We start from the raw sequence: 680,900 nt of genomic DNA, 5'->3' as shown, positions 1-680,900 counted from the left end.
ATGCCGTTGCCGATGCGCAGGGAATGCCCGATCCGGCATGGTTTGTCACCGCTGACCCCGTGCGGCGATTAATTACCACCGGAGGCCTGCTGCCATGCTGAGCAGCTTGCCGCAGGCCGAGTGGATGCTGGCCGATCGGGGCTACGATGCCGACTGGTTCAGAGAGGCGTTGAAAAACAAGGGACAAGGGCATGCATCTCCGGCCGGAAGGGCAGGAAGAAAGCGGCTCGATACAACAAGCGTCGCTACAAACGCCGCAATCGCATCGAGATCATGTTCGGAAGGCTCAAGGATTGGAGGCGGGTTGGCCGCTCAGCGCCGACGACTGGGACAACCAGATGCTGTTCTTCCTGGCCCAGGGCTATCGCGTCGTCGCGCATGACCGGCGCGGGCACGGTCGCTCGGCCCAGGTCGGCGAGGGCCATGACATGGACCATTACGCCGCCGACGCCTCGGCCGTGGCCGAGCATCTGGACCTGAGGAACGCCATCCATATCGGCCATTCCACCGGCGGCGGCCAGGTCGCGCGCTATGTCGCGCAATATAGCCAGCCGCAGGGCCGCGTGGCCAAGGCGGTGCTGGTCAGCGCGGTGCCGCCGCTGATGGTCAGGACGCCCGACAATCCCGAAGGCACACCCATCGAGGTCTTCGACGGTTTCCGCGCCCAGCTTGCCGCCAACCGCGCGCAATTCTTCCTCGACGTGCCGTCGGGGCCGTTCTACGGCTATAACCGCGACGGTGCGGAGGTCTCGCAGGGCGTGATCGATAACTGGTGGCGCCAGGGCATGATGGGCAGCGCCAAGGCGCATTACGAGGGCATCAAGGCCTTCTCGGAAACCGACCAGACCGAGGATCTGAAGGCGATCACCGTGCCCACGCTGGTGATGCAGGGCGACGACGACCAGGTGGTGCCCTACAAGGCGGCGGCGATCATGCAGGACAAGCTTTTGTCAAACAGCCAGTTGATCATCTATCCCGGCTTCTCGCATGGCATGCTGACGGTGAATGCCGATGTGGTCAACGCCGATATCCTGAAGTTCATCAGGTCCTGATACCCCGCGCGCCGGGCCGGTCCCGGCGCGCCCCTGCCAGACGGAAAAGACCATGCCAGATCCCGAGATGACCGCCGTGCTGGAACGCCAGCGTCGCGCCTTCCTGACCGAGGCCGCGCCTGACATCGGCATGCGCCGGGACAGGCTGGCCCGGTTGCGCAAGGCGACGCTGGCGCATCGCGCCGACCTGGCCCGCGCCATCAGCGCCGATTTCAGCCACCGCTCGGCGCATGAGAGCGACATTCTCGAACTGATGGTGGTCGTTCAGGCCATCGACTATCTGCACCGCAAGCTGCCCCGCCTCATGCGGCCACAAAGGCGGCACGTCGCCCCGACCTATCGCGCCGGCCGCGCCTGGGTCGAATACCAGCCCAAGGGCATGATCGGCATCATGGCGCCCTGGAACTACCCGGTCTCGCTGACACTGATCCCGCTGGCCACGGCGCTGGCGGCCGGCAACCGCGCCATGCTGAAGCCCTCGGAACTGACGCCGCGCACCAGCGCATTGCTGCGCGACTTGCTGGCCGAAGCCTTCGCCGAGGAGGAGGTCGCGGTGATCCTCGGCGGTCCCGAGGTGGGTGCCGCCTTCAGCCGCCTGCCCTTCGACCATCTGCTGTTCACCGGCAGCACCCCGGTCGGGCGCAAAGTCATGCAGGCGGCCAGTGCCAATCTGGTGCCGCTGACGCTGGAACTGGGCGGCAAAAGCCCTGTCATCATTGCGCGCGGCCAAATCAACCGCCGCAGCCTCGAGGGACTGACTTTCGGAAAACTGTCGAACGGCGGCCAGACCTGCGTGGCGCCGGATTACGCGCTGGTGCATCGGGACGACCTCGACGCCTTCCGGGCGGGTTATGACCAGACGGTCAGGCGCTTCTATCCCACCGGTCCGACCAGCCCCGATTATACCGCGATCATCAGTGACCGGCATGTCGCGCGCCTGAACGGCTTGCTGGAGGATGCCAGGCAAAAGGGCGCCGAGATCATCCCCGTGGGCCACAGCCCCGACAGCGCCGCGACCCGCCCCCAGACCATTGCGCCCACGCTGGTGCTGAATGCCGGCGACGATTGCGCGGTCATGCAGGACGAGATCTTCGGCCCGATCCTGCCGGTGCGGAGCTACGAGACCATGGACGAGGTCATCGCTTTCGTGAACGCCCGCCCCCGGCCGCTGGCGCTTTACTATTTCGGGGAACGCGACGCGGATTGCGCGAAGCTGCTGGCGCAGACCACCTCGGGCAATGTCTGCATCAATGCGACGATGATGCATGTGGCGCAGGATGACCTGCCCTTTGGCGGCATCGGCCCGAGCGGCATGGGCGCTTATCACGGCCCCGAGGGTTTCCGCGCCATGAGCCATGCCAAGGGCATCTATGCACAGGGCCGCTGGAATCCGGCAAGGCTGCTGCACGCGCCCTTCGGCCGGTTCGCAAAGCTCGCCGCCCGCCTGAACCTGCGTTAAATGGTGCGGGGGAAGGCCGCCGTGCCTTCCCCCGTTGTTACGCCCCTTTCGCGGCGGCTCTGGCCTCCAGCCGTCGCCGGTCATCCGGCGAAAGCGCCCCCAGCAGCGTGACCGGCGTGCGCTGGAAGCGCAGCGCCTCGCGCGCGCCGCGATCCAGATCCTCGGGCGCGACCGCGCCTTCCGCCAGAGCCTCGGCCGCCGGGCGGCACAGTGCCATGGTCAGGCGCCGGGCGACCTCCTGCCGCGCGGCATCGGGCAAGGCGGGCGGATCACCGTCGATCAGCCAATCCGCGCCCTCGCCGCCTGCTCGCAGCAAGCCCTGCGCCGGACGATAAAAGACGCCCAGCCGTTCCAGCCCCTGCATCGCCCGCAGCATGATGACCGGCTTGGTCAGGTTCATCACCCGGAACGGCCCCGCCGGAACGCCGAAACTGGCGCAGGCCACGGCGTCGATCTGGCCCGGCGTGGCGATGCCCTCGTCCAGAAGCTGCACCGCCTCGTTGCAATAGGGGCAGAAGAAGCGGTTCAAGGCAAAGCCGGGGCTGTCCTTGCAGGGCAAGGGCGATTTTCCCGTCCGTGCCAGGAAATCCAGCGCGCACCGGCGGATCGCCGCACGGGTCTCGGAGGTCGAGATCACCTCGACCATAGGGCAGATCTCGGCCGGGCTGAAGTAATGCAGGCCCAGCAGCCGCCCGGGATCGTCCAGCGCCCGGGCAATGTCGGCGACCAGCAGGCAGGAGGTATTGGTGGCGATCACCGCCTCGGGTTGCAGCAGACCCTGCACCCGCGACAGCAGCTCGTGCTTGACCGCCAGATCCTCGAACACCGCCTCGATCAGCAACGCGCTGCCCGACACCGCGCCAAGCTCGGTGGACACCGTCAGGCAGCGGCGGGCCGCATCGGCCCCGGCGGCGTCCATGCGGCCCTTTTCGACCTCGCGCGCCAGATGCCGGCCGATGCGGTCGCGCAGCCGGTCCAACGCGGCGTCGGTGGTATCGACGACCGTGGTCGGGATGCCGGCCTTGAGGCTGGTGATGGCGATGCCACCGCCCATGGTGCCGGCGCCGATGATGGAAAGCCTCATGCCGCGCCCCCCAGGGCCTCGACGATCACGGCGATGCCCTGGCCGCCGCCGATGCACATGGTGGCCAGGCCGTAGCGGCCGCCGGTCCGGTTCAGCTCATGGATCAGCTTGGTCAGGATGATCGCGCCCGAGGCGCCGATGGGATGGCCAAGCGCCACCGCGCCGCCATTGGGATTGACCCGCGCCGGGTCGAAGCCAAGCGCGTCGCTGACGGCGCAGGCCTGCGCGGCAAAAGCCTCGTTGCTTTCGATCACGTCGAGATCCTGCACACCCAGCCCCGCGCGTTCCAGGGCCTGCCGCGAGGCCGGGATCGGACCCAGCCCCATCACATCGGGCGCGACCCCGCCCAAACCATAGGCGACGATCCGGGCCAGCGGCCGCACGCCGGCGGCACCGGCGGCCGCCTCGCTCATCAGCACCAGCGCCGCCGCGCCGTCGTTGAGACCGCTGGCATTGCCCGCCGTCACGCTGCCCTCCTTGCTGAAGGCGGGGCGCAGCTTGGCAAGGTCACCCGCCGTCACGCCGGGTCGCACATGCTCGTCACGGTCGAAGGTGACCTCCTTGCGGCCCTGCCGGACGGTGACCGGCAGGATCTGGTCGCGGAAATGCCCGGCCGCGATGGCGGCCGCGGCGCGGCGATGCGATTCCAGCGCAAAGGCGTCCTGCGCGGCACGGTCGATGCCGCAACGCGCGGCGACATTTTCGGCGGTCATGCCCATGTGGACCCCGCTGAAGGGGTCGGTCAGCGCGCCGACCATCATGTCCACGGCCCGGACATCACCCATCTTCTGACCGGCGCGGACAGACAGCAGGTGGCCGGCACGGCTCATGCTTTCGGCACCGCCGGCAAGGGCGATGCCGGCGACACGGAAGGTATTACCCTACGGTCCTGGTCTGCACCTTCCCGGCCGAGTCGCGGTAGAACTTGGCGCCTGTCGGCCTGACGTCCAGGAAGAGACCGGCATCCTTGGCAAGGTAGGGCTTTGATTCCGGCTTCAATTCCCGGATCAGCTTGTCGTTCAGCATTGTTGTAACTCGCCCCTCTGGAGTTACAGCAAGTTACAACAAAAGAAGATGGATTGTGCTCAAACTTCCCACGCGGCAGCTGCGCTACAATTGATTTTCTTGGGATTTTTTGCCGAAGATGCGCTGAAATCAATCTTCTGGAGAAGGCTGGTACCCGAGGTCGGACTCGAACCGACATGCCTTGCGGCGGCGGATTTTGAATCCGCTGCGTCTACCATTCCGCCACTCGGGCCTTCCACGCCACCGCCTAAGGCGGCCGGCGCGCTTTTGCAAGAGGCCGCGTCAGGCGCGGCCCAGCTTCTCCATCCGCGCCGTGCGCATCCGCGCGAAATCGTCGCCGGCGTGGTACGAGGACCGCGTCAAGGGCGTCGCCGAGACCATCAGGAAGCCCTTGCCATAGGCGGCCTTCTCATAGCTCTTGAACTCCTCGGGCGTCACGAAGCGGTCGACGCGGTGATGCTTGGGCGTCGGCTGCAGATACTGGCCGATGGTCATGAAGTCGATGTCGGCGGCGCGCATGTCGTCCATGACCTGCAAAACGCCCTGCCGGTCCTCGCCCAGGCCGACCATGATGCCCGACTTGGTGAACATGCCGGGGTCCAGTTCCTTCACCCGCTGCAAGAGCCGCAGCGAGTGGAAATAGCGTGCCCCGGGCCGCACGGTCGGGTAAAGCCCCGGCACGGTCTCGAGGTTGTGGTTGAACACGTCGGGACGCGCCTCGACCACGGTCTCCAGTGCCTCGGGGCCGCATTTCAGGAAGTCCGGGGTCAGCACCTCGATGGTCGACTTGGGCGAGCGGTGGCGGATGGCGCGGATGGTCTGGGCGAAATGCTCGGCCCCGCCGTCGTCCAGGTCGTCGCGGTCGACCGAGGTCAGCACGACATGGTTCAGCCCCAGCTTCTGCACGGCATGGGCGACGCGGCCCGGCTCGAAGGCGTCCAGCGCATTGGGCTTGCCGGTCTGCACGTTGCAGAAGGAACAGCCGCGGGTGCAGATCTCGCCCATGATCATCATGGTGGCGTGGCCCTGGCTCCAGCATTCGCCGACGTTCGGGCAGCCCGCCTCTTCGCAGACGGTGGACAGGCGATGCTCGCGGAGCAGATCGCGCGTATCCTTGTAGCCCTGGCTGGTCGGCGCCTTGACCCGGATCCAGTCCGGCTTCTTGGGCTGGGCCTGGTCGGGGCGATGAGCCTTCTCGGGGTGGCGCAGAACCGGGGGCATGTCCGCCATATCGGCATCCTTTGCTGATTTCCGGCATAACTAAGGGTTTTTCGCCCCTTGATCAACGGTCCTGCAGGGTGCATCTAAAGCCCGTCGATGCCGCGCCGCAGCATCGGCCTGAGGGAGGAGCGGATGTTGAAAGGACCAGAGATGAAAAAAGGCGATCTGCTTCCCGACGTGACCTTCCAGACCCGCGTGCGCGACGAATCCGTGGGCGGCCCGAACCCCTATCGCTGGCAGGCGATGACAACGGCCGACTATTTCGCCGGCAAGCGCGTGGTGCTGTTCTCGCTGCCCGGCGCCTTCACGCCGACCTGCTCGACCTACCAGCTGCCCGGCTTCGAAAAGGCGGCGGGTGAAATGGCGACCCTGGGCATCGACGCGATCTATTGCATGTCGGTCAACGACAGCTTCGTGATGAACCAGTGGGCCAAGGGCCAGAACCTGGAAAACGTGAAGGTCATCCCCGACGGCTCGGGCGCGTTCACCGACAAGGTCGGCATGCTGGTGCGCAAGGACAACCTGGGCTTCGGCGCCCGCAGCTGGCGCTATGCCGCCATCGTCAACGACGGCCGCATCGAGGCCTGGTTCGAAGAGCCCGGCCGCTGCGACGACTGCCCCGAGGATCCCTATGGCGCCAGCTCGCCCGAATCGGTGCTGGAATGGCTGCGCGCCAACCCGGCGCAGGCCGCCGCCTGATCCGATCCTGCGGACACACGAAAGGGCGCCACCGGGGCGCCCTTTTTCATGGCCGGATCATGGGGCCGGGACAGGCTCAGCCGATCAGCGGCGCGCCCGAGCCATAGGTTTCGCGGTAGTGGCGTTCCAGCCGCATCAGTGCCAGGCGCAGCACGATCTTGCCCGAGCGCGCCGACCAGCCCAGCCGGCGTTCGGTCATCTCGACCCCTTCGAGGAAGCAGCAGACCCGCAGGCACATATCGCCCATGCCCGGCCCCAACTCGCGCAGCGCGGCGGCAACGCGGTTGCGCGCCCCTTCGGAACCGCCGCCCATCCCGGCCGAAACCCGCGAGACATCGACGCCCGAAGTCAGGAAGCGGTCCCAGTTCTGCGTGACGCGCGGCCCCATCTGCGCCAGTTCGAAATCCTCGCGCAGACGCTCGCCGGCGGCGACCAGGTCGGGGGCAAGGAACGGCCGGCCGTCCGGTTCGCGCCGCCGCGCCAGCATCAGAAGCGGGCTTTCCGCGATATTGATCCGGGTGCGGCGGCGGCGGCCGTCCTCGGGATCGGTGATCTCGCGCTCTTCCCACTGGCGATGCTGGTCGGCATGGCTGAAGGCGGCGGCCTCTTCGGCGCAGCCCGCCAGCTCGGGCGCGACCGGCGCGGCCAGGCTGAAATCGGCGCCCTGCGGCATGGCATTGCCGCGCCGCGCCGCCAGCATCGCGCGCAGCGCCTCGCGGCCCTGGCCCGAGATCGCATAGCGGCTGACCCGGCCCTGTCCCAGCAGCTGCACCCAGGCGCGGATCGCCATATGCTCGGCCAACTCGCGGTCGAGGATCGCGGTGCGGATGTCGTCGCGCACGACGATGGCCTTGTCCATGCCGTCGGCCACCACCATCTGCGCACCGGGCTCGGCCAGCCGGCGCAGGATGCGGGCGATCTGGCGCATGCCGGTGCGGCCCGGCGCCACCGGCGCGGCGCCGCGGTCGCGATCCGCGGCGCGCTCGACCGCCTGGTCGACCAGCGGATCGTCGCGGCGCGCCTCGAAGCGGCGGATGCGGCGCAGGATCGTCGAGGCATGGCAACCCGCCTCGCGCGCCAGCGAGCGGATGGTCTCGCCGCCCTCGACATGGCGCAGATACAGTTTCAGGTCACCGTCCCGGGTCTGGGAGTCCGCCCCCGCATCGGGCCCTTCGCAGGCCGAGACCCCGAAGCCGGCAGGCAGGGCGGCGATCGGGGCTTCCGGGGCAAAGTCTCCCGTCAAAATCGTCATGGTCATTCCTTCGCTTCCTGCAGACGAGCGGCCAGACGCTCGCCCATGGGTTGTGTCACCTCCCGCCTCACCAAAGACAGGATCAGGCCGAGATGGGGCAATATTTGCTAAGAATTCCTAAAGATTCCTTGCCGCGCCGCGCGCAGCACGGCAACGGGACGCAACACAAGCATCGGTTGTGCAAATTTTCCCCGGTTCCACTCGGAAACGGAGAAAGCGCCATGACGATGATGAGCAATGTGATCGCCTTCCAGCCCCGGCTGGGCCAGCCGCAGATGCGCCGGCCGCGGCTCTTGGTGCGGGCCGCGCGGGCGGGGCTGGCGGGCTGGAACCGGCGGCGCGACCTGCGCCGGCTGCTGAAATGCGACGAGACGCCGCTGGCCGGCGCCGCCCTGGCCCGGCTGCGGGCCGAGGAAGAACAACTCGACACTATCCGCCGCGAGGGCCGCGCCGATTACGACGTGCACCGCCATATCATGCTGCTGATCGCCATCCTGGCCGAGACGGCCGAGGCCGCGCCGCGCCCGCTGCCGGCTACCTGCCTCTGAACAGCGAACCCAGCACGCCGCGCACCAGCGCCTGGCCGGTCTTGGTCCCCAGCTGCCGCGCCAGGCTCTTGCCGAATGTCGTGGCGATGGAATCGCTGGTCGAGGCGCGGCCGCTGCGTTTCGCCGGCGCCTCGTCGGGGATCTGGATCCGGGGATCATAGCGCCGGCCGCGGCTGTGCGGCTTTTCCATCGTCCACAGATCGTCGTCGCCCCGGGCCTCGGGCCGCGCGGCCTGCGCCGCCGCCTGCTCGGCGCGGCCGGCCAGGATCTCGGCCGCCGATTCGCGGTCCAGCGCCTTGCCATATTTCAGCGCCATCGGGCATGCCGCGTTCAGCGCCGCACGCTCGGCATCGGCAATCGGGCCAAGCTGCGACAGCGGCGGGCGGATCAGCGTGCGCTGCGCCACGCCCGGCACGCCCTTGGCTTCCAGAAGCGAGGTCACGGCCTCGCCGGTGCCGACGGCCTGGATCGCCTCGGCGATGTCGAAATCGGGATTGGCGCGATAGTTCTGCGCGGCAAGCTTCAGCGCCTTCTGGTCCTTGGCGGTAAAGGCGCGCAGCGCGTGCTGGACGCGGTTGCCCAGCTGCCCCAGCACCGATTCCGGCAGGTCGGCCGGGTTCTGGCTGATGAACCACAGGCTGACGCCCTTGGACCGGATCAGCCGCGCCACCTGCTCGATCTTGTCGACCAGCGCCGGCGGGGCATCGTCGAACAGAAGATGCGCCTCGTCGAAGAAGAAGGCGACGCGCGGCTTTTCCGGGTCGCCGACCTCGGGCAACTGTTCGAAAAGCTCGCTCATCAGCCATAGAAGGAAGGTGGCGTAAAGCCGCGGCGCGTTCATCAGCCGCTCGGCCGACAGGATGTTGATCATCCCCTTGCCCGAGGCATCCAGCCGCATGATGTCGGAAAGCTCCAGGGCCGGCTCGCCGAAGAGCCGGTCGCCGCCCTCGCCCTCCAGCACCAGCAGCGCGCGCTGGATGGCGCCGACCGAGGCGGTCGAGACATTGCCGTATTTCAGCGACAGCTCCTTGGCGTTCTGCCCGACCCAGACCAGCATGGCCTGCAGGTCCTTCATGTCCAGAAGCGCCAGCCCCTCTTCGTCGGCGACGCGGAAGGCGATGTTCAGCACCCCCTCCTGCGCATCGGTCAGGCCCATCAGCCGCGACAGCAGCAGCGGCCCCATCTCGGCCGGCGTGGTGCGGACCGGATGGCCTCGTCCGCCCCAAATATCCCAGAAGGTGACCGGAAAACCCTCGTATTCCAGCGTCATGCCGATCTGCGCCGCCCGCGTCTGGAAGGGCTCGTTCAGCTTGCCGGCCGGGTCGCCGGGCTTCGCGATGCCGGCCAGGTCGCCCTTCACATCGGCCATGAACACCGGCACGCCCGCCTTGGAGAACGATTCGGCCAGCACCTGCAGCGTCACCGTCTTGCCGGTCCCGGTCGCGCCGGCGATCAGCCCGTGCCGGTTGGCGTATTTCAGCAGCAGGTTCTGCGGCTGGGCATGATCGGCGCCGCCGCCGCCCAGAAAGACCGTTCCCGCGGCCAGATCGACGATTTCTGTCATGTTTTCTCCTCGGATCGGCAAAAAAACGCGGGTTGCGACGAAAGAACAATACAACCGTAACGGTTTTGTGCCAGTCTGTTCCTGTCGGGCCATCGCATCGGCGGCGGGCCGGCTTTCCTCCCTGTTGGACTGCCGCGCCTCTGGCGCGGCTTTTTTTTGCATCGTCCGTGCCGATCACATCGCGGTCATCACAATGTAACAATCTGTCGAATAGGATAGTTGACGGACCCTCGTTCCGGCTCTAGCTTTCCGGGCAATGATGACCGGCCAGTCCGGCAGGGAAGGTAAGCTGGGGATCCGGGGCGGCTGTCTTACGCTTCGGATCCCTCGCCTTCGGCAAGGCCGATGCAGCAGGTTTTCGCCCATATCCCATTGGCACGCAAAGGTGACGCCCCGCGATGCGATCCGCCCTGACAAGGCGCGGCGCGCATGTTAGGAGCAGGGCCGATGCATGGACCAAAGGAAAGCACCATGGCAAATAGGACGTCCGCGGCATTGATCGCCGCCCTCTTCACCCTGACCGGCAGCGCCGCCAGCGTGATGGCGCAGGAAGCGGCCACCCCGGCCCAGCCTGCCGCCGAGGCCCCCGCCAGCGAAGCCCCTGCCAGCGAAACGCCCGCCGCCACCACGCCGGCCCCCGCCGCCGCGCCTGCAACCGAGGCCCCCGCAGCCGAAGCCCCCGCTGCCGATGGCGCGCCCAAGGTCGGCCAGCCCTATGCCAAGTCGACGCATGGCGACTGGACCCTGCGCTGCATGAAGACCGAGACCGGCAAGGATCCCTGCGAGCTTTACCAGTTGCTCAAGGACAAGAACGATTCGCCGGTGGCCGAGGCCTCGGTGATCCCGATGACCGGCAATGTGCAGGCCGTCGTCACCTTCGTCGCGCCGCTGGAAACCGACCTGCAGGCCGGCCTGGGCCTGCAAGTCGACGCCGCCAAGGAAGGCCGCTATCCGTTCATGCTCTGCGCGCAGGTCGGCTGCATCTCGCGCATCGGCCTGGCCGATGCCGAGCTCGCCCCGCTGAAAAAGGGCAACAAGGCGACCGTTTCGGTCCTGCCCTTCGGCGCCCCGAAAGAGCAGATGGTCAAGCTGGACCTGTCGCTGAAAGGCTTCACCGCCGGCATGACCGCATTGGTCGAGGCGAACAAGGACCTGGCCGCCGCGCCGGCCACCCCGGCCCCGGCGGCACCGGCCCCGGCTGCCGCGCCCGCCGCTACCCCGGCCGAGGCGCCCCAGCAGTAAGGCGCCCCGCATGGGAAATCGGGCCGGGGAAACCTGGCCCTTTTTCATGGCCCGCGCCCGCGCGACAGCCTGGCCTTCACCGTTTCACAAATACCCACGGCTCTCCGCGCCACCACCTCCGGCGGCCGGCATGGCAAAGGGGCGCCCGCCAAGGCGCCCCCCTGAAAATACGCCCCGGCTTACTCGACCGGCAGGGCGACGAAGCGCGGCTCGCCGGCGCGGCGCACCATGACCAGGATCGACTTGCGACCGGCCTCGCGCGCCTCCTTCACTCGTCCCTCGAGGTCGGCCAGCGTGGTCACCGGCTGCTGGCCGGCCTCGGTGATGACGTCGCCGGCGGTCAGGCCCTTGTCGGCGGCGGCGCCGGTCGGGTCGACCGATTGCACCACCAGCCCCTGCATGTCGCGCGACACGCCCAGTTCGGCCGCGATCTCGGGCGTCAGCGGCGCCAGCGTCATGCCCATCAGGTCGCTGGCCGTCTCGCTGGCACTGTCCACCTTGCCCGAACCCGAACCCTCGGCCAGCTCGCGCCGGCCCAGCGTCACCTTCAGCTCGACCGGCTTGCCGTCGCGCTGCACGGTCACCTCCACCGCCTTGCCCACCGGCGCATCGGCCACCCGGCGCACCAGGTCGCGCGGATCCTTGACCTCGCCCCCGGCGAAGCTGGTGATCACGTCGCCCGACTTCATCCCGGCATCGGCGGCAGGCCCCGAGGGCACGTCCGTGACCATGGCGCCGCTCGCTTCGGCCAGGCCCAGCGAATCGGCGATGTCCTGCGTCACCGGCTGGATCTTCACCCCCAGCCAGCCGCGCCGGGTCTCGCCAAATTCCTCGAGCTGCTCGACCACCTTCGAGACCACGTTCGAGGCCATCGAGAAGCCGATGCCGATCGAGCCGCCGTTCGGAGACAGGATCGCGGTGTTCACCCCGATCACCTCGCCGTCCATGTTGAACAAGGGCCCGCCCGAATTGCCGCGGTTGATCGCCGCGTCGGTCTGGATGAAATCGTCATAGCTGCCCGACAGCGCGCGGTTGCGGGCCGAGATGATCCCGGTCGAGGCCGAGAAGCCCTGCCCCAGCGGGTTGCCGAGCGCCAGCACCCAGTCGCCCACGCGGCCCTTGTCGCTGTCGCCGAACTTGACGAAGGGCAAGGGCTCGTCGCTTTCGACCTTCAGCACGGCGATGTCGGTCTTGTCGTCGCGGCCCACCACCTTGGCCGGCAGCGTCTTGCCCGAGAAGAACTCGACCTCGATCTCGTCGGCGCCTTCGATCACGTGGTTGTTGGTGACGATCAGCCCCTCGGGCGAGACCACGAAGCCCGAGCCGAGCGCGTTCGAGCGTTGCTGCTCCATCGGCCCGCCGCCGAACGGGTTGCCGTCCTCGCCCTGCGGGAAGCCGGGAAAGCCGAATTCGCGGAACAGGTCGCTGAACGGGCTGCCCTCGGGCAATTGCGGACCGCGCACCAGCGGCGTCGAGACGGTCGAGGTCGTGGTGATGTTCACCACCGCCGGGCTGACCTGCTCGACCAGGTCGGCAAAGCTCTCCGGCATGACGTTTTCCTTGCGCGCCTTGCTTTCGGGGGCGGCAAGCGGCTGGTTGTCATTGGCGGCGGCCTGCGGCGACTGGGCGGCGGGCGCCTGGGCCAGCGCCGGCGACAGTGCCAGCAGCAGCGCCAGCCCCGAGGCGGTCAGAAGAGGACGAAAAGAGGGTCTGTTCATCTGGATGGTCTCCTTCCATGCCGGGGCCGCGCGAACCGGGCCCGTGGCAATCTGCTCATGTTCAAGGGGATTTTCGGTCCCGTTGCAAATGAACCACGCTCGCAAAGAATGAACTGATCGTGACTTGCAGGCAATGCCCGGGATCAAGCCGCCACGGCAAAAAGGTTCCGTTGCCGGGAGATGCCCGGGCCACGGAACCCTCGCCCTGACGGTTTCAGTTCAGCTGTGCCGCCTCGCCCGCGCAAAGCAGCGTGACCAGCGTGCTCGCGCCGCGCATCTCGATGCCGGCGACATCCACCGGGCGGCGATTCAACGCCCCGCCCAGGATCTCGATCGAGCCGGTGCCGTGAAAGGTCGCGTCCAGCAGCCGCAGAACCGCCTCGCCGCGCAGCTCGGCCTCGATGCCGCCCGGGATCGCCAGCACCCGCTCGGGCGTGATGCGGCGTGCGCCGACCAGAAGCTCCATCCCCACCTCCATCAGCTGCACCCGCTGGTGCCGCCGCAGGTGTTGCATTTCATGCAGGTGCCATTGCGGACCAGCGTGTAATTGCCACATTCGCCGCAGGGATCGCCCTCATAGCCCTGCATGCGTGCCTTGACCCGCGCATCCATCGCCACCGGATCGGCCGTCGCCACCGCCAGCGTCGAAACCTGCGATTGCAGCACCATCAGGTCCTGCGGCAGCCGCTTCCGCAGGTAGCCGGTCGAGCTGATCTGCTTCAGCATCTCCAGCGAGCGCGAGGCCTTCTCGCCCACCGGCGCGACATTCGGCTGGCCCTCGGCCTCGCCGCCGCCCATGTCGTCGAAGCGCGCACCCTGCGGCTGGACATGCGCAAGATCCGTGCGGTCCAGATAGCTGACCGCCAGTTCGCGGAAGACATAGTCCAGGATCGAGGTCGCGTTCTTGATGCTGTCATTGCCCTGCACCATGCCCGCCGGCTCGAAGCGGGTGAAGGTGAAGGCATCGACGAATTCCTCCAGCGGCACGCCGTATTGCAGGCCGACCGACACGGCGATGGCGAAATTGTTCATCATCGCCCGGAAGCCCGCGCCTTCCTTGTGCATGTCGATGAAGATCTCGCCCAGGGATCCGTCGTCATATTCGCCGGTGCGCAGATAGACCTTGTGGCCGCCGATCACCGCCTTCTGGGTATAGCCCTTGCGGCGATGCGGCAGCTTCTCGCGGTGGCTGCGCACGGCCTCCTTGACGATGATCTTCTCGACGATCTTCTCGGCGATTACCGCGGCCTTTTCCTGCGGATTGCCCGAGGCGAGGATCTCTTCGGCTTCCTCGTCATCCTCGACCAAGGCCGAGGCCAGCGGCTGCGACAGTTTCGAGCCGTCGCGGTACAGCGCATTGGCCTTGACGCCCAGCGACCAGCTCAGCTCATAGGCGGCCAGCGCATCGGCGATGCTGGCGCTGTTCGGCATGTTGATGGTCTTGGAAATCGCGCCCGAGATGAAGCTCTGCGCCGCCGCCATCATGCGGATATGGCTTTCGACCGACAGATAGCGGCTGCCCTTCTTGCCGCAGGCATTGGCGCAGTCAAAGACCGGATAATGTTCGGGGCGCAGATGCGGCGCGCCCTCCAGGGTCATGGTGCCGCAGACATGGTCGTTCGCGGCCTCGATCTGCGCGCGGGTAAAGCCCAGGTGCCGCAGCAGGTCGAACCCCGGATCGGCCAGTTTCGCGGCCGGGATGCCCAGCGTGTCGCGGCAGAAATCCTCACCCAGGGTCCACTGGTTGAAGACGAAGCGGATGTCGAAGGCCGAGGCCAGCGCCGCCTCGATCTTTTCCAGTTCGCGCGGGCCGAAGCCGTGGCCGACCAGGCTGGTGTGGTTGATGCCGGGGCAATTCCCGAGGCTGGCGTGGCCGACGGCATGGGCCACGATCTCCTCGATCTGCGCCGGGCCGTAGCCCAGCGATTCCAAGGCCGCGGGGACCGAGCGGTTGATGATCTTGAAATAGCCGCCGCCGGCCAGTTTCTTGAACTTCACCAAGGCGAAATCCGGCTCGATGCCGGTGGTGTCGCAATCCATCACCAGCCCGATGGTGCCGGTGGGTGCGATCACCGTGGCCTGGGCGTTGCGATAGCCGTGCTCCTCGCCCAGGGTCAGCGCCTCGTCCCAGGCGCCCTGCGCCAGCGCCACCAGGCGCGGGTCGGGGCAGTTCTCGGCATCCAGCTCGACCGGGCGGACGTTCAGCCCGTGATAGGCGCCGGTGCCATGGGCGGCGGCGCGGTGGTTGCGGATCACCCGCAGCATGTGCGAGGCGTTCTTCTTGTAGCCCGGGAAGGGCCCCAGCTCGCCCGCCATCTCGGCCGAGGTGGCATAGGCGACGCCGGTCATCAGCGCGGTCAGCGCGCCGCACAGCGCCCGACCCTCGGCCGAGTCGTAGCCCAGGCCCATGGTCATCAGCAGCCCGCCGATATTGGCATAGCCCAGGCCCAGCGTGCGGAAGTCATAGCTGCGCTGCGCGATCTCGCGCGAGGGGAACTGCGCCATCAGCACCGAGATCTCCAGCGTCAGCGTCCAGAGCCGCGTGGCATGGATATAGCCCTCGGCATCGAAGCCCTGCCCGTCCCAGAAGGTCAGCAGGTTCATCGAGGCCAGGTTGCAGGCCGTGTCGTCCAGGAACATATATTCGCTGCACGGATTGCTGGCGCGGATCGGCCCGTGCTCGGGGCAGGTGTGCCAGGCGTTGATCGTGTCGTGGAACTGGATGCCCGGATCGGCGCAGGCCCAGGCGGCATGGCCGATCTGGCTCCACAGTTCGCGCGCCGAGACGGTCTTGGCCAGCTTGCCGTCGGTGCGGCGCACCAGCTCCCACGGCTGATCCTCACGGACCGCGCGCAGGAAGGCATCCGTCACCCGCACCGAATTGTTGGAATTCTGCCCGGAAACCGAGGCATAGGCTTCGGAATCCCAATCGGTATCGTAGCTGGGGAATTCAATCGAATCAAAGCCCTGGCGGGCATATTGCAGAACCCGGTTCACATAGGTTTCCGGGATCATGCTGCGTTTCGCGCTTCGGATCGCCGATTTCAACGCCGCGTTCCGGGCCGGGTCGGTGGCATCCTCGACGCTGCCGTCCCAGCCGCGGATCGCGGCGAAGATCTCGTTCAGCTTCCGTTCGTGCATCTTGGACCCGGCCACCAGGGCGGCGACCTTCTGTTCCTCGATGACCTTCCAGTTGATGAACTGCTCGATGTCGGGGTGATCCATGTCGCAGATCACCATCTTTGCGGCGCGTCGGGTCGTCCCGCCCGATTTGATCGCCCCCGCTGCGCGGTCTCCGATCTTCAGGAAGCCCATGAGCCCCGAAGACTTGCCGCCGCCCGACAGTTTCTCGCCCTCCCCTCGAAGGGACGAAAAATTGGTGCCCGTGCCCGAGCCATATTTGAAAAGCCGTGCCTCGCGGACCCACAGGTCCATGATGCCGCCCTCGTTCACCAGGTCGTCGCTGACCGACTGGATGAAACAGGCATGCGGCTGCGGATGCTCATAGGCGCTGTCGGACTTGACTAGCGCGCCGGTCTTGAAATCGACGTAGAAATGCCCCTGCGACGGGCCGTCGATGCCATAGGCCCAATGCAGCCCGGTGTTGAACCATTGCGGCGAATTCGGCGCCCCCATCTGCGCCGCCAGCATGAAGCGCATCTCGTCGTAATAGGCGCGGGCGTCTTCTTCGTTGGAAAAATACCCACCCTTCCAGCCCCAATAGGCCCAGGCGCCGGCCAGCCGGTCGAAGACCTGGCAAGCCGAGGTCTCGCCCACGCTGCGCTGGTCCTCGGGCAGGTCCGCCAGCGCGGCCTCGTCCGGGACCGAGCGCCACAGGAATGCGGGCACGCCCTTTTCCTTGACCCGCTTCAGCCGCGCCGGCACCCCGGCCTTGCGGAAATATTTCTGCGCGATCACGTCCGAGGCGACCTGGCTCCAGCCCTGCGGCACCTCGACGGATTCGTTGCGGAACACGATGCGGCCGTCCGGATCGCGGATCTCGCTCAGGGTTTTCGCAAATTCCATCCCGCCATAGGCGCCGCCCTCGGCCGTGGTGAAACGCCGCTCGATCCGCATGCCCGTCATCCCCTCGTTGCCCCGCACCGCCGCCCAGACGCCAGCGTCGCCTGCACCGATCGGTGCAGCCCGACCTGCCCGCCAAGCGGCATCGGTAGCCTTTCGTTGAACTCTCGCCCGGCCCACCATGGCCAGATCCGGTGCAGAATGACCACAAGATCTGGTGGTAGCGTCGGCTTGGGCTACAAATTGGCGCGAGCCTTCGCGCATTTCAATCAATTTTTTCGCTTTACAGCCCGGCCGCGACATCCTGTCAGCCGCGGCACAGATTCGCCATCAATCCGTTGTTAACAACTGGGCTTTTGCGTCCCGCTGCAAAAAGCCGAATGTTCAGGCCGGGTTCGGGGCCGCCGTTCAGGTGTTTTCCACAGGCTTGTCCCCATGAAGCTCGCGCCGGGGTTGCAGCTTCGTTCCGGTGCTCACGCCACAGGATTTTTTCGCTCCGGCAGGATCAGATCCCGGTCGGTGACGATCATGTCCAGCGGCTGGTCGGTCGGCTCGCAGGGAATCGCCCGAATCTCCTGCACCGCATAAGCCAGGCCGATGGCGACGGTCGGGCCCTCGGCGCGCAGCATCTCCAGCGTGCGGTCATAGAAGCCGCCGCCATAGCCCAGCCGGTTGCCGGCGCGGTCGAAGCCGGCCAGCGGCACGATCAGCACCTGGGGGCGCAGTTCGGGCGAATCGGCCGGCGGATGGCTGGTGCCGAAGCCGCCGGGCTCGAGCCGGCCGTCATAGGCGCGAAACAGCAGCGGCCGGGCTCGGCCAGGCACCACCGGCAGGCAGACCGGGCCGTCATGCGCCGCCATGGCCGGGCGCGGGTCGGCCTCGTCCCGCATCGGCCAATAGCCGGCCAGCACCTTGCCGGCATGCGGCGCCAGCACGGCGATCAGCCGCTCGGCCATGGCGGCATCGTCGCCGCCCGCGGCGCGCGCCGCCAAAGCCTGCACGCGAAGCGCGGATTTCAGATCAGTATCCATGAGGCCAACCCCAGAAATGCAAAGAATCCCATCATATCCGTCATGGTGGTGACGAATGTTCCCGAAGCCAGCGCCGGGTCCAGCCCCAGCCGGCTGAGCCCCAGCGGCACCAGCACGCCCCCGGTCGCGGCGACGATCTGGTTCGCGATCATCGCCATGCCCAGCACCGCCCCGATCATCGGCGCGCCCAGGATCAGGCTGCCGGCCAGGAACAGGATCACCGCCAGCCCCAGCCCGTTCAGCATCCCCGCCGCCAGTTCGCGCAGGATGACGCGGCGGGCGTTGGCGCTGGTCAGCTCGCGCGTGGCCAGCGCGCGCACGGCGACGGCCAGCGACTGCGTGCCGGCGATGCCGCCGGTCGAGGCGACGATGGGCATCAGCGCCGCCAGGATCACCAGCTGCGCCAGCGTCGATTCGAAGCGCGAGATGACCAGCGCCGACAGCGAGGCGGTGAACAGGTTCGTCACCAGCCAGGGCAGCCGCTGCCGCGCGGTCTGGAACGGCCCGTCCGAGACGTGGCTGTCGTCCGAGACCCGGGCCATGCGCAGGAAGTCCTCCTCGTGCTCTTCGTCCAGCACCGACATGGCGTCGTCGATGGTGATGACGCCGACCAGCCGGTCGTCCTCGTCCACCACGGGGGCCGAGATCAGGTGATACTTGTTGAAGACATAGGCCACGTCGCCTTCCTCGGCCCGGGCGCTGATGGTGCGGAAACTGTCCTCGGTGATGGCGCGCAGGGCCACGTCGCGGCGCGAGGCCAGAAGCTTGCCCAGCGTGACATAGCCGACCGGATGGCGGCGCGGATCGACCAGGATGACGTGATAGAACTGGTCGGGCAGCCATTCCTCGGTGCGCAGGAAATCGATGGTCTCGCCCACGGTCCAGTGCTCGGGCGCGGTCACCACCTCGGACTGCATCAACCGGCCGGCCGAATATTCGGGATAGTTCAGCGAGCGCTCGACCGCCGCCCGGTCGCTGTCGTCAAGCGCGGCCAGGATCTCCTGCTGCTCCGGCGCGTCCATGTCCTCGATCAGGTCGACGACATCGTCGCTGTCCATCTCGCGCACGGCCTCGGCCAGCACCTCGCGCGGCAGCTGCTCGACCACCTCGTCGCGGATCGATTCGTCGATCTCGGACAGGATCTCGCCGTCGATCTCGCCGGAATACAGGTGCAGGAACTCGCGCCGCCGCGCGGGGGTCAGCTGCTCGATCAGGTCGGCGATATCGGCGGCATGCATCGGCTCCAAGAGCCCGTCCAGCGCCGGGCCGTCGCCGGCATCGATGGCGGTGTTGATCGCCTCCTGCCCGGCGCGGCTCAGCTGGAAATCGTCCTCGGGGATCTCGGTCTCGGCTTCGCGGGGCTCGGTCATCGGCTGGCTCCTCGGAACTCGGGGGCTGGGGCGAGGATTTCGGTCGGCGCCACCATAGGGGCGCGGCGCGCGGGGCTCAATCGCGGTTCAGAAGCGCCAGCGCCTCGGCATGCAACTCGGCCGAACCGGCGGCGAGGATGGTGCCGCCATGATGCGCCGGGCCGCCCTGCCAGTCGGTGACGGTGCCGCCTGCCGCCCGCACCAGCGCGATGGGGGCGGCCACGTCATAGGGCTGCAACCCGGCCTCGATCACCAGGTCGACATGGCCGGCCGCCAAAAGCGCATAGGCATAGCAGTCGAGGCCATAGCGGATCAGCTGCACCCGGTCCGCGACGCGGCGGAAGGCGGTATGCTCGGTCGGGTTGCCGACCTCGGGATAGGTGGTCAGCAGCGTGGCCTGCGCCAGCGCCACGCCCCGGCGCGTGGCCAGCGCCTGCTCGCCCGCGCGCGAGATCAGCCGGGCGCGGCCGAAGCCGCCCTCGAAACGCTCGTCCAGATGCGGCTGGTCGACGATGCCATAGATCGGCCCCCCGACATCCGAGAGACCGATCAGCACGCCCCAGCTGGGCGCGCCGCAGATGAAGGCGCGGGTGCCGTCGATCGGGTCCAGAACCCAGGTCAGGCCGCTCTGTCCGTTCTGGACGCCGTATTCCTCGCCCAGGATCGCATCCTCGGGGCGCTCGGCGGCCAGGATCGCGCGCATGGCGCGCTCGCTGGCCCGGTCGGCCTCGGTCACCGGGTCGAAGCCGGTGCCCGCCTTGTTGTCGGGATGCAGCCCGGGACTGCGGAACAGGCCCAGGGTCTCGATCCGGGCCGCGTCGGCCAGGCGATGCGCCACGGCCATGATCCGCTCGGCCCCTTCGACAGGGATGTCTTCGTTCGCGCTTGTCATCGCCTGCCCCCGTGCTTGCCTGGGCGCAGGTTTAGCCGCTCGGCTTCGGAAGCGGAAGCCTGTGCGGGCCGGCCGTCATTCAGGCCGCGTCGGACAGCACCCGGGCCAGTTCGAAGATCTGGCGGCGCTGCGCCTCGGGCATGGCGTAATAGGCCCGGACCAGCTGCAGCGCTTCCTTGTCGGCCAGGATGTCGCCCTCGACCGCGTCGTGCAGATGCGCGTCCTCGAGCCCTTCGAAGAAGAAGCTGACCGGCACGTCCACCGCCTGGGCGATGTCCCACAGCCGCGACGCCGAGACGCGATTCATCCCGGTCTCGTATTTCTGGATCTGCTGGAACTTGATCCCGACCTTCTCGGCCAGCTGCTGCTGGGTCATGCCGATCATCCACCGCCGGTGGCGGATGCGCTTGCCGACATGGACGTCCACATTGTGCTTCATGGTAACACCTCACTCAATCTAAACGGGCGCTACACCAGTTTGACGCAATTTTCGAGTTCGATAATGTGGACCTGTCCAAAAAGACAATCGCGGACACACCCGCAGGCGGACTATCCGAAGCCTCGGGAAACACAAGAAAAACCGGCGCGGGATTCGCGTTTTCAGCCAGGAGTGTGAATCATGGGCGACGAGTGGAACATGATGCAAATCAAGGAAATGGCGGGACTTCCCGTGCCGGGCGTGCTGCGCCTGCCGGAACCCGGGCCCGGTCAGGTGCTGGTGCGGCTGCGCGCCGCTGCGCTGAATTTCGCCGACCTGCTGATGACCACCGGCCGCTACCAGGAGACGCCGCCCCTGCCCTTCATCCCCGGGCTCGAGGGCGCGGGCGAGGTGCTGGCCGCCGGCCCGGGCGTGGACCTGACGCCGGGCACTCGCGTCGCCGTGCAGGCCCAGGGCACCATGGCCGAGGCCAATCTCTTTGCCGCCGCGGACTGCTACCCGATCCCCGACGGCATGGGCTACGATCAGGCAGCGGGCTTCCTGATCGCCTATGGCACCAGCCATTTCGTCCTGACCCAGCGCGCCGGCCTGCGGGCGGGCGAGACGCTGGCCGTGCTGGGCGCCGCCGGCGGCGTCGGGCTGACCGCGGTCGAGATCGGCGCGGCGCTTGGCGCCCGCGTCATCGCCGTGGCGCGCGGCGCCGACAGGCTCGACATCGCCCGCGCGGCCGGTGCCGCCGAGACCATCGACAGCGCCACCTGCCCCGACCTGCGCGCGGCGCTGCGCGATCTGGGCGGCGTCGATGTGGTCTATGACCCGGTCGGCGACGCCCCGGGCGAGGCCGCCTTCGGTGCGCTGCGCCCCGGCGGGCGCTTCCTGGTCATCGGCTTTGCCGGCGGCAAGCCGCCCGCCCTGCCCCTGAACCACGCGCTGGTCAAGAACATCGCCATCCACGGCTTCTATTGGGGCGGCTATCGCAAGCTCGACCCCGCCGCCCTGCGCCAGGACATCGCGGCGCTGTTTTCGCTTTACGCGCAGGGCCGGCTGCGCCCGCATGTCGGCGCCTCCCTGCCGCTGGCGCAGCTTGCCGAGGGCTATGCCTTGCTCGAGTCGCGGCGCTCGACCGGAAAGGTGATCGTTAGCCTATGAAATTTTCGTCAAATGCCCCGCATTCCGGCGGGATTGCATTGAAATCCCGGGTCGCGTGACCGATATTTGCGGGGATGGTGGGCCGTAGCGGCCGCACCGCGATTTTCGACCGGGGAGAACCTATGCAAGATTACAATTCGATCCGCACGGCCGGGACCGCGACGCGCTCGGCTGCCGTGGATGAAGGCCTTCGCGCCTATATGAACAAGGTCTATGGCCTGATGGCCGTGGCCATGCTGGTGACCGCCGGCGCCGCCTGGGGCATCTCGGGCCTGGCCATGAACCCGGACGGCACGCTGACCTCGCTTGGCGCCGCGATCTATACGTCGCCGCTGCGCTGGGTCATCATGTTCGCGCCGCTGCTGGTGGTCTTCGGCTTCGGCGCCGCGCTGAACCGGCTTTCGGTCTCGGCCGCGACGACGGTGTTCTATGTCTTCGCCGCGCTGATGGGCCTGTCGATCAGCTGGATCTTCATGGTCTACACCAGCTTCTCGATCATCCAGACCTTCCTGATCACGGCCATCGCCTTTGCCGGCCTGTCGCTTTACGGCTACACGACCAAGCGCGACCTGTCGGGCATGGGCACCTTCCTGATGATGGGCCTGATCGGGCTGATCGTCGCCTCGATCGTGAACATCTTCCTGAAATCGGGCGCCATGCAATTCGCCATCTCGGCGATCGGCGTGCTGATCTTTGCCGGCCTGACCGCCTTCGACACGCAGAACATCAAGAACACCTATCTGCAGCTGGCGAATTCGGACCGGGATTTCCTGGGCAAGGCCGCGATCATGGGCGCCCTGCAGCTCTACCTGGACTTCCTGAACCTGTTCATGTTCCTGCTGCAATTCATGGGCAACCGCGAGTGATCGCGACCCCGGACTGACGCCATCGAACCGCCGGGCATCCCCCGGCGGTTTTTTCATGCCCGCAGCCAGTCCGCAGCCAGGCGGATGTCCCGGGCCCCGGCCAGCGGCAGCAGGCGCTGCAATTCGGCCAGCAGCCCGGCCAGCCGCGCCTTGCCCATGCGCTGCCCCGGCTCGGGCCAGAAGGCGCGCACGGCCAGCGCCTCGCCGTCGCGCCGGGCATCCAGCCGGCCGATCAGCCGGTCGCCCTGCATCACGGGAAAGACGTAATAGCCGTATTGCCGCCGCGCCGCCGGCACGAAGATCTCGATGCGATAGCGAAAGCCGAACAGCCGCTCGGCCCGCGCCCGGTCCCGCAGCGCCGGATCGAAGGGCGAGAGCAGCCGCACCCGCCCCGAAGGCTCGGGCAGCGCCGCGACCCGGTCGGCCAGGTCCGGCAGGGCATAGCTGCGCCGGCGCGGACCGTCGGCGGTCTGGACCTCGATCTCGGCGATGCGGCCCGCCGCCAAGGCCCGGGCGCACCAGGCCTTCGCCTCGTCGGGCGTGGCGATCTGGAAGAACGCGGCCAGCTCGCCCGAGGTGGCGAAGCCCAGCCGCTCCAGCGCCGCCGACAGCGCCCAGTCGAGGATCTCGGCATCGTCGAGCCGGGCCGCCCGTTGTGCCTCGGGGATCACCCGCTCGGCCAGGTCATAGACCTTGCGAAAGCCGCTGCGATGCCGGATCGCCAGCCGGCCCGAGCGCCACAGGTATTCCAGCGCCGTCTTGGAGGGATGCCAGTCCCACCAGCCGCCCGAGCCGCGCGGCGCGTCCCCGCCCAGGTCCGAAGTCGAGGCCGGGCCGTGATCGGCGATATGGCGCAGCACGCTGTCGAATTCCGCGTCCCAGCCCGCGCGCCGCCATTTCGGCCAGCGGCGCTGCATATGCGCCTCGTCCCGGGCGAATTTCAGCCGCCACATCGGATAGAAGCGCATCGGGATCACCGCGGCGTCATGGGTCCAGTGCTCGAAGGCGGCACGCTGCCGGGCGATCAGCGATTCCAGCGCCGCCGGCCGATACTGCCCGCGCCGCGACCACAGGATCAGGTCATGCGCCCGCGCCAGCGTGTTGACGCTGTCGACCTGCACGAAGCCCAGCCCGGTCAGCACCCCCTCCAGATCGGCGCCGCGCCCCGGGCCCGAACCGGGCCGCAACAACAGGTGGCGGTCCAGGAACAGACGGCGGGCGTCGCGGTTCGTCAGCAGGGGCAGCGTCATGGCGTCCGTTCGAATGATGCGCGGGGAGGCGACCTTGCGGGGCGCCCGGGCTTGGCCTACATCATGCAGAACAAGGAAAGGATCCGCCATGGCAATGGAAGCCCATGACATCGAAGCCCTGATCCGCGCCGCCTTCCCGCAGGCCAGGATCACGATCACCGACCTGGCCGGCGACGGCAACCATTACGCGGCCGAGGTGATCGACGAGAGTTTCCGTGGCCTGAACCGGGTCCAGCAACAACGCGCGGTCTATGCCGCGCTGCAAGGCAAGATGGACGGGCCGAGCGGCGCGCTGCATGCGCTGGCGCTGACCACCAAGGCCCCCGAGTAAATCGCAAGCACGCCGTGCTTCAGCAAGGAACCGCAGATATGACCGACGCACGCCAGCAGATCCAGCAGACCATCGACGGCCATGACGTCGTCCTGTTCATGAAGGGCACCAAGGAAATGCCGCAATGCGGCTTCTCCAGCCGGGTGGCCGGGGTTTTGAACTACATGAACGTGGATTACCGCGACGTGAACGTGCTGGCCGATGCCGACATCCGCCAAGGCATCAAGGATTTCTCGGACTGGCCGACCATCCCGCAGCTCTATGTCAAGGGCGAGTTCGTCGGCGGCTGCGACATCGTGACCGAGATGACGCTCTCGGGCGAGCTCGACCAGCTCTTCGACAAGGCCGGCGTCGCCTATGACAAGGACGCCGCGAACAAGATCCGCGAAGCGAACGCCTGAGCACGCACCGCAGCGAAAAAGCCCGCCTTTCGGCGGGCTTTTTGCTGTTTTCACCAGCGCTCGTCACCGTCCCAATCGTCCTCGGATCGGCGGCCGCCCAGGCGCGAGGCCAAGGTCATGCCGATCGCGAAGGCGCCGATCAGCGGCACGAAGGGCGCGGCGCGGGACTGAGTGGCGCCTTGCGCGACGCGCTCGGCCGCATCGGCGGGCAGGCCCAGCTTGCGCGAGGCACTTTCGCCCGCCTTGCGCACCGCGCCGACGACGCGGGCCTCGGTCCGGTCGGCGAAGCGATCGGCGCGATAGGCCAGGGTGTCGGCCACGGAATGCACCCGCTGGCTGGCCCGATCGACCATCTCGCCAGCCTTTTCCGAGGCGCGGTCCAGGGTGCGGTCCGCAAGCCCGCTGACCTTCTCGACCGCCGCATCGGCGGCAAGGTGCAGCTGCTCCTCGATCTCGGCCTTCAGCTGGTCGGTGCTGGGCGTCGGATGACGCTCCTTGCCGCCGGCCAGCATCAGGATGATCCCGATCAGCAGGAACCCGGCGCCGATCGCCAGCGAGGCCCAGAGCGGACCCCAGTGCAGGTGATAGGCCAGCCAGGTCCACAGCGCCGCCAGCAGGAACCCCGCCGCCACCAGCAGCGCCACCCCTGCCCCGGCCATCAGCCCGGCACGGCGCAGCTTGTCCGTCAGGGCAAGCTGCAAGTTCCTGGTATAGGCGAACATGGCGGCGCGCTCAGCGACGGGCGATGATCAGGCCCAGCAGGAAGCCGACGCCGGCGGCGATGCCAAGCGCCTGCGCCGGGTTGCGGCGCACCATGGTCGAAACCTCGTCGTAATATTCCTCGGCATGCTCGGCCACCTCGCTGGCACGGCGCTCACCCTCGCGATACAGGCGGCGGGCCTCGCCGCGGGCGCGGTCGGCATAGTCGTGACCGCGCTCGCGCGCCGCCTCGACATATTCCTCGCCGCGCTTGCGGGCGGTCTCGACGAATTCCTGGCCCTTTTCCCGCACCGTCTCGTAAAGCTCGGCACCACGCTCGCGGGCGCTGTCCAGCGCCGCGCTGGCGTCGTCGGCCGCATTGCGGGCATGCCGGCCCATGTCGTCGGCGGCGTCGCGGGCATGTTGACCGAGATCGTCCGCCGCCTTGCGGGCTTCGTTCTTCATGTCATCGGCGGTGGATTGAGGATTGGCCATGGCAATCTCCTTTCACAAGGCTGTATCGGTTTCGCAGACAGAACCGCGACACCCCGCCGATTGTTCCACCGCCGGGCGCGATTTAGGACGCCTCGGGCAACACCGCGTCGAAAGCCGGCAGCAGCCGCGCCAGGGTGCCATCCACGTCCTTGAGCTTGTCGAGCCCGAAAAGCCCGATGCGGAAGCTGCGGAAGCCCTCGCCCTCGCCGACCTGCAGGGGCACGCCGGCGGCGATCTGATAGCCTTCGGCCAGGAATTTCCTGCCGTTCTGCACCTCGGGGTCGTCGGTATAGCAGACCACCACGCCCGGCGCCGCGAAGCCATCGGCCGCGACCGAGCGCAGCCCGCGCCGCGCCAGGTCGGCGCGCACCGCCTCGCCCAGCCGCCATTGCGCCTCGCGCGCGGCCTCGAAGCCCAGCGCCCGGGTCTCGGCCATGGCGTCGCGCAGCCCGATCAGCGCGTCGGTCGGCATGGTGGCATGATAGGCATGGCCGCCGTCCTCATAGGCCTTCATGATCGCGCGCCATTTCTTCAGGTCCAGCGCGAAGCTGTCGCTGGTGGTCTGCTCCAGCCGCTCCAGCGCCCGGGCCGAGAACATCACCATCCCGGCCGAGGGCGAGGCCGACCAGCCCTTCTGCGGGGCCGAGATCAGCACGTCGACGCCGGTCGCGGCCATGTCGACCCAGATCGCGCCCGAGGCGATGCAGTCGAGCACCAGGATCGCGCCCACCTCATGCGCGGCATCGGCCAGCGCCTTGATATAATCATCGGGCAGGATCATCCCCGCCGCCGTCTCGACATGCGGGGCGAAGATCGCCTCGGGGCGGGTCTCGCGGATCCGGGCCACCACCTCGTCGATGGGCGCGGGGGCGAAGGGCGCGCGCGGCTCGTTCCCGGCCGGGCGGGCCATCATCACCGTGGTCTCGCGCGCGAAGCCGCCGGCCTCGAAGATCTGGCTCCAGCGGAAGCTGAAGAAGCCGTTGCGGATGATCAGCGCATGGGCATCGCGGCCGAACTGGCGCGCCACTGCTTCCATCGCGCAGGTGCCGCCGCCGGGGACCAGCGCCACCGCCTGGGCCGCGTAGACGTCGCGCAGGTTGGCCGAAATCTCGCGCATGGCGGCCTGGAACCGCTGCGACATATGGTTGAGCGAGCGGTCGGTGAAGACGACCGAGAATTCCTGAAGCCCCTCGGGGTCCACGTCTGGGCGAAGTCCGGGCATGGTCTGTCCTTCATTGCTGGTCCTGCGGGTCGCAGCCTAGCGCGGGGCGCGCGCGCGAGCCAGCCCCGCCATAAGTCGCAGCCCCTTGCCCGCGGCGGGCGGCGCGACTAGCTTTGCACCTGGACAATCAACAGGCCAATCATGCGCATCGGCATCCTGAAATGCGGCCAGTCGCCCGAGGTCATTCGCGGCGAACTGGGCGATTACGACACCCTGTTCGAGCGGCTGCTCGCGGGGCGCGGCTTCGAATTCACCAGCTATCACGTCGAGGCGATGGCGTTTCCCGCCTCGGTCCACGACGCCGAGGGCTGGCTGCTGACCGGCTCGCGCCACGGCGTCTATGAAGACCACGCCTTCATCCCGCCGCTCGAGGATTTCATCCGCCGCGCCTATGCCGAGCATGTGCCAATGGTCGGCATCTGCTTCGGCCACCAGATCATCGCCCAGGCCTTGGGCGGCAAGGTCGCGAAGCATCCCGGCGGCTGGGCCATCGGCCCGCAGGACTATGATTTCGAAGGCGAGCTTGTCACCATGAACGCCTGGCACCAGGACCAGGTGCAGGAGAGGCCGCCGGGCGCGACGGTGCTGGCCAGCAATGATTTCTGCGAGAATGCCGTGCTGGCCTATGACGATCGTGCCCTGACCGTGCAGGCGCATCCCGAATTCGGCGACGATTTCATCCATGGGCTACTCGACCACCGCGCCAAGGGGGTGGTGCCCGAGCCCTTGCAGGACGCCGCGCGGGCGCGCATGGGCGGGCCGTTGCATTCCGCCGGCATCGCCGACCGCATCGAGCATTTCCTGAAACAGCCCCGCGCCAGCATGGCCGAAGCCCGGCGGGGTGTCGCATGAGATCGCACTGGATCGACGAGACCCCGCAGGCCGCACAGGATTACGTCGCCGGCCGCCGGCTGGACGAGGTCGAATGCATCGTCGCCGACATCGCCGGGGTGGCGCGCGGCAAGGCCATGCCGGCCTCGAAATTCGCGCATCAGGAACGGTTCTACCTGCCGAACTCGATCTTTTTGCAGACCATCACCGGGGACTGGGCCGACAACCCCTCGGGCGCCTTCACCGAACCGGACATGATCCTGACGCCGGATTTTTCCACCGCGACGGCGGCGCCCTGGACGGCGGACGTGACCTTGCAGGTGATCCACGACGTCTCGGACCAGTCCGGCAGGCCGGTGCCCATTGCGCCGCGCAATGTGCTGAAGCGCGTGCTCGAACTCTATCGGCAGAAGGGCTGGAAGCCCATCGTCGCGCCCGAGATGGAATTCTTTCTGGTCGCGCGCAACATCGACCCGAACCAGCCGATCATGCCGCCCATGGGCCGCTCGGGCCGGCGGGCGGCGGCGAAGCAGGCCTATTCCATGTCGGCGGTGGACGAATACGGCAAGGTCATCGACGACATCTACGACTTCGCCGAGGCGCAGGGTTTCGAGATCGACGGCATCCTGCAGGAGGGCGGCGCCGGCCAGGTCGAGATCAACCTGAACCACGGCGACCCGGTGCATCTGGCCGACCAGATCTTCTATTTCAAGCGGCTGATCCGCGAGGCGGCGCTGCGCCACGACTGTTTCGCCACCTTCATGGCCAAGCCCATCGAGGGCGAGCCCGGCAGCGCCATGCACATCCACCATTCGGTGGTCGGGCTGGAGGATGGCCGCAACATCTTTTCCGACCCGCAGGGCCGCGAGACGCCGGCCTTCCTGCATTTCATCGCCGGGATGCAGAAGCACCTGCCGGCGGCGGTGGCGCTGCTCGCGCCCTATGTCAACAGCTATCGCCGCTATGTCCCTGATTTCGCGGCACCGATCAACCTAGAATGGGGCCGCGACAACCGCACCACCGGGCTGCGCGTGCCGATCTCCGGCCCCGAGGCGCGGCGGCTGGAAAACCGCCTGGCGGGAATGGATTGCAACCCCTATCTGGGTCTCGCCGCCAGCCTTGCCTGCGGCTATCTGGGGCTCTGCGAACAGGAAAACCCGCGCGCGGAATGCCTGGGCGACGCCTATATGTCCGAGGACGAGCTGCCCTATAACCTAGGCGACGCGCTGGACCTGATGGCCGAGAGCGCGCCGATGCGCGAGGTGCTGGGATCCGAGTTCGTTGCGGTCTATCAGGCGGTGAAGCGCAACGAATACAAGGAGTTCCTGCAAGTCATCAGCCCGTGGGAGCGTGAGCATCTGCTGCTGAACGTGTGAGATCGGCGCGGGTCGGTCCCGGCCGCGCGCGTCGCATGGGTATTTGTGGAGCAAAGAAGCGCCGGCATGAACCTGCTGTTTTCCAACGACCGGCTGGGGGAATATCCGCCGAGCCTTTACGCCGCGACGCGCGCGCCGCTGCCGGCCTTTCCGCAGCAGCGCGGCGAGGCGCGGGCCGATGTCGTCGTGGTGGGCGCGGGCTACACCGGGCTTTCGGCGGCGCTGCATCTGGCCGAGGCGGGACTCGACGTCATGGTGCTGGAGGCGCATCGCGTCGGCTTCGGCGCCTCGGGGCGCAATGGCGGCCAGCTCGGCTCGGGGCAGCGGCTGGAGGTCGATGAGCTGGAGCGGCTGGCCGGCGTTCCGGCCGCGCATCGGCTGTGGGACATGGCCGAAGAGGCCAAGGCCCTGACCCGCGATCTGGCCGCGCGCTCGGGCGTGCCGGTCGCCGATGGCATCGCCCATGCCTTTCGCAAGCCGGCCGAGTTCGACCATGCCCGCGGCATGATCGAGAAGCTGGCGCGCGATTACGCTTACGCGCGCATCGAGGCGCTGGACCGGGATGCGTTCCGGGCGCTGGTGCCCTCGGCGGCCTATATCGCCGGCGAGCTCGATCATGGCGCCGGGCATCTCGATCCGCTGGGCCTGGCACTTGGCATGGCGCGGCTGGCCGATGCGGCCGGGGCGCAGATCCGCGAACTGAGCCATGTCCATCACATCCGCCACGGCCGGGCGGGCGAGAAGAGCATCGTGCAGACCGGCAAGGGCCGGGTCATCTGCGACCATGTCATCCTGGCCGCGAATGGCTATCTGGGCCATCTGGACATGCGGATCGCCGCGCGGGTGATGCCGATCAACAATTTCATCGTCGCGACCGAGCCGCTGGGCGCGCGGGCGGCCGAGGTTCTGACCCGGCCCATCGGCGTGCATGACACGAAATTCGTGGTGAATTACTGGCGGCTGGACCCCGAGGGCCGGCTGATCTTTGGCGGCGGCGAGAATGTCAGCTATCGCTTCCCGAAGGACATCGCCGCCAAGGTGCGAAAGCCGCTCTTGGAGATCTATCCCGGGCTGGCCGACATCAGGCTGACCCATGCCTGGGGCGGCACGCTGGCGATCACCATGAACCGGATGCCCTGTTTTGCCCGGCCGGCGCCGAACTGCCTGTCGGCCAGCGGCTATTCCGGGCATGGGCTGGCGCTGGCGACGCTGGCCGGCAAGCTGATGGCGCAGGCGGTGGCGGGTCAGGCGCAGGGTTTCGACACCATGGCCGCCCTGCCCTCACGCCCCTTTCCCGGCGGAGCCGCCCTGCGCTGGCCGCTGCTGGTCGCCGGCATGGGCTGGTATTCCCTGCGCGACCGGCTGGGTTTTTGAGGGCTGGGCCCTTGAGGCCAGCTCGGCGGCGCGGCGGGCCTTGGCGCGGGCGATGCGCTCGGCCATCTGCTTTTCGCGGTGGCGGTGATAGGCCTTGATGACCGGCACCGTCAGATAGTGGATGGCGATGCAGATCGGCAGGCCCTCGATCACGCCGCCGACCATATAGGGCGTGAAGATCTGCTCGTTGAACTGCAAGAGCTGGTCCCAATGCGCGACGCGATCGGTCACCGGCGCCAGCAGGTTGTTCCACAGTTCGCTGCCGGCGCGGGTGAATTCCTCGAAGATCAGATGCGGGGTGAACTTGCCCTCGACCCCCAGGATCCAGCGGCCCAGCCCGGTCGCGGTCAGCGCCACGAAGGGCGTGGTCAGCGGATTGCCGACGAAAGTGCCCAAAAGCGCCGCGAGGATATTGCCGCGGATGATCCAGGCGATCAGCGCCGCCCCCATCAGGTGAAAGCCGAAGAAGGGCGTGAACGAGACGAAGATCCCCGCCGCCCAGCCCCGCGCCACGCGATGCGGCCGGTCGGGCAGCCGCCGCAGCCGGTGCAGCACGTATTTCGACGCCCGCTTCCAGCCCGAGCGGGGATAGAACATCTCGGTCCACATCTGAGCGTAGCTCAGCGGTTTCCTGCGCTTGAACATCGCCCCGCCCTCAGGCCAGATGCGCGGAGGGATCGCGGATGCGCGAGACCTGGGCCACGTCGCTTTCCGCCTCGAGCGCGGTCAGCAGCGCATGCAGATGCTCGCGGCCGCGCAGCTCGACCTCGATCCGCAGGCGATAGAAATCCGGCTTGCGGTCGATGAATTCCAGGTCCGAGATATTCGCCCCCTGCGCGCCGATCAGCGTGCAGATCCGGCCCAGCACGCCGGCGTCATGGCGGATGGTCAGCGACAGCATGGTCGAATAGGCGGCCGGGTGCTGGCCCTCGCGCCAATGCAGGTCGACCCAGCGTTCCGGGCTGTCCTCGAATTCGGCCAGCACCGGGCAGTCGATGGCATGGATCACCACGCCCTTGCCGCGATAGGTGATGCCGACGATGCGCTCGCCCGGCAGCGGGTTGCAGCAGGGCGCACGGGTGAATTCCTGGTCGGCCTCGAGCCCGGCGACGGCGCGGCGGGCGTCGATCTCGCTCCGGGCCGAGGCGAGTTCGGGGTAAAGCGTCGAGAGCACGTCATGGGCCGAGATCTCGGCGCTGCCGATCCGGGCCAGCAGCTCGTCGGTATCGGGCAGCGCCATGGTGCGCGCGGCGGTGCGCAGCGCCTTGTCGCTGACCTTGCGGCCGACATGCTCGAAGGCCACCCGCACCAGTTCCGAGCCGAGGCGGATGAAGCGCGTCCGGTCCTCCTGCCGCAGGCTGCGGCGGATGGCGGCCTTGGCGCGGCCGGTGACGACGATGTCGAGCCAGGTCGCCTGCGGGCGCTGGCCCGAGGCAGCGATGATCTCGACCGATTGCCCGTTCTTGAGCCGCGTCCACAAGGGCACGCGGATGCCGTCGACCTTGGCGCCGACGCAGGACGAGCCCAGCCGGGTATGGATCGCATAGGCGAAATCCAGCGGCGTCGCCCCTTTCGGCAGCGGGATCACGTCGCCCTTGGGCGAGAAGCAGAACACCTGGTCGGAATACATCTCGAGCTTCACATGCTCGAGGAATTCGTCGTGGTCCTCTTCGCCGAAACGCTCGGTCAGGCTGGCGATCCATTCGCCCGGATCGACGGCGAAGGGGTTCTCGGTGCGGGCGCCGTCGCGATAGGCCCAATGCGCCGCCACGCCCGATTCCGCGACCTCGTGCATCTGGCGGGTGCGGATCTGCACCTCGACCCGCTTGCCGTCGCGGCCCGAAACCGTGGTGTGGATCGAGCGATAGCCGTTGGCCTTGGGCTGGCTGATATAGTCCTTGAACCGGCCCGGCACCGCGCGCCAGCGATGGTGGATCACGCCCAGCGTGCGATAGCAGTCGGGCTCGGTCCGGGTGATGATGCGGAAGCCGTAGATGTCCGACAGGCGCGAGAAGGACAGCTGCTTTTCCTGCATCTTGCGCCAGATGCTGAACGGGCGCTTGGCGCGGCCATAGACATCGGCCTCGATGCCCTCGCGTTCCAGCTCGGCACGGATGTCGGCGGTGATCTTGGGGATCACGTCACCGGATTCGCGTTGCAGGCTGACGAAGCGGCGGATGATCGAATTGCGCGCCTCGGGGTTGATGACCTTGAAGGCGAGGTCCTCAAGCTCTTCGCGCATCCATTGCATGCCCATCCGGCCTGCCAGCGGCGCGAAGATGTCCATGGTCTCGCGCGCCTTCTGCTGCTGCTTGTCGGGGCGCATGGACTTGATGGTGCGCATATTGTGCAGCCGGTCGGCCAGCTTGACCAGGATCACGCGAAGATCGCGCGACATCGCCATGAAAAGCTTGCGGAAATTCTCGGCCTGCTTGCTGTGCGCGCCGCTGAGTTGCAAATTGGTCAGCTTGGTGACGCCATCGACCAGATCGGCGATCTCGCGGCCGAACATCTGCGCCACCTCGGCCCAGGTCGAGCGCGTGTCCTCGATCGTGTCGTGCAGAAGCGCGGTGACGATGGTCGCATCGTCCAGCCGCATCTCGGTCAGGATGGCGGCGACGGCGACGGGATGGGTGAAATAGGCCTCGCCCGAGTGGCGGAACTGGCCCTCGTGCATGCGACGCCCGTATTCATAGGCGTCGCGGATCAACTCGGCATTGGTGCGCGGGTTGTAGTTGCGAATGAGCGCGATCAGGTCTTCGACGTCGATCATGTTCAGCCGAAGACCTTATGCTCAGTTCCTGCCTTGCGCGTCCAGCATCATGCGCAGCATGCGCTCCTCCGACTCTTCGTCGGCGGGTTTCGGGCGGTCGATCTCGGCGCCCAGCAGCAGCGCCATCGCATCCTCTTCCGGCTCGTCGACCTCGATCTGGGTCTGGCTGGATTCGATCATGCGCTCGCGCAGCTCATCGACGGGCTGGGTCTCGTCGGCGATCTCGCGCAGCGAGACCACGGGATTCTTGTCATTGTCGCGGTCGACGGTCAGCGGGCTGCCCGCGGCGATTTCACGCGCACGATGGGCGGCCAGCATCACCAGGTCAAAGCGGTTCGGAACCTTGTCGACGCAATCTTCGACTGTCACGCGGGCCATCGGTCACCTTATCAGCTGGAATCGGGGTGCAGGGCGAAGCCGGATAAATGGCGTCGCACCCCGGAAATGTCAAGCGGTCAGGGGCTTCATACCCGCCAGCGCGCCCGCTGGCAAGGCCGCCAGCATCTGCGCCACCGTCAGCCCCAGGCGCGGATGGCGCCAGTCCGGCGCGATCTCGGCCAGGGGCGCCAGCACGAAGCCGCGGTCCTGCATCCGCGGATGCGGCAGGATCAATTCAGGCGGCGCATGCCGCGGCTGTTCCTCGGGCGGCAAGCCGCGCCAATGATCCTGGGTCGCGGCATCGGGCAGCACCAGCCCGTCCAGCGCCAGCAGGTCCAGGTCCAGGCCGCGCGCCTGCCAGCGCGCGCCTCCGCGGGTGCGGCCGAATTCTGCCTCAATTTCGTGCAATACCGCCAGAATCCGGGCCGGCGGCAGGTCGCAGGCGAAGGAAACCGCTCCGTTCACGTAATCGGGACCGGAACCGGCCGGAAAAGCCGGGGTGATCCAGAAACGGCTGATTGCACATGGCTGGACCTGGGGTATTTTCAGCAGCTTATCCAGCGCGAATCGGATTGTTTCCGCCGGGACACCTGCCGAACTAGGCAGGTTTGCACCCAGCGCCACCAAGGCTAGTTTCGCGTTCTGGTTTGGGTTTCGGGACATCTTGGGGGAATCGTGTTTTACAAGGATGATCGGCTGGCGTTGTTCATCGACGGGTCGAACCTTTACGCCGCGGCGAAGTCGCTGGGCTTCGACATCGACTACAAGCTGCTGCGGCAGGAATTCGAGCGGCGCGGCAAGCTGATCCGCGCCTATTACTACACGGCCCTGCTGGAAAACGAGGATTATTCACCGATCCGCCCGCTGGTCGACTGGCTGCATTACAACGGCTATTCCATGGTGACGAAGCCTGCCCGCGAATACACCGATGCGCTTGGCCGTCGCAAGGTCAAGGGCAACATGGACGTGGAGCTGGTCATCAACGCCATGGAACTGGCGCCGCGGCTGGACCATGCGGTGCTGTTTTCCGGCGACGGCGACTTCCGCCCGCTGGTCGAGGCGTTGCAGCGCCAGGGCGTGCGGGTCTCGGTGGTCTCGACCATGCGTTCGCAGCCGCCGATGATCGCGGACGAGCTGCGCCGCCAGGCCGACAATTTCATCGAGCTGGACGCGCTGCGCGACATCATCGGCCGGCCGCCGCGCGAAGCCGCGCCGGCGCAGGACGCCTGAGACCGGACACCTGGGATCGGGCGCGCCTAGCGCTCGGTCAGCTTCAGTTCGATGCGGCGGTTCTGGGCCCGGGCCTCGGGCGTGTCGCCCTGGGCCACCGGCCGCGTATCGGCAAAGCCCGCCGGCAGCAGCCGGTCGGCCGGAAAGCCCAGATCGTCCACCATATAGCGCACCACGGCCAGCGCCCGCGCCTGGCTGAGTTCGCGGTTGTCGCGATAGCGCCCCTGCCCCGACAGGGGCTGGCTGTCGGTATGGCCGTCGACGCGGATGATCCAGTCGATCTCGGGCGGGATCTCGGCCGAGATCTGCTTCAGAAGATCGCTGACCCGGGCGATCTGCGCCCGGCCCTCGGGCGAGAGCGTCGCCTCGCCCGCCGGGAACAGCACCTCCGAGGAAAAGGCGAAGCGGTCGCCGACGACGCGCACGCCCTCGCGGCCCTCCAGGATCTGCGACAGCCGGCCGAAGAATTCCGAGCGGTAGCGCGCCAGATCCTTGGCCTCGGCCTCGGCCTTGCTGCGGGCCTCCGCCTCCAGCGCGCGGCGCTTCTTCTCTTCTTCGGCGGCGCGCAGCAGCGCCAGGTTCAGCCGCTGGCCCAGGTCCTCGACCTTCAGATCGGCGGCCTTGCGCTCCTCTCCGGCGGCATCCAACACGGCGCGCAGGCTGCCGAGCTGGTCGTTCAGCTGCAGGACCTGCTGGTTCAGCAACGCCAGCCGGCGCTGGTCCTCGGTCGAAAGCGCCTGCTGCTCGGAGAGCTTCTGCTGCGCCACGGCCAGCAGCGCGGCCTGCTTCTCGGCCTCGGTCGCGCTGGCCTGCGCCTGGTCGCCCAGATCCTTCTTCGCAGCCTCGGCGGCGGCGAGCAGGGTCAGCGTCTCTTCGGCCTGCTTGCGGGCGGCTTCCAGTTCCATCGTCATGGCGGTCAGCTCGGCATCGGATTGCGCGAGCTTGTCCTGCAAGGCCCTGGCCGCCTCGGCATCGGCGCTGCGGGCGGCCTGGGTCCGGGTCAGTTCCTGCGCCGCATCGGCATTGCGGCGACGCAGGTCGGCAACCAGCGCCTCCAACGCCGCGCGCCGGGCGGCGGCCAATCGCGCCGCCTCGGTCTGTTCGTCGATCCTGCCCTGCGCCTCGGCCAGCTGGCCGCGCGCGGCACCCAGGTCGCGGTCCAGCCCCTGGGCCCGGCTTTGCGAGGTCGAGAGCGCCGCCGTCAACTGCGCCAGCTGCGCGCCCAGCTGGTCCAGCTCGCTGTCCTGGGTGGTGATCTGGTCGCGCAGCACCGATTGCACCAGGAGGAAGATGGTCAGCACGAACATCATGACCATCAGAAGCGCGGTCATGGCATCGACGAATCCCGGCCAGATCGTGGCCGAGAACCGATTGCCGCCGCCCCGGCTAAGCCCCATCGCCGCGCTCCAGGTTGCGGATGGCGCGGGTCAGCGCCGCCATGTCCTCGCGCAGCTCCGAGATCAGCCCGTCGCGGCCGCTGGCGGCTTCCTCGACCAGCCGGCCCAGCTGCACGTCGATCGAGCGCAGCCGCATCCGCGCCTCGGGGTCGTCGCCCGAGGGCGCGCGCGCCGGCGCCTGCTCCAGGATGCGGTCCTGCCCCTCGGCCAGCCGTTCCAGCGCCCGGATCAGCAGGCCGTTGTCGGGCGCCGGGTGCTCGGACAGGGCGGCGAGGCGCGTCAGCGTCTCGGCCAGGGCCGGATCGCGGGCCGGCGACTCGGCCAGCGCCGCCAGCCGGTCCTGACCCGCCGCCAGCCGCTCCAGCGCCTGCGTCAGCGCGTCAAAGGCGGGCTGGCCGGCCAGCAGACGCTCCTGCCCCGCGGCCAGCCGGTCCAGTGCAGCCAGCACTGCCGGATCCTGGCGCGGCGCGGCGGCAAGACCCGCCAGCCCCTGCTCGACCCCGGACAGCGCCCGCGCCGTCGCCTCGCGCTCGGCGGTAAGCGTCGCGCCCAGCCGGTCGCGGTCCTCGCCCAGAAGCCCCGCCAGCTGCTCGACGCCCTGCGCCAGGGCCAGCGCGCGCTGGTCGGCGGCCGCCGCCTCCTGGTCGCGCAATTCGTCGCGCTGCGCATAGAATTCCTGCAAGCCGGCCAGCTGCGCCTCGACCCGTTCGGCGAAATCGACCAGCGCCGCCTCGCCCAGGCCGTGCCCCTCGCCGCCGGCAAGGCCGACGCGGGTAAAGCCCGACATCCATTCTTCCAGCTCGCGATAGAAGCGGTTCTGGCCATGGGTCACGAACAGCTCCAGCAGGCCGACGACCAGCGAGCCGGCCAGGCCCAGGAGCGAGCTGGAAAAGGCCGTGGCCATGCCGCCCAGCTGCGATTCGAGCCCGGTCATCAGCTTGTTGAAGACCTCGATGCCGGTCTCGCCATCCTTGGGCGCCAGCGCCCGGATGGTGTCCACCACCGCCGGCACCGTGGTCGCAAGGCCATAGAAGGTGCCCAGAAGGCCCAGGAAAATCAAAAGGTTGGCAAGGTAGCGGGTGATGTCGCGCGCCTCGTCGATCCGGGTCGCCACCGACTCCAGGATCGAGCGCGACGATTCGGTCGAGATCACGCCTCCGACCGGCCCGCGCTGGCCCAGCAGCGCCGAAAGCGGCGCCAGCAGGCGCGGCGCCTGGTCGGCATCGGCGGGCTCGGCCGTGCTGACGCCGCGACCGGCGGCATTGCGGCGCCGGGCGGCGAATCGCTCGATCCAGCTGACCGACTTCACCAGTTCGGCCACCTGCCAGAAGCAGCCCAGCACCCCCATCACGAAGACGGCGAGGATCAGCCCGTTCAGCGCCTCGTTCGAGGAAAAGATGCGCAGGATGCGGCCATAGGCGAACCAGGCCCCGGCCACGACCAGCGCTAGCGCGATCAGCATCAGCACGATCTGGCGCACGGGTTGCGAGAATTGCGGCTGGCTCGGGCCGGTCAGCCCCGGCTCGCCCCGGCGCGTGGCCGCAAGGCGGGCAGCGCGGGTCTTGCGGCCTTCGGCGGCGGCTTGCGGCGGCGCATCGGCATCGGACGGGGACAAGCGGCAACTCCATTCCCTGCTTCGCGGGCGACTGTAGTGGCCGGATCGCCCGCTGCCAAGCGATGCGGCGGGGCGCCGCCGGTCAATCCGGCTTTGGTCGCACCAGCAGCCGGACGCGGCGCGCCAGCTCGTCCATCTCCAGATCCTCGACGCCCATCTCGGCCAGGTGCATGGCGGTGTTGAACAGATAATCGGCGTTCGGCCCGCGGCCGCCATGGGCGCGGGCGATGATCTCGGCCTGCTGGGCCATGTCCAGATGCGCCCAATACTGGTCGTGGTCGCGGCGGATGACATAGGCGACGGCCTCGACCCGGCGCCCGTCGGCCAGAAGCAGCGGCAGTTGCAGCTCGGCATAGGCCTCGGTGGTCAGCTCGCGCTCGCGCAGCCCGGCCAGCGTGTTCGGCCAGTCGGTATCCTCGACCCGCAGCGCCAGCCCCACGCAATGCGCCTGCGCGTCGATGTCGAGGCCCAGGACCAGCCCCGGCGCCTCGACCGTGCCGCGATAGACCACCGAGCGCAGGCAGAAGCGGCGGGCAAAGCCCTCGACCCGCGCCTGCACCGTCTCGGCCACCGGAAAGCCGGGATCCCACATCAGCGAGCCATAGGCAAAGACCCAATGCTCTGGCCGCTCACCCATTCCTGACCCCATCCCGCTTTGCTTTCGCTTGCGAAAAACTTAGGACAGCATGGCCGCCGTTCCAAGACGGCTCGACCAGACGAGGAAACCCATGCGCCGATTGCTTCTGTGGCTGACCGTGCTTGCCTTGGCTCTGGGCGGCTTGTGGCTGGGGGCCGAGGGGCTGCTGGTGCGCGAACTGCGCCGATTCGCCGCCGAGACCCCGGGCGTCGGGATCGGCACCCTGCACGAGCTGCGCCGGCCCGGACGCATCGGCGTTTCGGCCGTCGCCGTCGAGCTGGAGACGCCCTCGGGCCGGCTGGCGCTGCCGCAGGCCCAGGCCTGGGTCGGTCCGCTGCACCCGACCGAGCTGCGGCTGGACCTGCCGCCGCAAGCGGTGCTGGACGCCGGCGCCGGAGCGATGGTGCTGGGTCTGACCGATGCCGAGGCCGGCCTTGGGGTGCGTCCCCTGGCCGGCGCCGAATTCCGCAGCGTCTTCGCCCGTTCCGGCCCGCTGACGCTGGAGGGGGCACCGCTGGCGCAGGGTCTCGATGCCCGGGCCCGGCTGGCCGACGACGGCGGCTATGACGTTGCGCTGTCGCTGCACGACCTTGCGCCCGAGGCACTGTCGAACCCCCTGCCCCTGCCCGGCAAGCTGAGCCTTAAGGCGACCGGCCGGCTGTGGCTCGACCGGCCGCCGTCGCCGCAGACGCTGACGCCCGAGACCATGCCGCTGCCGACCGGGCTGCGGCTCGACGGGTCCGAATTGCGGCTGGGCAAGCTCGGCGCCCGCATCCTGGGCGAGGTCCATGCCGATGCCCAGGGCCGGGCGCAGGGGCTGCTTGCGGTCTATACGCCCGATGCGCGGCCGATGCTGGAGGCGGCGGCGGCGGCCGGGCTGATCCCGCAAAAGGTGGTGATGCTGGCCGGCGCGATGCTGAAGAACATCTCGGAACTGCCGCTGCCCGAGGGCGCGGATTTCCCGGCCCCCGCCAGCGGCGAATTGCGCCTGCCGCTGATTCTGGCCGATGGCAAGGTCAGCCTGGGGCCGGTCACGCTGGGCCCGGCGCCGGTATTCCCGCGCCGCTAGGCGTCCTTGGCGGGCGACTGGCTGCGGCCGAAGTCGGGCGCCGCGGTATCCTGCCCGGCCTCGATGATGCCGCGCCGGATCGCCCGGGTGCGGGTGAAATAATCGTGCAGATGCGCGCCGTCTCCCATGCGGATGGCGCGCTGCAGGACGAACAGCTCCTCGGTGAAGCGCCCGAGGATATCCAGCACCGCATCCTTGTTCTGCAGGAACACGTCGCGCCACATCGTCGGGTCCGAGGCCGCGATCCGGGTGAAATCCCGAAAGCCGGCGGCGGAATACTTGATGACCTCGCTTTCCGTCACCCGCTTCAGGTGATCGGCGACGCCGACCATGGTATAGGCGATCAGGTGCGGCGTGTGGCTGGTCACCGCCAGCACCAGGTCGTGATGCGCCGCGTCCATCTCCTCGACATTGGCGCCCATGCCGCGGATCAGCCCGGCCAGCCGCGCCACCGCCGCGGGGTCGCTGCCCTCGACCGGGGTCAGCAACCACCAGCGGTTGCGAAACAGGCTGGCAAAGCCCGAGCGCGGCCCGGAATGCTCGGTTCCGGCCAGCGGGTGGCCGGGCACGAAATGCACGCCCGCGGGGATATGCGGCGCCACCGCCTCGACCACGGCGCGCTTGACCGAGCCCACGTCGGTCACCGTCGCGCCGGGCTTGAGGAAGGGCGCGATCTCGGCCGCGACCTCGCCCATGGCGCCGACCGGCACCGCCAGTACGATCAGATCGGCGCCCTCGGCGGCCTCGGCCGGGGTCTCGACCACGCGGTCCACCAGCCCGATCTCGCGCGCGGTGGCCCGGGTCTCGGGGCTGCGGGCATAGCCGACGATCTCGCCGGCCAGCCCGGCCTCGCGCATGGCCAGCGACATCGAGCCGGCGATCAGCCCCAGCCCGATCAGGGCGACGCGGTCATAGATCCGACCCATCAGCGCCGCTCCGCCCGTTCGGCCATGAACTGGCCGATGACATGGGCGACACGCCGGCACGAGGCCTCGTCGCCCACGGTGATGCGCAGGCAGTTCGGCAGGCCATAGCCGCCGACCCGGCGCACGATCAGCCCCTGGGCCTTCAGATAATCGTCGCAGGCCTCGGCCACGGCCTGGTCCTCGAACCGGGCCAGGATGAAATTGGCGCAGGAGGTGTCCGAGGGCACGCCCTTCTCGGCCAGGGCCTCGGCCAGCCAGGCGCGCATGCGGGCGTTCTCGGCCTGGCAGCGGGCGATATGTTCGCGGTCGCGCACGGCAGCCTCGGCGGCATCGAGCGCGGCCGAGGACAGGTTGAACGGCCCCCGGATGCGGTTCAGCACGTCGATGATCTCGCGCGATCCGTAACCCCAGCCGATGCGCAGGCCGCCAAGGCCGTAGATCTTGGAAAAGGTCCGGGTCATGAACACGTTCGGCAGCCGGGTCGCCAGTTCCGCCCCGCCGTCGTAATCCTCGACATATTCGGCATAGGCGGCATCCACGACGACGATGGCCTGCGGCAGGGCGCGGGCCAGCCGCTCGATCTCGGGCAGGCCGACCATGGTGCCGGTCGGGTTGTTCGGATTGGCCAGGAACACCAGGCGGGTGTGCTCGCTCGCCCCGGCGATCAGCGCGTCGATGTCGGTGACACGATCACGCTCGCGCACGGCGACCGGGGTCGCCCCGGCGGCAAGGGCGCTGATGCGATACATCAGGAAGCCGTGCTCGGTGAACAGAACCTCGGTCCCCGGCCCGGCATAGGCCTGGCACAGGAAATGGATGATCTCGTCGGAACCGACGCCGCAGATGATGCGCTCGGGGTCCAGCCCATGCACCTCGCCGATGGCGGCGCGCAGGCTGGCATGGTCGGTGTTCGGATAGCGATGCAGGGCATGCGCCGCCCGCACCACCGCCTCGCGCGCCTTTTCGGACGGCCCGAACGGGTTCTCGTTCGAGGACAGCTTCACCACGTTCTCGACCCCGGCCACCTTGGCGGCGCCGCCCTGGTAGAGCGCGATCTCCATGATCCCGGGTTGCGGAGCGATGACGGTCTGGTTCTGCGACATGACGGGCCTCTTGCAAGCCCGGCCCTCTTACCGCCCGGCGCCCGCCTTGGAAAGGCTCGACCACCGGCAGGCTTCTTCGTTCCTCAAATACCCATGCAACGGCGCGCCCGGAAAACCCCCGCGCGCGTTTTCACCGTTTTCCAAATACCCCGACAAGGCTGCTCACTGGCCCGCCAGGGCCTTTTCAAGCTCCGGCAGGAAGCGCGCCGTGTAATCCTCGCGCACCAGGGGCCCGGCATGGCGATAAAGGATGCGGCCCGCGCCATCGACGATGAAGGTTTCGGGCGGCGCGGTCACGCCCCAGTCGATCGCCACCCGGCCGCGCGGATCGGTCGCCAGGGCATGAAAGGGATCGCCATGTTCGGACAGGAAGCCCGAGGCCGCCGCCTCGGGGTCCTTCAGATCGACGCCGTAGACCGGCAGGCGCTTCGAAAGCTCGGTCAGGGTCGGATGCTCGGCCCGGCAGGGCGGGCACCAGCTGGCCCAGAAATTCACCAGCTTCACGCCCGGCTGGCGCAGCATCGCATCGGTCAGCTGCACCTTGCCGGGCAGCGTCTGGTCCCCCACCGCCGGCGCCTCGCGCCCGACGAAGGCCGAGGGCACCGCCTCGGGGTCGGGCCGCATCAGCGCCCAGCCGGCCAGGCCGGCAAAACCCAGGAACACCGCCACCGGCAGCACCATCAGGGGCGAGACCTTAGCCACGGCGTTCGTGCTCCTGCAAGTCGCGGCGGGCGCGGGCATTGACCAGCACGCTCTGGACGATCACGCCCACGAGCAGCGCCAGGCTGATGCCATAGGCGGCCAGCACGGTCGCGGCATATTTGCCAAGCTCGATCATGCGCGCATCTCCCTTGCCAGCAGCGCGGCCAAGCGGCGGCGGCGGATCTCGGTCCGGGTGCGGACCAGCAAAAGCGCCAGGAACAACAGGAAAAAGCCCAGCATCGACAGATACAGCGGATATTTGTAGACCGCCGACATCCGCTCGCCCGGCGCCAGCGACAGCGAGGCGCCCTGATGCAGGCCCTGGTTCCAGAAATTCACCGCATAGCGCGACAGAAGCGCGAAGACCGAACCGACGAGGCACAAGACGCCGGTCAGGTCGGCGGCACTGTCCGGGTTCTCGACCGAGGCCCAAAGCGCGATATAGCCGAGGTAGAACAGGAACAGGATCAGGAACGAGGTCAGCCGCGGATCCCATTCCCACCAGGTGCCCCACATCGGCTGGCCCCAGATCGCCCCGGTGATCAGTGCGATCAGCGTCATTACCGCACCGACCGGCGCCGCCGCCTTGGCGGCCAGCGCGCTGACGTGGTGGCGCCGGATCAGCCAGATCAGCGAGGTGACCAGCATCATAAGCCAGATGTTGATCGCCATCAGCGCCGCCGGCACATGCAGGAAGATGATCTTGACCGTGGCGCCCTGCTTGTAGTCCTGCGGCGTCAGAAAGCCCCAGACCAGCCCCGAGACGGTGCAAAGCGCCGCCCCTGCCACCGCATAGGGCAGGATCGCGCCCGAGGTGCGCATGAACTTGACGGGGTTGGCATATTCCCAGATCGACATGGCTCCTCCCTAGCCCGTGCCCGGATCTCGCTCAAGTGCGCTTAGGTCGCACCCGGGCCCGATCACCGCAGATTGACCCGCAGCGCCGCCGCGGCCGCAAAGGGCACCAGCGCCAGCACCCCGAGCGTGATCGCGGCCAGGAAGATCAGCGCCGGCAGCGGATCGCCGCCTGCGGCGCCGCGCCGCACCGCCTCGGCGCCGAAGATCAGCGTCGGCACGTAAAGCGGCAGCACCAGGAGCGACATCAGCAGGCCGCCGCGGCGCAGCCCGACCGTCACCGCCGCACCGAAGGCCCCCAGCATCGACAGCGCCGGCGTGCCGATCAGCAGCGAGACCACCAGCCAGGGATAGGCCGGCCCGGGCAGGTGCAGAAGCAGCGCGAAGACCGGCGCCGCCAGGGCCAGCGGCAGGCCGGTCACCAGCCAATGCGCCAGGGCCTTGGCCGCGACCGCGCCCTCCAGCGGCAGCGGCGCGGTGGCGAGCAGATCGAGGCTGCCGTCCTCGAAATCCAGCGCGAAGATGCGGTCGAGCGACAAGAGGCACGAGAGCAGCGCGCCCACCCACAGGATGCCCGGCGCGATGCGCGCAAGCGTGCCGCCCTCGGGGCCGACGCCGAAGGGCACCAGCGTGCAGGTGATCAGGAAGAACGCCAGCGCCAGGCCGAAGCCGCCGCCGGCGCGGGTCGCCAGACGCAGGTCGCGCAGCAGCAGCGCCTTCATGCGAAGGCCTCGTTGAAGCCGGCGGGCCGGGCGTCGCGTTGCGCCGGCCCGGCGCGGAACGGGGTCAGGTCCAGCGCCACGGCCTCGGGCAGGCCCAGGTCGATATGGGTGGCGATCAGCGCCGCGCCGCCCTGCCCCAGATGGGTGCGCAGCATGGCCGCGAACAGCGCGACCGAGTCGCGGTCCAGCGACACCGTGGGCTCGTCCAGCAGCCAGACCGGCCGGCCGGTGACCAGCAGCCGCGCCAGCCCCAGCCGCCGCTTCTGCCCGGCCGAAAGCGCATGCGCCGGCCGCGCCGCCAGGTCGCGCAGGTTCATCGCCGCCAGCGCCGGGGCGATGTCATGGCCGCCAAAGACCTCGGCCCAGAACGCCAGGTTCTCGGAGACGGTCAGCGCCGGCTTCAGCCCGTCGGCATGGCCGGCATAAGCCATGGCATCGGGCGCGGCCTCGACCGTGCCGGCCACGGCCGGTTGCAGCCCGGCCAGCGTGCGCAGAAGCGTGGTCTTGCCGATGCCGTTCGGGCCGCGCAGCACCAGCACCTGCCCCGCCTCGACGGCAAAGGACAGGTTCTCGACGGCGCGCAGCCCGCCCCGCGCCACGGCAAACGCGCGGACGGCGATCAGGCTCATAGCGGGATCAGCGCGCAGGCGACGCGCCGGCCCTCGGCCAGCGTCACGTTGTAGCTGCGCGCGGCCGAGGGCGAGTTCATCGGCTCGGCCATCACCCCCGCCGCCTCGAGCGCCTGGGTCAGCGCCCGCGGCGGAAAGGCGATCTCGGCCCCCATGCCCAGGAACAGCACATCGACCGAACCGGCCAGCGCCAGCAGCGCCGCGGCGTCCCCGAGCCCGCCCCAGGGCCGCACGCCCTCGGGCGTGACGATGATGGCGCCGCGATGCACCGTGCCGCCGACCCGGAAGAAGCCGGGGCCGTAGCCGTCCACCGGCACGGCCCCCAGGAATTCGGTCGGTGTCATCACCGCCATCAGGGCGCGTCCCGGAAGGCGGCCGGAATGTCCTCGCCCGGGGCCTGTTCCTTCTTCGCGCCGGGCTTGGTCCAGTCGCGCTTGACGCCCAGCCACAGCACGATGTTCTTGGCGACATAGACCGTGGAATAGGCGCCGACGAACACGCCCCAGAGCATGGCGAAGACGAAGCCGCGGATCACGTCGCCGCCGAAGATCATCATCGCGCCAAGCGCCAGCGCCGTGGTCATCGCCGTCATCACCGTGCGCGACAGCGTCTCGTTGACGGTCAGGTTCATCACGTCGATCAGCGGCATGGACTTGAACTTGATCAGGTTCTCGCGCAGCCGGTCGAAGACGACGACCGTGTCGTTGACCGAATAGCCCAGCGTGGTCAGCAGCGCCGCGATGGTGGTCAGGTCGAACTTCAGCTGGAACAGCGAGAAGATGCCGACCGTCAGCAGCACGTCATGCAGGATCGAGACCACGGCCCCCAGCGCGAACTGCCATTCGAAGCGCAGCCAGATATAGGCCATGATCGCCAGGGTCGCCGCGCCCACGGCATAGAACGCCGTCTTGATGAGCTCGCCCGAGACCTTGGGCCCAACCGATTCCACCGCGGCAAAGCGGACCTGCGGATCGACGGTCTTCAGCGCCGCCTCGACCTGGTTCAGCTGCTCGGGCGTGACCGAGCCGGTGGCGTCGGTCGTGCCGATGCGGATCATCGCGACATGCTTCTCGGTGCCGAAGCTCGGATCGAAGACCTCGGTGATGGCGATCTCGCCCAGGTCGAGCCCGCCAAGCGCCTGGCGATAGTCGCCGACCTCGAAGGCGGTGCTGCTTTCGGTGCGGATGGTGGTGCCGCCCTTGAAGTCGATGCCGAAGTTCAGCCCCATGACCAGCACGACGACCACCGAGGCCACCATGGCCACGGCCGAGATGCCGAAGGTCAGCCACTGCCAGCGGAAGAAGTTGAAGTTCGTGACTTCGGGGACCAGTTTCAGACGGAATGCCATGTTTCTGCCCCCTTACAGAACCAGTTGCTTCGGTTTGCGCCATTCCAACCAGAACAGGATCATCAGCCGCGTCAGGTAGATGGCGGTAAAGACCGAGGTCACCAGGCCGATGGTCAGCGTCACGGCAAAGCCCTTGACCGGGCCGGAGCCCAGGAAGAACATCACCATGGCCGCAATGAACGAGGTGACGTTCGCGTCGATGATCGCCGACATCGCCTCGCCGAAGCCGTCGTCGATGGCCTTCACGATGCGCTTGCCGGCGCGCAATTCCTCGCGGATGCGCTCGTAGATGATGACATTGGCGTCCACGGCCGTGCCGACGGTCAGCACGATGCCGGCGATGCCGGGCAGCGTCAGCGTGGCGCCCATCATCGACATGACCGCCAGGATCAGGATGACGTTGACGATGACCGCGACCGAGGCGAAGACCCCGAAGAGCCCGTAGCTCGCGATCATGTAGGCCACCACCGCGGCCGTCGCGATGACCGAGCTGAGCCGGCCGGCGTCGATCGAATCCTGGCCCAGTTCCGGGCCGATGGTGCGCTCTTCCAGGAAGCTCATCTTCGCCGGCAAGGCGCCCGCGCGCAGCAGCACGGCCAGCCGGGTCGAGGCGTCCACGTCCATCGAGCCCGAGATCTGGCCCGAGCCGGTGGTGATCGCCTGCCGGATCACCGGCGCCGAGATCACCTGGTTGTCCAGCACGATGGCGAAAGGCTGGCCGATATTGGCCGAGGTATAGGCCCCGAAGCGCTTGGCGCCCGAGGGGCCGAAGCGGAAATCGACCGCCGGCTGGCCGTTCTGGTCGAAGCTCGGCTGCGCGTTGGTCAGATCCTCGCCGCTGACGACGGGGCTGTCCTCGATGACGTAGAACACCCCCGGCTCGTCCATCGAGGGCAGCAGCACATTGCCGGGCCCGGGCCGGGCATTGGCATCGGCGGTGCGGCTGACCACCGGGTTGAAGGTCAGCTTGGCGGTGGTGCCGATCAGCTGCTTCAGCTCCTCGGCCGAGCCGATGCCGGGCACCTGGATCAGGATACGATCCTTGCCCTGGCGGGCGATGGTCGGCTCGCGGGTGCCGACCTCGTCGATGCGGCGCCGGATGATCTCCAGCGACTGCTGCACGGTGCGGTCGTCGGTCGCGGCCCTTTCGGCATCCGACAACTGCACGATCAGCCGGTTGCCCTGGGCCGAGACCGCGATGTCGCTCTGCCCGGCACCGGTCAGCGAGGTGACGGGGGTGGCGAGGCCGCGCGCGATCTCGACCGCCTTGGCCATCTGGTCGGCATTGCCGATCTCGACCGCAAGCTGGCCGTCCTCGGCCTGCACGCGGCGCACGGCGCCGACGGTGTCGCGCTGCGCCACCAGCGCATCGCGCAGTTCCGGCCAGATGCCGTCCATGCGCGCCTTGTAAACGTCCTGGACATGCACTTCGCCCAAGAGATGGGCACCGCCGCGCAGGTCGAGACCGAGGTTGACCAGGCCCGAGGGCAGGATGCCCGGCCAGCCGGCCCGGGCCTGGGCCTCCTCGGGGCTTTCGAACCCGTTGCGTTCGGCGGCGGCGATGGCGTCGTTATGCTGCTCGACCCGGTTGTAGAACAGGTTCGGCGCGGCATAGAGCAGACCGACGGCGACCAGGCCGAGGATCAGCAGACGCTTCCAGAAGGGGATGTCCAGCATGGCGGTGCTTGCGGCCTTCAGCTGTTGGCGGCGGCGGGCTGGGTGCGGTTCACCAGCCCGGTCACGGTCGAGCGGATGACGCGGACCTTGACGCCCGGCGCGATCTCGACCTCGAGCTCGTTGTCGCGCACGGCGGTGACCTTGCCGACCAGACCGCCCTGGGTCACGACCTCGTCGCCCTTCTTCAGCGCCTCGACCATGGCGCGATGTTCCTTCATGCGCTTCTGCTGCGGGCGGATCATCAGGAAATACATGATGACGAAGATCAGGATCAGCGGCGCGAAAGAGGCGATGCTGGCACCGGCTGAAGGGGCGCCGGCGGCCTGGGCGAATGCGGGGGTCACGAACATCGAGTCTTTCCCTGTTCTGAAGTTCTCCGGGCACTCCCCCGGCGGAATTGGCGCGCACCCTATCCGCGCCCTGTCGGGATGGCAAGAAAGCGGGACATGACAAAGCCGCCATTCCTCGCGCGAAAGGGGGGCTTCGCCCCCGCGCGTTCCGCGCTCTCCCAGGATATTTGGACAAGAAAGAAATCGCGCCGTTCATCCGGCTTCTTTCTTGTGGAAATATCCCGGGGGTGAGGAGCGCCAGCGACGAGGGGGCAGAGCCCCCTGCCAACGCTTGCGGTCGCCGCTTGCGTGGACATGGGGCCGCGCCTGTGGCAGGGCAGGACAGGATGTTCTGCGAGAGGTGGCGACAATGGCTGAGGACAAGGCGCCGGTGATCCATCCGGCCCTGCTGCAAGAGGCAAATGACAGGACCGGGATCGACCGGCTGCTTGCCATCATGGCGGCGCTGCGCGACCCACAGACCGGCTGCCCCTGGGACATCGAGCAGGATTTCGCCTCGATCGCGCCCTATACGATCGAAGAGGCGCATGAGGTCGCCGATGCCATCGCCCGCGAAGCCTGGGACGAATTGCCGGGCGAGCTGGGCGATCTGCTCTTGCAGGTGGTGTTTCACGCCCGCATGGCCGAGGAAGCGGGGCTGTTCGCATTTGCCGACGTGGTCGACAAGGTCACCGCCAAGATGATCGACCGCCATCCGCATATCTTCGGCGACGAATCCCGCGACAAATCCGCCGAGCAGCAGATCCGCGACTGGGAGGCGATCAAGGCCAGGGAGCGTGCCGCCAAGGCCGAAAAAGGCGTGCTGGACGGGGTAGCGCTGGGGCTTCCCGGCCTGACCCGCGCGGTGAAATTGCAAAACCGCGCCGCCCGCGTCGGTTTCGACTGGCTCGGTCCCGAGGATGTGCTGGCGAAGCTTGCCGAGGAGACGCGCGAACTGGTCGAGGCCCGGGACAGCGCCGATCACGCGCATTTGACGGAGGAGTTCGGCGACCTGATGTTCGTGATGGCGAATCTGGCCCGGCACCTGAAGATCGACCCCGAGGAGGCGCTGCGCGGCGCCAATGCCAAGTTCACCCGCCGCTTCCAGTCCGTCGAGGCCGCGCTGGCCGCCGAGGGCCGCCGCCCCGAGGACAGCGACCTGGCCGAGATGGATGCGCTCTGGGATCGGGCGAAAGCCGCCGAGCGGGCCTAGGCGGCCGGTGCGGCAACCTCGGACAAGGCAGTGTCATAGACCGCCAGCGCCTCGGCCGGGTTGCGGGCGCGCGAGGCGCCCTCCGAGAGTTGCCGGCGCCAGCCGCGCGCGCCGGGCCGGCCGTGAAACAGGCCCAGCATGTGCCGCGTGACCTGGTGCAGCCGCCCGCCCGCGGCCAGATGCGCCTCGACCAGTTCGCGCAGCGCGGCGGCTGCTTCCAGCGGGTCGGCGAAGGGCGGCGTCTCGCCCCAAAGCCGGTCGGCCTGCCCCAGCATGTCCCAGGGCTGGTGATAGGCGGCGCGGCCGACCATCACCCCGTCCATGACCCGAAGCTGCCCGCGCACGGTGTCGAGGCTGGCAATGCCGCCGTTGATCGACAGGTGCAGTTCGGGAAACGCCTGCTTCATGCGCTGCACCAGCGCATAGTCCAGCGGCGGAATCTCGCGGTTCTCGCGCGGGGACAGGCCCTGCAGCCAGGCCTTGCGGGCGTGGATGGTCAGCCGGCGCACACCGGCGTCGCGCATGCGGGCGATGAAGGCCGGCAGCACCTCCTCGGGGATCTGGTCGTCGACGCCGATGCGGCATTTCACCGTCACCTCGACCGGGCTCGCGGCGATCATCGCCGCGGCGCATTCGGCGACCAGTTCGGGCCGGGTCATCAGCACGGCGCCGAAACAGCCCGATTGCACGCGGTCGCTGGGGCAGCCGACGTTCAGGTTGATCTCGTCATAGCCCCAGTCGGCGCCGATGCGCGCGGCCTCGGCCAGTTGGCCCGGGTCCGAGCCGCCAAGCTGCAGCGCCAGCGGATGCTCGGCCGCGTCGAAATCCAGGAGTTTCGCCCGGTCGCCGAAGACCAGCGCCGGGGCGGTCACCATCTCGGTGTAAAGCAGCGCGCGGCGCGACAGCAGGCGGTGAACGCGCCGGCACAGGCTGTCGGTCCAGTCCATCATCGGGGCGACGGAAAGCCGGGCCGCCTCCACGATGCCATGTTTCTGGACCGGGACCATGATATGTGCGCTGCTTTCGGGGTGATTTTTCGGTGGTACCGCCTCCCCGGCTCGAACGGGGGACCTCTAGATCCACAATCTAGCGCTCTAACCAGCTGAGCTAAGGCGGCACAGGCGCGTATCTATCGCCAGCGACCCGGCTGCGCAAGCCCGACTTGCCGGTTTTTGACAGGCGCGCTAAGGAAAAATTCCGCACCCAAGCGCCAGCCGGCAGGAGAGCAGCATGAGCATCAACAGCGAAAGCGAAATCGCGGCGAATCTTCAGATCGGCCCCACCGACCGCGGCATGGTCCGCATCTATGTCGAGGCCGAGGGCGTGGACCTGCCGCTGGATTTCGACCCCGAGGAAGCCGAGGAGATCGCCGAGGAACTGCTGGCCGCCGCCGAGGCCGCGCGCAGCATGGGCCAACCCTCGCCGGGCGCCGGCAAGGGCGAGAAGCCTAGAAAGCCGCGCCGCTGATCCCCATCGGGTCGGTCAGCGACAAGAGCCGGCCGGCCGAGACCCGGGCGATATCGCGCAAGAGCCGCGTCCGCCGCGCCGCCGCCAGCCGCGATTCGGGCGCCATGCGCAGCAGCTCCGCCCCCCAGCTGTCGGCGCGGATCAGCCCCGAGCCCTGCGGCAGCAATTCGTCGGGGAAATCGGCGTCCACCGCCCAGAAGAAGCGGTCGCAGAACTCCAGATAGCCCTGCCACTTGCGGTCGCCGGTGAAATCGGCCCGGCAGCTCTTGCATTCCACCACCCAGATCTCGCCCTTGGGCGAGATCGAGATCACGTCGACCCGCAGCCCGCCCACGGGCACGAATTCGCAAAGCGCGGCATGGCCCAGCCCGGTCAGCATCCGCGCCACGCCGCGCTGCAGGCGCTGGCCGGGTTTGGCGGGCAGGATCTCGGTCGGGGCGTCGCTGGGCTGCTGTGACATGGCCGAACCATGAACGAAACGGCAACATCTTGCAAGCCCACCCCTGCCGGCCCTTGCGATGCGGCGCCCGGAGGCTTATTTTCGACGCAGGCGGGTTTCTGCTCTTCTCGTGTGTGGCCTCTTTTTCCACTGGCCTATAATTTCACCGAGGGGGCTGGCTCTGTCGGGGCCTTGGTCCCGTTATCCGGCTCCCACCTGGACATCCAGGCTTTCGGGGAAACTAGCGCTGCCACGGTTGCTGCGGTTCCCGCCGCTCTTCCCCCCTCGAAAACGAAAAAGGGACGGCCCGAAGGCCGCCCCTGTTGTCACGAGAGAGAGGGAAAGACTTAGAAGCCGTAGACCAGCGACACGCCCAGCGTGTTGTCGGTGCGGATGTTGCGGTCCGAGACGTATTCGGTCTTGTAGGACACGCGAGTCGCGAAGGCTTCGGTCATCTTGAAGTTCAGACCCAGTTCGTTCGTGATCGTGTCGTTCGCGTCCGAGGTCAGGTAGTCGGTGTCATTGGTCACGAAGAAGTTGTCGTTGATGCGGTGGTAGAACCGCGACGACAGCAGGTAACCGACATCGGTATCCGAGTCGTAGTCGATGGTGCCGTCCAGCGGGTCCAGCGGATCCTCGGTCGCGACTACGGCCTTGGTGTAGCGCACGCCGACAGCGGCCTGCACGCGCCAGGCGGTGGTGTCGGTGTTGATGATCCGGTAGCCGGGGCCGACGCCGAAATAGGCGTCACGCTTCAGCCGGCCGTCGAGCGAGTCGAAGGTCTCGCCGTCGGACAGGCTGATCGGGTCGCCGGCCAGCGCGTCGGTGGCCAGGCGGCCCAGGGCGAAGCCATAGAAGCGATCGTTGAAGTTATACATGCCTTCATAGATCACATAGGTCTTTTCGGTGTCCTTGTTGCCGGCGTTGTTATCGCCGTATTCCAGCAGGATACCGACCGACTGCGAGAACTGGCCCTGGTTGTGCGACAGGCGGCCCGACAGGTTGAAGTCCTGGTTTTCGCTGTTGCCGGTCGAGCCGGTATAGCTCAGCGCGACCGAACCGAAGGTGCCTTGGCGCTGGTCGGGATTGCCGAAGCGATAGGCGTCTTCCGAACGGGCGAAATCGTCGCGGACGTCGCGCTCGACATCGCGCATGTCTTCGTTGACTTGGGTGATGCCAACGGCATTGGCCCCGGCCGAGGTTTCCGACTGCGCAAAGGCAGGAGCCGCGAAGGAGGCAGCCAGGGCGGTGGCGCCGGCGAGGTAGGCAAGGGTTTTCATCGTGATCAGTCCTTTTCCCGAACCGTGTTCCGTGTCCGTGGCCCCGGCCTTCCGGCACCACGAGCATCTCTGCTGCATCAGAGGTAGAACCAGCCGCCCGGTGGATAAAGAGGGACCCGAAACGTGAACCGATCTCCCAAAAACGTGAAAATCGCAGGGAACCCGAGCATCGGCGGAATTTGGACCAGAGGAAATCGTGATGAAACCAAATCGCCATTTGGTTGTAGCGAAGTTTATCCACGAGTTTCAGAAGGTAGGAGGACACCGTCGCGCTCACGAAAGGTTAACGGGCGGTAACATGGTGGTCTGCGCGGTCGATTGCACAAAAAAAAGGCAGCGAATTCACGCTGCCCTGGTGCGGGAAATGTTGCGCCAGGTCCACAGTCCTGGCGCAAAAATGTCATCCCGGCGTGTGGGCGCCTAGCGTTTGCCGGGCGCGGCGGATGGAACCAGCACCAGGATGCGGCTGCGCAGGGGCCGCTGCATGCCGCCATGCGGCCCGTCGCCGCCCGCCATCAGCATGATGCGGATGCCGAACTGCACGCCGGAAAACAGGATGGTGTGGAAGACGACCAGCATCAGCACGGCGATCCAGCCGCCGCGCGTGGCGAAGACCAGGTGACGCAGCGATGCCACGTCCAGCGCCAGAAGCAGCCCGGTAAAGGCGAGCGCCAGCACGAAGCCGATGGCGATACTGAGGATATAGAGCCGGACCAGCCTGGGCATACCGTATCTCCGCGCGGGGTTGGACGGCCCATCCTAGCGCCAAGGCCGGCGTTTCCGAAGCCGAAAATGCGCGGCGCGTCACAATGTCCCTGGCGGGCGGTCGTCAGAAGGCGTCCGGGCGCGCCTCGCGGGCCATGTGGTCGAGCACGGCGTTGACGAATTTCGACTCGCGCCCTTCGGCAAAGAAAGCCTGCGCCAGGCGGACGTATTCGGTGATGACCACCTTGGGCGGCGTCTTCGGCGTCACCAGCTCGGCCCCGGCGGCGCGGAAGACCGAGCGCAGCACCGGGTCGATGCGGTCGATCGGCCATTTCGCCACCAGCGCGCGGTCGGTCATCTGGTCGATCTTCGCCTGCCAGGCGACGGCGTCGTCGACGATGCGGGCAAACAGCGCGTCATCGGCCTCGGCCGAGACGATGTCGTCGTCCTCGCCCTCGCGGCCGATGCGCCAGTTCAGGAATTCGCGCTGGACGCGGTCGGCGGAGGTGCCGGCAGCCTCCATCTGGAACAGCGCCTGCACGGCATAAAGTCGCGCGGCGGCGGCACGCGCCTGGCGGTTGGCGCGCTCGGCATTGCGGTCGGCGGGGGTTTTCTTGTCGGTCATGGTCAGGCGCCCCTCGGTCCGTCGATCTCGCCGGCCAGGCGGATCACGTCGCGGGCGCCGCCGGGGGTGTCGCCACGCGGCGATTGCCGGTCCCAGCCGCGTTTCAGCGCGATCAGATGCAGCGCCGCCGCCGCCGCACCGCCGCCCTTGTTCTGCGTCGCCGGATCGGCGCGGACCGCGGCTTGCTCGTAATTCTCGACGGTCAGGATGCCGTTGCCGATGCAATGGCCCTGCAGCCCCAGCAGCGTGATGCCGCGCGAGCTGTCGTTGCAGACCGTGTCGTAATGCGTCGTCTCGCCCCGGATCACGCAGCCCAGTGCGACATAGCCGTCATAGAGCCCGCGCGCGGCGGCCAGGCCGATGGCGGTCGGCACCTCGAGCGCGCCCGGCACCTCGACCAGGTCCACCGTGGCGCCAGCATCGGCCGCCACCTGCCGCGCCCCGGCGATCAGCGCCTCGGCGATCTGCCGGTAATAGGGCGCGACCACGATCAGCAGCCGCGCGCCGTCCAGGCGGGGCAGCGGCAGTTGGTAATGTTCGATGCTGGCGGCCATTGCGTCACTCTTTCGGAATCGAGCGCGTGGAATGGATCGAAAGACCGTAGGCGTCAAGCCCGACGACCTTGACCGGCGCCGAATTCGTCAACAGCACCAGTTCCGACAGCCCCAGCGCCGACAGGATCTGCGCGCCGAGCCCGTATTGGCGCAGCACATGCGAGCTGACCTCGTCCTGGCGCGGCAGGCGCGGCTCGAGGTCGCGGAACAGCACCACGACGCCCCTGCCCTCGCCGGCGATGGCCGACATGGCGGCGCCCAGCGTGCCCGCTTCGACCCGGCCGATGCCCAGCACGTCGTGCAGCGGGTCCAGCACATGCATGCGCACCAGCACCGGGCCGGGCGCGGTCAGGTCGCCCTTGGTCAGCACGATATGCTCGGCGCCCGAGGTCTCGTCGGCAAAGATGCGCATCATCCAGTCGCCGCCATGGAGCGAGCTCACCGCCCGCTGGCCGCGTTCCGCGATGAGGTTGTCGTAGCGGCGGCGATAGGCGATCAGGTCGCTGATGGTGCCGATCTTCAGCCCGTGCTTCTGCGCGAATGCCACCAGGTCCGGCAGCCGGGCCATGGTGCCGTCCTCGTTCATGATCTCGCAGATCACGCCCGCCGGGTTCAGCCCGGCCAGGCGCGAGATGTCGACCGCGGCCTCGGTATGGCCGGCGCGGACCAGCACGCCGCCCTCGCGGGCGCGCAGCGGGAAGATATGGCCGGGCGTGGCGATGTCGGCCGCGCCCTTGGTCGGGTCGATGGCGACCGCGATGGTATGGGCGCGGTCATGGGCCGAGATGCCGGTGGTCACGCCCTCGCGCGCCTCGATGGACATGGTGAAGGCGGTCTCGTGCCGGCTGGAGTTCTTGGAGCTCATCAGCGGCAGCCCCAGCGCGTCGATGCGCGCACCGGGCATGGACAGGCAGATCAGCCCGCGGCCGTGGGTGGCCATGAAGTTGACCGCGTCGGGCGTCGCCATCTGCGCCGGGATCACCAGGTCGCCCTCGTTCTCGCGGTCCTCGTGGTCGACCAGGATGAACATGCGGCCGTTGCGGGCCTCGTTGATGATCTCCTCGGTCGGCGAGATCGCCACCGACCAGTCCCGCTCGACCTCACCCGGCTTGTCATACTGCATCCGCAACTCCTGCAAAGAACCCTTGTCCGGTGACGAAGCCCGCCAGCCCGCCCGCCGCCATCATCTCACGCTCATGCTCGGTCTCGCCGATCATCAGCACCGCATCCCCGGGCAGGCCCTGCGCCCGCAGCCAGGTCTTCATCCTGTCGCGCATCGCCGGCCAGCTGGCGCCGAAATGCGGCAGTTCCTGCACCGAATGCGCCCCGATCTGCACCCGCAGCGCCTCGGGCACAAGGCCCGGGCCGCAGCCCAGGTGCGGCACGGCGCCGCTGGCCGCGATGCGGGCGCGCTCGCGCGTGCCGACCGGCTGGCCGGGGCGGAACACCCCCAGCGCATTGCTGGAATAGAGAAAGGCCACCAGATCCCGCCCGGTCGTCGCCCGCACCCCGGCATAGGTCTTGTAATCGAGGCCCAGTTCGCGCGCGCGCCGCACCCGCATGCGTACCACCTCGACCGGCAGGCGCTCGCCCAGAAGTTCGCGCCGGGCCACGCTCCAGCAATGGGTGCGAAAGCCGCTGGCCTGACCCGGGCCGCGGTTATGGCCGATGCCGGCCATCAGCCCGCCTCGGCCAGCCGCGCGACATAGCGCGCCAGCGTGTCGATCTCGAGGTTCACCGCATCGCCGACCTGCGCCCGGCCCCAGGTGGTCACCGCTTGGGTATGCGGGATCAGGTTGACGCCGAAGGCGGTGCCCTCGACCTCGTTTACCGTCAGCGAGGTGCCGTTCAGCGCCACCGAGCCCTTGGGGGCGATGAAGCGCGCCAGCGCCTCCGGGGCGCGAAAGCGGATGCGGGTGCTGTCGCCTTCGTCATGCATCTCTTCGATGACCGCGACGCCATCGACATGGCCCGAGACGATGTGCCCGCCCAGCTCGTCGCCCACCCGCAGCGCACGTTCCAGGTTCAGCCGCTTGCCGGCCTCCCAGCCGTTGGCGCCGATATTGGTCCTGGACAGCGTCTCGGCCGAGATGTCGACGTCGAACCAGTCGGGGCCCTTCTCGACCACGGTCAGGCAGACGCCGTCGCAGGCGATCGAGGCGCCCAGATCGACGCCCTCCATGGCGTAATGGCAGGCGATCCGCGCCCGCATGTCGCCGCGCATCTCGACGCGCGAAACTTCGCCGATATCGGTGATGATGCCGGTAAACATCGGCGCCTCCTTGTTTTCCGCTGCCCGAGAACTAGAGCCTTGGCGCACGATCTTCAAGCAAAGCCGCAACAGCGGTTAACCGGCGTTAAGCGAGAATCGGGAAAGCCCGTGACAAGAGCGGGTTTTTGGTGCAATCGGGGAATGCAGGTCCCGGTGGCGCGTCCGCCTGAAACAACCAGTTCAACCCCGTTTCGTTCGCAACCCCTAGCCTGACCGGCTGGAGACCATGACCGCAAGCCGCACCGTGCGCGACCCCGCGCCACAACCCCGCCCGCAGGGCAGCAAATCCCCGGATGCCGCCGGGCGGTTGCTGTCGGCGGTGCCCTCGACCGCCGCCTTGCCCGCCGCAAGGCGGGTGTTCCTGATGCTGCAAGGCCCGCATGGCCCGTTCTTCGACCGCGTCGGCGCGCTCTTGCGCGACACCGGCGCCCAGGTCTGGCGCGTCAGCTTCAACGCCGGCGACGAATTCTTCTGGTCGGACCCCGCGCATCTGATCCGCCACCACGGCGCGCCCGAGGAATGGGCCGACCACCTGGACCGGATCATCGCCGAAAAGGGCGTGACCGACATCGTGCTCTATGGCGACGTGCGGCCGATCCATGCCGCCGCGCGCGCCGCGGCGCAGCGCCACGACCTGGTGATGCATGTCTTCGAAGAGGGTTATCTGCGCCCCTTCTGGATCACCTACGAACGCGGCGGCTCGAACGGCCATTCCGCGCTGATGCGCATCCCCCTGCGCGAAATGCGCAATGCGCTGCGCAACCGCATCGGGGAAATGAACCGCCCGCCCGCGCATTGGGGCGACATGCGCCAGCACAAGTTCTATGGCGCGCTCTACCATTTCTTCGTGCTGGCGGCGAACCAGCGCTATCCCGGCTATCGCACGCATCGCCAGATCGGCGTGTTCCAGGAATTCCGGCTGAACCTGCGCCGCTTCCTGCTGACGCCCTTCGACGCGCTGGCGCGGATGCGCGAGGCCGGGGCCGTGCGGCGTGGCGGCTTTCCCTATGTGCTGGTGCTGATGCAGCTCGAGCATGATTCGAACTTCGTCGCCCATTCGCCCTATGGCCGCATGGCGGAGTTCACCGACGAGCTTCTGACCGAATTCGCCCGCTCGGCACCGCGCCACCACCATATCGTCTTCAAGGCCCATCCGCTCGAGGACGGCCGCGGCGGCATCCGCCAAGCCATCGAGGACCGCGCGCTGGCGCTGGGGATCGCCGAAAGGGTGCATTTCGTGCGCGGCGGCAAGCTGGCGCGGCTTCTGAACCAGGCGCGCTCGGCGGTCACGGTGAATTCGACCGCGGCGCAGCAGGCGCTGTGGCGCGGCCTGCCGGTCAAGGCCATGGGCCGCGCGGTCTTCGACAAGCCCGGCCTCGTCTCGGACCAGAGCCTCGGGGAATTCCTGCACGATCCGCGCCCGCCCAAGGCCGTGGCCTATCGCCGCTATCGCGACTTCCTGCTGGAAAGCAGCCAGGTGCCGGGGGGCTATTACGCCGCCCGCTCGCGCGCCCATGCGCTGCGCATCGTGGTCGACATGATGCTGGCGCCCGAGGATCCCTATCAGGCGCTTTTCGCCGGACGTGGCAAATATCGGCAACAGATGGGCGACAAGGACGAGTGACGCGCCCAAAGACATGGAAAACCCGGACCCGCTAGGCTAACGTGCCGCAAAAGACCGTGTCGATCCGGGAATCGCGCGAGTGGACAGGAGTGACAGTTTGATCGAAGTCAGTTTTTCAGCCCATCAGGGTGGTCCGGCCGCGCTTCGGTCCGGCTTTCTGGCCTCGCGCGTGGCGCGGATGGCGGTTCTTGGCGCGGTGCTGCTGGTTTCCGCCTGCGGCCTGCCGCGTTCGGGCCCGACCAAGAACGAGATCATCTCGGGCTCGGTGGAAAAGGGCGGCAGCACCCATATCGTGAATGTGGACGACCGGGTGAACCGCGCCGCGAACTATTCGCCCGCCTATGGCTTCTCGTCGGATTTCCGCGCCGCCGGCCAGGTCGGCGCCGACGAGGTGCGTCCGGGCGACGTGCTGGGCCTGCAGATCTGGGAAAACGTCGATGACGGGCTGCTGGCCTCGATGGGGCAAAGCTCGACCGCGCTGACCGAGCTTCAGGTGGACAGCCAGGGCTATATCTTCGTGCCCTATGCCGGCCGCATCCGCGCCGCCGGCAACAGCCCGGACGAATTGCGCCGCATCATCACGCAGAAGCTGGAAAGCCAGACCCCCGACCCGCAGGTCATGGTGACCCGCGTCGCCGGCGACGGCGCCACGGTCTCGGTCATGGGCAAGGTGAACGCGCAGGGCGTCTTCCCGATCGAGCGTCCGACCCGGACGCTGTCCTCGATGCTGTCCAAGGCCGGCGGCGTGTCGATCGAGCCCGAGATCGCGGTGGTGACCGTGAAGCGCGGCAATTCCAGCGGCAAGGTCTGGCTGCGCGACCTTTACTCCAACGCCCGCAACGACATCGCGCTGCGCCCCGGCGACGTGATCCTGGTCGAAGAGGACGAGCGCAGCTTCACCGCGCTCGGCGCGCTCGGCGGCCAGACCAAGGTGCCGCTGGGCAATGAGCAGATCAACGCCATCGAGGCGGTGGCCATGGTCGGCGGTCTCAGCACCACCCTGGCCGATCCCAAGGGCGTGTTCATCCTGCGCGACGAACCGCAGGCGGTCGCCCGCGCCGTGCTGGGCCGCAACGACATCTACGGCAACCAGCGCGTCGCCTATGTGCTGGACCTGACCAGGCCGGACGGCATGTTCCTGGCCCGCGACTTCATCATCCGCGACAGCGACACCGTCTATGTGACCGAGGCGCCCTTCGTGCAGTGGCAGAAGACGCTGAACTCGATCCTGACGCCGGTCGGCCAGGTCGGGTCCGTGGACAGCTCGTTCCGGTAAGCGGATGGATCCTGACGACAAGGCCGCCGGGGATACCCGGCGGCTTTTCATATTCAACGGCGGTTTCCTGACCCGGCCGCGCCTGCGCCGCATCCTGAAGCTGGCCGGCTGGGCGCCGCGGCTGGGGCTGCCCGGCCCCGGCGATGCGGTGGGCATCTGGGGCAACAGCCCGACCGCCTGGCGCGGCCGCGCCGTCGCCGCCCGGCGCGGCGCCCGGCTGGTGCATGTCGAGGATGCCTTCCTGCGCTCGGTCCTGCCCGGGCGGGCGCACGGGCCGGTCGCCCGACGCGGTCCCATCGGCCTGCTGATCGACCCGGTCGGGCTGCATTTCGACCCCGGCGCGCCGTCGCTGATCGAGACGCTGGTGCAGGACCCGGCCACCGCCGCGCTGCACGATGCCGCCGGCGCCGCCATCGCCCGGCTGATCGCGGCCGATCTCTCGAAATACAATGCGCATCTGCCAGAGCTGGCGCCGCCCCCGCCGGGCTATGTGCTGGTGATCGACCAGACCCGCGGCGACGCCTCGCTGCTGGGGGCGGGACGGGCCGATTTCCTGGCCATGCTGGCCGCGGCGCGGGATGAAAACCCCGGCCTGCCGCTGCTGATCCGCACCCACCCCGAGACCAGCGCCGGCCTGCGCCCCGGCCATTTCAGCGCCACCGACCTGCGCCCGGGCGAGGCGATCTGCGACGCAGCCGTGTCGCCTTGGCGCCTGCTGCAGGGCGCGGCGCGGGTCTATGCCTGGTCCTCGCAGCTCGGGTATGAGGCGATGCTGGCTGGCCAGCGGCCGCGCATCTTCGGCCAGCCCTTCTATGCCGGCTGGGGCCTCTCGGACGACCAGCACCGCTTTGCGCGCCGCAGCCCGGCGCCGCTCCAGGCGCTGTTCGCGGCCAGCCACCTGCGGGCACCGGCCTGGTATGATCCCTGCCTGGACCGGCTGACCGACTTCGATGGTGCGCTGCGCCAGATCGAAGCCGAGGCCCGCGCCTGGCGCCAGGACCGCGACGGCCACCTGGCGCTTGGCATCCGGCTGTGGAAGCGCCCCTTCGTCGCGCGCTTCTTCGGCAGCGGCAAGGGCGTGCGCTTCACTGCGGCGCCCGGTCCGCGGGTGACGATGGCCTGGGCCAACCGCGCCGCCGCCGTGCCCGCCGCGCTACGGATCGAGGACGGCTTCATCCGCTCGCGCGGCCTTGGCGCGGCCTTGGTGCCGCCGCTGTCGCTGGTCGCGGACGATCTGGGCATCTACTACGACCCGACCCGCGTGAGCCGATTCGAGCGGCTGATGGCCGAGCCGCTGCCGCCGGGCGGGCGCGAGCGGGCGCTGGCCTTGGCCGAACAGCTGCGGCACGCCGGGGTGACGAAATACAACCTTACGGGCGCGCTGCCGCTGCTGCCCACCGGGCGACGCATCCTGGTCCCCGGCCAGGTCGAGGACGACGCCTCGATCCGCCTCGGCGCCGGGGCCGAGCGCACGAACCTCGCGCTGCTCGCGCGGGTGCGCGCCGAAAATCCCGATGCGGTGCTGATCTACAAGCCGCATCCCGATGTCGAGGCCGGGCTTCGTCCCGGCCTGATCCCCGAGGCCGAGCTGCGCCGGCTGGCCGATGTCGTGGCCCATAACGCCGGGGCCGACGCGCTGATGGCGCAGGTGGACGAGGTATGGACCATGACCTCGACCCTGGGCTTCGAGGCGCTGCTGCGCGGCCTTGCCGTCACGACGCTGGGCGCGCCCTTCTATGCCGGCTGGGGGCTGACGCGCGACCTGGGCCCGGTGCCGGCGCGGCGCCAGGCGCGGGTGGATCTGACCGGGCTGATCCACGCCGCGCTGATCGCCTATCCGCGCTACTTCGATCCGCCGAGCCGCCTGCCCTGCCCGCCCGAAACCGCCGTGGCGCGCCTGACCGACCCCGGTTTCGCCGGCAAGGCGGGGCCCTCGATCCGGTTTCTGGCCAAGGCGCAGGGGGCGCTCAGCACCCACGCCTGGCTGTGGCGGCGCTAGCCGATGGGCATTTTGCCAGCAGATGCCCATGAGCGGCGGAACCGCGGGTGCTTGCCTCCTACGTCGCTCTGCATGCGGCTTTATCCGTGACAACCAGCCGGCTTGCGGCGTCTGGCAGGACGAACAGGTCGTCGAGAGGTCGAGCCGGCCCGAGCGGTAAGATCGCAGCCGAAGAATGGCGGCATTCAACCGCACAATCCGCTCTGATGGGCCAATGCGCTGGTGAGGACCGCGCCTCGCTCGGGCCAGCAACTCGCAAGCAGCTTCCCGGCAAGGCCCGCCCGCACGAGATCGAGCAATTCCAATCGCCTCGCAGACGATTGCAGCCGTATCTGAGAAGCATCGGCCCGCCGGCAGTGTCATGCCGCATGCCGTTTGCACCGAGCGGTCTTCCGTCCATGACAATCCTCTGGACCGGCCGAAACCGGGCGGAAAGTTCTCAAGCGCCGATCATGTCTAAGGAGCGACCTGCGGCCTGATTTACAGCCCGTCATCCTCGGCGCGCAGCCAGCGATGCAGGATGTCGTCGCCCAGCCGGCGCGTCTCGACCAGCCGAAAGCGCGGCGCGTCGGCCAGCCGCTCCAGCCCCAGCGCCGCGACGCCGGCGCGACCGTCGCCGCCCAGCACCAGGCCGGCGGTATAGCCGACCAGCTGGTCGACCAGCCCGGCGCGCAAGAGGCTCGCAGCCAGCACGCCGCCGCCCTCGCAGAACACCCGGGTCAGCCCGCGCGCACCGAGTTCGGCCATGAAATCCACCGGCGCGCCCGAGACCTGCCACAGCGGACCATGCGCGGCGTCCTTGGCCGGCAGGTCCGGCAGCGCCTTGCCCGAGACCACGATGCGCACCGGCTGCCGGACCGGGCCGAAGCCGCGCACGTTCAGGCCGGGGCGGTCGGCCCGCGCCGTCTCGCCGCCGACCATCACCGCGTCATGGCTCAGCCGCAGGGCATGGACGTGGCGGCGCGCCTGCGCGCCGGTGATCCACTGGCTTTCGCCCGAGCCGGTGGCGATGCGGCCGTCGAAGCTGCCGGCCAGTTTCAGCGTCAGCATCGGCCGGCCGGCGGTGATGCGGGTCAGGAAGCCGCGCTGCGCTTCGCGCGCCTCGGCGGCGCAGACACCTTCCGTCACCGCGATGCCCGCGGCACGCAGGATGGCATGGCCGCGCCCGGCGACGCGCGGGTCGGGATCGGTCAGGGCGCTGACCACGCGGGTGACGCCGGCGCGGACCAGCGCCTCGGCGCAGGGCGGGGTCTTGCCGTGATGGGCGCAGGGCTCCAGCGTGACATAGGCGGTGGCGCCGCGCGCCGCCGCGCCGGCCTGGGCCAGCGCCATGACCTCGGCATGCGGCCGGCCGCCGGGCTGGGTCCAGCCGCGCCCGACCACCCGGCCGTCCCGCACCAGCACGCAGCCCACGGCCGGATTGGGCCAGGTATTGCCCAGACCGCGCCGGCCCAGCGCCAGCGCGTGCCGCATGGGACGGGCGTCGTTCACCCCTCGGCGCCGCCGGGGCGCAACTCGCTGACGAACTTGTCGAAATCGTCGGCGGCCTGGAAGTTCTTGTAGACGCTGGCGAAACGCACATAGGCCACGGTGTCGATCCGGGCCAGCGTCTCCATCACGATCTCGCCGATCACCTTCGAGGGGATGTCGGTGTCGCCGAGGCTCTCGAGCCGGCGCACGATGCCCGAGATCATCTGGTCGATGCGCTCGGGGTCGATCGGGCGCTTCTGCATGGCGATGCGGATCGAGCGTTCCAGCTTGGTGCGGTCGAAATCCTCGCGCCGGCCGCTGGACTTGACCACCACCAGGTCGCGCAGCTGCACGCGCTCGTAGGTGGTGAAGCGCCCGCCGCAGGCCGGGCAGAACCGCCGCCGCCGGATCGCCACGTTATCCTCGGCCGGACGCGAATCCTTGACCTGGGTATCCACATTTCCGCAGAACGGACAGCGCATCCCTTGTTTCCCTGAAGCCCCAAACCCCCGCCACTATAGGCGGCCCCGAACCGCTTGGGTAGTGCGATGATGCATCCACAAGATCGGGGATCGCGACGCGGGCCCGGCGCCGCCACTCGCGTCTCGACAGGCCGCGGCGGGCGGTGCAACATGCGCCGCAATCGGCCGAGAGACCGGCCGAGCCAAGCGGAGGAAACCATGAAGAACAAGAACCAGTTCGACCGGCGCGGCTTTCTGACCCGGGCCACGGTCGGCGGCGCGGCGGCGGCGGCCGGGACCGCGCTGGCCGCCCCGGCCATCGCCCAGGAGATGCCCGAGATCAAGTGGCGCCTGACCTCGTCCTTTCCGAAGTCGCTCGACACGATCTATGGCGCCGCCGACGAGCTGTCGCGCCGGCTGAAGGAGGCGACGGGGGGCAAGTTCGTCATCCAGCCCTTTGCCGCGGGCGAGTTGGTTCCGGCCTTGCAGGCCGCCGATGCGGTCAGCGAGGGCTCGGTCGAGGTCTGCCACACGGTCGGCTATTACTATTTCGGCAAGGATCCGACCTGGGCGCTGGGATCGGCGGTGCCGTTCTCGCTGTCGGCGCGGGGCATGAATGCCTGGGCCTATCATGGCGGCGGCACCGATCTGTACAACGAATTCCTGGCCGACAAGAACATCCATGCCCTGCCCGGCGGCAATACCGGGGTGCAGATGGGCGGCTGGTTCCGCAAGGAAATCAAGACGGTTGACGATCTCAAGGGGCTCAAGTTCCGGGTCGGCGGCTTTGCCGGCAGCATTCTCGAGCGGCTGGGCGTGGTGCCGCAGCAGCTGGCCGGCGGCGACATCTATCCGGCGCTGGAAAAGGGCACGCTGGATGCGACCGAATTCGTCGGACCCTATGACGACCAGAAACTGGGCTTCGTCAAGGTCGCGCCCTATTACTATTATCCCGGCTGGTGGGAGGGCGGCCCGACCGTCCATTTCATGTTCAACAAGACGGCCTGGGAGAGCCTGCCCGAGAACTACAAGTCGCTGGTGACGTCGATCTGCCAGGGCGTCGATGCCGACATGCTGCAGAAATACGACTACAAGAACCCCACCGCGATCAAGCAGCTGGTGGCCGAGGGCGCGCAGCTGCGGCCCTTCTCGCCCGAGATCCTGGAAGCCTGTTTCGAGGCCGCGAACGCGGTCTATACCGAGCTGGACGGCTCGAATCCGGGGTTCAAGAAGATCTGGGATTCGATCAAGGCGTTCCGGCACGATTACTATACCTGGACGCAGATCGCCGAGTACAATTACGACACGTTCATGATGCGCCAGCGCAATGCGGACAAGATCTAACCACTTGAAAGACAACGGCTGAGCTGGGGCGCGTCAGGCGCTCCCCCCGGGATATTTCCGCAAGAGAGATTATGCGGGCCAGCCGGGTCAGAACCGCAGGCCGACCGAGATGCTGGCGCCGTCGGTGCCGATGCCGAAGCTGGCGGCGCCGAAGCCGAGGCCGATCAGGGCGCCGGTCCAGACCTGTTCGGGCGTGTGTTCGCCGGCATGGAGACGGCTCCAGCCGGTCAGCCCGGCGGCGCCATAGGCGGCGGCTCCGGCCAAGGGCTTGTCCTCGAAGCATTTTCCGGCCAGGTCGGAGGCGCCGAAGAAGGCGGCCGCGGTATGGCCGGAGGGGAAGCCCCTGCCTTCGCCCGAGGGGCGGCGCGCGATGGGCTGGCCGTCGAAATAGGCCTTCATGCCCCAGACCAGCGCGGCTTGCAGCAGGCCGCGGACGGCGAAATCTTCCAGCCGGTCCTGGTCGGCGGCGCAGGCGGCGGCGGCGAGCGGCAGGCCGTATTTCATCGCCGTGCCGAATTGCTCGAACGGGTCGGCCGCAGCGGGCGCGGCAGCCAGGGCAACGGCCAGCAGGGCCGCGCAACGGCTGCGCGCGTTGCGTGACGCAACAGCGCGGGACGAACCGGCGCCAGGCCCGGCAATTGCTGGGGTTTTCGCTGTGACGGCCGTGCAGCACCCGTGCACCGCGCGTACACCGGGCGTGCACCGACGGGGCGTCATGCGTGCTCCTCGCCCAAGCGGATCACCCGGTCCATGCGCGACGCCAGTTCGAGGTTATGCGTCGCGATCAGCGCCGAGAGGCCGGTGTCGCGCACCAGCGCCATCAGCACGTCGAAGACCTTGTCCGAGGTTGCCGGGTCGAGGTTGCCGGTCGGCTCGTCCGCGAGCAGCAGCGCCGGGCCGTTGGCCAGCGCCCGGCAGAAGGCCACCCGCTGCTGTTCGCCGCCCGAGAGTTGCGCCGGGCGGTGGTCCGCGCGATGTGCGAGGCCCACGCGCGCCAGCAGGTCGGCGGCCCGCGCCCGCGCCGCGCGGTCAGCGCTGCCGTTCGCGAGCTGCGGCAGGATGATGTTCTCGGCCGCCGAGAATTCCGGCAGCAGGTGGTGGAACTGATAGACGAAGCCCAGCGAGACCCGGCGTGCCTCGGTCCGGGCGCGGTCGCCCTGCCCGCTGAACTCGCGGCCGTCGATCAGCACCCGGCCCGAGTCGGCGGTATCGAGGAGCCCGGCGATATGCAGAAGCGTCGATTTGCCGGCGCCGGAGGGGGCGACCAGCGCCACCACCTCGCCCCGCGCCACCGAAAGCGACAGGTCCGAGAGCACCGGCACCGGCGCCGGGCCGCCCTTGCCATAGGTCTTGCAGATGCGCTCGAGGGTCAGCACGTCAGTCATGGCGCGGCGGCTCCTGCGGGTTCGTGCGGCGGGGAAGGCGGGGCGCGCGGGCGAGGCCGCCCCTGCCCCGGGTCTTGCAGATGCGCTGGAGGGTCGGCACGTCATTCATAGCGCAGCGCCTCCACCGGGTTCATGCGGGCGGCGCGGCGGGCCGGGAAGATGGTCACGACGAAGGACAGCACCAGCGACAGCGCCACGGCGCGGAAGATGTCCCAGGCGCGCAGCTCGCCATGCAGCGCATAGATGCCGCGCACCTCGGGCTGCCAGGCATTGCCGCCGGTCAGCCAGTTCAGCGCCGCCATGATGTGATCGACGTTCAGCGACAGCGCCACGCCCAGGGCGACGCCCGCCGCCGTGCCGATGATGCCGGTGAAGGCGCCGCAGAGGAAGAACACCCGCAGCACCGCGCCCTGCGTCAGCCCCATGGTGCGCAGGATGCCGATGTCGCGGCCCTTGTTCTTGACCAGCATGATCAGCCCCGAGGTGATGTTCATCGCCGCGATCAGAACCAGGATCGACAGGATCAGGAACATCACGTCATCCTCCATGTCGAGCGCCGAGAGGAAGCTCGAGGAGGCGTCGCGCCAGCTCCAGACCTGGGCGCGCTCGCCCGCCGCGGCCAGCAGTTCCGGGGTCCAGCGGTCGACCTGTTCGGGGTCCGAGACATAGACCTGGATCTCGTCGGCGAGGCCGTCGCGGTTGAAATAGCTCTGCGCCTCGGCGAAGGGCATGTAGATGCGGGTCTCGTCGATGTCCCAGCGCCCGGCCGAGAAGATATAGGTCACCGGATAGGTCTCGACCCGCGGCGTGGTGCCGACGGCGGTCTGCGCCCCCTCGGGCGAGACCAGCTGGATGCTGTCGCCGACCGCGACGCCCAGGGTGCGGGCCAGGCCGATGCCGATGGCGACGCCCTTGTCGTAATCCGCGATGTCGCCCATGGCGCGGTCGGGATCGACCACGCCCGGCAGCGCCTTCAGCGCCTCGGCGCCGAGGCCGTAGACGTCGCCCAGGCCGCTGGCGCCGCCCTGCGCCGCCATGACCTTGCCGCGCACCGCCGGGTCGGCCCGGGTCACGCCGGGAAGCGCCGCGATCTTTTGCGCCAGCGCGTCGTAATCCTGGATGGTGCCGGGGGTGACATAGGTTTCCTCGGTCAGCTCGTTATAGACCTGGCTCGGGTAATACATCACCGTGGTATGCGGGTTGGCGCCCAGGAGCGTGTCGATGAAATCGGCGCGGAAGCCCGCGCGCACCGAGAGCGTGGCGATCAGCGCCATGACGCCCAGAGCGATGCCGATCAGGCTGATCCAGGTCATCACGCTGACCCCGCCCTCGGCCCGGCGGGCGCGCAGGTAGCGCCAGGCGATCAGGAATTCGTAACGGGAAAACGGGCGCGGACTGGCCATCTGTCACCTTGGTTCTGCTTGCGCCTGATTGGCGGCTCTGGCGCGGCAATGCAAGCCAACAAACCCGTGACGGCGGGCTTGCGGCGGCTGGGCGCCGTGCTAGCCTGGAGGCGAGAGAGGAGAGGCGATGCGCGATCCCGAGATCCGGCCGGCCGGGCCGGGCGACGTGGCGCCGGCGGCGCGCATCGTCGCCGCGGCCTATGCCGGCTATGTGGCGATGAACGGGCTGGTGCCCGGGCCGATGCGCGACGATTACGCCGCCCGGCAGCGCGAGGGCGTGCTGTGGGTGCTGGACGATGGCGCGGTGCGCGGGGTGCTGGTGCTGATCGCGGGCGCGGACCATCTGCTGCTGGACAATGTCGCCGTCGATCCGGCGGCGCAGGGCATGGGCTATGGCCGGCTGCTGATGGATTTCGCCGAAAGCCATGCCCGGCGGGCGGGGCTGCCGGTGGTGCGGCTTTATACGCAGGAGATCATGGCCCGGAACATCGCGATCTATGCCGCGCGCGGCTATGCCGAGACGCATCGCGCCACCGAGCTGGGCTTGCGGCGGGTCTATATGGAAAAGCGGCTATAGGGGCCCCGATTACAAAGGGCCTGGGCGGCGTTCCTCGGACAGCATGACATTCGCCTCGACCTGGCCGACGCCGGGCAGGGTCATGATGCGGCGGCGCAGGATGCGTTCGAAATCGGCGATGTCGCGGGCGGTGATGCGCAGGCGATAGTCGAACTGGCCCAGGACGTGCTGGACCACCTGCACCTCGGGGATGGCGGTCACGGCGCGCTCGAAATCCTCGAGGCTGGTGCGGCCCTTGGCGGCGAGGCGGATGCCCAGGAAGACGGTGACGCCGAAGCCGAGCGCGGCGGTATCGACCACGATGCGGCGGCCGGCGAGGATGCCGGCATCGCGCAGGCGCTTGATGCGGCGCCAGGCGGCGGGCTGGGTTAGGCCCAGGGCGCGCCCGATCTCGGCCGCGCCCAGCGTGGCATCGGCGGCCAGCAGGCGCAGGATGGCGAGATCGGTGGCATCGGGACCATTCGGGAGCGTCACAGCGGCAGCTCCTGGCGGTCCTTGATGTTGCTGACCAGCATCAGCGCGTCGCTGTCCTGGACATGCGGCAGGGTCAGGATGCTTTCGCGGTAGATCTGCTGCCAATGCGCCATGTCGCGGGCGATGACCGACAGCCGCAGGTCGACCGAGCCGAGGAAGGTCTGGATCTCGGTCACCTCGGGGACGCGGCGGGCGGCGGCCTGGAATTCGTCGAAGGCGCGGGGGTGGGTCTTGTCCAGGGTGAAGCGCAGGCTGACCTGGACCTCGTAGCCGAGCTTGCGCCAGTCGATGCGGGTCTCGGTGGCGCGGATCACCCCGGTCTGGCGCAGCTTTTCCAGCCGGCGCCACAGGCTCGCCGGGGTGACGCCGGCGCGACTCGCCAACTCGGCATTGCCGAGGTCGGGGTCGGCGAGCAGCTGGCGCAGGATGCGGCGGTCGGTGGCGTCGGGCATGATTTTTTCACTTTGGCGGGCATTCGGTTATTATCCTCGCCGCATCGGGAAAGAAAGCGCGAAGATTGCACGGAATGCGCTGGCCGGCTTTGCTACAACCCCCTCAGCGAAATGGAGGGAGTTTCCGATGCGCGTTTACTATGATCGCGATTGCGACGTGAACCTGATCAAGGACAAGAAGATCGCCATGCTGGGTTACGGCTCGCAAGGCCACGCCCATGCGCTGAACCTGCGCGATTCGGGTGCCAAGAATGTGGTCGTCGCGCTGCGCGAAGGCTCGGCCTCGGCCAAGAAGGCGGAAGCCGAGGGGCTGAAGGTCATGGGCATCGCCGAGGCCGCCGCCTGGGCCGACCTGATCATGTTCACCATGCCCGACGAGCTGCAGGCCGAGACCTACAAGAAATACGTGCATGACAACATCCGCGAAGGCGCCGCCATCGCCTTTGCGCATGGCCTGAACATCCATTTCGGCCTGATCGAGCCGAAGCCCGGCGTCGATGTCATCATGATGGCGCCGAAGGGCCCCGGCCATACCGTGCGCGGCGAATACACCAAGGGCGGCGGCGTGCCCTGCCTGTTCGCGGTCCACAACGACGCCACCGGCAAGGCGCAGGACCTGGCGCTGAGCTATTGCTCGGCCATCGGCGGCGGCCGCTCGGGCATCATCGAGACCAATTTCCGCCAGGAATGCGAAACCGACCTGTTCGGCGAGCAGGCCGTGCTGTGCGGCGGCCTGGTCGAGCTGATCCGCATGGGCTTCGAAACCCTGGTCGAGGCCGGCTACGAGCCGGAAATGGCCTATTTCGAGTGCCTGCACGAGGTGAAGCTCATCGTGGACCTGATCTATGAAGGCGGCATCGCCAACATGAACTACTCGATCTCGAACACCGCCGAATATGGCGAGTATGTGTCGGGCCCGCGCGTGCTGCCCTATGAGGAAACCAAGGCCCGCATGAAAGCCGTGCTGACCGACATCCAGACCGGCAAGTTCGTGCGCGACTTCATGCAGGAGAACGCCGTCGGCCAGCCCTTCTTCAAGGCGACCCGCCGTCTGAACGACGAACACCAGATCGAACAGGTCGGCGAGAAGCTGCGCGCCATGATGCCCTGGATTTCCAAAGGCAAGATGGTGGACAAGGAGCGCAACTGAGCGCCCTGCCCCGGAAATGGAAAGCCCCGCCGTCTGGCGGGGCTTTTTCATGTCACGAGACGCCTTGCGCCGCTTGCAGCCGGTCGATGGCGCGCTGTTCGTCCGCCGCGGTATAGCCGGCCTGCAAGAGCCGGACCAGCTGGGCGACGAAAGCCGGGTCGGTGGTGTGCAGCGCCGCGATCTGCTGGTCGGTGAGCAGCCGCACATATTCCAGCGCCACGTCGTCGCTGTCGGTGAAATGCGCCTTTTCCAGCCGGTCGAAGATCGCGCGCAGCCGGCGGGTGTTGGTGCCGAGCCCGGCGCAGAACTTCGCCAGCCCCTTTTCGTCCATGTTCACCGTCATGCCCCAGCCGCCGGTGCGGAAGCGGTTGACGACGAATTCGCCGTCCTGCTCGACGTAATTGCTGAAGCCATGCGCGACCTTGAAGCCGACCTTGGAACTGGACCAGTCCATGGTCAGGTCGAGGAAGCTGACCGGATCGAAAGTATAGGCGTTGTTCACCCGGTTCAGCCCAACCGGCCAGCCGCGCGCCGGCGAGCCGAAGCTGTTCACCTCGAGGCCCCGCACCGAGCCGGCGCCGCGGACGAGCGTCACCGCGGATAGCGCGTTCGAGGTCACCAGATTGCCCTGGCTGTGGCAATAGATCGGCGCGCCGAGCATGCCGCCGGGCTGGCCGATCAGAAGCGCAAACAGCGATTGCGCCGCCGGGTTGCCGGCCAGCATCTCATGCGCGAAGGTTTCCTTGGTCAGCATCGGCCGCTTTTCGCGTTGCTTCTGCCAGACCTGCTCGAAGAAGGCGATCCAGTTGGTGTTGTGGTTCAGGTTCGAGGTCTGCACCTGCGTCAGCTTCGCCTTGTCGGTGAGGCATTGGAACAGGTCGGTCCAGAAGCCGTCCTTCTTGTTGTAGACGCCGAAGACCGGGCAGCCCAGCATCAGGGACAGCGCCTCGGCGCTGGCGCGATGGTCGGCGCCGCTGTTCATCATGCCATTGACGAAGATCACCGGCCGGGTCGGGTTGAACCAGCTTTTATTCTGCACCTCGGGCGAGACATAGCGCGTCACCGCCCCGTCCGCATTGGGCGTGCCGCCCTGCGCGATGGTGGGAAATTGCATTCTGAACCTCCTGAACGAATCGGCCCTGGGCCAGCTGAAAAATCATTCCTCGAGCACCTCCAGCACCCCCGGCACCACCCGCAGCGCCTGGCGCGCGGGCGTGGTCAGGGGGGCATCGGCGGCGATCTCGATATCGACCAGATCGTCGCCGTCCTTGAGCCGCAGCGCGATCGGGCCGCGCGCCCGGGCCGGCGCGTTCACCTCGGCCAGGATGCGGGCCAGGGCGTCGGCGATGCCGGGGACAGCATCGACGCCGGCGATCTCGACCGCAAGCCGGTTCGCGCCGGCATCGGCGACATATTGGTCCAGGGGCGTGACGCCGCGCGCCAGCAGCTTGACCTGCTCGCCCGAGGGCTCGACCTGCACCTGCAGGACGACGTTCTCGCCCGGCTCGAGATGCTGGCGATGGGCATCGAGCGTGTCGGAAAACACCGTCACCTCGTAAAGCCCGGTCGGGTCCGACAGGCCGACGAAGGCGAAGCGGGTGCCGCGGGCGGATTTCTTTTCCTGGCGGAAGGCCACGGTGCCGGCCATCGAGGCGACCAGCGCGCCATCCGCCGCCGCCTGCGTCACCTCGGCGAGCGTCTGCACGTTCTTGCGGCGCAGCGCCGGCTGATAGTCGTCGAGCGGGTGGCCCGAGAGATAGAAGCCGATGGCGGCATGCTCCTCGCCCAGCTTCTCGGCCGGCATCCAGATCGGCGCCGGAACCGGGCGCGGCGGCGGCAGATCCTCGCCCCCGCCGAAGAGCGAGCTTTGCTGCGAGGCCGCGGCCTCCTGCACCGCCGCCGACCAGGCGACCAGCCCGTCGAGCGACTTCAGCACCCGGGCCCGGTTCGACTCGAGAAGGTCGAAGGCGCCGGCGCGGGCCAGCATTTCCAGCGGGCGCTTGCCCAGGCGCTTCATGTCGACGCGGCGGGCGAAATCATGCAGGTCGCGGAAGGGGATCGGCCCGCGCGCCTGGGTGATGAGCCGCATCGCCTCGACGCCGACGCCCTTCAGCGCGCCGAGCGCATAGTGGATGCGGCCGTCGCGGACGCTGAAACCGGCTTCGGAGCGGTTGACGCAGGGCGGCACGGTCTCGATCCCCATCCGGTCGGCCTCGCGCTTGTAGATCGCCAGCTTGTCGGTCAGATGGATATCGCAGTTCATCACCGCAGCCATGAATTCGACCGGGTGGTTCGCCTTGAGCCAGGCGGTCTGGTAGCTGACCACGGCATAGGCGGCGGCGTGGGATTTGTTGAAGCCGTAGTTTGCAAATTTCTCAAGGAGGTCAAAGACCTCGCCGGCCTTCTTCTTGTCGATTCCCTGCGCGGCGCAGCCGTCGACGAATTTCGGCCGCTCCTTGGCCATTTCCTCGGCGATCTTCTTGCCCATGGCGCGGCGCAGCAGGTCGGCGCCGCCCAGGGAATAGCCGGCCATGACCTGGGCGATTTGCATCACCTGTTCCTGATAGACGATGATGCCCTGGGTCTCGGCCAGGATGTGGTCGATGGTTGGGTGAATGGATTCAAGGGGTTTGAGGCCGTTCTTCACCTCGCAATAGGTCGGGATGTTCTCCATCGGGCCGGGGCGATAGAGGGCGACCAGCGCGACGATGTCCTCGATGCAGGTCGGCTTCATGCGCCGCAGCGCGTCCATCATGCCCGAGCTTTCGACCTGGAACACCGCCACGGTGCGGGCGCTGGCGAAAAGCTCGTAGCTGGGCTTGTCGTCCAGCGGGATCAGGTTGATCTGGTTCTCGGCCCCCGGCGCGGGCTGGTAAAGCTGGCGCCCGTCGGCGGCGACATGCAGCGGCCGGCCGGTGCCGTTGATCAGGTCGACGGCATTCTGGATCACCGTCAGGGTTTTCAGGCCGAGGAAGTCGAACTTCACCAGCCCGGCCTGTTCGACCCATTTCATGTTGAACTGCGTTGCCGGCATGTCCGAGGCCGGGTCGCGGTAAAGCGGCACCAGCCGGTCCAGCGGCCGGTCGCCGATCACCACGCCGGCGGCATGGGTCGAGGCGTTGCGCAGAAGCCCCTCCAGCTTGGCGGCGTAATCCAGCAGGCGGGCGACGACCTCTTCCTTGGCGGCTTCGCGCAGTCGAGGTTCATCGGCCAAGGCCTTGGTGACGCTGACGGGCTTCACGCCCTCGACCGGGATCATCTTCGACAGCCGGTCAACCTGGCCGAAGGGCATTTGCAGCACGCGGCCGACGTCGCGCACCGCCGCCTTGGACAAGAGCGCGCCGAAGGTGATGATCTGGCCGACCTTGTCGCGGCCGTATTTCTCTTGCACGTACTGGATCACCTCCTCGCGGCGATCCATGCAGAAGTCGATGTCGAAGTCGGGCATCGAGACCCGTTCCGGGTTCAGGAAACGCTCGAACAAGAGGCTGTAACGGATTGGATCCAGGTCGGTAATCGTCAGTGCATAGGCGACGAGGCTGCCCGCGCCCGAGCCGCGGCCCGGCCCGACCGGGATGCCGTGGTCCTTGGCCCATTTGATGAAATCGGCCACGATCAGGAAATAGCCCGGAAAGCCCATCTGCTCGATGATGCCAAGCTCGAAGCGCAGGCGTTCCTCGTATTCCGCGACGGGCACGGCATGGGGAATGACCGCGAGCCGGGCGCGCAATCCCTCCCAGGCCTGGCGGCGCAGCTCCTCGACCTCGTCATCCGCGAAGCGCGGCAGGATCGGCTTGTGCTTCTTGACCGCGAAGGCGCAGCGGCGGGCGATCTCGACGGTATTCTCCAGAGCCTCGGGCAGATCGGCGAACAGCGTCGCCATCTCGGCCTGGGACTTGAAGTAATGCTGCGGCGTCAGCCGGCGGCGCGGCGCGGTCTGATCGACATAGGCGCGTTCCGAGATGCAGATCAGCGCGTCATGCGCGGCATAGAGCTCGGGCTTGGGGAAATAGACGTCGTTCGTCGCCACCAGCGGCAGGTCGAGCGCATAGGCGAGCTCGATCAGACCCGGCTCGGCGGCCTGCTCCTCGGGGACCGGGCGGCCCTCGGCGTCGTGGTGGCGCTGGAGCTCGACGTAAACCCGGGTCGGGAAGGCGGCGGCGAGGCGTTGGGCCAGCGCGCGGGCCTCGGGGACGCGGCCCTGGGCTGTCAGCAGGCCCAGCGGACCCAGCGCGCCGCCGGTCAGGCAGATCAGCCCTTCGGCATGGGCTTCCAGCTCGTCCAGGGTGACATGGGGCAGCGCGGCATCCTCGCGCAGGTAGAGGCAGCTCGACAACTGCATCAGATTGAGCCAGCCTGCCTCATTCTGCGCCAGCAGCACCACCGGCGCCGTCACCTCGGCGGCAAGCGTCACCTGGCAGCCGATGATGGGCTGCACGCCGTATTCCTGGGCCTTGACCGAGAATTCCAGCGCCGCGAACAACGCGTTCGTATCGGTCAGCGCCACCGCGGGCATGCCGTTTTGTGCTGCAAGATCAGCAAGTTTCTTGACGGGCACCGCGCCTTCCAGCAGGGAGTGTTCGGAATGGGTGCGCAGGTGGATGAATCGCGGCAGGTTTTCGGTCATGGCGGCAATCTAGGGCCGACCTGCCCGATTGTGCAATTGCCACTCGGCGGAAAGCCGCTAAGACTGGACGAAAAACGACAGGGGCGCATCGTGACCGATGTTTTCCGGGCCGAGGGCCTGGGCAAGACCTATCCCGGCGTGCGCGCCAATGACGATGTCAGCTTTGCCGTCGGCCCGGGCGAGATCCACGCCCTGCTGGGCGAGAACGGCGCCGGCAAGTCCACGCTGGTCAAGATGATCTATGGCCTGGTGCGGCCCGACGACGGCGCGATGACCCTTTCGGGTGCGCCGCACGCGCCGGCCGATCCGCGCGCTGCCCGCGCCGCCGGCGTCGCCATGGTATTTCAGCATTTTTCGCTGTTCGAGGCGCTGAGCGTGGCCGAGAACGTGGCGCTGGGGATGGAGAACCCGCCGCCGCGCGCCGACCTGGCCCGCCGCATCGCCGAGGTCAGCCAGGCCTATGGCCTGCCGCTGAACCCCGCGCGCCGCATCGCCAGCCTGTCGGCGGGCGAGCGGCAGCGGGTCGAGATCATCCGCTGCCTGTTGCAGGATCCGCGCCTGCTGATCATGGACGAGCCGACCTCGGTCCTGACCCCGCAGGAGGCCGAGATCCTGTTCGCCACCCTGCGCCAACTGGCCGCGCAGGGCACGGCGATCCTGTATATCAGCCACAAGCTGGACGAGATCCGCACGCATTGCGACCGCGCCACCATCCTGCGCCATGGCAGACTCGTGGGCACCGTCGATCCGCGCGCCCATTCCGCGCGCGAACTGGCGGCGATGATGGTCGGGGCCGAGATGCGGGTCGTCGACCGCTCGGGCCGGGTGCCGGGGGCCGAGATCCTGACGGTCTCGGGCCTATCCGCCGCAGGGCTGCGCGCCGTGGGGCTGACCCTGCGCGCGGGCGAGATCCTGGGCATCGGCGGCGTCGCCGGCAACGGGCAGGAGGCGCTGCTGGCCGCGCTTTCGGGCGAGGAGCCGACGGCGCCGGGCACCGTGGTCATGGACGGCACCGACCTTTCCGCCATGGGCCCCGAGGCGCGGCGCCGGCTGGGCCTGCTGGCGGCGCCCGAGGACCGGCTGGGCCATGCCGCCGTGCCCGAATTCTCGCTGGCCGAGAACACGCTCTTGACCGCCGGCGCGCGGCAGGGCCTGGTGCGGCACGGGCTGATCGACCACGGCGCGGCCCGGCGCTTTGCCGAATCCGTCATCAAGGCCTTCGACGTGCGCACCCCCGGCCCCGGCACCGCCGCCGGGGCGCTGTCGGGCGGGAACCTGCAGAAATTCGTCATCGGCCGCGAGGTCTTGGGCAAGCCGCGCGTGCTGGTGGTCAACCAGCCGACCTGGGGCGTCGATGCCGGCGCGGCGGCGCAGGTCCGGCAGGCGCTCTTGGACCTGGCCAGCAACGAGGCCGGGGTGATCGTCATCTCGCAGGACCTGGATGAGCTCTTGGAACTGTCGGACCGCTTCTGCGCCCTGAACGAGGGCCGGCTGTCGGCGCCGCGCCCGACCGAGGGGCTGAGCCTCGAGGAAATCGGCCTGATGCTGGGCGGCGCGCATGGCATGGAGGTAGCGCATGTTCCGGCTTGAGCCGCGCGCGAGCGCGCCCCTGGGCTGGCAGATCGCCACGCCCGTTCTGGCCGTGCTGGCCACCATGCTGGTCGGCGGGCTTCTGTTCGCCGCCATGGGCTTCGACCCGCTGGCCGCGATCCGCACCATCTTTTGGGACCCGCTGTTCGGCCCCGCGAGCGGCTATTCGCGGCCGCAGCTGCTGGTCAAGGCCGGGCCGCTGATCCTGATCGCCTGCGGGCTGGCCCTGGGCTTCCGCGCCGGGATCTGGAACATCGGCGCCGAGGGGCAATACATCATCGGCGCGATCTGCGGCGCGGCGGTGGCGCTGGCCGCCTATCCGCTGGATGCGTTCTGGATCTTTCCGGCGATGATCGTCGCCGGCGCGGCGGGCGGCTGGGCCTGGGGCATGATCCCGGCGCTGCTGCGGAACTGGTTCGGCGCCTCGGAAATCCTCGTCTCGCTGATGCTGGTCTATGTCGCGCAGAAGATCGCCGCCTGGATGGCCTTCGGGCCGATGAAGAACCCCGAGGGCTTCAATTTTCCCGGCTCGCGCAACCTGCAGCAATACGAGGCGGCCGCGAATCCCGAGCTGGTCGCCGGCACCGGCCTGCATTGGGGCGTGGTCGCGGCCGGGGTGGCGCTGGCGCTGACCTGGTTCGTGATGTCGCGCCATGTCCTGGGCTTCCAGATCCGCACCGCCGGCGCCGCGCCGCGCGCCGCGCGCTTCGCCGGCGTGCGCCCCGAGCGGCTGGTGGCGCTGTGCCTGGGCGTCTCGGGCGCGCTGGCGGGCCTGGCGGGTCTGTTCGAGGTCGCGGGGCCTGCCGGCCAGATCACCGAAAGCTTCGGCTCGGGCTATGGTTTCACCGCGATCATCGTGGCCTTCCTGGGCCGGCTGCATCCCTTGGGCATCCTGCTGGCGGGACTGCTGATGGCGCTGACCTATATCGGCGGCGAGCTGGCACAGATGATGCTGAACCTGCCCGCCGCCACGGTGCAGGTGTTCCAGGGCATGCTGCTGTTCTTCCTGCTCGGTTTCGACATCCTGACCCGCTATCGCATCCGGAGGCGCGCATGATGACCGTCCTGATTCTGCTGATGGGCGCCGCGACGCCGATCCTGTTCGCGGCCCTGGGCGAGCTGGTCGTCGAGCGCGCCGGCGTGCTGAACCTGGGCGTCGAGGGCATGATGATCGGCGGCGCGCTGGCCGGTTTCGCCGCCGCCCATGCCAGCGGCAGTCCGGCGGTCGGCTTTGCCGTGGCGGCGCTGGCGGGGGCGGCGCTGTCGATGCTGTTCGCGGTGATGACGCAATACCTGCTGTCGAACCAGGTCGCGACCGGCCTGGCGCTGGTGCTGTTCGGCCTGGGGCTGACCGCGATGTTCGGCAAGCCCTACGAGGGCGTCAAGGCGCCGGCGATGATGGCCGGGCCGCTGGGACTGAACGGCATGATCTGGCTGGGCCTGGCGCTGGTGCCGGCGGTCTGGTGGTTCCTGGTCCGCACCCGCCCCGGCCTGATCCTGCGCGCAGTGGGCGAGAACCACGACGCCGCCCATGCGCTTGGCTATCCGGTGCGCACCGTGCGCATCGCCGCCATCGGTTTCGGCGGCGCCATGGCGGGCATGGGCGGGGCCTATGTCTCGATCGCCACGGTGCTGCAATGGACCGAGGGCATGACCGCCGGCGCCGGCTGGATCGCGCTCGCCATCGTGGTCTTTGCGCAATGGAACCCCTGGGGCGTCCTGGCCGGGGCCTGGCTCTTCGGTGGCGTCACCGTGCTGCAGCTGCGCCTGCAGGCGGCCGGGGTCGCGGTGCCGGTGCAGCTGCTCAGCATGGCGCCCTATCTCGCCACGATCCTCGTGCTGGTGCTGATCTCGGCCCGGCAGAAATTCGGCCGCTCGGGCGGGGGATCTGCCCCTGGCTCGCTCGGGCGGTCCTTCCACGCGCTGCGCTAGCGCCTTATTCAGGAGACCCGGATGAAACGCAGAACCCTTCTTGGCAGCGCCGCCGCGCTGGTCGCCGTCTCGGCCCTGCCCGGCTTTGCCCAAGGTGAAAAGCTGAAGGTCGGCTTCATCTATGTCGGCCCGGTCGGCGACGGCGGCTGGACCTTCCAGCACGACCTGGCCCGCAAGGCGGTGGTGGAAAAATACGGCGACCGCGTCGAGACCACCTTCATCGAGTCGGTCCCCGAGGGCGCCGATGCCGAGCGCGCCATCACCCAGCTGGCGCTGTCGGGCCACAAGCTGATCTTCACCACCAGCTTCGGCTTCATGGACGCGACCGTGAACGTGGCGAAGAAATTCCCCGACGTGAAGTTCGAGCACGCCACCGGCTACAAGACCGCCGAGAACCTGGCGACCTATGACGCCCGCTTCTACGAGGGCCGCGCCGTCATGGGCACCATCGCCGGGCGCATGACCAAGTCGAACAAGATCGGCTATATCGGCTCGTTCCCGATCCCCGAGGTGGTGCAGGGCATCAACAGCTCCTACCTGCACGCCAAGAAGGTGAACCCGGATGTCGAGATGAAGGTGGTCTGGGCCTATACCTGGTTCGACCCCGCGAAAGAGGCCGACGCCGCCGCCGCGCTGATCGCCGAGGGCGTGGACGTGATCCTGCAGCACACCGACTCGACCGCGCCGCTCGCCAAGGCGCAGGAGGCCGGCGCCATCGGCTTCGGCCAGGCCAGCGACATGGCGGCCTTCAAGCCGACGCCGCGCGTCTCGTCGATCATCGACAACTGGGCGCCCTATTACATCAAGCGCGTCGGCGAAGTGCTGGACGGGACCTGGACATCGCATTCGGTCTGGCTGGGCATCGGCGAGGGCGAGGTCGAGATCGGCGAGATCACCGAGGCCGTGCCCGCCGAGGTCAAGGCCGAGGCCGAGGCGCTGAAGGCGAAGATCGCCTCGGGCGAATACCACCCCTTCACCGGACCGCTGAAGAAGCAGGACGGCAGCGACTGGCTGGCCGAGGGCCAGACGGCCAGCGACGAGGAGCTGCGCGGCATGAATTTCTATGTCGAGGGCATCACCGCGCCGATGCCGAAGTGAAAACGGAAACGGGGCCGCGACCGGCCCCGTCTTTCCGCCTCTGGCGCGCCGCCTATTCCAGGTGGCTTTCCATGAACCACAGGTCCTTGTCGGCGGTGCGCGAGGCGGCGGTGAACAGGTCGGCGGTATCGGCGTCGCCGGCCTCGTCGGTGGTGTCGATGGCCTCGCGCACCTTCTTGCCGTAATCGCGCATCCGCTCGCAGACCGCCTTGATATGGTCCTCGGCCTTGGTCAGGTCGGTCGGGTATTCCTTCAGCGTGCTGGCCTTGGCCACCTTCTCGACCGTGCCGACGGCCACGCCGTCCAGCACCTGCACGCGCTCGGCCATGGTATCGACATGCACCTGAAGGTTGGCAAAGACGGTATCGAACAGCTCGTGCACGGCGATGAAGTTGCGGCCCTTGACGTTCCAATGCGCCTGCTTGATCGCGGCCGACAGCGCCACGGCATCGGCGAGGCGCGCGTTCAGTTCGGCGATGGCGGTCTTGCGGGCATTGTCGCTGAGACCCTGGACGTTGACTGCCATAAGGCATTCTCCTTTCTACAGGTTCGCCGCCTAAACGGGCGGAAGATGCCGGCAGTTCCGCGAAAACAAAAAGAAAAGGGCGGCGCTTCCGCATCGGAAGCACCGCCCCTGGAAACAGTCCCCGGAAGGGATCAGACCGCGCCCTGAATGAACTTCACGGCATCGCCGAAGGTCTGGATGGTCTCGGCGGCATCATCCGGGATCTCGATGCCGAATTCCTCTTCGAACGCCATGACCAGTTCCACGGTGTCCAGCGAGTCGGCGCCGAGATCGTCGATGAACGAGGCGGTCTCGGTCACCTTGTCCTCATCGACACCCAGGTGCTCGACGACGATTTTCTTCACGCGATCAGCGATATCGCTCATGTCTCTTCCTCGTTTTCGCGGGCATCCGCCCAGAATGGTCCGGCCCAAGGCCGGGCGCAGCCCAGGGCGGTTCCCCTGCAGCCTTGTGTGCGGGATATAGCACGGAGACGTGATCTTGCAACCCGCATAAACCACGATCAAAGCATCGCCATGCCGCCGTTGACATGCAGGGTCGCGCCGGTGACATAGCCCGCCTCGGGGCTGGCCAGATACAGCACCGCCGCGGCGATCTCCTGCGCGGAACCCATGCGGCCGGCCGGGATCTGCGTCAGGAGGCGGCCCTTCTGCTCGTCGTTCAGCTTGTCGGTCATCGCCGTCTCGATGAAGCCGGGCGCGACGCAATTCACCGTGATCCCGCGCGAGGCGACCTCATAGGCCAGGCTCTTCGACATGCCCACGAGGCCGGCCTTGGCGGCGGCGTAATTGCCCTGCCCCGGGTTGCCGGTGGCGCCGACGACCGAGCCGATGTTCACGATCCGGCCCCAGCGCGCCTTCATCATGCCGCGCAGCACCGCCCGGCACAGCCGGAAGCTCGAGGTCAGGTTCACCTCGATCACCTGCGCCCATTCCTCGTCCGACATGCGCATGAACAGGTTGTCGCGGGTGATGCCGGCATTGTTGACCAGCACATCGACCGAGCCCATGGCCTCGGCCGCCGCCCTGGGCAGCGCCTCGACGGCGGCGGCATCCGCCAGGTTCGCGGTCACGACATGCGCCCGCGCGCCCAGCTTCTCGGCCAGCTCGCGCAGCGGCGCCTCGCGCGTGCCCGACAGCGCCACCGTGGCGCCGGCGGCATGCAGCGCCTCGGCCACCGCGCCGCCGATCCCGCCCGAGGCCCCGGTCACCAGCGCATTCCTGCCCGTCAGATCAAACATCAAGCTCTTCTCCGTTTTCCAAATACCCCGGGGGAATCCCGCAGGGATGGGGGCGGAGCCCCCTTATGCCTTCAGCGCCGCGATATCCGCCGGCACGCCGATATGCCGCGTCACCGCCTCTTTCGAGATGCGCTTGATCATCCCCGACAGCGCCTTGCCGGCGCCGATCTCCCAGAACTCCGTCACGCCGGCCTCGGCCAGGAACGCGACCGACTCGCGCCAGCGCACCGAGCCCGTCACCTGCTCGACCAGCAGCCGGCGGATCGCGCCGGGCTCGGTCACCGGCTCGGCGCGGACATTGGCGACCAGCGGCACGGCGGGGGCGGCGATCTCGACCGCCGCCAGCGCCTCGGCCATCACCGCCGCCGCCGGCTGCATCAGCGCCGAATGGAACGGCGCCGAGACCGGCAGCATCAGCGCCCGCTTGGCGCCGCGCTCCTTGGCCAGCGCCGCCGCGCGCTCGACCGCTTCCTTGTGCCCCGAGATCACCACCTGCGCCGGGTCGTTGTCATTGGCGGCCTGGCAGACCTCGCCCTCGGCCGCGTCGCGCGCGATCTGGTCCACCGCGGCGAAATCGAGGCCCAGGATCGCCGCCATGGCGCCCTGCCCGACCGGCACCGCTTCCTGCATGGCCTGGCCGCGCAGGCGCAACAGCCGCGCGGTATCCGCGAGGCTCAGGGCGCCTGCCGCGCAAAGCGCCGAATATTCGCCAAGCGAGTGGCCGGCGACGAAATCCGCGTCCGCAATGCCGAAACCCTCGGCTTCCAGCGCCCGGAAGGCGGCCAGCGAGGTCGCCATCAGCGCCGGCTGGGCGTTCTGGGTCAGGGTCAGGGTCTCGATGTCGCCGTTCCAGATCTGTTCCGACAGGTTCTCTCCCAGCGCCTCGTCCACCTCGTCGAAGACCGCGCGCGCCGCCGGCCAGGCCTCGGCCAGTTCGCGCCCCATGCCGACGACCTGGGCGCCCTGCCCCGGAAATACGAATGCCCGCATCGCGGAATCCCTTCTGTCTTATGTCTTTGTGACAGGCTTAGCCCGCGGCGGGGCATCCCGCAACCGCGCCGCTCAGCGCGGAATGACGATCTCGGCCCGCAAGCCGCCCAGCCGCTCGCCCTCGCCCAGCCGCAACTGGCCGCCATGGGCGCGGGCGATGTCGGCGGCGATGGCCAGGCCCAGACCGACGCCCTGGCCCTGGTTCTGGTTCCTCGCCGGATCGAGCCGGGTAAAGGGCCGCAGCGCCTCCTCGCGCCGCTCGGGCGGGATGCCGGGGCCGTCGTCCTCGACCGAGATGCGGAAATAGCTCGGCCCCAGCGCGGCATCGACCTCGGCCCGCTCGCCATAGCGCACGGCATTGCCGATCAGGTTCTCGATGGCGCGGCGCAGGCTGTCGCGGCTGAAGGTGGCGCGGCCGGATTCGTCGCCGGTCAGCGCGTGCAGCCGCACGTCCTGGCCGCCGCGCTGCGCATCCGCCACGATGCCGCGCAGGAAATCCAGCGCCGGTTCCGATCGCGGCGGCGCGTCCTGGGCCGCGTCGCGGGCATGGTCCAGGAAGGCATCGACCATGGTGCCCATCGCCGCCACGTCGCTTTCCAGCGCCGCGATCTCGTCCGGCTCGGGCGGGTAATCGGGCGAGAGCATCGACAGGCCCAGCCGCAGCCGGGTCAGCGGCGTGCGCAGGTCGTGGCTGACGCCCGAGAGCATCTGCTTGCGCTGCTCGTTCTGGCGCTCGATGCGGGCGCGCATCTCCAGGAAGGCGGTACCGGCGCTGCGGATCTCGCTGGCCCCGGCCGGGCGATAGGGGATGATGCGGCCCTTGCCATATTCCTCGGCGGCGCGCGCCAGGCGCCGGATCGGCCGCAGCTGGTTGCGCAGGAAGATCGTCGCGATGGCGGTCATCAACAGCGAGGTGCCGACCATCAGCACCAGCAGCTGGTGCGGGTTCGAGGCGCTGACCCGGGCGCGCGGAAACACCAGCAGGTAATCGCCATGCCGGCTGCGCAGCGTGACCCGCACCTCGCGGCGCTGGCCCAGGTCCACCGCCCCGACCGCGGGCACGCGCGCGTGCAGCTCGGCGATGACGATGCGCCCCGAGAGGTCATAGAAGGCATGCCGGTCGCCCCGCGCGGTCGGCGCCGGCAGGGTCAGCGCCAGCCCCAGCGGCCCGGCCACCGCATCGGCCGAGGCCCGCGCCGCCGCCAGGTCCGGCGCCGCCTCGATCCGCGCCGCGACTAGGCCGATCTCGCCGGTCATGCCGCTGGTCATCTGCCGGGTCACGTCCTCGAAATGGCGCTGCAGGAACATGACGGTGACGACGACGGTCACCACGACCACCGGCAGGAACAGAATCAGCGCGGCGCGGCCATAGAGCCCGCGCGGCATGAAACGCTTCAGCCAGTCGAAATTCATCGCCCTTCGCCTCATTGCGGCCTTGGAAAGCCGGCCGACCCGCGTCTAGGTTAGCGGCATGACACATGCCACGAAAGACCTGCGGATCATTGCCGCCGACAATCCCTCGCCGCTGACCGGGCCGGGCACCAATACCTTCCTGCTGGGCCACGACCAGGTCGCGGTGATCGACCCCGGCCCCGACCTGCCCGCGCATCGCGCGGCGATCCTGGCCGCAGCCGGCGGGCGGATCAGCCATATCTTCGTGACCCACGCGCATCTGGACCATTCCGGCGGTGCGCGCGCCCTGGCGCAGGCGACCGGCGCGCCGATCCTGGGCTTCGGCCCGGCCGAGGCCGGACGCTCGGCCGTGATGCAGCGCCTGGCGGCCGAGGGCGGCATCGCCGGCGGCGAGGGGCTGGACCGCGACTTTGCCCCCGACGTGGCGCTGGCCGATGGCGCGGTGGTGGAAAGCGACGAATGGCGGCTGGTGGCGCTGCACACGCCCGGCCATTTCGCCGGCCACCTGAGCTTTCAGGACGGCGCCCGGGTGTTCTGCGGCGACGTGGTGATGGGCTGGTCCTCGACGCTGATCTCGCCGCCGGACGGCGATCTGGGCGACTATTTCCGCACCCTGTCGCGGCTGGACCGGCTGGGCGCGGCCGAGCTTCTGCCCGCGCATGGCACAGCGGTCGCCGACCCTGCCGCGCGCCTCTCCGAGCTTGCGGCGCACCGGCGCCTGCGCACGGCGCAGATCCTCGCCGCCCTGCGCGAGGGCCCGGCCGATGCGACGGCGCTGGCGCGGCGAATCTACGACGTGGCGCCGGCGCTGATTCCGGCGGCGACGCGCAACGTCCTGGCGCATCTGATCGCGCTCTCCGAGCTTGGCGCGGTCTCGACCACCGGTCAAATCGCAGCGAATTCAGTGTTTTCCGCGCATTGACTTCCTTGGTGGCGCGGGCGCTGGAGGATTTTTCGCGAAGATGCAAAAAATCCGCGAATGCCTCTGGACGCCTCCGAGAGGCGAGGCTATACACCGCCCCGTGTTCCGGCGTAGCTCAGCGGTAGAGCAGTTGACTGTTAATCAATTGGTCGTAGGTTCGATCCCTACCGCCGGAGCCAAGTAAAATCAAAGACTTGGCAGCATATTACCCCACCCCAAAAATCGGCTAGTAGCAGCAAATAGCAGACTTCCCGTCTATCGCTGTGGCAGGAATGACTCACCCGTCAGACAAGATCGCGGGGGCCACATCCCCGGCCAGCGGCTCACGACATGCAAATGTTTGCACGAAGCCCATGGCATCGCCCCGCTCCTTGTCATGGCAAGGGATACCTCGGGCGTTGGATCACCGGGCCAGCGAGTTGAGCGTCACCGGATCGGGCAGGATGCTTATCTCGAGCGTGCCCGAGTACTCGCCCGTAGCGCCCGCCCATTCGTCGGGCCGGCCGAAGGCATAGACGGCGTGAGCATGACAGAGCTTGGCCCATTCATAGGAGTCATCTTCGCCGACGATTTCTTGGCCGTTCGAGTCGCGGGCCACTTGCCAGATTGAGACATGGCGGCAAGCCGGGTGCAGCTTCGCCGCGCGTTGCAGGTTCTGGAAAAGGTGTTTCGGGTTCATCACTCGCCCCCCGCCGCAATCGGCTTGCTGGCGCCCTCGGGCAGGCTCACATTGTCCTAGCCCACGCGCCATGGCTGTGTTGAGGGGGAACACCAGACTGCACCAGCGAGCCGACAGCACGGGCACGGCCCGCCACGTCAGCCGACATGAGGTCTTGAAGGCCAAGACGGGATACGCCGATCTTGCGCGACAGTTCGGGCGTGATCATGCGGGCGAGAGGGTCCAGCGTGGTCAGCGCAAAGGCCCGCATCTGTTCCCGGATCGCACCCGCGTTCCCCGAGGCCGTCAGCATACCGGGCGGGATTCCACATGCAGCAAGCACCCGGTCGTAAAGGTCGCGTGCCGTCTCGCCCAGCCCCGCCTTTGCCATGTCGGGCGTCAGGTCAATGCGCTTGAATTCAGGACGGGACCGCCCGTGTGGTGGCCGTAATCCTTTTTCGAGGTCACCACGGCCAAAGAGCGGTGCGCAGCCCTTGGATTGCTTTCGTTTGCTGTTCCTAGGGAATGGTGGCCGGGATCGGCAGACAGCGGCCCGCATCCCTGCCAAGGCGTCTCGGGACTGGCCCCAATGGTCAGCGAAAGCACTTCATCGCCTAGAGCCTTGATCGTATCCGTGCCGGTCGGGCGCGGCAAGGTCAGGCTCCAGCGGTCGCGTTCCACCATGTCCCAAAAGGCCGCGCGGCGCAGTTGGATCGCAGAGCCATTCAGCGAGATATGCCAGACGGATTGCCCGCGAAAGAACAGGTCCAGTCCCACGGCCCCCAGAATGTCGAGCGTCAGCACGTCCGAGGGTTCGGGCACCAAGCATGGCAAAGGAACGTGACCAGAGGCCAGCCGCCCCGCCGATGGTGGCCGACAGCGTAGCAGAGCCTTCCGAGATCGCAGCACGTCGCTTGGTCTTTATCAATCGCAATGGTTTGCGATGGTGCGACGCGCCTCGGGAATACCGCCGGACCAAGACGCTCGGCAACAGATGGAAGCGAGTGGGTAAGTGGCAAACGCCACCGTTCGAGTGCAGCCCCGAACGGGGCGTCTTCGCCCGGATGATGGTGGGGCTGGCTTCGGAAGGCGGCAAGGAGAAGGTTGTCATGATCGACGCGATCTACCGCAAGACGCAGCGCACGGCCTGGAGCCTGCGGGCGAAAGGGACGCCCAATGACTCTGGACCGCCCGAATTACATCGTTGCCTGCCAGATGACCACGCGCCCCCGGCCCGAAGCCTTGGCCCGATAAAGCGCACTGTCCGCGCGTTCGAACAGGTCGGCCTCCCCAATCGCGGGGTCCGGCGGGCAGACCGCGATGCCGATACTGGCCGAGATCCGCTGATCGTGCTCGGCGCCCTCGAGGGTTTCGAGGCGAGAGATGATCCGGCCGCAGGCCTTCTGGAGCGCCTCGGGGCGGGTGGTCGAGAAAATCAGCACCAGAAATTCGTCCCCGCCGGCGCGGCAGACCTTGTCGCTGGCGCGCAGTTCCGAGCGGATGGCCTCTGCCGCCAGCTGCAGCAGGCGATCCCCGGCCGCATGGCCGAAACGGTCGTTCACCTGCTTGAAATGGTCCAGATCCAAGTGGACCAGGGCAAAGGGCATGTGCTCGCGCTGCTCCATGGCCCTCTGGAAGGCAATGTCGAAACCCCGGCGGTTCAGCACACCCGTCAGCGGATCGGTCACGGACATGATCTGCGCATGCTCGCGCGCGGTCTTCAGGCTCTTGTTGACGCGCGACAATTCGGCCAGCGCCGCCTTGTTCGCCTCGTGCAGGAACAGGAACTCGATCGCCTGGTCCGAGGGCGAGAAATCCGAATCCCTCAGGTCGAAAGCCCGGATCGCCGGATAGAGCGAGGCACCGAAGCCGAGGTTCAACAGCACCAGCCCGTCGGAGGTCTGCACGCCATGGCCACGCAGATAGATGTCGTGATGCGCGCGCAGGTTCAGAAACACCCGTTTGCCGGACGAGATCCGCGCCAGCATGTCCTCCAGCGTCGTCTCCTGACCGTCGCGGCCGATGTGGATGAAAGCCTGGTCGATGCGGTCCCGGCCGTGCAGGAGCCGGGCCATGGTGCGTCCGCAAGAGACGATCCCGCCCGAGCCGTCCAGGCAAAGATGCATCGGCATCAGTTCGAAAAGATCACGGGCGTCGACGCGCATCGGCGGAATCCTGGGCATCGGGGGCAAGGCTGAAGCGACGCTGCGCGGCAAAATCGGTCAGCGCCACGGTGACGGAGATGCGGCCCGCCTGCACCGAGATCAGCGCCAGGGCGCCGTAATCGTCGGCCATGCCCCGGATGACGCCGGCGGTGACGCGCAGGAAACCCGGCCAATGCCAGGCGGGATGGATGACATAGCTGCCCTCGCTTTCGCAGGTGACCGTCAACTCGGGGATCGCCAGGTCGGGGATCACCAGCGCGATGCGGCCGGGAAGCTCGTGCAGCGATTCCAGGAACTCGGGATAGTCCGAGCCGCTGAAGCGCAGCAGGCGGCGGATCTCTTCCTGCCGGGTCAGCCAGGCGCCGATGTCCTCGAGGCATTCTCCGACCGATTTCCGCAACTGCATCGCGGTGGCCCGCAGCACCGCGGTCGTCACCTCGTCGGCGGTGGGGGTCCAGGTCAGGAACCCCTCGGGATCGACGCCGGCGTTGCGGGCCACGACATCCCAGACCTCGGCGCCATAGGAGGTGCGCAGGAAGCCCTCGATCGACCTGTTCACCAGACCATGCATGGCGCGCTCGGCTCCTGTTTCTCGCTTAGGGTCATTGCCAGATCCGGCCTGGACCCGGGCTTTGCGCCGGTCTCAGCAGGGGCTGGCCCCGTTCGATGCCGATCGCCACCGCCCCGGTTCTGCGCAGGCGCGCGGCATCCAGCACGATGCAGTCGGGATCGCCAGAGGCCGTCAGCTTGCGATCGGCGACGACGATGGTCGGGCCCTGGCAGTCCAGCCGGTCCAGCGCCTCGGCGGTCTTGCCGGTCAGATGGCGCAGCCGCAACGATCCGTCGCCGGCCCCCAGCATGGCCTGGCGGTCCGCGTTCGGACCCGTCCACAAGGCGCGCGCCGCCGCCGTGCGCTGGTCGGCGGAATCGCCGTCGGCCTCGAGCCAGTTCTGGATCGCGAAGCCGCCGCCCCGGGGTTTCGAGGGCACGCGCCCTGCCCGGGTCAGCACGGCGACCGCATCGCCCTCGGCCGAGACCAGAACCAGCGGGCGCTCGGACCAGAACCAGGTCAGCGCCGAGGCGGCGAGAAGGCCCGCGCCCAGAATGCGGCGCAGCAGCAGGAAAAGACGCCCCGCCTCGGTCAGCGGGCCGAGAAAAAGCAGCGCCGCGCCTAGGGCCAGCAGCGGCAGCACGGCGGGCGGCGGCGCCTCCACCAGCGTGACCGCGCCGTTCAGCCCCGCGACCCAGGCCGCGACCCAGAGCATCCATTTGGTGCCCAGCCCCATGAGCCACAGCGCCGGCTGCGCCAGTCCCAGCGGCGCCAGCACCGCGGCAAAGACCGCGCCAGGCATGACCAGCATGCCCACCACCGGCACCACCAGCAGGTTGGCCAGCATGCCGTATTGCGTCATCCGCACGAAATGGATCGCGGCAATGGGCGATGTGGCCAGCCCCGCCACGGCCGAGGACAGCACCAACATGGCCACCGGACGCGCCCACCAGGGCAGATAGGGCGACAGCTTCAGCCAGGGCTCCTGCACCAGGATCAGCGCCACGGTGGCGGCAAAGCTCATCTGGAAGCCGGGCTCGGTCAGCGCCTCGGGCGCAAGGACCAGCACCAGCACGGCCGCGACCGCCACGGTGCGCAGGGACACCGCCCTGCGGTCGACGATGATCGCGACCAGCATGACCGCGACCATGACGAAGGACCGCTCGGTCGCGACGCCGCCGCCCGAGAGCCACAGGTAAAGCGCCGCGACCACCAGCGCGCCGGCGGCCGCGAGCTTGTGGACGGCGATGCCGCGCGCCCCGGCCAGCCCCTGCGCCGCCGCCCCGGCGATGCGCAAGGCGGCGTAGACGAATCCCGCCAGCATGCTCATGTGCAGGCCCGAGATCGAGATGATGTGGTAAAGGTTCGAGGCGCGCATGATCTCGTTCGTCTGCTCGGAGATACCCGAGCGGTCGCCGGTGACCAGCGCCGCCGAGACCGCGCCCTCTTGCCCACCGATGCGCTCGCGCATGGTCTCGGCCAGCGACATGCGCAGCCGGTGCAGCGCCAGCGCGCCGTCGTCGCGGGGCATGGCGACGGTCAGGACCGGGGTGCGGGCATAGCCGATGGCGCCCAGCCGCTCGAACCAGGCCATGCGGCGGAAATCGAAGCCGCCCGGCTCCGACGCCCCGCCCGGAGGGCCGAGATGCGCCGTCATCATCACCCGCTGCCCCGGCACCGGCAGGTCCTGGGCGTTCATCAGCGAGATTCGCACCCGCTGCGGCACCCGGCCCGGCGGCACGTCGCGCAGGTTCACCTGGTCCAGCAGCAACCGCATGCGGTCGCTCGACGACCGGTCGATGCCGATCACCCGCCCCTCGACCGGGCCGTAATAGCGAAAGCCCAGCACCGGGGCCGCGACCAGATGCGCACGAAAGCCGCTGAGCCCGGCACCAAGCGCCATCAGCAGCAGCGCGAGCCCCGCAAGCCGGCCGCGATCGGCCCAGATCCAGCCGCAGCGCCCGCGTTCGGCCAGCCGCAGCACCAGCGCCGGTCCGATCAGGCCGGCGCAGGCGCAAAGCAGCAGCGCGGCATAGAAACCCCGCCCCGGCTCATCGCGCAGCAGGAACCAGCCGCCGATGCCTAGGGCCAGCCAGAACGGCGCCCAGGGCAGCATGCCCGCCCGGATCGCCACCGGAGCGCGGCGCGGGACAGCCGGCGCCGCCCGCGGCGGGGCCGGCGCCAGCAGCCCCCCGCCAAGGCGCGCATTTACCGATTCCATCGCCGAAACTTGTCCTTGTCACGCCAGTTGCTTATCACTGCGCCAAGATTGGCATGCCGACTCTTTCAAAAGGATTAACGGCAGCGCACGAAACCCCGATTTCTGGACCGACCTGACCCGATGACCGATTCCCGCCCCGTCGTGACCCGCTTTGCCCCCTCGCCCACCGGCTATCTGCATATCGGCGGCGCGCGCACCGCGCTTTTCAACTGGCTCTATGCCCGCGGCCGGAACGGCAGATTCCTGCTGCGCATCGAGGACACCGACCGCGCCCGCTCGACCCCCGAGGCGACCGAGGCGATCCTGCAAGGGCTGCGCTGGCTGGGCCTCGACTGGGATGGCGCGCCCGTCAGCCAGTTCGCCGGCCGCGAGCGCCATGCCGAGGTCGCCCGCGAGATGCTGGCGAACGGCACTGCCTACAAATGCTTCTCGACCGCCGAAGAGATCGAGGCGTTCCGCGACAAGGCCAAAGCCGAGGGCCGCTCGACCCTGTTCCTGTCGCCCTGGCGCGACGCCGATCCGGCGACCCATCCCGATGCACCCCATGTCATCCGCCTGAAGGCGCCGCGCGACGGCGAGACCGTGGTGCATGACGCGGTGCAGGGCGACGTCACCTTCGGCAATGCGCAGCTCGACGACATGGTGCTGCTGCGCTCGGACGGCACGCCGACCTATATGCATGCGGTGGTGGTCGACGACCACGACATGGGCGTGACCCATGTCATCCGCGGCGACGACCACCTGACCAATGCCGCGCGGCAGATCCAGATCTATCAGGCCATGGGCTGGGACTTGCCCGTCTTTGCCCATATCCCGCTGATCCATGGCGAGGACGGCAAGAAGCTGTCCAAGCGCCATGGCGCCGTCGGGCTGCACGAATTCGCCGCCATGGGCTATCCGGCCGCGGCGATGCGCAACTATCTGGCCCGGCTGGGCTGGAGCCATGGCGACGACGAGCTTTTCGACGATGCCCAGGCCCGCGACTGGTTCGACCTGAACGGAATCGGCAAGGCGCCGGCACGGCTGGACTTCAAGAAGCTCGAGCATGTCAGCGGTTGGCACATCGCCCGCATGGACGCGCAGGCGCTGATGGCCGAGATCGCCGGTTTCCGCGCCGCGCGGGCCGAGCCGGCGCTGGACGCCACCCAGGCGGCGCGGTTGGCGGCGGCGCTGCCCGCCTTGCAGGCCAAGGCGAAAACCCTGCCGGCGCTGCTGGAACAGGGCCATTTCGCGCTGGTCTCGCGCCCGCTCGCCCTCGAGGACAAGGCCGCGGCCGCGCTGGATTCTGTATCCCGTGGTATACTGGGCGAATTGACTGCCGCAATGCAGCATGCTAGCTGGGAGCGCAACGAACTCGAGGCGATCGCCAAGTCGGTTGGCGAGTCGCACGGACTGGGACTGGGCAAGGTCGCGGCGCCGCTTCGCGCCGCGCTCGCCGGCCGCAGTTCGACCCCCAGCGTGTTCGACATGATGATGGCACTGGGCCGCGACGAGACGCTGGCCCGGCTGCAGGATCAGGCGGGCTGAGGCCCGCCGCCCATCACCCGGCGGCTTGCCGGAGACAGGTGAAAGGAACAGGGAATGGCAGAAAGCAAATCCGCAAAGCTGCTCGTCGAAGGAAAGGAGCTCGAGCTTCCGATCCTCTCGCCCACGGCCGGGCCGGATGTCCTGGACATTCGCAAGCTCTATGGCCAGGCGGATGTCTTTACCTATGACCCGGGCTTCACGTCCACCGCGTCCTGCGATTCGACCATCACCTATATCGATGGCGACAAGGGCGAGCTGTGGTATCGCGGCTATCCGATCGAGCAGCTGGCGGCGCAGTCGCATTACCTGGAAGTCTGCTACCTGCTGCTTTACGGCGAACTGCCGAACAAGGACCAGCTGACGGATTTCGAGAATCGCATCACGCGCCACACCATGGTGCATGAACAGATGCACTATTTCTTCCGCGGCTTCCGTCGCGACAGCCACCCGATGGCGACCATGGTGGGCGTGGTCGGGGCGATGTCGGCCTTCTATCACGACTCGATCGACATCAACGACCCGATGCAGCGCGAGATCGCCTCGATCCGGCTGATCGCCAAGGTGCCGACCATCGCCGCCATGGCCTATAAATATTCGCTGGGCCAGCCCTTCGTCTATCCGCGGAACGAGCTGGATTATGCCAGCAATTTCCTGCATATGTGCTTCTCGGTCCCGGCCGAGACCTATCATGTCGATCCGGCGCTGTCGCGCGCCATGGACCGCATCTTCACCCTGCATGCCGATCACGAGCAGAACGCCTCGACCTCGACCGTGCGGCTGGCCGGTTCCTCGGGCGCCAATCCCTTCGCCTGCATCGCGGCCGGCATCGCCTGCCTCTGGGGGCCGGCGCATGGCGGCGCCAACCAGGCCTGCCTGGAGATGCTGCGCGAGATCGGCAGCGTCGAGCGCATCCCGGAATTCATCGCCCGCGCCAAGGACAAGGACGATCCGTTCCGCCTGATGGGCTTCGGCCACCGGGTCTACAAGAACTTCGACCCGCGCGCCAAGGTGATGAAGGAATCGGCCGACGAGGTGCTGGACCTTCTGGGCGTGCACAACAACCCGACGCTGCAAGTCGCCAAGGAGCTGGAGCGCATCGCGCTGGAGGACGAGTATTTCGTCTCGAAGAAGCTCTATCCGAACGTGGACTTCTATTCCGGCATCATCCTGGAAGCGATGGGTTTCCCGACCTCGATGTTCACGCCGATCTTCGCGCTGTCGCGCACCGTCGGCTGGATCTCGCAGTGGAAGGAGATGATCGCCGATCCGCAGAACAAGATCGGCCGGCCGCGCCAGCTCTACATCGGCTCCCCCCGCCGCGACTACAAGCCGCTCGACGCGCGCTGAAGCCGCCACCGCCATCATCGACGGCCCCGGGAGCGATCCGGGGCCGTTTTTCGTGGGAAGAAAGGGGCTCTGCCCCTCGCCCCTTCGGGCCTCACCCCGGGATATTTTTCCACAAAAGAGAGGCTAGGCTACCTGCGACACGGCAGGGGCTTGCGCATGGCCTGCGGCGATGCGACATCACCGGCATGAGCGAGCATGACAAGATCGCGCTGGTCACCGGCGCTTCGCGCGGCCTGGGGGCCGCTTTGGCGGAAAGCCTGGCCGGGCGCGGCTGGCATGTGCTGGCCGTGGCCCGCACCACCGGGGCGCTGGAAGAGCTGGACGACCGCATCCGCAAGGCCGGCGGCGCGGCCACGCTGGCGCCGATGGACGTCGGCCAGCCACAGGCCATGGTGCAGCTGGCCCAGGCCGTGCTGGGCCGCTGGGGCGGCCTGGATCTCTGGGCGCATTGCGCGATCCATGCCGCGCCGCTGTCGCCGGCCGGGCATATCGACGCCAAGGATTTCCAGAAATCGGTCGATCTGAACGTGGTCGCGACGCGCGGGCTGATCCAGCTTTTCGAGCCCCTGCTGCGGGCGCGCAAGGGCGGCGCGCTGTTCTTCGACGATCCGCGGGCCGGGCAGAAATTCTTCGGCAGCTACGGCGCCACCAAGGCGGCGCAGATCGCCCTGGCGAAAAGCTGGCAGGCCGAGAACGAGAGCATCGGTCCCCGCGTCGCCATCGCCGAACCCGCGCCGATGCCCACCGCGCTGCGCGCCCGCTTCTTTCCCGGCGAGGATCGTGCCCGGCTGACCCCGTGCAAGGCCGAGGCCGAGCGGATCCTGGCCGCGCTGCTCTAGCGCGCCAGCGCCAGCAGCCGGTCGATGGCAAGATGGGTTTCTAGATGGTCGGCGAGACGGTCGAGCACCGTCTCGACGCCCGCGCCGTAATCCAGCGCCGATTGCCGGCCGAAACGGCCGAGCCAGGCGGCGCGGAAGCCGTCCTCGGCAAAGAGCCCGTGCAGATAGGTGCCGGCGATGCGGCCGTCCGGGCTGGCGGCGCCGTCGGGCTGCGGGATATGCGCGAAGGGCCGGGCGCAGTCCGGGCCCGCGCTGCGGCCCATATGGATTTCATATCCCGCGATGGGCTGGCCGAGCGCGTGGCCCTCGACCCGGGTCAGGCGCTTGTCGGGCGCCATGCGGGTCTCGACCTGCAAGAGCCCCAGCCCCTCGGTGCTGCCGGGCGCGCCGTCATGACCCTCGGGGTCGTGGATCCATTGCCCGAGCATCTGGTAGCCGCCGCAGATCCCCAGCACATGGCCACCGCGCCGGACATGCGCCGCTAGGTCCACGTCCCAGCCCTGTTCGCGCAGAAAGGCCAGGTCGCCCCGTGTCGATTTCGAGCCGGGCAGGATCACCACATTGGCATCGCCGGGCAGCGGCCGGCCCGGCGCCACCATGGTCAGGCGCACCTCGGGCTCGGCCGCGAGCGGGTCGAGATCGTCGAAATTCGCGATCCGGGACAGCATCGGACAGGCGACATGCAAGCCGCCTATCCCCGAGGCGCGTCGCAGGTCCACCGCATCCTCGGCCGGCAGCCGCGCGGCATCGGCGAACCAGGGCACCAGCCCCAGGTCGGGCCAGCCGGTGCGCTGCGCGATGAAGGCGCGGCCGGCGTCGAACAGCGCCGGATCGCCGCGGAAGCGGTTGATGATGAAGCCGCGGATCATGGCCGCATCCTGTGCGTCGATCACCGCCTGCGTGCCGACGATCTGCGCGATCACCCCGCCGCGGTCGATGTCGCCGGCCAGCACCACCGGCACCCCGGCCGCGCGGGCAAAGCCCATGTTGGCGATGTCGCGGGCGCGCAGGTTGACCTCGGCCGGCGAACCCGCGCCCTCGACCAGCACCAGGTCGTGGCTGGCCCGCAGCCGACCATAGCTGTCCAGCACCGCGCCCATCAGCTGCGCCTTCAGCGCGCCATAGTCGGCGGCCGCCGCCCGGGCCACGGCGCGGCCCTGCACCACCACCTGCGCGGCGCGATCGGTCTCGGGCTTCAACAGCACCGGGTTCATGTGCACCGAGGGCTCCAGCCCAGCCGCGCGCGCCTGCAAGGCCTGGGCACGGCCGATCTCGCCGCCATCCGCCGTGACCGCGGCATTGTTCGACATATTCTGCGGCTTGAAGGGCGCCACGCTGATGCCGCGCCGCCGCGCCGCCCGGCACAGCCCCGCCACCAGAAGCGACTTGCCGACGTTCGAGCCGGTCCCCTGGATCATCAGCGCGCCCATGCCCGCCCCCGCTTGCCAATCCCGACCTTGGTGACTAGATAGGCGCGTCGCTGAATGAAAGGCCCCGTGGTGGAAAACATCATCCTGACCGTGCATCTGATCCTTGCCGTGCTGCTGATCGGCGTGGTGCTTTTGCAGCGGTCCGAGGGCGGCGGCCTTGGCATGGGCGGCGGCGGAGGCGGGGTCATGACCGGCCGGCAGGCAGCGAACGCGCTGTCGCGGGCGACCTGGATCTTTGCCATCGGCTTTCTCATCACCTCGATGACGCTGACCATCATCGCGGCGCGCAACGCCTCCAGCGGCTCGATCGTCGACCAGCTGGACCTGGGCGGCGCGAGCCAGGAACAGCCCGCGACCAATATCCCCGGCATCGGCGACTATGCGCCGCCGCCCGGCGCCGGCCAGCCCGTGGTGCCCGGCTCGGGCCAGCCGGTGACGCCGCCCGCGCCCGCGACGCAGGCCCCGGCGACGGAAGTGCCGGCAGCCCCGGCCGACACCCCGGCCGCGCCGGCCCCGGCCGAAAGCGGCAGCGCGCCCGCGACCCAGCCGGCGGCCGAGACCCCGGCCGAGCCGGCCGGCCCGACGGCACCGGCCCCGGGCCAGAACTGACACCAGACCTTGGGGCGCTCTCGGCGCCCCTTACAACACATGGCGGTCCGTTGCGGCTGCGGGACAATCCGGTTATATCTCGAGTCCCGTGATGCCGCCCAGATTCGGGCCGCGATTTTCTATTTGAATTCACTCACGGGGGCCCCTCCATGGCGCGCTACATCTTCATCACCGGCGGCGTTGTTTCTTCGCTGGGCAAGGGGCTTGCCTCGGCGGCGCTGGGGGCCTTGCTGCAGGCGCGCGGCTATACCGTCCGGCTGCGCAAGCTGGACCCCTATCTGAACGTCGACCCCGGCACGATGAGCCCCTTCGAACATGGCGAGGTCTTCGTCACCGACGACGGCGCGGAAACCGACCTGGACCTGGGCCATTACGAACGCTTCACCGGCGTCTCGGCCCGCAAGACCGACAGCGTTTCCTCGGGCCGGATCTATTCCAACGTGCTGGAGAAGGAGCGCCGCGGCGCCTATCTGGGCAAGACCATCCAGGTCATCCCGCACGTCACCAACGAGATCAAGGACTTCCTGGCCGTGGGCGAGGACGAGGTCGATTTCATGCTCTGCGAGATCGGCGGCACCGTCGGCGACATCGAGGGCCTGCCCTTCTTCGAGGCGATCCGGCAATTCGCGCAGGACCGCCCGCGCGGGCGCTGCATCTTCATGCACCTGACCTTGCTGCCTTATCTGGCCGCCTCGGGCGAGCTCAAGACCAAGCCGACGCAGCACTCGGTCAAGGAGCTGCGGTCCATCGGCTTGCAGCCTGACGTTCTGGTCTGCCGCAGCGAGCATCCGATCCCGGAAAAGGAACGTGCCAAGATCGCGCTGTTCTGCAACGTCCGCCCCGATGCGGTGATCCCGGCCTATGACCTGAAGTCGATCTACGAGGCGCCGCTGGCCTATCACCGCGCCGGCCTCGACCAGGCGGTGCTCGACGCCTTCCAGATCAGCCCCGCGCCCCGCCCCGATATGTCGCGCTGGGAGGATGTGATGGACCGGCTGGAGAATGCCGAGGGCCAGGTCAAGATCGCCGTGGTCGGCAAGTATACCCAGCTCGAGGACGCCTATAAGTCCATCGCCGAGGCGCTGACCCATGGCGGCATGGCGAACCGCGTCCGCGTCAAGGCCGACTGGGTGGACAGCGAGAAACTGGAAGGCGAAGGCGCGCATCTGCTGGACGGCTACAACGGCATCATCGTGCCCGGCGGCTTCGGCGAGCGCGGCACCGAGGGCATGGTCGCCGCCGCCCGCTATGCGCGCGAAAAGAAGGTGCCCTATCTGGGCATCTGCCTGGGCATGCAGATGGCGGTGATCGAGGCGGCAAGGAACCTTGCCGACATGCCCGACGCCGGTTCCGAGGAATTCGACCACGAGGCCGGCGAGACCCGCTTTACCCCGGTGGTCTATCACCTCAAGGAATGGGTGCAGGGCAATTACACCGTGCAACGCAAGCTGACGGACGACAAGGGCGGCACCATGCGGCTCGGGGCCTATACCGCCGTGCTGGCGCCGGGGTCGCGCATTTCCGAGGTCTATGGCGGCGCGCTGGAGATCGAGGACCGCCACCGCCACCGCTACGAGGTCGATGCCAAGTATCGCGACCAGCTGGAATCGGCGGGCCTGTCGTTTTCGGGCATGTCGCCGGACGGCCGGCTGCCCGAGGTGGTGGAATACCGCGACCATCCCTGGTTCATCGGCGTGCAATCGCATCCCGAACTGAAGTCCAAGCCCTTCGAGCCGGCGCCGCTGTTCGCGGGCTTCGTCCGCGCCGCGATGGAAAACGAGCGGCTGGTTTAAGGAGAAAGGGGCGCACTTGCCGCCATGCGGAGGCAAGGCGGACGGTCGGCCCTTGAGGCCGCTGTCCGATACCGGCTAGGATCACGACATCGACCGAGTGGCAACTAGGGTTCCGGGCGATCCGCCGCAGGACCGAGCGTTGCAGAGACCGGGGCGTTCCCGGCTGCACCCAAGGGACAAAAGCCCAGGGGAGGAGACGTCGAGATCAACCGCGCCATCCCGGCGCACAAGGGGGTCTCCATGACGCTTGCCTCGGCTCTGCTCGTCGTTCTCGCATCCTTCATCCACGCCAGCTGGAACCTGCTGGCCAAGCGCGCCGCCCCGGCCGGGCCGGCCTTCATCCTGGCCTACAGCATCATCTCCTGCATCACCTATGCGCCCTGGGTGGTCTGGCTGCTGGCGCAGGGCGGCATGGGCTGGGGCCGGATCGAGCTGGGCTTCGTCCTGCTCAGCGGGCTGATCCACCTGGGCTACAGCCTGTGCCTGCAACACGGCTATCGGGTGGCCGACCTGTCGGTGGTCTATCCGGTGGCGCGGGGAACCGGGCCGATGCTGTCCTCGATCGGGGCCTTCCTGATCCTGGGCGAGACGCCGACCGGCATGGGCCTGCTTGGCCTGGCGCTGGTCGTCGCCGGCATCCTGCTGATCGCGACCCAGGGCAAGCTGGCTGCCTTCACCCGGCCCGGGGGCCAGGCCGGCGTCCGCTGGGGCGTGACGACCGGCGGGCTGATCGCCAGCTACACCGTGGTCGATGCCTATGCGGTCAAGGCGCTTGGCATCGCGCCGGTGGTGCTGGACTGGTTCACCAACCTGCTGCGCATCTTCCTGCTGCTGCCGCTGGTCCTTGCCGACCGCCGCCGCGCCGTCGCGGCGATGCGGGGCCATTGGCGCACCGCGATCGGCGTGGGCGTGCTGCAACCGCTGTCCTACATCCTCGTGCTGGCGGCCCTGACGGGCGGCGCACCGCTGAGCCTGGTGGCTCCGATGCGCGAAATGTCCATGATGGTGGGCGCGCTGATGGGAATGCTGATCCTGCGCGAGGCGGTGGGCCCGTGGCGTCTGGCCGGTTGCGGGGTGCTGGTCGCGGGGGTGATCCTGCTGTCGTCGTCCTGACAGCCATCGGCTCAAGGCGACATTCCCACCGGCCGGCAACGTCACGCGCATCCCCCCTGTCCTTCCGTCCGCCCCTGTCGCACAATCGGCGCAGCAGACGGAGCCGACCATGCGCCTGATCCAGAAACCCCTTGCCCTGATCCTGACCCTCGCCGCCGGGCCCGCCCTGGCCGATGCGCCGCTGTTCCTGCTGGACCAGACCAGGCTGCCCTTCGACCTGGGCCCCGGCGCGCCGCAGAACCAGCCCTCGCGCCAGGCGAATTCGCCCCATGCGGCAGCGAACTCGGCCGCAAGCTCGGCCAACAGCGGCGCCAGCTTCGCCAATTCGCCGCGGAACCCGGAAAACGAAAAGCGGGTGATCTTCACCGCGGACGGCACGGCGGTCGGCTATTACGCCCCGAACGGCGCCGGCACGCTGAACCTCTTCACCCTGACCGGCAAGCGCGTCGCCTATCGCCCCAGGGGCAGCAAGAGCCTGTTTTCCGGCGACGGGCGCTGGTGCGGCACCGTGGCCGAGGCCAGCGGCGGCGGCTTCGCCTTCGGCGTGATCCGGGCCTGCGCCGGGCTGTTCTGAAACAAGACACCGGACTGTCACATTCCGCGGCTACACCGCGCCCAAGGCAGCAGGAGAATGCGATGCAGGACGATTCCCCCAAGGACTGGCTCGAGGCCGAGCTTCAGGACACGCTCGACGAGGATTACGAGATCGAGCTGGAAGACGCGGTCCTGTCGCAGGAAATCGCCCGCATCTACCGCGAGACGCATCCCGAGCAGATGCCGCGCGCCGACTACTTCCGCGAGCTCCTGCGGCTGCAATCGGAGCTGATCCGGCTGCAGGACTGGGTCGCCTATCACAAGGAGAAGGTCGTGGTCCTGTTCGAGGGCCGCGACAGCGCCGGCAAGGGCGGCGCGATCAAGCGCATCACCCAGCGGCTGAACCCGCGCGTGGCCCGGGTCGTGGCGCTGCCCGCGCCCTCGGACCGCGAAAAGACGCAATGGTATTTCCAGCGCTACGTGCCGCACCTGCCGGCCGGGGGCGAGATCGTGCTCTTCGACCGCAGCTGGTACAACCGCGCCGGGGTCGAGCGGGTCATGGGCTTTGCCACCGAGGACCAGGTCGAACAGTTCTTCAACGACGTGCCCGAATTCGAGCGCATGCTGGTGCGCTCGGGCATCCGGCTGGTGAAATACTGGTTCTCGATCACCGACGAGGAACAGCAGATGCGCTTCCTGATGCGCATCCACGACCCGCTGAAACAGTGGAAGCTGTCGCCGATGGACCTGCAATCCCGCGTGCGCTGGGAGGATTACACCAAGGCCAAGGAGGACATGCTGGAGCGCACCAACATCCCCGAGGCGCCTTGGTATATCGTGCCCGGCAACGACAAGAAGCGGGCCCGGCTGAACTGCATGGCGCATCTGCTGAGCCAGATCCCCTATGGCGACGTGCCCCATGAAGAGGTCCACCTGCCGGACCGGGTCTTCAATCCCGATTACGAACGCGATGTTCTGCCGCACGAACTTTACGTGCCGCAGCGGTATTGAACCAAGAAACCCCCTTGCGGTCGCGGCCCTGCGGCGCAACATCGCGCCATGGGCAACGCAAGGGGAAGTCGCATGCCGAAAGCCTATTGGATCGGTCACGTCACGGTCGACGACCCGCTGGCCTATGAGGCCTATCGCCAGGCCAATGCCGCGGCCTTCGCGGCGCATGGCGGCCGCTTCCTGGTGCGCGGCGGCGCCCAGGACGTGGTCGAGGGCAGCCTGCGCCCGCGCAGCGTGGTGATCGAGTTCCCCGATCTCGCTGCCGCCCGCGCCTGCTATGACAGTCCGGAATACCGCGCCGCCCTGGCTCTGCGCCTGCCCTGCGCCCTGGCGGACCTCGCCATCGTCGAGGGCTGGGAAGCTGCCTGACAATTTCCTTCAAACTTGTTGTTCTTCATAAAAAATGCCCTATCATCGTCCCATGTTTCGCAATCTTCTCAGCAGACTTTTCACCGATGACCTCGATGGCAGCCGCCTGAACGGCCATGACGCCGAGGTGGCGGTCGCGGCGCTTCTGGTCCGGCTCGCCCGCGCCGACGACCGCTATGGCGCGGCCGAACAGCAGCGCATCGACCAGATCCTGGCCCGCCGCCACGGCCTGTCGGCCGCCCAAGCCGTCGAACGCCGCGCCGCCGCCGAGATGATCGAGGCCGAGGCCCCGGACACCGTGCGCTTCACTCGCACGATCAAGGACCGCATCGACCTCGACGACCGCCATGCCATCATCGGCGCCATGTGGGAGGTGGCCTATGCCGACGGCCGGCGCAGCCCGGACGAGGAATCGCTGGTGCGGCTGGTCGCGGGCCTTCTGGGCATCAACGACCGCGATTCGGCCATGGCGCGCCAGGCGGCGCTGGAGGCGCTTGGCCTTGGCGCCGCGGATGGCGCGGAGGACGGCTCCGGCCTCGCGGAATCCTGAGCGCGCGCTCTCTTCGGCAGGCTTCGGCGATCTGCCGCAAAAGCCGTCAAAGCCCGGCGATCTGCCAGAAAAGCCAAGCATGAAAACATTGCAATCCCGCGGCAAATATCGCCTCATACCGGCATGAGCGACGCAGAACAGACCCGTCCGGCCCCGGCCGAAACCGCCCGCGGTCCCGTGATCGAGATCCGCGGGCTGCACAAGGCCTATGGCCAGCTCGAGGTGCTCAGGGGCGTCAGCCTGACCGCGCCGCGCGGCCATGTCATCAGCCTGATCGGCTCGTCGGGCTCGGGCAAATCCACGCTCTTGCGCTGCTGCAACCTGCTCGAGGACAGCCAGCAGGGCGACATCCTGTTCGAGGGCGAGCCGGTGAAATGGCGCGGCACCGGCATGGGCCGCGTGCCGGCCGACCGCGCCCAGGTCACGCGGCTGCGCACCAACCTGTCGATGGTGTTCCAGCAGTTCAACCTGTGGTCGCACCTGACCATCCTGCAAAACGTCATGGAGGCGCCGGTCCAGGTGCTGCGCCGCAACCCGGCCGAGGTCGAGGCCCGCGCCCGCGCCCTGCTCGCCAAGGTCGGCATCGGCGACAAGGCCGATGCCTGGCCGGCGCAGCTGTCGGGCGGCCAGCAGCAGCGCGCCGCCATCGCCCGCGCGCTTTGCATGGAGCCCAAGGCCCTGCTTCTGGACGAGCCGACCAGCGCGCTCGACCCCGAACTGCAGCAAGAGGTCGTCAAGGTCATCAAGGATCTCGCCGCCGAACATCGCACCATGCTGCTCGTCACCCATGACATGCGGCTGGCCGCCGATGTCAGCGATCACGTGGTTTTCCTCCATCAAGGCCGGATCGAGGAAGAGGGCGCGCCCGCGCAGCTGTTCGGCGCCCCGCGCTCGGACCGGCTGCGGCAGTTCCTCAGCGCCACCATGGCCGAATAAAAATCCAACAGGAGAAGTTCGAATGAAAAAGATCATGCTTGCAGCCGCCGCATTGGCCCTGACGGCGGGCATGGGCATGGCCCAGAACGTGCGCATCGGCACCGAGGGCGCCTATCCTCCCTACAACTTCGTCAACGACAAGGGCGAGCTCGACGGGTTCGAGATCGAGCTCGGCAATGAGCTGTGCAAGCGCGCCGCGCTGCAATGCACCTTCGTCAAGAACGACTGGGATTCGATCATCCCGAACCTGGTCAGCTCGAACTACGACGCGATCATGGCCGGCATGAACATCTCGGACGAACGCAAGAAGGCGATCCAGTTCAGCGAGGCATACACCCCGCCGCCGCTGTCGGCCTATGCCGCCCTGACCCCGGAGGCCGACATCAAGGGCGTGGTCGCCGCCCAGACCAACACCATCCAGGCCGGCTATATCGCCGAAAGCGGCGCCACCCTGGTCGAATTCCCGACGGGCGAGGAAACCATCGCCGCCGTCCGCAACGGCGAGGCCGAGGCGGTCTTTGCCGACCGCGATTTCCTGGCAGCCTCGGTCAACGAATCGAATGGCGAGCTGGTCTGGATCGAAGGTCAGGACAAGGTGGTCGTCGGCGAGGGCATCGCCATCGGCCTGCGCAAGTCGGATACCGAGCTGAAGGGCAAGTTCGACAAGGCCATCGAATCGATGAAGGCCGACGGCAGCCTGAACGCCATGATCAGGAAATGGTATGGCGACGAGGCGCTGATCTTCTGATCCAGCCCCCGCAACCTTCCTGCCGCCCGAGGCCCGGCCCGGGCGGCGCCACAGGTGATCCATGTTCGCGTCCTGCGCCGATCCGAAAACGCTCGAAGGGCTGGCCTGGCTGATGTGCTATCTCAGCTCGGGCAAGCACCTGCTGTTCTACCTGTCCTTCGGGACGGTGATCCTGCTCTTGCTCATCACGGCGCCGGTGGCGCTGCTCTTCGGCTTCGGCGGCGCGCTGGCGGCGCGCTCGCGCATCGCGCCGCTGCGATGGTTCGGCAAGGTCTATACCTCGATGGTGCGCGGCGTGCCCGACATCATCTTCTTCCTCTTCGTGCCCATCGCGCTGGACCAGGGCTTCGAATGGCTGCGCGCCAAGGTCTTCTGCGACCCCTCGATACCGATCCGGCAGGGCAATGAATTCCTGGTCTGCGCCGCGGCCAAGCTGCCGCTGTCCACCTCGCCGGCCTGGGTGCACCAGCTCTATGGCATCGCCCTGGCGATCATCGCCTTTTCCATCGTCTTCGGCGCCTTCGCCGCCAACGTGCTGCGCGGCGCCATGGATGCCGTGCCCCGCGCCCAGCTGGAAACCGCCGAGGCCTATGGCATGAGCCCGCGCCAGGTCAGCCGGCGCATCCTGATCCCGCAGATGTGGACCTATGCCCTGCCGGGCCTTGGCAATCTGTGGATGATCCTGGTCAAGGCCACGCCGCTTCTGTTCATCCTCGGCGTCGAGGACATCGTCTATTGGGCCCGTGAACTGGGCGGGTCCAAGACCAGCGCCTATGCCTATCCGCATCCCGACTGGCGCATCTACTACTTCCTCGCCATCCTGGTGTTCTACCTGCTGATGACCTGGGGGTCCGAGCGGATCTTCGACCGCATCCGGTCGCGGCTGTCGCGCGGCCAGGCCACCGCCGCCGGCGAGGCGATGCGAAAGGCCGCGACATGAGCCAGTGCCCGCAAACCATCCAGGACTATGCCCTGCGCGCGATCGGCATCGGCGAGAAGCTGCTGCCGCGTTCGGATTTCACGCTTTGCCAGCAGGTGACGCTGATCGGCTCGGGCCTGATCTGGAATCTGTATTTCGGCCTCCTGGCGCTGTTCTTCGGCTTCTTCCTGGCCAATGCGCTGGCGGTGGCCAAGTTCAGCCGCAACCCCTGGCTCCGCAAGCCGGCCGAATGGTTCATCTTCGTCTTTCGCGGCAGTCCGCTCTTCATCCAGTTCTTCGTCGCCTATGAGGCGCTGGTGCAGCTGCCCCGCGCCGGCATCGACGTGCTGGGCATCACCGTCGCGACCAGCTGGATGACCAAGGCCTGGGCCGGGGCGCTCTTGGTGCTGATGCTCAACACCGCCGCCTATTCGGCCGAGATCTTCTACGGCGCGCTGCGCAACGTCCCCAAGGGCGAGCTCGAAGCCGCCGACGCCTATGGCATGACCGGCTGGCGCCGCTATCGCCGCATCGTCTGGCCGACCGCCATGCGCCTGGCGTGGCCCGCCTATACCAACGAGGCGATCTTCCTCGTCCATGCCACGACGCTGGTGTTCTTCTCGGGCTTCCCGGCCTTCCGGCAACAGGGCGACGCGCTCTATTACGCCAGCTATTTCGCCGACAAGACCTTCAACCCCTTCCTGGCCTATCCCATCGTCGCGGGCTATTTCATCCTTCTGACCCTGTGCCTGATCGGGCTGTTCGGGGTCGTCAACCGGCGGCTGAACCGCCATCTGCCGGGCGCGGCCAGGCGGCTGCGCTACCGGCCCAATCTCATCAGGTGATCCATGGACTGGCTGCGCGAGCATCCCGAGGTCAAGACCATCCGCGTGGCCGCGGCCGATCTGAACGGCCAGCCGCGCGGCAAGCGCATGCCCGCCCGCTTTGCCGACAAGATCCTGACCGAGGGCACGAAATTCCCCTTCTCGGTCCTGAACATGGACATCTGGGGCGAGGATATCGAGGACAGCCCGCTGGTCTTTCAGGCCGGCGACCCGGACGGGCTGTTGCTGCCGACCGAGCGCGGCTTCATGCCGATGCCCTGGCTCGAGGCGCCGACCGGCCTGCTGCCGCTCTGGATGTTCCACCTGGACGGCCGGCCCTATGACGGCGATCCCCGCCAGGCGCTGGCGCGGGTGGTGGATCGCTACAGGGCCGCGGGCCTGACCCCGGTGGTGGCGACGGAACTCGAATTCTTCCTGATCGACGATTCCGGCGGCCAGTTGCGCGTGCCGCCCAGCCCGCGTTCCGGCAAGCGCCGCACCGGGGCGGAAACCCTGTCGCTGCGCGCGCTGGACGCCTTCGACCGCTTCTTCACCGCCCTCTACGAGGCCTGCGAGGCGATGGACATCCCGGCCGACACGGCGATTTCCGAAGCCGCACCCGGGCAGTTCGAGATCAACCTGATGCACCAGCCCGACCCGCTGAAGGCGGCGGACGATGCCTGGCTCTTCAAGCTGCTGGTGAAGGGGCTGGCGCGGCAATACGGCTTTGCCGGCTCCTTCATGGCCAAGCCCTACGAAATGTGGAACGGCTCGGGCATGCATATGCATTTCTCGGTGCTGGACGCGCAGGGCCGCAATGTCTTCGACGACGGCAGCGAGGCCGGCTCGGACATGCTGCGCCATGCCGTCGCCGGCTGCCTTGCCGCCATGCCCGGCTCGACCCTGGTCTTCGCCCCGCATGAGAACAGCTATGACCGGCTGGTGCCGAACGCCCATGCGCCCACCGGCATCGGCTGGGCCTATGAGAACCGCACCTCGGCGATCCGCATCCCCTCCTCCGGCCCCAAGGCGCGCCGGATCGAGCATCGCGTGGCCGGCGGCGACGTGAACCCCTATCTCAGCGTCGCGGCGGTGCTGGGCGCGGCGCTGAACGGCATCGAGGACCGCATCGACCCGCCGCCGCCGATCCAGGGCAATGCCTATGAGCAGGGCCTGGCGCAACTGCCGGCGACCTGGGGCGCCGCCATCGACGCCTTCGCCGCCTGCCCGCAGATCCGGCGCATCTTCCCGGCGCATCTGATCGAGAATTTCGTGATGACCAAGCGCCAGGAGCTGCATTACATGGCCGAGCTCTCGGACGACGAGACCGTCGAGCTTTACCTCGACACCGTCTGAACCAGTCGGGCAGCGGGCTGGCTAAAATCGGCAGCATCGGCCCGGATAGACATCCGGCAAAACCCCGCAGCGGAGCGCCGCCGGGCACCGGCAGGTTTCGGGTATTTGTGAAACGGTGAACAGCGGTCGGGCTCGCCCGGTCTTCTTTGCTCTGCAAATACCCCGCCTGCCGCGCCGCTCGCGGGGGGGAGGCGCGCGCAAGCGCCTGACACAATTTGCGACATTCTATTCGTCCCGCCACCCGCTTCGGAAATTGACAAAGCCGGCCGGATGTCGCCCGATGGACCGGCGCGCATCCGCGATTGCAACGGGGCGCGACGTGGTGCCTCGGGGCGCGCGCGCGGCGTCTGGCCGCCGAACCGACCGGCGCCGCGCCCCTCGTGTATCTGGATCAGGAACCCGCCATGAGTTGCGCCTGCGGACATGACCACAAGCATTCGCCCCCCTCGCTGCCCACGGGCGAGCCGATCCCGCTGGAGCCGGCCCTGGTCCGGCTGACCGGGCGGCTGATCTGCGCCGATACCGCGCAGATGCTGCTGGCGCTGGACCTGCTGACCGAGCATGTCGCGCTGAGCCGGGCCGAGCCGGGCAACCTGCGCTTCGACCTCGCCCAGGCCGACGACCCGCTGGTCTGGGAACTGGACGAGCTTTACGCCGACGAGGACGCCTTCCAGGCGCATCGTGCCCGGCTGACGGGCAGCCGCTGGGGCCGCGAGAGCCACGGCATCGAACGCGATTTCACCCGCAGCGCGCCGCTGCCGCGGCTGCGGGCCGAGGTGCCGCAGGATCATGCCGGCATCGCGGAACTGCTGCGCCGCAGCTTCGGCGGCGAGGACGAAGCCCGGCTGGTCGCCGGATTGCGCGCGGCCGGGGACCTGTCGCTGTCGCTGGTGGCCGAATCCGGCGGCACCATCATCGGCCATGTCGCCCTGTCGCCCTTGGCCGCCGACGGGCCGGCCTTCGCGCTGGCGCCGCTGGCGGTGCATCCGGCGCTGCGCGGGCGCGGCATCGGCAGCGCCCTGGTCGGCGCGGCGCTGCGCGGCTTGCAGGATCACAGCATCGTCGTGCAGGGCGACCCGGCCTATTACGCCCGCTTCGGCTTTCGCCCGGTCGAGCTGGCCTCGCCCTATGCCGGGCCCTATCTGATGGCGCGGGGGCCGGCGCTGCCCAGCGGCAGCCGCATCGGCCATGCCCCGGCCTTCGCCGCGCTCTAGGGCGCGTCGGGCGCGGGCTCAGCCGGCGCCTCGCCCTGCGGCAGGCGCAGCCGCACCCGCTTGATGCGGCGCGGATCGGCGTCGACGATCTCGAACTCGGCGCCGCTTTCGTGCGGGATCACCTCGCCGCGCACCGGCACCCGGCCGGTCAGCATGAAGATCAGCCCGCCCAGCGTGTCGATCTCGTCCTCTTCCTCGTCGGCAAGGCGCAGCCCGGTCTCGGCCTCGACATCCTCCAGCGCGGCGCGGGCCTGGACCAGCCATTGCCCGGGCTTTTCCTCGATGGCGAGGCCGCCCTCGATCTCGTCATGCTCGTCCTCGATCTCGCCGATGACCTGCTCGATCAGGTCCTCGATGGTGACGAGCCCGTCCACCCCGCCATATTCGTCGATCACCACGGCCATGTGGATGCGCTTCTGCTGCATCTGCTGCAACAGCACCCCGATCGGCATCGAGGGCGGCACGTAGAGCAGCGGCCGCAGCATCGGCCGCAGCGCGAACTTGACCGGAACCTGCGCGCCGAAGCCGTATTTCAGCGCCAGGTCCTTCAGGTGGATCATGCCCAGCGGGCTGTCCAGCGTGCCGCGAAACACCGGGATGCGGGAAAAGCCGTGCTCGCGGAACATCTCGACCAGGTCCGGCAGGGTTGCGGTCACCGGCGCGGCCACGATCTCGGCCTTGGGCACCGCCACGTCGTCGACCCGCATCCGCCGCAGGTTCAACAGGCCCGGCGCGCCGGCCGGACCGGCGGGGGCGGCTTCGGCACGCTCGGCCGCCTCGCCCTCGTCGCCCCCTGAAAACGCACCCAGAATGCGCCCCAGAATGCCGCGCGATTGCGGCAGGTCACGCCCCTCCCCGCCTATGCCATCCGCCCACGAGGCGGGGTCGGCGGAAACGGGCGTGTCGGGACTTCGGTCGTTGGTCATGTCTCATGTTCCAGATAGGGATCGGGGATGCCGAGCTTGCCCAGGATCTGGCGCTCGGCGCTTTCCATCGTATCGGCGTCCTGGTCGTCGATATGGTCATAGCCGGCCAGGTGCAGGATGGCATGCACCAGAAGATGCGTGGCATGGTCGGCAAAGGGCTTGCCCTGGGCCTCGGCCTCGCGCTGGCAGGTGTCGTAGGAGATGGCGATGTCGCCCAGTTCCTCGACCTCGGGGATCTCGGGATGCTCGCCCGGCGGGCGCGGATCGAATTCGACGGCGGGCCAGCTGAGGACATTGGTGGGCTTGGGCTTGCCGCGGAACTCGGCGTTCAGCGTCGCGATGCGGGCATCGTCGCAGCCCAGCACCACGACCTGGAACTCGCCCAGCTCCAGCCAGTCGCCGACGGCGCGGGCGGCACGCTCGGCCATGGCGGGCAGGCCCGCGTCCTCCCAGCGGTCGTCCTCCAGCACGATGTCGACCACCTCGGGCGCGGGCTCGGCGGACGCAGGGTCAGCCATCGCCGCCTCCGCTGGCCAGGCGCGGCTCGCGCCGGGGGATGCGCTGGCCGCGCTCGTCGAAGACCTCGCCGCGGGCCAGCGCCGCCTCGGCCTCGGCGTCATAGGCCTCGATGATGCGGGCGACCAGGTAGTGGCGCACCACGTCCTTGGCGGTGAAATAGCTGAAGCTGATGCCCTTGATGTCCTTGAGGATCTTCTCGGCGTCGGTCAGGCCGGAATGCACGCCGCGCGGCAGGTCGATCTGGGTGCGGTCGCCGGTCACGACCATGCGCGAGCCCTCGCCCAGGCGGGTCAGGAACATCTTCATCTGCATGGTGGTGGCGTTCTGCGCCTCGTCCAGCACCACGAAGGCATTGGCGAGCGTGCGGCCGCGCATGAAGGCCAGGGGCGCGATCTCGATGCGCTTTTCCTCCATCAGCTTCTGCAGCTGCTTGGCCGGCAGGAAATCGTTCAGCGCGTCATAGAGCGGCTGCATGTAGGGGTCGACCTTCTCCTTCATGTCGCCGGGCAGGAAGCCCAGGCGCTCGCCCGCTTCGACGGCGGGACGCGACAGGATGATCTTGTCGACATGGCCGCCGATCAGCATGGTGACGCCCACCGCGACGGCCAGATAGGTCTTGCCGGTGCCCGCCGGGCCGATGCCGAAGGCCAGCTCATTGGCGAAAAGGTTGCGGACATAGTCCTTTTGCGCGTCGGTGCGCGGCTCGACGGTCTTCTTGCGGGTGCGCAGCTCGATGGGGCCGGTCTGGAACATTTCCAGCTGCTCGGCCGGGCTCGGGCCTTCGGGCGCGGTCTCGACGCCCATGCGCAGCGCGGCCTCGACCTCGGCCGCCTCGACCGGGCGGCCCTGCTCCAGCCGCGCGTAAAGCCCGCGCAGCACCTGCGCCGCCTCGGCCTGGGCATCGGTGGGGCCGACGATGGACAGAAGGTTGCCGCGGCGCAGGATATGCACCTTCAGCGCCTCCTCGATGCGGGCAAGATGGCGGTCATGCGGGCCGCACAGATCGATCAGCAGCCTGTTGTCGTGGAATTCCAGCAGGGTTTCGCCGGGAGTCGCGGTCGCGGGGGGCGGTGGGTTCAGACCCAAATCTTACTCCGGGTTCGGGGTTGTCGTAACCCATGGTTGCAACTGCGCGGGATTCGCACAAGGGGGGCCGTCCCGATAACCGCCATTTGCCCGGAGTTCGGCGGAAAAAGGGCCGTCACGGCTGCGGCGCCCGCGCCATGGGCCGGGGCCGGCCGGCGATGAAGTCGCGCAGGTAGTCGTCGCGGGCCGCGTCCATCTCGGCCACGCTGCCCTGCCAGCGCAACCGGCCCTGGTCCAAGAGCGCAACCCGGTCGGCGATGGCGCGGACCGAGCTCATGTCATGGGTGATGGTGATCGCCGTCGCCCCGGTCTCGTCCACGATGTCGCGGATCAGCGCGTTGATGGTGGCGGCGCGGATCGGGTCGAGGCCGGTCGTCGGTTCGTCGAAGAAGATCACCCGCGGGTCGGCGGCGATGGCGCGCGCCAGCCCCGCGCGCTTCCTCATGCCGCCCGATAGCGCGGCGGGGTAAAGGTCGGCGACCTCGGCGCCCAAGCCGACGCGGGCGAGCTTTTCGAGGGCGACGGCGCGGGCCCGGGCTTTCGGCATCACCCGCAGCAGCCGAAAGGCGACGTTGCGCCAGACCGGCAGACTGTCGAACAGCGCCGCATTCTGGAACAGCATGCCGAACTGGTCCATGAAACTGGGGCCGATCGGCGCGCCATTCCACATGATGGACCCCGCATCCGGCGTCTCGAGCCCCAGGATGCAGCGCAAGAGCACCGATTTCCCGGTGCCCGAGCCGCCGATCACCACCAGGCTTTCGCCGGCGCCCAGGTCAAGGTCCACGCGGTCCAGCACCCGCTTGGCACCGAAACTCTTGCAAAGGCCGCGCACCGCCAGCATCAGAAGAACAGCCCCGTCAGCGCGAAATTCGCGGCCAGGATCCCGACCGAGGCCGCGACCACGGCGCTGGTCGTCGCCCGGCCCACGCCCGCCGCGCCGCCGCCGGCGGTCATGCCGAACCAGCAGCCCGACAGCGCCACGATCAGCCCGAAAACCGCGCCTTTCAGCAGCCCCGAGACCACGTCCCAGCTTTCCAGATAGGCCCAGGAATTCGCCAGATAGGTGCTCGAATTGAACCCCAGCGCGTTCACCCCGATCAGCCAGCCGCCCATGATGCCGATGACGTCGCCCACGCCCACCAGCAGGGGCACGCACAGCACCCCCGCCCAAAGCCGGGGCGAGACCAGCCAGGCCACGGGATCGGTCGAGAGCGTGACCAGCGCGTCGATCTGCTCGGTCACGCGCATGGTGCCGAGTTCCGCCGCGATGGCGCTGGCGACGCGGGCCGCGACCATCAGCCCGCCCAGCACCGGGCCAAGCTCGCGCGCCATGCCGATGGCGACGATGGCCGGGACCACGTCTCCGGCCTGGAACCGCTCGCCGCCGGAATGGATCTGCAAGGCCAGCGCCGCGCCGGTGAAGAGCGCGGTCAGCCCGACGACCGGCAGCGACAGCCAGCCCAGATGCAGCAATTGCCGCGCCAGTTCCGCCGGGTGCCGGGCGCCGCGGGCCAGGCCGCGCGCCGCGAACAGCGTGACCCGGCCGATGGCGCGGGTCAGGCCAAGGGCGGCACGGCCGGTCAGCCGGACTGGGTTCACCGATACGTCCGCGCGTAGCGCCGACCCAGCGAGGTCAGGATCTCGTAGCCGATGGTGCCCGACAGCGCCGCCAGCGCATCGACGCCCTGGCGGGCGTTCAGGATCTCCAGCGCCTCGGGAACGAAGGGCAGCCCGGTCACGTCGGCGGTGATCAGGTCCATCGAGATGCGGCCCACGACCGGCACGGCATGCTCGCCCGCCCAGAGCGTCAGCTTGCCCTCGCGCGCCAGCGCCCGGGCCAGCCCGTCGGCATAGCCCGCCGCCAGCGTGGCGATGCGGGCGGGCCGCTCGGCGGTCCAGCTGTAGCCATAGCCGACCGACTCGGCCGGCTTGACCTCGCGGGTCTGGATCACCGGCAGCGCCAGCGTCACCACCGGCTGCGCGTCGCGGAAGGGCTCGCCGCCGTAAAGCCCGATGCCGGGCCGCACCAGGTCGAAGTGATAGTCCGGCCCCAGCAGGATGCCGCCCGTCGCCGCCAGCGAGCGCGGCACGCCGCAGCCCTCGGTCATGGCGCGGAAGGCCGCGAGTTGCTGGGCATTGGCCGGGTGAGCCGGCTCGTCGGCGCAGGCCAGGTGCGACATGATGAGCTGCGGACCGGCGGCCAGCGCCTCGGCGCGCACGGCGGCCCATTCGCCGGGCTCGAAGCCCAGCCGGTTCATGCCGCTGTCGAGCTGGATGCCGAAAGGCCCGCCGGGCCGCAGCGCACGGTCGCGGAAGAATTGCTCGGGGCTGTTCAGCAGCGGGATCAGGCCCGCCAGATCCTCGCCCTCCATATGGCCCGAGAGCACGAAGATGCGCGCATCGTCGGGCAGGAGCGGCCGGATCTCGCGGCCCTCGCCGGCCAGCGCGACGAAGAAATCCCGCGCCCCCGCCCGATACAGCGCCGGCGCGACCTGCGCCGCGCCCAGACCATAGGCATCCGCCTTGACGACGGCCGCAGCTATCGCGCCGGGGGCCTTGGCCGCCAGCGCCTTCCAGTTGGCCACGATGGCCGGAATGTCGATCACGAGTCCCATGGCAGCGGCATGGCCCCTGCCCCGCGCGGCGTCAAGAGATTTGGCGGCTGCGGCGCTGTTTTGCAACTTAATCCATTTGCAGCGAAGTTTGCTAGCATAGTTTGCAAATATTCGGCTTTCTGCTTTCTTGGCCGGCAGCAAGCCGATAGTCTGCCGCAAACCGAAAGGGAGACGGCTGATGAAGGACATCCTTGGCGAGCTGGAATCGCGCCGCCGCGACGCGCGGCTGGGCGGCGGGCAGCGGCGCATCGACGCCCAGCACGCCCGCGGCAAGCTGACCGCGCGCGAGCGGCTGGAGCTGCTTCTGGACGAGGGTTCCTTCGAGGAATTCGATATGTTCGTCCGCCACCGCTCGACCGATTTCGGCATGGAGGACGACCGGCCCTATGGCGACGGCGTCGTCACCGGCTGGGGCACGATCAACGGCCGCATGGTCTATGTCTTTTCGCAGGACTTCACCGTCTTCGGCGGCTCGCTGTCGGAAACCCATGCGCAGAAGATCTGCAAGATCATGGACATGGCGGTGCAGAACGGCGCCCCGGTGATCGGGCTGAACGATTCCGGCGGCGCACGGATTCAAGAGGGCGTCGCCTCGTTGGCCGGTTACGCGGACGTGTTCCAGCGCAACATCATGGCCTCGGGCGTGGTGCCGCAGATCAGCGTCATCATGGGCCCCTGCGCCGGCGGCGCGGTCTATTCCCCGGCGATGACCGACTTCATCTTCATGGTCAAGGACACCTCCTATATGTTCGTGACCGGCCCCGACGTGGTCAAGACGGTGACGAACGAGGTGGTGACGGCCGAGCAGCTGGGCGGCGCCTCGACCCATACGAAGAAAAGCTCGGTCGCCGACGGCGCCTTTGAAAACGACGTCGAGGCGATGACCGAGATCCGCCGGCTGGTGGACCTGCTGCCCTTGAACAACCGCGAAAAGGCGCCGACCCGGCCCTTCTTCGACGACCCGAACCGCATCGAGCCCAGCCTCGACACGCTGATCCCCGACAACCCGAACCAGCCCTACGACATGAAGGAGCTGATCCTGAAGGTCGCGGACGAGGGCGATTTCTACGAGATCCAGAAGGATTTCGCCGCCAATATCATCACCGGCTTCATCCGCATCGAGGGCCAGACCGTCGGCGTGGTCGCCAACCAGCCGATGGTGCTGGCCGGCTGCCTCGACATCGACTCGAGCCGCAAGGCGGCGCGTTTCGTGCGCTTCTGCGACGCCTTCGAGATCCCGATCCTGACCTTCGTCGACGTGCCGGGCTTCCTGCCGGGCACCGGCCAGGAATATGGCGGCGTCATCAAGCATGGCGCGAAGCTGCTGTTCGCCTATGGCGAGGCCACCGTGCCGAAGGTCACCGTCATCACCCGCAAGGCCTATGGCGGCGCCTATGACGTCATGGCCTCGAAGCACCTGCGCGGCGATTTCAACTATGCCTGGCCCACGGCCGAGATCGCGGTGATGGGCGCCAAGGGCGCGGTCGAGATCCTGTATCGCAGCGAGCTTGGCGATGCCGGGAAGATCGGCGCCCGCACCAAGGATTACGAGGACCGCTTCGCCAATCCCTTCGTCGCCGCCGAAAAGGGCTTCATCGACGAGGTGATCCAGCCGCGCTCGACCCGGCGCCGCGTGGCGCGGGCCTTCGCCAGCCTGCGCGGCAAGAAGCTGTCGAACCCCTGGAAGAAGCACGACAATATCCCGCTTTAACCGGCGGACCCGAGGGAGGAATCATGTCGAGACTGGCGGCGACCTGCCTGGCGCTGATCCCCCCTGCCCTGGTGGCGGGCGGGACGGCGGCGGCTGGCGCGCCGGTCGAGATCGTGCTGCCCTCGGGCGCCAAGGTGACCTGGCAGGAGACGCGGCATGACAGTTCCGGCGGGCTGGGCCTGACCTATCGCTTTCGCTTCGTGATGCCGGATCTGGCGCAGCGCGTGCCGGCGACCAGCGGTCCGGCCTCGGATTTCGAGGATGCCGAGGGGCGCGGGCCGATCGACATCGACACCGAAAGCGGCGAGGTCACCGGGGAAACCGCCACGCTGGAGGCCGAGGCCGAGATGGCCGCCGGAGCCGGGGCCGAAACGGGGGCCGAAACCGGAGCCGGGATCGGGGCCGAGGAGGATGCCGACGCCCTGCTGGAGCAGCCGGTGCTGCCGGCCGCCCCCGATGTCCTGGCCGAGGACCCGATCCATCTCGACATCGTCTGGCTGTGCGAGAACTGGGCCCTGCCCCGCATCGCCAGCCCGGCCCCGCGTCCCGAGCAGATCGTCATCAGCCTGGCCAGCAAGGAAACCACCTTCGGCGCCTACGACCCCGAGGTGGTGCAGCTCTTCGAGGCCTTCCGCCTGCCCAAGGACCGCGACGCCTGCGAATGGGAGCCGTGGTGATGCGCCATTTCAAGCCCTTGCGCCCTGATGCACGCGGGCCACAGCCCGCCCTGCCCGCACCCGCGGCGCGCGGCCGCGCCTGTCGGGCCGCGCAGCCGCTGGCTATCATGCCGGCACGGCCGTGCCATGCGGCCGAATCTCAACCGAGCAGTCGGGACTTCCGCGTCCCGCCCTACAGGAGCACGACACCATGTCGAAGAAACTTGCACTGGCCCTCGTCCTCGTCGGCCTGGCCGCCGCTTGCGCCAAGAAAGAGCCGGAAGTCATCACCCCGGTCGCCGTTCAGCCCGAGCCGGTGTATCAAGGCAAATACGGCGCCAACTAAGCCATTCGCCGCGCGCGGGCTGCCAGGCGGCCCGCGCCAACCGCGCCCCTGCCCGCCCCCGCGCGTCACCACCGACAAAGGGGGCAAGACATGCTGAAGCATCGCGGCTTTCCGGGCCGTCTTCCGGGCACCGATTTCCAGTTCATCATCCGCCGTGCCAACAAGAAGGGCGCAACGCCCTTGGTCCGGCGCGAGCGGTTCCGCGACCGCAAACCCGTCGACAAGCGCGCCGACACCGCCTTCCTGGCGGCGCTGATCGCGCATTTCGGCGACGAGCCCTTTCAGCGCGGCAACCTGGACGCCGGCCGGCTGTCCTGGCTGCTGGGCCGCGAGGTCGTGGCCGTCGGCAAGCTGGACCCGACCGATTACGAGCAATTGCTGCGCGTCGACATGAAGCGCGCCGAGGCCGGTTTCCCCGAGCTTTTCGCCGCCGAGGCGCCGGAATTCGACTGGGACGACGAGGCCGATTGGGATGAGGACGACAGCGACGAGGACGGTGCCTGATGCCGGCCGGAGCGATGGGCGGATTGCCGCGTAGCCTAGTGTTTTCACACCGTTGTCAGTTTCTTCCGAAACGGGCGCGTGCAATATTGGCCGCACCCCTATCGCAAACGGCCCGTCCGCGGGTCCATAATACAGGCAAAGAACTATGCAAAAATCCGTCATCCTCCGTCTTTCGGGCGCCCTTCTGCTGGTCGGCGGCCTGGCCGCCTGCGACCAGGGCTATGGCAGCGGCATCTCGCCCGACGCGCAGCGCGCGGCCGGCGGCGCCCTGGCCGGTGCGGCGGTCGCCAAGATCATCGACGGCGACGTGGGCACCGGCGCGCTCATCGGCGCGGCGGGCGGCGCGCTTTGCGACGACGCCGGCGTCTGCCAGTCGCGCGGCTACTGATTCCATCGGGGCCGCCCGCGCGGGTGACAGCCCGCGCGCGGCCCGCATCCCGGAGAATTTCGCATGTCGAAAAAACTCGCTCTCGTCGTCGGTCTGGGCCTGCTGGGCCTGGCCGGCTGCACCCAGAACATCAATCCGACCGACATGGACCGCGGCCTCATCGGCGCGGGCGTCGGCGCGACCGTCGCCCATGTCGGCGGCCATGACGTCGCCAAGGGCGCGGCCATCGGCGCCGTCGCCGGCGCGCTGTGCGACGACGTGCGTCTCTGCCAGCCGACCCAGCCGCGCTATCGCAGCTACTGATACGCCGCCGCATCGCGGCGACGCCTTCCTTTCTGGCCGTCCCGGCATCGTGCCGGGGCGGCCTTCTTACGTTCGGCACCTGCCCCAGGGGAAACCAGCATGTTCAAGAAAATCCTGATCGCCAACCGGGGCGAGATCGCCTGCCGGGTCATCAAGACCGCGAAGAAGATGGGCATCCAGACCGTCGCGGTCTATTCCGATGCCGACCGCAACGCGCTGCATGTCAAGATGGCGGACGAGGCCGTCCACATCGGCCCGCCGCCGGCGAACCAGTCCTATATCGTCATCGACAGGATCATGGACGCGATCCGCCAGACCGGCGCCGAGGCGGTGCATCCTGGCTATGGCTTCCTGTCCGAGAACATGAAATTCGCCGAGGCGCTGGAGAAAGAAGGCGTCACCTTCGTCGGCCCGCCCAGCCCCGCCATCGAGGCCATGGGCGACAAGATCACCTCGAAGAAGCTGGCGCAGGAGGCCGGGGTCAGCACGGTTCCGGGCTATATGGGCCTGATCGCCGATGCCGAAGAGGCGGTGAACATCTCGAACGAGATCGGCTATCCGGTGATGATCAAGGCCAGCGCCGGCGGCGGCGGCAAGGGCATGCGCATCGCCTGGAACGACCAAGAGGCGCGCGAGGGCTTCGAGAGCTCGAAGAACGAGGCCGCGAACAGCTTCGGCGACGACCGCATCTTCATCGAGAAATTCGTCACCCAGCCGCGCCATATCGAGATCCAGGTGCTGGCCGACAAGCATGGCAATTGCGTCTATCTGCACGAGCGCGAATGCTCGATCCAGCGCCGCAACCAGAAGGTCATCGAAGAGGCGCCCTCGCCCTTCCTGGACGAAGCGACGCGCAAGGCCATGGGCGAGCAGGCCTGCGCGCTGGCGAAGGCCGTGGGCTATACCAGCGCCGGCACGGTCGAATTCATCGTCGATGCCGACAAGAACTTCTATTTCCTGGAAATGAACACCCGGTTGCAGGTCGAGCATCCGGTGACTGAACTGATCACCGGCGTCGATCTGGTCGAGCAGATGATCCGCGTCGCGAATGGCGAGCCGCTGCCCTTTACGCAGGACGACCTGACGATCAACGGCTGGGCCATCGAAAGCCGGCTTTACGCCGAGGACCCCTATCGCAACTTCCTGCCCTCGATCGGCCGGCTGACCCGCTATCGCCCGCCGGCCGAGACGGCGGCCGGGCCGCTGCTCGACGCCGACCGCTGGGTGCCGGCGCGGCCGGGCGACCATCCGCCGGCCGCCGCTGCGGGGGTCAGGAACGATACCGGCGTCTATGAAGGCGGCGAGATCAGCATGTATTACGACCCGATGATCGCCAAGCTCTGCACCTGGGCGCCGACCCGCGAGGCCGCCATCGAGCAGATGCGGCTGGCGCTGGACGAATTCGAGGTCGAGGGCATCGGCCACAACCTGCCGTTCCTCTCGGCGGTGATGGACCATCCGAAATTCGTCTCGGGCGATATTTCCACCGCCTTCATCGCCGAGGAATATCCCGAGGGCTTCCTGGGCGCGACCCTGCCCGAGGCCGAGATCCGGCGCGTCGCCGCCTCGGTCGCGGCCATGCATCGGGTGGCCGAGATCCGGCGCACCCGCATTTCGGGCCGGCTCGACAATCACGAACGCCATGTCGGCGAACATTGGGTGGTGACGGTCGCGGGCCAGGAATTCCCGGTGCGCATCACCGCCGACAAGCAGGGCTCGACGGTCGAGATCGCCGGCCGCAAGCTGCGCGTCGAAAGCGACTGGCTGCCCGGGCAATCGCTGGCACGGCTGTCGGTTGACGGCAGCCCCCTGGTGCTGAAGGTGGATCGCCTGCCCTCGGGCTTCCGGCTGCGGGTGCGCGGCGCGGATCTGAAAACCTATGTCCGCCGTCCGCGCGCCGCCGAACTGGCGCGTCTGATGCCCGAGAAGCTGCCGCCGGATACCTCGAAATTCCTGCTCTGCCCGATGCCCGGCCTGGTGGTCAAGGTGAACGTGGCCGCCGGCGACGAGGTGCAGGAGGGCCAAGCGCTGGCCACCGTCGAGGCGATGAAGATGGAGAACATCCTGCGCGCCGAGCGGCGCGGCGTGGTGAAATCCGTCAACGCCTCGGCCGGCGAAAGCCTGAAGGTCGATGACGTGATCATGGAATTCGAGTGATCCATGTTCCAGGGCACGGGCAGCATCCTCAATCCCACGGTGGTGGCGGCGCTGGTCGCCGCCGTCGTGGCGCTGCTGGCCCGGCCCGTCGATGACTGGCTGAACCGCCGCCGCGCCCGCACCCTGCGGGCCGAGCGGGTCAGTGACGTGCAGCGCGCCCTGCTGGCCGAGATCCGCGCCCATGTCGTGGCGCTGGAAAGCCAGCGGCTGGATGCCGAGGGCGCCGCCGCCCTGCTGGCCCGGCTGCGCGAAAGCGGCCGGTTCCCCTTCATCCCGACCCAGGCGAACGACCGCATCTTCACCGCGATCATCGAGGAGGTGCATATCCTGCCGGCCGATGTCATCGACCCGGTGGTGACCTATTACCGGCAGCTGTCGATCATGGCCTCATTCGCCGAAGCGATGCGGGACGAGGCCGAAAAGGATCAGGCGCGCGCCGTCGAGATGTTCGCGGATTACCTGGAGTTGACCGAATCGGCGCTGGAAAGCGGGCAAGAGGCCGTGCGCCTGCTGATGACCAGCGTGTTCTTCGGCGAGGCTGCCTTGCGGCAGATGCTGGAGCGGGAAAGCGCCGCGGCCCTGGCCGCGCGTCAGGCCCAGATCGCCGGTCTGGCCGGCAGCCTTCCGGGCGAGCTGGCCGAGTTGCGCCAGCGGCTCAATAAGCGATCTTCGGACCGGAGCGACCTTTGATGGGCTTCAATCCGACGATCTCGGCCATTTCATTCGCGGTGCGGGCGCTGCGCAGCCGTTCGACCAGCTGTTCGGTGGCCGTGTCCAGCCGGGGCGGTTTGGGCGCGGCGGGGCGTTCCGTCACGCGCGGCAGGGGCGAATTCGACATGGCGGGCCTCCTTGGCAGCGGGCAGCGCGGCTGCCCTGTTTCCAAGATAATGGCTCGGGGGCCGGCCCGCAACGAAGTCGTTGCGATTTTCGCGCAAAGAAACGCGGCGATTTTCGCAATATCTCAGGGCATCGCCGCACGGCCGATCTCGCGCCGGCGCAGCGGGAACTTGTCGATGGCGCGGGAAATCTCGCGCACGGACCAGGGCGCGGGCTTGCGCTGCTTGACCTGGCCGTCCTTGTCCAGCAGCACCAACGAGAAACCTTCCGGGCGCAGCTGCCGGCGCCAGGGGCTGGCCGCCGCCGGGTCGGTGTCGGTCACGACCACCACGTCGCGCGCGAGCAGCGGCGCCGGATCGGCCTGCAGGTCGGCCAGCTGCCGGATGAAGGCCGGGTCGGCCGCGGTATCGGCAAAGATCACCACCGGCCGGGCCTGCCACAGGAATTCCGCCGGGTCGGCCTCGGAGGCCGGCAGCACGGTCAAGGCCTGCGCGGCGATGCCGGTCAACGGCCCGCCGGGCGCGGGCGCGCCGTCGCGCGCCGCCGGCACCTCGCCGCGCACATATGGCCGGTGGCCGTCGGCATCGCCCTCGGGTTTCGGTCCCATCGCCGCCAGAAGCGGCACCACAGACAGAATTATCAACCGGTTCAGTTTCATCGCGCCCCCGTTCCCCCTTTCATATAGGGCGCGGCGGGCCATGGGAAAGGATGCAAGATGAGCGAAAGCAGCAAAGCCGACCTGGAGACATGGCGCAAGCTCGCCAGCAAGGAGTTGAAGGGCGCCGACCCCGACAGCCTGAACTGGCACACGCTGGAGGGGATCGAGGTCAAGCCGCTCTATACCGAGGCCGACACCGAGGGCCTGGCGCACCTGGGCAGCCTGCCCGGGCTCGAGCCCTTCACCCGCGGCCCGCGCGCGACCATGTATGCCGGCCGGCCCTGGACGATCCGGCAATATGCCGGTTTCTCGACCGCCGAGGAATCGAACGCCTTCTATCGCCGCAACCTGGCGGCCGGGCAGCAGGGCGTCTCGGTGGCCTTCGACCTGGCCACGCATCGCGGCTATGACAGCGACCATCCCCGCGTCGAAGGCGATGTGGGCAAGGCCGGCGTCGCCATCGATTCGGTCGAGGACATGAAGATCCTGTTCGACGGCATTCCGCTGGACAAGGTCTCGGTCTCGATGACGATGAACGGCGCGGTGATCCCGATCCTGGCGAATTTCATCGTCGCGGGCGAGGAACAGGGCCACTCGCGCGCCGTGCTGTCGGGCACGATCCAGAACGACATCCTGAAAGAGTTCATGGTGCGGAACACCTATATCTATCCGCCCGAACCCTCGATGCGCATCATCGCCGACATCATCGAATACACCTCGAAAGAGATGCCGCGCTTCAACTCGATCTCGATCTCCGGCTATCACATGCAAGAGGCGGGTGCGAACCTGGTGCAGGAGCTGGCCTATACGCTGGCCGACGGGCGCGAATATGTCCGCGCCGCGCTGAAGACCGGCATGAATGTCGACGATTTCGCCGGGCGGCTGTCGTTCTTCTTTGCCATCGGCATGAACTTCTTCATGGAGGTCGCGAAGCTGCGCGCCGCGCGGCTGCTCTGGACCCGGATCATGAAGGAATTCGAGCCGAAGAAGGCATCCTCCCTGATGCTGCGCACGCATTGCCAGACATCGGGCGTGTCCTTGCAGGAGCAGGATCCTTATAACAACGTGATCCGCACGGCTTACGAGGCCATGGCAGCGGTGCTGGGCGGCACGCAGTCGCTGCACACCAACGCGCTGGACGAGGCGATCGCGCTGCCGACCGAATTCAGCGCCCGCATCGCTAGGAACACCCAGCTGATCCTGCAGGAGGAAACCGGCATCACCCATGTCGTCGATCCGCTGGCGGGCAGCTATTACATCGAGAGCCTGACCGCGCGGCTGGCCGAGGAAGCCTGGGCGCTGATCGAGGAGGTCGAGGCCATGGGCGGCATGACCAAGGCGGTGGCCTCGGGCATGCCGAAGCTGCGCATCGAGGAATCGGCGGCGCGGCGCCAGGCGATGATCGACCGCGGCGAAGAGGTGGTCGTCGGCGTGAACAAGTATCGCCTCGCCAAGGAAGAGCCGCTCGACATCCTCGACATCGACAACATGAAGGTGCGCGAGGCGCAGATCGCCCGGCTGGAGCGCATCCGCGCCACCCGCGACCAGGCGGCCTGCGATGCGGCGCTGCTGGAGCTGGGCCGGCGCACGGTCGAGGGCGGCAACCTGCTGGAGGCGGCGGTGGAATGCGCCCGCGCGCGGGCCAGCGTGGGCGAGATCAGTCTGGCGATGGAGGGCACCTTCGGGCGCCACAGGGCGGAGGTGAAGACTTTGGCAGGGGTTTACGGAGCGGCCTATGAGGGCGATGCGGATTTCGCGCAGATCCAGCGCGACGTCGAGGCTTTCGCCGAGGAAGAGGGCCGGCGGCCCCGCATGCTGGTGGTGAAGATGGGCCAGGACGGCCATGACCGCGGCGCCAAGGTCATCGCCACCGCCTTTGCCGACATCGGCTTCGACGTGGACGTGGGGCCGCTGTTCCAGACCCCCGAGGAAGCCGCGCAGGACGCCATCGACAATGACGTGCATGTGATCGGCATCTCCAGCCAGGCGGCCGGCCACAAGACCCTGGCGCCGAAGCTGATCGCGGCGCTGAAGGACCAGGGCGCCGGCGACATCCTGGTGATCTGCGGCGGCGTCATCCCGCAGCAGGATTACGATTTCCTGAAGAAGGCCGGGGTGAAGGCGATCTTCGGGCCGGGGACCAACATCCCGGCGGCGGCGAAGGACATCCTGTCGCTGATCCGGGCGGCGCGGGCAGCCTAGGGCAGCGCACGGCGGCCCTTGCGGTCGCCGTCGCATGGGTATTTGTAAAACAAAGAAGGCCGGCCGCCGCGCGTGATTTGCGGCCGGTTCCCCGATGGAGCCCGCATGATCATCCGTCCCGCCGAAACCCGCGACCTTCCCGCCATCCTGGATTTCTGGAACCCGATCATCCGCGAGACCACGACGATCTTTTCCAGCGAGGAGCGCACGGTCGAGAGCCTGGGGGCGATGATCGCCACCCGCCGCGCTGCGGGGCGCGAGATGCTGGTGGCCGAGGAGGCGGGCGCGGTGCTGGGCATCGCCACCTATGACCAGTTCCGCGGCGGGCTCGGCTATGTCCATGCCATGGAGCATACCGTTCTGCTGGCGCCCGGGGCGCGCGGGCGCGGCGTCGGCCGGGCGCTGATGACGGCGATCGAGGATCACGCCCGGGCGCGCGGCGCCCATACCATGGTCGCGGCCGTCGATGCCGCCAATGCCGGCGGCATCGGCTTTCACGAAGCCATCGGCTTCCGGCGCGTGGGCTATCTGCCCGAATCCGGGCGCAAGTTCGGGCGCTGGCTGGACCTGGTGCTGCTGCAGAAGATCCTGTGAGGCTTGCCGCCGTGCGGGCCGCGTGCGAATGTCGCGGGCAAAACGCGAGGCGGGCATGGACGACGGGCGCAACGGCACGGTCAAGCAGGTCATCTGCATCAAATGGGGCACGAAATTCGGGCCCGAGTTCGTGAACCGGCTGCATGCCATGGTGGCGCACAACATCACGCCGCCGTTCCGGCTTTACTGCTTTACCGACGACGGCGCCGGCCTGCATCCCGACATCGCCGTGCGGCCCCTGCCCGAGTTCGAATACCAGGCTCCGGTCAATACCAAGGGCAAATGGCCGAAATCCCGGCTGTGGGGCGACCTGGGCGACGTGCAGGGCGTGGTGCTGTTCCTGGACCTCGACGTGATCGTGACCGGCAGCCTTGACGATTTCTTCGCCTTTGGCGATCCCGACGATACCGTGCTGGGGCTGAACCCGAACACGCCCTTCGAGAAGATGGGCCAGACCTCGGTCTATCGCATGCGCGTGGGCAAGCTGAAGCCCTTGCAGGACATCTTCCGTGCCGATCCGCAGGCCGCCGCCGACAAGTTCCGCTATGAGCAGCGCTTCGTCACCCGCAATGCGCCGGGCGGGGTGAAGTTCTGGCCGAAAGGCTGGCTCGCGCATTTCCGCATGCATTGCGTGCCGAATTTCCCGCTGAACTATTTCCGCGAGGCACGGGTGCCGGCGGGGACGCGCATCGTGATCTTTCCGGGCGACCTGAACCCGCCCGACGCCATCCTGGGCCGCTGGAGCGACAAGGACCAGCACCGCGCGCCCCTGGACCATCTGCGCGCCGCCTTCGACGGCCGCCGGCGCGAGAGCCTGGGCAAGCACCTGCGCCATTACCTGCGCCCGGTCGGCTGGGTTTCGGCATTATGGCGGGAATAGGCGCCGCGCCCGAGACGCATTACACGCTGCCCGCCGATTTCGCCGCGGGCCTCGGGCAATGCGTGGCGAGCTTCGGCTGGCTCGAGGAGATCATCAAGCGCACCATCTATGCGCTGGACCGCGCCCGGCTGGCCGACGACCTGACGCCCGAGGAATTGCAGGCCTGGCTTGGCCGCATGGGCAGCTTGGCCGACGATTCCATGGGCACGCTGATCGAGCAGCTGGACGCCGCCATGCGCCGCCATCCCGGATTGCGCGACCGCAACAGGATCACCGACCGGCTGGGCGAGATCCGGCTTTACCGCAACCTGCTCTGCCATGCCTCGTGGCGGCCGACCGAGCGCAAGACGCATTGGCATCCGGCCTTTGTCAGCGCCAAGGGCGAGGTGCGGCCAGTGCCGATGGCGCTCGATGATCTGGAGCGCATCCGCGCGCAGACCGTCGAGACCGGCGGCCGCGTGCTGCGTGTCATGCGCGCCGCCGGCGAGCCGGGCTGCTGGGCCGGCGACGATCAGGCGTGAAGCCTTGCGTTGCAAGCCCGCGCCGCATCCGCTAACACCGCAACGTCCATAGATAAGAGTTTCGCATGTCCGCCCAGAACCAGGGGCAAAACGCCTCTCCGCTCCGTCTTGGTATCGCAGGTCTGGGGACCGTCGGCATCGGCACCGTCAAGATCATCCAGAAACACGCCGCGCTGCTGTCCCAGCGCGCCGGCCGGCCCATCGCCATCACCGCGGTCTGCGCCCGCGACCGGATGAAGAACCGCGACGCGGACCTGTCCGCCTATGGCTGGGAGGAGGACGCCCGGGCGCTGGCGCTGCGCGAGGATGTGGACGTTTTCGTCGAGCTGATCGGCGGCGACGAGGGCGTCGCGCGCGAGGCGGTGACGGCGGCGCTGAAGGCCGGCAAGGACGTGGTGACCGCCAACAAGGCACTGCTGGCGATCCACGGCCAGGAGCTGGCGGAACTGGCCGAGGCGCATGGCCGGGTGATCCGCTTCGAGGCCGCCGTCGCCGGCGGCATCCCGGTCATCAAGGCGATGACCGAGTCTCTGGCCGGCAACGAGATCCGCCGCGTCATGGGGGTGATGAACGGCACCTGCAACTATATCCTGACCCGGATGGAAAGCGCCGGCCTGCCCTATGAGACGGTGTTCGAGGAGGCGCGGCAGCTCGGCTATCTCGAGGCCGATCCGACGCTGGACGTGGGCGGCATCGACGCCAGCCACAAGCTGGCGATCCTGGCCGCCATCGCCTTCGGCACCCGCCCCAGCTTCGACGCGGTCGAGATCGAGGGCATCGAGCGGGTCAGCATCGACGACATCCGCCGCGCCGCCGACATGGGCTATCGCATCAAGCTTCTGGGCGTGGCGCAGATGACCGGGCGCGGGCTCGAGCAGCGCATGTCGCCCTGCCTGGTGCCCGCCGACAGCCCGCTGGGCCAGTTGCAGGGCGGCACCAACATGGTGGTGATCGAGGGCGACTCGGTCGGCCAGATCGTGCTGCGCGGCGCCGGCGCCGGCGAGGGCCCGACCGCCAGCGCGGTCATGTCCGACGTGGTCGAGATCGCGCGCGGCGTGCGCATGCCGAGCTTCGGCCAGCCGGCCTCGGCGCTGGCCCGGCCGCAACCGGCGCGGACTGCCGTGCCCGCCGCCTATTACATCCGGCTGGCGCTGACCGACAAGCCGGGGGCGCTGGCCAAGGTCGCCTCGGTGCTGGGGGATAGCGGCATCTCGATCGACCGGATGCGGCAATACGGCCATCAGCAGACCGCCGGCGTCGCCCCGGTGCTGATCGTGACCCACAAGACCACGCCCGAGGCCATCGACCATGCCATCGGGGCGCTGCCGAAGACCGGCGTCATCGCCGGCGAGCCGGTGGAGCTGCGCATCGAGGAGGTCTGAGCCGCGGGTCTGGGTATCTGGAAAACGGAAACGTGACCGGCGCCGTGCCCCCTGGGTGCGGCGTCTGTCTTTTCAGGCGAGAGATCGGCAGCAGCGGTGGCCTTCGGTCACGGCCGGTTCGGGTATTTGGGAAACAGAGAAAGCCGCAGGTCAGCTGGCCGAGAGGTGACGCAGCCCGTGGGTCACGTCGGCACGCACGGCAAGCCGCAGGCCGGGTTCGTCGCCGGCGCGCAGCGAGGCCAGGATCATGCGGTGGTGGCGCGGCGGCTCGTGGCGCTTGACCCGGCCATAGAGCGCCCGCATCGTCGGGCCGAGCTGCAGCCAGACCGTCTCGACGATGGCCAGCATCGCCGGCGCCTGCGCGCGCAGGTAGAGGATGCGGTGGAATTCCAGGTTGGTGCGGATATAGGTGACGCCGTCATGGCTTTCGGCCGCCTCGCCGATGGCGGCGTTGATCACCGCCATGCGCTCGATCAGCGCCTGGTGGGCGCGGGGCAGCGCCCGGGCGGCAAGTTCGGGCTCGATGAGGCCGCGCAGGGCGGCGAGTTCCTCGATGCGCTCGACCGAGAGCTCCGGCGTGGTGATCCGGCCCGAGGAGGAAAGCGTCAGCGCCCCCTCGGCGACCAGGCGCCGCACCGCCTCGCGCGCGGGGGTCATCGAGACACGATGTTCGGCCGCGATGCCGCGCAGCGTCATCGGCAGGCCGGGCGGCAGTTCGCCCAGCATGATGCGCTGGCGAAGGTTGCGATAAAGCCGCTCATGCGCGGCGGTTTCCGAATTGCGCGTCACTGTCATGCCATCTCTGTGATCACAAATGCGCGCGGCGTCAATCCGTCAGATGCGGAAACGCCAGGCCAGCAGTTCGTGGCCGTGGCGGCGCAGCCAGGCGCGGTGGCGGGCATGGCCGGGCAGCAGCCGTTCCGTCGCGGCCCAGAAGGCGGGCGAGTGGTCCATATGCGCCAGATGCGCGACCTCATGCGCGGCGACATAGTCCAGCACCTCGGGCGGCGCCATGGCCAGGCGCCAGGAAAACATCAGCCGGCCGTCATGGGTGCAGCTGCCCCAGCGCGAGCGGGTGTCGCGCAGCGCCAGCGCCCGGAACGGCCGCCCCAGCCGGGCGGCGTGGCGGTCGCAGGCGGCGATCAGCCGCATCTGCGCGAGATGCTTGAGCCAGGCCTCGACGACCACCCCGGGCGGGCGGCCCTGCGGCACCAGCAGCAGGTCGGCGGTCAGTTCGACGCGGCGGGTCTCGGCCGGGCGGATCAGGCGCGGCACGCCCTCGACGGGCAGCTGGACGCCATGCGCGACCGGTTGCAGCGCCGGCATGTCGGCACGGACCTGGCGCAGCCATTCGGCCCGCGACTCGGCAAAGGCCTGGCCGTCGCGCAGGCTGGCGCGGCTGGGCAGGGTCAGCACTACCTCGCCCCCCGCCCGCGCCACGCGCAGCGTCATGCGCCGCGCCCGGGACGAGCGGCGCAGCGTCACCGGGATGTCGCCGCCGACCCAAATCCTGTCCTTGCCTGCCTGCATCTTGCGGTGCCCTGCCTTTCGGCCCATATCTCCACCGCGCCGCCGTCCCGACGCAAGGGGAAAAGCCTTTGACAGCCCCGCGCGGCTATGGCAGGGGACAGCGGATTTACCTGAACGCGGCAGAAAGAGAATACCATGCCCAAAGAGGAATGGGGCACGAAACGCCTTTGCCCCCATTGCGCCACGCGCTTCTACGACCTGACGAACGACCCGATGACCTGCCCGGCCTGCGGCGCCTCTTTCACGGCGGAAAGCCTGACGAATGGCCGCTCGCGCTCGCTGATCTCGGAAAAGACCGCCGCGCGCGACGAGGATCAGACCGATCTCGTCGATGACGAGGATCTGGACGACGACGCCGATTCCGGGGATCTGGACGACGATCTGCTGGACGACGACGATGACGACGGCGACGTGTCGCTGGACGACATCGCCGACGTGGCCGACACGGACGACGAATAGGCCGCGGCCTGCGGTGATCGCCCCGGCCGGCCCCTTGCCGCGCCGGGGCTTTTTCGTGAACGGGAGGAGGCCATGCGCATCATCGACCGCCAGGCCATGCGGGCCATCCTGCTGACGCCCGAGGACCGGGTGCTGCTGATGCGCGTCGATTACGGCACCGGCGACTGGTGGATCACCCCGGGCGGCGGCGCCGAGCCCGGCGAGACGCCCGAGACGACGCTGCGCCGCGAATTGCGCGAGGAGCTGGGCTTCGCCCTGCCCGCCTTCGGCCCGCTGGTCTGGCGCCGCCGCTTTACCCTGCCCTTGCCGCAGGCGCGCTGGCGCCAGTCCGAGCATTACTTCCTGATCGAGACGCCCGAGTTCCGGCCCGCGGTGCAGGACGCGCCCGAGGCCGGCCTGATCCGCGAATTCCGCTGGTGGAGCCTGCCCGAGCTGCGCCACAGCCGCGAGAACCTGGCGCCGGCCGCGCTGGCGCGCATCGTGCTGGACTATCGCGAGGGCGGCCCGCCGCGCGAGCCGCCGGAGTTCGAAATCATCGAGGATTAGGCGTCAAGCCCCTGTAGGTGTCGTCGAAAAATTCCACCTCCAGCCGGGTGGCGCGGTGGAAGAAATCGCGCACCTGCTTGGCCTCGGCCGGGCCGGTGCGGTCCAGCTCGGCGCGCAGGAAACCCACGAAATCGCGGAAGAACGGATTGTCGTGCAGCGTGATCCATTCGGCATGGACGAAGTTTTCCGGCAGGGTTTCGGCCTGCATGGCCCAGTCGAGATAAAGCCCCTCGGCCACGTTCAGCACCGCCAGCACCGCCGGATAGGAGCGGGTCGCGGCGGCCTCGCGCATGATGGCCTGGAAGCCCTGCGTGGGCGCGCTGTCGGGAATGGCGGCGCGCTCGGCCTCCGAGACGCCCAGGGCGGCGAAGGCGCGCAGGAAATAGTCGTTCTCGTCGCCCGAGACCATGCCGGCGAAGCGGCCGAAGCGCAGCCGCGATTCGAAGCGGTCGGCGCTGGCGATGGCGGCGCCGAGCAGCGTCAGGAAAGCGTCGAGGAAACGGTGATCCTGCACGAGGTAGCGCGCCATGACCGCATCCTCGATGCGGCCGGCCAGCAGCTCGTGCACGAAGCGATGGCCGGTCGCGGCCTGCCAATCGGCGGCGCATTCGTCGCGCAGGGTTTCAAAGAAGGTCTGGGGCATCCTGCCCTCCTGGCTTGGGCGGGGCCGGGATGGCCCCGGGGTGGGGCCGGCATCAGGCAGGCGCACGGACTGGCCATCCCTTCGCCGGCATGATCCGGATCAGGTTCGAAGGGTCACCGCGCCGCGCGGGCCTTGGCCCTTGCCAGCGATCTCTCAGCCCCTTGCCGGGACTCCCCTTGGTCGGGACCACCCTAGCCGTCCCTGCCCCGGCTGTCACGTCCCCGACATGCCCGCGCGGCAGGCTTGGCCCGGCCGGGACGGCATTCCGGCTTGCAGCGGCGGGCGTTCTGTTATCTCGTTGCGCCAAGATGCGTCCGCGCGGCGCCGGACAGGACCGGAGACGATGACCACAGGCCCAGAGCCAAGCCCCCAGACCCCACCGCACCCCAGCCACGCGCCGCGCCAGACCGGGCTGCGCCTGCACAGGCCGCCGCTGGTGACCAATATCTCGGCCGCGCGCTGGCTCTTGCTGGCGATCGTCGCGGCCTCGATCTATTTCTTCCACGGCTTCCTGGTGCCGGTGCTGGCAGCGATGGTGATCGCGCTGGCCAGCTGGCCGCTGCGCGAGCGGGCGGTGGCGCGGGTCGGGCGCACCTGGGCCGCGACGGCGCTGGTGCTGGTGCTGGTCTGCTTCCTGGTCGTGCCCATCGCCATGGCGCTGATCTATGCCTTCCGCGAGCTGCGCGACTGGATCAGCTGGGCGATCATGGTCAATTCCACCGGCGCGCCGACGCCGGGCTGGATGGTCGAGCTGCCGCAGGTCGGCGACTGGCTGGACGAGAACTGGCGCACCTATATCGGCCGGCCCGGCGGCATTTCCGAGATCGTGCAGCTGGTCTCGGGCTCGAACATCGGCGCGATCTATCGCGGCGCGGTGACGGCGGGCTCGCTGGCGTTCCATCTGGCGCTGACGCTGCTCTTCATGCTGATCACGCTTTTCGTACTGTATCGCGACGGCGACAAGTTCGTGGCCCAGGTCGACCATATCGGCCGCCGCATCCTGCCCGACCGCTGGAGCCGGCTGTCGCGGGTGGTGCCGGCGACCATCAGCTCGACCGTGACCGGCATGACACTGATCGCCATCGGCGAGGGGGTGATCCTGGGCACGGCCTATTGGCTGGCCGGCGTGCCCTCGCCGGTGACCTTCGGGGTCATCACCGGCTTCATGGCGCTGATTCCGGGGGGCGCGCCTTTGTGCTTCACGCTGGTCTCGGCCTATCTGGTCGCCAGCGGCTCGCCCGTGCAGGGCGCGGCGCTGTTCATCTGGGGCACCTGCGAGCTGTTCGTCGTGGACAAGACCATCCGGCCGGTGCTGGTCGGCGGGCCGGTGAAGCTGCCCTTCCTGCCGACGTTCTTCGGCCTCGTCGGCGGGGTCAAGACCATGGGCATCGTCGGGCTGTTCGTCGGGCCGGTGCTGATGGCGCTGCTGGTCTCGATCTGGCGCGAATGGCAGCGCGAGGTGACCGAGGACGAGGCTCGCCGCGCCGGATTGCTGGCCGAGACCCGCTAGGCGCAGGTGACGGCACATGAAAAAAGGCGGGGCGCGCAGCGATGCGCGCCCCGCCTTTTTTCGTTTCGTCGTGCGCCGCTCAGTTCGCCGGCACGGCCGGTTCCTGCTGCGGCGGGCTCGACAGCGCCTCGGGCATCGGCGTCAGCGTGACGCCGGAGCTCGCGCCCAGCGGCTCGCCCTCGCGCGTGGTCTCGGTCGGGGCGACCGTGTCCTCGGCGGCGGTGTCGGTCTCCGGCTCGGCCGAGGCCGAGGGCACGGCCGGGGCCGGGGTCGGCACCGGGTTGGCGCGGTCGGCCCCGTCGTTGCGCAGATAGTCGAAGAACTCGCCCTCGGGCTTGATCACCAGCGAGCTGTTCTCGCCCTTCAGCGCCCGCTCATAGGAGGTCATGGAGCGGGTGAAGGCAAAGAACTCGGGATCGCGGCCGAAGGCATCGGCATAGATGGCGTTGCGGCGGGCGTCGGCCTCGCCGCGGACCACCTCGGCCCGCTTGCGCGCCTCCGAGGTCAGCTCGACCACGGTGCGGTCGGCGGCGGCACGGACGCGCTGCGCGGCCTCGCCGCCGCGGGCGATCTCGTCGGCGGCCTCGCGCTCGCGCTCGGCCCGCATCCGGGCATAGGTCGCGGTCAGGTTCTGCTCGGGCAGGTCGGTGCGGGTCAGGCGCACGTCGATGACGCGGATCCCCAGCGCCTCGGCCTCGCCGCGCGCGCCGTCGCGGATGCGGTTCATCAGCGCGGTGCGGTCGTCCGACAGAACCGTGGTCGAAGGCACCGAGCCCAGCACGCGGCGGATCACGTCGTTGATGATCGAATCCAGCCGTTCCTGCGCGCGGGGCAGGCCGCGTCCCTCGGTCGCCTGATAGAGCTTCTGCGCGTCGAGCACCTGCCAGCGGGCAAAGGCATCGACCACCAGCCGGCGGTCGTCCAGCGGCGTGACCTCCATCGGCCGGGTCGGCAGGCCGAGGATGCGGGCGTCATAGCGCACCACGCTGTCGATGAAGGGCACCTTGATGCCGAGGCCGGGGTTCTCGCGCACCTCGACCACCTCGCCAAAGCGCAGCACCAGGGCCTTTTCGCGCACGTCGACGATATAGACCGAGGCCGCCACGATCACCGCGATGACGACCAGGAACGGCAGGACCAGGACAGAGATTGCACGGTTCATCACTGGTTCCCCCCGTTGTTGGTGCCGTTGTTGCTGCCGGCATTGCCGGTGGCGCCGCTGCGCAGCTGGTCGAGCGGCAGATAGGGCACGACGCCCTGCCCGGCCTCGCCGTCGATGATGACCTTGTTCGCCTGGCCCAGAACTTTCTCCATGGTTTCCAGATACATCCGGCGCCGCGTCACCTCGGGCGCCTTGACATATTCGTCATAGACCGAGTTGAAGCGCGCGGCCTCGCCCTCGGCATTGTTCACGGCCTCGGCGCGATAGGCCTCGGCGCGTTCGACCACGGCGGCGGCTTCGCCGCGCGCATTGGCCAGCACCCGGTTGGCATAGGCGTCGGCCTCTTTCTCCAGCCGGTCGCGTTCCTGCTGGGCGGCCTGCACCTCGCGGAAGCTGTCGATCACCTCGCGCGGCGGGTCGGCGCGGGCCAGGTTCACCCGGACGATGTTGACGCCGGAGTCATAGGAATCCAGCGTGCCCTGCGCAGCGCGCTCCAGCTCGGCCCGGATCTGCTCGCGGTCGCGGTTCAGGATCGGCGCCAGTTCCGAGCGCGCCACGATGTCGCGCATGGCCGATTCCGCCACGGCGCGGATGGTGTCGTCGGGATCGGCGAGGTTGAACAGGAATTTCTCGGGGTCCGAGACGTTCCAGACCACCTGGTATTGCATGTCGACGATGTTCTGGTCGCGGGTCAGCATCAGCCCGCTGTCGTTCGGCCCGGCCTGGCCGGTGCCGATTTCCGTCACCCGCTCGCCCGAGACCTGGACCAGTTCCTTGGTCACCACCGGCCAGGGCGCGAAGTTCAGGCCCGGATCACCCAGCGCATAGGGCCGGCCGAACAGCAGCTCGACCGAGCGCTGGCCCTCGTCCACGGTGTAGAAGCTGGTGAAGGCCCAAAGCGCGGCCACGGCCAGCGCACCGATGCCCCAGGTGCCGCGGCTCATCTGGAACTGCGGGCCGGGACGGCGCGGCCCGGTGCCGCGCGGGCTACCGCCGCCGCCCTTGCCGCCCATCAGCACGCGCAGCTTGTCCTGCCCCTTGCGGACCAGCTCCTCGATCTCGGGGATCTGCTCGCCCCGGCGCGGACCCTGCGGGCGGTCGTCGCGGCCGCCTTGGTTGTTGCCTCCGGCATTGCCCCAGGGGCGCGGACCGCCCTTCTGGTCGTCCCCCTGCGGCGGCTGCCTGCCGCCCTTGCCGTCATCTCCGCCGCCGCCGCCCCAGGGGCCTTGTCCCGCCATCCGTCTCGTGCCTCGCTCTTTTGTGTCTTCCCGTTGGAAACTGGTGCCTTCGGTCGAAAAATCAAGCCGATGCGTCGGCTTTGTCGGAATTGTCATCGCCCACGCGCCGCGTGGGCTTGCGCATGGTCACCAGCTCCTCGGCCAGGGTCGGGTGCACGGCGATCGCCGCGTCGAAATCGGCCTTGGTGGCGCCCATGCCCATGGGGATCGCGACCATCTGGATCATCTCGCCGGCCTCGGGCCCGAAGATGTGGCAGCCCAGCACCTTGTCGGTCTCGGCATCGACGATCAGCTTCATCGTTGCCCGCGCGTCCGAGCCCGCGAAAAGCGAGCGCATCGGCCGGAAGCTGGCGACATAGACCAGCGCCGGGCCGCGCTCGGCGGCTTCCTCTTCGGTCAGCCCGATCGTCGCCAGCTCATGCGGGCGGGTATAGACGGCGCTGGCGACCAGGCCGTGATCGACCTTGCGGGGCTTGGCGCCAAAGACGGTGTCGGCGAAGCTGTGGCCCTCGCGGATCGCGACCGGGGTCAGGTTTACCCGGTCCGTCACATCGCCCACGGCATAGATCGAGGGCACCGCGCTTTGCGACCATTCGTCCACGACGATCTCGCCCTTGCGGCCCAGCTTGACGCCGGCCTCTTCCAGCCCCAGGCCCTTGGTATAGGGCGCGCGGCCGGTGGCGAAGATCACCGCGTCGAAGACTGCGCTGCTGCCATCGGCGAAATCGACCCGGCGCGCCTCGCCCTCGGCCGTCAGCCGGACCGGGTTGCTTTCCAGCCGCAGGTCGACGCCGATCATGCGCAGCTGCTCGGTGGCATGGCGGCGCATCTCGCCGTCGAAGCCGCGCAGCACCGCGTCGCCGCGATAGGAGAGCGTGGTCTGGCAGCCCAGGCCCTGCAGGATGGTGGCGAATTCGCAGGCGATGAAGCCGCCGCCCACCACCAGCACCCGGCCCGGCAGCTGCTCCAGCAGGAACAGGTCGTCCGAGATCAGCCCCAGCTCTTCGCCCTCGATGCCGGGCAGCGAGGGCCGGCCGCCGACCGCGATCAGGATATGCTTGGCGGTCAGGCGCTGGCCGTCGGCCAGTTCCACGGTATGCGCATCGGCCAGCCGGGCGCGGCTCTTGTGGATGTCCACGTTCGCGGCCGCCAGCCCGCCGGTATAGGCGCCTTCCAGCCGGGTCAGCTCGGCATCCAGCTTGTGGCGGAACATGGTCCAGTCGAAGGGGCCGGCGCCGGCGGTCTGCCAGCCATAGCCGCGCGCCTCGGCGGCATGGGCCTCGGCCTGGCTGGCGAAGATCATCAGCTTCTTCGGCACGCAGCCGCGGATGACGCAGGTGCCGCCCATGCGGCTTTCCTCGGCCAGGCCGACGCGGGCGCCGTATTCGCTGGCCGCGATGCGCGCCGCGCGCACCCCGCCCGAGCCGCCGCCGATGACGAACAGGTCATAGTCGAAAGTCATTCGATATCCTCACGCAGCAGTTCCACGACCGAGCCGTCGGGACAGCCGATGATCGCAAGCTGGCAGATATTCAGGAACAGCCCGTGTTCAACCACCCCGGCGATGGCCGAGAGCCGCCGCGCCAGCGCCTGCGGGTCCGGGATCGCTTCCAGCGCGAGATCGAGGATGTAATTGCCCTCGTCCGTCAGCAGGGTTTCACCGTCGCGCTTGCGCAGCAGGATCGGGCGATGCGTCAGCCCCAGGTCGTCCAGCGCGCGCTGGATCTGCGTCCGGGTGGTCTGCCAGCCGAAGGGAATCACCTCGACCGGCAGGTGGAAGGCGCCGAGCCGGTCCACGACCTTGCCCTGGTCCGCGATCACCACCATGCGGTCCGAGGCGGTGGCGACGATCTTTTCGCGCAGATGCGCGGCGCCGCCGCCCTTGATCAGGTTCAGGTCCGGGTCCACCTCGTCGGCGCCGTCGATGGTCAGGTCGAGCCAGCCGATGTCGTTCAGATCCTCGACCTTCAGGCCCAGCGAGGTCGCAAGCTCGGCCGTGGCCTTCGAGGTCGCGGCGCAGCGCAGTTCGAACCCCTCTTCGGCGACCCGCTGCGCCAGGCGACGCACGAAGATCGCGGCGGTCGAGCCGGTGCCCAGGCCCAGCCGCATGCCGGGCTGGACCAGCGCCACGGCGGCGCGCGCGGCGGCGTCCTTGGAAAGATCGGTCTGGGCGGGGTCGGTCATGGCGAAATCCTTGGCAGAGGCCCGTCGCGGGCGGTCGCGAACCTTATAGGACGAAAGCGCCTGCCTGGGCCATGGCCGGCGTCGATTTTCGCCCGCGACGAAACGCCGGGGCACGGGCGATTGCCTCGCGCGCGGGGCTGACCTAAACCTGCCCGCCATGAGGATACCCGACACATATGCCGTCATCATCACCGCCGCCGGCCGCGGCACCCGCGCGGGCCAGGGGCTGCCGAAGCAATGGCGCACGCTCTCCGGCCCCACGGTGCTGGCGCGCAGCATCGCCGCCTTCGCGGATTTCCCGCGCATCGTGGTGACGCTGGCGCCCGAGGACATGGCCCGCGGCGTGGCCGAGCTTTCCGGCCCGGTGACGCTGGTCGCCGGCGGTGCCACCCGCGCCGAAAGCGTGCGCGCGGCGCTGGAAAGCCTGTCCGGCAGCGGCATCACCCATGTGCTGATCCATGACGGCGCCCGGCCGCTGGTTTCCCCCGCGGTGATCGAGGCCGTGGTGCAGGCGCTGGCACAAGGCGCGCCCGCCGCCGCGCCCGCCCTGCCCGTCACCGATGCGCTGTGGCGGGCCGAGGGCGGCTTCGTGCAGGCCACCGCCCCGCGCGACGGGCTGATGCTCGCCCAGACCCCGCAGGGATTCGCGCTGGCGCCGATCCTGGCCGCGCATCGCGCCGGTCCGACCGACGCCGCCGACGACGTGGAACTGGCGATCCGCGCCGGCATCCCGGTCACGGTGACGCCCGGCGACGAGGACAATCTGAAACTGACCTATGGCGCCGATTTCAAGCGCGCGCGCCGGATTCTGGAGGGGACAATGGACATCCGCCTGGGCAACGGCTTCGACGTGCACGCCTTTACGACCGGCGATCATGTCTGGCTTTGCGGCGTGAAGATCGCGCATGACAAGGCGCTCCTGGGCCATTCCGACGCCGATGTGGGCATGCACGCGCTGACCGACGCGATCTATGGCGCGCTGGCGCAGGGCGACATCGGCCGGCATTTCCCGCCCTCGGACCCGCAGTGGAAGGGGGCCGAGAGCCATATCTTCCTGCGCCACGCCGCGGAACTGGCGCGGCAGATGGGCTATGAGATCTCGAATGCCGACGTGACGCTGATCTGCGAGCGGCCCAAGGTCGGCCCCCATGCCGGTGCCATGGCGCTGCGCCTGTCCGAGATCACCGGCGTCGAGTTCGACCGCATCAGCGTCAAGGCCACCACCTCGGAACGGCTGGGCTTCACCGGGCGCGAGGAAGGCATCGCCGCCATCGCCACCGCAACCCTGATCCGCAGGTGACGCCATGGAAAGACTGATCGCCACCGTCTTCGGCATCGGCCGGCTGAAGCCCGCGCCCGGCACCTGGGGCTCGGCCGCCGCCGTGGTGCTGGGGGTCGCGGCTTACGAATGGCTCTCGCCCTGGCTGGTGCCGGCGGGCTTCGTGCTGGCGACCGTGCTGGGCTTCTGGGCGGTGCCGAAGGTGCTGGCGGTCAGCGCCGACAAGGATCCGTCCTGGGTGGTGATCGACGAGGTCGCCGGGCAATGGCTGGCGATGAGCTTCACGGTGATTCCGCTGGCGCGGCACGGGGCCTCGATCCTCGACGCCTGGCCGGGCTATGTCGCGCCCTTCCTGCTGTTCCGGCTGTTCGACATCTGGAAACCCTGGCTGGTCGGACGCGCCGACCGAAGGGGCGACGCGACCGGGCTGATGCTGGACGACCTGTGGGCGGGCTTGTTCGCCGGCGTGGTCTCGGTCATCCTGGCCGGGCTTTACCATGCCGTGCTGGAGCCGATGCTGTGACCGATCCCGCCCTTGTCCTCGACCTGGCGCGCCGGCGCGGCGTGATGATCGCCACCGCCGAAAGCTGCACCGGCGGGCTGATCGCGGGGCGGCTGACCGATGTGCCGGGCTCGTCGGATGCGGTCGATCGCGGCTTTGTCACCTATTCCAACGCCGCCAAACTCGAGATGCTGGGCATCCGTCCCGAAACGCTGGAAGCCCATGGCGCCGTCAGCGAGGAAATCGCCGCCGAGATGGCTGCGGGCGCGCTGGCGCGGTCCCGCGCCGGCATCGCGGTCGCGGTGACGGGCATCGCCGGGCCGGGCGGGTCCGAGCACAAGCCCGAGGGCCGGGTCTGTTTCGGCATCGCCGATGCGGCAGGCGTCAGGACCGAGACGGTCGAGTTCGGCCCACGCGGCCGGGCCGAGGTGCGGGCCGCGACCGTCGCGCATGCGCTGGAACTGCTCGCGGCGGCGCTGCGCTAGGAGAGCGCCCGCAGCGCGCCCTCGACATCCTCCAGCCGCGTGTCCCAGCCGCAGACCAGCCGGATGCTGACCGGATCCTCGCCCGCCTCGTCCTGGGTATGCGGCCAGAGATGATAGCAGATGCCGCTGGCGCAGGCCCGGCGATGCAACTCGCGCGGGATGGTGGCAAAGACCGAATTGGTCTCGACTCGCTGGTCGATGCGCACGCCCGGCAGCCGCGACAGCCCCAGCGCCAGCTCATGCGCCATGGCGTTGGCGTGGCGCGCCAGTTGCAGCCACAGATCGCCCTCGAGCCAGCCCAGAACCTGCGCCGACAGGAAACGATGCTTCGAGACCAGCCCGCCGCCGCGCTTGCGGCGAAAACCGAATTCCTCGGATCTGGCCGGGTCGAAGATCACCACCGCCTCGACCGCCATGCAGCCGTTCTTGGTCGCGCCCAGGGACAGAATGTCGATGCCGGCGCGCCAGGTCAGGTCGGCCGGGGCCACGTCGAGCCCGGCCAGCGCATTGGCGAAACGCGCGCCGTCCATGTGGACGCCCAGCCCGGCCACGCGCGCCAGCCCGGCCAGCGCCGCGACCTCGTCGGGGCTGTAGGCGGTGCCCCATTCGGTGGCATTGGTCAGGGACAGCGCGGCATTGACCCCGGCATGCACGCCCTCGCGGCCATGCGCGACCAGGGTCTCGGCCAGCGCCTCGGGGGTGATCTTGCCGCCGATGCCGGGAATGCCCACCAGCTTCGCGCCGCCGGTGAAGAACTCGGGCGCGCCGGTCTCGCTGGTCTGGATATGCGCGGTTTCGTGGCAGAAGACCTTGCCCCAGCCCGGCGCCAGCAGCGACAGCGCCAGCGCATTGGCCGCCGTGCCCGAGGTCACGAAATGCACCGCCGCCTCGGGCGCATCGAACAGTTCCCGCACCCGGTCCTGCGCCGCCTGGGTGATGCGATCCGCGCCGTATGAGGGCACATGGCCCTCGTTCGCCGCCGCCAGGGCCGCCATGATCCGGGGATGCACGCCGCCGGCATTGTCCGAGGCAAAATTCATGACAGATCCTCGATGATATACTCGTCCCAGTCGTCCTCGGTCACCGAGGTTTCGCTGACGGTCCAGCCGCGCACCGAGGCGCCGGCACGATGGATCGATTCGCGGTCCCCCGAGATCAGATAGTGCCAGTCGTAGAGCGGCTTGCCCTCGGCACGCAACCTGTAGGCGCAGGTCGCGGGCAGCCACCAGGCGATCTCGCGCAGCTTCTTGGGGGTCAGGACGACGCAATCGGGAACGAAATCATGGCGGTTCGGGTAGCTGGAGCATTGGCAGGTCTCGCCGTCCAGCAACCGGCAGGCGACGCGGGTAAAGGCCAGCTCGCCGGTATCCTCGAATTCGATCTTGTTGAGGCAGCATTTGCCGCAGCCGTCGCAAAGCGCCTCCCATTCGTCGCGGGCCAGCGACTTCAGCGGCAGTTCCCAGAACCGGGGGCGCATCAGCGGGTCGCCAGGATCTCGCGCGCGCCCTGGCTGTCGCGGTTCATCTGCGCGACCAGCGCGTCGAGGCTGTCGAACCTGGCCTCGGGCCGCAGATATTCGACCAGCGCCACCGACAGGTGCTGGCCATAGAGATCGGCGTTGAAGTCGAAGATATGCACTTCCAGGTTCGGGCGGTTCTGGCCGAACATCGGCCGCACGCCCAGGCTGGCCACGCCCTTGTAGCTGCCGCGGTCCGGGCCGGTCAGCACGTCGACCAGCACGGCATAGACCCCGAGCTGCGGCAGGTGCAGCCCCTCGACCGCCATGTTGGCGGTGGGAAAGCCCAGGTCGCGGCCGCGCTTGTCGCCATGCAGCACCTCGCCGTCGATGCGGTGCCAGTGGCCCAGCATGCGCTCGGCGTCGCGGGTGCGGCCCTGGGCCAGCGCCTGGCGGATCGCGGTCGAGCTGTATTCGACCGCGCCGTCGCCGATCAGCGGCGTGACGGTGACGCCGAAGCCCAGCTCGGCCCCAAGCTGGCTCAGCGTCTGCGCGCTGCCCGAGCGCTGGCGGCCGAAGCAGAAATCGGCGCCGACGGTGACATGGCGGATGCCAAGGCCGCCGACCAGCACCTCGCGGGCGAAATCCTCGGGCGACAGCCCCGCCAGCACCGCGTCGAAGGGCAGTTCATACAGGTGATCGACCCCCAGCCGCGCCAGCCGGTTCGCGCGCGATTCCGCGTTCATCAGCCGGAAGGCCGGCGCGTCGCCGGCGAAGAACTGGCGCGGATGCGGCTCGAAGGTGATGACGCCCAGGGGCGCGTCGCAGGCGGCGCGGGCGGCGTCGATGACGGAGCGGTGCCCCAGATGCACGCCGTCGAAATTCCCCATGGCAACGCTCGCGCCACGGGCATCGAGCGGCAAGGCTTTCCAGTCGTGATGGATGCGCAAGCGGCCCCCCGGTGGGCCGCAGACCGGCCCGGTCAGTCGAATTTGCGGCTTGGCGCCAGAACGACCGCCTCGCCTTTCAGGACGACCGTATCACCGACTAGGCAGCGGGTTGCAAGGGTCACGCGGCGTTTCGCATGGTCGATGGCATCGACCGTCACCTCGGCCCGCACCAGGTCGCCCGGGCGCACGGGCGCCATGAATTTCAGCGTCTGGCCCAGGTAGACCGTGCCATGGCCGGGCAGCTGTTCGCCGATCACCGCCGAGATCAGCCCGGCGGTCAGCATGCCATGGGCGATGCGGCCCTCGAAGATGGTGTCGCGGGCATAATCCTCATCGAGATGCACCGGATTGCGGTCGGTCGAGACGGCCGCGAACATCTCGATATCCTCGTCGGTCACCACCTTTTGCAGGTAGCGCATCATCCCGACTTCCAGATCCTCGATGACGATGGTGCCGCGCGGAAGATTGTCCAGCATCATTCAATGCCCCCGGTGAGTAGCTTCATGCTGCATAGCAGCACCGGGGGCGTCGCGCAATAAAATAATGTGTCTTGGCAAAAAACGGACCGATTATTACCGGCCCGCTTTCCAGATCAGCGCAGCCGGCCGATGCTGTAGCGCGGCGCCTCGGCCCGCATCGCCAGCCATTCCTCGAGCATGGCCGGGTCGGGGTTTTCCACGTCGGGGCCGAACTCGGCCGCGGCCAGCCCGCCGGTGACGAACAGCGCGTCGATCCCCTCGCCCGCGGCGCCGGGAATGTCGGTGGCGATGCCGTCGCCCACGGCAAGGATGCGGGCATTGTCGTCGATGCCCAGCCGGCGGCGCGCCAGGTCATAGATCGGCGGATGCGGCTTGCCGAAATACAGCGCCTCGCCGCCCAGGTTCTGATACATCTCGGCCAGGGCGCCGGCGCAATAGACCCGCTTCTCGCCCAGGTCCACCACCACGTCGGGGTTGGCGCACAGAAGCTTCAGCCCGCGCTCGCGCGACAGGATCAGCCGGGTGCGGTAATCCTCGGGCACTTCGGTCAGGTCGTCGAAGAGGCCGCAGCAGACGATGCCCTCGGCCTCGGTCATGGGCACGCGCTGGATCGGGGGGGCGTCCTGCCATTCCTCGGGGATGTCGGTGAAGAAGCCCTCGTCCTTGTCCTGGGCGATGGCCCAGACCCGGCGGCCGACGGCACCGGCGAACATCGCGTCCTGCGCGGCGTCGCCGGAGCTGACCACCAGATCCCAGGCGTCGCGCGGCACGCCCATGCGGTCCAGCTGCTCGGCGACGTATTTCCACGGCCGCGGCGCATTGGTCATCAGCACCACGCGGCCGCCGCCGGCACGGAAAGCCTGCAGCGCCGCGATCGCCGCGGGCCAGGGCGCCTTGCCATTGTGCAGGCAGCCCCAGAGATCGCAGAACAGGACGTCGTAATGGGTGCCGACCTCGGCCAGCGAGCGGATGATCTGCGTCATGGAGATGCCTTCTTTTCGTTCAGACCGCGAGCGCGGGGATGATCTGCTTCTTGCGCGACATGATGCCGGGCAGGACGACCGTGTCGCTGCTGACGGTGGCGTTGAAGCTCTTTTCCGCCACGGCCTTGACGAAGTCGTTCGGCACCAGCAGCGTCGCTTCCTCGTTCAGGATGTCGACGATGAACAGCAGCACCTCGTCGGCGCCATCGGCGGCGGCGACGCCCGGCATGGCCGCCATCAGCGCGCCCTTGCGGTCCAGCAGCACCTGCGGCGCCGTGGTTTCCAGCACCGAGACGCGCAGCTGCTTGCCGGCGAGCTCGTATTCCTTGCTGTCCATGCGCAGCAGCGCCTCTTCGGTAAAGGCCGAGACGTCGGACTTCGCCGCGAACATCTCGGCCGCGTATTCGGGGATCGAGATGCCCAGGTCGCGCGCGATTTTCTCGGCCACCCAGCGGTCATGCGGCATGGTGGTCGGGCTGCGGAACTCCAGCGTGTCGGACAGGATGCAGGTCAGCATGGCGCCCTTGACGCCGCGGGGCGCGCGGGCGAGGGCCTCGTCGCCGATCAGGTCGTGCATGATCGTCGCGGTGCAGGCCAGCGGGCGGATGGTGATGCTGATCGGCAGCCGGGTCTTGATGCCGCCGGCCAGCAGGTGGTGGTCGATGATCTCGATCACCTCGGCCGAGGCCAGCGATTCGGGCAGCTCGGCGGGGTTGTTGGTGTCCACGATCACGCAGCGGTCGCCGGCGGCCACGTCGGCGATGATCGCGGGCTTGTCGAGGTTCCACTTGGCCAGCATCCAGGCGGCCTCGGTGTTCGGCTCGCCCTGCAACACGGCGACGGCGGGCTCCTTGCGGATCTCGGACAGATACCAGGCCCAGATGATGGGCGAGCCGGTCGAGTCGGTGTCGGGGGCCTTGTGGCCGAAAACCTTGATCATGCTGATCCCCTGAGATTGGGCGGAAAATTCGCGCGGGTTATAGGGCGCGGGGCCGGGAATGTCTATCAACCCAAGGCTAGCGCCGCATTCAGCGCCAGGGCCAGCAGCACGGTGTTGTAGTAGAACGAGAAGGCCGAATGCAGCAGCGTGATCCGCCGCGCCTGGCTGTCCAGCGCGGTGACGTCGGCGGTCTGCGCCGCCATGCCCAGCGTGAAGCTGTAATAGAGGAAATCCCAGATCGTCGCGTCCTGGCCCTGAGGCAGGCCGGGAAAGCCGAGGTTGCGCTTTTCGCGCCCGTCCGGGCGGCGGGCATACCAGAGGCTCGCGTAGTGAAAGGCCATGACCGTGTGGATCATCGCCCAGCCCAGCGGCACCGATGCCAGCGCAAGGGCCGGCCGCAGCCAGAAGCCGGAATGCGGGTCGCGGATGGTCAGCAGGATCGCCACCAGGCTGATCGCGACCGAGCCGAAGGCGATGGGGACGATGACGCTCATGCCCTCGTCGTCGAGATCGGCATGGCCGCGCATGATCTCGACGGTCATGCGCCGGATCAGAAGCCCGGTCAGCAGCAGGTAGCCCAGGCAGAAGGTGACGGAGAACAGCAAGAGCCGGTCCAGCGCCTGCATCCGCCAGGCGCCCAGGCCCACCGCCAGCCCCAGTGCGAAGCTCAGCAGGAAGCGCAGGTGGCGCCGCAGGTCGGAAAGCATCAGGCGGGGGTCTGCTGGTGCTGGACGATGCGCCAGTCGCCGTCGCGGCGGATCCAGGTGGTGGTGCAGAGCGCGCGATAGGTCTCGGCCCCGGCGCGGCGGGCGGCGGCGTGATAGGCGAGCACGCAGAGAACGTCGGTCTCGATGGCGGCGCGGTCGCTCATGGTGACCTCCTGCCAGCGCGGGGCCGCGGACAGGGCTTCGACCACCCGGCGCCGGGTCAGGATGCCTGTGGGCGCAAAGGCCATCAGGCAGGCGTCATCGAGCTTCCTCGCCGCCTCGGCCGCGCCCGAGAGCCAGAATTCGCGTTCCTCGCGCCACAGATCATCCGCCATCGCCTATCCCCTCCACCGTGACCGGGCTGATGGTCCAGCCGCGGTCCTGCAACAGTTGCAGCACGCCATGCCGGCCCGGCAGGTGCAGCGCGCCAAAGCCCGCGACCACGCCCTTGCCCTGGCGGGCGGCGTCGGCCGCTGCCTGTTCAATGGGTTGGATCCAGCTTTCGTTCCGCTGGTCCATCAGCTTTTCCTGCGCCAGCCGCATCTGCCGGTCCACCTCGGCCCGGCTGAGGCCCGAGTTCTCATAGGCGTCGAAGCGGCCGAATTCCCAGATCAGCCAGCTGTCGCCGGCGAAATAGCTGTCGCTGAGCGTGGTCGCGTAATCGTCGGCATAGGCGGCGGCGGGCATGGCGGCGCGGATCATGTCCTCTTCTTCCTTGGGGGTCATGTCCCGGAACAGGGTGAAGACGGTGTCCCAGGGCTCCAGCGCCCGCACCGGCACCTGCGCCGCCTCGGCCCGGGCGATCAGCAGGTGGTCGAGCCCGCCGGCATCGCCCCGCGCCTCGACCATCCGCTTCATGCAGGGCGAGATGCCGAGCATGACCGCGACATACCAGGGCCGCAGCTTGCTGGCGATCAGCGCGGGCAGGCCGCGATCCTCGAGCGCGGCCGAGAGCGCCTGCCAATCCGCCTCGCCCAACCGCTCGGGCAGGGTCGGGCCGGTGGTATCGACGACCAGGGTCGGGTCGGCGGCCATGGCCTCGGCCAGCTTCGCTTCCTCGGCCGGGCCGGCCTCGACCAGCAGGGCGGCGGCGCGGTCAATCTCGGGGCCGAAGCGGGCCATGGTCCGCTCGTGGCGCGGATCGGCGAAGTGATAGGTGCCGAGCAGCAGCACATGGCTGTCGCCTTTGCCCGCGCGCCAGAACAGGCCCTTGTGATGGGGCACGGCAGCGGTCGCGGCGCGCAGCTGGGCCAGCCGCTCGGGCGCCATGGTGTCGAACAGATTGCGCCCGACGCATTCCTGCGCCGCCGCGGGCCAGGCCAGGGTCGCGGCGGCGATAAGGGCGGTCAGCAGGGATTTCAGGCGCATCGCGGGCTCCGGGCAGGTTCCGCGCCAGCATGGCACGGCGCCCCCCAAGGCACCAGAGCGGGCGCGCGCCAGCCTAGCGCGGCAGCGGCAGCTCCTGCGGCGGCGCCTGTCCCGCCAGCAGCGCGTGCCAGATCCGGTTGACCTGCGCGGCCTTGGCGGGCCAGGTGAAATCGCGCATCACCCGCGCCTGCCCCGCCGCCGCCATGCCCGGCAGCACGGCAGGATCGGCCGCGATGGCCTCCAGCCGCGCGCGCAGCCCGGCGACGATCTGCGCGCGGCTGCCCATGGCGATGCGGAAGCCTGTCGCGTCATCGACCAGCTCGCCCGGCCCGGCGTAATCGGCGATGACCGGCACCACGCCCAGGGCCATCGCCTCGAGCACCACGCCGCCGCCGAATTCCCGCACCGAGGGGAACACCAGCAGTTGCGACCGCGCCGCGATGGCCTGCACCTGCGCATGTTCCACCCAGCCGAGCAGGTTCACCGCATCGCCGACGCCTTCGCGCGCCACCAGATCGCGCAGCTGCGCCATTTGCGGACCGTCGCCGATGATGTCGAGGACCAGCGCGCCCGAGCGCAGCAGCGGCAGCGCCGCCTCGATCGCCATGTCGGCGCCCTTGTAGGGCACCAGCCGGCCGATGAAGCAGCCGCGCAGCGGCAGCGTGCCCGGCTGCGGCGCGGTCAGGCTGAAGCGCGCGGGGTCGATGGCGTTCTCGGGCAGCCAGACCGTCTTGCCGCGATATTTCGCCGAGATCTCGCCCAGGGTATGCATCGAGCCGCAGATGACGGCGCTGGCGTCGCGCAGCATCGCGCCCCGGCCCGGCAGCGCCTTGTAGGCACCGCGCACATAGGACAGCCATTCCCTTTCGCGCCGCCGCTCGCTGTCGAAGCCCTTGGGCCAGGGCACGCCGCCGTTCAGCGGCCCAAGGACAAAGGGCACCCCTGCCCGCTTGCAGCGCGGCGCAAGCAGGCTGTTCGCGGTCGGCGTCAGCGGCGTGACGCGATGCACGATGTCGAATTCGCCGGCACGGATGCGGGCGCCGAAGGCGCGCCAGACCAGCCGCTCGAAATAGCCGTAGCCCAGGGTCGAGACGGCGGTCTTGATCGTCCAGCCGACGCCCTTGCCCATGCTGAGCCGCTCGGCCAGCCGCCACATCGGCGCCGCCAGCGCCTCGCTATCGATGGCGGTGAAATCGCGACCCTCGACCAGGCCGGCGCGCAGGATCGCCTCGCGGTTGCGGACCTGGGTGACGATATGGACATCGGCCAGATCGCGCAGCGCATGGGCCAGCGACCAGCCGACCAGCGGCACCGAGACCCATTCCGGGTTTGCCGCCTCGGCGATGACCAGAGCCTTGATACGCCTGTCCAAGATGCCGTCCCCCGCCGCTTTGTCCCTTTCCCGCGTAGCCGCGGCGCAGAAACCGCGTCAAGCGGATTTCGCGGCGAATTTTTCTGGCAGCCGGGCGTTGACAGGTGCCGGGGCTCTGCCTAGATGGGCGTCACTGGCACTCACCAAGACCGAGTGCCAACACCTTAAACCAACCTGTAACACCGGAGTGTTCACATGGCTTTCAAACCGCTGCACGACCGCGTTCTGGTCCGCCGCGTCCAGTCGGACGAAAAGACCAAGGGCGGCCTGATCATCCCCGACAGCGCCAAGGAAAAACCCGCCGAGGGCGAGATCGTCTCGGTCGGCGAAGGCGCGCGCAAGGATTCGGGCGAACTGATCGCCCCGGCCGTGAAGGCCGGCGACCGCGTGCTGTTCGGCAAATGGTCGGGCACCGAGGTCACCGTCGACGGTGAAGAACTGCTGATCATGAAGGAAAGCGACATCCTGGGCATCATCGCCTGATCTCGCCTTTCCCGCATAACCCATTACAGGAGTAGATAGAATGGCTGCGAAAGAAGTCCGGTTCAACACCGACGCCCGCGACCGCATGCTGAAAGGCGTGAACATCCTCGCCGATGCCGTGAAGGTCACGCTGGGCCCGAAAGGCCGCAACGTGGTGATCGACAAGTCCTTCGGCGCCCCGCGCATCACCAAGGACGGTGTCTCGGTCGCCAAGGAGATCGAACTGTCCGACAAGTTCGAGAACATGGGCGCGCAGATGGTCCGCGAAGTCGCGTCGCGCACCAATGACGAGGCCGGCGACGGCACCACCACCGCCACCGTGCTGGCCCAGGCCATCGTGAAAGAGGGCATGAAGGCCGTTGCCGCCGGCATGAACCCGATGGACCTGAAGCGCGGCATCGACGTCGCCACCGCGAAAGTGGTCGAGGCCATCAAGGCCGCCGCCCGCCCGGTCAACGACTCGTCCGAAGTGGCGCAGGTCGGCACCATCTCGGCCAATGGCGAGGCCTTCATCGGCCAGCAGATCGCCGAGGCCATGCAGCGCGTCGGCAACGAGGGTGTGATCACCGTCGAAGAAAACAAGGGCATGGAGACCGAAGTCGAAGTCGTCGAAGGCATGCAGTTCGACCGCGGCTATCTCTCGCCCTATTTCGTGACCAATGCTGACAAGATGGTCGCGGACCTGGAAGACGCCTACATCCTGCTGCACGAGAAGAAGCTGTCGTCGCTGCAGCCGATGGTGCCGCTGCTGGAGGCCGTGATCCAGTCGCAAAAGCCGCTGCTGATCGTCGCCGAGGACGTCGAGGGCGAGGCCCTGGCCACGCTGGTCGTCAACAAGCTGCGCGGCGGGTTGAAGATCGCTGCGGTGAAGGCTCCGGGCTTCGGTGATCGCCGCAAGGCCATGCTGCAGGACATCGCGATCCTGACCGGCGGCCAGGTGATCTCGGAAGACCTGGGCATGAAGCTGGAGAATGTCACCATCGACATGCTCGGCCGCGCCAAGAAGATCTCGATCAACAAGGACAACACCACCATCGTCGATGGCGCCGGTGAGAAGGCCGAGATCGAGGCCCGCGTCAGCCAGATCCGCCAGCAGATCGAGGAAACCACCTCGGACTACGACCGCGAGAAGCTGCAGGAGCGTGTTGCCAAGCTGGCCGGCGGTGTTGCCGTCATCCGCGTCGGCGGCATGACCGAGATCGAAGTGAAAGAGCGCAAGGACCGCGTCGATGACGCGCTGAACGCCACCCGTGCGGCGGTTCAGGAAGGCATCGTCGTCGGTGGCGGCGTGGCCCTGGTCCAGGGCGGCAAGGCGCTGGAAGGCCTGACGGGTGTGAACTCGGACCAGGATGCCGGCATCGCCATCGTCCGCCGCGCACTGGAAGCCCCGATGCGCCAGATCGCCGAGAACGCCGGCGTCGACGGCGCCGTGGTGGCCGGCAAGGTCCGCGAGTCGAACGACAAGGCCTATGGCTTCAACGCCCAGACCGAAGAATATGGCGACATGTTCAAGTTCGGCGTGATCGACCCGGCGAAAGTCGTCCGCACCGCTCTGGAAGACGCGGCGTCGGTGGCCGGCCTGCTGATCACCACCGAGGCGATGATCGCCGAGAAGCCCGAGCCGAAGGCTCCGGCCGGTGGCATGCCCGACATGGGCGGCATGGGCGGCATGATGTAATCAGCCCCGCCTTTGGCGAAGGATCGGCCGTCCCGAAAGGGGCGGCCTTTTCGATTCAGGCCGAGGCCCGGCGCTGCTGCGCGAGCCGGCGCAGCAAGGCCAGCACGAAGATCCCGGTCAGGATCAGCACGATGGTCGGCGCCGGCGCGCTGTCGAGCCAGAAGCTGGCATAGACCCCGGCCAGCATCGCCGCCATGCAGACCGCGACCGCCACCGCCAGCATGCGGCCGAAGCTGCGCACCAGCAGGAAGGCGATGGCCCCCGGCGCGATCAGGAGCCCGACCGCCAGGATCAGCCCGGTTGCCGACATGGTGGCGACGATGGTCAGCGACAGCACCGCCAGCAGCCCGTAATGCAGCAGCCCGACCGGCAGCCCCGAAGCCCGCGCCTGCGCCGGATCGAAGGCATGCAGCATCAGATCCTTCCATTTCACGAGCAGCACCGCCGCGACCGGCAGCGCGATCCCCAGCGCCAGTTGCAGGTCCTGCGGGCCGACGCCCAGCATGTTGCCGAACAGGATATGGTCCAGATGCACGTCCGAGGTGATCGCGGTATAGATCACGATGCCCAGCCCGAACATGCCCGAGAAGACCACGCCCATCACCGTGTCCTGCTTGACCCGGCTGTTGCCCGACAGATAGCCGGTGGCCAGCGCCGTCACCATGCCGGCGGTGAAGGCGCCCAGGATCAGCGGAAAGCCCCAGAGATAGGCTAGCACCACGCCCGGCAGCACGGCATGGCTGACCGCATCGCCCATCAGCGCCCAGCCCTTGAGCACCAGGAAGCACGACAGCAGCGCCGTCGGCACCGAGACGATCACCGCGATCAGAAAGGCGTTCTGCATGAAGCCGAACTGAAAGGGCGCCAGAAGCGCGCTCATGGCGTGGCCTCCAGCGCGGCGCGGGCCTTGGCGCGGGCAGCGAGCAGCCCGTGCTTCGGCGCCCAGACGAAGGCCGCAAGGAAGATCAGCGTCTGCAGCACCACGATGATGCCGCCGGTGGCGCCGTCGAGGAAATAGGACAGATAGGCGCCGGTGAAGCTGGTGACCGTGCCGATGGCGACCGAGAGCCCGATCAGCCGCGGGAAGCGGTCGCAGATCAGATAGGCCGTCGCGCCCGGCGTCACCACCATGGCGATGACCAGGAAGGCGCCGACCGTCTGCATCGCCGCCACCACCGAGGCCGAGAGCAGCACGAAGAACACGGCCTTCAAGAGCCCCGGCCGCAGCCCGACCGAACGCGCGTGGCTTTCGTCGAAGAAGACCACCATCAGGTCCCTCCACTTCGCCAGCAGCACCGCCAGCGAGACGAAGCCGATGATCGCCAGTTGCAGCGTGTCGGCGGGGGTGATCGACAGGATATTGCCCATGGTGATGGTCTGGACCGAGATCGCCATCGGGTTGATCGAGACCATGAACAGCCCGAGCCCGAAGAAGCTGGTGAAGATCAGCCCGATCACCACATCGGCTTTCAGCCCCGAGCGGTCCGACAGGAACAGCATCGCCGCCGCCGCCAGCCCGCCCGAGAGAAAGGCCACCAGCGCGAAGGGCAGGCCCAGCATATAGGCGCCGGCGACGCCCGGAACCACGGAATGCGACAGCGCGTCGCCGATCAGCGACCAGCCCTTGAGCATCAGATAGGCGGACAGGAACGCGCAGACCCCGCCGACCAGCGCCGAGACCCACATGGCATTGGTCATGTAGAGATAGTCGAAGGGCTCCAGCAGCAGGCTCATTCCCGGCCCTCCGCCGGTTCCCCGGCCGTATGGGTGCGGTCGCCGTATTGCACCAGCGGGCGCTCGTCATCGGTCAGGATGGTGACGCGGCGCGGGTCGTCGTCGTCATGGAGCGCGCCGCCGCCCAGGGTAAAGCGGCGCAGCACGCCGCCAAAGGCGGTCTCCAGGTTCTCGCGGGTGAAGGTGGTCTCGGTCGGGCCGTAAGCCAGCACCGTGCCCTTGACCAGCACCACCCGGTCGCAGAATTCCGGCACCGAGCCCAGGTTGTGGGTCGAGACCAGCATCACCCGCCCCTCGTCGCGCAGCTCGCGCAACAGCGCGATGATCTGGTCCTCGGTCTTGACGTCGACGCCGGTAAAGGGCTCGTCCAGCAGGATGACGCGGCCGTCCTGCGCCAGGGCACGGGCCAGGAAGACGCGCTTCTTCTGACCGCCCGAAAGCTCGCCGATCTGGCGGTGGCGGTAGTCCTGCATATCCACCCGCGCCAACGCCGCATCCACGGCGTCGCGGTCGGCCTGACGCGGGATGCGCAGGAAACCCATGTGGCCATAGCGGCCCATCATCACCACATCCTCGACCAGCACGGGGAATGACCAGTCCACCTCCTCGGCCTGCGGCACATAGGCGACCAGGTTGCGCTTCAGCGCCTCGCGCACCGTCATGCCCAACAGGCGGATCTCGCCCGCGGCGGCCGGCACGAACCCCATGATCGCCTTGAAAAGCGTCGATTTTCCGGCGCCATTCACCCCCACCAGCGCGGTGACCGTGCCGCGCGGGATCTGGAAACTGGCATGGCGCAGCGCGGTCAGCCCGTTGCGATAGGTCACGGTCACGTCGCGGGCGTCGATGCCGCCGCCGGGGTCGGCCCGGTCGCTTTCCCCAAGCTGGGTCCTGATGTCGTCGCGCATCCCTGCTCCCTTGCTCAGTTGCCGGCGGCCAGGCCCCTGGCCACGGTTTCGGTGGTGGCCTTCAACAGGTCGAGGTAACTCGGCACCGGCCCGTCCGGCTCGGACAGGCTGTCGACATAGAGCACGCCGCCGTAATGCGCCCCGGTCTCGCGCGCGACCTGCTCGGCCGGGGCCGTGTTCACCGTGCTTTCGCAGAACACCACCGGGATCCGATGCTCGCGCACGCCGTCGATGACCGTGCGGACCTGGCGCGGCGTGCCCATCTGGTCCGAGTTCATCGGCCAGAGGTAAAGCTCCTTCAGCCCCAGGTCGCGCGCCAGATAGGGAAAGGCGCCCTCGCAGGTCACCAGCCAGCGCCGCTCCTCGGGGATGGCGGCGATCTCGGCCCGCAGCGGTTCCAGCGCCGCGCGCAGCTGTTCCTTGTAGGTTCCGGCATTGGCGGCATAGGTCGCGGCATTGGCGGGATCCTGCTGCGAAAAGGCCCTGGCGATATTGTCAACATAGGCTTCGGCATTGGTCAGGCCCATCCAGGCATGCGGGTTCGGCTTGCCCTCATAGCCGCCGGCGGCGATCGGGATCGGGTCGATGCCTTCGGTCAGCGTGACCGAGGGCACCTCGCCCAGGTTAGCCAGGAACTGCTGGAACCAACGTTCCAGGTTCATGCCGTTCCACAGGATCAGGTCGGCGCCCTGGGCCCGGACGATATCCTGCGGCGTCGGCTCATAGCCGTGGATCTCGGCGCCGGGCTTGGTGATCGAGACCACCTCGGCCGCGTCCCCCGCCACATGCCGGGCCATGTCGGCCAGCACGGTGAAGGTGGTGACCACCTTCATCTTCTCCGCGGCCGCAGCAGGGCCCGCCACGAGCGCCATCGCCGCCACCGCGCCAATCAGGCGCGCGCCTGTCCGAGCCATGCTCATCCCTTCCGGTTTCGCGGCGCGCAGCCTTTTGCGGCGCCGACTCAGTTGCGAGTTGGTCGCATATAGACATAGCGTCTTGCGAGCGTATCGCAAGTGCAAATCAATCGCAACTGGCTGTGAAATCGGGCCGTGCCGCGGGTGCACCGGGCATGCACGCCGCGTACACCGCGCGTACACCGGCAACGCGCGCCGCGTTAAGGCGCGGTTAACCCGTTGCGCGGAGGCTGGGGGCGGTTTGGCACGGGCGTCGGAGGTCGGGATGGTCAGCAGGGCGGAAGAGCAGCGGCGGGTGAATTACCACTACATGGCCGATGCCATGCGGATGCTGGAATGGGATCTGCACCAGCGGCTGATGGAGGAGCTGCGCATCCCCGCCGAATGGCACGAGATCGCGCGCGAGAAGGGGCAGTCGAAGAAGACCCGCGTGACGATCCGGCTGGACGAGGAGGTGGTAAAATTCTTTCGCTCGACCGGGGCGGACTGGCAGCCGCGGCTGAACCGGGTGCTGTCGGTCTGGATGCATGCCCGGCTGGCGGGGATGATCCGCGGGGCGGAGACGATGGATTACATGCAGCGGCGGGTCGAGGAAGGCTTCGACGGGGCGCGGCCGCGCTGGGGGGATTTGCAGCGGATGGAGGATGAGGCGCTTGGGGATGAGGCGACTCGGTTTGGTGAGGTGGGGGTGCCGATGGGAAAGGAACGGATGCCGAGCGCGGTGGTAAGGGTGGAGTCGGAGGGGAAGAGGGGGTGAGGGAGGCAAAGGGGAATGCCAAAATACCAACCCGGGACTACTAGAACTCAAACACACGTCGTGCTTAAAAGAGGAACTCCTTCGGCACTTAAGGATAACTGCCAATGCCTTACGATCCCCAGCAGCCAAACTTGAAAAGACTTAAAAAGAGCTATTCTGAGGCATCACGAAGAACGGTGTTTTTTGTGGGAGCAGGATCGAGCTCGGAGGTCGGCCTGCCGAGTTGGCAGTCGCTAGCAAAAGGCCTACTCTCCAGCCTAGATGCCTCCACTCCATCCTCGGCACTAAGCGGCGAGCTACTCGACCATTTTAATTCAGCGCAGCAATTTTATGAAAACGGTCAGTTTTGGGAGCTTTTTGGCTGCGTAGGAAGCAACTGGAAGCAGCTCTATGAGGATTATTTAGAAGACATATTTTCCCACGACCGGATAACACAGTGCGAAATCCCAAGCGTTTACAGACGAATCTGGCGCATGAGAAACGTCGGTCAGGCATTAACCTTAAATATCGACGGGCTCTTGAGCAGAGCTTACAACGAAGTTTTCGGCCAAAACGCGCCCCAACTCTTCGAGTTTCCTGGAACTAGCGTTGTTGACAGCAGATCATATTTTTCCCGCAACTACCCCGTAGTATTAAACTTGCACGGTATTTACAATCAAAGAACAACTTGGGTAATGAACTTGGGCGAGCGTCAGCGACTTTTTACAAGTATGCGCGGCGGGGCTTACTCGACTTTTCTCAGACATATTTTCGAGAACTACATTATCGTATTTGTAGGGGTAAATATTAGAGACGCTGCCATATCTCCAGTCATCGAAGAAATTTCAAAATCCGGCTTACTTCAAGACCACTACTGGCTAACCCCCAATATTAATTCAGATAACTACGCGTGGGCTCAACGAATGGGCGTCCGCACAATAAGCTACTCCCCAGAAATGTCCGGATCAGGCAATTACGCACACAGCACCGTTATCTGTTCGATCCTAGACGAAATAGAATCTTTCAAATCCCTTGACCAGCCGGCAATTCTTCCAAGTCGAAAAGAGTTTTCAGAGCGCGATTTCCCTAGCGCCCACGAAATCATCCACCTAGCGACCACCGATCCGCTCGGCGCCAGAGCAAAACTTGATCAGCGCATAGAGTATCTCGGCCAGCAGCATGGCTTCAACGGAAATCAAATAGCCGGGTTCGTACGCGAGTATGCCATTCCAATCGAACTGACATCTATCGTTGGGAACACCGCCCCCTATAGCAAACTAGATCGCGTATCAATCAGCACTGGCGTTAGCTCATCAAACTCATCAAACGTTTGGTTAGCATTGGAGGAAGACGGCTCTACAATGTGCGCCGTGAAAACTCTTAGCGCACAAGCCTACAAAGACCCTATTGAAAGAGAAAGCTTTCGGCGCGGAATTGAGTCTCTTTACCAGCTAAATAAGACAAATCAATCTATAGCGCCGAAGTTCCTATTCCACACCAATATTCCGCTCTCTGTGGGAATGGAGAATATTAATGGAACATCTCTATCTGAGATGGTATCCTCCTCACCCAACATCATAAGGGAATGCTGGTTAGAAACGTTCATTAAAATCTCTCGCTCGCTAATGGTATGCCACAGCTCCGAGGCCACAGTTCTTCACAGAGACCTAAAGCCCAAGAACATCTTACTTGAGGGCGCTTATGCTGGATGTGATGCTATTGATTTTCAAAACGCCGCCATCCGGTTTATCAATTTCGACATGTCATGGCATAAACTTAGCGTTGGAAACACCAAGTCCGTTTCTGCGGATGAGGTGGGATATTATGCACCAGAGCAGCGCAGTTTTCAGAATTCCGACACTCCACGCTCAACAAAAACTGACATTTACATGTTAGGAATGGTTCTTCTTTATCTTATTTCTGAGGCCCCGCCACCCGAAGGCGGTGCCAAACTACAGGGGTGGGAAGAGTATCTGAGAAGAAAAGTCGGATCGCGACTTCATGACGAACTCATCCGCTCAAGAATAGCTCGACTCCTGCTCAGAATGACGAAGGTCGACCCAGAGCACAGGCCGGACCTTAGGAGTGTAGTCACAGATCTAGAGGTGATTGTACTTGCGGAAAAAGAGCAGTGGGGCGCTGTTGATCCGGACATTCTAGTAGAAAAATCTCTAGCAATGATCGGGTATGATTACTCTTGGGACGAAAGAGATCTCAAAGGGATCGTTAAGACGCCGCGCCAAATAGAGTTGTCGTTATCCTATCAACACAGGGGACAGCAAATCTGCCTGAACTGGATGAGACAGCGAGATGATGGCATTGACAGGAAGAATTTTGGCGGAAAGCTCGGAGACCTTTCATCCAACGTTAAGCAGCAACTGCGAGACTTTGGGTGGGAAGTGGAGGAGGGTGGCGGTCACCACAGCAGGTCCATTGCCGCTCGCATAAAACATAAGCTTATCGTCGATGACGCAAATGGCTTCTTTAACCATACCAAAGATATCGTAACGCGCCTGATGGGCGACATTTAGCACTATTTAGAGGGACGAAGGGCTACTCGACGAGTAGCCCTTCAATAGATATAATTTGGGTGTCAAGCCTGCAAGGCCCGCACCCCGACCTCGCCTTCCCCCCGCGACTTGATCGCCGCCACGGCTGCGATGCTCCCCGCGGCCGTGGTGTAATACGGGATCTTGTCGTTCAGCGCGACGGCGCGGATCTCGCGCGAGTCGGCGATGGCTTGCGCGCCTTCGGTCGTGTTCAGCACCATCACGATCTCGCCGTTTTTCAGCCGGTCCACGATGTTCGGGCGGCCTTCGTAAACCTTGTTGACCAGCTCGGTCTGGACACCGGCCTCGCGCAGGAAACGCGCCGTGCCATTGGTCGCAACCAGCGCAAAACCCATCGCGGTCAGGTCGCGGGCGGCCTGGGCCAGGGCCTCGGACTTGTCGGCGTCGCGGACCGAGATGAAGACCAGGCCCTCGGAGGGCAGCGTGGTCCCTGCCCCCATCTGCGCCTTGAGGAAGGCGCGGGCGAAGTTGCGGTCCCAGCCCATGACCTCGCCGGTCGAGCGCATCTCGGGGCCCAGGAGCGTGTCGACGCCGGGGAAGCGGGCGAAGGGCAGCACCGCCTCCTTGACCGAGAACCAGGGCGTGTTCGGGTCCGCGAGCGTCAGCGGGTCGGCGAAGGGCAGGCTGTCCTCGGGGCCGACGCCCTCGGGATAGGCGGCCCGCGCCGGGAAGTTCGCCATCGGCTCGCCCGCCATCAGCCTGGCTGCGATCGAGGCGATGGCGCTGTCGGTGGCCTTGGCGACGAAGGGCACGGTGCGGCTGGCGCGCGGGTTGACCTCGAGCACGTAGATCGCGCCGTCCTTCAACGCGAATTGCACGTTCATCAGCCCGACGACGTTCAGGGCGCGGGCCATGGCGACGGTCTGGACCTTCAGCTCGGCGATGGTGGCGGGGTCGAGCGTGTGCGGCGGCAGCGAACAGGCGCTGTCGCCGGAATGGACGCCGGCTTCCTCGATATGCTCCATGATGCCGGCGACGTGGACGGTCATGCCGTCGGAAAGCGCGTCGACATCGACCTCGATGGCGCCCGAGAGGTAGCTGTCGAGCAGCACCGGGCTGTCGCCCGAGACCTTGACCGCCTCGCGGATGTAGCGGTTGAGCTGGTCCATGTCGCGCACGATCTCCATGGCGCGGCCGCCCAGCACATAGGAGGGGCGGATGACCAGCGGGAAGCCGATCCGCTCGGCGATCTCGATGGCCTCGGCGTCGGAATGGGCGATGCCGTTGATCGGCTGCTTCAGGCCCAGGTCATTGAGCAGCTTCTGGAAGCGCTCGCGGTCCTCGGCCAGGTCGATGGCGTCGGGCGTGGTGCCGAGGATCGGGATGCCCTCCTCCTCCAGCGCGTTCGCCAGCTTCAAGGGCGTCTGGCCGCCGAACTGGACGATGACGCCGTGCAGCGTGCCGTTTTCCTGCTCGATGCGCAGGATCTCCAGCACGTGCTCCAGGGTCAGCGGCTCGAAATAGAGGCGATCCGAGGTGTCGTAATCGGTCGAGACCGTCTCGGGGTTGCAGTTGACCATGATCGTTTCATAGCCGGCCTTGGTCAGCGCGAAACAGGCGTGGCAGCAGCAATAGTCGAACTCGATGCCCTGGCCGATGCGGTTCGGGCCGCCGCCCAGGATCACCACCTTCTTGCGGTCGCTGGGCCGGGCCTCGTTTTCGACATCGCCCATCGCCGGGGCTTCGTAGGTCGAATACATATAGGGCGTCTGGGCCTCGAACTCGGCGGCGCAGGTGTCGATGCGCTTGAAGACCGGGTGCAAGTCATGGGCGCGGCGCGCCTCGCGCACGACTTTCTCGCCGGCGCCGGTCAGGGCCGCCAGCCGGGCGTCGGTGAAGCCCATCATCTTCAGCCGGCGCAGGCCCTCGGCATCCTGGGGCAGCCCGCCCGCGCGCACGGCATTCTCGGCCTCGACGATCTCGCGCAGACGCGCCAGGAACCAGGGGTCGAAGGCGGTGGCGTGCTGGATCTCGTCGTCGCTCAGGCCGTGGCGCATGGCCTGGGCGATCAGGCGCAGCCGGTCGGGGGTCTGGGCGCTGATCGCCTTGACCACGGCGGCCTTGTCCGGCGCACCGGGGATCTCGATGTCGTCAAGCCCGGTCAGCCCGTTCTCCATCGAGGCCAGGGCCTTTTGCAGCGATTCGTGGAAGCTGCGGCCGATGGCCATGACCTCGCCCACGGATTTCATCGCCGTGGTCAGCTCGGGCTTGCTGCCCGGAAACTTCTCGAAGGCAAAGCGCGGGATCTTGGTCACGACATAGTCGATGGAAGGCTCGAACGAGGCCGGCGTCACCTTGGTGATGTCGTTGTCCAACTCGTCCAGCGTATAGCCCACCGCCAGCTTGGCCGCGATCTTGGCGATGGGGAAGCCGGTCGCCTTCGAGGCCAGCGCCGAGCTCCGCGACACGCGCGGGTTCATCTCGATCACCACCATGCGGCCGTCCTTGGGATTGACCGCCCATTGCACGTTCGAGCCGCCGGTCTCCACCCCGATCTCGCGCAAGACGGCAATCGAGCCGTTGCGCATGCGCTGATATTCGCGGTCGGTCAGGGTCAGCGCCGGGGCGACGGTGATGGAATCGCCGGTATGCACGCCCATCGGATCGACGTTCTCGATCGAGCAGACGATGATGGCATTGTCGGCGCGGTCGCGCACCACCTCGAACTCGTATTCCTTCCAGCCCAGCAGGCTCTCGTCCACCAGCACCTGCGCCACCGGCGAGGCCTCCAGCCCCGAGCGCACGATGCGCTCGTAATCGTCGCGGTTATAGGCGACGCCGCCGCCGGTGCCGCCCAGGGTGAAGGCCGGGCGGATGATCGCCGGCAGGCCGATCTCCTCCAGGTCGACCATGGCCTGGGCGATCCCCGCGGCGATGTCATACTTGCCGCTCGCCAGCTTCGGCGCCGCGACGATGGTGGCGCGCGGGTTTTCCAACCCGATGCGGTCCATGGCCTCGCGGAACAGCTTGCGGTCCTCGGCCATCTCGATGGCGGCGCGCTGCGCGCCGATCAGCTCGACGCCATAGCGGTTCAGCACGCCCATGTCGGCCAGCGCCAAGGCCGTGTTCAGGCCGGTCTGCCCGCCCATGGTCGGCAGCAGCGCGTCGGGCCGTTCCTTGGCGATGATCTTTTCCACCACCTCGGGCGTGATCGGCTCGATATAGGTGGCATCGGCCATCTCGGGATCGGTCATGATCGTGGCGGGGTTCGAGTTCACCAGGATGACCCGATAACCCTCTTCGCGCAGCGCCTTGCAGGCCTGGGCGCCGGAATAGTCGAATTCGCAGGCCTGGCCGATGACGATGGGCCCGGCGCCGATGATCAGGATGGACTTGATATCGGTTCTCTTCGGCATGGCGGTCCCTCGGGCTTGCGGCTGATAAATCGTCCGGGGTTATAGCCGTGGCGGGCCAAGGCGCAAGGGTCCGCACCGCCGCCCGGCCAAAAATCCGCGGCAGGCGAAAGGGGCGCCGCCCCGACGCGCCGCCCCTGGCCTTCTCTGTTGTCCAAATACCCCTGCGGCCGGGCCACCGGGCGGATGCGTCACGCCTTGGGCGCGCGCTTCTTCAGCCCCTTGCCATGGTTCGAGATCCAGTCCATCGCCGCCAGCAGCACGCCCGAGACGACGAAGACCAGGTGGATCACCACCATCCAGCGGATCTGGTCGGGGGCATATTTGCCGACATCCATGAACACCTTCAGCAGGTGGATGCCGGAGATCGCCACGATCGAGGCCACCAGCTTCAGCTTCAGCCCCGAGAAATCGACCTCGCCCTGCCATTCCGGCCGGTCCTCGTGTTCGCTCAGGTTCATGCGGCTGACGAAATTCTCGTAGCCGGAAAAGATCACGATCAGCAGCAGGTTCGCCGCCAGGCTCAGGTCGATCAGCGCCAGCACCCCCAGCACCGCGTCGTTCACGGTCATCACCGGCAGGATCTGCACGAGATGCCAGAACTCCAGGCCAAAGACCCAGAGCAGCAACAGAAGCGACAGCGACAGGCCGACATACATCGGCGCCATCAGCCAGCGGCTGGCGAAAAGACTGCGTTCGATCAGGTGTTCCATGTCATCCCTCGTCATGCGTTGCAGCCGATCTAGTCACGCCGCAGCGCGGCGAAAACCCCCTGCCTGCATCCGCGCGGCCGGAATGGCTTCTTCGCTTCGCAAATACCCTTGCGGCCGGGCCGGTGCCGCAGGTCAGTCCAGGCTGTCGTAATGGCGCAATATCCACAGCAGGTCATAGACCAGCCAGGCCAGCCCCACCGCCATGACCTGCCGCGGCCCGCGGGCCCGCAGCGCCAGGGCGGCGGCCAGCACGCCCAGCACCAGCCGCAGCGGGTATTCCCAGCCCAGGGCCGCCAGATAGTCGCGGCCCTTCAGCGCGGTATCGAAGAGATCGAAGGCGAAGGACAGCGCGAACAGCCCGTAGAAGCCGCGCCGGCGGCGCATGAAGAAGGCCTCGGTCTCGGCATGGTCGGTATTGCCGTCGGGAAAGATCAGCGTCGCCATCAGGAAGAAGAGCGAGGTATAGGCCAGCACGAAGACATAGATGCCGAAATGCCAGCTTTCGACCCGGCGCAGGGCGAATTCCCACCACCAGAAATGCACCGCCCCGGTCAGCAGCACGAAGGCCCAGACGATCTGCGCCGCCATGCCCTCGGTCCGGGCCGGCTGCTGGATGCGGCGCGACAGGCCCGAAAGCACGCGGGTGATGGCCAGCCCCAGGATCATGCTGACCAGAACCCGCAGATGGCCATAGGCTTCCATCGACCCGTCCCTTGCTGCCGCGCCTGGCCGGATGCTAACCGGCAAGGCACGGAGGGGAAAGGCCGATGCGCGTCACGCCGCGATGAACTCGCGCACGAAGGGCGTCGCCGGGCGGGCGCGGATGTCATGCGGCCGGCCGATCTGCTCGATCCGGCCCATGGACATCACCACCACCAGGTCGGCCAGCTCCATGGCCTCGTCCTGGTCATGGGTGACGAAGACCGTGGTCAGGCCGGTGGTGTCGTGGATCTCGCGCAACCCCTGGCGCAGTTCCTTGCGCACGCGGGCGTCGAGCGCGCCGAAGGGCTCGTCCAAGAGCAGCATGCGCGGCTCGATGGCCAGCGCGCGCGCCAGGGCGACGCGCTGGCGCTGGCCGCCCGACAGCTGGCTCGGGAAGCGCCTGGCGATCTGCGGCAGCTGGATCAGGTCCAGAAGCTTCGACACCCGGCGCTGGATCTCGGCCTCGGGCGGGCGCGAGGCGCGCGGGCGGGCGCGCAGCCCATAGGCGATGTTCTCGAACACCGTCATGTGCTTGAACAGCGCATAGCTCTGGAACACGAAGCCTGCGCGCCGTTCCTGCACGGTCATGCCGGTCGCGTCCTGGCCGTCGAACAGCACCCGGCCGGAACTCGGGAACTCCAGCCCGCCCAGGATGCGCAGAAGCGTGGTCTTGCCCGAGCCCGAGGGCCCCAGAAGCGCCACCAGCGCCCCCGAGGGGATGGCCAGGCTGACCGGCCTCAGCGCCGTGGTGGCGCCGAATTCCTTGGCGATCTCGTCGATCTCGATATGCATCGGAACACCTCAATATCTGCGGGTTGCGGCAAGCTGGTCGGCGTGGCGCCATTCCAGCACGGACTTCAGCGCCAGCGTCAGCAGGCCCAGCGCCGCCAGCACGGCAGCCAGCGAAAAGGCCGCCACCGAAAGATATTCGTTATACATCATCTCGATGGTGATCGGCATGGTGGCGGTGACGCCGCGGATCTTGCCCGAGACCACGGCCACGGCGCCGAACTCGCCCATGGCGCGGGCGTTGCACAAGAGCACTCCGTAAAGCAGCGCCCATTTGATGTTGGGCAGCGTCACGGTCAGGAACACCCGCCAGCCCGAGGCGCCCAGCGTCAGCGCCGCCTCCTCCTCGGCCCGGCCCTGCTCGATCATCACCGGGATCAGCTCGCGCGCGACGAAGGGGAAGGTGACGAAGACCGAGGCCAGGACGATCCCCGGCAGCGCGAAGATGATCGGAAAGCCCTGCGCGACCAGCCAGCCGCCGATCAGGCTGTTCGTGCCGAACAGCAGCACCAGCGCCAGCCCCGCCACCACCGGCGAGATGGAAAACGGCAGGTCGATCAGCGTGATCAGGAAGGCCTTGCCGCGAAAGTCGAACTTGGTGATGGTCCAGGCGGCGGCGATGCCGAAGACCGCGTTCAGCGGCACGGCGATGGCCGCGACCAGGAGCGTCAGCCGGATCGCCGATTGCGCGTCGCGGTTCCCCAGCGAGGCGAGGGCGGCGCCCGCACCCTTGGCCAGGGCCTCGGCAAAGACCACGGCCAGCGGCGCCAGCACCAGGATGCCAAGGCCGACCAGGGCCACGGCGATCAGCGCGACGCGGGCCGGGCGGCTTTCCTCGGTCACCGGGCGCCAGCGGGCGGGGGCTTGCGTGTCAGACATGGCCAATCCTCCGGCGGCTCCAGATCTGGATCAGGTTGATGGCCAGAAGCATGGTGAACGAGATCAGCAGCATGGCGATGCCGATGGCCGCCGCACCGTTGTAATCGAATTCCTCCAGCTTGATGACGATCAGCAGCGGCGCGATCTCGGTCTTCAGCGGCAGGTTGCCGGCGATGAAGATGACCGAGCCGTATTCGCCGACCGCGCGGGCCAGCGACAGCGCGAAGCCGGTCAGCGCGGCCGGCATCAGCATCGGCAGGATCACCCGATGCAGCGTGCAGAACCGGCTGGCGCCCAGGGTGGCGCTGGCCTCCTCGACCTCGCGCTCGATCTCGGCGATCACCGGCTGCACGGTGCGGGTGACGAAGGGCAGGCCGACGAAGACCAGCGCGATCAGGATACCCCATTGCGTATAGGCGACCTTGCCGCCCAGCGCCTTGGCGAGGCTGCCGAAGACGCCGTTCGGGGCGTAAAGCGCGGTCAGCGCGATGCCCGCCACCGCCGTCGGCAGGGCAAAGGGCAGGTCCACCATCGCATCGACCAGCCGCCGGCCGGGAAACTCATAGCGCGCCAGCACCCAGGCCAGCAGCGTGCCGAAGACCAGGTTGAACAGCGCGGCGAAAAACGCCAGCCGGAACGACAGGTAAAGCGCCGCCCAGACCCGCGGCGTATTCACCGTTTTCCAAATACCCTCTGCGCCATAGCTCGCGCCCTGGGCCAGCAGCGCGCCGACCGGCAGGATGACGATCAGCGACAGCATGGTCAGCGTGATCCCCATGCCCAGCGCAAAGCCGGGCATGGGGGATTTCTGGATGCGCAGCGCCTGCATCGCCTATTTCCCGGAATAGATCTGGTCGAAGGTGCCGCCGTCGCCGAAATGCTCGGGCTGGGCCTGCTTCCAGCCGCCGAAATCGGCGATGGTCACCAGGTCGAGCTTGGGGAAACGCGCCACATCCTCGGGATTGGCGGCGCTGGCATCCCAGGCGCGGTAATAGTGCTTGAAGGCCAGCGCCTGCCCCTCGGGCGAATAGAGGAAGCCCAGATAGGCATCGGCCAGCGCCTTCTGCTCGTCGCCGCCGATGTTGCCGTCCACCACCGCGACCGGCGGCTCGGCCAGGATCGAGACCGAGGGCACGACGATGTCGAACTGATCCTCGCCCAGTTCGCTCAGCGCCAGATAGGCCTCGTTCTCCCAGGCCAGCAGCACGTCGCCGATCTCGCGCTGGGTGAAGGTCGTGGTCGAGCCGCGCGCGCCGCTGTCCAGCACCGGGACGTGCTTGAACAGTTCGGTCACGAAAGCCTTGGGATCCTGGCCGTTCTTCTGCGCCCAGGCCCAGGCGGCGAGATAGTTCCAGCGCGCCCCGCCCGAGGTCTTGGGGTTCGGGGTGATCACCTCGACCCCCTCCTTGACCAGGTCGCCCCAATCCTGGATGCCCTTCGGATTGCCCTCGCGCACCAGGAAGACGATGGTCGAGGTATAGGGCGAACTGTTATGCGGCAGGCGCGACTGCCAGTCCTCGGGCAGCAGCCCCTTTTCGGCGATCTTGTCGATGTCCGAGGCCAGCGCCAGCGTCACCACCTGCGCCCTGAGCCCGTCGATGACCGAGCGCGCCTGCGCGCCCGAGCCGCCATGCGAGGTCTCGATCTGCGCCGCCGGATGGCCGTCGGCCTGCCATTTCGCGGCGAAGGCGGCGTTCACCTCGCGATACAGCTCGCGCGTCGGGTCGTAGCTGACGTTGAGCAGGCTTTCGGCCTGGACCTGGCCGGAAAGGCCCAGCGCGGTCACGGTCAGCGCCACCGACATCACGCGGCGCAAGGGCAGGCTCAGGCAACGATCCCAGAAGCCGGCCTGCAGCGGATAGCCGGTCATGCGCTTGGTGCCGTCCTCGACCGTCAGGCGGCCGTCCAGGTGGCGACGGATCACCCGGCCATGGGCCAGCTGGCTGTCGGTCACGCGAATGGTGCGGATCATGATGCCTTCCCTCCTTCGATGCCCCGCCGGGGCCTTCATGCCCCGTAATAACGACAGGGTTTGTCGTTTATTTCAAGAAAAAAGACGTGTTCACCCATCGTTTTTTATTATTATTATAAATCAAATGATTATGTTGACATGCGCCGGGATCCGCCGATATTTCTCGATCAGGACGGATCGGCGCCAAAGCGGAATCGGCGGCTTTTCCGCAGCGCCTCGCGGCCGGACAGAAACGACCAAGGCCGGACCCAGGGGCCCGGCCTCAGCTGCTTTCCGTTCTCCAGATACCCCCCGGCACCCGCGCCGCTGGCGGGCCGCCTGAACGCCGGCATCGGCTTTCTCTGTTGTTCAAATACCTCTGCGACCGCGACGCCCGCGGTCAGCCCGGAAGCTGGTCCTCGGCCTTCTGCGCCAGGGCCTCGGCGCGGGCGGCAAGCTCGGCCATGCCCTCGCGCAGGCTTTCGGGCACCACCGGCACCTCGACCCGCTGCGGATTGGCCTTCAGCCGCGCCAGCTCGCGCTCGGCCGAGGCGGCGCGATCCTCCAGCGCCGTCATGCGGTCGGCGAGCATCAGCCCGGCCAGCAGCAAGAGCCGCGGCTCGGGCATGCGGCCGGCCTGGGTCAGGATCACCTGCGCCTCGCCGTCCAGCAGCGCGGCGGCACGCTTCAGCAGCCGCTCCTCGCCCTCCTGGCAGGACAGCGTGTAACTCTTGTGCCCGATCGAGAATTCGACTTCGGCCATGGCTCAGCCCCTTTCCCCGTCCAGGTCCGCGGTCTCCGGCGCGGCGGCTTCCCCGGCCATGCGGTCCAGCGTGTCGATGATGTCGCCCATCTGCGCCATCTCGGCGGCGCGGGCGGCGCGCAGCGCCTCGACCTCGGCCTCCAGCGCCGCAAGCGCCTCGTCCCGGGGCAGGCCGGCGGCCTCGATCAGCGCGCGATTGGCCGCGGCCAGCGCCTCGTTGGCGGCCGAGAGCCGCGCCGCCTCCTGCCCGGCCGCCACCAGGCGCTGATGCGCCTCGGCCAGCCGCGCCTCGCAGGCAGAGAGCGTCGCGGCCTGGCGCTCGTGCAGCGCCGCCAGTTCCTGCGACAGGCGCTGGTTCTCGGCGCGGGTATCGGCCGAGGGCGCCTCGCCACCGGCGGCAGCGGCGCGGTCGATCAACCGGTCGATGCGGTCCAGGGCGGCGGTCAGCCGCTTCTCGCTGGCAGTCAGCTCGTCTCTCATCGGCCAGGATCCTTTCAGGCGCTTGTCCGCTTGCCCCGTTTTGGCACCCCGCCGCCGATATGACAAGAACGCCGGCCCGGGGCCGCGCGGCGACCCGCCCAAAGCCCCGGCTTTTCAGCCGCCCCCGCCCGCCCTATAAGGCGGCGAGCCTTTCATGAGGAGAGAAGATGCGCCGCGCAAAGATCACCCGCGACACGGCCGAGACCCGGATCGAGGTCGAGATCGACCTGGACGGCAGCGGCCGCTACGACAACCAGACCGGCGTCGGCTTCTTCGACCACATGCTCGACCAGCTGTCGCGGCATTCGCTGATCGACCTGACGGTGCGGGCCAAGGGCGACCTGCATATCGACGACCACCACACGGTCGAGGATACCGGCATCGCCCTGGGCCAGGCTCTGGTGCGCGCCTTGGGCGACAAGACGGGCATCCGCCGCTATGGCCGCTTCCACCTGGCGATGGACGACGCCCAGGTCGCGGCGGCGCTGGATCTGTCGGGCCGGGCCTATCTGGTCTGGAACGTCGCCTTCCCGACCGAAAAGATCGGCACCTTCGATTGCGAGCTGGTGCGCGAATTCTTCCAGGCGCTGTCTACCCATGGCGGGATCACCCTGCATGTCGACCGCATCCACGGGCTGAATTCGCATCACATCGCCGAGGCCGCCTTCAAGGCCGTGGCCCGCGCCCTGCGCGAGGCGGTCGAGCCCGATCCGCGCATGGCGGGCGTGCTGCCCTCGACCAAGGGCGCGCTGTGATGCGCGTCGCCCTGGTCGATTACGACAGCGGCAACCTGCATTCCGCCGAAAAGGCCTTCGCGCTGATGGGCCGCGAGGCCGGGGCCGAGGTGGTGGTGACCTCCGACCCGGCGGTCGTGCGCGCGGCCGACCGCATCGTGCTGCCGGGCGACGGGGCCTTCCCGGCCTGCAAGGCGGCGCTCGAGGCCGTGCCTGGCATGGTCGAGGCGCTGACCGAGGCGGTGCTGACCCGCGCCGTGCCCTTCATGGGCATCTGCGTCGGCATGCAGATGCTGGCCGAGATCGGCCACGAATATCGCGACACCCCCGGCCTGGGCTGGATCGGCGGCCAGATCGACGCCATCGACGCGCCGGGACTGAAGGTGCCGCATATGGGCTGGAACGACCTGACGGTGCTGCGCCCGCATCCGCTGCTCGACGGCATCCGCTCGGGCGATCACGCCTATTTCGTGCACAGCTGGCAGTTCCGCGTCGCGGATCCCGCGCATCTGCTGGCGACGGCGGATTACGGCGGGCCGGTGACGGCGGTGGTCGGCAAGGGCAATATCGTCGGCACCCAGTTCCACCCCGAGAAATCGCAGGACGTGGGCCTGCGCATCATCGCCAATTTCCTGCGCTGGCAGCCCTGAAGGGTCAGGCCCTGGCCCGACCCTCCTTGATCTTGGCGGCCAGGTCCTTGGCGATGGCAAAGGCGCCCTTGATGCGGTCGGCGTCGCCCGACCAGTCGCGCAGCACCACGATCCTGTTGTCGGTGACCTTGGCCTGGCCGCGCTGGTCGTGGATGAATTCGACCAGCCCGGCCGGGTTCGGGAACTTGTCGCCGTGGAACTGGATCGTCACCCCCTTGGGCCCGGCGTCCAGTTTCGAGATATTCGCCCGCTTCGCCATCGCCTTGATGCGGATGACCAGCAAAAGCGTGTTCACCTCGCGCGGCAGCGGGCCGAAACGGTCGATCAGCTCGGCGGCGAAGCCCTCGAGCTCGACCTTGGTCGTCAGTTCGGCCAGCCGACGATAAAGCCCCAGCCGCACGTCCAGATCCGGCACATAGCTTTCGGGAATCGTCACCGGCACGCCCAGGTTCAGCTGCGGCGCCCATTCGTCCTCGGGCGTGCCCTCGATCTCGCCGGATTTCAGCTTGGCGATCGTCTCCTCCAGCATCTGCTGGTAAAGCTCGAAGCCGACCTCCTTGATATGGCCGGACTGCTCCTCGCCCAGAAGGTTGCCCGCCCCGCGCAGGTCGAGGTCCTGCGAGGCCAGGTTGAAGCCGGCGCCCAGGCTGTCGATGGCGCCCAGGAACTTCAGCCGCCGCATCGCCTGCGGCGTCAGCGGCACCCGCGGCTTGGTGGTGAGGTAGCAATAGGCCCGCGTCTTGGACCGGCCCACCCTGCCCCTGATCTGATAGAGCTGCGCCAGGCCGAACATATCGGCGCGCCAGACCACCATGGTGTTCGCGGTAGGAATATCCAGGCCGGATTCGACGATGGTCGTCGCCAGCAGCACATCGGCGCCACGGTCGTAGAAGGCATTCATGCGGCTATCCAGATCGCCCGCCGCGAGCTGGCCATGGGCGACGATGGTCGAGACCTCGGGGACGTGTTCCTTCAGCCATTCCTCGACCTCGGGCAGGTCCGACAGGCGCGGCACGACGAAGAAGCTCTGCCCGCCGCGATATTTCTCGCGCAAAAGCGCCTCGCGGATGGTCACGCTGTCGAACTCGCTGACATAGGTGCGGATCGAGAGCCGGTCCACCGGCGGCGTGCCGATGATCGACAGGTCCCGCACCCCGGTCAGCGACAGTTGCAGCGTGCGCGGGATCGGCGTCGCGGTCAGGGTCAGGACATGGATGTCGCTGCGCAGTTCCTTCAGCCGCTCCTTGTGGCCGACGCCGAAATGCTGCTCTTCATCGACGATCAGCAGGCCGAGGGTCTTGAAGCGCACCTGTTTCGCCAGCACCGCATGGGTGCCGACGACGATGTCCACGGTGCCCTCGGCCAGGCCCTTGCGGGTCTCGGCCGCGTCCTTGGCCGAGACGAAGCGCGACAGCGGCCGGACGTTGATCGCCGTGCCGCGGAAGCGCTCGGCAAAGGTGCGGAAATGCTGCCGCGCCAGCAGCGTGGTCGGCGCCACCACCGCGACCTGACGGCCCTGGCTGGCGGCGATGAAGGCCGCGCGCATGGCGACCTCGGTCTTGCCGAAGCCCACGTCGCCCACCACCAGCCGGTCCATGGGGCGGCCGGCGGCCAGGTCCTCGGCCACGTCCGAGATCGCCGCCGCCTGGTCCTCGGTTTCGGTATAGGGGAAGCGGGCGGCGAAACTTTCGACCTCGTGATGCTCGGGCTCCAGCACCGGGGCGGGACGCAGCAGGCGTTCGGCCGCGACGCGCATCAGCTTGTCGGCGATCAGCTTGATGCGTTCCTTGAGCCGCGCTTTCCGCGCCTGCCAGGCCCCGCCGCCCAGCTTGTCGAGCAAGCCTTCCTCATGGCCATAGCGGCTGAGCAGCTCGATGTTTTCCACCGGCAGATACAGCCGGTCGCCGCCGGCATATTCGATGGCGACGCAGTCATGCGGCACCTTCAGCGCCATCACGGTCTCGAGGCCGGTATAGCGGCCAATGCCATGCTCGACATGCACCACCAGGTCGCCGGGGGTCAGGGTCGTGGTGTCGCGCAGGAAATTCTCGGCCTTGCGCCTGCGCCTGGCACCCCGGATCAGCCGGTCGCCCAGCACGTCCTGTTCCGAGATCACCGCCAGCGGCCCGGTCGCCGCGCCGTCCGAGACAAAGCCCTCTTCCAGCGGCCAGACCGCCAGCCCCAGCGCGCCGGGCGCAGCCGGCAGGTCGCGCAGATCGGCGATGGGCTTTGCGCCCTGCACCCCCTCGTCGGCGATCAGCCCGGCCAGGCGTTCGCGGGCACCTTCGGAGAAGCTGGCGACCACGACGCGATGCGTGGCTTGAAGTTTTCGAATATGCTCCGACAGGGACTTGAATAAGTTTCCCTTTTCGGCCTGCCGCTCGGGCGCGAAATTGCGCCCGACCCGGCCGCCCGCATCCAGCACACCCGGCCCGGGCGGCTGCGGCAGCACCGAGAGCCGCAGCAGGCGATGCGCGGCAAGCCAGCGCTTCCACTCGGCCTCGTCGGGGAACATCTCGGACGGCGGCACCGGGCGATAGACCGTATCGGTGCCCCCCTTGCGGGCCAGCGCCTCGCGCCGGGCCTCGAATTGCTCGGCAATGGTATGCGCGCGCGCGTCGCGGACCTGGTCCAGGTGGTCGTCCGCCACCACAGAGGCGCCGGGCAGATAGTCGAAGAGGCTCTCCAGCCCGGCGTGGAACCAGGGCAGCCAATGCTCCATCCCGGCCATCTTGCGCCCGGCGCTGATGCCCTCATAGAGCGGGTCGTTCGCGGCGGCGCCATATTCGGCACGGTAGTTCTGGCGGAAGCGGGTGATCGCGGCTTCGTCCAGGATCACCTCGGACATGGGCGCCAGCTCGACGTGATCGAGCTTTTCGGTGGAACGCTGTGATTCCACGTCGAAACGCCGCGCGCCCTCCAGCACGTCGCCGAACATATCCAGCCGGATCGGCCCCGAATCGCCCGGCGGATAGATGTCGATGATGCCGCCGCGCACGGCGAAATCGCCGGGCTCGGTCACGGTGGGCGATTGCGAAAAGCCCATGCGGGCCAGATAGGCGCGCAAGGCCCCCTCGTCCATGCGGTTGCCCACGGTGGCCGAGAAACTGGCCCCGCGCAGCGCCGCGCGCGGCGGCACCCGCTGCATGGCGGCCGAAAGCGTGGTCAGCAGGATAAAGGGCCCCTTCAGCGCGCCATGCGCCAGGGCCGTCAGCACCGCCATGCGCGCGGCCATCACGCCCCCGGCGGGCGAGACGCGGTCATAGGGCGTGGTGTCCCAGGCCGGGAATTCCAGCACCACGGCCTGCGGGGCGAAGAACCCCAGCGCGGCGCGCATCGCCGCCATGCGGCGGTCGTCGCGGGCGATGTGGATGACGGGCTGGCCGCGCGACAGTTCGCGCGCGACCAGGGCGGCGTCCATGCCCTCGGGCGCGCCGGAAAGGATCAGGTGTTCGGGATGCGCTGACATGGCCCGTGAGGTAAAGCCGGCGCGGGCAGAGTCAAGCCCGGCTAGAAGCCGAAGGGATGCGCGATCATCCAGACCGCGCCGTAAAACGCCGTCGCCGCCACCGACAGGACCGAGATCGCCAGCCCGACCCGGCGGTGGTGGCGCAGAAGCCGCGCCGCCTCGGCCCCGGCCTCGTTCACCGGCTGGCCGACCTCGGCCCGGGCCAGCACCGCACCCAGCCGGCGCGCCAGCCGCAGGTCCAGCGCGAACAGACCGGCAAAGGGCAGGATCAGCAGCACCAGCGCCTGCGCCATCTCCAGCCCATAGCCGAAGCCCAGCACCATGAGCGTGCTGGTCAGAAAGGCGCCGGCACCCAGCAGCACCGCCCCCTCGCGCGGGCCAAGCTGCCAGCGCGGCAGGGTCAGGGACAGCCAGTCCAGCAGCGCCAGCGCCGCCGGATCGTCCTCGGGCCCCGGTGCGGTGCGGCCGGCCGCCGCGATTACGTCCGAGGGCACGCCCAGGCTGCGGCGGCCGGCCAGGGTCCAGGCCAGCGTCAGGATCACCCAGAACCAGATCGAGCCGAAGGACCGGCTGTCCAGCAGGGCGAGGATGGCCTCGGCTCCGGGCACGCAAATCTCCCTCGTGCAAACTGCGCGAGGGGCAAACTAACCGCGCGCAACCGAAAGGGAAACCGGGATTTTCCGCACCGCCCGGCCCTGCCCGCACATGCTCACCGTTTTCCAAATACCCGAAATCCCGACCGCGCCCAGGGCCACGGGGGTTGCACAGCGGGCGCCCCGGGTGCAGTTTCCCGCCCGAGCCAAGCCATGCGAGAGGCCGCCATGTCCCCGACCCCGATCGTCGCCCCCTTCCCGATGACCCGCCTGCGCCGCCTGCGCCGCACCCCGGCGCTGCGCGCGCTGACCACCGAGGTCAACCTGACGCCGGCGAACCTGATCTGGCCGATCTTCGTGACCGAGATCGAGGGCGGCGCGGGCGAGATCCCCTCGATGCCCGGGGTCGAGCGGCTGACGCTGGACGGCGCGAAGCGCGCGGCCGAAACCGCGTTGCGGCTGAACATCCCGGCGATCTGCATCTTTCCGCATTCCGACCCGGACCAGAAGACCGAGAGTTGCGAGCGCGCCTGGGACCCGGAAAACATTGGCAACCGCGCCATCCGCGCCATCAAGGAGGTGGCACCGGACCTGGCGGTGATGACCGACATCGCGCTCGATCCCTATAACGCCAACGGCCATGACGGGATCGTGCGGGACGGCGTGATCCTGAACGACGAGACGGTCGAGGCGCTTGGCCGCATGGCGCTGGTCCAGGCCGAGGCGGGGGCGGATATCCTCGGCCCCTCGGACATGATGGACGGGCGCATCGGCGCGCTGCGCGGGCTGCTCGAGTCGCACGGCCACAAGGACGTGGCGATCCTGTCCTATGCGGCGAAATATGCCTCGGGCTTCTACGGGCCGTTCCGCGATGCCGTCGGCGCCTCGGGACGGCTGGTCGGCGACAAGAAGACCTATCAGATCAACCCGGCCAACCGCGACGAGGCCATGCGCTGCGTCGCCCGCGACCTTTCCGAGGGCGCCGACATGGTCATGGTCAAGCCCGGCATGCCCTATCTGGACATCTGCCGCATGGTGCGCGACCAGTTCGCGGCGCCGACCTTCGCCTATCAGGTCAGCGGCGAATACGCGATGCTCGAGGGCGCGATCCGCAACGGCTGGCTGTCGCGCGACGTGGTCGTCGAAAGCCTGCTCGCCTTCCGCCGCGCCGGCTGCGACGGCATCCTGACCTATTACGCGCCGCAGGTCGCCGAAAGGCTGGCATGAGGCGGCATTCGCCTTTATCATCGCGGGCTTAACGGGCGGCGCAACCGCCGTTCAGGAACGAGGGCGAAACATGACCAATCCCAACCCCATCAGCCGGCGGTTCCTTGTGCTGGGCGGCGCGCTGGCCGGTGCGGCGGCCGTGGCGGGCTGCTCGAACGCGGTCGGGCAGGACGCGCCCTCGCGGCTGGATGCGCGGGTGGACGCGACGCGCAACTACCTGTTGCAGACCTATCCCGCCACCGCGCCGATGGTGCAGAACGCCAAGGGCGTGCTCTACATGCCGCTGATGACCGAGGCTGGCTTCGGCGTCGGCGGCGCTTACGGCCAGGGCGCGCTGCGCATCAACAACGTGACGGTGGATTACTATTCCGCGGCGCAGGCCAGCGTCGGCTTCCAGATCGGCGCGCAGCAATACGCCCATGTGCTGATCTTCCAGACCGATGCCGCGCTGGCCGATTTCCGCCGCGCCCCGGGCTGGGTGGCCGAGGCCGGGGCCTATTACGCCCTGCCCGCCCGCGGCGTCTCGATGGGCACCGACACGATCACCGCGCAGCAGCCGGTGGTGGCCATGGTCTTCGGCCAGTCGGGACTGATGGCCGGGGCCTCGATCGCCGGGACGAAATACACGCGGATCATCCCCTCGACCTTCTGAGGGGCGAATGGAAAAGGCCGGGCGCCCTGCCCGGCCTTTGCGTCTTAGCTGCCGTGGATGATGCGGACGTAGTTCTTGGTCTCGCGATAGGGCGGCACGCCGCCGTATTTCGCCACCGCCGCCGGCCCGGCGTTATAGGCGGCCAGCGCCAGCCGCCAGCTGCCGAAGGTGTTGTACATCATGCGCAGGTAGCGCGCGCCGCCTTCCAGGTTCTGGATCGGATCGCCGGGATCGACACCCAGCTTCGCCGCCGTGCCGGGCATCAGCTGCGCCAGGCCTCGCGCCCCCTTGTGCGAACGCGCCGAGGGGTTCCAGCCCGATTCCTGCTGCACCAGGCGCAGGAACAGATCCTCGGGCACGCCATGCTTGCGCGCCATCGCCCGGGCATGCGGCAGATACTGGCTGCGGCGGTTGCCGCGATAGGCCGGGATCGCGGTCGGCAGGTCCAGCTCGACCACGCTTTTCGTCGAGGTGCCGCCGGGCCGCAGCCGCGCCGATTGCTGGTATTGCCCGGCCAGCCGCGAATCCATCAGCCGGGTCTGGCGCTCGAACTGGGCGATGCGCGACTTGCCGCTTTTCGTCTGAAGCCGCAGCCCCTCGGCCGCGGCGGGCGCGGCAAGCCCGGCCGAAATCGTCAGCATCATCGCCGTGCGGCCGATGTTGCGCAGCAATGCCCGATGGCTTGAAAGCATCTCTGGTCCCTCATGCACGCCGTATTCTTTTTGCCGGCACTATAGCGCAAAGCCGGGGGAACGCCGCAACAGCTTTGTTGCCGCGGCTCACCCGCGCCGGCATCGGCGGATTTCCGCGCAAGGCGGGTGCCGTGCCCGCCCCCTTGGCCGCCCTTGCATTCCGCTTGCCCCGAGGCGCCGGGACGCGCTAAACCCGCGCGAGGCACGAACAGAACGAAAGGGCCGGCAGCATGGCGGGCAGCGTCAACAAGGTCATCCTGGTCGGCAACCTGGGCCAAGACCCCGAGGTCCGCAGCTTCCCGAGCGGCGGCAAGGTCGCGAACCTGCGCATCGCCACCTCGGAGACCTGGAAGGACCGCAACACCGGCGAGCGCAAGGAGCGCACGGAATGGCACACCGTCGCCATCTATTCCGAGCCCCTGGTCCGCGTCGCCGAGCAATATCTGAAAAAGGGCAGCAAGGTCTATGTCGAGGGCCAGCTGGAAACCCGCAAATGGCAGGACCAGAGCGGCAATGACCGCTACACGACCGAGGTCGCCCTGCGCCCCTTCCGCAGCGAGCTGCACATGCTCGACGGCCGCGGCGGCCCGGGCGGCGGCGGTGGTCGCGGCGACGACAATTACGGCGGCGGCAGCTATGGCGGTGGCGGCGGCTATGGCGGCGGCAGCTCGGGCGGCGGCTATGGCGGCGGCCAGGGTGGCGGCCAGGGCGGCGGGCAGTCGTCCTCGGGCCGGCCGGATTTCGACGACGACATCCCGTTCTAGGGCCGGGCCGAAGGGCCGTCGCTTTCGGACCCCGCTTCTTGTCCCGCTCCGCCTCGGCCCCGAGGCGGAGCGTTCGTTTCCGCGCCCGCCCGCCCTGCATCCGCACCGGCCTTGCGGCGGTTTGCCCCCCTTTGCTGGAACATCTGCCTTTCCCGAGGGTTGAGGGCCGGACAGCAGAGGAGACCCGGCGATGAAGGCACTGACCTGGCACGGCAAGGGCGACATCCGGCACGAGACCGTGCCCGACCCCGGCATCGAGGACGGGCGCGACATCATCATCAAGGTCTGCGCCTGCGCCATCTGCGGCTCGGACCTGCACCTGATGGACGGCTACATGCCGACGATGGAAAGCGGCGACGTGCTGGGCCATGAGGCGATGGGCGAAGTGGTCGAGGTCGGGCGCGACCACAGCAAGTTCCAGGTCGGCGACCGCGTCGTCGTTCCCTTCAACATCGCCTGCGGCGACTGCTTCTTCTGCCGCAAGCAGCTGTATTCCCTGTGCGACCGCACCAATCGCAATGCGGAAAAGGCGGCCAAGCTGATGGGCCACGCGCCCGCCGGCCTGTTCGGCTATTCGCATCTGACCGGCGGCTATGCGGGCGGACAGGCGGAATATCTGCGCGTGCCCTATGGCGACGTCGGCCCGATCCGGGTGCCGGACGGGCTGCCGGACGAGCAGGTGCTGTTTCTCTCGGATATCTTTCCCACCGGCTACATGGCGGCCGAGAATGCCGGGATCGAGCCCGGCGATACCGTCGCGATCTGGGGCTGCGGCCCGGTCGGGCAATTCGCCATCCAATGCGCCTGGATGCTGGGCGCGGGCCGCGTGATCGCCATCGACAAGGTGCCCGAGCGGCTGGCCATGGCCGAGACCCATGGCAAGGCCGAGGTGCTGGATTTCTCGGCGGTCAAGATCTACGACGCGCTGATGGAGATGACCGCAGGCCGCGGCCCCGACCGCTGCATCGATTGCGTCGGCACCGAGGCCGACGCCACAGCCAGCCTGGATTCCCTGCTCGACAAGGCCAAGGCCAGCCTGATGCTGGGCACCGACCGGCCGCATGTGCTGCGCGAGATGATCTATTGCTGCCGCAAGGGCGGCACGATCTCGGTCCCTGGGGTCTATGTCGGCATGGTCGACAAGATCCCCTTCGGCGCGGCGATGAACAAGGGGCTGACCTTCCGCATGGGCCAGACCCATACGCACCGCTATCTGGAACCGCTGCTGGAGAAGGTCCAGAAGGGCGAGATCGACCCCTCCTTCGTCATCACCGACCGCGCGCCGCTGGCCGAGGGGCCGGAGCTTTATAAGAAGTTCCGCGACAAGAAGGACGGCTGCATCAAGGTCGTCATGACGCCGGGTTGAGCCATGGCCAGGATCGACGACGTCCCTCCGGTCCGCGCGGACGGGCTGCAACTGGTCGAGAGCCGCGCCTTCCAGGAACGCTTCTGGCGGGCGCAGCGCCTGGTCTGGATCGCCTTCGGCGCGCTGATGCTGGCGGCCCTGCTGGGCCTGACCGGCAGCGGCGGCCCGCTGCACAGCCGCGTGCTGCAATTCCCCGGCGCCAGCGTCGAGATGCCCCGCATCGCGCGCTGGGAGGGCAATGACGAGATCACCGTCACCCTGCGCGACGCCGACACGCTGGCCATCGGCAATGACTTCTTCGACGGCGTCGGCCTTCAGCGCATCCAGCCCGAGCCGGAAACCGTGCTGCATGGCGATCGGCAGGAGATGCGCTTTTCCGGGCCGGGCAAGGTCGTCCTGCAAATCCGCCCCGAGCATTTCGGGCTGGTGCGCTTCGACCTCGGGATCGGCGGGCACAGCCGGCCGGTCCGCCTTCTGGTGCTGCCATAGGAGGGCATGATGGATTCCGTCATTCGCGGCGTTGCGATCTATGCCTTCCTGCTGGCGGTCACCCGGTTTTCGGGCCGGCGCACCATGGCGCAGGCGACGCCCTTCGATTTCGTCTTGGTGCTCATCATCGCCGAGACGACGCAGCAGGCGCTTCTGGGCGACGACTTCTCGCTGATCAATGCGGTGGTGCTGATCGTCACGCTGTTCGCCGTCGATGTGGCGCTGTCCTATGCCAAGCGCGCCTCGAGCCGGCTGGCGCTGTGGCTGGACGGCGCGCCGACCGTGCTGATCAGCGACGGCCGTGTCGACTTCCACGCCCTGGCGCGCGCGCGGGTCAGCGTGAACGATCTTCTGGAGGCCGCGCGAATCCAGCACGGGCTGAAGACGCTGGCCGATATCGACGCCGCCGTGCTGGAGATCAGCGGCGGGATCAGCATCATTCCGAAGCAACAGGAATAGCCCTCGCCCGCGCGAAAACCCGCAAAAGCTGTCGGCGGCCGGCTGAATTCGGCCGAGAGTTGACCAATGCCTCGCGATGCTACGACTTTTGGTTGATATTCTTGACCGAGGGCAGGTGCAGGAGGGGGCAATGGCACGGGAACCCATTTCGGTCATGGTGGTCGAGGAGGACTATTTCCTGGCCAGCAAGCTCGCATCGGAAATCCGGCAAGGCGGGGATCACGTCATCGGCCCCTTCGACGACATCCACGACGCGATCAATTGCACCCCGCTGGCCCAGGTCGCGATCCTGAACATCGGATCGAGCGATGACTTCGCGGTGGCGGATTCCCTGCTTCACAACGAGATTCCCTTCGTGTTCCTGACCGGCCGCGGCTGCGAAGTCATGCCCCGGCAGTTTCGCGACCAGCACATCTATACCAAGCCGACCACGACGCCGCTTATCCTGGCGGACCTGCATGCGCAGCACGCGGCGGCCGAGGCGCAGCGGCTGCCCAGCATCGAAACGGTGGTCATCGAGCTGCTCGGCGAGGCGCGCGCGCTGATCCGCGATCCGGGCGCGGCCGAGCGGCTTGTCGAATCGGTGCTGAAGCAGGCCATCGCCCATCCCCGCGCCGGCCTGCCGGGCGGCAGCCGGCGGCAGCATCTGCAAGACCTGCTGCGCGAGGAATACCGGCTGCATCGGCGGCGCCATCTGTCGTAGCGCCCGCGGCGCGCCGGCGATGATTGCCGCCCGGGCCTGCTGCGCGATCCCCGGGGTGGCGATCCGCGCCGATTCGTCCGCTGATGTATCGTCCCTGCCGGTGAAAGGCCCGCGCGGCCTTCGCGCCGCGCCACGCTGCGGCGGTGTTTCCGTCGCGTCGGGGGCATCGGATCGGGCGACAAGCCGCCGGGATATCGCCCTGCGCGGGAACAAAGCAGCCTCCCGCAGGTTCGCCTTGCATGGAAAAGGAGAGCTCACCATGACACGTCCTGTCTCCATGGCGCGCTTCGACCTGGCCTGGCCATGGGCCGGAGTTCTGGCCTCGGTGCTCTCGGGGCTGGTGCTCTTCGCGCTCAGCCTGCAGCGCGGCCTGCCGGGGTGGATGCCGCTGAATGCCACCACCCAGGCCTTTTACGGCCCCGAGGTGGCCGGCATCCAGGCGCTGGACCTGGCGCATACCGGGCTTGGCGCGGCGATCCACGTCATTGCCTGCTTCTTCTGGTCCGGGGTCGCGGTGCTGCTGCTTCGCAAGGCGGCGCGCGGCGGCTACCGCCTGGCCTGGCTGGCCGGGCTGGTCACCGCCACCATCGCCGGCATCGTGGATTACGGGCTGTTGCCCGAGCGGCTCAGCCCGGGCTGGCACCTGGTCCTGCCGCCGCTTGGCGTGGCCCTGGGCTTTGCCGCCATGGGCGCGGGAATCGCCCTGGGGCTTTGCCTGGCGCATGCGCGCGGAGAGCCCGAGACAGCGGCCATGCCCGTGACCCCGCCGCGCCGGGCACCGCCGCCGCTTGCGACGGCGCCGGCCGCGCCGGACTCGGCCTTGGAGGAAATGCGCCATCCGGCGCCGCATGTGCTGGACCAGCGCCAGCAGCGCATCGATCCCGCCGATGCCGTGACCGACGATCCCAACCGCCAGGGCAATGGCATGAAGCAGCCCGGCAATCCCGAAATCGACGAAAGGCCCGACCGATGACCGATTATCCGAAGCCCCCCTTTCCGAAACAGCAGCAATCCCTGCCCGGCAGCTTTCGCAAGATGGACCCGGTGCCCGACCATGGCGAGGAAAGCTGGCGCGGCGCCGGTCGGTTGCAGGGCAAGGTCGCGCTGATCACCGGCGGCGACAGCGGCATCGGCCGCGCCGTCGCCATCGCCTATGCCCGCGAGGGCGCCGACGTGGCGCTGTCCTGGCTGGACGAGACCGAGGATGCCGCGAGCACCGCGGAACTGGTGCGCGAGGCGGGGCGCGAGTGCCTGTCGATCGCCGGCGACATCGCCGACCCCGAGCATTGCCGCCGGATCGTCGCCCAGGTGGTTGAGCGCTTCGGCCGCCTCGACATCCTGGTCAACAATGCCGCGCATCAGCGGCTGTTCGACAGCATCGAGGAGATCACCGACGAGGAGTGGCGCCACACCTTCGCCGTCAACATCGACGCGATGTTCCACCTGACCAAGGCGGCGGTGCCGCATATGCCCAAGGGCAGCGCGATCATCAACACCGCCTCGATCAATGCCGACAAGCCGAACCCCGGCCTGCTGGCCTATGCCACGACCAAGGGCGCGATCCAGAACTTCACCGCCGGCCTGGCGCAGATGCTGGCCGAACAGGGCATCCGCGTGAACGCGGTCGCGCCCGGCCCGGTCTGGACGCCGCTGATCCCGGCCAGCATGCCGCCCGAGGACGTGGCCAATTTCGGCAAGAGCTATCCGATGAAACGCCCGGCCCAGCCGGTCGAGCTGGCCTCGGCCTATGTCATGCTGGCCGAGCCGATGTCGAGCTATGTCTCCGGCGCCACCATCGCCGTCACCGGCGGCGCGCCGATGATCTGAGAAGGAGCACCAGGATGAACAACCGGCTTCTGCTGCTGTTCTGCGGCCTCGGCCTGGGTCTTGCCTGCGCGGCAGCCTGGAACGCCCCGCGCCGGCCCGCGCCCTATCCCCGCATCCGCGCGGCCGGCCGGCGCGAGATGGACGATCCGCCCCGGCACTGGGACCAGGTCGACGAACAGGGCGACGAATCCTTTCCCGCCAGCGACCCGCCCGGGAATTACTGACCGTGACGCGCGACGACCGAAAACCCCTGCCGCGCCGGGTCGCCCGGCGCGGACGGCGCTTGCCCGCCCGGCCGCATGGCGTCCCGCCGCCAGGCAGGAAAGCGGGAACATTCCGGGCCCTTGCCGGTTCAGCCCTCCCGCAGCACGAACAGCAAGGAGAAAGAGATGAGACAGCTACTGCTCAGCACCGCCGTCCTCGCGGCGGCTCTTGGCCTGGGGGCCGCGCAGGCCCAGGATGCCCCCGCCCAACCCACGCCCGCGCCCGCGACGCAGGAGAATGCACCGGCCGCCACCGCTGCCCCCACCATCGCGCCGCCCGAAGGCTATGTTAACAGCGACGCCGTCCTGACCACGGACAACCTGCAAGGCGCAACGGTCTATGATGCCGCCGGCGACGATATCGGCGAGGTGCATGGACTGGTCTTTGCCGACGGCAGCACCTCGCTGGGCGAGGCCGACGCAGCGGCACCGGCCGCGACCGACGCGACCTCCGCAACGACCCCCACCCCTGCAACGACCCCCGACCCCGCGATGACCTCCGACCCCGCGACCGGCGCCACCGGCTCGGAAAGCACCGGCATGGCAGGGGCGCAGACGTCGGACGTGGCCAAGGACAACGACTCGACCAACATGGCCAGCGGCACGGACTCCGGCGACAATGACCGGATCGAGAACGTCGGCTCGGACAGCAGCACGGTGACGCCGACCGATGCCACCACCCCTCCGGCGCAAGAAGCCGCCGGGAGCACGCCGGCCGGCGGGACCTCGGTCGAGATCAGCCATGCCATCATCGACGTGGGCGGCTTCCTGGGCATGGGCGAGCACCGCGTCGCCGTGCCGGTCGATGACCTGGTGGCCTACAGCAAGGATGACGACCTGCGCATCTACCTGCCCTGGACCCGCGAGCAGCTGGAAGCCCTGCCCGAGTTCGACGAGGACGGCCCCGCCCCCGTAAGCCAGTGATCGCGCGCATTCCCCCGCCGGCCGCCTGCGACAGGCGCCACGCCAGAAAGCGGCTGACCGGCGCGGGCCTTGGCTGGAACATTTCGCCCCTTGGCAGGTTCCATCTGCGCGAAACCGTCCGGTCCCGCGCCGGGCTTCACCAAGAAGGAAATCCCGATGGCTGAGAAGCTTCTTGACGATCTGTTCCACGACACCCTGAAAGACATCTACTATGCCGAGCGCCAGATTCTGAAGGCGCTTCCGAAGATGGCGCGCGGGGCCCAGTCCGAGCGGCTGCGCGAGGCTTTCGAGACGCACCGCGAGCAGACCCAGACCCATGTCGAGCGTTTGCAGCAGGTGTTCGAGATCCTGGGCAAATCGCCGCGCGGCAAGACCTGCCCGGCCATCGACGGCATCATCGAGGAAGGCGAGGAGGTCATGTCCGCCTTCAAGGGCGCCCCGGCGCTGGATGCCGGCCTGATCGCCGCCGCGCAGGCGGTCGAGCATTACGAGATCGCCCGCTATGGCACGCTGCGGCAATGGGCGCAGCAGCTGGGCCTGAAGGACGCGGCCGCCCTGCTGTCCCAGACGCTGGACGAGGAATCGCAGACCGACGAGCTGCTGACCGAGATCGCCGAAAGCGAGGCCAATCGCGAAGCGGCCTGACCGCCCGGCTTTCCGCAAGGAAACGGCCCCGCCTGCCAGGCGGGGCCGTTTCGCCAGCGCCTCCGTCAGCGCGTCGTCACAGCGTCGGTTCCAGCGCCTTTCGCAGGATCCCGCGCGCGCGGTTCACCCGGCTTTTGATGGTGCCGATGTCGCAGTCCAGGATGCGTGCCGCGTCGATATAGGTTTCGCCCAGGGCGCCGACCAGGATGATCGCCTCGCGGTAATGCACCGGCATCTTGTTCAGGGCGTCATGCAACTCGGTCGCCTGCATGTGCCATTCCTGGTCGGGCTTGACCTGCGGCACCAGCGAGGCGCAATCAGCGGCCCCGGTGCGCTCGCGGGCGGATTTCTTGCAATTGGTGAAAAAGCGGTTGCGCATGATGGTGAAAAGCCAGGCGCGCATGTTGGTGCCCGGCTGATACTGCCGCGCATGCTCGATGGCACGCAACAAGGTCTCTTGCACCAGATCGTCGCCGTCGAGCGATGACCTGCAGAGCGCGCGCGCATAGGCTCGCAGCGCCGGAATATAGACAAGTATGTCGTCTGACATTGCAGCCTTCGCGATCATCGGGTGATAGCCGGGACTCAATGCCTCAGACGGAGGATAGTTCCGTCGCCTCTGGCCGACAACCGGCCGGCGCGGCGGCGCTCAGCCTTCCTTGATCTCGCGACTCAGGCGCGCGTTCTTCAGCGCCTCCTCAAGACGCTTCGCCAACTCGCGCAGACGCGGGGAAATCGGCTCTTTTTCCGTCTGCACCAGCAGTTCGGAAAGCGCCTTCTCGAGTTCGGGGTCCACGCGCTGCCCGCCGTCGCCATTGGCCATCTGAGATTCCATTACTCCTCGAAACTTAGCTTATTTTAATCTGCTTGCGCGCAATGGCGAGCCTTTCGAATCGATTTTCCGCAACTGTTGCAGTTCGGGTCGGCCATTTCCCGCGACAGCCGGCAGGCAAGGCCGAAGGCGGGCGTTTTCAGGCGCTTGCCCTGCGGCCCGAAACGCCCGCCGCGGCATCGCCCGCCCCGCCCGGCAAGAACGCATTTTTGCGCGGGAACATTCGCGCCGCGCCCCGGTTCAACCGCCCCACAAGCATGGAGGCGATGACATGGCGCGTGAGACCGAGACCCCCAGCAATACCCCGGACCCGTCCGTGGACGCGACGCCCCAGGACGCCCCGTCCGAGTCGCCGGCCGGCGCACAGGATCAGCAGGCCGGCGACGACGGCTTCGCCCTGCTGCGCGAACATCACAAGACGCTTCGCGCGTTGCTTGGCGAGGCTGCCGAGGTCAGCGATGCCGCGACGGCCGAGGGCGTGCTGCCGAAACTGGCGACGGCCTGGGCCGATCATGCCCGGGCGCATGGCTGGCTCTACGACGCCGGGATCGAGGCCGGATTGCAGGAATTTCCCCTGCTGACCGATCTTGCCGTCGAGACGGACCTGGTTTCCTTCCTGCTCGGCCGGGCCGGGCAGGATCTGGACGAGGCGCTGCAACCGGCGGCGTTGCGGGTCTCCACCCGGATGATCCGCGAAATCATCGAACGCGAGGAGAAGCCGCGCAGCGGACTTCTCGCCAAGGCCAAGGCGGCCGGGGTCGAACCCGCCGCCCTGGGCAGGCGCATCGGCGCCCGCACGAAGACGCCGTCCCGCGCGGACGGCGATACCAGGCCGCAACTGCGGCACCTTACGGCAAATCAGGAGGACATCATGCCGAGGAACTCGAACATGCCGGAACGCGACGAACGCGGACGCTTTGTCAGCGACGACGATTATGGTGGCCGTGGCGGTTCCGGCGGCCGGGGCCGTGATGACGACGACCGCGATCGCGACAGCCGGGGCCGCTTCACCAGCGACCGCGACGATGACCGCTATTCCTCGCGCGGGCGCTCCTCGCGCCGGGATGACGACGACCGTGACCGTGACAGCCGGGGCCGCTTCACCAGCGACCGCGACGACGACCGCTATTCCTCGCGCGGGCGCTCCAGCCGCGACGACGACGACCGCGACCGCGACAGCCGGGGCCGCTTCACCAGCGACCGCGACGACGACCGCCGTTACGCGGCCTCGCGGCGCGATGACGACGACCGCCGCAGCTATTCGCGCGGACGCGACGACGACTATTCGCGCGACCGCGGCCAGGGCGGCTGGTTCGGCGATTCCGAAGGCCATGCCGAGGCGGCCCGCCGCGGCTGGGACCATCGCCGCGACGATGACGACGACCGCTATTCCTCGCGCGGGCGCTCCAGCCGCGACGACGACCGCGACCGCGACAGCCGGGGCCGCTTCACCAGCGACCGCGACGACGACCGCCGCAGCTATTCGCGCGGCCGCGACGACGACTATTCGCGTGATCGCGGCCAGGGCGGCTGGTTCGGCGATTCGCGCGGCCATGCCGAGGCGGCCCGCCGCGGCTGGGACCATCGCCGCGACGATGACGACGACGACCGCCGCTCTTCCTCGCGCGGGCGCCGCTGACCACGGCAAGAGAGGGGGCCGCAAGGCCCCCTTTCCATGTCCGGCCGGACGGCGCGCGCCTTATGCGCCTTGCCGTCACTCCGGCCGCCAGGCCTCCAGCGCCTCTTCCAGGCAGACGGTCTCGATCTGATGCGAAAAGCGTTGGCGATAAAGCGTCATCCCCGCGTCATGGCCCGCGTTCGTGGACGAGCAGAGCGCATCGGCGACCAGCACCACCCGATACCCCAGATCGACCGCACCCAGCACGGTCGCAAGCACGCAGACATCGGTCTCGCCGCCGCTGACCAGCAGGGCCGAGATCCCGGCACCGCGCAGGAACCGATGCAGGCTGCCATCGTGCCAGGGCGAATAGACCGCCTTGTCGACGACCCGCGCCGGAGGCGTATGCCGCGCCAGTTCCGGCAGCAGGTCTAGCCAGGACCGGTCGAGGTTTTCGCGCAGCATCCCCGGCCAGCCGGCGTAATAGCGCGCCCAGGTGCCCGGCGCGTGATCCAGCCGCACCGGCGGGATGAAACGGGTGAAGACCGTGCGCGCCGGCTGGGCCTCGACCAGGGTGGCGACGGCCGGGCGGGTCTTTTCGATCCACGGCACCGCCCAGGGCGAGCCGGGCGCGAACAGCTTCTGCATGTCGACGCAAAGATGCAGCGTCTCGGGCCCCAGCGGGCCGAACCGAAGGTCTTTCGCCATCACACCACCTGACCGGAGAGATCTCGAGGCGAAACAACGCAGCCGCCGATTGGTTCCGGCGCGTGGTCGGGACCGCCCGGCTGCGGGGCTTGCGAAGCCGTCACGGCGCGGGCCGCGCATGACCGACCGCGTGCAGATCATCGTCGCCGATGACCCCCGGCTGCCGCGCGAAGGCGCCGCTTTCCGGCGGTCGGCATCGTCATTCTGACCGTATCGGAATCCGACGCGAGCACCCGATGGCGGCGCTGAAAGCGAGCCCGGCCGCAGCGGCCGCAAGCGAGGATCCGGCCCGCGCGAGATCGCCATCTGGAATTGCTGGAAAGACCATCGAGCACTCCATGACCAACCCGGGAACCGGGTCGAGACGGCGCTGGAGACGCGCGACCCGGGGTCCGAACCCGCTCAGGCGTCCAGGTCGACCCAGACCGGGACATGGTCGCTGGGCTTGTCCTTGGCGCGTTCGTCGCGATCGATGCCCAGGTCGATCAGCAGGTCGGCGGCCTGCGGCGACAGCAGCACATGGTCGATGCGGATGCCGTCGTCCCTTTGCCAGGCGCCGGCTTGGTAGTCCCAGAAGGTAAAGGGCCCGCGCGTCGCGTCCGGGTCGCGCAGGCGCACCGCATCGGTCCAGCCGTCGAACAGGATGCGGCGCAGCGCGGCGCGGCTTTCGGGCTGGAACAGCGCGTCATTCTGCCATTTCTCGGGCCGGGCGGCATCGCGCGCCTCGGGGATGACGTTATAGTCGCCCAGCATCACCGCCGGCATCTCGCTGTCCAGCAGCCGCCGCGCCTGCGCCTGCAACCGCGCCATCCAGGCCAGCTTGTAGTCGAATTTCGGCCCCGGCTGCGGATTGCCGTTCGGCAGGTAGAGCCCGGCGACGCGCACGGCGCGGGTGCCCACCACCGTCGCCTCGATATAGCGGGACTGCGCGTCGGCATCGTCACCCGGCAAGCCGCGCGTCACATCCTCCAGCGGCAGCTTCGACAGGATGGCGACGCCGTTGAAGCCCTTTTGCCCATGCGTCTCGATATTGTAGCCGAGGTCGGCGATGGGCTCGCGCGGGAAGCCCTCGTCCTGGCACTTGATCTCTTGCAGGACCACCACGTCGGGCTGGGCCTCGGAAAGCCAGCCGATCAGGGTCTCGATCCGGGCGCGGACGCCGTTGATGTTGAATGTCGCGATCTTCATGCGCGCGAGACTAGCGGCGCGCGCCGGCCCGCGCCAGATCAGATCGAAAACGAGGTGCCGCAGCCGCAGGACGAACTGGCGTTCGGGTTGTCGATGGTGAAGCGCGCCCCGATCAGCTCATCGGCAAAGTCGATGGTGGCGCCGGCCAGGAAAGGCAGCGACACCGGATCGACCACCACGGTCTGGCCGTCCCTTTGCAAGAGCAGGTCGTCCTCGGCCGCCTCGTCCAGCCTGATGTCGTATTGAAAGCCCGAGCAGCCGCCGCCCGCCACCGCGACCCGCAAGGGCCGCGCCGGGCCGCCCTCATTGATCTCGGCCAGGCGCTGGAAGGCGCGCTCGGTCACCCTGGGGGGCAGGTTCAATTCCACGTTCATGGGGCGTTCCCGTTTCCGTCGTCAGGTCTGGAATATAGGGTTCGCCGCAAACGCCTGCAAGGAACGGACGAGATGACGGCACCCTATGCCTGCCAGCCCGAAGAAAGCCGCGGCCGCCGCTGGCCCGAGCGCATGTCCACCTTCCGCAGCCCCTGGCAGCGCGACCGCGACCGCATCATCCATTCCTCGGCCTTCCGCCGGCTGAAGCACAAGACCCAGGTCTTCGTCGAGCATGAGGGTGATTATTACCGCACCCGCCTGACCCATACGATCGAGGTGGCGCAGGTCGCCCGCACCATCGCCGGCACGCTGGGCCTGAACACCGACCTGGCCGAGACGGTGGCCCTGGCCCATGACCTGGGCCACCCGCCCTTCGGCCATACCGGCGAGGATGCGCTGGCGGCGCTGATGGCGCCCTATGGCGGCTTCGACCACAATGCCCAGGCGCTGCGCATCGTGACCAGGCTGGAACGCCATTACGCGGATTTCGACGGGCTGAACCTGACCTGGGAAAGCCTCGAGGGCATCGCCAAGCATAATGGTCCTGTCACCGGCCCCCTGCCCTATGCCCTGGCCGAGGTGAACGCCGAATGGGATCTGGAACTCCACACCAATGCCAGCGCCGAGGCACAGGTGGCGGCGGTCGCCGACGACGTGGCCTATAACCACCACGACCTGCACGACGGGCTGCGCGCCGGCCTCTTCTCCGAGGCCGACCTGGCCGAACTGCCGGTGGTGGGCGAGGCCTTCGCGCAGGTCGATGCGCTGCACCCGGGCCTCGAGCCGATGCGGCGCCGGCACGAGGCGCTGCGCCGGGTCTTCGGCGTCATGGTCGAGGACGTGATCGCCGTCGCCCAGAACCGCCTCGCCAGCCTGCAGCCGCAAAGCGTGGACGACATCCGCGCCATGGAGGGGCCGATCATCCGCTTCTCGAAGCCGCTCTACCAGAACCTCAAGGCGATCAAGCTGTTCCTGTTCCAACGCATGTATCGCGCCCCCACCGTGGTGGTCGAGCGCCGGCGCGTGACCGAGATGCTGAACGGCCTCTTCCCGCTGTTCCTGAACGACCCCGCGAAAATGCCCGAGCACTGGTTCCGGGCCGCCGAGGCGGCGGCGGACGAAACGCAGCGCGCGCGAATCGTCCTCGATTATGTCGCAGGCATGACCGACCGTTTCGCGATTCAAGAAGCCGAGCGGCTGCTCTGACCCTTGCATCGCGCGCGCTGTGCTGGCATCAAGGCCGGGTTCTCAGGGCGGGGCGGAATTCCCCACCGGCGGTAAGCAGCGATGCAAGCCCGCGAGCGCCTTGCCCCGGCTGGTCTGGCCGGATCAGGGGTCAGCAGACCAGGTGCGATTCCTGGGCCGACGGTCACAGTCCGGATGGAAGAGAGCGTGCGAGCCGGCCCCGAAGGGCCGGCCCTCATGTGATCGCCTTGGGTGACGTGTCACTTGGAAAGGAGATCACGCATGACACACACCCGCTATGCCTTCATCAAGGCGAACTGGCATTCCGACATCGTCGATCAGGCGCTGGAAGGCTTCTGCGAAATCGTGCCGCGCGACCAGGTCGATGTCTTCGACGTCCCCGGCGCCTTCGAGATGCCGCTGCTGGCCCGCGACCTGGCGCAGACCGGCCGCTATGGCGCCGTGGCCTGCGCCGCGCTGGTGGTGGACGGCGGCATCTATCGTCACGATTTCGTCGCCCAGGCCGTGGTCGACGGGCTGATGCGCGCCGGCATGGACAGCGGCGTCCCGGTGCTTTCGGTGTCTCTGACCCCGCATCACTACCAGGAAACCGAGCATCACACCGCCATCTTCCGCGAGCATTTCGTGAAGAAGGGCCGCGAGGCCGCCCAGGCCGCGACCCGGATCGTTGCGGTCCGGGCGGCGCTCAAGGCCTGACCGGGCGCGACCGCGCAGCCCCCCGCCTTCACTGTTTCGAAAATACCCACGGGGGCGTGGGGGCAGTCAGCCCCCACCGCCGACCGGGCCGGAACCGCGGCTATTCCGCCTTGTCCTGCGCCTTCAGCCATTCCTGCATCTGCGCGATCTCGGCGCTCTGGGCCTCGATGACCTCCTCGGCCAGCTTGCGCACCTGCGGATCCTTGCCGTGCTCCAGCGCCACCCTGGCCATGTCGATGGCGGCCTGGTGATGCGGGATCATGCCGCGCATGAAATCGACATCGGCATCGCCGCTGTAGTCGATCATCATGTCTTCATGCATCTTCTCCATGACCTGCTCATAGGCCGCGTCCGAAGCCGAGCCGCCGTCATGGCCGGCATGCGCCGCCGGCTCCTGTGCCAGGGCGGGCGCGGCCAGCAGGGCGGCCAGGGCGAAGGGGATGATACGCATGGGATTCTCCTTGTGTCTGCGCCGCCATGCAAGCGCGGCGCGCGCGTCCGGGCAAGTGACAAAGCCGTCAGCGCAGGAAGATCAGCGCCATACCGGCGACCGCCAGCGCCGCCCCCGCCCATGACGTGGCCGAGGGCCGCGCCCCGGTCATCGCCCAGAGCACCGGCAGGATCAGCACCGGCGACAGCGCCGACAGGGTCGAGACGATGCCGACCTTGCCGCCCTGCAGCGCGAACATCAGCAGCGTCATGCCGGTGACCATGGCGATCAGCCCCGACAGCGCCGTCAGCAGCAGCACGCGCGGCGAAGGCCGGCCCAGCGGCTTCACGGCGCGGATCGGCAGCGCCATCAGCAGCATCAGGCAGGCGACCGCGACCGCCACCCGGATCAGCGAGGCGACATAGGGGTCGAAGCCCCCGGCCATGACCGGCCGCGCGATCAGCGACCCCAGCGCCTGTCCCGCCGCCGCCAGCAGGCCGAAGCCGGCCCCGACCCAGACCGAGCCCGCGACCGCCTCGAAACGATGCCCGCCGGCGCGGCCCGGCCGGCCCAGCACCGCCATGGCGACGCCCAGCGTGGACAGCACCACGCCCAGCACGGCGGCCGGGGACAGCGCCTCGCCCAGGGCAAGCCAGCCCATCAGCGCCGCCATCGGCGCGTTCATGGCGAACAGCGCACCCGAGCGGCGCGGACCCAGCCGGATCAGCGCCACGTAAAGCAGCGTATCGCCCAAAAAGATGCCGACGATGCCCGACAGCGACAGCCGCCACAGGTCGGCCGCGTCGATGCCGTGCCAGCGCCCCATCGCCAGCACGATCGCGGCCAGCATGGCCGCCACCATGGCCTGGCGCAGCCGGTTGAAGCCAAAGGGCCCCAGCGCCTGCGCCGCCGCTTGCGACAGGATCCCGGTGATGGCCCAGCAGGCGGCCGCACCCAGCGCCGCCAGTTCGTGCAGCGGCATGCGTCTCCCCTTCCCCTGCTTGCCGGCCGGCATAGGCCGGCGGGTGAAACCGCGCAAGCCGTCGCGCGTTGTGCCCCCGACCATCGCAGCAAACCGGAGGACGGATCATGATCGTGAACTATGGCTCGGCGAAATGGCAGGGCGGGCTCAAGGACGGCAAGGGCGTGATCTCGACCCGCTCGGGCGCGCTTTCGGACCAGCCCTATGGCTTCAACACCCGGTTCGAGGGCAAGCCCGGCACCAATCCCGAAGAGCTGATCGGCGCCGCCCATGCCGCCTGCTTCAGCATGGCGCTGTCCAAGATCCTGGCCGAGGCCGGGGTGACGGATGTGACCATCCAGACCACCTCGAAGATCGGCCTCGACCAGGAAGGCGACGGCTTTGCGATCAAGACCGCGCATCTGAGCACCACCATCACCGGCCAGGGCGACAGGGCGGTGATCGAGGACGCCGCCCGCCAGGCCGAAAAGGGCTGCCCGGTCAGCAAGCTGCTGAATGCCGAGATCACCCTGGAGGTGACGGTCGCCTGATGCTGATCCGTTACGGCTATCGCATCACGCTGGAATCCGATGCGCCGCTGCCGCTCATCGCGCAGTTGACGGCGCGGCCGGAGCGCCGGCTGGACCTGCGCGCGCCCGAGGCGTTCCGCACCGATCCCGCCGTGCCGCATGCGACCCATATCGACATGTTCGGCAACCTGCGCACCCGGCTGACCGCCCCCGGCGGGCGCTTCACCCTGGAAAGCGATGCGGTGATCGCCGACAGCGGCCTGCCCGATCCGGTGTTTCCCGCGGCCGAGGAAAGCCCGGTCGAAGCCCTGCCCGACGCGGTGCTGCCCTATCTCGCCGCCAGCCGCTATTGCGAGACCGATCTCTTGGGCGAACTGGCCTGGGATCTGTTCGGCCAGGTGGCGCCGGGCTGGGCGCGGGTGCAGGCGATCTGCGACTTCGCCCATGCGCATCTGGCCTTCAGCTATGGCGATGCGGACCAGTTCCGCACCGCCCACAGCGCCTATGCCGAGCGCAAGGGCGTGTGCCGCGACTTCGCGCATCTGGCCATCGCGCTGTGCCGCTGCCTGAACATCCCGGCGCGCTATGCCTTCGGCCACCTGGGCGACATCGGCGTGCCGAAAAGCCCCGATCCGATGGATTTTGCCGCCTGGATGCATGTCTGGCTGTCGGGTCGCTGGTGGACCTTCGACCCGCGCAACAACGCGCCGCGCATCGGCCGCATCACCATCGGCCACGGCAGGGATGCCGCGGATGCCGCCCTGATCTCAAGCTTCGGCACGCATGAACTGCGCGAGTTCACGGTCTGGACGGATGAGGTGACGGGTTAACGCCCCGCGCTGGCGGGTTGCGGCACCTGTATAGGGTCGGTAGCTAGGGAAAAGGGTCAGGATGCGAAGTGGGAGCTTGACGTTCTGCAGTGCAGTGAAAAACGGGGCTTTGCGAAACACAGCAATCTCTAAAAGATTTTGCCCATCCAGCACGCAGATCAGAACTCTACACCGATAGACGGATAAACGATCCGCCGGGGCATGATCCCCCCGAATCGGAAACCCTTGTTTACAATTACCCAAGGCATCATTGCGCGTGGCTGACTTTTTCTAAATCCAGGCAAACTCTCAAAGCCCTGTTTATTTTCCAGCCAATTATAAACGCAAAACTTCACGATATCCTCAATCTCTAGATAGTATCCCTTGTTTGACTGAACGCGTTCAAAGGATATGCGCCCGCAGGACACAGAAGTATCACCCCGGCGCTGAATTATGTCGAAGTGATTATGGTTTTTTGTGAGGCGCTTATTAAAGTTTAGAGCTTTGCCGATGTAAGCAAGGCGGACGCTCTCGCTTTGGCGCCAATGCGATCTGATAAAAGCGTAGATTCCTCCATGCCCTCTCCAGCCCGGAGGAACGTCGAACTCGTTTTCGTCAGGCTCCCACTTTTTAGGGCGTGACCAGCTGATCGTTGCTCTCCGATAATATTTTCGACCACTATTCCCTGATATATCATCAGGATCATCCCATAGCTCACTGATCAACAAGGCATCACTCCAGAATAACCGATATCGCAAAGAACATAACGTAAGATTCACGAAGGAAACATCGTGCTATCTGAGACCGCTCAGCAAGAGCTTAAGCACCCCAGTCCTTAAACCATCATCTCCTTCGTCGCCGTCAGCTTCAGCTCGGGATGGTCGCGCGCCACCCGGTCGATGTCCCATTGCAGCCGGGTCAGATAGACCAGGTCGCCGTCATGGTCCTGCGCCATATGGCCCTTGTTCGCCTGGGCGAAGGCCTCGACCTTGTCCTTGGGCCCGGCCACCCAGCGCGCGCTGGTGAATTGCGACGATTCAAAACGCACCGGCAGGCCGTATTCGATCTCGATCCGGCTCGCTAGCACCTCGAATTGCAGCGCGCCGACCACGCCAACGATGAAGCCCGAGCCGATCATCGGCTTGAAGACCTTGGCCGCGCCTTCCTCGGCGAATTGCATCAGCGCCTTTTCCAGGTGCTTGGCCTTCATCGGGTCGCCCGCGCGCACGGTCTGCAAAAGCTCGGGCGCGAAGCTCGGGATGCCGGTGAAGCGCAGCGCCTCGCCCTCGGTCAGCGCGTCGCCGATGCGCAGCTGCCCGTGGTTCGGGATGCCGATGATGTCGCCGGCCCAGGCCTCCTCGGCCAGTTCGCGGTCGGCGGCCAGGAACAGCACCGGGTTCGACACCGCCATCGGCTTCTTCGAGCGCACATGCAGCAGCTTCATGCCGCGCTCGAAATGTCCCGAGGCCAGCCGCACGAAGGCCACCCGGTCGCGGTGCTTGGGATCCATGTTCGCCTGCACCTTGAAGACGAAGCCGGTCACGGCCTGCTCTTCGGGCGAGATCTGGCGCTCGGCGGCGTTCTGCGGCTGCGGCGCCGGGCCGAATTCGCCGATGCCGGTCATCAGTTCCTTGACGCCGAAGCTGTTGATCGCCGAGCCGAACCAGATCGGCGTCATATGCCCCTCCAGGAAGGACTGGCGGTCGAAGGCCGGCAGCAGCTCGCGCGCCATCTCCAGCTCCTCGCGCAGCTTCGCCAACTGCTCGGCCGGCACATGCTCGGCCAGCTTGGGGTCGTCGAGCCCGGTGATCTGCACCGTCTCCGCGACCTTGTTGCGGTCGGCGCGGTCCATGATCTCCAGCCGGTCGTGCAGCAGATCATAGGCGCCGATGAAGTCGCGGCCCATGCCGATGGGCCAGCTGACCGGCGCCACGTCGATGGCCAGGTTCTCCTGGATCTCGTCGATGATCTCGAACGTGTCGCGGCTTTCGCGGTCCATCTTGTTGCAGAAGGTCAGGATCGGCAGGTCGCGCAGCCGGCAAACCTCGAACAGCTTGCGGGTCTGGCTCTCGACCCCCTTGGCGCCGTCGATGACCATGATCGCCGCGTCCACGGCGGTCAGCGTGCGATAGGTATCTTCCGAGAAATCGCTGTGGCCGGGCGTGTCCACCAGGTTGAAGCGATAGTCGCCGAACTCGAAGCTCATGGCCGAGGCCGAGACCGAGATGCCGCGATCCTGCTCCATCTTCATGAAGTCCGAGCGGGTGCGCCGCGCCTCGCCCTTGGCACGGACCTGGCCGGCCATCTGGATCGCGCCGCCGAACAGCAGGAACTTCTCGGTCAGCGTGGTCTTGCCGGCGTCCGGGTGCGAGATGATCGCGAAGGTCCGGCGGCGGGCGATTTCGGGGGGCAGGATCGGGGCGTTGCTCATGCCCGGCCCTTTACCCTGCCCCGGTCACGGCCTCAAACGAATTGTTCGCGCATCAGCCGTTCCTCCAGCCCGTGGCCGGGGTCGAACAGCAGCCGGTGGCTGACCGAGGTTTCCGAGCGCACCTCGACCCACAGCACCGAATCGACGCCGCGCGAATCGGCATCGGCCATGACCGGGCGCTTGTCGGGTTCCAGCACGTCGAAGCGCAGCGTCGCGGCGCTGGGCAGGATGGCGCCGCGCCAGCGCCGGGGCCGGAAGGCGGCGATGGCGGTCAGCGCCAGCACGTCGCTGCCCAGGGGCAGGATCGGCCCGTTCGCCGAGTAATTATAGGCGGTCGAGCCCGCCGGGGTCGACAGCAGCGCCCCGTCGCAGACCAGCTCCGGCATGCGCACCGTGCCGTTCACGCTGATCTGCAGCCGCGCCGCCTGCGGCCCGGCGCGCAGCATGCTGACCTCGTTGATCGCCAGCGCGCAATGCTCGTGCCCGTCGGTGGTGCCGGCGGTCATCGCCAGCGGGTGGATCACCGTCTCCTCGGCCTCGGCGATGCGCGCCGGCAGGTCATGGACCGAATAGTTGTTCATCAGGAAGCCGATGGTGCCGCGGTTCATGCCATAGACCGGCAGCCCGCGATTCTGGTGCATGACCGACAGCATCAGCCCGTCGCCGCCCAGCGCGACGATCACCTCGGCCTCGCGCAGCGGCACATGGCCATAGCGCTCGGACAGCGTCTCGGCGGCGGTGACGGCGGTTTCGGTGCTCGAGGCGATGAAATGCAGCTTCATGGCCGCCATCATGGCGCCGGGCGGCGCGGGCGCAAGACCCTTTGGCATATGGGATAATCTACCGCAGCCGCGTCGCATCCGTCCTAGCGGGACGCGGCAAAAGCCGCTAGAACCCGGCCGAGCCGTCTTTTTTGCATGAGGGACAGATGACCGACACCGGATTTTTCACCGAAACACTCGACAGCCGCGACCCTGCGGTCTTCGGGGCGATCCGTCAGGAGCTTGGCCGCCAGCGCGACGAGATCGAGCTGATCGCGTCCGAGAACATCGTCTCGAAGGCGGTGCTCGAGGCGCAGGGCTCGGTCCTGACCAACAAATATGCCGAGGGCTATCCGGGCAAGCGCTATTACGGCGGCTGCCAATATGTCGACATCGTCGAGGAGCTGGCGATCGAGCGCGCCAAGCAGCTCTTCGGCTGCGGCTTCGCCAATGTCCAGCCGAACTCGGGGTCGCAGATGAACCAGGCCGTGTTCCTGGCGCTGCTCAGCCCGGGCGACACCTTCATGGGCCTCGACCTGAATTCGGGCGGCCACCTGACGCATGGCTCGCCGGTCAATATGTCCGGCAAATGGTTCAACGTCGTCAGCTACGGCGTGCGCCAGCAGGACCAGCTTCTGGACATGGAGGACGTGCGCAAGAAGGCGCATGAGCACAAGCCCAAGCTGATCGTCGCCGGCGGCACCGCCTATTCCCGCATCTGGGACTGGGCCGAGTTCCGCAAGATCGCCGACGAGGTCGGGGCCTATCTGATGGTCGACATGGCCCATATCGCCGGTCTCGTCGCGGGCGGCCAGCATCCCTCGCCCTTGCCGCATGCCCATGTCGTGACCACGACGACGCATAAATCCCTGCGCGGCCCGCGCGGCGGCATGGTGCTGACCAACGATGCCGAGATCGCCAAGAAGATCAACTCGGCGGTGTTCCCCGGCCTGCAGGGCGGCCCGCTGATGCATGTCATCGCCGCCAAGGCGGTGGCCTTCGGCGAGGCGCTGCGCCCGGGCTTCAAGGATTACGCGGCCCAGGTGGTGAAGAACGCCCAGGCCATGGCCGACGAGCTGATGAAGGGCGGCATCGACATCGTCTCGGGCGGCACCGACAACCACCTGTGCCTGGCGGACCTGCGCCCCAAGGGCGTGACCGGCAAGGCGACCGAGGCGGCGCTGGGTCGGGCGCATATCACCTGCAACAAGAACGGCGTGCCCTTCGACCCCGAAAAGCCCTTCGTGACCTCGGGCGTGCGCCTGGGCGCGCCGGCCGGCACCACGCGCGGCTTCGGCGAGGCGGAGTTCCGCCAGATCGCGCGCTGGATCGTCGAGGTGGTGGACGGGCTGGCCTCGAACGGCGAGGCCGGCAATGCCGAGGTCGAGGCCCGCGTCAAGGCCGAGGTCGAGGCGCTTTGCGCGAAATTCCCGCTCTACAAGGGCATGTGAGGACATCGCGCGGGGACCGTCCCCCGCGCGGGCCAGCACCGGCGCGGCGGCAGGGCAAACGGCCCGGCCGCCGCGTTTGCGTTTCGGGGTTTTCCCTGCCAGGCGGCCGCGACCGCCTTGCGAAAAGCCGCGCCCGCCCGGCACGGACGGATCGCAACCCGCCTTCCGCCGCGCGCCTTACCGGCAGAGCGTCGCGACCCAGTCCGGCACGACCCGCGTCGCGGGGCCGGTCAGCCGCTCGCCGAAATCGCCGGCGACGGCCGAGGCGGCCAGGTTCAGCTCGACCGTGCGCGCGCCGGCGCGGCGCGCGTGCTGCGCCAACCCCGCCGCCGGATAGACCTGGCCCGAGGTGCCGATGGCGGCAAAGATCTCGGCCGCCTCGACCGCCTCCCAGATCCGTTCCATGTGATAGGGAATCTCGCCGAACCAGACGATGTCGGGCCGGGTCTGCGGCGCGCCGCAACCCGGGCAGGCATCCGACATGCGCATGACCAGCGCGGCCGGCCAGCGATGGCCGCAAGCCGCGCAAAGCGCGCCGAGCAGGCTGCCGTGCATGTGGATGACCTCGGGCGAGCCGCCGCGTTCGTGCAGGTCGTCGACGTTCTGGGTGATCAGCGTGACCTGGTGATGCCGGGCCAGTTCCGCCAGCGCCCGATGCGCCGCATTGGGCTGGGCGCGGGCGGCATCGGCCCGGCGGGTGTTGTAGAAGCGATGCACCAGCCCCGGGTCGCGGCGAAAGCCCTCGGGCGTCGCCACGTCCTCGATGCGGTGCTCTTCCCACAGCCCGTCGGTGGCGCGGAACGTCCTGATCCCGCTTTCGGCCGAGATCCCGGCCCCGGTCAGCACCGCGATGCGCATCGGATCATCCTCAGCGCGCGCAATAGGCCTCGGCCGCCGACGCGAAATTCTTGTAGCGCGCCCAGAAGGCGTTGTCGGAATCGCTTTTCGACATGCGCACCTTCTGCGCCTCGTCCGCGTCGCGGAAGAAGCGCGCGGCGCGGCGCTGGTCGGCGCGCGACAACGTCTGGTCGGCGACCTGCTGGATGCAGCCGCAGGTCCGGCGGTTGCTGGCGCCGCGATCCGAACGCATGCAGGCGGAATCGATGGGACCGGCGACGGCAAGCGGCGCGGTCAGGACCACCGCGGCGGCGGCGATCATCAGGCGGTTCATCATCTCTGTCTCCTCGGCTCCTGCCACGGCGATGGGGTTCATGCCCCTTTGAGGCCGCAGATCTTATCCGCAGGACTCTAGCAGAAGCCCGCTCTCGGCTCAATCGCGCGGCCGTGACCACGGATCGCGGCAGCGCGAGGCGAGAGACGCAAGATATGCACCAGGCCCACCGCCCGCCCTGGCCGCCCGCTCAAGCCGGCTGCGGCGTATAGCCGGCGTCGCGAATCACCTGCGCGGCGCGCCCGGCTTCCAGCCCCTCGACGCTGACGCTGCGGGCAGCGAGGTCGGTCACCGCCCTGCCGCCGGCCTCGGCCACGGCCTTTTCGATGGCGGCGGTGCAATGGCCGCAGCTCATGTCCTCGACGCGGAATTTCATTCGCCCATCCTTTCGCCCATCCTTTCGCTTGCCCGCCGATCTGCCTATGATCGCGGCAAGGCGCCACCGGCGCAATTCCCCCCTAGCACGAAGGCTGCGGCTGATGGTCACCGAAAATTTCCGCGGCGCGATCCTGATGGTCGTCTCGATGGTGCTGTTCGCCTTCGAGGATATGTTCATCAAGCTGCTCTCGGCCCAGCTGCCCTTTGCGCAGGTGCTGGGCCTGATCGGGCTTCTGGGCTTCCTGGTCTTCGCCGCCATGCTGAAGCTCAAGGGCGGGCGGCTGTTCACCCGCGACCTGATCCGCCCCATCGTGCTGTTCCGCGGGTTGATGGAGGCGGTGGGCTCGATCGGCATCGTGGTGGCGCTGGCGCTGACGGAACTTTCCTCGACCTCGGCGATCATGCAGGCGCTGCCCCTGGCCATCGTGCTGGGCGCGGCGCTGTTTCTGGGCGAGCCGGTCGGCTGGCGGCGCTGGAGCGCGATCATCGCGGGCTTTCTCGGCGTGCTCTTGGTGATCCGGCCGGGGCTGGCGGGGTTCCAGCCGGTGTCGCTGATGGCGCTGCTGGCGGTGCTGGGGCTGGCGGCGCGCGACATCGCCACCCGCCGCGTGCCGGCACATATCCATTCCGACCAGCTGGCCGCCTCGGCCTTCTTCGCCATCCTGATCGCCTCGGTGCTGATGGGGCTGGCGCTGGGGCAGGACTTCGTCATGCCCGGCCCGCGGCAAGGGCTGCTGTTCCTGGCCTGCATGACCGTCGGCGTCGGCGGCTATGCGCTGCTGGTCGCCGCCACCCGGCTGGGCGAGGCCTCGGCGCTCGCGCCCTATCGCTATGCCCGGCTGGTCTTCGCCCTGATCCTCGCCTTGCTGGTCTTTGGCGAGCGTCCCGATGCGCTGACCCTGACCGGCGCCGCGATCATCGTCGCCTCGGGCTGCTACATGATGTGGCGCGAGGCGGCGCTGCGCCGGCGACAGCTGCGCGAGACCGGCTTCGCGACGCTCTGAAACCCCCTTTCCGCAACGCCAAAGCCCCTGTATAGCCCGGCCATGACCGACCTTGACCTCATCCGCAATTTCTCGATCGTGGCCCATATCGACCACGGCAAATCCACCCTGGCCGACCGCCTGATCCAGTTGACGGGGACGGTGGCCGAACGCGACATGAAGGCCCAGCTGCTCGACAGCATGGACATCGAGCGCGAGCGGGGCATCACCATCAAGGCCAACACCGTGCGCATCGAATATCCCGCGCGCGACGGGCGCACCTATGTGCTGAACCTGATCGACACCCCCGGCCATGTCGATTTCGCCTATGAGGTCAGCCGCTCGATGCGCGCGGTCGAGGGCTCGCTCCTGGTCGTCGATGCCAGCCAGGGCGTCGAGGCGCAGACGCTCGCCAATGTCTACCAGGCCATCGACGCCGGGCACGAGATCGTGCCGGTGCTGAACAAGATCGACCTGCCCGCCGCGGAACCCGAGCGGGTCAAGGAAAACATCGAGGAAGTCATCGGCATCGACGCCTCGGACGCGATCCCGATCTCGGCCAAGACCGGCCTCGGCATCCCCGACGTGCTGGAGGCCATCGTCACCCGCCTGCCCGCCCCCAAGGGCGACCGCAACGCGCCCTTGAAGGCGATGCTGGTCGATTCGTGGTATGACGCCTATCTGGGCGTGGTGGTGATGATCCGCGTCATGGACGGGGTCATCAAGAAGGGCGACCGCATCCGCATGATGCAGACCAATGCGGTCTACGGCATCGACAAGCTCGCCGTGCTGCGCCCGCAGATGCAGGACATCGCCGAGCTGGGCCCGGGCGAGATCGGCGTCCTGACCGCCTCGATCAAGCAGGTGCGCGACACCCGCGTCGGCGACACCATCACCCACGAAAGGAAGGGCACCGACACCCCGCTGCCGGGCTTCAAGCCGGCGCAGCCGGTGGTGTTCTGCGGCCTCTTCCCGGTCGATGCCAACGACTTCGAGGCCCTGCGCGACGCCATCGAGAAGCTGGCGCTGAACGACGCGAGCTTCAGCTACGAGATGGAGACCTCGGCCGCCTTGGGCTTCGGCTTCCGCTGCGGCTTCCTGGGCCTTCTGCACCTCGAGGTGATCCGCGACCGGCTGGAGCGCGAATACGACCTCGACCTCATCACCACCGCGCCCTCGGTGGTGTTCAAGCTGCACATGAAGGACGGCGAGGTGCGCGACCTGCACAACCCCGCCGACATGCCCGACCTGACCTATGTCGACCATATCGAGGAGCCGCGCATCAAGGCCACGATCATGGTGCCCGACGAATACCTGGGCGACGTGCTGAAGCTGTGCCAGGACCGCCGCGGCATCCAGATGGACCTGACCTATGCCGGCAACCGCGCCATGGTGGTCTATGACCTGCCGCTGGCCGAGGTGGTGTTCGACTTCTACGACCGGCTGAAATCGGTGACCAAGGGCTATGCCAGCTTCGACTACCAGCTTTCGGAATACCGCGAGGATTTCCTGGTCAAGATGTCGATCCTGGTCAATGACGAGCCGGTGGATGCGCTGTCGATCATGGTGCACCGCGACCGGGCGGAATCGCGCGGCCGGGTCATGGTGGAAAAGCTCAAGGAGCTGATCCCGCGCCATATGTTCAAGATCCCGATCCAGGCGGCCATCGGCTCGCGCGTGATCGCCCGCGAGACGCTGTCGGCCATGCGCAAGGACGTGACCGCGAAATGCTATGGCGGGGATGCCACGCGCAAGAAGAAGCTCTTGGAGAAGCAGAAGGCCGGCAAGAAGAAGATGCGCCAGTTCGGCAAGGTCGAGATCCCGCAGACGGCGTTCATCCAGGCGCTGAAGATGGACGGCTGACTGGTTCGACTCACGTTTCCGTGATATGAACTGGCTGCGGGGCCATGGCATCTGGCCGGCCCACCGGGGGACCAGCGATCCCGTGCTGTGCGGGCCGGTCGTTGGAACCGCTGCCGAGCCTTCAACGGGAAGGGTCGGCGATATGTCCCGGCGTGTGGTCTTGCAAGCGCAACGCAGGGAAGTCGCGGTTCATCTCAAGGCTGATCTCGGCCCGGTGAACTCCTGGTCGACCGAGATGCGAACGCATGGGGCGCCACCTCCGGCTTCTTTACGAACACGACCGGTTCGGTTCACGCCAAGGGCTGCGGGCTGGGCGATTGCCGGGTTCTGGACGGTCTCGACATCGACCGTGTCGAGGTCGGATCCAGCGGCAGCGGCACGAACAATGACGCCGGCGGCGATTTTCCGGTCGGCGCCTTGGCCTGGCGCGTCACCGGCCGGCTTTGACCGGATCCGGCGGCCCGGCCGGATGGCGCAGAAGGGACAGGCCGGCTGGCCGCTGCTTCGTCGGCCGCTTCCCGCTGGCCGTCGCGGGAACCCTGCCGCGCCCTGTTTCGTTTCTCCTCGGAAAACCAATCAGGGAGGGCAGGAACATGGTTCCCATGCTGCGACTGTTTCTGGTTCACATCTGGGTCGGCTGTGTGGCTGGCGCCGTTGTCATCGCCGGCCTGTCCATGGGTTACGACAATTGGGCGACTTTCATCTGGGCGGCTGTCATCGGCCTTGCGCTGGGTGTCCCGGCCGGATTGCTGAACTGGGCCTATCTGAGACCGAACCGCTCGCGCCAGATCGGCTGGACCTGGCGCATCGCCGACTGGGTGCGCAGCTTCTCTTGGCCGCGCCAGACCCGGCATTGACGCGCCGCCATTGCGCCCCGCATAGGCGCGGGGCGCTTTACCGCCATTTCGGCTGTCTGTGGCCTTGTCGCAGCAGGTGGCCAAACGGTGGCTGTTCGGCTTGACGCCCCCTGTCCGGCAACGGCCGTCGATCGCTTGTTCCAATGCTTTGACGGCGAAACCCGCATGCGCCGAAGCGCCAGCTGACGATCCCTTGGGCAGAGCACATTGGCAAGCCCCGCCCAAGTGGCGACATAAGCGAATGCGCTGAAACCCAACGTCACTCCGGCTGAACTCCGCCATCGCAAAATGCGCGCCGGCCTGGCGAATGATTTTGTTGGCTTGGCGCAACGCGCGGTTCTCGCGTTCAGGCACCTTCAACGTCTCGGCCAGATCGCTCGGAATGCCGCCGCCCTGCTGATCCGGTGCCAACGGCTCCGCGGCAACAGACATGATCACCTGCCAGCGTGACCCGGACTGCCCTTCGCTGCCCAAGACCAGCCACACCGCGCGTTCGTCGGGGAAAAACCTGTTCGGACGCTCCCGAACGACCAAGGGCCTCTTTCGGAGTCCCTTTGCGCCCGCCGCACCAGGATGGCCGCAGGACCGGCCAAGGGCCGGAACTGGACTGACGACGGTCGAGCCCTTCCGACGGTCCCGCCATGGCACAGGCCGGTCCGCGCTCCCGAAGCATTCCCTTTCAGGGCAATCCGTCGATCAAACGGTTGCGCTCGTTCGCATGCCGACCGGCACGGGACCAGGTTGCATGCCAAGATCGTCGCCCGCGCAGAGATGCATCTTGCGCCACAGGCAAAAGAGAAACCCCTTTTGCCCGTGCGACCTAGCGTTTTCCCCGCCCGCCGGGAAACCACAGCGCCATGCAGCTCTCGATCCACAGCCTCTGCCATTCCAGCATCATCTGGCGCTGGCTCTTCTGCATCTCGGCCATGATCTGGCCGCGCGCCGGGGCCATCAGGCCGTTGGCTGCAGACAGCCAGGCGCTCATCCAGGGGTTCTTCATCGGGTCTCCATCCTCTTGCGGCAGGGCTCACGCAATCAATCCCCGCCGCCGGCCGGAGTTCCCGGCTCAATACGGCGTCGGCGTCACCGCTGGTCCCGGCGGCGCATAGCTGCCGACCTGGGTCTGGCTTTCCGCCGCCTGCTGCGTCAGCAGCGCGCCGGCGGTCTGCATGTCGCGCCCGGCGCCCTGCATGGTCTCGCAGCCGGCAACCGCGGTGACGGCCACGAACGCGGCCAGTGGGAAAATCCTGCTCATCTCGCCCCTCGGGTCTTTGTTGCTTATGACCGCGCAGCCTAATGCAACAGCCGCCGCGCGACAGCACACGGAAACGCGAGGCCGCCCAAAGCCCCCCGCATCGGCAACTTGTCGCCAAGGGAACGGTGCACGAACGGTGCACGCGCGGTGCATGGCCCGTGCATCGCCGGTGACACGAAAAAGGCGGCCCGAAAGGCCGCCTCCGGGGTCGTCCGAGCCGCGACCTACAGCCCCTGCGACTGGACCTCGTGGCTTTCGCGCGACACCGCCTGTCCGGCGGCCTGCATGTCGCGGCCAGCGCCCTGCACGGTCTCGCAGGCGGCCAGCGCCAGCAGGGCAAGGATCGGGGTCAGCTTCATCATCCGGCGCATCTGTCACTCCTGAGAAAAGATGGTGTGTTCAAAGCCATAACGCCCCCTGTCCCACATTGTTCCCGGCCCGTTAACCTCTTGTTAAGGCTTGGCGTGCAATCTGGCGTGCATGCGTATCCTGATGATTCTGCCGCTTTTCCTGCTCGCCGCCTGCGCCTCGCCGGCCCCGCAATTCATCGGCGCGCAGCGCCATGACATCACTCTGGAGGGCATCCGCTTCGCCGTCTTCCAGAAAGCGACCGAGGCCGAGGTGATCCGCCTGGGCTACCTGACCCGCAGCCAGCGCGCCCCGGTGCCCGAGCTGATGGTCGCGGCGGTCGAGCGCACCACGGGCTGCCGGGTGATCCCGAACAGCCTGCGCAGCCGCATTCCCGGCGACACCGGCGAGGCGCGGGTCGCGCTGCGCTGCGACGGCGGCTGAGGCGCTCAGGCCAGGAAAGCCTCGACCGCGGCGGCGACCTCCGCCGGCCGGTCGGCGTGCAGCCAATGCCCGGCGCCTTCGACGACCCGGATCTCGGCCTGTGGAAAATGGCGCCGGATCGCCTCGGCCTGCGGCGCGCGGCAATAATCCGATTCGGCGCCGGCCAGGAACAGCGCCGGACCATCGAAGCCGCCAGGCGCGACCTCGGGCCAGCCGACCAGCAGGGGCATCTGCTCGCGCAGGGCGTCCAGATTGAACTTCCAGCGCGGCGGATCGGTCTTCAGGTCCAGCGATTGCAGCAGAAAGGCGCGCACGCCCGGGTCCGAAACATGCGCGGCCAGCCGGGCGTCGGCGTCCGAGCGCAGCCGCAATCCGCTCAGGTCCACTGCCTGCATGGCATCGACAAGGCCGGTCTGGCTGTGACCATAGGCATAGGGGGCGATGTCCATCACCACCAGCCGCCGCACCCGTTCGGGCCGGGTCAGAGCCAGCATCATCGCGGCCTTGCCGCCCATGGAATGGCCCAGAACGTCGGCCTTGCCGCCATGCGCCTCGATCACCCGGGCCAGATCCTTGGCCAGCGCCGGATAGCTGTGGTCGGCATCGTGGAAACTGTCGCCATGATTGCGCATGTCGACCGAGATCACCCGCCGCGTCTCGGCCAAGCGACGGGCGAGCCCGCCGAGATTGCGCCCGGATCCGAACAGCCCATGCGCCAGAAGCACCGGCGGCAGGCTCGAATCCACCCCTGTCTCGATCATGTTCAGCATCATGGCGGCACCCTAACGCCACTGGCGAAGCGGCGCCAGAGGCGCTAGCCTTGCATCAAAGAGGGACGTGCGATGGGGATCGAGGATATCCGGCCGATGGCGGACGAGGTGGCGAGCCTGCTGGCGGCCCGCTTCGGCGGCCTGCGGCGCGGCCAGCAGGCGGAACTGGGCGACATGCTGCGCAAGCGCGGCGGCGCGCTGCCGCGCCGGCTGCGGCGCGAGGCGCGCTTCCTGCATCAGGCCGACCGCATGGCGGGCCAGCCGAAGCTGGCGCGGCAGGTGGATTTCGCCCGGCTGGACCATGCGCACCGGGCACTGACCGGCTATCTGCGGCCGCTGGGCCAGGGCCGGCGGCTGCAGGGCGGCGCGGTCAGCGCGGCGGCGAGCGTGCTGCTGGGCCTGCTGGTGCTGGGCGGCGTGGCGGTGTGGATCCTGCTGCAGCGCGGGTTGATCTGAAGGGTTTCCGACACCCTGCCCGGCTCCGATGGCATCGCGGCCTCCGCCTGAGGCGCCGTGGCTGAATGCGACCGCAGCCATCGCATCCGGGCGATGTGACATGCCGCGACGACCGGCCAGTCCAAGGCGCGCAATGCATTGCGGCACTGCGGGCAGTCGCGTGGTGGCAGGCTCCCCTTCGCGCCTGAAATGCCCGAGGGCATGAAACCGGGGGAGCAATAGCTACGCCGAGTTGCTCCGGCTATGTCGCCCCAGCGAGGATAAAGTCTTGCTGCCACAAGGCAGGCTCGGCAAGTGCCATGGCTGGCATAGAGCCAGTGGGGTCAGCGCTTCCGGGAGCGCGTCTGCACGCGGCGCTGCCCCCGGGCGTCTCGCGCAAATCACAGCCCCAGCCGCCGCCAGACGTGCTGGCCGTCAGGCCCTTGGCGTTACGCGCCGACAGACCCGCGAGCCGCCCGCTCGCAGGCCCAGCACGCGGCTGATCGGGAACCCTTGCACATGCCGGACCGCGAGCCCACGACGTCCGCCGACGAACAGCAGGGCGCACCCGCAACCTCCAGGCCGTCGCCATGCAGCCGACGGCTTGACCCGCCCGCGCCGATCGGCCACCCCTTGCAGACCGCAGCCTCGAAGGTCCGCATGACCCGCACCATCCTTGCCAATGCCCGCCTGATCCTGCCCGACGCCGTGATGCCAGGCGCCGTGACCCTGCAGGGCGGCACCATTGCCGCGATCACCCCGGGCCAGGGCGTCCCGCCCGGTGCCATCGACCTGGCCGGCGATTTCCTGGCCCCCGGCATGGTCGAGCTGCATACCGACAACCTCGAGCGCCACATGCGGCCCCGCCCGGGCGTCGACTGGCCGCATGCCGGCGCCATCCTGGCCCATGACGCCGAGCTGGCGGCCTGCGGCATCACCACGGTCTTCGACGCCATGCGCGTCGGCTCGATCCCGAACGAGGCGCCGGATGCCGATTACGACAAATACGCCCGCGCGCTGGCGCATGAACTGGCCGAGATCCGCACGCGCGGCGTCCTGCGCATCAGTCACCTCCTGCACCTGCGCGCCGAAATCTGTTCCGAGACCCTGCTGGCCGAGCTTGACGAATTCGGCCCCGGCGACCGGGTCGGCATCATCAGCCTGATGGACCATACCCCCGGCCAGCGCCAGTTCCGCGACATCTCGAAACTGGCGCAATACGTGCAGGGCAAATACAAGCTCGGCGATGCGGAATTCGCTGCGCATGTCGCCCGGCTCAAGGCGTTGCGCGCCCGCCATGGCGACGCCCATGAAGCCGCGGCAGTCCAGATCGCGCATCGGCTGGGCGCGGTGCTGGCCAGCCATGACGACACCACAGCCGAGCATGTCGCGACCTCGGCCAGCCGTGGCGTGCGGCTGGCGGAATTCCCCACCACGCCCGAGGCCGCGGCCGCCTGCCACGCCCATGGCCTCATGGTGATGATGGGCGCGCCGAACCTGATCCGGGGCGGCAGCCATTCCGGCAATGTCTCGGCGGCCGAACTGGCGCGCAGCGGGCATCTGGATATTCTCAGCTCGGATTACGTGCCCTCGGCCCTGCTTGCCGGGGCGCTGATCCTGGCGCGGATCTGGGACGACCTGCCGCGCGCCATGGCGACGGTGACGGCCAATCCGGCCGCCGCCTCGGGACTGTCCGACCGCGGGCGGCTGGAGGCGGGGCTGCGCGCCGACCTGATCCGGTTTTCCATGATGGATGACATTCCGGTCATGCGCGAAACCTGGGTGCGCGGCCGCAGGGTTTGACTGCATATCTTCGTTAATTCGCAGATTTCTTGACCTGAATCATGCCGCAGGCCTTGCCGCCGGCCTAGCCTGCCGTGGCAACAAAGGAGAGCAAGCATGGTCTACCAGGCCAAAATCGACGATATGCGCGCCGAATTGCGGGTGATGAACAAGGCGATTCCCGATGCCATGAAGGGCTTCGGCGCCCTGTCGAAAGCCGTCCACGACAGCGGCGCGCTGGAGGTCAAGGTCAAGGAGATGATCGCGGTCGGCATGGCCGTGGTGCAGCGCTGCGAACCCTGCATCCTGTTCCATGTCGAGGCGCTGATGAAGGCCGGCGCCACGCGCGAGGAGTTTTCCGACGTGATCGCCATGGCCGTGCAGATGAGCGGCGGGCCGGGCGTCATGTATGCCGCCCATGCCCTGGCCTGCTGGGACGAGCTGGCGGCGGGGTGATGCGGCCCGCCGCCGCCGGTCTCAGGTGATGACGTCGGGCTCGGCCCGGCCGGTGCGGGCGCGGATGCCTGCAATCTCGTCGGCCAGCCGGATGATCGCCGCCAGCGCCTGCTGCGGGTCGTCCTGCATCCGGGCCGGGTCGGTCTCGACCCGCTCCAGATAGACGCGCAGGGTCGCGCCCTCGGTGCCGGTGCCGGACAGGCGCAGCACGATGCGGCCACCGCCCTCGGTCATGATGCGCAGGCCCTGGCGCTCGGTGCGCGAGCCATCGACCGGGTCGTCATAGGCGAATTCGTCCGCCGCCTCGATGCGCAGGCCCGCGACGGTCCGGCCGGGCAGATCGGCCAGGCGCGCGCGCAAGGCATCGACCAGCCCGTTCGCGGCCGCCGCATCCACTGCCTCGTAATCGTGGCGGGAATAGTAGTTGCGGCCGAATTTCGCCCAATGGTCGGCCATGATCTCGGCCACCGGCTGCTTGCGCTCGGCCAGCAGGTTCAGCCAGAACAGCACCGCCCAGAGCCCGTCCTTTTCCCGCACATGGTCCGAGCCGGTGCCGGCGCTTTCCTCGCCGCAGAGCGTCGCCTTGCCGGCATCCAGCAGGTTGCCGAAGAACTTCCAGCCGGTCGGCGTCTCGTAGCAGGCGATGCCCAGGGATTCGGCCACCCGGTCCAGCGCGCGCGAGGTCGGCATCGACCGCGCCACGCCCTTCAGCCCGCCGGCATAGGCCGGGACCAGCGTCGCATTCGCCGCCAGCACCGCCAGGCTGTCCGAGGGCGTGACATAGCAGTTCCGGCCAACGATCATGTTGCGGTCGCCATCGCCGTCCGAGGCAGCGCCGAAATCGGGCGCGCCCGGCCCGAACATCTCGTCCATCAGCGGCTTGGCCCAGATCGGGTTCGGGTCGGGATGGCCGCCGCCGAAATCGGGCTGCGGCACCGCATTCACCACCGAGCCCGGCGCCGCGCCCAGTTCCCCCTCCAGGATCGCCTTGGCATAGGGGCCGGTCACGGCATGCATGGCGTCGAACCGCAGCCGGAAGCCGCCGGCGAACAGCGCCCGGATCTTGGCGAAGTCGAAGATCTCGCGCATCAGCGCGGCGTAATCGGCGACCGGGTCGACCACCTCGATCTCCATCCCGCCCAGCGCGGTCGTGCCGGGTTGCGACAGGTCCACGTCCTGCGCCTCGAAGATCTTGTATTCGCTCAGCGTCTTCGTCGCCTCGAAGATCTTCTCGGTCACGCCCTCGGGCGCGGGGCCGCCGTTCGCCATGTTGTATTTGACGCCGAAATCCTCGTCCGGGCCGCCGGGGTTGTGGCTGGCCGACATGATGATGCCGCCGTCCGCTCCACGCTGGCGGATCAGGTTCGAGGCGGCCGGGGTCGAAAGCAGCGCGCCCTGCCCGACGATCACCTTTTTCGCCCCCGAGGCCGCCGCCATGCGCAGGATCACCTGCGCGGCGCGGTCGTTGAAATAGCGGCCGTCGCCGCCCAGCACATAGGTCTTGCCCTCGGCACCGCCGGTGCCGTTCCAGATCGCCTGGACGAAATTCTCCAGGTAATGCGGCTGCATGAAGACCGGGGTCTTCTTGCGCAGGCCCGAGGTGCCCGGCTTCTGGCCCTCGATGGGCTTGGTCGGCACTGTCTGAACGCTCATGATCCCTCCTGACGTCCGTTGTCGCGCATGATGCTGGCAGTTCGGGCGACGGCCGGCAAGGCGGCGAAATCCGCCGCCGCCACCGGCAGGCGCAATTGCCAGTTCGGATATTCCGTCGTGGTGCCGGGCAGGTTCGGCTGCGCGGTCAGGTCCAGCAGCACCTCGGCCTGCACCGCCACCAGCCGCGATGGCGTGCGGGCCAGGAAGCCGTGCAGCGCATCCATGTCCGGCGCGGGCAGCAGCGCGTCGAAGCCCGCCACCTCTTCGGCACGCTCGGCCAGTTGCGGCGCCGGGTCGGCGTCCGAAAGCCGGGCGCGGGCGGCGATGTCGCAGCCCTGGCGCCAACCGCGCCAGGTCGGCAGGTCATGGGTCGAGAAGCTGGCGATGGCGTCGCGGTCATAGGCTTCGGCCGGGCGGAAGCGGGGCGGCTGCCAACCCTCGCGCTCGAACATCGCCACGCGGCAGCCAAGCACGCCCGAGCCGGCCAGCGCGGCGCGCAGCCCCTCGGGGATATTGCCCAGGTCCTCGCCGACGATGACGGCCCCGGCGCGGGCGGCCTCGATGCGCACCACCGCCAGCATGGCGTCGCGCGGCATGGCGACATAGGCGCCGGGCGCGGCCTCGGGCACCCAATAGGCGCGCTCGAAGCCCAGGATATGGTCGATGCGCAGGGCGCCGGCGAATTGCAACTGGCGCCGCAGCGTCTGGGCCAGCGGCGCATAGGCCTGCGCGCGCAGCCCCAGCGGGCTGAAGGGCGCCAGCCCCCAGTTCTGGCCATCGGCCGAAAACGCATCCGGCGGCGCGCCGAGCGAGGCGCCGAAGGCGAAGCTGGCGCGATCCTCCCAGGTCTCGGCGCCGAAGGGATGCGTGCCGACGGCGAGGTCCAGATAAAGCCCATGCGCCATGCCCGCGTCCCGCGCCGCCCGGCCCGCCGCCGCGAGGGCGGTCTCGGCGCGCCATTGCAGCCAGGCGTGAAAGCGCATCTCGCCGGCCAGTTCCGCCCGCGCCGCCAGCGAGGCCGGCGTGTCGGGCGAGACATGCGCCGCCGGCCAGTCACTCCAGAAGGCGCCGAAGCGCTCGGACAGCGCCTGGTGCAGGGCAAAGCGGTGCAGGCTTTCGCCCTCGGCCGCCTGCCAGGCGTCGAAGCCGGGATCGCCCGGGAAGGCCGCGAACTCGGCCCGCAGCGCCGCCATGCGGGCGGGAATGTCGCGGGCGTAATCGACCAACGGACCGGGCGTGCCCTGCCCCGCCGCGATATGGATCACGTTCAGCCGCCGGCGATGCGAGGGCGTATAGGGGCTGAATAGCCAGGGCACGGTCGGGAAACCGGCATGGACCGGGTTGATGCCCAGGAAAGCCGCGCCCTGCCCCGCCATGCCGGCCGCCAGCCGGCCGAGGTCGTCATAGCTGCCGATGCCGCTGGCCGAGAGCCCGTAAAGCGGCGCGACCAGCCCCCAGCGCCGCGCCGGTTCCGGCAGGCGCGGCGGCGCCGCCAGCAGGGTGAAGGCGCGGCCCTCCGCCTGGAGGCGGTGGATGCCCAGCGGCAGCGCGGGCAAGGCGCCGCCGCCTTCAAGCTGGGCGCCGTCCTCGAAGGTCAGCTGCCATGCGGCGGGGGCGAGGTCGGGCGCCGCCCCGGCCTCGCAGATCACGTCCTGCGGCAGCAGGTCGGCATGGGCCTCCAGCGCCGCCTGCGCCTCGGGCGCGCTGGGGACCGACAGGCCCATGGCGGCCAGCAGCGCGACGGCGCTTTCGACCGAGGTCTCGCGCCATTGGCCGGTCAGGTCGTGAAAGCCCGGCAGCACGCCCATGCGGGCCGCGAGTTGCAGCCGCGCGTCAGTCATCGTCGCGCTCGAGGTCGAAGGCCAGCACGCAATGCCCGTCGATGCGCATCGGCCCGCGCCCGGCCACCTGCGGCACCAGGCCGGGGCGGCTGCTGTCCAGATGCAGCCGCCAGCGCCAGCCCGTCGGGGGATCGGGCGGCACCAGGTCCAGCGCCTCGCCATTGTTGAAGACCAGGAAGATCGCCTCTTCGCGTTGCGCATATTCCGGGGTGCCGGCGGCGATGCGCAGCTCGGCGCAAAGCACGCGCAGCTCGGGGTTGCCCCAGTCGGCGGGGGTCATCTCCTCGCCATCGGGGCGCAGCCAGAACAGGTCGGGCAGGCCGTCGACCAGCCGGGTGCGCGAATGCAGGAAGCGCTTCTGCCGCAGGATCGGATGGGCGCGGCGAAAGGCGATCAGCCGGGCGGTGAAGTCCAGGAAACCCTGGTCCGCCGCGTCCCAGTCGACCCAGCCGATTGCATTGTCCTGGCAATAGGCGTTGTTGTTGCCCTGCTGGCTGTTGCCGAGCTCGTCGCCGGCCAGCAGCATCGGCGTGCCCTGCGACAAGAGCAGCGTCGCCAGCATGGCGCGCCGCCGCCGGGCGCGGGCCTCCAGGATGGCGGGATCGTCGCTCGCGCCCTCGACGCCCATATTGTCCGAGAAATTCTCGGAATGGCCGTCGCGGTTCTCCTCGCCATTGGCCTCGTTGTGCTTGGCGGCGTAGCTGACCACATCCATCAGCGTGAAGCCGTCATGCGCGGTCAGGAAGTTCACCGAACTGGTCGCCGGCCGCCCGGAATGGTCGAACTGCACCGCCGAGCCCGCCATGCGGTCGGCCAGCTCGGGCACCTGCCGCGCATCGCCGCGCCAGAAGCGGCGGATGCCGTCGCGATACTTGTCATTCCACTCCAGGAAGGGCGGCGGGAAGCCGCCCAGCTGATAGCCGCCCGGCCCGATGTCCCAGGGCTCGGCGATCAGCTTTACCCGCGTCAGCACCGGATCCTGCCGGATCGCGTCGAAGAACGAGGCGCTGCGGTCGAAGCCGCCCCGCGCCCGCCGGCCCAGCGTCGCGCAAAGGTCGAAGCGGAAGCCGTCCACATGCATGACCTCGACCCAATAGCGCAAGGAATCCATGACCATGCGCAAGACCATCGGGTGGTTGACGTTCAGCGTGTTGCCGGTGCCGGTGTCGTCGATGTAATAGCGCGGATCTTCTTGCAGCCGGTAATAGCTGCGGTTGTCGAGGCCGCGGAAGCTCAGCGTCGGGCCCATCTCGTTGCCCTCGCCGGTGTGGTTATAGACCACATCCATGATGACCTCGATGCCGGCGGCATGCATCCGGGCGACCATGTGCTGGAACTCGGCGATCTGGCCCTTGGCCAGATAGCGCGGATCGGGGGCGAAGAAGCCCAGCGTCTGGTAGCCCCAATAGTTCACCAGCCCCTTTTCCACCAGGAAGCGGTCGTTCAGGAAGGCCTGCGCCGGCAGAAGCTCCAGCGCGGTGATGCCCAGGCGTTGCAGATGCTCGATCACCGGGTCCGAGGCGAGGCCCAGGAAGCTGCCGCGATGGGGCACGTCGGGATGCGCCTGGGTCAAGCCCTTGACATGCGCCTCGTAGATCACGGTGTCGGCGATGTCGTGGCGCGGCGGCTGGTCGGTGCCCCAGGAAAACGCCGGATCCTCGACCACGCAGCGCGGCATGTGGCGGGCGCTATCGCGCTTGTCGAAGCTGAGGTCGCTTTCCGCCGCGCCGACCGTGTAGCCCATCAGCGCGTCGTGCCAAACCGGGTGCCGGGTCAGCCGCTTGGCATAGGGGTCGATCAGCAGCTTGTGATAGTTGAAGCGGTGCCCCTCGGCCGGCGCATAGGGGCCGTCGGCGCGCAGCCCGTAAAGCTGGCCGGGGCGCAGGCCCGGGACATAGCCGTGCCAGACGTCGCCGTCGCGTTCCGGCAGGTCCAGCCGATGCGCCTCGGTCCGGCCGTCGGCGCCGAACAGGCACAGCGTCACCCGCGTGGCATGTTGCGAAAAGACGGCGAAGTTCACGCCCTCGCCGTCGAAGGTCGCGCCCAAGGGGTCGGCGCGTCCGGCCAGGATCCGCAGGTTCGGCATCAGCGGATCATGGTCCTGAAGAGTTCGGCATAGGCGGCGGCCGAGGCGTCCCAGCCCACCGGCTGCGCCATGGCGGCATTCGCCATGCGGCTCCAGACCCGGGGCTGGCGCCACAATTCGCACAGCCGGCGCAGCGCGCGGGACAGGGCGGCGGCTTCGACGGGATGGAATTGCAGCCCGGTCGCCACCCCCGCCGCCAGCCCGGCGGCCGAGGCGTTGATGACCGTATCGGCCAGCCCGCCGGTCAGCGACACCACCGGCAGCGTGCCGAAGCGCAGGCCGTAAAGCTGGGTCAGCCCGCAGGGCTCGAACCGCGAGGGCACCAGGATCGCGTCGCCGCCGGCGATCATGCGATGGGCCAGCGCCTCGTCATAGCCCAGCCGCAGGCCGACGCCGGGATAGCGCTCGGCCGCGGCGCGAAAGGCCGATTCCAGCGCCGAGTCGCCCGAGCCCAGCACCGCGAGCTGCCCGCCGCAGTCCAGCAGCGTCGGCAGCGCCTCCAGCAGCAGGTCCAGCCCCTTCTGCCCGGTCAGGCGCGAGATCACCACGCAAAGCGGCCCGTCCGCCTCGGGCAGGCCGAATTCCTTGCGCAGCGCCCGGCGCAGCGGCGCCTTGGCCGAAGGATCGTCATAGGGCGGCTTCCAGGCCTCCAGGTCGATGCCGTTCAGGATGCCGGTGAAATCGCCGGCCCGATCCGCCAGCACGCCCTCCAGCCCCATGCCGAAGGAGGGCGTCAGCAGTTCCTCGGCATAGGTCGGGCTGACGGTCGAGACCTTGTCGGCAAAGACGATCCCCGCCTTCAGCGCCGAGATCTTGCCCCAGTATTCGAAGCCCTGCGGGTTGAACAGATGCGCCGGCAGTTGCAGCGCGCCCAAGAGATGCGCCGGCGCGATGCCCTGGAAGGCGATGTTGTGGATGGTCAGCAGCGTCTTCACCTCGGCCGCGCCCAGCTGGCGCAGATAGACCGGGGTCAGCCCGGCCTGCCAGTCGTGCAGGTGCAGGATCTGCGGGCGCCAGCCCTCGACCCCCTCGGCGGCGATCAGCGCGGCGGCGCGGTCCAGCGCCGCAAAGCGCTGCGGGTTGTCGGACCAGTCCTTGCCGTCGGGGCCAAGGTAGATCGTGCCGTCGCGGGCATAGAGATGCGGCGCATCCAGCAGGTAAAGCACCGTCTTGCCCAAGGTGCCGCGCAGGATGCGCGCCGGGCCGCCGAACAGGTCCGGGATCTGGCGCAGAGGCTCGGCTGCGGCTTGCGCCGCCAGCACGGCCGGATAGCCGGGCAGGATCGTCCGCATCTCGACGCCCTGCCCGGCCAGAGCGGCCGGCAGCGCGCCGGCAACATCGGCCAGCCCGCCGGTCTTGACCAGCGGCACGCATTCCGAGGCGACGGACAGAACCCTCATGAAGACGCTTCCCTTCGATCCAGCATATCCTGCGTGATCAGCGTGACGCCGCCTTCGGACACGCGGAACCATTTCGCGTCTTCCTCGGGGTCTTCGCCGACGATCAGGCCTTCGGGGATTCTGACGCCGCGGTCAATGACCACATTGGTCAGCCGCGCATGCCGCGCGACATTGGCATAGGGCAGCACCACCGCGCCTTCCAGGCTGGCATAGGAATTGGTGTGGACCTGCGTGAACAGCAGCGACTGCCGGATCTCGGTTCCCGAGATGATGCAGCCGCCCGAGACCAGCGAGCTGACGGCGCTGCCGCGGCGGTCGGGCTCGTCATGGATGAACTTCGCCGGCGGCACCACCTCGGAATAGGTCCAGATCGGCCAGTCGCGGTCCCACAGGTTCAGTTCCGGGTTGAAGTCGGTCAGGTCGATATTGGCGCGCCAGAAGGCATCGACCGTGCCCACGTCGCGCCAATAGACCGGCTCGCCCGGCGACCGCACGCAGCTGTCCGAAAAGCGATGCGCCTGCGCCTTGCCGCCCTTGACGATGGCCGGGATCAGGTCGTTGCCGAAATCGTGGCTGGAGTTTTCATCCTGCATGTCGCGGATCAGGAGGTCGCGCAGGAAGTCCCAGCGGAAGACATAGATCCCCATCGAGGCCAGCGTCACATTCGGATCGTCGGGCGTGCCCGGAGGATCGGCGGGCTTTTCCAGGAAGCTGGTGACGACGTCGTTTTCGTCGATCGCCATGACGCCAAAGGCCGAGGCTTCGGCCCGCGGCACGGTCAGGCAGCCGATGGTGACATCCGCCCGCGCCTGGACGTGGTGGCGGATCATCAGCTCGTAATCCATCTTGTAGATATGGTCGCCGGCCAGGATCAGCACGTAATCGACGCCGTAGCTGTCGATGATGTCGATGTTCTGCGCCACCGCATCGGCCGTGCCGCGATACCACATCGATTCGTCATAGCGCTGCGAGGCGGGCAGGATGTCGAGGAATTCGTTGCGCTCGGCGCGAAAGAAGTTCCAGCCGCGCTGGACATGGCGGATCAGGCTGTGGGCCTTGTATTGCGTGGCCAGCGCCATCTTGCGGATGCCCGAGTTCAGCGCGTTCGACAGCGCGAAGTCGATGATGCGCGACTTGCCGCCGAAATAGACGGCGGGCTTGACGCGGCGGTCGGTCAATTCCCGCAGGCGCGAGCCGCGCCCTCCGGCCAGCACGAAGGCCATGGTCCTTCTGGAAAGCCTTTCCTCACGCGGTGCCATATCAATCCCTCCCTGATGCCCGGCCAGGACCGGGCGTGAAATCGTCAATCGCTCGTCTGGTCGTCCTTGATGAAGATCACGGTGGAAAGCGGCGGCAGCACCACCGCGGCATGGGCCGGCTGGCCATGGCTGTCGCCGGGTCGCGCGATGATGCGGCCCAGGTTGCCGCGACCGCCGCCGCCATAGCTTTCGCCGTCGCTGTTCAGCGCCTCGCGCCAGGCCCCGGGCTGCGGAAAGCCCAAGACATAGGCCGGGCGCTCGATCGGGGTGAAGTTGCAGGCGACCACCACCTCGGGATCGCCCGGGTTGCCGCGCCGGATCCAGGCATAGACGGAATGGTCGGCGTCATTCGCCTCGATCCACTGGAAGCCGGCGCCGTCGCAATCCCGGGCATAAAGCGCCGGCGTCGCGGCATAAAGCCGGTTCAGGTCGCGGACGAAGCCCTGCATGCCGTAATGCAGCGGATTGCCCAGGCAGGCCCAGTCGATTTCGGCATCGTGGTTCCATTCCGCGCCCTGGGCGAATTCCTGGCCCATGAACAAGAGCTTCTTGCCCGGATGGCCCCACATGAAGCCGTAATAGGCGCGCAGGTTGGCGAATTTCTCCCATGCGCTGCCGGGCATCTTGGCCAGCATCGAGCCCTTGCCATGCACCACCTCGTCATGGCTGATCGGCAGGATGAAATTCTCGGAAAAGGCGTAATGCAGGCCGAAGGTCATCTGGTGGTGATGGTGCCGGCGATGGACCGGATCGCGGCCCATGTAGTCCAGCGTGTCGTTCATCCAGCCCATGTTCCACTTGAAGCCGAAGCCCAGGCCGCCGTCATGCACCGGCGCCGAGACCTTGGGATAGGAGGTCGATTCCTCGGCCACCGTCATGATGCCCGGCGCCTCGCCATAGGTCAGGCGGTTCATCTCTTGCAGCATGGCGATGGCTTCGTAATTCTCGCGCCCGCCGTGCTTGTTCGGAACCCACTCGCCCTCGGCGCGGGAATAGTCGCGATAGAGCATCGAGGCGACCGCATCGACCCGCAGCCCGTCGACGTGATATTCCTGCAGCCAATACAAGGCATTGGCGGTCAGGTAATTCATCACCTCGGCGCGGCCGTAATTGTAGATCAGCGTGTTCCAGTCCTGGTGAAAGCCCTCGCGCGGGTCGGCGTGCTCGTAAAGCGCGGTGCCGTCGAACCGCGCCAGCCCGTGCGGATCGGTCGGGAAATGCCCGGGCACCCAGTCGAGGATCACGCCCAGCCCCGCCTTGTGCGCCGCGTTCACCAGGTCGCGGAACTCGTGCGGCGGGCCGAAGCGGATCGTCGGCGCGAACAGCCCCACCGGCTGATAGCCCCAGGAACCGTCAAAGGGATATTCGCTGATCGGCAGCAACTCGATATGGGTGAAGCCCATGTCGCGGGCGTATTCGACCAGTTCGACCGCCGCCTCGCGATACGAGATCGGCCGGCCGCCGTCCTTGCGCCGCCAACTGCCCAGATGCACCTCATAGATGCTGATCGGCCGGTCGCGGCGCTGCGCCTCGGCCCGCGTGCCCATCCAGCCGCCATCCGACCAGCCATAGCCCGAGATGTCGCGCACGACCGAGGCCGTGGCCGGCGGGTGCTGCGCGCCGAAGCCGACCGGATCGGCCTTTTGCGCCAACCCGCCATAGGCGCCCATGATCTCGTATTTATAGGCGGTGCCCTCGCCCAGGTGCGGCATGAAAATTTCCCAGACGCCGGTGGCGCCGCGCCGACGCATGACATGGCGCCGGCCGTCCCAGGCGTTGAAGTCCCCGATCAGCGAGACGCGGCGCGCATTCGGCGCCCAGACCGCGAAATGCGTGCCGGCCACGCCCTCATGCGTGATCACATGCGCGCCAAGCACGGTCCAGAGCCGGTGATGCGTGCCCTCGCCCAGCAGATATTCGTCCATCTCGCCCAGCACCGGGCCGAAGCGATAGGCATCCTCGACCAGCCATTCCTGGCCCGGGCTGCGGCCGCGCAGCAGATAGGGCTTGGCGCCGGGCACCTTGCCGGAAAACAGCCCCGGCCAGCCTTCAAGCGGCGGCAGCGGATGCGCCTTGCCCTCGACCATGGCGGCCATCTCGGTGGCGCCGGGGTCGAAGGCGGTGACATGCCGGACGCGGCCGCGCTGGTGCGGGCCGAGCACGGCGAAGGGGTCGTCAAAGCGGCCCTGCACGATCCGGTCCAGGACCGCCCTGTCCGCCACAATCTCCGGGTCGCTCGCTGCCATGGTATCCCCCTTCGCGTGGCGCCGCCGATGTCAGTCCTGGCCGAGCAGGCTTCGCGCGCCCCAGATGTCCTGCATGTAGCCCCGGATCGTGCGGTCGGACGAGAACCAGCCCGAGCGCGTCATGTTCCAGGCCGCCATCCGCGCCCAGCCCTCGCGGTCGGCATAGGCGAAATCGACCTCGCGCTGCGCCCGCCAGTAATCGGCGAAATCCGAGGCGACGAGGAAATAGTCCGATTGCGTCAGGTTCTGCACGATCCCGGCATAGCGGTCGGGCTCGCCCGGGCTGAAGGTGCCGCTGCGGATCGCCTCGATGGCGCGCGACAGGCGCGGATCGCCCGCCACCGCCTTGGCGGCATGGTCGGGGACGGTGCGGCGCGCCTCGGCCTCTTCGGCGGTCAGGCCGAACAGGAAGAAATTCCGCGCCCCGACCCGCTCGCGGATCTCGACATTGGCGCCGTCCAGCGTGCCGATGGTCACCGCGCCGTTCAGCGCCAGCTTCATGTTGCCGGTGCCCGAGGCCTCTTTCCCGGCGGTCGAGATCTGTTCCGACAGGTCCGCCGTCGGGATCAGCCGCTCGGCCAGGGTGACGTTGTAGTTCGGCAGATAGATCACCTGCAACTTGCCGTTCGTCGCCGCATCGGCGTTGATGACGGCGGCCACGTCGTTGATCAGCCGGATGATGTCCTTGGCGAAGAAATAGCCCGGCGCCGCCTTGCCGCCAAAGATCTTGACCCGCGGCGTCCAGTCCGAGGACGGGTTCTCGCGCATTTCCTGCCACAGCGCGATGGCTTCCAGGATGTTCAGGTGCTGGCGCTTGTATTCATGGATGCGCTTGATCTGGATGTCGAAGATCGCCTCGGGGTTCAGCATCAGCCCGTGCTCGCGCGCCACCCAGTCGCAAAGATCGGCCTTGTTGTCGGCCTTGACCCGGGCGAAGCGCGCCAGCCAGTCGGCATCCTCGACCAGCGGCTCCAGCCGCGACAGCTGCTCGAGATCGGCGATCCAGCCCTCGCCGATGCTTTGGGTGATCAGCCGCGACAGGCGCGGGTTGCAGCTGTGCAGCCAGCGGCGCGGGGTGACGCCGTTCGTCTCGTTCACGATGCGGTCGGGCCAGATCCGGTTCTGGTCGGCAAAGACCGTGGTCTTCATCAGCCCGGTATGCAGCGCGGAAACCCCGTTCACCCGGTTCGACATGATGAAGGACAGCTCGCCCATCCGCACCTTGCCGTCGCTGCGCGCGGCATTCCTGCGGTCGGGATGGGCCTTGGCGTCCGCCTCGTCGATGCGGTCGATGATCTGCAGGTGGCGCGGCAGCAGGCTGGCGAACAGCGCCTCGCCCCAGCTTTCCAGCGCCTCGGGCAGCAGGGTGTGGTTGGTATAGTTGACGCAGCCGCGGGTGATCGCGACCGCCTCGTCGAAGGGCAGGCCGCGTTCGTCATGCAGGATGCGCACCAGTTCCGGCGCGGCGACCGCCGGATGGGTGTCGTTCATCTGGATCGCCACGCGCTGCGGCAGCAGGCGCAGGTCGGTATGGTCCTGTTCGAACCGGCGCAGGATGTCGCGGATCGAGGCGGCCGAGAAGAAATATTCCTGCGTCAGCCGCAGCCGCTTGCCCTTTTCGGTCGAATCCTCGGGGTAGAGCACGCGCGAGATGGTGCGGGCCAGCGCCTCGGCCTCGGCCGCAGCCGCGAAATCGCCGGCGTTGAAGCGCGCCAGGTCGAAGGGATCGACCGCCCGCCCGGCCCAGAGCCGCAGCGTATTGGCCCAGTCGCCCTTCCAGCCGACGACCGGCGTGTCGAAGGCCTCGGCCTGGACGAAATCCTCGGGCTGCCACAGCGCCTTGCCGTCGCGGGTCACGACCTCGCCGCCGAAGCCCAGGGTAAAGCGGGATTCGGGACGCTCGAACTCCCAGACGTTCGGCTGGCGCAGCCAGTCCTCGGGCGCCTCGTGCTGGCGGCCGTCGACGAAGCTTTGCCGGAACAGCCCGTTCTCGTAGCGGATGCCATAGCCATAGGCCGGGCAGCCCAGCGTCGCGAGCGATTCCATGAAGCAGGCGGCCAGCCGGCCCAACCCGCCGTTCCCCAGCGCCGCGTCGGGCTCGTCGCGCAGGACCTCGTCCCAGTTCAGCCCGAAGCCCTCGATCGCGGCCCGGGCCTGGTCGGCCAGTTGCAGGTTGGCGATATTGTCCTCGAGCAGCCGGCCGATCAGGAATTCCATCGACAGGTAATAGACCCGCTTCGGATCGGCGCGATAGGTGCGGCGGGTCGATGCCATCCAGCGGTCGACGATGCGGTCGCGCACCGCATGGCTCAGCGCCAGCCGCCAGTCGAAGACCTGCGCATGCTCGGGATCCTTGCCCAGCGTATAGGTCAGATGCCGCAGGATCGCATCGCGGAATTCGGTGGTGGGCATATCCTTGGCCATTCGCTACCTGTCAAAAATCACGACGCCGGCACGCGCCGGCGCCCCAAGCCAAGTCTGCTTAAAGCACCGGCGAGCGCAACCCGCGCAAGGAAAAATGTTAGCGTTAACCGGATTTCTGGCCGGCGTGACATGGCTGCGTCAGCGGATTTTCCGCCGCCGGATTGGCCGCCGCAGCGAAATCACCCGAGGTTTGTCCGGTAAACAAAAGGCAATGCAGGAAATTCCCGGCGCGCCGGATTTCCGGTCAGAAATCCAGCCCCAGGTCCAGCGTGCGGGCAGAATGCGTCAGCGCCCCGACCGAGATGTAATCCACCCCGGTCGCCGCCACCTCGGCCACCCGGCCGAGTCGCATATTGCCCGAGGCCTCCAGCACCAGCCGGCCCGCATTCATCGCCACCGCCTCGGCCAGCGTCGGCGTGTCCATGTTGTCCAAGAGCACGACATCGGCGCCGCCCTCGGCCAGCACCTCGGCCAGCTGGTCGAGGCGGTCGACCTCGATCTCGACCCGCATCATATGCGAGGCGCGAGCCTTGACCGCCGCCAGCACCGGCCGGATGCCGCCCGCCGCCGCGATGTGGTTGTCCTTGATGAGGATGGCGTCCGACAGGCTGAAACGGTGGTTGAAGCCGCCGCCATGCAGCACCGCCTGCTTTTCCACCAGCCGCAGGCCCGGCGTGGTCTTGCGGGTGCAGGTGATGCGGGCTTTCGTGCCCCTGGTCGCGGCCACGAACTCGGCCGTCATCGTGGCGATGCCGGTCAGCCGACCGGCAAAGTTCAGCGCCACCCGCTCGCCCGACAGGATCGAGGCCGCCTCGCCCGCGATCTCGGCCAGCACGGCGCCCTTGTCGAAACGCGCGCCATCCGCGACCAGGGCGCGGAATTGCAGGGACGGATCGACCAGCCGGAAGGCGATGGCCGCCAGCTGCATCCCCGAGGCGACGCCCGGCTCGCGCGCGACGATGCGGGCGGTGTAGTTGGTGCCGGCGGGGATCACGGTGCGGGTGGTGATGTCGCCATAGGTGCCCAGATCCTCGGCCAAGGCGGCGCGGATCAGCGGTTCCAGGACCAGGTCGGGCAGCGGGGGCATCGCGGTCATGTCGTCTCCGGTTCAAGGCGGGCGCGGATCGCCAGCGCCTCGGAAAGCGTCAGGCGCGAGCGGCGGGGCGTGGCGTCGGTCTGCGGAAAGTCGCTGCGGCAATGCGCGCCCCGGCTTTCGCGCCGCATCAGCGCGGCAGCGGCGATCAGGGTCGCCGTCGCCGTCATGTTGAGCAGAGCCGGGCAATCGGGCTGGGCGGCCTCGATGGCGGCGATCTCGCGCAGGCAGCGGCTCAGGCCCTCGGCATCGCGAACGACGCCGGCGCCCGCCGTCATGGCCTGGCGCAGCCGGGCGACCAGCACCGGGTCGGGCACCGGCGCGGGGGCGAGGTCGGGCAGCACCACCAGCGCGGCATCCTGGGCCTCGGGCAGCACCGCCTCGATCGCCAGCGCGCAGCGGCGGGCATAGACCAGCGCCTCCAGCAGCCCGTTCGAGGCCAGCCGGTTCGCGCCATGCAGCCCGGTCGAGGAGGCCTCGCCGCAGACCCACAGGCCCGGCAGGCTGGCCCGGCCATCCGCGTCCACCGCCACCCCGCCCATGTGGTAATGCGCGGCGGCCGCCACCGGGATCTGGGACCGGGTGGGGTCGATCCCCGCCCGGGCGCAGGCCCCCGCCACGGCCGGAAACTCGGTCAGGATGCGGTCCCCCAGACAGGTGCGCGTGTCCAGCGCCGGCCGCAGCCCGGCTTGCGTCTGGGCATAGATGGCGCGCGCCACCACGTCGCGCGGCGCCAGTTCCGCATCGGGATGCAGCGCCAGCATGAAGCGTTCGCCCAAGCGGTTGACCAGATGCGCACCTTCGCCCCGCAAGGCTTCGGTCGCCAGCGGCGCCGGATCCTCGCCGCAGTCGATGGCGGTCGGGTGGAACTGCACGAATTCCGCATCGGCGATCACCGCGCCCGCCCGCGCCGCCATGCCGATCACCTGGCCGCGGATGCGCGGCGGGTTGGTGGTCAGCGCGTAAAGCCCGCCCGAGCCGCCGCCGGCCAGCAGCACCGCCGGCGCCCGGATCAGCACCGGCGCCGAGCCCTGCGGCCCGGCCTGCGTCACCTCGACCCCCGCCACGCGGCCCGCCTCGACCCGCAACCCGGTGGCCATCACCCCCTCCAGCACCTGCACCGAGGGCGTCTCGCGCACCTGGGCGACCAGCGCCCGCATGATCTCGGCCCCGGCCTGGTCGCCGCGCACCCGGACCACGCGGGCAAAGCTGTGCGCCGCCTCGCGCGACATGACATAGCCGCCATCCGGCTTGCGGTCGAAGGGCGTGCCGAGCCGGGTCAGGTCCAGGATATGCGCGCGCGCCTCTTCGGTGACGAGCCGCGCGACATGCGCATCCACGGTGCCCGCACCGGCGCGCAAGGTGTCGCGGGCATGGGCCTCGGCCGAGTCGGCCGGGTCCATCGCCGCCGCCACACCGCCCTGCGCCCAGGCCGAGCTTGCGCCCTGCCCCAGCACCTCGGGCGAGATCATCAGCACCGGCCGCGGCGCCAGCTTCAGCGCCGCGTAAAGCGCGCCGAGCCCCGCGCCGACGATGACCACGCGCCCCGTGGCAAGCGTGGGGATGCTCACGCGGCCAGCCTGCGCGACAGGTCGATCATGCGCTGCACGGCGCGGCGGGCCGGTTCGGCGACGGCCGGGTCAACCTCGACCACGCCACTCATGGAATGCAGCGACCACAGCACCTTTTCCAGGGTGATCTTCTGCATATAGGGACACATATTGCACGGCCCCAGGAACTCGACCCCCGGATTCGCGTCCGAGATGTTCGAGGCCATCGAGCATTCCGTCACCAGCATGACCTGCTTCGGCTGCTCGGCCGTCACCCAGTCCTGGATATTCGCGGTCGAGCCGGCGTAATCCGCCTCGGCCACCACCTCGGGCGGGCATTCGGGATGGGCGATGATCTTCAGCCCCGGGTTCCAGTCGCGGAAATCGCGCAGGTCCTGCGCCGTGAACTGCTCATGCACGATGCAGGCGCCGTCCCACCAGACCACGCGCTTGTTCTTGACCTTGTTCGCCACGTTCTGCGCCAGCCACTTGTCGGGCGTCATGATGACCGTATCGCCCTCCAGCGCCGAAACGATCTGCACCGCATTCGCGCTGGTGCAGCAGATGTCGGAGGCGGCCTTCACCTCGGCGGTGGTGTTGACGTAGCTCACCACCGGCGCGCCCGGATAGCGCGCGCGCATCTCGGCGATGCCCGCGGCGGTGATGCTTTCGGCCAGCGAGCAGCCCGCCTCCATGTCCGGCATCAGCACGGTCTTTTCCGGGTTCAGGATCTTCGAGGTCTCGGCCATGAAATGCACGCCGCATTGCACGATGATGTCGGCCTCGACCTCGGTCGCCTTGATCGCCAGGTGCAGGCTGTCGCCCACCACGTCGGAAATCCCGTGATAGATCTGCGGCGTCATGTAGTTATGCGCCAGAACCACGGCATTGCGCTGCTTCTTCAGCGCATTGATGGCGCGGACATAGGGGGCGTGGATCGCCCAGTCCGGCCAGGGCATAACCCGGCCCATGCGGGCATGGATGTCGGCCATCGACTGCGCGAGCTCCAGCGAGGGCTCGAGGTCGTAACAGGCGGCAAGCTCGCCCCGAATGGTCGTCAGATCGAGCATGATGGTCCCCCCGGCTCTGCCCGCGTCGCAACGCTCCCCCGATATAGTGCTGCCGGACCCTGATGCCAGAGCCCCGGGGGCCGTGATTCGGGGTTCCTAAAGGAAGCATGACGCTGGGGCAACGGCATTGCCGGCCGCCCCGGCCCGGCCGGCACGATTTTCCCGGACGCATTGCCCGGAAAACCGACAGGCGGTCAGCCGGCCCAGGTGGCCGGCTTCAGCCCGCGCAGCGCATTGCCGACCCACAGCCGCACACGCGGCAGGTCGTCGCCCGCCAGCAGCTCCTCGCGGCAGGCGCCTTGCCCCAGCATCTCGGCCCGCAGCACGCCGTCGAGCAGGCCCGAGGCCAGCGGCGGCGTGCAGAGCCCCTCGCCCCGATCGAAGAAGACCGTGGTGATGGTGCCGTCGCAGACCTCGCCGCGCTGGTTCAGGAAGATCGCCTCATGGATGCCCGGCGGCAGCGCCGCGCGGGCGGCGTCGTAATGCGCCCGCCGCGTGGTCTTGAGCCGTAGCCAGGGATCCTCCGCGTCCAGCCGTGCCCCCGCCAGCGCCAGGCGCCACAGCGGCGGCGAAGGCGGCAGCGCGGCCTGCGTCACCGCGACGCGGCCCGCGCGGTCCAGCGTCAGCCGCAGCCGGGCGGGCTGGCCCTCCGGGCCGGTCAGCGCCGCGCGGGCGGCCTCGGCATCGCAGGGCCAACCCAGCGCCCGTGCACCCCGCGCCAGCCGTGCCAGGTGCCCGGCCAGCCGGGGACAGCCGGCGCCGTCCCACAGCGCGGTCTCGATCAGCCTCAGCTCCGGGTCGTCAGATCCTGCGCGTAACGGGCTTTCCACAGCGCCTCCTCCCATTCGCCATCGGCGGTCGAATCCTGCACCACGCCGCCGCCCACGTTCAGCGTCACCGCGCCGTCGGGCCAAACCGACAGCGTGCGGATCGCGACCGAGAAGCCGGCCGCGCCATCGGGCGCCATCCAGCCGATCGCGCCGCAATAGACGCCGCGCGGGAAAGGCTCGACCTCGCGGATGATCTGCATGGCACGGATCTTGGGCGCGCCGGTGATCGAGCCGCAGGGAAACAGCGCCCGCATCATCGCGCCCAGATCGGCCGGCTGCGCAAGCTGGCCCACCACGCGCGAACTCATCTGATGCACGGTGGCGAAGCTGTCCACGGCGAAAAGCTCGGGCACCCGGACCGAGCCCACGCGCGAGATCCGGGCGATGTCGTTGCGCAGCAGGTCCACGATCATCAGGTTCTCGGCCCGGTTCTTTTCCGAACCCGCGAGCCCCGCCGCCAGCGCCGCATCGCGCGCCGGGTCGGGGTCGCGCGGCGCCGTGCCCTTCATCGGCCGCGCCTCGATCCGGCCCTGCGCGTCGAGGGCGAAGAACAGCTCGGGCGAGCGCGAGACCACGACCGGCCCGCTGCCCATGTCCAGATAGGCGCCATAGCCGACCGGCTGGCGCGCCGCCAGCGCCGCGTGCAGCTGCCAGGCCGAGCCATGCCGCAGCTGCGCCTGCAAGGGAAAGGTCAGGTTGATCTGATAGCAGTCGCCGGCCGCGATATAGTCCAGCGTGCGCGCAAAGGCCTTGCGGTAATCCTGCCGGGAAATCATCGGGCTTATCGACGAAAGCTCGACGCCGTCGAATTCGGGCGCGGCCGGCGCCGGCTCGGGCCCGTCATAGGCGGCAAAGGCCATCAGCGGCGTGCGCCGCGCGGGCGGCATGGCCTCGGCCAGCACCGGCTCCAGCGCATAGCCCAGCTCATAGGACAGATAGCCCGCGATCCAGGCGCCCTGCCGGCGCAGCGCCTCGAGCCGGGCGAGCGCCGGCGCCACCGCCTCGGGCCGCTCGACCAGCACCAGTTCGCGCGGCTGCCGGAACAGCGCCGGCTGACCGCCGGGTCCGAATTCGCAAAGGATCACACCCGCCTCCGTTCTCGCGGCGCGGATTAGCACGGCGGCCGGCCCGCGAACAATGGGCATCAGCCGGAGGCGAGCGGCATCGAGAAGGTGAAGCGCGTCTCGGCCTCGGACGACTGCACGCTCAGCGACCCGCCATGCGCCTGCGCGATCTGCGCGGCGATATAGAGCCCCAGCCCCAGCCCGCCATGCGCCGCGCCGGCCTGGCGGAAATAGGGCTGGAACAGCCGCTCCTGCGCCTCGGCCGGGATCGGCTGGCCGCCATTCGCGACCGAAAGCTCGAACCGGCCGGCCCGGCTGGCGGCGCTGACCCGGATCGGCGCGTCGGGGCAGCCATGCGTCACCGCATTGCCGAGCAGGTTGGAAAACATCTGCGCAAAGCGCAGGGGGTCGACCGCGGGCTCGGCCGCAATGTGCAGGTCGGTCTCGATCCGGCGCTCGGGATGGGCGCGGGCGATCTCGTCCAGCACCGCGCCCAGCGTCCGGGTCAGCGGCACGTCGCTGGCCGGATCGATGCGGATGCCGTCGGCCAGCCGGCCGCGCGCCAGGTCCAGCAGATTCTCGACCAGTTGGGCCATGCGCTCGGTGGTCTGGCGCATGGCATCGACCAGCTCGCGCTGCTCGTCCTCCAGCTCGCCACGGCCCAGGATATTGGTGCCGGCCCGCAACGCCGCCAGCGGATTGCGCAGGTCGTGGCCCAGCACGGCCAGGAATTGCTCGCGCAGCCGGGCGGTCTCGCGCGTTTCGGCCAGCTCCTGCCGGCTGGCCCGCAGCGCGCGGCGATCCTCGATATGGCGAGCGATGAGCTGGGCGAAGAGCCCGAACAGGCCGGGCACGGCGCTGTCGCGCAGCCGGTTGGGCCGGGCGTCGAAGCCGCAGAGCGTGCCGAAGACGACGCCGTCCGGCAGGGTGATCGGCACCGAGATATAGCTGACGATGCCGTATTGCCCCGGCAGCGGGTGCGTGGAATAGACCGGGTCGTTCGGCGCATCGTCGAAGATCACCGCATCGCCGGTCGCGCAGACGCCCTGGCAAAAGGTCTGCGCCAGCGGCAGCTCGGTGCCGGACGCCAGGCCGAAGCCGATCCGGTCGCGGGCATTGCAGGCCATCCAGCGTTCGCGGGTCACATGCGCCACCGCGACGACGCCCAGCCCGGTGATCTGGCAGATGACCTCGAGAATCTCGTCGATGGCGGCGATGTCCGCGACCTCGGCCGCCCAATCCTCAACACGCACCGGCACGTCATCTCTCCTGACCCAACAGGCGGAGGCTAGAGCGCCGGCAAGGCGCCGTCACGCGAAATCGGCAGGATCGGCGCCGGGGCAGCCCCGGCGCCGAGACTCAGCCCTTGAGCAGCGCGCGCAGGCTAGCCATGGCGCGCTCGGGATCCTCGCGATAGCCGATCAGCCCGGCATATTCGCCCTGATCATCGAAGAGCAGCATGGTCGAGGAATGGTCCATGCTGTAGCCGCCGCCCTCTTGTGGCACCTTGCGGGCATAGATGCGGAAGGCCTTGACCGCCTTGGCGACCTCCTCCGGGCTGCCCGAGACGCCGATCACCCCCGGCGCCCAGGAGACATAGTCGCGCAGCGTCTCGACCGAGTCGCGCTCGGGGTCGACGGTGACGAAGAACACCCGCAGCTTGTCGGCGTCCGCACCCAGCTCCTCGCGCCAGCCGGTGACATCGCCCAGGGTGGTCGGGCAGACATCCGGGCAATGGGTGAAGCCGAAGAACACCGCCGAAGCTTTGCCCTTCAGCGCCGCCTGGCTGAATTCGCTGCCGTCGGTCGCCTGCAGGCGATAGTCACCGCGCCCCAGGGCGGCGGTGCCGGTGTCCGAGAGCTGCGTCAGCCGGGGCGAGACGACCTGCGTCCAGCCCACGATCCCCAGCGCCACCACCACCAGCGCCCAGAGCGCATAGCGCAGCTTGCGCAGCGATCCGCCGCGATCAGTGTCCGCCATGTCCGCCTCCTTTCGCATCATGCTTGCCCGAGCCCATTGGACCCACCGTCATCGGCAGTTCGACCGGACCGGCCTTTTCGAATTCCAGCGTGACCGCCAGGGTCGCGCCCTCGGCCAGCGGCTTCTTCAGATCCATGAACATGATGTGATAGCCGCCGGGTTTCAACTCGACCGTGCCGCCGGCGGGGATGGTCAGCCCGTCGGGCAGCGCGCGCATCTGCATCACCTCGCCCTGCATCGCCATTTCGTGGATCTGGGCATCGTCGCTGATCTCGGGGGCGCGGACGGCGACCAGCCGGTCCTCGGCACCGCTGTTGGCGATGGTCAGGAATGCGCCGCCGACGGGCGCGCCGGGCGGCGTCGCGCGGGCATAGGCGCCGCTGATCTCCAGCGTGCCCAGCACCACGGGCGCGGGGGCCGGGGCATGACCGTGGCCGCCGGCCTTGGCCTTGGTCACCGTGACCGCGGGCGCGGGGTTGGGCAGTTCCTCGTTGCCCGAGACATCGGTCCAGTCCGCCTTGGCCGAGGCGCATTCCTGCACGGTCGGGAAATACAGCACCGTGCCCGGTGCCACGTCCTTGCCGACGGTGCCGCGGATGACGAATTCGTCATACCAGTCGTCCTGCAGGTCGCCGCCCGACCAGACCACCTGGCGCGTGCCCTCGGCCATCGGCGTGCCGTGGTTGTCGAAGGGCTGGGCATAGGCGCCCTTGACGGTTTCCAGCGTCCAGCCGGCCTTGGGCATCGGCTTGGCGTTGTAGAAGCCTTCGGGCAGGTCCACCCGCAGCGTCTGGGTGGCTTGGCCGTCGCAGCCATGGCCGATGCGGATGACCGCGCGATAGGCGGCGCCGGCCGGAGTCTCGGCGGCTTCCAGCGTGGCATGGGCCAGGGCCGGCGCGGCGGCAAGGCCCAGGGTCGCGGCACAAAGGGCGCCAAGGATATGGTTTTGCATGATGATTCTCGTCTGACAGGGTTGGCCGCGCCGCATGGGCGGCGGCAGGTCGGTCTGCGGTGTCGGTCAGACGAGGCGAGGCGGCGCCCGGGCCGGGGCGGCGCGCACCGCCGCGTGATGCAGATGCCCGGGCCGTTCCGCCGCCCGCGCCATGCGATGCGGCGGCGGCATTGGCGGCAGGGCGCCTGTCGGCGCGGCCTGCAACAGCGGCTGGTTGTGCGGCGCCCAGTGGCAGGGATGCTGGTCGCTGTCCGGGGATTGCGCCGGCTTGACGCTGCCATCGGCGGCCATGACCATCTCGACCATGTCGCCGCCCGCGCAGAGCACGACGGTCACGCCGCCGGCGGCATCGCGGGCAAGCATGTTGCCCGGCACGATCAGCGAGGCCAGCAGGAACGGCAGCACGGCCAGCCAGACCGTCAGTCGGCGGGTGATGCTGCCTTGGCGATGCCGGGCCCTGGGGATCATGGTTCCTGTGCGAAAGCGGTCCTGTCCCCTGGGGATGGCAGAAAACCCCGCGCCGGGAAAGGGACAATATGCCACAGCCCCCCGCCCGGCTTGAGCCTGCCGCGCCTTGCGCTAATCTGGCCGCATCCAAGCGAAAGGCACGCGCCATGGCCGAGATCACCCTGCTTGTCGGCAAGGCCGCCCCCCTGCCCGGCTCCGACCAGAGCAGCGGCATCGACAAGCATCCCGTCGACCGGCCGCTGCGGCTTGGTCCGCAGGGATTCGAAGGCGACGAGCAGGCCGACCGCCGCGTGCATGGCGGCCCCGAGAAGGCGGTGCATCACTACCCTTTCGATCACTATGCGGGCTGGGCGCAGGAGCTGGCAGCCTTGGCGCTGGGGGATTTACACCCCCGGACCCGCGAGATACCGGGGGTTTCACACCCCCGGACCCCCGTGGGATATTTCTCCAAGAAAGAATTGCTCGGGGCGCCCGGGGCCTTCGGCGAGAATATCTCGACGCGGGGGCTGACCGAGGCGGATGTGGCGGTGGGCGACGTCTTCCGGCTGGGCTCGGCCCTGGTCCAGGTCAGCCAGGGGCGGCAGCCGTGCTGGAAGCTGTCGCGGCGCTTCGGCGTGGCGGACATGGCGCGCCGGGTGCAGGACAGCGGCCGCACCGGCTGGTATTACCGGGTGCTGGAGCCGGGGGTCGTCGCGCCCGGCGACCGCATCGAACGGATCGACCGCATGGCGCCCGAGTGGTCCTTGGCCCGGCTGTGGCGCGCGCTTTACGTCGACCGGATGAACCTGGCCGAACTGCAGGGCATCGCCGCGCTCGACGTGCTGGCCGAGGGCTGGCGCCGCTATGCTGTCCGCCGGCTGGAGAGCGGCCGGGTCGAGGACTGGTCGCGCCGGCTCGAGGGCGGCGCATGAGCCTGGTGATCTCGATCCAGAGCCAGGTGGTCATGGGCCATGTCGGCAATTCCGCCGCCGTATTCCCGATGCTGGCGGCGGGGCTCGAGGTCGCGCCGGTGCCGACGGTGATCTTTTCCAACACGCCGGATTATCCGACTTTGCGCGGCCGGCCGCTGCCGGCGGATTTCTTCGCGGAGCTGCTGCAGGGCCTGTGGGACCGCGCCCTGCCGCAGCGCGCCGATTTCCTGCTTTCGGGTTATATCGGCTCGGTCGAGGTGGCGGGGCTGCTGGCCGATTTCGTCGCCCGCGCCAAGGCGGCGAACCCGCGCCTGCGCTATTATTGCGATCCGGTCATGGGGGACGAGCTGCCGGGCCTGTATGTCCCGCGCGCCATCGCCGATACCTTTCGGGACCGGCTGCTGCCCCTGGCCGACATCGCTTCTCCGAACCCGTTCGAGGTCGCGCATCTGACCGGGCAGCCCGTCGCCGAACTGGCCGATATTCCCCGCCTGGCCGAAGCCTTGCGCATGGCGCCCGGCGCAGAGCTGATCGTGACCGGCTGCCGGCTGCGCGAAACGGTCGAAGGCATGCTGGAAAGCGTCATCCACGGCCGCTCGGGCCTCAGCCGCCACCCGACGGCGCATCTGCCGCTGGCAATGGCCGGGACGGGCGACCTGTTCGCCGGCCTCGTCACCGCCGCCCTGGGCCGCGGCCGGTCCCTGCCCCAGGCGGTGGACTTTGCCCAGGTCCAGACCACCCGCGCCCTCAAGCGCGCCGCCGAACTCGGCACCAAAGAGGTCGTCCTGACCGACCCCGATTTCCGCGCCGCGCTTCTGACGCTCTAGCCCTTCTCCGTTTTCCAAATACCCCGGGGGAGGCGCGCGGAACGCGCGACGGGGGCAGAGCCCCCTAGCTCTTCTTCAGCGCATTCATCAGCGCCGCTCCCAGCGCGCCCGGCGCGCCGCCGGCGGGGCCGGCCGATTTCGGGCCTCGCCCGGGCTGCGCCTTGGGCGCGCGCTCGGCCTGCGCATCGCGCGCGCTGGCGCCGCCGTCCTTGCGCATGGTCAGGCCGATGCGTTTGCGGGCCACGTCCACCTCGGTCACGCGCACCTTGACCACGTCGCCGACCTTCACCACCTCGTTGGGATCCTTGATGAAACGGTCGGCAAGCTGGCTGATGTGCACAAGCCCGTCCTGGTGCACGCCGATATCGACGAAGGCGCCGAAGGCCGCGACATTGGTCACCGTCCCCTCCAGGCTCATGCCGGGTTTCAGGTGCTTGATGTCCTCGACCCCCTCGGCAAAGCTCGCGGTGACGAAGCTCGGGCGCGGGTCGCGGCCGGGCTTTTCCAGCTCGGCCAGAATGTCGCGCACCGTCGGCAGGCCGAAGCTGTCATCGACGAAGGCTTCGGCGTGCAGGCCCGCCAGCGCCTGCGGCTGGCCCATGATCTGGCGGATGTCGCGGCCGCAGGCGGCGACGATCCGACGCGCGAGGCCGTAAGCCTCGGGGTGGACCGAGGAGGCGTCGAGCGGCTCTTTCCCGTCGCGGATGCGCAGGAAGCCGGCCGATTGCTCAAAGGCGCGCGGCCCGAGCCCCGTCACCTTCTTCAGCGCCGCGCGTGAGGGGAAGGCGCCGTTCTGGTCGCGCCAGGCGACGATGTTCTGCGCCAGCGACGGGCCCAGCCCCGCGACATGCGCCAGCAGCGGCGCCGAGGCGGTGTTCAGGTCGACGCCCACCGCGTTCACCGCATCCTCGACCACCGCCTCCAGCGTGCGGGCCAGCTGGCGCTGGTCGACGTCGTGCTGGTACTGGCCGACGCCGATCGATTCCGGCGGCACCTTGACCAGCTCGGCCAGCGGATCCTGCAGCCGCCGCGCGATGGAAACCGCGCCGCGCAAGGACACGTCCAGGTCGGGGAATTCGCGCGCCGCCAGTTCGGAGGCCGAATAGACCGAGGCGCCGGCCTCGCTGACGATGACCTTGACCGGCGCCTTGACGCCCTGGGGCAGACGCTTCAGCACGTCGGCGACCATGCGCTCGGTCTCGCGGCTGGCGGTGCCGTTGCCGATGGCGATCAGCTCGATCTTGTGGCGCAGGATGGCGGCGGCCAGCGCGGCCTCGGCGCCGCGCAGGTCGGATTTCGGCGGAAAGGGATACAGCGTCGCCGTCTCGACCAGTTTGCCGGTCGCATCGACGGCGGCCAGCTTGACGCCGGTGCGGATGCCGGGGTCAAGGCCGATGGTCGGGCGCGGCCCCGCGGGCGAGGCCAGCAGCAGATCCTTGAGATTGCGGGCGAAAACCCGGATCGCCTCGGCATGGGCGCGGCTGCGCAGCTCGGTCAGCAGGTCGATGTACATGGTGTTCGACAGCCGCACCCGCCAGCACCAGCCGGCCATCTTGCGCAGCCAGGCATCGCCCGGCAGGTCGCCCAGCCGCCCCAGCGCCTGGGCGACGATGCCCTCGGCCCGCGCCACGCCGGTCTCGGGCTCGGGGGCGATCTCGACCGTCAGCACCTCTTCCTTGACGCCGCGCAGGATCGCCAGGGCGCGATGCGCGGGAATGGCGGACCATTTCTCGGCATGGGCGAAATAGTCGCTGAACTTGGCGCCGGCCTGCTCCTTGCCCGGCACCACACGCGCCGAGACGATGGCCTCGGCCTGCATGAATTCGCGCAGCCGGCCCAGCAGGACGGCGTTTTCGGACAGTTCCTCGACCAGGATGTCGCGGGCGCCGTCCAACGCCGATTTCACGTCTGGCACCGCCTCGGTCAGATAGGCGGCGGCCAGCGCCTCGGGCGCCGACGCACGGTCGGCCTGGATGGCGCGCAGCAGCGGCTCCAGCCCGTTTTCGCGCGCGATCATCGCCTTGGTGCGGCGCTTGGGCTTGAAGGGCAGATAGATGTCCTCGAGCGCGGCCTTGGTCTCGGCCCCGGCGATGGCGCGGGCCAGATCCTCGGTCAGCTTGCCCTGGGAGCGGATCTGGTCGCGGATCGCCAGGCGCCGCGCCTCGAGTTCGCGCAGATAGGCCAGCCGTTCCGACAGGTTGCGCAGCTGGGTATCGTCAAGACCGCCCGTCACCTCCTTGCGGTAGCGGGCGACGAAGGGCACCGTGGCGCCACCGTCCAGCAGCCCGGTCGCGGCGACGACCTGCGCGGGGCTGGCGTTGATTTCCTGGGCGATGATGCGGGCGATGCGGTCGGCTGCGTCCAATTCCGGCGTCCTTTCCTGCTGGACCGCCAGTCTTACCCAAAGCCGCCGCGCCCGCCAAGCGCCGCGGCTCAGCTCAGCCGCAAGGCCGAGCGCAGCTGGGCTTCGAAACCGGCGTCCAGACGCGGCAGGCGCATGTCGCCCTGCGTCGTCTCCATCGCGCGCCACAGGTTGGCGAGCGCTTGCCAGTTCAGGTCCGGCTCGACCTCGGTTTCGACCAGATGCAGCTGGCCGGCCAGCCAGCGGAAGGCCACGCCCGCCAGCAGCGCGTTGGCATGGGCCAGCGCCTGATCGGCCAGATCGTCGTCCAGCTGGGCCTCGGCGATCGACAGGAAGCCGCCGAGATCCTGTTCAAGGAAAAGATTCTGCGCCTCGATCAGATAGCTTTCGCAGATCGAGAAGCCCAGTTCGCACCATTCCGGCACCGAGCCCGTGAAGCCCAGCCCGGCGATTTCGATGCCCGAACCATGCAGATGGTCGAAAACCCATTCGCCAGCCGCTTGCGCCGCGCCTGCAACATGCAGGGACTTACCATTCACCACCATCACCCACCAACCGAAAATTGAGACCATTCAATGAAATACAATTAAAGCGATCTCGGGCCCCAGAGGCCAGTTAACCTTTGGGACAGGTGTGGTCGGCGTCCTGACGGTGAGTCAGGCCACTGAAAAGGCGAAATTTTCCCGCGCCTCGCCCGATCAGGCACTGGGCTTCCCGGTTGTGCGAACCAAGGGAAAATCCAACCCCAACCTGCAAGGGCACGATTCGACGCGCGGCCGGACGTCCCGGCCGCGCACCCGCGTCAGTTGAAGTCGAAGACGTTCGACAGCAGGATCGTGTCGCCGGTGTTGAAGGTCAGCAGCGTGCCCCGCGCCACCTCCGAGACCGAATAGCTCATCCCGCGGTCGAATTGCAGGATGTCCAGGCCCTCGTCGAAGGCCAGCACGGTATCGTGGCCGAAGCCGGCGTGGAAGACCAGCGTGTCGACGTCGCCGTCGCCCGGGGCCTGCCAGCTGGTGAAGTCGCCATTGGCCGAGATCAGGTCGTTGCCGCGCCCGCCCTCGATGGTGTCGCGATCCTCGCCGCCCTCCAGCGTGTCGCGGCCATTGGTACCGATCAGCAGGTCATTGTCCCAGCGGGTGTTGAACTGGATGCCGGTCGCGTTGACGCCGACGCTGGCATTGGCGCCGGTCACCGTGTCGCGGCCCTGATGGGTCCAGCCCTGCTCCATGCTCTGGAAGTGCAGCACGTTGTGGACATTGCCCATGTCGGTATAGGCGCGACCCTTGGAGCTGGTGATATATTCGACATAAGCGCCGGTGTGATCCGGCTCGACCGCCCAGATGTTGATCAGGTCGTGGCCACCGCCGCCGTAGATCGTGTCGTTGCCCGGCGCCACGTCGTCGCCCAGGCCCCAACGGATGTTTTCATCGCCGATGCCGCCATAGATCAGGTCGTGGCCGGTCGAGGACTGGATGAAGTCGTTGCCTGCCCCGCCCCAGATCGAGTCGTTGCCCGCGCCGCCGTCCAGCACGTCGTCGGTCGCGGTGCCGGTGATGATGTCATGGCCGGCGCCGGCATAGATGGTGACGCCATGCACCGGCGTGCCGGAATGCGCCTCGTTCAGGCTCGAGCCGGCGGCGCGGATCGTGTCATTGCCGCTGGTGCCGTAGAAACGCTCGATTCCCTCGAATTTCAGGCTGTGGCCGCCGACCTTGATCAGCCCGTCTTCGGTGGTGGCGAAGCGGACGTTGGCCCCGGCGCTGCCCTGGATGTGCAGCTGATCGCCGCCCGAGCGGTCCAGATAAGGGTTCGCATCGTAGCGTTCGCCCTGGTCGCCGCCAATGAACGTATCCTGGCCGCTGGGGGTCCAGTAGAAGGTATCCGCGCCGGTCAGACCCTGGATGCGGTCGTTCACAGACGTGCTGTAGATGAGATCGTCGTTGTTTGTTGGCATGTGGTGTCCTTTCTCGGGGCTTGGCTAAGCACGCGAGGCTTCCGCCGGTAAAGCTGGCCGATTCGGCTGCGGCGCCATCGCGCCGAAAGCCCGTGACCCGCTTGGCAAGAAGCTGCTGGCCTGTCCGCCTCCATGCTTGCGCAGGCTAAATTGGACATATTAAGGACGGATGAACTGCGGGAGAATTCGCTCTGGGCGTGCAAAAATCGTGCGATACCCACAGGATGGGTCATGCCTGCAGGATGGCCCGATGCACGGAAAACCCGCGCAAGACGCGAATCGGCCGTGGCTGATCGCCCTGCGGATGTATCCGATGCTGTTTCGATGGTGCGGGTAGAGGGACTTGAACCCCCACGCCTTGCGGCGCCAGGACCTAAACCTGGTGCGTCTGCCAATTCCGCCATACCCGCGGCGCGATCCGGGCGGCCGGGGCCAGCGGATCGCGGACGTCATAGCAAAGCCCCTCGGCGCGTGCGAGCGGAAAAGTCAGCCCGCCAGTCGGCGCAGCACCGCCGGAAGGCGCTCGGGCAGATCCTCGGCGATCAGGCCGGGACCGAAATCGCGCGCCGCCTCGGCATGCAGCCAGGCTCCGGTCCCGGCGGCGGGCAGCGGCGCGAAGCCGCGCGCCAGCAGGCCGGCGACGATCCCGGTCAGCACGTCGCCCGCCCCCGCCGTCGCCAGCCAGGGCGCCGCGTCGGGGCCCAGGGCGGCCGCGATGCAGGCGCTGCCGTCCGGCGCCGCGACCACCGTGTCGGGCCCCTTCAGCAGCACCGCGCAGCCGGCCCGCGCCGCCGCCAGCCGCGCCGCGTCCAGCCGCGAGAAGGCCGGTCCCGCCTCGGCCGGCGCCGCGAGCCGGGCGGCAAGATCGGGAAACAGCCGGGCGAACTCGCCGCCATGCGGCGTCAGCAGGGCGCGGGGATGCAGGGCCGCAAACAGGGCCTCGGGCCGGTCGGCAAAGGCGGTCAGCGCATCGGCGTCGAGCACCGCGGCGCGGCCCGAAGCCAGCGCCTCGGGCACCAGCGCCCGGGCGCGCTCGAGCCCCAGCCCCGGTCCCAGCGCCAGGGCGCCGAGCCGGGTATCGCGCAGCAGGGCGCGCAGCCCGGCGGCATCGGCCAGCGGCGCCAGCATCACCGCATCCAGCCGCGCGGCATTTTCCGCCAGCGCCTCGGGCGGGCAGGCCAGCGTCACCAGCCCGGCGCCGACCCGCAGCGCCGCCCGGGCCGAAAGCCGCGCCGCGCCGCCATGGCCGGGGCCGCCGCCCAGCACCAGCGCATGGCCGTGGTCGTATTTGTGCCCGGCCCGCTTCAGCAGGCCCGGCAGCGGCCCGGCCAGGCGGACGCAGGGGCCGGCGCGGTCCTGCCATGCGTCCAGGCCGATGTCGGCGACAACCAGCGCACCGCAGAACTCTGGCCCTTCCTCCATCAGGTGGCCGAGCTTGGGCCTGTGAAACGTGACCGTCAGATCGGATCTCGGGATCGGCAGATCATCGTCGGCAAGCATCCGGCCGCTATCGGCACAAAGCCCGCTGGGAACATCCACCGCCACGATTCGGTCGAGAGACGGGCTGCGCGGGCCGCCGAACACGTTATGCAGGGCTTCGCAAATACTGTCGAAGAGGTCGCAGAGAGCGGAGTCGAGCCGCCGCGATAGGCCGATGCCGAATAGCGCGTCCACCAGGATTTCCGCCTGCCATACCGGCTCGCGATCGACGGGTGCCGGCGAAACGGAGCCGATCTCGCGCCAGCGGTCATAGTTGCGACGGGCATCGGGCGGCAGATGATCGGGATCGCCCAGAAGCGACACCCTGACCTGCCAGCCCCGCTCGGCCAGCAGCCGCGCCACGACGAACCCGTCGCCGCCGTTGTTGCCTGGACCGCACAGAACGATGGCGCGATGGCGCGCTCGGGCGGGATGCTCGCGATATTCGGGCCAACGGTTCAAGATCGCCTCGACCACGGCGGCTCCGGCCCGCTCCATCAACGCATCACCGCTGACCCGGCCCGAGCCGATGGCCGCATCCTCGACCGCGCGCATCTGTCGAGTCGTCAGGATCTCGGGCCAGCCGGCCAAATCGTCGCTCATAATTTAGGCATTCCGCACAATATTAAGGCAGCCATTCGGGATTTGCCGGTTTCATGCCGCATTCCCCGCCAAGCCGCATGGACTGGCCCCATCAAACCCGCCAATCAGGGCGCAGGCAAGTCGCGAGAGAAGGATCAGGCGATGAAGAAAGTCGAAGCCATCATCAAGCCCTTCAAGCTGGACGATGTGAAAGAGGCCCTTCAGGAAGTCGGCGTGCAGGGGCTTTCGGTCACCGAGGTCAAGGGCTTCGGCCGGCAAAAGGGCCATACCGAGCTTTATCGCGGCGCGGAATATGTCGTGGATTTCCTGCCCAAGGTGAAGATCGAGATGGTGCTGCCCGACGACCTGGTCGAGGCCGCCGTGGATGCCATCATCTCGGCCGCGCGCACCGAAAAGATCGGCGACGGCAAGATCTTCATCCTGCCCGTCGAACAGGCGATCCGCATCCGCACCGGCGAGACCGGCGACGACGCCGTCTGATCCACCCGCACAGTTTTTCGAAGACACTCGCCCGGCGGCGGCGCCGGGCTGACTGATGGAGGAAGGAACCCCAATGCAAGTCAAGGATGTTCTGGATCTGATGAAGACGGAAGAGGTCGAATATGTCGACGTCCGCTTCACCGATCCCAAGGGCAAGCTGCAGCACGTCACGCTGGTCGCCGACCTGGTCGACGAGGACTTCTTCGAGGAAGGCTTCATGTTCGACGGCTCGTCGATCGCCGGCTGGAAGTCCATCGACCAGTCCGACATGAAGCTGATGCTCGACCCGTCCTCGGTCTATATCGACCCGTTCTATGCCGAAAAGACGCTCTGCGTGCATTGCAACGTGGTCGAGCCCGACACCGGCGAGGCCTATCCCCGCGACCCGCGCGGCACTGCGGTCAAGGCCGAGGCCTATTTGAAATCCAGCGGCATCGGCGACACCGCCTATTTCGGGCCCGAGGCCGAATTCTTCCTGTTCGACGACGTGAAATACCAGATCTCGCCGCAGAAGGTCTCGTTCGAGATCGACTCGGTCGATGCCGCCTGGAACACCGACACCGCCTATGAGGACGGCAACCTCGGCCACCGCGCGCCCCACAAGGGCGGCTATTTCCCGGTGAACCCGATCGACGCGGCGCAGGACATCCGCGGCGAGATGCTGTCCACGATGAAGCGCATGGGCATCAAGGTCGACAAGCACCACCACGAGGTCGCCTCGGGCCAGCACGAGCTGGGCATGATCTTCGGCGGGCTGGTCCAGCAGGCCGACAACATCCAGAAATACAAATACGTCATCCACAACGTGGCGGCGGCCTATGGCAAGTCGGCGACCTTCATGCCGAAGCCGATGAAGGGCGACAACGGCTCGGGCATGCATGTCAATATGTCGATCTGGAAGGACGGCAAGCCGCTGTTCGCCGGCGACAAATATGCCGACCTGAGCCAGGAGGCGCTGTGGTTCATCGGCGGCATCCTGAAGCACGCCAAGGCGCTGAACGCGCTGACCAACCCGGCGACCAACAGCTACAAGCGGCTGATCCCCGGCTTCGAGGCCCCGGTGCTGCGCGCCTATTCGGCCCGCAACCGTTCGGGCTGCGTGCGCATTCCGTGGACCGAATCGCCGAAGGCCAAGCGCGTCGAGGCCCGCTTCCCCGATCCGGCCGCGAACCCCTACCTGGCCTTCGCGGCGCTGCTGATGGCCGGCCTCGACGGCATCAAGAACAAGATCGACCCGGGCCCGGCCTCGGACAAGGACCTCTACGACCTGCCGCCGGAAGAGCTGGCCGAGATCCCGACCGTCTGCGGCTCGCTGCGCGAGGCGCTGGAGGAGCTCGAGAAGGACATGGACTTCCTGCTGGCGGGCGATGTCTTCACCCGCGACCAGCTGGAAGCCTATATCAAGCTGAAATGGGAAGAGGTCTATGCCTATGAGCATACCCCCCACCCCATCGAATACGCGATGTATTACAGCTGCTGAGCCAGTTTCAGAACGATCCGGAAAGCCGCCCTTCGGGGCGGCTTTTTCGTGCGCATTTCAGGCAGACAAAAGCAGACAATTGAAATAGATGAAAAATTTTGCGCGGAAAACCGCTTAGGGCTTGCTATCTTGGTCGGTTTCGCCTTCTGATTGAGCGGCATCCTTCGGCTTCTCTGCCGGCGGTTGCTGCCTTCCAGCCTTCGGCAAGGGTCCTCCCTGCCTGTCACAGGAGCTAAGAATGCCATATTACACACAGATTCCCGACGCGACCATCGATCTGAACGCCGAAACCCCGGTGCTCGGCCTCGGCAACAACCTGCTGCTCAACGAACTCTATACTTCGAACGAATTCTCGCAATATGACGTCGAGGCTACCGAAGCCACGACGCTCGACCGAGGCGACGCGATGTCGCTGGTCGATGCCAATGGCGATTCGCTGGCTGAAGGCACCTTTGCCGGCACGGGCACGCTGTCGACGGCGGCGGTGGGGTTGGACCTTGGCCTCGCCTCGCTTTCGATCCAGCTCAATCCGATCAGCGGCTCCTTCATGACGGCCAGCGATGGCACCGTCAGTTTCGTCAGCGACGAGCCGCTGGATGCGGACCACCTCGGGTTGACAATCACCGGCACCATCGGCTTGCCGCCCTTGGGAACGTCCATCAACCTGGCCGACATCAATATCTCGGAACTCGCGGACAATGAGCTGCTGGCACCCTTCGCGGGTGCGATCCAGGACCTGCTCGACACTGTCGTGGTCAATGTCGCCTATGACGCGGAAGGCACGCTGGACCTCGACGACGCCGAGGTCTTCCCCTGCTTCACCGCCGGCACGCTGATCGACACGCCGCGGGGCGCCGTCGCGGTCGAGACGCTGACGGTCGGCGACCTGGTGCTGACCGCCGACCATGGCGCCCAGCCGATCCGCTGGATCGGCCGCCGGCGCTTCGATGCCGGCAAGCTTGCCGCCAATCCGGCGCTGGTGCCGGTGCGGATCAAGGCCGGCGCGCTGGGGCCGAACCAGCCGGCCGCCGATCTGCTGGTCTCGCCGCAGCACCGCATCCTGCTGCGCTCGCGCATCGCCCGGCGCATGTTCGGCACGGACGAGATCCTGGTCGCGGCCAAGCAGCTGCTGCTGATCGAGGGCGTCGACCTGGCGCATGACCTCGAGGCGGTGGAATATGTCCACCTGCTGTTCGACCGCCACGAGGTCGTGCAGGCCAACGGCGCCGCGACCGAGTCGCTCTATCTGGGTCCGCAGGCCTTGGAATCGCTGCCCGCCAAGGCGGTGGCCGAGATCACGGCGATCTTCCCGGAACTGGCCGAGCGGCTGCACGAGCCCCTGGGCGCCCGGCTGCTGGCCTCGGGCCGGCAGGCGCGCAAGCTCGCGCATCGCCACGCGCAGAACGGCCAGCCGCTGATCGCCTGAAAACCCAAGGCCGCGCCCGTCCGGCGCGGCCTTTTCGTCAGGGCGCGAAGCTTTCCACCCAGTCGATCAGCCGCGGCAGGCTGTGCCGCTTGAGGTCATAGCCGTCCAGGATCGCCTGCCGCGCCGCCGCCTTCAGCCGCGCCGCCTCGGGGTCGCCGGCCAGGCCCTTGACCAAGGCCGCCTCCAGCGCCGGCTGGTCGAAGAACGGCACCAGCCGGCCATTCTCGCCGTCCCGGACCAGCTCGCGCACCGGCTCGGTGTCCGAGGCGACGATATGGCAGCCCGCCGCCATCGCCTCGGTCAGCGACCAGCTCAGCACGAAGGGATAGGTCAGGTAGCAATGCACCTTCGCGACCTGCAGCAGCGCCAGGTATTGCGGATAGGGCACCCGGCCCATGAAATGGATGCGCGTGAGGTCGAGCTGGCCGTCAAGCTCGGCCAGCATCTTCTCTTTCCAGCCGGCGGCGTCCCGCGGCGGGCTGCCGTAGCTGACGCCGTCGCCGCCGACCAGCACCACCTGCGCATCCGGCCGCGCCCGCAGCACCGCGGGCAGCGCGCGCATGAAGCGGTGAAAGCCGCGATAGGGCTCCAGCGAGCGCGAGACATAGGTCAGCACCTCGTCGCCCGGCCGCAGCACCCGCCCATCCGGCAGGGTGAATTCCGCCGCCGGATTCGGGCAGACCTTGTCGGTGTCGATGCCGTCATGGATCACCGTCAGCTTCTGGCGCAACTCGGGCGGAAAGCTTTCGGCCTGATAGCGCGTCGGCGCCAGGCCGGCGTCGGCCTGCACCAGCCCCTGGATCAGATGCGCCGAGCGGGCAACGGTGGCGACCCGCCCCTCGTCGCTGTCCGGGTTGATTTCGGGGTCGAAGCCGACGTCATGGCCGCGGGTGCGATACAGAAGCTCGGCATAGACCAGCAGCTTCGCCTGGGGCCAGATCTCGTGCAGGAACAGCGTCTCGCCCCAGCCGGAATGGCCGAAGATCACGTCGGGCGTATAATTGTGGCGGTCGCGCAGCGCCCGGCAGCCGCGCGCGGTCAGCCAGCCGCGCTCGGCATGTTCGCTGTAGGTGCGGCCCAGGATGCCGGGCAGCTTCATGTCCTCGGGCGCCTTGTAGCGCACCACCCGCACCGGGCTGGGGCGCGGGTTCTTTTCGTCCGTCAGCCCCATGACGTGATGGCCGCGCGCCGCCAGCGCCGGGGCCAGGTGCAGGAACTGGGCGGGAAAATTCTGGTGGACGAACAGGATCTTCATGCGATGGCCGTCAGAAAGGCCGCCTCGATCAGGCGGCGGGTGTAATCGCTTTGCGGATGCTCGAACACCGCCTCGGTCGTGCCCTGCTCGACCACCTCGCCGGCGCGCATGACCATGATCTGATGCGACATGGCGCGCACCACGCGCAGGTCGTGGCTGATGAACAGGAAGGCCAGCCCGTGCTTCTTCTGCAAGCGCCGCAGCAGTTCCACGATCTGGACCTGCACGGTCATGTCCAGCGCGCTGGTCGGCTCGTCCAGCACCACCAGCTTGGGGTTCAGGATCATCGCCCGGGCGATGGCGATGCGCTGGCGCTGGCCGCCCGAGAACTCATGCGGATAGCGGTGCATGGTCGCGGGGTCGAGGCCGACCTCGCGCATGATCTCATCGACCATCTGCCGGCGGTCGCGGCCGGGTTCGACGCCGTGGACGCCCAGGCCCTCGGCTATGATCTGCTCGACCGTCATGCGCGGGGACAGGCTGCCGTAAGGGTCCTGGAACACGATCTGCATGTCGCGCCGCAAGCCGCGCAGCGCCCGCCCGCCCAGGCCGGCGATGTCGCGGCCCATATAGACCACCGGCCCGTCGCTTTCGATCAGCCGCATGATCGCCAGCGCCAGCGTGGTCTTTCCGCTGCCGGATTCGCCGACGATGCCCAGCGTCTCGCCCGCCCGCACCGACAGCGTGGCGCCGTTCACCGCCTTGACGTGACCGACGGTGCGGCGCAGGAAACCGCGCTGGATCGGGAACCAGACCTTGAGGTCGCGGGTCGAGACCACCTCGGGCGGATCGCCCACCAGCGGCTCGGCCCGGCCCTTGGGCTCGGCGGCCAGCAGCATGCGGGTATATTCGTGCTGCGGATCGGCGAAGATGCGTTCGACCGGGCCCTGCTCGACGACCTCGCCGCCCTTCATCACGCAGACCCGGTCGGCGATGCGGCGCACCAACCCGAGGTCGTGGCTGATGAACAGCATCGACAGGCCCTCGGCGGCCTTGAGCTCGGCCAGCAGCTGCATGATCTGGGCCTGGATGGTCACGTCCAGCGCCGTCGTCGGCTCGTCGGCAATCAGCAGCTCGGGGCCGTTCGCCAGCGCCATGGCGATCATGATGCGCTGGCGCTGCCCGCCGGAAAACTGGTGCGGGTAATCGGCCAGCCGGCTCTCCGGGTCGCGGATGCCGACGCGGGTCAAAAGCTCGATGATCCGCGCCCGCGCCGCCTGCCCGCGCAGGCCCTGGTGCAGCGCCAGGCTTTCGCCCAGTTGGCGTTCCAGCGTGTGCAGCGGGTTCAGCGAGGTCATCGGCTCTTGGAAGATGAAGCTGATGTCGTTGCCGCGCACCTTGCGCAATTCCGCCTCGGAGGCGCCGACCAGCTCGCGCCCGGCGTATCTGACCGAGCCGGACAGCTCGGCACTGTCGCCCAGCAGACCGACGGTCGACAGCGCCGTGACCGACTTGCCGGAACCGGATTCGCCGACCAGCGCCACCGTCTCGCCCTTGCCGACGCCAAAGCTGACGCCTTTCACGGCGGGCACCACCTGCCCGTCCTGACGAAAACCGATGCGCAGGTCGCGCACATCCAGAACCGGCGTCATCGGAAGGTCTTTCTTGGGTCGAAGGCATCGCGCACGCCCTCGAAGATGAACACCAGCAGCGACAGCATGATGGCGAAGGTGAAGAAGGCGGTGAAGCCCAGCCAGGGCGCCTGCAGGTTCTGCTTGGCCTGCAAGGCCAGTTCGCCCAGCGAGGGCGCCGAGGTCGGCAGGCCGTAGCCCAGATAATCCAGCGCCGCCAAGGACGAGATCACCCCGGTCACGACAAAGGGCAGCATGGTCAGCGTCGCGACCATGGCATTGGGCAGGATGTGGCGGAACATGATGGTGCGGTCGCTGACCCCCAGCGCCCGCGCGGCGCGGACATATTCGAAGTTTCGCGCCCGCAGGAACTCGGCCCGGACCACGCCGACCAGCGCCGGCCAACCGAACAGGATCGAGACGAAGACCAGCAGCCAGAAGCTGCGCCCCAAGATCGCGAACAGGATGATGATGACGTAAAGCGAGGGCGTCGAGCCCCAGATTTCCAGCATCCGTTGCAGGAACAGGTCGGTGCGGCCGCCGAAATAGCCCTGCACGGCGCCGGCGGCGATGCCGATGACCGAACTGATGGCGGTCACGATCAGCGTGAACAGGACCGACAGCCGAAAGCCATAGATCACTCGCGCCAGCACGTCGCGCGAGGTGTCGTCGGTGCCGAGCCAATGCGCGCGGTCTGGCGCGCTTGGCGCGGTGCCGACATTGTTGATGGTGCGGTAATGATAGGGGATCGCCGGCCAGATCATCCAGCCCTTCTCGACCGCCTCGCCGCCGACTTCGCCGGTGTCGCGGGCCAGTTTCTCGGTGCCCTCGGGATCGTCCCAGCATTCCTGCCGGCCGCCGGTGACGATCAGGCATTGCACGCCGGGGTCGGTATAGATCGCCTCGGTGCCGAAATCGCCGCCGAAGGCGGTCTCGGGGTAGAACTTGTAGACCGGGAAATACAGCCCGCCCCGGTAGCTGACCACGATCGGCTTGTCGTTGGCGATAAGCTCCGCGAACAGCGAGGCCACGAACAGCAGCGTGAACAGGATCAGCGACCAGAAGGCGCGCGTGTTGCGGCGGAAATTGCGCAGCCGGCGGCGGTTCAGTTCCGACATCGCCATCAGCCGGCCCTCCGCTCGAAGTCGATGCGGGGGTCGACCAGCACATACATCAGGTCCGATAGGATCCCGACCAGCAGGCCCAGCAGGCCGAAGACATAGAGCGTGCCGAAGATCACCGGATAGTCGCGCTGCACCGCCGCCTCGAAGCCCAGCCGGCCAAGGCCGTCGAGCGAGAAGATGGTCTCGATCAGGATCGAGGAGCCGAAGAACACGCCCAGGAACATGGCCGGAAAGCCCGCGATCACGATCAGCATGGCATTGCGGAAGACGTGGCCGTAAAGCACGCGGCGCTCGGTCAGGCCCTTGGCGCGGGCGGTCATGACATATTGCTTGTTGATCTCGTCCAGGAAGCTGTTCTTGGTCAGCAGCGTCAGCGTGGCGAAGCTGGAGATCGTCGTCGCCAGCACCGGCAGGGTGATGTGCCAGAGATAGTCCTTGACCTTGCCCCACAGGCTGAGGTCGGCGAAATTGTCCGAGGTCAGCCCGCGCAGCGGAAAGATCTGCCAATAGCTGCCGCCGGCGAAGAGCACCATCAAGAGCACCGCGAACAGGAAGGCCGGGATGGCATAGCCGACGATGATGATGCCGCTGGTCCAGGTGTCGAAGGCGGTCCCGGCGCGCACCGCCTTGCGGATGCCCAGCGGGATCGAGATCAGATAGGCGATCAGCGTCGACCACAGCCCCAGCGTGATCGAGACCGGCATCTTTTCCAGCACCAGGTCGATGACCGAGATCGAGCGGAAGAAGCTGGTGCCGAAATCGAAGCGCAGGTAATTGCCCAGCATGATCAGGAAGCGCTGCGCGGCGCCGATCTTTTCCTTGTGGCAATCGGGCGATCTCAGGTCGGGCTCGCCCTGATGTGCGGGCGTGCAGGCGATCCTGGCAAAGCCCATCTGCACTTCCAGCTGGTCCAGCAGCTCGGGCGGGATGCCGCGGGCGCCGGCATATTCGGTCGATTGCGCCGCCTGCGCATCGCCGCCGCCGGTGATGTTGCGCAGGGCGTCGCCCTCGCCCTGGACGCGGGCGATGATCTGCTCGATCGGGCCGCCGGGGACGAATTGCGTCAGCGTGAAATTGACCAGCATGATGCCGATCAGCGTGGGTATGATCAGCAGCAAACGCCGCAGGATATAGGCTGCCATCCGCCCCTTTGCTCCGCCTTGCTCCGCGCCCGGGCCCGGGGGGCCTAGCGCAGCGCGCCGGATTGTTTCAGCTTTTCGGCCTTATCGGCGTCATACCACCAGAAATCAAGTTCACCCAGCAGATAGGGCGGCAGCTTCTCGGGGTGGGCATAGATATCGTAATAGGCCAGGGTGTAATCGGCCTTGTACCATTGCGGCACCCAGAAGCGCAGCGCGCGCAGGCTGCGGTCCAGCGCATGGACGATGGCGTCCATCTCGACCTGGGTCTTGGCCTCGATCCCCTTCTCGATCAGCGCGTCGATGGCCGGGTTCGCCAGCCCCATGGGGTTGAACACGTCGCCCACGTTTTCCGAACCGAAGACCTGTTCGGTGCCGCCGCCGACATAGAAGCCAAGCTGGGCGAAATTGTCGGTAATCATGTCGAAATCATGGCCGCGGGTGCGGTTGGTCATCTCGGCATCGTCGACCCGCGCGTTCACCGCATCGACGCCAAGCGCGCGCAGGTTCTGCACGAAGGGGTTGATGATGCGGTCGAAGCTCTGGTTGTCGTTCAGGATTTCCAGCTTCAGCCGCTGGCCCTTCTGGTTCACGCGCATCCCGTCCGGCCCCGGCTTCCAGCCCGCCTGATCCAAGAGCGCCGAGGCCGCGCGCAGGTTCTTGCGGTCGAGCTGGGTCTTGCCCGAGACCGGCTGCATCACCGCATCCTCGGTCAGGATGCCCTCGGGCAGGTCTTTCGCCAAGGGTTCCAGCAGCGCCAGTTCCTCGGGCGAGGGCTTGCCGGTCGCGGCCAGTTCGCTGTTGTCCCAGAAGCTGTTGACGCGGGTGTTGAGCCCATAGAACAGCGTCTCGTTCGACCATTCGAAGTTGAACATCAGCCCGATGGCCTGGCGCACGCGGATGTCCTGCCAGGTCTCGCGCCGCAGGTTGAAGATCCAGCTTTGCCCGGTGGCGAGGTCGCCGTTCGGCAGCACCTCCTGCTTGACCGCGCCGGATTTCAGCGCCGGGAAGTCATAGCGCGTCGCCCAGTGGATCGAGGAGGATTCGTTGCGGAAGGTATAGACCCCGGCCTTGAACGCCTCGAAGGCGGCGTCGTAATCCGAGAAATACTCCATGCGGATCTTGTCGAAATTGTGCCGGCCCTTGTTGATCGGCAGGTCCTTGCCCCAGTAATCCGGGTTGCGCCTGACGCTGAGCGAACGCCCCATCTCGGCGCTGTCGAAGACATAGGGGCCCGAGCCCAGGAAGGGGATATTGCTCGACTGTTCGATGTCGCGCTTGTTCTTGCGGAAATCCTCGCGCGAGAACACGATCTGGCTGCCGACCTGCTGGATCACGTCGCGGCGCGGATAGCCGGGCTGGAAGATGAACTTGATCGTATGCTCGTCGATCACTTCGGCCTTGGCGACCATCTTGGCGATGCCGGTGCGATAGGACGACAGGCCCTTGTCGCGCAGAAGCTCGAAGGAAAACAGCACGTCATGCGCGGTCAGCGGCGTGCCGTCCGAGAATTTCGCCTCGGGCCGCAGATGGAAGATCACCCAATCGCGGCTTTCGGGATATTCGATGGTCTCGCAGAGCAGGCAATAGGATGAGCCGCGCTCATCCGCCGGATCCTCCATCAGCCGCTCCAGCATGATGACGGACAGCGCGGTGGCGCGGCCGCGATGGGTAAAGGGGTTGTAGCTGTCGAAGCCGCCGATTCCCCATTCCGAGATCTCGCCGCCCTTGGGCGCATCCGGGTTCACGTAACGCAGATGCGGGTAATCCGCCGGCAGTTCGGGCGTGCCGAAGACCGCGATGCCATGCGACACGATGGTCCCGGGCTTGGGCTCTTGCGCGGGGGCGGTGACGGGCAGCAGCGCCAGCAGCAGGGCCATCGGGGCATGTCGCAAAAAGGGCATCGTCATCGGGTGTTGCTCGTCCTTGCATGTCGGGGCCTGATCCGGCCCGCTTGTTGCCCGCAGGCTAGCAGCCGGGCCGGGCGGTTCAACATGCAATTGCGTGATGGGACGACCCCGCCCTGCCCTCGCGCCATGAAAAAGGGCGCCCGCAAGGGACGCCCCGTCATGATCTGCCGCGCGGAAGACTTATTTCAGCGTTTCCAGATAGGCGATCAGGTTCGCGCGATCCTCGACCTTGGGCAGGCCGGCAAAGGCCATCTTGGTGCCTTTGACCACGGTCTTGGGGTTGGTCAGGAAATGCTCCAGCGCCTCGGGGGTCCAGTCCGGAGCCTCGGCGGCATGGGCCTTCATGGCGTCGGAATAGTTGAAGCCGGCGGCAGAGGCGACCGCGCGGCCGACCACGCCGTTCAGATGCGGGCCGGTGCTGTCCGAACCGTCGATCTTGTGGCAGGCCTTGCACTTGCCGAAGACCTTCTCGCCCGCCGCGGCATCGGCCGAGGCCATGACGGTGGCGAAATCGGGGCCTTCCTCGGCCGCTTCCTCGCCGCCGCCGGCGCCGGCGTCCTCGACGGGAATCGTATAGGCCTGGGCGTGCTCTTCCTCGCCGCCATGGCCTGCGGGGCCGACGTGATAAATGCCCGAAGCGGCCCAGCCCATCAGCAGAAGGAACAGAAGCGAGCCGATGATAGCCCCGGCTGCCTTGGTGATGGTCATGGTATCGAACATGTCTGCGGGCCCCTTGGGTCTATCCGTGGATCTGGGCGGTATCTATCCGCTTTTGTTTCGCTGGTTCAAGGTATAGTTGTCGCTCGCGCGCGACAAAACCCGCCGGCGTCACCGCCTCGCCACGGGGCTTGTCGCCGCAAGACCGGGGTCGGACCCCGCGACGACAGGCCTGCAAGGACAAGGGGGCAAGGGATGAGCCAGACCGAAAGCCAGGGCGTGATCGCCTTCCAGGGCGAGCCGGGCGCCTATAGCCACCAGGCATGCCGCAACTACCGGCCGCGTATGGAGGCCCTGCCCTGCCGCACCTTCGAGGACACCATCGAGGCGGTGCGCGGCGGCCGCGCCGAACTGGCCATGCTGCCGGTCGAGAACTCCACCTATGGCCGCGTCGCCGACATCCACCACCTGTTGCCGGAAAGCGGGCTGCACATCATCGACGAGGGCTTCGTGCGGGTGCGCATCAGCCTGCTGGCCGTGCCCGGCGCCACGCTGGCCGAGGTGACCGAGGCGATGAGCCACCCGGTCCTGCTGGGCCAGTGCCGCGGCTTCCTGCGCCGCCACGACATCCGCAGCCTGGTCGGCGCCGATACCGCCGGCTCGGCCATGGAGGTGGCGCGGCGCGGCGAGCGGTCGCTGGCCGCCCTGGCCGCGCCGCTGGCCGGCGAGATCTACGGGCTCGACGAGCTCGCCTCGGGCATCGAGGACCGGCAGAACAACACCACCCGCTTCCTGGTCATGGCGCGCCAGCCCGATTTCAGCCGCCGCAAGAATGCCCAGGGCGACGGCACGATGATGACCACCTTCGTCTTCCGCGTCCGCAACATCCCGGCCGCGCTCTACAAGGCGCTTGGCGGCTTCGCGACCAACGGCGTCAACATGACCAAGCTGGAAAGCTACATGGTCGACGGCGTCTTCACCGCGACGCAATTCTATGCCGACATCGAGGGCCACCCCGAGGATCCCAATGTCGCCCGCGCGCTGGAAGAACTGGATTACTTCACCTCCAGCCTGAACATCCTCGGCGTCTATCCGGCCGATCCGCTGCGCGCCGCGCAATTGCGCGACCAGGCCCAGGGCTGAGACGCCGCCGGGCGTGCCGCTCAGGCGGCGGCCTCGGCCGAAATCTGGGTCACGAAATCGGCGATCCGCTGGGCGAACTTGCGGTCAAGCTGCGCCTTGCCCAGCTTCGCGGTCTGCAGCAGCAGCCGCGCCTTCATGCCGCGCGGCTGTACGTCGGCCTCGAAGATCAGCCGCGACCGGCTGGGGGTCAGCGCCACCACCGTCATGCGGATCTGCAATTCGAACTGGTCCGAGGTGCCATCCAGCGCGATCAGCTCATTGGGTTCGTAGCGGGCAACGCGCAGGTCCAGCCCGCGCCGGCGGCCGCGCCAGTCGAAACCGATCTCCCAGCCCATGCCGACCCCGGGCCGCACCATGTCGTCCAGCCGCCGCACCGAGGCGCCGCGCCGCACCAGCATCCGCTCGAGGCTGGGAAAATTGCCGACGGCGCGGAAAAGGGCATCGGCGGGAATGTCGGTGTCCTGGCGAGTCGAGAATTTCATCGAAGGTCCACTGCTGAAAACGCCCAAAGCATCATGCGCGGTTTTTCCCATGTTGCAGCGCAGCATGCAAGCGCACCCCACCGTATCGGCGACGCAGCGTCAATATGCAATCCAAGGTTGCATAATGCTTATAATGTCCGCATGCATGGACAATGGATCACGATCCCGCCCTGCCCCGTCACGCTGCCACCGCGGCTTCCGGCCCTGCCGAGGATTGCCTCGACCTGCGGGTGATGGCGACGACGGATCTGCACATGCATGTGCTGGGCTATGATTACCTGGCCGACCGGCCGTCCGAGCGGCTGGGCCTGTCGCGGGCGGCGGCGCTGATCGCGCGCGCGCGCCAGCAGGTGCCGAACTGCCTGCTTTTCGACAATGGCGACGCGCTGCAAGGCAGCCCGATGGGCGACTACCTGGCCGAATCCGGCGGCATCGGCCCGCGCCGTCGCCACCCGGCCATCGCTGCGATGAACGCGCTCGGCTATGACGCGGCCACGGTCGGCAACCACGATTTCAGCTTCGGCCTGGGCTTTCTGCGCGCCAGCCTGGAAGGGGCGGCGTTCCCGATCGTCGCCAGCAACCTGCAGCCGCGCCGGCCGCTGCCGGTCAGCCCGCATCTGCTGCTGGAGCGGCGCTTCCTGGACCGCCGGGGCCGCCCGCGCCGGCTGCGCATCGGCGTCCTGGGCTTCCTGCCGCCGCAGACCGTCGACTGGGAACCGGCCCTGCGCCCCGAGATCGCGGTCGCCGATATCCTCGACTCGGCCCGCGCCGGCATTGCCGCCCTGCGCCAGCGCGGCGCCGACCTGGTGCTGGCGCTGTCGCACAGCGGCATCGGCGCGCTGGAGCCGCAACCGATGATGGAGAATGCGGCCACCGCGCTGGCCGCCCTGCCGGGACTCGACCTGGTGATCGCCGGCCATACGCATCGGGTCTTTCCCTCGGCCAGCCATCCCGGTGGCCCCGGCATCGACGCCGAGCGCGGAACGCTGGCCGGGAAGCCCGCGGTGATGCCGGGCTTCTGGGGCTCGCATCTGGGGCTGATCGACCTGCGGCTGCAGCATGACGGCAGCGCCTGGCGCATCGCCGATTTCACCTGCCGGGCCGAGCCGGTCGCGGCCGAGGCCGACCACCCCGCCGTCACCGGCCCGGCCATGCCGGCGCATCGCCAGACCCTGCGGCATTTCCGCCGCCGCATCGGCCGCACCGAGCGCGCGCTCAGCAGCTATTTCTCGCTCATCGGCCAGGATCCGGGGCTGCGGCTGGTGACCATGGCGCAGCGCTGGCATGTGCGGCGGGCGCTGCGCGGCACGCGCTGGCAGGATCTGCCGATCCTCTCGGCGGCCGCACCCTTTCGGGCCGGCGGGCGCGGCGGGCCGCAGCATTACACCGACGTGCCGGCCGGGCGGCTGACGCTGCGCAGCATCGCCGATCTCTACCTGTTCCCGAACCGGCTCTGCGCCATCCGGCTGACCGGGGCCGAGGTGCGCGAATGGTTGGAACGCTCGGCCAGCCTGTTCCTGCGGGTCGAGCCGGGCCTTTCCGACCAGCCGCTGATCGACCCCGAGTTCCCGAGCTACAATTTCGACGTGATCGACGGGCTCGACTGGCAGATCGACCTCAGCCGACCGCCGCGCTATGCGCCGGACGGGCGGCTGGCGCATGCCGATTCCCACCGCATCGCCGACCTGCGCCACCGCGGCCGGCCGGTCGCCCCGGGCCAGCCGTTCATCCTGGTCACGAACAGCTACCGGCTGTCGGATTGCGGGCTTTTCGCGGCAGTGGCCACCGGCCGGCCGGTGCTTCTGGACAGCACCGCCCGCACGCGCGAGGTGCTGCGCCGCTATGTCGCGCAGCGCCGGGTGCTGGCGCCCGATTCCCGCATCGGCTGGAGTTTCTCGCCCCTGCCCGGCACCTCGGTCCTGTTCGAGACCTCGCCCGCCGCCGCCGGCCATCTCGACCGCCTCGACACCCCGGTCGAACAGGCGGGGCTTGGCCCGGACGGATTCCTGCGGCTGCGGCTGCACCTGTGACGCCAAGGCGCTTGCATCCGCCGCCGCCCGCGCCTATCTAGGCGCCGAGAGGTTGGCGCGGGCGAGCGCCTCGCCAACCCGGTCAGGTCCGGAAGGAAGCAGCCGTAACGAGTCCCGCTTGGGTCGTTGTCCAGCCTCTCACCGATTTTCCCCTTAACATTTTGAAATCTGAAAATCCCTTGCCTTGCTGGGCTTGGTTCCGTTTCTGGCGCCAGAATGGGGATTGCAGATGGCTGGTCAGGTCCGACATTTGGTGGGCGCTTCTACGCCCGCGTGGTCGCGCTGCAATCCATCCTCGGCAAGAAGGAGCTGACCGCCCCTCTGCTCCCGCCCGGCGCGAGGCGACAACAGCGCTTCCCTCTGCCGTCGCGGCGCTACAGGCGCAGATCGGCCACGCCAAGGACATCGCCAAGCTACGCGAGCCCCTGCCCCATCGTTCCCGGTCACGACGCAGGATTACGACCTTGCGGTCTGGCAGCGCTGCATGGCGATGCTGCCCTGCGCGGCCGCGTCGGTTCCACCGGTTTCAGACGATGGCCGAGGATCTGGCGGCGCTGGTGCGCCTGGCCTTCGAAGCGGGCGAGACGGGATCGAGCTCGGCCTTGACCGCGCAGCAGATCCTCGACAGCGCCGCCTAAGCGCCCCTCTAAGGGCCTCCCCTCCACACACCTGCCGGCATCCTCTCCCAGCCCGCCAGCGACTCGCTTCGGACCTCGGGAGGGGTTTTGCCCGGTGAACGCCAAGGAAATCCCCAGAAGAATGAACATAGACCATGACACCACCCCCGTGCCTCCCCTCACCATCAGCCGCGCCCGCTGCGCCCGAGCCTGGGAAATGGTCCAGACCCAGCCCACGGGAAACCAACGCTATGCCCATACAGCGGACCAGATCGCCGGGGCCTGTGGCATCAGTCGTCGCACCGTGGACACCATGCGCGAGTTCGTGGACCTCCTGGACGCCAGCCTGAACGTCGCCAGAACAGGCGCCCGAGGACAAGCCATTTAGTCCCTAGCGGAGATCGCGGCATGGGCTCCTCTGTTTCGGGGTCTTGGGCGTGTGGTCCAGCGACCTGATCCGCCAGCACGCCCCGCAGATCAGCAGCTGCATCAGGTGCAATCGTCTGGACCCACCGTTGAGCAGCCTCATGGGCCTTCCTCTCCGTCTAAGGATCGGCCCCTGGCGCAACCTGACGCCGCGCCTGAGCTATCTCCCGCTCGACCTGCGCATGATACCAAGGCCAAACGCGAAGGGCTTCGTTCTCGGATTCCCGAGCTTTTTCTTGAACTCGCGCTTGGTTCCCGCCACATCCCGAAGAGCCGGCCTTAGTTCTCTCAACGTGCTTCAAAACGGCCCCATGTGTGCCTCTATGTGCACCGGACGGGGCTTCATGCCATGGAAAATCATTGATAAATATGGACTCGCGGAAGCGAAATGGTGCCGGTTGCAGGAATCGAACCCGCGACCTTCTGATTACAAATCAGCTGCTCTACCAACTGAGCTAAACCGGCCTTGACTGATCGGATAGCCCCTCGGGCCGCGCAGCGCAAGCGCGGCCGTCGCTTGCGACCACTCAGCCGGTGACGGCCAGCACCGTCTCGACCAGCCGCTGCGGATCGAAAGGATGCGGCAGCCAGCCGGCGGCGCCGGCATTGCGGGCCCGGGTCTTGAGGTCCGGCATGGCCTCGGCCGAAAGCACCAGGATCGGCATCCCGTAAAGCGCCGGCTGCTGGCGCACCGCCTCGATGAAGGCGAATCCGTCCAGGCCGGCCATGTTCACCCCGGTCACGATGGCGTCGATCTCGCGCTGGCCCAGCCGTTCCAGCGCCTGCGTCCCGTCCACAGCGGGAATGACCTCCAGCCCCGCCTCGGTCAGGGCGGCGTAGGCCTGGGCGCAGAGCGCCGAATCGTCATGCAGCAGCAAAACCGTCAGCGTCATCGCGATTCCCCGGACGGATAGCGGCGCTGGCAGGCGGATTTCAGGACGGTCATGCGCAATCTTCCCATGGCTGGATCGGTGTTCGTCTTGCGCGACCATCGCGCAAAGAGTTTAAGACATCGTTGACCGCCGAACGGTCCGGTTCGCTTTTTTTGATGCCCTGGCGGCCAGCCGATGCGGCTTCGGGCTTGCATTCGCGGCCGAACCGGACTATGTCGCGCGCACTTCACAGGCAGGGTCGGGCCTTCGGGGGAGACATTCCCGCAGGTCCACCGGTTGGGGCATCCGCCCTGAAAACCCTGCCAAGGCGCAAACCGGAAAGGAACATGGAATGGCGCTTCCCGAATTCTCCATGCGTCAGCTGCTTGAAGCTGGCGTGCACTACGGTCACCAGACGCAACGCTGGAACCCCCGCATGGCCGAGTTCATCTATGGTGAACGCAACGGCATCCACATCTTCGACCTGACCCAGACCGTCCCGATGCTGGACGCCGCCCTGCAAGCCGTGCGCGACACCGTCGCCAAGGGCGGCCGCGTGCTCTTTGTCGGCACCAAGCGTCAGGCGCAGAAATCCATCGCCGATGCCGCCGAGCGTTCGGCGCAGTTCTACATGAACCACCGCTGGCTGGGCGGCACGCTGACCAACTGGAAAACCGTGTCGCAGTCGATCCAGCGCCTGAAGGCCCTGGACGAGACGCTGGGTTCGGGCGCCGAGGGCCTGACCAAGAAAGAGCGTCTGCAGATGGAACGCGAGCAGGCCAAGCTGCAAGCCTCGCTGGGCGGCATCCGCGAGATGGGCGGCCTGCCCGACCTGCTGTTCGTCATCGACGTGAACAAGGAAGACCTGGCCATCCTGGAAGCCAAGAAACTGGGCATTCCGGTCGTCGCCGTGGTCGATACCAACTGCTCGCCCAAGGGCGTCGACTACATCATCCCGGGCAACGACGACGCCGCCCGCGCCATCGCGCTGTATTGCGACCTGGCCTCGCGCGCCGCTCTGGACGGCATGACCGCGCAGATGGGCGCCGCCGGCGTGGACCTGGGCGCGCTGGAAGCCTCGGTCGAGGAAACGCTGGAAGGCGCGACCGAAGAAGCCGAAGCCTGATCGGAAACCGTCGGGGGCCGACGCCCCCGCAAGGGTTTACGCAATATTCATCAGGCGGGGATAAGCCCCGCCTGACGCATTGAAAAGCAAGGAGATCCCCGATGGCTATCACCGCTGCGATGGTGAAAGAGCTGCGCGAAACGACCGGCGCGGGCATGATGGACGCCAAGAAGGCGCTGACCGAAACCGACGGCGACATGGAAGCCGCCGTGGACTGGCTGCGCACCAAGGGCCTGGCGAAAGCCGCCAAGAAGGCCGATCGCGTCGCCGCCGAGGGTCTGGTGGGTGTCTCGGTCAAGGCCGGCCGCGGCGTCGCCGTCGAGCTGAACTCGGAAACCGACTTCGTCGCCAAGAACGCCGACTTCCAGGCGCTGGTGCGCGAGATCACCAATGTCGCGCTGGAAACCGCCGAGGATGTCGAGGTGCTGCGCGCCACGCATCTGAACGGCAAGCCGGTGTCGGAAGTCGTGACCGACGCCATCGCCCGCATCGGCGAGAACCTGACCCTGCGCCGCATGCATGTCCTGGAAGGCGATACCGTGGTCTCCTATGTCCACAACGCCGCGACCGAGGGCATGGGCAAGATCGGCGTGCTGGTCGCGCTGAAGGGTCCGGCCGACAAGGCGCAGGCCATCGGCAAGCAATTCGCCATGCATATCGCCGCGACCAACCCGGTCTCGCTGTCGGAAGCGACGCTCGACCCGACGCTGCTGGCGCGCGAGCTGGAAGTCCAGACCGCGAAGGCGCTGGAAGAGAACGCCTCCTCGGCCAAGCCGAAGCCCGAGGCCGTGATCCAAAACAACATCATCCCGGGCCGGATGAAGAAGTTCGTGGCCGAGAACACCCTGCTGGGCCAGGCTTTCGTCATCAACCCCGACCTGACCGTCGAGCAGGCCGCGAAAGAGGCCGGCGTCGAGATCACCGGCTTCGCCCGGGTCATGGTCGGCGAAGGCATCGAGAAGAAGGAAGAGGATTTCGCCGCCGAGGTCGCCAAGACCCGCGCCGGCGCCTGAGCCCCGTCTTTCTGCCAGACAGCAACGCCGGTTCGCGAGGGCCGGCGTTGTTCTTTTGGACGCCGCCTCTCGCGCCCTGCCGGCGGGTGGCCGGTCGCATGCGGTGGCAGCGGTCGAGGAAGCGCGGCGACATACTCGCGGCGCAGGCCTCCGGCTGGCTCGCAATGCGGTCTGCGACCTCAGGAACCGGCGGCGCGGGCCTGCGGCGGTCGCATCAGGTCGCCCGGCGGTTTACTCGGCGCTTTCGGCGTTTCGCACAGGCTTCCCGGCACTCTGCACGGTCGAGAGTCCACCCGACCGACCGCATGATCGGCATCGGCTTTCGCGTCGGTGCCCCCTCTGGCGCCGGCTCATTTGTCAGGTCCTGGACGGCGTGACGGGTCACCGCGACCCTGGGCAGACCCCCTGCGGCACGATCCTTGCCACTCGCCCTGGCACGACTGTCAGACCCGCCCGCAGCGCGGCAGCCTGGCGACGGCCGCCTCGGTCCGGGGGGCCGTCGCCGCGAAGCTCTGGCAGCGCCAGGCGCGGCCAGCCGCCAGGCTCTCGCCGGCCTCGGTGGTGCAGGTCTCGCCCGGATCGACGAAGATCTGCCGGCGGTTGCTGGCCAGCAGGATCGCCTGCGGCGTGGTTCGCGCCGCCAGCGCCTGGCGCGCCAGGCGCAGGTGCTTTTCCACCGTCGCTCGCGACACGCCCAGAAGCCCGGCGATCTCTTGCGTGGTGCGGCCGACGGCGATCTGCTCCAGCACCTCGCGCTGGCGCTGCGTCAGCACCTGCTCGGGCGGATCATAGGGCAGCACCGACAGCCGCAGGTGGATCAACCCGGTCAGTGCCTCGACCAGCGGGCCATGCTGCTGCCACAGCCCGTCCAGCCGGCGCTGGTCCACGCCCAGGGCGCCCGACAGGATTACCCCCGCCCGCACCTGCTGCACGCTGTCGCCCAGGCCGACCGCATAGCCCGCGATATGGCCGTGGCGCGCGAACAGGTCCAGCATCCGCTCCTCGGCCGGGCTGAGCCGGCCGGCCTGGCGCAGCCGGCGCATCCAGTCCCAGCTTTCGCTGCCGCGGTTTCCCGCCATCCAGCGATACATCGGCACGCTGGTCAGCGCGTCCTGCGACAGGATCTCCTGCAACAGGCGCGGCGTGCAATTGGTCAGGAACAGGCGATCGTCGACCTGCCGGTCGCCCGCCGTCTCGATGATGCGGACGCTGCAATAAGAGGCATAGGGAAACCCCAGCCCGGCCAGCCGCTCGGTATAGTACCGCCACAGGCTGTCGGTCGTGCGCGCCGCCAACACCGTCTCGAGGTCCGTCAGGAGATCCATGGGTCGGGAACTCTCAATGCCTGTCGTCATAATTGCCGGTGAAAAGCGAAATGTGAAACGATCTTTCCCCGCTGGAACCGCGCGCATGACGCCGCCCCGGCGGATTTCCCCGATGTCGCGCGAAATTACCGCAGGCAATTCACATAAAGCAATTGAAAAGCCGAGCTAATCCGGTTGCATTCCGTTGACGTAGCGTCAGCGGCTCTGCGCGCGCGGAATTCAACCAGCGGGTTTTCCCGGCCGGCATAGCTGGTTACTGTGCGCCGGAAACGAGTCAGGAGTTCCCCGCACCATGCAGGTCGTCTTTCACTGCGGCGTCCACGGCACCGATCTTTACCGCATGGTCAAGACCTTGCTGCAGAATCGCGACTGGCTCTTGCGCAACGGGATCGAGCCGGTGACGCCGAACCGGCACCGCGACGTCTTCAACGAGGCGCTGGGCGCGCTGAACGGCGGCGCCGCCACGCCCGAGATGGAGCAGGTGATGCTGGATGCCATCCTGGACACCGACGACCCGCAGCGCATCATCTGCTCCACGCCGACCTTCCTTGGCAAGGCCGAGCGGGCGCTGTCGCTCGACGGGCTCTATGCCGCGGCGGGCGAGAAGATGGCGGCGCTGGCCAACCTTTTTCCCAGCGCCGAGGTCGAGTTCTTCATGGGGCTGAAGAATCCGGCCACGCTGATCCCCTTCGTGCTGGCGCAAGAGGGCAGCGGCACCTATGCCGAGGTCATGGGCGGCATCGACCCGGAAAGCCTGCGCTGGGCGCCGGCGATCCGGCGCATCCTGGCCGCCGTGCCCGGCCACCGCCTGGTGGTCTGGTGTCACGAGGACACCTCGCTGATCTGGCCCGAGGTGGTGCGGCGCATCTCGACCATGCCCAGCGACGTGCCCTTGAAGGCGGGGTTGCAGATCCTGGGCGACATCCTGCACCCGGACGGCATCCGCATGATCCGCGATGCCATGGCGCAGGAAACCCGGCTGACCATCGAGAGCCGGCGGCGGATCTTCTCGGCCGCGCTGCAAAAGCACGCCCTGCCCGACCAGATCGAGATCGAGCTGAACCTGCCCGGCTGGGACCAGGCCCTGGTCGACCGCATCGGCGCCGCCTATGACGACGACATGGCCGAGATCGCCGCCTTGCCCGGGGTCGAGTTCATCACGCCCTGACGCCGCGCCGTTTCACCGTTTTCCAAATACCCCGGCAACAGCGCCTCAGGCCGGCCAGACCGCCAGGATCAGCGGCACGCCGACCAGCACCACCAGGGCCGACAGCGGCGCGCCCAGCCGGGCATAATCGCCGAAGCGATAGCCGCCCGGCCCCATGACCAGCGTGTTGCACTGGTGCCCGATGGGCGTCAGGAAATCGCAGCCCGCGCCCACCGCCACCGCCATCAGGAAGGGGTCGGGCGCATGGCCCAGCCGCTCGGCGAAGATCGCGGCGATGGGCGCCATGACCAGCACGGTCGCGGCATTGTTCAGGAAGGGCGTCACCGCCATGGCCGCGACCATGATCAGCGCCACCGCGCCCCAGACCGGCAGGCCGGCCGCCGTCGCCGACAGAAGGTCCCCGATCAGTTCGGCGCCGCCGGTCTTCTGCAGCGCCTCGCTGACCGGGATCAGCGCACCCAGCATGATCAGGATCGGCCATTCGATCGCCTCATAGGCCGCCTCGGCGCTGATCGCCCCGGTCAGGATCATCGCCAGCGCCGCGCCGAAGAAAGCGATGGCAACCGGCACCAGCCCGACCGCGGTCAGCGCCATGGCCGCGGCCAGGATCGCGACCGGCAGCAGGTCGCGCCGGACCGAGCCGAAGCGCAGCTCGCGCTCGGCCAGGGGCAGAAGGCCAAGCGCCTGCATCCGTTCGGGCAGAAGGTCGAGCGGGCCTTGCACCAGCAGCACGTCGCCGGCGTCGAGCATGGTTTCGGACAACCGCTCGGTCATGCGCTTGCCCGCGCGCGACAGGGCAAGCAGATTGACGCCGTGCTGGTCGAAAAGCTGCAGCCGCGCCGCGCTTTGCCCGACCAGCGGCGAGGCGGTCTTGACCACCGCCTCGATGACGCCGATGCGGGCCTCGGGCGTGTCGGGCGGCGAGGGCATGTCCTGGCGCGCCAGCAGCAGCCCGCCCTTGGACACCGCCCGCTCCAGCGCGTTGGGCTTGCCGCGCAATTGCAGCACGTCGCCCGGCTCGATGATGCTGTCCGACAGGGTGACGGCGCGGCGCTTGTCGTTGCGGATCACCCCGGTCACGGTCACCTCGCCATCGGCGAGGCCCAGGAAATGGCCGATGGTCTTGCCGGCGACCGGGGCATCGGGCGGCACGCCAGCCTCGGTGTTGTAATCGGCGATATTGACCGCCTCGCCCAGCGAGGCGGTGGCACGGCGGTCGGCGGGCAGCAGGTGCCGGGCGGCGAACATCAGGAACACCAGCCCGACCGCCGACAGGCCAAGGCCGACCGGGGCATAGTCGAACATGCGGAACGGCTCGCCCGTCATCTGCTCGCGCACCCGGCTGACGATGATATTGGGCGAGGTGCCGACCAGCGTGATGAGCCCGCCCAGCAGCGAGCCGAAGGCCATGGGCATCAGGTAGAGCGCCGGCGAGCGGCCCGATTTCCGCGCCATCTTCAGCGAGGCCGGCATCATCATCGCCAGCGCGCCGATGTTCTTGATCAGCGCCGACAGGATCGTCACCCCGCCGACCAGCACCGCCAGCTGCGCGTGATAGCTGCCGAGCTTGCGCACCAGCCAGCGCAGCGCCACCTCGATCATCTCGGAGCGCGAGACGGCGGCGCTGACCACCAGCGCGCTGCCGACGATGATGACGATATCGTCGCTGAAGCCGGAAAACGCCTCCTCGGGCGCCACGGTGCCGGCCAGCAGCGATACGGCCAGCGCCAGCATCGCCACCAGGTCATAACGCAGCCGGCCCCAGATGAAGAGCACCATCATGCCGATGATGATGGCGAAGGACAGCATCTGGGGTAAGGTCATGGAAATTCCGCGCAAAAGGCAGCCCGACCGTCAGGCCTGCCACGCGGAACGTGCCGCCGCCCCGCCGGGTTCCGGCGGGACGCGGGTTTCGAAAGGCTTCGGCTCAGCTGCCGACCGGCACCACCTTGACCGCGCCGTTCTGCGCCGAAAGCGCGATCTCGCCGGCGGCAAGGCGCAGCGCGTCGCGGCCAAAGACCTCGGCCCGCCAGCCCGCAAGCGCCGGCAGGTCCCGCGCGCCCGAGGCGATGGCGTCCAGTTCCGCCGCCGAGGCAATCAGCCGCGGCGCCACGCCCGCCGCATCCGACTTGGCCTTCAGGAGCACCCGCAGCAGTTCCGCCAGCGCGGCATTGCCGGGGCGGCCGGGTTCTTCAGGCGCGGGCTTGGGCAGATCCTTGGCCTCGAGCCCGGCCTTGACCGCGGCGAGAATGCCGTTCGCGATGTCGCCGCGCCGGGCGTCGCGCAACAGCAGGCGCGACTTCGCCAGGTCCGCCTCGGTCAGCGGCTTGGTCGAGGCAAGCTCGATCAGCGCATCGTCCTTGAACACCCGGGCGCGCGGAATGTCGCGCTCCTGGGCATAGGTCTCGCGGAAGCGCGCCAGCTCGCGCACCACCGCCAGGAAGCGCGGCGAGCCGGAACGGGTGCGCACCCGCTCCCAGGCCTCGTCGGGGCGGGTGATGTAGGTTTCCGGGTTCAAGAGCACCGCGACCTCTTCGCCCAGCCAGGGCCCGCGGCCGGTCTTGTCGAGCTGCGCCGCGAGGAACTCATAGATCGCCCGCAGATGCGTCACATCGGCCAGCGCATAGGCCGCCTGCGCATCCGACAGCGGCCGGTGCGACCAGTCGGTGAAGCGCGAAGACTTGTCGAGCGGCTGGCGCGCGATCTTCTTGACCAGGGTCTCGTAACCCGCCTGCTCGCCGAAGCCGCAGACCATGGCGGCAATCTGGGTGTCGAACAGCGGGTCGGGAAACACGCCGGCGTCGTGAAAGAAGATCTCCAGATCTTGGCGGGCGGCGTGGAACACCTTCACCGTCGCCTTGTGGCGGAACAGGTCATAGAGCGGTTCCAGCGACAGGTCCTCGACCAGCGGGTCGATCAGCACGGCCGGGCCGCCCGGCAGCTTGCTGGCCGAGGCCGGCGGCAGCGCGGCCTGGATCAGGCAGAGCTTGGAATAATAGGTGCGCTCGCGCAGGAATTCGGTGTCGAGCGTGACATAGGGCTGAGCCTTGGCCAGTTCACAGAACTCGGCCAGCTCGGCCGTGGTGGTGATGGTGCGGATCTCGGTCTTGCGGTCGGTCTGTGGGTTGGCTGCCATTGGGTTCTTTCAGGGGCGGCGGGTCATCCGCCGGGCGATTCCTTTCGGCAATATCTAAGGTTTGGCGAAATTCAAGGAATTACCTTGGGTTTCACAGCGGATCGATATCGCCCTGTGCTCGCAATGCCGCGAATTCCGCCACGAATGCGGCCAGTTCCCCGCGCGCGATGGCCTCGCGCAGCCCGGCCATCAGCTCCTGGAAGTAATGCAGGTTGTGCCAGGTCAGCAGCATCCCCGAGATCATCTCGCCGGCGCGGAAGACATGGTGCAGATAGGCCCGCGAATAGCCGGTGCAGGCCGGGCAGCTGCAATGCTCGTCCAAGGGACGCGGGTCGTCGGCGTGCCGGGCGTTCTTGACATTGACCTGGCCGCGCCGGGTCCAGGCCTGGCCGGTGCGCCCGGAACGCGAGGGCAGCACGCAATCCATCATGTCGATGCCGCGCAGCACCGCGCCGACGATGTCGTCGGGCTTGCCCACGCCCATCAGGTAGCGCGGCTTGTCCTCGGGCAGGAAGCCCGGCGCATAGTCGAGGACGCCGAACATCGCCTCCTGCCCCTCGCCCACGGCAAGGCCGCCGATGGCGTAGCCCTCGAAGCCGATGGATTTCAGCGCCTCGGCCGATTCCTCGCGCAATTCGCGGGTGACGCCGCCCTGCATGATGCCGAACAGCGCATGGCCGGGCCGGTCGCCGAAGGCGTCGCGGCTCCGCTCGGCCCAACGCATCGACATGCGCATCGACCGTGCCACCACCTCGTCGCTCGCCGGCAGCGCCGGGCATTCGTCGAAGGCCATGACGATGTCCGAGCCCAGCAGGCGCTGGATCTCCATGCTGGTCTCGGGCGAGAGATGGTGCTTGCTGCCGTCGATATGGCTGGAAAAGGTCACGCCCTCTTCGGTCAGCTTGCGCAGGCTCGCCAGCGACATGACCTGGAAGCCGCCGGAATCGGTCAGGATCGGGCGGTCCCAGTTCATGAACTCGTGCAACCCGCCCAGCCGGGCGATGCGCTCGGCGCCGGGGCGCAGCATCAGGTGATAGGTATTGCCCAAGAGGATGTCGGCGCCGGTCGCGCGCACCGATTCGGGCAGCATGGCCTTGACCGTGGCGGCAGTGCCGACGGGCATGAAGGCCGGCGTGCGGATCTGGCCGCGCGGCGTGTCGATGATGCCGGTGCGGGCGCGGCCATCGGTGGCCGAGACCTGGAAACTGAATTTCTCGCTCATGCGGCTGCTGATAGGCGTTCCGGCGCCGGATGCAAGGCCCGCTCAGGCCCCGGCGGCGCGCAGCAGTTTCGCCCGCGTCGAGGGAATGGCGCCGATCTCGAGCCCGGTGAAGACATGCAGCGTGTCCATTTGCCGGTCGACGACGGCATGGTCGCTGACCCAGCCGCCCATGGCCAGATAACTGCGCAGCAAGGGCGGCATCGCCGCCATGGCCCGGCGCGGGTCGGGCTTGCGCAGCCGCAGCACGCGGGCAAAGCGGAACACCTGCGGCGCCTTGACCCGGGGCAGCCAGCGTTTCGGCGCCAGGTGCCGCTCGCGCAGCATGGCGAAGGCGTCTTCGTAGCCGCGGGTGTCGGTGCCGATGAAGCTGGAGCAGCCGAAAAGCATCGCCACCCCCTCGGCATCGACATGGCGGGCCAAGGCGCCCCAGGCCAGGCGCAGGATGTCGGGATCGCGGATCTCGGGATGGATGCAGAAGCGGCCGATCTCGACCATGCGGCCGTCGAAATCGCGCAGACGTGACAGGTTGTAGTAGCGCGCGGAATAGCTTTCGCCGATCTGCGCCCCGCCCTCCAGCGTCATCATGCGGAAACAGGCCACCAGCCGGCCGCCGGTCTCGCGAATCAGCACATGGGTGCAGCGGTCGTCGTAATCGTCGGCGTCCAGCAATCCGGTGTCGTCGTCGCTGCGCCCGCGCGCGATGAAACATAGCCAGCGCAGGCGTTGCGCCTCGCGGATTTCCCCTGCGGTTTCAGCGAAACCGACCTCGTAGCGGCCCTTGCGGAATGCCATCATCGCGCCTTGCCCGATCCTGAGTTCGACCGTCACCCGGTCCTGATCCGACTTGTTACGCCCCTCCCTGCACCCATCTTGTAACAGCCGCATGGTGGATTGAAGCGCAAAAGATGACAGCGCGCCAGCAGACGCCCCGCTGCGCTTGCGACAGGCAGCGCGGGCCGCGCCCTGCCTATTGCTGGTCCAGCAGCTGCCCGGCCGAGACGCGGCCGACGTTGCCCATCAGCTGCCGGATCAGGCCGAGGCTGGTCACGCCGCTGTCGGTGACGCGCTGCGACAGCACCACGACGCGGCCGCGCTCCAGCCCGAAACGCTCGACATTGCTGACGGTGCCGGCTTCGTTGAAGCTGACGGCGACGACCTCGCGGTTGATCTCGCGCGGCTGGCGGGCGCCGAAATATTCCCAGCGCGAGCCGACGTAATACCAGCCCGACCCGGTCAGCAGGCCCTGGGCCGAGGGCCGGCCGACCAGCCCCTCCAGTTCCGATTGCGAGGTCTGGCCGACGACCACCTGCGACAGCTGCTCCTCGGGCGGGACATAGCCGTGGTTGCGATAGGTGGCCTGGCAGGCGGAAAGCGCAAGAGGTGCGACCAGTGCCAAGGCCATGATCTGCCGCCGGGAAATCTTCATCGTCTCTCTGCCCCTCTACGCGCCTGTTGACGCCGCGCGACCGGCTTAGCAAACTCACGCCCTGCGCTCAAGAATATCCAGACCCAGGGCGAAGCCGCCCGCGAAAGGCCCATGATGACCGATACGAAGCCCCCGCAGTCCCGCTTTCGGGTGGCCCATCTGAACCCGCGCCAGCCGACCGAATTCACGCTGGCGCCCGACGCCGCGACGCGCCAGGCGCTGGCGGCCGAGCTGGAGCTGCTGGACCTGCCGAAGCTGCGCTTCGCCGGCCGGATCCAGGCCGTGGCCCAGGACGGCTGGGAGGTGACGGGCGAACTCAAGGCCCGCGTGGTCCAGCCCTGCGTGGTGACGCTGGCGCCCGTGACGACCGATCTCGAGGAGCCGGTGCACCGCGTCTTCTCGCCCCATGTCAGCGCGCCCGAGGGCGACGAGACCGAGATGCCCGATGACGAACTCGAGCCCCTGGGTCCGTTCATCGACCTGGCCGCCATCATGGCCGAGGAGCTGTCGCTGGCCCTGCCGCTCTATCCGCGCGCCCAGGGCGCCGAACTGGACGCCCCCGAGACGCCGGATGCCGAGGAACCGACCCGCAAGCCCTTCGCCGGCCTTGCGGATCTGTTGAAAGATTCGAAGAAACCGCAGTAAGCTACGCGGAACGCTGCCTTTCCTGCCATTCCGGGTCCATCTGCGGCCCCAGGTTCAAGGGCGCCAGCATGCCCTGTCCCAGGATATGATCGGCGGCCTTCTCGCCGGTCATGATCGAGGGCGCGTTCAGGTTGCCGTTGGTGATGCGCGGAAAGATCGAGCTGTCGGCGACGCGCAGCCCCTCGACCCCGATCACCCGCAACTCGGGATCGACCACCGCCATGTCGTCGTCCCGCCGGCCCATGCGGGCCGTGCCGCAGGGGTGGAAGGCCGACTCGGCATGTTCGCGGATGAAGGCATCGATCTCGGCATCCGTCTCCACGCCCTCGCCCGGCTGAATCTCATAGCCCTTGTAATCGGCAAAGGCCGGTTGCTCAAAGATCTCGCGGGTCAGGCGCACGCAGGCGCGGAACTCGGCCCAGTCGTCGGCATGCGACATATAGTTGAAGCGGATCTCGGGCGCCTGTTTCGGATCGTTCGCCTTGAGCCGCACCGTGCCGCGCGACTTCGAGCGCATCGGCCCGACGTGGACCTGGAAGCCATGACCCTCGGCCGCCGCCTTGCCGTCGTAGCGCACGGCCAGCGGCAAGAAGTGATACTGGATGTCCGGATATTCCACCCCGGCGGCCGAGCGGATGAAACCGCAACTCTCGAACTGGTTCGAGGCGCCCAGGCCCGTCCCGGTCGCCATCCATTGCGCCCCGATCGAGCCCTTGCCCCAGAGGTTCCAGTGCTTGTAAAGCGTGATCGGCTTGGTCGCGGTATATTGCATATAGATCTCAAGGTGATCCTGGAGGTTCGACCCCACGCCGGGCCGGTCCGCCCTGACCTCGATGCCATGCTCGCGCAGATGGTCCGCCGGCCCGATTCCCGACAGCATCAGGATCTTCGGCGTGTTGATCGAGCTGGCCGAGAGGATCACCTCATGTTTCGCCCGGAACACATTGACGCCGCGGGTATTCCTGACCTCGACGCCAACCGCGCGCCCGTCCTCGAAGACCACGCGCTGCGCCAGGCCGCGGCGCAGGCGCAAGAGGCCGGTTTCCTGCGCCGGGCGCAGATAGGCATTGGCGGCCGACCAGCGCCGGCCCTCCCAGATGGTGGCCTCCATGGCGCCGAAGCCCTCTTGCCGGGCGCCGTTGTAATCGTCGGTCATGGCATAGCCGGCCTCGTTGCCGGCGCGGATGAAAGCGTTGAACAGCGGGTTCTTGCGCGAACCGCGTGTGACATGCAGCGGGCCTTCGGTGCCGCGATAGGCGCTGACCGCGCCATGCGAGGTCTCCATGCGTTTGAAATAGGGCAGCACATCGGCATAGGCCCAGCCGGCCGCGCCGCTCTCGGCCCAGAAGTCGAAATCCCGGGCATGGCCGCGCACGAAGACCATGCCGTTGATCGAGGACGACCCGCCCAGAACCTTGCCGCGCGGCGTCACCAGCCGCCGCCCGCCCAAGTGCGCCTCGGGCTCGGAGGAGAAGCCCCAGTCATAGCGGCGCATGTTCATCGGATAGCTCAGCGCCGCCGGCATCTGGATGAAAGGCCCGATGTCCGAGCCGCCATATTCGATGATATCGACGCGCTTGCCGGCCATCACCAGCCGATAGGCCAGCGCGCAACCGGCCGAGCCGGCACCGACGATCACATAATCCGGGATCATGCCCTGACCTCCTGCACCGCCCTGCGGGCTTTCTCTGTTTTCCAAATACCCATGCCGACGGCGGCGCCGGCGCGGCGCCGCTCAATAGGGCGCATCGACGCCGCCCATGCCGACATAGACCGATTTCAGCTGCGAATAATGCTCGATGGCCGCGGCCGAGTTCTCGCGCCCGATCCCCGACAGCTTCACCCCGCCGAAGGGCGCCTCGACCGGGGTCAGGTTATAGGCGTTGATCCAGGTCGTCCCCGCCTGCAAACCCGCCGCCATCCGGTGCCCGCGCGCCAGGTCGCGGGTAAAGACGCCCGCCGCCAGCCCATAGGGCGAGGCGTTGGCCCGGGCGAGCACCTCGGCCTCGTCGGCGAAACTCAGCACCGACATGACCGGGCCGAAGATCTCCTCGCGCACGATGAACATATCGTCCCTGGCATCGGCAAAGACGGTCGGCGGCACGAAGGCGCCCTCGCCCGCCCCGCCGCAGACCAGCCGTGCGCCCTCGGCCTGGCCCTTGCCGATGGCCTCGCGGATCTTCGCGGCCTGGCCTGGGCTGACGATCGGGCCGTGCTGGGTGTCCTCGGCCAGCGGATCGCCGGCCTTGACCGAGGCGAGCCGCGCCGACAGCCGCTCCAGGAAGGCCGGCAGGATGCCCTGCTGCACGAAGACCCGGGTGCCGTTCGAGCAGATCTGCCCCGAGGAATAGAAATTCGCCAGGATCGCCGCGCCGACCGCATCCTCAAGGCTGGCGTCGTCGAAGACGATCAGCGGCGACTTGCCGCCCAGTTCCATGGTGACGTGGCGCATGCCTTGGGCCGCGGCGGCATAGACCTTCTGCCCGGTCGCGACCGAGCCGGTCAGCGAAACCTTGGCGACCAGCGGGTCCGTCACCAGTGCCGCGCCCACGGCGCCGCGGCCCTGCACGACGTTGAAGATGCCCGCCGGCAGCCCGGCCTCGGTCAGGATCTCGGCCAGTTTCAGCGCGCCCAGGGGCGTCTCCTCGCTGGGCTTGAAGACCATGGCATTGCCCATGGCCAGGGCTGGCGCCGCCTTCCAGCAGGCGATCTGGCTGGGATAGTTCCAGGCGCCGATGCCGGCGCAGATCCCCAGCGCCTCGCGGATGGTATAGACGAAATCGCCGCCCAGCGGGATGCTCTGCCCGGTCACGGTCGGCGCCAGCCCGGCGAAATATTCCAGCGCATCGGCGCCCGAGGGCCAGTCGGCCACCCGCGTTTCCTGGATCGGCTTGCCGGTGTCCAGCGTTTCCAGCCGCGCCAGTTCCTCGCCGCGCTCGCGGATGATCTGGGCCGCCCGCATCAGCACGCGGGCACGCTCGACCGGGCGCAGGGCAGCCCAGGCGGGCTGCGCGGCGGCGGCGGCGGCGGTGGCTTGCGCCACTTGGGCGACCGAGGCCTCGCGCAGATCGGCGATCACCGCGCCGGTATAGGGGTAATGCACCGGCAGCGCGGCCCCCTCGCCCTCGACGGGCACGCCGTTGATATAGAGACTGGCGGCGGGTTGGGCGGTTGGGCGGGCGTCATGGCTCATGGCAGCACCTTCTCCAGATAGTCCATTGTCGTGCGTTCGGCGGCGGCGGCATCGGCCTCGTTCGACAGCGCCGCGCGCAGGTAAAGCCCGTCGATCAGCGCGCCGACGGTGCGGGCGATGCGCTCGGCCCCGGCGCCGGCCAGCGGCCGCAGCGCCACCAGAAGGTTCGAGCGCAGCCGCCTGTGATAGATGCGCAAGAGCCGCGCCGCCTCGGGCTCGACCAGCGCCAGCGCATAGAAGTTCAGCCAGGCGGCGACGGTCTCGCGCGCAAAGTTCTGCGGCGTGAAGTTCGCCCGCACCACGGCGCGCAGCCGCTCCTGCGGGTCGGGCGCATCCTTCAGCAACTCGCGCGCCGACTCGGCATATTGCGTCAGGATATGCCGCATCGCAGCAAGAAAGATCCGCTCCTTGGAGCCGAAATAGTGATGCGCCAAGGCCGAGGACATCCCCGCCTCGCGCGCGATCTGCGCCACGGTCACGTCAAGCGACCCCGCGCGCCCCACCGTGGCAATGGCGGCGTTGATTAATGCCGCCTTTCGGATAGGCTCAACACCCAGTTTGGGCATGACAGGACACCATTTTGCAGCTTCTTTCAGCTTTCACGCGGAAAATTCCGCCCCATACACCTGCATCTGGCAGATCTTTGATTGACTCGTCAATCAATAAAAGCCTTAATCAGGCAACCAGTCAACAAACCAGGGAGAACAAGATGACATTTCGCCGCACCGCAGCGCTGATCGCAACCGGGCTGGCCACCCTGCTCGGGCCGGTCGGCGCCGCGCAGGCCGAGGAACCGGCCGAGTGCCGCGAGGTCGTCTTCTCGGATGTCGGCTGGACCGACATCAGTTCGACGACCGCGCTGGCCTCGACCGTGCTTCAGGCCCTGGGCTATGCGACCGAGACCAAGATCCTGTCGCTGCCGGTGACCTATACCGCCATGGCCAAGGACGATGTGGACGTGTTCCTGGGCAACTGGATGCCCAGCCAGGAAAACGACCTGAAGCCCTATCGCGACGCGGGCACCGTGGACGTGCTGCGCACGAACCTGACCGGGGCGAAATACACGCTGGCGACCAACGAGGCCGGCGCCAAGCTGGGCATCGACGACTACAGCAAGATCGCCGCCCACAAGGCCGAGCTTGACGGCAAGATCTATGGCATCGAGCCGGGCAACGACGGCAACCGCCTGCTGCTGGAGATGGTGGCCGAGAACAAGTTCGACCTGGGCACCTTCGAGGTGGTCGAAAGCAGCGAGCAGGGCATGCTGGCGCAGGTCGCCCGCGCCGATGCCGCCGGCCAGCCGGTGGTCTTCCTGGGCTGGGAGCCGCATCCGATGAACACCCAGTTCAAGATGACCTACCTCGCCGGCGGCGACGAGATCTTCGGACCCGACTTCGGCGGCGCACGGGTCGACACCAACGTCCGCGCGGGCTATGCCGAGACATGCCCGAATGTCGGAAAGTTCCTGCAGAACCTGGAATTCACCCTGCCCATGGAGAGCGAAGTCATGGGCCTGATCCTGAACGACGGCGAACAGCCGGCCGATGCGGCGCTGAAATGGCTCAAGGCCAATCCCGATGCCGCGAAGCCCTGGCTCGCGGGCGTGACCACCGCCGACGGCGGCGATGCGCAGGCGGCCCTGGACAAGGTGCTGAACGACTGACCTCTCGGCACGGCCGCCCGGCACGGGGCGGCCGTTTTCGCCCAATCAGGGCGTGATCGTGCCGAATCCTGTCGCGATTGCGCCATCCGCCGCCCGGGCCGGGCCGTAATCCGGTCCCACCGTCGCGGCCCGATGCCGAACATGACGAACCGTCCTCCGCCGGGACCGACCATTCCGCCACTCCTCACAACCCCGGGTCTTGACGACCCCGAACGGTAGCAAAGGAAGCATGGACCAAATCACAGCTCTGTTGACCGACACCAAGATCCCTGTCGGCAAGACCGCCAAAGCCATATTCGACTGGCTGAACGCCCATGCCGCGTTCATCTTCAACGCCATTTCCAAGCTGCTCGACGGGCTGATCAACGGTATCCTGGGGATCCTCGACTTTCCGCACCCGCTGGTGTTCACCCTGCTGGCGGTGGCGCTGACCTGGGCCCTGCAGCGCAGTTGGAAGACCTGCCTGCTGGTCCTGCTGAGCCTGCTCTTCATCCTGAACCAGGGCTATTGGGACGAGACGATGCAGTCGCTGACCCTGGTGCTCTCGGCCTGCGTGGTCTGCATGGCGCTGGGGGTGCCGATCGGCATCGCGGCGGCGCACCGGCCGCGGCTTTACGCCTGGATGCGGCCGATCCTCGACCTGATGCAGACGCTGCCGACCTTCGTCTACCTGATCCCGGCCATCGTCTTCTTCGGCATCGGCATGGTGCCCGGGCTGATCGCCACGGTGATCTTCGTGCTGCCGGCGCCGATCCGGCTGACCCATCTCGGCATCAGCTCGACGCCGCAGGCGCTGGTCGAGGCCGGGACCGCCTTCGGCGCCACCCCGCGCCAGCTTCTGTGGAAGGTGGAACTGCCCAGTGCCGCGCCGCAGATCATGGCCGGGCTGAACCAGACCATCATGCTGTCGCTGTCGATGGTCGTCATCGCGGCGCTGGTCGGGGCCTCGGGCCTGGGCGTGCCGGTGGTGCGGGCGCTGAACAGCGTGAACACCGCGCTGGGTTTCGAAAGCGGCTCGATCATCGTCGTCGTCGCCATCATGCTGGACCGGATGCTGCGGGTGGGCAAACATGATGACTGAACGCGCCGTGACTGGACGCAATGCCGTCGAATTCGACAACGTGAACATCGTCTTCGGCGACCGGCCCGAGGCCGCGCTGCCGCTGATGGACCAGGGCCTGGCCCGCGGCCCGATCAAGGCCGAAACCGGCCAGGTGCTGGGCGTGCACAATTGCAGCCTGACCGTCAAGGAGGGCGAGATCCTGGTGCTGATGGGGCTCTCCGGCTCGGGCAAGTCCACGCTGCTGCGCGCGGTGAACGGGCTGAACTCGGTCTGCCGCGGCGACGTGCGGGTCTGGGACGGCGACCGCATGGCCTCGGTCAGCAAGGCGCGCGGCGCCGAACTGCGCCGGCTGCGGCGCGAGCGTATCGCCATGGTCTTCCAGCAATTCGGCCTGCTGCCTTGGCGCACGGTGCGCGAGAACGTCGGCCTGGGGCTGGAACTGGCCGGGATGCCCGCGGCCGAGCGCGCGCGGCGCGTCGATGCGCAGCTGGCCACGGTGAACCTGACCGAATGGGCCGACCGCAAGGTGGGCGACCTGTCGGGCGGCATGCAGCAGCGCGTGGGCCTGGCCCGCGCCTTCGCGACCGAGGCGCCGATCCTTCTGATGGACGAGCCCTTCTCGGCGCTGGACCCGCTGATCCGCAACCGGCTGCAGGACGAATTGCTGGAGCTGCAAAAGCGCCTGCGCCGCACCATCATCTTCGTCAGCCACGACCTCGACGAGGCCTTCCGCATCGGCAACCGCATCGCGCTGATGGAGGGCGGCCGCATCGTCCAGATCGGCACCGCGCGCGAGATCATCGCCAAGCCGGTCGACGCCTATGTCGAGGATTTCGTCGCCCATATGAACCCGCTGGCCGTGCTGACCGCCGAGGATATCGCCGAACCCGGCGAGGCCCCCGGCACGCCCATCGACCGCGAGACCCCGGTGCGCGAAGTCATGCGCAGCCTGGCCGCCAGCCGCGCCGACGCCCTGCCCCTGCAAGGCGGCGGCCGCATCACCCAAGCCGGCATCCTGAACCGGCTTGCGGTCGAGCATAAGGCCGGCGGCGCCGTCGAGCACTGACAGCCATTGTTGCAGCCTTGCCATAGCCCGCCCCGCGCTTGCCGCGGGGCGGGTTGTCGCGAATCGGAAAGCGTGCCTATCAAGGGGCGTTCCGCAACCCCAGGCATGGAAAGGGCAGAGGCATGACCGATCACGACGCAGCCGCCGCCCGTTTCGGGGTGAATCGACGCCGCTTCCGGCGCGATTGACGACAACCCGGGCTCCGGCCGCAGGCCGAGCCCCTCCCGACATCGCCGATGCCTGACCGCCGCGCGCAACCGCGTGGCGCGCCGCATCCGCGATTCCCATCCCTGCAAGCCATGAGGGCCGCGCCGTGCGAACGGGCGGCAAGACCGGATGACCCTTTCCGACCTGCGTTCCAGGCGCGACCTGCGCGTGCCGCTTGACGATCTGATCCAGACCCATGGCCTCGGCCGCGTGGCCCTGGCGCTGATGCGCGCGGCGCTGCGGCCCGGCCGGGGCCGGCCGCCGCCGGTCAGCACGCTCTCGGACCACCTGCTGCGCGACATCGGGCTGGAGCCGGGCGATCGCCGCCGGCGCTAGTCCCTTTCCTGTCCCGGCGGCGGGGTGATCCCGCCCCGCCGCGACTCGCGCCAGGTGATATAGCTGATCGCGGCGATCATCGTGGCACCGCCGACCAGCACCCAGACGTCAACCGGCTCGGCAAAGACCAGCGCGCCCAGCAGGCTGGCCCAGATCAGTTGCAGCAGCGTCACCGGCTGGGTCACGGTCAGCGGCGCCGCGGCAAAGGCCCGGGTCATGGCGTAGTGCCCGGCGGTGGCGAAGAAGGCGGTGCAGGCCAGCACCGCGCATTGCACCGCGCTTGGCGGCACCCAATGCAGCGCCGCGATCGGCGCCAGCCCCAGGCAGACCGTCAGCGACATCATCGCCACCACGACCGAGGCCGGCACCCGCTCGGACAGCCGCTTGGCCACCAGGTAGGAGGCGCCGAAGGTGACGGCGGCGCCAAGCTGCGCCAGGTGCCCCTCCTCCAGCTGCCGCAGTCCGGGGCGCAGCACGATCAGCGCACCGACCAGCGCCACCGCGATGGCCAGCGCCCGGCGCCACGAGATCCGCTCGCCCATCAGAGCCGCCGCGCCCAGGGTCACGACGATGGGGTTGAGGAAACCGATGGCCGTGACCTCGGCCACGGTGATGCGGGCCATGGCGTGGAACCACAGGATCACCGCGACGACATGCAGCGCGCCGCGCAGGGCGAACAGCCGCCAGATCCGCGCCGGGAAGCCGCGCCGCAGGGCCGGCCCCAGCGCCGGCAGCAGGAACAGCAGGCCGAAGGCGAAGCGGATGAAGGCGCCCTCGGCCGCCGGCAGCGCCTGGCCCAGCCAGCGCACCGTGCCGTTCACGGCGACGAAGCACAGCCCCGCCGTCAGCATCCACAGGATACCCGACAGGTCGTTGCGCAAGGAGGGGGACGCGGCATGGTTCATGCCCCAGCCATGCCCCGCCCCGAGGCCCGGCGCAAGGGTCAGCCCTTCAGCACCAGCCCCAGCGCGATGGCCCACATGGTCAGCCCGACCAGCGCATCCAGCACCCGCCAGGCCGCCGGCCGGGCAAAGACCGGCGCCAGCAGCCGCGCCCCGTAACCCAAGCCAAAGAAGAACAGCACCGAGCCGCTGATCGCCCCCAATGTGAAGCCCGGCTTGTCCTGCCACCCGGCCGAGATCGAGCCGATCAGCACCACCGTATCCAGCCAGACATGCAGGTTGAGCCAGGTCAGCGCCGCCAATACGCCCAGCGTCGCCAGCAGCCCGGCCGCGCCCTGCCCGCCCTGCATGCTGGCGCCGCCGCGCCAGGCGGCGCGAAAGGCGCGCGCGCCATAGACCAGCAGGAAGGCCGCGCCGCCCCAGCGCATCGCCACCAGGAACCCCGGCGCATGGCCGGCCAGCGCCCCCGCCCCCAGCACCCCGGCCGAGATCAGGATCGCGTCCGAGACCGCGCAGAACAGGCAGGTCGCCAGCACATGGCGCCGCATCAGCCCCTGCCGCAGCACGAAGGCGTTCTGCGCCCCGATGGTGACGATCAGCGACAGCGTGGTGCCGAGCCCGGCCAGATAGGCATGCATGGCGATCTCCTTTGCACCGCGTCTTGCCCGGCCCGGGCAATTCAGGCAAATTCAAAATCGTTACCCGGATTAAGGCTGCCTGATGCTCGACTATGCCGCCTTGGCCGCGCTGGCCGAGATCATCCGGCGCGGCAGCTTCGACGCCGCGGCCGCGGCGCTTGGGGTCACACCCTCGGCGATCTCGCAGCGCATCAAGGGGCTCGAGGAACGGCTGGGCCAGGTGCTGATCCACCGCGGCCCGCCGGCCACCGGCACCGAGACCGGGTTGCGGCTGATGCAGCATCTGGACCAGGTGCGGCTGCTGGAAGCCACGCTCGACGGCGCGCTGCGCCCCGGCGCCGGCCCGGCCCGGCTGCGGCTGGCGGTGAATGCCGACAGCCTGGCGACCTGGTTCCTGCCGGCGCTGACGGCGCTGCCGCTGCTCTACGAGCTGGAAGTCGACGACCAGGACCATGCCCGCGACTGGCTGCGCCAGGGCCAGGTCTCGGGGGCGATCTGCTCGGATCCGCAGCCGGTGCCGGGCTGCGACGTGCATCCGCTGGGCCATATGCGCTATCTCGCGCTGGCCACACCCGGCTTCATCGCGCGCCACTTCCCGGACGGCGTCACCGAAGCCGCGCTGAAACGCGCGCCGGCGGTGATCTTCAACCAGAAGGACGCCGCGCAATCCCGCTGGGCCGAACAGGCCACCGGCCGGCGCCTGCATCTGACCGGCCACCGCATCCCGGCCTCGGAGGCCTTCGCGCGGGCGGTGGACCTGGGCCTCGGCTGGGGCATGGTGCCCGAGAGCATGGCCGGCGCCGGGCTGCGGGAGCTCGTCCCCGGCCTGCCGCTGGACGTGCCGCTTTACTGGCACGTTCAGCGCGCCATGGCGCCGGCGCTGGCGCCGCTGACCGCCGCAATGAAAAGGGCCGCAGCAGACCTGCGACCCTGATTTCTTTGCTCTTCAAATACCCCCGCCGGAGGCGTCATTCGAGCTGGGCCGCGACCTCCTCGGGAATGTCGAAATTGCCGGTGACGTTCTGCACGTCGTCGTCGTCTTCCAGCGCGTCGATCAGCTTCATCAGCTTCTGCGCGGTCTCCAGGTCGATCTCGGTCGGCGCCTGCGGCTTCCAGATCAGCTTGGCCGATTCCGACTCGCCAAGCGCGGCTTCCAGCGCGTTCGAGACTTCCGCCAGATCGGTGTCGGCGGTATAGATCCAGTGGCCGTCCTCGTCGCTCTCGACATCCTCGGCCCCGGCCTCGATCGCCGCCATCATCACCGTGTCGGCATCGCCGGCGCTGGCCGGATACATGATCTCGCCCTTGCGGTCGAACATGAAGCTGACCGAGCCGCTTTGCCCCAGGTCGCCGCCGTATTTGGTGAAATAGCTGCGCACGTTCGAGGCGGTGCGGTTGCGGTTGTCGGTCATCGCCTCGACCATGATGGCGATGCCGTTCGGGCCATAGCCCTCGTAACGGATCTCGTCATAGTTCTCGGCATCGCCGCCCATCGACTTCTTGATCGCGCGGTCGATCACGTCCTTGGGCATCGAGTTCGATTTCGCCTCCTTCACCGCCAAGCGCAGGCGCGGGTTCTTCTCGGGGTCGGGATCGCCCATCTTCGCGGCGACGGTGATCTCTTTGGCCAGTTTCGAAAACAGCTTCGAGCGCAGCTTGTCCTGCTTGCCCTTGCGATGCTGGATATTGGCCCATTTGCTATGGCCTGCCATGGTCTTTCCCAGTTTTCATACGGAATATCGCCGGCGCTTTTATGCGGCGCGGGCCGAAATCGCAAGCCTAGCCCTGATGGCGGCCGATCTCGGACAGCACATAAAGCCGCAGCGCGGTGGCCAGCCCCACCCCCGGCGGCCGCTTGCGGTCGATGGCGGCGATCAGCCCGGCCGCCGTCTCGCCGCGCTCGCGCGCCAGCCCGCGCAATTCGCGCCAGAACGCATCCTCGAGGCTGACCGAGGTGCGATGCCCGCCGATGGTGACCGAGCGCTTGATCGGCGGCGTCATCTCGGGCAGGTCAGGCATCCGCGTCCCCTTCCTCGCGCCGCTTCTGGTCCAGGTGATGCTGGTCCAGGTGCCGGGCGGCGCGGTCCAGGTCGGCCGCCTCGGCCTGCTTCGCCGCCTTGCTGCGGCCGAATTTCGCCGCATTCTCGTCGCCCTGGCGGCGGGCGGCGTCACGGGCGGCGCTCTTGCGCGCCACCCGCAGGTTCACGACCTTGCCCTTGCCTGATCCGGTGTCGGGGCCGGCCACCATCAATCCTCGGGACCGACCATCTGCTCGGGGCGGACCACGCGGTCGAAGGTCTCGCCGTCGACCAGGCCCAGGGCGATGGCCTCCTCGCGCAGCGTGGTGCCGTTCTTGTGCGCGGTCTTGGCGACCTTGGTGGCGTTGTCATAGCCGATGGTGGGCGCCAGCGCCGTCACCAACATCAGCGATTCCTTCATCAGCTTATCGATGCGCGGAATATTCGCCTGCGTCCCCACCACCATGTTGTCGGTGAAGGACCCCGCCGCGTCGCCCAAGAGCTGCATGGATTGCAGCACGTTGTAGGACATCATCGGGTTATAGACGTTCAGTTCGAAATGGCCCTGCGAACCGGCAAAGCCGATGGCGGCGTCATTGCCCATGACATGGGCGCAGACCATGGTCAGCGCCTCGGCCTGGGTCGGGTTCACCTTGCCCGGCATGATCGAGGAACCCGGCTCGTTCTCGGGCAGGATCAGCTCGCCCAGGCCCGAGCGCGGGCCGGAACCCAGCAGCCGCATGTCGTTGGCGATCTTGAACAGCGATCCGGCGACCGTCTTCAGCGCGCCCGAGAAGAACACCATCGCGTCATGCGCGGCCAGCGCCTCGAACTTGTTCGGCGCGGTGACGAAGGGCAGGCCGGTGATCTTGGCGATCTCGGCGGCGATGGCCGTGTCCCAGCCCTTCTTGGTGTTCAGGCCGGTGCCGACGGCGGTGCCGCCCTGCGCCAATTCGTAGATGTCGCCCAGCGCCAGCTTCACCCGCTCGATGCCCTTCGCGACCTGATGCGCGTAGCCGCCGAACTCCTGGCCCAGCGTCAGCGGCGTCGCATCCTGGGTATGGGTGCGGCCGATCTTGATGATGTCCTTGAATTCCTCGGACTTCGCGACCAGCGCCTTGTGCAGCTTTTCCAGCCCCGGGATCAGCACGTCGCGCGCCTGCATGGCGATGGCGACATGCATCGCGGTCGGGAAGGTGTCGTTCGAGGATTGCCCCATGTTCACATGGTCGTTCGGGTGCACGGGCTTCTTGGAACCCAGCTCGCCGCCCAGGATCTCGATGGCGCGGTTCGAGATCACCTCGTTCGCGTTCATGTTCGACTGCGTGCCCGAGCCGGTCTGCCAGACCACCAGCGGGAAGTTGTCGTCGAACTTGCCGGCCACGACTTCCGAGGCCGCCTGCACCATCGCCTCGCCCAGCTTGGGGTCCAGGTTGCCCGTCGCCATGTTCACCTGCGCCGCGGCCTGCTTGATCACGCCCAGCGCGCGCACGATGGCGACCGGCTGACGCTCCCAGCCGATGGGAAAGTTCTGGATCGAGCGCTGGGTCTGCGCGCCCCAATACTTGTCGCCGGGGACTTCCAGCGGACCGAAGCTGTCGGTCTCGGTGCGGGTGGTCTTGGTCATCGCATGCTCCCTCACGGTGTCGCGAGGGGTTCTAGGCGAGATGGCGAGGATTCGCAATCTGTATGCCGTCGTATGCCATGCGCTAACAGCGGCTTATTTGCGCCACTTGTCCAGGCTGACCACCTCGGCACCGCCCGGAGGCGTGTCGGGCGCCGGCGCCTCGGCCTCGTCCTCATCCTCTTCCGCGGACTCGTCGTCCTCTTCGTGATTCTCGAATCGCAACCCGAATTCGACCGCCGGATCGACGAAGGTGCGCAGCGCGTCAAAGGGGATATACAGCGGCTCGGGTGAATCGCCGAAATTCAGCGTGATGCGGAACCCGTCCTGGGAAATCTCCAGATTCTCGAACCAGTGCTGGATGACGATGGTCATCTCCTCGGGATAGCGCGCCCGCAGCCAGTCCGCCATTTCCACATCCGGATCGCGGGTGTCGAAGGTGATGAAGAAATGATGCTCGCCCGGCAGGCCCTCGGCCGCGACCTGGGCCAGGACATCGGCGATCAGCCGCACCATGGCCCGGTGCATCATGCCGCCGTAATCGATTCCGCGTGCCATGGGCCCTCCGTGTCTCTGGCCGCCAGCATAGGGAATTGGGCCGGCTTGAAAAGCCCCTGAAAGCCCGGCCGCCGCCGACCGTCCCAAGGCAAGCGCCTTCACCGTTTCCCAAATACCCAAAGCCGCCCGCGCCGACGGCGCTGCGGTCAAGCCCATGAAAGCAAGGGGAAAGTCGAAATGGCGCGGTTGACGGGGCTCGAACCCGCGACCCCCGGCGTGACAGGCCGGTACTCTAACCAACTGAGCTACAACCGCGCTTTTCGTGGCGACGTTCGGAAATGATGGCGCGGTTGACGGGGCTCGAACCCGCGACCCCCGGCGTGACAGGCCGGTACTCTAACCAACTGAGCTACAACCGCGCAGACCATTTCCCCGGATCGCCGTCCGGGGTGCGAGGGGGTTTACGCATGGGGGCGGATGCCGTCAAGGCCGTTTCGGCAAAAAACGACGGGGCGCCTCGAAAGGCGCCCCGGGTATCGGTCGGCAAGGCAGGCCGGCCTTATTTCCGCACGGTCTTTTCGTCGAAATCGGGCAGCGCCTCGAGCTCGGCCTTGGTGTAGTTGGTGGCGAAGAAGGTGTCGTTGCCGACGGTGATCAGGTGGATCGCATCCTCGCCCAGCAGCACCTTCTTGGCGCCGATGCCCAGGAAGCCGCCGATATCGGCGATATAGCCGACGACCTGGCCCGAATCGTCCATGACGATGTCATTGACCTTGGCGATGTCCTGCCACTCGGCCGGGCGCTCCTCGATGGTCGGGGTCACCCATTCGGTCGAGGACGGCTGGTTGGTGGTCCAGATCCGCCGGCTGGTCACCCAGCTCGACAGCACGCCCGGCTCGGCTTCCGAGATCGCGGGGGCGTTCACGTCGGGCGGCGTCACCGGCGCTGCCTCGGCCGCGTCCTGGGCGGCGTCGGCGGCATCCTCGGCGGCATTGTCGGCAGAGGCCGCCGCGTCATCGGCGGCATCGGCCGCGTCCTCCGCAGCGTTCTCGCCCATTCCGGCCGTGGCATTCGCGGCATCGTCCGCGGCGGTCGCGGCCGCATCGGCTGCGGTATCGGCCGCGGTCGCGGCATCGTCGGCCGCCTGTTCGGCCGTGGCGCCGGCCTGGTCGGCCGCCTGGTCCGCAGCGGTCGCGGCCTGGTCGGCTGCCTGCTCGGCCGTATTGGCGGCGCCCTGCGCCTGCGCGGCCGGGTCAGTCGGCATGGTGGTGGTCGCATCTTGCGCGAAGGCGGCACCCGCCAGCGCCAAGGTTGTCGCGGCAATGACAAGAGGTTTCATGGACGCTGTCCTTTCCGGTTGTCTTTCGTCACGGACGGGCGAAGCCGTCCCATGGCGACCCAACGCGGCCTTTTCCGCTTCGTTCCCGAAAACGACGCGAAACGCGCCAGTTGGCAGAAACCCGCCACCCGAGATCCGCGGCCTCAGCCGCGGCCGGGCGGGCTGATGCGACCGCCGCAGACCGGCGCCGGCGCCGCCGTGGTGCCGGGCCCCGAGGTCGGCAGCCCGCGCAGCACCCGCACCGCGAGCCAGCCGAAGGCCTGCGCCTCGAGCATGTCGCCGTCCAGCCCCGCCGCCTCGACCGGCGCCACCGGCACCGGCAGGCGCGCGGCCAGCGCCGCCATCATCGCGCCGTTCAGGCGGCCGCCGCCGCAGACCAGCACGCGCGCGGGCAGCCGCTCCAGAGCCGAAAGCCCTGCCGCCACCGCCGCCGCCGCGGCATGGGTCAGCGTGGCCGCGGCATCGGCATCGCCCAGATGCGCGACCTCCAGCGTTCCGGCGAAGGCGTCGCGGTCCAGCGATTTCGGCAGCGGCCGGGCGAAATGCGGATGGCGCAGGAAGGCCGCGATCACGCCCTCGTCCGGCACGCCCTGCGCGGCAAGCCGCCCGCCCTCGTCCCGCGCCAGCCCGCGCCGTGCCCGCATCAGGTCGTTCAGCGGCGCATTGGCCGGGCCGGTGTCGAAGGCGATGCAGGCGCCCGGCGCCTCGGGGGCCGGGGCCTCGGGGTCGACGAAGGTCAGGTTGCCCACCCCGCCCAGGTTCAGGAACGCGACCGGCGCGCGCGGCAAGAGCCCCTGCCCCATGGCCCATTCCGCGCAGGCCCAGTGGAAGAAGGGCGCGAGCGGCGCCCCCTCGCCGCCCTGCCGCACGTCTTCGCTGCGGAAATCCCAGACCACGCGCCGCCCCAGCCTGCGCGCCAGCGCCGCGCCGTCGCCGGCCTGATGCGTGCCGCGCCCCCTTTGCGTTTTCGTGCCCGGATCATGCGCCAGCGTCTGGCCGTGATAGCCGACCAGTTCCGCCTCGGGGAAACCTTCGGCCAGCGCGGCATGGGCGGCAACGGAAAGCGCCGCGGCCTCGGCCACGTCCGGCCCGCCCGGCCATTGCCCCAGCGCGGCATGCAGCAGGCCGGATTCATTGCCGGAATAGGCGCGATAGGCGCTGCGGCCGAAACCGGCGATGCGGATGCCATTTGTCTCGATCATCGCGGCGTCGACCCCGTCCAGCGAGGTGCCCGACATCATCCCCAGCGCGCGGATCATCATGCTTTCCCTTTCATCGCCCCAACGGTATATCCGCGCCATTCGAAAGGAAAAGCCCATGACCTACCATGCCAAATCCGACTTCCTGAACGTGATGATCGAGCGTGGCTATCTGGCGGACTGCACCGACCTGCAGGCGCTGGACGAAGCCCTGATCAACGGACCGGTGACGGCATATATCGGTTATGACGCGACGGCGGCCAGCCTGCATGTCGGGCACCTGCTGAACATCATGATGCTGCGCTGGTTCCAGAAGACCGGCAACCGCCCGATCACCCTGATGGGCGGCGGCACCACCAAGGTCGGCGACCCGTCTTTTCGCAGCGAGGAGCGTCCGCTGCTGACCCCGGAGGCGATCCAGGCGAATATCGACGGCATGCAGCAGGTCTTTGCCCGCTACCTCGATTATGGCGAGGGGCGCGCGATGATGCTCAACAACGCCGAATGGCTGGACAGCCTGAACTACCTCGATTTCCTGCGCGACGTCGGCCGGCATTTCTCGGTCAACCGGATGCTGTCGTTCGAATCGGTCAAGTCGCGGCTGGATCGCGAGCAGTCGCTGAGCTTCCTCGAATTCAACTACATGATCCTGCAGGCCTATGACTTCCTGGAACTCTATCGCCGCTACGACTGCCGCTTGCAGATGGGCGGCTCGGACCAGTGGGGCAATATCGTCAACGGCATCGACCTGACCCGCCGCGTGCTGGACGGCGAGATCTGGGGCCTGACCTCGCCGCTGCTGACCACCTCGGACGGGCGCAAGATGGGCAAGTCGCAGGGCGGCGCGGTCTGGCTGAACGGCGCGATGCTGTCGCCTTACGAGTTCTGGCAGTTCTGGCGCAACACCACCGACGCCGACGTGGGCCGGTTCCTGAAGCTCTATACCGAGCTGCCGGTCGCGGAATGCAACCGCCTCGGCGCGCTCTCGGGATCCGAGATCAACGCCGCCAAGATCATCCTGGCGAACGCGGTGACGACGCTGCTGCACGGCGCCGAGGCCGCCGCCTCGGCCGAGGCCACGGCGCGCGAGGTGTTCGAACAGGGCGGCGCCGGCGGCGACCTCGAGGTGGTGACGGTCGGCGCGGATGCGCTGCCTCTGTCGGTGGTGCAGCTGCTGGCGCAGACCGGCATCGCCGCTTCGGGGAAAGAAGCCAAGCGGCTGATCGCCGAGGGCGGGTTGCGGCTGAACAACGACCCCGTCAGCGACCCGCAGCTGGCGGTGGACGCGGCGCTGATCGGCAAGGGGCTGAAGGTCTCGGTCGGCAAGAAGAAGCACCGCATGGTGCAGCTGGGCTAGGCGGCAAGGCCGGGGGCGACCCCGGCCCTTGCGTCAGAAGCGCCAGGTCGCGCCCAGGATCGGCCCGGCCATGGTCACGTCCAGCCGCGTGCCGCCGTCGCGATAGTCCACGTTCAGCTGGCGATAGCCGGCCGAGACGTAAAGCTGGTCGGTGACCTGGTAATTCACCGTGGCCAGGAACTGGCTGGTGTGCTCCGACCCCGCGCCGAAGCCGCCGACATCGGCATAGAGGAGCGCCGACCATTGCGGCGCCAACGCCACATTGGCCCGCAGCGCTAGGATCGGATCGACGAAATCCTTGCCGGGCGCGGCCGACAGCGCGCCGCCGGCAAGCCTGATCCGGCTTTCGACCCGCCAGGCCCGCGCGCCCGCCAGCGCATCCAGCGTCATGCGGTCGTTCGCGACAACGCGCCAGCCGGCAAGCAGCGTCAGCGAGCGCTGGGTAACCTTGCCTTCGGCCGGCACGCCCGGCGGCAGGACGCCCGCCTTGGAACTGGCCGACCAGCTCAGATCGCCCATCAGCACCAGCCGGTCGCGCCGGGCGAAGCCCGACAGGAAGAAGGCGCCGTCGGTATCCTCGAGCACCTCGGACAGCGACTTGTCGAAGGACAGCGTCGGCGCCCCGGCAAAGGGGGTCACGTCGCCGCCCAGGCCCGCACCCCAGACATAGGGCGTGATCTGCCCCGACCAGTCCTGCGCCATGGCGGGCGCAAGCCCCGTGGAAAGCGCCGCCGCGGCGGCCGCCAGGAATGCGCGCATCCTTACCCCCCTTGCAACTCGTTCTTGAACAGGCGGCCGTTCTTCATGATGAGCCGCAGATTGGCGGTATCGGCCAGCCAGTCGAGGCTCGCCTCGGGATCGCCGTCGATGACCAGGAGGTCGGCGGGCGCGCCCTCGGCGATCACCCCCAGCCGCCCGTCATAGGGCGCGCGGCCGCCCGACAGCGCCAGCAGCGCGCCCGCCGCGCCGGTCGCGCGATGCAGCGCGGCCAGCGGCGACATGAAGCGCGCGAGCTTCGCCAGCTGCCGGCCCTGCGATTCGCCACCGCCGAAAAGGATATCGGTGCCGAAGGCCCAGTTGACCTTGTGCTTCTCGGCCCATTCGAAGGCCTGCACCGTGCCCTCGGCCACCGCCTTTTGCGCGGCGGCGGCCTTGGGGTCGGTGTAGGTGTTGGAATCCTCGTCGGCCAGGAAGGGCTGGATCGACCACCAGGTGCCGTGATCGGCCATCATCCGCACGGTATCCTCATCGGCCAGATGGCCGTGCTCGATGGATTTCACCCCGGCCTCGATGCAACGGCGAATGCCGGGCGCGGTATAGACATGGGCGCAGACATAGGTGCCCCAGTCGCTGGCCGCATCCACCGCCGCGCGCATCTCGTCCAGGGTGAATTGCAACGATTCCAGCGGGTCGTATTGCGAGGCGACGCCGCCGCCGGCGCTGATCTTGACCTGGCTCGCGCCCTTCATCAGCTGCTCGCGCGTGCGGCGCAGCACCTCGGGGACGCCGTCGGCCAGCGCGGTCACGCCCTGCCGGGTGGCGTAATCCGCCGGGTCCGAGGGCATCATCGGCAGCGCATTCGAAAAGCGGAAGTCGCCATGGCCCGAGGTCTGCGACAGGATCGCGCCCGAAGGGAAGATGCGCGGCCCGGTGACGACGCCGCGGTCGATGGCCGCCTGCAACCCGAAGGCCGGCCCGCCGACGTCGCGCACGGTGGTAAAGCCGCGCATCAGCGTGTCGCCGGCCTGCTTGCCCGACATCAGGTGCACGAAGCCGATGTCCTGGGTCATCGCCACGATCTGGCTGACCCCCGCCAGCGTGGCGTGCCAATGGCAGTCGATCAGGCCGGGGATCACCGTGCGCCCGCCGCAGTCGATGCGCTCGGCGTCCTGCGGCCCCTGCCCCACCCCGGGCAGTGCGGCGATGCGGCCGGAATCGACCAGGATCTCGACCCCGCCGCGCAGGGACAGGGCCTGGCCGTCGAACAGCCGCAGGTTGGTCAGCAGCAGCGGCCGGCCCGGGGTCTGGGCCCGCAACTCGCGCGGGGCCAGGCCGAAGCCCGCGAACATGCCGACCACCGCAGCCATGCCGCCGATCATCTGCCGGCGCGAGATGTCGGCCTCGATCCGGGCCATGGCGGCCAGGGTCTGGGGGCTGGCGCATTGGCAGAAACGCACCGTGCCGGTGCTTGCTACGGCTTCAAGGCAGGTCTGGCACATGCGCGCTCTCCATGTCGAGCGCCGCGCGGCACCCGACCCGCGGCGATGCGATCATATCAGGCCCATATGTCGTTGATGGCAACAGGATTCCGTGCCGCGCGACCACGCCGGCCGCGGCCGGGTCGCCCTAGCGCGGCTGCACTCGCAGCGCCGCGGCCATCACCCGGTCCAGCGATTGCAGGAAACGCGCCCGCTCGGCCTTGCCGAAGCCGCCGCCCCGGCCCTGCATGAACGGGTCCGAGGCGCGCAGATCCTGCATCAGGTCGCGCGTCGCCAGCCGGCCGCCGATATTGGCCAGCGTCAGCACCTCGCCATCGGGCTGGACCACCTGCGCCCCGGCCTTGAGGCAGCGGTCGGCCAGCGGAATGTCCGAGGTCACCACCACGTCGCCCGGCCCGCAGGCGCCCGCGATCCACTTGTCGGCCTCGTCCGGGCCGTCGGGGACGATCTGCAAACGCACGAAAGGGTTCGCCGAGGGTCGCAGCCCGCCGTTGCAGACCAGCACCATCGGCAGCCGCAGCCTTGTCGCGACGCGCTCGGCCTCGGCTTTCACCGGGCAGGCGTCGGCGTCGATGTAAAGCGTGGTCATCGGTCCTCCTGCGATGAAAAAGCCCCGCGTGGGCGGGGCTTTCCGGGTCGGGTCGGCCAGATCACTCCTGAACCGTGACCTTGACCATGTAATCGGGCTCGATCACCGCGCCATTGGCAGCGGGATCGCCCTTCTTGATGGCGTTCAGCACGTCCCAGCCATCGACCAGCTGGCCCACGACCGTATACTGGTTGTCCAGGAACTCGGCCGGGGCCAGGTCGATGAAGAACTGGCTGTTGGCGCTGTTGAGATCCTGCGAGCGCGCCATGCCCACGGTGCCGGCCTGGAAGCTGACATCGTTGAACTCGGCCGGCAGGTCCGGCAGGCTGGATCCACCCATGCCGGCGCGCGCGGTATCGCCGCCGTGCTTGCCGAATTCCACGTCGCCGGTCTGCGCCATGAAACCGTCGATCACGCGATGGAACACCACCCCGTCATAGGCGCCGGATTTCGCCAGGCCGACCAGACGCTCGACATGCTTCGGCGCCTTGTCGTTGTAGAGATCCAGCACGATCTGGCCCTTGGCCGCGCCCTTGGCGTCGGCGACCTCGATCACCAGGTTCGGACCCGGCCCGTCGGTCACGCCCGGCAGGCCCGCCGCATGCGCCGAGGCCGCGCCGAAGACCAGCGCCGCCGGGATCAGCAGCTTATTCCACATCGGCCGCCACCTTCACCGAGATCATCCGGTCGGGATTCGCCGGCGGCTCGCCGCGGGCGATCTTGTCGACATGCTCCATGCCCTCGATGACGCGGCCATAGACGGTATACTGGCCGTTCAGGAAATGGTTGTCCTTGAAGTTGATGAAGAACTGGCTGTTGGCCGAGTTCGGGTTCATCGAGCGCGCCGCGCCCAGCGTGCCGCGGTCATGCGGCAGGCGCGAGAATTCGGCCGGCAGGTCCGGCAGGTCCGATCCGCCCGTGCCGGCGCGGCCCGGGTTGTAGTTGTTTTCCATGTTGGCGTGTTCCACGTCGCCGGTCTGGGCCATGAAGCCCTCGATCACGCGGTGGAAGGCCACGTTGTCATATTTCCCGGCCCGGGCCAGTTCCTTCATGCGCTCGGCATGCTTGGGCGCAACGTCGGGCAGCAGCTCGATCACCACCGGGCCATCCTTCAGCGCGATGATGATCGTGTTCTCGGGATCCTTGATCTCGGCCATGGGGGTCTCCTCTTCTCAGGCTCGGGTGCAGCCTTACGCATTTCGTCCCGGTCGCACAACGCCGCCCGCTCGTCCGGGTTCGCCCTGCCGGTTGACGAATATGTCATTGTGCGGGAAAACCGCGCACGGCTGCGTCAGCCCGGCAGGAAAGGAAACGAGATGGCGGATTTCAACACGATCGACGATCTGGATCTGAACGGCAAGGTTGTGCTCGTCCGCGTGGACGTGAACGTCCCGGTCGAGAACGGCCAGGTCACCGACGCGACCCGGATCGAGAAGATCGTGCCGACCGTCAAGGACATCCAGGCCAAGGGCGGTATCCCGGTGCTGCTGGCGCATTTCGACCGTCCCAAGGGCAAGCGCGTGGATTCGATGAGCCTGAAGGTCGTGCTTCCGGCGCTGGAGGCGGCGCTTGGCCAGCCGGTGACATTCGCCGAGGAAGCCATCGGCGGCCCGGCCAAGCGCGTGGTGGCCGACCTGAAGCCGGGCGATGTGGCGCTGCTGGAAAACACCCGCTTCTATCCCGGCGAAGAGGAAAACGATCCGACCTTTGCCGCCTCGCTGGCGGCGCTGGGGCAGGCCTATGTGAACGACGCCTTCTCTGCCGCGCATCGGGCCCATGCCTCGACCGAGGGGTTGGCACGGCTGCTGCCCGCCGCCGCCGGCCGGCTGATGGAGGCGGAGCTGAAGGCGCTGGACGCCGCATTGGGCAATCCGCAGCGCCCGGTGGTGGCGGTGGTCGGCGGCGCCAAGGTCTCGACCAAGCTCGACCTGCTCGGCAACCTGATCGAGAAGGTCGACCATCTGGTGATCGGCGGCGGCATGGCCAATACCTTCCTGGTCGCCCAAGGCATCGAGGTCGGCAAGTCGCTGGCCGAGCGCGACATGGCCGACACCGCGCGCGAGATCCTGGCCAAGGCGCAAAGCGGCGGCTGCACCATCCACCTACCGGTCGATGTCGTCGTGGCCCGCGAGTTCAAGGCCGGCGCGGAGAGCGAAACCGTGGCCGCCGGCGCCTGCCCGGCCGATGCGATGATCCTCGACGCCGGGCCGCAGACGGTCGAGGCGATCCGCGCCGTCTTCGAGGCCTCGCGCACGCTGATCTGGAACGGCCCGCTCGGCGCCTTCGAGATTGCCCCCTTCGACGCCGCGACCAATGCCGCCGCGGCCGAGGCGGCCCGGCTGACGCGCGAGGGCAAGCTGATCTCGGTCGCCGGCGGCGGCGACACGGTGGCGGCGCTGAACAAGGCCGGGGTCGCGGGGGATTTCACCTTCATCTCGACCGCCGGCGGAGCCTTCCTGGAATGGATGGAAGGCAAGGAACTGCCCGGCGTCGCGGCGCTGCAAAAGCACTGACGCCATGATCGGGGGGCCGGAGCGGCCCCCTTTTTCAGTTCTGCGCAGGCGCGGCCGGCGCCTCGGTCGGTTGTGCGGGTGCCGGGGTTGCGGTGCCCTCGGCCGTCGCCGGCGTTTCCGATTCGATGCGCGAGACGTCGTTCGTCTCCTTGGGCTCGGCGCCGAGGAACAGGAAGGCCGCCAGCGCAGCAATCGCCAGCGCGACCGCAATGGCGATGATCGCCGCCGGGTGACGGCGGGCGGCTTTCTCGGGTTCGGTATTGTGTGACATGACAATCTCCTCTTCGGCAAAACCCGGCAAGGGAAGCCGCGGTTCCCGTCAAGGTTGCCGGGCGGATGGCACCCCGCCCGGCAGGCTGGCCTTAACCAGAGGCCGGCGCGGGGGCCTGCGGGGCCGGCGCCGTGACGGCCGGCGGCAGGTTGCGCTCGATGTCGCGGCCGCTGGTATCCATGAACAGGATATACAGGAAGGCGCAGATGGAAATCACGAACGCCAGGCCAAGCACCAGGAAGAAGGGCCGGTTCTGACGGATCTGTTCGGGAATGCCTGCGGGGTCTTCGTTCGCCATGGGAATGTCCTCCCGATTACGACCGGACATAACGCGCGGGCGGACGGGAAGTTCCCGTTAGCGCAACCCTGATTGCCCTTGGCGGCGGGTCTGCTAAGCAGCCGCCATTCTCGACATGGAGTTCCCGATGCAGATGACCGATACCGTCCGCAAGATCCTCGCCAATTACGAGGGCGAAGCGCCTGGTGTGAAGGCCCAGCTGGCCCGCATGCTGATGACCGGCAAGCTGGCCGGCACCGGCAAGATGATCATCCTGCCGGTGGACCAGGGCTTCGAGCACGGCCCGGCGCGCAGCTTCGCCCCGAACCCGGCCGGCTATGACCCGCATTACCACTACCAGCTGGCGATCGACGCCGGGCTGAATGCCTACGCCGCGCCGCTGGGCATGATCGAGGCGGGCGCCGACACCTTTGCCGGCCAGATCCCGACCATCCTGAAAGTGAACTCGGCCAATTCGCTGATGTCGGACACCGCCGGCAAGAACCAGGCGATCACGGCTTCGGTCGACGATGCGCTGCGGCTGGGCTGCTCGGCCATCGGCTTCACCATCTATCCGGGCAGCGACATGGCGCTCGACATGGTCGAAGAGATCGTCGAGATGCGCAAGGAAGCCGCCGCCAAGGGCGTCGCGACCGTGATCTGGTCCTATCCGCGCGGCGAGGCGATCACCAAGGACGGCGAGACCGCCATCGACATCGCCGCCTATGCCGCCCAGATCGCGGCGCTGATCGGCGCGCATATCATCAAGATCAAGCTGTCCACCGACCACCTGATGCTGCCGGAAGCGAAGAAGGTCTACGAGGACAAGGGGATCGACGTCTCGACCCAGGCCAAGCGCGTCGCGCATTGCATGCAGGCCTCGTTCAACGGCCGCCGCATCGTGGTGTTCTCGGGCGGCGCGGCCAAGGGTTCGGACGCGGTCTTTGACGACGCCCGCGCCATCCGCGACGGCGGCGGCAACGGCTCGATCATCGGCCGCAACAGCTTCCAGCGCTCGCGCGAGGATGCGCTGGAGATGCTGCAGAAGCTGGTCGACATCTATCTGGGCAAGGCCTGAGCGTCCGCGGGGGCGCTGCCCCCGCACCCCCGGGATATTTCGACAAGAAAGAAGGGCGCTTCGCAGGCGCCCTTTTCCTTTGGCCGCGGAACGCCTAGTCTCTTGCGCCACAGGCAGAAGGATGGGTGCATGGCGTTTTTCTCGAAACTGCGCGAGCGGCTGACGCGGTCCTCGTCGAAGATCGGCGCGGGGCTGGATGACATCGTGTCGGAAGGCGCAGGTCCGCAAGGCGCGGCGCCGGTGCCTGCGCCGCCGGTTGCCGCACCCGTTCCCGTCCCGGAGGCCCCGCCGCCCGAAACGCCTGCCAAGCCCGGGCTTCTGGGCCGCCTCTTCGGCCAGGCCGCCCCGGCCGAGCCGCGGCGCGAGCTCGACGACGAGATGCTGGAGCAGCTGGAAGAGATGCTGATCCAGGCCGACATGGGCGTCGAGACCGCGTTGCGCGTCACCGCCAATATTGCCGAGGGCCGCATGGGCCGCCGCATCTCGGCCACCGAGCTGAAGGAACTGCTGGCCGCCGAAATCGCCCGGATCATGACCCCGGTGGCGAAGCCCCTGCCGATCTATCCCAAACGGCCGCAGGTGGTGCTGGTGGTGGGCGTGAACGGCTCGGGCAAGACCACGACCATCGGCAAGCTGGCGAGCCAGTTCAAGACGGCGGGCAAGAACGTCGTCATCGCCGCCGGCGACACCTTCCGCGCCGCTGCCGTCGAGCAGTTGCAGGTCTGGGGAAGCCGCGCCGGCGTGCCGGTGATGACCGCGCCCGAGGGCTCGGACCCCGCCAGCCTTGCCTTCGACGCCATGACCCGGGCCGAGGCCGAGGGCGCCGACCTTCTGATGATCGACACCGCCGGCCGGTTGCAGAACCGCCAGGACCTGATGGAGGAACTGGCCAAGATCGTCCGCGTCATCCGCAAGAAGGACCCTTCGGCGCCGCACAACACCCTGCTGGTGCTGGACGCCACCACCGGCCAGAACGCGCTGAGCCAGGTCGAGACCTTCCAGAAGCTCGCCGATGTCTCGGGCCTCGTCATGACCAAGCTCGACGGCACCGCGCGCGGCGGCGTCCTGGTGGCGCTGGCCGACCGTTTCGGCTTGCCGATTCATGCCATCGGCGTGGGCGAACAGATCGACGATCTCGACGCCTTCGACGCCCGCGACTTCGCCCGGGCGCTGGTCGGGCTCGACTGAGGCTTTCTCTGTTTTTCAAATACCCCTGCGACCGGGCAGACCAAGCGGCGTCAGGGCTTGACCAGATGCGTATCCGTCTTGGTTGTTTCCTCGGGCACGACATTGCCGCCGCTGGTGGCGGCCGGCATCGACACATCCTTGGGCTGCTCGAAGGCGGCGGTCAGTTCGGCCGTCTTGGCCTTCTTGTCGTAGATGCAGACATAACGGTCGGCGCCGCCATCGGCCAGCGTGGTGATGAGCAAGGCCGCGCCATAGCTTTCAGACCCGAAGGGGTTGATCTCGATCGCCGTTTCGCCCTCGGCCGGCGCCAGCGCCGTGCAGGCCTTTTCCACCTCGGCGCGGAACTGCGCCCAGGCTTCGTCGCTGGAGGCCAGGGCGGGGGTGGCGGCAAGGGCGATCAGCAGGACGGGCAGGCGCATCGGTTTCCTCCGGTTGGTTGCCAAGAGGAACGCCCCTGCCCCGCCCGCGGTTGCTAGAGCCCCAGCCGGGCGGCGAATTCCCGCACCTCGGCCTCGTCCCCGGCCGCGATCGAGCGCAGCAGCGTCGCCTGCGAACGCAGGATCGGCTCGCCCTCGATGATCTTCAGGTGGTTGGCGCGCAGCGTCTCGCCCGACGAGGTGATGTCGGCGATGGCCTCGGCGGTCAGGTTGGCCACTGTGCCTTCGGTCGCGCCCTGGCTGTCGACCAGCTGGTAATCGGCGACCTCCTCGGCCGAAAGCCAGGCCCGCACCAGCCGGTGGTATTTCGTGGCGATGCGCAGGCGGAAGCCATGTTCGGCGCGAAAGTCGCGGGCGATGGTGGCGAAATCGTCCAGCGTCTCGCAATCGCGCCAGCAGGCCGGCACGGCCAGGATCAGGTCGGCATGGCCGAAGCCCATCGGCGCCAGCTCCTCGACATGGCTGCGCCAGCCAGCCAGCTTCTCGCGGATCAGGTCGGTGCCGGTCACGCCCAGATGGATGCGGCCAGCCTGCAGCTCGCGCGGGATCTCGCCGGCCGACAACAGCACCAGCGCCACGTTTTCCGCGCCCTCGACCCGGCCGGCATATTCGCGGTCCGAGCCGGCGCGCGACAGGGTCACGCCGCGGGCGGCGAACCAGTCGAAGGTCTGCTCCATCAGCCGCCCCTTGGACGGCACCCCCAGCCGGATCATGCCAGCCCCCCCAGTTCATAAACCAGCCCGGGGCGGATGATGCCGCCCACCGCCGGGATCGAGCGGCCCTGCGCCTGGCCCAGCACCGCGGCCAGGGCATCATAGCGCCCGCCGGTGGCGACCGGCGGCCAGTCCGCCCGGCCCGGGGCGGTGAAGCTGAAGGTCATGCCGTCGTAATATTCCATCGTGTGCCGGCCGTGGCTGGCGTCGAATCGGATCGCCGCCACGTCGATGCCGCGTGCCGCGAGCAAGCCGAGGTTGCGCTCCAGCCGGTCCACCGCCGGCGCGATGTCGGGGATGTCGGCGGCCAGCCCGCGCAGCTCGCGCAGCGCCTCGGGCGCCGGGGCGTCGATGGCGAAAAGCCGCTCGAGCCGCGCGACCCAGAGCGCCGGCAGCGGCGCCTCGGCGGCATCGGCGCGCAGGCGGTCGAGCCGGGCCTGCATCTCTTCCGGGCTGCGCAGCCCGGTCCAGGGCGCCACGCTGTCGGCACAGGGGCGCGGCTCGGACGGCGCGGCGAAGCGTGCCAGCGCCTTGGCAAAGCGGCGCGGCCGCCAGATGTGGTGCAGCAGCGCGGCGCGGCGCGCGCCCGACAGCGGCAGCGCGCGCACCGCATCCATCAGCAGGTCCATGTCGCCCATGCTGGCCCGCAGGCCCAGCGGCATCAGCACGCTGTGGAACAGCGCAAAGACCTCGGCATCGGCATCCGGGTCGCGGGCAAAAAGCTCGAAACCGGCTTGCAGGTATTCGTTGTCGCGCGGATGCTCGGGCCGGGTCTCGCCATGGTCCTGCTTGCGGAACACCTCGCCCAGGTAGCAATAGCGGGCGGGCTCGGCGCCGTTCTGCATGTGCATCTGCACCACGGGCACGGTGAAGTCCGGCCGCAGCATCATCTCGCCCCGGATCGGGTCCTGGGTGACATAGGCGCGGGCACGGATGTCCTCGCCGTAAAGGTCCAGCAGCGTCTCGGCCGGCAGCAGCAGGTCGGGCGCGACCTCCTGCGCGCCGGCGGCGCGGAAGGCGGCGAGGATCTGCTGGCCGATGGCCTGTTTCTCGCGCTTGCTCATTTTCTATCCAGCGACTTGGCTCGCTCTTGTTTGCGCCACCCGATTGTCCGCTCAAGCCCTTGAACCGCCTCAACCAACTCGTCGCGAGGCACTTCAATCTGTGTTGGATGGGACTTCCATTCCTCGTGGCTCAAATTGGTATTTGACACAATTGCCCCTAGGTGAAGATCCTTTATCTGGAGCACGCCGCGGTCTGCTTCGTCAGCACCTTGAATAATCGCGATTTCTGAGCCACGCTTGTCGGCATATTTCAGCTGGTTGCCGAAGTTCTTGGGGTTGCCCAGATAGACCTCGGCGCGGATGCCGGCGGCGCGCAGTTCCGCCGCCATGGCCTGGTAATCGGCCATGCGCTCGCGGTCCATGACGGTGACGACGACCGGGCCCGGCTCGGTGCCGCCCATCAGCCCTTTGGCGCGCAGCGCGGCCAGCAGCCGGTCCACGCCGATGGAGACGCCGGTCGCAGGCACCTTCTGGCCGGTGAAGCGTTCGACCAGCCCGTCGTAGCGTCCGCCGCCCGCGACGCTGCCGAACTGGCGCTTGCGGCCCTTGTCGTCGAGGATTTCGAAGGTCAGCTCGGCCTCGAAGACCGGGCCGGTGTAATAGCCCAGGCCGCGCACGATCGAGGGGTCGATCACGGCGCGATCCTCGCCCACGCCCATGGCGGCGAGCATCTGGCTGATCTGCGCAAGCTCCTCGACCCCCTCGGCGCCCACGGCCGAGGCGCCGACGGCGGTGCGCAGGTTGGCCAGCGTCGCGGCATTGTCCGCGCCCTTCGAGGTCAGGAAGGCCAGCACCGGCCCGGCCTGTTCGGGCGAAAGCCCCACGCCCTCGATGAAGGCGCCGGACTCGTCCTTGCGGCCCGAGGTCAGCAGCTGGCGCACGCCCTCCTCGCCGACCTTGTCGAACTTGTCGATGGTGCGCAGCACGTCGTCGGCGGGCTTGCCCTCGGCCACGCCCATGGCTTCCAAGATGCCGTTCAGCACCTTGCGGTTGTTGATGCGGATCAGGTAATCGCCGCGGGCGATGCCAGCATGTTCCAGCGCCGCCGCCAGCATGGCGCAGATCTCGGCATCTGCCGCGACCGAGGCCGAGCCCACGGTATCGGCGTCGCATTGATAGAACTGGCGGAAGCGGCCCGGCCCCGGCTTTTCGTTGCGCCAGACCGGGCCCATGGCATAGCGGCGATAGGGGCTGGGCAGATCGTTTCGGAACTGCGCCGCGACGCGGGCCAAGGGCGCGGTCAGGTCATAGCGCAGCGCCAGCCAGTCGCCGGCGCCGCCACCCGGCACCTCGGCCTCTTGCCAGGCAAAGACGCCCGCATTGGGGCGGTCGACGTCGGGCAGGAACTTGCCCAGCGCCTCGACGGTCTCGACGGCGCTGGTTTCCAGGGGCTCGAAGCCGTGGCGATGATAGATCTCGGCGATGCGGTCCAGCATCTGCTTGCGTTCGGTGACGTCCGCGCCGAAATAGTCACGGAACCCCTTGGGCGTTTCCGCCTTGGGTCGGGGCTGTTTCTTCTGATCTTTCGCCATGGTTTGCCTCGGGCTTTTCCAGGCGCGGGTCTAGCGGATGGAGGATTGATGGACAAGCACGAGCGGGCGGTGCAGCTGGAGGAAGCCGTGGCGCATCTGAGCCGGGTGGTCGACGACCTGTCCGAGGTCGTGGCGCGCCAGGAGCGCGAGATCGCGCGGCTGAGCCGGCGGGTCGGGCTGCTGATGGAGCGCGAGGCGGAACGCGAAGCCGAGGGCGGAACCATTCCCCTGGCCGACCAGCGCCCGCCGCATTGGTGAAGGGGGCTCTGCCTTGGGCCCTGCCGGGCTGTCGGGCGGGCCGGCCGACTAAGGTCCCCCGGACCTTTCCCCGGGCGTCTCGGGGCCCGGGGTATTTGTGAAACGGAAAGGATCAGCGGGTTGCGGGACCGAGGCGCGGACCGGCCGGCGGCGCGGTCAGCGGCGGTTCGGCGGCGCGGGCATGGGCCTGCTGTTGCGGCATGGCGCGCATCGGCTGGCTGAAGGGGGCGCGGACCGGCGCGGGCTGGGCCGTGGACGGTTCCGCCGGGCGAATCGGTGCCGGCTGTTCGGGCGCAGCGGATGGCGCGGCGATCGGAGGCGTGGTCGGGGCCGCAACGGGCTCCTCGAGGGGCAGGCTGCGGGCAGGCTCGGCCCCGAGGACGCGGCGGAACACCAGCAGGTTGTGATAGACGGTGGTGCGGCTGGTGAGGCCCGAGCGTTCCTCGGCCGGCAGCACCTCGGCGCGGACATATTCCCAGCCCTCGCGCGCCATATCGTTCAGCGCGTCGGTCAGCGTCGCGGCGAAGCGTTCGATGCCGGTGCGGGCGCCCTTGGCCTTTTCGCCGCGCGCCGGGGCGGGAATGACGGTGTATTCGTAGCTGCTCATGCTCTCGCCTTTCTTTTGCGCGCAGGTTAGGCGAGATGCGCCCGCAAGGGAAGCGCCGCGCGCTGGCCCGACTTCGGGAAGCCGGCGCAAGGCGCGGCCAGCCGTCAGGCCATGCCCGGGGCGGTGTTTTCGAGCACAAGCGTTTGCCCGCATCCCGGGAACGAACAAGTTCAGCCGCGGGTTTCGGCGCTTATCCACAGGATATCCGCATATTGCCCACAGGCTGTCCACAGGTCGCGCCCGGCGCCAGCGCCAAGGACGCGCGGCTCCCGACATCGCCAACGCGAGGTCGGATTTGCTGATGCAGAACCCTGCGCCACAGGCAATTCTCGCGCAGGCCGATGAACGAAGCCGGCTGAAGGGCGCCACCAGCTTCCACGACAGGCAACGATGGCGCGGAAGGCAGAACGCGCCCGCCTCGCCCTGATCCAGCAGGTGGCGCGGCCAGGAAATGCTGCCGGGCGCATCCCGAACCGTTCCGCCTAAGTCAGCGCCCTGAAACCGCCGCCTGCGTCGGAAACAACTGCGCCAGGTCATAGGAATCGCGGATGCCGATATTGTCGGCATTCTGCGCCAGGAACGCCTCGGCCGCGACGACGCCGGCATCATGCAGCCGCTCCAGCAGGCCCGGCGCCGGCACCAGCTTGGTCGCGGCGGTCAGCGAGTTCATCAACGCATCATCCATGATCGCATGCAGCAGCACGTTCTTCATCGGCCGCCCGGTCAGCCGGCCCTCGGCATGCAGCTTCTTGACGAAGTTGATCGCGCGCAACTCGGCCAGCAGCGCGGCGTTGAAGCTGATCTCGTTCACCCGATCCTGGATCGCGGCCGGCGAGCGCGGCAGCACCTCGCGCAGCATCGGGTTGATGTTGACCACGACGATGTCGCGCGGCAGGTCGGCGCGATACAGCGGGAACAGCGCCGGATTGGCGGAATAGCCGCCGTCCCAATAGGCCTCGCGCCGCCCGGTCAGCGGGTCGTCGATCTCGACCGCGCGAAAGATCTCGGGCAGGCAGGCCGAGGCCAGCACCGTGTCCACCGTCACCTCGGCGCCGCCAAAGACCCGCACCAGCCCGGTGCGCACATTGGTCGCGGTGACGAAGAAGGCCGGCCCCTCCTCGCGGCCCAGGCGCGGATGCGGCATCTCGCGCAGGATGGCGGCCAGCGGGTTGGAATAGAACGGCCCGCTGTCATAGGGGCTGAAAATCCGGGTCAGCGAGCCGAGCCAAGCCACCGGCGAAAGCAACTCGGTCAGCCGCTGCCAGCCCCGGGGCGAGGGAAACATCGAATGCAGCCAGCGCACCATGGCATTGTCGCTGACCTGCCCGACCTGCGACCAGATATAGGCCAGGTTCTGCCGCGCCGCCTCGCGCCCGCGCCGGCCGGGCCCGCAGGACAGGCCCGCCGCCAGCGCCGCGCCATTCAGCGCCCCGGCCGAGGTGCCGCTGATGCCGCGGATCTCGATCTCGGGCTCGTCGAGCAGCCGGTCCAGCACGCCCCAGGCAAAGGCGCCATGTGCGCCGCCGCCCTGCAGGGCCAGGTTGATGTGCTTGACCGCCATGTCGCCTCCGGGCATTCAGCCGTATTTCGCATCCGCAGCATACCATGCCGCAGTGCAGCATGAAACCGGCCGATACCGGCTTTCTCTGTTGTGCAAATACCCCTGCGACCGGGCCACAGGCACGGCCGGGCTCAGTCCTCGGCCTGCGCCTCGGCCCGGCTCTTGCCGGCCACGTCCAGCGCCAGCGTGGCGGCCATGAAGGCGTCGAGGTCGCCGTCCAGCACGCCCTGCGTGTCCGAAGTCTCATGCGAAGTGCGCAGGTCCTTCACCATCTGGTAGGGATGCAGCACGTAGGAGCGGATCTGGTTGCCCCAGCCGGCATCGCCCTTGGCCTCGTGCTGGGCGTTGATGGCCGCGTTGCGCTTGTCGAGCTCCAGCTGATAGAGCCGCGCCTTCAGCGCCGCCATGGCATTGGCGCGGTTCTGGTGCTGGGATTTCTCGGAACTGGTCACCACGATCCCGGTCGGCAGGTGGGTGATGCGCACCGCCGAGTCGGTGGTGTTGACGTGCTGCCCGCCCGCCCCGGACGAGCGATAGGTGTCGATGCGGATGTCCTTGTCGGGAATGTCGATCTCGATATTGTCATCGACCACCGGATAGACCCAGACCGAGCTGAAGGAGGTATGCCGCCGCGCCGCCGAATCATAGGGCGAGATGCGCACCAGCCGGTGCACCCCCGATTCCGATTTCAGCCAGCCATAGGCATTCGGCCCCGAGATCTTGTAGGCGGCCGAGCGGATGCCGGCCTCGTCGCCGCCGGTCTCGCTGAGCAACTCGACGTTATAGCCCTTCTTCTCGGCCCAGCGGACATACATCCGCGCCAGCATCGAGGCCCAGTCGCAGCTTTCGGTGCCGCCAGCACCCGCATTGACCTCGAGGAAGGTGTCGTTACCGTCAGCCTCGCCGTTCAGAAGCGCCTCGAGTTCCTTCTGCGCCGCAAGCTCGGCCAGCGCCTTCAGCGCGGCCTCGGCATCGGCGACGATCTCGGCGTCATCCTCGGCTTCGCCCAGCTCGATCAGCTCGGCATTGTCCTTGAGCTCGGTCTCGATGCGGCGATAGGTTTCCACCGCATCCGAAAGCATCTGGCGGTCGCGCATCAGCTTTTGCGCGCGGGCCGGGTCGGACCAGATGTCGCCGGCCTCGATCATCGCATTGAGTTCCTCGAGCCGGTGCGGCGCGGTTTCCCAATCCATGCGCTGCGCCAGAAGCTTCAGCGACTTGCGGATCGCATCGATGGTGGCTTGGGTTTCGGCGCGCATGGGTCGGTCTCTTTCAGGTCGGAACCGCAGACAGATAGCGCGGGCGCGCGTCGCGGGCAAGGGATGCGCGCGGGGCAAGGCCGCTGCCGGGGGCCGTCAGCCCCCGGACCCCCGAGGGTATTTTTCAACGGTGAAAGGCCTAGTACAGGCCGCCCGAGGAGAGGGTGCCGAAATCGGCCTTTTTCGGGATCACCTTCTTCTTGCCGGTCGAGGTGGTCACCGCCTGGCCGCCGTCGCGGGCCGAGGTGAACAGCGGCAGCGTCGCCGGGTCGGCGCGGCCGAAGCCGCCGTCGACCAGGCCGAGGCCGCTCAGATCCTGGCCGTCGCGGAAATATTCGGCGATGACATTGTCGCCCTTGGCATCGGGGCCGAGGATGGCGCCGCTGAAGCGGTCGATGTTGACGAAATGTCCGCCCGGGGGAACGGCGAAGTCGGTGCCGCCGAATTCCTTGACCGCTTCCTGCATGAATTCGTTGAACACCGGGACGCAGAGCGTGCCGCCGAAGGCGTTCGAGCCCAGCGTGCGCGGCTGGTCATAGCCCAGGTAGCAGCCGGCGACGAGATTCGAGGTGAAGCCGATGAACCAGACGTCCTTGGCGTCGTTGGTGGTGCCGGTCTTGCCGGCGACGGGCACCGGCAGGCTGACGCCACGGCCCGACCCGCGCTTGACCACGCCCTCCATCATCGAGGTCAGCTGGTAGGCGGTGATCGCATCCATCACCCGCTCGCGGTTCGAGACGATCTGCGGCGCGGCCCCGGCCGGCAGCGTCGCCTGGCCGCAGGTCACGCAGTCGCGGCGGTCGTGGCGATAGATGGTGCGGCCGCGGCGGTCCTGCACGCGGTCGACCAGCGTCGGTTCCACCCGCTCGCCACCATTGGCAAACATGGCATAGGCGGCGACCATCTTGAACAGCGTCGTCTCCTGTGCGCCGAGACTGTTGGCCAGGAAATGGCCCAAGTGGTCGTAGACGCCGAATTTCTCGGCATATTTCGCCACCGTATCCATGCCGATGTCCTGGGCGATGCGGATGGTCATCAGGTTGCGGGACTGCTCGATCCCGGTGCGCATCGGCGTCGGGCCGTAGAACTTGCCCGAGGCGTTCTTGGGCGTCCACAGGCCCTGCGGCGTGTTCACGGTGATCGGCTCGTCCACGATGATCGTCGCCGGGGTAAAGCCCGAATCCAGCGCGGCCGCATAGACGAAGGGCTTGAAGCTGGAGCCCGGCTGGCGCTGCGCCTGGGTCGCGCGGTTGAAGACCGAGCTTTGGTAGCTGAAGCCGCCCTGCATCGAGATCACCCGGCCGGTATTCACGTCCATGGCCATGAAGCCGCCCTCGATCTCGGGCACTTGGCGCAGGGTCCAGCGGATGAAGCTGCCGTCGCTGTCCGAGGTCATCTGCCGGACCAGCACCACGTCGCCGATCTCGAGCAGGTCCGAGGCCACGCGCGCCTTGGGGCCGAGCTTGCCGTCCGAAAGTCGCTTTCGCGCCCATTGCACGTCCTTGGCGGGGATGGTCTGGGTTGCCTCGTGATCCTCGATGCCTATGGTCGCGTCGGTCTCGCCGAGCGCCAGCACCACGGCCGGGAACCAGCCCTCGATGTCGCGCGGCACGCGGGTCTCGGCGAGCGCGGCGCGCCAGTCGGCCTCGGTGGCGAGTTGTTCGGCCGGGATGGTCACGCGGGTGCCGCGCCAGATGCCGCGGCCGCGGTCGTATTGCTCCAGCGCCTTTTGCAGCGCCCGGGCCGCGACCTTTTGCAGCCGGGGATCGACGGTGGCGCGAATGGCGAGGCCGCCGCCGAAGAATTCCTCTTCGCCGAACTGCGCCGAGAGCTGGCGGCGGATCTCGTCGGTGAAATAGTCGCGCGGCGGCAATTGCTGCTGGAAGGCCGGGAAATCGCCGTTCTGCACCGAGCGCAGCGGCAGTTTCGATTCCGCCTCATAGGTCGCCTGGTCGATATAGCCGTTCTGCCACATCTCGCGCAGGACGTAATTGCGCCGTTCGGTGACCCGCTCCTTGGCACGGACCGGGTGATAGCGGCCGGGCGCCTGCGGCATGGCAGCCAGCGTCGCCGCCTCATGCGGGGCCAACTCGGTCAGCGGCTTGTTGAAATAGGTCTGCGCCGCCGCGGCGACGCCGAAGCTGTTCTGGCCGAGGAAGATCTCGTTCAGATACAGTTCCAGGATCTGGTCCTTCGACAGCGTCGATTCCAGCCGCGTGGCCAGAATCAGCTCCTTGATCTTGCGTTCGACGCTGCGGTCGCTGGACAGTAGGAAGTTCTTCATCACCTGCTGGGTGATGGTCGAGGCGCCGCGCACGTTCTGGCCGCGCGACTTCACCGCCTCGACCATGGCGCCGATCATGCCGCGCGGGTCGAAGCCGTGGTGGTGGTAGAAGTTCTTGTCCTCGGCGCTGACGAAGGCCTCGCGCACCAGGGGCGGGATCTCGTCGATGGGGACGAAAATGCGGCGTTCCTCGGCGAATTCGTCGATGATCCGGCCCTCGCCGGAATAGATCCGGCTGATGGTCTTGGGCGCGTATTGCGCGAGCTGCTCGTGGCTGGGCAGGTCGCGCGAATACATCCAGAACACCCCTCCCACGGTCAAGGCGATGAAGAACACGGCCGTCACGAACCAGGAAAAGATCGCGCCGATGAAGGACAGGACGAAACGCAGCAACGGGCAAGGCCTCTCGGGGAAAACAGGGCCTCTATAGACAGCGCCACCGGCCCCGTCAAAGCAACCTTGCGCTACTTGCGGGAAAGCGCCGCCCGCGCCGCGTCGTCGCGCGCCCACAGGCTGGCTGCCTGGGCGATGGCCCCGGCCGTGCGCGCCCGCCATTCCGGGTCGAAGAGGTTCGCCCGGTCGCCGGGGTCGGTCAGGAAGCCGAGCTCGATCAGCACCGAGGGGATGTCGGGCGATTTCAGGACCGAAAACGCCGCGCCGCGCATCGGGCGGCGGTGCATGACGATGCCGGCGCGGTTCAGCTCGGACACGGCGAACTTGGCGAAGGCCTCGGATCGCGGCTGCGTCTCGATGCGGGCCATGTCCATCAGCACGTCGGCAATCTGGTCGTCGGTGCCGGCCAGGTCCAGCCCGGCCAGAAGGTCGGTGCGGTCGTGGCGCATCGCCAGTTCGCGCGTGGCGCGGTCGTCCGCCTGCGGGTTCCAGGTATAGATCGAAAGCCCGGCCGCCTCGCCCGCCGGCAGGGCATCGGCATGAAGCGAGATGAACAGGTCGGCCTGCCCCGCGCGCGCCAGGGTCATGCGCCGCTCCAGCGGCACGAAGCTGTCGTCGCTGCGGGTCGGCACCACCTCGAAACCGGCGCGGGCCAGGATCTCGGACAGCTCGCGGGCAAAGCCCAGCATCACCGCCGCCTCGTAGATGGCGCCGACCTGGGCGCCGGGGTCATGGCCGCCATGGCCAGGGTCGATCGCGATGCGCAGGGGTCGGTCGGCGGCGCGGCGCGGCGGCAGCGGCGCCACGGCCGCCGGCGCCGGCAGATCCCACAGCGCCGAAAGCGCATTGCCGCGGGTGGCGAATTCGTCCTGCGGCACCGGCTCGATGCGCAGCCTGACCAGCGCGCCGCCGGCGCCGCCCTCGGCCGGGCGCTGCACCGCCATGCGCAGCGCATAGGGGCCGGGCAGTTCCATCACCAGCCGCGACCAGCCCGGCCGGAACCGGCCCCAGCGCAGCGCCGGCACCAGGTCGCGCCCCGGCAGCGCCTGGGCGTCGGTGCCGGCAAAGTCGATCTCGCGGAAATCCACCACCAGCCGCGGCGGGCCGTCGAGGAAATAGACCCGATAGGGCACCGGCTGGCTGACCGCCAGTTGCAGTTCGAGCGGCCTCGGCTTGCCGCGGTCACGCCCCTCGGCCAGCAGCGCGGAATGCGCCAGGTCGACCCGCGCCAGCGCCGAGCGGTCCTGCGCCAGCGCGGGCCAGGCGAGGCAGACCAGCAGCAGCGCGACAAGCCACCTCATCGGGCCGCCCGGTAATCGTCCATGAAACCCGCAAGCCGGTCCAGCCCCTCAGCGATGTCGGCGGTCGAACGCGCATAGCTGAAGCGCAGCGTCCGTGCCCCGCGCAGGGGGTCGAAATCCAGCCCGGGCGTCACGGCGACCCCAGCCTTTTCAAGGATCTCGGCCGCGAAGTTCAGGCTGTTGTCCGTCAGTTCCGACACATCGGCATAGATGTAGAAGGCGCCCTCGGGCGGGGCGATGCGGTCGAAGCCGATGCCGGGCAGGCGTTCCAGCATAAGCCGGCGATTTTCCGCGTAGACGGCAAGGTTTGCATCGGCTTCCTCGACGCAATCCAGTGCCGCCAGCGCCGCGACCTGGCTGGCGTGCGGCGGGCAGATGAACATATTCTGGGCGATGCGCTCGACGGTGCGGATCATGGTCTCCGGCACCACCATCCAGCCGACCCGCCAGCCGGTCATGCTGAAATATTTCGAGAAGCTGTTGATGACGAAGACTTCGTCGGTGACCTCCAGCGCCGAATGGAAGCCGGCGCCGTAGTCGAGCCCGTGATAGATCTCGTCCGAGATGACGTTCATGCCCAGTTCGGCGGCCCGCGCGGTCAATGCCGCCAGTTCCTCGCGCCGCAGCACCGTCCCCGAGGGATTGCCGGGCGAGGCCAGGATCAGCCCTCGCGCATCCGGGGGCAGGTCCTGCGGGCGCGGCTGATAGCGATCCTCGGCCCGGGTCTGGATGCCGACGGGCTGCAGCGACATGGCGCGCAGGATCTGGCGATAGCTGGGATAGCCCGGCTCGCCCAGGGCGACGCGGTCGCCGGCATCGAACAGCGCCGAGAAGGCCAGGATGAAGGCGCCCGAGGAGCCGGGCGTGACCACCACCCTGTCCGGGTTCAGGTCGATGCCATACCAGCGCCGGTAAAGCGCGGCGATGCCGCGGCGCAGTTCCGGCAGACCAAGCGCGACGGTATAGCCCAGCGGCTGGTCCAGCGCGGCGGCGAGCGCCCGGCGCGCGCCCTCGGGGGCCGGGGTCGAGGGCTGGCCGACCTCCATGTGGATGATGTGGCGGCCGGCATCCTCGGCCTTGCGGGCCGCCTCCATGACATCCATCACGATGAACGGATCGACCTGCCCGCGCTGCGAATGTCTCATCTCTGCCTCATGGTTTTGGCCGGGTATCGGGCCTCGCGCCCCCCGGGTCAAGCGCCCGAGGTCAAGCCCGCGTGAAGGCGCGCCCGAAACCCGGGGCTGCCGCTTGCAACGGCGGGCGTGTCGGGCCAAGCTTTGCGGCAACTGGAAAGGACCACCGATGAAAGCCATTCTGACCGCCGCGGCTCTGACGGCCACCGCCCTGCCCGCCCTTGCCTTCGATCCGGCGAACATGAGCGAGGCCGAGAAGGCCGCCTTCGGCGAAGCGGTGCGCGACTATCTGATGGCCAATCCCGATGTGCTGGTCGAGTCGATCAACGTGCTGGAAGAGCGCCGCGTGGCCGACGAGGCCAAGAATGACAAGCTGCTGGTCCAGAACAACAAGGACGCGATCTTCGACGACGGCCACAGCTGGGTCGGCGGCAATCCCGAGGGCGACGTGACGCTGGTCGAGTTCATCGACTATCGCTGCGGCGTCTGCAAGAAGGTGAACCCCGACCTGGAGAAGCTGATCTCGGCCGATGGCAATATCCGCTGGATCCTGAAGGAATTCCCGATCCTGACCCAGGAGAGCGACCTCGCCGCGCGCTTTGCCGTGGCGGTGCAGCAGGAGGCGGGCGCGGATGCCTACAAGAAGGCGCATGACGCGCTGATGGCGTCGCGCGGACCGGTGAACCTGGACAGCCTGACCGCGCTCGCGGGCGAGCTGGGGGTCGACGACAAGGCGGTGCTGAACCGCATGAACACCGAGGAGGTCTCGGCCGTGCTGCGCAAGAACCGGCAACTGGCCGAGCAGATGAGCGTGATGGGCACGCCCACCTTCATCATCGGCGGCGAGATGCTGCGCGGCGTGCCGGCCGATGGGTTGCAGGGCGCGATTGCGCGGGCGCGGGCGGAAAACGGCTGAGCCGGGCGCCGGCGGCCAGCGTCGGCTTGGGTATTTGCAGAGCAAAGAAGCATGGGGGCGGTCCGGGGGGCCGCCCTTTTCATTCGGCGGCGGCGGATTGCGCGGATTCGATCTCGGCGGCGCGTTTCTCGACCAGTTCGACGATATGGTCGACCATCTGGTCGTTGGTCATCTTGTGGTTCTGCTTGCCGGCCAGATAGACCATGCCGGCGCCGGCGCCGCCACCGGTGAAGCCGATGTCGGTCATCAGGGCCTCGCCCGGGCCGTTCACCACGCAGCCGATGATCGACAGGCTCATCGGCGTCTTGATGTGTTCGAGGCGCTTTTCCAGCGTCTCGACGGTCTTGATCACGTCGAAACCCTGCCGCGCGCAACTGGGGCAAGAGATGATCTGCACGCCGCGGGTGCGCAGGCCCAGGGATTTCAGGATCTCGAAACCGACCTTGACCTCTTCGACCGGATCGGCGGACAGGCTGACGCGGATCGTGTCGCCGATGCCCATCCACAGAAGGTTGCCAAGCCCGATGGCGGATTTCACCGTGCCGGCCATCAGCCCGCCCGCCTCGGTGATGCCGAGGTGGATCGGCGCGTCGGTCGCCTCGGCCAGTTGCTGATAGGCGGCGGCGGCGAGGAAGACGTCCGAGGCCTTCACGCTGATCTTGAATTCGTGGAAGTCGTTGTCCTGCAGGATCCTGATATGGTCGAGACCGGATTCCACCATCGCATCCGGGCAGGGCTCGCCGTATTTTTCCAGCAGGTGCTTTTCCAGGCTACCCGCGTTGACGCCGATGCGGATCGAGCAGCCGTGGTCGCGGGCCGCCCTGATGACCTCGCGCACGCGGCTTTCGTCGCCGATATTGCCGGGGTTGATGCGCAGGCAGGCGGCGCCGGCCTCGGCGGCCTCGATGGCGCGCTTGTAGTGGAAATGGATGTCGGCGACGATGGGCACCGGGCTTTCGCGGCAGATCTCGCGCAGGGCACGGGTCGAGGCCTCGTCAGGGGTCGAGACGCGCACGATGTCGGCGCCGACGTCGGCGGCGCGCAGCACCTGGTCCAGCGTCGCCCTGACGTCGCTGGTGTCGGTGTTGGTCATGGTCTGCACGCTGATCGGCGCGTCCCCGCCCACCGGCACCTTGCCGACCATGATCTGACGCGACTTGCGCCGGTCGATGTTGCGCCAGGGGCGGATGGGGTTATGCGACATGGCGGCGGCCTTTTCCTGCGCAAGAGGCGGGTTCGTCCCCGACAGATAGGCGCATGCGGCCGGGTGGGCAAGCCACCCCTCCGGCAATGTCGCATCCGTGACCGGGGAAGACGGCTATTCCTGCACCGGCGCCGGGGCATCGCCCGGGGTCGCGACCATGGCCACCATCTGCGCCAGTTCCGGATCCTTGGTCAGGTCGGCAAAGGCAAATTTGGCGGTCAGCGCCGTCGGCGACAGCTCGACATTCTTCACCACCTTGGCGCCCGGCGCGGCCGGGCCATAGGTGCGGCCGTTGACGGCGAAATAGACCGCGCCCGAATTGCCGGCGCGCAGGATCGGCGGCGCTTCCAGCTTGGGCAGCGCGAAGCGTTCGCCGGCGTCCATGGTCTTTTCCAAGAGCACGGTGCCGTCGGCCGAGGTCACCCGCACCCAGGCCGGGCGCGCGGCCAGGATCTCGATCTCGGCGGCATCGGGAGCGACGGTGCGCACGGCCAGCTGCTCGGCCGGCATCTCGGGGCCAAAGACGCGCTCGGCCTGGGCGGCTTGCGCCGGGGCGGTGACGGCCTGGGCGATGGCGGCTTCGGGCTGCGCCGCGACCGGGCCGGCCAGGCCCGGGTCGATGGCGGCGATGGGCCCGTCGCGCGCGACCAGCACCGGCACCTCCAGCGCCTGCGGGCGATAAGTGCGGTCCAGCCCCTCGGGGCGTGGCAGGTTGACCTGGGCCGATTCCACTGTCTCCGGCTCGGCCGCCTCTTGCACCGGGTCCAGCGCGGCGATCATGCCGGGCGCCTGGTCGCCGGGGGTGAGGTTGACCTTCTGCACCTCTTGCAGCACGGCCCAGCCGCCATAGCCCAGCCCGCAGGCCAGCGCGACCATGACCAGCAGCGAGCCGATGGCGCGCGGCTCGATCGAAGACCACATGCTTTCCGGCTTGGGCAGGAAGATCGGATGCGGATTGGCCAGCGCCTCGGCCGGATCCGAGGGCCGGCGCTGCGGCTTCGGCCCCGAGGCGGCCGGCGCCATGCCATGCGTGGGCTGGAAGCCCGATTCCTGGCAGAAGCGGCGGAAGGTCCAGTCCGAATCCATCCCCAGATAGCGCGCATAAGACCGCACATAGCCGGCGATGAAGCTGGGCGTGTCGAAGGCCGAGATGTCGCAATTCTCGATGGCGGCGACGTAGGACGCGCGGATGCGCAGCTCGCGCTGGACGTCCAGCAGCGACTTGCCCAGCGTGGCGCGTTCGCCCCGCATCAGGTCGCCGAGTCGAATATCAGGATCGTCGAAGCCATGCGGCAAAGCCGCAGCCTCGTCATGGCCATGCGACGGGGGATTCCCCCTCAGCCCGATCATCGCGCCTGCCCCATTCTCTTCTGCCCTCCCGAATCGGGAGATTCTCACGGATTGATTAAAGCAAGGTTATCACGGGCGCGAGAGCTGTTCACCCTGAAACCGAAATCAGGCCGCAGAAGTTGAACGATTGAGCTTGCACTGGGACCACAGGTTGTCCATGGCGCGCACCAACTGGTCGATCTGGCGCGGATCATGCACCGGCGAGGGCGTGAAGCGCAGCCGCTCGGTGCCGCGCGGCACGGTCGGGAAGTTGATCGGCTGGACGTAGATGCCGAAATCGGCCAGCAGCATGTCCGACAGCGCCTTGCAATGCACCGGATGGCCGACATGCACCGGCACGATATGGCTGCCGTGGTCCATGATCGGCATGCCAAGGCCGCGCAGCCGCATCTTCAGGATGCGGGCGTTCAGCTGCTGCTGGTCGCGCAGCACCTGGCCCTCGGCCGTTTTCAGGAAGGCGATCGAGGCCGCCGCGCCCGCCGCCACCGCCGGCGGCAGCGAGGTGGTGAAGATGAAGCCTGGCGCATAGGAGCGGATCGCGTCCACCATCTTGGCCGAGGCGGCGATATAGCCGCCGAAGACGCCGAAGGCCTTGCCCAGGGTGCCGTTGAAGATGTCGATACGGTCCAGCAGCCCGTCGCGTTCGGCCACGCCGCCGCCGCGGGGCCCATACATGCCGACGGCGTGCACCTCGTCGAGATAGGTCAAGGCGTTGAATTCGCGCGCCAGGTCGCAGATCGCGGCGATGGGGCCGAAATCGCCGTCCATCGAATAGATCGATTCGAAGGCGATCAGCTTCGGCGCCTCGGGATCGTCGGCCTCCAGCAGCTCGCGCAGATGCGCGACGTCATTGTGGCGGAAGATGCGCTTGGCGCCGTCGAAACGCTTGATCCCCTCGATCATCGAGGCGTGGTTCAGCGCATCGGAATAGATGATCAGGCCGGGAAACAGCTTGCGCAGCGTCGAAAGCGTCGCGTCATTGGCAATATAGGCGCTGGAAAAGACCAGCGACGCCTCTTTGCCATGCAGGTCGGCGATCTCGGCTTCCAGCTTCTTGTGATAGACCGTGGTGCCCGAGATGTTGCGCGTCCCGCCCGAGCCGGCGCCGGTCGAATCCAGCGCCTCGTGCATGGCTGCAAGCACCACCGGATGCTGGCCCATGCCCAGGTAGTCGTTGCCGCACCAGACGGTGATCTCGGTCTCCGACCCGTCGGGCCGGGTCCAGATCGCCTGAGGATAGGCACCCTTGCGCCGCTCGATGTCGATGAAGGTGCGATAGCGCCCCTCTTCGTGCAGCTTCCCGATGGCTTGATCGAGGGCGGCTGAATAATCCATCTGCGGTCCCTTGCCTTGCTTGAACTTGCTCGCTTGGGGGATCATGGTCCGATCCCGCGGGTCACGACTTGATACGTGTCAATTCAGAGAAAATATAGGGCAAAATTGTCGCATTGCGACCATCGAACCAGCCGAAATCTCTGAGCAAATCATTCAGGAATAGGGAAAAGATGGCTGACAGCACCCGAATCGACGAAGTTCTTTCAACGCTGGACGCGGAATTGCCGCAGGCGCTGGAGCGGCTGAAGGATTTTCTGCGCATCCCCTCGATCTCGACCGATCCGGCGCATCGCGGCGACGTGCGCCGCGCCGCCGAATGGCTTTGTGCCGAACTGGCCGGGCTGGGCTTCGAGGCCTCGGTCCGCGACACGCCGGGCCATCCGATGGTGGTGGCGCATTCGCCGAAGGGCACGCGCCGGCCGCTGCTGTTTTATGGCCATTACGACGTGCAGCCGGTCGATCCTTTGGCGCTGTGGGACCGCCCGCCCTTCGAGCCCGAGGTCCAGGACACGCCCGAGGGCCGCGTCATCCGCGCCCGCGGCGCCGCCGACGACAAGGGCCAGCTGATGACCTTCGTCGAGGCCTTCCGCGCCTGGAAGGCGGTGCATGGCGCCCTGCCCTCGGACCTGGTGCTGCTCTTCGAAGGCGAGGAGGAATCCGGCTCGCCCAGCCTGCAGCCGTTCCTGCGCGAGAATGCGGACGAGCTGCGCGCCGGCATCGCCATGATCTGCGACACCAGCATGTATTCCGACGGCCGCCCGGCGATCACCACCCAGCTGCGCGGATTGCTGGGCGAGGAGATCGTGATCCGCGCCGCCGACCGCGACCTGCATTCGGGCAGCTTCGGCGGCCTCGCCGCGAATCCGATCCAGCTGCTGGTCGATGTGCTGGCGACGATCAAGGATGCCGAGGGCCGCATCACCCTGCCCGGCTTCTACGACGGCGTCGAGGAGCTCAGCGACGAGCTCGCGGCCGACTGGGACGCCCTGGCCTTCGATGCCGGCGACTTCCTGTCCCGCGTCGGATTGCGCCTGCCCATCGGCGAGACCGGCCGCACCGGGCTCGAGATGGTCTGGAACCGCCCGACCTTCGAGATCAACGGCATCACGGGCGGCTATACCGGCGAGGGCTTCAAGACCGTGCTGCCGGCCGAGGCCCGCGCCAAGGTCAGCTTCCGCCTGACCGGCACCCAGGACCCGCAGGCGATCCGCGAGACCTTCCGCGCCCATGTCCGCGCCGCCATCCCCGCCGATTGCACGGTCGCGTTCCACGGCCATGGCGCGAGCCAGGCCAGCCGCATGGACATCCGCGACCCGGCCTTCGCGGCGGCGAAGCAGGCGCTGTCGCAGGAATGGGGCCGCGAGGCCGCCTATATCGGCGCCGGCGGCTCGATCCCCATCGCGGGGGATTTCAAAGCGATCCTCGGCATGGATTCGATGCTGATCGGCTTTGGCCATGACGACGACCGCATCCATTCCCCGAACGAGAAATACAATCTGGAAAGTTTTGCCAAGGGCGCGCGCAGCTGGGCGCGCATCCTGGCGGCGCTGGCCTGACCCAAACGCCGTTCCCTTTCCGTTCCGATCCGCTAGACTGGCGGCGGATCGGCAAGGGGGCGGCAATGGCGGATCAGACAGCAAAGTTCCAGCAATTCAAGGCGCTGCACGCGCAACCCGGGGCCTTCGTCATCCCGAATCCCTGGGATGCGGGCTCGGCCAGGCTGCTGGCGAGCCTGGGCTTTCCGGCGCTGGCGACGACCAGCGCGGGCCTGGCCTTCTCGCGGGGCCGGCCCGACGATCCGGGCGCGCTGGGGCTGGAGGCGGTGCTGGCCAATGCGGCCGAGATCGTGGCCGCGACGGCGCTGCCCGTCTCGGCCGATCTCGGCAACGGCTTTGCCGCCACGCCCGAGGGCTGCGCCGAAACCATGCGCCGCGCGGCCGCGGCCGGGCTGGTCGGCGGCTCGATCGAGGATGCGACCGGCGATCCTGCCGCGCCGATCTTCGACTTCGCCGAGGCCGTGGCGCGGGTGCGGGCGGCGGCCGAGGCAGCGCGCGGCCTGCCCTTCCTGCTGACCGCGCGGGCCGAGAATTTCCTCTGCGACCGCCCGGACCTCGACGACACCATCCGCCGGCTCCAGGCCTTTTCGCAGGCCGGCGCCGATGTGCTTTACGCGCCGGGCCTGCCCGACCTCGCGGCGATCCGCCGGGTCTGCGCCGCGCTCGACAAGCCGGTGAATGTGGTGATGGGGCTGCGCGGACCCGGCTACAGCCTGGCGGAACTGGCCGAGGCCGGCGTGCGCCGGGTCAGCGTCGGCGGCTCTTTCGCGCGGGCGGCGCTTGGCGGGCTGATGCGGGCGGCGCGCGAAGTGCGCGACTTCGGCACCTTCACCTATGCCCGGGACGCCCTGCCGGGGGCCGAGGTCGAGGCGATCATGCGGGCATGAAAAAGGGCGCCGCAAAGGGCGCCCAGCAGATCTTGTCGTGCCGGATCAGGCCGCGCGGGCGGTCAGCACCGTCTCGACCTTCTTCTGCGCGCCGGCCTCGTCCATGCCGGCCACGGCGGCGACTTCGCGGGTCAGCCGGTCCAGAGCCGATTCATAGAGCTGACGCTCGGAATAGGACTGCTCGCGCTGGTCGTCGCTGCGGTGCAGGTCGCGCACCACCTCGGCAATGGAGATCAGGTCGCCGGAGTTGATCTTGGCCTCGTATTCCACGGCGCGGCGCGACCACATCTGGCGCTTGACGCGGGCCTTGCCCTTCAGCGTGTCCAGCGCGCGCTCGACCAGGTCCGGAGTCGAGAGGCCGCGCATGCCGATCTCGGAGGCGCGGGCGGTCGGCACGCGCAGGGTCATCTTGTCCTTTTCGAACGAAATCACGAACATCTCGAGGCGCAGCCCGGCGACCTCCTGCTCTTCGATCGAGACGATGCGTCCCACGCCATGGGTCGGATAGACCACGAAATCATCGGGACGGAACTCGGTCTTCTTGACTTTCGACATTGGGCTTCCTTCGCAGTTGCGCCGCGCTGCGGCACAAAAAACCCCAAGGCGGGACGATCCCCCCTTACGGGCCAATTCATCGTTTTCGCGGATCTGGCCGGATTGCGGACAGAACAGGCAGCAACGCCGACCAAGCCACCAAGGCGGCCTGATCGGCGCGATATGTCGCCATCATATCACAAAACCCGCCGCGATTCAAAGCCTCGCTGCAAAGCGGCATCGGTTCCGCCGTCTGTGAAAAACCATCGTGAAATCAGGAACTCGCAACCCTTCACCGGCAGAACCGATGCGTGACCAGGGACGAATCGCTCATCCCTGCTCACAAAGCGCCGTCTAACGATTCCCGCTGCCTTACGCTACGTCCTTGCAGACAAATAGGACGATTGGTGCCCGTGGACCACAGTCGCCGCAGCGCAGCATGACCGGCCGGGCGCGGGCTCAATCCCCCTCGCCGGGCGCTTCCGAGAAATATTTCTCGAGCTTGCCGGGTTGGCCGTCCATCTCCTCATAGCCGGGCATCGGGTCTTTCTTGCGGGTGATGACCGGCCAGAGTTCGGCATATTTGCGGTTGAACTCGACCCAGGTCTCCATATCCGGCTCGGTATCGGGACGGATGGCGTCGGCCGGGCATTCCGGTTCGCAGACCCCGCAGTCGATGCATTCGTCAGGGTGGATGACCAGCGTGTTCTCGCCCTCGTAGAAACAGTCGACGGGACATACCTCGACACAATCGGTGTATTTGCACATGATGCAGTTATCGGTGACGACGTAAGTCATGGGGCGCTGTTTCCTGCTTTCCTGAGCGGGTAGTTACGCCTGACGCGATCATCATTCAAGGCCGGCGCCGGCGAAAAGACGGGCATCACAGGCAAGGCCGGGGCCGCGGGACGCCATTCCAGACCAGCTTGCAGCCGCGGAACGAGGTTCCGGGAATGCCGCGCCGCAGCGCCGAATCAGGGGCCGATTTCCTCGTAAAGCGTCGCGGCCTCGGTTGCCGGGCCGCGTCTTTCGCCGAAGTTCAGCACCCGCAGCGCCCGGACCCGGCCATGGGCCGAGACCGTGACCGTGTCACCATGCCGCACCGGCTGGGCGGGCTTGCTGCAGGGCTGGCCGTTCAGGCGGATCCCGCCGCCGACGATGGCATCGGCGGCAAGGGTGCGGGTCTTGAACACCCGGGCGAAATGCAGCCAGCGGTCCAGCCGGACCGTGTCCGCCCCCGCCTCGCTCACGGCTTGTTCTTGAGCGAGGCCAGGATGGCGAAGGGGCTGTCGGGATCGATCGGCTTCTCGGCGCGCGGCGGGCGGGCCTCGAAGCTTTTCGGGCCCTCGTGGCGGGGCTTGCCCTTGTCGAAGCGCGGCTTGCCCTTGGGCCCGCGCTCGCCCCGCTCGCCGCGATTGTCGTCGCCGCGGCGCTTACCCTCGAAGGGCTTGCCGCCCTCGCGCGGCTTGTCGCCGTCGCGTTCCCGGCGCGGGCCGCGTTCCCCTTGCGGACGCGGCGCACGCTCGCCCTGCGCAGCCTGTCCCTGGCGCTCGCCGCGCTCGGGGCGGCGATGGCCGCCGCGCGGACGCGGCGCCCAGGTGAAGGTATAGAACACCTCCATCTCGGGCGCGGCTTCCTCGGCCGCCTCGCCCGCCGCCTCGGTCGCAGCTTCGGCTTCGGCGGCCTTGCGGGCGGCCTGCTCGGCCTCCCATTTGGCGCGGGTCTCGGCGGCGAGGACGCTTTCCTCTTCGGTCAGCGGATGCTCGTGGTCGGCCGGTTCGGGCGCGGGCTCGGCCGCCGGCGCCTCGGCGCGGGCCTTGGGACGCTCGCCGCGCTCGGCGCGATAGCCCAGGCCCCCCATCAGCCCCGAGAACTGTTCCAGCGTCATGCCGGTGATCGACAGCATGTCCGGCGTCGCCTCGAAGCCGCCGCGGCTGTCCTGGCCGCGCAGCATGTCGGCCAGCCGTTCCAGCATGTCGATGCGGATCGCCCGCTCACCCGCCGGGTGATAGCCCGAGAGCGTGTAATAGCCCTTGGGCACGTCCGGCAGGTTCGGGATCGTCACCAGCCCGGGGGGCGGGCTTTCCGGGAACTCGGCCAGCCCCTGGTCCAGACCCCAGAGCACCAGCCGCAGCCGGGTCGGCGCCGGCTTCAGCAGCGCCGGCTGGAAGATGGTGAACTGGCCGAAACGCACGCCATGCTTGCGCAGCAGGCCGCGCGCCTCCTGGTCCAGCTCCTTGACCTCGGTCGCGACACCCTCGCGCGGCAGCACGCCCAGCGCCTCGACCAGGCGGAAGGCGAAGCCGCGGGCCAGACCCGTCAGCGTCTCGTCGTTCTTCAGCGCCTGCAGCGGCTCGAAGGCGGTGGCGATCTTGCGGTCGATGAAATGCTGCAGCCGGCGACGCACCTTCTCGGCGATGTCGGGGCCGGCCTCTTCGTCGACGAAGGCCTCGACGCCGGGCTTCAGCGGCTCGGCGCCCTTGACCAGCTTGCCCACCGCCGAGGAGCCCCACATCAGGCCGCCCTGCTCGGTAAAGTCCAGCTCGGTGTCCGGCGCGTTGTAGAAGCGATCGGCCCGCAGGTGGAACTCGGGCCTCAGGGCCTCATAGGCGGCGCGGGACAGCATCTTCGCCTCGTCCCCGGTCGCATTCGGATCGGCATGGAAGCGGAAGCCTTCCAGTCGGCCGGCGAATTCGCCCTCGACCGTCACTTCGCCCTTGTCATTCACCTCGGCCAAAAGGCTCTCCTTCTGTTTGAGCCGGCGCAGCAGCACGGAGGTGCGCCGGTCCACGAATCTTTGCGTCAGCGCCGCGTGCAACGCGTCCGACAAGCGGTCTTCTACCGCGCGCGTCTCTGCGCGCCAATGACTTTCGTCGGAAACCCACCCCGAACGCTGCGCGACATAGGTCCAGGTCCGGATAAATGCCAATCGTTTCGACAATGTGTCGATGTCGCCCTGGGTCTTGTCGATGCGCTCGATCTGCTTGCGCAGCCAGTCGCCGGGCACCGTGCCGGCCCGCAGGAAGCCGAAGATCCGCGCCAGCAGCGTCGCATGCTCCGCCGCCGAAATCGAGCGGAAATCCGGAATCCGGCACACGTCCCAAAGCAGCCGCACGTCCTTGGGATGCGTCAGCATGTCGCGGATCTCGGGCATCGAGATCAGCGTCTTCAGCGCCCGCAGGTCGTCGGCCTCGCGCCCGCGGCTCAGCCATTCCGATTGCGGCGCGGCCTCGAGGCTGGCGATCAGCCGCTCGACAGTGCCGAATTCCAGCGCCGCATTGCGCCACATCAGCCGCGCGATGGGCTGGAAGCGGTGGTTCTCGATGGCGTCGATCAGCCCCTCGTCCAAGGGGCTCGCGTCGCCGGTGACGCCGAAGGTGCCCGGCTCGGTATGGCGGCCCGCCCGGCCGGCGATCTGGCCCAGCTCATGCGGGAACAGCGGGCGATAGCGGCGGCCGTCGAATTTCTCGGTGCCGGAAAAGGCGATGTGGCGGATGTCGAGGTTCAGCCCCATGCCGATGGCGTCGGTGGCGACAAGGAAATCCACCTCGCCGTTCTGATACATCGCGACCTGGGCATTGCGGGTGCGGGGGCTCAGCGCGCCCATGACCACGGCGCAGCCACCCTTCTGGCGCCGGATCAGTTCGGCCGTGGCATAGACCTCGTCGACCGAGAAGCAGACGATGGCCGAGCGCGGCGGCATCCGGCTGATCTTTTTCGAGCCCGCCCAGGTCAGGGCCGAGAACCGCTCGCGCCGCATGAACTGCACGCCCGGCACCAGCGCAGCGATGGCCGGGCGCATGGTGTCGCTGCCCAGCAGCAGGGTTTCGTGCAGGCCCCGCATGTTCAGCAGCCGGTCGGTGAAGACATGACCGCGTTCCGGGTCGGCGCAAAGCTGGATCTCGTCGATAGCGACGAAATCGGCGCCGACCTCGGGCATGGCCTCGGTGGTGGCGACCCAGTATTGCACCCGCTCGGGGACGATGCGCTCCTCGCCCGTGACCAGCGCCACGACCGAGGGGCCGCGCGCCTTGACGATGCGGTCATAGACCTCGCGCGCCAGCAGGCGCAGCGGCAGGCCGATGACCCCGGTGCGATGCGCCAGCATCCGGTCGATGGCGTAATGGGTCTTGCCGGTATTGGTCGGGCCAAGCACGGCCGTGACCCGGGATCTGTCGTTCATCAGGCGTCCGTGCCTTGCAATTCCTGTTCGATGCGCGTCACCGCATCCTGCGCGTCCTGCTGGTGCGGGTGGATCTTCAGGCTGGCCCGGAACACCTCCAGCGCCCGGCGCCTGTCGCCGAGCTCCTCCAGCATGGTGCCAAGCTGGGTCAGCGCGCCGAAATGGCGCGGCTCCAGCCGCAGCACCTGCTCGATGTCGGCGATGGCCGGGCCATAATCGCCGTCCAGGTAGAAGGCGACCGAGCGCAGATACCAGCCGGAGGCGAAATCCGGCGCATGGTCGGTCAGCGCCGTCAGGTGGCCGATGGCCGTCGCCGTGTCGCCCGCGTCCAGCGCCGCCTCGCCCCGCTTGTAGAGCAGGTCCATCGCGGCCGAGCCCGAGCGCGACCAGATGCGCAGGATGTCGGTTTCGGCCCGCGCCCAGGCCTCGCCCTCGGGCTGGGCCAGTTCGACGAAAAGCAGGTCCAGATCCTCGCGGTCGCGGGCCAGCGCGGCGACGGTCGGCTCGGCCGGGGCGGCGGGCTCGGCCAGGGGGTCGGCCAAGGGTTCGGCGGCCGGGGGATCACTCTCATTTTCAGGAGAATTCTCTTGCGGCAGCGCATCCTGAACCGGTATCGCCCGGAAGCCGGCGTCCGGCCATGCCGGGGCCGCGCCGGGGACCAGCAATCCCAGGAAAAGCCCTGCCGCGACGGCATGATGGAAATCAGGGACTGGCCAACGCATATTCCCCATGTAAACCTCCCACCCAACCAATACCAGAGACGAGAACAGGAGATATGGAATGAGCAAAGTGGTCGAGGCCGCCGTGGCCGCGCTGGACGAGAAAGCCAAGGGCTTCGACGGCACCGCCAAATTCGTCATCGAGGGCGAAGGCTCGGTCTATATCGACGCGAACGGCGCCCGCGCCGCGGATGACGAGGCCGAGGTGACGCTGACCGCCAGCCGCGAGACCTTCGAGGGCATCATCTCGGGCGACGTGAACCCCACGACCGCCTTCATGACCGGCAAGCTGAAGGTCGACGGCGCCATGGGCACCGCCATGCGCCTGGGGGCGCTCCTGTCCTGACGCGATGAACCCGGCGCCCTTCAACACGCTTCCGGGCGACCCGCTGCCGCTTGCCCGCGCCTTCTGGCTGCGGGCCGAGGACGGGGTGCGGCTGCGGGCGGCGCATTGGGCGGCGGGCGGCGCCTCGGGGACGGTGCTGCTGTTCCCCGGGCGCACCGAATATCTGGAAAAATATGCCGCCGTGGCGGCGGACCTGAATGCGGCGGGCCTCGACGTGCTGTCGGTGGACTGGCGCGGCCAGGGCATGTCCGACCGGCTGCAGGACAACACCCGCCCCGGCCATATCGGCAGTTTCGCTGACTACCAGCGCGATGTGGTCGAGCTGGTGGTGGCGGCGCAGGAACTGGACCTGCCGCAGCCCTGGCACCTGCTCGCGCATTCCATGGGCGGGGCCATCGGGCTTGCGGCGCTGGACGGCGGCCTGCCGGTGGCAAGCGCGGTGTTTTCCTCGCCCATGTGGGGCATCAACCTGCGCGGCATCCCCGAGCCGGCGGCGCTGGCGCTGGCCACGCTGCTGTCGCGGCTGGGTCGCGGCGGCCATCCCGCGCCCCGCACGGGCGGCGAGGAAAGCTTCGTGCTGCTGGACCCGTTCCACGACAACCTGCTGACCCATGACGGCCAGCGCTGGGGCCGGCTGGTGGCCGAGGCCGCCGCCTGGCGCGACATCTCGGTCGGCGGCGCCAGCAACGACTGGCTGCGCGAGGCGATCCTGGAATGCCGCCGCCTGGCCACGCTGCCCGCGCCCGGCCTGCCGGCACTGATCGCGCTTGGCGACGGCGAACGCATCGTCTCGCCCCAGGCCATCCGCAGCCGCGCCGCCGCCTGGCCGGGCGCGCGGCTTCTCGAACTCGCGCAATGCCGGCACGAGCCGATGATCGAGCGCGATCCCGTCCGCGACCTGTTCCTGCAAGCCGCGCTGGCGCATTTCGCGGCGGTCACGGCGGCCTAGGCCGCGGGCCGCGCGGTGTCCGGGTCTTGCGCCCCGGCGCGGCAAGGGTCACATCAGGGGCCAGAGGAAAGGACCGATCATGACGATTTCTGCCTGCCGCCCCCTGCCCCTCCGCGCCTTGCCGCGGGACGAGAACGCGCTGCCCGTCGCTGCCGAAGCCTCCGAGCTGGGCCAGTTGCCGGAATGGGACCTGAGCGATCTCTACCCGGCACCCGACGCGCCGGAGCTGACCCGCGATCTCGAGGCGGTCGAGGCGGCCTGCTGCGCCTTCGCGCGCGACTATGACGGCAAGCTGGTCGCGCTGGAGCCGGAAAAGATGCTGGAATGCATCGAGCGCTATCAGGACATCGACATTCTGGCGGGGCGGATCATGTCCTATGCCGGGCTGCGCTATTATCAGAACACCACCGACGCGGCCCGCGCCAAGCTGATGGGCGACCTGCAGGACCGCATCACCACGGCGACGACCAAGCTGGTGTTCTTCAGCCTGGAATTCAACCGCATCCCCGACGCCCGCTACGCTGAGGTCTTCGCGGCCCCGAACGGCCCCGCGCGCTACAAGCCGGTGTTCGACCGCATGCGCGCCATGCGCCCCTATCAGCTCTCGAACGAGCTGGAGCGCTTCCTGCACGACAATTCCGTGGTCGGCGCCGCCGCCTGGAACCGCCTCTTCGACGAGACCACCGCCGGGCTGACCTTCGACGTCGACGGCGAGGAACTGGGCATCGAGGCGACGCTGAACCTGCTGACCGACCACGACCGCGCCCGCCGCGAGGCCGGCGCCAAGGCCTTGGCCGCGGTCTTCGGCAAGAACATCAAGCTCTTCGCGCGCATCCACAACACGCTCGCCAAGGAAAAATCCATCGAGGACAAGTGGCGCAAGATGCCGACGCCGCAGACCGCGCGCCACCTGTCGAACCATGTCGAGCCCGAGGTGGTCGAGGCGCTGAGGAATGCCGTCACCGCCGCCTATCCGCGCCTGTCCCATCGCTACTACCGGCTGAAAGCGCGCTGGCTGGGCCTCGACAAGCTGCAGGTCTGGGACCGCAACGCGCCGCTGCCGACCGAGACGCCGCGCCTGATCGCCTGGCCCGAGGCCGAGGCGACCGTGCTCGACGCCTATGCCGGCTTCTCGCCGAAACTGGCCGAACTGGCGCAGCCTTTCTTCGAGCGGGGCTGGATCGACGCCGGGGTGAAGCCCGGCAAGGCGCCCGGCGCCTTCGCGCATCCCACCGTCACCACCGTGCATCCCTATGTGCTGCTGAACTATCTCGGCAAGCCGCGCGACGTGATGACGCTGGCGCATGAGCTGGGCCATGGCGTCCACCAGCGCCTGGCGGCCGGACAGGGCGAACTCCTGGCCGCGACGCCGCTGACGCTTGCCGAAACCGCCTCGGTCTTCGGCGAGATGCTGACCTTCCGCGCGCTCTTGGCCAAGACCACGGACAAGGCCCAGCGCAAGGCGCTCCTGGCCGGCAAGGTCGAGGACATGATCAACACGGTCGTGCGCCAGATCGCCTTCTACGACTTCGAATGCAAGCTGCACGCCGCCCGCGCCAAGGGCGAGCTGACGCCCGAGGACATCAACGCGCTCTGGATGTCGATCCAGGCCGAATCGTTGGGCGATGCCTTCGAATTCATGCCGGGATACGAGACCTTCTGGACCTATATCCCGCATTTCGTGCATTCGCCCTTCTACGTCTATGCCTATGCCTTCGGCGACGGGCTGGTGAATGCGCTTTACGCCGCCTACGAGGACGGGCTGCCCGACTTCCAGGCGAAATATTTCGCCATGCTCTCGGCCGGCGGCGCGCAGCATCACAAGGAGCTGCTGGCGCCCTTCGGCCTCGACGCTTCTGACCCGGCCTTCTGGGACAAGGGCCTCGCGATGATCGAGGGCTTCATCGACGAGCTCGAGGCGATGGAGGCGTGATCACGCTGCAACCGCTGGGCCGCGACGGTTACGACCGCGTGGCCCATATCGCGGTGACGCCGCAGCAGGAACCCTTCTGCGGCACCATCGCCGGCCATTTCCAGGCCGACGAGCCGGGCTGCGACTTCCACCTGATCGCCCGCGACGGCCGGCCGGTCGGCTTCTTCAAGATCGACCGCGACTATGCCGCGCGCTACGACTTCGCCGCGCCGGACGAGCTGGGCCTGCGCGGCGTGATGGTGGACGCGCGCGAACAGGGCCAGGGCAGCGGCAAGGCGGCGATGCGGGCGCTCGGCCCCTATGTCGCGCGCCGCTATCCCCAGGCCCGCGCGCTGGTGCTGACGGTGAACGAAGCCAACCCCCTGGCCCGCGCCGTCTACCTGGCGGCGGGTTTCCGGGACACCGGCGCGCTCCACCACGGCGGCCAGATCGGCCCGCAGCATATCCTGCGCCTGCCGCTGCGCGGCTGACGCCAGCACCCGTCGCCTACCGCCTTCACTGTTTTCCAAATACCCCTGCGACCGCGCCGAAAGCCCGGACCGCGTGCCGCTCTCTCCGCGCCCGGGCTTCTTTGCTCTCCAAATACCCCGCCGATCGCGCGCCGGGGCACCCGGCTTCACCCCAGGGCGCGCGCCCGGTCCCGCAGCACGAATTTCTGGATCTTGCCGGTCGAGGTCTTGGGCAAGTCGCCGAACACCACCGTCTTCGGCACCTTGTAGCGCGCCATGTTCTGCCGGCAGAACGCGATCAGCGCCTCGGCCTCGACCGCGCGGCCGGGCTTCAGCGTCACGAAGGCGCAGGGCGTCTCGCCCCAGGTCTCGTCCGGCCGGGCGACCACCGCGGCCTCCAGCACGTCGGGATGCTTGTAGAGCACATCCTCGACCTCGATCGAGGAGATGTTCTCGCCGCCCGAGATGATGATGTCCTTGGAGCGGTCCTTGAGCTCGATATAGCCGTCGGGATGCATCACGCCCAGATCGCCCGAGGCGAACCAGCCGCCGCGGAACGCCTTTTCCGTGGCCGAGGGGTTCTTCAGATAGCCCTTCATCACGTTGTTGCCGCGCATGAAGACCTCGCCCATGGTCTCGCCGTCGGCGGGCACCGGGACCAGCGTCTCGGGGTCGGCGACCATCAGCCCGTCCAGCGCCGGGTTGCGCACGCCCTGCCGCGCCTTCATCCGGGCGCGCGCCTCGCCCTCCAGCGCGTCCCATTCCGTCTTCCAGGCGCAGACGACCGAGGGGCCATAGGTCTCGGTCAGGCCATAGACATGGGTGATGCCGATGCCCATGGCCTCGACCGCGGCGATGACCGAGGCCGGGGGCGGCGCGCCCGCGACCATGGCCTTGACCGGATGGTCGAAGTCCTTCAGCGCATCGGGGGCATTGGCCAGCATGTTCATGACGATGGGTGCGCCGCAGAAATGCGTCACCCGCTCGTCGCGGATCAGCCGGAAGATCGGCTCGGCCCGCACCGCGCGCAGGCAGACGCAGACCCCGGCATTGGCGGCGATGGTCCAGGGAAAGCACCAGCCGTTGCAATGGAACATCGGCAGCGTCCACAGATAGCGCGCATGATGCGGCATCTGCCACGAGGTGATGTTCGCCAGCGCATTCAGCGCCGCGCCGCGGTGGTGATAGACCACGCCCTTGGGATCGCCCGTCGTGCCAGAGGTATAGTTCAGCGAGATCGCGTCCCATTCGTCGGCGGGCATCTGCCAGTCGAATTCCGGGTCGCCCTCGGCCAGCAGATCGTCATAGCTCAGCGCGCCCACGCGGCTGCCGCCCTGGAAGCTGGGATCGAGGATGTCCACGACCAGGATCTCGCGCCCGCGGGCGATCTTGACGGCGCGCGCGGCCAGTTCCGAAAACTCGGGATCGACCAGCAGCACGCGGGCCTCGCCATGGCTCAGGATAAAGGCGACCGCCTCGGCATCCAGCCGGGTGTTGATCGCGTTCAGCACCGCGCCGGTCATCGGCACGCTGAAATGGCTCTCGAAGAGTTCGGGGATGTTCGAGGACAGCACCGCCACCGTGTCGCCCTTGCCGATGCCGCGCGCGGCGAGCGCGCCGGCGATGCGGCGGCAGCGGGCATAGGTCTCAGCCCAGTTGCGGCGCACGCCCTCGTGCACCACGGCCAGCGCCCGAGGATGGACCTGGGCGGTATGCTCCAGGAAACGCAGCGGCGAAAGCTGTGCGTAATTCGCCGGACAGATGTCCAGGCCCTGGCTGTAGATGTCGTAATGCGGCACTTGCCCCTCCGTCGCGGTCGCGCGCCCGCGACTAAGCCAGCCGCGGCGGGTTTTGCCAAGGGGTCAGGCTCCGTCGTCCGTCGGCACGGCCCGGGAGGGGTATTTGGGAAACGGTGAAAGGCCGCGGCGCGGCGCGGGCGGATTTGGGATTGATCATCGCCGGCTAAACTGTTCGTTATCGGAGCGTGACCAGACTGCCCGGAGCAAGAACGATGTCAGCGCCCGCGCGCCGCATGGCGATTTCCCTGTTTCTGCCGATCGTGGCGGGGCTGATGCCCGCGCTGGCCCTGGCGCAGGATCCCGGCCAGCAGCCGCCGACCCCGGTCACGGTGGTCACGCTGCATGCCCAGGACGTGCCCCTGACCACCACCCTGCCCGGCCGCGTCACCGCCTCGGCCGAGGCCGAGGTGCGCCCGCAGGTCAACGGCATCGTCACCGAGCGCCTGTTCGACGAGGGCAGCCATGTCAAGGTCGGCGACCCGCTGTTCCGCATCGACGCCACCTCCTATCAGGCCGCCGTGGCCCAGGCCGAGGCCGCCGTGGCCCAGGCCCGCGCCCAGGCCGAGAACGCCCGGCGCGAGGCCGAGCGCGTCGGCGCGCTGCGCGACCGCCGCGTCGCCTCGGAAAGCTCGACCGACAGCGCCATCGCCGCGCGCGACGCCGCCGAGGCCGCGGTCAAGGTCGCCGAGGCGCAGCTGCAGACCGCGAACATCGAGCTGGAGCGCACCACCATCCGCGCCGAGCTGGACGGCGAGATCGGCCTGGCGCAGACCAGCCAGGGCGCGCTGGTCACCGCCAGCCAGGCAACGCCGCTCGCGGTGATCCGCAAGCTGGACCCGGTGCATGTCGACGTGACGCAATCGGCGGCCGAGGTCATCCGCTTCCGCCGCACCATGGCCGCGCAGAACGAGGGCGCCGAACATGCCGAGCAGAAGGTGACGCTGCGCCTGGCGGATGGCACCGAATTCGACCAGGAAGGCACGCTGACCGCCGCCGAACCCTATGTGAACGAGACCACCGGCGTGGTCACGCTGCGGCTGGCCTTCGCCAATCCCGACCGCACCCTGCTGCCCGGCATGTATGTGCAGGCCGTGGTGCAGCAGGCCACCGCCAAGGACGTGGTGCTGGCACCGCAGGAAGGCGTCAGCCGCGACCGGCGCGGCCAGCCCATCGCGCTGGTGGTCAATGCCCAGGACGTGGTCGAGCAGCGCCAGCTGACCGTGCTGCAGGATCACGGCAACCAATGGGTGGTCAGCGAAGGCCTGGATGACGGCGACCGCATCGTGGTCGAGGGCGTGCAGAAGATCGCCCCCGGCATGACCGTCGCCCCCGAGGAACGCAAGGAAGCCGCAGCCGCGCCGGCCGAGGGCGACGCCGCAGCCGGACAGCCGGCCGAGCAGGCCACCGAAAAGCCCGCAGAACAGCCCGCCGAGACCGCCGCACCGGCCGAAGGCGCCGCGCCCGCCGAGGCCGCGCCGGAGGCGGCGGACCCGGCCCAGCCCGCGAACTGACCGCGACACCGCGAGGAAAGACAGGAACCGCACATGGCCCGCTTCTTCATCGACCGTCCGGTGTTCGCCTGGGTGATCTCGATCCTGATCATGGGTCTGGGGATCCTGTCGATCCTGTCCCTGCCCGTCGCGCAATATCCGCAGATCGCGCCGCCCACGGTCACGATCCGCGCCACCTATCCCGGCGCCTCGGCCGAGACGGTGGCCAATACCGTGACCCAGGTCATCGAGCAGCAGATGACCGGCCTGGACGGGTTGCGCTATTTCAAGTCCAGCTCGACCTCGTCCGGCAGTTCGCAGACCGAGCTGACCTTCGAGACCGGCACCGACCCCGACATCGCCCAGGTCCAGGTGCAGAACAAGCTGTCCCAGGCCACCGCGCTGCTGCCCGAACCCGTGCAGCGCCAGGGCCTGACGGTCGAGAAGTCGGCCTCGGGCTTCCTGATGGTGATCGGCCTGACCTCGCCCGACGGAAGCTTCGAGCAGGTCGACCTGTCGGACTACCTGATCTCGAACCTGGTCAACGACCTCAGCCGGATCGAGGGCGTGGGCTCGATCCAGGTCTTCGGGGCGCAATATGCCATGCGCATCTGGCTCGATCCGTCGAAACTGGCCGCCTATGAGCTGACGCCGGGCGATGTGGTCTCGGCGGTCTCGGCCGAGAATGCGCAGATCTCGGCCGGCAGCTTCGGCAGCCAGCCGGCGCCGCAGGGCCAGATGCTGAACGCCACCATCACCGCGCAGTCGCTGCTGTCGACGCCCGAGGATTTCGAGCAGATCGTGCTGCGCGCCGAACAGGACGGCGGGCTGATCCTGCTGAAGGACGTGGCCCGCGTCGAGATCGGCGCCGAGGATTACATGACCAATGCCCGCTACAACGGGCAGCCGGCCTCGGGCCTGGCGATCAGCCTGGCTTCGGGCGCGAACGCGCTCGACACCGCCGAACGGGTCAAGGCGCGGATGGAGGAATTCGCCCGCTTCTTCCCCGAGGGCATGGATTACGTCATCCCCTTCGACACCACGCCCTTCGTGCTGATCTCGATCGAGGAGGTGGTCAAGACGCTGGTCGAGGCCATCGTGCTGGTGTTCTTCGTCATGCTGCTGTTCCTGCAGAACTGGCGCGCGACGCTGATCCCGACGCTGGCGGTGCCGGTGGTGCTGCTGGGCACCTTCGGCATCCTCGCGGCCTTCGGCTTTACCATCAACACGCTGACGATGCTCGCCATGGTGCTGGCCATCGGCCTGCTGGTCGACGACGCCATCGTCGTGGTCGAGAACGTCGAGCGCATCATGGAGGACGAGGGGCTCGAGCCGCGCGAGGCCACCCGCAAGTCCATGGGCCAGATCACCGGCGCGCTGATCGGCATCGCGCTGGTCTTGTCGGCGGTCTTCGTGCCGATGGCCTTCTTCGGCGGCTCGACCGGGGTCATCTACAAGCAGTTCGCCGTGACCATCGCCAGCGCCATGGGCCTGTCGGTCGTGGTGGCGCTGTCGCTGACGCCGGCGCTGTGCGCCACGCTGCTGAGAAACGAGCACGGCCACAAGACGCGCGGGCTTTTCGGCCTGTTCAACCGCGGCTTCGACCGCACCATGCACGGCTACGGCTCTTCGGTGAACTGGATCATCCGCCGGCCGCTGCGGATGATGCTGATCTATCTTTGCATCGGCGCCGCCATGGTGTTCCTGTTCCTGCGCACGCCCACCGGCTTTCTGCCGGACGAGGATCAGGGCATCATGTTCGCGCTGATCCAGGGCCCGACCGGCGCCACGCAGGAACGCACCGACGCGGTCATCGACCAGATCCAGCATTACTTCGCCGAGAACGAATCCGAGAATGTCGACAGCTTCTTCGGCGTCTCGGGCTTCAGCTTCGCGGGCTCGGGCCAGAACATGGGCATCGCCTTCCTGCGGCTGAAGGACTGGGACGAACGCCCCGGCGCCGACCAGTCGGTGCAGGCCATCGCCGGCCGCGCCTTCCCGGCCTTCATGGGCATCCGCGACGCCATGGCCTTCCCCATCGTGCCGCCCTCGGTGATCGAGCTCGGCAACGTCTCGGGCTTCGACTTCTATCTGCAGGCCCGCGCCGGCCAGGCGCATGAGCAGTTGCTGGATGCGCGCGACCAGCTGCTGGGCATGGCGGCACAGGACGGGCGCATCGCCCAGGCCCGGCCGAACGGGCTCGAGGACGCATCCGAATACAAGCTCGACATCGACTGGCGCAAGGCCGGGGCGATGGGGGTCTCGGCCTCGGACGTGGGCAGCCTGCTGTCGGTCGCCTGGGCCGGCAGCTATGTCAACGACTTCATCGACCGCGGCCGCATCAAGCGGGTCTATGTCCAGGGCGAATCGCAGTCGCGCGCCGTGCCGACCGACATCGACAAATGGCGGGTCAGGAACAGTTCCGGCGGGCTGGTGCCCTTCTCGAACTTCGCCGAGGGGCGCTGGAGCTATGGGCCGCAGGGCCTGTCGCGCTATAACGGCGTGCCGGCGATGAACATCCAGGGCAACCCGGCGCCCGGCGTCTCGTCGGGCCAGGGCATGGCCGCCATCGAGGAGCTGGCGGCGCAGCTGCCGCCCGGCTTCGACGTGGCGTGGACCGGCCTTTCGCTGGAGGAACAGGCGGCCGGCAACCAGACCATGCTGCTTTACGGGCTGTCGCTGGCGGTGGTGTTCCTGTGCCTCGCCGCGCTTTACGAAAGCTGGTCGATCCCCTTCGCGGTGATGCTCGCCATGCCCATCGGCGTCCTGGGCGCGCTGGTCGGGGCCTGGCTGGGCGGCTTCGACAATGGCGTGTTCTTCCAGGTCGGGCTGCTGACCGTCATCGGCCTGACCGGCAAGAACGCCATCCTGATCGTCGAATTCGCCCGCGAGCAGGTGGAACAACACGGCAAGCCGCTGTTCGAGGCCGTGATCGAGGCCGCGCGCCAGCGCTTCCGGCCGATCATGATGACCTCGGTCGCCTTCTCGCTGGGCGTGCTGCCGCTGGTGCTGTCAACCGGCGCCGGCGCCAACGGCCGCAACACCATCGGCGCCACGGTGCTGGGCGGCACCATCTCGGCCACCGTGCTGGGGGTGCTGTTCGTGCCGCTGTTCTTCGTGCTGGTGCGCCGGGCGCTCGGCCGGCCCGAGGCACCCGAGCCGGGCGCCGCCCGCGCCTGACCGGGCTGCCCGCGCCAGCCCGCTTGCGGGCCTTCGCGCGCCGGCCTAGTCTTTCGCCAAGGGGCCGCAGGAGGGGACATGGAGGCGACCGGCCAGATCGCGGCGGTGCGGCAGGCGGATGAGGCACGCCCCCGCCCGCATGGCGTGGCGCTGCGCCCGCTGGCGCTGGCGGGCGCGACGCTGACCTGGCTCGCGATCTTTGCCATCGTCGTCTCGGTTCTGATGCTGAACGCCCGCGCCGCCGTGCGCGAGGAGACCGAGGCGGCCTTCGGGCTGGCCAATGCCTTTGCCACCATGCGCCTGCCCACCGCCTTCGAGCGCCGCGACATGATGGCCGAGGCGCGCCAGATCGCCGCCGACATCGAAACGCAGCGCCATGTCTCGGCCGAGCTGCGCGATGCCACCGGCCGGCCGGTGGCGCTGCCGCTGGCGCCGCAGCCGCAACGCGACCCGCCGCCGGGCTGGTTCGCCGCCTTGCTGCGCCCGGCGCCGCAGGCCGACCTGATCCCGGTCTCGCAATATCCGAACGTGCTGGGCGTGCTCGAGATCCGCACCGACCCCGGCGACGAGATCGCCGAGGCCTGGGCCGATTTCCGACTGATGCTGCCGCTGCTGGGCGGGATGGCGCTGGCGGTCCTGGGCGTGACCATGGCGATCACCGGGCTGGTGCTGCGCCGGCTGGGCGTGCTGGGCGCGGCGCTGGCGCGGATGCGGGCGGGCGATCTGGCCGTCCGCGCGCCGCAGACCGGGCTGGCCGAGCTGGGCCAGCTCAGCGACGGGGTGAATGCGCTGGCCAGCCACCTGGCACGCGAGCGGGCCGAGAACCGCCGCCTTCAGGGCCGGATGATGACCCTGGCCGAATCCGAACGCGCCCGCATCGCCAGCGACCTGCACGACGGCATCGGCCCGCAGCTTTTCGCGCTGCAAGCCGCCATCGACCAGGCCGAGGAACGCGCCGGCGGGGCCGCCGATCCGGCCCTGGCGGGGGCGCTGGCGGCGGTCTCGCGCCATGCGGCGGCGATCCGGGCCAGCGCCCGCGCCGCCATCGACGACCTGCGCCTGTCGCCGGCCGAGGGCGCGAGCCTGGCCGAGATGCTGCAGGAGCTGCTGTTCGAATTCGCCGATATGGCGCCCGAGGTCGAATTCGCGCTCGATGCGCCGCAGGACCTGCCCGCGACCGACGAGGCGGCGCGGGTGGCGCTGTTCCGCTTCGTGCGCGAGAGCGTGCTGAACGCGCTGCGCCACGCCCGCCCGACGCGGGTCGGGGTCGCGCTGGCCACGGCACCCGGCACCGCGCTGCTGGCCCGGGTCGAGGACGACGGCGCCGGCCCCCGGCCCGCCGGCCGCAAGGGGCTGGGCCAGGCCGGCATGCGCGACCGCGCCAGCGCGCTTGGCGGAGATTACACCCCGCCACGGCGCGAGGGCGCCATGACCGTGACCGAATGCCGGCTGCCGCTGGCCGGCGCGCAGGACCAGGAAACCGAGCGATGAACGCCAGCGCCCCCGCCGCCCATGCCGAGCCCGCCGCCCTGCGGGTGCTGATTGTCGATGACCACCCGGTCGTGGCCGAGGGCTGGGAATGGATCACCAAGGGCCGGCTGGATTGCCGCATCACCGCGGCCGCGACGCCCTTGCAGGGCTGGCGGGCATGGCGGCACGCGGCCCCGGACGTGATGGTGATCGACCTGACCATGGGCGAATCGCGGCTGGCCGGGGTGCGGCTGATCGAGCGGCTGCGCGCCGCGGGCGCCGGCCTGCCGATCCTGGTCTTTACCATGCATCGCAGCCCGCTCATTGCCCGACGCGCCTTGCAGGCCGGCTGCAACGGCATCGTGATGAAGGATTCGCCCTCGGCCGAGATCTGCGAGGCGCTGCGCGAACTGGCCGCCGGGCGCGACTACGTCCCCGCCGACCTCGCCCGCAAGATCGCGCTGATGGAGCGTCCCGGCGCCGCCCCCGCCCGCCCGCGCCTGACCCCGCGCGAGCTGGAGATCCTGCGCGCCATCGCCAGCGGGCTCAGCTATCGCGACATCGCCGCCCGCGCCAATATCAGCTACAAGACCGTCTCGAACGTCAGCCAGACGCTGAAGGACAAGCTGGGCGCCACCAGCCTGGCCGACCTGGTGGTCAAGGCCGTGCGCCATCTCGACGAAAGCCGGGACGAGGTCTGAGCCATGGCGCGCCCGCCCGCCTCGCACCGCTCGCCCCATGCCCGGCCGCTGATCGGCACCCGCATTCGCGAGCGCCGCTTGTCGCTCGGCCGGCGCCAGACCGAGGTGGCGCGGCGGGCCGAGATCTCCGCCGCCTATCTGAACCTCATCGAGCACAACCGCCGCCCGGTCGGCGAGGCGCTGCTGACCCGGCTGGCCGAGGCGCTGGAGATCGACGCGACCGAGCTTGCCTCGGACCGCGAGGAGGCGCTGATCGGCGCGCTGCGCGAGGCGGCCGCGCGGGCGGGCGAGCAGCCGGTCGAGCTGGACCAGATCGCCGAATTCGCCGCCCGCTTTCCCGGCTGGGCAGCGGTGCTGGCCCTGGCCGTGCGCCGTGCCGACGCGCTGGAACGCCGGCTGGTCGCGCTGTCGGATCGCATGACCCGCGACCCCTATCTGCTGACCACGCTGCACGAGGTGCAATCGGCGGTGACGGCGCTGCGCTCGACCGCGACCATCCTGGCCGAGACGCCGGAAATCGAAAGCGAATGGCGCGACCGCTTCCACGCCAACCTGGACAGCGACAGCCAGCGCCTGTCGCGCACCGCGCAATCGCTGGTGGCCTATCTCGACAGTTTCGAGGACGAGGCCGTGCCGATGTCGCCGCAGGAAGAGGTCGAGGCCTGGATCGCCGCCGGCCAGCCCGACCCGGCCGATGCGCCCGAACTGGCCTCGGACGCGGCACAGGTGATGGCGCGCGACCTGCTGGCGGCGCAGGCCCGCGACCGTGCCGCCCTGCCCGACGCGGCGCTGGCGGCGGCGGTGGACGAGGCCGGCGAAACCGGCGGCGACCCGGCGCTGATCGCGGCGCGGCTGGGCCGTCCGCTGGAGCTGGTGCTGCGCCGGCTGGGCATGCTGCGCCCCGGCCCCTGGGCGCAGGCCGGGCTGATCGTCTGCGACGGCTCGGGCGCCACGCCCTTTCGCCATGCCGCGCCCGGCTTCGAGCTGCCCCGTCCCGGCGAAGGCTGCGCGCTCTGGCCGTTGTTCGAGGCCCTGGCCCAGCCGCAGCTGCCGGTCGCGCGGCTGATCGAGACCGCCGGCGGGCGCCGCTTCGCCGCCTGGGCGGTGGCCGAGCGGCTGCTGCCCATGGGCTTCGACGGCCCGGTGCTGAGCCGGGCGCAAATGCTGATCCGCCCCGCCGGGCCCCATGACGCGCGCCCGGCGCTTGGCGTCGGACCCGCCTGCCGGATCTGCCCGCGCACGGTCTGCCCGGCGCGGCACGAACCCTCGATCCTGGGCCCGGCATGAGCCCCGTTCCGGAGAATCGCCCATGAGCGTCGACGTGCTGCTGATCGAGGACGAGCCCAGCATCGCCGAGGCGGTGCGCTTCATCCTGACCCGCGACGGCTGGGGCTGCGAGCAATGGCCCGAGGGCACCGGCGCGCTGGAGCGCATCCGCGCGCTGGCGCCGCGCATGCTGATCCTGGACCTGATGCTGCCCGGCCGCTCCGGCGCCGAGATCCTGGCCGACCTGCGCGCCGACCCCGCCCTCGCGGCGCTGCCGGTGCTGCTCTTGTCGGCGCGCGGCACCGCCAACCTGCCGCCCGGCGCCGACCGCGTGCTGCCCAAGCCCTTTGCCAATGCCGACCTGCGCGCCGTGGTGCGCGAGCTGTTGGAGCGGGCATGAGGCTGCGCCCGCCCCGCCTGTTCCTGGGCCGCGCTGCCTATCGCCGCCGCCGGCTGGCCGAGGCGACCCGGCTGGTCCCGGTGCTGCTTGCGGCACTGGTGCTGATCCCGCCGATCTGGCTGCCGCAACATTTCAGCTATGCCCGCGGCGCGGTCTGGCTGGCGGTCGCCTGGGCGCTGGCCATCCTGGCCACGGCCGCGCTGCATCGCGCGCTGGGACGGCCCTCGGCGGAGGACGAGGATGACGCCTGAAACCCTGGTCGCCGCCTCGGTGGCCTATGTGGCGCTGATGTTCCTGCTGGCCCATGCCGCCGACCGCGCCGCCGCCGCCGGGCGCTGGCGCTGGATGGATCGGCCGGTGATCTATACGCTGTCGCTCTCGGTCTATTGCTCGGCCTGGACGTTTTACGGCGCGGTGGGCTACGCCAGCCGCTCGGGCCTTGAATTCCTGACCATCTATCTGGGCCCCGGCATCGTGTTTTCCGGCGCCTGGTGGGGCTTGCGCCGGTTGGTGCGGGTGGCGCGGATGCATCGCGTGACCTCGATCGCCGACCTGATCTCCAGCCGCTTCGGCAAGTCGGCGGGGCTTGCCGCGCTGGTCACGCTGATCGGGGTGATGGCGGCGACGCCCTATATCGCGCTGCAGCTGCAATCGGTCTCGATGGCGCTGTCGGCCTTTGCCACGCCCGAGCACGCGCTGCCGCGCAATGTCTCGGTCTGGGTGGCGCTGGGACTCGCGGCCTTCGCCATCCTGTTCGGCACCCGCAACCTTGCGGTAGACGAGCGCCACCACGGCGTGGTCATCGCCATCGCCGTCGAGGCGGTGGTCAAGCTCGCCGCCTTTGTCGCGGTCGGGGTCTTCGTGATCTGGGGCATCGCCGACGGCCCCGCCGACGTGCTGGCGCGGATCGACCGCATGTCCGTCTCGGCCGGCGGCGAGGGCTGGCCCATCAACCCCGAGCGCTGGTTCACGCTGATCCTGCTGTCGGGCGCGGCGGTGATGGTGCTGCCGCGCATGTTCCACGTCCTGGTGGTCGAGGCCAGCGACGAGGACCGGCTGCGCCAGGCCGGCTGGGCCTTTCCGGCCTATCTGGCGCTGATGTCCTTCCTGGTCCTGCCCATCGCCGTGGTCGGCGCCGACATCCTGCCAAAGGGCGCCAATCCCGATCTCTACGTGCTGGACCTGCCGCTGTCGCAGGGCCGCGAGGCCCTGGCGACGCTGGTCTTTCTGGGCGGGTTCTCCTCGGCCATGTCCATGGTCGTGGTCAGCGCCATCGCGCTGTCGACGATGATGGCGAACCATTGGCTGGTGCCGCTGTGGCTGCGGCTGCGCCAAGCCGCGCTGGCCGGACCGGCGCGCGCGCCCGAGGATCTGGGCACGCTGATGCTCAACGCCCGCCGGCTGGCGATCCTGGCGATCATCGGCGCGGGCTGGCTTTACCACCGCATGTCGGGCGGCACCTCGGCCCTGGCCGCGATGGGCACGGTGGCCTTCTCCGGCATGGCGCAGGTGCTGCCGGCGCTGGTCGCGGGGCTTCTGTGGCGCGGTGCCACGCGGCGCGGCGCCATTGCCGGCGTCGTGGGCGGGACGCTGGTCTGGACCCTCTTGGTGTTCCTGCCCTCGCTGGGGCTTCTGGCGCAGCCGGCGATGCCGGCCGCCATCGACCCCTTCGCCGGCGCCGTGCTGCTGGCGCTGGCGGTGAACCTGCTGCTTCTGGTGCTGATCTCGCTGATGGATTTCCCCGAACCGGCCGAGCGGCTGCAATCGCTGTCCTTCGTCCATGCCGTCGCGCCGGACGCCGCACCTGGCGACGGCGCCCCCGCCGTGCAGCCCGAGGCGCTGCTGACGCTGGCCGGGCGGCTTTGGGGCAACGACCACGCGCTGGAAACCTTTCGCCGCGCCGCCGAAAGCCAAGGCAAGGGCGGCTACCTGCCCGACCTGACGCCGCGCTTCCTCGCGGATTTCGAGCGGCTGCTGGCCGGCACCGTCGGCGCCGCCACCGCAGCGGCGCTGATGACCCGCGTCGGCGGACGCGGCGGGGTCACCGTCTCGGACCTGATGGAGGTGGCGGGCGAGGCCAGCCGCGCGCGCGAGGACAACCGGCGGCTGGAGAACACCTCGGCCGAACTGGCAAGAACCGCTGCCATGCTACGGGAAAGCAACGAGAAACTGACCGCGCTTTCCGCGCAGAAGGACGCTTTCCTTGGCCAGATCAGCCATGAGCTGCGCACGCCGATGACCTCGATCCGGGCCTTTTCCGAATTCCTGATGGAGCCGGACCTGCCCGGCCCCGACCGCGCCCGCTTTGCCGGCATCATCCATGACGAGGCCGGCCGCATGACCCGGCTCTTGGACGACCTGCTGGATCTTTCCGTGCTCGAGGCCGGCAAGGCCCGGCTGAAGCCCGGCGTCTTCAACCTGCACGACCTGATCGAGCGCGCGCTCGCCTCGGCCGGCGCCGCGGCTTCCGGACGCGATTTCGCCATCCGCCGCAATATCGCCGCCGAGCACCTTCCTGTGATCACGGACCAGGACCGGCTGCTGCAGGTCCTGATCAATGTGATCACGAATGCGCGCAAATATTGCAGCGCCGAGGCGCCGCAGATCCGCATCGACTGCCGCCGCAGCCAGGACGGCGGCACCGAGATCGACATCGCCGACAACGGCCCCGGCATCAGCGCCGGCAACCAGGCGCTGATCTTCGAGAAATTCGCGAGGCTGAACGATCCCGCCCGGGCCGGCGGCGCCGGGCTGGGCCTGGCGATCTGCAAGGAAATCATGGCGTTCCTGGGCGGCTCGATCACTTACCTGCCCGGCCAGGGCGGCGCCTGCTTCCGCATTTCGCTGCCGCCGCGCCCCGTGCGCCGGGCGGAAAGTGATGAAAATGCGGTGCGTTAAACCATTTGGCAACCTGTGCATGGCATGTTGCGCGAAAGTCGTTATGGATTCGCGTGGGTTATGAACAGCGCAGCAACGGAACAGGCGGGCGGCCCCGACAGCACCGGACCGGCAGCAGGCAGCGGGCCAGCGCGTGCGGCGGGCGCCCCGGTGCTTCACCGATGGATCGCGGCGCGCGGCAGCGCCCGCGCGCAATCGGCCATCGTCGCGCCGGCCGAGTTTCGCCTGGAGCGGGCCGCCGCGACCGCGCTTGGCCGGGCGGCGGAACGCCAGGCGCAGTTGCCGGTCTTCGTCGAAAAGGTCGAACTGGCGCGCATGACCCTGTCGGAACTGCCGGAAATCCTGCCGGAACGCGCCCTGCTCGCCGTGATCGAGGGGCGGCGCGATGCCATCGGCGTGGCCGCGATCTGCCCCGATCTGCTGGCCTCGCTGATCGAGATGCAGGCGATCGGTCGCGTCACCGCGCGCCCCGCCCCGGCACGCAAGCCGACGCGCACCGATGCCTCGATCTCGGCCGATTTCGTCAATGCGCTGCTCGGCGAGTTGGGGCGCGAATGCCAGGGCCAGGACGCGCCGAATTTCGCCGCCTTCCGCTATGCCACCTATATGGACGATCCCCGCCCGCTTTCGCTGATGCTCGAGGATGGCGACATGGTGCGGCTGACCCTGCGCTTTCGCATCGGTCCGGGTGGACAGCGCGACGGCACGCTGGTGATCGCGCTGCCGCTGGAACGCGACATGCGCATCCCGCCGCCCGAAGCGGCCCGGCTCGCCGCCATCCTGCCCGGCACCCCGGTCGCGCCGATCCAGGCGCCAGGGGCCGCGCTGGCCGAGGTCGTGCAGCAGGCCCCGGTCGCCCTGGTCGGCATCCTGTGCCGGCGCAAGGTCAGCCTGCAACTCTTGCGCAACCTGACCCCCGGGGCCTTGATCCCCCTGCCGTCCAACGTGCTCGACGACGCGCGCATCGAAACCACCCGGGGCCAGTTGCTGGCGCGCGGCCGGCTGGGCGAGGCCGAAGGCTTTCACGCCATCCGCCTGCGCGATCTGTCGCAGGAGACGGCCTCGCGAACCGCTCCTCCCGCATGGCCGGCCGGCTCCCTGGCCACAGGCTCGGCCTCCACGACGCCCCTCCCGCCCGATCCGCAGGAGCCGCCCTTGCAGGACTATCACGAGGCCGACCCGTTCCGCGGCGCCGACCCCGACCCTGACGCGACGCCGGTCCGCTTTGCCGGCTAAGCGGCGGGCCGTATCCGGTCCGGCGGGGGCTTTTGCGACGTTTTGGCGGATTTTGCCGCTCCCAAAACCCCGCAACGGCCTCCAGAGGCCAGATTCCCCTTGAAAAGCGCCCCGTCTGGACGCATGTAGCTTGCGCCCGCCAAGGCGCGGGTCACCCCTACAGGAGAAGACATGGCCAAGGAAGAAATGCTCGAATTTCCCGGCGTCGTGAAGGAACTCCTGCCGAATGCGACATTCCGGGTCGAGCTAGAGAACGGCCATGAGATCATCGCACATATGGCAGGAAAGATGCGCAAGAACCGCATCCGCGTCCTTGCCGGCGACAAGGTGCAGGTGGAGATGAACACCTATGACCTGACCAAGGGGCGGATCAATTACCGCTTCAAGTGATACCGTGGCCGGCATGACGGCCCCGGACCTGCCCCCCGCCCCCGGCGCGTCCCCGCGCTTGCCTGAACTGGTCCTTGGTTCGGCCAGCCCGCGCCGGCTCGAGCTGCTGCGCCAGATCGGCATCGTCCCGGACCGCGTCCTTCCGGCCGAGATCGACGAAACCCCAAGGCGAGGCGAGGCGCCGCGCGACTATGTCCGGCGCATGGCCCGCGAAAAGGCAATGGCCGGCGCAGCCACAAGCCCGCAGGCCGCGCTGCTTTGCGCCGACACGGCCGTCGTCGCCGGGCGCCGCATTCTCGGCAAGCCCGCCGATGCCGCCGAGGCGCGCCGCTTCCTTGAGCTCCTGTCGGGCCGGCGCCACCGCGTGCTGACCTCGGTCGCGCTGGCCTGCGCCGGCCGGTTGCGCGAACGGCTGGTCGAGACCACCGTGCGCTTCCGCCCGCTGACCGCGGACCAGATCGACGCCTATCTCGCCTCGGGCGAATGGCAAGGCAAGGCCGGCGGCTATGCGATCCAGGGCCGGGCCTCGGCCTTCGTGGTCTGGATGCAGGGCTCCTACAGCGCGGTGGTCGGCCTGCCGCTGGCCGAAACCGCCACACTGCTCGCCGCAATCGGAATTCGGGAACGAACGGAATGAAGGGTCGCCAGATCGTCCTTGGCCAGATCTTTGGTCGCGACGCCGCCGCGCTGATGCTCGACGGCCAGCTCGAGGATCTGATCCTCGACCCCTCCGGCGCCACGCCGCTGGTGCCCGGCGCGATCTGCCGGGCCCGCGTCGACCGGCTGGTCAAGGGCCAGGGCGGCGTCTTCCTGCGCCTGCCCGCAGGCGCGCGCGGCTATCTGCGCGACCGCGGCGGCCTGCGCGAGGGGCAGTCGCTGGTCGTCCAGGTCAGCGGCAGCGCCGAAGAGGGCAAGGCCATCCCGGTCTCGTCCCGGCTGAATTTCCGCGGCCGCACGCTGATCGTCACCCCCGGCGCGCCCGGCGTGAACGTGTCGCGCCGGATCCGCGACGGCGCCCTGCGCGAGGCGCTGGTCCAGCTTGGCGAGGCCGCGCTGGCTGGGCTCGACGAGCCGCCGGGCCTGGTCTTCCGCAGCATCGCCGCCGAAACCCCCGAGGACGAGATCGCCGCCGAGCTTCAGGAATTGCTGGCCTTGGCCCGCGCCGTCACCGCCGATCGCGACGGCGCGCCCGAGCTGTTGCTGGACGCCCCCGAGCCGGCCGAACAGGCCTGGCAGGACTGGGCCGATCCCGCCCCCGACAGCATCGCCGAGGGCGAGGATGCGTTCGAAGCGACGGGCGCGGCCGATGCCGTGCGGCAACTGCTGCGACCCCGCCTCGACCTGGGCGGCGGTGCTTGGGCCGAAATCGAGGCGCTGCGGGCCCTGGTCGCCATCGACGTCAACACCGGCAGCGACCACTCGCCCGCGGCCGGGCTCAAGGCGAATATCGCGCTGGCCCGCGACCTGCCGCGGCAATTGCGGCTGCGGGGCCTGGGCGGCCAGATCGTCGTGGACTTCGCCCCCTGCCCCAAGCGCGATCGCGGCACGCTGGATCAGGTGCTGCGCGCCGCCTTCCGCGCCGAATCGGCCGAGACGGTGCTGATCGGCTGGACGGCGATGGGGCTTTACGAGATCAGCCGCAAGCGCGACCGCCTGCCGCTGGCGCGCCTGGCCGGGACGGAGTCGCCGGCATGAAATGCCCGATCTGCGGCAAGCCTGTTTCCGAGCGTTACCGGCCTTTCTGCTCGCGGCGTTGCGCGGATGTCGATCTGGCGCGCTGGTTTCGCGGCGATTACCGCATCCCCGGACCGCCGCTTCCGCAAAGCGACGAGGAAGAGTGAAAATTTCGCTTTTCGCTCTGGACAGCGCCGCGAGCCTGGCCTAACTACGCGCCAGTCCGAAGCAAGATGGCTCCGGCGCCCGGATAGCTCAGTTGGTAGAGCAGCGGATTGAAAATCCGCGTGTCGGTGGTTCGAATCCGCCTCCGGGCACCATTTTTAATCAAGTAAAAACAGCGACCTAAGCCTTCCGTCCCGTTCGATTAGATTACGGAATAGCATTTGGGGACACTTTGGGGACACCGGGACATCTGGCACGCCGTCGCCATAGCCGGTTGCCGACGATGGCTCGCCGTGTCTATTGGACCGCATCTTCAGGCGAAGAACTCCTTCCACTCTGCATCCGTAATCTCGCCCATCATGTCCGCATGCGCCTTGTCGACGGCCAGCATCTGGAACGCGCGCGTCCGATAGGATTCAGCGGTCTTCTCGTTGCGCTGACCGCAGGCCCGCAGTGCCAGATCGACGCCGCGGCTTCCGAGCTGCCCGAACTGGTCATGGAGCTTTGTCCGGGATGCGTGACTCCCCGTGCCGAGAACCTGTTGCCAGAGATGGCTGACATATCGATCATGAGGCACCCGGCCCTCATAGGTTACGAACAGGTGGCGTCGGCCACGAAAGCACGTCTCTCGCAGATCCTGCAGGTGCTCCGCGCCCGCCCCCTGGAGAATCATCTGGTCGATGAAGAAACCGAATATGGGTGAGATCGGCGCAGTGTATGGGCGCTTGTTCTTCGAGAGGATGAGGTTGAAGCGATAACCCAGCCCGTCCCATGTGATATGCTCCCCGAACCTCATCACGGTGTCGGCGACACGGAGCGGCAGGGGACAAAATAGCGTGATCGCGACCGCCGCGTTGCGTTTGAACTGCGCCCGCTTCGCATTCTTCGTTCTGTCGGAATCCCCCAGGAGATCGAAGGCCATACCGAAGATCTCCTTATACGACGGCAGGGCCAGCACCCTGGCTTCCTTGAGGGGGGTATAACCATTTGCCCGACGTTCATGATAGCGCACCCGATCCGCCAAGTGCGCCAGCACATCGTCGGGCGCACCGAGATACCGTGCAAAATCCCGGACCTGACGAATAGCCGATTTCAGGGTGACCAGGGAGAGCGGTCGCTCGCGCTGGAGAAGTGACTGCTCGTAGGCGATCGCGGCATCGATGGTCAGTTCGTCGGCAAGACCGGCCCATCTGGCAGCCTGGACCAGTTCGCAGACCTTGGTGCGCATCGTTGTCAGCATCGATGCTGAGGGTGCGGGCTGTCGCTTCCCGTCGATCATGGCCAACCCCGGCATGCCGTCTTCCATCCGGTCCAATGCAGCCCTCCACCGATCGGGAAGCTCTTTCGGATGGACCGAATACCGTCTCGCCCTCGCTTTGTAGCTGGTGTATTTCGTGGCGGCCGGCTGAACCCGTTCCGAAATCAAGCCATCCAGTTCCCGCAGCATCGGGGAGCCTTCGAAGAGCGTCCACATGCCGCTGCGGAGCCTCTTCACCTTGTGGATATTCCATTTCGCCAAGAGCTTGGACAGCTCAAACCCCGACCCTTGGGGATGTGGCTCGCTGTAGACACGCAGGAAGGCGTCCACATCCAGCAGATCCTGTGTGCGGAGGCGACCATCGACGATCATCGGCCGGACGTCCTCCGGCCGCACGGCAGAGCACCAGTGCGGCGCCGTGACCATGTTGCAAACGCGCGCGAGGCCCGCGCTGGTCTTGGGAATATTAGCGCGCATTATGGAACCCGGCCTGCCTGGCGATTTCGGCCTGAATGTTGAGCAGTTCCGCATCGTGGTCGATCCAGGCATAATGCAGGCGAACCGTCGCCTCGGTGTTGCCCAGCAGCCGCGCCGCCCCGCTGTAGTCACCAGGCCGGGCTTTCAGCCAGAGAGAGGCAAGACCATGGCGAAAGTTGTGCGGGACCATCGGGATACCGAGATCACGGGTATGCGTCTGGATCCAGATCCGCACGGCCTTGTCGCTCATCTGTTCACCTTCATAGCCAGGGAACAGGTGATCCGAGCGAGCCGCCCATGGGATCATTGGGCGGATCCGGTCGACATACCATTCCAGGATTTCCAAACCCTTGGTCGGACCCGCAGCAATGTTGCCATGCAAGTCAACCTTGTTTTTGACCTCGTCCTTCGGGATCTGGAGGCGTGCCTTCTGGTTCGCACGGCAAGGCAGGAGGAGATTGGGCCGCGGTCCGAGATGCCGCAGGCCCAGCATAGTCGTGATGCGCAAGGGGATCGCCCACAGCGCAATAGCGGAATACGCCGCCAGCACACCGAACTGGATAATATGTTCATCCTTATATGCGCTGGTATCTTTTTCCCCGGCGATCAGGGCCTCGGCCATCTCGCGGAAGCGAACATGCATGGACCGGAAGGTCATTTCTTTCTTCCGGTTCCGCAAAAGGCTGGCGCAAAACTCCTGCGTGGATCGAGGCATGGAATTCTGCTCTTCCTTACCCGCCTTCAGGCGCGCATTGGTTTTCTTGCTCTCAGCCATGAAGTCGACCGGCAAACCCAGACGGTTGGCGAGGATCATAAGGACGCCGACGTATTGGCGCATGCTGCGCGCCGTGATGCGGACCGTGTCATTCGTCTCGCGCGTCCAGGTCCGCATGATCTGGTCGAACACTTCCATCGAAAATGCAGGAGCAAGGCTAACGCAGTGGGGATCAATAACGCCGAGAGCTACCCCGGTCGCCAGGTATTTGCGCAGTGCCGCTCTTCGCACATCCAGGGTCGTCGGCGCCAAACGGTCGTTCCAAACACCCTCAATGCGATCGAACATGCCGCCGCCGCTTTCTTCCACGAGTTGTTCGGCCAAGGCAGCGATGCTAGCAGGCAACTCCATCTCGCGGGTTCGGCGCCGGGCGGGATCGCTCAAAGCAATCGGCGGAAGCATTTCCGCGATCTCAGGGGACACTTCGGAGAAGATCCGAAGGTTTTTAATCGCCTTATGGAGCGATTTCCTTCTGTGCGGAGAAAGCTGATCGCCTAACGTAGAAAGCCAGGTGTTGGTCAGATCGCAAGGCGCGACGCCCGCCTTACGCGCTTCCTCCGCCAGCAGCCGCAACGGGATAAGAGCGGTCGGTGAGCGGGCAGTTCCGCTTCCGACATGAACACCCGCATGATTCAGCAAGCTGGCCCACTCGTCCTGGCGATCACGCCGCTCCCTCCGTTCGTCGGCCTCCCCGGAGAACTTCCTCAACATTCCGGCAATCTTGCGGGTCCACCGGAGCCAAGCGTCATAAGTGACGAAATGCTCCGACCGATAGTTGCAGTGCTTGGATCTGTGGTCAAAGAGCTGGATATCGGCCGGCACATCACGCAAGCTGTTGACGGACATGACTGCGGGGATACGGGCCAGCTGCGCCCGATAGTCCATGATCGTAGCATAGGCGTAAGGCCGCGTCGTCTGGATCCAGACCTGCACATCCTGCATCGTGAGCGGCACACTGGCGGTCGAAGACTGCTGCGGCGCAGCCTTGATGGGGAAGGTGAACTTCATATCAGTCGTCTCCCTCCATCGCGATACTAGGGTTCCCAAGGCCGGCGTCGGCATCGAAGCGGCGCAAGACGGCGGTCATGCACCTAGTCCAGCGCTGCCACGCACCACGATTCTTGAAGCTGCTCAGCTGGTGCGACACCAGGGAGGCATCGTCGGCGAACAGCGTGATATCCGCCGGGACGTCGAACGGACCATCAACATCGAACACCTTCGCGACACGATTAATCTGGGCGATATAGTTCCAAGCGGTCGAAGGAGCGTAATACGGCGCGTCCATGAGCCAGATCTGGACATCGCACATCGTGTAAGCGTCCGCGCTATTCGGGATAGACGAAGGGTTATTGGAATCATTCTGCATGTTCGTTATTTCCATATTTGTGGGATATTTTCTGGGATATGAAAAACACCTATGGATTTCCCAGAACCGAAATTCCGTGGGTGTTTGTCATAAAGTTCGCTGGTTTTGGGACTGTGCGCTAATTCTGCATGGCGCCCCCATGTTGGGGATTACTTGCCCCTTTGAGGCGTAGGCCGAGCGGCCCGACAGGCCGATATTGGCGCTTCAGCCATTCCTCAGGTGCTTCGCCACGAAGCCAGGCCTCGATATGAAGAGGAAGGTAACGCCGCGTCCGATCGCCCAGATCACAATGATCCGGTAGGCGCCATTTCAGGGAACGGGTATTGCCCGCGCGCCGGATGGTGGCAGGGTGGACGCCCACCATTTCGGCCACAGCCTCGATGGACAAGAGCGGCCTCTCCATCGCCTCGAGCCACGCCCGCGGCACGCGATCGATACCCCAAACGCGCCGCCACAGGTCGGTAAGGTCATAGCGACCACCAGGCAGCAGCCTGCACCCGAGATTATCCATCGCCGGACGCACCATGGGAGCGCAAATGCCGAGGTGCCGCGCAATTGCGGCGTGTGTTACCGGATGGTTCGTGACGTATATGGCGGCATCATTTTTCATGCCACCATTCTACTAATGGCTGTTTTGCACGCCAAATGAATAGGCGTCCCCAAATATCCAGCAATGTGGATAACCTCACTGAATTGCGGAGAATTCTCTCTAGGTAATATTATAGGACGACGATCTTAATCACGAAACCAGGTTCAGTAATCCAAAGAGCCTCTCCGAGGCATATTCCAGCCTCGCTAAAATCCGGATAATTCGCTTCGCATTCCAATTCTGGAAATGGTATGGCCAGATCTGTTCAGAAACCGATGCAACTTCCAGTGGCTTCAGGCCGCGTTGTCACCGATATCACCCACCCCCTCATCAAAGGTGCTGACCAGGTCCTCGATCCCCTGCAGCATGCGCTCGACCGCGGCTTTCGCTTCAGGATGCCTGGTTTCACGCGCATCGCCGCCACCACCGGGTCGGCCAGCGGGCACTTGCCGCTGAACAGGATGTCACGTTGCCGGGCCTCGAACGCCGCGGGATCAAGACCCTCGCGCTCGATCAGCCCAGTATAGGCCTTGGTGCGCTCCTTCTCCCAGAATGGACGGAAGGCCACACGCACATCATCATCCGGACCCAGCATGGTCAGCCCGCCACCAGAGCTTTGGGAACCTCATGCCGACGGACTCGGAGCGCAGTCAGATGCCGGCGCAGAATCAATGCCGGACCATGGGCCTTACATACCGGTCCGTCTCAAGTTCCAGGGCAGATCGCCAGAGCGGTGTCTTGAAAATCATATAGGCCGGCCGCCCGTCCGGCTCGCGGGGCTCCTGCGACGTGATGAATCCGGCCCATTCCAGCGGCTTCAGGACGCAGGAACTGAACGCGCCGATCTGCTGCCAGCCGTCGTTGTCCCAGTTCGGCCCCTCACCGTAAAAGACCCCGTAGAGTTCTCGCTCGCTCAGCCCGTTCTCGACTTCCACGTTGATGACGTTGAGCCAGGTGTCCCAGTTGCCGAGGGCCTCCTCACCGGTCCGGGAATAGGAGGCGTGGTCCATCGCCAACAGGAAGAACGGCACCAGCTTGTCGAAGAGCGCGCCAGGCTGTCCCGCATACATCCGACCGTCGTTCGTCGCGCGGAAAGTGCCCTTGTAATGTCGTCCGAGGCGCAACCGGATCAGCATGAAATGCAGAAGCTCGAGAGGCGGAAAATCGGCCTCGTTCAAGACCTTATTGTATCGGAACATCTCCTCGGCGGTTTTGCCGGGCCATTGGAAGTGTTCCACCGCCCAATGCACGAAATCCCGCTTGAAGGCCTTGGTGGCGGTCAGACCTATACCGCCATGTTCTAGGGCGTAACCGAGGGTCAGGGAGGCCGCGCGGAGCATCGGCGACAGAACCAGATCGGGGTGGTCGTCCGGCAGGCGGCGGAATTCTATCATGGCAGACCCCGCGCGTCGTAACGCGACAATCTGACTGGCGGGGCATACCTTCGAAAACTACTCATTTTTCGGCGAGGCACTCGAGAACATAAGCGGCCAGCGTGTGGGCCGAATGAATGACCAGCCTGGCGTGCCGCGGCCGCAGCGCATTGGCTTCAAACTGCTCTTCGGTTCGACCATGGGCACCGCTCTTCTTGTTGCGGAGATACATCGTTCCATCAACAATGCTGTTCAAACCCGAAGCGATCTTCTTGAGATCTTTCGATTCCAAGTCCTTGGGATTGATCCCGATGCTGTCCCGCACCAATTCCCAAAGACGGTTCAGGGTGTCAGCCTGATCATTGAACGGTATGCACTTTTTAATCAGGTAGGCCTTCAGCGTGGCTTCAAGGATATTTCCGGCATAATGCGCTGCGGCATTTGGATCACTTTCAACCTGTTTTAGCGCACGGTCCATTTCGATCTGGATCGCCCCCAGACCACCAGCGTCGATCATCTCCCTCAAGGTGGCCGTTGCCGTCCCTGACGAAACCCCGATGTGACCTCCGATCGAATAGAGCAGCCCGACCTTCCCGAGCATGGAATGGATGCGCTCCTGATCTTTTCGCAGCTTGACCGACCATTCGGGCTCGTCCTGGTCCCAAGGTGCAGCATCTGCAGTATCGAAAGGCTCTTTTTCAAGGATCCCCTCCAGAAGGAACCCCAAAACCAGCAACGGCGCACCAGATTGCTTGTTCACCCTCCGCAGCCAATCAACGGTCTTCTGGATTTTGTTGCCGTCAGGGGGATCTCCTGGTGCGTCCGCGTAGGTGAAAACCCGGTTGATTTCGGCGTGGGTATAGAACTCACTGAAAATGTCACCCAAGATCCCGATCAGAGGAGATGGGATTTTTTCCGCATCAGCGTTCATCCGTCTCATCCCCCATATCGCCCACCCCCTCATCGAAGGTGCTGATCAGTTCCTCGATTCCCTGCAGCACGCGTTCGATTGCGGCCTTGCGCTTCAGAATATTCGGCTTCACCCGCATAGCTGCCACCACCTCGTCCGCCAGGGGCCGTTTGCCGCTGAACAGGATGTCCCGGTGCAGGGCATCGAAGGCCTCCGGCTCTAGGTTCTCCCGCTCAATGAGCCCGGCATAGGCCTTGGCGCGCTCCTCCTCCCAGAAGGCCCGGAACGCGACCCGCACATCATCATTCGGACCCAGCATCGGCATCTTCTGGTCGATGAAGGCCTCAATCAGCTCACGCTTGCCACGAAGTTGCACCTCGGACATCAACAGATCGAAGATCCGCTTGCGCTGTGCTTTCGCCTTGCGGCTGCCCGCGCCGCCCTCCTGCACCGCGCCGTTCAGCGCCAGCAGCAGCGCCAGGATATAGGCCACGTTGATGTCGTCACGACGCAGCAGTTCCAGTTCGAAATCGATGCCGGCGAGCGGATCCGGGGTTTCCTCCTCGCCACCACCGCCCTGGCCACGCTGCGCCAAATCCAGATATTTGCTCTTGAACTCTTCGTATTCCTGCTCGGCCAGCGGCAGATGTGCCGGGTCGAATTCGGAATAGCTGGCCAGCACGTTGCGCAATCGCAGCAGCTTGCGGAAGGCCTTGACGAACTCGGCCTGTGCCTCCTCATGGGGCAAGGCATCAACCGCATCCGGCGTCGGCGTGATTGCCACCAGATCCGTCACCGCATCGCGGGCCTTTGCCAGCTGCTCCTCATAGGTGCCGATCAGGATGGTCTCACGGGCGTTCTTGTCCGCGAAAAGCGCGATGGCCTCGTCGGTGGATTCTTTCAGGTCACGAAAGCAGACGATGTTGCCCTGGGATTTCTCGGCGTTGAGGATTCTGTTGGTGCGGGAAAAGGCCTGGATCAGCCCATGATAGCGCAGGTTCTTGTCCGCATAGAGGGTGTTGACCGTCTTGGCATCAAAGCCGGTCAGGAACATGTTCACCACCAGCAGGATGTCGATGCCTTGCGCCGGGTCGAATGGCTTCTGATCGCGCGATTTCACCCGCTTCGCCAGGGCCCGGTAATAGGTATAGAAGCCCTTGCCATCCATCACGGATTCATTCGTGCCGTAGGCGGCGTTGTAATGCGCGACGAAACGGGCCAGCGCGTCCCGCCGGGGCAACTGCGCCGTGGTGGGCGCGCCGTCCGGGAAATTGGTATCGGGCAGCAGCCCGTCCGCATCCGGATCCGCCTCGTTGGCCGCATAAGTGAAGATGGTGGCGATCTTCAGATCGTGCCGCCCGGCCTGCCGTGCCCGCTCGAAAGCCTCATAATATTCGATCAGCCCATCGACCGAGCCCACCGCCATAATGGCGCCGAACTGGCGTCCTCGGGTCTTGCGATCGTGGTTGTCAATGATCCAGTCCACCACGGCGGCGATCCGGTCCGGGTGTTCCAGATAATCCCGGCTGGCATGCAACTGGGCCAGCGCGGCCCTGTTCCGCTTGTCCGCCTTGGCGTCGCCAGTGGTCGGTGCGTCCTGATCGGACGGCCCGAGGTATTCGACCGAAAAGCGCAGCACATTCTCGTCCCGGATGGCGTCGGTGATGACGTAGGAATGCAGCTGTTCGTCGAACAGGCTTTTGGTAGTGCGCCCGTCGATCGCGTTATCTGCGAAGATCGGCGTGCCGGTGAAGCCGAAAAGTTGCGCCTTAGGGAAGAAATCGACAATCTTGCGATGCGCCTCGCCGAACTGGCTGCGGTGGCATTCATCGAAAATGAACACCACCCGCCCGGCCCCGATGTTCTCAAGCTCCAGCGCCCAGCGGTCGCGCGAGATGGCCGTATTGAGCTTCTGAATGGTGGTGATGACCAGCCGTTTGCTCGGATCGGTCAGCTGCTTCACCAGCTGCCGGGTATTGTCCGTGCCATCGACCGAGCCGGGCTCAAAATGGTTGAATTCCTTGGTGGTCTGGTAGTCCAGATCGGCCCGGTCAACCACGAAGACCACCTTGTCGACCTTGGGCAATTCGACAAGGTTCTGCGCCGCCTTGAAGCTGGTCAGCGTCTTGCCCGATCCGGTGGTGTGCCAGACATAGCCGTTGCCTTGCCGCAACTGCACCCGTTCCAGGATCTTTTCCGCCGCGAAATACTGATAGGGGCGCAGCACCATCAGCGTCTGGTCGCTCTGATGCAGCACCACGTATTTGGCGATCATCTTCGACAGATGGCACTTTTCCAGGAAGATGTCCGCGAAGGGCTCCAGGCGGTTGATCGCCTTGTTGTCGATGTCGGACCAGGTGAAGGTCTGCTTGAAGCTCTGATGCCGGTTGTTGGCGTAATAGCGGGTGTTTACCCCGTTCGAGATGACGAAGATCTGGGTAAACATGAACAGCCCGCCCGCCGCGGCGTAGCTGTCCTTCTGATAGCGGTTGATCTGGTCGAAGGCGGTCTTCAACTCGACCCCGCGCCGCTTCAACTCGATCTGGCAAAGCGGCAGCCCGTTCACCAGCAGCGTCACGTCATAGCGGTTCTTGCGCCGCCCCTCGATGCCGATCTGGGTCGCGACCTGGTAGCGGTTGCGGCACCAATGTTCCGAGTTCAGGAACTGGACATAGAAGCTGGTGCCGTCGTCCCGGTCCAGCCGGAACCGGCCGCGCAGCGTCTCGGCCTTCTCGAAGACCGAGCCCTTTTCCAGGTGGTTGCGGATGCGGGCGAATTCCTCATCCGAGAAGGCGGTGCCGTTCTGGGCGCCGAGCTGGGTGCGCAGGTTGGCCCAGAGCGCCGCCTCGGAGGGCAGAGAGACCAGTTCCCAGCCCTTGCCCTGAAGGCGGGCGACGAGGGCGGATTCAAGCTGGGCTTCGGTCTCGACAGCCATGGGATCAAACACTCATTCTGGCAAAGGGGCGAACTTGTAAGGGATCGTTACAGGTTGCCCGTCCGAGGATTGGCAGTTGTCATGGAATCCTTGACAACTGCGTTGTGACGAAGCGGCGGGGATCATCATGCCGCCTTGATGGCTTCTAGCTTCTGGCGGACGTAGGCCGCGCCGATCGGGCTTATGCGCCTTCTGCCTTCCAGACAGGATCTGATCATCGCAATCAGGTCGCGAGCTGAGCCAGAATGATCGAATTCCTTCCGGATAGCGGCGATCCGTTCCTCGGTGAGCGGCTCTGCATCGCACAGAGCCCGACGCCAGAAGTCATATGACCGATCCCGGCCTTCACGAATGGCGAGAAGAATCCGACGGATTGAATCGTCACTGATCTGCCGCAGGAGAGCGGCGGCTTCCGGATCCTCATCAAGGACCAACAGGCCGTCCTTGGGGTTCATCCCTTCAAAAAGGCACAGGACAACGGGGTGACCAGTGAACCGGGGCCATAGTTCGATGATCTCACCGGCAATCACCTCGCCCGCCGCCGGTTCGAAACGGTCGAAATCTTTCTGATATACCTTGCCGGCCTCTTTCATCACCATGACATCGCCATTGAAGACCGAATGCCGGGAGTAGGCGTGACGGATCATTCGAGCCCAGAGATCGCAGGCCTGTTCGGGGCTTGCCTGAAACTTCGAGGCGATTTCGATGGGATTGTCGATCTTGACCCCATCCACCTCATCATACCGGGCGGCGCGCCCGAAGTTGTCGAGCGCCCAGAGCGAAACCCGGCGCTGATGGTCGGAAATATCGAAATTTTCCTTGATGTAATCCATGGCGCTCACACGAACATCTGTTGCAGTAGGCCCTTCTTGAAGGTCTCCATATGGGTGATCTGGTTGGCAACGGCGGCGATCTTGGCGTCCATAGCCGAGAGGGCATCGGCGATCTTGCGTTGCTCGTCGGGGTGGGGAACATCAAATTCCGCACTGGAAATGATCGACCAATCCGCCCGGGGCATCTTCGATCCGGACGAGATTGTTGCCAGTTCCATGAACCTGCTACTCTGGATCAGATGGAACAGGAAATCATTACTCACGCGCTTTCCACGCAAGACCCAGATTTCGGAGGAACAGCAGCCTTCGAAATCGGGTTGCGCAAATTTACGCAAGTAGGGACGCAATTTTCCGAACAGCACCTCCCCTGTCCGGAAGACCGATTTCAGGCTGGCGCTTTCATCCGACTGGCCAGCGTGAATGATCCGGCCTGTTCCGGATTCGATGTTTTCCAGGTCAATGACCGGCATTCCTTCATGGACGTTACGCGGGTCGAGCTTATCAGAAGAACGCTCTGCAATTTCAGCAAATGACACCTGATTCCACTCCGGAAACTCCGTCCCATTATCGCGGGTAAAGCGAAGCTCCTGGGAAAACAGGCGCTGCATCAGGCCGGATTTGAACGCCTCAAGCCCTGATTTCTTCCGCCGCAGGGCGTCAAGTTTGGCGTCCACCGTGCCGAGGAAATCGGCGATCTTTTGCTGTTCGGCGAGAAGAGGAAACGGAATTCTGAAGCTTCGAATGTTCTCAAAGTTCAGACCTTCGCGGCCGCTCCCACCCTGCAGATCATCAATCTGCTTCTGCCCTCTTGGGGAAGCAAGATACTGCTGGATGAAGGCCGGACTGTCTTTGGCGTCGAGACGAATTATGCAAACGTGCTGGTTGACGTTGGCTGGGCCGACGTGATCGGGAACGATGCAGCTGCGCCCAATAGATGCGCCGGTGATGTTCAGAAGAATGTCGTCGGGCATAACATGAGTGCCCGACATTCGCGCATGGGTTGCCTCGGCGATATATGCCACGTCATCCAGTTCAAGCCTGCCATCTCGGACATTCTGGCTACGGATCAGCGGTATCCCTTCCGATAGATACGAGGCGGCCCCGCCTTTCGGCGTGACCCCACTTCCCACTTTGGTGGTGCGCGGTCCCAGCGGTTCTATGGGCCATCCCTCCGCGAACCCCGGAAACCGCAACTGCGGCACCATGGCCCCGCTCATACCGGCGCCTCCAGCCCCAGCTCGGCGCAGAAGGCACGTAGCTTCGCGTCGACGCCCTCCATCTCCGCATCGACCGCCTTCAGATCCGCCGTCACCGCGGCCAGGTCGATCGGCGCCTCTGCCTGGAAGGTCTCCACATACCGCGGGATGTTCAGGTTCCAGTCCTTCCCCGCGATCTCGGCGCGCGGCGCATTATGCGCAAAGCGTTCGACCTCGGCCCGGCTGCGATATGCCTCGACGATCCGGTCGATGTCCTGTGTGCGCAGGTAATTCTGGTTCTTGGCCTTCTCGAAGCAGGAGGATGCATCGACAAACAGCACCTCGTCCGTCTCGCGGCATTTTTTGAACACCATAATGCAGGTCGGGATCGTGGTGCCGTAGAAAATATTCGCGGGCAACCCGATCACCGCATCCAGCCAGTTCTTCTCACGGATGATAAATTCGCGGATCGCGCCCTCGGCCCCGCCCCGGAACAGCGCCCCATGCGGCAGCACCACCGCCATGGTGCCGTTGTCGTCCAGATGCGCCAGCATGTGCTGAACAAATGCAAAATCCGCCTTTGACGCCGGGGCCAGCCGCCCATAGGGCGCGAACCGGTCATCCTGCAGGAAAATCGGCCGTGCCGACCATTTCGCCGAGAACGGCGGGTTCGCCACGATCGCCTCGAACAGCTGACCCTCGTGGGCTGGATGTTCGAGTGTGTCCTCCTGCTGGATATCGAAGCGGCTGTAGTGGACCCCGTGCAGAATCATGTTCATCCGCGCCAGGTTGTAGGTGGTGCGGTTCATCTCCTGGCCGTAGAAGTCCGCTACCTCCCGCACCTCCTTGGCAACGCGCAAGAGCAGGGAGCCGGAACCGCAGGTGGGGTCATAAACGGATTTCAGCCGTTCCTTGCCGGTGGTGACGATCCGGGCAAGGATGGTGGAAACCTCCTGCGGAGTGTAGAACTCTCCCGCCTTCTTGCCGGCGCCGCTGGCGAACTGACCGATCAGATATTCATAGGCATCTCCCAGGATGTCCGCACCCGCATCGTCCAGCCGGAAGTCGATGCCGTCCAGATGGACGAGCACCTTGGCGATCAGGTCGTTCTTGGCCTCCTCGGTCCGGCCGAGCTTGGTCGAGGTCAAGTCCATGTCCTCGAACAGGTTACCGAAGTCATCTTCGGAGGCGGAGCCCATGGTGGAACGTTCGATATTGGCGAGGATCGCGGTCAGCTCGCCCAGGATAAACTCGCCCTGCGCGCCCCGTCGGGCGATGTCGCTGAAGAGCTCGCCCGGCTTCAGAAAATAGCCGAGGGCCTCTACCGAGGCCTCCCGCACAGCGGCGATGATGTCCATACCGTTGATGCTGTCCGCCTTGACGGTGGCGTAGTCCGGCGCGGTCTCGCCCGGCTCCAGCCCCTCAGACAGGATCCGGTTCGCGTAAAGGTGCATCCGCTCGGACAGGTATTTGTAGAAGATGAAGCCCAGGATGTAATCCCGGAACTCGTCCGCGCCCATCTTGCCGCGCAGCGTGTTGGCGATAGCCCAGAGCTGTTGTTCCAGCTTCTTCTTCTGCTCGTCCGTCATAAAGTATTTCCGATTTCTGGCCTACTTCCAAGATCATAGCGAGATGATGCGAATCAGACAAGCGCGGCGCCATCCAGGAATGTGGATAACCTCAAGTTTGTGAAAACTCGAAAGCAACTTCGCTTTGGCGATCCTAGACACGCCTGCCCGAGGGGGAGCGTTGCAGCCTGCCCCGAGAGCCATTCGGCGCGTCAAATCCAAAAATGCGTGAAATATCAAAGATGTAACGCCGTTACGCCGACGTTACAGGACGTGTAACGCCCCTAAGTGCCTGATTCTTCTTAGAGAAAAGGGTGTTTGTTTGTATGTTACAAGAAATAAATAAATATATATAGACGTATACGCACACACATACGCACGCATACGTAAACACATTCCCCCGCCGTTACAGGCGTAACAGCGTTACATTTCCGATTTCCCATTAATAATCATCCGGTTACGCGTAACGCCGCCGGTGTTACGCTTTCGCGTTATGTGAATCGGGCTTCTCCCGCAGCCCTCAACACCGATGCCCGCCTACCTCGCTAATCGAGGCATCCGGCACTACCAGCCCCCCCCTTGGCCGTCCCTCATCATGCGGCACCGCATCAGGTCCTTCGACAGAGCAAGGTCGAACCCGTATGCGAAAATGCGAAACCCGTTACCGGAATTCGATTGAGCCAACGGGCGCAAGGGGGACGCTCCGCGCCCGGCTACCAATGCGAAACAGATATGCATTTTCTATTTTCGCGTTTTCCTACTGAAAGCCATTTTACGACCGGCGCCGGATTCAATAATAAAAACAGGCTCAAATAGGACCTTGCGTATGCGAAAAACTCAAGCGTCAAAATAATAAACATCGAGAAACCGACCAATAGCGCCATATGCTCTTATGTGAAAAATAATTGAGCCGTTCATTTAACAAAAATCCCTTGAGATAATTATACCGCCCGCCCATGTGCGAAAAAATTCAGCATGCACCGCCTTCAGGCCTCTGGTTTGCGAATTATAAAATTATGTTGTTATTTCATGTGGTTAAGTTTCGTTCGCCAGTCAAAATCCTGTTGACGACCAGATCAATTTGCCAATACGTTCCAATTTGAATCAACCGAATTCTGGCAAAACTCACTGCGCCGACTTGGGCGCATAGCAGCAACAGGATGCAAATGAAGCCACGCGATCAAGACATAACAATCCCCGCCTGAAGCCAAGGCAAACGCCCCCAAACCTACGAACACTGACGCTCCATTTCGCATCGGAGCAATTCATTTCCTTTTTCACAGAATCAAAATACCCGGGCAGAATTTCTGCCCGGAACGGATACGCTCGACCGGGAACCCTCATGCGCCATCATACATCTTCGCCGCCACCAACACCGCCCCTCCACCCGTCGCACCTGATGCTGCGCGCCGCCACGCAGCTCGGGTCAGCGCCCGCCAAAGCGGGCTATGAGACGGGAGCTCTATCGTCTCTGGCCAGGCAGACGGAGCGCGCGGATGCAGTCCGTAATGAGGCCAGACAGCTTTTCAGGAACGGGCCGATCCCTCCGGGCTTTGGGATCCTCCGCGGCCAAAAGCGCCCGAACCCGTCGCTGCTCTATGCAGCCCTGACATTGGCCGACGCAATCGGCACCGAGACCCGTCTGGGACGGATGCTGCAGCGTGGGGCGATTTCTATCGTGGGGCTGCGTCTTGTGCCGCATGAGATAGAAACGGTGTTCATACGTGCGCTTTGCCCCGACTGGATCCTGGCAGACCCGGCCAGTGATCATCACGAGCAAATTCGGATCCACCGCACCCCGGACAGGATTGAAGCCTCGCAACTGGCCGCTGACGATCTACCGTTGATCCTCTTAGGGAATCCGGACCAGCTTTCAGACATGATCCAGGCGCTGGATCCGCTGGTCATCTCCGATGCGTCGCCCGGCAAAGAACGGATCTGCTGGATGATCGCATGGTGCTACCCGCGGGTCGGCTCCAGCCCGTCCGCGATGGCAGCCATCGAAAAGCGCCTGCCGGCTGAAGAGCTGCTGCGTCAGTTGTCCGGCGCACAGATCGTTGCGGCCATGCGCGCCTCAACCGCAAACGGCGCGATCCGGACGCTCATCCGGCTCACTTCCCCTAAGGTCGGGCCGTCAAAACAGCTATCGGACGTGCCGCCGCTTTCCTCTATCGTGGGACTAGGCGCTGCAACAGGCCTGGCGGCGCAAATCGTTCAAGACCTTCAGGCCTGGTCAAAGGGCACTCTATCATGGACTGAGATCTGTAGGGGCCTCTTGCTGTCCGGAGAGCCCGGCACCGGCAAGACTCTGCTGGCACGAGCCATGGCCAACGAGGCCGGTATCTCCTTCGTCTCGGGCAGCTACGCCATCTGGCAGCGTTACAAAGACGGGCATCTGGGCACCATGCTGAAGGCGATGAATAGCACATTCCTCGAGGCGACTGAGGCAGCCCCATGCATCCTGTTCATCGATGAGATCGATGCTTTCAGGACACGCACCTATCGCGACGATCACGGCTCATCCTACTCTGAAAAGGTGACCGCGGCCCTGCTGGAGCAGTTGGATGGGGTCGCCGGTCGTGAGGGCGTGGTCGTTCTGGCGGCCTGCAACCATCCCGAGCAGGTAGACCCGGCGGTCATCCGATCCGGTCGCTTTGATCAGCACATCCGGATCGGGCTTCCAACCACATCGGAACTCGCCACCATACTCCGTCAGCATCTGGGTGGCGATCTTCCGGATATCGATCTGACCAGGCTCACCTCTCTGGTGCCGGGCAAGACCGGAGCAGACTGCGCGGCCGCGCTACGGATGGCCCGCACCGCGGCCCGGTCGGCCGGACGACCGCTTCACGAGGGCGACCTCAGAACGGCCTTGCTAGGAGACCAGAATGGGTTTCATGCGCCGCTGCGCAGCCGGGTCGCCGTGCATGAGGTTGGGCATTTTGTTGTGGCGGTCGCGCTGCAACTGGGAACACCGATCGGGCTACGGCTTTTTGCGGACCACGGGGAATTCCGTATGGATCTGTATCCGTTCCAGCCGTGTGCGCCTGAACTGCATGCTTTCCGCGTCAAGGATCTGGCCGGCCGTGAAGCGGAGCGTCTGATTTTTGGCGATGTCAGTGCCGGGGCCGGCGGTCCGTCCGACAGCGACCTGGGCAAGGCCATGATGGGGCTGATGCTTGAGGAGTTGTCGCTCGGGCTCGGGACATCCGGCCCGCTCTGGCTTGCACCGGCGCCAGACCCGAAGAACTTCTTCTCACTGCCCGAGGCCCTGCAGGCCCGGATCCGGCAAATGCTCTCCGCCGCAGAGCGCCAGGCACATATGATTCTGAGCCCAAATCGCGGCCTGATCATCGAGATGGCCGAACGGCTGGCAGAGCGATTTGCCATGGGAGCAGAGGAACTTGCCGAATATTCTCAACGGGTCGTGATGCCGGCCCTTCCTTTCGGCCCCACCGGAGAGATGGTGGTCACCGATGGCTGATCCGCATGTCGCCCCCGTTACCGCAGCAAAGATCCCCGTGTTCCTCCAGACTCCCGAAAGCAAATGCGCGGCGATGCGGATCATGCAAAACTGGCCGCAGGTCTATGGCTCAATCTACTCGCACGGCACAACGAGCTTTCTCTCAGAAGGTTTTCAATGTGGTCCGGGCTGGTATCCGCTGATCGAACGTCTCAGCGCCGCTATAGCCGCCATTCTCGACGAGATGCCCCTCGAGGCATTTCGGGTGCTGCAGGTGAAGCAGAAGTTCGGCGGGCTGCGCTTTCGCGTAACCGGCAGCAATGAGCGCATCCTGAACCGCATCGCCAAGGCGCAGGTCGAGGCCGCTCATACCTGTGAGGGATGCGGCGGCCCCGCCCGCATCCGCAGCGTTGATATGTGGCTGACCACCAGTTGCGATCCCTGCATTGAGCAGGCTGGATCCCGGCACAGATAGCGCCGAAACGCCACACACCTCCTTTTCCCCTGAATCCTTTTCCGTCTGCGGCATCGCCGCAGCCGCCCCCTTCATGCCATCGAAACGGAGATATCACCATGAAACTCTCGCCCACCGACCGCGCCTGGTTCGATAAGGTGCTGCGCGCCATTGCCGCGGCCGAAGTCGGCCCCTCTGACGCAGACCTCGCGCAGGCGCCGGTTCTGTCCGACTGGAAAGCAGCGATTTCGCCGGGTGGTCATATCATGCTGTGGGGCGAGGTGACCGACCACCCGCTCCTCGGCACAACGAGCATCACCACCTCGCAGCTGATCGCTATCGATGCCGAGGCGGGATGGGCACGAACCGCATCCCGCTGGTATCGGCTGGGCCGATCCATCGAGGCACTCGAAGCCGAGTTGGCAGAATCCCTGAACGGGAAGAAGTCCAACGCCGACGCCATCCGGTTTACCCTTCCGGGTTTCATGAACGTGGACGATCCCGCGCTTCTGGCACAGCTGCTGTCCGAGTATATCACGCGGGTGCGCGAGATCGACGCTGCGGACCGGGCCTCCTCCGGACAGGACATGTGATATGCACTGGTTCACGGCCGACCCGCACTATTCGCACGGCAATATCATTCGCTTCTGCGACCGCCCGTTCCCGGACGTGGCCGCGATGAACGCCCGTCTGCTGGCTGAATGCCGGGCCCGGGTCCAGCCAGATGACGATCTTTGGATTCTCGGAGACTTCACCGCAGGAAGATCCACTGATGCGCGGCGGCGTGAGGTGCGCGGCATCTTCCATGCCCTGCCGGGTCGGAAACACCTGATCCGGGGCAACCACGATGAAGACTGGGTCTGCGACCTGCCCTGGGACAGCGTAAGCGAGACCGCCGATATTGTCGTAGACAAGCGGCGCTTGTTTCTCTGCCACTATCCGATGATCACCTGGCCCGGCGCGCGGCATCAAGGTTTGCAGCTTTTCGGTCATGTGCATCAGAACTGGCGAGGGTCCCGCAACAGCGTCAATATCGGCGTTGATGTCTGGAACTTCAGACCGGTCACGCTGCAGGAAATTGAACGCCGCGCGGCCAGACTCCCGGTCAACGCGCATTGGGATCAGGTCGAACCCGGCCGTGCCTGGCCCACGGTGCCCTGCGCTGGCTGCGGTCGGATCCTGGATCCCGCGCTTGTGTCCGGCCATGCCGTGGTGCGCAACGGGCGGATCGTGGTGGCCGCGACCAACGAGACGATCGTCCTCATGGGAGAGGCCATGCGCAAATGGCTGCCGGAGGGCCGGCATGTCTGCCCCGAATGTATTGGCGGCTATCTCTCAGTCAGTGAGGTCACGCTACCTGCCGGATTTAGCTTCGATGAGACGCGGAACCGCGCCGTTCCCAGGGAGAAATAGAATGCCACCGGAAAGGCCATTCGACAAACCTGGCGTCGAGGATCACCTCTTGGCCAGCATCGAGCTGATCGATGCGTCACAGGCCTGCGCGCTTTTGCGCCTCGAAACGGATGCCCCGGAAGGCACCATCCAGGCCATGGCCCGCGACAACGCGGTCATCGCTCTGGTTCAGAATGGCAAGACCATGGTGCCGGTGTTCCAGTTCGACACTGAAAATGGCCGCGTCTTTGATGTCGTCCGTGACATTCTGGCGCTCAGACCGGCCCGGGTCAGCAATCTGAGGCTGTGTTACTGGTTAACCCGCGCTCACGTCGATTTCCACTGCGCGCCGGCGCAAAGGTTTGGGAAAGATGACTCGGCAATCGTCGCCGCATTTGCACGATATATCGAGCCTGATCGCCATGGATAGCTTTTTGCCGTCTCGGTCAAAAGGTGCGTCGGTCTCCGTCAGAATCTGATCAAGGGGAATGGGAAACCTCGTCCCCGTGCTGAGCGCAAGATCGCAGGACCAACGGAAAACCATTATACTATCTCGATGCCCGGGTCGAGGTCTCTGTTGGTGCCGGCAAATCGCCGATGCGCGGCGGTGCCGCGAAGATGGTCTTGAAGTTAAGGGGTGACGGTCGAGGCGATCTTGGCGGCAACGAGGGCGCTGATTTCGGAGTGCATATCGACGTTGTGCCCGGGGGCGGTAATAGAAATCACCAGCGCATAACGCCCCTTGTCGTTGAACCGCCTCTGCCCGGGATGGGTCTTCCACCAGCCGGTGACAGGATAAACTCCGATGGCGTCATGCAAGGCGAGGTCAATCGCCCGCCCGCGCCACAGGTCACAGTGCAGCGACCCGGCTTGAACCGCGTTGGAGCCCAGCAGCCAGAAATCGCCCTCCTGCTGCAGCCCGGGCGTGTCCTTCTCCTGCTGGCCTGAAACCCGGCGCTTGAATTGCTCCTTCGTGTCGGATCGCTTTTTCATAGCGAACCGAAGACCAAAGGACCGATAGGTCTCGGGCCGGGTCGCCGCGCGGCCAGACAGGTTCGGTTCGACGAAATAGGAAAGCGTCACTTTCATGGTGACGACTCCATTTTCGATCTTTTCGAGCGCCGCCTTGGGCCAAGGCAGGTCATAGAAGTGCATCTCGTTGAAGACCGGCCCGCCGCTCTCACCGATCACGAAGGGCTGAATCGGGGCCTGTGCAATCAGCGTCACGTCATTGCTTGCCGAGTTTATCGCACGTTGCAGGTCGGGCACCCCATATCCGACTTCTCGCAGGATCGCTTGCTTCGCTGCTTTGGTCCCGGTCTTCCAATGCTGCCCGGTGCCGATCAGCCGCTTGCGGATCGGTTCGGGCCAATGCGCCGAGTCAACAGCCAGTGCCCTGTGCGTCTCGGGCCATAGGTCAGGCAATGCGGCTTGCAGCGCGCCCACGAAGTGCCCCGCCATCCCCGCCGCCGCGCTGGTGGCACAGAACGGCACAAGCGGTTCATGCAGGACATTGGAGCCCGGAGCGAGAAGGGAAACCGACGGCTCCCATCCGCAATCCCCGGACGGATCGGCGATCATGTTGCCTGCCTCGAACAACACCTCGGGTTTGATCGGGGTGAGGTCGGACGAAAGCGTCTGCGATCCCAAGCTGAACGGGCTGCGGTGGTTTGCGGGCACAACCGGCTTCAGGCCCGGCGGATTCGCGGGCGGCGTCTCCTTGCGGGTGAAACCGCCGATGGTGAGCGCGTTCCAGCTTTGTGACGGGTCTTCGAGAGGATGGGACAGCCGCACATGGTCGAGCTTCCCGCCGGGCATGTTGCCGGTCGCGACCACCATCAGCCGTTTAGGTCGCTCGGCCGCCGGAACACCTTCTGCCTGATCGCCCGGCATCGAGCCCGAAGCGATCTGATCCAATGCGCCGCTCCAGCTGGACGGCCTTTCCGGCGGAAAATCACAGGCCGAGTTGGCAAGGCAGAACGCGCGGAGCACGTTCGGCCTCTCTGCCTCCACCAGCGCAACCGCGCCTTCGGTCACGACACCATAGCTCGGCGGCTCTGTCTTCGGAAAGCCCTTTGGCGGCAGCAACTTCATGGACTCGACCGCATGGGCAAGCTGCAGCTGCCGCGCGTCGTTCATCAGGGGCTCAAGATCGCCATAAAGCGCCAGCCCAGCGAGGGGAGTGCCGTGCCCGCCATGGGGGTGGTGATCGTCCGCCCCCCATGCCGCATCATAGGCCCAAGCCCCATGCAGAGCGGGCGCGATAAGCGGGTGCTGCGCTGCAACGCCCGTATCCAATGCACAGACCGCGTTGGCGTCCTGCGGCGGCGGGACGATGCGCTTGGCAAGGTCTGCGGTCCAATCCTGCGACCCCAAACCCTTCTCGCCCCGGTCGAGGAATGGTTCAATCGTCCCCGTTGCCTTCCTGATCTCCGCCACGGCCCCCGGGATACGCCCGACGAATCCGGTAACTCCCTCGGCCGAGGCGTGAACGAAAAGCACCGTGGTATCGGGAAAGAGGAGCCGGTCTTCGTGAACGTCGAGCGCAGCCAGTCGCGCAGCCGCCGCAACTCCTTCGACGATCTTGCCGTCGTGCCGAACCCAAAGCTCCCACCACAAAAGTTCAGGGGAAGCAAAATCGACCTTGCCGACAAACAGGGCATGGGCCTCGGCCGCACGGATGGTTTCCACCCGCTCGAACTTTTCCACGTCTGCCGGAGGCTGATTTCCCCGGGGTTGCCCATAGGAGCGAATGCGGCCTTGTAGAAACGCCCGGGCATCATCCGGCACAAAGAGGAGCGCGCTTTCCGTCCGGTCGTCACGCCGCTCTGACCGCAGGACAACCACGTCCTGCGTGGGAAATTCCAATCCTTTCGGCAACTTCACAGCTTGGGCACGACCGTCCTCCGGCGGCGGGGGCATGGTGCCGACTTCGACGATGGCACCTGCCTTCAGCCCCTCAACCGGCAAGCGGCCATCCTGCCCGGCAACGGGAGTATCTCCAAGGGCTGCGGTCAGTTGATCGAGAAGAGCTTTTGAATGCGCCGCATAATCATCCCGGAGCGGCTTGGGGTCTACTTTCCGCCGTGGATAGGAGTAGGCAATTCCATCCCGAAAAACGTCGAATGATATATGCACATGCTTGCGCGCACCGAAATCACCTTGCTCCGCCATCAGACCCTGCTCTGCAATTCAATAAGCCAGTCACTCACGCTCCACGGGCAAAGCTACAGATCGGAGCCCTTCCGAAACTTACCCTTGAACGTCTGGCGATCATGCAGAGCCGAACGCAGCGCGTCAGCCGAAATCTTTGCCACACCGTCAATAATGGCGTCTTTTACCACCGAGTCCGCAGCCCGGACCAATTCCCCGGGGCTCAGTCCGTCTAGCGCAGCAGCCAAAGCAGGCCATGACCGCGCACTCACCTTGAACTTGCCAAGCCGCTTTTCAATGATCGCACGCGCAGCCGCCGCGTCGGGCAGCATATATTCGACCACTTCGTCAAAACGGCGAGCCAATGCTTCGTCGAGAATTTCGACATGGTTGGTGGCGGCCAGCACGAGGCTATCCGTGGAGTTCGGCTCCTCCATGAAGGCCAGCACCGAGTTCAGCACCCGGCGGATTTCGCCCACGTCGTTCGGATCGCCCCGCCGTGCGCCGATGGCGTCGAACTCGTCGAGAAGATAAACGCCCCGAGTCTGCGCAATCTGATCGAACAGGATGCGCATTTTTGCAGCCGTCTCGCCAAAGTAGCGACTGAACAGGGATTCCAGCCGAACAGTAAACAAGGGCAGTCGAAGTTCCCCGGCCAGCGCCGAGGCCGTCATGGTCTTGCCGGTGCCCGGCGGCCCGACAAGAAGCAGATGCGTCGCGGGCTTTTGCCCGAAGTCCCGAAGCGTGGCTCGCTCCTGCTGCTGCCGCACGACACGGGCCAGACGGTTCCTGGCATCATCCGGCAGCACCATGCTCGCCAAGGTGGTCTTGGGATAGGTGCTTTCTACAAGTCCCTGAAGCTCGGCGCGCGGCCGAGCCATCGGTATCGGGGTCTGCCCGCCCGCCGGAACCCCAAGACGGCGCTGATCGCGGGCCTTCTGCACAAGACGCTTCAGTTTCTCCGCGTCATCGGGTTTCCCCTCACGGGCTTGTTGCGCCGCGATCTGCAACGCCACCGAAAGGAACTGATCCTCGTCGCCCTCAATATGCGAATTGAGAAGGGCGAGAATTTGCCGTGTCGTCATCATGCTCGCCTCCCCTCTCATTAGAAGTGTAGCCGGAATCATTAAACGCCCGACCCTGCGGGCGGTTCATTGTCAAGGAGTTCTCTACTTGAAACGTGGATTCTGCGCCACGAAAAAGGCACCTCTGTGGCGTCACGTCCCATCGAAACGGCGTGACTGCAACAGCATGCCGATCAGCACGTCGGTCGGAGCTCACCACCGCGCATGCCGGATCGGCAGCCCATGCTTCGGCCAGCGCCTTTCGGCGCACCTCTGCCGTTGGTGCATCCTTGATCGTGACCGCCTCGCAGTGCCGCTAGCTCGGTTTGCGGGGCTGCCAGCTCCGCCGGATCGGGCAGCAGGTGTCCGATGAGATGCGACGACAAGCCCGTGCTGGGCGAACGATCCCCCGTGCAGGTGACATGGACGGGGCCAGCCGATAATAACCTTGGCAGACCAATCGGAGGTGTGGCCCCAAAAGCCCTGAGCACGGCGAATACGGAAAGTCGATCATGCCCCTCAGAGGGCATATGGCCAGACGGCCGCCCGATTTCATATGACCGATCTCTGGTTCGATGGCGCTCCGCCGTTCCAGCAACATCGCCAGCGCCAGACGTAATTCTTCGGCGCTGACTGATGATCAGTCGCCGAGATTCCAAATCGGTCGTCGTCCTCTCTTGAATGAATCTGATTTCGCGACTGACAGCGGCTCGCCGAACTGTGCCCAGAACCCGGATTTTCGCCCATGATCGGCACGGAGCTTCGCGCGATACGCCTCATGAACATCGAAATCCGCAGGCCGCGCGGGATCCGCATCCGCTTCTGCCGCAAGCAAATCAAGCTGGCGCAGATACTTCGCCCCGTGCCCATAGGCCTTGGAGCGCGCCCGCCGCAGGATATCATCAAGAAGCGCCCGGAAAAGGATGCTTGCCGCCAGCGGATGCTCGTGCTGCAGTTGATCCGCAACCTCGGGCAGGATGTGCCAGTCGCGGCCCTCCCATTGCGCATGCCTCGCCACAACAAGCCCGGCCGCCAGATCCCGCCGCGGCCATGCGAGGAAGAAGTTCAGCGCGGCCATGGTGTCCGGATGCGCCAGAGCCAGCGTCATGGCCCGTTCTTCCGCCTCCATGTCCTCGAAGTCCGGCAGCATCTTCAGATGCGCCCGCAGCAGGACCGGTGCGAGCGTATCGCGGAAGCGGTCCCACAGGAGCGCCAGCGCCTCTGGCGTGCGGTCCAGCGCCCGCAATATCCGCGCCTCGAGTTCGGACTGCCGAACCAGCGGGCTGCGATCCGGCGGATCTTCGTCCTCGTCCTCGACGCCGAAAGGCTGAAGATGCGCTTTAGGGCCACCGCGCCGCACCCAGTCGAGCGCCTCGGTGAGCCGCCCCGCATCCAGCAACCGGCGCGCGATATCGAGCGTGTCGCGATCCCTTTCCGGTTTTTCCGCCTCAATGGCGATCAGCCGGTCCAGATCGCCGGATGCGGTCGCGATCATTTGCCGGATCTCTCGCCATTGCCCTGTCATGGAAAAGAACCAGCGTTCCCGCGCGCGCTGGCCTGCCTCCGCCGCGTCACGCTCCGCGATCCGTTCAGAAAGATCGGCATCCCAGATGGCCAGCACCTCGGGTGAGAGGTGTGGCACCACCCGCTCGGCAATCGGCTTCAGGTATCCGTGTTCCGTCTCGCCAAGCGCGGCCATGATGATCTGCGGCAGATTCGCGCTTGAAAGCCGGGCAGAAACCGACCCCATGGCCTCTATGGCCTGCCAGTAAATGTCTTGGAGCTTACCGGAAGAATCGTCGACACGCTGGAAGACCTGATCGTGGGTTGCTATGAAGCGGATCAGCCGCGATGATCCGAGATCGGCATCGGCGGGGCAAAGCTCCTTGACGATGCTGTCGCACAGCCCCTGCAGATCATCCCTGAATGCGCGCTCCTTGTCCCAGTCGATGAAGGTGCGCGCCCGCTCAAGTCCCGAGAGCCGCCGGTCGATCAGCTTCGCTATGGCTTCCGGCCCGGACTTGCCGGCAAGCGCCGCATTCACACGGCGTTTGAAACCTGCATTGAAATGCACCTCGTCGAAGACAAGTTCAGCCAGCTTTTCTGCGCCGAGGGCGGTGAGGGATTCTTTGGAGAGGGCGGGTTTACGGGCCATGGGGCTTCCGGGCATAATAAGTCATGGTTTGATGCCGGATACGGGGCAGACGGACAATGAGCCAGCAGTGTGCTGTAATACCGGCCTCGTTCTGGGCGTCAAGAACCCGGCCTGCCACATTCGCTTCAGCAAAGCCCTAGATCACCCCGCACGAGCAGCTGGGCTTTCTGCCAGAATCTCCTGCAGCCTAGCTGAGGCTCGTGCCAGCAGACGCAGCGCTGTGTCGATGGCCTTTCTCACCAGAATGTCGCCCGTTTCGTATTTCTGAAACGCGTTAGGCCCGCCGCCGATGATCGTTCCGGCCTCACGCTGCGAGATCCGCAATCTCTTGCGGATGCTTTTCACCTCGGCGGGGATCAGCAGCCCGGCTGCCCGACATAGGCGAGGAGGCATTCTGAATGGATTTCAGATCGTAAGTCGGCTTCTTCTTGTCGGCCGCATTGCACCACTATGGTGTAAAATCAAGCCCGCAGCCGCAACTACACCCCTTCGGCGATTGGGCGTAGGGGAAGCCGTTGCCCATAGCATTGCTAACCACCGGGGCCGCGGTCATCGCGTTCCACAAATTGTTTCAGCTCCAAACAGCACTCGCCGGCCTCGATCTCCGATGGCCGCCATCCGGCATCGGATCGTCCCGGCCAAGGGGGGGCGAGGAAGCGCCGCAGGTCGCTAAAGTCAGAGATACCATCTATTGGGAGACAGGGTCGCCCATTCAACCGCTCGCCGTGCAAAACTCAATGTCGTCAAATTGATTTCAATCGATCGCCCTTAACCTGAATCTCGAACATGGCCCCACCGGTTACAAGCCCGACCTGCTGTTCCATCTTCGGCCACATGACCATAAGCCGCTCCATCTTCCTCAGCAGCGGCGCCTTCTGCAGTCCGGAGGCGAAAATAAACGCGATCAAGCGTCATGATCGAAACACGGCCTGTTCTGCCTCGTTCCGGGAAATACGCTTATCGCCCGAAATGACGACCCAGCCGCCCTCATGGTTCAAAGCGGTCATCCACTCGACATCCGTGACGCCGGGACCAAACCTTTCCCGAAGATGAATGATCTGACGCTCAGCGACAAAAAGAGCGGCCAAAGATTTGGCCATTGCGGAAGGAAGGTTTTCGTCAACGATCACCTTCAAGCTGCGGCCAACTCCTCGTGGAACCGAACCGCATCTTTCACCACGGAGGACGCCACCTCATAGAGGGCTGCCACCCTGGCTACGGATCCCTCCGCCTCGACCGCTTGCGCAAGCACAACGGAAGGAACCCCAAAACGCGTCGCCACGGGCTGACCGAAGGATCGCTCAGGGTCGACGACGATACTGTCTTTGCCCCGGTAAGGCCTCCAGCGGCGCACGATATCCTGATCGACATCCAGGTCGCGAAAGGTCTGCTCAACCACGGTCTTGAAGACGTATTGCTTCTTACGCAGGTCGATCAGCGCCGACTCATCCAACCGATCAAGGCTCTCCAGGAAGATGGTTTTGCCATCCGTGCGAAACCGACCTGAGGAAAAGGGCCGGTCTGACTGGACGCATTCACGCGCCAGCTCCATGCAGTTCCGGACCGCGCGCAGGTCCATCCTCATGCCAACGAACGCCCGAACAAAACGTAGTTCGATCAGGTCTCGAAAGCTCAGTTCAAGCTGATCATCGATCTGGCCGATATCTGGTTGCCACAGCGGCGGCACCTCGCGGCGCTCCCCCTCATGAACATAGTCATAGCCCCCCATCCAGCGCCGGATCGTCCGGGCGGGGGTTTTGAGGAGCCGAGCCACATCACCGACAGAATAGAGACCGATGCCGACGAGCTCATGGGGAGATGACCGCATGTTCATACCTTATTCTCGTTATCCAGGCGGGGATAAGCAATGACGAAATCAGTCATCCTCCACGACGTTGACCCGGATGCGTAAGAACGGGCAGGCTCAGACCGTCCAGTTCCGCCCCAGTATCGAGGCACGACCAAGAGCCCCCTTGAAGCCATTAAACCCACATTCTCCAAGTAAGTCGCTGATTTCGCTGTCGTAATCGTGATATTTCGCATATAGATCATGGCGTTGACGGCTGCGAGGGGCGCGTTTCATGGATCACCTGGAGGGTGCGGGCTTGGCGCGGGGAGATCGGGTTGATTTCGACCGCCGTGTGCGTCTGGAGTTCCGTGGTGCGCAGATCAGTTCAGACGGTGGCCTGCTGGTGATGCGCGAGCTTGATGACGTGCTCGGCCTGTCCAATCTGGCGTCGGAGGCGCTGCGAGACAGCCGCACCGGGAAGAACACGCTCCATCGGCTTGACGGATTGTTCCGGCAATCGGTGTTCGGACGACTGGCCGGATACGAGGATGTGAACGATGCCGACCGCTTGGCCCTCGATCCCGTGATGCGTCAGGTCGTTGGCGGCAGGGCCGTCGAGGCGCAAGCTGCTTCGGCATCGCAGATGGGACGGTTCGAGACCGAGACGCTGGCTCTGGCCGCGAACCGGGCGGCGCTGGCCGATCTGAACGGCCAATGGATCGACCGGTTTCATGACCGCAACGGGTTGAAATACATCGTGCTGGACATGGACAGCTCGGTCAGCCCCACCCACGGCGATCAGGAAGGTGCTGCCTGGAACGGGCATTTCGACTGCACCTGCTATCACCCCATCTTCTTGTTCAACCAGTTTGGCATGCTGGAGCGCTGCGCCCCGCGTAACGGCAATGTCCACAGCGCCGATGGCTGGCGGGATGTCCTTGATCCCGTCATTGCCCGATATGCTGGCCGCGACCTTGGTGGACGCTTCTTCCGGGCCGACGCTGCCTACGCGATCCCCGCGATCTATATGCGGCTGGAAGAAGCCAGGTTCTTCTACGCCATCCGTCTGCCCGCCAACGCCGTCTTGCGCGAGAAGATCGCGCATCGGCTGACACGGCCCGTGGGACGGCCTTCGCTGACCAAGGTCAAACGGTTCTTCGAGGACTTCGAGTATCAGGCGGCGTCCTGGGACAAGCCGCGCCGCGTCATCGCCAAGATCGAATGGCATCCGGGCGAGCTGTTCCCCAAAGTCGGCTTCATCGTCACCAACCTGCCGATGGAGCCAGACTGGGTGGTGAGGTTCTACAACCAGCGCGGCACCGCAGAGCAGCACATCAAGGAAGGCAAATATGCCTTTCGCTGGACGCGGCTGTCATGCCGGAAGTTCCGGCACAACGAGGTGCGGCTGCAACTGCACGCGCTGGCCTACAACCTGGCAACCTTCCTGCGCTGCATCGAACTGCCCGAGGCCATGGCGGACTGGTCGTTGACCAGCCTGCAACTCAAGCTGATCAAGATCGGCGCCCGCGTCGTCCGCCACGCCCGCGCCATTACCTTCCAGTTGGCCGAGGTCGCCGTCACCGGCCCGATGGTGCGGGCCGTCCTTGCCGCCATCCGCCGTCTTCGAACGCCTCCGTCATGCGCATGACCACGATCCATGCCCAAGCTGAACGAAAGCGGCAGGACAGGTCCGTCTGCCGCGCGGAAAAGCGGCTCTGCCGGGCCAGAATGCTGCGGGTTCGAGGCTTGATCCACCCGACTTCGGCCGTTTGCGCGACGACAGACACCGCTCGGGGCGAAAAACGCTTGCCCAGCGAGCAAAATCAGGCGATCTTGAAGTCAAGCGGCAGGCCACTTGGGGAATGTCGGATATGACCGCTGAGGTCTTCGTCGTGAATGGCGTCGGATTATCGATCACCCGCTGCATGATATCTTTTGTATCTTTCCGCAGGTCTTTTGCCGCGTCATTGATCGAGTTGCGGAGGATGCGCTTAAACTTTTTCGGTGCTGCTCGGAGGCGGCGCTCGAGTATCCTGGTATCAATTGTGACACTCATGACAGTATCGCCCGGTCGTCATATTCATCGGCACCGTCGGAGCATGAGCGGCAAAGTCGGTGGCCGGCGTGGTGGGAGGCTATAGGCCACTGACACGAACGGCACGGCTTCATACGGCATGTCGAGCGATTGAGCTCCTCTATGTCTTCGAAGCCGAGGCATGAGCGCCGGATATGCCAGCCGAGGGTGAGTGCCCCGGCGGGAGAACCCGCCACCCCTCCCACCTCTCCGAAAATCTTCCCCATGAAAGGATCTGTCGAAATGAGAAAGAATATCGATGACCCGTCAGTTGAATACCTGACCCCGCTCTTTGCTGGCCTCCCCGTCGCACTGGCAGCTTTCCCACCTGAGGAAGAGGTCACTGTCAGCATTGCCAAGCTCGCCATGCCCGACCTTACAGATTCTCCGGATGGTCTCTCGTGGGATGTCCATGTCGGCCCCGGCGTCCACCCGATTTACCCGGTCGCATATTCCGGTGACGGCGCCCGCCTTCTCTCCGGTATGATCGCCGAATTCGGGGCATCCCGAATAGCAGCTTGGTTCGCGGCAAGATGGGACGAGCGCATGACCCTGACCCCCGGGGATTTCGATCTGGAGGAGGAGCCGGATGAAGATGAGCTCTACATCCAGCGGGAGCTCGAGGTTGAGGCTGAGCACCTGGACGCGATGGAGGGGGTGGGCGGATTCCTCGAGGAGGACGGCGATTACTGGCCTGAAAGCCCGATGCCAAACCTGCCGACCCGTCGATATGCTGGCCTCAGCGAGGATGAGGTTCCTCATTTGAACCGGACGGTTCACTGACCCTGTGGTGAGGCCCCCGGCCGGAGAACCGGCCGCCATCATTTCCAATATATTTGAAATCCGCTGCTTTCCTGCACCCTGGAGGGCGTATTTCTGATAAATTGTAAAAGGGATACGCCCTCCAGCACGGCGTTGTTGCAGAAGTCAGTGTGTGAGCGCAGTTTTCCCTTTCCGCGTTGAGTTCATGCCACGCGTTTGATCTCGGCGGATCCGAGGGCATTGAAGCGGTTCATGAGGGCGATGCGGATATGGATTTCGGCGGTCTGGCGGTCCGGGTCTCGTGATGAGATGCGTTCACCGAAGGCCTTGAGGCAGCGCATCCTTGCCTCGATCCTGCTTCGGACGTGATAACCTGACCAGCGCTTCCATATGGCCCTGCCCAAGCGCTGGGTTGCCCGGAGGATCTCGTTGCGCGCCCTGGCTGCGGGGCAATCCTCCTTCCAGAGACGGCCATTCCTCCGGATCGGGATGATAGCGGTGCCGCCTCGATCCAGGATCGCGGTGTGGCAGCGTCGGGTGTCAAAGGCACCGTCGCCGGTGACGGTGCCGATCTGTTCATCCTCTGGGATCTGGTTGAGCAGGTCGGGCAGAACAGGGCTGTCGCCTTCACGGCTTGAGGTGAATTCGACGGCGCGGATGTCACCTGTAGCCGTGTCCATCGCCAGATGAACCTTACGATATTGGCGTCGGCGATGCGGGCCATGCTTGCGGGCAAGCCATTCCCCATCACCAAGAAACTTGATCCCGGTGCTGTCCACCAGCAGGTTCAGCGGCCCCGGCGCACGGCGGCTCGTGATCTGAACCGTGATGCGCTTCTGCCTGCGGCTCAAGGTCGAGAAATCGGGCACCCGCCAGTCGAGCCCGGCCATCGAAAGGATGCTCGCCACCATCCCTGTCGTTTGCCGCAGAGGCAGGCCGAACAGAACCTTCACCATCAAGCAGAACTGGATCGCGGCATCAGAGAAGACCGGCGGCCGACCATTGCATCCGGATTTGGGTGCGCGCCAAACCATGTCCTTGTCCAGCCAGATCAGAAGGGACCCGCGCCGCTTCAAGGCATCGTTGTAGGACTTCCAGTTCATCGTGCGGTAGCGGGTCGGCTCAGGCTTGCTCATACTCGCCCCTTAGCCCACTGGATTCGCAGTGTGAATCCCTCAGAAAACGGAGTTCTGCAACAACGCCGATGGCCTCGGCCAGTGGCTCCAGAAGGGTGGTGGTCTTGCCGACCCAGTCGGCCAGGGTCGATCGGTCGAGATCGAGCTCTTCGCGGCCGAAGATCTGGCTCTGGCGATAGAGGGGGAGATGGTCGGCATACTTGCTGACCAGCACATGGGCCAGCAGACCCGGCCCGGGGCGACCGCGCTCGATCGGGCGCGACGGCAGCGGGGCCTGGACGAAGCGTTCGCAGCAAGCGCAGGTCAGCCGGGGGCGGACAATCCGGTTCACGATGAAGCGCCCAGGAACATACTCCAGCTCTTCCGTGACGTCCTCGCCGATCCGGCGCAGGCGACCGCCGCAATCGGCACAGGCATCGGCGCCGGGCATCAGTTCCACCTCCATCCGGGGGATATGATCCGGGATCGGACGGCGCTTGGGTTTGCCCTTCTCCTCGATGTCCGGCAGACGCATCCGCGCCGTCATCGCGGCGGCCGCGATCTCGCTGGCCTCAAGAGCCAACTGAAGCTGTTCTGCCGTCTCCGAGGACGCGCCGAACCGGTGTGCCCGGTGCCCGGCCAGTTGGTGCCGCAGCTTCTCGATCAGGATCGCCTGCGCCTTCACCTCGGCCAGAAGCCGCGCGGTGAAGCTGCGCAACTCCTCGGGATCTTCCGGCAGGGTCAGGGTCTGATCGAGCATGCAAGGAGTTTATCCCACGGGATTCCTTATGGGAATCATTCTCTTGTGGCCCCCCCTGATTATCCCGCTGCCAAGGGCCGCCACGTTCGCTCCGGGGCACGCCAGTCGATCCCTTCCAGGAGCATCGACAACTGCGCCGGTGTCAGCGCCACCTTCCCCTCCTTGGCCGAGGGCCAGACGAACCGGCCCCGCTCCAGCCGCTTCATGAACATGCAGGCCCCCTGGCCATCCCACCAGATGACCTTCACCAGATCACCGCGACGGCCGCGGAAGACGAAGAGATGCCCGCCGAAAGGATCCTGCTTCAGCACCGCCTCGGCCTGCGCCGCCAAGGAAGCAAAGCCCTTGCGCATGTCGGTGACCCCGGCAGCCAGCCAGACCCGCGTGTTGGCCGGAACCGGGATCACGCCGAAAGTCCCCGGATCAGCCGCGCCAGCGCCTCAGGATCATAGCTGCCGCTGATCCGCATCCGGTGACCGCCCGCCAGCTCGATCTCGATGTGGTTCTCGGCGGCAGGTGCCGCCGGAGTAGACCTGGTCTCCGCGACGATCTCTACGGGCAGAAACCGCGCCTCCTCTGCTGGGCGCGCAACCGAGGTGGGGTCCGGCGCATAACGGGGATCGCGCAGCCACTTGAAGATCAGGTTCGCGTTCACCGCGTAGCGCCGCGCCACCTGAGCCACGGAAACGCCCGGCGCCGCCGTCTGGAAACAGATCGAACGCTTCTCCTCATCCGTCCAAAGTCGCTTCGTCCGACGCGCCACGCCATCACCATAGTGTCCACTATCAATGGTGGACACTATCCGCCTCTTTCACCACGCGGCAGGGCGGTCAGGCCGGACGCTTACCTTTCCAGCAAGGATCCTCATTGTCTTACAAAACTGCGTTTTTCAGCCAATGACCTTGCGAGGGAGATGCTCTCCCTTCGAACCCACAAACCAGCCGCAGCCCTTTGGGCGATTGGCTGGAAAAGCGCGGCCAACGCCGCGCCATTCACAAAATGAAAGAACCTCACCGCCACCGCTCACTCTCAGCCTGAGAGGCCTAGCCGCAGGCGCAACCAGCTGCACCCGTCCACCGCACATCCAGGCTTCTCAGCTCACAAAGCAATAAGCGCCAGCCAGCGAACCCTTCTTTCTTCTTGTTGACTGGAACAGGCAACTGTCATCCACCGCCCAAGATCGCGCCCGTAAGGCGCAAGGTCTGGATAGGCGGGGTGACATTGCAAGGCTGACGAGGCACGAGAAAAGCCGCGCAGCGGGCCAAAATGGCCCGCGTAGCGCCTCCCCGGCGTAAGGGGCAGATTGGGTAGCTTTAGCTACCTATAGTCTGTAGTTATAAGTAGTTCTTTAGGACACTTTCAGCTTCAACAAGGCGAGTATATTTCACGCAGTTGATCTCGAATTTTTTGTTCTTGCACCAATATTGCGGCCTCACGCCTTACAGCACGGAGAATAAGAGAGGACGCCCCTTCTAGAGACATCACCTTTTTAGGAGCATCCCAACCTTTTTCTCCATGTCGCGCCGCCGGTCCTAGAGCCTTGAAATTATTTGCCATCCCAGTAAATGCCTTCAAGTCGCTTGGATCAACTTCATAGCGTTCCAAAAACTCTCGCTCACCAAAACCGAGATGATCTTTGATTGCATATAGACTTACCCAATTCACGCCAAGATATCCAACCGTAAGCGCAATATTCCTGATCTTTTCATCAAGAACGCATAGAGCACAAAAATCCGACGTTTCATTAGATATATACCCTCCATCACCTGATAAAACTGCTAAATTTTTTACACTCACAGCCTCGTAGGGCATCGACATCGACGACAAGAAACTCTTAGCCGAAAACTCTGCTACAGGCTCCTGCGGATCTGCCGACCAAAGTCGTAAACGATCGCCATACATAAAATCGCGCTCTCCAAATATTCGGAGCACTCCCCTAACAAGGATAGCGATATTCATAGCTTTCAAAACCGCATCATCTTTGCCCTCGGCCACGTTCAAGTGATGAGATTTAAAGAAGTAATCGGTCATATCATCGCGAAAATGATCCACGAATATAGAAAATAAAAACCCATTTCTGTCAAAATTTCTCATGTCCTCCAAGCGCACATCTCTTGGCAACTCGACCAACCAGTCCACCCAAATCCCCCTTTTCAAACTTTCAATTCACATGGAATCATACTATACATTGCAAAATGTATTCTCTAGCTAGGCACGTCACAGCTTAGACGGCTCAATTCTATAGCCTACTATAATTCGCTTCGTCCCCTACCGCCGGAGCCAAAATCGACCAGCCAGCGTAAACGCATGGGGCAGCCCCCTACCTGTGGCATGCCCCCGCGATTTTGCATCTCGACACGATCAAAGTGGAGCTCCGGGTTTTCCGATGACTTTTACTCGGAGTAGTTAGCCCTCAGCCTTGCCGGGCATGTTGAATCCGTTCGTAGGTGTCTGCCAGCTTTTCCAAGGCCTGGCGCTGTGGGTCCTCTGCAATGCCCGTCAGGTCAATATCCGACAGATACGCATCAACTGCTCGACTAGCCTCCTCCCGGCGATGGTCCGTCCGGTGGCCCAGAATACGGTCGATTGTTGACAGTTCCACGCCAACCGAGCGCATGATGGTGGCCGATGTCCGGCGCAAATCGTGGCGATGCCATCCGGCCGTTCCGGTCTCGCGCATGATTGCGCCAGTGATACGCTCCCAGTTATCCAGCTGCGTCCGCATTGCAGAAGGGAATATCAGATCCTCTGGTGCCCTACCAAGATGACCCGGAATTCCTTGGAGCAATGCGATCACGGCGCCTGAAACAGGCAACAACTGACTGCGTAGGCCGCCGCGCACAGATTTGACCCGCGGTTTAAACCAGGTTCGTGCCTCAAAATCGATATGGCCCCATCGGGCCGCAGAGACCTCCCTCAGCCTAGCCCCGGTCAACAAAATAAACTTGATGGCAAGTGGCCGGACGTCAAATTCAGGGTCCATCTTCATTTTCAGTGCAGCAGGAGCTGGATACACAAGCAGCGGAAGGATCGACCGCAGTTCATCGGGACTGAGCACTCGATCACGCTTTCCCGTGATTTCCTCGTCATCGGACGCCGGGTCCATCGTGTCCCTGATGTCGACAACATCCAGCACCGGCCTCCGCCGTTTTCCGGCCACCCGGAACTTGCCCCGGCCTGCAGCCCAATCCATGACCGGCATCAGGTAGGCCCGGCCTTTCGACACCTGCCCATTGGCTTTCGGAGCCCCGGAAAGCGGGACGTAGTTGAGCATGGCATCAGCAAAATCATCGTCTGGGATTTCGGTGACGCGTCTATTCAGTAGTCCAGAAAATACGGTCTGAATACGCTTACGTGCTTCCGAGTCGCAATCATTCTTCGTCCGGGTCCAGGTAGCCTTGCCGGCGCCTGGACCGGCTTCGTATTCCGCGACCAGTTCGCCAAGCGTAGGATCTCCGGTCCGGGCCAATGCCGCTTCACGCTTCGCCGCATTGAGATTGCCGGCAGCGGCGCGGATCTCGGCCATGACCGTCGCCGCCCGGATACGAGCGTCTTTCAGTGATATGTCGGGATAGCTGCCGATCGTGAGCCTTTGCTTCGAACCATCCAAGGCCGTCCCGCGCACGGCCCATGTCTTCGATCCAGCCGGCGTGACGCGCAGCGACAGCCCCGGAGCCCGGGCGTCCGCAAAATCCGTCCTGACCTCGACGACCAGTTTTCTGATCATGTGGTCGGTGAGATCGACTCTCGCCACCTATTGTTCCTCCAACTCGGCATTCCGGCAAGCAGCATATCGGGGACACCGTGGGGACACCAGATCACACCGGACTTTGTCCCCAAAATAGCTAATCTCGGCCCGAACCGGCGCGGCAACGCGCTTGACATGGCGCGGTTAACCCATGTAGTTCATTGATTATTCATATATTTTTCGTTCTCTAGGGGGAGAAGTCCGGATTTCTCATTTCAGAGCGCGAACGCGACGGCCGGATTGAAAATCCGCGTGTCGGTGGTTCGAATCCGCCTCCGGGCACCATTTAACCCCTTTAAAATACAGCGATATTTCTAAGGCGTTTCTTGGCGCTTTCGTGGCACGCTTTCGCCGTGGCACAGCGATGGCACAAAGCCCTCGGCTCCCACCCCTTCACTAGCCGAACCTCGATCAGCCAGGGTCCCCAGGGGTCCTCGCGTGCGATTGGTCGAGGAGGTCACGCCGCCGCGTCGACGCCGGCCTCCAGGACCTCCAGGTAAGCCTCAACTTCAGACACCAGGAATCGCGTCGAGCAGTTCTCCGTCCTGGGCGTGCCGTTCTTGATCTTGCGAGGAAAGTTCGGGATTTCGCGATGCCAACGGCCGATCGTCGCGCGGCTGGCGCCGAGCAACTTCTGCAAGCCGGGCCGCGCGCAGGAACATGGGGCGTGATCTTGTCTCCGTCTGCGGGTGCCGGTCCAAGACGGTCCCGGCTTGATGTCTGACGAGAGACTGCGACGGGGTTGCGAAAATCCTCGAAGGATAATTGTCGATCAGAGCATTATTTTCGCTGATCCTGGGTCAATTAGACATACTTAATGAGCGTAACAAGCCATTTTGGATCCGGTGTTCGATTTCGTCGAGAGCGACACCGTGAACATAGTGACCGCTATAGATCGCCAGCATTCTCCCCGGAGGCCGAATTCGACACTTTACTCCATAGGATTTCATCGTACCCGGTGCTGCTGCGTCAGCTTGATCGCCAGATCGCGCGCCCTCACATCGCCGTCCACCCCCCGTCCACCGAGATCGTCGTGCCGGTGATCTGATCCGCCGCCGGCGAGCACAGGAAGACCGCCGTGCCGCCGATCTGCTCGACCGTGGCGAATTCGCCCGAGGGCTGGCGCTGCAGCATGACCTTGGCGATCACCTCCTCGCGGCTCATGTTGTGGGTCTTCATCTGGTCGGGGATCTGCTTCTCGACGATCGGCGTCAGCACATAGCCCGGGCAGACCGCATTGCAGGTGATCGCCTCGCCGGCGGTTTCGAGCGCGGTTACCTTGGTCAGGCCGACGATGCCGTGCTTGGCCGCGACATAGGCGGACTTGAACGCGCTGGCCGTCAGCCCGTGGGCCGAAGCGATGTTCACCACCCTGCCCCAGCCCGCCTTGCGCATCATCGGCAGCGCCACCGCGGTGGTGTGGAAGGCCGAGCTGAGGTTGATCGCGATGATCGCATTCCACTTGTCGACCGGGAAATCCGGGATCGGCGCGACATGCTGGATGCCGGCATTGTTGACCAGGATGTCGCAAGCCCCGGCCTGCTCGATCAGCGCCCGGCACTGCTCGCCATTCGACATATCGGCCTGGATATAGCGCACCCTGACGCCATGCTCGCGCGCCAGGCTGTCGGCCAGGGCATGATCCTCGGGCGCGTCGGTGAAACTGTTCAGGACCAGGTCCGCGCCGGCGCGGGCCAGTTCATGCGCGATCCCGAGCCCGATGCCCGAGTTGGAGCCCGTCACCACCGCCGTCTTGCCGCTGAGGAATTTCTCGAACATCGCTGCCTCTCCTGCATGCCGTGTCGCCTGGGCGGCAGCATGGGGAAATTGCGCGGCCGCGGCAAGGGCACCCGGGCCGGGGCGGAAAGCCCCCCCGAAACCCCGGCGAAACCACCGTTCCGCTTCACATTTTCGCGTGATCGATTCCCGCGCGGGCGCACCTCGATTCCCCGCCCGCAGGTCCGTGGAAACCCCAATAAAAAAGCGCCCGCACGAGGCGGGCGCAAGTCATGAGGCAGGTTTCATACAGGCAAGAAACCTATCGAGCAGTGCCTTATCTATACGCTTTTCCCCCCATGAGTCCAAGGCTCAAGTTTGCCTCGTGGTGAACGGCCGGTTAATCTCGGCGCCAACAACATCAGCGACCCGGAAAACAGGGCCTTCGAGCATGCGATTCTTCAAATTTGCTAACGAATCCGCGATCTGGCGGCGAATCGCGCTTTGCGTGTGTGTTGCATCCATGCCGCTGGCAAGCCTCGCCGAGCCCATGCATGCCATTGCAATGTATGGAGAACCTGCGCTGGAGCCGGGCTTTTCCGCCCTGCCCTACGTCAATCCCGACGCGCCCAAGGGCGGCACGATTCGCCTGGCCGAGACCGGCAGCTTCGATTCGCTGAATCCCTGGATCCTGATGGGCAATCCGGTCTGGCCGATCTTCACCCAGCCCGGCCTCGTGACCGAGTCGCTGATGATGCGCTCGATCGACGAGCCCTTCACGCTTTACGGGCTTCTGGCCGAAAGCGTCGAGACCGACCCGGACCGAAGCTGGGTCGAATTCACCCTGCGGCCCGAGGCGCGGTTCTCGGACGGCGCGCCCGTGACCATCGAGGACGTCATGTGGTCCTATGAGACGCTCGGGACCAAGGGCCACCCGCGCTATACCGCCGTCTGGTCCAAGGTGGCGAAGATGGAGCGGACCGGCCCGCGCTCGGTCCGCTTCACCTTCAATACCCGCGACCGCGAGCTTGCCATGCTGATGGGCATGCGGCCGATCCTGAAGAAGGCGCAATGGCAGGGCCGCGACTTTGACCGCTCCAGCCTGATGGCGCCCATCGGCTCGGGGCCCTATGTCATCGACAAGGTCGATCCCGGCCGCGCGATCAGCTTCCGCCGCAACCCGGATTACTGGGGCCGCGACCTGCCCGTCACGCGCGGCATGTATAATTTCGACGTGATCCGCTATGACTATTTCGCCGATGCCTCGACCATGTTCGAGGCCTTCAAGGCCGGCGAGATCGACGTCTGGCGCGAACTGGTCGCCGCGCGCTGGGACCGCGACTTCGACTTTCCCGCCATCCGCGATGACCGCGTGGTCAAGTCCGAGATCGCGCATCAGCGGCCCTCGGGGATCATCGGGCTGGTGATGAACACGCGCAATCCGCTGTTTGCCGACTGGCGGGTGCGGCAGGCGATGATCGAGGCCTTCAACTATCGCTTCATCAACATGACGCTGTCGGGTGGCAAGGACCCGAGGATCACCAGCTATTTCTCGAACTCGGACCTGGGCATGCGGCCCGGACCCGCCACGGGACGCGAGGCGGAACTGCTGGCGCCCTTTGCCGCCCAATTGCCGCCCGGCACGCTGACCGGCTACAGCCTGCCCGAGGGCGGCACCCGCGCCATCGACCGCCAGGGCATCCGCGCCGCGCTGGACCTGCTGCGGCAGGCCGGCTGGCGCGTGCAGGACGGCGAATTGCGCGACGCCCAAGGCCAGCCCTTCCGCTTCGAGATCCTGCTGAACCAGTCCGGCAGCGCCATGCGCACCAGCGCCGAGACCCGGCAGATCGTCGACATCTTCGTCGAATCGCTGCGCAACCTTGGCATCCGGCCGCAGGTGACGCTGCTCGACGCCGCGCAATATGTCGAGCGGACCAACAATTACCAATTCGACATGACCTGGTATGAGCGCGGCCTGTCGCTGTCGCCCGGCAACGAACAGTTGCTCTATTGGGGCCGCAGCGGCGTCACCGCGACCGGCAGCAAGAACTGGATGGGCATGGATTCGCCCGCCGCCGAGGCGATGATCGCCGAGATGACCCAGGCCCGCAGCGATGCGGATTTCCACGCCGCGGTCAGGGCGCTTGACCGGATATTAACCGCCGGGCGCTATGTCATCCCGGTCAGCTATTCGCGCATTTCGCGCTTGGCCCATGCCGCACGTCTGGATTATCCTGAAAACACGCCGCTTTACGGGGACTGGCCGGGGTTCATGCCGGAAACCTGGTGGCAGGAGGAGAAGAAATGAAGACCGTTCGCATCGCAACCTTGCTGGCTGTCCTGGCGTTGGCCGGATGCAATACCGTCGCCGGCGTCGGCGAGGACATCACCGGCGCCTCGCGCATGGTGCAGGGTGGCATAGGAGGAGGCGGCTACTGATGAGATGGAGCAATGTCCAGGCGAACTGGTCTGCCTTCTACGAGGCGATCACCGAGAAATGGCCCGAGGCCGACGAGGATGAGCTGGACGAGATCGACGGCGACCAGCGCGCCTTCATCCGCTATATCGCCGAGGTCACCGGCCAGGAAATCGCCGAGACCAAGGACGAGATCCGTGAATGGCTGGCGGGGGAAATCCCCTCGGACGTGGTCATGGACCCGATCCACGACGGCCATTCCCTTGCGCTGTCGGCGAAATTCGTCGGCGAGGGCGAGGATGAATATGACGACGACGCCCGCTTCGGCGACGATGACGAGATCCGCGGCGACGGCGACCTGAACGATCCGCGCTGAGGGCGGCGCGGAACCCGCCCGCCCCCGCCGCGTTCCATTTGCAACCGCTTGAGCGGCTTGGACAAATGGAGGAAAGCATGAAGGGCATCATCGCGTGGTTCCTAGGGGTTCCGATCTTCGTGATCATCCTGCTTTATCTGACCGGCGTCTTCTGATCCGCCAGTGACGCTCATTCGCGAGCCGCTGCTCCTGCCGGGCATTGATCGCGGCGGCGGGCTTTGGCATGAGGGCGCTGTGCTGACGGCGCCCTTGCCGAGCCCCAACCGAAAAGGATCAACCATGTCCGAGATCAAACGCATCGAGACCGGCGCCCGCATGAGCCAGGCCGTGGTCTATAACGGCATCGCCTACTTGGCCGGCCAGGTCGGCAAGCCCGGCGAATCGGTGACCGAGCAGACCCGCGAAGTGCTGGCCCAGATCGACCGCCTGCTGGCCGAATGCGGCTCGGACAAGACCCGCATCCTGACGGCGCAGGTCTGGATGGCCGACATGGCCGATTTCGCCGAGATGAATGCGGTCTGGGACGCCTGGGTTCCCGCCGGCCACACCCCGGCCCGCGCCACCGGCGAAGCCAAGCTCGCCACCCCCGACTACAAGGTCGAGATCATCGTGGTCGCGGCGCAGCGCTGATCGCGCCCATCACGGAACGCGCGGCGCGCAGGCCTGGAGCCTCGCCGCCGCGCCCCAGCCGCCGCATGGTCAGTTCCATCGCGGCAATCTGCCGGGCGCGCTCCTCGCCATCCTCGACCAGCCGATAGAGCGCCTGGGACATCGGCCCCGGCTGGCAGGCCCGGCCCAGAAATTCCGGCACCACCCGCGTCTCGCTGACCAGGTTGACCAGGGTGACGGTATCCGTCTTCAGCAGCAACCCGATGATCAGCCGGCTCAGCGGCGCCACGTCATAGCCGATCACCATCGGCACATCATTCGCCGCCAGGTCCAGGCTGACCGTGCCCGAGGCCGCCAGCGCCAGGTCGGCGGCGGCAAAGGCCGCGCGTTTCTCTTCGGCGCCCTCGACCACGATGGGGGCGGTCGGCCAGCGCCGCGCCATGTCATGCACCAGCCCCGAGACGCCGCGCACCGTCGGGATCACCACCCGGATCTCGGGCACCCGGTCGCGCAGCCGGATCAACGCCTCGTCGAAGCGCGGCCCCAGCCGGGCGACCTCGCTGCGGCGCGAGCCGGGCAGGCACAGCACCAGCGGCGTCTCGGGCGCGATGCCGTGGGCGGTGCGGAAGCCGGCGGCCTCCTCGGCGCTGGCGACCGGCTCGGCCGCAATGGGATGGCCGACGAAATCGCAGCTCATGCCGGCGGCCCGCATCAGCGGCGGCTCGAAGGGCAGGATCGCCAGCACATGGTCGACGACCTGGGCCATCTTCTGCGCCCGCCCCGGCCGCCAGGCCCAGACCGAGGGCGCGACATAGTGGATGGTGCGCAGCTCGGGGTTCAGCGCGCGGGCCTCGCGCGCCACGCGCAGACAGAAGTCCGGGCTGTCGATGGTGATCAGCGCGTCCGGCCGCGCCTCGGCGACGGCCTGCGCCGTCTCGCGGATGCGGGCCTTCAGCGCACGATATTTCGGCAGCACTTCCCAGATGCCCATCAGGCTGAGCTCGTCCATGGGAAAGCGGCTCTCCAGCCCCTCGGCCGCCATGGCCGGCCCGCCGACGCCGATAAAGGCGGCGTCGGGGTCGAGTTGCTTCAGCCCGGCCATCAAGGCCCCGCCCAGATTGTCGCCCGAAGGCTCGCCGGCGATCAGGAAGAACTTCATCGCGCCGCTCCGCTTGCCATGTCCCATGGGTATTTGAAGAGCAAAGAAGCCATGCGGGTTTCTTCGTTGTCCAAATACCCAACCGCCGCTGCCGCGGCCCCGTCCTTGGGGTATTTGGAAAACGGTGAAACAGGCGGCTTTCCGTTTTCCAAAAACCTGTTCACCCCCGCGCCCAGAGGAACAGCCCCGCCGATTCGGCGCGGGCGATCGCCTCGGCACGTTCCAGCAGGATGACGCTTCCGGCCTGCCAGGCGATGCCGGCAAGGCCCGCCTCGGCGGCCTGGCTTACGGTGTCGGGTCCGATGGTCGGCAGGTCGATGCGGCGGTCCTGCCCCGGCTTCGGCGCCTTGTAGAGCACTCCGCCGGCGCCCTTGGGATCGGGTTTCAGCCCGGCATGCGCCTTGGCGAATTCCAGCATCGCCTGGGTGCCGGGCAGCGCCTCGACCGCGAGGCACAGGCCTTGGGCCACCACCGCGCCCTGGCCGATGTCGAGCGCACCGAGCCCGGCGACGATCTCGGCCGCGCGGGCGGCATCCTTCTGGTCGCGCGGGCTGGGGTTGCCGGCCAGCACGCCCTCTTGCGGCACAAGATCGGGAAGGATTTCATCGACGGATCTGATGGTTATGCCGGATTCCTCGAATACGTCGAGCACCGCGCGCAGTGCGGCGTCGTCGCCCGACTGCATGCCCATCAGGATGCGCGGCACGATGGTCATGGTGCGGGGGTCGAACAGGTCCGGCTCGATGCGCGGCCGGCGGATGGCGCCGGCAAAGACCACCTGCGTCACGCCCTGGTCGGCCAGCTCGTCCAGGAAGGGCACCAGCCGCTCCAGCCGGAACGGCCGCGCCTCGACCTGCGGCTTCAGGTGATCCAGCGCATAGACCAGCGGCTGGTCCAGCGCGGCGGCGACGGCAGGGGCCAGCAGGCCCTCGCCCGCGATCAGGGCGATGCGGCTCATGGATGCGGCGCCAGGAAGCTGCGGTCCGAGGGGCCGAGGATGAAGTCCAGCACCTCGCGCACCATCGCCCCGTGCTCCTCGTCCACCATCTGCCGGGCGGTGTCGCGGAAGCTGCCGTGGCCCAGCTTGCCCAGCATGTCGCGCAGCGCGTGGATTTCCTCGCGCGAGGCGCCGCGGCGTTTCAGCCCGACCAGGTTCAGCCCGTCGAGATGGCCGCGCGGCCCCTGCACCAGGCCGAAGGGGATCACGTCGGCCGTCACCATGGTCACCGCGCCGATCATGGCACCGCGGCCGATGCGCACCCATTGGTGCACGCCGGACAGGCCGCCGATGATGACGTCATCTTCCAGATGGCAATGGCCGGCCACCGAGGCATTGTTCACCAGGATCACCCGGTCGCCGATCTGGCAGTCATGGGCGACATGGCTGCCGGCCATGAAGAGCCCGTCATCGCCGACGCGGGTGACGCCGCCGCCGCCCTCGGTGCCGGGGTTCATGGTCACATATTCGCGGATGCGGTTGCGGGCACCGATCTCGAGCCGCACCTTTTCGCCGCGGAACTTCAGGTCCTGCGGGACTTCGCCGATCGAGGCGAAGGGGAACACCACCGTCTCGTCGCCGATCGTGGTGTCGCCGGCGATCACGACATGGGATTTCAGCACCACGCCGCGGCCCAGCCTGACCTCGGGGCCGAGCACGCAGAACGGGCCGATCTCGCAGCCCTCGCCGATCACGGCACCGGGGTCGACCACGGCCGAGGGATGGACCCGGGCGTCAGCCATTGTCGCCACGGTTCAGCATGGCCATGACCTCGGCCTCGGCGGCAAGCTGGCCGTTGACCATGGCGCGGCCCTCGAATTTCCAGACCTTGCCGCCACCGCGCAGGGTCTTCATGTGCAATTCCAGCACGTCGCCCGGCACCACCTTCTGGCGAAAGCGGCATTTGTCGATGGACATGAAATAGGTGCCCATGCCCTTGCCCGCGAGATCCAGCGACACGCCGACCAGCACGGCGGCGGCCTGGGCCATGGCCTCGATGATCAGCACGCCCGGCATCACCGGCTCCTGTGGGAAATGCCCCTCGAAATGCGGCTCGTTCGAGGTCACGTTCTTGACGCCGACGCAGCTTTCCATCGGCACGATGTCGCGCACCTTGTCCACCAGCAGGAAAGGATAGCGATGCGGCAGGATGCGCTTGATCGCGGCCAGATCGACTTCGGTCGGCGGGATATAGGCGGTCTCGTCGGAAGCCATGCGGTCCTCTTGGAATGTTTTCATTTGCCTAGCAACGGGGCCGCGGATTGGCAAGTTTCAGGCGCGGCCAGCCAGCAGGCGCCCGCGCCCCTCGGCCAGCCAGCCGGCCAGTGCCAGCGCCGCGATCAGCGCGAGCCACGCCCAGCCCGGCAGCAGCGGGCGATGCGTCATGCCGCTGACCGAGGCCGCGTCGCGCGGCGTGATCGCGATCCACGGCCCGGCGACGCCCTGGCCATGGGCGGGACGGCCCTCGCGCACGCTGCGCAGGCCGGGCATCCCTTCGGCCAGGCGCAGGACGGTGCCATGCGTGGCCTCGGCCAGGGGCGCCAGCGCGGCGGGTGTCGCCACGGTTTCCTCGAATTCGCGCGGAGCGGCGGGGCCAAGCGCAACGACGCGGCTGATCGCGCCATCGCTCAGCCGGTAAAGCCCCGGCCCCGGCGCCGTCCAGCGCGCGGTGAAACGGCCGGGGTCGGCCTCGGTCAGGGCCAGATCCTCGGTCCTGCCGTCGGGATGGGTGATGCGCACCGGGCCGGCGGTCGCGTCCATGGTGCGGCGGGTGACGGTGACGCCAAGGTCCGAGACATCGGCCAGCAGCGCCTCTTCTTCCAGATCCGGCTCCTGCATCGACCAATGCGCGATGCGGCGCAAAAGCTCGAGTTGCGGCCCGCCGCCCTCGAAGCCCCGGCCCCAGAGCCAGACCTGGTCCGAGGTCAGAAGCGCCACCCGCCCCTTGCCGACCCGGTTCAGGATCAACAGCGGCTCGTCATTGGCGCCGGTCATCACCACCTGCGCGCGCGGGTCGGGGATCACCTGCGACATGCGCAGCCAGCGGCCCCAATGGCTGTCCGAGCCCTCGGCCGGCGCGCCGGCCAGGCCGGCGGTCACGGGATGGCGCTGGCCGTCCTCGGTCAGGCGCGGCAGGAAGGGCTCGTCATAGACCCGGCCGGTCGGGCGCGCCGGGATGATCGCGCCCATCGGCGACAGGTTCAGGCTTTCCACCGTGGACATCTCGGGCCCGGCCGAGACCAGCACCGCGCCGCCCTCTTCGACGTAGCGGCGGATGTTTTCATAATATTGCGGCATCAGGATGCCGCGCACCCGGTCGCGGTCGAAGATGATCAGGTCGAAATCCTTGATCCGCTCCATGAACAGCTCTTGGGTCGGAAAGGCGATCAGCGACATCTCGTCCACGGGGACCGCGTCCATCTTGTCCGGCGGCCGCAGGATGGTGAAATGGATCAGGTCAACATTCGCATCGGATTTCAATAGGTTGCGCCAGGTTCTTTCGCCCGCGTGCGGCGCGCCCGAGACCAGCAGCACCCGCAGCCGGTCGCGCACGCCCTGGATCTGGATCGCAGCGGCATTGTTGCGGTCGGTCAGTTCCGGAATGGCGGCTTCGGGCGCGTCGAAACCGATCGAGACCACGTTCTGGCCGGCATGTTTCGGCACCACCGGCAGGTCCAGCGTCACGCCGGGCGGCAGGTCCAGGCCGCGCAGGGGCTCGCCGTCCAGGGCCACGCGCAGCCGGGCCGGGGACTGGGCGATCTCGGGCGGAACGGCGCCCTGGTCCTCGACGCGCAGGCGGATGGTGACGGGCTTGTCGATCAGGCCGTAGGCGGGCGCTTCCTCGATCACCAGCCGGCGGTCCCAGTCGCGATCCTCGCCGGTCAGCAGCACCTGCACCGGCGCCGGGGCCGCGGCGGGGATCATCGCCCGGTCATGGGCCAGGCCATCGGTCACGGCAATGACGCCCGCGACGCGGCCCTGCGGCTCGGCCGCAAGGGCCCGGGTCAGCGCCGCGCCCAGAGCCGTGCCGTCCGGGTCGTCGCCCAGCGTCACCCGGCGGATCTCGGTATCCGGCAGGGCGGAAAGCTGGCGCGTCATCTCGGCCACGGCCGCATCGGTCCGGGCGGCACGGCCCGGCAGATCCTGGCTGGCGCTGCGGTCGTCAAGCAGGATCACGATATCCGAGAGCTTGTCGCGGATGCCCGATTCCAGCGCCGGGCCGGCCAAGGCCGCCGCCACCGCAAGCCCGGCGAGCCCGCGCAAGAGCCAGCCGCGCAACCCGCGCCACAGCGACCACAGCGCGACCAGCGCCGCCAGCAGGGCCAGGGCGCCGACCAGCGGCCAGGGCAGCAGCGGATCGAAGGCCAGCCCGCTCATTGCGACATCTCCTCGCCGCGCAACCTTTCGAGCAAGGCCGGGACATGCACCTGATCCGACTTGTAATTCCCGGTCAGCACATACATCACCAGATTGACGCCGAAGCGGTTCGCCATCTCGCGCTGATGCTCGGCGTCGAAGCCTGCGCCGATGCTGAACATGGGCAGGCCACCCTGATCCACCGCCCAGGCCTCGGCCCAGGCATTGCCGCCGATGATGACCGGAGAGACGCCGTCGTTGAGGTTGCGGAAAGGCACGCCCTCGGCCGCCTCGACGCCGGCGGGCGGGGCCTCGGCCCAGACCGGGTTGCCCTGGTAGCGGCCGGGGAAATCCTTGAGCAGGTAGAAGGTCCGCGTCAGCACATGGTCGGCCGGGATCGGCGCCAGCGGCGGAATGTCCAGGGGCGCCGCCAGCCGTTGCAGCGCGGCCGAGCCGTCCGGCCCGCCCAGGCCCGCGATGTCGCCGTCGCGGGTGTCGAACAGGATCATCCCGCCCGAGCGCAGGAAATGGTTCATGCGCACATAAGCCTGCGGCGAGGGCGCGGGCTGGCTCTCCGTCACCGGCCAATAGAGAAAGGTCAGCAGCGACAGGTCGTCGCTGTCGGGGTCTATGCCGACGGGCGGGCCGGGCTCGACCGTGGTGCGCTGGGTCAGCACCTGCGACAGGCCGCGCAGCCCCGCCTCGGAGGCGGCATCGACATCGGCGTCGCCCGTGATCACATAGGCCAGCGTCACCTCGTCGGCGGCGCGGGTCAGGCGCGGGTCGGGCGCCTCTTGCGCCCCGAGCGCCGCGGCCCAGAGCAGCGCGGCCAGGAACGCGAGCCACCTCATGCCAGCCTCCTGCGGCGCGTGCCGCTTTGCAGCCAGGCGCTGCCCAGGGCGTCCAGCGCGAACAGCGCCGCCGCGAAGGCCAGCAGGCAGCCGCGCAGGTCCAGCCCGGGCGCCTCGGCCGGGCTTTCGATGCGGGCGCCGGGCCAGGCGGCCGGCGCCATGGCGCCGCCGGCATTCAGCGCCGCCATGCGCTCGCCGCCGCGATAGAGGCCGGCCGGTGCGCCCGGCGCCGGCCCCTGCGCGAAATCGGCGGCGGCGACCGGCACCGGGTCGGCGGGCGGCGCGGCGCGGCCGAAGCCGTCCAGCACCAGTTCGGGCAGCCAGAAGGGCTGCTCGGCCTGGTCCTTTTCCGGCTCGGCCAGGCTGACGCGGGCGCTGCGCACCAGCCGGTCCAGCATCTCGACGAACAGGCCCGACAGCGCCAGCGAGGACCACTCGGCATTCGCCGTGGTATGGAACAGCACCAGCTGCCCCTGCCCCAAGCCTGCGCGCGTGACCAGCGGCGTGCCGTCGGTCAGCTGGGCGATGCTGCGCTCGGCCAGGTCGGGGGCCGGCTCGGCCAGCAGCTGCGCGCGCACCGTGGCGTCCCTGGGCACGGCCAAGCCGGCGAACAGACCTTCGGGGGCGAAACCCGCGATGCCGCGCGGGTCGCCCCAGCTCAGCGCGCCGCCGATGTCGCGGCCGCCGGCGCGCAGGCGCACGGGCAGCAGCGGCTCCTCGGACAGCCGGTCCGATGCCGCCATGCGCGGGCCGGCAAAGCGGATCAGCAGACCGCCCTTCTCGACCCATTCCCGCAGCGCCGGCTCCTCGGGCAGGCCCAACTGGTCGGCGATGACGATGACATCGGGCGCGGCTTGCAGCACATCGCCCAGGCCGCCCTCGATCAGGTCGGTCGAGGGCGCCAGTGCCCGGCGCAGGTAATGCAGGGGCGAGAGCAGCCGCTGCCCCTCGCTGGCGCGGTCGTCACCGACCAGCGCCACCTTGCGCCGGCGCAGGCTGTCGTCGGCCAGCACCACGGCACCGGCGGAGGCCTGGCCTTCGATCTCGTAGCGGGTAACGCGGTTGCGCAATTCGGACGGCAGGTCGATCGGCACCGGATGGGTGGCAACGCCGGCCCGGGTGTCCGCCGCACCGGGCTTCAGCCGCGCCAGCTCGCGCGGCGTGCCCTGCGGATCGAGGCCCACCGCCAGCACGTCGGGCGCCGCGCCGCCGGTCGTGCGCAGCAGCAGCGCCGGCTGGTCGCCGGCCACGGTCTGCAACGCCATGCGCGGGCCCTGCGGTGGCACCACGCTGACCGGCCCGCGCGCGGCAAGCGCATCGAGCCACGCGGCGCGGTGGTCATGCTCCAGCCCGTCGCTGAGCCACAGGGTCGAGAACCGCGCCGGCGCCTCGGCCAGCGCGGCCTGCGGATCGGCGGGATAGCGCGTCTCCCAGGCCGCGGGGCGCTGCGCGCGCAGTTGCGCGGCAAGCTCGGGCGCCGGCTGGAACGGCAGCGCGCCGGCCGCCTGCCCGTCCGCGACCAGCAGCGCCGCCGGCTGGCCGGCCGCGCCCGCCGCATCCAGCGCCCGCAGCGCGCGGTCCTGGCGCTGCGCCCAATCGGGGGCGGCAGCCCAGCCGGCATCCATCACGATCAGCAAGGGCGCCTGCCCGCCCTGCTCCGGCGCCGGCTTCCAGACCGGGCCGGCGAAGCCCAGGATCAGCGCCGCAATCGCCAGCACCCGCAGCAGCAACAGCCACCAGGGCGTGTGCCGCGCCACCGGATGCGCGTCCCGAAGGCCCAGGAGCAGCCGGGTGCCCGGGAACCGCACCTGCCGCGGCGAGGGCGGCATGGCGCGCAGGATCAGCCACAGCACCGGCAGCGCCACCAGCGCCGACAGGATCCAGGGTGCGACGAAACCAAGGGGGCCCAGGACCAGCATCAGCCCTCCAGCACCGACCAGAGCCATAACAGCGCCTGCGCGGGCGGCTGGCCGGTATCGTGCGTGCCGAAATGCCAGCCCGAGGCCAGCGCGGCGCGGGAAAGCAGCGCGCGCCGCTCGGCCAGCCGCGCCAGATAGGCGTCGCGCAGCCCGGCCGCGTCGCGCGTGTCGTGCCGCAGCGCGCCCGAGCCAGACCGGAACAGCACCGCCCCCTCCCAGGGAAAGCCCTCCTCGTCGGGGTCGAGCACCTGCATCAGCGCACCGCCGATCCCCAGCCCGGCCGCATGCGCGAGATAATCCAGCACCGGCTGCGGATCGCCCAGGAAATCGTCGAACAGCACCACGCGCTGACCCGGCCGCAGCGCCTCGGCCGGCGGCGCATCCTCGTCGCTCGGCAGGGCCGCGCGGCTGACCAGCGCCTCGGCGATGCGCTCGGCCTGCAACCGGCCGGGGCGCGGCAGTTGCCCGGCCAGCGCCACGCGCTCGCCCCCCGCCAGCAGCGCCATGGCCAAGGCCAGCGCCAGCAGGTCGGCGCGGTCGCGCTTGGCTGGCCGCGACGGCGCGCCCGCGTAATCCATCCCCGCGGCCGCCGAAACCCAAAGCGAGGCCGATTGCGCCACCTGCGCCTCGCGGTCGCGGACGAACTGCCCGTCCGAGCGCGCCGAGCGGCGCCAGTCGATGCTGCGCGCGGTGTCGCCGGCCGTCGCCGGGCGGTATTGCCAGAAATCCTCGCCCGTGCCGGCGCGGCGCTGGCCGTGGGCGCCGGGCACCAGCGCCGCCGCCAGCCGCTCGGCCGAGAGCATCAGCGCCGGCAGGCCGGCCGAGGCCGCCTCGGCCCCCGCCCGCAGCTGGTCGGGGCGCGTGTTCACGCCGCGGCCCGCATCCGGTCGCCCAGCAGCCGGGCGATGACGCCTTCGATGGTTTCGCCGCGGGCGCGGGCGGCAAAGCTCAGCGCCATGCGGTGGCGCAGCACCGGCGCGGCCATGGCCTCGACATCGTCGAGCGTCGGCGCGAAGCGGCCGTTCAGCGCCGCCCGCGCCCGCGTGACCAGCGTCAGCGCCTGCGCCGCGCGCGGCCCCGGCCCCCAGACCAGCGTGTCCGCCATCCAGCCCGGCGCCTCGGGCGCGCCGGGACGCGCCGCGCGCACCAGGTCGAGAATGGCGTTCAGCACCGATTCGCCGACCGGCATGCGCCGGATCAGCCCTTGGGCCGCGATCAGCCCTTCGGCGTCGAAGACGGCATGCGATTCGCCCTGCTCCGTGCCCGTGGTGGCCAGCAGGATGGCGCGCTCGGTGTCGCGGTCGGGATAGTCCACGTCGATCTGCAACAGGAAACGGTCGAGCTGCGCCTCGGGCAGCGGATAGGTGCCCTCCTGCTCGATCGGGTTCTGCGTGGCAAGAACGTGGAAGGGCCGGCCCAGCGGCCGATGCTCGCCGCCGATGGTGACCTCGCCCTCCTGCATGGCCTGCAGCAGCGCCGATTGCGTGCGCGGGCTGGCGCGGTTGATCTCGTCCGCCATCAGCAGCTGGGTGAAGACCGGCCCCTCGATGAAGCGGAAGGCGCGGCTGCCGTCGGGCAGGATGTCCAGCACCTCCGAGCCCAGGATGTCGGCCGGCATCAGGTCGGGGGTGAACTGGATGCGCGCGGTATCGAGGCCCAGCACGGTCGCCAGCGTATCGACCAGCATGGTCTTGCCCAGGCCCGGCTGACCGACCAGCAGCGCGTGGCCCCCGGACAGGATCGCGGCCAGCACCTGCTCGACCACGGCATGCTGGCCGACGAAGCGGCGCTCGACGCTGGCGCGGGCGCGGCCCAGCCTTTCGGTCAGCGTCAGGATTTCGGAAACCAGTTTTTCATCCTCGGCCATGACAACGCCCCGTTTCTGCTTTAGGACAGCATAAAGCCAGCCGTGACGGGGTCCACAGGGAATGGTGGAAAAGACTGACAATGCTGTGAGCGACGCGGCCGGAATCGCCGCCGCCGCCAGCCGCGCCTCGGCCAAGGGGCCGCCGCCGGTGCATCTGTGGAATCCGCCCTTCTGCGGCGATCTCGACATGGAGATCCGCGCCGACGGCAGTTGGTTCTACAATGGCACCCCCATCGGCCGGCCCGAGATGGTGCGGCTTTTCGCCTCGATCCTGAAGCGCGAGGGCGACGGTTACTTCCTGGTCACCCCGGTCGAAAAGGTCGGCATCCGCGTGGTCGATGCGCCCTTCGTCGCCGTCGATGCCGATATCGGCGCGGGCATCGACTTCACCACCAATGTGGGCGACCGCGTGACGGCCGGCCCCGACCACCCGATCGAGCTGCGCGGCACGGCCGAGGAGCCCCGGCCCTATGTCCACATCCGGCGCGGGCTGTGGGCGCTGATCGACCGCAAGACATTCTACCGACTGGCCGATGCGGCTACGCCCGGCGAAAACGGGCGTATGGAAGTGCATTCGGAAGGGACGGTTTTTCCCCTGGAGCCCTGAGCATGGCGCGTTTCGCGGCCAACCTGACCTATCTCTTCACCGAGCTGCCGATGCAGCAGCGCTTCGCCGCCGCGCGCAAGGCGGGTTTCGACGGGGTCGAGATCCTGTTCCCCTATGACCTGGCGGTCAAGGAACTGAGCCAGGCCGCGCATGGCGCCGGGGTCGAGTTCGTGCTGATGAACACGCCGCCGCCGAACTGGGCCGGCGGTCCGCGCGGCTTCGCGGCCGAGCCGGGCAACGAGGCGCGCTTTCGCAGCGATTTCGACCGCGCCCTGCGCTTTGCCCAGGGGCTGCGCGCGCGGCATCTGCATGTCATGGCCGGCAAGGCCCAGGGCGATGAGGCGCGCCGCACCCTGGTCGAGAACCTGAAATGGGCCTGCGCCCGCGCCCCCCAGGCCAGCCTGACCATCGAGCCGATGAACAAGGCCGACATGCCGGGCTATTTCCTCGACAGCTTCGACCTGGCGGCCGAGATCATCGCCGCGGTGGACGCGCCGAACCTGGGGCTGCAATTCGACGCCTATCAGGCGCAGATGATCCATGGCGACGCGCTCGAGCTGTGGCATCGCCATGCCGCCCTGGTGCGCCACGTCCAGATCGCCAGCTGCCCCGGCCGGCACGAACCGCGACAGGGCGACATCGACTTCGCCGCCTTCTTCCGCGCCGTGGACGAGTCCGGCTACCAGGGCTGGGTGGGGGCGGAATACACACCGCTGACCTCGACCGAGGCGGGACTGCGCTGGCTGCGCTCGGCCTGAAGGGGCAGCCTGGCGCGACAGCGATGGCCCGGCCGAATGCAGGGGACCGGCGGGATGCGGTTCCACGCCTGCAGGACTTCCGCGGGCGGGTGGCAGGGATGACCTGCAGGCCTGCCCGATCAGCCTCCGTCCGGCCTCGATGGTGCCGCGTCCAGGCATTGATCAAATCCGATCACCGGGGTCTCGTCGTTCAGCGCCTGGCGCGCCCGCACGATGACAGGACCGCTCATGACTTCGATGCCTAGGCCGCTGCGGACAGCTCGCGTGATCGCCCGCCCGAACCCGCATCGGCCATCAAGCAATTCCGCGCCCGCCTTAAGCCATTCTCTTTTGTAAAAATATCCTGCGGGGGAAGCCCGTCGGACCGCAGGGCCGATGGGCGTGGGGGCGCAAAGCCCCCATCTTCAAGACGCCGCCCTTGCTTCAGTAAACCGCGCTGCCGGTCCCGGCGGGAAGCGCGCCATAGGGCAGCCAGATCGTCTTGATCCGGCTCGCCGCGCGCAGGAATTCGCGGCCCTGCGCGGCCGGATCGCTCCAGTCGCGCGGCGGCGGCACCCAGACCGGGATCAGCGTCGCCGCCGCCAGGCCCTGGGTCGCGGCCAGCCCCTCGCCCTGCCCGGCATGCCAGATCGCCGAGACGCCGTCATGCCCGGCCAGCGCCGCCGACAGCGCATCGCGCGGGCCGGTGACGATATTGACCACGCCGCCCGGCACGTCCGAACAGGCCAGCACCTGCGCCAGGGTCAGGGCCGCCATCGGCCGGTCCTGCGAGGGCACCGCCACCACGGCATTGCCCATGGCGATGGCCGGCAGCACCAGCGACAGGAACCCCGCCAGCGGCGCCGCGACCGGGGCGACCAGGCCCATGACGCCATGCGGTTCGGGCTGGACATGGCACAGGTGCCCGGGCTTCGCCGCGACCGTGGCGCCGTCGTATTTGTCGGCAAAGCCGGCATAGAAGAAGCAGCGGCGGATGGCGGCATCGACCTCGGCCGGGCTGGCGAAGCCGGCGAATTCCGCCCGGCGCTGCGCCAGGTTCTCGGCCAGGAAATACAGCACCTGCGCCCGGCCGTGGCCGCCCAGACCCTGCCATTTCGCTAGGCTGCCCTGCGCCGCCTCGACGGCGTTGCGGATGTCCTTGCGGTTGCCCAGCGGGATCAGCTCGTCCTGGGCCAGATAGCTTGCGCCGCCGTCGGGCCGCTTCTGCGCGCCGCCGATATAGAGCTTGACGGTGCGGTCTATCCCCGAAGCCTCGGCCGGCACGATCTCGGCCGGCAGCGGGTCGCGTTGCGCAAGCGCGGGCGCGGCGAGATAGTCCAGCATGCCCTCGCGCCCGCCCTCGCGGCCATAGCCCGAATCGCGCATGCCGCCGAAGGGCGCGGCCGCGTCGAAGAGGTTCACGCAATTGACCCAGACCACGCCGGCCTTGATCCGCGCCGCAAGGTCGGTCGCCACCGCCGCGTTCTCGGACCAGACCGAGGCCGCCAGCCCGTAGCGGGTATTGTTGGCCAGATCCGCCGCCTCGTCCGGGGTGCGGAAGGTCGAGAGCGTGGCGATGGGACCGAAGATCTCCTCGATCATGCCGGGGTTCGCGGGCGCGATATTGCGCAGATAGCCCGGCGCGATGAAACAGCCCTTGCCGGGCAGGCCGCCGACCAGCTCCGCCCCCGCCTCCACCGCGCGGTCGAGGATGCAGAGGATGCGCTCCTTCTGCACCGGATCGACGATGGCGCCGATGTCGGTGGACTTGTCCAGCGGCGGGCCGGTGCGCAGCCGCGCCATTCGGGCGCGCAGCAGGGTTTCGAACCGGGCCGAGACGCTTTCCGCGACCAGGATGCGCGAGCCGGCGCAGCAGACCTGGCCTTGGTTGAACCAGATGGAATCGACCACGCCCTCGACCGCGGCGTCCAGATCGGCATCCGCCATGACGACGAAGGGCGACTTGCCGCCCAGCTCCAGCGTCAGCTTCTTGCCCGAGCCGGCGCAGGCGCGGGCGATCTGGCGCCCGACCTCGGTCGAGCCGGTGAAGGCCAGCTTGTCGACCGGGGCCGCAACCAGCGCCTCGCCGGTGTCGCCGTCGCCGGTGACGATATTGACCACGCCCGCCGGCAGGCCGACATGGGCGCAGATCTCGGCAAAGGCCAGCGCGGTCAGCGGTGTGTATTCGGCCGGCTTCAGCACCACGGTATTGCCGGCCGCCAGCGCCGGCGCCACCTTCCAGGCCAGCATCAGCAGCGGGAAATTCCACGGGATGATCTGGCCGCAGACGCCCAGGGCGCGATGGCCGGGAAACTCGGTCTCGGCCAGTTCGGCCCAGCCGGCGTGATGATAGAAATGCCGCACCACCAGCGGCACGTCGATGTCGCGGCTTTCGCGGATCGGCTTGCCGTTGTCGAGCGTCTCCAGCACCGCCAGGAACCGCTCGCGCTTCTGGATCGTGCGGGCGATGGCGTAAAGGAAGCGCGCCCGGTCGTGGCCCGGCATGGCCCCCCAGCCGCGTTGCGCCCGGCGCGCGGCGCGCACGGCCTTTGCCACGTCCCGCGCGGTGCCCTGCGTGACCTGCGCCAGTGCCTCGCCGGTCGAGGGGTCGCGGCTGGCGAAGGTCTGGCCCGGCCTGGTGAAGCGGCCGGCGATGAAATGGCCGAATGCGCCGCGCTCGCGCAGCCAGTCGCGGACGGCGGCCGAATCCTCGGGCGCGGGGCCGTATTCCATGCTTTCCATGATCTCTGTCACCTTCGGCATGCTCACCCCGCCGCCAGCCTGTGGGCGCTGGCATAGCGCCCGGTCACGAAATGCGAGATCTGCCGCTCGATATCGCCCAGAAGCGAGCTGGCGCCGATGCGGAAGAGGTCGGGGCGCAGCCAGTCGCGGCCCAGTTCCTCGGCCATCAGCACCTGCCAGTTCAGCGCGTCCTTCGCCGTCTTCAGCCCGCCCGCCGGCTTGAACCCCACGGCAAAGCCGGTGCGGTCGCGGTAGTCGCGGATCGCGCGCAGCATCACCAGCGAGACCGGCAGCGTGGCGTTCACCGGCTCTTTCCCGGTCGAGGTCTTGATGAAATCCGCCCCCGCCTGCATGGCGACATGGCTTGTGCGCGCGACATTGGTCTGGGTCTTCAGCTCTCCCGTCGCCAGGATCGCCTTCATCAGCGCCGGGCCGCAAGCCTCGCGCATGGCGCAGATTTCGTCGTAAAGCGCCGCCCATTCGCCGCGCAGCGCATGGGCGCGGGAAATCACGATGTCGATCTCATCGGCGCCCTGGTCCAGCGCATAGCGGATCTCGGCCAGCCGCAGGTCCAGGGGCATCAGCCCGGCCGGAAAGCCGGTCGCGACCGAGGCCACCGGCACGCCCGTGCCCTCCAGCGCCCGCTTGGCGGCCGCCACCATGGTGGGATAGACGCAGACCGCGCCGGTGGTCAGGTGCTCGACCCCCATCAGCGCCAGGTCGCCGGCATCGACCGGCTGGCGCGCCTTGGCGCAAAGCCGGGCCACGCGGTCGGCCGTGTCGTCGCCCGACAGCGTGGTCAGGTCGATGCAGCGCACCGCGTTCAGAAGCCAGGCCGCCTGCCATTCCTTCTTGAGGCTGCGGCGCGCGGGCAGGCTGGCGGCGCGCCGCTCGGCCGCGGGGGTGTTGACGGTGATCCCCTCGAACCAGTCGAGGCGAAAGTCGGTGCCCGGGTTCCTGGTCGGCATCTCAGCGGCCCTTGAGCCCGTTCCACCAGCGCCGCATCCGCCCCTGGGCACGGTCGCGGGCGGCATCGGCGCGGGCGTCGAGCCGGTCCCAGGCCTGGTCGGCGGACCGCACGGCCGGGTCGATGGTGCGCTCGCGGAACTGGTTCCACATGCGCCAGATCAGGAACAGCAGCCCGCCCAGCAGCAGCAGGATGATCTGCGCCGCCCAGTTGAAGGGCTTCACCTCGGGCCCCGCCACCGGCTTCACCGAGATCGCGTTGGGATAGACCGAAAGCCAGGCCACCCGCCAGCCGTATGAGGTCACGCTGACCCATTCCGGCTTCGCCGAGGTCGAGCGCAGGTCGGTCGCCTGGGCATGCAGGTTCGAGCTGTCGTATTTGAAATAGGGCGGCCAGATCCAGCCGGTATCCTCGTTGCGATAGACAGAGGGCTTGCCGTTCGGCCGCACCGTGTCGATGAAACGCACGTCGCGCTGACCTGCCGCATTCTGCACCGTGCCGGTGTCGGGCGAGGCATAGAAGATGCGGTTCGCGCCGATGTCGGTCAGCCGGTTGTAGGTATTGGTGATGCGCACCGTCTGCTTCGAGGGCAGCGCGTAATCCAGGAACAGAAAGACCACGATCCCGAAGATCACCCCAAGAACGGTCAGGAACCAGCGCATCGGCGCCCCCTCAGTTGTAATTCACGATGACGACGATCGCGACGAAGGCGACCAGCGGCAGGACCAGCACCAGAAGCGCCAGCCGCGCCCGCAGCGTCCGGCTGAAGCCTGTCATGCAACGCCGCACGAACTCGCGTCGTTCCGGGCTGGCGCCCGCCCGCTCGGGATGCCGGCGATCCCATTCCTTTTCAAGCGCCTCGCGGCGCAGGCTGCGGATATAGATCGAGATCAGGGCGTAAAAGATCAGCTCGACAACCAGCACCATGCCGATCAGGCGAAGAAAGGCGATCATCGGGCAAGGCTTTCGCTGCGGCTCATGGCCCGCATGGAAGGCCGGCGCGGCGCGCATGTCAATGACCCCATTGCGACGCGGCCGGGCCCGGCCTAGCCTGCAGGCCATGGACCCGCTTCGCCTGGAAATCGAGAACCGCCGCGACGATCTGATCCGCCTGACCCAGGATCTGATCCGCATCCCGACGCTGAACCCTCCGGGCCGGCACTATCGCGACATCTGCGAATACCTGCGCGCCCGGCTGGCGCCGCAGGGCTGGGACTGCGCGCTGGTCCGCGCCAAGGGCAGCCCCGGCGACAGCGAGGCCTTCCCGCGCTGGAACCTGGTCGCCCGCCATCACGGCGCCACCCCCGGCGCCTGCGTGCATTTCAACAGCCACCACGACGTGGTCGAGGTCGGCCACGGCTGGACCCGCGACCCGTTCGGCGCCGAAATCGACGGCGACCGCATCTATGGCCGCGGCGCCTGCGACATGAAGGGCGGCCTCGCCGCCAGCATCATCGCGGCCGAGGCCTTCGTCGCGCTCTATCCCGACCATCCCGGCCAGATCGAGATCAGCGCCACCGCCGACGAGGAAACCGGCGGCTATGGCGGCGTGGCCTGGCTGGCCGAGCACGGCGCCTTTGCCCATGTCGACCACGTCATCATCCCCGAGCCGCTGCACAAGGACCGCATCTGCCTGGGCCATCGCGGCGTCTGGTGGGCCGAGATCGAGACGCATGGCCGCATCGCCCATGGCTCGATGCCCTTCCTGGGCGACAGCGCCATCCGCCACATGGGTGCCGTGCTCGAGGAAATGGAGCGCAGCCTGTTTCCGCTGCTGCTGACCAAGCGCACCGAAATGCCGGTCATCCCCGAGGGCGCGCGCATTCCGACGCTGAACATCAACGCGATCCACGGCGGCGAGCCCGACCTCGGCCCGGATTTCACCGGCCTGCCCGCGCCCTGCGTGCCCGACCGCTGCCGCATCGTCATCGACCGCCGCTTCCTGATCGAGGAGGATCTCTCGGAGGTCAAACGCGAGGTCACGGCGCTGCTGGACAAGGTCCGCGCCCAGCGGCCGGATTTCCGCTACGAGATCCGCGACCTTTTCGAGGTGATCCCCAGCATGACCGACCGCGAGGCGCCCGTCGTGCGCTCGACCGCCGCCGCCATCCAGCGCGTGCTGGGCCGCGAGGCGGGCTATGTCGTCAGCCCCGGCACCTATGACCAGAAACACATCGACCGTATCGGCAAGCTCAGGAACTGCATCGCCTATGGTCCGGGGGTGCTGGATCTGGCGCATCAGCCCGACGAATGGATCGGCGTGCAGGACATGCTGGATTCGGCCCGGGTGATGGCGCTGGTTCTTGCCGACATCCTGATGGGGGATTCCCCCGGCGCGACGCCTGTGGCATGATCGCCCGCGAAACGCGAGCAGCCCCACGAGCCGACCCTGATGACCCAACGCCTGTCGATCAGCGCCATCATCTTCTTCGTCGTGATGATCCTGCTCGGGGTCTATTTCGCCTTCGCCGCCGTGCAGGGCCCCTCGGGCATCCTGCGCCGCGTGCAGTTGCAGGCCGAAACCCAGGACCTGGCCCAGCAGCGCGACAAGCTGCAGGCCGAGGTCGACCGCATGCGCAACCTGACGCGGCGGCTGTCGAACGACTATCTCGACCTCGACCTTCTGGACGAACGCGCCCGCGACGTGCTGGGCCTGGTGCGCGCGGACGAGATCATCATCCGCTGAACCGGCCGCTCCGTTTCACCGTTTTCCAAATACCCCTGCGGCCCTGCCGCCCCGCAATGCGGCCCCTGCCCGGAAAATCGCCGGCAAGGGCAGGATTCCGCATCTGCCCTCTGGACCTATGCACAAGGCCGGTTTACTTCCCCCGCGAGCTTGCCCTAGAATTAGTTTAACGCTGAACTATTCCTGCCCCGAGGAGGAGGCCCGTATGGTCAGAAAGCCCGCAGCCAAGGAAAGCACGTCGAACGTGTCCCGTGACGAGCTGCTCAAATACTACCGCGACATGCTGTTGATCCGCCGATTCGAGGAAAAGGCCGGCCAACTCTACGGCATGGGCCTGATCGGCGGCTTCTGCCACCTCTACATCGGGCAAGAGGCCGTCGTCGTCGGCCTGGAAGCTGCCGCCAAGGAAGGCGACAAGCGCATCACCTCCTATCGCGACCACGGCCACATGCTGGCCTGCGGCATGGAAGCCCGCGGCGTCATGGCGGAACTGACCGGACGCTCGGGCGGCTATTCCAAGGGCAAGGGCGGCTCGATGCATATGTTCAGCCGCGAGAAGCATTTCTACGGCGGCCATGGCATCGTCGCGGCGCAGGTGCCGCTGGGCGCCGGCCTCGCCTTCGCCGACAAATACCTCGGCAACGACAACGTGACCTTCGCCTATTTCGGCGACGGCGCCGCCAACCAGGGCCAGGTCTACGAGACCTACAACATGGCCGAGCTGTGGAACCTGCCGGTCGTCTTCGTAATCGAGAACAACCAATATGCCATGGGCACCTCGATGAAGCGCTCGACCAAGTCGACGACGCTCTTCGGCCGGGGCGAGGCCTTCGGCATCAAGGGCGAGCAGGTCGACGGCATGGACGTGCTGGCAGTCAAGGCCGCCGCCGAAAAGGCCGTGGCGCAATGCCGCGCCGGCAACGGTCCCTATATCCTGGAAGTGATGACCTATCGCTATCGCGGCCACTCGATGTCCGACCCGGCGAAATACCGCACGCGCGAGGAAGTGCAGAAGATGCGCGACGAACGCGACGCCATCGAACACGTCCGCGACCTGCTCTTGACCGGCAAGCACGCCAGCGAGGATGACCTCAAGGCCATCGACAAGGAAATCAAGGATATCGTGAACGACTCGGCCGAATTCGCCAAGGAAAGCCCGGAGCCCGCGCTGGAGGAACTCTGGACCGATATCTACGCCGAAGAGAAAAGCGCCTGAGGGAGGGCAACCATGGCAACCGAAATCCTGATGCCCGCCCTGTCGCCGACCATGGAGGAAGGCACGCTGGCCAAATGGCTGGTCAAGGAAGGCGATACCGTCAAATCCGGCGACATCCTGGCCGAGATCGAAACCGACAAGGCCACGATGGAATTCGAGGCGGTCGATGAAGGCATCGTCGGCAAGCTGCTGATCGCCGAGGGCACCCAGGGGGTCAAGGTGAACACCCCCATCGCCGTGCTGGTCGAGGAAGGCGAATCCGCCGATGCCGCGCCCGCCGCCAAGGCCGAACCCGCCCCGGCCGCCGCCGAAGCGCCTGCCGCCGCGCCGGCGCAAGCTGCGGCCCCCGCCCCGGCCCCGGTCGTCGACCAGTCGCCCGACTGGCCCGAAGGCACGCCGATGAAGACCATGACCGTGCGCGAAGCGCTGCGCGAGGCCATGGAAGAGGAAATGACCCGCGACGACACCGTCTTCCTGATGGGCGAGGAAGTCGGCGAATACCAGGGCGCCTACAAGATCAGCCAAGGGCTGCTGGACAAGTTCGGCCCGCGCCGCGTCGTCGACACCCCGATCTCGGAAATCGGCTTCGCCGGCATCGGCACCGGCGCCGCCATGGCCGGGCTGCGCCCCATCGTCGAGTTCATGACCTTCAACTTCGCCATGCAGGCGATGGACCACATCATCAACTCGGCCGCCAAGACGTTGTATATGTCCGGCGGCCAGATGGGGGCGCCGATGGTGTTCCGCGGCCCGAACGGCGCCGCCGCCCGCGTCGCCGCCCAGCACAGCCAGGACTATGCCGCCTGGTTCGCCCAGATCCCCGGCCTGAAAGTCGTCATGCCCTATTCGGCCGCCGACGCGAAGGGCCTGCTGAAACAGGCGATCCGCGACAACAACCCGGTCGTCTTCCTGGAGAACGAGATCCTCTACGGCCGCAGCTTCGAAGTGCCGGATCTGGACGATTTCACCATCCCCTTCGGCAAGGCCAAGGTCGTGCGCGCCGGCAAGGACGTGACGCTGGTCAGCTTCGGCATCGGCATGACCCACGCGCTTGAAGCCGCCGAGAAACTGGGTGGCGAGGGCATCGAGGCCGAGGTCATCGACCTGCGCACCCTGCGCCCGATCGACTATGCGACCGTGATCGCCTCGGTGCAAAAGACCAACCGCTGCGTGACGGTGGAAGAGGGCTTCCCGGTCTGCTCGATCGGCAACCACCTCTCGGCCTATATCATGGAAAACGCCTTCGATTATCTCGATGCCCCGGTCATCAACTGCACCGGCAAGGACGTGCCCATGCCCTATGCCGCGAACCTTGAAAAGCACGCGCTGATCACCTCGGACGAGGTGGTGGCGGCGGTCAAGAAAGTCACCTACCGTTAAGGAGCAAGCGAGATGCCGACAGAAATCCTGATGCCCGCGCTTTCTCCGACCATGGAGGAGGGCACGCTGGCCAAATGGCTGGTGAAGGAAGGCGACGAGGTCAAATCCGGCGACATCCTGGCCGAGATCGAGACCGACAAGGCGACGATGGAGTTCGAGGCCGTGGACGAGGGCACGGTGGGCAAGATCCTGGTCGCCGAGGGCACGGCGGGGGTGAAGGTGAACACGCCCATCGCCGTCCTGCTGGAAGAGGGCGAAAGCGCCTCCGACATCGGCTCCGCCCCGGCAGCGAAAGCCGAGGCGGCGCCCAAGGCCGAGGCTGCCGCTCCCGCGAAACCCGAGGCCGCCCCCGCGCCGACCCCGGCGGCCCCTGCCCCGGCGGCACCGAAGGCGGCGGATGGCGGCCGGGTCTTCGCCTCGCCGCTGGCCCGCCGCATCGCCGCCGAGAAGGGCATCGACCTTGCCGGCGTGACCGGCTCCGGCCCACATGGCCGCATCGTCAAGGCGGATGTCGAAGGCGCCAAGCCCGGCGCAGCCAAGCCCACCACCGCCGAGGCCCCGAAAGCCGCCGCCCCTGCCCCGGCAGCGGCCGCTCCGGCCGGTCCCTCGGCGGAAGCCATCCTCAAGATCTATGCCGACCGCGAGACGACCGAGGTGGCGCTGGACGGCATGCGCCGCACCATCGCCGCCCGCCTCACCGAGGCCAAGCAGACCATCCCGCATTTCTACCTGCGCAAATCGGCCAAGCTGGACGAGCTGATGACGTTCCGCTCCATGCTGAACAAGCAGCTGGAATCGCGCGGCGTGAAGCTGTCGGTCAACGACTTCATCATCAAGGCCTGCGCGCTGGCACTGCAAGAGGTGCCGGATGCGAATGCCGTCTGGGCCGGCGACCGCATCCTGAAGCTGAAACCCTCGGACGTGGCCGTCGCGGTCGCCATCGAAGGCGGGCTCTTCACCCCGGTGCTGAAGGACGCGCAGCAAAAGACGCTGTCCGCGCTTTCGACCGAGATGAAGGACCTCGCCACCCGCGCCAAGACCAAGAAGCTCGCGCCCCACGAATACCAGGGCGGCAGCTTCGCGATCTCGAACCTCGGCATGTTCGGCATCGAGAATTTCGACGCGGTGATCAACCCGCCGCATGGCGCGATCCTCGCCGTCGGCGCCGGCATCCAGACCCCGGTCGTCGAAAACGGCGAGGTGGTGATCCGCAATGTCATGTCGATGACGCTCTCGGTCGACCACCGCGTCATCGACGGCGCGCTGGGTGCCCAGCTGCTCGACGCCATCGTCAAGCACCTGGAAAACCCGATGGGCATGCTGGCCTGATCCACATCCGCCATGAAACACCAAGGGGGCCGCAAGGGCCCCCTTTCTCTTTTGTGCAAATATCCCGGGGTCCGGGGCAGCGCCCCGGCAGCGACCTCACTCGCTCGCGGGACGCGCGTTCAGCCCGATCCGCCGCACCAGCCAGCGCCCGATCCGCACCTGCCCGCCATGCACCACCGAAAACAGCGAGGGCACGAACAAGAGCGACAGCAGCGTCGAGAGCAGCAGCCCGCCGATCACCGAAATCGCCATCGGCGCGCTGAACTCGGCGCCCTCGCCCGTCCCCAGCGCCGAGGGCACCATGCCCGCGGTCATGGCGATGGTCGTCATCACGATGGGCCGCGCCCGCTTGTGCACCGCATCCAGGATCGCCGCGCGCTTCTCGACGCCGCGCTCGATGGCGCTGACCGCGAATTCGACCAGCATGATCGCGTTCTTGGTCACGATCCCCATCAGCATCAGGAAGCCGATCACCACCGACATGCTGATCGAATTGCCGGTCAGGAACAGCGCCAGGATCGCCCCGCCGATGGCCAGGGGCAGCGACATCAGGATCGAGACCGGGGTGATGAAATTGTGGAACAGCAAAACCAGCACGACATAGGTCAGCACCACGCCCGAGATCATCGCGACCGAGAAGGCCTGGAACACCTCGGCCATGATCTCGGCATCGCCCGAGGGCTTGATCTCGGTCCCCGCCGGCAGCTCGATCCCCTGCTGCAAACCCGTGACCTGGGCGCTGACCGGACCCAGCAGGGCGCCCTCGGCCAGGTTGCCCGAGACGGTGGTCTGATAGCGCCGGTCGTAGCGCCCGATCTCGGTCGCGCCGGCCGAAAGCGTCACATCCGCCACCGCCTCCAGCGGCAATTGCCCGGCCGAGCTTGGCACGCGCAGGTTCCTGACCGTCATCAGGTCGCGCCGCGCCGCCTCGTCCAGCCGCACCATGATCGGGATCTGCTTGTCGCCGGCGTTGAACTTGGCGAGGTTCGATTCCGTGTCGCCCAGCGTCGCCACCCGCAGCGTCGTCGCCAGCGCACTGGCGGTCACGCCCAGCTGCGCCGCGACCTCGGGGCGCGGATGGATCTGGATCTCGGGCCGCTCCAGGCTGGCGGATGACCGCACCCCCTCCAGCGCCGGCAGCGTCTTCATCGCCGCCAGCAACCGCTCGGCCGCCTCGGCCGCCGCCTCCTCGGTATCGCCCAGGACCGAAATCGACAGGTCGGCATTGCCCTCTTCGTTCTGGAAGTCGATGCGCAGGTCGGGGATGGTCGCCAGATCCTCTTTCAGCTCGTCCTCGATGGCAAAGCTCGACCGCTCGCGCTCGTCCTTGGGGCCATAGTTCACCATCAACTTGGCCTTGGCGACGTCATCCTCGCCGCCATTGACGAAGACCGAGCGCACCTCGGTCACCGCGCCGATGCGCTGCGAGATCATGCTGGCGGCGGCTTCGGTCTCGCGCGGGGTGGCGCCGGGCGGCAGCTCGATGCTGACCTGGCTGCGGCCCACGTCCTGCGCCGGGATGAACTCGGTCGGAAGCAGGGTCGCGGAAAAGATCGAGAAGGCAAAGACCCCCATGCCCATCAGCAGCGTCAGCCCGCGGTGGCGCAAGGTCCAGCCCAGCACGGCCATCAGCCCGCGCAGCACCGGCCCGTCCTTCTCCTCGGGCAGATGCGTGGTGTCGCGCAGGAAATAGGCCGCGAGCATCGGCGTGATCAGCCGTGCCACCAGCAGCGAGAACAGCACCGAGACCGCGACCGTCAGCCCGAACTGCTTGAAATACTGCCCCGGAATCCCGCCCATGAAGCTGACCGGGGCAAAGACCGCGACGATGGAGAAGCTGATGGCGATCACGGTCAGGCCGATCTCGTTCGCGGCCTCCATGCTGGCGTCATAGGCGGGCACGCCCATGTTGATATGGCGCACGATGTTCTCGATCTCGACGATGGCGTCGTCGACCAGGATGCCGGTGACCAGCGTGATCGCCAGCAGGCTGACCCCGTTCAGGGTAAAGCCCAGCATGTGCATGACAAAGAAGGTCGGGATGATCGACAGCGGCAGCGCCACGGCGGCGATCAGCGTCGCGCGCCAGTTCCGCAGGAACAGGAACACCACCACCACCGCCAGCGCCGCGCCTTCATAGAGCGTGTCCATGGTCGAATGATAGCTGTTCGAGGTGTGGCTGGTCGCGTCGTCGATCAGCCGGATGCGGGTGCCGGGATGGCGGGCGGCGATCTCGGCGATGCGGGCCTTGGCGCCGTCCCCGGCCACCAGGTCGGATTCGCCCGAGGCGCGGAACACGCCGAAGGCCACCACCGGCTCGCCGTCGAGCAGGGCAAAGGTGCGCTCCTCGCTGGCGCCGTCGCTGACGCGGCCCAGCTGGTCCAGCCGCACCGTGCGCCCGCCCGTCGCGCCGCCGCCGATCAGGATCGGCGTCTCGGCCAGCCGCGCCACGTCGCCGGCCGATCCCAGGGCGCGGATCGAGAACTCGGTCCCCGCCAGGTCGCCGCGCCCGCCGCCCAGGTCGATGTTCTTGGCCCGCAGCTGGTCCGAGATCTCGGCCGCCGTCAGGCCGAAGGCCTGGATGCGGGCCGGGTCCAGATCGACGTTGATCTGGCGGTCGGCGCCGCCGATGCGGGTGATCGAGGCCACGCCCGGCACCGTGGACAGATCGCGCGCCACCACGTCGTCGACGAAATCCGACAGCTGCTCGATGGACTTGCCGGGGTCGCTGACGGCATAAGTCAGGATCGCCATGCCGGAAACGTCGATGCGGTGGATCAGCGGCTCGACGATGGATTCGGGCAGGTCGGCGCGCACATTGGCCACGGCATCCTTGACGTCGTTCACCGCGCGGTCGGTGTCGGTCTCCAGCTCGAACTCGACATAGATCCGCGCCGAGCCGTCCAGCGCCGTCGAGGTGATGTGCCGCACCCCGGTGATCGAGGCGATGGAATCCTCGATGGGCTGCACCACCTGCCGGGTCAGCTCGCTCGGCGCCGCGCCGGGCTGGCTGACCACGACGCTGACCAGGGGCAGGTCGATGTTCGGCATCGCCGTGACCGCCAGCCGGCTGAAGCTGTAGAGCCCCATCATGACCAGCACCAGGAAGACCGCGATGGCCGGCACCGGCTGCCGGATGGACCAGGCCGAGAAGTTCATGGCGCCGCCCTGACGCGGTCGCCGCTGCGGAAGAAGGCGCCGGCCCTGGCCACCACCTGCTCGCCTTCGCGCAAGCCCTCGACGATTTCGCGCCGGTCCTGCCAGATCAGCCCGGCCTTGACCGGCCGGGTCTCGATCACGCCGTCCTTGACCACCTGCACCCGCTCGCCCCGCTCATCGGCCAGGATCGCCGACAGCGGCACGGTCAGCGCCTCGCGCCGGTCGGTGACGATCCAGCCGCTGGCAAACAGCCCCAGCCGCAGCCGCGGATCCGGCTCCAGCGCCACCCGCGCCACCCCGAGCCGCGTGACCGGATCGACCGAGGCCGGCACCAGCCGCAGCCGCCCGGCGACCGGGCCCAGGCCCGCGACCTGCAACTCGGCGGCATCGCCCGGCGTCAGCTGCGCCAGCGCGGTCTCGATCACATCGGCGGCCAGCTCGATCTCGCCCGCCGCGATGATGGTGAAAAGCGCCTCGCCCCCGGTGCCCGAGATCGCGCCCAGCTCGGCCGTGCGCGCCACCACCACGCCATCGACCGGCGCGGTGATGCGGGCATGGCCCAGGTTCAGCCGGGCGATCCGGCGCGCGGCATCGGCCTGCGCCAGGGCCGCCCGCGCCACCCCCAGCCCGTCCGAGGCCGAGGCCGCCGCCGCCCGGGCCGAGGCCTCGGTTGCGACCGCCTGGTCCAGCACCGCCTGGCTGGCGTCGCCGCTGCGGCGCAGGCTGCGCGTGCGCTCCAAGGCCGATGCCGCCTCGGTCGCCGTCGCCTCGGCGCTGGCGATCTGGCTTTCGGCCTGGCGGATGCCGGCCTCGGCGCGCTGATATTCCGCCTCGGCCTGCGCCAGCTGCGCCTCCAGCGTCTCGTCGGAAAGCTGCGCCAGCAGCGCGCCGGCCTTGACGCTGTCGCCGACCTCGGCCGCAAGCTGGGTGATCTCGTAGCCCGCGACATTGGCATGGACCTGCACCGCCTGCCGCGCCACCAGCGAGCCCGAGACCGGCACCCGTGCCTGCACCGGGGCGCGCTCGGCCTTGGCCAGCGTCACCAGCGGCGCCTCGGCCGGCGGCTCGGGCTGCGCGGCGGCGCCCGCCGTCTGCGCCACGGCCGGCAGCGCGGGAAACGCCAGCGCCAGGCCCAGCAAGGCTGCGCAAATGCTGCGGCGAACAGCCGTCATCGTCCCCTCCTCGAGGAAATCCGGCGCAGAGCATAGCCGCGCCCCGGGGTGGCAACAATGGCGGCCGGGAATCAGAACGAGATCGTGACGCCGGGTAGCTTCAATTCGCCGATCAGCTCGCGCAATTCCTGGCGGGCGGCGATGTTGGACATGCTCAGCTGCTCGGTCCCGATGTCCTTGAGGTCCAGCAGCGTCAGCCCGCGCGGGAACAGTTCGCGAAAGATCACCCGCTCGGAAAAGCCGGGGGCGACGCGGAAGCCGATGCGCTTCGACAGCGTGGCCAGCGCACCGCCGACCTTGCGCTTGTTGTGCATGGCCTGGGTGCCCAGGCGGTTCCGCAGCACCAGCCAGTCGATCGGGCCCGCCCCGGCCTCTCCGCGCAATTGCCGCGCCGACCAGACCATCTCGGCATAGATCGAGGGGCCCAGGATCTTGCCCTCGGGCGAGAGCCGCGCCAGCAAGTCGAAATCGACGAAACTGTCGTTCATCGGCGTGATCAGCGTATCGGCCAGCGTATGCGCCATCTGGCTCAGCCGGGTATGCGAGCCGGGGCAGTCCAGCAGGATGAAATCGCAGTCGCGGTCCAGTTCGGCCACCGCCTGCGACAGCGGATCGCTGTCCGGCCCGGTCTCGACCGGCAAGTGGCCCAGGATCGGGGTCGGCAGGTCCAGCCCCTCGCGCCGGGTGAAATGGGCGCGGTTTTCCAGATAGCGGCCAAAGCTGCGCTGGCGCACGTCCAGGTCCAGCGCGCCGACCCGGTGACCCATCCGCGCCAGCGCGGTCGCGACATGCATCGAGGTCGTAGACTTGCCCGAACCGCCCTTTTCGTTCCCGACCACGATGATATGCGCCACGAATCCCCCCGGGCCTGCGCCAGTTCCGCCGGGGACCATAGGCCGCGCCCAAGCCGATGAAAAGCGCCGCGCAGGCCCGAATCACCGGCAACGTGGCGTTTTTCCCGCAGCCGATGCCGCTGCGGTCGGTGGCGCAAGCATTTGTTCCGGCTTCATTCTTTCATCACGACAAGCTTGGTCGAGTTTTATCTTGCAAAAGACGACTATCTATGTCGTTATATAAGGGCCGGGATGTCCCGGCAGGTCAGCCAGGGGAAAGGAGACCAGGATGCCCATGCTGAACCATCTGCCGGCCTCTGCCGCCGCCCTGCCCCGCTATGCGGTCAGCCTGATCGACCGCCGCACGGGCAGGCCGCATCGGATCTCGGACATTCCGTTGCGGCTGATCACCTGCGAGCCGTTCGAGGCCGCGCGCGACCTGATGCGCGACCGCGACCCCTCGCTTTGGGACACTGCCATTCATCGCCTTGACCAGAAGGGAGCCCTGCAATGATCCGCGCCGTTTTCCCGACCCCGATCCGCAGCTATGCCACCATCGCGCTTTCGGCCTATCGCAGCGTGCAGGGCCCGGTGCTGCGGGAATATCGTGACGGCCGCGTCATGATCGACACCGGCCATGGCCCGATGACCGGCCAGCCGCTGAACCGGCCGCCGCGCGCGCCCAGCTGGATGCCTATCCTGGGGCTCGGCTACTGATCCGCCGCCGGCCCGCGATCCGGGCCGCATGGCGCCGGGACCCGCCCACCGTCCTCGGCAATGAAAAAACGCCGCCCCTCGGGGCGGCGTTTTCCGTCGGTGCGCGGGTTGAGCTCAGAAGCCCAGGCCGGCGTATTTGTTCTTGAACTTCGACACGCGGCCGCCGGTGTCCATCAGCTTGGCCGAACCGCCGGTCCAGGCCGGGTGCACGCTGGGATCGATGTCCAGCGACATGGTGTCGCCTTCCTTGCCCCAGGTCGAACGCAGTTGATAGGTGGTGCCGTCGGTCATCTTCACGGTGATGAAGTGGTAGTCGGGGTGAATTTCGGCTTTCATGGCGCGTCTCCTCAGGCCTTGGCGTCGGCTTTGGGCTTGTAGTTGCTGACTTCGGCGATACGGGCGGATTTGCCGCGACGGTCACGCAGGTAGTACAGCTTGGCGCGGCGGACGCGGCCACGGCGCACGACGGTGATCGAGTCGATATTGGTCGAATACAGCGGGAAGACGCGCTCGACACCCTCGCCGAACGAGATCTTGCGCACGGTGAACGAGGCACCGATGCCGCCGCCCTTGCGCGAGATCACGACGCCTTCGTACATCTGCACGCGGGTGCGGGTGCCTTCGGTCACTTTATAGCCGACGCGGACGGTGTCGCCGGCCTTGAAGTCCGGGATTTCCTTGCCGAGCGAGGCGATCTGCTCGGCTTCCAACTGGGCGATCAGGTTCATCGCTTTGGTTCCTCTTGATGCTCGCGGTGATCCCGCGATTGGTCTGATGCGCCCGAGAGCTGTCGGTCCTTTGCCGGGTCCATGCGGGTTTCCCCATATGCCCGCCACAGGTCGGGGCGGCGTTCCTTGGTCAGCCTTTCGGCCATGTCGCGTCGCCATGTGGCAATAGCCGCGTGATTTCCCGAAAGCAGAACCTCGGGTATCGCGCGGCCTTCCCAAAGGGCGGGCTTCGTGTACTGGGGGTGCTCAAGCAGGCCATCGGAAAAGGATTCCTCGGCCAGCGACTCCTGATTCCCCAGCACGCGCGGTATAAGCCGAACCGTCGCGTCGATCAAGACCTGAGCCGCCAGTTCCCCGCCGGTCAGGACATAGTCGCCGATGCTGATTTCCTCGACATCATGGGCGTCCAGCACGCGCTGGTCCACGCCCTCGAACCGGCCGCAGATCAGGGTCATGCCGGGGCCGTTCGCCAGTTGCCGGGCGCGTTCCTGCGTGAAGGGCTTGCCGCGCGGAGAAAGATAGATCACCGGCAGGCCGGGTCCGGCCTCGCGCAGGGCGGCGTCCATCACGTCGGGGCGGATCACCATGCCGGCGCCGCCGCCGGCGGGGGTGTCGTCGACATTGCGGTGCTTGCCGATGCCGAAGGGACGCAGATCGGTGGTGCGCAGGTTCCACAGCCCTTCGGCCAGCGCCCGACCGGTCAAGGAAAGCCCCAGAACCCCCGGAAAAGCCTCGGGGAAAAGCGTGATCACCTGCGCGGTCCAAGCGCCCCGGACCTGCGGTTCGGCCAGCAGGTCGCGGGGTTGCCGGCTTTCGCGGATCGAGAGCCGGCCGTGGGATTTCATCCCTTCCGCGCTCATTCCTCGGTTTCCTCGGGCGGGTCGGCGATGATGCGGCCGGCGGCCAGGTCCACCGTCGGCACGAAGGCGCGGGTGAAGGGCAAAAGCAGGGTCTGCTTGCGGCCGGGGCCATGGATTTCCAGGATGTCGCCCGCGCCGTGGTCATAGATGGCACGGACCTTGCCGATCAGCACGCCGCCGGCGTCATAGACGGAAAGGCCAATCAGATCCGTATGATAGAATTCGTCGTCGGGCAGCGAGGGCAGACGCTCGCGGTCGGCCCAGAGCGTCACGCCCTTCAGCGCCTCGGCATCCTCGCGCGTCTCGACGCCCGAGAGCCGGGCGCCCAGGCCGCCGGTCACCGGCCGGGTCAGCCGGATGGAAAAGCTGCGCCTGCCGTCCTCGGACCAGAGCGGACCATATGCAGCGATATCATCGGGTTGCGAGGTAAAGCTCTTGAGCCTTACCTCGCCCCGGACGCCGAAGGCGCCCGCGATCGCGCCGACACAGATCCGCTCGGCCATGGGATTATTCCGAAGCGGCTTCCGAGGCGGCGGCTTCGCGGGCGGCGCGCTTCTCGGCACGCTCTTTCGCGGCCTTGCCCGGCTCGCCTTTCTTCAGGTTCTTGCGCTCGGTTTTCTCTTTCGCGCCAGTGGCTTCCAGGAAACGCGCCACGCGGTCGGTCGGCTGGGCGCCCTGGGCGAGCCAGTATTGCACGCGCTCGAGGTCCAGCTTGACGCGGTCTTCCGAGTCCTTGGCCAGCAGCGGGTTGTAGGTGCCCAGCTTCTCGATGAAGCGGCCGTCACGCGGCATGCGCGAATCGGTCGCGACGATGGCGTAGTGCGGACGTTTCTTCGAGCCACCACGGGCCAGACGGATCTTCATTGCCATTGGTTTTCTCCTTTGAAATGGCGGGGTTGACGCGGGCGAGCCCGGCGTCAGGATTGGAAGGTCTCGTGATGCCGGATCACTTCGGCGATCACGAAGTTCAGGAATTTGCGCGCGAATTCCGGGTCGAGATCGGCCTCGCGCGCGAGGCGTTCCAGCCGCTCGATCTGGCTCGCCTCGCGGGCGGGATCGGACGGAGGAAGGTCGTGTTCGGCCTTGAGGCGGCCGACGTTCTGGGTGTGCTTGAAGCGTTCGGCCAGCGTATAGACTAGGATCGCGTCCAGACGGTCGATGCTGGCGCGATGCTCTTTCAGGAGAGCGGCGGCGCGGGCGGCGTCATTGGTCACGCGGAAATCTCCAAGACATTGATTTCGTTCAGGGCGGCTGTACACCGCCCGTACACCGGGCGTGCACCGCGGATGCAGCGCGCGTCGCTCATTGCGCCATGCCGGCCGAGGGCGGGCCCTGGTTGCAGGCCGTGGCGGGGTATTTGAAAAACAGAGAAGCACCGAGGCCAGGCCCGGCTTTCTCTGTTTTTCAAATACCCCGGCCAGGCGGCCGCCAGGCGCCAGGCCCGAGCGGAACGGGACGACACCGCCCTCCCCGGCCTTGCGGCGAAAGCCTTGGCGCGCGCGGTTGCCATCACTTCTTCCCGAACAGCCCGGAAAGCCCGCCGGGCAGGTTCAGCTTGCCAAGATCGCCGCCCAGCCCCTTGGGATCCTGCAACATCTTCGTCGCCTCGGCCATCTTGGCCGGATCGACATCACCCATGTCGGGCAGCCCGCCGCCCTTGCCGGTCATGGCGCGCATGGCCTGTTTCAGCATGCCGCCCTTGCCCATCTTGCCGAGCTTCTTCATCGTGTCGGCCATCTGCTTCTGCATCTTCAGCAGCTTGTTCAGCTCGGACACCTCCATCCCGGCACCGGCGGCGATGCGCTTCTTGCGGCTGGCCTGCAGCAGGTCCGGGTTGGCGCGTTCCTTTTTCGTCATCGAGTTGATCAGCGCGATCTGGCGCTTGATCGCCTTGTCGTCGAAGCCGGCGGCCTCGGCCTGCTTGGCCATCTTGCCCATGCCGGGCATCATGCCCATGATGGACTGCATGCCCCCCATCTTCATCATCTGCTCGAGCTGGCTCTTCAGGTCGTTCATGTTGAACAGACCCTTCTGGAAGCGCTTCATCATGCGCTCGGCCTGCTCGACCTCCAGCACTTCCTGCGCCTTTTCGACCAGGGCGACGATGTCGCCCATGCCGAGGATGCGGCCGGCGACGCGGCTGGCGTCGAAGGCCTCCAGCGCGTCCATCTTTTCGCCCAGGCCGACGAAGCGGATCGGCTTGCCGGTCACGGCGCGCATCGACAGCGCAGCACCACCGCGGCCGTCGCCGTCCATCCGGGTCAGCACCACGCCCGAGATGCCGACCTTGCCGTCGAATTCGGCCGCGACGTTCACCGCGTCCTGCCCGGTCAGGCCGTCGACGACCAGCAGCGTCTCGCGCGGGTTCGCCACGTCGCGGACCGCCTGCACCTCGTCCATCAGCACTTCGTCGATATGCAGCCGGCCGGCGGTGTCGAGCATATAGACGTCATAGCCGCCGAAACTGGCCTGCTGCCGGGCGCGTTTCGCGATCTGCACGGCATTCTCGCCCGGCACGATGGGCAGGGTGTCGACGCCGATCTGCTGGCCCAGGATCGCCAGCTGCTCCATGGCGGCCGGGCGGTTGGTATCCAGCGAGGCCATTAGCACGCGCTTCTTCTCGCGGTCCTTCAACCGTTTGGCGAGTTTCGCCGTGGTGGTGGTCTTGCCCGAGCCCTGCAACCCGACCATCAGGATCGGCGCCGGCGGGTTGTCGATGCGCAGCGCGTCGGGCTGGCCTTCGCCCTGCAGGACCTTGATGAGCTCGTCATGGACGATCTTCACCACCTGCTGGCCGGGGGTGATCGACTTGGTGACGGCGCTGCCGGTGGCCTTGGCGGTGACGGATTTCACGAAGCTGCGCGCGACGGGCAGCGAGACGTCGGCCTCCAGCAGCGCGACGCGCACCTCGCGCATGGCGGCGGTGACGTCATCCTCGGTCAGGGCGCCCTGCTTGGTCAGCCGGTCGAAGACGCCGCCAAGGCGGTCGGACAGGTTTTCAAACATCGGCGGCCCTCCAATGGTTGCCGTTGCCCGCAAGGGGCGCGAATAAACAGTGACGCCCCCGTGGGCGCGACGCGCTGACGGGGGGCGATCCCCGGCAAGCGGGGACCGGAAGGCCAGACCTTCCGGGAATTGCGGGCTGAATAGGCCGAAATCCGCGCCAAGTCAACCGCAGCCCCCGGATTGACCCCGGCGCGGCAATGGCCAAAGCTTGGCCGGCAGAGGAGACAGCCATGACCCATCCGATCAGCCGCTTCCCGGTGCCCTCGCTTGACGAGATGCCCGAGGACATCGCCGCCCGCATCCGCAAGGTGGCCGAGAAATCCGGCTTCGTGCCGAACGTCTTCCTGGCGCTGGCGCATCGGCCGGAGGAATTCCGCGCCTTCTTCGCCTATCACGACGCGCTGATGGAGCGCGAGACCGGTCTCAGCAAGGCCGAGCGTGAACTGATCGTGGTCGCGACCTCGGGGCTGAACCAGTGCCAGTATTGCGTGGTGGCGCATGGCGCGATCCTGCGCATCCGGGCGAAGAACGCGCTGATCGCCGACCAGGTGGCGGTGAACTGGCGCAAGGCCGATCTCTCGGCCCGCGAACGCGCCATGCTGGCCTATGCCGAGAAGGTGGCGCTGCGGGCGCAGGACATCGAGGCGGGCGACCATGCCGCGCTGCGCGAGGCCGGCTTCGACCAGGACGAGATCTGGGACATCGGCGCCATCGCCGCCTTCTTCGGCATGTCGAACCGGCTGGTCAATGCCGGCGACATTCGCCCGAACGACGAATTCTACATGCTGGGCCGGGCCTGATCCCGGCACGCCGGCCCAAGCGGCGCTGTCGCGACGTGGGTATTTATGAAACAGAGAAGACAGAGGCGCGGCGCCCCGTCTTCTTCGTTCCTCAAATACCCATGCGAGCGTGCAACCGGCTCAGGCGGCGGCCTCCTCGGGCTCGACCAGGGCCACGATGTCCATCATGATGCGGTTGAGCTCGAAATCCTTGGGCGTATAGACGCGGGCCACGCCCATCCGCCGCAGCCGCGCCGCGTCGTCATCGGGGATGATGCCGCCGACGACCACCGGCACATGCACCAGCCCCGCCGCGCGCATGCGTGCCAGCAGATCCTCGATCAGCGGCAGGTGGCTGCCCGACAGGATCGAGAGGCCGACGATATGGGCGTCCTCCTCGGCCGCGCGGGCGACGATCTGCTCGGGCGTCAGGCGGATGCCCTCATAGGTGATGTCCATGCCGCAGTCGCGGGCGCGGAAGGCGATCTGCTCGGCGCCGTTCGAATGGCCGTCGAGGCCGGGCTTGCCGACCAGGAATTTCAGCCGGCGGCCCAGGCGCTGGCTGACCGCATCCACCGCCTCGCGGATCGGTTCCAGCCCCTCGGTGCGGTTCGAGGGCGATTGCGACACGCCCGTGGGCCCGCGGTATTCGCCGTGGACCTCGCGCATGACCTGGGCCCATTCGCCGGTGGTGGCACCGGCCCTGGCGGCGGCGATGGAAAACGGCATCACGTTCTGGCCCCTCTGCGCGGCATCGCGCAGCGCGACGAGAGCGGCCTCGACGGCCGCTTCGTCGCGTGCCTGCCGCCAGGCGTCCAGCCGGGCAATCTGGTCCTGCTCGACCGCCGGATCGACGACCATGATGCCGCCGTCGCCCGCCGTCAGCGGCGAGGGCTCGCCCTGCTGCCAGCGGTTGACGCCCACGACCACGGTCTCGTTCGCCTCGATGCGGTTCAGCCGCGCGGCGTTCGATTCGACCAGCCGCGACTTCATGTATTCGATGGCGGCGATGGCGCCGCCCATCTCGTCCAGCGTCGCAAGCTCGGACCGCGCGCCGGCCTTCAGCTCCTCGACCTTGGCGGCGATGGCCGGGTTGCCGTCGAACAGGTCGCCATATTCCAGCAGGTCGGTCTCATAGGCGACGATCTGCTGCATCCGCAGCGACCATTGCTGGTCCCAGGGCCGCGGCAGGCCCAGCGCCTCGTTCCAGGCCGGCAGCTGCACGGCGCGGGCGCGGGCGTTCTTCGACAGCGTGACGGCCAGCATCTCCAGGAGAATGCGATAGACGTTGTTTTCCGGCTGCTGCTCGGTCAGGCCCAGCGAGTTCACCTGCACGCCATAGCGGAAGCGGCGGTATTTCTCGTCCTCGATGCCGTAGCGGTCGCGGCAGATCTCGTCCCAGAGCTCGGTGAAGGCGCGCATCTTGCACAGTTCGGTCACGAAGCGGATGCCGGCGTTCACGAAAAAGCTGATGCGCCCGACCATGGCCGGGAAATCCTGGGCCTCGACCTTGCCCCGGAGGTCGTCGAGCACCGCGATGCCGGTCGCCAGCGCATAGGCCAGCTCCTGTTCCGGCGTCGCGCCGGCCTCTTGCAGGTGATAGGAACAGACGTTCATCGGGTTCCATTTCGGCAGGTTCCGTGCCGTATAGGCCGCGACGTCGGTGATCATCTTCAGCGAGGGTTTCGGCGGGCAGATATAGGTGCCGCGCGACAGGTATTCCTTGATGATGTCGTTCTGCACCGTGCCTTGCAGCTTCGCCACATCCGCGCCCTGCTCCTCGGCCACCGCGATATAGAGCGACAGAAGCCAGGGCGCCGTCGCGTTGATCGTCATCGAGGTGTTCATCTGCTCGAGCGGGATCTGGTCGAACAGCGCCCGCATGTCGCCCAGATGGCAGACCGGCACGCCGACCTTGCCGACCTCGCCCCGCGCCAGGACATGGTCGCTGTCGTAGCCGGTCTGGGTCGGCAGGTCGAAGGCTACCGAGAGCCCGGTCTGGCCCTTGGCGAGGTTCGAGCGATAGAGCGCGTTCGATTTCTCGGCGGTCGAGTGGCCCGCATAGGTGCGGAAGAGCCAGGGTTTGTCTTTCTCGGCCACGGGATTTCCTCGCAAGATTATTACGACGCGACAAGCGATAGCGTAACAATCCTGCGCCGTCAATTCGCCGCATTGCAGAGAGATCCATGCTGCGCGGCAACTGCGCCGGTGATGAATCGGCGGGCGATCAGGGCCCATTCCGGGCATTCGGTGCCCATTTCCCGGCTTGTTCGAACGGTTCGATCCACGGCAAGGCCCTCATCGGGGCAAGCGTCATGTTCCGGCTTTGACGATCGATGCGTCTGGCCCCTAAGGTGTCGGCCATGCAGATGAACGAGGGGCAAGACGGATGCCGATGACGCGCCGGGCAGCGCTGGCGCTGCTGGCCGGGCTGGTGGCAGGGCAGGCGCTGGCCCGGCCGGGGCTGGTCGATCTGGCCTATTCCCAAGCCTCGCCGCGCAACCGGCTGGACGTGCATCTGCCCGAAGGCGGCGGGCCGTTTCCCTGGCTTCTGGACCTGCACGGCGGCGGTTTCCTGGCCGGCGACAAGCGCAGCCTGCCGGTCCCGGCGCAGGTGCTGGCGCGGGGCATCGCCGTGGTGCGGATGAATTATCGCCTGTCGAACCAGGCGCTGTGGCCGGCGCAGGAACAGGACGTGCTGGCGGCGCTGGATTTCCTGCGCCGGCGCGCTTCGGAACTGGGGCTGATCCCGGACCGGATGGCGCTGGGCGGGCGCAGCGCCGGGGCGTTCTTGGCGGTCTCGGCGGCGCTGACGCTGGCCGAGGCCGGGCGGGCGCCGCGCGCGGTGGTGGATTTCTATGGCCCGATGGATTTCGGCAGCATGGATGCCGACATGGCCCGCCTGGGCCGCAAGGTGCGGCGCGCGCCCGCCGATTCGCCCCGCAGCGTCGAATCGCTGCTGGTCGGCTATCCGGTCGGCGAGCGACGGGCCGAGGCCACCGCGCTGTCGCCGGTCGGCCGGCTGGGCGCCATGCCGCCCGGTCTGCGCCTGCCGCCGCTGATGATCCGTCACGGCGCAGGGGACAGCATCGTCTCGGCCGGCCAGGCCGAGCGGCTGCGCCGGGCCTGGCAGGCCGCCGACCCGCAGGCCGAGATCGATTTCGCCCTGCTGGCGCATGAAGGCCATGGCACCGCCGCCTTCGGCCGGGACGCGGCGCTGCGGCCGCTGGCGGATTTCCTGGCGCGGCATCTGGCGGCCTGAGCGGCAAGCGCCGGGTTTTGCTGCCGCATCGCGGCGTGACCTTGGCGAAAACGACAGAATATTACAAATTCCGCATCTGCGATGTTGCAATATTGCGCGGCCATTCGTAAAACAGGCCCTGCACCCCGCGTCGATTCTGCGCCGCGGCACGAGGAACGCGCAGCAAGAGGAAAGCAAGATGGCCCTGGACCAACCGACCCCGATCGCGCCCTATGATGCGCCGGAAAAGGACCTCTACGAGATCGGCGAGATGCCGCCCCTGGGCTACGTCCCCAAGCAGATGTATGCCTGGGCGATCCGGCGCGAACGGCATGGCGAGCCCGACAAGGCCATGCAGGTCGAGGTGGTCGAGACGCCGCCGATCGACAGCAACGAGGTGCTGGTCCTGGTGATGGCGGCGGGCGTGAACTACAACGGCATCTGGGCCGGGCTCGGCGTGCCGATCAGCCCCTTCGACGGCCATGGCGCGCCCTATCACATCGCGGGTTCCGACGCCTCGGGCATCGTCTGGGCGGTGGGCGACAAGGTCAAGAACTGGAAGGTCGGCGACGAGGTCGTCATCCATTGCAACCAGGACGACGGCAACGACGAGGAATGCAACGGCGGCGACCCGATGTATTCGCCCAGCCAGCGCATCTGGGGCTATGAGACGCCGGACGGGTCGTTCGCCCAGTTCACCCGCGTCCAGGCCCAGCAGCTGATGCGCCGCCCGCAGCACCTGACCTGGGAGGAATCGGCCTGCTACACGCTGACGCTGGCCACCGCCTATCGCATGCTCTTCGGGCACGAGCCGCATGAGCTGAAGCCGGGCATGAACGTGCTGGTCTGGGGCGCCTCGGGCGGACTCGGCAGCTTTGCGATCCAGCTCATCAATGCGGCCGGCGCCAATGCCATCGGCGTGATCTCGGACGAGGACAAGCGCGAATTCGTCATGTCGCTGGGCGCCAAGGGCGTCATCAACCGCAAGGACTTCAAGTGCTGGGGCCAGCTGCCCACGGTGAACACCCCCGAATACAAGGAGTGGTTCGCCGAGGCGCGCAAGTTCGGCAAGGCGATCTGGGACATCACCGGCAAGGGCAACAATGTCGACATCGTCTTCGAGCACCCGGGCGAGGCGACCTTCCCGGTCTCGACCCTGGTCTGCAAGAAGGGCGGCATGGTGGTGATCTGCGCCGGCACCAGCGGATTCAACTGCACCTTCGACGTGCGCTATATGTGGATGCACCAGAAGCGCCTGCAGGGCTCGCATTTCGCGCATCTGAAGCAGGCTTCGGCCGCGAACAAGCTGATGCTGGAACGCCGCATCGACCCCTGCATGTCCGAGGTCTTCCCTTGGGCGGAAATCCCGGCGGCGCATGTCAAGATGCTGCGCAACGAGCACAAGCCCGGCAATATGGCGGTGCTGGTGCAGGCCCCCGTCACCGGGCTGCGCACCTTCGAGGACGCGCTGGAAGCCGGCCGGCGCTGAAGCCGGACAGACAAAAGAGCAGATCGACGGCCGGTGAAGCGGGATGCTTCATCGGCCGTGTTCTCGTGCGCGTCGAAAATCGGTGAAATGCCCCCTTTTAACCTCTTGTGACCGGCTCGTCCGGCTATTTTGCCGGCACGCTGGGCACGATCAGCACCTCGGTCCTGGCCGGCCTGACCGCGCCCGCGACCGTTACCGCCGCGGCCGTCTCGGTCGTCGCGGTCGGCGGGGCGGTCTATGTCTGCTGGGAATAGCGCCGGCAGGCAAAGGATCCCGTGAAGGCTCCGTCGCGGCCGGGCGGCCCGTCACCTGCCCGGCAATCCGGCAGAAAATTCGGCGGATTGCCCGAAAACTGTCACTTGCCCATTCAAATTGCTGAAACCTTGGGCTATGCGCGATTCCGTCTCTTGAGGGAAGGATTGCGCGCCATGCCGCAGATCGATGACAAACTTGCGCCCATCTATGAACAGGTCGTCCGCCGCAACGCCGGCGAGCCCGAGTTCCACCAGGCGGTGCGCGAGGTGCTGGAAAGCCTGGGCCGCGTCGTGGCCAAGCGCCCCGACTACCTGGAAGACGCGCTGATCGAGCGCCTGTGCGAGCCCGAGCGGCAGATCATCTTCCGCGTGCCGTGGACCGACGACAAGGGCCAGGTGCAGATCAACCGCGGCTTCCGGGTGCAGTTCTCCTCGGCCATGGGGCCCTACAAGGGCGGGCTGCGCTTCCATCCTTCGGTCAATGTCGGCATCATCAAGTTCCTGGGCTTCGAGCAGATCTTCAAGAACGCGCTGACCGGCCTGCCCATCGGCGGCGGCAAGGGCGGCTCGGACTTCGATCCCAAGGGCCGCTCGGATGGCGAGGTGATGCGCTTCTGCCAGAGCTTCATGACCGAGCTCTACCGCCACCTCGGCGAATATACCGACGTGCCGGCGGGCGACATCGGCGTCGGCGGGCGCGAGATCGGCTATATGTTCGGGCAATACAAGCGCCTGACCAACCGCTACGAGGCGGGCGTGCTGACCGGCAAGGGCCTGTTCTATGGCGGCTCGCTGGCCCGGACCGAGGCCACCGGCTATGGCAACACCTATTTCACCCGCGCCATGCTGCAGACCGGCGGCGAGGATTTCGACGGCAAGACCACCGTCGTCTCGGGCTCGGGCAACGTGGCGATCTACACCATCGAGAAGGTGCAGTCCTATGGCGGCAAGGTCGTCGCCTGCTCGGACAGCTCGGGCTATATCGTCGACGAGAACGGCCTCGACCTCGACCTGATCAAGGAGATCAAGGAGGTCCGCCGCGGCCGCATCGGCGAATACGTCCGGCTGAAGGGCCAGGGCTATTTCGTCAAGTCCGGCGAGGGCTCGATCTGGGACGTGCCCTGCCAGGTCGCCATGCCCTCGGCCACGCAGAACGAGCTGACCGGCAAGGACGCCGCGAAACTGGTCAAGAACGGCGTGCAGGCGGTCGGCGAAGGCGCCAACATGCCCTCGACGCCCGAGGCGATCCGCACCTTCCAGCAGGCCGGCGTCAAGTTCGGCCCCGGCAAGGCGGCGAATGCCGGCGGCGTCGCCACTTCGGCGCTGGAGATGCAGCAGAACGCCTCGCGCGACCGCTGGAGCTTCGAGCAGACCGAGGCGCGGCTCGCCACCATCATGCGCGACATCCACGACAGCTGCTACGAGACGGCCGAGGAATTCGGCGCGCCCGGCGACTATGTGATCGGCGCCAATATCGCCGGCTTCATCCGCGTGGCCGAGCCGATGCGCGCCTTCGGCGTCATCTGAACCAGGGCGGGTGGGCCGGGATCTGCCGGCCCGCCCGCAACCCGCTTGCCAGCCCCCGTCACGGCCGCTAATCCGCACGGATGCTTTCGACCGTGAGTTGTCCATGCTGATCTTCGTCAAGCCCCGGATCGTGCTCCTGTCGGTGCCCAAGACCGGCACCACGGCGCTGGAACAGGCGCTGTCCGAGCGCGCCGAGATCGCCTTTCGCGGCCGGGCCGAGATCAAGCACCTGAACCTGCGGCAATATATCAACAAGATCCGCCCGCTGCTGCATCCGCTGGGCGCGCCGCGTTTCGAAACCGTGGCGGTGATCCGCGAGCCGCTGGACTGGCTGGGCAGCTGGTATCGCTTTCGCGCCCGCGACGCGCTGATCGGCCAGCCGAACAGCACCGCGCACCTGTCCTTTTCCCGCTTCGTCGGGGATTACCTGCAACCCGGCGAGCGTCCCAGCCATGCCAGGCTGGGCCGGCAATCGGACTTCCTGATCGACAACGACGACCGCATCGCCGTCGACCACATCTTCCGCTACGAGGCGATGCCGGCGCTGGTGGATTTCCTGGCCGCGCGCCTGGGCCGGGCGATCACCCTGCCCCGCGTCAATGTCTCGCCCGAAGCCGCGACCGATCTCGATGTCGAGACCGAGGCGCGGCTGCGCGCCGCCCTGGCGCCGGAATACGCGATCTGGGAACGGGCGCGTCAGGCGCCGTAAAGCGCGCGGGCGCGGTCCTCGAAGGCGCGGACGATGCGGCTCATCGCCTCGCCGAAGACCACGCCGATGACCTTGCCGAGAATGGCGTTGCGGAATTCGAAATCGACGAAGAATTCGACCTTGCAGCCGCCTTCCGGCAGGTCGGCGAAACTCCAGCCGCTGCGCAGATATCTGAACGGCCCGTCCAGATATTCGGTATCGATGCGCCTGCCGGCCGGCCACAGCGTCACGCGGCTGCCGAAACGCTCGCGGAACACCTTGAAGCTGATGACCAGATCGGCCTCGATCACCTCGCTGCCGCCCTCGCCCGGGCGGCGGGCACGGATGCGGGCGGCGGAATTCCAGGGCAGGAACTCGGGGTATCTTTCGATATCGGCCACCAGCGCATACATCTGGTCGGCGGTATAGGGCAGGATGCGGCTGTCGCTGTGCTGAGGCAAGACGTGGTCCCGGGCGGTTTTCCGTTTCGGCGATCCCTAGCAAAGGAAGGGGCGCATGAACAACCTCCTCTGGCTGATCCGGGCATCGCGCTGGGCGCGCAACCCGCCCAGCGCGCGCATGGTCAAGCTGGTGCTGGCCATCGTCGCGCTGGGCTTGGTGCTGCTGGGCCTGGAACATTTCGGCCTCTGGCCCGACTGGGCCACCCTGGACCGGCCGCGCGGCATGCCCCGCATCCGGCCCTGAGCACCCGGCTTCTTTGCTCCGGAAATACCCCCGCGACCGCGCCGCCCGCGGCATGGCCGCGCCTTTCACCGTTTCCCAAATACCCCGGCAACGGCGCCATGCGCGCGGGCCCGCCGGCCTAGATCCCGGCCGCCTTGAACGTGTCGCATTGCCCCATCTGGCCCGAGCTGAAGCCGCGCTTGAACCAGTCCTGCCGCTGCGCGGCCGAGCCATGGGTAAAGGCATCGGGCATCGGCGCGCGGCCGGCCTTTTCCATCAGCGTGTCATCGCCCACGGCGGCGGCGGCATTGATCGCCTCGTCGATGTCGCCCTCGTCGATGCTGTTGAACTGCTGGCTGGCGTGGCTGGCCCAGACCCCGGCGAAGCAATCCGCCTGCAATTCGGTCAGGACCGAGATCCGGTTCGCCGTGGCCTGGTTCGACTGCTGGCGGGCCTGCATGGTCTGGCTCAGGATGCCGAGCTGGTTCTGGACATGGTGGCCGACCTCATGCGCGATGACATAGGCATAGGCGAAGTCGCCGCCCGCGCCCATCTTCTGGCTCATGGTGCGGAAGAAATCGGTGTCGAGATAGATCTTGCGGTCATTCGGGCAATAGAACGGCCCCATGGCCGATTGCGCCGTGCCGCAGGCCGAGCTGTCGATGCCCGAGAACATCACCAGCCCCGGGTCGGCATATTGCTCGCCGGCCTGTTCGGGCAGGACGCGGGCCCAGACCTCCTCGGTATCGGCCAGCACCACGCTGACGAACTGGCCCGATTCCTTCTCCTCGGCGGTCAGCTCGCGCGGCTCGCCGGACGGGCTGCCCTGCTCGAGCCCGCCGACGATGGGCGAGATGTCGATGCCGAAGAAATAGCCCACCGCCAGGATCGCCAGCATGCCGACGATGCCGACGCCCCCCGCGCCCGCCCGGCCCATGCCGCGCCGGTCCTCGACATTGCGGCTGCCGCGTCTGCCCCGCCATTCCATCGCACCCCTCCCGCCGGCGGCGCGCGCCGGTCAAATCGCCGTCATGCCAGCTTTATCCAAAGCCCTGCCCGGCGCAACACCGACGCGGGCCCGACAGTTCCGCCGCCCCTTTGACAGTTCCGCCCCCGCCCCCTTGACAGTTCCGGCCCCGCCCCGCAGCACGGGGCGCAAACGAAGGGGGCGGGCATGTTCGACTGGGTGGTTTCGACGATCGACAGCTGGGGCTATCTGGGCGTCTGGGCGCTGATGGTGGCCGAGAACGTCTTTCCGCCCATCCCCTCCGAGGTCATCATGCCGCTGGCCGGTTTCCTGGCCGGCGCCGGCAAGCTGTCGCTGACGCTGACCATCCTGGTCGGCACGCTCGGCTCGGTCCTGGGCACGCTGATGTGGTATTGCGTCGGGCTGTGGTTCGGCGAGGAGCGGCTGAAGCGCTTCGCCGCCCGCCACGGCCGGCTCCTGACCCTGTCGCCCGGCGACATCGAGGCGGCGCATGACTGGTTCCAGCGCCACGGCGCCATGGCGGTGTTCTTCGGCCGCATGATCCCGGCGATCCGCACGCTGATCTCGGTCCCGGCCGGGCTGGCGCGCATGCCGCTGTGGAAGTTCCTGGCCTATACCACGGCGGGCAGCGCGCTCTGGACCGGGGTTTTGACCTTCGCGGGGCTGATGCTGCATGAAAATTATGCGCTGGTCGCCGACTGGATCGACCCGCTGTCGAAGCTGGTCGTGGTCACGGTCGTGGCGGTCTATGTCTGGCGGGTGATCCGCTGGAAGCCGCATTGACGCTCACGCATTTGGCACTTGCCGAGCGCGCGCCGCCGGCCTAACCCAAGGCTCATGAACGGATTTCCAAGCAAATCGCTGGCCGCCCTGGCCGGCGCCGGATCGGCCGCGCTGCTGGCGGCGGCGCTGACCTTCCAGGCTATGGGCTATGCGCCCTGCGAGCTTTGCATCCTGCAACGCTGGCCGCATCTTGCCGCCGCGATCATCGGCGGGTCGATCTGGTTTCTGGGCTGGCGGCGCTGGCTCGCGGTCCTGGGTCTGCTGGCGGCACTTTGCGCCACCGGCTTCGCGATCTATCACGCCGGGGTGGAGCTGAAACTCTGGGCCGGGCCGCAGCATTGCGCGGGCGGGGTTTCGGGCCTGGCGCAGCTGTCGACGCAGGACCTGATGGCCGCCATCGAGGCGGCGCCGCTGGTGCGCTGCGACCAGGTGGCCTGGAGCCTGTTCGGCATCTCGATGGCGGGCTGGAACGCGATCTGCTCGGCGGCGCTCTCGGGGCTGTGGCTGGCCTCGGTCCGGGGCCGCAACCGCGTTCCCGGCACCGCCTGAGGGCCGCTAAAGATTGCACCGGCTGCTGGTATGGGATAGACCGTCACCCAACAAGATGTTGAGGCGAACCCCGTGGCTGATACCCCCGAAAACGACGACGATTCCCCCGAGAACGGCACGGCCGAACGCGCGGTGATGCATCACGACGGGCCGGTGATCGACATCTCGCGCGAGATGCGCTCGTCCTATCTGGACTATGCCATGTCGGTCATCGTCAGCCGGGCGATCCCGGACCTGCGCGACGGGCTGAAGCCGGTGCACCGGCGCGTGCTTTTCGCCATGCACGAGACCGGCAACACCCATGACAAGCCCTATCGCAAGTCGGCCCGTCCGGTCGGCGACACCATGGGGAAGTATCACCCGCATGGCGACGCCTCGATCTATGACGCGCTGGTGCGGATGGCGCAGCCCTTCTCGATGTCGCTGCCGCTCTTGGACGGCCAGGGCAACTTCGGCTCCATGGACGGCGACAGCCCGGCGGCCATGCGCTATACCGAGGTGCGGATGGACAAGCCCGCCGCCTATCTGATGATGGACATCGACAAGGACACCGTCGATTTCCAGGACAATTACGACGGCAAGGACCGCGAGCCGACCGTCCTGCCGGCACGTTTCCCGAACATGCTGGTCAACGGCGCCGGCGGCATCGCCGTCGGCATGGCCACGAACATCCCGCCGCACAACCTGGGCGAGGTCGTGGACGCCACGCTGGCACTGATCGAGAACCCGGACCTGCCGACCGAGCGGCTGATGGAGATCATCCCCGGACCGGACTTCCCGACCGGCGGCGTGATCCTGGGCCGCTCGGGCATCCGCAAGGCCTATCTGGAGGGCCGCGGCAGCGTCGTCATGCGCGCCAAGACCCGGATCGAGGAAGGCCGCAACGGCCGCCAGCTGATCGTGCTGGACGAGATCCCCTATCAGGTCAACAAGGCCACGCTGATCGAGAAGATCGCCGAACTGGCCAAGGAAAAGCGCATCGAGGGCATCGCCCATGTGCAGGACGAATCCGACCGCATCGGCGTGCGCGTGGTGGTCGAGCTGAAGCGCGACGCCACCGCCGAGGTGGTGCTGAACCAGCTGTTCCGCTTTACGCCCATGCAGACCAGCTTTGGCTGCAACATGCTGGCGCTGAACGGCGGCCGGCCCGAGCAGCTGACCCTGCGCGACTTCCTGACCCATTTCATCAGCTTCCGTGAGGAGGTGGTCGCCCGCCGCACCGCTTACGAGCTGCGCAAGGCGCGCGAGCGCGCGCATGTGCTCTGCGGTCTGGCCGTCGCGGTCTCGAACGTCGATGAGGTGGTGGCGACGATCCGCAGCTCGGCCGATGCCGCCGAGGCGCGGGCGCGGCTGATGGAGCGGCGCTGGCCGGCGCATGAGATCGTCGAATACCTGCGGCTGATCGACGATCCGCTGCATCCGGTGAACGAGGACGGCACCTACAACCTCTCCGAGACCCAGGCCCGCGCCATCCTGGAGCTGCGCCTGCAGCGCCTGACCCAGCTGGGCGTGCAGGAAGTCACCGACGAGCTGAAATCGCTGGCCGATTCCATTCGCGACTATCTCGCCATCCTGGCCTCGCGCGAGCGGATCATGGCCATCATCTCGGGCGAGCTGGCCGAGGTGAAGGGGCTTTTCGCCGTGCCGCGCCGGACCGAGATCGTCGACTGGGCTGGCGACATGGACGACGAGGACCTGATCGAGCGCGAGGACATGGTCGTCACCATCACCTCGGGCGGCTATATCAAGCGCACCGCCCTGGCCGAATTCCGCAGCCAGCGTCGCGGCGGCAAGGGCCTGTCCAGCATGGCGACCAAGGAGGACGACCTGGTCACCACGCTGTTCGTCGCCAATACCCATACCGAATTGCTGTTCTTCACCACCGACGGCATGGTCTATCGGCTGAAGACCTGGCGCCTGCCGCTGGCGGGCCGCACCTCGAAGGGCAAGGCGATCGTCAACATCCTGCCGATCCAGGCCGGGGTTTCCATCGCCGCGCTCTTGCCGATGGACGCGCCCGAGGCGGATTGGGACGATTACCAGGTGGTCTTTGCCACCTCGGACGGCGACATCCGCCGCAACGCGCTGTCGGATTTCACCAATATCATGCGCAACGGCAAGATCGCCATGAAGCTGCCCGAAGGCGTCGAGCTGATCGGCGTCCGGCTGGCGACCGAGAATGACGACGTGATGCTGGTCACCGCCTCGGGCCGGGCAATCCGCTTCCAGACCACCGATGTGCGCGTCTTCAAGGGCCGCGATTCCACCGGCGTACGCGGCATCCGGCTGGTCAACAAGGGCGACCGCGTGGTCAGCATGTCCGTCATCCGGCATTTCGAGGCCGATCCGGCCGAGCGCGCCGCCTATCTGAAGATGCGCCGCGCCGTCGAGGGCGCGCTGGACGACGGCGCCGAGGCCGACGAGGACGAGGATGCCGTGGCCGAGGGCAACATCACCCAGGAACGCTATGCCGAGATGTCGGCGGCCGAGGACCTGATCCTGACCATCACCGCCAAGGGCGCGGGCAAGATCAGCTCCAGCTTCGACTATCCGCTACGCGGCCGCGGCGGCCAGGGCGTGACCGCCATGGACAAGGCGATGCGCGGCGGCCCGCTGGTCGCCAGCTTCCCGGTCGAACGCGACGACCAGATCATGCTGGCGACCTCGACCGGGCAGTCGATCCGGGTGCCGGTCGAAGGCATCAGCTTCCGCTCGCGCTCTGCCGGCGGCGTGCGCGTCTTCAATACGGGCACCGATGAAACCGTGGTTTCTGTTGCCCGCATCGCCGAGAATGGCGAGGATGACGAGGCCGAAGAGGCATAGGCAAAACCGGGGCGCCCTGCCCCGGTCCTCAGCAACGGGGACGGGATTGAGGCCAAGCGACTCGCAACTGGCGGAACGGTTGCAGACCGGCTTTCTGGGCGTCATCGCCTTTGGCCTGGTGCTGGCGCTGCTGGTGCAGGCGCGGTTCATCCTGATCTGCCTGGTCTTCGCGATCATCCTCTTTTCGCTGACCTCGGACGCGATTTCCGCCTTTGCCCGGCTGAAGGTGCCGAACTGGCTGGCGACCACGCTGGCGCTGATCGCCATCGCCATCGGGCTGCTCTGGACCGCGACCACGGTGGTGGCGCAGGTCAACGAGGTGCTGTCCACCGCGCTGAACTATGCCGACCGCGCCCAGGCCGCGCTGGAGCGGCTGAGCCAGCGCTGGGGCCCGAACGTGCAGGAGGCGATCAACACCTTCCTTGGCAGCGTCGATTTCGCGGGCTGGATGCGCTCGGCCGCCGGGCAGGCCTCGAACCTGGTCTCGGCCTCGGTGCTGATCCTGACCTTCGTCGGCTTCATGTTCAGCGAGCGGATCTGGTTCCCGATCAAGATCGAGCGGCTGACCGGCGATCCCGACCGCGCCCGGCAGGTGCTGGCGACGGTGTACAAGATCATGCGGCGGGTGAACCGCTATCTGGTGGTCAAGGCCGCGATCAGCGCGGTCACGGCGGCGCTGATCTGGCTCACGTTCCGCTTTTTCGGGCTGGAGCTGGCGGGCGCGGTCGCCATGCTGACCTTCATCCTGAATTTCATCCCGACGCTGGGCTCGATCATCGCCACGGTCATCACCGTCGCCATCGTGCTGGCCCAGACCGGCGATCCGACCACGACGCTGGTGATCGGCAGCATCACCACGGCGGTGCATTTCATCATCGGCAATGTCTTCGACCCGATGCTTCTGGGCCAGACGCTGCGGCTGTCCTCGTTCGGGATCATCCTGTCGCTGGCGTTCTGGGGCGCGGTCTGGGGCATTTCGGGCACCTTCCTTGCGGTGCCGATCATGGTGGCGGTGATGATCGTCTGCGCGCAGATCCCCTGGCTGCGGCCGGTGGCGATCCTGCTGTCGCAGGAGGGCGTGCCCGAGGCCGAGCCGCGCCACCCCCGCCTGCGCGGCTGACCGCAGCGCCAGGGGCTCAGTCGCGGTCGGTGTCGTCGCGGCCGTCGTTGTTGACGCCGGCGGGGCCGTATTCGCCGCTTTCATGGCCCTCGAACTCCTGCGTGGGCGGCTGGTCCTCTGCGGCCGGCCGCGCCGGCGCCTCGGGCTGGGTCGCGGGGGTGGCGGCGGGCGCTTCCTCGGCCGCAGGCTCGGCGCGGTGCAGGTAGATGTCCTGCGATCCCCTGACGACGCCGGGCAGGACGATCCCCGCGGCGGCGAAGCGTTCCAGGATCTGGTGGTTGATCTCGGAGACGACCGAGACGCCGGCATTGATGTCCGACAGCATCGCGCGCAGCTCGTAATTCTGCCCCGTCGGGGTGATGCTGCGCAGCAGGACGGCGGGGGCCGGGTTGACCAGCACGGTCGGCTGGTCCTCGGCGATGTCGCGCAGCAGGGCGGCGACCATGCGGCCGTCCGAGCCGACGCCGACCGTGATCGGCACGATGATGCGGCCCTGCAGGCTGCCGCGCGTCCAGTTCGTCACCGGCTGGGTGATGAGATTCGAGTTCGGGACGATGATCTGCGTGCGGTCGAAGGTCTGGATCTGGGTGGCGCGCACCGCCATCTTCTTGACCACGCCCTGCTGGCCGCCGACCTCGATCCAGTCGCCGACGGCGATGGGGCGTTCGACCAGCAGGATGATGCCCGAGACGAAGTTCGACACCACCTGCTGCATGCCGAAACCGATGCCGACCGACAGGGCACCGGCGACGACCGCCAGCGAGGTCAAGTTGATCCCGGCCGCGGTGATCGCCAGCAGCCCCGCCAGCCCCAGCCCGACATAGCCGATGATCGAGACGACCGCGTTCTGCCCGCCGCGGTCCAGCCGGGTCTTGGGCAGGATCGAGCTGCGGAAGGCGCCCTGGACGAAGTTGGTCAGGAAATAGCCGACGGCAAAGACCAGCACGAAGGTCAGGATCGCCATCGGCGACAGCGTGACCCCGCCCAGGCTGAAGCCCTGCTGGGTGCGGGTCCAGGCCTCGGCCAGGTCGCTGACCCGCGCGCCCCAGATCAGCGCGAAAAGCGGCAGCGAGGCCAGGACCAGCGCAAAGCCGATCAGCGCCGGCATCAGCGCGTCGCGGGCCGCGGCGCCGCCGCCCTTGGCCATGGCGTAAAGGTCGCCGATGAAGTCCTGCAACACGATCAGCAGCCCCGCCAGCCCCAGCGTCATGACCGAGGACCACAGCGCCGCATTGGCCGCCGTGACATAGCCCACCGCCGCGGCCAGCGGCGCGGCCAGCGCGACGATCCGCGCCATCGCGCCCAGGAAGGCCACGATGCGCACGCGGTAGTCCGGCGCATCCGAGACCTCCGAGGGCTTGAGCCGGCGCAGCAGATTCGCCAGCTGGAACAGGCAGAAGGCGCCGAACAGGATCAGCAGGAAATGCCAGACCCCGGCCGAGGCCTCGCCCAGCCGCTCCGGCACGGTATTGACGTCATTGTCGCTGTTGAAGCCCGAGAGCGGCAGCACCGAGCGCGCAATGAGCTGGTGCAGCGCCAGCGACATGGCCAGAAGCGTGGCGCGGAACCGCGACCGGCGCCGCTGCGCCTCGCTCATCGGCAGCGGCGCCTCGCCCGCGCTGCCTTCCTCGGGGAACAGCCGGCGCGCCAGCCAGATGCCGCCGAAGAACGACAGGCCCGAGGCCGGCACCGAGCGCAGCAGCGGCATGCCCCAGTCGTCGAAGAGATCGGTCGCGATCAGCGTCGCCGCGGCCAGCATCACCCCGATCAGCGGAATCGCGATCTGGCCCAGCGACACGCCAAAGACCAGCGCCGCGCGCGAACGCTCGCCGGCCCGCGCCGACAGCCGCGAGGGCAGCGAGTCGATCCAATGCCGCCCGCGCGTCAGCAGGATCAGCGCCACCAGCAGGAAACCCCCGACCAGCGGCAGCCGGTCGGTAAAGCCCGAGAGCCCGCCGATGTCGTCCCAGCGGCCCCGCGCCTCGGCATAGATCTGCCGGCCGACATTGGCGGCCTCGACCATGGCCGGACCCCAGTTCGCGGGGTTCAGCGGCGAGGGCGTCTTGCGGATCAGCGCATGCGCCTGGCGCTGGCGGATGGTCTGGTCGATCTGGGTGACGATGCCGTCGGCGCGGCCATAGGCCTCGACCGCCTGCAAGCCCGGCGCCTGCAGGGTCGAGAGCTGCTCGTTCAGCTCCTTGCGGCGCGCGGCGATGTCGTCGGATTCGGTCTGGCCCTCGGCCGGGGGCGGTCCCAGGGCGTTGATCTGGTCCTTCAGCGTCGCGATCCGGGTCGCGTTGATGCCCTGGGCCTGCTTCAGCCGCTCGCGCCACTCGACCACGGAATCGCGGATGGTCTGCAGCCGCTTGTCGTTGGCCTGATCGGATTGCAGGATCTGCTCGGCCTGGTCGGCGAGCTTGTTCCAGGCGTCGTAATCCGGCGCCTGCGGATCCTGCGCCGCGGCCGGCAGGGTCAGCGCCAGAAACAGCGCGACGACAAGCGCGGCGAGGCGCGGCAGCACGGCAGCAAGACGGGGCATCGGTCGGTCAGTCCTCGAAGACTTCGGGCAGATCGGCGGGTTTGCGCGCCATCCATTCCGGCACCGGCAGGCCCTTGGCGCGCAGGAACTCGGGGTTGAACAGCTTGGTCTGGTAACGCGTGCCATAGTCGCAGAGCACCGTCACGATGGTGTGACCCGGCCCCATCTCGCGTGCCATGCGGATCGCGCCGGCGACATTGATGCCGGACGAGCCGCCCAGGCACAGCCCCTCGTGTTCGAGCAGGTCGAAGATCACCGGCAGCGCCTCGCTGTCGGGGATGCGCCAGGCCATGTCGGGGGTGAAGCCTTCCAGGTTCGCGGTGATGCGGCCCTGGCCGATGCCCTCGGTGATCGAGGAACCGGGGCTTTCGAAGACGCCCTCGGTATAGAAGCTGTAGAGCGCCGCGCCCTCGGGATCGGCAAGGCCGATCTTCACGCCCTTGGGTTGCAGCGCCATGGCGACGCCCGCCAGCGTCCCGCCCGAGCCCACGGCGCAGACGAAGCCGTCGACCTTGCCGCCGGTCTGCTCCCAGATCTCGGGGCCGGTGGTTTCCAGATGCGCCTGGCGGTTGGCGATATTGTCGAACTGGTTGGCCCAGATGGCGCCGTTCGGCTCGGTCCGCGCCAGCTCTTCGGCCAGCCGGCCGGAATAGCGCACGTAGTTGTTGGGGTTCTTGTAGGGCTGCGCGGGCACCTCGACCAGTTCGGCCCCGGCCAGGCGCAGCATGTCCTTTTTCTCCTGGCTCTGCGTTTCCGGGATCACGATGACGCTGCGAAAGCCCATCGAGGCGCCGACCAGCGCCAGGCCGATGCCGGTGTTGCCCGCCGTGCCCTCGACGATGGTGCCGCCCGGCTGCAATTCGCCCCGCGCCACCGCATCCTTGATGATATAGAGCGCGGCACGGTCCTTGACCGACTGGCCCGGGTTCATGAACTCGGCCTTGCCCAGGATCTCGCAGCCGGTCTCTTCCGAGGCGCGGTTGAGCCGGATCAGGGGAGTATTGCCGATGGCAGAGGCAAGGTCGGGGCAGATGCGCATGGCGTGGCCTTTCGCGGAAGGGATCGCCCTTGGTTTACACGCCACAGCCGGATGGCGGCAACCCCGCCCCGGCGCAGGTCACACGTCGCGCCGCAACGCCTCGTGGCGCAGTTCCAGCCACAGCGCCAGGTTCAAGAGCGGGCCATTGCGGATCTCGCCCGCCAGCGCCATGCGGGTCAGTTCGGCGCGCGGGATCAGGTGGCTGCGGATGTCCTCGTCCTCGCTGTCCAGGCCGCCGATGCCGGCAGCCTCGTCCGGCAGATCGGCGATGCCGATGTAAAGATACAGGTATTCGGCCACCGCGCCCGGGCTCGGGTAGTTGTGCGGGCCGGGAATCAGCCTTTCGATCCGCAGCCCGGCCTCTTCGACCGCCTCGCGCAGCGCCGCCTCGGCCGGGGTCTCGAGCGCATCGACACGGCCGGCCACGGTCTCGTGCAGCCAGGGCTGGGCATCGCCGCGCAAGGCCGGACCGGCGCGGAACTGGTCGATCAGCATCACCCGGTCGCGGCGCGGATCCCAGGGCAGCACCACCGTCGCGTCGCCCGAGACGAAGACCGCCCGCAGCAGATCCGGCGTCCAGCCGCCACCGTGGCGCAGGTGACGCAGCCGCGCCTCCTCGACCGAGAAATAGGCGGCGTAGGGTTCGCTGATCGAGAGCATGTCCCAGCGCCCCTGCCCCGCCGGTCCGACGCCGGGCAAGGCGGCGGTCTCGATGGCGCGCAGCCGCGAGGCGACCCAGCTCGCGATCATCGGCAACCGGCGCCGGACCTGTTCGGCCGGCTGGTCCTGGGGCAGCGCGAGCAGTTGGTCGGCCATGGCGGCGGCCAGTTCGGGCTGCCAGTCGGCCTGGCCCTGCGGACCGGGACCGCCGAGCACAGCCCCCAGCACCTCGCGCCCGCCGACCTGGCACGGTTCCAGCTTCAGGATCGCGGCATAGCGGCGCAGCGCCGGCGTCCATTCCGCCTGCCACAGCGGCAGGTCGGCTCCGGCCGGGCGCAGGCGCGGCCAGCAACCGGCCGCGATGCCGGCGGATGGCTCCGGCACCAGCGCATGCCCGGCCAGCGGCGCGGCCGGCGCGGCCTCGGGCGCAAGGCGTTGGCGCAGCAGGGGATGGGCCAGCGGCCCGATCAGCAGCGGCATCGGCGGGTTCCTTTTCTGCGGCCGCGACGGGGGTTTGGGGCCGGTTGCAAAACTTTCGCGTTTTTGGCGCGAAGCCCCTTGCGCTTCAACCCCGCTGCGGCTAAATCCCCGCCACCACCCAAGAGCGCGGAGAGGTGCCGGAGTGGTCGAACGGGGCGGTCTCGAAAACCGTTGAGCCTTCACGGGTTCCGTGGGTTCGAATCCCACCCTCTCCGCCACTTGCCTCTGCGAAAGCGTTCTCCCCATACGGCTGCGGCCGGATTTTTTCGTTGTTTTCGAGGGTTATGCGGGTGGGCTGTTCACTTTGCCCGGCGCGAGATGGCCGAAATCGGTCTCTCCTGGCCGATATTCTCCGGACCTGTTGACTGGACGCGCAAAGGTTCAGTTCACGCAACCTGTTGAAATCGTATGGTTTCGGTCGATGCAAAGCTGTTGACTTCGACGACAGGGGCAGCCTGCCGAGATGGAACGGAGATCGAACCTTCGCCAATGAAGCGATGCGTTCAGAAGATCAGCCAGGGTTGCTTGCAGCACTACTCCAGTCATTCCGTGTGGCGAAGGTCGCCTTCGTCGATCTCGATATTGGGCGCGCCAGTTGCAAGCCATGAGACAAGCGCAGAGCAGGTCGCCGTGACTTGGTTCGGCTTGCGCAGCGCGCACTCCCATACTATCGCCACGCGCCACCCATCTGCCACCAGCGCCTCGCATGCCGCACGATCGCGCCTGACATTCGCGGCGAACTTCTCTGCCCAGAACTCGGGGCGGGTCGCGGGCGTGGTCGTGTAACGGCAGCCTTCGTGACGGTGCCAGAAGCAGCCATGCACGAAGATGACGGCCCGGTGCTTCGCGAGGACCAGATCCGGCCGACCAGGGACACCGTTTCCATGCAGCCGATACCGAAAGCCGCGCGCGTGCAACGCGCGCCTCAGCACCATTTCCGGCTTCGTGTCCTTGCCCCGGATCCCGGACATCATCCGCGAGCGGGTCTGCCTGTCGACGATATCCGCCATTTGCCTCCTGGCCTCTGCGTCCGGATCTAGTATACAGCCTGCAACCCGAATTCGAGAGGCCCCTGATTTGCCAGCCACTTTCGGCATCGTCGATCTTTTTGCCGGCCCAGGCGGGCTGGGCGAGGGCTTTGCGTCCCTCGATGTCGGCGGCCACGCGCCGTTCCGGATCGGCATCTCGGTCGAGAAGGAGGCCTCGGCGCATCGCACGCTGACCTTGCGCGCCTTCCTGCGGGCGCATCAGGCGCGTCTCGGGGCGTTGCCACAGGCCTTCATCGACTTCCACGCCGGACTGATCCCGGAGCCCGACTGGAGCGAGGTGGATGCGGTGGCGTGGCAGCATGCGACGGCGGAGGCGCAATGCCTCAAACTCGGGACGGAACCGGCTGCCGCCGCCATCGATCATGCCATCGGTGCGCTGCGCCGGGAGTTCGACGACACCATCCTGATCGGCGGCCCGCCCTGCCAGGCCTATTCGCTTGTCGGGCGCGCGCGGGCGAAGGGGAAGGTCGGATACGTCCCCGAGAAGGACGAGCGGCATTACCTCTTCCGCGAATACATCCGGGTACTCGACCGCCTGCGCCCCGCTGCCTTCGTCATGGAGAACGTCAAGGGCATGCTGTCCTCGACGGTCGAAAGCCGCCTTGTCTTCGAGATGCTGATGGAGGACCTCGCCTCGCTCGGCACCGGTCAGGGACATCACTACGAGATGAGGGCGATCCGGGTGTCGGACGGCAGGGCCAGTCTGCGGGAGGCCGCGCAGCCTTCGGATTTCATCGTCCGCGCCGAGGAATGGGGGGTGCCGCAGCGGCGTCACCGGGTGATCATCGTCGGTATCCGCTCCGACCTGGCGGACAGGGCCACCGGGACGAGTGTACCGATTTCAGGGGTGACACGGACTGTCGATGACGCCATCGGCATAATGCCGGCGCTGCGAAGCGGCCTGAGCCGCGGTCGCGACGACCCGGCGAGCTGGCGGCGAGAGGTCGTTGAGGCTGCCCTGCTGCTTGCGGGCATCCACCGGGGCAAGGGAGACGGGCCGCTGCGCGACCTCTTCTCCGCCGTTGCGACGGGCCTGAAGAATGGATTGCTGGCGCCCCGCCTGTCAGCGCGGCGCCCCGAGGGCTACGGCACATCAAACGACGAACTCCTCGCCTGGCTGGAGCGCCCTGCGTTGCGCGGTTTCGCCCAGCACGAGACACGCGGGCACATGCCCTCGGACCTCGGCCGCTATCTGTTCGCTGCCGTCTTCGGCGCGGTGCGCGGTTACAGCCCAAAGGCTTCCGATTTCCCGCTGTCGCTCAGCCCCGACCATCGCAACTGGTACAGCGGCGTTTTCAACGACCGCTTCCGGGTCCAGGTCGCGGGGGGGCCATCTACCACGGTCACGAGCCACATCTCGAAGGACGGCCACTACTTCATCCACCCCGATCCAATGCAGTGCCGCAGCCTCACTGTGCGCGAGGCGGCGCGCCTGCAGACCTTCCCGGATGACTACCTGTTCCTAGGCAACCGGACGCAGCAGTACGTGCAGGTCGGGAACGCCGTTCCGCCCTACCTCGCCCGCCAGATCGCCCAGCTTCTCTTGCGCGGCCTTTCCGGGGCGCCGTCTTGCGAGTCGCCGGCGACCGAAGCCTCTGACATGGCAGCTCGCAGCCGCGAGATTTCGTCGGCCAAGACGCCCGCGTCCGAGAGTTTGCCGAGGAGATAGTCGAGTGCGTTACGTTCGCCCCGGTCAAGAGGAGCGTGGCCTTCCTGAAGGGTTTCGAACGCGGATTGCGACTTCGGTGAAAGCCAACCGCGCTTCCCGGCTTCCTGCCTCACTTTCCGGGCAGCATCCGCCATGCTCGACCCCGACATCGAGAGCTCGGCCTCAAGTGCCTCAACCTGTTTGTCGTCTTCGGATCGCCCGCTAGGTGCGGCGTCGGGGCCGTCTAGGCCCCCCGACGTTCCGCCTCGAGTAGGGGCGGACTGATCGGGCACGCCGAAAACCCCGTCGAGGAAGCGGGCGCGATCGCCCGGCGGCAGGTCCGCAAGGGATCTGATCTCGTTGCGGACCCGGATGCGGAGGATCGCGCGACGCATGATGTCCTCCATGCCCCCCTTGCCATGATGGCGTGCAGCGCGGTGCCATGCCTCTGCGACGGCGAGGGCAAGAACATGATCGCCCCCGATGCTCGGTCGCTCGGTAATCTGCACGAGGGCATCCTCGGTTAGCGCCTCCAGCAATCCCCAACGCTCGGGATGCCCCGAGCCCCGGTCGAGTGCACGGCCACGCATCCAGAGCCTTTGGAAGGTATTGCGCACACCTCCGGCGTAGCGCTCTGTCGAGCTGCCGAAGCGCCAGTAGGTAATGTCCGGGGCAATGACAGCGGCAACAAACGCCCAGACATCATCCCGAAGCGCCTCGCCGGTAGTGAAGAGGTCGGATCGAGCAAGCCAGGCGGCGGTCTCGGCATCGAAGCCGGCATGGGACTGCCGGGCACCTTGCTGTCCAAACCCATGTTTCCGGGCAATTGCGACGAGATCCTGCCGCACCGTTGCGAGGGACGCTGCAGGGACGGGTGCGCCGCCCGTCGCGGCAAAGCGCACCTGATCGGGAAGGTCATCGGAGCGAAAGCCGGCCCAAGCCGACGGTCCATGCTCGAGGAACCTGCGAACGATGACGTCGCAGGCCGGACCGGGCAGTCTTGGAAGCAGAAACGTCATTCCGGAACTCCCGGCTCTGCGAGCGCAAGCATCGTTGAGCGAAAGATGCCCGGACGGCTTTCGAGCACGGAACGGATGAAGGAAGCGTCCTTGCCGGGCCATGCCTTGCGCAGCCACGTTGCGGCCTGGGCACCGAGTGACCCCGGCTCTGCCGCATCCATCATCGTTTCGGCTTCGGGGTCAGCAAGAAAACGCTCGCAGATCTGACTCATGACATCGCCAAGCAGGAACTGGATCGTGGCCGGGTCCTCGTCCTCGATCCGCTGAAGGGTCTCGCTGGACTTCGCGTTAAGGTAAAGGCGAACCGCTCCGTGGAAATCTCGCGTCCAGTCCCCAGGCGACCAGTGCAGGTGCCACGGCGCAGCACCCGCAATTCCGCCACCGAGCATCTGCGCGAGGTCCACCGTCTCGATGGGGAAGCGCGGCTCTTCTCCCTCGAGCCTGACCCGTGCAATGTCGGACCAGATCCGGTCGCCGGGATGGATGGGCGAGAGCACTGAGAATCCTGCCGGGGCCTTCCCAAGAAGGATTTCGGTCTGCAGATCCAGGATCATCGAGAGCCGTCGGCCCTCGATGGTCTGCTCGAACTCCCACGACGTGTCCCCGGGGTGGAACTCCCGGCGCGTGCGGGAGAGGATCAGGCGGGGCAGCCTGCCTTGACCCGTCCCGATCCTCACCGAGCCGGCCAGGGCGAGCTGATCGACGGGGATGCCGAGATCGGATGCCGCCAGTTCGAGATTCAGGCGCAATGTCCGGCGGATGCAGATATCGCTCGCGCTGTCCCAGTGCGGAAGGAATTCGCCCGCAGCTGACCATTCGCGGCCGTCCAGCGAAATCTCCCATGCCGACGCCTCCACGGCCGCCTCGGAAAGCGTGAGGAACGGAAAAGCGACCCGGCGGTTCATGCGCCGGCCTCCAGGATGACATCCGCATCCGCCGTAACCGCGCAGTCTTCCGGCACAAGGACACGGATCTCGAACCGTCCCTCCCGGCCACCGAGGTCGAGCGTGTTGCCGGCGGTTTCCGCCTCTCCGTCCAGCCACCTGACGGACAGGACGTCGGGCCTGCCGACGGTGTCGTCGGCCGATCCGAGCGTAGCGCCCTCCACGGCGACAGAAGCCGATGCGACCAGCTTCACGCCGCTTCGCCGCGTGTCCTGCGTTACCTCAGTCAGGAACACTGCAATCCGCCCGGCATCGCCCGCCTCGAGGCGCTGGAAGACGGGACGACTTGCTCGTGCCCTCGATGGACGCCCACCGCCGGAACCTCCGGAACCTCGCCGCCGACCGGCACCGTCGCCCCCGACGTTTTCGAGCACCGCCCCGAGACGCCCGGCAAGGCGGGCGAGCGGCGGGCCGGATCCTTCCCCCGGCCTGGGGGAGATCGGCTCCATGCCCATCTCGGCGGCGATTTCCCTCAGGCGCCTCAGCGCGATGTTGACGTAGCGCTTCTCGTTGCCTCTCGGCAGGTTGTCGGGAACCCAGTCGTCATGGGCAGGCGGTTCGGAGTCCGCGAAGGCCTGCTCTACCTCGTCCTCGTCGCTGGCGATGAACACGCCTGCCCATTCCAGCCGCGCGTCGGGGAGCGGATTGCCCTCGAGATACTTCACGACGAGCTCGACGGGGCGCATCAGCGCAATGTGGTGCATCTGCCCGGGGACAAGCCTGACGTCCTCATCTGCAGTCAGGTGACGCCTCGGCGACCGCAGGCCCTTCTCGATCGCGAGCGTCCCGAGGAACTTCTGTGGTCTCTGGGACTCGATCCGCCGAACATCGTTCCCCTTGCGGGCCCGCGCCGCGCTCATCGCCTTGCACAGCAGATCGAACGGGGCGAGGTCCTCCGGCGCGGGAACGGGCAGTTCCTGATCCTCGACCATCACCTTGCAGGCGAACCGGTGCTTCGCGGGAGCGCTGCGCATCATCCGCGGCCAGAAGCTCCAGAGCAGTGTCTCGATGATCCTGTTTCCGGTCACCGTCAGATTGCCCTCGTCGGGCTGGAAACCGAGGATCATGATCGATGTCCCGGACCTTCCCGGGTCGCGGTCCGGCAGACCGAGATGACTGGCAAGCGCCGAGGCGGCAGCGCCCGTTGCCGGATCGGCGATCCCGTCCTCCGGATCCTTCACACCCCACCAGTGACGGCCCGTGAAGCGCCTCCTCATCCCGTTCTCCGGCCTCTCGAACGAACGGCCGACATGGCATGCCATCAGGCGCCGCCCCTCCGTACCGGCTCCGTCGGGCAGCGTATCGACGATGATCGTGCTGCACGCGCTGGCGCGATACAGGGCGACCTTGCCGAAGCCGTACGTGCCGCCCCCCTGTTCGGTGTCCCGAGCTGTGCCGATGTTGCGAAGGAAGTCGATGAAGTTGGTTTGTTCGGTTCCGACCGGGATCCGGTCTGACCGTGTCGGGCCGCCAAGGCCCACGGTGCCGAAGTCGCAGATCTCGAGAACGACCGCACTTTCGGCCTCGAGGAAGCCCGAGATCGTGGCGGACGAACCCGGCTCCTCCGGAACCTCGGCAAGGATGACGCTCCGAAGGATGTCGTGCTGGGTGTCCGAGAGAGTCCGCAGCCTGATCAGGATCTCGGACCCGACGCCTGGTCGCGCGGCGTCGGCAATGTTCTGGACCGCTTCCCGGATGACCGTCTGCAACGGATCGAGCGTTGGTGCCCCGAGCAGACGGCGGAAGTTCTCGCCGATGTTTCCGGTCGAACCGTAAGGCTCGGAATGGAGCTCGAGCGGGCTCAAGGTCATCCGGACAATTCCTGAAGAAGTGAGGCGATTTCCGCCGGCGGGCATTCTGCCTCGGAGGCATGCCCGAGATCGATCCTGTAGGTCGCATCGACGATACCTGCAGGGATCATTCCTCCGACAAAGCTCGAAGGCACGATCCGGGGAAGACCCGGGCCGACACGATAGAGGCGTTCTGCCTCCGCCCTGAATGCGAAACGGTTCCATGCGGCGTCATGCACGTCCGTGCATCCGACTGCCGCGAGCAGCGCCCGCAGTCCCGCGGGGTCGTCGGCGCGCAGCAAGGCCCTGTCTCCGAGTGAAGCCACGGTCAGAAGGCCGCCCTCGACCGCCTCGAGGACCAGATGCGCAAGGTGCAGCGATCCGCCCGCGGGCGGTTGCAACTGATCGATGCCGTTGATAGTGACCTCGCGGGCCCCTGCGCCGAGCGATGCCTTGACCTCCATCGAGACGTCTCTGGCCCGGAAGTCGTGCCGGTCTCCGGCCGGCCCGCGCCAGCAGCGCCAGGCCGACGGCGAAATGTCAAGAAGCCGGTTCAACACGACCAGCTCGGCCACGAGGCCGACAACCCGCGATCGATCCATCTCTCTCCCTGCTGGTGGGACGAGAAGTTCGCGGAAGTCATCGAGCGCACCTGCCACTGCCGCGACCCCGTCCTTCCGGTCGGCCAGACGGCGGACGATGTCATCCACGACCTCACCGAATACGGCTTCGAGATCCGGCGACATGCAGATGATATCGAGAAACCGGATCGCGCGTTGCCCATGCGTGAGAGTCGTCAAGCCGATCTTCAAGGCACTGCCCGTCTCGAGAGCACCGATCTTCTCGCCCGTCACAAGCGGCACCAGCAGCCGCGCTTCCCCGCCGGAACCGATGGCCAGCCGGATCGGCCCCGCCTTCGTCGTTGCGCCAAGAGGCCGCGAGGGGATACCGAGACTATCTCCGTCGATATGCCCTGCCCGAAGGACGTTCCAGCGTCCCTGCACCGGGCTCTCCTGCTCGGGTCTAGACACCTGCTGCCTCCGTCTGCGCGGCCTCCTCTTCCTCGATCGCGGCGACTTCCTCGGCCGACAGCGGCTGCAGCTCCACCGAGACGAAGTTCCCGCCCTCCGTGACCGATCCGGGGAAGACGATCCCGATTCCGAGCACGTCATGCACGGCATCGAGCGGCACTCTCGCCTTGCTCTCGCGCTCGGGGCGCGAGTCCCGCGCGATTGGATAGAGCAGGAGAAGCGGAACCTGTCCCACCGCGTCCAACCTCGCCGCCTTCAGTTCCTCCCAGCTTCCGTTGCCTCCGACAGTGTTGCCGCAGTCGAAAACCACATCGCGTCTCGACATGAGTGCCTTGATGTCCGCGATCCCGTTCGTATCATTCAGCCTCGCGCGGTTGACCGTCCTGACGGAGCCGATCGTACCGAGAGCAGCATCGGAATCGCGACCGCGGCCGGACTCGACGATACCGACGTTCCATGACGAAAGGCGTGGATCCGGCCCGTCGATGAACGGGACCAGCATGGCCGGCAGCAGGTCCGCCTGGGAGGACTCGACGGAATAGGCCTCGAGGAACCTGCGGACCGACGACCTCGGCACGTTGCGCCAGAGCTTGCGCTCCCCTGCGTCCCGATCGCGCAGGCCAAGCGCCTCGATACGGCTGACCAGTTCGTTGCCTGCTGCCCAGTTCCTTTCGAGCAGTCCAGCGTCAGTGTGAGCGAAACGGAACGTCTGGCGATGGGTTCCCCAGTAGCTGACAGCACAGCGCCTCGCGGCGCGCATCTTGTTTGCCGCGGTGATCGCCATGCCGGGAATTGCCCTGATCCGGACCGCCAGGTCCATCGGCGTGAGGTCGCGGAGCCGATACTGCTCGATGTCCTCCCTGATTTCCTGTTCGACGGAGGCAAGCGCCCTGAATCGCAGCTTGAGATCGCTCGGCATCCAGATCCGCGGAAGATCCTCGTAGCCGGGCCGGTAGCCGAACCAGCGTCCCATCTGGAGTAGCGTGTCGTACTGGTTTGCCGTTCGCAGGAAATAACTGACCATCAGGCCTTCGAGGGTCAGGCCCCGAGCGAGGATGGAGCCGCCGACCACGATGTACGTCTTCGGCCGGCCGGAATAATCGATCCTGTCGTCGCTTGCGCCGTTCTCGACCGGGAACTCGATGCTTTGGAGCACTTCCGGCAGATACCGGAAGACATCTTCCAGTGTGACCGGCTTCGCATCAGTCACGTCGTCCGGCAGTCGTCCCTGCTCCTCGTCCCAGACCCGACCGAGCAGGGATCCGATGTCGGATGCCGAATCGACAAGATCCTTGCGGTGCACGTCGACCCAGCCCTCGATCAGCGCCGCAACCACCTCGTGCGCACGAACGTAGGCCGATGTGTGCACCAGCATCGTCATGTGCTGGTCCCCATGTCCGCGGGCGCGCCGCGCGGCGCAGCACGCGAGGAAGTAGAGGATGGCGGCCTCGAGACTCGGCGTCATGGCAGGCTGAAAGGCGTCACGCTCCTTCCTGCTGCGCGGCTGCAGCCCCGCCTCATCCTCATCCGGCACGTCGCGGATCATGTCGAGCCCTTCCTCGTCGGGCCGCACGTCCTCCGGGTCGACCGGCGTCTTCCCGAACAGACGCTCGGTGCCGAAGTACCGATCTGGTTTCGGCAGTGCCGTGATGAAGTCCCGTGGATAGAGATCGTCGAGCTCCTGGCCGTCGACACGGTAGGGGTTGATCAGCACATTCGCGAAGGGAGTGGCAGTGTAGCCGACATAGGTAACAGCCGGGAGCAGTCCGAGAAGTTCGCGGATGCGCTGGTTGATGGCCGTCATGTCGAGCTCGCCCCGCGCCGAGTTCACGCTTGCCTGGTCGCATTCGTCGTCGATGACCAGGACCCGGAGCTGCTGCAACACAGCCGGCAATGTCTCCCTGATGGCCTTACGCAGTTCTCCAAGGGGCGAGACGTTCTTCTTGATGACGGCCAGCTGCGCCTTGTCGGAATGGGAGAGGAAACCGCCCTGAGGCGGAGCCCGGAAATCCCTGTCCACCTGGTTCGACGTGAGCACCTGCCAGTTCAGGGGATTGCGCCGCACCAGGTCGGAATACAACCTGAGCTGGGTCTGATGGCGTAGCTTGTTCGTCAGACCGGCGAGGACGATTACGGTATCGTAGCCTGCATCGAGCGCCTTGGCGATGACGGCCGTCATGTTCGCCGTCTTGCCCGACTGGACGTGGCCGACGACCAGTCCGCGACAGGAGAACTGGCTCCTCGCCGGATCCCGCGGGTTCTCGAGAAGTGATACTACCTCGTTCGATGCGTCATCGATGCCGTGCACGTCGTCCTCGTGCCACTTCTTCTCGTTAAGAAGGAAGGACTTCACGGCAGGCCAGTGCAGGTCCGACGGTCTCGGGCCGAAGTACCATTCCGGCCGTTTTCTGATCACCGAGTGGCTGTGGAGTATCTCGATCTGTTCGAACTCGCGGGTAACGATGGCGGCGGCTTCGTCGATCTCGCCGGACAGATTAGCTGCAAGCCCGGGGGAGAGGAGGTCGAGTTCGGTGCGAACGGCAGCAACCGCGCTTTCGAGATTGCCATGCCGTGGCAGCGCTTGGCGGATACGTTCAACCAATCCATCAACTTGAGGCCCCGGCACAACGCCCTCCCGACTGAAACGCGAGCAATCTCCAGAGAACTGGATCAAGCCCAAGCAATCATGAGATGATTTCAGGATCAAGACGAGGATTGGACGGGGAGTGTCGAGAATGTCAGAAAGACTTCCTCTGGCTCTCCCACTCCTCCGGGAACCCGTCCATCAGCCGGACCAAGGTCACGTCCGGCCCTTGCCGACCTTCCAGAATTGTATCCACGATGTCGGGGGCGAGCAGCGTGAGGCGAAGGATGCGGGTGAGGTAGGAGGGCGAGATGCCCTCATGCGCGGCGAGGTCGGTGATGGTCGCATAGCGGCCTGTGTCGATCATCCGCTTCCACCGGAACGCGCGCGCCAGCGCCTTGACCAGCGTGTTGTCGGTCCGCCGCGAGTGCGTGGCGCCTTCCGGCAAGTGCATTTCCTTCCGCCCGCCGCGCTTCACGACGCGGAACGGGACATGCAGCGTCACGGTTTCGGGGATCGGTGCCCGGCGAGTCATGCTGCGGCCTCGATACCGCCTGTCTGCATCTCGCGAGCGAGGCTGCCGAGCCCGTCGACGCGGAGCCGGACATTCAGGCCGCCCGTACTGATGTCGACCCGTTCAACCAGCAGCGCTACGATGCGGGCTTGCTCGGCGGGGAACAGTTCGTCCCACAGCGGATCGAGCTGCTGCAGGGCCGCGCGGGCATCGGCCTCGGTGATGTCGTCAGCATGGGCGCGCGCCGCCTTCCACGTCCCCGCAACGATCTCCGGCTGGCGGAACACGGCGCGCAACTGGTCGATGACGGCAGCCTCGATCTCACCTGCGGGGACACGACCCACCGGGCAGGATCCAGCACCGTGCTTCAGCACGGTCTGGCTGACATAGTAGCGGTAGAGCTTGTCGCCTTTCCGGGTGTGCGTCGGCGAGAAGGCGGCGCCATCGGGCCCGAACAGCAGTCCCTTCAGCAGCGCGGGCGTATCAGCGCGTGTGCGGGCCGCGCGCTTGCGCGGGCTCTCCTGCAGGATGGTGTGGACACGGTCCCACGTCTCGCGGTCGATGATGGCGTCGTGCTCGCCGGGGTAGCTGTCGCCCTTGTGCACCGCCTCGCCGATGTAGGCGCGGTTGCTCAGCATCCGGTAGATGTATTTCTTGTCGATCCGGTTGCCGCGCGGCGTTCGGATGCCGCGTTTCGTGATCTCTCTCGCCAGCTCCGTGCCCGACCCGATCTCGAGGAAGTGGGCAAAGATCCAGCGGACGTGCGCGGCGGCTTCCTCGTCCACCAGCAGTTTGCGGTTTTCCACCCGGTAGCCGTAGGGCGGCACGCCCCCCATCCACATACCCTTCTTCCGGCTCGCGGCGACCTTGTCGCGGATGCGCTCGGCCGTCACCTCGCGCTCGAACTGGGCGAAGGACAGCAGGATGTTCAGCGTCAGCCGCCCCATCGACGTGGTCGTGTTGAAGGACTGGGTCACGGAAACAAACGTCACGCCGTTCCGGTCGAAGACCTCGACCAACTTGGCGAAGTCGGCGAGCGAGCGGCTGAGGCGGTCGATCTTGTAGACCACGACCACGTCGACCAGCCCGTCCTCGATATCCTCCAGCAACCGCTTCAGGCCGGGGCGCTCCAACGTGCCGCCCGAGATGCCGCCGTCGTCATATTGATCGCGGACAAGAACCCAGCCCTCGGACCGCTGGCTGGCGATATAGGCTTCGCAGGCCTCGCGTTGGGCGTGGAGCGAGTTGAACTCCTGCTCCAACCCTTCCTCGGAGGATTTGCGGGTGTAGACCGCGCAGCGCAGCTTGCGGACGACCTTCGATTTTTCCGGCGGCTTCGTCATGTCCGCCCCCTGTGGTTCTTGAGCCCGAAGAAGGTCCACCCGTTCCAACGCGTGCCGGTGATGGCCCGCGCGATGGCCGACAGCGACTTGTACGGCCGCCCCTGCCATTCGAAGCCATCGGCGGTGACGGTGACGATCTGTTCGACGCCCTGCCATTCTCGCAGCAGCCGTGTGCCGGTGATGGGGCGGTCGCGATCGGCGCGGATGCCGCGCTTCCTCTTGTCCCCGCCGTCCAGTTCCTCGCCAAGCCGTTCCAGCCGCCGGATTGTCTCGGGCTTCAGCCCGCCATAGGCCAGTTCCTGGATGCGATAGGCGATGCGGCTTTCGAGATAGCGGCGGTTGAACGGCGGCGGCTCGCTGTCGAACAGGTCACGCCACTGCGCCTTCAATTCCGGCGTGGTCGCGGTCTTCAGCGCGGCCAGGCGCGCGGGGATGGGATCGGGCTTGTTCATGCATTTCTCCGTTGCGTTGGAGTTGCATGACGGCATTGGTCGGACGGATAGTGTAGGCAACTTTCTCCAGTGTCGTCAGATTCTTCTACTGTCTCCCGCGTGCGCAGCCGACCCAGCCCGAGCGCCAGCAGCCTGCACAGTTCGGCGCGGCGCTCGGCCGGGGTCATCAGCATGGGGGACAGGGGATTGGGTCGTTTCATCAGGATCAGCCCGGTTGCTTCTCCTGAGGAAAAGCCACCCGTCCCGGAGGATCGGGACAGCGGGCACAAGATTATTTTGCCTTTTTCCCCTCTCGGGTTAGCCTTGGCAAACTCTGATCATGGAGACCTGCATGGTTCGAGCGCCTGCCAAGTCCTGCCCCGCCCTGTTCCGCCTGTTCGGCGATGCTGAGGCGTCGATGATCGCCGCGTTCCTGCAAATGCGGGTTTTCGACAAACTGACCTGGCTGGTCGATTACTACTTCGATCCGGATGAAACGGACGGGAACGTGCCGGCCGCCGCCATGCTGCGCGAGCAGCGCAAAGAGAAGCTGTCACCGCTCGAAACCGAAGCGGCCCGCATCGTCACCATGTCGTCAGATCGCGGCCAGTTCGCGCTCGACGGACTGGTTCGCTCCAAACTGACGACAGAGCAGAAGCGCGAGTTCGAGGGGCAGCGCGACGCGCTGGCGCGCAGCTTGTGGGCTTATCTCAAGGAGCCGATGTTGTTCGAGGCGGCCGAGAACACCCTGCATCTGCGGCTCTATCGCCGCTATGACGCCACTACCAGACGTTCATGGTCGCGCCTGTGGAAGACGGCGCGGCTGATGTCGCCTCATCAGCGCTGGACACCTTGCTGGACGATCTGCGGGATAGGCTCGATCGGGGTGACGGGTATGAAGTCGACCGGTTCGCTATTCCCCAGGACGGCGATGTGCCCGCCGAGGTCATGTACCTTGTGGTTCACCCGGAAGCCCCCACCAGTGTGCGGGAACTCCACGACGACGGGCAGCGCACGACAATGTATTTCCGCCCACCAGGGGAAATCATGATCGTGCACACCCCGAGTACCGGACGCGTGCATGTCCGTGCTGGGACCCGAAAGCTTCGCCATGACGCGGCCGAGAGCTTCATCAGAACGGTCCTCGAGCAAGAGCCCTCGCAACAACCTGTCGATTTTCAGGCCTACGACATCGCGCGGTTCTTTAACGGGTTCGATCTGGGACTCCCCGAGTTCGACGACGCAAGCATCCTGCGAGCTCGCGTGATCCGCGCGGACATCAGTATCGGAAACCTCGCCAACAGGCTGTCGGTCTCGACGTCCCTGGATGAAGACATAGGCCAGCTGATCAGCGATCAGCCGGGCCTTGAGAGGATATTTCGCAATGCCCTCGCGATGCGGTTCGTGGAAATTGCTGTTCAATACCGGCGGGCGGGCGTGGACGGCGAGCGCACGCTGGACTTTACCCTGACGGATCGAAACACCACGAGCCTGCTGAGCCTGGATGATCCGTTCGAGCGCGTCCTCGGTCACCGCTTGCTCCGCCATTGGGGCATATTGCGTGATGGTCGCGCACCGACGCCCAGAGAGAGCACGGCGGTGCTGCCTGCATTGCTGGCTTTGTGGAACCTGGCATCTGACCGGATAAACGGTGCCTGGCTTCATGAGCGGGGGGTAGACGTCAAAACCCTGCTCGATCTCGGGTTCCTGGTCCCCTCAGGTTGGGAGGGTGACGACCTGATCGACGAAGAAGACGATTTCGGGGAACATGTGGCAAAGGTCGTGGAGCGTCCTGAAGGACTCGAGCTTCACTCGAGCGACGGCCAGTCATCGTCGGCCGCGCTGCCTGAGCGCTACCGTGTCTATCGGATTCGAGACGGATGGGTCGCCAGCCACCTGCGCGAGCAGCTTGGCAAGGCGCTGGACATCACAGCGATGGAGAACATCCGGCCCGACCTCATCGCGCTCGGCGCACTCGAAATCGACGGGCGTGATGTGCCGCTCTATCTCGCGCGCCGACTCGAGGACGAACGGGTCCGCGCCGCCATCGACACCGAGCTTCGCGCGCGTGACAAACAGGGGATCGGGCTCGTCCTGCAGGCGGGCGACGTGGCCGGCGTCTGCCTGGCGGCAAATGTGCTCGCCAGACTCGCCGACCATATTCTGCCGGAGGGAGCCGAATTTGCTGTCGATCTGACAAGCCTGACGGCAGCATTTCGTCGGAACCGTTCGTTGGCCCAAGGTGGGGCGGCTGTCGAGTTCCACAAGTCGGGCACCGGCGCCGGGGTGCTGAGCGTACCAGGCCGAGGCACGATCGACATTGTGGGGGAAAATCGCGTCACGGTCATCGATCGACTGGTACAGGCATATCCGACGCCCATGAAGACCGAGGACATGATCGCAGGGTTCGGGGGGCAATCCCTCAGCAGCATTTTTGGCCAGCCATTGTGGGACAAGCTGAAGGCTGGCTTCATGCGCTCTCCGAAGCGCGGACAATGGGAGATCGCGGTCTGACCGCCAACTGCGCTCCAACTGCGTTCAGGGGCTCTGACTAACTGCGATTCGCTGTTTCATTTGAGCTGCTCCTTCAACGACGGAGCATTTCAAATGCCGACCCACAACTCTCATCTCGCGGCGGTGCGCTGCGCGCAGGACCGCACGCCCCGCATCTCATCTAACGACTGGCGTTGCTGCTGCGGCGCACTGCTTGGCATCCACCGCGACGGCCTGATGCATGTGAGCTTCGCGCGCGGTCACGAATATCTGTTCAGCTATCCCGCCACGGCGACCTGCCGGCGCTGCGGGACCATGAGCCAGACGAAGGGACCGGCGCGTTAAGCCGCGCCGTTCCCCTGAATTTCCCGATCATCAGAGGCGCACGACGCCCTGAGGCCCGAGAGAGGCGCTGGACGCCCGGCCGGAAGGCTGGCGTCCCGTGTCTTTCTCCTGGTCCGCGATCCGCGAGGATCTCGCCCGTTCGTCGTCGACCCTGCAATCCCAACGCGATTATCGTGCCGTCCGGTCGACCGAACCGTCGCTTCGGCCTTACACCGATATCGTCGGGCTGCTCGGCGCCCTGCATCATGGGCATCTCGATTTCGATGGGCGAAACGCCATTCTCGCTGCCCTCGTGCGCAGGTCACAAGGCCGCGATCGTCCCGCGGGATTGGCCCTGCACGTCATGCTGCTTTCCCTGTGGCCGGGGCTCGATGCGATCCGCAACCGCTGCCTGCGTCGTCGTGTCGGCACTGCTGACGAGATCAACTCCGACCTCCTGGCCCGCAGCACGGAAATCATCCGGACCCTTGATCTCGGTCGCGTCACCAATATCGCCGCCACCGTGCTGATGAACACCGAACGCGATCTGTTGCGCGCCCATCGACGCGAGATCGACCGCCAGCAATCTTGCGCGGAGGTAGAACCCGACTGGATTGCCGCGCCGCCGTCATGGGCGGAACGGGCCCGGATGCGGGCGGAATTGCGGGCTGATCTGTCGGCGGTAATCGGGTCAGATGCCGATCTGGTCCTTGGCGTCGCGGTGGACGGCTTAAATCAGATCGAGATGGCAAGCGCGCTCCGCCTGTCCGATGGGGCGGCGCGGAAACGTTATCAACGCGCCGCCGCGCGCCTGCGAGGCCATTACCGGCCTTGAGCCGCCTCGTGCCACGGATCCACCACCTCCACGCCCATGGCGGCGAAGGGCGCGGTGTCGCGGCTAGCGACGGGATAGCCCTGTGCCGCGGCAATGGCAGCAATCGCGCCATCGGCAAAACTCACGGCCTGTCCCTGCCGGCGCGCCGTTGCCATCAATACTCCGAAGGCACTGGCAGCGGCCTCGTCGAACGACAGGATACGTGCCGGAAATACCTCGGCCAGCATCTGCTCGAGCCGCGCGTCAAGATCGTCCCGACGCCGCCCAGCGTCCAGGCATGCAATGCCGAACCGCAACTCGGCCAGGCTGATGGTGGTCAGGTGCAGGGTGGTCAACTCTTGCCGGTTGAGCCAGTCGATCACCCGCGGCTCTGGCGCCGGCTTCATCGTCTCCGAGACGACATTGGTGTCGAGGATGATCATTCGAAACCGGCCGGCTCCGCGGGCGTCCGGTCGCGTTCGACCGAAAGGTCGTCCGTCTCGGCGCCGGACCAGATACTGCGCATCAGATCACCCGCGCGCGGGCGCGACTGCGGCAGCACCGCGCGGGCAATGATCTCGCGCAACTCAGCCTCGGCGCTCCGACCATGCGCGGCGGCCTGCGCCTTCAGCGCGCGATGCACCTCTTCCGGGATCTGACGCACGACGATCTGGGCCATGATGAAGCTCGCTCGATATCAATTTTAATTATAGATATCACATTTAATCGCGGCTTCAATGTCCCGATCGGCGTGCGGGGGTGGCCTTTGAACAGGTGAAGCCCCTGTTCACGAGCCCGATCGATGACACTGCCGCCCATTCCGCCGCCTGATCTCCTGAAACGTCTGCCGGGGTATTACCGCCGCTGGGAGCTGACCGAGCTGGTGATGCCAGACCGGTATTACTTCTTCGAAGCAGCCGGCCAGCATGAGGATGGCGAGGACCTCTTCGCGGTCTATATCCAGCCCGCCGATCTGGAGCCCGGCGAAGGGCGGCTACAATGAGCGTGCCGGCGGTCGATCCGGCGCAGATCGCGCTCTTTCTCGATGTCGTCTTCTCCTGGTGCGACGGACTGATCCCCTTGCGCGGCCTGCCCGAGAAGGGCGTGACGCCGCCCCCGCCGAGTGATCTGCGCTGGTTGCCTGCCGATGCGGGTGCGCCCGCGACCGTTGCCGCCTGCGCCGAAGCTGCCGCCCAGATCAGCCGCGCCATCTATGTCATCCCCGGCACCGTGGCGCAGCGTGGCGAAGCCCGCGCCGGGCATGTGCTGCAGATGCAGGCCCTCGTGGTCGATCTTGATCAGGGCGATATTGTCGCCAAGCGCGATCACCTCATCCGCCATCTCGGTCCCGCCACGCTCACGGTGGAAAGCGGTGGCATCACCGAGGGCGGTCAGAAGAAGCTGCATCTGTGGTGGAAGCTGAGCGAGCCCGCGCATGGTGCGGATATCGCCCGTCTTTGCCGCCTGCGCGCCGAGATCGCCCGCAAGGTCGGTGGTGACGGCAGCTTCGGTTCGGCGCACCAGCCGGTGCGGGTTCCGGGCACCATCCATGGCAAGCACGGCCTGAGATCGCAGGTCAGGATCATCGATCATCAGGCGATCGAGGTCGATCTGGCCGAGTTCGAGACTCGGGCGATCGCCATGCCGGCCTTGGCAGAGCCGTCGTCATCGGGCAAGCCCCTCGACTTCAATTCTGATGCAAAACCCTCCGTCGATGCCGTGCTCACCACGCCGGTGCGGGAAGGCGCGGCGGATGACTGGACACGGTTCCAGGGCGCCAGTGCCGCGATCGGCCATTACCTGCGCCAGGCCCATGAGGGGCGCATGACGCTCGATGAGGCCTGGGAGGCGATCTGCAGCTATAACGCCGCGATGCTGCGCCCGCCATGGCCCGAGGATCGGCTCAAGGCCGAGACGCGCCGGCTGTGGCAGCGTCATCTCGAACGCAACGGACCTGCGCAGCCGCCGCGGCAGGAGTCGCATACAGCCCCGCTCGCCTGCTTCAGCCTCGGCCAGCTGCTCGATGACCGCAGCGCGCTTCCCGACGACATCATCGCGCCTCGGGTGCTGACCCCGGGCGGGCTGCTCGTCCTCGGCGGAGCGCCCAAGGTCGGCAAGAGCGACTTCCTGATCTCCTGGCTCGTCCACATGGCTGCCGGCGTGCCGTTCCTCGGCTTCACGCCGCCGCGGCCGCTGCGGGTATTCTACCTGCAGGCCGAGCTGCAGTATCACTACCTGCGCGAGCGCCTCCACCAGATCGGCCTGCCGTCCGAAGTCCTTGTTGCCGCGCGCGACGGCTTCGTCGCCACCCCGCGGCTGAAGCTGCTGCTCGACCACGGTGGCGTCACCCGCGTGCTGGAGGCGATCCGGAGCGCTTTCCGCGACAGCCCGCCCGACATTCTCTGCGTCGATCCGATCCGCAACGTCTTCGACGGCGGTTCGGCGGGTCCGAACGGTGGCAGCGGCGGCGAGAACGACAACAGCGCGATGATGTTCTTCCTCAAGGAGCGGGTCGAAGCGCTGCAGGCGGCGGTCAATCGCGATGCAGGTGTCATCCTCGTCCACCACACGAAGAAGCTTTCGAAGCAGCAGGTGAAGGATGACCCGTTCCTCGCTCTCTCCGGCGCCAGCGCGCTGCGGGGTTATTACACCAGCGGCCTGATCCTGCACCGCCCGGACGACGACAGCACCGCCCGCCGCCTCGAGATCGAACTTCGCAACGGACCGGCCCTGGAGGCGAAGCTGGTCGACAAGATCGGTGGCGCCTGGGTCGAACTGAACGCCCGCCACGAGCGTCTCGTGCGGCAGGAGGTGGGGGCCCGTCTCGACGCCGAGCGCGATCGCAAGGCCGAGGTGATCCTCGACCTGCTCTACGAGGAGGCTGCGGAAGGCCGGCTCTATACCTCCACCCAGTTCGCCTCGAACTTCGAGAACCGCGCCGGCCTCGGCAGCCAGCACACCATCCAGGACCGGCTCAACGTCCTCGCGACCAAGGGCTTCATCAAGTACCAGCGCAACGGCGCACTCTACGGCCTGCCGCTGGTCCGGTCCCGCTTCGGCTACATGTGCGTCGAAGGCATGCGCTTCGGCCGCGTGGAACAGGTCGATCCCGAGACCGGGGAAATCACGGGCCAGGGGCTCGCAGTCCTTCCGAGCCACTACCGCTGCGCGTCCTCGGGGGCCGCGCTCGAGGTCGAGAACCCCTCCGTCTGGGTCTGGCCGGAGGTCGTGGATGTCTGACAAACGCCATGTCCGACATAAGTCGACAATGTCAGACTTCCGGGATTGTCTGACTGATGGCTTGTTTTTCAATGACTTACGGAAGTCGAAGTCAGACATGTCTGACTTCCTTGTCCGACTTCTTCGGAGGCAGAAAAGCAAGCAATATCAACTCTCTGCCTCGCAGAACAAGTCGAACAATGAATCTCCCCATACTACGTATGGGAGGGCCGGCCTCCGGGCCGGACCCCCCATCCGCGACGTCCGGGCCCGCGGTCCTCCACGTCACCCCTCGTGTCTGCCTCACGCGATCACGACGGCCAGAACGACAGGAGATGACGATGGCCTGCAAGACGATGACGATGATGCGCTTCACGCCGCGCGGTTACGGTGGCACCCGCCGCGCCCCCGATCAGGTCCGGCGGGACGGCTGGCATGAGCTGGGGCTGCTGGCGGTCTCGGTCGACGATCCGCGGCTGAGCTGGCCTGAGCGGGAGATGGTCGTGCAGCTGGGCTGCAAGCTCTACGGCCCCCGCGCCAGCGAGGGAGGGCACGGCGATGGCTGAGCGCCACTGGACCACTGACGATGTGGCGGATCACTTCGAGGAGGCGTTCCGCACCCTGCGCAAGCTGCCGGCGGTGAAGGCACGGGGGCATTTCAGCGGCTGGCCGCAGGTACTGCGCAGCCCCCGCGAGATCGCCGCCATGGAACCGGAGCCGATGCGCGTCTGGCCTTCGGCGGCAGCCATCACCCGGCTCGAGCAGACCTTCGACTGGGTGCTGTGGATCGAGGAGGCCGAGCGGCGGCTGGTCTGGTCCCGCGCGGCACGGGTGCCGTGGAAGCAGATCGCGGGCGAGATGGGCTGCGACCGGACCACCGCCTGGCGGCGCTGGCAGCTGGCGCTCACGAAGATCGCTGCGCGGCTGAATGCGTGAACGAGTCCAAAGTGTTGCAACACTTTTCTGTTCGACACATGCAACAGATCCGTGCTACAAGCAGGGCATGATCGGGAGAAGAGCGCCATGAGCGCCACCGATCGTTCCCACACCCATTCCATCCATTTCGCGAGGCCCCATGCCTGTGCGCCCGCCGATCCATCGCCCGGTGGGGCGACGCGACAAGCGTGAACGCGACCGCGATGCTGACCGTAACCGCGACCCCGCGGTCAGGGCGCTCTACAAGTCCGCCCGCTGGCAGCGTGCGCGGCAGATGTTTCTCGCCCGGCACCCGCTCTGCGCGGAATGCCAGCGTCAGGGCCGTGTGAGCGCCGCCAATACCGTCGATCACATCATCCCGCACCGCGGCGACACGGAGCGGTTCTGGGACCCGGACGGTTGGCAGCCGCTCTGTGCCAGCTGTCACAGTCGCAAGACCGCGAGCGAGGATGGCGGCTTCGGCAACGCCCGCCGCCAACCATAAACCACCGCCCCCCCGGGGGGAGGGTAAATCTCTGGGGCCTTCCAGCCCCGGACCGGGCGCCAAGCTTTCTGCATCCATGGCCAAAATGGCGAGGGGGGGTAGCCCCCGATCCGAAGGAACTATTCCATGCTCGATCGTGAACTCGCCGTCGCCTATCGGCCCCTCGACAGCCTGGTGCCCTACGCGCGGAATGCCCGTACTCACTCCGAGGCGCAGGTGGCCGAGATCGCGGGCTCGATCCGCGAGTTCGGCTTCGTGAACCCGGTGCTGATCGCCGAGGACGGCACGCTGATCGCCGGTCATGGGCGGGTGCTGGCGGCGCGACTGCTCGGCATGGATACGGTGCCGACGATCACTCTGACCGGGCTCAGCGACAGCCAGCGGCGGGCACTGGTGCTGGCGGACAACCGCATCGCGCTCAACGCCGGTTGGGACGAGGCGCTGCTGTCGCTGGAGCTCACAGATTTGAAGGAGGCCGGGCTCGATCTCGGTATCCTGGGCTTTGAGGATGGTGAGCTGGACCGGCTGCTGGCCGGGACCGAGGGGGAAGAGGAAGGCTCGACCCCGCCTGTCGTTATCCCCGAGCCGCCGCGCAACCCGGTCTCGCGCACCGGCGATCTCTGGATCCTCGGCGATCACCGGCTGCTCTGCGGGGACAGCACGAGCGACGACGACGTCCGCCGGCTGATGAACGGCGAGCGGGCGGTGCTGTTCGCGACCGACCCGCCGTATCTGGTCGATTACGACGGCAGCAACCACCCGACCCGCAACAAGGACTGGTCGCAGTCGTATGGCGTGACCTGGGACGACAGTTCTCAGGGCGCGGAGCTTTACGACGGCTTCATCGGCGCCGCCGTGGCCGAGGCGATCACCGAGGACGCGGCCTGGTATTGCTGGCACGCCTCCCGCCGGCAGGCGATGCTCGAGGCCTGCTGGGAGAAGGCCGGCGCCTTCGTCCACCAGCAGATCATCTGGGTGAAGGACCGCGGTGTTCTCACCCGGTCGCATTACCTGTGGAAGCACGAGCCCTGCCTCATGGGCTGGCGCCGCCCGAACCGCCCGCCGAAGGTGGCGGACGAGACGCTGCCCTCGACCTGGGAGATGCCCAGCTTCGCCAGGGACGAACGGCCCGATCACCCGACGCCGAAACCACTCGACGCCTTCGGGATCCCGATGCGCCAGCACGTCGCCCGTGGCGGGCTCTGTTACGAGCCGTTCTCCGGCTCCGGGTCGCAGATCATGGCCGGCGAGGCCAACGGCCGCCGCGTCTTCGCGATGGAGATCAGCCCGGCCTATGTCGATGTCGCCGTCGAACGCTGGCAGGCTGAAACCGGCAAGGATGCGATCCTCGACGGCGACGGCCGGACCTTCGCTGAGGTGAAGGCCGAGCGGTTGGGCGACAAGGCCGATACGGAGGCGGCCTCTGCGACCTGACGACGTGGATGGCGTGGCTTACGCAGGAAACCCGTCAGGTCCCGGAGCAGCCTTTACCAGCAGCACCCGCTTTTTTCGTCCAGTTCGGGTAACGAACACGAGCTCTTCGGAGCCATCCTCGTTCACGACATACTTCAGACGATGGAGCGAGAATACCTGACCATCCACGGTCAGTTCTTTGTGGTCTTTGGAAAGGGAAACATTTCCCAACTCGGCATCGAGCCGCGCGAGGATCGCTTCCAGGGACTGCGCTTCGAGAAGGCGAACTTCTCTGACGATCTCCGTCAGCGTGATGGGCTCGAGCCCGCCTTTCTCACGCTCTTCATTGATGCGACGCATCGTCTTTCGAGTGAAATAGTAGCCCAGCGTGGCGACGACCGTAGCTGCCGCGCCGGCAATCGCCCATCCGACAGGGGTGAGTCCTAGGAACGTTGCAGCCGGAGCAATCCCGAGCGTACTGGCAACGCCGCCCAGTCCGACGGCAGTCAACGCGGAGCCGACTCCAAGGGCAGCACTTGACGAAAGAGCAGCGAGGCCGCCGGTGGCGCCGAAGATGCCTGCCGCCGATACCAACCCGAGACTGCCGAGCAGAGTGCTGTTGCCGAGAACGAATGCACCGATCCATGTGCCCGATAGCGTCCCGGCGATGTAGCCGGAGGCTGCTGTCGAAGCGATCCATGCACCTGAGGAGTGGAGAACAGGAACGGCAATGGCGAGAAAAGGCAGGGGCATAAGAGAACTCCGACGTAGGTTATTGTCTGAATGTGGGTCCTCGCCTGATTCTGTTCAAGTCTTTGTGAGCCAATGTCGCTGAACCCACCTCAACCCTGTTGGCGATGGATGCCGTCGACCTTGCAAGATCACAAGGACGGGACGCCGCACGGCGTCTGGCGAGATCCGGATTGGCTCCTCTGCCGCGATAACCGCTGGCGGCCCGTTGAGCCAGGAACATTCCCGCTGGCTGATGGGATACCCGGCCGCATGGGGCTCCTGCGGGGCTACGGCAATGCGATCGTGCCGCCGCTCGCGGCGGAATTCGTGACAGCATTTCTGGAGAGCCTGAGATGAAGCAGAGCCGGACCATGTCGATGGTCGAGGCCGCGGCAAACGTTGTCGTCGGCTACGTTTTGGCCATCGCCACGCAGATCGTCGTGTTCCCGTGGTTCGGGATCGAGACGGGTCTCTCGGAGCATCTGACCATCGGCCTCGCCTTCGTCGGCGTCTCGCTGGCGCGCGGCTACCTGCTGCGCCGGCTGTTCGAGGCGATCCGGATGCGGAACTCGGAATGAAGCACCGCCGCCCCATGCGGGACGGCGTCATCGGGACCATCGTGGTGTGCGGCTTCAGTTGTCTGTGATGCGGTAGGCTCTACCGCGCCCCTCGATTTTCTCGGAGGTGATGGTCAGGCCGAGCTTCTTTTTCAGCGCGCCGGACATGGCGCCCCTAGCCGTGTGAGCTTGCCAGTCGAGGGCCGCCACGATCTCGTCGATGGTCGCGCCGCCCTCGGCGCGGAGCATCTCGATCAGCTTCGCCTGCTTCGTGCCCGTGCGCGGTATGCGCGCCTTGGGCGCGGAGCCGGCTTCGGCCGGAGCGTCTTGCGGGGCTTCTGCGCTCGGCGCCTCGTCCGCGCCCGTGGGCGCGTTGTCGCCGCCGTCCGGCTCGACGCCTATGGCGGCGAGGCCCGCGTCGGTGATGTGCAGGAGGATGGCGTCGCCGACCTCGTCGTTGCGCCAGATGCGGTTGAGCGCGGCGTCGGCCTTGGCCCGGCTGTCGGTCGTGGTCTCGGCGATGAGCCCGCGCTTCAGCAGCGCGCCGACCGCCTTGGCGGCGGCGCCTCCGCGGAGCGAGCCGGGGAGCGGCAGGACGTTGCGGTCCTCGCGCTGCGCGGCGGCGCTGAGGATCACGAGTTGGGTATCGGAAAGCTTGGTCATCTGGGGTCTCCGTGTTCGGGGCCGCGACCGTCGCGACCCTCCTACGACCCCGAGCCGCGCAACGGCGCGGCAGGAGTTCCGGCGGGGCCGGAGATCACTCGGCGTGCTCGCCCTCGCCGAAAGCGCTGTCGGTGATGCGCTTCAGCAGGCTGGCGTAGTGCTCGAGCGTGCCGACGTGGCCCCAGGTCACCTCGTCGGGGTGGGCGTTGAAGTGCTCGTCGCTGAGGGCGGTGAGCCGGACCAGCATCGCGTCGATCTCGGCTTTCTTGCCGATGAAGGCGCTCAGGGCCTCGGAATTGTCGGTGGTGCGGCGGGTCATCTCGGGCCTCCCTGGCTCTGATGCAGCGTCCTTGTGTCATCAGAGTCGCTCCGCCGCGCTGCGAAGTGTAGGCAAATCGCAGCAAGATCATTGCTTTGTGGGGAGGGAACATCAGGAAGGACGTCAATCATGGCTGGCCGCAAACCGCTCCCGACGCAGTTGAAGCTGGTGAAAGGCACGGCGCGGCCGCACCGGATGAACCCCGCCGAGCCGCAGCCGGTCGTGGCGGTGCCGCCGGCTCCCGATCACCTCGACGATGCGGCCGCCGCAAAGTTCACCGAGATGGCCGAGCTGCTGGCCCGGCATGGGGTGATGACCGAACTCGATGTCGGCGCGCTGGCCCGTTACGTGGTGATCTGGCGCCGCTGGCTCGAGGCGGAGGCCGAGGTCAAGCGCCGCGGCCCGGTGGTGAAGACCGTGGGCGGCAATATCATCCAGAACCCGTTCCTGGCCGTGGCCAATAAATGCCTCGCGCAGATGGGCCAGATCGAGAGTGAGTTCGGGATGACGCCATCTAGTCGCACCCGGGTGCGCATGGCTGAACCGACTGACACCCGCGACCCGTTCGAGGATTATCTGAACCGTGGCAGCAGCGCGTAAATCCGGTGCGGGGCCAAAGGCACCGGCATGCCCGGTCACCGCCTATGCAAAGGCAGTCACCGGCGGCAAGATCACCGCGGGCCGGCTGGTGAAGCTGGCCTGCGCACGGCATCTGGAGGACCTGAAGACCGGCAAGACCCGTGGCCTCTCCTGGGACCGCGCCGCCGCGCTGCACGCGATCGAGTTTTTCGGCCACCTGCGGCACTCGACCGGGGAATGGGCCGGCCAGCCCTTTGTGCTGCAGCCGTGGCAGGCCTTCGCGGTCGGATCCGTCTTTGGCTGGAAACGCGCCGATGGACTCAGGCGGTTCCGCACAGCTTACCTCGAGGTGGCGCGCAAGAATGGCAAATCCGCGCTGCTCGCAGGCATCGCGCTCTACGCGCTGATCGCCGATGGCGAGGCCGGCGCGCATGTCTATGCCGCGGCCACCACTCGCGATCAGGCGCGCATCGTGTTCGGCGAGGCCGAGCGCATGGTCGCTTCCAGCCCGGCGCTGGCAGCGCGGGTGACGCGCACGGTCAACAACCTCGCGGTTCTGCCCACCGCCTCGTGGTTCCGGCCGCTCTCGGCCGACGCCAGCAAGATGGACGGGCTCAACGTCCACTTCGCCGCCGTCGATGAGGTGCATGAGCACCCCGGACCCGAGATCATTCAGAAGCTCAACACCGCCACCGGTGCGCGGCGCCAGCCGCTGATCGTCGAGATCACCACGGCAGGGCATGACCGCCACTCGGTCTGTCGCCAGCATCACGAGTTCTCGGTCAAGGCGCTGGAAGGGTCTGTGCCGCATGAGACGGCCGATAGCTGGTTTGCCTATATCGCCACTATCGACGCGGGCGATGACTGGACTGATCCTGCGGTCTGGGTGAAGGCTAATCCCAGCCTCGGAGTGACGGTGAAGCCGGATGACCTGAAGCGCCAGATCGACGAGGCCCGCGAGATGCCGGCGCAGCAGAACGCCATCCGGCGGCTGCGGCTGAATGAATGGACCGAACAGGTCACCCGCTGGCTCGACATGGGCGTCTGGGCCGAGGGCGGGCCGGGTGACGGGGCTGATTGGCGAGATATCCGCGCCGGGCTGGATGATCTGGAAGGCAAGCTGCTGGGCCGCGAGTGCTATGGCGGGCTGGACCTGGCCCGGGTCAACGATCTCTCGGCATTCGTCCTGCTGTTTCCGCCGACGCTGGATCCTGCGCTCGGCGATCTCGCCGAGAAATGGATCGTGCTGCCCCGTTTCTGGGTGCCGGAGGAGGACATCCTGCGCCGCGGCAAGCGCGACCGGGTGCCCTACGATACCTGGCGCAACCAGGGCTTCCTTGTGGCCACCCCCGGCAATGCCACCGATTTTGGCTTCATCGAGGCGGAGATCATCGCACTCGCGGGGCGCTACGATCTGCGCGAGCTCTCTTACGACCGCACCTTCGCTGGTGAGATCGTCCAGCATCTACAGGATGAGGGGCTGAACCTCGTGCAATTTGGGCAGGGCTTTTTGAGCATGGCAGCGCCGACCGCGGAACTGGAGCGGTTGTCGGTCTCTCGCGCCCTCTGGCATGGCGGGCATCCGGTGCTGCGCTGGAATGCCTCGAATGTCGCCGTGCGCCATGATCCGGCCGGCAATATCAAGCCGGACAAGGAACGCTCCTCGGAGCGCATCGACGGCATTGTCGCGATCTGCAACGCCCTCGGCCGGGCGCTCCTGCGCGACGCCAATGCCGGCCGCTCGGTCTATGACAGCCGCAGCATCCTGGTGCTGTAGGTTACCCGTCTTACGGAAAGAATGCCCATGTCCTTCTGGTCCCGCTGGTTTGCAGGCGCCCCGCCTGCGGCCTCACCTCCGCACGCCCCATCACCGCGCGCGTCCGTCCAGGAGGCGGGTGGCGGGCTGGTCATCACCTCCGCTGCCGAGCTGGATGCGGCGCTGAGGGCCGGGGCGGTCAGCGGCTCCGGCATGGCGGTGACGCCTGACAGCGCCATGCGGGTGGCGGCAGTCTATGCCTGCGTGCGCATCATCTCCGGCGCGGTGGCAACTCTGCCCTTGCATATCAAGCGCCGGGTCGATGCCCGGACCCGCGAGGATGCCTCGGATGTTTCGATCTGGCAGCTGCTGCGGCGAAGGCCCAATCGCTGGCAAACGCCATCGCAGTTCCGTCGGATGCTGCAGGCGCATCTGCTCTTGCGCGGCAATGCCTATGCCATGATCGTCCGCTCCCGCGGTTCGGTGCAGGCGCTGATCCCGCTGCATCCGGATCGGGTCGAGGTGGTGCAGGACAAGGACCTGGCGCTGAGCTTTCTCTATACCCGCCCCGATGGAAGGCGTCTGCGGCTGGCGCAGGACGAGGTGCTGCATCTGGTCGGGCTGACGCTGGATGGGGTGCGGGGGGTCTCACCCATCGCCTATGCCCGCGAGACCATCGGGCTGGCGCTGGCAATGGAGGATCATGGCGCCACCACCTTCCGCAATGGCGCCCGGGTCTCGGGCGTGCTCAGGCACCCGCAGAAGCTCGGACCCGAGGCGGTGGCCAATCTCAAGGCCGGGCTCGAGGCATTCCGCGCCGGCGGTGACCAGGAAGGCAAGCACCTCATCCTTGAGGAAGGTATGGATTACGCCCGCATCGCGATGACCGCCGAGGATGCGCAATGGATCGAGAGCAGAAAGTTCAGCCGCACCGACATCGCCATGTTCTTCGGGGTGCCGCCGCACATGATCGGTGATACCGAGAAGTCCACCAGCTGGGGCACCGGCATCGAGCAGCAGTCGATCGGCTTCGTGGCCTATACGCTCGAGGATCACCTGACCATGTGGGAGGAGGCGATCGACCGCGACCTGATCGGCGCGGATGATCTGCTCTATGCCCGTTTCAACCGCGCAGCCCTCGTCAAGGGCGACATCCGGGCCCGCTGGGAGGCCTATGTGAAGGGTCTGCAATGGGGTGTGTGGAGCCCCAACGAGATCCGCGCGCTCGAGGACCAGAATCCACGTGACGGCGGCGACATCTATTATCCGCCGCCCAACATGACCGCAGAAGCCGGGAAGGAGGAGAACGAATCTATCGATCCCGACGCCCAAGCCGATCCCTGATCTCGGGGCTGGAATGCAGCCGGCGCTGCCTCAGTTCGTAAAGGCGTCGATCAACTCGATGACCGAGAGAATCTTCCGGGTTTCGCGATCAACCCGATAGGCGCGATGGCCATCGCGGTAATAGCGCCAGTCGTCACGGGTCTCGAGATTCATCCTGCGAGGATCGCGAATGACCCGGTAATCGTCGATCCGCAGGATATCGCCGATCCGGACCCCGTAGCGGTCATGGTGCCGGTGACGCTCATGGTGCCGGTGACGATCATAATCCCTGCGATCGTCATATTTTCTGGCCTGGCCGGGCGGAACACAGGGCGGGTTCTTCTTCGCCAGCCCCGGCGGGCAGTGTCTTGCCTGGCTGGTCCGGAAGTGGTCGCGATGATGGGTTTTGCTCCGTCCCGGGTCTGCCGAGGCCGGCACAGCGGCCACAGTGGCGGCGGTGACGGCCAATACGGCCAGTTTCTGGAAAATACGCATGGGTCTGCTCCGTCATACTCTTGGTTGAGCAGATAACCGACAACCGCCGCTGATTATCCATCACAAGCGCCTGAGGCGCGGAGAGCGGCAGGAAACTGCCGGTCTTTCTTGCTCAGCCATGAGCCGCACACATCCGAAAGGACCATCCGATGAGCCTGCGTGATCTTCCTGCCGGACCGGCCTTGCCGCGCCCCGCGGCGTTCCAGGCCGATGCGCCATCAGACGCATTGGTCCGCTGGGCCGAAATGCCGGTCGCCGCGCAGGTCACTTCCGTCACCGAGAGCGACAGCACCATCACCATCTTCGACGTGATCGGCGAGGATGATATGGGCGGCGGAGTGAGCCTGCGCCGGATCGCAGCGGCCTTGCGCAGGATCGGGCCGCAGGCGGTGACGGTGCAGATCAACTCGCCGGGCGGCGACATGTTCGAGGGCATTGCCATCTACAACCTGCTGCGCGCCCATCCGGCCGCGGTCACCGTTGAGGTGCTGGGGCTCGCGGCCTCGGCGGCCTCCATCATCGCCATGGCCGGGGACGAGATCCACATGAGCCCCGGCAGCTTCCTGATGCTGCACAATGCCTGGGGCGTGGTGATCGGCAATCGCCACGATATGGCTGAGGCCGCTGCGCTCTTCGAGACATTCGATGCCGCGCTGGCCGGGATCTATGCCGCCCGCAGTGGCAGGTCACAGGTCGAGATTGCCGCGTTGCTGGATGCCGAGACCTTTCTCGGCGCCGAGGAGGCCATCACGGCCGGGATGGCCGACGGCATGGTCGAGGGTTCGGCCGCCGGCCCGCTCGCGCGGTCACCGCAGAGCGGCGCGCAGTCGCGCCCCGACATTCAGGCGCGGCGCCGCATCGACGCGGCTCTGGCGCAGCAAGGCATCCCCCGCAGCGAGCGGCGCGCGATGCTGAAACAGATTACCGGCACGCGCAACGCTGCCGAACCCGCCACGCAGAACGCTGGCATCCCCGTGAGCGCCATCCGGCAGCTCATCGATATCATCCGCTCATAAGGAGAAGCCCATGGGCATCCAGAAATCGCCCCGCATCCACGGGGCCGTTCGCGTGCGTGCCGAGACCGGCGACGCGAACGCCATCCTTGCCGATCTGAACCGCGCCTTTGCCGCCTTCAAGGACGAGCATCAGGCCGAGATCAACGGCATCAACGCCCGCTTCGCCGATGTCGTGCAGGCCGAGAAGGTGGAGCGCATCAATGCCGAGATCACCCGGCTTCAGGGCGCGCTCGACGAGACAAATGCCATGCTGGCGGCAGCCAGGCTCGGCGGCGGTGTCGGCAGCGTAGATCGGGCGGACAGCCCCGAGACCCGCGAGCACGCCCGCGCCTTCAACCAGTTCTTCCGCCGCGGGGTCGAGGCCGGGTTGCGGGAGTTGGAGGTGAAGGCCGCCCTCCGCACCGACAGCGATCCCGATGGCGGCTATGTCGTCCCCGACCAGATGGAACAGATTATCGACCGGGTGCTGGGCTCGGTCTCGGCCATGCGGTCGATCGCCAGCGTCATCTCGATCTCGGCCGGCAGCTACAAGAAGCTGGTCAATCAGGGCGGGGCCGCAGCCGGCTGGGTCGGCGAACGCCAGGCCCGGCCCGAGACCGCCACGCCCACCCTGGCGGAACTGGCCTTCCCGGCAATGGAAATCTACGCCAACCCGGCCGCGACCCAGACCCTGCTCGACGATGCCCGTGTCGATATCGCCGCCTGGCTGGCAGAGGAGGTCTCGACCGCCTTCGCCGAGGCCGAGGCTGCCGCCTTCATCACCGGCGACGGGGTGAACAGGCCCCGCGGCATCCTGGCCTATGACACGGTCGCCAATGCCTCTTACGCCTGGGGCAAGATCGGCTACACCGCCTCGGGCGTGGCGGCAGCATTGACCGATGCCAGCCATAACGGCGTCGATGCGCTGATCGACCTCGTCTACGGGCTGAAGCAGGGCTACCGGCAGAATGCGCGCTTCCTGATGAACCGCTCGCTGCAGGCGGCGATCCGCAAGCTGAAGTCGAAGACCGAGGAACTCTATCTCTGGCAGCCCCCGGTCCAGGCTGGCCAGCCGGCGACGCTGCTCGGCTATCCGATCAGCGATGACGACAACATGCCCGATATTGCCGTCGGAGCTTTCCCGATCGCCTTCGGGGATTTCCGGCGCGGCTATCTGATCGTCGACCGCTTCGGCATCCGGGTGCTGCGTGATCCCTTCACCAACAAGCCCTATGTTCATTTCTACACCACCAAGCGCGTCGGTGGCGGGGTGCAGAATTTTGATGCCATCAAGCTGCTGAAGATCGCGGCCAGCTGATCGCCCGGCTGAACCAAGGCGCGCGCGCGGCAGGGTTCTGCCCGCGTCTTCCCACCCACATTCCTGCACAGGAGGATCCGATGAAGGATCTGCATTCCAGTCTCTCGGTGGCCGCGGCCATCGACGTGGCCACGCTCACCGACGACAGCACCCCCGTGGCCATTGATCTGCGCGGTCATGACGGTGCCGAGATCATTCTCGCCATTGGCGCGGGCGGCATCACCTTCACCTCGACCAACAGGATCGAGTTCATCCTGACCCATTCCGATGACGACAGCAGCTATGAGGCGGTGACTGCAGCCGACCTGCTGGGTGTCCCGACCGTGGGCGAAGGCGGCATCATCAAGGCGCTGGTCGAGGCCCACGCCACCGCCGCCGTTTACCGCTTCGGCTATGTCGGAACCAAACGCTACCTGAAGCTGCTGGCGGCGCTTGAAGGCACCCATGCCACCGGCACGCCGATTGCCGGCCTGGTGATCAAGGGTCACGGCCGGATCAACCCGCAGGCCGATCAGGCCTGAGTTCGATGCTGCAATAACTGCGCGGGCGGTGAAGACCGCCCGTGCCCTGCCTCAGGGGGTTTTGCCCATGTTCACGCTGACCCGCATCACCGCGCCCGCGGCCACGCCGATCACGCTGGAAGAGGCCAAGGCGCAGCTTCGGGTCGATCACGAGGACGAGGACCTGCTGATCCAGCATTATATCGATGCTGCCACCGCCTGGCTCGACGGGCCGGCCGGCATCCTCGGCCGCTGCCTGGTGACCCAAAACTGGCAGATGGGTCTGGATGCCGTCACCGGTCCCATCCTGCTGCCGTTTCCCGACAGCGAGATCGACAGCGCCGTGTTCACCGATGCCGCGGGCGGCGATCTCGATTACCGGATCGACCGGCGGGACCAACGCCTGTTGTTGCGACCTCTCGCGGGCTTTGGCCGTCCTGCGGCGATCACCTTCACCGCGGGCTATGGCGCCCCCGCCGAGATCCCCGTCGCCATCCGCCAGGCCATGCTGCTGCTGATCGCCCATTGGTATGAGAACCGGGCGGCCGTCAGTCTGGGCACCAGCCCATCGGCGCTGCCCGTGGCCGTGGATGCGCTGCTCGCCCCCTATCGCAGGATCAGGCTGTGAGCATGGTTGCCGGGCGCCTGCGGCGCAGGGCCACCTTCCAGGAGGCGGTGATGATCCGCGATCCGGACGGGATGCTGATCCAGGGATGGGAAGATCGCTTCACCCTGTGGTGCCATGTCCATTACCTGCGCGGCTCCGAGGCCGTCATGCAGGCACGGCTGGTCTCGAAGTCGCCGGCTATCCTGACGGTCCGTGCCAGCGCCGAGACCCGCGCCATCACCTCCGAATGGCGCGCCGTCATCGATGCGGTGATCTTCGACCTGAAGGAAGACCCTCGGCCCAGTGAGGGCGGCGCCTATCTCGAGATGCTGGCCGAGGCGTGAGAGGCGTAGGATGCGGGAGGCGCCGATGACACCGCACAGTTCTGATCGGTCGGATGCCGAACTGGAAGCATTGTTGGTCCGGGCCGCCGAGCAAGGCGCGAAACGGGCCCTCGCTGACCTTGGCCTCGATGGCGATGAAGCCGCGCTCGACATCCGCGACCTCCGCTCCCTGGTGGACTGCATCCGACTGGTGCGCCGCACCGCGATGCAGACGGCAGTCCGCATGATCACAACCGGCGTGATGCTGACGCTGCTCGCCGGCATCGTTCTCAAGCTCAGGATCTTTGGCAGCGGGCCGTAATGCGCGTTGCCGTCGATCAATTGTTCAGAACACACGCCCTCGAAGGCGGGTTTTTCCGTTTGGAGGACGCGTATGACCACGACCTTCTACCGTCATTGGCGTGACGTGCCCGACGGTGCCTGGCGCTGGCCGAACTTCAGCCCAGCCGAAATCGCCTGCCGCGGCACTGGCAAGCTGCTCGTCAACGCGCCGCCGCTCGACAGACTGCAGGCGCTGCGTGATCGCCTCGGCAAGCCGCTGATCGTCCGCTCGGCCTATCGCAGCCCCGAGCACAACCGCTCCCTGCAAACGCCCAAGTGCGCGACAGGATGAACGTACAGATAGCTGCAAAGACGGTCGAGATCAGAACGGCAGCTTCGAGACGAAACAAGCCGATGCCCAGCAATAGGAACAGGACGGTTTCATTTGCTAGAAATCCGATTGCCGCCACCACAGCGAACCGTCCGAAGGTCTGGGTCGCGGCCGAGCCATGTCCGGCGAAGGTGAACAGATGGTGACCCAAGAAACTGACCATGAAGGCAATCACGAAAGCAACGGCGTTGCTCATCAGCGGAAGCATGCCAAACTGGACAAGGCCAATCGCGGCGCCCAGATGGACAAGCGTTGCTGCACCCCCGGTCAGGGCGAACCGCACGACCTCGCCTAACATTCGCGTGACGCGGCAATCGTGACATCCTCGGCGATCAGATAGCCGGGGCGGCCTTTCACCTCGCTGAAGACCCGCGCCAGATATTCGCCCAACACACCGATGGACATCAACTGGATACCACTGAAGAAGAAGATCGCCACTGCCAGCGTGGACCAGCCGGGCACAGCATGGCCGAGCAGCAGCGTGCGGCTGGCTAGAAACAGCCCGTAGAGGATCGACAGCATGGCAAGGATCATTCCGATGCCGGTCCACATGCGCAATGGCCAGTCGGTGAAAGCGGTCAGCCCGGTCATGCCCAGTTTCAGCAACCCGCGGAAGCGGAACTTGGAGCTGCCCCCGCCGCGTGGCTGCAACTCGACCGGGATGGCAAGCGAGCGGAAACCGACCCAAGCATAAAGCCCCTTCATGAAGCGATTTCTTTCGGGCAGGGCGCAAAGCGCATCGACCACCTTTCGATCCATCAGCCGGAAATCCCGCGCTCCGGCAGGCATTGACACCTCGCTGCCGATATTCAGGAAGCGGTAAAAAGCGGCGGTGCAGCGGCGCTTCAACCAGCTTTCGTCATCACGATGGGCGCGGACGGCGTAGACGATCTCATAGCCTTCTCGGTAGCGCTCCAGCATCGTATCGACATAGCGCAAAGGCTCTTGCAGGTCGGCGTCGAGAATTACCACGGCTTTGCCCGTCGCATGACGCAGCCCAGCCATGATCGCCTGTTCCTTGCCGAAATTGCGCGACAGACGCAGCAGGCGAACCGGCAGGTCCCATTGGCCGGATGTGACCAGTTCCAGCGTTTCGTCGCTGCTGCCGTCATCGACGACAACGATCTCGGAATGCAGCACCAGCCTGCGCGCCTTGCGCGACACCCGTGTCAGCGTTTCCGCGATTGTTTCTGCCTCGTTATATGCCGGAATGACAAAGGATAGATCGGGCGCCAATGGCCCTGAATCGAGTGCGCGCGGCCTCATGTTTGCCGTTTCGCGACTGATATCCTGCATGCGGCCCATCATTTCACCTCGTTCGTCGGTCGGGTGACGAACAGGACGTGCCGCCCATATTCTCCCAAGTTTTCAAGACCCAATGTCGCCGCCTCCAACGCCATGGTCGGAGGCACCGAAAAAGCCGCCGATGCACCGCTGCCGGCCAGTCGCGCGAAATCTGCGGGATCAATGGCGCGCGCTTTGCCCCGCGAATAGAATTCGGCCGAGTAGCTGCGCCCGCCGAGGGTATAGAGCGGCGCATCGGGCATCGCTGTGCTGGCGGCCGCAACGAGCCGCTTGTCGGATTTCAATCGGATCTTCTGCGGCGCGAAAACCGCGCCCGAGATCAGCGCCAGGAAAAACGCGAAGATTACCGATGTCGCGATGGCAAATCCTGTTCGAGTTGCACGGCTCGGTTGGGCCTCGAACACCTGCGTGAACAGCACCACCAGCAAGACAGCGGCAGCTGGAAGGCCGGGCAGGACATAGGCGGCGAGAATATTGGATGCGGGCGTGAACAGCAGCAAAGGCGACAATGCCCAGAGCAACAGATAAACCAGCCAGCCCGAGCGATCCTGCCGGAACATTGTGACCGTCTTGTCCAGGCGGGTCAGTAGCAAGGTGGCAACCAAGCTCCATGGCAGGGCTGCCATCAGCAAGAACAGCCAGATCATGCCCTTGGCTTCCCGATGGCCAGACCCGTACAGATCGCCCTGCCAGCCGGGGGTTAGGAAACGCTGAACATGCTCTCCGATGAGGAAGTAGCGCAGGAATCCGGGTGTGGCGATTTCGGCGGCGACATACCAAGGCGCGACCAGCGCTATCAGCAATGCCATGCCGCGCGCCCATGGCAGCAAGCGCAGCAGGTGCCAGTTCCATGTCAGGGCCAGCCACAGCATCAGGGGAATGCCGCTCAGCACAACCGCCACCGGCCCCTTGGCCAGCATTCCAATTGCCAGCCCTAGAAAGACGCCATAACCCCAACGCCTGTTGCCATCACCGACCGCCTGCCAGAATCCGACCATGACCAGCGTCGTGCAAAGAACCATCGGCATGTCGGTCATCACGAAACTCGAAGCGCCAAAGAACATCGCCATCGTCGCAAGCACCGTCATCGCAACCAACGCCGTATTGCGCCCGACGGTATCACGCACCCACAGCCAGACGAGAAACAGAACCGCCAGAGCGGTCAGCATGATCGGCAACCGAGCGGCCGCTTCGTTCACGCCGAACAGTTGCATTCCCCCTGCCGATAGCCAGGTATGCAGCGGCGGCTTGCCCCAGAACGGCACGCCATAGTCGAATTGCGGTGTCAGCCAGTTCCCGGTTTCAACCATCTTGCGGGCGATTTCGCCATAGCGGGCCTCGGTCGTGTCGGAGAAAGGTACGGCAAACATTGCCCAGAGCCGCAGAAGCCCGAACGCCGTTAGAACTGCCACCAGAAACCGGCGGGTCGGGCTATCCAACTGCATATCACACAGCGTCGGTCGCACATTTGGGCGGGTTCGGGTCGCCGCCGCGTGCTGGCGCACATGGGCCTCGTCTATTGTTGTCATCTTGTCCTGCTCGATCGGCTGACGGTTCGTGTCAGCAGCTATCTACCAGGAACGATCTGTCCGGGCCGTTGCCGGAACTATACCAATCCGTAATGTCCCGACGTCTTGACCCAACCGCACAGTGGGCTATCCCTGCGGGCAGACAGAATACGGAAAGCAGCAGCCATGCGCGTCCTTGTGGTCGAGGACCATCCCGAAACGGCCGACTACATTGCCTCCAGCCTCCGGGCGCAGGGGCATCTGGTCGATCACTGCGACAATGGCCGCGATGGTTTCCTGTCGGCGCTGGACAACAGTTACGACGTGATGATCTTTGACCGCATGTTGCCAGGTCTGGATGGGCTGACCTTGATCAAATCCGTGCGCGGCGCAGGAGTCGAGACGCCGATCCTGATCCTTTCGGCGATGGACGGGATCAATGACCGGGTCGAGGGGCTTGAGGCGGGATCGGACGACTATCTCGTCAAGCCATTCTCGTTTCAGGAACTGTCAGCGCGGCTGGCAGCGCTGACTCGCAGGCCGCCGCTGAAAGCCGAGGAAACCGTCTTACAGGTGGCCGATCTGGAAATGAACCTGATCCGCCGTACGGTCACGCGGGCGGGCATTTCTCTGGACCTGCAGCCTCGCGAGTTCAAGCTACTGGAATATCTGATGCGCAATGCTGGCCGGGTACTGACCCGCACGATGCTGCTGGAATCAGTCTGGGATTTCCATTTCGATCCCAAAACCAACGTCGTCGAGACCCATATCAGCCGGCTACGTAACAAAGTGGACAGGCCCTTCAAGATCGAGTTGATCCATACCGTCCGCGGGGCCGGGTATAGCCTGCATGGCTAGGAATCTCGGCATGTTTCACTTCCTGCGCTCGACCTCGGCGCGGTTGTCTCTGCGTTTCGCCGCACTTTACGCCATCATCACTGCCCTCGTCTTTGGTCTGACTTACCACTTCGCGGATCGGGAAATCAGCGAGTGGGTGCTAGACCAACTTGCGGACGATGCAGCCGGTTTTGGCAATCTTTACGAAAGCGAAGGTCTGGATGCGGTTCAGGCAAAGCTGGGCGGATTTGACGGGTTCAACTTCGAGGATTATCGGATCTATCTGCTTCAGGACGCGGACGGCAACGTTCTGGTCGGAAATGTCAATGCCATCGACCGGCAAGGCAGCAGCGACTACGTCCCGGTCAATGCAATCCAAGCCGACAAGCCCCGCTATGAAGATGTGACGGGTTATCTGCTTCACTCGGTGCAACTCGGCCCGAACCGGCTGACATTGGGCACAAGCACCTATTTTCTTGAAGAGCTGCGCGAGGTTTTAGGCCGCGGATTCGTTGCAGGTTTTATCCTCTTGCTGCTTACCGGTTTGCTGGCCGGGATCATTGTCGGCCGCAAAACCGAACGGCGGCTGACCCAGATCGCCACGACGCTGAAATCGGTGGCACTGGGGCAGTTGGATCGACGCGTCCCCACCACTGGCAGCGATGGCGATGACCTTGCCCGTATGGCAGATGAAATCAACCGCACCATCACACAGCTTCAGCAGATGGTCGAAAGCCAGAAACAGATTTCAGCCGATATCGCCCATGACCTTCGCACGCCCATGCAGCGCCTCAAACAACGGCTGGATGTGCTTCGGAATACGCCCGACCTGACTTCCGAGATCAGGGAAGATGCGGAACAAGCCGTGGAGATCGCCGACGATCTGATCGAGACATTCCACGCCCTGCTGCGGATCGCGCAGATCGAAGCCGGTCAGCGGTCAGGTCGGTTTACCGCAGCCCCTCTTGCCCCGATCCTCGCCCGGATCGAAGACGCCTACGGTCCCGTCGCCGAAGAAAACGGTCAAACGCTGAGGTTTGACATCGAAGATCAGGACGCGATGGTTCAGGGCGATCAGCAACTCCTCACCCAGATGATCGCAAATCTCGTTGAAAACGCCCTGCGTCACTGTCCATCAGACACGCGGATCGAGGTCACGCTGTCGAGGGTGGATGACAGCGCCCTGCTTCAGGTTTCCGACAATGGTCCGGGCATCCCAGCTGAGGAACGGGACAAGGTTTTCCGCCGCTTCTTTCGCCTCGAAAAGAGTCGCACGACCCCGGGCAATGGCTTGGGCCTCAGTATGGTCAGGGCGATTGCCGAATTGCATGGCGCGGTGTTGACACTGAACGATAATCATCCGGGCCTGTGCGTTCTGGTCTCGTTTCCGCCTGTTGCTCGCGAAGATTACTAACCCCCCTGATTGCAATCGTTTTTGCGGTCGCCGTTATGCTAGGGTCCAGACTCATTGAATTTCACAGCGAGAACAAGACGGTTGCGGCGAGCATGATCGCGGAGAAGAAGGTTTCCGGGCAGCGGTCGTATCGGGTGGCGACGCGCCGCCAATCCTTCAGACGGCCGAACATGATCTCGATGCGGTTGCGCCGTTTGTAGCGCCGCTTGTCGTATTTGACGGCCTTCCTGCGGGACTTTCGACCGGGGATGCAGACCTTTATCCCCCTGTCTTTCAACGCTTCTCTGAACCAATCAGCGTCGTAGCCCCTGTCAGCCAGCAGCCAACCCGCCTTCGGCAGACTGCCCAGAAGAGCCGCGGCGCCTGTGTAGTCGCTGACCTGGCCGGCCGACTCCGCCCGATCTGGCGTGCGCGCCCCCCTTTTTCACGCACAGGCTCGACGCCGTGCGGTGTGCCTTGAGATAGGTCGCATCGATCATGATCGTCTTGTGATCGGCGCTCTCAGCGGCCAGGCCGACCATGATCCGGGCGAAGACCCCGTTGTCACTCCAGCGCTTCCAACGGTTGTAGAGGGTCTTGGCGGGCCCGTATTCCTTCGGCGCATCACACCACCGCAACCCATTGCGGTTGATGAAGATTATGCCGCTGAGAACGCGGCGATCATCGACGCGGGGCTTGCCATGACTCTTGGGAAAGAACGGCTTCAGGCGTTCCATCTGGGCATCGCTCAGCCAGTAAAGATTGCTCATCGATCAGGTCTCCTTGCGGAGCCTGAATCATGCCAAACGCCTGAAATCAATGGGTCTGGAGCCTAGTCGAGCGTCTGCCCGTCCTGGTCGCGCAGATCGTTGTGGATCGCCACCGCGGCGCGCGAGCCGGTGCCCATCGCCGTGCCGATCTGGTCCAGCCCATCGACCGCGTCGCCGGCGGCATAGACCCCGTCCAGACTGGCGCGCTGGTGGGGATCGGTCGCATAGCACTGGCCGCCGACCAGATCGGTCCCCAGCATCCGTCCCAGGTCGTTGCGGGTGTGCGACCCCAGTGCGGCATACAGCGTGTCCATCACCTCGGTCTGGCCGTCGGCCAGCGTCAGCACCACCCGGTCGCCCGAGAAGTCGAACCCCGAGACGGGTGCCGCGACGACGCTGATCCCGGCCGCGTCGGCCTGCGCTTGGGCGTCGGGGTCCAGCCCCTCGCCGGTCAGCGAGATCATCACGATGTCCGGGCTGTAGGTGCGCAGGAACAGCGCCTCGGCCAGGGGGTGTCGGTCGCCGCCCAGCACGCCGATGCGCTTGCCGGTCTGTTCGAACGCGTCGCAGATCGGGCAATAGCGCAGCAGGCCGCGGTCGACGGCGTCGGCGTGCACGTCCTCGGGGACCGGCGGGCGGTGGTTGACCACCCCGGTCGCCAGCAGGACGGTGCGGGCGGTGATCGGGCCTGCGTCGGTCTGGGCGGTGAAGAGCCGGCCGTCGCGCCGCAGCCCGGTGACTTCCCCTCGGCGCAGATCGGCCCCGTAGCGGCGCGCCTGGTCGGCCATGTTCTCCAGCAGGTCGGCGCCGACCACGCCCTGCGGATAGCCCGGGTGGTTGTGCGACCGCGGGATCATCTTCAGTCGCCCCTCGCCCTTGTCGACCAGCACCACCTTGCGGTGGAAGCGGCCCAGATAGATGGCCGCGGTCAGGCCGGCCGGGCCGCCCCCGACGATCAGGCAGTCAATCGGTCCGGCGGCGGGGGCGTCTGGCATCGGGTCTCCTTCTGCGCGGGTGGGGCGCGACGGGGCGGGGCAAGGGGGTTCAGCGCATCCGCAACGCGCCGTCGATGCGAATCGTTTCACCGTTCAGATATCCGCCGACTGAACCCGCGCGACAGCAGCATGACGATCCTGACGGATGTGAACATCAAGCGCATCATCCGCCGCCCTTCGACCTTCGGCCCCAAATGGACATCCGATGTCACAGCCGCGGATGACGGCAAGGACGCCCGCGGGCTCTTCTTCATCTTCATCAGCGCGCGCGCCTATGACACGATCGAGTTCCTGCAGCAGGAGTGGATCAACCGCGGCAACTTCATCGACCTCGGGGAAGAACTCGACCCGATCGTGGGCCTGCACGAAGAGCCGGGCACCTTCACTATCCCGGACGAACCCGCTCGCCGCCGCGTGAACGGCGTGACCACTTTCAACCGCCTGCGCGGCGGAGAATAAATGTTCATGCCCTCGATCTCGGCACTGAAATGGATCGCGAAAGGAGAGTGGGTCGGTTCCTGATCCGCTTTCCGGCCTGTCTTCGCCAAGCCTCGCCCTGCTTCAGGATGAACGCCTTCTGCGCCTCGGTGAACTTCGACGCCTTCATTGTCGTCAGCTCCTCTCGCAGCCGGCTAAGTTAGCTGAAAACTCCACTTTCAAACGGTCCTGTTATCAGGGGGCAAAGCACCTCCGGTCCTCGCGCAGTTTCGGCGATGCGAATTGCAGACGCTTCATCACCCTCAACACTATATCAGCGAGCGTGTCGGGATCGTGGCGGCCGCTGTCAAGAATGCGGGTCTCGTGCGTGAGGCTCGCCTTAGCACTTAGGCAGGACTCCACCTGCGCTAACCGCCAGGTTCGGATCTGTTCATTTCTCGACTCGTCAGGATGCATGCTCTGCCCGACGATACGTTCGCACAATATCTCCCGGTCGACGTCCAAATAGAAATGAATGAAATTTGAATCGATCGATCGAACAGCGGAAAAGATCTCGTCGCGATGCGCTGGGTTCAGCAAGGTCATCGGCACTGCAATGTCCTGAGGATAATGGTCGCGTAGCTCGGCAATCGCCTGAACTGTAAGCCGACGCCAAAAAGGCAGGTCCTGATAGTTTCCGCTAGGTGGCATCGCCACGACCGTCTTGACGACGTAACCGATTTCCTCAGGGTCTAAAACGAGGAGGTCGGACCGCTTTTCGCACAGCCTTGAGGCGAGTGTGGTTTTGCCTGCGCCGAACGGTCCATCGATCCATATAATCATTGTTTCTATCGCTCCGCAGCGCTGCCAGCGCCTGTGAAACCAGACTCCGTGAATAAAACGTCGAACTGTTGTTCAGGTCGGACATCCTTAAAGTAGAAGTCCTCAGCAGCCTGCCACTGGTACTCCCAGGCACCCATCTCACCTTCGCGGGCGAGAAGCCTAGCCTGCCGGACAGGTTCGTCAACCTTCAACAATACCGAAAGATCGATCAGATCGGCCAGTTCCGGCCGAGCCGAGTATACGCCTTCGAGGATGATGATCTGCCTCGGTTCAATGCACGTGGGTTCGTCGAGGAGTCTTCCGTCAAACGTCTCCCAGTCGAATGCCCGCCAGCTGGCGCGATGACCCGCGCGCAGGCTCTCAAGCACGGCACGCTGTCGTACCCAATCGATGCAGCTGCGAACCAAGCAGGCGGGAGGCTCCTCACGTATGGACGTTCCTCCGGCATAGAAGTCGTCACCCTCGACCAGCGTCGCGCCCAAGTCCGCAGCAAGGACTGCAGCAAGCGTCGATTTGCCAGTGCCGCTGCGCCCATCGATGGCAACCGAAAGCGGCCGTCGGCTGCAAGCCGCTTTCAGGGAAAGCAAATCGCTCAATGCGCCGAGGTCAGCTGGGTGGTACTGCGTCATGACTTTTTTTTCTTACAGGTTCTTTCGACTGCGCATCGGGCTGACCCCGAACGTGCGCACTCACATCCCACGATGCGCATTTGTCGACCGATGCTTTCTATGCGTCAGGCGGGATCCAGGGGATTCCCCTCTAACTCTAGTCAAGGAGACAGGCAATTGGGCCGCCTTCTATCTTCCGCATTCATGCTATCGGAAGTAGCCATTGCCGGGTACCTGCTCACCCCCGCCGGAGAGGAACTGCGTGACGGCGCCCTGCGCGTCGAGGAGGAGATCGCAAGCCTGAGCCGCAAGGTGACCGGGCAGGATCTGCGTCTCAGCGGCGCCGTGCGGGTCACGACCATCGACATGCTGGCATTCGGGCTGCTGCCGCGGCACCTCGCCGGATTCCGCGATGCCTATCCCGGTATCGAGGTCGAGCTCGTCGTCGGCAATGTCGCTCTGAACCTCAGCAGGCGTGAGGCTGACGTCGCGCTTCGCGTCGGCAATGCGCCAGCCGAGACCCTGGTCGGGCGCCGGGTCGGACGGCTCGCCTTTGCCGTCTACGCCAGCGCCAACTACCATGCGCGGCGGCCGGAGCCTGACCTCTCGCTCCACGACTGGATCGGCTTCGATTCCGAGCACGAGGCGCTTGTCCGCCGCGTCGCCCGCTTCCTCCCGGAGGCAAAACCGATGCTCCGCACCAACTCAGTGGCTGCCGCTCTCTCCGCCGCCAAGGCCGGGATGGGACTTGCGCCGCTGCCTTGCGGACTTGCGGACCTCGAGACCGATCTCGTACGCATCGCCCCGCTGCCTGGCGAATTCACCCTCGACCTCTGGCTGTTGACTCATGACGATCTGCGCCAGACCGCGCGCATCCGGGCTTTTCTCGACTTCCTGGCCGAGGTATTGGCAAAGGAAGCGCCTCTGCTGGAGGGCATGAGCCGCGAGGCAATGGATGCGCCTTTGCACGGCGACCTGTCGAAGGTCGACGAGCATGCACCAGCAGCCAGGAGATGACATGGGAAAGCCGTTTCAGATCGACCGCTCATTCGCGCTGACGGCTCTCACCGTCCTTGGGATGCTCCCGGCCACTCTCGCGCTATGGCCGCTTCAGGGCGCCACCGCGGCTTTCTTCTCCCTCGCAGGTCTCTCGCTTGTTTATCTGGCAGGCGGTTTGCCCGCCGCATGGCGGGCCGCCATCACCTTATGGGAAGAGCGCATTCTCGACATCGACCTGCTGATGGTCGTTGCCGCCATTGCGGCCGCGGCTGTCGGCGCGCCCTTCGAGGGTGCGGTCCTGCTGACGCTCTTCAGCATCTCGACCACGCTGGAGGAGCGGGCGCTCGGCCGCGCGCGCCGGGCCATCGAGGCGTTGATGGAACTTCGGCCGGAGACGGCACTTCGAAAGGCGCCGGACGGGTCAGTCTCGGAAGTCCCTGCTGCCGATCTTCGGGTGGATGACGTCCTGGTGCTGCGGCCCGGCGCGCGGGTTCCGGCGGACGGGGTGATCGTCAGCGGCCGGGGCTCGCTGGACGAGGCCCACATCACCGGCGAATCGATGCCCGTCGCCAAACAACCCGGCGCCCAGGTTTTCGAGGCGACGGTCAACCTCGATGGCGTGCTCGAGATGGCCGTGACCAAGACGATCGAGGAAAGCACCGTCGCCCGCATGATCGCGCTCGTCACCGAGGCACAGGCGGCCAAGGCGCCATCCGAACGCTTCAGTGCCTGGTTCGGGCAACGCTACACGGTCGCGGTCATGGCCGGAGCCGTCCTGGCCTTCGCCGCCTTCTACTGGTTGGGGCGCGACTGGGAGGAAGCGCTCTACCGATCAGCGACCCTGCTGGTGGCGGCGAGCCCCTGCGCGATCGTGATCTCGGTCCCCGCCGCGATCCTTTCCGCCCTGTCGGCGGCCGCTCGCGGGGGCGTGTTGTTCAAGGGCGGGGCCGCGCTCGAGACATTGGCGGCAGTCGACATTTTCGCGTTCGACAAGACCGGAACCCTGACGACTGGTAGGGCCTCGATCACGAAGGTGGTGGCGCTCGACGGCGACCAGCTGCGCTTTCTCTCGCTTCTTGCGGGGCTCGAGGCCCATTCGGAACATCACAGCGCGGCAGCCATCCGGCAGGAAACCGTCAGCCGCGGTGTTGAACCGGCTCAAGTAACAAACGTGATCACCCGGCCAAGTGCCGGCATCGTCGGTGATGATGGCGAGGGGCAGTTGTGGGCTGGCAATCCGCGCCTTGCTACGCAGATGGGAGCGTCCATTGATCATCAGAGGCTAGAGGCGCTGGCTGCGGATACCGAGACGGTCATCTATTTCGGGCGGGATCAGCAGGTGATGGGAGCTGTTGCCATCGCGGATCAGGCCCGCCCGACCTCTGCGCCGGCGCTTGCTGCATTGCGGGAAGGTGGGGTCACCGAAATCATCATGATGACCGGCGATCGCCGTCCGGTTGCGTTGCGGATTGGCGAAGAGCTCGGATTGAAGCCCGAGGAAATCCATGCCGACATGCTGCCGGAGGACAAGGTCAGGATGGCGGGCGAGTTGGCTGCCAGAGGCAAGGTCGCCTTCGTCGGCGACGGGGTCAATGACGCCGCCGCGCTGGCCCGCGCCGATGTCGGGATCGCCATGGGTGCTGCGGGCTCCGACGTCGCGCTCCAGGCAGCCGATGTGGCGCTTCTGTCGGAAGACATGGGACGGCTTGCGGACGCGCATCGACTGGCGCGTCGCGCCGCAAGGATCATCCGGCAGAACCTGCTGTTCGCGATGGGCGCCATGGCCATTCTCGTGACGGGAGGACTGTTCTTCGAACTGCCCCTCCCACTCGCGGTGATCGGTCACGAAGGCGGAACGGTTCTGGTGGTGCTCAACGGGCTGCGTTTGTTGAGGGACCCGATCCGCCGCAACGAAAACAAGTCAGCGTCACCAGATCAGGTGGTGACGGTCGACAGCATCAGCGCCCCCGTCCAACGTCATGCCTATCGCAGAAAGATCCCGCGGCGCGCGGGTTGAAAACAACGACTTCAACTCGTTTCCGGCCCAGAGAAGGTTGGATATCAGGCCCTTACCCTCCGCCACTTGCCTTTGTTTTCATTGAAGAAAATAACCATCTTGGCGACTTACCCGCCAAAACATCCGCCTTACCGTTTGTGGTTGCACGCTACCAATCGCGGTTTATTGCGGTGCAGATTTGGCACACCCCGGCGGATATCCTCTAACCAAGAGCGCTGCCCCCGACCGTAGCCGGGGGCACCCTCATCAGTCGAACTCGGACAGAAGCTGGTCGCACAGCGACTTCATGTTGCCCACTATTTCCTCGGCCAGGTCGAGGAAATAGTGGAAGGTGGTCGAACTCGGCCAGCCCCGCAATCGGCTTCACCATCTTGGCCGAGATCAGCGCGGCATAGTCGCGCTCGATTTGGCCGATCAGGGCGTGAAGCCGGCGGGCCTTTTTCGCCAGGTCGAATGCCTGTTCCTCTGTCATGCCGGCACCCCCAAAAGAGCCCGTGCCTCGGCAAAGATGCGCTGCGCCCTATCGCCTTCCGAGAGGTCGTGGTCGCCGTTGATCGTGTAGCCCATGATTTTGCGTAGCATGTCGTCGGCGTTCTGGGCAGGAAGATCAACGATCCGATCCGCCAGCGCGACCGTCTCCATGTTGTAGGCTTCGAAATCGTCCTCGGACAATCCGTGGTCGCCATTCAGAAACGTATTCCGGCGAACGATTTCCCGATGCAGCGCCGCGATGGGGCTTTCCCCTGTCCGGGGCCGACCAACTGCATGTTCAGCGTCTGTCCAGCCCAAGTCCTCGCATTCTCCCGTCATGGCAACCAGCATCCCGACCGCTGCCTCAAGCGTGCTCCGTTTGAAGTGATGCTGCCCGAACAGCCTTTCCGGGTTGAGATTGCTGTCGCTCGCCAGGATTTCGGCCTGGATCAGGCCTATGGCGGTGCAGAGGTTGTCGAGAGGGGTATGCAACCTCACTTCGGTGAACTCGAACTGTGCCATACTTATGCCGCATCCCCCTTGCCAGCCCTTGCTGCCTCGAAAAGGGTTTCAAAGGCAGCATGGGCTTTCTCCAACTGCTCCTGCATGGCGTGCGTGACGCCGATCAGCGCATCAAGGTTTCTGCGCCGCTGGCCCGTGGCCGACTCATCGACTGCGTCAACTGCCAGATCGAGCGCTGCCAGCAGGTTCCCCACCTTGCCGAACTCGGCCTGCACGTCGTTGAGGTTATCGGACGTAATCATGCTGCACCCCCGATCAGCCTGTCAGCCTGCCGCATTGCCGCGCGCACGTAGCTGCGGGCCTCGCGCTCGGCCTGGGAGTAGCCATGCCGCTTTTCGGAGGCATCCAGCGCCAGCACGAGGCTGTCGCGAATATCGGTGAGTCGCGCCTGTGCAAAGACAGGGGCGAACACTTCCGTTCTGGGTTGAATGGTCATTTCAGTTCTCACTCAGCTTATGGCTTTCCACGGCCATTGCCAGCGACGGGCTGGCGCCGGGACGTTGGAAACCTGCTGAGTGACAGGCCGGACGTTTTTCCCTTTCGGGTCTTGCATGGCGCCCGCGTCCCGACATAAGCTGTCGGTAACGAACGGCCGCCAAGCCGTCGCAGCGCACCCCGCCAAGGGTGCATTCGCCCACAACCTCCGCGCCAACGGAGGGCCTATCCGGCAGGTGGGTATAACTCAGTCCGGGTTTCCACGCCCACGGACACGCTACACCCGACATGTCTAAAAGGTCAAGCCTGCCCCTCGGGGCAGAAGCATGGCCCGTTCACGATCCAGAGCTTTATCGTGCGGGCACCATAGGCTCGCCATGGTGCTGGCAAGGCCGGTCCAGACTGGCGCCCCTTAACCCCGGCGTAATTTTGCGCCGGCCCGCCTGCGATTCTTGCGATTGTCGCGATTGTCGTCGCGATCTGGGACTTAAATCGCGGGAAGCGCAACGCCCATGTAGCGGACATCGCGGCGATCTGCCCCAAAATCGCGAAATCGCGACAATCGCAACGCTTGTTGCCGCTACCGACGGCTGGCTGGCCTATGGCGCGGCGCTGAATGAGGGCCGGGCGCTGTTCGCCGAGGACCGCGCTTTCGGGAAATGGATCGCCGAAAACCTCTCCGACAACTTGTCGGTCAGCCCCAACGATCATGAACGCGCCGCCGCCATGTGGGCCGCCGCCAACGCCGATCAGCTTGCCGAGGCGAAAAGCGGGGCAACTTGCCCCACTTTAATGGACAAGGTTATTGATTGATTAGGGCGTGTTGACAAAAGGGATTCACCGGGCGCGGTGATCGTGATTCAAGCTGGTATCTGCAATGGAGACCAGCGTGGCACGAAACCTGATGTCGAACGACGAGTGGGCGTTCTTTGAACGCTTCATCCTGGCTGTCCGTTCTCCGAACGGCCGCAAGCCCACGAACCATCGGCTTGTTCTGGATGGGATTTTCTGGATCGCCCGAACGGGGTCGCCCTGGCGCGACCTGCCGGAAGAGTTCGGCAAATGGTCGTCTGTCTATCGGCAGTTCCGGCGCTGGACGTTGGCGGGGCTGTGGGAACAGATCCTGGAGGCGCTGAACGAGAGCCGGATCGTGCCGGATGCGCTGCAGATGATCGACAGCACCGTGGTTCGCGCTCATCATCAGGCAGCGGGCGCAAAAGGGGGACTCCGCGCCAAGGTTTCGGCCGCTCGCGAGGTGGCTTCACGACCAAGATCCATCTGCGGGTCAATGCGGCAGGCCTGCCCATGAGAACCGAGATCACGGCCGGGCAGACATCGGACTACCTCGGCTTCGATCTGGTCATGGCTGACAACCTGCCCGAGCCAAGCGTTCTGCTCGCAGACCGCGGCTACGACTCCGACAACATCCGCAAGACCATGGAGGTGCGCGACGTGGTGCCGGTCATCCCCATGCGCAAAACCCGGAAGCTACGGGTCGCCGTTGACCGCAGGCTCTACCGCCTGCGCAATCTCGTTGAGCGGTGCTTCAACAAGCTCAACAATGCCCGTCGCGTCGCCACCCGCTACGACAAGACCGCCGAAAGCTTCCTGGGCTTCATCGACATCACGTCGATCCGCCTCTGGCTCCGCCATTTGTCAACATGACCTAGCGTGGTTTGCGCTAATATCCCCAGCTATCGCAGGCGATGCCGCGACTATTGCAAAAGCCGCCATGAGTATCCGCATAATTCCCCCGAGGTGTCTAAATGACCGATTTCGCGAAACTTGTTCTCGCGGCCGATGCTACGGGCCTTGTGCAGGGCGAACAAGCCTTAGACAGCCTCGCTGCAAAAGGTGCGCAGGAGGGCCGGCTTGGCGGCGCGATGAAGCGCACCGCTTCGGATCTGCGGCAAGCGGGCGCTGCGGCGAAGGCTGCGGGCACGGAGATCCAGGCAGCAGCCGGCCAGACCGGCAACCTCGTCTCACAGTTCAACGACATCGCCACGATGATGGCGGCGGGGCAGAGTCCGATCCAGTTGGCCATGCAGCAGGGCACGCAGATTTCGCAGGTTCTGGTAACCATGGGTGGGGGTGTCGGCGCCGTGAAAGCGCTCGGCGCCGCCTTCATGGGCATGTTGAACCCGGTTTCGCTCCTGACTATTGGCTCTATCGCTATGGGCGCGGCCTTTTCGCAGGCGCTCGCCAGCATGATACCCGAGACCAAGGATTTCGGGGAGGCGATTGACGATCTGAACGAGGCCATCGACCAGGCGCGCAGCAACCTCGACTTGTTCGCCGACGGTGGCGCGAAGCTGCGCGAGATTTATGGTGGCGTGACCGAAGAGGTTACTGATCTGGCAAAAGCCATCGCGCGCGTTGATCTGCGCAAGATGAATGACGCGGCCAATCAGGCCACGGATGCCTTGTCGAGAGAATACAACGGCAGCGGGTGGGGCAACGTGTCCCGGCGCGAAGATATGGCCAATGGCCTTGACCTCCGAGGCGCCGCCCTCGATCAAATGGCATATCTGGCCGATTTTCTCGGAACAGAGGCCGAGCTTGGCAAGCGGCTCGATATCCTTACCGCAATGAGAAATGTGCTGGAAGAATCCTTGCCTCCGGTCGAGCAGATGAGCGCGCGGCAGCGAGACTACTATTTCGGAGTTGTTGACGCAGAGAAGGCAGCGACGCGAGCGCTCAAGACCGCCCAAGACACTGCGGCCGCCGAGAGGTCCCTTGCCGACGCCAAGATTGCCGCAGCCTACGCCTATGCCGGCGAAACCATGCGGCAGAGCGCCGCGATGCGTGCCGCCTACGACGACGGGCTGAGCACCTCCCCGAAAATCGGACAGTGACGTAAGCTCTGATCTTCCGTCTGCTGGTCTCCAAGAACGAGGAGAACAGACGATGTCGAAACGCAGGAACCATGACGCGGGCTTCAAGGCTCGCGTGGCGCTGGAAGCCGTGAAGGGCGAGCGCACCGTGTCGGAGCTGGCCGCGGAATACGGCGTGCATCCGACGATGATCCACCAGTGGAAGAAGGCGCTGCTCGAGGGGGCATCGGACATCTTCGAACGCGGCAGGAAGAAGAAGGCCGAGGTCGACGAGGAGACGGTGCGATCGCTGCACGCCAAGATCGGAGAGCTGGCCGTCGCCAACGATTTTTTGTCACGAAAGCTCAAGCCCTGGACCGGCAGGTGAGGCGCGGGATGATCGAACGCTCTCACCCCACGCTGTCGGTCGGGGCGCAATGCCGTCTGCTGTCGATCTCGCGGTCGTCGTTCTACTACGCACCGCAGGGCGAGACCGAGATGAACCTGGCGCTCATGCGGCTGATCGACCGTCAGTTCCTGGAAACCCCCTTCTACGGCGTCCAGCAGATGACCTGGCACCTGCAGAACGAAGGGCACCCAGTGAACATGAAGCGCATCCGGCGGCTGATGCGGCTCATGCGTCTGATGCCGATCTACCAGAAGCCCAACACCAGCAAGCCTGCGAAGGGGCACAAGACCTACCCCTATCTGCTGGGTGGCCTGCGGGTCGATCGGCACAACCATGCCTGGTGTGCCGACATCACCTATCTGCCGATGCGACGAGGCTTCCTCTACCTGGTCGCCATCATGGACTGGTTCACCCGCAAGGTGCTGGCCTGGCGCATCTCGAACACGCTCGAAGCCGACTTCTGCGTCGAGGCGCTGAACGAGGCGGTCCACCGCTTCGGCCCGCCCGAGATCATGAACACCGATCAGGGCTCGCAGTTCACGTCCTTCGCCTGGACCGACCGGCTGAAACGGATCGGCACCCGGATCTCGATGGACGGCAAGGGCCGGTGTCTCGACAACATCTTCATCGAGCGCCTTTGGCGGTCCCTGAAGTATGAGTGCGTCTATCTGCACGCCTGGGAGACCGGCTCGCAGGCGAAGGCGGGCGTTGGCCGATGGATCACCTTCTACAACCACCAGCGGCCCCACGCCGCCCATGGCGGACAGCCGCCCGCCGTGGTCTACTTCAACCAGATCGAAACCGATCAGCAGGGGCAGAGAGTAGCTTAAATCATCCCGGAAACTGTCCAAGAGATGGGGAGTAGCTCAGTTACTCAAAATTTCTTTTCCTCCCAACTTTACTTGAAGGCGAAGGGTTCGCACATCCGCTGCGGCCGTTGACGCCGACAAGCGCCGCGCAGTTCACCCAGCGCAGTGCTGGCGTCACCCAAAGGCTTGGATATGGCCACGGTGTCCAGAACCGGCGGCAGCAGCGACGGGTTGAACGCTATCACCCCAACAAGCGTGGAACAGGGCGGCCAGCCGGCATGGTAAAGTCCTAATAGGGCATCGCAAATGCAGAGCTTGATTCTGCCCGCCGCCCTAAATTTTCGACCCGAAAGTTTAAAATGCCGCTGCAGATCAAACTCTGTTTGGACCCTGAACGCGCAACCCTAAACCTTTCGGCCGAAAAGTTTAGGGTTGCGCCCGGTCCCAGACTCCGGCCGCCCCTACCTCGTGAACTTCTTGTATTTCACCCGCTTCGGCTCGATCGAATCCGGGCCGAGGCGGCGGACCTTGTCGGCCTCGTAATCCTCGAAGTTGCCCTCGAACCATTCGACATGGGCGTCGCCCTCGAAGGCCAGGATATGCGTGCAGAGCCGGTCGAGGAAGAAACGGTCGTGCGAGATGATGACGGCGCAGCCGGCGAAATCCTCGAGCGCCGCCTCCAGCGCCTGCAGCGTTTCCACGTCCAGGTCGTTGGTCGGCTCGTCCAGCAGCAGCACGTTGCCGCCGGATTTCAAGAGCTTGGCCATATGCACGCGGTTGCGTTCGCCGCCCGACAGCAGGCCGACCTTCTTCTGCTGGTCGCCGCCCTTGAAGTTGAAGGCCGAGGCATAGGCGCGGCTGTTCATCGAGGCATCGCCCAGCACGATCTGCTCGGCCCCGCCCGAGATTTCCTCCCAGACGGTCGCCTCGGGGTTCAGCGCATCGCGCGACTGGTCGACGAAGGATAGTTTCACCGTGTCGCCATAGCTGATCTCGCCGGCGTCGGGCTTTTCGTGCCCGGTCAGCATCTTGAACAGCGTGGACTTGCCGGCGCCGTTCGGGCCGATCACGCCGACGATGCCGCCCGGCGGCAGGCTGAAGGTCAGATCCTCGATCAGCAGCTTGTCGCCCATGGCTTTCTTCAGCCCGGTGACCTCGATCACCTTGTTGCCCAGCCGCTCGCCGTTCGGGATGATGATCTGGGCGTTCGACAGCTTCTCGCGCTCGGACTGGCTGGCGAGTTCGTTATAGGCGTTGATCCGGGCCTTCTGCTTGGCCTGGCGCGCCTTGGCGCCGGCGCGGATCCATTCCAGTTCGCGCTCCAGCGTCTTCTGCTTGGCCTTGTCCTCGCGCGCTTCCTGTTCCAGCCGCTTGGCCTTCTGTTCCAGCCAGGCCGAGTAATTGCCCTCGTAGGGAATGCCGCGGCCGCGATCCAGTTCCAGGATCCAGCCGGTGATGTCGTCGAGGAAATAACGGTCGTGGGTGACGATCAGGATGGTGCCGGGATATTCGATCAGGTGCTTTTGCAGCCAGGCGATGGTTTCCGCATCGAGGTGGTTGGTCGGTTCGTCCAAGAGCAGCATGTCGGGCTGTTCCAGCAGCAGCTTGCACAGCGCCACGCGGCGGCGCTCGCCGCCCGACAGGCTTTCGACATCGGCGTCGTCCGGCGGGCAGCGCAGCGCCTCCATGGCCACGTCGATCTGGCTGTCGAGATCCCAGAGGTTCTCGGCGTCGATCTCGTCCTGCAGCTTCGCCATCTCGTCCGCGGTCTCGTCCGAGTAGTTCATGGCCAGCTCGTTATAGCGGTCGAGCTTCTGCTGCTTGGCCTTGACCCCCTCCATGACGTTGCCGCGCACGTTCAGCGCCGGATCGAGCTGCGGCTCCTGCGGCAGATAGCCCACGGTCGCGCCCTTGGCGGCCCAGGCCTCGCCGGTGAAGTCCTTGTCGATGCCGGCCATGATGCGCAGAAGCGTGGACTTGCCGGCGCCGTTAACGCCGACGACGCCGATCTTGACGCCGGGCAGGAAGTTCAGGCGGATGTTCTCGAACGTCTTCTTGCCGCCCGGATAGGTCTTGGACACCCCGTCCATGTGGTAAACGAACTGGTAGGAGGCCATGATCTTTCCCCGTCTCTGAGACCCGTGAATCGCGCGGATATGTAGTCGAGACGGGCGGAAAGGGAAAGTCTCAGCGGAACTGGCGGGTGAAATCCAGTCCGAAGGTGCGGTCGAGGAAGCCGAATTGCGGCTCCAGCTTCTCGCGCAGCCGGGCGCGGGCCTTGTCGGGCAGCGCCAGCGAATTGTCCGAGGCAAAGACCTTCTTGCCGATGTCGCGATAGTCATGCGCGGGCAGGCCCAGGAAGTCCTCGACCCGGCGCAGGAAGCCCAGGGGGTCGCGGGCGATCATGCCGAAGGGCATGTAGAGCAGCCGGTCCGGCCCGAAATGCGCGTTCCAGCGCGGCACATAGCTCATGTAGTCGCCGCGATCCATCAGCACCGGATCCTCGACTTCGGTCAGCCAGTCCTCGACGGTCTTCGGTTTGCGGCGGGCGCGGGTCAGGTTCATCTTCAGCTGCGACACCGCCCGGTCGACGGGGTGGCGGATGATATAGACGAACTTGGCGTCGGGCAGGAATTTTGCCACGAATTCCACGCCTTCCGCCGGAAGCGTCGAATATTCCGGCGTCACGTCGATCGGATGCGTGCCCTTGGGCGCGGGCGAGAACACCAGCTTGTACCAGTGGTTGGTGAACATCGGCTCGCGCGTGATGCGGTTCAGATAGCGCGTCATCGCGGGCGGCATCTCTTCGCCCCTGGCATCCCAGCGCTTCTGGATGTTCTGGCGGCCGCGGCGGAAATGCCAGGGCAGCCATTTGCGGTGCTCCTCGATGAAGCGGTGGTTGAAGAACTGCACCTCCTTGAAGGGCGGCGTCCAGACCTCGGGATGCTGCGAGAGCATCTGCGACAGCCAGGTCGTGCCGGCCTTTTGCGCGCCGATCCCCAGGAAATCGGGCTTGCGGGGCTTGCCTTCGGGGTCCCAGTTCATGCGTTCCGCCTTCATCCGTCACCGTCAGGCCCCTACCTAAGCCAGCCCGGCCGAAGGGGGAAGCCGCATATCGACAGCCGGCGCGCGCGTGGTTAACCTCTGCTGCAACGGAGGTGCACATGACCGGTTTCCTGCCCAACAACCGCCAAGCGCCGCAGCACAGCCCGGTGCCGCGCAAGTCGATCCTCAGCCCGGCGGATGCGCTGCGCCGGGGCCGCGTGCTGCCGCCGGCGCAATGCCGCGACAACCGCGCCAAGCTCGACAACCTGCGCCGGCTGATCGCCGCGGCCGAGCGCGAATACCGCGAGATGACGCTGGAGCTGGACCGGCTGAACGATGAGGGCCGGGTCTGGCTGGTCGTCGACCTGATCCACAAGACGGCGCTGGCGACGCTGGACCTGGGCGCGGCGATCATGCAGGTCTCGGGACTGAAGGCGGGCGACGCGGTGCGGGCGCTGGCCGACGGCACGCAGACCTTCAGCGACGTCTATGGTGGTGCTGCGGGGGTGGCGAACGGCTCGGTCTCGGGCAAGGAGTTCGCGCGCACCCTGGCGCAGCGGGCGCTGACCCATACGCCCGCCAAGGGCGCCGGCGGCGCCTATGCCAAGGGCACGGCCGACCTGGCGCTGGGGGGCTGGTCCAGCATCGACAATATCACCGGCGCCCAAGGCGGCAGTGCGCGCAACACCCGCACCGCCGAAGCCGGGGTCGAGGCGGCGGCCGGCCTGATCCAGCGCACCGCCGACACGCTGGACACGCCGGCCTCCAAGCGGGTCGGCGCGGCGGCGCAGATCGCCAAGGCGATGGCGAGTTACAACCGCGAGCTCGAGGGCGCCTTCAACCGGAGGCTGGAAACCTCGGGCGGGCTGATGGCGACCAAGGCGACCTTCCAGGCGACGATGCAGCGCACCATGGCCCGCTATCGCCGCGATGCGGCCGAGCTGGAGACGCTGCTGGAGGGCTGCATCTAGCCCGCGCCGTCAACCCTGCCGCATGCGACACCTTGTCCATCGACAGGGCCGGGCCAGCCATGGTCCACTGGCCGAAAGTGTATGCGAGGTCGGTGATGAACGCGCACGCCCAGCTGCCCCTGGTCTATTCCTGCTCTGGCTGCTCCAGCGCGGCGCAGATGGCGAACTACCTTGCGGTGCAGATGGACCGCCGCGGACTGGCCGAAATGTCCTGCATCGCCGGAGTCGGCGGCGACGTGCCGAAGCTGGTCCGCATCGCCACCTCGGGCCGCCCGATCATCGCCATCGACGGCTGCGCGCTGGCCTGCGTGCGCAACTGCCTTGCCCGCCATGACGTCGCGGCCTCGCAATACCACCTGCTGTCCGACCACGGCGTCCGCAAGCGCTACAAGACCGATTTCGACCCCGAAGAGGCCGAGCGGGTGCTGTCGGAACTGGCCGAGGCCCTGGTTCCGGCCGCCGGCGCCTAGGCCGTCACTCCAACCGCCCCCAGAGGTCGTATTCCCCGGCCTCGTCCACCGTCACCGTCACGATGTCGCCGGGGGTCAGGCTCTCGAAGCCTTCGTCGATGAACAGGTTGCCGTCGATTTCCGGCGCGTCGGCCTGCGTGCGGCAGGTGGCGCCCTCGGCATCGACCGAATCGACGATCACCTCGATGCGGCGGCCGACCTTGGCGGCGAGCTTCGCCTCGGAAATCGCCTGGGCCTTTTCCATGAACCGGTCCCAGCGTTCCTGCTTGACCGCGTCGGGGACGTGGTCGGGCAGCAGGTTCGCCCGCGCGCCCTTGACGTTTTCGTATTGGAAGCAGCCGACGCGATCCAGCTGCGCCTCGTCCAGCCAGTCGAGCAGGGTCTGGAACTCGGCCTCGGTTTCGCCCGGATAGCCGACGATGAAGGTCGAGCGCAGGGTGATCTCGGGACAAGCCGCGCGCCAGGCGGCGATCTCGTCCAGCGTCCTGGCCGCCGCCGCCGGCCGGGCCATGCGGTGCAGCGTGTCCGGGTGCGCGTGCTGGAAGGGGATGTCGAGATAGGGCAGCACCAGGCCATCCGCCATCAGCGGGATCAGGTCGCGCACATGCGGATAGGGATAGACGTAATGCAGCCGCACCCAGGCGCCCAATCCGCCCAGATCGCGGGCCAGGTCGGTGATATGGGCGCGGTGGCCGCGTTCGGTCGCGTATTTGCGGTCAAGGCCGTAGGCGGAAGTATCCTGCGAGATCACCAGCAGTTCGCGCACCCCGGCCTCGACCAGCTTCTCGGCCTCGCGCATCACCGCATGGGCCGGGCGCGACACCAGCTTGCCGCGCATGTCGGGGATGATGCAGAACTTGCAGGCGTGGTTGCAGCCCTCGGAGATCTTCAGATAGCTGTAATGCCGCGGCGTCAGCTTCACCCCCGAGGCCGGCAGCAGGTCCACGAACGGGTCCGGCGCGGGCGGCACGGCGGAATGCACCGCGTCCAGCACCTGCTCGTATTGCTGCGGGCCCGTCACCGCCAGCACGGAAGGATGCGCGCCGGTGATGTATTCCGGCTCGGCCCCCAGGCAGCCGGTGACGATGACCTTGCCGTTTTCCGACAGCGCCTCGCCGATGGCCTGCAGGGACTCGGCCTTGGCCGAATCGAGGAAGCCGCAGGTGTTCACGATCACCGCGCCGGCGCCCTTGTAGTCGGGGCTGATGGCATAGCCCTCGGCGCGCAGGCGGGTCAGGATGCGCTCGCTGTCCACCAGCGCCTTGGGACAGCCGAGGCTGACCATGCCGATGGTCGGTTGCCCGTCCCTTCGCCCCCCCTCCCCTTGTGCAGAGTCGAAGATCGGGCTGGGGGCGAGATCGGGGCGCAGCAGGGGCGGGTTCTGGCTCATGATGCGCGGCATATAGTGGCAAGCGGGGCGCTTGTTAAGCAGGAAGCGCGGCTCGCCGGAACGTCATTTGGCGTTCCGCGTTCGGCAAGGCATAGCAAGGGACATGAGCATGCCATCCATCCTGACCCGTCTTTCGCTGGCCGCCGCACTGTCCATGGGGCTGGTCGCAGCCCCCCCGGCAAGCGCGCAGCCGCGCGGCAAGCCCATCGTCATCCTGAACAACAAGGGCGGCAATGTGCTGGAGGCGATCCAGTATCGCAACCAACTGGCCCGCAGCGGCCGGCCGGTCGAGGTGCGCGGCTATTGCCGCTCGGCCTGCACGATCTACATCACCCTGCCGAACGCCTGCCTGGGGCCGGGCGCCACGGTGGGCTTCCACGCCCCGCGCATCCCCGGCACCACGATCATCCCGCCGATCGTGGACGAGCTGATGGCGCAATATTACCGGAACGGCATCCTGCGCAAATGGAACGGCGAGTGGAAGCATTCGCTGAACATGCACAAGATCAGCGCCCGGCAATATGTCGCGCTGGACCCGCAGACCCGGCTGTGCCGCTGACGCTGCTGGTTGCATCGCCCGGCCCGGCCGCGTAACCGCCGGACAGGGGCAGCGAGGGATGGCATGCGGATCACATATGACACGCCCTGGCTGATCGCCGACCTGGGCCGGCCGCGGCGCGTGCTGTCCTTTGCGCCGCATCGCCCCGGCTTTCGCCGCGCCCGGCATATCCTGTGGCGGCAGGTGCGCGACGCCGACCTGGCGCCCGGCTTCGATGCCACGGCCTGGCTTGCGGCCGAGATGGCGGGCATCGGCCATGCCGCGGCTGTCGGCATGATGACCTCGCGCGGGCTGGAACATGCCGTGACGGCCACGGCCGGCCCGGCGAGCTGCCTGGCGACAGTCGGCCTTGGCAATGCCGAGCGGGTCGGCCACCGGCGGGCGTTTCCGCGCGCGGGCTATGGCACCATCAACATCGCGGTGCTGGTCGAGGCCGGGCTGACCGGCGCCGCCATGATCGAGGCGCTGAGCATCGCCGCCCAGGCGCGCACCGCCGCCGTGCTGGCGGCCGGGGTGGTGCTGCCCTCGGGCCTTGCGACGGGAACCGGCACGGATTGCATCGCGCTGGCCTGCGACCCGGGTCCGAGCGGTTCGCCGGGCTGCATACCGAACTGGGCGAGGCGGTCGGGCGCTCTGTCCACGATGCCGTCCTGCGCGGCGCCCTGGCCTGGGTCGCCCGCCACGGCCGGCAGGTGCAGGCCGCGCCTATTCCCTGAGCCGCCAGCCGGTCAGGAAGATCCAGCGGATCGCGCCCATGCAGACCAGGATCATCAGCCCGACCGCCGCCAGCGAGGTGCCGACCGGCACGTCGGCGAGGTCGAAGAAGCTCCAGCGGAAGCCCGAGATCAGGTAGAGCACCGGGTTCAGCTTCGCCACCGCCTCCCAGAACGGCGGCAGCATCGAGGCCGAGTAGAAGGCGCCGCCCAGGAAGACCAGGGGCGTGATGACCATCATCGGCACGATCTGCAACTGCTCGAAGGATTTGGCCCAAAGCCCGATGATGAAGCCCAGCAGCGAGAAGCCCAGCGCCGTCAGCACCAGGAAGGCCAGCATCCAGAACGGATGCGCGATATGGACGCCGTTGAACCAGAAGCTGGTCAAGAGGATCACCAGCGCGATCAGCACGGCCTTGGCGGCCGCGGCGCCGACGAAGCCCAGCGTGACCTCGATCCAGCCGGTCGGCGCCACCAGCAATTCGTAGATCGTGCCCGAGAATTTCGGGAAATAGATGCCGAAGCTGGCGTTGCTGACCGATTGCTGCAAGACGGTCAGCATCATCAGCCCGGGCACGATGAAGGCGCCATAGGGCACGCCCTCGACCGACTGGATGCGCCCGCCGATGGCGGCGCCGAAGACCACGAAATAGAGCACGGTCGACAGCACCGGCGAGGCCAGCGACTGCCAGACCGTGCGGAAGAACCGCGCCATTTCGTGATTGAAGACCGCCTGCGCGGAGCGCCAGTTCATGCGGTTTCCTCCTCGACCAGCGACATGAAGATCTCCTCGAGGCTGCTCTGCTTGGTCGAGACGTCGCGCACCGCGATGCCATGTTCGGCCAGTTCCGCCAGCAGCCGGGCGATGCCGGTGCGCTCGGCCCGGGTGTCGTAGTCATAGCCCAGCCGCATGCCGTCCTCGGACTGCTCGAGCCGCCCGGCCAGGGCCAGCGGCAGGTCCGCCACCGGATGGTAAAGCTCGATGGTCAGGCGCTTCTTGCCGAATTCGCCCATCAGCTCGGCCTTGGGCCGCACCAGCAGAAGCTGGCCGCGATTGATGACGCCGATGCGGTCGGCCATGTCCTCGGCCTCTTCCAGGTAATGCGTGGTCAGGATGATGGTCACGCCCTGCGCCCGCAGGTCGCGCACCACCTGCCACATCTCGCGCCGCAGCGTCACGTCGACCCCGGCGGTGGGCTCGTCCAGGAACAGCACCTTGGGCCGGTGCGACAGCGCCTTGGCGATCAGCACCCGCCGCTTCATGCCGCCCGACAGCTCGCGCGTCCTGGCGTCGCGCTTGTCCCACAGCGCCAGGCTGCGCAGCAGGCTTTCCAGATAGGCCTCGTCCGGCGGCTCGCCGTAAAGGCCGCGGGTGAAGCGCACGCAGTCGATGACCTTCTCGAAGGGTTCCAGCGCGATCTCCTGCGGCACCAGGCCGATCAGCTTGCGCGCCGCGCGCCAGTCGCTGCGGATGTCATGGCCGCCGACGCGGACCGTGCCGCCAGTCGGCACCACCAACCCGCAGATGATCGAGATCAGCGTGGTCTTGCCGGCGCCGTTCGGCCCGAGCAGCGCCAGGATCTCGCCCGACTCGATCTGCAGGGACACGTCGTTCAGCGCCACGGTGCCGCTTTCATAACACTTTGAAATATGGTCGATATCAATGATCGGACGCATCGGTCCTCCTGAATTCCGGCCGCTGGGGCGGAGTGGAAGGTAGGGTCCGCGGCGCCGCGGCACAATGACCCCCGCGCGGGATTTCGTCAAAAGGGACCTTGCCGCGCTGCGGGTTCCCGCGCGGCGAAACGGTGCGGAGGGTGGGAAGCGGGCAGGTTTTCCGAGCACCTGACGGCTGGTCGGTGTGTGCGTTCCGTGGTCTTGCGGGGGGCGATGCGGCAGGACAGCGGTGACAGGCGCTTGGTGGCGGGGGTCTTCGACGACCTCATGAAACGCGAAGATTTATGGCCGGATCATGTTGACGCCGTGCGAGAGGCCAAAGGCTTCGTCCCGCATCGCCGTTGCCGCGCCGGCCGCCAAGCACTACGATCCCACCTCGCATGCGACAAGCGTCGCTCCGAGCCGTTTGCGGACGGCACAAGATCAGCGAACATACTTCACATTGGGGGTCTTCCGGAGGACCGTTCGCAGCCTCAATTCTGACTTCCTACCAATCTCTCGACGTGCTGCACTATCCTGCCGAATAATATCGGCTCTCAGCAGGATCACCGTGAGTAATTCATGAAGCTCCAAGGGGCCTGCCATTCTTCCTGCCTCCGCCTGGACAGCGTCGCGGAGATTGACAGGCGTGCAGTTTTCCAAGTCACGAACATCGCTGTCACCGACTTCAAATGTCAGGTCATGGGCGATCTTATTGCGTAGGCCACTGATCTTGCGAATTGGCGTCACCAGTTCGTCCGGCAAAAGTGCCATTGCCACAACCAGATCCATACGTTGACTGAAGCCCATACGTGACAGGGAGATCGCCTCGGGCTTGGCCAGTGCCTCTGTGAGAATCTGTGCCACTACATGTTCGAAGTATAGGTGAGCCTGAATGAGCTGCTGCCAGCGGTCTCCACTTCCGATCCTCTTGGTGAAGTCTGCTCGATGAAAGCAAAAGGTCTGATGCCTTTTCTGTATGTCTTCATCAGATGTCGATAGGAGCTCAAGCTCCTTGTTGGAGGGCGTCCAGGTGTCGTTCATCGTTTCAATTCGCGCAGCTTACCTTCAACACACGAGTATCTTACGTCAGAGGCATCTCCAACAACCATTAGGGATAGCTCCAACATTAGGGCTATCTGACGTTTGGCAAACGTCCACTCCGTCCCGCATAGCGGACCTTCACGAAACCGGCACCCCCGGCAAGCACCGCCCCTATCCAGAACTGCGCGCGCCGCAGGCAAACGGATCAGCCGGCCGGGTCCAGCGCCTTCGCGCCCCCGGCCTCGGCGAAGAGCCGGTCGCTCGCCGGCTCGATGCGGGCCTCCAGCAGCTCCATGACCTGCGAGGAGCGTGCGCCCACCGGCAGCGGTTCCAGGAATTCGATCACCGCGGTGCCGCCGCGGATCGGGATGCCGCGCTTGGGCCAGAACATGCCGCAATTCACCGCGACGGGGTGGATGGTCAGGCCGGTGGCGCGCTGGATGGTGCCGGCGCCGTGCTTGTAGGGCAGGCGCTGGCCGGGCCGGGTGCGGGTGCCCTCGGGATAGATGATCAGCTGGCCCAGCCCCTCGGGGCGGGCGCGGGCGGCCTCGACCTCGGCGATGATGCGCTTCATCGCCTCTTTCCCGCGCGAGCGGTCGATGGGGATGCAGCCGACCTTGCGGGCGAACCAGCCCATGATCGGCACGCGCAGCACCTCGCGCTTCATCACGAAGGCGCGGCGCGGGCAGGCTTGGGCCAGCGCCAGGATGTCGAGGAAGCTCTGGTGCTTGGCGGCGACGATGCAGTCGCCGGTGGGCGGCGTGCCCCGGACCTCGACGCGCAGGCCCAGGATGACGCGGGCCGCGCCCAGCATCTGCCCCAGCCAGACCCCGGCGACGCGGTTCGCGGCCTCGGCCCCGCGCAGCGCCTGCGGCAGGCCCCAGAGCCCCAGCACCAGCGTCGCCAGCGCGATATAGAGGTAATAGGCCAGCGTGCGCGGCCAGTCGAGGATCGAGGGCGGGCGCGGCTGGTACTGGCTCACTCAGCGCACCTCGCGCAGGATCTTCAGCGCCGCCCAGCGCGTGGCGGCAAAGCCGATGGCGGCCGCGACGACGGGCACCAGCAGCGGCCAGAGCCAGCCCCAGCCCTGGAAGCCGAGGCCGGTCAGGAAACCGCCGGCCTGGTCCACCCCGGGCAGCGCCCAGACCGCCGCCATGCCCAGCACGGTGCCGCCCGCCGCCCCCATGGCGGCGCGGCGGGTAAAGCGGCGCACGAAGGCGGTGGCGATGGTGATGTCGCGGGCGCCGATCAGCCGCAGCACCCGGATCACCTGCCCGTTCGCGGCCATCGCCGCCTTGGCCGCCAGCGTGATCATCGCCGCCGAGGCGGCCGCGATCAGCGCCAGCGAGACCAGCCCCAGCGCCCGCAGCCGGTTCGCCGCGGACACCAGCGGCGCGCGCCAGCGGGTGTGGTCGTCCAGCACCGCGCCCGGCGCCTCGCCCTGCAGGCGCAGCCGCAGCGCCTCGGCGTCGAAACCCTCGGCGGCCTCGGTGACCTCGATCAGGCGCGGCACCGGCAGCGCCTCGACCGGCACGTCGGGGCCGAACCAGGGTTCCAGCAGCTTTTCCACCTCGTCGTCGGGCAGCAGCCGCGATTCGGCGATGCCGGGGGTGGTCTGCAAGACCTCCATCACCGTGCGGGTCTGCTGGTCCATCTGGTCCTCGGGCGCCGAGATGCGCACGGTCACGGTCTGCGCCAGCTCGCTGGACCAGCGCTCGGCCAGCCGCCCGGTCGCCAGCGCCAAGGCCAGCGCAAAGACCGCAAGGAAGGCCATGGCGCCGGCCGAGAATACCGTCAGCTGCGCGGTGAAGCCGGTCGGCGGCACGACGCGGTCATGGCCCGCCGGGTCCGGCCGGGTCAGCCCCCGCCACAACGCCGCAAGGTCCAGCGATTTCAGATCGGCTTTCTTCACAGGTCGGCCCCCGCCAGTTGCAGCCGCTTGCCGGCGATGCGCAGCACCCGCGCCTGCACCTGCTGCTTGGCGGCGCGGATCAGGTTCAGGTCATGGGTGGCGATCAGCACCGCCTTGCCGGATCGGTTCAGCTCGATCAGCAATTGCAGAAGCCGCATCGACATCTCCCAGTCCAGGTTGCCCGTCGGCTCGTCGGCCAGGATCAGCTCGGGCGACATGATGACGGCGCGGGCCAGCGCGGCGCGCTGCCGCTCGCCCCCCGAAAGCTCGGGCGGCATGGCGCGGGCCTGGCCCGACATCTGCACCCAGGACAACAGGTCGCCCAGCGCCGGCATGTCCACCGGCTCGCCCGAGACGATCAGCGGCAGGGCGATGTTCTCGGCCACCGGCAGGTGGTCGAGGAACTGCGTGTCCTGATGCACCACGCCGACCCGCCGGCGCAGCGCGGCGATGCCGTCGCGGTCCAGCCCGCGCACGTCCTGGCCAAAGGCGGTCATGCGCCCGGCGGTCGGCAGCAGTTCGGCATAGCACAGCCGCAGGAAGCTGGTCTTGCCCGAGCCCGAGGGGCCGGTCAGGAAATGGAACGAGCCCGGCTGAAGCGTCAGCGACATATCGGCCAGCAGCGGATCGTTGCCGCTGTAGCCGAAGGACAGGTTCTGCATTTCGATCACGGATGACTCCTTGCCTGTCGGCTGCTTGGCGCGCCGTTTCCGGCTTGATAGAACAGTCGCGCGGCGAATGCGAGACGCCCGCGTAATGGAAAGCCGCCCCGCGGGGGCCAGGCCGAATGCCAGGAGACACGATTTCATGCGCCTGACCTGCCCCCGCTGCGCCGCCCAGTACCAGATCGCCGATGCCGCCATCCCGCCGGCCGGGCGCGAGGTCGAATGCTCGGCCTGCGGCCATGTCTGGCATCAGGAAGGGCCTGCAAAATCCGCGCCGGAAGCCGTGGCCGCGGCGCCCGAGCCCGGTTTCGACCCGCAGGCCCGCCCGGTGCTGAACCGCGCGCTGGACGAGTCGGTGCTGTCCATCCTGCGCGAGGAAGCCGCCCGCGAATTGCGGGTCCGCAAGGGCGAGACGCCCGAGCCCGCCGAATCCCCGGCCGATCACATTCCCGCGACGAAAGCCGCCGCCGAGGCGGCGCCGGAATCCGCGCCGCAGATCGACTGGCCGGCCACCACGCTGACCGTGCCCGAGACGCCGCCGGACGCCGCGCCCGCACCGGCGGAGCCGCAGCCCGCCGAGGCTCCGGCAGCGGCAGCGCCCGCCGATCCGGCGCCGCCCGAGCCTGTGCAACCCGACCCGCCCGAGCCGGTGCTGCCCGCCCTGCCCGACGCGGCCGAGCTTGCCGCGACCCTGACCCGTCCTGCCGCGCCCTTGCCCGAGCCCTCGCCGGCGCCGGAGCCCGCGCTCGAGGCCGCCCGCACCGCGCTGCGCCCCGCCGCGCCCGACGAACACGCCGAGGCCCCGGCCGCGCCCGTGCCGGTGCTGCTGCCAGCAGAGCGGCGGCGCTCGGGCTATGGCGCGGGCTTCGGTCTTGCCGCGATGCTGGCCCTGGGGCTGGTCGCGGTCTATGCGCTGGTCCCGCAGATCCCGGCCGACCGGGGCGGCGCCACGCTGGCCGAATGGCGGCAGGGCATCGACCGCGGCCGGCTCTGGCTTCACGACCGCATCCTGGGCGACTGAGGCTCAGAAGTTCTCCAGCAACCGGCCCAGGTAGTCGCGCTCGTCCCGCGGCCGCTCGCGCTCGCCCGAGCGGCGGCGGATCTCGTCCTGCAACTCGCGCGCCTTGCGCGAGGGGTCGGGCCCCTCGGCCAGCGGATCGCCGCTGGCAATGGCGCTGCCGTCGCCCGAAAGCGCCCGGCCCAGCGGATCGGTCTGCGGCTGGCGGTCATAGGGCTGCGCCAGACCGCGCTGGCCGCGCGTCTCGCCCGAGGGCCCCTCGGGCCCGCCCTCCTGGCCGCCCTGCTGCGGCGCGCCCTCCTGGCCTTGCTGGTTCTGCGCCGTCATCTCGCCCAGCGCCCGCATGCCCTCGCGCATGGACTGGATGGCCTGGGCCTGCCGCTCCATGGCGCCGGCGGCATCGCCGTCGCGCAGCGCCTGCTCGGCCTCCTCCATGGCGCGGCCGGCCTCGTCGAGCTGGCGCCGCGCCGCATCGCCCTGCGGCGTGCCGCGACCGGGCAGCAGGCCGCGCTGCTGGCCCAGGTCCTCGCGCAACCCGCGCTGGCGGTCGGCCAGGCTCTGGCCCTGCCCGGCGCCTTGCTGCTCGCCCTCCTGGCCCTCGCCGCTCTGGCCCTGTTCGGGCTGGCCGGGCTGCCACTGGCCGTATTGGTCCTGCATGCCGCGCATGGCCTCGTCGGCCAGCTTCTGCTGGTCGCGCAGGGTCTGGGCCAGCCGGTCCATCGGCCGCTGCCGCACGCCCGAGCCGTCCTGCGCGGTCGTCACCTTCAGGTTCTGCATCATGCGGTTGAACTGCTCCAGCAGCTCCTGCGCCTCGGCCATGCGGCCCTCGTTCATCAGGCGCTGGATCTCGTCCATCATCTGCTGGATCTGGTCGCCGCTGATCTGCTGGCGGTCCTGCTGCGGCGAACGGTCGAAACGCTCGGCCGGATCCTCGCCCTGCTGCTGCGCCAGCATGTCGAGATACTGGTCGGTGGCTTCCTTCAGCTCATCCATCAGGCGCTGCACCTCGTCGGGGCTGGCACCGTTGCGGATCGCCTCGGAAAGCCGCTCCTGCGCCTGGCGCATCCGCTCCAGCGCATCGGCCAGCCCGCCATCCTCCAGCGCCACGGCGGCATCCCACAGGGCCTGCGCCAGCTTGCCCCGCGCCTCTTCGGTCAGGGGCCCGGCTTCCAGCGTGGCGATGGAACCGCGCAGGCCCTTGTAGAGATCCTCCTCCATGAAGCCCTCGGGCTGCCAGCTGGCGGCGCGCAGCATCCGCGCGGCCTCACGGGCATTGCCGCGCGACCACAGAAGGTCGCGGCGCGTCTCGATCAGCGCCGCCGCCAGCGGGTCGAAGAAGCGCCGCCCCGGCAGCACCATGCGCAAGGGTGCCGAGACGCCCTGCTGGCCGATGCCGTCCTCGACCCGCAGGGTGACGATGACCGGCAGGTTGGCCCAGGGATGGCGCGACAGATCGGCGCTGAGCCGGCCGCGGATCTGCTGGCGCGAGCCGCTGGCCGGCAGCGGCAGCTCGACCACGACATCCTCGCGCGGCTCGGGTTCGGCGGCGAGGCCGTAACGGCGATCCACGGCAGAAAGGTCCAGCGCGATCAGCGCCTCGCCGCCGGCGACGCCATTGTCGTCGCTGGCGGTGAATTCCTGCACCAGCCTGCCGTCGGCGCGGCGCTCCGGCACCTTGCCCGGCGCCACCACCGGCGCGGCATCGGGCAGGACGGTGACCTCGAACCGGCGATCCGCGACCGCGATCACGCCGTCATGCTCGGCCATGAAGCCGGGCGCCGAGGGCTCGCCGCCCGCGACCGCCGTGCCGATGTCCTGCGTGACCGAGGCGCCCTCGCCGTAAAGCCGGAAGCTCAGCTTGCTGCCCTTGGGCAGTTCCAGCACCTGGCCCTCGGGCAGGGCGTTCAGGTAAAGCGTCGGCCGCCGGGTATAGGCCGGGGGCTCGGCCCAGCCCTCCCAGGCGGGCCCGCCCGCGACGCCGGGGCGCGCCTCGGGCGTCGGGCGGAAACTCGCCCCCAGCGCCGCCAGCCCCTGGCCCAGCTGCCCGGGCGGCGCAAAGACCAGCGCCATGACCAGCGCGACCAGCGCGACCAGCCGCAATCCGACCGGATCGCGCCAGCGCAGCCGCGCATCCGGCACCACGGCGCGCGCGGCCGTGGCTTCGGCCTGCATCCGCGCCAGATGCGCCTGCCACAGCGCCGCCGACCCGGCATCGCCCTCGCCCACCGCCACCCGGTCGCGCAGGGCCGATAGCGGCCGCCCCGGCAGCAGCCGGTCCACCCGCAGCCGTGCCGCCTCGGCCGAGGGGCGCCGGAACCGCCGCAGCCCCCAGCCCGCCGCCAGAACCACGGCCAGCGCCGAGACGCCAAGCCCCACCAGCAGCCCGCGCGGCGACAGCAGTTCGGCCAGGCCAAAGGCCAGCGCCGCCAGCACCAGCGCCGCCAGCACCGCCAGCGGCCAGAAGGCGCCGGCCAGCGCCTCCCACCACATGCCGGCCCGGGTCAGCCCGACGGCACGCCGGATGCGAGGGGGCTCAGGCCGGGCCACTGGAGGCCCTCGTTCTTTCTTGGACAAATATCCCACGGGGGTCCGGGGGTGTGAAACCCCCGGCACCAAGGGAACCGCCGGGATGCAGGGTCAAAGCCATTCCGGGATGGTATCGCGTCCCAGCATTTCCTCAAGCGTCGGTCGCGGCCGAATGACGGCGAATTGATCGCCGCGGACCAGAACCTCGGGCACCAGCGGCCGCGAGTTGTATTCCGAGGCCATCACCGCGCCATAGGCCCCGGCCGAGCGCAGCGCCACCAGGTCGCCCGGCCCCAGCGCCGGCAGCTCCACCGCCTTCTCGAAGGTGTCGCCGGTCTCGCAGACCGGGCCGACCACGTCGAAGGCTGCGACCTCGGCCCCCGGCGCCGGTTCGATGACCGGGACGATGTCGTGATGCGCGGCATACATCGCCGGGCGGATCAGGTCGTTCATGGCGGCGTCGAGGATCAGGAAATCCCGCCCCTCGCCCTCTTTCAGATAGATCACCGAGGAGAGCAGGATCCCGGCATTGCCCGAGATGTTGCGCCCCGGCTCGATCTCGATCTCGCAGCCCAGATCCCCCACCGCATCGCGGATCACCTGGCCGTATTCGATGGGCAGGGGCGGGGCGTTGTTGTCGCGCCGGTAAGGGATGCCCAGGCCGCCGCCCATGTCCAGCCGCCGGATGTCGTGCCCGTCCGCGCGCAACGCCCGGGTCAGATCGGCCATCTTGGCATAGGCCAGCCGATAGGGCTCGAGGTCGGTCAGCTGGCTGCCGATATGCATGTCGATGCCGACGACCTCGATCCCCGGCAGGGCCGCCGCCAGGGCATAGACCGCGCGCGCCTTGGCGATCGGAATGCCGAACTTGTTTTCCGACTTGCCGGTGGCGATCTTCTCATGCGTCCTGGCATCCACGTCCGGGTTCACCCGCACGGCGATGGGCGCCACCACCCCCAGGGACGAGGCTACCTGCGACAGCAGCTCCAGCTCCGGCTCGGATTCGACGTTGAACTGGCGGATGCCGCCCTCCAGCGCCATGCGCATCTCGGCCGCGGTCTTGCCGACGCCGGAAAACACGATGCGGCTGCCCGGCACGCCCGCCGCCCTGGCGCGGGCATATTCCCCGGCCGAGACGATATCCATCCCCGCGCCCAGGTCGCCCAAGAGCTTCAGCACCGCCAGGTTCGAGTTCGACTTGACGGCAAAGCAGACCAGGTGATCGGTCCAGTCCAGCGCCTGCCGGAACAGGTTGAAATGCCGGGTCAGGGTCGCGGTGGAATAGACATAGACCGGCGTGCCGACCTCGGCCGCGATGCGCGACAGCGGCACCTCCTCGGCATGCAGCTCACCACCGACATAATTGAAGTGATCCATGAAGATCCCGGCCTAAAGGTCTGAAATCACGCCGATCCGCGCCTCGCCGCTGACCTGCAGGCCGGGCGCGGACGGTTCGGGACGAGTGGGGGCGCCGTCGACGCCGCAGGCGGCCAGCGTCGCCAGCATCAGCGCCAGCGCGGCGATCAGGATGGAATGCGTCATGCCAGCTTCTCCTTCCAGCGGGCGATCTGGGCCCGGACCTGTGCCGGCGCCGTGCCGCCATAGGACATGCGCGAGGCGACCGAATTATGCACGCCGAGCACGTCGTAGACAGCGGCGGTGATCGCCGGATTGACCGATTGCATCTGCTCCAGCGTCAGGTCCGGCAGGTCCACGCCCGATTTCTCGGCCATGGCGACCAGCGCGCCGGTGGCATGATGGGCGTCGCGGAACGGCAGCCCGGCCTCGCGCACCAGCCAGTCGGCCAGATCGGTGGCGGTGGAAAAGCCCGAGCCCGCCGCCGCCTCCAGCCGCTCGCGGTTCGCGGTCAGGTCCGACAGCATGCCCTCCATCGCCGCCAGGGCCAGCATCAGGTTGTCGCTCGCGTCGAAGACCTGCTCCTTGTCCTCCTGCATGTCCTTGGAATAGGCCAAGGGCAGGCCCTTCATCACCACGAACAGCGCCACGGCGGCGCCAAGGATGCGGCCGATCTTGGCCCGGATCAGCTCGGCCGCATCGGGGTTCTTCTTCTGCGGCATGATCGAGGAGCCGGTCGAGAAGCGGTCCGACATGGTGACGAAGCGGAACTGGGCCGAGGACCAGATCACCAGCTCTTCCGCCAGCCGCGACAGGTGGACGGCGCAGATCGCCGCCGAGGACAGGTATTCCAGCGCGAAATCCCGGTCGCTGACCGCATCGAGGCTGTTGGCCATCGGCCGCTCGAAGCCCAGCGCCTTGGCCGTCGCCTCGCGGTCGATGGGAAAGCCGGTGCCGGCCAGCGCGGCGGCGCCCAGCGGCGATTCGTTCATCCGCTTGCGCGCGTCCTGGAAACGCGACAGGTCGCGGCCGAACATCTCGACATAGGCCATCATGTGATGGCCCCAGGTCACCGGCTGCGCGGTTTGCAGATGGGTAAAGCCCGGCATCACCCAATCCGCGCCCTTTTCCGCCTGCGACAAGGCGGCGCGGATCAGCGCGTCCAGCCCCTGGATCGCCGCGTCGCATTGGTCGCGCACCCACAGCCGGAAATCGGTCGCCACCTGGTCGTTGCGGCTGCGCGCCGTGTGCAGCCGCCCCGCCGGCTCGCCGATGACCTCTTTCAGCCGCGATTCCACATTCATGTGGATGTCTTCCAGCGCGGTCGAGAACGGGAAATTCCCCGCCTCGATCTCTGACAAGACCGTGAGAAGCCCTTCCCCGATCGCCTCGGCATCGCTAGTGCTGATGATGCCCTGCGCGGCCAGCATCGCCGCATGGGCGCGGCTGCCCCGGATGTCCTGGGCATAGAGCCGCTGGTCGAAGCCGATCGAGGCGTTGATCGCCTCCATGATCGCGTCCGGGCCTGCGGCGAAACGTCCGCCCCACATCTGGTTGGCGGTGGAGGGCTGCTCGGTCATGGATTGTCCTTCGGGGGGTGGAATGCGTTGGCTGGTTCTTTATACGGCGCTTGTCCTTGGTGCAAACGCCGGATGGGCGGGCGAGATCGACTGGCAGGCCGCGCATGACGGCGGGCTGGCCAAGCTGCAACGGACCGACCCGACCCCGGTGCCGGCGACCGAATTCACCGACCCCGAGGGCGGCACCCATGCGCTGGCGGATTACAAGGGCAAGGTGGTGCTCTTGAACTTCTGGGCGACCTGGTGCGCGCCCTGCCGCGAGGAGATGCCCTCGCTCGATGCCCTGCAGGCCCAGATGGGCGGCGAGGATTTCCAGGTCGTGGCCATCGCCTCGGGTCACAACCCGGCGCCGGCGATCACCAAGTTCCTGGCCGAGGCCGGGGTCACCAACCTGCCGGTGCGGCTGGATCCGCGCCAGGCGCTGGCGCGCGAGATGGGGGTGATGGGCATGCCGGTGACGGTGCTGATCGACCGCGACGGCGACGAGATCGCCCGGCTGATGGGCGGCGCCGACTGGGCCTCGGACACCGCCCGCGAGCTGGTCAGGCAGGCGACAGCGCCTTGACCCTTGCGTGACAGGGACAGCTGGTCATGTGGTCGTTGACCAGCCCGCAGGCCTGCATGAAGGCATAGGTGATCACCGGACCGCAGAAGTTGAAACCGCGCTTTTTCAAGGCCTTGGCCATGGTTTCGGATTCGGGCGTCCTGGCCGGAACCTCGGCCATGCTGGCAAAGGCGTTCTGGATGGTGCGGCCGCCGGTGAAGGACCAGATGAAGGGCGTGAAACCCTCGGCCGATTCGATGTCGAGGAAGATCCGCGCGCCCTTGACCGTCGCCTCGATCTTGCCGCGATGGCGGATGATGCCGGGGTTTTTCAGCGCCGATTCGATCTGCGGCGCGCCCCAGCGGGCGACGCGCTCGGGGTCGAAGCCTTCGAAGGTCTCGCGGAAGGCGTCGCGCTTGCGCAGGATGGTGATCCAGCTGAGCCCGGCCTGGAACCCGTCCAGCACCAGCTTTTCCCACAACGCGCGCGGATCGCGCTCGGGCACGCCCCATTCCTCGTCGTGATAGGCGACATAAAGCGGATCGGTCCCGCACCAGGCGCAGCGTTCGGTCATGGCAGGCAGGGCTCCGTTAACCTTGAGTCGAGAAAGCAGCTCGAGTTTACGCGATCTTAGGAGATGATCGCCAGACTTCCGCCGATGACAGGAGTCTTGGCATGACCGACAACATTGATTCGCAACCGGATTTGGGTTCCCCGCTGGATTTCGCGGTCGACCAGCAGGCGCGCGTGACCATGGCCGCGGTGCGGCGCGCGGTCTCGCGCGGGGATGCGGTGCTGGCCTATCAGCCCGTCGTGCAGGCGGATCGCCCGAAACACGCGGCCTTTCACGAGGGGCTGATCCGGATCATCGACGAAACCGGCCGCATCGTGCCCCTGCGCGATTTCATGCCGCTGGCCGAAACCACCGAACTCGGGCGCCAGATCGACTGCCTGTCGCTGTCCCTGGGCCTGAAATCCCTGGCCGAGGAACCCTCGCTGCGGCTGTCGATCAATATGTCGGCGCGCTCGATCGGCTATCCGGCCTGGCTGCGCACCCTGCGCGCGGGCCTCGCCGAAGATGACCGCATCGGCGAAAGGCTGATCCTGGAGATCACCGAAAGCTCGGCCATGGGCCTGCCGGAACTGGTCGGCCGTTTCATGCAGGAGTTGCAATCGCACGGGGTCAGCTTCGCGCTGGACGATTTCGGCGCGGGCTATACCTCGTTCCGCTATCTGCGCGACTTCTGCTTCGACATGATCAAGATCGACGGCCAGTTCATCCGCGAGATCGCCGGCCAGCGCGACAACCAGGTGCTGACCCGGGCGCTGCAATCCATCGCCCATCATTTCGATATGTTCACGGTGGCGGAATCGGTCGAGACGGCGGATGACGCCGCCTTCCTGATCGACATGGGCATCGACTGCCTGCAGGGCTATTACTTCGGTGCGCCGACCATCGTGCCGCCGTGGAAATCCCCGAACTCGGCCGCGCGGCGCAGCTAGGCAGCGGGGGGCTCGTTCCGCATGACTGGCCCCGGCCCGTTTCGCAAGCTCGGTGCCCGGACGGCGAGCATCGCCCTGCGTGCGGGCCCGACATTGCGGGCCCGAGATCATGTGTGCTGTTCCTGGGGCATGGCATCGGTGGGACTCTGCCCGCAGAGAAGCGCCCTATCGGAACAGGTGCTGCGGCACACGGAGCTCGGGCGGGGGCGCGACTGGTGGCTGCCACGGTTCAGCATAGCCTGGGGCTAGGTGTCCGCGCGCGCAGGCGCGCGAATGGTGGCGTGTGTCGTGCCTTGCGCTCAGGCAGGCACTTAACCGCGGCCGCGCGAATGGTGGCGGGCACACATCGAGGACAAACAGAAGAACGTCGACCGCGGGCGCGCGCGGGAGCGGACGCTTGAGGCTTCCGTTGCGGCGCTGCGCATATGTCGACCACGGGCGCGCGCACGCGGGCCCGGCGGACTATTCCGTGAGCGCGACCGATCTGGGGTTCAGGCGCGCGCGCGGGCCCGGCGCAACCGCAAATTTCAGGATCGACCGCCACGCCCGCGCGCGGGAGCGCGGGCCCGGCTGATCCCCTTCGAATTCGCGGCCAAGTCGACCGCGGGCGCGCGAATGGTGGCGTCGCTGGAGGGGTTTGACCGTGCTCGGGTGGAAAATGCGGGCCCGCGCGGGCGCGAATGGGGGCCGTGGTCTCGGTCGGCTGGCCGGCGGACGAACGGCGCGCCGGGCACAAAAATGCTGAGTCTTCTCCGGAGCGAGCCGACAGCCCGATCCCTCATCTCCAACAGGATGAAGGGCAGATCACGTCACGCTCCATGGCTGGGAGCTGGCGCATCCCCCGGACGCACGCATGGCGATCACGGCGCAACCGGCACCGCATGCGCAACCACAAGCGCGCTTCGGCATGCGACCGGCCGAGCCGAAGGTCTCGGGGCGACGCGGCGCCGGGCAAAGGCGCAGCACGCCGCCGGTTGCAGGGCGGCGCGCCGCCGGCCCCGGCGCCGCCGCGCGATGCGCAAGGCGGCACTTTCTCCGATCCGACCCGGCCGCCCTTCCGGTAAGTCCGCTTGACGCCACGGAACGAAACGGCAAACAGTTTCCCTGTTACCGATCTTTTCGGGCATCAGGGAAGGAGCCTGTCATGACAAAAGCCGTAATCGTATCCGCCGCCCGCACCCCCGTGGGCAGTTTCCTCGGGTCCTATGCAAACCTGCCGGCGCATGAACTCGGCGCAATCGTCCTGAAGGCCATCGTCGAGCGGGCCGGCATCGACCCCGCCGAAGTGTCCGAAACCATCCTCGGCCAGGTGCTGACCGCCGGCCAGGGCCAGAACCCCGGCCGCCAGGCGCATATCAAGGCCGGCTATCCGCAGGGCTCGGCCGCCTGGGTGCTGAACCAGGTCTGCGGCTCGGGCCTGCGCTCGGTCGCGCTGGCGGCGCAGCAGGTGCTTCTGGGCGACGCCACCGTGGTCGCGGCGGGCGGCCAGGAATCCATGTCGCTCTCGCCCCATGCCGGCTATATCCGCGCCGGGCAGAAGATGGGCGACATGAAGCTGCTCGACACCATGATCAAGGACGGGCTGTGGGACGCCTTCCACGACTATCACATGGGCACCACGGCCGAGAACGTGGCGACGAAATGGGGCATCACCCGGGCCGAGCAGGACGAGTTCGCCGTCGCCTCGCAGAACAAGGCCGAAGCCGCGCAGAAGGCCGGCAAGTTCGCCGATGAAATCGTGCCGGTGACGATCAAGACCCGCAAGGGCGACACCACGGTCGATGCCGACGAATACATCCGCCACGGCGCCACGCTGGAGGCGATGGAGAAGCTGCGCCCCGCCTTCAGCAAGGAAGGCACCGTGACCGCCGGCAATGCCTCGGGCCTGAACGACGGCGCCGCCGCCGTGCTGGTGATGACCGAGGACGAGGCCAGCCGCCGCGGCCTGACGCCGCTGGCGCGCATCGCCTCCTATGCAACCGCGGGCGTCGATCCGCAGATCATGGGCACCGGCCCGATCCCAGCCAGCCGCCGGGCGCTGGAGCGCGCCGGCTGGTCGGTCGGCGACCTGGACCTGGTCGAGGCGAACGAGGCCTTTGCCGCCCAGGCCATCGCCGTCAACCGCGACATGGGCTGGGATCCGGCCATCGTCAACGTGAACGGCGGCGCCATCGCCATCGGCCACCCGATCGGCGCCTCGGGCGCGCGCATCCTGAACACGCTCTTGTTCGAGATGCAGCGCCGCGATGCCAAGAAGGGCCTGGCGACACTCTGCATCGGCGGCGGCATGGGCGTGGCGCTCTGCGTCGAGCGCTGAGCCGAAAAAGGTGCGCGCAATGATCTTGCGCGCATCGACCTCGTTCGGTAACACAATTTCACGACCATTTTAAAAGGGGGAAGAAATGGCAAAAGTGGCTCTTGTGACCGGCGGTTCGCGCGGTATCGGCGCGGCGATCTCGAAGGCCTTGAAGGACGCGGGCTATACCGTTGCCGCCAACTATGCCGGCAATGACGACGCCGCCCGCGCCTTTACCGAGGAAACCGGCATCAAGACCTATAAATGGTCGGTCGCCGATTACGACGCCTGCGCCGCCGGCATCAAACAGGTCGAGGAGGAGCTGGGTCCGATCGCGGTGCTGGTCAACAATGCCGGCATCACCCGGGACGCGATGTTCCACAAGATGACCGCCCAGCAGTGGAAAGAGGTCATCGACACCAACCTGACCGGGCTGTTCAACATGACCCACCCGGTCTGGACCGGGATGCGCGACCGCAAGTTCGGCCGCATCGTCAACATCAGCTCGATCAACGGCCAGAAGGGCCAGGCCGGCCAGGCGAACTATTCCGCGGCCAAGGCGGGCGACCTGGGCTTCACCAAGGCCCTGGCGCAAGAGGGCGCGCGCGCCGGCATCACCGTGAACGCGATCTGCCCGGGCTATATCGGCACCGAAATGGTGCGCGCCATCGACGAGAAGGTGCTGAACGAACGCATCATCCCCCAGATCCCCGTCGGCCGCCTGGGCGAGCCCGAGGAGATCGCGCGCTGCGTGGTGTTCCTGGCCTCGGACGACGCGGGCTTCATCACCGGCTCGACCATCACTGCGAACGGCGGCCAGTTCTTCGTCTGAACTGGTCCCGGAAACGGCAACGGCCCGCGATGATCGCGGGCCGTTTTCCGTTCATGGCTCAAAGCCCTGGGTGGGCCGGGCCCACCCCGTCGCAGCTAGTGCGACAGGCGCGTGATCTCTTCCTTGAGGCGAAGTTTTTCCTTTTTCATCTGCGCGATGGCGAGGTCATCCGTCGCCGGGCTGCGATGCGCAGCCTCGATGGCGTTTGAAAGCGACTGGTGTTTGCGGCGAAGCTCCTGGACATGGGATTCAACCGACATTCCGTCCTCCTCTTGGATTGATCGAACCATCGGATTGCAGCACAGATTCGTCACATTGTCACCGAAAATCACCTATCCCCCAGGTTGAGCGCGGCGCCATGCCGCAGCACCGCCTGGGCAAGCGGCGTCAGGTCCTCGGCGTCGCCGGAATGTGACGGTTTTGCGTGCATCACGAAGGGGCTTAGCAGGCGCAGCGGCGCGCGCGCGCCCTTGCGGGCGGTCAGGATCACCCGCCCCGCCGGCGCCCCCGTCCGGGCCGCGACTGGCAGAATCGTGATCGCCCCCGCGCCGGGTGCCAGCGCCGCCAGAATCCCGGCCAGCCGGTCGGCGCGCTGGATCAGCGTCAGCCACCCGCCCGGGCGCAGCCGGCGCAGCCCGGCGGCGATCCAGTCGGGCAGCGGCGTCGCCTCGTGCCGGGCGGTGCCGCGCCCCGTCTCGGGCGCGACCGGGCCGGCCAGGAAATAGGGCGGGTTGGCGATGACATGGTCGAAGCCCTGCGCCCGCAGCGCCGCCGGCATCTGCGCCAGGTCGCCCTGGTGGATCTCGGCCACGAGCCCGTTCGCGGCCGCATTCCGCCGCGCCAGCGCCGCGTAATCGGGCTGCAACTCCAGCCCGCTCAGCCGCAGCCCGGGCACCCGCGCGCCCAGGCACAGCAGCGCCACCCCTGCCCCGCAGCCCAGCTCCAGCACCGCCTGCCCCGGCCGGGCCGGGCAGGCCGCGGCCAGCATCACCGCATCCGCCCCGGCGCGATAGCCGCGCGCCGGCTGGGCGAATCGCAAGCGGCCGCCCAGGAAGCCGTCCTCGCGCATGTCATTCATGATGGATGCGGTTGTCGCGCAGGATGGCGCGCGCCATGAACAGGTCGCGATCCGCCACCATCAGCCGCCGCGGCAGGATGCCCAGCGAGCCTTCCAGCACGCTCATGTGCTGGTCCAGCGGAAACGAGACGATGCCCTCGGCGGCCAGCAGGTCGGCGACCCGGGTGATCAGCAGCGGGTCGGTGGTGCGCAGAAGCTCTTTCATGATGGCCGAAAAGTTACGCGGCTGTTGCGCCTGTGTCCATGGCATGGCAATGGCTTCCCGGCGAAAGGGGTTGCAGATGGGCATGAAGGAAAACGTCTCGAAGCCGCTCGACCGGCTGTCGGCGGAACTCGCCGGCGACATGGACCGGGTGAACGCGCTGATCCGCGAGCGCATGGCCAGCCGGCACGCGCCCCGCATCCCCGAGGTGACCGCGCATCTGGTCGAGGCCGGCGGCAAGCGGCTGCGGCCGATGCTGGTGCTGGCCGCGTCCCGGCTTTGCGGTTATCAGGGCGAGAGCCACATCCTGCTGGCGGCGGCGGTCGAGTTCATCCATACCGCGACGCTCCTGCATGACGACGTGGTGGACGAAAGCCGGCAGCGGCGCGGAAGGCCGACGGCGAACCTCTTGTGGGACAACAAGTCCTCGGTGCTGGTCGGCGACTATCTGTTCGCGCGCAGCTTCCAGCTGATGGCCGACACCGGCAGCATGCAGGTCATGCGCATCCTGGCCAATGCCAGCGCCACCATCGCCGAGGGCGAAGTGCTGCAACTGACCGCCGCGCAGGACATCGCGACCTCGGAAGACACCTATATCCAGATCGTGCGCGGCAAGACCGCGGCGCTGTTTTCCGCCGCGACCGAGGCCGGGGCGGTAGTCTCGGGCGCCGATCCGGCGGTGCAGCAGGCGCTGTTCGATTACGGCGACGCGCTGGGGATCGCCTTCCAGATCGTGGACGACCTGCTGGACTATGGCGGCTCGACCAGCACCATCGGCAAGAATGTCGGCGACGATTTCCGCGAGCGCAAGCTGACCCTGCCGGTCATCAAGGCCATCGCGGCAGCCGACGCCACCGAGCGCGCCTTCTGGGAGCGCACCATCGCCAAGGGCGACCAGCAGGAGGGCGACCTGGAAACCGCGCTGGAGATCCTGAACCGGCGCGGCGCGCTGACAGCGGCGCGCGCGGATGCGATCGCCTGGGCCGGCCGCGCCAAGGCGGCGCTGGCGGCGGCGCCCGACCGGCCCTTGCGCGCCATCCTGTCGGACCTGGCGGATTTCGTCGTCTCGCGCCTGTCCTAACCCCTTCGGAACATGAAAAAAGCCCCGCTTCCGCAGGGCTTTTCGCTGCGCCTTGAACGGCCATCAACTGTTATAGGCATTCTCGCCATGGGTGGTGACGTCCAGGCCCTGCCGCTCGTCATTCGCCGGCACGCGCAGCCCGATCACCGCCTTGACGATCATCAGCGCGACGAAGGACACCACGGCCGACCAGACCACCGCGACGACCACGCCCAGCAGCTGCGTCGTGACCTGGCCGGCGATGCTGTAATCCGGGGCGACCGCGCCGCTGGCATAGTCGAACACGCCCGAGCCGCCCAGCGACGGCGCCGCGAAGACGCCGGTCAGGATGGCGCCGACGATGCCGCCCACGCCGTGGATGCCGAAGACGTCCAGGCTTTCGTCGATGCCCAGCTTGGCCTTCAGGCTGATCACGAACCACATGCACAGGAAGCCCGCCGCCAGGCCGATGACGATGGCGCCCATCGGGCCGACGAAACCGGCGGCCGGGGTGATGCCGACCAGGCCGGCGATGGCGCCCGAGACCCCGCCCAGAAGCGACGGGTGGCCGCGGAAGATCCACTCGCCAAAGGCCCAGGCCAGCCCGGCGGCGGCGGTGGCAACGGTGGTGTTCAGGATCGCCAGCGCGGCGGTGCCGGTGGCCTCCATGTTCGAGCCGGCGTTGAAGCCGAACCAGCCGATCCACAGCAGGCAGCCGCCCAGCAGGGTAAAGGGCAGGTTGTGCGGCGCCATCAGCTCCTTGCCATAGCCCAGGCGCGGGCCGACGACGATGGCCGCGACCAGGCCCGCGACGCCGGCGTTGATGTGGATGACCGTGCCGCCGGCGAAGTCCAGGTCGCCGTGGCCGAACAGGAAGCCCGCCGGCGCGTCATAGGCCGAGGGGCCGCCCCACCACCAGACCATATGCGCCATGGGCAGGTAGCTGAAGAAGAACCAGATCGCCACGAACATCAGGATGGCCGAGAATTTCATCCGCTCGACCGTGGCGCCGACGATCAGCGCCGGCGCGATGCAGGCAAAGGCCATCTGGAAGATGACGAAGACATATTCCGGCACGAAGACGTTCTGGGTGAAGGTCTCGGCCAGCGACGCGGTATCGACGCCGGCCAGGAAGGCCTTCGACAGCCCGCCGATGAAGGGGGTCAGCGCGCCCGCCTCCTCGGCCGAGCCGGCGCCGGTGAAGGCCAGCGAATAGCCGAAGCAGACCCAGAGCAGCGACATGACGCAGAAGACGGTAAAGACCTGCATCAGCACCGAGAGCATGTTCTTCGACCGCACCAGCCCGCCGTAGAACAGCGCCAGCCCCGGCACGGTCATCATCATCACCAGGATGGCCGAGACCATCATCCAGGTGGTGTCGCCCTTGTCGACGATGGGCGCGATGGTCTCCGCCACCACGGGGGCGGCGGCGTCCTGCGCCAGGGCGGGCCAGGCCAGCCCGGTCAGGGCAAGCGCCGGGATCATGGGTTTGATCGCGGAGGGTCTCATCATCTTGCTGCACCTTCTTTCTGCATCGCGGCAGTTCCGTCCCGGCCAGAAGGCGCAGCCCCCCGGCCCCGGCACAAGGTTTGTGCAGCTTCCCGCCGGCGCCGGCACGGCTCTGCCCGGATTTTGCGCAGTCCTGCCGGGGTTTGCGCGTGCTCGCGGCAGTTCACTGATCGGTCATCGCGGTTCTCAACCCCGGGGCTTTCCTGTATGGTCCGCGCCAAATGGCCGGAGGACTCGGCCGGGCAGGATAACAGGCATGAAGACACCGACCGGCAAGGGCCGCATCACCGCGGACAAGCGGAATTTCGACCAAGCCCCTCAGAAACAGCAAAAACAGCGGCCCGCATCGGGCGGCAGGCCGCCGCGCCGGCCGCGCCGCGGCAATGTCGTGACCCGGGGAATCGCCGGCTTCGTCACCCTGGTCTGGCGGGTGGTCTGGGGCTCGTTCTGGCGGCTCGGGCTGACGGTTGCGCTGATTCTCGCCGCCGCGACCTTCTATTTCTACACCACCCTGCCCGAGGCTTCGGCGCTGTTCGACGGCCGTGCCCGCGGTTCGGTCACCATGCTGGACAGCGAGGGGCGCACCTTCGCCTGGCGTGGCGAAACTTTCGGCATGGTCAGCGCCGACAAGATCGCCCCGGTGCTGAAGAACGCCGTGGTCGCGACCGAGGACAAGCGATTCTACCAGCATTTCGGCGTCTCGCCGCGCGGCGTCGCCTCGGCGATCAAGATCAACATGGCTGCCGGCCGCGGCCCGCTGGAGGGCAACGGCGGCTCGACCATCACCCAGCAGGTGGCAAAACTCTTGTGCCTGGGCGATACCTTCGACCCGATCCGCTGGAAATCCGAGGCCGAGTTCGAGGCCGAATGCCGCAAGTCCTCGATCTGGCGCAAGGTCAAGGAAGTCCCCTATGCCATCGCCATGGAGGCGAAATATTCGAAAGAGGACATCCTCAACATCTACATGAACCGCTCGTATCTGGGCGCCGGCGCGCGCGGCTTCGAGGCGGCGGCGCAGCGCTATTTCGACAAGTCGGCGGCGGAGGTGACCGCGCCCGAGGCGGCGATGCTGGCGGGCCTGCTGAAGGCGCCCAGCTATTTCGCGCCGACCTCGAACCTGCAACGGGCGCAGGACCGCGCCTCGGTGATCCTGGGGCTGATGCACGAGCAGCGCTTCCTGGACGATGCGCAATATGCCGATGCCAAGGCGCATCCGGCGGTGCTGTCCAAGGCGGCGGCGGCGCGGGCGGGCGGCTATTTCGCCGATTGGGTGATGGAATCGGGCCCCGGCTTCCTGACCAGCGAGACGACCGAGGACGTGACCATCAAGACCACCTTCGACCAGCGCGTGCAGCGCGCGGCCGAACGCGCCTTGCAGCGGGTCTTCGACGAAAAGATCTCCAAGGGCTCCAAGGCGCAGGCGGCGGTGGTGGTGATGTCGCCCGACGGCGCGGTGCGGGCGATGATCGGCGGGCGCGACAATACCGTCGCCGGCACCTTCAACCGCGCGACGCAGGCCAAGCGCCAGACCGGCTCCAGCTTCAAGCCCTTCGTCTATGCCGCGGCGCTGGACCAGGGCTATGGCCCGAACGACATGGTGCTGGACGCGCCCCTGACCATCAACGTGCGCGGCTCGGGGCCGTGGTCGCCGCAGAACTATACCCGGCGCTATTCCGGCGAGGTGACGCTGACCCGGGCGCTGGCGCAATCGCTGAACACCGCGACGATCCGGCTGCAGGAAATTGCCGGCCGCGACGCGGTGCGCCGGGTGGCGCGCGACTTCGGCGTCTCGGACGAGCTGGCCTCGGGGCCGTCGCTGGGCCTCGGCGTGTCGGATGCGACGCTTTTGAACATGACCGCCGCCTATGCCGGCATCCGCAACGGCGGCACCGCCGTCGCGCCCTATGGCTTGCAGGAGCTGCGCATCAAGGGCGACGACCAGGCGCTGATCGGCCAGGCCGGCGGCATGGGCCAGCGCGTGATCTCGCAGAAGGCGGCGGGCGAGCTGATCGGCATGATGCAGCAGGTGATCGAACATGGCACCGGCACCCGCGCCCGGCTGAAGGGCCGTCCGGCGGCGGGCAAGACCGGCACCACCTCGAGCTATCGCGACGCCTGGTTCATCGGCTTCACCGGGCAATATGTCACCGGGGTCTGGATGGGCTATGACGACAACAAGCCGCTGAAGGGCGTGACCGGCGGCGGCTTGCCGGCCGAGATCTGGCAGGCGGTGATGACCGAGATCCACGACGGGTTGCCGGTCGAGCCGCTGGGCAATTTCGCCTTCGACCCGAACGGCGCCGTGCCGCAGGTGGTCAGCTCCGACGATGCCGGCGGCGCCGATCCGCTGGCCGCCGCGCTGTCCGAGGCCCTAGGCCAGCCGCAGCCGCAGGGCCAGGCCGCGCCCGGGACGGCGCCGCAGGACCAGGCCGGCGGCCGCGTCCTGCCCGATCCCGGCAACCAGCAGCCCGGCGGCCCGCCGACCTTCCCGGCCGAGACCGTGACCAGCGGCCCCGAGGCCGAGATGCCGGCCGACGACCTGCCGCCCGACGATCCGCTGACCCAGGCCCTGCGCGGCATCGACGGCGTCTATCAGCAATGACGAAAAGGCCGGCCTCGATGGGGCCGGCCTTTGGTCTCACCGGCGCGGTCGGTGCGGGTTGCACCGTTGCGGTGGGGTATTTGCAGAGCAAAGAAGCGGCTTGCGCGGCGCCCCGGTTCAGCCCGCCCGTTGCAGGTCGGCGGTCAGCCCGGCCAGGTCGCCCTTGCGCCGCGCCAGCAGCGCGCCGATCTCGGCCCGCTCCGAGGCGAGCATGTTCACCCCCTCGATGATGATGTTGAAATAGCGGCTTTTCCCGGACTTGTCCGAGACGTGCCATTCCACCTCCATCGGGCTGCGGCCCTTGAGATAGGCGGTCGAGGTCACGGCGAAGAAGGATTTGACCGGTCTTGCTCCGGTGACTTCGATCTTCGAGCCGATGAACTCGCGGAAGCGCTTGCCGTATTTGCGGCCGATATAGCCCTGGAACGCCTGCTTGTAGGCGGCGAATTCGGCCGGCGCGGCCTGCCGGGCCGCGGGGCCGAGCGCCGAGCGGGCGATGATCTCCACATCGGCATAGCGCGCGAAGATCGCCTCGAATTCGCGATACATCTGCGCCGGCGGCCGGCCCGAGTTGATGACGGCATAGACCTCGTCCAGCGACTTCTGGATCAGCGCCTTGGCCTCTCCCGTGTCCAGCGCCCAGGCCGGCGTCGCGGCCACGGCAAGCCCGGCCCCGATCAGCCCCAGGAATCCGCGGCGGGTCTCATTCGGCATAAGGGTCAATGGCCTCTCCTTCCTCTCCCAGTTCATGGCGGCGGTGCTGCGACCAGATCAGCCGCGTCTGGGCGTAACTATCGGCACTTTCATAAAGGACGCTATCGACGGAATCGCTGAAACGCCCCCGCTCACCGGCTTTTGAGACCACCCGCGCGCCCATGCCGATCAGATACTGGTCGCGGTTGAGCCAGCCGCGCATCGGGTCGATCACGATGTCGACAACACGGCCGGCCGCGTCGCGGGCGCTGGACGGCCCGATCAGCGGCAGCTCCAGATAGGCGCCCTCGCCCACCCCCCAGACCGCCAGCGTCTGGCCGAAGTCCGTATCCTCCTCGGGCAGGGCGAAATCCTCGCCGGCGGGGTCGAGGAAGCCCGCGAGCCCCAGGGTCGAATTCACCAGGAAGCGGAAGGTCGTGCGCACCGCCGGCGCCGGCTTGCCCTGCAGCAGATGGTTCACCGCCTTGCCCGGCAGCGCCAGGTTCGAACCGAAATTCCCAACCGCCTGAACGGCCTGGCCGGTGCCCCCGCCCGAGGTGCCGCCGCTGACCCGCTTGACCAGATGCCTATCGACGCCCTTGTTGAACGCATGCACCCGGCGGTTCACCGGCTCCAGCGGATCGGCGATCTGCCCCGAGGGCTGCGCTGCGGAACAGGCGGCCAGGCCCAGGCTTGCGGCAAGAAGGATCCAGGGGCTCAATCTTTTGCTAACCTTCCGTTGCTAGTCCTTGGGCGTCAGGCCGATTCCCGCGCATCGGGAATACGATCTGTTCTGATGCGTAGAGTTGGGATAAGCGCAGCGACAACGCCGGGCAACCCCGGCCGGACGATCAGGAAAGGAACCGGCATGGCTTCGCCGCCGATGCGACATGACGGCCGACAGGAGCTCGGCAAGGCGCGCGGCCGCGCCTGGCAGCTCTATGCCTTCGTCGGGCTGTTTTCCTTTGCCGTGAACATGCTGATGCTGACCGGGCCGCTGTTCATGATGCAGGTCTATGACCGCGTGCTGGCCTCGCGCTCGGTCGAGACGCTGACGGCGCTGTTCCTGCTGGTGGTGTTCCTCTTCACGCTGATGGGCGTGCTCGACCTTGCCCGCAACCGCATCATGGCCCGCGTCGCCGCCCGCTTCCAGGAACGGATGGAGGGCCGGGTCTTCACCGCCGCCTTGCAGGACGGCCAGGCCGCCGGCTCGGACCTGGTGGTGCGCGGCGGCATGCGCGACCTCGAGGCGGTGCAGCGCCTGATCGGCTCGCCGGTGCTGATGGCGCTCTTCGACCTGCCCTGGGCGCCGTTCTTCCTGGCGGCGGTCTTCGTCTTCCACCCGCTGCTCGGCGCCGTCGCCACGGCGGGGCTGCTGATCCTGGTGGTCGCCACCGTGCTGAACCAGTGGCTCAGCCGCGAATCGCTGCAACAGGCCGCCATCGCCAGCCAGTCGGCCGAGCGCATGTCCGACCTCTACCGCGACGAGGGCGAGCTGATCGGCTCGCTCGGCATGCGCGCCGCCGCCTTCACCCGCTGGCAGGAGGCGCGCGACCGCGCCACCGAGGCGACGATGCGCGGCAACGACCGCGCCACCGGCTTCACCGTGTTTTCCCGCACCTTCCGGCTGTTCCTGCAAAGCGCCCTGCTGGCCGCCGGCGCCTGGCTGGTGCTGCGGCAAGAGGTGACTCCGGGCGCGATGATCGCCTCGTCCATCCTGATGGGCCGCGCGCTCTCGCCGATCGAGCAGGTCGTGGGCGGCTGGTCCATCGTGCAGCGCGCGCAGGACGGCTGGGCCCGGCTGGCCGAGCTTCTGTCGCGCCGCCCGCCCGCCGTGGCCCGCACCCCCCTGCCCCGGCCCGATGCCCAGCTCGAGGTGCGCAACCTGACCGTGGTGCCGCCGGGCCAAGGCACAGCCACGCTGCGCGGCGTCAGTTTCGACCTGAATCCCGGCCAGGCGCTGGGGGTGATCGGCCCCTCGGGCGCCGGCAAGACCACGCTGGCCCGCGCGCTGATCAGCGCCTGGCCCATCGCCGGCGGACAGGTCCGGCTGGCGGGGGCGACGCTCGACCAATACGACCCCGACGTGCTGGGCGGGCTGATCGGCTATCTGCCGCAGCAGGTGACGCTGTTCGACGGCACCATCGCGGAAAACATCGCCCGGCTCTCGCCGCAGCCCGACCCGCAGCGCGTGGTCGCGGCGGCGACGGCAGCCGCCGCGCATCGCATGATCCTCGACCTGCCGCAGGGCTATGACACCAGGGTCAGCCAGACCGGCGGCCGGCTCTCGGGCGGGCAGATCCAGCGCATCGGCCTGGCGCGCGCGCTTTACGCCGAGCCGGCGATCTTCGTGCTGGACGAGCCGAACTCGAACCTCGACAACGAAGGCTCGGCGGCGCTGAACCTCGCCATACGCAACATCAAGGCGCGCGGCGGCGCCGTCATCATCATGGCGCACCGCCCGGCCGCGATCACCGAATGCGAATTGCTGCTGGTGCTGGACCAGGGCCTGCGCCGCGCCTTCGGGCCGCGCGACGAGGTGCTGAAGTCGCTGGTCAAGAATGCCGACCAGATCGTGCGGGCCCAGGGCCAGGGCGGAGGCGTGACATGACCGACCCGCAGGAAACCGGCCGCGCCCCGGTCGAAAAGCGCAGCCCCGGCGACCCGGCGCCCGCCGCGCCGCCGCATTTCCGCGCCCGCCGCGCCGAGATGCCGGCGCCGCAGCCGCCCGCGCCGCCCCGGCGCCCGGAATGGTCGGCGCGCGGCCCGGTGATCCTGGGCATGGTCACGCTCCTGCTGCTGTTCGGCGGCTTCGGCCTCTGGGCCTGGAGCGCGCGCATCGCCGGCGCCGTGGTCGCAGCCGGCCAGGTCGAGGTCGAGCAGCGCCGCCAGGTCGTCCAGCACCCGGACGGCGGCGTCGTGGCCGAGATCCTGATCCATGACGGCGAAAAGGTCAGCGCGGGCCAGGTGCTGATCCGGCTCGACGGCACGCTGCTCGACACCGAACTCGCCATTGTCGAGGGCCAGTATTTCGAGATCCTCGCCCGCCGCGGCCGGCTCGAGGCCGAGCGCGCCGACCTCGAGCAGATCACCTTCCCCGAGGAACTGGTCAGCACGGTCGCCGACCGCCCCGAGCTCAAGGCGCTGATGCAGGGCCAGGAAAGCCTGTTCCGGGCCCGGCTCGACACGCTCGACCAGTCGCTGGGCCAGCTCGCCAAGCAGTCCGAACAGGTGCAGTCGCAGATCGGCGGCATCGACGCGCAATCCCAGGCGCTGCAAAAGCAGCGCGACTTCATCGCCCAGGAATTGCGCGACCAGCGCTCGCTGCTGGAAAAGGGCCTGGCACAGGCGCCGCGCGTGCTGGCGCTGGAACGCGAGGCGGCGCGGCTCGACGGGCTTCTGGGCGAAACCATCGCCACCCGCGCCCGCGCCGTGACGCAACTGTCGGAAATCGACCTGTCGCGGCTGGAAAAGACCGCCACCCACCGCGAGGCGGCCGAGACCGAGCTGCGCGACCTCGGCTATCGCGAGCTCGAGCTGGCCGAGCGCCGCCGCGGCCTGGTCGAACAGATCGCGCGGCTGGAAATCCGCGCCCCGGTCGGCGGCGTGGTGCAGGAATTGCAGGTGACGACGCCGCGCGCGGTGATCCGCGCCGCCGATCCCATCCTCTATATCATCCCGCAGGACCGGCCACTGGTCGTCGCTGCCCATGTCGCGCCGATCAACATCGACGAGGTGCACCCGGGCCAGCAGGTGGTGCTGCGCTTCTCGTCCTTCTCCTCGCGCACCACGCCGGAAATCGACGGCGTGCTCAGCCGGGTCTCGCCCGATACGCTGGTCGACCAGACCACCCGCGTGCCCTATTACCGCGCCGAGGTGACGATCCCGCCCGAGCAGGCGGCAAAGCTCAAGGGGCTGGAGCTGATCCCCGGCATGCCGGCCGAGGTCTATATCCAGACCGGCGAGCGCAGCCCGATGGCCTATCTGGTCAAGCCGCTCAGCGACTATTTCATCCGCGCCTTCCGCGAGAACTGAAAGGGCGCGGCCCTCGCGCCGCGCCCCTGCTTCTCTCTTGTGCAAATATCCTGGGGGTGCGGGGGCAAGGCCCCCGCCAGCGACATCAGACGCCCAGGCACCAGCGCATGACGGCCTTCTGCGCATGCAGCCGGTTCTCGGCCTCGTCGAAGATGACCGAATTCGGCCCGTCCATCACCGCGCTCGTCACCTCGTCGTCGCGATGCGCCGGCAGGCAATGCATGAACAGCGCCTCGGGCTTGGCCCGCGCCATCAGCGCCTCATTCACCTGATAGCCGCGCAGCTGGTTGTGCCGCCGCTCGCGCGCCGATTGCGGGTCGTGCATCGAGACCCAGGTATCCGTCACCACCAGGTCCGCCCCCGCGACCGCGCGGGCCGGATCGCGCTCGATCACCGCCTGCACACCCTGCGCGCGGGCGAAGTCCAGCGCCTCGCGCTCGGGGTCCAGCGTCGGCGGGCCGGTAAAGGTGAAGTCATAGCCGAACTGCCCCGCCGCATGGATCATCGAGCAGCAGACATTGTTGCCGTCGCCCGACCAGACCACCTTCTTGCCGGCGATGGGGCCACGATGCTCCTCGAAGGTCATCACATCGGCCATGATCTGGCAGGGATGGGTGCGGTTGGTCAGCCCGTTGATCACCGGCACCGAGGCATATTCCGCCATCTCCAGCAGCGTCGCCTCCTCGAAGGTGCGGATCATGATCAGGTCGACATAGCGCGACAGCACCCGGGCGGTGTCGGCGATGGTCTCGCCATGGCCCAGCTGCATCTCCTTGCCCGACAGCACCATGGTCTGCCCGCCCATCTGCCGCACGCCCAGGTCGAAGCTGACCCGGGTCCGGGTCGAGGGTTTCTCGAAGATCAACGCCACCATGCGGTTCTTCAGCGGCAGGTCGGCATCCGGCGCCCCCTTGGGCTGGCCGGCGCGGGCATCCTTCATCCGGCGCGCGGAATCGATCATCCCGCGCAGCGCGGCCTTGTCGGTGGTGTGGATGTCAAGGAAACTGTTCATCGTGATACGTCTTTCGGATTGATCCGGCCAGCAAGCCGCTTTGCCGATGCGAGGTCAAGGTCGGACCCCGATTTTCTTGGCGCGCCCCGCCCGGCATCGGTGCCGCGTCGCCGCCCGGATCATGCCGCCCGCGGCCGGAACCCTGGCCGGGCTAGCCATCCAGCCGCCCGGCCGCCCGGTCCAGCCGCGCCACCGCCTCGGCGATCTCCTCGTCCGAGATGGTCAGCGGCGGCAGCAGCCGCAGCGTATTGTCGGCCGCGGCCACGGTCAGCACATGCTCGGCATAGCCGGCCTGGACCACCTCGCCCGGCGCCACCCGGCATTTCAGCCCCAGCATCAGCCCCTGGCCGCGCACGCTCTCGAACACCGCGGGATGCGCCGCGACCAGGCCCTCCAGCTTCTGGCGCAGCAGCGCCGCCTTGCGGTTGACCTCGGCCAGGAAGGCCGGATCGGCCACGATCTCCATCACGCGCGCACCCACCGCGCAGGCCAGTGGATTGCCGCCATAGGTCGAGCCATGCGTGCCCGCCGCCATGCCCGCGGCAGCGGCCTCGGTCGCCAGCACCGCGCCCAGCGGAAAGCCGCCGCCGATGCCCTTGGCCACCATCATGATGTCGGGGGTCACCCCGGCCCATTCATGCGCGAACAGCTTGCCGGTGCGGCCCATGCCCGACTGCACCTCGTCCAGCACCAAAAGCGCGCCGGTCTGGTCGCACAGCGCGCGGATGCGGCGCAGATCGGCATCGGGCAGCGGCCGGATGCCGCCCTCGCCCTGCACCGGCTCCAGCATGACGGCGGCGGTGCGCTCGGAGATCGCCGCCTCCAGCGCCGCCATGTCGCCCCAGGGCAATTGCCGGAAGCCGGGCATCAGCGGGCCGAAGCCCTTGACCATCTTCTCCGACCCGGCGGCGGCGATGGCCCCGGTCGAGCGGCCGTGGAAGGCGCCCTCGAAGGTCAGGATCTCGATCCGCTCGGGATCGCCCATCTCGTCCCAGTATTTGCGCACCATCTTGATGGCCAGTTCGGCCGCCTCGGTGCCGGAATTGGTGACGAAGACCGTGTCGGCAAAGGTCGCCTCGACCAGCAGGTCGGCCAGCCGCTCCTGCTCGGGGATCTGGTAGAGGTTCGAGACATGCCAGATCCGCCCGGCCTGCGCGGTCAGCGCCGCCACCAGATCGGGATTGGCATGGCCCAGCGCGTTCACGGCGATGCCCGCCCCCAGGTCCAGGTATCGCGTGCCGTCGGTGGCGATGGCCCAGGAGCCCTCGCCGCGCTCGAAGGCGATGGGCGCGCGATTATAGGTCGGCAGGACGTGCGAAATCATGGGGATGTCCTCTCTGGGAACAGCCGCGCCGGCGCGGCACCAGTGATGTCAGGAAGGCAGGCGGGATCGGTCGTCGACAGGATCAACGTCGGGGACGGGCGGTAAAGGCGGTCCATGCGATCATGGCCCAGCGCATAGCGCGGACGCGCGCGGCGTGCAACGGCTTTTCATGGCGGCTTTTCATCGCGGCTTTTCACGGCTTCATACGATAGCCGCTGTCGAGCCAGCGCCAACCCGTCCACAGCACCAGCGCCACGGTGCCGCCGCAGACCGCAAGGCCGCGCAGCACCGGCGCGTCCGAAACCCCGGCGATGCCATAGCGCGCGCCGTCGATCAGGTAAAAGACCGGGTTCCAATGCGCCAGCGTGCGGAACGGCTCGGGCAGCGCCTCGACCGAATAGAAGGTGCCGGACAGGAACGACAGCGGCGTCACGACGAAATTGGTGATCGCCGCCATCTGGTCGAATTTCTGCGCCACGATGCCGCCCAGCAGCCCCAGCCCGCCCATCAGAAGCGCCCCCAGCACGACGAAGCACAGCGCCCAGAGCGGATGCGCCACGCCCTGGCCCAGCACCAGCGCCATGCCGGCGGCAATGGCGCCGGCGACGATCAGCGCCCGCACCACGGCGCCGATCAGATAGCCGGCCAGGATCTCGGTCGCCGACAGCGGCGGCATCAGCGTATCGACGATATTGCCCTGCATCTTGGCCGAGATGATGCTCGAGGAGGTATTGGCGAAGGCGTTCTGGATCACCGTCATCATCAGGATGCCCGGCCCCAGGAAGACCAGATAGGGCAGGCCCATGACCGCGCCGCGGTCGCGGCCCAGCGCCAGGGCGAAGACCGCCACGAACAGCGCCGAGGTCATCAGCGGCGCCAGCACGGTCTGCTGCCAGACATTCATGAAGCGCATGATCTCGCGCCGCGCCAGGGTGTAAAGCCCCAGCCAGTTCACCCGGCCAAAGCGGCGCACGCCCATCTGGCGGATCGCGGCGGGGCTCTCGGGGCGGGTCTCGGTGGGCTGCATCGGCGCTCCTTGAATTTGCGGCGGCGGACGGGTAAATCTGGCTATCCCCGGATTTAAGCCCGGGCCCGGCGGAATTGAAGCCGGGAAGCAGCCGTGAACACGAAGGGCACCGGGACCGCAGCCGGTGCAGGAAAGGCAAGTCATGTCCTGGACCGACGAGCGCGTCGAGACGCTGAAACGCATGTGGGCCGAGGGACAATCGGCCAGCCAGATCGCCAAGGAGCTGGGCGGCGTCACCCGCAACGCGGTGATCGGCAAGGTCCACCGGCTGGGCCTGTCGAATCGCAGCGACGAAGCCGAGGCAGCGGCACCCGAACCGGCGCCGAAGCCCGCCGTCGCGGCGGCGCCGGCGCCGGAGCCCGCGCCGAAACCGGCGGCACCCGAGCCCGCGCCGCAGCCCCGGGCCGCGGCCCCGGCGGCCGAGCCCGCGCCGGAACAGGCCGCAGCCCCGGCCGCGCCCGGCTTCAACCGCCGCACGCTGGTCCCCTCGGGCCAGCCGCTGCCGCCGCAACCCTCGGCCAACGAGATCAGCCCCGAGGCGCTGGCCTCGGTGCGCGAGGTGGAAAAGCGCGCCCGCAAGCTGACGCTGATGGAGCTGACCGAGCGGACCTGCAAATGGCCGATCGGCGACCCGGCGACCGACAAGTTCTGGTTCTGTGGCCTGCCCTCGGTCCCCGGCAAACCCTATTGCGAGGCCCATGTCGGCGTGGCCTTCCAGCCGATGAGCTCGCGCCGCGACCGCCGCCGCTGAGCCAAGACGCGCCGCAGCAGGACACCGCCCCGGCTTTCTCTCTTGTCGGAAATATCCCGGGGGGAGCGCCTGACGCGCCCCATCGAGGGGCGCAGCCTCGCCGCGATGCCGGGCCGGTGCACGCGCGGTGTACGGCCCGTGTACGCGCGCTGCACCGCCAGCACAGCCCGAAACCCCAGCTTTTCCCGGCTTTCCGGCGCATCGGCCCCGGAACCGTTGCGCAAGCCCGGCTTGCAACGCGCGCACTTTCCATCGCCCGCCATCGCGGCTAGACAGAGCGCCGACCCCTTAGGACGCGACACATGGCCCGGCATCTCATCACCTCGGCAATCCCCTATATCAACGGGATCAAGCACCTCGGCAACCTGGTCGGCTCGCAGCTTCCGGCCGACCTCTATGCCCGCTACCTGCGCGCCCGCGACCATGAGGTGATGTTCATCTGCGCCACCGACGAACACGGCACCCCGGCCGAGCTCGCGGCGAAGAAGGCCGGCAAGCCGGTGCCGGTCTATTGCGCGGAAATGCACGAAATCCAGGCGGAAATCGCCCGCGACTTCGGCCTGTCCTTCGACCATTTCGGCCGTTCCTCCAGCGAGCGCAACCACGTCCTGACCCAGCATTTCGCCGGCAAGCTGGACGAGAACGGCTGGATCTCCGAGGTCGAGGAAAAGCAGGTCTATTCCATCGACGACGGCCGCTTCCTGCCCGACCGCTATATCGAGGGCACCTGCCCGAACTGCGGCTATGACAAGGCCCGCGGCGACCAGTGCGAGAACTGCACCAAGCAGCTCGACCCGACCGACCTGATCGAGCCGCGCAGCGCCATCAGCGGCAGCACCAACCTGGAAATCCGCGCCACCAAGCACCTCTACCTGCGCCAGCGCGCGCTGAAAGACCAGATTTCCCAATGGCTTGACAGCAAGACCGACTGGCCGATCCTGACCACCTCGATCGCGAGGAAATGGCTCAACGACGGCGACGGGCTGCAGGACCGCGGCATCACCCGCGACCTCGACTGGGGCATTCCGGTGAAAAAGGGCGACCAGCCCTGGCCGGGGATGGAGGGCAAGGTCTTCTACGTCTGGTTCGACGCACCCATCGAATATATCGCCGCCACCGCCGAGGGTGCCGACAAGCGGGGCGAGCCCGACAGCGCCTGGCGCCGCTGGTGGCGGCTCGACGAGGGCGCCGAGGACGTGACCTATACCCAGTTCATGGGCAAGGATAACGTGCCCTTCCACACGCTCAGCTTCCCGGCCACGATTATCGGCTCGGGCGAGCCCTGGAAGCTGGTGGACTACATCAAGTCCTTCAATTACCTGACTTATGACGGCGGCCAGTTCTCGACCAGCCAGGGCCGCGGCGTGTTCATGGACCAGGCGCTGTCGATCCTGCCCGCCGATTACTGGCGCTGGTGGCTCTTGTCGCACGCCCCCGAATCCGGCGACAGCGAGTTCACCTGGGAGAATTTCCAGCAGTCGGTGAACAAGGACCTGGCCGACGTGCTGGGGAATTTCGTCAGCCGCATCACCAAGTTCTGCCGCAGCAAATTCGGCGAGACCATCCCCGAAGGCGGCAGCTACGGCCCCGAGGAATCGGCGCTGATCGAGGCACTGACCGCCCGCATCCGCGCCTATGAAGGCTTCATGGACCATACCGAGATCCGCAAATCCGCCGCCGAACTGCGCGCGATCTGGGTTCTGGGCAACGAATACCTGCAATCCGCCGCGCCCTGGTCCACCTTCAAGACCGACCCGGACAAGGCCGCGATGCAGGTCCGCCTGGGCCTGAACCTGATCCGGCTCTATGCCGTGCTTTCGGCCCCCTTCATCCCCTTCGCCGCCGATGCCATGCTGGCCGCGATGCAGACCCGGGACCGTCGCTGGCCCGGCGATGTCGCGGCCGCGCTGCAGGCCCTGCCCGCCGGCCATGCCTTCACCGTGCCCGAGGTGCTTTTCGCCAAGATCAGCGACGAGAGCCGCGACGAATGGCAAGACCGCTTCAAGGGAATCCGCGCCTGATTCAATGTTTTGGACCTGGAACAGCAGGCGAACGCATGCCCATCGGCGCCCTCGCCAGACCAGCAAAAGCTGTGGGAAAATCAACAAACTGCGCGGAGATCTGGAGCGGGCGAAGGGAATCGAACCCTCGTCATCTGGTTGGGAACCAGAAGCTTTGCCATTAAGCTACGCCCGCGTGCCGTCTCGTTTACCTTGATCGCGAGGCAAGTGCAATCCCAACCAAACGGATTCTCGGCCAGGGCCCTTGGGCCGTCGCGCTTCGCCGGCAGGGTCGGAATGCCTCGGGAACCGGGTCTGGGCCTCGCGCGAAGAGGCCGGACGGCTCGCGGAAATCGGCCAGCGATTGTCGCCGCGAGACGGTCGAGACCGGGAGCGGAACAAGCACAAAACCATGCCGCATTTCTGGCGCTATTGGCGCTGGACGCCGCGCGACGCGGGAACGCGCTGCTGGCCACCGATGGGCGGCACTGTCGCTCGATCTGCGAAACCAGCCTAGCGCCAGAAGCTGAGATACTCGATCAGCCCGGCGAATTCCTTGCCCAGGAACAGCGGCAGGTTCCAATGCAGCACCAGCGCGTCGGCGGCAAAAAGCGCCAGCACCAGCACCAGCAGGACGATAGCGATCTGATTGGTCATGGCTTCCTTTCCATGGCGCGTCCGTGACCCGGCCGCCAGCCGCGGCACTGCCCGCTTTCAGGCCAGCGCCGCCTGTCAGGCAAGCCGTTAGCAGCGACTGGCGCCCCGTGGCAAGATCAGGCCGCGGGCGGCTCGTCCTCTTCGGGCTCGGGCGAGATCAGGAAAAGGTCGCCCGCCGCCTCCATCCGGCGGATGGTCGCGACGACCTCGTCCATCGCCGCCTCGGCGTCCCGGACCGAGATCTTGCCGAGCGCCTCCATTTCCTCGCGCATCGTCTCGGCAAGCCGGCTGGAGATGCCGCCAAGGATGAAATCGACCGTCTCGCGCGCCTCGCCCCTGGCGCCGGCCAGAGCCTTGAGCAGCACGGCATTGTCCACCTCGCGCGTGAGGCGGGGAATGTCGCGTGGATCGACGCGATGCGGCACATGCGCCCAGGTGAAGATCGTCTTGCGCACTTCGCCGGCGAAACCGGCATCGTCGTCATCGAGCCCGGCCAGCACGCTGTCGCGCATGGTCGAGGGCGAGAAGTTCAGGATCGCCCCGACCTTTTCGCCGGCCTTGCCCTGCAACGGCGGCTGCGGCACGGCGTCGGCGGCCTGGATCAGCGCCTTGCCGATCCTTTGCAGCGCCGCCGCCTCGATGCCGCCGGTCAGCGACATGGCATAGGCGATCTGGCGCGCGAGCTGCGGGTCGAGCAGGCCGAAGACCTCGGCCGCGCGCGGCACCGGCAGCTTGGAAAACATCACCGCCGCGATCTCGACCGCCTCGGTGCGGGCCAGTTCGGCCAGCAGCGTCGGCGCCATGACCGCGATGCGGTCCCAGGGGTCGCCGTCGCCGTTCAGCGCCGCCATGCGCCGCAGCCGGTCTGTGGTATCGGGGGAGAGATGGCCGTCCAGCAGGTCCAGCGTGCCGTCGATGTCGCCCGGGAAGGACAGGCCGACGGATTCCAGCCGGTCGCAGAATTCCGCCACGATGGCGTTGCGCGTGTCGCGGTCGATGATGCCCATCAGCGCCATTTCCTGCGCCAGGTCGGTCTGCAGCCCCGGCGGCAGCCGGGCCAGGTCGATGTCGTCGCCTTCGGCAAGCAACAGCCGCACGATCACCGCCGCCTTCTGGCGCGGGGTCAGTTGTAACCCGCCGATTGCCGGAACACCCATGTTTGCCCCCGATTCATCTGTCGTCGGGGGCAATCTGGCACAGATATGCGAATGCGCGGTTAATGCGCGGGCTTTTCGCCAAAGACCCGCGAAAAGATCGTGTCGACATGCTTGGTGTGATAGCCGAGGTCGAACTTCTCCTCGATCTCGGCCGGCGACAGCGCCGCCGTCACCTCGGCATCGGCCAAGAGCTCGGTCTTGAAATCGGCGCCCTGCTCCCAGACCTTCATGGCGTTGCGCTGGACCAGGCGATAGGCATCCTCGCGCGAGACGCCGGCCTGGGTCAGGGCCAGCAGCACGCGCTGAGACATGACCAGCCCCTTGAACTTGTTCATGTTCTTCAGCATGTTCTCGGGATAGACCACCAGTTTTTCGATGACGCCGGCCAGGCGGTTCAGCGCGAAGTCCAGGGTGATCGTCGCATCGGGTGCGATGCCGCGCTCGACCGAGCTGTGGCTGATGTCGCGTTCGTGCCACAGCGCCACGTTCTCCATCGCCGGGATCACCGCCATGCGCACCAGGCGGGCAAGGCCGGTCAGGTTCTCGGTCAGCACCGGGTTGCGCTTGTGCGGCATGGCCGACGAACCCTTCTGGCCGGGGCTGAAGAATTCTTCGGCCTCAAGCACTTCGGTGCGCTGCATGTGGCGGATCTCGATGGCGATATTCTCCATCGAGCTGGCGATGACGCCCAGCGTGGCGAAGAACATGGCGTGACGGTCGCGCGGGATGACCTGGGTCGAGATCGGCTCGGGGGAGAGGCCCATTTTCGCGCAGACATGCGCCTCGACCGCCGGGTCGATATTGGCGAAGGTGCCGACCGCGCCCGAGATGGCGCCGGTCGCCACCTCCTCGCGCGCGCGTTCCAGCCGGGCCTTGCCGCGCGCCATCTCGGCGTAGAAGCGGGCGAAGGTCAGGCCCATGGTGGTCGGCTCGGCATGGATGCCGTGGCTGCGGCCGATGCGGACCGTATCCTTGTGCTCGTAGGCGCGTTTCTTCAGCGCCGCCAGGACCTTGTCCATGTCGGCCAGCAGGATGTCGGCGGCGCGCACCAGCTGCACGTTCAGCGTCGTGTCGAGCACGTCCGAGCTGGTCATGCCCTGGTGGACGAAGCGCGCCTCGTCGCTGCCGATATGCTCGGCCAGATGGGTCAGGAAGGCGATGACGTCATGCTTGGTCACGGCCTCGATCTCGTCGATGCGGGCGACGTCGAATTCGACGTCCCTGGCGCGCCAGACGGCCTCGGCGTTCTCGCGCGGGATCACGCCGAGGTCGGCCTGGGCGTCGCAGGCATGCGCCTCGATCTCGTACCAGATCTTGAAGCGGGTCTCGGGCGACCAGATGGCGACCATTTCGGGGCGGGAATAGCGCGGGATCATCGGAAACTCCTGGTGTTTGCCGGGGTTCTAGTGGCTTGGGGGGCCGGCCGCAACTGCGGGGCCGTCGCGCGATCGCGCCGCGCGATGCGGTTTCGGCGCAGTTTGGTCGCAAACATCGCGCAGCCCATTTGCATTTCCCCCGCAAGCCGGGCTATTTGCAGCGCGAAACTTCATCAGCGGCGGAGGAACCCCCATGGCTGTCAAGGTGGCGATCAACGGCTTTGGTCGTATCGGTCGGAACGTGCTGCGCGCGATCATCGAATCGGGGCGCAATGATATCGAAGTCGTGGCGATCAACGACCTGGGCCCGGTCGAGACCAATGCGCATCTGCTGCGCTACGACTCGGTCCATGGCCGCTTCCCGGCCGAGGTCAAGGTGAACGGCGACTCGATCGACGTCGGCCGCGGCCCGATCAAGGTCACCGCGATCCGCAACCCGGCCGAACTGCCCTGGGGCGACATCGACGTCATCATGGAATGCACCGGCATCTTCACCTCGAAGGAAAAGGTGCAGCCGCATCTGTCGACCGGCGCCAAGCGCGTGCTGATCTCGGCCCCGGGCGAGAATGCCGACAAGACCATCGTCTTCGGCGTGAACGACGACACGCTGACCGCCCAGGATCTGGTGGTCTCGAACGCCAGCTGCACCACCAACTGCCTGTCGCCGGTCGCCAAGGTGCTGAACGACGCCATCGGCATCGAGCGCGGTTTCATGACCACCATCCACAGCTATACCGGCGACCAGCCGACGCTGGACACCATGCACAAGGACTTGTATCGCGCCCGCGCCGCCGCGCTGTCGATGATCCCGACCTCGACCGGCGCCGCCAAGGCGGTGGGCCTGGTGCTGCCGGAACTCAAGGGCCGCCTGGACGGCGTCGCGATCCGCGTGCCGACCCCGAACGTCTCAGTCGTGGATCTGGTGTTCGAGGCCAAGCGCGAGACCTCGGTGCAGGAAATCAACGACGCCATCCGCGCCGCCGCCGACGGCCCGCTGAAGGGCATCCTGGGCTATACCGACGAGCCGCTGGTCTCTTCGGACTTCAACCACGACAGCCATTCCTCGGTCTTCCACATGGACCAGACCAAGGTGATGGAGGGCAAGCTGGTCCGCATCCTCAGCTGGTATGACAACGAATGGGGTTTCTCGAACCGCATGTCGGATACCGCCGTGGCGATGGGCAAGCTGATCTGAGATCCGCGCCCGCGACAAAGCAGACGCGCCCCGCTTGGGGCGCGTTTTGCATTCCAGGCCCTGGCGGCGGTCAGCCCTTGCGCGACAGCCGCTTGACATTGGCCTTGGTGCGGCGGCGATAGGGCCGCAGCGCCGCCGCCATGACCTTGTCGGCACGCTCGCCGCGCCCGGCGGCGCGCAACGCGGCATGCATGGCCTCGGACGCCGCATTGGCCTTTTCGATGACCATGCGCTGCGGCTCCTCGGCGTCCTGGCGCACCAGGCCCATCATTCCGGCGGTGCGCCACGCGATCACCATCTGCGATTCCCAAGCCATGCGCGCCATCTGCTGCCAAAGCAGAAGCGGCACCTGCATGCTGGTCTGGTTCATCAATCCGAACACATCCGAATCCCTTCGAGAAGAGCGGTTGAAATAAAATTGCTCTCTGGCTGGGCGATTGCCAAGTGCTTCTTTGGTCCCGCCCATTGCCCTATGGCCTTGCAGCCACGCCCGGTATACAGGGACGGCATGAACAAATCGCTTACGCTTCGACGCCCCGACGACTGGCACCTGCACCTGCGCGACGGTGACATGCTGCAGGCAGTGGCTTCATATTCCGGCCATTTCGGCCGGGCGATCATCATGCCGAACCTGGTGCCGCCGGTGGTGACCGGGGCGCAGGCCGCGGCTTACCGCGACCGGATCCGGGCCGCGCTGGGGCCCGAGGTGACGTTGCGTCCGCTGATGACGCTCTATCTGACCGAGGCGACCGATCCCGCCGACGTGGTCGCCGCGCATCGCGACGGGATCATCGCGGCGGTGAAGCTCTATCCGGCCGGGGCGACGACCAACTCGGCCTCGGGCGTGCGCGATTTCGACAAGGTGCGCGGTGTGCTGGAGGCCATGGCCGAAGCCGGCATCCCGCTGTGCTTCCATGGCGAGGTCACCGACCCGGCGGTGGACATCTTCGACCGCGAGGCGGTGTTCATCGACCGGGTGCTGGACCCGATCCGCCGCGCCACGCCCGGGCTGCGCGTGGTGATGGAACATATCACCACCGCGGACGGCGTGGATTACGTCAGCGCGAACCAGGACATCGGCGCGACGATCACCACCCATCACCTGGTCATCAACCGCAACCATATCCTGGTCGGCGGCATCCGCCCGCATTACTACTGCCTGCCGGTCGCCAAGCGCGAGACGCATCGCTTGGCGCTGCGCCGCGCGGCAACCTCGGGCGATACGCGCTTCTTCCTCGGCACCGACTCGGCGCCGCATCCGGACCGCGCCAAGGAATCGGCCTGCGGCTGCGCCGGCTGCTTCACCGCGCCGAACACCATGTCGATCCTGGCCCAGGTCTTCGAGGATGACGGCGCGCTGGACCGGCTGGAAGGCTTCACCGCGCTCAACGGCGCCGCCTTCTACCGCCTGCCCGCGAACGAGGACCGCATCCGGCTGGTCCGGCGCGACACGCCCGCGCCCTATCCGACCCATATCAACGCCGGGGACGAGACCGTCACCGTCTTCGACCCCGGCTTCCCGCTCTACTGGCACGTCGAGGACCCCGCATGACCCTGCCCTTCCCCCCGCGCGAGGAGATCGCCCAGCTGACCGCCCGCATGCTGCTGGAAATCAAGGCGGTGCATTTCAACGCGGCCGAGCCCTATACCTATGCCTCGGGCCTGAAGGGGCCGACCTATATCGACTGCCGCAAGCTGATCAGCTTCCCGCGCATCCGCTCGACGCTGATGGACTTCATGGCGGCGACCGTGCTGCGCGACGCGGGCTTCGACGCCTTCGACAATATCGCCGGCGGCGAGACGGCGGGCATCCCCTTCGCGGCCCTGGTCGCGGAACGGCTGGAACTGCCGATGACCTATGTGCGCAAGAAGCCCAAGGGCTATGGCCGCAATGCCCGCATCGAGGGCGCGATGACCGAGGGCCAGCGCGTGCTGCTGGTCGAGGACCTGACCACCGACGGCGGCTCGAAGCTGAGCTTCGTCGATGCGATCCGCGAGACCGGCGCGACCTGCGGCCATACCGCGGTGATCTTCTATTACGACATCTTCCCCGAGACCACGCAGCGCCTGGCCGATCACGGCGTGCAGTTGCACCATCTCTGCACCTGGTGGGACGTGCTGGCCGAAGCCAAGGCGCAAGGTTTCTACGATGCAGAAACCCTGGCCGAGGTCGAACGCTTCCTGACTGACCCGCGCGCCTGGCAGGCTGCCCATCCTTGAACTGGCCCGGTCCGGCCCGGCTGCACGGTTGCAATGGGTATTTGAGGAACGAAGAAGAACTGGGCGCCGCCTCGGTCTTCTCTGTTGCCCAAATACCCATGCCGCCCTCGCCACCCGCGCAAGGGCAGCAATCCGCCCACAGCTTATCCACAACATATCCCGATGGACCGCGGGGCGCATAAGGTGGATAACGGCCCCCAGCCGAGTCGAAGGTCGGAGAGCAGGGCATGAGCGAGTTGCGCGCCGTCGAAATCAGGAAACCCGGTGAAATCGCCTCGGCCGCGGCCGAGCAGGCGGTGCCCTTTTCCATCGAGGCCGAGCAGCAACTCCTGGGCGCGCTTCTGACCAATAACGAGGTCTATGACCACGTCTCGCGCATCATTCAGGCCGGGCATTTCTACGACCCGGTGCATCGCCGCATCTACGAGATCAGCGCCGAGCGCATCGCCCGGAATGCGCTGGCGAGCCCGGTCACCATCAAGGCCTTCATGGAGAACGACGCCGGGCTGAAGGAGCTTGGCGGCCCGGCCTACCTGGCCCGTCTGGCGGGGGCCGCGATCTCGTCCCATGCCGCGCGCGACTATGCCCAGATGATCCGCGAATTCGCCCTGCGGCGCGAGTTGATCAACCTGGGCCAGGACATTTCCGCCCGCGCGGCCACCGTCTCGGTCAGCGATTCCGCCGAGGAACAGATCAAGGAAGCCGAGCAGGTGCTCTACAAGCTCGGCGAGCAGGGCGTGGCCGAGCGCGGCTTCCAGAGCTTCCTTGCCGCCGTCACCGGGGCGCTGAACGCCGCCAATGCCGCGTTCAGCCGCGGGGGCGGATTGTCCGGGGTCTCGACCGGGCTGGTCGATCTGGACGGCAAGATGGGCGGCTTGAACCGCTCGGACTTGATCATCCTGGCCGGGCGGCCCTCGATGGGGAAGACCTCGCTGGCCACGAACATCGCCTTCAACGTCGCCAAGGCGCACCGGACGGGCGAGCTGCCCGACGGCAGCCATGGCACGGTGGCGGGCGGCGTCGTCGGCTTCTTCAGCCTCGAGATGTCGGCCGAGCAGCTGGCCGCGCGCATCCTGTCCGAGGCGGCCGAGGTGCCCAGCGAATCGATCCGGCGCGGCGACATGACCGAGGAGGAGTTCCGCCGCTTCGTGAAGGCGGCGCATGACCTGCAGAACTGCCCGCTGTTCATCGACGACACCCCGGCCCTGCCGATCAACCAGCTCGCCGCCCGCGCCCGCAAGCTCAAGCGCACCATGGGGCTCGACGTGCTGATCGTCGATTACCTGCAGCTCTTGCGCGCTGCCAGCGCCAAGGACAGCCGGGTGAACGAGGTTTCCGAGATCACCCAGGGCCTGAAGGCCATCGCCAAGGAGCTGGACATCCCCGTCATCGCCCTGTCGCAACTCTCGCGCCAGGTCGAGAGCCGCGAGGACAAGCGGCCGCAGCTGTCCGACCTGCGCGAATCCGGCAGTATCGAGCAGGACGCCGATATCGTCATGTTCGTCTTCCGCGAGGAATATTACCGCGAGCGGGAAAAGCCCGCCGACCACGATCTCGACAAGATGGCGAACTGGCAGCAGATCATGGAATCCTGCCACGGCAAGGCCGAGGTCATCATCGGCAAGCAGCGCCACGGTCCCATCGGCACGGTCGAGCTGTCCTTCGAGGGCCGCTTCACCCGCTTCGGCAATCTCGAAAAGCACCGCAGCTGGGATCGGTCCGAATGAACCTGCCCGTGCCGCTGGTCACGGTCGGCCTGCTGATCGCGTCGAACCTGTTCATGACCATCGCCTGGTATGGGCATCTGAAGTTCAAGGCCACGCCGCTGCTGGTGGTGATCCTGGTCAGCTGGGGCATCGCCTTTTTCGAATACCTGCTGCAGGTGCCGGCGAACCGCTTCGGCTATGGCCATTTCAGCGCCGCCCAGCTGAAGACCATCCAGGAGGTCGTCAGCCTGTCGATCTTCGTGCTGTTCTCATGGCTCTGGCTGGGCGAGAAGCTGACCTGGAACATCGCGCTTGGCTTCGGTTTCATCTGCTTCGGCGCCTTCCTGATCTTCCACCGCTTCGGGACCGCCGCGCATTAAAGCCGTGAGCGGTTGCCTTTGCCTGCGCAACGGGCAATCTAGCGCCATGACCACCCTGCCCCCTCCTGCCGCGCGCCGGCCGCATCTGATCACGCTGGTGTCGATTTCGGCCGCAGGCGCGCTGTCGACGAACATCTTCCTGCCCTCGCTGCCGGCGATGGCGCGGGATTTCGGGGTCGAATACAGCTTCATGCAGCTGTCGGTTTCGGCCTTCCTGGCGGTCAGCGCGGTGCTGCAACTGCTCTGCGGGCCGATCAGCGACCGTTTCGGGCGCCGGCCGGTGGTGCTGGGCTCTCTGGCCATCTTTCTGCTGGCGACGCTGGGCACATTGCTGACGCGCGATGCAGGCTGGTTCATGGCCTTCCGGCTGGTGCAGGCGGTGGTGACCACCGGCTTCGTCGTCAGCCGGGCGGTGGTGCGCGACATCGTGCCCGCCGACCAGGCCGCCAGCATGATCGGCTATGTCACCATGGGCATGTCGCTGGTGCCGATGATCGCGCCGACCCTGGGCGGGGTGCTGGACGAGACGCTGGGCTGGCGCGCCAGCTTCGTGGCCATGGGCATCGCCGGGCTTGCGGTCATGGCGCTTTGCACCGCGGACCTGACCGAGACCGCGCGCGGCGGCGGCGTGCCGCTGCGCCAGCAGGTCGCGACCTATCCGGTGCTGGCGCGCTCGCAGCGGTTCTGGGGCTATGCGCTGGCCGCGACGCTCAGCGCCGGGTCGTTCTATGCCTATCTGGGCGGCGCGCCCTTCGTCGGCCAGGTCGTGCTGCACCTGTCGCCGGCCGAGGTCGGCTATTGGTTCGCCGGTCCCTCGTTCGGCTATGCGCTGGGGAATTTCATCTCGGCGCGCTATTCGACGCGCTTCGGCATGAACCGGATGATCCTGACCGGGGCGCTGATCTGTTCGGCGTCGTTGCTGGCGGCGCTGGTGGTGGACCTGGCGGGCGGGCTGACGCCGCTGGTCTTCTTCGGCGCGGTCGGCGTCATGGGCCTGGGCAACGGCATGCTGCTGCCCAATGCCAATGCCGGCATGATGAGCGTGCGGCCCGAACTGGCCGGCACCGCAAGCGGCCTGGGCGGCGCGATGGCGGTCGCGGGCGGCGCCGGGCTGGCGGCGCTGGCCGGCGCGCTTCTGCATGACGATACCGGCGCCGCGCCGCTTCTGGTCATCATGGCCGTCTCGGCCGTCGCCTCGATCGCCTTCATCCTTTGGGTGATGATCCGCGAGCGGCAGGTGATCCAGGGGCGCTGATCCCCCTTGCCGGCCAGCCTTTGCAAAGCGTATGCCTATCTTTGCAAAGAGGACGCCCATGGCCACCCAAAAGATCTATGCCGGCGTGGCGCTGCGGGAAACCCGCGCCCGCGCCGGCCTGACGCAACGCGCCTTCGCCGACCGGCTGGGCGTCTCGCTGCCCTATCTGTCGCAGATGGAGAACAACCACCGCCCGGTCTCGGCCGGGGTGCTGCTGCGGCTGGCTTCGGAATTCGCGGTCGACCTGGGCGCGATGGCGGTGGGCGACGCCGACCGCATGGTGATGGACATGGCCGAGGCGCTGGCCGATCCGCTGTTCGACAGCGCGCCGCCCCGCGCCGACCTGCGCCTGGCCGCGACCAATGCCCCGGCCCTGGCCCGCGCCTTCCTGGACCTCTACCGCGCGCATCGCGAGGGGCAGGAGCGGCTGGCGGCGATGGACGAGGCGCTGGGGGCCGGCGCCCAGAACGCCACCCCCTCGCCCTGGGAGGAGGTGCGCGACTTCTTCCATTACTGCGACAATTACATCGACGCGGTGGATCGCGCGGCTGAGCAGTTCGCTCGCACACGCCCCAACATGCGACCGCTGGAGCGCGCCATCGCCGGCCTTGCCGAGCGTGGCATCGAGGTGACCCAGGCGGAACTGGGCAGCGGCGCGGTCTATCTGCGCGAGGGCAAGCGCGTCACCCTGAACGCGGCGGCCGAGCCGGCGACCCAGGCCTTCCAGCTGCTGCACCTGCTGGCCCTGGAAAGCCGCGGCGACTTGCTGGAGGCGACGCTGGAACTGGCGCGTTTCCGCAGCGGCTCGGCCCGCGACATCGCCCGGCTGGGGTTGGCGAATTATTTCGCCGGCGCGGCGATGATGCCCTATGCCCGCTTCATGGAGGCCGCCCGGACCGAGCGGCACGACCTCGAGCGGCTGGCGCATCTGTTCCATGCCTCGCTCGAGCAGATAGCGCATCGGCTCTCGACCCTGCAGCGCGGCGGCGACCGCGGCGTGCCGTTCTTCTTCGTCCGCGTCGATCAGGCGGGCACCATCACCAAGCGCCACTCGGCGACGCGGATGCAATTCGCTCGTTTCGGCGGCGCCTGCCCGCTGTGGAACGTGCACCAGGCCTTCGAAACCCCCGGCCGCTTCCTGCGCCAACTGGCCGAGACGCCGGACGGCAAGCGCTATCTGCTGCTGGCGCGCGACGTGTCGAAACCGGCCGGGGCCTTTGGCGCGCCGGTGCGGCGCTTTGCCATCGGTCTGGGTTGCGAGGTCAGCCATGCCCGCGATCTGGTCTATGCCGACGGGCTGGACGTCGGCAATCCGCAGCTGTTCGAGCCCATCGGGGTGTCCTGCCGGATCTGTCCGCGCCCGAACTGCCATCAGCGCTCGGTGCCGCCGATGGACCGCCATATCCGCATTCCGCCGGACCGCCCGGGGCCACTGCCCTACGAGATCGCCTGAGGGCGCCATGAACGCAACCGCCGGGCGACGGTTCCGAACGATCGGGGCCGCTGCGACAGAATCGTCACGCCGGGAACGGCAGTTCCGCGCCGCCTGGAAGGATCTGCCTATTTGACAGGCAGTTCCGACGACCCCTCGGCAAAAGGTCTTAGGGCTGCGCCGGGCCCGCGCGGCGCATCGGTAGAATTGCCTATATCCCGCAGGCTTGCGGCGCGATGCTCGAACTTCAACCTGCGATTGATATTCGCGGCCGAACGCCGCACCGGCGAATATCCACCAGCCCCTTGCGGGGGATCGGCGTCAATCCGCCCAAGTCTTGCGCAGATATTCCTGCGCTGTTGCGCTTTGAGCACAGCTCGGATTTATCCATGCCAGCGCCCACAGACCCGCCCCGCCGGCCGGTCCGGCGAAAACAACATGGACCCGGGACATTGCGCATTACCCATAGCCTGAATTCGGTGCTTGAGCGCTGGCTGCCAGAACAGCGACTCTTCCTGAAGTCGGACAAGACCACCCGCTTCCTGCGGCTGCGTCCGGCGACGCAATTGCTGGCCCTGGGCGGCATCGCGCTGGTCTTCGGCTGGAGCATCATCGCCAGTTCGATCCTGGTCATCGACGCGATCAGCGCCGGGTCGTCGCGCGATCAGGCCCGCCGCTCGCAGACCGCCTTCGAGGCGCGGCTGACCGATCTTTCGGCCGAGCGCGACAGCCGCGCCGCCGAGGCCGCCGCCGCGCAGAACCGCTTCACGGTGGCGCTGGACCAGGTGTCGCGCATGCAGTCGCAGCTGCTCGACTCGGAAGCGCGCCGGCGCGAGCTGGAAACCGGCATGGGCGCCGTGCAGTCCAGCCTGCAACAGGCCGTCAAGGCCCAGCACCAGGCCCAGGCCGAAGCGGATCAGGCCAGCGCGACCGCGCCGGCGGTGCGCACCGCCGAATTGCAGGCGGCGCTGGATATCCTTTCGGGCGAGCTGAAGCGCGCCGCCGCGGACCGCGCCGATGCCGTGCGCGAGGCCGAGGACGCCCGCCGCACGGCCGAGGCCGTGACCATCGAGCGCGACCAGATCGTCGCCCGCAACGACCAGATCCTGACCCAGCTCGAGGATGCGGTGACCGTTTCGGTGAAGCCCCTGGACGAGATGTTCCGCAGCGTCGGCATGAACCCGGACGAGATCCTCGACACCGTGCGCCGCGGCTATTCCGGCCAGGGCGGGCCGCTGAACCCGATCGGCTATTCCTCCAGCGGCAATGCCGAGATCAGCCAGGGCGAGGCCAAGGCCAACGAGATCCTGATCACCCTGGACCAGATGAACAGCTATCGCATCGCGGTCGAGAAGATGCCGCTGGCCATGCCGCTGCAATCGGCCTTCCGCTATACCTCGCCCTATGGCCGCCGCTGGGGCCGCGCGCATGAGGGCATCGACATGGCCGCGCCGGTCGGCACGCCGATCTTTTCGACCGGGGACGGCGTGGTGGTCTTTGCCGGCTGGCAGCGCGGCTATGGCAATCTGGTCAAGATCCAGCACGCGCTCGGCACCGAGACCCGCTATGGCCATATGTCCAAGATTCGCGTGAAGGTCGGCCAAAAGGTGTCGCGCGGCAGCCGGATCGGTGATATGGGCAATACCGGCAGATCGACCGGCTCGCATCTTCACTACGAGGTCCGCGTGAACGGTCGTGCCGTGGATCCCATGAGCTTCATCAAGGCAGCCCAGAATGTTTTCTAAGACCCGAGTGACCGAACCTGGCCCCCGCACCCAGCCGACGCCCGAACCCGAACAGCAGCCGCGCAGCCTTGAGACGACCTACGACATTCCCGCCTCGGCCCCGCAGCGCGCCCGGACCGCGCCTTCGGTCCTGTCCCCGGACCTGACCGTCACCGGCAATATCCAGACCCAGGGCGACATCCAGGTCGAGGGCACGGTCGAGGGCGACATCCGCGCCCATCAGCTGGTCGTCGGCGAAAGCGCCACCATCCGCGGCGAGATCGTCGCCGAGGAGGTCGTGGTGAACGGCCGCGTCGTCGGCCGTGTGCGCGGGCTGAAGGTCCGCCTGACCGCCACCGCCCGCGTCGAGGGCGACATCATCCACAAGACCATCGCCATCGAATCCGGCGCGCATTTCGAGGGTTCGGTGCAGCGCCAGGAAGATCCGCTGGCCAATGGCGTGACGCCGAAACTGGCGCCGCCCGCCGCGCGCCCGGCCGCCGCCGCCAGCGCCAGCGACAACTGATCGCGCCACCGCGCGAAAGACGGTCCCAGGGGCGGTCCGCGGGCCGCCTCTTGTCGTTTCAGGCGCCCGGTTTCAGATGTCGGGCATCAGCCGGCGATACATATGCCAGCTGGAGTGGCCCAGGACCGGCAGAACCACGAAAAGCCCCAGGAACATCGGCAGGAAGCCCAGGAACAGCAGGCCGGTGATGACCGCCGCCCAGGCCAGCATGACCGGCAGGTTCAGCGCCACCGCCTGGAAGCTGGCGATGATGGCCGAGACCAGGTCGACCTCGCGGTCGAGGATCAGCGGCAGCCCGACCACGGTGATGCCGAACAGCACCGCCGCGAAGCCGGCACCGATCAGCATGCCGGCCAGCAGCATGGCCAGCCCCCTGCCCTGCAGCAGCAACTCGGGCGAGGAGGTGATGTTGGTCAGCGCGGACACGCCCATGAACAGCGCGAAGGTGGTATGGGCGACAAAGACCCAGAACATGAACATGAGCAGGATCACCATCGCCATCGACGGCACCTGGCGGTCCTTCTGCGCCAGCACCACGGACAGCACCTCGCGCCAGAGCAGCGGCTGGTCGGATTCGATGCGCCGGCTGACGTCGTAAAGCCCGACGGCGGCGAAGGGCGCGATCAGCGGAAAGCCGACGATGAAGGGCATCAGCCACCATTCCTGGCCCGAGGCCAGGGCCACCGCGGTCAGCACCAGCCCGCCCGCGACATAGAAGGCCGCGAAGAGCAGGCCGAAGGCCGGGGCGGTGCGGAAATCCCGCCAGCCGGCGGCCAGCACGGCGGGGATGGCGCCGAAACCGACCACGGCGGGCAAAGGAATCTCGTCCGGGCCGGGGTCCGGCAGGGGGTCGGGCAGCGGATCCCGGCCGGGCTCGGGGATCGGCATGGGAATGGGCTTGGGATCCGAATCGGTCACGACCATCAGCGCCTCCGTCTTTCGGCGAAGGTTAGCAGGGAAGCGTTAAAGAAAAAGCCTCAGCGTGCGAAACGCCGTATCAGCGCGGCATTGACCGGGGGCGTCACGAATTTCGACACATCCCCGCCCAGCCGGGCGATTTCCTTGACCAGCTTCGAGGCGATGGCCTGGCGCCGGGCGTCGGCCATCATGAACACGGTCTCGATGCTGGCATCCAGCGCCCGGTTCATGCCAACCATCTGGAATTCATACTCGAAATCCGCGACCGCGCGCAGCCCGCGCACGATCACCGTGGCGCCGACGTCGCGGGCGCAGTCGATCAGCAGGTTCTCGAACGGATGCACCTGGATCTCGCCGCCGGTCTTGCGCGCGATGGCGTCGCATTCGCTGCGCACCATGCCGACCCGCTCTTCCAGGTCGAACAGCGGCCCCTTGTCTCGGTTGATGGCGACGCCGATCACCAGCCGGTCGACCAGCGCCATGGCGCGTTCGATGATGTCCAGATGGCCAAGCGTGATGGGATCGAAGGTTCCTGGGTAAAGGCCGATGCGCATGATGGTCCTGTCCTTGCCGATCACATGCAGTCAAACAGGGTTTTTTCGGCGGGTGCAACAGCACCGTGCGTTGCGCAGGGCAAGAGCCGCGGCCCGCGACGCAAAAACCCCAGCAAAGGCTGGGGTTTTCGCTGTGATCTGCGTGCACCGCGCGTGCACCGCGCGTACACAGGGCATGCACCGATGCGGCGGTCGGGGCCTGGGGCGCGCGCGCGCGCCAGCGCGGGCTTAGTTGCCCATGATCATGCCGGTCAGCGCCTCTTTCTCGGCATGAAGTTCCTTCAGCCGGGCCGAGACGGCGTCGCCGATCGAGACGATGCCCAGCATCTCGCCCGCCTCGTTCACCACCGGCAGGTGGCGGAACCGGCCCTGGGTCATGCGGTCGAGGATCACCAGCGCATCGTCGCCGGTGGTGCAGGTCATCAGCTTGCGGGTCATCAGCTCGCTGATCGGCTGGTCCAGCACCTGGGCGCCGCGCCGGCCCAGTTCGCGCACGATGTCGCGTTCCGAAAGGATGCCCAGCGGCACCTTGCCATCCTCGGACACCACGATCGCACCGATGCGCCGCTCGGACAGCAGCCGCGCGGCATCGGCCACGCTGGCGTCCGGGGCGACGGTATAGATTTCGCCGCTGGCTTTCATCGACAGGATCTGGTTGACGAGCATGCATATTCCTCCTCAGCTCGGGACGGCAACGACCGTCCCTGGCCACCAGCGTTGCCGCAACCCGCGCTTGCGTCAAGCCCGCTCTTGCACGCCTGCACCCTCAGGCCGAGACCAGCGCCTGAAGCCGCGCCACCTCGGCCCGGATGCCCTGCGCCAGCGCATCCGCCAGCCGGTTCATGCGCTGCGAGCGGCGGTCGTCCTGGTGCCGGATCAGCCAGAAGCCGCGGGTCAGCGCGATCTGGTCGGCCAGCACCCGCCGCACCCCGGGGCAGAAGGGAATCGCGAAATCATGCACGATGCCCAGGCCCGCCCCGACCCGGATCGCCTGCATCTGCACCGAGACCGAGTTCGAGGTCAGCTGCGCCCAGTCGGCGCCGGTCTCGGTCAGGTAGTCGAGCTCGCGGTCGAAGATCATGTCGGCGATATAGCCGATCATGCGGTGGCCGCGCAGATCCTCGCGCGCACGGATCGGCGGATGGGCGCGCAGGTAATCCTCATGCCCGGCCAGGTGCAGGTGATAGTCGGTCAGCCGCTGCACCACCAGCCGGCCGGCCTGCGGCTGCGAGACGGCGATGGCCATGTCGGCCTCGCGTTTCGACAGGTTGAAGACCCGCGGCAGGGCGACGATCTGGATCTCGAGCCCCGGATGCGCCCGGGCCATCTCGGCGCAGACCTGCGGCAGCAGGTAGTTGGCGCAGCCGTCCGGGGCGCCGATGCGCAACTGTCCGGAAAGATCGCCCGGGCCGGTCAGCGCCTCTTCCGCGCCGGTCAGCGCCAGTTCCATCGCCTCGGCATGCGGCAGCAGGCGCTCGCCCTCGGCGGCCAGGGCATAGCCCTGCGGCGTCTTGACGAAAAGTTTCGCGCCCAGCCCCTGCTCGAGCCGCGCCACGCGCCGGCCCACGGTCGAGGCGTCGATGCCCAGCCGCCGGCCCGCCGCCGACAGGCTGTCCGCGCGCGCCACCGCCAGGAAGATGCGCAGGTCGTCCCAGTCCATCGCCGATCCCTTTGCAAAAATGCAAAACCCTTTTGCCAGACTTCCTCTTTTTCCGGCAATGCTGCAAGTCTATGCTTCGGGCCAGATGCGAACCCACAGACGCGGACCCCGCGGGAGGCGAGAATGGAAGAACTGAGCCACTGGATCGACGGCAAAGAGGTCAAGGGCACCTCGGGCCGGTTCAGCGATGTCTACAATCCGGCCACCGGCGAGGTGATCGCGAAGCTGCCGCTGGCCACCCCTGCCGAGCTTGACGCCGCCATTGCCAGCGCCGCCAAGGCGCAGGTCGGCTGGGCCGCCACCAACCCGCAGCGCCGCGCCCGGGTGATGATGAAATTCGGCCAGCTCATCAACGACAACATGGACAAGCTGGCCGAGCTGGTCTCGCGCGAGCATGGCAAGACCCTGCCCGACGCGCGCGGCGACGTGCAGCGCGGCCTCGAGGTGATCGAGGTCTGCATGGGCGCCCCCGCCATGCTGAAGGGCGAGTTCACCGACAACGGCGGCCCGGGCATCGACCTTTATTCCATGCGCCAGCCGCTGGGCGTGGTCGCGGCCATCACGCCCTTCAACTTCCCGGCGATGATTCCCCTGTGGAAGATGGGCCCGGCGCTGGTTTCCGGCAACGCCATGATCCTGAAGCCCTCCGAGCGCGTGCCCTCGACCTCGATCATGCTGGCGAAGCTGGCGCAAGAGGCCGGGCTGCCCGACGGCGTGCTGCAGGTCGTGAACGGCGACAAGGAGATCGTGGACGCGATCCTGGACCATGAGGTGATCCAGGCGGTGGGCTTCGTCGGCTCGACCCCGATCGCGCAATACATCTATGGCCGGGCGGCGACCAACGGCAAGCGCGCGCAATGCTTCGGCGGCGCCAAGAACCACATGATCATCATGCCCGACGCCGACCTGGACAAGGCGGCCGATGCGCTGATCGGCGCCGGCTTCGGCGCGGCGGGCGAACGCTGCATGGCGATCTCGGTCGCGGTGCCGGTGGGCGAGGCGACCGCCGACGCGCTGATCGAGCGGCTGGTGCCGAAGATCGAGAAGCTGAAGGTCGGCCCCTATACCGCCGGCGACGACGTGGATTTCGGCCCGGTCATCACCAGGGCCTCGCAGGAGCGCATCAACCGGCTGATCGCCTCGGGCGTGGACCAGGGCGCCGATCTGGTCGTGGACGGCCGCGACCTGAAGATCCAGGGCTATGAGAACGGCTTCTTCTGCGGCCCGTCGCTGTTCGACCGGGTGACGCCCGAGATGGAGATCTACAAGGAGGAGATCTTCGGCCCGGTGCTGAGCCAGGTGCGCACGCAGAGCTATGACGAGGCGCTGAAGCTGGTCATGGACAACGACTATGGCAACGGCACGGCGATCTATACCGCCGACGGCGACACGGCGCGCGACTTCGCCAGCCGGGTGAATGTCGGCATGGTCGGGATCAACTTCCCGATCCCGGTGCCGCTGAGCTATTACAGCTTCGGCGGCTGGAAGAAGTCGGCCTTCGGCGACCTGAACCAGTATGGCCCGGACGCCTTCCGCTTCTATACCAAGACCAAGACCGTGACGGCGCGCTGGTTCTCGGGGATCAAGGACGGCGTGGCGCTGAACTTCAAGGCCATGGACTGAACGGAAGAAGCGGGGGGCGCTGCCCCCCGCACCCCCCGGGGTATTTTCGCAACAAAGAAGGCCTATCGGTCCGCCGAGCGCAGCAGGTAATAGCTGCCGCCGCCGATCAGCACGCCGAAGAACCAGCCGTAGGTGCCCCACCAGGAGGGCAGCAGGCTGGTGAAGGTCGGCAGGATCGAGCTGAACACCATGCCGATGCCGAAGGCGATGAACGCCTTGACGTGCCAGCCGTTCTGGAAGCGGAACTCGCCATGCTCCTGATACAGTGCCGCGACATTCACCACGCCTTTGCGGATCAGGTAGTAATCCACCATCATGATCCCGAAGATCGGCCCCATGGTCGAGCCGATGAAGTTCACGAAATGCGTGGCATTGGTTTCCCAGGGTGCCCAGGGGTAGAGCACCAGCGCGATCAGCGCCGCGATGAAGCCGCCGCGCTTGAAGCTGATGTGTTTCGGGATGGTGTTCGAGAAATCGAAGGCGGCCGAGACGAAATTCGCCACCACATTGATGCCCAGCGTCGCGATGGCGAAGGTCGCGGCGGCCAGCACGGCCAGGAAGATGCTGTCGAACTTGGCGCTGATCTGGTCGGGATGCAGCAGCACCTCGCCATAGACATGCCAGGCGGCGGTGGTGGTGACGCCGGCGACCAGGCAGAAGGCCAGCAGGTTCACCGGCAGGCCCCAGGCATTGCCGAGCCGCAGCGCGCGTTCATCCCTGGCATAGCGCGAGAAGTCGCAGAAATTCAGGTAGAGCGCGGCGAAATAGGTGATCCAGGTCGCCGCCACCGCCGTCAGCGTGACGAAGCTGCCCGGCGTGCCCGGCACGCCCGCGTCCCTGGTCGCCTGCAGCAGCACGTCCTGCGGGATCTCGGCGCCGAAGCTGATGGTGCCCGACTTCGCCACCAGGTAGATCGCCAGCATCAGCATGGCGAGCCAGACCGCCGGCCCGGCCCAGTCCTGGAAGCGGCGCACCGTCTCCATGCCGTTCTGGATGATGAGCAGTTGCGCGCCCCAGACCGCGAGATAGCAGATCACCTCGAGCGTGGAATGGCCCAGCATGTGGCTGGTCTGGTGGAACTCCAGCATCGCCGGGCTGCGCAGCAGCAGCGCCACGATGGCGCCGGAGGCAGCCGAGGTCTGGGCGCCGTACCAGAAGCAGGCGACGACCGCCCTGACCAGCGCCGGGACGTTGGCGCCGAAGGTGCCGAAGCTCGCCCGCGCCAGCACCGGGAAGGGCACGCCCGTGCGCACCCCGGCCAGCCCCACCATCTGCATCAGCCCGTAGATCACCAGCGAGCCGAGGCCGATGGCCAGCACGAAATTCACCAGGTTGCCGCAGAGCAGGAACAGGCTCGCGGCCAGGTAGTAGCCCCAGAGGCTATGGACGTCCGAGGTCCAGACGTTGAAGATGGAAAACGCGCCCCAGCGGCGTTCCCGCGCCGGGGCCAGATCCTCGTTGTAGAGATTGGGCGAAGGATTCGTGACTTGCATGATGTCCCCACTGTCCTTTGTCGCGCGGCAGGCCGCCGGCAGATGCTAGACCCAAAGCGCCGTTCTCGAACGGAAATTCGCGCGGATGCCCGCATGGCCAGGCAACTGGTGCAAAATTCGCGCAACATTTCGGCGCTAAGCCCCCGGAACGGTGCCTGAGGAAAGGACCAATATGGATTTCGGATTGACGGATGAGCAGGGGGCGATTTTTGGGCTGGCTCGGGATTTCGGCGCGGCCGAGATCGCGCCCAACGCCCGCGCCTGGGAGGAAGCCGGCACCATGCCGCGCGAGCTGTGGCGGCTGGCGGCCGAGTTGGGCTTCGGCGGGGTCTATGTCGGCGAGGACCAGGGCGGCACCGGGCTGTCGCGCCTCGACGCCACGCTGGTCTTCGAGGCGCTGGCCATGGCCTGCCCCTCGGTCGGCTCGTTCCTGTCGATCCACAATATGTGCGGCGGCATGATCGACAAGTTCGGCACCCCCGCGAACCGCGCCCGCTGGCTGCCGCGCCTGTGCAGCATGGAGACGGTGTTCTCCTATTGCCTGACCGAGCCGGGCTCGGGCTCGGACGCCGCCGCGCTGCGCACCCGCGCCGAGCGGGTGCCGGGCGGCTGGAAGCTGAACGGAACCAAGGCCTTCATCTCGGGCGGCGGCTATTCCGACGCCTATCTGGTCATGGTCCGCACCGGCGAAGCCGGCCCCAGGGGCATCTCGACCGTGGTGGTCGAGGCCGGCACGCCGGGCCTGTCCTTCGGCGCGCCCGAGCACAAGATGGGCTGGAAGGCGCAGCCGACCGCCCAGGTGCAGTTCGACGATTGCGTCATCCCCGAGGAGAACCTGATCGGCGAGGAGGGCCGCGGCTTTGCCTATGCCATGGCGGGCCTGGACGGCGGGCGGCTGAACATCTCGGCCGGGGCGCTGGGCGGCGCGCAGGCGGCGCTGGAGGCGACGCTGCGCTACATGGGCGAGCGGCGCGCCTTCGGCCAGACGCTGGACCAGTTCCAGGCGCTGCAGTTCCGCCTGGCCGAGATGGAGACGGCGCTGCAATCTTCGCGCATCTTCCTGCGCCAGGCGGCCTGGAAGCTGGACCGGGCCGAGCCGGATGCCAGCAAGTTCTGCGCCATGGCCAAGCTGCATGTCACCGACCGCGCCTTCGAGGTGGCGAACCAGTGCCTGCAACTGCATGGCGGCTATGGCTATCTGGCCGATTACGGCATCGAGAAGATCGTGCGCGACCTGCGCGTGCACCAGATCCTGGAAGGCACCAACGAGATCATGCGGCTGATCGTCGGCCGCGCCCTGCTGGCGGAGCGAGACCGATGACCGAGAGGCCCGAAGCCGAGATGCCCGGATCCGAGATGCCCGGATCCGAGATGATCGCCCGCAAGGACCGCCGCGCCGGACGGCTGACCTTCAACCGGCCGCAGGCGCTGAACGCGCTGAGCCACGAGATGGTGCGGGTGATCGACGCGGCGCTGCGCGCCTGGCGGGACGATCCCGAGGTGGCGCTGGTCATCATCGACGCCGCGGGCGAGCGCGCCTTCTGCGCGGGCGGCGACATCGCCGCGGTCTATCGCGCCGGGCTGGCGGGCGACCACCGGGTCGGGCGCGCGTTCTTCCGCGACGAATATGTCATGAACGCCCGCATCGCCGGCTATCCCAAGCCCGTGGTGGCCTTCATGCAGGGCTTCGTCATGGGCGGCGGCGTCGGCGTCGGCGGCCATGCCAGCCACCGCATCGTCGGCGAGACCACCCAGGTCGCCATGCCCGAGACCGGCATCGGCATGATCCCGGACGTCGGCGGCAGCTGGCTGCTGGCCCATGCCCCCGGGCGCTGCGGCGAATACCTGGGCCTGACCGGCGCCCGCATGGGGCCGGGCGACGCGATCTTCGCCGGCTTCGCCGACAGTTTCGTCCCCGAGGCGGACTGGCCGGCGCTGAAGGACCGGCTGGCCGAGACCGGCGACGTGGCGGCGATCGAGGGCCACCCCCGCCCCGAGGCGCCGCTCGGGGATCGCGACCTGTCGGCTTTCGGCGCCGCCTCGGTGGCCGAGATCCTGGCCGCGCTGCAGGCCGCGGGCGACGACGCGGCGCTGAAGGTGCTGGGCCGCAACTCGCCCCTGTCGCTGGCGGCGACGCTGGCGCTGGTCAGGGCGGCGCGCGGCGACCGCGACATCCGCGAGAGCCTGTCGCGCGAGCTGCGCTTCACTGCCCGCGCCACGGCGGAAGGCGATTTCCTGGAAGGGGTGCGGGCGCAGATCATCGACAAGGACCGCAACCCGCGCTGGTCGGCCGATGCCGGTCCGGCGCATGTCGCGGCCATGCTGGCGCCGCTGGGCGAGGGCGAATTGAACTGGGAGGACAGCGAATGAAGATCGGATTCATCGGGTTGGGCAACATGGGCGGGCCGATGGCCGCCAATCTGGCCAGGGCCGGGCACGCGGTCGCGGGCTTCGACCTAGCCGCGCCGATGCCCGAGGGCGTCGCCAGGGCGGCGACGGCGGCCGAGGCGGCCCAGGGCGCCGAGGTGGTCATCACCATGCTGCCGAACGGCGCCATCCTGCGCAGCGTCGCCGAGGAGATCGTTCCGGCCATGGCGCCGGGCGCGGTCTTCTGCGATTGCTCGACGGTCGACGTGGAAAGCGCGCGCGCCGTGGCGGCGCAGGCGCAGGCGGCGGGGCTGGGTGCGCTGGACGCCCCGGTCTCGGGCGGCATCGGTGGTGCTGCGGCCGGCACGCTGACCTTCATGGTCGGCGGTTCGGACGCGGCCTTCGACAAGGTGAAGCCGCTCTTCGAGATCATGGGCCAGAAGGCGGTGCATTGCGGCGTCTCGGGCGCGGGCCAGGCGGCGAAGATCTGCAACAACATGATCCTGGGCGTGACCATGATCGCCACCTGCGAGGCCTTCGCCCTGGCCGACAAGCTGGGGCTGGACCGGCAAAAGATGTTCGACGTGGTCTCGACCTCCTCGGGCTACAGCTGGTCGATGAACGCCTATTGCCCGGCGCCGGGCGTGGGCCCGCAATCGCCCGCCGACAACGGCTACAAGCCGGGCTTCGCCGCCGAACTGATGCTGAAGGACCTGCGCCTGTCGCAGCAGGCCGCGGGCTCGGCCGATGCCGACACCCCGATGGGAGAGCTCGCCACCGCGCTCTACGCCCGATTCGTCGAAGACGAGGACGGAAAGGGAAAGGACTTCTCCGCAATGCTGCCGAGATTCGAGAAGCGCGGCCGGTCCGAGGACGATCTCGCCGCTTCGTGAGGGAGCCGATCACGGGCTTGCGGCGTTTACCCTGGATCAATGAATTCGTGCCAGGCTGAGTGCCATGAGACGTGATCGAACCCGCTTCCTTGCGGCCGTGATGGCCGCTGCGCTGGCCGCCGCGATGACCGCGGCGGCCCAGCCCGACCAGGAGAGGTCCATGGCCAAGGGCGCGGCGCCGGCGCCGGCAAGCCCGCGGCAGGCGGCGCGCGAGAGCGGCGGCGGCCTGCGGGTCGGCGGCACGGTGGATGCGGCGCTGCTGCACCCGGTCACCCGGCCGGGGCTTTACGGCATGAGCCAGCCGCCAGCCGGCAGCCGCTACGGCATCATCGCGGGGCAGCTGATCCGCTATGATCCGGACAGCGTGCAGGTGCTGTCGATCATCCGGCAGGTGGACAGGATTCTCGACTAGCCTTGCAGCAGCGCGCGGGCGGCGTCCTTGGCGGCCGGGGTGATTTCCTCGCCCGCCAGCATGCGGGCGATCTCCTCGATGCGTTCGCTGGCAGTCAGGGCGGCAACACGCGAGGTGGTCATGTCGCCCTCGACTGATTTCGCCACCCGGAAATGATGCCCCCCCAGCGCCGCGACCTGCGGGCTGTGGGTCACGACCAGAACCTGCGCGCCCTCGGCCAGCCGGGCGAGGCGCCGGCCGACCGCATCGGCGGTGGCGCCGCCGACGCCGCGGTCGATCTCGTCGAAGATCAGGGTCAGGGCGTCATTGCCGCGCGCCAGGCACACCTTCAGCGCCAGCAGGAAGCGCGACAGCTCGCCGCCCGAGGCGATGCGGTCCAGGGGCCCCGCCGGAGCGCCGGGATTGGTGGCGACGGTGAAAGCCACCGCGTCGCGGCCCTCGGGGCCGGGCTCGGCGGCACTGACCAGCGTTTCGAAGACGGCGCGCTCCATCTTCAGCGGCGCGAGCTCGGCCGCCATCGCGGCATCGAGCCGCTTGGCGGCCGTGGCGCGCTGGTCCGACAGCGCGGCGGCGGCGCTGTCATAGGCGGCGTCGGCCGCCGCCACGGCCTCGCGCAGGCGCGCCAGGTCGCCCTCGCCGGCGTCGATGCGTGTCAGGCGGGTGCGGAGATTGTCGGCCAGCCCGGCCAGGTCGTCGGCCAGCACGTCATGCTTGCGGGCCAGCGCGCGCAGGGCGAACAACCGCTCTTCGGTCGCCTCGAGGTCGCGCGGGTCGAAATCCATCGCTTCCAGCGCCGATTCGACGCCCGAGACCGCCTCGCCCAGCTCGATCAGCGCGCGTTGCAGCGCAGCAGTCGGGGCTTCCAGCCGGCCCTCGGCCCGCTCGGAGGCACCGTCGAGCCAGCGCGCGGCATCCAGCATCGCGCCCTCGGCGCCCGCGCTGCCCAGGGCCTGCAAGGCGCGCGACACATCCTCGCGGATGCGCTCGGCGCCCTGCATGGCGCGGCGGCGGGTGTCGAGCTCGGCCTCCTCGCCGGGCTGCGGGTCGAGCTTGTCCAACTCGGCCACGGCATGGCGCAGGAACTCCTCCTCGCCCTTCGCCGCGGCCAGCGCGGCCTCGGCCCGCTCCTGCGCCGCCCGCGCCTCGCGCCGCGCCGCCCAGGCCGCGCGCACGGGGCCAAGATCGACGGCGGCAAAGGCATCGAGCAGCAGCCGGTGGCCGCGCGGATTCAGCAGGCCGCGGTCGTCATGCTGGCCATGCAGTTCCACCAGCGTTTCCGACAGCAGCCGCAACACCTCGCCCGAGGCGCGGCGGTCGTTGATCCAGCCGGTCTTGCGGCCGTCGCCGGCGTTCACCCGGCGCAGGATCAGTTCGTCCGAGACGGGGAAGCCGGCCTCGTCCAGCAGCGTGCGGGCGGGATGGCCAGCGGGCAGGTCGAAGACGGCAGTGACCTCGCCCTGGCTCGCGCCCTGCCGCACCAGGTCGGCGCGGCCGCGCCAGCCCAGCACGAAGCCCAGGCAGTCGAGCAGGATCGACTTGCCCGCCCCCGTCTCGCCGGTCAGCACGTTCAGGCCCGGCCGGAAATCCAGATCCAGCCGGTCGATCAGCAGCATATCGCGGATTTCAAGCGAACGCAGCATCACCCCATCCTGCCGCGCGTGACGCGCGGGCCTATAGCCACTTGCCCTGGATCACCTGGCGATAGACCCGGGTCAGCCAGCTGTCGCCGCGTGCCTCGGGCTTCAGCCCATGGCCGCGCAGCTGCGCATAGGCGTCCTCGTAGAAGGGCGAGGACTGGAAGTTGTGGCCCAGGATCGCGCCCGCCGTCTGCGCCTGGTCGTTCAGGCCAAGCGCCAGATAGGCCTCGACCAGCCGCATCAGCGCCTCGGGCGTGTGGGTCGTGGTCTGGTATTCCTCGACCACCACGCGGAAGCGGTTGATGGCGGCGGTGTAATGGCCACGCTTGAGGTAGTAGCGGCCGATCTCCATTTCCTTCGCCGCCAGGTGGTCGAAGGCGAGGTCGAACTTCAGGATCGCCGAGCGGGCATATTCGGTGTCGGGATATTGCTCGATCACCTCGCGCAGCGATTGCAGGGCCTGGAAGGTCAGGCCCTGGTCGCGGCCGATCTCGTCGATCTGGTCGTAATAGGAAAGCGCCAGCAGGTATTTCGCATAGGCCGCGTCCTCGTCGCCCGGATAGGTGTCGATGAAACGCTGGGCGGCGCCGCGCGCCTCTTCGTAGTCGCGGGCGCGGTGATAGGAATAGGCCTGCATGATCAGCGCGCGCTTGGCCCATTCGGAATAGGGGTAAAGCCGCTCGACCTCGGTGAAATACTTCACCGCGTCCTTCGGCTTGCGCGTGTTCTCAAGCTCGTATTCGCCGCGCTTGTAGATTTCCTCGGCGGTGAAATTCTCGAATGATTCGGGCGTTTTGCTGGCGCCGCCGCCACATCCTGCCAGAAGGCCAATCGACAGCACAGCCGCGACCAAGGAACCCGATCTGATGCCTGTCATTCCACCCTGCCCGTCAGAATCTTGCGTCGCCGCGACGGCGTCAGGCCGCGCGGCCCGGTCGTCCTAGCACAGAAAATCGGGCTGCGCAAAATGCCAAAACCGGAAAATCTGCGGCCCGGCCGTCACCTTCAGGCGACGGCCAGCTGGCGCAGCGGCGCGGCCATGCGCGCGGCCGCGGCGATCACGCCGGCGCCCGGCAGGCGGCTTTCCATTTCCGGGGTCAGCGTGACCCATTCCCAAGCATCTGCTTCGGCGAAAAGCGCGCGCAGCAGCTTGTTGGTCATGGCATGCCCGGCGCGGTGGCCGGTATAGCGCGCCAGCAGCGGTGCCCCGGCCAGCGCCAGGTCGCCCACCGCGTCCAGCATCTTGTGGCGCACGGCCTCGTCCCGGTGGCGCAACCCGCCGGGCGACAGCACCTTGTCGCCGTCGAAGACCACGGCGTTCAGATAGGTGCCGCCAAGCGCCAAGCCGTTCTGCTGCATCCGCACCACGTCGGCCTGGCGGCAGAAGGTGCGGCTGTCCATCAGCTCATGCACGAAGCTGCCGTTCGCCATGTCCAGCGACTTTTCCTGATGGCCGATGGCGGCATCGGTGAAGTCGATGTCGAAATGCATTTCCAGGTGGTCGGCCGGCGACAGGCGGGCAAAGCCCTCGCCCATCTGCACCTCGACCGGGCGCAGCACGCGGATGGCGCGCAGGGGTGCGTCGGGTTGCTGGCGCAGTCCGGCCTCGAGGATACCCTGCACGAAGGGCGCGGCCGAGCCGTCGAGGATCGGCACCTCGGGTCCGTTCACCTCGACCACGGCATTGTTGATGCCGGTGCCCGACAGCGCCGCCATGACATGCTCGACCGTCGAGACGGTGGCGCCCTGGCCGTTGTCCAGAAGCGTGCACAGTTGCGAGGGCGTCACCCGGTCCCAGCGCGCCGGGATGCGGGCGCGGCCGAGGTCGGTGCGCACGAAGACGATGCCGTGATCGGCCGGCGCCGGCAGGATCGCCAGCCGCACGGCCGCACCGGAATGCAGTCCGACGCCGCGGAACTGGGCTTTCTGAGCGATGGTGGTCTGCATGGTCTGGCCTGCCGGTTCTGTGAGTCGTCGCCGCAAGGGATTCTCGCGGCGTGTCCTTCAGTTAGGCATGGGCCTGCACTTCCTCAATTAACGAATTGTAACGGGGTGAAACAATCCATGCCGCGGTGCGGAAAGATTCCGCCGATGCCCGGCAAGGCCCTGATTCCGCCAATGAAAAAGGACCGCCGAAGCGGTCCTTCCAGATTCCCGAGGCGAAAACTTGTGAACGCCTCAATTGGCCTGACGGCGCAGGAAAGCCGGGATCTCGACATTGTCGCCGCCGCGATCCGGGCTGGCCAGATCGTCGAAGCCGGCATCGAATCCGCCGCTGCGACGGGCCTGCACCCGCTCGCTGACGCGCTCGGCGATGGTCGAGGGCGCGGGCTTCTCGGCCTGTTCGCCATGGCCCGAGATGCGCTCCAGCATGCGGCTGAGGCCGGCCATGCGGCCCTGCCCGCGCGCCGGATCGGCGGCCGGCTGCTGCTGCTGGGCCGGGCGGCCCTGGGCGGCGGCCTGGCGCTCGGGCGCCTTCTGCACGGCGGCGGCCAGGCGCTGCATCACCGCATCCGAGGGCGTGCCGGCCGGCGCCGGAGCGCGGCTCGGGGCCACGAAGCCGCCGGCATCGCCGTTCAGCGCGTCGCGCGGCGGCGCGGCGGCCGGCTGACGCAATTCGGGCTGATAGGCCGGGCGCGGCATGTCCTCTTCCTCATAGCGCGCGGCGGGGGCCGCGGGCTGGGCTTGCACGCGCGGCTGCATCATCGGCTGCGGCGCGGCTTCCGCCGCCGGGGCGACGCGGCGCGGCGGCACCGGCAGCTCTTCCTCGACGCGCTGGGTGACCGGCGGGTTCTGGGTCAGCGGCTCTTTCATGCCACGGCGCGGTGCCGGGATCTCGGCCGCCGAGGCGTCGATGCCGGTCGCCACGACCGAAACGCGGATCGTGCCTTCCATCGAGGGATCCATGGTCGAGCCGACGATGATATTGGCATCGGCATCGACCTTTTCGCGGATCTTCTCGGCCGCCTCGTCCATTTCGAACAGGGTCAGGTCGTAGCCGCCGGTGATGTTGATCAGCACGCCCTTGGCGCCGTTCAGGCTGATTTCGTCCAAGAGCGGGTTGGCGATGGCCTTCTCGGCCGCCTGCACGGCGCGGTTCTCGCCCGAGGCCTCGCCGGTGCCCATCATCGCCTTGCCCATCTCGTCCATGACCGCGCGCACGTCGGCGAAGTCGAGGTTGATCAGGCCCGGACGCACCATCAGGTCGGTCACGCCCTTGACGCCCTGATAGAGCACGTCGTCGGCCATGGCGAAGGCTTCGGTGAAGGTGGTCTTTTCGTTGGCCAGCCGGAACAGGTTCTGGTTCGGGATGATGATCAGCGTGTCCACGACCTTCTGCAGGGCCTCGACGCCCTCCTCGGCCTGGCGCATGCGCTTGGTGCCTTCGAACTGGAAGGGCTTCGTCACCACGCCGACGGTCAGGATGCCCATCTCGCGCGCGGCCTGGGCGATGATCGGGGCGGCGCCGGTGCCGGTGCCGCCGCCCATGCCGGCGGTGATGAAGCACATATGCGCGCCCATCAGGTGGTCGACGATGTCCTCGATGGTTTCCTCGGCGGCCTTGGCGCCGATCGAGGGCTTGGCGCCGGCGCCCAGCCCCTCGGTCACCTTGGGACCGATCTGGATGCGGCTGTCGGCTTTCGAGGATTGTAGCGCCTGGGCGTCGGTGTTCGCGACGACGAATTCGACCCCTTCCAGCTGCTTGTCGATCATGTTGTTGACCGCGTTGCCACCTGCCCCACCGACGCCGAAGACGGTGATGCGCGGCTTCAGTTCCTGTTCGTCGTTCAGCATCAGGTGGATCTGCCGTTCCATGTCTCGCCTGCCTTTTTGTTTGCCGGACGCAGCTGGCCCGGTCGAATCCCCATTACCCACAAGCCTAGCCAGATTCGGCCCGACCGTCACCCGAAAAACACAGCCAAACCACCAAATATGGCGGTCCGGCAGGATGTATTAGGCGGTATCTTGCCCATTCTCCAGCATGTGGTGTGGACAGCTGTCCGCACCACCGCATCGGCGCCGCATTCAACTACCAGTTGTTGCGGAACCAGCGATAAGCCCGGCGCAGGCTGCGCGCCGGATAGTGTTCGGCGGGCATGTCGAAATCCCACCACTCGTCCTGCGGATGCGCGGTCAGCAGCGACAGGCCGATGGCCGAGGAGAACCCCGGCGCGGTCGCGTTATGCGGCAGGCCCTGGATGCGCAGCGGCCGGCCGATGCGCACGTTCTGGCCCAGCATGCGCGCCGCCAGCACGTCCAGTCCCGGGATCTGGCTGCCGCCGCCGGTCAGCACGATCTGGCGCGCGGGCATCGAATCGAAGCCGGCGGCATCCAGGATGCCGGCGACGTTCTCCAGGATTTCCTCGACGCGCGGGCGCATGATGCCGATCAGGTCGGCGCGGCTGACGGCGCGGCGGTCGGTGTCCCAGTCGCCGGTCTCGCCGCCCAGCTCGATCATCTCGCGGTCGTCGCGGCCGGTGGCTTCCAGCCCGCCATGCAGGGTCTTCAGCCGCTCGGCCACGGCATGGCTGACGCGCAGGCCCTTGGCGATGTCCTGGGTGATCAGCTCGCCGCCGAAGCGCACGGCATCGGCGAAGATCATGTGCTTCTTGATGAAGATCGACACGCCCGTGGTGCCGCCGCCCAGATCGACGCAGGCGGCGCCCAGCTCCTGCTCGTCCTCGACCAGCGCGGCAAGGCCCGAGGCATAGGAGGCCGAGGCCACCCCCGCCAGCTCCATGTCGCAGCGCCGGATGCAATGCACCAGGTTGCTGGCCGCGTCGCCGTCGATGGTCAGGACGTGCATGTCGCAGGCCAGCCGGTTGCCCGACTGGTCGCGCGGGTCCGACAGCCCCGAGCGGCCGTCCAGGGCGAAGTTCACCGGCTGGGCGTGCAGCACCTCGCGGCCGCGGCCGAAATCGGGCACCTCGCAGGCGGCGAGCACGCGGGCCACGTCGCCCTCGCCCACCTTGCCAGCGGGCAGCGGGATCTCGCCCGCCAGGCCATAGCTTGCCGGGCGCGCGCCCGAGATGCAGGCGATGACGTGATCGACCCTGACCCCGGCGACCTTCTGCGCCGACTGGATGACGGTGCGGATGGCGCGCTCCGTCTCGGCCATGGTCTCGATCTCGCCATAGCGCATCCCGCGCGAGCGGGTGGTGGCGGTGCCGATGACGCGGAAATTCGACTGGCCGGCCATCGGGCCGACGCCGTCCGTCTCGCGGAACTGGCTCGGGCCGTCGAATTGCAGCACCAAGCAGGCGATCTTCGAGGTTCCGATGTCGAGGACCGCGATGACGCCACGCTGCATCGCCTGGCGGCGCATCTGCCGCATCGCGCGCTGGCCCTGATACAGATCCTTCATCTTTCCCGCCCCTTCAGCCTGTTAGCCGCTTTTCTTCTTGCCGTTTGCAGATTTCCGTTCCGTCGCCTCGACCGCGATCGGCTTGCCGTCCGGGCCAAGCTCGGGCTGGCCGCGGGCGTGGCGGATGGCGTTCTGCGCCTCGAGCCCCAGCCGCACCACCGGCCGCTGCTGCTGGCGCAGGTCCACCACCGCAATGTCGCGGTCCAGCATGTGCTGGGCGCGGTCGATGGCGATGGCGCGTTCCAGCGCCTGCAACGCGCCGTTCTCGGGCAGCTTGATGCGCTGGCCGCGGTCCAGCACCACGTCCCAGCGCCGCTCGCCCATGCGTTCGAGCCCGCGCAGCCGCGGCAGCACCGGGCCGGCGGCGTCGATCAGCGCCAGCGCCTCGGCCGCGGCGCGGTCGGCGCCCTCGCCCGAGATGATCGGCAGGTCGCCCCGCACCTCGCGCGCGGTGACCGAGGCGACGCGGTGCCCGGTCTTGTCCAGCAGCTCGATGCCGCGGGCATGGCGCCACAGCACCGCCGGCACCCGCTCGGTCACCACGGCCGACAGCACGCCGCCGGGCTTGATGCGCAGGTCCACCGCCTCGACGGCATCCAGCTTCAGCACGCGCTCGCGCAGCTTTTCCAGGTCCAGATCGAAGCTCGAGGCCGGCAGGTCCACGGGCAGCATGGCGCGCAGCCCCTTGTCCACCACGGGCGAGGCGCCCTCGATGGTCATCATGCGGACCATGAATTCGTCGCGGTGCTGGACCTTGTCGACGATGGCGTCGATGCCGCCGGTCAGGTTGGCGCGGCGGGTGTCGTCCGACAGCCAGATCCCCGCCACCAGCGCCGCCAGAAAGGCCGGCAGCCCGACATGCACCAGCCGCCGCACCAGCGGGCGCAGCATCATCCGGTTCAGCCGATAGGCCAGCCGCGAGGGCGCCGGATCCTTGCGCACCGGGCGCGGCTGCTGCGACGGCGCCGGGCGCGACGGCGCGTGGCGCACCGGCGCCGGCCTTCCGCCATCCCCTTGGCCGCGATGGAAATTCAGCCCCTGCATAGCGCCTCCTCGACGATCCAGCGGCACAGCGCGGGGAAGTCCATGCCGACATGCGCCGCCTGTTCCGGCGCCAGCGAGGTCGGCGTCATCCCCGGCTGGGTATTGGTCTCGAGGATGATGAGCCCGGCCAGCCCGCGCGATTCGTCCCAGCGGAAATCGCTGCGCGACAGGCCGCGGCACCCCAGCGCCCGATGCGCCCGGACCGCGAAGTCGCGGCAGGCAGCGTCGATCTCGGCCGGGACTTGGGCCGGGATGACATGGCGCGAGCCGCCGGGCTTGTATTTCGCGTCGTAGTCATACCAGCCCTCGGTGACGATCTCGGTCACGCCAAGCGCCCGGTCGCCCAGCACGGCGACGGTCAACTCGCGGCCGGGGGCATAGGTCTCGACCATGACCCGCGCGGGCATCCGGTCCGAGAGCTGCGGCGGGGCATTGGCGGCCTCGTGGACGATATAGACCCCGACCGAGGAGCCCTCGTCATTCGGCTTGACGACATAGGGCGGCGGCAGGACGTGGCGGCTGCGCACCTCGGCCGCATCGGCGATGACGCTTTCGACGACGGGGATGCCCGCCTCGCGAAAAGCCTGCTTTGCCCGGGACTTGTCCATGGCCAGCGCCGAGGCCAGCACGCCGGAATGGGTATAGCGAAGCCCCAGCCATTCCATCAGGCCCTGGACGCAGCCGTCCTCGCCCCAACGGCCGTGCAGCGCGTTGAAGACCACGTCCGGCGCGCATTCGGCCAGACGCGCGGGCAGATCCCTGCCCGCATCCAATTCGACGACTTCATAGCCCGCCTGCCGCAGCGCATTCGCGCATTCCCGCCCGGACGAGAGGGAAACCTCGCGCTCGGCCGAGGGTCCGCCCATCAGGACCACGACTTTCGGGGCTGTCCTGCTCGACCTGCCCGCCAATTTTGCCTCATTCTCCCGGTTTGTCCGGGTGTTTATCGCGGCAGGATAGCGGGTTGCGCGGAATCGCAAAAGTCCCTTTTCGCCTGTGGGGCGAGATTTCCGGGGATAACGGCGGGTTACGGCTCACCCACGCGGATGACTTCCCATTGCAGTTCGTGCCCCGAGCTTTCGCGCACCTTGTCGCGGACCAGCTCGCCCAGGGATTCCAGCTCGGCCGCCGTGGCGCCTTCGGCGTTCAGCAGGAAATTCGGATGCTTTTCAGACATTTGCGCCCCACCCAGCCGATGGCCGCGCAGGCCGGCGGCGTCGATCAGGCTCCAGGCTTTCAGTTCGTGGGAATCGTCGGCACGGCCGGTCGAGGAAAAGCCGGCCGGGTTGCGGAAAGTCGAGCCGGCCGAGCGGTCGCGGGTCGGCTGGCTGGCGTCGCGGCGGGCCAGCTGGTCGTCCATTTTCGCAGCAAGTTCAGCGGGTTCGCCCGGGGCGGCGCGGAAGGTGGCACGGGTCACGACCCAGCCCTCGGGCAGGTTGGAGTGGCGATAGGCGAGGTTCAGCGCATCGGCGGGCAGATCCTGGATGCTGCCGTCGCGCGCCACGGCCCGGACCGAGACCAGGTGGTCGGCGACATAGCTGCCGTAGCAGCCGGCATTCATGCGCACGGCGCCGCCGATGCTGCCGGGGATGGTGCGCAGGAAGGTCAGGTCGCGCCCGGCCTCGGCCGCCTTGCGCGCGACGTGCGCATCCAGCGCGGCGGCGCCGGCGGTGACGGTTTCCCCTGCGATTTCAATGGCGTTGAAGCCGCGCCCCAGCCGGATCACCACGCCGCGGATGCCGCCGTCGCGCACGATCAGGTTCGAGCCGACGCCCATCGGGAAGACCGGCACCGATGGGTCGAGCGCCGCCATGAAATCGGCCAGATCCTGTTCGTCGGCGGGCTGGAACAGCCAGTCGGCGGGGCCGCCGACGCGCAGCCATGTCAGGTCGGCAAGCGGGCGGTTCGGGGTCAGGGCGCCGCGCGGCGTGGGAAGCGTCTGGGTCATGGGCAGGCTGGTTAATCACCGTTGCGCGGGGCGTCAATCGGGCGCGCGTTGCGCGTGGTGATGCCGTGAGGGGCGCATGCGTGGATTTGCCAGCAAATGCTGAGGTTTTGGCTGTGACCGGCGTACACGGGGCGTACACCGGGCGTACACAGGCCGTGCACCGTCAGGGGTGCAGGAAGGGTGCCGGGCCGGCGCGCTTTGGCCAAGGCTTGCCGAGGCCGCTTTCCATTTCCGCTGCTCTGGGTTTTGCTGCGGCCGGGCCGGCGCATTTCGCCGGCAGGACCCAGCAAGGACGATTTTGCATGATGCGTTTTCCCCGCCCCACCCCGCAGCGCCGCCGTGGCGCGGTCTTGAGCCTTGCGCTGCTGTCGGGCCTTGCGGCCTCGGCCGGCGCGGTCATGGCCGATGAGGCGGTGACGATCCCGCCGATCCCGATGATCGTGATTCCCGAGCTGCTGGGCGTCGAGCCGGTGCAGCGGCAGTTCGAGGCGGCGCTGGCCAGCGAGATGCCGCAGATCGACGGCGTGCGGGTCGCGCCGGCGCATTGCGATGCCTCGGGCGCCTTTACCACTGGCGGGGGCATGGTGGTGCGGGACGAAGGCGGGATCGCCGCCGATCTGGGCGATCAGGGCCGCTATGTCGTCGGCCCGGACGGCGCCGGGACGGCAACGATCGGCGGCGTCACTGTCGTGGTCGAACAGGACGGATCCGGCGCGATCAGCCGGGACGCCTCGGACGGGGCGCCGGCGGTGCAGATCACGGTCGAGGCGGATGGCTCGGGCAGCTACAGCGGGCCGATCGGCCAGATCACGCTGGACGGCATGGGCGGCGGCACCTGGTCCTCGGACCAGCTGGGCCAGATCGTGATCGAGGCCGGTGGCAGCGGCAGCTGGGGCGGACCGCTGGGACAGGTCGTCAACGACGGCGACGGCGGCGGCACCTGGAGCGGACCGCCCATGGTCATCAACGAAGGCAATGGTCGCGGGCTGGTCGGCGGAAATGAGGTGGCGATAGAGCCCTTGGCGCCGGTCCCGCCCGCCGGGCGGTTCCCGCTGCTGAACACGCTGCGGATTCCGCCGGCGGCCTGCGGCTATGTCGTGACGCTGGACGATCGCATCCTGTTCGATTTCGACAAGTCCGACCTGCGCGCCGATGCCGCAGCCACCGTGGACGCGCTGTCGGCGGCCTTTGCGAAGATTGCACCGAAGCGGCTGGACATTCGCGGTCATACCGATGCCAAGGGCAGCGACGACTATAATCAGGCGCTGTCGGAACGGCGCGCGCAGACCATCGAGCAGGCGCTTGGACAGCGCGGCGTCAGCAGTGCCATGACGGCGCAGGGGCTGGGCGAGGGCCAGCCGGTCGCGCCGAACGAGATCGACGGCAAGGACAATCCCGCCGGCCGGCAGCTGAACCGCCGGGTCGAGATCTTTGTGCCGAACGGCTGATGCGGGGATGGCGCGGGCGCGCCGTCACCCAATCGCGCTGAGCACCACCACCAGCACCGAGACGGCCCCCAGCAGCCAGACATCCCAATGCCCGGCGGGGGGCGCCTTGGCCGGGCCGGGGTGCAGCAGGTCCCAGAGCCAGCGTGCAGCCGCGCCGGCCACCAGCGCTCCGGCAGCGAACAGCATCAGGATGCACAGCAGCCTGCCGATGATGCCGGGGAGAATGCCGCCGGTCTTGCTTTCGCCGATCAGGTAGCAGGCGCGGGCCGTGGCCAGCACCAGCGCAAGCTGCGCCGCAAGCGGCACCCAGCTGCGGGCGGCGGCGCGCAGGGGGCCGATGGTGGCGGTCAGCGCCAGCACGGCAGTAACGATGGCCCAGACGACGAGCATGGCGCACCTGATATGGGTTCTTCAGGCCCCGAGGCTTAGCCAGACCCGCGCCCGGCGTCAAACCGGGCCCTCCCCGTCCCGTGATCGCCAAAATTGCGCCGATGATTGGCTTGCTCCGGCGATCCTTCGGCCGCAAGGCTGCGCTGGCATGTTCATTGTGGATCAAGAGGTGGACGGGTGGGGAAATTCATTCTTGCGGCGCTGTTGCTGTGGCTTTTCGTCACCGATTCCGGCCGGCAGTTCCTGGACGGAGTCCTGCGCGGCCTGAAGGTCGAGACCGACATTGCCGCCTATGACTGCGAGAAGGTGGTCGCCATGGTGCGCGGGGAATCGCTGCAGAACGTCTTTGGCGGCAGTTTCCGGATCGTCGAGATCAGCAATGTCCTGCCGCAAAGCCACGGCAAGGACGCGATCAGCTGCACCGGCGATGTCAGCATCAGCAACGGCACCACCGAACGCATGCTGCTGTCGGTGCGCAAAAGCCGCGACGCCGGCGCGAACGGGCTGGTGTATGAGGTGAGGCCGCTGTAGCGCGCCGTCGCGGCTTAGCGCAGTCCGCGTTGCGCCAGCGCGCGGCGGCGGCGGGTCTCGAACGGGGGCCAGACCAGCAGCGACAGGCCCAGCGACAGGAACAGCACGCCGAAGCCCGGGCCGCAGAGATAGGTCAGCCAGCCCAGCACCGGCACGCCGCACAGCACCAGCGTCCACAGCGCGGCATGGCGCCAGCGCAGCCGCACGAAGGGCAGCAGGCAGGCCAGCACGCCCCACAGGACCGCGCAGGACGCCGCGACGAACGGGTGGCCGGCCAGCAGCATCATGCGGCCTGCCCCAGCAGCCGCTCGGGCAGGTTGTTGGCCCAGGTCGAGATGGTGCCGGCGCCGAGGCAGACCACCATGTCGCCGGGGCGGGCCTGTTCGCGGACCAGCCGCTCCAGGTCGCCCTCGTCCATCACGGCGCGGGCATGGCGGTGGCCGTGGGCGATGAGCCCGGCGACCAGGTCGTCGCGCGAGGCGCCGGGAATGGGTTCCTCGCCGGCGGAATAGACCTCGGCGATGGCGACCACGTCGGCCTCGTTGAAGCAGGTGCAGAAATCGTCGAACAGGCTCGAGAGCCGGGTGTAGCGATGCGGCTGGTGCACGGCGATGACCCGGCCCTTGGTGGCCTGGCGGGCGGCTTTCAGCACGGCGGCGATCTCGACCGGGTGGTGGCCGTAGTCGTCGATGATGGTGACGCCGTTCACCTCGCCCACGCGGGTGAAGCGGCGGCCGACGCCGCCGAACTTGGCCAGCGCCTCGCGGATCTGGGCGCGCTTCATGCCGAGATGGCGGGCGACCGCGACGGCTGCCAGCGCGTTCGAGACGTTGTGGTCGCCCGGCATCGGCAGGGTGCAATCCGCGATGACCGGGGCGTCCTCCTCGCCTTGCAGCGCGATGTCGAAATGCGCGATGCCGTTTTCATAGCGCAAGTTCGTCGCGCGGATGTCGGCCTGGGCGTTGAAGCCGAAGGTGACCACGCGGCGGTCGGTGGTGCGGCCGACCAGCGCCTGCACCTCGGGGTGGTCGGTGCAGCAGACGGCGAGGCCGTAGAAGGGGATGTTCGAGACGAAATCCTGGAAGCCCTTGCGCAGCGCGTCGAAGCTGCCCCAGTGCTCCATATGCTCGGGGTCGATATTGGTCACGATGGCGATGGTCGCGGGCAGGCGGTTGAAGCTGCCGTCGGATTCGTCGGCCTCGACGACCATCCATTCGCCGGCGCCGGCGCGGGCGTTGGAGCCATAGGCGTGGATGACGCCGCCGTTGATGACGGTCGGGTCGAAGCCGCCGGCGTCCAGCAGCGTCGCGACCATGGTGGTGGTGGTGGTCTTGCCATGCGTGCCGGCCACGGCGACATTCGAGCGCAGGCGCATGAGTTCCGCCAGCATCTCGGCCCGGCGCACGATGGGCAGGCCGCGGCGGCGGGCTTCCTCGAGCTCGGGGTTGCCCTTCTTGATCGCGGTCGAGATCACGACCACGCCGGCCTCGCCGATGTTTTCCGCGCGCTGGCCCTCGAAGACGGTGGCGCCGAGCTTTTCGAGCCGGTCGGTGATCTTCGAGCGTTTCGCGTCCGAACCCTGCACGGCATAGCCCAGCGTCATCAGCACCTCGGCGATGCCCGACATGCCGATGCCGCCGATGCCGATGAAGTGGATGGGGCCCAGTTCGCCCGGAAGTTTGGTCGCTGCGTTCATCGGGATAGGTCCGTTACTAGATCTGCAAGGCGCTGCGCCGCATCGGGGCGGGCGAGCTCGAGCGCGGCAGCTGCCATTCGGGTGGCGCGGGCGCTGTCGGAAAGGATGTCCCGCATGTCGCGCGCGAGGCTTGCGGCGTCAAGCACGGATTCGGGCAGAAGCACCGCCGCGCCGGATTCCGCAAGGGCACGGGCGTTGGCGGTCTGGTGGTCGGCGGTGGCGGCGGCATAGGGGATCAGCACGGCCGGGCGGCCGATCACGGTGATGTCGGCGATGGACGAGGCCCCGGCCCGGCTGACCACCAGCTGCGCCTGCGCCAGCCGCGCCGGCACGTCGTCGAAGAAGGGCCGCACGGTGGCGGCGATGCCGGCCGCCCGATAGGCGGCGGTGACGCGCTCGGCGTCCTCGGCCCGCGCCTGGTGGCTGACGGCCAGGCGGGGGCGCATGTCCTCGGGCAGGCTGGCCACGGCTTCGGGCACCACCTCCGACAGCACGCGGGCGCCCTGGCTGCCGCCGATGACCAGCAAATGCAGCGGGCCGGTCTCGCCCGGCGGGACATAGGCTGCCGCGGCCTGGTCCAGCACGGCCTGGCGCACCGGGTTGCCGGTGTGGATGCCCTCGACCCCCTCGGGCAGGCGCGTGGGCCAGGTGCCGCAGGCGACGCGGCTTACCCGGCGGGCGAAGGCCATGTTGACCCGGCCCATGACGCCGTTCTGTTCGTGGATCATGCGCGGGATGCCCAGCGCCAGCGCCGCCGCCATGGCGGGTATGGTCGGATAGCCGCCGAAGCCCACCACCACCGCCGGGCGGTCGGCGCGAAAGCGGCGCATCGCGGTCAGCACGCCCGCGCCGATGCGGAAGGGCACGGCGAGCCTGGCCAGCGCCCCGCCCCGCGCGGTGGTGGCGGAGCTGACGACCTCGCGCGCCACCGCGGCCGGGAAGGCGCCGGCATAGCGGGCGCCGCGCTCGTCGGTGGACAGCGTCACCCGCCAGCCGCGCGCCAGCAGCACCTCGGCCAGCGATTGCGCCGGAAACATATGGCCGCCGGTCCCGCCGGCGGCGATCAGGCAAAGCGGAGCCGCGCTCATCCCCGGCCCCGCCCCAGCACGTCGCCGATGCGGCCCTGCGGGCGCGAGCGGGTCAGGGCCAGCAGCATGCCCATGGCGATGCCCGAGGCGATCACCGACGAGCCGCCGTAGCTGACGAAGGGCAGCGTCATGCCCTTGGCCGGCAGAAGCCGCACCGCCACGCCCATGTTGATCAGCGCCTGCACGCCGAAGGCGCAGGCCAGCCCGGTGCCGCCGATGCGCGCGAACGGGTCGCGTTCGTCCTGCAAGCGTAGCAGCGAGCGGATGACGATGGTGGCGTAAAGCGCGATGATGATCAGGACCAGGATCAGCCCGTATTCCTCGGCGGCGACGGCGATGATGAAATCGGTATGGGCATCCGGCAGCGACCATTTGACCGAGCCCTCGCCGACGCCGACGCCGAAGAAGCCGCCCTCCTGGATCGCGTTCCAGGCATAGCCGAGCTGGGTGCGCGGATCGACCTCGGCGGCAAGGAAGCCGTTGATGCGGCGGGCGAAATGCTCGGACGCGCCATAGGCGAAGAAGCCGCCCAGCGCCGCCAGCCCCATCACGCTGCCCAGCAGGTAAAGCGGCGCGCCGGCGATGAAATACATCACGCACCAGGAAAACAGCACCAGCGAGGCCTGGCCGAAGTCGGGTTGCAGCGCCAGCAGCAACACCACCACCACCGCCAGCCCGAACGAGAACAGCTTGCCGGGCGGCCCGCCGACCTCTTGGTTGGCCGCCATGAACCAGGCGCAGATGGCGATGAAGCAGGGCTTCAGGAATTCCGAGGGCTGCACCGACATGCCGCCGGGCAGGCGCAGCCAGCGCACCGCGCCCTTGCCGAAATCGGTGCCGACGAAGGGCAGCGCCATCAGCACCACCAGCGCGGCCAGGAAGCCCAGGACGCCGATGCGGCGCACCATGCGCGGCGAGAAGGTCGAGATCACCAGCATCGCCGCCAGCGCCATGGTGCCGAACACCGCCTGCCGGGTCACGTAATAGAATTGCGGCAGGCCGTTCTTTTCGGCCAGCGGCACCGAGGCCGCCAGCCCCAGAAGAAGCCCCACCGCGAAAAGCCCCAGCACGCAGGCCAGGGACCACCGGTCCAGGGTGCGCCACCAGCGGGGAAGAATCGGATCACCAGCCCGCACGGGCGTGGTGCCAAAGACCATCTCGGTCATGGGTTACCGCCGTCACTGCCTCGTTTACGTCGCCCGTTTTCCGGGTCTGGGGCGAATCATAGCGCGATTGGCCCGGGCGCGCTACAGCGGATTGGTTAACATGCCGTGAACGTCACTGTCCGAGGTCGCCGGGCCGGCGCTAGCGCAGCCAGCCCAGGAGCCCGCCCGGCGCGCCGCCGAACAGGGCAAGGCCGCCGGCGCCCGTCGCAGCCAGCGCGAAGAAGCCGCCGGCCATGGTGACGTTCTTCATCAGCTCGGTCGGGTTGCCGCGATGCTCGAGATAGCCGGTGAGCAGGCACCACAGGCCCAGCAGCACGCCCACCGTCCGCACCGGATAGCCAAGCAGGACGGCCAGCCCGCCCAGCAGCTCGCACAGCCCGACCAGATAGGCCAGTGCCGTGGCATCCGGCACGCCGAGGGCGGCGATCAGCGGCGCGATCTTGGCCTCGCCGCCCCTGAGTTTCTGATAGCCCCAGACGATGAAGGGCAGGCCCAGAAACAGCCTTGCGACAAGAAGTCCCGTGTCCATCCGCTGCCTCCGTCCATGGTGTGGCAGGGCAATGCTGCACGGATTCCCGCCCTGCGCAAAGACGGAGTTTCGGAAAACCGCGCATGAAAAAGGCCCGGCGCAGGGCCGGGCCTTTTCACCGGGGATGCGGATCAGCCCGGCGTCACGTCCTGCGGCCCCGCCCTGCGGGTGCGCCACAGCGACCAGCCGACACCGGCGCCGAGGATGGCGAAGGTGATGCCCAGCGAGACCGCGGGCGGGAATTTCGCCAGCCCCATCAGGTCGGCGACGAACACCTTGGCGCCGATGAAGATCAACAGCACCGCCAGCGCCTGCTTGAGATATTCGAAGCGGTGGATGATCGCCGCCAGCGCGAAGAACAGCGCCCGCAGGCCCAGGATGGCGAAGATGTTCGAGGTATAGACGATATAGGGGGCGGTGGTGATGGCAAAGACCGCCGGCACCGAATCGACGGCGAAGATCACGTCGGCGATCTCGATCATCACCAGCGCCAGCAAGAGCGGCGTGGCGAAGCGGCGCAGACGGCCGGTCCTGGGGTCGGGTTGGCGCACCACGAAGGCATGGCCGTGCAGCCCTTCGGTCAGCGGCATGCGGCGGCGCAGGAAGCGCAGGACCGGGTTCGCGCCCATGTCATGCTCCTTGTCGCCCACGAACAGCATCTTGATGCCGGTCAGGATCAGGAAGCCGGCGAAGACATAGAGGATCCAGCCGTATTGCGCGACCAGCGTGGCGCCGACGCCGATCATGATGCCGCGCAGCACGATCACGCCCAGGATGCCCCAGAACAGCACGCGATGCTGATAGCGGCGCGGGATCGACAGCGTGGCGAAGATCAGCGCGATGACGAAGACATTGTCCATGGCCAGGGTCTTTTCGACCACGAAGGCGGTCATGTATTCCGCGGCGGCATTGCTGCCCAGCTGATACCAGACGAAGCCGCCGAAGAGCACGCCCAGCGTGATGTAGAAGCTCGACAGCTTCAGGCTTTCGGCGACGCCGATCTCCTTGTCGCCGCGGTTGAGCACGCCGAGGTCGAAGGCCAGCAGCAGGCGACCAGGCCGACGAAGACCAGCCACAGCCAGATCGGCGTGCCGAGAAAGAGGGTGAGATGGAAGGGTTCCACGGGTCAGGCTCCAGTTTGGGTGCTGGATGCCAGGCGCACGGGCGGGACGGTGGGTTCCGGGCTGGCATCGAGCAGGCTCGATGCGGTCCGACATCACGACTTTCGGTCGTCAGAGGGGCCCGGTCCGCCCGCAGGACTTGGGGGCTCGCGGCCCCGGCGCAAGGGGCGGTTGCGGATTTTTTGCCGAGGCTGCGGGATTCTGGGGCCTTTTCTATGCGCCGGCGCGGGATTAACTATCCCCTGCCCGACGGATGGGCCCGGCAGGAAGGAGCGCCCATGCTTTACAAGACCAAGGCCGAATGGCTGGCCGCGCCCAGAAAGCGCGTGCTGTTCTTCGGCATGTCGGGCCTCGGCAAGACCTATCTCGCCTCGATGCTGCGCGGCTCGGGCGAGTGGTTCCACTACTCGGTCGATTACCGCATCGGCACGCGCTACATGGGCGAGCTGATCGCCGACAACTTCAAGCGCGAGGCGATGAAGGTGCCGTTCCTGCGCGAGCTGCTCTTGTCGGATTCGGTCTATATCGCCAGCAACATCACCTTTGAAAACCTGGCGCCGCTGTCCACCTATCTCGGCAAGCCCGGCAGCGTGACGCGCGGCGGGCTGGAGTTCCCGGAATACATGCGTCGCCAGGGCCAGCACCGCATGGCCGAGATCGCGGCGCTCTTGGACACCAGCCATTTCATCCGCCGCGCGCAAGAGATCTACAACCTGGGGAATTTCGTCTGCGATTCCGGCGGCTCGGTCTGCGAGGTGGTCGATCCCTTCGCCGAGACCGACCCGGTGCTGGACGCGCTGGAACGCGACCTGGCCCTGGTCTGGATCAAGGGCTCGGCCGCGCATACCGAGGAGCTGGTGCGCCGCTTCGACCGCGCGCCGAAGCCGATGTATTACCAGCCGGATTTCCTGGACCGGGCCTGGACCGACTATCGCGTGGAAAAGGGCCTGGCCGAGGACGAGGTCAATCCCGACGACTTCATCCGCTGGACCTATGCCCGCGCCCTGGCCCATCGCCAGCCGCGCTACGAGGCCATGGCCCGGCGCGGCCTGACGCTCCTGGCCGAGGAAGTGGCCGAGGTCCGCAGCCCGGACGAGCTGATCGCGCTGATCGGCCGGGCCATCGAACGAAAGGAAGCATGATGCCCATCACCCTACCGAATGACCTGCCCGCCTTTGACATCCTGTCGAACGAAGGCGTCATGGTCATGTCGCCGGGTCGTGCGGCGACCCAGGACATCCGGCCGCTGCGCATCGGGCTTCTGAACCTGATGCCGAAGAAGATCCAGACCGAGAACCAGTTCGCCCGGCTGATCGGCGCGACGCCCCTGCAGATCGACTTCCAGCTGATCCGCATGTCGGACCATGAAAGCCGCAACACCGCCGCCGATCACATGGAGAGCTTCTATCGCCGCTTCTGCGACGTCGCGGCCACGGGCGAGAAGTTCGACGGGCTCATCATCACCGGCGCCCCGATCGAGCACCTGCCCTTCGAGGCGGTGACCTATTGGGACGAGCTGACCCGGGTCTTCGAATGGACCCGGACGCATGTGCATTCGACCTTCGGCGTCTGCTGGGGCGGCATGGCGATGGCCTGGTATTTCCACGGGCTGAAGAAGCACATGCTGGAGCGCAAGGCCTTCGGCTGCTTCCGCCACCAGAACCTGGCGCCCTCCAGCCCCTATCTGCGCGGCTTTTCCGACGACGTGCTGGTGCCGGTCAGCCGCTGGACCGAGGTGCGCCAGCCCGAGGTGGACGCCTGCCCGGGGCTGAACACGCTGATCGCCTCGGACCAGGTCGGGCCCTGCCTGCTGGAGGATCCGGGCCATCGCGCGCTCTATGTCTTCAACCATTTCGAATATGACAGCACCACGCTCAAGGACGAATACGACCGCGACGTGGCGGCGGGAAAGCCGATCAACGTGCCGGTGAACTATTATCCCGACGACGACCCCGCGCAGGCACCGACGAACCGCTGGCGCAGCCACGCCCATCTGCTCTACGGTAACTGGATCAACGAGATCTACCAGACCACCTGGTACGACATCTCGCGCATCGGAGAGCGGTGAATGGCGAAGAAATCCGACGAGAAGGCGCTGGCCGCGACCCGCCCCGACCTGCCCTTCGTCGGCGCCATCTCGCGCTATCTGGACAAGGACGCGCCCGAGGCGGTGCGCGAGGCGATCCGTGACGCGAGTGGCGACGAGATCCTGGACGCCTCCTTTCCCTATCGCGACGAGATGAAGGGCAAGGAATACGACGCGCAGATGCAAGGGTTGCAACTGCAACTGGTGCGGCTGATGCGCGACGTGATCCATACCGGCAAGCGCATGGTGGTGCTGTTCGAAGGCCGCGACGCCGCCGGCAAGGGCGGCACCATCGAGCGGGTGCGCGAGAACCTGAACCCGCGCTCGGCCTATATCGCCGCCCTGCCCAAGCCCAGCGAGCGCGAGGCCGGGGAATGGTATTTCCAGCGCTATGTCGACTGGCTGCCGGCGGCGGGCGAGATCGCGCTGTTCGACCGCAGCTGGTACAACCGCGGCGTGGTGGAAAAGGTCTTCGGCTTCTGCACCGAGGCGCAGCGCGAGACCTTCTTCCGCCAGCTGCCGTCCTTTGAAAGCATGCTGGTCGATGACGGGGTGATCCTGGTCAAGCTGTGGCTGAACGTCGGCCGTGCCGAGCAGCTGAAGCGCTTCCTCGACCGCGAGAAGGATCCGCTGAAGCAATGGAAGCTCAGCTCGATCGACGTGGACGGGCTGGCGAAATGGGACGACTATACCGACGCGATCCGCGACACGCTGCGGCGCAGCCATTCCGGCATCGCGCCCTGGACGGTGATCCGCTCGGACGACAAGCGCCGGGCGCGGATCGCGGCGATCCAGGCCATCCTGCGCGCGGTGGACTTCACCGGCCGCGACGATGCGGTGATCGGCAACCCGGATCCGAAGATCACCGGCGGGCCGGAGATCCTGGAACCATGATGCGGCGGCTGGCGGCCGTGCTGCTGGTCCTGGGGCTGGGGCTGGCGCTGCAGGCGCAAGCGCAGGACCTGCCCGCGCCCGCCAGCACCACGGTCAACGACTTCGCCGCGCTGCTGACGCCCGCCGATGCAAAGGCGCTGGACCGGGCGCTGTCGGACCTCGACCGCCGGACCGGCGTGCAGGGCACGGTGGTCACGCTGGACAGCAGCCACGGCGCCGGGCTCGAGGATTTCGCCACCCGGCTCTTCAACCGGTGGGGCGTCGGCCGGGCGGACCGCAACGACGGCTTCATGCTGCTGGTGCTGGCCCGGGACCGCGCGGCGCGCATCGCGCTTGGCGCCGGCTATCCCGGCGATGCCGACATCCTGGCCCAGGACATCATGCGCGGCACCATGCTGCCCGCCTTTCGCGACGGCCGCATGTCGCAGGGCATCCGCGAGGGCACGCTGGCGGTGATCGAGCAGATCGCCCTGCCCCAGGCCCAGGGCCGCGGCATCGAGGCCCCGCGCCGCAGCGGGCTCGCGCGGCTGTTCCCGGTCCTGTTCGGCGGGGCCTGGACCCTGATCCTGGCCGGCATGGGCTGGCGGCTGTGGCAACGCAACCGCTGCCCGCAATGCCGCCGGCGCGGGCTGGAAACGACCCGCGCCCCGAACAGCCAGCCACAGCCCGACGGCAGCACCCTGGTCTCGGACCAGGCGGTGACGCGGCGCTGCCCGCATTGCGGCTGGAGCGAAACCCGGCTGGCGCCGCTGGGTACGCGCAGCTTCTACGGCCCGGCCGGCGAATTGCTGCGCCAGGAACGCAACCCGGCCTTCCGCGCCAGCCGCCCCGGCAGCAGCGGCTTCGGCGGCGGCGCGTCGCGCGGCGGCGGCGCCTCGGGGCGCTGGTAGGGCGCCGGTTTCGCGAGGACGGCCGGGCTCGGCCACCGGGCAAGGCTTGCGAGGTGGCCGCGGGCCGGCTAGCGTCAGGGCCATCCGCCACCCATCCGAAAGGCCCCCGATGAAACTCCTGCGTTCCTCTGCCCTTGCGCTGATCCTCGCCGGCACCGCCGCCCATGCCGCCGATCCCGAATTGACGGTCTTCGACTGGGCCGGCTTCGAGGAGCCGGTGATCTTCCAGGGCTATATCGACAAGAACGGCGACAGCCCGACCTTCGCCTTCTATGGCGACGACGACGAGGCCTATCAGAAGCTCGCCTCGGGCTTCAAGGCGGACGTGGCGCATCCCTGCTCGCAGATGGTGTCGAAATACCGCGACGCCGGGCTGATCGAACCCTGGGACACCGCGAAGATCCCGGCCTTCGAAACGCTCGACCCGAAATTCCTCGATTCGCCGATCTTCAAGGACGACAGCGGCGTCTGGTATATCCCGACCGACTGGGGCGCCACCGCCATCGCCTATAACAAGGACACCGTGCCGGCCGAGGACGTGGCCAGCCTGAACGTCTTCATCGACCCGAAATACCAGGGCCGGGTGTCCTTGCCCGATTCGGCGGACGACGTCTGGGCGCTGGCCTATCTGGCGACCGGCACCACCGACTGGACCAAGGTCACGGACGAGCAGTTCAAGGCCGCCGCCGACTGGCTGCGCCAGGCGCATCAGAACGTCGCCGCCTATTGGGCCGACCCGGCCGAGCAGGCGCAGCTGATGGCCTCGGGCGCGGTGGACGTGGCCTGGTCCTGGAACGACGGCGTGGTGCTTCTGGAAAAGGACGGCTTCCCGGTCGGCTTCCAGCGCGCGCCCAAGGAGGGCAGCTCGACCTTCTTCTGCGGCTTCATCAACCTGAAGAACGGCCCGGGCAGCGAAGACAAGGCCTATGATTTCATCAACGCCTGGCTCGCGCCCCCGGCGGCCAAGGGCCTGCTGGACACCATCGGCTACGGCCATACCTCGACCGTGGCGATGGACACGATCAAGGACGAGCCGGCGGTGAAGGAGGGCCTCTCGCCCATCGACGCGCCGATCCTGGCCCAGACCCCGAACGACCCGCAGCAACGCGAGCGCCAGCTGCAGGAGTTCGAAAAGATCAAGGCCGGCTTCTGACGCCCCGAACCCGACCGGCACCGGGTGATCGGCGCGGTCGCATGGGTATTTGAAAAACAAAGAAGGCCCGAGCCGCCGCGCCCGGGCCTTCTCTGTTGGAGAAATACCCCATGGGGTGAATTGACCCGCGCCAGCGGGGCAAGAGGGGAACGGCGTTCCCCTCTCTTGCGCGCGGAAGTGCGGGCGCCTATATTCGTCGGGTCCGGGTTCGCCCGGACTATGGACATAAACGCGCAGGTAATAAGCGGATCGGACCCGGGGGCGGTACCCGGCGACTCCACCAGATTCCCTCGTTGGGGGCACATGGGGTCGAAACAGGATCGACGAACGTCTAAAGCTGTTTGCTTTGTCTCGGTGAGCTACCACCGTCATCGGTGCAAAATGTACAGTTGCCAACGACAACCGTGCTCCGGTGGCTCTGGCTGCGTAAGCAGCTCGGGTAACCGAAACTCAAGCCCTTCCGCCTAGCAGCGTAAGGCGGGGCCCGCAGGAGCCTGGCAACAGAATCCTGCACTTTATTCCTGCCTTCGTAAGCATCTGTTTTCCCTGCCTAATGGGTTTCCAGTTTTGCAACGGTTTTACAGTTTCCGTTCCCGGTATGTGCTGAGAACGGTCTGGGCCGCTGCCACGCGGTCTTGATGGCGGCTGTAACGCTCGACCATTTCGACCGACATTCCGATAGTGTCGCTGATCTGCTGTCCGGTGTATCCGGCGCGCCGCAGACGGATGACAGCGTTCGCCCTGAGCCCGTGCCAGACGACGCCGTCGAGTTCTTCGTGCTTGTCGCGGTAGTCGTCGAAGACCTTCCACAACTGATTCGCGCTGACCGGCTTGCCGATGTTCTTGCCGCTGTCTTGCAGCAGGAACGGCCCCGGCCGCTTTTCCCACGTCGCCATTTCCGCTTCGAGTTCGGGGAAGATCGGGCAAACCGGGCGGACTCCGGTCTTCTTCTGGCGCAGGCTGATGGTGTCGCCGTCGACATCGGTCCAGCCCATACGAATGATGTCGCTGGCGCGTTGGCCGGTGTAGCGGGCTAGGAAGAAAGCCCGGCGCAGCATCCCGGTCAGGTTCTTTTCCGCAAAGACCAACTGGTCATCGGTCCAAGGTTCGTGCCCGCCTTTCGACTCGAAGGTCTTCACGCCGTGGACGGGATCGGAATGCAGCAGCCCGACAGGACCGCGCGCCCATGAGCACATGCTGCGAAGGGCATAGAGGATGTTGTTCGCCCTGCCGTGCTTCGTGGCGCCGATCTTGACCATGAGTTCTTCGACATGGGCAGGGCGCAGGTCTTCGGCTGGCAGGTTGCCCCATAGCTCGCGCACGACTTGCAGATAGCGGCGATACTGCGACTGCGTGGCCGGGGTGATCTTCTTTCGTGCCGATGGCCAAGAGGCGATGTAAGCGTCGATCAGGGCGCCGATGGTGTCCGTCCGCTCGGCGATGCCTTCCAGCTGGCGAACGGCGGTCCAGAATTCGGGGGATCGGGGATCGTCGGGAAGGCGGATCCGGGCACCAGCGTTCGGGGTTCCCCTGCCCGGCTGAAAGTAGAAGTAATCTCGGCCTCGCGCTTTCACCCGATGAACGCCGCGTGGCAGCTCGATCTTAGGTGACACGGCCCAGCGCCTCCTTGAACGGGTCCGTCGGCGCCTGCGGCGGGGCGAGCTTGTCGACGACCTCGGGCCAGTAATACCGAACCGCCCCGGCGGTGTAGCGGCGCGGCGCGGGCAAGATGCCCTGCCGCGTCCATTCGTCGACGGTCGAGACGCTGGCGGACAATTCCGCCGCCAGGTCTGCTTTCGAAAGGAACATCGGCGGACGGTCGCCTTTGACGACGGGGCGCTTCATCAGTGGGCGCGCTCCCTGGCAGCATGGAACGCCTGCATGACCAGCGACTTTTCGTCGGCCAGCCACAGCCAGTCGAGGCTCAAGCCGTTCTGATCGCAATAGACCAGCAGCTCATCGGTGAAGGTCCGGTCCTCGCCCTCGCCATTCAAGAGCCGCTTGGGCGGCGTGGTGCCGGTCCATTCTGCGAACAGCGTCAGCCGGTCGAGAACGCCTTCGGGATACGTAATCTGCATGGTCCTGCCTCCTATGCTTCCTGCCGTTCCATCCGCTCGCGGACGGCTCGGATCACTTCACTGTTCTGGCTGCTGCCGTTCAGCCGGGCCTGTTCCGCCAGCCACGCCTTGACATCGACGGGGAAGCGGATCGGCAGTTGCTTCATCTGGGTCATGTCCCCTCTCAGTAACACCGTGCTATATGATAGCACGGTGCGACGCTTGCATGTCAACAAGAAATCGCACAGTGCTACCAAAAAGAGGATGGCAGATGGCACCGAAGGCAGGGCGCGGATCAGATCAGTTCGTCGTCAGGCTTCCTGACGGCTTGCGTGAACGTATAAAGGAAGCAGCAGAACACTCGGGACGATCCATGAATGCCGAAGTTGTTCAAGCAATCACGGACGCGCTCGACCGCGCCGACCGGGACCGAAAAATCGTTGAATTCTACGCGAAAAATCCAGAACGATCTGAAAAATTAGAAGCCAGTGAAGCTCGAAGGAAAGAGTTCGAAGACAGGAATTTCGATAATCTGCGCATCCGAAGTCTCTCTGACATCGACCAACTTGCAAGCCGAGTTGCACATACCATCCGCCTTAAATTGGTTGAGGATATCGTTGCCCTGTCTCGTGCCCGAAAAATCCAGTTTGGTGAGGATGACGAATGAGGAACCCCCTTCCAATATCTGATGACGAGCGCGAGGCGAAAGCCGCTTTCCATGCTCTTGACCTAGACCGCGACGGCAACGAAATCCTTGTCGGTCTTTCGCGCGAGGAAAGCGAATGGCTGCTTTGTTACAATCGGGACTACGCCGGGCCGCCCCGCGTCCGAGCAACAAAGGAAGACCGAGCCAAGGCGAAAGCGATTCGTGAAAAGCATAATGTCGCGCGCTTGCTGGCCTTAGGGCGCAAGACCTCTGGAATTGCGCTGCAATAGCCGGATTAAGCCTCGCCTATCACAGATCCACCTCACAGACTGACCCATGCACACGATCCGTGACCCTCTGACCGCCTACAACGAGCGCGTGAAGCTGTTCGCCAACTTCCTGAACGCGACCGCCCTCGGGCTGATCGGGTTCGCCGTCCTGCGCCCGCTGACGGAAAGCCTGAGCAACGCTAGCCTGTCCACGCTATGGTGGGGTGCAACGGGACTCGCAATTCATGGCGTTTCCCACTACATTATAGGCAGGATACGCAAGGAGGTGAAGGAATGACGTTCTTCGAGTTCATCGTCCCGGTCGTCGCCCTGGCTGTCGCTGGCGTCGGTATCCTTGTGCTGCGCCGCGAAGAGCGCAAGCTGGACCGGCCGAAACATCACCCTGCCGAGTAGCTACGCCTCGACCAGCATCGCCAGCATCATGCCCTCGGGGCGAGGATCTTCCCGTAGGTCGTGTTGACAAAAGGGATTCCTCTGGCAGTCGTCCTATGATTCAAGCTCATCTCTACGTGGGAGATGAACTTGGCACGCAACCTGATATCCGACGATGAGTGGACCTTCTTCGAGGGCTTCATTCGTGCCGTCCGGCACCCTAACGGGCGGAAACCTGCGGACCATCGTCTTGTTCTGAATGGTATATTCTGGATCGCAAGGACTGGTGCGCCATGGCGCGATCTGCCCGAAGAGTTTGGCAAGTGGTCCTCGGTCTACCGTCAGTTCCGCCGCTGGACTTTGGCGGGACTGTGGGAGGATATCCTGGATGCGCTGAACCACGCTGGGATCGCGCCAGACAAGCTCCAGATGGTTGATAGCACTGTGATCCGCGCCCATCATCATGCGGCGGGCGCAAAAGGGGGACTCCGAAAGAGGCTCTTGGCCGTTCGAGAGGCGGCTTCTCGACCAAGATCCATCTCCGCGTCAACGGCGCAGGCCTCCCGATGAGGACCGAGATCACGCCGGGGCAGGATTCCGACTACACCGGCTATGATATGGTGATGGCCGACAACCTGCCGCAACCAGCAGTTCTGGTCGCCGACAGGGGCTATGACTCTGATAAAATTCGGGAAGACATCGAGAGCCGCAACGCCCTGCCCATGATACCGATGCGAAGGAACCGAAGGGTGCGCAAGGCTGTCGACATGACCATCTACACCCTGCGCAACATGGTCGAGCGCTGCTTCAACAAGCTGAAAAATAGCCGCCGCCTTGCAACCCGCTACGACAAAACCGCCGAAAGCTTCCTTGGCTTCGTCGACGTCGCCTGCATCAGGCTCTGGCTCCGCCATTTGTCAACATGACCTAGGGTGATACATCAGATAAACTTTGAGCACCTCCCCGAAAATCGGACAGTGACGTAAGCTCTGATCTTCCGTCTGCTGGTCTCCAAGAACGAGGAGAACAGACGATGTCGAAACGCAGGAACCATGACGCGGGCTTCAAGGCTCGCGTGGCGCTGGAAGCCGTGAAGGGCGAGCGCACCGTGTCGGAGCTGGCCGCGGAATACGGCGTGCATCCGACGATGATCCACCAGTGGAAGAAGGCGCTGCTCGAGGGGGCATCGGACATCTTCGAACGCGGCAGGAAGAAGAAGGCCGAGGTCGACGAGGAGACGGTGCGATCGCTGCACGCCAAGATCGGAGAGCTGGCCGTCGCCAACGATTTTTTGTCACGAAAGCTCAAGCCCTGGACCGGCAGGTGAGGCGCGGGATGATCGAACGCTCTCACCCCACGCTGTCGGTCGGGGCGCAATGCCGTCTGCTGTCGATCTCGCGGTCGTCGTTCTACTACGCACCGCAGGGCGAGACCGAGATGAACCTGGCGCTCATGCGGCTGATCGACCGTCAGTTCCTGGAAACCCCCTTCTACGGCGTCCAGCAGATGACCTGGCACCTGCAGAACGAAGGGCACCCAGTGAACATGAAGCGCATCCGGCGGCTGATGCGGCTCATGCGTCTGATGCCGATCTACCAGAAGCCCAACACCAGCAAGCCTGCGAAGGGGCACAAGACCTACCCCTATCTGCTGGGTGGCCTGCGGGTCGATCGGCACAACCATGCCTGGTGTGCCGACATCACCTATCTGCCGATGCGACGAGGCTTCCTCTACCTGGTCGCCATCATGGACTGGTTCACCCGCAAGGTGCTGGCCTGGCGCATCTCGAACACGCTCGAAGCCGACTTCTGCGTCGAGGCGCTGAACGAGGCGGTCCACCGCTTCGGCCCGCCCGAGATCATGAACACCGATCAGGGCTCGCAGTTCACGTCCTTCGCCTGGACCGACCGGCTGAAACGGATCGGCACCCGGATCTCGATGGACGGCAAGGGCCGGTGTCTCGACAACATCTTCATCGAGCGCCTTTGGCGGTCCCTGAAGTATGAGTGCGTCTATCTGCACGCCTGGGAGACCGGCTCGCAGGCGAAGGCGGGCGTTGGCCGATGGATCACCTTCTACAACCACCAGCGGCCCCACGCCGCCCATGGCGGACAGCCGCCCGCCGTGGTCTACTTCAACCAGATCGAAACCGATCAGCAGGGGCAGAGAGTAGCTTAAATCATCCCGGAAACTGTCCAAGAGATGGGGAGTAGCTCAATCCCTCAGTTCGAGGAACGGCGGCACTTTCGGTTGTTCTCCGGCTGCAACCTTGGCCCAGTACCCCCGGGGCGGTACGGGAATGCGATGACGACTGCAGACCTTTGCGAGCCCCCGATCCGATATCCCGAATTCCTGTGCAAGCGCTGTCATCGGTTTTCTCCAGACCAGGTCGTAGAGGTTCCGACGGCTAAGTAACTGTGATGGCGACAATTCTTGAACTCTCCGCAATACAGCTTCGTGCGGAAGCAATATCCCGCAGCGTCGTTTTAGCTGTCATCGCCACCCGGGTGAAACCTGGAGAAGGTTGTCTTTCAGATCCCCTCCGCCACCTTTCCAAGACGCAAGCAAAGATGGTCGTTGCCCTCGGGCGAGTCCCCCTTTCGGGGATTGTCATCGAAAGACCACCTTGCGACGCCTCGGATGCCGGTGTTTCGGCGCAGAATGCGGCGCTAATGCCGGGCCAGCCATTCGGTGATGCAGCGGCGCAGGTTCGTCTCGCCCAACTCGCGGGCATCGTCGATCACCCGGCGCAGATCGGCCAGGTTCACCCGCCGGATCAGATGCTTGACCGGCCCGACCGAGGCCGGCCGCATCGACAGCCGCCGGAAACCCAGCGCCGCGAAGGTGACCGCCTCGATCGGGCGGCCGGCATCCTCGCCGCAGAACGACACCGGCACCCGCGCCTCGTCGCAGCGCTGCACGATCTGGTCCAAGAGCGTGATGAACGAGGTGTTCAGCGTGTCGTAGCGCCGGCGCACGCGTTCGTTCTCGCGGTCGGCGGCAAAGAAGAACTGCTTCAGGTCGTTGCCGCCCACCGAGATGAAATCGCACATCTGGAAGAACTTCTTCGGCGCGAAGGCCAGCGAGGGCGTCTCCAGCATGGCGCCGACGCGCACGTCGGTCGGCATGGCGTGGCCCAGCCGCTGCTCGCGGGCGATCTGCTCCATCAAGAGCCGGTGCGCCTCTTCGAACTCGCCCATCTCGGTGACGAAGGGGAACATGACGTAAAGCGGCCGGCCGACGGCGGCGCGGATCAGCGCCTGCAGCTGCATGCGCAAGACGCCGCGCTTGTCCAGGCCGACGCGAATGGCCCGCCAGCCCATGGCCGGGTTGGGCTCGTCCTGCGGCTTCATATAGGGCAGCACCTTGTCCGAGCCGATGTCGAGCGTGCGGAACATCACCGGCTTGCCATGGGCGCTGTCGAGCACATGGGCATAAAGCTGCGCCAGCTCGCCCCGGCGCGGCACCCGGGTCCGGGTCAGGAACTGCAATTCGGTGCGGAACAGACCCACGCCCTCGGCGCCCGAGCTTTCCAGGCTCGGCAGGTCGGCCATCAGCCCGGCATTCATGTAGAGCTGCACCGTGATCCCGGCCAGATCGGTCGCCGGCAGGTCGCGCAACCCGGCATAGCGGCTCTGCGCCTCGGCCTGCATGGCCATCTTGTCGCGGAAGGCCTTGGCGACCGATTCCTCGGGGCGCAGGTGCACGGTGCCCATGTCGCCATCGACCAGGATCGGATCGCCGTTCAGCGCCTCGGCGATGATGCGCTCGGCGTGGATGACCAGCGGGATCGCCAGGGCGCGGGCGACGATGGCGGCGTGGCTGCCGACCGAGCCCTCTTCCAGCACCACGCCCTTCAGCCGGCGGCCGTATTCCAGCAGCTCGGCCGGGCCGATGTTGCGGGCGACCAGGATCGGATTTTCCGGCATCTCGGCGCCGGTGTCGCGGCCCTGCCCGGTCAGGATGCGCAAGAGCCGGTTCGACAGGTCGTCGAGGTCATGCAGCCGGTCGCGCAGATAGGGGTCGGCGGCGCTTTCCAGCCGCGACCGGGCCTGGCTCTGTTCCTTTTCCACCGCCGCCTCGGCGGAAAGCCCGGCGTCGATGCTTTCCTCCATCCGCCGCAGCCAGCTGCGGGAATGGGCGAACATGCGATAGGTTTCCATCACCTCGGCGCTGTCGCCCTTGGCCATGTCGGTCTCGGCCAGCATGGAATCGACCTTGGTGCGCAGCATGGCGACGGCCTCGGTCAACCGGGCCTTTTCCTTCAGCGGATCGTCGGCGACCGGATTGGTCACCACCACGCGCGGCTCGTGCAGCCAGACACGGCCCTCGGCCACGCCCTCCTGCCCGGTGCCGCCGCGCAGCATGACCGGGAAGCGATGCGCCGGCGGCATGCTGTCGGATTGCGAGCCCAGGAAGGCGCCCAGCTCGGCCATCTCGGCCAGCACCATGGCGACCACCTCCAGGCCATAGATCTCGTCCTCGGAGAACTGCCGCGCCTCGCGCGACTGCACGACCAGCACGCCCAGCTTTTCGCCGACACGCTGGATCGGCACGCCCAGGAAGCTGGGATAGACCTCCTCGCCGGTCTCGGGCATGTAGCGGAAGCCGGGCTCGCCGGGGGCATTCGCGGTGTTCACATACCGACCCGAACGGGCGACGCGGCCGACCAGCCCCTCGCCCAGCCGCAGCCGGGTCTTGTGCACCGATTCCGGCTTCAGCCCCTCGGTCGCGCAAAGCTCCAGCGTGTCGGGATCGCGGAACAGGTAGATCGAGCAGACCTGCGTTCCCATCGAATCGGCGATGTGGTGGGTGATCTGGTCGAGACGGTGCTGACCGCTCCCCGGAGCGGCCAGGGTTTCGCGCAGCCGCAACAGCAGCCGGCGCGATTCGCTTTCCTTGCGTTCGGCCATGATCCTCCCGCTTCAGGCTGGGGCCCGGTCCGGGGCCTGCGGATCAGGCCCGTTCCAGCTCGAAGGCATCATGCAGCGCCTGCACGGCCAGTTCCATATATTTGCGGTCGATCAGCACCGAAATCTTGATCTCGCTGGTGGAGATCACCTTGATGTTGATGTTTTCATCCGCCAGTGCCTTGAACATGCGCGCGGCGACGCCGGCGTGGCTGCGCATGCCGATGCCCACGACCGAGACCTTGGCGACCTCGGTATCGACCACCAGGTCGTCATAGGCGATATGGCCGGCGGCCTTGGCCTCTTCCATCGCCTTGCGGGCGCGGGCGACCTGGTTCACCGGGCAGGAGAAGGTCATGTCGGTCACCGAACCCGGGTGATCCTCATAGTCCTTTTCCGAGATGTTCTGCACGATCATGTCGACATTCACGCCGGCCTCGGCCAGCGGCGCGAAGATCGCGGCCGAGATGCCCGGGCGGTCCTCGACGGTGACCAGGGTGATCTTGGCCTCTTCGCGGGAATAGGCGACGCCGCTGACGACTTTCGATTCCATGATTTCATCCTCATCGCAGACCAGGGTGCCGCTGGTCTCATCCGTATCCTCGAACGAGCTCAGAACCCGCAGGCGGACCTTGTAACGCATCGCCAGCTCGACCGAGCGGGTCTGCAGGACCTTGGCGCCCAGGCTGGCCAGTTCCAGCATTTCCTCGAAGGCGATCTTGTCAAGCTTGCGCGCCTTGGAGGTGATGCGCGGGTCGGTGGTATAGACCCCGTCCACATCGGTATAGATGTCGCAGCGCTCGGCGCCGAAGGCGGCGGCAAAGGCGACGGCGGTGGTGTCCGAGCCGCCGCGGCCCAGCGTGGTGATGCGGCCCTCGGGCGACAGGCCCTGAAAGCCCGCGACCACGGCGACCTTCATGCCCTCGACGAATTTCTGGTCGATGTTGTGGCGCGGAATGTCCACGAAGCGGGCCGAGCTGTGCTGCGAGGTGGTGTTGATCGGCACCTGCCAGCCCTGCCAGCTGCGCGCCGGCACGCCCATTTCCTGCAGGGTCAGCGCCATCAGCCCGGCGGTCACGTTCTCGCCCGAGGCGACCACGGCGTCGTATTCGCGCGCGTCGAACAGCGGCGAGGTCGCCTCGACCCAGCCGACCAGCTCGTTGGTCTTGCCCGACATGGCGCTGACGATGACGATGACGTCATAGCCGCGCGCGACCTCGCGTTGAACCTTCAGCGCGGCGTTCTTGATGCGGTCCAGGTCGGCCACCGAGGTGCCGCCGAATTTCATCACCAGAAGCGGCATTCCTTGCCCCCCAGCAGTTTCCGGGGCGCGTTCTATGGGCGGGCCGGGGAAAGAACAAGGGGCGGCAGCGATTTCCGAGCGTTTCGCCCGCATTATTTTGCCGGGGCCGGGCAGCAGGGGCGGCTTGATGCCGGCGCGACCCGGCCGCAAAAGGCGGGCATGAAAGCGACGCATGACGATTCCACCTTCACCCTGACCGGCAAGGTCTGGTCGGCCACCTATCCGCTGGAGGAACTGCCGCGCTGGCTGGCCTTCTATCGCAGCCGCCGCACGCGCTGCCCGCGCGCCGGCGACAGCTACGAGGCGACCATCACCGCGCTCGAGGCGCTCGAACGCGACCTGGCCGGGCGCGGCTGACGCCCGCTCAGGTGCCGCTGAGCTCGCGCCAGCGGCTGTGGATGTTCTCGCAATGCGCGCTCTCGGCGAAAGCCCGGTCCATCAGCACCATGAAGACGCTGCGCCACCGCGACGGCGGCTGTCGATAGACCCGCGAGCACAAAGGCTCGGATGGCTTTCCTCCCAGGCTGCGGTTGATGCAGACGGAAACGCTCCACCAGGCGTTCATGGCAACCTCACAGACTCATCAAATACCTTCGACCAGAGAAAGGTGACGCTTCGAAAACAAATCGCGGCACATGGAACATGAATCGCACCTGGTGCAGGAAAGTCACGCTGGCTTTTTGGGCAAGAGCGAGGGCGAAAGCCGCCGGCGTGGCAAGCCGGGCGAGCCCTGCGCGGGATGGTCGGGGCGAGAGGATTCGAACCTCCGGCCTACGGTACCCAAAACCATGCCATTTTGTTGGCACGGCTCCACTAATCTGCAAACCTCGTGCCCTTTGTCCCACAGGACTTCAATAGGTTACGAGAGGTTTTCAAACCGTCAGCGGCCGTCATTTTGGGAAAGACTTTTCGCGTACGGATTAATCGGCTCAGGAAGCCGACTGATATAGGGCTGATCACAACCGCAGACCTTGCAGCGAGCGCGGCGGCAGAATTCCAGCTCAGTAATCCCGGCGGGCAAATCCCGAGGATAGAAGGTGATCGGCCGATCCTTGCAGCGCCAACACGTCACGATGATATGCGTTGTCCCTGGCTCGAAAAGCAGGCGGTGACGAACCATAGAACCGCGCTACGCCTACGCTTCCAGCGGCGGATAGCCCAAAACCTTAACCGCCAGGTAGGTATCATCGACAGCCTCGGTCCTGATGCACTCGATCTCGGCGGCGCTTTTCCCGAGCTTGATGATGTCGGCCACCCAGCGGCCCCGGCCGATCTGGCGGACCTCCTGCACCTGGCAGCCCGGAATGACAGCCCGCAGCTCTTCGGCGATCAGATCCTCTTCAGTCGCATCAAACGCAAGCGGTCGACAGGTGGCATCTATCATCGATGCGCCCATGGCGTGGCTCTCCTATGATTCTCGCAGCTACTAATGAGAACACAACAAGAACATAAATGCGAGTCGTCATGCGATCACGTCTCAGCCTCAGGCGGCAGCCTCGGGCTCGATCAGCTCCGGTCCGTCGCTGGCCGCGCCGAACTTGGCGACGGGGTGGTGCCGCAGCTGGACGCCAGCGCCGATCTCGGGATCATCGCTGCCGGCCATCCATGCGTCTCGCTCCTCAGCGTTCAGGATCACCGGCATGCGGGTATGGATGTCGGCCACGGTGGCATTGGCCGGCCGGGTGACGATGGTGCAGGTCAGCACGCCATTCCAGCGCGAGGCCAGGCCGGCGAACCACAGGGTCTCCTCGTTGCCCGCCCCGGTGATGAAGTGCGGCTGCTTGCTGCCCTTCTCGCCGGTCCACTCGTAATAGCCGGCGGTCGGGATCAGGCAGCGGCCATAGCGCCACGGCCCGCGAAAGGTCGGTTTGGTCGCGGCGTCCTCGATCCGGGCGTTGAAGGTGGCGGCCTTCCAGTCCCTCAGCTCGCCCTTGTGCCAGGATGGCACCAGCCACCAGCGCGCCATTTCGCCTTGCGGGGCGTGCTTGGTCACCACCAGCACGTCCTGCGTCGGCTTGATGTTGTAGCGGCGCGGCATCGGATCGATCCGCGTCTGCGAGATCTCGAAATCCGTCCCGCGCAGGTTCGGGTCCACGAAGCGTCCGCACATATCAGCTATCCTGTGCCAGCGCGCGGGCGTCGATCATCTCCCGCGACCAGTCGTCCCGCGTGGATTGGCCCGCCAGGCGCGCGGCGGCATCCATCAGGCGGTTGATGCGCTCGACAGCAGCGGCACGTTCGTCGGGCGCCATCTGTTGGGCGACTGACCCCCAGTCGGCCCGGGCGACACCATCGGCAATCGCCCAGGCGGCGTCGCGCATTGCTTCCTCGGCCGCGACAGCAGCCGCTTCGGAAACCTGCCGCTGCTGCCCGAACATCAGGGGGGAATTGCTGATCATGGGCGCCTCCATTGGAACAGAGAAGGAACAAATTACGCCAATGGAATCCTAGAGTCGATTCCCATCACGCCGAAACGCAAAATGGCCCCCGCCCCGGCGAACCGGGACGGGGGCAAGCGGAACAATCCCGCGCGCGGTGGGTTGCGAGGCGTCAGCAATGCGAGGTGGCGAGATGCCGAGTACGAAAACGATCAGGCCAGTCACCTATGAGGAGGATATCGGGCGGTTCCGGACCGTGACCGACGCGCGCGGCATGGGCGCCGCGCTGCTGGCGCATTGCGACCAAGGCGACCCCGACTACCAGCTGGCCGTGCTGGCCTGCCTCGGCCTCGACCGCGGCACCGCCGATCCCGAGCGGGCGCGGGCGGATTTCGTGGCCGCTCTGACGGCCGCCGGCGTTTTTATTCGGGAGCCGTGATCCAGAGCCCAGCGGACTGCAGCCCGATCACCGACCACGCCGCCAGCCCGGCCGCGACCATGAGCCAGGCAATCATACCTTGGCACCGGCCCGGCGGAGTGCCTCGGTCAGCGCATCCACTGCGCTGCCGGTCACGTCCTTGACCTTCTCCGCCGCGACCTGCTCGAGCTTTGCCTTGGCCAGGTCGGTCAGCACCTCATGGGACGCCCCGAGATTGCCGATGGCATCCGGTACGCTCTGGCGGATGTAGCTGAGGATCAGGTCGATGGCCGCCTTGCCGTCCAGTTCGTGCCGCAGCGCGAGCCGCGCGCCGTTTAGCAGCGCGGATTGCAGCGCCTCGCGGTGCTTGGCCTCGATCTCGATGCCCCATTTGCGGCGCGCGGCAGCGGCGGCCCAGCCGATGATGCCCGTCAGCACCAGGCCGAGCAGTTCGAGGACGTGCGGCATGGCCGCATTGATGATGGTCTGCATGGTCACTGTCCTTTGTCGAGAGCGGCCCAGGTGATTGGGCCAATGATGCCGTCCTGCTTGAGGCCGGCGGTTTTCTGGAAGGCGATGGCGGCGGCTCGGGTGTCCCGCCCGTAAATCCCGTCGACACCGCGCGGGTCGAACCCCAGCGCCAGCAGCTGGAGCTGCGCCTGACGCACGGGCTCGCCGCGCGAGCCGAGACCGATCTTCGGCTGGTTCGGGGCCAAGGTGTCGGGAATTGCCTGCCAGCGCTTGAAGGCGGCGGCCAGCTTGGTGTGATAACCATGCGTGACATAGCCGGCGCCATTGTAGCCGCGGGCGAACGCCGCCCATTCGTGCCGCCGCATCTCGTCGTCCAGCCCCTCGCTTTCGATGAACCGGATCATTGCCTCTAGGCCGGCGGTCTCGCTGTGGCAGAAAGCCTCGACCATGTCGCCGGCCGAGGCAAAGCCGGCCGCACGGTGGTTGAAGCCCATGATCTGCCCGAGGCCCCAACTGGCCGAGCGCAGCGCCGCATTGGCGTCGATCTTGATCGCCAGCGCCAGGCGCGGATAGCTGTCCTTGGGATAGGAAGCGGCGCCCCATTTCGGATAGGCCAGCCCGGTCGAGACAGCCGTGGTGCGCTTCGGCCCCTCGCCCAGCTCGCGCCAAAACACATGCGGCTCGAACAGCATCTTGGGTCGGCCCTGGCTGTCGAAGCCCCCGCCCGAAGTTTCAACCTCGATCACGGCGCGGACCTCGTCCTCGCCGACTTCGATCAGGCGGCCGACGCGCGGCACATCGATATCGGTGAGCCGCGTCGCGCGGCCCTTGAACCCAGCTGGATACATAGGTTTCTCCAATGAAAAAGCCCCGCGCGGTGGCGGGGCGGATTGGCGTTGAATAATTCGAAGATTTCGGGCTAGACCTCGCCGGATGAGCTTCTCATCTTGCGAAGGCGGCCATGAACCAGGGATTGATCACGGTGCTGTACCGGAGTGTGGCCAAGCTGAAGCAGCACAGCCGCGCTGAAACAGAGATGATCGAGCAGGCGAGGGCGAGCAACGCACGGCTCGGCATCAGCGGCTTCCTCCACCGCGAGGACGACGTGTTCTTTCAGGTTTTCGAAGGGCTGGCCGACGCCGCTAACGCGCTCCTAGGACGTATCCTGGCCGACAGCCGGCACACCATGATCGAGGTCCTGGAGCGCCGGCCGATCCTCGTCCGGGCATTCGACGGCTGGACGATGGGCTATTCCACGAAAGGGGACCGCTCGATGTTCGATTGGTCGGTTGCTAAGGGCATTCCCCTTCGCCCCGTCGATCCAGCCGATATAAGATCGTTCCTCTTGAGCCAAGCGCAGGCATCAGAGCACTCTTAAGAGCGCGGCCCGCGCGGCCATGTCACAGTGTCTGCCGGTCTTTGATGATCTGCCCGGGCTCTACATGCGCTGCTGATCACCACCGCGGCAGAAGACGGATCTTCGTCGGATGCAGCCATGCGCGCCACCATGGCCAGCGAGACCGCTCCTCCTCTGGAATCATCTTCTGACGGCATTTCAGGGCGCAGAAGAACGCCACCATCTTCATGGCGCTGAACACGATGTTGATCAGCCGGCCCCGGGTGGCCTCGGACCAGGACGCGGCGAAATCCGGAACCCAGAGCCGCATCAGAGGCAGCGACACATCCCAGTAGAGGCCGCGGGCGATGATGGCGCCAGCAAGGATGGCGAACCCCATGGCGAACCACCATGTCGCACTGTTCAGTTCGCGAAAGCTGGCTCGAAAGGCCCAGATCACGGCGAGATAGCCGAGCGTGTTGATGATGGCGAGCGCGCCGGATGATGTTTTCAGGGTTCACAAGCGCAGTTCCTCCTTCGGTCGTTTGGCCCGCTGTGTCAGGTATGTGACGCAGGGCCGCGCCCGGCGCGCTATGAAGAGGGAGAGGCGGGCGTGTGGTGGCGCCCGCCGACCCTCAGGTGACAGCCCCGCTCGGTCGGAAGAGATTGTCGTGACCTGAAAGAAAAAAGCCGCCTCCCGATCCATCGTTCCGCAAGCGTCTCAGGAGCATAAGGCCGACGATCATCTACAGCCATCGGTCGTCATCTACTTTGCGCATCTAGCGTCTTGCGTAGGATGACTGATAGTTGCTCGGGCTCAAGAGAGAATCGCCATGCCAGACCACGACCCCGCCGCCAAGGACACCGAGGACGCCCTGCGCGCCGCGCTGCTGGACGTGCTGGTGAACATGGGGTCAGTGCTGCTGACGACGCCGCTTGGCCAGGCAGAGGCAGCACGGGCGCTCTTGGACCAGGCCGAGCGTGCGCATCCGGCGGTGGCCGAGGTGTTCAGGGAGGCGGCGGAGAGGGTGAGGGGCGGCTGACCTGCGCACCGGCAGGGTTCCGCGACACATCAACAGAAAAAACAAGTTGATAGCCATACGAGCCCGCGCCAGTATGCAAAAGTAACAAAGGCCAACACGCTCTGCTTGATTACCCTTTGTTACGGCGCATTGCTAGGCCGCTCTTGTGCAACTCGCTTGTGAGCCATGGAGCCGAGATGGTAGCCTCCCCGAGCCAACTCGGCCCGAGGAAGCTGCAGATCTTCGATCAGGCAACAAGCGCTTGGCGGTTCTGCGCGTGGCGGGCCGCCATCGTCCGGCCCTGCCGACCCGACGAAAGCTCTCTCGCAGCCACCGGCATATAGTCTTCCTGCGCAAACTCCGGGAACAGCGCCAGGATTTCCTCGCGTGCGGCGACGCCCACCGATTTCAGGGCCTCGGTGCCGGTATAGAGAGACTCGCTCTCGGCTCCATTGGAGACGACGACTTCGTGCTGGTCGAACAGGATGTGGAAGTATTCGACCTCCGCGACATCATCGGCTACGTCGATACCGTCGATTGCGACAAGTTGCTTGGCCGCGACCAGAACCTCGTTCACTCCGAACATGCGCTGTGCGATCCGGGAGCGGACAAGGATCCGGTGCTGCGGCGATACGAGGAGGTCGGTGCTCGGAATCGCCTTGCCGAGCGCGCCGGCTTTGATGCGGATCGGGCGCAGGTGCGGCTGCGCTTGCAGGCGATCAGCCGTCACCAGCGTCGAACCGATCCAACGCACGGCCTGCTGGCCATGGTCCTGCGTGAGCACCATGTCACCGACGCTCAGCGTCTCGATCAGTTCTTCGCCACGAGGCGTGCGGATGGCGGTGCCGCGCGTGAAGCAGGCCACCAGAGTGCTGTAGTCGACAGTGCCGTTGTAGTCGTTATCGCCGGTCGAACTCAGCGAGACGACATCCCCGGCGCTGACCTTGATGGTCGACGCCCAGTAGTAGTCGCCGACCTGTCCACCAAGGTTCTCGTTGGATGTGCCGGAGTAGATCCGGATGGTGTAGGCAGTGCCGGTTTCGCCGGTGGTCGAGTTGACAATCGTCTGCTTGAAGACGCTCCGGACAACCTGCCCAGCGGATCCGAGGCCAAGAGCCGCGGCCAGAACCTGCTCACCATCAAGGTCCAGAGATTCTTCGGGACTGTTGCTTTCGTCTTGCAGGACCGGGTCGTTGTCCTGAATCTGCATGACATCCACAGCGCTTACAGCGAGATTCTGGGCTCCACCGAGGAACCAGTTGGGTTGGCCGATGGCCGCGTTAGAGAAAACATTAAGCGTGTAGACAGGCATGGAAATTCCCAATGTCAGAGGTTGGGCGAAGTCAGGTTGATACCGAACGCGCTGTCTGCGGTGCTTAAGGATTGCACGTTAAAGTTGTCAACGATTATTAACGGCTGTCCGTAAGGACGGGTGAGTGCGACTGTGCCATCACCCGGACCCTATCTGACGCACAGGCTCGATCAAATCTTTGAAACGCAAAAAGCCGCCCCCCGGTGTGAGCCGAGGGGCGGTCTTCGTGGTGGGTTTAACAGTAGCACAAGAGGCAGCGCGCGCTCGGCTGCCGACCCGATATAACCACAGCATGAGAGAAGCAGCAACTGCGCAACCTATACGGGTCCGAGCAAGGTTGACCAAAAGGGCAACTTCACCTCGCGGAAGCTCTCGTGCAGATTGCAGGGGTCGGTGGCGAGTAGTCCTTTTTCGTGGCGGTAATTGGTTTGTGGTTGCCCCGACCTGATCGGGCGGGCTGTGTGGTGCGGCCGGCCCGATGTCGTTTCAGCGGTCAGGTGACGCCGCCGCCCTTCTTGGCCCAGATCCGCCAGAGCATGCTTGCGCCGGCCGAGGCTCCCCCGCCGAGGAACAGCATGAGTGCCGTCGCCGTCGCATCGGCGACAAAGCGGGTGTCGAAGCAGTAATAGCCGAGATCGGCAGTCGCGGTGATGATGCCGGCCGATGCCAGCATCCCGGCAAAGACGAGCAGAACTTGGCGCAGCACTAGCGCGAGGGCTCCCTTGAGCATGGTCACTGTCCTTTCAGTGCATTGAGGCAGAGTTTCGTTTCAGCCGCGCGCCGGTTGGCCAGGCCCTTGACGGGCTTGCCGCCGGCCTTGTCCCAGCGCGGGAGCTGGTTGCAGGCGCCCTGCCAGTCGCCGGCATTGGCTTTCTTCGCGAGGGTCGAGCCGCAGGCCGCGCCCGTCCCGACGTTGTAGGACCAGGACACCAGCGCCACCTGCACGCCCTCGGGCTGCTGCGGCAGCGCCGGGATGCACCGGGTCAGGCCGTCGCGATAGGTCGCAAGCGCCGCCATCAGCATGTCGGTGCATTGTGCGCTGGTGTAGCGGTCGCCAGCCTTCACGCCGCGCGTCTCGCCGTAGCAGACGGTCCAGACCGGGGGCTTGGCAATGCGGTCAAGGTAGGCCTCGGTGCGCTCGCCTTCCCAGGGTCCGATGAAGATGGCAGCGGCGGCGATGACCCCGGCCGCGCCGGTCGCGCCGGCCGCCTTCTTCGCATTGACCTTGGAGCTGAGCACGTCGGAGAGCCACGCGAACAGCGCGGCGAATGGGTTTCTCATCTTTTCCTCATGAAAAAAGACCCGCGCGGTGGCGGGGCGGATGGGTGGGCCTTGACGAATCTCAAATGGCGCGCATCTGATCACCAGATGAGCGACATCGAGTACGACTATGTTCTATTTATTGATGAGGCGGGCGACGACGGCCTGACCAAGGTAAAGCCTATTGACGCGGACGGGTCGACTGAGTGGCTCGTACTCTCCGGGGTTCTCGTTCGAGCCGAGGATGAGGCAAAATGCAGGGAGTGGCTTGACGACATTCGGACCGATATTGCGAGCTTTCAGGGAAGCACACTCCACTTCCGAAAGCTAAGCCCGATCAAGCAGTTACGAGCATCAGAAATTCTTGCGCGCTTAGATGCTCGCGTGTTCAGCGTCTGTTCGAACAAAAAGAACATGAGAGGCTACCGCAACGAGAGGGCGGCTCAGGCCGGAGGAAAGCAGTGGTTTTACAACTGGGTCACGCGCATCCTCATGGAACGTGCGACGGCCTATTGTTTGGAAAACTCCATGCGGCGCTTTGGTAGGGCAGGAGTAATTAAGGTTCTGTTCAGCGCTCGAGGCGGTCACTCGTATGGCCAGACCAAGGCGTATTGGGTCTACCTGAAATCAAAGGGGAAACCGCTTCTCGCAAAGCACGAGATCAAATTCGAAACTCTGCGATTCAACCTTGTCGACTATGTCCCCCATTATATGCATGCGGGGTTGCAATTGGCCGATATAGCGGCAAGTGCGTTCTATCAGGCGGTCGAGACAAGTTCCCCCAGATGGAGCACATGCTGCGCCAAGGCGCTGAACCCCATTATGGCGAGAGCATCCAAGCAGGTGGTCGACGTCGGACTCGTCCTCCAGCCCCACAAGATTGACCAGATTGGCCTTTCCTCGAGCCAGAGGGAGATTTTCGAATTCTATGGATATGAGTTCCAGAGATAGAGTGCGGGTCCCGGCTTGTGTTGATGAGACGCGATAGGCTGGAATCCGATGTCCAACCGTCCCCCCACCCGCTACATGACTACTGCATGTTGCACCAAGGCCCCGGCGCCCCCGCACATCTAGTGAATCAGACCATGGATTCCACGTCAAGCCCGGAAACCGCCCACGCCAGAGGCGGTCATATGGGGTTGAAGCCGGCCGACGCGACCATCGCCGCACTCGAAGCGCTGGCGAGCGATCTGGCCGTCCGCATCACCTCGGCGGTATCGTCCGGTCGGTGAAGTGCTGGACCGCGCCGCGACCCAGCAGCAGCTTGATATCCCGCTGCATCTCGCGCAGGATCTCGTTCTGCTCGGCCCGGTTGGCGCGCGCCTCGGCACGGTCGTCATGGATCTGGCGTTCAAGTCGCATAATCTCCTTGGAGTTGCTGTTCACCCGGCCTTCAAGTCGGAAGAGCCAGCCGATAGCCGAGACGGCGGCGACGATAATCGCGAGGTATTCCTTGATCTCGTTCATGCCCGGGCCTTCCATCCGGCGATTGCAATGCAGGCGGCGACAGCGATGCCGGCACCCGTGAGCCGCGCGTCATGCGACCAGAGCCCACGAGCCAGCAGGGCGCCACAGGTGAACCCGCAGGCGTCCAGAATGCTGTCCCAGGCATAGAGACGGCGGGCAGCCACAGCCTGCGCCACCTCGAAGGCGACATAGACCAGCACCGCCCACCAGCCAATTGCCGCCCAGCCGGCCGCCCCGAGCGCGGCATGTGCCAGCAACACCGAGGCCCAAGCATAGGGGTCGCGTTGCGCCTCGGGGGTCAGAAGCTCGCGGATCATGCCAACCCCAGTGCAAAGCGGTCATCGAGATAGGCCCGGGCCGCAGCGACGGCCGCTACCGTGTCTCCCCGGCCCGTGACGACGCCAAGAACATCGCCCATCAGACCCTCCAGCGGCACGGCGCCGGAGACTTGGCCCTTGCCGAGATTCTCGACCAGGAACTGCGCCCATGCGTGCGAGCCCGAACCGCTGGAAACGCCATTGATGTAGATGGTCGCAGCACTGGCGCTGACCTCGACCTCGACCAGCATGGGCGTCGTCGGCCAGGTGGCGCGAGTGCCAAGGTTGACGCTTGCCCCGGTTCCGCTCGCGTTGCTCCACAGCTGCGCGAGCTGGCCCGAGGCATTGCTGTTGATGCGCACCTCGAAGCCGTAGGGCGACGATACCGCGCCACCGAAGACGCGCGTCCCGTTGACGTAGGTGCCAATCTGCATGACCCACATCAGCCGCACGCCGATCAGGTCTGCCGGCGCCGCCATGGTCGGCATGCCGGCCGAGGCGGACATTTCCAGATAACGACCGGAGAGCGGGATTGCCGACCCCGACACCGTCGCATCGAACATTGCCCCCGCACCGCCCTGGTTGGCGAGAGCCGTGACCGGCCCGCCGGCCGGCGCCGCGCCATCTGTCGAATGGTGGATCAGAATTGTCGCGCTGTCATAATAGGCTTGCAGCGGGTGTTGCCCCGGCAGCGGTTCCGGGCTGGGCAGCGGATCGGTCGCCGGCAGCGTCGAGGTGTAGCGGATCGAGCCGCCCATGCCGGCGCATTCATAGGCCAGCAGGGTATCCCAGGCCATCTGGTCGATGGCCTCGTCGCCTGTGCGCACGAAGGGGCAGCGCTGCTGGGTCAGGAAGCTGTAGACCAGATAGGACATGCCGCGCGGATAGGGACTGTTGCCCCGGACCAGGTGCAGGCCGTCGCCATAGATCGCATCGCCGTATTCAGCGCGCATCGCCTCGACAAAGGGAAAGGCCGGGATGATCCAGACCGGGCGGCCGGTGTGCGCCTCCAGCCATTCGCGCAGGCCCTGCGAAAAGCCGGTCGCATTGGCATAGAGGTCATAGCGCCCCTGCGGCGGCCAGATGTCCTGGATGATCAGCTCGCCGCCGGCCCGCTGGGCGTCCATCGCATCCCAATAGGCGTTCTGCAGGGTTTCGCGGCCCTGTTCGCTGTCGAAGTCCGCGAAGCCCGGGCCGAACGGGTTGGTGAACTCGGCGATGATGGCCGCGTCCCAGCTATCGTTCAGAAGGTGGCCGTCCAGCGCGCGGATCGTCGCCATCGAGGCATAGCCGGCATAGTCCGACAGCGTGGTGCCGAGCCAATCCGTCTGGAGCACGCCGCCGAAGGGTTCCGCTTCTTCGCCCACCGGCATACCATAGGCGGTCTGCACGAAGCTGTGCCCCGCGAACAGAATGGTGTCGGTGTCGGCGATGGGCACGCGCCCGGCCGGCGCCGCCTCATAGACCAGCGTCGAGCCGAGATAGGCGCGCGCGACGGCATCCCCGCCGACGGCCAGCGCCAGCGGGGTCGTTCCTAGCATGATCGGCATGGGTCAGCCCGTGGTGAAATAGAGGGTCGTGGGGGACTTGCTGGGGATGGCGTCATAGGCCGCCTGCGTCCCGGTCCAGATCGTGACAGAGCCGTTGACCTTGCCATCGAGCGCCGCCTGCAAGCCGGTGGTGTCGCTGATCGCGTGGCTGTGCGCCGAGGGTGCGAAGGTGGTCGGCTTGCCCGTGATGTCGCCCCAGGCGTGGGTGTGGCCGGTGTCCGACTTGCCCGCCAGCGCCGCGGTTAGGCCCGAGATGTCGGCGGTGCCCATCGCCAGCATCGTCTTGACCTGCGCCACGGTCAGATCCGAGGGCGCGGCGGCAGATCCGCCCGCATTGCCCTTGAGCGTCAGGGTCGCCATGTTCGCCAGCTTCTGGTTGGTGACACCCGAGTTGGCCAGCTGTGACGTGCCGACCGAGGCCAGCGTCGCCAGCGTGCCCAGGCCCAGCGTCGTGCGCATGGCCGGCGCATCGGCATCGTCCAACAGCGTGCGGGCGAAGGTCGAGACCAGCGCGCCCTCCAGCTTGGCGTCGAGCGCCGCCTGCAATCCCGTCACGGTGGCGATGGCCTGCGTCCCGGTATGGCTCGCCCGGTCGCGCAGCGCAGCGTCGGTGGCGTTCACGGTCGCCCCGGCCGCGATGCCCGCGAGCTTGGCCTTCTCGGCCGTGGTGTAGCTCTCGCCCGTGAGTGCGATGGTCAGGACATTGTTCGGGTCGTCGTAGACCACCGAAATGCCGGTGCCCTGCACGACCAGGTTGCCGACCATGTCCTCGACCTGCTCCTGGGTCAGGGAGCCGCCCCCGCCGCCGCCCGAGGCGGTCAGGCTCAGCGTGCCGGCCGCGTCGTCATAGCTGACGCTGGCGTTGGTGTGCGTGCCGCCCTGGAACATGGCGGCGATGGCGTCCTGGATCTGCTCCAGCGTCCAGACGGTCGAGGTCGAGGCCTTGCCGTCGAGCACGGCTTGCAGCCCCGACACGTCGGCGATGCCATGGCTGTGGACGGAAGGCGTGAAGGTGGACGGCCGGCCGGTGATTTCCGTCCATGCGTGCGTGTGGCCGGTCGCGGACTTTCCATCAAGGGCCGTCTGCAACCCGGTCACGTCACCGATCGCATGGGCATGCGCGGCGGGGGCATAGGTGCTGGGCTTGCCGGTGATATCGGCCCACGGGTGGGTATGGGCGGCCGGCGCGAAGGTCGCCGGAATGCCGGTTAGGTCCGACCAGGGGTGCTGGTGCGCGGCGGGCGGGAACACGGCCGGCTTGCCGGTCACCGCATCCCAGCTCGGCGAGCCGCCCGCAGCCGCCAGGGCTTCGGGCAGGCCGGCAATCTCGGCAATCGCATGTTCATGGGTCGCGGGCGGAAAGGTGGCGGGCTTCCCGGTCAGCGTCGACCAGGTGATGCCGCCGCCCGGGGCGCCGGGAGGGCCGCGCTTCGAAACGCGAATCTTCACGATCTTTGCCATTCAGCAACCCTCCGAAATGCGGATCATCAATTCGCCTTCAAAGCTCATGCCGCTCCCCCAATCGAGGTAAAGCGAAGCCACGTAATCACCAGCCGCGGCGCTTAACGGCTGGAGATCGACATCCATGCCTTCGTCGATCGACAATGCGATGCAGGTTTCTTGAACGAAAACTCTTAGCTCCCCGGTCACGCCGGTAGAGTCTACGATCTGGTCGTGATCGTCGATCAGGTCGAAATGATAAACATTGCGCGATCCGCGCCTGTGCTCGATGAGCGTCATGCGTCCTCACATAGAGAAGTCTGAACCTGGCCGGCTGCCAACGGATAGGGCGCCGGACTATTCGGCGGGTGGCGGGTCGAGCGCGATGCCGAACAGCGCGTCCAGATCCTCGGCGCTGGTGCCCATCGCCGCAGCCACGTGGGTGATCAGCGGGTCCATCCGCCCGACATCGGTCGAGGACACCCAGGCAAGTTGCAGGTCCAGCACCTCGGCCGGGGTCAGCGTGTTCAGCGCCGACTTGACCGAGGCCGGCAGATACCCGACCGCGAGGTCAACGATATCCGAATCCGAGAAGGCGCCGCCCAGCACCAGGGCGCGCAGGAAGTCGATCTTCGGCGCGCGGGCGGCCTGTCGGATCTCCAGCACATAGGCGGCATATTCGGCCGGCGTGCGCGGGTCGATCCACAGGCCGGCCTCATAGTCGAAGGTGAAGTAGAGCGCGGGGCGAGGCGGGAAGAAATGCACCTCGCCCCCCGCGATGTAGATGTCATCCGGCTCCGTGCCGTCCGGGACCTCGTAGAACGTCTCGGCGGCCGGCGGGGTCGAGGAAATTCCGACCTCGCCGCTGAACGGGTCGATGCTGGCATATTGGGTCATCGTCTTGTCCCTGACAGGGTGATGCGACGGTTCGAAATCGTGAAGTCGTTCGACCCGTAGTCGTCGCTGTCCCAGTGCGAGTTGTAGAAGTAGATCTTGATGTTCGTGGACCCGGTCCCATTCGCCGATCCGAACAGCTGGACCGGGATGGAATAGCGCGCGTTGCTGTTGAGCGAGGTCCGAACACCAAAGCGCTGGGTCGGCTGCTTGACCCCGTCCAGCTCCATGTAGGCGGTCCCCCAGGAGTCGCCGCCCCGCACGAAGCAGGTGAACGCCACCATGTAGCCGCCGCCCTCGAAGTCGGGGACGGTGCGATCCATGACCAGCACAGGGTTGCTCTTGGGATTGGCGGTGGTGATGGTGACATCGCCGCCAAGCGCCCAGGAATAGGGCACATAGAGCTGGTGTGCACCGATCTTCAGCCGGGTAATCGTCGCGTCTTCGATATGCGCGTTCTTGATCACCGAGTTCTCGATCTGCGCCGCCTTGGTAATGATACCCGCAGGCGCCATCAAACCGCCGGTCAGGGTCTCGAACTCGATGTGCCGGGCCTTGAGCGTCCCGTCCACGATCAGTTCGCCGTTCGCCTTGCGCCGCACGATGGGCGAGCCGACATAGGCCCGCCCGGTCGAGGGCGCCGCCACCGTCCAGATGAAACGGCAGCTGGTCGCCTCGGCCGGCGCGACGAAGGAGCCGCTGTAGGTGGTGACGGTGGCAGGGATGGCCCCCTGCGCCGGTATCCGCAGCACCGAGTAGCCGATGAACGAACCATCCGTGCGGCGCCATTGCAGCTGCGCCGTCAGCAGGATCGACTGGCCGGCGCCGTTGCATCTCGCCTGAATGCTGGCGAAATACTCGGCCCCCGCCTCGACCGTCCAGTAGCCCGACATGAAGTTGCCGGTCTCGCCGGCCGACACGTCCGCGAAGGTCCATTTCTCGCCGGTGAAGGCCGGCCCGCTGTTCTGGATCGTCCACCCGCCCAGGTTGGTCCATGCGCGTTCGTCGGCGATGTTGGCATCGGGCACCAGGTTGGTGAAATCCGACACCAGTAGATGCCACGCCGTCACCGCCTGCGCCGCCAGCTGTTCGGTGCCGATGGCGCCTGCCGCGATCTGGCCGGCGATCAACTTGCCGACGATCTGGGTCGCTGCGACCTCGGCCGACCATGCACTTCCCGTCCAGCGATAGATCGTGGCATCGGTGGTGCGATAGATCATATCGCCGACCCGGTTGCCGGTGGTCGGCAGCGTGGCCGATACCTTGGGCACCCGGATGTTGGTCGCGAAGGCGGTCTCATCGAGAATGCCCTGCACGCTCTCCTGGATGAAGTGGATCCAGGCCGAACCGTTCCAGCGATAGAGCCGGCTGTCGGCGGTGCACCAGGCCAGTTCCCCGACCACGTTGCCCGGCACCGACAGGTTGGCGATGATCCGGGTGGCTTTCAGCCCCGCGCTGGTGAACAGCCCGGTCACGCCGCCGACGAAATCCCCGTCATCGAGATAGATGGCCGGGGTGGTGACGTTGGTCCATGCGGTCCAGCTGCTCTTGGGCGTCAGGTTCGAGACCAGCCGCGCCCGCACCTGATAGGTGGTCCGCTGCACCACATCGAGGATGCGCCAGGCAAAGGGTTCGTTGAACGGGCGCTGCACGTCCAGATAGGGGTCGGTCGCGCCGTTCTTGCGCACTTGGATCTGGATATGGGTCACGCCCATCTCGTCGCCCGAGCACGAAACCCGGATCGCGGGGGCGCGGCCCCTGCTGGCGGTGTCGGTGATGGTCTCGGCGGCGACCGCAAAGCCGGTGATGGCCTGCGTCCACGGCCGCACCACGACCGGCGTCACCACCGTGGTCGGCAGTTCGAAATCGCTCGACCAGTCGTAATCGCTCGGATCGACCTCGCGCAGCGTGACCAGCACGTTCATGCCGGGCATCTTGTCGACCGTCTCCACCAGGAACAGCTTGTTGAGATAGCCATTCCGCTCGCTCGACCAGGACACCATGTCCACCAGCGGTTCCAGGGCATAGGCCTCGGGCGGCAGGTAGAACTGATGCAGCCGCATGCGGCGGTAGTCCCGCATCTGGGCGCGCATCAGGCGCTGGACCTGCCGGCGGTAGGGCGCCGCCGGATAGCTGAGCGAGGTCGGCAGGTAGCGCCCGCCGTCCGCAGCCGTGGCGGCGGTGTCGATGTATTCCGGCGCGTCCTTGGTCGACCACTTCTCGGCCGGCTCGGGATAGGTCGCCGAGAGGGCGTTGTAGGTCTCGCCCAGGCCGTTGAACGGCTTGTAGCTCTGTCCCTCGGTGATCAGGATCGACTCGTCGGTGAAGGCGAAAACCGCGGCGCCGGGCAGGCCGACGATGGGTTTCAGCATGCCGCCGACCTCGGCGAAGCGCATGTTCGCCGCGCGGCCGATTTCCTCCAGCACGTCGGCGGGCGTCATGTCGGCGCTGATCTGCAAGCCGCAGCGGAACGCCGGTTCCGTGCCGCCACCCGCAAGGTTTACGGTCGCGTCGCAGGCGTTCATGGCCGCGAACCACTCGGCCAGCGGCAGCCGCCAGGCCGGCAGGTTGCGGCCGCCGAAGATCCATTCGCTTCCGAAATAGATGCCGCGCGCGATGTTGTAGGCGATGACCGCCGGGTTGCGCGTGGCCTCATAGGTCGCGCGGTTGCCCCAGCGATGCGCGCCCGAGCCGCCGGCCGTGCTGTCCTTGCGCGGGTCATACATCGGCAGCGGTGCCGGCTGGAACAGGTAGCTGGGCTTGCTGGTCAGCGAGTCCGAATCGTAGCGCGTGGTGACGATGGCATAGGCCTTGCCGGTGCCGATCATGGCCGAGGTCCAGGGATAGTCCTCGGCAGACCCGAAGGCCCATGTCAGGAAAGGATCGGCAGCGGCCTGGGTGCCATCCACCCATTTGACGCAGATCCGGTTGCCGTCATCCGACAGGTTGGTCAGCACCATGCCCATGTCGATGGAGCCACCGGGGACGGTGGCGGCCTCCGCCCAGCCCGACTGCTGGCCCGGCTGGAATGTTCCGGTTGCATAGGCTCGCAGGCCGTTCGGCGTGCCGGCCTCGTCACCGACCCAGATCCCGCCATAGCCTTGCGGCAGGCAGGAGACCTCGATGACCTCGGTGACGAAGCGGCGGTTCTTGCCCCAGCCGGCGACGTATTTCAGCTTGCCGGCCGTGGCGTAGTCGCCGACGACAAAGGTCAGCGGCGTGTCGTCGCCGAAATCCACATCGAACTGCACGTCGACCTTGGGCTTGTCCGCCACCGCCTTGGCGATGGCCGAGGACAGCAGGTTCGCGCCCAGGCCAATGGCCACGCGCAGCAGGGCAGCCGCGATGCCGCCCGCCTTGAGCGTGGCGCCGACCCAGGCGACCGCAGCCATGACCGGCCCGGCATGTGCAGGCCCGGCGATGGTGGCGACCATCACCGCAAGAAACAGAATTTTCAGCATGTCTTATCCGACTTTGAAGGCCCGGATCATGTCTTCGCGCGGGCGGCGGCCGTGGCCGGCTTCGGTGAGGACGATCAGGCCCGAGGCATCCACGACGCACAGGGCCTGTTTCAGGGGGCCATCCGCCTCGATCACGCCGATATCGCCCACATCCGCGAAGGCGGGCGGGACTTCCGGCAGCAACGAGGCGACCAGATCGGCCAGAGCGGCAAATCCGGCCTTGTGCAGCGCGCGTCTTGCCCCGGACGGGCTGACATAGCGCCCGCGCCAGGGCTGGGCGATATCCTGTCCGGTGACAGCCAGCACGGCCCCGGCAGCAAGGCCCAGGGCGCAATCCTGCGAGCCCCAGGTGAAAGGGTCGCGGCGCTGGCGGTCCATCTCGGCGGCGAAGCGAGCCCGCCAGTCAGGCAAGCGCATGAGGGTCTGGGTCATGAATACCTCAAAAGCATGAAAACGCTGTCACTCTGTTGGTGCGTTACACCTGCGCTTTGCGTTCTGTTAAAATATAATCAACTAGCCCCAGAACCACCGAGCGAGGGTCGGCATGCGCAACAAAGTCCAGCATTGCAACCTCCAGCACGATTCGGTTGGCAGCATGACTCTCGATTACCGCGCGGATAGTATCAGACGACACGTACCAAGAGCGATTCGGTGATTCATTCATGCTAACTGCCTCCATAGTTTGCCCCCATTGCAACAAGACTGACCTCGCGACCTTCGCTGAGCTTGCTGAGTTCGGGCCGCGCGAAGTTCTCCCCGAGGCGGCCGCTAAGGCTGTTATCGACACAGAGAGGCAATTGTATCAAAAGAGTACGCATGCAGATGTCCTTCCTAGGTCGTGTTGACAAAAGGGATTCCTCTGGCAGTCGTCCTATGATTCAAGCTCATCTCTACGTGGGAGATGAACTTGGCACGCAACCTGATATCCGACGATGAGTGGACCTTCTTCGAGGGCTTCATTCGTGCCGTCCGGCACCCTAACGGGCGGAAACCTGCGGACCATCGTCTTGTTCTGAATGGTATATTCTGGATCGCAAGGACTGGTGCGCCATGGCGCGATCTGCCCGAAGAGTTTGGCAAGTGGTCCTCGGTCTACCGTCAGTTCCGCCGCTGGACTTTGGCGGGACTGTGGGAGGATATCCTGGATGCGCTGAACCACGCTGGGATCGCGCCAGACAAGCTCCAGATGGTTGATAGCACTGTGATCCGCGCCCATCATCATGCGGCGGGCGCAAAAGGGGGACTCCGAAAGAGGCTCTTGGCCGTTCGAGAGGCGGCTTCTCGACCAAGATCCATCTCCGCGTCAACGGCGCAGGCCTCCCGATGAGGACCGAGATCACGCCGGGGCAGGATTCCGACTACACCGGCTATGATATGGTGATGGCCGACAACCTGCCGCAACCAGCAGTTCTGGTCGCCGACAGGGGCTATGACTCTGATAAAATTCGGGAAGACATCGAGAGCCGCAACGCCCTGCCCATGATACCGATGCGAAGGAACCGAAGGGTGCGCAAGGCTGTCGACATGACCATCTACACCCTGCGCAACATGGTCGAGCGCTGCTTCAACAAGCTGAAAAATAGCCGCCGCCTTGCAACCCGCTACGACAAAACCGCCGAAAGCTTCCTTGGCTTCGTCGACGTCGCCTGCATCAGGCTCTGGCTCCGCCATTTGTCAACATGACCTAAAGGGCAAAGAAGCAGACCGATATTGGACGATCTTTTGCCAATAGCCGGCATCCTGATCTGTCAAAAGTGCTATTATCCGATACTTGCCGTGTTCGAGGCGACCCGGATAGAATTAATAAACCACACAAAAGAACTTCGAAAGATTGGCACAACCAGCAAGGCGAATTCACGATTCAGCATGGACGAGCTTCGTCTTTTTCCTGAGCCAAAATCTCCGCAGAGCCATTCATCATGGCCAGACCGTGTTCAACGATTGGTCCCTGATATAGAGCGGATGATCCAACAAGGATTTGACCCGAGTATTCCCATTTCAACATCCAGAACCGTGATCGACCTCTGCACGAAAGACTTGGGTGGAGAGGGGAAGTCCATTTTTGACAGGATAAATGATCTGCTTGCCAAAGGAATAATCACAAAACCTATCGCGGACTGGGCGCACAAAGTCCGGTTGTTAGGCAGAGATGCTACCCATGACGCAGACGGTACCGTTGAAGAAGTGGCCGAACTCGTCAATTTTATCCACTTCTTCCTCAAGGCTGCATATGAACTGAGCGATGATATCGCCAAGGGAATTTCAGAGAGTGATGCTCGCTAACCCTTGGTAAGCTTGCGGCAAGCTAATCTGTCGTTCGTTCCATCTCATCACCCCTGCTTATACCACTGGACGTTGCGCGAGCCGATGGTGCTGGCGTATTCGCTGAACCGATCCCCGGCCGCGCGGCGCTTCTGATGCGCGTCCGAGGACTTCGCCGGATTGGTCGCGGTCAGCTGCACCATCAGTTCCGAGCGCACCGAAAAGCTGATGCCGCCATCGCCGCCGAAGCTCGGCGTGCTGATCGGCCCCTCGTCCACGATGCCGACCCATTGCAGTTGCGGCGCGCTGACGAAGGCACCGCCGATCATGCTGGTGGCGTGGATCTCGACATAGGCCAGGCGCGGATCGGTTCCCCGCGCGAGTTCCTGCGCCGCATCGGCGATCTGCGACAGGGTGACGGTCACCGGGTTGTCGCTCAGGTCGCCGACATATTGCAGCCCCTCGATGGCGAGGTTGCAGCCGCCCATGTAGAGCTGGCTTTCGTTCCCACCGCCGGGCAACGGGGTCGTCAGCGTCAGATCCTCGTCGCCCGACCAGAAGCCCATGGGCACCTCAGCCCCGGTTGTCCGGTCCTTGGGCCTGATCCAGAAGAACCAGACCGGCGCAATGCCCTGGTCGCGCGCGCCTTGCAGGGCCGCGAGGAAATTCGTGTCATAGGTGCGCATGGTTCAGGTCTTTTGCAGCAGGATCAGCGAGGCGCCCTGCGACAGGCGCCCCGGAATGTCGGTGAAGGGCGTGAAGCCGCCCGGCGGGACAATGGCCTTGAGGCGCGGGCGGGCCATTTCCACCGGCGCCCCGGTCGCAATGCTCTGCGGCAGGTAGGGCATGATGGCGATTTGCGCCGTGACGCCGCTGCCGTTGGCCGTGACCGTCTCCGCGAACTCGGCGAAGAAATACCGGCCCGAGCCCCACGCGATGCTCATGCGGTCGCCTGCCGTGACGCGATAGCCGGCAGGCAGCCCGGCCAGCGCAATGGCCGTCCGGTCGGCATTGATGCTGTTCACCGTGATGGACCCGCCCGGGGTGCCGCCCGAGGCGGGGCGATAGCTCTTGTCCTCGAACAGGAACTGCCGCCGCATCCCGTCCAACGCCCGTATCTTGGCGCTGATTTCGGCGGCAGAAGCGCGACCAGGAACAATCAAGGCCACAGAGATCTCCCAAAGGGGCGGCGCCATCCTCGCGATCCAAAATCGCCCGTCACCTGATCCAGACTGCTCGTCGAAACGACGCAAAGAGAAGGTCAGGCTTTGGTGTCGAAGAATATCGGACAGGAAGGCCAAAGGATAAACATCTGCGAGCGCCATCAGCGGTTCTTTCTCGGGTTGACCTGGTATTGCTGGACCGTGGGCTTGATGCTGGCGCTGACGGCCTTGCCCATGTTCGCTGAGGATTGATCCGCGATCTGGGTCACCCGCGCATCGAAATAGGGCGACTTGTCGATTTCAACCAAGATCACCCCGCCACCGACCGACTGGCCCTTCGTGCGATCAATCACCGTCTCATCCGGGTGCATCATCGCCAGGAAGCCTCCCTTTCCATCCAGACCACCCGCGCGAGGGCCGGGACCGGTATCACCGCCGCCGTCGAATGATTGCAGGTCCCCTATGCCTTTGATGATGGTAGAGCCCCACGATGTGCTTCCGATCAACCCGAGCATGCCTTTGGCGAACTGGACCTTGGCAATCTGGGCCAGCAGTTGCTCCAGCGCCTGCATGGCGGCATCCTTGCCGTCGAGTATGGAACCAAAGAAGTCGCGCGCCGTATCGGTCCCCCTTTCGGTGGCGGTGCGGATGCGCTCCAGGGTCTCTTCGGCGGTGATGTTCGCCTCGGCCCATTCCTTGACCTTGGCCTTCATCTCCTCGGTGATCGGGACGCCGGCTTTCTGCGCGGCGTTCAGCAGCTTCTGCTCCTCCTCGATCACGGCCAGCGCGTGTTCCCAATCGCCGCCGGCCGCCGTCACCTGCGCGATGGCCTCGGCCTGGCGCTGATAGGCCTCGGTCTGGGACTGGATATCGGCCGTCGCACGCTCGAACTCATTCGCCCGCTCGCGCTTTGCGCCCCGGCGCCCGCGGCCGCCGCGACCAGAACCACCGCCACGGCTCCGGCGCGGCTCAGTGATCAGGCCCGACCATTCGTCCTGCAACGACTGATCGATATCGACCTGATCGAGATGCCCCTGCAACTCCACGTCGGACATCCCGAAATACTGCGAGCCGAACGTATCGCGACCATTCAGGATTTCCTGTTTCCGGGCAGCGATCTCACCCGCGCGCCGTGCCTCCAGGGCGCTGCCGCCCGCTTCGCGCACCGCCCTTGCAGCATTGATCTTCGCATTCATGATCATGCCGCCGCCGATCGAAGCGATCAGCGAATAGGCTCCCTGCAACTCGGCATTCACCTGCGCCATGGCATCCGCCCAAGCGAGCGTCTGGCTTTCGTTGTCATGCAGCGCGCCCAGTGCGTCGTAGAGCGACTCCTTTTGCTCATCGGTGATGTTCAGCGATTCGATGGCAGCGACCTGCTTGGCATATTCGGCGTCGAGCTCGGCCTGGCGCACCTCCACCGATTCCTTGCCATGTTCGGCGACCAGCTGGTTCATGTAGAGCTGCTGCTCCAGCGTCCCCAGCATTTCGGTAGCCTTGGCCGCATCGGCGGCGCGGATCTCGGCCCGCTTCGCCTCGCCCTCCAGCAAGGCGCGCTGAAGCGGCACCATCTGCTCGTTGATGGCATTCAGCGCCGATTCGTCGGCGCCGGCATCCTTCAGCGCGTTCAGCTGCGCGGTGTAATCGTCCAGATGCTGGCGCAGGCCAATCAGATAATCGTCGAGGCCGCCATCGGGCACCGGCTGGCTGACATAGGTATAGATGTCGCGCATCGTGTTGCCGAGGCTTTCGGCCAGCGCGAGATTTTCCCGGCTGATGCCACCGACACCGAACAGGGTGTCGCTCCAGCTCGACTTGAACCCGAGTTTGCCAGCGGCCTCCGCCAGGTTGGCCGAGGCAATGCGCCCGGCGCCATCTATCCCGCGATCCCCGAAAGCATCGAAGCCCATGTCCGAATAGGCCTTGGCAAGAATGCTCGATACCGAAGAGCGGGTCTTCTCGGCCTCGATCAACATGATGCGTTGGGCGATATCAGCGCCGCGCTGCGCCTCTTCGCCGTATTTCTTCTCGGCCTCGCCCGTGTATAGCAACGACAGGCTCAGCGCGTCGTTATAGGTCGACATGCTGTCCTTGAGCTGGTCGAAAGCGCTTTTGGTCTTCTTTGCCTCCTCCTTGGCCGGCATGAGCCATTGGACCGCCGCGGCACCGAAGCCGATCACGCCGATTGTGGCCAGCGAGACCGGGTTCAGCATACCGACGAAGGCCGAGCCGAGGGCCCGCAACGCGCCGACTCCACCCCCCATCTGGCTCAGCACCTGGCTGATCTGGGTGCCCTGCTGAAGGGCCAATTGCAGAGGGCTCTGCCCCGCGGCCAGCATGACGCCGATGTCGTTGAACTGCGACACCAGGTTGGCATTGGCGCCAGCGGCCGAGCGCAGTTGGGCGCCGGCCCTGGTGGCCGTATCATTGAGACCTGTGATTTCGGTCTTGGCCTTGCCGATCCCGGCAGAAAAACCGGCCGTATCCAGACCAAGCGTGGCCTTCAAGACACCGACATTCGTCGCCATGCCTCATCACTCCTGTTCGGATGCGCCCCATACGGCCGCCAGCACGCGCAAGGCCGTTTCCTGCTGTTCCGCGCTTTGCGCCCCGCGCTCCTCGGCCGTCTCCGGCCGGAAGAACTCCTCGTATCGGGGCAACTTCCCGACCATGGCGGCGCCGGTCAGCGCGGCCGTATTCCAGGCGCTGCGGTTGCGCATGGTCATTTCGATCTTCAGGCGAGCGATGGCCGCATGCATGTGCACCGCATAGAGGCGCGGCGTCAGCGCCCAGAACCCATCGGGCGGCAATCCCGCCGCGATGTAGTTCCGGTAGAGCTTTACGATGGTTATTTCGCCCGGCGCCTCTTCGGGCGACGACGCTTTCCCTGCCGCCCGCCTTCCTTGGGCACGTCGCCCTCCTCCGGCATCGAGGCCTTGATGGCCCGCACGAAGGCGTCGGGGTTCGCATCGAGAATCTCGCCAGCGAGCTCGAGCGTTACCGTGCCATCATGCGCCTTCAGCCCGCCATAAATCAGCGCCCGCAGATCACGGGCGCTGACCAGCCCGGCCTGCAAGCCGCCGGCCGCCAGCATGTTGAGCATGGCGAAGCCGTTCTTGCCGGTCTCGTCCTCGAAGGTGCAGAGCGCGGCGTAGTTGATGGTCAGCGCATAGGAGCGGTCGCCATGGCTCAGCGTGATCTTTCCTTGCAGGTTCATGGCGCGTCCTTACGGGGCCGGAACGGTGACGATCAGCGGCTTGCCCGAGGGCTTGATCGTGACAGAAGCGGAAAGCTTGCCCTCGGGCGACACCTCGCCCGGCTTGAACTCGGTCACCACGCCGGCGAATTGCATCGCGACCGTTCCGGACGGGAAGAGGATCTGGAAGTCGCCATCGCCAGCCTCGAAAGCCGCCAGCAGCGGATCGGACGGAGCCGGAATCCAGTTCACGTCGAAGGTGCAATCCGAGCCGGTCTTCAGTCCGGCGATGAATTCGGCATAGGCGTCCGGGCTTTCGAGATGGGTCGCGTCGACCGTGTTGCGCGACCAGCCGGCCGGCGTAATGCGCGTGACTTCGGCCACGGCGGTATAGGTGGCACCATTCTTGATGCCGAACCGGCTCCCGAGACCGATCTGGGCGTTCGTTGCAGGCATGATCAGCCCTCCTTGTCGAAATGATGGGGCCGCGCGGCATGCGCGGCCCGGATTGGCTCTGTCAGGGGGTGTCCGGCAGGGTGGCCTCGGGCCGCACGCTGGCGATTTCGAAGGTCATCACCAGCGTGCCGACATTCCGGGCGCCATCGGTATTGCTGACAAGCGAGGTCTCGCGCAGGAAGCAGAAGCGGTTCTGCGCCCTGATCGCCGCCAGAACGACCGCCTCGATTACCTCGCTGTCGTCGTCGAGGATGTCCTCGACCTCATCGCCGCCCTTGCGCCGCACGGCCACCTGCATCAGCGTCTTGCGTTCGGTGCTGGTGAAACTCTCCATGCGGCTGCTGTCCTGCGGTGTCAGCACGCCGATCACCGGCAGGCTTTCCGCATCGATCGCGCCCGGCCAGACCTTGGGCGCGGTGAAGGCGGCGAAGCGGGGATGCGCGATCAGCGCCGTTCGCGCCAAGGCGCGCGCATCCGATCGGTAGTGACCCATTACACCTCCACCAGCTGGCATTCGCAGATCAGGAAAGCATCCGACGCCGGCGAACCTGTCGGATGCACCACCATCACCTGGAACGTCCGCCCGTCGGGAACGGTGATCCGATCACCGCGCCCGACCTCTGCGGCCAAGTCCCGCCGGACGCGCCAGGTCGGCGCATCGATGCGGACGATCTGGCCGTCGGCCCCGTCGACCTCGAGCGGGGTTTCCCGGAACATCGACATGATCGGTCGGGCGCTCCCGCCTCGCGGCAGGAAGATAACCGGATCTCCGAACACGTCCGACAGGATGCCGGTCATGCCGTCGAAGACGCTGGGCATCAGCGGATCGCGCCGTCCAGCAACACGATGCCGGAGGCCGACGGGTTTGCCGCGACCTCCACGGCCGCACCGATCAGGGTGTTGCCGGAAGCGGTCGTGGTCACCAGCTTGGCCGCCGCATCCCAATAGACCTTGGCGCCGGCCGTCCAGGCCTGTGCCGAGGTCTTCGGCAGCTCGAAGACACCGCGCCGAACCAGAACGACCGGCTCGCCGACATCCGCGTCGCCCTGCGCCACGCCGAAAATGGCACCGACAAGAACGCCTTCGCCGCCCGAAACCTCGGCGGGGGCCGGAACGGTGATATGCTCACCCGGTTGGACCCAGTTTTTCATGTTCATACCTTTCGCAAAGGGGGGAAATGACGAAGGGCGGCCGAAGCCGCCCTTTCGTGCTTGGATCGAACCCGGCTTACGCGCCGTTGTTCTTGTAGGCGCCGCGGAATTCGACGGCGGCGGCACCGAAGATGTGCCGCGCGTTCATCGTCACGGCATCCGGATTCATGCCTTCGATCGTCTGCACCGTCGGCGCGTTGTAGCCTTCAAGATAGGCATGCGCGATGGGCGGCAGATCGCTGGAGATCAGATACCAGGCGGCGTCCGACCCGCCCGCCGCGGCGCCGAGGTTCGGCACCACGCTGGGGGACAGCGAGGACTTGTAGGGGTTGACCTTGCCGTCCTCGGCCGGGGTGACCGCCGTCGCGAACTGCAAGGCAACCAGCTCGAGCGCCGGCGGAACGATCAGCCGGTCGGGCTCGACCTGCATGAAATCGTCCTTGTCCTTGGTGCCGAAGGCGCGCTGTTCCCACATCGCCTTGCGCGCCGCTGCCACCGAGGCGGCCGAGATCGCCGCTGCCGCCGCGCCCGCACCCAGGTTGCTGTGGCTGGCGTGAAAGAGGGCGATGTTGTCCGATTTCAACGTGGCGTTGGACCGGATCAGCGCCCAGACCATGGAGTTTTCCATGCTGCGGGCAGCCATGGCGAATTCCGTCGGGATGCGCTGGAACGCGCCCATATCGTCGTTCACCACCGCCTCGAAGGTCAGCTTGATCGTGCGACCGCGGCGTTCGACCTTCAGGCCCTCGGCCTCGTCAGCGAGGGTGGCCGACTGGTATTCGCCGTTCTCGGCCACCGGTTTCAGCGAGAAATCGCCGCCGAAGCGAACCGAGTGCAACTCGCGGAAATCGGTGGCGGTCAGGGGGGAGCCCGTGACCAGTTGCCAGGTCGCGGCACGGCGCTGATAGGCGGCCTGAAGGCTGCGGTTCATCACCTCGGTCGTGATATACGCGAAATCGCTGACGCCGAAGGCACCGCCCATCATGGTGGTGGCCCGCATCCCGCGGCGGACGGTCTCGGAATCGTTGAAGCCGCGACCGGGACCGGCAAGCTCCATGGCAAGGTGGCGCAAGCGCATGCCGCGGAACTGCTGCGCGGGGCCATCCGCCTGTCCCATCATGGCGCCGATCATGCCTTCCATGCGGGTTTCGGTCTCGTCCCGGGTGATGGTCGCCCGCGGCCCGCCCGAGCGCCCGGCGGGCTCGGCCGCCGCCATCGTGGCCATGAACCTGGCGCCGGCAGCATCGGCCGTCACGCCTTCGTCGATCAGGGCATCGACATCAACCTGCATCAGCCGGCCCGAGGTCACGAAGGGCGCGGCCATCTCGCGGATGGCACGGGCGCGGGCGCGGTCGGCGGCAACGGCCTGATCCACGGCCGACCCGCGCATTTCCGGCGTGGTGGGTGCGGCAGGTGCGGGATTGGGCACCTGCATGATCGTGGGCGCATCGGTGACTGCGGGCGCGGGGGCCGCCGGCGCGTCGGTCGGGTTGTCTTTGGCCATCGCGGCCTCCTTTTGCAAATTGCCGCGCGCGGCGGCGGGGGATTGATCGGGCCTGTCGGCCCGGTCCTTTTTCTGCTTGGTTGCGGCGCTGACGCGGGCCAGGAGCGTATTGTTGCCGCCCATGAACATCGCCTTTGCGGCATCCAGCGTTGCAGTGGCCGGCGCTTCTGCGTCGGCGCCGGCCACGCCGTCGGCGAACCCTTCGGCGATAGCCGCTTGCGGGCCATACCAGGTCTCGGCCTTCATGATTTTCCGGGCATCCTCGGGCGTCTTTCCCGAGGCGGCGGCGTAGACAGCCGCATAGGTCGAGGCGATCACCGCCAACTGGTCAGCGGCGCGGCGCGTCTCTTCCTCATTGCCCCAGACCCCACCCGACGGATCATGGATCATGATGTGCGATCCGGCCGACATCAGCCGTTGGCTGCCTGCCATAAGGATCAAGGAGGCCGCCGACGCCGCGAGCCCCTCCACGATGATACGGCAGCCGCCGGGATGGCTGGCCAGCATCGCGCGGATCTGTTCACCCGCGTTGACATGCCCGCCGACCGAATTGATGCGGACGGTGACCTGCCCTTCGCCCAGCTCGGCGAGCGCTTGCCGAACCATGCTGGGCGCGAAGAACACGTCCTCGTCCCACATCCAACTGACCCACGAATCGTCGATCACGTTGCCGCTCAGGATCAGCTCACCATTCGAAATCAGATCACTGCCCGTCTTCATCCTGCTCATCCTTCTGCTGCTTGGGCTAGCCCGGCTTGGCAGCCGGCGGTATCGACAGCCCGTCGTCCTTGTCGGCTTGCTGATCCTTGACGCGCTCTTCGCGAATCCGGTCTGGGTCGCGCCCGAGTTCGCGCTGCACCCCCTGGCGGCTGTTGAGACCGGCATCGATCTCCTCGATCATGGCCGGGATTTCCTTGGTCGGATCGACCAGGATGCGACGCGGCGGCGTCCAGTCCATGGTGAACGGGATGCCGCCGTGGCCGACCAGACGCAGTCCGTCGCGGAACCAGCGTTCCATGCCGGCGCCGAACTGGGCGATCATCAGACCGCGCTGCCACATCCGGACCAGCCGGTCCATTTCGTTGCGACCGAGGCGACCCGAGGAGAAGTTCACTTTTTCCAGGTCCACCGCGAGAGATTCATAGGTGACCCCGATCCCGGCCGCGATGGCCCGCAGGCCTTGCTTCATGAAGTCGGAATATCCTTCCACCGTGGGCGGATTGACAGTTACCGGCTCGGCGCCGTCCGGCAGTTCGACCACCGCGCCAGGGGCCAGTTCCTCGAGCCCTTTGCCACCCGTCGTGCCCTTTTGCGATCCGCCGACCCATTTCAGCATGATGGCCATCAGCGACGACATGCGTTGCTTCAGGATCTGCGCCTCCTGGTAATCCGACAGTTCTCCCAGCGTCATCATGACCGGTGCGAGCCAGGGAACGCCGCGCAACTGCCCTGGCCGATCAAAGCGCCGGACATGGATCACGTCGGACCAATGCACCCGCGTCGAGGTAGGCGTGTCGCCGTGACGCACCGCGCCCGGATGCTCGGATAAGAAGTGATAGGCCTCTATGGCGCCGGTCGGCCCATACTCGACGCCTTCGATTACCAGGTTCGCGCCATTGCTCTGCACGGTCGTGTCGAGACAGTCGGCCTCCAGCAACTCGACCTGATAGGGCAGTGCCAGGGCAGCACCGAAGCGGGCATTCCGCGCGCGGCGGCGCAGGAATACTTCGCCATCGCTGAACACCGTCGCCATGCAGATCTGCTGCATCTCCTGCAGGTCGTATTCGCCAAGAGAATCGATGTCGTTCGACAGGAGGTGCCGCCGCATCAGCTCTTCGACCACGGGCTTGGCATTCGCGTTATCCGACCGGATCGATGGGATGATCCCCTCGCCGACGACGTTCGCGACCACGACATCGCGGGCCCGAGCCGCGTAGGCACGGTTTCGGATCATGTCGCGGCTGATCTGCCGCAGCCGTTCGCGCGAACCGAAAGCCGCGGCATCCGCCGCTGTCGCAGGTGCTTTCCAGCCATATGTGCGCCGCCCACGAGAGGCGGCGTCATAGTTCATGACGGCCGACGCCTGCGCCCGGGCCGTGACGCGCCGCAACCCGACCTCGGGGCTGAAATAGCCGATGACACGATCGATGACGTTCATCACAGCCCTCGCGTGGTGCGCGGAAAGCTGACACGGAACGCCCCCGAAGCTCGGCCCGCCAGAACGTCCTCGATCATGATCAGCGTCTCTTTCATCTCGGCCAGCGACCGAAAGCGAACCCGCTCGCCGTTGACCTCCGCTTCGGAGACACCTTTCGCGATTGCCGCGCGCAGGCGCTCGGCATCAGCCTGGGTAAAGGGCATGGCTCAACGCCTCCTCAGGAAGTTGATGGCGCGGGGCAGATCCGGGTCGGGACGGCTGCGCGCGCTGTCGGGATCGTTCGGCCGCTCCAACTGGACGGCGTTCGGGTTCAGCATGCCGGCCAGACACCAGGCGGGCGGTGCCTCCCAGTTGACGCGGTTGATGCCAAGGTGCTCGGCCAGTGCCAAGCCCTGCACCGATTGGTCGAGGGACTCATTGCGCAAGATGCCCTTGCGCAATTCCCAGCCCTTGTCGCCGCGCTGTTCGGCGAGATGCTCGGCAACATGCTCCGCGCCCATCCAGGACGGAACGTGCTGGGCATTGACCGGCGTATCCAGCCGCCCCAGCGCCGCGGCAACCGAATCCTTCAACCGGTCTACCGCCATGTTGAGCAACCGGATGCCGCGCGCCTTCTTGCCACCCGAGGCGCGTTCCGGCGCCTCGTGCCAGACCCGATCGCGCTGGTTGAAGCCGGCGCGGCCGATCGACAAATAGAAGCGACCGCCGCGACCCTCGCGTGCCTGCTTTCGCCAGAACTTCTCGGCGTTGTCGGACCAACCCTTAGGGCCGTTGAAGTCGATTACCACCGCGACCGGTTTCAGGCCCCAATCCGCCCCCTCGACCGGATAGACCCGGTCGGCGAGTTCGGCCAGGACGTTGGCATCTTCAGCATACCGGCCCGGATCGACCGCCCGATATTTCCCGTCGTCGCCCTTTGCGCTCGGGGCATCATCGGGGGGCTGATGAATCGCAAAGCGATCAAGCGCGACGCGCTCCCCTTCTGCGCCCCAGGCCATGGCCATCACCTCGAAGCGGTTGCCCTGCACGTCGACCATGACCGTGACGAAGCGCGCCCAGCTCGGCGCGATCCCCTTCGGCAGCGGTAGCGCGTGCTCGCGCAGCACCTCGACCGTAAGCGCGTCCTCGTCCTCGAGCTTCGGCCGGCGATAGGGCACGCCGATTTCGGTGTAATGGACGCCGGAAAAATCCAGATCGTCGTTATCGATCTCGAACGCCCGGCGGGCGGTCTCGTAGCGTTCGACCAGTCCGGACCAGGATGAGAAGGCCGCCGCGACGCCATTGAAGGCATAGCTCGCAAAAGGCGTGTTGCGGATCTCCGCATCATCGATCCTGACCAGGTTCCGGCGCCCGGTGGCCTCGTCTACCACCCTGCCCTCATGCAGCCAGCCGCCATGGTGCTGCGCAGCACGCCGGTTCAGCTCGGCCTTGTGGCGATGCGGCAGGACCGATCCGCAATGCGGGCAGACCATGACCGCGCTGTCGCCGGCCTCGCCGGGATCGAGATCCCGGTTATAGTCGAGCCGTTCATAGGTAGGCTCGAACAGATCTTCGCAATCCGGGCATTGCCAATACCAGCGGCCGCGCGTGCCCTCGTTATACAGGTTCACGATCCCGCCCGTGGTGGCAGGCATCAGGTGTGGCTCCAGCGGATTGGCAGCGCGGGCCTTGTCCTCGTCCACCGGAAAGGCGGGCGTGCTTTCGACGAAGACACAGCCCCGGCTGAGGAAGGTCTTGATGCGGCGCAAGGCCATGCCGAAAGGCGTGTCCTCAGGCGCATCCTTCGGCCCGAGCCGTTGCGGCATGTGATCGTAATCCGTCAGCAGCACCATGCGCTGCGAACGGGACGAAAGCTGGTTCGCCACCGGATAGCCGATGGTCAGGCGCATGCCCTTGAAGCGCTTGCGGCTAAACGTGCTGTCGTCGCGCGCTTTTCCCAGTCGTTCGTAGAGCCGGGGGCTGTTGTAAATCGCCGGGTTTAGCTTCTCCTCGACCCAGGCGTCGGCATCGGTCTTGGTCATGTGGATCAGCTGCACCGGGCCAGGCGCGCAGGTGATTGCATGCGCAGATACGGAAAGCAGCATCTGGCTCTTGCCGCTCTGCGACGGCCCGACAAAGATCACGCCCTTGAAGCGTCGAGACTGCGAGATGTCCTGCGGCTCGATGGTGTAGGGCGTGACACCGCGATCATATTCGCCCCACCTTCCTGCGATGGGCACCCGCAGGGCGCCCTCAGCCGCGTCCGTGACCGTGATCCGGCTGGGCGGATCGAGCAGCGGGAGCGCGTCCGCCAACATCTCCTCCGGTGTGATGAAGGGCGGCAGCGGCGGGATGCGGCTCAGCTGCCCCATGCCGCGATCAAGCATCAGCACCATCAGCCCAGTTCCATTTCCGATTGCCGGCCGTTCAGCGCGATCACGGCACCGCCCCGGGCCAGGCGCTCCTCGATAAGACGCCGCGCCTCGCCCCGCACCTGGTCGCAGTAATCCTGCATCTGCGCGACCTGCGCCGGCGACAAGCCGAAGTTCATCTCGGCAAAGTCCGGCAGGTTGTCCATCGCCGTGCCGAAGGCGACCACCAGATCCTCGAGGAGCGGCCGCATCCGGTCGGCGCGCAGCAGATCGCCCCGCTGCTCGGCCACGCGGTTGCGATGATATTCCGCCTCGGACCATTTCCGCAGGTCGTCGGCGGTCAGTTCCGCCTCTTCCTCGGCCTGGTCGTCGTCGAGGTTGCGGAACGCGAGCGCGGCCTGCGCGGCGAGCTGGTCGCCGCGCAGCTTCGCGGCCCGGGACCGATCATCGCGGTCCTGCCGCCACGCCCAGCAATGCCCGAGTCGGAATTCGTAGGAAACCCCGTTCTGGCCGGCGCTCTCGACGGGCATGCCCTGCGAAAGCCATTTCGTGATCGTGTTTTCCGAGACGCCGAAGGCCTTGGCGAGCTGGGCGCGGTTCAGAGGCGTGCCGTCATCGACCACGCCATCCGGCAAAGGATAGCGCGCGACATCGAGCACGCTCCCATCTGCCAGCGTGATGGTGAGCGACATGACATCTCCAAGATGAACAACAGCAACCCCAACCGCAGCATGCGGCTGATTTTGCTCACCTAAATTTAACGGGGCGCGAATGACCCCCGTGCGGCCCGATGGGGGGAAGGACCCGAGGGGTGCCCCTTTTTTGGGCAATGGGATGCAGCGGCGGTCAACCGCCCGACCGCGCCGCCATCTTGGCGGTGGTGCGCCGCAGATGGTCGGGCAGCTTGGCCTGATACACGTCCGCCGCGCCGTCGAGGAAGCCGAGGCGCGGATCGTAGGTCGGCATGGCCCGCGTGAAGTGCAGCACCTTGCTGATGGTGCCATCGGCATCGCGCTTCCAGATTCCTGCCGAGAGCCGACTTTCAGCCCGAGGCACGAAGAAGCCGGCACGCTTGCGGTTGCGCTTGCGCGACGCCGCACTGGTGTTTGCCGTTGTGTCTCGCTGCGCCTGCACAGCGGACAGCACGCGGTTCCGCTCGCCAGTGTCCCAGTTGCCATAGGCATTGAGCTTGGCCCCGCCCGCCGGTGTCACCGCCGTGATGATCCCGTCATAGGCCAGGCGCGCATCCAGCAGCCCCTCGAGGCCGGTTCGACCACGTGCGCCGCCGCTTTCCTGCACCTTCAGGAAATGCCGCCGCCCGACCGAGGGCCGTTCCATGACTTCGGCGGTCAGGTTGTCCGGGCGCGCGCCCTTCACCGTGAAGGCGTTCTTGGTGAACGGCGTCGGCCGGTCGAAGACCTCATCCATCCGGCCCTGCACATGGGCCAGCACATCTCGCGCCGTGTCGTTCAGAGCCCAGGAGCCGGCGATGCGCACCTGGCGATCAGAGAGCCGGGACAGATGCGCCTGCATCTCCCGGTCATCGAGGACGAGAGTGAGCATGATGGGATTTGCCATGGTGTCGGCCAGCCGCCCCGCCGCTGCAGCCGGCCATCATAACCGCGCCTGTCGGCGGGCGCGCTCGGGTATCCCGGAAATGAGAAGCGCCCGCGATGATCTCTCATACGGGCGCAGGTATGGTGGTGGCAGAATGTCAAGGAAGCCAGGGGGAAGTCAAGCGCTATTCCATGGAGAGAGATCAGGCAGCCCGTCCACCAGCTTCAGCGCCGTAAAGGCGTCGCACCATGACAGTTCGGACAGCAGGTGCAACAGGGCCCCATACCATGCCAGATACTCGCGCCGCCGATACGCCAGAGCCGCCGCCGACCCGGTATAGGTAACCGGGCACAGCTCAGGGCGATAGGTCTTGACCCGGCTGCGCGCATCCCGAAACGTCACGCTGTCGAGCTTTCGGGTGCAGGCCAGCCATTCTCCAGCATCCGTCGTATCCCAGCCGCACGGAACGACCGCCCGGCGTTCATCGGCCCGCCAGCACGGCACCCGCCGCGCCCGGGCGCATTCCGCGACCAGCAGCGCCATGCGCCGCCCCCCCACCCCGATCGGCAGCGCCTCGACGGCCGCCGCGATGATCTGAGCATCGGGATGCGGATCGCTGGATCCACCGCCATCGACCCGGCAACCCAACTCGCGCTGGCGCTGCAGGATCCAGATGTTGTCGACACCAGGCCGGTCGAACTCATGCGCCCCGGTTTCGTCGAAATCGATCTGGGCCCGCTCGACCGCAAAAGCCCATTCCAACGCCTGCTGGATCGTCATCTCGCGCACCGCGGCGCGACGTGGCCACATCGCGTTCATGCCGCCTGCCCTTCCCTACGCTTTTCGTCCTGCATGGCGCGGATCTCCGCCATGTCCTTGTTCCAGTGGTTGAGGAATGCGATCTGGACACCGGTCGCGATCCCGGCGGCGACGTTCTCGCGCGCGATCAGCAACTGGCGCTGGTTCTCGGCCGCTTCCTCGCGCAGCTGCTTTTCCTTCCAGCCGCCCTCGACGAACGGCGGCGGGCCGTGGCGCTTGACCTCCTGATACATCTCGAAGGCCCAGCCCTCGGCCATGGCGCGAAAGCCCAGGACCGAGGTCATCATGCTGCGCGGATAGGGCGAAGCCTCGGACGGCGCCGGGCTCATCGTCATGGCCACGCGCCGGATATGCGCCTCGCTCGGCCATTCATCCTTTACGGCCATCGCTGCGATATGGTCGCGCAGACCCGCCAGATGCTGATCGTCCAGATAGGTCAGCCAGGACCGCAACCGCGCCAGCATCTTCCCATGGGCCTCGGGGCTAAGCCGCTTGCCCGCCCCGTCCTTTCCCCGCTTCAGCCCTGCCAAAGGCTCCAGCAGCAGCGCATCAACCCGCGCCTCGGCTTCCGTCCTTGTCCCTGTCATCGCAATACCCGTGTTCCCCAGCTTGCTGACTTATCCACAAGCCACACCGGTCGAAGTCCGGGCTCGGCCTATATCCTTTCATTTCTTTTCTTCTCGTTTCTTTTCCTTTCAGCAGTCACAGAATCCGGGCAAAAAAAGGGATCGAACGCGGCGAAACACGGAATATTCCGTGATCTTCCGTGTTCATTCCGTGATTTTCTGTGATTGTTCCGGAATATTCTGTAACCGTCACAGATTGCGACAGAACCGCACAGATCATCTGCCGCCCTCCTCGATCTGGTATTCATCCAGCGCGGCGCGGATGAACGGCTCGCGCCGCTGATTGTCCGGATATCGCGTTTCGAGCCAATCGTTGAAGCGGTCCACGAAGGTCGGATCGCGCAGCAGCTGCCCGGCGCCGATGCGGGTTTCGATCATCTCGCGCAGATCCTTCACCCGCTTAGCCCGCTTCCGTTCGTCCCGCTCGGCCCTGTTCTTGCGGCTTGACTTCATCGCCTCGAGCGCGACCTCTTGCACCACGGGATGGGCCAGCCGGATTTCGCCATTGTCGCACCTGACCCGATGCCAGTTGTGCAGCGGCGTGATGCTTCGCTGGCAGAGCGACTGCCACAGATCGACCGAGATCCCGATCGCCTTCACCAGCAGCCGATCGTCCGTCGGCAGAGTGCCGATGGGGGTTTCGTCGTGGGACTCCAGGAACAGCAGGAAGCCATACCAGCCCACATCCGGGTCACAGAGGTTGCGAAACACACTTTTCCGAAACCGCTTGATGTTCCAGGGGACGAAGAAATGCGCGTCCAGCCGGTCCTCACAGGAGATCGGATATTCCGGCATGTCATCCGTGGCGACCAGACCGAGCTGGCGTGGGACCGCTGTCATGCCGCACCGCCTTCCGTCGCGATCTCGCCGCCGAGGGCCGCGAAACCGGCGATATCGACCCAGCTGTCGACGTGACCGGGATTGGTCGACGCGCGCACGAGCTTGACCGCGACCATGAAGGCCGCGACATCAGCTGCGCCGCGCGCACGATCACCGCGCGCCTGGTCGAGCGCGGCCCAGACCTGGGCGATGGCATCGAAACCGACCTGCGCGCTGCCATAGGCATCGGCACGGTCGCGGATGATGCAAAAACCCGCGTCATCAAGGATCTTACTGCGGATCACGATCTTTCCCTTCAATCCGTTGAAATGCGAACTGGCCCGCAACCCGCTCGGCCAGGCGCCGCAGCGCCGCATGCGCCGCTTCGGGCGTCACGGCGATCAGCGCTTCCAGGAGCGCTAGGACGCCAGCGCGAGCACCGGCGCGATAGGCGTTCTCGTGGCGGATCCGGTGCTTGCTCACAGCAACGCCCCCTCGACCGTCTCAGCCGGTTCCGCCGGATAGTCGTAGTCATGCTCCAGCCGGCGCCGGCATGGCGCGATCCAGTGGAACCGGGTGGGCTCGCCCATGGCTTCCTTGCGCCAGACGATCCAGCAATAGGCGGTTGCCGTGCTGCCCTTGGCCGAAAGCCGGCCCTTGTGCATCACCACACGTTCCGTGAATTGCAGGATGTCGCTGGGCGGGAAGGCGCTGAACAGGTCGCGGTAGCGCCCGACGCCTTCCAGGAAGGCAGAGCGCACGATCACCGCGACGCCGCGACGCGAGGTCGCCAGGGCGCGCTGGATGAACTGCTCGGCCAGGCGGAACGGCGGGTTGGTGATCGTCCAATGCACCGGATCGGGCAGCGGCCCAAACAGGTAATCGCGGACCGGGAACCCGGCACCATAATCATGGACATCGGCCGCATCGACCGCGCCGAAAAACTCTCGCAGCACCCGCACCATATGGCCGCGATTGGCTGCTGGTTCGCGTGCCACCAGACCCCAAAGAGCCGCAGCATCCCAGTCGTTTCCCGCTCCCTGCTCCAGCCATTCACAAAACGCCCTCGTCGCCCAAGGCGGCGTCGGGAAATCGTCGAGGCTGTCATGAGGCTCGGCGCGCTGCTGCATTACGGCGGAACTGCGGTTCTGGCCGGTCAATGTCGTATCCCCGCATGCTTGGCGCGGTGCAGCGAAGAGAACGATGCACGGAGGCGATCTTCTATTGGCCGAGGGTCGAAATCACCCTCGTTCAGCCCATAGGCGCAGGCGTCAGCCAGCAACGCGATAGCATCTTCCGGCCTTTCCTCATGCGCTAAGGCCTCCTCCCAGAGGGCAATCATCGAGCCGAAGAGGTGGCGTTGATCCTGAGTCATGCCGCTGCCTTCTCGCGAGGGGCCGGCAGACTGCCGCAATTTACATCGCGCGTGTTTGTGCCATCAAATTGCGAATGCAGGGCGACTCGTTGGAGCGAGTCGCCCTGCAGGTGAAGCCGTCGCCCAACAGCAAAGGACGGCCCCATAGCAGCCACGTAAAAGGAAAAACCATGGCTACTTATCTCGACCCGGAAACGGGCGTTCTGCTGAACCGCATTACGGTGCAGCGGTCTTACCTCGGCCGGCTGGAACAGGAGACCGCACGGAGAATGCGCCGGCGCGGATGGTCTCAACAGCGGATCGCGGGCGAACTCGGCACCAACCAAGGCCGGGTGAGCGAGGCACTTGCCGACGATGATGACGGCGGTAAAGGAAACTCGGGCACCGGTGGTCAAGGTTCGCTGTTTTGACGCCTGACCAGGCCCGGAAGAAAGCAGTCCCTCCGAACGGCCTACCCTAAACCACCTGCTTCTGCCGCTCCGCGGCCAACGAACCACGTCCACTTGCCGGTGGTATCGCTGCGACAGATTCCATCCAGCCAGCCCGGCCACCCCCCTCGATCGCAGAGCCCCTTTTTCGGCAACCTGCCCGATCATGCCGTGCCCTCGCGCGCGGCAAGCACCTCGTCGCGGCACTGGCGGATGGTGGCGATCACCGCCTCGACATCGAGCCCCCCGGCCGAAACCATCAGACTGCCGCGCGGCGCCGTCTCGGGTCGGGCCCCGCCCAGGTAGGGCTCCAGCCCCGGAACCTCGGCAAGCGATATGGGCCGATCGCCATCGGCAGCGACGCGGCCGCGCTGCAGGAAGCCGGCCCCGCGCAGGTGCCCGTATTTGCACAGGTGCGTGTAGACCGTTGTATGGTTCAGCCCCAGCAGCTGCGCCGCCTCGGCCGGCGAGGCCGCCCGGGCGCCATCGGGAAGCTCGATCCCCAACGGATCAGCGAGCGCCGCCGCATAGCGTTCCAGCCGGGACAGGTCGCCGTAGGCGCGCAGGTGATGGCGGATCGCGGAAGATGTGACGCCAAGGCGAGCCGCGGCGTCGTTCACGTTGGCATAGCCCGGGATGTGGACAGTTTGTGCCGTGGTCATAGTTTCCGCGCCCCCTTGATCTTGTGGAAAAACTTTTCCGATTGCGACTTGAACCAATCGGTCGAATGGGCATGCGCCCCGGCCAGCCGCAGCGCCCGGCGATGCCGGGCGGCGTAGTAACGCTGTGCCATCCGCCAGAAGATCCGCATCACTGCACCTCCGGGTCGATGACCTGAAACACCGCCTCGGCACCGACCAGGGCGATGACCTTCAGCACATAGCGAAAATGCGGGGCGTTCTCGCGGCGCAGCCAGTTGCGCACCGTGCGCGCGGTGACCGGGCGGCTGTCCGAGGTCAGGACCTCGGCCGCCAGCTCGGCCAGCTCGTTCTCGCTCCGCGCCTCGGGAAAGGCCCGCCACAGCAGCCCGGCGAACCAGGCGCGCTCGGCCTCTTCGCCGCCGCATTTTCGGAAAGACATTTCTGAAGGTCCTGTGCTGTTGTTTCCCCGTGCAGAAGGACGATCACCAGAACGGAGAGAGGACGCGGGATGAGAATGAAGGCTCATGCCGCGCCCTCGGAGGCACAGCGCCTTGCGCGCTCCGCATGCAACGCGTCGCGAATTTTCTGCTCCGTATCCGGCCAGACGCGCCCCCCCTTCCGCAAACGAGGTAAGAGCCGTCCGTTGGCCGCAAGAAGCACGCCAACGCGGTGCTCGGAAAGACCGGTTTCGGCGATAAAACTGTCAATCTCGGTGAGAAGCGAACGGTCCATAGCCGACATATACACGCAGTTGCGTGTAATGCAATACCCGCAACTGCGTGCAAGCATCGGTTGCACAGCGATGATAGCTAAATAGCTATGAAAGATGGATGGGTGCAGCGCCTTCGGGCCGCAATAAGCGAAGATGGACGTAGCCTGCGCGCGCTGAGCATAGCCGCGGGGCTTGGCCCCAACTACCTGGAGCAAACCTTCAGTCGCGGATCCTCGCCCGTCCAACAGAAATTGGCAGCGATCTTAGACGAGTTGGGCCAAGAGGCCGCCATCTACGTCTATACTGGGGTCCGAGCAAACGCTCAGACTATCGCATATCTCAACTACCTTGCGGCGGCGCCCGAGGATCTGCGCCAGACAACCCTTGATCTACTGGCGAAGTTAGGCCGCGAGATGCAAACCCAGCACGAAGATGGTCAAGGACAATGCGTTGACGAACGGGATCAAGCTTAGACCACAGATCAAGAGCAATTGCGATTGGAACCTCCATCACCCCTCCGACTCGCAAGAACATTCAGAGAACTTTAGGCAACTTTCCGCCGACCCGACAACCCTGAACATGCCGCGCCGCAACCAACAGATGAGCCTTGACATGCCATCCGACCCGCCCGCCACCATCGCCACCCTGGGGCCGAACTGGCCGAGACGCAGGTCGCGGGCGCGGCACTGGTGGTGCCGGCCGAGATGGTTGAGCGGATCTAGCAAGCTATTTCAGGACTAGGAGGTCTAAATGGGCAGGGTAGGAGTTGGCGACAGCCAAAAACCAATTGCGAGCAAGCCCAGCTCGCCGCCACCGCCACCAAAGAAATGATGCGCAATGTCAAAAAAACCGACGACCCCGGTGTATGTCACGCGATCCCAACAGCCGGTAGCAACCAAGCCAGCAAGTAATGCTCCTCCACCAAAAAAATAGAAAGGTCCCAATATGGCACAGAAACCGTCAACGCACGAAGGATTGACTGGAGTCGGCGGCTCGCAGACACCAGCCGCCCCATCGACGAACGAGGAAAAGCCCAAGCCAGTCCCGAAACCTTAGCACGGTCGAGTCACCTCAATCCTTGCGACCTCTGAGGCGGGAATGATGGTCAGCTCAAACCCCCAGTCGGCGAAGTTTTCATCGAACGGCTGCTGCGGGACCCATTTCTTAGTTTCTGGGTCATAAGCATCCGTCACATAAATCCCGACAGAGCCATCTTCTCCTAGTATGCACGATTTGAGGGGCGCGTCGTTGAAATCGCTTAAGCGACTCGACATTAGGCGGCGACCGTCCTTCAGATACACTGTCAGACGGGTCGGCCCTTTCAGCTGAGCCGCAAGCATCGTCTTCCAAGCGGTTGGCTGTCCGTCGTGGTCAATATACCCTGCATCCCTGAGCTTCTCAGCGACCCAGCCACTTATATACCGCCTCCAATAGAGTGCGGTGACATAAGCGGCCCATGCACCGATCAGCAGGCCCGCATCGGGAGCGACCTTCGGAGAGATCAAATCTGAGATCGCTCGCGTCAGCGCTGCGAATACGACAACACTGAAGATGATGTCCGTCTGCTTATGGTGCCCGTCGCGTCCGACATAAGCTGTTCGATAGCAAAGGTAACCCACCGCCAGCGGCAGGAGGGTGCTTAGCGGCAAGCTCAGCAGCGCATTTGCACCATCCATCTGCTCGGCCTCATCAGTGTGTGCAGGTCGACCATATCTCACCAGCTCATATCGAGCCAGCAAACACGGAACCCTTAGCGCCGCAGCCCGGCGCCGGCAGGGTGAACGCTGCGCCCGCCCTGCCGGCAGGATAGCATGGGCGAATCGGGTCCGCTATACCGATATGCACGCAGTTGCGTGTTTTCATTTGCAATGCACGCAACTGCGTGTATTTATGCAACCCATCGGCACCCCGCCGACGGGAGAAGCAGCATGCATGGGAACGAACAGGCCTTTGTCGCCGCGACAGCGCGCCGGGCCTCGGCCGAGGCGGATGAGATCGGGATGCGTTCTGGGCGGACGTTGCGCCGGCGCGTGCCGGTGCTCGACGGCTACCCTGCCCTGAAATCCGGGGGCGACGACACGCTTCGCATCCAGGGCGTTCCCGAGGCGAACCTCGGATTTCAGGTCGACGAATTTGCCGCGGAGATCTGGGATGACGACGCGCGCCGGCCGATCGCCTGGGGCGTCGTGTTTCTCTGGCTGGCCATCGCGCTTGTGCTGCTGGTCGGGTTCGTCTTCGGATGGCTGATCGGCTCGATGTGGAACTGGATCGATGTCGCCGATTTCGTCGCGCCGACCGCCGCCCAGTCTCGGGACATGGGCTGGGTCGCGCTGTCGGAGGGCCGCTGATGCCCCGGTTCTACGGGCTGACCAACCTGCTCACCAACCAGACCCGGCTGGTATCTGCCGAGATGCTGTCGCGCTTCTTTGACAATCGCGATCCGCGCGGCTGGACCGATCCGGTCCCGGTCTGCGCGACGGAACGGGTGGCCTGACGGCTTGTCGCCGCCCCCACTGGCTGGCCGCGCGGCGGCGGTTTTCCTCCCTCCGCCCATCGCGCGGCCAGCACTTTCTCTTTTCACACCGCGCCCGGCGGCTCCGGGCTTTCAAAGGAGAAGCCTATGAACCGGCTTTTGAAATGGCTCCGCCACGAGCATCTGCCGCCGCACCTGCAAGCGGTGGTGAAGCCCATCGACGCGCTGGCGCGGGAGATGGACACCGCGCTTGTCGAGGGCGCCGAGAAGACCGCCGGCATGCGCAAGCTGGTCGAGGCGAAGGATTGCTTCGTCCGGGCTCGCATCGAGCAGGACGAGGAGGCCTGAGGTATGGAAATCCCCACCTCTGCCCCGCAGATGCGCAGCCTCGATCAGATGCTGTCGCTTGCCGACGCCGGCGACTACCTGCCCGACCTGCTGTCGCGAATCGAGGCGAACAACGTCGAGATGCGCAGCTTTGCGCAGCAGTATGCGACCACCGCCAAGGGCAAGATCACGATCACCATCGACGTTGCGGTTGATCCCTTCGGCGCAACCCAGATGACGATGGATGACAAGATCGTCGGACCCAAAGCACCAAAGCGCAAGGCCGTCGCCTGGATGACCGGCGATGGCGGCATCACCACCCACAATCCCGCGCAGTCCCGCATGGAAATCCGCGATGCCGGCAACGGCAAGCGCGAGCTGCGCGCCGCTGAGTAAAGGACAGCCCATGACCTCCGAAACCCCGAAGAACATTGCCGAGACGCTGCTGGCCGAACTGCCGCGCCTGGGCGAGGTCCAGCCTATCAGCATGCCGACGGCAGACGAGCCCGAGGCCCCTTTCATCGTCGCCGTGCCCGAAGGCCTGCGCGTCGAGGATCTGACCAGCAAGCACCGCGCCGTGGTCGAGGCGCTGAAACCGCTCCAGCGCACCGGCAAGGCGGTGCTGGCCGATCTGGACAGCCTGATCAGCTGGACCAATCGCTTCAAGGGCGCGGATACCGCACTGTTCGGCCAGATCCATCCCGCGCCCAAGCTGATCTCAGTGATCGACTACCACGGCCAGGGCGCCCCGGTGGTTGCGCCGGAAGCCGGCGACCCGGCCGCGAATTATGGCCGCCACCGCGCTGTCTATGACTTCCCCGTCTCCGAAGAATGGAAACGCTGGAGCGCGATCGACGGCAAGGCCCTCGACAAGGACGTGTTCGGCGAGTTCATCGAGGCACAGGCCAGCGACTTCCTCGACCCCACGCCGGCGCTGCTGGGCAAGCCCGGCGACCAGATCGAGGACTGGGAACAGCGGATGATCGACATCGCCGCCAAGATCCAGGGGCGGTTCGGTCAGTATGCCGCCATCAACCTGCTGTCGCGCGAGTTGAAGATCCACGAGGTCGGCCACATCGAGGTCAAGACCAACCGCGACACCGGCGAAGCCCAGGTGCAATTCCTGACCGAGCATCGCAGCCCGGACGGTAGCCCACTGACCCTGCCGAACCTCTTCATGATCGCGATCCCGGTTTTCGAGGAAGGCGCGCTTTACCGTCTCGCCGTGCGCTTCCGCTATCGCAAGGCCGGCCAGGACGTGAAGTTCATCGCCTCGATCTACAACCCCGACGCGGCGCTGCGCGATGCCGCCCGCGAAGCGATGGCCCATGCCCAGGCCGAAACCGCCGTGCCCCTGATGATGGGCCGACCCGAGATCGGCGCGGACTGACCCTTCCGGTGCGCGGCGCGGCTCGCGCCGCCATCCCGAAGGATCAGCACAAAGGGTCAATCATGAACACCGCACATCGCCTGGAATTCTTTCTGAACGCGGACGGCGAGGCTTGGGCGTGTTTCGCCTGGGGCCACATCCCGACAGAGACCATAACCCGGGAACGCATCCTCGAAGCAGCTGCTTACCATGCATCGCTGGGCGAGGAGGACCTGGAAGAACTCGACCCCAGTGCCGTCCGGCATTTCTGGCTGCGCAAAGGCGAAGCGACTGGCGACTTCGACGAGGTCTGGTATCGCTGCCAGGCTGAGGATGACGGAGCCGAGCCCGTGACGGGGGTGCAATTCTGATGGGCGCGGCGCGCCCTGAAAGGCGGTGCGTGATGGCTGACCGCTGGATCAGGATGCCCGGGCCCGGCCAGATGCGCGGCGAGGGCGAGTGGGTCGAATACTTCGGCACCGACGACGAATGGGAATGGCTCCAAGGCACCGGCTATCTGCCGACGGCCGAGGGCGAAAAGCCCGAGGGATGCGAGGTGCAGCATGGCTGAGAACAGCAACATCGAGTGGACGCACCACACGTTCAACCCGTGGATAGGTTGCACCAAGGTCGGGCCCGGCTGCGATCATTGCTATGCTGAATCGTGGGACGCGCGCGGGCTCCAGCAGCGCGAGACACGATGGGGGGCGCATGCCGCCCGGACGCGCACCAGCGCGGCGAACTGGCGCAAGCCACTGGCATGGGACCGGGCTGCAGCGGCCGCCGGCGAACGGCACCGCGTATTCTGCGCCAGCCTCGCCGACGTGTTCGACAATCATGCCTCGATCCCGCCGGAATGGCGGGATGACCTGTGGTGGCTGATCGCGGCGACACCGAATCTGGACTGGATGCTGCTGACCAAGCGGCCGGGTAATATCGACCGGATTCTGCCGCATGGCTGGTCGGGCGGCTGGCCGAACGTCTGGCTGGGCTGCACCGTGGTCAACCAGGCCGAGGCCGACCGGGACATTCCGAAGCTGCTGGCGGCGCCGGCGGCGGTGCGATTCCTCAGCATGGAGCCGCTGCTGGGATCGGTGGATCTGCGGCATTGGATAGGTTCGCAGCCCTACCTGCCCGGCGCATCGACGCATGTTGATGCTAATGGCTACGAGCGTCAGGACATTGGTGGCGGGATCATTGACGGCCTCGACCTCGTGATCGTCGGCGGCGAGAGCGGGCCCGGCGCGCGGCCGATGCACCCGGATTGGGTACGGTCCCTGCAGGATCAGTGCCAAGCTGCCGGCGTGGCGTTCCATTTCAAGCAATGGGGCGAGTGGGCGCCGGGGTTTTTCGGGAACGGCCAACCGCTGGGATGCTTCAATGATGCCGGCGAGTGGGTTCTACCCGTCCAACGAGAATGGGCCATGCAGGATCGCCAGCTGATGACCAGAAGGGGCAAGGCTCGCGCTGGCCGGATGCTGGACGGCCGCTCCTGGGACGAAATGCCGGGGTTGCGATCCTGATGCCGATCTATCCGCCCAGCCCCGACCCTTTCGAATGCGCCATCTGCGGCAAGGCACGCCCACTGCAATGGCAAGACCCGACGCAGACGGACTACCCGCCGCTTTGCTGGGCTTGCGAGCAATTCGGGTGGCGGCTGGGACCGATCACCCGAAATCCCGACATGCGCCTGGCGAAGCAGATTTCCGCCCTGTCGGGAGCCTTGGCCGAAGAAGCCAGCCGGAAAATCTATGAGGAGGCTCGCCATGGCTGAGCGGGACTATGTCAGCACGCCGGTTGCGGACAGCTTGGGGTTGCGCGATATCATCCTCGGTCTTGCCGCCGACCTCCAGCAGCTGCGCGCCGGCAAGATCAGCCCGAATGAGGCTCTCGCGCGCGCCGCGCTGGCCAAGCAGATGTTCAACGGCGTCCGGCTCTACATGCAGGCGGTGAAGACCATCGAATTGGCCGCGCGCGACGTGAGCCAGCCGAAGACGATCGAGGGGGGCGCGGAATGACCTTCCACCCGCACCTCCTAGTCAGCAATCGCTTGTCAGGCGACCTCGGAACTCGGGCCCGCAGCCGTCTCCTTGATGCTTGCCATTGCGGCCTCTTCCGTCCAGGCGCGACCGGACACCTCGGGAATCCCGATCAGAAACCAAGCCCAGGCGCCTTGGCCTGGCGCTTCCGGAGAGTAGGAAATGCGACCGACGGGTCGGTCACTGAAAGAGATGGTCCAATCCCCCGCAATGGTATTGCCATCGACAATCGTAGGAACGCGAGTCCACATGCGACGTCCTTTCTTCAGTTTTTGTTGGTCATCCGACGTGAGCGCCAACGAAGCTGGCGCGGCCGGCGGACGAAAAAGAACGCCCTGCATCTAGCGTCGGGCGTCATACGGATTCGGATGATCTCCGAATATCCTCACAGTTCTGTAACCGCGCGGGGCGACCTGCGCAATCGGTTTGAGGCTGAGCCAAGACTGACCGCCGCCACGCGGCTGCATCCGGTCTTTCCGGCCGGCATCACGCAACTGCTGCTGTTTCGCGATTTCGTCGGGAGGCGCGCATGACCCGCCCTCTCCGTGTCGGCATCCTGTGCGAGACCTCTGGCGCCATGCGCCGGGCCTTCGCCGCCCTCGGGCATGATGCGACATCCGTTGACCGGCTGCCGGCCGAGGACGGCAGCAACCATCACATCGTCGGCGACGTTCGGGACTATCTCGACTACGGCTGGGATCTGCTGATCGTCTGCCACCCGCCCTGCACGCGGCTCTGCAACAGCGGCGTGCGCTGGCTGAGCGAGCCTCCGAAGAACCCGCCCGACGAAGCCACCACGGCCGAGAAGGCGGCATGGTCGGCGCTGTCGCGCGAGGAGCGGTTGGCCATCATGTGGCGGCTGCTGGACGAGGGCGCCGAGCTGTTCGCGGCCTGCTGGCAGGCCCCGGTCCAGCGGGTCGCGGTCGAGAACCCGGTCATGCACAAGCACGGCCGGGCCCGGATGCCCGCGGATCTGCCCAAGCCACAGATCGTCCAGCCCTGGTGGTTCGGCGAGCCGACCTTCAAGGCGACGGGCTTTTACCTGCGCGGTCTGCCGGCTTTGACTGCCACCAAGCGCCTGATCCCGCCGAAGCTGGCCACCGAGCCCGAGCGGCACAAGGCCTGGTCGGCGATCCACCGGGCCAGCCCCGGCCCCGACCGATGGAAGATCCGCAGCCGAACGTTCGATGGCGTCGCCCGCGCCTGCGCCGAGCAATGGGGCGGCTACGCACTCGACCAGATCAGGAGGATGGCGTGATGTCCCGCCGCGCAGCATTCACCGAGGCCGACATCCGCCGCGCGATGAAGGTTGCGCGGTCGATCGATGCGCGGTCGATTGTCGAGGTGACGGCCGAGGGAACGATCCGTATCCTGCCGGAATCGGTGCGCACCAGCACGTCCGAAGTTGATAGATGGTTCGAAGAGAATGACGAGGGTTAACCTGAAGGGCATCAACCGGGTGCGAAAGAAGCTCGCGGACGGCTCGATCCGCGAGCATCATTACGTCGGCCGCGGCAAGGGCGCCGTGAAATTCTGGGACAGTGCCAGCGGTATCGCCATAGGTTCGCCCGAATATGTCGAGGCATTCACGAAGGCGTCGCGTTCGGGGACGCCGGCGCAAGGCAAGTTCCGGTCGGTTATCCTGCGCTTCCTGGACAGCCAGGACTTCACCGAGCTTGCGCCGCGCACCCAGTCCGACATGCGGAAATCATTCTTCCACGCGACGAACGGCATCGATCACAAGTTCGGCGACGCACCGCTGGCAGCATTCGAGGATCCGCGCATCCGGCGCCAAGCGCTCGACTGGCGGGACAAGATCGGCGGCAAGGTTGGCGATGACCGAATCAGGCACCTGCAGCGACTGGTCGGCTTTGCCCTGGACCGGACCATGATCCGGCACCATCACCTGATGGGCGTCAAGTCGGTCTACAAGGGCAAGCGCGCGGAGATCTTCTGGATGCCGGAAGAGATCGAGGCGTTCCGCCTCGGCGCCCCGGATCACGTCTGGCGCATCCTCGCAATCGCCCTGGAGTCGGGCCTGCGGCCGGGCGACCTGTTCGAGTTGACCCGCGAACATATCCACCGGACGCCGCACGGGCACCGAATCGTTATCTGGACAAGGAAGCGCAAGCGGCTCGCCTCGATCCCGGTCACGGACCGGATGGCAGAGCTGATCGCGGATACGCCGGAAGGCCAGGCCCGCCTGATCGTCAACAAGGGCGGGCAGCCCTACCAGCATGAGAACTACCTGGGCGACGCGGTCAGTACCTGGCGGGACAAGATCAAGATTCGGTCGGAGCTGCAGCTGAAGGATGCGCGCGGCACGGCCGCCACGCGCTTGCTCGAAGCCGGGGCAGAACTGAAGGAGATCGCGACCCACATGGGCTGGTCGATCAAGCACGCTGCCGAGGTGATCGAGCGCTATGTGGCGCTGTCGCCCAGCATGACGGATGGACTGGCGGAGAAGCTGGCGCGGGCCGAATCCAGAACAAAGTTGCAAACCGCGCTGCAAACCGGAGAGGGTCACAAGTAGCTAAGTGCTGGTCGGGGCGAGAGGATTCGAACCTCCGGCCTACGGTACCCAAAACCGTCGCGCTACCAGGCTGCGCCACGCCCCGAACCTGCGGATGTTACTAGCGGCTGACCGCGCGGGGGGAAAGCGAAAAACCGCGCCGCTCAGTCGCAGGGCGCCAGCGCCGTCGCCTGCGGCAGGCGCGGATGCGCCAGCACCATGCCCGGCACGATGCCCAGCCGGGCCGCGTCGCCGCCGGGCAGTTCCAGCACCATCAGCCGCTCGGGCGCCGGATCGCCCGGCGCGGCGCCGGGGATCGCGGTCTCGTCCAGCGGACGGGCCATGGCATGGACATGCCGCACCGCGCCGCGGGCGTCGATAAAGACCATGTCCAGCGGAATCGGGGTGTTGCGCATCCAGAAGCTGACGGGTTGCGGGGTTTCATAGATGAACAGCATGCCCTGCCCCGCCGGCAAGTCGCGGCGGAACATCAGCCCGCGCGCACGTTCTTCGGCCGTATCGGCGATCTCGACCGGAACGCTCACGGTCGACGCCCGGCCCTGGAACAGGGCCTGATCGGCAAGACAGGTCGCCGCCTGGGCGGCAAGAGGACTGGAATTTGTCAGAAGGAGCGTCGCGACGGCCAGACTGGCCCGCAACGTCATACCGCGCCCGCGACCAGCCGCAATTTAGCGAGCGCGGCCCCCCCCCCCGGTTGGACCAGGCGGGCTTCGGCCACCGCCCTTTCCCAGGACAGGATCTGCGCCGCCATCAGGCCGCGCCGGCCGTCGACCACGCGCAGCGCGATCGCCTCGCCCACCGCCAGGTCGGAAAAGCCGGAATGCCGCAGCACCTCGATATGCAGGAACACATCGGCCTTGTCGGCGAAGACATTGGCGAAGCCGAAGCCCTTGGCCTTGTCGAACCATTTCACCCGCGCCGGCAGCAGCGGCAGCAGCGCGACCTCCTCGGGCGTGGCCGAGCACAGGTCGGCGATGGCCGGCATCGGCTCGGCGGCCGGCGGCCGGATCTCCAGCACCTCCAGCGCCTGCATGCCGCGCGGCGTCTTCTGAATGATCGCGGTGACCTGAGACCCCTCGGCGACCGAGCTCTGACCGAAATTCCGCAGCACATTGGCATGCAGCAGGATATCGGCGCCGCCCTCGGGATCGGTCAGGAAACCGAAGCCCTTGCCGCCGTCAAACCACTTCACGACGCCCGCAATCTTACGCTGTTGTTCGTCGTTTTCTTCCATCTCTCTTCGTCACCCGTGTGAAAACCGCAATGACCCGAAACTCCGACGCACGGCCTTCGGCAAGTGAACCAAGGTGTGCCCGGATTGGTCAGGTTTTCCATACCATGGATAAAACCCGACTGCGCATCAAGGGCTAAGACGGTCGACATGCCAGAAACTTTCCACCACCTCTTGCGGAGCCGCCTGCATGACATTGTTTTCACGGGCATAATCTGCGCGCAGCCAGCGAAAGCGGTCATGCAGGCGAAAGGCGCCATCGGCCCAGAACTCGATCTGAACCGGCCGGATGCGATAGCCGCCCCAATGCTCGGGACGGCGCGGTTTCAATCCAAGGTTGATTCCCATCCGCGCGACCTCGGCCATCAGCGCGCCGCGGCTTTCCAGCGGCCGGCTCTGGCGCGAGGCCCAGGCGCCGATGCGCGATTGCAGCGCGCGCGAATCGTAATAGGCATCGGCCAGCGCCGGCTCGACCCGGCTGACCGAGCCGCGCACCCGCACCTGCCGGCGCAGCGATTTCCAGTGCATGACGAAGGCGGCCGTGCCGGTCGCCTCGATCTCGACCGCCTTGGCGCTTTCGAAATTGGTGTAGAAAATGAAGGCGCCGTCGGTGCCCGCGCCCTCGATCTCCTTCAGCAGCACCATGCGCACGTCGGGCAGGCCGGCGGCGTCCACCGTGGCCAGCGCGATGGCATTGGGGTCGTTCGGCTCGACCTTCTCGGCCTCGGCCAGCCAGGCCCTGGCGATGGCAAACGGGTCGTCGCCCGCGAAAATTCCGCTCCGGTCGCTCATGGCAGCGCAATTACCGACACTTGATGCCTCCCTGCAGTTGTCCTAATCCTGCTGAAAACCGAAGAAGCGCGAGGGGCAGCATCATGTCAAGTGAAGCCGGGAACGGGCTGATGAAAGGGCGTCGCGGCCTCATCATGGGGCTGGCGAACGACAAGTCGATCGCCTGGGGCATCGCCAAGGCGCTGGCTGACCAGGGGGCCGAGCTGGCCTTTTCCTATCAGGGCGAGGCGCTGAAGCGCCGGGTCGAGCCGCTGGCCGCCCAACTCGGCTCGGACCTGCTGGCGGAATGCGACGTGTCGGACGAGGCGTCCATCGACGCGCTCTTCGCCGCCATCGCCGAGCGCTGGGACAGCATCGACTTCATCGTCCACGCCATCGGCTTTTCCGACAAGGAGCAGCTGCGCGGCCGCTATGCCGATACCACGCGCGACAACTTCCTGATGACCATGGACATTTCGGTCTATTCCTTCACCGCCGTCGCCCGCCGCGCAAGCGCGATGATGCCGCCGGGCGGGTCCATGCTGACCCTGACCTATTACGGGGCCGAGCGCGTCATGCCGCATTACAACGTCATGGGCGTGGCCAAGGCGGCGCTGGAAGCCTCGGTGCGTTACCTCGCCGAGGATTTCGGCAAGGACGGCATCCGCGTCAACGCCATCTCGGCCGGGCCGATCAAGACGCTGGCGGCCAGCGGCATCGGCGATTTCCGCTATATCCTGAAATGGAACGAGCTGAACTCGCCCCTGCGCCGCAACGTCAGCCAGGACGAGGTCGGCAAATCGGCGCTGTATCTGCTGTCGGACCTGGGCTCGGGCGTGACCGGCGAGACGCATCACGTCGATTCGGGCTATCACATCGTCGGCATGAAGGCCGTCGATGCCCCCGACATCGCCACCACGAAAAAGGACTGATCCCCGGCGATGAGCGTCGAGCAGGTCATTGCGCTTGTCTCGGCGCTGTCGCTGGCGATCCTGACGCCGGGGCCGGCGATCATCGCCACGGTGCAGACCGCCTTTGCCCATGGCCGCGAGCGCGCCCTGCCCTATGCGCTGGGGCTGGCCTTCGGCGCCTCGCTGTGGTGCATCGCGGCGCTTTTGGGCCTGGCCGTGCTGTTCCGGCTGCATCCGGGCTGGTTCGCCGGGATGAAGGTCTTCGGCGGGCTTTACCTGCTGTGGTTCGCCTGGGGGCTGTGGCGCGCCTCGACCCGGCCGCTGCCGCCGGCCGCCAGCGGCGCGCGCGGCTTTTTCGGCGGCATCGCGCTGAACCTCTCGAACCCGAAGCCCGCGCTGTTCTATGCCGCGCTGATCCTGTCGGTCTTTCCCGAGCCGATGGCGCCCGCGCGCCAGGGGCTGATCTATGCGCTGTGCCTGGCGACCGAGCTGTTCTGGTATGCGCTGGTTGCGGTTCTGATGTCGACAGCGCCCATGCGGGCACGCTATTTTGCCGCGAAATCCTGGATCGACCGGGCCGCCAGCATCGCCATGGCCTTGCTGGGTTTGCTGTTGATCTTCAACCACTAAGGAGCCAGCCAGCATGACCGATCGCCTGCCCCATGAACGCGGATTCCACATCAGCTGGGACCAGATCCACCGCGACTCGCGCGCGCTGGCCTGGCGGCTCGAGGATCGGGAATGGCGCGCGATCCTGGCCATCACCCGCGGCGGGCTGGTGCCGGCGATGATCGTCGCGCGCGAGCTCGACATCCGCGTCATCGACACCGTCTCGGTCAAGTCCTACCAGGGCAAGGGCGGGCAGGAGCGCGGCGAGGTCAAGGTGCTCAAGGCGCCCGACCCGGCGGTGATGCAGGACGGCGACGGCATCCTGGTCATCGACGACCTGGTCGATTCCGGCCGCACGCTGGAGCATGTGCGCATGCTTTACCCCAAGGCGCATTTCGCCACCGTCTATGCCAAGCCCAAGGGCCGGCCGATGGTGCAGACCTATGTCACCGAGGTCAGCCAGGACACCTGGATCTTCTTTCCCTGGGACATGGCGCTGCAATATGTCCAGCCCTATCGCGGCGAGGATTGATGAAGCATATCAAGGGGAAGCACGGACCGCTGCACTGGCTGTTCGAGTCGACCCTGGCCCTGAAGGCCGTCTTCGCGCTGTTCGAGATCATGGCCGGCGCCGGCCTGTGGTGGCTGCCGCACCGGCGCCTGGCCGAATTCACCGCATGGCTGACCCGCCACGAGCTGATCGAGGGCCACCGCAGCCCGGTCTATGGCCGCGTGGCGGCGGCGCTGGCCGAGTTCTCGGCGGCGAGCCAGCATTTCTATGCGCTCTATCTCCTCGGGCATGGCGCGATCAAGCTGGTGATCGTGGCTCTGCTGATGCGGCGGGTGGCCTTCGCCTATCCGCTGGGGATCGCGGTCTTCGCCGGCTTCATCGTCATGCAGATGCACCGCTGGACGCATACCCAGGCGCCCGCCCTGCTGGCGCTTTCGGCCCTGGACGCGGTGGTGATCGGGCTGACCTGGCGCGAGTGGCGCGGCAAGACCGGCTGAGGTTGCCGAGCGGCTGCGTGCAACGCACACAGCCGCGTGGCGGGACGCAATCCGAAAACCCCAGCATTTGCTGGGGTTTTCGCTGTGACCGGCGTGCAGGAGGCGTACACCGCGCGTGCACCGGGCGTGCACCGCCCGGGGCCTGCCGGCGCGCGCCACGCGGGACGGCCGCCGCTAGATGACGCCATATCGTTTCAGCAGCGCATTCTCGTCGCCCGACATCCAGCCAAAGACCTTGGCAGCGCCGTCCCGCAGCTGCACCAGGTAGTGGACGTCGAAGTCTATCGCCGTCTCGGGCAGATCGTCGCGGGCATAGGTCGCCGTCCAGCCGACATGGGCCACGCAATGCAGCGCGTCGATCGGCGAAAGGCGCAGGTCGCGGATCCGCATCTCTCGCGTGCCGATCCTGCGATAGTGGTCATAGCCTTGCACCATGGCCTGGATCAGCGTCTCGTCGTTCTTGCCGGCCATGACGCCGGCCGGGGTGGCGGCGATGAATTCGGAGGCATAGAGCCTCGCGGCCTCTGCCTTGTCGAAGTCGCCGGCGAGGGACCGCCGGAAGACGCTTTCATATCGCTGGAACAGCTTGCGCACTTCCGCTTCCATGGGCCCGCCCCCGCTATGGATATTCCGGGGAATATGGCGCCTGCCGCCGCGTCGGGCAACGTCGAACCTGCCGCCCCCGCAGGATCGAGCCTGACCCTAGCCGTTTCCGCGCACGAAGCGCGCCGCTTCTTCCGCCGCCCGGCGCAGGGCGCGGCTCTTGTTCACCGTTTCCGTGAATTCGGCCTCGGGGTCGCTGTCATAGACCACGCCGCCGCCGGCCTGGATGTAAAGCTGGCCGTCCTTGATGACGCCGGTGCGCAGGGCGATGCACATATCCATCTCGCCATTCGCGGCGAAGTAACCCACGCCGCCGGCATACACGCCGCGCTTCTCGGGCTCCAGCTCGTCGATGATCTGCATCGCCCGGACCTTGGGCGCGCCCGAGACGGTGCCGGCCGGCATCCCCGCCAGCAGCGCCGACAGCGCATCCTCGCCCTCGCGCAATTCGCCAACCACGTTCGAGACGATGTGCATGACATGCGAATAGCGCTCGACGATGAACTGCTCGGTCGGGGTGACGGTGCCCATCTTCGCCACCCGGCCGACATCGTTGCGGCCCAGGTCCAAGAGCATCAGGTGCTCGGCCAGCTCCTTCTGGTCGGCCAGCAGGTCGGCCTCCAGCGCGTCGTCCTCGGCCGGGGTCGCGCCGCGCGGGCGGGTGCCGGCGATGGGGCGGACGGTGACCTGGCCCTCGCGCAGCCGCACCAGGATCTCGGGTGAGGCGCCGACGATCTGGAAGCCGCCGAAGTTCAGGAAGAACATGAAGGGCGAGGGGTTGGTGCGGCGCAGCGAGCGATAGAGCGCGAAGGGCGGCAGCGGGAAATCCATCGCCCAGCGCTGCGAGGGCACCACCTGGAAGATGTCGCCGGCGCGGATGTATTCCTTGGCCTTTTCCACCGCCGCCAGATAGGCGGGCTTGCTGAAATTGCTGCGCAGCTCGCCGATCTTCAGGTCGTGGCCCAGGGCGCGCGGCTCGCTCGGCTGGCGGTCGAGCGCGCGCAGCGCCTCCATCAGCCGCTCGGCCGCCTGGGCATAGGCGGCGCGCACCGGCACGCCCGCGTCGTGCCAGGCCGGCGCGCAAAGCGCCACCTCGCCCTTGACCCCGTCGAGGACGGCGACGACCGAGGGGCGCAGCATCATCGCGTCGGGCAGGCCCAGCGGGTCGGGGTTCACGTCGGGCAGCCGCTCGACCAGGCGGATCATGTCATAGCCGAGATAGCCGAAAAGCCCCGCCGCCCCGGCCGGCACGTCCTCGGGCATGTCGATGCGGCTCTCGGCGATCAGGGCCCGCAGGCTGTCCAGCGCCGGGCGGTCCTCGGCCAGGAATTCCTCGGAATAGCGGGCCTGGCGGTTGATGCGGGCGCGGCCGTCGCGGCATTCCCAGATCAGGTCGGGCTTCATGCCGACGAAGGAATAGCGGCCGCGGATCTCGCCGCCGGTGACGGATTCCAGCATGAAGCTGTTCGGCGCCGCCTCGGCCAGCTTCAGCATCAGGCTGACCGGCGTGTCGAGATCGGCAGCCAGGCGGATGGTCAGCAGCTGGTTGCGGCCCTGGGCCCAGCCCTGCGCGAAGGCTGCGAAATCGGGAGAGATGTCCATCACTGGACCTGCGCATTCACCGCATCGACGGCGGGCTGGTTGATGGTGGTGCCGCTTTGCGCCTGCAGGGCGCGGGCGAAATAGTCGAACACGTCCTGGTTCAGGCTGTCGACCAGCCGGGCGCTGATGCCGTCGCGGATCTGGCTGGCCTCGTCGCCCTCGGTGGCGGCGGGGTGGATCTTGTCCAGCGTGACCAGGAAGACCCGGTTGTCGGCATCGACCACCTCGGCGTCGCCCGGCTCCTTGATCTGGAAGGCCTGGGCGACGACGTCCTGCGGCACGCCGTTGATGAAGCCGCCGCGCGCCAGGTTGGTGGCGGGCGTGCCGGGGTCGGCGGCGGGCGCGGCAGCAGCGGCGGCCGGGGCCGTCGCCGCGGGCGGCGTGGTCGCGGTATTGCCGACCGCGGCGCCGACGGCCTGGGCGACCGGCACGGTCGCCGCCGTCGGGGCCGGCTCGATGCCGGGCGCGACGGCCGCCTCGGCCGCGAGCTTGCGCTCCTCGGCCAGCGCCAGCAGCTGGCGGCGGGTCTCGTTGCGGGTCCAGTCCTCGGCCACGCGGTCGCGCACCTCGGCAAAGGGGATCAGCGCCGGGGGCTGGATGGCATCCAGCCGCATGGCGAAGACGCCGCCGTCGTCGAAGGTCAGCAGTTCCGGGAAGTCCTTCTCGGTCGCCTGCGCCGCGTGCTGGCGGAATTCGGGATAGGCGGCGATGCTGTCGGGCGCGGCCTCGGCGCCGGCGCTCCAGTCGATCTGGCCGAGCTTCATCTGCGTCTCCTTGGCCAGGTCTTCCAGCGTGGCGCCGCCGGCCAGCAGGTCCGAGAATTCGCCGGCCTTGTCCTCGATCACCCGGCGGGCGCGGTCGACGGCCGCCTCGATGCGCAGGTCGGCGCGGGCCTGCTCGAAGGGCACGTTCACCGGCTCGAGGATGGCGTTCATGGAAAACAGCGCCGGGCCCAGGTCCGAGCTCGCCGGCCCGGCGACGCCCGGCTGCTCCAGCGCAAAGACCGCCTCGCCGGCCGCGCCCAGCTCGGCCTGGGTCACCTCGCCCAGGTCGATGTCATTGAGCGTCAGCCCGCGCTCGGCGGCCAGCGCCTCGATGGTGGTCTCGCCCCGGTCGATCCGGGCCCTGGCTTCCTCGGCCGCGGCCCTGGTCGGGAAGACCAGCCGCTCGACCATGCGGCGCTCGGGGCGCTGGAATTCGTCGATGCGGCTTTGGTAAAGGTCGCGCAGCGCCTGCTCGTCGACCTCGACCTCGCCCTCCAGCATCTCGGGGGTCAGCCAGACATAGGTGATCTTGCGGATCTCGGGCGCGGTGAAGCGGTCGGCATTGGCCTTGTGCCAGGCCTCCAGCGTGGCGTCGTCGGGGGTGGCGATGGGCGCGGCCAGGTCGGCCGCGGTCAGCTCGCGCCAGTGGATGTCGCGGGTCTCCATCAGCCAGCCCTGCGCGCGGGCGGTGACCGCCTCGGGCGCGGTGACGCCGGCCAGCACCGCCTGCTGCAGGATCAGCCGGGCCTGGTCCATGCGCAGGTCGTGCTCGAACTCGGCCTCGCGGATGCCCTCGCGCTTCAGCAGGTCGGCATAGACATTGCGGTCGAACTGGCCGTTCATGCCGCGGAAGGCCTGCGAGGCGGTGATCTGGTCGGCCACCGCCTTGTCGCCGACCGAGACGCCCAGCCGGTTCGCCTCGGCCTCGAGCGCGGCGGCGGTATAGAGCCGCGCCAGCGCCGCCTGGTCGATGCCGATGGTGCGGGCCTCGGCCGCCGTCACCTGGCGGCCGGTGCGGGCCGAGAAGTCCTGCATCTCGGCGCGCAGCGTGCGGGCATAGTCCTGCGACGAGATCGAGACATCGCCCACCGTGCCGATGTCCGCCGTGCCGCCCGAGAAATTGGTGACGCCGAAGCCGCCCAATCCCAGGACCAGCATCCCCATCAGCAACCAGACGATGGTGGATTTGCCCTTGCCGCGCATGATGATGCCGTCCCGTTCTGAATTCTTGTCTCTAGCCGAGTGTTTAGGGTGCGCGCGCCCCGGCGGCAAGGGCCGCGCGGCCTCACGATCCCGCAAGCCGGGCCGTCAGGGACGGAAGCCGTCCAGCCGCCGCATCAGCAGGGCGATCCCGTCCAGGTCGGCATTGGCGAAGGCGATGCGCAGATGGCGCGCGCCCTCGGCCTCGCCCTCGGGCATGAACATGGTGCCGGGCAGCGCCAGCACGCCGGCCTCGGCCACCAGCCGGCGGGCAAGATCGGGCGAGGCGAGGTCGAACGGATGCTCGACCCAAGCGAAATAGGCGCCGCAGCCCTTGACCCGCCAGCCCGCAAGGCCGGCCATGCCCTCGGCCATGGCGCGGCGGCGGGCCAGGATTTCCGCGCGCTCGCCCGCGAGCCATGGGCCCAGGTTCGCCATGCCCCAGGCGGCGCCGATCTGGCCGATCTGGCTGGCGCAGATGGCAACGGTGTCGAGGAATTTCTCGATCTCGACCATGCGGGCCGGGCTTGCGATCACCGCGCCGACGCGGTGGCCGGTCAGCCGGTAGGCCTTGGAAAAGCTGTAGAGATGGATCAGCGTGTCGCCCCAGTCGGGGTCGGCGAACAGGTCGTGCGGCGCGCCGGTGCGGCTGTCGAAGTCGCGATAGGTCTCATCCACGACCAGCGCGAGGCCACGGGCGCGGGCCAGCTCCATGAAGCCGCGCAGCACCTCGGCCGGGTATTCCGCGCCCGAGGGATTGTTGGGGCTGACCAGCACGATGGCGCGGGTGCGGGCGGTGATCAGGCGTTCGGCCTCGGCCGGGTCGGGGACCATGCCCGGACCGCAGCGCAACCCGATGGCGGCGATGCCCTGCATGTCGAGCCACATCTTGTGGTTGAAATACCACGGCATCGGCAGGATGACCTGATCCCCGGCCGCGGCGAGGGTCTGGATCGCGGCGCAGAAGGCCTGGTTGCAGCCCTGGGTGATCGCCACCTCTTCGGGACGGATGCTGCCGCCATAGGCCGCCGACCAGTCGCGGGCCACCGCCTGACGCAGTTCCGGCCGGCCCAGCACCGGGCCGTAGAGATGCGCGTCGGGCTGGTTCAGCGCCGCCTCGGCCATGGCGCGGCGCAGCGGCTCGGGCGGCGGATCGACCGGCGCGGCCTGGCTGACGTTGATGAGCGGGCGCTCGGGCGGGAAGCTGACGCCGTCGAGCCAGCGCCGCGCCTCCATCACCGGGGGGCGGAAGGTCGCGGCAAGGGCGGGGTTCAGCGGCAGCATCGGCAAGCTCAGTCGTTGAGGCGCAGGGCGCCGAAATCGGGGGGCGTCGTCAGGTCGGGCGCGGTGCCTCGGGCCGGGGAGGCCGGGGTTTCGGCCGGGGTTTCGGTCGACGACTGGGCGGTGGATGTTTGGGTAGGGGCGTCGGTCGGTGCTTCGGCGGGCGTTTCACCGGGCGTCCCGGCCGGCGCCCGGGCGGCGGCGAGCGTGGCCGGCGCGGTGGCGGCCGGGCTGCGCTCGGGCGCGCGGTCCAGCCCCGGCGTCACCACCTTGCCGGGCGGCGGCACCGGGATCGGTGCCTCGCCCGCCGGTTCGGGCAGGTCGATCGGATCGGGCGCGGGCAGCGCCATCTCGGGCGCGGCGGGGGCCTCGGGCGCTTGCGGGCGCGCGGCCACGGCATCGGCCGCGGCGGGCGCGGGCTCGGCCGAGGGGCGCGGCGCGGCGGCGGGCTGGGCCGCCTGTGGCGCCTGCGCGGAGAGCGCCGCCGGCAGCTGCGGCGGCTGGTCGGTCGCGGCGGCAAAGCCCGAGCCGGCGGGCAGCGTCAGGGTCTCGGCCACGGCGGCCTCGGGTTCGGCGTCCTCGGGCTCGGTAGCCGGGGGCTCGACGGCCGGTGCGGCGGAAACAGCGGCATCCGGTGCGGGCGCGACCGGCTCGGCGGAGGCCGTCTCGGCAGGCGTGGCTGCAACCGCAGGCGGTTCGGGCGCGGGTTGGACCGCAGCCGGTTCGGCCGGCGTCTCGGCAACCGGCTCGGCGGGGGCTGCCGCAACCGGCTCCGGCGCCATGTCGGCCGCCGGTTCCAAGGCGGGCGCCGGGCTTTCGCCGGGCCGCGGCGGTTGCGGCAGCGCCAGCGACAGCCCCGCCAGCGCGGCGCCGCAGACCAGCACGCCGTGAACAAACCCTGCCGCGAATCGTCCTGCCATGCCTCGACCGTCCCGCCCTTGGCCCCGCGCGCCGTTTTTCTTGCCCGGCGGGCTTGACCCCCCAAGGCGCTTTAGCCCATCTATAGCCGCAGATTTTGCGGGGTTCATCCCCCTTTGCAAGGCCCCGATCCCCAAGGCCCCCATCCAAGGCCCAACCCAAGGCGCGCGCCATGATCCTGCTCATCGACAATTACGACAGCTTCACCTGGAACCTGGTGCATTACATGGGCGAAGCCGGGGCGGATGTGGTGGTGCGCCGCAACGACGTGCTGACGGTCGAGGAGGCGCTGGACATGGGCGCCCAGGGCATCGTGATCTCGCCCGGGCCCTGCGATCCGGCGCAGGCCGGGATCATCGTGCCGCTGATCCGGGCGGCGGCGGATCGCGGCGTGCCGCTGTTCGGCGTCTGCCTGGGGCATCAGGCCATCGGCGAGGCCTTCGGCGGCAAGGTGGTGCGCGCCAGCCGCATCGTCCACGGCAAGACCGATGCGGTCAGCCATGACGGCACCGGGGTTTTCACCGGCCTGCCCTCGCCCCTGACCGCGACGCGCTATCATTCGCTGACGGTGGAACCCGAAAGCCTGCCCGACTGCCTGCGCGTCACCGCGACCACCGCGGACGGCACCATCATGGGGCTGGTGCATCGCACGCTGCCCATCGAGGGCGTGCAGTTCCACCCCGAAAGCATCGCCTCGGAATACGGCCACGACATGATCCGCAATTTCCTGCGCCGCTGCTCGAACCTGGACGCGGCGGCATGAGCGTGACCGACATCCGCCCGCTGATCGGCATCGCCGCCACCCGCCCGCTGACCGGGGCCGAGGCCGAGGCCGCCTTCGGCGCGCTGTTCGAGGGCGCGGCGACGCCGGCGCAGATCGGCGGGCTGCTGATGGCCTTGCGCGTGCGCGGCGAGACGGTCGAGGAAATGGCCGCCGCCACCCGCGCCATGCGCGCGCGGATGAACCGCATCAAGGCGCCGGCGGATGCCATCGACATCGTCGGCACCGGCGGCGACGGCAAGGGCACGCTGAACATCTCGACCGCCACGGCCTTCGTGGTCGCGGGCGCGGGCGTGCCGGTCGCCAAGCACGGCAACCGCAACCTGTCGTCGAAATCCGGCAGCGCCGACGCGATCACCCATCTGGGGCTGAACGTGATGACGCCGCCCGAGGTGGCCGAGCGCGCGCTGGCCGAGACCGGGATCTGCTTCATGATGGCGCCGATGCATCACCCCGCCATGCGCCATGTCGGCCCGGCGCGGGCCGAACTGGGCACCCGGACGATCTTCAACCTGCTGGGGCCGATGACCAATCCGGGCGGGGTCAAGCGGCAGCTGACCGGCACCTTCGACCGGATCTGGAACCGGCCGATGGCCGAGACGCTGCGCGAGCTGGGCTCGGAAGCCGCCTGGCTGATCCATGGCGGCGACGGCACCGACGAGCTGTCGATCGCCGCGCCGAGCTGGGTGGCGGCGCTGAAGGACGGCGAGATCACCGAATTCGAGATCGCGCCCGAGGATGCCGGCCTGCCGCGCCATCCGTTCGAGGCGATCCTGGGCGGCGATCCCGTCCATAACGCCAATGCGCTGCGCGCGCTGCTGGCGGGCGAGACCGGCGCCTATCGCGACGCGGTGCTGCTGAACGCCGCCGCGGCGCTGCTGATCGCCGGCAAGGCGGCCTCGCTGCCCGAGGGGGCCGAGATCGCGGCCGAAGCCATCGACAGCGGCAAGGCGGCGGCCAAGCTGGCCGCGCTGGCCGCGCAGGTCGGCGCGCCCGAGCCGCAATGAGCACGGCCCCCGTCCCGCCGGAATGGGCAGACCTGGCCTTTTTTCGCGATGACTGGCCCGGCATCGCCGCGCGGCTGGACGGTCAAGACTGGCTGCCCGGCCCGGCCCGGGTCTTTGCCGCGCTGGCGCTGACGCCGCCGGCTGCGGCGCGGGTGGTGATCCTGGGCCAGGACCCCTATCCCACGCCCGGCCATGCCAACGGGCTGGCGTTTTCGGTGACGCCCGAGACCGCCCTGCCCCGCTCGCTGAGAAACATCCATGCCGAGATGCAGGCCGACCTGGGCGCCACGCCGCCCGACGGCGACCTCTCGGGCTGGGCGCGGCAGGGGGTGCTGCTGCTGAACACCGCGCTTTCGGTGCTGCCCGGCCAGGCCGGCGCGCATGCGACATGGGGCTGGGAGCGGCTGGTGCGCCAGGCCATCGCCCGGGCGCAGGACGAGCGGCCGCTGGCCTTCCTGCTGTGGGGCGCGCATGCGCAAAAGGCGGTGGCGGGCCTGCCGCGCAGCCGCGACCTGGTGATCGAAAGCGCGCATCCCTCGCCCCTGTCGGCGCGGCGCGGCTTCTTCGGGTCGCGGCCCTTCAGCCGGGTGAACGCCTGGCTGGACGCGCGCGGCGAGGCGCCGATCGACTGGGCCCTTTCCCGGCCGGCCGTGGCGGAGTAAGGAAAACCATGAACATTCTCGACCGCATCAAAGCCTACAAGCTGGAAGAAATCGCCGCCGCCAAGGCCGCCCGGCCGCTGGCCGAAGTCGAGGCCCAGGCCCGCGCCGCCGAGGCGCCGCGCGGCTTTGCCCGGGCCCTGGCCGCAAAGGCCGCGCATGGCCATGCCCTGATCGCCGAGATCAAGAAGGCCAGCCCCTCCAAGGGCCTGATCCGTCCCGATTTCGACCCGCCGGCGCTGGCCCGCGCCTATGAGGCCGGCGGCGCGGCCTGCCTTTCGGTGCTGACCGACGGCCCCAGCTTCCAGGGCGCGCCCGCCTTCCTGACCGCCGCCCGCGCCGCCTGCGACCTGCCGGCGCTGCGCAAGGATTTCCTTTACGATCCCTATCAGGTCGCCGAGGCCCGCGCCTGGGGCGCCGATTGCATCCTGATCATCATGGCCTCGGTCGAGGACGCGCTCGCCGCCGAGCTCGAGGACGCCGCGACCCATTGGGGCATGGACGCGCTGATCGAGGTCCATGACGAGGCCGAGATGGAACGCGCCCTGCGCCTGAAATCGCCGCTGATCGGCGTGAACAACCGCAACCTGAAGACCTTCGAGATCAGCCTCGACACCACGCTGCGGCTGGCGCCGATGCTGCCGCCCGAGCGCGACCTGGTCTGCGAAAGCGGCCTTTTCGTGGCAGCCGACCTGGACCGCATGGCTGACGCCGGGGTGAAGCGGTTCCTGATCGGCGAAAGCCTGATGCGCCAGGCCGACGTGACCGCGGCGACGCGCGGCATCCTGGGGCTGGCGGCATGAGCCTGACGCATTTCGACGCCCAGGGTCAGGCGCATATGGTCGACGTGTCGCAAAAGCCCGACACCGCGCGCGAGGCGGTGGCCGAGGGCCTGGTCATCATGGCGCCCGAGACGCTGGCCTTGGCCGAAAGCGCGGGCGCGGCCAAGGGCGATGTCATGGGCGTGGCGCGGCTCGCCGGCATCATGGGCGCCAAGCGCACCGCGGACCTGATCCCGCTTTGCCATCCGCTGCCGATCACCAAGGTCGCGGTGGACCTCGTGGCCGACCCGGCCCTGCCCGGCATCCGCGTCACCGCCACCGTGCGCACCGCCGGCAAGACCGGCGTGGAGATGGAGGCGCTGACCGCCGTTTCCACCGCCTGCCTGACCGTCTATGACATGCTGAAAGCCGCGCAGAAGGACATGCGCATCGAAGGAATCCGCCTGCTGGCGAAAAGCGGCGGCAAATCGGGCGACTTCCGCGCGCCCTGAAAGGGGAACCGATGATCAGCGTCGACGAAGCCCGCGCCCTGGTGCTGGCCCTTGCCCATCCGCCGCAGGCCGAGGAGATCGCGGTGCAGGACGCGCTGGGCCGCGCGCTGGCCGCGCCCGCGGTCGCGCGGCTGACGCAGCCGCCCTTCGACGCCGCCGCCATGGACGGCTATGCGCTGCGCTCGGCCGATCTGCCGGGGCCGCTGGCGGTGGTCGGCACGGCGGCGGCCGGCGTGCCCTATGCGGGCGAAACGCCGCCCGGCAGCGCGATCCGCATCTTTACCGGCGCGCCGGTGCCGGCCGGCTATGACCGGGTGGTGATGCAGGAGATCGTGACCCGCGACGGCGACCGCATCACCGTGGCCGATGCGGGATCGAACCTGAACATCCGCCTGCAAGGCAATGATTTTTCCGCAGGTTCCGCGTTCCGGCCGGCGCGGCCGCTGCGCCCGGCCGACTTGGCGCTGATCGCGGCGATGAACGTGGCGCGGGTCTCGGTCGCGCGGCGGCCGCGGGTCGCGGTGCTGGCCGGCGGGGATGAGCTGGTGCGGCCCGGCGCCACCCCGGCGGCCGGGCAGATCATCAGCTCGAACGACATCGCCATCGCCGCGCTGGCGCGCGAGGCCGGGGCCGAACCCGTGGTCCTGCCGCTGGCCCGCGATACCGAGGACAGCCTGCGCGACCGCTTCGCCGAGGCCGAGGGCTGCGACCTGATCGTGACCATCGGCGGCGCCTCGGTGGGCGATCACGACCTGGTGGCCAAGGTCTCGGCCGACCTGGGGATGCAGCGCAGTTTCTACAAGCTGGCGATGCGGCCGGGCAAGCCGCTGATGGCCGGGCGCATGGGCGATGCCGCCATGCTGGGCCTGCCGGGAAATCCAGTCTCGGCCCTGGTTTGCGCGAAACTGTTCATGCAGCCGCTGCTGCGCGCCATGCAGGGCCTGCCGCCCGGGCCAGAGCTGGCGCAGGCCCGGCTTGCCGCCGACCTGCCGCCCGAGGGCAACCGCCAGCATTATCTGCGCGCGCGGCTGGCGCCGGGCGACGGCCTGCCGCTGATCGCCCCCTTTGCCGAGCAGGACAGCGCCCGGCTGTGGCTGCTGGCCGAAGCCGACGCGCTGCTGGTCCGCCCGGCGCATGACCCGGGCCGCAAGGCCGGCGAGATCATGGAATTCCTGCCGCTTTAACGGCTTCTTTACCCGAATCGGCTTAATCGTTGACGGAAGGCACCCCAGGCGCTAGAACATTCAAGGAACATGATGGCACTCGCAGCAGAGCAGGGAAAAACCATGCTGACCAAGAAGCAAATCCAGCTGCTTGAATTCATTCAGGCGCGCATGGCCCGCGACGGGGTGCCGCCCTCGTTCGACGAAATGAAACTGGCGCTGGACCTGCGCTCGAAATCAGGAATTCACCGCCTCGTGACCGCCCTTGAAGAACGCGGCTTCATCCGCCGCCTGCCGCATCGCGCCCGGGCGCTGGAGATCGTCCGCCTGCCCGACAGCCTCAGCAAGGGCCCGGGCTTCCAGCCGCGGGTGATCGAGGGCGATGCCCGCCCCGCCCAGCCGCTGCCGCGCGGCGCCTTCGAGGTCTCGGTCTCGGCGGTCGACCTGCCGGTGATGGGCCGCATCGCCGCCGGCGTCCCGATCGAGGCGATCTCGGAGGTTTCGCATCACATCGCGGTGCCCGGCTCGATGCTCTCGGGCAAGGAGCGGCACTATGCGCTTGAGGTCAAAGGCGATTCGATGATCGAGGCCGGCATCAACGACGGCGACGTGGTGGTGATCCGCGAACAGGACACGGCCGAGAACGGCGACATCGTCGTGGCGCTGGTCGAGGGTTTCGAGGCGACGCTGAAACGCTATCGCCGCAAGGGCGGCATGATCGCGCTGGAAGCCGCGAACCCGGCCTATGAGACGCGGGTGCTGCCCGAGGACAAGGTGCATGTCCAGGGCCGGCTGGTCGGGCTGATCCGCAGCTACTGAGGCGCGGGCGCCGCAACCGCCGGTCGTTCACTTGCCCGGCAGATGCACCCGAGCGACGTTGCGGGCCGCGGCCCGCTGCGGTAACCATGGCGCAAACGCGACCGGTCAAGGACAATCCATGCGCGCTCTGACGTTCCGCATCTTCGCTCTCCTCATGGTCCTGGCGCTGCCGGCCCGGGCCTTCGACACCAATGCCCGCGCCGCCTGGGTCTATGACGTGGCGACCGGCACCGTGCTGATGGAGAAGAATGCCGAGGAGCCGCTGCCGCCGGCCTCGATGTCCAAGCTGATGACGCTGAACATGCTGTTCGAGGCCTTGCACGAAGGCCGGGTGGCGATGGACACCACTTTCCCGGTCTCGACCAAGGCCTGGCACATGGGCGGCTCGAAGATGTTCGTCGAGCCCGCCGACCGCCCCACGGTTGAGGAGCTGATCCACGGCATCATCATCAACTCGGGCAACGACGCCTGCGTGGTGGTGGCCGAGGGCCTGGCCGGCACCGAGGAGGCCTTTGCCCGGCTGATGAACGAGCGCGCGCAGCAACTGGGCATGACGCAGTCGCATTTCGCCAATTCCTCGGGCTGGCCGGCGCCGGACCACCGCATGTCGATGCACGACCTGGGGATCCTGGCGACGCGGCTAATCACCGAATTTCCCGAGCTTTACAAGAACTTCGGCCTGACCGAATACAATTACAAGGGCCGGGTGCCCTCGAATGCCAACAACCGCAACCCGCTGTTGCGGCTTGGCGGGGGCGACTGGACGGCCGACGGGCTCAAGACCGGCCACACGCAGGAGGCGGGCTATGGCCTGGTCGGCTCGGCGGTGCAGGGCGACCGCCGCATCGTCTTCGTGATCGCCGGCCTGCCCAGCGACAAGGCCCGGGCCGAGGAATCCGAGCGCATCGTCAACTGGGCCTATCGCCAGTTCACCATGCGCACCATCATCCCCAAGGACGAGATCGTGACCCAGGCCCCGGTCTGGCTGGGCGAGAGCAGCCGCGTCGGCCTGACCACCCGCGACGGCGTGCGGGTGCTGATCCCGGCCGGCTCGCATGACGGCGTCACCGCCGAGGCGGTGTTCAACGGCCCGATCGAGGCGCCGATCGCCAAGGGCGACCGGCTGGGCGAGCTGGTCGTCAACATCCCCGGCACCGGCCAGTCGCGGCTGCCGCTCTTCGCCGCCGCCGACGTGGCCCGCAGCGGCGTCCTCGGCCGGATGCAAAGCGCCGCCTTCCGACTGGGCGAGCGGGCGATGCAATCCGTGCGCAACTGACGCGCCGACGATGTTCATCAGCTTCGAGGGCATAGACGGATCGGGCAAGTCGACCCAGGCGCGCCGCCTTGCCGCCGCCCTGGCCGAAACCGGCACCGAGACGCTGCTGACCCGCGAGCCCGGCGGCAGCGCGGGCGCCGAGGAGATCCGCCGCCTGCTGGTCGAGGGCCGGGGCGAACGCTGGTCGCCGGAAACCGAGCTGCTGCTTTTCACCGCCGCCCGCCGCGACCATGTCGAGCGGCTGATCCGCCCGGCGCTGGCGCGCGGCGCCCATGTCGTCACCGACCGCTTCGCCGATTCCACCCGGGTCTACCAGGGCCTCGCCCGTGCCGACCTGCGCGCGCTGGTCGAGGAATTGCACCGCCTGACCATCGGCATCGAGCCCGACCTGACGCTGCTGATCGACATCGACCCCGCCACCGCGCTGGCCCGCGGCCAGGCCCGCGGCGGCGTCGAGGACCGTTTCGAAACCCTCGGCCTGGACTTCCAGCGCCGGCTGCGCGCGGGCTTCCTGGCGCTCGCGGCGGAAAACCCCGCGCGGTTCCGCACCATCGACGGCAGCGGCAGCGCCGACGAGGTCGCCGCCCGCGTCCGGACCGCCCTGCCATGAGCGACGAGGCCGCCCCGCCCGAACCCGACCGGGTGCCCGGCGCCCCGCATCCGCGCGAGGCGCTTCGCACCATCGGCCAGGACCAGGCGGTCGCGGATTTCCTCGCCGCCGCGCGGGCGCATCGGCTGCATCACGGCTGGCTGATCTCGGGCCCGCGCGGCACCGGCAAGGCGACGCTCGCCTGGAGCATCGCGAAATACCTGCTGAGCGGTTCGGACAGCCCGGACCTGACCGCGCCGCCCGAGGATCCGGCGGTGCGCCGCATCCGCGCCCTGTCCGAGCCGCGGCTGCACCTGGTGCGCCGGCCGCTCGACGACAAGACCCAGCGCCTGCGCAGCGAGATCACCGTGGACGAGATCCGCCGGCTGCACGGGTTCTTTCACATGAGCGCCGCCGAGGGCGGCCGCCGCATCGCCATCATCGACGCCGCCGACGAGATGAACCCGGCCGCCGCCAATGCGCTCTTGAAACTGCTCGAGGAGCCGCCGGCCCGGGCCACGCTGCTTTTGGTCGCGCATCAGCCGGCGCGGCTTTTGCCGACCATCCGCTCGCGCTGCCGGGAATTGCGGCTGCATCCGCTCGGGCCCGGGGACATGGCGCAGGTGCTGGCCGGGCTTGGCGTCGCGCATGACGCGGCGCGGCTTTCGGCGCTGTCGGGCGGCTCGGTCGGCGAGGCGCTGCGGCTGGCCGGCCAAGACGGGCTGGAGCTCTATCAGCGCATCACCGGGCTGTTCGCCGACTATCCGCGCATGGACCGCCGCGCCGCAGCAGCGCTGGCCGAGCTGGCGGCCGGCCGCGCCGGAGCCGAGGGCGATCCCTTCGACCTGGTGATGACGCTGCTCGACCGTTTCCTGACCCGCGCCGCGCGCACCGGGCTGATGGGCGCCCCCCTGCCCGAGGCCGCCGAGGGCGAGGCCGCGGTGCTGACCCGGCTTTCGCCCGGCCCCGAGGCAGCGCGGCTCTGGGCCGATGCCCAGGCCAGCCTCTCGGCCCGCGCCCGCGCCGGCCGGGCGGTCAACCTTGACCCTTCCGCGCTGGTGTTGGATATGCTGATCGGGCTTGCGAACCAGCCCGCCCTGTAACGGATCCGCCGATGTCCGAGACCCCCTTGCCCGCCCTGGTGGACAGCCACTGCCACCTGGACTTTCCCGACTTCGACGGCCAGCAGGCCGAGCTGGTCGCGCGCGCCCGCGCCGCCGGGGTGACGCGCATGGTCACGATCTGCACCCGCATGGGCAACGAGCCGCGCGTGCGCGCCATCGCCGAGGCACATGCGGGCGTCTTCTACGCCGCCGGGATCCATCCGATGTATGCCGCCGAAGAGCCCGCCGTCACCGTCGAGGACCTGGTCGCGCTGGCCCGGCATCCGAAATTCGTCGGCATCGGCGAGACCGGGCTCGACTATCACTATACCGCCGACAGCGCCGCGGTTCAGGCCGAAAGCCTGCGCATCCATATCGAGGCCGCGCGCCGGACCGGCCTGCCGCTGATCATCCATTCCCGCGACGCCGATGCCGACATGGCCCGCATCCTGACCGAGGAGCACCGCGCCGGCGCCTTTTCCTGCGTCATGCATTGCTATACCTCGGGGCCGGAGCTGGCCCGCGCGGCGCTGGACCTGGGCTTCTACCTGTCGATGTCGGGCATCGCCGCCTTTCCGCGCTCGACCGAGATCCGCGAGATCTTCCTGGCCGCCCCCCGCGATCGCATCCTGGTCGAGACCGACGCGCCCTATCTGGCGCCGCCGCCGCATCGCGGCAAGCGCAACGAGCCGGCCTTTGTCGCCCATACCGCCCGGGCCGGCGCTCAGGCGCTCGGCCTGACCGAGGCCGAATTCGCCGCCCTGACCAGCGCGAATTTCGACCGGCTGTTTGCCAAGGCCGCGGCATGATCCGCGCCACCATCCTGGGCTGCGGCTCGTCCGGCGGCGTACCGCGTCTGGGCGGCCGCTGGGGCGAATGCGACCCGGCGAACCCGCGCAACCGGCGCCGGCGCTGTTCGCTGCTGCTCGAGCGTGTCGGGCCCGCGGGCGTGACGCGGGTGCTGATCGACACCGGCCCGGATTTCGTGCCGCAGATGCTGGACGCCGGCGTGGGCGAACTGGACGCGGTGGTCTATACCCATCCCCATGCCGACCATATCCACGGCATCGACGACCTGCGGCAGCTGGTCTTCAACATGCGCCGCATCATGCCGGTCTGGGCCGATGCGCAGACCGAGGCCGCCCTGCGCAGCCGCTTCGGCTATATCTTCGAGACGCCCGAGGGCTCGTCCTATCCGCCGGTCTGCGAGATCGCCCCGATCCGCGGCCGCTTCGCGGTCGAGGGCGCGGGCGGCGCGATCGACTTCCTGCCCTTCGCGGTGAACCACGGCGACATTCCGGCGCTGGGGTTCCGCATCGGCGCGGGCGCGGGCCTCGTCTACCTGCCCGACGTGCTGGCGATCCCCGAGGCGGCCTGGCCCGCCATCCAGGGCTGCGAGGTCTTCATCTGCGACGCCTTGCGCCGCACGCCGCATCCCAGCCATGCGCATCTGGCGCTGGCGCTGGAGTGGATCGCGCGTTCGGGCTGCGCGCGGGGCGTCATCACCAACATGCATATCGAGCTGGATTACGACGCGGTGATGGCCGAGACGCCCGCCCATGTCGTGCCGGCCCATGACGGGCTGCAGATCGAACTGACATGACGATCCTTTTCGACGTCATCCTGCCGGTCTTCATCGTCATCGGCTTCGGCTACCTGGTGGCCTGGCGGCGGATGTTCAGCGAGGTGGCGGTCGACGGGCTGATGCGTTTCGCGCAGAATTTCGCGGTGCCGGTGCTGCTGTTCGTGAACGTGGCCCGGCTGGACCTGACCGAGAATTTCAGCATCGCCATGTGGGTGGCCTTCTATAGCGGCGCCTTCGTCTCTTATTTCATCGGCTGGGGGCTGGCGCTCTACTGGCTGAAGCGCAGCCCCGAGGATGCGGTCGCCATCGGCTTCTGCTGCCTGTTCTCGAACTCGCTGCTGCTGGGCATCCCGATCATGGAGCGCGCCTATGGCGCCGAGGCGCTGGCCGGCAATGTCGCGATCATCGCGATCCATTCGCCGCTGCTTTATACCTTCGGCATCACCATGATGGAGGTGACGCGGGCGCGCGGGCAGAGCTTGCCGGCCGGGCGCATCGCCATGCGGGCGCTGTCCGGGGTGCTGCATACGCCGCTGATCGTCGGCATCCTGTGCGGCGCGGCGATGAACCTGCTGATGCAGGCCGGGCTGGTGATGCCCGAGGGTTTCTGGGCCGCGGCCGAGATGATGGCGCGGGCGGCGCTGCCGGCGGCGCTGTTCGGGCTGGGCGGCGTGCTTTACCGCTATCGCCCCGAGGGCGACGGCAAGGCCATCGCGACCTGCTGCCTGGCCTCGCTGCTGATCCATCCGACCATCACCTGGAGCCTGGGGCAGCTTTTCCAGCTGCCGGTCGGGCCGCTGCGTTCCGCCGTCATCACCGCCAGCATGGCGCCGGGGGTGAACGCCTATCTCTTCGCCTCGATCTATGGCGCGGCGAAGCGGGTGGCGGCGACGACGGTGCTGGTGTCCACGGTGTTGTCGATCCTGTCGATCTGGTTCTGGATCTCGGTCCTGCCCTGAGGGGTGGCGCGGGTGCTGGCCTCCGGCGGGGGTATTTCTGCAACAAAGAAGGCAGAAAAGGGCTTTGCCGTGGGGGCCGCCATGAAGACGCCGCCCCGAAGGGCGGCGGGTTCAGGGCCGGGGCATGAGCCGCTCAATGCGGCGTGATGCCCCGCAGCCGTTCCGAGCGGCGGCGCAGCATCTCGACCGTCGCGAGCAGGGCGATCGAGAAGATCACCAGCAGCGTGGCGACGGCCAGGATCGCCGGCGAGATCTGCTCGCGGATGCCGTTCCACATCTGGCGCGGGATGGTCTGCTGGTCGGGGCCGGCGATGAAGAGCACCGCCACCACCTCGTCGAAGGAGGTGACGAAGGCGAAGAGCGCGCCCGAGATCACGCCCGGCAGGATCAGCGGCATGGTGATGCGGAAGAAGGTCGTGCGCGGGTTCGCCCCGAGGCTCGCCGCCGCCCGGTTCAGCGACTGGTCGAAGCCGATCAGCGTCGCCGTCACCGTGATGATGACGAAGGGGATGCCCAGCGTGGCATGGGCCAGGATCACGCCCAGATAGGTGCCGGCGAGCTTGCCGCATTGCGGGTTCAGCCCGATCCAGGTCAAGGGCTCGCAGGGGTTCGAGTAGAAGAAGAACATCCCCGTCGCCGTGATGATGATCGGCACGATCATCGGCGAGATCAGCACCGCCATGATGATGCGGCGGAACGGCATCTCGGGCCGCGACAGGCCCAGCGCCGCCAGCGTGCCCAGCACCGTGGCGAGGATGGTCGAGAAGAAGCCGATGATGATCGACGATTTCGCCGCATTCACCCATTTCGCGTTCTGCCAGGCATCCGCCCACCAGCCGAGCCCGCCCGGCGCGTCCGGATTGGCCATGCCGAAGGTCAGCAGGCTGCGATACCAGCGCATCGAATAGCCCTCGGGGTCGAAGGACAGCATCTTGTCGGTGAAGGTGAAATAGGGCTCGGCATTGAAGCTGAGCGGGATCACCACCACGATCGGCGCGATCAGGAAGAAGAAGATCGCCGCGCAGATCGCCAGATAGGCGTAGTGCCAGACCTTTTCCAGCGGCGAGGCGTAAGTCGGAAGCGCCATGGCGGTTACCCCAGTTTCAGGTTGTCGATGCCGACGAGGCGGTCATAGACCCAGTAAAGGATCAGCACCCCGCCCAGCAGCAGCGCGGCCAGCGCCGCCGCCATGGACCAGTTCAGCGTCTGGGTCATGTGCATGGCGATCAGGTTCGAGATCAACTGCCCCGACGAGCCGCCGACCAGCGCCGGGGTGATGTAGTAGCCCACGGCCAGGATGAAGACCAGAAGCGCCCCGGCCCCGAGTCCCGGCAGGGTCTGCGGGAAATAGATGCGCCGGAACGCCGTCCAGCTTGTCGCGCCCAAGCTGCGCGCCGCGCGCACATAGCTGGGGTTGATGGTGCGCATCACCGAATAGAGCGGCAGGATCATGAAGGGCAGCAGGATATGGGTCATGGCGATGATCGTGCCGGTCTGGTTGAAGATCATCTGCAGCCGCTGGTCGTTGCCGATCAGCCCCAGCCAGACCAGGATGTCATTGACCACGCCCTGCTGCTGCAACAGCACCATCCAGGCCGTGGTCCTGACCAGCAGCGAGGTCCAGAACGGCAAGAGCACCAGGATCATCAGCAGGTTCGACTTGCGCATCGGCAGCGTCGCCAGCAGATGCGCGATGGGAAAGCCCAGCAGGAAGGTGGTGAAGGTGATGACCAGCGACAGCCAGAAGGTGCGCTGGAACAGCTTGACATAGATCTGCTGCTGCTCGGGCGCCATGGTGATGTTGCCGTTGTCGTCGCGGGTCCGGTCCAGCGCCGCCAGGTAGAAGTTCGCGGTATAGGCCGAGGAAGCCTCGCGCATCACCGACCACAGCTTGGGATCGCCCCATTTCTCGTCCATCGCGAGGATGGCCTCGCGATAGGGCGGCTCGATGCCGCCGCGGGCCTTGCGCCCGGCCGAGGTGAAGAGCGAGCGCGTGCCCGGCATGTCGTAGTTCACCCTGGTCCCGACCAGGCCGATGCTGCGCGCCTCGGCCGCGGCGGTCAGGTCGGCGGCCAGCGCCGCCCAGGCGGCGTCGTCCGGCTCGGTGCCGCGCGGGTGTTCGTGGAACCAGGCCGAGAGCTGCGGCATATTGGCCGAGAAGCCGTCGTTCTTGAGCGAGCGTTGCAGCATCTGCCCGATCGGCAGCAGGAAGGTCAGCAGCACGAACAGCAGCAGCGGCAGCACCAGCAGGAAGGCGCGGCGCCGCGCCCGGCGCGAACTGCGCGCCAGCGCCCGGGTCAGCGGCTGGCCGTCGGCCGTCCGCAGGGGTCCGCCCCGGTCGAGGCCGCCGGCTTCGGTCACGATGGCGGCATGGGGGTCAAGCGCGTTGGACATCTTGATCCTTCGTCAGGCTAAGGGCGGGCATCGTCGGCGGCCGCCGCCCGGACCGGACCGGGCGGCGGCGCAAGGGTCAGTTGGCGGCCAGCCAGGCGTTGAAGCGCTCGGCCATCTCGGCATCGTGGTCGGCCCACCATTCCGGGTCGTCCATGACGGCGGTCTTCATGTGCTCCTCGCTGGTCGGCATATGCGGGGCCATCTCGGTCTTGCCGTCCTGATAGAGCCCGACCAGCGCCGCCGAGGATTTGCGCGACGGGCCATAGGCGATCCATTTCGCCTGGTCGGCCAGGCGCTGGGTGTCGGTGGCGAATTTCAGGTATTGCATCGCCGCCTCGGGGTTGGGCGAGCCCTTGGGAATGGCGAACATATCCATGTCCATGAACTGGCCGTCCCAGATGATCTCGAAGGGCTTGCCCTCGGCCACCATGGCATCGAAGAAGCGGCCGTTGTAGCCGGTCGCCATCGTGACCTCGCCATCGGCAAGCAGCTGCACCGGCTGGGCGCCGGCTTCCCACCAGACCACGTCCTTCTTGATGGTGTCGAGCTTGGCGAAGGCCCGGTCGACGCCCTCGGGCGTGTCCAGCGTCTCATAGACCTGGTCGGGCGCGACGCCATCGGCGACCAGCGCCAGGTAGAGCGTGCGCTTGGGGCTTTTCGGCAGGCCGCGCTTGCCCGGGAACTTGGCGGTGTCGAAGAAATCCGCGGCGGTGGTGGGCGGGCCGTCGGGGAACTTGGTCTTGTCATAGGCGATGACCGTGCCCCAGAAGATGTTCGCCACCGCGCAGTCGCGCAGCGCGCCGGGGATGAAGTCTTCCGTCGCGGGCGTGCCGTCCGGCGCCGGCGGCAGGGTGGCCGGGTCGATCTCGACCAGCGCGCCCTCGTCGCAGAGGCGGATCGCGTCCGAGACCTCGATGTCGAACACGTCGCCGGTGATGTTCTTGGCCTCGATCTGGGCCTTGAGCGGGGTGGCCGGGTTGTCGGCGGCCATCATGTTGACCTTGATCCCCGTCTCCTTGGCGAAGGGGATGTTATAGGCCTCGACCTGCGATTTCTCATAGGCGCCGCCCCAGGAGACCACGTTGACCTCCTTGTTCTGGGCCTGCGCCGCAACTCCCAACCCGCACAAGGCCGTGGTCAGGATCAACACTTTCTTCATGACGAACTCCCGTTGGTTTTATGCGGCTCGTTGGCCGGTTCGCGCCCGTTCGGGCTTCACGGATCGCGGCGGGTTGGTCCCGCCGCGACCGGATTGGCGTCAGTTCGCCGCCAGCCAGGCGTTGAACCGCTCTTGCAGCTCGGCGTCGTGGTCGACCCAGAAGTCCAGGTTCGAGGCGAGCGCCCCGGCCATGTTGTCGGCAAAGGTCGGCAGGTTCGGACCCATCGGCACCTCGGTGCCCTCGACATTGCCGACCAGCGCGGCGGCCGATTTGCGCGGCGGGCCGTAGCTGATGAATTCGGCGGCGCGGGCCTGCGGCTCGGGCGAGGTCGAGAAGGTGACGAACTCCTTGGCCTCCTCCAGGTGCGGGGCGCCCTTCGGGATCACCCAGCCTTCCATCTCGTAGATCTGGCCGTCCCAGACGATCTTGAAGGGCTTGCCCTCTTTCTGCGCCGCGTCGAAGATCCGGCCGTTGAAGGCGAAGGCCATGCTGACCTCGCCATCGGCCAGAAGCTGCGGCGGCTGCGCGCCGGCTTCCCACCAGATCACGTTGTTCTTGATGGTGTCGAGCTTGGCGAAGGCCTGATCGACGCCCTCGGGCGTGCCCAGCACCTCATAGACCTTGTCCGGCGCCACGCCATCGGCCAGCAGCGCATATTCCAGGTTGAACTTGGCGCCCTTGCGCATGGTGCGCTTGCCGGGGAATTTCGCGGTGTCGAAGAAATCGGCCGGACCGGCGGGCTTGGCGTCGGTGAACTTGCTGTCGTCATAGGCCAGGATCATCGAATAGACGTCGGTGCCGACGAAACAGTCGGTCACGGCGCCCTCGATGAAGTCGTCGGCCGCCGCGGCGCCGTCCGGCGCGGGCGCCAGGATCGCCGGGTCGATGGTTTCCAGCAGCCCCTCGTCGCACAGCCGCACCGCGTCGGCATATTCCACCGAAGCCACGTCGGTGGTGACATTGCCGGCCTCGACCTGCGCCTTGAGCGGCGTGGCCGGGTTGTCGGCGTCGGCGACCGTGACCTTGATGCCGGTCTTGGCCTCGAACGGCTTGGCATAGGCCTGAACGTGGCTGTTGCCATAGGCACCGCCCCAGGACAGCAGGTTCACCTGCCTGTCCTGCGCCTGGGCCACGGACGCCGAGGCGACCAGGGCCGAGGTCAGGATCAACATGCGTTTCATCTCAACTCCCTTGCTTTCGATACGAAATCAGACCGGATCCAGCGCCCGCGCATCCTCGGGGTGCCAGCCGATGCGGATGGTCTGGCCGGGCGACAGCTTCACCTGGCCCAGCGTGTTGCGGTATTTCATCACGAAATCGTCCTGGCCGGCGACGTTCAGCCGGGCGCGCAGGATGTCGCCCATATAGACCACGTCGCGGACTTGGGCCTCGACGGTATGGGCGCCGGCGGGCATCAGGTCGGGCTTGAACTCGACCCGCTCGGGCCGGATCGAGACCGTGGTGGTCTGGCCGCTTTCGCGGATGTTGACGGCGGTGGCGTCGATCACCTCGCCATTCTGCAGCCGCACCAGCGCCTTGTCGCCCTGAAGCTGCTCGATCGTGCCGCGCAGCGCGTTGTTTTCGCCGATGAAGCCGGCGACGAAGCTGTTCTCGGGCTGCTCGTACAGCACCGGCGGCGGCGCCAGCTGCTGGATGCGGCCGTCGTTGAACACGGCGATGCGGTCCGACATGGTCAGCGCCTCGCCCTGGTCATGGGTGACATAGACCACGGTGATGCCCAGCCGGTCGTGCAGGGCCTTGATCTCGAACTGCATGTGCTCGCGCAGCTGCTTGTCGAGCGCGCCCAGCGGCTCGTCCATCAAGACCAGCTTGGGGTCGAAGACCAGCGCGCGGGCCAGCGCGATGCGCTGCTGCTGGCCGCCCGAAAGCTGCGCCGGGCGGCGGCTGGCGAAGCGGCCCATCTGCACCATGTCGAGCGCGCGGGCGACCCGGCTTTCGCGCTCGGCCTTGGCCATGCCGCGCACTTCCAGCGGAAAGGACAGGTTCTCGCCCACGGTCATGTGCGGAAACAGGGCATAGTTCTGGAACACCATGCCGATGCCGCGCTTGTGCGGCGGGACGTCGTTGATGTTGCGGCCGTCCAGCCGGATCTCGCCATGGGTGGCGGTCTCGAATCCGGCCAGCATCATCAGGCAGGTGGTCTTGCCCGAGCCGGACGGGCCCAGCATGGTCAGGAACTCGCCCTTGCCGATGGAAAGGTTCAGGTCCTTCACCACAAGCGTCTGGCCGTCATAGCTTTTCTGGACGTGGTCGAAGACAACGAAAGCCTCGTTGCCGGTTGGCGAAGTCACGATGCGGGCCCCCTGTTTTCTATGGTTCTTTATTCCGCCCTGTCAGACTAATCGGCGGTGCTTGCGGATTGCAACCGGCTTCTATGCGCAAGGCCGGGCCCGGCCCGCGGATTTTCCGGACTGCCCGTCCGCTGCCCGCCAGGCGGGGTGGAAATGGTCAATCCGCGGACGGCAGCGGACGCGGACGGCCGTCGTCGTCCAGCGCCACGAAGACGAAGCTCGCCCGGGTCACGCACTGGGTCTCCTCGCCCTCGCGCGAGCGGCGCCAGGCCTCGACATGCAGCTGCATCGAGCTGCGACCTTCACGCAGGATGGTCGCGAAAACAGAGACTTCGTCGCCGACCTTGACCGGCTGGTGGAAGGTGAAGCTGTCCACGGCGACCGTGGCGCAGCGCCCGCGCGCGCGGCGGGCCGCGACATTGCCGGCGGCCAGGTCCATCTGCGACATCAGCCAGCCGCCGAAGATGTCGCCGGCCGGGTTGGTGTCGGCCGGCATGGCGGTGGTGCGGATCGCGGGCTGGCCCTGCGGGTGCTCCGGCTGCGTCATCTTGTCCCTCGCTGGCGCGCTGCTGGCATGGCGCCAGATTGCGGCGCCGCCGCACGGCGCGCAAGCCTCCGTCAGCGGAAGCGGTAGAGGTCCGCGTCGGGATCCGGGCGGCCGTCGATGCGCCGGGCGGTGACCTCGGCCGCGATCACCGACCAGGTGATGCCATTGCCGCCGAAGCCCATCACCGCATGGGTGCGCCGGCAGCCCGGCACCCGGTCGATGATCGGCAACCCGTCGTCGCTATCGCCGAAGGCGGCGGCCCAGGCATAGGCCGGGCGAAAGCGGATGCCGGTCAGATCGCGCAGCTTGCGGGCGATCTCGGCCGCGTTGCGGCGCAGCTTCTCGGAGTCTTCGTGGGCGGTGGCGCTGGCCTGGTCCTCGCCGCCGGCGATGATGCGGCCGGTGGGCGTGGCGCGGAAATAGAGGTAGGGGTCCGAGGCCTCCCAGACCAGGAAATCCTTCAGCCAGCCGGGCTGGCGCACGCCTTCGGGCGAGGCGATGGCCCAGGTCGAGATGATGCGATGCCGGGGCGTGAGCATCTGCGGCAGGAATTCGTAGCCGGTGCAGAAGACCGCGTGGCTCGCCGCCACCACCTGCCCCGCGGTCGAGGCCAGCGCCACCCCGTCCGAAAGCTCGGCGAAATCCGCGACCTCGAAGGGCGAGGCGATCTCGGCCCCGCGCGCCCGGGCCAGGTTCAGCAGCGCCGCCGTCAATTGGCCGGGATTGGCCGAGGCCGAGGCGGGCGAGACGATGGCGCCGGTGCGATCGAGGCCGAAGCTGTCGAGCAGCTGCTGGCGGCCAAGGTATTCGGCCGGGATGCCGGCGGCTTGGCGCGCCTCGGCCTCGGCCTCCAGCGCGCGATGGCCCAGCGCGTTCCCGGCCAGATACAGCGCCCGCTTGCGCTGCATCTGGCAGTCGAGGCCGAGGCGCTGCGACAGGCGCAGAAGCGACTCGACCGCCTTGACCGAGCGGCGCCAGGCCCGCGCCGCCTTCTCCGCGCCGATCCGGCGCGAAAGATGCGACAGCGGCACGTCGATCTCGTGCTGGATCATCGCCGTCGAGGCGAGCGACGAGCCGCGCACCGGCTGGCGGCGGTCGAGGATCAGCACCCGCCGCCTGGCCCTGGTCAGCCGCTCGGCCAGCAGTGCGGCGGAAATGCCGGTGCCGACGATCACCACGTCCCAGCGCCGCGCCGAGGGCTGGGCCAAGGGCGCGACCGAGATGTCCGGCGTCTCGGCCCAGAAGGAATGGCCGCTGCGCAATTGGCGCTTCAGCGTCTGGCGGGACGGCTTGCCCTGGCTCATCGACGTTCGGCCCAGGCCATTTCCCGCGCCGGCAGCATCGGCGGCTGATAGAGCCCCTCGCCGCCATGCTCGCCGTGCTTCAGGATCGAGATGCCGCCGTCCGCCTCGAGGATGGCGAATTTCACCTGCGCCAGGTCCTCGATGCCGCATTGGCGCAGCTTGCTGTAGAGTTCCTGCACACCGATGCCCTGCCGGCGCAGCCGGTCGGCATGCACCCGCCCCCGGCTGACGACGATGCGCGGCCGCCCCTCGAAGACGCGGCAAAACCAGGGCGAGGCCAGTGAGCACCTCCCCGAAAATCGGACAGTGACGTAAGCTCTGATCTTCCGTCTGCTGGTCTCCAAGAACGAGGAGAACAGACGATGTCGAAACGCAGGAACCATGACGCGGGCTTCAAGGCTCGCGTGGCGCTGGAAGCCGTGAAGGGCGAGCGCACCGTGTCGGAGCTGGCCGCGGAATACGGCGTGCATCCGACGATGATCCACCAGTGGAAGAAGGCGCTGCTCGAGGGGGCATCGGACATCTTCGAACGCGGCAGGAAGAAGAAGGCCGAGGTCGACGAGGAGACGGTGCGATCGCTGCACGCCAAGATCGGAGAGCTGGCCGTCGCCAACGATTTTTTGTCACGAAAGCTCAAGCCCTGGACCGGCAGGTGAGGCGCGGGATGATCGAACGCTCTCACCCCACGCTGTCGGTCGGGGCGCAATGCCGTCTGCTGTCGATCTCGCGGTCGTCGTTCTACTACGCACCGCAGGGCGAGACCGAGATGAACCTGGCGCTCATGCGGCTGATCGACCGTCAGTTCCTGGAAACCCCCTTCTACGGCGTCCAGCAGATGACCTGGCACCTGCAGAACGAAGGGCACCCAGTGAACATGAAGCGCATCCGGCGGCTGATGCGGCTCATGCGTCTGATGCCGATCTACCAGAAGCCCAACACCAGCAAGCCTGCGAAGGGGCACAAGACCTACCCCTATCTGCTGGGTGGCCTGCGGGTCGATCGGCACAACCATGCCTGGTGTGCCGACATCACCTATCTGCCGATGCGACGAGGCTTCCTCTACCTGGTCGCCATCATGGACTGGTTCACCCGCAAGGTGCTGGCCTGGCGCATCTCGAACACGCTCGAAGCCGACTTCTGCGTCGAGGCGCTGAACGAGGCGGTCCACCGCTTCGGCCCGCCCGAGATCATGAACACCGATCAGGGCTCGCAGTTCACGTCCTTCGCCTGGACCGACCGGCTGAAACGGATCGGCACCCGGATCTCGATGGACGGCAAGGGCCGGTGTCTCGACAACATCTTCATCGAGCGCCTTTGGCGGTCCCTGAAGTATGAGTGCGTCTATCTGCACGCCTGGGAGACCGGCTCGCAGGCGAAGGCGGGCGTTGGCCGATGGATCACCTTCTACAACCACCAGCGGCCCCACGCCGCCCATGGCGGACAGCCGCCCGCCGTGGTCTACTTCAACCAGATCGAAACCGATCAGCAGGGGCAGAGAGTAGCTTAAATCATCCCGGAAACTGTCCAAGAGATGGGGAGTGGCTCACAGCATCGCCTTGTCGATGAGCTTGTTGTAGATCGAGACGATCAGGATCGCGAACATCGCCGGCAGCATCGGCACCTCGGGGTAGAAGAGCGAATCGCCCACCGCCGAGCCGATGGCGATCACCAGCAGGAATTCGACGATGGAAAGCTGTGCCACCGTGCGCCCGCCCAGCCAGCGCATCAGCATCAGCGTGTAGAAATAGACGATGGTGGTGCGGAACAGGACCTCGAGCGCGAAGCGCATGTCCTGTTCGCCATGAGAATGCGCTGCATCTCGTCAAACATGGCGACTGTCCCCTGCCCGCGTTGCGCGGGTCTTTCGCAAACGCCGTTACCGGGGGGGCGGGTTCCCGGGCCGCGCGAGCCGGGGGCGCTTCGCCCCCCGGACCCCCCGAGGATATTTGTGCAAGAAAGAAGCCGGGCGGATTTTCGTCGCCTTGGGCCGGGGTGCGGCCTATGGTTGGCGGAAACGGAATGGGGGCGGCATGATCCGGCGCATCTTCATGGGACTGGCGGTGCTGGTCGTGCTGGCCGCGGCGGGCGTGGCGATCTGGGGGCCGGGTTTCGTCGAGCGGCGGCTGAACCCGGTGACCATGCCCGAGGCGGGCTGGCCGGTCTCGCCCGAGGCCGAGGCGCTGCATCGGCGGCTGGTCATCGGCGACTGGCATTCGGACGCGCTGCTGTGGGACCGCGACCTGCTGGACCGGGCCGGGCGGGGTCATGTCGACGTGCCCCGGCTGGCCCTGGGCAATGTCGCGGTCCAGGTCTTCACCACCGTCACCAAGAGCCCGCGCGGCCAGAACTACAGCCGGAATTCCGCCGAGGCGCCCGACAATATCACGCCGCTGTTCATCGGCCAGCTGCGGCCCTTCTCGGCTTGGTTCAGCCTGAAGGAGCGCGCGCTGGTCCAGGCCGCGGCCCTGCGCCGCGCCGCCGAGCGCGCGCCGGAGGCCTTGATGCTGATCCGCTCGGCCGAGGATCTGCAGGTGCTGCTGGAGGCGCGGCAGAATGGCGCCCATACCGTCGGCGCCCTGCTGGGCACCGAGGGCGGCCATCCGCTGGAGGGCAATATCGCCAATTTGCAGGTGCTTTACGGCGCCGGCTTCCGGCTGGTCGGGCTGACGCATTTCTTCGACAACGAACTGGGCGGCAGCCTGCATGGCGAGGGCGGGGCGGAATCGGGCCTGTCGGATTTCGGCCGCGAGGTGGTGGCCGAGATGATGGCCAAGCGCATGATCGTCGACCTGGCGCACGCCAGCCCGCAGCTGGTGCGCGACGTGCTGGCCATTCCCGGCACCCGGCCGATCCTGTCCCATACCGGCATCCACGGCCAATGCGCCAGCCCGCGCAACCTGCCCGATGAGCTGGTGCAGGCCATCGCCCGCAAGGGCGGCGTGATCGGCATCGGCTTCTGGGCGGATGTGAACTGCGGCAGGACACCGGCCGACATCGCCGCCTCGATCCAGGCCGCCATCGCGCTGGTGGGCGAGGACGCGGTCTCGCTGGGCTCGGATTACGACGGTTCGGTCGATGCGCCCTTCGACGTGGCGCATCTGGCGGCGCTGACCCAGGCGCTGATGGATGCGGGCCTGAGCGACGAGCAGATCGCCAAGGTCATGGGCGGCAACATGATGCGCTATCTTGCCCAGGTGCTGTAAGCGGGCCTAACCTGCGCCCAGGCATCACGGGAGAGAACCATGCTGACCGTCTATGGCGTCACCCGCTCGCGCGCCTCGCGCATCATCTGGCTGTGTCACGAGCTGGGCCTGCCGTTCAAGCAGGTGCCGGTGATCCAGGCCTATCGGCTGGAGGATGCCGGGGCGCCCGGGGCGCCGCTCAACACCCGCTCGGAGAGCTTCCTGAAGCTGTCGCCCGCCGGGGCCGTCCCGGTGATCCAGGACGGCGACCTGGTGCTGTCCGAATCGCTGGCCTGCACGCTGCACCTGGCGCGCAAGCACGGCCAGCCCTTCGGCCCCGCCGACATGGTCGAGGATGCGCTGATGCTGCAATGGAGCTTCTACGCCGCCACCATGATCGAGCCGGACGCGCTGGCGATCCTGTTCAACCACCGCCCCGGCCAGGCCCAGCCGGGCGCGGCGCAGGCCGCCGTCGGCCATGCGGCCGAGCGGCTGGTGCGGCCGCTGGCGGTGCTGGACGCGCATCTGGCGCGGCACGGCCACCTGGTCGGCGGCCGCTTCACCGTGGCCGACCTGAACGTGGCCGAGATCCTGCGCTATGCTCAGGGCTATGGCGCGCTGATCGAGCAGTTCCCAGCCGCGCAAGCCTGGCTGGATGATTGCCAGGCCCGGCCGGCCTTCCAGAAGATGTGGCAGGAGCGGCTGGCCGAACCCGAATAGCCTGGGGCTGCCCTAGCCGGCCGCCTGCGCGCCCGGCGCCGCGCCCTTGGCCGCGCGCCGGTGGTCGGGATGCAGCGAGGCGCCCAGGATATGCTCGGACTGGTGGATCACATGCCCGGCATGGCCGACGATCAGCGGGTCGGGCGGCGTCACGATCCCGGGGTCCTTGTCGGGATAGTCCAGCGTCGACAGGAAATGCCGCATGCAATTCAGCCGCGCGCGCTTCTTGTCGTTCGACTTGACGATGATCCAGGGCGCGTCGGCGGTGTCGGTATAGAAGAACATCGCCTCCTTCGCCTCGGTGTATTCGTCCCATTTGTCGAGGCTGGCCAGGTCGATGGGCGACAGCTTCCAGCGTTTCAGCGGGTCGGTCTCGCGTTCCTTGAAGCGGCGGCGCTGCTCGTCGCGGGTGACCGAGAACCAGTACTTGTAAAGCCGCACCCCGGCCCGGACCAGCATCCGCTCGTATTCCGGGGCCTGGCGCATGAACTCCAGGTATTCGGTGGGCGAGCAGAAGCCCATCACCCGCTCGACGCCGGCGCGGTTGTACCAGCTGCGGTCGTAGAACACCATTTCGCCCGCGGTGGGCAGGTGCTGGATGTAGCGCTGGAAGAACCACTGGCCGCGCTCGACCTCCGAGGGCTTGTTCAGCGCCACCACGCGGGCGAAACGCGGGTTCAGGTGTTCCATGAAGCGCTTGATCGTGCCGCCCTTGCCGGCGGCGTCGCGGCCCTCGAACAGGATGACGAATTTCTGCCCGGTCTCCTGCGCCCAGATCTGCACCTTCAGCAATTCGGCCTGCAAGAGCGCCTTTTCCCGCTCATAGGCCGCGCGGCCCATGCGGCGCGGATAGGGATAGCGCCCGGTCTCGAAGGCCAGGCGGATCGCATCCGGGTCGACCCTGGGAAAGCTTCTGGGCCCCTGCCCCTCGCCATTGCCATCGGCGGCCGGCTCCACGCCGGCCGCCGCATCGGGGACAGCGGCGGCGGCCGGGGGCATGACTTTCGCCTCTCCGACCACCGTCGCTGCCGACTCGCCAACCCCGGAGGCGTCGGGCGTTTCCCTCTTGACCGTGATACCATCCATGCGCGCGCTCCTCCGTTACCACTCAACGAAGGAATTGTGACATAGCCCCGGGTGGGGCGCCTTGACACGCATCAAGTTGTCGCAGGTTCTTGTCACATTTGACCAGGCGCCGCCGGCGCGGAGGGCCCGGCCGACACTTGCCCTTGCCCCGCCCCGCCGCGCCATGAGATAACCCCGGCCCAAAGAGCAAGACGAGCAGGTGCCATGGCAGACGATCTTTTCCCGGCCTCGGACAAGGCGATTGACAGCTATTCCGCCGCGTCCATCGAGGTGCTGGAAGGGCTGGAACCCGTCCGCAAGCGCCCGGGCATGTATATCGGCGGCACCGATGAACGCGCGCTGCACCACCTGGTGGCCGAGATCCTCGACAACTCGATGGACGAGGCGGTGGCCGGCCATGCCAGCCGCATCGAGGTCGAGCTGCTGGCCGATTTCAGCGTGGTGATCCGCGACAACGGCCGCGGCATCCCGATCGACCCGCATCCGAAATTCCCCGGCAAGTCGGCGCTGGAGGTGATCCTGTGCACGCTGCATGCCGGTGGCAAGTTCTCGGGCGATGCCTATCAGACCTCGGGGGGCTTGCACGGCGTCGGCGCCTCGGTCGTCAACGCGCTGTCGGACAGCATGGTGGTGCAGGTCGCCCGCAACAAGGAACTGTTCCAGCAGAGTTTCTCGCGCGGCATCCCGCTGGGGCCGGTGGAAAAGGTCGGCGCCGCCCCGAACCGGCGCGGCACCACCGTGACCTTCCACGCCGACGAGCAGATCTTCGGCCATCACCGCTTCAAGCCGGCGCGGCTGATCCGCATGGTGAAGTCCAAGGCCTATCTGTTCTCGGGCGTCGAGATCCGCTGGAAGTCCGAGATCGACGACGGCGAGACGCCGCAGGAGGCCATCTTCCACTTCCCCGGCGGGCTGGCCGACTACCTGAACGAGCAGCTCACCGGCGCCTCCAGCTATGCCGACCGGCCCTTCGCCGGCAGCGTCGATTTCAAGGAAAAGTTCAACGTCCCCGGCAAGGTGGACTGGGCGATCAACTGGACGCCCTCGCGCGACGGTTTCATCCAGAGCTATTGCAACACCGTGCCCACGCCCGAGGGCGGCACGCATGAGGCCGGCTTCTGGTCGGCGATCCTGCGCGGCATCCGCGCCTATGGCGAGCGGGTCAGCAACAAGAAGGCGGCGCAGATCACCCGCGACGACCTGCTGACCGGCGGCTGCGCGCTGGTCAGTTGCTTCATCCGCGAGCCGGAATTCGTCGGCCAGACCAAGGACCGCCTGGCCACGGTCGAGGCCGCCCGGCTGGTCGAGGGCGCCGTGCGCGACCATTTCGACAACTGGCTGGCGGCGGATACGAAATCCGCCGGCGCGATCCTGGATTTCCTGGTGCTGCGGGCCGAGGAGCGGCTGCGCCGCCGCCAGGAAAAGGAAACCGCCCGCAAGTCGGCGACCAAGAAGCTGCGCCTGCCGGGCAAGCTGGTCGATTGTTCGAACGCGAACCGCGAGGGCACCGAGCTTTTCATCGTCGAGGGCGACTCGGCCGGCGGCAGCGCCAAGATGGCGCGCGAGCGCCAGACCCAGGCGCTGCTACCCCTGCGCGGCAAGATCCTGAACGTGCTGGGCGCGGCCAGTTCCAAGCTGGGCTCGAACCAGGAGATCAGCGACCTGTGCCAGGCGCTCGGCGTCGGCATGGGCAGCAAGTTCAACGTGGACGACCTGCGCTATGACAAGATCATCATCATGACCGATGCGGATGTGGACGGCGCCCATATCGCGTCGCTGCTGATGACCTTCTTCTTCACCCAGATGCGGCCCCTGATCGACAAGGGCCACCTGTATCTGGCCTGTCCGCCGCTTTACCGGCTGACCCAGGGGGCGCATCGCGTCTATGTCGCCGACGATGCCGAGAAAGAGGCGATGCTCGCCAAGGGCCTGGGCGGCAAGGGCAAGATCGACGTGCAACGCTTCAAGGGCCTGGGCGAGATGGATGCCAAGGACCTGAAGGACACGACGATGAACCCCAGGACGCGCAAGCTGATCCGGGTCTCGATCGACGAGGAAGAGGGCGGCGAGACCTCGGACCTGGTCGAGCGGCTGATGGGCAAGAAGCCCGAGTTGCGCTTCCAGTTCATCCAGGAAAACGCGCAATTCGCCGACGCCGAGGAACTGGACCTGTGACCCTGGCCGCGCCGCTGGCCGTCTACGGGCTGGCGGCGCTGGCCGAGATCGCCGGCTGCTTCGCCTTCTGGGCCTGGCTGCGGCTGGGCCGCTCGGCCTGGTGGCTGGTGCCGGGCATGGTCGCGCTGGCGCTGTTCGCCTGGCTGCTGACCCGGGTGCAGGTCGATTTCGCCGGCCGCGCCTATGCCGCCTATGGCGGGATCTATGTGGCCTCGTCGCTCGGCTGGCTGTGGCTGACCGAGGGCCAAGCGCCGAGCCGCTGGGACCTTCTGGGCGGCGGGCTGTGCATCCTGGGCGCGGTGGTGATCCTCGCCGGCCAGATGCGCCCGGCCTAGAGGGTGTCTTCATTCAAGGATTTCCATGTTGTCGGCGTGCTGATTCAAGATCGGAAACCGGAGGCGATCTTGAACGACGACCTGCGGGCCGCCGTCCGGATCAAGCGCAACCGCAGCCGCGCCGGGAGTACGCCGCTGGACCGGGCACTCTACGAGGAACGTCACCTCGTGGAGTGTTTCTTCAACAAGCTCAGATGCTTCCGGCGCATAGCCCTGCGATGCGAGAGGACCGTCGCCTCATTCAAGGCGTTTGTCGACCTCGCCTGCGCAATGGCTTGGAACGCTTGAATGAAAGACGCCCTCTAGCCGCCGAGCGCCGCCAATGCAGTCAGCTGCGCGCCCTCGGGATCGGCGAGGTCATCCAGCACATCGAAATGGTTGCGCCCCGCCACCAGCAGCAGCTCGGCCGGTTCGCCGGCTTGCCGGCAAGCGGCGGCATAATCGCGTGACTGGCGCAGCAGCTCCGGCCGCTCATCGGCACCGGCTGCGACCAGCATCGGCGCGCCGGGACCGATCCGGCGTTGCGGGCTGAAGCGGTCGATCTCGGCCTCGGTCAGCTGCAGCGGATCATTCCAGCCGCACAGGCTGATCGGCTCGAGATCGTAGAGCCCGCTCATCGCCAGCACCGAGCCCACCGCCGGATGCCCGCGATGAAGCGCCGCCAGATGGCCGCCGGCGGAATGGCCGGCCAGGCACATGGGTCCCGTGCCCAGCTCGGACTGCCCGGCCAGATGGTCCAGCAGCCGGCCGACCTGCTTGACGATGCCGGTCATCGAGGCGGCGGGCGCCAGCGCATATTCCGCCAGCACCACGTTCCAGCCATGCGCCAGCGGGCCGGCGGCGATGAAGGTGAAATCCTCCTTGTCGCAGCTTTGCCAATAGCCGCCATGGACAAAGACGAAGACCGGCGCCTCGGCGCGTCCGCAGGGCAGCCAGTCGAACCGTTCCCGCGCACCCTTGCCATAGCGCAGGTCGTAGCGCCCGCCGTGCCCGGCCCGCATCGCCTGGCTGCGGGTCTGGAAGTCGCGGATCAGCCCGGGAAAATCCGCCACATGGCCGCTGTTGTCATAGGCGCGGTCCAGCGCCGCGCGGTCCATGCCGCGATAAAGCCGTGTCATCGCACCCCTCCCCGCGACAGTCACCAGGCGGTCCCGGCGCACCATCTCATTGTCTTCGCAAAATGGCAAAGCTGCCTGAAGAGGAAGGTTCCGCACCGCATCGGCCTTGGCGAAGACGATCACGTCCCACGCCCGTCCTCTGTGGACCCCGTCTCACCATCGGGTTCGGCAATGCCCTCCAGGGTGCGGACAGCGGCACGGGAAATGCGATAGACGACGGTAAAACCGTTCTTGCAGGCGCGGCGGCCGGTCTCGATCAGGATGCCTTCGCTCAGGAACTCGTTGATCGTGCGCTTGACGATGGTTTCGCCAAGCTCGGTATGCCGCTGGATCGTTCCCTTGGAGCACCGGATGCCCGAGGCGCGGCGGGAAGCCGTGACATATTCTTTTGTCAGAAGACCTTTGACAGTGCCGTCGGATGGAGTGCCAGCGCCCCCGGCGGTTTTCTTTTGCGCAGGCGAGGCCCGGAGCTACGGGACACCTGCGTCATAACCCATTGATTTGCATGCTGCCGCATCGCGCGAATGCGGAACACCACTTTGTTGATTTCGTTCAGTTTTCAGAAGAAGTGGTGGGCGACCCTGGAATCGAACCAGGCATGGGTCTCCCCGGCGGAGTTACAGTCCGCTGCCGCACCTTGCAGCACGTCGCCCGCCGAACGCTTCCGGCGTGTGGAGGGGTGATTAGCCGCCCGCGCCACGGGCGTCAAGCGGTCAGCGCCGGAAAAATCCGCGCCGCCCGCAAACCGCCGCGAAACTTGCAATCCCCGGCGATTTCTGCGCTACCAGAAGCCCAAGGATAGGTGCGTCATGGCCGAGAAACCGCAGAAAACCAAGAAACCCACCTGGGTCATCGACAAGGAGCGCGCCCGGCGCGCCGCGGCGGCGGAAACCGTCTGGCTGTTCGGCCTGCACGCGGTGCGCGATGCGCTGGCCAATCCGGCGCGGGAAAAGCTGCGGCTCGTGGTGACCCAGAACGCGCTGGACCGGCTGGGCGCCCTGCCCCCCGGCATCGAGCCCGAGATCACCGACGCCCGAACCTTCGACCGCCATGTGCCGCTGCCGCCCGAAAGCGTGCACCAGGGCGCCGCGCTGGAGGTGAAGCCGCTGAAATGGGGCAGCCTGACCGAGCTGGCGCTGTCGGGGCCCGGCAAGCCGCTGCTGGTGGCGCTGGACCGCGTCACCGATCCGCATAACGTCGGCGCCATCCTGCGCTCGGCCGAGGTCTTCGGCGCCCGCGCCGTCCTCGCCCCTGCCCGCCACAGCGCCCCCGAGACCGGCGCGCTGGCCAAGACCGCCTCGGGCGCGCTCGAGCGCCAGCCCTATCTGCGCGTCACCAACCTGGCCGATGCGCTGATCGAATTGCAGGGCATGGGCTATGTGGTGATCGGCCTCGACGGCACCGGCGAGGAGATCCTGCCCGACGCCTTGGCACAGGTCGCGGGCCGGCCGCTGTGCCTGGTGTTGGGCGCCGAGGGCCCCGGTTTGCGCGACCGCACGCGCGAGACCTGCGACCGCATCGCCCGCATCCCCTTCGCGGCGGATTTCGGCTCGCTCAATGTCTCGAACGCGGCGGCGGTGGCGCTTTACGCGGTCTCACGCGGCTGAGCACGGCGCGCGGCATCGGGATCACATCGACGCTAGAAAATCGCCGCCTCGGTTGAGAATCGCCGGGCGATTTGCCAGATCCTAGGCATCTTCCCCATCGCCCGTGCCCATGATGATTCGCGCCCTGCTGACCAGCCTCCTGCTTCTTCTGCCCGTTTCGCCGGCATTGGCGCAGAATTGGGCATTGGACGGCATGGATCCGGTGTCCTATGGCACCGACAATGCGGCGGTGCCGGGGCGCAGCGACCTAGTGACGCTGTGGCGCGGCAAGGCCTGGCATTTCGCCAGCGAGCAGAACCGCAATCTTTTCGAGGCGAATCCGGGCGCCTATGCGCCGGGGCTGGGCGGGCTTTGCGTCGTCGCCCTGTCCGAGGGCCGCTCGGAACCCGGCAATCCGCGGTATTTCGTGGTGATCGGCCAGCGCACCTATTTCCTGCGCTCGGAACGCGCGCGCGCGCGGCTTCTGGCCGATCCGCAGCAGGTGCTGATGCGCGCCAAGGCCTTCTGGGCCCGGATGAATCCGTGAGTTTCTCACTTTTTCGTGAACAGGGTGGAACTTTTTGGCCACGGTTCCCATTTATTTAGGGAACTTGACCACGGAACGGTCTTGTTCAGATCACTGTCCCTCGTTCCGCGACTTGCGCCCGGCCAGAACACTGGACCGGGCGCTTTTTACGTGCCACTCTAAGTTGAGATCTGGGGGAGGATCAGATGAACCTGGCTATTCTTCGCGACATCGGCTCATCGCCGGCCGATGACGACATCGCGCGTATCGCCCGCTCGACCCGCTGCATCGCCATCATCGGCCTGTCGCCGAATGAGGCAAGGCCGTCCTGGGGCGTGGCGCGCTATTTGAAATCGCAGGGTTTTCGCGTGATTCCGGTCAATCCCGGCCATGCCGGCAGCATGATGCTGGACGAGCATGTCTATCCCGACCTGGCCTCGATTCCGCCCGAGGCGGGCGTGGACATGGTCGACATCTTCCGCCGCGCCGAGGCGGTGCCGGGAGTCGTGGAGCAGGCCATGGCGCATCTGCCGCGCCTGCGCACGGTCTGGATGCAGCTGGGAATCAGTCATCCGCAGGCGGCGAATTGGGCCCGCGCCCGCGGGCTGACGGTGATCGAGGACCGCTGCCCCAAGATCGAGTTCCCGCGCTTCCTGTGAGCCCATGAAAAAGACCCCGGACCTTGCGGCCGGGGTCTGACACCGCACCGGCGGCCGGCTCAGGCGCCGGTGTAGAGACCTTCGTAGATCGGCCCCAGGGTCTCGATCTCGAAGAGCGAGCTGACTGAGGTGCCGTTCCAGATGTTCAGGATCGCCTGGGCGAACATCGGCGCCGTCGGCACGATGCGGATGTTCGAGGCGGATTTCACCTTGTCGGTCGGCTCGATCGAATCGGTGATGACCAGCGATTTCATCACCGATTTCTGCACCCGCTCGACCGCCGGGCCGGAAAGGACGCCATGGGTGATATAGGCGTGGACCTCGACGGCGCCGTGCTGGATCAGCACCTCGGCCGCCTTGCAGAGCGTGCCGGCGGTGTCGCAGATGTCGTCGACGATGATGCAGGTCTTGCCCGCCACCTCGCCGATCACGGTCATCTCGGCCACCTCGCCGGCCTTTTCGCGGCGCTTGTCGACGATGGCCAGCGGCGCGCCGATGCGCTGCGCCAGCTCGCGCGCCCGCGCCACGCCGCCCACGTCGGGCGAGATCACCATCAGGTCCGACAGCCGGTCGCGGAAGTGATGCTTCACGTCCAGCGCAAAGACCGGCGCGGCATAGAGGTTGTCCACCGGAATGTCGAAGAAGCCCTGGATCTGCGCCGCATGCAGGTCCAGCGTCAGCACCCGGTCCACGCCGGCCTCGGTCAGCAGGTTCGCGACCAGCTTGGCGCTGATCGGCGTGCGCGCCTTGGCGCGGCGGTCCTGGCGGGCATAGCCGAAATAGGGGATGACGGCGGTGATCCGGTCGGCCGACGAACGCTTCAGCGCGTCGGTCATGATCAGCAGTTCCATAAGGTTGTCGTTCGCCGGGTTCGAAGTCGGCTGGATGATGAACATATCCTCGCCGCGGACGTTCTCATAGACCTCGACGAAGATCTCCTGGTCGTTGAACCGCTCGACGCGGGCTTCGATGGGGGCGACATTCATCCCGCGATGCATCGACATGCGCCGCGCGATGGCATTGGCCAGCGGTCGGTTCGCATTCCCCGCGATCAGCTTCGGTTCGGTCATGGCCGGCATGGCTGGCTCCGTAAGGGTGGATTCGTGTGATTGCACCCCGCTTAGCACCGGGCTAGCTTGCCCGCAAACCCCGGAGGCCCCGCCATGGCGCATATCGACTATTACCTGAGCACGCAGAGCCCCTGGTGCTATCTGGCCGGCGACCGGCTGGAGCAGCTCGCGGCGCGGCATGGCGCCTCGGTCACCTACAAGCCGCTGGATGCCTGGCAGCTTTTCGACCGCACCGGCGGCGTGCGCCCGGCCGACCGCCACCCGAACCGGCTGCAATACCGCGACCAGGAACTGGCCCGCTGGGCCGATTGGCTGGGACAGCCGATGGTGCCGAAGCCGGCGTTCTTTCCGGTGAATACCGCGCCCTCCTCCTATGCGATCATCGCGGCGCAGGAGGCCGGCGGCGGCGATCTGGGCGGGCTGGTGCAGCGTTTCCTGCGCGCGGTCTGGGCGGACCAGGAAAACATCGCCGATGACGCGGTGATCCGCGCCAAGCTCTCGGCCTCGGGCTTCGACCCGGACCTGGCCGACAAGGGGCTGTTCCTGGGCGCCGAGACCTATGGCCGCAACCTGAAACAGGCAGCCGAGGCCGGGGTCTTCGGCGTGCCCTTCTATGTCGTGCGCGAAAGCGGCCAGCGCTTCTGGGGCCAGGACCGGCTGGACTTCCTGGACCGGCATCTGGCCAGCCTGTGAGCGGGCTGCACCTGCGGGAATGGCCGGGCCAGGCCGACCGGCCGGCACTGGCGCTGCATTGCATGATGGGCAATGCCTCCTGTTGGCGACCGATCGCGTATGCGCTGCGCGACCGCATCCAGGTCACCGCGCCCGACCTGCCCGGCCACGGCCTCAGCCCCGGCTGGGACGGCGGGCCGCCGGATTACCACACCGCCGTCACCCGGGCGGTGGCCGGGCTGGTGACGCGGCCGCTGGACCTGATCGGCCACAGCATGGGGGCGACCGTAGCCCTGCGCATCGCCGTCGCCGCGCCCGAGGCGGTGCGCAGCCTGACGCTGGTCGAGCCGGTGCTGTTCGCGGCCGCACCCGACGCGGCGCATGACGGGCTTCTGGACCGCATCGACGCGCGGCTGGCCCAGGGCGACGAGATCGAGGCGACGCGCGCCTTTCTCTCGGTCTGGGGCGGCATCGACTGGGAGGCGCAGACACCGACCGCCAAGGCGCGGCTGGTCCGCCAGATCCGGCTGGTGCAGGCCAGCAACGAAGCCCTGCGCCGCGACAGCGCCAATATCCTGCGCGAAGGCGGGCTCGAGGCCATCGACGCGCCGGTGCTGATCGTCATGGGCGAAGATTCGCCCCCGGTGATCCCGGCGATTGCCGATGCGTTGGCGACGCGGCTGCCCGACGTGGGCCGCGCCCGGGTGCCGGGCGCCGGGCACATGCTGCCGATCACCCATCCGCAGCAACTGGCCGAGCTGATCGGGCTGAACCTCGACCGCGCCTGAGCCGGCCGGGTCGGTTGCGACGCGGCGCGCATGAGGCGCAGCGCGCCGCCGTGATCGCCGGCTATGACGCGCTGCAAGAGCCGGACCTGGCCGACCGGCCGCTCGCCCGAGGCGCGAAATTCGCCCAGACAAAAGCGGCATATCCGCCTATCCCGCTGAAACGGAATGGCTCTCGAGACTGCCGACCGGGACCCCCGATGGCTAAAGTTCTCTTCAGCTTCGCAACCGCCTCGTCCGGGCCTGGCGGGGGCTGGCGGAGCTCTGCTGCCTCTCCCTCATTCCGCGCAGCACGGGCTTCGCGCATCCTCGCGGGAGAGCGGAGAGCGGAGAGCGGAGAGCGGAGAGCGGAGAGCGGAGAGCGGAGAGCGGAGAGCGGAGAGCGGAGAGCGGAGAGCGGAGAGCGGGGCAAGATCACGGAACAATGGCGGGCGTCAAGGAAATTGAACCCCACGCGCCGACTCGCGCAGGTCGCTCTCATCGCCGGGACCAAGATCCACCCACTCGATGTCCTGGCTGAGGGCTTGGACGAACACGACAAGGCCCGCCGGGCAGAGCCTCGATCCGGCCCGGCCGCCAAATCCGCCGGGATGCGCCGCCGCAGCCTTGGCCGCGGCATCGCAGCGGGCACGGCTCAACCGGCGTCGAAATCGTCCTCGTAGCGCACCGGGCCGATGGCCAGCCAATTGGCCCGCACCCGTGCGACGCGGGTATCGCCCCAGGTGCGGAATTGCAGCTCGAACCCCTGCGTCGTGACCTGCACCGCCTGGATGTCGGCGCGCTGGTTGGCGTTGCGGTCCACGTCCCACATGCTGAGCCCGACATGCACCACCGGCGGCTCGGCGAAGCCCTGGTCGAAATGCACGTGCTGCACCTCGAGCCGCGGCCCGTGCCCGGTCCACATCGGACCGCCGCTTTCGAAGGCCGAGAACATCTCGACCGAGCCCTGCTCGACCCCGACAGCAAAATGTCCGAAACGCCGCAAATTCCGCCTTCCCCTCGCCGAATGCCCTGCATCCTGATGATAAAAGGTTGAGAAACAATTGAGAAAGCCCCGGAATTTCCGGGGCTTGCTGTCTTTTTCGCCAGATGCCCGCGCTTAGTGCGGGAAATTCGAGTGGTTCGGGTCCAACCCGATATGGGTGCCAAGGGCCTCCATATCCGCCAGCAGCTTGACGGCGGCGGCGACGATTTCCTCGCCGGCCGATTCGCGCTCCTTGGCGGATTGCACGCGACGATGGGCTTGCGCCATCATCTCGTCGAAGACCGCCTGCGTCATCTCGGCCCGCGGATGGCCGCGCTCGGCCAGCAGGGTGACGGATTCGTTGTTGATCTCGGCAAAGCCGCCGGTCACCGCGAATTCCGTCTGACTGCCGTCCGCCGCGACCACGGTCACCAGGCCGGGGCGCAGGTTGACGATGGCCGGCGCATGGCCGGGCATCGCCGTCAGATCGCCGTCGGCGCCGGGCAGGCGCACCTCGCGCACCGGGACGGACACCAGGTTCCGCTCCGGCGACACCAGGTCGAACTGCATCGTGTCGGCCATGTCGCCCCCTTACGCCGCGTCAGCGGCAAGGCGCGCGGCCTTGGCTTTCACGTCCTCGATGCCGCCGACCATGTAGAAGGCCGCTTCCGGCAGGTGGTCGTATTCGCCGGCCACCACCGCCTTGAACGACTTGATGGTGTCCTCCAGCGGCACCTGCACGCCGTCCGAGCCGGTGAAGACCTTGGCGACGTCGAAGGGCTGCGACAGGAAGCGCTGGATCTTGCGGGCGCGGGCCACGGTCAGCTTGTCCTCTTCGGACAGTTCGTCCATGCCGAGGATGGCGATGATGTCCTGCAGCGACTTGTATTTCTGCAGGATGCCCTGCACCGCGCGGGCGGTGTTGTAGTGCTCTTCGCCCACGACCGCCGGGTCGAGGATCCGGCTGTTCGAGTCGAGCGGGTCCACGGCCGGGTAGATGCCCAGTTCCGAGATCGCCCGCGACAGAACCGTCGTGGCGTCCAGGTGGGCGAAGGTCGTGGCCGGCGCCGGGTCGGTGAGGTCGTCGGCCGGAACATAGACGGCCTGGATCGAGGTGATCGAGCCGTTCTTGGTCGAGGTGATGCGTTCCTGCATCGCGCCCATGTCGGTGGCCAGCGTCGGCTGGTATCCCACGGCCGAGGGGATGCGGCCCAGGAGCGCCGACACTTCCGAACCGGCTTGCGTGAAGCGGAAGATGTTGTCGACGAAGAACAGAACGTCGGTGCCGGTGGCGTCGCGGAACTGCTCGGCCACGGTCAGGCCGGTCAGCGCCACGCGCATCCGCGCCCCCGGAGGCTCGTTCATCTGGCCATAGACCAGCGCCACCTGCGATTTCGACAGGTCGTCCGGCTTGATGACGCCCGATTCCACCATCTCGTGGTAAAGGTCGTTGCCTTCACGGGTCCGTTCGCCGACGCCCGCGAACACCGAGTAACCCGAGTGCACCTTGGCGATGTTGTTGATCAGTTCCATGATCAGAACCGTCTTGCCCACGCCGGCGCCGCCGAAGAGCCCGATCTTGCCGCCCTTGGAATAGGGCGCCAGCAGGTCAATGACCTTGATGCCGGTGACCAGGATCTCGGACGCGGTCGCCTGCTGGGCGAAGTCCGGGGCCGGCTGGTGGATGGCGCGGCGGTCGGTGACGTTCAGCGGCGCGCCCTCGTCCACCGGCTCACCGACGACGTTCAGGATGCGGCCCAGCGTCACGTCGCCCACCGGAACGGTGATCGGCGCGCCGGTATCGGTCACGGGCAGGCCGCGGACCAGACCTTCGGTCGCGTCCATGGCGATGGTGCGGACGGTGTTCTCGCCCAGGTGCTGGGCCACTTCCAGCACCAGGCGCTTGCCGTTGTTCTCGGTTTCCAGAGCGTTCAGAATCGCGGGCAGCTGGCCCTCGAACTGCACGTCCACCACGGCGCCGATCACCTGCGTGATTTTTCCTTTGGCCTCTGCCATGTGTTTAACCCCTACGTGTCAGAGCGCCTCTGCGCCCGAGATGATTTCGATAAGTTCCTTGGTGATCGCAGCCTGACGCGTCCGGTTGTATTCGGTGGTCAGCTTGTTGATCATGTCGCCGGCGTTGCGGGTCGCGTTGTCCATCGCGCTCATCCGGGCACCCTGTTCGGAGGCCGCGTTCTCCAGCAGCGCCGCGAAGACCTGGGTCGCCACGGAACGCGGCAGCAGATCGTTCAGGATCGCGTGCTCATCCGGTTCGTAGTCGTAGAGCGACGAGGCACCGGCCTCGGCGCCTTCCTCGACCACGGCGGGAATGATCTGGCGTGCGGTCGGAACTTGGCTGATGACCGATTCGAAGCGGTTGTAGAACAGCGTCGCCACGTCGAACTGGCCGGCGTCGAAGCGGTCCAGGATTTCGTCGGCGATGCCGCGCGCGTTCTCATAGCCGATGCGCTTGACCTCGCTCATGTCCACGTGATGGACGAAATACTGCGAGTATTCGCGCTTCAGCTGCTCGCGGCCCTTCTTGCCGACGGTCAGCAGCTCGACCTGCTTGCCCTGGGCTTGCAGCTCGGCCATGCGCTGGCGCGCCAGCTTGACGATGGACGAGTTGAAGCCGCCGGCAAGCCCGCGCTCCGAGGTCATCACCACCAGCAGGTGGCGACGATCCTCGCCGGTGCCGGCCAAGAGGCGCGGCGCGTTGTCCGAGCCGGCCGCCGCAGCGGTCAGCCCGGCCATCACGCTGGCCATGCGGTCGGCATAGGGACGCGCAGCCTCGGCCGCCTCCTGCGCCCGGCGCAGTTTCGCGGCGGCGACCATCTGCATCGCCTTGGTGATCTTGCGCGTGTTCTTGACGCTGCCGATCCGGTTCTTGAGATCCTTGAGGCTGGGCATCTGTCACCCTCCTCAGGCGTAGGTCTTGGCGTAACCGTCCAGAGCCGCCTTGATCGCATCCTCAAGATCGCCGCTGACTTTGCGGTCGTTCCTGGTCATGTCCTCAAGCAGGTCGGCTTTCTGGTTGCGCAGATACTGGATCAGGCCCTGTTCCCATTTGGTCACGTCATTGACCGGGATGCTGTCCAGGTAACCCTTGGTGCCGGCATAGATCACGATGACGATCTCGGCATTGGTCAGCGGCGAATATTGCGGCTGCTTCATCAGCTCGGTCAGGCGGGCACCGCGGTTCAGCAGCTTCTGCGTCGCGGCGTCGAGGTCCGAGCCGAACTGCGCAAAGGCCGCCATCTCGCGATACTGGGCCAGTTCCAGCTTGACCGGGCCGGCGACGGATTTCATCGCCTTGGTCTGGGCGGCCGAACCGACGCGCGACACCGACAGGCCGGTGTTCACGGCCGGGCGGATGCCCTGGAAGAACAGCTCGGTTTCCAGGAAAATCTGGCCGTCGGTGATCGAGATCACGTTGGTCGGGATATAGGCCGAAACGTCGCCCGCCTGGGTTTCGATGATCGGCAGCGCGGTCAGCGAGCCGGCGCCGTTGGCCTCGTTCAGCTTGGCCGAACGCTCCAGCAGGCGCGAGTGCAGGTAGAACACGTCGCCCGGATAGGCTTCACGCCCCGGCGGACGGCGCAGCAGCAGCGACATCTGGCGGTAAGCCACGGCCTGTTTCGACAGGTCGTCATAGATGATCAGCGCATCCATGCCGTTGTCGCGGAAATATTCGCCCATGGCGGTCGCCGAATAGGGCGCCAGGTATTGCATCGGCGCCGGGTCCGAGGCGGTCGCGGCCACGACGGTGGTATAGGCCATGGCGCCGGTCTCTTCCAGCTTCTTCACCAGCTGGGCCACGGTCGAGCGCTTCTGGCCGACGGCGACATAGATGCAGTGCAGGGTCTTCATGCCATCGGCCTCGCGGCCGTTGTAGTTCGCCTGGTTCAGGATGGTGTCCAGCGCGATGGCGGTCTTGCCGGTCTGGCGGTCGCCGATGATCAGCTCGCGCTGGCCGCGGCCGACCGGGATCATGGCGTCCACCGATTTCAGGCCGGTCGCCATCGGCTCGTGCACCGATTTGCGCGGCATGATGCCGGGGGCCTTCACGTCGGCAATGGCCATGATCGGGTCGGCGATCGGGCCCTTGCCGTCGATCGGGTTGCCCAGCGCGTCCACCACGCGGCCCAGCAGGCCCTTGCCGGTCGGGACTTCCACGATGGCGCCGGTGCGCTTGACGGTGTCGCCTTCCTTGATCGAGCGGTCGTCGCCGAAGATCACGACGCCGACGTTGTCGGTTTCAAGGTTCAGCACCATGCCGCGGATGCCGCCGGGGAATTCGACCATCTCGCCGGCCTGAACCTTGTCCAGGCCGTAGACGCGGGCGATGCCGTCACCGACGGACAGCACCTGCCCGACCTCGGCCACCTCGGCGTCCTGACCGAAATTCTTGATCTGATCCTTAAGGATGGCCGAGATTTCGGCAGCCTGGATTCCCATTATCCGACCTCTTTCATAGCATTCTGGAGGGAGGCGAGCTTCGAGCGGATCGAGCTGTCGATCATCTGCGAGCCCAGTTTGACGATCATGCCGCCGATGAGGCTTTCATCGACGCGCGCGTTCAGTTTCACCTTCTTGCCCGATTTCGCGGCCAGCGCGTCGGTCAGGCGGGACTTCTGGTCGTCGCTCAGCGCCTGGGCGCTGACCACGTCGGCGGTGACCTCGCCCTTTGCATCGGCGATCAGGCCGCGCAGCTTGGCGATCAGTTGCGGCAGCGCGAACAGCCGGCGGTTCCGGGCCATCAGGCGCAGGACATTCGCCAGCTCGGGCGAAAGGCCCATCTTGGCGGCCAGGGCGCCGATGGCGGCCTCCTGCTGGCGGCGGTCGTAGAGGGGCGAGACGGTCAGATCGCGCAGATCCGCGCTGGCGTCATAGGCCGAGGCCAGGTCGTCGATCTGGGCTGAAAGGGTGTCGATCCCTCCCGCGTCCCGGACCAGATCGAACAGGGCCTGCGCATAACGCCCGGCGATATCAGCGGAAATCGAAGCGGAATTGGCCACGGTCATCCTTCCGGTTAGCGCAAGCTCCGCAGGCGGGCCGGCGTTCGGGCCGGTCTGTCGCGGAGCGCGGGTCAAATGGGGGCCATGGCACGGCGGGCTAGGGCCTTCCCGAAATCTGCGGCGTCTCTAGCAGGTGCTTTTCCCTGCCGCAACCGCCTTGAACACGGAAATGCGAGGGTTTGCGGCCCCTGCGGCACCCATGTGACGCCGGTCCCGACCCCGATTGCGCAAACAGTCGCCGCGCCGGCCGGCCTCGCGCGCGCGAAGCTAATTCCCGCCCGGCTCTGCGCCGGGGAATCGTGCCACAGATTCGGGCTGCGTGCGCCCGCGCACCGTGCGCCCCGCGCCCTGCCCCGCCGGCCGCGGCCGGGCGATGCCTTCCAGCACGGCCAGCGGGCTCGGCACGCTGACCTTGCGGCCGCGCCCGACCGGGGCCTGCACCTGCTTGCTGAACTCGGACAGCACCACGCCCGCCACCAGCACCTGGCTGATGCGCAGCCCCGCCCGCTCCCACATCTGGGCGCTCTTCAGCCAGAAGCGCCGGTCCGAGGGCGGGATGTAAAGCGCCGCGCCGGTGCCCTCGGCGACGAAGCCCGCCGCCCGGGCCTGGGCATCCAGCTGCCCGGCGGTATAGCTGCGGCCGAAGCCGAAGGGCGTCGTCTCGGACCGCGCCCAGAGGCCGGCGCGGTTCGGCACCATGACCAGCATCCGCCCGCCCGGCCCCAGCACCCGCCAGGCCTCGTCCATCAGCGCCGCCGGATGGTCGGCGGTCTCGAGCGCATGCAGCAGCACCAGCCGGTCGACGCTGCCGGTGTCCAGCGGCCAGGCCGTCTCCTCGCACAGGGCCGAGCAATTCGGCAGCCCGGCCGGCCAGGCCATCACCCCCTGCGGCCCCGGCATCAGCGAGATCACCCGCCGCGCCCGCCCCAGCCAGGGCCGCAGCAGCGGCACCGCGAAGCCATAGCCCGCCACGGTCATGCCCTGGGTCTGCTCGGGCGGCCACATGCCACCCAGCCGGTCGCGCAGCACGCGCTGCACCACCCGGCCCAGCGCGCGGGTATAGTAGAACTTCCGTAGCTCATAGACGTCGTGATGCATTGCGTCCCCCGCTTCGCCCGGCCAGACTGCGGCAAAGAGAGGATTTTGCCAATGCCGCTGGAACTGGTCCCCGTCCGCTGCCTGACCGACAACTATGCCTGGCTGCTCAACGGCAACGGCCAGACCGCGCTGATCGACGCCCCCGAAGCCACGCCGATCCTCGCGGAACTCGCCGCGCGCGGCTGGTCGCTGGACCTGATCGCGCTGACCCATCATCACGCCGACCATATCCAGGCCGTGCCCGAACTGGTCCGGATGACCGGCGCGCGCGTCATGGGCAATGCGCAGGACGCCGCCCGCCTGCCGCCGCTGGACCTGGCCGTCCGGCCCGGCGAGACGGCGCGGATCTGCGGCGAGCCGGCCGAGGTCATCGACGTCTCCGGCCATACCATCGGCCACATCGCCTTCCACCTGCCGGAATCGGCCATGGTCTTCACCGCCGACAGCCTGATGGCGCTGGGATGCGGCCGGCTGTTCGAGGGCGACGCCGAAACGATGTGGGACTCGCTCTCACGCCTGGATGCGCTGCCAGGGGAAACGCTGGTCTGTTCCGGCCACGATTATTGCCGCGGCAACGGCGCCTTCGCGCTCTCGGTCGAGCCGGACAATGCCGCATTGCAGAAACGCCTGGCGGAGACCGCGGCGGGCGCGCGGCCCTGCGCGCCCTCGACCTTGGCCGAGGAACGGGCGACGAATCCCTTCCTGCGCGTGGCGGAACTGCGGGATTCCCTGGGCTTGCAGGGCGAATCCGATGCCCGCGTCTTTGCCGAGCTGCGCCGGCGCAAGGACGTATTCTGAGATGTTTCTGCAACGCGGCAAGCGAATTCGAACAGCATCCCGCCCTCGTGGCGCCGGGGCGCCGCCGGCGGGCGGGCTGCTTGAAATTTCGCCTGCCAATCATCACATCTGCCTCAGCCGCGGGAAATTCGGCATGAGCGGAAGCAATTACCGCTTGAATTGCGCGAAAATCCACCAATTCTTAACTGTATCGTGACAGTCTGGTCAGGTGGACCGCTAGATATGGCGGCCCAAACCGCCAGCCGACTGACAGGAGCTTGAAGTGCCTTCCTTTTCGACCTCGCTGGAACAGGCCATCCATGGCGCCCTCGCGCTGGCCAACGACCATCGCCATGAGCTTGCCACGCTCGAGCACCTGTTGCTTGCGCTGACGGAAGAGCCCGATGCCGTGAAGGTGATGCGGGCCTGCAACGTCGATCTGGACGAATTGCGCCGGATGCTGGTCGAGTTCATCGAAGACGACCTGTCGACCCTCATCACCGATGTCGAGGGATCCGAGGCCGTTCCGACCGCCGCCTTCCAGCGCGTGATCCAGCGCGCGGCGATCCATGTGCAAAGCTCGGGCCGGACCGAGGTGACGGGCGCGAACGTGCTGGTCGCCATCTTCGCCGAGCGGGAATCGAACGCCGCCTTCTTCCTGCAGGAACTGGACATGACCCGCTATGACGCGGTGAATTTCATCGCCCATGGCGTCGCCAAGAATCCCTCCTTCTCGGAGAACCGTCCGGTCCAGGGCGCCGAGCACCAGGGCGAGCAGGCCCAGGCCGAAGCCGCGCCCGCCAAGGACGAAACCGCGCTCGCGAAATATTGCGTGGACCTGAACCGCAAGGCCGCCAAGGGCGACGTGGACCCGCTGATCGGCCGCGCCGACGAGGTCGAGCGCTGCATCCAGGTGCTGTGCCGCCGGCGCAAGAACAACCCGCTGCTGGTGGGCGATCCGGGCGTCGGCAAGACCGCCATCGCCGAGGGCCTGGCGCTGAAGATCACCCGCGGCGAGACGCCGGACGTGCTGGCCGGCTCGACCATCTTCTCGCTCGACATGGGCGCGCTGCTGGCCGGGACCCGCTATCGCGGCGATTTCGAGGAGCGGCTGAAGGCCGTGGTCAAGGAGCTGGAAGAGCATCCCGACGCCATCCTCTTCATCGACGAGATCCACACCGTGATCGGCGCCGGCGCCACCTCGGGCGGGGCGATGGATGCCTCGAACCTGCTGAAGCCGGCGCTCGCCGGCGGCAAGCTGCGCTGCATGGGCTCGACCACCTACAAGGAGTTCCGCCAGCATTTCGAGAAGGACCGCGCGCTGTCGCGGCGCTTCCAGAAGATCGACGTGAACGAGCCGACCGTGCCCGATGCGATCAAGATCCTGATGGGCCTGAAGCCCAGCTTCGAAAAGCATCACGACCTGCGCTATACCAATGACGCGATCAAGTCGGCGGTGGAGCTGGCCAGCCGCTACATCAACGACCGCAAGCTGCCCGACAGCGCCATCGACGTGATCGACGAGGCGGGCGCCGCCCAGCATCTGGTCAGCGAAAGCAAGCGCCGCAAGACCATCGGCCCGAAAGAGATCGAGGCCGTGGTGGCCAAGATCGCCCGTATCCCGCCGAAAAGCGTCTCCAAGGACGATGCGGCGGTGCTGAAGGATCTGGACGCGACGCTGAAGCGGCTGGTCTTCGGCCAGGATGCGGCGATCGAGGCCCTGGCCTCGGCCATCAAGCTGGCCCGGGCCGGGCTGCGTGAGCCCGAGAAGCCGATCGGCAACTACCTGTTTGCCGGCCCGACCGGCGTCGGCAAGACCGAGGTGGCCAAGCAGCTCGCCAGCACGCTGGGCGTGGAGCTGCTGCGCTTCGATATGTCGGAATACATGGAGAAACATGCGGTCAGCCGCCTGATCGGCGCGCCTCCGGGCTATGTCGGCTTCGACCAGGGCGGGCTGCTGACCGATGGCGTGGACCAGCATCCGCATTGCGTGCTGCTGCTCGACGAGATCGAAAAGGCGCATCCGGATGTCTACAACATCCTGTTGCAGGTGATGGACCACGGCAAGCTGACCGACCACAACGGCCGGCAGGTGGATTTCCGCAACGTGATCCTGATCATGACCTCGAACGCGGGCGCCTCGGACATGCAGAAGGCGGCCATCGGCTTCGGCCGCGAAAAGCGCGAGGGCGAGGATACCGCCGCCATCGAGCGCACCTTCACGCCCGAGTTCCGCAACCGGCTGGACGCGATCATCAGCTTCGCCGCCCTCTCGCGCGAGGTGGTGGTCCATGTGGTCGAGAAATTCGTGCTGCAGCTGGAAGCCCAGCTCATCGATCGCGGCGTCCATATCGAGCTGACCTCCGAAGCCGCCGACTGGCTGGCCGAAAAGGGCTATGACGAAAAGATGGGTGCCCGGCCGCTGGGTCGCGTGATCCAGGAGACGATCAAGAAGCCGCTGGCCGAGGAACTGCTGTTCGGTCGCCTGACCAAGGGCGGGATCGTGCGGGTGCGGATCGAGGACGACAAGCCCGTTTTCGACATCACCGGCCCGGAAACGCCCAAGATCAGCAACTCGAAGCCGCCGCTGCTGACGGCCGATTGATCTGCGCCCTGAGTAAGAAGGCGGCACCCGGTGCCGCCTTTTTCACTTGCAGAGGCTCTGTTGCGCGAATTCCGCGGATTATGTCCGTCATGGATTCAGAGGATGACTGTCCTTGCTGTCAGACTGACAACAACGAAGTGACTGACCAGCGCACAATCAAGCGCCAGGGTGCCCTCCCGCCTGACATTCGCATGCTCTGGAATGCCACCCCGACGGTCGTCGGGGCCGACAGCAGACATGCCTGCCGGTGAAGGCGCTGTTCGGCATGGTCTTGCTCGACTGGACGGAGCCCGACGTCAGCACGCTGTCGCGCTGCAAGAAGGCTCTCGTCTTTCGACAGCATGCACGCAAGCATGGCGGCGCCAAGCAACGGAACAGGCGCAGATCCGTCCCCGGATAACGAGGGAGCCTCGGGTATCCGGCAACCGAGATTACCGAAGGTCACGTTGGCGGCACTGTCCGTCCCACCTGCCCAGGCAAGGCCCGGCGACGAGGAGATCGGAAGTGTAACCGCAGACGGTGCTTAGCGTCGCCGAGCGCAGACCCATCTCATCCCGCCATGCAGGAAGGCCAAGCCGCGGAAGCCAGCCGGTGCGGTCGCCAGAAATGAAGCCCTGCGCACAGCGAGATTACCTGGCGGAGTGCTGTGACAACGATGGTGCCACTGCCGCCGCGCCAAAACGAAGATGGGCTGCGTGGACCTGCTGGGTTAGTGCTTCATGACCCGGGACTTCGACCGTCAGGGCGCAGGATTCCGGTCTGCTTCGCCGACCTGACGGCAAGCCCGCGCTCAGAAACCCTGTCGCAGAGCCCTTGCGTGCAACAGGACCCCAGAAACGGGCCCGGATGTCCGGAAGCACCGGCCATGGCTCGAACCGCTCAGCCCTGACCCAAGCATGCCCGGCCGATTGACGAATCCCTCGCGCAGAATTAGAACAAACAAGGAACATCTTGAACGAGCCATGACCGCCCACCCTTTCCTGCGCGGGGTGACGCCTTTCGGACGGGCGCCAGCCCCCGCGGTGCCGCGCCTCGCCGGCGCCACCCTGTCCGAGGCCTTCGATTCCCGGCACCCCCTGGATGCCGCGGCGGCGGGATTCGTGCTGGCCGCGCTGCCGCCGGGGCGGGTGCTCTGGGCGCAGGACCGGCTCAGCCGGGCGGAATTCGGCGCCCCTTTCCTGCCCGGCACCGGCCGGGCGCTGCTGCGGCTGGACTTGACGCGCCCCGCCGATGTGCTGGCCGCGCTGGAGGACGGCCTGCGCAGCCGCGCCCTGGCCGCCGTGGTCGGAGAGATCCATGGCGCCCCCCCGGCGCTGAGCTTTACCGCCAGCCGCCGCCTGGCCCTGCGCGCCGAGGCCGCCGGCCTGCCCTGCTGGCTGATCCGCCATGCCGCCCGGCCCGATGCCAGCGCGGCGCGGATGCGCTGGCAGCTGTCGGCCCTGCCCTCGGCCCCCGACCCCGACGATCCCAAGGCGCCCGGCGATCCGCACTGGCTGGCCGAGCTGTTCCGGGCGCGCGGCCAGCCGCCCTCGACCTGGGTGGCGCGCCATGACCGGGCGGCGGATCGTCTCGATCTTTCTGCCCCGCCTCGCGATCGAGAGCTGGCTGCACCAGCGCGCGCGGCAGGGCGCGGCCTGGCCTGACGCGGTGCCGCTGGCGCTGGCGGCTTCCGGGCCGCATGGGCCCGTGGTCCATGCCGCGAACCGGGCCGGCGAAGAGGCCGGCGCCCGGCCCGGCGCCCGCGTGGTCGATTGCCGCAGCATCTGCCCCGAGCTGCGGGTCGAGGATGCCCAGCCCGCGCAGGACGCCGCCCGGCTGGCCCGGCTGGCGTTCTGGATCCGGCGCTGGGGGCCGTTCGGCGCCGTGGACGGCACGGACGGGCTGATCCTCGACACCACCGGCACCGCGCATCTGTTCGGCGGCGAGCCCGCGCTGCTGGCAGAGATCCAGGCCGGATTCGCCCGCGCCGGATTATCCTGCCGGCTGGCGCTGGCGCCGACGCGCGGCGCGGCCTGGGCGCTGGCCCGCTTCGGACCCGAACGCGCGATCTGCACCGATCCGCTGCCAGCCTTGGCGCCGCTGACGGTCGCCGGGCTGCGGCTGTCGGAGGAAACCCTGCTGCTGTTGCGCCGGCTGGGGCTGAAGACCATCGGCGATCTGGCCGCGCTGCCGCGCCTGCCGCTGATGCGCCGCTTCGCCCGGGCCGCGCCGGCCGACAACCCGCTGATCCGGCTCGACCAGGCGCTGGGACGCGCGGCGGAACCGCTGGATGCGCCCGAGCCGCCGGCCGAATTCGCCGCCGAGGCCCGGCTGGCCGAGCCGGTCATGGACCCCTCGGACTGGCTGCCCGGCCCGACCGGACAGCTTTGCGCCGACATGGCGGCGCAGGATCGCGGCTGCCGCCGGCTCTGCCTGTCGGTGTTCCGCGTCGATGGCGAGCGGCGCGACATCCGCGTCGCGCTGGCCGCCCCGGCCCGCGATCCCGCGCATCTGCTGCGGCTGTTCCAGGGCCGGCTGGACCGGCTGGATCCCGGCTATGGCTTCGACCTGATCCGCCTGTCGGCCGAGGCGGTCGAGCCCATGGCCCAGGCCCAGCCCACCCTGGACGGCAGCGCCCCCGAGGCGCTGGCGCTCTCGCGCCTGGTCGACCGGCTGGTCGCGCGCTTTGGCGCCGCCGCAATCAGCCGGCCGCTGCCGCAGGACAGCCATATCCCCGAACGCTCGGAAATCCCCGGCCCGCCGCTGGACGACAGCCCGGCACCCCCGGCCCGGCCCGACCGCCCGCTGCGCCTGCTGACCCCGCCCGAGGAGATCCAGGTGCTTTACGCCATCCCCGAGGGCCCGCCGGCGCAATTCATCTGGCGCCGCCAGATCCTGCGCGTCGCCCGCCACGCCGGACCGGAGCGCATCGCGCCGGAATGGTGGCAGGACCGCCCCGGCACCAGGCTGCGCGACTATTTCCGCATCGAGGACGACCACGGCCGCCGGCTCTGGATCTATCGCGAGGGGCTGGTCCAGGACGGCCGCGGCGGCGCCCCGCGCTGGTTTTTGCACGGGATCTTCGCCTGATGCCCGACCACCACCCCCGCAGCGCCCTGAAACTGCCCGAGGTTGCCGTCCCGAACCCGGCCTCGGCCTATGTCGAACTGGGCGTGACCAGCGCCTTCAGCTTCCTGCACGGCGCCTCGCAGCCCAGCGAACTGGCCTTGGCGGCGCATCTGCTGGGCTATGACGCGCTGGGAATCGCCGATCTCAACAGCCTGGCCGGGGTGGTGCGGCTGCATGCCACGGCGAATAAACTGCACCTGCGTCCGGTCGTCGGCGCGCGGATCGTGCTAGCGGATGGCACCGGCTTCCTGGCCTATCCGACCGACCGCGCCGCCTATGGCCGGCTGGCCACGCTGATCACCAAGGGCCGCCGCGCCGATCTGGACGGGGCCTGGCAGAAGAAGGGCCGCTGCGACCTGAGCCTTGACGACCTTGCCGCCCATGCCGAAGGACTGCGGCTGATCTGGCTGCCGGGCGACGATCTGTCGCCCCTGCCCGAGCTGGCCGCGCGGCTGCCGCAGCTGTCCCATGTCGCGGCAAGCTGGCTTTATCGCGGCGACGACCGGGCGCGGATCAACCGGCTGGACCGGGCGGCGCGGGCGGCGGGGCTTTCGATCGTTGCCACCAATGACGTGCATTACCACGCCCCCGACCGCCGCCCGCTTCAGGACGTGATGACCTGCATCCGCGAGGGCACCACCATCGCCAAGGCGGGCCTGCTGCTGTCGCAGAATGCCGAACGGCATCTGAAATCCCCCGCGCAGATGGAACGCCTGTTTGCCGACTGGCCGCAGGCCATCCGCGCCACGCGCGAGATCGCCGACAGCTGCCGCTTTTCGCTGGACGAGCTGAAATACGAATATCCGCACGAAACCGTGCCCGAGGGCCTGACCCCACAGCAGCATCTTCAGGCGCTGACCTGGGCTTGCGCCGGTGAACGCTATCCCGACGGCATCCCGCCGCAGGTGCGAGCGACGCTGCGCAAGGAGTTGGACCTGATCGGGCGCAAGGACTATGCGCCCTATTTCCTGACCATCCACGAGATCGTGAATTTCGCCAAGGAAAACCGGATCCTGCATCAGGGCCGCGGCTCGGCCGCCAATTCCGCGGTCTGCTTCGTGCTGGGCATCACCCCGGTCGACCCCGCCAAGCACCAGCTGCTGTTCGAGCGTTTCCTCAGCGACACCCGCAAGGAGCCGCCCGACATCGACGTCGATTTCGAACATGAGCGCCGCGAGGAGGTGATCCAGCACATCTATGACAAATACGGCCGCCATCGCGCCGGGCTCTGCGCCACGGTGATCCATTACCGCCCGCGCAGCGCCATCCGCGAGGTCGGCAAGGTCATGGGCCTGTCCGAGGACGTGACGCAGGCCCTGGCCAATACCGTCTGGGGCAGCTGGGGCGACAGCATGCAGGCCGCCCATCCCGACCAGGCCGGTGTCGATCCCTCCGATCCGCTGCTGGCACGCACCATCAGGCTGGCCGAGCAGATGATCGGCATGCCGCGCCACCTGTCCCAGCATGTCGGCGGCTTCATCCTGACCGAGGGGCCGCTGCACGAAACCGTGCCCATCGGCAATGCCGCCATGCCCGAGCGCAGCTTCATCGAATGGGACAAGGACGACATCGACGCGCTGGGGATCCTCAAGGTCGATGTGCTGGCGCTGGGGATGCTGACCTGCATCCGGAAATGCTTCGAACTGATCGAGAAGCATCACGACAGGCGGCTGACCCTGTCGGATTTCGACGAGGACGACCCGGCAACCTTCGAGATGCTGCGGCGGGGCGACAGCCTGGGCACCTTCCAGGTCGAAAGCCGGGCGCAGATGAACATGCTGCCGCGCCTGCGGCCCAGGGAATTCTACGACCTGGTGATCCAGGTCGCCATCGTCCGCCCCGGCCCGATCCAGGGCGATATGGTCCACCCCTATCTGCGCCGCCGCAATGGCGAGCCGGTGGATTATCCCTTTCCCCAGGGCGGCGACCCGGACGAGCTGAAATCCATCCTGGAGCGCACCTTGGGCGTGCCGATCTTCCAGGAGCAGGCGATGAAGATCGCCATGGTCGCCGCCGAGTTCCAGCCCGACGAACTGGATGAGCTGCGCAAGGCCATGGCCACCTTCCGCTCGCGCGGCACGATCGAGCAATTGCAGGACAAGATGGTCGGCCGCATGGTCAGGCGCGGCTATGAGCGCGAATTCGCCGAGCGTTGCTTCAACCAGATCAAGGGTTTCGGCGATTACGGCTTTCCGGAAAGCCATGCTGTCGCCTTTGCGCATCTGGCCTATGTCTCGTCCTGGCTAAAATGCCATTACCCGGCCGCCTTCGCGGCGGCGCTGCTGAACAGCCAGCCGATGGGCTTCTATGCGCCCGCGCAGATCGTGCGCGATGCGCGCGACCATGGCGTCACCGTGCTGCCGGTGGATGTGAATGCCAGCACCTGGGACAACCGGCTGGAGACAGGCCCCGGCAGCATCGCCCTGCGGCTGGGCCTGCGCCAGGTCGAGGGGCTGGGCAAGGCGGCGGGCGACCGGATCGCTATGCGGCGCGGGGCGGCGCCCTATGGCTCGCTGGCCGCGCTGAAGACCCGCGCCGGGCTCGACGCGCGCGCCATCCGGGTGATCGCGGCGGCGGATGCGCTGCGCTCGATGGGTCTCGACCGGCGGGCGGCGCTGTGGCAGGCGCGCGCCCTGCGCGACGCGCCGGACCTGCCGCTGTTCGGGGCCCGCGACGAGGGCGCCGAGCCCGCCGTCGCCCTGCCCGCCATGCCGCTGCCCGAACAGGTGACCGCCGATTACCAGACCCAGCGCCTGTCGCTGAAGGCGCATCCCATGGCCTTCCTGCGCCGCTCGATGCAGGCGCAGGGCTATGTCAGCGCCGCCGGGCTAGCCGATCTGCCGAACCGCGCGCCCCTGCGCATGGCCGGGATCGTGCTGGTGCGCCAGCGCCCGGGCAGCGCCAAGGGCGTCTGCTTCGTCACGCTGGAGGACGAGACCGGCATCGCCAATCTGGTGCTGTGGGAAAATGTCTTCGACCGCTTCCGCCGCGTGACGATGACCGCCCGCCTGCTCGAGGTGCATGGCCAGGTCCAGCGCGCCGAGGGCGTCACCCATGTCGTCGCGCAATGGCTGGGCGACCGCTCGGATGCGCTGCTGCGGCTGGCGGGCGAAAGCCCGCGCGACCTGCCCGCGCCCCGGCCGCAGCATCCGCGCCAGGTCAGGATGCTGCCGAAGTCGCGGGATTTTCATTGAACCGCACAGGAACGGCCGGCCGCGACGGCGATCCGGCCTGACGCAAGCCGGCCGTGCAGGCATGGCAAAGGCCGCGTCCCTGTCCGGAAACGCGGCCTTGGCTGTTCGTCACGAAGGGGCAGATCTTACTTGATCTTGCCTTCCTTGTATTCGACATGCTTGCGGGCAACCGGGTCGTATTTGTTGACCGTCATCTTCTCGGTCATCGTGCGGGCGTTCTTCTTGGTCACGTAGAAATGCCCGGTCCCGGCGCTCGAGTTCAGGCGGATCTTGATGGTGGTCGGCTTCGCCATTGTCTTGCTCCTGCTGCGGGGAAAGACGCTTCGCTCGCGAACCCCGTGGAATCTCTTGGAAGCCGCCTTTTAGCCGCCATACGGGCGAAGTCAACCGGGAATCACCGGATTTCGCCCGGCGCGGGCAGCGGATATGCGCGGATGGCCTGTAAGCCGGATTTTGTCCAGGGGTCGCCCCCTTGGATGACCATTCCTCTGGCCCCGCCGTTGCCGACGGGATCTAGCTGCCAACCCGGACCTGCTGGGGCGAAGATGGCCCTGTCTTGCGACGCGCGGTCCCTATTCGGCATTGCTCCCGGTGGGGCTTGCCGTGCCGGTCCTGTTGCCAGGCCCGCGGTGGGCTCTTACCCCACC

At 67.3% G+C, this 680,900-nt stretch carries 684 protein-coding genes, 14 tRNA genes, 3 other RNA genes, 10 pseudogenes and 2 riboswitches (1 of these 713 running past the window's edge); of the genes and pseudogenes, 304 read left to right on the top strand and 407 right to left on the bottom strand.

The genetic code is table 11. The annotated features are described in order from the left end of the window. The 3 genes and pseudogenes from PARN5_RS24275 to PARN5_RS0114545 all read left to right on the top strand — a co-directional run. Positions 1-306 (top strand): annotated as a pseudogene (locus PARN5_RS24275) (transposase); the annotation flags it as partial. Positions 307-338: 32 nt separating this feature from the next. Continuing rightward, positions 339-1,052: an alpha/beta hydrolase gene (locus PARN5_RS0114550; RefSeq protein ID WP_346420632.1), complete on the top strand. Its 714-nt coding sequence runs from the start codon at positions 339-341 to the stop codon at positions 1,050-1,052. A 52-nt stretch (positions 1,053-1,104) separates the two neighbouring features. After that, positions 1,105-2,511, top strand: a complete 1,407-nt coding sequence (locus PARN5_RS0114545) for a coniferyl aldehyde dehydrogenase (RefSeq protein WP_018000507.1) — start codon at positions 1,105-1,107, stop codon at positions 2,509-2,511. A gap of 37 nt (positions 2,512-2,548) precedes the next feature. On the opposite strand, the gene PARN5_RS25130 is transcribed toward PARN5_RS0114545, so the two are convergent. The 4 genes from PARN5_RS25130 to lipA form a co-directional block, all read right to left on the bottom strand. Beyond that, on the bottom strand, positions 2,549-3,595 hold the full coding sequence (locus PARN5_RS25130; protein WP_018000506.1) for a 3-hydroxyacyl-CoA dehydrogenase family protein: 1,047 nt from the start codon (positions 3,593-3,595) through the stop codon (positions 2,549-2,551). Further along, entirely contained in the window at positions 3,592-4,452 is an 861-nt protein-coding gene (locus tag PARN5_RS22205) for an acetyl-CoA C-acyltransferase (protein ID WP_346420644.1), read from the bottom strand. The genes PARN5_RS25130 and PARN5_RS22205 overlap by 4 nt, the downstream gene beginning before the upstream one ends. 317 nt (positions 4,453-4,769) lie before the next feature. Continuing rightward, positions 4,770-4,853, bottom strand: a tRNA-Leu gene (locus PARN5_RS0114525). Positions 4,854-4,903: 50 nt separating this feature from the next. Further along, entirely contained in the window at positions 4,904-5,851 is a 948-nt protein-coding gene (lipA, locus tag PARN5_RS0114520; protein WP_018000503.1) for a lipoyl synthase, read from the bottom strand. Between the two features lie 141 nt (positions 5,852-5,992). Here lipA and PARN5_RS0114515 point away from each other — a divergent pair, with 141 nt between their 5' ends. Then, complete coding sequence (locus PARN5_RS0114515; RefSeq protein ID WP_018000502.1) at positions 5,993-6,541, top strand: peroxiredoxin; 549 nt, start codon at positions 5,993-5,995, stop codon at positions 6,539-6,541. Between the two features lie 76 nt (positions 6,542-6,617). On the opposite strand, the gene PARN5_RS0114510 is transcribed toward PARN5_RS0114515, so the two are convergent. Beyond that, positions 6,618-7,799 (bottom strand): DUF6456 domain-containing protein, encoded by a 1,182-nt coding sequence (locus PARN5_RS0114510; RefSeq protein ID WP_018000501.1) that lies wholly within the window; start codon positions 7,797-7,799, stop codon positions 6,618-6,620. Between the two features lie 215 nt (positions 7,800-8,014). Between PARN5_RS0114510 and PARN5_RS0114505 the strand changes: the two genes are divergently transcribed. Beyond that, complete coding sequence (locus PARN5_RS0114505) at positions 8,015-8,341, top strand: DUF6477 family protein (protein ID WP_018000500.1); 327 nt, start codon at positions 8,015-8,017, stop codon at positions 8,339-8,341. Here PARN5_RS0114505 and PARN5_RS0114500 read toward each other — a convergent pair. Next, a complete protein-coding gene (locus PARN5_RS0114500) occupies positions 8,328-9,905 on the bottom strand; it encodes a helicase HerA-like domain-containing protein (RefSeq protein WP_018000499.1) in 1,578 nt (525 codons plus the stop codon). The genes PARN5_RS0114505 and PARN5_RS0114500 overlap by 14 nt on opposite strands. Before the next feature lie 471 nt (positions 9,906-10,376). Here PARN5_RS0114500 and PARN5_RS0114495 point away from each other — a divergent pair, with 471 nt between their 5' ends. After that, positions 10,377-11,147: an invasion associated locus B family protein gene (locus PARN5_RS0114495; RefSeq protein WP_232419358.1), complete on the top strand. Its 771-nt coding sequence runs from the start codon at positions 10,377-10,379 to the stop codon at positions 11,145-11,147. A gap of 179 nt (positions 11,148-11,326) precedes the next feature. On the opposite strand, the gene PARN5_RS0114490 is transcribed toward PARN5_RS0114495, so the two are convergent. The 7 genes from PARN5_RS0114490 to PARN5_RS0114460 all read right to left on the bottom strand — a co-directional run bounded on the left by PARN5_RS0114490 (position 11,327) and on the right by PARN5_RS0114460 (position 20,620). After that, complete coding sequence (locus PARN5_RS0114490) at positions 11,327-12,865, bottom strand: DegQ family serine endoprotease (protein WP_018000497.1); 1,539 nt, start codon at positions 12,863-12,865, stop codon at positions 11,327-11,329. A 214-nt stretch (positions 12,866-13,079) separates the two neighbouring features. Beyond that, positions 13,080-13,379: a hypothetical protein gene (locus PARN5_RS0114485; protein ID WP_018000496.1), complete on the bottom strand. Its 300-nt coding sequence runs from the start codon at positions 13,377-13,379 to the stop codon at positions 13,080-13,082. Continuing rightward, positions 13,343-16,942 carry a vitamin B12-dependent ribonucleotide reductase gene (locus PARN5_RS0114480; protein ID WP_026155444.1) on the bottom strand — a complete coding sequence of 1,200 codons (3,600 nt, stop codon included), beginning with the start codon at positions 16,940-16,942 and terminating at the stop codon, positions 13,343-13,345. Before PARN5_RS0114480 ends, PARN5_RS0114485 begins: the two co-directional genes overlap by 37 nt. 419 nt (positions 16,943-17,361) lie before the next feature. After that, positions 17,362-17,919, bottom strand: a complete 558-nt coding sequence (locus PARN5_RS0114475) for a 5-formyltetrahydrofolate cyclo-ligase (protein WP_026155443.1) — start codon at positions 17,917-17,919, stop codon at positions 17,362-17,364. Continuing rightward, positions 17,904-19,289: a magnesium transporter gene (gene mgtE / locus PARN5_RS0114470; protein WP_018000493.1), complete on the bottom strand. Its 1,386-nt coding sequence runs from the start codon at positions 19,287-19,289 to the stop codon at positions 17,904-17,906. The genes PARN5_RS0114475 and mgtE overlap by 16 nt, the downstream gene beginning before the upstream one ends. Positions 19,290-19,365: 76 nt before the next feature. Continuing rightward, a complete protein-coding gene (hisN, locus tag PARN5_RS0114465; RefSeq protein ID WP_018000492.1) occupies positions 19,366-20,181 on the bottom strand; it encodes a histidinol-phosphatase in 816 nt (271 codons plus the stop codon). A gap of 79 nt (positions 20,182-20,260) precedes the next feature. Continuing rightward, positions 20,261-20,620: a helix-turn-helix transcriptional regulator gene (locus PARN5_RS0114460; RefSeq protein WP_018000491.1), complete on the bottom strand. Its 360-nt coding sequence runs from the start codon at positions 20,618-20,620 to the stop codon at positions 20,261-20,263. A gap of 180 nt (positions 20,621-20,800) precedes the next feature. On the opposite strand from PARN5_RS0114460, the gene PARN5_RS0114455 reads away from it, so the two are divergent. Beyond that, positions 20,801-21,769 (top strand): NADPH:quinone oxidoreductase family protein, encoded by a 969-nt coding sequence (locus PARN5_RS0114455; RefSeq protein ID WP_018000490.1) that lies wholly within the window; start codon positions 20,801-20,803, stop codon positions 21,767-21,769. Between the two features lie 122 nt (positions 21,770-21,891). Further along, positions 21,892-22,635 carry a Bax inhibitor-1/YccA family protein gene (locus tag PARN5_RS0114450; protein ID WP_018000489.1) on the top strand — a complete coding sequence of 248 codons (744 nt, stop codon included), beginning with the start codon at positions 21,892-21,894 and terminating at the stop codon, positions 22,633-22,635. Between the two features lie 53 nt (positions 22,636-22,688). On the opposite strand, the gene PARN5_RS0114445 is transcribed toward PARN5_RS0114450, so the two are convergent. Next, the gene (locus PARN5_RS0114445) at positions 22,689-23,885 is read right to left on the bottom strand and encodes a crosslink repair DNA glycosylase YcaQ family protein (RefSeq protein ID WP_018000488.1); all 1,197 of its coding nucleotides are present in this window, start codon (positions 23,883-23,885) and stop codon (positions 22,689-22,691) included. A gap of 88 nt (positions 23,886-23,973) precedes the next feature. On the opposite strand from PARN5_RS0114445, the gene PARN5_RS0114440 reads away from it, so the two are divergent. Further along, complete coding sequence (locus PARN5_RS0114440; protein ID WP_026155441.1) at positions 23,974-24,216, top strand: BolA/IbaG family iron-sulfur metabolism protein; 243 nt, start codon at positions 23,974-23,976, stop codon at positions 24,214-24,216. 38 nt (positions 24,217-24,254) lie between these two features. Further along, positions 24,255-24,617 carry a Grx4 family monothiol glutaredoxin gene (grxD, locus tag PARN5_RS0114435; RefSeq protein WP_018000486.1) on the top strand — a complete coding sequence of 121 codons (363 nt, stop codon included), beginning with the start codon at positions 24,255-24,257 and terminating at the stop codon, positions 24,615-24,617. A gap of 50 nt (positions 24,618-24,667) precedes the next feature. Here the strand turns inward: grxD and PARN5_RS0114430 are convergent, their stop codons facing one another. The 3 genes from PARN5_RS0114430 to PARN5_RS0114420 form a co-directional block, all read right to left on the bottom strand. Then, complete coding sequence (locus PARN5_RS0114430) at positions 24,668-25,339, bottom strand: phage holin family protein (protein ID WP_018000485.1); 672 nt, start codon at positions 25,337-25,339, stop codon at positions 24,668-24,670. A gap of 10 nt (positions 25,340-25,349) precedes the next feature. Then, complete coding sequence (locus PARN5_RS0114425; RefSeq protein ID WP_018000484.1) at positions 25,350-25,811, bottom strand: DUF883 family protein; 462 nt, start codon at positions 25,809-25,811, stop codon at positions 25,350-25,352. 82 nt (positions 25,812-25,893) lie between these two features. Beyond that, a complete protein-coding gene (locus tag PARN5_RS0114420) occupies positions 25,894-27,033 on the bottom strand; it encodes an aminotransferase class V-fold PLP-dependent enzyme (RefSeq protein WP_026155440.1) in 1,140 nt (379 codons plus the stop codon). 141 nt (positions 27,034-27,174) lie between these two features. On the opposite strand from PARN5_RS0114420, the gene PARN5_RS0114415 reads away from it, so the two are divergent. The 3 genes from PARN5_RS0114415 (at position 27,175) to PARN5_RS0114405 (ending at position 30,614) form a co-directional block, all read left to right on the top strand. Further along, positions 27,175-27,885, top strand: a complete 711-nt coding sequence (locus PARN5_RS0114415) for a type 1 glutamine amidotransferase (protein ID WP_018000482.1) — start codon at positions 27,175-27,177, stop codon at positions 27,883-27,885. Beyond that, positions 27,882-29,240 (top strand): glutamine synthetase family protein, encoded by a 1,359-nt coding sequence (locus PARN5_RS0114410; protein WP_018000481.1) that lies wholly within the window; start codon positions 27,882-27,884, stop codon positions 29,238-29,240. Before PARN5_RS0114415 ends, PARN5_RS0114410 begins: the two co-directional genes overlap by 4 nt. Positions 29,241-29,306: 66 nt before the next feature. Continuing rightward, on the top strand, positions 29,307-30,614 hold the full coding sequence (locus PARN5_RS0114405) for an FAD-binding oxidoreductase (RefSeq protein WP_018000480.1): 1,308 nt from the start codon (positions 29,307-29,309) through the stop codon (positions 30,612-30,614). Here PARN5_RS0114405 and PARN5_RS22200 read toward each other — a convergent pair. From PARN5_RS22200 to folK, 4 genes are all read right to left on the bottom strand, one after another. Further along, positions 30,522-31,259 (bottom strand): DUF2062 domain-containing protein, encoded by a 738-nt coding sequence (locus PARN5_RS22200; RefSeq protein ID WP_081614976.1) that lies wholly within the window; start codon positions 31,257-31,259, stop codon positions 30,522-30,524. The genes PARN5_RS0114405 and PARN5_RS22200 overlap by 93 nt on opposite strands. A gap of 10 nt (positions 31,260-31,269) precedes the next feature. Beyond that, positions 31,270-33,387, bottom strand: a complete 2,118-nt coding sequence (locus tag PARN5_RS0114395; protein WP_018000478.1) for a bifunctional (p)ppGpp synthetase/guanosine-3',5'-bis(diphosphate) 3'-pyrophosphohydrolase — start codon at positions 33,385-33,387, stop codon at positions 31,270-31,272. Between the two features lie 21 nt (positions 33,388-33,408). Then, positions 33,409-33,765, bottom strand: a complete 357-nt coding sequence (rpoZ, locus tag PARN5_RS0114390; RefSeq protein WP_018000477.1) for a DNA-directed RNA polymerase subunit omega — start codon at positions 33,763-33,765, stop codon at positions 33,409-33,411. 69 nt (positions 33,766-33,834) lie between these two features. Beyond that, positions 33,835-34,428 (bottom strand): 2-amino-4-hydroxy-6-hydroxymethyldihydropteridine diphosphokinase, encoded by a 594-nt coding sequence (gene folK, locus PARN5_RS22195; protein ID WP_081614975.1) that lies wholly within the window; start codon positions 34,426-34,428, stop codon positions 33,835-33,837. Positions 34,429-34,440: 12 nt separating this feature from the next. Between folK and PARN5_RS0114380 the strand changes: the two genes are divergently transcribed. After that, a complete protein-coding gene (locus PARN5_RS0114380) occupies positions 34,441-34,995 on the top strand; it encodes an NYN domain-containing protein (protein WP_018000475.1) in 555 nt (184 codons plus the stop codon). A 26-nt stretch (positions 34,996-35,021) separates the two neighbouring features. Here the strand turns inward: PARN5_RS0114380 and PARN5_RS0114375 are convergent, their stop codons facing one another. From PARN5_RS0114375 to PARN5_RS0114365, 3 genes are all read right to left on the bottom strand, one after another. Beyond that, positions 35,022-36,392 carry a peptidoglycan -binding protein gene (locus PARN5_RS0114375; RefSeq protein WP_018000474.1) on the bottom strand — a complete coding sequence of 457 codons (1,371 nt, stop codon included), beginning with the start codon at positions 36,390-36,392 and terminating at the stop codon, positions 35,022-35,024. Then, the gene (locus tag PARN5_RS25205) at positions 36,382-38,007 is read right to left on the bottom strand and encodes a hypothetical protein (RefSeq protein WP_018000473.1); all 1,626 of its coding nucleotides are present in this window, start codon (positions 38,005-38,007) and stop codon (positions 36,382-36,384) included. Before PARN5_RS25205 ends, PARN5_RS0114375 begins: the two co-directional genes overlap by 11 nt. An 82-nt stretch (positions 38,008-38,089) precedes the next feature. Further along, a complete protein-coding gene (locus PARN5_RS0114365; RefSeq protein ID WP_018000472.1) occupies positions 38,090-38,644 on the bottom strand; it encodes a gamma-glutamylcyclotransferase in 555 nt (184 codons plus the stop codon). Between the two features lie 91 nt (positions 38,645-38,735). Between PARN5_RS0114365 and PARN5_RS0114360 the strand changes: the two genes are divergently transcribed. Next, a complete protein-coding gene (locus tag PARN5_RS0114360) occupies positions 38,736-39,713 on the top strand; it encodes a DUF2125 domain-containing protein (RefSeq protein WP_036744620.1) in 978 nt (325 codons plus the stop codon). Here the strand turns inward: PARN5_RS0114360 and PARN5_RS0114355 are convergent. The 11 genes from PARN5_RS0114355 to yajC all read right to left on the bottom strand — a co-directional run bounded on the left by PARN5_RS0114355 (position 39,710) and on the right by yajC (position 48,025). Further along, a complete protein-coding gene (locus PARN5_RS0114355) occupies positions 39,710-40,639 on the bottom strand; it encodes a prephenate/arogenate dehydrogenase family protein (RefSeq protein WP_018000470.1) in 930 nt (309 codons plus the stop codon). The genes PARN5_RS0114360 and PARN5_RS0114355 overlap by 4 nt on opposite strands. Next, positions 40,639-41,742, bottom strand: a complete 1,104-nt coding sequence (hisC, locus tag PARN5_RS0114350; protein ID WP_018000469.1) for a histidinol-phosphate transaminase — start codon at positions 41,740-41,742, stop codon at positions 40,639-40,641. The genes PARN5_RS0114355 and hisC overlap by 1 nt, the downstream gene beginning before the upstream one ends. Positions 41,743-41,904: 162 nt before the next feature. After that, positions 41,905-42,423, bottom strand: coding sequence for a DsbE family thiol:disulfide interchange protein (locus PARN5_RS0114345; protein ID WP_018000468.1), 519 nt, complete (start codon positions 42,421-42,423; stop codon positions 41,905-41,907). 13 nt (positions 42,424-42,436) lie between these two features. Further along, positions 42,437-42,580, bottom strand: a complete 144-nt coding sequence (gene ccmD / locus PARN5_RS0114340; RefSeq protein ID WP_018000467.1) for a heme exporter protein CcmD — start codon at positions 42,578-42,580, stop codon at positions 42,437-42,439. After that, positions 42,577-43,302: a heme ABC transporter permease gene (locus PARN5_RS0114335; protein ID WP_018000466.1), complete on the bottom strand. Its 726-nt coding sequence runs from the start codon at positions 43,300-43,302 to the stop codon at positions 42,577-42,579. Before PARN5_RS0114335 ends, ccmD begins: the two co-directional genes overlap by 4 nt. Before the next feature lie 62 nt (positions 43,303-43,364). Beyond that, on the bottom strand, positions 43,365-44,021 hold the full coding sequence (gene ccmB, locus PARN5_RS0114330; protein ID WP_018000465.1) for a heme exporter protein CcmB: 657 nt from the start codon (positions 44,019-44,021) through the stop codon (positions 43,365-43,367). Continuing rightward, positions 44,018-44,650, bottom strand: a complete 633-nt coding sequence (gene ccmA, locus PARN5_RS0114325) for a heme ABC exporter ATP-binding protein CcmA (protein ID WP_018000464.1) — start codon at positions 44,648-44,650, stop codon at positions 44,018-44,020. The genes ccmB and ccmA overlap by 4 nt, the downstream gene beginning before the upstream one ends. Continuing rightward, positions 44,647-45,003: an Mth938-like domain-containing protein gene (locus tag PARN5_RS0114320; RefSeq protein WP_018000463.1), complete on the bottom strand. Its 357-nt coding sequence runs from the start codon at positions 45,001-45,003 to the stop codon at positions 44,647-44,649. The genes ccmA and PARN5_RS0114320 overlap by 4 nt, the downstream gene beginning before the upstream one ends. Next, positions 45,003-45,998, bottom strand: a complete 996-nt coding sequence (gene secF, locus PARN5_RS0114315; RefSeq protein WP_018000462.1) for a protein translocase subunit SecF — start codon at positions 45,996-45,998, stop codon at positions 45,003-45,005. Before secF ends, PARN5_RS0114320 begins: the two co-directional genes overlap by 1 nt. A 12-nt stretch (positions 45,999-46,010) precedes the next feature. Then, complete coding sequence (secD, locus tag PARN5_RS0114310; protein ID WP_018000461.1) at positions 46,011-47,675, bottom strand: protein translocase subunit SecD; 1,665 nt, start codon at positions 47,673-47,675, stop codon at positions 46,011-46,013. Positions 47,676-47,692: 17 nt separating this feature from the next. After that, positions 47,693-48,025, bottom strand: a complete 333-nt coding sequence (gene yajC / locus PARN5_RS0114305) for a preprotein translocase subunit YajC (RefSeq protein WP_018000460.1) — start codon at positions 48,023-48,025, stop codon at positions 47,693-47,695. 349 nt (positions 48,026-48,374) lie between these two features. On the opposite strand from yajC, the gene mazG reads away from it, so the two are divergent. Further along, positions 48,375-49,217, top strand: coding sequence for a nucleoside triphosphate pyrophosphohydrolase (gene mazG, locus PARN5_RS0114300; RefSeq protein WP_018000459.1), 843 nt, complete (start codon positions 48,375-48,377; stop codon positions 49,215-49,217). Here mazG and dusA read toward each other — a convergent pair. Beyond that, positions 49,214-50,224 (bottom strand): tRNA dihydrouridine(20/20a) synthase DusA, encoded by a 1,011-nt coding sequence (gene dusA, locus PARN5_RS0114295; RefSeq protein ID WP_018000458.1) that lies wholly within the window; start codon positions 50,222-50,224, stop codon positions 49,214-49,216. The genes mazG and dusA overlap by 4 nt on opposite strands. A 33-nt stretch (positions 50,225-50,257) precedes the next feature. Next, positions 50,258-50,334, bottom strand: a tRNA-His gene (locus PARN5_RS0114290). Positions 50,335-50,447: 113 nt separating this feature from the next. Between PARN5_RS0114290 and PARN5_RS0114285 the strand changes: the two genes are divergently transcribed. Beyond that, positions 50,448-50,684 carry a DUF6324 family protein gene (locus tag PARN5_RS0114285; protein WP_018000457.1) on the top strand — a complete coding sequence of 79 codons (237 nt, stop codon included), beginning with the start codon at positions 50,448-50,450 and terminating at the stop codon, positions 50,682-50,684. Here PARN5_RS0114285 and PARN5_RS0114280 read toward each other — a convergent pair. From PARN5_RS0114280 to PARN5_RS0114245, 8 genes are all read right to left on the bottom strand, one after another. After that, positions 50,665-51,144: an MmcB family DNA repair protein gene (locus tag PARN5_RS0114280; protein ID WP_018000456.1), complete on the bottom strand. Its 480-nt coding sequence runs from the start codon at positions 51,142-51,144 to the stop codon at positions 50,665-50,667. The genes PARN5_RS0114285 and PARN5_RS0114280 overlap by 20 nt on opposite strands. A 326-nt stretch (positions 51,145-51,470) precedes the next feature. Further along, entirely contained in the window at positions 51,471-52,403 is a 933-nt protein-coding gene (locus PARN5_RS0114275; protein WP_018000455.1) for a DUF481 domain-containing protein, read from the bottom strand. Between the two features lie 420 nt (positions 52,404-52,823). Further along, entirely contained in the window at positions 52,824-53,129 is a 306-nt protein-coding gene (locus tag PARN5_RS0114270) for a hypothetical protein (RefSeq protein ID WP_018000454.1), read from the bottom strand. 103 nt (positions 53,130-53,232) lie between these two features. After that, positions 53,233-53,733: a transcription antitermination factor NusB gene (gene nusB / locus PARN5_RS0114265; protein WP_018000453.1), complete on the bottom strand. Its 501-nt coding sequence runs from the start codon at positions 53,731-53,733 to the stop codon at positions 53,233-53,235. Between the two features lie 2 nt (positions 53,734-53,735). Then, positions 53,736-54,287: a 6,7-dimethyl-8-ribityllumazine synthase gene (locus PARN5_RS0114260; protein ID WP_018000452.1), complete on the bottom strand. Its 552-nt coding sequence runs from the start codon at positions 54,285-54,287 to the stop codon at positions 53,736-53,738. 4 nt (positions 54,288-54,291) lie between these two features. Continuing rightward, the gene (gene ribB / locus PARN5_RS0114255; protein ID WP_018000451.1) at positions 54,292-55,410 is read right to left on the bottom strand and encodes a 3,4-dihydroxy-2-butanone-4-phosphate synthase; all 1,119 of its coding nucleotides are present in this window, start codon (positions 55,408-55,410) and stop codon (positions 54,292-54,294) included. Continuing rightward, on the bottom strand, positions 55,400-55,966 hold the full coding sequence (locus tag PARN5_RS0114250; protein WP_018000450.1) for a hypothetical protein: 567 nt from the start codon (positions 55,964-55,966) through the stop codon (positions 55,400-55,402). The genes ribB and PARN5_RS0114250 overlap by 11 nt, the downstream gene beginning before the upstream one ends. Next, positions 55,966-56,559, bottom strand: coding sequence for a riboflavin synthase (locus PARN5_RS0114245; protein WP_018000449.1), 594 nt, complete (start codon positions 56,557-56,559; stop codon positions 55,966-55,968). The genes PARN5_RS0114250 and PARN5_RS0114245 overlap by 1 nt, the downstream gene beginning before the upstream one ends. A gap of 364 nt (positions 56,560-56,923) precedes the next feature. On the opposite strand from PARN5_RS0114245, the gene PARN5_RS0114240 reads away from it, so the two are divergent. The 3 genes from PARN5_RS0114240 (at position 56,924) to PARN5_RS0114230 (ending at position 61,458) form a co-directional block, all read left to right on the top strand. After that, positions 56,924-58,183 carry a capsule biosynthesis protein CapA gene (locus PARN5_RS0114240; RefSeq protein ID WP_232419390.1) on the top strand — a complete coding sequence of 420 codons (1,260 nt, stop codon included), beginning with the start codon at positions 56,924-56,926 and terminating at the stop codon, positions 58,181-58,183. A 178-nt stretch (positions 58,184-58,361) separates the two neighbouring features. Beyond that, positions 58,362-59,459 carry a polysaccharide biosynthesis/export family protein gene (locus tag PARN5_RS0114235; protein WP_036744927.1) on the top strand — a complete coding sequence of 366 codons (1,098 nt, stop codon included), beginning with the start codon at positions 58,362-58,364 and terminating at the stop codon, positions 59,457-59,459. A 4-nt stretch (positions 59,460-59,463) separates the two neighbouring features. Then, positions 59,464-61,458, top strand: coding sequence for a capsular polysaccharide biosynthesis protein (locus PARN5_RS0114230; RefSeq protein ID WP_018000446.1), 1,995 nt, complete (start codon positions 59,464-59,466; stop codon positions 61,456-61,458). 480 nt (positions 61,459-61,938) lie between these two features. On the opposite strand, the gene ribD is transcribed toward PARN5_RS0114230, so the two are convergent. Both ribD and nrdR read right to left on the bottom strand, forming a co-directional pair. Continuing rightward, positions 61,939-62,931: a bifunctional diaminohydroxyphosphoribosylaminopyrimidine deaminase/5-amino-6-(5-phosphoribosylamino)uracil reductase RibD gene (gene ribD / locus PARN5_RS0114225; RefSeq protein ID WP_018000445.1), complete on the bottom strand. Its 993-nt coding sequence runs from the start codon at positions 62,929-62,931 to the stop codon at positions 61,939-61,941. Between the two features lie 14 nt (positions 62,932-62,945). After that, a complete protein-coding gene (nrdR, locus tag PARN5_RS0114220) occupies positions 62,946-63,410 on the bottom strand; it encodes a transcriptional regulator NrdR (RefSeq protein ID WP_018000444.1) in 465 nt (154 codons plus the stop codon). Between the two features lie 198 nt (positions 63,411-63,608). On the opposite strand from nrdR, the gene PARN5_RS0114215 reads away from it, so the two are divergent. Beyond that, positions 63,609-64,733 carry a TRAP transporter substrate-binding protein gene (locus PARN5_RS0114215; RefSeq protein WP_018000443.1) on the top strand — a complete coding sequence of 375 codons (1,125 nt, stop codon included), beginning with the start codon at positions 63,609-63,611 and terminating at the stop codon, positions 64,731-64,733. Between the two features lie 87 nt (positions 64,734-64,820). Here the strand turns inward: PARN5_RS0114215 and PARN5_RS0114210 are convergent, their stop codons facing one another. From PARN5_RS0114210 to PARN5_RS0114200, 3 genes are all read right to left on the bottom strand, one after another. Further along, the gene (locus PARN5_RS0114210; protein WP_018000442.1) at positions 64,821-65,237 is read right to left on the bottom strand and encodes a phosphatase PAP2 family protein; all 417 of its coding nucleotides are present in this window, start codon (positions 65,235-65,237) and stop codon (positions 64,821-64,823) included. 209 nt (positions 65,238-65,446) lie between these two features. Further along, the gene (locus PARN5_RS0114205; RefSeq protein ID WP_018000441.1) at positions 65,447-66,118 is read right to left on the bottom strand and encodes an ABC transporter ATP-binding protein; all 672 of its coding nucleotides are present in this window, start codon (positions 66,116-66,118) and stop codon (positions 65,447-65,449) included. A 101-nt stretch (positions 66,119-66,219) separates the two neighbouring features. Further along, positions 66,220-67,521, bottom strand: coding sequence for an ABC transporter permease (locus tag PARN5_RS0114200; RefSeq protein ID WP_018000440.1), 1,302 nt, complete (start codon positions 67,519-67,521; stop codon positions 66,220-66,222). A gap of 127 nt (positions 67,522-67,648) precedes the next feature. Here PARN5_RS0114200 and PARN5_RS0114195 point away from each other — a divergent pair, with 127 nt between their 5' ends. Then, complete coding sequence (locus PARN5_RS0114195; RefSeq protein WP_018000439.1) at positions 67,649-68,098, top strand: GNAT family N-acetyltransferase; 450 nt, start codon at positions 67,649-67,651, stop codon at positions 68,096-68,098. Positions 68,099-68,107: 9 nt separating this feature from the next. Here the strand turns inward: PARN5_RS0114195 and PARN5_RS0114190 are convergent, their stop codons facing one another. Both PARN5_RS0114190 and PARN5_RS0114185 read right to left on the bottom strand, forming a co-directional pair. After that, on the bottom strand, positions 68,108-68,572 hold the full coding sequence (locus PARN5_RS0114190; RefSeq protein WP_018000438.1) for an Lrp/AsnC family transcriptional regulator: 465 nt from the start codon (positions 68,570-68,572) through the stop codon (positions 68,108-68,110). After that, positions 68,569-69,024, bottom strand: a complete 456-nt coding sequence (locus PARN5_RS0114185) for an Lrp/AsnC family transcriptional regulator (protein WP_018000437.1) — start codon at positions 69,022-69,024, stop codon at positions 68,569-68,571. The genes PARN5_RS0114190 and PARN5_RS0114185 overlap by 4 nt, the downstream gene beginning before the upstream one ends. 127 nt (positions 69,025-69,151) lie before the next feature. Between PARN5_RS0114185 and ilvC the strand changes: the two genes are divergently transcribed. Continuing rightward, entirely contained in the window at positions 69,152-70,174 is a 1,023-nt protein-coding gene (gene ilvC, locus PARN5_RS0114180) for a ketol-acid reductoisomerase (RefSeq protein WP_018000436.1), read from the top strand. Between the two features lie 52 nt (positions 70,175-70,226). On the opposite strand, the gene PARN5_RS0114175 is transcribed toward ilvC, so the two are convergent. Both PARN5_RS0114175 and dnaE read right to left on the bottom strand, forming a co-directional pair. Then, positions 70,227-71,288, bottom strand: a complete 1,062-nt coding sequence (locus tag PARN5_RS0114175; protein WP_018000435.1) for a hypothetical protein — start codon at positions 71,286-71,288, stop codon at positions 70,227-70,229. 42 nt (positions 71,289-71,330) lie between these two features. Continuing rightward, positions 71,331-74,801: a DNA polymerase III subunit alpha gene (gene dnaE, locus PARN5_RS0114170; protein ID WP_018000434.1), complete on the bottom strand. Its 3,471-nt coding sequence runs from the start codon at positions 74,799-74,801 to the stop codon at positions 71,331-71,333. 90 nt (positions 74,802-74,891) lie between these two features. Here dnaE and PARN5_RS0114165 point away from each other — a divergent pair, with 90 nt between their 5' ends. Genes PARN5_RS0114165 through PARN5_RS0114150 form a run of 4 tightly spaced genes read left to right on the top strand, consistent with a single transcriptional unit; the run spans position 74,892 to position 79,421 of the window. Next, positions 74,892-76,391: an ABC transporter ATP-binding protein gene (locus PARN5_RS0114165; protein ID WP_018000433.1), complete on the top strand. Its 1,500-nt coding sequence runs from the start codon at positions 74,892-74,894 to the stop codon at positions 76,389-76,391. Then, a complete protein-coding gene (locus PARN5_RS0114160) occupies positions 76,378-77,448 on the top strand; it encodes an ABC transporter permease (RefSeq protein ID WP_018000432.1) in 1,071 nt (356 codons plus the stop codon). The genes PARN5_RS0114165 and PARN5_RS0114160 overlap by 14 nt, the downstream gene beginning before the upstream one ends. After that, positions 77,445-78,323: an ABC transporter permease gene (locus tag PARN5_RS0114155; RefSeq protein WP_018000431.1), complete on the top strand. Its 879-nt coding sequence runs from the start codon at positions 77,445-77,447 to the stop codon at positions 78,321-78,323. Before PARN5_RS0114160 ends, PARN5_RS0114155 begins: the two co-directional genes overlap by 4 nt. Positions 78,324-78,344: 21 nt before the next feature. Beyond that, positions 78,345-79,421, top strand: a complete 1,077-nt coding sequence (locus PARN5_RS0114150) for a BMP family ABC transporter substrate-binding protein (protein ID WP_018000430.1) — start codon at positions 78,345-78,347, stop codon at positions 79,419-79,421. Positions 79,422-79,473: 52 nt separating this feature from the next. Here PARN5_RS0114150 and dps read toward each other — a convergent pair whose 3' ends face one another. The 5 genes from dps to PARN5_RS0114125 form a co-directional block, all read right to left on the bottom strand. Further along, positions 79,474-79,947, bottom strand: coding sequence for a DNA starvation/stationary phase protection protein Dps (dps, locus tag PARN5_RS0114145; RefSeq protein ID WP_018000429.1), 474 nt, complete (start codon positions 79,945-79,947; stop codon positions 79,474-79,476). A gap of 131 nt (positions 79,948-80,078) precedes the next feature. Beyond that, on the bottom strand, positions 80,079-80,312 hold the full coding sequence (locus PARN5_RS0114140) for an acyl carrier protein (protein WP_010397399.1): 234 nt from the start codon (positions 80,310-80,312) through the stop codon (positions 80,079-80,081). 137 nt (positions 80,313-80,449) lie between these two features. Beyond that, positions 80,450-81,187 carry a 3-oxoacyl-ACP reductase FabG gene (fabG, locus tag PARN5_RS0114135; RefSeq protein ID WP_018000428.1) on the bottom strand — a complete coding sequence of 246 codons (738 nt, stop codon included), beginning with the start codon at positions 81,185-81,187 and terminating at the stop codon, positions 80,450-80,452. Positions 81,188-81,250: 63 nt separating this feature from the next. Continuing rightward, complete coding sequence (gene fabD, locus PARN5_RS0114130) at positions 81,251-82,177, bottom strand: ACP S-malonyltransferase (protein WP_018000427.1); 927 nt, start codon at positions 82,175-82,177, stop codon at positions 81,251-81,253. 72 nt (positions 82,178-82,249) lie between these two features. Beyond that, entirely contained in the window at positions 82,250-83,590 is a 1,341-nt protein-coding gene (locus PARN5_RS0114125) for an ATP-binding protein (protein ID WP_018000426.1), read from the bottom strand. 58 nt (positions 83,591-83,648) lie between these two features. Here PARN5_RS0114125 and PARN5_RS0114120 point away from each other — a divergent pair, with 58 nt between their 5' ends. Both PARN5_RS0114120 and PARN5_RS0114115 read left to right on the top strand, forming a co-directional pair. Beyond that, entirely contained in the window at positions 83,649-84,512 is an 864-nt protein-coding gene (locus PARN5_RS0114120; protein ID WP_018000425.1) for an MBL fold metallo-hydrolase, read from the top strand. A 104-nt stretch (positions 84,513-84,616) separates the two neighbouring features. After that, a tRNA-Asn gene (locus tag PARN5_RS0114115) sits at positions 84,617-84,691 on the top strand. A gap of 224 nt (positions 84,692-84,915) precedes the next feature. Here PARN5_RS0114115 and PARN5_RS0114110 read toward each other — a convergent pair. Genes PARN5_RS0114110 through PARN5_RS24265 form a run of 3 tightly spaced genes read right to left on the bottom strand, consistent with a single transcriptional unit; the run spans position 84,916 to position 85,974 of the window. Continuing rightward, the gene (locus tag PARN5_RS0114110; RefSeq protein ID WP_018000424.1) at positions 84,916-85,191 is read right to left on the bottom strand and encodes a hypothetical protein; all 276 of its coding nucleotides are present in this window, start codon (positions 85,189-85,191) and stop codon (positions 84,916-84,918) included. A 46-nt stretch (positions 85,192-85,237) separates the two neighbouring features. Beyond that, positions 85,238-85,561 (bottom strand): phage portal protein, encoded by a 324-nt coding sequence (locus PARN5_RS23575; protein WP_157403997.1) that lies wholly within the window; start codon positions 85,559-85,561, stop codon positions 85,238-85,240. Positions 85,562-85,569: 8 nt separating this feature from the next. Next, positions 85,570-85,974, bottom strand: a complete 405-nt coding sequence (locus PARN5_RS24265) for a hypothetical protein (protein ID WP_036744617.1) — start codon at positions 85,972-85,974, stop codon at positions 85,570-85,572. A gap of 110 nt (positions 85,975-86,084) precedes the next feature. On the opposite strand from PARN5_RS24265, the pseudogene PARN5_RS24260 reads away from it, so the two are divergent. Further along, positions 86,085-86,336 (top strand): annotated as a pseudogene (locus PARN5_RS24260) (hypothetical protein); the annotation flags it as partial. Between the two features lie 30 nt (positions 86,337-86,366). On the opposite strand, the gene PARN5_RS0114095 reads toward PARN5_RS24260, so the two are convergent. From PARN5_RS0114095 to PARN5_RS22185, 3 genes are read right to left on the bottom strand one after another with little or no spacing between them, the layout of a single operon-like run. Then, positions 86,367-87,335, bottom strand: a complete 969-nt coding sequence (locus tag PARN5_RS0114095; RefSeq protein WP_018000421.1) for a GGDEF domain-containing protein — start codon at positions 87,333-87,335, stop codon at positions 86,367-86,369. Beyond that, positions 87,316-87,906, bottom strand: coding sequence for a heme NO-binding domain-containing protein (locus tag PARN5_RS0114090; protein WP_018000420.1), 591 nt, complete (start codon positions 87,904-87,906; stop codon positions 87,316-87,318). The genes PARN5_RS0114095 and PARN5_RS0114090 overlap by 20 nt, the downstream gene beginning before the upstream one ends. Before the next feature lie 31 nt (positions 87,907-87,937). Continuing rightward, the gene (locus PARN5_RS22185; RefSeq protein ID WP_018000419.1) at positions 87,938-90,106 is read right to left on the bottom strand and encodes a ComEC/Rec2 family competence protein; all 2,169 of its coding nucleotides are present in this window, start codon (positions 90,104-90,106) and stop codon (positions 87,938-87,940) included. Between the two features lie 120 nt (positions 90,107-90,226). Between PARN5_RS22185 and gltX the strand changes: the two genes are divergently transcribed. The 3 genes from gltX (at position 90,227) to PARN5_RS0114070 (ending at position 93,819) form a co-directional block, all read left to right on the top strand. Next, a complete protein-coding gene (gene gltX, locus PARN5_RS0114080; RefSeq protein ID WP_018000418.1) occupies positions 90,227-91,633 on the top strand; it encodes a glutamate--tRNA ligase in 1,407 nt (468 codons plus the stop codon). Between the two features lie 54 nt (positions 91,634-91,687). Beyond that, positions 91,688-92,980 carry a citrate synthase gene (gene gltA / locus PARN5_RS0114075; protein WP_018000417.1) on the top strand — a complete coding sequence of 431 codons (1,293 nt, stop codon included), beginning with the start codon at positions 91,688-91,690 and terminating at the stop codon, positions 92,978-92,980. A 185-nt stretch (positions 92,981-93,165) separates the two neighbouring features. Further along, a complete protein-coding gene (locus PARN5_RS0114070; protein ID WP_018000416.1) occupies positions 93,166-93,819 on the top strand; it encodes an SDR family oxidoreductase in 654 nt (217 codons plus the stop codon). On the opposite strand, the gene PARN5_RS0114065 is transcribed toward PARN5_RS0114070, so the two are convergent. After that, positions 93,816-95,249 (bottom strand): cobyric acid synthase, encoded by a 1,434-nt coding sequence (locus PARN5_RS0114065; protein WP_018000415.1) that lies wholly within the window; start codon positions 95,247-95,249, stop codon positions 93,816-93,818. The genes PARN5_RS0114070 and PARN5_RS0114065 overlap by 4 nt on opposite strands. 54 nt (positions 95,250-95,303) lie before the next feature. Here PARN5_RS0114065 and secG point away from each other — a divergent pair, with 54 nt between their 5' ends. From secG to PARN5_RS22905, 13 genes are all read left to right on the top strand, one after another. Beyond that, positions 95,304-95,858 (top strand): preprotein translocase subunit SecG, encoded by a 555-nt coding sequence (gene secG / locus PARN5_RS0114060; RefSeq protein ID WP_051070993.1) that lies wholly within the window; start codon positions 95,304-95,306, stop codon positions 95,856-95,858. Positions 95,859-96,007: 149 nt separating this feature from the next. Further along, positions 96,008-97,651 carry a CTP synthase gene (locus PARN5_RS0114055; RefSeq protein WP_018000413.1) on the top strand — a complete coding sequence of 548 codons (1,644 nt, stop codon included), beginning with the start codon at positions 96,008-96,010 and terminating at the stop codon, positions 97,649-97,651. A gap of 240 nt (positions 97,652-97,891) precedes the next feature. Further along, positions 97,892-98,764 carry a DMT family transporter gene (locus PARN5_RS0114050; protein ID WP_018000412.1) on the top strand — a complete coding sequence of 291 codons (873 nt, stop codon included), beginning with the start codon at positions 97,892-97,894 and terminating at the stop codon, positions 98,762-98,764. Between the two features lie 109 nt (positions 98,765-98,873). Next, on the top strand, positions 98,874-99,338 hold the full coding sequence (locus PARN5_RS0114045) for a hypothetical protein (protein ID WP_018000411.1): 465 nt from the start codon (positions 98,874-98,876) through the stop codon (positions 99,336-99,338). Between the two features lie 62 nt (positions 99,339-99,400). Continuing rightward, positions 99,401-100,309, top strand: a complete 909-nt coding sequence (gene ppk2 / locus PARN5_RS0114040; RefSeq protein ID WP_018000410.1) for a polyphosphate kinase 2 — start codon at positions 99,401-99,403, stop codon at positions 100,307-100,309. A 72-nt stretch (positions 100,310-100,381) separates the two neighbouring features. Further along, complete coding sequence (locus PARN5_RS0114035; protein ID WP_018000409.1) at positions 100,382-100,678, top strand: DUF1330 domain-containing protein; 297 nt, start codon at positions 100,382-100,384, stop codon at positions 100,676-100,678. Between the two features lie 52 nt (positions 100,679-100,730). Further along, on the top strand, positions 100,731-101,228 hold the full coding sequence (locus PARN5_RS0114030) for a TerB family tellurite resistance protein (protein ID WP_018000408.1): 498 nt from the start codon (positions 100,731-100,733) through the stop codon (positions 101,226-101,228). A gap of 123 nt (positions 101,229-101,351) precedes the next feature. After that, positions 101,352-102,164 (top strand): amino acid ABC transporter ATP-binding protein, encoded by an 813-nt coding sequence (locus PARN5_RS0114025; protein WP_018000407.1) that lies wholly within the window; start codon positions 101,352-101,354, stop codon positions 102,162-102,164. Between the two features lie 22 nt (positions 102,165-102,186). Further along, complete coding sequence (locus tag PARN5_RS0114020; RefSeq protein WP_018000406.1) at positions 102,187-102,912, top strand: transporter substrate-binding domain-containing protein; 726 nt, start codon at positions 102,187-102,189, stop codon at positions 102,910-102,912. Positions 102,913-102,973: 61 nt separating this feature from the next. Next, positions 102,974-103,852, top strand: a complete 879-nt coding sequence (locus tag PARN5_RS0114015; RefSeq protein ID WP_018000405.1) for an ABC transporter permease subunit — start codon at positions 102,974-102,976, stop codon at positions 103,850-103,852. Further along, complete coding sequence (locus PARN5_RS0114010; protein WP_018000404.1) at positions 103,849-104,676, top strand: ABC transporter permease subunit; 828 nt, start codon at positions 103,849-103,851, stop codon at positions 104,674-104,676. The genes PARN5_RS0114015 and PARN5_RS0114010 overlap by 4 nt, the downstream gene beginning before the upstream one ends. A 3-nt stretch (positions 104,677-104,679) precedes the next feature. Next, positions 104,680-106,011 carry a glutamine synthetase family protein gene (locus PARN5_RS0114005; protein WP_018000403.1) on the top strand — a complete coding sequence of 444 codons (1,332 nt, stop codon included), beginning with the start codon at positions 104,680-104,682 and terminating at the stop codon, positions 106,009-106,011. A 404-nt stretch (positions 106,012-106,415) separates the two neighbouring features. Continuing rightward, positions 106,416-107,225 (top strand): GNAT family N-acetyltransferase, encoded by an 810-nt coding sequence (locus PARN5_RS22905; protein ID WP_018000402.1) that lies wholly within the window; start codon positions 106,416-106,418, stop codon positions 107,223-107,225. Here PARN5_RS22905 and PARN5_RS0113995 read toward each other — a convergent pair. The 6 genes from PARN5_RS0113995 to alr form a co-directional block, all read right to left on the bottom strand. After that, positions 107,222-108,151 carry a hemolysin family protein gene (locus PARN5_RS0113995; protein WP_018000401.1) on the bottom strand — a complete coding sequence of 310 codons (930 nt, stop codon included), beginning with the start codon at positions 108,149-108,151 and terminating at the stop codon, positions 107,222-107,224. The genes PARN5_RS22905 and PARN5_RS0113995 overlap by 4 nt on opposite strands. Continuing rightward, positions 108,148-108,669, bottom strand: a complete 522-nt coding sequence (ybeY, locus tag PARN5_RS0113990) for an rRNA maturation RNase YbeY (protein ID WP_018000400.1) — start codon at positions 108,667-108,669, stop codon at positions 108,148-108,150. The genes PARN5_RS0113995 and ybeY overlap by 4 nt, the downstream gene beginning before the upstream one ends. Then, entirely contained in the window at positions 108,662-109,756 is a 1,095-nt protein-coding gene (locus tag PARN5_RS0113985) for a PhoH family protein (RefSeq protein ID WP_018000399.1), read from the bottom strand. Before PARN5_RS0113985 ends, ybeY begins: the two co-directional genes overlap by 8 nt. A gap of 115 nt (positions 109,757-109,871) precedes the next feature. Beyond that, positions 109,872-110,600, bottom strand: coding sequence for an ATP-binding cassette domain-containing protein (locus PARN5_RS0113980; protein ID WP_018000398.1), 729 nt, complete (start codon positions 110,598-110,600; stop codon positions 109,872-109,874). Then, entirely contained in the window at positions 110,600-111,358 is a 759-nt protein-coding gene (locus tag PARN5_RS0113975) for an ABC transporter permease (protein WP_018000397.1), read from the bottom strand. Before PARN5_RS0113975 ends, PARN5_RS0113980 begins: the two co-directional genes overlap by 1 nt. Beyond that, complete coding sequence (gene alr / locus PARN5_RS0113970) at positions 111,355-112,374, bottom strand: alanine racemase (RefSeq protein ID WP_018000396.1); 1,020 nt, start codon at positions 112,372-112,374, stop codon at positions 111,355-111,357. The genes PARN5_RS0113975 and alr overlap by 4 nt, the downstream gene beginning before the upstream one ends. A 178-nt stretch (positions 112,375-112,552) precedes the next feature. Between alr and PARN5_RS0113965 the strand changes: the two genes are divergently transcribed. The 8 genes from PARN5_RS0113965 (at position 112,553) to PARN5_RS0113930 (ending at position 119,129) form a co-directional block, all read left to right on the top strand. Further along, positions 112,553-114,085 (top strand): acyl-CoA carboxylase subunit beta, encoded by a 1,533-nt coding sequence (locus PARN5_RS0113965; RefSeq protein WP_018000395.1) that lies wholly within the window; start codon positions 112,553-112,555, stop codon positions 114,083-114,085. Between the two features lie 23 nt (positions 114,086-114,108). Next, on the top strand, positions 114,109-114,762 hold the full coding sequence (locus PARN5_RS0113960; protein ID WP_018000394.1) for a DUF6497 family protein: 654 nt from the start codon (positions 114,109-114,111) through the stop codon (positions 114,760-114,762). 190 nt (positions 114,763-114,952) lie between these two features. Next, positions 114,953-115,087: a hypothetical protein gene (locus PARN5_RS25125; RefSeq protein WP_018000393.1), complete on the top strand. Its 135-nt coding sequence runs from the start codon at positions 114,953-114,955 to the stop codon at positions 115,085-115,087. 90 nt (positions 115,088-115,177) lie between these two features. Further along, positions 115,178-115,591, top strand: a complete 414-nt coding sequence (locus PARN5_RS0113950) for a hypothetical protein (protein WP_018000392.1) — start codon at positions 115,178-115,180, stop codon at positions 115,589-115,591. A 145-nt stretch (positions 115,592-115,736) separates the two neighbouring features. Further along, positions 115,737-115,979 carry a hypothetical protein gene (locus PARN5_RS0113945; protein ID WP_018000391.1) on the top strand — a complete coding sequence of 81 codons (243 nt, stop codon included), beginning with the start codon at positions 115,737-115,739 and terminating at the stop codon, positions 115,977-115,979. A gap of 63 nt (positions 115,980-116,042) precedes the next feature. Next, positions 116,043-116,282: a hypothetical protein gene (locus PARN5_RS0113940; RefSeq protein ID WP_018000390.1), complete on the top strand. Its 240-nt coding sequence runs from the start codon at positions 116,043-116,045 to the stop codon at positions 116,280-116,282. A gap of 99 nt (positions 116,283-116,381) precedes the next feature. Continuing rightward, the gene (locus PARN5_RS0113935) at positions 116,382-118,439 is read left to right on the top strand and encodes an acetyl/propionyl/methylcrotonyl-CoA carboxylase subunit alpha (RefSeq protein ID WP_018000389.1); all 2,058 of its coding nucleotides are present in this window, start codon (positions 116,382-116,384) and stop codon (positions 118,437-118,439) included. 3 nt (positions 118,440-118,442) lie between these two features. Continuing rightward, positions 118,443-119,129 carry a hypothetical protein gene (locus PARN5_RS0113930; protein ID WP_018000388.1) on the top strand — a complete coding sequence of 229 codons (687 nt, stop codon included), beginning with the start codon at positions 118,443-118,445 and terminating at the stop codon, positions 119,127-119,129. Here PARN5_RS0113930 and PARN5_RS0113925 read toward each other — a convergent pair. Together PARN5_RS0113925 and PARN5_RS0113920 are read right to left on the bottom strand one after the other, a co-directional pair. Beyond that, positions 119,095-119,277, bottom strand: coding sequence for a hypothetical protein (locus PARN5_RS0113925; RefSeq protein WP_018000387.1), 183 nt, complete (start codon positions 119,275-119,277; stop codon positions 119,095-119,097). The two genes, PARN5_RS0113930 and PARN5_RS0113925, sit on opposite strands and share 35 nt — an antisense overlap. A gap of 123 nt (positions 119,278-119,400) precedes the next feature. Further along, positions 119,401-119,934 (bottom strand): DUF4174 domain-containing protein, encoded by a 534-nt coding sequence (locus PARN5_RS0113920; RefSeq protein ID WP_018000386.1) that lies wholly within the window; start codon positions 119,932-119,934, stop codon positions 119,401-119,403. Between the two features lie 57 nt (positions 119,935-119,991). Between PARN5_RS0113920 and scpA the strand changes: the two genes are divergently transcribed. The 5 genes from scpA (at position 119,992) to PARN5_RS0113895 (ending at position 125,513) form a co-directional block, all read left to right on the top strand. After that, positions 119,992-122,136 carry a methylmalonyl-CoA mutase gene (scpA, locus tag PARN5_RS0113915; RefSeq protein ID WP_018000385.1) on the top strand — a complete coding sequence of 715 codons (2,145 nt, stop codon included), beginning with the start codon at positions 119,992-119,994 and terminating at the stop codon, positions 122,134-122,136. Between the two features lie 105 nt (positions 122,137-122,241). After that, complete coding sequence (locus PARN5_RS0113910; protein WP_018000384.1) at positions 122,242-122,730, top strand: GNAT family N-acetyltransferase; 489 nt, start codon at positions 122,242-122,244, stop codon at positions 122,728-122,730. Between the two features lie 28 nt (positions 122,731-122,758). Then, a complete protein-coding gene (locus PARN5_RS0113905) occupies positions 122,759-123,610 on the top strand; it encodes a glycosyl transferase (RefSeq protein WP_232419356.1) in 852 nt (283 codons plus the stop codon). Then, positions 123,598-124,131: a hypothetical protein gene (locus PARN5_RS0113900; RefSeq protein ID WP_018000382.1), complete on the top strand. Its 534-nt coding sequence runs from the start codon at positions 123,598-123,600 to the stop codon at positions 124,129-124,131. The genes PARN5_RS0113905 and PARN5_RS0113900 overlap by 13 nt, the downstream gene beginning before the upstream one ends. Before the next feature lie 65 nt (positions 124,132-124,196). Further along, positions 124,197-125,513: a homoserine dehydrogenase gene (locus tag PARN5_RS0113895; protein WP_018000381.1), complete on the top strand. Its 1,317-nt coding sequence runs from the start codon at positions 124,197-124,199 to the stop codon at positions 125,511-125,513. A 150-nt stretch (positions 125,514-125,663) separates the two neighbouring features. Here the strand turns inward: PARN5_RS0113895 and PARN5_RS0113890 are convergent, their stop codons facing one another. Then, positions 125,664-126,308, bottom strand: a complete 645-nt coding sequence (locus tag PARN5_RS0113890; protein WP_018000380.1) for a GntR family transcriptional regulator — start codon at positions 126,306-126,308, stop codon at positions 125,664-125,666. A gap of 39 nt (positions 126,309-126,347) precedes the next feature. Beyond that, complete coding sequence (locus tag PARN5_RS0113885) at positions 126,348-127,043, bottom strand: SprT family zinc-dependent metalloprotease (RefSeq protein ID WP_018000379.1); 696 nt, start codon at positions 127,041-127,043, stop codon at positions 126,348-126,350. 135 nt (positions 127,044-127,178) lie between these two features. Between PARN5_RS0113885 and PARN5_RS0113880 the strand changes: the two genes are divergently transcribed. Together PARN5_RS0113880 and PARN5_RS0113875 are read left to right on the top strand one after the other, a co-directional pair. Then, positions 127,179-127,502: a TIGR02300 family protein gene (locus PARN5_RS0113880; RefSeq protein ID WP_018000378.1), complete on the top strand. Its 324-nt coding sequence runs from the start codon at positions 127,179-127,181 to the stop codon at positions 127,500-127,502. A gap of 72 nt (positions 127,503-127,574) precedes the next feature. Next, positions 127,575-128,048, top strand: coding sequence for an NUDIX domain-containing protein (locus tag PARN5_RS0113875; protein ID WP_018000377.1), 474 nt, complete (start codon positions 127,575-127,577; stop codon positions 128,046-128,048). Here PARN5_RS0113875 and PARN5_RS22170 read toward each other — a convergent pair. Next, entirely contained in the window at positions 128,035-128,691 is a 657-nt protein-coding gene (locus PARN5_RS22170; protein ID WP_018000376.1) for a TenA family protein, read from the bottom strand. The two genes, PARN5_RS0113875 and PARN5_RS22170, sit on opposite strands and share 14 nt — an antisense overlap. Before the next feature lie 59 nt (positions 128,692-128,750). Beyond that, positions 128,751-128,878: riboswitch (TPP riboswitch) on the bottom strand. Positions 128,879-129,034: 156 nt separating this feature from the next. On the opposite strand from PARN5_RS22170, the gene PARN5_RS0113865 reads away from it, so the two are divergent. Then, positions 129,035-130,201: an AI-2E family transporter gene (locus tag PARN5_RS0113865; protein WP_036744615.1), complete on the top strand. Its 1,167-nt coding sequence runs from the start codon at positions 129,035-129,037 to the stop codon at positions 130,199-130,201. Between the two features lie 79 nt (positions 130,202-130,280). Here PARN5_RS0113865 and PARN5_RS0113860 read toward each other — a convergent pair whose 3' ends face one another. The 4 genes from PARN5_RS0113860 to rpiA form a co-directional block, all read right to left on the bottom strand. After that, entirely contained in the window at positions 130,281-131,363 is a 1,083-nt protein-coding gene (locus tag PARN5_RS0113860; protein WP_018000374.1) for a protease modulator HflC, read from the bottom strand. Then, a complete protein-coding gene (gene hflK / locus PARN5_RS0113855; protein WP_018000373.1) occupies positions 131,363-132,601 on the bottom strand; it encodes an FtsH protease activity modulator HflK in 1,239 nt (412 codons plus the stop codon). Before hflK ends, PARN5_RS0113860 begins: the two co-directional genes overlap by 1 nt. 61 nt (positions 132,602-132,662) lie before the next feature. Beyond that, entirely contained in the window at positions 132,663-134,063 is a 1,401-nt protein-coding gene (gorA, locus tag PARN5_RS0113850; RefSeq protein ID WP_018000372.1) for a glutathione-disulfide reductase, read from the bottom strand. Beyond that, on the bottom strand, positions 134,060-134,785 hold the full coding sequence (gene rpiA / locus PARN5_RS0113845) for a ribose-5-phosphate isomerase RpiA (protein ID WP_018000371.1): 726 nt from the start codon (positions 134,783-134,785) through the stop codon (positions 134,060-134,062). Before rpiA ends, gorA begins: the two co-directional genes overlap by 4 nt. A 157-nt stretch (positions 134,786-134,942) precedes the next feature. Between rpiA and PARN5_RS0113840 the strand changes: the two genes are divergently transcribed. From PARN5_RS0113840 to PARN5_RS0113830, 3 genes are read left to right on the top strand one after another with little or no spacing between them, the layout of a single operon-like run. Continuing rightward, complete coding sequence (locus PARN5_RS0113840) at positions 134,943-136,085, top strand: bifunctional 2-C-methyl-D-erythritol 4-phosphate cytidylyltransferase/2-C-methyl-D-erythritol 2,4-cyclodiphosphate synthase (RefSeq protein ID WP_018000370.1); 1,143 nt, start codon at positions 134,943-134,945, stop codon at positions 136,083-136,085. 4 nt (positions 136,086-136,089) lie between these two features. Then, a complete protein-coding gene (locus PARN5_RS0113835; protein ID WP_018000369.1) occupies positions 136,090-136,587 on the top strand; it encodes a phosphatidylglycerophosphatase A in 498 nt (165 codons plus the stop codon). Next, positions 136,584-137,051: a CinA family protein gene (locus PARN5_RS0113830; protein ID WP_018000368.1), complete on the top strand. Its 468-nt coding sequence runs from the start codon at positions 136,584-136,586 to the stop codon at positions 137,049-137,051. Before PARN5_RS0113835 ends, PARN5_RS0113830 begins: the two co-directional genes overlap by 4 nt. On the opposite strand, the gene PARN5_RS0113825 is transcribed toward PARN5_RS0113830, so the two are convergent. The 10 genes from PARN5_RS0113825 to PARN5_RS0113780 form a co-directional block, all read right to left on the bottom strand. Continuing rightward, entirely contained in the window at positions 137,048-138,091 is a 1,044-nt protein-coding gene (locus PARN5_RS0113825; protein ID WP_018000367.1) for a beta-eliminating lyase-related protein, read from the bottom strand. The two genes, PARN5_RS0113830 and PARN5_RS0113825, sit on opposite strands and share 4 nt — an antisense overlap. Continuing rightward, on the bottom strand, positions 138,088-138,528 hold the full coding sequence (locus PARN5_RS0113820; protein ID WP_018000366.1) for a YcgN family cysteine cluster protein: 441 nt from the start codon (positions 138,526-138,528) through the stop codon (positions 138,088-138,090). Before PARN5_RS0113820 ends, PARN5_RS0113825 begins: the two co-directional genes overlap by 4 nt. Beyond that, positions 138,528-139,457, bottom strand: coding sequence for a bifunctional riboflavin kinase/FAD synthetase (locus tag PARN5_RS0113815; protein WP_026155431.1), 930 nt, complete (start codon positions 139,455-139,457; stop codon positions 138,528-138,530). The genes PARN5_RS0113820 and PARN5_RS0113815 overlap by 1 nt, the downstream gene beginning before the upstream one ends. 32 nt (positions 139,458-139,489) lie before the next feature. Beyond that, complete coding sequence (locus tag PARN5_RS0113810; RefSeq protein ID WP_026155430.1) at positions 139,490-139,933, bottom strand: MaoC family dehydratase; 444 nt, start codon at positions 139,931-139,933, stop codon at positions 139,490-139,492. Positions 139,934-140,049: 116 nt separating this feature from the next. Next, positions 140,050-140,919, bottom strand: a complete 870-nt coding sequence (locus PARN5_RS0113805; protein ID WP_018000363.1) for a TIGR01459 family HAD-type hydrolase — start codon at positions 140,917-140,919, stop codon at positions 140,050-140,052. A 19-nt stretch (positions 140,920-140,938) separates the two neighbouring features. Further along, positions 140,939-141,859, bottom strand: coding sequence for a manganese-dependent inorganic pyrophosphatase (locus tag PARN5_RS0113800; RefSeq protein ID WP_018000362.1), 921 nt, complete (start codon positions 141,857-141,859; stop codon positions 140,939-140,941). A 65-nt stretch (positions 141,860-141,924) separates the two neighbouring features. Next, complete coding sequence (locus tag PARN5_RS0113795; protein WP_018000361.1) at positions 141,925-142,566, bottom strand: DUF1345 domain-containing protein; 642 nt, start codon at positions 142,564-142,566, stop codon at positions 141,925-141,927. Continuing rightward, positions 142,566-142,901 (bottom strand): DUF4440 domain-containing protein, encoded by a 336-nt coding sequence (locus PARN5_RS0113790; protein ID WP_018000360.1) that lies wholly within the window; start codon positions 142,899-142,901, stop codon positions 142,566-142,568. The genes PARN5_RS0113795 and PARN5_RS0113790 overlap by 1 nt, the downstream gene beginning before the upstream one ends. Then, positions 142,891-143,934 (bottom strand): TraB/GumN family protein, encoded by a 1,044-nt coding sequence (locus PARN5_RS0113785; RefSeq protein WP_018000359.1) that lies wholly within the window; start codon positions 143,932-143,934, stop codon positions 142,891-142,893. Before PARN5_RS0113785 ends, PARN5_RS0113790 begins: the two co-directional genes overlap by 11 nt. 73 nt (positions 143,935-144,007) lie before the next feature. Next, on the bottom strand, positions 144,008-145,309 hold the full coding sequence (locus tag PARN5_RS0113780) for a glycosyltransferase family 4 protein (RefSeq protein WP_026155429.1): 1,302 nt from the start codon (positions 145,307-145,309) through the stop codon (positions 144,008-144,010). Between the two features lie 192 nt (positions 145,310-145,501). Between PARN5_RS0113780 and PARN5_RS0113775 the strand changes: the two genes are divergently transcribed. After that, complete coding sequence (locus tag PARN5_RS0113775) at positions 145,502-145,789, top strand: co-chaperone GroES (protein WP_018000357.1); 288 nt, start codon at positions 145,502-145,504, stop codon at positions 145,787-145,789. A 40-nt stretch (positions 145,790-145,829) separates the two neighbouring features. After that, positions 145,830-147,467 (top strand): chaperonin GroEL, encoded by a 1,638-nt coding sequence (gene groL, locus PARN5_RS0113770; RefSeq protein ID WP_018000356.1) that lies wholly within the window; start codon positions 145,830-145,832, stop codon positions 147,465-147,467. A gap of 55 nt (positions 147,468-147,522) precedes the next feature. Here the strand turns inward: groL and PARN5_RS0113765 are convergent, their stop codons facing one another. The 4 genes from PARN5_RS0113765 to PARN5_RS0113750 are packed head-to-tail and all read right to left on the bottom strand — an operon-like array spanning position 147,523 to position 151,023. Further along, a complete protein-coding gene (locus PARN5_RS0113765) occupies positions 147,523-148,347 on the bottom strand; it encodes a metal ABC transporter permease (protein WP_018000355.1) in 825 nt (274 codons plus the stop codon). Then, entirely contained in the window at positions 148,344-149,201 is an 858-nt protein-coding gene (locus tag PARN5_RS0113760) for a metal ABC transporter permease (protein WP_018000354.1), read from the bottom strand. The genes PARN5_RS0113765 and PARN5_RS0113760 overlap by 4 nt, the downstream gene beginning before the upstream one ends. Then, on the bottom strand, positions 149,198-150,109 hold the full coding sequence (locus PARN5_RS0113755) for a manganese/iron ABC transporter ATP-binding protein (protein WP_018000353.1): 912 nt from the start codon (positions 150,107-150,109) through the stop codon (positions 149,198-149,200). Before PARN5_RS0113755 ends, PARN5_RS0113760 begins: the two co-directional genes overlap by 4 nt. 14 nt (positions 150,110-150,123) lie before the next feature. Further along, positions 150,124-151,023, bottom strand: a complete 900-nt coding sequence (locus PARN5_RS0113750) for a metal ABC transporter substrate-binding protein (protein WP_026155428.1) — start codon at positions 151,021-151,023, stop codon at positions 150,124-150,126. 265 nt (positions 151,024-151,288) lie between these two features. On the opposite strand from PARN5_RS0113750, the gene PARN5_RS25120 reads away from it, so the two are divergent. After that, complete coding sequence (locus PARN5_RS25120) at positions 151,289-151,780, top strand: BrnA antitoxin family protein (RefSeq protein WP_018000351.1); 492 nt, start codon at positions 151,289-151,291, stop codon at positions 151,778-151,780. 104 nt (positions 151,781-151,884) lie between these two features. Beyond that, entirely contained in the window at positions 151,885-154,290 is a 2,406-nt protein-coding gene (locus tag PARN5_RS23565; protein ID WP_081614971.1) for a protein kinase, read from the top strand. Positions 154,291-154,352: 62 nt separating this feature from the next. On the opposite strand, the gene carB is transcribed toward PARN5_RS23565, so the two are convergent. The 9 genes from carB to PARN5_RS0113695 all read right to left on the bottom strand — a co-directional run bounded on the left by carB (position 154,353) and on the right by PARN5_RS0113695 (position 163,959). After that, entirely contained in the window at positions 154,353-157,685 is a 3,333-nt protein-coding gene (carB, locus tag PARN5_RS0113735; RefSeq protein WP_018000349.1) for a carbamoyl-phosphate synthase large subunit, read from the bottom strand. A gap of 188 nt (positions 157,686-157,873) precedes the next feature. Next, a complete protein-coding gene (locus PARN5_RS0113730) occupies positions 157,874-158,395 on the bottom strand; it encodes a TIGR00645 family protein (protein ID WP_018000348.1) in 522 nt (173 codons plus the stop codon). Between the two features lie 132 nt (positions 158,396-158,527). Next, positions 158,528-159,097: a hypothetical protein gene (locus tag PARN5_RS0113725; RefSeq protein WP_018000347.1), complete on the bottom strand. Its 570-nt coding sequence runs from the start codon at positions 159,095-159,097 to the stop codon at positions 158,528-158,530. A 72-nt stretch (positions 159,098-159,169) separates the two neighbouring features. Then, complete coding sequence (gene cysA, locus PARN5_RS22160) at positions 159,170-159,889, bottom strand: sulfate ABC transporter ATP-binding protein (protein ID WP_018000346.1); 720 nt, start codon at positions 159,887-159,889, stop codon at positions 159,170-159,172. 9 nt (positions 159,890-159,898) lie between these two features. Continuing rightward, positions 159,899-160,765, bottom strand: coding sequence for a sulfate ABC transporter permease subunit CysW (cysW, locus tag PARN5_RS0113715; RefSeq protein ID WP_018000345.1), 867 nt, complete (start codon positions 160,763-160,765; stop codon positions 159,899-159,901). Beyond that, entirely contained in the window at positions 160,758-161,594 is an 837-nt protein-coding gene (gene cysT / locus PARN5_RS0113710; protein WP_018000344.1) for a sulfate ABC transporter permease subunit CysT, read from the bottom strand. Before cysT ends, cysW begins: the two co-directional genes overlap by 8 nt. A 3-nt stretch (positions 161,595-161,597) precedes the next feature. Continuing rightward, entirely contained in the window at positions 161,598-162,569 is a 972-nt protein-coding gene (locus tag PARN5_RS0113705; RefSeq protein ID WP_085999857.1) for a sulfate ABC transporter substrate-binding protein, read from the bottom strand. A 547-nt stretch (positions 162,570-163,116) separates the two neighbouring features. Continuing rightward, positions 163,117-163,479, bottom strand: a complete 363-nt coding sequence (locus PARN5_RS0113700; RefSeq protein WP_018000342.1) for a cell division protein ZapA — start codon at positions 163,477-163,479, stop codon at positions 163,117-163,119. A gap of 3 nt (positions 163,480-163,482) precedes the next feature. After that, the gene (locus tag PARN5_RS0113695; RefSeq protein WP_018000341.1) at positions 163,483-163,959 is read right to left on the bottom strand and encodes a hypothetical protein; all 477 of its coding nucleotides are present in this window, start codon (positions 163,957-163,959) and stop codon (positions 163,483-163,485) included. A 167-nt stretch (positions 163,960-164,126) separates the two neighbouring features. Between PARN5_RS0113695 and hisB the strand changes: the two genes are divergently transcribed. Both hisB and hisH read left to right on the top strand, forming a co-directional pair. Beyond that, a complete protein-coding gene (hisB, locus tag PARN5_RS0113690) occupies positions 164,127-164,714 on the top strand; it encodes an imidazoleglycerol-phosphate dehydratase HisB (protein WP_018000340.1) in 588 nt (195 codons plus the stop codon). Beyond that, positions 164,714-165,343: an imidazole glycerol phosphate synthase subunit HisH gene (gene hisH, locus PARN5_RS0113685; protein WP_018000339.1), complete on the top strand. Its 630-nt coding sequence runs from the start codon at positions 164,714-164,716 to the stop codon at positions 165,341-165,343. The genes hisB and hisH overlap by 1 nt, the downstream gene beginning before the upstream one ends. 4 nt (positions 165,344-165,347) lie before the next feature. On the opposite strand, the gene mfd is transcribed toward hisH, so the two are convergent. Continuing rightward, complete coding sequence (mfd, locus tag PARN5_RS0113680; protein WP_018000338.1) at positions 165,348-168,812, bottom strand: transcription-repair coupling factor; 3,465 nt, start codon at positions 168,810-168,812, stop codon at positions 165,348-165,350. Positions 168,813-168,853: 41 nt separating this feature from the next. After that, positions 168,854-169,420 carry a hypothetical protein gene (locus PARN5_RS0113675; RefSeq protein WP_018000337.1) on the bottom strand — a complete coding sequence of 189 codons (567 nt, stop codon included), beginning with the start codon at positions 169,418-169,420 and terminating at the stop codon, positions 168,854-168,856. Positions 169,421-169,633: 213 nt separating this feature from the next. Between PARN5_RS0113675 and hemB the strand changes: the two genes are divergently transcribed. Both hemB and PARN5_RS0113665 read left to right on the top strand, forming a co-directional pair. Continuing rightward, the gene (gene hemB / locus PARN5_RS0113670) at positions 169,634-170,632 is read left to right on the top strand and encodes a porphobilinogen synthase (protein ID WP_018000336.1); all 999 of its coding nucleotides are present in this window, start codon (positions 169,634-169,636) and stop codon (positions 170,630-170,632) included. Between the two features lie 70 nt (positions 170,633-170,702). Continuing rightward, positions 170,703-171,284 (top strand): YSC84-related protein, encoded by a 582-nt coding sequence (locus PARN5_RS0113665; RefSeq protein ID WP_018000335.1) that lies wholly within the window; start codon positions 170,703-170,705, stop codon positions 171,282-171,284. A gap of 44 nt (positions 171,285-171,328) precedes the next feature. On the opposite strand, the gene PARN5_RS0113660 is transcribed toward PARN5_RS0113665, so the two are convergent. Beyond that, entirely contained in the window at positions 171,329-171,976 is a 648-nt protein-coding gene (locus tag PARN5_RS0113660; protein ID WP_018000334.1) for a lytic transglycosylase domain-containing protein, read from the bottom strand. A gap of 230 nt (positions 171,977-172,206) precedes the next feature. Between PARN5_RS0113660 and ssb the strand changes: the two genes are divergently transcribed. From ssb to PARN5_RS0113610, 10 genes are all read left to right on the top strand, one after another. Further along, complete coding sequence (ssb, locus tag PARN5_RS0113655) at positions 172,207-172,740, top strand: single-stranded DNA-binding protein (protein ID WP_018000333.1); 534 nt, start codon at positions 172,207-172,209, stop codon at positions 172,738-172,740. Between the two features lie 190 nt (positions 172,741-172,930). Beyond that, positions 172,931-174,106 carry a zinc-dependent alcohol dehydrogenase gene (locus tag PARN5_RS0113650; RefSeq protein WP_018000332.1) on the top strand — a complete coding sequence of 392 codons (1,176 nt, stop codon included), beginning with the start codon at positions 172,931-172,933 and terminating at the stop codon, positions 174,104-174,106. A 3-nt stretch (positions 174,107-174,109) separates the two neighbouring features. Continuing rightward, on the top strand, positions 174,110-174,595 hold the full coding sequence (locus PARN5_RS0113645; protein ID WP_018000331.1) for a hypothetical protein: 486 nt from the start codon (positions 174,110-174,112) through the stop codon (positions 174,593-174,595). A gap of 6 nt (positions 174,596-174,601) precedes the next feature. Next, the gene (locus tag PARN5_RS0113640) at positions 174,602-175,054 is read left to right on the top strand and encodes a YetF domain-containing protein (protein WP_018000330.1); all 453 of its coding nucleotides are present in this window, start codon (positions 174,602-174,604) and stop codon (positions 175,052-175,054) included. A gap of 130 nt (positions 175,055-175,184) precedes the next feature. After that, on the top strand, positions 175,185-175,757 hold the full coding sequence (locus PARN5_RS0113635) for a hypothetical protein (RefSeq protein ID WP_018000329.1): 573 nt from the start codon (positions 175,185-175,187) through the stop codon (positions 175,755-175,757). A gap of 259 nt (positions 175,758-176,016) precedes the next feature. Beyond that, positions 176,017-176,730 (top strand): hypothetical protein, encoded by a 714-nt coding sequence (locus PARN5_RS0113630; RefSeq protein WP_232419354.1) that lies wholly within the window; start codon positions 176,017-176,019, stop codon positions 176,728-176,730. Beyond that, positions 176,727-177,584 (top strand): glucose 1-dehydrogenase, encoded by an 858-nt coding sequence (locus tag PARN5_RS0113625; protein WP_018000327.1) that lies wholly within the window; start codon positions 176,727-176,729, stop codon positions 177,582-177,584. The genes PARN5_RS0113630 and PARN5_RS0113625 overlap by 4 nt, the downstream gene beginning before the upstream one ends. Positions 177,585-177,598: 14 nt before the next feature. Further along, positions 177,599-177,808 carry a hypothetical protein gene (locus PARN5_RS0113620; RefSeq protein WP_018000326.1) on the top strand — a complete coding sequence of 70 codons (210 nt, stop codon included), beginning with the start codon at positions 177,599-177,601 and terminating at the stop codon, positions 177,806-177,808. Positions 177,809-177,973: 165 nt separating this feature from the next. Next, entirely contained in the window at positions 177,974-178,771 is a 798-nt protein-coding gene (locus PARN5_RS0113615) for a hypothetical protein (RefSeq protein WP_018000325.1), read from the top strand. 156 nt (positions 178,772-178,927) lie between these two features. Next, the gene (locus PARN5_RS0113610) at positions 178,928-179,416 is read left to right on the top strand and encodes a ferritin-like domain-containing protein (protein ID WP_018000324.1); all 489 of its coding nucleotides are present in this window, start codon (positions 178,928-178,930) and stop codon (positions 179,414-179,416) included. Between the two features lie 76 nt (positions 179,417-179,492). On the opposite strand, the gene PARN5_RS0113605 is transcribed toward PARN5_RS0113610, so the two are convergent. Continuing rightward, positions 179,493-179,966, bottom strand: a complete 474-nt coding sequence (locus PARN5_RS0113605) for a sigma-70 family RNA polymerase sigma factor (RefSeq protein WP_018000323.1) — start codon at positions 179,964-179,966, stop codon at positions 179,493-179,495. Between the two features lie 99 nt (positions 179,967-180,065). Then, positions 180,066-180,239 (bottom strand): hypothetical protein, encoded by a 174-nt coding sequence (locus tag PARN5_RS24590; RefSeq protein ID WP_198289590.1) that lies wholly within the window; start codon positions 180,237-180,239, stop codon positions 180,066-180,068. A gap of 280 nt (positions 180,240-180,519) precedes the next feature. On the opposite strand from PARN5_RS24590, the gene PARN5_RS22900 reads away from it, so the two are divergent. Next, positions 180,520-181,887, top strand: coding sequence for a hypothetical protein (locus tag PARN5_RS22900; RefSeq protein WP_051070992.1), 1,368 nt, complete (start codon positions 180,520-180,522; stop codon positions 181,885-181,887). A 75-nt stretch (positions 181,888-181,962) separates the two neighbouring features. Here the strand turns inward: PARN5_RS22900 and PARN5_RS0113590 are convergent, their stop codons facing one another. The 3 genes from PARN5_RS0113590 to PARN5_RS0113575 form a co-directional block, all read right to left on the bottom strand. Further along, positions 181,963-182,574, bottom strand: a complete 612-nt coding sequence (locus PARN5_RS0113590; protein WP_018000321.1) for a cysteine hydrolase — start codon at positions 182,572-182,574, stop codon at positions 181,963-181,965. Positions 182,575-182,976: 402 nt separating this feature from the next. Further along, positions 182,977-183,762, bottom strand: coding sequence for an exodeoxyribonuclease III (gene xth / locus PARN5_RS0113580; RefSeq protein ID WP_018000319.1), 786 nt, complete (start codon positions 183,760-183,762; stop codon positions 182,977-182,979). Between the two features lie 38 nt (positions 183,763-183,800). After that, positions 183,801-184,136 (bottom strand): iron-sulfur cluster assembly accessory protein, encoded by a 336-nt coding sequence (locus tag PARN5_RS0113575; protein WP_018000318.1) that lies wholly within the window; start codon positions 184,134-184,136, stop codon positions 183,801-183,803. 72 nt (positions 184,137-184,208) lie between these two features. On the opposite strand from PARN5_RS0113575, the gene PARN5_RS0113570 reads away from it, so the two are divergent. Together PARN5_RS0113570 and PARN5_RS0113565 are read left to right on the top strand one after the other, a co-directional pair. Further along, a complete protein-coding gene (locus tag PARN5_RS0113570) occupies positions 184,209-185,342 on the top strand; it encodes a deoxyguanosinetriphosphate triphosphohydrolase (RefSeq protein WP_018000317.1) in 1,134 nt (377 codons plus the stop codon). Between the two features lie 34 nt (positions 185,343-185,376). Then, positions 185,377-185,532: riboswitch (FMN riboswitch) on the top strand. Positions 185,533-185,603: 71 nt separating this feature from the next. Next, on the top strand, positions 185,604-186,038 hold the full coding sequence (locus tag PARN5_RS0113565) for a 6,7-dimethyl-8-ribityllumazine synthase (protein ID WP_018000316.1): 435 nt from the start codon (positions 185,604-185,606) through the stop codon (positions 186,036-186,038). A gap of 100 nt (positions 186,039-186,138) precedes the next feature. Here PARN5_RS0113565 and PARN5_RS0113560 read toward each other — a convergent pair whose 3' ends face one another. Next, the gene (locus PARN5_RS0113560) at positions 186,139-186,489 is read right to left on the bottom strand and encodes a DUF305 domain-containing protein (RefSeq protein WP_018000315.1); all 351 of its coding nucleotides are present in this window, start codon (positions 186,487-186,489) and stop codon (positions 186,139-186,141) included. Positions 186,490-186,556: 67 nt separating this feature from the next. Continuing rightward, on the bottom strand, positions 186,557-187,450 hold the full coding sequence (locus tag PARN5_RS0113555) for a DMT family transporter (protein ID WP_018000314.1): 894 nt from the start codon (positions 187,448-187,450) through the stop codon (positions 186,557-186,559). Positions 187,451-187,557: 107 nt separating this feature from the next. Here PARN5_RS0113555 and PARN5_RS0113550 point away from each other — a divergent pair, with 107 nt between their 5' ends. Together PARN5_RS0113550 and PARN5_RS0113545 are read left to right on the top strand one after the other, a co-directional pair. Then, complete coding sequence (locus tag PARN5_RS0113550; protein WP_018000313.1) at positions 187,558-187,980, top strand: OsmC family protein; 423 nt, start codon at positions 187,558-187,560, stop codon at positions 187,978-187,980. Next, positions 187,980-188,789, top strand: coding sequence for a transglutaminase family protein (locus PARN5_RS0113545; RefSeq protein WP_018000312.1), 810 nt, complete (start codon positions 187,980-187,982; stop codon positions 188,787-188,789). Before PARN5_RS0113550 ends, PARN5_RS0113545 begins: the two co-directional genes overlap by 1 nt. Before the next feature lie 158 nt (positions 188,790-188,947). Here PARN5_RS0113545 and PARN5_RS24250 read toward each other — a convergent pair whose 3' ends face one another. From PARN5_RS24250 to PARN5_RS0113535, 3 genes are all read right to left on the bottom strand, one after another. Beyond that, entirely contained in the window at positions 188,948-189,496 is a 549-nt protein-coding gene (locus PARN5_RS24250) for a hypothetical protein (protein WP_157403996.1), read from the bottom strand. A gap of 107 nt (positions 189,497-189,603) precedes the next feature. Beyond that, positions 189,604-191,199, bottom strand: a complete 1,596-nt coding sequence (locus PARN5_RS0113540; RefSeq protein WP_018000311.1) for a peptide chain release factor 3 — start codon at positions 191,197-191,199, stop codon at positions 189,604-189,606. 32 nt (positions 191,200-191,231) lie between these two features. Then, the gene (locus PARN5_RS0113535) at positions 191,232-191,981 is read right to left on the bottom strand and encodes an NAD kinase (RefSeq protein ID WP_026155424.1); all 750 of its coding nucleotides are present in this window, start codon (positions 191,979-191,981) and stop codon (positions 191,232-191,234) included. A gap of 146 nt (positions 191,982-192,127) precedes the next feature. On the opposite strand from PARN5_RS0113535, the gene glyA reads away from it, so the two are divergent. Then, positions 192,128-193,411 carry a serine hydroxymethyltransferase gene (gene glyA / locus PARN5_RS0113530; RefSeq protein ID WP_018000309.1) on the top strand — a complete coding sequence of 428 codons (1,284 nt, stop codon included), beginning with the start codon at positions 192,128-192,130 and terminating at the stop codon, positions 193,409-193,411. A 177-nt stretch (positions 193,412-193,588) separates the two neighbouring features. Here the strand turns inward: glyA and PARN5_RS0113525 are convergent, their stop codons facing one another. The 3 genes from PARN5_RS0113525 to PARN5_RS0113515 all read right to left on the bottom strand — a co-directional run bounded on the left by PARN5_RS0113525 (position 193,589) and on the right by PARN5_RS0113515 (position 194,958). Continuing rightward, a complete protein-coding gene (locus tag PARN5_RS0113525; RefSeq protein ID WP_018000308.1) occupies positions 193,589-194,269 on the bottom strand; it encodes an NAD-dependent deacylase in 681 nt (226 codons plus the stop codon). A gap of 10 nt (positions 194,270-194,279) precedes the next feature. Further along, positions 194,280-194,582, bottom strand: coding sequence for a hypothetical protein (locus tag PARN5_RS0113520; RefSeq protein WP_026155423.1), 303 nt, complete (start codon positions 194,580-194,582; stop codon positions 194,280-194,282). Positions 194,583-194,772: 190 nt separating this feature from the next. After that, entirely contained in the window at positions 194,773-194,958 is a 186-nt protein-coding gene (locus PARN5_RS0113515) for a heavy-metal-associated domain-containing protein (protein WP_018000306.1), read from the bottom strand. 103 nt (positions 194,959-195,061) lie between these two features. On the opposite strand from PARN5_RS0113515, the gene PARN5_RS0113510 reads away from it, so the two are divergent. The 3 genes from PARN5_RS0113510 to PARN5_RS22150 all read left to right on the top strand — a co-directional run bounded on the left by PARN5_RS0113510 (position 195,062) and on the right by PARN5_RS22150 (position 198,663). Then, positions 195,062-195,964 (top strand): DMT family transporter, encoded by a 903-nt coding sequence (locus tag PARN5_RS0113510; protein WP_018000305.1) that lies wholly within the window; start codon positions 195,062-195,064, stop codon positions 195,962-195,964. Positions 195,965-196,006: 42 nt separating this feature from the next. Further along, positions 196,007-197,806, top strand: a complete 1,800-nt coding sequence (gene lepA, locus PARN5_RS0113505; protein ID WP_018000304.1) for a translation elongation factor 4 — start codon at positions 196,007-196,009, stop codon at positions 197,804-197,806. Between the two features lie 593 nt (positions 197,807-198,399). Further along, positions 198,400-198,663, top strand: a complete 264-nt coding sequence (locus PARN5_RS22150) for a hypothetical protein (protein ID WP_051070991.1) — start codon at positions 198,400-198,402, stop codon at positions 198,661-198,663. An 820-nt stretch (positions 198,664-199,483) separates the two neighbouring features. Here the strand turns inward: PARN5_RS22150 and PARN5_RS22145 are convergent. From PARN5_RS22145 to PARN5_RS0113485, 3 genes are all read right to left on the bottom strand, one after another. Beyond that, positions 199,484-199,663 carry a hypothetical protein gene (locus tag PARN5_RS22145; RefSeq protein ID WP_018000302.1) on the bottom strand — a complete coding sequence of 60 codons (180 nt, stop codon included), beginning with the start codon at positions 199,661-199,663 and terminating at the stop codon, positions 199,484-199,486. A 66-nt stretch (positions 199,664-199,729) separates the two neighbouring features. After that, complete coding sequence (locus tag PARN5_RS0113490; protein ID WP_018000301.1) at positions 199,730-199,918, bottom strand: entericidin A/B family lipoprotein; 189 nt, start codon at positions 199,916-199,918, stop codon at positions 199,730-199,732. Between the two features lie 224 nt (positions 199,919-200,142). Beyond that, complete coding sequence (locus PARN5_RS0113485; protein WP_026155422.1) at positions 200,143-200,289, bottom strand: entericidin A/B family lipoprotein; 147 nt, start codon at positions 200,287-200,289, stop codon at positions 200,143-200,145. A gap of 121 nt (positions 200,290-200,410) precedes the next feature. Here PARN5_RS0113485 and PARN5_RS0113480 point away from each other — a divergent pair, with 121 nt between their 5' ends. Continuing rightward, positions 200,411-200,710, top strand: coding sequence for a hypothetical protein (locus PARN5_RS0113480; RefSeq protein ID WP_157403994.1), 300 nt, complete (start codon positions 200,411-200,413; stop codon positions 200,708-200,710). 5 nt (positions 200,711-200,715) lie between these two features. Here PARN5_RS0113480 and PARN5_RS0113475 read toward each other — a convergent pair whose 3' ends face one another. Next, a complete protein-coding gene (locus tag PARN5_RS0113475; protein ID WP_018000298.1) occupies positions 200,716-201,483 on the bottom strand; it encodes an alpha/beta fold hydrolase in 768 nt (255 codons plus the stop codon). Positions 201,484-201,552: 69 nt separating this feature from the next. On the opposite strand from PARN5_RS0113475, the gene PARN5_RS0113470 reads away from it, so the two are divergent. The 3 genes from PARN5_RS0113470 (at position 201,553) to PARN5_RS0113460 (ending at position 204,153) form a co-directional block, all read left to right on the top strand. Beyond that, positions 201,553-201,936, top strand: a complete 384-nt coding sequence (locus tag PARN5_RS0113470; protein ID WP_018000297.1) for a hypothetical protein — start codon at positions 201,553-201,555, stop codon at positions 201,934-201,936. Between the two features lie 639 nt (positions 201,937-202,575). Then, complete coding sequence (locus PARN5_RS0113465; RefSeq protein ID WP_018000296.1) at positions 202,576-203,718, top strand: alpha-D-ribose 1-methylphosphonate 5-triphosphate diphosphatase; 1,143 nt, start codon at positions 202,576-202,578, stop codon at positions 203,716-203,718. A 96-nt stretch (positions 203,719-203,814) separates the two neighbouring features. After that, positions 203,815-204,153 (top strand): carboxymuconolactone decarboxylase family protein, encoded by a 339-nt coding sequence (locus PARN5_RS0113460; RefSeq protein ID WP_018000295.1) that lies wholly within the window; start codon positions 203,815-203,817, stop codon positions 204,151-204,153. 21 nt (positions 204,154-204,174) lie between these two features. Here PARN5_RS0113460 and PARN5_RS0113455 read toward each other — a convergent pair whose 3' ends face one another. The 16 genes from PARN5_RS0113455 to PARN5_RS0113380 form a co-directional block, all read right to left on the bottom strand. Then, the gene (locus PARN5_RS0113455) at positions 204,175-205,806 is read right to left on the bottom strand and encodes an alpha-D-glucose phosphate-specific phosphoglucomutase (RefSeq protein ID WP_018000294.1); all 1,632 of its coding nucleotides are present in this window, start codon (positions 205,804-205,806) and stop codon (positions 204,175-204,177) included. Next, on the bottom strand, positions 205,803-207,647 hold the full coding sequence (locus PARN5_RS0113450; RefSeq protein ID WP_026155420.1) for a 4-alpha-glucanotransferase: 1,845 nt from the start codon (positions 207,645-207,647) through the stop codon (positions 205,803-205,805). Before PARN5_RS0113450 ends, PARN5_RS0113455 begins: the two co-directional genes overlap by 4 nt. Beyond that, on the bottom strand, positions 207,640-209,733 hold the full coding sequence (glgX, locus tag PARN5_RS0113445; RefSeq protein WP_018000292.1) for a glycogen debranching protein GlgX: 2,094 nt from the start codon (positions 209,731-209,733) through the stop codon (positions 207,640-207,642). Before glgX ends, PARN5_RS0113450 begins: the two co-directional genes overlap by 8 nt. Further along, entirely contained in the window at positions 209,733-211,133 is a 1,401-nt protein-coding gene (gene glgA, locus PARN5_RS0113440) for a glycogen synthase GlgA (RefSeq protein WP_018000291.1), read from the bottom strand. The genes glgX and glgA overlap by 1 nt, the downstream gene beginning before the upstream one ends. Next, entirely contained in the window at positions 211,130-212,392 is a 1,263-nt protein-coding gene (gene glgC, locus PARN5_RS0113435) for a glucose-1-phosphate adenylyltransferase (RefSeq protein WP_081614970.1), read from the bottom strand. The genes glgA and glgC overlap by 4 nt, the downstream gene beginning before the upstream one ends. A gap of 44 nt (positions 212,393-212,436) precedes the next feature. Continuing rightward, positions 212,437-214,638 (bottom strand): 1,4-alpha-glucan branching protein GlgB, encoded by a 2,202-nt coding sequence (gene glgB / locus PARN5_RS0113430; protein ID WP_018000289.1) that lies wholly within the window; start codon positions 214,636-214,638, stop codon positions 212,437-212,439. Positions 214,639-214,668: 30 nt separating this feature from the next. Further along, positions 214,669-217,050 carry a glycogen/starch/alpha-glucan phosphorylase gene (locus PARN5_RS0113425; RefSeq protein WP_232419352.1) on the bottom strand — a complete coding sequence of 794 codons (2,382 nt, stop codon included), beginning with the start codon at positions 217,048-217,050 and terminating at the stop codon, positions 214,669-214,671. Positions 217,051-217,306: 256 nt separating this feature from the next. After that, entirely contained in the window at positions 217,307-218,158 is an 852-nt protein-coding gene (gene nadC / locus PARN5_RS0113420) for a carboxylating nicotinate-nucleotide diphosphorylase (RefSeq protein ID WP_018000287.1), read from the bottom strand. Next, complete coding sequence (locus PARN5_RS0113415) at positions 218,155-219,720, bottom strand: L-aspartate oxidase (RefSeq protein WP_036744915.1); 1,566 nt, start codon at positions 219,718-219,720, stop codon at positions 218,155-218,157. The genes nadC and PARN5_RS0113415 overlap by 4 nt, the downstream gene beginning before the upstream one ends. A 2-nt stretch (positions 219,721-219,722) precedes the next feature. Next, positions 219,723-220,775, bottom strand: coding sequence for a quinolinate synthase NadA (nadA, locus tag PARN5_RS0113410; protein ID WP_018000285.1), 1,053 nt, complete (start codon positions 220,773-220,775; stop codon positions 219,723-219,725). A 194-nt stretch (positions 220,776-220,969) separates the two neighbouring features. Further along, complete coding sequence (locus PARN5_RS0113405) at positions 220,970-221,605, bottom strand: aminotransferase class IV (RefSeq protein ID WP_018000284.1); 636 nt, start codon at positions 221,603-221,605, stop codon at positions 220,970-220,972. After that, positions 221,563-222,690, bottom strand: coding sequence for an aminodeoxychorismate synthase component I (locus PARN5_RS0113400; RefSeq protein ID WP_018000283.1), 1,128 nt, complete (start codon positions 222,688-222,690; stop codon positions 221,563-221,565). The genes PARN5_RS0113405 and PARN5_RS0113400 overlap by 43 nt, the downstream gene beginning before the upstream one ends. Before the next feature lie 59 nt (positions 222,691-222,749). Next, entirely contained in the window at positions 222,750-223,928 is a 1,179-nt protein-coding gene (locus tag PARN5_RS0113395; protein ID WP_018000282.1) for a GAF domain-containing sensor histidine kinase, read from the bottom strand. Positions 223,929-224,028: 100 nt separating this feature from the next. Further along, positions 224,029-224,649, bottom strand: coding sequence for an SCO family protein (locus PARN5_RS0113390; protein ID WP_018000281.1), 621 nt, complete (start codon positions 224,647-224,649; stop codon positions 224,029-224,031). Then, entirely contained in the window at positions 224,636-225,601 is a 966-nt protein-coding gene (locus PARN5_RS0113385) for a DUF1775 domain-containing protein (protein ID WP_018000280.1), read from the bottom strand. The genes PARN5_RS0113390 and PARN5_RS0113385 overlap by 14 nt, the downstream gene beginning before the upstream one ends. 66 nt (positions 225,602-225,667) lie before the next feature. Further along, entirely contained in the window at positions 225,668-226,069 is a 402-nt protein-coding gene (locus PARN5_RS0113380; RefSeq protein WP_018000279.1) for a hypothetical protein, read from the bottom strand. Between the two features lie 146 nt (positions 226,070-226,215). Between PARN5_RS0113380 and PARN5_RS0113375 the strand changes: the two genes are divergently transcribed. Together PARN5_RS0113375 and pdxY are read left to right on the top strand one after the other, a co-directional pair. Next, complete coding sequence (locus tag PARN5_RS0113375; RefSeq protein WP_018000278.1) at positions 226,216-226,980, top strand: MOSC domain-containing protein; 765 nt, start codon at positions 226,216-226,218, stop codon at positions 226,978-226,980. After that, on the top strand, positions 226,977-227,807 hold the full coding sequence (pdxY, locus tag PARN5_RS0113370) for a pyridoxal kinase (RefSeq protein ID WP_018000277.1): 831 nt from the start codon (positions 226,977-226,979) through the stop codon (positions 227,805-227,807). Before PARN5_RS0113375 ends, pdxY begins: the two co-directional genes overlap by 4 nt. A gap of 64 nt (positions 227,808-227,871) precedes the next feature. Here the strand turns inward: pdxY and PARN5_RS0113365 are convergent, their stop codons facing one another. From PARN5_RS0113365 to PARN5_RS0113345, 5 genes are all read right to left on the bottom strand, one after another. Beyond that, entirely contained in the window at positions 227,872-230,172 is a 2,301-nt protein-coding gene (locus tag PARN5_RS0113365) for a Tex family protein (protein WP_018000276.1), read from the bottom strand. 68 nt (positions 230,173-230,240) lie between these two features. Next, a complete protein-coding gene (locus PARN5_RS0113360) occupies positions 230,241-230,741 on the bottom strand; it encodes a hypothetical protein (protein WP_198289589.1) in 501 nt (166 codons plus the stop codon). Between the two features lie 230 nt (positions 230,742-230,971). Further along, complete coding sequence (locus PARN5_RS22140; protein WP_018000274.1) at positions 230,972-232,126, bottom strand: hypothetical protein; 1,155 nt, start codon at positions 232,124-232,126, stop codon at positions 230,972-230,974. A gap of 325 nt (positions 232,127-232,451) precedes the next feature. Next, positions 232,452-232,536: transfer RNA gene (locus PARN5_RS0113350), tRNA-Leu, on the bottom strand. A 76-nt stretch (positions 232,537-232,612) separates the two neighbouring features. After that, the gene (locus tag PARN5_RS0113345; protein WP_018000273.1) at positions 232,613-234,208 is read right to left on the bottom strand and encodes a bifunctional ADP-dependent NAD(P)H-hydrate dehydratase/NAD(P)H-hydrate epimerase; all 1,596 of its coding nucleotides are present in this window, start codon (positions 234,206-234,208) and stop codon (positions 232,613-232,615) included. A 141-nt stretch (positions 234,209-234,349) separates the two neighbouring features. Between PARN5_RS0113345 and PARN5_RS0113340 the strand changes: the two genes are divergently transcribed. The 3 genes from PARN5_RS0113340 to PARN5_RS23560 all read left to right on the top strand — a co-directional run bounded on the left by PARN5_RS0113340 (position 234,350) and on the right by PARN5_RS23560 (position 237,594). Beyond that, on the top strand, positions 234,350-234,688 hold the full coding sequence (locus PARN5_RS0113340) for a P-II family nitrogen regulator (protein WP_010398051.1): 339 nt from the start codon (positions 234,350-234,352) through the stop codon (positions 234,686-234,688). Positions 234,689-234,761: 73 nt separating this feature from the next. Continuing rightward, positions 234,762-236,168 carry a type I glutamate--ammonia ligase gene (gene glnA / locus PARN5_RS0113335; protein ID WP_018000272.1) on the top strand — a complete coding sequence of 469 codons (1,407 nt, stop codon included), beginning with the start codon at positions 234,762-234,764 and terminating at the stop codon, positions 236,166-236,168. A 238-nt stretch (positions 236,169-236,406) separates the two neighbouring features. Then, positions 236,407-237,594, top strand: a complete 1,188-nt coding sequence (locus tag PARN5_RS23560; RefSeq protein WP_018000271.1) for a Hint domain-containing protein — start codon at positions 236,407-236,409, stop codon at positions 237,592-237,594. A 37-nt stretch (positions 237,595-237,631) separates the two neighbouring features. Here the strand turns inward: PARN5_RS23560 and PARN5_RS0113325 are convergent, their stop codons facing one another. The 6 genes from PARN5_RS0113325 to PARN5_RS0113300 all read right to left on the bottom strand — a co-directional run bounded on the left by PARN5_RS0113325 (position 237,632) and on the right by PARN5_RS0113300 (position 245,313). Beyond that, positions 237,632-238,849 (bottom strand): glycosyltransferase, encoded by a 1,218-nt coding sequence (locus tag PARN5_RS0113325; protein ID WP_018000270.1) that lies wholly within the window; start codon positions 238,847-238,849, stop codon positions 237,632-237,634. Continuing rightward, positions 238,846-240,441 carry an ABC transporter ATP-binding protein gene (locus PARN5_RS0113320; RefSeq protein ID WP_018000269.1) on the bottom strand — a complete coding sequence of 532 codons (1,596 nt, stop codon included), beginning with the start codon at positions 240,439-240,441 and terminating at the stop codon, positions 238,846-238,848. The genes PARN5_RS0113325 and PARN5_RS0113320 overlap by 4 nt, the downstream gene beginning before the upstream one ends. Continuing rightward, positions 240,438-241,544: an ABC transporter permease gene (locus PARN5_RS0113315; protein ID WP_018000268.1), complete on the bottom strand. Its 1,107-nt coding sequence runs from the start codon at positions 241,542-241,544 to the stop codon at positions 240,438-240,440. Before PARN5_RS0113315 ends, PARN5_RS0113320 begins: the two co-directional genes overlap by 4 nt. After that, positions 241,544-242,686: an ABC transporter permease subunit gene (locus PARN5_RS0113310; RefSeq protein WP_018000267.1), complete on the bottom strand. Its 1,143-nt coding sequence runs from the start codon at positions 242,684-242,686 to the stop codon at positions 241,544-241,546. Before PARN5_RS0113310 ends, PARN5_RS0113315 begins: the two co-directional genes overlap by 1 nt. Before the next feature lie 44 nt (positions 242,687-242,730). Next, complete coding sequence (locus PARN5_RS0113305) at positions 242,731-244,593, bottom strand: extracellular solute-binding protein (RefSeq protein WP_018000266.1); 1,863 nt, start codon at positions 244,591-244,593, stop codon at positions 242,731-242,733. A 180-nt stretch (positions 244,594-244,773) separates the two neighbouring features. Next, positions 244,774-245,313: a cytochrome c family protein gene (locus PARN5_RS0113300; RefSeq protein ID WP_018000265.1), complete on the bottom strand. Its 540-nt coding sequence runs from the start codon at positions 245,311-245,313 to the stop codon at positions 244,774-244,776. A gap of 192 nt (positions 245,314-245,505) precedes the next feature. Here PARN5_RS0113300 and PARN5_RS0113295 point away from each other — a divergent pair, with 192 nt between their 5' ends. Beyond that, on the top strand, positions 245,506-246,393 hold the full coding sequence (locus tag PARN5_RS0113295; protein WP_018000264.1) for a prephenate dehydratase: 888 nt from the start codon (positions 245,506-245,508) through the stop codon (positions 246,391-246,393). 20 nt (positions 246,394-246,413) lie between these two features. Here PARN5_RS0113295 and PARN5_RS0113290 read toward each other — a convergent pair whose 3' ends face one another. Next, positions 246,414-246,875, bottom strand: a complete 462-nt coding sequence (locus tag PARN5_RS0113290; RefSeq protein ID WP_018000263.1) for a hypothetical protein — start codon at positions 246,873-246,875, stop codon at positions 246,414-246,416. A 152-nt stretch (positions 246,876-247,027) separates the two neighbouring features. On the opposite strand from PARN5_RS0113290, the gene PARN5_RS0113285 reads away from it, so the two are divergent. Both PARN5_RS0113285 and ffs read left to right on the top strand, forming a co-directional pair. Then, the gene (locus tag PARN5_RS0113285; protein ID WP_018000262.1) at positions 247,028-248,905 is read left to right on the top strand and encodes a bifunctional 2',3'-cyclic-nucleotide 2'-phosphodiesterase/3'-nucleotidase; all 1,878 of its coding nucleotides are present in this window, start codon (positions 247,028-247,030) and stop codon (positions 248,903-248,905) included. 45 nt (positions 248,906-248,950) lie between these two features. After that, an RNA gene (gene ffs / locus PARN5_RS23555) (signal recognition particle sRNA small type) lies at positions 248,951-249,049 on the top strand. A 1,288-nt stretch (positions 249,050-250,337) separates the two neighbouring features. Here the strand turns inward: ffs and PARN5_RS0113270 are convergent. Together PARN5_RS0113270 and PARN5_RS0113265 are read right to left on the bottom strand one after the other, a co-directional pair. Further along, positions 250,338-250,413, bottom strand: a tRNA-Thr gene (locus PARN5_RS0113270). Positions 250,414-250,475: 62 nt separating this feature from the next. Continuing rightward, positions 250,476-250,841, bottom strand: coding sequence for a response regulator (locus PARN5_RS0113265; RefSeq protein ID WP_018000259.1), 366 nt, complete (start codon positions 250,839-250,841; stop codon positions 250,476-250,478). Positions 250,842-251,172: 331 nt separating this feature from the next. On the opposite strand from PARN5_RS0113265, the gene rpsB reads away from it, so the two are divergent. Both rpsB and tsf read left to right on the top strand, forming a co-directional pair. Then, positions 251,173-251,946 (top strand): 30S ribosomal protein S2, encoded by a 774-nt coding sequence (gene rpsB / locus PARN5_RS0113260; protein WP_018000258.1) that lies wholly within the window; start codon positions 251,173-251,175, stop codon positions 251,944-251,946. Positions 251,947-252,047: 101 nt separating this feature from the next. Then, positions 252,048-252,959, top strand: coding sequence for a translation elongation factor Ts (gene tsf / locus PARN5_RS0113255; protein WP_026155417.1), 912 nt, complete (start codon positions 252,048-252,050; stop codon positions 252,957-252,959). Between the two features lie 443 nt (positions 252,960-253,402). Here tsf and PARN5_RS0113250 read toward each other — a convergent pair whose 3' ends face one another. Further along, positions 253,403-254,284: a LuxR family transcriptional regulator gene (locus PARN5_RS0113250; RefSeq protein ID WP_018000256.1), complete on the bottom strand. Its 882-nt coding sequence runs from the start codon at positions 254,282-254,284 to the stop codon at positions 253,403-253,405. Between the two features lie 292 nt (positions 254,285-254,576). Here PARN5_RS0113250 and PARN5_RS0113245 point away from each other — a divergent pair, with 292 nt between their 5' ends. Further along, complete coding sequence (locus PARN5_RS0113245; RefSeq protein ID WP_018000255.1) at positions 254,577-255,452, top strand: hypothetical protein; 876 nt, start codon at positions 254,577-254,579, stop codon at positions 255,450-255,452. Between the two features lie 45 nt (positions 255,453-255,497). Here the strand turns inward: PARN5_RS0113245 and PARN5_RS0113240 are convergent, their stop codons facing one another. The 5 genes from PARN5_RS0113240 to bamE form a co-directional block, all read right to left on the bottom strand. Continuing rightward, positions 255,498-257,276, bottom strand: coding sequence for an SLC13 family permease (locus PARN5_RS0113240; protein WP_026155416.1), 1,779 nt, complete (start codon positions 257,274-257,276; stop codon positions 255,498-255,500). 103 nt (positions 257,277-257,379) lie between these two features. Then, positions 257,380-258,552, bottom strand: coding sequence for a ribonuclease D (rnd, locus tag PARN5_RS0113235; RefSeq protein ID WP_026155415.1), 1,173 nt, complete (start codon positions 258,550-258,552; stop codon positions 257,380-257,382). 127 nt (positions 258,553-258,679) lie between these two features. Further along, the gene (gene tgt / locus PARN5_RS0113230; RefSeq protein ID WP_018000252.1) at positions 258,680-259,810 is read right to left on the bottom strand and encodes a tRNA guanosine(34) transglycosylase Tgt; all 1,131 of its coding nucleotides are present in this window, start codon (positions 259,808-259,810) and stop codon (positions 258,680-258,682) included. A 42-nt stretch (positions 259,811-259,852) separates the two neighbouring features. Then, positions 259,853-260,605: a GNAT family N-acyltransferase gene (locus PARN5_RS0113225; RefSeq protein ID WP_018000251.1), complete on the bottom strand. Its 753-nt coding sequence runs from the start codon at positions 260,603-260,605 to the stop codon at positions 259,853-259,855. Positions 260,606-260,777: 172 nt separating this feature from the next. Beyond that, complete coding sequence (bamE, locus tag PARN5_RS0113220; protein ID WP_018000250.1) at positions 260,778-261,236, bottom strand: outer membrane protein assembly factor BamE; 459 nt, start codon at positions 261,234-261,236, stop codon at positions 260,778-260,780. A 111-nt stretch (positions 261,237-261,347) separates the two neighbouring features. Between bamE and PARN5_RS0113215 the strand changes: the two genes are divergently transcribed. Next, complete coding sequence (locus PARN5_RS0113215) at positions 261,348-261,881, top strand: YceD family protein (protein ID WP_018000249.1); 534 nt, start codon at positions 261,348-261,350, stop codon at positions 261,879-261,881. Between the two features lies 1 nt (position 261,882). Here PARN5_RS0113215 and betA read toward each other — a convergent pair whose 3' ends face one another. From betA to betI, 3 genes are all read right to left on the bottom strand, one after another. Beyond that, positions 261,883-263,535, bottom strand: coding sequence for a choline dehydrogenase (betA, locus tag PARN5_RS0113210; RefSeq protein ID WP_018000248.1), 1,653 nt, complete (start codon positions 263,533-263,535; stop codon positions 261,883-261,885). An 81-nt stretch (positions 263,536-263,616) separates the two neighbouring features. Next, entirely contained in the window at positions 263,617-265,074 is a 1,458-nt protein-coding gene (gene betB, locus PARN5_RS0113205) for a betaine-aldehyde dehydrogenase (protein WP_018000247.1), read from the bottom strand. Then, positions 265,071-265,640, bottom strand: a complete 570-nt coding sequence (betI, locus tag PARN5_RS0113200) for a transcriptional regulator BetI (RefSeq protein WP_026155414.1) — start codon at positions 265,638-265,640, stop codon at positions 265,071-265,073. Before betI ends, betB begins: the two co-directional genes overlap by 4 nt. 143 nt (positions 265,641-265,783) lie before the next feature. Here betI and choX point away from each other — a divergent pair, with 143 nt between their 5' ends. The 4 genes from choX (at position 265,784) to PARN5_RS22135 (ending at position 269,409) form a co-directional block, all read left to right on the top strand. Continuing rightward, a complete protein-coding gene (choX, locus tag PARN5_RS0113195) occupies positions 265,784-266,737 on the top strand; it encodes a choline ABC transporter substrate-binding protein (protein ID WP_018000245.1) in 954 nt (317 codons plus the stop codon). Positions 266,738-266,966: 229 nt separating this feature from the next. Beyond that, positions 266,967-267,818: a choline ABC transporter permease subunit gene (gene choW, locus PARN5_RS0113190; RefSeq protein ID WP_018000244.1), complete on the top strand. Its 852-nt coding sequence runs from the start codon at positions 266,967-266,969 to the stop codon at positions 267,816-267,818. After that, a complete protein-coding gene (gene choV / locus PARN5_RS0113185; RefSeq protein WP_018000243.1) occupies positions 267,811-268,866 on the top strand; it encodes a choline ABC transporter ATP-binding protein in 1,056 nt (351 codons plus the stop codon). The genes choW and choV overlap by 8 nt, the downstream gene beginning before the upstream one ends. 336 nt (positions 268,867-269,202) lie before the next feature. Beyond that, entirely contained in the window at positions 269,203-269,409 is a 207-nt protein-coding gene (locus PARN5_RS22135; RefSeq protein WP_018000242.1) for a DUF1127 domain-containing protein, read from the top strand. Here the strand turns inward: PARN5_RS22135 and PARN5_RS0113175 are convergent. Together PARN5_RS0113175 and PARN5_RS0113170 are read right to left on the bottom strand one after the other, a co-directional pair. Further along, a complete protein-coding gene (locus PARN5_RS0113175; protein WP_018000241.1) occupies positions 269,406-270,314 on the bottom strand; it encodes a DMT family transporter in 909 nt (302 codons plus the stop codon). The two genes, PARN5_RS22135 and PARN5_RS0113175, sit on opposite strands and share 4 nt — an antisense overlap. Before the next feature lie 38 nt (positions 270,315-270,352). Further along, positions 270,353-270,949 carry a LysE/ArgO family amino acid transporter gene (locus tag PARN5_RS0113170; RefSeq protein ID WP_018000240.1) on the bottom strand — a complete coding sequence of 199 codons (597 nt, stop codon included), beginning with the start codon at positions 270,947-270,949 and terminating at the stop codon, positions 270,353-270,355. An 82-nt stretch (positions 270,950-271,031) separates the two neighbouring features. On the opposite strand from PARN5_RS0113170, the gene PARN5_RS0113165 reads away from it, so the two are divergent. Continuing rightward, positions 271,032-271,883, top strand: a complete 852-nt coding sequence (locus PARN5_RS0113165) for a LysR family transcriptional regulator ArgP (RefSeq protein ID WP_018000239.1) — start codon at positions 271,032-271,034, stop codon at positions 271,881-271,883. A 34-nt stretch (positions 271,884-271,917) separates the two neighbouring features. Here PARN5_RS0113165 and PARN5_RS0113160 read toward each other — a convergent pair whose 3' ends face one another. From PARN5_RS0113160 to PARN5_RS0113120, 9 genes are all read right to left on the bottom strand, one after another. Next, complete coding sequence (locus PARN5_RS0113160) at positions 271,918-272,661, bottom strand: YebC/PmpR family DNA-binding transcriptional regulator (RefSeq protein ID WP_018000238.1); 744 nt, start codon at positions 272,659-272,661, stop codon at positions 271,918-271,920. Between the two features lie 67 nt (positions 272,662-272,728). Further along, positions 272,729-272,968, bottom strand: coding sequence for a ribbon-helix-helix domain-containing protein (locus tag PARN5_RS0113155; protein ID WP_018000237.1), 240 nt, complete (start codon positions 272,966-272,968; stop codon positions 272,729-272,731). Then, positions 272,961-273,194, bottom strand: a complete 234-nt coding sequence (locus PARN5_RS0113150) for a DUF4169 family protein (RefSeq protein WP_026155413.1) — start codon at positions 273,192-273,194, stop codon at positions 272,961-272,963. The genes PARN5_RS0113155 and PARN5_RS0113150 overlap by 8 nt, the downstream gene beginning before the upstream one ends. 2 nt (positions 273,195-273,196) lie before the next feature. Further along, positions 273,197-274,594 carry a class II fumarate hydratase gene (fumC, locus tag PARN5_RS0113145; protein ID WP_018000235.1) on the bottom strand — a complete coding sequence of 466 codons (1,398 nt, stop codon included), beginning with the start codon at positions 274,592-274,594 and terminating at the stop codon, positions 273,197-273,199. A gap of 93 nt (positions 274,595-274,687) precedes the next feature. Next, a complete protein-coding gene (locus PARN5_RS0113140) occupies positions 274,688-275,149 on the bottom strand; it encodes a ClpXP protease specificity-enhancing factor SspB (RefSeq protein WP_018000234.1) in 462 nt (153 codons plus the stop codon). Positions 275,150-275,327: 178 nt separating this feature from the next. Further along, positions 275,328-275,404 (bottom strand) — tRNA-Asp (locus PARN5_RS0113135). Between the two features lie 27 nt (positions 275,405-275,431). After that, a tRNA-Asp gene (locus PARN5_RS0113130) sits at positions 275,432-275,508 on the bottom strand. A gap of 140 nt (positions 275,509-275,648) precedes the next feature. After that, the gene (locus PARN5_RS0113125) at positions 275,649-276,428 is read right to left on the bottom strand and encodes a PRC-barrel domain-containing protein (protein WP_018000233.1); all 780 of its coding nucleotides are present in this window, start codon (positions 276,426-276,428) and stop codon (positions 275,649-275,651) included. 143 nt (positions 276,429-276,571) lie between these two features. Beyond that, positions 276,572-277,687, bottom strand: a complete 1,116-nt coding sequence (locus PARN5_RS0113120) for an anhydro-N-acetylmuramic acid kinase (protein ID WP_026155412.1) — start codon at positions 277,685-277,687, stop codon at positions 276,572-276,574. Positions 277,688-277,745: 58 nt separating this feature from the next. Here PARN5_RS0113120 and tyrS point away from each other — a divergent pair, with 58 nt between their 5' ends. Further along, positions 277,746-278,984: a tyrosine--tRNA ligase gene (gene tyrS / locus PARN5_RS0113115; protein ID WP_018000231.1), complete on the top strand. Its 1,239-nt coding sequence runs from the start codon at positions 277,746-277,748 to the stop codon at positions 278,982-278,984. Between the two features lie 33 nt (positions 278,985-279,017). On the opposite strand, the gene PARN5_RS0113110 is transcribed toward tyrS, so the two are convergent. The 5 genes from PARN5_RS0113110 to PARN5_RS0113090 all read right to left on the bottom strand — a co-directional run bounded on the left by PARN5_RS0113110 (position 279,018) and on the right by PARN5_RS0113090 (position 282,949). Further along, on the bottom strand, positions 279,018-279,743 hold the full coding sequence (locus tag PARN5_RS0113110; protein ID WP_018000230.1) for a hypothetical protein: 726 nt from the start codon (positions 279,741-279,743) through the stop codon (positions 279,018-279,020). Positions 279,744-279,745: 2 nt separating this feature from the next. Beyond that, a complete protein-coding gene (locus tag PARN5_RS0113105) occupies positions 279,746-281,203 on the bottom strand; it encodes an amidohydrolase family protein (RefSeq protein ID WP_018000229.1) in 1,458 nt (485 codons plus the stop codon). A 127-nt stretch (positions 281,204-281,330) separates the two neighbouring features. Further along, positions 281,331-281,792 (bottom strand): YaiI/YqxD family protein, encoded by a 462-nt coding sequence (locus tag PARN5_RS0113100; RefSeq protein WP_018000228.1) that lies wholly within the window; start codon positions 281,790-281,792, stop codon positions 281,331-281,333. 61 nt (positions 281,793-281,853) lie between these two features. After that, complete coding sequence (locus PARN5_RS0113095) at positions 281,854-282,450, bottom strand: peptidylprolyl isomerase (protein ID WP_018000227.1); 597 nt, start codon at positions 282,448-282,450, stop codon at positions 281,854-281,856. Further along, on the bottom strand, positions 282,440-282,949 hold the full coding sequence (locus PARN5_RS0113090; RefSeq protein ID WP_018000226.1) for a peptidylprolyl isomerase: 510 nt from the start codon (positions 282,947-282,949) through the stop codon (positions 282,440-282,442). Before PARN5_RS0113090 ends, PARN5_RS0113095 begins: the two co-directional genes overlap by 11 nt. A 159-nt stretch (positions 282,950-283,108) precedes the next feature. On the opposite strand from PARN5_RS0113090, the gene PARN5_RS0113085 reads away from it, so the two are divergent. Continuing rightward, entirely contained in the window at positions 283,109-284,305 is a 1,197-nt protein-coding gene (locus tag PARN5_RS0113085; protein WP_018000225.1) for a phosphoglycerate kinase, read from the top strand. Positions 284,306-284,339: 34 nt separating this feature from the next. Here the strand turns inward: PARN5_RS0113085 and PARN5_RS0113080 are convergent, their stop codons facing one another. Both PARN5_RS0113080 and PARN5_RS0113075 read right to left on the bottom strand, forming a co-directional pair. Next, positions 284,340-284,576, bottom strand: coding sequence for a hypothetical protein (locus tag PARN5_RS0113080; RefSeq protein ID WP_018000224.1), 237 nt, complete (start codon positions 284,574-284,576; stop codon positions 284,340-284,342). 91 nt (positions 284,577-284,667) lie between these two features. After that, on the bottom strand, positions 284,668-284,874 hold the full coding sequence (locus PARN5_RS0113075; RefSeq protein WP_018000223.1) for a hypothetical protein: 207 nt from the start codon (positions 284,872-284,874) through the stop codon (positions 284,668-284,670). Between the two features lie 127 nt (positions 284,875-285,001). Here PARN5_RS0113075 and PARN5_RS0113070 point away from each other — a divergent pair, with 127 nt between their 5' ends. Both PARN5_RS0113070 and ftsY read left to right on the top strand, forming a co-directional pair. Next, positions 285,002-285,931: a class I fructose-bisphosphate aldolase gene (locus tag PARN5_RS0113070; RefSeq protein WP_026155411.1), complete on the top strand. Its 930-nt coding sequence runs from the start codon at positions 285,002-285,004 to the stop codon at positions 285,929-285,931. A 129-nt stretch (positions 285,932-286,060) separates the two neighbouring features. Continuing rightward, complete coding sequence (gene ftsY / locus PARN5_RS0113065; RefSeq protein WP_018000221.1) at positions 286,061-287,119, top strand: signal recognition particle-docking protein FtsY; 1,059 nt, start codon at positions 286,061-286,063, stop codon at positions 287,117-287,119. 50 nt (positions 287,120-287,169) lie between these two features. On the opposite strand, the gene PARN5_RS22130 is transcribed toward ftsY, so the two are convergent. From PARN5_RS22130 to hisS, 4 genes are read right to left on the bottom strand one after another with little or no spacing between them, the layout of a single operon-like run. Beyond that, positions 287,170-287,538 (bottom strand): hypothetical protein, encoded by a 369-nt coding sequence (locus tag PARN5_RS22130; protein ID WP_018000220.1) that lies wholly within the window; start codon positions 287,536-287,538, stop codon positions 287,170-287,172. 53 nt (positions 287,539-287,591) lie between these two features. Continuing rightward, positions 287,592-288,269 (bottom strand): ATP phosphoribosyltransferase, encoded by a 678-nt coding sequence (gene hisG, locus PARN5_RS0113055; RefSeq protein ID WP_018000219.1) that lies wholly within the window; start codon positions 288,267-288,269, stop codon positions 287,592-287,594. After that, positions 288,266-289,333, bottom strand: coding sequence for an ATP phosphoribosyltransferase regulatory subunit (locus PARN5_RS0113050; RefSeq protein ID WP_018000218.1), 1,068 nt, complete (start codon positions 289,331-289,333; stop codon positions 288,266-288,268). Before PARN5_RS0113050 ends, hisG begins: the two co-directional genes overlap by 4 nt. Then, positions 289,330-290,865: a histidine--tRNA ligase gene (gene hisS / locus PARN5_RS0113045; RefSeq protein WP_018000217.1), complete on the bottom strand. Its 1,536-nt coding sequence runs from the start codon at positions 290,863-290,865 to the stop codon at positions 289,330-289,332. The genes PARN5_RS0113050 and hisS overlap by 4 nt, the downstream gene beginning before the upstream one ends. 48 nt (positions 290,866-290,913) lie before the next feature. On the opposite strand from hisS, the gene PARN5_RS0113040 reads away from it, so the two are divergent. Further along, positions 290,914-291,123: a SlyX family protein gene (locus PARN5_RS0113040; protein ID WP_018000216.1), complete on the top strand. Its 210-nt coding sequence runs from the start codon at positions 290,914-290,916 to the stop codon at positions 291,121-291,123. Positions 291,124-291,235: 112 nt separating this feature from the next. Here PARN5_RS0113040 and PARN5_RS0113035 read toward each other — a convergent pair whose 3' ends face one another. From PARN5_RS0113035 to PARN5_RS0113010, 6 genes are all read right to left on the bottom strand, one after another. Then, on the bottom strand, positions 291,236-291,730 hold the full coding sequence (locus PARN5_RS0113035) for a DUF4177 domain-containing protein (protein WP_018000215.1): 495 nt from the start codon (positions 291,728-291,730) through the stop codon (positions 291,236-291,238). A 487-nt stretch (positions 291,731-292,217) separates the two neighbouring features. Further along, on the bottom strand, positions 292,218-293,291 hold the full coding sequence (locus PARN5_RS0113030; RefSeq protein WP_026155410.1) for a patatin-like phospholipase family protein: 1,074 nt from the start codon (positions 293,289-293,291) through the stop codon (positions 292,218-292,220). Positions 293,292-293,422: 131 nt separating this feature from the next. Next, the gene (gene prfB / locus PARN5_RS0113025; protein WP_018000213.1) at positions 293,423-294,550 is read right to left on the bottom strand and encodes a peptide chain release factor 2; all 1,128 of its coding nucleotides are present in this window, start codon (positions 294,548-294,550) and stop codon (positions 293,423-293,425) included. 139 nt (positions 294,551-294,689) lie between these two features. Further along, entirely contained in the window at positions 294,690-297,227 is a 2,538-nt protein-coding gene (locus tag PARN5_RS0113020; protein WP_018000212.1) for a PBP1A family penicillin-binding protein, read from the bottom strand. Positions 297,228-297,298: 71 nt separating this feature from the next. Continuing rightward, positions 297,299-298,528 (bottom strand): N-acetylmuramoyl-L-alanine amidase, encoded by a 1,230-nt coding sequence (locus tag PARN5_RS0113015; RefSeq protein WP_018000211.1) that lies wholly within the window; start codon positions 298,526-298,528, stop codon positions 297,299-297,301. After that, positions 298,525-299,673, bottom strand: a complete 1,149-nt coding sequence (locus PARN5_RS0113010; RefSeq protein ID WP_018000210.1) for an aminotransferase class I/II-fold pyridoxal phosphate-dependent enzyme — start codon at positions 299,671-299,673, stop codon at positions 298,525-298,527. The genes PARN5_RS0113015 and PARN5_RS0113010 overlap by 4 nt, the downstream gene beginning before the upstream one ends. Positions 299,674-299,830: 157 nt before the next feature. Here PARN5_RS0113010 and PARN5_RS0113005 point away from each other — a divergent pair, with 157 nt between their 5' ends. After that, entirely contained in the window at positions 299,831-300,577 is a 747-nt protein-coding gene (locus PARN5_RS0113005) for a DsbA family protein (RefSeq protein WP_018000209.1), read from the top strand. A gap of 79 nt (positions 300,578-300,656) precedes the next feature. Here PARN5_RS0113005 and ispG read toward each other — a convergent pair whose 3' ends face one another. From ispG to hemA, 3 genes are all read right to left on the bottom strand, one after another. After that, entirely contained in the window at positions 300,657-301,781 is a 1,125-nt protein-coding gene (gene ispG / locus PARN5_RS0113000) for a flavodoxin-dependent (E)-4-hydroxy-3-methylbut-2-enyl-diphosphate synthase (RefSeq protein ID WP_018000208.1), read from the bottom strand. Positions 301,782-301,895: 114 nt separating this feature from the next. Next, positions 301,896-303,131 (bottom strand): helix-turn-helix domain-containing protein, encoded by a 1,236-nt coding sequence (locus PARN5_RS0112995; RefSeq protein ID WP_018000207.1) that lies wholly within the window; start codon positions 303,129-303,131, stop codon positions 301,896-301,898. Positions 303,132-303,236: 105 nt separating this feature from the next. Beyond that, positions 303,237-304,466 carry a 5-aminolevulinate synthase gene (hemA, locus tag PARN5_RS0112990; RefSeq protein ID WP_018000206.1) on the bottom strand — a complete coding sequence of 410 codons (1,230 nt, stop codon included), beginning with the start codon at positions 304,464-304,466 and terminating at the stop codon, positions 303,237-303,239. Positions 304,467-304,636: 170 nt separating this feature from the next. On the opposite strand from hemA, the gene PARN5_RS0112985 reads away from it, so the two are divergent. Next, on the top strand, positions 304,637-306,022 hold the full coding sequence (locus PARN5_RS0112985; protein ID WP_018000205.1) for a dipeptidase: 1,386 nt from the start codon (positions 304,637-304,639) through the stop codon (positions 306,020-306,022). Positions 306,023-306,087: 65 nt separating this feature from the next. Next, positions 306,088-306,909: an isocitrate lyase/phosphoenolpyruvate mutase family protein gene (locus PARN5_RS0112980; protein WP_018000204.1), complete on the top strand. Its 822-nt coding sequence runs from the start codon at positions 306,088-306,090 to the stop codon at positions 306,907-306,909. 45 nt (positions 306,910-306,954) lie between these two features. Here the strand turns inward: PARN5_RS0112980 and PARN5_RS0112975 are convergent, their stop codons facing one another. From PARN5_RS0112975 to PARN5_RS22125, 5 genes are all read right to left on the bottom strand, one after another. After that, positions 306,955-307,464 (bottom strand): CarD family transcriptional regulator, encoded by a 510-nt coding sequence (locus PARN5_RS0112975; protein WP_018000203.1) that lies wholly within the window; start codon positions 307,462-307,464, stop codon positions 306,955-306,957. A 438-nt stretch (positions 307,465-307,902) separates the two neighbouring features. Next, complete coding sequence (fdxA, locus tag PARN5_RS0112970; protein ID WP_018000202.1) at positions 307,903-308,241, bottom strand: ferredoxin FdxA; 339 nt, start codon at positions 308,239-308,241, stop codon at positions 307,903-307,905. Positions 308,242-308,417: 176 nt separating this feature from the next. Further along, entirely contained in the window at positions 308,418-308,693 is a 276-nt protein-coding gene (locus tag PARN5_RS0112965) for an RNA-binding S4 domain-containing protein (protein WP_018000201.1), read from the bottom strand. Next, entirely contained in the window at positions 308,690-311,626 is a 2,937-nt protein-coding gene (locus PARN5_RS0112960) for a helicase-related protein (protein ID WP_018000200.1), read from the bottom strand. Before PARN5_RS0112960 ends, PARN5_RS0112965 begins: the two co-directional genes overlap by 4 nt. Beyond that, positions 311,626-312,168 (bottom strand): tetratricopeptide repeat protein, encoded by a 543-nt coding sequence (locus tag PARN5_RS22125; RefSeq protein ID WP_018000199.1) that lies wholly within the window; start codon positions 312,166-312,168, stop codon positions 311,626-311,628. Before PARN5_RS22125 ends, PARN5_RS0112960 begins: the two co-directional genes overlap by 1 nt. Before the next feature lie 238 nt (positions 312,169-312,406). Here PARN5_RS22125 and PARN5_RS0112950 point away from each other — a divergent pair, with 238 nt between their 5' ends. The 4 genes from PARN5_RS0112950 (at position 312,407) to PARN5_RS0112935 (ending at position 316,043) form a co-directional block, all read left to right on the top strand. Beyond that, positions 312,407-312,691 (top strand): SCP2 sterol-binding domain-containing protein, encoded by a 285-nt coding sequence (locus PARN5_RS0112950; protein WP_018000198.1) that lies wholly within the window; start codon positions 312,407-312,409, stop codon positions 312,689-312,691. Between the two features lie 4 nt (positions 312,692-312,695). Then, a complete protein-coding gene (locus PARN5_RS0112945; RefSeq protein ID WP_018000197.1) occupies positions 312,696-313,640 on the top strand; it encodes an alpha/beta hydrolase in 945 nt (314 codons plus the stop codon). Positions 313,641-313,719: 79 nt separating this feature from the next. Beyond that, positions 313,720-315,573 carry a M3 family oligoendopeptidase gene (locus PARN5_RS0112940; protein ID WP_018000196.1) on the top strand — a complete coding sequence of 618 codons (1,854 nt, stop codon included), beginning with the start codon at positions 313,720-313,722 and terminating at the stop codon, positions 315,571-315,573. Next, positions 315,570-316,043 carry a GNAT family protein gene (locus PARN5_RS0112935; RefSeq protein ID WP_018000195.1) on the top strand — a complete coding sequence of 158 codons (474 nt, stop codon included), beginning with the start codon at positions 315,570-315,572 and terminating at the stop codon, positions 316,041-316,043. Before PARN5_RS0112940 ends, PARN5_RS0112935 begins: the two co-directional genes overlap by 4 nt. A 146-nt stretch (positions 316,044-316,189) precedes the next feature. On the opposite strand, the gene PARN5_RS0112930 is transcribed toward PARN5_RS0112935, so the two are convergent. Continuing rightward, entirely contained in the window at positions 316,190-317,821 is a 1,632-nt protein-coding gene (locus PARN5_RS0112930) for an acyl-CoA synthetase (RefSeq protein ID WP_018000194.1), read from the bottom strand. A 212-nt stretch (positions 317,822-318,033) separates the two neighbouring features. Between PARN5_RS0112930 and PARN5_RS0112925 the strand changes: the two genes are divergently transcribed. The 14 genes from PARN5_RS0112925 to PARN5_RS0112860 all read left to right on the top strand — a co-directional run bounded on the left by PARN5_RS0112925 (position 318,034) and on the right by PARN5_RS0112860 (position 332,846). Beyond that, a complete protein-coding gene (locus PARN5_RS0112925; RefSeq protein WP_026155407.1) occupies positions 318,034-319,332 on the top strand; it encodes an efflux RND transporter periplasmic adaptor subunit in 1,299 nt (432 codons plus the stop codon). Between the two features lie 33 nt (positions 319,333-319,365). Beyond that, positions 319,366-322,491 carry an efflux RND transporter permease subunit gene (locus PARN5_RS0112920; RefSeq protein WP_018000192.1) on the top strand — a complete coding sequence of 1,042 codons (3,126 nt, stop codon included), beginning with the start codon at positions 319,366-319,368 and terminating at the stop codon, positions 322,489-322,491. 78 nt (positions 322,492-322,569) lie between these two features. Further along, positions 322,570-323,982, top strand: coding sequence for a LapD/MoxY N-terminal periplasmic domain-containing protein (locus PARN5_RS0112915; protein WP_018000191.1), 1,413 nt, complete (start codon positions 322,570-322,572; stop codon positions 323,980-323,982). Further along, on the top strand, positions 323,979-324,662 hold the full coding sequence (locus PARN5_RS0112910) for a response regulator transcription factor (RefSeq protein WP_018000190.1): 684 nt from the start codon (positions 323,979-323,981) through the stop codon (positions 324,660-324,662). The genes PARN5_RS0112915 and PARN5_RS0112910 overlap by 4 nt, the downstream gene beginning before the upstream one ends. A gap of 3 nt (positions 324,663-324,665) precedes the next feature. After that, entirely contained in the window at positions 324,666-325,949 is a 1,284-nt protein-coding gene (locus PARN5_RS0112905) for a helix-turn-helix transcriptional regulator (RefSeq protein ID WP_018000189.1), read from the top strand. Positions 325,950-325,971: 22 nt separating this feature from the next. After that, on the top strand, positions 325,972-326,328 hold the full coding sequence (locus PARN5_RS0112900; RefSeq protein WP_018000188.1) for a response regulator: 357 nt from the start codon (positions 325,972-325,974) through the stop codon (positions 326,326-326,328). Continuing rightward, the gene (locus tag PARN5_RS0112895) at positions 326,325-326,579 is read left to right on the top strand and encodes a hypothetical protein (protein ID WP_018000187.1); all 255 of its coding nucleotides are present in this window, start codon (positions 326,325-326,327) and stop codon (positions 326,577-326,579) included. The genes PARN5_RS0112900 and PARN5_RS0112895 overlap by 4 nt, the downstream gene beginning before the upstream one ends. Continuing rightward, positions 326,569-329,226: an ATP-binding protein gene (locus tag PARN5_RS0112890; protein ID WP_018000186.1), complete on the top strand. Its 2,658-nt coding sequence runs from the start codon at positions 326,569-326,571 to the stop codon at positions 329,224-329,226. The genes PARN5_RS0112895 and PARN5_RS0112890 overlap by 11 nt, the downstream gene beginning before the upstream one ends. 150 nt (positions 329,227-329,376) lie before the next feature. Beyond that, positions 329,377-330,462: a FliM/FliN family flagellar motor C-terminal domain-containing protein gene (locus PARN5_RS0112885; RefSeq protein ID WP_018000185.1), complete on the top strand. Its 1,086-nt coding sequence runs from the start codon at positions 329,377-329,379 to the stop codon at positions 330,460-330,462. Positions 330,463-330,633: 171 nt separating this feature from the next. Next, positions 330,634-330,852 carry a translation initiation factor IF-1 gene (infA, locus tag PARN5_RS0112880; protein WP_010397442.1) on the top strand — a complete coding sequence of 73 codons (219 nt, stop codon included), beginning with the start codon at positions 330,634-330,636 and terminating at the stop codon, positions 330,850-330,852. 58 nt (positions 330,853-330,910) lie between these two features. Further along, complete coding sequence (locus PARN5_RS0112875; protein WP_026155405.1) at positions 330,911-331,489, top strand: Maf family protein; 579 nt, start codon at positions 330,911-330,913, stop codon at positions 331,487-331,489. Next, positions 331,486-332,547 carry a ribonuclease E/G gene (locus PARN5_RS0112870; RefSeq protein WP_018000183.1) on the top strand — a complete coding sequence of 354 codons (1,062 nt, stop codon included), beginning with the start codon at positions 331,486-331,488 and terminating at the stop codon, positions 332,545-332,547. The genes PARN5_RS0112875 and PARN5_RS0112870 overlap by 4 nt, the downstream gene beginning before the upstream one ends. Further along, positions 332,544-332,693 (top strand): DNA gyrase inhibitor YacG, encoded by a 150-nt coding sequence (gene yacG, locus PARN5_RS0112865; protein WP_018000182.1) that lies wholly within the window; start codon positions 332,544-332,546, stop codon positions 332,691-332,693. Before PARN5_RS0112870 ends, yacG begins: the two co-directional genes overlap by 4 nt. A 77-nt stretch (positions 332,694-332,770) precedes the next feature. Beyond that, a tRNA-Phe gene (locus tag PARN5_RS0112860) sits at positions 332,771-332,846 on the top strand. A gap of 158 nt (positions 332,847-333,004) precedes the next feature. Here PARN5_RS0112860 and PARN5_RS0112855 read toward each other — a convergent pair. From PARN5_RS0112855 to PARN5_RS0112815, 11 genes are all read right to left on the bottom strand, one after another. After that, entirely contained in the window at positions 333,005-334,321 is a 1,317-nt protein-coding gene (locus PARN5_RS0112855; protein ID WP_157403990.1) for a hypothetical protein, read from the bottom strand. Positions 334,322-334,415: 94 nt separating this feature from the next. Then, complete coding sequence (locus tag PARN5_RS0112850; protein ID WP_018000180.1) at positions 334,416-336,209, bottom strand: hypothetical protein; 1,794 nt, start codon at positions 336,207-336,209, stop codon at positions 334,416-334,418. Position 336,210: 1 nt separating this feature from the next. Beyond that, positions 336,211-336,567 (bottom strand): hypothetical protein, encoded by a 357-nt coding sequence (locus PARN5_RS0112845; protein ID WP_036744614.1) that lies wholly within the window; start codon positions 336,565-336,567, stop codon positions 336,211-336,213. Positions 336,568-336,685: 118 nt separating this feature from the next. After that, entirely contained in the window at positions 336,686-337,177 is a 492-nt protein-coding gene (locus PARN5_RS24245; RefSeq protein ID WP_157403989.1) for a hypothetical protein, read from the bottom strand. Positions 337,178-337,421: 244 nt separating this feature from the next. Continuing rightward, a complete protein-coding gene (locus PARN5_RS24240; RefSeq protein WP_157403988.1) occupies positions 337,422-337,751 on the bottom strand; it encodes a hypothetical protein in 330 nt (109 codons plus the stop codon). Positions 337,752-337,824: 73 nt separating this feature from the next. Continuing rightward, on the bottom strand, positions 337,825-338,550 hold the full coding sequence (locus PARN5_RS0112840) for a hypothetical protein (protein ID WP_018000178.1): 726 nt from the start codon (positions 338,548-338,550) through the stop codon (positions 337,825-337,827). 61 nt (positions 338,551-338,611) lie between these two features. Continuing rightward, on the bottom strand, positions 338,612-339,460 hold the full coding sequence (locus PARN5_RS0112835; protein ID WP_018000177.1) for an abortive infection family protein: 849 nt from the start codon (positions 339,458-339,460) through the stop codon (positions 338,612-338,614). Further along, positions 339,450-342,374, bottom strand: coding sequence for a type I restriction endonuclease subunit R (locus tag PARN5_RS0112830; RefSeq protein WP_018000176.1), 2,925 nt, complete (start codon positions 342,372-342,374; stop codon positions 339,450-339,452). Before PARN5_RS0112830 ends, PARN5_RS0112835 begins: the two co-directional genes overlap by 11 nt. Before the next feature lie 125 nt (positions 342,375-342,499). Continuing rightward, positions 342,500-343,207, bottom strand: a complete 708-nt coding sequence (locus PARN5_RS0112825) for a hypothetical protein (RefSeq protein ID WP_018000175.1) — start codon at positions 343,205-343,207, stop codon at positions 342,500-342,502. 5 nt (positions 343,208-343,212) lie between these two features. Beyond that, entirely contained in the window at positions 343,213-344,424 is a 1,212-nt protein-coding gene (locus PARN5_RS22120; RefSeq protein ID WP_081614967.1) for a restriction endonuclease subunit S, read from the bottom strand. After that, positions 344,421-345,992: a type I restriction-modification system subunit M gene (locus PARN5_RS0112815; protein WP_018000173.1), complete on the bottom strand. Its 1,572-nt coding sequence runs from the start codon at positions 345,990-345,992 to the stop codon at positions 344,421-344,423. The genes PARN5_RS22120 and PARN5_RS0112815 overlap by 4 nt, the downstream gene beginning before the upstream one ends. Before the next feature lie 1,591 nt (positions 345,993-347,583). On the opposite strand from PARN5_RS0112815, the gene PARN5_RS22890 reads away from it, so the two are divergent. The 5 genes from PARN5_RS22890 (at position 347,584) to PARN5_RS0112790 (ending at position 351,710) form a co-directional block, all read left to right on the top strand. Then, positions 347,584-349,455, top strand: a complete 1,872-nt coding sequence (locus PARN5_RS22890) for an AAA family ATPase (protein ID WP_157403987.1) — start codon at positions 347,584-347,586, stop codon at positions 349,453-349,455. Then, positions 349,448-349,909, top strand: a complete 462-nt coding sequence (locus PARN5_RS0112805) for a hypothetical protein (protein ID WP_018000170.1) — start codon at positions 349,448-349,450, stop codon at positions 349,907-349,909. The genes PARN5_RS22890 and PARN5_RS0112805 overlap by 8 nt, the downstream gene beginning before the upstream one ends. 98 nt (positions 349,910-350,007) lie before the next feature. Further along, positions 350,008-350,481 carry a DUF6634 family protein gene (locus PARN5_RS0112800; RefSeq protein WP_018000169.1) on the top strand — a complete coding sequence of 158 codons (474 nt, stop codon included), beginning with the start codon at positions 350,008-350,010 and terminating at the stop codon, positions 350,479-350,481. A gap of 1 nt (position 350,482) precedes the next feature. Beyond that, positions 350,483-351,301 carry a metallophosphoesterase gene (locus tag PARN5_RS0112795; protein ID WP_026155400.1) on the top strand — a complete coding sequence of 273 codons (819 nt, stop codon included), beginning with the start codon at positions 350,483-350,485 and terminating at the stop codon, positions 351,299-351,301. A gap of 49 nt (positions 351,302-351,350) precedes the next feature. Beyond that, positions 351,351-351,710, top strand: a complete 360-nt coding sequence (locus tag PARN5_RS0112790) for a hypothetical protein (RefSeq protein WP_232419349.1) — start codon at positions 351,351-351,353, stop codon at positions 351,708-351,710. Positions 351,711-351,910: 200 nt separating this feature from the next. On the opposite strand, the gene PARN5_RS0112785 is transcribed toward PARN5_RS0112790, so the two are convergent. The 5 genes from PARN5_RS0112785 to PARN5_RS0112765 all read right to left on the bottom strand — a co-directional run bounded on the left by PARN5_RS0112785 (position 351,911) and on the right by PARN5_RS0112765 (position 359,480). Further along, on the bottom strand, positions 351,911-354,454 hold the full coding sequence (locus tag PARN5_RS0112785; RefSeq protein WP_026155399.1) for a S8 family serine peptidase: 2,544 nt from the start codon (positions 354,452-354,454) through the stop codon (positions 351,911-351,913). Between the two features lie 53 nt (positions 354,455-354,507). After that, on the bottom strand, positions 354,508-355,521 hold the full coding sequence (locus PARN5_RS0112780) for an ATP-binding protein (protein WP_198289587.1): 1,014 nt from the start codon (positions 355,519-355,521) through the stop codon (positions 354,508-354,510). A 616-nt stretch (positions 355,522-356,137) separates the two neighbouring features. Beyond that, positions 356,138-357,652, bottom strand: a complete 1,515-nt coding sequence (locus PARN5_RS22110) for a DUF6880 family protein (RefSeq protein ID WP_018000163.1) — start codon at positions 357,650-357,652, stop codon at positions 356,138-356,140. A gap of 911 nt (positions 357,653-358,563) precedes the next feature. Further along, positions 358,564-358,782 (bottom strand): hypothetical protein, encoded by a 219-nt coding sequence (locus PARN5_RS24585; protein ID WP_232419384.1) that lies wholly within the window; start codon positions 358,780-358,782, stop codon positions 358,564-358,566. A 2-nt stretch (positions 358,783-358,784) separates the two neighbouring features. After that, complete coding sequence (locus PARN5_RS0112765) at positions 358,785-359,480, bottom strand: hypothetical protein (RefSeq protein WP_198289584.1); 696 nt, start codon at positions 359,478-359,480, stop codon at positions 358,785-358,787. Positions 359,481-359,733: 253 nt separating this feature from the next. On the opposite strand from PARN5_RS0112765, the gene PARN5_RS0112760 reads away from it, so the two are divergent. Then, positions 359,734-361,089, top strand: coding sequence for an IS1380-like element ISPme1 family transposase (locus PARN5_RS0112760; RefSeq protein WP_026155397.1), 1,356 nt, complete (start codon positions 359,734-359,736; stop codon positions 361,087-361,089). 669 nt (positions 361,090-361,758) lie between these two features. Next, a complete protein-coding gene (locus PARN5_RS0112755; RefSeq protein ID WP_018000159.1) occupies positions 361,759-362,298 on the top strand; it encodes a hypothetical protein in 540 nt (179 codons plus the stop codon). A 182-nt stretch (positions 362,299-362,480) separates the two neighbouring features. Here the strand turns inward: PARN5_RS0112755 and PARN5_RS0112750 are convergent, their stop codons facing one another. The 6 genes and pseudogenes from PARN5_RS0112750 to PARN5_RS0112730 form a co-directional block, all read right to left on the bottom strand. After that, a complete protein-coding gene (locus tag PARN5_RS0112750) occupies positions 362,481-363,413 on the bottom strand; it encodes an IS5-like element ISPpa3 family transposase (protein ID WP_026155396.1) in 933 nt (310 codons plus the stop codon). A gap of 67 nt (positions 363,414-363,480) precedes the next feature. Beyond that, positions 363,481-364,152, bottom strand: a pseudogene (locus PARN5_RS22100) (transposase); the annotation flags it as partial. A gap of 59 nt (positions 364,153-364,211) precedes the next feature. Continuing rightward, the gene (gene tnpB, locus PARN5_RS0112740; RefSeq protein WP_018000156.1) at positions 364,212-364,559 is read right to left on the bottom strand and encodes an IS66 family insertion sequence element accessory protein TnpB; all 348 of its coding nucleotides are present in this window, start codon (positions 364,557-364,559) and stop codon (positions 364,212-364,214) included. Further along, complete coding sequence (locus PARN5_RS0112735; RefSeq protein WP_018000155.1) at positions 364,556-364,951, bottom strand: transposase; 396 nt, start codon at positions 364,949-364,951, stop codon at positions 364,556-364,558. The genes tnpB and PARN5_RS0112735 overlap by 4 nt, the downstream gene beginning before the upstream one ends. Positions 364,952-365,517: 566 nt before the next feature. Next, complete coding sequence (locus PARN5_RS24235; protein WP_157403986.1) at positions 365,518-366,291, bottom strand: hypothetical protein; 774 nt, start codon at positions 366,289-366,291, stop codon at positions 365,518-365,520. Between the two features lie 274 nt (positions 366,292-366,565). Further along, the gene (locus tag PARN5_RS0112730; RefSeq protein WP_157403985.1) at positions 366,566-367,906 is read right to left on the bottom strand and encodes a site-specific integrase; all 1,341 of its coding nucleotides are present in this window, start codon (positions 367,904-367,906) and stop codon (positions 366,566-366,568) included. A 193-nt stretch (positions 367,907-368,099) separates the two neighbouring features. Between PARN5_RS0112730 and PARN5_RS0112725 the strand changes: the two genes are divergently transcribed. Further along, a tRNA-Phe gene (locus PARN5_RS0112725) sits at positions 368,100-368,185 on the top strand. A gap of 172 nt (positions 368,186-368,357) precedes the next feature. Here PARN5_RS0112725 and PARN5_RS0112720 read toward each other — a convergent pair. After that, entirely contained in the window at positions 368,358-368,540 is a 183-nt protein-coding gene (locus tag PARN5_RS0112720) for a hypothetical protein (protein WP_018000153.1), read from the bottom strand. Positions 368,541-368,896: 356 nt separating this feature from the next. After that, positions 368,897-369,679: a 3-hydroxybutyrate dehydrogenase gene (locus PARN5_RS0112715; RefSeq protein ID WP_018000152.1), complete on the bottom strand. Its 783-nt coding sequence runs from the start codon at positions 369,677-369,679 to the stop codon at positions 368,897-368,899. A gap of 388 nt (positions 369,680-370,067) precedes the next feature. On the opposite strand from PARN5_RS0112715, the gene PARN5_RS0112710 reads away from it, so the two are divergent. The 4 genes from PARN5_RS0112710 to PARN5_RS0112690 all read left to right on the top strand — a co-directional run bounded on the left by PARN5_RS0112710 (position 370,068) and on the right by PARN5_RS0112690 (position 373,038). Continuing rightward, positions 370,068-371,924, top strand: coding sequence for an extracellular solute-binding protein (locus PARN5_RS0112710; protein WP_026155395.1), 1,857 nt, complete (start codon positions 370,068-370,070; stop codon positions 371,922-371,924). Beyond that, positions 371,921-372,055, top strand: coding sequence for a hypothetical protein (locus tag PARN5_RS25115; RefSeq protein WP_018000150.1), 135 nt, complete (start codon positions 371,921-371,923; stop codon positions 372,053-372,055). Before PARN5_RS0112710 ends, PARN5_RS25115 begins: the two co-directional genes overlap by 4 nt. Continuing rightward, positions 372,055-372,408 carry a hypothetical protein gene (locus tag PARN5_RS0112700; RefSeq protein WP_018000149.1) on the top strand — a complete coding sequence of 118 codons (354 nt, stop codon included), beginning with the start codon at positions 372,055-372,057 and terminating at the stop codon, positions 372,406-372,408. The genes PARN5_RS25115 and PARN5_RS0112700 overlap by 1 nt, the downstream gene beginning before the upstream one ends. Positions 372,409-372,687: 279 nt before the next feature. Then, on the top strand, positions 372,688-373,038 hold the full coding sequence (locus PARN5_RS0112690) for a RidA family protein (RefSeq protein WP_018000147.1): 351 nt from the start codon (positions 372,688-372,690) through the stop codon (positions 373,036-373,038). Here the strand turns inward: PARN5_RS0112690 and lpxB are convergent. From lpxB to PARN5_RS0112650, 9 genes are all read right to left on the bottom strand, one after another. Next, positions 373,013-374,176 carry a lipid-A-disaccharide synthase gene (lpxB, locus tag PARN5_RS0112685; RefSeq protein ID WP_018000146.1) on the bottom strand — a complete coding sequence of 388 codons (1,164 nt, stop codon included), beginning with the start codon at positions 374,174-374,176 and terminating at the stop codon, positions 373,013-373,015. The genes PARN5_RS0112690 and lpxB overlap by 26 nt on opposite strands. Before the next feature lie 160 nt (positions 374,177-374,336). Continuing rightward, on the bottom strand, positions 374,337-375,134 hold the full coding sequence (gene lpxI / locus PARN5_RS0112680) for a UDP-2,3-diacylglucosamine diphosphatase LpxI (protein WP_018000145.1): 798 nt from the start codon (positions 375,132-375,134) through the stop codon (positions 374,337-374,339). Further along, a complete protein-coding gene (lpxA, locus tag PARN5_RS0112675) occupies positions 375,131-375,916 on the bottom strand; it encodes an acyl-ACP--UDP-N-acetylglucosamine O-acyltransferase (RefSeq protein WP_018000144.1) in 786 nt (261 codons plus the stop codon). Before lpxA ends, lpxI begins: the two co-directional genes overlap by 4 nt. Next, complete coding sequence (fabZ, locus tag PARN5_RS0112670) at positions 375,909-376,388, bottom strand: 3-hydroxyacyl-ACP dehydratase FabZ (RefSeq protein ID WP_018000143.1); 480 nt, start codon at positions 376,386-376,388, stop codon at positions 375,909-375,911. The genes lpxA and fabZ overlap by 8 nt, the downstream gene beginning before the upstream one ends. A gap of 57 nt (positions 376,389-376,445) precedes the next feature. Next, on the bottom strand, positions 376,446-378,551 hold the full coding sequence (locus PARN5_RS0112665; RefSeq protein WP_018000142.1) for a membrane protein: 2,106 nt from the start codon (positions 378,549-378,551) through the stop codon (positions 376,446-376,448). Beyond that, complete coding sequence (locus tag PARN5_RS25200) at positions 378,548-379,381, bottom strand: DUF4159 domain-containing protein (protein WP_346420603.1); 834 nt, start codon at positions 379,379-379,381, stop codon at positions 378,548-378,550. The genes PARN5_RS0112665 and PARN5_RS25200 overlap by 4 nt, the downstream gene beginning before the upstream one ends. Beyond that, on the bottom strand, positions 379,378-381,300 hold the full coding sequence (locus tag PARN5_RS22095) for a BatA domain-containing protein (protein ID WP_346420602.1): 1,923 nt from the start codon (positions 381,298-381,300) through the stop codon (positions 379,378-379,380). Before PARN5_RS22095 ends, PARN5_RS25200 begins: the two co-directional genes overlap by 4 nt. Further along, the gene (locus tag PARN5_RS0112655; RefSeq protein ID WP_157404033.1) at positions 381,300-382,103 is read right to left on the bottom strand and encodes a DUF58 domain-containing protein; all 804 of its coding nucleotides are present in this window, start codon (positions 382,101-382,103) and stop codon (positions 381,300-381,302) included. Before PARN5_RS0112655 ends, PARN5_RS22095 begins: the two co-directional genes overlap by 1 nt. 62 nt (positions 382,104-382,165) lie before the next feature. Then, on the bottom strand, positions 382,166-383,167 hold the full coding sequence (locus PARN5_RS0112650; protein ID WP_018000140.1) for a MoxR family ATPase: 1,002 nt from the start codon (positions 383,165-383,167) through the stop codon (positions 382,166-382,168). 61 nt (positions 383,168-383,228) lie between these two features. On the opposite strand from PARN5_RS0112650, the gene PARN5_RS0112645 reads away from it, so the two are divergent. Beyond that, a complete protein-coding gene (locus PARN5_RS0112645; RefSeq protein ID WP_018000139.1) occupies positions 383,229-383,774 on the top strand; it encodes a DUF1285 domain-containing protein in 546 nt (181 codons plus the stop codon). A 2-nt stretch (positions 383,775-383,776) separates the two neighbouring features. Beyond that, entirely contained in the window at positions 383,777-384,532 is a 756-nt protein-coding gene (locus PARN5_RS0112640; RefSeq protein ID WP_018000138.1) for a TIM barrel protein, read from the top strand. 423 nt (positions 384,533-384,955) lie between these two features. Here the strand turns inward: PARN5_RS0112640 and PARN5_RS0112635 are convergent, their stop codons facing one another. From PARN5_RS0112635 to PARN5_RS0112620, 4 genes are read right to left on the bottom strand one after another with little or no spacing between them, the layout of a single operon-like run. Continuing rightward, the gene (locus tag PARN5_RS0112635; RefSeq protein WP_018000137.1) at positions 384,956-387,274 is read right to left on the bottom strand and encodes an aldehyde dehydrogenase family protein; all 2,319 of its coding nucleotides are present in this window, start codon (positions 387,272-387,274) and stop codon (positions 384,956-384,958) included. A gap of 2 nt (positions 387,275-387,276) precedes the next feature. After that, on the bottom strand, positions 387,277-388,221 hold the full coding sequence (gene deoC / locus PARN5_RS0112630) for a deoxyribose-phosphate aldolase (protein ID WP_018000136.1): 945 nt from the start codon (positions 388,219-388,221) through the stop codon (positions 387,277-387,279). A 1-nt stretch (position 388,222) separates the two neighbouring features. Next, on the bottom strand, positions 388,223-388,882 hold the full coding sequence (locus tag PARN5_RS0112625; protein ID WP_018000135.1) for a DUF1523 family protein: 660 nt from the start codon (positions 388,880-388,882) through the stop codon (positions 388,223-388,225). Between the two features lie 10 nt (positions 388,883-388,892). Further along, the gene (locus PARN5_RS0112620; RefSeq protein WP_026155393.1) at positions 388,893-389,174 is read right to left on the bottom strand and encodes a hypothetical protein; all 282 of its coding nucleotides are present in this window, start codon (positions 389,172-389,174) and stop codon (positions 388,893-388,895) included. Between the two features lie 106 nt (positions 389,175-389,280). Here PARN5_RS0112620 and PARN5_RS0112615 point away from each other — a divergent pair, with 106 nt between their 5' ends. The 5 genes from PARN5_RS0112615 (at position 389,281) to PARN5_RS0112595 (ending at position 394,831) form a co-directional block, all read left to right on the top strand. Then, complete coding sequence (locus tag PARN5_RS0112615; protein WP_018000133.1) at positions 389,281-390,573, top strand: acetylornithine deacetylase/succinyl-diaminopimelate desuccinylase family protein; 1,293 nt, start codon at positions 389,281-389,283, stop codon at positions 390,571-390,573. A 39-nt stretch (positions 390,574-390,612) separates the two neighbouring features. After that, complete coding sequence (locus PARN5_RS0112610) at positions 390,613-390,906, top strand: septum formation initiator family protein (protein ID WP_018000132.1); 294 nt, start codon at positions 390,613-390,615, stop codon at positions 390,904-390,906. 205 nt (positions 390,907-391,111) lie between these two features. Next, complete coding sequence (gene pdhA / locus PARN5_RS0112605) at positions 391,112-392,122, top strand: pyruvate dehydrogenase (acetyl-transferring) E1 component subunit alpha (RefSeq protein WP_018000131.1); 1,011 nt, start codon at positions 391,112-391,114, stop codon at positions 392,120-392,122. A 12-nt stretch (positions 392,123-392,134) separates the two neighbouring features. Beyond that, positions 392,135-393,502 carry a pyruvate dehydrogenase complex E1 component subunit beta gene (locus PARN5_RS0112600; protein WP_018000130.1) on the top strand — a complete coding sequence of 456 codons (1,368 nt, stop codon included), beginning with the start codon at positions 392,135-392,137 and terminating at the stop codon, positions 393,500-393,502. A 12-nt stretch (positions 393,503-393,514) separates the two neighbouring features. Further along, entirely contained in the window at positions 393,515-394,831 is a 1,317-nt protein-coding gene (locus tag PARN5_RS0112595; RefSeq protein ID WP_018000129.1) for a pyruvate dehydrogenase complex dihydrolipoamide acetyltransferase, read from the top strand. A gap of 96 nt (positions 394,832-394,927) precedes the next feature. Here PARN5_RS0112595 and PARN5_RS0112590 read toward each other — a convergent pair whose 3' ends face one another. From PARN5_RS0112590 to PARN5_RS0112580, 3 genes are all read right to left on the bottom strand, one after another. Next, a complete protein-coding gene (locus tag PARN5_RS0112590; RefSeq protein ID WP_018000128.1) occupies positions 394,928-397,990 on the bottom strand; it encodes an efflux RND transporter permease subunit in 3,063 nt (1,020 codons plus the stop codon). Then, entirely contained in the window at positions 397,987-399,162 is a 1,176-nt protein-coding gene (locus PARN5_RS0112585; RefSeq protein ID WP_026155392.1) for an efflux RND transporter periplasmic adaptor subunit, read from the bottom strand. Before PARN5_RS0112585 ends, PARN5_RS0112590 begins: the two co-directional genes overlap by 4 nt. 71 nt (positions 399,163-399,233) lie before the next feature. Continuing rightward, positions 399,234-400,016, bottom strand: a complete 783-nt coding sequence (locus PARN5_RS0112580) for a division plane positioning ATPase MipZ (RefSeq protein ID WP_018000126.1) — start codon at positions 400,014-400,016, stop codon at positions 399,234-399,236. A gap of 268 nt (positions 400,017-400,284) precedes the next feature. Between PARN5_RS0112580 and PARN5_RS0112575 the strand changes: the two genes are divergently transcribed. Both PARN5_RS0112575 and PARN5_RS0112570 read left to right on the top strand, forming a co-directional pair. Continuing rightward, positions 400,285-400,509, top strand: coding sequence for a hypothetical protein (locus tag PARN5_RS0112575; protein WP_018000125.1), 225 nt, complete (start codon positions 400,285-400,287; stop codon positions 400,507-400,509). Continuing rightward, positions 400,506-400,712 (top strand): hypothetical protein, encoded by a 207-nt coding sequence (locus PARN5_RS0112570; protein WP_018000124.1) that lies wholly within the window; start codon positions 400,506-400,508, stop codon positions 400,710-400,712. The genes PARN5_RS0112575 and PARN5_RS0112570 overlap by 4 nt, the downstream gene beginning before the upstream one ends. A 114-nt stretch (positions 400,713-400,826) precedes the next feature. On the opposite strand, the gene rpmE is transcribed toward PARN5_RS0112570, so the two are convergent. From rpmE to ffh, 7 genes are all read right to left on the bottom strand, one after another. Continuing rightward, positions 400,827-401,048 (bottom strand): 50S ribosomal protein L31, encoded by a 222-nt coding sequence (gene rpmE / locus PARN5_RS0112565; RefSeq protein ID WP_018000123.1) that lies wholly within the window; start codon positions 401,046-401,048, stop codon positions 400,827-400,829. 11 nt (positions 401,049-401,059) lie between these two features. Beyond that, complete coding sequence (rplS, locus tag PARN5_RS0112560; RefSeq protein WP_018000122.1) at positions 401,060-401,440, bottom strand: 50S ribosomal protein L19; 381 nt, start codon at positions 401,438-401,440, stop codon at positions 401,060-401,062. Then, entirely contained in the window at positions 401,437-402,300 is an 864-nt protein-coding gene (gene trmD / locus PARN5_RS0112555) for a tRNA (guanosine(37)-N1)-methyltransferase TrmD (RefSeq protein ID WP_026155391.1), read from the bottom strand. The genes rplS and trmD overlap by 4 nt, the downstream gene beginning before the upstream one ends. After that, entirely contained in the window at positions 402,297-402,803 is a 507-nt protein-coding gene (gene rimM, locus PARN5_RS0112550) for a ribosome maturation factor RimM (protein ID WP_018000120.1), read from the bottom strand. The genes trmD and rimM overlap by 4 nt, the downstream gene beginning before the upstream one ends. A gap of 4 nt (positions 402,804-402,807) precedes the next feature. After that, on the bottom strand, positions 402,808-403,170 hold the full coding sequence (gene rpsP, locus PARN5_RS0112545; protein ID WP_026155390.1) for a 30S ribosomal protein S16: 363 nt from the start codon (positions 403,168-403,170) through the stop codon (positions 402,808-402,810). Positions 403,171-403,217: 47 nt separating this feature from the next. Beyond that, positions 403,218-403,514 carry a chorismate mutase gene (locus PARN5_RS0112540; protein WP_018000118.1) on the bottom strand — a complete coding sequence of 99 codons (297 nt, stop codon included), beginning with the start codon at positions 403,512-403,514 and terminating at the stop codon, positions 403,218-403,220. A gap of 295 nt (positions 403,515-403,809) precedes the next feature. Further along, the gene (ffh, locus tag PARN5_RS0112535) at positions 403,810-405,306 is read right to left on the bottom strand and encodes a signal recognition particle protein (RefSeq protein ID WP_018000117.1); all 1,497 of its coding nucleotides are present in this window, start codon (positions 405,304-405,306) and stop codon (positions 403,810-403,812) included. Positions 405,307-405,536: 230 nt separating this feature from the next. Between ffh and PARN5_RS0112530 the strand changes: the two genes are divergently transcribed. After that, the gene (locus PARN5_RS0112530; RefSeq protein ID WP_018000116.1) at positions 405,537-406,106 is read left to right on the top strand and encodes a peroxidase-related enzyme; all 570 of its coding nucleotides are present in this window, start codon (positions 405,537-405,539) and stop codon (positions 406,104-406,106) included. Between the two features lie 120 nt (positions 406,107-406,226). Here PARN5_RS0112530 and PARN5_RS0112525 read toward each other — a convergent pair whose 3' ends face one another. Next, positions 406,227-408,185 carry a protein meaA gene (locus PARN5_RS0112525; protein WP_018000115.1) on the bottom strand — a complete coding sequence of 653 codons (1,959 nt, stop codon included), beginning with the start codon at positions 408,183-408,185 and terminating at the stop codon, positions 406,227-406,229. An 86-nt stretch (positions 408,186-408,271) separates the two neighbouring features. Between PARN5_RS0112525 and PARN5_RS24230 the strand changes: the two genes are divergently transcribed. The 6 genes from PARN5_RS24230 to PARN5_RS0112500 all read left to right on the top strand — a co-directional run bounded on the left by PARN5_RS24230 (position 408,272) and on the right by PARN5_RS0112500 (position 413,305). Further along, the gene (locus PARN5_RS24230; protein ID WP_018000114.1) at positions 408,272-408,415 is read left to right on the top strand and encodes a hypothetical protein; all 144 of its coding nucleotides are present in this window, start codon (positions 408,272-408,274) and stop codon (positions 408,413-408,415) included. 65 nt (positions 408,416-408,480) lie between these two features. Continuing rightward, the gene (locus PARN5_RS22885) at positions 408,481-409,347 is read left to right on the top strand and encodes an alpha/beta hydrolase (protein ID WP_157403984.1); all 867 of its coding nucleotides are present in this window, start codon (positions 408,481-408,483) and stop codon (positions 409,345-409,347) included. Between the two features lie 178 nt (positions 409,348-409,525). Next, positions 409,526-410,815, top strand: coding sequence for a crotonyl-CoA carboxylase/reductase (gene ccrA, locus PARN5_RS0112515; RefSeq protein ID WP_018000113.1), 1,290 nt, complete (start codon positions 409,526-409,528; stop codon positions 410,813-410,815). A 107-nt stretch (positions 410,816-410,922) separates the two neighbouring features. Continuing rightward, positions 410,923-411,069, top strand: a complete 147-nt coding sequence (locus tag PARN5_RS24225) for a hypothetical protein (RefSeq protein ID WP_018000112.1) — start codon at positions 410,923-410,925, stop codon at positions 411,067-411,069. A 174-nt stretch (positions 411,070-411,243) separates the two neighbouring features. Then, entirely contained in the window at positions 411,244-412,596 is a 1,353-nt protein-coding gene (gdhA, locus tag PARN5_RS0112505) for an NADP-specific glutamate dehydrogenase (RefSeq protein ID WP_018000111.1), read from the top strand. Positions 412,597-412,699: 103 nt separating this feature from the next. Further along, complete coding sequence (locus PARN5_RS0112500) at positions 412,700-413,305, top strand: hypothetical protein (RefSeq protein WP_018000110.1); 606 nt, start codon at positions 412,700-412,702, stop codon at positions 413,303-413,305. On the opposite strand, the gene PARN5_RS0112495 is transcribed toward PARN5_RS0112500, so the two are convergent. Next, entirely contained in the window at positions 413,293-413,745 is a 453-nt protein-coding gene (locus PARN5_RS0112495) for a type II toxin-antitoxin system RatA family toxin (protein WP_018000109.1), read from the bottom strand. The two genes, PARN5_RS0112500 and PARN5_RS0112495, sit on opposite strands and share 13 nt — an antisense overlap. A 55-nt stretch (positions 413,746-413,800) precedes the next feature. Here PARN5_RS0112495 and PARN5_RS0112490 point away from each other — a divergent pair, with 55 nt between their 5' ends. Beyond that, positions 413,801-413,989 carry a hypothetical protein gene (locus PARN5_RS0112490; RefSeq protein ID WP_018000108.1) on the top strand — a complete coding sequence of 63 codons (189 nt, stop codon included), beginning with the start codon at positions 413,801-413,803 and terminating at the stop codon, positions 413,987-413,989. Positions 413,990-414,107: 118 nt separating this feature from the next. Here PARN5_RS0112490 and PARN5_RS0112485 read toward each other — a convergent pair whose 3' ends face one another. Further along, on the bottom strand, positions 414,108-414,956 hold the full coding sequence (locus tag PARN5_RS0112485) for a neutral zinc metallopeptidase (RefSeq protein ID WP_018000107.1): 849 nt from the start codon (positions 414,954-414,956) through the stop codon (positions 414,108-414,110). Positions 414,957-415,142: 186 nt separating this feature from the next. Here PARN5_RS0112485 and PARN5_RS0112480 point away from each other — a divergent pair, with 186 nt between their 5' ends. The 4 genes from PARN5_RS0112480 (at position 415,143) to PARN5_RS0112465 (ending at position 420,231) form a co-directional block, all read left to right on the top strand. Next, positions 415,143-415,739: a DedA family protein gene (locus PARN5_RS0112480; RefSeq protein WP_018000106.1), complete on the top strand. Its 597-nt coding sequence runs from the start codon at positions 415,143-415,145 to the stop codon at positions 415,737-415,739. Between the two features lie 54 nt (positions 415,740-415,793). Further along, positions 415,794-416,288, top strand: coding sequence for a disulfide bond formation protein B (locus PARN5_RS0112475; protein WP_018000105.1), 495 nt, complete (start codon positions 415,794-415,796; stop codon positions 416,286-416,288). 135 nt (positions 416,289-416,423) lie between these two features. Then, positions 416,424-419,111 (top strand): DNA gyrase subunit A, encoded by a 2,688-nt coding sequence (gyrA, locus tag PARN5_RS0112470; protein WP_036744902.1) that lies wholly within the window; start codon positions 416,424-416,426, stop codon positions 419,109-419,111. Between the two features lie 46 nt (positions 419,112-419,157). Further along, on the top strand, positions 419,158-420,231 hold the full coding sequence (locus PARN5_RS0112465) for an AI-2E family transporter (RefSeq protein WP_085999845.1): 1,074 nt from the start codon (positions 419,158-419,160) through the stop codon (positions 420,229-420,231). 16 nt (positions 420,232-420,247) lie between these two features. On the opposite strand, the gene PARN5_RS0112460 is transcribed toward PARN5_RS0112465, so the two are convergent. From PARN5_RS0112460 to PARN5_RS0112450, 3 genes are all read right to left on the bottom strand, one after another. Then, entirely contained in the window at positions 420,248-422,770 is a 2,523-nt protein-coding gene (locus tag PARN5_RS0112460) for a DUF3772 domain-containing protein (protein WP_018000102.1), read from the bottom strand. A 7-nt stretch (positions 422,771-422,777) separates the two neighbouring features. After that, positions 422,778-423,809 (bottom strand): cysteine synthase A, encoded by a 1,032-nt coding sequence (locus PARN5_RS0112455; protein WP_018000101.1) that lies wholly within the window; start codon positions 423,807-423,809, stop codon positions 422,778-422,780. 78 nt (positions 423,810-423,887) lie between these two features. Beyond that, positions 423,888-424,949, bottom strand: coding sequence for an NUDIX domain-containing protein (locus PARN5_RS0112450; RefSeq protein ID WP_018000100.1), 1,062 nt, complete (start codon positions 424,947-424,949; stop codon positions 423,888-423,890). A 128-nt stretch (positions 424,950-425,077) separates the two neighbouring features. Between PARN5_RS0112450 and PARN5_RS0112445 the strand changes: the two genes are divergently transcribed. Next, a tRNA-Ser gene (locus tag PARN5_RS0112445) sits at positions 425,078-425,167 on the top strand. 324 nt (positions 425,168-425,491) lie between these two features. Here the strand turns inward: PARN5_RS0112445 and vsr are convergent. Then, positions 425,492-425,959: a DNA mismatch endonuclease Vsr gene (gene vsr / locus PARN5_RS0112440; protein ID WP_018000099.1), complete on the bottom strand. Its 468-nt coding sequence runs from the start codon at positions 425,957-425,959 to the stop codon at positions 425,492-425,494. Between the two features lie 67 nt (positions 425,960-426,026). Here vsr and PARN5_RS0112435 point away from each other — a divergent pair, with 67 nt between their 5' ends. Then, a complete protein-coding gene (locus PARN5_RS0112435) occupies positions 426,027-427,667 on the top strand; it encodes a DNA cytosine methyltransferase (RefSeq protein WP_018000098.1) in 1,641 nt (546 codons plus the stop codon). Between the two features lie 994 nt (positions 427,668-428,661). Here PARN5_RS0112435 and PARN5_RS0112425 read toward each other — a convergent pair. From PARN5_RS0112425 to PARN5_RS0112395, 7 genes are all read right to left on the bottom strand, one after another. Then, a complete protein-coding gene (locus PARN5_RS0112425) occupies positions 428,662-429,570 on the bottom strand; it encodes a hypothetical protein (protein ID WP_018000096.1) in 909 nt (302 codons plus the stop codon). Further along, entirely contained in the window at positions 429,567-431,420 is a 1,854-nt protein-coding gene (locus PARN5_RS0112420; RefSeq protein ID WP_018000095.1) for a hypothetical protein, read from the bottom strand. The genes PARN5_RS0112425 and PARN5_RS0112420 overlap by 4 nt, the downstream gene beginning before the upstream one ends. Further along, positions 431,417-432,403 carry a PD-(D/E)XK motif protein gene (locus PARN5_RS0112415; protein ID WP_198289583.1) on the bottom strand — a complete coding sequence of 329 codons (987 nt, stop codon included), beginning with the start codon at positions 432,401-432,403 and terminating at the stop codon, positions 431,417-431,419. The genes PARN5_RS0112420 and PARN5_RS0112415 overlap by 4 nt, the downstream gene beginning before the upstream one ends. 19 nt (positions 432,404-432,422) lie before the next feature. Further along, positions 432,423-435,032 (bottom strand): Z1 domain-containing protein, encoded by a 2,610-nt coding sequence (locus PARN5_RS0112410; RefSeq protein ID WP_018000093.1) that lies wholly within the window; start codon positions 435,030-435,032, stop codon positions 432,423-432,425. 136 nt (positions 435,033-435,168) lie between these two features. Beyond that, a complete protein-coding gene (locus PARN5_RS0112405) occupies positions 435,169-435,549 on the bottom strand; it encodes a hypothetical protein (RefSeq protein ID WP_018000092.1) in 381 nt (126 codons plus the stop codon). After that, positions 435,546-436,871 carry a recombinase family protein gene (locus tag PARN5_RS0112400; RefSeq protein ID WP_018000091.1) on the bottom strand — a complete coding sequence of 442 codons (1,326 nt, stop codon included), beginning with the start codon at positions 436,869-436,871 and terminating at the stop codon, positions 435,546-435,548. Before PARN5_RS0112400 ends, PARN5_RS0112405 begins: the two co-directional genes overlap by 4 nt. Then, entirely contained in the window at positions 436,868-437,323 is a 456-nt protein-coding gene (locus PARN5_RS0112395; RefSeq protein ID WP_018000090.1) for a DUF2924 domain-containing protein, read from the bottom strand. The genes PARN5_RS0112400 and PARN5_RS0112395 overlap by 4 nt, the downstream gene beginning before the upstream one ends. A gap of 331 nt (positions 437,324-437,654) precedes the next feature. On the opposite strand from PARN5_RS0112395, the gene PARN5_RS0112390 reads away from it, so the two are divergent. The 4 genes from PARN5_RS0112390 to PARN5_RS0112375 all read left to right on the top strand — a co-directional run bounded on the left by PARN5_RS0112390 (position 437,655) and on the right by PARN5_RS0112375 (position 440,954). Next, positions 437,655-438,353, top strand: coding sequence for a hypothetical protein (locus tag PARN5_RS0112390; protein WP_157403983.1), 699 nt, complete (start codon positions 437,655-437,657; stop codon positions 438,351-438,353). Further along, on the top strand, positions 438,350-439,816 hold the full coding sequence (locus tag PARN5_RS0112385) for a hypothetical protein (protein ID WP_018000088.1): 1,467 nt from the start codon (positions 438,350-438,352) through the stop codon (positions 439,814-439,816). Before PARN5_RS0112390 ends, PARN5_RS0112385 begins: the two co-directional genes overlap by 4 nt. A 93-nt stretch (positions 439,817-439,909) precedes the next feature. Beyond that, positions 439,910-440,140, top strand: coding sequence for a hypothetical protein (locus tag PARN5_RS0112380; RefSeq protein WP_018000087.1), 231 nt, complete (start codon positions 439,910-439,912; stop codon positions 440,138-440,140). Positions 440,141-440,237: 97 nt separating this feature from the next. Beyond that, positions 440,238-440,954 (top strand): sigma-70 family RNA polymerase sigma factor, encoded by a 717-nt coding sequence (locus tag PARN5_RS0112375; protein WP_018000086.1) that lies wholly within the window; start codon positions 440,238-440,240, stop codon positions 440,952-440,954. On the opposite strand, the gene PARN5_RS0112370 is transcribed toward PARN5_RS0112375, so the two are convergent. Together PARN5_RS0112370 and PARN5_RS0112365 are read right to left on the bottom strand one after the other, a co-directional pair. Then, positions 440,942-441,376: a type II toxin-antitoxin system VapC family toxin gene (locus PARN5_RS0112370; RefSeq protein ID WP_011748362.1), complete on the bottom strand. Its 435-nt coding sequence runs from the start codon at positions 441,374-441,376 to the stop codon at positions 440,942-440,944. The genes PARN5_RS0112375 and PARN5_RS0112370 overlap by 13 nt on opposite strands. Next, positions 441,373-441,612, bottom strand: coding sequence for an Arc family DNA-binding protein (locus tag PARN5_RS0112365; RefSeq protein WP_018000085.1), 240 nt, complete (start codon positions 441,610-441,612; stop codon positions 441,373-441,375). Before PARN5_RS0112365 ends, PARN5_RS0112370 begins: the two co-directional genes overlap by 4 nt. A gap of 123 nt (positions 441,613-441,735) precedes the next feature. On the opposite strand from PARN5_RS0112365, the gene PARN5_RS0112360 reads away from it, so the two are divergent. The 6 genes from PARN5_RS0112360 (at position 441,736) to PARN5_RS0112335 (ending at position 447,006) form a co-directional block, all read left to right on the top strand. Beyond that, complete coding sequence (locus PARN5_RS0112360; protein ID WP_018000084.1) at positions 441,736-441,936, top strand: hypothetical protein; 201 nt, start codon at positions 441,736-441,738, stop codon at positions 441,934-441,936. Then, a complete protein-coding gene (locus tag PARN5_RS0112355; protein ID WP_018000083.1) occupies positions 441,933-444,173 on the top strand; it encodes an AAA family ATPase in 2,241 nt (746 codons plus the stop codon). Before PARN5_RS0112360 ends, PARN5_RS0112355 begins: the two co-directional genes overlap by 4 nt. Positions 444,174-444,493: 320 nt before the next feature. Next, positions 444,494-444,718 carry a hypothetical protein gene (locus PARN5_RS0112350; protein WP_232290453.1) on the top strand — a complete coding sequence of 75 codons (225 nt, stop codon included), beginning with the start codon at positions 444,494-444,496 and terminating at the stop codon, positions 444,716-444,718. After that, positions 444,711-445,088, top strand: a complete 378-nt coding sequence (locus PARN5_RS0112345; protein ID WP_011748357.1) for a DUF6362 family protein — start codon at positions 444,711-444,713, stop codon at positions 445,086-445,088. The genes PARN5_RS0112350 and PARN5_RS0112345 overlap by 8 nt, the downstream gene beginning before the upstream one ends. 139 nt (positions 445,089-445,227) lie before the next feature. Continuing rightward, entirely contained in the window at positions 445,228-445,572 is a 345-nt protein-coding gene (locus PARN5_RS0112340) for an HNH endonuclease signature motif containing protein (protein WP_018000081.1), read from the top strand. A gap of 126 nt (positions 445,573-445,698) precedes the next feature. Further along, entirely contained in the window at positions 445,699-447,006 is a 1,308-nt protein-coding gene (locus PARN5_RS0112335; RefSeq protein ID WP_018000080.1) for a ParB N-terminal domain-containing protein, read from the top strand. A gap of 18 nt (positions 447,007-447,024) precedes the next feature. On the opposite strand, the gene PARN5_RS24220 is transcribed toward PARN5_RS0112335, so the two are convergent. After that, entirely contained in the window at positions 447,025-447,738 is a 714-nt protein-coding gene (locus PARN5_RS24220; protein ID WP_148044816.1) for a hypothetical protein, read from the bottom strand. 332 nt (positions 447,739-448,070) lie between these two features. Between PARN5_RS24220 and PARN5_RS0112320 the strand changes: the two genes are divergently transcribed. Next, positions 448,071-448,295 carry a hypothetical protein gene (locus PARN5_RS0112320; RefSeq protein WP_018000078.1) on the top strand — a complete coding sequence of 75 codons (225 nt, stop codon included), beginning with the start codon at positions 448,071-448,073 and terminating at the stop codon, positions 448,293-448,295. Positions 448,296-448,349: 54 nt separating this feature from the next. On the opposite strand, the gene PARN5_RS0112315 is transcribed toward PARN5_RS0112320, so the two are convergent. Then, complete coding sequence (locus PARN5_RS0112315; protein ID WP_018000077.1) at positions 448,350-448,937, bottom strand: DUF3489 domain-containing protein; 588 nt, start codon at positions 448,935-448,937, stop codon at positions 448,350-448,352. Between the two features lie 94 nt (positions 448,938-449,031). Then, a complete protein-coding gene (locus PARN5_RS0112310; RefSeq protein WP_018000076.1) occupies positions 449,032-449,256 on the bottom strand; it encodes a hypothetical protein in 225 nt (74 codons plus the stop codon). A gap of 129 nt (positions 449,257-449,385) precedes the next feature. On the opposite strand from PARN5_RS0112310, the gene PARN5_RS0112305 reads away from it, so the two are divergent. The 3 genes from PARN5_RS0112305 to PARN5_RS22085 are packed head-to-tail and all read left to right on the top strand — an operon-like array spanning position 449,386 to position 452,935. Further along, positions 449,386-449,856, top strand: coding sequence for a phage terminase small subunit P27 family (locus PARN5_RS0112305; protein WP_018000075.1), 471 nt, complete (start codon positions 449,386-449,388; stop codon positions 449,854-449,856). Next, positions 449,840-451,612: a terminase TerL endonuclease subunit gene (locus PARN5_RS0112300; protein WP_081614962.1), complete on the top strand. Its 1,773-nt coding sequence runs from the start codon at positions 449,840-449,842 to the stop codon at positions 451,610-451,612. Before PARN5_RS0112305 ends, PARN5_RS0112300 begins: the two co-directional genes overlap by 17 nt. A 27-nt stretch (positions 451,613-451,639) precedes the next feature. Next, complete coding sequence (locus PARN5_RS22085) at positions 451,640-452,935, top strand: phage portal protein (protein ID WP_081614961.1); 1,296 nt, start codon at positions 451,640-451,642, stop codon at positions 452,933-452,935. Between the two features lie 30 nt (positions 452,936-452,965). Here PARN5_RS22085 and PARN5_RS23525 read toward each other — a convergent pair whose 3' ends face one another. Continuing rightward, positions 452,966-453,409 (bottom strand): hypothetical protein, encoded by a 444-nt coding sequence (locus PARN5_RS23525; RefSeq protein ID WP_036744612.1) that lies wholly within the window; start codon positions 453,407-453,409, stop codon positions 452,966-452,968. 149 nt (positions 453,410-453,558) lie between these two features. Here PARN5_RS23525 and PARN5_RS0112285 point away from each other — a divergent pair, with 149 nt between their 5' ends. From PARN5_RS0112285 to PARN5_RS24575, 8 genes are all read left to right on the top strand, one after another. Continuing rightward, positions 453,559-454,425, top strand: coding sequence for a head maturation protease, ClpP-related (locus PARN5_RS0112285; RefSeq protein ID WP_018000070.1), 867 nt, complete (start codon positions 453,559-453,561; stop codon positions 454,423-454,425). Positions 454,426-454,435: 10 nt separating this feature from the next. Beyond that, the gene (locus PARN5_RS0112280) at positions 454,436-455,722 is read left to right on the top strand and encodes a phage major capsid protein (protein WP_018000069.1); all 1,287 of its coding nucleotides are present in this window, start codon (positions 454,436-454,438) and stop codon (positions 455,720-455,722) included. An 80-nt stretch (positions 455,723-455,802) separates the two neighbouring features. After that, positions 455,803-456,243, top strand: a complete 441-nt coding sequence (locus PARN5_RS0112275; RefSeq protein ID WP_018000068.1) for a hypothetical protein — start codon at positions 455,803-455,805, stop codon at positions 456,241-456,243. A gap of 67 nt (positions 456,244-456,310) precedes the next feature. Continuing rightward, the gene (locus PARN5_RS0112270; RefSeq protein ID WP_018000067.1) at positions 456,311-456,850 is read left to right on the top strand and encodes a head-tail connector protein; all 540 of its coding nucleotides are present in this window, start codon (positions 456,311-456,313) and stop codon (positions 456,848-456,850) included. A 2-nt stretch (positions 456,851-456,852) separates the two neighbouring features. After that, complete coding sequence (locus tag PARN5_RS0112265) at positions 456,853-457,173, top strand: phage head closure protein (protein ID WP_036744610.1); 321 nt, start codon at positions 456,853-456,855, stop codon at positions 457,171-457,173. 25 nt (positions 457,174-457,198) lie between these two features. Beyond that, the gene (locus tag PARN5_RS0112260) at positions 457,199-457,474 is read left to right on the top strand and encodes a DUF6127 family protein (RefSeq protein ID WP_026155384.1); all 276 of its coding nucleotides are present in this window, start codon (positions 457,199-457,201) and stop codon (positions 457,472-457,474) included. Positions 457,475-457,546: 72 nt separating this feature from the next. Then, a complete protein-coding gene (locus PARN5_RS22080) occupies positions 457,547-457,786 on the top strand; it encodes a D-Ala-D-Ala carboxypeptidase family metallohydrolase (RefSeq protein WP_018000064.1) in 240 nt (79 codons plus the stop codon). Between the two features lie 178 nt (positions 457,787-457,964). Then, complete coding sequence (locus PARN5_RS24575) at positions 457,965-458,120, top strand: hypothetical protein (RefSeq protein ID WP_172823795.1); 156 nt, start codon at positions 457,965-457,967, stop codon at positions 458,118-458,120. Here PARN5_RS24575 and PARN5_RS0112245 read toward each other — a convergent pair. Both PARN5_RS0112245 and PARN5_RS22075 read right to left on the bottom strand, forming a co-directional pair. Then, positions 458,117-459,121 (bottom strand): glycosyltransferase family 2 protein, encoded by a 1,005-nt coding sequence (locus PARN5_RS0112245; protein WP_081614999.1) that lies wholly within the window; start codon positions 459,119-459,121, stop codon positions 458,117-458,119. The genes PARN5_RS24575 and PARN5_RS0112245 overlap by 4 nt on opposite strands. Before the next feature lie 8 nt (positions 459,122-459,129). Next, positions 459,130-460,659: a glycosyltransferase family 39 protein gene (locus PARN5_RS22075; protein WP_157403981.1), complete on the bottom strand. Its 1,530-nt coding sequence runs from the start codon at positions 460,657-460,659 to the stop codon at positions 459,130-459,132. 165 nt (positions 460,660-460,824) lie between these two features. Here PARN5_RS22075 and PARN5_RS0112235 point away from each other — a divergent pair, with 165 nt between their 5' ends. Both PARN5_RS0112235 and PARN5_RS0112230 read left to right on the top strand, forming a co-directional pair. Further along, a complete protein-coding gene (locus PARN5_RS0112235; RefSeq protein ID WP_018000060.1) occupies positions 460,825-461,496 on the top strand; it encodes a response regulator transcription factor in 672 nt (223 codons plus the stop codon). A 10-nt stretch (positions 461,497-461,506) separates the two neighbouring features. Next, a complete protein-coding gene (locus PARN5_RS0112230) occupies positions 461,507-462,889 on the top strand; it encodes a HAMP domain-containing sensor histidine kinase (RefSeq protein ID WP_018000059.1) in 1,383 nt (460 codons plus the stop codon). Between the two features lie 61 nt (positions 462,890-462,950). Here PARN5_RS0112230 and PARN5_RS23515 read toward each other — a convergent pair. Further along, positions 462,951-463,638 (bottom strand): annotated as a pseudogene (locus PARN5_RS23515) (IS5 family transposase). 62 nt (positions 463,639-463,700) lie between these two features. Beyond that, positions 463,701-464,633: an NAD(P)/FAD-dependent oxidoreductase gene (locus tag PARN5_RS0112215; RefSeq protein WP_018000056.1), complete on the bottom strand. Its 933-nt coding sequence runs from the start codon at positions 464,631-464,633 to the stop codon at positions 463,701-463,703. Positions 464,634-464,762: 129 nt separating this feature from the next. Here PARN5_RS0112215 and PARN5_RS0112210 point away from each other — a divergent pair, with 129 nt between their 5' ends. Next, the gene (locus PARN5_RS0112210; RefSeq protein WP_018000055.1) at positions 464,763-465,092 is read left to right on the top strand and encodes a hypothetical protein; all 330 of its coding nucleotides are present in this window, start codon (positions 464,763-464,765) and stop codon (positions 465,090-465,092) included. Between the two features lie 213 nt (positions 465,093-465,305). Here PARN5_RS0112210 and PARN5_RS0112205 read toward each other — a convergent pair whose 3' ends face one another. Beyond that, entirely contained in the window at positions 465,306-465,893 is a 588-nt protein-coding gene (locus PARN5_RS0112205; protein WP_018000054.1) for an AAA family ATPase, read from the bottom strand. A gap of 5 nt (positions 465,894-465,898) precedes the next feature. Continuing rightward, entirely contained in the window at positions 465,899-466,522 is a 624-nt protein-coding gene (locus PARN5_RS0112200) for a (d)CMP kinase (RefSeq protein ID WP_018000053.1), read from the bottom strand. 156 nt (positions 466,523-466,678) lie between these two features. Between PARN5_RS0112200 and PARN5_RS0112195 the strand changes: the two genes are divergently transcribed. Next, positions 466,679-467,518: a LysR substrate-binding domain-containing protein gene (locus tag PARN5_RS0112195; protein WP_232419345.1), complete on the top strand. Its 840-nt coding sequence runs from the start codon at positions 466,679-466,681 to the stop codon at positions 467,516-467,518. A 1-nt stretch (position 467,519) separates the two neighbouring features. Next, on the top strand, positions 467,520-469,517 hold the full coding sequence (locus PARN5_RS0112190; protein ID WP_036744609.1) for a cation-translocating P-type ATPase: 1,998 nt from the start codon (positions 467,520-467,522) through the stop codon (positions 469,515-469,517). Positions 469,518-469,985: 468 nt separating this feature from the next. On the opposite strand, the gene PARN5_RS0112180 is transcribed toward PARN5_RS0112190, so the two are convergent. From PARN5_RS0112180 to PARN5_RS0112170, 3 genes are read right to left on the bottom strand one after another with little or no spacing between them, the layout of a single operon-like run. Next, complete coding sequence (locus PARN5_RS0112180; protein ID WP_018000049.1) at positions 469,986-470,510, bottom strand: hypothetical protein; 525 nt, start codon at positions 470,508-470,510, stop codon at positions 469,986-469,988. A 2-nt stretch (positions 470,511-470,512) separates the two neighbouring features. Beyond that, on the bottom strand, positions 470,513-470,752 hold the full coding sequence (locus tag PARN5_RS0112175; protein ID WP_018000048.1) for a hypothetical protein: 240 nt from the start codon (positions 470,750-470,752) through the stop codon (positions 470,513-470,515). Next, positions 470,749-470,946: a hypothetical protein gene (locus PARN5_RS0112170; RefSeq protein ID WP_018000047.1), complete on the bottom strand. Its 198-nt coding sequence runs from the start codon at positions 470,944-470,946 to the stop codon at positions 470,749-470,751. Before PARN5_RS0112170 ends, PARN5_RS0112175 begins: the two co-directional genes overlap by 4 nt. A gap of 428 nt (positions 470,947-471,374) precedes the next feature. On the opposite strand from PARN5_RS0112170, the gene PARN5_RS24215 reads away from it, so the two are divergent. From PARN5_RS24215 to PARN5_RS0112145, 5 genes and pseudogenes are all read left to right on the top strand, one after another. After that, the gene (locus PARN5_RS24215) at positions 471,375-471,758 is read left to right on the top strand and encodes a hypothetical protein (protein ID WP_157403980.1); all 384 of its coding nucleotides are present in this window, start codon (positions 471,375-471,377) and stop codon (positions 471,756-471,758) included. Positions 471,759-471,822: 64 nt separating this feature from the next. Next, a pseudogene (locus PARN5_RS24875) lies at positions 471,823-472,110 on the top strand (transposase); the annotation flags it as partial. Continuing rightward, positions 472,008-472,610 carry an IS5 family transposase gene (locus tag PARN5_RS23510; RefSeq protein ID WP_232419300.1) on the top strand — a complete coding sequence of 201 codons (603 nt, stop codon included), beginning with the start codon at positions 472,008-472,010 and terminating at the stop codon, positions 472,608-472,610. The pseudogene PARN5_RS24875 and the gene PARN5_RS23510, both read left to right, overlap by 103 nt. A 101-nt stretch (positions 472,611-472,711) precedes the next feature. Beyond that, positions 472,712-473,800, top strand: a complete 1,089-nt coding sequence (locus PARN5_RS22060) for a phage tail length tape measure family protein (RefSeq protein ID WP_018000046.1) — start codon at positions 472,712-472,714, stop codon at positions 473,798-473,800. Between the two features lie 52 nt (positions 473,801-473,852). Then, positions 473,853-474,997 (top strand): annotated as a pseudogene (locus PARN5_RS0112145) (IS3 family transposase). A gap of 440 nt (positions 474,998-475,437) precedes the next feature. Here PARN5_RS0112145 and ettA read toward each other — a convergent pair. Both ettA and PARN5_RS0112135 read right to left on the bottom strand, forming a co-directional pair. Continuing rightward, positions 475,438-477,093, bottom strand: a complete 1,656-nt coding sequence (gene ettA, locus PARN5_RS0112140) for an energy-dependent translational throttle protein EttA (RefSeq protein WP_018000045.1) — start codon at positions 477,091-477,093, stop codon at positions 475,438-475,440. A 70-nt stretch (positions 477,094-477,163) separates the two neighbouring features. Beyond that, positions 477,164-478,021 (bottom strand): sulfotransferase, encoded by an 858-nt coding sequence (locus PARN5_RS0112135; protein ID WP_026155382.1) that lies wholly within the window; start codon positions 478,019-478,021, stop codon positions 477,164-477,166. A 119-nt stretch (positions 478,022-478,140) separates the two neighbouring features. Here PARN5_RS0112135 and PARN5_RS0112130 point away from each other — a divergent pair, with 119 nt between their 5' ends. Continuing rightward, positions 478,141-478,992, top strand: coding sequence for a hypothetical protein (locus PARN5_RS0112130; protein ID WP_018000043.1), 852 nt, complete (start codon positions 478,141-478,143; stop codon positions 478,990-478,992). Positions 478,993-479,087: 95 nt separating this feature from the next. Continuing rightward, positions 479,088-479,462, top strand: coding sequence for a putative zinc-binding protein (locus PARN5_RS0112125; RefSeq protein WP_018000042.1), 375 nt, complete (start codon positions 479,088-479,090; stop codon positions 479,460-479,462). A 4-nt stretch (positions 479,463-479,466) separates the two neighbouring features. Here PARN5_RS0112125 and rimO read toward each other — a convergent pair whose 3' ends face one another. Continuing rightward, positions 479,467-480,852 carry a 30S ribosomal protein S12 methylthiotransferase RimO gene (gene rimO, locus PARN5_RS0112120; RefSeq protein WP_026155381.1) on the bottom strand — a complete coding sequence of 462 codons (1,386 nt, stop codon included), beginning with the start codon at positions 480,850-480,852 and terminating at the stop codon, positions 479,467-479,469. Positions 480,853-480,955: 103 nt separating this feature from the next. Between rimO and PARN5_RS0112115 the strand changes: the two genes are divergently transcribed. Together PARN5_RS0112115 and PARN5_RS23505 are read left to right on the top strand one after the other, a co-directional pair. Then, on the top strand, positions 480,956-481,411 hold the full coding sequence (locus PARN5_RS0112115) for a hypothetical protein (protein ID WP_018000040.1): 456 nt from the start codon (positions 480,956-480,958) through the stop codon (positions 481,409-481,411). Between the two features lie 63 nt (positions 481,412-481,474). Then, positions 481,475-482,127 (top strand): annotated as a pseudogene (locus PARN5_RS23505) (adenosylcobinamide amidohydrolase). Here PARN5_RS23505 and PARN5_RS0112105 read toward each other — a convergent pair. The 6 genes from PARN5_RS0112105 to PARN5_RS0112080 form a co-directional block, all read right to left on the bottom strand. Next, positions 482,117-482,878 carry an ABC transporter permease gene (locus tag PARN5_RS0112105; RefSeq protein WP_018000038.1) on the bottom strand — a complete coding sequence of 254 codons (762 nt, stop codon included), beginning with the start codon at positions 482,876-482,878 and terminating at the stop codon, positions 482,117-482,119. The pseudogene PARN5_RS23505 and the gene PARN5_RS0112105 sit on opposite strands and share 11 nt — an antisense overlap. Then, positions 482,875-483,801, bottom strand: a complete 927-nt coding sequence (locus PARN5_RS0112100; RefSeq protein ID WP_018000037.1) for an ABC transporter ATP-binding protein — start codon at positions 483,799-483,801, stop codon at positions 482,875-482,877. Before PARN5_RS0112100 ends, PARN5_RS0112105 begins: the two co-directional genes overlap by 4 nt. Before the next feature lie 423 nt (positions 483,802-484,224). Continuing rightward, the gene (locus PARN5_RS22055; protein WP_036744607.1) at positions 484,225-484,824 is read right to left on the bottom strand and encodes a hypothetical protein; all 600 of its coding nucleotides are present in this window, start codon (positions 484,822-484,824) and stop codon (positions 484,225-484,227) included. Between the two features lie 205 nt (positions 484,825-485,029). Further along, positions 485,030-485,806: a lysophospholipid acyltransferase family protein gene (locus tag PARN5_RS0112090; RefSeq protein ID WP_018000035.1), complete on the bottom strand. Its 777-nt coding sequence runs from the start codon at positions 485,804-485,806 to the stop codon at positions 485,030-485,032. Then, entirely contained in the window at positions 485,807-486,736 is a 930-nt protein-coding gene (locus tag PARN5_RS0112085) for an FtsX-like permease family protein (protein ID WP_018000034.1), read from the bottom strand. Then, positions 486,733-487,407: an ATP-binding cassette domain-containing protein gene (locus tag PARN5_RS0112080; RefSeq protein ID WP_018000033.1), complete on the bottom strand. Its 675-nt coding sequence runs from the start codon at positions 487,405-487,407 to the stop codon at positions 486,733-486,735. Before PARN5_RS0112080 ends, PARN5_RS0112085 begins: the two co-directional genes overlap by 4 nt. Before the next feature lie 136 nt (positions 487,408-487,543). On the opposite strand from PARN5_RS0112080, the gene PARN5_RS22050 reads away from it, so the two are divergent. Further along, positions 487,544-488,422 carry a zinc-ribbon domain-containing protein gene (locus PARN5_RS22050; protein WP_018000032.1) on the top strand — a complete coding sequence of 293 codons (879 nt, stop codon included), beginning with the start codon at positions 487,544-487,546 and terminating at the stop codon, positions 488,420-488,422. A 3-nt stretch (positions 488,423-488,425) separates the two neighbouring features. On the opposite strand, the gene PARN5_RS0112070 is transcribed toward PARN5_RS22050, so the two are convergent. The 4 genes from PARN5_RS0112070 to argH all read right to left on the bottom strand — a co-directional run bounded on the left by PARN5_RS0112070 (position 488,426) and on the right by argH (position 493,881). Further along, positions 488,426-490,966 (bottom strand): DUF4175 domain-containing protein, encoded by a 2,541-nt coding sequence (locus tag PARN5_RS0112070; RefSeq protein ID WP_026155380.1) that lies wholly within the window; start codon positions 490,964-490,966, stop codon positions 488,426-488,428. Between the two features lie 90 nt (positions 490,967-491,056). After that, a complete protein-coding gene (gene lysA, locus PARN5_RS0112065) occupies positions 491,057-492,322 on the bottom strand; it encodes a diaminopimelate decarboxylase (RefSeq protein WP_018000030.1) in 1,266 nt (421 codons plus the stop codon). 12 nt (positions 492,323-492,334) lie between these two features. Continuing rightward, the gene (locus PARN5_RS24570; protein ID WP_018000029.1) at positions 492,335-492,487 is read right to left on the bottom strand and encodes a hypothetical protein; all 153 of its coding nucleotides are present in this window, start codon (positions 492,485-492,487) and stop codon (positions 492,335-492,337) included. Then, entirely contained in the window at positions 492,484-493,881 is a 1,398-nt protein-coding gene (argH, locus tag PARN5_RS0112055) for an argininosuccinate lyase (RefSeq protein WP_018000028.1), read from the bottom strand. The genes PARN5_RS24570 and argH overlap by 4 nt, the downstream gene beginning before the upstream one ends. Before the next feature lie 22 nt (positions 493,882-493,903). Between argH and PARN5_RS0112050 the strand changes: the two genes are divergently transcribed. After that, entirely contained in the window at positions 493,904-494,446 is a 543-nt protein-coding gene (locus PARN5_RS0112050; RefSeq protein WP_018000027.1) for a TlpA disulfide reductase family protein, read from the top strand. Here the strand turns inward: PARN5_RS0112050 and PARN5_RS0112045 are convergent. Next, positions 494,424-494,999 (bottom strand): DNA-3-methyladenine glycosylase I, encoded by a 576-nt coding sequence (locus tag PARN5_RS0112045; protein WP_018000026.1) that lies wholly within the window; start codon positions 494,997-494,999, stop codon positions 494,424-494,426. The genes PARN5_RS0112050 and PARN5_RS0112045 overlap by 23 nt on opposite strands. 101 nt (positions 495,000-495,100) lie before the next feature. Here PARN5_RS0112045 and PARN5_RS0112040 point away from each other — a divergent pair, with 101 nt between their 5' ends. The 3 genes from PARN5_RS0112040 to PARN5_RS0112025 all read left to right on the top strand — a co-directional run bounded on the left by PARN5_RS0112040 (position 495,101) and on the right by PARN5_RS0112025 (position 499,056). Beyond that, on the top strand, positions 495,101-495,928 hold the full coding sequence (locus PARN5_RS0112040) for an EAL domain-containing protein (protein WP_018000025.1): 828 nt from the start codon (positions 495,101-495,103) through the stop codon (positions 495,926-495,928). A 1,144-nt stretch (positions 495,929-497,072) separates the two neighbouring features. Then, a complete protein-coding gene (locus PARN5_RS0112030) occupies positions 497,073-498,245 on the top strand; it encodes an acetyl-CoA C-acetyltransferase (RefSeq protein WP_026155378.1) in 1,173 nt (390 codons plus the stop codon). An 85-nt stretch (positions 498,246-498,330) separates the two neighbouring features. Continuing rightward, complete coding sequence (locus PARN5_RS0112025; protein ID WP_026155377.1) at positions 498,331-499,056, top strand: beta-ketoacyl-ACP reductase; 726 nt, start codon at positions 498,331-498,333, stop codon at positions 499,054-499,056. 95 nt (positions 499,057-499,151) lie between these two features. Here PARN5_RS0112025 and PARN5_RS23500 read toward each other — a convergent pair whose 3' ends face one another. The 3 genes from PARN5_RS23500 to PARN5_RS0112010 all read right to left on the bottom strand — a co-directional run bounded on the left by PARN5_RS23500 (position 499,152) and on the right by PARN5_RS0112010 (position 500,339). Further along, on the bottom strand, positions 499,152-499,316 hold the full coding sequence (locus PARN5_RS23500; RefSeq protein WP_018000021.1) for a YdcH family protein: 165 nt from the start codon (positions 499,314-499,316) through the stop codon (positions 499,152-499,154). A gap of 68 nt (positions 499,317-499,384) precedes the next feature. Then, positions 499,385-500,134, bottom strand: coding sequence for a methyltransferase domain-containing protein (locus PARN5_RS0112015; protein ID WP_026155376.1), 750 nt, complete (start codon positions 500,132-500,134; stop codon positions 499,385-499,387). Then, positions 500,127-500,339: a DUF2007 domain-containing protein gene (locus PARN5_RS0112010; protein ID WP_018000019.1), complete on the bottom strand. Its 213-nt coding sequence runs from the start codon at positions 500,337-500,339 to the stop codon at positions 500,127-500,129. The genes PARN5_RS0112015 and PARN5_RS0112010 overlap by 8 nt, the downstream gene beginning before the upstream one ends. 76 nt (positions 500,340-500,415) lie before the next feature. Between PARN5_RS0112010 and PARN5_RS0112005 the strand changes: the two genes are divergently transcribed. Beyond that, on the top strand, positions 500,416-501,417 hold the full coding sequence (locus tag PARN5_RS0112005) for a polyprenyl synthetase family protein (RefSeq protein ID WP_018000018.1): 1,002 nt from the start codon (positions 500,416-500,418) through the stop codon (positions 501,415-501,417). A 63-nt stretch (positions 501,418-501,480) separates the two neighbouring features. Here PARN5_RS0112005 and PARN5_RS0112000 read toward each other — a convergent pair whose 3' ends face one another. Next, complete coding sequence (locus tag PARN5_RS0112000) at positions 501,481-502,908, bottom strand: ammonium transporter (RefSeq protein WP_026155375.1); 1,428 nt, start codon at positions 502,906-502,908, stop codon at positions 501,481-501,483. Positions 502,909-503,161: 253 nt separating this feature from the next. Here PARN5_RS0112000 and PARN5_RS0111995 point away from each other — a divergent pair, with 253 nt between their 5' ends. Then, complete coding sequence (locus PARN5_RS0111995; RefSeq protein ID WP_018000016.1) at positions 503,162-505,507, top strand: transglycosylase domain-containing protein; 2,346 nt, start codon at positions 503,162-503,164, stop codon at positions 505,505-505,507. Between the two features lie 117 nt (positions 505,508-505,624). Here the strand turns inward: PARN5_RS0111995 and PARN5_RS0111990 are convergent, their stop codons facing one another. Then, positions 505,625-506,221: an ABC transporter substrate-binding protein gene (locus PARN5_RS0111990; protein ID WP_018000015.1), complete on the bottom strand. Its 597-nt coding sequence runs from the start codon at positions 506,219-506,221 to the stop codon at positions 505,625-505,627. Next, positions 506,211-506,921 carry a VacJ family lipoprotein gene (locus tag PARN5_RS0111985; RefSeq protein WP_018000014.1) on the bottom strand — a complete coding sequence of 237 codons (711 nt, stop codon included), beginning with the start codon at positions 506,919-506,921 and terminating at the stop codon, positions 506,211-506,213. Before PARN5_RS0111985 ends, PARN5_RS0111990 begins: the two co-directional genes overlap by 11 nt. A 147-nt stretch (positions 506,922-507,068) precedes the next feature. Here PARN5_RS0111985 and PARN5_RS0111980 point away from each other — a divergent pair, with 147 nt between their 5' ends. After that, the gene (locus PARN5_RS0111980) at positions 507,069-508,811 is read left to right on the top strand and encodes a type I secretion system permease/ATPase (RefSeq protein WP_018000013.1); all 1,743 of its coding nucleotides are present in this window, start codon (positions 507,069-507,071) and stop codon (positions 508,809-508,811) included. Further along, positions 508,808-510,235: an HlyD family type I secretion periplasmic adaptor subunit gene (locus tag PARN5_RS0111975; RefSeq protein ID WP_018000012.1), complete on the top strand. Its 1,428-nt coding sequence runs from the start codon at positions 508,808-508,810 to the stop codon at positions 510,233-510,235. The genes PARN5_RS0111980 and PARN5_RS0111975 overlap by 4 nt, the downstream gene beginning before the upstream one ends. A gap of 85 nt (positions 510,236-510,320) precedes the next feature. On the opposite strand, the gene argF is transcribed toward PARN5_RS0111975, so the two are convergent. From argF to PARN5_RS0111960, 3 genes are all read right to left on the bottom strand, one after another. Beyond that, positions 510,321-511,247, bottom strand: a complete 927-nt coding sequence (gene argF, locus PARN5_RS0111970; protein ID WP_018000011.1) for an ornithine carbamoyltransferase — start codon at positions 511,245-511,247, stop codon at positions 510,321-510,323. A 151-nt stretch (positions 511,248-511,398) separates the two neighbouring features. Further along, positions 511,399-512,571 carry an aspartate aminotransferase family protein gene (locus tag PARN5_RS0111965; RefSeq protein WP_018000010.1) on the bottom strand — a complete coding sequence of 391 codons (1,173 nt, stop codon included), beginning with the start codon at positions 512,569-512,571 and terminating at the stop codon, positions 511,399-511,401. 193 nt (positions 512,572-512,764) lie between these two features. Next, positions 512,765-513,598: an ABC transporter permease gene (locus PARN5_RS0111960; RefSeq protein ID WP_018000009.1), complete on the bottom strand. Its 834-nt coding sequence runs from the start codon at positions 513,596-513,598 to the stop codon at positions 512,765-512,767. Positions 513,599-513,740: 142 nt separating this feature from the next. On the opposite strand from PARN5_RS0111960, the gene PARN5_RS0111955 reads away from it, so the two are divergent. Both PARN5_RS0111955 and metG read left to right on the top strand, forming a co-directional pair. Beyond that, positions 513,741-514,349, top strand: a complete 609-nt coding sequence (locus PARN5_RS0111955; RefSeq protein WP_018000008.1) for a GcrA family cell cycle regulator — start codon at positions 513,741-513,743, stop codon at positions 514,347-514,349. A gap of 302 nt (positions 514,350-514,651) precedes the next feature. Then, positions 514,652-516,370, top strand: coding sequence for a methionine--tRNA ligase (gene metG, locus PARN5_RS0111950; protein ID WP_018000007.1), 1,719 nt, complete (start codon positions 514,652-514,654; stop codon positions 516,368-516,370). A 101-nt stretch (positions 516,371-516,471) separates the two neighbouring features. Here metG and PARN5_RS0111945 read toward each other — a convergent pair. From PARN5_RS0111945 to purB, 4 genes are all read right to left on the bottom strand, one after another. Next, a tRNA-Gly gene (locus tag PARN5_RS0111945) sits at positions 516,472-516,545 on the bottom strand. A gap of 317 nt (positions 516,546-516,862) precedes the next feature. After that, positions 516,863-517,006 (bottom strand): hypothetical protein, encoded by a 144-nt coding sequence (locus PARN5_RS24565; RefSeq protein WP_018000006.1) that lies wholly within the window; start codon positions 517,004-517,006, stop codon positions 516,863-516,865. A gap of 116 nt (positions 517,007-517,122) precedes the next feature. Further along, a complete protein-coding gene (locus tag PARN5_RS0111935; RefSeq protein WP_026155373.1) occupies positions 517,123-518,163 on the bottom strand; it encodes a FliG C-terminal domain-containing protein in 1,041 nt (346 codons plus the stop codon). Between the two features lie 59 nt (positions 518,164-518,222). Then, a complete protein-coding gene (gene purB, locus PARN5_RS0111930; RefSeq protein ID WP_018000004.1) occupies positions 518,223-519,539 on the bottom strand; it encodes an adenylosuccinate lyase in 1,317 nt (438 codons plus the stop codon). A gap of 193 nt (positions 519,540-519,732) precedes the next feature. On the opposite strand from purB, the gene gap reads away from it, so the two are divergent. Beyond that, positions 519,733-520,734 (top strand): type I glyceraldehyde-3-phosphate dehydrogenase, encoded by a 1,002-nt coding sequence (gene gap / locus PARN5_RS0111925; protein ID WP_018000003.1) that lies wholly within the window; start codon positions 519,733-519,735, stop codon positions 520,732-520,734. A gap of 70 nt (positions 520,735-520,804) precedes the next feature. Here the strand turns inward: gap and PARN5_RS0111920 are convergent, their stop codons facing one another. Continuing rightward, positions 520,805-521,104 carry a hypothetical protein gene (locus PARN5_RS0111920; protein WP_018000002.1) on the bottom strand — a complete coding sequence of 100 codons (300 nt, stop codon included), beginning with the start codon at positions 521,102-521,104 and terminating at the stop codon, positions 520,805-520,807. A gap of 138 nt (positions 521,105-521,242) precedes the next feature. Between PARN5_RS0111920 and pyrC the strand changes: the two genes are divergently transcribed. The 8 genes from pyrC to PARN5_RS0111880 all read left to right on the top strand — a co-directional run bounded on the left by pyrC (position 521,243) and on the right by PARN5_RS0111880 (position 529,977). After that, entirely contained in the window at positions 521,243-522,286 is a 1,044-nt protein-coding gene (gene pyrC / locus PARN5_RS0111915) for a dihydroorotase (protein ID WP_018000001.1), read from the top strand. Further along, positions 522,283-522,954: an orotate phosphoribosyltransferase gene (locus PARN5_RS0111910; RefSeq protein ID WP_018000000.1), complete on the top strand. Its 672-nt coding sequence runs from the start codon at positions 522,283-522,285 to the stop codon at positions 522,952-522,954. Before pyrC ends, PARN5_RS0111910 begins: the two co-directional genes overlap by 4 nt. Positions 522,955-523,181: 227 nt before the next feature. Further along, positions 523,182-524,681 carry a replicative DNA helicase gene (locus PARN5_RS0111905; protein ID WP_017999999.1) on the top strand — a complete coding sequence of 500 codons (1,500 nt, stop codon included), beginning with the start codon at positions 523,182-523,184 and terminating at the stop codon, positions 524,679-524,681. After that, positions 524,678-525,040, top strand: a complete 363-nt coding sequence (locus PARN5_RS0111900) for a DMT family protein (protein ID WP_017999998.1) — start codon at positions 524,678-524,680, stop codon at positions 525,038-525,040. The genes PARN5_RS0111905 and PARN5_RS0111900 overlap by 4 nt, the downstream gene beginning before the upstream one ends. A 46-nt stretch (positions 525,041-525,086) precedes the next feature. Further along, on the top strand, positions 525,087-526,295 hold the full coding sequence (locus tag PARN5_RS0111895; protein ID WP_017999997.1) for a multidrug effflux MFS transporter: 1,209 nt from the start codon (positions 525,087-525,089) through the stop codon (positions 526,293-526,295). A 58-nt stretch (positions 526,296-526,353) separates the two neighbouring features. Further along, complete coding sequence (locus PARN5_RS0111890; protein WP_017999996.1) at positions 526,354-527,748, top strand: helix-turn-helix transcriptional regulator; 1,395 nt, start codon at positions 526,354-526,356, stop codon at positions 527,746-527,748. 431 nt (positions 527,749-528,179) lie between these two features. After that, on the top strand, positions 528,180-529,472 hold the full coding sequence (locus tag PARN5_RS0111885; RefSeq protein WP_017999995.1) for a M23 family metallopeptidase: 1,293 nt from the start codon (positions 528,180-528,182) through the stop codon (positions 529,470-529,472). Beyond that, positions 529,462-529,977: a polymer-forming cytoskeletal protein gene (locus tag PARN5_RS0111880; RefSeq protein WP_026155372.1), complete on the top strand. Its 516-nt coding sequence runs from the start codon at positions 529,462-529,464 to the stop codon at positions 529,975-529,977. Before PARN5_RS0111885 ends, PARN5_RS0111880 begins: the two co-directional genes overlap by 11 nt. Before the next feature lie 72 nt (positions 529,978-530,049). Here PARN5_RS0111880 and PARN5_RS22045 read toward each other — a convergent pair whose 3' ends face one another. From PARN5_RS22045 to PARN5_RS0111860, 4 genes are all read right to left on the bottom strand, one after another. Continuing rightward, entirely contained in the window at positions 530,050-530,901 is an 852-nt protein-coding gene (locus PARN5_RS22045; RefSeq protein WP_017999993.1) for a DUF2189 domain-containing protein, read from the bottom strand. Positions 530,902-530,954: 53 nt separating this feature from the next. Next, a complete protein-coding gene (gene coaD, locus PARN5_RS0111870) occupies positions 530,955-531,449 on the bottom strand; it encodes a pantetheine-phosphate adenylyltransferase (protein WP_026155371.1) in 495 nt (164 codons plus the stop codon). Between the two features lie 228 nt (positions 531,450-531,677). Next, a complete protein-coding gene (locus PARN5_RS0111865; RefSeq protein ID WP_017999991.1) occupies positions 531,678-532,115 on the bottom strand; it encodes a CBS domain-containing protein in 438 nt (145 codons plus the stop codon). Between the two features lie 100 nt (positions 532,116-532,215). Then, entirely contained in the window at positions 532,216-533,109 is an 894-nt protein-coding gene (locus PARN5_RS0111860; protein ID WP_017999990.1) for a LysR family transcriptional regulator, read from the bottom strand. A gap of 123 nt (positions 533,110-533,232) precedes the next feature. Here PARN5_RS0111860 and PARN5_RS0111855 point away from each other — a divergent pair, with 123 nt between their 5' ends. Further along, positions 533,233-534,732, top strand: a complete 1,500-nt coding sequence (locus PARN5_RS0111855) for a CoA-acylating methylmalonate-semialdehyde dehydrogenase (RefSeq protein ID WP_017999989.1) — start codon at positions 533,233-533,235, stop codon at positions 534,730-534,732. A 62-nt stretch (positions 534,733-534,794) separates the two neighbouring features. On the opposite strand, the gene PARN5_RS0111850 is transcribed toward PARN5_RS0111855, so the two are convergent. Further along, complete coding sequence (locus tag PARN5_RS0111850; RefSeq protein ID WP_017999988.1) at positions 534,795-536,225, bottom strand: NCS1 family nucleobase:cation symporter-1; 1,431 nt, start codon at positions 536,223-536,225, stop codon at positions 534,795-534,797. A 172-nt stretch (positions 536,226-536,397) separates the two neighbouring features. On the opposite strand from PARN5_RS0111850, the gene PARN5_RS0111845 reads away from it, so the two are divergent. From PARN5_RS0111845 to PARN5_RS0111830, 4 genes are all read left to right on the top strand, one after another. Continuing rightward, positions 536,398-537,546, top strand: a complete 1,149-nt coding sequence (locus tag PARN5_RS0111845; protein WP_017999987.1) for an acyl-CoA dehydrogenase family protein — start codon at positions 536,398-536,400, stop codon at positions 537,544-537,546. Next, complete coding sequence (locus PARN5_RS0111840) at positions 537,543-538,595, top strand: enoyl-CoA hydratase/isomerase family protein (RefSeq protein ID WP_017999986.1); 1,053 nt, start codon at positions 537,543-537,545, stop codon at positions 538,593-538,595. Before PARN5_RS0111845 ends, PARN5_RS0111840 begins: the two co-directional genes overlap by 4 nt. Further along, positions 538,592-539,485: a 3-hydroxyisobutyrate dehydrogenase gene (gene mmsB / locus PARN5_RS0111835; RefSeq protein WP_017999985.1), complete on the top strand. Its 894-nt coding sequence runs from the start codon at positions 538,592-538,594 to the stop codon at positions 539,483-539,485. The genes PARN5_RS0111840 and mmsB overlap by 4 nt, the downstream gene beginning before the upstream one ends. Before the next feature lie 64 nt (positions 539,486-539,549). After that, on the top strand, positions 539,550-539,897 hold the full coding sequence (locus PARN5_RS0111830) for a hypothetical protein (RefSeq protein WP_036744605.1): 348 nt from the start codon (positions 539,550-539,552) through the stop codon (positions 539,895-539,897). Here the strand turns inward: PARN5_RS0111830 and recN are convergent. The 8 genes from recN to murB all read right to left on the bottom strand — a co-directional run bounded on the left by recN (position 539,894) and on the right by murB (position 549,891). Then, positions 539,894-541,537 (bottom strand): DNA repair protein RecN, encoded by a 1,644-nt coding sequence (recN, locus tag PARN5_RS0111825; RefSeq protein WP_017999983.1) that lies wholly within the window; start codon positions 541,535-541,537, stop codon positions 539,894-539,896. The two genes, PARN5_RS0111830 and recN, sit on opposite strands and share 4 nt — an antisense overlap. Positions 541,538-541,568: 31 nt before the next feature. Next, on the bottom strand, positions 541,569-542,411 hold the full coding sequence (locus tag PARN5_RS0111820; RefSeq protein ID WP_017999982.1) for an outer membrane protein assembly factor BamD: 843 nt from the start codon (positions 542,409-542,411) through the stop codon (positions 541,569-541,571). Between the two features lie 128 nt (positions 542,412-542,539). Beyond that, positions 542,540-543,481: a UDP-3-O-acyl-N-acetylglucosamine deacetylase gene (gene lpxC, locus PARN5_RS0111815; RefSeq protein ID WP_017999981.1), complete on the bottom strand. Its 942-nt coding sequence runs from the start codon at positions 543,479-543,481 to the stop codon at positions 542,540-542,542. A 231-nt stretch (positions 543,482-543,712) separates the two neighbouring features. Then, a complete protein-coding gene (gene ftsZ / locus PARN5_RS0111810; protein WP_017999980.1) occupies positions 543,713-545,350 on the bottom strand; it encodes a cell division protein FtsZ in 1,638 nt (545 codons plus the stop codon). Between the two features lie 214 nt (positions 545,351-545,564). Beyond that, entirely contained in the window at positions 545,565-546,899 is a 1,335-nt protein-coding gene (ftsA, locus tag PARN5_RS0111805; RefSeq protein ID WP_017999979.1) for a cell division protein FtsA, read from the bottom strand. Positions 546,900-546,920: 21 nt separating this feature from the next. Further along, positions 546,921-547,943, bottom strand: a complete 1,023-nt coding sequence (locus PARN5_RS0111800; protein WP_017999978.1) for a cell division protein FtsQ/DivIB — start codon at positions 547,941-547,943, stop codon at positions 546,921-546,923. Continuing rightward, entirely contained in the window at positions 547,931-548,854 is a 924-nt protein-coding gene (locus PARN5_RS0111795) for a D-alanine--D-alanine ligase (protein WP_026155369.1), read from the bottom strand. Before PARN5_RS0111795 ends, PARN5_RS0111800 begins: the two co-directional genes overlap by 13 nt. 116 nt (positions 548,855-548,970) lie before the next feature. Continuing rightward, positions 548,971-549,891 carry a UDP-N-acetylmuramate dehydrogenase gene (murB, locus tag PARN5_RS0111790; protein ID WP_017999976.1) on the bottom strand — a complete coding sequence of 307 codons (921 nt, stop codon included), beginning with the start codon at positions 549,889-549,891 and terminating at the stop codon, positions 548,971-548,973. Positions 549,892-550,193: 302 nt separating this feature from the next. Between murB and PARN5_RS22040 the strand changes: the two genes are divergently transcribed. Beyond that, on the top strand, positions 550,194-551,339 hold the full coding sequence (locus PARN5_RS22040) for an OmpA family protein (RefSeq protein WP_017999975.1): 1,146 nt from the start codon (positions 550,194-550,196) through the stop codon (positions 551,337-551,339). 24 nt (positions 551,340-551,363) lie between these two features. Here PARN5_RS22040 and PARN5_RS0111780 read toward each other — a convergent pair whose 3' ends face one another. Then, positions 551,364-551,729, bottom strand: coding sequence for a hypothetical protein (locus tag PARN5_RS0111780; protein ID WP_017999974.1), 366 nt, complete (start codon positions 551,727-551,729; stop codon positions 551,364-551,366). 177 nt (positions 551,730-551,906) lie between these two features. Here PARN5_RS0111780 and PARN5_RS0111775 point away from each other — a divergent pair, with 177 nt between their 5' ends. After that, positions 551,907-552,260 (top strand): hypothetical protein, encoded by a 354-nt coding sequence (locus PARN5_RS0111775; RefSeq protein WP_017999973.1) that lies wholly within the window; start codon positions 551,907-551,909, stop codon positions 552,258-552,260. 14 nt (positions 552,261-552,274) lie between these two features. Here the strand turns inward: PARN5_RS0111775 and PARN5_RS0111770 are convergent, their stop codons facing one another. The 6 genes from PARN5_RS0111770 to PARN5_RS22035 form a co-directional block, all read right to left on the bottom strand. After that, the gene (locus PARN5_RS0111770; RefSeq protein WP_017999972.1) at positions 552,275-552,547 is read right to left on the bottom strand and encodes a DUF2484 family protein; all 273 of its coding nucleotides are present in this window, start codon (positions 552,545-552,547) and stop codon (positions 552,275-552,277) included. Further along, the gene (gene murC, locus PARN5_RS0111765; protein ID WP_017999971.1) at positions 552,544-553,956 is read right to left on the bottom strand and encodes a UDP-N-acetylmuramate--L-alanine ligase; all 1,413 of its coding nucleotides are present in this window, start codon (positions 553,954-553,956) and stop codon (positions 552,544-552,546) included. Before murC ends, PARN5_RS0111770 begins: the two co-directional genes overlap by 4 nt. After that, entirely contained in the window at positions 553,953-555,044 is a 1,092-nt protein-coding gene (gene murG / locus PARN5_RS0111760; RefSeq protein ID WP_017999970.1) for an undecaprenyldiphospho-muramoylpentapeptide beta-N-acetylglucosaminyltransferase, read from the bottom strand. The genes murC and murG overlap by 4 nt, the downstream gene beginning before the upstream one ends. Next, entirely contained in the window at positions 555,041-556,210 is a 1,170-nt protein-coding gene (locus PARN5_RS0111755) for a putative peptidoglycan glycosyltransferase FtsW (RefSeq protein ID WP_017999969.1), read from the bottom strand. The genes murG and PARN5_RS0111755 overlap by 4 nt, the downstream gene beginning before the upstream one ends. Positions 556,211-556,349: 139 nt before the next feature. Then, positions 556,350-556,739 (bottom strand): DoxX family protein, encoded by a 390-nt coding sequence (locus PARN5_RS0111750; protein ID WP_017999968.1) that lies wholly within the window; start codon positions 556,737-556,739, stop codon positions 556,350-556,352. A 131-nt stretch (positions 556,740-556,870) separates the two neighbouring features. Next, positions 556,871-557,815, bottom strand: coding sequence for a TerC family protein (locus tag PARN5_RS22035; protein WP_232419343.1), 945 nt, complete (start codon positions 557,813-557,815; stop codon positions 556,871-556,873). A 323-nt stretch (positions 557,816-558,138) separates the two neighbouring features. Between PARN5_RS22035 and PARN5_RS0111740 the strand changes: the two genes are divergently transcribed. From PARN5_RS0111740 to ssrA, 6 genes are all read left to right on the top strand, one after another. Then, the gene (locus PARN5_RS0111740) at positions 558,139-559,002 is read left to right on the top strand and encodes a hypothetical protein (RefSeq protein WP_017999966.1); all 864 of its coding nucleotides are present in this window, start codon (positions 558,139-558,141) and stop codon (positions 559,000-559,002) included. Then, the gene (gene metA / locus PARN5_RS0111735) at positions 559,002-559,928 is read left to right on the top strand and encodes a homoserine O-succinyltransferase (RefSeq protein WP_026155368.1); all 927 of its coding nucleotides are present in this window, start codon (positions 559,002-559,004) and stop codon (positions 559,926-559,928) included. The genes PARN5_RS0111740 and metA overlap by 1 nt, the downstream gene beginning before the upstream one ends. Further along, complete coding sequence (gene ppk2, locus PARN5_RS0111730) at positions 559,929-560,840, top strand: polyphosphate kinase 2 (RefSeq protein WP_017999964.1); 912 nt, start codon at positions 559,929-559,931, stop codon at positions 560,838-560,840. It abuts the gene before it with no gap. Continuing rightward, the gene (locus tag PARN5_RS0111725) at positions 560,837-561,730 is read left to right on the top strand and encodes a TPM domain-containing protein (protein WP_017999963.1); all 894 of its coding nucleotides are present in this window, start codon (positions 560,837-560,839) and stop codon (positions 561,728-561,730) included. Before ppk2 (PARN5_RS0111730) ends, PARN5_RS0111725 begins: the two co-directional genes overlap by 4 nt. A 109-nt stretch (positions 561,731-561,839) precedes the next feature. Next, a complete protein-coding gene (locus PARN5_RS0111720; RefSeq protein ID WP_017999962.1) occupies positions 561,840-562,883 on the top strand; it encodes an extracellular solute-binding protein in 1,044 nt (347 codons plus the stop codon). A gap of 161 nt (positions 562,884-563,044) precedes the next feature. After that, positions 563,045-563,398, top strand: a transfer-messenger RNA (tmRNA) gene (gene ssrA / locus PARN5_RS23495). A 63-nt stretch (positions 563,399-563,461) separates the two neighbouring features. Here ssrA and PARN5_RS0111715 read toward each other — a convergent pair. The 4 genes from PARN5_RS0111715 to PARN5_RS0111700 are packed head-to-tail and all read right to left on the bottom strand — an operon-like array spanning position 563,462 to position 565,116. Continuing rightward, positions 563,462-564,496 (bottom strand): tyrosine-type recombinase/integrase, encoded by a 1,035-nt coding sequence (locus PARN5_RS0111715; RefSeq protein WP_232419341.1) that lies wholly within the window; start codon positions 564,494-564,496, stop codon positions 563,462-563,464. Beyond that, positions 564,486-564,728, bottom strand: coding sequence for a MerR family transcriptional regulator (locus PARN5_RS22030; protein WP_017999960.1), 243 nt, complete (start codon positions 564,726-564,728; stop codon positions 564,486-564,488). The genes PARN5_RS0111715 and PARN5_RS22030 overlap by 11 nt, the downstream gene beginning before the upstream one ends. Continuing rightward, positions 564,728-564,961, bottom strand: coding sequence for a hypothetical protein (locus PARN5_RS0111705; protein ID WP_017999959.1), 234 nt, complete (start codon positions 564,959-564,961; stop codon positions 564,728-564,730). The genes PARN5_RS22030 and PARN5_RS0111705 overlap by 1 nt, the downstream gene beginning before the upstream one ends. 11 nt (positions 564,962-564,972) lie before the next feature. After that, positions 564,973-565,116, bottom strand: coding sequence for an Arc family DNA-binding protein (locus PARN5_RS0111700; RefSeq protein WP_017999958.1), 144 nt, complete (start codon positions 565,114-565,116; stop codon positions 564,973-564,975). Positions 565,117-565,211: 95 nt separating this feature from the next. On the opposite strand from PARN5_RS0111700, the gene PARN5_RS23490 reads away from it, so the two are divergent. From PARN5_RS23490 to PARN5_RS0111670, 5 genes and pseudogenes are all read left to right on the top strand, one after another. Further along, entirely contained in the window at positions 565,212-565,607 is a 396-nt protein-coding gene (locus tag PARN5_RS23490) for an Arc family DNA-binding protein (protein ID WP_017999957.1), read from the top strand. Continuing rightward, positions 565,604-565,876: a hypothetical protein gene (locus PARN5_RS24210; RefSeq protein ID WP_157403978.1), complete on the top strand. Its 273-nt coding sequence runs from the start codon at positions 565,604-565,606 to the stop codon at positions 565,874-565,876. The genes PARN5_RS23490 and PARN5_RS24210 overlap by 4 nt, the downstream gene beginning before the upstream one ends. Before the next feature lie 46 nt (positions 565,877-565,922). Then, a complete protein-coding gene (locus tag PARN5_RS0111690) occupies positions 565,923-566,153 on the top strand; it encodes a hypothetical protein (protein ID WP_017999956.1) in 231 nt (76 codons plus the stop codon). A 239-nt stretch (positions 566,154-566,392) separates the two neighbouring features. Next, a protein-coding gene (locus PARN5_RS23485) for an IS5 family transposase (protein ID WP_085999836.1) occupies positions 566,393-567,174 on the top strand; the annotation gives its coding sequence in 2 pieces (ribosomal slippage) (positions 566,393-566,735 and positions 566,735-567,174; 783 coding nt in all). Between the two features lie 107 nt (positions 567,175-567,281). Beyond that, positions 567,282-568,426, top strand: a pseudogene (locus PARN5_RS0111670) (IS3 family transposase). Between the two features lie 491 nt (positions 568,427-568,917). Here PARN5_RS0111670 and ptsP read toward each other — a convergent pair. After that, entirely contained in the window at positions 568,918-571,161 is a 2,244-nt protein-coding gene (gene ptsP, locus PARN5_RS0111665; RefSeq protein WP_017999954.1) for a phosphoenolpyruvate--protein phosphotransferase, read from the bottom strand. 43 nt (positions 571,162-571,204) lie between these two features. Then, a complete protein-coding gene (locus tag PARN5_RS0111660) occupies positions 571,205-572,461 on the bottom strand; it encodes an aspartate kinase (protein WP_017999953.1) in 1,257 nt (418 codons plus the stop codon). A gap of 159 nt (positions 572,462-572,620) precedes the next feature. On the opposite strand from PARN5_RS0111660, the gene PARN5_RS0111655 reads away from it, so the two are divergent. Further along, positions 572,621-572,818 (top strand): hypothetical protein, encoded by a 198-nt coding sequence (locus PARN5_RS0111655; protein WP_017999952.1) that lies wholly within the window; start codon positions 572,621-572,623, stop codon positions 572,816-572,818. A 7-nt stretch (positions 572,819-572,825) separates the two neighbouring features. Here PARN5_RS0111655 and PARN5_RS24205 read toward each other — a convergent pair whose 3' ends face one another. The 5 genes from PARN5_RS24205 to PARN5_RS0111635 form a co-directional block, all read right to left on the bottom strand. After that, positions 572,826-573,026: a hypothetical protein gene (locus tag PARN5_RS24205; protein ID WP_157403977.1), complete on the bottom strand. Its 201-nt coding sequence runs from the start codon at positions 573,024-573,026 to the stop codon at positions 572,826-572,828. 175 nt (positions 573,027-573,201) lie between these two features. Continuing rightward, positions 573,202-573,274 (bottom strand) — tRNA-Pro (locus tag PARN5_RS24200). A 322-nt stretch (positions 573,275-573,596) separates the two neighbouring features. After that, positions 573,597-573,857, bottom strand: a complete 261-nt coding sequence (locus tag PARN5_RS0111645) for a hypothetical protein (protein WP_017999950.1) — start codon at positions 573,855-573,857, stop codon at positions 573,597-573,599. Positions 573,858-573,944: 87 nt separating this feature from the next. Then, positions 573,945-574,571, bottom strand: coding sequence for an SOS response-associated peptidase (locus PARN5_RS0111640; protein ID WP_017999949.1), 627 nt, complete (start codon positions 574,569-574,571; stop codon positions 573,945-573,947). Position 574,572: 1 nt separating this feature from the next. Then, positions 574,573-574,860 carry a hypothetical protein gene (locus PARN5_RS0111635; protein WP_026155366.1) on the bottom strand — a complete coding sequence of 96 codons (288 nt, stop codon included), beginning with the start codon at positions 574,858-574,860 and terminating at the stop codon, positions 574,573-574,575. 172 nt (positions 574,861-575,032) lie between these two features. Here PARN5_RS0111635 and PARN5_RS22020 point away from each other — a divergent pair, with 172 nt between their 5' ends. Continuing rightward, positions 575,033-575,278: a DUF982 domain-containing protein gene (locus tag PARN5_RS22020; RefSeq protein WP_017999947.1), complete on the top strand. Its 246-nt coding sequence runs from the start codon at positions 575,033-575,035 to the stop codon at positions 575,276-575,278. 72 nt (positions 575,279-575,350) lie between these two features. Here the strand turns inward: PARN5_RS22020 and PARN5_RS0111620 are convergent, their stop codons facing one another. Then, positions 575,351-575,749: a hypothetical protein gene (locus PARN5_RS0111620; RefSeq protein WP_017999946.1), complete on the bottom strand. Its 399-nt coding sequence runs from the start codon at positions 575,747-575,749 to the stop codon at positions 575,351-575,353. Between the two features lie 2 nt (positions 575,750-575,751). Beyond that, a complete protein-coding gene (locus tag PARN5_RS22015; protein WP_017999945.1) occupies positions 575,752-576,576 on the bottom strand; it encodes an N-acetylmuramidase domain-containing protein in 825 nt (274 codons plus the stop codon). Positions 576,577-576,689: 113 nt separating this feature from the next. On the opposite strand from PARN5_RS22015, the gene PARN5_RS22010 reads away from it, so the two are divergent. Continuing rightward, complete coding sequence (locus PARN5_RS22010; protein WP_017999944.1) at positions 576,690-577,106, top strand: BLUF domain-containing protein; 417 nt, start codon at positions 576,690-576,692, stop codon at positions 577,104-577,106. 76 nt (positions 577,107-577,182) lie between these two features. On the opposite strand, the gene PARN5_RS0111605 is transcribed toward PARN5_RS22010, so the two are convergent. Beyond that, positions 577,183-577,464 (bottom strand): hypothetical protein, encoded by a 282-nt coding sequence (locus PARN5_RS0111605; RefSeq protein ID WP_017999943.1) that lies wholly within the window; start codon positions 577,462-577,464, stop codon positions 577,183-577,185. Between the two features lie 433 nt (positions 577,465-577,897). Between PARN5_RS0111605 and PARN5_RS0111600 the strand changes: the two genes are divergently transcribed. Then, positions 577,898-578,107: a hypothetical protein gene (locus tag PARN5_RS0111600; protein ID WP_017999942.1), complete on the top strand. Its 210-nt coding sequence runs from the start codon at positions 577,898-577,900 to the stop codon at positions 578,105-578,107. A gap of 226 nt (positions 578,108-578,333) precedes the next feature. Here the strand turns inward: PARN5_RS0111600 and PARN5_RS23480 are convergent, their stop codons facing one another. From PARN5_RS23480 to PARN5_RS0111585, 3 genes are all read right to left on the bottom strand, one after another. Continuing rightward, positions 578,334-579,398: a Hint domain-containing protein gene (locus PARN5_RS23480; RefSeq protein WP_017999941.1), complete on the bottom strand. Its 1,065-nt coding sequence runs from the start codon at positions 579,396-579,398 to the stop codon at positions 578,334-578,336. A gap of 493 nt (positions 579,399-579,891) precedes the next feature. Then, complete coding sequence (locus PARN5_RS0111590) at positions 579,892-580,128, bottom strand: hypothetical protein (RefSeq protein ID WP_036744604.1); 237 nt, start codon at positions 580,126-580,128, stop codon at positions 579,892-579,894. A 2-nt stretch (positions 580,129-580,130) separates the two neighbouring features. Then, positions 580,131-580,679 carry a lysozyme gene (locus PARN5_RS0111585; protein WP_017999939.1) on the bottom strand — a complete coding sequence of 183 codons (549 nt, stop codon included), beginning with the start codon at positions 580,677-580,679 and terminating at the stop codon, positions 580,131-580,133. An 87-nt stretch (positions 580,680-580,766) separates the two neighbouring features. On the opposite strand from PARN5_RS0111585, the gene PARN5_RS0111580 reads away from it, so the two are divergent. Further along, positions 580,767-581,609, top strand: a complete 843-nt coding sequence (locus tag PARN5_RS0111580) for a DUF3800 domain-containing protein (protein WP_017999938.1) — start codon at positions 580,767-580,769, stop codon at positions 581,607-581,609. A gap of 252 nt (positions 581,610-581,861) precedes the next feature. On the opposite strand, the gene PARN5_RS0111575 is transcribed toward PARN5_RS0111580, so the two are convergent. From PARN5_RS0111575 to PARN5_RS24195, 9 genes are read right to left on the bottom strand one after another with little or no spacing between them, the layout of a single operon-like run. Continuing rightward, complete coding sequence (locus tag PARN5_RS0111575; protein ID WP_017999937.1) at positions 581,862-582,125, bottom strand: hypothetical protein; 264 nt, start codon at positions 582,123-582,125, stop codon at positions 581,862-581,864. Beyond that, positions 582,122-582,442: a hypothetical protein gene (locus PARN5_RS0111570; protein ID WP_017999936.1), complete on the bottom strand. Its 321-nt coding sequence runs from the start codon at positions 582,440-582,442 to the stop codon at positions 582,122-582,124. Before PARN5_RS0111570 ends, PARN5_RS0111575 begins: the two co-directional genes overlap by 4 nt. Continuing rightward, positions 582,439-583,983, bottom strand: a complete 1,545-nt coding sequence (locus PARN5_RS0111565; protein ID WP_157403975.1) for a hypothetical protein — start codon at positions 583,981-583,983, stop codon at positions 582,439-582,441. Before PARN5_RS0111565 ends, PARN5_RS0111570 begins: the two co-directional genes overlap by 4 nt. A 12-nt stretch (positions 583,984-583,995) precedes the next feature. Next, positions 583,996-585,453: a hypothetical protein gene (locus tag PARN5_RS23865; protein WP_017999934.1), complete on the bottom strand. Its 1,458-nt coding sequence runs from the start codon at positions 585,451-585,453 to the stop codon at positions 583,996-583,998. Then, a complete protein-coding gene (locus tag PARN5_RS0111555; RefSeq protein ID WP_017999933.1) occupies positions 585,454-585,732 on the bottom strand; it encodes a hypothetical protein in 279 nt (92 codons plus the stop codon). 57 nt (positions 585,733-585,789) lie between these two features. Next, the gene (locus PARN5_RS0111550; RefSeq protein WP_017999932.1) at positions 585,790-586,329 is read right to left on the bottom strand and encodes a hypothetical protein; all 540 of its coding nucleotides are present in this window, start codon (positions 586,327-586,329) and stop codon (positions 585,790-585,792) included. Continuing rightward, a complete protein-coding gene (locus tag PARN5_RS21995; protein WP_017999931.1) occupies positions 586,326-589,787 on the bottom strand; it encodes a phage tail protein in 3,462 nt (1,153 codons plus the stop codon). The genes PARN5_RS0111550 and PARN5_RS21995 overlap by 4 nt, the downstream gene beginning before the upstream one ends. Before the next feature lie 3 nt (positions 589,788-589,790). Further along, positions 589,791-590,219 (bottom strand): hypothetical protein, encoded by a 429-nt coding sequence (locus PARN5_RS0111540; RefSeq protein ID WP_017999930.1) that lies wholly within the window; start codon positions 590,217-590,219, stop codon positions 589,791-589,793. A gap of 43 nt (positions 590,220-590,262) precedes the next feature. Then, positions 590,263-590,451 (bottom strand): hypothetical protein, encoded by a 189-nt coding sequence (locus PARN5_RS24195; protein WP_157403974.1) that lies wholly within the window; start codon positions 590,449-590,451, stop codon positions 590,263-590,265. A 237-nt stretch (positions 590,452-590,688) separates the two neighbouring features. Here PARN5_RS24195 and PARN5_RS23470 point away from each other — a divergent pair. Together PARN5_RS23470 and PARN5_RS23465 are read left to right on the top strand one after the other, a co-directional pair. Further along, a protein-coding gene (locus tag PARN5_RS23470) for an IS5 family transposase (RefSeq protein ID WP_085999836.1) occupies positions 590,689-591,470 on the top strand; the annotation gives its coding sequence in 2 pieces (ribosomal slippage) (positions 590,689-591,031 and positions 591,031-591,470; 783 coding nt in all). 27 nt (positions 591,471-591,497) lie between these two features. Continuing rightward, positions 591,498-592,070: a DUF4145 domain-containing protein gene (locus PARN5_RS23465; RefSeq protein WP_157403973.1), complete on the top strand. Its 573-nt coding sequence runs from the start codon at positions 591,498-591,500 to the stop codon at positions 592,068-592,070. Positions 592,071-592,117: 47 nt separating this feature from the next. Here PARN5_RS23465 and PARN5_RS0111525 read toward each other — a convergent pair whose 3' ends face one another. From PARN5_RS0111525 to PARN5_RS24175, 22 genes are all read right to left on the bottom strand, one after another. Beyond that, complete coding sequence (locus tag PARN5_RS0111525; RefSeq protein ID WP_017999929.1) at positions 592,118-592,735, bottom strand: hypothetical protein; 618 nt, start codon at positions 592,733-592,735, stop codon at positions 592,118-592,120. A gap of 3 nt (positions 592,736-592,738) precedes the next feature. Further along, entirely contained in the window at positions 592,739-593,374 is a 636-nt protein-coding gene (locus PARN5_RS24190; protein ID WP_026155364.1) for a hypothetical protein, read from the bottom strand. After that, complete coding sequence (locus PARN5_RS24870) at positions 593,374-595,740, bottom strand: phage tail length tape measure family protein (RefSeq protein ID WP_017999927.1); 2,367 nt, start codon at positions 595,738-595,740, stop codon at positions 593,374-593,376. The genes PARN5_RS24190 and PARN5_RS24870 overlap by 1 nt, the downstream gene beginning before the upstream one ends. A gap of 6 nt (positions 595,741-595,746) precedes the next feature. After that, positions 595,747-596,022 (bottom strand): hypothetical protein, encoded by a 276-nt coding sequence (locus tag PARN5_RS0111510; RefSeq protein WP_017999926.1) that lies wholly within the window; start codon positions 596,020-596,022, stop codon positions 595,747-595,749. Between the two features lie 38 nt (positions 596,023-596,060). After that, positions 596,061-596,429, bottom strand: coding sequence for a hypothetical protein (locus PARN5_RS0111505; protein ID WP_017999925.1), 369 nt, complete (start codon positions 596,427-596,429; stop codon positions 596,061-596,063). A gap of 9 nt (positions 596,430-596,438) precedes the next feature. Further along, positions 596,439-596,864, bottom strand: a complete 426-nt coding sequence (locus PARN5_RS0111500; protein WP_017999924.1) for a phage tail tube protein — start codon at positions 596,862-596,864, stop codon at positions 596,439-596,441. A gap of 61 nt (positions 596,865-596,925) precedes the next feature. Further along, the gene (locus PARN5_RS0111495; protein ID WP_017999923.1) at positions 596,926-597,357 is read right to left on the bottom strand and encodes a hypothetical protein; all 432 of its coding nucleotides are present in this window, start codon (positions 597,355-597,357) and stop codon (positions 596,926-596,928) included. Next, positions 597,357-597,683 (bottom strand): hypothetical protein, encoded by a 327-nt coding sequence (locus PARN5_RS0111490; RefSeq protein ID WP_017999922.1) that lies wholly within the window; start codon positions 597,681-597,683, stop codon positions 597,357-597,359. Before PARN5_RS0111490 ends, PARN5_RS0111495 begins: the two co-directional genes overlap by 1 nt. Beyond that, positions 597,683-598,015: a DUF2190 family protein gene (locus PARN5_RS0111485; protein ID WP_026155363.1), complete on the bottom strand. Its 333-nt coding sequence runs from the start codon at positions 598,013-598,015 to the stop codon at positions 597,683-597,685. Before PARN5_RS0111485 ends, PARN5_RS0111490 begins: the two co-directional genes overlap by 1 nt. Positions 598,016-598,091: 76 nt before the next feature. Beyond that, the gene (locus PARN5_RS22870) at positions 598,092-600,248 is read right to left on the bottom strand and encodes a head maturation protease, ClpP-related (protein ID WP_081614955.1); all 2,157 of its coding nucleotides are present in this window, start codon (positions 600,246-600,248) and stop codon (positions 598,092-598,094) included. Positions 600,249-600,264: 16 nt separating this feature from the next. Beyond that, on the bottom strand, positions 600,265-601,677 hold the full coding sequence (locus PARN5_RS0111475; protein ID WP_017999919.1) for a phage portal protein: 1,413 nt from the start codon (positions 601,675-601,677) through the stop codon (positions 600,265-600,267). Continuing rightward, positions 601,677-601,880: a hypothetical protein gene (locus PARN5_RS0111470; protein ID WP_017999918.1), complete on the bottom strand. Its 204-nt coding sequence runs from the start codon at positions 601,878-601,880 to the stop codon at positions 601,677-601,679. The genes PARN5_RS0111475 and PARN5_RS0111470 overlap by 1 nt, the downstream gene beginning before the upstream one ends. A gap of 3 nt (positions 601,881-601,883) precedes the next feature. After that, entirely contained in the window at positions 601,884-604,052 is a 2,169-nt protein-coding gene (locus PARN5_RS0111465; RefSeq protein ID WP_017999917.1) for a terminase gpA endonuclease subunit, read from the bottom strand. Then, entirely contained in the window at positions 604,052-604,720 is a 669-nt protein-coding gene (locus tag PARN5_RS0111460) for a terminase small subunit (RefSeq protein ID WP_017999916.1), read from the bottom strand. The genes PARN5_RS0111465 and PARN5_RS0111460 overlap by 1 nt, the downstream gene beginning before the upstream one ends. Before the next feature lie 154 nt (positions 604,721-604,874). Beyond that, positions 604,875-605,606, bottom strand: coding sequence for a hypothetical protein (locus PARN5_RS0111455; RefSeq protein ID WP_036744601.1), 732 nt, complete (start codon positions 605,604-605,606; stop codon positions 604,875-604,877). A gap of 156 nt (positions 605,607-605,762) precedes the next feature. Beyond that, positions 605,763-606,404, bottom strand: coding sequence for a hypothetical protein (locus PARN5_RS0111450; protein ID WP_017999914.1), 642 nt, complete (start codon positions 606,402-606,404; stop codon positions 605,763-605,765). Continuing rightward, positions 606,401-606,991, bottom strand: a complete 591-nt coding sequence (locus PARN5_RS0111445) for a hypothetical protein (protein WP_157403970.1) — start codon at positions 606,989-606,991, stop codon at positions 606,401-606,403. Before PARN5_RS0111445 ends, PARN5_RS0111450 begins: the two co-directional genes overlap by 4 nt. Before the next feature lie 255 nt (positions 606,992-607,246). Further along, positions 607,247-607,825, bottom strand: a complete 579-nt coding sequence (locus PARN5_RS0111440; RefSeq protein WP_232419339.1) for a hypothetical protein — start codon at positions 607,823-607,825, stop codon at positions 607,247-607,249. 41 nt (positions 607,826-607,866) lie between these two features. Then, the gene (locus tag PARN5_RS0111435; RefSeq protein ID WP_026155361.1) at positions 607,867-608,154 is read right to left on the bottom strand and encodes a DUF6378 domain-containing protein; all 288 of its coding nucleotides are present in this window, start codon (positions 608,152-608,154) and stop codon (positions 607,867-607,869) included. Beyond that, a complete protein-coding gene (locus tag PARN5_RS24180; RefSeq protein WP_157403969.1) occupies positions 608,141-608,332 on the bottom strand; it encodes a hypothetical protein in 192 nt (63 codons plus the stop codon). Before PARN5_RS24180 ends, PARN5_RS0111435 begins: the two co-directional genes overlap by 14 nt. Continuing rightward, positions 608,329-608,847: a hypothetical protein gene (locus PARN5_RS0111430; RefSeq protein ID WP_198289581.1), complete on the bottom strand. Its 519-nt coding sequence runs from the start codon at positions 608,845-608,847 to the stop codon at positions 608,329-608,331. The genes PARN5_RS24180 and PARN5_RS0111430 overlap by 4 nt, the downstream gene beginning before the upstream one ends. Before the next feature lie 158 nt (positions 608,848-609,005). Beyond that, the gene (locus PARN5_RS24175) at positions 609,006-609,224 is read right to left on the bottom strand and encodes a hypothetical protein (protein WP_157403968.1); all 219 of its coding nucleotides are present in this window, start codon (positions 609,222-609,224) and stop codon (positions 609,006-609,008) included. A 170-nt stretch (positions 609,225-609,394) separates the two neighbouring features. On the opposite strand from PARN5_RS24175, the gene PARN5_RS21980 reads away from it, so the two are divergent. Beyond that, positions 609,395-609,634: a hypothetical protein gene (locus PARN5_RS21980; RefSeq protein WP_036744597.1), complete on the top strand. Its 240-nt coding sequence runs from the start codon at positions 609,395-609,397 to the stop codon at positions 609,632-609,634. Positions 609,635-609,816: 182 nt separating this feature from the next. On the opposite strand, the gene PARN5_RS0111420 is transcribed toward PARN5_RS21980, so the two are convergent. The 4 genes from PARN5_RS0111420 to PARN5_RS0111400 all read right to left on the bottom strand — a co-directional run bounded on the left by PARN5_RS0111420 (position 609,817) and on the right by PARN5_RS0111400 (position 612,681). Then, positions 609,817-610,314 (bottom strand): hypothetical protein, encoded by a 498-nt coding sequence (locus tag PARN5_RS0111420; protein WP_017999908.1) that lies wholly within the window; start codon positions 610,312-610,314, stop codon positions 609,817-609,819. Continuing rightward, on the bottom strand, positions 610,311-610,463 hold the full coding sequence (locus tag PARN5_RS24560) for a hypothetical protein (protein ID WP_017999907.1): 153 nt from the start codon (positions 610,461-610,463) through the stop codon (positions 610,311-610,313). The genes PARN5_RS0111420 and PARN5_RS24560 overlap by 4 nt, the downstream gene beginning before the upstream one ends. Beyond that, positions 610,463-610,732 carry a hypothetical protein gene (locus PARN5_RS0111410; protein WP_017999906.1) on the bottom strand — a complete coding sequence of 90 codons (270 nt, stop codon included), beginning with the start codon at positions 610,730-610,732 and terminating at the stop codon, positions 610,463-610,465. Before PARN5_RS0111410 ends, PARN5_RS24560 begins: the two co-directional genes overlap by 1 nt. 1,325 nt (positions 610,733-612,057) lie before the next feature. Further along, positions 612,058-612,681, bottom strand: a complete 624-nt coding sequence (locus PARN5_RS0111400; RefSeq protein ID WP_017999904.1) for a hypothetical protein — start codon at positions 612,679-612,681, stop codon at positions 612,058-612,060. Between the two features lie 252 nt (positions 612,682-612,933). On the opposite strand from PARN5_RS0111400, the gene PARN5_RS0111395 reads away from it, so the two are divergent. The 14 genes from PARN5_RS0111395 (at position 612,934) to PARN5_RS21965 (ending at position 619,746) form a co-directional block, all read left to right on the top strand. Further along, positions 612,934-613,353: a hypothetical protein gene (locus PARN5_RS0111395; RefSeq protein ID WP_017999903.1), complete on the top strand. Its 420-nt coding sequence runs from the start codon at positions 612,934-612,936 to the stop codon at positions 613,351-613,353. After that, positions 613,353-613,499 carry a hypothetical protein gene (locus tag PARN5_RS24170; RefSeq protein ID WP_017999902.1) on the top strand — a complete coding sequence of 49 codons (147 nt, stop codon included), beginning with the start codon at positions 613,353-613,355 and terminating at the stop codon, positions 613,497-613,499. Before PARN5_RS0111395 ends, PARN5_RS24170 begins: the two co-directional genes overlap by 1 nt. A gap of 126 nt (positions 613,500-613,625) precedes the next feature. Next, positions 613,626-613,826 carry a hypothetical protein gene (locus PARN5_RS0111385; RefSeq protein ID WP_017999901.1) on the top strand — a complete coding sequence of 67 codons (201 nt, stop codon included), beginning with the start codon at positions 613,626-613,628 and terminating at the stop codon, positions 613,824-613,826. A 3-nt stretch (positions 613,827-613,829) separates the two neighbouring features. Continuing rightward, positions 613,830-614,201 carry a hypothetical protein gene (locus tag PARN5_RS0111380; protein WP_017999900.1) on the top strand — a complete coding sequence of 124 codons (372 nt, stop codon included), beginning with the start codon at positions 613,830-613,832 and terminating at the stop codon, positions 614,199-614,201. A gap of 10 nt (positions 614,202-614,211) precedes the next feature. Further along, entirely contained in the window at positions 614,212-615,195 is a 984-nt protein-coding gene (locus PARN5_RS0111375; RefSeq protein ID WP_017999899.1) for a DUF2303 family protein, read from the top strand. A 62-nt stretch (positions 615,196-615,257) separates the two neighbouring features. Continuing rightward, entirely contained in the window at positions 615,258-615,545 is a 288-nt protein-coding gene (locus tag PARN5_RS0111370) for a hypothetical protein (RefSeq protein ID WP_017999898.1), read from the top strand. A 32-nt stretch (positions 615,546-615,577) separates the two neighbouring features. After that, the gene (locus PARN5_RS24165) at positions 615,578-615,745 is read left to right on the top strand and encodes a hypothetical protein (RefSeq protein WP_017999897.1); all 168 of its coding nucleotides are present in this window, start codon (positions 615,578-615,580) and stop codon (positions 615,743-615,745) included. After that, positions 615,738-616,697, top strand: coding sequence for a phage Gp37/Gp68 family protein (locus tag PARN5_RS0111360; RefSeq protein ID WP_017999896.1), 960 nt, complete (start codon positions 615,738-615,740; stop codon positions 616,695-616,697). The genes PARN5_RS24165 and PARN5_RS0111360 overlap by 8 nt, the downstream gene beginning before the upstream one ends. Further along, positions 616,697-616,948, top strand: a complete 252-nt coding sequence (locus PARN5_RS21970; RefSeq protein WP_017999895.1) for a hypothetical protein — start codon at positions 616,697-616,699, stop codon at positions 616,946-616,948. Before PARN5_RS0111360 ends, PARN5_RS21970 begins: the two co-directional genes overlap by 1 nt. Beyond that, the gene (locus PARN5_RS0111350; protein WP_017999894.1) at positions 616,941-617,192 is read left to right on the top strand and encodes a hypothetical protein; all 252 of its coding nucleotides are present in this window, start codon (positions 616,941-616,943) and stop codon (positions 617,190-617,192) included. The genes PARN5_RS21970 and PARN5_RS0111350 overlap by 8 nt, the downstream gene beginning before the upstream one ends. A 389-nt stretch (positions 617,193-617,581) precedes the next feature. Next, positions 617,582-617,746 (top strand): hypothetical protein, encoded by a 165-nt coding sequence (locus PARN5_RS24555; RefSeq protein WP_198289580.1) that lies wholly within the window; start codon positions 617,582-617,584, stop codon positions 617,744-617,746. Continuing rightward, positions 617,743-618,471, top strand: coding sequence for a hypothetical protein (locus PARN5_RS0111340; RefSeq protein WP_017999892.1), 729 nt, complete (start codon positions 617,743-617,745; stop codon positions 618,469-618,471). The genes PARN5_RS24555 and PARN5_RS0111340 overlap by 4 nt, the downstream gene beginning before the upstream one ends. Further along, the gene (locus tag PARN5_RS0111335) at positions 618,471-618,653 is read left to right on the top strand and encodes a hypothetical protein (protein WP_017999891.1); all 183 of its coding nucleotides are present in this window, start codon (positions 618,471-618,473) and stop codon (positions 618,651-618,653) included. The genes PARN5_RS0111340 and PARN5_RS0111335 overlap by 1 nt, the downstream gene beginning before the upstream one ends. Beyond that, on the top strand, positions 618,640-619,746 hold the full coding sequence (locus PARN5_RS21965) for a tyrosine-type recombinase/integrase (RefSeq protein WP_017999890.1): 1,107 nt from the start codon (positions 618,640-618,642) through the stop codon (positions 619,744-619,746). The genes PARN5_RS0111335 and PARN5_RS21965 overlap by 14 nt, the downstream gene beginning before the upstream one ends. A gap of 8 nt (positions 619,747-619,754) precedes the next feature. On the opposite strand, the gene PARN5_RS0111325 is transcribed toward PARN5_RS21965, so the two are convergent. The 4 genes from PARN5_RS0111325 to pdxH form a co-directional block, all read right to left on the bottom strand. Then, positions 619,755-619,831, bottom strand: a tRNA-Pro gene (locus PARN5_RS0111325). A gap of 58 nt (positions 619,832-619,889) precedes the next feature. Next, complete coding sequence (locus PARN5_RS0111320) at positions 619,890-620,270, bottom strand: DUF192 domain-containing protein (protein ID WP_232419338.1); 381 nt, start codon at positions 620,268-620,270, stop codon at positions 619,890-619,892. Positions 620,271-620,386: 116 nt separating this feature from the next. Next, positions 620,387-620,980 (bottom strand): cold shock domain-containing protein, encoded by a 594-nt coding sequence (locus PARN5_RS0111315; protein WP_017999888.1) that lies wholly within the window; start codon positions 620,978-620,980, stop codon positions 620,387-620,389. Positions 620,981-621,106: 126 nt separating this feature from the next. Continuing rightward, the gene (gene pdxH / locus PARN5_RS0111310; protein WP_017999887.1) at positions 621,107-621,769 is read right to left on the bottom strand and encodes a pyridoxamine 5'-phosphate oxidase; all 663 of its coding nucleotides are present in this window, start codon (positions 621,767-621,769) and stop codon (positions 621,107-621,109) included. An 83-nt stretch (positions 621,770-621,852) separates the two neighbouring features. Between pdxH and fabI the strand changes: the two genes are divergently transcribed. The 4 genes from fabI to PARN5_RS0111290 are packed head-to-tail and all read left to right on the top strand — an operon-like array spanning position 621,853 to position 624,276. After that, positions 621,853-622,680, top strand: a complete 828-nt coding sequence (gene fabI, locus PARN5_RS0111305; RefSeq protein WP_026155359.1) for an enoyl-ACP reductase FabI — start codon at positions 621,853-621,855, stop codon at positions 622,678-622,680. A 9-nt stretch (positions 622,681-622,689) separates the two neighbouring features. Beyond that, complete coding sequence (locus PARN5_RS0111300) at positions 622,690-623,289, top strand: LysE family transporter (protein WP_017999885.1); 600 nt, start codon at positions 622,690-622,692, stop codon at positions 623,287-623,289. Positions 623,290-623,302: 13 nt separating this feature from the next. Beyond that, complete coding sequence (gene gpt, locus PARN5_RS0111295; RefSeq protein ID WP_017999884.1) at positions 623,303-623,800, top strand: xanthine phosphoribosyltransferase; 498 nt, start codon at positions 623,303-623,305, stop codon at positions 623,798-623,800. Continuing rightward, a complete protein-coding gene (locus PARN5_RS0111290; protein ID WP_017999883.1) occupies positions 623,800-624,276 on the top strand; it encodes a DUF2127 domain-containing protein in 477 nt (158 codons plus the stop codon). Before gpt ends, PARN5_RS0111290 begins: the two co-directional genes overlap by 1 nt. Before the next feature lie 174 nt (positions 624,277-624,450). Here the strand turns inward: PARN5_RS0111290 and PARN5_RS0111285 are convergent, their stop codons facing one another. The 5 genes from PARN5_RS0111285 to PARN5_RS24160 form a co-directional block, all read right to left on the bottom strand. Next, positions 624,451-624,882 (bottom strand): hypothetical protein, encoded by a 432-nt coding sequence (locus PARN5_RS0111285; RefSeq protein ID WP_017999882.1) that lies wholly within the window; start codon positions 624,880-624,882, stop codon positions 624,451-624,453. Positions 624,883-624,978: 96 nt separating this feature from the next. After that, positions 624,979-626,481 (bottom strand): anthranilate synthase component I, encoded by a 1,503-nt coding sequence (trpE, locus tag PARN5_RS0111280; RefSeq protein WP_017999881.1) that lies wholly within the window; start codon positions 626,479-626,481, stop codon positions 624,979-624,981. Then, a complete protein-coding gene (locus PARN5_RS0111275) occupies positions 626,481-628,448 on the bottom strand; it encodes a peptidylprolyl isomerase (RefSeq protein WP_017999880.1) in 1,968 nt (655 codons plus the stop codon). The genes trpE and PARN5_RS0111275 overlap by 1 nt, the downstream gene beginning before the upstream one ends. A gap of 105 nt (positions 628,449-628,553) precedes the next feature. After that, positions 628,554-629,729 (bottom strand): aminotransferase, encoded by a 1,176-nt coding sequence (locus PARN5_RS0111270; RefSeq protein WP_017999879.1) that lies wholly within the window; start codon positions 629,727-629,729, stop codon positions 628,554-628,556. Between the two features lie 8 nt (positions 629,730-629,737). Continuing rightward, the gene (locus PARN5_RS24160) at positions 629,738-630,646 is read right to left on the bottom strand and encodes a hypothetical protein (protein WP_026155357.1); all 909 of its coding nucleotides are present in this window, start codon (positions 630,644-630,646) and stop codon (positions 629,738-629,740) included. Positions 630,647-630,816: 170 nt separating this feature from the next. Here PARN5_RS24160 and PARN5_RS0111260 point away from each other — a divergent pair, with 170 nt between their 5' ends. The 13 genes from PARN5_RS0111260 to PARN5_RS0111200 all read left to right on the top strand — a co-directional run bounded on the left by PARN5_RS0111260 (position 630,817) and on the right by PARN5_RS0111200 (position 641,858). Next, entirely contained in the window at positions 630,817-631,407 is a 591-nt protein-coding gene (locus tag PARN5_RS0111260; RefSeq protein ID WP_017999877.1) for an aminodeoxychorismate/anthranilate synthase component II, read from the top strand. 2 nt (positions 631,408-631,409) lie between these two features. Continuing rightward, complete coding sequence (gene trpD / locus PARN5_RS0111255) at positions 631,410-632,432, top strand: anthranilate phosphoribosyltransferase (protein WP_026155356.1); 1,023 nt, start codon at positions 631,410-631,412, stop codon at positions 632,430-632,432. Next, positions 632,429-633,094: a uracil-DNA glycosylase gene (locus PARN5_RS0111250; RefSeq protein ID WP_017999875.1), complete on the top strand. Its 666-nt coding sequence runs from the start codon at positions 632,429-632,431 to the stop codon at positions 633,092-633,094. Before trpD ends, PARN5_RS0111250 begins: the two co-directional genes overlap by 4 nt. 8 nt (positions 633,095-633,102) lie before the next feature. Next, a complete protein-coding gene (trpC, locus tag PARN5_RS0111245; RefSeq protein ID WP_017999874.1) occupies positions 633,103-633,894 on the top strand; it encodes an indole-3-glycerol phosphate synthase TrpC in 792 nt (263 codons plus the stop codon). Next, positions 633,891-634,364, top strand: a complete 474-nt coding sequence (gene moaC / locus PARN5_RS0111240; protein WP_017999873.1) for a cyclic pyranopterin monophosphate synthase MoaC — start codon at positions 633,891-633,893, stop codon at positions 634,362-634,364. Before trpC ends, moaC begins: the two co-directional genes overlap by 4 nt. 11 nt (positions 634,365-634,375) lie before the next feature. After that, positions 634,376-635,548: a gephyrin-like molybdotransferase Glp gene (gene glp, locus PARN5_RS0111235; RefSeq protein ID WP_017999872.1), complete on the top strand. Its 1,173-nt coding sequence runs from the start codon at positions 634,376-634,378 to the stop codon at positions 635,546-635,548. A 102-nt stretch (positions 635,549-635,650) separates the two neighbouring features. After that, positions 635,651-636,346, top strand: a complete 696-nt coding sequence (lexA, locus tag PARN5_RS0111230; protein ID WP_017999871.1) for a transcriptional repressor LexA — start codon at positions 635,651-635,653, stop codon at positions 636,344-636,346. A 118-nt stretch (positions 636,347-636,464) separates the two neighbouring features. Continuing rightward, positions 636,465-637,622, top strand: coding sequence for a D-alanyl-D-alanine carboxypeptidase family protein (locus PARN5_RS0111225; protein ID WP_017999870.1), 1,158 nt, complete (start codon positions 636,465-636,467; stop codon positions 637,620-637,622). A 10-nt stretch (positions 637,623-637,632) separates the two neighbouring features. Beyond that, positions 637,633-638,232 (top strand): dTMP kinase, encoded by a 600-nt coding sequence (tmk, locus tag PARN5_RS0111220; protein WP_017999869.1) that lies wholly within the window; start codon positions 637,633-637,635, stop codon positions 638,230-638,232. Continuing rightward, positions 638,229-639,314, top strand: coding sequence for a DNA polymerase III subunit delta' (locus PARN5_RS0111215; protein ID WP_017999868.1), 1,086 nt, complete (start codon positions 638,229-638,231; stop codon positions 639,312-639,314). The genes tmk and PARN5_RS0111215 overlap by 4 nt, the downstream gene beginning before the upstream one ends. Positions 639,315-639,325: 11 nt before the next feature. After that, positions 639,326-640,123 carry a TatD family hydrolase gene (locus PARN5_RS0111210; protein ID WP_017999867.1) on the top strand — a complete coding sequence of 266 codons (798 nt, stop codon included), beginning with the start codon at positions 639,326-639,328 and terminating at the stop codon, positions 640,121-640,123. Next, a complete protein-coding gene (locus PARN5_RS0111205) occupies positions 640,120-640,917 on the top strand; it encodes an MBL fold metallo-hydrolase (RefSeq protein ID WP_017999866.1) in 798 nt (265 codons plus the stop codon). The genes PARN5_RS0111210 and PARN5_RS0111205 overlap by 4 nt, the downstream gene beginning before the upstream one ends. Next, a complete protein-coding gene (locus PARN5_RS0111200; RefSeq protein WP_017999865.1) occupies positions 640,914-641,858 on the top strand; it encodes an AEC family transporter in 945 nt (314 codons plus the stop codon). The genes PARN5_RS0111205 and PARN5_RS0111200 overlap by 4 nt, the downstream gene beginning before the upstream one ends. Positions 641,859-641,991: 133 nt before the next feature. On the opposite strand, the gene PARN5_RS0111195 is transcribed toward PARN5_RS0111200, so the two are convergent. The 8 genes from PARN5_RS0111195 to PARN5_RS25110 form a co-directional block, all read right to left on the bottom strand. Continuing rightward, positions 641,992-642,945 (bottom strand): ABC transporter permease, encoded by a 954-nt coding sequence (locus PARN5_RS0111195; protein ID WP_017999864.1) that lies wholly within the window; start codon positions 642,943-642,945, stop codon positions 641,992-641,994. 5 nt (positions 642,946-642,950) lie between these two features. Then, positions 642,951-644,252: an ABC transporter permease gene (locus tag PARN5_RS0111190; RefSeq protein ID WP_017999863.1), complete on the bottom strand. Its 1,302-nt coding sequence runs from the start codon at positions 644,250-644,252 to the stop codon at positions 642,951-642,953. A 76-nt stretch (positions 644,253-644,328) separates the two neighbouring features. Next, positions 644,329-645,411, bottom strand: a complete 1,083-nt coding sequence (locus tag PARN5_RS0111185; protein ID WP_017999862.1) for an ABC transporter substrate-binding protein — start codon at positions 645,409-645,411, stop codon at positions 644,329-644,331. 99 nt (positions 645,412-645,510) lie between these two features. Then, positions 645,511-646,593, bottom strand: coding sequence for an ABC transporter substrate-binding protein (locus PARN5_RS0111180; protein WP_017999861.1), 1,083 nt, complete (start codon positions 646,591-646,593; stop codon positions 645,511-645,513). Between the two features lie 27 nt (positions 646,594-646,620). Then, a complete protein-coding gene (locus tag PARN5_RS0111175) occupies positions 646,621-647,724 on the bottom strand; it encodes an ABC transporter ATP-binding protein (RefSeq protein WP_017999860.1) in 1,104 nt (367 codons plus the stop codon). A 157-nt stretch (positions 647,725-647,881) separates the two neighbouring features. Then, positions 647,882-648,271: an acyl-CoA thioesterase gene (locus tag PARN5_RS0111170; protein ID WP_017999859.1), complete on the bottom strand. Its 390-nt coding sequence runs from the start codon at positions 648,269-648,271 to the stop codon at positions 647,882-647,884. Between the two features lie 71 nt (positions 648,272-648,342). Then, the gene (locus PARN5_RS0111165; protein WP_017999858.1) at positions 648,343-649,575 is read right to left on the bottom strand and encodes an FAD-binding oxidoreductase; all 1,233 of its coding nucleotides are present in this window, start codon (positions 649,573-649,575) and stop codon (positions 648,343-648,345) included. Then, the gene (locus tag PARN5_RS25110) at positions 649,572-649,958 is read right to left on the bottom strand and encodes a YetF domain-containing protein (RefSeq protein ID WP_081614954.1); all 387 of its coding nucleotides are present in this window, start codon (positions 649,956-649,958) and stop codon (positions 649,572-649,574) included. Before PARN5_RS25110 ends, PARN5_RS0111165 begins: the two co-directional genes overlap by 4 nt. Between PARN5_RS25110 and PARN5_RS0111150 the strand changes: the two are divergent. Continuing rightward, a pseudogene (locus PARN5_RS0111150) lies at positions 649,938-651,082 on the top strand (IS3 family transposase). The gene PARN5_RS25110 and the pseudogene PARN5_RS0111150 overlap by 21 nt on opposite strands. 36 nt (positions 651,083-651,118) lie before the next feature. On the opposite strand, the gene PARN5_RS21950 reads toward PARN5_RS0111150, so the two are convergent. Beyond that, positions 651,119-651,364, bottom strand: coding sequence for a hypothetical protein (locus PARN5_RS21950; RefSeq protein WP_017999856.1), 246 nt, complete (start codon positions 651,362-651,364; stop codon positions 651,119-651,121). Positions 651,365-651,605: 241 nt separating this feature from the next. Here PARN5_RS21950 and PARN5_RS0111140 point away from each other — a divergent pair, with 241 nt between their 5' ends. Then, complete coding sequence (locus PARN5_RS0111140; protein WP_017999855.1) at positions 651,606-652,778, top strand: membrane dipeptidase; 1,173 nt, start codon at positions 651,606-651,608, stop codon at positions 652,776-652,778. A 39-nt stretch (positions 652,779-652,817) separates the two neighbouring features. Further along, positions 652,818-653,477 (top strand): glutathione S-transferase family protein, encoded by a 660-nt coding sequence (locus PARN5_RS0111135; RefSeq protein WP_017999854.1) that lies wholly within the window; start codon positions 652,818-652,820, stop codon positions 653,475-653,477. Between the two features lie 12 nt (positions 653,478-653,489). Here PARN5_RS0111135 and ppk2 (PARN5_RS21945) read toward each other — a convergent pair whose 3' ends face one another. Beyond that, entirely contained in the window at positions 653,490-654,476 is a 987-nt protein-coding gene (gene ppk2 / locus PARN5_RS21945) for a polyphosphate kinase 2 (RefSeq protein ID WP_017999853.1), read from the bottom strand. 291 nt (positions 654,477-654,767) lie between these two features. On the opposite strand from ppk2 (PARN5_RS21945), the gene parE reads away from it, so the two are divergent. From parE to PARN5_RS23845, 3 genes are all read left to right on the top strand, one after another. Beyond that, positions 654,768-656,738 carry a DNA topoisomerase IV subunit B gene (parE, locus tag PARN5_RS0111125; protein ID WP_017999852.1) on the top strand — a complete coding sequence of 657 codons (1,971 nt, stop codon included), beginning with the start codon at positions 654,768-654,770 and terminating at the stop codon, positions 656,736-656,738. Next, on the top strand, positions 656,735-657,073 hold the full coding sequence (locus tag PARN5_RS0111120; RefSeq protein ID WP_017999851.1) for a YnfA family protein: 339 nt from the start codon (positions 656,735-656,737) through the stop codon (positions 657,071-657,073). Before parE ends, PARN5_RS0111120 begins: the two co-directional genes overlap by 4 nt. 69 nt (positions 657,074-657,142) lie before the next feature. Then, a complete protein-coding gene (locus PARN5_RS23845) occupies positions 657,143-657,361 on the top strand; it encodes a transposase (RefSeq protein ID WP_085999842.1) in 219 nt (72 codons plus the stop codon). A gap of 14 nt (positions 657,362-657,375) precedes the next feature. On the opposite strand, the gene PARN5_RS0111110 is transcribed toward PARN5_RS23845, so the two are convergent. Both PARN5_RS0111110 and PARN5_RS0111105 read right to left on the bottom strand, forming a co-directional pair. Beyond that, complete coding sequence (locus PARN5_RS0111110; protein WP_017999849.1) at positions 657,376-658,191, bottom strand: alpha/beta hydrolase; 816 nt, start codon at positions 658,189-658,191, stop codon at positions 657,376-657,378. 569 nt (positions 658,192-658,760) lie between these two features. Beyond that, positions 658,761-658,844, bottom strand: a tRNA-Tyr gene (locus PARN5_RS0111105). 156 nt (positions 658,845-659,000) lie between these two features. Between PARN5_RS0111105 and rlmB the strand changes: the two genes are divergently transcribed. The 3 genes from rlmB to PARN5_RS0111090 all read left to right on the top strand — a co-directional run bounded on the left by rlmB (position 659,001) and on the right by PARN5_RS0111090 (position 660,962). Further along, a complete protein-coding gene (gene rlmB / locus PARN5_RS0111100) occupies positions 659,001-659,798 on the top strand; it encodes a 23S rRNA (guanosine(2251)-2'-O)-methyltransferase RlmB (protein ID WP_017999848.1) in 798 nt (265 codons plus the stop codon). 109 nt (positions 659,799-659,907) lie between these two features. Next, complete coding sequence (locus PARN5_RS0111095) at positions 659,908-660,324, top strand: YHS domain-containing (seleno)protein (protein ID WP_017999847.1); 417 nt, start codon at positions 659,908-659,910, stop codon at positions 660,322-660,324. A gap of 185 nt (positions 660,325-660,509) precedes the next feature. Continuing rightward, the gene (locus PARN5_RS0111090; RefSeq protein ID WP_017999846.1) at positions 660,510-660,962 is read left to right on the top strand and encodes a CoA-binding protein; all 453 of its coding nucleotides are present in this window, start codon (positions 660,510-660,512) and stop codon (positions 660,960-660,962) included. Positions 660,963-661,021: 59 nt separating this feature from the next. Here PARN5_RS0111090 and PARN5_RS0111085 read toward each other — a convergent pair whose 3' ends face one another. Next, entirely contained in the window at positions 661,022-662,041 is a 1,020-nt protein-coding gene (locus PARN5_RS0111085; protein ID WP_017999845.1) for a ribose-phosphate pyrophosphokinase, read from the bottom strand. Positions 662,042-662,125: 84 nt separating this feature from the next. Here PARN5_RS0111085 and PARN5_RS0111080 point away from each other — a divergent pair, with 84 nt between their 5' ends. Beyond that, positions 662,126-662,725 (top strand): 2-hydroxychromene-2-carboxylate isomerase, encoded by a 600-nt coding sequence (locus PARN5_RS0111080; RefSeq protein WP_017999844.1) that lies wholly within the window; start codon positions 662,126-662,128, stop codon positions 662,723-662,725. Continuing rightward, a complete protein-coding gene (locus PARN5_RS0111075) occupies positions 662,722-663,492 on the top strand; it encodes an alpha/beta fold hydrolase (RefSeq protein WP_017999843.1) in 771 nt (256 codons plus the stop codon). The genes PARN5_RS0111080 and PARN5_RS0111075 overlap by 4 nt, the downstream gene beginning before the upstream one ends. Positions 663,493-664,123: 631 nt before the next feature. Here the strand turns inward: PARN5_RS0111075 and PARN5_RS0111070 are convergent. The 7 genes from PARN5_RS0111070 to PARN5_RS0111040 all read right to left on the bottom strand — a co-directional run bounded on the left by PARN5_RS0111070 (position 664,124) and on the right by PARN5_RS0111040 (position 670,569). Beyond that, on the bottom strand, positions 664,124-664,474 hold the full coding sequence (locus PARN5_RS0111070; protein WP_017999842.1) for an H-type lectin domain-containing protein: 351 nt from the start codon (positions 664,472-664,474) through the stop codon (positions 664,124-664,126). A gap of 114 nt (positions 664,475-664,588) precedes the next feature. Beyond that, positions 664,589-665,035, bottom strand: coding sequence for a F0F1 ATP synthase subunit epsilon (locus PARN5_RS0111065; protein WP_017999841.1), 447 nt, complete (start codon positions 665,033-665,035; stop codon positions 664,589-664,591). Between the two features lie 9 nt (positions 665,036-665,044). Further along, a complete protein-coding gene (gene atpD / locus PARN5_RS0111060) occupies positions 665,045-666,469 on the bottom strand; it encodes a F0F1 ATP synthase subunit beta (RefSeq protein ID WP_017999840.1) in 1,425 nt (474 codons plus the stop codon). 18 nt (positions 666,470-666,487) lie between these two features. Further along, entirely contained in the window at positions 666,488-667,363 is an 876-nt protein-coding gene (locus PARN5_RS0111055) for a F0F1 ATP synthase subunit gamma (protein WP_017999839.1), read from the bottom strand. Positions 667,364-667,375: 12 nt separating this feature from the next. Beyond that, positions 667,376-668,911 carry a F0F1 ATP synthase subunit alpha gene (gene atpA, locus PARN5_RS0111050; protein ID WP_017999838.1) on the bottom strand — a complete coding sequence of 512 codons (1,536 nt, stop codon included), beginning with the start codon at positions 668,909-668,911 and terminating at the stop codon, positions 667,376-667,378. Further along, positions 668,911-669,477 carry a F0F1 ATP synthase subunit delta gene (locus tag PARN5_RS0111045; RefSeq protein ID WP_017999837.1) on the bottom strand — a complete coding sequence of 189 codons (567 nt, stop codon included), beginning with the start codon at positions 669,475-669,477 and terminating at the stop codon, positions 668,911-668,913. Before PARN5_RS0111045 ends, atpA begins: the two co-directional genes overlap by 1 nt. 261 nt (positions 669,478-669,738) lie before the next feature. Then, the gene (locus tag PARN5_RS0111040; protein ID WP_017999836.1) at positions 669,739-670,569 is read right to left on the bottom strand and encodes a methyltransferase domain-containing protein; all 831 of its coding nucleotides are present in this window, start codon (positions 670,567-670,569) and stop codon (positions 669,739-669,741) included. Positions 670,570-670,620: 51 nt separating this feature from the next. Here PARN5_RS0111040 and gloB point away from each other — a divergent pair, with 51 nt between their 5' ends. The 6 genes and pseudogenes from gloB to PARN5_RS0111015 all read left to right on the top strand — a co-directional run bounded on the left by gloB (position 670,621) and on the right by PARN5_RS0111015 (position 680,253). Further along, positions 670,621-671,367 (top strand): hydroxyacylglutathione hydrolase, encoded by a 747-nt coding sequence (gene gloB / locus PARN5_RS0111035; protein ID WP_017999835.1) that lies wholly within the window; start codon positions 670,621-670,623, stop codon positions 671,365-671,367. A gap of 262 nt (positions 671,368-671,629) precedes the next feature. Beyond that, on the top strand, positions 671,630-673,951 hold the full coding sequence (gene clpA, locus PARN5_RS0111030) for an ATP-dependent Clp protease ATP-binding subunit ClpA (RefSeq protein ID WP_017999834.1): 2,322 nt from the start codon (positions 671,630-671,632) through the stop codon (positions 673,949-673,951). Between the two features lie 89 nt (positions 673,952-674,040). Continuing rightward, positions 674,041-674,761 (top strand): annotated as a pseudogene (locus PARN5_RS24550) (IS5/IS1182 family transposase); the annotation flags it as partial. Between the two features lie 152 nt (positions 674,762-674,913). After that, a complete protein-coding gene (locus PARN5_RS0111025) occupies positions 674,914-675,594 on the top strand; it encodes a hypothetical protein (protein ID WP_017999833.1) in 681 nt (226 codons plus the stop codon). Continuing rightward, on the top strand, positions 675,500-677,020 hold the full coding sequence (locus PARN5_RS0111020) for a DNA polymerase Y family protein (protein WP_017999832.1): 1,521 nt from the start codon (positions 675,500-675,502) through the stop codon (positions 677,018-677,020). Before PARN5_RS0111025 ends, PARN5_RS0111020 begins: the two co-directional genes overlap by 95 nt. Next, positions 677,020-680,253 (top strand): error-prone DNA polymerase, encoded by a 3,234-nt coding sequence (locus PARN5_RS0111015; RefSeq protein WP_017999831.1) that lies wholly within the window; start codon positions 677,020-677,022, stop codon positions 680,251-680,253. The genes PARN5_RS0111020 and PARN5_RS0111015 overlap by 1 nt, the downstream gene beginning before the upstream one ends. Before the next feature lie 125 nt (positions 680,254-680,378). Here the strand turns inward: PARN5_RS0111015 and rpmG are convergent, their stop codons facing one another. Together rpmG and rnpB are read right to left on the bottom strand one after the other, a co-directional pair. After that, positions 680,379-680,546, bottom strand: a complete 168-nt coding sequence (gene rpmG, locus PARN5_RS0111010) for a 50S ribosomal protein L33 (RefSeq protein ID WP_017999830.1) — start codon at positions 680,544-680,546, stop codon at positions 680,379-680,381. 133 nt (positions 680,547-680,679) lie between these two features. Beyond that, positions 680,680-680,900, bottom strand: an RNA gene (gene rnpB, locus PARN5_RS22915) — RNase P RNA component class A (it continues 147 nt past the right edge of the window).

Source organism: Paracoccus sp. N5 (assembly GCF_000371965.1).
Lineage (GTDB): Bacteria > Pseudomonadota > Alphaproteobacteria > Rhodobacterales > Rhodobacteraceae > Paracoccus.
The sequence above is the reverse complement of the archived record's forward strand: the minus strand, read 5'-3'. Positions and strand labels throughout refer to the sequence as shown.

What these genes read in the sequence shown, in the direction of transcription:
- PARN5_RS24590 (WP_198289590.1), bottom strand. Translation starts at nt 180,239, where the DNA reads ATGGCCAATGGCGACGGCGGGCAGCGCGTGGACCCCGAACTCGAGAAG.
- moaC (WP_017999873.1), top strand. Translation starts at nt 633,891, where the DNA reads ATGAGCCTGACGCATTTCGACGCCCAGGGTCAGGCGCATATGGTCGAC.
- gloB (WP_017999835.1), top strand. Translation starts at nt 670,621, where the DNA reads ATGCCGCTGGAACTGGTCCCCGTCCGCTGCCTGACCGACAACTATGCC.
- PARN5_RS0113165 (WP_018000239.1), top strand. Translation starts at nt 271,032, where the DNA reads ATGCTCGACTATGCCGCCTTGGCCGCGCTGGCCGAGATCATCCGGCGC.
- PARN5_RS22120 (WP_081614967.1), bottom strand. Translation starts at nt 344,424, where the DNA reads ATGAGCGGGGCCATGGTGCCGCAGTTGCGGTTTCCGGGGTTCGCGGAG.
- ispG (WP_018000208.1), bottom strand. Translation starts at nt 301,781, where the DNA reads ATGTCGCATAACCCCATCCGCCCCTGGCGCAACATCGACCGGCGCAAG.
- PARN5_RS0113310 (WP_018000267.1), bottom strand. Translation starts at nt 242,686, where the DNA reads ATGGCAGCCTATATCCTGCGGCGTTTGCTGCTGATCATACCCACGCTG.
- PARN5_RS0113590 (WP_018000321.1), bottom strand. Translation starts at nt 182,574, where the DNA reads ATGGCGAAAGACCTTCGGTTCGGCCCGCTGGGGCCCGAGACGCTGCAT.
- PARN5_RS24165 (WP_017999897.1), top strand. Translation starts at nt 615,578, where the DNA reads ATGGCTGACCGCTGGATCAGGATGCCCGGGCCCGGCCAGATGCGCGGC.
- PARN5_RS0111840 (WP_017999986.1), top strand. Translation starts at nt 537,543, where the DNA reads ATGACCGAGAGGCCCGAAGCCGAGATGCCCGGATCCGAGATGCCCGGA.
- PARN5_RS0113960 (WP_018000394.1), top strand. Translation starts at nt 114,109, where the DNA reads ATGTCGAGACTGGCGGCGACCTGCCTGGCGCTGATCCCCCCTGCCCTG.
- PARN5_RS0113450 (WP_026155420.1), bottom strand. Translation starts at nt 207,647, where the DNA reads ATGACTGACGCGCGGCTGCAACTCGCGGCCCGCATGGGCGTGCTGCCG.
- PARN5_RS0112100 (WP_018000037.1), bottom strand. Translation starts at nt 483,801, where the DNA reads ATGCGTCCGATCATTGATATCGACCATATTTCAAAGTGTTATGAAAGC.
- PARN5_RS0113100 (WP_018000228.1), bottom strand. Translation starts at nt 281,792, where the DNA reads ATGACCACGCTTTACATCGACGCCGACGCCTGCCCGGTGAAAGCCGAG.
- PARN5_RS0111660 (WP_017999953.1), bottom strand. Translation starts at nt 572,461, where the DNA reads ATGCCGCTTCTGGTGATGAAATTCGGCGGCACCTCGGTGGCCGACCTG.
- ilvC (WP_018000436.1), top strand. Translation starts at nt 69,152, where the DNA reads ATGCGCGTTTACTATGATCGCGATTGCGACGTGAACCTGATCAAGGAC.
- PARN5_RS0113805 (WP_018000363.1), bottom strand. Translation starts at nt 140,919, where the DNA reads ATGACGCAGATCATCCGCTCGCTGGCCGAGGTCGGCACCCATTACGAC.
- PARN5_RS25130 (WP_018000506.1), bottom strand. Translation starts at nt 3,595, where the DNA reads ATGAGGCTTTCCATCATCGGCGCCGGCACCATGGGCGGTGGCATCGCC.
- PARN5_RS0112400 (WP_018000091.1), bottom strand. Translation starts at nt 436,871, where the DNA reads ATGACGAAGCCGCCGGAAAAATCGAAGGTCGTCCGCAAGCTGCGCTGC.
- PARN5_RS0114440 (WP_026155441.1), top strand. Translation starts at nt 23,974, where the DNA reads ATGGCAATGGAAGCCCATGACATCGAAGCCCTGATCCGCGCCGCCTTC.
- PARN5_RS0113885 (WP_018000379.1), bottom strand. Translation starts at nt 127,043, where the DNA reads ATGCAGGCAGGCAAGGACAGGATTTGGGTCGGCGGCGACATCCCGGTG.
- PARN5_RS0111910 (WP_018000000.1), top strand. Translation starts at nt 522,283, where the DNA reads ATGACCCTGCCCTTCCCCCCGCGCGAGGAGATCGCCCAGCTGACCGCC.
- PARN5_RS0113375 (WP_018000278.1), top strand. Translation starts at nt 226,216, where the DNA reads ATGGCCGAGATCACCCTGCTTGTCGGCAAGGCCGCCCCCCTGCCCGGC.
- dnaE (WP_018000434.1), bottom strand. Translation starts at nt 74,801, where the DNA reads ATGACCGAAAACCTGCCGCGATTCATCCACCTGCGCACCCATTCCGAA.
- PARN5_RS22185 (WP_018000419.1), bottom strand. Translation starts at nt 90,106, where the DNA reads ATGGAATCGGTAAATGCGCGCCTTGGCGGGGGGCTGCTGGCGCCGGCC.
- PARN5_RS0111485 (WP_026155363.1), bottom strand. Translation starts at nt 598,015, where the DNA reads ATGAAAAACTGGGTCCAACCGGGTGAGCATATCACCGTTCCGGCCCCC.
- PARN5_RS0111505 (WP_017999925.1), bottom strand. Translation starts at nt 596,429, where the DNA reads ATGAACCTGCAAGGAAAGATCACGCTGAGCCATGGCGACCGCTCCTAT.
- gorA (WP_018000372.1), bottom strand. Translation starts at nt 134,063, where the DNA reads ATGACTTTCGACTATGACCTGTTCGTCATCGGCGGCGGCTCGGGCGGG.
- PARN5_RS25200 (WP_346420603.1), bottom strand. Translation starts at nt 379,381, where the DNA reads ATGAGGTGGCTCGCGTTCCTGGCCGCGCTGCTCTGGGCCGCGGCGCTC.
- PARN5_RS0114095 (WP_018000421.1), bottom strand. Translation starts at nt 87,335, where the DNA reads ATGCGCGTCGACGCCCGTGATCTTTTCGAACTGATGCCGATGCATCTT.
- PARN5_RS0111215 (WP_017999868.1), top strand. Translation starts at nt 638,229, where the DNA reads ATGAGCGACGAGGCCGCCCCGCCCGAACCCGACCGGGTGCCCGGCGCC.
- cysW (WP_018000345.1), bottom strand. Translation starts at nt 160,765, where the DNA reads ATGTCTGACACGCAAGCCCCCGCCCGCTGGCGCCCGGTGACCGAGGAA.
- PARN5_RS0113800 (WP_018000362.1), bottom strand. Translation starts at nt 141,859, where the DNA reads ATGATCAAGGTTTTCGGCCACAAGGCCCCCGACACCGACTCGACCGGC.
- PARN5_RS0112600 (WP_018000130.1), top strand. Translation starts at nt 392,135, where the DNA reads ATGGCAACCGAAATCCTGATGCCCGCCCTGTCGCCGACCATGGAGGAA.
- PARN5_RS0112345 (WP_011748357.1), top strand. Translation starts at nt 444,711, where the DNA reads ATGGCTGAGCGCCACTGGACCACTGACGATGTGGCGGATCACTTCGAG.
- PARN5_RS0114125 (WP_018000426.1), bottom strand. Translation starts at nt 83,590, where the DNA reads ATGAATTTCGACTGGCTGAAGCGTTTCATGCCGCGCGGGCTCTATGGC.
- PARN5_RS0113360 (WP_198289589.1), bottom strand. Translation starts at nt 230,741, where the DNA reads ATGGTCTCAATTTTCGGTTGGTGGGTGATGGTGGTGAATGGTAAGTCC.
- glgX (WP_018000292.1), bottom strand. Translation starts at nt 209,733, where the DNA reads ATGCCGAACCTGCGGATCCTGGCCGGACGCGCCGACCCCTTGGGCGCG.
- PARN5_RS0113095 (WP_018000227.1), bottom strand. Translation starts at nt 282,450, where the DNA reads ATGTGGAATAAGCTGCTGATCCCGGCGGCGCTGGTCTTCGGCGCGGCC.
- PARN5_RS24205 (WP_157403977.1), bottom strand. Translation starts at nt 573,026, where the DNA reads ATGAACGCCTGGTGGAGCGTTTCCGTCTGCATCAACCGCAGCCTGGGA.
- PARN5_RS0111140 (WP_017999855.1), top strand. Translation starts at nt 651,606, where the DNA reads ATGATCCGGCGCATCTTCATGGGACTGGCGGTGCTGGTCGTGCTGGCC.
- PARN5_RS0114545 (WP_018000507.1), top strand. Translation starts at nt 1,105, where the DNA reads ATGCCAGATCCCGAGATGACCGCCGTGCTGGAACGCCAGCGTCGCGCC.
- PARN5_RS0111185 (WP_017999862.1), bottom strand. Translation starts at nt 645,411, where the DNA reads ATGAAGAAAGTGTTGATCCTGACCACGGCCTTGTGCGGGTTGGGAGTT.
- PARN5_RS0112265 (WP_036744610.1), top strand. Translation starts at nt 456,853, where the DNA reads ATGGTTGCCGGGCGCCTGCGGCGCAGGGCCACCTTCCAGGAGGCGGTG.
- PARN5_RS0112665 (WP_018000142.1), bottom strand. Translation starts at nt 378,551, where the DNA reads ATGAGCGGGCTGGCCTTCGATCCGCTGCTGCCCTGGCCGCTGGTCGGC.
- PARN5_RS24555 (WP_198289580.1), top strand. Translation starts at nt 617,582, where the DNA reads ATGATCTCCGAATATCCTCACAGTTCTGTAACCGCGCGGGGCGACCTG.
- PARN5_RS0113480 (WP_157403994.1), top strand. Translation starts at nt 200,411, where the DNA reads ATGATTCTGCCGCTTTTCCTGCTCGCCGCCTGCGCCTCGCCGGCCCCG.
- PARN5_RS0112780 (WP_198289587.1), bottom strand. Translation starts at nt 355,521, where the DNA reads ATGATGACGACACGGCAAATTCTCGCCCTTCTCAATTCGCATATTGAG.
- PARN5_RS0111490 (WP_017999922.1), bottom strand. Translation starts at nt 597,683, where the DNA reads ATGCCCAGCGTCTTCGACGGCATGACCGGCATCCTGTCGGACGTGTTC.
- PARN5_RS0111980 (WP_018000013.1), top strand. Translation starts at nt 507,069, where the DNA reads ATGGCTTCGCCGCCGATGCGACATGACGGCCGACAGGAGCTCGGCAAG.
- PARN5_RS0113050 (WP_018000218.1), bottom strand. Translation starts at nt 289,333, where the DNA reads ATGAGCAAGCGCGAGAAACAGGCCATCGGCCAGCAGATCCTCGCCGCC.
- PARN5_RS0113520 (WP_026155423.1), bottom strand. Translation starts at nt 194,582, where the DNA reads ATGAACCGCCTGATGATCGCCGCCGCCGCGGTGGTCCTGACCGCGCCG.
- pdxH (WP_017999887.1), bottom strand. Translation starts at nt 621,769, where the DNA reads ATGAGCGACCGGAGCGGAATTTTCGCGGGCGACGACCCGTTTGCCATC.
- gltA (WP_018000417.1), top strand. Translation starts at nt 91,688, where the DNA reads ATGGCAGAAAGCAAATCCGCAAAGCTGCTCGTCGAAGGAAAGGAGCTC.
- PARN5_RS0114215 (WP_018000443.1), top strand. Translation starts at nt 63,609, where the DNA reads ATGAAGAACAAGAACCAGTTCGACCGGCGCGGCTTTCTGACCCGGGCC.
- PARN5_RS0113890 (WP_018000380.1), bottom strand. Translation starts at nt 126,308, where the DNA reads ATGACAGTGACGCGCAATTCGGAAACCGCCGCGCATGAGCGGCTTTAT.
- hisB (WP_018000340.1), top strand. Translation starts at nt 164,127, where the DNA reads ATGCGCCGCGCAAAGATCACCCGCGACACGGCCGAGACCCGGATCGAG.
- PARN5_RS0114195 (WP_018000439.1), top strand. Translation starts at nt 67,649, where the DNA reads ATGCGCGATCCCGAGATCCGGCCGGCCGGGCCGGGCGACGTGGCGCCG.
- PARN5_RS0114020 (WP_018000406.1), top strand. Translation starts at nt 102,187, where the DNA reads ATGAAAAAGATCATGCTTGCAGCCGCCGCATTGGCCCTGACGGCGGGC.
- PARN5_RS24570 (WP_018000029.1), bottom strand. Translation starts at nt 492,487, where the DNA reads ATGACGCATTCCATCCTGATCGCCGCGCTGGCGCTGATGCTGGCGACG.
- PARN5_RS0113560 (WP_018000315.1), bottom strand. Translation starts at nt 186,489, where the DNA reads ATGCGTATCATCCCCTTCGCCCTGGCCGCCCTGCTGGCCGCGCCCGCC.
- PARN5_RS21970 (WP_017999895.1), top strand. Translation starts at nt 616,697, where the DNA reads ATGCCGATCTATCCGCCCAGCCCCGACCCTTTCGAATGCGCCATCTGC.
- PARN5_RS0111250 (WP_017999875.1), top strand. Translation starts at nt 632,429, where the DNA reads ATGAGCACGGCCCCCGTCCCGCCGGAATGGGCAGACCTGGCCTTTTTT.
- PARN5_RS0113010 (WP_018000210.1), bottom strand. Translation starts at nt 299,673, where the DNA reads ATGAGACATTCGCAGCGCGGGCAGGTCGATCCGTTCATCGTGATGGAT.
- atpD (WP_017999840.1), bottom strand. Translation starts at nt 666,469, where the DNA reads ATGGCAGAGGCCAAAGGAAAAATCACGCAGGTGATCGGCGCCGTGGTG.
- PARN5_RS0114360 (WP_036744620.1), top strand. Translation starts at nt 38,736, where the DNA reads ATGCGCCGATTGCTTCTGTGGCTGACCGTGCTTGCCTTGGCTCTGGGC.
- PARN5_RS0113650 (WP_018000332.1), top strand. Translation starts at nt 172,931, where the DNA reads ATGAAGGCACTGACCTGGCACGGCAAGGGCGACATCCGGCACGAGACC.
- PARN5_RS0112750 (WP_026155396.1), bottom strand. Translation starts at nt 363,413, where the DNA reads ATGAGCAAGCCTGAGCCGACCCGCTACCGCACGATGAACTGGAAGTCC.
- PARN5_RS0113755 (WP_018000353.1), bottom strand. Translation starts at nt 150,109, where the DNA reads ATGCGCGACGACATCAGGACCCAGCTTGGGGAAAGCGACCGGGCCGAC.
- nusB (WP_018000453.1), bottom strand. Translation starts at nt 53,733, where the DNA reads ATGACCGACAAGAAAACCCCCGCCGACCGCAATGCCGAGCGCGCCAAC.
- PARN5_RS21950 (WP_017999856.1), bottom strand. Translation starts at nt 651,364, where the DNA reads ATGCGCTTCGCGCTCGAGGTCCTGTTCCGCACCACCATCGTCTATTTC.
- PARN5_RS0112175 (WP_018000048.1), bottom strand. Translation starts at nt 470,752, where the DNA reads ATGATTACGTCCGATAACCTCAACGACGTGCAGGCCGAGTTCGGCAAG.
- PARN5_RS0113175 (WP_018000241.1), bottom strand. Translation starts at nt 270,314, where the DNA reads ATGAACCATGCCGCGTCCCCCTCCTTGCGCAACGACCTGTCGGGTATC.
- argH (WP_018000028.1), bottom strand. Translation starts at nt 493,881, where the DNA reads ATGACCGAGCAGCCCTCCACCGCCAACCAGATGTGGGGCGGACGTTTC.
- PARN5_RS0112590 (WP_018000128.1), bottom strand. Translation starts at nt 397,990, where the DNA reads ATGAACTTCTCGGCCTGGTCCATCCGGCAGCCGGTGCCGGCCATCGCG.
- dusA (WP_018000458.1), bottom strand. Translation starts at nt 50,224, where the DNA reads ATGGTCCCGGTCCAGAAACATGGCATCGTGGAGGCGGCCCGGCTTTCC.
- PARN5_RS0112910 (WP_018000190.1), top strand. Translation starts at nt 323,979, where the DNA reads ATGAACGCCAGCGCCCCCGCCGCCCATGCCGAGCCCGCCGCCCTGCGG.
- hisS (WP_018000217.1), bottom strand. Translation starts at nt 290,865, where the DNA reads ATGGCGAAAGATCAGAAGAAACAGCCCCGACCCAAGGCGGAAACGCCC.
- PARN5_RS0113030 (WP_026155410.1), bottom strand. Translation starts at nt 293,291, where the DNA reads ATGGCGGTCAAGCACATCAACCTGGCCCTGCAGGGCGGCGGCGCACAT.
- PARN5_RS0112315 (WP_018000077.1), bottom strand. Translation starts at nt 448,937, where the DNA reads ATGACCAAGCTTTCCGATACCCAACTCGTGATCCTCAGCGCCGCCGCG.
- PARN5_RS0111440 (WP_232419339.1), bottom strand. Translation starts at nt 607,825, where the DNA reads ATGCCGGAATATCCGATCTCCTGTGAGGACCGGCTGGACGCGCATTTC.
- PARN5_RS0114420 (WP_026155440.1), bottom strand. Translation starts at nt 27,033, where the DNA reads ATGCCCGGACTTCGCCCAGACGTGGACCCCGAGGGGCTTCAGGAATTC.
- vsr (WP_018000099.1), bottom strand. Translation starts at nt 425,959, where the DNA reads ATGGCGGATATCGTCGACAGGCAGACCCGCTCGCGGATGATGTCCGGG.
- PARN5_RS0111085 (WP_017999845.1), bottom strand. Translation starts at nt 662,041, where the DNA reads ATGCCGGCCATGACCGAACCGAAGCTGATCGCGGGGAATGCGAACCGA.
- PARN5_RS0113760 (WP_018000354.1), bottom strand. Translation starts at nt 149,201, where the DNA reads ATGAGCCTGCTGCTGGAGCCCTTCGACTATCTCTACATGACCAATGCC.
- PARN5_RS0113705 (WP_085999857.1), bottom strand. Translation starts at nt 162,569, where the DNA reads ATGTCGGTGGCGCTGACCGTGACCGCGCTGGGCCTTTCCGGCCAGGTC.
- PARN5_RS0112210 (WP_018000055.1), top strand. Translation starts at nt 464,763, where the DNA reads ATGACGATCCTGACGGATGTGAACATCAAGCGCATCATCCGCCGCCCT.
- metA (WP_026155368.1), top strand. Translation starts at nt 559,002, where the DNA reads ATGCCCATCACCCTACCGAATGACCTGCCCGCCTTTGACATCCTGTCG.
- PARN5_RS0112830 (WP_018000176.1), bottom strand. Translation starts at nt 342,374, where the DNA reads ATGGCTGTCGAGACCGAAGCCCAGCTTGAATCCGCCCTCGTCGCCCGC.
- ccmD (WP_018000467.1), bottom strand. Translation starts at nt 42,580, where the DNA reads ATGATCGAGCTTGGCAAATATGCCGCGACCGTGCTGGCCGCCTATGGC.
- rpsB (WP_018000258.1), top strand. Translation starts at nt 251,173, where the DNA reads ATGGCGCTTCCCGAATTCTCCATGCGTCAGCTGCTTGAAGCTGGCGTG.
- PARN5_RS0113840 (WP_018000370.1), top strand. Translation starts at nt 134,943, where the DNA reads ATGAGGATACCCGACACATATGCCGTCATCATCACCGCCGCCGGCCGC.
- PARN5_RS0112995 (WP_018000207.1), bottom strand. Translation starts at nt 303,131, where the DNA reads ATGATCGGGCTGAGGGGGAATCCCCCGTCGCATGGCCATGACGAGGCT.
- PARN5_RS0111020 (WP_017999832.1), top strand. Translation starts at nt 675,500, where the DNA reads ATGACCGGGCGGCGGATCGTCTCGATCTTTCTGCCCCGCCTCGCGATC.
- PARN5_RS0113125 (WP_018000233.1), bottom strand. Translation starts at nt 276,428, where the DNA reads ATGAAACCTCTTGTCATTGCCGCGACAACCTTGGCGCTGGCGGGTGCC.
- murB (WP_017999976.1), bottom strand. Translation starts at nt 549,891, where the DNA reads ATGACCCAGACGCTTCCCACGCCGCGCGGCGCCCTGACCCCGAACCGC.
- trpE (WP_017999881.1), bottom strand. Translation starts at nt 626,481, where the DNA reads ATGGACATCTCTCCCGATTTCGCAGCCTTCGCGCAGGGCTGGGCCCAG.
- PARN5_RS0113155 (WP_018000237.1), bottom strand. Translation starts at nt 272,968, where the DNA reads ATGCCTGACCTGCCCGAGATGACGCCGCCGATCAAGCGCTCGGTCACC.
- PARN5_RS0111845 (WP_017999987.1), top strand. Translation starts at nt 536,398, where the DNA reads ATGGATTTCGGATTGACGGATGAGCAGGGGGCGATTTTTGGGCTGGCT.
- PARN5_RS0114035 (WP_018000409.1), top strand. Translation starts at nt 100,382, where the DNA reads ATGCCGAAAGCCTATTGGATCGGTCACGTCACGGTCGACGACCCGCTG.
- PARN5_RS0114450 (WP_018000489.1), top strand. Translation starts at nt 21,892, where the DNA reads ATGCAAGATTACAATTCGATCCGCACGGCCGGGACCGCGACGCGCTCG.
- PARN5_RS0112845 (WP_036744614.1), bottom strand. Translation starts at nt 336,567, where the DNA reads ATGCAGAATGATTCCAATAACCCTTCGTCTATCCCGAATAGCGCGGAC.
- PARN5_RS0113540 (WP_018000311.1), bottom strand. Translation starts at nt 191,199, where the DNA reads ATGAGCAACGCCCCGATCCTGCCCCCCGAAATCGCCCGCCGCCGGACC.
- PARN5_RS0113615 (WP_018000325.1), top strand. Translation starts at nt 177,974, where the DNA reads ATGAGACAGCTACTGCTCAGCACCGCCGTCCTCGCGGCGGCTCTTGGC.
- PARN5_RS24175 (WP_157403968.1), bottom strand. Translation starts at nt 609,224, where the DNA reads ATGACTCAGGATCAACGCCACCTCTTCGGCTCGATGATTGCCCTCTGG.
- PARN5_RS0111860 (WP_017999990.1), bottom strand. Translation starts at nt 533,109, where the DNA reads ATGGACTGGGACGACCTGCGCATCTTCCTGGCGGTGGCGCGCGCGGAC.
- PARN5_RS0111495 (WP_017999923.1), bottom strand. Translation starts at nt 597,357, where the DNA reads ATGGGTCACTACCGATCGGATGCGCGCGCCTTGGCGCGAACGGCGCTG.
- PARN5_RS0111340 (WP_017999892.1), top strand. Translation starts at nt 617,743, where the DNA reads ATGACCCGCCCTCTCCGTGTCGGCATCCTGTGCGAGACCTCTGGCGCC.
- ftsZ (WP_017999980.1), bottom strand. Translation starts at nt 545,350, where the DNA reads ATGGAACGGCAGATCCACCTGATGCTGAACGACGAACAGGAACTGAAG.
- PARN5_RS0114205 (WP_018000441.1), bottom strand. Translation starts at nt 66,118, where the DNA reads ATGACTGACGTGCTGACCCTCGAGCGCATCTGCAAGACCTATGGCAAG.
- mgtE (WP_018000493.1), bottom strand. Translation starts at nt 19,289, where the DNA reads ATGACCGAGCCCCGCGAAGCCGAGACCGAGATCCCCGAGGACGATTTC.
- PARN5_RS0114050 (WP_018000412.1), top strand. Translation starts at nt 97,892, where the DNA reads ATGACGCTTGCCTCGGCTCTGCTCGTCGTTCTCGCATCCTTCATCCAC.
- PARN5_RS0114065 (WP_018000415.1), bottom strand. Translation starts at nt 95,249, where the DNA reads ATGGGCGCGCTGATGATCCAGGGGACCGGCTCGAACGTCGGCAAGTCG.
- PARN5_RS0112700 (WP_018000149.1), top strand. Translation starts at nt 372,055, where the DNA reads ATGAGATGGAGCAATGTCCAGGCGAACTGGTCTGCCTTCTACGAGGCG.
- folK (WP_081614975.1), bottom strand. Translation starts at nt 34,428, where the DNA reads ATGTCCCGAAACCCAAACCAGAACGCGAAACTAGCCTTGGTGGCGCTG.
- PARN5_RS0112760 (WP_026155397.1), top strand. Translation starts at nt 359,734, where the DNA reads ATGGATCACCTGGAGGGTGCGGGCTTGGCGCGGGGAGATCGGGTTGAT.
- PARN5_RS25120 (WP_018000351.1), top strand. Translation starts at nt 151,289, where the DNA reads ATGGTCAGCAGGGCGGAAGAGCAGCGGCGGGTGAATTACCACTACATG.
- PARN5_RS0113865 (WP_036744615.1), top strand. Translation starts at nt 129,035, where the DNA reads ATGACCACAGGCCCAGAGCCAAGCCCCCAGACCCCACCGCACCCCAGC.
- PARN5_RS0113940 (WP_018000390.1), top strand. Translation starts at nt 116,043, where the DNA reads ATGTCGAAAAAACTCGCTCTCGTCGTCGGTCTGGGCCTGCTGGGCCTG.
- PARN5_RS0111995 (WP_018000016.1), top strand. Translation starts at nt 503,162, where the DNA reads ATGAAGACACCGACCGGCAAGGGCCGCATCACCGCGGACAAGCGGAAT.
- PARN5_RS0111090 (WP_017999846.1), top strand. Translation starts at nt 660,510, where the DNA reads ATGAACCTGGCTATTCTTCGCGACATCGGCTCATCGCCGGCCGATGAC.
- PARN5_RS0112530 (WP_018000116.1), top strand. Translation starts at nt 405,537, where the DNA reads ATGACCCATCCGATCAGCCGCTTCCCGGTGCCCTCGCTTGACGAGATG.
- PARN5_RS0114235 (WP_036744927.1), top strand. Translation starts at nt 58,362, where the DNA reads ATGGCGGTTCTTGGCGCGGTGCTGCTGGTTTCCGCCTGCGGCCTGCCG.
- PARN5_RS0111420 (WP_017999908.1), bottom strand. Translation starts at nt 610,314, where the DNA reads ATGACCACGGCACAAACTGTCCACATCCCGGGCTATGCCAACGTGAAC.
- PARN5_RS0113555 (WP_018000314.1), bottom strand. Translation starts at nt 187,450, where the DNA reads ATGCCGCTGCACGAACTGGCGGCGCTGGGTGCGGCCGCCTGCTGGGCC.
- PARN5_RS0114285 (WP_018000457.1), top strand. Translation starts at nt 50,448, where the DNA reads ATGAGCATCAACAGCGAAAGCGAAATCGCGGCGAATCTTCAGATCGGC.
- murG (WP_017999970.1), bottom strand. Translation starts at nt 555,044, where the DNA reads ATGAGCGCGGCTCCGCTTTGCCTGATCGCCGCCGGCGGGACCGGCGGC.
- ftsA (WP_017999979.1), bottom strand. Translation starts at nt 546,899, where the DNA reads ATGAAGGATCTGTATCAGGGCCAGCGCGCGATGCGGCAGATGCGCCGC.
- hisN (WP_018000492.1), bottom strand. Translation starts at nt 20,181, where the DNA reads ATGACAAGCGCGAACGAAGACATCCCTGTCGAAGGGGCCGAGCGGATC.
- ffh (WP_018000117.1), bottom strand. Translation starts at nt 405,306, where the DNA reads ATGTTTGAAAACCTGTCCGACCGCCTTGGCGGCGTCTTCGACCGGCTG.
- PARN5_RS0113160 (WP_018000238.1), bottom strand. Translation starts at nt 272,661, where the DNA reads ATGGCAGGCCATAGCAAATGGGCCAATATCCAGCATCGCAAGGGCAAG.
- PARN5_RS0112205 (WP_018000054.1), bottom strand. Translation starts at nt 465,893, where the DNA reads ATGATTATATGGATCGATGGACCGTTCGGCGCAGGCAAAACCACACTC.
- choX (WP_018000245.1), top strand. Translation starts at nt 265,784, where the DNA reads ATGACATTTCGCCGCACCGCAGCGCTGATCGCAACCGGGCTGGCCACC.
- PARN5_RS0112975 (WP_018000203.1), bottom strand. Translation starts at nt 307,464, where the DNA reads ATGTCGAAAGTCAAGAAGACCGAGTTCCGTCCCGATGATTTCGTGGTC.
- PARN5_RS0111370 (WP_017999898.1), top strand. Translation starts at nt 615,258, where the DNA reads ATGAACACCGCACATCGCCTGGAATTCTTTCTGAACGCGGACGGCGAG.
- PARN5_RS22900 (WP_051070992.1), top strand. Translation starts at nt 180,520, where the DNA reads ATGGCGCGTGAGACCGAGACCCCCAGCAATACCCCGGACCCGTCCGTG.
- secF (WP_018000462.1), bottom strand. Translation starts at nt 45,998, where the DNA reads ATGGCATTCCGTCTGAAACTGGTCCCCGAAGTCACGAACTTCAACTTC.
- ppk2 (WP_017999964.1), top strand. Translation starts at nt 559,929, where the DNA reads ATGGCGAAGAAATCCGACGAGAAGGCGCTGGCCGCGACCCGCCCCGAC.
- PARN5_RS0113945 (WP_018000391.1), top strand. Translation starts at nt 115,737, where the DNA reads ATGCAAAAATCCGTCATCCTCCGTCTTTCGGGCGCCCTTCTGCTGGTC.
- PARN5_RS24160 (WP_026155357.1), bottom strand. Translation starts at nt 630,646, where the DNA reads ATGGCAGGACGATTCGCGGCAGGGTTTGTTCACGGCGTGCTGGTCTGC.
- PARN5_RS22870 (WP_081614955.1), bottom strand. Translation starts at nt 600,248, where the DNA reads ATGAGCAGGATGAAGACGGGCAGTGATCTGATTTCGAATGGTGAGCTG.
- dps (WP_018000429.1), bottom strand. Translation starts at nt 79,947, where the DNA reads ATGGCAGTCAACGTCCAGGGTCTCAGCGACAATGCCCGCAAGACCGCC.
- PARN5_RS0114430 (WP_018000485.1), bottom strand. Translation starts at nt 25,339, where the DNA reads ATGTTCGCCTATACCAGGAACTTGCAGCTTGCCCTGACGGACAAGCTG.
- PARN5_RS0112795 (WP_026155400.1), top strand. Translation starts at nt 350,483, where the DNA reads ATGCACTGGTTCACGGCCGACCCGCACTATTCGCACGGCAATATCATT.
- PARN5_RS0114490 (WP_018000497.1), bottom strand. Translation starts at nt 12,865, where the DNA reads ATGAACAGACCCTCTTTTCGTCCTCTTCTGACCGCCTCGGGGCTGGCG.
- PARN5_RS0113340 (WP_010398051.1), top strand. Translation starts at nt 234,350, where the DNA reads ATGAAGAAAGTCGAAGCCATCATCAAGCCCTTCAAGCTGGACGATGTG.
- PARN5_RS0114425 (WP_018000484.1), bottom strand. Translation starts at nt 25,811, where the DNA reads ATGGCCAATCCTCAATCCACCGCCGATGACATGAAGAACGAAGCCCGC.
- glyA (WP_018000309.1), top strand. Translation starts at nt 192,128, where the DNA reads ATGACCGACACCGGATTTTTCACCGAAACACTCGACAGCCGCGACCCT.
- PARN5_RS0113550 (WP_018000313.1), top strand. Translation starts at nt 187,558, where the DNA reads ATGATCGTGAACTATGGCTCGGCGAAATGGCAGGGCGGGCTCAAGGAC.
- recN (WP_017999983.1), bottom strand. Translation starts at nt 541,537, where the DNA reads ATGCTGCGTTCGCTTGAAATCCGCGATATGCTGCTGATCGACCGGCTG.
- PARN5_RS0113905 (WP_232419356.1), top strand. Translation starts at nt 122,759, where the DNA reads ATGTCGCGGGCAAAACGCGAGGCGGGCATGGACGACGGGCGCAACGGC.
- PARN5_RS0113385 (WP_018000280.1), bottom strand. Translation starts at nt 225,601, where the DNA reads ATGCAAAACCATATCCTTGGCGCCCTTTGTGCCGCGACCCTGGGCCTT.
- PARN5_RS0113380 (WP_018000279.1), bottom strand. Translation starts at nt 226,069, where the DNA reads ATGATCCCCAGGGCCCGGCATCGCCAAGGCAGCATCACCCGCCGACTG.
- PARN5_RS0111955 (WP_018000008.1), top strand. Translation starts at nt 513,741, where the DNA reads ATGTCCTGGACCGACGAGCGCGTCGAGACGCTGAAACGCATGTGGGCC.
- PARN5_RS0112230 (WP_018000059.1), top strand. Translation starts at nt 461,507, where the DNA reads ATGTTTCACTTCCTGCGCTCGACCTCGGCGCGGTTGTCTCTGCGTTTC.
- PARN5_RS0114245 (WP_018000449.1), bottom strand. Translation starts at nt 56,559, where the DNA reads ATGTTTACCGGCATCATCACCGATATCGGCGAAGTTTCGCGCGTCGAG.
- PARN5_RS22020 (WP_017999947.1), top strand. Translation starts at nt 575,033, where the DNA reads ATGCCGAGTACGAAAACGATCAGGCCAGTCACCTATGAGGAGGATATC.
- PARN5_RS0112360 (WP_018000084.1), top strand. Translation starts at nt 441,736, where the DNA reads ATGACACTGCCGCCCATTCCGCCGCCTGATCTCCTGAAACGTCTGCCG.
- PARN5_RS0111300 (WP_017999885.1), top strand. Translation starts at nt 622,690, where the DNA reads ATGAGCGTCGAGCAGGTCATTGCGCTTGTCTCGGCGCTGTCGCTGGCG.
- ftsY (WP_018000221.1), top strand. Translation starts at nt 286,061, where the DNA reads ATGGCGTTTTTCTCGAAACTGCGCGAGCGGCTGACGCGGTCCTCGTCG.
- PARN5_RS0111460 (WP_017999916.1), bottom strand. Translation starts at nt 604,720, where the DNA reads ATGTCGCTCACCATCACGCTGGCAGATGGGAGCGTGCTCGATGTCGCG.
- PARN5_RS0112835 (WP_018000177.1), bottom strand. Translation starts at nt 339,460, where the DNA reads ATGAACGCTGATGCGGAAAAAATCCCATCTCCTCTGATCGGGATCTTG.
- PARN5_RS0114160 (WP_018000432.1), top strand. Translation starts at nt 76,378, where the DNA reads ATGTTCCGGCTTGAGCCGCGCGCGAGCGCGCCCCTGGGCTGGCAGATC.
- PARN5_RS0114320 (WP_018000463.1), bottom strand. Translation starts at nt 45,003, where the DNA reads ATGGCGGTGATGACACCGACCGAATTCCTGGGGGCCGTGCCGGTGGAC.
- PARN5_RS0111465 (WP_017999917.1), bottom strand. Translation starts at nt 604,052, where the DNA reads ATGGTGCTGATGCTTGATCGCGGCATGGGGCAGCTGAGCCGCATCCCG.
- cysA (WP_018000346.1), bottom strand. Translation starts at nt 159,889, where the DNA reads ATGCATATCGAGATCGACGAGATCGCCAAGGAATTCGGCGCCACCACG.
- PARN5_RS22110 (WP_018000163.1), bottom strand. Translation starts at nt 357,652, where the DNA reads ATGGCCCGTAAACCCGCCCTCTCCAAAGAATCCCTCACCGCCCTCGGC.
- PARN5_RS24240 (WP_157403988.1), bottom strand. Translation starts at nt 337,751, where the DNA reads ATGCTGGGTCCGGATGATGATGTGCGTGTGGCCTTCCGTCCATTCTGG.
- PARN5_RS21965 (WP_017999890.1), top strand. Translation starts at nt 618,640, where the DNA reads ATGACGAGGGTTAACCTGAAGGGCATCAACCGGGTGCGAAAGAAGCTC.
- yacG (WP_018000182.1), top strand. Translation starts at nt 332,544, where the DNA reads ATGAAATGCCCGATCTGCGGCAAGCCTGTTTCCGAGCGTTACCGGCCT.
- PARN5_RS0113305 (WP_018000266.1), bottom strand. Translation starts at nt 244,593, where the DNA reads ATGACGATGCCCTTTTTGCGACATGCCCCGATGGCCCTGCTGCTGGCG.
- betA (WP_018000248.1), bottom strand. Translation starts at nt 263,535, where the DNA reads ATGATCCCGGATTATGTGATCGTCGGTGCCGGCTCGGCCGGTTGCGCG.
- PARN5_RS0112915 (WP_018000191.1), top strand. Translation starts at nt 322,570, where the DNA reads ATGGAGGCGACCGGCCAGATCGCGGCGGTGCGGCAGGCGGATGAGGCA.
- PARN5_RS0111705 (WP_017999959.1), bottom strand. Translation starts at nt 564,961, where the DNA reads ATGCAGATTACGTATCCCGAAGGCGTTCTCGACCGGCTGACGCTGTTC.
- PARN5_RS0112045 (WP_018000026.1), bottom strand. Translation starts at nt 494,999, where the DNA reads ATGACCGAACGCTGCGCCTGGTGCGGGACCGATCCGCTTTATGTCGCC.
- PARN5_RS0113860 (WP_018000374.1), bottom strand. Translation starts at nt 131,363, where the DNA reads ATGAACCGTGCAATCTCTGTCCTGGTCCTGCCGTTCCTGGTCGTCATC.
- PARN5_RS0112635 (WP_018000137.1), bottom strand. Translation starts at nt 387,274, where the DNA reads ATGCCGAAGGTGACAGAGATCATGGAAAGCATGGAATACGGCCCCGCG.
- prfB (WP_018000213.1), bottom strand. Translation starts at nt 294,550, where the DNA reads ATGCGCGCCGAAACCCAAGCCACCATCGATGCGATCCGCAAGTCGCTG.
- PARN5_RS0111205 (WP_017999866.1), top strand. Translation starts at nt 640,120, where the DNA reads ATGATCCGCGCCACCATCCTGGGCTGCGGCTCGTCCGGCGGCGTACCG.
- PARN5_RS0113610 (WP_018000324.1), top strand. Translation starts at nt 178,928, where the DNA reads ATGGCTGAGAAGCTTCTTGACGATCTGTTCCACGACACCCTGAAAGAC.
- PARN5_RS0114055 (WP_018000413.1), top strand. Translation starts at nt 96,008, where the DNA reads ATGGCGCGCTACATCTTCATCACCGGCGGCGTTGTTTCTTCGCTGGGC.
- PARN5_RS0112595 (WP_018000129.1), top strand. Translation starts at nt 393,515, where the DNA reads ATGCCGACAGAAATCCTGATGCCCGCGCTTTCTCCGACCATGGAGGAG.
- tyrS (WP_018000231.1), top strand. Translation starts at nt 277,746, where the DNA reads ATGACCTACCATGCCAAATCCGACTTCCTGAACGTGATGATCGAGCGT.
- PARN5_RS0114410 (WP_018000481.1), top strand. Translation starts at nt 27,882, where the DNA reads ATGAGATCGCACTGGATCGACGAGACCCCGCAGGCCGCACAGGATTAC.
- PARN5_RS0112640 (WP_018000138.1), top strand. Translation starts at nt 383,777, where the DNA reads ATGGCGCGTTTCGCGGCCAACCTGACCTATCTCTTCACCGAGCTGCCG.
- PARN5_RS0111225 (WP_017999870.1), top strand. Translation starts at nt 636,465, where the DNA reads ATGCGCGCTCTGACGTTCCGCATCTTCGCTCTCCTCATGGTCCTGGCG.
- trpC (WP_017999874.1), top strand. Translation starts at nt 633,103, where the DNA reads ATGAACATTCTCGACCGCATCAAAGCCTACAAGCTGGAAGAAATCGCC.
- PARN5_RS22045 (WP_017999993.1), bottom strand. Translation starts at nt 530,901, where the DNA reads ATGGTCGTGACCGATTCGGATCCCAAGCCCATTCCCATGCCGATCCCC.
- tgt (WP_018000252.1), bottom strand. Translation starts at nt 259,810, where the DNA reads ATGAGCGAGAAATTCAGTTTCCAGGTCTCGGCCACCGATGGCCGCGCC.
- PARN5_RS0111755 (WP_017999969.1), bottom strand. Translation starts at nt 556,210, where the DNA reads ATGACCGAGATGGTCTTTGGCACCACGCCCGTGCGGGCTGGTGATCCG.
- PARN5_RS0111905 (WP_017999999.1), top strand. Translation starts at nt 523,182, where the DNA reads ATGAGCGAGTTGCGCGCCGTCGAAATCAGGAAACCCGGTGAAATCGCC.
- PARN5_RS0112870 (WP_018000183.1), top strand. Translation starts at nt 331,486, where the DNA reads ATGAAGGGTCGCCAGATCGTCCTTGGCCAGATCTTTGGTCGCGACGCC.
- PARN5_RS0112355 (WP_018000083.1), top strand. Translation starts at nt 441,933, where the DNA reads ATGAGCGTGCCGGCGGTCGATCCGGCGCAGATCGCGCTCTTTCTCGAT.
- PARN5_RS0112850 (WP_018000180.1), bottom strand. Translation starts at nt 336,209, where the DNA reads ATGAAGTTCACCTTCCCCATCAAGGCTGCGCCGCAGCAGTCTTCGACC.
- PARN5_RS0113820 (WP_018000366.1), bottom strand. Translation starts at nt 138,528, where the DNA reads ATGCGCCCCCGGTTCTGGGAACTGCCGCTGAAGTCGCTGGCCCGCGAC.
- PARN5_RS0114510 (WP_018000501.1), bottom strand. Translation starts at nt 7,799, where the DNA reads ATGACCATGACGATTTTGACGGGAGACTTTGCCCCGGAAGCCCCGATC.
- PARN5_RS0114515 (WP_018000502.1), top strand. Translation starts at nt 5,993, where the DNA reads ATGAAAAAAGGCGATCTGCTTCCCGACGTGACCTTCCAGACCCGCGTG.
- PARN5_RS0111470 (WP_017999918.1), bottom strand. Translation starts at nt 601,880, where the DNA reads ATGCCCTTTACCCAGGCTGATGCCGAGCGCCTGCGCGCGGCAATCGCG.
- rimM (WP_018000120.1), bottom strand. Translation starts at nt 402,803, where the DNA reads ATGGCCGAGCGGATCTGTGTCGGCGCGATCGCGGGCGCCTTCGGCGTC.
- PARN5_RS0111960 (WP_018000009.1), bottom strand. Translation starts at nt 513,598, where the DNA reads ATGCAGCCCACCGAGACCCGCCCCGAGAGCCCCGCCGCGATCCGCCAG.
- PARN5_RS22885 (WP_157403984.1), top strand. Translation starts at nt 408,481, where the DNA reads ATGACGCGCCGGGCAGCGCTGGCGCTGCTGGCCGGGCTGGTGGCAGGG.
- PARN5_RS0113565 (WP_018000316.1), top strand. Translation starts at nt 185,604, where the DNA reads ATGACACACACCCGCTATGCCTTCATCAAGGCGAACTGGCATTCCGAC.
- PARN5_RS0112920 (WP_018000192.1), top strand. Translation starts at nt 319,366, where the DNA reads ATGGCCCGCTTCTTCATCGACCGTCCGGTGTTCGCCTGGGTGATCTCG.
- glgA (WP_018000291.1), bottom strand. Translation starts at nt 211,133, where the DNA reads ATGAGGGTTCTGTCCGTCGCCTCGGAATGCGTGCCGCTGGTCAAGACC.
- PARN5_RS0114045 (WP_018000411.1), top strand. Translation starts at nt 98,874, where the DNA reads ATGCGCCTGATCCAGAAACCCCTTGCCCTGATCCTGACCCTCGCCGCC.
- pdhA (WP_018000131.1), top strand. Translation starts at nt 391,112, where the DNA reads ATGGTCAGAAAGCCCGCAGCCAAGGAAAGCACGTCGAACGTGTCCCGT.
- PARN5_RS0113965 (WP_018000395.1), top strand. Translation starts at nt 112,553, where the DNA reads ATGAAGGACATCCTTGGCGAGCTGGAATCGCGCCGCCGCGACGCGCGG.
- PARN5_RS0114005 (WP_018000403.1), top strand. Translation starts at nt 104,680, where the DNA reads ATGGACTGGCTGCGCGAGCATCCCGAGGTCAAGACCATCCGCGTGGCC.
- PARN5_RS0111550 (WP_017999932.1), bottom strand. Translation starts at nt 586,329, where the DNA reads ATGACCCAATATGCCAGCATCGACCCGTTCAGCGGCGAGGTCGGAATT.
- PARN5_RS0112455 (WP_018000101.1), bottom strand. Translation starts at nt 423,809, where the DNA reads ATGCGCATCTGCCCCGACCTTGCCTCTGCCATCGGCAATACTCCCCTG.
- PARN5_RS0114185 (WP_018000437.1), bottom strand. Translation starts at nt 69,024, where the DNA reads ATGCCCGACGCCACCGACCGCCGCATCCTGCGCCAGCTGCTCGCCGAC.
- ptsP (WP_017999954.1), bottom strand. Translation starts at nt 571,161, where the DNA reads ATGGCCGAACGCAAGGAAAGCGAATCGCGCCGGCTGCTGTTGCGGCTG.
- PARN5_RS0114010 (WP_018000404.1), top strand. Translation starts at nt 103,849, where the DNA reads ATGAGCCAGTGCCCGCAAACCATCCAGGACTATGCCCTGCGCGCGATC.
- lpxA (WP_018000144.1), bottom strand. Translation starts at nt 375,916, where the DNA reads ATGGCTGACGCCCGGGTCCATCCCTCGGCCGTGGTCGACCCCGGTGCC.
- PARN5_RS0113750 (WP_026155428.1), bottom strand. Translation starts at nt 151,023, where the DNA reads ATGGCTCGGACAGGCGCGCGCCTGATTGGCGCGGTGGCGGCGATGGCG.
- lpxC (WP_017999981.1), bottom strand. Translation starts at nt 543,481, where the DNA reads ATGCAGACCACCATCGCTCAGAAAGCCCAGTTCCGCGGCGTCGGACTG.
- betB (WP_018000247.1), bottom strand. Translation starts at nt 265,074, where the DNA reads ATGAGCCATGACGCCCGCCCAACCGCCCAACCCGCCGCCAGTCTCTAT.
- PARN5_RS0112480 (WP_018000106.1), top strand. Translation starts at nt 415,143, where the DNA reads ATGTTCGACTGGGTGGTTTCGACGATCGACAGCTGGGGCTATCTGGGC.
- pdxY (WP_018000277.1), top strand. Translation starts at nt 226,977, where the DNA reads ATGAGCCTGGTGATCTCGATCCAGAGCCAGGTGGTCATGGGCCATGTC.
- PARN5_RS0111555 (WP_017999933.1), bottom strand. Translation starts at nt 585,732, where the DNA reads ATGACGCTCATCGAGCACAGGCGCGGATCGCGCAATGTTTATCATTTC.
- PARN5_RS22040 (WP_017999975.1), top strand. Translation starts at nt 550,194, where the DNA reads ATGATGCGTTTTCCCCGCCCCACCCCGCAGCGCCGCCGTGGCGCGGTC.
- PARN5_RS0113120 (WP_026155412.1), bottom strand. Translation starts at nt 277,687, where the DNA reads ATGATCCGCGCGCTGGGGATGATGTCGGGCACCTCGCTGGACGGGGTC.
- PARN5_RS0114455 (WP_018000490.1), top strand. Translation starts at nt 20,801, where the DNA reads ATGGGCGACGAGTGGAACATGATGCAAATCAAGGAAATGGCGGGACTT.
- PARN5_RS0114345 (WP_018000468.1), bottom strand. Translation starts at nt 42,423, where the DNA reads ATGGTGCTGCCGGTGGCGGTGTTCCTGGGTTTTGCCGGCCTGGCCGGC.
- PARN5_RS0111640 (WP_017999949.1), bottom strand. Translation starts at nt 574,571, where the DNA reads ATGTGCGGACGCTTCGTGGACCCGAACCTGCGCGGGACGGATTTCGAG.
- PARN5_RS0111455 (WP_036744601.1), bottom strand. Translation starts at nt 605,606, where the DNA reads ATGGCAAATCCCATCATGCTCACTCTCGTCCTCGATGACCGGGAGATG.
- PARN5_RS0113900 (WP_018000382.1), top strand. Translation starts at nt 123,598, where the DNA reads ATGGCGGGAATAGGCGCCGCGCCCGAGACGCATTACACGCTGCCCGCC.
- betI (WP_026155414.1), bottom strand. Translation starts at nt 265,640, where the DNA reads ATGCCCAAACTGGGTGTTGAGCCTATCCGAAAGGCGGCATTAATCAAC.
- PARN5_RS0114015 (WP_018000405.1), top strand. Translation starts at nt 102,974, where the DNA reads ATGTTCGCGTCCTGCGCCGATCCGAAAACGCTCGAAGGGCTGGCCTGG.
- PARN5_RS0112385 (WP_018000088.1), top strand. Translation starts at nt 438,350, where the DNA reads ATGATCGTGCACACCCCGAGTACCGGACGCGTGCATGTCCGTGCTGGG.
- PARN5_RS0111620 (WP_017999946.1), bottom strand. Translation starts at nt 575,749, where the DNA reads ATGCAGACCATCATCAATGCGGCCATGCCGCACGTCCTCGAACTGCTC.
- PARN5_RS0113660 (WP_018000334.1), bottom strand. Translation starts at nt 171,976, where the DNA reads ATGCTTTCAAGCCATCGGGCATTGCTGCGCAACATCGGCCGCACGGCG.
- ccrA (WP_018000113.1), top strand. Translation starts at nt 409,526, where the DNA reads ATGGCCCTGGACCAACCGACCCCGATCGCGCCCTATGATGCGCCGGAA.
- PARN5_RS22200 (WP_081614976.1), bottom strand. Translation starts at nt 31,259, where the DNA reads ATGTTCAAGCGCAGGAAACCGCTGAGCTACGCTCAGATGTGGACCGAG.
- PARN5_RS0112490 (WP_018000108.1), top strand. Translation starts at nt 413,801, where the DNA reads ATGAACAACCTCCTCTGGCTGATCCGGGCATCGCGCTGGGCGCGCAAC.
- murC (WP_017999971.1), bottom strand. Translation starts at nt 553,956, where the DNA reads ATGAACGCAGCGACCAAACTTCCGGGCGAACTGGGCCCCATCCACTTC.
- PARN5_RS0112715 (WP_018000152.1), bottom strand. Translation starts at nt 369,679, where the DNA reads ATGTTCGAGAAATTCCTCAGCGGCAAGACGGCGGTGGTGACGGGCTCC.
- PARN5_RS0112815 (WP_018000173.1), bottom strand. Translation starts at nt 345,992, where the DNA reads ATGACGGACGAGCAGAAGAAGAAGCTGGAACAACAGCTCTGGGCTATC.
- PARN5_RS0114120 (WP_018000425.1), top strand. Translation starts at nt 83,649, where the DNA reads ATGACACATGCCACGAAAGACCTGCGGATCATTGCCGCCGACAATCCC.
- PARN5_RS0111895 (WP_017999997.1), top strand. Translation starts at nt 525,087, where the DNA reads ATGACCACCCTGCCCCCTCCTGCCGCGCGCCGGCCGCATCTGATCACG.
- PARN5_RS0113790 (WP_018000360.1), bottom strand. Translation starts at nt 142,901, where the DNA reads ATGGCGGATGATCTGTGGCGCGAGGAACGCGAATTCTGGCTCTCGGGC.
- PARN5_RS0113080 (WP_018000224.1), bottom strand. Translation starts at nt 284,576, where the DNA reads ATGTCACACAATACCGAACCCGAGAAAGCCGCCCGCCGTCACCCGGCG.
- PARN5_RS24560 (WP_017999907.1), bottom strand. Translation starts at nt 610,463, where the DNA reads ATGCGGATCTTCTGGCGGATGGCACAGCGTTACTACGCCGCCCGGCAT.
- PARN5_RS0112425 (WP_018000096.1), bottom strand. Translation starts at nt 429,570, where the DNA reads ATGAACCGCCGGGTCGCTTTTCCGTTCCTCACGCTTTCCGAGGCGGCC.
- PARN5_RS0113300 (WP_018000265.1), bottom strand. Translation starts at nt 245,313, where the DNA reads ATGTTCGATACCATGACCATCACCAAGGCAGCCGGGGCTATCATCGGC.
- PARN5_RS0111335 (WP_017999891.1), top strand. Translation starts at nt 618,471, where the DNA reads ATGTCCCGCCGCGCAGCATTCACCGAGGCCGACATCCGCCGCGCGATG.
- PARN5_RS22030 (WP_017999960.1), bottom strand. Translation starts at nt 564,728, where the DNA reads ATGAAGCGCCCCGTCGTCAAAGGCGACCGTCCGCCGATGTTCCTTTCG.
- gpt (WP_017999884.1), top strand. Translation starts at nt 623,303, where the DNA reads ATGACCGATCGCCTGCCCCATGAACGCGGATTCCACATCAGCTGGGAC.
- rpsP (WP_026155390.1), bottom strand. Translation starts at nt 403,170, where the DNA reads ATGGCAATGAAGATCCGTCTGGCCCGTGGTGGCTCGAAGAAACGTCCG.
- PARN5_RS0111635 (WP_026155366.1), bottom strand. Translation starts at nt 574,860, where the DNA reads ATGATCAGCAATTCCCCCCTGATGTTCGGGCAGCAGCGGCAGGTTTCC.
- PARN5_RS0112570 (WP_018000124.1), top strand. Translation starts at nt 400,506, where the DNA reads ATGATCCGCGCCGTTTTCCCGACCCCGATCCGCAGCTATGCCACCATC.
- PARN5_RS0113455 (WP_018000294.1), bottom strand. Translation starts at nt 205,806, where the DNA reads ATGAGCGTTCAGACAGTGCCGACCAAGCCCATCGAGGGCCAGAAGCCG.
- PARN5_RS0113935 (WP_018000389.1), top strand. Translation starts at nt 116,382, where the DNA reads ATGTTCAAGAAAATCCTGATCGCCAACCGGGGCGAGATCGCCTGCCGG.
- hisG (WP_018000219.1), bottom strand. Translation starts at nt 288,269, where the DNA reads ATGATCCGGCTGGGGGTGCCGTCCAAGGGGCGGCTGATGGAGCAGACC.
- PARN5_RS23575 (WP_157403997.1), bottom strand. Translation starts at nt 85,561, where the DNA reads ATGGCAAAGGCGGGGCTGGGCGAGACGGCACGCGACCTTTACGACCGG.
- PARN5_RS0112285 (WP_018000070.1), top strand. Translation starts at nt 453,559, where the DNA reads ATGAGCCTGCGTGATCTTCCTGCCGGACCGGCCTTGCCGCGCCCCGCG.
- PARN5_RS0114365 (WP_018000472.1), bottom strand. Translation starts at nt 38,644, where the DNA reads ATGGGTGAGCGGCCAGAGCATTGGGTCTTTGCCTATGGCTCGCTGATG.
- nadA (WP_018000285.1), bottom strand. Translation starts at nt 220,775, where the DNA reads ATGCTCGATCTGACGACCATTCGGGGCGAGCTTGCCGCCTGTTACGAC.
- PARN5_RS0111820 (WP_017999982.1), bottom strand. Translation starts at nt 542,411, where the DNA reads ATGACAGGCATCAGATCGGGTTCCTTGGTCGCGGCTGTGCTGTCGATT.
- PARN5_RS25110 (WP_081614954.1), bottom strand. Translation starts at nt 649,958, where the DNA reads ATGGTTCCTGCGTTTCGACATCGTCTGTTCTCCTCGTTCTTGGAGACC.
- ybeY (WP_018000400.1), bottom strand. Translation starts at nt 108,669, where the DNA reads ATGGCTGACCCTGCGTCCGCCGAGCCCGCGCCCGAGGTGGTCGACATC.
- PARN5_RS25115 (WP_018000150.1), top strand. Translation starts at nt 371,921, where the DNA reads ATGAAGACCGTTCGCATCGCAACCTTGCTGGCTGTCCTGGCGTTGGCC.
- PARN5_RS0111900 (WP_017999998.1), top strand. Translation starts at nt 524,678, where the DNA reads ATGAACCTGCCCGTGCCGCTGGTCACGGTCGGCCTGCTGATCGCGTCG.
- PARN5_RS0113070 (WP_026155411.1), top strand. Translation starts at nt 285,002, where the DNA reads ATGCAGATGACCGATACCGTCCGCAAGATCCTCGCCAATTACGAGGGC.
- PARN5_RS0111180 (WP_017999861.1), bottom strand. Translation starts at nt 646,593, where the DNA reads ATGAAACGCATGTTGATCCTGACCTCGGCCCTGGTCGCCTCGGCGTCC.
- PARN5_RS0112170 (WP_018000047.1), bottom strand. Translation starts at nt 470,946, where the DNA reads ATGACCATTCAACCCAGAACGGAAGTGTTCGCCCCTGTCTTTGCACAG.
- fabD (WP_018000427.1), bottom strand. Translation starts at nt 82,177, where the DNA reads ATGCGGGCATTCGTATTTCCGGGGCAGGGCGCCCAGGTCGTCGGCATG.
- PARN5_RS0113880 (WP_018000378.1), top strand. Translation starts at nt 127,179, where the DNA reads ATGCCCAAAGAGGAATGGGGCACGAAACGCCTTTGCCCCCATTGCGCC.
- PARN5_RS22050 (WP_018000032.1), top strand. Translation starts at nt 487,544, where the DNA reads ATGCGCCTGACCTGCCCCCGCTGCGCCGCCCAGTACCAGATCGCCGAT.
- PARN5_RS0113140 (WP_018000234.1), bottom strand. Translation starts at nt 275,149, where the DNA reads ATGGCACGCGGAATCGATTACGGCGGCATGATGCACCGGGCCATGGTG.
- PARN5_RS0114250 (WP_018000450.1), bottom strand. Translation starts at nt 55,966, where the DNA reads ATGGCCGGCATCGGCCATAACCGCGGCCCGGGTCAGGCCAGCGGCTTT.
- PARN5_RS0114375 (WP_018000474.1), bottom strand. Translation starts at nt 36,392, where the DNA reads ATGGGGCTTAGCCGGGGCGGCGGCAATCGGTTCTCGGCCACGATCTGG.
- PARN5_RS0112585 (WP_026155392.1), bottom strand. Translation starts at nt 399,162, where the DNA reads ATGACGGCTGTTCGCCGCAGCATTTGCGCAGCCTTGCTGGGCCTGGCG.
- PARN5_RS0111780 (WP_017999974.1), bottom strand. Translation starts at nt 551,729, where the DNA reads ATGCTCGTCGTCTGGGCCATCGTTACTGCCGTGCTGGCGCTGACCGCC.
- PARN5_RS0111890 (WP_017999996.1), top strand. Translation starts at nt 526,354, where the DNA reads ATGGCCACCCAAAAGATCTATGCCGGCGTGGCGCTGCGGGAAACCCGC.
- PARN5_RS0112420 (WP_018000095.1), bottom strand. Translation starts at nt 431,420, where the DNA reads ATGACCTTGAGCCCGCTCGAGCTCCATTCCGAGCCTTACGGTTCGACC.
- PARN5_RS0113925 (WP_018000387.1), bottom strand. Translation starts at nt 119,277, where the DNA reads ATGTCGAATTCGCCCCTGCCGCGCGTGACGGAACGCCCCGCCGCGCCC.
- PARN5_RS0114210 (WP_018000442.1), bottom strand. Translation starts at nt 65,237, where the DNA reads ATGAAATACGGCCTGCCGCTCGCCGCCGCCGCCTGCGCCGCCGACCAG.
- PARN5_RS0112980 (WP_018000204.1), top strand. Translation starts at nt 306,088, where the DNA reads ATGGCGGATCAGACAGCAAAGTTCCAGCAATTCAAGGCGCTGCACGCG.
- PARN5_RS0111015 (WP_017999831.1), top strand. Translation starts at nt 677,020, where the DNA reads ATGCCCGACCACCACCCCCGCAGCGCCCTGAAACTGCCCGAGGTTGCC.
- PARN5_RS0112275 (WP_018000068.1), top strand. Translation starts at nt 455,803, where the DNA reads ATGAAGGATCTGCATTCCAGTCTCTCGGTGGCCGCGGCCATCGACGTG.
- PARN5_RS0113700 (WP_018000342.1), bottom strand. Translation starts at nt 163,479, where the DNA reads ATGGCCGAAGTCGAATTCTCGATCGGGCACAAGAGTTACACGCTGTCC.
- PARN5_RS0112270 (WP_018000067.1), top strand. Translation starts at nt 456,311, where the DNA reads ATGTTCACGCTGACCCGCATCACCGCGCCCGCGGCCACGCCGATCACG.
- scpA (WP_018000385.1), top strand. Translation starts at nt 119,992, where the DNA reads ATGAGCGAAAGCAGCAAAGCCGACCTGGAGACATGGCGCAAGCTCGCC.
- PARN5_RS0114150 (WP_018000430.1), top strand. Translation starts at nt 78,345, where the DNA reads ATGAAACGCAGAACCCTTCTTGGCAGCGCCGCCGCGCTGGTCGCCGTC.
- PARN5_RS0111110 (WP_017999849.1), bottom strand. Translation starts at nt 658,191, where the DNA reads ATGACACGGCTTTATCGCGGCATGGACCGCGCGGCGCTGGACCGCGCC.
- PARN5_RS0111315 (WP_017999888.1), bottom strand. Translation starts at nt 620,980, where the DNA reads ATGGAAGAAAACGACGAACAACAGCGTAAGATTGCGGGCGTCGTGAAG.
- PARN5_RS0112905 (WP_018000189.1), top strand. Translation starts at nt 324,666, where the DNA reads ATGGCGCGCCCGCCCGCCTCGCACCGCTCGCCCCATGCCCGGCCGCTG.
- lpxB (WP_018000146.1), bottom strand. Translation starts at nt 374,176, where the DNA reads ATGAAGTTCTTCCTGATCGCCGGCGAGCCTTCGGGCGACAATCTGGGC.
- PARN5_RS0113475 (WP_018000298.1), bottom strand. Translation starts at nt 201,483, where the DNA reads ATGATGCTGAACATGATCGAGACAGGGGTGGATTCGAGCCTGCCGCCG.
- PARN5_RS0111855 (WP_017999989.1), top strand. Translation starts at nt 533,233, where the DNA reads ATGGAAGAACTGAGCCACTGGATCGACGGCAAAGAGGTCAAGGGCACC.
- PARN5_RS0114460 (WP_018000491.1), bottom strand. Translation starts at nt 20,620, where the DNA reads ATGAAGCACAATGTGGACGTCCATGTCGGCAAGCGCATCCGCCACCGG.
- PARN5_RS0112125 (WP_018000042.1), top strand. Translation starts at nt 479,088, where the DNA reads ATGAACGCGCACGCCCAGCTGCCCCTGGTCTATTCCTGCTCTGGCTGC.
- bamE (WP_018000250.1), bottom strand. Translation starts at nt 261,236, where the DNA reads ATGAAGATTTCCCGGCGGCAGATCATGGCCTTGGCACTGGTCGCACCT.
- rlmB (WP_017999848.1), top strand. Translation starts at nt 659,001, where the DNA reads ATGGCCGAGAAACCGCAGAAAACCAAGAAACCCACCTGGGTCATCGAC.
- PARN5_RS0113250 (WP_018000256.1), bottom strand. Translation starts at nt 254,284, where the DNA reads ATGGATCTCCTGACGGACCTCGAGACGGTGTTGGCGGCGCGCACGACC.
- tmk (WP_017999869.1), top strand. Translation starts at nt 637,633, where the DNA reads ATGTTCATCAGCTTCGAGGGCATAGACGGATCGGGCAAGTCGACCCAG.
- PARN5_RS0112755 (WP_018000159.1), top strand. Translation starts at nt 361,759, where the DNA reads ATGAGAAAGAATATCGATGACCCGTCAGTTGAATACCTGACCCCGCTC.
- atpA (WP_017999838.1), bottom strand. Translation starts at nt 668,911, where the DNA reads ATGGGAATCCAGGCTGCCGAAATCTCGGCCATCCTTAAGGATCAGATC.
- PARN5_RS0112130 (WP_018000043.1), top strand. Translation starts at nt 478,141, where the DNA reads ATGACCGGTTTCCTGCCCAACAACCGCCAAGCGCCGCAGCACAGCCCG.
- choW (WP_018000244.1), top strand. Translation starts at nt 266,967, where the DNA reads ATGGACCAAATCACAGCTCTGTTGACCGACACCAAGATCCCTGTCGGC.
- PARN5_RS0113910 (WP_018000384.1), top strand. Translation starts at nt 122,242, where the DNA reads ATGATCATCCGTCCCGCCGAAACCCGCGACCTTCCCGCCATCCTGGAT.
- PARN5_RS0112005 (WP_018000018.1), top strand. Translation starts at nt 500,416, where the DNA reads ATGGGCATGAAGGAAAACGTCTCGAAGCCGCTCGACCGGCTGTCGGCG.
- fabG (WP_018000428.1), bottom strand. Translation starts at nt 81,187, where the DNA reads ATGTTTGATCTGACGGGCAGGAATGCGCTGGTGACCGGGGCCTCGGGC.
- PARN5_RS0113005 (WP_018000209.1), top strand. Translation starts at nt 299,831, where the DNA reads ATGAAAGCCATTCTGACCGCCGCGGCTCTGACGGCCACCGCCCTGCCC.
- PARN5_RS0111965 (WP_018000010.1), bottom strand. Translation starts at nt 512,571, where the DNA reads ATGATTTCGCACGTCCTGCCGACCTATAATCGCGCGCCCATCGCCTTC.
- PARN5_RS23480 (WP_017999941.1), bottom strand. Translation starts at nt 579,398, where the DNA reads ATGCCTGTCTACACGCTTAATGTTTTCTCTAACGCGGCCATCGGCCAA.
- PARN5_RS0114355 (WP_018000470.1), bottom strand. Translation starts at nt 40,639, where the DNA reads ATGGGTCGGATCTATGACCGCGTCGCCCTGATCGGGCTGGGGCTGATC.
- ccmB (WP_018000465.1), bottom strand. Translation starts at nt 44,021, where the DNA reads ATGAAGGCGCTGCTGCTGCGCGACCTGCGTCTGGCGACCCGCGCCGGC.
- PARN5_RS0112785 (WP_026155399.1), bottom strand. Translation starts at nt 354,454, where the DNA reads ATGGCGGAGCAAGGTGATTTCGGTGCGCGCAAGCATGTGCATATATCA.
- PARN5_RS0111270 (WP_017999879.1), bottom strand. Translation starts at nt 629,729, where the DNA reads ATGCTGCCGCTGAACCCCGCCCTTGCCGCGACCTTCCGCCCCCCGGTG.
- PARN5_RS0111395 (WP_017999903.1), top strand. Translation starts at nt 612,934, where the DNA reads ATGCATGGGAACGAACAGGCCTTTGTCGCCGCGACAGCGCGCCGGGCC.
- PARN5_RS23500 (WP_018000021.1), bottom strand. Translation starts at nt 499,316, where the DNA reads ATGTCGGTTGAATCCCATGTCCAGGAGCTTCGCCGCAAACACCAGTCG.
- PARN5_RS0111565 (WP_157403975.1), bottom strand. Translation starts at nt 583,983, where the DNA reads ATGCTAGGAACGACCCCGCTGGCGCTGGCCGTCGGCGGGGATGCCGTC.
- PARN5_RS24170 (WP_017999902.1), top strand. Translation starts at nt 613,353, where the DNA reads ATGCCCCGGTTCTACGGGCTGACCAACCTGCTCACCAACCAGACCCGG.
- PARN5_RS0112610 (WP_018000132.1), top strand. Translation starts at nt 390,613, where the DNA reads ATGACCCAACGCCTGTCGATCAGCGCCATCATCTTCTTCGTCGTGATG.
- glgC (WP_081614970.1), bottom strand. Translation starts at nt 212,392, where the DNA reads ATGGCACCGCGTGAGGAAAGGCTTTCCAGAAGGACCATGGCCTTCGTG.
- grxD (WP_018000486.1), top strand. Translation starts at nt 24,255, where the DNA reads ATGACCGACGCACGCCAGCAGATCCAGCAGACCATCGACGGCCATGAC.
- PARN5_RS0112335 (WP_018000080.1), top strand. Translation starts at nt 445,699, where the DNA reads ATGCTCGATCGTGAACTCGCCGTCGCCTATCGGCCCCTCGACAGCCTG.
- PARN5_RS0112200 (WP_018000053.1), bottom strand. Translation starts at nt 466,522, where the DNA reads ATGACGCAGTACCACCCAGCTGACCTCGGCGCATTGAGCGATTTGCTT.
- PARN5_RS0113810 (WP_026155430.1), bottom strand. Translation starts at nt 139,933, where the DNA reads ATGCTGGACAATCTTCCGCGCGGCACCATCGTCATCGAGGATCTGGAA.
- PARN5_RS0112000 (WP_026155375.1), bottom strand. Translation starts at nt 502,908, where the DNA reads ATGATGAGACCCTCCGCGATCAAACCCATGATCCCGGCGCTTGCCCTG.
- choV (WP_018000243.1), top strand. Translation starts at nt 267,811, where the DNA reads ATGACTGAACGCGCCGTGACTGGACGCAATGCCGTCGAATTCGACAAC.
- PARN5_RS0113170 (WP_018000240.1), bottom strand. Translation starts at nt 270,949, where the DNA reads ATGCATGCCTATCTGGCCGGGCTCGGCACCACGCTGTCGCTGATCGTC.
- PARN5_RS0114090 (WP_018000420.1), bottom strand. Translation starts at nt 87,906, where the DNA reads ATGCATGGTCTGGTGAACAGGTCGATCGAGGGCTTCCTGCGCACCTCC.
- PARN5_RS0111080 (WP_017999844.1), top strand. Translation starts at nt 662,126, where the DNA reads ATGGCGCATATCGACTATTACCTGAGCACGCAGAGCCCCTGGTGCTAT.
- trmD (WP_026155391.1), bottom strand. Translation starts at nt 402,300, where the DNA reads ATGAGCGCGGAAGGGATGAAATCCCACGGCCGGCTCTCGATCCGCGAA.
- PARN5_RS0113015 (WP_018000211.1), bottom strand. Translation starts at nt 298,528, where the DNA reads ATGAGGTGGCTTGTCGCGCTGCTGCTGGTCTGCCTCGCCTGGCCCGCG.
- PARN5_RS0111450 (WP_017999914.1), bottom strand. Translation starts at nt 606,404, where the DNA reads ATGAACGCGATGTGGCCACGTCGCGCCGCGGTGCGCGAGATGACGATC.
- carB (WP_018000349.1), bottom strand. Translation starts at nt 157,685, where the DNA reads ATGCCGAAGAGAACCGATATCAAGTCCATCCTGATCATCGGCGCCGGG.
- PARN5_RS0111585 (WP_017999939.1), bottom strand. Translation starts at nt 580,679, where the DNA reads ATGAGAAACCCATTCGCCGCGCTGTTCGCGTGGCTCTCCGACGTGCTC.
- PARN5_RS0114155 (WP_018000431.1), top strand. Translation starts at nt 77,445, where the DNA reads ATGATGACCGTCCTGATTCTGCTGATGGGCGCCGCGACGCCGATCCTG.
- PARN5_RS24870 (WP_017999927.1), bottom strand. Translation starts at nt 595,740, where the DNA reads ATGGCGACGAATGTCGGTGTCTTGAAGGCCACGCTTGGTCTGGATACG.
- PARN5_RS24195 (WP_157403974.1), bottom strand. Translation starts at nt 590,451, where the DNA reads ATGAATGAATCACCGAATCGCTCTTGGTACGTGTCGTCTGATACTATC.
- PARN5_RS0113785 (WP_018000359.1), bottom strand. Translation starts at nt 143,934, where the DNA reads ATGCGCCTGAAATCCCTGCTGACCGCCCTTATCGCCGCCGCGACCCTG.
- PARN5_RS0114395 (WP_018000478.1), bottom strand. Translation starts at nt 33,387, where the DNA reads ATGATCGACGTCGAAGACCTGATCGCGCTCATTCGCAACTACAACCCG.
- PARN5_RS0111570 (WP_017999936.1), bottom strand. Translation starts at nt 582,442, where the DNA reads ATGATCCGCGAGCTTCTGACCCCCGAGGCGCAACGCGACCCCTATGCT.
- PARN5_RS24220 (WP_148044816.1), bottom strand. Translation starts at nt 447,738, where the DNA reads ATGCCCCTGCCTTTTCTCGCCATTGCCGTTCCTGTTCTCCACTCCTCA.
- ccmA (WP_018000464.1), bottom strand. Translation starts at nt 44,650, where the DNA reads ATGAGCCTGATCGCCGTCCGCGCGTTTGCCGTGGCGCGGGGCGGGCTG.
- PARN5_RS0113465 (WP_018000296.1), top strand. Translation starts at nt 202,576, where the DNA reads ATGACCCGCACCATCCTTGCCAATGCCCGCCTGATCCTGCCCGACGCC.
- PARN5_RS0114485 (WP_018000496.1), bottom strand. Translation starts at nt 13,379, where the DNA reads ATGCAACACCTGCGGCGGCACCAGCGGGTGCAGCTGATGGAGGTGGGG.
- hemA (WP_018000206.1), bottom strand. Translation starts at nt 304,466, where the DNA reads ATGGATTATTCAGCCGCCCTCGATCAAGCCATCGGGAAGCTGCACGAA.
- PARN5_RS0112320 (WP_018000078.1), top strand. Translation starts at nt 448,071, where the DNA reads ATGAAGCAGAGCCGGACCATGTCGATGGTCGAGGCCGCGGCAAACGTT.
- PARN5_RS0113240 (WP_026155416.1), bottom strand. Translation starts at nt 257,276, where the DNA reads ATGACCTTACCCCAGATGCTGTCCTTCGCCATCATCATCGGCATGATG.
- PARN5_RS0113485 (WP_026155422.1), bottom strand. Translation starts at nt 200,289, where the DNA reads ATGCGCCGGATGATGAAGCTGACCCCGATCCTTGCCCTGCTGGCGCTG.
- PARN5_RS0113995 (WP_018000401.1), bottom strand. Translation starts at nt 108,151, where the DNA reads ATGACCAACGACCGAAGTCCCGACACGCCCGTTTCCGCCGACCCCGCC.
- PARN5_RS0114275 (WP_018000455.1), bottom strand. Translation starts at nt 52,403, where the DNA reads ATGAAAACCCTTGCCTACCTCGCCGGCGCCACCGCCCTGGCTGCCTCC.
- PARN5_RS0113425 (WP_232419352.1), bottom strand. Translation starts at nt 217,050, where the DNA reads ATGCCCACCACCGAATTCCGCGATGCGATCCTGCGGCATCTGACCTAT.
- PARN5_RS0111040 (WP_017999836.1), bottom strand. Translation starts at nt 670,569, where the DNA reads ATGCATCACGACGTCTATGAGCTACGGAAGTTCTACTATACCCGCGCG.
- PARN5_RS0114505 (WP_018000500.1), top strand. Translation starts at nt 8,015, where the DNA reads ATGACGATGATGAGCAATGTGATCGCCTTCCAGCCCCGGCTGGGCCAG.
- secG (WP_051070993.1), top strand. Translation starts at nt 95,304, where the DNA reads ATGAAAGGCCCCGTGGTGGAAAACATCATCCTGACCGTGCATCTGATC.
- PARN5_RS0113490 (WP_018000301.1), bottom strand. Translation starts at nt 199,918, where the DNA reads ATGAGCAGGATTTTCCCACTGGCCGCGTTCGTGGCCGTCACCGCGGTT.
- PARN5_RS22055 (WP_036744607.1), bottom strand. Translation starts at nt 484,824, where the DNA reads ATGAACGACACCTGGACGCCCTCCAACAAGGAGCTTGAGCTCCTATCG.
- PARN5_RS0113320 (WP_018000269.1), bottom strand. Translation starts at nt 240,441, where the DNA reads ATGACGCCGGTTCTGGATGTGCGCGACCTGCGCATCGGTTTTCGTCAG.
- PARN5_RS0111285 (WP_017999882.1), bottom strand. Translation starts at nt 624,882, where the DNA reads ATGGAAGCGGAAGTGCGCAAGCTGTTCCAGCGATATGAAAGCGTCTTC.
- PARN5_RS22080 (WP_018000064.1), top strand. Translation starts at nt 457,547, where the DNA reads ATGACCACGACCTTCTACCGTCATTGGCGTGACGTGCCCGACGGTGCC.
- metG (WP_018000007.1), top strand. Translation starts at nt 514,652, where the DNA reads ATGGCCCGGCATCTCATCACCTCGGCAATCCCCTATATCAACGGGATC.
- PARN5_RS0111290 (WP_017999883.1), top strand. Translation starts at nt 623,800, where the DNA reads ATGAAGCATATCAAGGGGAAGCACGGACCGCTGCACTGGCTGTTCGAG.
- groL (WP_018000356.1), top strand. Translation starts at nt 145,830, where the DNA reads ATGGCTGCGAAAGAAGTCCGGTTCAACACCGACGCCCGCGACCGCATG.
- glp (WP_017999872.1), top strand. Translation starts at nt 634,376, where the DNA reads ATGATCAGCGTCGACGAAGCCCGCGCCCTGGTGCTGGCCCTTGCCCAT.
- PARN5_RS0113295 (WP_018000264.1), top strand. Translation starts at nt 245,506, where the DNA reads ATGAGCCAGACCGAAAGCCAGGGCGTGATCGCCTTCCAGGGCGAGCCG.
- PARN5_RS0111275 (WP_017999880.1), bottom strand. Translation starts at nt 628,448, where the DNA reads ATGCGCGGCAAGGGCAAATCCACCATCGTCTGGTTGCTGATGGGGATG.
- PARN5_RS0111800 (WP_017999978.1), bottom strand. Translation starts at nt 547,943, where the DNA reads ATGCAGGGGCTGAATTTCCATCGCGGCCAAGGGGATGGCGGAAGGCCG.
- PARN5_RS0114280 (WP_018000456.1), bottom strand. Translation starts at nt 51,144, where the DNA reads ATGTCACAGCAGCCCAGCGACGCCCCGACCGAGATCCTGCCCGCCAAA.
- PARN5_RS0114445 (WP_018000488.1), bottom strand. Translation starts at nt 23,885, where the DNA reads ATGACGCTGCCCCTGCTGACGAACCGCGACGCCCGCCGTCTGTTCCTG.
- PARN5_RS24565 (WP_018000006.1), bottom strand. Translation starts at nt 517,006, where the DNA reads ATGACCAATCAGATCGCTATCGTCCTGCTGGTGCTGGTGCTGGCGCTT.
- PARN5_RS0114260 (WP_018000452.1), bottom strand. Translation starts at nt 54,287, where the DNA reads ATGGCCGCCAGCATCGAACATTACCAACTGCCGCTGCCCCGCCTGGAC.
- PARN5_RS0111025 (WP_017999833.1), top strand. Translation starts at nt 674,914, where the DNA reads ATGACCGCCCACCCTTTCCTGCGCGGGGTGACGCCTTTCGGACGGGCG.
- PARN5_RS0112370 (WP_011748362.1), bottom strand. Translation starts at nt 441,376, where the DNA reads ATGATCATCCTCGACACCAATGTCGTCTCGGAGACGATGAAGCCGGCG.
- PARN5_RS0111655 (WP_017999952.1), top strand. Translation starts at nt 572,621, where the DNA reads ATGAAAGCGACGCATGACGATTCCACCTTCACCCTGACCGGCAAGGTC.
- PARN5_RS0113980 (WP_018000398.1), bottom strand. Translation starts at nt 110,600, where the DNA reads ATGCTGGCGGTGCGCGGCCTTTGCAAGAGTTTCGGTGCCAAGCGGGTG.
- PARN5_RS0113825 (WP_018000367.1), bottom strand. Translation starts at nt 138,091, where the DNA reads ATGAATTTTGCCTCGGACAATGCCGGCGGCGTGCATCCCCGGATCATG.
- rplS (WP_018000122.1), bottom strand. Translation starts at nt 401,440, where the DNA reads ATGAACCTGATCGCCCAGTTGGAAGCCGAGCAGATCGCCTCGCTCGGC.
- PARN5_RS0111045 (WP_017999837.1), bottom strand. Translation starts at nt 669,477, where the DNA reads ATGACCGTGGCCAATTCCGCTTCGATTTCCGCTGATATCGCCGGGCGT.
- PARN5_RS0113075 (WP_018000223.1), bottom strand. Translation starts at nt 284,874, where the DNA reads ATGGCGAACGAAGACCCCGCAGGCATTCCCGAACAGATCCGTCAGAAC.
- lexA (WP_017999871.1), top strand. Translation starts at nt 635,651, where the DNA reads ATGCTGACCAAGAAGCAAATCCAGCTGCTTGAATTCATTCAGGCGCGC.
- PARN5_RS0113875 (WP_018000377.1), top strand. Translation starts at nt 127,575, where the DNA reads ATGCGCATCATCGACCGCCAGGCCATGCGGGCCATCCTGCTGACGCCC.
- PARN5_RS0111525 (WP_017999929.1), bottom strand. Translation starts at nt 592,735, where the DNA reads ATGCGCACCTATGACACGAATTTCCTCGCGGCCCTGCAAGGCGCGCGC.
- PARN5_RS0113605 (WP_018000323.1), bottom strand. Translation starts at nt 179,966, where the DNA reads ATGTCAGACGACATACTTGTCTATATTCCGGCGCTGCGAGCCTATGCG.
- PARN5_RS0112475 (WP_018000105.1), top strand. Translation starts at nt 415,794, where the DNA reads ATGAACGGATTTCCAAGCAAATCGCTGGCCGCCCTGGCCGGCGCCGGA.
- PARN5_RS0112895 (WP_018000187.1), top strand. Translation starts at nt 326,325, where the DNA reads ATGAGGCTGCGCCCGCCCCGCCTGTTCCTGGGCCGCGCTGCCTATCGC.
- PARN5_RS0113515 (WP_018000306.1), bottom strand. Translation starts at nt 194,958, where the DNA reads ATGAAATTCCGCGTCGAGGACATGAGCTGCGGCCATTGCACCGCCGCC.
- PARN5_RS22095 (WP_346420602.1), bottom strand. Translation starts at nt 381,300, where the DNA reads ATGCTGGTCCTGGGCCCCCTTGGTTTCGTCGCACCCTGGATCCTGTCG.
- PARN5_RS0111580 (WP_017999938.1), top strand. Translation starts at nt 580,767, where the DNA reads ATGAGCGACATCGAGTACGACTATGTTCTATTTATTGATGAGGCGGGC.
- PARN5_RS22140 (WP_018000274.1), bottom strand. Translation starts at nt 232,126, where the DNA reads ATGCCAACAAACAACGACGATCTCATCTACAGCACGTCTGTGAACGAC.
- PARN5_RS0112655 (WP_157404033.1), bottom strand. Translation starts at nt 382,103, where the DNA reads ATGCTCTCGGCCGAGCGGCTGGCGGCGGCGCTGGTGCCCGGCGCCCAC.
- PARN5_RS0113285 (WP_018000262.1), top strand. Translation starts at nt 247,028, where the DNA reads ATGGATCACGATCCCGCCCTGCCCCGTCACGCTGCCACCGCGGCTTCC.
- PARN5_RS0111605 (WP_017999943.1), bottom strand. Translation starts at nt 577,464, where the DNA reads ATGGGGTTCGCCATCCTTGCTGGCGCCATCATCGCCCGCGGCCTCTAC.
- PARN5_RS0111645 (WP_017999950.1), bottom strand. Translation starts at nt 573,857, where the DNA reads ATGGGCGCATCGATGATAGATGCCACCTGTCGACCGCTTGCGTTTGAT.
- PARN5_RS0112890 (WP_018000186.1), top strand. Translation starts at nt 326,569, where the DNA reads ATGACGCCTGAAACCCTGGTCGCCGCCTCGGTGGCCTATGTGGCGCTG.
- PARN5_RS0114175 (WP_018000435.1), bottom strand. Translation starts at nt 71,288, where the DNA reads ATGCAATTTCCCACCATCGCGCAGGGCGGCACGCCCAATGCGGACGGG.
- PARN5_RS0111935 (WP_026155373.1), bottom strand. Translation starts at nt 518,163, where the DNA reads ATGGGTGTTCCGGCAATCGGCGGGTTACAACTGACCCCGCGCCAGAAG.
- PARN5_RS0114240 (WP_232419390.1), top strand. Translation starts at nt 56,924, where the DNA reads ATGCTGCAAGGCCCGCATGGCCCGTTCTTCGACCGCGTCGGCGCGCTC.
- PARN5_RS0112305 (WP_018000075.1), top strand. Translation starts at nt 449,386, where the DNA reads ATGGCTGGCCGCAAACCGCTCCCGACGCAGTTGAAGCTGGTGAAAGGC.
- PARN5_RS0112985 (WP_018000205.1), top strand. Translation starts at nt 304,637, where the DNA reads ATGGCTGACAGCACCCGAATCGACGAAGTTCTTTCAACGCTGGACGCG.
- PARN5_RS0112450 (WP_018000100.1), bottom strand. Translation starts at nt 424,949, where the DNA reads ATGCCGCTGCTGATCGGGCCGCTGGCCCATCCCCTGCTGCGCCAACGC.
- PARN5_RS21995 (WP_017999931.1), bottom strand. Translation starts at nt 589,787, where the DNA reads ATGCTGAAAATTCTGTTTCTTGCGGTGATGGTCGCCACCATCGCCGGG.
- PARN5_RS0111750 (WP_017999968.1), bottom strand. Translation starts at nt 556,739, where the DNA reads ATGGACACGGGACTTCTTGTCGCAAGGCTGTTTCTGGGCCTGCCCTTC.
- PARN5_RS0112960 (WP_018000200.1), bottom strand. Translation starts at nt 311,626, where the DNA reads ATGAACGACAGATCCCGGGTCACGGCCGTGCTTGGCCCGACCAATACC.
- fumC (WP_018000235.1), bottom strand. Translation starts at nt 274,594, where the DNA reads ATGACCAAGACCACCCGCACCGAGACCGACAGCTTCGGTCCGCTGGAA.
- PARN5_RS0113620 (WP_018000326.1), top strand. Translation starts at nt 177,599, where the DNA reads ATGAACAACCGGCTTCTGCTGCTGTTCTGCGGCCTCGGCCTGGGTCTT.
- hflK (WP_018000373.1), bottom strand. Translation starts at nt 132,601, where the DNA reads ATGGCGGGACAAGGCCCCTGGGGCGGCGGCGGCGGAGATGACGGCAAG.
- PARN5_RS23865 (WP_017999934.1), bottom strand. Translation starts at nt 585,453, where the DNA reads ATGGCAAAGATCGTGAAGATTCGCGTTTCGAAGCGCGGCCCTCCCGGC.
- mfd (WP_018000338.1), bottom strand. Translation starts at nt 168,812, where the DNA reads ATGTCAGCGCATCCCGAACACCTGATCCTTTCCGGCGCGCCCGAGGGC.
- PARN5_RS23490 (WP_017999957.1), top strand. Translation starts at nt 565,212, where the DNA reads ATGGCACCGAAGGCAGGGCGCGGATCAGATCAGTTCGTCGTCAGGCTT.
- PARN5_RS24230 (WP_018000114.1), top strand. Translation starts at nt 408,272, where the DNA reads ATGCTGCGCGGCAACTGCGCCGGTGATGAATCGGCGGGCGATCAGGGC.
- PARN5_RS0112485 (WP_018000107.1), bottom strand. Translation starts at nt 414,956, where the DNA reads ATGGAATGGCGGGGCAGACGCGGCAGCCGCAATGTCGAGGACCGGCGC.
- PARN5_RS0112950 (WP_018000198.1), top strand. Translation starts at nt 312,407, where the DNA reads ATGAGCAAAGTGGTCGAGGCCGCCGTGGCCGCGCTGGACGAGAAAGCC.
- PARN5_RS0111600 (WP_017999942.1), top strand. Translation starts at nt 577,898, where the DNA reads ATGCCAGACCACGACCCCGCCGCCAAGGACACCGAGGACGCCCTGCGC.
- PARN5_RS0111165 (WP_017999858.1), bottom strand. Translation starts at nt 649,575, where the DNA reads ATGAGCCAGGGCAAGCCGTCCCGCCAGACGCTGAAGCGCCAATTGCGC.
- PARN5_RS22075 (WP_157403981.1), bottom strand. Translation starts at nt 460,659, where the DNA reads ATGACAACAATAGACGAGGCCCATGTGCGCCAGCACGCGGCGGCGACC.
- PARN5_RS0112855 (WP_157403990.1), bottom strand. Translation starts at nt 334,321, where the DNA reads ATGATCGTCGATGGTCGCCTCCGCACACAGGATCTGCTGGATGTGGAC.
- PARN5_RS0113035 (WP_018000215.1), bottom strand. Translation starts at nt 291,730, where the DNA reads ATGAGCAGCTACGAATACACCGTCATTCCCGCCCCGGCGCGCGGCGAA.
- PARN5_RS0113525 (WP_018000308.1), bottom strand. Translation starts at nt 194,269, where the DNA reads ATGCGCATCGCGGTGCTGACCGGGGCCGGGATCTCGGCCGAAAGCGGG.
- PARN5_RS0112180 (WP_018000049.1), bottom strand. Translation starts at nt 470,510, where the DNA reads ATGGCACAGTTCGAGTTCACCGAAGTGAGGTTGCATACCCCTCTCGAC.
- PARN5_RS22060 (WP_018000046.1), top strand. Translation starts at nt 472,712, where the DNA reads ATGACCGATTTCGCGAAACTTGTTCTCGCGGCCGATGCTACGGGCCTT.
- PARN5_RS0114495 (WP_232419358.1), top strand. Translation starts at nt 10,377, where the DNA reads ATGGCAAATAGGACGTCCGCGGCATTGATCGCCGCCCTCTTCACCCTG.
- PARN5_RS0113725 (WP_018000347.1), bottom strand. Translation starts at nt 159,097, where the DNA reads ATGGAAGCCTATGGCCATCTGCGGGTTCTGGTCAGCATGATCCTGGGG.
- PARN5_RS0113535 (WP_026155424.1), bottom strand. Translation starts at nt 191,981, where the DNA reads ATGAAGCTGCATTTCATCGCCTCGAGCACCGAAACCGCCGTCACCGCC.
- PARN5_RS0111400 (WP_017999904.1), bottom strand. Translation starts at nt 612,681, where the DNA reads ATGGATGGTGCAAATGCGCTGCTGAGCTTGCCGCTAAGCACCCTCCTG.
- PARN5_RS0114070 (WP_018000416.1), top strand. Translation starts at nt 93,166, where the DNA reads ATGAGCGAGCATGACAAGATCGCGCTGGTCACCGGCGCTTCGCGCGGC.
- PARN5_RS0112040 (WP_018000025.1), top strand. Translation starts at nt 495,101, where the DNA reads ATGACCGACAACATTGATTCGCAACCGGATTTGGGTTCCCCGCTGGAT.
- PARN5_RS0112365 (WP_018000085.1), bottom strand. Translation starts at nt 441,612, where the DNA reads ATGGCCCAGATCGTCGTGCGTCAGATCCCGGAAGAGGTGCATCGCGCG.
- infA (WP_010397442.1), top strand. Translation starts at nt 330,634, where the DNA reads ATGGCCAAGGAAGAAATGCTCGAATTTCCCGGCGTCGTGAAGGAACTC.
- PARN5_RS0111725 (WP_017999963.1), top strand. Translation starts at nt 560,837, where the DNA reads ATGATGCGGCGGCTGGCGGCCGTGCTGCTGGTCCTGGGGCTGGGGCTG.
- PARN5_RS0112395 (WP_018000090.1), bottom strand. Translation starts at nt 437,323, where the DNA reads ATGAACAAGCCCGATCCCATCCCCGCGCGCCTGGCCGCGCTGAAGACC.
- PARN5_RS0113085 (WP_018000225.1), top strand. Translation starts at nt 283,109, where the DNA reads ATGGCGGATTTCAACACGATCGACGATCTGGATCTGAACGGCAAGGTT.
- PARN5_RS0114200 (WP_018000440.1), bottom strand. Translation starts at nt 67,521, where the DNA reads ATGGCCAGTCCGCGCCCGTTTTCCCGTTACGAATTCCTGATCGCCTGG.
- PARN5_RS0111475 (WP_017999919.1), bottom strand. Translation starts at nt 601,677, where the DNA reads ATGAACGTCATCGATCGTGTCATCGGCTATTTCAGCCCCGAGGTCGGG.
- PARN5_RS0114500 (WP_018000499.1), bottom strand. Translation starts at nt 9,905, where the DNA reads ATGACAGAAATCGTCGATCTGGCCGCGGGAACGGTCTTTCTGGGCGGC.
- lysA (WP_018000030.1), bottom strand. Translation starts at nt 492,322, where the DNA reads ATGGATCACTTCAATTATGTCGGTGGTGAGCTGCATGCCGAGGAGGTG.
- PARN5_RS0113105 (WP_018000229.1), bottom strand. Translation starts at nt 281,203, where the DNA reads ATGTGCCAGACCTGCCTTGAAGCCGTAGCAAGCACCGGCACGGTGCGT.
- hemB (WP_018000336.1), top strand. Translation starts at nt 169,634, where the DNA reads ATGTCCCCGACCCCGATCGTCGCCCCCTTCCCGATGACCCGCCTGCGC.
- PARN5_RS0113110 (WP_018000230.1), bottom strand. Translation starts at nt 279,743, where the DNA reads ATGCGCGCATTCCTGGCGGCCGCCGCGGCGGCGCTTTCCACGGGGCTT.
- rpoZ (WP_018000477.1), bottom strand. Translation starts at nt 33,765, where the DNA reads ATGGCCCGCGTGACAGTCGAAGATTGCGTCGACAAGGTTCCGAACCGC.
- PARN5_RS0113460 (WP_018000295.1), top strand. Translation starts at nt 203,815, where the DNA reads ATGGTCTACCAGGCCAAAATCGACGATATGCGCGCCGAATTGCGGGTG.
- PARN5_RS23560 (WP_018000271.1), top strand. Translation starts at nt 236,407, where the DNA reads ATGCCATATTACACACAGATTCCCGACGCGACCATCGATCTGAACGCC.
- PARN5_RS0111990 (WP_018000015.1), bottom strand. Translation starts at nt 506,221, where the DNA reads ATGCCGAATGAGACCCGCCGCGGATTCCTGGGGCTGATCGGGGCCGGG.
- PARN5_RS0111850 (WP_017999988.1), bottom strand. Translation starts at nt 536,225, where the DNA reads ATGCAAGTCACGAATCCTTCGCCCAATCTCTACAACGAGGATCTGGCC.
- fdxA (WP_018000202.1), bottom strand. Translation starts at nt 308,241, where the DNA reads ATGACTTACGTCGTCACCGATAACTGCATCATGTGCAAATACACCGAT.
- PARN5_RS0112235 (WP_018000060.1), top strand. Translation starts at nt 460,825, where the DNA reads ATGCGCGTCCTTGTGGTCGAGGACCATCCCGAAACGGCCGACTACATT.
- PARN5_RS0112350 (WP_232290453.1), top strand. Translation starts at nt 444,494, where the DNA reads ATGGCCTGCAAGACGATGACGATGATGCGCTTCACGCCGCGCGGTTAC.
- PARN5_RS0111690 (WP_017999956.1), top strand. Translation starts at nt 565,923, where the DNA reads ATGCACACGATCCGTGACCCTCTGACCGCCTACAACGAGCGCGTGAAG.
- PARN5_RS0111195 (WP_017999864.1), bottom strand. Translation starts at nt 642,945, where the DNA reads ATGGCGCTTCCGACTTACGCCTCGCCGCTGGAAAAGGTCTGGCACTAC.
- PARN5_RS0111385 (WP_017999901.1), top strand. Translation starts at nt 613,626, where the DNA reads ATGAACCGGCTTTTGAAATGGCTCCGCCACGAGCATCTGCCGCCGCAC.
- PARN5_RS0113630 (WP_232419354.1), top strand. Translation starts at nt 176,017, where the DNA reads ATGACACGTCCTGTCTCCATGGCGCGCTTCGACCTGGCCTGGCCATGG.
- PARN5_RS0112500 (WP_018000110.1), top strand. Translation starts at nt 412,700, where the DNA reads ATGCTGATCTTCGTCAAGCCCCGGATCGTGCTCCTGTCGGTGCCCAAG.
- PARN5_RS0113315 (WP_018000268.1), bottom strand. Translation starts at nt 241,544, where the DNA reads ATGGCGATGTCGGAACTGAACCGCCGCCGGCTGCGCAATTTCCGCCGC.
- PARN5_RS0112215 (WP_018000056.1), bottom strand. Translation starts at nt 464,633, where the DNA reads ATGCCAGACGCCCCCGCCGCCGGACCGATTGACTGCCTGATCGTCGGG.
- ettA (WP_018000045.1), bottom strand. Translation starts at nt 477,093, where the DNA reads ATGGCCTCCTACCAGTTCGTTTACCACATGGACGGGGTGTCCAAGACC.
- PARN5_RS0114110 (WP_018000424.1), bottom strand. Translation starts at nt 85,191, where the DNA reads ATGAACCCGAAACACCTTTTCCAGAACCTGCAACGCGCGGCGAAGCTG.
- PARN5_RS0111350 (WP_017999894.1), top strand. Translation starts at nt 616,941, where the DNA reads ATGGCTGAGCGGGACTATGTCAGCACGCCGGTTGCGGACAGCTTGGGG.
- PARN5_RS0112800 (WP_018000169.1), top strand. Translation starts at nt 350,008, where the DNA reads ATGAAACTCTCGCCCACCGACCGCGCCTGGTTCGATAAGGTGCTGCGC.
- PARN5_RS0111375 (WP_017999899.1), top strand. Translation starts at nt 614,212, where the DNA reads ATGACCTCCGAAACCCCGAAGAACATTGCCGAGACGCTGCTGGCCGAA.
- PARN5_RS0113765 (WP_018000355.1), bottom strand. Translation starts at nt 148,347, where the DNA reads ATGAGCGCGCTTCTGGCGCCCTTTCAGTTCGGCTTCATGCAGAACGCC.
- PARN5_RS24245 (WP_157403989.1), bottom strand. Translation starts at nt 337,177, where the DNA reads ATGAAAAATGATGCCGCCATATACGTCACGAACCATCCGGTAACACAC.
- coaD (WP_026155371.1), bottom strand. Translation starts at nt 531,449, where the DNA reads ATGCGCATCGGCCTTTACCCAGGAACCTTCGATCCCATCACGCTTGGC.
- PARN5_RS0111920 (WP_018000002.1), bottom strand. Translation starts at nt 521,104, where the DNA reads ATGAACCAGACCAGCATGCAGGTGCCGCTTCTGCTTTGGCAGCAGATG.
- rpiA (WP_018000371.1), bottom strand. Translation starts at nt 134,785, where the DNA reads ATGACCGACCCCGCCCAGACCGATCTTTCCAAGGACGCCGCCGCGCGC.
- glgB (WP_018000289.1), bottom strand. Translation starts at nt 214,638, where the DNA reads ATGGCAGCGAGCGACCCGGAGATTGTGGCGGACAGGGCGGTCCTGGAC.
- PARN5_RS0113345 (WP_018000273.1), bottom strand. Translation starts at nt 234,208, where the DNA reads ATGAGCGACGATTTGGCCGGCTGGCCCGAGATCCTGACGACTCGACAG.
- PARN5_RS0111975 (WP_018000012.1), top strand. Translation starts at nt 508,808, where the DNA reads ATGACCGACCCGCAGGAAACCGGCCGCGCCCCGGTCGAAAAGCGCAGC.
- PARN5_RS0111210 (WP_017999867.1), top strand. Translation starts at nt 639,326, where the DNA reads ATGTCCGAGACCCCCTTGCCCGCCCTGGTGGACAGCCACTGCCACCTG.
- PARN5_RS22150 (WP_051070991.1), top strand. Translation starts at nt 198,400, where the DNA reads ATGGTTCCCATGCTGCGACTGTTTCTGGTTCACATCTGGGTCGGCTGT.
- PARN5_RS0111360 (WP_017999896.1), top strand. Translation starts at nt 615,738, where the DNA reads ATGGCTGAGAACAGCAACATCGAGTGGACGCACCACACGTTCAACCCG.
- PARN5_RS0113795 (WP_018000361.1), bottom strand. Translation starts at nt 142,566, where the DNA reads ATGCTTTCCGACCTGCGGCGCCACCTGCGCTTCCTGCTGAGCTTCGCA.
- PARN5_RS0112625 (WP_018000135.1), bottom strand. Translation starts at nt 388,882, where the DNA reads ATGCGCTGGTTCCTGACCGTTCTTGGGGTGATCTTCGGGATCGTGGTC.
- PARN5_RS0112710 (WP_026155395.1), top strand. Translation starts at nt 370,068, where the DNA reads ATGCGATTCTTCAAATTTGCTAACGAATCCGCGATCTGGCGGCGAATC.
- PARN5_RS0113090 (WP_018000226.1), bottom strand. Translation starts at nt 282,949, where the DNA reads ATGGCCGAGATCAAGGATCCCGAGAACACGATCATCATCGCGCTGAAG.
- PARN5_RS23565 (WP_081614971.1), top strand. Translation starts at nt 151,885, where the DNA reads ATGCCTTACGATCCCCAGCAGCCAAACTTGAAAAGACTTAAAAAGAGC.
- lepA (WP_018000304.1), top strand. Translation starts at nt 196,007, where the DNA reads ATGACCGACCTTGACCTCATCCGCAATTTCTCGATCGTGGCCCATATC.
- PARN5_RS0112280 (WP_018000069.1), top strand. Translation starts at nt 454,436, where the DNA reads ATGGGCATCCAGAAATCGCCCCGCATCCACGGGGCCGTTCGCGTGCGT.
- PARN5_RS0111380 (WP_017999900.1), top strand. Translation starts at nt 613,830, where the DNA reads ATGGAAATCCCCACCTCTGCCCCGCAGATGCGCAGCCTCGATCAGATG.
- PARN5_RS0112025 (WP_026155377.1), top strand. Translation starts at nt 498,331, where the DNA reads ATGGCAAAAGTGGCTCTTGTGACCGGCGGTTCGCGCGGTATCGGCGCG.
- gyrA (WP_036744902.1), top strand. Translation starts at nt 416,424, where the DNA reads ATGCATCACGACGGGCCGGTGATCGACATCTCGCGCGAGATGCGCTCG.
- PARN5_RS0112925 (WP_026155407.1), top strand. Translation starts at nt 318,034, where the DNA reads ATGTCAGCGCCCGCGCGCCGCATGGCGATTTCCCTGTTTCTGCCGATC.
- PARN5_RS0111770 (WP_017999972.1), bottom strand. Translation starts at nt 552,547, where the DNA reads ATGATGCTGCTGGCCGGCCACCCGTTCGTCGCGGCGTCCTGCGCGGTC.
- PARN5_RS0112380 (WP_018000087.1), top strand. Translation starts at nt 439,910, where the DNA reads ATGCCGACCCACAACTCTCATCTCGCGGCGGTGCGCTGCGCGCAGGAC.
- PARN5_RS0114140 (WP_010397399.1), bottom strand. Translation starts at nt 80,312, where the DNA reads ATGAGCGATATCGCTGATCGCGTGAAGAAAATCGTCGTCGAGCACCTG.
- mmsB (WP_017999985.1), top strand. Translation starts at nt 538,592, where the DNA reads ATGAAGATCGGATTCATCGGGTTGGGCAACATGGGCGGGCCGATGGCC.
- PARN5_RS24210 (WP_157403978.1), top strand. Translation starts at nt 565,604, where the DNA reads ATGAGGAACCCCCTTCCAATATCTGATGACGAGCGCGAGGCGAAAGCC.
- PARN5_RS0113545 (WP_018000312.1), top strand. Translation starts at nt 187,980, where the DNA reads ATGCTGATCCGTTACGGCTATCGCATCACGCTGGAATCCGATGCGCCG.
- PARN5_RS0113390 (WP_018000281.1), bottom strand. Translation starts at nt 224,649, where the DNA reads ATGGCGGACACTGATCGCGGCGGATCGCTGCGCAAGCTGCGCTATGCG.
- PARN5_RS0111190 (WP_017999863.1), bottom strand. Translation starts at nt 644,252, where the DNA reads ATGTCCAACGCGCTTGACCCCCATGCCGCCATCGTGACCGAAGCCGGC.
- PARN5_RS0113470 (WP_018000297.1), top strand. Translation starts at nt 201,553, where the DNA reads ATGGGGATCGAGGATATCCGGCCGATGGCGGACGAGGTGGCGAGCCTG.
- PARN5_RS0112765 (WP_198289584.1), bottom strand. Translation starts at nt 359,480, where the DNA reads ATGCGGTCATCTCCCCATGAGCTCGTCGGCATCGGTCTCTATTCTGTC.
- PARN5_RS0111880 (WP_026155372.1), top strand. Translation starts at nt 529,462, where the DNA reads ATGTTTTCTAAGACCCGAGTGACCGAACCTGGCCCCCGCACCCAGCCG.
- PARN5_RS0112340 (WP_018000081.1), top strand. Translation starts at nt 445,228, where the DNA reads ATGCCTGTGCGCCCGCCGATCCATCGCCCGGTGGGGCGACGCGACAAG.
- PARN5_RS0112050 (WP_018000027.1), top strand. Translation starts at nt 493,904, where the DNA reads ATGCGTTGGCTGGTTCTTTATACGGCGCTTGTCCTTGGTGCAAACGCC.
- PARN5_RS0113265 (WP_018000259.1), bottom strand. Translation starts at nt 250,841, where the DNA reads ATGACGCTGACGGTTTTGCTGCTGCATGACGATTCGGCGCTCTGCGCC.
- fabZ (WP_018000143.1), bottom strand. Translation starts at nt 376,388, where the DNA reads ATGGCTTCCGACGAGACCGCCTATATCCCGCCGACCGAAGTCGATCTG.
- PARN5_RS0111135 (WP_017999854.1), top strand. Translation starts at nt 652,818, where the DNA reads ATGCTGACCGTCTATGGCGTCACCCGCTCGCGCGCCTCGCGCATCATC.
- PARN5_RS0111055 (WP_017999839.1), bottom strand. Translation starts at nt 667,363, where the DNA reads ATGCCCAGCCTCAAGGATCTCAAGAACCGGATCGGCAGCGTCAAGAAC.
- PARN5_RS0114550 (WP_346420632.1), top strand. Translation starts at nt 339, where the DNA reads ATGCTGTTCTTCCTGGCCCAGGGCTATCGCGTCGTCGCGCATGACCGG.
- PARN5_RS0112690 (WP_018000147.1), top strand. Translation starts at nt 372,688, where the DNA reads ATGTCCGAGATCAAACGCATCGAGACCGGCGCCCGCATGAGCCAGGCC.
- PARN5_RS0112010 (WP_018000019.1), bottom strand. Translation starts at nt 500,339, where the DNA reads ATGAAAGAGCTTCTGCGCACCACCGACCCGCTGCTGATCACCCGGGTC.
- PARN5_RS0111740 (WP_017999966.1), top strand. Translation starts at nt 558,139, where the DNA reads ATGCTTTACAAGACCAAGGCCGAATGGCTGGCCGCGCCCAGAAAGCGC.
- PARN5_RS22010 (WP_017999944.1), top strand. Translation starts at nt 576,690, where the DNA reads ATGAACCAGGGATTGATCACGGTGCTGTACCGGAGTGTGGCCAAGCTG.
- PARN5_RS0112135 (WP_026155382.1), bottom strand. Translation starts at nt 478,021, where the DNA reads ATGAACTGGGACCCCGAAGGCAAGCCCCGCAAGCCCGATTTCCTGGGG.
- PARN5_RS0112900 (WP_018000188.1), top strand. Translation starts at nt 325,972, where the DNA reads ATGAGCGTCGACGTGCTGCTGATCGAGGACGAGCCCAGCATCGCCGAG.
- PARN5_RS0111830 (WP_036744605.1), top strand. Translation starts at nt 539,550, where the DNA reads ATGAGACGTGATCGAACCCGCTTCCTTGCGGCCGTGATGGCCGCTGCG.
- PARN5_RS22145 (WP_018000302.1), bottom strand. Translation starts at nt 199,663, where the DNA reads ATGAAGAACCCCTGGATGAGCGCCTGGCTGTCTGCAGCCAACGGCCTG.
- secD (WP_018000461.1), bottom strand. Translation starts at nt 47,675, where the DNA reads ATGCTGGACATCCCCTTCTGGAAGCGTCTGCTGATCCTCGGCCTGGTC.
- nadC (WP_018000287.1), bottom strand. Translation starts at nt 218,158, where the DNA reads ATGACCGCGATGCCCCCGCTGCCCGACCTGGTCCTGGAACCGCTGATC.
- PARN5_RS0112260 (WP_026155384.1), top strand. Translation starts at nt 457,199, where the DNA reads ATGACACCGCACAGTTCTGATCGGTCGGATGCCGAACTGGAAGCATTG.
- glnA (WP_018000272.1), top strand. Translation starts at nt 234,762, where the DNA reads ATGCAAGTCAAGGATGTTCTGGATCTGATGAAGACGGAAGAGGTCGAA.
- PARN5_RS0114480 (WP_026155444.1), bottom strand. Translation starts at nt 16,942, where the DNA reads ATGCGGATCGAGCGGCGTTTCACCACGGCCGAGGGCGGCGCCTATGGC.
- purB (WP_018000004.1), bottom strand. Translation starts at nt 519,539, where the DNA reads ATGATCCCGCGCTATTCCCGCCCCGAAATGGTCGCCATCTGGTCGCCC.
- PARN5_RS22015 (WP_017999945.1), bottom strand. Translation starts at nt 576,576, where the DNA reads ATGTATCCAGCTGGGTTCAAGGGCCGCGCGACGCGGCTCACCGATATC.
- hisC (WP_018000469.1), bottom strand. Translation starts at nt 41,742, where the DNA reads ATGTCGCAGAACCAGACCGTCATCGCTCCGCAACCCGGGATCATGGAG.
- PARN5_RS0113730 (WP_018000348.1), bottom strand. Translation starts at nt 158,395, where the DNA reads ATGGAACACCTGATCGAACGCAGTCTTTTCGCCAGCCGCTGGCTGATG.
- tsf (WP_026155417.1), top strand. Translation starts at nt 252,048, where the DNA reads ATGGCTATCACCGCTGCGATGGTGAAAGAGCTGCGCGAAACGACCGGC.
- PARN5_RS24575 (WP_172823795.1), top strand. Translation starts at nt 457,965, where the DNA reads ATGGTGACCCAAGAAACTGACCATGAAGGCAATCACGAAAGCAACGGC.
- deoC (WP_018000136.1), bottom strand. Translation starts at nt 388,221, where the DNA reads ATGCCGACCAGGAACCCGGGCACCGACTTTCGCCTCGACTGGTTCGAG.
- lpxI (WP_018000145.1), bottom strand. Translation starts at nt 375,134, where the DNA reads ATGAGCCGCATCGCCCTGATCGCGGGCGAGGGCCTGCTGGCCCCTGCC.
- PARN5_RS0114270 (WP_018000454.1), bottom strand. Translation starts at nt 53,129, where the DNA reads ATGCCCAGGCTGGTCCGGCTCTATATCCTCAGTATCGCCATCGGCTTC.
- PARN5_RS0111700 (WP_017999958.1), bottom strand. Translation starts at nt 565,116, where the DNA reads ATGACCCAGATGAAGCAACTGCCGATCCGCTTCCCCGTCGATGTCAAG.
- PARN5_RS0113245 (WP_018000255.1), top strand. Translation starts at nt 254,577, where the DNA reads ATGCAGGTCGTCTTTCACTGCGGCGTCCACGGCACCGATCTTTACCGC.
- PARN5_RS0112650 (WP_018000140.1), bottom strand. Translation starts at nt 383,167, where the DNA reads ATGGCCGAGGATGAAAAACTGGTTTCCGAAATCCTGACGCTGACCGAA.
- PARN5_RS0112940 (WP_018000196.1), top strand. Translation starts at nt 313,720, where the DNA reads ATGACGATTTCTGCCTGCCGCCCCCTGCCCCTCCGCGCCTTGCCGCGG.
- gap (WP_018000003.1), top strand. Translation starts at nt 519,733, where the DNA reads ATGGCTGTCAAGGTGGCGATCAACGGCTTTGGTCGTATCGGTCGGAAC.
- PARN5_RS0113920 (WP_018000386.1), bottom strand. Translation starts at nt 119,934, where the DNA reads ATGAAACTGAACCGGTTGATAATTCTGTCTGTGGTGCCGCTTCTGGCG.
- PARN5_RS22135 (WP_018000242.1), top strand. Translation starts at nt 269,203, where the DNA reads ATGACCCTTTCCGACCTGCGTTCCAGGCGCGACCTGCGCGTGCCGCTT.
- PARN5_RS0111260 (WP_017999877.1), top strand. Translation starts at nt 630,817, where the DNA reads ATGATCCTGCTCATCGACAATTACGACAGCTTCACCTGGAACCTGGTG.
- ssb (WP_018000333.1), top strand. Translation starts at nt 172,207, where the DNA reads ATGGCGGGCAGCGTCAACAAGGTCATCCTGGTCGGCAACCTGGGCCAA.
- PARN5_RS0113695 (WP_018000341.1), bottom strand. Translation starts at nt 163,959, where the DNA reads ATGAGAGACGAGCTGACTGCCAGCGAGAAGCGGCTGACCGCCGCCCTG.
- gdhA (WP_018000111.1), top strand. Translation starts at nt 411,244, where the DNA reads ATGCCGCAGATCGATGACAAACTTGCGCCCATCTATGAACAGGTCGTC.
- rpmG (WP_017999830.1), bottom strand. Translation starts at nt 680,546, where the DNA reads ATGGCGAAGCCGACCACCATCAAGATCCGCCTGAACTCGAGCGCCGGG.
- PARN5_RS0112115 (WP_018000040.1), top strand. Translation starts at nt 480,956, where the DNA reads ATGAGCATGCCATCCATCCTGACCCGTCTTTCGCTGGCCGCCGCACTG.
- PARN5_RS0113040 (WP_018000216.1), top strand. Translation starts at nt 290,914, where the DNA reads ATGGACAAGCACGAGCGGGCGGTGCAGCTGGAGGAAGCCGTGGCGCAT.
- PARN5_RS0112840 (WP_018000178.1), bottom strand. Translation starts at nt 338,550, where the DNA reads ATGATAGAATTCCGCCGCCTGCCGGACGACCACCCCGATCTGGTTCTG.
- lipA (WP_018000503.1), bottom strand. Translation starts at nt 5,851, where the DNA reads ATGGCGGACATGCCCCCGGTTCTGCGCCACCCCGAGAAGGCTCATCGC.
- argF (WP_018000011.1), bottom strand. Translation starts at nt 511,247, where the DNA reads ATGAACAGTTTCCTTGACATCCACACCACCGACAAGGCCGCGCTGCGC.
- PARN5_RS0111065 (WP_017999841.1), bottom strand. Translation starts at nt 665,035, where the DNA reads ATGGCCGACACGATGCAGTTCGACCTGGTGTCGCCGGAGCGGAACCTG.
- PARN5_RS0111095 (WP_017999847.1), top strand. Translation starts at nt 659,908, where the DNA reads ATGATGATTCGCGCCCTGCTGACCAGCCTCCTGCTTCTTCTGCCCGTT.
- PARN5_RS0114025 (WP_018000407.1), top strand. Translation starts at nt 101,352, where the DNA reads ATGAGCGACGCAGAACAGACCCGTCCGGCCCCGGCCGAAACCGCCCGC.
- PARN5_RS24190 (WP_026155364.1), bottom strand. Translation starts at nt 593,374, where the DNA reads ATGGCGCTCGCAGATGTTTATCCTTTGGCCTTCCTGTCCGATATTCTT.
- PARN5_RS0112030 (WP_026155378.1), top strand. Translation starts at nt 497,073, where the DNA reads ATGACAAAAGCCGTAATCGTATCCGCCGCCCGCACCCCCGTGGGCAGT.
- hisH (WP_018000339.1), top strand. Translation starts at nt 164,714, where the DNA reads ATGCGCGTCGCCCTGGTCGATTACGACAGCGGCAACCTGCATTCCGCC.
- PARN5_RS0111865 (WP_017999991.1), bottom strand. Translation starts at nt 532,115, where the DNA reads ATGCTCGTCAACCAGATCCTGTCGATGAAAGCCAGCGGCGAAATCTAT.
- PARN5_RS22905 (WP_018000402.1), top strand. Translation starts at nt 106,416, where the DNA reads ATGAGTTGCGCCTGCGGACATGACCACAAGCATTCGCCCCCCTCGCTG.
- ppk2 (WP_018000410.1), top strand. Translation starts at nt 99,401, where the DNA reads ATGCAGGACGATTCCCCCAAGGACTGGCTCGAGGCCGAGCTTCAGGAC.
- PARN5_RS0111500 (WP_017999924.1), bottom strand. Translation starts at nt 596,864, where the DNA reads ATGCCTGCAACGAACGCCCAGATCGGTCTCGGGAGCCGGTTCGGCATC.
- PARN5_RS0112825 (WP_018000175.1), bottom strand. Translation starts at nt 343,207, where the DNA reads ATGGATTACATCAAGGAAAATTTCGATATTTCCGACCATCAGCGCCGG.
- PARN5_RS0112015 (WP_026155376.1), bottom strand. Translation starts at nt 500,134, where the DNA reads ATGAATGACATGCGCGAGGACGGCTTCCTGGGCGGCCGCTTGCGATTC.
- PARN5_RS0114030 (WP_018000408.1), top strand. Translation starts at nt 100,731, where the DNA reads ATGTTTCGCAATCTTCTCAGCAGACTTTTCACCGATGACCTCGATGGC.
- PARN5_RS0112310 (WP_018000076.1), bottom strand. Translation starts at nt 449,256, where the DNA reads ATGACCCGCCGCACCACCGACAATTCCGAGGCCCTGAGCGCCTTCATC.
- PARN5_RS0112190 (WP_036744609.1), top strand. Translation starts at nt 467,520, where the DNA reads ATGGGAAAGCCGTTTCAGATCGACCGCTCATTCGCGCTGACGGCTCTC.
- PARN5_RS0113575 (WP_018000318.1), bottom strand. Translation starts at nt 184,136, where the DNA reads ATGAACGTGGAATTGAACCTGCCCCCCAGGGTGACCGAGCGCGCCTTC.
- PARN5_RS21980 (WP_036744597.1), top strand. Translation starts at nt 609,395, where the DNA reads ATGGCTACTTATCTCGACCCGGAAACGGGCGTTCTGCTGAACCGCATT.
- alr (WP_018000396.1), bottom strand. Translation starts at nt 112,374, where the DNA reads ATGGGACTCGTGATCGACATTCCGGCCATCGTGGCCAACTGGAAGGCG.
- PARN5_RS0111720 (WP_017999962.1), top strand. Translation starts at nt 561,840, where the DNA reads ATGAAACTCCTGCGTTCCTCTGCCCTTGCGCTGATCCTCGCCGGCACC.
- PARN5_RS0111200 (WP_017999865.1), top strand. Translation starts at nt 640,914, where the DNA reads ATGACGATCCTTTTCGACGTCATCCTGCCGGTCTTCATCGTCATCGGC.
- PARN5_RS0111575 (WP_017999937.1), bottom strand. Translation starts at nt 582,125, where the DNA reads ATGAACGAGATCAAGGAATACCTCGCGATTATCGTCGCCGCCGTCTCG.
- PARN5_RS0112105 (WP_018000038.1), bottom strand. Translation starts at nt 482,878, where the DNA reads ATGAACTGGCGCTCCGCGCAGGCGGTCTTCAATCACGAAATGGCGCGG.
- PARN5_RS0111540 (WP_017999930.1), bottom strand. Translation starts at nt 590,219, where the DNA reads ATGACCCAGACCCTCATGCGCTTGCCTGACTGGCGGGCTCGCTTCGCC.
- pyrC (WP_018000001.1), top strand. Translation starts at nt 521,243, where the DNA reads ATGAACAAATCGCTTACGCTTCGACGCCCCGACGACTGGCACCTGCAC.
- PARN5_RS0114405 (WP_018000480.1), top strand. Translation starts at nt 29,307, where the DNA reads ATGAACCTGCTGTTTTCCAACGACCGGCTGGGGGAATATCCGCCGAGC.
- PARN5_RS0112645 (WP_018000139.1), top strand. Translation starts at nt 383,229, where the DNA reads ATGGTGGAAAAGACTGACAATGCTGTGAGCGACGCGGCCGGAATCGCC.
- PARN5_RS0112805 (WP_018000170.1), top strand. Translation starts at nt 349,448, where the DNA reads ATGGCTGATCCGCATGTCGCCCCCGTTACCGCAGCAAAGATCCCCGTG.
- gltX (WP_018000418.1), top strand. Translation starts at nt 90,227, where the DNA reads ATGACCGATTCCCGCCCCGTCGTGACCCGCTTTGCCCCCTCGCCCACC.
- rpmE (WP_018000123.1), bottom strand. Translation starts at nt 401,048, where the DNA reads ATGAAAGCCGAAATTCACCCCGACTACCACTTCATCACCGTGAAGATG.
- mazG (WP_018000459.1), top strand. Translation starts at nt 48,375, where the DNA reads ATGGCTGAGGACAAGGCGCCGGTGATCCATCCGGCCCTGCTGCAAGAG.
- PARN5_RS0113625 (WP_018000327.1), top strand. Translation starts at nt 176,727, where the DNA reads ATGACCGATTATCCGAAGCCCCCCTTTCCGAAACAGCAGCAATCCCTG.
- PARN5_RS0113775 (WP_018000357.1), top strand. Translation starts at nt 145,502, where the DNA reads ATGGCTTTCAAACCGCTGCACGACCGCGTTCTGGTCCGCCGCGTCCAG.
- PARN5_RS0114415 (WP_018000482.1), top strand. Translation starts at nt 27,175, where the DNA reads ATGCGCATCGGCATCCTGAAATGCGGCCAGTCGCCCGAGGTCATTCGC.
- ribD (WP_018000445.1), bottom strand. Translation starts at nt 62,931, where the DNA reads ATGCGGCACGCGCTGGCGCTGGGCCGGCGCGGTCTGGGCAATACCTGG.
- PARN5_RS0112460 (WP_018000102.1), bottom strand. Translation starts at nt 422,770, where the DNA reads ATGCCCCGTCTTGCTGCCGTGCTGCCGCGCCTCGCCGCGCTTGTCGTC.
- PARN5_RS23510 (WP_232419300.1), top strand. Translation starts at nt 472,008, where the DNA reads ATGGTCGTCTGTCTATCGGCAGTTCCGGCGCTGGACGTTGGCGGGGCT.
- ribB (WP_018000451.1), bottom strand. Translation starts at nt 55,410, where the DNA reads ATGCAGTATGACAAGCCGGGTGAGGTCGAGCGGGACTGGTCGGTGGCG.
- PARN5_RS0113950 (WP_018000392.1), top strand. Translation starts at nt 115,178, where the DNA reads ATGCTGAAGCATCGCGGCTTTCCGGGCCGTCTTCCGGGCACCGATTTC.
- PARN5_RS0112405 (WP_018000092.1), bottom strand. Translation starts at nt 435,549, where the DNA reads ATGACTCGCCGGGCACCGATCCCCGAAACCGTGACGCTGCATGTCCCG.
- fabI (WP_026155359.1), top strand. Translation starts at nt 621,853, where the DNA reads ATGTCAAGTGAAGCCGGGAACGGGCTGATGAAAGGGCGTCGCGGCCTC.
- PARN5_RS0113895 (WP_018000381.1), top strand. Translation starts at nt 124,197, where the DNA reads ATGTCCGCCCAGAACCAGGGGCAAAACGCCTCTCCGCTCCGTCTTGGT.
- parE (WP_017999852.1), top strand. Translation starts at nt 654,768, where the DNA reads ATGGCAGACGATCTTTTCCCGGCCTCGGACAAGGCGATTGACAGCTAT.
- PARN5_RS0113640 (WP_018000330.1), top strand. Translation starts at nt 174,602, where the DNA reads ATGATGGATTCCGTCATTCGCGGCGTTGCGATCTATGCCTTCCTGCTG.
- PARN5_RS23525 (WP_036744612.1), bottom strand. Translation starts at nt 453,409, where the DNA reads ATGCGTATTTTCCAGAAACTGGCCGTATTGGCCGTCACCGCCGCCACT.
- PARN5_RS22085 (WP_081614961.1), top strand. Translation starts at nt 451,640, where the DNA reads ATGTCCTTCTGGTCCCGCTGGTTTGCAGGCGCCCCGCCTGCGGCCTCA.
- PARN5_RS0113930 (WP_018000388.1), top strand. Translation starts at nt 118,443, where the DNA reads ATGTTCCAGGGCACGGGCAGCATCCTCAATCCCACGGTGGTGGCGGCG.
- PARN5_RS0113510 (WP_018000305.1), top strand. Translation starts at nt 195,062, where the DNA reads ATGGTCACCGAAAATTTCCGCGGCGCGATCCTGATGGTCGTCTCGATG.
- PARN5_RS0114230 (WP_018000446.1), top strand. Translation starts at nt 59,464, where the DNA reads ATGGATCCTGACGACAAGGCCGCCGGGGATACCCGGCGGCTTTTCATA.
- PARN5_RS0113215 (WP_018000249.1), top strand. Translation starts at nt 261,348, where the DNA reads ATGATGACCGATACGAAGCCCCCGCAGTCCCGCTTTCGGGTGGCCCAT.
- PARN5_RS0114475 (WP_026155443.1), bottom strand. Translation starts at nt 17,919, where the DNA reads ATGGATACTGATCTGAAATCCGCGCTTCGCGTGCAGGCTTTGGCGGCG.
- PARN5_RS0113665 (WP_018000335.1), top strand. Translation starts at nt 170,703, where the DNA reads ATGACCAATCCCAACCCCATCAGCCGGCGGTTCCTTGTGCTGGGCGGC.
- PARN5_RS0113645 (WP_018000331.1), top strand. Translation starts at nt 174,110, where the DNA reads ATGGCCAGGATCGACGACGTCCCTCCGGTCCGCGCGGACGGGCTGCAA.
- PARN5_RS0113325 (WP_018000270.1), bottom strand. Translation starts at nt 238,849, where the DNA reads ATGAAGATCCTGTTCGTCCACCAGAATTTTCCCGCCCAGTTCCTGCAC.
- PARN5_RS0112390 (WP_157403983.1), top strand. Translation starts at nt 437,655, where the DNA reads ATGGTTCGAGCGCCTGCCAAGTCCTGCCCCGCCCTGTTCCGCCTGTTC.
- PARN5_RS0113835 (WP_018000369.1), top strand. Translation starts at nt 136,090, where the DNA reads ATGGAAAGACTGATCGCCACCGTCTTCGGCATCGGCCGGCTGAAGCCC.
- PARN5_RS0112615 (WP_018000133.1), top strand. Translation starts at nt 389,281, where the DNA reads ATGGACCCGCTTCGCCTGGAAATCGAGAACCGCCGCGACGATCTGATC.
- PARN5_RS0111445 (WP_157403970.1), bottom strand. Translation starts at nt 606,991, where the DNA reads ATGACAGGGACAAGGACGGAAGCCGAGGCGCGGGTTGATGCGCTGCTG.
- PARN5_RS0113290 (WP_018000263.1), bottom strand. Translation starts at nt 246,875, where the DNA reads ATGAAATTCTCGACTCGCCAGGACACCGACATTCCCGCCGATGCCCTT.
- PARN5_RS0112575 (WP_018000125.1), top strand. Translation starts at nt 400,285, where the DNA reads ATGCCCATGCTGAACCATCTGCCGGCCTCTGCCGCCGCCCTGCCCCGC.
- PARN5_RS0111590 (WP_036744604.1), bottom strand. Translation starts at nt 580,128, where the DNA reads ATGCTCAAGGGAGCCCTCGCGCTAGTGCTGCGCCAAGTTCTGCTCGTC.
- PARN5_RS0113635 (WP_018000329.1), top strand. Translation starts at nt 175,185, where the DNA reads ATGGCACGGGAACCCATTTCGGTCATGGTGGTCGAGGAGGACTATTTC.
- xth (WP_018000319.1), bottom strand. Translation starts at nt 183,762, where the DNA reads ATGAAGATCGCGACATTCAACATCAACGGCGTCCGCGCCCGGATCGAG.
- ppk2 (WP_017999853.1), bottom strand. Translation starts at nt 654,476, where the DNA reads ATGCCCCCGGCCGCCGCCGCTGTCCCCGATGCGGCGGCCGGCGTGGAG.
- PARN5_RS0112245 (WP_081614999.1), bottom strand. Translation starts at nt 459,121, where the DNA reads ATGCAGGATATCAGTCGCGAAACGGCAAACATGAGGCCGCGCGCACTC.
- rimO (WP_026155381.1), bottom strand. Translation starts at nt 480,852, where the DNA reads ATGAGCCAGAACCCGCCCCTGCTGCGCCCCGATCTCGCCCCCAGCCCG.
- PARN5_RS0113225 (WP_018000251.1), bottom strand. Translation starts at nt 260,605, where the DNA reads ATGATGGCATTCCGCAAGGGCCGCTACGAGGTCGGTTTCGCTGAAACC.
- PARN5_RS0111410 (WP_017999906.1), bottom strand. Translation starts at nt 610,732, where the DNA reads ATGTCTTTCCGAAAATGCGGCGGCGAAGAGGCCGAGCGCGCCTGGTTC.
- cysT (WP_018000344.1), bottom strand. Translation starts at nt 161,594, where the DNA reads ATGCAGGCGCTGCGCATCCAGAAATCCCCCATGCCCGGCTTTGCGCTG.
- PARN5_RS0112945 (WP_018000197.1), top strand. Translation starts at nt 312,696, where the DNA reads ATGAACCCGGCGCCCTTCAACACGCTTCCGGGCGACCCGCTGCCGCTT.
- PARN5_RS0112620 (WP_026155393.1), bottom strand. Translation starts at nt 389,174, where the DNA reads ATGATCGCCTTTCTTCGCCTGATCGGCATGGTGCTGGTTGTCGAGCTG.
- nrdR (WP_018000444.1), bottom strand. Translation starts at nt 63,410, where the DNA reads ATGCGCTGTCCGTTCTGCGGAAATGTGGATACCCAGGTCAAGGATTCG.
- PARN5_RS22130 (WP_018000220.1), bottom strand. Translation starts at nt 287,538, where the DNA reads ATGCGCCTGCCCGTCCTGCTGATCGCCCTTGCCGCCACCCCCGCCCTG.
- yajC (WP_018000460.1), bottom strand. Translation starts at nt 48,025, where the DNA reads ATGTTCGTGACCCCCGCATTCGCCCAGGCCGCCGGCGCCCCTTCAGCC.
- PARN5_RS25125 (WP_018000393.1), top strand. Translation starts at nt 114,953, where the DNA reads ATGTCGAAGAAACTTGCACTGGCCCTCGTCCTCGTCGGCCTGGCCGCC.
- PARN5_RS22170 (WP_018000376.1), bottom strand. Translation starts at nt 128,691, where the DNA reads ATGCCCCAGACCTTCTTTGAAACCCTGCGCGACGAATGCGCCGCCGAT.
- PARN5_RS0113570 (WP_018000317.1), top strand. Translation starts at nt 184,209, where the DNA reads ATGACGGCACCCTATGCCTGCCAGCCCGAAGAAAGCCGCGGCCGCCGC.
- PARN5_RS0111170 (WP_017999859.1), bottom strand. Translation starts at nt 648,271, where the DNA reads ATGACGCAGCCGGAGCACCCGCAGGGCCAGCCCGCGATCCGCACCACC.
- PARN5_RS0114335 (WP_018000466.1), bottom strand. Translation starts at nt 43,302, where the DNA reads ATGTCGATCTGGGAATATGCCAACCCCGTCAAGTTCATGCGCACCTCG.